Source organism: Bacteroides sp. BFG-637 (genome assembly GCF_024793605.1).
GTDB classification, from domain to species: domain Bacteria; phylum Bacteroidota; class Bacteroidia; order Bacteroidales; family Bacteroidaceae; genus Bacteroides; species Bacteroides vicugnae.
This window is the reverse complement of sequence record NZ_JANUPD010000002.1, coordinates 4,729,058-5,651,803: the sequence shown is the minus strand read 5'-3', so window position 1 is coordinate 5,651,803 and position 922,746 is coordinate 4,729,058. Positions and strand designations below refer to the sequence as shown.

The window sequence follows — 922,746 nt, the reverse complement described above, 5'->3', positions numbered from 1 at the left end:
TATAATGTTGTATGTGGTATTTTGCGTGGATTGGGTGATTCTAAAACACCGCTTTATTTTGTCGGGCTGGCATGTGTGATAAATATAGTGCTCGATTTTATATTGGTCGGTTATTTCCATTGGGGAGCTACAGGAGCGGCTATTGCTACTATATCTGCACAAGGTGTCAGCTTTGGAATAGCACTCTGGTTCTTGTACCGGCACGGATTTTCTTTTGACTTTTCACGGAAAGATATTCGATTGAACCGGAATCTGTCTAAAAAGATCATGGTGTTAGGAGCGCCTATTGCTTTGCAGGATGCTTTAATCAATGTTTCTTTTCTGATTATCACGGTCATTGTCAATCAGATGGGAGTCATTGCATCTGCTTCCCTGGGTGTTGTTGAGAAAATCATCGTGTTTGCTATGCTGCCTCCAATGGCTATATCATCGGCTGTGGCAACCATGACTGCACAGAACTATGGAGCGGGGCTTATCAAGAGAATGAATAAATGTCTGGCTTCGGGGATTGGGATTGCTCTTGTTTTCGGTGTGTCGGTTTGCGTGTATTCGCAATTCCTGCCGGAGACTCTTACTGCTTTCTTTACGAAAGATGCTGCTGTGGTGGCAATGGCGGCAGATTATTTGCGGGGATATAGCATCGACTGTATCGTGGTTAGTTTCGTGTTCTGCATTAATTCTTATTTCAGCGGACAAGGAAACTCGTTATTCCCGATGATTCACAGTCTGATAGCCACTTTCCTGTTCCGTATACCGTTGTCATACTGGTTCAGCCAGATAGATAGCTCGTCGCTGTTTATCATGGGATTTGCTCCACCCATTTCAACGGTCGTTTCATTATTGATTTGTATCTGGTATTTACGATATACCCAAAGGAAATTATATTTGAGAGGCACAATGATGCCTGCTATGTCGAATTAGGTGTTTTTAAGTGACATATATTAACTAAAATCTATTTTGTATGGAAGCTTATTTGAAGAAACTCTGTTTTGAGTATCAGGTGGATGAAAGAGAAGTGAAAGAGCTGTTGGCTCGAATGGAAATGGTGTATCTGGATAAAGGAGAAACGATTGCTTCTGCCACAATGCCAGAGCAGAGCTTGTACATTATTGTTTCCGGTATTCTGCATACATATACCACTCATGAAGGAGAGGAGAGAACCAGCCGGTTTTTCTCTGCGGGTGATGCTGTGTTATGCTATAATTCAAGTCTGTATTCTATCAAGACACTGACGAAATGTGCTGCTTATTACATCAGCGAAGAAGAGATTGAAGAGTTGTGTGCATCTTCAATTTCATTTGCGAATCTGGTCCGTCAACTGATGGAGTATCAGTTTTATTTTAAAGAGGAAGAGAATATGAGTGTCCGCAAACTGACAGTAAGGGAAAGGTATCTCTCTTTATTGGCGGAAATCCCGGATATTCTGTACAGGGTGCCATTGAAGCACATTAATCATTACTTGGGGGCAGATGTAACCAGTTTGGGGTATCTGGCCGGAGGTTCTAAATAGGAAATATAACCTAGACATATTTTTTCTATGTATTCCTTATCAGATGGCTCATGGCTTATTCAATCGAATCGATTTTGGAAAGTCTTTGGATTATTTGGTAAGGAATACTATTTTTGTATTCTGAATGAAAAACTCAATACCTCGATATACTTTTTATAAGCATAAGTATGGGAGTGAACTTTTGGTCGATGTAGTAGAACTGAAGTATGTGAAGAAGTTCCTGGCTAAAAGTACTGTCCACACTCTAAATTATTATGATATTACTTTCATAACAGAAGGTAAGGGAGCTTTTTCAGTCGATAACCAAACCTATGAAGCAATTCCATGTGACGTTCTTTTCTCTAAACCGGGGGAAATCCGGAACTGGGATACTCATCATATCATCAATGGGTATGCTCTGATTTTCGAAGAAGAGTTTTTGTCTTCCCTCTTTAAAGATTCTTTGTTTGTACGGCATCTTTCGTTTTTTCAGATAGAAAGTTTTTCATCGCGACTACATTTGTCTGATGAACTTTATACACGCATACTTGAAACCTTGCATGATATAAAGATGGAGATTGATTCGTATCAACAGGACGATGTACACGTTTTGAGAGCATTGCTTTATGAAGTCCTGATGTTGTTGGATCGTGCTTATCTTAAAAAGACTTCGATGGAAGAGGGCAGAAACAGGGAAGTTTCCAATAATCATGTAAGCAAATTCATGAATTTGGTTGCTACACATGCAAAAGAGCAACATTCGGTTCAATATTATGCAGATAAGCTCTGTATTACTCCTAATTATCTGAATGAGATGATAACCTCGACCATGGGGTTCAGTGCAAAACAATATATCCGGAACAAGGTGATGGAAGAGGCTAAAAGGCTGCTTGTTTATACGGACTTTCCTATAGCTGATATTGCATTTGAACTCTGTTTTTCAACAGTTTCTTATTTTATCCGTAGTTTCCGGCAGCATACGGGAGAAACTCCATTATTGTATCGTAAAGCACACAAACCGTAAAAAGTGCTATTTCTACCTTTCTTTTTATTGCATTACTTTTCTGGTATTTCTCTACTTTCGCATCAGATAATAAACCAATAATAAAAAAGTAAAATGATGAGAGACGCGGAAAAAACAGTAGGCAACATGATTGATAAGCTGAAAACAGCTTTTATCGGTTCGGTAGACGGTGAAGGATTTCCTACCATCAAAGCAATGCTGCAACCTAGAAAAAGAGAGGGCATAAAAACGATTTATCTGACAACAAACACTTCGTCCATGCGTGTGGCGCAATACCGGGAGAATAACCATGCATGTATCTACTTCTGTGATACGAGATTTTTTAGAGGTGTTATGCTACGCGGCGCGATGGAGGTCTTGACGGACAATGCCAGTAAAGAGATGATCTGGCAGGAGGGAGATACCATGTACTATCCGGAGGGAGTGACGGATCCCGATTACTGTGTATTGAAGTTTACTGCTGTTTCAGGACGTTTCTATAGTAATTTTAAATCGGAAGATTTTGTGGTCGAATAATGTCCTATACTATTCCTCATAACATAATAAGTTCTGCCACTGGTTGATGATATTTTGCTTCCTTTATTTGATAAAGGAATCCGAGTAAACACTCTTATATTTTTATCTTAGCGGCAGTAGAGCTTATGTCTAACCCCACTTTATATGCATTCATATACCAAACATCTTAAATTAAACCCAATGTTTGACATCTGTGTCAGACGCAAATGTATGTAAAATATGGTAGATGCCGTGAGTCGTATTCAACGTTTTGGATTTAATTAGCGAATTGGAAAAATAGAAAGATGGGATGTGGAGGAGGAAAACGATTGTGTAAATAAAGAAGTAAATGAATTATTGTGTATTTATATTACCTGTAGAGCTGTTCCGAAATTTTTTCGTAGTGAATGCTAAAATTATTGCTTACTCTATTTTTGACAAAAGCAAACATGGTTTTTAATAAACCCGGATTCTGTTTATAATAAACTTCTTGATAGTTTTAGTAAAACGGTATTCGAGTTTATTATAAACTATTTGATAGCAGTTTTAGAATTAGACGAGAGATTTTAAGCTGAATTATAAACAAAATGGGGCAATAATCATTCGACTATTGCCCCATATCATATAGGAGTCGGTATTGTAAAATACCGGGTTGTTTATGATTTATGTATGATTATTTCTATCTAATTTCATGCTTTTTATACTTTTTCTTTTCTCAAAGATACAACATAAAAAGTCATTTGTCAAGAGTCTGATGCGAAAAGTATCTTATCGGTTTTAAAAACAGAAGAATTTTGCTTCTAACAACTGATTTTTATCCGGCTTGTGCACGGTACTCATTGGGAGTAGTTCCTATGACTTTCTTAAATATCCTGCTTAAATGATGGGGATATTTAAAACCGAGTTCGTATGCTATTTCACTGATTGTTTTGTTACTATCAATCAATAGTTCTTTTACTTTTTCCATTATGGCCAGTTGGATATATTCCTGTGCGGACTTTCCGGTTTCCTTTTTTACCAGATCTCCAAAATAATTGGGAGAAAGGTGCATTTGTTCTGCACAGTATTGTACGGAGGGCAAACCGATCTCGGAGGGTTTGTCCGAATTGAAATATTGCTGAAGTATCTGTTCGAATTCGGTTAGTAAATCATGGTTGACTACTTCACGAGTGACGAACTGGCGTTCGTAAAAACGCACGCAATGATTGAGCAGGGTCTCTATATTGGAAGTCACAATTTGTTTGGTATGCTTGTCGATTGCATTTTCCAATTCTTCCCGTATTTCATGAAAACAGTTCAAGATGATCCGGCGTTCCCGGTCAGACATGTGAAGAGCTTCATTAGATTCATAAGAGAAAAAAGTATAGTCTTTCATTCTGCGGGCAAGGGGAGTACCATATAACAAATCGGGGTGAAACATAAGCACAAGACCTTTGGGATTTATAGTCTCACCGCCATCATTCACACCGGCTATTTGTCCCGGAGAAATGAAAACTAACGTACCATCTTCGTAATCGTATTTGTTACGGCCATATTGAAGCACACCGCAATCAAGTTCTTTATAGAATACACAATAAAAGCCGAAATTCTTTCGACAGTGCTTGAGGGATTGGAGCGTAGAGAAATCGGTTACACTAACCAGAGGATGTAGGGTTTCTGCACCTAGAAGTCTGTTATATTCCTGGATAGTTTCCAGTTTAATTATATTCTCCATATTCATATTCTTTTGTTTCACAACAAAAATAAAGGTTTTCAATGAGAATGCCATACGGGATATGTCATAAAAGGTAATTTGTGTTTGATATTCTGTAATTTGTGTTAGTGTGCTGATTTGCAATATCGTGTGCTTAGTAAAAATGGTTATAATATCAGTAATTTGTCTATTGTGTTACTTTCTATATTCCGGTAACTTTGCATCATCGAAAGGTAATAACTAAAATGAAATTGAAGATGAGAAAATTAGTATTGATTATGATGATGTGTTTAGCGGCATTGAGTTCTTACTCATGTGCCCAAAGTGATGAACCGGTCACCCAGGTGAGTGGAAAGAAAATCCTTGTTGCTTACTTCAGCTGGGGAGGTACTACAAAACGTTTGGCGGAGGAGATTGCTTCACTTACAGGTGGCGATTTGTTTTCTATTGAAACCGTTACACCTTATCCAACGGATTATACTCCTTGTACGGAGGTGGCGAAAGAGGAATTGGAGAAAGGTATTCGTCCTCCATTAAAAGATGTTGTTAAGAATATGGATGATTATGATATTGTTTTTGTAGGCTGTCCGGTGTGGTGGCATACAGCTCCAATGGCGATATGGTCATTTCTGGAAAGTAAAGAATACAATTTGAAGGGAAAAATCATTGTACCATTCTGTACTTATGCAGCCACTTACCGAGATGAAACTTTGGCTAAAATAGTAGAACTTACTCCGGATTCAGAACATTTGAAAGGTTTTGGCTCTACAGGTAGTACAAGTGGAGCAAAAGGTTGGTTGAAAGAAATTGGAATAATAAAATAACAATAGATACAAATAGGATAAGTATTATGAAGTATAGAGAATTAGGAAATAGTCGGCTTCGGGTGTCTGCTATCTTTAATCATAAGAAAGCATCTCGTCGTCAATTTCAGATATTGCTTTCTTTTCTGCATCCGAGAGGGGGGCAATAAAATGATTCCAAATTTTATTTTGTAGGGGGCTTCGAGTTTGAGATATTCTGTAAGTTTGGCTTTTATCGGACGTGTCATGTCTGACATGTAGGCTTCACTGTTTTCAAATGGAATGTATGTTCTGCTATTACTTCTGTTGGTATTGCCAAGTATAATATTGTTAATTTATAAAAAGAGAGAACGAGCCGTTGATAAATAATTAATTTTGTAGCAACAAAGAGTGATATGGTAATGTGCATGGAACAGGGCATAAATGGACAGAGTAATGAAAATGATTGTAATATGTATTGTTGGCATTTGTAGCTTTTCTTTCTTATCTGCTCAAAATTTGGCAGATAATGTTATGGCGGAAAGAAGAGATAGTTTGCGTATCTCTACAACAACCAATTTTAGTAGAAGGCTTGATAAATTCTCATCTTCCCGTTTCTATCAGATGATGTATATCGGCATTCCGTTAATGGTTGGTGGCTTGATTGTAAAAAATGAGGACGATCATTTTCGAGGTTTACGTAACGACTATCTGCCCCGTTTCAATCGTCATTTGGATGATTATATGCAATATGCCCCTGCTGCAGTGATGCTTGGTATGAAAGCAGCCGGAGTGCAAAGTCGCAGCTCATGGGGTAGAATGCTCGTTTCCGACACTTTTTCCGCACTGCTGATGGGTGGTGTGGTAAATACTTTAAAGCAAACGACAAACGTCGAACGTCCGGATGGCTCAAACAAACATTCTTTTCCATCCGGACATACGGCTACGGCATTTATGACTGCTACCATGTTTACCAAGGAATACGGACATAAAAGTCCATGGGTAGGTGTCGGGGCATATAGTGTGGCTACTGCAACCGGTCTTATGCGGATGGCAAACAACAAGCATTGGTTAAGTGATGTGCTGACGGGGGCAGGAATCGGAATATTGTCGACGGAAGTGGGGTATTATTTTGCAGATCTGATATTCAGGGAAAAAGGAATCAATAGGTTTGCAGGTGAAGATAGGTTCGACAGAATGGATAGGCCTTCATTTGTCAGTTTGTATCTTGGATTGAATATCCCGTTGAGCAGTTATGATATCGACGAACAAATGGAGTTTCGTACTTCATCAGGCAGTTCGGCCGGTGTGGAGGGGGCCTGTTTCTTTAATCCGTATGTAGGCGTGGGAGGGCGATTCACTGTTTCCAATACTTTGATTATTGTCAATGAAGAACAGGCAGAAAATAACACATTTGATGCGATATCGCTTTGCGGAGGAAGCTATTTTTCATATCCGTTGTCTTCACGATGGCTGATAGGCAGTAAACTTCTGGGTGGATACGTGCATTATCCACAATTGGAATTAACTGACCGGTCGGTTTCTGCAAGAAATGGTTTCTGCATGGGAAGTGGGGTTTCCTTGACGTTCAAAGCAAAGGAATATTATGGAATCCGTTTTTTTCTCGACTATGATTTGCTTCCGTCGCATAGTAGGAACAGTGGTGAGTATATGAATATGCTTACTTTAGGGTCATCATTTATGATTACGTTTTAAATCGTAGCATATTTTATTCTTGCCTTTTTATATAAAGACTAATTCTGTGAGCGGAATTCATTGGGGGTACAACCCGTAATCCGTTTGAACATCCGGCTTAGATGTTGCGGATATTGGAATCCTAGTCCGTAAGCAATTTCACTTGTAGTCTTATCTGTTGCCAGCAAAGCTTCTTTGGCGCGTTCGATCAGTTTATTCTGGATATATTCCGAGGCGGTCTGTCCCGTCTGTTTGCTAATCATATCTCCGAAATAGTTTGCTGATAGAAATACTTTGTCGGCAAAGTATTTAACAGTAGGTAATCCCTCTCGTAGCGGAGTCTCGTTGTCGAAATACTCATCCAGCAACCGTTCGAAACGGACAATGATGTCTTTGTTCACTTCTTCGCGTGTTGTGAACTGCCGTTCGTAGAAACGCATGCAATAATCGAGCAGTAGTCCGATATTGGCACAAATTAATCGGCGGCTGTGCTTGTCTATGTTGTGTTTCAGTTCTATTTCAATCTTATGCAGACAATCCATCACGGTCTCCCGTTCTTCCTCTGAAAGGTGTAATGCTTCACGGGTTTCGTAGGAAAAGAAAGAATAGTTCTTGATCTCCTGACCGAGTGCCGTGCCACGAATCAGGTCGGGGTGAAACAGGATGCCGTGAGCATTTGGCTGGACATTTTTAACCATCTTGGTTTCCGTTACCTGACCCGGAGCAAAACTGACAATCGTGCCGTCCTGATAGTCATAGTTCTGACGGCCATACATGATATTTCCGCAATAAGTATCTTTCAGAAAAAGAGCATATACACCGTAGTTGATCTTGAAATGTTCCGGCCACTGCGTTGCTTTCGACAGATCGACAACACTTACCAATGGGTGTCGTGTTTCGAGTCCGAAAAGTTTGTTGTATTTATCTACCTCATCAAGTTTAATAACCTCTTCCATAATCCTTTCTTTTATATTCTTTATCGCAAATATAATTCATTTTATTTGAATTATAGATGGCTTTATTACAGAATCGAGGATTTGGGTACAAATATCAGTAAATCATATACAAGCCCGCTCGTTTTATCGCAGTAAATTTGCAATCAGAAGTTTAACAATGAAAAGATAGAAGGTGATGAGAAAAATAATTCTAAGTGTTTTGTCTTTATTCGTTATGTTATCATGCTGTATGACAGGGAAAAAGGATACAAAACAACAGCCCGGAATGTGTGCCAAATTACCTATGGCGGCTGACGGTATTGTACGGCTATCGAAAATCGAGGTTTATCCGGAGTATCTTGAAGAATATATGAAATATGCGACCGAAGTGGGTGAAGTCTCCTTGCGTACTGAACCGGGAGTGCTGACTATGTATGCCGTCAGCGAAAAAGAGAATCCCGGCAGGATAACTATTCTTGAAACTTACGTGAGTCAGGAGGCTTATAAATCTCATATTGCATCGGAGCATTTTCAAAAGTACAAGCAAGGAACGCTGCACATGGTTAAGACTCTCGTACTCTCTGACCAAATGCCGCTTAACCCCGCAAATTGCATTAATAACTTCATTCAATAAACGAAATGATTATGAACAAACTCCTTTTATTTTCAGTATTTAGTATTTTAACACTCAATGTTATGGCACAAGAAAAGATAGTACAGACGGCAGGACGTGACCAGTTAGGAACGTTTGCCCCCAAGTTTGCGGAACTCAATGACGATGTTCTCTTTGGAGAAGTTTGGAGCCGCACTGACAAACTCGGTCTGCGTGACCGCAGTTTAGTAACCATTACCTCCCTTATCAGTATGGGAATCACGGACAATTCGCTCGTTTATCATCTTCAGTCGGCGAAGAAGAACGGCATCACCCGCACGGAGATCGCAGAGATTATCACTCATATAGGTTTCTATGCAGGTTGGCCGAAGGCGTGGGCAGCGTTCAATTTGGCAAAAGGAGTATGGTCTGAAGATATTGTTGGTGAGGATGCCAAAACAGCTTTCCAGCGTGAGATGATTTTCCCTATTGGCGAACCCAATACAGCCTATGCACAGTATTTTATTGGTAACAGTTATCTTGCTCCGGTTTCGCGCGAGCAGGTGAATATCTCTAACGTTACTTTTGAACCACGTTGCCGCAATAACTGGCATATTCACCGTGCAACGAAAGGTGGCGGACAGATGCTTATCGGTGTAGCCGGTCGAGGATGGTATCAGGAAGAAGGTAAACCGGCGGTAGAGATTCTGCCTGGTACGGTTATCCATATTCCTGCTAATGTGAAACACTGGCACGGGGCTGCTGCCGACAGTTGGTTTGCTCATCTGGCTTTTGAAATTTCCGGTGAAAACACCTCCAATGAGTGGCTTGAACCGGTTACAGATGACGAGTATAACAAACTCGAACAGACGAAATGATGATTTCTGCTAATCCTGTTTTATCTTTTGAAAGGAAATACTATGACTACCGAGGAATTTAAGGAATATGTAAAGACGCGCAAGGCGCTTAATACAGAAGAAATACATCGTTTGATGGATGATATGAGTAATGAGGCAAGACGTATCACCTTCCAACTGAATACGGCATATCACACACCGGACGAAGTGCGCCGATTACTCTCCGGGTTATTCGGTTATCAGGTGCCATCTTCGCTCCGGGTCTTTCCACCGTTTTATACGGATTTTGGTAAGAATATTACCGTTGGTGAGGGGGTGTTTATGAATGCCTGCTGTCATTTTCAGGATCATGGTGGTGTGACTATTGGTGACGGTTGTCAAATCGGGCATAATGTGGTTTTTGCTACACTTAATCACGGGTTGGCTCCGCAAGACCGTAAAACGACTTATCCTGCACCTATCGTACTCGGTAAGAATGTATGGATAGGTTCTAACGCGACGATTCTTCAGGGAGTGACTATCGGTGATAATGCTGTTGTTGGTGCCGGAGCTGTAGTGACAAAAGATGTGGAAGCGAATACGGTTGTGGGTGGTGTTCCTGCACATTTTATCAAAGTAATAGAAGAATGAGAAGCCTGTGGTGTTACTCCATCGTGATAATGTCTAAACTAATTAGTGATAAGAAATATTTAAAATCAAAATAAAATGAAACAGATTATATTCATATTTATGAGTCTCCTTTGCTTTAGCTGCTCATCAAAAGCGCAGAATCAGACAGCGGATACTAATGTACAGTCCGATAAGAAAATCCTGGTTGCCTATTTTTCTTGTACTGGAACTACAGAAAAAGTTGCCGATGCCATTGCAAAAACGATTGGCGGCAAACTTTACCGGATAACTCCCGTTACGGCCTATACCTCAGCAGATCTCGACTGGAACAATAAGAGTAGCCGTAGCTCAATTGAAATGACGACTGAAAATTCACGTCCGGAATTGGGTGGAGAAGCGCTTGATCTGAAAGATTACGACGTGGTATTCCTTGGTTATCCGATATGGTGGAATTTATGTCCGCGTCCGGTCAATACATTCCTTGAGAAATATGATTTCTCCGGTAAAACCGTTATTCCATTCGCTACTTCCGGAGGAAGCTCGATAACTAATAGTGTAAAACAACTCAAGAAACTTTATCCAAAAATTACATGGGGAGAAGGGCAGTTGTTGAACGGAAGCGTTAAGCAAGCCGGAGAGTGGGCGAAAGGAGTAATGTAAAAACGTAAATTTATGGAAGAGAACAATAAAATGAATATTAGCCGTCGCGGATTTCTCAAGGCGACGGCACTGGCGGGAGCAGCATTAGCTGTGCCAACTGGATTGGATAAGGTTTTTGCATCTGAAACGAAGCAACCCGAAACATCTCGTACTGACAATGAGTCTGCACGTATTAGAGAGCATCGGGTATTGGGTACAGGCAAGGCGGCTTTCGAAGTATCGGCACTCGGTTTCGGTGTGATGGGGATGACTTACAACCGCAGTCAACATCCGGACAAGAAACAGTGCATCCGCTTGTTGCATGAAGCGGTAAATCGTGGCATTACGCTTTTCGACACCGCTATAATCTATGGACCGCTAACGAATGAAGAACTGGCCGGGGAAGCATTATCCGAATTTAAAGGCCGGATTAACGTAACAACTAAATTCGGACATGAGGTAATTAACGGAAAAGCCACGGGGCGTCAGAACAGCCGCCCGGAAACCATCCGTCGTTATTGTGAAGAGTCACTCCGTCGTCTCCGACTCGATTCACTTCCCATGTTTTACCAGCACCGCGCTGATCCGGATACTCCGGTGGAAGAGGTAGCATCGACTATTGCCGACCTGATGAAAGAAGGGAAGGTGCAGCGTTGGGGAATGTGTGAAGTGAGTGCCGAGAGTATTCGCAAGGCTCATGCTGTATGTCCGCTCACAGCGATTCAAAGTGAATATCATTTGATGCATCGTTTGGTGGAAGAAAACGGAGTGCTCGACACCTGTCGGGAATTGGGTATCGGGTTTGTTCCATATAGTCCGTTAAATCGCGGTTTTCTAGGTGGTTGTATCAATGAATACACGGTTTTTGATCCGAACAATGATAACCGCCAGACCTTGCCACGTTTTCAGCCGGAAGCGATGCGGATGAATACCCGTATCGTGAATGTTCTACAAGCTTTCGGCCGCACGCGAGGCATGACCTCGGCGCAAGTAGCACTCGGCTGGCTGTTGCAGAAAGCACCTTGGATCGTACCCATTCCCGGAACGACGAAACTGTCACATCTCGAGGAAAACCTATACACATTGTCTTTGGCTCTTTCGCCCGAGGAGTGGAAAGAATTGGAGGATGCCGTTGCAGCTATTCCTGTTATAGGAGACCGATATAATGCAGAACAGCAACGGCAGGTAGGTCGTTGAGAATCTCTTTTCTTTGTTATATAGAACTTGGAACAGGATAAGCATTTATTATCAACAAAAAAGGAGAATGATTTTACTCATTCTCCTTTGCGGTGCGTACGGGACTCGAACCCGTGACCCCATGCGTGACAGGCATGTATTCTAACCAACTGAACTAACGCACCAAATTTTAATTGGATTAACTCATTTCTATTCTCTTTGCTTCTTAATGAAAGAAGCGGTGCGTACGGGACTCGAACCCGTGACCCCATGCGTGACAGGCATGTATTCTAACCAACTGAACTAACGCACCAGAATTTCAATTTATTAATCTGCATCTCTCTCGATTGCGGGTGCAAAGGTAGTTGTTTTTTGTAAACCTGCAAGCGTTTTGAGAAAAGTTTTTTTCAAGAAAAAACGAGAAAAATGCTTAGTGTCTCATTTTGAGTACTTTTGTAATGAAAAAAAATATTCGTTTTTCTTCAGATCGGATAGTGACGGTATCCGGTTATTATAGTGACGCTATCACGATGGAATACCGTCACTATCCGAAGGTAATGGCGTCATTATCCTAAAGTTTGTCATTCTTTTCATTGAAAATAACTCCCGATATCTTTCTATCTGTAAGAAATCACCGTTTTTATATCAACTTTCTGCTTGAATAATTCGTAATTTTGCAATAAATCGTTATTTTTGCGGACTAAAATTAGAAAGGTGGAAAATAATCCGCCTAGAATCGTTAATTAGTAAAAAGAATGATGACAACAGCCAAACTGTTATTGCACTGTCCCGACAAACCGGGAATCCTTGCGGAAGTGACAGACTTTATTACGGTAAACAAAGGAAATATTATCTATCTGGATCAGTATGTAGATCATGTAGAGAACATCTTCTTCATGCGTATTGAATGGGAACTGAAAGATTTTCTGGTTCCGCAGGAAAAAATTGAAGATTATTTCAGAACACTCTACGGGCAAAAATATGAAATGGATTTTCGTCTTTATTTCTCTGATGTTAAACCGCGTATGGCTATTTTTGTATCCAAACTGTCACATTGTCTTTTCGATATGCTAGCCCGGTATACGGCAGGAGAGTGGAATGTAGAGATACCTCTTATTATAAGTAACCATCCGGATTTGCAGCACGTAGCAGAGCGCTTTGGAATTCCTTTCTATCTGTTCCCTATCACTAAGGAGACGAAAGAAGAACAGGAACGCAAGGAGATGGAGCTGCTTGCCAAACATAAGATTACATTTATCGTATTGGCACGCTATATGCAGGTGATCTCCGAACAGATGATTAATGCTTATCCGAATAAGATTATCAATATTCATCACTCTTTCCTTCCTGCGTTTGTAGGGGCGAAGCCTTATCACGCAGCTTTCCAGAGAGGGGTGAAAATTATTGGTGCAACTAGTCATTATGTAACGACAGAACTGGATGCCGGACCGATTATTGAACAGGATGTAGTGCGCATTACTCATAAAGATGCTATTGAAGACCTTGTAAATAAAGGAAAGGATTTGGAAAAAATCGTTCTTTCGCGTGCAGTGCAGAAGCACATCGAGCGCAAAGTTTTGGCTTATAAAAATAAAACAGTAATATTTAGCTGATGAAAGTAGCAGTTGTAAAATACAATGCCGGCAATATTCGTTCTGTGGATTATGCTTTAAAGCGGTTGGGGGTAGAAGCGGTGATTACTGCTGATAAAGAAGAACTCCAATCGGCTGATAAAATTATTTTTCCCGGAGTGGGAGAGGCGGAAACTACCATGAACCACTTGAAAGTAACGGGACTGGACGAACTGATTAAGAATCTCCGTCAGCCTGTATTTGGAATTTGTCTTGGCATGCAGTTGATGTGCCGGCATTCCGAAGAAGGAGAAGTCGATTGTTTGAATATCTTTGATGTGGACGTGAAACGTTTTGTCCCGCAGAAACATGAAGATAAGGTGCCGCACATGGGATGGAACACCATTGAGAAAACGAATAGCAAATTGTTTGAAGGGTTCACCGAAGAAGAGTTTGTCTATTTTGTGCATAGCTTCTATGTGCCGACCTGCGAATTTACTGCTGCTACAACTGACTATATTCACCCGTTCAGTGCTGCACTGCATAAAGATAACTTTTATGCTACCCAGTTCCATCCGGAGAAAAGTGGCAAGACAGGAGAGAAGATTCTGACAAACTTTTTAAACCTCTAAGATGCATATCTTAGTTTCTAAAATAGATTAGAGATACCCGAAAGCGTATGCAGCTAAATAATTAAATAGTAAATTGTCAAATAGTAAATAAACAGATGATAGAAATTATTCCAGCCATTGATATTATTGACGGAAAGTGCGTACGCCTTTCCCAGGGAGATTACGATAGTAAAAAGGTGTATAATGAGAATCCGGTGGAAGTTGCTAAGGAGTTTGAAGCGAATGGTGTTCGCAGGCTTCATGTGGTAGACTTGGACGGTGCTGCTTCTCATCACGTTGTTAACTATCGGGTGTTGGAACAAATTGCTGCACGCACTTCTCTCGTTATTGATTTTGGTGGAGGAGTAAAGAGTGATGAAGATTTGAAAATAGCTTTTGAGAGCGGTGCGCAGATGGTAACCGGAGGAAGCATTGCGGTGAAAGATCCGGAATTATTCTGTCATTGGCTGGAAATATACGGCAGTGAGAAGATTATTTTGGGGGCAGATGTGAAAGATCATAAGATAGCCGTCAATGGTTGGAAAGATGAAAGTGCCTGTGAACTTTTTCCATTTCTCGAAAATTATATAGATAAAGGTATACGAAAAGTAATCTGTACGGATATTAGCTGTGACGGAATGTTGAGTGGCCCTTCTATTGATTTGTATAAAGAGATGCTGGCAAAATTCCCTGACCTTTATCTGATGGCTAGTGGCGGGGTGAGCAAGGTGGATGATATTGTTGCCTTGGATGAGGCCGGTGTTCCCGGAGTTATTTTCGGTAAGGCATTATATGAAGGACATGTCACTTTACAGGATTTGAGAATCTTTCTATAATGAGCGTATCGGAATAAATAAGATGCCTTTATTATAAGGGAGATAAGAATCAAGCTTCAGGAATATAGATTATAAATTGTTGAACAATAAATAAAATAGGATTGTGTTAGCAAAAAGAATAGTACCTTGTCTGGATATAAAAGACGGACAAACCGTGAAAGGAACGAATTTTGTCAACTTGCGCCAAGCCGGTGATCCGGTGGAGTTAGGCCGTGCTTACAGTGAACAGGGAGCAGATGAACTTGTTTTTCTGGACATTACTGCAAGCCATGAAGGACGTAAGACTTTTACGGAATTGGTAAAACGGATTGCTGCTAATATCAATATCCCATTTACCGTAGGTGGTGGAATCAATGAATTAAGTGATGTAGACCGTCTGCTGAATGCAGGAGCGGATAAGATTTCTATCAATTCTTCCGCTATCCGCAATCCCCGGTTGGTTGACGAAATTGCAAAGAATTTCGGCTCACAGGTTTGTGTGTTGGCTGTGGATGCTAAACAGACCGAAAATGGTTGGAAATGTTACCTGAACGGAGGGCGCATCGAAACGGATAAAGACCTGTTCGAGTGGACTAAAGAGGCACAGGAACGCGGAGCAGGAGAAATACTCTTCACAAGCATGAATCACGATGGTGTAAAAGCCGGTTATGCAAATGAAGCACTTGCTGCTTTAGCGGATCAGCTCTCCATTCCCATCATAGCTTCGGGAGGTGCGGGCTGTAAGGAGCACTTCCGTGATGTCTTTTTACAGGGAAAGGCAGATGCTGCATTGGCTGCCAGTGTTTTTCACTTCGGAGAAATTAAAATTCCCGAATTAAAATCGTATCTTTGCGGCGAAGGAATTACCATCAGGTAATTGCTGTGCTGCAAAAATTAGCCTATAGGCTGCGGCGAAGGAATTACCATCAGGTAAAAAAAACATTCGTAGGCGATAGATAGTAATTGTAAATTGAAATAGTAATTAGAACTTATATAAAAATGGAATTGGATTTCGATAAAATGAACGGACTCGTTCCGGCTATCATACAGGACAACGAGACACGTAAGGTCTTGATGCTGGGTTTCATGAATAAAGAAGCTTATGATAAAACGGTAGAAACCGGAAAAGTAACATTCTTTAGCCGTACGAAGAATCGTTTATGGACAAAAGGTGAAGAAAGCGGTAACTTCCTTCATGTTGTATCTATAAAGGCCGATTGCGACAATGATACATTACTGATTCAAGTAGAACCGGTAGGCCCTGTGTGTCATACAGGCACAGATACTTGTTGGGGGAGAAAAACGAAGAACCGGTCATGTTCCTGAAAGAATTGCAGAACTTCATAGACAAGCGTCACGAAGAAATGCCCGAAGGTTCTTATACGACCAGTCTGTTTGAGTCGGGAATCAATAAGATAGCTCAAAAAGTAGGTGAGGAAGCTGTGGAAACAGTGATCGAAGCAACGAACGGTACTGACGAACGTTTGATCTACGAAGGAGCCGACCTCATTTATCACATGATTGTATTGCTTGCTTCAAAAGGCTATCGCATTGAAGATCTTGCACGTGAACTGCAGGAAAGACATAGCAGTACATGGAAGAAGCATTAATAAGTAAAGATTAGAAATTAAAATTAAAACGGGAGTCGGCATGGATGACGGGGCGTTGATACAATATAAGAACGTAGAAATCCATCAACAGGAACTCTGTGTGCTAAGTGATGTAAATCTGGAATTGCACAAAGGAGAGTTTGTCTATTTGATCGGAAAAGTAGGCTCGGGAAAAACGAGTCTGCTCAAGACTCTTTATGGCGAACTGGACGTAATTGACGGTGAAGCGGAAGTGCTGGGCTATAATATGCGATCTATCAAACGTAAGCATATCCCGCAGCTGCGCCGCAAATTAGGCATTGTATTCCAGGATTTTCAGTTGCTTACAGACCGTACTGTATATAATAACCTGGAATTTGTGCTTCGTGCCACAGGCTGGAAAAACAAACAGGAGATACAGGATCGCATTGAAGAAGTGCTTCAACTGGTAGGAATGTCCAACAAAGGTTATAAACTTCCGAACGAACTTTCCGGTGGCGAACAGCAGCGCATTGTGATTGCACGTGCCGTACTCAATTCTCCGGCTATCATCCTGGCGGATGAACCTACCGGAAATCTGGATGTAGAGACAGGTAAAGCTATCGTTGAATTGTTGCACAATATCTGCGAATCCGGCTCATCGGTAGTGATGACGACGCACAATTTGCAACTGCTGAAAGATTATCCGGGCAGGGTATATCGTTGTGCCGACCATCAGATTGTAGATGTGACCGATGAATATATGCCCAGACAGAGAACAATAGAAATAGATTTAAATATAGATAACTAAAACAGTAACGAAAATGAAAGTTTTAAAGTTTGGAGGAACTTCCGTAGGTTCTGCTCAGCGCATGAAGGAAGTAGCCAAATTGATTACCGATGGTGAACAGAAGATTGTTGTTCTTTCTGCTATGTCAGGAACAACAAACACATTGGTGGAAATTTCGGACTATCTGTATAAGAAGAATCCGGAGGGTGCCAACGAGATTATTAATAAGCTGGAAGCAAAATATAAACAGCATATTGATGAGCTTTTTGCAACCCAGGAATATAAACAGAAAGGTCTTGAAGTTGTCAAATCCCACTTCGACTACATCCGCTCCTATACTAAAGACCTTTTCACTTTGTTCGAAGAGAAAGTGGTTTTGGCACAGGGAGAGCTTATTTCTACGGCGATGGTAAACTTCTACCTGCAGGAATGTGGTGTGAAGTCCGTGTTGCTTCCGGCTTTGGAATTCATGCGTACTGATAAGAATGCAGAACCGGACCCCGTATATATTAAGGATAAGTTACGTGCTCAACTCGATCTTTATCCGGATACGGAGATCTACATTACGCAAGGTTTCATCTGCCGCAATGCTTACGGTGAGATAGACAACCTGCAACGTGGTGGTAGCGACTACACCGCTTCTCTGATCGGTGCAGCAGTGAACGCTTCCGAAATCCAGATCTGGACAGATATCGACGGTATGCACAATAACGACCCGCGTATTGTTGACAAGACCGCTCCGGTGCGTCAGCTTCATTTTGAGGAAGCAGCCGAGTTGGCTTACTTCGGTGCAAAAATTCTGCACCCTACTTGTATCCAGCCGGCTAAATATGCCAATATCCCTGTCCGTCTGTTGAACACAATGGATCCGGAAGCTCCGGGTACACTAATCTCCAACGATACGGAAAAAGGTAAGATCAAGGCAGTAGCTGCAAAAGATAACATTACTGCTATCAAGATCAAATCCAGCCGCATGTTATTGGCTCACGGTTTCTTGCGTAAGGTGTTCGAAATCTTCGAAAGTTATCAGACATCCATCGATATGATCTGTACGTCAGAGGTCGGTGTATCTGTTACGATAGATAACACGAAACATCTTAATGAGATTCTGGATGACCTGAAGAAATACGGAACAGTAACCGTTGATAAAGGAATGTGTATCATCTGTGTTGTAGGTGACCTTGAATGGGAAAATGTCGGTTTTGAAGCAAAAGCACTCGATGCGATGCGCGATATACCGGTGCGAATGATTTCGTTTGGGGGAAGTAACTATAATATCTCCTTCCTCATTCGGGAGTGCGATAAGAAAGTAGCTTTACAATCGTTGAGCGATATGCTTTTCAACGGCAAGTAATTCCATAAATAACACGAGCGCTTTTACCGAACTGATAAAAGCGCTCTTTTTTAACCAACTAAACAAGTTTTTCGAATTATGAAGGGAATATTTCCAATCGATAAATTCCGCACTTTGCAGACACCTTTCTATTATTACGATACCAAAGTGCTGCGTGATACATTGTCGGCTATTAACCATGAGGTTGCCAAATATCCTAATTATTCAGTGCATTACGCTGTCAAAGCAAATGCCAATCCGAAAGTACTTACTATCATCCGTGAGAGCGGAATGGGGGCCGACTGTGTGAGCGGTGGAGAAATCCGCGCCGCTATCCGTGCAGGATTCCCGGCCAATAAAGTCGTTTTTGCAGGAGTAGGTAAAGCGGACTGGGAAATCAACCTCGGGCTGGAGTACGGCATCTTCTGTTTCAATGTTGAGTCTATTCCCGAACTGGAAGTAATCAATGAATTGGCTGCTGCTCAAAATAAGGTGGCTAATGTTGCTTTCCGTATCAATCCGGATGTAGGCGCACATACTCACGCAAATATCACTACCGGTTTGGCAGAAAACAAATTCGGTATCAGTATGCAGGATATGGACAAGGTGATAGATGTGGCACAGGAGATGAAAAACGTAAAGTTTATCGGCCTTCACTTCCACATTGGTTCGCAGATTCTGGATATGGGCGATTTTGTAGCTCTCTGTAATCGTGTTAATGAATTACAGGATAAATTGGAAGCTCGCAGAATTCTGGTAGAACATATTAACGTAGGAGGTGGTTTGGGTATTGACTATGGACATCCCAACCGTCAGGCTATCCCGAACTTCAAAGACTATTTTGCTACCTATGCCGGGCAACTGAAATTGCGTCCTTATCAGACGTTACATTTTGAATTGGGGCGTGCTGTTGTAGGACAGTGCGGTTCCTTAATTTCTAAAGTTCTGTATGTAAAACAAGGTGCTCGGAAGAAATTTGCCATCTTGGATGCTGGCATGACCGATCTTATCCGTCCGGCTCTGTATCAGGCATTCCATAAAATGGAAAATATTACTTCCGAAGAACCATTGGAAGCATACGACGTGGTAGGACCGATCTGTGAATCGTCGGATGTTTTCGGAAAAGCGATTGACCTGAACAAAGTGAAGCGTGGTGACTTGATAGCCCTTCGCTCTGCCGGTGCTTATGGTGAAATAATGGCTTCCGGATATAACTGCCGTGAACTGCCGAAAGGATATACCTCTGACGAACTGGTGTAAGTAAAAAGTGAACCGCTACAATCAAAGTGTGAATGTAGTTTAAAAATGTAGGGTGCGTGGAACAATTTTAACTGAAAGCTTGTTATTTTTGTAATGAGTTCAAAAAGAAACTACATTAACAACTTAATAAAAAATACGATTATGATTTCAGAAAAATTACAGAATGCAATTAACGAACAGATTACTGCTGAAATATGGTCTGCTAACCTGTATTTAGCAATGTCTTTCTATTTCGAGAGAGAAGGTTTCAGTGGATTTGCTCATTGGATGAAAAAGCAATCTCAAGAAGAAATGGGACATGCTTATGCCATGGCAGATTATATTATCAAGCGTGGAGGAGCTGCTAAAGTTGATAAAATAGATGTTGTTCCTAACGGATGGGGTACTCCTTTGGAAGTATTCGAACACGTTTACAAACATGAATGTCATGTTTCTCAATTGGTAGACAAGCTGGTAGACGTAGCTGCTGCTGAAAAGGATAAAGCGACACAGGATTTCTTGTGGGGATTTGTTCGTGAACAAGTAGAAGAAGAAGCTACAGCACAAGGCATTGTTGACAAGATCAAGAAAGCCGGTGATACCGGAATTTTCTTTGTAGACTCACAATTGGGACAGCGTTAATGATGCTACTCTGAAAATAGTTCTTTAATATATTATAGAAGCTGCCTGAATTCCAGTTCGGGCAGCTTCTTTTTTTCACTTATTTGGCTTATGTTCGAAAATAAACTACCTTTGTATTACGAGTCAGAGAGAAATTAATCCCGGTTATTATAAATGAATGGTTTGAACAGAGGAATTATAAGATTGCTCCTTTTATCTTTATTGCTCCTTTTAGGGGTGAGTAGTTGTTCTCAAAAAGAGGAACGACGTATTTTAGTTGTCCACTCTTATGAGGAAACTTATGCAGCTTATCCGGAATTTAACCGGATGATAGCGGAGCAATTTGAAAAAGAGAAAATTGATGCTGATATTCGTACCGTTTATTTAGACTGTGAATCTTATTGGGAGGAACCGGAACTGGAACGGATGCGCTTTCTGGTTGATTCCGTTTCGAGAGACTGGCGACCGGAAGTGATTCTGGTGAATGAAGACCAAGCCACTTATTCATTGATGAAATGTGGAATTCAGTTGGCGAAAGAAGTGCCTGTGGTTTTTGGTGGTGTCAATTATCCGAATTGGGGATTGTTGAAACATCATCCCAACGTGACAGGTTTTCATGACAAGATAGCCTTTAATGAGAATATCAGTGTGGCAAAAGAGCTCTTCGGTGAGCACGTCCGTTTGTTTACCATGCTCGACACTACCTATATCGACAAACAAATCAGAAGAGATGCAAAGGAGCAGTTTAAAGGATGTAAAGTGACCGGATTCATAGATAATCCTGAACTTTCTCCGGAAGAACAGATACGTTTGGTGCAGGAAGAAGGTTATACCCGCTTCATGGCTATTCCTTTGCGTAATGCCAGAAATCATTCGGATGCCACTTTTATGTGGGTTTTAAACAGGAGCTACCGCGACCAATGTTATATTCAGTTGAAACGTGATTACACCACTATTAATATTGGAAGCATCTGCGGTAGTCCCAGTCTGACAGCCATTAATGAAGCCTTTGGGTTTGGTGAGAAGTTGTTGGGTGGATACATCACTTCGCTACCTATTCAGGTAGAAGAAGAAGTGAAAACTGCCGTTCGCATATTACATGGTACAAGCCCCTCGGATATACCCATTGTTGAAAGTCGGAAAGAGTATGTCGTAGACTGGAATACAATGAAACAAATTGGCTTGGGCAAGGAAAGTATTCCTGCAAAATATAGCATTATTAATATTCCGTTCAGAGACAAGTATCCATTTCTTTGGGGAACTTTAGTCGCTTCACTAATTCTTTTCCTGACATTTCTTTTTGCTTCGCTTTGGTGGTTATACCTTCGGGAACAGACGAGAAAAAAACAGGCGCTTATAGCATTGGCTGATGAAAAAGAAACATTGTCATTAGCTATTGAGGGTGGAATGACGTATGCTTGGAGATTGGATAACGGTTGTTTTGTTTTTGAAGATGCATTCTGGTCGTCGCAAGGGCTGAATCCTAGACAACTTTCGTTTAAGGAATTCATGAGCTTTATTCATCCCGATCATTGGGAAGGAGTGAAGTTCAACTGGCAAAATCTGAAAACAGCCCAAAAGAAAGTAGTACGGGAGCTTTGTAACTTCGACGGTAAAGGATATCAGTGGTGGGAGTTCCGTTATACTACTAAACAGCTACCGGGTGGCGAATATAAAACAGCAGGTTTGCTGCTCAACATACAAGATATAAAGGATCGTGAAGAGGAACTGGAAGCTGCGCGCTTGCTCGCTGAAAAGGCAGAATTGAAACAATCCTTCCTGGCAAATATGAGCCATGAGATACGTACTCCGCTTAATTCGATTGTTGGTTTTGCCAATATTCTGGCATTGGAAGATGGGTTGAGTTCCGTAGAACGCGAAGAATACATCGGTACCATTAACAAGAACAGCGAGTTGCTGCTCAAACTGATTAACGATATTCTGGAGCTTTCCCGTATCGAATCAGGCTATATGTCTTTCTCATTCAAGAAATGTAGGGTGAGAGAGCTGATTGATGACATTTATATGACTCACCAGGTATTGATTGCTCCACGTCTGGAATTCCTGAAAGAAGTGGATAATATACCTTTGGAGATTAATGTGGATAGGGAGCGTTTGATACAAGTTCTAACAAACTTCTTGAATAACGCCAGTAAGTTTACGGAAACCGGGTATATCAAATTAGGGTATATTTATCTGCCGGATGAAGGTAACGTGCGGATTTATGTAGAAGATACCGGAAAGGGTATTCCACGTGAAGAACAACGGATGATTTTTAGCCGTTTTTACAAACAGAACGAATTCTCACAGGGAGCAGGATTGGGACTTTCTATTTGTCAGGTGATTATAGAAAAGTTGGGTGGAAGGATTGAACTCAAATCCGAAGTAGGCAAGGGAAGTCGCTTTACGGTCATCCTTCCTTGCCGGGTAGTGTCTTGATAAAAACTAATGGAAGGGAATGCCAACCGTATTATTTCTTGTTTTTCCCTTTCTCCATTGTTCCCAGGTAAATCTCCAGTGAACGGGTAGAAATTTGTATTTCGCGGAAAGATACGCCTAGAGAAGCTATCAACAGAATCAGTGCCAGTCCGAATACGTAAGCAGAAAATAATTGCAGTCCGATATAAATAAGAAACATACTGACTACGCAGAGAAAAAGGCTTGCAATACCCAGTCCTTGCATTGTACGGGTCAGATTCAACCGTTTCCGTAAATTCTCGATTTGAGCTTCAGTGATATCCGAAGGGTTTTCCACGTAGCGGTCACGTAGTTGGCGCACAAGTTGGGCATACGATAAGAAACGGTTGGTATAAGCTAGTAAAATCAATGAAACTGCCGAGAAAAGCAGGGTAGGAGTAGTGAGGGTTAATTCTTCCATAATCTTTTTATAGTTAAGCAGCGGTTCAAAATTCATTTAATAAAAGAGATTTTTTAGGCACGGATTACACGGATTTCACGGTTTTTAGAAATATGCTTGCATAAAGCAACAGCGTAATCCGTGTAATCCGTGCCTAAAAATGGATTCTGCAAGGAAACCTTGCTTCGGAGTTATTCCGTTTTCAATACGTTAAGCTCTTTACCTACCTTGATAAAGGCAGCGATACACTTGTCAAGATGTGCTTTTTCGTGTCCTGCAGAAATCTGTACACGGATGCGGGCCTGATCTTTCGGCACTACCGGATAGTAGAAACCTGTCACATAGATTCCTTCTTCCTGCATACGTGCAGCATAAATTTGAGACAACTTCGCATCATACAGCATTACCGCACAAATAGCACTTTGTGTCGGTTTTATATCAAATCCTGCAGCCGTCATCTTATCACGGAAGTAGTTTACATTTTCAACCAACTTGTCATGCAGCGCATTGCTCTCTTTCAGCATCTTGAAAACTTCAAGACTTGCACCGATGATACCCGGAGCCAATGAGTTGGAGAACAAATACGGGCGGCTGCGTTGACGGAGTAAATCAATGATTTCTTTGCGTCCGGTGGTAAATCCTCCCAGTGCACCGCCGAAAGCCTTACCCAACGTTCCTGTGTAAATATCTACACGTCCGTGAGTCTTATACAACTCGCTTACGCCACGACCAGTGGCACCTACCACACCGGCAGAGTGAGATTCGTCTACCATTACCAACGCATCGTATTTCTCGGCAAGATCACAAATCTGATCCATCGGAGCTACATTGCCGTCCATTGAGAACACACCGTCCGTAACAATAATACGGAAGCGTTGTGCCTGCGCTTCTTGCAGACATCTTTCCAGGTCTTTCATGTCAGCATTGGCATAACGGTAACGTTTCGCTTTGCAAAGACGTACCCCGTCAATGATAGAAGCGTGGTTTAGCGAATCCGAGATAATGGCATCCTCTTCGGAGAAAAGCGGTTCGAATACACCGCCGTTAGCATCGAAGCAGGCAGCATACAGAATCGTGTCTTCAGTCTGGAAATAGTCCGAGATAGCAGCTTCCAGTTCTTTGTGTATATCTTGTGTTCCACAAATGAAACGGACAGACGACATTCCGTATCCACGGTTATTCATCATTTCCTGTGAAGCCTTGATTAATCGGGGATGATTGGACAATCCTAGATAGTTGTTTGCGCAGAAGTTTAATACTTCCTTACCTTTTACAGTGATGGCAGCTTGCTGCGCACTTTCAATCAGTCGTTCTTCTTTATAAAGTCCGGCTTCCTTGATTTCAGCCAATGTTTGGCGGAGATATTCTTGCATTTTACCGTACATAGTGTTTGGGTGATTAAGTTATATTGCAAAGGACACAATTTTTCTTGGAATAACAATGTCTTTTTGATTAAAATCTGAAAAAAAAGTGCTTACTTTGCGCACTATTTAAGCTTGATATTCTAAGTCAGAAGAAAAAATGGAACACATTTTGATTATTGGAGCTACCGGACAGATAGGGTCGGAGCTAACGATGGAGCTACGGAAACGTTACGGAAATGCAAATGTAGTAGCAGGTTATATTCCGGGTGCAGAACCTAAAGGGGAATTAAAGGAGTCGGGACCGTCGGCAATTGCTGATGTAACAGATGGCGATGCAATTGCATCTGTAGTAAAAGAGTATCACATTGATACGATTTATAATTTGGCTGCTCTGTTGTCCGTAGTTGCCGAGTCGAAACCCAAGTTGGCTTGGAAAATAGGCATCGACGGATTGTGGAATGTGCTGGAAGTGGCACGTGAACAAGGGTGCGCAGTGTTTACTCCGAGTTCTATCGGTTCGTTTGGAGCTAGTACGCCTCACACGAAAACACCGCAGGACACCATTCAGCGTCCGCGTACCATGTATGGAGTCACCAAAGTAACGACAGAGTTATTGAGTGATTACTATTTTAATAAATACGGTGTCGATACCCGTGCTGTCCGTTTCCCGGGCATTATTTCGAATGTGACCCCTCCGGGAGGAGGTACGACTGATTATGCTGTCGATATTTACTACTCGGCAGTGAAAGGAGAAAAGTTTGTGTGCCCCATTAAGCAAGGCACTTTAATGGATATGATGTACATGCCGGATGCGCTGAACGCAGCAATTACGCTGATGGAAGCCGATCCGGCAAGATTGATACACCGCAATGCTTTCAATATCGCTTCCATGAGTTTCGACCCGGAAACGATATATCAGGCTATCAAGAAGCATGTGCCGCAGTTTGAGATGATCTATGATATAGATCCTCTGAAACAGCGTATAGCCGATAGCTGGCCCGATAGCCTGGACGATACCTGCGCTCGTGAAGAGTGGGGATGGAAGCCGGCCTACAATTTGGAAAGCATGACGGTAGATATGCTTGAAAAGTTAAGAGAGAAACTGAAATAATGAAAAAACTAATTGCAGGGGTCATACTGCTCGGTATATTGAGCTCTTGTGGAAACAAGAAAACAAATATTGACCCTTTCGCATCTATTACTAAAGAGGTGGATTCAATCCGGCAGATAGCCGATTCTAGCCACCATGATAAATCGCCGGAAGATCCGCAGCCTATACAGGCAGATGAATCTTTCGATGATTTTATCTACAATTTTGCTTCCGATGAAGTGTTACAGCGTCAGCGTGTGAAATTTCCATTGCCCTACTACAATGGAGATAAGAAATCAAACATCGAGGAACGCAACTGGAAGCATGATGACTTGTTTACCAAGCAGCATTATTATACTCTGCTGTTTGATAGAGAAGAAGACATGGATTTAGTAGGAGATACCTCCCTCACTTCTGTGCAGGTAGAGTGGATGTTCGTGAAAACGCGAATGGTGAAAAGATACTATTTTGAACGTATCAAAGGTGCATGGGTGCTGGAGGCAATCAACCTGCGGCCCATTGAGCAAAGTGATAATGAGAACTTTGTTGAGTTTTTCGGACATTTTGCAACGGATAGTCTTTTTCAGAGTCAGCGTGTGAGGGAGCCGTTAGCTTTTGTAACCAGCGATCCGGACGATGATTTCTCCATTTTGGAGACAACCCTCGATCTTAATCAGTGGTTTGCCTTCAAACCGGTACTTCCTGTCGACCGCCTTTCTAATATTAATTACGGACAGCGGAATGGCGATGATTCGCCCACGAAAATTCTGGCGTTGAAAGGTATCGGCAATGGTTTTTCCAATATCCTTTATTTCCGCCGGAAAGCCGGAGAATGGGAATTGTATAAGTTTGAAGATACAAGTATCTGATACAGGTTACGACGCACTATAACAGTATAACTTATAACTAGAAATATATGTATTCTCTTTTGCCCTACAATACATTCGGCATCGATGTCAGTGCCGCTCGTTTTTTAGAATATTCTTCGGTTGAAGAATTGAAGAAGCTGATTGTGCAAGGTGCCGTTGTGACACCTTTTTGCATATTGGTGGCGGCAGTAACCTGCTGTTTACCAAAGATTACGACGGATTGATACTCCATTCCCGCATTGAAGGAATCGAAGTGACGGAAAAAGATGAACACTCTGTATCGGTACGAGTGGGAGCGGGGGTAGTATGGGACGACTTCGTTGCATATTGCGTAGAACATGGATGGTATGGAACGGAGAATCTGTCGCTCATTCCCGGTGAAGTGGGAGCGAGTGCGGTACAAAACATTGGAGCTTATGGCGTTGAAGTGAAAGATCTGATAACAGCAGTGGAAACAGTGAACATTCAAGCTGAAGAACGCGTTTATTCGGTGGAAGAGTGTGGGTATACCTACCGTAACAGTATTTTTAAACGTCCGGAAAACAAGTCGGCTTTTGTCACCTATGTCCGTTTCCGGCTTAGTAAAAAAGAATATTATACGTTAGATTATGGAACCATTCGTCAGGAGCTTGAAAAATATCCGGCATTGACGCTTTCTGTTGTACGGAAAGTGATAATTGAGATTCGTGAGAGCAAGTTGCCCGACCCGAAAGTAATGGGTAATGCCGGCAGCTTCTTTATGAATCCTATTGTGCCGAAAGAAAAACTGGAAGCCTTGCAGCAGGAATATCCCCGGATACCATACTATGAGCTGTCAGACGGTCGGGTGAAAATCCCGGCAGGATGGATGATCGATCAATGCGGCTGGAAAGGTAAGGCTTTAGGTCCGGCTGCCGTGCATGATAAACAAGCACTGGTATTAGTGAATCTTGGTGGAGCAAAAGGTAGCGATATCCTTGCGCTTTCAGATGCAGTTCGAACCTCTGTTCGTGAGAAGTTCGGTATTGATATCCACCCGGAAGTTAACTTAATAAATTGAGAAGTAGAAATTGAGAATGAAGAATAGCTATATGAATAATGAAAAGTGTTCAGGTGTAGAAATACTCTATAACCTTTCTTTTTTTCGTTCTCAATTCCAAATTTCTCATTCTCAACTATTATTTTTTAATTCTCAATTTTCAATTCTCAATTAAACAAGTGAAAGTAAGAATCATTGGAAGTGGAACATCGACGGGAGTACCCCAAATCGGCTGTACATGTCCGGTTTGTACTTCTGCCGATCCGAAAGATAACCGATTGCGTGCATCTGCTATTGTCGAGACAGATGATGCGCGGATTTTGATAGATTGCGGTCCGGATTTCCGGACACAGGTATTGCATCTTCCTTTTGAGAAGATAGATGGTGTGCTCATTACGCATGAACATTATGACCATGTGGGCGGGTTGGACGATTTACGTCCGTTTTGCCGGTTTGGTTCAGTGCCCATTTATGCGGAAAATTATGTGGCGCAAGGCTTGCGTTTGCGTATGCCCTATTGCTTTGTCGACCATCGTTATCCGGGCGTTCCCGACATTCCTTTGCAGGAAATTTCTGTGGGGCAGGCCTTTTCTGTTAACCACACGGAGGTGCTTCCTTTACGTGTGATGCATGGGCGATTGCCTATTTTGGGATATCGTATCGGGCAATTAGGTTATATCACTGATATGTTGACCATGCCCGAAGAATCTTATGAACAATTGGCGGGAATAGATGTTTTGGTAGTGAATGCACTTCGGATTGCCTCGCATCCTACCCATCAGAATCTGGAAGAAGCATTGGCAGTGGCGCGGCGCATTCAAGCAAAGAAGACGTACTTTATACACATGAGTCATGATATGGGCTTACATGCGGAGGTTGAAAAGAGCCTTCCGGAAAATATTCACCTGGCATTCGACGGATTGGATATCTATCTTTGATTATCGGTGAAATTTTTAGCAAAAGTTTTGTTTTCTTTGTAGAAATTATTATTTTTGCACCTAGCCGATAAACAGCGAATATTATGAAACTTCGTACGATAGTGAAAATAGCGATCACGTCTTCTGTTGTACTTTTGTGCTCAGGTTTCGCATTGTACTCTTTTTTTAGACTGTCGGCGGCCGAAGGGCAGAAGGATTTTAATCTTTATGAACTGGTTCCGTCCACCACTTCAGCCGTGTTTGTTACTGATGATGTGCTCGAATTTGTAGCGGAGGTCGATGATCTGACTTGTAGTAAAAATCAGCAATATCTTTATGTGTCCAAACTTTTTTCTTATCTGAAACAAAGCCTTTATGCCCTCTCGGAAGATACTCCTCATGGTTTGAGCCGGCAAATGAATCAGATGCTGATTAGTTTCCATGAACCGGATAACGAACGGAACCAGATACTTTATTGCAGATTGGGAAATGGGGATAAGGAGTTGGTAAACAAGTTTGTACGTAAATATATATCTTCGCTTTATCCGCCGAAAACATTTGCTTACAAAGGAGAGGAAATAATCATTTACCCGATGGCGGATGGTGATTTTCTTGCCTGCTATCTGACGTCTGACTTTATGGCATTAAGTTTTCAAAAAAAACTGATTGAAAACGTTATTGATGCATATAAGAGTGGCAAATCGCTGGCGGATGATCCTACCTTTACAGGAGTGCGTGCTCCGAAAAAAGTGCAGCGGCCGCCACAATCTATACCCGTATGAAAGGGATGATGGGATGGACGGAATTTGACATGAAGATGAAAGATGATTTTATCTATTTCTCCGGCATTACTCACGATGCGGATACTTGCTTTGCATTTATAAACCAGCTTCGCCAACAGCAATCAGTCAAAGGCTTCCCGGGTGAGGCACTGCCTTCTACTGCTTTCTATTTTAGCAGACAGGGGATTGCGGACTGGACATCTTTGCTTTCTTATGGAAATGCGCAGGAGCAGAATGAGACGGTTCGCACGAGCGAAGTGCAGAATAGAGATAAAGAATTTTCCCGCTATCTGATGGAAAATGCCGGACAGGACTTGGTTGCCTGTCTCTTTCTGCGTGAAGATACGTTACAGGATCAGGATGCGGCGGCAGTCTTGAGCCTGTCTGTGGCAGATGTGACGGAGGCTGAAAGAATGCTTCGTACCCTTGTCAATACTGCTCCGGCAGATGAAGGAAGAAAAACTCCCCGAATTACTTTTTGTTATACTGTAAATAAGGCATACTTGGTCTATCGGTTGCCTCAAACAACCTTGTTTAAACAACTGACCGGTTTCGTAGAGCCGACTTTGGATATGTATGCGGCATTTTATGGTGGACGCTTGTTGCTTGCTCCGGATGAGAACAGTCTGTCGCATTATATTCGTCAATTGGATAAAGGTGAAGTGCTCAATGGTGCAATAGCTTATCAGACGGGTATGGATCACTTGTCTGATTCGTACCATTTTATGTTGATGGCAGATTTCGACCACGTATTCCGGCAATCGGAAAATTATGTCCGTTTCATACCGGATTTCTTTCTGCATAATGCCGGCTTCTTCCGTAATTTTACACTCTTTGTCCAGTTTGCCTGTACGGACGGAGTAGTATATCCCAATATTATTTTGAAATATAAATCAGAATAAAAATTACGGTTTATATACAATTGTTTATCTCTATGGTTTTGGAGCGGATTATCTGTATGAATAAAAATATCTTCAATTATAAAAAAACTCCCGATAGGATTATCCCGTCGAGAGTTTTTATGCTTATGCGTCGGATGAATGACTTTCAGTTTAGAATGGCAGATCGTCTTTTGCATCACCCGGAGTAAATTCGGGCATAGCCGATGGAGCCGGGGGAGGAACGGGAGAACCAGAAGCCATTGGAGCACCTGCACTGACGCGCTCTACTTTCCATGCGCGGATACTGTTGAACCAACGGTCATTCCATTGGCGGGCGTCAACGTCGAATGATACGGTCAGTTCTTCACCCATTTGAATGTTGAATTGCTCGATTTTGTCTGCACCAAATACGTCGAAACACATTTTGCGCGGATATTGATCATGGTTTTCAATAACGTACTCTTGTGATTTCCACTCGTTGCCGCTAGTTTTTGAAACTCCGCCTCTCGGGGGGAGGATAGCGATGATTTTTCCTGTAAATTCCATTGCGATAATTTTAAATTCTGCGGCGAAGTTACAATTTTTTAGTAATATCCCTCACACAATGCCTGTTTTTTTCTTTTGTTTTATTGGGCAGCCCAAATCTTTTTTCGTAACTTTGTGCGATAGAACATTTAAAACTTAAATACACGAAAATATATGAAATTTATCGTTTCAAGTACTGCTCTTTCCAGCCATTTACAGGCCATCAGCCGTGTGATTAATTCAAAAAATGCGCTGCCAATTCTCGATTGTTTCCTCTTCGAATTGGAAGACGGAACATTGTCTGTGACTGTATCCGACAGTGAAACAACGATGGTGACTACCGTAGAAGTGAATGAAAGCGATACGAACGGGCGTTTTGCCGTAGTAGCGAAAACATTGCTTGATGCACTGAAAGAAATCCCGGAACAACCACTCACATTCGAAATCAATCCGGATAATTATGAAATAACAGTGCAGTACCAGAACGGAAAATACAGCCTGATGGGGCAGAATGCGGATGAATTTCCGCAATCGGCTACATTGGGTGATAATGCAGTCCGTGTAGAGATGGAAGCAAGTGTACTTCTGGGAGGTATCAACCGTTCGGTGTTTGCTACTGCCGATGACGAACTTCGTCCGGTGATGAACGGTATTTATTTCGATATTACTACAGAAGATATTACAATGGTTGCTTCAGACGGTCATAAACTGGTGCGTTGCAAGACATTGGCAGCCAAAGGTAACGAGCGTGCAGCTTTCATCCTTCCGAAGAAACCGGCTACGTTGCTTAAAAATCTTTTGCCGAAAGAACAAGGTACAGTGACGATCGAATTCGATGAACGCAACGCTGTATTCATGCTCGAAAGCTACCGGATGGTTTGTCGTCTGATTGAAGGACGTTACCCGAACTACAACTCGGTAATTCCGCAGAACAACCCGCACAAAGTCACCGTAGACCGCCAGCAGTTGGTAGGAGCTTTGCGTCGTGTGTCTATCTTCTCGTCGCAGGCAAGTAGCTTGATAAAACTTCGTATGCAGGAAAACCAGATTGTGATTTCCGCACAAGATATTGACTTCTCTACTTCTGCTGAAGAAACACAAGTTTGCCAGTATGCAGGTGCAGCAATGAGCATCGGTTTCAAATCGACATTCCTCATTGACATCCTGAACAACATTTCAGCAGACGAAGTAGTCATCGAACTGGCGGATCCTTCACGTGCCGGAGTAATCATCCCGGTAGAGCAGGAAGAAAACGAAGACCTGCTGATGCTGCTGATGCCGATGATGCTAAATGATTAATGTTAATTCACCACAGAGGACGCAGAGGACACAGAGGATAAATTTGAATATTTGTTAAATAACCCTCTGTGTCCTCTGCGTCCTCTGTGGTGACCCAATAAAAAAATAGAAATGAAATTAAACCTGAAAAATCCCATTGTTTTTTTTGATTTAGAAACAACCGGAACCAATATCAACACAGACCGAATTGTTGAAATCTGCTATCTGAAAGTATATCCGAATGGAAATGAAGAAGCAAAAACATTACGTATCAACCCTGAAATGCATATCCCGGAAGCATCTTCTGCTATACATGGCATTTATGATGCCGACGTAGCCGATTGTCCAACTTTCAAAGAAGTGGCGAAAAACATAGCCAGGGACATTGAAGGTTGCGATTTGGCAGGATTTAATTCCAATCGTTTTGATATTCCTGTCCTTGCCGAAGAGTTCCTTCGCGCCGGAGTGGACATTGATATGACGAAACGCAAATTTGTAGACGTACAGGTGATCTTCCACAAAATGGAACAACGCACCCTGTCTGCTGCCTATAAATTCTATTGCGACAAGAATCTGGAAGATGCACACACTGCCGAAGCAGATACACGGGCCACTTACGAAGTGCTGAAAGCACAGCTCGACCGTTACTCCGATCTTCAGAATGATATTGCGTTCCTGGCAGATTATTCAAGTTTCAGCAAGAATGTAGACTTTGCCGGACGCATGGTGTACGATGATAATGGAGTGGAAGTATTCAACTTCGGAAAATATAAAGGAATGTCTGTAGCCGAGGTTTTGAAGAAAGATCCCGGATATTACAGTTGGATTTTGAATAGTGATTTCACGCTGAACACTAAGGCGGCATTGACAAAAATCCGTTTGCGTGAAATGAGTAATTTGATTACAAAATAATGCTAAAAGGAAAAAAAATAATTCTTGGAATTACCGGCAGTATTGCCGCGTATAAGGCGTGCTATATCATTCGCGGACTGATAAAACAAGGAGCGGAAGTGCAAGTTGTCATTACTCCGGCGGGAAAAGAATTTATTACTCCCATCACTCTTTCGGCTTTGACCAGCAAACCGGTCATCAGTGAGTTTTTTGCTCAGCGTGACGGAACGTGGAATAGCCACGTCGATCTCGGACTGTGGGCGGATGCTGTACTGATTGCACCTGCCACCGCCTCTACTATCGGCAAAATGGCAAATGGAATAGCCGACAATATGCTCATAACAACTTATCTTTCGGCAAAAGCTCCCGTGTTTGTTGCTCCGGCAATGGACCTCGATATGTTTGCCCATCCCGCCACCCAGAAAAATCTGGATATATTGCGTTCCTACGGTAATCACATTATCGAGCCGGGAACAGGAGAGTTAGCCAGCCACTTGGTGGGAAAGGGACGTATGGAAGAGCCGGAAAATATTATCCGGGTATTGGATGAATTTTTCGCTTCGAGTGACGAACTATCCGGAAAGAAAGTGATGATTACAGCCGGACCGACTTACGAAAAGATTGACCCGGTGCGTTTCATAGGCAATTATTCTTCCGGAAAGATGGGATTCGCATTAGCAGAAGAATGTGCCCGTCGCGGGGCGCAGGTGACATTGATAACAGGTCCTGTGCAGCTCAAAACGCAACATTCCCGTATCCGGCGTGTAGATGTGGAATCAGCAGAAGAAATGTATGCGGCTTCACAGATCTATTTTCCAGATGCTGATGCAGGTATTCTTTGCGCGGCAGTAGCCGACTATCGTCCGGAAACAGTGGCCGACAAGAAGATTAAGCGGGAGAAAGAAGAGGAACTAACCCTCCATCTTCAGGCAACACAAGACATCGCTGCCAATTTAGGAGCACTGAAAAGGAAAAATCAGTTATTGGTTGGCTTTGCCCTCGAAACCAATAATGAGCAGCAGAATGCCGAAGGAAAGCTCGAACGCAAAAATTTCGACTTTATCGTGCTCAACTCGTTGAATGACGCTGGAGCCGGTTTCCGCCATGATACCAATAAAATAAGTATCATCGACAGGAAAGGTCGTACAGACTATCCCCTGAAACCGAAAATAGAAGTAGCCCAGGACATCATCGACCGTCTGGTAGCTACCCTATCTTCGAATTTTTAATTTTCAATTCTCAATTTTTAATTAAATATAAGGTGTTACGTTCACTATACATTCAGAATTATGCATTGATAGAAAAACTGGATATCAGTTTTGAAACAGGCTTTTCCGTTATAACAGGTGAAACGGGAGCCGGAAAATCAATTATTCTGGGAGCTATCGGACTCCTGCTAGGACAGCGTGCCGATGTGAAAGCGATTCGCCACGGAGCTTCCAAATGTATCATAGAGGCACGTTTCGATCTATCTGCCTATGGTATGCGTCCGTTTTTCGAAGAAAACGAGCTGGAATATGATGAAGAGTGCATTTTGCGTCGTGAGGTACAAGCTTCCGGTAAGAGCAGGGCATTCATCAACGATACTCCTGCTTCGCTGTCACAAGTGAAAGAGCTGGGCGAACAGTTGATAGATGTACATTCGCAACATCAGAATTTATTGCTCAATAAAGAAGGATTCCAGTTGAATGTGCTTGATATTCTGGCACATAATGATGCAGCATTGGAGAAATACCATCTGTATTATGATGAATGGAAACGGACAGACCGCGAACTGGCTGAATTAGTGTCGCTGGCAGAGAAAAGCCGCTCCGATGAAGATTATATCCGCTTCCAACTCGAACAGCTCGAAGAAGCCTGTTTGGTGGAAGGTGAGCAGGAAGAACTGGAGCAGGAAGCTGAAACATTAAGTCATGCAGAAGAGATAAAAGCCGGACTTTACCGGGTGGAACAGTCGTTTGCTTCGGATGAAGGCGGATTGCTTTCTTACCTGAAAGATAGCCTGAATACGCTGAATAATCTGCAAAGAGTATATCAGCCGGCCAAGGAACTTACCGAACGTATGGAGAGTGCTTATATCGAACTGAAAGATATTTCGCACGAAGTCTCTTTACAAAGTGACTCCGTTGAATTCAATCCGGTCCGTCTGGACGAAGTGAATGAACGGTTGAATCTGATTTATTCCTTACAGCAGAAACATCGGGCACAAACCCTTGGCGAATTGATAGCGCTAACGGATGAATACCGCAGCAAATTGTCGGACATCACTTCCTATGATGAGCGTATTGCCGAACTGACTGCTCGTAAAGAGGAACAATATAAACAAGTGAAACAACAGGCGGAAGTGTTGACCAAGGCCCGTGCGAAAGCTGCGCGTGAAGTAGAAAAACAACTGGCCGCCCGGTTGATTCCATTAGGAATGCCGAATGTTCGTTTCCTGATCGAAATGGGACTGAAAAAAGAGCCGGGATTGCAAGGAGAAGATACAGTCAACTTCCTGTTTTCCGCCAATAAGAACGGCACTTTGCAGAATATCTCTTCCGTAGCTTCAGGAGGTGAAATTGCCCGTGTCATGCTTTCCATCAAGGCAATGATTGCCGGAGCCGTCAAGCTGCCGACCATCGTATTTGATGAAATAGATACCGGAGTCTCCGGTGAAATAGCCGACCGTATGGCGGACATGATGCAGGAAATGGGCGACCGCAACCGTCAGGTAATCAGTATTACCCACCTGCCACAGATTGCTGCCCGTGGGCGTGCTCATTATAAGGTATACAAAAAAGACAGCGATACGGAAACCAACAGCCATATTCGCCGTCTCACTGACGAAGAACGGGTAGAGGAAATAGCTCACATGCTTAGCGGCGCCACTCTCACCGAAGCTGCCCTTAGCAATGCCAAATCCCTGCTTGCCCGCAACTGATAAATAGTGAATAGTAAATAGTAAAATAGTAAATCAACCAGATGTTAGATAAAAGTGAAATGATTTTCGGCGTTCGTGCCGTGATAGAAGCCATTCAGGCTGGAAAAGAGATAGATAAGATCCTCGTGAAGAAAGATATTCAAAGTGATCTTTCCAAGGAGCTTTTTGCAGCTTTGAAAGGTACGCTGATACCTGTTCAGCGTGTTCCGGTAGAACGTATCAACCGTATTACCCGTAAAAATCATCAGGGAGTGATCGCTTTCATTTCTTCTGTGACTTATCAGAAAGCGGAGGATCTTGTTCCTTTCTTGTTTGAGCAAGGAAAAAATCCGTTTTTTGTTATGCTCGACGGAGTGACCGATGTACGCAATTTCGGGGCAATTGCACGTACCTGCGAATGTGCAGCTGTCGATGCTGTGATTATTCCTGTTCGAGGCAGTGCGTCAGTCAATGCTGATGCCGTGAAAACGTCGGCAGGAGCGCTACATACTCTTCCTGTATGCCGTGAACAGAACCTCCGTTCGACTCTGCAATATCTGAAAGACAGTGGTTTCCGCATTGTGGCTGCTACCGAAAAAGGGGATTATGACTATACCAAAGCTGATTATACAGGTCCTCTCTGCATCATAATGGGAGCGGAAGATACAGGAGTTTCTTATGAAAACCTTGCCCTCTGTGATGAATGGGTGAAAATTCCGATGCTGGGCACCATCGAATCCCTGAATGTCTCTGTAGCTGCCGGTATCCTGATTTACGAAGCTGTGAAACAAAGAAACAATGACTGATATGAAGAAGATTTTAATTCTACCTTTGCTGCTTTTCTTCCTGGTACAGGGAAGCATGGCACAAACCCCAAAATGGGTAGAGAAGGCAAAACGTGCAGTCTTCTCAATAGTGACTTATGACAAGAATGATAAAATGCTGAATACGGGAAACGGATTCTTTGTGTCCGAAGACGGATTGGCTTTATCAGATTATACTCTTTTTAAAGGAGCCGAACGTGCGGTGGTGATTACTTCCGAAGGCAAACAGATGCCGGTCAGCCTGATACTTGGAGCGAATGACATGTATGATGTTATTAAGTTCCGTGTGGCTATCACCGAGAAGAAAGTGCCTGCGCTGATCATTGCCAAAACAGCCCCGGTGGCAGGAGCCGAAGCGTGGATGCTTCCTTATTCTACGCAGAAAAGCATTGCTTGTGTCAATGGTAAGGTGAAAGATGTTTCCAAAGTAGCCGGCGAATACCATTATTATACATTGAGCATGCAGATGAAAGATAAGATGGTGAGCTGCCCGGTGATGAATGCGGAAGGTCAGGTATTTGGTATTGCGCAGAAATCATCCGGTATCGATACGGTGACTACTTGCTATGCGGCGGGAGCTGCTTTTGCCATGTCGCAGAAAATCAGTGCCCTTTCTTTGGGAGACGCTGCCTTGAAAAGCATTGGTATTCGGAAAGGTTTACCCGAAACGGAAGATCAGGCATTAGTATATCTGTTTATGGCCTCTTCGAGCCTCTCGGGCGAGGACTATGAAAAGCTGTTGGACGATTTCATCCGCCAGTTCCCTGCCAATGCAGATGGTTATCTCCGTCGTGCCAATTATTATGCATCTAAAGGTAAAGACGACCAGACCTGGTATGATAAAGCCGTTGCCGACTTTAATCAGGCTCTGAAAGTAGCCCATAAGAAAGATGATGTATATTATAATATAGGTAAGCTGATGTATGCTTATCAATTATCGAAGCCGGAGAAAACTTACAAAGACTGGACGTATGACACCGCTTTGAAGAATGTCCGTCAGGCAATCGCTATTGATCCGCTGCCAATTTACACTCAAATGGAAGGCGATATACTGTTTGCCCAACAAGACTATGCCGGTGCTTTGGCTGCTTATGAAAAGGTAAATGCCAGCAATATTGCTTCTCCGGCCACTTTCTTTAGTGCTGCCAAAACGAAGGAACTGTTGAAAGGGGATCCGAAAGAAGTGGTAGCCTTAATGGATAGCTGTATTGCCCGTTGCCCGCAACCGATTACGGCCGACTTTGCTCCATACTTGTTGGAGCGTGCGCAGATGAATATGAATGCCGGTCAGGCGCGAAATGCAATGCTCGATTATGATGCTTACCATACGGCAGTCAAAGGAGAAGTGAACGACGTGTTCTATTATTATCGCGAACAGGCAGCTTTGAAAGCCCGTCAGTTTCAACGCGCTTTAGACGATATTGCCAAGGCCATCGAGATGAATCCGACAGACCTCACCTATCAGGCAGAGCATGCAGTTGTAAACCTCCGTGTAGGACGGTATGAAGAAGCCATTCAGATTTTGAATAATATATTGAAGACTGATCCCAAATATGGTGAGGCTTACCGTTTATTGGGACTTTGCCAGATACAGCTGAAGAAGACAGATGAAGCTTGCGGCAACTTTAAGAAAGCGAAAGAATTGGGTGATCCGAATGTCGATGAGCTGATTACAAAATACTGCAAGTAAAAAGATCATCTTCTTGAAGATAAAAAATAAATCCCTGCCAACTCGAAAATTGGCAGGGATTCCTCGTTTTTGGGGACGTTGTATAAAAAACTCTCTCTCTTTTTTATTTTCCCCACTTCACTTGTTAAGCTCAGGTTGTAGGTTTTAATGATATTATGGTTTGATTTCTCTTTTTTTCCTCTGTTATAAGTTAAATGCACGGTTATTGAAAATACTGCATGTCTTCACTTATTTTTTTTAGAAATAAATTGAAAATCCATCTAAAATAGTGAGTAAATTAAAAATTGTGGTTCATTTTATCTATAATCTTACTATATTCCGCACGTTTTTAATAACACGTATGAGATAAGTTATAATTTATGGAAAAAAATCGATTTACTATTTGTGCAAACAATTACATTGATTGTTTGCGACAAGAGGGTCGTTATTCTACGGCCCATGTGTATAAACACGCTATTCGTTCTTTTTCGCAGTTTTGTGGAACTCAATCCATCACGTTTAGTAAGATAAACCGTGAAACTCTAAAGAGGTATAGCAACTACCTGATGGCTTCCCGTTTGAAGCCCAATACGATTTCTACGTATATGCGTATGCTGCGTAGTATCTACAATCGTGGTGTCGATATGCATCAAGCTCCTTATGTGCATGGTTTGTTCCGGGATGTTTTTACCGGGGTAGACACACGTCAGAAGAAAGCCATCCCGATCGGCGAACTTCACATGCTATTAAACAAAGATCCTCAATCGGAAAAGCTTCGCCGGACGCAAGCCATTGCCAATCTGTTATTTCAGTTTTGTGGAATGCCTTTTTCTGATTTAGCCCATTTGGAAAAGTCCAATTTGGAGCGGGGACTTTTAAAGTACAATCGCATCAAGACCGGTACTCCTATGAGCATAGAAGTGTTAGAGTCAGCGCAGAATGCAATTGGGGGACTGTATAATAAATCAGATGCCCGGAGTTCCGATTATCCTGATTATCTTTTCCGGATATTAAGCGGAGCGTACAAGCGGAATGAAGAAGGAGCCTATCGTGAGTATCAGTCAGCTTTGAGACGTTTTAATAATGAGTTGAAAAGCCTGTCCAGAAAATTAAGGCTACATTCGCCCGTCACGTCGTATACGCTTCGTCATTCTTGGGCTACGACTGCCAAGTACAGAGGTGTACCTATCGAAATGATTAGCGAATCACTAGGACACAAATCTATTAAAACAACACAGATATATTTAAAGGGTTTCGAATTGGAAGAAAGAACAAAAGTGAATAAATTGAATTATTCTTACGTTTGTAATTTTAAAATGTTCTGATTAGTATTATTAAAGCATTATGGATTAGGGACTTAATGCTAGTGTTACTTCTTAGGTAACGGACAACACACATTTAGCATACACATGTTGTGGAAAAAGATAAAAAATCGATTATGAGGAAATAAAACAAGTACCTAACATTCAATATTAACATTCTTGAATTTATGTAATAAAATCTATTGAACATGAAGATGTCATCCTTCATGTTCAGATAGATTCATGTTGCATATTTTAAGAAAAAGGTAAAAAGAAGTTTGGTACCTTGTTTTTGATATTCTCATAATCGATTTTTTTTACCAATCTTTGTAGTCTAAATATATTGTCCGTTACCTAAGAAGTAACGGAATAACATGGGGTAAAAAAATATGATTTTAACGAAACCGAAATCAGCAAATGCCGGGCCTAGTAGTGGGACAGGGGAAGGCGTAGCACACTCAAAACGTTGGTATGTAGCATTTGTTCGAATGCATCATGAGAAGAAAGTTGCCGAACGTTTATCTAAAATGGGAATTGATTCTTTTGTTCCCGTTCAGCAGCAAATTCATCAATGGAGCGACCGTCGTAAGATGGTTAATACAGTCTTACTCCCAATGATGGTTTTTGTACATGTCAATCCAAAAGAACGTGTGGAAGTTCTTTCATTTTCTACGGTCAGCCGTTATATGGTGATGCGTGGAGAGAGTACTCCTGCCGTTATTCCTGACGAGCAGATGGCACGTTTCCGTTTTATGCTCGATTATTCCGAAGAAGCAGTCTGTATGAATGATACTCCACTGGCGCGTGGTGAGAAAGTTCGTGTCATAAAAAGGTCCTTTGAGCGGGCTTGTCGGCGAACTTGTGACTGTAGCCGGAAAGAGTAAGATTGCCGTTCGTTTAAATATGCTTGGCTGTGCTTGTGTCGATATGCCAATCGGTTATGTAGAACCTACAAAGATTACCAATGACGATACTAAAAAACTTTAACGTATTTCTATTCATTCTGCTGTTGGGAGTTTGTTCTCCCTTAATGGCTCAAAATATGAGCGACTCCCAAGTTCTTGAATATGTCAAGGACGGCATCCGCCAGGGTAAAGAACAAAAGCAACTAGCCTCCGAACTGGCACGCAAAGGCGTGACCAAAGAGCAGGCAACGCGTGTGAAGCAACTATATGAGCAGCAAAACAATGTCAATGCTTCCAATGCAACAGGTACCGATGTCAATGAATCACGCCTGCGTGAGGAAATGAAAGAAAATACTTCCGATATGCTGGAAGACCACCCAAGCACTCAAGACCTCGCACGTGGCAACCAGGTTTTCGGACGAAACATCTTCAACACCCGTAATCTGACTTTTGAACCCAGCGTCAACATCGCCACTCCCTTAAGCTATCGTCTGGGTCCCGGTGATGAAGTGATTATCGACATCTGGGGAGCCAGCCAGAACACTATCCGTCAGCATATTTCTCCTGACGGCACGATCAACATTCAGAAAATAGGTCCTGTCAACCTGAACGGACTAACCATTGCTGAAGCCAACGACTATCTCAAAAAAACATTAAACAAGATATATAATGGTCTTAATAATACGAATGATCCCACTTCTGACATCCGTCTGACTTTGGGCAGCATACGTACTATCCAGATCAATGTAATGGGTGAGGTTGTCCAACCGGGCACTTACTCCCTCTCTTCTTTTGCCACAGTCTTCCATGCGCTTTATCGTGCTGGTGGAGTCAGTGACATAGGAAGCCTTCGCAATGTCCAGCTGGTACGTAACGGCAAAAATATTGCCACGATCGACGTCTACCAATTTATCATGAAAGGAAACATTCAGGATGACATCCGCCTTCAGGAAGGCGATGTAGTGATTGTCCCCGCCTATGACGTATTGGTTAAGATCGACGGAAAAGTGAAACGGCCAATGCGTTTCGAAATGAAAAAGGATGAAAGCCTATCCACTCTTATCAGCTATGCCGGTGGCTTTGAGGCCGACGCCTACACCCGTTCCTTACGTGTCGTACGTCAGAACGGACAGGAATATGAAGTAAATACGGTCAAAGACCTTGACTATAGTGTCTATAAAATGCGAAACGGTGATGTTGTGACCGCCGAAGCCATCCTTAACCGCTTCATCAATAAACTTGAAATCCGTGGAGCCGTTTATCGTCCCGGTATCTACCAGCTGAATGGAAAACTGAATACTGTTCGTGAATTGGTAAACGAAGCCCAAGGCCTGACCGGTGATGCCTTCTTGAACCGTGCCGTTCTCTACCGTCAGCGTGAAGACTTGACTACCGAAGTTGTTCCAGTAGACATTAAAGCTATCATGGACGGTACTTCCCAAAACATCATACTGATGAAAAATGACATCCTTTATATTCCGAGTATTCATGACCTGGAAGACAGGGGCAACGTCGTAATCCACGGTGAAGTAGCCAAACCGGATTCTTATCCTTATGCTGATAACATGACCCTTGAAGACTTGATTATTCAAGCAGGTGGATTACGTGAAGCCGCTTCTGTAGTCCGTGTAGATGTATCCCGTAGAATTAAGAATCCTCGTAGTACAGTAGACAACGATACTATCGGCCAGATATATACATTCTCCCTGAAAGAAGGTTTTATAGTGGATGGCACTCCCGGCTTTGTCCTTCAACCTTATGATGAAGTTTATGTACGTCGTAGTCCGGGTTATCAGGCTCAACAGAATGTAGTTGTTGAAGGTGAAATTCTGTTCGGAGGCTCTTATGCAATGACCAGTCGTGAAGAACGTCTTTCTGACTTAATCAATAAAGCGGGAGGTGCAACGACTTATGCCTACTTACGTGGTGCCAAATTGACTCGCGTAGCCAATGCAAGTGAAAAGAAACGCATGGGTGATGTGGTCCGCTTGATGAGCAGGCAGTTGGGTGAAGCTATGATGGACTCTTTGGGTGTTCGTGTGGAAGATACCTTTAGTGTTGGTATTGACTTGGAAAAGGCACTCGCGAATCCTGGAAGTACAGCAGATATTGTCTTGCGTGAGGGTGATGTGATTTCTATCCCGAAAAACAATAATACGGTTACAATTAATGGTGCCGTAATGGTTCCGAATACTGTTTCTTATATGGAAGGAAAAAAAGTTGATTACTATTTAGATCAAGCTGGTGGTTATTCTGAAAATGCGAAGAAGAGTAAGAAATTCATCGTTTATATGAATGGTCAGGTGACTAAGGTTAAAGGTAGTGGTAAGAAGCAGATTGAACCGGGTTGTGAGATAATTGTGCCTAGTAAAGCTAAGAAGAAAAGTAATATTGGCAATATTTTAGGTTATGCTACTACATTCAGCACTTTAGGAATGATGGTTGCTTCTATTGCCAATTTGATAAAAAAATAAAGGAATAACAGCTTATATCACTATGATAGAAGGAGAATCTGGAAAAGAAATAAAACAAAAACATAATAATCATACGGATGAAGTAATCGAAATTGATTTGATGGAGATTTTTCGTAAGATTATTGCTATTCGTAAGACAATTTATAAAGCTGCTGGCATTGGTTTAATGGTTGGCGTTATTATAGCAATAAGTATTCCTAAAAAGTACACAGTTGAAGTAACTCTATCTCCAGAGATGGGTACTTCTAAAGAAGGTGGTTTATCTGGTTTGGCAGCTTCTTTTCTAGGTAGTGGAGTAACTATGGGTGATGGTACTGATGCTTTGAATGCTTCTTTATCTGCAGATATCGTCTCCTCTACTCCTTTTTTATTGGAACTTTCTACAATGGAAATACCTGTATCGAAAGATGAAAACTCAACTTTGAATACTTATTTGGATAAGGAATCTCTTCCTTGGTGGAGCTATATAATTGGACTTCCGAGTATGGTAATTGATGAAGTAAAGTCTTTGTTTAGTGAAGAGGATGAATCGACATTTTCAGGCAGAACTAATTTAGGTATAATTGAACTATCAAAAAAAGAGTCGAAGAAAATTAGAACTTTAAAGAAAATGATTACTGCTACTATAGATAAGAAAACATCTATGACTACGGTTGCTGTAACCTTACAAAATCCTAAAGTAACTGCAGTCGTTGCTGATTCTGTTGTGAAAAAATTACAGGAATATATCATTGATTATCGTACTTCCAAAGCGAAAGAAGACTGTATTTATTTGGAAAAACTATTCAAAGAACGTCGGCAAGAGTATTACATTGCTCAGAAGGAATATGCTAGTTATATAGATTCTCATGATAATATCATATTGCAGAGTGTCCGTGCCGAACAGGAACGGCTACAGAACGATATGAGCCTGGCTTATCAGGTATATAGTCAGGTGGCAAGTCAGCTTCAGGTTGCCAGGGCTAAAGTTCAGGAAGAGAAACCTGTATTTGCTGTAGTAGAGCCTGCTGTGGTACCATTGACCCCTTCGGGGATCAGTAAAAAATATATGTTTTGGCATTTATTTTCTTATCTATTTGTTTTGCCATATTTTGGAAGTTATTCGGGAGTGATTTTTTTAATAAATTTTTTAAAATACGAGCTTAATATTCATTAGTAATGTGACAATGGCGTCAACTAACCAGATAAATAAAGTAGTAGAATTAATAGCAGTTCTGGGAGATTTGATTATTTTAAACTTTAGCTTGTTTCAACTCCTTCTTTTTTGGGAAAAAGCGTCTATATATTCGCCTTTTTCTTGTACTGTTTCTTTGATGATGACTTCGCTTAGTCTCTGCTATTTGGCATGTTCTGCATCCCGTGGAAAAGCCTGGGATAGTAGAGAAATCCGTGCGGATCAACTAGTGTTGCGTGTACTGAAGAATATTATAACATTTTCAATATTTTGGGCATGCATTATGACTTTCAGCGGAATTTCTATTATTTCTCCTCTTTTCTTTGTTTTCTATTTTTTTATTCTCTTTGTTGTATTGAGTATCTATCGCATTATTATTCGTCATTCTCTAATTAGTTATTGTGCTAAGGGGAAGCATAAACGTTATGCTGTTTTTATAGGTGGAGGCAATAATATGCAGATGTTATATGAGGAAATGGAGAGTTCTTTGGCATCTATTTATGAAGTAGTTGGCTATTTTGATATTGGACCTAATGATGCTCTTTCATCTCAATGTCCTTACTTGGGTAGTCCTGATAGTTTTGCCGATTTTATGTCTGGAGACACATCTATAAAGCATGTGTTTTGTTCCTTATCAATGGATCAAGGCCGCTATAATTTTTCTATTATGAATTATTGCGAGAATCATTTGCTCTATTTTCATGGTGTTCCTAATGTTTGTAAAGGATTTCCTCGGCGAATTTGGCATAGCATGGTAGGAAATATGCCGATTTTGAATTTACGCTATGAACCTCTAAGTAAAATGGAAAATCGTGTATTAAAAGAGTCTTTGATATTATGTTATCTGGAATTTTTTTGATTACTATTTTTCCAATTGTTTATCTTATTGTGGGAAGTATTATTAAATTAACTTCTCCTGGTCCTATATTCTTTAAACAAATGAGAACTGGTTTAAATGGTATAGATTTCAAGTGTTATAAATTTCGTTCTATGAAAGTGAATGAAGAGGCTGATAGTAAACAAGCAACTGTAGATGATCCTCGAAAAACCCGGTTCGGAGACTTTCTCCGGCGTTCTAATATTGATGAACTTCCACAGTTTATTAATGTATTTAAAGGTGATATGTCGATAGTGGGGCCTCGCCCTCACATGCTTGCTCATACAGAGACTTATGCACAACTGATTGATAAGTATATGGTGAGACATTTCATTAAGCCAGGAGTTACAGGATGGGCGCAAACACATGGGTTTCGTGGGGAAACCAAAGAGCTGTCACAAATGGAGGGGCGTGTTAAGGCTGATATTTGGTATATGGAGCATTGGACAATATTGCTTGATTTATATATCATTTATAAAACTGTAGCAAATGTGATTGTGGGGGAGAAAAATGCGTATTAAGATGGAAATTAGGATTATAGCTACCTAGATGTGTCTACAAGAAGATATGTTTATGATTAATTTATGGAAAGTCATAGCAATAAACGATTAGTAAAGAATACGCTATTACTATATGTACGCACAATTATTGTCATGTGTGTCGGTTTATATACATCAAGAGTAATTTTAGATGTATTGGGAATAGAAGATTATGGTATTTATAATGTGGTTGGAGGATTTGTTGTGATGTTTTCTGTTTTTTCTGCATCATTATCAAATTCCATTACACGTTATATCACATTTGAATTAGGATGCCATAATATGGAAAGGTTACGTACAGTCTTTTCTATGAGCCTTAATATACAAATAATAATTTCTCTTATAATAGTTCTGGTGGTAGAATTAGTTGGTGTATGGTTTCTAAATTATCGATTGAATATTCCATCGGATAGACTGTATGCTGCAAATTGGGTTATGCAGTTTTCGTTATTTACATTTGTTGTCAATCTCATTAGTTTACCATATAATGCTTTAATTGTAGCCTATGAAAAGATGGATGTGTTTGCATATATATCTTTATTAGAAGCGTCATTGAAATTAGGTGTTGTTTATTTATTGTTTATATCACCTATTGATAAATTGATTTTTTATGCATTTCTTCTTGCCTTGGTTTCATTATTGATACGTCTGATCTATGGTTGGTATTGCACACATAAATTCACAGAGTGTAGATATGTATTTGTGTTGAACAAATCATTGTTGAAGAATATGTTAGGTTTTGCGGGGTGGAATTTCTTAGGGACAGGAGCTTATTTGTTTAATACGAATGGGGTGGATATTCTATCTAATCTTTTTTTTGGAATAACTATTAATACAGCTCGTGGAATCGCTAATCAGGCTGGTAATGCAGTTCGGCAATTTGTTAATAATTTTACAACTGCGCTTAATCCCCAGATTATTAAAACTTATGCAGATAATAATCTTGATATTTGCTTTTCTACGGTACGTCAAGGAGCTAAGTACTCATATTGTTTAATGCTTTTTTTTTTCATACCATTTGTATTAGAGGCAAATTATATATTTCATTTGTGGTTGAAAGAATTTCCGGATCAAACAGTTGTGTTTTGGCAGCTAACGATGTTGGGAATATTAGTGGATCTTCCGGGGGCTCCTTTAACAATTCTTGCCCAAGCCATAGGTCATATTCGGAGATACTATATATATATGAGTTTAATAGGAGCACTTGTATTTCCAATTTCATACTTTTTATTTTATTTGGGATGGCCTGCATATTCGGCTTATGTAACATATATCGTAATTTACACTTGTCTTGTTTATGTACGTCTTATTCTTATGAATAAACAAATCGGTTTTCCTATTAAGATTTTCTTGAAGCAGGTGATAGGGCGCATCGTTCTCGTTACAGTATTATCATTTATATTGCCGATAATACTAATTAATATTATGGATGAAGGATTTTTACGTTTGATATCAGTTGGAGTGGTGAGTACCTTATCACTAGTAGTATCTATGTTTTATATAGGTATGCAGAAGTCTGAACGTGTACAGGTGATAGGCTTTATAAGGAATAAGTTATATCATATTGATAGCAAGGAATAATAGATGAAAGTTTGTATTGTTACTTGGCTTGGTACTGGTAATTTTGGTACAAGTTTACAGTCGTATGCACTACATATGAAGCTTAGTGAAATGGGGTATAATGTATCAATACTTCATTGTTTTACACCCGATGATTTCAGTTTTCGGGGGCGAATCTATAAATGGTTGAGACTTAATCGAATTTTATTTTCACAGATAATCAAAGGAGAATATTTCTCAAAGAAGCAGAAAAAAATACGCCAGTTTAATAAAAAGAATTATTGTCACCAGATAATTAAGACTTATAGACAGTATCGATGTTTGCTCCAAGAAACGCAGATATTTATTACTGGCAGTGATCAGATTTGGAATTGTTATAATGGTTTTGCTCCTTTCTATTTTTTAGATTTTGCAGGAGACGTCAAAAGGGTTGCTTATGCTTCGAGTATGGGTACGGGGGACTTTCCTCAAGCGTATAAATCAATTGTAAAGGAATTGCTTGCAAAATTTAGCCATATTGGTGTGCGTGAAAGTACTGCTGTTCCCATTATTGGTGAATTGTTGGAAAGAACTGATATTGTTCAAGTGGCTGACCCGACTTTTTTACTTTCATCTACTCAATGGTTAGATTTTGCAATGACGGCTGATATTGAGATTGAAATGCCGTCTCATTTTATTTTGTGCTATTTTGTGGGTAATAATTCTTCGTATCAACAGCAAGTGGAGGATATAAAACAGCACTTAGGTATAGAAAAAGTTATTCTTATTCCATCTTTGGAAAATAAACATATGCAATTACCTCATGCACAAATATACAATGCTGCTGGACCTAAGGAATTTGTTCGTTTGCTGTCTTGTGCTTCTTGCATTTGTACCGATTCTTTTCATGCGATAGCACTTTCTATCAATTTGCAGAAAGACTTTATCGCTTTGAAACGTTTTCAAGATGCAGATGAGAAATCTCAAAATTCGCGTATTTATGATGTTCTTGAGCATTATGGATTGGATCATCGCATATATGAGAATAAAGATTTGAAACTTTATCAACCTATTTCTTATAAGTTGATAAACTTAAAAGTGATTCATGACCGAGAAGAATGCATTGCTTATCTAAGAAATGCTATTGAAGAATAATTAACCAATGCTTTTTAATGAAAAATAAGGAGAAAATACTTAGGCACAATAATTTAAGAAAATCAAATTTAGAATTATTGAGGCTGGTAGCTATGTTTTTTATTATCTGTCACCATTTAGTTATTAGAAGTGCACAAACTTGTGGTTATACCCGGCCTTTCAATATAAACGAAGACGTTTTAGGGGGGAGGTTTGGTTATTTGATATTTGGTATAGGTTCTTTTATTGCTTGGCTTGTGGAAAATTTTGAATCACTGTTTGTAGAAAAGATAGGTAAATTGAAAAAATAGGATAAATATGAAAGTATTAGTTTTAGGGGGTACTGGGGCAATGGGGACACATTTGGTTTCTATTTTGGCAGAAGCTGGTATGAAAGTGGATGTTACTTCACGACAGGAGTTAGCTGATAGAACAAATATACATTATATAAAAGGTAACGTTCATAACATTTCTTTTGTAAAGTCATTATTGGCACAGAACTACTACAATGTTATTATTGACTTTATGATTTATACTACAGTGGAGTTTAATAATAGATATTGGTTATATCTTAATAATACCGACCAGTATTTTTATCTTAGTACTTCACGTGTTTATGCAGATGCGGCATTGATTACAGAAGAATCGCCGCGTTTACTTGATGTTACTACAGATAAGAAATATTTGGCAACTGACGAATATGCTCTTTGTAAAGCCCGTCAGGAAGATTTACTTCGAAATAGTTGCAAATCCAATTTTACAATTATTCGTCCATATAAAACTTATAGTGAAATCCGATTACAGTTGGGGGCACTAGATAAAGAGACGTTTATTCAGCGCATACTGCAAGGACATTCTGCGGTTATACCTATGGATGTTATGAGCCATACTACGACTCTTACTTATGCTAGAGATGTTGCTATTTGTATTGCCAAACTGATAGGGAATAAAAAGGCAATGGGAGATACTTTTAATATAGTTACTAGCAAAAATATTAAATGGATGGATGTACTGGATATTTATTTAAATGTTTTAGAAAATAAAATGGGGTATCGTCCTAATGTCGTGGAAATAGATCGCTGTCCTCAACTTGATGTGAATATAGCACAATACCAAATTTTGTATGATCTTCACTATAATCGTCAGTTTGATAATACTAAGATAAAAGAAGCAGTAGGAGGTTATGAATTTATACACCCCAAAGAGGGACTTGCCAAGTGTATTACTTCATTCTTGGATAATCCAAAATTTAATTATTTAGATTGTAGGGCAGAAGGAATTCATGATCATTATTCACATGAGTTTATGTCTTTGAGTCAGTTTGCTACTAATAGTCAAAGATTACATTATTTTATGTATCGTTTCTGTCCTGTTTCTGTGGGAAAAATCGCATTATTCTGCAAGCAAATGAAACATAAATAAAAGAGCTTAGCTGATTTAATGCTAAAGATCACACATTTACCATTTTTTATACATAATCAGAAAAAGTATGAATACTCATTATTCAAGTGAAAAAGGAATACAGATTCTCGTTAAGTTACTTAAAGAGCATCATATAAAGCGGGTTATTACTTCACCAGGTGGCACAAATATGATGTTGAATGCTTCATTAATGTATGATGGAAGTTTTGAAATGTATTCATCGGTAGATGAACGTTCTGCGGCCTATATGGCCTGCGGTATGGCAGAGGAATCGGGTGAACCTGTCATGATTACTTGTACAGGAGCAACAGCAGCTCGTAATTATATGCCTGGATTGACAGAAGCATACTATCGTAAATTGCCTATTTTGGTAGTAACAGGAACCCAGGATTTACGTCGTTTGGGTAATTTATATGACCAAGTGACCGATCGTAGTGTGCATCCGAATGATATTTTAACGTTTAGTACTTATATACCTACAGTTCGTGATGATAAAGATGCTGATAGTGCTGCGCTGAAAATCAACCAAGCAATTTCGGCTTTGACACTCCACGGTGGAGGTCCTGCGCATATAAATTTGGAAACGGTGTATAGCCGTGATCTTTCGGTGACTTGTCTGTCTCCTGTAAAAGTAGTAAAACGTATTTCGTATGATGATGAATTACCTACCTTGCCACAAGGTCGGATAGCTATATTTATAGGTTCCCATCGAACGTTTACCGAAGATGCAACAATGAGTATTGACCGTTTCTGCGAAAACCACAATGCAGTCGTTTTTTGTGATCATACAAGTGGTTACAAAGGGTGTTTTCGACAGTTGGATGCACTGCTTTCCTTGAAAGGAGCTAAATGTTTAGATAATATTCGTTTACTTATCCATTTAGGTGAAATTTCAGGTGACCATTTCAATATGGGAGCTTATGCTAAGGAGGTCTGGCGTGTAAATAAGGATGGACAATTGCGTGACCGTTATGGTAAGCTTACTTATCTTTTTGAAATGAGTGATAAGCATTTTTTTGAATCCTACGCAAACAAAGATTGTTGTCCGGGTATTTCTTTTATACAAGAATGCCGGGCGGATTATAATAAAATGTATGATGAATTACCAGAACTTCCTCTTTCCAATATATGGATGGCAAAAACTTTGGCACCTAAAATACCGGAGTCCTCAATTATTCATTTTGGCATTCTGACTTCGCTTCGTTCATGGAATTTTTTTGAGGTATCAAACTCAATCCGGTCAGCAAGTAATGTCGGGGGATTTGGTACAGACGGTATATTATCTTCTTTGTTAGGAGCATCGCTTGTTAATCCGAATAAACTTCATTTTTGTGTTATAGGTGATTTGGCTTTCTTTTTATGATATGAATGCGCTGGGCAATAGACATTTAGGAAATAATTTGCGTATTCTTTTAGTGAATAACGGTAAGGGATGTGAGTTTACTCATCATCTGAATCCTGGTCATATATTTGAAGAAAATGTAAATCAATATATTGCAGCAGCTGGACACTATGGTAATCAGTCACCAACACTTGTTCGTGATTATGCTTGTAATTTAGGTATGGACTATCTTACAGCAAATACTAAGGAGACTTTTTAGCCAACATGGAAGCTTTTGTCAATCCGGTTATTAATAATTCTTGTGTTTTTGAGGTTTTTACTCGGGATATTGATGAGAATGAAGCTTTGAAGATAATGGCGAATGTAGCTTCTATGAAACATCAAATTAAAGAGGGGATAAAAAGTACAGTTGGTGAAAAAGGGATTAAGTTTATTAGAGACTTGATAAAGAAATGAAAAGTTGCATTGTTGTTATTCCTGTATATAAATCTGCTCCTAAAGTAACAGAGGTGGCTTCTTTTAGACAATGTATTAGAGTTCTTAAGAGTTTTGATTTATGCCTAATAACTTATGAGGAATTGGATTTAACTGTCTATATGGGGATAGGAAAAGAATACTCTAAAGAGATTAGTGTAAAGTGTTTTGAGCGTCACTTTTTTACTTCTGTAGAAGGTTACAATAAACTGTGTTATAATATTGATTTTTATTCGGCATTTCGTAATTATGATTACATGCTTATATACCAGTTAGACGCATGGGTTTTCCGTAATGAATTGCAAATGTGGTGTGAGAAAGGATATGATTATATTGGTAGTCCCTTTTTTAAGAATATATCTTCTAAAGGGACAAATCCTTTGTATAGCAAAGAGATGGTGGCTGTTGGTAATGGTGGATTTTCTTTACGTAGAATACAGTATTGCATAAAATTACTTGAAAGATGGAAATGGCTTCCTTATTTAACTACAAGATATTTGTGGGAAATGTATTCAACAGAAGAGATAAATGGTAATAGGGGTAAATATTATTTATTATTACTTGTTTTGTGTAAAACATGTATTAAAACATTAGGTTTTAGGAATACATTGAGCTATTTCATTAAATCAGGTAGGGTGAATGAGGACTTCTATTTTAGTAAATGGGCATTGCATGCATGGAGGGTAAGAGCAAATTTACCATCATGTGAAGAAGCTTCCTACTTTTCTTTCGAAGTGAATCCATCTTATTTATATGATTTAAATGGGAAGTTGCCATTCGGGTGCCATGCTTTTGAAAAATGGGAATCTGATATTTTCTGGAGTAAACACATACAGGTTAGTACTTAGTAATTCTAGAATGCTGAAGGAGAGTATAAAATAGGGTCCTTAGAATAGATAGGATGGATGTTTAAATGTGGCTAATAATATTAGCAGAGAATTTTGAGATTATGGATACACCAATTATTTCAGTAATTACAGTATGTTATAATGCTGTTGTAAGTATTGAGGAAACTATGTTGTCCGTTTTGGACCAGAGGTATGATAAAGTGGAATATATTGTCATTGATGGTGGTAGTAAGGATGGGACATTGGATATTATCAAAAAGTATGCTAATAGGTTAGCATATTGGACGAGTGAGCCGGACAAAGGAATTTATGATGCTATGAATAAAGGTATATCAAAAGCAACAGGAAACTGGTTGAATTTTATGAATGCTGGAGATCAGTTTATAGATAATAAGGTCTTGAGTAAGTGTTTTGAAAGTAGCTTCCATGATAATGTGGATGTTCTTTATGGAGATGTAGTTTACAAATATAAGTTTGGCAAGCGTATGGTAGAAGCAGGTAATATTCAACAGATTATAAATCATATGGTATTTAGTCATCAGAGTACTTTTGTTCGGAAGCAAATAATGAAAGATGGATTTAATCTGAAATGGAGGTTAGCAGCTGATTATAATTTTCTATTAGGTTGTTTTTGGGAAGGAAGAAAATTTGTTCATGTTGGCATCCCAATGAGCTTAGTTGAATTGGATAATGGAGCGACACATAATAATTATTCTCAATCAAGAAAAGAAGTCTTAGGTATTCATAAACAGTTTGGGTATTCTTTTTTAAACGCTATTGGTTGTATTTTTCTGATTTGTTCCATTTTTATGTTAGTAATATAATGAAACATATAATGCCAAAGTTGCTTTTGGATAAAATTTATAATATATCAAATTGATGATATAAGTGGATGGTAATGTTGGATACGAATAATAAATTATATTGGCTATATAGCTTTCTTATATTTCTGACACTTTATACAGATTCTCCTTTATCGACTTACTTGGGAGCTTTTGGTGAGTCAATGTTGCCGAGTATTAGCCTTTGTTTATATATATTGTTTGCTTTAACAAATAGAATTAATAGAACAGATAGTTTTGTTAGGAGATTCAGTTTTCTTATCAAAATTACAACGCTTTTGAGTTTAATAGCATTTTTTATTTATCCAATATTTAATATTGGTTATACGCAATTGGGTGAATCATTATTCGTGAAATTTGTGAAGCTGTGGCTTACTTTTCAAGCTTATATTTGTTACTTACTACTATTGATTAATATTGCAGGAGATTATACTATAGAGCGAATCTTAAAACCCTTCTTTTGGGGATTTATTGGTTTAACGATAATATTACTGATAGAATTTTACCAATCTCCTTTTGCATTTACATATCTTCATACACTACACGCTGATATATATTATAGAATCCGATTGCTTACTCCAGAATCTTCTGCAACAGCATTAATGTTAGAAGTGTTTTTTGTATTGTCAGTGTTTTATACTTATTATATACGACAAAGTAAATTTCTGTTGGGGGTGGTATTGATATGTGCAGGACTACATATTGCTTTATCTGGTTCAAAGACATTATTGGCGATTATATGTATTTCTGGGATTTTGCTTTTTTTTCAGAGGGCAAAATATATGTTTAGTTTTAGAGGATTACTAGTAATGACAGGATTTGTAATTGGTGGGGGCTATGTAGCGTCATTCATTCTTCCTAAATTAATAGAAAGTTCTATGAATGATTTGGAAAATTATACATCTGTAGTTACACGATTCTATTCAATATTTATAGGTTATTCTATTGGTATATGTTTTCCGCTCGGTACTGGATTTCAGACATATATGTATTTATTCCCAGAGATGATGCGAAATAATCTATTCCTCATTGATATGATAAATATGCCATTGCGTCCTGATGAAATAATCAGTTTAGCAACTAGTGGAGATGACAATGCTGTGTCAGCAAAGTCTTTTCTTGGGCAAAGTAGTATATATTGGGGAATAATAGGAACATACTTCTTCATTAAAAACTATGTAAAACTTTATAGCTGCTCTAGACCTAATATTGGGCAAGGAAATACATTATTCAGGATACTATTGATTTTAATTGTTGTTCAACTATTATTCTCATCTGGGTTGGATTATTGTGTTGTTGCTTTATTTTTTGTTCATATAAGAATAAAAAATGATTATAAATCGATAAACCTAAAAATACGATGGGGGAATTTTTCTAGTAATCAGAAGGTTCTATGTAAATCATCAAATACAAAACAGTGACATTGATGTGTATAAAAAAACAAAAGATAAATCTTACCAAAAATGAGAGGATAATATGAAAATGATTTGGGTTTCACCGGAATGTCCATATCCTGCTAATACAGGGGGAAGGATAGGGATAATGAAAAGATTGGAGTACCTCTCGCAGAATAATGAAATATATTTTTTCTGTGTGATAGATAGTGATGATGAATATAAGTATGCATCTGATCTGTTGAAATATTGTAAAGAAGTACATTTATATAAAAGAAATAAGTATTTTGCTTTATCTAAATTGCTTAAAGCTCCTTTTGTATGTGTATCTCGGTGGTTAACATCAATGAAGTATGATATTGAAAGATGCTTTGAAAATGAAAAGATTGATTGGGTAATAGTCGATTTTCCACAAATGCTAGGCAATATTAGCGAGAAAATATTTAATTCCAACAAATTGGTTTTAAATCAGCATAATATAGAATATGTAACACTACATAATTTAGCTAAGAGTATTGATAACCCATTAAGGAGGATACTCTACAGTGTAGAGGCACAAAGGTTATATAGATTTGAGGAAAGATGTTATAGAAATCTGAATATTAAGTTATTTACATTTGTTTCTATTGAAGATAAAGCTTTTTTGAAAAAAAAATTTGAAAAGGTCAATACTTTGTTGGTGCCTGTAGGTGCAGAGGTACATCGGTATGAGGAGAATAAAGATAATCAAAATATCATTTCATATTTTGGAAAGATGTCATATCCTGCAAATGCAGAAGCTGCCATTTGGTTTTCCAATAATGTTTTTCCTATTATTCAAAAAGAAATCCCAGAATCCAAGTTTTATATTGTAGGTAAAGATCCATCTAAAAATTTATTAAACTTGTCAGAGAGTAATTCTAATATAGTCGTAACGGGTACAGTGGATGCGATAGAAGATTATTATAAACAAACAGATTTGGTTGTAGTACCATTGAATCACGGGGGTGGAGTGAAAGTGAAGGTCTTAGAGGCCTTGGGGTATGGTAAATTAGTTATTTCAACAGTTAAAGGGATTGAAGGAACTATTTTTCGGAATCAGGCAGAGCTCTTGACAGCTGAATCTGCGACTGATTTTGCATATATTTGCATAAATGCATTGCAGAATTTTTCTTATTATGAAGGAATAAGAAAATGTGGTTATGAAAATATCCGGAAAAATTTTACATGGAAAGCTGTTGTTGAGAGGTTTGAACAAGAGCTAAATCATCTAAAATCGTAATTCGATAAAATAAATACATATTTATGATAATTCGTAGTAAAGCTCCTCTTCGTCTTGGATTAGCAGGAGGAGGTAGTGATGTATCCCCTTATAGTGATATATATGGTGGGCTGATACTTAATGCCACTATTAATCTCTATGCGTATTGCACTATAGAAGAAACAGAAAATGGACGGATAGAAATAAATGCTTTTGATGCACATTGTCACAAAAGTTATCCATTAACCAAAGTTTTGAAGATTGATGGTGAAGCAAGCTTAATTAAAGGGGTATATAATCGTATAGCTCAAACTTATAATTTGGAGATGCGGAGTTTCAAAATCACAACTTATAATGATGCACCGGCAGGATCTGGATTGGGAACATCATCTACAATGGTAGTATGTATACTGAAGGCATTTATTGAATGGTTAAGTCTTCCACTTGGTGACTATGAGACTTCACGCCTTGCCTATGAAATAGAGCGTAAAGATCTGGGATTAAGTGGTGGAAAGCAGGACCAATATGCTGCTGCTTTTGGCGGATTTAATTATATGGAATTTCTCCAAAATGATCTTGTGATTGTCAATCCGCTAAAAATAAAACGTTGGATTGTGGATGAGTTAGAAGCTTCCATGATATTATATTTTACAGGTGTTTCTCGTAGTAGTGCTTCTATTATTGATGAGCAGAAGAAAAATACGACAACGGGAAATCAAACGGCAATAGAGGCAATGCATAGAATAAAGCAGAGTGCCATTGATATGAAATTAGCTTTATTGAAAGGTGATATGACAGAGTTTGCTAGACTTATAGGAGAGGCATGGGAGGATAAGAAAAAAATGGCAAATGCTATAACAAATCCAATGATACAGGAAGCTTTCGATACAGCCATAGCTGCAGGAGCTATGGCTGGTAAAGTTTCAGGAGCTGGTGGAGGTGGTTTTATTATGTTCATTGTAGAACCAACAAGAAAAAAAACGTAGTAGAGGCTTTGAGGACATTGAATGGCTTTGTTATGCCATTTCAATTCAGTGATGGTGGTGCACATGGATGGAAGATTTATCCTACGGACAAAGTTTATAAATAAATGATATAATTAAAATGGAATCAATTGAGATCGTAAGAAAACAAATATCAGCTTCTGCATGTGTGAAGGAAGCATTGTTACGAGATGAACAGGTTTTAAGGCAAATAGCCTATGCTGCGGAGGTTTGTACAAAAGCTTATAGGGAGGGGCATAAAACTCTTTTTGCTGGTAATGGTGGTAGTGCGGCGGATGCTCAACATTTGGCAGGCGAATTTGTTAGTAAGTTTTATTTTGATCGTCCTGGTATTCCCTCTATCGCACTTACTACAGATACATCTATAATTACTGCTATTGGTAATGATTATGGTTATGATAAATTATTTGCCCGGCAAGTTCAGGCACAAGGAAATACAGGAGATATTTTTATTGGAATTTCTACTTCTGGAAATTCTGAAAATATAGTTAAGGCTTTACCTGTATGTCGGGAAAAGGGTATTATAACAATTGCTTTAACCGGATCCTCTCCCTGTAAGATGGATGAATTTGATATTGTAATAAAAGTACCTAGTATGGAAACACCTCGCATTCAAGAGTGTCAAACATTGATAGGGCATATCATTTGTTGTATTGTTGAAGAAAATATATTTGGAAATTTAAAAATGATGGAATAGTGGAAGTTATTATATTGGCTGGAGGGCTGGGAACCCGTCTTCGCACAGTTGTGAATGAAGTTCCAAAATGTATGGCTCCTGTAGCCGGAAAACCATTTTTATGGTATTTGTTGAAATACCTAACACACTACAATGTACATCGTGTTATATTGTCTGTAGGATATCTTCGTGAGGTTGTATTTAGGTGGATAGAAAAATATAAAGATGAATATCCTTTTGATTTTGATTATGTTGTTGAAGAGGAACCCTTAGGTACAGGTGGTGGAATAAAGTTAGCCATGAATAAGGTTTTAGGTACAGAAGCGATCATACTAAATGGTGATACTTATTTTGATGTTGATTTGGATGCTTTCTTGAGAATACATAATAATTACAACTCTTTGTTGTCCATAGCTTTGAAACGAATGACTGCTTTTGACCGTTATGGAAATATAAAATGTGGACTTAATAATGAGGTACAAGAATTTGAGGAAAAAAAGTATTGTGAAAATGGACAGATTAATGGAGGAGTTTATGTATTGAATAAAGTTGTTCCCTTTTTTGATAATCTTCCAGATAAGTTTTCATTCGAAACTCAAGTATTACAGCCTAACAGTGGAAAAGGATGTATTTATGGTTTTGTACAAGAAGGATATTTTATAGACATTGGTATTCCGGAAGATTATCAAAAAGCAAATCATGATTTTTCTTCTCTTTTTAAATTTTCTATATGACTTTATTAGACATTGATGTGACGGGGTACGACATACTTCTTCTTGATCGTGATGGAGTAATAAATAAGTTGCGTCCAAATGATTATGTAAAATGTTGGGCGGAATTTGAATTTCTTCCAGGTGTATTGGATGCTTTGGCAGTATGGTGTAAGTTCTTCAAACATATATTTATTGTAACTAATCAGCGTGGGGTAGGTAAAGGAGTGATGACAGAGGCTGATTTAAAACAGATTCATGAGAGAATGATTGATGAAATAGAAGCTTGTGGTGGACGCATCGATCGAATATATTATTGTACAGCCTTAACTGACACTGATAGTAATAGAAAACCAAACAAAGGTATGTTTTTACAAATATTGCGTGACTATCCATACATTTTAAGAGAAGATTGTTTGATGGTGGGGGATAGTGATAGTGATATGCAATTTGCTAAGAATTGTGGTATAAGTGGCATTAAAATATGAAAACTATCTTACATATATCAAAATATTATTACCCTTATATAGGTGGGGTTGAAGTTACTGCACAGTATTTAGCAGAGGGTATGTATGATTTTAATAATATTGTACTATGTTTTAACTCCGAAAGAGAAAATAAGGAAGAGATTGTAAATGGAATAAAAGTTTATAGAGCAGGAAGTCTTTTTAAATTGGCAAAACAATCAATTTCTTTTTCTTATTATTTTTTATTAAAGAAAATATTGAAAAAATACAGGCCTGATTTCGTTCATGTGCATTGCCCTAATCCTTTTATATATCCGTTATTGTTGTTAACATCTAATAAATTTAAACTAGTTTTACACTGGCATTTGGATATTGTAAATCAGAAGCGAATATATCCTTTTATAAAATGGACTGAAGGAAAACTTTTGCAACGTGCAGATTTAATTTTAGTAACTAGCCCTAATTATAAAGAGTCTTCTAGACCTTTATTGCCTTTTAAGAATAAAGTGCATGTGTTACAAAGTGCAATTATTCCTCAAAAATTTGTTTTACAACCTTCTGATTTAGTAAAAGTCGATTCTATAAGACAAAGGTATAAGAATAAAAAAATAATATTCTTTGTAGGGCGTCATGTAGAGTATAAGGGATTAAAATATTTAATAAAAGCAGAGAAATACATTCGTAATGATTGCCACATTGTAATTGCAGGTGAAGGGCCTCTAACACCAGAATTAATGCATGAATCTAACAGTAACAGAATTTCTTTTATAGGGCGTATAACTGATAGTGAATTAAAGTATTATTTGTATGCTTCTGATATTTTTGCTTTTCCATCAATTACCAAAAATGGAAGCTTTCGGACTTGCTTTGGCTGAAGCTATGTACTGTAAATGTGTTCCTGTGACTTTTTATATTGAGGGGTCAGGAGTAAATTGGGTATCTCTTGATAAAGTAACAGGGATTGAAGTACCTTATGTCTGTGAAAAAAAATACGCAGAAGCTTTAGATGTTTTACTTGAAAATGACAATTTAAGAATGCAATATGGAGTTGCAGCTCATAAACGTGTCATTGATATGTTTACACTTGATAAAGAAATCGAATTAGCATTAGAGTTGTACAAAGAACTAAAATCGTAATATGAAAGTTAAGAATAAGTGTTGATTTTCAGATATTTAAATTCAGTATGGTTGTTATAGTAATTGATTTGAAAGAGAATTGTTTAGTGGGCCATTTGGAGTAATAGAGACTTAAAAGCAAATTGTTATAAAGAATAGCTGTTTGATAATTATAACAATGAACTGACGAAAATAAGATATGGTATAAAATAAATGTTGAAAATGTTGAGATGTAATAAACACGTGAGTGTTTCGCATGTGAGATGAAAAAATGTAGGTCCCTAGCTTCATGCTGTAAAAAGCATGATTCTCCTACATTGTGGATTGGAAATAGCACGACGGTGCATTTCTGATCTACGCCCTGACATCGGAGGTTAAAGCCGATGTGAATTTCCCACTATATCAACTGTCTGTGAAGATCGTTGATATTTCTTTTTATTCTCATAATACTGGATAATAATATCAGATTTCTTTGTTTATATGTTGAAATATTTGTAACTTTATAGCATAGAAAACAGTAATAAGGAAACGATGGAACATTCAGATTTTATAGTGAAATGTTATAATAAACAAGAGTTGGCCCAGATGTATTTTCCGGATTTGACAATTCGTGCTTCGGTCAATAAACTCCGGAGGTGGATGCGGAGATGCAAGCCGCTGATGAATGAGATACTATCTACGGACTTTCATCCGAAGACAAAGGCATTTTCTGTGAGAGAAGTACGGCTTATTACCTATTACTTGGGAAAGCCGGGAGAACTATAAATGATATAAACATAAAAAAGAATTACGGGAGACTGCACTTTCGCCAGCTCCCGTAGTTCTTTTTATATATCCATATACTCCTTTTGACTGTCAAAACAAGGACAAGCTTTATGGATCGAAGCACTAAGCTGATAATGTCCCAGGATTTGCGCATCCGGATACTGATGTTTGAGAATCGTCAACAAGTCAAGTAGCGCGAAGCGCTGCGCCTGTGTTCTCGTATCCGCCGGACGACCTTCTTCATCCAAACCACCTTCATAGCAAATTCCAATACTATGCCGGTTGAAACCTCGCACATGCGCACCGGGCTCCGATACCGGGCGACAATGATGAAGTTCCCCGTTACGGGTGATGTAAAAATGATACCCTATATCTTTGAAACCTCGTTGCAGGTGACATTGTCGAAGCTGTTCTACGGTGAAGGAAACATTGCAGCGCGTTGCGCTGCAATGAATCACCAACAACTTAATCTCACGTGGGAGATAGCTTTCTTCTGAATATTCCATATCGGTCAGCAGGAGATTAATGCCCCACGCAGGACGTTACACCGATAGCTGAAATGATTGAAGTCGCGATAGTCACGACAAACTGGAGAATGTTTTTCCAAAGTTGCTTTTTCATATAAATTTGAATTAAAGAATAAATACTACTGATACATCATAAACTCAATAACCAACCCGTAACTGACGGATTAAGCTGCCGGATCCGGAGCTTCCCCGCTGCCGGAACCTCCCTGATTATCATCACCGCCATCATCAGGAAGCGGATCTTTATCCGAATCAGTGGAAGAATCACTCTTATATAATGTATAATCCAACGTCTTACACAACTTGCGGAGATCACTACCCGGATAGAAGAGCACTTTGCCCTTATTGATGCACGATGCCTTGAATTCCTTTGCCGTATCGGTAGGAGTACCGGTCTTGATACTCATACGGAAATTACCCAAATCCCCCATCTGGACGATATTTCCTTCCTCCAGTACATTGACGATTTCGAGCAAAAACTCACCGATACAACCTTCTAGTTCACCTTTGGAATAAGAAGAACGTTCAGTGATACGTTTACAAACTTCTTTGACCGTCACTTTACGACCGCTACGCGCCACTGCATAGTACTTCGGAGTTTCATTAGGTTTCAACAGGTTCTTACGAGCCATGAGAGTGTAATTCTGTGCCATAACTTTTAATTTTAAATCATTAATTTTTAATTGCCTTGTAATCGATTACATGACAAAAGTACTACATCGGGAAAGCGGCATGACGCATAGTGACGCACACAGGCGTACAGATAAAAAGAAAAAACACCGGGAGATTTGTATCGAAACTTCCCAATGTTTGATTTCAATCATTGCGATGTTTTTTTCAAATCTCCCGATGTTTTTCCGGACTCTTCAAAAGGACAAAAGGACAAAAAGGACAGATGTGACTATTGCTCATTCATCTTGGTGTAAGAACCATGGGATATCTTATTGATCTTTACTCCATTAAGCGATTTTAGCAGACGTGTTACCTTACGATGGTTGAAATCATATTTTGCGCCAATCTGAATCGCTTCATCTGTCGTGAAACTGTCGGGCAACTCTTGAACGAAATTACGAATAGTGTCCGGATTCTTCAGTGGACGGACCGAAGGAGACGGCATGGATGAGTGCAACAAACGGCTATGCTCGTAACAACATAGAACGATTTGAAGAGAACGCTCAAAATCAGCATCCGTGCAATAAATCTCGGAAGAAAGATCGGATGCCTCAAATTGCCGGATACGGGTCTGGATCATGCTGATGCGCATCACCAGAAAAGCATAGCGTTTCACTACGGCTTGGAGGTCATCGTTGCCTTCCAATGCCACCTCGGACAGCATACGTGAGAAAATCTCATTCAGACGGTTCCATTGCAGGCGGTTGAAATGAAAAAGAACCGGATGAGCCAGGCAGAAGTTATATAATTCAGAAACACGATGCGCGATCGGTTTGAAAGAATCTTCCAGCGAGATGCAGTCGTCGCCCATCTCTTTCCAGTGTGGAGCCTCTCGGAAAGTGTAAATCAGGGTGCGGCTGGGCAATCCGTTTTCGTAGCTGCTCAACAGGCCGTCTATTTGTCCGGGAGTACCCGTCAGCAGCAAAGCCAATTTGGGATGGCGTATATAGATTGGAATGAGGCCGTTGGCTTTGTAGGAAGACTCTATATTTTCGTGCTCAAAAGCCTTGCGGAGCATATCGTCGAAATTGCCACAATCCAGATGATTGGCTGTGGATAGCGTTTGTGCTTCCGTGTCGAAAATGATGCTTCCCTGTGGACCGTTGTCCTGCATCTGCATTTGCATGCGGGTATAACTGGTGGTGGCAGGAATGAATAACATCTTGAAAGGAGGTCTTTGCGGTTCTTCGGAGCATGCATCTCCTTTCTTTTTCTGTTTTTGACATTCTGATTGCCAGTTATTATGTACAGTCTGGTAGTTTTTCATCATGGATTCACTGGTGGAAAGAATTTCTGAATGTATTTCTTCCAACAGGTATCGACCGGTTTGGGCGATGCTTTTACCACTGGCGGCAGGCGAAAGTATGACACTGAATATATGCGTGGAGTATTTCTTATGATTATAAATTCCGAAAGTCTGCGGAAGTGCTGCGCTCAAGGCTGTGAGATCGGAAAGGAGAGCGACATCTTGTTCGCGTTCGCTTCCGTCTTCAATGATACAGTCATTCAGTAAATCGGGAAGATTATTGTACAAACTTCGGGGAAATAAAGGAGTTCCTTTCCGGAATTCCTCTCCCAACCAATAGGCTTCGTCGTCGGCATCGGAATTTTCTGTAGTACCATAAGGTCTTTTTGTCCTTATGTCCTTTTGAAAGGAAGGCCCGTTGGTTGGGGTGGAAGTGGGTGTATGTTCATTAACTTGTTTGTATCCAGACAATAAAACACTCGTTAGCTCTTCGGGACGAAAATCCGTGTGTTCGAAAAATGCGGTAAGTTCGCGTAATATGCTTTCTTGGGGATAGTGCCGACGGCAGGCTTCACAGGCAAGTTTGAAGACGTTGGAATGGCGTTGACCGGCTGTTAGCGGATGAAAGAAAATATAGGACGAAATAAATTGGGAGATTTCTTCTTCAGATACATTTTCCGGTTCTTCTTTCACAGGCGGTTCCAGAACAAATGCCTGATAAAGACTGGCAATATAACCGTTGGGGGAATAGCTGAAATAACAGAGGCGGCTTTCATCTTTACACGCCGGATCGCTTTCCAATCCGAGCAACTGGTTGTAATAACGGCTCACCAGTTGTTGCCCCTCACGATGGCGGCCTTCGATACCTTCCACATAGGCGAAGACTTTCACACCGTCGGTCGGACTTTCTATTGCTGCCACCGTATGAGGATCTGCCGCGCATCGTTGAATAACTTCCAGACGATTGGCTACATGGTCGTAATCAAGCCCGACAATATGGCTGGGGAGCAGAAAATGTTTGATGGCATGCGCTCCGTCAAATGTGCCCGCCGGAGTGAAGCAGGGGAGTTGACTCTTCAATTTCTGTGCGGCGGCATGGTCTCCTTCCGCATGATATCGGCGGATAGAGTTGATAATCGTTGCATAAACAGGATGAATACACATGATGATGACTTCAAGGAAAGACATGACTTGGGGCTTTTTTGAATACACGTTTTTGTAAACTGAGACTTTGATTTCTTCTAAGACTTTCATATAAAATTGTTTTTGTAAGATTGCGCTACCTGATTATCAGATAACGGGAACAAAGGTCGGGATATTAAAAATAGGGTTGCTTCCCTATGTGGATAGTACTTGATAAAGCAAATAAAAAATGAAATATTATAATTTATTAATCATCGAGTGACATGGCAAAAGAAAAACAGGAACCTTATGAGTTCTTAAGCAATTTGGTATTGGCTTTAATGGATACGGATCGTATTTTTAGTAACAATTTTTTCATAAGCGAATTAGCTATCTCTCCTAAAACATTAGGGGAGATAAGGCGGGGAGAGGATATGTGCATTTATCAGTATGTACGGGTGATCCGGTGTATGACGAAATATCTTCATTTAATCATTCAAATGGATATGTTGCTGAAGGAGTTAAGAATCGTACTGTCTTCCCATTGTGACTTGGTGGTCGCTACGGTTCCGCACCGTTCTTGCGGAACTTGTCAGCCGACAGAGTGGGTGGCAGTGATGCATTGGGATGGAGTGAAATTGTGATGTGGAAGTTGACAAGCCGGAGTTTTTTGTCACTAACCTATTTGTTATTCAATATTTTGTATAAATTTGTAGAATAAATAATCAATCTATCGAATATGTATATGTTAAGCACAATAATCTCTCAAACTGGTGAATGCAATGCACAGCACGCGACAGACCCTTGTTTTTTAAATCAATGGGGGTATTCTACCCTTTTGTTAATCATTATCGGGATAGGTTTAGTATACCTGCTTTTTAAGAAACGGAAATTCTTGGTGGATAACCTGAAATGGATTGCAGGTACAGTATTTATTGCAGGTTTCCTGATATATTGGTACGCTTTCAATGAGGGAGGGAGTGACAGTAATTCGATAGCATTGGCATTTAGGTCTGCTCTGTCTTCTATGGAAATGTTCGCTTCGCATTCCGATCTTTTGGAGGTTCCTAAAGAACTGCATCATGATCCTTTCTACATGACGATATTTTCTGTGATACATTTCCTGGCCGTTATAGTGAGTGCGGTTTTTATTATCAAACTGTTAGGATTCAGATTCATCTCATGGGTGCGGTTATGTGTGGCGAATCTTCCAAGTAAGAAGAAATGCCGGCTGTTTATTTTCTGGGGTGTCAATGATAATGCGATATTGCTGGCTGACAGTATAAGAAAAAAAGCGGCAGAGCCAAAGGGGAAGAATGAAGAAGGATGGGAGAATTGCAAGTTCATTTTTGTGAGGTTGCTTTCTGCTAATGAAAGCAGTTCTCATGGTCGGTTCACATTCAGTCATTTCTTTAATTCGTCTCATGACGGAACTGAAAAATTCATAGAAAAGATAGAAGAGCTTGACGGCATACTGGTTAACTCTAAATTTGGAATTACAGGCCGGGTTATAGATAAAGTCAAATCGGAATTTGATTTATACAAATATCTCGGATTGAGGAGATTGGGAAACCTAATCAAGAAGTACCCGCAGGCAACTTTCTATTTTTTATCTCCCAATGAAGAACTGAATCTGGAGGCGGTGTCTGTTTTTAAGGAAATAGCGAAATGTAAAGAAGACAGAGTCCATAATCAGGTTCAGATTTATTGCCATGCGCGTAAGAACAACCAGAACCAGAAGTTGGAAATATGTGATGGGTTGAAACATCAGATTCATATCATCGACTCGTCTAATCTTGCTGTATTGCAATTAAAAAAGAATGTAAGGAATCATCCCGTGAATTTTGCAGATGTCGATACTTCGAAGGCTTGTGTAAAGAAACCTTTTACGTCGATGATTATTGGTTTTGGAGAAACCGGGCGTGACGCATTTCGTTTTCTATATGAGTTTGGGGCATTGATCGATGCAAATGGCAATAGGAATCCTCGAAAAATATATGTGGTTGATGAACATATGGATGAATTGAAAGGTGATTTTTTAATGAAAGCACCTGCCTTGAAGGAGAGGAAAAATGAGTTGGAATGGTGTGAAGAAATGTCTATCCATTCCGAACGTTTCTGGGAAAAACTCTCTGAAATCATTCATGATCTAAACTATGTTGTAATTGCTATAGGAAATGATAATGAAGGGATGGCATTGGCGATTGATCTCTACGAATATGCCTATCGATATAGGAAGGATTGTTTCAATGACTTTAGGATTTATCTGCGCGTCAATGGAAGTTGCAACACCATTCAGCTGAAGCAAATAAAAGAGTATTTTAATATTTATGGCAATACCCGGAATGTAATCATAACTTTTGGAGCGCAGGAAGAAATATTCTCATACGATGTGGTATCGACAGATGTGCTTGAAGTATTGGCAAAGGAATTTTATTATGCATATCAGAAAATTATGATTGACGCAATGCCTGGAACGAATGAGAAGGAAATTGAAGAGAAGAAGAAAGCGAAGGAAAGCCTGAAGCAAACAGCGGAAGAAGAATGGAATGCGCGTAGAGAGGCATTGCGGGACAAACATAGCTTGGATGCACAAATTAAATTGGCTTATCAGGAAGAGCAGGATAGGGCTAACGTATGGCATATCGATACCAAAAAGTTTTTAGCCGGGGCCATGGGAGAGGATGGCAAAGATAATAAGGAAAGGTTGAAAGAAATGGTTGAACTGACGCAGCGTGAAGCCCATACATTGAACTATTCTAAGGTTTGTGATGTTGTTTCCAGTACATTATTTGATAATTTGAGTAAGTGCGAACATTTGCGTTGGAATGCATGTATGGAACTGCAAGGATTTGTAACGTGTGACGGAGATAAAGATTTTCAGCAGAAGAAGCATAAATGCATCGTCGATAATGATGTTTTAAGAAGTAAATATCCGGAAACCATCCCTTATGACCAGTGTGTGGTTGAGCTAAGTTTTAGATTGAAAAAGAACTGAAAATTGTTCCGCTAATATATAAATAATGAATCATAAAATGAAAAAGTATATTCCCAATCCGGTGGATACAGGACATATCCAACTCCCGAAGGAGTTGGAATACCTGGTAGAAGAGATGGCTAAGAATGTTCATGAAGTCTGGTCGAAAACCAGAATAGAACAAGGTTGGACGTATGGAAAAAAGCGGGATGATGTGTTGAAGCAGCATCCGTGCCTGGTTCCGTATGAAGAATTACCTGAAGGAGAAAAGGTGTACGACAGAAATTCTTCGGTGGAAACTTTGAAACTGATTATGAAACTAGGGTTCAAGATCTCGAAGGATGAGGAATAGGCGCTCTGCCTGCATCCAACAAGATAAATGGTGCCCAATATTTACTGTCTGCATATCCGTTCTCACGAAGGTACTGTTGTGCTTTGATAAGAGCCTGTCGTTCGGATAACCCTGAAATGATGTTCTCATAGAATTTAGTCATGAGAAGCATGGAGGCCTGGTCGTCAACAGCTGAAAGTGTCATGAGGATGGTTTGTACTCCTGCATTTTTGAAGCCTCGTTGAAGACCGAAAAGACCATCCGCACCAAGAGTACCTTGACCGGTGTTGCAGGCAGAAAGAACAACCATACGACAACCGCGGAGGTTTAGTGCACTGATTTCATCTGCACGGAGCAGTCCGTCGTTATTCTCTTCCGTGGCATTGGCGCCGGACATAATCAGGAAGCAATGCTTCATCGCATCATCGGCTTCACGTCGCTTCAATTCTTTATAGTCTCCGTGAGTAGCTATGTGAATTAACGAAACAGCTTTGCCGTCGAGTGCCCGGAACTGCTTTTCCGTTCCGTTTTCACCTACGAATAGATTGGTTTTAATCTTCTTTTCTTTCAACAGGGAATTTACGTTATTTACTTCATTGAGCGTATATGGTAACTCATGATACCCATTCTGTCCGTTACGGAATTTCCCGGAGTTATGATCTGTAGAAACAATATTGCGGACTTTGGTTGAAGCCATTTCGTAGTCCAATCCTCCGAAAAGTGCGGCTGATGAGTAGTTCAGCGAAACTCTGTCGAGTGCGATTTCTTTTGTTGACGATAAACGATAGACGGCTTTCCGGAATGCTAACGGCAGGTTACCCGCTCCATACGGAAGATATTCTACAGGCAACTGGTGAAGTATCCCGTCAGGTGAAAAATAAATGGTATCTGCTTTGCTGATATATTCATCCAGCGCTTTCCAGAAATGTGCCCCGTTTTCGGTTGCGGTGAAAGCCGTAGGCGATTGCATTTCTTTCAATAGCAATTTCTGACTCATTAACTTGATTGCGGTGGGAGACGCGTCGCCCGGACGAAGTACGAAAGCGGCCAGATGTTTGTCCGGAGCTAGTAATTCATCGTCTATGAGAGCAAATTCTATGGCGATGGAGTTTCCATGCAGATGCTTTTGTACGTCTTGCCATTTGACGGAAAGATAACGGGTATAGTCGCCGAAATCAGTAGACTTTCGCATCAGGTTCAGTTGCAACTGTTCATACTCCTCTTTCTGGCGGATGATATTTTTCTGTGCTTCCGTCTGATTGGTTGCATTCGGGAGTTCACTTTGCATGGATAAAATTTGTTCCGCCATAAGGGCAGCCTTGTTGTATTGGTCGAGCAGAGACTTATCTCCCGAAGCGCGGATCAGAGACTCCAGTTCAATAGACGAATTAAGCATAATACCTTTCGAAAACAATAATGCATCGTAACCTAACCGGGCAAAACGTTGTTTTTGTTCAGGCGTACCTGTTGCGGCGATATTGGCTGCACGGAGGGGAATACTGTCCAGTGAGGAACGGATATCCTTCCAGAATGCCAGGCGTTCATCGGCTTTCGAGAGACGGAAAAGATTACGCAGTGCGGTTGTTTCGCCGGAGAGGAAAGGTTCCATATAGGCTAATGCCTTGTCGGTCTGTCCTTGGGTATAATAGATATCGGCGATAGTCCCTAATGCGGAGACATACATCAACCCGTCTTCTCCCCATTGCAGGCGATAAGCATCCAGTTGTTCAAGACTCTCTTTTAATAGCCTGTTTAAAACCGCCATTCGCTGACGTTCCGCATCCTGTTCTGTCTGTCTGGCGGCTGTCTCATTGCCCATCATGGTGTGGCAACGATTCAGACTGCTAAGTGCATCCTGATATTTTACATCACTATCGGGAAGAACTTTGTAAATGTCTGCAGCCAGTTGGTAGTTTGCTGCCGATTCTGCATATTGTTTCTGTCGGTATAAGATACTTCCTCTGGAACGGAGAATTTCCCCCATCTTGTCTGACTTATCACCCGTCGGAAGCTGTTTTTCGGCTTTTGCAAGTATTTCGAGGGCTTTTCCATACTCCTTGGTAAATCCATAATTACGGCATAATGCAATGGAGGTGTCTACATATTTGTCCAGTCTGTCCGGCAACATCTGTGCATAAACCGACAGTGCCTGGTTGAGCATACGATTGGAGGCCTCATACTTGGCAGCAATGCTATAATTGAGTCCGCCCAGATAAGATTCCAATGCAAATTTAGCCTGTTCGGCAGGATTGTTGCGAAGGATGTCTGCTGCCAGTTCGTAGTATTCGCCGGCGGATGCGTGATCTTGTATTCCGGAGAGAAATTGCGCATAGTAGTGGCGTACCTTAAAAACGATCTCCTTATGGGTATTCACATCGCATTTCTTTAAAGCATCCAGAAAATGTGCCCTTGCCTTGTCGTTGTCACCTATACTGGCAAAATACTGGGCGCGCTCGGTCAGGCAACCGGGCTCGTCGCAAGGCTTTTCCAGTTCTTTTTTATTGTGAGCTTCTGCCAATTTCATATATTCCAATACTTTCGGCTGATTGTTCAATTCCAGATAGATGGACGATATCCAATTGAGAAGTTGCTCGTATTCTTTTGAATCGTCAGGAAAGATGTTGAAGGCCTGTTCATAATAAGTTACCCCTACGTCTTTACGTTCCGACAGGTAGTACAACGAACCTATCTGCTGGAGTTGACGGGCTACTGAAAGGGACTTTTCGCCATACCTCTTTTTACTGATGGCTATTTCTTCTTCTACGATGGCACTTGCTTTATCCATTTCTCCTAAAGCTATGTAGCAGCGGGCGAGATTGATATGAAACATGGATGCCTGTTCGGGACGAGGCTGAATGCGACTGCACAGTTCCCATGTCTTGCTGTGAATTTCTGTTGCTTTATGATAGTCTTTTGCAACAGTCAGGTAGTAGAGTCCTATGTTGTTCAGGGAGGAAATATATTTGATATCTGTTTCACCCAGTATGGTCTTGCGCATATCTGCTGCCATTTGTGTATAGGTTAGTCCTTCGGGACGCTCCAGATTCAGATAACAGCGGCCTAAAATGTGCAGGCAGGTAGCACGTTCCGCACTCTGTGTCTTTCCCGTTTTGACATATAATTCGTCCGCTTGTTTCAGTTGGGTAATGGCGGTTGTGTAATCTTGTTTACTTTCTAGTTTTTGAGCTTCTTCAACCAGTAGGTCGGCTTGGCTTGCAGTCTGTGAATAGGCTGTCAGACACAGACAGGCTAATAGAGATAGAATGAATTGTCGCATATAATAGAGATTTTAGTAGATTAAAATAAGATCAAGGCAAAGCTCCCGTCTCTCTTGCTTCTATTGGTGATCGAGACGATGATTTTATACCGCTCGTCCGAGCTAACCTTTTCTTTTCGGAAAGGAAGCCCTTTCCGGACGCTGTCATTACATTTGTATTCCCGTTCACTTTTCGATTGATAACCGATTGTCTTTATTTTCCAACTGAAAGAACGGTTCACCTCTGCCACACAGCCTATCTGCGAGGTTCCCGAACAGCTCGGAATCTCGAAAGTACAGGTCTGACCGGCAGCCACCATTTTGGTATCTAATCTTACTTTGTTGGCGGAATCCTTATCACCTCTCATCCTCGCTTCTGCTGCATACTTGTCCGCGATTTCATAGATTGTTTCATTATCAACGCAGGCTTGAATAAATTCGTAATCAAAGACCAGATGTCCTTTCAGGCTCAAGACATCGCCCTGAGTTTGTTTGACGGTTAATGGGATAGGGGCTGCATCACGCAGCGTTTTGCTTACTGCCAGCAGTTGCTCACCACTGGCAAAGCCGCCGTCCAATGCTTCACATGCTTTCTTACAGGCGTCGAACACCATTTCAAAGGGTGTCGTTGTCTGTGCATTGACACTTATTTGCCCTCCGATGGAAAAAAACAGGAGGATGAATACTCTGAAAATAGTTTTCATGCTCATTTTTATTCTGCATTCATTGTGTTATTGAATAGGATTAAGTACCACACGAAATCCGATATGTGGTTCTGATGTATCGTAAGTCTGTACGCTGCGATGGCGAATGTCCATATCACGTTCGTTGGCCAGGTAGCTGCCTCCTCTCACAATCTTTTTATGGTGTCCGGGATTTTCTGCCGGACCTTGGGGATCTGTGACCCGTGTATTTTCATACCGGTTCATCCAGTCCGTACACCATTCGGCGGCGTTGCCTGACATGTCGTATAAGTCGAACCCGTTTTCGTGTTTCTCACCAACGGGATGCAAGCGTTCATTGGCATTGGAGGCGTAGTAAGCTACATCACGAATGTTGTCTGAACCGGCATAAGGATAACTTTCGCCTCCGGTGGCTGCATATTCCCATTGCGCCTCCGTAGGGAGGGAAAAAGGTAAACCGGTGAGCTTGTTCAGCTCCTTGGTGAAGGCTTCGGCATCATTCCACGTTATATGTGTCATAGGCAGCATGCCTTTTTCCGTAACAATGGAGTCATTCATAACGGCATACCACAGCGAGCGTGTTACTTCGTATTTACACATATAATAATCGGAACTCAATACAACGGTGTGCTGCGGTGAGTCATACCCTTTTCCTGTAGCTTTTCCCATGATGAATTCTTTGTTTTTGGCCGGAATCAGCAGCATATTGTTCATCATGTCCACCAGGGAGCGGAGCTGGGGCAGTGTGATCGTAGGATTCCATTTTACGTCTACCCATTCTTTCTCTCTGTCTTTTATATCCCTGTTTCCGGTGTTGTTCACGGAGGCGCGTCCGTCATTCCGGAGCGCGTTGAATTCATGCAGGATAGAGTCGCACGTCGATTTCAAAGAACTGTCCGGGTGTTTCTTTATGAAACTACTGTAATCGTCATAAGTGCGACACTCCTTGAATTCCAGTTTTTGTTCTGCCGTTCTTTGGATGGAAGTATAAGTTTTGCTTCCTGCTACTATTAATAATAGGGCAATGAAAGTCATCATAAGCCATTTGGCAGATACATAAGAAGGCTTTGACAACATTTGCTTCAGGAGGTCACCTTTTATATCTTTGAATCGGGCTACCCGTGAGTTGCTATAAAATACAGCTTGAAAGTCTTTCAATCCACTAATGTCCGGGGGAGTTGCAGGGTAGCGAAATCATAGCTTTCACTTTCCTGCGGAGCAATCGGAATGATATTTATCTGTTTGGGGGTTCTACTTTGGCGACGTAACGCACGGCCTAATTCTATCCGGACAAAATCGATCTCTCCGGTACGGCTGATCTGTTTAATTTCTGTTTCAAACTCTTCATTGGTCAAGGACGCCATCCGTTCGTAGAAAGCCACTTCTTCCATGTCCCATGTTGCTTTTTCGCCTGCCTCAACCGCTTCTTCATTGAGTGGGCGGATCGTTGTAAACGTCTCCGGCACCATGAACATAATGAAGTCTTTACACTCATCAATGCGGCGAATCAACTCAACATCAAACCGACCGTTTAAATTGTCTTTGTCAAAGCTCACCCTTTTGCGGAATCCGGATTCTTCCAGCATCAGTTGTAGCATTTCAGGCTTGTCGCCCGAACATTTCTTACGGTAACTAATGAATATGTCGTAATTATGCTTGCTCATCAGCTGCTAAGATAATAAAAAGAAACAGATTTGTCAATCTTAATCGAAATTTATTTTTATCTTTGAAGTTCAGTAAACAGAAAAAAGAAATATATATGAAAAAAGTAATTTGCAGTGAGAAAGCTCCGGGGGCTATCGGCCCTTATAGTCAGGCGATAGAAGCTAATGGTATGGTATTTGTGTCCGGTCAGTTGCCTATCGATGCCGCTACGGGACAGATGGCGGAAGGCATAGAAGGACAAGCGCGCCAGTCGTTGGAGAATGTCAAACACATTCTTGAAGAAGCAGGATTGACAATGGGAAACATTGTCAAAACTACTGTATTTCTTCAGGATATGTCCCTGTTTGCAGGGATGAACGGTGTGTATGCCACGTATTTTGACGGAGCTTTTCCGGCACGTTCGGCGGTTGCCGTAAAAGCTCTGCCAAAGGATGCGTTAGTAGAGATTGAGTGTATCGCGGTTCGCTAACAAATCTGCGACAATGAAACTGCTGCCTCCTACAAAGATCAGATCTTTGGGGGGGCAGTTCTTTTTGCCGCCTGTACAGCTTCTACAACAGTGGGGTAGGTGGTACCTTTCAATCCGGCTTCTTCTGCCAATGCCAGCAGTTCATTTTCCGGAAGCGCGCGTTTGACGCTTGCTTTGGTAAAATAATAGGTGGCATATTTCGGCAATGCTCGCAGAACCCCCCGGATGTCTTTGTCATTGACCATGCCGAATACAAAATGGATCTCCTGATCGAAGGTTTTGTGAATGACATTGAGCTGTACATGGATATATTCGATTCCATCTACATTATGTCCCGTGTCACAGATAATATCCGGATAGCTGTGCACTTTCTGCCAACGCCCCATCAGACCGGTGAGCTGACATACGTTTGCAAGACCTTCGCGATAGTCCTGGGACCTGATGTTGTAGTTCAGACGGTTCAGTGTCGCAAGGGCTTTTAGGATGGTGAACATATTTTCGAATTGGTAAGCTCCGCTCAACTCGGTGAAAAGTCCTAAAGGAAACATCTCATTGTGGATTTTGATAGCATCTTTTCTTTTGTCGAGTATCTGGTCTAGCGCACGTAGACTGTCTGGCAGGTCTAACATGAGTAATGCTTGCCGCATCTGATTTGCCTCTTCTTCTGACTGTTCGTCCATTGCTTCGATCATTTCGCGCATGCTCTGAATTGCGTTGTCCATCACCGGTCTTATTTCTTGCAACTTCGAATAAGGAACTATTTCCATGTCCCAGTACCGGGTATTTTCACGGGCATATTCGATGGGCGCATTCTTTTCTTTGGCTTTCATGGTAAATACACGTTTCACCGCCCCTTGGGCTCTGCCGATAATGACCGGAACTCCTTCTTTGATAATTCCGGCTTTCTCTTTGGCAATCTTCGTCAGCGTGTCACCCAGATATTGGGTGTGGTCGAGGCCTATGTTGGTGATAACGCACAAATCCGGATGGATGATATTCGTACAGTCCAATCTTCCGCCCATGCCTACTTCGATAACTGCTACATCTACTTTCTGGTCGGCAAAATAACGGAATGCCATAGCGGTGGTCAGTTCGAAGAATGAAGGGTGCAGCGGCTCGAAGAAGGAGCGATGCTCTTCTACGAAATTGACTACATACTCTTCCGGTATCATCTCACCGTTGATACGGATACGTTCGCGGAAGTCGATTAAATGGGGGGAGGTGAATAGCCCTACCCGGTAACCGGCGCATTGTAATACGGCTGCGATAGTATGCGAGCAGGAACCTTTTCCATTGGTTCCGGCGATATGTATCGTTTTGAATTGTTGATGAGGATGCCCGAAATGTTCGTCCAATTGATGTGTGGTCTCTAAACCCGGCTTATATGCTTTGCTTCCTATTTGTTGAAACATTGGCGCACTCTCATATAAGTACTTTAAAGTGTTCTGATAGTCCATGTTTTATAATATTTAACGTCGGGCAATCTTTATTGCCCGCTAATTTGTTTATCTTTAGAACCGTCAATCTGACTATAAATGGGGGATTGGCGAATGAGATTGCAAATATCAACATTTAAATCTAAGAAATCATGGGAACTAAGAAAAATTTTGTGCTAGACACGAATGTTATTCTTCACGACTACAATTGCTTGAAGAATTTTCAGGAAAATGATATTTACCTCCCTCTTGTTGTACTCGAAGAACTGGATAAGTTCAAAAAAGGAAACGAGCAGATAAATTTCAATGCTCGTGAGTTCGTGCGCGAATTGGATGTGCTGACAAGCGACGAGCTTTTCTCCGACGGAGTGAAGCTTGGCGAAGGATTGGGACGTCTGTTTGTGGTGACGAGCAATGTACCGGCTACCAAAGTGTGGGAATCGTTTCCTATAAAGAAACCCGACCATTTGATTTTGGCGGCAACCGAATACCTGACCGAAGAGGATCCGGAAATGATGACTATTTTGGTGACCAAAGATGTGAATCTGCGTATGAAAGCTCGTTCCATCGGTTTGCTTTGCGAGGATTATATTACGGATAAGGTGTATAACGTAGATGTGTTCGAGAAGTCCAATGAGATCTTTGAAAATGTAGATCCGGCATTGATCGACCGTATTTATTCTTCAAAGGAGGGCATTGACTTGAGTGAATTCGACTTTAAGGATTTGATTCACCCCAATGAATGTTTTATATTGAAGAGTGACCGGAATAGTGTGCTTGCACGCTACAATCCTTTTACCCATTCTATTATTCGTGTGATGAAAGGCAAGAATTATGGAATCGAACCACGGAATGCGGAACAGAGTTTTGCTTTTGAGATTCTGAATGACCCGGAAATCAAACTGGTGGCTCTGACTGGAAAAGCAGGAACGGGGAAGACATTGCTGGCTTTGGCTGCTGCTTTGGGCAAACTGACGGATTACAAACAGATTTTGCTGGCACGTCCTGTTGTGGCGCTTTCCAATAAGGATATCGGTTTCCTTCCGGGAGACGCGCAGGAGAAAGTGGCTCCTTATATGCAGCCGTTATTTGATAACCTGAACGTGATAAAACGTCAGTTTGCTGCAAACTCTACCGAAGTGAAGCGCATAGAAGATATGCAGAAAAGCGAGCAGCTGGTGATTGAAGCTCTGGCATTTATCCGTGGTCGTAGTTTGAGCGAAATGTATTGCATCATCGACGAAGCGCAGAATCTGACTCCGAATGAAATAAAGACAATCATCACCCGTGCAGGTGAAGGTACGAAGATGGTATTTACGGGAGATATCCAACAGATTGACCAACCTTATCTGGATAGTCAGTCCAATGGTCTGGTATACATGATTGATCGTATGAAAGACCAGAATATCTTTGCACACGTCAATTTGCTGAAAGGTGAACGAAGTGAATTGAGTGAGTTGGCAAGTAACTTGCTGTAATGATGAAAAAATAAATTTGGCACGGATTACACGGATTTCACGGTTTCTCCAATTATCTTAAACCGCGTAATCCGTGTAATCCGTGCCTGATTTTTACTTCTTGCTTTTCTTTATTATTCTTTCTTTCCGAAATATTTCAGGAACTGTGTACGTTCGAATGTATTAACACCCTGAACATCCTTAATATTCAGTTTGCCTTTGAATTGAGCTATATTTTTGAATCCTTTGCGTTCCATCCATGCAGAGAGGAAGCGGTTGGCTTCTCCGATGAATGCATTTGTATTCAGATAGACTGCACTGCAAATTTCTACGGCTGAAGCACCGGCAAGGATAGCTTTCACTACTGATTCTGCGTTGGCAACACCACCGGAAGCTGCATAGTCGATTTTGTCTACTACTGCAGACGCAATTCCGATCCAACGTAGCGGAGTGGCAAGGTCGGAAGCATTGCTGAATACTTCTCCTGAAATATGCTCCATCTTTTCGATGTTGATGTCCGGTTGATAGAAACGGTTGAAGAGAACAACTGCTGCTGCACCGTTGGCATACAACTGATCGATTAATGCCACAGGATTTGTCAGGTTATCACCCAGTTTCATGATTACAGGTATCTTGACTGTTTTTTTGATGTGGCGGAGAATATCAATGTGGCGTTGTTCGAATGAACCGTATGTATATTGCACTTCCGATTGCAGGGCAAGGATATTGATTTCCAATGCATCGGCACCGGCCTCTTCAATCATCTTTGCAAAGTCAATCCATTCGGAATCAGTGTAGCAGTTGATGCTGGCAATGATAGGAATGGGGCATACCTTCTTGCTTTCTTTTATTAAAGTCAGGTATTCGGATAGCTTGTGTTCACGGATGTATTCTTCCAGATAGTCACTGGCTTCCGGATAGAAAGCCGGATCTTTCAGTTGGTCTGCTTCCAGCATGATTTGTTCCTCAAACAGTGATTTCAGAACAATTGCACCGGCACCATCTTCTGCCAATTTTTTGTTTTTGCCGGCACTGTTGGTCAGCCCCGAGCTACTAATGATGATAGGGTTTCTAAGGGAAAGCCCTGCGAAAGTAGTTTTTAAATCGGTCATAGCAATATGTTTTTTTTAACACTTAATCAGTAAATTCGTTCTCCGAAAATCTTGCTTCCTACTCGTACCAGCGTACTTCCTGCGGCAATGGCTTCGTGGTAGTCATGTGACATTCCCATTGATAGCTCACAGAAAGTATCGGAGTGGATGAACCAAGTTGTTTTTATCTCGTTAAAGAGCCCATTTAGTAAACAAAATTCCCGATTGATTTGTTCAATACAATCGGTGTTGCTGGCCATCCCCATTAATCCGCAGATGCGTACATGAGTCAGCTCTTTCCATTCTCCGGCATTCAACATCTCCTTGCATTCTTCGGGACTGAAACCAAATTTGGTTTCTTCCTGCGCAACGTGAATCTGCAACAGGCAGTTCACTGTACGTCCCGCTTTGACAGCTTGTTTGTTGACTTCGACCAGCAGTTTATAACTATCAATTCCATGAATCATCGCTACGTATGGTATCATGTATTTGATTTTGTTCGTCTGCAGGTGTCCGATGAAATGCCATTCAATGTCTTTGGGCAAACTTTCGTATTTAGCTGTCATTTCCTGCACTTTGCTTTCTCCAAAAATACGCTGTCCCGCCTGATATGCTTCTTCTATCGCTTCATTGGGATGGAATTTTGAGACAGCAACCAGCCGGACTCCTTGCGGGAGTTCGGCCAGCACTTGCTTTAAATTGTCAGCAATACTCATTGTTACTTATGCTTTTGACGGATCAAACTCCGGTTTGTCATTCGGTTCGGCGCTGTAAGGATATACATCCATGAGCGGAGTTTCGGATACCATACCGATCTGATAATCAGCCATGGTTCCTTTCATCCCTTCATCCAGCTTCTTGACTGCGTCACGCAAGTCGGCAGCTTGTACCAATACTTGAGTGGAAGTCTTTTTTTCAGCACCGCTTTTTTCATCCAGAGTGATGAAAATAAGTTTGCATTTGAACCAGCGGTCGGCACTTTCTTCGTCGCTGGGGAAAAGTTCGCTATAGTTGGCACGTTTAATATCCGAAACGGTAAATTCTCCGGAGATAAACGGAGTCATTTCTTCAATAATCCGTGCTTCTGCTTCTGTAAAACTGAGTGCGTCAACAAGATAAGGTTCAGTTACTTTCTTCTGCATTCCGTTTTCCATTACTTTTTCATAACGGATCTTGCACTCAAACCATGTATGCATTGCCATAATTTTCTTCCTTTTTAATTAATTGATTGATGTAAATTGCCTACAAAGATAAACAAAATCCCAAAGTAAGTGCCGAAAGCTTTTTATTTTCTTTTATGTAGATTCTTTAGTTCAAATGAAAGCATGACACGGAAAAGTCCGATGATGAGGAAAGCAAAAGAAATCATATACACTGCGTAGAGCGCTCCTATGGCGGGTTGCCATAATATTAAAAGAGAGCACAGGATGGCAAGAATACCGAAAGCCATGTACCAGCCCCAGTCGCGGGTTCCGTAACGTTTCAGGTCGATGGAATAGCCGGTGGAGGAGAAGCCGCGGAACATAAGCCAGAAGGCGATAATGAAAGGAATAACTTCCATACTGACCATCGGATAGGCAATCAGGTAAATACCCAGAACGAGGTCGATCAGTCCTCCTACGATATACCATCCCCAGCTCGGGACGCCTTTCCGGTTGCTAAGAGCGAAGATGATTTCCAGAATACCGCTTATCAGCATCGATACACTGAAAATGATGCTTAGAGCTACATAGGTGCTTACGGGTGAGAACATGAGCCAAAGGGCTACAATGATATACACGATTCCCAAAAGAAGAGAAGTCCACCAATTTTTTACTGAATGTTGAATCTCATTGAATACAGTTTCCATACATTTTATATTTTAAATTGAACACTAAAGTGATTTCGTTGGTGAATAACAAATTGAATTTAGAAAAGGTTTTCCGTGAACATATTTGGGGGAATAGTTGTTTCCTATATAAAGTAAATTTTAAATATACATGCATTATGGCAACAACAAATTTCAAAGGACAACCGGTGAAACTGATCGGTGAATTTATACAAGTAGGTAAGGTAGCTCCTGACTTCGAGCTGGTAAAAACAGATTTATCTTCTTTCTCTCTGAAAGATTTAAATGGTAAAAATGTGATTTTAAATATTTTCCCTAGTCTGGATACCAGTGTATGTGCAACTTCTGTACGTAAGTTTAATAAGATGGCTGCCGGACTGAAAGATACGGTAGTATTGGCTATTTCTAAGGATCTTCCTTTTGCACACGGCCGTTTCTGTACGACAGAAGGTATTGAAAATGTAATTCCATTGTCTGATTTCCGTTTCTCTGATTTCGACGAAAGTTACGGAGTGCGTATGGCAGATGGGCCGTTAGCAGGACTTTTGGCTCGTGCCGTAGTTGTGATTGGCAAAGATGGCAAGATTGCATATACGGAACTTGTTCCTGAAATCACTCAGGAGCCTGATTATGACAAAGCCTTAGCTGCGATACAATAATAAAGTATTAAGTATTAAGTATTAACCGCGGCAAATCAGCGGCTACGACTAATACTTAATACTTAACACCTAATACTTATTTAAACTTTTTGACCTAATGGGAACTGGTAAAAGGCTTGGTAAACTGCCATAGCTCCGTTCTTGTTAGGTTGTGTTTTTTCTACACTAAACCTCAACTATCATGAACAAAATGAAAACTCTATTCATCGCCCTGTTATGTATGGGCGCTGGAACTTTATCGGCCCAAACTGCCGATAGTACACAAACTTCTCCCTGGACAAAAGAAGGATTTGCCGGACTGAAACTAACGCAAGTGAGCCTCACTAATTGGGCTGCCGGAGGTGATAACTCTGTTGCCTTTGACTTGCAGGGCACTTATCAGATTAACTATAAGAAAGGAAAACATCTGTGGAATAACCGTATTGAACTGGCTTATGGATTAAATAAGACTGGTGATGACGGAACCCGGAAAGCGAATGATAAAATCTATTTGAATACGAATTATGGCTATTCTATTGCCAAAAACTGGTATGCCAGTGCATTCGCCACTTTCCAGACACAGTTTTCTCCGGGATATGATTACTCTGTTAATAAAGACATTGCTATCTCCGAATTTATGGCTCCTGCCTATTTGACTACCGGTTTGGGCTTTACGTATGATCCGGGTAAGATATTTACCGTTGTATTGTCTCCGGCTGCGTGGCGCGGAACATTTGTACTCAATGACCGTCTCTCTGACGAAGGAGCTTATGGAGTTGATCCGGGCAAACATCTATTATCCAGCTTCGGTGCTAACTTGAAAGGAGAAGCTAAATATGAATTCTTAAAGAATATGACAGTATATTCACGTTTGGATCTATATTCCGATTATCTGCATAAGCCGCTGAACATAGATGTGAACTGGGAAGTACAAATAAATATGATTATCAATAAATGGTTCTCAACCACACTTACTACTAACCTGATGTATGACGATGATGTGAAAATCGTGCAAAAGGATGGTACAAAAGGTGCTCGTGTGCAATTTAAAGAGATATTGGGAGTAGGAGTCCAGTTTAATTTCTAAGTACCAAGTATTAGGTATTAAGTATTACCATGGCTGTTTGATTAATTGTGTAAACAACAATTAGAGCAAAATACCAGCTACGGTTAATACCTAATACTTAATACTTAATACTTATTTTTTCTTTTTCAGCCCTTTATAAGCCAGAAAACCGATTACCATTACCACCACTGCTATAATGACATAGCCAATTTCGTGACTGTATTCGGTTGCCATTACATAGACATCATTAGTCGTTTTGAGGTCTGTAAAACGGTAAATCAGGTATCCGAGCAAAGCTAATATACTGTTCCATATAGCAGCGCCGAGAGTTGTATAAAGCAGGAAAGAACCTATTTTCATGCCGGCTAATCCTGCGGGAATACTGATAAGTTGGCGTACAGCCGGAATGAGGCGGCCAAAGAAAGTGGAAGCTGCACCGTGCTTTCTGAAATATTCTTCCGCATGATGTATTTTTTCTTCATCAATAAGGCACATGTGCCCTAAACGACTGTTAGCAAATTTATAAATGATAGGGCGACCCAGCCAACGGGCGAGGTAATAATTTACTAATGCACCGATATCGGCTCCTATGGTTGCAAATAGGATGACGAGAAAGATATTCATACTGTCGTCAGCCATTGCTTTCCATGCGGCAGGTGGCACTATGGCTTCCGAGGGGAAGGGAATAAAAGAGCTTTCGATAGCCATAAAAATGGTGACTACCCAATAGTTCAAGTTTTCTAATACCCATTTAAGAAGTTCTGCTACTGATTCCATGTTTTTTGAGGATAGAATTTATAAATTGATTTATTTTTTTCCTTTCGGTTTTTTCTTATTCTCTTTTTTCATGCGTTCCCATACTTCTTTGAGAGTTCTTTCGTCTTCTTCTCTATGTTCGGGACTGTTCAACAGATCCAGAATCATGTCTTCTTCCAATGGATGCTCGCATTCCTTATTATATTTAAAGAAGTTGTCGATTTCGCCGTGCATAAGGCAAAGAACACTCAATTTCTCCGTCACATCTTCGTATTTCGGATTCATCTGGTATGCTTTCTCAAAGTATTCTTTCGCTTCGAACAGATAGTCACTTTCCGAATAAGCAGAGGCAATCATATACCACATTTCTATGTTAGGGTTCGTCTCTATCGCTTTTTCGAAAGAGATGGCAGCTTCGTCTTCCAGTTCCTCTGCGAGGTATAGTTTCCCCTCTGTCAGATAAATCAATCCCTCATTCGGGTTTATCTCTTTGGCTTTTTCGCATAACTCATGCGCTTCTTCATACCTTGCCAGATGTGACAGGGCGAAAGCTTTGCTGGTATAAGTGTCTATCAATAAAATAGACTGTTTGTCTCCGTTTTCTTCAAAACGTGCGATTACTTTGTCGTAATAGTCATCGGCTTTCTGCCATTCTTCTTTATTGCCATAGGATATTCCCATAAACATATAACCCAGTTCGGGGGGAATGGATTTGAACTCAATCGCCTTTTGGTAATTCTCGATGGCTTCATCCGAATTGTTCAGATAGAAGAAACAATGTGCCTTGTAGGCGTAAGCTTCTCCGTACTGATCGTCGGCTGCCAATGCAAAATCACAGGCTTCGATGGCTTTGTCTATTTGTTCCTGAACAAAGTAACATTTCACCAGCCCCATCCAGTAGGACGGGTTGAACGGGGATTTGTCAATGAGTTTGTTGTAATAGGTGATGGCCGGTTCTACCTGATGGGTCGATGCCAGATAATCGGCTGTGAGAGCCATATATTCTTCATCTTCGGCATAGCGGGATTTCCCTTTGTCGAGCCATTCTTTGGCTGCTTCCGGATATCCCATGTCCAGATAGAGAAAGACAACATCAATGATTGTTTCCAGTTCGTCGGCATCCGCTATTGTGCTTAACAGCCATTGGGCTTCTTCCAGTTTTCCTCCATTCAGCAATAGTTCGGCTTTCAGCAGTTTCACTTCGGAGTCAAATTCTTCGGTAATTGAATCTGCCACTTTCTTTGCTTTTTGTAGCTTTTGGGTGTCCAGGTAAAGATAGGCTTGTTCTATAAGCAAATCTGTATTTCCCGGATGTATTTTAAGCCCGTAAGTGATTGCTTCTTGTGCTTCTTTGAATTTTCGTTCGGAGGCATACCAGTCAGCGATGTCAGCCAATTGGTCAGCATCCAGATAAAGTTGTCGGTTTTCTGCTTTTGCTTCTTCGTAGTTTGTGATTAGTGTGACTAGTTCCTTTTTTGCTGATGGTGAATTTTTCCTACCCATTTTATTTTAGATTTTTAATTGCTAAGATGGGGCTGTTGCAAAAGTTTTGATGATGATCCTTTTGACACAGCCCCATTGTAAAGTTAAGCTTGAAAGCTTAGTTATTTATTAATCTTCCCCCATGTGTCTTTCAACCCTACTGTGCGGTTGAAGATTAGTTTTTCCGGGGTTGATTCTTTATCGATATTAAAGTAACCGATCCGTTGGAACTGCAGGTAGGAGAGTGGAGGCAGGGTAGCTGCGAACTTCTCTATGTAGCAGTTGGGCAGAATTTTCAATGAGTCCGGATTAATGATTTCCTTCATGGCTTCCAGTGCTTCACAATTTTTTGCTTCGCGGATGGCAGCCAGTTCGTCGCGTGGATTTTCCACTTTCCACAGGCGGTCGTACAAACGTACTTCTGCTTGCAGGCAGTGGTTACAGCTTACCCAGTGGAGCGTACCTTTCACCTTGCGGTTAGCATCCGGCATACCACTGCGGGTATTTGCGTCATATTCGCAATATACTTCTGTGATTACACCGTTTTCGTCTTTCTTGCAACCGGTACATTTCACGATATAAGCATTTTTGAGACGTACTTCCTGTCCCGGTGTCATGCGGAAATATTTCTTGGGAGCATCTTCCATGAAGTCTTCGCGTTCCATCCACAACTCGCGGCTGAACTCGATCAGGTGACTTCCTGCTTCCGGATCTTCCGGATTGTTGATTGCTTCCAGTTCCTCAACCTGTCCTTCCGGATAGTTGGTGATAATCAGTTTTACCGGGTTGATAACGGCAGATATACGGGTAGCACGGCTGTTCAAATCATCCCGGACAGAGCTTTCCAACAGGGCGATGTCGTTCAGGGCATCGTAAGTGGTATAACCGATTTTATCGATAAACTTATGAATGGACTCCGGTGAATAACCGCGACGGCGGAAACCGCAGATAGTCGGCATACGGGGGTCGTCCCATCCGTTTACCAATCCTTCTTTCACCAGTGTGAGCAGGTTACGTTTGCTCATCAGGGTGTAGCTTAGATTCAGTTTGTTGAATTCAGTCTGACGGGGACGGTTGTCGTTCAGGTCTTTTCCTTCTTTCAACCAATCGATGAAGAGGTCGTAAAGCGGACGGTGTACCACAAATTCAAGTGTACACAGAGAATGAGTCACTCCTTCGAAGAAGTCACTCTGTCCGTGGGCGAAGTCATACATCGGATAAGCTTTCCAGGTAGTACCCGTACGGTGGTGCGGGTGTTTCACTACACGGTAAATAATCGGATCGCGGAAGTGCATATTCGGATTAGCCATGTCAATCTTGGCACGGAGCACCATGGCGCCTTCTTCGATCTCGCCGCTATTCATTTTCTTAAAAAGTTCGAGGCTCTCTTCGATAGGACGGTTCCGGTAAGGGCTTTCCACACCCGGTTGGGTAGGCGTGCCTTTCTGCTGTGCGATCAGTTCGGAACTTTGTTCGTCGATATATGCTTTTCCCTCCTGTATCAGGCGGATCGCGAAATCCCATAATTGCTGGAAGTAGTCAGAAGCATAATATTCATTTCCCCACTGGTAGCCTAACCATTGGATATCTTCTTTGATAGCTTCTACATATTCCACATCTTCCTTGGTAGGGTTTGTGTCGTCGAAACGAAGGTTACATACACCGCCGTGTTTTTCTGCGATGCCGAAATCAAGGCAAATAGCTTTGGCATGGCCGATGTGAAGGTAGCCGTTGGGCTCGGGCGGGAAACGCGTCTGCACTTTTCCACCATTTTTACCTTCTTTCAAGTCTTTCTCTACTGCCTGTTCAATAAAGTTCAAGCTTTTCTTTTCGCCTGCTTCTTCGTTTTTAATATCTGTCATAACGGTTAATGTTATCTGTATTTAGGCTACAAAAGTAGGACATTTTTTTTATTTAACCGGAATATAACCGCTCTTTTTTATAATCTCCTGTCCGTCGGATGAAAGAATAAACTGAATCAGGGGACTAACTTGTTCCTTATTTTTTACATTATAATAGTAGTAAAGCGGGCGGACGATAGGGTAGGTCTTGTTGGTGGCATTCTCTACCGTAGGGGTGGCGTAGTGGCTTCCGTCATAAGATACGGAAAGCGTTTTGACACGGGGAGATACGTAGGCAAGTCCGACATATCCGATGGCTCCTTGGGTCTGGCTGACAGACTGGATAATGGCGCCCGTTGCCGGCATGGAAAGGCTGCTTGCCATGTAGTTTTTATTTTTCAATACGCTCTCTTTGAAAAATTCGTAAGTACCGGACGATGTTTCACGCGAGTAGACCACTATTTTTCGGTTGTCTCCGCCCTACCTGTTTCCAGTTGGTTATCTTCCCCCGGAAAATATCCTCCAGTTGTTGGCGGGTCAGCTGTTTCACCGGATTGGAGGGATGCACCACCACGGCGAGGGCGTCGTAGGCAACAATCACTTCGTTTACTTCTTCTCCTGCCGCTTTAATTTTCATCTTCTCGCTGAACTTGATCGGGCGGGAGGCCATCGCAATGTCCGTTGTATGCTCCATTAAGGCGGAGATACCCACACCGGTTCCGCCACCGGTTACTGTGACACGGGCATCCGGATGCTGGTTCATAAACCGCTCTGCTGTCTGTTGTGCGACAGGTAGTACCGTGTCGCTACCTTTTATACGTTGCGCGTTGGCACCGAGCGAGAGTAAGGAAAGGGCGATTAATAAGTTTCTTCTCACTTTCATATTTCTTCTTTTTATTGACTTTGCAAATTAAGCAATCGGATATTACATTTCCATTTCATCCGGAATGGAAATATTGCTTGTAACACAAATGTAATACGATTGAAACATTTCCTTCAAACATTAGTCACACCTCCTTAATAAAGAGACGCTTTCTTTGCATCAGAAATCATAGTAGGTATGAAAAAGGTATTTGAAAGGATTGTGGAAGGAATGTTGACTTGTAGCGGTTTCGTGACAAGTATTACTATTCTGCTGATTGTACTCTTCCTTTTCACGGAAGCTTTCGGGCTGTTCAAGAGCAAGGTGATTGAAGAGGGATATGTGTTGGCGCTGAATAAGAGCAACAAAGTTAGTGTGTTGAGCCCTGCACAGATAAAAAATGTTTTTGATGAGGAGATTACAAACTGGAAGGAGCTCGGTGGGGAAGATCTCCCTATCCGGGTTTTTCGTTTGGAGGATATAACGCAGTATTATACGGAAGAGGAGCTGGGACCTGCTTATGAATATGCAGGCGACAAGATTACGGAACTGGTAGAGAAAACACCGGGTATCGTAGCTTTTGTTCCGCAGAAGTTTATTGTTCATCCGGACGCGGTGCATTTCATAGAAGATAACACCATTTCCGTGAAAGATGTATTTGCGGGTGCCGAATGGTTTCCTACGGCCACTCCGGCAGCTCAATTCGGCTTTCTGCCGTTGATTACCGGTACGTTGTGGGTGAGTTTGTTCGCCATTCTTTTTGCTTTGCCGTTCGGGCTTTCGGTTTCTATCTATATGTCTGAAGTGGCAAACCCGAAAGTGCGGAACTGGCTGAAACCGATTATCGAACTGTTGAGCGGTATTCCTTCGGTGGTCTATGGCTTTTTCGGGTTGATTGTCATTGTTCCGTTGATTCAGAAGTTGTTTAATCTTCCGGTAGGAGAGAGCGGCCTGGCAGGGAGTATCGTACTGGCTATTATGGCATTGCCTACCATCATAACGGTGACGGAGGATGCGATGCGCAACTGTCCGCGTGCAATGCGGGAAGCGAGCCTGGCATTGGGGGCTTCTCAATGGCAGACTATATATAAGGTAGTGATTCCTTATTCTATTTCGGGTATTACATCCGGTGTGGTACTTGGCATCGGACGTGCTATCGGGGAGACGATGGCGGTATTGATGGTGACGGGTAATGCGGCCGTGATTCCGACAACTATTCTTGAGCCTTTGCGTACCATTCCGGCTACGATTGCCGCCGAACTGGGAGAGGCTCCTGCAGGTGGTCCGCACTATCAGGCATTGTTCCTGTTGGGTGTCGTACTGTTCTTCATTACATTGATTATCAACTTTAGTGTGGAATATATTTCTTCTAAAGGATTAAAACGTAGTAAATAAGATGGAAATACGGAGTAATAATAAAGCTAAACACCGTTCGCAGAAATTTGCTTTCGGAATTTTCCGGTTGTTGAGTCTTTGCATTGTATTGATATTGTTTGCGATTCTGGGATTTATCATCTATAAGGGAATCGGTACTATCAGTTGGGATTTCATCACTTCGGCTCCTACGGACGGAATGACGGGTGGCGGTATCTGGCCGGCTATTGTAGGTACCTTCTATCTGATGGTGGGAAGTGCGCTGTTTGCATTTCCGATAGGGGTGATGAGTGGTATTTATATGAATGAGTATGCGCCGAAAGGCAGGTTGGTACGCTTTATCCGGGTGATGACCAATAACTTGAGCGGTATTCCTTCCATCGTATTCGGATTGTTCGGTATGGCGCTGTTTGTCAATTATATGGGGTTCGGTGATAGTATTCTGGCAGGCTCTTTGACATTAGGTTTGCTTTGCGTACCTTTGGTTATCCGGACAACGGAGGAAGCCTTGAAAGCCATTCCTGACAGTATGCGTGAAGGTAGCCGGGCATTGGGAGCGACGAAGTTGCAGACGATAGGACGCGTCATTCTGCCGATGGGTATGCCGAACATTATAACAGGGTTGATTCTCGCATTGGGACGTGTTTCGGGAGAGACGGCGCCGATTCTGTTTACTTGTGCCGCATACTTCCTGCCGCAACTGCCTACCGGCATTCTGGATCAGTGTATGGCCTTGCCTTACCATTTGTATGTGATTTCCACCAGTGGAACGGATATGGAGGCACAACTGCCGCTGGCTTATGGCACGGCATTGGTATTGATTATGATGATCCTGTTGGTGAATCTGCTGGCTAATGCCTTGAGAAAGTATTTTGAGAAAAGAGTAAAAACGAACTAAATTAGTATATGGATACAGTGAAAATTGATACGCGTGATGTGAACTTCTGGTATGGGGACTTTCATGCATTGAAGGGCATCAGCATGCAGATTGAGGAAAAATCGGTTGTTGCTTTTATCGGACCGTCCGGTTGCGGTAAGTCTACTTTCCTCCGGCTTTTCAACCGGATGAATGATTTGATTCCTGCTACCCGTCTGGAGGGAGAAATCTGTATCGACGGACATAATATCTATGCGAAAGGCGTGGAAGTGGACGAACTCCGCAAGAATGTGGGAATGGTGTTCCAACGTCCCAATCCTTTCCCGAAAAGCATATTCGAGAATGTGGCTTACGGACTTCGTGTGAACGGAATAAAAGATAATGCTTTCATCCGCCAGCGTGTAGAGGAAACGTTGAAAGGAGCGGCTCTTTGGGAGGAGGTGAAAGATAAGTTGAAGGAATCGGCTTATGCACTGTCCGGCGGACAGCAGCAGCGTCTTTGTATTGCCCGTGCGATGGCTGTCTCTCCTTCGGTATTGCTGATGGATGAACCTGCCTCTGCGCTCGATCCTATTTCTACGGCGAAAGTGGAGGAGTTGATTCATGAACTGAAGAAGGATTATACGATTGTAATCGTTACGCATAATATGCAGCAGGCAGCCCGTGTCAGTGATAAGACGGCGTTTTTCTATATGGGAGAAATGGTGGAATTCGATCAGACGAAAAAGATATTCACCAATCCGGAGAAGGAGGCTACCCAGAATTACATAACGGGACGTTTCGGGTAATGAATTAGGCACGGATTACACGGATTTCACGGTTTTTAGAAATATGCTTGTTTAAAGCAACAGCGTCATCCGTGTAATCCGTGCTTAAAATTTATCTCTGAAATCTAATTAGCAGAATATTAATCATTTATATATAATAGACTATGGTAAAGTTTATAGAATCGGAACTCATCCTATTGAAGAAGGAAATTGATGAAATGTGGACCTTGGTGTACAATCAGCTTGACCGTGCCGGAGAGGCTGTGTTGACCCTTGACAAGGAGTTGGCTCAACAGGTGATGGTTCGCGAACGCAGAGTGAATGCTTTCGAATTGAAGATAGATAGTGATGTGGAAGATATTATCGCATTGTATAATCCGGTGGCGATTGATCTTCGTTTTGTGTTGGCTATGTTGAAAATCAATACGAACTTGGAACGTTTAGGTGACTTTGCGGAAGGGATCGCCCGTTTTGTACTTCGTTGCAAAGAACCGGTATTAGATGCGGAACTGTTGTCTCGTCTTCGCCTGGCAGAAATGCAGGCAGAGGTGTTGTCGATGCTGGAACTGGCGAAACGTGCCTTGAATGAAGAGAGTAATGATTTGGCGGCAGGAGTGTTTGCCAAGGATAATTTGCTGGATGAAATCAATGCGGATGCAACAGGGATTCTTTCAGACTATATTATCGAACATCCGGAAGCTGTACATACTTGCGTAGATTTAGTCAGTGTGTTCCGTAAACTGGAACGCTCGGGAGATCATATTACCAACATTGCCGAGGAGATTGTTTTCTTCATTGATGCCAAAGTGTTAAAACATCGTGGAAAAACGGATGAAAATTACCCGGAAAAGTAATTTTCTGCCGATTTTTAAACAGAAATTAGGGCTCCTTAAAAAATTATCTTATATTTGTCTCCTGTAACGGACAAGTTACAGGAGTTTTTGCTTCAAATGATAATAAATCCAAAGAATTTTCAAAAAGATGTTATATGACATGTTTTATAATTTGGATAGTATCGGTAAAACCGCCTATATTTGCACCGTTATCCTGAAAACAATCTTTTTACCTTAAAAAAAAACTAATACCTATTGAAAACTGAAAAATGGGGCTTTGTGAAAAGCCCTATTTTTTTTGCTCTTATTTTTTAAGCTCCTTTCTAATTCGTATCTTTGACCCTTGCATTAAAAGAGTATTTTCAATCGTAAAATAGTAAATCAAAATAGTAAATAGTAAATCGTAAAATAGTAAATAAAATTATGTTTTCTGGAATCGTAGAAGAATATGCTACTTTGGTAGCACTGGTGAAAGACCAGGAGAATATACACTTTACATTTAAGTGTTCGTTTGTGAATGAGTTGAAAATTGACCAGAGTATTTCTCACAATGGTGTATGCCTGACGGTGGTGACTCTGACGGATGATACGTATACGGTGACTGCCATGAAAGAAACGTTGGAGCGTTCTAACCTCGGTTTGTTGAAAGTGGGGGATAAGGTGAACGTTGAACGTAGCATGATGATGAACGGTCGGCTGGATGGACATATCGTTCAGGGGCATGTGGACCAGACTGCCACTTGTATTGATATTAAGGATGCGGAAGGCAGTTGGTATTTTACATTCCGGTATGCGTTTGACAAGGAGATGGCGAAACGCGGATATATCACTGTGGATAAGGGTTCGGTGACTGTGAACGGCGTTAGCCTGACGGTATGTAATCCGACGGATGATACTTTCCAGGTGGCTATCATTCCTTATACTTACGAGCATACGAACTTCCATACATTTGAGATTGGCAGTGTGGTAAATATCGAATTTGATATTATCGGCAAGTATATCAGCCGGATGATTCAATATAAATAAGGAAATATAAATAAGTGACCGGAGGATTGGAAATGGCATATACTGATTTTCTTCAATTGGTGCAGGCTCGTCAAAGTGACCGTTCGTATGATAAGGAACGTCCGGTGGAGCCGGAAAAGTTGGAACGGGTGCTTGAAGCTGCACGTTTGGCGCCTTCGGCCTGCAACGCACAACCTTGGAGGTTTGTGGTCATCACAGACAAGGAACTGGCTCAAAAAGCCGGGAAAGCTGCTGCTGGCTTGGGAATGAATAAGTTTGCCAAAGATGCTCCCGTGCATATTCTGGTTGTAGAAGAATCTGCTAATATCACTTCCCTGCTTGGTGGAAAGGTTAAAGGCAAGCATTTCCCGTTGATCGACATTGGAATAGCGGCTGCTCATATTTCTCTGGCTGCTGAAGCCGAAGGATTGGGCTCTTGTATTCTGGGTTGGTTCGATGAAAAAGAGATGAAACAACTTGCCGGTATTCCTGCTTCGAAACGTTTATTGCTGGATATTGTCATTGGCTATCCGGCAAAGGAAAAACGTAAGAAGACGAGGAAGCCGAAAGAAAAGGTGATTTCATACAATCGTTATTGATTGAAAAATAATTATATTCTTAGGCTTTTAGGATAAGCATATAACAGAAAGCATCGTTGGTTTAAAAGGAACGTTCCCTTCCTTTAAAACCAACGATGCTTTCCTTTTAAAGGAACGACCTGTTTCTTTAAAACCAATAATGGATTTTCTAAGGTGTTGATAATTAACTTATTATTGATGCCGCTTTTCCGGCGGCATCAATAATGCAGTATTTATTTCTTTTTTGACAAATCTTTTAATAGGTAGTCTACTGCTGCTTTCAGTTGCGCGTCTTCTCCTTTCAGGCTGGCTGTCGGTTCGTTATAGACTAGAATATCAGGTTGCAAGGTCTGATTTTCGAGATAGTTGCCTTGCATATCCATGCAACCTACCTGTGGGATACCGAATACAATAGACGGATCTATCTGGCGCTCCCACCACACGGCTGTCATCGTTCCTGCCACCGGGGCGCCTATCAGTTTACCAATGCCTAGAGTCTTATATACGTAAGGAGTGCCATGTGCATTGCTGTAATTGTCTTCACAAGTTAGCATGCATGAGGCTTTCAGCCATTTGTTGAATGGATCGCTGCCGATATATTGTCCGCGTGGCACGAAACGTTGATATTCCTTTCCGCTAAGTAAGGTGACCACATCATCGTGCAGCCATCCACCACCATTATGGCGGGTATCTACCACTACGGCTTCTTTATTACGATAACGACCGAGCAATTCGGAATAGATCTTGCGGAAGCTGGGGCTGTCCATACCTTTAATATGTACATAAGCAATGCGTCCGCCGGAAAGCTCTTCAACTTTCTTGGCGCAACGCTCTACCCAACGTTTGTAAAGCAGCTCGCTTTGAGTTCCATAGCTGATTGCTTTTACTGTTTCTTCAAAACGTTTTTTAGTGGAAGGATCGTATACGGTAAGTACTACTTTGCGTCCGACTTTGCCTTCAAATAACGGGAAGTAATCAGCACCGGCTTCAATCGTTGTGCCGTCTACTTTTTCAATGATGCAACCTGCCTTCACTTCTGTTTTTTTCTGGGTGAAAGGACTTTGCTTCATGATTTCCTTGATCTTTAAACCGGCACCGTTGTATGACTCATCATAAAAGACTCCCAGAGTAGCGGTAGGCATTGCGCTGCCTCCTGCTGCAAACCGGGCTCCGGTATGGGAGCCGTTCAGTTCGCCGAGCAATTCACTCAACATTTCTGTGAAGTCATAATTGTTACTGATGTGGGGCAAGAAGCGTTCGTATGCTTTTTTATATCCTTTCCAGTCTACTCCATGCAGGTCGGCAATATAGAATTTGTCATTTACTTGCTGGCAAACGTGGTCGAAGATGTATGCACGTTCATCATAAGGGCGGTAATCGAAGAATGCTTCAAATTCTATCGGTGTAATTTTGCTACCGGCAATCTCTATTTTCTTCAATCGGCCGCCTGTGCACATAAAGATATTCTTTCCTTCTTTATCCGGTATGAGTGAGCCGCCGCCAACTCCTTTTAATAATATTTTAGTTGTGTTTTCTTTCAGTTTATGCTCCCAAAGGTCGTAGTCTCCTTCAAAAGCTGCCAGGTAATAAAGAATATCACCCTTCGGACTCATGACAGCGTCACCCAGGCGGGAAGAATTTACAGTTAGACGAACGATACGGTCAAAACGATTTTCCAAATCGAATGTAAGAGGTTTTACCTCTGTACTGTCTTTTTCGCATTCTCATTCTGGGCAGTTTTCTTCTTACTGTCTTTAGTATCTTCTTTCTTCTCTGCCTTTTCTTTCTTGGCTTTTTCTTTTTCTGCTTTCTCTGCCTTTTCCGCTTCTTCAAGTAAGGCTATGTCTTCTTTGCTCATCAGGAAGCGGTTGTAGGCATCGACGTCGAAAAACATAATATAGGTGTCGTCTTCACTTCCCCAGCTACCATGGCTACGGTATCCGGCACGGTCACTGTTCCATATCATCGCTTTTCCACCCAACACCCATTTGGCGTTGCTGTCGCTGTATCCGCTTTCGGTAAGATTGACCATTTCGCCTTTTCCGTCGGCTTTCAGCAAAACGACGTCTTTATTGTTCCAGCCTCCTATGCCGATGAAGTCTGATAGAATCCATTTGCTGTCAGGGCTCCATTGGAACCATTGGTCACCGTCGGCATAAGAATATTGATATTTGGCATCCATCACTGTGCGTACAGCCTTGCTTTTCAGATTGATGACACGGATAGCGGTACGGTTTTCGAGGAAAGCAACCTCTTTACCGTCAGGACTGAATTGTGGTTGGAAAGAAGCCACTTTGGAGTTTGTCAAACGTTCTTCTTTCAATTCTGTGGCATAGGTGAATTGTTTCTCCTCTTTGCGTACGATGGTGGAAGTGTAAAGCTGCCACAATCCATCGCGTTCTGAAGAATAGACGAGTGTGCGTCCGTCGGGTGCGAAACTGATGTTACGTTCCTGATCGGGTGTGTTGGTGATTTGTTTGGTTGTTTTGTAGTCAATGGAGGTTACGTAAACATCACCGCGCATAATGAATGCAACTTCTTTTCCTTTGGGAGACACAGCGATATCGGTAGCTCCGTTGGATTTGATTTGGCGGATAATATCTTTGTCATTCTTGTCTGCCAGAATACTAATGTTCACCTTTTGGGGTTGTTTGCCCGGAACAAGTGTATAAATCTCACCGTCATAACCATAACAAAGCGTGCCTGTAGTTGAAATGCTTAGAAAGCGTACGGGATGTTTGGTATGGAAAGTGATTTGTCGGGAAGTAGTGGCTCCGGGAGTACGTTGGAATATATTGAAGGAACCTTTCTCTTCACTTAGATAATAGAATGATTGACCATCAGGACTCCATACCGGTTCGCGGTCTTCACCTCCGAAAGTTGTTTGTTTTTGATAAATAGGGGCTTTTCCGGGAGTGTATGTCCAGATGTCGCGGGCAATAGGGGATACCTGATGTTTACGCCAATAGTCTTCGTATCCTTTCTTGTCTTGATAGAGCATCACTCCCTCCTTATTGATAGAGATGCATTCCATTGGCATGGATGAGAACATAGTGGGGCGTCCTCCCGTCACGGGCACTTCGTATACTTGCTGGAACTGACCGGAAGGAAATCCGGCATCTTCGGCAGAGGGAGCAATGTTGGCTGTGAATAAAATGTGTTTGCTATCTTTGTAGGCAACGGGTTTCTCACTGCCCGAATGAGTGGTCAGTCGCTGGGGCGTTCCTCCTTCACTGGATACGACGAAAACGTCGAGACTTCCCATTCGGTCCGATGCAAAGGCAATCTGTTTGCTGTCGGGACTCCACACCGGTTCCGTATCAAAAGCCGGATTGGTAGTGATTTGTGTGGCACGTCCGCCGGTTGACGGTACCGTGTAGATGTCTCCTTTGTAGGTGAATGCAATGGTGGTTCCGTCTGGCGAAAGAGCGCAGTGGCGCATCCATAAAGGAGATTCTTGTGCAATGCTTGTCCCTGCTAGACAGATGACAAATGCACTTAGCAGTAGCTTTTTCATTTTTTCTAATCTAATTGTGTTAAGTTTATTTTCGCGATTTAAGGTTTGTCCTTCCTACAAATCCTTCAGTAATACTTTACTTGCTTTTTTATAGTATTCTTCTCTGGATTCGGTCAGCACCTTCCATTCGTCGTTGAATTCTTCGTCTTTGTCAATTTTGAAATTCTCGGAGCCGTATGTGTCCAAACGGTCTAGCAGGACAGCCACATTCAATTGATTGATATCCATTGAAGGCTGGTAACCGATTTCTTCACTTTTTTCGTCGGTAACCACCTCGTGAATCAATTCTATTTCCTGTAACTGATAAAGTACTTGGTTTGTCAGCCGGATAGGAATCTGGTGTTCTTCCGATATTTCTGCAGCCGTATAGGGCGGTTTGTTCTTTTCGAATCGTTTGGCTATGAGTGACATAATCAGGATGGATATAAAATCCCGGTATCGTCTGCTGATGTTACGGGTGTCCTGGTCAAAGCTGAAGCTGCGGATATTTTGTCCGGCATACGTCAGTTCGGCTCCAAACAAACAGATTGTCCAGGATATCTGCAACCAAAGCAGAAATAGGGGGAGTGCGGCAAAACTACCATAAATGGCATTGTACTTTGACACCCACAACTGGCTGTTGATGTACAGAAACTGAAAAGCCTGATAAGCGGACCCTGCCAGAATACCTGCAATGAGTGCATGCTTGAATTTCACTTTCGTATTCGGCATAAAGATATACAGTCCGGTGAACATCAGCCATGTCAGGACGAAAGGAATAAGCCGTATCATGAATTTCATGACAGGAGCGAGCAGAACGAAATCATCCATCTGTTTGAGAATGGTGCTCATAAACAGGGAAAGTCCTCCGGATACCACGATCAGAATCGGCATCAGCAGGAACATGGAGAAATAGTCCGTAATCTTGCGATACATGGATCGTGCTTTTTTCACTTCCCAGATACGGTTGAAGGTGATTTCAATATTACTGACCAGATTGATAACCGTCCATAACAACATCACCAAACCGACTCCAATGAAAATACCTCCTTTAGTCTGTGAAAGATAGGAATTGACAAATGAGAGAATGGCCTCCGTTGTTTCTATATTCCCTCCGAAGCCGTTGCGGAACTGATGTTCCATCAGGTTGTCAAATCCGAAACCGCGTGCTACGGCAAACAGAATGGCAAGTATCGGTACAATGGCAAGCAATGTGCTATATGTCAGTGCAGAAGCCTTATTGGCCATTTGGTCTTTGGTAAACCGGTTGATGCAAAGATAGACGGTCTTTATAATATTGTAGAGTGAGAACTTGGTCCGGGTCACTTCGTCTTCCGTAATGCGCCAGATGTCATACGTAAGAAACTTCCATATATCGGTGATTTTCTTCTTCATGGTTCTTCGCTGATTACTAATTGCAAGCAACTAATTACTGATTACAACAGCCTTGCTCGAACAGTCGATCCTCATCCATTAGTCATTTGTAATTAAATGGATAATTAAAAGAAAAAGCAGTCAGCCTATAAGCCGAGTTCTGTACCCCATATAATTTCCGATTATTAATCTTTAATTATATCAGGTGCCTGTCATTTATCTGAGTGGCGTGTCACCACGACACTTTAGCGGTCTACCCTCCGACATGGAGCGAGCAACTCTCATAACGCCGGTTTACATGACCTTACAACTCCTAAGACGTACAGCCCGCATGTCGCCATGCGACTGGTGGGCTCTTACCCCACCTTCTCACCCTTACCTCTCCCCGAAAGGAGCGGCGGTTATTTTCTTCTACGTTACTCTACCCTCGCGGACAGCTTTCTGTTAGGAAGTAGGATGCTCTATGTTGCCCGGACTTTCCTCCTGCACGAAACATGCACGCGACAGACCGGCCAACTGCTTTAGACTGCAAAAATACGTCATTTATTTTGTTTTAGCCAAAGAAAGTGTCACAAATAGAAATAATTTCTAACTTTGCTATCATTAAAATGGATTTTAATGAAGAAGAATATCCTCCTTTTCCTATTGTTTTCTGGCGATGACGGCAGCTAGCCTGAAAGCACAGGAAATACGCCCCATGCCTGCCGATTCGGCTTATGGGGTAGTACATATTTCAGTTTGCAATTTGCGCGAGGAAGGCAAATTTACTTCCGGTATGAGTACGCAGGCATTGTTGGGAATGCCGGTCAAGGTACTTCAGTATAACGGTTGGTACGAGATACAAACACCGGATGATTATACCGGATGGGTGCACCGGATGGTGATTACCCCCATGTCGAAAGAACGGTATGATGAATGGAACCGGGCGGAAAAGATAGTGGTTACCTCGCACTACGGATTTGCGTATGAAAAGCCGGATGAGAGTTCCCAACCCGTATCCGATGTTGTTGCGGGCAATCGTTTGAAGTGGGAGGGGAACAAAAGACATTTCTATCAAGTATCTTATCCCGACGGTCGGAAAGCATATCTTTCGAAATCCATTTCCCAACCGGAAACAAAATGGCGTGCTTCACTGAAACAAGATGTTGAAAGCATCATTGAAACCGCTTACTCAATGATAGGAATTCCTTATCTTTGGGCAGGAACCTCTTCCAAGGGAGTGGATTGTAGCGGACTGGTACGAACCGTACTTTTTATGCATGACATTATTATCCCTAGAGATGCCTCTCAGCAGGCCTATGTGGGCGAACATATTGATATTGCCCCTGACTTCTCTAATGTCAAACGGGGGGATCTGGTGTTTTTCGGCCGGAAAGCGACTGCGGAACGTAAAGAAAGTATTTCTCACGTCGGCATTTACCTCGGAAACAAGCAGTTTATCCACGCGTTGGGAGATGTGCACGTCAGCAGCATGAATCCTGCGGATCAAAACTATGATGAATTTAACACGAAGCGTTTACTTTTTGCTGTCCGTTTCTTACCTTATATAAATAAGGAGAAAGGAATGAATACCACAAATAAGAACCCCTTTTATAAATAAAAGAATGCAGAACAGGAGAGATTTTTGAAAACGGCAGCTTTGGCTGCTTTTGGTTCGGGGTTAGTAGTCCGTCAGGCATTAGCCGGAGAATCGTCGCTTTCTACCATTCATATAAATAAGCTCGGTTTGGGAGGGAAGATGAAAATGACTTTTTTTCCTTATGAACTGAAGTTGAGGCACGTGTTTACAGTTGCCACTTATTCGCGTACAACAACTCCCGATGTGCAGGTAGAAATAGAATATGAAGGCGTGACGGGGTACGGAGAAGCCTCTATGCCTCCTTATTTGGGAGAAACAGTAGAGTCTGTGATGAATTTCCTGGGGAAAGTGAATCTGGAACAGTTTAGTGATCCTTTTCAGCTGGATGACATTTTGTCATACGTTGACAGCCTCTCACCAAAGGATACGGCAGCGAAAGCTGCGGTAGATATCGCCCTTCATGATCTGGTAGGGAAACTGTTGGGCGCCCCTGGTATAAGATATGGGGATTGAACAAAGAAAAGACACCTTCCACTACCTTTACGATAGGTATCGATACGCCGGATGTGGTACGGGCGAAAACAAAAGAGTGTGCCGATCAGTTTAATATATTAAAGGTGAAACTGGGACGGGATAATGATAAGGAGATGATTGAAACCATTCGTTCGGTAACAGACCTTCCGATAGCAATAGATGCCAATCAAGGATGGACAGACCGCCAATATGCGCTCGATATGATTCATTGGTTGAAAGAAAAAGGCGTTGTGATGATAGAACAGCCCATGCCTAAGGAGAAGCTAGAGGATATTGCCTGGATAACGCAACAGAGCCCGCTACCGATATTTGCGGATGAATCCTTGCAGCGTTTGGGAGATGTAGCCGCTTTGAAAGGTGCTTTCACGGGAATCAATATAAAGCTGATGAAGTGTACCGGTATGCGTGAAGCATGGAAGATGGTGACATTGGCTCATGCACTCGGCATGCGTGTGATGGTGGGCTGTATGACAGAGACTTCCTGTGCTATTTCTGCAGCTTCACAGTTTTCGCCATTAGTTGATTTTGCCGATCTGGATGGCAACCTGCTTATCTCTAATGATCGTTTTAAAGGGGTGGAAGTGGTGAAAGGAAAGATCACCCTGAATGACTTACCCGGAATCGGTGTCATGAAAATCTGACTTTACTGAATGAATGTCAGAGTGTTAAAGCCATCTGACATACAACGAATGTAAATTTGTCAGGTGTTGTCGTTAACCGCTGTTAAGCTCCAAATATTCTCTGTTAAAAGTGGACAAAAAAGAGTGACAAGTAGAATAAGTGAACGATATTTGTTATTATTTTAACGTCGTAAAAGTTAAAACAATGTCGAATATTAACATTTTAAAGAATTATAAATCATGAAACAAACAACAAAGAACATTCTGGGAGTAGGAGCAATCGTTCTTCTTAGCTCAGGAGTTGCAGGATTGACAACTTACAAACTGTTGCAATCTAACGAAGCTGCCAAAGAGACGTCTTTCAATGAGATGTTCAAGCAGAATCCCAATGTAAAATTGGCTGCTTTTGATGCTGTGAACGCCCAACCTGTTGATTTGACCCAGGCTGCTGAGAATTCGCTTCATGCTGTCGTACATATAAGGTCTACTCAAGAAGCTAAAACAAGAACTGTTCAGCAAGCGCCGGACATTTTCGATTTCTTTTTTGGTGATGGACGCGGACAGCAACGTCAGGTACAGTCTCAACCTCGTGTAGGTTTTGGTTCGGGAGTAATCATCTCGAAGGATGGATATATCGTAACGAACAATCACGTGATTGAAGGTGCGGATGAAATCAGTGTGAAACTGAATGATAACCGTGAATTTAAAGGACGCGTGATTGGTACTGACCCTAGTACCGACCTTGCGCTGGTGAAAATTGAGGGTGATGATTTTCCGACTATTCCGGTGGGAGACTCCGAAGCGTTGAAAGTAGGAGAGTGGGTATTGGCAGTAGGTAACCCGTTCAATTTGAACTCTACTGTAACTGCCGGTATCGTAAGTGCAAAAGCCCGTTCTCTGGGAGTATATAATGGTGGTATAGAATCATTCATCCAGACGGATGCTGCCATTAACCAGGGTAACAGTGGTGGTGCACTGGTAAATGCCAAAGGTGAATTGGTTGGTATCAATTCAGTGCTTTCTTCTCCGACAGGTGCTTATGCAGGATACGGTTTTGCTATCCCGACCAGCATTATGACGAAAGTAATTGCCGACCTGAAACAATACGGAACAGTACAACGTGCATTGCTCGGTATTCGTGGTGGCTCTATCGGTAGCAGTTTGATGGACGACCGTCAACCGATTGACAAATCCGGTAAGACACTGGCAGATAAAGCTAAAGAACTGGGTGTTGTAGAAGGAGTCTGGGTGTCTGAAATCGTAGAGAATGGTTCTGCTGCAGGAGCTGATATCAAAGTCGATGACGTAATTATCGGTGTGGATAATAAGAAAGTCTCTAATATGGCTGACTTGCAGGAAGCACTTGCTAAACATCGTCCGGGTGATAAGGTGAAAGTGAAACTGATGCGCGATAAGAAGGAAAAGACCGTTGAAGTAACGTTGAAGAACGAGCAAGGTACTACCAAGATTGTGAAGGATGCAGGTATGGAAATCCTGGGAGCTGCTTTCAAAGAGTTGCCGGATGACTTGAAGAAGCAATTGAATCTGGGCTATGGTCTGCAAGTGACAGGAGTTTCCTCCGGTAAGATGTCGGATGCGGGAGTTCGTAAAGGCTTCATTATCCTGAAAGCTAATGACCAGCCGATGCGCAAAGTCAGCGATCTGGAAGAAGTGATGAAAGCTGCTGTTAAGTCTCCGAACCAGGTATTGTTCCTGACTGGTGTGTTCCCATCTGGTAAACGCGGATATTTCGCTGTCGATCTGACTCAAGAGTAATATATAAAATAAGGTAAGAAGATCACAGGATAAGCTAATGAAATAGAAAAAGGATGCCGCCAATCAACTTGTCGGCATCTCTTTTTGTTTTATTAGATGAAAAATATAGTGTAAAAGTTACTTAATTTTGTATGTTAACAAATTATTTGTCGTAACTTTGCACTCCAAATCTGTTTTTAAAGAATGAGACAACTAAAGATTACCAAAAGTATCACTAACAGAGAGAGCGCTTCTCTTGATAAGTATTTGCAGGAAATCGGCCGTGAAGACCTGATTACTGTCGAGGAAGAAGTGGAACTCGCTCAACGCATTCGTAAGGGTGACCGTGTAGCATTGGAAAAATTGACACGTGCCAATCTTCGTTTCGTCGTATCTGTGGCTAAACAGTACCAAAACCAAGGTTTGAGTTTGCCTGACTTGATTAATGAAGGCAATTTAGGACTGATTAAGGCTGCCGAGAAATTTGATGAAACACGTGGATTTAAGTTCATTAGCTACGCTGTATGGTGGATTCGCCAGTCTATTCTGCAAGCATTGGCAGAGCAGTCGCGTATTGTTCGTCTCCCGTTGAATCAGGTAGGTTCGCTGAATAAGATCAGCAAAGCCTTCTCGAAGTTTGAACAGGAAAACGAGCGGCGCCCGTCTCCCGAGGAGTTGGCAGACGAACTGGAAATTCCGGTTGATAAAATCTCTGATACGCTGAAGGTATCCGGCCGTCATATTTCGGTGGATGCGCCTTTTGTGGAAGGGGAGGACAACAGCCTGTTGGATGTGTTGGTTAACGATGATTCGCCAATGGCGGACCGCTCTCTGGTTAATGAGTCTCTTGCGAGGGAAATTGATAGAGCTCTTTCTACGTTAACCGATAGAGAAAAAGAAATCATTCAGATGTTTTTCGGTATCGGACAGCAAGAAATGACATTGGAAGAAATCGGCGATAAATTTGGCCTCACACGTGAGCGCGTTCGTCAGATTAAAGAAAAAGCAATTAGAAGACTTAGACAAAGTAATCGTAGTAAATTGCTCAAATCTTACTTGGGATAAGTAAGGAATATCAGTTTCTGAAAGAAAAAAGAATTTGAGTCGCATAAGTCGCACTTTTCATATAGAAGAATGTACTTATGCGACTTTTTACATAAGCCCCATTCTATAATTCAATCTTATACTATGCGAGTTTAATGAAAAGGTCAGTTTTAATATCATTGGTTCTTATTGCTTTGGGAGCTGGGATGGTGGCATATGCAAAATGTGCGGCATCCTCTTCTGATTCGGTGCCTGCTAAAGTAGAGCAGCGTTTGCGGGAGAAAGCACAGGCGGGAAAGGCTTATTGTGATAAGAACGGATATAATACGAATTATTGCTTTCTGGTAGATTTCAGTATTCATTCTGGTAAGAGGCGTTTCTTTGTATGGGACTTCAAGGGAGATTCCGTGAAATATGCTAGTCTCTGTGCTCATGGATATGGGAAAAATAGCACTGTGTCCAAGCCTGTATTCAGCAATGTGGAAGGTAGCTATTGCTCTTCGTTGGGGAAATACAAGGTGGGTATCCGGTCGTATAGCAAGTGGGGAATCAATATTCATTATAAATTACATGGATTGGAAGCGACGAATAATAATGCCTTCAAGCGGTATATCGTGTTGCATTCTTATACTCCATTGCCGGAAACAGAGGTATATCCTTTGCATCTTCCGTTAGGAATCAGTCAGGGGTGTCCTGTAATATCTGATGAAGTGATGAGGAAAGTTGACGGGTTGCTCAAAGCGGAAAAGAAACCAGTCCTGTTATGGGTCTATGACTAAGAAATGCTATTTATTTGAGATAAATAGAGGTAATCTCCTCTTTTTTGTTACCTTTGCAAGGTTAAAAATTATATGATATGAAATACGTAAAAATACTATTTGCAATTGCACTTGTGTTTACCATGTGCTCCGCTTTTTCCTTGAAAAAGACCACTCTAAACCAGTTTATGCTTTTGGAATTTCTGCTTCATTTACGGATACAGTAGTCTATTTCACGGACATTCAGATATTAGATAGTGCGAAGGTCAGCAAGGAAGGTTTCTTGTCTCACCGTGAGTTATATAGTTATCAGTTGAAGAATTATCTGGAGGATAATCAGTTGCAGCAGAATAGTACATGTATGATTTACTTCTCGGAAAACAAGAAGAAATTAGAGAAAGAAGCAACGAAGATTCTGAATAAATACAAGAAGAATAATAGAATGACGGTGTCGCGGATTGATTCCGATAAATTCCATTTTACGAAACCGGAAGAGTAATAAGCAATAGTTGAATTGTTAATATAATAAGAGATGCAGTTTTGCATCTCTTATTTTTTTATCTTTGCCTCGTAATAAACTTGAAATCTAATGAAAAAGATAAAAATATTTTCCTTGTTTGTGTGTTTGGCTATGTTGGTAATCGCTTGTCATAATGACGATGATGAAAGAGGAGTCCAGTTGCGTACAGTTCTTGTTTATATAGCAGGTGACAATTCTCTTCGCAGCTTTGCCACAGAGGATTTGGCGGAAATGACAGAGGGGATGCAGTCTGTAGATGATAACTCTTATAACCTACTCGTATACATTGATACCGGATCAAGTCCTAAATTAATTCGATTAAAGAAAGATAAAAAGAAGAATGTCGTACAGGAGGTAATCGCTACGTATGAAGGACGAAACTCTGTAGATGTCTCTAAGATGAAGGAGGTTGTCAACACGGCATTTTCTGAATATCCGGCACAGAGTTATGGGTTGGTTTTGTGGTCTCATGGAGAAGGATGGTTGGCAAAATCGCAAAATAAAACCCGTTGGTGGGGACAGGATGGTGGTTCAAATTACATGGATATTTCCGAGTTAAAAGAGGTGTTGCGTAATGCACCTCATTTGAGTTTTCTTCTTTTCGATGCATGCTTTATGCAATCTGTTGAAGTAGTCTATGAATTGAAGGAACATGCGGATTACATAATAGGCTCTCCGACAGAGATACCCGCACCGGGTGCTCCATATCAGAAAGTAGTTCCGGCTATGTTTGCCAATAACGCATCGGCTACGGACATAGCAAAGGCATATTTTGAATTTTATGCGGATGAAAATCTTTATACCGGCAAATTGCCATATAATTGGGGCTTAGGTGATCCCTGGACGGCAGGAGTCTCTGTTTCTGTTGTGAACACTTCTATGTTGGAACAACTGGCTAAAAGTAGTAGTGAGATTATTCCGAAATATATTAAGGGCGGACAAGCGATAGCCACATCGGACATACTCTGCTATGATTGTAGATCCAGTAAGTATTATTATGATTTTGATGGATTAATGCGTTCTTTAGGTAGTGAGACTAGCGAATATGAGGCTTGGAAATCTGCTTATGAAGCTGCTGTGGTCTATTGGAAGACTACTCCTAATAATTACTCCAGTTATGGCGGTAGTTTCTCGATGAATGGTTATGCAGGACTTTCTACCTATATATTTCGCCAGTCGTATGAAGAGGAGATAAATCCTTTTTATCGTCAGTCGATACAGTGGTACTCCGCTGCCGGATGGGATGAGACAGGCTGGTGATTAAAATAATAAATCAGATACTATGGGCACTAAATTTAACCCCTTTGATACCGCAGAAAGGCAAGCAAGTTCGTGGTTGGCTTTCATTTTTTCTTTTTATATAAATCGAGTGGCAAAGGTACGAAATAAATCCATGATATGAACTGATCCGATTTATCATTTTCTCGAAAAACATAGGTGTGGATAGTTTCCTGTATTTATATCAAAGAGAAATCCAGCCTTCTGCAAGCGTTTTTTCATTTTCATTTCTCATGTTCTCATAGGTGATATGATAACGGCTTGTAAATCAATAATATAATACTATGAGAAATAAAAGATAAAGTGGTATTTCTCATAGTATTTCCCTCATTTCTCCTTAAAAATGATGCATTTCTCATAGGTTTCCAATCATTTCTCCTCTTATTCTCATGCTGCTTTTATCTGTTTAGCTCATTTCTCATGCATGATGGCTGTGGCTTTTTCCGGACTCTCTCCGGATTTATGATTATTCCTTTCCTTATGCCGTTTATTAATCAACTTCCTATTGTTTACTGCTTTTCTGTGTATCATTCACCTTGTATCTTCATGTTTTTCCTTAATCATAACCGTTTCTTCCTGCTGCCATCTGTATCGTTTCACTCCAGTGAACAAATCGTTCCACTCTAGTAGACGGTTCTTTCCACTTTAGTGCACAGACCTGTTCACTGTAGTGCAACGATACAGATGCCGGTAGGAAAATATGCTAATGTCTGCTCTATATACTTTTAATAAGCGCTGATAATATATTGTAAAGCGGTGTGTAGTCTGGTATTCAACTTGGTCTTTAGCCTGGAATCCAGCTTGAGAATTTATAGGATAAATAGTCAAAATACTATGAGAAATGCCTTGATAAGTTATGAGAAACAGGTTGTTTTATGTACAAAATGCGTGTCATACTATGAGAAATGCCGTTTTGTATTTAATTTCTCATAGTATTATCTATTTGATTTACAGTTGATTATTATGTATATTATGAGAACATGAGAACATGAGAAATGAAAAAGAAAAATCCTTTTCAGTAAGATCGAAGATTCTACGCATCATTCTCATACAAGTATCATATTAATGAATCAAACTTAGAAACGGAACTCGCTATAAAACCACTATCTCTTATATCTATCTTTCTTTCCTCTTATATTTATGACCTGATTCTTTAATTGCCCCCTAACGCAAATTGATCCCCGGTGCACTTACGCGCCCGCGTGTGATATGATAATGTGTAGCTCTCTCGTTGTTTCCGTACACACCCCACCCGTACTTAAAAAATATGTTCTACAACATCGTTCTGCTTCAGCACTTTAGCAAATGTATTCAAAAATAATTAGAAAAAATAGTTTGATATATTTGGATTGTATACCAAAAGGGGCTACTTTTGCACCCGCTTTCCAAGAGAAGAAAGCCTTGAAAAATTGACTTAGTGAAAAAGCGGAATCCCCCCTTAAAGAAAAGAACAAAAAACTTCCGAAAAAGTTTGGATTATACTGAATAAAGTTCTTATCTTTGCAGTCCGATTCGCAAAGAAAACCGGCGAGTTCTTCTTTCATACATTCTTTCCCTTTCGCATAGAGAGCCAGAGAAAATAAAGTAAAAAGAAAAACTGAAAAAAACTTCCGAAAAAGTTTGGTAGTTAAAAATAAAGCCCTTACCTTTGCACCCGCTTTTAAAACGAAAGCAACAAGTTCTTTGAAATATTGATAAACAATACAAGTAGTACAAGTAAAAATAGAACCGTCAATACTTGTCTTATGAAGTAGCGATACAATTAAGACTAACAGGTATTTGAATAAGGTCAATAAAATTACGGCGTCCTGAACAGAGCAAAAAAATCATCTTAACTGATGATAAAAATACTTTTACAATGAAGAGTTTGATCCTGGCTCAGGATGAACGCTAGCTACAGGCTTAACACATGCAAGTCGAGGGGCAGCATTTTTCTAGCAATAGAAGAGATGGCGACCGGCGCACGGGTGAGTAACACGTATCCAACCTGCCGATAACTCGGGGATAGCCTTTCGAAAGAAAGATTAATATCCGATAGCATATCAATCCCGCATGAGATTGATATTAAAGAATTTCGGTTATCGATGGGGATGCGTTCCATTAGTTTGTTGGCGGGGTAACGGCCCACCAAGACTACGATGGATAGGGGTTCTGAGAGGAAGGTCCCCCACATTGGAACTGAGACACGGTCCAAACTCCTACGGGAGGCAGCAGTGAGGAATATTGGTCAATGGGCGCGAGCCTGAACCAGCCAAGTAGCGTGAAGGATGAAGGCTCTATGGGTCGTAAACTTCTTTTATATGGGAATAAAGTTTTCCACGTGTGGAATTTTGTATGTACCATATGAATAAGGATCGGCTAACTCCGTGCCAGCAGCCGCGGTAATACGGAGGATCCGAGCGTTATCCGGATTTATTGGGTTTAAAGGGAGCGTAGGTGGATTGTTAAGTCAGTTGTGAAAGTTTGCGGCTCAACCGTAAAATTGCAGTTGAAACTGGCAGTCTTGAGTACAGTAGAGGTGGGCGGAATTCGTGGTGTAGCGGTGAAATGCTTAGATATCACGAAGAACTCCGATTGCGAAGGCAGCTCACTAGACTGTCACTGACACTGATGCTCGAAAGTGTGGGTATCAAACAGGATTAGATACCCTGGTAGTCCACACAGTAAACGATGAATACTCGCTGTTTGCGATATACAGTAAGCGGCCAAGCGAAAGCATTAAGTATTCCACCTGGGGAGTACGCCGGCAACGGTGAAACTCAAAGGAATTGACGGGGGCCCGCACAAGCGGAGGAACATGTGGTTTAATTCGATGATACGCGAGGAACCTTACCCGGGCTTAAATTGCATTTGAATATGTAGGAAACTATATAGCCGCAAGGCAAATGTGAAGGTGCTGCATGGTTGTCGTCAGCTCGTGCCGTGAGGTGTCGGCTTAAGTGCCATAACGAGCGCAACCCTTATCTTCAGTTACTAACAGGTCATGCTGAGGACTCTGGAGAGACTGCCGTCGTAAGATGTGAGGAAGGTGGGGATGACGTCAAATCAGCACGGCCCTTACGTCCGGGGCTACACACGTGTTACAATGGGGGGTACAGAAGGCAGCTACCTGGTGACAGGATGCTAATCCCAAAAACCTCTCTCAGTTCGGATCGAAGTCTGCAACCCGACTTCGTGAAGCTGGATTCGCTAGTAATCGCGCATCAGCCATGGCGCGGTGAATACGTTCCCGGGCCTTGTACACACCGCCCGTCAAGCCATGAAAGCCGGGGGTACCTGAAGTACGTAACCGCAAGGAGCGTCCTAGGGTAAAACTGGTAATTGGGGCTAAGTCGTAACAAGGTAGCCGTACCGGAAGGTGCGGCTGGAACACCTCCTTTCTGGAGTGATGCCGTAAACGATGTAATTCTGCATGAATAATGTAAAATACAACATCGTAAAAAAAAGTGACTTTAAAGGTTCTGTTTTTTGTACTACTGGTACTTGTTTATTTATAATATATAGATCAACCATCTATAGAAGTATAGATAGAGATAAACAAGAGAAAAAAGAAGCCGAGTCTAACATACAGGTAGACAAGGTTGAACTAGTCCTATAGCTCAGTTGGTTAGAGCGCTACACTGATAATGTAGAGGTCGGCAGTTCAACTCTGCCTGGGACTACCAAGCTCAAGAACGAAGGAATGACGCGTCAGCGGAATGCAGCAATTCTTGATAACCTCTTGGGGGATTAGCTCAGCTGGCTAGAGCATCTGCCTTGCACGCAGAGGGTCAACGGTTCGAATCCGTTATTCTCCACGATCTCTGAAAAGAGAAACGATCTTTGACATGATGTACAAAAAGTAAAATTTTAGTAAGAGCTAAAAGTATATATCAAACCGTACGTGTTCGAGTACGCAATATTGATAGAAGGAAGCAATTCCCATACCAATACCAGTACACGAATAAAACGTTTGAAAGAAAGTAAGCAAGGGCGCATGGCGGATGCCTTGGCTCTCGGAGGCGATGAAGGACGTGATAAGCTGCGATAAGCTTCGGGCAGGTGCAAATAACCTTTGATCCGAAGATTTCCGAATGGGACAACCCGGCATTCTGAAGGAATGTCATCCATCCTAGATGGAAGCTAACGCAGGGAACTGAAACATCTTAGTACCTGTAGGAAAAGAAAATAATAATGATTCCCCTAGTAGTGGCGAGCGAACGGGGATTAGCCCAAACCAATGTTGTTACGGCAATATTGGGGTTGTAGGACCACGACATCGCAAGACATTTCATGAGTAGAACCCTTTGGAAAATGGGACCATAGACGGTGATAGTCCGGTATACGAAGTGAAACGAAGCGTAGTGGTATCCTGAGTAGCGCGGGACACGAGAAATCTTGCGTGAATCTGCCGGGACCATCCGGTAAGGCTAAATACTCCCGAGAGACCGATAGCGAACCAGTACTGTGAAGGAAAGGTGAAAAGCACTTCGAATAGAAGAGTGAAATAGTCCCTGAAACCGTGCGCCTACAAGCGGTCGGAGCTGCGTAAGCAGTGACGGCGTGCCTTTTGCATAATGAACCTACGAGTTACTTTTTCCGGCAAGGTTAAGTGTCTCAAGACATGAAGCCGAAGCGAAAGCGAGTCTGAACAGGGCGATTAGTCGGAAGGAGTAGACGCGAAACCAAGTGATCTACCCTTGGTCAGGTTGAAGGTTAGGTAACACTAACTGGAGGACCGAACCGATAAGCGTTGAAAAGCTTCCGGATGAACTGAGGGTGGGGGTGAAAGGCTAATCAAACTTGGAGATAGCTCGTACTCCCCGAAATGCATTTAGGTGCAGCCTTGGGAATTACTACTGTGAGGTAGAGCGACTGATAAGATGCGAGGGCTTCACCGCCTATCAAGTCTTGATAAACTCCGAATGCGCAGTAGTTCGATCCCAGGAGTGAGGGCATGGGTGCTAAGGTCCATGTCCTAAAGGAGAAGAATCCAGACCATCAGCTAAGGTCCCGAAATAATTGCTAAGTTGAACTAACGAAGTCAGATTGCTAAGACAGCTAGGATGTTGGCTTGGAAGCAGCCATTCATTTAAAGAGTGCGTAACAGCTCACTAGTCGAGGAGTTTGGCGTGGATAATAATCGGGCATCAAGCAATTTACCGAAGCTATGGGATCAGTAATGATCGGTAGGGGAGCATTCCACTCAGCGTCGAAGGTGAAGCGTGAGCTTTGCTGGAGCGTGTGGAAAAGCAAATGTAGGTATAAGTAACGATAAAGGGGGTGAGAAACCCCCTCGCCGAAAGACTAAGGTTTCCTGATCAACGCTAATCGGATCAGGGTTAGTCGGGTCCTAAGGCTCAGCCGAACGGTGAGGCCGATGGCAGAACAGGTTAATATTCCTGTACTACCTTAAAGAGTGACGTGGAGACGGAGGAGTGATAGCGTCGCGGACTGACGGAATAGTCCGTTGAAGGGTGTAGATGTTGATTATCCCAGGCAAATCCAGGATAAGAGTCGAACCTGATAGTATACCGCGTTCTTCGGAACAAGGTAATAGTGCGTGTAAACATACTCCCAAGAAAATCCGCTAAACTTAATCTTTAAGGTACCCGTACCGCAAACGGACACACGTAGTCGGGTTGAATATACTAAGGCGCTTGAGTGATTCACGGTTAAGGAACTAGGCAAATTGACCCTGTAACTTCGGGATAAAGGGTCCCAACGAGAGTTGGGCGCAGAGAATAGGTCCAGGCAACTGTTTAACAAAAACACAGGGCTGTGCTAAATTGAAAGATTACGTATACAGCCTGACACCTGCCCGGTGCTGGAAGGTTAAGAGGAGATGTCATCGCAAGAGAAGCATTGAATTGAAGCCCCAGTAAACGGCGGCCGTAACTATAACGGTCCTAAGGTAGCGAAATTCCTTGTCGGGTAAGTTCCGACCTGCACGAATGGTGTAATGATCTGGACACTGTCTCAACCGTGAGCTCAGTGAAATTGTAGTATCGGTGAAGATGCCGATTACCCGCGATGGGACGAAAAGACCCCGTGAACCTTTACTATAGCTTAACATTGAATTTGGGTAATTGATGTGTAGGATAGGCCGGAGACTTTGAAGCAGGTACGCCAGTATTTGTGGAGTCGCTGTTGAAATACGGCCCTTTGATTATTTGAGTTCTAACTCGCTGCTGCGAGGACACTGTTTGGTGGGTAGTTTGACTGGGGTGGTCGCCTCCAAAAAGTGTAACGGAGGCTTCTAAAGGTGCCCTCAGGACGATTGGTAACCGTCCGTAGAGTGTAATGGCATAAGGGCGCTTGACTGGGAGACAGACAAGTCGATCAGGTAGGAAACTAGAGCATAGTGATCCGGTGTTTCCGTATGGAAGGGACATCGCTCAAAGGATAAAAGGTACTCCGGGGATAACAGGCTGATCCCTCCCAAGAGCTCATATCGACGGAGGGGTTTGGCACCTCGATGTCGGCTCGTCACATCCTGGGGCTGGAGAAGGTCCCAAGGGTTGGGCTGTTCGCCCATTAAAGTGGCACGCGAGCTGGGTTCAGAACGTCGTGAGACAGTTCGGTCTCTATCTATCGTGGGCGTATGAAATTTGCGTGGCTCTGACACTAGTACGAGAGGACCGTGTTGGACTGACCGCTGGTTTACCAGTTGTGCCGCCAGGTGCATTGCTGGGTATCTAAGTCGGGATTGGATAAGTGCTGAAAGCATCTAAGTACGAAGCCAGCCACAAGATTAGATTTCTTAGGGTCGTCAAAGACGATGACGTTGATAGGATGCAGGTGTAAAGGTGGTAACATCAAAGCCGAGCATTACTAATTGCCCGTTCACTTTCTTTCGAACATGTACCGGTTGGGTATATACGTTTAGCTTGCTATACACTGAAGTTTTACTTTTCATCATGTCATAACCTTATTCAGGTGGTTATAGCACGAGGGTTCCACCTCTTCCCATTCCGAACAGAGAAGTTAAGCCTCGTCACGCCGATGGTACTGCGTAACAGTGGGAGAGTAGGTAGCCGCCGTTTTTGAAGAAGCCCCTTGATTCATTTTGAGTCAAGGGGCTTTCTGTGTTTTATTACTTCTGTTTTTATCAATATTCAACTTCCGTCAGCTTGGTTTCCTGTTTTTTAAGAATTTGGTGAAATACCGATAGCTTTTGTTATTTAATCTTGTATTAATATCCCATTTGCCGTTTTAAGTATCTACATGTTTCCAAATGTCTTTTGGATTTCTTATATTTGTTTTCCGGCTTGAAAAATCCGGTAAATGTGTCATTTAGTAATAAGAAAAGGGCTAAATCGGAACAAAATAGGTGTAGGACTGTAATTTTTTCGCAAATGGTTCTTTTTCTTTTCTTCTTTCTCTTTTTTATCAAATTGATTTTTGTAAATTTGGCGAGAATCTGATAAAGGACACACAGTTAAGTTAATATAGTAATAATACTAAATTCTCCTGTTAATATGGAAAACAAAATTCAAGAGTTGACCGATAAGATTTATCGTGAAGGCGTGGAAAAAGGAAACGAAGAAGCGCAGAGACTTATCGCGAATGCTCAGGAAGAAGCTAAGAAAATCATTGAGGATGCCCGCAAGGAGGCAGAATCAATTGTAAACTCCTCTCGTAAATCTGCTGATGAGTTAGCAGAGAATACTAAATCAGAGTTAAAACTATTTGCCGGTCAGGCTGTGAATGCACTCAAATCTGAGGTGGCTACAATGGTAACTGACAAGTTGATAACCGCTTCCGTGAAAGATTTCGCCCAGGATAAAGATTATCTGAATGCGTTTATCGTAGCATTGGCATCCAAATGGAGTGTAGACGAACCTATCGTTATCTCAACAGCCGATGCGGAATCACTGAAAAAGTATTTTGCAGCTCATGCAAAAGCCTTATTAGACAAGGGAGTGACTATCCAGCAAGTAAATGGTATCAAAACTCTGTTCACAGTTTCTCCGGCGGACGGTTCGTATAAGGTGAACTTCGGAGAAGAAGAATTCATGAATTACTTCAAAGCGTTCTTGCGTCCTCAATTAGTAGAAATGCTATTTTAAAAGAAGCGACTATGAGTAGTAAGTACTATTACTTGGTAGCAGGTTTGCCGGAACTTTCGCTGGAAGACAGCAAACTGAGCTATACAGTAGCCGATTTTAAAACTGAAATCTACAATGGATTGTCTGTTTCAGACCAGAAGTTGATTGACTTGTTTTATCTGAAGTTTGATAATGCAAATGTGCTGAAACTTCTCAAAGATAAAGAAGCGGAAATCGACAAACGGGGAAACTACTCTGCTGAAGAACTCTCTGAATATATTTCTATTCTGAGAGAAGGCGGAGAAATCAGTCCAAAAGAATTCCCAGTCTATCTATCCACTTTTATAACTGATTATTTGAATACTCCGGCTGAAAGTACGGTTTTGCACGAGGATCATCTGGCTGCTCTATATTATGAGTATGCGATGAACTGTGGGAATAAGTTTGTTGCTGCCTGGTTTGAATTCAACCTGAACATCAATAATATTCTTGTCGCATTTACTAGCCGTAAATTCAAATGGGATATTGCTTCCAACGTTGTGGGAAATACGGAAGTATGCGAAGCTTTGCGTACATCGAGTGCCCGCGATTTCGGACTGTCCGGTGAAGTGGATGTGTTTGAATCGTTAGTGAAAATCAGTGAGATTACAGAATTGGTGGAGCGTGAGAAGAAGTTGGATGCCCTGCGGTGGAATTGGATGGAGGATGCTATTTTCTTCGACTATTTCACTATCGAACGTATTTTCGCTTTCCTGCTGAAGCTGGAAATGATTGAACGGTGGATTTCACTGGATAAGGAAAGAGGTAATCAGTTGTTCAGAAGCATTATCGAATCGCTGAAGAATGAAGTGCAGATTCCTGCAGAATTCAGATAATAAAATAAAAAAATATATGGCAACAAAAGGAACTGTTAGTGGCGTTATTGCCAACATGGTGACCCTCGTCGTTGACGGACCGGTAGCTCAGAATGAGATTTGTTATATCTCGACCGGTGGCGATAAGTTGATGGCGGAGGTGATTAAGGTTGTAGGTTCACACGTATATGTTCAGGTGTTTGAAAGCACACGTGGACTGAAAGTGGGTGCTGAAGCCGAATTTACAGGACACATGCTTGAGGTGACATTAGGCCCGGGTATGTTATCGAAAAACTATGATGGTCTGCAAAATGACCTCGACAAGATGGATGGTGTCTTCCTGAAAAGAGGACAATATACATATCCGTTGGATAAAGAACGTGTATGGCACTTCATACCCTTGGCGAATGTAGGTGACAAAGTGCAGGCTTCTGCATGGTTGGGACAGGTGGATGAAAACTTCCAGCCACTTAAAATTATGGCTCCGTTCACTATGAAAGGAACGGCTACCGTAAAAACAATCATGCCGGAAGGTGATTATAAGATAGAAGATACAATTGCTATCCTGACAGACGAAGAAGGAAATGATATTCCTGTGACTATGATTCAGAGATGGCCTGTGAAACGTGCGATGACGAATTATAAGGAGAAACCGCGTCCTTTCAAATTGTTGGAAACTGGTGTACGTGTGATTGATACGCTGAATCCGATTGTGGAAGGTGGTACGGGATTTATCCCCGGTCCGTTCGGTACTGGTAAAACGGTGCTTCAGCACGCTATCTCTAAACAGGCGGAAGCGGATATCGTTATCATTGCGGCTTGTGGTGAACGTGCCAATGAGGTGGTGGAAATCTTTACCGAGTTCCCCGAACTGGTAGACCCGCATACGGGACGTAAGTTGATGGAACGTACTATCATCATTGCGAATACTTCCAACATGCCGGTAGCTGCCCGTGAAGCATCTGTATATACAGCAATGACACTGGCGGAATATTACCGTTCCATGGGATTAAAAGTCTTGTTGATGGCGGATTCTACTTCCCGTTGGGCACAGGCTTTGCGTGAGATGTCCAACCGTATGGAAGAATTGCCTGGGCCGGATGCTTTCCCGATGGATATTTCGGCTATTATCTCCAACTTTTACGGTCGTGCGGGATATGTAAAACTTAGTAATGACGAAACGGGGTCTATTACGTTTATCGGTACGGTATCCCCTGCGGGTGGTAACTTGAAGGAGCCGGTGACTGAAAATACGAAGAAAGTAGCCCGTTGTTTCTATGCTTTGGAGCAGGATCGTGCCGATAAGAAACGTTATCCGGCAGTGAATCCGATTGATTCTTATTCAAAATATATCGAATACCCGGAATTTGAGGAATATATCAAAAATCATATCAACAGTGAGTGGATTGGAAAGGTAAATGAACTGAAAACCCGTTTGCAGCGCGGTAAGGAAATTGCCGAACAGATCAATATCCTCGGTGATGATGGTGTACCGGTAGAATATCATGTGATCTTCTGGAAATCAGAATTAATTGACTTTGTTATTCTGCAACAGGATGCTTTTGATGAAATTGATGCGGTAACTCCGATGGAACGTCAGGAAGACATTCTGAATATGGTAATCGACATCTGTCATACGGAATTTGATTTTGATAATTTCAACGAAGTAATGGATTACTTCAAGAAGATGATTAATATCTGTAAGCAGATGAACTACTCGAAGTTCAAATCGGAACAGTATGAAGGATTCCAGCAGCAACTGAAGGAATTGATTGAAGAGAGGAAACTTCAATCGTAAATAGTAAATTGTTAAATCGTAAATAAGTAAGATGGCAACAAAAGCTTTTCAAAAGATATATACCAAGATTACTCAGATTACCAAGGCTACTTGTTCGCTGAAAGCGACAGGAGTAGGGTATGACGAGCTTGCCACCGTGGACGGTAAACTGGCACAGGTGGTTAAGATTGCCGGTGACGATGTCACTTTGCAGGTATTTGAAGGTACGGAGGGTATTCCGACTAATGCCGAAGTAGTATTCCTCGGCAAATCGCCTACATTGAAAGTGAGTGAGCAGCTGGCCGGACGTTTCTTCAACGCTTTCGGTGATCCGATTGATGGAGGTCCGGACATTGAAGGACAGGAAGTGGAAATTGGCGGTCCGTCTGTGAACCCGGTTCGACGTAAACAGCCGTCGGAACTGATTGCAACGGGTATTGCCGGTATCGACTTGAACAATACACTGGTATCGGGTCAGAAGATTCCGTTCTTTGCCGACCCCGACCAGCCTTTTAATCAGGTAATGGCAAACGTAGCTTTACGTGCTGAAACGGATAAGATTATCCTCGGAGGTATGGGTATGACGAATGATGACTACCTGTATTTTAAGAATGTGTTCTCTAACGCAGGTGCGCTCGACCGTATCGTGAGTTTCATGAATACAACCGAAAATCCTCCGGTAGAACGTTTGTTGATTCCGGACATGGCATTGACTGCTGCAGAGTATTTTGCAGTAAATAATAATGAGAAAGTGCTGGTACTATTGACGGATATGACGAGCTATGCGGATGCGCTGGCAATCGTATCTAACCGTATGGATCAGATTCCTTCGAAAGACTCTATGCCGGGATCGCTTTATTCGGATTTGGCAAAGATTTACGAAAAGGCGGTGCAGTTCCCTTCCGGCGGTTCAATCACTATTATTGCGGTGACTACTTTGTCTGGTGGAGATATTACGCACGCTGTGCCTGATAATACGGGTTACATCACTGAAGGTCAGTTGTTCCTGCGTCGTGATAGTGATATCGGTAAGGTAATTGTTGACCCGTTCCGTTCATTGTCTCGTTTGAAACAGTTGGTAACCGGTAAGAAGACACGTAAGGACCATCCGCAAGTGATGAATGCCGCTGTACGTCTGTATGCCGATGCCGCTAACGCTAAGACGAAGATGGAAAATGGTTTCGACCTGACCAACTACGACGAACGTACGTTGGCTTTTGCGAAGGACTATTCCAATCAGTTATTGGCTATTGATGTCAATCTTGATACTACTGAAATGCTGGACGTTGCCTGGGGCTTGTTCGGTAAATATTTCCGTCCGGAAGAAGTGAATATCAAGAAAGACTTGGTGGATCAATACTGGCCAAAACAAAATAATTAGACGATTAGACGATTTACCATTTACGATTGAAGTTTGTTAATTGTAAATGGTCATAAAAGTAATTTCAGTCGTAAATCGTAAATAGTTAAATAGTAAATAGAACATCGTGGCTATAAAGTTTCAATATAACAAAACCTCTCTTCAGCAGCTCGAAAAGCAACTGAAAGTGCGGGTGCGTACGCTTCCTATTATTAAGAATAAGGAAAGCGCCCTCCGCATGGAAGTGAAACGCTGTAAAACGGAAGCTGCCGATCTGGAGGATAGGCTCGAACAACAAATTCAAGCCTATGAAGCCATGTTCGCCCTTTGGAATGAGTTTGACGCTTCATTAATAAAGGTGAATGATGTTCATCTTGGCGTGAAAAAGATTGCGGGTGTGCGCGTACCGTTGCTCGAAAATGTGGAATTCGAGATACGTCCGTACAGTATGTTTAATGCTCCCAAGTGGTATGCCGACGGTATCCATCTATTGGAAGAGCTGGCTCATACGGCAATTGAACGTGAATTTATGCTCGCCAAGCTGAACTTGTTAGAACATGCAAGGAAAAAGACCACTCAAAAGGTGAACCTTTTTGAGAAGGTACAGATACCGGGCTATCAGGATGCATTGCGAAAGATCAAACGATTCATGGAAGATGAAGAAAACCTGTCGAAATCTTCGCAAAAGATCATGAAGTCCCATCAAGAAAAAAGGAAGGAGGTAGAGGCATGATTACAAAAATGAAGAAACTCACATTCCTGGTTTATCACAAAGAGTATGAAGAATTCCTGAACAGTCTGCGTGAACTTGGGGTAGTCCATATTGTGGAGAAACAACAGGGGGCTGCTGATAACACGGAGTTGCAGGAGAATATTCGTCTTTCCAATCGCTTGGCGGCTACCTTGAAGTTGCTTCAGAATCAGAAGCATGAAAAGAATGCTGTAATTGCTACGGAAGGTGGAACGGCTGCCCGTGGTATGCAAGTGCTGGACGAAGTGGATGCCCTGCAAACAGAGCATGGAAAGCTGTCGCAGCAATTGCAAAGCTATGCCAAAGAGAAAGAAGCGCTGGAAGCCTGGGGCAACTTTGAACCGGACAATGTTCAGAAGCTGAAAGATGCCGGTTATGTAATCGGTTTTTATAGCTGTTCGGAAGGAAATTACAAGGAAGAGTGGGAAACGGAATACAATGCAATGATTGTGAACCGCATCTCTTCTAAAGTATTCTTCGTGACTCTGACGAAAGGCGGGCAGGAAGTGGATTTGGATGTAGAACAGGCGAAATTACCTGCATACTCTTTGGCACATCTTGAAACGCTTTACAATACGACCGAACAGGCCGTTGAAGAGAATGAAAAGAAGCTGGTTGCACTTTCCGAAACGGAAATTCCTTCCTTGAAGGCTGCCCTGAAAGAGTTGCAAAGTCAGATTGAATTCTCTAAAGTCGTGTTAAGTACCGAGCAGACGGCCGGCGACAAACTGATGTTGATTGAAGGATGGGCACCTGCATTCAGTCAAGTGGAGATAGAGGCTTATCTGAATGACGCACATGTATATTATGAGATTACCGATCCGATGCCGGGTGATAATGTTCCTATTCGATTGAATAATAAGGGATTCTTTGCCTGGTTCGAACCGATCTGTAAGTTGTATATGCTTCCGAAGTATAATGAATTGGACTTGACACCGTTCTTTGCCCCGTTCTTCATGATCTTTTTCGGACTTTGTCTGGGAGATTCCGGATATGGTTTGTTCCTGTTCCTGGGAGCTACTGCCTATCGGTTGATGGCGAAGAAAGTGACCCCGTCGATGAAATCAATCATTTCATTGATACAGGTATTGGCGGTTTCAACATTCTTCTGCGGTTTGCTGACAGGTACGTTCTTCGGAGCGAACATCTACGATTTGAACTGGCCGATTGTTCAACGTCTGAAACATGCTGTCCTGATGGATAACAATGATATGTTCCAATTATCGTTGATATTGGGAGCTATCCAAATTCTATTCGGTATGGTATTGAAGGCGGTGAATCAGACCATTCAGTTTGGTTTCAAATATGCAGTGGCAACGATCGGATGGATCATCCTGCTGGTTTCCATGGCAGTTTCGGCTTTGTTGCCGGAGGTAATGCCGATGGGAAGCACTGTGCATTTGGTTATTCTGGGTGTTTCGGCTGCTATGATTTTCCTTTATAACAGTCCGGGAAAGAATGTTTTCCTGAATATCGGACTGGGATTGTGGGATTCATATAATATGGTTACCGGTTTGCTTGGCGATGTATTGTCTTACGTTCGTCTGTTTGCCCTCGGACTTTCCGGAGGTATTTTGGCAGGAGTATTCAACAGTCTGGCAGTAGGTATGAGTCCGGATAATGTAATAGCAGGTCCGATTGTTATGGTACTGATTTTCGTTATCGGTCATGCCATCAATATCTTTATGAATGTGCTGGGTGCAATGGTTCACCCGATGCGTCTGACGTTCGTTGAGTTCTTCAAGAACTCCGGATACGAAGGAGGCGGTAAAGAGTACAAACCGTTCAGAAATTGAAAATTTGAAGATTAAGAATTAGAAATTGAGAATTAATATTTTAAGAATTAAACAATAAAAAATAGAATAAGATTATGGAAATGAATTTGTTTATCGCCTACATTGGCATCGCGATTATGGTTGGTTTGTCGGGCATTGGTAGTGCTTACGGAGTAACTATTGCAGGTAATGCTGCTATCGGAGCATTGAAGAAGAATGATAGCGCATTCGGTAACTTCCTGGTATTGACAGCTCTTCCGGGTACACAAGGTCTTTATGGTTTTGCCGGTTATTTCATGTTTCAAACGATCTTCGGTATTTTGACTCCTGAAATTACAGCTATCCAAGCATCAGCAGTGCTTGGTGCAGGTATTGCTTTGGGATTGGTTGCTTTATTCTCTGCTATCCGTCAGGGACAAGTTTGTGCAAATGGTATCGCAGCGATCGGACAGGGACACAATGTATTTAGCAATACGTTGATTCTTGCCGTATTCCCTGAACTTTATGCAATCGTTGCTTTGGCTGCAACCTTCTTGATCGGTAGCGCACTCGTTGCATAATTTTTAGCAAGAATATTTCCTATAAAAGACTTTCAATCCCCTTGTACATGCAGCTTCGCATGTGCAAGGGGATATTCTTTTTTCATTGTAAGGCAACGTTTCTTTCTTCTTCTTAACTCATATTTTTTGTATAAAGTATTATTTTTCAAAGAATAATGTGTACTTTTGCACTCGCATACTAAAAAGAGTTTTAATATATTATATGGTAAAAGATTTATTAACCCCCGATTATATCTTCGAGTCCAGCTGGGAAGTATGTAATAAAGTGGGAGGTATATATACCGTCTTGTCGACACGGGCAAATACATTACAGGAAAAATTCCGCGACAGAATTTTTTTCATAGGTCCTGATGTGTGGCAAGGAAAGGAGAACCCTCTATTCATCGAGTCGGATAACCTATGTGCTGCTTGGAAAAAGCATGCGCTTGAGAAAGACGAACTTTGTGTCCGTGTGGGACGATGGAATATCCCCGGTGAACCCATAGTCATTCTTGTTGATTTCCAACCTTTTTTTGAAAAGAGAGACGATATATACACAGAAATGTGGAATCGTTATCAAGTAGATTCGTTGCACGCCTATGGCGATTATGACGAGGCTTCTATGTTTTCCTATGCCGCAGGAAGAGTGGTGGAGAGTTTCTATCGCTACAACCTGACGGAAACGGATAAGGTGGTATATCAGGCACATGAATGGATGACTGGAATGGGAGCACTTTATGTACAGGAAGCTGTGCCGGAGGTTGCTACTATTTTTACGACCCATGCTACTTCTATCGGCCGTTCCATTGCCGGTAATCATAAGCCGTTATATGATTATCTGTTTGCTTACAATGGCGACCAGATGGCGCAGGAACTGAACATGCAATCGAAACACTCGATTGAGAAACAGACTGCACACTATGTAGACTGTTTTACTACGGTGAGTGAAATAACCAATAATGAATGCAAGGAATTACTGGATAAACCGGCAGATGTTATTCTGATGAACGGTTTTGAAGATGATTTTGTGCCGAAAGGAAGCACATTTGCCGGCAAGCGTAAACGTGCACGTGCCTTGATGCTGAATGTAGCCAATAAGTTATTGGGAACAAATCTGGGTGATGATACGTTAATTGTCGGAACCAGTGGACGATACGAGTTCAAGAATAAAGGTATTGATGTTTTTCTGGAATCATTAAACCGTTTGAACAGGGATAAGAATTTGCATAAGAATGTTTTGGCATTCATTAATGTACCCGGTTGGGTGGGAGAGCCTCGCGAGGATTTGCAGGCACGTTTGAAGAGCAAAGAAAAGTTTGATACTCCGCTTGAAGTGCCGTTTATCACCCATTGGCTGCATAATATGACTCATGACCAGGTGCTGGATATGTTGAAATATCTGGGAATGGGCAATCGTCCTGAAGATAAGGTGAAGGTGATTTTTGTTCCTTGTTATCTGGATGGACGTGATGGTATCATGAATAAAGAATATTATGATATATTGCTGGGACAGGATTTGAGTGTCTATGCTTCTTATTATGAACCGTGGGGATATACTCCGCTGGAAAGTGTAGCATTCCATGTGCCGACAATCACTACGGATCTGGCTGGGTTCGGACTTTGGGTAAACAGCCTGAAGAACCAGCATGGCATTAATGATGGAGTGGAAGTGTTGCATCGTTCGGACTATAATGATTCGGAAGTGGCGGATGGTATCAAAGATACGATTACGTTATTTGCGGATAAGACAGAGAAAGAAGTGAAGGAAATCCGTAAGCGTGCTGCTGAAGTTGCAGAGCAGGCTTTATGGAAGCACTTTATACAATATTATTATGGAAGCTTATGATATCGCTTTGCGTAAGGCAAGGATACGTCAGTTGAGTTAAGAAAGAAATTATTTATCAATAAGTAAACGAAAACATTATGAAAATCAAAGTTAGTAATGTGAATACTCCCAACTGGAAAGAGGTTACTGTGAAATCACGTATACCGGAAGAGTTGGAGAAGTTGTCTGAAATCGCACGCAACATTTGGTGGGCATGGAATTTTGAAGCGACTGAACTGTTTAGAGATCTAGATCCGGAACTTTGGAAAGAATGTGGACAGAATCCAGTACTGTTGTTGGAACGTATGAGCTATGAGAAGCTGGAAGCGCTGGCAAAAGACAAGGTGATTCTAAGAAGAATGAATGAAGTTTATACGAAATTCAGAGATTACATGGATGTGAAGCCGGATGAGCAACGCCCATCTATAGCTTATTTCAGCATGGAATATGGCTTGAGTAGCGTCCTGAAAATATATTCCGGTGGTCTGGGCGTATTGGCTGGTGACTATCTGAAAGAGGCTTCCGACAGCAATGTTGATTTGTGTGCGGTAGGTTTCTTGTATCGTTACGGCTACTTTACTCAAACGTTGTCTATGGATGGACAGCAGATTGCCAACTACGAGGCACAAAACTTCGGTCAACTTCCTATTGAACGCGTAATGGATGCCCACGGTCAGCCGTTGGTGGTAGATGTTCCTTATCTTGATTATTATGTTCATGCAAACGTGTGGCGTGTGAATGTTGGACGTATTTCTTTGTATCTGCTTGACACAGACAATGAAATGAACAGCGAATTCGACCGTCCTATCACTCACCAGCTTTATGGTGGCGACTGGGAAAACCGTTTGAAACAGGAAATCTTGTTGGGTATCGGTGGTATCCTGACTCTGAAAGCTCTGGGTATCAAGAAAGATGTTTATCACTGTAATGAAGGACATGCTGCATTGATTAATGTTCAGCGTATCTGCGACTATGTAGCTACTGGATTGACTTTCGATCAGGCTATTGAGTTGGTTCGCGCTTCTTCTCTTTATACTGTTCATACTCCGGTGCCCGCAGGTCACGATTATTTTGACGAAGGTTTGTTTGGCAAATATATGGGTGGTTATCCTTCCAAAATGGGTATCTCATGGGATGACTTGATGGACCTTGGACGTAACAATCCGGGCGACAAGGGCGAACGTTTCTGTATGTCTGTTTTTGCTTGCAACACTTCACAGGAAGTGAACGGTGTAAGCTGGTTGCACGGAAAAGTTTCTCAAGAAATGTTCTCTTCTATCTGGAAAGGTTATTTTCCGGAAGAAAGCCACGTAGGATATGTAACGAATGGTGTTCACTTCCCAACTTGGAGTGCAACAGAATGGAAAGAATTATACTTTAAATATTTCAACGAAAACTTCTGGTTCGATCAGTCTAATCCTAAGATTTGGGAAGCTATCTACAATGTGCCCGATGAAGAGATTTGGAAGACTCGTATGACTATGAAGAATAAGTTGGTTGACTATATCCGTAAGTCATTCCGCGATACATGGTTGAAGAACCAGGGAGATCCTTCTCGTATCGTTTCACTGATGGATAAGATCAATCCGAATGCATTGCTGATTGGTTTCGGTCGTCGTTTTGCTACTTACAAACGTGCACACTTGTTGTTCACCGACTTGGATCGTCTTTCTAAGATCGTGAACAATCCTGATTATCCGGTACAATTCCTGTTTACAGGGAAAGCTCACCCGCACGATGGAGCAGGTCAGGGCTTGATTAAGCGTATCATTGAAATCTCTCGCCGTCCGGAATTTCTGGGTAAGATTATCTTCCTCGAGAATTACGATATGCAACTGGCTCGTCGTCTGGTTTCCGGCGTTGATATCTGGTTGAATACTCCGACTCGTCCGTTGGAAGCATCTGGTACGTCTGGTGAAAAAGCTTTGATGAACGGTGTTGTCAACTTCTCTGTATTAGATGGATGGTGGCTGGAAGGTTATCGTGAAGGTGCAGGTTGGGCGTTGACCGAAAAACGTACTTACCAGAATCAGGAACATCAGGATCAGCTGGATGCTGCTACTATTTACAGTATTCTCGAAACTGAAATCATGCCTTTGTATTATGCACGTAATAAGAAAGGATATTCTGAAGGCTGGATCAAAGTGGTGAAGAATTCTATCGCACAGATTGCTCCTCATTATACCATGAAGCGTCAGCTGGATGATTACTATAGCAAGTTCTATTGCAAACTGGCAAAACGTTTCCAGACTTTGGCTGCTAACGATAATGCGAAAGCAAAAGAAATCGCAGCTTGGAAAGAAGAGGTTGTTGCTAAATGGGATTCTATTGAAATCGTGTCCTGCGATACTGTGGAAGAACTGAAGAATGGTGATATTGAGAGCGGAAAAGAATATACTATTACTTACGTTATCGATGAGAAAGGTTTGAATGATGCAGTGGGTCTTGAATTGGTTACTACCTATACAACGGCAGACGGAAAACAACATGTTTACTCTGTAGAACCGTTCAGTGTAATCAAGAAAGAAGGTGACTTGTATACATTCCAAGTTAAACACAGCTTGTCAAATGCAGGTAGTTTCAAGGTGTCTTACCGTATGTTCCCGAAAAATCCGGAACTTCCACACCGTCAGGACTTCTGCTACGTACGTTGGTTTATCTAATAGCTTAAATGGTGGAGGTAGGGAAGTGCTACTTCCTTACCTCTCTGTAGTATAATAAAGATAGCCCCTGCAATCGATCGAATTGCAGGGGCTATTTCATGATGTGCAGGATAAAATTAAGGAAGTTGTACTAGAAGCAGTTGGACTTATATCACAATCAACTACGTTAGGAAATAGGATACGATTTTAAGAACTGTGCCACCTTATTGTCACAACTATAACTACTCTGTCAAGTGCAGAACCTTCTCTTTAACCTTTGGGGCTTACTTTACAGCTTCTGCAATTTTAGCTTGAAGTTCTTCTCCGTGCAGACCGCGGGCAATAATCTTGCCGCTACCATCGATCAATACAGTGTGAGGAATGCTGTTTACAGCGTAAAGCTGTGCACCTTCACTTTGCCAGAATTTCAGGTCGGACATTTGCGGCCAAGTCATGTCTAGCTTCTTGATTGCTTCTTTCCATGCAGCACCATCCTGATCGAGAGATACACCTACGATTTCGAAGTTTTTGCCTTTGTACTTAGCGTATGTTTCTACCAGGTTAGGCATTTCGCGACGGCAAGGACCGCACCAGCTAGCCCAGAAGTCAACCAATACCACTTTTCCCTTACCTACATAATCAGACAACTTCACAGTCTTTCCTTCCGGAGTCTGCATTTCGAAATCAACAAATTGAGTGCCTACAGCAGTCTTTTTCTGTTTGTCAGTCATCTCTTTGATTCTTACGATTGTTTCGTCATTCTGGAAATTTGCAGGAATTTGTTGCAACAAAGCTTCGTTTTCGTCCGTAGAGTTATTGTAGAAAGTTTGTTTAAACAAGAATACTCCAACCGGGTTGGTGATATTCTTCTGTACGCCTTCTTTGATTGCTTTGTCATATTGTTCTTCCAGCTGGGCACCTTCTTTTTGTTTGGCCTCTTTCTGCTCATCACTTAAAGATGTGTCGCCCATTGCTTCATAAATGGCATTCATTTTTTTGCTGATGTCATTGATTTGAGCTCTGATTTCCTGGTATGCATCGTTGTTGGGAGTACCGGTAACAGCATCATTGTCCTTGGTCAGGGCAACATTGATTTTTCCGTTTTCCAGGAAGAAGTCGATCATCAATGGCTCTCCGTTCACTTCACAAGTGACATAACGGCTAACCACAGAATCTTGTGTGCCTTCAAAGGTAAAAGTGCCTTTGGTGATAACAGCTGTATCTAGTTTGGTCAGATTTCTACCATTGGCTTCTTGAAGATAGACGGTGTCACCATCGCTTGCACCTTCTACTGTGCCTGTGATAGTATATCCGGCTTTGTTTCCGCCAGTACAAGCTATCATGCTTAACGCTGCCGTTGCGATAATTAAATAAGTAAACTTTTTCATGCTTTTGTAAAATTGGTGAATAAATATTTATGCAAAGATAGATTTTTTTTCTGTCGGGCATCGAAAAACACTGTTATATTAGATTAACACGTAGGTAGAAACCGCAGAAATGTGTACCTTTGCAGCCCAAACTTTAGTATGAATATGCAAGAAGATAAATCCATCATTGAGGTGAGCCATGTATCGAAGTACTTTGGCGATAAAACAGCATTGGATGATGTGACTCTGAACGTGAAAAAGGGCGAGTTTGTGACTATACTTGGTCCTTCCGGTTGCGGTAAAACCACGTTGTTGCGTCTCATTGCTGGTTTTCAGACAGCTTCGGAAGGCGAAATCCGAATTTCGGGGATGGAAATAACACAAACCCCTCCCCATAAGCGTCCGGTGAATACGGTATTCCAGAAATATGCCCTATTCCCGCATTTGAATGTGTATGATAACATCGCTTTCGGCCTGAAACTGAAGAAAACACCGAAACAGACCATTGAGAAGAAAGTGAAAGCTGCTTTGAAAATGGTAGGTATGACGGATTATGAATACCGTGATGTGGATTCTCTTTCCGGTGGTCAGCAACAACGTGTAGCCATTGCCCGCGCCATTGTGAATGAGCCGGAAGTATTGCTGTTGGATGAACCGCTGGCAGCACTCGACCTGAAAATGCGTAAGGATATGCAAATGGAGCTCAAAGAAATGCATAAATCTTTGGGAATTACGTTTGTTTATGTCACTCACGACCAGGAAGAGGCACTTACGCTAAGTGATACGATTGTCGTGATGAGTGAGGGAAAAATTCAGCAGATCGGTACGCCGATTGATATTTATAATGAACCTATCAATGCTTTTGTAGCAGACTTTATCGGAGAAAGTAATATCCTCAACGGTACCATGATCCATGATAAACTCGTACGTTTCTGCGGTACGGAGTTTGAATGTGTGGATGAAGGATTTGGCGAGAATGTTCCCGTAGACGTAGTCATCCGTCCGGAGGATCTTTATATTTTCCCTGTTTCGGAAATGGCACAGTTGGTAGGAGTGGTGGAGACTTCTATTTTTAAAGGGGTGCATTATGAAATGACGGTGATGTGCGGTGGATATGAATTTCTGGTGCAGGATTACCACCATTTTGAAGTAGGGGCGGAAGTCGGTCTGTTAGTAAAGCCTTTCGATATCCATATCATGAAGAAAGAGCGTGTTTGCAATACGTTCGAAGGAAAATTGCTGGATGCTACTCATGTGGAATTCCTGGGTTGTAACTTTGAATGTGTTCCGGTGGAAGGAATCGCTTTCGATACGAATGTCAAAGTGGAAGTAGACTTTGAAAAAGTGATTCTTCAGGATAATGAAGAAGACGGAACGCTGACGGGTGAGGTGAAATTCATCCTTTATAAGGGCGACCATTATCATCTGACTGTATTGTCAGACTGGGACGAGAATGTATTTGTAGATACGAACGATGTATGGGATGACGGTGACCGTGTAGGTATTACCATCCCTCCAGATGCTATTCGTATAGTTAAAATAACCGATTAACAGGAAAGGAAGTGAATAAGAGGTTTATAGTCTTTTTGTCATCACGTAAGAGTTGGACTCTCCCTTACATTATTTTTTCGGCGATCTTTGTGATCATACCGTTGTTCTTAATTGTCGTATATGCCTTTACTGATGATAGCGGTCATTTGACACTCGCCAATTTCCAGAAGTTCTTCGAACATCCCGAAGCAATCAATACCTTTGTCTATTCGATTGGTATTGCCATTATTACCACCCTTGTTTGTATTTTGTTGGGTTATCCTGCTGCCTGGATCTTGAGCAACAGCAAGTTGAATCGTTCTAAGACGATGGTTGTACTGTTTATTCTGCCGATGTGGGTGAATATTCTGGTGCGTACCCTTGCCACTGTTGCCTTATTCGACTTTTTCAGTGTGCCGTTGGGCGAGGGAGCCTTGATATTCGGTATGGTGTACAACTTTATTCCCTTTATGATTTATCCTATCTACAACACTTTGCAGAAGATGGATCATAGTTATATCGAGGCTGCGCAAGACTTGGGAGCCAATCCTGTGCAAGTCTTTCTGAAAGCAGTCCTTCCGCTTTCCATGCCGGGGGTGATGAGTGGTATCATGATGGTGTTCATGCCGACCATATCAACATTTGCCATTGCCGAGTTGCTGACGATGAATAACATCAAACTCTTTGGTACGACGATTCAGGAAAATATCAATAACAGTATGTGGAACTATGGAGCGGCACTTTCGCTCATTATGTTGCTATTGATAGCTGCTACTTCCCTGTTCAGCACCGATGATAAGGAAAACTCAAATGAAGGAGGCGGGCTATGGTAAAGAAGATATTTGCACAGACTTATTTGTGGATATTGCTGCTCTTGCTTTATTCTCCGATCGTGATTATTGTGATCTACTCATTTACAGAGGCGAAAGTGTTGGGTAACTGGACGGGATTTTCTACCAAACTTTATTCTTCGTTATTCACTACCGGTGCTCATCATTCTTTGATGAATGCATTGATTAATACAATCACTATCGCTCTATTGGCTGCAACGGCATCTACATTGTTAGGAAGCATCGCTGCTATCGGTATATTCAATCTGAAAGCCCGTTCCCGCAAAGCGGTCGGATTTGTGAATAGTATTCCTATTTTGAATGGTGATATTATCACTGGTATATCACTCTTTCTCTTGTTTGTATCATTGGGAATCACACAAGGCTACACAACCGTAGTGCTTGCTCATATTACTTTTTGTACCCCATACGTTGTTTTGAGTGTGTTGCCTCGTTTGAAGCAGATGAATCCGAATATTTATGGAAGCTGCCCTTGACTTGGGAGCTACTCCTATGCAGGCCTTGTGGAAAGTCATTATTCCGGAGATTCGTCCGGGAATGATTAGCGGTTTTATGCTTGCACTGACACTATCCATTGATGATTTTGCCGTAACTGTCTTTACTATCGGTAATCAAGGTTTGGAAACGCTCTCTACCTATATCTACGCCGATGCCCGCAAGGGAGGTTTGACCCCGGAACTTCGTCCGCTTTCGGCTATCATTTTTGTCGTGGTACTGGCGTTATTGGTTGTAATCAATTACCGGGCAGGAAAAACGAAGAAAAAAGATTAATAGACTATCAAATGTGCTACTACGTAAATAATATGAAAAGAATAATTCCTGCTATCCTGCTCTTATTGGCTTTGACCGGGTGTTATAATTCCGGTGAACCTCGTGAGCGGGTTCTTAAAATCTACAACTGGGCGGATTACATCGGTGAAGGTGTACTCGAGGATTTCCAGGCATATTATAAAGAACAGACCGGTGAGAATATCCGTATCGTTTACCAGACATTCGATATCAACGAAATCATGTTGACGAAGATTGAAAAGGGGCATGAAGATTTTGATGTGGTTTGTCCTTCGGAATACATCATCGAGCGTATGCTGAAGAAGCATTTGTTGCTACCCATCGATACGAATTTTGCCCATTCTCCCAATTACATGAATAATGTGGCTCCATTTATTCGTAAGCAGATTAATAAATTGAGTCAGCCGGGTGAGAAGGCAAGCCGCTATGCTGTATGTTATATGTGGGGAACGGCTGGTATTTTGTATAACCGGGCTTATGTGCCCGATTCGGTAGCTTTATCCTGGGATTGCCTTTGGAATAAAAAGTATGCCGGAAAGATCCTGATGAAGGATAGTTATCGTGATGCTTACGGAACAGCTGTGATCTATGCACATGCAAAGGAACTGAAGGAGGGAACAGTGACAGTGGAAGAGTTGATGAATGACTACTCTCCACGTGCGATGGAGTTGGCTGAAAAATATTTGAAAGCTTTGAAACCGAATATTGCCGGTTGGGAAGCGGATTTCGGCAAGGAGATGATGACGAAAAATAAAGCCTGGCTGAATATGACTTGGAGCGGTGATGCGATTTGGGCGATTGAAGAGGCTGATGCGGTAGGAGTGGATCTGGATTATGAAGTTCCGGAGGAAGGAAGTAATATCTGGTATGACGGTTGGGTGATCCCGAAGTATGCCAAGAATCCGGAAGCAGCCAGTTATTTTATCAACTTTATGTGCCGTTCGGATATTGCCTTGAGGAATATGGATTTTTGCGGATATGTAAGTTCCATAGCCACTCCTGAAATACTGGAAGAAAAGGTAGACACTACGCTTCAATATTATTCCGATTTAAGTTACTTTTTCGGACCGGGTGCAGATAGCATACAAATTGACAAAATACAATATCCGGATCGCAAAGTGGTGGAACGATGTGCCATGATTCGCGATTTTGGCGATAAGACAAAAGAAGTTCTTGATATTTGGTCGCGTATTAAAGGAGATAATTTGGGAGTGGGTATCACTATTCTTATTTTTGTTGTCGTTGCGTTGATGAGTGGTTGGATGATTTATAAAAGATGGCAGCGTTATAGCCGTCAGAAACAACAGAGACGCAGAAGCAGAAGGAAAAAGGTCAGGAGGAATTAGTTTTTCTCCGGATTACAAACATAAATAAATGACGCAAAAATAAAAGCGGTATCTACAGAAAGGAATAAGAAGCACGGTGAACGGAATGCTGATGGCAGGATGTTTACCGTGCTTTGTTTTTATCGTCTTTTCATTTTCCGGAGAATGTCCTTGGTATCCTTATCTACCCGGAATGACTCGATTGTTTTTTGCAGTGCCTTGTTGTAAGTCCAGTTATCCAATGCGCTATGTTTCAGATACTCCATTGTCTTTTGGGAAAATTTGATAAAACACAGTGATATCATCCATGCCATAGCCATGCGTGCATAATAGGCATCGTGATTGAATGAGTCGGCATATTTCAGTAACGAATCAATATGTGCGTCATCTACATAATGGAAAAGCATCACAATTCCGAAACGTATTTCAAATTCTTTAGAGGATTTCAGATAGGGTTGGATAAATTGCCATACGTTTTCTTTTCCTTTTTTCACGGCAGTTTTCAGTTCACTGCAGAATATGTCGCATACAGCCCAATTATCTATGCGGGGAATGAACATCGTTACGTATTTCATTTGTTCTTCAAGTTCCATTTTTGCTAGTCCGATAATCATTCCCTGAAGCATTGTTTCTTCATAATAGTTAGTCTCGGTTGATTCGACAAATGTGCGCCAGTCTTCTTTCTTTCTTTATAATTTCTTTGGCCATTGTTCGCAGTTGGGGGATGCGTACGCCGAGAATGTTGTTAGCTCCCGGGAGGAGGGAAGAGTGAAATTCCTGATATTGGGAATCTACTAACGCCTGTAATTCTTTCCGGATGTTTTCAGTTATAGTCATTTTTCATATCGTTGGTTATTTCACAAAGGTATAAAAAAGAGTATGCGTACTGTGGCAGGCATACTCTTTTTTGAGACAATTCCCATCATAATGAAAATACTTTGGGAAAGCTTGTCCGATCGGTTACTTCTTGACCATGTCGAAACTGAATGTGGTAATCGGGAAGTCTTTCAACGGCACTCCTTCTACTTCCACCTGGGTTGCTTTGATCACAAAGGTAAGTTTTTTATCTTTATATGTATATTGACCCTGTTCTTCTGCTTCTATGGTTACTTTTACAGTAATTTGAGGATCTTCTTCTCCATCCGCTTTTACTTGAGTCGGGGGCGTATATTTTATTTCCAAAGGTTCAGGTTTCAATTGAAGTAGAATGGAGCCTTTGCCATCATCATTAAAGGCGGCAGTATAAGGAATGTTGTAATTGATATCGTCCAGATTCTCAATGATAACTTCGGCAGCTTCTTCACCGACGATACTTCTGATCAAATCGTCAACCGGAAGTTTTTTAATCATAATTTGATTGTCTTTTACTTCAGCGGTAACTGTGGCTCCTTGCGGTTGTTCTTCTTTGGAGGAGTAGTTTTGTGGATTGACGGATGGAGCGGTTTCTGTCAACATCTTACCGGAATAGTTTCCATCCACATCTTTAAGTGAATATACGGGAATATCTGAATCGTCATCATTGCTGCATGCAGTGAAAGTGCTTATCAGGCCTGGCAATACTACAAGGAGAACAAAGCGATTAAAACAACGAGTTTTTTTATATTCAGTTAAAATTTTCATACTGTTTAAAATTAGATTATTAATTTTCAAAATTAAGGTGTACGTACATAGAGTAAATGCCGGTATTTGTGAAATACTGCGTATGGAAATAAAAACAAAATGTTTTTTTGCAGGAATGCTGTTGCAGAGGTCCCGTTCATCAGGACCTTTGCAACAGATAGCAGACTTCGTATACTATTGTTTTTTTATAATAGATTCGCTTGGTGTTATTCCGAAATATTCTTTGTATTTATGTCGGAAGTTTTTTAGATTCTTTAATCCTATCATTTCCGGAACCACATTTACAGAGTATTTTCCGCTTTCTAATAGTTCACGGGCTTTTTCCATTCGAATTCGGAATATAAAAAATTTAGGTGCTTCTCCTGTCAGCGATTTCCATTTATTGAAGAAAGTAGTTCTACTCATATATAGTTCGGACGCGACTTCATCAATAGTCAGGTTTTCCTGATCTATATTTTTTAGAATATAGTCTTTCACACGATCGATGAATACGTAATTATCTTCATTCAGGTTTTCGTTCTCTTTTATCTTTAAGAATTGTTCCCCGAATATTTTTTGTAGGAATGATTTTCTAAGGAAACGACTATTTTTGATTAGAACGTTTATTTCTATTTTTAAATCTTCTACATGAAAAGGAGTATGTAAAAAGACATCGGCCAGCGAGGCCTCTCTGGTGTTTTGTTGTTTGCCGTCCAGATATGAACCGTAAAGGATAATAGGTATAATAGAGGTCTCTCCGGACGTTTTTAGTCTTGAAGAGAGTTCGTTTCCATACATCCCATGCAACATCATGTCACAAATCACGATGTCCGGGTATTCTTCTCTGATGTATTTCAGGGCCTCCAGACCGTTGTCGAAGCTTTTTACAATGAAGTGTTCGGATAAGCGTGTTTCCAGATAAGACCTGAAGTCTGCATTACTGTCAGCAAGGAGTACTGTAGGCTTGGCTGACTTTCTTTTATGAGTCTCTTTACAGAACAGAGAGTCAATCTTTTTTTCTTCCTGATTGACTGTGAACTGTATGGGAGTATATTCGGACATATTTTTATGTGTATATTTTAATGGAAATCTTAGTAAAACACTCTGTTGGGAGTGATTGATGAGAATCTTGCCGTTGCACAGTCTTAACAGTTTCTTATAAAATATACTTTTATCGAAACTATATTCAAGTTCTTCTCCCCGTTTGAGTAATTGAAGCTTTTTGTATGTGTAACATTGGGTCAATCTCCTGCTTTTGTAACCGGTTATTCTAATTTGCCAGTGTTGAGGGTTTATAGAAATAGCCAAGATAATTGTTTGCTTTTGTCCGGCGTGGTCTATGGCGTTTCTTATGAATTTATCAATGATTGGAGATACCTTACTTTGGTCGAACCAAGTACTGGCATACTTGAATTCTGTCTTTATTTCCAGTTTTATTTGATTGTTGATGGCATGTTCTCTTAAAGAGTCGACTTTGTTCCTGATAAACTTTCCGAGTTCATATTCTGCAATATCCACACTTCCGGAATGGGTGAATAACTGTTTCAAATTCATCAGTCCGGTTAAATGTTCGTTGAGACAATCGATCTTTCGGATTGCCAGTAATAACTCCGTTTTGGCATTTTCGGGACAATGATCATTGTATATTGTTTTTAATGGAGTATGAATCGATGTGATCGGGGTACGAATATTCCCGAAGGAGTCCATTAAATATTGAATCCCTTCTTTTAATAAATTCTTTTCTTTTTGTATAAATATGAAAGACCAAATCCAATAAATTGAAATTCCGCCTGCAATAAGCAGTGGGACAAGGTATAATTGATAAATAAGAAGTATAGTTATGACAACGGGAACGAGAGGTGATGTTGTTATTGAGTATTTCATTTTAATTTGTTTTAATGGTGCCACTTAGATGGGATACACCTATTTCCTACGTTTGAGATAAAAGAGTAAATTCACTGTAACTATAATTTCACAGTTATGTATTCATAAACTCAAAATATAAATATTTATGGATTTATATTTTGAGAGGTGATAGTTGAAAGTAAAATTTATATGAGGAGCTTGAATCCTAACAATTTGAATCATTCTTTGAGAAATGGTGGATTTCCTCCTGGCAACAATGATAAATAGATCTATTTTTGTTTATTGAATGTTTTTATTTACCGTGTGGTAATACTGATGAGGGGGGGAACGTATTGCATATTCGGTACTATCGATACATATCCCGATAAGTACCACTTTGGATTTTCTCATATAAAGATAGAAAGGAAGTACGATTTATTCCTGCGAAGTAAAAATAATGATAAGTTGTAACAAGTGGATGATGATATGAATATTGGATGATAGTTTATTGTCGTTTGGTGTGTTTGTTGTGAAAGATGGTGAATTATAATTGTGATTTTTTAACCAACTGTCTGTCGTCGACAGAGTAAGGTTCCGTTTTCGTATTCAACTCATATAAAAAGTTGTATCATTAGATGGGGCAGGACTATAGAAAGGTGCGGCGAAGTTGAGAAAACCATATTTCACTTCTTCGTTGTCGAATCTCAACATATAGGTATGAAAACGTTGGTCGTATGACTTTATCGCTAAGTAGCCGCTTTGATAAATCATCGGAACAGGATTACTGATGTTCGCTCTGTTATCACTCAATGAGGCGGAAGAGACTTCAATGCCATCCAGTTGGCGAAAGTCGAAGTCCTTCTTTTTAAGTATTTCTATCAAGAATGTTGGTGTTCCGCTGGCAAACCAATAATCGCCGAAACGTGACTTGGAAAGGGCACTACATATTCAATATAACAGTACTATATACAAAGGTAACAAACATTTGTATATTACGTAATGAACATTAGTAATAATAAATTCAGGCTTCCTGTTAGCTATTTTATATGGATGTTTTAATCTTGCTGTTGGGTAACTGTAGGGATGCATAACTGAATCAGGCTTATTGCATAAGTCTGTCCATATAAATGCACAAGTGTAATTTCATTGTTGTTTTATTATCTGATAAGTCATGTCGTAAAAAGTGCAGTTCTCTTCTGATAAAATGTGGCAGCATTTAAAGTTTAAGAAATTTCGGTTGCTACTACTCTTATTTTTGCTCGAAACTTTCCCTCCAGTTAATTCTATGAGCATTGGAAGAGTTAGTAGCTTCCGAAGGATAATTGTTTGAATAGGGGAAGACCGGACACTGTTCTGTAATAGAACAGTGTCCGGAATCTTCCTACTTGGTTATTCTTTATTTTTCTGAGTCACCTCGATACCTGCAGGCCACAATACTGCTTTATTATGGGCTTTTGCATCATTCCCGTGGCCGGAGAAATCTTTGGCTATATCGCCTTCGCCTTCGTTGAACTTCCAGTAGGCGCATAGACCCGGGGCATTTTCTGGGTCTTCTATATTATACATGTTTTTGTAGATTTCCTCTTGCGTGCGGGCTGTGTTCCATATGCGTACTTCGCAGATTTCGCCATCAAGTTGTCGACTCATGTCGTCAGGCTCACCATAAGAGTGGCCTATTTTGAACATGAATTGTTTACCACGCTCTTGCATACCGAGGTTGATGGGTAAGCCGTTTCCGTAGTCTTCGGCGCGGCTTTGTTCACGTCCATCAAGGTAGATGGAGGCGGTACGCGCTTCAGTGTCATAAACTACGGCTACGTGGTACCATTCATTGGGAAGTAGTAGTTTACTGTTGTCAGCGTTGGGTATTTTGTTTTCGTTGGCGGCGAATTGTAGTTGTTGTAAGGGGAATCCTGTATCGCCAAGGCGCAACAGACAATATTGCTCAATGCCCATGATGGTACAGATGTTTTTCGTTTTGGCGCCGTATTTGAAGTCATTCACACGAATGATGGCTTCGTAGGTGAGTTGCTTCAGATCGTTGACGATGTCGGCAGTGGGGCTGTTTTTGTCGAAGCCGGGCACTTCGAAGTAATTATCTTTCAAATTGACAGCGGTGGTGATGGCACTGGAACGTCGGATGATATAGCAGATGGTTTTCGAACCGTCGAGAATGCCGATTCCTCCTGTTGCCTGACTGATGGTGACGGGGAGTAGATAGCCGGCGTCGATAGTGAGTTCGGTGAGGGCGTCGAAGTCAATGGTGACAGGCGCTGAGATGGTTTTACCTTGCGGAATAACGGCTTGCTCGGTGGAGAGAGTGTAGTATTTGGGGTCGAGCAGGGTGTAGTCTGTTTCCAGGCGGGCGTTGTAGGTGTTTACCAAGGTAGGATCTACTTTAATGCTGACGTTGACGTCGCTTCCCGTCGGCTGTGAGAGCTGAGCGGCGATTGTTTGTTGACCGGTTTCGATGAGGCGGTTGAAGGTGAAGCTCGTCACGTCCTTCTGTTGGGCGACATCGAGGTAGACTACGCTGTCGAATGGGGAGGCGTTGCTATAGTCCTTGTTGTCGCAGGCGGCTAGTGACAGTAGCATAGCTGCGGTGAGGCTTGAGAGAGAGGCTGTGCATAGGATGCTTCGGAAGATTTTTGTTGTTTTCATGGCATTTGAATTTTTTGTTTCTTTACGGGATTGATAGATATATGTTGTTTCGAATTTCTTCGTTGATATTCTGTTTTTGTTAGCGTCCGTCCGTCGGGTGTTGCCGATGGGGGGGGACGTTGCTGATGCTTCTTTTTACGGGGGAGCATTGTTATAAGGATTAGCGTTGTTCATAGCTGCTGGCTCTGGTTTCGAAATGAGAGAAGCCGGGAGTGCTGCTTGTGGAAGCATAGCTTTCGGAACAGTCTACTTTCGTGCGGACACTCCCGGTCTTTTCTTTTTTTAATTTGCTTTGTTTAGCGCAATGCTTACTTTTCAGCAGCCGTTGCAAAAAATTTAGCTATGAAGGCCATGACCCTACTAGTAGTTTTTAGGATATGAAGTACCGGTATAGCTAACTGTTTTTCCACCCCATACTCGTGAAGCAAAATTGTTCATTGTTCCGGAAGCATCATAATTACGTACATTAAACATCATGATTGCACCATAATCGCCATAGTTTTGCGCAGCACTTTGGATTTGTCTTGCACTAGGATAACCGTCGGTGTATTGTATTGACATACTTGCCCATTTGCTGTTTGAAAATCCGGAAGGAGCACCATATCCGTAACCGAAGTTAGGCCACATATAATTCATAGCGTTCAGAGCATTCTGATTGAAATATTGGGCATAGCCGTAATGGAAAGCAGTAATTAACTTACCAGACATTTTCGGATTCGCGCGTAAGGCTGTAATCAACGAACTGAAGTTAGTACCGCTGGGTGACGGGGTACCTGATATTTTTCCGTATTCAGCATATTCGTCATCAAAGTCTACACCATCAAGTCCATTAACTTCAATACAATCAGCCACTTGGTTAGCGAATGAAGTTATTTGCGCACTGGTTAGATTAGCAAATCCCACACCTGTATGATCACCCAGCAAACCGAGCAATACTTTGATACCCTTGTCCTGCAATGGTTTCACCAATGTATTTCTGTTGTTCAGAATGTAAGTCTGATTCGGGTTGTGATATAACTCTACAGTCGAAACTGTGCCGCGAATGTTCGATGCGAACAATATCACGTGATCCACTACATAGTCTTTGTCCGCTTCTGTACCGGTGAAGTAGTATTCACCCATATTTAACGGATTGATATCGTTTGTCTCGATATACGTTGTCAGTTTCGGTGTTTTAACGGATACACCACGGGTCGCTACCGGCTGGGCATCTTGAGATGCTACTACCAAGTCTTCATTGTTGCTGCAACTTGTAACGAACAATACCATAATTAATGTAACTAGAGTAAAAAATAAATTCTTCATGATTTTTTGATTTAAAAGTTAATAACTAATTGTGAATGGGAATTTTTTCACATATAAACACCTCCTTTTTTCTTTTAATTCTTATTATCTGATTATCATTTTTTATCTTGGTTTCTTTTGGTCAGATTATGATTGATCTTTATTTACCAGTCTTTCCTATAAGGATTGTTTTCAGGACCTCCATTTATCCTATTGTCCAAAGCTTTTCCATCATACAATACATCTCCCCATATTACTTCGTCTCTATTAAAATCCCAACTATCACCGTCATCCATGAATGGAAGAAGGCTATATGTGCCTAACATTATACCAACTGCTGTTTCATAGCCACCATACTCATTACCGATGAGATCATTTCCATAAACTATAATATTGCTTTTTTTATATCCTGCGGATTTCCATTTAGCTATTGTCTCTGCTGCCTGGTCTCTATGTTTTATATCAGTGCTAGAATACAGAGGTACATTTACACTACCGTAACATTTTTCATCCAATCCGGCAATGGGTTTTCGCGTGTATTTACTATAAACCTGTGTACCTTCCGGGTTGGGAGTGATGGCTTGCAAGTCTTCCGTTGGCGAAACGTAGCCGTGCCATGCATAATCAATGTGTTTGCCTACTTCGATGCCTCCACATTTGTTGATGTCGTAGAAATATTCCGTAGCGTCTCCTTTATCTACCAATGTGAGCAATTTGCCGGGTAAGGCTTCACGCAATGTCTTGATCAGCATGGGGTATGAAGTGGTGTTCATTGCCGGTGTTCCTGCTTTGCCGTATTTACTGTCATCATCCAATAGGTTTACGCCATCTAGTTGATAACGATTTACCGTAGCTTTCACTTGACTGACGAAATCGGTTATCTGTGTGTTGGTCATGCTGCAAAAGCCTATTCCTTTGCCACCATTTTCAATACAAATGCATACTTTGTGGTCATACTCCTGGAGATGGCGGATGTATTTATCTCTATGTTCCAATACGTAAGACAGGTCGCTACCCAAGCTGAACAAAGCACGTCCACTGGTAGCGTCATAGTCTATTGTTGCTTTTTTGAGGTTTACAATATTCCCCATGTTATATATTGGTGCAGGCATGGTTGAACCTTCCGCTTTGACACTCCATGCGTTGGCGATCAAAGGCTGATACGTTTCTGTATTTACATAAAATACTGAAGTCAGACCGGGCATCATCGGTGGGATTGGTATTGGTTCGTAGCCAGGTGTGCATGTCGTTATCTTTTCCCGGAAGCTTATTCTGTAATAAATCACTTGTTTGGCAGCTTGCACTTCTATACCTGCAAAGTCCCGTTCGAGCGTAATTGCCAACAGGTAGAGCGTTCCAGCTTCCAGTCCTTCGGGAGAAAGGGTGACACTAATATTTTCGGATACTTTCTTTCCAGTGGGTATGGTGAGTGAACCGCCGTCCTCAAAGGTCACATTGGTGACAGGAAATTCTTTCATTTCGGTGCTGTTGTCACTGTTGTATTTCGCTACGAGTTCCGGTGATGGAACAACTTTTACTGTAACGGTCGTTGTAGCGGGCTTGGTTAGTGCGTAAACTATTTCTTCGGTGGCTGCGCCATCGTCTTCATACATGCCCACGGTAATCATGTGGGAAAGAGTCTTTCCACTGTATAGCTGTCCTCCCATGCTATTCATAGGTGTTTCGTCAGGCAGCACACCTCCGATTTGTGTGATATCTCCTGCGGTGCATCCCGTCAATGCTACCAACAACATGGAAAGGGCGAAGTATTTGAATGAGTTATTCATAAGATTGATTTTATAGTATTTATGCATTGTTTTTTATCATTAGTTTCGGTTTCCTGCAAACTAATATTCCATAATTTCCATCCTCTTACTTTCGTCTACATGGATGGATTCATCGTCTGTATAGCCGTCCGGCAAGTATGGTAATTCTTTTCAGGTTGATAATAATCTTCACCTATGGAGTATATTGCCATTCCTCCCAAAGGACCCAAGCCAACTACACGGTTAGGTATTTCGAGCACGGCGTTATGCCATGTTCCGTTTTCGTCCGCTAACTTGCCGTTCATCTTGGTGGCTAGTATCAGTTGCTTTTTTGATAGCGTTGTATGCGTCTCCAGTGTATTTGCCACAAGCAGTTTCAATGCCACGGCTCTCTCTATGTCGGCGGTGTTGAGCACTACGTAGTTCAGTTTCTCCATGTCGGCAGCGTCTACAAAGGTGGGATCCCCTTCAAAAACGAGTGCTTTTCCTGTGGCGGATAGTTTGGAGACAATTAACCGTGCGGACGCTTTGCGTGCAGCCTGTTCAGTATCCGTACCACCATAAAGTGGTATGCCGCTGAAAGCGAAACCATCCATGTTTAACTCTGCAACAGTGGCTACCGCTTTGTCCAACCATGCGCCCAAAGCGGCGTCATCGGGAAGTTCCGTCATTTTCTTGGCATAATCTACGTGGTAGAGCACGCGGGTACTTTTCTCTTGTAGTCCGGGGATATCCTCACGGTCGGCAGCGGTGATGTTCTCAGAGTTTGCCAACGTAACAAAGTCCAGTGAATCGGGCAGGGAACGGAGATAGTTGCCTTCGTTCTTTGAAGGCTCAACGCCGTTGTTGAAGCTCGCGTATGTGATGTAGTGTTCGCGTTCGAGCTTGTAGATGCGAAGCGATTCCATATAACGTGCCCAGAGTTCGGGATTTTGCTTGTCCGGGCCTTGGATGGTGTAGTCCACCTCTTCCGGATCTGTCCAGTCTTCACAAGACGTAAACAGATATCCTCCGGCTATTGCGATTGTCAGGAGACAAGCCATTAAATTGGATCTCAAATAGCTGTGTTTCATATCTTTTTGTTTTTCAAGGTTTTACTTTTATTAATTATTCGGTTTGCAATCCCACCAGAGGCGAATATTTATTTGGTCTCCTCCCAGCATCTGTGCGGCTTCTTCCACGTGTCCTCCGTTGAGGCTGTATTCACTGGCAGGGTATTGCAGGCGACGTATTCCGATGTTAGTAAGTTCGGAATATGAGCTCTTATTGTCAACGATGGGGAGCATTTTGGGATAACCCGTGCGGCGGCGTTCACTCCATGCTTCGATGCCCAGCGGGTAAATGGCAATCCACTTCTGGGTGATGATGCGTTCGAGGTTTTCTTCAAAATGATCTTCCTTGCTGTCCGTGTTCCACGCGATTTTGATGTTGGATGGGGCACTGGTGTCGTATTTGCCCAGCGGATCGGCATAGGCTGCTGGCATCATGCTGTTGTCGGCAGCGTAAGCTTCGGCTCCCGATGCTCCGTGTTGGGCAAAGGAGAGGGCTATGCCTTGCTCATAGAGGTCTTTGGCCTCTCCACCCATTGCCCATCCCCGCAATGCGCCTTCGGCACGGAGGAATGCCACTTCGGCGGCGGTCATCCAGGTGTAAGGGTCGGTGGCGGTCATGAGGCGGTTGGAGTAGACGCTTTTCAGTTGGTCGTCGGTCACGCCTGTCGGTAGTGTGCCGATGCGGATACCGTAATAGCCTTCTTTACTGCCGGCGGTGCCGTCTGTTTTGCCGTTGCCTTTACCCATGGTGAAGTATTTTTCGCGGCGAGAATCCTGATAACCGTTCATGTAGCATAGAATGTCGGCACCAATCCGATAGTCGTTCCAAGTGTTGAAACAGAGGGCAGAACGGTTTTCGGCTACGTGAAATAGGGCGTTGTCGGCATTGTCAGTAATCACACCCGCCTTCACTGCCGCTTCGGCTATCCGTTGCACTTCTTCTTTCATCTCTGGCACGTAGCAGAGACGCATCGCCATGCGAAGTTGCAGAGAATGGAGGTATTTGCGCCATTGCTCCACGTTTCCGTAATAGACGTCGTCAAGCTTCTTCAGGGCATCGGGGTCGAGTGTGAGGTTGTCCTCAAATGCTTGGTCGGCTTCATCCAGTTCCTTGAACATCTGCTTGTAGATAACATCCTGCGAGTCGTAGGGAGCACTCAATGCAGCGGCTTCTCCTTCCACCACTATCTTGCTGTAGGGGATGGGTCCGAACATGTCGGTAGTGCGTTGCATGATCGCCACTCGCAGCACTTTGGCGATGGCTTGCGGAACGGGCACGTCATTCAGTTTCATCAGATTGCGGTAGTTAGGATAGGTGTTGGTGAAGATGGTGGAAAAGGCTCCTTCCAACCAATCCGACTTGGGATTATATGTTGAAAATTTTTCAATCCATCCGGTGTGCGTGTCACTAAAATATCCACCATAAGCACCACCGCACATGGCTTCCATAAATTGATACAAATGTTCCTGCGTGGGGATCACCTGACCTTCAAGTGTTTTTAATTTGGAACCTACGTTATAGTTGTCTCTCCCCATCTCTTCCTCAGTGGTTTCAAAAAGGGTTTCGATTGATATCATTGTCCATGCAACTACTAAAAATAAGCAGCGTGGCAATTGATATCATTGTCAGATTGAACTGTTTTATGTATTTCATGCTATTCATCGTTTTTAGAAGTTAAGCTTAATGTTGAACCCGATGTTGCGGCTGCTCGGCATCATGAAGTAGTCGATACCCTGGTAGAAGTTGCCGGTAGAGGCTACGCTTTCGGGGTCGAACGGCGCTTTATTGTATATCATCCAAAGATTGCGGCCTACAAGTGATACATTGATGTCGCATACGTTGCCTATCCAGCGGCGGGGGATGGTATAACCGATGCGCGCTTCCTGAAGGCGGACATTCGTTGCGCTGTATGTATAGTACTGTGGCAATCCGCTGGAACCGGCGATGACCTCAAACCACTTTTGTGCGTCTACCATCGTACGGCCGTTGACGAGCACTCCACCGGCATCACGGGCGGCAGCGGTTCTTTCGGAAACTCCGTACTCATCCATAGCGGCCTGTGTAGCTGAATATGCGATACCACCGATGCGGGCGGAAATAAGGAATCCCACGTTAATGCCTTTGTAAGAGAAGGAGTTGTTCCATGCCAGATTAGCTTTCGGGAATACGCTTCCCAGTTTGATGTCGTTCAGGTTACCCACTTTGGAGACGTTGCCGGTGGCGTCTATCTGGACTTTTCCCTTGTCGTCGCGCACCACGTCGGAGCGGGTGTAAAGGTCGCCTAGCGAACCACCTTCTTTCAAGATGAACTCAGCCTGTGCCAATCCGCGTCCGTCAGACGTCTTCAGCGGAAGCCGGTCTTTGTTGATGATTTCTCCGGTTTCGGGATGCACGTAGTTTCTTACCAGTTCGGTCAGCGTGTTCTGGTTGCTGGAAATGGTGAAGCTGGTGTCCCAGTTGAAGCCGCTCCAAGTGTGTGCATAGCCTAACATAGCTTCCACGCCCACATTGCGCACGGAACCGGTCTGCACATACAGCTTGTCGTAACCGGAAGATACCGTAATCTGCGGGTCGAACGTTTGGTTGTGCGTGTTGGCGTAATAGAAGGAAGCGCTTATTTTGAAGTCACGGAACAGCGTTGCGTCCAAGCCTACTTCCCAAGAATTGGTGCGTTCGGGATAAAGTGTGCCGATGGGGTAGATGGATTTCTCTTTCCACTGTTGCAGTGTGGCGTCATACGGAAAAGTCGGTATGGTCAGGTAGCGGGGGTAAGGAGAACCCACAGAACTGTATGAACCGCGCACTTTCAGGTAGCTGACCCATTCGGGCAATTTCACCATTTCGGTGATTACTGCCGACAGACCTACCGATGGATAGAAGAAGGAAGGGTCTGTGGTGCCGTGAATTTGTGAAGCCCAGTCGTTACGTCCTGTCAGGGTGAGGTAGAGCATACTTTTCCAACCTACTTCCACGTTGGCGAAGATGGAATACGTTACGTCTCTCCACGCTTCCTGAACGGCACGTTTTTTCACATTGTCGAGGTCGAACACGTTGAATACGTTCGGGATTCCGTTCTCTTGTATCGGTCCACCGTAACTAAAGGTACTGCTGGCATTGTTGCTCAAACTGGTACCGATGTTGGCTACGAGGGTGAAGTCTTTGATACGTTTGTTGATATTCACCAAAAAGTCGGCGTACGTTTGGCTCGTTTCATTCTTAGCAATTGTATAATGCCCCTGGTTGCCGTCGGTCAGCGTGGCGATGGTTCCGGCATAAAGTTTCTGCTCGTATGTATTATTGGAGTTGTCGATACGGATACGCCCCGACAGGTTCAGCCAATCCAGTACATCGTAAGTCAGTCCGGCGGACATCATATAACGCTTCTTGTTGTTCTCGTGGAGATTGCGGTATGAAATCCAATACGGATTCTGCATACGGAGGTTACCTTCGCCCTGTGGCCAGTAAGGTAAGTTGATCTTGCGCGCGTCGCTCCAGCGTTCAAAAATCTTCACCAATGAGAAGTCATCGCTTCGAGGGAACAGGTAAGTCGATACCAAAGGGTTGGAGTATACACCCTGATTAACCATGTTGCGGTCATTCTGGATGATGTAACTGGCTCCTACATCGAGCTTCATCTTGTCGTTAAGGAAACTGGTCGTGTTGCGGAAAGTAAAATTATATCTGTTATACCTATTGTTGGGAACCATTCCGTCGGAATTAGTCGCTGCTGCGGAGAAGAAGGTCTGGTTCTTTTCCGTTCCGGCAGACAAGTTGACGGAGTTGGAATATACTGCTCCCGTCTCGAAAAAATCAGTGGGTTCGTACCCCATACGGCTCGCTTCGTTCAGCTTCGGTCCCCAACTGAGAGTTGTAGAGCCGTTTGCTTTGCCATAGCTTCCTGTTCCGTAGCGATTCTGGAATTTAGGCATTACGAATGGATTCATCCAGTCGATGCCGGTGGACACGCTTGCCTGTAGCTTTCCTACTTTTCCTTTTTTGGTGGTGACAACAATAGCTCCATTGGCTGCGTTGCTACCGTAGAGGGCTGCCGCTGCCGCACCTGTCAGTACGGAAATGCTTTCGATGTCTTCGGGATTGATGTCGGCGATACCTTCCGTAGCACCTTTTGAATCGAATTCCGTACCGCCACCACCGCCGAAATTAAACATCGGGATACCGTCGATCACATACAGTGCATTGCTGCTCTGCTCAATGGACTTCGTTCCACGCATCACCACTTTACTGGCACCACCCACACCGGATGAACTTGAATTGATTGTGACACCCGCTACTTTACCGTTCAGGCTATTAACGAAGTTCGCGTCTTTGATTTGAGTTAATTCGTCTGATTTTACCTGCTGTACATTATAACTTAATGCCTTCTGTTCGCGCTTGATGCCGAGGGCTGTTACTACTACTTCACTTAATTGCTTGGTGTCGCTCAGTAATTTTACGTCATAGATGTTTCTATCTGTTATTTTCACATTTTGAGATGCATATCCTATATAAGTGAAACTTAATGTACTGCCTGGAGAAGCGGTAATTGTGAAATTACCATCTATATCGGTGATAGCTCCTTCGGAACTTCCTTCCACCTTGATGTTTACTCCGATCAAAGGTTCATTGCTCTCGTCAACGACTTTTCCTGTTACTTTCTTTGCAGGAATTTCTTTAGGCTTGTTGTCCGGAATAATCATAATATATTTCCCCTTGAACAGGTAAGTGAATCCGCTCCCTTTAAGGATTTGTGAAAGGGCGTTCTCTAATGTGACAGCTCTTAGGTTAAGATTTAAGACGGGCTTGTCTTTCAACTGGGAATCATTGTATCCGACAGACAAGTCGGATTGTCTTTCAACTTCTTTAAGTGCCTCAATAATAGATATATTTTTCTTTTGAATGGTAATTTTGGCACTGTTTTGCGCAAAGGAGGGGGTCTGCATCAATAACATGCAGAAAAAAAGAATAAAACTTCTTCCCTTTGCTGTTTGGTTTACTATAAATTCATAAATTTGTAGCATTTTCTTAGTATTAGGTTATTAACTAATTTATTTCACGGTAATTAAGAGTAGAACTCTAATATTGAGAATCTTGATTTCATATCCGGGATAGAGTTCGGGCTCTGTTCCGGATACTTTTTTGCATGTCTGTAAAGGGTTAAAAAGGTTTGTTCTATATTGTATATTTTTACTGTTTGCTGTTTTTTCAGGTCATCTGTTACTTGGGAATCAAATAACAGCGTTTTCCTTTTATTTTATAGTCCATTTGACCGACAACATTTACTATAACGTCCATCACTTCTGATAATGTGGCCTGTTCTTTGAACCGGAAACTATATTTGTCTTCTTTTATATTTTTGAGCTGGTACTCGAATGTGTACGGATATTTGCGTTCGAGTATCGTTATTATGTCTTGGATATTCATTTCTCTGAATACTAGCTCACCACGTTGCCAGGCTGTCACATCCATCATGTCGGGGTTGTTCAGACAATGGAAGCGTGTATGCCTGTTGTACGCCAATTGCTCGTTAGGGCTTAAAATGACTTGTGAGTTCAGATTATTATATTCCACAAGTACGCTTCCCGAAATCAGGGTTGCAGCGGTTATCGCATTTTCCGGATAAGCTGACACATTAAACTCTGTACCTAATGCTGTAACTTGAAAGTCGTTGGATTTGACGATAAACGGGTGTTTTTTGTCAGGCTTGACTTTGAAATTGGCTTCACCAAGAAGAAATACACTACGGTCTTTGCCTGTGAATTCCTGCGGATATAAGAGCGTACTTTGTGAGTTCAGTTGCACTTCGGTTCCATCGGGCAGGATAAGAGTCCGTGTTTCTGCTGTCGGGATGTATTGTTGCAGCAAGTCAGGGGTTGCATCTTTTCCTATTGTAGAGAGATAGATGGAAGAAGCTGCCAAAAGGAAAAAGACGGCGGCGACTGCCTGCCAGATATGAACCGGACGAATCCTGCGTTCTTTCCGTATGGAAGGAATATTCGCATTCTTTCTTAATTGCTCGTATGATTGGTGTGTATTAGATACAATCTTTTGTTGAAGAGCTTCCTGCCAGAGAGTAAGTAATGCATCTTCTTTTTCGGAAGTATGTTCTTTGTCTACCAACCATCTGTAAAATTCTTGTTGAGTAGATTTCGGATATTCGCTTCTAGTGAATAAGGTCAATATTTTCTGGAAATAATTTTTCATTTATGCTATTTATTATTGGTGTTATATAAATAGCACACTTGAAGCGGATGAACTACTTACACGAAATAGAAAAAAAATGCAATAAAAATAATCTTTTTTAATTCCAGCATGGTTCGGTAGATTTGATGTTCTACTGTGCGGACGGAAATATTCAGTTTTTCGGCAATCTCTTGATTGCTCATATTTCTAAGACGGCTTAGTACGAAGATTTCTCTACGACGTTCCGGAAGACGGCTCAGAACCAGACGTACCAATAGCTCTGCTTCTTTATAATAGATAGGTTCGAGTGTGTTATCTGTTTGGAAAAGTTCTTCGATGAGGCTTTTTTCGATCACGCTTTCCTGATATTCTTCTACTATTCTTTTATGTTTGATGAAGTTGATAGTGATGTGTTTGGTCATGGCAAAGATATAATTGGATATCTCTGTGCTATCCCGATCCGACCATATTTGAGGTTGCGTCCATAATTTGGTGAAAACATCTTGGGTGATGTCTTCCGCATCCGCTTCGGATTTTAGTAGCATGAAGGCGAAATATTTCACCGCTGAATAATATCCGGTAAATATCGTCTCAAATTCGTGTGCTAGGAGTATGTCATCTCGGCTTTCGGTCATCGAATTAACAAATTGTTGGAAATTGATTGACAAATTTAAACAAATAAATTAAGATACGAAGAAAAAAAGAATTCTTTATAAAAAAAGAAAATAAAATAGTGACGCTATCCGGGTGGGATGGTGTCACTATAAGTGTTGGATAGTGACGGTATCTTATCGGGATAGCGTCACTATTTTTTAGTCTGTATTTTACCAGTTTCTTTTCACTGTACGGTAGCCATAGCCGATAATTACAAGGAAGCAAATAAACGGAAGAACGAATGAAGCGTTGACAGCGGGCAACCAGCCGACTTCTTTCAGATCAATAATGCTTGCTTGTAGCGGAGGGAGAATGGAACCACCCAGAATAGCCATGATGAGACCGGCGGCTCCGAACTTGGCGTCGTCTCCCATGCCTTTCAGTGCGATGCCATAAATGGTGGGGAACATCAACGACATACATGCTGAAACTGCCACAAGGCAATATAAACCGAGGATATTCTGCAGGAAGATGGTACCTAATGTAAAAATACCTCCGAAGATAGCAAGAATCATCAGTAACTTTCCGGCATTGAGATAGCGCAGGATAAAGGTACAGATAAAGCGGCTGATACAAAAAATAACCATTGCCACGATATTATATTGTTGTGATAACACTTCTGCACTTTTTTCGTCCATGCCTTGTGACATAAACAGTCGTGTTCCATACTGAATGATGAACGTCCAGCACATGATTTGTGCTCCCACATAAAAGAACTGGGCTATCACACCTTCACGATAACGTGTTTCCTTGAAAATGCGTTTGAGTGTAGGGAAGAAGTCTATTTTGTGATTCTGATCTCCGTTTTTAGGCATTTTGACGAATCGTATCAATAGCAGCATCGCTACGATAACCAGTCCGATGATGAGATAAGGAGCGATCAGGACACTAAGGTCACTCTCTTTGATCGCCTGAAATTCGCTGTCGTTAAGCAATGCGCGGTCTTCGGTACACATCGGATGCAATTTCGCTTGAATGAACTGCATGGCTACATACATTCCGAGAAGCGACCCCATCGGGTTGAAAGACTGTGCAAGATTCAAACGCCGGGTAGCCGTTTCTTCCGTTCCCATGGAAAGGATATACGGATTACAGCTTGTTTCGAGGAAAGACAATCCGCAGGTCAGAATGAAATAAGCAATCAGAAACGGATAATACTCACCCGTCATTTTGGCGGGGAAGAATAAGAATGCTCCGAAAGCATACATACCCAGTCCTAACAAAACACCTGCTTTGTAGGAATATTTGCGGATGAAGATGGCAGCCGGAAAAGCCATTGCAAAGTACCCTCCATAGAAGGCAACTTGTACCAATGCTCCATCGGTGGCACTCATCCGGAAGATTTTAGAGAATGCCTTTACCATCGGATTGGTAATGTCATTGGCAAATCCCCATAACGCAAAACAGGAGGTAATGAGAATAAAAGGTATAAGATAACTGATGCCATCTTTCGAAAGGATGGACTGCTTGGTGTGTTTCATGGTTGTTTCTGGTATTTTTTTAAGTATTATACAAATGGAACATTCTTTCCATCGGTTTCCATTTCTCTGCGGAACTCATTCCGGGTGCGGCTTGTTGGAAGATAGCCATATATTCTTCCCACTCCTGTTGGCGGGGAAGGGTGTTCAGGCGTTCCATAGCTGTGTCCCAGTCAAAATCAAGGGGAGTTTCGACAATCATAAACAGTCGTGTTCCCAGAATATAAATTTCCATTTCCAGGATGCCAACTTCCCGGATACCGGCAAGGATTTCCGGCCATGCTTCCGCTTGGCTATGTCTTTTCCGATATTCGGCGATTAGTTCCGGAGAATTGCGTAAATCAAGGGTTTGGCAATATCGTTTGACGGGAACGTCATAAGATTGAACCTGATAACCGGTTTTGGATGTTTCCATATACTTTTATTTTTTAGGGTAATATACTTGTGGTGTAACGCTGCGAGTGACAATTTCTCGCAATTCACGAAGATCGGCAATTTCTCCTTTAGCCATTGCCTGCGTCAGAATGTTTCCCATTGCAGTGGCTTCCACCGGACCTGCATAAACAGGAATGCCGAGTTCGTCAGCTGTCAGTTGGTTGAGTAACTTATTTTGTGACCCTCCGCCGATGATATTTAACTGACGGATCGGAGCGGGGAGACAACGGTTGAGCTGTTCCACAGCCTGACGATATTTGAAAGCTAATGACTGGAGTACACATCGTACAGTCTCTGCTTTGCTTTGGGGAACTTGCAAAGCATGACTCCGGCAATAATGAATAAGCGCGTTTTCCATATTTTCCGGATTCATGAATGTGGCGTCGTCTACAGGGATGATTGTATCAATTTTGGCTTCGGCAGCCTGCGGGATGATTATATTATAATCTTGTTCCTCACCACATACTTTCCACTCATTCATCAAGCGTTGCAGAATCCATAATCCTGTTATATTCTGGAGGAAACGGATCTTGCCGTCAACACCTCCTTCATTGGTGAATTGAGCTTTTCTTGCTTCTTCCGTCAGTATAGGTTCGTCCACTTCAACTCCCAGTAGCGACCAAGTGCCGGAACTAAGGAAAGCGATGGGGCTTTCTGTGGCAGGAACTGCGGCTACGGCACTGGCTGTATCGTGTGAACCTACGGCAATAACGTCTACGGCACCCAGTCCGGTTTCGCGTGCGATATCCTCTTTTAGTGTGCCCCTGATTGTTCCGGGAAGAATAATCTCGCCGAACAGATGTTCGGGAAGACCTAAGGCGTGTATGGTATTGAGTGACCAGTTCCGTGATTTGGCGTCCAGTAATTCGGAGGTGGAAGCGATGCAATATTCATTATTGGCTACTCCTGTCAGGAAGTAACTGAAGAGATCGGGCATGAATAGAAGTTGCCGGGCGACTTCCAACTGTATATCTTGATTCTGTTTCATGCTGTAAAGTTGAAACAGTGTATTGATAGGCATCACCTGGATACCGGTCTCGGCATAATGTCGGTGTTCATCTATAAACTTGAATACTTCTGCCGGCATTCCCTCTGTTCTCGCATCCCGGTAACAGACAGGATTTCCTAACAGGTTTCCATGCTTGTCAATCAGTCCGAAATCCACTCCCCAAGTATCAATACCAATACCTCTTACGGCATATCCTTTTTGTGCAGCCAGTTTTAGTCCGGTTTTCATATCTTCGAATAGAGACGGGAAGTCCCAGTAAACATGATTGCCAAGTTTGACCTGCCGGTTGGAGAAGCGGTATACCTCTTCCAATTCCAACTTACCGTTGAAAAGGAAGCCGGCGATGATCCGTCCGCTGCCGCCTCCGAAGTCTGCTGCTAAATAAGTGTGTTTGATGGTATCTTTCATGGTAATGTGCCCGGATGCTAGTTGCTTTTCTTTCCTAATACGTAAATTTCCAAATCTTCAATTTCTGCCGGTGTGAGCACAGAATAATCACCACCGGATTGGACGATGATGCGGCAAGCCATTTCGAAGAAGGTAGCCCGTTCGTATACTTGATTGAAATCTTTTCCGCATACCACTTGCCCGTGGTTAGTCAGTAAAACCGAGTTATGCTTTTGCATGGCTTCTACTACGGCTTTCGCCAGTTCCGGTGAGCCCGGACGATAATATGGAATCACCGGTATTTCCGAACCTACATGGCAAGGAATTTCTGCTGTTACGTTGAAGTTTGCCGGCTTGTTTTTCATGCAGGAGACAGCAGTGGCATATTCCGATTGGAAATGGAGAACGACATTGACGTCCGGACGTTCGCGGAGAATACCTAAATGGAATGTGCTTTCCATAGAAGGTTTTACGCCATTGGAAGGAGTGCCGCTGGCAATATTGCAGATCGAAACTTTTTCTTTGCCAAGTGTGGGAACCCAAGAACCCGTACCGGAAATCAATGCTTCTTCACCGATTCTCCAAGAAAGGTTACCGCTGCTGCAAAGCATTAATTTTGCATCCCCGTAACGGTGTGCCTGTGCAATGAATTGTTCAATATGTTCGTTAGTAATCATAGTGTTCTTATTTAAGTCGTTGTAGGGGAGAGGCTGTTCCGATATTTATTGGGTATACCAGAAGAAGGTAGCCCGCCCCCTACGAACGGCAAAGTTAAAATATTTATTTATACAGGACGAAAAAAACTTGTTTATTTATAGATCGGGCCGTAAGTTGCACAAGCTCTGTAGTCTGCTCCTTCTTTGTCCATGCCGAAGGCATTCCAAGCGGCCGGGCGGAACATCCGGTCTTCTTCCACATTATGCATACATACCGGGATGCGGAGCATGGAAGCAAGCGTGATTAAATCTTGACCGATATGGCCGTAGCTGATGGCTCCATGATTGGCTCCCCAGTTATTCATAACTGAATATACATCTTTGAAAGCCGGTTTATCGCACAGGCGGGGTACAAACCAAGTGGTAGGCCATGTCGGGTCTGTACGCATATTGAGTTTCTGATGGATTTCCGGATCGATTTCAACTGTCCATCCTTCTGCAATTTGCAGGACAGGGCCTAAGCCTTTAATCAGGTTCAGACGCATCATGGTTACAGGCATTCCACCTTTTGACAGGAAGTTGGACGAGAAACCACCACCACGGAAGTAATCACGGTCTGCCGGATACCAGGTTGTTGCTTTGAGACAGTTCTCTACATCAGCGTCCGTCAGGTTCCAGGGTTCTTTCATAACCGGATTACCTTCTGCGTCTACTGATTGGCCGGAACCGTCGAGAGTTGTTGCACCTGAATTGATAAGATGGATGATACCATTGGCTGCCAGACCACTCAATTCTTTGCCGGTTACACGTTTTACAGCTTCAGGACTCCAGTATGTACGTACGTCGGAGAATATTTGTGCACGGTTGGTCAGCAGATGTCCGAACAGCATGGCTACACCGTTGCAAGCGTCATTTTCGGTAGCTACCACAAATGCTTCACGGATGCCGTTCCAGTCGAAAGAAGTATTGAGTAAAGCTTCCGGATAGTCACCGTTAGGATAAAAGTCTGTCCATTGGCGTTGTCCTTGGAAACCGGCTGCAATGGCATTGTGTCCCAAAGCTTCTTCCTTGAATCCCATTTCTTTCAGTTTGGGATTTCCGGTCATCAGGTCGCGCATGATAATTGTCATTTTTACGATGAACTCCCAGTCTGCATCTTTCTGCTCACGGGTTTTACGCTTTTCAGGACGGTTCTTGAAGTCTTCACCTTCGTTGGTCTTGCAATGTTTTTCAGTCCACTCCATTGCTTTGGCGTATTCTTCGTGGTCATAGATACCTTCATCCATCCGGCGGATGATTTCTGTGAGGTCTATTGATTCATTGCGCATTCCCAGATATTCTTGGAAGAAATCAGGATTAACGATAGAACCGGCGATACCCATGGATACACTACCCATTGACAGGTAAGATTTGCCTCTCATGGTAGCTACTGCCTGTGCAGCGCGTGCAAAACGAAGAATCTTTTCCGATACATCTTCAGGGATTGTATTATCGTCCAGATCCTGAACATCACGTCCGTAGATACCGAATGCAGGAAGTCCTTTTTGTGCATGTCCTGCCAATACCGCTGCCAAATATACAGCTCCCGGACGTTCTGTACCGTTAAATCCCCAAACAGCTTTCGGATAATGAGGATTCATGTCCATTGTTTCCGCACCATAGCACCAGCAGGAAGTGACGGTAATGGTAGAACCTACTCCTTCTCTTTCAAACTTTTCCGCACAGGCGGCACTTTCGGCTACGCGTCCGATAGTGCTATCGGCAATAACACATTCTACCGGGCTGCCGTCGCCGTTTTTCAGATTACTGCTGATTAATTCGGCTACTGCCTTTGCCAGATTCATTGTTTTTTCTTCAAGACTTTCGCGAACGCCACCTTGGCGACCGTCGATTGTGGGACGAATCCCGATTTTCGGATACTTTTTCATGGTTTCTATCTATTAAAGGATTAATTAATATCTGTGCTGAACTGTGCTGATTATATTGCAAAAAAAATTAAAGCGACTTTCGAAGTCTTACTTCTGTCGGCAAGAACTTTTGTACCGTTACATTATTAAGAACGAAATTAGCAGCTTCGTTTCCCATCATTTCCCAGTCAATACTCAATGAGGTTATTCCTTCGTCAATCACTTCGTAAGAAGGAATATCATTGTATGCCAACAAGCCGAAATCTTTTCCGCATTTCAGCCCTTCCAATCTGCCTTGTTTCACTACCTTTACCACATCTTGTTGCTTGATAGCAATGTAGGCAACTCCCTTGCATATTGTCAGATTCTCGATGTCCTCCTGAACCTCACAGAGGAATCCCTGTTCCTGACAGAAACGGGTGAAATATTCCTTGCTGCTTTGAGGGTGCTTCAGGCTTTTCGGAAACAGAAAAACAAGTTGGTGATAGTTTTTCAGCCTTTCCCTGAGCAAATGCAATGCCTGATAGAAAGATTCGTCGAAATCTTGACAGATATATGAATACTTCTCTTTTTCGAACTTGCCGAAATCAAGAAGTAGCAATTTGGTGGGATTAATTTTATTGAGAGCTGTGCTGAATTTCTCGTTATCGAAATTCATCACGATGTATTTGTTGTATTTTCCTATGGATTCCCGGATGATGGTGTTAAATAACCGTTCGTTGTATTGATGAAACAATAAATCTACCTTATAATTAATAGGCAGATGCTTGACGAAACTATTGTATAATGCTTCTTTGAAAGGAGTGTATTGGTCGAGCAGTAATAAAACATTGGTCACCTGGCTCGTCACGTAATATCCTTTTCCGGGAGTGGAGTCGATCAACCCTCGTTCGCGTAAATCAAGGAAAGCTTTGAAAACGGTGTCGCGTGATACTCCGTATTGAGCACTCAACTGATTGATGGAAGGCAAAGAATCTCCTTCAAGAAATTCTTTCCTGGAGATTGCCTGGCTAAGTGCGTCCGCTAGTTGCGTAACCTTGCTCGACTGTTGTCCGAATGTTGCCTTTTTATCAGTTCGTTTCATGCTGTAAAAATAAGTAATACTGTGCTGAACTATGCTGATGCAAAGAAAGACATTTTATTCTGAAAGAGAATAATTATTTGCTATGTTTTATAGCATAAAGTAATAAAAAATCCCCTCCGGCGAACCGGAGAGGATTATAGCTTTTTCCTAATTTCTTATTCGGAATCTGCTGAAATTTATTCAGCAGCAGCTTCTGTTGCAGGAGCTTCTTCAGCCGGAGCTGCAGCTTCTTCTGCAGGTGCTTCAGCAGCAGCCTTTTCAGCAGCTTCAGCAGCTTTCTTTTCAGCGAGTGCTTTTGCTTTCACTTCGTTGATTTTCTTTTCTGCTTCCAGACGTGCTTTCGCTTCCGCTTTCTTAGCCTCGTCCTGTTTAGCTTTCAAAGTAGCCAAACCTGACTGTTTGTTGTTTTTCCAAGCTTCGAATTTAGCTTCAGCTTCTGCTTCTCCGAATGCGCCTTTTGCTACACCGCCCAGAAGATGTTTCTTCATGTAAACTCCTTCACGAGAAAGGATGTTACGTACAGTGTCACTTGGTTGTGCACCTTTCAGTACCCATGCCAATGCAGCGTCGAAATTCAAATCTACTGTAGCAGGATTGGTATTTGGGTTGTAAGTACCAATCTTCTCAATAAATTTACCATCACGTGGTGCTCTGCTGTCTGCAATTACAATTGAATAGAACGCGTAACTTTTACGTCCGTGTCTCTGCAATCTGATTCTAGTTGCCATTTTTAATAATTGTTTTTAATGATTGATTTGAATTATGCTATTATCTCGTAATAGCGGGCACAAAGATACGGCTTTTCTTTTGATTGACAAACATTTCGCCTCTTTTTTACGAATACCGTTTCGGATAGCGGAACAAGATTGCGAGCAGGGCGCATGCTCCCATTGTAAATGGATAATAGAGATTGCCGATGATACTGATAGGGGAGATGCTGGCAAGTCCTGCTGCAATCAGCATCTGTGCTCCATAAGGGATAATTCCTTGTATCAGGCAGGAGAAAGTATCGAGGATACTGGCTGTTTTTCTCCGGTCGAGATGGAATTTTATGGCAATATCTTTGGCAATCGGTCCGGTTGTGATAATGGCAATCGTGTTGTTGGCAGTGCATAAATTGGCAATGCTCACCAGGGCGGCAATGCTTAGTTCGGCACCCCTCTTGCCATTGACATGGCGGGTGAGTTTCCGGATGATGAAATCAATACCACCGTTATAACGGATGGTTTCGAGCATACCTCCGGCCAGCAGAGTGATGATAATCAATTCTCCCATGCCTGTAATTCCTGTCCCCATGGCGCCAAACCAGTCGAATATACCGAAGCTACTGGTAGCGATGCCGATGATACCAGTAGTCAATATACCTATTATAAGTACGACCATTACATTAATTCCGGCAATGGCTGTTCCTAATACTATTATATAAGGTATCACTTTGAGCCATTCAATGGTTTGTGTTTGAGTGGGAGCGGTAATGGACAATCCTTGGAATATATAAATACCCAGCACGATGATGGCTGCCGGCACCACTATCATCGAGTTTACCCGGAATTTGTCGCGCATTACACATTCCTGGGTTTTGGTAGAGGCAATGGTGGTGTCTGAAATAAACGACAGATTATCTCCGAAAAAAGAACCACCGACTACGACAGCCACCATAAAAGGGAGTGCTATCTCCGTCTTTTCTGCCAGTCCTACAGCAACGGGAGTGAGGGCGACAATAGTTCCTACGCTGGTTCCGATGGATAAAGAGATGAAACAGGCAGCAATAAAGATGCCGGCCAGCAGCAGATTATCCGGGAGAATATGTAGTGTCAGATTGACGGTGGCATCGATTGCGCCCATTTGCTTGGCGCTTTGTGCAAAAGCTCCGGCAAGAATGAATATCCATATCATCAGGAGGATGTTCTTATTGGCAGCTCCTACTGAGAATTGGTAGATACGCTGGTCCAGTTTCAAGCCGGGGGTAATGGCGATGGCATAACAAGAAGAGACGAGAAAGGCCACAGTGATAGGCACTTTATAAAAGTCGTTGACGAGGATGGACGTCACCAGATAGAGGCAGAGGAATACGAGTAACGGACTCAAGGCCCACCAGTTTCCGGGACGGTTTTTATGTATTTTTTCTTCAGTCATAAATGGACGTTGTGGTATTTATTTTATTCTAAATATTTGAAATAGCGGTGCAAAAGTAGTGTTTTTCGCAGGAAGTGGCAAAAAAGAATAGCTAAAGTAACATATTTATAACAAGCCCGAATATGTTATTGTTTCTAAAGAGAGTGGCTTGAATATATCATCTCCTATTTCATGGTTTTCACGGTCTTAAATAAAATAGGAGATGATATATTTCTTTTACAGTAAGATGATGCGCTTTTGTACGATGTCTATTAATTGGGCTTTTAACTGTTGTGCATTAATAGGCTTAGGCATATAACCGTCGAACCCACTTTCTATCACCTTCTGCTCATCTGAAGCATAGGCAAAGGCGGTAATGGCAATAATTGGCACTTTAGCCGAGTATTTCCGGATTTCTTTGGTTGCTTCGTAGCCGTCCATAACAGGCATATTGATGTCCATTAGTATGATTTGCGGATTATACTTATTGAACATTTCTACTGCTTCTTGTCCATCCCAAGCATGAATCAATTGATATTCTCCCTTTAATATGGATGCAAATAATTTGTAGTTGCTGTCATTATCTTCTGCAATCAGAATGCTAAGCTTGTTTTTCTCTATGGTTATTGGTTGGAGCTCTGTCTTTGCAGTGTCTTCATCTACAGCCACTGCGGCTTTATATGGTAGTGTAAACCAGAATGTGGAACCTTTTCCTTCTTCCGAATTTACTCCGATAGATCCTCCCATGTGCTCTACTAATGTCTGGCAAATAGAAAGTCCTAACCCTGTACCTTGTTCAAAGCTGTTTAGTTTGACAAAACGTCCGAAAATGCTCTTCTGTTTGTCTTTGGGTATACCGCAACCTGTATCGCTGACATAAAAATAAATTTCTTTGTCGCGAAGTTCATAGCCAAAACGAATATACCCCTCGGTTGTAAATTTGATAGCATTGCTTATCAAATTGATGAGTAACTGCGATAGACGGTTCTTTTCAGTATGGATAAAGCAGGTTTCCATTGTCGGATGACAGCTTAGCTGTACTTTATCCGATTTAATTTTTAGCTGTAATGAGCTTGTTAACTCATTCATCACCTTATTCAAATCAATGTTGGAATACTGAAATTCCAATGTTCCGGCTTCAATCTTTGATAAATCCAGAATATCGCTGATTAATTGTAATAACAGCGTGTTATTATTTTCAATGATGCTCACATACTCCTGCTTTTCTTCTTTTTCGTCTGTTGATGCTAATATACTGGAGAAACCGACAATAGCATTGAGAGGAGTACGGATTTCATGACTCATGTTTGCGAGGAAAGCTGATTTGAGACGATTGGATTCTTCTGCCCGGTCTCTGGCTGTCATCAATTCCATTTCCATCTTTTTTCGTTTGGTGATGATTAAAGAGGAGCCGACCAGAGACAGTGGCTTTCCGTTTTTATCACGAGTCTCTACAGCAGCTTGCGCTTCTACCCATTCTATTCGATGGATGTGATTCTGTATGTTGACTACCCGATATTCTTCCCTAACCTTATCCGAACGTCCTTTTAGCAGATCTTCGTAGGCTTTTTCTACACGTTTGCGGTCTTCTTTGAATATTTTAGAGAAATATTGAGAGTCGGGTACTGCTAATTGTTCTTCACTTATATCTTTTTCATTTGTACTGAGTTCGATGGGTTTGTTGATGTCGCAAAGTATAGTTTTGCTTAATAAATCCCATTTCCAGGGCACAATATTGGCTACGTCCAGTGCCATTGCAAGCTTGTTGTTGGTAGCACTCAATTTTTGTTGGGCTTTGTATAGTTCTGTACTGTCCAGACAGAAAATATCGACAATGTTATTGTGGTGAGTACCTTTCAGGACTATATCATAGAATGCATCTATCTGTTTAAAGTAATATGGGAAAGTGATGGCTTTGTTTTCAGTAAGTGATATTTTGGTGAAATGCAGAAACTCTGGCATGGATTCAGGGAATAACTCACTGGCCTTTTTGCCTATTACGTCTTCTTTGCGGAAGAAGTTTTTTTCAAAGTGAGAGTTTACATTCCGATATATTAATTCTATTGGCGTGCCTTCTTCGTTCATAATTAACTCTTCTTGCATATAAAGTATAGGCATATTGTTAATCAGATTCTTGTAGGAAGTCATCGTGTCAATCTCTTTCTGTTGTAACTTCTTTAATTTATTCAGATGATTGATACGGTATTGAAAGAGTAGAGCAAGCAGTATGAAACAAACGACTGATCCTAAAATGAAATATCCGTATTGTTCCCAAAAAGTAGGTGGCTTGTTAAAGAAAATTGTGTTGGAAGGACATAGATTCGGTGATAATCCTTTACGGAGCAATACACTGTAATTGATTGTAGGGGCGGCATTCGAAGGTTCGTAAAAAGGAATTTCGGCTGCTTGTTTCCCATCTAATATTGCTTGGATTGTTTCTACTATTTTTTTGTTGTATGTATCTTGGTCGTAGACGTATCCTCCTATCGTTCCTCCTGTATTGTCTTTGATTGTCAACATGCCAAGACTGAATAAAGGAGCGGATGTTGTGGGGATTAGCCGGTGAGAATTTATAACCAACGAAGTGTTACCGGCAAATGTGTGTTTGTAGAACCAGGAAGAAAAGAGTATTCCTGTTATTTGGGGGTCAATAGAATAAAGAGTGTCTAACAAATGGTTAATCCGCATCTTTCGAGGAGATATGAATTGATAATTGATATCCGGATGATCCTTTGCTAATTCTTGCTCAATAACTGTGTTGTAAGTCTGGTTGTTTTGCCGTTCATCACCGATAAATATGAAATTCTTTATATGGGGAGTCATTCGGCAAATTAGTTCTATATTCTCTTTAATATAGAAATTAGAATGTAAGAAAGTTAGATTATAAGGTTTGGCTATGTCCGCTATTGGGATTCTTGCAGTTACGTCAATCGGTTTCTTTTGGAGATAAAACTCTTTCGGTCCGATATAATCTTCTTCGGCGCATAGTATAATCGGAACATTCCCCCACATCTTCCTGAAGTCATCCCGTAATATCATACTGGAATTTCCTATCAATATCAGCATTCGTGGAGAATGTTGTCTGTATTTTTCTAGGATCGTTTGTTTGAACTCTTTTAAAGTAGAGTCTGCATCCATCATTAGCATATTCATATGTTCGGTATAGAGTGCTAGTTGAGGAAGAGTTTGAGTGTATTCGGTTATCGCGGAAATCATTCTAAAACTCCAGGGAGCTGCTTCTGTATATGAATTAATAATTAGAAGATAATTGGAAGAGTTTACTGAATCTTTTTGAGCTAGACTCGGAGTGGTGAAAGAAAACAATAAACAGAACGACAAAAAAAGTTTTATAAGATAAGAGGTATTTGCTTTTATTTGATTGTGTGTTGTCATTAAATTTTAATGTTTTTTGATGGTTTATTAAGTTTATGTGATTACAAAGCTATTAATAATAAATGGATTAAACTAAACTTTGGTCATGAAAAGTAAATAAAAGAGAGAAATTTATACGCTTTTTAGACGGGCTTCTTATTTGACTTTATAAGGGTGCGTGAACCAGAAACGGGAACCGGTCCCTAACTTGGATTCAACACCGATAGTCCCCCCGAGGTGCTCGATAATACTTCTGCAAATAGACAGGCCTAACCCTGTGCCTTTTGAAAAAGAATTGAGTTTTACAAAACGTTCGAAGACCCGACTTGCTTTATCCGGAGCAATCCCCATACCCGTATCTGTGACGGAGAACTCTATTTCATCTGTTTCTTTTTTATGATGATATTCAAGGAGAATTTGGCCTTCTTTGGTAAATTTGAGAGCGTTATTTATGAAATTGGTGATTACCTGCATTAAACGCTTTTTATCTGTATAAATATAATATTGAGGTAAGTCCGGAGTCAGCAAAACGGGGACGGGCTTATCTTCTTTTATATCATAATTGCGCATTATATCTTCACAGAAGCTCTTGATGTCCAGATGATCCATGGTGAAGTCGAGTGTTCCGGCCTCTATTTTGGATAAATCGAGAATATCGGATATCAGTTGTAAGAGAAGTTCTGTGTTTTCCTGCATGATATCGACATAATCCTGGCGGTCCTTTTTGTCATCCGATTCGACCAGTAAACTGGCAAAGCCGACAATCGCATTTAACGGAGTGCGGATTTCATGACTCATATTGGCAAGAAAGGCCGATTTTAAACGATCCAGGTTTTCCGCTTTTTCTTTGGCTATTCTTAGTTCTTCCTCTATTGTTTTTTGATGGTTAATATCGACACTGGTGATTACGTGTGCCATCTGTCCGTCTATCCAGTCAAATGCGGCACTGAATACACGAAACCAACATTTGTCAAATGGACGTTGATAATCCCAGGAGTAAACTTTAGTTGGCAACCCGTTTTCATCTATCAAATGTTTCTTCGGGCAAAACTCACATTCTCCGGTTTTATCTTTATATAGAGCCTGCCAGCATTTTTTTCCTTCAAAATGTTCAATTCCTCCGTATGGAGCAGCCATGGATTCATTGGCATATAGCATATCATGAGAGTCGAAAGAGTTTACATAGATGTCAACTCCCATGTTGTTCATGATACTACTTAAAGTCTTGCTTGCCCGTACTTCCCTTTCTTTATATTCACGCACTGCTATTTCCTTGGAGAGTGATCCTAAAATGAGATGAATTATTTGCAGTTCCTCATCGGTGAAAGATATTGCATGCTCCCTGTCTGCAAATCCGATGAATCCGATGATTTTTCCTTCGGAGTCTTGAATTTGCCGGATCAGCAAAGAATTGACTCTATAAAAATCAATGATGTCTACATCATCCCAGGAAGCGTTTTGGGTTCTGCAGGCATAAAAAGGTTTGCTTTTGCCATTTGCGTGGGCAACGTGTTGATTGCTCATTTCACTGATTTCAAAACGCTGGCGCAGGATATTGTCGTTATTTCCAATTGTTTCCTTTAAATAAAAGTAGCGAAATCCGTCCGTTTGATAAATGAATGCTCTTTTAAAACCATAGTATTCGCAAATATCCGTAAGTGATTCTGTGATTTTTTTCTCAATAGAGTCACAGCTATTCAGTCTTTCTAAGAAATGAAGTAAAAATGCATGGTAATTCTCTCTTTCTCTGATCATATTGTTTTAGGCATCTTGTTTGGTTATTTAAACTCGAAAGGAGTATGCTGTTTATCTCTTTCAAATCTTCAAGCTGCTAATATACGGACTTTAAAAAAATGATGAATGCTGTTTCAGATTTTTGTAATGTTCCGTTTTTCTTTTTCTTGGTACGAAAAGAGAATGTAATGAATGATATTTCCCTTGGATTTTAGTTAACTAACAACGATCTTTTAAGAAATAAATAGGTGAACTTGTACGGATTTGTTGAATTAAACGCTGTTGGGGGGAGTTAGTCGGTATTTGAATTTTTCGAATCTGTAAGTGATTGATTATTAATGCGTAATAAATGTGTGTTTCTCGGTGTGCAACGGGTCGTTCCTTTTAAAGGAACGACCCGTTGCACACCGAGAAACACACCATTCCTTTTAAAGGAACGTGCTTTTTCATCTTTAGATGCGTAGATTGATATAATAATGTTTATATTTATTGTTTCATATCTGCGCTGCGAACATTATTTTAGTGCTTCGATTACCTGCGGCATCATTGTCCAAATGGTGTTTTCATCTTGAGCAGTGAAAAAGTTACCATCTATCTCTGATTTCTCATCAGTAGCTGTTCCGTTTTGAATGGCTGGTTTGGCTAATGGGTGAACTGCTAGTTTTTTCCCTTTGGTTATACCTGTAAAGTCAAACATCATTGCACCGGCGCAATGTCCGATCATCATTTTCCCTTTATCTCCGAAAGTTTTAATGACTTGCATCAAATCTACATTATAGGGCTTATCGGCATTCTGCTGAAATACAGGCACTGCGTCGCCACATGAGAAAACGAGTGCATCGAATTCATCTTCGTGTCCTTTCAAATTAGCGATCACGTCATCTACTGTCAGGCTGATTCCCGAATTTGTTTTAATATCCTTCGTATTCGATACGGCAAATACTTTATATGAAATACCATTTTCGAAAAATGCTTCCAAATATTGGAATAGTCCACAACCATTTACCGGATTCACTGCTAAAACTGCAACTTTCTTTGCCATAATCATAATTATTTAAATGAAACAATAGTTATTATTAGTAAGTTTATTACTTTTGTGATGCAAATGTATCTTTCTTGTTTGAAAAATGCAAGAACGTACTTGAAAATAAGGAAGTTACATGAAGGTAACTATTGCTGAATTTCAATAAAATACAAAACGTTAAAGAATGAAAAACTTTCATCCGACAGGAAATTGTCCGGTAAGAGATGTGCTTAGCCGCTTGGGAGACAAGTGGTCGATGCTGGTACTTATTACGTTGAATGCCAATGGCACGATGCGTTTTAGTGATATTCATAAAACGATAGAAGATGTTTCTCAAAGAATGTTGACCGTTACCCTACGTACTTTAGAATCAGACGGATTGGTGGAACGGAAAGTGTACGCCGAAGTGCCTCCCCGTGTGGAGTATTGCCTGACAGATACGGGTGGCACTTTGATCCCTCATATTGAAGGGCTGGTAGGATGGGCCTTGGAGAATATGGATACCATTTTGGATCATAGGCAAATGAATCAGCAGCATTAATAAATGACAATGGTAGAAATGAATAAGGTAGAATTCAATATTTTAAAATATGGAGATAAAGTTAGTAGCTTCGGATAAAAAAGAATTCCTCGATTTATTACTTCTGGCTGATGAACAAGAAAGTATGATTGACCGGTATTTGGAGCGCGGCGATATGTTTGTTCTTTATGATAACGGATTGAAAGCTCTTTGTGTAGTGACTCGTGAAGGGGAAGGTATTTATGAAATCAAGAATATTGCTACCGTTCCTTTCTTTCAACGGCAGGGGTACGGAAAACGTTTAATCGAATTCTTATTTGAATATTATCGGGGAAAGTGTTCTGAAATGTTGGTGGGTACAGGCGATGTGCCTTCTTCCAGATCTTTCTATGAACACTGTGGTTTCACTGTTTCTCACCGGATAAAGAATTTTTTTTACTGACAACTATGACCATCTGATCTATGAGGATGGCGAGCAACTGGTGGATATGATTTATTTGAAGAAAACTTTTTAGCGTGTAGTGATGGAAACTCAATCATTTGGATGAAATAAAGAGTTTTGTTCGTTTATGTTACTGCATGAGCAAACAGGCTATTTATATCCTTTTATTGTATGAAAGTGCATTTCTCTATTTTTACATTTGAAGAAGACATTCTTAATAAACGCGATTTCTGTTTATAATAAACTTTTGGGTAGTTTATTATAAACGGTATCAGAGTTTATTAAAAACTATTTTGGGCGTTTGGGAAGATTATACAAAAAGAAAAGTGTATAAATATAAACAAAATAGGGCAATGATCGTCAAATCATTGCCCTATGATATATCTTTGCTAATCCTAAATTAGATCAGCTTGAAAGCTTGTTATGTATCTATTTTTCTTATTATATTCATGTCGTTTATAGATTTTGTTTTCTCAAAGATACAAAATAAAAAAACGTTTGTCAAGTGTTTCTGAAGAAAAGCCGGTTATTCATTGAACCAGTCTATTTTCTTTGAGAAATACATCACTATTGCCAGTATAATAAACAGTCCTAAGCTGCCTGCCAATAATGCGAAAGTCTCTAGCTGAATAAGAACAAATATATAAATATAGAGTATAGCCAACAATCCGGACATGATTAATGACGGTTTCTTTTTTCTGGTGATTCCGAACATATATCCGCCTACCAGTGTGATGGTCAGTGCAGAAGATAATAAATAGGCAGGGTTGAATCCGATGTGTTCGGAGAAGGAGAGGAGCAAACTGTAAAATAGACAGAGTGCCAGTCCTACCAATAAATACTGCAAGGCATGAATACGGGTCTTATTCATAATTTCGGTGAAGAAAATCACTCCGAAAGTCAGTAAGATAATCAGGATTGCATATTTTGCAGAACGCATGGACTGTTGATACTGTTCCACCGGGATTTTGAAGTTAACACCGAAACTGGAGTTCTCAATGTCCTTGATGTTCGAGTGGTTGTAGTCAACCATCACCTGTGAGTAATTCCGGTTCAAATTTAAAACCTGCCATTGTGCGGAGAATTCTTTCTCCGTAATGTTGCGGTTATTGGGCAGATAGTTACCGGTGAAGCTAGGCGTATTCCAGTTGGCTTTCAGATCTACACGGGTTGTTTTACCCAATGGAATAAAGTTGAGTGACTGCGAACCTTTCAGTTTGATTTTTATTTCATAAGGCAGTTTTTTATTCTGTTTCAACTCCGATAAGTTTGCGATCGCATGAACTCCGGTGTTATCTATTCCTCTGTTGTCCATACCCGGTTCGAATATATAAACAGAATCTCCCAGAGTGATGCTGATTTGTTCGCTGATACCCCGCATATCGGTCAGATTCAGACAAATAGCTGCCCTGTCAAACTGCAACTGTTCCATATCTATTCTGCTCTTCTGCAGTTCTTCCGAACTGAATGAGCCTTTCAGTGTCAGTTCCGATTGATATACATTGACCTCGTAGATACTTCTTTTCAGAATTTCAGTCTTTAGTTGCCCGCTGACCATAAGCTCGTCGGGAAAAAGTATCAGGTCTTTCATAGAAACCTTCTTCTCGTCCTTATTTTCAGTGACGACCGGATACTGGAGATTCAGGTAGGGGCCTGTAATGGTCTGTGCCAGACTCCATTTTTCACTTACCTCGTCGATAGCTTCTTCCTGGGTTCGTCCCCGTTCGGAAATAAGATTTTCAATCATGAACATCGGTATCATCAGGAGAAGAATTAATAATCCGATGATGACAACCTTGATTGTTTTGGAGAAACGGTGGAGACATCCCATAGGTTGCTGCGCCTGTTGCTCATTTGAATTTTCATTGAAACCGTCCATAAGTCAGTAGTGTTTTGATGAATTATTTATTTTGATTTTAGAAATTTCTCTAAGGCTTCAATATGAGATTTGAAAGCTTCTCTGCCTTGCGGGGTTGCTTGAAAAACAGTTCGTGGCTTTCGTCCGACAAAACTTTTGTTGCATATGATATATCCCAGTTCTTCCAGGGCACGGGTGTGGCTGGCAAGATTACCGTCTGTCAGAGAGAGCTGCTCTTTCAGAAAATTGAAGTCAGCTTCCTCATTTACCATCAGAACAGCCATGATACCGAGCCGGACCTTGCTTTCGAATGCTTTATTAATATATTGGAATGCTTCTATCATTTATGATCTCTTTCTTTCGTAGTGTAAATAGAACAATATGCCATAAAGAATATGGAAACCGCCGAAACCGATGGTCCAGAACAGCAGTGAATGACCTTCCCAAAAACAATCTGCGACGCCCAGGCAAATGAAAGCATATCCTAACCATACGATGCTGGAGTAAGTAAACTTGGATACGTTGACCAGTGCCAGTCCGTAAAATAAAAGCATGACGGAGGCCAGGATGTCATAATACTCATGCATTATGATGGAAATACATAAAACACCTCCGGTCAGCATCGGAAGAGAAAAGTTCCACAATGCCCGGTAAGTGAGGCGGCTGAAAAATTTCTGTCCTGTCTTCTTGGATTTATAATAGGACAGGATGCAGGCGGTGACCGCAGCTGCTACCAATACGAGCGAGGCTATGATAGCCATCAGTTCGAGAGCAACAATTAAATGTGTGCCCGGTGTAATAACTTGTGTGGCGATGTATGCGCCAGCTAATGCGTAAATGCCCGCCATGATTGCAGCGAGACCACTGAGAGAGATAAACTTGGAGGACTTTTCCATCAACTCTTTTATCTCATTTACCGATTCTAATGCTTTATCTTTATTCATATAAAAAGTACTTTGTAATGCAAAGTAAGATAAAAGATTTCAGATGAACAAACTTTTTGCCTGAATATTTTGATGATAAAGATTTGAATGGTATGATAAAACGTTAATATATAGTTGTTTAATGGATAAATGAACGGATAATCGGGAATTATATAAAGATAGTTTGAAAATGAAATTAGTCAAACGTTTGACTAATTCAGGGGAAATACCTAACTTTGCCGCCGAAACGAAACAAGTAAAAAGAGTATAGAAAATGAGAGAAGGAGCAGAGTTTAGAGAACTCATGTTGCAGATTGTTCGTACCCGTATGGCTTTCCGCCGGTCTATGCAACGGACATTGAGAAAAAATAATGCGGGTATTACGTTTGAGATGCTTCAGGTATTGAGTAGCTTATGGCATGAGCAGGGAATTAGTCAGCAGATATTGGCGGAACGCATAGCAAAAGATAAGGCATGTCTCACCAATTTGATGAATAATCTGGAAAAGAAAGGGTATGTTTACCGGAGAGAAGATCCTACCGACCGTCGTAATAAACTGGTGTTCCTGACCCCCGAAGGGGAAGAATTTAAAGAACAGATTCGTCCGATTCTCGATCAGGTCTATGTATACGCAGAAAAGATTATTGGTATAGAAAGCATTGAGACTATGTTGTCTGAATTAAAGAGTGTATACGATGTACTTGAAAATGTATAAGAAGTATGGGGCTGTTTTATCTTGCCTGTTTTTGGCTACTCAATCCATAAATGCACAAACAGATTCTTTGTTTCTCACTATCGATCAGCTTTTTGGACGGGGGAGTACGGCATAGTCTGCAACTTCAGGCGGATGTAATGAAAGAATCCATGGCACAGGAGCGGATACGGACCGCACGGTCTGCGCAGTTACCGGAACTGCAGATCGGGCTGAAAGGGGGATTTGTAGGGCAGCCTGTTGTTTGGGAACGGGGATTATCCGATCCTTCATATCCGGAAGCACCGGACTGGTCACAAAATTATGCGATTGATCTGGCACAACCTCTCTATCAGGGTGGTAAAATCCGAAGTGCTATTCATAAGGCGGATATAGAAAAACAAGTTGCCGAACTACAAACGTTAACTGATGAGGCAGAAATAAAGTTACGGTTACTCAATCAGTATATGAACCTGTTTAGTCTATTCAAGCAGCATGAAATATTGATGCGGAATATTGAGGAGTCGGAACTCCGGTTACGCGATATCCGACGGATGAAAAAAGAGGGGCTGATAACCAATAATGATGTATTACGGAGCGAAATGCAGTTGACTAATGACCGCCTGTCTTTGGAGGAAGTGGAAAATAGCATTGCGCTTGTATCACAGCAACTCAATATCTTGTTGGGGCAGGATGAGAACTTGTTATTACAACCGGATACAACCATTCTCTATCAGGCAGTTGCTTTGCAATCCTATGATGACTATATTGTTCAGGCGTATGAGAATGATCCGGCGATGAGGCTGCTTCGCGCACAGACAGAATTGGCAAGGAATGAAATCCGTTCTGCCCAATCCTTTTCTCTTCCCAGTGTGTCACTATATGCATCGAATACATTGGCACGTCCCGTTTCACGTACATTGGCGGATATGTATAACAATAACTGGAATGTGGGCGTATCGGTTTCCTATCCTTTATCTTCACTGTACAAGAACAATCATAAAGTAAAAGAGAGCAAACTGATGGTGTCTTTGCGGAAGAATGAAGAAGAACAGAAAATGCAGGGAATCCGCATGGATGTACGTTCGGCATTTCTACGCCACAGGGAAGCATTGCAGAGGGTAGAGGCTCTAAAACTGTCTGTCCGGCAAGCGGAAGAGAATTACCGTATTATGCAGAATCGTTATTTGAATCAACTGGCTATCCTGACTGATTTGCTTGATGCGAATTCCGTCCGTTTGAATGTGGAATTGCAGCTGGTCACTGCACGCACTCGTGTGATTTATACTTATTATCAACTTCAGAAGGCTAGTGGACGTCTTTAATAAACAGAACAGATATGGCAATTGAATGGAAAGAAAAACAGAGGAAACTGAAAAAAAGTAAGAGTTCGTAATATCGTTTTAAATTTAGTATGTGTCTGTTTGGCTGTCTCCGGACTTTGGTGGACTGCTAATTACTTCTGGCGTTATGTGAATTACGAAGTGACTAATGATGCTTTTGTAGATCAATATGTAGCTCCTTTGAATGTCCGGGCTTCGGGTTATATCAAGGAGGTTCGTTTTAAGGAACATCAATATGTCCATCAGGGAGATACTCTGCTGGTGCTTGACAATCGTGAATATCAGATTAAGGTAAAGGAAGCGGAAGCTGCATTGTTGGATGCACATGGCTCGCAGGATGTACTTCATTCGGGTATTGAAACTTCCCATACGAATATTGCCGTGCAGGATGCCAACATTGCTGAAGCAAAAGCGAAACTCTGGCAATTGGAACAGGATTATCATCGTTTTGGACGTTTGTTGAAAGAAGAATCTGTTCCGGAACAGCAGTATGAGCAAGCGAAAGCTGCTTATGAGGCAGCAAAGGCACGTTATCAGGCATTGGTTGCACAGAGACAGGCGGCATTATCACAATATGCGGAGACAAGTAAGAAAACAACCGGTACAGAGGCTGCCATTTTGCGTAAAGAAGCAGACCTGGATTTGGCTAAGCTGAATCTGTCTTATACGGTTCTCACTGCCCCTTATGATGGATATATGGGCAGGCGTACGCTTGAATCCGGTCAATATGTGCAGACCGGACAGACTATTTCTTATCTGGTGCGCAACAAGGATAAATGGATTACCGCTAATTATAAAGAAACGCAGATTACTAATATTCATATTGGCCAGCAGGTGCGTATTAAAGTAGATGCAGTGCCCGGAAAGATTTTTCACGGGGAAGTCACTGCGATTTCCGAGGCAACCGGGTCTAAATATTCCCTGGTTCCTACAGATAATTCGGCCGGCAATTTTGTAAAGGTGCAGCAGCGAATTCCCGTGCGTATCGACTTGGAAGATGTTTCTCCGGAAGAAATGGCACAGTTGAGAGCCGGGATGATGGTGGAAACAGAAGCTTTACGCAAATGATTACCATGAAGGAATTGGAGGCACCTGTTCGTCAATGGGTGCCCGATTGGCTTGGGCTTATCAGCATTTTCATCGTGATTCTTCCGGTCACTATGCTCAATGGCTCGTATACAGGCAGTATGTTGGAAGTGTCGAACACGCTGGGTACTAATTCGGAAGATATTACGATGGGGTATTACGCTGCTTCGGCGGGTATGGCTATCGCATACCCGATTATTCCTAAGGTGTTGGCAGCCTTTTCCGTGAAATCTCTGTTATTGATTGATTTAGTACTGCAATTCTTCTTGAGTTGGGTTTGTGCACGTACGCAAAACGCGGATATTTTGATTGTCTGTAGTTTTGCTGTCGGTTTCCTGAAAGGGTTTCTCATGTTGTGGTTTATTCGTTATGCCCAGAAGATTTTCAGTCCGAAGAATGTGCGTAGCGAGTTCTATTCTTATTTTTATCCGTTGGTTTACGGTGGGGGACAAGTTTCGATGCTGGTAACGGCTTTACTGGCGTATCATTATAACTGGAAGTATATGTACTACTTTATGATGGTATTGATCTTGATTTCCATTCTGTTTGTTATCATCTGTTTCCGGCACAACCGTCCCAACAAAGTTGTCGCATGGTCTGATCTGCATATCCGTGAGATGTTTGTTATTTCAGCCGGGTTGCTGATGTTGATGTACGTTATCAATTATGGAAAAGTGCTCGATTGGATGGCTTCCGGCAAGATATGTATTTATATTGTAATAGCACCTATGCTGATTGCACTGTTCATCTGGTATCAGAGCCATTCGGAGAATCCTTATGTAAGTCTGGCTCCTTTATTCCAGCCCAAAGCGATTGTGGGTTATTTTTATATGATGCTCGTGATGTTTTTCAGTACATCGACCACTTTGCTGACTAACTATCTAACTGTTATTCTGAAAGTAGATACTACGCATACCTATTCTCTTTATATTTATTTGCTTCCGGGATATGTAGTCGGTGCCTTTATCTGTTTTTGGTGGTTTCGCTGGCAACGGTGGCGTTTTCGTTTTCTGATAGCGGGAGGAATGAGTTGCTTTGTGATTTTCTTTGCCATTTTGTATTTTGGCATTTCTCCGGATAGTACGTATGAGATGCTCTACCTGCCTATCTTCTTTCGCGGTTTGGGTATGTTGACTTTGATTATTGCTTTTGCCCTGTTTGCCGTGGAAGACTTGAATCCGAAATACTTGTTGTCGAATGCTTTCTTCCTGATTATTTTCCGTTCCGTGTTGGCACCTATCATGGCAACTTCTTTTTATAGTAATGTACTGTACCGGCTGCAACAAAAATATATGTATTCGTTGTCGGAGACTATAACCGCTGCTGATCCATTGTCGTCAGCACGCTATAGCCAGTCGCTGAACAGTGCGATGACACAGGGGCATCCGTATGATGAGGCTGCGCAGTTGGCAACCAACTCTTTATATAATACCCTGCAACAACAAAGCCTGTTGCTGGCATTGAAAGAGATTTTGGGTTATCTGTTGGTGATATCTGTTGTCATAGCTGTGATTTCCCGTTTTATTCCTTTCCATAAAACAATCCGCGTTACGTTTAAGAAAACAGGCGATGATATGGTATAACAAAAAAAAGAGTTGCTATCCTTCACTCAATGATAAGTTGAACGGGATAGCAACTCTATTGTTTTAACAATGTATCTTTTATCTTCGATATATTTGTTGTATCAGATAGCGACCTGTTTACAAGGTTACCCCTGTTTTAAAGATAGCAATTTCGCGATAGCCTTTCTTCTCGTTGTTTACGAATTCACCGCTTGCCACTTTGATGATATAGTCAATGAAGCGTTCACAAGTCTTTTCCATCGGTTCGTTTTCTACGATCACACCGGCGTTGAAGTCAATCCATCCCGGTTTGTTTTTAGCCAAGGTTGAATTGGTGGAAATCTTCATGGTCGGAACAAAAGTGCCGAAAGGAGTACCGCGTCCGGTGGTGAAAAGTACCATGTGGCATCCACTTGCTGCAAGAGTAGTGGCTGCAACCAGGTCATTGCCCGGAGCAGAAAGCAGGTTGAGTCCTTTTTTCTGTAAACGTTCGCCGTAAGGCATTACGCCGGATACATAACTCTTTCCACATTTTTGGGTACATCCCAGTGCTTTTTCTTCCAGAGTAGAGATACCACCGGCTTTGTTGCCCGGAGAGGGATTTTCACCTACAGGCTCTCCGTGTGACAGGAAGTATTCTTTGAAGTCATTAATCAGATGGACAGTCTGTTCAAACAGTTCTTCGTTTTTACAACGGTTCATCAGGATCGTTTCTGCGCCGAACATTTCCGGAACTTCAGTCAATACGCTTGTGCCTCCCTGTGCAATCAGGAAATCGGAGAACATACCCAACAATGGGTTTGCCGTAATGCCGGAAAAACCGTCAGAACCACCGCACTTCAATCCCACACGAAGTTCGGACAAAGGCACATCGGTGCGTTCGTCTTTAGAGGCTTTTGCATACAAATCACGCAGGATTTCCATTCCTTCTTCATATTCGTCGCCTACCTTTTGGGTAACCATGAATTTGACGCGGTCTTCATCAAATTCGCCCAGGAATTCACGGAATACATCCGGCTGGTTATTCTCACATCCCAAGCCTACTACCAATACAGCGCCTGCATTGGGATGAAGCACCATGTCACGAAGAATCTTTTTCGTATTCTCATGGTCGTCACCAAGTTGCGAGCAACCGTAGTTGTGTGGGAAAGCGACAATGGCATCCACTCCCTTACCTTCGGTTTCGCGACGCAGTCCCTCGGCCAGTTGTCCGATGATACCGTTTACGCAACCTACAGTCGGGATAATCCATATCTCGTTTCTTACACCTACATCACCGTTTTTGCGACGGTAACCTTTGAAAGTAAGATCTTTATGAGGAATATCCAAAGAAACCTGAATCGGGTTGTACGTGTAGTCCAACAATCCGGCAAGGTTGGTTTTGATGTTCGTTTCGTTCATCCAGTCCCCCTGTTTCTTTGCCATTCGTGCATGTCCGATCGGGTAACCGTACTTGATTACATTTTCACCTTCCGCAAAATTCTTTAGTGCGAATTTATGTCCGGCAGGAATATCCTCGTTCAATGTAATCTCAATGCCATCTATAGAAAGATGCTCTCCTGCCGGGAGGTTAACAATGGCAACGGCAACGTTGTCGGCAGGATTAATTCTTAAATACTTTGTTTCCATGTAATGTACTTGTAAAGTTGTACTTTGTTGTTATTTGCTATGGTAATAGTCTATTGTCTCTACTGTTAACAGATCAATGGGCATATAGTTGATACGAGTCACTTCTTTCTTGAAAATAAGGTGATCGCATAGAGCTTTGATGCCATTGGCTCCTTGCAGTTCCGGCTGCTGGGCGATGAGGAAGGAGATACTTCCTTCTTTCAGGCAGGTGACATTCCGTTCCAGAAGGTCATATCCTATCAGATTGAAGTCTTTCTTTCCACGGCTTTGCAGGTACTCACCAACGATGTAGGCTTTAGAGTTGAAAGTGATTCCATTCTTAACCATCGGATAGGTACGGAAGAATTCGTCCAGCATCTCGTTGTCCTCGTCGTTGCGTTCGGCATGCAAGTCAAGTTCCAGTATAGTACAAGACGGATGATGTTCTTTCATGTACTGCCTAAAACCGATTTCTCTGTTCTCCTGCTGATTGGATCCTACAATTCCTTCATGTATTTTACGGAAAATCACAATTTCCTTTTCCTCCCGTGCCAGTAACATCATCATTCGAGCAGCGAAATATCCGCTTTGACGTGAATTCTGACCAAAGAAGGCGAGGGGAGGAACCTCTTTAATGTTGGAATCTATATATATATAAGGTATATCTAGTGCCTGCAACTGATCGGTGAATCCTTTCGTATATTGCGGAGCGGTAGGAGCTACCATCACTCCGTCCGGCTGCAGGGCCAGGATGGCTTCGCTGGCGTTGACGAATGAATGATAATCGTATGGATCGTAATAGTTGATTTTCACCGAAGTATTGAAATCCGAATAGGTTGCAATCGCTTCGTGAATACCGATTTCTACAGCCGTCCAGTATTCGCCTTCCAGATGTTCCGGCAGAAGGCAGATAAACGTATATTTCTTGTTGGAAGCCAGAGCGCTGGCGTACATATTGGGCTGGTAGTCAAGCTGCTTCAGAATTTCTTCTACGCGTTTTTTACTGGCCTCTGATACTCCACTACGTCCGTGAATAACGCGGTCTACTGTTCCCACTGATACATCTGCTAGACGGGCGATGTCTTTGATTCTGATCCTTTCGGGCAATTTATTCATACGATAACCTTTATTTATATAGGTTTTTGTGCTCGCACACAATAATAATCTTAATATTTTCGATACAAATATATAACAATTTTTGTAATTACGAAAATTGTTGTATCTTTGTGCCCGCACACGAAAGGTATGTGATGTTGGTTGTTTTATAGATTAATGCTCATGTAGTCAGTGTGTTAACCCCTAAAATAGGGCTGAAATGATAAATTGAAAGTTCATAATATTAATAACTTAGAATTTAAAACATAAGATTATGGGAAAGAAAGTCGTTACATTAGGCGAAATCATGCTTAGATTATCAACTCCGGGTAATACTCGTTTTGTTCAATCTGATTCTTTTGATGTAGTATATGGTGGTGGTGAAGCTAACGTTGCAGTAAGCTGTGCCAACTACGGACATGACGCTTATTTCGTAACCAAATTACCGAAACACGAAATCGGACAGTCTGCTGTTAACGCATTGCGTAAATATGGCGTAAAGACAGACTTTATTGCTCGTGGTGGCGACCGTGTAGGTATCTACTACTTGGAAACAGGTGCTTCTATGCGTCCTAGCAAGGTTATTTATGACCGTGCTCACTCTGCTATTGCTGAAGCTGACGCTGCTGATTTCGACTTTGATGCAATCATGGAAGGTGCTGACTGGTTCCACTGGTCTGGTATCACTCCGGCTATTTCTGACAAGGCTGCCGAGTTGACTCGTCTGGCTTGTGAAGCTGCAAAACGTCACGGTGTAACTGTTTCTGTTGACTTGAATTTCCGTAAGAAACTGTGGACTAAAGAAAAAGCACAGTCTATCATGAAACCGTTGATGCAGTTTGTAGACGTATGTATCGGTAACGAAGAAGATGCGGAACTTTGTCTGGGCTTCAAACCGGATGCTGACGTTGAAGCTGGTCACACAGATGCTGAAGGTTACAAAGGTATCTTCCAGCAAATGATGAAAGAATTCGGATTCAAATATGTAGTTTCTACTTTGCGCGAATCTTTCTCTGCTACTCACAACGGCTGGAAAGCTATGATCTACAACGGTGAAGAGTTCTATACTTCAAAACGTTATGATATTGATCCGATCATCGACCGTGTAGGTGGTGGTGACTCTTTCTCCGGTGGTATTATCCATGGTTTGATGACTAAACCTAATCAGGGTGCTGCCCTTGAATTTGCAGTTGCTGCATCTGCTTTGAAACATACTATCAATGGTGACTTCAACCTTGTTTCTATAGAAGAAGTAGAAGCATTGGCTGGTGGTGACGCAAGCGGTCGCGTACAGAGATAAGGATATTTACTATTGGACAATTTACTATTTACTATTTAATACTTTTGCCTGATGACAACGGTTGAACTTAAAAATAGGCTGAAGGTATTAGCAATACGTATTATTAGATTGGTAGATAAATTGCCCAATACTCCTGCCGGTAGAGCTATCGGCAATCAGATTATTCGTTCGGGTACATCTCCTGCTGCAAATTATAGGGCAGCGTGTTTGGGAAAGTCGGATAAGGATTTTCTTAATAAATTGAAGATGGTGGAAGAAGAACTGGATGAGACTTTATATTGGCTGGAATTATTAATGGAAGTTCAATTGGTTAAACCAGAATTGATGGCTGACCTATATAAAGAAAATGAGGAGCTTTTAAAAATAATTGTTAGTTCAATAACTACTATGAAAAGTAGGATAAATGATAAATAGCAAAAGTATCAAATAGTAAATTGTAAATAATAAAATAGTAAATAATAAGATGGCAAAATTCGATAAAATAGCCGTATTAAATAAGATCGGCTCTACAGGAATGGTTCCTGTATTCTATCACAAAGACGCAGAAGTTGCAAAGAAAGTAGTAAAGGCTTGTTATGACGGTGGTGTTCGTGCTTTCGAATTCACAAATCGTGGTGACTTTGCACAGGAAGTATTTGCTGAAATCGTTAAGTTCGCAGCAAAAGAATGTCCTGAAATGGCAATTGGTATCGGTTCTATCGTTGATCCGGCTACTGCTGCTATGTACTTGCAACTGGGCGCTAACTTCGTAGTAGGTCCGTTGTTCAACCCTGAAATAGCTAAGGTATGTAACCGTCGTTCGGTTGCTTACACTCCGGGATGCGGTTCTGTATCGGAAGTTGGTTTTGCACAGGAAGTAGGTTGCGATCTTTGCAAAGTATTCCCGGGTGATGTTTATGGAACTAACTTTGTAAAAGGCTTGATGGCTCCGATGCCATGGTCTAAGCTAATGGTAACAGGTGGAGTAGAACCTACTAAGGAAAACCTGACTGCATGGATCAAAGCCGGTGTATTCTGTGTAGGTATGGGCTCTAAACTGTTCCCGAATGATAAGGTGGCAGCAGAAGACTGGGCTTATGTAACTGCCAAATGTAAAGAAGCTCTCGGTTATATTGCTGAAGCTCGTAAATAAGATTAGAGAGCGAAAGCTTATCTATAATAAAAAGAGGTTGATGCGACAGCCTCTTTTTAAAATATGCCTCGAGGGTTAGTTAGTTTAGTTAGTATATGAGGCATATTTTCATTTTGTTTAAAGGTGTTTAAAGGGGATAGGCCATCGGAATGAGTGACTCATTTCGGTGGCTTGTTTTTTATTTCTTTTTTATATGCTGCCGATGTTCGAATATATAAATGGGCAGGAATATTAATAAGAAGCATAGAACACTGATGAGGAGCAGATAACGGTTGTAGAGATACTCTCCCTCTTGGGGAGGAGCACTTAACAAGCATCTTAAGCAATCGCAGTCCATATTCTGACTGTCGTGCTGGCAAAACAAAAAGCAGAAAGTAAAGAGGACGATGCCTAATAACAGGCAGATGATTAGTAGATTTCTGCGATAATGTGCATGTCTTTTGTCGGGTTTTGATAAAGAAGAAACCATGTTTTGTTCTGATAGTTATCAATGCAAAATGAAAGAAATAAAGGGCAGACAATGCCTGAATAGGATTGTCCTGCCCGATACTATTGATTATTGGTAGGAAATATACTTATTAATGGTTATTCCGGAACATAAATAATCTCACCGTTATCCAGTTCGTAGGCTATCCCCACTTTTCTTCCTCTTTTTCCTGAATCCTCCTCTTTCTGACCGGAAGGCTTGTATGTATTGATTTTCTTTCCTTCCTTGGAGATGATTTCCATATTTTCCTTACCAGGGTTCTTCACGATGGTGAAATCTTCCTGTCCGAAAACTTCCGTCATATTCATGTGCATCACCATTGCTACCATCAATGCCACGGCAAATACCATTGCCACGTCGAACAGGTTTACTACTACACTTAGCGGGTCGGTATCCTCTTCTTTGAGGAATTTGCTGACTCTTCTATTTCTTTTCATTATTGGGTTCTCCGGTTGTTTCGTTTAATACTCTTGATACATAATCGAGGTTGTTGACATCTTTGGCATACCAACGTTGTTTGAACTGCATGGATATCAATCCTACAGCACTAATAACCAGACCCACAACGGTCGTTGCAAATACTACCTGCATATTATATGCCATTCCGGAGATGTCTCCTGTAGAAAGTCCAACAAGTGCCGGACTCATGGAAATCAATGTTCCTATCAATCCGAGAACCGGACCTATCTTAGCCAACATTTTAGAAAGAGACACATCTTTCTCTGCTTCATTCTCGAATTTTGTTATCAGGAAGTCTGAATAATCTGCACTGGCCGGATGGTAGAGCAGATCGCGGAGATAACCCATATATAGTGAATTGTCTTTGTCGGGTAAAGCTGCTTTCAGATCGTCTATCCGTGCATCTTTAATGAGTTGGTCCAGTGCTTTGTCATTTTTACGTTTGGTCATGTACATGTTGTAGGTGCCTCCGATCAAAATAAGTGAGCGAACGAACAGGCACAGCAAAAGAATGATATCGGGTATAAGTAAACTGTTTGCTACCCAGAATAATAATTTAGAAATGAGTTCCATATATATTTTTTATTGATTGATTTTACTTCTTTTTTTTAATTCTCTACGTTGTAATAAAGGCCATTTCAGCTTGTTCCAGGCGAATCCGATAAGAAACAGGACAACGAACAGACCGATGGACAAGATAATAGCTTTCCAGTTGAGCGCCTCTTCGGTGGCAGCATAGGTCGTTTTCCCATTGACAGTGGTCAGTAGTCCGAGGATACAGATGAATAAACTGACAAGGAAATGAACTTCCAACCGGAGATCGTCTTCGGGTACAAGATACTTCATCAGCCGGCTTAATAATGGGATGGCGATAACCACTATCCCTGCAAGTGACCAGGCTGTTACTGAAAAGTCTACGCCAGGTAACCGGAAGATAGCTTCTGTGAGATAGTAGAATAATACGGGGAAGAGCAACAAGCTGGGATACCAGCGAAGTAATTCCGCCCACCATAAATTCTTCTTACCATAAAGTCCGCGCAGGAAAGCCACGCAATAGCCGAAGCAGAGTGCTGACTCAAGCGTTATGATAATAGCCATGTTTTGCAATGCTTCCGTGTTCTGCAGATAATCAGCAATCTGTGTCTTTGACTGGAGAATAGCATACTGCCAGGTGCCGGCCACAAAAAGACCGGCAATCAGGCTGTATATTACGGTTTGCCAAAGTTTCCAGAAACTGAGTTTGAAACTGCAGTTAATCACGATAAACAGCATTAATATGTGAATGATTAACTCCATATTACATTACTTTTTCCGTTTCTTTTTAAGTATTAGCAACATGACAACAAATGCTACCAGAACAATACCTGCGATAAGACCTCCATTCAAAGAGTTTTGCTCTTCCTGTGCCCCTTGTACGGCATCGCTCGATTGCTTCTTCAATACCACGCCCCCTTTGGTTGCTTCTCCGTCCAGGGTGGCTTGTTTCATTTGTTTCAGTTCTTTGTTATAGTTGGCTGCGGTTTGCGCATCTACTTGAGAGGCGATGAACTGCTGTAATTTGGCATTGTCTCCGGTAAATCCGCTGCCCGAAGGACCGAACTGTCTGACAAGGTCTGTATGCAGCTTGGCAATATTGGAGAGTTGTTCCGGAGAAGCTTTCCAATATCCTTTGCGGGCAGTTTCCATCATCACGGCAGTCACTTCCTGTAAAGCTGCGGGATTTTGTTTTTCAAAGAAGTCTTTTACATTCAGTTTGTATTCGTCTTTGACATATACATCATATATGTTATCCCAAAGTTCCTTGTCGATAGCAGTAGGTTTCATCACATTCCAGCCATACGTATTCGTTACAGTCTGGGCAACCTCGCTTGCAGCAGAAGAACCGCCTTTCATTTTCTCTTTGATATAGGTAGGATTCAGAATCGTTGTACGGCTTTCTACACCGACTGCTTCTTTAAGTTCCTGCATTTTCATGTTGTTACGGTTCCGGTAGTCGCTAAGATAAGCGTCCGGGTCTTTACCGGTAACATTGCGTACGGCAAGATTCATACCTCCCATAAATTCATATACGTGGTCGAGGCTCAATGCTCCCCAAGTGTTACTTTGGCGGGGCTGAACGACAACATCAGTACTGTTCAATGCTGCTTCAAAGGCAAATTTCTGAAAGACTTCCCAGTGTTTTTCGTCACCGTAGAAGGCTCCCATATTGTTGAGGTAAGTATCTGCAATTTCCGATTCACTTTCCCAGCGGTCGCCGGATTCCACCATTCCTTGAATTCCTGTACCATACATGCCATTAGCACCTCCGAATACTCGGAAAGAAGCCATTTCGCGGGCATCTTTCGGACTGACACCTTTTTCGGTCAACACTCTTTCAGCCTCTACCACACTGGCGGCTACCTGATTTTCAAACTTGTCGTCTTTCGCTGCCGCAGCCATTTCTACTGCACGGTTAATCAGGAAGAGGCGGGAAGCGGCGATATCACGGAGTTGTCCGGAAGTCTGGACTACTACGTCGATACGTGGACGTCCCAGTTCGGCTGAAGGAATCAGTTTTAGATCACTGACACGACCGAATGCGTCACGAACAGGTTCTACTCCCAGCATATACAGTACTTGAGCAATAGTAGCCCCACCGGTTTCTATAAATTCGGAAGACCAGAGAGTATAACTCACTTTACGTGGGATTGAATCATTGTGACGTTGCTTGTAAGTATCAATCGTTTGTTTGGCTAAAGCGATACCTTTTTCCCAAGCGGATTCTGTAGGAGTTGCTTCAGCATTGATAGCATACATATTACGTCCGGTTGGTAAAGCATTCGGATTAGCAATCGGATCACCTCCGGGAGTAGGAGCGGTGTATCCACCTTTCAATGCATTCATCAGACTGCTTAACTCTTCTTCGGGACTTGTCAGAAGTGCGTTCTTGTAGTTGCCTACATTCTTGATTGTACGCTCTACTTCAGCGATGGCAAGTGCCAGTTCGATTTCTTCTTTACTGTATTCTTTCGGAGCTTTTCCCATAGCGGCCATCATGGCAGCCATACCTTGAGGCTTTTCTTTATTAGCTTTCATTCCGGCTTCCATTTTCTTCAATGCTTCCGGACTTGCTCCCATAGACTTAGCCATTTCCATTACTTTTTCAGGATCCATGTTGGCGCCCATTTTCTTCATGGCCTCTTTCATGCTTTCGGGCATTTGACCATGAGGAGAACCCTCTTTGGAGACAGATGCCGGATGTCCTTTACCTGCTTTCTTTTCGTCGGATTGTTCACTCTTTGCCGATGCAGCCATCATCATTGCCATCATACCTTTCGGAGCATTGCGGTCTGCCTCTATTTGACGAGCCTTGGCTAGTTCCTGAGCGGTGATACCGGCTGTACGACAAATCAGTTCATCTGTGGCCAGTGCAGGATTAGCGAGCAACTTTTCTACCAGATGGCGAGCAGGAGTCAAGTACTGTTGTGTAAAGAGGCTGCGGTGCTTGCTAACGGCATCTGTCGCTTTACCACGTTGCTTGTCAAGAGCCAGCAGACTGTATGCGATAGGTTCTGTAGCCATTGCATAGACGGAAGAAGTGATCCGTTCCGCTTCATAAGGAACTCCCATTGTGTAGAGTTGTCCGGTGATTTTCTCGGTAGCCAGTTCTTCTGCGAAGTTTTCTACACGGGCGATTTCATCTTCCGTATATGGTTTGTTGGCAATGCTGTCCAAACCTAAATCACGGTGAATTCCCATTTTCACAGTCAGCGTTTTGACAGCTAATGATTCCTGATCTTTATTCTCTTTGTGAGAGTTATTGTAAATCTTGATTTTTTCCATTAGCTCCCGATAAATACCACGCACACTGCTTTCAAGGAAAGGAGGAGTGAGGTACGACTGTATGGTGGCATACGAACGGCGTTTAGCCATCATCCCTTCACCAACATTGCCAATGGAGTAGATATAGAAGTGCGGAACTGCTCCAACCAGGCGATCCGGCCAGTCGTTGCTGCATAATGCCACTTGTTTTCTGGGAGTAAATTCAAGACTTCCGTGTGTACCGAAATGGATCAGTGCGTCAGCCTTGAAGCCATGTTGCATCCACAGATAGGAAGCAATATAAGTATGAGGAGGAGCCATATTAGTGCCATGAATCACTTGGAAGGAGTTGTCCCCGCTTCCGGCAGCATTTTGTGGCATTAAGACTACATTCCCGAATTGCAGACGGGCAATACCCAATTTACCGTCGTTAGTCGCCATATAGTTGCCGGGGAATTCGCCGAAAGCATCCACCACTTCCTGATATTTTTCAGGGCGGAGTGACTCTTTCACCCAACTTTCATATTGATCTTTGGTGATAAGTTCGGGATGTCCTTTTTGCATAAAGTCATTAAAGGCTCCCTCTGCGTAAGAGTTGAACACAGCGCCTTGAGCCTGTATCATTTTACCCAGTTCTTCAGCATTTGCAGGCAGACCGGATATGTTGTATCCTTCCTGTTTCATGCGGACCAGAAGATTGTATAGGGAAGGAACCACCTCCATACCGGCAGCGGTCAATGCATTTTGCCCCGGACCTTTATAATAGTAGATAGCTACCTTCTTCTCGCTGTTCGGCTTAGTATTCAGATTCAAATAATTGTTGATTGTGGATACGAAAGTCTTCAAGCGTTCGGGTACTGCATACGAATGGCGCAACCCTTCTTCATCCTCATATTGTGCAAAGAGAGCGAAAGGACGGATGGCACCGTCGATTTCCGGAGTCACGATACTTTGTGACATAAATCCTCCTGCCATTCCCATCGGATCTTTCTCCCATTCGTCTACCAGACTGTTGATGGTGAGCGGAGCAAACAAGAGGATATTCTTAGCTTTCAGATAATCCACCATTTTGTCTCCCATGCGTCCGTGTGCCATGTTGATGATTGCGTCGGGCTGCACTTCGTCAATAAATGACATGAATTTCGTCATTGACTGAACCGGATAAACATTGTAACCTTCTTTTTCAAGAGCCTCAATAAGTCCGGTGGCATCAGCCATTTGTCCGGTTATCATGATTTTATGTGCTCCTTCTTTATAAAGACGGTTGTCCTTCATGAATTTCTCATAATCTGCCACGGTGAGGAACTCCAGTTCATCATCCGGGTTGGTGAGTCCGGCGTGATAGAGCATGTCGCTGGGTCTTTCTGCCGGGTCTTCCACTTCCGGTATGGAAGAGATTTTACCGTCAATAGCTTTACGGATATAATTCAGCATATTCCGGTAGTTGGTTTTTCCTCCGTTGGTCAGATAACCTCGTATCAGATTCTGTTGTACGCTGTCCAGATTACAAATGTTGTTGGCCGGGTTGGTAGCCATGGAAGTATATACAGGAATACCTTTGTCGGCAGCCTGTTGTATCTGTTGACGTTGTTCCTCGACGATACGCAGACCCATTCCGTTGATGAATACCATGTCGTAACCGGTCAGACGGTCGAGGTTGTCGAGCGATACTTCACTGAGTTTGATGGATGAATTGTCGTTGGCTTTCGATATACTTCCCTGCTGTATGGTCTGGAAGTTGATGAAAGCAATCTTTGTAGGACTGAACCAGGTATTCCATACGGACATCCCTATCAGAGCTGCAGCAACGATGCATACACCTAAGATGATTTTACTTTTCTTTTTCATTTCTCTTATTTTTAGCTTTGTATGTAGTTTTATCTTTTCTATTTTCTAAAGAACCTGTCTACGTCTAATGCAAGTCCGATGGAAAAGTTGGTTCCCCGGGTATAAGGAGAGTTTGCGTCATAATAGCTTGGAACATAGTTAAATATGTTGTTGACGGCCATATTCAGGCTGACTCCTTTCCAGATCCCTTGTGTCAACGTCAGGTTCCACATCGTATATCCCGGATAAGTCACTCCGGTAGTCCCTTCATCCGGATTATTGCCCACATATTTATTGGTTTCTACTTTGGATAACGCACGTCCGTTCAGGGAAAGATTGAATTGATAATTATCCCATGATTTGCCGTATTCGATACGTGCGGTCGCTGAATGTGGGCGGGTACTGGAGAATTTCATTTGTCCGTCGCGCATAAACTCGTGGAGGTATCCGTAAGAAACACGTATTCCCAGACCACAAGGATATTTGGCGGAGGCGTTGATATCTACACCGGCGATGTCTACTTTCTCTGTATTGATATATAGCTGTGCCCATCTTCCGTCAGTGTCGCGGAATGAAGTCAGGTCGATCCGGTCATTGACAAGGTTGTAATATCCCGAAACGGTAAAATTGTAACGGTTCTTGGTATATTCCGCCGAGAGCGAGAAGTTATGGCTCGTCTCTGATTTCAGGTCGGGATTACCATAAATCATCATGGCATTTGCCATGTCGAAGTTCATATACATTTCTTTGAGGGTAGGAGAGCGGAATCCCTGTGAGTATGAACCACGGAGGGAGCAGTTGGCTATTTTGTACATCAGTCCGATGTGCGGAGATATATGACGTACGTTAGATTGTGAGAAATAGTCGAAACGTACCCCGCTGATTATGTTGAAATGTTCGGTCGGGTTCCAGTCGAACTGTCCGAATGCATCTGCCGAGTGCATGGTATAACTTCCATTGTTGGTGAATTGATAAGACAATAGATAGTCACGCATATAATCTCCTCCTACGGTCAGAATGTTTTTATCGTTGAAGGTGTAATTGTAGAGTGCGCGTACGCTATGTTGCACATTGCTGTAATCGCGGACATCGTATTTGTATGAGGTCAGATAATCACTTTTATCATATTGGTCGAATGTATAGGCAACTTCCAGATTACTCATGATGTTGAAATCATAGTTGGCTTTCAGACCTCCGCTGAAATCACGATAACGGTCTTTGCTGTCTCCGGTCTTATCCCGTTCGCGGAAATAATAACCTCCGCGTGCAGTCAGTTTCAACTGTTCAATCGGTCTGTAAACAAGACGTTCTTTCACATTCCATGTGCGGTTTCCGAAGATGGTTGTCACATCTCCTTCCGGTACGTCGTAAGAATCGGACATTGTGTGTTGCACATTCGTCTGGCTGTTGAATTTACCGGCTTTGAAACTGAAAGTTCCGCCATATCGTTGGTCGTTATGTTCACCGAAGCGGCTGTTTACATTTAAATTCCATGGGTCCTCGGAATCACGGGTGATGATGTTGATTACGCCACCTACTGCACTGGAACCATAGAGAGTAGAGGCAGCACCTTTTACAATCTCTACCCGTTCCACGTTGTCGAGGTTCAATCGGTTGTAGTCGACGTTGTTTAAAGTTTCCCCTGCCAGACGTTCACCATCTACCAGAAAGAGTACAGAGTTTCCTCCGAATCCCTGCATATTGATTGAAACCTGCTGATCCATTGAATAGGAAAATTCAATGCCCGGCAGTTCTGATTGTAATAATTGGCCTACGTTGGTTGCATCTACCTTCTTAATATCGTCTGCTGTGATTACACGAGTGATGATAGGAGCATCTTTCAGTAATTTGGGAGTACGTGTACCTGTGACAACCACTGTTCCCAGGTCAAACTGATCTTCCGACAAGCGGAAACTTAGTCTTTTCTCTTTCCCTACAGTCAGTCTTTTTTCTTGTGGTTGATAGCCTACATACGAGGCGGTGATGAGGTATGTACCGGTTCCGGGGAGTTGTAATGTATATGTTCCGTCGACGGATGTGACGGTTCCGGTTCCTTTACCTTTGATGGAAATCGTTGCACCGGGGAGAGGTTCCCCTTCTGTATCAGTAACACGTCCGCTGATGTGATAAGTTGAGTGTTGTGCTAATGTGGTGCAAGTTGCTATAAATGAAAAAAGCAATAATGATATTATAAATGTAGGTTTCATTCTTGTTGATTGGTTTCATTGTTGTTGTCCTCGAACTCAAGCGGATACTGGAAATCGAAGTCAATATATCCTTTTATACCTCTGGCATTCATGTAGTTGGTAAAACGGATTGCTGCGTATGTATTGTCTTTCAAACGTATCAAAAAAACTTGGTTTGACATGGTGTATACCGGAGGCATCGTTGCGGTATTAACGTCCAGCCAGCCGGAAAGAACAGCATTACGGTAAGACTCTGTGTAGATAATGTTTCCGTCCATCATGCCCGACATGTCAATGGCTATTTTATCGGTTGTCCATTCATCTTCTATAAAATCTTCCGCTTTAGGCAATTTACCTGTTGCTTTAAACTCGTCGATACTTGTGTAAGTTGTTTTGTAGGCAGCACCCTCGTTGGTTTTTATATCGTAACGATGAATAGCGAAATCCCATTTTTCAGGAATTTGACTCTCATATTCCTCTCCGATTTTAACGGTGCTAACCGTACGTTCCGAAAGGTTAATGTAGGCCCATTCTGTATATTCAACAGTCTTGACTTGTGAAAAGCTATTCTCCTTGATTTCCATCTCCGTTTCGATGGGGGCATCATAAATATTTTCAAATATTCCATTACAAGCAGAGAGCGACATTGCCGCTCCCAGTACTATAGTATATTTGAAAATAGCGTTCCTGCTTCTTTTCATTGCTTATTTAATCGTTTATTGTGCGCTACTTTGAGTATTACTTCCTGTAAATTCTGCTGTAATTGGCATTGGCATGCTTCCCGGTGAGAAAACGATGCTAACAGCGGCTGTTCCGTCTGCATCAATTGTACCGTTCAGACTTGTGCCGTTAATAGCAAGAGCTTCACCTGTAGTTTTTTGGGTATCTGCTTCAAAGGCACCCAGACTGAGCGAGTAACTACCATTGTTTGCTTTAGTAACATTGACTCCGGTAACAGTGAATTTTTCAAAGTTACTCATTGAACCTCCTGCATTATTAAACCCGCTGATTGTAACATTTACAGTACTGCCTGTTGGGTTTTCAATCTTTACTTGGCAATCTGTAGTAGAGCCAACTTCTTCTCCTTGTACTTTAAGGCTCAAATTAGTTTGGTATTTATAAGTATCTTTTATATAATAACCAACAGGAGTTTCTCCTTGTATGAAATCAATCTCCATTTTTCCCATAGGTACAGGAATATCAACATTGGCTTTCAAACTTAACACTTTAGAACCATCTACACTACCTTCTAATGTGTAGTCGTAGCTACCGCCTGTGCTGCCGCCCATAGACATGGCAACTTCACCGGAACCGCTGAAAGATTTATTAGAAGAAAGTTTTAAATTATTCAGAGTGAAATCTCCGGATCCGGATTTATATACCAAATTGATGGTACCATCTTCGTTGGCAGTGATTGTTGCAGTGGATTCATCCCCCAACAAATAATCAGAGAACATATTGCATGCGCCGACTGAATAACCTTTATAAGCTCCTGCTATTTCTTTGGCAAGATTAGATTCATCGTCGTCGTTGTCGCTACAAGAAACGAAAGTAGAAGAAAGAGATAGTGCCATAAGGGCAACCATCCAAAAGTTTAAGATTTTCATACTTAATTTTGATAGATAATGATTAATTAAATTTCCAGCTGCAAAGTTACAGGGATATATATACAGGGGAAATACCTAAAAGAAATGAAAAAATGAAAGGGCTTTAATTATAAGTAGGTATTGGGAGGAGTGGTTTAACTCGTTATTTTTGCAGTCTTTTACTAAATTGATGATTAAAAACTCAAAATAAGAAGAAAATGAAAGGTGGTTACAGTAGAAAAAGTGTATTGACAGGGATTACTTCTTTCCTGATTGTATTGTTTACTATGCCGTTGGGGCATGCATTAATGATTTTTATGGAGCATGTGCTCTCATCCACAGCTCTTCACTATGCGGCTTTCACGATGGGAGCAGCAGGTCTGGTGATGGTGATTATTGGAGTGTTTGCAAAAGGAGATACACGACAGACGTTATGGGGATTATTCGGAGGACTACTCTTCTGGACCGGATGGATAGAGTTTATCTACGTATATTATGCACATCGTTATGAAGTGCAACCATTGCTGAACGCTGCCGGTGAAGTCGTGACAAAACCGGAATATTTAATCATGCCTTCCTCCTTCGGCTTTTGGGTGATGTTTATGCTGATTTACATTTTCAGTATAAAAAGCGGATGCGACTTCTTTACCTATCTTCAAAAAGTCTTTTTCCGTAAGAGTACCACCACGATTGTAGTACGGCCGATGACACGTCATACCTCGATTGTTACTTTTATGGAGTTAAATCTCATCATGTGGACGAGCTATCTCGTGCTACTCTTCTGTTATGATGAGAATTTTGTCGGCGAGCATAGTCCTGTTACTGCTATAGTTGCTTTCGGCTGTCTGGCAGGTTCGTTTTTTATGTTTAAACGCCTGTTGAAAATCACTCAATGGGGATATGCCATGCGCTTTTCTATTGCTACGGTAGTAGTGTTCTGGACTTTTGTAGAAGTATTGGGACGCTGGAATATCTTTCATGAAATATGGGTAGAACCAATGGCATATACGACAGAGATGATTACGATACTTTTGGCTTTCTTTGTTCTGTTGGCATTTCTGTTCTACCAGTCTGCTAAAAAGAAGAATAGTCATAACTAAAATATAGAATCAGAAATTATGTTAGAAAAACGATTGCTCGGAGAAGGAATACATATACGTTATATGGTAGACCGGAACAAATTTCTGGAAAAACTTGCCAGCCGTTAATACTGCCAAAAGCGGAAAGGGATGAACTAATCTCCTGATAAGATGTTTTTTATATAATTAGATATAATAACAATATATATAATGGAACCTCATCATCACGAACATAGTCATCGTTTGACATCGCTCAATAAAGCTTTTATCATAGGTATTGCTCTGAATATTACTTTTGTCATAGTAGAATTCGGAGTAGGATTTTATTATAATTCTTTGGGGTTACTTTCCGATGCCGGGCATAATTTGGGTGATGTAGCCAGTCTGGTGCTTGCCATGTTAGCTTTCCGGTTGGAGAAAGTTCACCCTAATAGTCGTTACACGTATGGATATAAGAAGAGTACGATACTTGTTTCTTTATTAAATGCAGTTATACTGTTGGTTGCTGTCGGCATTATTATTGCCGAGAGCATAGACAAATTATTTCATCCGGTTTCGGTTGATGGTTCCGCTATCGCATGGACAGCTGGGGTGGGAGTGGTCATCAATGCGCTTACTGCATGGCTTTTCATGAAAGATAAAGATAAGGACCTGAATGTGAAAGGAGCCTACTTGCACATGGCAGCAGATACACTGGTATCTGTCGGTGTAGTTGCTTCCGGTATTATTATTACGTATACGGGATGGAGTATCATTGACCCGATTATCGGACTTGGCATTGCTGTTATTATTATTGTCTCTACCTGGGGATTGCTTCACGATAGCCTCCGGTTGTCATTGGATGGAGTGCCGGTGGGGATAGATGCTCAAAAGATACAGCAACTTATCATGGAACAGCCCGGTGTGGAGAATTGCCATCATCTACATATCTGGGCATTGAGCACAACGGAAACTGCCCTGACAGCCCATGTTGTCATTGATGACGTAGAGAGAATGGAAGAGATAAAATGTTCAATTAAAAATAAGTTGGAAGAAGCGGATATTCATCATGTGACACTCGAATTTGAAGATAAAAGTATCTCTTGTGAAACTAAAAATAACTGTTATTAGGTATTACTAAGAAATAATATAGCAATTTGTTGCGATTGTCCGGGCCGCATTAAGTATTTAATTTTGCGGTCCGGATAATTGTTTATAACAAAACGCTAAAATGAGAGCATTTATTATTTCTTTTTTTGTAGTTATTTTCATTTCTGCCATTAGTTTTCAAGCTACCTATGCCCAACAAAAAGACATTGTGCTGACCGGTATGGTCACAGATCATCAGGGAGAACCGCTTCCTGGCGCTACGGTTCGTATTGGAAATACTCAATTTGGTACGGTGACTGATGCTAACGGACGCTATCAGTTGCGTGGAAGATGGAAAAAAGGAGACATGATTATCTTCTCCTTTATCGGAATGAAAGATGTCCGTGAAAAGTATATGGGACAGAATATACAGGATGCAGCTATGCAGCAGGATGCCAAATCATTGGATGAGGTGGTCGTGGTGGCACGGCAGAATATCAATGAGTTGGATATTCGTGCAAAATCCGGTGTAGTGCAGAATGTAGATATGGGACGTCTGAATAGCAAACCTATGATTGATATGTCGTTAGCATTGCAAGGAAGTGTTCCCGGACTGATTGTTACCAATACAGGTGATTTGGGCTCGAAGCCGGAAATTCGTATTCGTGGAAACTCGTCTTTTCGCGAAGGGGATGCTGCGAATGAACCACTATATGTAATGGACGGACAGGTAATCTCATCCGATGCCTTTATGACCCTTAACCCGGCGGACATTAAAGAAATAAAGGTGTTGAAAGATGCTGTGGCATGTGCCTTGTATGGTATCAAAGCCGCCAATGGAGTAATAGAAATCACTTCCTTGCGCGGGAATCCCGATGGACGTACAACTACCAGTTACAGTTTCAATATGGGTATTACTACTCGTGGACGCAGGGGAGTCGAGATGATGGATACGGACGAGAAACTGGAACTGGAGCGCCGATTACAAAATCGTTCTACTCCCGGTTATCGGTACAGTGAGGATTACTACAGGAAGTATTTCGCCAATGATCCGAATTTGAACCAAATGATAGCCGAAGGGCAGGGAATACTCGATTCTTTGCGCACCATTCATACTGACTGGTTCGACGAACTGATTCATTTAAATACCTATCAACGTCATAATCTGAGTGTCAGAGGCGGATCGGAAAAAACGTCTTATTATGTATCCGCCAATTATGCCCAGCAAGGAGGACGTGTGCCGGGGAATGATACACATCGTTTTACTGCCACTATGAGCCTTGACCAGCAACTGGGTAGGGTGGGATATTTGTCATTAAGTGCCAATGCGGGATATTCTGAAACAGATACGCCGAATGGAAGTTCATATTCTCCTACCGATTTGATCTATCAACTCAATCCTTATGAAACAAAGACGGGAAAATTAGTTTCTTTTTCTAATGAAACTTCAGATTACACTTATAATGATTTGTTAAGTCAGTACAACAGTAAATCGACAGACAAACGCGGTGGAGTAAGTGGGAGTTTGAATTTGGAACCTCTGAAAGGATTGAGTATCGATGCTGTAGCAGGTATTGATATGCTTTTGAATGAAGGCATGACGCTGGTGCCTTCTACTTCTATCAGCGAACGAAACAGCGGGGTGGATGAAGCAGAGCGTGGAAAGCTCTCCAAAGAGAAAAACGTGACAACGAATGTTTCATCGAATGTCCGCATCACTTATAACAAGATATTTGCGGAGAAACATGATTTTACTATTGGCGGGAATATGGATTATTATATGACGGATGCGGATAATGTTTCTATTACAGGATATGGAGTGGGTACGCAAATGTCACCATCCGCTATCAACCAGTCTATTTCCGGTAATAGAAAACCTGTGGTCGGTTCTTATAAGGAAAAGACTGCCCAACTGGGAGTGGGGCTGGTGATGGGATATAGTTTTGATAATACTTACGATCTTTTCGCGACCTACAAAGCGGACGCTTCTTCTATCCTTCCTGAATCCAAACGTTGGAATGCCGCATGGGCTATCGGTTTGGGATGGACGATCAGCCAGTATCCTTTTCTGAAAGATAATAATGTAATCTCCCGCTTGAACTTGAAGGCTTCTTACGGGCGAATGGCTAATTTGGCGGGAGTGTCTGCTTCATCAACGATTGGTACTTTTTCTTATTCGACTGATTATTATGGAAATGCACGTCTCCTGCAGTTACTCGCACTTTATAATACCGATCTGAAAGCGGAGCAGACAGCATCTACGGATATTAGTTTGTCGGTTGAACTATTCAAACGTCTGACTTTGGACGCCAACATTTACCGGCGTGAGACAAGCGATGCTTTGCTTGATGTTCCGGTTCCGTTGTCTAATGGATTCAGCACGATGAAACGCAATATTGGCGTGCTGCGCAATGAAGGCTACGAATTGAGCGCTTCCCTGAAAGTACTTGATACTTCTGATTGGCGTCTTTCGCTACGCGGATCACTGGCGTACAATCGTAATAAGGTAGTCGATTTATATTATGCCGATCGCTTATATGCAAGTGAAGAAGCTATTATTCCTGATTATGAGATAGGAAAATCGTATGATATGATTTATGGATTGAAGTCGTTGGGGATTAACCCGATTACAGGCCTTCCCGTATTTCAGGGAGCAGACGGGCGCGAAATACCAGCCACGGAAAATCCGTCGAAAGAGAACATTGTAGCTTTGGGTCATGCGACCCCTCCTTACAGTGGTATATTCAATTTAAGTTTTTCTTATCGTGATTTTGATTTGGATATGGATTTCTATTATGTATTTGGCGGAGTTAAATCTTATAGTTATTCATACGTCCGCTCTTCCGATGACGCTAATAAAAATGCCATAAAAGGGCAATTGCGGAATATGTGGTTTGAGAAAGGAGATGAAGGAAAGACGTACCATTCTCCTTTTTACAGTTCTTCGGCTATCGCCTCACTGGATTATCCGAATACGGAAACTGTTGGAAAGAGTGATTATCTGAAACTGTCAATGGTGTCATTGCGTTATCGTGTTCCGCACACATTTCTGGAGAAGAACTGTAATTTCATTAAATATGCCAACGTTGCTTTCCAGGCATCCAATCTGTTTATGATTACTCCTTATAAGGAATCTGATCCGGAAACAGGTTCGTTGGCGGGTACGATGCAGCCAGTGTTAACCATTAATTTGAGTTTGACTTTCTAAACATGGATGGATATGATGATTGTAAAAATGATAAATAAAAGTCGGATCAAAACTGTGATAGGCAGTCTTTTCCTGACACTTTGTTTCACTGCCTGCTCATTGAATATTCCGTATGAAAATCAGTTTTCGGATCCGGATGCCATAACAACGCCGAATACTGCCCGTGAGTTGTTGGCAACTGCTTACAAGCAGTTGCCAAGTCCGGAATTTGACTTATCGGTATTAGGCGATGATTTTGAAACAACTTCCTGGATTTCCCGGGATGCGAGTTTGAATAATCTTTATAAATGGCAGACGCAACCCATAGAAGATCTCGCCGTTTCCATCTGGTCTGACTATTATGCGGCGGTAGCTATAGCGAATGCAGTGTTGGAACGTGTAGATGGCATATCGGTATCTACAACTGAAGAGACGAAAGAACTGCAAGCAGTGGTGAGCGAAGCGAAATTGTTGAAAGCTTATTGCTACTTCAATCTTCTCCGGCTTTTTGCACCGGATTATGAAGACGGGCCGGAAAAGGATGGAATCATATTGAAGGATCAGCTGGAATTGGAATTTCTGTATCGGTCGAGCATTGAGGAATGTGTGACTGCCATTCGTGAGTTGCTCAAGGAGGCCTTGACGGTGGAGAATAATCCTTCGGATGTTTATTGGTTTTCACAGTATAGCGGTTATTATATGTGGGCGGAATTGGAACTGTATGCTCATAATTATGAGCAGGCGGCAGAGTATGCACAAAAGGTGATCGATGAAAAAGGCGGCTATGATGTGCTTGGTGAAACGGTGTATGCTACATTGTGGAGCAATTCGTCCTGTGCAGAACGGGTGTTTTCTTTGTTTACAAACAGCAGCTATTATACCGGTATAAATTATGATACACATAAAGGGGATTACATGACAGTGAATAGTTCCCTGATAACCTTGTATGCTGATGGAGATATTCGTTCGGGAGCATCTGTATTTACCAAAGAAATGACGGATGATGCATTGGGCAACACGACGATGGAGAATTGTTTGGGTAAATATAATAAAATGAACTGGGAGAAGATAGAGCCGCAATATATCAATAAATATCGTGTGGCTGGTGCCTGTTTTATTCTGGCGGAAGCATACTGTCGTGACGGAAAGGGGCACGATGGACAAGCTGTCGGGGTGATGAACCGGTATTTGGAACAGCGTAATGCCACTTTGCTGGATACGCAGTTGTCCGGCGAGCCTCTTCTAAAGGCTATCTTTCAAGAAAAATGGAAAGAGTTTGTAGGAGAGGGGGAACGCTATTTTGATTTGAAGCGATGTCGTAAGGGAGTACTGTCCGATTGGAATACTTCCGGTACGATGGCAACAGACAAACGTGTTCAGGCGGATGATTACCGTTGGACTTTCCCCATTCCGAGAGGAGAATATCTGTATAATGAGAATGTATCACAGAATGAAGGTTGGACAAAAATAGAGAACTGATAATTTTAATTATAAACGAATCAATAAAATGAAAAAAGAAATGAAGAAACTGTTTGTTTATACAATGGGAATGTTCCTGTTGTCTCTTGTCACATCGTGTGGAGATGATAAAGAAGATACTGGGTATACAGGCGTTAATAAGATTTATTTATCTGCAGAAAATCCGGTGATTGAAGAAGCGGAAGCAACTCCCCTGACGGTAAATGTCGATCTTACTACAGCTTGTGAGCAGGATGTTACACTTAATTTTGAGGTATTGGATGACGAAGCCGGTATTTTAAAACTGGTAAATAATCCGGTGACTATTCAGGCCGGTCAGAAGAAAGCGACTTTTCAAGTTGTATCCAATCAGAAAAATCTGTTGGCTGTAGATACTTATTTTCAGATTGGCATTTCTACTATTCCTGTAGAGAATATGGCTTTGAATGCAGTGTTAAGTGTGCGTGTGAAACCCGATCCGCAAATACCGGAACTTTCCGAGGAACAATTGGCATTGATTGAAGGCTATAAAACTAAATATAACATTGATTTGACAGACTGGCTGGGAATCGTTTCTTGTCACACAGTGGTAAATAGTCCTGCAGATGGATATTTAACTCCTTTTGTTCAAGCGTTCACAAAAGAATACGACGGGAAAACAATTATTACTTTGAGTGAGGAGGCTACGGCTGAAATGCCTGTGTTGAAAATGGTGGACAACCCGATGGGATTAACCGAATATCTATATTGGGTATTTCGTGCCGAAACGGTCGAAGACTCCGAGTATTGGACAGAGTCACCGGCATCACAGACCTTGATGGAACAGATTAATTGGAATAAAAATACCAATGAAAGCTTCTCCGCATCATTGAACGGTATAAAACTTAAAGATATTACTTCTTCTACTGCCACTGTAGACTATATAGGAGAAGGAACAGACTCTTATGGTGATCCGATAAAAGCAGTTCCGTTCTCATATACTTTTAGTGCATGGACCCGGCAACAAGAATTGATGAAAACAGATCCAACTGCTCAAGAAATCTATGAACAGGGGGAAGGGCAGAACCCGATTATTATTTGTGCAATACAGGTATTGACGAAGATGGTTGGGAAGATCCGGAAAATTTTGAAGAGTCTACCGGTAGTATTGATTTTACTGCTAAAAAGATGACCTTTAAATTTTTGATAGACCACATGAATGCCGGTGGATATACCCATGTAACAGTGACCTATGAGAAGAAATAATAAGAACTTGTATAAGTATGTTTCCATAGCAGCTATTTTAATAGCTGCTATGTGTGTGTATATACCTGGGTATGCGCAATCTGCTCCGATTTCTCTTCCAAAAGGAACTGTAGAGGGGTATTTGCCTAACGGACTGCATTATTTAATATTGAAAAACGCTGTTCCTGCTTCAAGGGTAGAGTTCCGTTTGATTATGCGTGTCGGTTCTGTTCAGGAAACGGAGAATCAGAAAGGATGTGCTCATTTCCTCGAACACATGGCATTTGGTGGAACCAGGCATTTTCCCAAACGTTCATTGGTGAGTTATCTGGAATCTAAGGGAGTGAAATACGGAATTGATATCAATGCTTTCACAGGCTACGATCGTACCATTTATATGTTTGCTGTCCCCACAGATCATGGGCAGGAGGCTGTTGTTGACAGTTCGTTGTTGATTATACGTGACTGGCTCGACGGAATATCTTTTCTTCCGGAGAAAGTGGAGAATGAGAAAGGAATCATTCTGGAGGAATTGAGAAGTTATGATCTCAATGATGAATTCTATCAGTTGAAGATTGGACAGGGTGTTTTTGGAAACCATATCCCTTTGGGTACTGCCGATGATATTCGTAAAGTGACCCCTCAAGTACTCAAAGAATATTATAATAAATGGTATACTCCTTCACTGGCTACATTAGTGGTAGTGGGAGATATTTCTCCCAATGAGATAGAGGCTAAGATAAAAGCAGGTTTCTCTTCATTAAAGAAACGTGTGGCTAAAGATTTTCGCATTTATCCGTTGGAGTATGCAAAAGGTATTCAAATATCGGAAGTCAGAGATTCGTTGCGTAACCATACGAAAGTGGAGTTGATGATTCCTCATCCTTGTGTGGTTGAACGCACTATAAACGATGCTGTCAAGAAAGAAACCGGACGTCTACTGCTTCGGGCAATAACACAACGTTTTCGGGGGCGTCACATCAAAGCGGATCTATCTGATTCCTGGTATTTGAGCGATAAGAATCATTTGGTATTGGCAGTAGAGGGAAACGACAGGAGCGAAATACTAAGTACTATAACTACTGCCGTAGCCGAATTAAACTGTTTGATTCGTGAAGGATGGGACAAGGAGGAACTGGCAGATGTCCGTACACAATTCTGCAATCAGCTAGCTGAAGGCAATCCTGACGATGCGCGTTCTTCCTATTTATTTCTGTGATGATTTTACTGATTATGTAATATCAGGTGATCGTTATATGACTGCCCCGGCGGAGCGGAAGCAATTGAAAGAAGCCATGTTGCATGTGCAAAATAACGATTTGCAATTACTGCTAAAAGAATGGCTTACTTATCAGAAACAAGCTATGCTTGTTGCCTGTAATTCTCATCCGGGGTTGGGGATGCCATTGACAAAACAGGAAATAGCTGAAGCGTGGGCAGAAGGTGAACGGGCAGAATGTATACCTTATACTTATGTTCGCCAGGAAGAAAAAGAGGAAGTGCCGGTAGAAACACCCGCTTGTTTGGCTATCCGTCCTCCTTTTGATGCTACGATGATTGCTCATATCAATGTCTATAATGAAATGGGGGTTAGGGAAGTAAAGCTGAAAAATGGTATTCGTTTAATAATGAAGCCCACACAGGATTCTGACAGCACCTTGTATCTGACTTCTTTCGCTCCCCTCGGCACTTCTTCCTTGTCCGACGAAGAATATCCTTTGTTAGAAGGTGTTGGAGGATATATCGATATGGGAGGTCTTGCGAAAGTAGATGGTCAAATTCTTTCAGAATATCTTTTTCAGAAAGAAATGTCAATCACTGTAGCCATGGAAAATCATTGGCATGGTTTTATGGGAATGTCTTCCACTGCTAATGCGCCGGAATTCTTCAACTTGATTTATGAGAAGATTTTTGATCCTGAACTGAAATACGAAGATTTTGAAGAGATACGTCAGGGATTGATGCAGAATGAAGGGAAAGAAACCATGTTGGAGAAAATGCTGAAAAGGGATTCAGGGCGTCAGTTGTCTGCCCGCATCAATGAATTGATGGGGGCATCTATTATGCGTCCATCTATTCGCTCTTTTGCAGAACGGTTGAACCTCGATTCCATAGCCGGATTTTATAAGAAATTGTATACACGTCCCGAAGGAACTACGTATGTTGTATGTGGTAGTTTCAATCCGGATTCGCTCATGCGCCAGTTTGTGTCTGTATTCGGAAGAATTCCGGTTTCAGGAAATACGGTGCAATACTCTTATCCTAGTTTTGAACTACCGGATAAAACCCTTATAGAGGGATTTCCTAATGATAACGAGACACAGACCTTGTTTGATTATTTACTTTACGGTCATTACCAGCCTTGCCAAAAGAACACACTCATGTTGAAATTGATGCGAGATGTAATTCGTAACCGCCTGATTTCAGTCTTGCGTGAGCGGGAGTCATTGGTCTATTCTCCTTATATTTCATTGTTTTATGAGGGAATCCCGTGGGGTACATTCTACTTTGACATAAATGCTTCTGCCGATAACCGGAATATGGGGCAGATAGACCGTTTGTTGAAAGAAATTCTTCAGAGGCTGGAGGAAGAAGAAGTAGATATACAGGAATTACAAACCATCAAGCGCTCTTTCCTCTTGGCAAAACGTGAAGCATTGAATGAAAAATCACCGGCAGCATGGCGTACCACGCTGGTCGGATTACTTAAAAATGGGGAATCATTAGCTGATTTTGAACAATACGAACAATGTCTTGATGAGATAACTCCGGTTGAGTTGCGTAAAGCTTTCAAAGAATGGATTGACTTGGATAATTATGTGCTATTATATTTGAGTAATAATAAATTGAAGAATGAAACAACAAATGATTAAGCGTTTATTAGTTATAATTTGGGGGTGTTTTTGCCTGCAAATGGTTACCTGTGCACAGGTAGGAGTGGACAAGCCTGCCTACGTGTTATATGATAATGCGGGGAAAGCAATTACTTACAGCCAATTGATAAAGCAACTGGAGAAGTATGATGTCGTTTTCTTAGGAGAGATGCATAATTGTCCTATCACTCACTGGCTGGAGTTTGAAATAACCCGTTCCCTTTACCATATTCATAAGGACAAACTGATGTTGGGAGAAGAAATGATGGAGAGCGATAACCAACTGATCCTGAATGAATATTTGCAGCGTAAAATTTCTTACGATCGTTTTGAAGAAGAGGCTCGTTTGTGGCCTAATTATAGTACGGATTATTCTCCGGTAGTCTATTTTGCTAAAGAGAATAAGATTCCGTTTATCGCCACAAATGTACCCCGCCGTTATGCCAATGCAGTGAAAAACGGGGGACTTGAAGTGCTGGATTCACTGTCAGATGAGGCTAAAAGATACATTGCCCCTTTGCCCATTTCTTTCAATTATGATGAAAAGGAGAGTGAGGCAGCTTTTAGCATGATGAATATGATGGGAGGACAAAAATCCGGAGATAATTATAAGTTGGCACAGGCACAGGCTGTAAAGGATGCTACAATGGGGTGGTTTATAGCTCACAATATGAAAGACAAATTTCTGCATATTAATGGAAGCTATCATTCCGACTGGAAAGGTGGGATTATTCCCTATCTGCTTCAATATCGTCCCGGGACAAGCGTTGTGACGGTTACTTCCGTACGTCAGGAAAACACGGATAAACTGGATGAAGAAAATAAAGGTCGTGCGGATTTCTATATCTGTGTCTCGGAAGATATGGTAACCAGTTATTAAGAAAGTAAAAGAATCAGGTTAGTAAAACTCATAAAAGTCTCCATGATGCTGTGCGTCTGGAGACTTTTTTGTACCTTCGCGCCCTTAAACTAACTAACCTTTATTTTTATGTTTACTGACTTATTGCATTCCTCTTATTTTTCCCTTTTCCTGATTGTCGCATTGGGGTTTATGCTGGGAAGAATAAAAATCAGAGGATTATCTCTCGATGTGTCGGCAGTTATTTTCATTGCCCTTCTTTTCGGGCATTTTGGTGTTATCATTCCTAAAGAATTAGGAAACTTCGGTTTGGTGCTCTTCATTTTTACCATCGGTATTCAGGCAGGGCCCGGATTCTTCGATTCTTTCCGCAGTAAAGGAAAGACGCTCATTCTCATTACTATGCTTATTATTTGTTCCGCCTGCCTGACCGCAGTCGGATTGAAGTACGCATTTGATATTGACACACCGAGTATTGTCGGTCTGATTGCCGGTGCGTTGACCAGTACGCCGGGTCTGGCGGTTGCTATCGACAGTACCAATTCTCCTTTGGCATCCATTGCTTACGGTATCGCATATCCGTTTGGAGTGATCGGTGTGATTCTGTTTGTCAAGCTGTTACCTAAAATTATGCGGGTGGATTTAGATAAAGAAGCCCGTCGTTTGGAAATAGAACGTCGCGGACAATTCCCGGAATTGACTACTTGTATTTATCGTGTCACCAATTCGAATGTGTTTGATCGCAGCCTGATGCAAATTAATGCGCGTGGTATGACGGGTGCCGTTATTTCCCGTCTGAAACACAATGATGAGATATCCATTCCTACAGCTCATACAGTGTTGCGTGAAGGAGACTATATACAAGCCGTAGGTAGCGAAGAAGCGCTGGATCAGCTTGCTGTACTGGTAGGTAAGAGAGAAGAAGGTGAACTGCCTTTGGATAAAACGCAGGAAATAGAATCTTTGCTGTTGACCAAAAAGGACATGATAAATAAACAACTGGGGGATTTGAACTTACAGAAGAACTTTGGCTGCACGGTTACCCGCATTCGTCGAAGCGGTATTGATTTGTCTCCGTCTCCCGATCTTGCTTTAAAATTTGGTGATAAGTTGATGGTGGTCGGTGAGAAAGAGGGGATTAGAGGAGTAGCCCGCCTGTTGGGGAACAATGCGAAGAAACTGTCCGATACGGACTTCTTCCCTATTGCGATGGGGATTGTATTGGGAGTGCTGTTCGGCAAAATAAATATATCTTTCTCTGATAGTCTGTCATTCTCTCCGGGATTGACCGGCGGAGTGCTGATGGTAGCTCTTGTGTTAAGTGCGATTGGCAAGACAGGACCTATTATCTGGTCTATGTCCGGACCTGCTAATCAGTTGTTGCGCCAGTTGGGTCTGCTTCTTTTTCTTGCCGAAGTAGGAACTTCTGCCGGTAAGAATCTGGTAGCCACTTTTCAGGAAAGCGGATTGCTGATGTTCGGAGTGGGGGCTGCCATCACATTAGTGCCGATGCTTGTTGCAGCCGTTGTAGGACGTCTGGTATTTAAAATCAGCCTGCTCGATTTGTTGGGGACTATTACGGGCGGTATGACGAGTACTCCGGGACTTGCTGCTGCCGATTCAATGGTAGACAGTAACATACCGAGCGTAGCTTATGCAACAGTTTATCCGATTGCTATGGTATTCCTGATTCTGTTTATTCAAATCATAGCTTCGGCGGTATATTAACAAAATTTTGTATAATCATTGATTGTTAAATAAATAGTTCGTATCTTTGCCGCCTCAAAGAAAAAATGAGGTGAAACGATTGTTATTGAATATTACACGCTACTTCTTACCGATACTGTTTGTGTCGTATCTGGTAAGCTTTACATTCTTTGCCCACGTGCATGTGGTCAATGGCGTGACAATCGTCCATTCACACCCGTTTAAGAAAGGGGCGGCACATAAACACTCTACAGTCGAACTGCTGCAGATTCATTTTCTGTCTCACTTGACGGCAGACGGTGCAGCTATTGTTTTTGCTCTTTCCCTTTTTATTCCTTTCTTATTGTGTTTTCTGCTCGGACGTTCGCAATATGCTCACTATCACTGTCCGTATCATGGGGTAGTGGGACTTAGAGCACCTCCGGTTATTCGTTTCTCCGTTCTTTGAATGATGATACCGTACCTTGCATGAGGTAGGGCATTGTCTGTCTATCCATGTGAATACTTATCGAAAATGAATAACAAACGAAAAATGAAGAAATATATCTTTTCGCTTGTCTGCCTGTGCTGCGCATTGTTGCCTGCCCTTGAAGGACAAGCTCATGAATATCCGGATCATCCCGAATTACGTAAGTCAGATGCCAATATTATTGGCCATATTCTTGATAAAAACACAAAAGAGCACTTGCCCTATATTACAGTCGCCCTGAAAGGTACTACCATCGGAACAGTGACCGATGCTACCGGGCACTATTTCTTGAAAAATCTTCCCGAAGGCAATTTTGTGCTTGAGGTTAGTTCGGTGGGCTATAAAACCGTCAGACGAAATGTGACGCTGAAGAAAGGACGTACATTGGAAGAAGATTTTGAAATAGAAGAAGACGCAGTTGCTTTGGATGGCGTAGTAGTATCTGCCAATCGTAATGAAACCACCCGCCGGCTGGCTCCGACACTGGTGAATGTAGTAGATTTGAAAATTTTTGAGAATACCAACTCTACGACTTTGGCGCAGGGGTTGAGCTTTCAGCCAGGCGTCCGTGTAGAGTCCAATTGTCAGAATTGCGGTTTCCAGCAGGTGCGTATCAATGGACTGGATGGTCCTTATACGCAAATCCTGCTCGATTCCCGTCCCATTTTTAGTGCACTCTCCGGTGTATATGGTATCGAACAGATTCCTGCCAGCATGATAGAACGTGTGGAAGTGATGCGTGGAGGCGGATCGGCCTTATTCGGTTCATCTGCCATTGCCGGTACAATAAATATCATTACTAAAGAGCCGATACGCAACTCCGGTATGTTATCTCATACAATTACGGGAATTGGCGATGGAGACGCTTTTGATAACAGTACGGCATTAAACGCATCTCTTGTGACGGATAATCAACGTGCCGGTTTGTATATCTTCGGTCAGAACCGCCATCGTTCTGCGTATGACTATGATGGAGACGGATATTCCGAGATTCCTAAGTTGCATGGTCAGACAATCGGTTTCCGTTCATTCCTGAAAACAACGACTTATTCGAAACTGACTTTTGAATATCACCATATGGAAGAATTTCGTAGGGGAGGAGACTTGTTGAACCGCCCGCCCCACGAAGCGAATGTGGCGGAGCAGACCGAACACTCGATCAATGGCGGAGGACTGAAGTTTGATTATTTCTCACCTGACGAGAAACATCGTTTCAATGTGTTTGCATCCGCGCAGCATATCAATCGTGACAGCTATTATGGTGGCGGACAAGATCTGAATGCTTACGGAAACACCACCGACCTGAACTGGATGGCAGGATCGCAATATGTTTATAGTTTCGCAAAATGTATCTTCATGCCTTCCGACCTGACTGCCGGAATAGAATTCAATCAGGATAAACTGGAAGATAATATGTGGGGATATAATCGTACGGTAGACCAAAAAGTGAATATCGGTAGTGCCTTTCTTCAGAATGAATGGAAGAATGAGCACTGGGGATTCCTTATTGGCGGTCGTTTGGACAAGCATAATCTGATTGACCATGTGATATTCAGTCCGCGTGCCAATCTGCGTTATAATCCGACAGAGAATATCAATCTTCGTTTCAGTTACTCATCCGGTTTCCGTGCTCCGCAGGCCTTCGACGAAGATTTGCACGTGGAGAATGTAGGCGGTAATGTGGCGATGGTTGAACTGGCGGACAATCTGAAAGAAGAAAGATCACAGAGCTTGAGTGCTTCGGCAGATATTTATCACCGTTTTGGCGCGCTTCAGGTTAACTTTCTGGTAGAAGGATTCTATACAAAGCTGTCAGATGTATTTGCCCTTACCGACGGAGAGACAGTGGACGGAATCCTGACACGTACACGCTACAATGCACCGGGAGCCCGTGTGATGGGATTGACATTAGAAGGAAAGATGGCATATCTGACTAAATTCCAGCTTCAGGCAGGAGTCACTTTGCAGCAGAGCCATTACAGCGAACCGCACGTATGGAACCCAGACGCTCCGGCTGTGAAGAAAATGATGCGTACGCCGAATACTTACGGTTACTTTACAGCAACCTATACCCCGATAAAACCATTATCTATCGCTCTTTCCGGTACATATACCGGTTCGATGCTGGTTCCCCACGAACCTGTGCCGGGATTCCTTGAAAACCCGATAACGGTGAATACCAAAGACTTCTTCGACATCGGTTTGAAGGCTGCCTATGATTTCAAACTTTACAAGTCGATGAACTTGCAGGTGAATGCCGGTATACAGAATATTTTCAATGCTTACCAGAATGACTTCGATAAAGGAGCCGACCGTGACTCCGGTTATATCTATGGTCCGTCGTTGCCGAGAAGTTTCTTTGCAGGGGTGAAGATAAGTTATTAAGATTCGGTTAAGATTTAAAATCGTTATAAATAGGGATTGTTTTGTATAGAGACAATCCCTATCTTTGCAAAAAAACAAACTGAACTCTGACTTTACTGCACGGAATAGATGTGCAAAATTACCGGATGAAACAATTGTACCTACATATAATGAAGTATTTTCTGCCTGTACTGTTTATTTCGTACATGGCAGGAATCACTTTGTTTACTCACTCACATGTGGTAAACGGGGTTACGATTGTCCATTCGCATCCATTCAAGAAAGGGAGTGAGCATAGTCATACGACGGTTGAATTCCAGCTACTTCATTTCCTGAATCACATATTGGTGACAGATAGCGGACTATTACCCGCGTTTATTGTTGCCGTTTTCTCTTTCTTGTGTATTCTGCTTGCCCGTCCGCAAGGTATGCGGTATTGTCGTACTTGTCCGGGCGTAATATCTCTTAGGGCGCCTCCTGTCGCTTAGTCTATACTTTTCGGGAATAGCATTTATTATTAGTTAGGAACAACGATTTATGATTGTTGCTTCCCTTTCCCTCTATTATTTTTTTTGAATTAAAACATTAAAAGACTAACGACAATGAAGAAATATCTTTTAGTCCTGGTCGGCCTGTGTTGTGTCTTGTCATACGCATCGGCTGAACATCCGGACTACCCTGAACTGAAGAAATCCGATGCGAATATAATAGGTCATGTACTGGATAAAAAAACGAAAGAACATCTTCCGTACATCACCATTGCACTGAAAGGAACGACCATAGGAACGGTGACCGATGCTACCGGGCATTATTTTTTGAAGAATTTGCCGGAAGGAAATTTTATACTGGAAGTTAGTTCAGTAGGTTACAAGACAGTGACCCGCAACGTAACTCTGAAAAAAGGAAAGACACTGGAAGAAGATTTTGAAATAGAAGAGGATGCGATTGCTCTCGACGGAGTAGTGGTTTCCGCCAACCGGAGTGAAACGACACGCCGTATGGCTCCTACTTTAGTGAATGTCGTCGACCTGAAACTTTTTGAAACCACTAACTCTTCTACTTTATCACAAGGACTGAATTTCCAGCCCGGAGTGCGTGTGGAGACAAATTGCCAGAATTGTGGTTTCCAGCAAGTCCGCATCAATGGTCTGGACGGACCATATACGCAAATTCTGATCGATTCGCGTCCCGTATTCAGTGCCCTTTCCGGAGTGTATGGGCTGGAACAGATTCCTGCCAGTATGATTGAACGTGTAGAAGTGATGCGTGGGGGAGGCTCCGCCTTGTTCGGTTCTTCGGCTATTGCAGGAACAATTAATATAATCACTAAAGAGCCTTTACGCAATTCCGGTCAGCTATCGCACACCATTACTGCTTTGGGAGGAAGCTCCTCATTCGATAACAACACCTCGCTGAATGCCTCATTGGTGACGGACGATCATCGTGCCGGATTGTATATCTTTGGACAGAACCGCCACCGGTCAGGATATGATTATGACGGAGACGGATTTACCGAACTGCCCAAGTTGAAGAATCAGACAGTGGGTTTCCGCTCTTATCTGAAAACGAGTACTTACTCCAAACTGACCTTTGAATATCACCATATGCAGGAATTTCGTCGTGGAGGGGATATGTTGAACCGTCCTCCTCACGAAGCGCATATTGCAGAGCAGTTGCAACATTCTATTGATGGTGGAAGTTTGAAATTCGATTATTTCTCTCCGGATGAAAAGAACCGTTTAAGTGTCTTTGCATCGGCTGCCAATACAGACCGGGACAGTTATTACGGACCGGGCAACGATCCTCTGAAAGCCTATGGAAAGACGACGGATTTAACCGCTATGGGGGGCGCACAATACGTACATACGTTTGGCAAGTGCCTTTTTATGCCTTCTGATCTCACAGCAGGGCTTGAATATAACCGTGACCGCCTGAAAGATAACATGTGGGGATATGACCGTCACACGGATCAGACGGTGAATATTTACAGTGCTTTTCTGCAGAACGAATGGAAGAACGACCGTTGGGGAATTCTGATTGGCGGTCGTCTGGATAAGCATAATATGGTGGATAATGTGATCTTTAGTCCCCGTGCCAACTTGCGTTTTAATCCTACCCGGAATATTAACCTGCGTTTGAGCTATTCTTCCGGATTTCGTGCTCCGCAGGCTTTTGATGAGGATATGCATATTGAAAATGTGGGCGGAACAGTGGCTATGATCGAGCGTGCAAAGGATTTGAAAGAAGAGAAATCCCAAAGTTTCAGTGCTTCTGCAGATATGTATCATCGTTTCGGAGCATTCCAGACGAACTTGTTGATTGAGGGTTTTTATACAAGACTGACCGATGTTTTTGTATTGGGCGAACCTTACGACCGTGGTGATGGTATATTAGTGAAAACACGTAGCAATGGCCCCGGTGCTAAAGTGATGGGATTGACACTGGAAGGTAAAGTGGCTTATCTGTCTATCCTGCAAATACAAGCGGGATTGACTTTACAGCGTAGCCGATACGATGAACCACATAAGTGGCATGATGATGCACCGGCAGAAAAGAAGATTTTCCGTACTCCCGATACATACGGTTATTTTACTGCCACATATACTCCCGTCAAACCTTTGTCTATCGCCCTGTCAGGAACATATACCGGCAAAATGTTAGTGCAACGTATGGATATCACTGCCGAGAATGCCAAACTGGGTGAAATGCCTGAAAGAAAAGCGGAAGCAATCAGAACACCTCGTTTCTTTGATTTGGGAGTGAAACTGGCTTATGACTTCAAGCTATACAAAACAGTTGATTTGCAATTAAACGGCGGAGTTCAGAATATTTTCGAGTCTTATCAGAAGGACTTTGACAGAGGAGCTAACCGGGATTCCGGTTACATTTACGGTCCTTCTTTGCCGAGAAGTTTCTTTGCCGGGGTGAAGATTAGTTATTAACCGGTCATAAAAATAGTTTCCCGGCACGGTACTTTTAGTTTCATGCGTTGAAACTATTTGTTCCCCTATGGGAAACTGTAGTTTCCCCGTAGAGAAACCATAGTTCCCCCATAGGGGAAACAACAGTTCCCTTGCGGGGAAAACATTGTATTCTTTGGAGAAACTAAAGTTTCAAGCGGCTGAAACCAATGTATCGTATAGAGATTCATTCTTTTTCCTTATTGATCATTGATTGATCAGGCAGGGTGATAGGTGATAGATGTGGTGATAGGTTGCAAACAACCTGTCACCATCCCTGAAAGTACCATGAATAAAGGTTTTTAGAAGTGCTGGTGATAGGTGATAGAGGAAAGTGAAAAAATCTCTGTGTAGAGATGGATTAAACCATATCTTTATCGACCCCGAATTTTTCTCCTGTCTGGCATTTACCGGCGGGTTCCACATGTACCAGAATGTCATATACGTTATCTATCGAATTGATAATGCTTTTCTCCACCGAATCGGCAATCTCATGAGCTTGCGTGATCGTGATTTCCGGATTCACTTCTATATCAAGGGTAATCATATAGAGATTTCCTATCATTCGTGATCTGACGCGATGCGGATTACTGGCACCGGGCACTTTCTCTACAGCCTCGAATATCTTGTTGTATACATTGACATCTTTTACTCCGTCCATCAGTTCCACATTCGAATCAATGAAAATACTGATGGAAGATTTGATGATGAAGAGGCTGATTATCAATCCTGTTATTGAATCGAGTATCGGTAATTTGAAGATGAAAGTAAATATCAATCCTAATAAGACACCTGTTGAGATGACAACATCATTCCGCATATTGATGGCATTTGCAGTCAGCATGGAGCTGTCGATCTTCTTTCCCTGTTTGTACTGGTATGAAGCCAGTAAGAGTTTACCGATAATAGAAAATACAGTGACATAGATGGCGATAGCCGATGGTATTTCTTTCACTTCATCCGAAAAGATACTTTTAGTGGACGATAGCAGCATTTGTGCGCCGGCATAAAATATCACGAGTGATAGAATCTTTGTTGCGATCCCTTCCGCTTTCTCATAGCCGAATACATACTTCTTTGAAGGAGGGCGGTTGATGAGGCGTGCCGTAAAAATCATAACGATAGAGATAACAACATCGGTTGCCGAGTCGATACCGTCGCCGACTACGGCTAAACTACCGGCAAACAAACCGATGATGATTTTGGATGCGGACAGGATTGCATTGCCAATTGTACTGATCCATGAGGTTTTGATTAATATTTGTTCTCTTGACATTGAAGTGATTCTTTAGATTTGTTTGTAATGGGATTGGGCAGCAAAGATAAACATTAATAGGAGTTTGTGACATGAAGTCGCAAAAAAAACTTTTTCCGCCTTTTTAGTACTTTATGCCTTTTAGTTGTATTATATATAGATGGTCAATTAAAAACAGGACAAATCATTTATTAAATAGTTAACCGCATGTTCAAAAAATTAAGTAGTTCTTTACTCATTGTGTCAGTTTGTGTTTTTTCTTCTTGTACGTCTACCGTCAAGCAAGAAATTGCAATCTTGCCTACCCCCGTTAGTCTGACCGAGCAGTCGGGCTCGTTTGTTTTAAAAGATGGCATGAAAATCGGAGTTTCCGATCAGTCGTTGTTTCCCGCTGCCGGATACCTGCAGGAAATTCTTCGGAATGTCATATCGTCTTCTGTTGAAGTCACTACCGATAAGAGTCAGGTAGATATGTATTTTCAGTTGAAAGATACTATTGGAAAGCCCGGTTCTTATAAGCTTGAGTCTGCACCGGAGTATATTCGAGTAGAGGCAACTGACTATTCAGGCATTATTTCTGCTATTACTACTATTCGCCAGTTGCTTCCTGCAACGATAGAAGTGCAGGGAGAGAAACAGAATTATTCTATCCCTGTCGTGCAAATAGAAGATGCGCCACGGTTTGAATGGCGTGGGTTTATGTTGGACGCTTCCCGTCATTTCTGGAATAAGGAAGAAGTGAAGCATGTGTTAGACCTGATGTCTTTGTATAAACTTAATAAGTTCCATTGGCATCTGTCCGACGATCAAGGTTGGCGTATAGAAATCGAGAAATATCCGTTACTTACGGAAAAAGGGGCTTGGCGTAAATTCAATACGCAGGATCGTACCTGTATGGCACGTGCGAAAGAAGAAGATAATGCCGATTTCCTGATTCCGGAAGATAAGATACGTATTGTGGAAGGAGATACACTGTATGGAGGTTATTACACTCACGATGATATAAAAGAAATAGTAGCCTATGCTGCGCAAAGAGGAATTGATGTCATTCCTGAGATTGATATGCCGGGACATTTCTTGGCAGCTATCGGTCAATATCCGGAATTGGCGTGCGACGGATTAATCGGGTGGGGGGAGACATTCTCTTCTCCTATCTGTCCGGGCAAAGACGCAACACTGGAGTTCTGCCGGAATGTGTTCAAAGAAGTTTTTGAACTTTTCCCTTATGAATATGTGCACATGGGTGGTGATGAAGTGGAAAAAGCCAACTGGAAGAAATGTCCTCTTTGTCAGAAACGGATTCGTACGGAGAAACTGGGGTCGGTAGAAGAACTTCAGGCATGGTTTGTACGTGACATGGAGAAATTCTTCCTTGCCAACGGAAAGAAACTCATAGGTTGGGATGAAGTGGTATCCGACGGATTATCTTCCGATGCTGCTATTACCTGGTGGAGAAGTTGGGCGAAAGATGCATTGCCTACGGCAACTGCACAAAAGCAGAAAGTGATTGCTTGTCCGAATGAATATTTCTATTTCGATTATGCGCAGGATCAGAATTCAGTAAAGAAAATACTTGCGTATGATCCGTGTGCAGACGAGCGGTTATCGCCGGAACAGAAGAAATATATCTGGGGGGTGCAGGCGAATCTCTGGGCTGAATGGATTCCGACCATGAAGCGCATTGAATATTTGATTGTTCCCCGTATGATAGCATTGAGTGAGATAGCTTGGGCGGAGCCGGCAGCTAAACCGGGTCTCGAAGAGTTCTATCGTCAGCTTGTTCCGCAATTTAAGCGGATGGATGTGATGAGGGTAAATTATCGGGTGCCTGATTTGCAGGGATTCTATAAAGTGAATGCATTTATTGATGAAACAACTGTGGAATTGACTTGCCCGTTACCCGGTACTGAAATACGTTATACAACAGACGGTAGTATGCCTACCAAAGAATCAGCTCTTTATAACGGTGCTTTGGAAGTTGGGAAGACTACGGATTTCGCTTTCCGCACTTTCCGTCCGGATGGTTCTCCTTCGGATGTGGTGCGTACCAAGTATGTAAAGGCTCCTTATGCGGAGGCGGTGACTGCTCCGGCTGCTTTGCAGCCCGGCTTGAAAGCAGTATGGCACGATTTCCGTGGTAACCTTTGTGCGGATATGGATGCAGCTCCTGTCAAAGGGGAGTATGTGGTGGAATCGGTATCCATTCCCGAAGAGGTGAAAGGAAATATCGGTCTGGTATTGACCGGCTATCTGGAAGTTCCTGCCGATGGTATCTATACATTTGCCCTTCTCTCGGACGACGGTAGCACATTAATGCTTGACGGTGAATTGTTGGGAGATAATGATGGAGCACATTCGCCGGTAGAGATTATTGTGCAGAAGGCTTTGAAAGCCGGGCTTCATCCGATAGAGGTGCGTTACTTCGATTGTAACGGAGGCGTATTGCAGATGGAACTGGTAAATGAAAAAGGTGAAAAAGAAGTATTACCAAGTATGTGGCTGAAACATGAATAACTATTCTGTTGTTTCAATCATTACTTATTCGTTATAGTCTGAATAGTAAATTTCATTATTTTTAGGTATTGTCCGTCTTGCCGGCGAGCCGTACCTTTGCAGAAAATAATTGAAAACTTATGCGAATCAGTGAGAGACGAGTCGAGATTAATCATATATCAAAGGTGCACATGCACCGGATTGAATGGGATGAAGAGAGCTTATAGAAATATAAGCTCTCTTTTTTTTTGAACGATTTCGAATATTGTTCTTTTTTGAAAACAAGCGATAAGTTAAATGATTGTCGAACTTAATATAGATTGAACGTACGTTATGAGTACATTGAAAAAACTTCAGAACTACATGGGTAAACGGAAAGTGCTTTTGCCTGCGGCAATGCTGCTGTCTGCCCTAAGTGCCCTGGCGGGCATGTTGCCTTATATCCTTATTTGGCTGATTGTGAGAGAACTGCTTGAACACGGAGAGATAACCTCTTCCGGTAATGTGGTGACGTATGCCTGGTGGGCGGCAGGCATGGCCGTGGCGAGCATCGTCCTTTATTTTGCCGCATTGATGTCTTCGCATCTTGCAGCTTTTCGGGTTGAATCGAATTTGCGCAAAGAAGCCATGCGCCAGATAGTGCGTATGCCTCTCGGCTTCTTTGACATTAATACGAGCGGACGTATTCGCAAGATTATAGATGACAATGCAGGGGTTACCCATAGTTTTCTGGCACATCAGTTGCCTGATCTTGCGGCTACTTTTCTAGTGCCGTTGGTAGCTGCCATACTGATTTTTGTGTTCGATTGGATACTCGGTCTGGCATGTATCGTCCCTGTAATTATTGCCATGCTGGTTATGGGTTTTATGATGAATGCGGAGGGACGGCAGTTTATGAAAAGCTATATGACTTCTCTGGAGGAAATGAATACCGAAGCTGTAGAGTATGTGAGAGGAATTCCCGTAGTGAAGGTTTTCCAGCAGACCATTTACTCTTTCAAGAACTTTCACCGCTGTATCATGAATTATAATAAAATGGTATTCGGCTATACACGAATGTGGGAGAAGCCGATGTCGCTCTATACCGTAATAATCAATGGTTTTGTGTTTTTCCTTGCTCCGTTGGCTATTTTGCTGATTGGTTATTCAGGTAATTATGCATCGGTATTACTTAATTTCTTCCTGTTTGTTCTCATTACTCCTGTATTCTCCCAAAGTATCATGAAGAGTATGTATCTCAATCAGGCTTTGGGGCAGGCGAGTGAAGCTATCGGACGTCTTGAGAATCTGGTTGCTTATGAGCACCTGACTGTTGTAGAGCATCCACAATCGGTAAAGGAATTCAGTATTCAGTTCGAAAAAGTTTCCTTCAGCTATCCGGGAGCTAATCAAAAGGCGGTGGATGATGTTAGTTTCACTATTCCGCAAGGAAACACAGTAGCTCTTGTCGGAGCTTCGGGCGGAGGGAAAACAACGATTGCCCGTCTAGTTCCCCGTTTCTGGGAGGCAACGGAAGGGAAAGTTTTAATAGGTGGTATCAATGTAAGAGAAATCGCTCCCGAAGAACTGATGAAATATATTTCTTTCGTGTTCCAGAACACAAAGCTGTTCAAGACTTCTCTGCTCGAAAATATCAAATATGGTAATCCCGACGCGACAATGGAGGAAGTGGAACGGGCAGTAGATATGGCACAGTGCCGGGAAATTATCAATAAACTTCCGCTCGGACTGAATACGAAGATTGGTACGGAGGGAACATATCTCTCCGGCGGGGAACAGCAACGGATCGTACTGGCACGTGCAATCCTGAAAAATGCTCCTATCATTGTACTAGATGAGGCGACTGCTTTTGCCGACCCCGAAAATGAGCATCTCATCCAGCAAGCCTTGAAAGAACTGACAAAAGGAAAAACCGTATTGATGATTGCTCATCGTCTTTCAAGCATCACTGATGCCGACAATATCCTCGTCATTGACAAGGGGAAGATTGCGGAACAAGGTACACATGCCAACCTGCTTGGTAAACAAGGCATCTATTATCATATGTGGAATGAATACCAGCAATCCGTTCGCTGGACAATAGGAAAGGAGGTTTCTAATGATTGAAGTAATAAAAAGACGTTTTGCCCTTTCAACTAAAGGAGCGAAAGATTTCTGTAAAGGTGTGTTTTTCACTACACTGCTCGATATTGTATTGATGTTGCCGGCGGTATTTGTTTTTCTCTTTCTTGAGGAATATCTTCGTCCTGTGTTTCAGCCTTCGGCTTCGGTGACGCATGGTATTCTCTATTATAGCATACTCGGTATTGTCTTTATGATAGTCATGTATATATTTGCGGTATTGCAATATCGTAGTACCTATACCACCGTTTATGATGAGAGTGCAAACCGGCGTATCTCATTGGCGGAAAAACTTCGCAAGTTGCCTCTGGCTTTCTTTGGCGAAAAGAATCTTTCCGACCTCACCGCCACGATTATGGATGACTGCACTGATCTCGAGCATACTTTCTCGCATGCAGTTCCCCAGTTGTTTGCTTCCATTATCAGTATTCTGCTTATTACCGTCGGTATGGCATTTTATAACTGGCAGTTGACGATTGCTTTGTTCTGGGTAGTGCCGCTTGCCGCCGCAATCCTTCTTTTCTCGAAGAAGGAAATACAGAAAAGCAATGAAAGTAATTATCTGAACAAGCGGATGGTGACCGAACATATCCAGGAAGGACTCGATACCATTCAGGAGATAAAATCCTACAATCAGGAGAGAGACTATCTGGAAAAACTGGATGCGAGCATTGATACCTATGAAAAGGTATTGACTCGTAATGAACTGGTGCTCGGCATGTTGGTAAACGGTTCCCAAAGTGTATTGAAACTCGGACTGGCAAGCGTTATTATCGTTGGTGCCAATCTCTTGGCTTCGGGTACGGTTGATTTGTTTACCTATCTTATATTTATGGTTATCGGGTCGCGTGTGTATGCTCCGGTCAGTGAGGTGATGAATAATATTGCCGCTTTGTTCTATTTGGATGTGCGTATCAATAGAATGAATGAGATGGAAGCATTGCCGGTACAAAACGGGACTACCGAATTCACTCCTCAAGGTTATGATATCGAATTCAGACAGGTAGACTTTGCTTATGAGCAGGGAAAACAAATTCTGAATAACTTGTCTTTTATTGCCCGACAAGGTGAAAAAACGGCTTTGGTTGGTCCTTCGGGTAGTGGCAAGAGTACGGCGGCCAGGTTGGCGGCACGTTTCTGGGATATCCAGTCGGGAAAGATTACCCTCGGCGGGCAGGATATCAGTCGGATTGATCCTGAAACTTTGTTGAAAAACTATTCCGTTGTCTTTCAGGATGTAGTTCTTTTCAATGCTTCCATTATGGATAATATCCGTATTGGCAAACGGGATGCTACGGATGAGGAAGTCCGGAGAGTTGCCCGCTTGGCACAATGTGATGAGTTTGTCACTAAAATGCCGCAGGGATACCAGACGATTATCGGTGAGAATGGAGAAACATTATCCGGCGGTGAGCGTCAGCGTATTTCCATTGCCCGCGCTTTGTTGAAGGATGCTCCGATCGTTCTGTTGGATGAGGCTACGGCTTCGCTTGATGTTGAGAATGAAACCAAGATACAGGCAGGTATATCTGAATTGGTACGTAACAAAACGGTGCTGATTATTGCGCACCGTATGCGAACCGTTGCCAATGCCGACAAAATTGTAGTATTGGAGAATGGAAGTGTTGCTGAAATGGGAACACCGGAGGAATTGAAAAAGAAAAATGGTATATTTGCCCGGATGGTGAACAGACAGGTTACAAATATGAATTGATAAATAGCAGCGATACTATGCAATTTTTGAAAGGAGATATACAAGAGGGAATCTTGAAGGCAGCCGAAGAAGTGTTTCTGGAAAAGGGATACAAGGATGCCTCTATGCGTGAAATAGCTTCGAGGGCAGGGGTGACGGTGAGTAATATCTATCATTATTTCACCAATAAGGATGAGATATTCCGTACGATTCTGAAACCGGTATTGAATGATCTGTATGCTATGATTTATAATCACGATGCAGATCAGATGACGATAGACGTCTTTATGGATTCGGATTATCAGAAAATGTCTGTACGGGAATATATCAGATTGGTCTCTGAACATCGTGACCGTTTGCGGTTACTGCTTTTTCAGGCACAAGGTTCTGTTTTGGAGAACTTCCGTTCTGAATATACAGATTTGATGACGCGTACGATTTCTGTTTTTTTTCAAGGGATGAAGCAGAAATATCCGCATATCAATATAGCAATAACTAACTTCTTTATTCACCTGAATACGGTATGGTTGTTTGCCCTGCTCGAAGAGCTGGTGTTGCATCCTGTGAAGAAAGAAGAGATGGAGAAGTTTATAGCGGAGTATATCGCTTTTGAAACGGCTGGTTGGAAAGAGCTCATGAATGCATGAGCTCTCTCACTTTATTCTCTTACTGATATAAAAAACGTCCGGCTTTCACAAGCCGGACGTCCTTGCCTCTTTTAGAATATGTCATCTATTCATATTCCAAAATGAATACATTATATGGTTTTTTCAACTTAACAACCAAATAAAAGAAATGCGGGTGAATCACTTCGGCCGATTTCTATGTATTTTTAATGTGGCTACGTAATATAATTATGACTAATTAATTTAATTCTGATACTGCAAAGATAGGGGCTTTCCGCTTTTCCCGCAATCCCCTAAAATGGGTATTCTTCTATCAATTACTAGCTATATATAGTGGTTCAGGCGTTTGCATAACTATGCATCCCTCCAAGAACATAATTCACCCCGAAATAGGTCATTAAGACGGTCAGGAAAGCAAGAATCATATAGATATGGAAGAATAGAGGCTTGTGGAAAATGCGCAGACTTTGTGAATGGAAGGCTACTCCATATACCAGAAAAGTAATCAGTGCCCATACTTCTTTCGGGTCCCACGCCCAGTATCGTCCCCAGGAAACGTTTGCCCAAACTGCTCCCAGAAAGATGCCTGCTCCTAAAAAGAAGGTGGCAGGGTAGAGCAGCAAACGGCTGACTAGCGTCAACTGTTCTATCCGATTGTCTTGTATAGCGTCGTTTCCGGAGACATTGTTTTCCGATTCTTTTTTCGGAGGCATAATGCCAGTATTCCGTTTAGCATGATGAATGCCAATAGGGCATAAGACATCATAATCAATGAAACATGAATACTTAGCCACGGAGAGACGAGCACCGGCATTAATGGGGTTATCTGGGGATTCATTTGTCCCAGATAGGAGACCAACAAAGCAAAGCCGGAGAGGAGGAATCCGAATGGAAGTATAAATGAGAATCTTCGATGGAGCAGACAGGCTATCAAAAGAATACAAAGAGCCATAAACTGCATGGTTTCGTAACCGTTGCTAAGTGGAATACGACCGCCAATGTACCAGCGCAGGCAATATCCTGCTAAATGGAATATGAAAGCAAGATAGAGTGCAACAGAAAAGAAAGTTCCTGCTGTGCGGGAAATCGTTTTGGCTTTGGGCGAGAGGATATTTCTTTGCAGGCTGTTATGAAGTAGAAGCAGGAAAGACAACACTCCCAATGACAGATTTATCATAAAAAGAATCTTGCTGAACGGAATTCGGTTGTAGAGTAATTCTGCTTTCACTTCCAGTTCGGAGAGAGGTTGCACGCTGCCATCAGTGGGTAATGGATGGATGAATGTTCCTTTTTCCAACATCAGGATCAGGCCTACTTTTTCATCTGTTTCCTGGATCGCTTTGGCGAGTTTGCTGTCTTTTCCCTGTTCTTGTTGCCAAGTTTTCTGAAGACGGTAGACCGGACCGTCAAACAAATCGGTCAAGCGTGCATAAGAGGTTTTCAAACCGAGTAAATGGTGTAGTTCGGGACTTTTTATATATATCATTGGTTCATTTTTCCATGATTCCGGGTAAAGAATCCAGCCACTTATTACTTGTTCGGGAGTGAATCCTTTATAGTAGGTTTTTCCTGTCAGTTTCTTGACAAAGTCTCTTGCCAGTGTATTGAACGGCACTACACGGTCATGGTAGATAACCTGTTGTTGTGCCAGACTGTCTGCCTGTATTTTGTTTAATACGCGAAGAGGCGTTTCCTGCGCTTGTGTTGTTCCTGTCAGGTAGAAAAGGAATAGAATGAATAATCCTCCTTTTTTCAATAAGGGATGATTTAATAACTGACGAAACTCCCCCCGGCGATAGAAAAGTAGTAAAATCATGGAGATGCCCAGTAGGATGTATCCGCTATAGGTTACTCTAGTACCCCATGGATCATAGTTTACTGTTAGCCAACTTCCTTCACCATCTTCATCAAATGATGACTGGTAAAAGCGGAATCCTTGCATGGCAAATATACGGTTCATTGAGATGCGTTCGTTATGCAAAGAATCTTTCTGGCCGGGAAGTGAGTAGTTGATATAACTGACGTAATCAGCAGGAGCTTCTGTACCCGAATAATACTCTATCCGGAAACTGTCCAGTTTCATTGTAAATGGCAGGTCTGTCTTTTTGTCGCCTTGTGGTGACTGGAAGCTGCTTTTTACTGTATTCAGACGTAAATGCATATATCCTTGTTCACTATAGATAAACGTAATCATGGCCCCCACCAAGATAACGAGGAGGGAGCCATGAAACAGCAAAACAGGGAGCCGGTGCCATAGGGAACGTCGGATGAGGGTAACAAACCCTATTACGGCAATTACTCCCCACAAACAACAAAACCAGATTGTGTGATATATATTTCTTTCTACAAACTCTGTCCCGTATGCTTGCTCTATGAAAGTGGTTGCAGCAAGTAATCCTATCAGACAGATATATAAAATGATAAGTAATCTTTTCAACGGTATATCTTTTAAATGATATTAATAGGGAGCATATTCCTTATTCTCACAGGTTTTTACTCCCATACATTCCATCTCGATCAACCATCCCGGTCGGCATACCGGTGCATGTACAAATACTTTGGGTGTACAAGGAAAACGTTTGTCGTACATTTCTTTGACGATGGTATAATCTGCAATGTCACGCAGATAAACAATCATTTGCCCCATATCGTCAAATGTACATTCTGCTTCTTTTAGTAGGGCTTCCACATTCTCCCACATCCGTTCTGTTTGTTTACGGATATCTCCCGGACATACCACCTCGCCTTTATTATTAATACTTGCTGTGCCCGAGATGAATACTTGGCGACGATCTCCATAATCTACATACGTTCCACGTTCGAAACTGACGCCGTATTCATAAGTGGGATTCAGGTGTGTCGGCGCATAAAGGAAATGAATCTGTTCGGGTTTGATTCCGTCTACGGCATACGTGTCCATTTGTACAAGAACTTTGGGGTCAGCATGACGTCCGCCGATACCTGTACTGGAAATGTAGTGTGTCTTTTCCGTCAGGTTTTGAGTAACGAATACTTCGTTACGTGCCTTTACTACTCCGGGATAATTCACATCCACATTCTGTACGAAAAACCAGGTACGGATACAGTTGGCGGCTAGTTTGCAACCTTGTTCAATAAGCTGCATGACATAGTCATTTAATAGTAGCCGGGTCTGGTATTCCGAGTTGGCAGCCCGATTGAAAGAGCAACCACCCCAAAGATGTCGGTAGGGGCCATGTTTAACCTCAAAGAGACCATTATGCAGCATTTGTGTTTGCACCTTCGTTTGGAGGTAAATCCATACTGCTACTTTGGTTCCGTTCAACGGTGGCTGTTCGACGATAGAAAGTGCGCAATCCGAACTTTCAGTTGTAAGTGCCAATAAGGTGTCTGCCTGATTGGAAGCGTCGCTCAAGAAATATCGTTTAAAAATGGCGACGGTACCTTGCAACTCTTTTTCCCGTAATTGGTAATATGTATCTATAATGGCGTTTAATTGTTCCTCGTAAGCATCTTTCGGCTGGGTTGCGTGAATCATTAAATGATATTCGGAAACGCCGTCTGCTACTTCGTATTTAAATATTTCAGTTAAAGTTTTTTCTGATCTTAAGGGTGGTTGTTTTCTGCTGTTCATATCAAAGTTTCTGTTACAAGTTAATTGTTTTCGGCTCCTGCTTTTATCCAAGTACGGATTAGAGCACGGACTTCACGTTGTTCAGATCCATTGAATATATCAATATGATTATCGTGCTCTAATACATCTAATAGATAGCTGTTGTTTAAATCTCCGGGAGTTACATAATTCTTTCCCTCGTCGGAATGGGGAGCTTTTACATTAATCAGTGAATTGTATGCTTTGGCTGCTGTCAGATCCAAGTCTCCGGCCGTTGTTGTACTTCCTCCATGACACATCACACATTTTGCATTGAAAACTTGTGTCTGGATGCGGCTGAACGAGGCCACTTCGATTGTTGTCTCCGGTAAAGTCAACGATTCTTCCGATGCATTAACGGGGAATGACTGATAGGCATGTACCAAAGACATACCGGACGTAACAACTGCTACGGCAATACTATGCGTGTTTTCGGTTAAGTTGTTTAATGTCACAGTCACGGCTTCCGCTTCGCTGGATGGTTCCAGAATACGCTTTACCAATATGGGAGTAACTCCGTCCTCACCTAAGGAGATTAATGACATACTATTTTTTTGCGGCCAGGCATCCAGATGGGTGAAATGAAGGGTAACAGTAGCCGTACGTCCACTGTCAATCGTGTCGTCCGGATATATTTTACCTTCATCACAAGCTGAACACAAGCTTAGGCAGGTACAGGTTATAAATAAATATTTTAGTCTTTTATTCATAGACAGATTCCTCCTTCTGTACTTTAGAAAGTGAATTGTAACATGGCGGTAACGCTATGGCGTGATAGTCCTATTCCATCGTTGTCACGGTCAGTCTGTGTATCATGTCCGGTTCTGCCCAGATATTGGTACATCATTTGAAGTTTTAGATTAGAACCGACAAAGTAGTAATTAGCTCCAATGGCGGGCATATTCAACAAACCGCCTTCGTCTGTTCCGTTGCGATCAAATAGATCATAACGGAGAGCTGCTTGTAACTTAGGAGTTACAAAATAACCGGCTTGTGCGTAAGCTCCCCAATAATTCTGATCTTTGTCTTTATGCATGATTTCTGTAAAATGCATATTCATGAAATAACCTTCGGCTGCAAAATAGAAGCGGTTCTTTACCATCGCAAACTCTGCACCTATGCGCCAATCGCTACTACTGTGATCTTCTGCTTCGGCATTATAAGAGGTAGAAACACCGAATTGCATTTTATCTTCTTTCAGATTGTTCGGATTACCTTGTGTGGACGGCATTTCTCCTTTGGGCATATATACCAGACGACCGGAGTAAAGCAGTTGAGGCAACCATTTATGATCATCGCACATTCCTTTAGTTGCCGAATTGACATCAATTCCTGTACCATTGAAAATCCCTAACTGATAATTCCATTTTCCATTAATCAGACCATGTATCTGTACTCCTAAATCGAATCCGGTAGCCATGCTTGGTTTTACAGCGTTGATATCGTAGGGCATCAATATACCGCCTGCCACAGAGGTGGGTAATACAGGAAATAATGTTTCGCCCAGTGTGGTCAGGTAAGCATGCATGAACGGGGTTTTAAACTTTCCGACACGAATACGGAATGATTCTTTGAGGGCTACATCAAACCAGGCTTGTTGCAGTAGGGCAGCACCACTTTTTGCCGCATTTAGTGATAAGTTGAATGTGACTTTTCCAAATGCTTTGCCTGTAAATCCAAGGATGGCATTAGGAATAGCAAAACCACTGTTTGCCCAGTTGCGTGCATAGAGGCTTTCCAAACCTTGATCGTCGTATCGGTTGAAAGACAGGCTGGTTTGAACTAATGCATAGGGTTTGAATAGAAAATCACCGGCTTTGGTAGAAAAAGAAAAACCTTTCTTTCCCGCCAGTGAAACAACGTCATTCTCTACATATTTATCATCGATTTCTTTTGTATTTGAATCTTGAGCATAAGAGTGGCTGCACATAAATGCAGTGAGCGCAAGTACTAGAAATTTTTTTTTCATTGTTGTTGCTGATTATATTATAAACTGTTCAAAAATGTAAGTAAGGCTGCGCGATCTTCTTTCGACATGTGAGAGAAAATAGAACGTGAAGCGGCTCCTTCACCGTCATGCCACATGATCGCTTCTGTCAGGTTACGTGCCCGTCCGTCATGTAGGAAATAGGTATGTCCGTTGACAATTTCCTGAAGGCCGATTCCCCACAATGGAGTAGTACGCCATTCACAACCGCGTGCCAGACCACTCGGATAATCATCTGCCAATCCTTGCCCCATGTCATGTAATAAGAAGTCGGAATAGGGGTGAATGATCTGATTACCCAGCCAGGGCAGTTGAGTTCCATTCAGTAATATGCTGCCTCGTGGACGGGTATGTAAAGTAACGGTATGGCATAAATGGCATTTTGCCTGATAGAACATTTGCTCGCCATGTTTGATGGTTTCATCATCCACATTGCGGCGTGCAGGAACTCCCAATGTCTGCATGTATAAATCGACATCTTCCATGTCACGGGTAGAAATCTCTACACCTTGGTTGGCAAATCCCATCATTTGTGATTGTCCTTCACCAACTTCATGTGGAAAACGGTCGTTGGTTACTCCCAAGTCCGAAGAGAATCCTAGTTCTACAGTTAAATCCTGATGGTTGGCTTTGTTGCCGGATATTCCAATGTCATATTTGCCTTTTTCCGTCACATAATTTAGGCGTCCGCTAATGCCATATTCGGGATAGTTGCTTTGAGCTGCCAACTGTTTCAGTTCATCATGGTTAAGTGCCATCATCTGCCCCATGCCGACATGTCGTAAAGGGGCACGTACCGAAATAATCAGATCTTCGGGCTTTATTTCATAATCATACCAATCTGTTATTTCATAATGAGGAGTTATCAATTCATATTCTTCTCCATCGGGAAATTTGAACTTTTCGGTAGTAGTGGTTATCTTTATTTTACCTTCGGCTTTTACACCATAAATGGACTGATCATGTAATACACGGCCATATTCGGGGAAGTATCCTCCGGTTTTGCGTGTAATATAAACCAGCATAGATGAAAAGCCTGCACCGGAACCACCCGTCACCCATGCAGGAGTCGTACGTCCTGTGTTTCTATGGCAAGCTCCGCAGGAATAACCTCCAAAAATGGGACCTAATCCATTACCACTGCCTGTACCTACTCCACGAGAATTATCATACAAACCATCGCCACGATTGAAGCGTGTTAATAATTCACCGGTGACCCAATCTGCATTGGTGTCGTAAGCGCCACTTACGGTAGAAAAGATAGTGGAAATGCCGGCTGATAATTCCTCCGGTTTCGCTATTTCTCCGTTTGGCTTATAAATAATGCCGTCAAAAGCATCATGATCACAACTTTGTAGGAAGCCTATATTTATCGCAACAAAGAGGATTCTTCCCAATCGCCTTGGGAATCCTCCTCGTAATGCTTTGATAACCGGCTTTCCTAAAAGAAAGAGCTTAGTCATCATAATTAGTATTGTTTATTCTCCTGCTAATTTTGCGCGGACTAAAGCCAGACCGCTACATAAAAAGACGCATTGGTTTTGAGCATTCTTAACTTCAGTAGTAGCACCTAAATTGTTACGGAATGGGTGAGGTATATCATTGATTGCTGTGATTGTTTCCTGAATCTGCTTAACAACCATGTCATTCAATGTCGGATTCACTTTTTTCATGATAGAGCACAGACTTGCACTGGCAACAGTTCCGTCTAAACTACCATAGTAAGCATTACGGATGCTGTAAATGTTATCTGTATAATCATCTAAAGAGTTCCAGCTATACCAGGATTCTACGGCTAATACACCACCTTCTTTATCTCCGCTGTTCCACTTATCTACCGGATCTCCGATTTTCGTTGCACCTACTTCATTGGCAATTCCTTCTGCACCATTGTCAGAGTTTAGTATCATTGCAACAGATTGTTTGATATTGCTTATAGAGTAAGTTCCGTTAGGTGCTTTCATTGCATCTTTATAGGCACCGTTCTCCAGATTTTTACCTTCTGTCCAACCTTTTAACAAAAGCTCTGTGTCTTTTGACATACGTCCGACAACAGCCTTGAGGTATCCTATTTTATTAGCATCCAGGTCTGTGATTTTTTTTGCTTCACCGTCTTCAAACAATAAATATTCGGCTGTATGGAAACCACGCAAGTTCTGTGGTGCATCAGCTGGTGCGTCATCATCATCGTTTACATCGCCTCCAACAGCATCTTCCCAATTCCCAGACTGTAGAATTGCATCAATACCTCCTTTATCTAAAGGCCAGCTATCCAGACTAGGATCGAGCTTATTCAAATCTGCAGGACCATATAAAAAGGCCTCACTTTTTTCCCAAGGTTTACGTGCTGCAACCCAGGCGTCTGCTGCATTGGCTACATCATTATCACTGGAGGACGTTGATAACTTTTGTACTGCCGTGTTTAATGCGGTTACTTTATTGTACATATCTTCATAAGTAGGAATCACTACATCATCTACATACGTTGCAACCGCAGCTTTTAATTCATCATCTGTTGCAGTGCCACTGTCCGGGGTATTAAAACCCGCAAATGGATTTGGTGAAACATCTTCTTTTTTAGAATCTTCACTACAAGAGGTCATTGCCATACATACCCCTATTGCCATTATAGGCAAAAATTTCCATGTTTTCATTTTTGTTGTTATTAAAAAGTTATATTTATTTCTTGATAAACCAACCAATATAGGCTATGCCTACAGAGACTAAGTTTTCGTCGTTATATTTTCCACCTCCTATGGAGCGGTGAGTGTAGTCTGCTTTAATCACTAGATTGGGTAGAGCGTAGTAATTCAATCCTGCTGTTACGGCTGATACCTGAAAACGTTTGTCGGCCAACAAACCTGTGTTAGCTTCTGTCTTTTCCATCGGATTGTAATATTCATAACGAATAAAAGGATAGATACGGGGAGCTTTTGAGTTAAAGAAAGAACTTATATTATATCCTGCTTCGCCTCCATAACTGACTGCATTCTGTGCTACTGTTGTATTAGGGTAACCGGAAGCAGCTGAAGAACTGTTATTGATTGTAGTTAAGGCTCCGCTTGCCCCTAAATTTCCATAAACGGCATTTCCGCGTACAATCAGATTGTTATTAAAGCCTTTGTATTGTAAATCACCGGTTACAATAGTTACCGGGAATTTATAACCTGTATTTCTCCAAGGTTTAGTTCCATTCTTTGCAGTCTGGTTGTAATAGAAAGAAGCACCTACTCTTAATCCTTTCACTCCATGGTAGTTAACACGGGCTACAAAAGCCGGGCTGGTAAAATTGTTTACTTCGAAGGCTCCTTGTCTACCGTTTTTTATCCAGTCTTCACTGCGAAAGCCTTGTGGATCAAGACCATTGACTAATTGAAGTTCGTAATCAAATCGTCCTATCTCGCCAAATACGGCAATACCTGTTTCATGCCATGTTGAAGGTAATATGGTTGTTTCACCTTCCGGACGGTAGACTCCAAAGAAATTGATTGGCTCATGGTGGTTATTTGTCAATCCTACCGGTACAATCATATGTCCGAAACGCAGATTGATGTGTTTATTAATGAGGCGGGTGATATGAAATTGTTCCAAAGCTACTTCACCACCTTTTTCAATCTCTGTTTCATACTCGCCATTCTCTTCAAACCATTCTATTTCACGAGCTACTCCCGTGCCTCCATATTCAAATTCGATTTCGGTGCTCAACACCCATTTGGAAGAGAATTTATAATCGAAGGCTAATACAAAACGTGGAATGGAAATCTCTCCACGATTTAGTTTACCGGAACCATTTGGAGTGAAACGATTAAAATTATAATCTTTATAGCTTGCTGCCATTTCTCCATATCCTCCGAAACGAAATTTAGTATATTCTTCTGTGGAAGAAGTTTTACTGTCTTTAGACTTCTCTTCTGTTTCCTGTGCTGAAAGTGTACGGTAAGATGACAGGAAACAAAGAATAATGATTGCAGTTAATTTTCTCATCTTTTTTATAATTTTTTCGACTGCAAAGTTATGTGAGGTTAAAAATAACCGCAATACCCAATAGTAGGCATAGTTATTTCTTAAATTCAGTATATGTAGGTAATTTAAAACTAATGAGTGAATATAAGGATATATGTAACGAAATAAAACAAATAAAGGTGTATTACAGTATGATGAAATTTACTGAAATACACCTTTGTTTGTTCTAACATGTGAGATTAGTCGGATTAGTATCTGTCGGCTGTCATGGACAAATAGAAAATGCTGCCAATGTATGGGCAGTGTGGTGTGGCTTTTGTTTGTAATTGAGCGAATCGTTTCTTTTACAGCCAGTTCCCTTGAGTATCTCTACCATCAAGAAACAGCCTTTTCAGAAACGATTCAACTCAGATAAACTACATACAAACAAAGCTAAACTTATGCTAAGGTTATCGCTTAAACTGCTATCTTTATACCTTCTTTTTTACTGCAATATCGTTTGCATTGCTGGCAAAGGTCATATCCCAGCATGGCTCCTAAAATAAAATCTTCTTCGGCAGTCAGTTGGTTTAAAGGACGGATGATGATGTGCCGCATGGCTTCCATACATTCTGCCTTTCCAAAAAACAGGTTGATTTTATTGGTTCCTACTTCCTGTATCATATAACTGATCTTTTGATTTTTCAATCGGCGGATGGCAAACTCTTCGTGCTCTTTACTCATTGTGTAAAGTACCATGTTGCGTACGCCTTTCTTAAACTCATAAATATGATTAAGAAAAATCCGGATTTCGCCGGGGATGATTCTTTCAGTTGCCATGATGCAAAGTATTCTTTTTATGGTAAGGTAAAATTAGCTAATTTCTTGTTTCACTTGTTCAGCCCATGCGCTGATACGTTCGTCTGTTTTGCTATCTTCGTTGACTTCGTCAAGTGGAAGACCTACAAACTTACCGTCTACGACGGCAATGGAAGAATCGAAGGTATAGCCTGCAGTATCTGTTGCTCCACAGAATTTACAGTGGGTATCTTTTAGGTCTTCATAAAGAATACCTATTGCGTCACAGAATGTGTCGCTATATGAGTCAGAGTCGCCGCAACCGAATAGGGCTACAGATTTGTGGGATAAATCACACTTCTTTAAAACTTTTACTCCATCGTACCAGTCGTCTTGAAGTTCGCCTGCTCCCCATGTGGAAGAGCCGAGCACCAATACGTCATATTCATTGACTAATGCCTCTGTTAGCTTGGATACATCAAATACATCTGCCGATGGTACATCTAATTTCTCTGCAATTCGACGGGCAAGGTCTTCTGTTGTTCCGGTTGTGGAACCATAAAATACACCAATTTTATTCATCTTTGATTCGTTTTTAAATGTAACGCTGCAAAGATAGAGGGTCTTAAAGAAATAGGAAATCCCCATTTATAATGGAAGATTTGTCTCCTTCTCATTATAAATGGGGATATATGGAATAAAAAATGGTCGATCTTTTTAATGGTGGAACAAGCGGATGCCTGTAAATGCCATTGCCATATTGTATTTGTCGCAAGTTCCAATCACATGATCGTCACGTACTGATCCGCCCGGTTGTGCAATATAGCTGACGCCACTCTTGTGTGCGCGTTCTATATTATCTCCGAATGGGAAGAATGCATCCGATCCTAAAGCTACGCCTGTCATCGTATCCAACCATGCCCGTTTTTCTTCGCGTGTCAGTATTTCCGGCTTTTCGGTGAAGAACTGTTGCCAGATGCCGTCTGCCAGTACGTCGTCATAATCTTCCGAGATGTAAACGTCAATTGTATTGTCACGGTCTGCACGACGGATTTTCTCAATCCATGGCAAGTTCATCACTTTCGGGTGTTGGCGTAAATACCAGATATCTGCTTTATTTCCTGCCAAGCGCGTACAGTGGATACGTGACTGTTGGCCTGCGCCAATACCGATTGCCTGTCCGTCTTTGGCATAACATACAGAATTGGATTGTGTATATTTTAAAGTGATTAAGGCAATGATTAAGTCGCGTTTTGCATCAGCCGGGATTTTCTTGTTCTGCGTAGGCATCTCTTTCAAAAGACTTTCATCGATCTTCAATTCGTTTCTTCCTTGTTCGAAAGTTACTCCGAATACATCTTTATGTTCGATAGGAGCCGGGCGGTATGCAGGATTTATCTTTATTACATTATAGGTTCCTTTTCTTTTATTCTTTAGAATCTCCAGTGCTTCGGGAGTATAGTCAGGAGCAATGACGCCGTCGGATACTTCACGGTTGATGATGCGTGCTGTTTCTTCGTCGCAAGTGTCGGACAATGCGATAAAGTCTCCGTAAGACGACATACGGTCTGCTCCACGTGCACGGGCGTATGCTGTAGCCAATGGAGATAGTTTCATGTCATCGACAAAATAAATCTTCTTCAGCGTGTCACTCATTTCTACCGCAACAGCAGCACCTGCAGGGCTGACATGTTTAAAAGAAGCGGCGGCCGGCAGTCCGGTAGCTTCTTTCAGTTCTTTCACTAGTTGCCAACTGTTGAATGCATCCAATAGATTGATATAACCGGGACGTCCATTCAATACTTCGATGGGGAGTTCGCCTTCTTTCATGAAGATACGGGCAGGCTTTTGATTAGGGTTGCAGCCGTATTTCAGTTCGAGTTCGTTTGCCATTTTATTAATTACAAATTACGAGTTACTAATTACAAATTGATAGCGACAAAATTACTAAAAAAAGACTAGCTTGCCTAAAGTTGCGCCACAAAATAGTAGCATATAATTAGTATTTGGCTATTTCCGGCGAATTAAAATACCTATAAATGATGATTGCATTTCAGCAAAATATTCCGTTCCTTTGCAGTCTCTAATATAAATAGGTATGATGGATAATTTACAAAAATATAAGTCAACTGATAAGATGATCGATCTCATCAGCGATAATTATTCTTTGTTGCAAGTGATGAGTCGTTTTGGGCTTTCGTTGGGGTTCGGTGACAAGACAGTCAAGGAGGTTTGTGAACTGAATGGAGTAGACTGCCGGACCTTTCTGATTGTAGTCAACTTTATGGCTGAAGGCTTTTCCCGGCTCGATGGAGATAAAGATGATATTTCCATACCTGCATTGATTGATTATCTGCGGCAGGCACATATTTATTTTCTGGATTTTTCTCTTCCTGCTATTCGTCGTAAACTGATCGAGGCAATCGACTGTTCGCAAGACGATGTTGCTTTTCTCATCCTTAAGTTTTTCGATGAATATACACGAGAGGTGCGTAAACACATGGATTATGAAGAGAAAACCGTATTTAAGTATGTCGATTCATTGATTAAAGGAGTTGCTCCCAAAAACTATCAGATCAGTACGTTTTCCAAGCATCACGATCAGGTAGGGGAGAAATTGACAGAACTGAAAAATATCATTATTAAATATTGCCCTGCCAAAGCAAATGAGAATCTTCTGAACGCGGCTCTTTTCGACATATATGCTTGCGAAGCCGGACTGGAATCTCATTGCAAGGTTGAGGACTATATTTTTGTTCCTGCTATTCTGAATTTGGAAAGGAGGATTAGGGAAAATGAAAAATAACGAAGTCGTTCGAATAGCTATTGCAGAGACTTCTGTAATTATTCGTGGTGGATTGACTGCTGCATTGAAGCGTCTTTCTAACGTAAAAGTGCAACCAATAGAATTGTTGTCTGTTGAAGCTTTGCACGATTGCGTCCGGACGCAATGTCCGGAGATGTTGATTGTCAATCCTACTTTTGGTGATTACTTTGATGTAGCTAAGTTTCGAGATGAAATATCCGGTAAAAGAATACGTTTAATAGCTTTGGTTACTTCTTTTGTAGATGCTTCATTATTGGGTAAGTATGATGAGTCTATTTCAATATTCGATGATTTGGAAACTCTTTCTAAGAAAATTGCAGGTTTACTGAATGTGGTTTCCGAGGAAGAAGAGATGGATAATCAGGACACGCTTAGCCAGCGGGAAAAGGAGATCGTCATCTGTGTGGTGAAGGGAATGACAAATAAGGAAATAGCGGAAAAGCTATTTTTGTCGATTCATACGGTGATTACACATCGGAGAAATATTAGCAAAAAATTGCAAATACATAGTGCTGCCGGTTTGACTATCTATGCTATTGTAAATAAGTTGGTTGCGTTGAGCGATGTGAAAGATTTATAGCCTGCGGAAGTGTTATAAAATATAAAACCGTTTGCGCACACGAAAAATATTCGTACCTTTGCAAAGCAGTTGAGAAATTGCTGTTAGTTTATAAGGTAAAAGAAAATATTAAATAAGGTATTAGATTAGATAGTTTTAAGGTATAAAAGTTTTTTAGTTTAGTTCAATAGGATAAGTTTTTAATAGAAGGTAAAAGGATAACAATAGGTAAGACGTTTTTAGGTAAAAAGAAAATTGGTTTTCAGGAAATTTGAGGTACTATAGAAAAGCCTTTAGGCTTTTCTGATGCAGTGGCGAGTGGTTCTATAAAAAGAATTAGCTCGTTTTTTTATTATATGGGATTTAAGTCGGTCGTATTGTTATGGGTTAAACAGAGAGCATTATTATTAGTCTAGATTATATAGTGGGTTTAAGAATCCCTGTGAGCGTAAAAAAATAGTGACGGTATATGACAATGATACCGTTACTATCCCATACATATCCCGTCACTATCCTTGCCGGATAGCGTCACTATTTTGTGGACGAAAACTTATCGATGAATATGGTTGCTTGATCTTGCAGGTTAGGAGGGTAATAAAAAACAAAATCCCGACGAAATCGCTTCGGCGGGACTCTATTTCATTTTTTACTTAAATGTGGCTACGTAATAAAATTATGACTAATTAATTCAATTCTGATACTGCAAAGATAATGCGTTTCAGAATGTGTCACAATCACCTTTATGAGGTATATTCTGTAGCTATTCTCACTATTTATGGTTAGTAGCAGGTGTTTTCTCTACTTTTTTCCACTCTTTAGTCTCGAAATCGTATGTTTTTATGATTCTTGCAGGGCATCCGGCACATATTGAATAGGGTGGGACGGAATGGCTGACTACACTTCCGGCAGCCACTACACAATGTTTCCCTAAAGTTACTCCCGGTAGAATGACTGAATTGGCGCCTACCCATACATCATCTTCGATGACAACGGGCAGTGTGCTGACGCCTTGTTCGTCAATCATCTTTTCTGCATCCTGATAATTATGGTTGAGCCCTGTGACCGTTACATTCTGTGCCAGGTTGACATGATCGCCAATATTAACCGGACCTATGATTGTGTTTCTCAATCCGATGCGTGTGTAATCTCCTATTGTTAAGTTGCCAACTGCATTATTCAGACAGGAGAAGTCTTCGACAACAGAATATCTACCCAAAGAGAACCGGTTGAAAGGAGGGAGGTCTTTGCGTACACTCCGATAGATGACAGAGCCCTTTCCGCGTTTCAGGTATATGAAATCGAAGAGCCGTATCCACCAATTAGGGCGAGTTTTAACGGGATGCATGATAAAACGATGTGCAGCTTGTTTTAAGCCGGGGTTTTCTTTAATTCGCTGTTTAAGTGTTTTCTTCTCCATATTGAATGTTTTTTCTTCTTTTTGTCCTCTACCAGATAATCAGGAATTGCCAGGCTATAAGTGATTAATAGACCGAAAAGTGCAATCCACCATCCGAATGATAAGGTCCAATTATATACGGTAATCAACGAAGCCCAGATACTTACGAAGATACATAATGTAAGCGGAGAAGGCGTTAATTGTTGTACGATCCGGTTGCAGAAACTCCAGTTTCCTTCAAATATGGAAGGGAGTAAGTAGGAAGTTGTTTTTCGAATACGTTTCCGGTAAGGACAGACGGGCGCAGACTGGCAATAAACGATCACATCCGGCAAGTAGTCAATGTATATATTCTGTCGGAATAATTTTCGTTCAATATTAGTCTTAGAACTTTTCATGTTCTTTTGCAGCCATTTTAGGTCGATTGCCATATTAGTCCCCAATAAATTGGATGACAGTCCGAATTGTGTATTGCCGGCTCTGCAGAGGCTGTTTTTTATTTCCTCACGTATGGCTCGGAAGCGATTACGGATGCCTTTGCGGTTTTCTACTACCGTATGTAGTTGGATGGCTTGTACACCGGCATCATAGGCATTATATATCTTATTCAGGAATTGCGGAGATAAAGCGCATGCTGTATTGGACAGGAAGAGAACCAGGGCGTATCGTTCCTGATCTAAACTGTTGATTGTCTGATGCAGATTGCTGTATGTGATAAACTCGTACGCCTCTTCTTTATACATGTCCGGAAGAATACTTCCCTCCGGAACGAGAATGGCGCAACCATATTCTTTTTGAGCTTTCGGGTAGATGATATGTTTGCAATGTGAGGCTATGGCCATCACAAAGAGGTATAGGAGCAAAAGTCCTGTACAGAAGAATACCAGATCATCTATTATGTAGATATAAGAGTCTATCATCTGGAAGGAGATTATACATTCTCTTTTTGAATGAATGCAGTAACTGTTTTCAGAATAATCTTTATATCCAACCAGAAAGAGAATGTCTTTGCATAGGTGATATCCAATTGCTTGCGTTCTTCAGCAGAAAGTTTACCGGCTTCGCCTCTTTTCTCTACCTGCCATAAACCGGTCAATCCGGCCGGACCCATAAAACGGTCGATGTGTTCATCGCTTGTCAGTAACTCGGCTTCATAGAGTGGGAGAGGGCGGTTGCCTACTATTGACATATCCCCTTTTAAGATATTAATAAGCTGGGGTAATTCGTCAATACTATATTTACGTATAATACGTCCAATCTTAGTTATTCGAGGGTCATTTTCCAGTTTGACGAAAGCATTGCTTTTTTCCTTGGACTTCTTATTAATGTAGTCTTCTTCGGAGATTACGAAATCGTCGGATATCAAGAGGATTTCTTCTTCATTGATTTCTTCATTCACTTCCGCTTCCGGTTCTTCTCCCCAAATATCCTCATCTTCCTGCTGGTATTGGTTAAGGGCATTGAAATCTTTTAAATGCTTGTCGGCATCGGTATACATCGAACGGAATTTAAGGAAGTCGAATATCTGATAATTGCTCCCTACTCGTTTGGATTTGTAGATAATGGGACCCTTGCTTTCTACCCGGATAGCTAGTGCAGTAAAGATTAAGAGAGGAGAAAGACATAATATCGCCATTCCTGAAAAGAATATATCAAAAGTTCTTTTCCATAAAGGCAGTCGGAAAGCATTTATATTTTGTGCTTTCAGTTGGAGTGCCTTTATTTTCTGATCTTTTCTTCGTTTAAGGAAAGTTGATAAATTTTTTACAGCCTCCTGGCTTGTTTCATATTTTATCGTATTGTTGATACCGGCTTTAAGGTATTCAGATGCTTCTTCCTTAGATAAGGAGTCGATAACGAGTACCATATAAAGCCCCGGATACTTTTTACGCATGTATTGGATATCTGCAATATCTTTGGATATGTTCACTTGCTCGAAAAATAGAGCGGCGTCGTATTTTTCGCGTATTTTCTCCAATACTTTGACAGCTTTGCTACAGTTGGGCGCAGCATAGAATACCCCAATACTTAGTCGGGAGAGTAGTTCTATTGTTTTGCTATCTCTGCCTATATAAACAAAATATTGCATGTGTAGAAGACCCGGTATTAGTCAATAATCTTTTTGATTCGGATTTTGAGTTCCAAAGGGTTGAATGGTTTCAGGATATAGTCTTCTGCTCCCTCTTCCAATAGTCTGATTCTTTCCGTTGTACTTTCCTCACTGGATAACATAACGATAGGAATTGACTTGAATAATTCATTGTTCTTCATGTATCTTAAGAATTCATCCCCCATCATGAGAGGCATACGAATGTCTGAAATAATGAGGTCAGGTACATTGCCTTCATTAAGCCATTCTATTGCTTTGATGGGATCTTCCAAATAGGTAAAATCATACTCTTTTCCTAGATACACACCGGCCACTTTTCCGATTGTCGATTTATCATCGACTAGTAATATTTTTTTCTTCATACGAATAGACCTTTCTATCGCTTGCTTTGTTATTTGATTTGTAGATTAAGATTGTTGTCACATAATATTTGTGATACACTGCAAATATAGATATTATTTTAGAATAATCCCCAATCTGGAGAGTAAAATTCGTGATATATCTTTTTTTTCTATTAATTGCAACTTACAGCATCTTAATGAAAAAACACGGATTCCTGTTTTATGAAATCCGTGTTAAAGATTAATTGTTAGGCTTTATTTATATACTCTTGATGAATCAAAAGTTTTCCACCATTCTTCATTCTTAGTACCGCCACTGGTTACCCAACTTTCGAATAATGAGTAAGCAGATTTGATATTCACATATTCCAACGGCCATTTGAAGTCTGTCGGAACCATGATTCCCCATGCCAGGTTATCTTTGCTGATATAATATCTCTTGCGGGAAGTAGAGCTATCGTCGTTGTTTCCTCCGAACAAATCGGTATTTGCCAACTTAGTTGGCTGATAGCCGACAATATGAATCTCCTTACGCTGGTTCCTGTTTCCTTCTACGAAGATGAAAACATTCAGTTTGTTGATATTAAGTTCATCCACAGAGATAGGATTGTTGAACTTTATAGTGAAGCTGATATTTTTAGGACTCGTATTAGCAGAGTGGCCTGCAATCGTGTTAATCTGTTCGTAACGGTCTCTTCCCAAAGCTTTGTGAGCATCGTCAAATAATGGAATAACCGCATAGTCCTGTCCATTCTCAATCAGATTACTATTCACATTGAAACCTTTAAAAAGAGAGTTATCACTGAATTCCACCGGCTGCGTAATGGTGCTGGCAGGAACACCGTCCAGCATGATAGCAGCTCCAATACTCTTGGTAGCTCCGGTAGCCGATAAATCAAGACTTAACGTGAACTCTTCTGCTTTATTGCTCTTGTTGATAGAGATCTTTCTTTCCTTGACAATCAGAACAAGGTCGTTCATATCGTAATCCCCATATAAAGGCCATTGGTCTTCAAACAGATAAGCATAATTACGATTATCATCCATGATGATCGGGAACTTAGGATCTTCAGGATCTCCTCCTTCATTACCATTATTCTTGGTACCTGTACAGACTTCTATCGCAACTTTGGATTCTCCCATTTTGGTAAAGTATGCGCCATTCAATACATGGAAGTTCTCCCACCATTGTTCCTTTTTAACGTGGTTATCACATTCAATAACCAAATTTCCATCATACGTGAAACCTTGTCCGGTGATAACCGGTGATTTGATCATAGAAGTATTTTCGCCTTTTCCATAAAACTTGGCATAACCGGGAGGTATGCTGATACTTGTCGTAGCATCCAGCATAGAACCATCACTTAAATTTACTGTTCCATTAACAAACTCCATTTTAGGAGCTTTCAAATATCCTTGAGTAAAGTTAAACGTCGCTCCGTTGGCATAGAAAGAGTGTAGTTGCTTCCATGCTACAAGCGTTATTGACAGTCGTATTGGTAAGACTGATGGTTGTAAACTTCATGATGTTGTTGTTAGTAGCAACAGCGTCGGAATTTGCAATTAATTTCTCTCCATAAATCTCTCCGTTATTTTCCAATGAGAAATTAGACGGCAGATTTAATTCTCCTTCCAAACTGATTTTATTGTCATTCACAATTTTCGTATTGGAATTGATTGAGATATTCTTGCTGGCTATGGTTCCTTTGTTGTAGAGTGTTGCACCGGAATGTAGCGTCATTGTGTTTACTACAGTCAGTGTGCCCCAGTTTCTTAATGCGGCAGGCGCTCCATTAGTGAATGATATATCCTCTGCATTTACTTCTCCCTTTTCCATAATGGTCAACATGGAGTTTCTAATGAACGTCATGGTTCCTGATGCTTCAATTTTAGCATTATTCATCACAATGATTTCAATTCCGTTTTGGAATTGGAATGTTGCGGGAATCGTCCATTTGGCATCTACATAAACTTTGGTTGCAATCTCACCATCATAACCGTCAAACTTGAATGTGCCGGTATAGTCAGAGGTGATTTTGTAAGAAGCATCACGCTGCAAAGTGGTTCCTGACATTTCAGTCACTTCTTTTGCATTAGCAGGTATGGAATAGTAATCAGGCTTTTCAAATGAAAAGCCTCTTGTAGCAGCGGCACGACTCATCAACGCCCTATTTTGTGCAGTGGATCCTGCATAATAGAGTTTACAGATCATGTTATCGCTGTTTTCCGGCACATCGAACTGATATACCTGTTCACGTCCTCTAGGGTCGGTTTGCTTCACATAAATACCCTTTTGAGTTGGCAGCAGACTGATAGCGGCTGTAACTTTAAAGTTGTTTTCTTTATTAGCTGTTCTTGTAGCTAGTACGGAGGCATTTTCGTTAGTTAAGGGATCATCTGCATATATTTCAACTAAATAAGCAAATAACCCTCCTTCTTCATCTTTCACTTCGACCGAGACATTTTTAGTGGTTATCATGCTCCAATCGATATCATCGGGAGCAGCAAAGCCATCTCCCATCGGGTTAGGTGTTTCGTAAGACGGATCATAGAGATCCTTTCCAGAGTCAACACAACTAGACATAGTACCTGCCATTGCTATTGCAATGATAGGTACAAATTGAATTGTTTTCTTCATCATAATGTATTATTGCTTGATTGTTTGTAACCAAATCCATTACAAAAATAACTGCATATCTTTTATTGGAAATGTTTTTTCTGTTATTTTATAGAGTGAAAACAACTATATTTCCGTTTTGGTTCTTCTTTGGCTCTTTTAGGTTTGATTCGGCCTTGATGATGATGAAAAGAATGCCCTTGATTTTCACTTTTATACAACTGTTTAAAATGAAAATCAAGGGGTTATAATAGATGGATTTAACTTAAGACTTGGTGATCTCTCCTATTAAGCAGGAGTTCATTTTATATCGGATATCCTTGTTGGGTAATCCATGTCCCAATAAAAACATGAGCTTTGTTATGGCACATTCGGGAGTACTGTCATATCCACTGATTACACCTGCTTCCAGAAGATGCATTCCTGTTTCGTAACGTCCCATTTCTACTGCTCCGGAGGCACATTGTGTAATGTTGACAATGATAATTCCACGATCGGTAGCTTCCTTTAGTTGGCGGATGAACCATTCTTTTTGCGGAGCATTTCCCGAACCGAAGGTTTTCATGACAACCGCTTTCAATCCCGGAACATGAAGCAGAGAAGTCACGATACTCTCTTGAATGCCCGGAAAAAGCGTTAGAATAACCACATTGGTGTCGAACAGATAATGTGGTTTTAACGGTTTTGTCGGGTCTGGTTTCCGAATGAGATTAGGTTCATATTTAATGTGGATACCTACCCGTGCCAATGGCGGATAATTGAAAGATCGGAAAGCGTTGAAATTCTCCGCATTGATTTTGGTGGTACGGTTACCGCGCATTAAATGATTCTCAAAGAAAATACAAACTTCAGGAACGATGGCTGTACCATCCGGGTTTTTAGCTGCAGCAATTTCGATGGCTGTGATGAGGTTTTCCTTTCCGTCTGTGCGCAAAGTCCCGATCGGGAGCTGGGAACCTGTGAGGATGACAGGTTTACTTAGATTTTCGAGCATGAAACTTAGTGCAGAGGCAGTGTAAGCCATTGTGTCTGTTCCATGAAGGATGACGAAACCATCGAAATAATCATAATTGTAATTGATGATCTTTACCAGTTTTGCCCAGTAAGCAGGTTCCATGTCCGAAGAGTCGAGAGGGGGATCGAACTGGTAGGAAGAGATGCGATAGTTGAATCTTTTTAGCTCGGGCACATGTTTAAGCAAATGATCGAAGTTGAAGTTTTCTAAAGCGCCTGTTTCCGGATTCTCTATCATTCCGATAGTTCCACCCGTGTAAATTAACAAAACGGAAGGGGTTTCTGCTCTCATAATTGTTGAATTACTGTTAAAACACTGACAAAGATATAGATTAATTACGAATTATGAGCAGTAAATGATGAATTTGTATGTAGTTTGTGATGAAATGTTATAAATCTGAATAATTATGCGGAATAATCAGATGAATTATAAGAAAATGGCTTCTATATCGTTATAAGTAAATAATCAAAGTAATTAAGCAGAATAACCGTACCAAATCATTCTACTTAATTACTGATTGCCGGATTGCTGTCTGTTGTACTTACTTCAATGCTTCTTTTAATTTCAGAATAGCTTTTTCCGGGTCTTTTTCTTCTTCAAGCAGAGTGACGAACTTGCTTCCGATGATAGCTCCGGAAGCGTGTTCACAAGCTGCTTGGAAAGTCGCTTTATTGGAGATGCCAAACCCTACCATCAACGGATTGTTCAGGTGCATATCTTCTATCTTTTTGAAGTAAGCCCGTTTTTGTTCGTTGAAATCCTGTTGCGCTCCGGTGGTTGCAGCTGATGAAACCATATAAATAAATCCGCCGGTATGTGTATCTATCTCGCGTACCCGTTCTTCGCTGGTTTCCGGTGTGATGAGCATAATCACTCTGATGTTATAGCGTTCGGCAATGATACGATAATGTTCTTGATAATCACGGAAAGGGAGGTCAGGGATAATGACGCCGTCGATACCACATTCCACACATTTACGGCAGAAATTCTCAAATCCGAATTGCATGATTGGGTTTAGATATCCCATGAGTACAAGTGGGATTTTTACGTCTTTGCGAATATCCCGTAATTGTTCAAAAAGAAGTTTTAGAGACATACCGTTGCGCAATGCCTGAGTAGCGGCATTCTGAATAACAATGCCATCTGCCATCGGGTCACTGAAAGGAATGCCGACTTCAATCATGCTCACTCCGTGCTTTTCGAGCGTGCGGATTACATCGGCAGTACCATCTAAAGTAGGAGTACCGGCACAAAAATAAATAGAAAGTATGTCTTTCTTGTTGCTATTGAAAAGTTGATTAATTCTATTCATGACGTTGAAATTTTTAGATTATGATTTTAATTCATTTAAAAATGTCCGGATACGCTCCGGATCCTTTTCTCCCGGTTTCAATTCAAAACGGCTGTTGAGATCGTATCCGGCAAGCCGGGGATGCTTGAACTCTTTCAGGGCATTGGCACTGTACGAGTTAATACCTCCACTCAATAGAAAGGGTACATGTCCATTGTACATATCCAGAATGCTCCAGTCGAATTGATTTCCCGAACCACCATACTGTTCGCATTTGGTATCGAACAGAAAAAGATCACAGACTTTTTCATAGTCATATACCTTTCTCAAATCTTTGGGACGGTCTACTGAAAAGGTCTTGATGATTTTCAATCCAGTGGAATGTAAGGACCGGCAGTATTCCGGCGATTCATTTCCGTGGAGCTGCACATAATTCAGTCCGAAACGATCAGCATACATGCTGATTGTCTGCTTGTCTTCGTTGACGAAAACTCCGACACGCTGAGCGTGAATGGGCAAGTAAGCCGGAAGCTCGTAGACATATCGGGGAGATTTAGGATAGAAGATGAATCCCAGCATATCTATGCCTTCGATAGACTCTACGTCCTGTATGTTTTCAGCTTCACGCATACCGCATACTTTGATAATTTTTCCGTTAATCATAGGGCTGTCCGTTTTGAATAATTAGTTTATTGGATTGCTTGCAGGAAATTCTGTAAAGTTTCTCCCGGTTGCTGTGTTTTCATAAATGTTTCACCGATCAGGAATCCCCGGAATCCGGCTGCCCGAAGTCGTTTTACTATTTCCGGGTCGGAGATGCCGCTCTCGGATACCAATACAGCATCTTGGGGGAGTTGTCCGGCCAAGCGGAAAGAGTTTTCTACATCAGTGAAGAAAGTACCTAGATTACGGTTGTTGATTCCTACCATATCTATTTTCTTGTTGATGTATATTAATTCCTCGGAGCTGTGAATCTCCAGGAGAACTTCCAGACCTAGTTCATGAGCTTTTTCTGCAAGTTCATTACATTTCTCCGGTTCTAATGCGGCTGCGATAAGAAGTACGGCATCGGCACCGACAATTTTGGCTTGATAAAGCTGGTATTCGTCAATGATGAAGTCCTTCCTAAGAATGGGGATCTCTACCAAAGGGCGTGCAGTGCGGATATCCTTCAGGCTTCCTCCGAAAAACTTCTCGTCGGTAAGGATGGAAAGGGCGGAGGCTCCTGCTGCTGCATAGGAGGGGACAATCTCTTCCGGGCATGCTTCTTTCTTTATCCATCCTTTGGACGGAGACCGGCGCTTGAATTCAGCGATAATACCCGATGCAGAAGAGGATAATGCCTGCTTCATAGAACGAGAGGTCGGAGCTTCGCTGATACCTTCCTGTAATTGCTCGATGGAGATAGCCTGCTTTTGCAGGTCAACTTCAAATCGTTTGTTTGCTATAATCTCTGATAATATATCTTTCATCAGTTCGTAGGTTTTTATATTTATGATGATTTAGGCACGGGGTACACGGATTTTACGGCTTCGGATTAACAAGAACTGTGTAATCCGCGTAATCCGTGCCTAATTTTACATTTAACTATTTAACTCAATGAATTTCTTCAAAGTTGCTAATGCGCGTCCACTTTCCAATGACTCTTTGGCGAGAGCAATACATTCTTCAATAGTCTTCTCCGGACAAATCACATGGATGGCGAAAGCTGAATTGACTACCACTACATTCTTTTGAGCTTCCGTAGCTTTGTTATTCAGGATCTGGTCGAAAATCTTAGCTGCATCTTCCGGTGTTTGTCCACCATCCAGGTCAGTTTCCTTATAGCGGGAGAATCCGAGACTCTCGGGAGCGTAAATCTTTTCATGATCGCTGGTCGCCACTTTAAACTCATTTGTCAGAGAGATTTCGTCATATCCGTCGAGACTATGAACAACGGCAAATTTCGTCTTGCTTTCCTGATAAGTATAGGTATAGAGGCGAAGTAACGGGAGGTTGTAAACTCCTAAAAGTTGATAGGCCGGTAATACCGGATTAACCAACGGACCGAGCATATTAAAGAAAGTGCGTACTGCCAATCCTTTACGAACCGGAGCTACAGCCTTTAATGCCGGATTGAATAAAGGAGCATGCAGATAGGCAAGATTACATTTTTCCATGCTACGACGCAGTTGATCGATATCACTGGTGAACTTTACACCGTGTTGCTCCATCACATTACTGGCACCGCTGACTGATGTTGCTCCGTAATTACCATGTTTCACAACCGGGAAACCGGCTCCGGCAACAGTGAAACAAGAAGCTGTGGAAATATTAAATGTATTTTTTCCATCACCTCCGGTTCCTACGATATCTATCGGAGCAAATTCACTTAAATCAACCGGAATACGCATTTCAAGCAATGCATCGCGGAAACCGCATAATTCTTCCACAGAGATATTACGCATCAGAAAGACGGTAATTAAAGAGGCTACCTGTACATCATTATATTTTCCTTGTGCGATGTTCTGTAAAATGGTGCGAGCCTCATCGCGTCCTAGATATTGATGTTCGAAAAGTTTGTATAGAATCTGTTTCATAAGTTTAATCGTTTAAGAAGTTTTTAATAATTTCTTTTCCTTGCGGAGTTAATACTGATTCGGGATGGAACTGAATACCATGTACATGGTAGGTCTTATGGCGGATTGCCATGATTTGTCCTTCCTGACTTTCTGCCGTTATTTCCAGGCAATCGGGAAAACCTTCCCGGCTGACTACCCAGGAATGGTATCTTCCGACAGGGATTTCTTTTCCCAACCCTTCAAAAAGCAAATCCTGGTGAAGGATGGTAATCGGAGTCTGTACTCCATGATATACTTCTTTGAGATTTTCCAGACGTGCTCCGAAAGCTTCGCCGATGGCTTGATGACCGAGGCAGACACCCAGAATACTTTTGGTCGGAGCATATCTTTTAATAATAGGTAATAGCAGTCCGGCTTCTTCGGGTATGCCCGGTCCGGGAGACAGGATGATTTTATCAAATCGGTCTACTTCATCAAGCTCTATCTGGTCGTTGCGGACTACTTCTACATCTGTAGCCCCTAATTCTTTCACTGCGTGCAGTAGGTTATAAGTGAAAGAGTCGTAGTTATCTAAAAGTAATATTTTCATTTTTATTGTCATTGTAAAATGGTTGTTCAAATACTATCTCTGCTTTCAATTTTTTAGTTTGACAGCTAAATCAATCGCCTTTTTCAGTGCTCCCAGTTTGTTGTTCACCTCTTGCAGTTCGTATTCATCCTGACTGCGGGCTACAATACCTCCTCCGGCTTGGAACCAGAGTTCATTGTTGCGGCTTACAAAAGTACGGATGGTGATAGCCTGGTTTAATTCGCCGTTCAATCCGATAAAACCGATACAGCCACCATAGGCTCCACGATTATGTGGTTCGATTTCGCTGATTAACTGCATAGCGCGTACTTTGGGAGCACCGCTTAATGTGCCGGCAGGAAACGTGTCAATAAACGTTTTTATTTTATCTGCGCCCTCATTCAACATACCGCTGACGCGGCTTACCAAGTGAATGACATGGCTATAATATTGTGGTTCCTTATAGAATAGAACGCGTACATCATGACAATTACGGGAAAGGTCGTTTCTGGCAAGATCAACCAGCATGACATGCTCTGCATTTTCTTTAGGATCGGCTAGTAAAGCTTCTGTCAGTTCCCGGTCTTTTACTATATCTCCGGTACGGCGGGTAGTTCCGGCAATCGGATCGATGTAAGCACGACCATCTTCGATTTTGCAATGTGTTTCCGGTGAAGAACCGAAGATGCGGTATCCTCCGAAATCGAAGTAGAAAAGATAAGGAGAAGGATTGATGCTGCGGAGTGCGCGGTAAACTTTGAAATCATCTCCGGCATAAGGTTGGATAAATCTTCTGGAAAGTACGATTTGGAAAACATCTCCACGCATACAGTGTGCGATTCCTTTGCGGACATTGGCTTTATGTTCTTCGTCGGTGATAGGGCTGGTAACGGGACCTGTTACAGAGAAGTTGTAAGAAGCATAATTCCGGTTTTCGATGGCTGCTTCCAGTTCCGGCAAGCCGCTTTCTTCTCCTTCGGACAACATTTCAACGAGTGTCAATTCATTTTTGAAATGATTGAAAACAATGACATACTTATATAATATGTATAGCAAATCCGGAGCATCATTTTGCTCATCGTGACTTTCTTTCACCGAGATGTGCTCGAAGTATTTCACAGCGTTAAACGTCGTGTATCCGTAAAGTCCACATACATTCTTATTATCTCCGGTCACTTGGAATTGATTGATAAACCGGTTCATGGCCTTTTCTACATGGAAGGTTTTTGTCAAGGGTTCTTCCGTGCGGCTGTTATCGGGATATTTGGCAGTGACAATTCCACTGTTTATACCGATGCTTGCCAGGGGACAGAGGGCTATAAATGACAAGGAATTTTCTCCGGCATGATAATCGGAACTTTCCATTAATGCAGATTGCGGATACATGTCGCGGACTTTCAGGTAAATGCTGACGGGAGTATGCATATCTCCGAGCACTTGTTTGCTATGAGTTGTATAATTAAATGTTTTCATTTCTATAATTGCTTGATTATTGATTACGAATAATGGTTTACTAATTACTTATTGCTGTTCATTAAACGATAAATAGGTTTCAATATCTTTGTCTCCTCGTCCTGAAACAGTCAATACAACGATATCTTCCGGTTTGAACTTCAATTTTTTCAAAGCTCCTAATGCATGGGCAGATTCCAGTGCAGGGATAATACCTTCGAGTTTAGTTAGTTCGTAAGCGGCTTCTATTGCTTCGTCGTCATTGATTGCCAAAACGTTGGCACGTCTTTGTGCGGCAAGATTGGCGTGTATCGGGCCAATGCCCGGATAATCCAGTCCGGCGGAAATCGAGTAAGGCTCTTCAATCTGTCCGTCTTCGTTTTGGATGACGTAAGTACGCGCTCCGTGGATAATTCCCATTTTACCGAGTTGGATGGTAGCGGCGGTCATTCCGGTTTCTATTCCTTTGCCTCCGGCTTCTGCCAGAATGATGCCTACCCGTTCATCATTGATATAATGATAAATCGTTCCGGCAGCATTACTTCCTCCTCCGACGCAGGCTATCAGATAATCCGGATAGTCACGTCCTTCTTTTTCTTGCAGTTGTTTTTTTATTTCTTCGCTGATAACAGATTGCAGGCGTGCCACCATATCAGGATAAGGATGAGGGCCTACGGTAGAGCCGATGATATAATAAGTGTCGGCAGGATGACAGCACCAGTCGCGGATCGCTTCGTTGGTGGCGTCTTTCAAGGTCATATTTCCGGAAGTAACGGGAATAACGGTAGCTCCCAGCATTTTCATTTTCTCCACATTGATGTGCTGGCGTTCTACATCCGTCTTTCCCATATAAACGATACATTCCATATCCATCAATGCACACACGGTAGCTGTTGCTACTCCATGTTGTCCGGCTCCGGTTTCGGCGATGATGCGCTTCTTTCCCATGCGGCGTGCCAGCAAGATTTGTCCGATGGTGTTGTTGATTTTGTGTGCACCGGTATGATTCAGGTCTTCCCGTTTCAGATACAACTTGCAACCATACTTTTCGGAAAGGCGTTTTGCCAGATAGAGTGGGGAAGGGCGTCCTACGTAGTCGCGTAATAATTGCTCAAATTCCTTTTTAAATTCTTCGCTTTCAATCACTTCGAGGTACTTGTTTGTCAGTTCCTCAACACATTTGTGGAGGATTTCCGGTACGTAAGCACCACCGAATTCTCCGTAATAGCCATCCTGGTCAACTAAAAAACTTTTCATAATCCTATCTATTTTTTTATGTTATTATCTAAATCTGTTCGAAAATGGGCAAATAAAAAGAGCCCTGCCGCAAGTTGCGACAGGGCTCTTTCAAATCTGTTATATCTTTAATGAGGTATATACATACGAGCACTGCTCCCTTACGACTGTCGGAGTTGTAACGGGTGCCACCACCAATATGTATTTACTAACATTGTTCTCATTGTCTTTTGTAATTTTATGGGGGCAAATATAGACACTTTGTTTGAAACAGCAAACAAAAAATGACTTTTTTCTCTTTTACCTTCATTTTTCTGATATAGAACAATTTTCAACCTGAACTGTTCTTATAAATATTGAATATTTAAACAAAAACAATTATGAAACAGAGAAAAGTTTTAGTAGGTATTGCTATTGCCATTTTCATTATATTATTATTGTATTGGTTATTGGTAGCAGAAGATATGAAACCTTGGTTGTCGGCTATGGTTCCCTCCGTGGCACAACAATTCTTCGCTTGATTCTGACAGGGTTCGGATAAATCATGTATCTTTGCAAGGAGAGTGGCTGATAACCAAAATAATAACAATAGACTAACGATATGGAAAATTTTATTTTTCAAAATCCCGTGAAACTGATAATGGGAAAAGGGATGATTGCCCGGCTGGCTAAAGAAATACCATCCGACAAGCGTATTATGATTACTTTTGGCGGCGGAAGCGTGAAGAAAAACGGAGTGTACGATCAGGTAAAAGAAGCATTGAAGAATCATTTTACAGTAGAATTCTGGGGAATCGAACCCAATCCTGCCATTGAAACTCTTCGTAAAGCTATTGCTTTGGGAAAAGAAGAGAAAGTAGATTATCTGCTGGCTGTTGGTGGTGGTTCCGTTATTGACGGTACGAAATTGATTTCCGCAGGAATTCTGTATGATGGTGATGCCTGGGATTTAGTACTTGCCGGACGTCCAGTCACTCATACTGTACCTCTTGCCACTGTATTGACTTTGCCCGCTACCGGTTCGGAGATGAATAACGGGGCAGTTATTTCCCGTCGTGAAACAAAAGAGAAATATCCTTTTTATGCCAACTATCCAATCTTCTCTATTCTTGACCCGGAAGTAACCTTTACCTTGCCTCCTCATCAGGTGGCCTGTGGTTTGGCTGATACCTTTGTTCATGTGATGGAGCAATATATGACTACTCCCGGGCAGAGCCGCATTATGGACCGTTGGGCGGAAGGCATTTTACAAACTTTGGTGGAAATAGCTCCGAAAATTCATGAAAACCAGCATGATTATCAACTGATGGCTGATTTTATGCTTTCGGCTACAATGGCATTGAATGGATTTATTGCTATGGGAGTGTCGCAAGACTGGGCAACTCACATGATTGGCCATGAAATTACTGCTTTGCACGGATTGACACATGGTCATACGTTAGCCATTGTTCTTCCTGCCACTTTACAGGTGCTTCATGAAGAAAAAGGAGACAAGCTTTTGCAGTATGGTGAAAGAGTCTGGGGAATTACTTCCGGTACGCGAGAAGAACGGATTGATGAAGCGATTTGTCATACCGAAGAGTTCTTCCGTTCACTTGGGCTGACTACACGTTTGCATGAAGAGAACATCGGACAGGATACTATCTTGGAAGTCGAACGTCGATTCAATGAACGTGGTGCTAAATATGGAGAGAATGGAAATGTAACGGGTGCTGTTGCCCGCAGGATATTAGAGACTGCACTTTAAGCATACTCTTACATTAAGAATATAGGATAAAGAGGATATTGGAACATACTTTTCACAATATCCTCTTTTCTTTTATTATTTCTCAATTTTCTCTGACCTTGGAATTCTGAACCAGAAGCGAGAGCCTTCTCCTTCTTTAGATTCCACTCCGATAACCCCGCCCAGTCTTTCTACTATGACACGGCAGATGGCTAGTCCGAGTCCTGTTCCTTTAATAAAGGAGTTCAGTTTGACGAAGCGTTCAAACACTTTATCTATCTTGTCAGCAGGAATTCCGATACCTGTATCTTTTACATAAAAGTATATTTCATCTTTGGCTTCTTCAATCCGGTATCCCATTTCGATAGAACCTTTAGGGGTGAATTTCAAAGCATTATTTGTAAAGTTGATGATAACCTGTGATAGACGTATGCGGTCGGTATACATCACGCATTGATCTGCTTTTTCTGTGAATAAGATTTGAACGTCCGGGGAAGAATTCTTTTCTTGCATTTGCCTGCAAATACCTTCCATCAATTCATTGATATCAGTCTGTGCAAATGTGAAATCCATAGTGCCGGCTTCAATTTTAGAAAGATCGAGGATGTCGTCTATCAGTTGCAATAATAAGATATTATTGCTGGAGATGATTTTTACAAATTCTTTTCTCTCTTCCTCCTCCTCCGTCTGGCAAACCATTTCGGAGAATCCTACAATCGCATTTAGCGGGGTTCGTATTTCATGGCTCATATTAGCGAGAAAGGCAGATTTGAGCCGGTTGGATTCTTCGGCTTTTTCTTTTGCTTCCTGCAGCATTTTGTCCATCTTTAGTTTTTCAGTGATGTTTTCAAAACGAAGTAATCCTCCAATAATTTCAGTTTCCTTTTCGTCGCCGAATACAGGAGTTGCGGTCACTTCAAAATCTACATCGTCTACTCTGATGGTATGCCGGATAATTTTGCCCTGTTCGATAGCTTTCTTGAAAGCACATTGTCCACACGGTTCATTACGAAGTGCACTGGTCTGATAGCAAATTTTTCCCGGTATGTATCGTCTGCCTTTTACCAGGCTGGCTATTTGTCTTGTTTCCTCCCATTGTACGCGGTAATTTTTATCAATATAGATAAGGCCGAAATCGATACTTTTTAGAGCTAGTTTTTGCTTCTTCAATGCTTTTTCCAGTTCTTCCTTGGCGGCAACTAATTCTCTTTCATAATTCTTGAGTTGTGTGATATCCCACCGGGTTGCCAACAGCCATTTCTTTTCTCCTTCCCATGAAATAATAGATTTAACGGCAATAGTATCATGGGTGATTCCATCGGGAGTGGTGTATTTCTCTTCTTTGCGATATACTTTGCCTGCTTGTATGAGTTCTTTGTCGATATGCCGGTATTTTTCACCTCTTTCTTCTCCGTAAATTTCATAATCAGTATGTCCGATGGCTTCTTCACTGCTAATGCCGGATTGAGCGGCTGATTCTTTATTCCAGTAATAGTATCGGAAATCGTTTGTAATATCTTTTACAAAGATAGGAAAAGGAAGGTTATCGAGAATATCAAAGGAGAAACGGTAGGAATGATTGGTCTTTTTAATCGTTTTTTGTAATTTACGGATTCTATATAGTAAGATGCTGATGACAAGGAGCAAAATAATTACCAGTAAATAATTATAACCCCAATGAGCTTCGTTGATCCAATAATTTAACAAAATATTGTTTGCCATAAAATGTTTGATATAAATGAGGTGTAAAGATATGAATTGTTCTTTAATTTTCAAAAAAATAATACATAAATATATTGTCTTTCAACATTATATTGTGAGGCTGTAATTATATGTGATGAAGAGATAGTAGAAGTGTGGTATTTTATAGTTCTTGTATAGTATCATATTTAGTTTGATTTAGAATCTTTTTTCGGAGAGAAAATGTATTAAAATATTAAATGATGTCTCATGAACTAAAATCATTTCTAATTTGTTTTAATAACGCTGGAGTATTTTCTATTTTTGTTCACCTGAATTAGTTTTGATAGAGTCAAAATAAAACAATCATTAAATTACGTATGCTAATAACCATTATCATTCTCGTTCTTTCGGCTGTCTTTTTTGTGAACGGCAAGGTTCGTTCGGATATTGTGGCACTATGTGCGCTGATAGCTTTACTTATTTTTCAGATATTAACTCCTGACGAAGCACTCTCCGGTTTCTCCAATTCGGTAGTCATTATGATGATCGGATTGTTTGTAGTGGGAGGGGCTATTTTTCAGACTGGGTTGGCAAAAATGATAAGTTCCCGTATTCTTAAACTTGCAGGAACTAGTGAGATTCGATTATTTCTGTTAGTGATGTTAGTGACTTCGGTCATTGGTGCGTTTGTCAGTAATACAGGTACGGTGGCGCTGATGCTTCCTATTGTTGTCAGTCTGGCGATGAGTGCCGGTATGAATCCGAGCAGGCTATTGATGCCATTGGCTTTTGCGAGTAGTATGGGAGGTATGATGACTTTAATCGGTACTCCGCCGAACCTTGTGATACAGAATACGTTGACTTCCGCCGGACTTGAACCGCTTTCCTTCTTCTCTTTCCTGCCTGTCGGTGTTGTCTGTGTAATTGTCGGTACACTTGTATTAATGCCACTTAGTAAATGGTTTCTTTCTAAAAAGGGTCAGAAAGATGATAATAAACGTTCGGGTAAGTCATTGAAGCAGTTGGTGAATGAATATGGACTTTCCAGCAATCTGTTCCGTTTGCAGGTAATAAAAGATTCCCGGCTTTTAGGTAAAACAATTATTGACTTGGATATTCGTCATAAATATGGTTTGAATATCATGGAAGTTCGTCGTGGTGATGCATCGCAACATCGTTTTTTGAAAACGATTACACAGAAGTTTGCCACACCGGACACAATGTTGCAAGCCGAGGATATTTTGTATGTGACGGGAGAATTTGATAAGGTACAACTCTTTGCGGAAGATTATCTGTTAGAGATTTTAGACGACCATGCAACAGAAGAAACAAAAAGTACAGTTAATTCGCTGGATTTTTATGACATCGGTATTGCTGAAATAGTGTTGATGCCAGCTTCTAATTTGATAAACCAAACTATTAAAGAGGCCGGTTTTCGTGATAAGTTTAATGTGAACGTATTAGGAATCCGTCGTAAAAAGGAATACCTATTGCAAGAATTGGGAAATGAGCGCATTCACAGTGGTGATGTACTTCTGGTGCAGGGAACATGGAATAATATAGCCCGTCTTAGTAAGGAAGAGGCTGATTGGGTTGTCTTGGGACAGCCTTTGGCGGAAGCGGCTAAAGTAACGTTAGACTATAAAGCTCCCGTGGCGGCTGCTATTATGTTATTAATGGTGGCAATGATGGTTTTCGACTTCATTCCGATAGCTCCGGTTACAGCTGTTATGATAGCAGGTATATTGATGGTATTGACCGGATGTTACCGTAATGTAGAAGCGGCTTATAAAACGATAAACTGGGAGAGTATTGTATTGATTGCAGCTATGCTTCCTATGTCCTTGGCATTGGAGAAAACAGGAGCTTCGGAATATATTTCCAATACGTTGGTTAGCGGCTTGGGATCATACGGACCTGTTGCATTGATGGCAGGTATTTACTTTACGACTTCGCTGATGACGATGTTTATTAGCAATACTGCTACTGCTGTCTTACTTGCGCCGATTGCTTTGCAAAGTGCCATACAGATTGGGGTGAGTCCGGTTCCCTTCTTGTTTGCTGTGACGGTAGGTGCAAGTATGTGTTTTGCTTCTCCATTCTCTACACCGCCTAACGCCCTGGTGATGCCTGCCGGTCAATATACTTTTATGGATTATGTAAAAGTAGGATTGCCATTGCAGATTATTATGGGGATTGTGATGATTTTTGTTTTACCTTTGATTTTCCCCTTCTAATTATTAACTTTTATTCTTTCGATAGGGAAATGAAGGAACTCGGGATTTTGTAGTGCTCTGTAGTACTGAATCTTTGTCGTTTAATTGAGAGTTGCATAGAATATGCAACTCTTTGTTTTTTGCTTCATACTACAAAGCTCATACTTATAAGTTTTTTATTTTCAATGATGTAGCCGGCTATCTTTTAATGAGAATAATTAAAATTATATTACTAAAAGATGTTAACTATGAGCTGAAAATACAACTTTAGCTGTCTTTTATCTATAAATACAATTATCTTTGTGTGTTCATTACTGATTGTTGATTAGTGGTGATTTGTATTTTGTGCAAATAAAGCAAACTTAAGCATTCAAAGATTATGAAACAGAACATTGCAAACGTCTTCACTTTTTCGTTGTTGGCGTCCTCCATCAGTTTTACTAGTTGTGTTGATAATGAGAAAACTCTGTTCGATGCAGATCAACTGAGACAAACTTACGAAGAAACCTTTCCTGTAAAGAACATCGATCCTAATGGGGATTGGACCATGTCGCATAAAGTGACGGCACATGTGTCGGTTAATGGAGATTTGGGCACAGATTATAAGATACAGATATTCGATGCTGACCCATTAAGCTCGGAAAGTACAGCAAAAATCTTAGCGGAAGGAACTGCCAATCAAAGTACAACTTTGAATGTAGTGATGGACTGTGCAACAGCTCTCAATAAAGTGTTTGTTGCACGTATAGACAATCACGGACATTATATGGTGCAGCCCGTGGCGATTGAAAATGGAGAAGTAACTGCACAACTTGGACATGAAAAGGATGTGCCTACACGCTCTATGTCACGAACTGTGCCGAAAACAGGTATACCGGCTATGGGAGCGCCTTATACAGCTGATGATATTAGTAGTAAAAAAGCGATAGCTACTGATGTTCAAGCTGGTTGGGATTTGGGTGCAGGTTCCGGGTGGTTTGAATATGCTAAATTACCTGTATTCAAAGAAAAAGAACGTTGGTTTAAAATTCAGAGTGGTACTTTTAATAAAGGATTTACTACTACTGGAACCAGTGGTGGAGCCCAGGCAGTGAAAGTAATCGTTCCTCAAGGAAGTACATGGATTATTGAAAGTAGTTATCAATTTAGCGATATTACAGAAATTGTAGTTGAAAATGGTGGGAAAGTAGAGATAGCTAAAAATGCGAGCTTGGTGTTGACAAATAAGTCTTATTTAACAGTAATGCCGGGTGGAAGTATTATAGGTGAGGGAACTATTCAAATTACAAATGGTTCTAGTGGATTAAGAAACTATAATGCAGGCACTATTAATTGCTCTGTATTAGATTTCAACGGTGGTGTAGGAGTCTTTTATAATTATGGATTACTTCAGTTGGAACGCTATGAAGCTTCAACAAATGGAATGGAACTGGTGAATCATGGTACTATGGAGGCTGAAAGTATTAATGGTAACAATAATACCAATATTAAAAATGGTTGTTATTTGAAAACCGGTAAATTCCAATTTGGCACACTTGTTATGGGGAATACTTCCGAAGCCATTTGCGAGGAGCTTGGTTATAATGGTAATGACAATGACATTGTAATGGAAGCTCAATCCATGTTGACTTGTACAGGTAAGGCCAGCTTATATAGAACTGTTACTGGTCCAACTGTGGGTACTGCTTTATTGAGAATTAATGAGATTGCTAATCTTAGTGGTTTGGCCCAATCTAATTCTAAAGTAACAAATAATATCATTTGTGAAATAACAGATCAGACATATAAAGGTGAAGCGCACTATGACTGGTCTCCTTTTGCATGGCTAGTAAATAAAGGATTGCAGCAAGGCGCTACCTATTGCAATCCGGGTAAGGCTGATTTTATACTTCCTGCTGACGGTGAATGTATCAAAGAAGGATACAATTCTGATGAAAATCCGGATGATGTAGAGATTCGAAATGCAGTTTATTCTTATGCCTTTGAAGACAATTATCCGCAAGCGGGAGACTATGATTTCAATGATATTGTGTTGAATGTCAATTTGCCTGCTGCTGGTAATGATGTGAAAGAATTGAAATATATAGTCGACCTGCGTGCGGTTGGTGCCGTGAAGCAATTAGGTGCTGGTTTAAGAATACGAGAATTCGATAAAAGTAATGTGGAAGAGGTCAGTTTTGGTGCAGGTGCTACCCAACGTACCAACTCATTAAATTCTGGAATATTTGAAAATGCATCTTATGAAACGAACGGTAATGAACTTGTGATTCCTTTATTTGGCGATGCACATTATGTGTATGGATATACTGGATCACAACGTCCTATGTTGAATACGGGGAATGCTAGTACTCCTCTTACAAACATATATACTCTTGAAGTGAACATAAAACTCAAGAATGCAATATCCATCCCTAGTGTGACAGACGGCTTAGATTTCTTTATTGCATATCAGGGGGGAGCTCAGAAGAGAACGGAAATTCATCTGAATCAATTTAATTCGCCTACAGCGAACGGCCAATTGGCTGATAAGGAAGTGCTGGATGTAATCAAGGCGGTTAATAATACATGGGCTCTTTGCGTTCCTGAAAAATTTGCTTATCCTACAGAGACAACAGTGATAACGGATGCATATGCTAAGTTCGCCGACTGGGCGCATGATCAGGCCATGAATACTGACTGGTATAATACTGTAAGCAGTAATAAGGTAATGAAGTATTAAGCTATTGATTTTATAAAAAACAAGGTATCATAATATTATATTTACTAAAATATAAAAAGGTGATTAATACGAGGACTTTTCCAAATATTGATCACCTTTTTTTCATATCGTAACATATTACGAACTTATTACAATGTTTATTTGTTATTTTTATATGTCAGTAGAAACACTTATATTCGCAAAAGTATTGGAACAGACTCGGTTAAAAAAATAGAATTTATGAAAACAATGAATTATTCCCTTATTCGTATTCTCTTCGCACTTGTGATTGGATTGGTACTCGTGATTTGGCCTAATGCGGCTGCCAGCTATATTGTCATTACGGTAGGTGTTGCCTTCTTGATTCCCGGTGTTATCAGCCTTTTTGGCTATTTCGGCCGGAAAAGACCGGAAGGTGAAGCTGCTCCCCGTTTTCCGATAGAAGGAATCGGTAGCTTATTATTCGGACTTTGGTTGATTGTGATGCCTGAATTCTTTGCAGACGTCCTGATGTTTTTATTGGGATTTATCCTGATTATGGGAGGAGTGCAACAGATTGCTTCTTTGTCGATGGCTCGTCGGTGGATGCCCGTTTCGGGAGCTTTTTATCTGATTCCTTCGCTGATTCTTATTGCGGGTATCATCGCTTTGTTCAATCCGACAGGAGCGCGTAATACTGCATTTATAATTATTGGTATCAGCAGTTTGGTTTATTCTCTTTCCGAATTGATAAACTGGTTCAAGTTTGCCCGTCGCCGCCCGAAGGCTCCGGTTATGCATGACGATGATGATATTGAAGACGCAAAGATTATCGAATAAAAAAAAGAAGAGGACTGCTTCACAGCACCCCTCCCCGCAAACTTAAAACAACCAACAAAAGAAATAGATAATTTCAATAACAGTGAACGGCTAACGGTGAATATTCTGCAATGATAATGCAGTTTGTTCACCGTTTACAGTTTATCGTTCACCGTATTTTTTTCTATCTCACAAATAACAGTTCCCTGTATTTTGGAAGCGTCCACATCTGATTGTCGACAATCAGTTCCAACTTGTCGATGTGATAACGGATTTCTTCCAGTGCCGGGACGATTGTGTCGTGGTAGGCAATGGCTTTTTCCCGTTCGCTTTCTATCTTGTTTGCAACCTTACGAGCCTCAATCATTGCATCTACATGCTCCTTGATGAAAGCTGTGCGGTCGGCAATCTCTTCAATAAGTTCCAGGTTTTTAGCAGACAATTTCGCTGCCTTTTCTGCCGGGAAAAGAGATTGCATCTTATAGACATTATTAATTAAGTCCGTCTGGTATTGAGTGGCAACCGGAATGATATGATTCATTGCCAAGTCACCCAATACACGTGCCTCAATCTGAATCTTCTTCGTATAAGTTTCCCATTTCACCTCGTTACGGGCTTCCAGTTCTTTCTTTGTCATTACACCGGTAGCTTCGAACATGGCAATTGTTTCCGGTTTCAGGTAATTGTCGAAGATAACAGGAACACTGGTTTCGCAATCCAGTCCACGACGGGCAGCTTCTTTTTCCATTCGTCGCTGTAACCGTTACCGTCGAAATGAATGGCTTTACATTCTTTGATATATCCGCGAATGATTTCAAGAATGGCGGAAATTTTGGGTTCTCCCTTTTCAATCAACGCATCCACGTCCTTCTTAAACTTCACCAATTGATTTGCTACGGCCGAGTTCAATGCAATCATGGCAGAAGCACAGTTTGCTTCGGAACCTACAGCACGGAACTCAAAGCGGTTGCCTGTGAAAGCAAATGGAGAAGTACGGTTACGGTCTGTATTATCGATCAGCAATTCGGGAATCTGCGGAATATCCAACTTCATTCCCTGTTTACCGCTAAGGCTGATCAAATCATCTTTCGTACTGTTCTCGATATGATCCAATACCTGCGACAACTGTTTTCCGAGGAAAGAGGAGATAATTGCAGGAGGCGCTTCATTCGCTCCCAGACGGTGGGCGTTGGTAGCACTGGAGATAGAAGCTTTCAGCAATCCGTTATGATGGTAAACAGCCATCAATGTATTGACAACAAATGTAACAAAACGCAGATTGTCTTCCGGAGTCTTACCTGGTCCCATCAATAAGATACCTGTATCAGTACCCAAAGACCAGTTGTTGTGTTTACCCGAACCATTGACACCTTTGAAGGGCTTTTCATGAAGCAGTACGCGGAAACCGTGGCGACGGCTCACCTTACGCATTAGTGACATAATCAGCAAGTTATGGTCGTTGGCCAAGTTACATTCTTCAAAGATAGGAGCCAGCTCAAACTGGTTTGGAGCAACCTCATTGTGACGAGTCTTGACAGGAATACCCAGTTTCAGAGCTTCAATTTCAAGGTCTTTCATGAAGGCAGCCACACGGGTGGGAATAGCACCGAAGTAGTGGTCTTCCAACTGTTGGTTCTTGGCACTGTCATGTCCCATCAAAGTACGTCCGGTCAGCAATAAATCCGGACGTGCGGCATATAAACCTTCGTCCACCAGAAAATATTCCTGTTCCCAGCCTAGATAAGCAACCACTTTCTTAACTTCCGGATTGAAGTAATGGCATACGTCTACGGCAGCTTTATCTACGGCACGCAGTGCTTTCAATAAGGGAGCTTTATAGTCGAGAGCCTCACCGGTATATGCGATAAAGACAGTCGGGATGCAAAGCGTATCATCTACAATAAAAGCAGGTGATGAAGGATCCCAGGCACTGTAACCACGCGCTTCGAATGTATTGCGGATTCCGCCATTCGGGAAAGAAGAAGCATCCGGTTCTTGCTGCACAAGCAGTTTGCCTGTAAATTCTTCCATCATGCCACCTTTGCCGTCATGTTCGACGAAAGCATCGTGCTTTTCTGCCGTACCTTCGGTGAGCGGTGCAAACCAGTGTGTGTAGTGAGTGGCCCCCATTTCGATGGCCCATTTCTTCATGCCGGCAGCTACTTCGTCAGCAATACTGCGATCTAGCGGAGCACCATTATCAATTGCGTCAATCAGCGCATTGTATACCTTGCTGGGAAGATATTTGAACATCTTTTCCTTGTTGAACACATATTTGCCGAAGTATTCCGAAGGACGTTCAGCAGGTGTTGCTACCTCAACCGCTTTCTTCTTGAAAGCTGTCTCTACTACTCTGAATCTAAGTTTTGACATAATACCTGATTTGATTTGTTGTTAAATATGTTAGAGTTGATAATCTGTTTCATTTAGTTGTAAGCGGACTCTCCGTGTTCGTAGATATCAAGACCTTCTTCTTCGATACGTGCCGGAACACGAAGTCCGTGAATCTTGTCAAGTGCTTTAAAGATTATGAATCCCATACCTGCTGCCCAGACACCGACAACCAGTGCTCCGAATAGTTGTGCACAGAGGAATCCGAAACCGTGTCCGTAGAATAAACCTTCGCTGGTAGAGAACAAACCCGTGAGAACTGTTCCGAGAAATCCGCAAACACCATGTACGGAAGATGCGCCCACCGGATCGTCTATCTTTAAAATCTTGTCTATAAAGTCGACAGAGAAAATCATTACAACACCACAGATTGCGCCGATTAGAGCGGCTCCTGCGGGAGATACTGCGTCACATCCGGCTGTAATACCGACCAAACCTGCCAGAATACCATTCAATGTCAGTGACAAAGAAGGCTTTCCGTATTTCATCCAGCTGATCGCCAATGCGAAGAAACCACCGGCACAGGCCGCAAGATTTGTAGTCAGGAATACGTGGGAGATTGCATTTGCATCAGTTTCGGTACTTGCTGCCAATTGAGAACCGGGGTTGAACCCAAACCATCCGAACCAGAGAATAAATACACCTAGTGCGGCAATTGTCAGGTTATGTCCCGGAATAGCTCTTGATTTGCCGTCTTTTCCATATTTACCGATACGCGGGCCAAGAATGGCAGCACCTACCAGAGCAATCCATCCACCTACAGAGTGAACAACGGTAGAACCGGCGAAGTCATGGAAGGTTGTTCCAAAAAGATTCATCATGAAAGACCCCTCTTCACCGTTCATCAGCCAACCGCCACCCCAAGTCCAGTGGCCGGATATCGGATATATCAGTACACTGATGAAAATCGTGTAAACCAAATACATGGAGAATTTGGTACGTTCTGCCATTGCTCCTGATACGATTGTGGCTGCCGTTGCACAGAATACGGTCTGGAAAACCAGAAAACCTTCTCTGGGAAGACCGTTGTCCATGAAAGAAAGGTCGAAGAAGTGGGGCATTCCGATGAATTCTCCTGCGCCAAACATAAGCCCGAAACCGATGAACCAATATAATAAAGAACCGAACATGAAATCAACAAAGTTCTTCATCAGAATATTGGCGGTATTCTTTACTCTTGTGAACCCAGCTTCAACAAGTGCAAATCCCGGTTGCATAAAAAATACCAGCATTGCTGCAAGCAACATCCAGACTGTATTCAGTCCTAAGGCCAGTTCACCAATTGTATCAGGGGTTTCTGCGTCAGTCTCGGCAGGAGCTGCTGTAATTTCAGTTGTCGTCTCTACCACCGTCGTAACAGTATCTGCAGCAACTGCGTCTTGTGCTAGCGTGCCGGTGGCAAAACAGCATAACATAAACATGGTAGTGGCTATCCACAGCTTTACGAAGCTATGGCTTTTATATTTTGTATCCATAATGAATTATCTTATTAAATGCCTGTTATTAGTAATATTATAATTTCTTTTTCATATATGCCATCAACGTTTAATCCGCATGGGAATCTGGCCCCGGCATATTGCTGGTTGCCGGATTAGCGTTCTTGTTCAGCATTGTATAGGGCTATATCGCCACGTTCGGCGGTACGGATGCGGATAGCGTCTTCAATAGGGATGACGAAAATACGTCCGTCTCCGATTTCTCCGGTTTGTGCCGCTTTAATAATGGCTTGTACAGTTTTCTCGGCATTCTTGTCGCGCACGACAATAGAGATTAAGATTCTTTCGATAGTGCTGGTGTCATATACTACACCGCGGTAGATACGTCCTTGCCGTGCTTTCCCAATACCTCTTACGTCATAGTAAGAAAACCATTCGATGTCCGCTTCGAGAAGAGCTTCTTTCACGTCCTCGAATTTGGTTTTACGGATAATAGCTTCAATCTTTTTCATATACCTTAAATATTAGTGTTGACCTGTAAAAGAAAGAGGTACAGGGGGCAGCCATAGCAGGTTACCATACAACAAACCGATAAAATCTAAACTCTAACTACCTGATCCCTATACGCTCTTTGATATTCTAAATTCTCTCTCCTAAAAATTTAATCCGAATGTGAAGTAAGCTCCTTCTGTTCGTGGATTTGCTGTAACTTTCGCAAATGCCGGGAGTGAGAAAGAATCTGTTATTTTGATTTCTTTGGAAGCTCCGATACTTACGTCTGATACGCAGAATCCACTTGTATAGTCATTGTAGAAAGTTGTTTCCCAAGGAACCATCCCTAAATCTACTGTCCAGTCGAGACCTCCCAATTTGAATGGTGCGCTAAGTGCGAGGTAAGAAGAATAAGCTCTTTTGCCATTTTCTTTCACACCGTCGGCACCAGCAAAGTTTGTATACCAGTTGACTGTCAGTGGTCCGAAGTCATATCCGACTTGTGCTTCAAATACATGAGCTGTTGAATGAGCTCCGTATTGAAAATACTTGTTAGTTGCTGTTTGGGTATTAAACCAATAATCCGTCACTGAAACGCTAAAACCACCCGTCGAATAACCGAGAGTTAAATCGAACTCTTTCGTATCTGTCGATTCGAACCCTACCGATCCCCATGCTCCGAGTGAGAAGCCCTTGTAAGTGATTCCCAATGAAGGCTGAATACTAACTCCGCCTAAATCCTGGCCACGCCAGATGTAACCACTTACCAGATCGGCTCCAACGGAAGCTTCCACTTTATCTTGCGCCAACATTGCGGATGGAGCAAACCCTGTCAGTAATAATGCTACTATTATTACTCCCCATTTTTTGTTAATCGTCGTTTTCATCGTCTTTTTACCTTTAAGTTAGAAAAATGTGGATGTACGGTCCATGTATATAGTAGCGCGCGAAATACTATCTTATAGCCAGTTTTTTATTCTTCTCATTGCTTCGATACAATCGTTACGTTCGCCAAAGGCAGTCAGGCGGATATATCCTTCACCGCTTGGTCCGAAGCCTACACCGGGAGTACCGACCACATTGGCTTCATACAACATCTGTTCGAAGAATCGCCATGATGAAAGCCCGTTCGGAGTTTTCACCCATAAGTAGGGAGCGTTGACTCCTCCATACACTTTCAGTCCTGTGGCTTCCAATCCCTCTTTCATAATTTGGGCGTTGGTCATATAATAGCCGATTGTTTCTTTAATCTGTGCTTTGCCTTCTGCACTGTAAACGGCTTCTGCTGCCCGTTGGGTAATGTAAGAAGTACCGTTGAACTTGGTGCACTGGCGGCGGTTCCACAATCTGTTGAGTGGGATGCGGTCTCCTTCCAATGTGGCGGCAGTAAGTTCTTTCGGAACTACGGTATATCCGCAGCGTACTCCGGTAAATCCTGCCGTTTTTGAGAAACTACGGAATTCGATCGCACACTTTTTAGCTCCCTTAATCTCATAGATAGAGTGGGGGACATTCTCATCCTGGATATATGCTTCATAGGCGGCATCGAACAGAATCAATGTATCGTTTGCCAATGCATAGTCCACCCATTTCTTCAGTTCCGGTTTGGTTAAGGTCGTTCCTGTCGGGTTGTTCGGATAGCAGAGATAAACAATGTCTATCCGTTTGTCCGGAATTTTCGGAATAAAGTTGTTCTCACTTGTGCAAGGCATATAAGTAACATTACTCCATTTGCCCGTCTCTTCTTCCAGCACTCCGGCACGTCCGCACATGACATTGCTGTCTATATATACCGGATAGATGGGGTCTGTAACACCTACGCTATTGTCATGGCGAAGAATATCTCCTATATTTCCGGTATCGCTTTTGGCACCGTCACTGACAAATATCTCGGATGCCGAGAAGTGAATCCCACGTGGAATAAAGTCATTTTTTATAATTGCTTCAATCAGAAAATCATATCCCTGTTCAGGACCATATCCGCGGAATGTATCTTTGCTGGCCAGCTCTTCTACCGCTTTGTGCATGGCTTCGATACACGCTTTCGGAAGCGGTTGGGTGACATCACCGATACCCAACCGGATAATATCCTGTTTAGGATGTGTTATCTTGAAGGTATTTACCTTTTTCGCTATGTCCGAGAATAAATAGCTTCCCGGTAACTTCAAAAAATGTTCGTTTACTAATGCCATCTTGTTATTGTTTTAAGTTCTGCAAAATCTAATACCTGATACCTAATACTTAATACTTAATATCTGATACTTACTAATACTTATTTATTACTTATCCTCAATCTCCCCATCGAAAACTTTGGTTGCCGGTCCGGTCATTAATATATGCCCGGAGATTTCATCCCATTCAATGGTAACTGTCCCTCCATCCATGATTACATCGCTTTTTCTTCCTGTAAGTCCGTTGATGAAGGCGGCTACTGCTGTGGCACAAGCACCTGTCCCGCAAGCTTGAGTGATTCCCGATCCTCTTTCCCATACCCTCATCCGTATGGTGTCTTTGCCGACAATCTGTGCAAACTCCACATTAGTTCTATCGGGAAAAAGAGGATGATTCTCCAGTTCAGGACCGATTTCCGGTAAATCAATCCGGGTGATGTCCTCAACAAATGTGACGAGATGCGGATTACCCATTGATACTTTGGTTGACCGGAAAGGATACTTCCCTTCCCACTGAATCCCGTCTGTTTCCAACGGACTACCCATATCTACGGTGACTGTACTGACTGTTTTTTCCTCTATATGCAGTTTCAGAATTTTTATTCCAGATCGTGTATCCAGCGTAATTTCTGTTTTGTCAGTCAAGCCGTATTCATATACATATTTGCCTACACAACGGCTTCCGTTGCCACACATCATAGCTTCCGAACCGTCCGCATTGAAAATACGCATGCTGAAATCCGCTTTATCAGAGATGCCAATCAATATAAGTCCATCACTTCCGATTCCTGTATGAAACTTGCTCCATTCGATTGCCTTCTTTGCAGGGTCGGTTATCGGATATTGGGTTGTGTCTACATATATGTAGTCATTTCCCGCTCCATGCATTTTTGTGAACTTAATTTTTGATATCATTTTGATTGTTATTTATTGGTTGTTGTATCCTTTTGTTTTATTACGATGCAAAGGTATGACTTTTTGCTTTATATTTTACTAAAAAGTATATCTAATATCTATTTATTTTCCTCAAACTTATAATCGCTTTATATACGGCTGTGTTTAGTTATAATTTGAAATTATACCTATTTATATATTAATAAACTGTTATTTGGGTGAATTGTTTTGCATATTCTTCCATAATATATGAAGAATATTTAGCCTTGATAATCGGTGAAATCCGCTATAAAAACAAGAAATATATCCTTTTCCTTTTGACGATATGAAAGTGAAAACCCCTATTTATCTATCATATTGCTCGCCGGATATGCTGAAGAACCTTTTCCTGTATTCATTGTTTTAGCACTATCATTAATATAAAAACGTAGAGATATGAATATAGAGAAACAATTAGAAACAGCAGCTAAGACCAACCATTTGGTGTTGGTAGTATTTTATGCCGACTGGTCACCTCATTATGAGTGGATAGGTCCTGTGCTTCGGACTTACGAAAAGAGAACTGTAGAATTGATAAGAGTGAATGCTGAAGAAAATAGGAACAATAGCCGATGCGCATAATGTAGAAACAGTGCCCGCCTTTCTTTTATTGCATAAGGGACATGAATTATGGAGACAGGTAGGAGAGCTTACGGTAGGAGAGTTGAAAGAGGTATTAGATGATTTCCAGTAAATCGTTTGTAATCTTTTATTGGCATATATGAAAATGACCTTTTTCTTTTTCAAATGAAAAAAAGAGTGTTCTTAATATGCTGGTATTTAGTTTGTTATGAAAGCTCATTTTTCCTTTAAAAGAAACGGGTGGTTCCTTTAAAAGGAACCACCCGTTCGACACCGAGAAACATCCTGTTTCTTTTAAAGGAACGAGCTGTTTCTTTAAAGACGGATATTAAATAGTTTACTTTGTAATGATTTTATCTTATTGATGTTTTTTCAGTTCTTCTTGTAAGATGACTGGTTCGTTGGTGGTAATGAAATCTACTTTCTGTTCGATCAGCGATTTCATATCTTCCACTTCGTCCACAGTCCACACATTTACTTTCAAGCCGAGCTCATGAGCTTCTTTGATCCATTCGGGGTGTTTCTTAATCACTCCCATGTGATAATCAAGACCGGCAGCACCAAGTTCCTTTAATTCTTTGGGAGACAGTTCCCCGTTAAGGTAAAATACCGGAGTACCGGCAGGAGCCAGGCGGATAAACTCTTTCATGGCATGTAGGGAGAACGTGATATATTCCATGCGGTTTTCCAGTCCCATTTTCTTCACCATGGCAAGGATTCCCTGTACGGCTTTGGTTTCACGTTTCTTATTGCTATGTGCTTTCAGTTCGAGAATCAGTCGGGTATTACAGTTTTTCCCGGCTTCCAGATATTGTTCCAGGCTGGGCAAGTTTTCTCCGTTGGATAATTTAAGTCCGGTCAGTGCGTCACCTTTGGAATACTCCATCGGTCTCATCTTGTATACAGGATCATGGTTGACCACCAACTTGTTATCCTTAGCGATCCATACGTCAAATTCTGAACCGTAACAACTGATGGAGTCTGCTTTTAGAAGTGATGAAATACTGTTTTGTGATGATCCCGGAGTTTTCCAGAATCCGCGGTGGGCTATCACTTTTGTCTGTGCCTGCATACAGCAAGCAGCCATTAGAAGGGCAGAAGCCATCATCATTTTTTTTAAATTCATTTGTTTGGTCTTTTAAAAGTTTGATAGATTTAATTGGGTTTGGCCTCAAAATTATAAAAAAGAAAACGCAAATCAGACAATAATATGCTAATCTGCGTTAATCCTTGGGATTTTAAAATAGAAATGCTACAAAAGAATAACAGAATCTGCTCTTTCCGTTATTTTTATCAGTTAAGTATAGGCCTCTTCGTGTATTCCTCTCACCGCACGTCCGCTAGGCTCATTCAGGTTCCTGAAAGCAATATCCCACGCCAGCGCTTCTGCTGTGGAACAGGCCACACTGGGAACACTCGGTACGCTGCGTGCTGCACTTTCACTGGGGAAATGCTCTTCAAAGATACTACGATAATAGTATTCTTCCTTGTTTTGCGGAGTATGGATGGGGAAGCGTTCGGCAGCATGTTCCATTTGCTCATCGCTAACGGCAGCCGCTGTGATTTCTCTCAAAGTATCGATCCATGAATATCCCACACCGTCACTGAATTGTTCTTTTTGTCTCCACGCCACACTTTCCGGTAACATATCGGCAAAGGCTTCGCGAACAATCCGTTTCTCAATATCCTTTCCGGGGCACATTTTAGCTTTCGGATTCAGGTTCATGGCTACGTCGAGAAATTCTTTGTCAAGGAAAGGGACGCGTCCTTCTACGCCCCATGCTGACAGACTTTTGTTGGCACGGAGACAATCGTACATGTGTAACTTTGAAAGTTTACGTACCGTTTCTTCGTGGAATGCCTGTGGAGTGGGGGCCTTGTGGAAGTATAGATACCCTCCGAAAACTTCATCGGCACCTTCACCGCTCAACACCATTTTAATCCCCATCGATTTGATGACACGTGCCAGTAGGTACATGGGAGTGGAAGCGCGTACCGTGGTTACATCGTATGTCTCGATGAAATAAATGACATCACGCAGGGCATCCAGACCTTCCTGAATAGTATAGTTTATTTCATGGTGTACAGTACCGATATATTCAGCCACTTCACGTGCTTTAATCAAATCGGGAGCACCTTTGAGTCCGATGGCGAAGGAGTGGAGTTGAGGCCACCACGCATCACTCGCTCCGTCTGTCTCTATACGCTTTGCCGCATATTTTTTGGCAATAGCGGAGATGACGGAACTGTCCAGCCCACCCGAAAGAAGCACTCCATAAGGTACGTCACTCATTAACTGGCGATGTACGGCATCTTCTAATGCTGTTTTCACATCACCGGTTTGTGCGTCATTGTCTTTGACGGCTTCATAAGCTGTCCAGTCGCGTGAATACCAACGTTTCATTTTTCCTTCTTTGCTATGGAAATAATGTCCGGGAAGGAATACCTCATATTCGTCGCAAAATCCTTCAAGTGCTTTCAGTTCGCTGCCGAAGTAGATTCTTCCTTCTTTATCTTTTCCTATATATAAAGGAATAACCCCTATCGGATCACGGGCAATCAGAAATTCATCCTTTTCTTCATCATAAAGAACAAAAGCAAAGATACCGCTAATATTTTCCAGGAAGTGGATGCCTTTCTCTTTGTAAAGAGCAAGAATGACCTCACAGTCACTTCCTGTCTGAAAGTTATATTTTCCGGCGTATTGAGCACGAATGTCCCGGTGGTTGTATATCTCACCGTTTACGGCGAGCACCTGTTTACGATCAGGAGAGTATAACGGTTGTCCGCCGCTCTGCGGGTCGACGATTGACAGGCGTTCGTGTGCCAGGATGGCACTTCCACCTACATAGATTCCACTCCAGTCCGGTCCGCGATGACGGATTTTCTGGGCCATCTTCAGTGCTTTATCTCTTAGTTCTTTCGTTTGAACCTTTATGTTGAGTATACCTGCTATTCCACACATAACTTTAAGTTTTTGGGGGTGATTGAATATGTTGATTGTTTATTCGCAGTTTCTAAGAAGCCCGATTGCTATTATTTATTCGTTCTACCTAGGTTGACTTTTCGTTCCACCATGGTTGTCTTTAAATTCTACCTAGGTTATCCTTAAGTTCCACCTAGGTGGAACGAACCGATAATAGCAGTCAGACTTCTTAGTATTCCTTACTTCGGAGATTATTTCGTCAAATAAGTGTCTATTTCTGCAGCCGCTTTTCTTCCTCCTGCCATGGCACGTACGACGAGGCTGGCTCCTGTATCCGCATCTCCGGCAAGGAATACATTTTCGGCAAACTTCGGCTGTTCCGGTTTCAGGAATCCCATCGCCAGCAATACCATGTCCGCTTCGATGACTTCCTTTTTTCCTGTCGGTTTCATCGTGGGACGTCCGCCATCTGTTGCCGGAATCCATTCCACTTCTTCCACTTCTACGCCTGTCACTTTTCCATTCTTTCCGAGAAACTGATTGGAGGCCAGACACCAACGGCGTGTACAACCTTCTTCATGGCTGGAAGTCGTCTTGAAGACTACCGGCCATTGAGGCCATGGAGTAGCCGGATTGTATCCGACAGGAGGTTTCGGCATGATCTCTATTTGGGTGACACTGACGGCTCCTTGTCGCACGCTGGTTCCGATACAGTCGGAACCTGTATCACCGCCACCTATCACGAGAACCTTTTTGCCTTTGGCATTTACCAACTTGTCTTTCGGGAAAGTCTGTCCTGCCAAAATCCTGTTCTGCTGTGCCAGCATTTCGAGTGCGAAATGAATCCCTTTCAGTTCACGTCCCGGAATACTCAAGTCACGTGCTGCCGGTGTTCCGGTACAGATGCAGTAGGCATCGAATCCTTCCGGTAAATGATTGACATCTATTTCCACTCCCATCTCAAACCGGATTCCTTCTGCGGCCAATATCTTCATCCGCCGGTCGATTACATTCTTGTCCAGTTTGAAATTAGGAATACCAAATCGTAGTAATCCTCCGGGAGCTTCATCCTTATCGAATAGAGTAACGCTATATCCTTTTAGATTTAACTGATTGGCGACTACCAGTCCGGCAGGACCTGCACCAATCACCGCTACTTTCTTTCCGTTTCTTTCCGGAGTCTTTACCTGTATATATCCTTCACGAAAAGCCGCTTCCACGATTGCCGCCTCATTCTCACGAATGGTTACCGGCTGATCGCACGAAAGTTTCAACACGCATGATTTCTCGCAAAGGGCAGGACAGATACGTCCTGTAAATTCCGGAAAATCGCAAGTAGATGACAATACTTCGTAAGCCTCCTTCCATTTTCCTTTGTATAATGCATCCTGCCATTCCGGTTGTTTATTTCCTATCGGGCATGCCCAATGACAGAAAGGTACACCGCAATCCATACAGCGTGACGCCTGCAATTTACGGCTGTTTGTATTCAATGTCTGTTCCACCTGACTATAGTCAGTGATTCGCTCGCTCACAGGGCGATATCCCGCCTCCTGCCGAGCTATATTTAAAAATGCTCTAGGATCCCCCATCTTGTTATTTACTATTTGACGATTTACGATTTACTATTTCTAGACTATCTTGTCATTTGCTATTTGACTATTTACAGACTATACATTCAAATAGTAAATTGTAAATAGTCAAATTGTAAATCTAATAGTCTCTTTGCATATCTGCAATTTTTTGTTGTAACTTTCTCATTTGTTCTTCCTGCAGTACTTTTTTGTATTCGATGGGCACTACTTGGATGAATTGGTCTACGTAATGATTCCAGTTGTCGAGTAGGATGCGTGCCAGTTTCGAGCCTGTGTAGAGGTAATGCTGGCGGATTAGTTCGTGCAACTCTTTCCGGTAGCTGGCTTCTTCGATGAGTGACAGTTCCACCATTTCCATGTTGCAGAAATAATCGAAGTTACCGTCCTTGTTCCATACATAAGCCACACCGCCACTCATACCGGCTGCAAAGTTACGTCCGGTTTGTCCGAGGACTACCACACGACCTCCGGTCATGTATTCGCAACAGTGGTCACCCACGCCTTCCACTACGGCGACTGCGCCGGAGTTACGAACAGCAAAACGTTCTCCTACACGGCCGTTGATATATACTTCACCGCTTGTTGCGCCATAAAGCAAGGTATTACCGGCGATTGTATTTTTTTCGGCTTCGAAGTTGCTGCGGATAGGAGGCAATACGGAGATACGTCCGCCACTCAATCCTTTGCCCAGGTAATCATTCGCTTCACCTTCCAGTTTAAAGTTAACTCCCGGTACGAGAAAAGCTCCGAAAGACTGACCTGCCGAACCTTTGAATTTTACATTCAGCGTATGTTCCGGCAATCCTTTGGCACCGTATTTCTTGGCGATCACTCCGGAAAGCATAGCACCTATTGCACGGTCTGTATTGGCAATCGTATATTCTAAAGAAATCTCTTTCTCATGTTCGATAGCTTCCTGTGCGGCATCGATGATGGTTACATCCTTTACAGTAGAAATTCCATGATCCTGGTCGATGACATGACGGATAGCCGCACTGTTGTCAACACGTGCCAACAATTTGCTGAAGTCGATTAAAGTATGCTTCGGATTCGGGTCATTGGCATCGGACTTGCGTTCGATTAAGTCTGTACGTCCGATGATGTCATCCATCCGGGTGAATCCCATTTCAGCCAAATGCTCACGGACTTCCTGTGCCAGGAATGTGAAAAAGTTTACTAAATATTCACTGCGTCCATGAAAGCGTTTACGTAACTCTTCATTCTGCGTGGCAACTCCTACCGGACAAGTGTTCTGATGACATTTACGCATCATTACACAACCCAATACGATTAATGCGGAGGTGGCGAAACCATATTCTTCGGCACCCATTAATGCCATTAAGATGATATCCCGTCCGGTTTTCAGCTGTCCGTCGGCTTGCAGAACTACTTGGCCACGAAGTCCGTTCAGAACCAGTGTTTGCTGTGTTTCGCTCAATCCTAATTCCGGTGAGATACCCGCATAGCGGATAGAAGAAGCGGGAGAAGCACCCGTACCCCCTTCAGCGCCGGAGATGACAATCAAATCCGCCTTTGCTTTTGCCACACCGGCGGCAATTGTACCGACACCGCTTTCTGCTACCAGTTTCACGCTGATTTTGGCCTGTGGATTTACATTTTTCAAATCGAAGATCAGTTGAGCCAAATCCTCAATCGAATAAATATCATGATGGGGCGGGGGAGAAATTAGCGAAATTCCCGGAATGGAATGACGTGTTTTCGCAATCACATCATTTACTTTAAATCCCGGAAGTTGTCCCCCTTCACCCGGTTTGGCTCCCTGTGCTATCTTAATTTGAATTTCGTCCGCATTCACCAGATACTCTGCCGTTACACCGAAACGACCGGAAGCTACCTGTTTGATCGCACTTCGTAAAGAACTGCCATCCGGCAACGGTTGGAAACGCGCGGCATCTTCACCACCTTCACCAGTATTGCTGCGTCCATGGATTTTATTCATGGCAACAGCCATTGCCTCGTGGGCTTCCTTGCTGATGGAACCAAAAGACATAGCTCCTGTGACGAAACGATGCAGAATATTTTCCACCGGTTCCACCTGATCGATAGAAATAGGATTACGACGGAATCCCAGGAAGTCACGAAGGAAAATAGGCTTCTCTTTTTCGTCTACCAGATGGGTGTACTCTTTAAATTTCTTATAACTCCCCAGTCGTGTAGCCAATTGCAGCGTGCTGATTGTTTCCGGATTCCATGCGTGCTTTTCTCCATCTTTACGGAAAGCATACAAACCGTTGTTTTTTAATAACTCTTCATTTTTAATACCTTCAAATCCATCTTTATGGAAAGCAATGGCATCTCTGGCTATTTCTTCCAGACGGATACCTCCGATCGGTGAACCGAGTCCTCCGAAATAAGCCTTGCTCAACTCTTCACTCAAACCGACAGCTTCGAAAATCTTAGCGCCACGATAGGAGCGGATCGTAGAGATACCCATCTTACTCATGATTTTAAACAAGCCTTTACAGATGGATTTGATATAGTTCTTTTCGGCAGTGGTATAATCCAACTGAATATCCTTGTCTTTTACCAGTCGGTCGAGGACGGCAAATGCCATGTAAGGATTCAGGGCACTTGCTCCGAAACCCAACAATAACGCGGCGTGCATCACTTCACGTATTTCACCGCTTTCTACAATCAATGCCGTTTGTACCCGTTTACCAACTGAAATCAGGTGGTGATGAACAGCGCTTACTGCCAGCAATGATGGAATGGCAGCATGGGTAATATCCACCTCACGGTCGGTCAGTACAATGTAGTTTACACCTTCCGTCACGGATTCTTCCGCCATTTTACAAAGATGGGCCAGTGCTTCCTGCAATCCGGCTTTCCCTTTTGCAACCTCAAACAACATAGGGAGTTTGACCGTTTTGAAGCCTTTGTACCGGATATTACAAAGAATATCCAGTTGTGTATTGCTCAAAATCGGGTGGTTCAGGCGTACCATTTTACAATGACTTTCACTGGGTGTCAGAATATTCATGCCGACTGCTCCGATATATTCCGTCAATGACATCACCAGTTCTTCGCGAAGCGGGTCAATAGGCGGATTGGTTACCTGTGCAAATTGCTGACGGAAATAGTTGTAAAGCAACTGCGGCTTATCTGAAAGTACGGCTAGCGGAGTGTCATTGCCCATTGAGTTGATCGGTTCTGCTCCGGTACTTGCCATCGGCATAATCAGTTTTTCGATGTCCTCCTTGGAGTAGCCGAAAGTACGAAGCATACGGTTGTAGTTTTCCACCTGATGGGGAACTTTGCGTCCGCTTTTCAGTTCGTCTAGTTCGATCCGGTTGGTAGATAGCCAGCTGCGGTAAGGTTTGGCTTCAGCCAGCTGCTTTTTCAGTTCACCGTCATAGTAAATTTCACCTTTCTCCGTATCCACCAGCAGAATTTTGCCGGGCTGTAAGCGACCTTTTTCTTTAATGTCTCCCGGTTCGAAATCCATAACACCGACTTCCGAAGCTACCACCATCATATCGTTTTTAGTAATCAGATAACGGGCAGGGCGCAGGCCATTGCGGTCGAGCATACCTCCGGCAAATCGTCCGTCGCTGAAAAGTAGTGCGGCCGGTCCGTCCCATGGTTCCATCAGGATGGAGTGGTATTCGTAGAATGCTTTCAGATCTTCACTGATCGGATTCTTTTCGTTGAAAGATTCTGGTACGAGCATAGCCATGGCATGTGGCAGGCTCAATCCTGACATCACCAGGAACTCCAGCACATTATCCAGAGAAGCACTGTCGCTCATGCCCGGTTGTATAATCGGGCGGATTTCTTTTATATCGCCTAAAGTGGGAGTGGAGAGTACACTTTCACGGGCTTCCATCCATCCTCGGTTGCCACGGATAGTATTGATTTCACCGTTGTGTGCCAGCAGACGGAACGGCTGTGCCAATCCCCATGTGGGGAATGTATTGGTACTGAAACGAGAGTGCACCAATGCCAGTCCGCTGGTAAAATAGCTATTTGTCAGGTCCGGATAGTAGTTGCGCAGTTGTAATGATGAAAGCATACCTTTATATATAATGCTTTTGGTAGAGAGCGACACAACATAAAAATCGTCTTTTGCCGGAATAGATGACAATCTGACTTTATTTTCGATTCTTTTCCGGATCAGGTATAACTTCCGGTCGGCAGTTTCCGTTTCCGTAAATCCGGTGATGAATATTTGTTTGATATCCGGTTCGTTTGCCAGAGCTGATTCTCCCAGGATTTCGGGGCAGGTGGGCACATTGCGCAGATGCATCAATGTGAGTCCTTCTTTTTCAATTTCTTCAATAATAATACTTAGAATAGCTGCCTGGTCTTTTTCGTTTTTCGGCAAAAATAACAATCCTGTGCCGTACCGTCCTTTTTCGGGGACAGGAATACCTTGTAATAAAATAAATTCATGCGGAATTTGAAGCATGATACCTGCCCCGTCACCGGTCTTGTTATCCGCACCCTCGGCACCGCGATGACGCATGTTCTCTAATACCTTTAAAGCCGACTCAACAATGTCGTGTGACTTTTCTCCATGAATGTTAACCAGCATACCAACACCGCAGGCATCGTGTTCGTATGCCGCATCGTACAAGCCCATCTGTTTGGGCTGTCGTTGGTAAGGGAATCCTTCTGTTACGTTGTTAAAAAGTTCTTGTTTCTTCATTCTTAATAGCTTTATTGTATGATAATACCTGTTTGATGTATCAAATTGTTTGGCAAAGTTAGTGTTTTAATTCCAAAATGATAGTAAAATTTGGCTTTTGTGTGACGCGAAATAAGAATAGGAATCTTTATTCTTTTAAATTGTTATTAAAAACAGGAAATTTACTTTTAATTTGTTAGCTTATTTATCCTTATTTGAAGCTGATTGTAATTTGTTTCTTTTTGAGCTAAAAATAATATATTATTTAACTTTTTGATGTGTTTGAAACTTTTTTATGCGTTTCTGTCAAATAAATCTGTTTTTTGTTGTCTTTATGTTATTTGTAATGTGTATATTTGCAGGCGAAATAAAAATATCATAATATGTGTGGAATAGTAGGCTATATTGGTAAACGAAAAGCCTACCCTATCCTTATCAAAGGGTTGAAGCGACTGGAGTATCGTGGATATGACAGTGCGGGGGTAGCAATCATTAGTGATGACCAACAGTTAAATGTGTATAAGACGAAAGGGAAAGTCTCCGATCTTGAAAATTTCGTCACACAGAAAGATATTTCCGGTACAATCGGAATTGCCCATACCCGTTGGGCTACTCACGGGGAACCTTGTTCCGCTAACGCCCACCCTCATTACTCTTCTTCCGAAAAGCTCGCTCTCATTCATAACGGTATTATTGAAAACTACGCCGTTCTTAAAGAAAAACTTCAAGCCAAAGGCTATCTTTTTAAAAGTAGTACAGATACCGAAGTCCTCGTTCAATTAATAGAATACATGAAAGTCACTCATCAGGTCAGTCTGTTGACGGCTGTTCAGTTGGCGTTAGGGGAGGTGATTGGTGCTTATGCGATTGCGATTCTTGATAAAGAGCATCCTGATGAGATTATTGCTGCCCGTAAGAGTAGTCCGTTGGTAGTGGGGATTGGAGAGAATGAGTTCTTTCTTGCTTCGGATGCTACTCCGATTGTAGAATATACCGACAAGGTGGTTTATCTGGAAGACGGGGAAATCGCTGTCTTGAATCTGGGGAAGGAGTTGAAGGTGGTCAACTTGAGCAATGTTGAAATGATACCTGAAATAAAGAAGGTGGAACTCAATCTCGGTCAGTTGGAAAAAGGGGGATATCCGCACTTTATGTTGAAAGAGATTTTCGAACAGCCCGATTGTATTCATGATTGTATGCGCGGACGTATCAATGTGGAAGCTGATAATGTGGTACTTTCTGCTGTGATAGATCATCGGGAAAAGCTGCTGAATGCCAAACGGTTTATTATTGTTGCTTGCGGAACTTCCTGGCATGCCGGACTGATCGGTAAGCATCTGATTGAGAGTTTCTGCCGCATACCGGTAGAAGTGGAGTATGCTTCCGAATTCCGCTACCGTGATCCGGTGATTGACGGGCAGGATGTGGTGATGGCAATCTCCCAGAGTGGTGAGACGGCAGATACATTGGCTGCTGTGGAATTGGCGAAAAGCCGCGGGGCATTTATATATGGTATTTGCAATGCGATCGGATCCTCTATTCCCCGTGCCACTCATACCGGTTCGTATATTCATGTGGGTCCGGAAATCGGGGTGGCTTCTACCAAAGCATTTACCGGACAGGTCACTGTATTGGCGATGCTGGCATTGACACTTGCCAAAACGAAAGGAACCATTGACGAACAGCATTATCTTTCAATCGTACAGGAGTTAAATCATATTCCGGAAAAGATGAAAGAGGTGTTGGAGTTGAATGATACTTTGGCGGAGTTATCGAAAACTTTCACTTATGCGCATAATTTTATTTACCTGGGACGCGGATATAGTTATCCCGTTGCTCTGGAAGGTGCATTGAAATTGAAAGAAATATCGTATATTCACGCCGAAGGTTATCCGGCTGCGGAGATGAAGCACGGACCGATTGCCTTGATCGATGCGGAAATGCCGGTAGTGGTGATTGCTACGCAGAATGGATTGTATGAGAAAGTAGTAAGTAATATTCAGGAGATCAAGGCACGGAAAGGAAAAGTGATTGCGTTCGTGACGAAAGGAGATACCGTTATCAGCAAAATCGCTGATTGTAGTATCGAACTTCCTGAAACAATCGAATGTCTCGATCCGTTAATAACTACGGTACCTCTCCAACTTCTTGCTTACCACATTGCGGTATGCAAAGGGATGGATGTGGATCAGCCGAGAAATCTGGCGAAGTCGGTAACAGTAGAGTGATGTGATTTACAATTAGACAATTTACGATTTACGATTGAAGAATCAATGATAGATAGTAAATTGTTTGATTGGCAGGTGGTAATTTAAATCGTAAATAGTAAATCGTCAAATTGTAAATAGTATAGATGGAACAATTGAAACATGAATGTGGCGTTGCCATGATACGCTTGCTCAAACCGTTGGAGTATTACGAGAAAAAGTACGGGACATGGATGTACGGTCTTAATAAACTCTACCTGTTGATGGAGAAGCAACATAATCGTGGACAGGAAGGTGCGGGACTGGCATGTGTGAAACTGGAAGCAAATCCGGGCGAAGAATATATGTTTCGTGAACGCGCTTTAGGTTCCGGAGCCATTACGGAAATCTTTGAAAACGTTCAAAACAATTTTAAGGATCTCACTCCCGAACAGTTGCACGATGCAGCGTATGCCAAACGAACTTTGCCTTTTGCCGGTGAAGTATATATGGGACATCTTCGTTATTCCACGACGGGAAAATCCGGAATCTCTTATGTGCATCCATTTTTAAGAAGAAATAACTGGCGCGCCAAGAATCTGGCTCTCTGCGGAAATTTCAATATGACGAATGTAGACGAGATATTTGCCCGTATCACTGCCATCGGTCAGCATCCGCGTAAATATGCCGATACATATATTATGTTGGAGCAGGTGGGACACCGTCTTGACCGTGAAGTGGAGCGTGTATTCAATCTTGCTGAAGCCGAGGGGCTTACGGGCATGGGAATCACTCATTATATAGAAGAATATATTGATTTGGCAAACGTGTTGCGTACTTCCAGCCGCGAATGGGATGGGGGATACGTGATCTGCGGATTGACCGGAAGCGGTGAGTCTTTCGCCATCCGCGACCCGTGGGGAATCCGGCCTGCATTCTGGTATCGGGATGATGAGATAGCTGTTCTTGCTTCCGAACGTCCGGTGATCCAGACTGCTTTGAATGTTCCGTTTGAGGAAATCAAAGAATTGCAACCGGGGCAAGCATTGTTAATCAGCAAAGAAGGTAAAATCCGTACTTCGCAAATTAACAAGCCGCGCGAGAATCATGCTTGTTCTTTCGAACGTATCTATTTCTCCCGTGGCAGTGATGTCGATATTTATAAGGAAAGGAAACGGTTGGGTGAAAAGTTGGTTCCGAGAATTTTGAAAGCGATCAATAACGACATCGATCATACGGTTTTCTCTTTTATTCCCAACACTGCGGAGGTTGCTTTCTACGGAATGTTGCAGGGACTGGACGATTACTTGAATGAGGAGAAAGTGCAGCAAATTGCCGCATTGGGGCATCATCCGAATATGGATGAACTGGAAATTATTCTTTCCCGTCGTATTCGTAGCGAAAAGGTGGCAATCAAGGACATCAAACTCCGTACGTTCATTGCCGAAGGAAACAGTCGTAATGATTTGGCTGCCCATGTGTATGATATCACATACGGAAGTCTGGTACCCGGTGTCGATAATCTGGTGATTATTGACGACAGCATTGTGCGTGGTACTACGCTGAAGCAAAGTATCATCGGTATTCTCGATCGTTTGGGTCCGAAGAAGATTGTGATAGTATCTTCTTCTCCACAAGTGCGTTACCCTGATTATTACGGTATTGATATGGCAAAGATGAGCGAGTTTATCGCTTTCAGGGCTGCTGTCGAACTGTTAAAGGAGCGGGATATGAAAGATGTGATTGCGGCTGCCTACCGTAAATCGAAAGATCAGGTGGGACTGCCGAAAGAGCAGATGGTAAACTATGTGAAGGATATCTATGCTCCGTTCACCGATGAGGAAATCTCTGCCAAGATGGTGGAACTGCTGACGCCCAAGGGGACAAAAGCGAAAGTGGAAATCGTCTATCAACCGCTGGAAGGACTGCACGAGGCTTGTCCGCATCATAAGGGCGACTGGTATTTTAGCGGCAATTACCCTACCCCGGGAGGGGTAAAAATGGTGAACCGGGCATTCATCGACTACATAGAACAAATGTATCAATTCTAACAACCATACAACGATTCAATAATAAGAATGAGAAATGTGACATTAATCCTTGACGACGGGAGCCGGTTTTCCGGTAAGTCGTTTGGCTACGAGAAGCCGGTGGCAGGCGAAGTAGTTTTTAATACTGCCATGACCGGATATCCGGAGAGCCTTACTGATCCTTCCTATGCCGGACAGTTGATGACGCTTACCTATCCTCTGGTAGGCAATTACGGTGTTCCTCCTTTTACCATCGAACCGAATGGACTTGCCACTTTCATGGAAAGTGAGAAAATCCATGCGGAAGCGATTATCGTAAGTGACTATTCTTATGAATACAGCCATTGGAACGCAGTGGAAAGTCTCGGCGACTGGCTGAAACGCGAGCAAATTCCCGGCATCACAGGCATCGATACGCGCGAGCTGACTAAGGTTCTTCGTGAACATGGAGTAATGATGGGGAAAATCGTTTTCGATGATGAGCCGGATAATGTGCCTGAAGCAGCATACGCAGGCGTCAATTATGTAGATCGTGTATCTTGCAAAGAGATTATTTGCTATCTTCCTGCCGGAACTTCACAAACTTTCTCCATAAATAGCTCCTATGCGCAGCTTAATTCTCAATTCTCAACTTTCAATTCTCAATTTAAGAAGGTTATTCTGGTAGATTGCGGTGTAAAGACAAATATTATTCGTTGTCTGCTGAAACGTGGTGTGGAAGTAATCCGTGTGCCTTGGGATTATGATTACAACGGACTCGAATTTGACGGGTTATTTATCTCCAACGGACCGGGCGACCCGGATACTTGTGATGCTGCGGTGCAGAATATTCGCAAGGCGATGGCAAACGAGAAATTGCCTATTTTCGGTATCTGTATGGGAAACCAGTTGCTTTCAAAAGCAGGCGGAGCCAAAATTTATAAATTGAAATACGGACATCGTAGCCATAACCAGCCGGTGCGTATGGTAGGTACGGAGCGTTGTTTTATTACTTCACAAAACCACGGTTATGCTGTAGATAATAATACGTTGAGTGCAGACTGGGAGCCGTTGTTCATCAATATGAACGATGGATCCAATGAGGGAATCAAACATAAAAAGAATCCTTGGTTTTCTGCACAATTCCATCCGGAAGCGGCGAGCGGACCTACAGATACGGAATTCCTGTTCGATGAATTTGTAAACCTGCTAAAATAACCGACAATCATGAAAGAAAATATAAAGAAAGTATTGCTGTTGGGTTCCGGTGCCCTGAAAATCGGTGAGGCCGGTGAGTTCGACTATTCCGGTTCGCAGGCACTCAAAGCCTTGAAAGAAGAAGGTATTGAAACCATTCTTATTAATCCCAATATTGCTACGGTACAGACATCTGAAGGAGTGGCGGATCAGATTTACTTCCTTCCGGTGACTCCATATTTCGTAGAGAAAGTGATTCAAAAAGAAAAGCCGGAAGGTATCATGCTGGCATTCGGTGGACAGACGGCTTTAAATTGTGGAGTGGCTTTATATAAGGAAGGCATCCTTGAAAAATATAATGTAAAGGTGCTCGGCACTCCGGTACAAGCTATTATGGATACCGAAGATCGTGAACTTTTCGTTCAGAAATTAAATGAAATCAATGTAAAGACCATTAAGAGTGAGGCCGTAGAAAATGCGGAAGATGCTCGTCGTGCAGCGAAAGAGCTGGGTTATCCGGTAATTGTTCGTGCGGCTTATGCATTGGGTGGCTTGGGTTCCGGTTTTTGTGATAATGAAGAACAACTGGATCTTCTTGTAGAAAAAGCATTCTCTTTCTCTCCGCAGGTATTGGTGGAAAAATCACTGCGTGGTTGGAAAGAAGTGGAATATGAAGTGGTGCGTGACCGCTTTGACAACTGTATCACCGTTTGTAATATGGAGAACTTCGATCCGCTGGGTATTCATACCGGTGAATCTATTGTTATTGCTCCGTCTCAAACGCTTACGAATAAAGAATACCATAAACTTCGCGAGTTGGCCATACGTATCATCCGCCATGTTGGTATTGTGGGTGAATGTAATGTACAATATGCCTTCGATCCCGAATCCGAAGATTATCGGGTTATTGAAGTGAACGCCCGTCTTTCCCGTTCTTCCGCTTTGGCATCCAAAGCAACCGGTTATCCGCTGGCTTTCGTTGCTGCCAAATTGGGATTGGGTTATGGACTATTCGATCTGAAGAACTCTGTAACCAAGACTACTTCTGCTTTCTTCGAACCGGCATTGGATTATGTCGTATGTAAGATTCCTCGTTGGGATTTGGGTAAATTCCATGGGGTTGATAAAGAACTGGGTTCTTCCATGAAATCTGTTGGTGAAGTAATGGCTATCGGACGCACTTTTGAAGAAGCGATTCAGAAAGGGCTTCGTATGATCGGACAGGGAATGCATGGTTTTGTGGAGAACAAAGAATTGGTTATCTCCGACATTGACAAAGCCTTGCGTGAACCGACCGATAAACGTATTTTCGTGATCTCGAAAGCGTTTCGTGCCGGCTACACCATCGATCAGGTGCACGAATTGACTAAGATTGATAAATGGTTCTTGCAGAAGTTGATGAATATCATGAACACTTCCGAAGAGTTGCATAGTTGGGGAAATAACCACAAACAGATTGCCGATTTGCCGGACGAATTGCTTCGTAAAGCTAAAGTTCAGGGTTTTTCTGATTTCCAGATTGCCCGTGCTGTCGGCTACGAGGGAGACATGGAAGACGGAATTCTTTATATTCGCAATTATCGTAAGAGTGTGGGGATCCTTCCGGTAGTGAAACAGATCGATACGTTGGCAGCCGAATATCCGGCACAAACCAATTATCTGTATCTTACTTATAGCGGTGTAGCAAATGATGTGCATTATTTGGGAGATCATAAGTCTATTGTCGTACTGGGTTCCGGTGCTTACCGTATCGGGTCTTCGGTAGAATTTGACTGGTGTGGCGTACAGGCTTTGAATACCATTCGCAAAGAGGGATGGCGCAGTGTCATGATTAACTATAATCCTGAAACCGTATCTACGGACTACGATATGTGCGATCGTTTGTACTTCGACGAATTGACCTTCGAGCGTGTGATGGATATTCTGGAACTGGAGAATCCGCATGGCGTGATTGTATCTACCGGTGGTCAGATTCCGAACAACCTTGCTTTACGTCTGGATGCACAGAATATCCATATTCTTGGTACAAGTGCCAAGAGTATTGACAATGCCGAGGACCGTGAGAAGTTCTCTGCCATGCTCGACCGTATCGGTGTGGATCAGCCTCGTTGGCGTGAGTTGACTTCTATGGATGACATTCAGGAGTTTGTTGAAGAAGTCGGTTTTCCCGTACTTGTTCGTCCGTCTTACGTGCTTTCGGGTGCTGCAATGAATGTTTGTTCTAATCAGGAAGAATTGGAACGTTTCTTGAAACTGGCAGCCAATGTATCGAAGAAGCATCCGGTGGTAGTAAGCCAGTTTATCGAACACGCCAAGGAAGTGGAAATGGATGCGGTGGCGCAGAATGGAGAAATCGTGGCATACGCTATTAGTGAACATATCGAATTTGCGGGAGTACACTCCGGTGACGCAACGATTCAGTTTCCGCCACAGAAGTTATATGTAGAAACTGTTCGCCGTATTAAGCGTATCAGTCGTGAGATTGCCAAGGCTTTGAATATCTCCGGTCCGTTTAATATTCAATATCTGGCGAAAGACAATGATATCAAGGTGATTGAATGTAATCTGCGTGCCAGCCGTTCTTTCCCGTTTGTCAGCAAGGTGTTGAAGATCAACTTTATCGAACTGGCAACGAAAGTAATGCTCGGTCTGCCTGTGGAGAAACCGGAAAAGAATCTCTTCGAACTGGATTATGTAGGAATCAAGGCTTCCCAGTTCTCCTTTAACCGCTTGCAGAAAGCCGATCCGGTATTGGGGGTAGATATGGCTTCTACCGGTGAAGTGGGCTGTATCGGTATGGATACTTCCTGTGCCGTACTCAAAGCAATGCTTTCTGTGGGCTATCGTATTCCGAAGAAGAATATCCTGCTGTCTACGGGAACAATGAAACAGAAAGCTGATATGATGGATGCGGCCCGTATGTTGGTGAATAAGGGATACAAACTCTTTGCAACGGGTGGTACACACAAAACGCTTGCAGAGAATGGAATCGAGAGTACTCATGTCTATTGGCCGAGTGAGGAGGGGCATCCGCAGGCATTGGAAATGCTTCATCGCAAGGAAATCGATATGGTAGTCAATATCCCGAAGAATCTGACAGCTGGAGAATTAAGTAATGGGTATAAAATCCGTCGTGCTGCCATTGACTTGAATATACCGTTGATTACAAATGCCCGTTTGGCTAGTGCATTTATCAATGCCTTCTGTACGATGAGTGTGGATGATATAGCTATCAAGAGCTGGGCAGAGTATAAATAAGCAGAATGTCATCTTTTTGAAAAGAGGCTGACATCACATTGAAATGAAAATGTTAAGGCCGTTCCTGATATTCGGGAGCGGCCTTTGTTGTAGAAATGTAATTTCTCCGTCATTCCTTTTCTACTATAATTTTCCGGCGAGGAATAGCTAAATTTAGTATTAAATCGTATAGGTTACTAAAAACTTTATAAGAAAACGACCGTAAATCACCTTCTTTGTTGTAAATTCGTTCTATTTCTCGTAATATCAAACTTATTTTAATCAATTAATATAGAAAGTAAATTATGAGAAAAGACGGATTTACCGTATGTGCAAATAATTATATAAATTGTTTGCGTCAGGAAGGGCGTTATGCCACAGCGCATGTTTATGAGAATGCACTTCGCTCTTTCACCATATTTTGTGGAACAGAATGTGTGTCATTCAGTTTGATTACTCGTGAGAATTTGAAGCGGTATAGCAGTTATCTGATGTCCTGCCGCTTGAAGTTGAACACGATTTCCACTTATATGCGAATGTTACGTTGCATATACAATAAGGGAGTAGATACTCATCAGGCTCCTTATATTCATCGCTTGTTTCGTGATGTCTTTACCGGAGTAGATACTCGTCAGAAAAAAGCAATTCCTATAAATGAATTACACACGCTGCTTTATAAAGATCCGCAGTCCGAAAAACTTCGCCGGACGCAAGCCATCGCTAATTTGTTATTTTTATTCTGCGGAATGCCTTTCGCCGATCTTGCTCATTTGGAAAAGTCGAATTTGGAGGGGAATATATTGAAGTACAACCGTGTCAAGACGGGAACTCCAATGAGTATAGAAATCTTAGAATCGGCTTCATGTATTGTTTCCCGGCTTCGTAATACGCATTCTGTTGTTCTTCCCGAGCATCCGGATTATCTTTTTTATATATTAAGTGGAAAGAATAAACGGGATGGAGAAGCGGCATATATAGAATATCAATCCACACTGCGTCGTTTTAATAATGATTTGAAGAGTTTAGCCAAGAAACTGCGTATTCATTCATCCGTAACTTCTTATACATTTCGCCATTCCTGGGCAACTACCGCTAAATACAGGGGAGTACCTATCGAAATGATTAGCGAGTCATTGGGGCATAAATCTATTAAGACAACACAAATTTACTTGAAAGGCTTTGATTTGAATGAGCGTACCAAAGTAAATCGACTGAATTATTCTTACGTCAGGAATTATAGGGGAATTCTTTGAAAAGGATATTAAGTCTTTGATAACCAGTCTAAATACGCAGCTGTTACTTCTTAGGTAACGGAAATTATTCGGTGCAAATATAGACAAAATTGTTAATAACATACAAGCAAAATTCCTTTTTTTTCTCTTTTTATTTAAATATACAGTAAAAATGTATCGGGACATGAAACATTCCTATTTCATGTTCTATGAATTCGACTGCCTTTACTTTTCAAATATCTCTGTATATCAGGCAAAATGTATCTAAACTCCCTTGTTCGTACGTATTTCTTCTTCTTTTTGTGGTAGGTGTCCAGTACTCTATAATTTCCGTTACCTAAGAAGTAACGGAAACTTAAGGGGTAAAAAGTATGATTCTAACGAAAGAAACTTTAAGTGCTGGGCCTAAAATTGGGACAGGGGAAGGCGTAGCACACTCTAAACGCTGGTATGTCGCTCTGGTTCGTATGCATCATGAGAAGAAGGTAGCCGAACGTTTAGACAAAATGGGGATTGAAAATTTTGTACCGGTTCAGCAAGAAGTACATCAATGGAGCGACCGCCGTAAAGTGGTTGAATCCGTGCTGCTTCCGATGATGGTTTTTGTACATGCTGATCCTAAAGAACGTAAAGAGGTTCTTTCCTTTTCTACAGTTAGTCGTTATATGGTAATGCGCGGTGAGAGCAGTCCGACTATCATTCCTGATGAACAAATGGCCCGTTTCCGTTTTATGCTCGACTATTCCGAAAAGGCAATCTGTATGAATAGTGCTCCTTTGGCACGTGGTGAAAAAGTACGTGTTGTCAAAGGTCCTTTGACTGGTCTTGTAGGAGAGCTTGTCACGGTGGATGGCAGGAGTAAGATTGCTGTCCGGTTGAATATGCTGGGGTGTGCTTGTGCGGATATGCCGGTTGGGTATGTGGAACCGTTTAAATAAACACAGAATAAAAGCTGCTTTGTGTCCATCTCAAAACAGCTTACTTATTTTCTAAAATTGAAATAAACTTTTATGAAAGGAATAGTTTTAGCTGGTGGTTCAGGCACTCGTCTGTACCCTATCACCAAAGGAGTGAGCAAGCAGTTGCTTCCTGTCTTTGACAAGCCCATGATTTATTATCCGATTTCAGTCCTTATGTTGGCTGGAATCCGTGAGATCCTGATCATTTCCACTCCTTATGATCTTCCGGGCTTCAAGCGTCTCTTGGGTGATGGCTCCGACTATGGAGTACGGTTTGAATATGCCGAACAACCCTCTCCGGACGGTCTGGCACAAGCCTTTATTATCGGTGAAGACTTCATCGGCAATGATTCCGTCTGTCTGGTATTAGGTGATAATATCTTCTATGGTCAAAGCTTTACCCGCATGTTGCAGGAGGCTGTCCGTACAGTCGAGGAAGAGCAGAAAGCAACCGTATTCGGTTATTGGGTTGCCGATCCCGAACGTTATGGAGTTGCTGACTTTGACAAGGATGGAAATGTTTTGAGTATCGAAGAGAAACCAGAAAACCCAAAATCTAACTACGCTGTAGTGGGACTCTATTTCTACCCCAATAAAGTGGTGGATGTAGCCAAACATATACAACCTTCTCCCCGTGGAGAGTTAGAAATCACTACCGTTAATCAGGAATTTCTCAATGACCACCAATTAAAGGTCCAACTATTAGGCCGTGGTTTTGCCTGGCTTGATACCGGCACGCACGATTCTCTTTCCGAAGCCAGCACTTTTATTGAAGTGATTGAAAAACGTCAGGGATTGAAAGTCGCGTGTCTTGAAGGTATTGCCCTGCGTCATGGCTGGATAACAGCGGATAAAATGCGTGAACTGGCCAAGCCCATGCTAAAGAACCAATATGGCCAGTACCTTTTAAAAGTAAACACCCGTATTTGCAACCGATTATTACTCAATATTTTGCAAGTAATAAGTCAGAAATATGGCCTTAATCTTTAATGGTACATTCTAAAGGACGAAGATTTAACGCTTTTATTGATTCTTAACTCATTAAAGTGTCAATACTGACACCTTCTCCTTCTCTCGATGCAGCTTGTTCCAAAATTCCACTTCTTTTTTCATTCATTTAAACCATCACAAATGGTACTATATTTCTTTAAAAGTTGTGATGTTGTTTCGGAGGACATAATGATGAACTACATCCACCATTATGTCAAATAAGAAAATGTGCCAAGCACTGACTTTTTGTCAGTTTTTGATTGTAGAAAGACATTCGGCATATAGTTTGCCATTTTAAGTATAAACATTTTAAATTAAATTAGCATGTCCATAGTAAAGTCTTATTCATTCCCAGAGGGAGATATTCGAGGGGATATGTTCTATATCAAACATGGTTCCCGAAATTTTACTGTTATTGATTGCTATCTAAAAGATGGTGATGGGAATAATGCCCGCAAAGATGAAATTATAAAAGAGATCAAAAATGAGTCTGCTGGCAGAGTTTGTCGTTTTATATCAACACATCCGGACAACGATCATATAGCAGGCATAGAATATTTGGATGATAGTTGGGAAATTACAAATTTTTACGCGGTAGATAATAATCGTCCGACAGATGATAACGATGATAGTTTAACTCGCTACCATTGGCTACTTGCTAATAAAAATTTTGCCATAAAGCGTGGCATTAGACGTGCTTGGCTCAATGAAACAAATGACGAGAATGGGTGTTCTGGAATAAATTTCATGTGGCCCGATTTAGAAAACGAAAAATTTAAGCAGGCACTTAAACTTGTTTCCGAAGGCAAAGAGGTAAATAATATTTGCCCAATTTTCACATATAGCATAGAAAATGGTGCTACTTATATGTGGATGAGGGATTTGGAAACAGAAATGCAACAAGCATACTACGATGAATACAAAAATAATATTCCACAAGTTGACATATTGTTTCAGCCACATCATGGTCGCAAATCAGGAGCTGTTCCTAATGATTTGTTAGAGGCATTAAACCCTAAATTAATCATCATAGGTAATGCGCCATCCGAGCATATTGACTACGGTGATTCAAGGCAGACTATTACTCAAAATGCAGCTGGAGATATACGTTTTGAAAATAATGGCAAAGAAGTGCATATTTACACTAAAAATAAAATTAATAATAAGCCCACATGCCTAAAAGCTAAACAAGGAAAAGGAAATATTACGCGAACCGTTTATGGATTTTCTATTGTAGATTGGTATTATGCGGGAACGTTAGTAGTTTAAAGATGAAATACTTATGGATATAAAATACTACGATTTATTATCAAATACCATAATAGGTGTAACTATTGTGGCCACCATTAATTATCTTTTTATCGGAAATATAGAAATAGATGGTGTTGTATATCTGGCATTAGGATATTTAGCTGGATATTTTATTAATGCTATCGGAAGCCTGCTTGAAGGCTTTTATTACAAAACAATAAATGGTATGCCATCAGATAAACTGCTTACATTAGTGAATGGACAAAATTGGACAGGATGTAAGCGTATTAAATTCTATGAAGCCGAAAAAGCAATAGCAACGTTGAAAAAAGAATTGAATGACCAACATGCCTCTGAACGGAAAATGTTCGGATGTGCCATGAGAAAAGTCAATGGATGTGAGGATTGTAGAGTTCCAGCTTTTAATGCCCAATATGCTTGGGCACGAACAATGCTTACAACAATATTGATTGCAGACACTCTGTGTGCTTTTCGTTTTTATAACGAATGGCAGTTTTGGCCGATTGCAATGATACTGTTGATTATATCATGGAATAGATTCAAAGAAAGAGGCTATTATTATGCAAGAGAAGTTCTTAATGAATATTTGAAGCGAACTGACAAAAAAGAATGATTTTCACACATAGGGCTAAGGCTGATTTCTGTTATTTCACTGCAATGTATGGCAATGTTTGGTAATCTTATTATGATAATATTAGTCGGTAATTTGTCTCTGTTGTCGAATACATCATTGATGTTAAGTTAATGAAACGTGAGGTTCAAATAATAGTTATTTCTGGATTATGCAAGAAAATCCACGAAAAGGCATTACCTTTGTGACTGAAAAAGCAACTGCGCTAATGACCTGAAGAATAAGAATAAATAACATACGAAACTCCTTCGCTGTCTTATAGGCTTTGGTCTGCCTCGCAGGGATAGTGATGGAGTTTTGCTTTTATATACGACCATGGCAAAAAAAGCAAAAACAAAAGATGTAGCAAAGAAAACCATCGAGCAGACGTTATGGGATTCCGCAAACGAATTGCGTGGCAACCTTGATGCTGCCGAGTATAAAAGTGTTGTACTCGGACTTGTTTTTCTAAAATATATCAACGACTGCTTCAAAGTCAAACACGATGAACTGATTGCAGAGGGTGCTGGCTTTGAGGAAGACCCGGATGAATATATTGGCGATAACATATTTTTTGTTCCTGTTGATGCCCGTTGGGACAAAATTGTTAAAGCCTCACTTACTGCTGAAATTGGAGTTGTTGTGGATGCGGCAATGGAAGCATTGGAGAAAGAGAATAAGCAACTTAAAGGTATTCTTCCCAAAAACTATGCCCGACCGGAGCTTGATAAACGCCGCTTGGGTAATGTAATTGATATATTTGAAAACAACCTGCATTTTACCGGTTCTGAAGCTCGCGATGTACTTGGGCGTGTATATGAGTATTTCCTTGGAGAATTTGCCCGCGAAGAAGGTAAGAAAGGCGGTGAGTTCTATACGCCTTCCTGTGTTGTCCGTACCATAGTTGAAGTTATCCAACCTTACAAGGGTAAAATTTTTGACCCTGCCTGTGGTTCGGGAGGTATGTTTGTGCAGAGTAGTAAGTTTATCGAACGACATCGGGGTAATATCAATCAAATATCTGTTTATGGGCAGGAACTCAACAGCAACACGTGGAGGTTGGCACAAATGAACCTTGCCATTTGTGGTATTGAAGCCAACTTTGGTGATAGTTCCGGTGATTCTTTCCACGATGACAGGCACCCGTTTCTCAAAGCGGACTTCGTAATGGCTAATCCACCGTTCAATATTTCTAAATGGGGTGGCGACCAATTACGAGATGACCCACGCTGGCAATATGGAATACCACCGGAGGGTAATGCCAACTTTGCATGGATGCAGCATATGCTATACCACTTGGCAGACAATGGACGTATCGGTCTGGTTCTTGCTAACGGTTCGTTATCATCACAGCAAGGCACAGAGGGAGAAATCCGTAAAAATATTGTCAAAGCCGATTTAGTGGAAAGCATTATTGCCATGCCATCGCAATTATTTTACAATGTGCAGATACCTTGTTGTCTGTGGTTCTTGACAAAGAAGAAGGCACAACCGGGCAAAACGCTTTTTATAGATGCCCGTAACATGGGTTATATGAAAGACCGTACGCACCGTGAACTTTCTTGTGGAGAAGAAACAGAAGACCATGGCAATGATATTGCACGCATAGCAGATACCTTTGAACAGTTTCGTGCCGGGACGCTTGAAACTGAAAAAGGTTTTTCTGCTATTGCCACTATTCAAGATATAGAAAAGCAAGACTTTATTCTTACTCCCGGACGTTATGTCGGTATTGCTGAAGTGGAGGAAGACGGAGAACCTTTCCAAGAAAAGATGGAACGCCTTACTTCCGAACTTTCGGATTTGTTTGCCCAATCACATACGCTTGAAGATGAAATTCGTAAACGGTTGGCAAGTATCGGTTTTACCGTCAAATGAAACGACTTCTACTCTTCGTTAGATTCACATTAATAACGAGGATATGAAAGAAAAATTAATTCAGGAAATCAGCACCGCAATGGCAGAAGTATTAAGTTTTGAACAAGTAGCTCACCTTAATAGTGTGTTGCTTCAAGTTGTAAGCAAATACACTATTACAGAGGATGGCGAGACCCTGCACGAAAATGCAGCGTCTAACGACCGTTTGCTTGATATATTTCTGTCGGCAAAACAAGTGGAGGGTTGCACTACTCCGACAATCAAATACTACGGTTCTACCATTCGGCAACTATTCAAAAAGATGCCTAAGAAGATAACCGACTACACGACAGAAGACATCAGAGCCTACCTCGCTGTATTCCAAAGAAAGAACAAATCAAGCAAAGTGACCATTGATAATATCCGTCGGATATTTTCGTCATTCTTCGCTTGGCTTGAAGAAGAAGACTATATTGTCAAAAGTCCTGTCCGCAGGATACACAAGGTAAAAACTGGGACACAGGTGAAAGAGGTGTTGAGTGATGAGAATATCGAACAGCTACGGGATAGTTGTACCAAAATTCGCGACCTTGCCATTATTGATTTGTTGGCTTCTACGGGTATGCGTGTGGGTGAACTGGTGAAGCTCAATCGTGAAGACATCAATTTTTCCGAGCGCGAATGTATTGTTTTCGGCAAAGGCAACAAGGAACGTATTGTTTACTTCAACGCCCGTGCAAAAATTCATTTGCAACAATATTTGACTTCTCGTAAAGACCGGAACAAAGCACTTTTTGTTTCGTTGGCAAAACCGCATAAACGGCTTGAGATTTCGGGCGTGGAAACCCGTTTGCGCAAAATCGGTCGTTTGGCAAAAATCGTACGTGTTCACCCTCATAAGTTCCGCCGTACCTTGGCTACTATGGCTATAGACAAAGGTATGCCTGTGGAGCAAGTGCAACGCTTGCTTGGTCATGTCAAGATTGACACCACCATGCACTATGCGATGGTTAATCAAAATAATGTCAAACTCTCTCACCGTAAATTTATAAATTAGCATGTGGTATTGTTCGACATATGGTAGAAGCACATCTTTTTTCCAAAATAGACACGGAAATGATAATTTAGAGCAGCAGGCACAGGCGTTGTTCAAGGCTTGGTTTGTGGATTTCGAGCCGTTCAGGGACGGTGAATTTGTCAATTCTGTATTGGGGAGTACTCCTAAAGAGCTACCAATAACATATATTGAAAATATACCTCATAATATAGAAAGCGGGAAAAGACCGAAAGGTGGAGCTACATTGATAGGCGTTCCGAGCATTGGAGCAGAAAACATTAAGGGGCTGGGATATTATGATTACTCTAAGACAAAATATATCCCCGAAGAATATGCTCAAACGATAAAAAAAGGAAAAATTAATGGATATGAACTATTGATTTACAAAGACGGGGGCAAGCCGGGGTATTTTATTCCAAATTTCACTATTTTTGGAGAAGGATTCCCTTTCAATGAAATGTATATCAATGAACACGTTTTTCTTTTGGACTTAATGGACTGTGGCTATAATGTGTTTGCTTATTTTTATATGCAAACACCATACATTATGAACCAATTAAATTCAATTGGAGGTAAGGCTGCGATTCCCGGAATTAATACTAAAGATGTTGAATGTTTGCCCATATACTCAAATGAAAGCCCTTATGTGAAAAAGTTTGGCGAAATAGTTCTACCTTTCATCAAAACGATACTTTCTAACAGCCTTGAAAATGCAAAACAGGCAAAAGTGCGTGACACACTTTTACCAAAGCTAATGTCAGGTGAGTTGAAAATTAATGAAATAGAAACCGAAAAATAATTATGGATAAATCAATCGGCATATTAGATAAGGATTACTCTTTATGGGTTGATGAGCTTGTAAAGCGTTATCGTGGTAGCCAAATCAAGGCAGCAATAAAGGTGAATAAAGAACTGCTGCGCTATTATTGGGAGCTTGGTAAAGATATTGAGGAGAAACAAGCAGATAACAAGTATGGCAGTAAGTTTTACGCTACATTAAGCCGTGACTTGCGTCATGAAATGCCTGATGTTGAAGGACTGTCCGAAACTTCAATTCGATACGCAAAGCGATTTTATACCCTTTATAACCAACAGGTTGCAATTCTTCCACAAGTTGTGGAAGAATCTGAAAAGGAAAATCTTCCACAACTTGTGGAAAGATTATACTCCGATTTGTTTTCAATACCTTGGGGGCATCACCGCTATATCATAGACAAATGTTCCAATGATTCAAGTAAGGCTTTGTTCTATGTACGCCAAACATTGGAAAATGGTTGGAGTAGAGATATATTGCTGAATATGTTGGGTACAAATCTGTATGAGCGAAGTGGTAAGGCTCTGACAAATTTTAAGAATACACTTCCAGATGTGGATAGCGATTTGGCACAGGAATTAACACGCGACCCCTACGATTTCTCTTTCACTGGTTTGCGTGGGAAATACAATGAACGCAAACTGAAAGATACACTGCTGACCAATATCACTAATTTTTTGTTGGAACTTGGTACCGGATTCGCCTATGTAGGCAAAGAGTATCGCTTGCAAATAGCTGAGAAGGAAAAATTTATAGACCTGCTTTTCTATAATCTCAGATTATCTTGCTATGTCGTAGTTGAAGTAAAAATCGGAGAATTCGATTTTGCTGACGCAGGTCAGTTGGGTGGTTACGTTGTCGCTTGTAATCATCTACTTCGCAAAGAGGGACGAGACAATCCCACAATCGGATTGCTTATTTGTAAGCAGAAGAACAACACATTGGCTCAATATGCGCTGGAATCAAGCAGCCAGCCTCTCGGAATATCCGAATATGAGCTTGAAAAGCTCTATCCTGAAAAGGTTGAAGGTACAATGCCATCAATCAAAGAGATAGAAGATAAATTGGATGGTCAAACTAACTGCTAAATTCTCATTTATGGAGCTAAAGAAAATACACATATCAGATATTGGCAAAGTTGTTACTGGGAAAACTCCCAGAACATCTATTGTTGAAAACTATGGCGGTGATATTCCTTTTCTTACCCCATCAGATGACTTATCTTATAAGTCCGTTCCTAAAACAGGTAAGACCCTTACAGAACAAGGATTGAACGAAGTGAAAAATTGTTTGCTCCCTCCGCACTCTGTGTGCGTAAGTTGTATTGGTACTGATTTGGGTAAGGTCGTAATGACATCAGAACCAACTATAACCAACCAACAGTTTAATTCTATTATCCCCAATCGGCGGTTTGATGCTGATTTTGTGTATTATCTCATGACATTGGTCGGTAAGGAATTGAATTATCTTAGTAAAACTTCCACTGCCGTACCTATTATAAATAAAAGTTCATTCTCCAACTATGAGGTTGAAGTACCAGATTTGGAAACGCAAGAAAAGATAGCTTCAATTCTTTCTTCACTTGATAGCAAAATCGAGTTGAACCGCCGTATAAATGATAATTTAGAGCAGCAGGCACAAGCGTTGTTCAAGTCGTGGTTCGTGGATAATTCCAATCCTAATTGGGAAGAAACGTCATTGTCGGAAGTGGCTTCTTTCGTTGGTGGATATTCATATACAGGCGAAGAATTGACCGATTGCTCAAATATAGCCATGGCAACCATAAAAAACTTTGGGCGAAATGGAGGCTTTAAAGCTGATGGTTTTAAGGAAATTAATCCTTCTGCGAAACTTAAAGAATGCCATTATGCTAATTTATTCGATATTTTAGTTGCGCATACCGACCTTACCCAAAATGCAGATGTGATCGGTAATGCTGAATTATTGCTTACTTACGGTAAATATAATAGCATTATTTTCTCAATGGACTTGGTAAAAGTCCTACCCAAAGAAACATTCCCGTATAGGTTTTTACTTGCAGCAATGCTTAAAAACAAGCTATTTAAGGGGCATAGCCTTGGGTATGTAAACGGAACGACTGTACTTCATCTTAGCAAGAAAGCATTACCTGATTTTGAGATAAGAAAACCATCCGATAGTGAATCCAAAATGATGGATGAGGTACTTGCCTCTTATTATAAACGGATGGCAGAGTTACTACAAGAAAATGACAGGCTTATTAGCCTTCGCGATACACTTATCCCGAAATTAATGTCGGGGAAACTGAAAATTAATGATTTAAACTGCTAAATTCTCATTTATGGAAGAATATAAATTATCAGATATTGCAGAGGTACAGACTGGTCCTTTTGGCAGTCAATTACATAATGAAGACTATGTTTCGACTGGAACTCCTATAGTAACAGTTGAGCACTTAGGGAATAGGCGATTTTCAAAACAAAATCTGCCATTGGTCTCTGATGATGATAAAAAGAGGCTTTCTAAATATTTGCTACAAGAGGGGGATATAGTATTTAGTCGCGTTGGCTCTGTAGATAGATGCTCATATGTAACTTCGGCTGAAAATGATTGGCTTTTTTCTGGTAGATGCTTGCGCGTTAGATGTGGCAATAATTGCCATCCATTATTTTTATATTACTATTTCTGCAAAGAGTCTGTTAAGCAATATATTAAGAGTATAGCAGTTGGTGCAACAATGCCTTCTATTAACACAAAGCTAATGGCTGAAATACCTATTTTATTGCCAAAACTTGAAGAGCAGAGATGTATTGCTGATATTCTTTCCTCCTTCGATGATAAAATTGAACTGAACCGCCGTATAAATGATAATTTAATTCCAATCTATTATGCCTAATACGTTCCATTTTACAGAAGATTCATATGAGCAATCAATAATCTCATTGTTCAAGGGAATGGGCTATGAATATCATTATGGTCCGGAACTTGAAGCCGAAACAGGTCGGGAACTTACTGATGCAACCATACCGGGAGTATTGCGTAAGGCAATGTTGGTCATCAATGGAACAGACAAAGCCGCAGCCGTAGATGAAGCCATCCGTCAAATACGCGAACAATTCAGTTTACCTTTGGTTGGTGCGAATATTACTCTTACCGATTGGATACAAAACGGTTTGGATGTGACTTTTAAGACTGCTCAAGGCACATTACGCAGCGACCATATCAAGATAATCGAAACGAACCCTGACCATATAGACAATAACTCTTTTGTTGTAGCTAATCAATGGACTGTAGTAAATGGCAAATCTACCAAACGTGCTGACATCGTGGTATTCATCAACGGTTTGCCTATCTCCGTCTTTGAATTGAAGTCTCCTTCTCGTGAAGTTACTAATTCGGAGGAAGCCCACCAACAGTTGCAAAACTATATGCGTATTGTTCCACAGCTCTTTACTGTTTGTCAAATGCTCGTAATAAGTGATATGGCAGACACTCGGGTGGGTACGATTACTGCACCACTCGACCGATATATGGAGTGGAAAACCACAGACGGAAGTTATGAAAGCACGGCATTTGCCGATTTTGAAACTTTCTTCAATGGTATCTTTGTCAAACATCGTTTCATTGATATTATTGCTGATTTTACTCTCACGATGGGAGTGGATAAAAAAGCCCGTATTCTTGCAGGCTATCATCAATATTTTGCTGTAAAGAAAGCTCTCGAATGTACCAAGCAAGCCCTGCAACGTAAAGACGGAAAAATCGGTGTATTTTGGCATACACAGGGCTCAGGTAAAAGTCTTTCGATGGTGTTCTATGCCCACCAGCTTTTAAAGAATCTGTTGAGTGCAACCCTGCTTGTACTAACTGACCGTCTTGACTTGAATGATCAACTGCACAGTACCTTTGCAGCTTGCAGCGATTATTTACGTCAAAAGCCTGTCAAGGCTACCGATGGAGAACATTTATATGAATTGCTTGAAAAGCGTAAAAGTCACGGTATTATCTTTGCCAATATCCAGAAATTCAAAGACCGTGAAAAATTAATCACCAACCGTTCTGATGTGATTGTGATTAGTGATGAAGCCCACCGTACACAATCAAACACCAAAACAAAAATAGATACTGAAACAGGAGAGTTGAAACTCGGTTTTGCAGCTATTGTGCGTAAACTTTTGCCTCATGCCGCATTTATCGGCTTTACGGGTACTCCCATCGAACAAGACGATAACGATACAAGGGAGGTTTTCGGCAACTATATCGACATTTACGATATGACCCAAGCTGTGGAAGATGGGGCAACTGTTCCTGTCTATTATGAAAGCCGCCTGCTGAAATTGGATTTGGATGATGACACACTCAGATTGCTTGACAGCGAGTATGACAAACTTGCTGAAGAGGGGGCGGAGGAGCAGGACATTAAACGCTCCAAGGATGAAAATGCACGGCTTCATGCCCTGCTTTCAGCCCCGCAGACTATTGACACATTATGCAAGGACATCATAGACCATTACGAGAATAACCGTGCCGACCTGCTTACAGGAAAAGCCATGATTGTAGCGATTGACCGAGCCACCGGGATAGACATCTATAAAAAACTGATAGAACTTCGTCCACAGTGGAAAGAGATTATCGCTGTGGTTATGACGCAAGGAAACCAAGACCCCGTAGAATGGAACGATATTATCGGCTCGGGCGCAAGGAAGGAGGAGCTGGCTCGCCAGTTTAAGGATAACAACTCATCCCTGAAAATCGCTATTGTCGTGGATATGTGGCTCACGGGATTTGATGTGCCCTCGCTTGCAACAATGTATGTTTACAAGCCGATGAAAGGACATAATCTGATGCAGGCTATCGCTCGGGTAAACCGTGTATTTCCTGAAAAAAGCGGCGGTTTGGTGGTGGATTATATCGGTATTGCCAAAGCTCTGAAAAAAGCCATGCACGATTATACAGGACGCGACAAAAAACGCTTCGGAGACCCAAATATCAAGACAACCGCTTATCAGCAGTTTGTTTCAGCTTTAAAGCGATGTCGGGAATGTCTGAACGGCTATGATTATTCTGCTTTTTCTGATTGTTCAAATCTGCAACGAGCCAACCTCATTAGAGGTGGTGTAAATGTGTTACTTGATAAGAATAATCTTGTCCCATCAGAACCTGCTGCTCAAGATAAAGTTTCTTCTGAAGCTCAAAAAGTCTTTATGGAAGAAAGCAAGCGTTTGTCGCAAGCGGCTTCACTTTGTCGCAGTTTGCTGACTCCTGCTGAGCGTTTTGAAGAGGCATATTTTGAAGCTGTAAGGACATTACTGTCACGTCTTTCCGGGAATAAGCAGATTACTCGAAAAATCATAGATGAGCGTATTACGCAGTTGCTCAAAGTCGCAATCAAAGCAGATGGCGTGGTGGAAATACTCAATACCAAAGGCTCTGAATTTTCTCTTTTTGATGAGAATTTCCTGAAAGAAATTGCCGAGATGAAAGAGAAAAACTTTGCACTCGAACTGCTCAAACGCTTGCTTGAAGAGCATATAAAAAAGCACGCTAAAAAGAGAATGGTTGAAGCCGAGAAATTCAGCGAAATGCTCGATGCCCGTCTTGCCGAATATTTGCGTGGATTGATTTCCAACGAGGAAGTTATCAAGGAACTGCTTAAAATGGCACAAGAGTTGAAAGCTAATGCAGAACAAGCGTCTGAATTGGGGCTGACCGAAGAAGAACAAGCTTTTTATGATGCCTTGACAAAACCGCAAGCTGTACGGGATTTCTATGAAAACGACCAACTTGTTGCTATGGCAAAGGAATTGACTGAAGCCTTACGCAGTAGTAAAACCATTGATTGGCGACAGAAAGAATCAGCTCGTGCCAAGATGCGCTCTCTGGTAAAACGATTGCTCAAAAAGTACAAGTACCCGCCTGAAGAACAAGAAGCAGCCCTCGAAACCGTTATCCGTCAATGCGAACTTTATGCGGATTCAGATGACGAAAGTTAGCGTAAAATAGAACAAGATAGCCTAATGGAATCCTAAAACTCTATTAGGCTATTCTTATTGCAAAAAGTTATTATACAAATTAAGAGAATTATCTTCTCATAGAAAAACCTCTTTTCTGCTGTTGGTCATAATGTCCCTCTACCACATTATCTACTTCCCGTCTGGCTTTGATTTGCTCCCGATTGTCAAACCCGCCCTTTTGCTTGGCTGTGAAATACAGGAAATCACCTGCCGCCCGATGTGATTGCCTGTCCTCCCCAAACAGGTTAAGGGCACTTTTGATGTCCGACACCTGTTCCGTATCAAAACGGGGCTTGTAATAATCACGGGCAAAATGAACAATACAGTGAACAGCCTTGCGGAAGATGTCGTTTGTTTTTAGCAGCAGGAAACTGAGGCAGCCGATGATATGGCTTTGCCATGCAATCCGGTTTTTAAGCCTTGTGGTTTCCTGTGCATGTTCTGCTTCCTTGCGGCTCAACTCTGATTGATGCCTACTTTCCAGTTTCATCAGTTCCCGGTGGTGGTCACTCTGTATGGTCTGGATTTTATCCTGTAACCGCTCAATGGTTTCCTCGTGCGTGGAAATTTCGCTGCGCAAATCCTCTATTTCATTTTTCAGGGCTTTCGATTTCCCGGTAGCCCAGCCGACAGCGGCATTCAGAAGTTCGCTCCCTTTTTCCCTGTTCAGCTTGGAGCGTTTCTCGCTGATAGCCCTGTCAAGGTATTCACTCTGCCGTTCCTTTTCATTTGCCTTTTCGATAAGGGCGTTGGTTATGGTTTCCGTTTCCTGCATTTTCTTATTCGCTATTTCCAACTGATGCTCCCTGTACTGCCTTGTAGCGTCAAGACGCTTCATTTCCTCTTTCTGCTTCTCAATGATGAAATCGTTTCGCTCTAAATGTATCTTGCCTGTAACAGCCTTTGACTGCCCACGCTCCATCAGGAGAATGTCGGATGCCAGACTTTGCATTTCGGTCATATCCTCGTCATTGAGCTTGCGGCTCTTGCCTGTGTCATGGTTCATCCAGTCGAACACGATATGCGCATGGTAATTTGGCTTGAACCATTTTTCGCCCACCTTGAAACTTTCTTTGTCTTCTTGGGTGGGTTGTCCGCCCAGCCAATGCCCCTCGTCTTTGTGCAGGAAGATTTGGAGCGGTGTGATGCCCCAACGTCTTTGGCATTCCTCGCCAAACTTGTGCACGTCTGCCAGTGTCGTGTCCGGTCGGATGAGCAACACGCCCTCACGGATTGGCGAGCATCCCGCCACCTTGATTATCTTTCCGTTCTTTCTCTTGCGTTCACGCTCCTTTTCCTGCATGGCACGACCTGTCTTTTCCTTGACCATCTGCTTGATGTAGTCATAGTGCGCCTGCAGGTCGGGATTGCCGAAGCCGGGATTTATCCACTGCTCATTATTGGCAGTGAGTTCGGGCACGATGTAGATTTTGGACTTGCCGATATTGCGCATATACTCGGCAGTCCTTCGGTTATGAGCCTCGCTTGACGAGGTCTTGCAAGGCTTGATGTGTATGCTGCTTTTTGTAGCCATATTCTCAAAATTTGATTTGGGTTGTTGATTAAACTTATTGCTGTCCGCTCATAACCGCACGGGGTTCTTAGGGGTGCAACCCATAAGCGAAGATTGCAAAGAGAGGGTCACTCTTTGCTCTGGGTTCTCAGGGGTGAAACGCCCTGAGTGGGTTATTAGGGCAAAGCCTTAATCCCCTCGGGAGAGCCCACAACTACGAAAGCGGAGCGTGTAGTTATAGTGGGCTATATCAATGGCAAGCCATTGTCTTTTACCCACAGCCTACGGCTTCCATTCTTCTCCGTTATGGAGGGTTTTCGCCGCTGCTGCCGATTGGGGATGCACCGACCAGTACGAGGTCAAAATCATCTATCAGCTTTTGCAGGACGGGATTCTTTTCTATCATCCGGCAGAGGATTCTTTCCGCCTCCACCAAGTGGTCGGCTGTACAATTTATTTTGCTTTCCCGTATCTGGAAGACAATCCAGTCGGCTATGTCTATGTGTGCCGCTTTCTGTTCCGGGGTGGCATTCTTCTCAATGATGTCGGACACGACCGTCTTGCAAAAAGTCATGTTTTCGGCACGCTGTTTCCATTCCTCATATCCGTCCGCATCGGGAAAGAAGAGCACGGTGCGCCCGGTCAGCACACGGAGCTTTTCCTCTCCCAACTGGCTCTTGCCGCCTGTCGCCAGCCATACATAGCCGGGGAAGATGGCAGAGCCGATAACGGCACTCTTTTCAGATTCCACCAAGACCACGACCTTGTCAGGATAAGTGCCCAGCAGGTGTTCACCGAACAAGCATTGGGACAGTTGCCATTCCTCTGCCAGCTCATGCCGCCTTTTAAGCAGGCTGTGTATCCAGTCCACTGCCGATGCCTGTCCGTCCTTGACACGGTGTCCGTCATTGGGATTGTACTGCATCACCTTGCCCGTGCGTACCCTGCCTGTGCGGTCTATCTGCCAGAAGATGACAGCCCCGTCACGGGTAGCTCCCAAACGGTACTCTTCCAGCAACCTCTTCAACACTTCCTTTGCCTTGCTGCCGTAATAGGAACCAAGGAGCGATGAAATGAAGCGGAAAAAATTGCTATGCACGCTTTGCGACCTCTCCACATACTTTGGCGGTATGCAGCCTATGGTTGCTTGTGGTGGTATCTGCACAGACTTCCGTTCTGACCTCTGCCTGCCAAAAGATAAACCGTTGGCAGTACGGCATTCGGGGTGGTCATGGAAATACTCCTTTGGAGTGTAATGATACCCGCAGCTACTTTCATGGTTGCACCTGCCGACAGACGGGTGCAGGGGCGTACCGCTTTCATCCACATAGTATGTGAAAGAACGCTTGTCCCCGCAGCTGGGGCAGGTATGCCGTGTTGCCGTTCCTTTATATTTCTGTAATGTATAATTACCCATTGCTTGCCTCCTCTATTTTTCAATGAAATTATTACCGTCCTGTCCCATTGTCCCACGTCCTGTGGGTCGGGACAGTGGGACACCTTGGGACACTTTGGGAAATCAGATTCCCGCTTGTACTATTACCGTTCTGATAAACAAGGCGGTTATCCTTCATACAGATATGTACAGGTTGTTTCATGGCTTGTCCTCCTCTCTTTCCTGACCGATAAACAACTCCGTCTGCCTTGTTTCCTCCGTTGTCCCACCTGTCCCATATTGTCCCACCGTCCCGTTTCCTCCGGGTTGGGACAGCGGGACACTTGGAACAGTAGATTCCTCCACTTTCCTGTTGCGCTGGATTATCCGGCTGACAGTGGATTTTCCGCAATTTACCTGTGAGGCTATTTCCCTGACGGACTTTCCCGACCGGGACAATTGTAATATTTGGCAGTCCCTCTGGCTGGATTCATTGTCGCCAAGTTTTTTCAGGTGTTCTTTTTCCGTTGAATAGCCCCTGAACACAAATTGCAGGAAAGCGTCCACCTTCTCAATCTCATAGATGATTACATTGTCCGCATCGTGGGAGAATGTCCCATATCGGACTTTGAGCTGTTTTACATAGCGAAGCTCTCCATCCTGCGCACTCTTCCCGATGGCGAACACGCTGTCAAAGAAATTGTAGAGCCGTTTGCTGCCGGCAAGGTCGTTGGACGTGATGGGGCAGTCCAAAGAGCGTTTTGGCGTATGCGCCAGCACAAGGACGGACAACCCGTATTTCTTTTTGAGGTTGTTGAGCTGTATCATCAGCCGTCCTGCCGCATCGCCCTTCTCCATAGCGCAGCACAGATAGGTAAGATTGTCAACGATGAAAATCTTGCACCCGGTTTGCAGAGCCATCTGTTCGATACCTCCCATGATGGCTTCCTCGAAATCGGCTTCCAGCAACGAATTGCAGTCAAGCGAAACCCGGTACAGCCTTTCGGGAAAGGTGTAGGGCTTCCCATGCTCGTTGGTATAGCGGAGCTGGAACTGCTTTTCGGACAGTTCAAAATCCAGATACAGCACATTGTCCGTCCGGGCGATACGGTCGGCTATCTGCACAGCAAGGATGGACTTGCCCACATTGGAATCCGCAAAGAGGCAGGACAGTTCCCCCTCATACCAGAAACTGTCCCACAGCGCACGGGGCGTGGGCAACAGCGATGCTTCAAGTATCGTCCGGTTGGCGGTCTTGATACTCATTACACCGATGCTGTCCGGCATTCCGTGCTGCACTTGGGTCGCCCTCGTCAGGTCGCCATGTATCAGACTGATATAATTCTTGTCCTCTTCCATGACGTTTACCAATTACGTGGAGCGGGTTTGCGGCGGTGGGAGGAAGATAAGGATTCGCTCAGTTCCTCATCGGACAGGGGTACGGGATTCTTACGGGAGGATTCCAGCCATTTGTCCAGTTCGTCCCTGTAAAGGCAATATCGTTTGCCGGGTTTGGTGGCGGGAATGCTTCCCTCTGACAGCTTCATGTAGAGCGTGCCTTTGGGAATGCCCAGATATTCCGCCGCCTCTTCCACTGACATGGGGACATGGGTGTCCACCGCCTTTGCATTGTTCACACTGCGCTGCTCGGTAAGCAGGTTTCTCAGGCTCATCACCTCGTCCCGAAGCTGAGCCACGACCTCCGGGAGGTCGTTGAATGTAATCACTGTTTTTTCCATTTGCGTAGTCGCCTCTTTTGTAAGGCTTGGCGCAAAGGACTGGAATGATACAGCTGTGAATACTTCCACGAATGGTCATTGCAAAATAATTCCCGAATAATGATGCCCAACCGTGAATGACGGGCAAAATTATTCGGGAAGCGGTGTAGAACAGATAGTTATCTGTTGTTGAATACTTACGATTATTGGTTATGGAAAGGCTGGTTATACTATTTCCGTACATAATCTGCCGGATAATGGAAATCCAGTCTGCCGTTTTCCGGCTCGTCAATGGGAATCAGTGTCTTTAACGGCTCTACCTTGAAGTTCTTGATGGTCGCTATGTCCGTATCGGCAAACTCCCGTGGAAAAAGGGTGCTGATGAAGCGGGCACGGTTGTCCCCCGTGTAGTATTTCTTGTACATGAAACGCTCGGAGATATTCCACACGAAATGCCGGAGCGGAATGTTTGAAATGTCTTTGGTCAGCCGTCCTTTTATTGGCTTGGGCTTGTAACTGTGAAGCCGCATCCAGTTGTTGACCTCACCACAGATGTGGTTCACGGTCTCCTTGTCGGCAATTCGGGGCATAATGAAATGGATGTATTCCATGACCATAGCGATGCGCTCTTCATTTTCCCGCTGCTCCCTGTCCTCGTAGTCGGCACGGTTTTTCTCGTGAAGTTCCGGGGATATGGCAATCTCTGTCGGTCTTATATCCGGGGCTGCTTCCCCTCCTGTCGGCATTGATGCCGGGGGTACAGGCTTGTGTGCATCTTGGGGCTGGTCTTCCCGAACTTCTGCAATTTCGACAGGTGTCTTTTTCTTGCCGAACTTGATTCGGTAGATTTCGTATGTGTCGAAAATGACTGTCTGGAAAGAGAAATAGAGCAGCCAGCCAAGGAGGTTGCTGCATACAAAGACTATCAGACGCACAAAGTTGTCCTGATTGAATTTATCTGCGACAACCAGTGTCGCTATGGAAGATATTAGGAGGATGGCAAAGCCGACAAATCCCCAAATGATATGTTTGTCTTTTACGGACGGTTCCATGTTTCTTGTCTTATTCGGTTGTTACTTGTTGCTGTTTTCGCAAATTTAATAGTCTTCTTCCAATTATTGCTCATTATCCTTGGTTAGTGGTTTCTTTTTCAATGTTTTTCACCAAATGTCCGAAATCGTACCCGATTATCGTACTTTAAGGACTTTTTAAGGAATGGTGGGTAAAAAACATAGGGAGCGGTTAAAGCTCCACGCAATAACCGCTCCCTATGAATATCCCGGACTTTGAGGATGCCTTATGTCTCCTTGCGTTTCAGGGTTATCTTGTCCACGACCTCGCACATCTGCTGTGCCGCCATCTTGGAATAAATCTGTGTGGTGGTAATGTTCTTGTGTCCCATATAGGCTTGTATGACAGCCATGTCCGTACCCATTTCCACGTGCAGGCTTCCGAATGAATGCCGGGTGCAGTGAAAGGTTATCTTCTTGGTAATGCCTGCCGCCAAGAGCCAGCGTTTGAGCGGTCCTTGAAGCATCTTGTCCTTGAATCCGTCAAAGATAAGCCCCTCGCACCGTTCTCCGAGCAGCCCGTAGGCTTCATCACTGATGGGGTTGTGTACAATCTGCTTCGTCTTCTGCATACGGGTGGTCACAAACATCTTACCGTTGGTGTACGGCTGTATCTGCTGCCAAGTGAGCTGCCTGATGTCGCTCTTCCGCAGTCCGGTCAGGCAGGCGAAAAGAAAAGCCCTTTTCAAGACATCTTCCTCGCAAGGGGTTTCGGCAAGCCATATCAGTTCCTCTTGGCTCAGATGTTCCCTCATGGTGGGAATACACTCGATGCGGTCTAAGAATCCGTTTGGGTTCTCCTTTATCTTCCTGTCCCGGTAGGCGGTGTGAAGTACCGCACGGAAAGCCGACCAGTAGCCTGCCGCAGAATTGACATGCAGTTTTTGGTTGGTGTGTATGGATTGGGGTGCGTTAAGCAGGTATTCCATGAACTTGCGGCACAAGTCCACGTCCACCTCCTCAAAGGTACATTTGCCGTTCACGAACCGCTCGAAGTGCTTGTAAACGTGCTGCCACTTGATATTCTTCCTCTCTGCCAGCTCCTTGAAGTAGGCGAGGAAATCCCCTTTCATCCTGGCTTTGTCAAAGAAGCCGTTATTTTCGTTGAAGATGGCTTCGTAACGCCTGTTGCGAAGTATCTCCGCCTTTTTCATCATGCGTGCGTTGAAGTCACGCTCCTGCTGATTGGCGGGTTTGGCGAAAATGTAAATTCCCAGAGCTTCACGTGTAATCACTTTCATGGTGGTGTTGTCACGATAGCCGGGATAATAGTCCAGACACAGCGAATACTGTGTACCGTTCTTAATCTTGCGCTTGCGCAAGGTAACTGTCTTGCATTTGCTCATAATGATGTTGTTTTAACTGGTTGTACATTTTCGGAGGTGTCCCCGTGTTTACGGTGACAAAGGAACAACGTGAAACAACCGTGAATACCTCCACGGCAATCATTTTGAAATAATTTTCCGGAAATGTCGGTTGCTCACGGTTGTTTCTCCCTTTCAGCCATGACACGCTCCACATCGGAGCGCAAAAGCAGGTTTTTCACTCCGACCTTTATCTTTTCGATGCGCTTCACCTTGACGATATGGCTGATGTTGGCTGAGGAAAGCCCGTAAATCTGCCGGACTTGTTCCACGGTGTAGTAGCGTTCATCGTTTATGAGGTCTGTCCTGCGGAGTTCATCCAAATGGGATTTGGAGTAGTAGGTGCGCCCGTATTCTCTTTTGGTCGGTATCTTGTGGCGGTGGGCGTATGCCCGGAGTGCGGTCGGCTTCATGCCGAACAGTTCTTCCGCTTCTTCAATCAGGAGCCAGTCAGTGATATTGCTTGTATCTACAGCCACACCGAAAAACTCGTCAACATGCTTCTTGCTGTAATAGTTCTTCCCAGCGATGCGGCAGATGGGGATGCGGTTACGCTTGGCGGTGGTATAGAGCCACGACTGCTTGACCTTGAAGAGCGACATCACATTCTCACCTGAATAGAAGTCCATTACTTCATCTATATCCTTTTCCCTCTTTTCTCTTTTGGCAGGCAAAGAAGATGGAAGCGGCTTTTTCGGTGTGGAAGTGCAGCCGGGCAGGACACGATGGTAAGGGTTGCCCTCCAGCATCCGCTCGATGTCTGCCTTGCGGATGAATGCCATGCGGTTGCTGATGCGTGAGGCTTTCAGCTTGCCGAGGGCTACAAGTTTGTAAACATACTGCCGGGAACAGCCCATGAGCGTGGCTGCTTTGGAAAAGGTGAGATACTCCTGATGCTGTATCTCCATCAAGGGTTGGGCGACTTTGAAAAGATTGTTTTTCTGTTCCGTTCTGGCTCGTTTGGCTTCCGCCTGACAAGCCTCGCTGCAATATTTCTGTACCCCGCTCCGGGTTACAAATGACTTGCCGCAAAAACTGCATTTTCTGGTTGTTTTCATGCTGCTTTATCGTTTACTGGTTCATTCCTTTAATCGTGTATCCCTGAAATGGTGAATGGAAGTAAACGGAAGTCAACCGTTGTCGCCTTTCTGCACGATGTTACCATCGCTGCAAGAAGGAACGGTTGCTGTCGCTTGTCGTAAACGGTTGTAAACCCTTGTGAACTGTCTGCATGATGTGACAAAAAACAAGCTCCACAAATTCTCCACGTCAGAAATACGTCTCAAAAATATGTGGAAATTTGGGAAGCATCAAAAAGCAGCCGAAAAGTGTTAATTTTTAGAATATGCTGATAGATAAAGATTTACGCTTGAGTATTTCTGGTTGTTTTTGGTTGTTCTACGCTTCTAAATACATAAATGAACTGGGACTGGAATAATGCCATCTTCCTTTCCGGTAATCTAAATAATTAATAAACACTAATCACAGTGGAAATAATCAAAACTGCTATTGAGGGCGTTGTTATCATTGAACCCCGCCTTTTTAAAGATGACCGTGGTTACTTTTTCGAATCTTTCTCTCAACGTGAATTTACAGAAAAGGTTCGTAAGGTAGATTTTGTCCAGGATAATGAAAGTAAATCCAGCTATGGTGTTTTACGTGGTCTTCATTTTCAGAAGCCACCTTATGCCCAGAGTAAACTGGTACGTGTCATTAAAGGCTCTGTCCTTGATGTGGCTGTCGATATCCGTAAAGGCTCACCAACATTTGGAGAGCATGTATCGGTGGAATTGACTGAAGAAAACCACCGTCAGTTCTTTATTCCGCGTGGATTCGCCCATGGCTTTGTTGTCCTGACGGAAGAGGTTATCTTTCAATATAAATGTGACAACTTTTATGCTCCCCAATGTGAAGGTGCCCTGGCTTGGGATGATCCCGCGTTGAAAATTGACTGGAGGGTTCCTGCTGATAAAATAATCCTTTCCGGGAAAGACCAACATCACGAACGTCTGGAAGAAGCCGGCTGGTTATTTGATTATAACGAAAATCTGTATTAAGCTCAATGAATATTCTAGTGACAGGAGCTAACGGTCAGCTTGGCAATGAGATGCGCCGTGTGTCGTCAACCAGCTCCAACCAATATATTTTTACCGATGTGGCAGAGTTGGATATAACCAGTCGTGATTCTATCCGTAAAATGGTCAATGACAACCAAATTCATGTCATCGTTAATTGTGCTGCCTATACCAATGTAGACAAGGCGGAAGACGATTTTGCGACTGCTGATTTATTGAATAATAAGGCAGTGGAGAATCTGGCTGTTGTAGCAAAAGAAACTGATGCTACCTTAATACATGTCTCTACTGATTATGTTTTTCAGGGAGACAGAAATGTCCCTTGTCGGGAAGATTGGGAAACTAATCCTTTGGGTGTGTATGGTAAAACAAAGCTGGCCGGTGAGCATAGCATACAGGAAACCGGCTGTCATTATCTTATCTTTCGTACCGCCTGGCTTTATTCCCCTTATGGGAAGAATTTCGTAAAAACGATGCGACAACTCACATCTGATAAAGATACCCTGAAAGTGGTCTTTGATCAGGTTGGTACTCCCACTTATGCCGGAGACTTGGCCTCTGTTATCTATCAAGTGATTGAGGAGAATCAACTTTATAAAGAAGGTATCTACCATTTCAGTAATGAAGGCGTGTGTTCATGGTATGACTTTGCGAAGGAAATCTGTGACTTGAGTGGCAATGTGTGTGATATTCAACCTTGTCACAGCGATGAATTCCCCAGTAAGGTAAAGCGTCCTCATTTCTCTGTACTGGATAAAACAAAGGTGAAATCTACTTTTGGAATCACAGTTCCTTATTGGAAAGACTCTCTGCAGAAATGTATAAATGAATTGAAACAACAATCTGATTATTAGAATGAATATGAATATTACACGAAATATACTGATCACAGGTGGAGCAGGCTTCATCGGATCGCATGTAGTGCGTTTGTTTGTTAACGCATATCCTGAATATCACATTATTAACTTGGATAAACTGACTTATGCCGGTAATCTGGTTAACCTGAAAGATGTTGAGAATCAACCTAACTATACCTTTGTAAAGGCTGATATCTGTGACTTTGATAAAATGCTAGAAATCTTCAAGCAGTATCACATTGATGGAGTTATTCACCTGGCTGCTGAAAGTCATGTAGACCGTAGTATAAAAGATCCGTTTACATTTGCCCATACGAATGTAATGGGTACTCTCTCTTTACTTCAAGCTGCAAAGTTGACTTGGGAGGCACTTCCTGAATGTTATGAAGGTAAGCGTTTTTATCATATTTCTACAGATGAGGTTTATGGCGCTTTGGAATTCGATGGTACATTCTTTACGGAAGAAACTAAATACCAGCCCCATAGTCCTTATTCAGCGAGCAAGGCAGGTAGCGATCATTTTGTGAGGGCTTTCCATGATACTTATGGTATGCCTACCATTGTGACTAACTGTTCCAATAATTATGGTCCTTATCAATTTCCGGAGAAACTGATTCCATTGTTTATAAATAATATCCGTCAGGGCAAACCCTTGCCAGTGTATGGTAAGGGAGAAAATGTAAGAGATTGGTTATATGTTGTGGACCATGCTAGGGCGATAGATTTGATTTTCCATAACGGAAAAACAGCTGATACTTATAATATTGGTGGTTTTAATGAATGGACGAATATTGATCTGATAAAAGTTATTATAAAGACAGTTGATCGTTTGTTAGGTAATCCGGAGGGTACTTCAGATCATTTGATTACTTATGTAACAGACCGTAAAGGACATGATTTGCGTTATGCAATTGATTCAAATAAATTAAAAAATGAATTAGGTTGGGAACCAAGTTTACAGTTTGAGGAAGGTATAGAGAAAACTGTTAGATGGTATTTGGATAATCAAGAGTGGATGGATAATGTGACAAGTGGGGCATATCAAAAGTATTATGAAAGTATGTATAAGAATAGATAAGTACATTTAAATATTTTAGTATAAGAAATGCGGTTATAAAAAATGCATTTCTTATCATTTTTTGCGTATGATCAATAACCCCTTTTCTTGATGGGAACTTTACAGAAAAACTTTTTTATGCTTTTGGCGCACAAGGTTTGCATTTTGTGCAGAGCGTTTTGTGGTCAATGCTTATACCTAAGCTCCTAGGGGTAGAGGAATTTGGTTATTGGCAATTATTTATCTTTTATACACAATATGGCGGATTTCTTCATTTTGGATTAATCGATGGTATATATTTACGTGAAGGAGGAAAGGAATATCGTCAACTTGATTATTCCTCTTTAGGCTATCAACTACGAATGTTTTCTATTTGGCAGATTTTGATATTACTTGTTTTTGTTTATATTGGATTGATAAATGTAACTCCTGCTCGTACTTATACAATACTTGCTAGTTGTCTTTTTATATTTTTGAGTAATATCATGAGTTTTTTGATGTATGTATTGCAAGCAGTTAATGATATAAAATCTGTCGCATTAGGGAAGATTCTGATGACATTGTTTTTTGTTGCTTTTACTGTCTTTTTATTAGGATTTAGAATTACTCATTTTGAACCATATATAATTTGTTATATCATAAGTAACATTGCTTGCGAAATCTACTATATAGCGAAATCAAAAGAGATTGTCAAAGCTGTATTTGTATCATCGAAAGCATCCTATCGTGTTGAAATGATGCAGAATGTGAAAATGGGGATAGTGCTTTTATTAGCTAATATCTGTGGGATGTTAATATTGGGTTATGGCAGATTTCTGGTTGATCAAACATGGGGGATAAAATCTTTTGCTGTGGTTTCTTTTGCTTTTATGTTTGTAAACTTCTTTATGACTTTTTGTAATGCAGGCCAGTCTTGTGTTATTTCCGGAATTGAAACGCTGGGATGTGACAAAGGTGAATGCTTTTTATATTAAGATGCGAGGAGTGCTAGCATTATATCTTCCGATGGTTTTATTGTTATATATGCCTATTTACTATTTTGTGCAATTTTGGTTACCACAGTATTTAGAATCGGTCAAATATCTTTTGTATTTAATGCCACTTTGTATTTTTGATACCAAAATGAACCTTCTTTGTAATACGCTTTTCAAGGTTTTTAATCAAGTGCGTCAGTTGCTGTTGTGTAACCTTATTGCTCTCTTTTGTAGTGTATGTGCCATATCAATTTCTATATTTTATTTTAATAGTTTAAAGGCAGTCATTATATCTATGTTGTTGTCTATAGCTGTGCGGAGTGTAGTAGCAGAAGTTCTTCTTGCAAAATCAGTGGGTGTTAAGAACATAGGAAAAAATATAATTGGGGAATTAATATTAATATTCTTTTTTGTCATAATGAATAGTTATATGAATGTTATCACCTCCTTTGCTGTCTATCTTATAGTAATGATGTTCTATTTTATATATGAACATCGTATGCGACTAATGAAGAGTATAATAAAGGGGACTAGGTTATGAATATATATTTAGTTGTGAATTTCGTTTTATATCTAGGGCTTTTTATATATAATTGGTATAGTAAAGATTCTGGCAAATATTATGCTTTATTAGTATTAGGCATATTCTTGGTCTCTTCTTTTTGCAGTCTGTTTTATTATGATTCTATTCTTTACAAATCACTTACTGAATCTAATGGAAAGAGTGTTTCATTAATAGCATTATTGTATTTATTCTTTGGCTTTTTGATTCTGATATATCCATTACGGAAATATGGAAGCTATTAGGTATGTTAGAATTCCTCGGCTAGGTGGGCATGACTTGGTTTTCGTAAGCTTTGTCATATTGGGTATAATTTCAATTATTCCATTTTTTGAAAATTTAATGCAAGTCCTGAAATTATCAGGCCGTAGTATGGCGGAAATCTATTTTGATAGACAGGGAACAGTAATAGATACTCGCGCTCATATGTCTTCATTGGGGAAATTTCTTAATGGTATAACAACATGGTTTCAATATATATTACCGATAGGCGTATTTTATTTGATTCAGCAGAAAAAACGTTGGTATTGGGTTGTGCTAGCTGCTTTTGGCGCAGTTAATCCTGTATTACTTGATATGTTGTTTGGTGGACGTGGTGCTTTGTTTCAGTCATTTTGTGTGTTTTTTTTAATTATATGATTTTCTACAGAAGTTTTTCTAGGAAAGTAAAGCGAATAATATCTGTAATCGGCATTATAGTTTTGGGTATTTTTGCTTTAGTTCTTGTCGTTATGACTATAGCGCGGGCTGAAGGGGGAATGAAGTAGTCCTATCTGGTATTTATAGGTATTTAGGTGAGGGGGTTTGTGAACTTCTCAGAAGCAGGATGGTATGTGCGTAATCATAGTGACGGCTATAGTATATTTAATGGGACAAGGATATACTTTTGGAAAGATTTATCGCCATATTTTGATTCGCGTGATTATGTTTCACTTAGTAATATTATGCATATTCGGATGTACGTATATTATACTGTAATGGGGGACGCATTTCTCGATTTTGATATTCTAGGCGGATTATTCTTCTTATTTGTATTGGCTTTTTCTTTGTTTTCTTTACTAAAAAACAAGCGAATAGTTTTTCTTCTTTGATCTTGTTGAATTTATATGCAAAAATAGGATTTAATGGCATTTATTGTTGGAGTTATATGTATTGCTTAGATTTCCTAGTATTTACTATAATATTGGTCGCCTTAATACGTGTTTTTTGAAAAAAGAAAAATAGTATTTAGTATAGATATGTGATTAGTGTATAAATGGTCTGTAAATATTGTATGGAAATATGAAAATAATTGCGTCGATAGTGCTATATAATCCTGATATTGAGCGGCTATCTCTAAATATTAAGGCTATATTACCACAGGTTAGCGAGTTGATAATTGTAAATAATGGATCAAAGAATTTCGGAGAAGTGATAGATATGACGAAGGAGTATACAGGATATTTCTTTCATTGACAATGAAGAAAATTTGGGTATTGCGACGGCTTTGAATCAAGCTGCAGTATTTGCTCAAAAGAATGATTATAACTGGATTATTACGTTAGATCAAGATTCTGTGGCTCCTGAAAATTTAGTGTCCGTATATTCTTCGTTTGTTAATGAAAAAAAAATAGGTATCGTTTGTTGTAAAATTATAGACCGTAATTTTGGTGAGCGGCAAATGCAAAAATGAAACACGAGGTAGAGGAAGTTCCAATGTGTATAACTTCTGCTTCAATGATGAATCTTGAGGCATGGAAATCGATAGGTGGATTTCCTGATGACTTTTTTATTGATTCAGTAGATTTTGATATATGCCTTTCTATGCGAGAATGTGGTTATAAAATTATTCGTACCAATGATACAGCCTTGTTACATGAAGTGGGGCATAGCGAACTACGATATTTGTTTGGTAAAGAATACCAGATTTATCATCATTCACCGTTGCGTTATTATTATATGATTCGCAATGGAATATATTTAGGAAAGCGTCATCATTTTGTTATGAGAGCTGTTTATCGCTCTTTACGGTTATTTATGCTAGTTATGCTATTTGAAAATAATAAAATAACAAAAGCTAAGATGATCGGTTTAGGATATTGGCATACATTAATTGGGAGATATGGAAAATTATAGCGTTAAAATTTCTGTTATAATGCCAGTTTATAATTCTGGTGAGTATTTGAAGACTGCAGTTGAAAGTATTCTTTCACAAAGTTTACGAGAAATCGAATTGATTCTTGTGGATGATGGATCTACAGATGGAAGTTCTGAACGTTGTGATGAGTTTGCTACAAGTGATGAAAGAGTGAAAGTTATTCATCAAAAGAATGCTGGAATTTGTGCTGCCCGTAATGTCGCTTTACGGATTGCTAAAGGAGAATATCTAGCCTTTTCTGATCATGATGATGAATATTTGCCTGGATTATTAGAAGATAGTTTGAATTTTGCTTTAGAAAATCATTTAGATATTGTGAAATATGGACATAATGTGGTTAAAATAAGAGGAAGAAAGCTAATTGAATCACGTGCTGTTCATTTTGAAACGAAAGAATATTATAAAGAATGCGTGGGTGATAATTACATAAAATTGTTTTTGCAAGGAGCTCTGACTTGTGTTTGGGATGGTATATATAGAAGACATTTTATTATAAGTAAAAATATTCAATTTGATACATTTTTTACATCAGGTGGTGAAGATGTTGACTTTATGGGAAAAATAATATCTTGTCAACCTAATTTAGGCACTTTATCTAAGGTTTTTTATAATCATTATATAAGGTTAGGTTTTTTCTACATCGACAAAGTTTAATGAAAACAAAATATTATCTTCCCTATCTTTCCCCCGTAGATTTTTTCAATATCTGACACCGTATGATTTTCGAAAAATAGTTGATGACAATTCTCTTTTATATGTAAAATTGTTAATGTATGAGACAGTGGGAAATGCAATTAATATACTGAATAGTTCTCAATGTCCTTATAATTTTAAAAAGAAGAGAGAACTTCTGGATTTGATTTATGTTGACAAATATATAGATCATTCTTTTTTAAATGTTCAAACTATGATTTGTTAAAAAATAGTTTTAGTTATGGCATACTGTATTTCTTGTTCAAACGCAGAATGTATCATTTCTGTTTTGCTTTATATACAATAAGAAGCATATCTGGAAAATTCTAAATTATTTAATTCTGCATGAAAACTAAAAGAATAACGATAATTACGCTTCAAAATGTACGTAACTATGGTTCTGTACTTCAGGCTATAGCTACGCAACATATTTTTGAAGAAATGGGATGTGAGGTAGATTTTATAAATTATGTTCGTAGAGATTTTTCTTCGACAAAAGAAAGAATAAGGACCTGGTGTAGAGATATGGGAGGGGTAAAGAGATTTGTTATAGGATTCTTACTTTTCCCAACATTTGAAAGACAAAATAAGTTGTTTTCTAAGTTTTTGAAGCGAAACTTAAATGTACAAGATAAAATATATTGCACTGAAGAGGATTTTAAATCATTTCCAATAAAATCAGATATTTATTGTACAGGCAGTGATCAGACATGGAACTCTAATTGGAATCATGGTGTCTTATCCCCTTTATTTCTTAGTTTTGTGCCTGATCATGTGAGAAAAAATATCATATGCTGCAAGTATTGGAAAAACGAAACTGGATGAAGATGAGTTAGAGGCTACTCGTGATTTTTTAAGACGATACAGTGCCATTTCTGTGCGAGAGGAAAGTGCTAAAGAAATAATAGAAAATCAGTTAGGGTTATCATCTGTAACTCATGTTTTAGATCCAACACTTCAGGTAAATAGAGAATTTTGGATGAAATTTGTAGGGGGTGTCCAAATATAAAGAACCTTATGTTTTAATATATCAGTTGAATTCGAATTCTCAGTTTGACATTTATGCCAAAGAGTATGCTAAACGTAAAGGGTGTAAGTTAGTCCGTTTCTGTACTCGCTATGATCAGATCTTTAAATGTGGTCATGCAGAGTTAGTGCCAAAAATTACAGATTTTGTTCGATTAATAGCATATGCAGATACAGTCATTACAGATTCATTTCATGCTACAGCGTTTAGTATTAATATGAATACAAATTTTATTTCTATATATCCATCTGAATTTGAAGGGCGTTTAGCTAGTATTTTAAAGCTGGTAGGTTTAGAAAGTAGACATTTGATCGACTATAGTGATTTCTCTTTTGTAAATCAAACTCTAAAAGATTTTACTCATGCTAATTCTATTCTTGATGTGGAGCGTGAAAATGGGTATAATTTTTTGAGAAAAGCAATAGGATAAAGAATGATTATTACTGATTTTTGTACAGGATGCAGGGCCTGTGAACAACTTTGCCCTACACATTGTATTTATGTAGAGCCAGATGAAGAAGGCTTTATTGTTGCTAAAATAGATGAAAATGCTTGTGTGGAATGTGGTGTGTGTGTGAAAAGATGTCCTCAAAACAACCCTCCTGAAAAAAATGTTCCAATTCGCGTCGTTGGTATTAGATATAAGGATAATGATGTGTTAAAAGAAAGTGCATCGGGTGGGGTATTTATAGCGTTGGCAAGTAGAGTGTTAGATGAAGGGGGAATTGCAGTAGGGGCTGCTTATTTAGACGATTGGAAAGTAGGACATATAATAGTGAATGATAAAGCATTTTTATATAAACTACAAAGCTCAAAGTATGTTCAAAGTGATACTTTTCGTACTTTTTCCGAAGTTAAGGAATATCTAGTTAAAGGGAGGAAAGTGTTATATAGTGGAACTCCTTGTCAAATAGAGGGACTGTATTCATATTTGAGAAAGGATTATGATAATTTGTTTACAATAGATTTGATTTGTCATGGCGTGCCCAGCCCTAAACTATTTCAGAAATATATTAAATGGTTGGAAACGAAGAACCGTGGAGTTATTTTGTATTATAATTTTCGAGATAAGAGTTCGGGATGGGGATTAGGATATAAAACAAAGACTAAAACGAAAATTATAACTAAATCTGCAGCTCTTGATCCTTATTATTATCATTTTTTGAAAGGTGATATTTATCGTGAATGTTGTTATCGCTGCAATTATTGTACTCGTGATCGAGTGGGAGATATTACGATAGGAGATTATTGGGGAATTGAGAAAGAACATCCAGAATTTTACTCTACTAAAGGAGTTTCATTGGCATTAATAAATACTCCAAAAGGTATGAATGCTCTAAGTGATGCAGAGGAATTGTTTTATATACAGGAAAGCACCTTCGAAAGAGCGGTAAAGGCGAATCATAATCTTTCACGTCCAACAGAACGAAGTAGTATGAGAGATACTATTTATTTGCGTATGAATGAGTTGACTGTAGAAGAGCTTTTGAGAAAGAACTTAAATATCCGTTTAATCTGATGACTGCCTTAAAAGGTATATTCCCTGTATGGTTGAAATTACTTTTAAAGAAAATGAAATAAGAATGAAGAATGAGAATCCTTTAATTTCGGTTATAATACCTTGTTATAGGGTTGAAGAATATCTTCCCAAATGCATAAATAGTATTATAAAGCAAACCTATGGAAATCTTGAAATATTTTTGGTAGATGATGGAAGTCCTGATAATTGTGGGTTAATTTGTGATGAATATGCAAAAAAAGATGCACGTATTAAAGTCATTCACAAAAAAAATGGTGGTTTAAGTGATGCTCGAAATGTTGCAATAGATATTGCAAAGGGGGAATATATAACGTTTGTTGATAGTGATGATTATGTTACTGATGATTATGTGGAATCTCTTTATAAATTGCTGGTAGAGAATAATGCTCAAATGTCCATTACTCGGTGCATTCCATTTTTAGAAGGGACATTCCCTGTAAATACGAAACAAACTAGAATAACCAAAGTTTTTAATACCAATGATGCTCTCATCTGCTTATTTTATCAAAAGTATTTTGATAATGCTGCATGGGCGAAGATGTATCACTGTTCTCTTTTTAGAAGTGGCATTCGTTATCCTAAAGGATGGCTTTATGAAGATCTGCCTACTACTTACAAATTGGTGATGTTATCTAATAAGATTGCATTCAGTAATTATGAAAATTACTATTATTTATTGAGAAGAGATAGCATTGAGGGAGCGCCTTTTAAACCACAGAAATATGAATTTTGTGTAAGAATAATTCGTCAACTGGAAGAGCATAAGAAGCAAATGCTGCCTGATATACAAAAAAGTGTGGATTGCAGAATTGTAAGTTTTGCATTTCATATCTTAATGGAAGTGCCAAAGGAACAAATAGAAATGCGTAAGAGTCTTTTTCGTATAGTAAAGGAATACAGAACTAGGGTATTATTTGATGGTTGTGCTAGGAAAAAAACTAGGATAGCCTGCTTATTATCATTTGGAGGTGTCTTTTGGGTGAGATTAATAGCAAATTATGGCAAATCAAGGAAGTAAGATGTCTTAACTTTTGTGTAAGGTTATTTGGGAGAATGAACGGGCGTATTAATATTTTATTTATCAATAGCTATTCTTGTTTGATAATGTTCAATGTCGCTATTTTGAAGAGGAATGGTTGGTTTATTTGAACGAATATTCTAATCTAAAAACTTAATAAAATAAAGTTTTATGAATATATTATTTATAGGTGGGGCCGGTTTTATTGGTTCTAGCTTGGTGAAGCGTTTTGTTTCTGATAAAAAACATCAGGTTTTTTATTCTAGAACCAGAATCTGCCAATATATCAAGACTGGGTAGTTATGATTTAACAGTTTTCAGAAATTCGTTGAGTAATATCAATGGAGTGAAAAATATTCTATTAGCCAATAAAATAGAAGTTGTAGTGCATTTAGTATCAACATTGATTCCTGGAAGTACCTATAGTGATTATATTAATGAATTTAAGAATGTAATATTTCCTTCGATTGAATTGATGGAGTTTTGTGCTAATGAAAATATAAAGTTTGTCTATTTTTCTTCGGGAGGGACAATCTATGGTAACAGAACAACTCTCCAGCCTTTTGTAGAAACTGATAGTATGGAACCTATATCCTATTATGGGTGGTCTAAACAAATGATGGAAAATAGTATTTTGTTTAAAAATAGAACGCAAGGACTAAAATATCTCATTATTAGACCCTCTAATCCTTATGGGCATGGACAAAATTTACATGGAAAACAAGGATTGGTGGCAGTGGCGATTGGTAAGATTATAGAGAATAAATCGGTGGAAGTATGGGGAGATGGTTCTGCTATTCGTGACTACATTTATATAGAAGATCTTGCTAATGCTTTTTATCAACTGATAAGTAAAGATGTTTGTAATGAGACAATCAATTTGGGAAGTGGTAGAGGGTATTCTGTGAATGATGTACTTGCTTTTTAAAAATTATTTCAAAAGTGGACTTTAAAATTGAATATAAAAACGCACGTCCTGTAGATGTCTCCAATATGGTTCTGGATATAAAGAAAATGACACAGTTTACAGATGTTATTTTAACGCCAATGTTGGATGGTATCTCTTCATTTTATCATGAATCGATAAAGAAATAATAATATGCAAAGAATAGCTATAATAGCCGGCGTATTGCACTCTGGTGGTAAACGTAATCTGATAATGGAGTACTATCGTCATATTGATCGTACAAAAGTGCAATTTGACTTTATCTGTGACTCGGATTCGAATGGAATCCCTGAAGAGGAAATTAGAGCATTGGGAGGAAGGGTTTATAAAGTGGCGCCTTACAAGAATATTGTTCCTCATTTAAAAGAAACATACAAGATTCTTAAAAAGAATCGGTATGAAGTGATGCATGCTTTTGATAATACACTCAATATATTTCCAATGTTTTTAGGTTGGATCGCTGGAGTTAAAGTGAGAATATCAGAGAGCATATCAAAAGGTGATAAAAATGAAAAAAAACACTTATAAAATATGCCTTGCGGCCTTTCTCTCATTGGTTTACAAATTGCTATATGGCTAACTCTATTGATTGTGGAATTTGGCAGTTTGGTAAAAAGACTTACGATAAGGGGGAGGGTAAGTATCTTTAAAACTGTAATTGATGCGGATGCCAATGCTTTTAATGCCAAGCTTAGAGAAAATACTCGAAAGAAGTTTGGATGGGAGAATAAAGTGGTATATGGTTTTATTGGTAGATATGTTCCGCAGAAGAATCCACTTTTCTTAATTGACATCTTCAATGAGATTGCAAAAAAACAAGAAAACGCAATCTTGGTTATGATTGGATTTGGAGAATTGGAAAATGAGATGCATGATAAAATTCAGAATTATGGAATAATTAACAGGGTTATAGATTTAGGACGCAGAGACGATATAAAACAGTTTTATAATGCTTTTGATGCTTTTCTGTTACCTAGTTTGTATGAGGGAATGCCTGTTGTTGGGATAGAGGCACAATGTGCAGGTCTTCCTATCTTTTTTTCTAAAAATATCACTGAAGAAACAACGGCATCGGAACTTGCGCATTACATCGGATTAGAAGAATCTTCCGATATATGGGCTGATAAAATAGTTGAAGTAATTAACGACTATATGCCTAAGCGTAGAAGTTATGTGGTAGAAGTGAAAAAAAACGGATTTGATTCTTCAAATGAAGCATTAAGGATGCAGGACTTTTATTTTGCAAAAATAAATCGAGTGAACAGGTATGGTGGAAAAAGATGAACGGATGTGAATATTTAGACGCTAACTTTATTAATAGATAGAATTTTGAGTAAAAATTTAAAATATTATTAGTCAATATATAAATGAATAATTTATGCAGGAAGTTCAACGTTTTAACAAAGTCCTAAAATCAAGTGTATTACTGGGTGATCTAATCTTGCTGAATCTACTATTATGGGGGTTAGAAATGGTATTGGGTGACCGTTTCTGGTGTAGAGAATGTGGTTCTGTCTTTCAAGGAATGGCATTGCTATCTTTGTGTTATTTGCTTTGTAATATGCACTCTGGAGTCATCCTTCATCGTCCTGTGGTGCGTACTGAACAAATAATGTTTCGTGTGTTGCGTAACATGGTTCCTTTTGTCTTGCTTTCAATTTGTGTCTTAACTCTTTTTCATTTTCATTTTTCATATTCTCGCTTTTTTGGGTTATTCTATATTATTCTTATCATAGTAATTATCAGTTATCGTCTTATTTTTCGGCATGCTTTGGAACTTTATCGGAGAAAAGGTAATAATGTTCGTAAGGTTATACTAGTGGGAAGTCATGATAATATGCAGGAACTTTATCATGCAATGACAGATGATCCGACTTCTGGTTATCGTGTATTAGGGTATTTTGAGGATTTCCCCTCTGACCGTTATCCAATAGGAGTACCTTATTTAGGGCAGCCTAAAGAGGTGAGTGTTTATTTAGAAAAATATACAGGTGAAGTGGACCAGCTTTATTGTAGTCTTCCTTCTGCGCGAAGTGCCGAAATACTCCCTGTCATAAACTATTGTGAGAATCATTTAGTACGTTTTTTTAGTGTCCCGAATGTTCGTAATTATCTGAAACGTAGGATGTATTTTGAACTGTTGGGGAATGTCCCGGTATTATCTATTCGGCGTGAACCGCTTGAACTGCTTGAGAATCGAATAGTGAAACGTGTTTTTGATATAGTATGTTCAGGGTTATTTCTTTGTACTGCTTTTCCTTTTATTTATATAATTGTCGGAATAGCTATAAAAATGAGTTCTCCAGGACCGATATTTTTTAAGCAGAAGCGTAGCGGTGAAGACGGTAGAGAATTCTGGTGTTATAAATTCCGGTCTATGAAAGTGAATGCCTTATGTGATACGTTACAGGCTACAGAACATGATCCACGTAAAACGAAGATAGGTGAGATTTTAAGAAAAACGAGTATTGATGAACTACCCCAATTTATAAATGTGTTGAAAGGAGATATGTCTATTGTTGGTCCACGTCCACATATGTTGAAACATACGGTGGAGTATTCTCAATTAATAAACAAGTTTATGGTTCGTCATTTTGTTAAACCGGGTATTACGGGCTGGGCGCAGGTAACGGGCTATCGTGGTGAGACAAAAGAACTTTGGCAGATGGAAGGTCGTGTAATGCGTGATATTTGGTATATTGAGCATTGGACATTCTTATTGGATTTATATATTATGTATAAGACAGTATATAATGCAATCCATGGAGAAAAGACGGCATATTAATATTGAATTTTAGAATTGAGTCGAAATAAGAAAACAAATGAAATGAATTATGAGAATGCTTAACAAAAAAATGTGTTGGATATTATTGCTATTTTTAGTAGCATCATGCCAGTCTTACAAGAAAGTGCCATATATGCAAGATGCGAATGTAGTTAATGAGGTTACACAGCATGAGGGTTTATATGATGCTAAGATTATGCCTAAAGATCTATTAACTATAGTGGTATCTTGTACAAGCCCAGAGTTGGCTGCACCTTTTAACCTGACTGTTGCCAGTCCTTCAAATTTGTCAACTTCTACTACGTTAACTACTACTCAGCCTGTATTACAACCTTATTTAGTAGATAATGAAGGCATGATTTCTTTTCCAGTATTAGGGGAATTGAAATTTGGGGGGCTGACTAAAAAAGAAGCAGAACGAATGATTGTTGACAAATTGAAGCCATATATTACAGAAACTCCAATCGTTACAGTGCGTATGGTAAATTATAAAATATCAGTGATTGGAGAAGTTACTCGTCCAGGTACATTCACTATTTCTAATGAAAAGGTTAATTTATTAGAAGCTCTTGCAATGGCAGGTGATATGACTGTTTATGGACTTCGTGACAATGTAAGACTCATTCGTGAAGATTCGAATGGGAAACAACAAATAATCACTTTAGATTTAAACAAAGCCGAGACGATTCTTTCTCCTTATTATTGGTTACAGCAGAATGATATTATTTATGTGACTCCGAATAAAGCCAAAGCTCGTAACTCTGATATTGGTAATAGTACTAGTTTATGGTTTTCTGCGACTTCAATTTTGGTATCACTTGCCAGTTTATTGTTTAATATCTTAAAGTAATATCTTGAGAGATGAAAGAAGAAAAAATATATAGTGTGGAACAGGAAGCAAATGAAAACAAAATAGATTTTCGGGAAATTCTGTTTAAATATTTGATTCATTGGCCTTGGCTTGTAGGTACAGTTGTTGTCTTTTTGCTAGGAGCATGGCTATATTTACGTATGGCTACTCCGGTATATAATATATCTGCTACAGTTTTGATAAAAGATGATAAGAAAGGAGGAGGAGTGGGTATGGCATCAGAATTGGAAAATTTAGGTTTAGATGGTCTTGTTACTTCTTCTCAAAATATCGATAATGAGATAGAAGTGCTTCGATCTAAAACTATTGCTAAAGAAGTAGTTGTAGATTTAAATCTATATGTATCTTATACAGATGAAGATGAATTTCCCGCAAAGGACATGTATAAGACATCTCCAATACAAGTTAGTCTGATTCCTCAAGAAGCGGAATTATTAGATAAAACAATGATTGTAGAGATGGCTTTACAACCGCAGGGAAGTCTGGATATAAATGTAAAGGTAGGAGATGATAAATATCAGAAGCATTTTGATAAGTTGCCAGCTGTTTTCCCTACTGAAAGAGGAACATTAGCTTTTTTCATGAGTCCCGATTCTTTGATTTCTAAGGGAACTGAAGATGTTGATTCGGAGAAAAAAGTTCGTAATATAACAGCGACTATAAATAATCCCTTGCATGTAGCAAGATGGTATTGTAAAAACATGACTATTGAGCCTACTTCCAAAACAACTTCTGTTGCAGTAATATCATTGAAGAATTCCAGTCTGCGGCGTGGGCAAGATTTTATCAATAAACTTTTGGAAATGTATAATATCAATACGAATAATGATAAGAATGAAAAAGCACAAAAGACTGCAGAGTTTATTGATGAACGTATTGGTATTATATCAAAAGAGTTAGGAAGTACTGAAGAAAGTTTGGAGACTTTTAAACGAAATGCTGGTATTACGGATTTGACGAGTGAAGCTCAAATAGCTTTGACAGGAAATGCGGAGTATGAAAAGAAACGTGTAGAGAACCAAACGCAAATCAATTTGGTAGAGGATTTGCGTAGATATATGAGAGGAAATGAATATGAGGTACTTCCTGGTAATATTGGTCTGCAGGATGCCGGACTCGTAGCTCAAATTGATCGTTATAACGAAATGCTGGTAGAACGTAAACGTTTGTTGCGCACTTCTACAGAAAACAATCCTACAATTATAAATCTGGATACAAGTATTCGTGCGATGAAGATGAATGTGGATGTTACTCTTGACCGTACTTTACAGGGACTACTGATAACAAAAACAGATTTGGATCGTGAAGCTAGTCGTTTTTCTCGCCGTATCAATGAGGCTCCGGGACAGGAGCGTCAGTTTGTGAGTATTGCTCGTCAGCAAGAGATCAAGTCTGGATTGTATCTGTTGCTTTTACAGAAACGTGAAGAGAATGCTATTACTTTAGCTGCTACAGCTAACAATGCTAAAATAATTGATGATGCTATTGCTGATGAAATTCCTGTATCACCTAAAGGTAAGATGATTTATTTGATTGCTTTAGTTTTAGGTGTCGGAATTCCTGTAGGTGTCATCTATTTAATCAATTTGACTAAGTTCAAGATTGAAGGTCGTTCTGATGTAGAAAAACTCACAAGTTTACCTATTGTTGGTGATATCCCATTAACCGATGAAAAGCAGGGAGCTATTGCTGTATTTGAGAATCAAAATAACTTGATGAGTGAAACCTTCCGGAATATCCGAACGAATCTTCAGTTTATGCTTGAAAATGATAAGAAGGTGATTTTGGTTACTTCTACAGTCAGCGGTGAGGGTAAATCTTTTATCTCTGCTAACCTTGCTATTAGTCTTTCTTTATTAGGGAAGAAAGTGGTAATTGTAGGTCTTGATATTCGTAAACCGGGTTTGAATAAGGTATTTAATATTCCGAGAAAAGAAGTTGGTATAACTCAATATTTGGCCAATCCGGAAAAGAATTTGATGGATTTGGTACAGCTTTCCGATGTCAGTAAGAATCTCTATATTCTTCCTGGTGGAACAGTTCCTCCTAATCCGACCGAATTGTTGGCCCGTGATGGATTGAATAAAGCGATTGAAACGCTCAAGAAGAATTTTGATTATGTGATTTTGGATACCGCTCCTGTTGGTATGGTAACTGATACTTTGTTGATTGGACGTGTGGCTGATCTATCAGTTTATGTCTGTCGTGCAGACTATACTCACAAGAATGAATATACTTTGATTAACGAACTTGCTGAAAAAGATAAATTACCTAACCTATGTACTGTGATCAATGGTCTGGATTTAAAGAGAAGAAAGTACGGTTATTATTATGGTTATGGTAAATATGGTAAGTACTATGGTTATGGTAAGCGATATGGCTACGGTTATGGATATGGAGAACAATCTCATACCAAGGAAGAGTAAATTCAATATAGCGGTCAATGGGTTTCGATGCAGAATGCATAGGTAAGATTTATTGGTGACCAAGATTTTTTTAAGTTAATAATGTCATAGAGTACTTTTAATACTTTACACAAAAGTGAGATGAAATATGTAGGTCCCTAACTTCATGCTACACACATGAAGTCCCTACATTTTGTGGTCAGGAAATATACGGCGGTGTATTCCTGATCAACGCCCTCATGTCGGTGTAAATCCGATGTGATTTCTATTATATCAACTGTCTGTGAAGATCGTTGATATTTGAAATGATATTATCACTAGATAATATACAACTCAAAACGGGAGATAGCACTTTTGTTGTCTTCCGTTTTTATATTGAATACTTCTTCATAATAAATATTGGTACTTTATTGGGAGCTTACAAATACTCTTATCTTTATTTGCTGTTTTGGACATTTTAGCGTACCTTGCACACCTATTTTAAAGAATATTTTTTAACAGGAGAATAACAGGTATGGATAATCATGTTGTAATAATGGCTGGTGGCATAGGGAGCCGCTTCTGGCCGATGAGCACTCCGGAATGTCCTAAACAATTTATTGATGTAATGGGATGTGGCCGGTCGCTGATTCAGTTGACGGCAGATCGTTTCGACGGTGTTTGCCCTAAAGAAAATATGTGGGTCGTAACTTCTGAAAAATACATTGATATTGTTCGGGAGCAGTTGCCGGAAATTCCGGAAAGTAATATTTTGGCGGAGCCTTGTGCGCGCAATACTGCACCCTGCATTGCTTTTGCTTGCTGGAAGATCAAGAAAAAACATCCGAATGCTAACATTGTAGTAACTCCTTCGGATGCATTAGTCATTGATACGGGAGAATTCCGTAGAGTGATGGAGAAAGCCCTTCGTTTCACAGATGATGGCAGCGCCATTGTAACGATAGGTATCCGGCCAACTCGTCCGGAAACCGGATACGGATATATTGCTGCTGCTGATCAGCTCCAGACAGATAAAGAGATTTACACTGTAGATGCATTTAAGGAAAAACCGGATAAAGAGACTGCCGAAAAGTATCTGGCAGAAGGCAATTTCTTCTGGAATGCGGGAATCTTTGTGTGGAACGTGCGTACTATTACTTCCGTGCTGCGTGTATATGCTCCGGGCATCGCACAAATTTTCGATCGCATTTTCCCCGATTTCTATACAGAGAAAGAAAATGAAACGATCAAGAAGTTATTCCCTACTTGCGAAAGCATTTCTATCGACTATGCAGTGATGGAGAAAGCACAGGAGATTTATGTACTTCCCGCTTCTTTTGGCTGGTCAGATCTGGGTACATGGGGAGCACTTCGCGGTTTGCTTCCACAGGATAAGTCTGGAAATGCAACCGTAGGAACCAATATCCGTTTGTATGAAAGTAAAAATTGTATTGTGCATGCCAGCGAAGAAAAACGAGTACTCATTCAAGGCTTGGATGGATATATCATTGCAGAGAAAGATAACACATTATTGATCTGCAAGCTGGAAGAAGAGCAAAGAATTAAGGAATTCTCGAAATAAAATTTATTTCGAGAATTGATATTCATGTGGTGTCATTCCTGTCATTCGCTTAAAGAACTTCGAGAAAAAAGAAGGATTAGGGAAGTTCAATTCATCAGAAATTTGATAAACAAGCAGATTGCTATGTTTTAGCAATACTTTAGCTTCTAATATAATGGACTGGTTTATCCAGTCCATTACTGTTTGTTGACTGGTTTGGCGGATGATAGTGTTAAGATAGCGGGGAGTGAGACATAGCTTATCCGCATAAAAACTAACATTACGTTCTCTCTTGCTATAAGCATTGACTAAAGAAATGAAACGCTGGAAAATCTCTTCCTGATGTGTCTGGCAGCTCTGTTCTTTTTGATTGCTGTTTTTGACAAGATATTCTATATTGCACAGAATACTGATCAGTAGATATTGAATAGCTTCCCGTCGGAATGTCGGTTCTTGTAATATATTCCATATTAAAGCAAAGTAACTCTTAAACAAGTCGTACTCATGTGAGGTCAGAGATAATATGAGGTTTTTCTGTAACTGTGAAAGATGAGTGAAGAAATTGTCTTTTCCGGCTATAGAAAGAAATTCTGCGTCCATGGCTACCATCTGCATATCAAAATCCGGAGAGACTTCTATAATCTGAAGAATGGAATTCGGAACAATTAATAGTAGCTTGTCCCGCTGAAAGGTTTCTTCTATCAGGTTGATTAATACGCGTGCATATCCCTGTTTGATGACTGCGATGCGTCCTTCTTTGATACGATAAGGCTGGCCCAGTATGATAAGATTGGATTCTAATTGGGCGAAGCTATTTACGAATCCAAAATGCGGAGATATGTAACGGAATTCGTTATGTCGGACGACATCCGGATTTTCTAAGATTTCGAGACCTATATTCAATGGTATTTTCTTTTCCATCTCTATCTGTTTTTTCCGTCAAAGATAATAAAAATCAGCAAATAGCCTTTTATTCTTTCTCTTTATCGAACTATTGGGATATTTTTACTAACTATCGGAATGTGAATGTATCTTTGAAATCTCTATCTTTGTCTTTTGAAGAAATTAAAGAAATGATGTGTATGAAAAGAATGTTTTTCAGTTTCTCCTTTTTATTGTTTGTATCGGGAATAAATGCGCAGATAACGTTGGAAGAATGCCAACGGAAGACGCAGGAAAATTATCCGTTGGTACATCAGTATGGTCTGGTGGAGAAAACAAAGGAATATAATCTTGAGAATGCGGCAAAAGGATATTTGCCACAGCTTGCCCTTTCGGCTAAAGCTTCTTATCAGAGTGAGGTAACAGAAATTCCGGTGAAGCTCCCCGGAGTGGATTTGAAAGGACTGCCAAAAGATCAGTATCAGGTGATGTTGGAGTTACAACAGAAAATCTGGGATGGCGGAGGAATCCGGATGCAGAAGAAACAAACGACTGCGGAAGCGGAGATAGAGAAAGAAAAGCTGAATGTGGATATGTATGCGCTGAATAGTCGTGTAAATGACCTTTATTTTGGAATTCTTTTGTTGGATGAGCAGTTGAAACAGAATGCATTGTTGCAAGATGAACTGGAGAGAAATTATCGCCAGATTGCTGCCTACGTAGAAAATGGCATTGCCAATCAGGCCGATTTGGATGCTGTGAAAGTGGAACAGCTGAACACAAAGCAGAAAAGAGTAGAACTGGTTTCATCGCGTATGGCATATTTGAAGATGCTTTCACTTCTGGTAGGAGAGAAGTTGCCACAGGAAACGGTTTTGGAGAAACCTGTTCCTCAAGATGAGGTTTCGGCTGTCAGTGAGATTCGTCGCCCGGAATTGTCTTTGTTTAATGCGCAAGGAGTCGGATTACAAGTACAGGAGAAAGCTTTGAATGTGCGTCATCTTCCACAGTTCGGATTGTTTGTGCAGGGAGCCTATGGAAACCCCGGACTGAATATGCTGAAAAATGAATTTTCTCCTTACTATATTGCGGGTGTTCGCCTTTCATGGAATTTCGGTAGTTTATACACCTTGAAGAATGACCGGAAGGTAATTGAAAATAAACGCCGGCAATTGGATAATAACCGGGATGTATTTCTTTTTAATACAAGATTGGAGATGACACAACAGGATCAGGCTATCCAATCATTGGAAAAGCAAATGCAGGATGATGATGAGATTATCCGTTTGCGTACCAATATTCGTAAATCGGCAGAAGCCAAAGTGGCGAATGGAACATTGACGGTGACCGAGATGCTTCGGGAATTGACCAATGAGAGTTTGGCACGTCAGTCGAAAGCGTTGCATGAAATTCAACGGTTAATGGGAATTTATCAATTGAAATATACTACGAATGATTAATATAACTTCTTTAGATATGGAACGAATGACAAAAATAGGAATGTATGGAGTGGCATTGATAATGTTGGCTGCTTGTGGTAAGGGAATACCCAGCTATGATGCAACCGGTACGTTTGAAGCCACGGAAGTGATAGTCTCTGCCGAAGCTGCCGGAAAGTTGTTGCGACTGGAGGTAGAAGAGGGGACAAGGCTGAAAGCAGGTGAGGAGATTGGACTGGTGGATACGGTGCAATTGTATTTGAAGAAATTACAACTGGAGGCCAGTATGAAATCTGTGGAAAGCCAACGTCCGGATCTTGCTAAACAGATAGCTGCTACCAAACAGCAAATAGCAACGGCTGAACGTGAAAAGAAACGCGTGGAAAACCTGCTTGCTGCTGGAGCGGCGAATCAGAAACAGTTGGACGACTGGGATGCACAAGTCAAATTGCTTGAAAGGCAGCTTGTCGCACAGGAATCATCATTGCAGAATAGTACAAATAGCCTGATAGAACAAGGAAATTCGGTTGCCATACAGGTTGCACAGATGGAGGATCAGTTAGCTAAATGTCATGTCCAGTCGCCTATCGAAGGTACAGTATTGGCAAAATATGCAGAAGCCGGTGAATTGGCGGCGATAGGCAAACCTTTGTTTAAAGTGGCTGAAGTGGATCGCATGTATTTGAGGGCTTACATTACCTCCGAACAGTTGTCGCAAGTGAAATTGGGAGATAAGGTAACTGTGTATGCTGATTATGGAAACTCGGAGCAGAAAGCTTATCCGGGGGTAGTGACATGGATTTCCGACCGTTCAGAGTTCACTCCCAAAACGATTTTGACGAAAAACGAACGTGCTAATCTGGTATATGCAGTGAAAATTGCCGTGAAGAATGACGGAGCATTGAAGATTGGTATGTACGGAGGAGTGACATTGAAAAATTAATGATTAAAAATTAAACGCAAGGGAATGGCAAAGGGAGAACCCATAGTGGTTGTGAAAGAAGTCGGCAAGAACTATGGAAAGGTGGAAGCGCTGAAAGAAGTTTCTTTCGTTGTGGAACGGGGAGAAATCTTTGGCCTGATAGGGCCTGACGGTGCCGGTAAGAGTACCTTATTCCGTATTCTGACTACTTTGTTGCTGGCGGATAAAGGAACGGCCATGGTTACCGGACTGGATGTGGTAGCGGATTATAAACAGATTCGTACGAAAGTGGGATATATGCCCGGTCGTTTTTCACTTTACCAGGATCTTTCGGTAGAAGAGAATCTGGAGTTTTTTGCTACCGTGTTCCATACGACAGTTCAAGAGAATTATGATTTAATTAAAGATATCTATCAACAGATAGAACCGTTCAGGAAAAGAAGGGCAGGAGCTTTGTCGGGTGGTATGGAAGCAGAAACTGGCATTGAGCTGCGCTTTGATTCATAAACCGGATATTTTATTTCTGGATGAACCCACTACCGGAGTGGATCCTGTGTCACGTAAGGAATTCTGGCAAATGCTCCGAAATTTACGTGAACAGGGTATTACCATTGTCGTTTCTACTCCCATTATGGATGAGGCTCGGCAATGTGACCGGATTGCTTTCATCAATCATGGACAGATTCATGGCATTGATACTCCCGAACGTATTCTTCATCAATTTGCGTCTATCCTTTGCCCTCCTTCCTTGGAGCGGGAGGAAGTGAAGCATGAAGTAGCTCCGGTCATTGAAGTGAAGCAGTTGACAAAGTGTTTTGGAGATTTTACCGCAGTAGATCATATCTCCTTTCAGGTGAACCGGGGCGAGATATTTGGCTTTCTGGGTGCTAATGGAGCAGGAAAGACGACAGCTATGCGTATGCTTTGCGGATTAAGTAAACCGACATCAGGCATCGGAAAGGTGGCAGGATATGACATTTACCGGGAGGCCGAACAAGTAAAGAAAAATATCGGCTATATGAGCCAAAAGTTTTCGCTATATGAAGATCTGAAAGTGTGGGAGAATATCCGTCTGTTTGCCGGAATTTATGGCATGAAGGAACAGGAGATAGAACGGAAGACAGAAGAATTGTTGGATCGTTTGGAGCTTACAGCCGAACGGGATACTCTGGTGAAGAGCCTTCCGGTGGGATGGAAACAGAAATTGGCTTTTTCAGTATCAATATTCCATGAACCGAGAATCGTTTTTCTGGATGAGCCGACCGGCGGAGTAGACCCTGCTACGAGAAGGCAGTTCTGGGAATTGATCTATCAGGCAGCCGATCAGGGTATTACCGTATTTGTCACTACCCATTATATGGATGAAGCGGAATATTGCAACCGGATATCTATCATGGTAGACGGTCAGATAAAAGCACTTGATACACCTGCCCGTCTGAAACAACAATTCGGTGCGGAAACGATGGATGACGTTTTTCAGAAATTAGCCCGCGGTGCGGTGCGCAAAGCAGATTGATTATGAGACAGTTTATAGCTTTTATAAAGAAAGAGTTTTATCATATTTTCCGTGACCGGCGAACGATGCTGATTTTGTTGGGGATGCCGGTCGTGCAAATTATTTTATTCGGTTTTGCTATCACTACGGAAGTGAAAAATGTTCGGTTGGCGGTACTCGATCCTTCGAATGATGTGGCAACACGAAAAATAATTGATCGTTTGGATGCCAGTGAATACTTCACCGTTACTGCACGTTTTCATTCGCCCCAGGAAATGGAAGCTGCTTTCTTAAAGAATGAAATTGATATGGCGATTGTCTTTAGCGAACGGTTTGCGGATGATCTCTATACGGGTGATGCTCGTGTACAGCTGATAGTAGATGCAACAGATCCCAATATGTCGACTTCGCAAGTTAATTATGCGACAGGAATCGTTTCTATGGTAGGCCAGGAGATGATTCCTCCGAATATGTCGGCTGCCCGCCTGACTCCTGATATCAAATTGCTCTACAACCCGCAGATGAAGAGTGCTTATAACTTTGTTCCGGGAGTGATGGGCTTGATTCTGATGCTGATTTGCGCCATGATGACCTCGATTTCCATTGTTCGTGAGAAAGAAACAGGCACGATGGAAGTATTATTAGTTTCACCTGTGAAGCCGCTATTTATTATTTTGGCAAAGGCTGTACCTTATTTTGTGCTGTCGTTCGTCAATCTGATAACGATCCTTTTGCTTTCGGTCTTTGTATTGGATGTTCCGGTGGTAGGAAGTTTGTTCTGGTTAATCACGGTATCTTTGCTGTTTATCTTCGTATCCTTGGCATTGGGCTTATTGATTTCATCAGTCACACGTACACAGGTTGCCGCCATGCTGGTTTCCGGATTGATGCTGATGATGCCCACGATGCTTCTATCGGGTATGATTTTCCCTATAGAGAGTATGCCGGTGATACTTCAATGGATTTCGGATATACTTCCAGCACGTTGGTATATACAGGCTGTGCGTAAACTGATGATTGAAGGAGTACCAGTTGCATTGGTGTATAAAGAGATTGGTATCTTGTTATTGATGGCGGCGGTACTTATTACGATCAGTATCAAGAAATTTAAGTATAGATTGGAATAATATGTCGATATGCCAATTGATTGTATGAATATTATACAAGTGTGCTAATGGGCAGATTGATAAATGGAAGAATTATTTATGATAAAGTTCCTGATAGAAAAAGAGTTTAAACAATTGCTTCGCAATTCGTTTCTTCCGAAATTGATTCTTGTATTTCCATGCATGATTATGCTGCTGATGCCTTGGGCGGTAAATCTGGAAATCAAGAATATACAGCTGAATATTGTGGATAATGACCATTCGGCTGTTTCACAACGTTTAGTCAATAAGATTGCCGCCTCTACCTATTTCCGTCTGGTGGAAGTGCCGGCTTCGTATGAAGAAGGCCTACGGAATATTGAAATTGGAACGGCGGATATTGTGATGGAAATTCCGAGGCGTCTGGAACGGGATTGGATGAATGGAGAAGATGCCCACATACTGATAGCAGCCAATGCCGTGAATGGAACAAAAGGAGGGCTGGGGAGTTCGTATCTATCTTCTATTGTTAATGATTATGCAGCCGAACTGCGTTCTGAATATCCTGCAACTGCTACAGTCTCCGGTGCTTTCCCTTCGATAGGCATTGATACGCAAGGGGTGTTTAATCCGAATCTGAATTATAAACTCTATATGATTCCGGCATTGATGGTCATGTTATTGACTTTGATTTGTGGCTTCTTGCCTGCATTGAATATAGTTAGTGAGAAGGAAGTAGGAACAATCGAGCAGATTAATGTGACTCCGGTTTCGAAATTTGTCTTTATTTTGGCAAAGCTCTTGCCTTACTGGTTGATTGGTTTTGTCGTGCTGACTGTATGTTTCATATTAGCTTGGTTAATTTATGGCATAGTGCCAGTCGGTCATTTTCTATTGATTTACTTTTTCGCAGTTCTTTTCGTTTTGGTAATGTCCGGTTTCGGACTTGTTATTTCCAACTACTCGGCAACGATGCAACAATCTATGTTTGTTATGTGGTTCTGTTTGTTGGTTGTAATTTTGATGAGTGGTTTGTTTACTCCTATTAGCAGTATGCCGGAATGGGCTCAAATAATTACCAGGCTCAATCCTTTGAGGTATTTTATGGAAGTGATGCGAATGGTGTATTTGAAGGGGAGTGGTTTCTTTGATTTACTGCCGCAGTTTGGAGTATTGTTGTTTTTTGCAGTAGTGTTTAATAGTTGGGCAGTGATTAGTTATCGGAAGAATAACTAAGGGCGATAAGGAGGCGTTGTCTGCAATAATAATATAAAAACAGCTCGTTTCCCTTTCAGGGAAAGAGCTGTTTTATTACTTCTCATCACCGTTTCCGGTGAACAGCAAGTGGTTACCGTATTACTTTATTTCGATTTGCCGATTTGGCTTCTTCACTTCTTCTTCAGAGAGTTTAGGAAGTTCGATGTTTAAAACGCCATGTTCTACGGATGCAGCAATTTTTTCTTTGTCCACATTGTCCGGTAGAATCATTGTTTGCTGGAACTTAGAGTATGAGAATTCGCGACGCAGATAGCGACCGTCTTTCTTTTCCTCCTTGTTTTCAGTCTTCTTCTCCATGCTGATAACGAGGTTGTTGTCTTCATCAATGCGAACATTGAAATCATCCTTCGTCATACCAGGAGCAGCCAATTCCACTTTGTATTCTTTTTCTGTTTCCAAAACATTAATTGCAGGTGCAGTAGCATTTGCTTTTACCATCCAATCGTTATCAAAGAAATCATTAAAGATACTTGGTAACCAACCTTGAGTTCTTCTAACAGGCATCATAATTTTAGTCTCCTATCTTTAAGTTAAACATTCAATTAATAAATCTTGAACTTCGGCGTTTTCACTTCCGATGGTATCGGTTATCCCGCCTTCCATCGTCCGCTCTCGAACCGTTGTTCGCTTCTATAAATGCAAACCTTATGCCAAGAGATTTTGGAGACTAAAATTGTCTATTTGTCATTGTAATAGTGCCAAATTTGCAATACAGGTGACAAAATGTATTCTGTTTTTATTTATTTTATATAAGATAGATATTAATTTGATAACCTGTTTACTTCTTCTCGATCAGTTTGAATCTTATTCTTAGTGTTTGCCTTTCTTCGTCATAATCATGACTAATGATTTTGAAGGTACCCACTTCAGAAGTATTGGATACATGCAATCCGATGCAGGCGCAGGTATCATAATCTCCAATGCGGACAATGCGAAGAGTTTCGCTTGCATCGGCAGGTAGTTTACTTAAATCTACGATGTCTTTGGCCTGTTCATGAGTCATAAACTCAACAGTCACAGGTAGGTTCTGACTGATTACCTCGTTCACTTTATCTTCAATAGACTGGATTTGTTCCGCTGTCGGACATGACGAAAGTATATAGTCACATTTGCTCTTTTTCCTTTCGATGTGTGCATTGCGAGAACGTGGGCAGCCAAAGGTTTTCACCATGGTTGCATTGAGTAAATGCTCTGCTGTATGCATAGGAGGGTATTCCTGCTTGTTGTGATCGTTGAGCTGAATTTGCTGTTGCATAATTTAATAAGTTATTTCAAGTTTATTATTCAAAGCATAATTATCTGCACTATTTTCTGATTTGTAGTTTACTGTTTTATTATAAACTGACCATGTATTGACACAATGTCCGATTTCATGCATTAATAAACGTTCAAGATAATATCTTCTTGCACTTTCTTCTGTGAATTCAATATACCAGTTACCTCGTTCTTTTACAGGTTCAGACGCATAGCCTTTATACCATGTCAGTAGTTTGTGACTGGGTTTGCTTTTTCCTATGGAGATTTTGTTGTTTTTAGGAAATGGATATAATATAATGGCATATACTCCACTACCCGTAGTAAAATAACCTTGGCAATTTACTTTAGAATTAGGTTTGCGTAGCCATATGTGTGTTATACATGATACATCTTTTTCGGGTAATTGATTCAATACACTTTCAATATGGTCTATTGTTATTGGAAAATAGAAATCTCTGGACGGATTTTCCATTATATAAATGGGGCATTTATCAAATTCTGTTGGTTTTAATAAAGAGTGTTCTCTTTTCACTATATTGTCCTTTAATTTGATTCGCATTCTTCCTCCTTTAATGTCACCAAAGGTGCGACTTTTCTTCCAGGCTGTTTTTTTCTTATTTTGTTGATGTCTCATAGGTTTTATCTTTTGTGTTTATTCATGGCATTTTATATTTAGTCATTTATTGTTTTCAATAATGATTTTCTCTCCCAAGAAATGAGGTTGTTTATCTGTTCCTAAATCTATGAACATTTTGACTCTTGCGAGTAATTCCCGGATGTTAGTTTTCAGTCCGGCATAAGCATTTACATTTTGGGCGTTGTACCCGATGGCGTCTATTCCATTTTTCTCTGCAAGATAGATTGCTCGTTCGTTATGGAAGCGTTGGGAGATGATGGTCAGACGATTTTGTCCAAACACTTCTTTGGCACGTACAACAGAGTCGAGAGTCCGGAATCCGGCATAATCTAAATAAATGGATTTTTCAGGAATACCTTTTTGCATGAGTGCTTTCTTCATTTCTTCCGGTTCATTGTAATCCTCTTTACGGTTATCGCCGCTGATGAGGATATATTTAATTTTCCCGGCTTTATATAACTCTACTGTTGCAAGAATCCGATAATCGAAATATAAATTGTTATTTCCATTTTTCAACTTGGGAGAAGTTCCGAGAAGTAATCCTACATTGTTGGAGGGGATAGTATTTACTTCCGTATATAGTTTGGAGACTGTGTGTTTCTTGATTGTCCTGTTACATACAATTATGCTGATTACACACAGGATAGCTATTATTAGAGTGGTATAAAGTAGTTTGCGTTTCATGTTTCGGATAATAATTGTGACTTTACAAAAATACCATTCTTTTTTAGGAAATCAAGCATATAGACATAAAAAAAGGAGCAACGCCTTGCTCCAACCTTTGTTAACCTTAAATCTAATACTATGAAAAACACAGTGCAAAGATACGGACTGCTATGGAATTAGCAAATAATCCAAGAAAAAACGCATGTTATATAACATAGATTAAGAAAAAACTCCTTCGACTTAACGGTTATTTGTTGTTTTGGATGCCTATATATGGAGTTTTTTTTATCTTTGCATAAAATATTATATTACTAATACTTAATATAAACATGGATAAAAGAAGATGGGGCCAATGGATATTATTGGCTGTTGTTTGCTTGAGTTTCTCGATAGGAGAAAGCTATGCACAGAAAAATGATTTTGCTAATCTACGTCGTTATTCAAAAGAAAATGCTGCACTTCCACAAGCGACCAAGAAAGACAAACGGGTTATTTTCATGGGAAATTCCATTACGGAAGGATGGGTAAGGACTCATCCGGATTTTTTCAAATCAAATGGTTACATTGGCCGTGGAATCAGTGGGCAGACTTCCTATCAATTCTTGTTACGTTTTCGGGAAGATGTGATTAATCTTTCTCCTGCTTTAGTGGTGATTAATGCCGGAACAAATGATGTCGCTGAAAATACACAAGCTTATAATGAAGATTATACATTCGGAAACATCGTTTCTATGGCGGAACTGGCGAAAGCAAATAAAATAAAAGTAATTTTGACTTCCGTATTGCCTGCTGCCGCGTTTAAGTGGAGAATGGAAATAAAAGATGCTCCGCAGAAAATTAAATCTTTAAATGACCGGATAGAGGCTTATGCAAAAGCAAATAAAATTCCGTTTGTTAATTATTACAAAGCAATGGTGGTTGACGAAAACCAGGCCTTGAATCCTCAATATACTAAAGATGGAGTTCATCCGACGAGCGAGGGATATGATATTATGGAACCGTTGATTAAAAATGCCATAGAGAAGGCGCTTTGATTTATCATCACTTGAAGTAGGAGTAATCCAACTATAAAAAATGGGGAGGATTGCAGGAATAGATTCAGTCGTAATGAACGATCAGTCTATATCTGCAATCCTCCTTATTTATTCTTTAGAGAGTTTCCGTTATATCTTTCCAGCTGAGGCGTATAGACATAAAAAAAGGGAGCAACGCCTTGCTCCAACCTTTGTTAACCTTAAATCTAATACTATGAAAAACACAGTGCAAAGATACGGGATTCCGGTAACTTTGCAAATTATCAGCCCTTAACAGGTGTTTTTATAACACTAATTAATAGACTAAATACGAAGTTACAGGTTTGTTAAGAGTTTCAACCCTTAACAATCAGGCTATGATAGGTGAACAATGGGGAAATTTTATCCCCATTTCTCTTTCATCAAGTCCTCCAGTTTCAATAATTCGTCACGATATTGTGCGGCTTCGATAAATTCGAGTTTCTTGGCTGCTTCCTGCATCAGTTTGCGGGTACGCTCGATACTCTTTTCCATTTGCGCTTTACTCATATACTGCACTACCGGATCTGCGGCGATATTCGGAGTAGAAGGTTCTATATAAGCATGTCTTTCTTTTAACAGTTCATCTGCCTCTTTTGCATTGCCGAATACAGACAAGTTTCTGGCCTTTTTAATCTGTTGCGGGGTAATTCCGTTTGCCTCATTATATGCCAACTGCTTTTCGCGGCGACGGTTCGTTTCATCAATCGTCAGTTTCATGCTATCCGTCATCTTATCAGCATACATGATTACCTTACCGTTCACATTACGCGCGGCACGTCCCGCAGTTTGTGTCAACGAACGGTGGGAGCGGAGGAATCCTTCTTTGTCTGCATCGAGGATAGCGACGAGAGACACTTCCGGAAGGTCGAGACCCTCACGAAGCAGGTTCACCCCGATAAGTACGTCATAAACTCCTTGCCGGAGATCATCCATAATCTTCACACGTTCCAGTGTGTCGACATCACTATGGATATAGGTACATCTCACATTATTATTGAGAAGATATTCTGCCAGTTCTTCTGCCATTCGTTTGGTTAGTGTAGTGACGAGTACGCGTTCTTCCTTTTCAATACGGAGCTGGATTTCTTCCATTAAATCGTCAATCTGATTGAGACTCGGACGCACTTCGATGACAGGATCAAGCAGACCGGTAGGACGAATCACCTGTTCCACGACGATACCTTCCGACTGAATCAATTCATAATCCGCCGGTGTAGCACTGACGTAGATTACTTGTTTTGCCATCTCCTGAAACTCTTCAAATTTCAACGGGCGGTTGTCCATAGCGGCAGGCAATCGGAAACCATATTCCACAAGATTGATTTTTCGCGCACGGTCTCCTCCATACATTGCACGGATTTGGGGTACGCTTACGTGGCTTTCGTCGATAACGATCAGGAAATCATCCGGAAAGAAATCGAGCAAACAATAGGGGCGGGTACCGGCAGCACGGCCGTCGAAATAACGGGAGTAATTCTCAATTCCGGAACAATGTCCCAATTCCCGGATCATCTCCATATCGTAAGTTACTCGCTCATACAATCGCTTGGCCTCGTATTCTTTGCCGATAGATTCGAAGAAAGCTACTTGCTTGGTCAAATCATCCTCTATTTCATGAATAGCGCGGAGAGTAGCCTCTTTGGTAGTCATGAACAGGTTGGCCGGATAAATCTTATAGGCGTCAAATGGCGCGATAGTGACTCCTGTGATGGGGTCTACCTCTTCGATACCGTCAATCTCATCTCCCCAGAAGGTGATACGGAGCAGGTTGTCGGTATAAGCCAGATAAATATCCACCGTGTCGCCCTTGACCCGGAAATTTCCACGGTTCAAGTCAATATCATTGCGGACATACAAGCTGTCTACCAAACGACGTAGAAACACATTGCGGTCCATCATCCGTCCCCGTTCTATTTCGATGACATTTTTGTAGAAGTCCGAAGGATTTCCCATACCGTAGATACAAGATACCGAAGAAACCACTACCACGTCTTTTCGCCCGGAGAGCAGGGCGGAAGTGGTAGCGAGTCGGAGCTTGTCGATTTCGTCATTGATGGCGAGGTCCTTCTCTATATATGTATCACTGCTCGGCAGATAAGCTTCCGGCTGGTAATAATCATAGTAAGAAACGTAATATTCTACCGCATTATTGGGGAAAAATCCTTTAAACTCACTATATAGCTGGGCAGCCAGTGTTTTGTTATGGCTCAAAATCAAGGTGGGTTTATTGATATTGGCGATCACATTGGCAATGGTAAATGTTTTTCCTGACCCGGTCACTCCCAATAAAGTCTGTGCGGGAACTCCCTGAAGTACCCCTTCAGTAAGTTGTGCTATAGCTTCCGGCTGATCTCCGGTAGGTTTGTAAGCTGATGTTAGTTCATAATTCATAGTTAAATCCTAAAAAGTGGAGCAATATTCGGTAAAATAATCGAGATAACAAATCATTTTTCCAAATAAATCCTTTACTTTGCAACATATTAATATCAAAAAACAGATTCATACAACTAGTAATACCGGAAACACATGATTTGGAATGAGAGCATTGAGTGTATGGACCGCGAAAGTCTTCGCAAAATTCAAAGCATACGACTCAAGAAAATTGTAGATTACGTCTATCACAATACACCTTTCTATCGAAAGAAGATGCAGGAAATGGGGATTACTCCCGATGACATCAATACGATTGATGATATTGTAAAACTGCCGTTTACCACGAAACATGATTTAAGAGATAATTATCCGTTCGGACTTTGTGCCGTGCCGATGAGCCAGATTGTACGTATTCATGCTTCTTCCGGAACAACTGGAAAACCCACGGTTGTCGGATATACCCGTAAGGACTTGGCTTCATGGGCGGAATGTATATCGCGTGCTTTTACCGCTTATGGAGCGGGACGTTCTGATATTTTTCAGGTATCTTATGGATACGGACTGTTTACGGGAGGATTGGGAGCACATGCAGGAGCCGAAAATATCGGTGCTTCTGTTATTCCGATGTCCAGTGGCAACACGGAAAAACAGATAACCTTGATGCACGATTTCGGATCGACAGTGCTTTGTTGTACTCCTTCCTATGCGCTTTATCTGGCAGATGCTATCAAAGATTCCGGTTTACCACGTGAAGAATTCAAACTGAAAGTCGGTGCTTTCGGTGCAGAACCCTGGACGGAAAATATGCGTCATGAGATAGAAGAAAAGTTGGGAATCAAAGCATACGATATTTATGGATTGAGTGAGATTGCCGGACCGGGTGTCGGGTACGAGTGCGAATGTCAGCACGGGACTCACTTGAATGAAGACCATTACTTCCCGGAAATCATCGACCCGAATACATTGCAACCGGTGGAATCCGGTCAAACGGGCGAACTGGTATTCACTCATTTAACCAAAGAGGGTATGCCGTTGCTTCGTTACCGTACGCGTGATTTGACGGCTTTGCATCATGATAAATGCTCCTGTGGCCGTACATTGGTACGTATGGATCGTATTTTGGGACGTAGTGATGATATGTTGATTATCCGCGGTGTGAATGTATTCCCGACGCAGATTGAATCAGTCATTCTTGAAATGGAAGAGTTTGAACCGCATTATTTGTTGATAGTGGGTCGTGAAAACAATACCGATACAATGGAACTCCAGGTTGAAGTACGTCCGGAATTCTATTCGGATGAGATCAACAAAATGCTGGCTTTGAAGAAGAAACTGGGAGGACGTTTGCAAAGCGTACTCGGACTGGGAGTCAACGTGAAACTGGTAGAGCCTCGCAGCATTGAACGCAGCGTAGGTAAAGCGAAACGTGTAATTGATAACAGAAAAATGTAAATAAGTATTGGGAAACAAGTATTAAGTATCAAGTATTATCGCAGCCATTGGCATATGTCTGCATAGCTAATACTTAAAACTTAAAACTTGATGCCAATACTTAAAACTTAATACTTAATACTTAACAATGATGGTAGCAAAACAACTTTCTATTTTTTTGGAAAATAAGTCAGGCCGTTTGACGGAAGTGACTGAAGTGCTGGCGAAAGAAAATATCAATCTTTCTGCCTTGTGCATTGCCGAAAATGCTGATTTTGGTATTTTGCGTGGAATTGTATCCGATCCGGATAGAGCATACAAAGCTTTAAAAGATAATCATTTTGCAGTGAATGTGACTGATGTAGTAGGTATAAGCTGTCCCAATGTGCCGGGTGCTTTGGCAAAAGTGCTGGGATATTTATCAGAAGAGGGCGTATTTATTGAATATATGTATTCGTTTGCCAATAACCATATTGCAAATGTAGTGATCCGCCCCAGCAACCTTGATAAATGTATCGAGGTACTGAAAGATAAGAAAGTCGATCTATTGGCTGCAAGTGACTTGTATAAACTGTAAATATAACAGTGAGCAATAAATAATGAACGGTAAACAGTTGTGTTATCCAACTCAAGGACAACGCAACTGCTTACCGTTTTTACTATAAATATAGTGACGCTATCCAGTGAAGATAGCGACGGTATATGCTAACGATACCGTCACTATCCCGAACACATACCGTCACTATTGCGAGTCGTTTATAATCTGCTGTTTATAGTTTGTCGTTTGCAATTCGACGTCATTTTCTCTCCTTTTGTCGATGTTTAACGCCTTTTATGTATTAAAAAACACAGATTAATTGCTAAATTCCCAGCGAATAAGTAACTTTGCGCATTATTTTAAAATAGGATGAAGAAAAATATCATTATAACTTTGCTTGCGGCGGCTACTCTTACATCATGTGGAGAGTATAATAAATTGCTGAAAAGCACCGATTACGAATACAAGTACGAAGCCGCCAAAAACTATTTTGCGAAGGGACAGTATAATCGTTCAGCCACGTTGTTGAATGAGTTGATAACCATTCTGAAAGGAACTGATAAAGCGGAAGAATCTTTGTATATGTTGGGAATGAGCTACTATAATCAGAAAGATTATCAGACAGCTGCCCAGACATTTATCACCTATTTCAATACATATCCTCGTGGTACTTTTACCGAACTGGCACGTTTCCATGCAGGTAAGGCTTTATTCCTGGATACTCCGGAACCACGTTTGGATCAGTCAAGCACTTATCAGGCTATCCAGCAGCTGCAGATGTTCATGGAGTATTTCCCGAACAGCACAAAGAAGCAGGAAGCACAGGATATGATTTTTGCTTTACAGGATAAACTGGTTTTGAAAGAGCTTTATTCAGCAAGGCTATATTATAATCTGGGTAATTATTTGGGCAATAACTATGAGTCTTGTGTAATCACAGCTCAAAATGCATTGAAGGATTATCCTTATACTGATTATCGTGAAGAACTTTCCATTTTGGTTCTGCGTGCAAGACACGAAATGGCTATCTATAGCGTTGAGGACAAGAAGATGGATCGTTACCGCGAAACGATTGATGAATATTACGCTTTTAAGAATGAATTTCCTGAAAGTAAATATTTGAAAGAAGCCGAGAAGATATTCAATGAATCACAAAAAGTAATTAAAGACTAAATTTAAATAGATTTATGGACTACAAAAAAACGAATGCTCCTGCTACAACAGTAACCCGTGACATGATGGAACTCTGTGCTGATACAGGTAATGTTTATGAAACAGTTGCCATTATTGGTAAGCGTGCTAATCAGATCAGTGTAGAAATCAAAAACGATCTTTCTAAGAAACTGGCAGAGTTTGCTTCTTACAATGACAATTTGGAAGAAGTGTTTGAAAATAGAGAGCAAATCGAAATTTCTCGTTATTATGAGAAATTGCCGAAACCGGACTTGATTGCTACGCAAGAATACATCGAAGGGAAAATATATTATAGAAATCCGGCTAAGGAGAAAGAAAAACTTCAGTAATTTATTTTCTGACGAAGAATTTGATAGTCAAGTAGTAAGTGGGATGATGATCCCTACTCCTTATTGCTTGGCTATTATTGTTTAACTCAACTACTATTTAGAATACTTATGATTCAACGAATTCAAACTGTTTATTTATTGATTGTTGCAGGATTGCTGATTACAGCCATGTGTTTGCCGATGGGCTACTTCATTGATGCAATGGGAGAACATCCTTTTAAGGCATTAGGATTGGAAGTAAACGGTGCTATTCAGTCTACATGGGGCTTATTCGGAATTCTGATGGTTAGCACCATCGTAGCTGTGGCTACTATCTTTTTGTACAAGAACCGTATGTTGCAGATTCGCATGACAATTTTCAATAGCTTATTATTGGTAGGTTATTACATTGCTGCCCTTGCTTTTTATTTTGCATTGAAGAATGATGAAAATATGTTCCGTATAGGCTGGGCATTGTGTTTGCCGCTTGTTTCTATCATCCTGAATATACTGGCTATCCGTGCTATCGGACGGGATGAGGTGATGGTAAAGGCTGCGGATAGGTTGAGATGACATTTCTCCCTTTCGGACAATTCGTTATAAGATAAATGAAAAGCATCGCTTTACAAGGGTTAAAGCGATGCTTTTTGCTCTGTAAAGCGATGCTTTAGTAGCTATAAAACGATGCTTTGTAGATGTTCCCCCAGAAGGGGAAGAGGGGGAGGATTTTATTTCTTCAAGTCAAATAAGTATGTGAGCTTTATGGTAATTGTACCATGTGCTGCACGGGCGAAATAATCTTTCTTAGTAGTGCTGTAAAAATCAGACAGGGCAAAGTAATAGCGGCCTTCAACGATGAAGCTACCGGCTTTCTTTGTTCTCAGTTCTACACCACCGCCACCGGCAATACCATAGTCAAATTTATTTTGAATCTTAACTCCGTATAGGGCTTTCTGTGTATCAGATAAGCTATTCATGTCAATACCTTTTATTGTTTCCGATTCACTGATTAGAAAGCTGATTTGAGGACCTGCATGGACAAAGAATTGCAATCCTCTGTCTCGTCCGAAAGCGAGGTGAGCGAGGAAAGGAATATCTATATAAGTCATTTTGCGGGTGTAAGTTTTAGTAGGGTCCTTCGAAGTGACTTCATATCCGTTGGCGTCCAGTGATATTGTTTCAAATAATTGGTCCCAACCTCGTTGCGAAACATTCAACTCGACTTGTGCACCACAAATCATGGCAAAATACTTCTCGGATATATAACGTGCTGTCAAACCTCCGGTAATTCCCATCAAGCTATTTTGTTTGATGGTGGGGGTAAAAGAAACACTGTTTAAATTGACACCTCCATTGATACCTACCGATAAATTGCTTCGTGCTTCCCCGATTTGGGCAGCGGCAGGAAGGGTAAATCCTGTAAGTAGGAGTGTTGCGATCAAAAATGGTTTTATCTTTATCATTTTCGTATTATTCGAAGTCAAGTTTTACTAATTCAAAATTCTTAGTGAAACGTATGAAGAACACCTTTTTATTAATAAATCCTCCCCAGTTATTCACACGTTGGAATTTGAATCCCGTCTGGATAGGAGTCAGGTTCATTTTAGGCAGATTGTTTTCCAGTTCCGAGCCGTAAAGTGATAATCCTTTCAGAAAGAAGAAACCGGTGTCAAAACCCAGCATTGCGTAATTAGGGTATTTGCTTGCCAAGTCTTTGCTATACCATTTATGGTAAGCGTTGGTAAACTGCACAGCTGCTGGGAACAACGTATTTGTATAGAATGAAGAATAGAAATATACATCCAACTCAAAGAAATTTTCCAGATGATCTCTGGTATAGGTCTGCCATTCCGGATAGCCAAACAGATGAATATTCTCTGCAGGATTCTCTCTGACTAACAGCGTCAGTTGAGGAAGTATCTTAATCAGTAAGACGTTGTTGCCTGATGTCGGAATAAAGATGTTTTCTTTATCACTGCGGAGCGCTGCTTTCAGCGTTTCTTTCGTTGCGCTTTCGCTGACAGTTTTCATAGAGATGCCTTTGCTTTTCAACTCTTGTTTCAAGCCGCTGATAAATTCCGCTTTCTCCTTGTCAACGCTCACCGGTTCTATGAAGATAACGTTTGCATTGGGGAATTGACGGGTGAAGTGTTCATAAACCTCTGAATATAAGTAAGATTGAGGTGTGTTGATCTGATAAACTGCCGGATTGTTGAATACCTCTTCTCCTTTTTGAGAGAAAGGAATCACCAGGCGTATGTCGTTCTTCTCTGCGAAGTCGGACAATGGCTTTATTTGATTCTGATGCATCGGACCGAAGATGATATTCATACTTTTCATCTCGTTCTTGGCAAGAATCGTATTTAATGTAGAAAGGTCTTTTCCGCAATCATATACATATAGATCAAGAGAAATACCTGTACGCTTCAGACTGTCTACTGCCATCAGGAAACCTTCGTAATATTCCACCATGCGTCTGTCTTCCTGGAAAGGCAACAATAAAGCGGCCTTAATGGTAGACAGCTTTTGGGGAGTCTCTTTACTTTTGCGGAAAAGCTCGCTATTGCTGGGAGGAATAGCGTAAGGATCTTCCTTCTGTGTAGGTTGCACGGTCGTTGCTGCCGGGTAAGGGATGCAAAGGAATTGTCCCTTTTTCATGCCTTTTTTCAGTTCCGGGTTAGCCGCAATTAACTCCTGTTCGCTGATTCCATATTCACGGCTCACGCTAAAAATAGTCTCTTTGCGCTTTACCTTATGCATATCCTTGCATCTCGGAACAACAGGGCCTTGAATGGTGGTCTGTTCAGTAGGCGTTGGAGTGGCAGTTTGCTCTTCTTTTTTCTGCGGAATCAGGATAACCTGTCCGATGCGGAAATTTTCGGCACTCAAACCGGGGTTTGCTTCACAAATATCTTTGGCGGATACATTATACATGGTTGTCAGTTTGTATAGTGTTTCTCCGGCTTGAATCGTATGGAATGTTTCTCCCTTCTGACTCTCTTTCCCCGTAGGAATTTTGATTGTCTGTCCGGCATAGATCTTTTCGTCACAGCCCGGATTCAGACGTATGATGTCTGATGTAGTGACATTATACATCTTGGAGATGGAGTATAAACTTTGTCCTTTTTCGATGGTATGCAAGAAATAGGATTGGTTTTCTTGTGCATAACTGATAGCATATGAAACGCTTATAAAAAGCAAAAATAAGAATATACGGTTTATCGGTTTCATCAAATTATAACTATTGGTTCTTGAAATCAAGGAACAAAGGTACAAATAATGCCCTATATCTTCATAAGATTTGAGTTAAGAAAATAATATTGTGCTTTTTTAGGAGCATATTTCGGGCGGAAACATTAATTTTGCAACATTTATGGAAGGATATGAATATGCAGGAAACAGAATATATTAATGTGTACGGTGCGCGCGTGCACAATTTAAAGGATATTGATGCCGAAATTCCCCGTAACAGTTTGACTGTTATCACCGGATTGAGCGGTAGTGGAAAATCTTCTTTAGCCTTCGATACGATTTTTGCCGAAGGACAGCGTCGCTATATCGAAACTTTTTCAGCGTATGCCCGTAACTTCTTGGGCAATCTGGAGCGTCCGGATGTCGATAAGATAACTGGTTTGAGTCCGGTTATCTCCATTGAGCAGAAAACAACGAATAAAAATCCCCGTTCTACTGTAGGAACGACTACGGAGATATATGATTATCTCCGTTTGCTGTATGCCCGTGCGGGAGTGGCTTATTCGTATCTGTCGGGTGAGGAGATGGTGAAATATACCGAAGAGCAGATTCTGGACTTGATTCTGAAAGATTATAAAGGAAAGAAAATATATCTGCTGGCTCCGCTAGTTCGTTCACGTAAGGGACATTACAGGGAACTTTTCGAACAAATACGTAAAAAAGGATACCTGTATGTACGGGTGGATGGTGAAGTGCGTGAAATAACGCATGGCATGAAACTCGACCGTTATAAGAATCACGATGTAGAAGTGGTTATTGATAAATTAGTGGTAGCGGAGAAAGATGACCGGCGCTTGAAACAGAGTGTGGCAACCGCTATGCGTCAGGGAGACGGGTTGATGATGATTCTGGATGCCCAGTCTGAAAGCATCCGTCATTATAGTAAACGGCTCATGTGTCCCGTCACCGGATTGTCTTATCGTGAACCGGCTCCGCATAACTTCTCATTCAATTCACCGCAAGGAGCATGTCCGAAGTGTAAGGGATTGGGAGTAGTCAATCAGATTGATGTGGACAAAGTGATTCCCGATCGTGAACTTTCCATTTATGAAGGAGCGATAGCACCTTTGGGAAAATATAAGAATGCGATGATTTTCTGGCAAATCGGTGCTTTGCTCGAAAAGTACGACGCAACACTGAAAACTCCGATAAAGGAGTTGCCGGACGATGCGATTGATGAAGTCTTGTACGGTTCTGATGAACGGATTAAAATCAAGAGTTCGTTGATCGGTACTTCCTCCGATTACTTTGTTACTTACGAAGGAGTGGTGAAGTATATTCAGATGTTACAGGAAAAGGATGCTTCTGCAACAGCACAGAAATGGGCGGAACAATTTGCCAAAACAACGGTTTGTCCCGAATGTAAAGGGGCTCGTTTGAATAAGGAAGCTTTGCATTTCCGTATCCATGATAAGAATATCAATGAGTTGGCGAATATGGACATCAACGAGTTGTACGACTGGTTGATGAAGGTGGATGAGTTCCTTTCCGATAAGCAGAAGAAAATATCGGTGGAGATTCTGAAAGAGATTCGCACCCGTTTGAAGTTCTTGCTGGACGTGGGGTTAGATTATCTGGCATTGAATCGTAGCTCTGTTAGTCTTTCCGGTGGTGAGAGTCAGCGTATCCGTTTGGCTACACAGATTGGTTCGCAATTAGTGAATGTACTTTATATTCTCGACGAGCCGAGTATCGGTCTGCATCAGCGTGATAATCTGCGTCTTATCAACTCATTGAAAGAACTCCGCGACATGGGGAACTCCGTGATTGTAGTGGAACATGATAAGGATATGATGCTGGCTGCCGATTATGTCATCGATATGGGTCCGAAAGCCGGACGTCTCGGAGGCGAAGTCGTTTTCGCCGGAACCCCGCAGGAAATGCTGAATACAGATACGATGACTTCGCAATATCTGAATGGGAAGATGAAGATAGAAATCCCTGCCAAGCGTAGAAAAGGAAACGGGAAATCTATCTGGCTGAAAGGAGCGAAGGGGAATAACCTGAAGAATGTAGATGTTGAATTTCCGTTAGGTAAACTGATTTGCGTAACTGGTGTATCAGGAAGTGGAAAATCCACCTTGATTAATGAAACTTTGCAGCCGATTCTTTCACAGAAGTTCTATCGTTCCTTACAAGATCCTTTGGAATACGATTCGATTGAAGGGCTGGAAAATATAGATAAGGTAGTAGATGTGGATCAATCACCTTTGGGACGTACGCCACGCTCCAATCCTGCGACTTATACCGGTGTGTTTTCTGATATCCGTAACCTGTTTGTAGGTCTGCCGGAAGCTAAAATTCGCGGTTATAAACCGGGACGTTTCTCCTTTAATGTTGCAGGTGGGCGTTGTGAAGCATGTACGGGAAATGGTTATAAGACGATTGAAATGAATTTCCTTCCTGATGTATATGTGCCTTGTGAGGTTTGTCACGGTAAACGTTATAACCGGGAAACACTGGAAGTACGTTTCAAGGGAAAATCAATTGCCGATGTACTTGACATGACGATCAACCGTGCTGTGGAATTCTTTGAAAATGTGCCGCAAATCTTGAATAAGATTAAAGTCTTGCAGGATGTCGGACTCGGATATATAAAACTGGGACAATCTTCTACCACTCTTTCCGGTGGAGAAAGCCAGCGTGTGAAACTGGCAACGGAGCTATCGAAAAGAGATACGGGCAAAACTCTTTATATCCTTGACGAACCGACTACCGGACTTCATTTTGAAGATATCCGTGTATTGATGGGAGTATTGAATAAGCTTGTAGATAAAGGTAATACTGTTATCGTCATCGAGCACAATCTGGATGTGATTAAAATGGCGGATTATATTATCGATATGGGCCCTGAAGGTGGTAAGGGCGGGGGAGAACTCCTTAGTCACGGAACACCGGAAGAAGTTGCGAAGAGCTCTAAAGGATATACACCTAAGTTTCTTCGCGAAGAGCTGGGGCTCTAATTTAAATCATAGAGTGCCAACTTATCGGACAATCTTCGATGAGTTGGCACTTATCATATCATATTCTTTATTTATCAGATACAGAACTTATAAATACAACGAAAATGAAAATCAATAAAACAAATGCCGCACGGCTGTTAGATAAGGCTAAGATAGCCTATGAGTTAATTCCCTACGAAGTAGATGAAAACGACTTGAGTGCTGTTCATGTGGCAGCAAGTTTAGGAGAGAACATCGAGCAGGTTTTTAAAACGCTTGTTCTGCACGGCGATAAAAGCGGATATTTTGTCTGTGTCATTCCGGGGGAACATGAAGTTGATTTGAAACTGGCGGCTAAAGCTTCGGGTAACAAGAAGTGCGAGTTGATTCCCGTAAAAGAACTTCTGCCACTTACCGGATATATCCGCGGAGGTTGTTCGCCGATTGGTATGAAAAAGCATTTTCCGACTTATATTCATGAAACCAGTCAACAATTTCCGTATATTTATGTAAGTGCCGGTGTACGGGGACTTCAGATAAAAATAGCACCGGAAGATTTGATTCGTGAATCCAGAGCGGAAATTTGTCGTTTATTTGAGGAGTAAGTCTTATTATTTGTAGAGTAAATATGACTACATATTCTTTGAATGAATTAAAAAAGTATATATTTGCAGAAAATATCAATTTTATTAATCTAATATTCTTGTTTATATGTTTGAAGGACAACCGAAAGGGCTATACGCTTTAGCCTTGGCTAACACGGGCGAGCGTTTTGGCTACTACACGATGCTTGCTATTTTTACACTTTTCTTACAAGCGAAGTTTGGTTACACGGCAGCAGAAACTTCTACTATTTTTGGCTCATTTCTGGCAGCAGTTTATTTTATGCCTCTTATAGGTGGTATTTTGGCTGATAAATGTGGTTATGGTAAGATGGTAACAACGGGTATCGTTGTTATGTTTATTGGTTATTTGCTTTTGGCTATTCCTACAGCAGCGAATCTTACAGGCAAGATGATGATGTTTGGTTCACTGTTTCTGATCGCTTGCGGGACCGGCTTATTTAAAGGAAACCTGCAAGTTATGGTAGGTAATCTTTATGATTCTCCGGAATATAGCTCAAAGCGTGATACTGCTTTCAGTTTGTTTTATATGGCAATCAATGTGGGTGCTTTATTTGCTCCGACAGCTGCTACCAAAGTGACTAATTATATCTTAAGTGGCGCAGGATTTACCTATAATGCTCAAATACCTTCATTGGCCCATCAATTTCTTGGTGGGACTATTACTCCGGAAGGTAATGTTACCCTTAGTGGATTACAGGCGGCACAAGGCTTTGCCGGTGATACAGCTGCATTCTGTAGTACTTATATCGAGAAACTGTCAGAGGCATATAACTATGGCTTTGCCGTAGCTTGTATTTCTTTGATTATTTCAATGGCAATTTATATTTGTTGCCGTTCCATGTTTAAGCATGCAGACTATAACTCAAAACAAGCTAAGGCTGTAAATAACTATAATGAGCCGGAATTGACTCCGGCACAAACAAAAGAACGTATTGTTGCTTTGTTGCTTGTGTTTGCTGTGGTTATCTTTTTCTGGATGGCGTTCCACCAGAACGGTTTGACTATGACATTCTTTGCACGTGACTACACTACTCAATCTGTGACAGGAATTGATCGTATTGGATTCGATGTTTGGAATCTGGTTCTTGTTATCATTGCTGTTTATGGCGCATTCTCTCTATTCCAGTCAAAAACTGGTCGTGGAAAAGCCATTGCCGGTGTTGTCGTATTGGCTTCTCTTGCTATATTAGTGTGGAGCTATTGCTCTATGGATTCAACCGTAGAAATTCTTCCTCAAATATTCCAGCAGTTTAATCCATTTTTTGTAGTGGCTCTGACTCCGGTGTCTTTGGCTGTCTTTGGTTATTTGGCTAAAAAGAAAAAAGAACCTTCCGCACCGCGCAAAATCGGTATTGGTATGGTGATTGCAGCGTGTGGCTTCTTGATTTTAGCCATTGGTTCCATGGGCCTTCCTACTCCGAAAGCAGTAGGAAACGGCTGGTATTAATCCGGATGTTCTTGTTTCTCCCAACTGGTTGATTTCTACTTATCTGGTATTGACTTTTGCAGAGTTGTTGCTTTCACCAATGGGTATTTCTTTTGTATCAAAAGTAGCACCACCCAAGTATAAAGGTATGATGATGGGAGGCTGGTTTGTAGCTACAGCTATTGGAAATTACCTGGTTGCTATTATTGGTTATTTGTGGGGTGATATGCAACTGTGGATGGTATGGAGCGTATTGATTGCTTGTTGTCTGTTATCAGCTCTATTCATATTCTCTATCATGAAGAAGCTTGAAAAAGTTGCTTAAAATAAGGCAGGTATTTGCCTGAGATCTAATAATAAATTAGGGTAATAAACGGTTTGTATAAAAACCGTTTATTACCCTAATTTTTAAATATCCAATCCCATAATATAATCATTCATGTAATATCCGTTACCAATCGGGAAATCACCCTCCCGTAACTTTCTCATTCCCATGTGTTCGTAAAACTGCAAAGCCTTATTATTACGATTTACGTTGAGCTCCATCAAACAAGGTTCCGGGTGTATCTCTTTGATACACTTGATGGCTTCCCTAAATAAAAAACTGCCGCAATGCGTGCCTTGAAAACGGGGGAGAACATATATCTTCTGAAGATGGAATACATCTTTTTCCTGTGGTTGAATGGAAACATATCCGCATGGTTCATTCTCCTTATAAGCAATGGAGTACACATGTCCCTCTTCCTCCATTTGTTTGCGCACATTGGAAGGAGCATACATCCAGTCCATCATATAATCCAGTTGTTCGGGAGATAAAATTTCCTTGTAGGTGGCGGGGAATACCTCCTTTGCCATCTTATGAATAAGCTCGCAATCGGCTACTGTTGCTTTTCGAATTGTAAACATATCTATTATCTATTCTTGGTTTAATAGGCACAAATATAGCCATTATTTCTTTTCATAATAAGGAGTACACTCTCTAATGTTTTAATTATTATTAATTTATAGTACTTTGCAATGCAAGGTACTAAAGTAATGCATATATTTGTGCCATCTAAAAGAAGTGAATAATGAAAGTAGACAATGTAAAATCACAGATGAGGAAAGGCATGCTTGAATATTGCATCATGCTTTTGCTACACAAGGAACCCTCTTATGCTTCTGATATCATTCAAAAGTTGAAAGAAGCCCAACTGATTGTAGTGGAAGGCACCTTGTATCCATTGCTTACCCGTCTGAAAAATGACGATTTGTTAAGTTATGAATGGGTAGAATCTACCCAAGGACCTCCCCGCAAATACTATAAATTGACCGAACAGGGAGAAGTCTTTTTGGGAGAACTTGAAATTTCCTGGAAGGAACTTAATGAAACAGTGAATCATATTGCCAATAGATAATCCGAAAAAGAAGAAATAAAAATGAAAAAGACATTGACCATAAATTTAGGAGGAATTGTCTATCATATAGATGATGACGCCTACCGATTGTTAGACAATTATCTGTCTAACCTCAAACATTACTTTCGTAAACAGGAGGGTGCGGAAGAAATCGTAAACGATATTGAAATGCGTATTGCCGAACTGTTTGCCGAAAAAGTAAATGAAGGGAAACAGGTCATCACAGTTTCGGATGTGGAAGAAATCATCGCCCGCGTCGGCAAACCGGAAGACTTTGGAATTGCTGATGAGGATATGGACTCACAGAAAAGAACGGAACAAACATCGTCTGCTAATCAAGGCGGTACACAAACCTCTGCTCAACGCCGTTGGTTCCGTGATCCGGATAATAAATTGTTGGGAGGTGTAGCGGCAGGATTGGCAGCTTACTTCGGTTGGGACATTACATTGGTACGTATACTGATGATTATCCTGGTGTTTGTACCTTATTGCCCGATGATTATACTTTATATTATCGGATGGCTTGTTATTCCGGAAGCCCGTACTGCTGCAGAAAAATTGAGTATGCGTGGAGAAGCGGTGACCATTGAGAATATTGGCAAAACAGTGACAGACGGTTTCGAACGCGTAGCGGACGGAGTCAATAACTATATGAATTCCGGCAAACCTCGTACCTTTCTTCAAAAGATAGGTGATGTATTTGTTTCCATTGCTGCCGTTCTCTTTAAAATATTTCTGGTAGCTCTTGTCATTCTCTGCTGTCCTGTCTTGTTTGTATTGGCCGTTGTACTGGTAGCGCTGGTGTTTGCAGCAATTGCCGTGGCAGTTAGCGGAGGAGCATTACTTTACCAGATGCTGCCTGCCATTGACTGGATGCCGGTTACTTCTTTATCGCCAATGATGACACTACTGGGTACGATTGCCGGAGTTGCCCTCATCGGTATTCCATTAGGAGCTTTCTTGTATACTATCTTGCGGCAGTTATTCCATTGGTCGCCGATGGGAGCAGGTTTGAAATGGTCGCTATTGATTCTATGGATATTGGGTGCAGTCATAATGATTATTAATCTTTCAGCTCTTGGCTGGCAACTGCCTTTGTATGGCTTGCACTGCTCTTAACGAAGTCTCATTCTATATAAAAAAGGATAATATTTATTCTTTTATAAGTAAATGTACCCCGATAGTGTGTCCGGGGTACATTTTTTGTTTACTCTAATTCATCGTAAATCGAGAAATTATTAGTAAGTTTGTAAATACGTATTCAGGAAATAAAAATGGGTGAACATATATGTTTTAGGAGAAACGAACGTTTAGCGACAGTCAACCCTTATTGGAGAGGAAATCCGATGGTGCGCGGGCGTTTTTTTAATCGGCAGCATCGCTTCCGTCCGGGGATGGGGAGTGTACTGAAATGGCGTCTTTCGCCCAACCCCCAACGCAAGGAGAAGAAAACGGTGAAATGGGATCCGAAAGTTTGTTATCTCCGTTCATTGGATGCGGTGGTAGGAGATTCCCTGATATGGCTCGGACATAATTCTTTCTTTCTGCAATTAGCAGGTAAACGAATCATGTTCGATCCTGTGTTCGGAAGTATTCCTTTTGTGAAGAGGCAGAGCGAGTTTCCCGCTAATCCTGACATATTTACAGGGATTGATTATCTACTTGTCAGCCATGACCATTTCGATCATCTGGACAAGCAGAGTATAGCCCGCCTATTGAGGAATAACCCGCAAATGAAACTCTTTTGTGGATTGGGAACCGGTGAACTGATTCAGGGATGGTTTCCTGAAATGAAGGTGATTGAAGCCGGGTGGTATCAACAAATGGAAGATGAGGGATTGAAGATTACTTTTCTACCGGCACAACACTGGAGCAAACGTTCCGTACGCGATGGCGGCCAGCGACTGTGGGGAGCCTTCATGCTGCAAGGAGATGGAATCTCCCTTTATTATAGTGGTGACACTGGTTATTCCAGCCACTTTCGTGAGATTCCCGATCTGTTCGGAGCACCGGATTACGCTTTGTTGGGTATCGGGGCATATAAACCTCGCTGGTTTATGCGTCCCAATCATATATCGCCTCACGAGTCTTTGACTGCTGCCGAAGAAATGCATGCAGGACTTACTATCCCCATGCATTATGGCACATTCGATTTGTCTGACGAGCCTTTGCATGATCCCCCGAAAGTCTTTGCAACAGAAGCAAAGAAACGGAAGATCTCTGTGGAAATTCCTTATTTGGGAGAGATCGTGAAATTGAGGAAACAGAAATAAGAATATTTAGATACGAATAAAGAGATGAAGAAATTAGAAGTAAAAGATCTGAAAGAAAACTTTTTCGAAGCAATCGGAAAAGAGTGGATGCTCGTAACGGCGGGAACAAAAGAGAAGTTTAACACCATGACAGCAAGTTGGGGTGGCATCGGCTGGTTGTGGAATAAACCGGTTGCTTTCGTTTTTATCCGTCCTGAACGGTATACATACGAGTTTGTAGAGGAGAACGATCACCTGACACTTTCTTTCTTAGGAGAAGAAAATAAGAAGATTCATGCGGTTTGTGGTTCCAAGTCGGGACGTAATATAGATAAAGTAAAAGAAACCGGATTGAAACCTGTATTTACAGAAAAAGGTAATGTCCTGTTCGAACAGGCACGTTTGAGCCTGGAATGTAAGAAACTTTATGCTGACGCTATCAAACCGGAATGTTTTCTGGATAAAGAATCAATAGAAAAGTGGTATGGTGGTGCTCATGGAGGTTTCCATAAGATGTATATTGTAGAAATTGAAAATATTTACTCAAGGTAAAATTTAGCGGATTTTGGTTGAATGTAATGGAGAAGGCTCTGAACTCAAGTAGATTGAGAACAGAGCCTTCTTTTTACTTTATAGGAATATGTACCGTTTTTATTTGGACGGCGCTTTCTTTACCCATTTATCCAACCACTCAAAGAATGTGCGTTGCCATAAAACTCCATTCTGTGGCTTCAATACCCAGTGGTTTTCATCCGGATAAATCAGCAACTCTGCGGGAACACCACGCATCACGGCAGCATCAAAAGCAGCCATTGCCTGATTAGCCAGAATACGGTAGTCTTTTTCTCCATGAATACAGAGAATAGGAGTATCCCATTTCTCTACGAATAGGTGAGGAGAGTTGGCGAATGTACGCTGTGCCACCGGATTCTGTTTTTCCCAGTATGCGCCTCCCATATCCCAGTTGGCGAACCATTTTTCTTCAGTTTCCAGATACTGCATTTCCATGTTGAAGATACCATCATGAGCAATGAACGCTTTGAACCGTTTGTCGTGATGTCCGGCCAACCAATATACGGAGAATCCTCCGAAACTGGCACCTACGCATCCCAGACGATCTTTGTCCACATACGGCTCTTTTGCCATTTCATCAATAGCAGTGAAGTAATCCTTCATACACTGGCCACCGTAATCGCCGCTGATCTGTTCGTTCCATTCCACACCGAATCCCGGCAAACCGCGACGGTTCGGAGCGACGATGATATAATCATTAGCTGCCATAATCTGGAAGTTCCAGCGATAAGACCAGAACTGGCTTACCGGACTCTGCGGACCTCCTTCACAGAACAGCAAAGTCGGATATTTCTTGTTCGGATCAAACTGTGGAGGATAAATCACCCATGTCAACATCTGTTTGCCATCTGTTGTTTTCATCCAGCGACTTTCCACTTTACCCATTTCCAGCTGGTCATAGATTTGTTTATTCTCCTGTGTCAGTTGAGTGGTAGAACCATCCAGTGCCACAGAGTAAATCTCATCACCCATACTCATTGAATGACGTTTCGCAATCAGCTTATCTCCGAAAAGAGCTACCCCTTCGTAATCGTACATTCCTGAAGTAATAGCCTTTACCGAATCATTTGTCAGGTCAAGCGCATAAATCTGTGACTCTCCATGCCATACACCTGTGAAATAGATCACTTTTGCATCTGCTCCCCAGACAAAAGCATCTACATTCGATTCGAATGCCTTGCTCACAAAACGCTTCTCGCCGGTTTCCAGGTTCATGATGAACAGACGGTTCAGATCCGCTTCGTATCCATCCCGTTCCATGCTTTGCCAGGCAATATACTTGCCGTCCGGTGAGTATTGCGGATTGGTATCATATCCTTTGTTCTCTTCAGTAATGTTTTCCGTTTTCTTGGTGTTCAGGTCATATATATAAATATCCGAGTTGGTAGAAATCGCATATTCCAGGCCCGTCTTTTTGCGGCAAGTATAAGCCACTTTGTCCGAGGTTGTATTCCAGGCAAGTTGTTCGATGCCACCCCAAGGCTTCATCGGACTTTCATACGGTTCGTCGTTCAGGATATCCACGATATTGGAAATACCGTTACCATCAAAGTCGGCAATGAAAGGATGCGGAGCGGTCGTCACCCATTCATCCCAATGCTTGTACATCAGGTCGGTAACGATGATACCGGTGGCTTTCGGCAGGTCCGGATACTTATCAGCGGTGCTTTCTTTCGTCTTTACTTGTGAAATAAATAGCAGTTTTTTGCCATCCGGTGAGATGGAATATCCTTCGATATCTCCGTCGTAGCTGGTCAGCTGCTTGCGTCCGCTACCATCCGGATTCATTTCATAAAGCTGGCTGCTTCCGTTGTCATTGCTTAAGAATGCAAGTTTGGTGCCTCCCTTAATCCAAGTCACCTCATTTTCCTGATACGGGGTACGAGTGATTTGCTGGTTTTCGCTTCCGTCTGCGTTCATCACGAAAACTTCGCGGTTACTCTTGTTTTCCGGTACGCTGTAATACGCTACCGTATACGCAATTTTCTTTCCGTCGGGCGATACGGCGAATCCGCCGATACGTCCCATATCCCAAAGTGCTTCGGGAGTCATGCGCTTCCCTTCGATCTTTATGTCCGATTTCTCGATAAGCACCTGATCTGTCTTGCCTGCGTCTTTGGTTCCTCCGCAGGCAGCTAATAACATTGCTGCCGACATCATAAATAAATTAGCTTGTCTCATATATTTTATAAAATGTTTATTTTCTTGCGAAGATAGTGAAAAAAGGATTTAAATCTTCTTTTTCTGCCAGTTTCCTTTCTTCATGTACCAGTAGCAGAATATCAGTATAAAAGTACCGTACACACATTCCGTCGTCCAGGCAAATGCGATATCCATTCGTAGGTGCAGGATAAAATATGCAGAATATGCCACATAAATAACCAATACACAAAGTTCCATAGCCAGTGCTGTTCGAGTATTTCCCGTACCTGATACCGACTGGAAATAAACATTGGCAGGCACCAACACCAGGTAAGCGGAACACAATACCCATAGTGAAGATACGGATGCAGCCCTTAAATCCGGCATATCCGTATAGATACGCAGAATCAGATCCGGAAACAGGCAGAAGAATACCAGAATCGGCAATACAAATAGATATCCGATCCGAATGTGCTGCCTGATAGTTCCCCGTACACAATCCTGTTCGCCTGCACCGATCAGGTTACTTACCAGTGAGCCACAAGTAGCTGCAAATGCCATCGCAATCATGAACGGGATACCCGACACGTTACGGATAATGTTGGCGATTGCCAGAGAACGTTCTCCCAAATGTTCCACGAACAGAAAGAACATAAACCAGGTAGATAAGGAAACAAAGTTCTGAATCATGGTCCATACGGAGACGTTCAGTATTCGTTTCAATGTTTTCCCTTGGAATTTGGGCAGTATATTCAATGCATACTTCTTGCAGTCAATCCGTTTCCACGTATAGATAATGAAGAAAATCACCGATACCATTTCGGCCAGTGAAGAACCGATGGCAGCACCGGCAATACCCAGTTGCGGGAAACCGAATTTACCGAAGATCAGGATATAGTTGAACACCACATTCGAAAGTACCATCACAATCGAGTTCAACGTCAATGTTTTGGTTTGTGTCGTGCCTACAAAGAAAGCGCGGAACATCACCATGACAAAGGAGAAGAAGAACCCATACACACGCCACTGAATATAACTTTCGGCTGCATCATAAATATGAGGAGACGAAATTATATTTTTGAGGATATGGGGTGAGAATACAATGGAGAGCGTAAATAAGATCACAGCCATTACAAGCAGGAAATAAACGCCCTGATAGAAAATCGGGCCGATTTCCTTGTAGTTTCCTTCTCCGTTGCGACGGGCTATTAATATCTGTGCACCGATGCTGAAACCGAATGCCATCATAAAGATGGCAAGATAATATACACCTGCAATAGCAGAAGCACCCAGCTCGATTTCACCTACACGTCCCAGAAAGGCTGTGTCCGTCATACCGATCATCTGCTCCATAATCAGGCTGATTAGGATAGGGTAGGCAATCATCCAGATTTGTTTATACGAATATTTAGTTTTCATCCTATTTTATTTTTTAGAGAAAGAAAGCCGGGCAACCAAAATAGGGTGTCCGGCTTTCTTAGAATAGATTTCGGGAATTACTCCTTATTTTTTATTCTGTCTTTGCTGCTGCAATAGCTCTTGTTGCTTTTGCATCGCCTCCAGGCGAGCAGCAAATCCGGTCTTTTTCATTTGTTTCGGGTCTTTCTTTTTCGCTTCAAGAATAGACAATAATTTGACCTCGTCAGTCGTTCTACGAAGCAGAATCATAGTCCCCACACTAATCAGCGTTGACACGAAGTAGTAATAGTTCAAACCTGACGGATAGTCGTTCAAGACGAACAAGAACATAATCGGCATCAGATACATCATCCATTTCATGGCTGCCATTTGTGGCTGCGCTCCGGTATCCTGCATAGACATTGTGTACTTTGTGTTCAGGATATTGGTCACCGTCATCAGCAAGCAGAACAAGCTAAGATGGTTACCCAGGAACGGAATATGGAACGGGAACGTGATGAACGCATCATAAGTAGAAAGGTCGTCCGCCCACAAGAAGCTCTGTTGACGCAGCTCGATAGCACTCGGCACGAACATAAACAAAGCCATCAGGATAGGGAACTGCAATAACATCGGCAGACAGCCGCCCATCGGGCTTACCCCGTACTGGCTGTAAAGGCCCATCACCTCCTGCTGTTTCTTCATTGCATCTTCCTGCTTCGGGTATTTCTTGTTGATTTCGTCAATTTTCGGTTTCAATACACGCATCTTGGCAGAAGACATATATGTTTTCCAGGTAGCCGGATAAACCAGCACTTTTACCATAATAGTCAGAATCAACAGAACGATACCCATGCTCAATCCCCAACCGGACAACCAGTCGAATACGTTGATCGTGATAAACTGGTTAATCCAGCGAATCAACGGCCAACCCAAGTAAACGAGTCGGTGAAGCTCCCATTTCTCGTCACGGCCTTTATCCAACGCTTTCAACGTCTTGAAGTGGTTCGGACCGAAGTAGAAATACATCTCTGTCGGTTCCTTACCTGACGGATCAAAGAAAGTATTCATTTCAGCAGAATAATCTTTGATATATCCGCTTCCCTGTTGTTCCATTTTTGACTTAACGGAAACCTTGTCGAAATCCTGTTCAGCGATAAATACAGACGAGAAGAACTGATTCTTGAAAGCTACCCAATCAATGCGTCCCGGCAAATCCTGACTGTCATCTTTGGCAGCAGACAAGTTGTCTACATTGTCACCTGTTACTTTATAAGTCAGTTCCGACAGACGATTCTCATAAGTGAATCCTTTTTCCAGTTGGCGGGCACGTTGTGACCAGTCGATGTCCACATACTTAGTGCTTGCCAACTTGTCTTCCATGCCTGTCGCTTTGATTTCAAAGTTCATCAGGTAGCTATCCGGTTTCAGTGTATAGATGAAATCGATATAGCTTGCGCTATCCGCAGCCAGACGCATTGTAACACTACTGTCCGTCTTGTTCACCGCTTCAAAGAAATAATCTTTGGTCTGGATGGCTCCTGCTTTGTTGTAGAAGTTGAAGTTCATCGAAGCATCGTCACCGTCGAACAACATGACCGGCGTCTTTTTGTCCTGTGCCATATAATCTTTCAGCATGGCTGAATAGACACGTCCGCCTTTGGTTGTGAAAGTGATTTCCGCTACATTATTCCGGATGCTGATTTTAGAGTCGGTTCCATGCAAGGCATTGAAAAACAAAGCAGAAGAATCGGCAGCCGTTGCCACCTCTTTTTGGCTGTTAGCCAGTGCAGCTTCCGTTTTAGCCTTCAACGCTTCCTCCTGCTGCTGTACCACGGCAATAGAATCGTAGTATTTCTTTTGTGCAGCTATCTGTTCCTCGCTTGGACGGCTCAAAAAACTGAATCCTACCAATAATATACCTATCAGAACGAGACCTGTGATGGTGTTTTTATCCATTCTTATTTTAATTACAAATTATATAAATTACAAACTACCGGTTGTTTACCACGTATCGTTAGCCGTTCACCGTTGCTTTTTCGTTTTCGATGGCAGCTTTCACAAAGGCGACGAACAACGGATGAGGGTTCAGTACCGTACTACCATATTCCGGATGGAACTGTGTGCCGACAAACCATTTCAAAGCCGGGATTTCAACAATTTCTACCAGATCCGATTCCGGGTTGATACCTACACATTTCATGCCGGCAGCTTCCATATCGGTCTTTATAATCATTGTTGAACTCATAGCGATGACGGTGACGTTCTTGAATATGTTCCTGTCCGTAAGCCTGATATGCTTTAGAACCTTTCTGCAAAACACATTCGTAAGCACCCAGACGCATGGTACCACCCATGTTGGTGATTGCCTTCTGTTCTTCCATGATATCAATCACGTTATGCGGAGTTTTTTCATCCATTTCACGTGAGTTGGCATCAGCGTATCCCAGTACGTTGCGGGCAAACTCGATAGCAATACATTGCATACCCAGACAAATACCGAAAGTCGGGATGTCATGTGTACGTGTATATTTGATAGCGACAAACTTGCCGTCGATACCCCGTTGACCGAATCCCGGACCAATCATTACACCCGCCATACCTTTCAGAGCTTCACATACATTTTCGTCTGTCAACTTCTCGCTGTTTACGAAATGAACTTCCACTTTGCGGTCATTGTACGTTCCTGCCTGTGATAAAGCCTCACGGATAGACTTATAAGCATCCTGCAAGTCATATTTTCCAACCAGTGCAATATTGATCGGATCTTTTGTCTCTGCGGCGTGACGGCGTTCCAGGAACTTACGCCATGGGCCGAGTCCCGGAGTTTCTCCTACCGGCAGTCCCATCTTTTCGAGGATAGTGCTGTCCAGTCCTTGTGCCTGCATCAGGATAGGTACTTCGTAGATTGTTTCCGCGTCGATAGACTGCACAACAGCCTTATCGTCTACATTACAGAATTGTGCCACTTTCTTACGCAATCCGTCACTTAGCGGATGCTCGGCACGCAGAACCAGTACATCCGGCTGAATACCCACACTTTGGAGTTCCTTTACAGAATGTTGCGTCGGTTTTGTTTTCAATTCTCCGGCAGCAGCAAGATAAGGAACATAAGTCAAGTGTACGCAAAGAGCGTTCTTACCGAGTTCCCATTTCAACTGACGGATACTTTCGAGGTAGGGGAGTGATTCGATGTCACCTACCGTACCACCGATTTCAGTAATCACAAAATCAAACTTGTATTTATTACCAAGCAGTTTAACATTCCGTTTGATCTCGTCTGTGATGTGAGGAATCACTTGGATGGTTTTACCCAGATAGTCTCCACGGCGTTCCTTGTCAATGACGCTCTTGTAGATACGTCCCGTAGTAATGTTGTTCGCCTTTGTCGTTTGTATTCCCAGGAATCTCTCATAGTGTCCCAGGTCGAGGTCGGCTTCGTGTCCGTCTACGGTTACATAGCACTCCCCGTGCTCATAAGGATTTAATGTTCCCGGGTCGATGTTAATATACGGGTCAAACTTCTGGATGGTTACATTATAACCTCTTGCTTGCAGCAACTTACCGATGGATGATGAGATGATCCCTTTTCCTAAAGAAGAGGCAACACCACCGGTGACGAAAATATACTTTGTTTCTCCCACAGCTATAACTGTTTTAATAATTGTTACTTAGTAGTATTCTTACGAACTTAAAAAGCGCAAAATTATAAAAAAAAGGGGAAGATTGCAGACTTTCGTCTCTACAATTTTATTAAAAAATGCAATTTTGAAAGAATCCTATGATTTCTAAACAAAATAATGTAGCTTTGCAGCCTAAACCATAGACAAATATGATGAGAATTACTACTTTATGTTCAGCGTTTATCCTGTCAATCTTATCGTTATCGCTTTTTGCACAGGAGCCTGTCGAATCCGCTTCACTTCCGACTGACTCTCTGCAGCCTGCTCCTGCAGCGATCAAACCTGCCAAAACGGTTAAATCTTCAACAGTGGTGGCAAAAGCCAGAGTCGTGAGGGCAGATACCCTTTCTGCAGAACTTCAGAAATATTTGATGCTAAAACTTAATCTGTCTGGTCCGACTCCGAAACTGGATACCGTTTCTTATTTATATAATAAGTATGTTGCACAATTAGATTATTTGAACGACTTGTCCGTTCCGCCACGTTATATTCCGTCTGATCCCGATTATTTCCGCTTATTTACACCTGTGGCGTATTATTATGCCCCGATGGCGCAATATTCGAAATTGGAATGGAAACCCATACAATTGGATGCTACTCCTCAACTGACAACAGAACTTCTGCCATACGATACCTTGGCATTTACCAAAACCCAGCGTGCCGGTAAAATAGTGAACAGTGCGTTGATGGATCTGTATCTGGCACATCCGGATTTGGTTGTAACTACAGAAGATCGCATCATGAGCCGTGATGTGTTCCGTCACGATGTGAAGCCGAAAATATCTCCGAAAGCAACTGTTGTTCATCTGTTTCAACCGGAAAATATGGATGATAATGTAGGAAAGGCCAATATGAAGATTAGTCGACCTAACTGGTGGGTTACGGGAGGTAACGGGTCGTTGCAGATCAGTCAGAACCACCTGTCGGACAACTGGTATAAGGGAGGGGAAAGCAACTTTTCCGGATTAGCGACTTTTCAGGTTTTTGCCAACTATAATGACAATGAAAAAGTACTGTTTGAAAACCAGTTGGAAGCTAAAGTCGGTATGACTTCCACTCCGTCAGATGAATACCATAAATATCTTTTTAATACCGACCAATTTCGCTTGTATAATAAATTAGGTCTGAGAGCTTTCAAGAACTGGTATTATACCATTTCTTCCGAGTTCAAGACGCAGTTCTTTAATGGTTATAAAGCTAATAGTGAAGAATTGGTTTCGGCTTTCATGTCTCCGGCAGATTTGGCGGTCAGTGTCGGTATGGACTACAAACTGACTAAGAAGAAATTTAATCTTTCCGTGTTTATGGCACCGTTAACTTATAATTTACGTTATATTGGTAGCTCGGAAGTGGATGAAACAAAATTCGGTTTGGACAAAGGCAAATGTTCTAAAAATGACTTCGGTTCCCAGCTGCAATCGACATTCAACTGGACCATCATCTCTGCAGTGACTTTAGAATCCCGTCTCAATTGTCTGACCAACTACCATTGGGCACGTATAGAGTGGGAGAATACATTCAATTTTGTGTTGAACCGTTATCTTTCTACTAAGCTCTATATACATACCCGTTTTGACGACAGTTCGAAACCGACTGAAGGAGACAGCTTCTTCCAGTTGAAAGAATTGCTTAGTTTCGGTATTAATTATAAGTGGTAAGAAATTTAAAGTTTCCCCAAAGAAATAAAAGAGGCTGTTTAACAATAAAATGTTATTCAGTCTCTTTTTTTGATCCATATATTTGTTATATCACTAATTTATAATTCAAAATATAACTTATATGGCAACAGTAAAAGTGAAATTTCGTCCTTCTTCAGTTTGTAAAAAAGAGGGGACTTTATTTTATCAAGTGACTCATAATAGAGTCGTGAAGCGGATAAGCACGTGTTACAAGATTTTCCCGTCGGAATGGGATAACCGGTTTTCTTCGGTTATTACCTTCACTGATAACGAAGTTCGTGCACGTCATCTTGTTACATTAAGAAAATGCATTTTAGAAGATCAATCCCGGCTTAAAGAAATTATTCGACGGTTTGAGCGGTCGGCGGATACTTTTACGTCAGACGATGTAGTGAAAGCCTATAAAGTACCTCTTGTTGACGGTTTCCTGTCATTTGGGCGGAATCTTATTGTGCAGTTGGAGCAAATAGGTAAAGAACGTACCGCTGAAACCTATAGGGCAACCTTAAATAGTTTCGAACGTTTCATGGGAAGCCGTGGTGATATTCTTATTGAAGGAGTGGATTCTGCTTTTATGGTTGAGTATGAAACATTTTTAAAATCAACTGGAGTATGCCCCAACAGTTCTTCGTATTATATGAGAAATTTGCGTGCGATATATAACCGTGCTGTTGACAAGGGGTTGACGGTACAGCGTAGTCCGTTCAAACATGTGTATACTGGGATTGACAAGACAATGAAGCGTGCTGTGTCAATGACAGTTATTCGCCAGATAAGAGATCTGGAACTGGGTTTTTCATCTTCAATGGAGTATGCTCGGGATATCTTTATGTTTTCGTTTTATACTCGTGGAATGTCGTTTATAGATATAGCATTCCTTAAAAAGAAAGATATTCAGAATGGCATCTTGTCATATCGGCGTCACAAGACGAATCAGCAGCTTTTTATCAAATGGGAAAAGCCTATGCAAGAAATCGTTAACAAGTATAATACGGTAGATACGCCTTATCTGTTACCGATAATAAAAGATATAGGTAAAAATGAAAGGCGGCAATATATAAATGCGGCACATTTGATAAACAGGAAATTAAAAATGATTGGAGAACTGTTGAATTTGAATGTGACACTGACAACATACGTTGCCCGCCATGCTTGGGCCAGTATAGCCCGAAGCAAAAATATTTCTATTTCTGTTATTAGCGAGGCTATGGGACACGACTCGGAGAATACTACAAAAATTTATCTTGCATCATTGGATACTTCAGCTGTGGATAATGCTAATAATCTTATTATCAATTCCTTATAATGATAAAAAAGAAATGAGCGTATATTATTGAGCCGGTACTTTTCTTATCAAGAAAAGTATTAATTTGATGCAAAATTATAAAAAAACGGCCATACAGCATTATATCCAACAACTTTTTTTATTCTGTAACAAAAAATATTAGCATTTTTTGTAAAATGTTAATTGAAACAGCACTTTAATATAATCCAAAAGTATCAGTATCAGATAGTATTGTTGTCGGTACTTTTCTTGATAAGAGAAGTATTGGATTAAGCCATAAAGCAAATAGAATTGGGGTATAAACATATTTGCAGGGGAAATAAAGATCAAGATATATTTTTAGAATATCAGTAAATGCTAATTTGTTTATTGCTGTTTGTTTGGGGTAATGCTTAAAGAGAAATAGTAACAATTATTTGGCATAGGAACACACATAAATGATGAAACTAAGGATTCTTTTTCTGATAGTAGCCATGAATGGCGTGGCTTATACAATTAATGCGCAGAAAGTGGCGCTAAAGACCAATATCCTGTCCGATGTTTTCATGAATGTAAATACCGGTTTCGAGGTAGGACTTGCACCTCGGTGGACATTGGATATTTCCGGAGATTTCAACGCATGGACCTTATCGCATAATCGCCGGTGGAAACACTGGGCGGTACAACCTGAAGCACGCTATTGGTTTTGCGATCGCTTTGCAGGTCATTTTGTCGGAGCTCATCTCCACGGTGGACAATATAATATAGGTGGTATTGACACTGATTTCAAATTACTGGGCACAGATTTTTCAACTCTTAAGGACACCCGCTATCAAGGATGGTTTGTTGGCGGCGGTGTTGCTTATGGTTATGCTTGGATCTTGGGGCGTCATTGGAATATCGAGGCTGAAATAGGTGTCGGTTATTCCTATACCCGATATGACCGTTTCAGGTGCGCCGGGTGTGGAAAGAAAGTGGAGGAGAGCAAGCCGCATAACTATTTTGGTCTCACTAAAGCGGCAGTGAATTTAGTTTATTTATTCTAAAAGCGTTTAGTTATGAAACGAACTATTTTTATTATAACAGCATTGCTGGGAGCTGGCTGTATGCTGAATGCCCAGCAAACAATTGGAGTGACAACAGATAACCTTAAAATTGAACGGAACGGTGAATATATAGTAGTCGATATGAATATGGGGCTGTCTCCTCTTGATGTGGAGAGCAATAGAGCAGTGCTGCTCACTCCTCGCTTTGTGTGCGCTACGGACACGTTGGAGCTTCCTTCGGTAGGAGTTTATGGGCGTCGTCGTTATTATTATTATGTGCGTAATGGTGAAAGTATGCTCTCCGGCAAAAAAGAGATGACATTCAAAGCACATTCCAGACCAGAAGATGTGGCGTATCATGCTATTATTCCTTATTATAAATGGATGAACGGTTCTGCACTGGAACTGTATCGTAGTGATTACGGATGTTGTAGTACACTATTAGCGGAATGTATCGAGCCGTTGGGCGGATATGCCGAAATAGAACCGCTTTCTCCACAGTTGCTCTATGTATACCCACAGGCAGAAACAGTCAAAAGTCGTTCGCTTTCCGGTTCGGCTTTTATCGATTTCCCGGTCGACAAGACGGTTATATATCCCGAATATCGTCGGAATACTTCCGAGTTGGGTAAAATTCAGGCTTCTATTGACTCTGTCCGTAATGATAAAGATATAACCATCACTTCGGTATGGCTTAAAGGTTACGCTTCACCTGAAAGTCCATACTCCCATAACCGTGATTTGGCGATAGGTCGTACAGCGGCATTGAAAAGTTATATCAATCAACTGTACCATTTCAGGGATAGTGTAATAACTACCGCCTATGAACCGGAAGATTGGGGAGGATTGCGCCGGTATGTTGAGAAAACGAACCTTGCACATCGTACGGAAATATTGGCAATGATTGACAGTGACATGGAACCGGATGCTAAGGAAGCAAAAATCAAGCGGACTTATCCGGAAGAATACCGTTTCTTGTTACAAAACTGTTATCCGGCTTTACGCCACACTGACTATCGCATAGATTACATTATCCGCAGCTTCAGTGATGTAGAAGAAATCAAACGTATTATGCGGACACAACCGCAAAAACTTAGTCTTAATGAGTTCTATCTCGTGGCGCGGACATACGAACCGGGAAGCGCAGAGTTTAATGAGGTGTTTGAAACGGCCGTGAGAATGTATCCCGATGATGAGATTGCCAATTTGAATGCTGCAAACTCTGCTATGCAGCGTAAGGATTTTGAAAGCGCAGAGCGTTATCTTTCCAAAGCGGGAGATTCGTCACAGGCGGTATACGCTCGTGGGGTATATGCCTTTGGAGTAGGGAAGTATGATGATGCTCGAAGGTTCCTGAATGATGCGAAGGCGATGGGAGTAGAGGAAGCGGAGATAATTCTTATTGAGATAAATAAAATAGAGAAAGCAAAAAAAATAAATTATTAATCCATTAACATTAAATTTTATGAAGTTATCAAATTTATTTTGGGGCTTGCTTGGAGTAATGGCATTTAGTGCTTGTTCCAGCGATGAAATTGTGCCCGAAAACGGCGGTCAGGCATTTGATGGTCAAAGTCGTTTCTTGTCTGTTCAAATTGCAAATCCGGCTGCTATCAGAACACGTGCTACAGTGAATCCCGGTCAACAAGATCCGACTGGTGAGTTTGAAGAAGGATTGGCAAATGAAAATGCTGTGAAATCAATACGATTTTATTTCTTTAAAGCTGATGGCTCTGCTTGTCCGGTAAGACGCGACGGAAAGAGTTATTACGATTATTCCCTTGATGGTAGTGACGATCTGGGGAGTAGTGAAGGCAATATGTCTAATATTGAAGAAACGGTGAAAGCTGTACTTGTTATTGAAACAGATCAGGATGATAATGTAGATGGGCTTAAGTCTATGGTTGCCGTACTTAATGGTGGAGTAGGTGACGAATTTATCTGGGGCGATGATAACAAAACGTTGACTGCACTTCGTGCTACCATTGCAGAGTCAGGTTCCACAAGTTATACAACTTCTACAGATTCTAAAGACAATTTTTTCCTGATGACAAGTTCCGTATTTGGTTCCAAAGAGTTCTGTTGTGAAGTTGCGGTTTCAGCAGACAAGTTGAAAACTGCCCCGGATCTTGCCACTGCCGATCCGGTAGAGATCTATGTAGAACGTGTTTATGCGAAAGCAAGATTGTACACGGAATGGAGTGACGGTATCTCCCCCAAAACTGTAACATATAACAATAAAACTTGTACGGCTGTTCCATTGAAAAAGGCAAAAGACAGTGGAGAGTATTTGACTACTGGAGATAACGACGATGTTGTATATGCCATTTTTAATGGATGGGATGTGACGGGTACCATTGACCAAACATATCTCTTCAAAAAAGTTGATTCTAACTGGGAATTGGGTTGGACATGGAACAGACCGTCTCTTTACCGTTCTTATTGGGCACAGAATTCGGCAAATACTAAACTTAGTTACTTGTCTTATAATAAAATATCTAAAAAAATTGGTACCCAGGGAGTTGTAAATAATAACTCTACTTCATATGATGGGGAAAATGTATACTGTCTTGAAAATGCTGCTAATCAAAATGATGGTACGAGAGCATCTTATGATCCGGCTGATCCGGAAAATGGTCTAAGCAATCGTACCCAAGCAATTGTTGCAGCAGTATTGGTGACGATAGATGGTGACAATATTGCTACTCCTCTTAGTTTGGCAGAATTTGGTGGAACTCAATATACAGAAAAAAATGCGTTGAAAGCAATGCTGGGTTTTGTAAATCATGAAATTTATACAAAAGAAGGGGAAGGAGAAGAAGCGAAATTGGTATCGATTAAAGAGGATATGGTTAAATTTGTTTCCGGAGTAGAGGCAGGTGTAGCTGATATGACCTTTGAAGATAGCAAAAGATATTTGAGCTATTTGCAACTGAATGAAGAGAAGGCGAAAGATGTAACATTCTATAAGGCAGATGGAAGTGCGTATGCAGATCATACTGAAGTAAACAAGATGCTTGCCAATGACAAATCGGTAGGTGCAAGAGTGTGGTCATCCGGTCAAACATATTACTATACCGATATTAAGCACGAAGAAAATGCAGATGAGACAAAAGGTAAGTTTGGTGTAGTACGTAATCACATTTATGATATTGCTATTAACTCTGTCGCTGGTCTTGGAACTCCAGTTTTGAATCCTAATGAAGAAATCATTCCGCAGAAGCCGAAAGACGATGAAACTTATCTTGCCGCACAAATCAATATCCTTTCATGGAGAGTTGTGAAACAGAATATTGATTTGGGTTGGTGATTTTCATACTAAATAAAAATATAAAAACAATTATTAAGTAATCCTGATGGCGGGACATTTCCCGTCGGGAAGCGTCCCGCCATCTTTTTCAGTATAAAGAATGCGTTCCGGCATCGGCGCAAAGAGAGATGCCGCTTTGAAACCTGGCAGAAGATTTCGGGTTTCCACTTAATCAGAAATTTCTACTGTGGTTTTGCCACAGACTATATATATGATCATTAATAAGAAATGATAAATAATGAACACACTGTCTTATATCAAACATTTGAGAATAACAGTATTGGCAGTCGTTGCGAGTACCTTTTTGTTCATGTCGTGTGACGGTATGATATATAATGATGAGGGTGACTGCTCCGTACGTTACCGTCTGAAATTTCGTTATGACATGAATCTGAAGTTTGCCGACGCTTTTGCTCATGAAGTGAAATCCGTCAGACTTTACGCATTCAATTCCGATGGAGAGCTGGTATGGCAGTCCGCCGAACAGGGTAGTGTCCTTGCATCAGGAGACTATGTCATGCCTCTCGACCTTGCTCCCGGTGATTATCACCTTGTGGCATGGTGCGGACTTGACAATGAAGAATCCTTCGCTTTGCCTGACGCATCGTATGGATGCCATTTGGAAGATTTGCACTGTAAGTTGAAACGTCAATATGATGTGGCGACGGATGCGGTGACAGGTACGCAAAAAACTATTGCTTGTTCGAAAAAAGATTTACACCCCTTATTCCATGGTGTTCTTGATGTCAGTCTGCCTGTGAATGATGACGGGGGCGAATATACTTATGTCATGTCATTGACGAAAGATACAAATGTATTCCGTGTGGTGCTTCAGCATCTTTCCGGAGAAGATATAAACGCTGATGACTTTGTGTTCAGCATTGAAGATTGTAATGGTTGGGTGTCGCATAAAAACTCATTGATTGATGATGAACCGATTACATACTGTGCCTGGGCTACTTATTCGGCTGATGCAGGTGTAGATGTGCTTACCAAAGCAGGTGTAGACGTAATGCCCGAAGTTGGAAATCGTGCCATATCAACAGTTAAAGCTGCCGTAGCGGAACTTACAGTAAGTAGACTGGTAGCAAGAGACTGGAGTCTGTATACACGCCCCATGTTGATTATCCGCACTATCGAAGGAAAACTCATCGTTTCTATTCCGGTGATTGACTATGCCTTGATGGTGAAAGGTGAATGTAACAAGAAGATGTCCGATCAGGAGTATCTTGATCGAGCGGATGAATACAACATGACATTCTTCCTTAATGAAAACAACAAGTGGGTGAGTACGATGATACAAGTCCTTTCATGGAAAGTCGTACGTTCTAATGTAGATCTAGACTGAACAATATCAGAAAGAAAAATAAAAGAAAAAAAGTATGGAAAAAATATTGCGACATATAGCATGGATGACAGCCTTTGTCAGTTGGGCTTTATTGTCGGCAGCGTGTGGCAAAGGGGAGGGTTGTATGGATGAAATACAATCAGACAACCGCACCGCTACACTCTTTTGCGTACTGCCCTTTTAGACAAAAAACGTGCATTTGATGTCGATAAAGCAGATAGTTTTGTCGAATATATGTACACGTTGCGTATTGTTGTTCTCCATGCGGATGGCAGTGTGGAACACAATGTCTATGTTGATTTCGCCAACAATCCTCAATCCGAATATTTCAGAGTATTAGAGGTGTTGCGGAATGAAACCAAGAAAATATATCTGATAGCGAATGAAGAGAGTATATCTTCCGAACTTCACGGAAAATTGGAAACATTAGCAGCAGGTGATAATACTTTCTGTGGCATTGTTGACGAATGCTCTTTTACTCCTGATTATAAGAAACCCATTCCCATGAGTTCGGTGTATGAGGTTCAATTCAAAGAAGAGAGACTGGTAGAATGCCAGTTCTACTTAGTCCGTGCTGCTACCAAGTTCACTTTCCGCTTTACGAACGAACGTGAGAATGACATTAGTGTGGATGCAATTGCAATTTCCGGAATAGTTAGGAGCACCTATCTGATGCCTCATAAAAAGAATAAAGAGATGCTCTTTGAGGACGAGCCGCTTTTTTGGATCGACTGGTTGAAGAAAGTGGCGGATGAGTCGCAAGAACATCCGGATGATGTGACTTTGGCAGACAGGAGAGGATGGATACAAGATTATGATATTCCTTCCGGACAAACTCACGAGGAAGTCATTGTTCGTTTTCCGACACTTGTTTCCGGACTCACATATCATGTGAATGAAGCACCTACTCCCGGTAAGGAGATTTTCCCCGTGTTTTATTTGCCGGAAAGCAAAAAATTAAAAGAAGAAACACAAGATTATGGAGAGCAAGCCTATAAAATGACCCTTCACTTGACAGAGAAGAACCCGGAAAAGGAAGCCGGAGTTTCGGAAGAGAATGAAGTCTTGTTTACCGAGTCTTTTCCAAACCTGAAAGCCCTTTTCCGCAACACTCATGTACTGGTTGACGTCACTTTTCGGGAGAAAGGTATCAAAGTGGATGTAATGCCCTATAGTGAGGTTCTTCTTAATCCGGATTTTGGATTATAAATGCAGTGAAAATAACAAATAAGAAAGAATGATAATATAGTAAGATGATGAGACGCGATATATTATATATATTTTTGTGCATACTTATTTTCAGTATTACAAGCTGTGTAGATGATTGGTTTGAAAGGCCGGAACCTATCGGGGAAGGCAAGAGTACGGTGTCCGCCACTGTGGATTTCCGTCCTATGGCTTCCGGACTAACACAGGGTACAAGGGCGGCGGGAGATGCGATAAAGGCAATAGAGACGCTTTATGTCTTGCTATATGATGAAAACGGCAACCTTGCAGAGGGTCGCCAGATTCTTGATTTCGAAATCACAAATGAGCAACGTGTGAATGCGGACGCAGACAATAACGCATCAGCAGAGACGCAGACTCCGCGTGCCACTTTTAAGTTGAGAGAAATACCTTATGGCAGATACTATATCTATGCCGTTGCTAATATTCCCGATCTTCTTACCGAATATTCTGATTATATCAAGACCAAAGATGGGCTTAAGCGTATACCGCTTGCTTGGAATAATCATCCCGCTGAAGTCGGTAAGAACAGTCAGATGCTTGGATATTTCACATCGACCAAGAAAAACCAGTCGGAAAATGAATTTATCACCATCAACAAGCCTAATATATATCTGCACTCATGGTTGCGTCGGGCTGCATCGAAGCTCACAATCACTTATGATGGCAGTAAACTGAAAGAAGGTGTCTTTGTGTATCTTAAGTCGGTGCAGATAAAGGACATTCCGTCACATTGCTATTTGGGGAAGGAGAATAATGTAGGTGCTGAAGGATACGAACTAGGCGATGAGCTGCTAGATGGTGAAGAATTAAAATACTATAAAGGTAACCCACCGACAGATTTCGACCATGAATATGATGGCCCGCGCATAACAAGCGGAAAACCGTATTATGGCTCGCATCACGAAGACTCCGTTGCCGTTTACTTTTATGAGAACTTGCAGGGAGAAGGCAAAGATAAGCGGCAGGATGCTGATGGAAATCATGAGCTTGACGCTCCGGGATTACCGAAAGATCCCGGCTATATACATAAAGACAACAAACCATATGGTACATATATAGAGGTAGATGCCTATTATATATCCATCAATTCCGAAAAGATTGGCAACGGTTCTATAAAATATCGTTTTATGCTTGGACAGGATATTTACAAAGATTACAACGCCAAGCGTAACTGTCATTACAAACTAACGTTGCAATTTAAAAATTTCGCCAATGACGTAGACTGGCATATCGAGTATGAAGAGCCGGAACCGGGTGTAGTAACTCCGGAGCCATATTATATTTCATATTTGTATAATCACTCTATGATGTATCCTATCAAGGTGAATACCGGCGGACGTGAAATTGAATACATAAAGGCGGAAATTGTGGATAACCGTTGGGCTCCGTACAATGCAGACAAATCGGTATATTACCATCAAATGGACATAGCAAATAGTAATCAATGGAATGGCTTTCTGTCATTGCATATGACAAGAGACCTGTATATTTCCAAAACGACAAGTTCGGTAGATGTAGAATCAAATAAAGCATATTATGAGCAAGCACCTAAAAGAGGTGAGCGTACATACACAGACATGAGTATAGGGGTACACACTACAGCAGGATCCGATTCGAAAGATACCTACCGTGTGGAAAAACATTCTACGGAAGCGAATACATACAATATCTTTATTCCTATGTATACACGCGCCAAACAGTTGATAAAAGAAACAGCTTATACTGGTAATAATCCTTATGTCGCATATCTTCGGAACGCAGAAGTTAAGATTACGACTAAGCTTAAAGGGATAGAAAAAACGTTTGAAAATATGGTGGCCATTTATCAAGTACGTCGTATCGTAAATCCCAAGGGTATCTATCGCAGTAGCGAAAAAAGTGATCCCTTTCATGTGGTACTGAAACGCTTGCCTAAGGAAAACGCAACCAAATTTGAAACGTTTGCATCAGAAGGTCCTTGGAAGGCATATATTGTAAGGGCATGTAACAGTGATGGAAGTGCAGAGCGGGTTATTAGCCTTGATAAAGGAGGAGAGATGTCAGAATGTATAAAAGACACCATATATGGGAAGACAGGTTCCGAGATTGATTTTAATGTCAATTTCAATGGAACATGTGATGCTAATACTTCCCGTTATGCTATTATAAGGGTTGAATATCACAACTATACCTGCTATCATTTGATCTTTGTACGGCAAGGTGATAGTCCGGATGATTTGATAGCTGGTGGAACGAAATGGCATGCCAAGAATATGAGGACAAAAACGGACGAAGCAGAGTCTCCGTTAGACGAAGGCTCTCTGTTTGGGCGTGGTAATTGGGATTACCCTATTGATGCATTGGACAATAAGAATCCAAAAGAATATTGGATTAATGTCAAACCGGAAGATTTCAATCAATCCTATCCTGCAGATGGTCTTTTTACCATAGCCGGAAGTGGTGAAAAGAAGAAATGGAGTGATATAACAGGGACTGCCAATTTCACAGAACCCAAAACTGGTTGGAAAGTTGCCGGTGCTGCAGACTATCAGGCGCTGTTTGATAGCGATAATATTAAACAGGGATATGGAGTATTATATGGAGATGGGGCAGAAGAGGCGGCCGATGATCTTAATGATGCGTATGGCTATGATTACACAACTTCAAAAATACGTGGGATGAGAGGATGCTTTGTTTATAACGAACAAACAGGGAAAAATCTTTTCTTTCCGATAGGTGCTTCCGGTTATGGTCATAGAAAAGACTCCCGGGGTGAATCAACTGAAAATCAATACAAGGGAATCTTGAGATACGCTGCCAGCAGAAATACATATTTCCCGACAGATAGTACAGCGCTTTATCATCATGGCGTTCAAGACTGTCCGTTGTTTTATGACATCTATATGCGTCCCGGTGCAATATACTGGTATGATAAGATCGGAAAGAATAAAATAAATAACGTAGAGGAAGATAATGTTGCATGGGATTTCAATTATTTTACATTTGATTTTTATCCTATAGGTAGTTGGGGGACAAGTGGTGGTAAAGATGCCTGTTTTGTTCGTTGTGTGGAAAAATAAAGCATTTTTCTTGTTTATTATTTATAATTTTATCTATCTTTGTCACCGAATTCAATCCGTTACCAAAGAAGTAACGGAAAAATGAGGGGTAAAAATACATGATCATTAAGAAAAATGACGATCAGAGAACTCTGCCAACAGATGTGATTGGCAGCAGCGTAGCGCGCTCAAAACGTTGGTTAGTGGCCATTGTGCGCATCTGTCACGAGAAAAAAACGAGTGAGCGGCTTACGAAAATGGGGATCGAAAATTTCCTTCCAATTCAACAAGAAGTCCATCAATGGAGCGACCGTCGTAAAGTTGTCGACCGGGTACTACTTCCGATGATGATTTTTGTTCACGTTGATCTGCAAGAACAAAAAGAAGTCCTGACTTTATCTTCTATCAGCCGTTATATGGTATTACGTGGGGAGAGTACTCCGGCTGTTATTCCTGACCAACAAATGTTGCGATTTAAGTTTATGCTCGACTACTCGGATGAGACGATTAGCATGAGTACATCGCCATTGGCTCCGGGAGAGAAAATACGGGTAATCAAGGGACCATTGGCAGGATTGGAAGGGGAATTAGTACATGTGAATGGGAAATCGAAAGTTGCTGTTCGATTGACAATGTTAGGGTGTGCATGTGTAGATATACCGGCTGGGTGTGTAGAGCCGGTATCTGAAAATGGGGATTTACGTGATTGAGTAATCAATCTATTTTATAGGGGTATGGGGATTTTACTGCAAAAATGTAATGAAAGTCTGTAAAATAGCAGGCAGTCTATCTGACATCGGTAACCAAACAGTGGATATATTTATCGATGACCTCTCTCAAAAATAAAAATCCATAAAGTATTATGAATTATATCTTTACAAAAGATATAGTGTAGAAATGTATGTCCGTATCGAAAGATGAAGGGATTCTCTGTTGGGCTACACCAACATGGAAATCGTAGTCATAGTCCTTGTACTGATCGTAATCAATTAGATAAATCAAATTTCGAAATATTATTTTATTCATTTATACTATAATGGAAAAGACATTGAAGGGCATAGTGCAATATGCCCGCAAAAATTATTTCAGTTATTGGGTTATTTTAGGTATTGACACGGCAATTTCTGTGTTATGTTCGTTGGTCGCTTATGCGGTAATTCATTATATGGCGCATGTTCCAATGACCGACTGGATGCTTTGTAAGTTTGCTTGCATCTCTTTGTTAGCAAGTGTTGCGGGCTCTTTATTATTCCATACTTATCGTAATACAATTCGTTTTTCACAGGCGCGTGAACTTTGGCGTATCATGTGTGCCGTTTTATTTAAAATTACCTGTTTGGCCATTATTTCTTTTGGGCTTATATATGAGACCCAATTGCCATATAACTATAAAATATCCTATCTTCTATTTGATGGCTTATTGACTTTAGTGATCTTGACAACTTTCCGTGTATCATTGATAATCGTCTATGATTTTTTATTGGATTGGGTGAATAAAAAGAACACACGTATTCTTATTTATGGTACTAATGAAGAGAGTGTAGCCTTGAAGTTACGTCTTAGGGATAGTGCACATTATAAGGTAGCCGGTTTTTATGTATATGGTAAAAATAACAGCCGACGCCGATTGGCAGATCTTCCCGTTTATTACTTTGAAAATGAATCGGATGTTGATTATATCATGCGGAAGCGCGGAATTAAGGGGATTCTGTTTGCCCGTTATGAAGATACCCGTCTGGAAGAAAAACGACTTCTGGAATATTGTAAAAACAATGAACTTAAAACATTGATAGCTCCTACTATCAGTGAAGCGGATTCTGATGGAAACTTTCATCAGTGGGTACGTCCTATTAAGATTGAGGATTTGTTGGGCCGTGCCGAAATTAATATCAACCTTCGTCAGGTTGCAGAAGAATTCAGGGGAAAAGTGGTGTTGGTGACTGGTGCGGCTGGCAGTATTGGCAGTGAACTTTGCCGTCAATTGGTGCAGATGGGAATTCAGAAACTTATCATGTTCGACTCTGCAGAAACACCTTTGCATAATGTCCGTCTTGAGTTTGAGAAAAAATATCCAAATATAGATTTTGTTCCTGTGATCGGTGACGTGCGTGTGAAAGAGCGAGTACGTATGGTGTTTGATCTTTATCATCCTCAAATCGTCTTTCATGCCGCCGCTTATAAACATGTACCATTGATGGAAGAAAATCCTTGTGAGGCTGTACTTGTCAATGTGACCGGTTCTCGTCAGGTGGCTGACATGGCTGTGGAATATGGTGCTGAAAAAATGATTATGGTGTCTACGGATAAAGCTGTAAATCCTACTAATGTAATGGGTTGTTCCAAACGTTTGGCAGAAATCTATGTTCAAAGTCTGGGATGTGCTATCCGTGAAGGAAAAGTGGAAGGGCACACGAAATTCATCACTACTCGTTTTGGTAATGTGTTGGGTAGTAACGGTTCTGTTATTCCCCGTTTTAGAGAGCAGATAGAAAATGGTGGTCCTGTCACTGTTACTCATCCCGATATAATTCGTTTCTTCATGACCATTCCCGAAGCTTGTCGTCTGGTAATGGAGGCCGCCACAATGGGTGAGGGCAATGAAATTTTTGTCTTTGAGATGGGAAAAGCTGTGAAGATTGTTGATTTGGCGACTCGTATGATCGAATTGGCGGGGTATCGTCCGGATGAAGACATAAAAATAGAATTCACAGGATTACGTCCGGGTGAGAAGCTTTATGAAGAGGTATTGAGCGATAAAGAAAATACGATTCCGACAGAGAATAAGAAAATCATGATAGCCAAAGTTCGTCGGTATGAATATGCTGATATTCTTGATACTTATGCAGAATTTGAAAAGTTGTCGCGTGCGGTAAAGATTATGGATACCGTGCGGTTAATGAAGAAAATAGTTCCGGAGTTCAAATCAAAAAATTCTCCGCGGTTTGAAGTGTTGGATAAAGAATAATAAACTAGAAAATTTTATGAATAAACCATTTTACATGTATATGAGTGTACAAGGCATGGGACGCAATGTACTTGTTTGCTTGATTACAATACTTCTATTTGTTTCTTGTCAGTCATACAAAAAGGTGCCTTACTTGCAGGATGCGGAAATTGTACAACAGACCGTTCAACATGAAAACTTGTATGATGCCAAGATAATGCCTAAAGACCTGCTTACTATTGTGGTATCATGTACCAGTCCCGAGTTGGCTGTTCCATTCAATTTGACTGTAGCGAGTCCTGGCAGTGTGGCTATCGGGAATACACAGTTGACAACTCAACCTGTCCTACAGCCCTATTTGGTGGATAATGAAGGAAAGATCAATTTTCCGGTATTAGGCGAATTAAAAGTGGGCGGTTTGACAAAGAAAGAGGCGGAACAATTAATTATAGAAAAGTTGAAACCTTATATCAAGGAGGCTCCGATAGTAACCGTCCGTATGGTTAATTACAAAATCTCCGTATTGGGTGAGGTTGCACGTCCTGGTACCTTTACCATCAATAATGAGAAGGTGAATCTGTTGGAAGCCTTGGCCATGGCGGGTGATATGACTGTCTGGGGGCTTCGTGACAATGTAAAACTGATTCGTGAAGGTGCTGACGGCAAACAGCAGATTATAACATTGGATCTTAACAGTGCGGAAACCATTCTTTCCCCTTATTATTGGTTGCAGCAGAATGATATTGTTTATGTGACTCCAAACAAGGCGAAAGCTCGTAACTCTGATATCGGTAACAGTACAAGCCTTTGGTTCTCAGCCACCTCTATCTTGGTGTCATTGGCAAGTTTATTAGTAACAATCTTCAAATAGTATTACTGTATGGTTGAGGAAAAGAAGGAAAAGAGTATGGAACAGCCTGAAGAACAGTTTAATATTCAGGAAATCCTTTTCCGTTGTCTGGTTCACTGGCCTTGGTTCGTGTTTTCAGTAATTGTATGTATTGCCTGTGCGTGGGGCTACCTGAGACTGACGACACCCGTTTATAATATTTCCGCCACAGTCTTGATTAAGGATGATAAGAAAGGTGGTGGTACAAGTGTGTCTTCCGAACTGGAAAGGATGGGTTTGGACGGTTTTGTCTCTTCATCCGGTAATGTTGATAATGAAATCGAAGTGCTCCGCTCGAAGTCTTTGTCAGGAGAGGTGGTAAACAATTTAGGACTGTTTGTTACCTATATAGATGAAGACGAGTTCCCGAAAAAGGAACTTTTATCAGACCTCTCCCGTATTAGTGAGTCTTACTCCGCAGGAGGCAGACAAGCTTCCGGGCAGGATGGAAGTCGCCATGACTCTTCAACCGACAGGGGTGATGGATGTACAAATGAGAGTGGGTGATAAAGAATACCGGAGACAGTTTGAAAAATTACCTGCCGTATTCCCGACCGATGAGGGTACAGTCGCATTTTTTGCAAATAATGATACCTTGTCTGCTGTTCGTCCGGAAAGCGTGACGAAAGAACGTCATATTACGGCTTTCATTAACCGGCCTTTCTCTGTAGCAAAAGGATATGCCAATTCCTTGTCGATAGCCCCCACTTCGAAAACGACTTCTGTTGTTGTCATTTCATTGAAGAATACCAATCCCCGTCGTGGCAGGGATTTTATCAATAAGCTACTTGAGATGTACAACATCAATGCGAATAACGATAAGAATGAAGTGGCCCAGAAAACGGCAGAGTTTATAGATGAACGTATCGGTATTATTTCCAAGGAGTTGGGTAGTACTGAGCAAGATCTGGAAAATTTTAAACGTACAGCCGGTATTACGGATTTGAGCAGTGAGGCTCAGATCGCCTTGACTGGTAATGCGGAATATGAGAAGAAACGTGTGGAGAATCAGACCCAGATCAACCTTATTGTTGATTTGCAGAAATACCTTCAGGGTAATGAATATGAAGTGTTGCCTGCCAATGTGGGCTTGCAGGATGGTGGCTTGGTTGGAGCAATCTCGCGTTATAATGAGATGCTGATTGAACGTAACCGTCTGTTGCGTACTTCAACGGAAAGTAACCCGGCGATTGTCAACCTTAATACCAGTATCCGTGCCATGCGTAGCAATGTGCAGGCCACTTTGGATGCTACCTTGAAAGGATTACAGATTACGAAAGCCGATCTGGACCGTGAGGCGAGCCGTTATTCCCGCCGTATCAGTGACGCCCCGACCCAGGAGCGCCAGTTTGTAAGTATTGCCCGCCAGCAGGAAATCAAATCAGGACTGTATCTAATGCTGCTTCAGAAACGTGAGGAGAATGCTATTACTTTGGCAGCTACGGCAAATAATGCCCAGATAATTGATGCAGCGATTGCTGATGATAATCCCGTTTCCCCTAAAAGGATGATGGTCTATCTGGTTGCTTTGTTTTTTGGGAATGGGAATCCCGGTAGGTATCATCTATCTGATAGGCTTGACCAAATTCAAGATTGAAGGACGTGCCGATATAGAAAAATTGACTTCACTTCCGGTTGTCGGTGATATTCCATTGGCGGATGAGAAATCCGGTTCAATTGCGGTCTTTGAGAATCAGAACAACCTGATGAGCGAGACTTTCCGTAATGTTCGTACCAATCTTCAGTTTATGCTTGAAAGAGATAAGAACGTAATTTTAGTAACTTCTACTATCAGTGGTGAAGGTAAGTCTTTTATTTCCGCCAATTTAGCAGTTAGCCTTTCTTTGTTAGGTAAGAAAGTCGTAATCGTTGGCCTTGACATTCGCAAGCCCGGTCTGAACAAAGTGTTCAATATCCCAAAGAAAGAGCATGGTATTACTCAGTTCCTGACTAACCCGAGTATGAACTTGATGGATTTGGTTCAACCTTCGGATATCAACAGGAATCTTTTTATTCTTCCGGGTGGAGCAGTTCCTCCCAATCCAACGGAATTATTGGCCCGTGACGGATTGGAGAAGGCTATTGAAACATTGAAGACTAACTTTGATTATGTGATTCTGGATACCGCCCCTGTGGGTATGGTAACCGATACTTTGCTGATAGGTCGTATTGCTGATTTATCAGTCTATGTATGCCGTGCTGATTATACCCGTAAGGCAGAGTTTATTTTGGTTAATGAGCTTTCTGAAAACAATAAGTTACCTAATCTCTGTATCGTTATTAACGGTTTGGATTTTCAGAAAAAGAAGTACGGCTATTACCATGGTTATGGTAAATACGGCAAGTATTATGGCTATGGCAAGCGTTACGGTTATGGCTATGGATACGGTAAAGAAAAATAGGATATGATTTCAACTAATTATCGATATAACAAATAAAAAGTAGAGTATTATGAGCATTTAGAATTTAGATGAACTTGGCAGAGTACCTTGAAAAGGGTCCTGTTAAGTAATGTTCAATCATTCAGAATCGAATACAATAACAATATAGATAAAATCAAATAGATATGATCAACGTTGGAATTATCGGATGTGGCTTCGTAGGGGGGCCCTGAAGGATTGGTTGGAGCACAACAATCCAGAGTGTAAACTGTTCATCAGTGACCCTGCCAAAGGTTACAATGATGACCTTAGTAATATCGAAATTGCGTTCCTACAGATCCACGTGCGCACTGAAGACGATGGCACACAGGACCTCACACTCATGAAGGAACTCATTAGTAATCTCCCAGATGTTCCCGTCTTCGTACGTACCACTATTCTTCCTGGCACAAGCGAGCTGCTCACCAAAGAGACCGGCCATCGCGTACACTACATGCCAGAGTTCCTCACAGAGCGTACTCACATCGAGGACTTCAAGAAGCAGACCATGGTCTTTACAGGAGCCCTCGAACTCCTCACTAAGATCTTTGTCAGCAAGAAGTTCACCGTCATGACCCCACTTGAGGCTGAGCTTACCAAGTATATGCACAACGTGTTTGGAGCCTATAAGGTGACCTATTTTAATGCTTGCCGTGAGTATTGCGAGAAGATGGGAGCTGACTGGCGCACAGTTCACACGGGTTGCCTTCTCTCTGGTTACATCAATGACACCCACACCTACGTCCCAGGACCTGATGGAAAGTTTGGTTACGGCGGTAAGTGCTTCCCTAAGGATGTTAACGCCTTCACTAAGATGACCCAGGGCACCCCCCTCGGCATCCTCCTTGCCCCTCTCCACGAGCTTAACGTACACTTCCGTGGCGAAGAGGAGATTATCTAAACATCCCCATAAGCAGGCAAACGGCGTGATGCTGCGGATCGAATCCGTTGTCTGCTTCAATCTCATGTGAGTAGTTAACAAGTTATAATCAGTATAAATCAACTAAATAATAATATGAAATTATTACGTAAGATTAGCAACTGGTACTTCTCTCGAGGAGCACTCCCTTATTGGTACATCCTTTCCATAGACTGTATAGCAGTCTATGGAAAGGACTCTTCGTTTATTACCTTTAACACGGAGGTATAGAATTAGAACAATACTTTTGGCAAGTAACATTTGGTTTTGGAGTCTGTCTTGTTGTTTACATTATTACGTTCTTCGCCTTCCACACTTACCATGGCGTGATGTGCTACTCCAGTTTTGTCGATTTTCGTCGCGTAGCCTACAGAACAGCCACCGTAGGCATTGGTATCTGCCTTCTCCATCAGGTATAGGTCTATGTCAATCTCTCACCATACATGCTCATCCCTCGTTTCAGCCATTATGCTCTTCATCGTAGCTACGATAATTCCTATTCCGGTTTGCTTTACCCGGATTGGTACGGATTACTATCGAACCGAGGTCCAAGTGGTAGAACTTGTTCTTGTGCGCCTCAAGACTGAGCATAAAGGCACGCATACTGTCTCGGGCAGTCAGTTGCTCAAAGATTATGCATAACATTTGATTCCAACAAGTGAATGTTTTGATTTTCTTATTCCCTGAGTACTTCTCTACCAATCGGTCAAAGACACGTCGGGGAAGAAAATCTGTAAGTTGAGCGAAGATATATTTTTGCCTTGTTTCATTGTTTTTAGCTTTTGGGCAAGCTAAAACAACTTTTCAATTCAAATCGTTACGCTCGAAAAAGATATATAACTATTTGATTGTCAAAGATTTCAAAGAACGATGTTTAATTTAAAGTGCCCAAATGAGATAATTTATAAGATACAGTAAAAAACAACCTATTATATTGGTGGTTAAAATTTGAGTTAGTATGAAAGTATTGCAATTATTTAATAAAATGAGACATCGATTTGAAACATATAAGGCTTTTAGGTCGCCAAGTAATTTTGAAAAATATCTGCGTAAAAAAGGTTGTGTAATAGGTAAAGATATTTTTTGGTGTAATATAAAATCTTTAGATATTGATTTAACAAGACCTCAACTGATTCAGATCGGTGATAAGTGTAAAATAAACAATGATGTAACTTTGATGACTCATGATGGGGCATCTAATGTGTTTAGACATTTATATCATGACTTCTTGCCAAGTAGCGGTCCAATAATTATTGGTGAGAATGTGTATATCGGAAGAAAAACCACGATTCTCAAGAATGTTACTATTGGAGACAATGTTATCATTGGATATGGCTCTTTGGTTACAAAAGACATTCCTTCAAATTGCGTGGCTGCTGGAGTGCCTGCTAAAGTTATTTGTAGTATTGATGAGTATTATAAAAGACGGAAAGTAGCGTCAAGGCAAGAAGCGCTTGTGTATGCTAAGCGTTTTCAATTAGTTACGGGAAGAAAACCAACAGTTTTTGATATGTATGAGGAATTTCCTTTTATTTAGATGGAAATGCGGAAGACCCTGGTTTTAAGCTGCCAATAGTATATCAAACTAGAGGATTTTATGAAGAGTGGAAAAATAATCATAGAGCGCCATATCATAGCTTTGATGAATTTCTCAAAGATGCAGGTGTGGAATAATTATTAGTAAGGTAATATGAAATCAATATTGATTATAGCAAATTTTGCAAGCATTCACATTTATAATTATATAAAGAATACCATAGATTTTAAATCTTGCAAAGTTTCTGGTTTGACAATGTCTCCAATAATTTCTATACCTTCCGAATATAATGCTTATTATCAGGAAAATGGTATAATGATAACGGAAGAAAATACTCAACCGAATGATACAAATAGGATTAAGATAAAAAAATATATAAGCAACTTAAAACATTAGGTACATTTGATGTTTTACATATTCATTATGTCAAACATCTCTATGCTCCTGGTATATATTTGTTGAGGAATAATTATAAAAAGATAATTTTAACTTTTTGGGGATCGGATTTATATAGATCAACAATCATATCTAGAGTCTGCATATTACCAATTCTTGGGATAGCCGATAAGATAACATTTATTACGGCAACAATGAAAAATGATTTTTTCAAGAAATCATTTTTTCATCGAGGCTTAAGAAATAGAATATGTGTGATGGACTATGGTAATATGCTTTTTCCATACATCGATTCTGCTGAGAAAAAAATAAAAGAAGACACATTGAGTTCTTATTCTACATTTAACCTTTCAAAAGAAAGACTCACTATTACAATAGGCTATGTTGGAAGACCTCAAATGCAGCAGAAAGAAGCAATTGAATCTATTCTCAAGAATATTAGTAGTACTATCATTGACGGAGTTCAAATAGTGATTCCTGCATACGGAATGAAAGAAGGTAGACTTCAGTACTTAAGGCATATACTTGATGAAAAATCAGTTCAGTATAGCATTATTCCTGATTTTTTAGGACCAGAAAAAGTTGCACTTCTACGTTCTTTGACAGATATCTTTGTACATCCACAAACGACTGATGCATTCTCATCTTCTATGCAAGAGTGTTTTTACGCCAATGCAGTAATTATTAATGGTTCTTGGCTGCATTATAAAGATATTGAAAATGCAGGAGCATATTTTTTAAGTTTCAATAGTTTTGACCATCTACCAGATTTATTATTGAATGTAATAGGAAAGTATTGACCTTCACAAGCAAATGTCTGCGATTAACAAACAGGTCATGTTGGAAATGTGTTCATGGGATAGATGGCGTCAAGATTGGCGAAGCTTATATAATTAAGCAATTATAAAAATAATTATGAATATAGGTTTTTTAGATTTCATGTTCATCACAAATAATCCTAATGTTGCGAAAGCAGCAGAGGAGTGTGGTGTAAGGCGAGTGTGGGTCGATCTTGAAATGATTGGTAAAGAAGCACGTCAGCTAGGCATGAATACAGTCAAGAGTGGACATACTCTTCAGGATATTTCTGTAGTAAAGGAAATTCTTACGACCTCTGAACTTTTGGTCCGTGTCAATCCAATATACAAAGGTTCGGAAGCAGAAATCAACGAGGTGATTGAAAGAGGAGCAGATATAATAATGTTACCTTTTTTTCACACTCTTGAGGAAGTTGATACATTTCTTCGTATCGTGAATGGCAGATGCAAGACAACTCTGCTTTTCGAGTCGAAGGGGTCTATCGAACACCTTGATGAGATTATTGCTCTTGGTGGATTTGACGAAGCGCATATTGGTTTGAATGATCTCCACCTTTCGTACGGAATGACATTTATGTTTGAACCTCTTTCAAATGGAATGGTAGAGCAGATTTGCGCCAAGTTCAAGGAGGCAGGCATTCCTTATGGTTTCGGAGGTGTTGCAAAGATTGGCGAAGGTCTTCTGCCTGCCGAATGTGTGATAGCAGAACACTATCGTCTTGGCTCTACTCGTGCCATTCTTTCTCGTAGTTTTTGCGATAATCAGTATGTGGATTACAATAAATGGAGGTACGAGTTCCAGTTGGGTATCAATCAGATTAGATTATATGAAAGTCTCCTCCCAATGTTACCAGAAACATATTTTGTTGAAAATATTAAAAAGGTAAAAGAGGGTGTAAACAAAGTTATAAAAATTATCAATGCAAAGAGAAATGCAAATAAATAAAACAAAGATAGCAGAGCTCCGAAAGGAATATGGTGATGCTTTCTATCTGTTGGATAGTGGGCAGTTTAGGAACAACTTCATAGAGTTGAAAGATACTTTCCGCAAAATATATCCCAACTTCAATATTGCATATTCATACAAGACCAACTATACGCCAAAGTTCTGCAAGATTGTGAACGAGTTGGGTGGTTATGCTGAGGTGGTATCAGAGATGGAGCTTGAGATTGCACTCCGAGTGGGCGTGGAGTCTAAGCGCATCATTTGGAATGGTCCGATTAAGAATGCAAAGAAGCTGGAGGAGTTTCTGGTGGCTGGCGGTACCGACAATATCGACTCTGTGGAGGAGCTGGCGGTAGTGAAGGCGATTGCAGAGCGTCATCCGGACAAGGTGCTGAACCTTGGTATCCGTTGTAATTATGATGTACAGGATGGTGTGGTGAGCCGTTTCGGACTTGATGTGGATAGCGAGGACTTCCAGCAGGTATTGGAGTTCGTGATCACTACGAAGAATGTTCACTTCATCAACTTCCAGTGTCACTTTGCAAAGCGCCAGATAGAATACTGGTCTGCTCGTGCAAAGGGTATGGTAGAGCTGATTGACCGCATTGGAATTATCCCTGAGCGTCTCGACGTCGGAGGCGGCTTGTTCGGCAAGATGGCTGACTCGCTGAAGGCTCAGTTTAAGAATGACATTCCTGACTATCAAGCTTATGCAGAGGCTACTGCTACGATATTTGCAGATTATTTTGCTGACAAAAATGTGAAGCCGGAGCTTCTAATTGAACCGGGAAGTGCTGTAGTAGGCGACTGCATGAAGTTTGTTGGAACCGTTAAGACCATCAAGTGCGTTCGCGGAAAGTGGATGGCTACCGTATTGGGAAGCCAAAAGAACATCAGTATGAGTGGCATTAATCCGCCTATGGAGGTGATTACCATGGGAGGCGAGCAGAAGGAGTACAAAGATTTGGATTTTGTAGGTTTTACCTGCATTGAGGGCGATGTGCTCTATAACAACTACAACGGAAAACTGGCACATGAGGATGCTATCGTGATCAGCAACTGTGGTAGTTACTCATTAGTGATGAAACCGCCATTCATTTTGCCTAACTTCCCTGTGCTGGACATTTGCGGAGAGAAGACCGAGGTAATCAAGCGAGGAGAAGTGTTCGACGATTTGTTCCACACTTTTAATTTTGACTAATAATTCAGACAATATACGATTATGAAATACGATGTAGTTAATAGAAGAATCTGGTTTAAAGGAGAGATTCTGAATGTAAATGATGCAAAGGTCAATGTGCTGGCACCTACTTCACAGTTCGGACTAAACGTGTTTGAGGGCATTCCTTGTTATTGGAATGACGACGAGAAGCAGTTGTATGCTTTCCGTTTGGACGAGCACTATGAGCGACTGATTCGTTCGGCTAAACTGATTCAGTTTGACTTGAAATATACCAAGGAGGACTTTAAGAAGGCACTCATTGATGTAGTGAAGGCCAATGAGTATGATGAGAACCTGAGCGTGCGTCAGACCTTGTTTGTAGATGGCTTTGGCAGCTGGGGCTCTGAGGGTCCTGTGGAGATGTTTGTGGCACCTATTCCGCGTGGTCGCACCAGTGCTGAGTACAACAAGAAGGGACTGAACTGCTGTATCACCAGTTGGCGCAGAATCTCGGACGAGAACCTGAGCCCTCGCATCAAGTGTGGTGCTAACTATATCAACAGTCGTGTGGGGCAGCGTGAAGCTTTGCGTAATGGTTATGATACTTGTATCTTCTTGAATGAAGTGGGCAAGGTAGCAGAAGGACCTGGCAGTTGCTTCTTCATGGTGAAGGGAAACACCGTGATTACCCCTCGTCTGACCGATAGTGTACTGGAGTCTATCACTCGCGACACCATCATTAAACTTGCTACAGAAGAACTGAGACTGAAGTTCGAGGAGCGCACTATCGACCGCACAGAGGTGTATATGGCTGATGAGGCATTTCTTTGCGGTAGCGCTATGGAGGTAACACCTATCTTTACCGTGGATCGTTACCAGATTGGTACCGGCGAACAGGGTGAGGTGACCAAAAAGATTCATATGAAATATCTGGAGTGTGTACAGGGAAGACTGGAGAGTAGAAAGAATTGGATAACACCTGTATATTAACGAAATGAGTAAAAGCGCAGTCATATCAGGAGCGAAATGGATGACAATTTCCACAATAGTATCTTCTATTGTGGGAATTTTGCGCCTATCAATCCTTGCACGCTTCTTAGACAAGTCCGATTTTGGTATAGTTGCAGTTTTAACCCTAATTCTGGGTCTTACTTCAATGTTTTCAGATATGGGTTTTGCAACTGTAATAATGCACAAGCAAAATTTAGATCGGCGTCAGTTTTCCAGTCTATTTTGGATTCAAATGGCCGTCTATTTTATTTTGTATATTATAATTATTTGCTTTACACACCCCATATCATTATTCTATAAAGAGCCTATTCTGCATTATTTAATTCCACTATCTTTGTTGGATTTGCTGTTCATAGGTATTGGGAAACTATATGAAACTGTACTACAAAAGAATTTTCAGTTCAAAATTTTGGCTATAAGAAATATCATTTCATGCATATTGTCATTAGTGTTAGCTGTGATAATGGCAATAATGGGGTGTGGTGTTTATACTTTGGTATTATCAACTTTATTTGCAACAGCCTTTTTGAGTGTGTGGAATTTTGTTTTGGGACAAAAGCATATCCGGCTTCAATTCTACTGTTCAGTAAAAGAAATTTTGCCATTGATAAAAATTGGATTGTATCAAACTGGCACACAGATTGTTGATTATTTATGTACAAAGCTAGATGTACTTATTATTGGAAAACTATTAGGAATGGAAGTCTTGGGCTTATATAATTTGTCCAAGGAATTCGTCTTTAGACTGATACAAATAATTAATACAATTGTAAATAGGGTGCTGACACCTGCATTTGCAAAAATCCAACATGAAAAAGCACGTATGAGTAAAACTTATTGCTATGTTTTGCAAAGCTTAACAAGTCTTACTTTCCCAATATTAACAATTATTTCCATATTAAGCGTTCAAATAATTGAGGTTCTTTATGGAAGTAACTATAAGGAAGCGGGGCTGCTAACTGCTGTTTTGTCTCTTGCTGCTGTTGGAACTGCTGTTGGTAATCCAGTGAGAAATATTATTGTTGCCACAGGAAGAACAGATTTGACTTTCAAATACGTTTGGGTTCGGTCGATATTTACCATACCTTGTGTATATGTTTGTTCTTTGTATTCTATTGAAATGGTAGCATGGGGACAGGTTTTGTTGTCAATAATTGATTATTATTTGCAGTGGAAAATGGAGATAAAGCCCTCAATAGGGTTATCATTTCTTGATCTTACAAAGTCCTTCTTAAAACAAGGGTGTATATCACTTTTGTTGGGATTTGTAGGTTTTATAATATTTTCGACAAACCCATTGTTGTTTGATACTGTAATTATTCAAGCTGTTGTCTACGGTGTAATAGCCTGTTTTGTTTATTTCGCATCCATATATATATTCATGAACAGTGAATTAATTAATTTCTTGGGATTAATAAAAAGAATTATACGTAATTGAAAACATATTATGAAGAGAATTTGGCTGAAGATATATTTATAGTATAGTGATAAAACTGCCTATAAATCATTCAAGATTAGGGAAATTAATCCATTCTCAATCCATTAGATATATTGTGTGTAGAAAGATTTTTAAATCAATTGGAAGGGGAGTTAATATAGAAAAAGGAGCAAGATTTGGAAATGGTTTTGATGTTGTGATTGGCGATAATAGCGGAATTGGAGTAGATTGTGTTGTTCCGCATAATATAATAATTGGTGAAAATGTAATGATGGGGCCAGGCTGTCATATTTTATTGCGTAATCATGACTTTTCAAGAACTGATATTCCTATGATTTCCCAAGGATATTCTGAACCAAAGCAAACAATAATTGAGGATGATGTATGGATTGGAAGAAATGTAACGTTTACACCTGGACGTCATGTTGCAAAAGGGAGTATAGTTGCAGCGTGTACCGTATTGTGCAAAGATTTTCCTGCGTATTCCATTATAGGTGGTAATCCATCAAAACTGATTAAAAACCGAAAGGATTAAAACATGTGGTACCAACTTCTTTTGTGCCTTTTCATCATTGGGATGTTGTGGTATGTTAAAGATGATGGCAAAAAAACAAAATTCGTGTTGCCATTCAGCTTCATACTTATAACTTTGTTTTTTGCATTAAGATATGAGTATGGTAATGATTATTGGCATTACTACCTTAGATGGGATTCTGGCCGCCTTGTAGAGGGTGATAATCGTGGTACTGGTGAAACTCTATTTTATGGTTTCATGCAGTTGTTCGATAAATACTATAAGTTTGTTATTGTACATACTTTGCTGTTTTGTTCCGTACTATATTATCTGGTCAAACGGCATGTTGCTCCACAATATTATGCGCTGTTCTTTTTTATGTTTATGTCAATGGCTACAATGTCATATAACATGATGTCGGCTATGCGAAGTACAATGGCAGCTTGCGTTTTATGGTTAAATATTGATCTGTTTTATATAAGAAAGAGGATGTGGCTTCCATATTCTTTATTGGTGATTATATCTGGATTTTTCCATACGTCTGCATTAGTGTTCATCATACTTCCTTTCGTTGATAGGGGACTTAGTATAATTAAGCCTAAACCCTTATTTGCATTACTTGTTATCGGAATGATCGTGAATGTTTTTTATGCTAGACAAGTATATGCTATTGTGCTGAATTTTTCTGATACAATGATGGAAACGTATGGTGGATATTTGGATATTGATAAAACTGGAGGCGCTACATTTTTCGGTATGTTGAATCGTTCTTTTATGCTTTTCCCTTACTATTATATATGTATGAATAAAGAAATATTTAAGCAAGAGAACAAAAAGAAATATGGATATTGGCTATGTTTATTATTACAATAATATGTTTTGGCCTTGATCTTGACGGACGATTCTCAATCGTTCTCTATTTATTTGTCATAATTGCTTTAGGTGACACAATTCCAACCCTTAATTCTAATCAGAAAATTTATTGTCTAGCACCTCTATTCGTTTATATTGTGTATAATCACATTTATCTATTCTATAAGATGCAATTACTCTACAATTATACTGATTTAAATAATTTTGATGGTTGTTTCTTGTTTTACAAGACTATTTTTGACGCTCAATATTTACCGTAACAAAAGTATACAATATGAAATTGATTTCAATCATTATCCCTACATATAATTGTGGAGAGTATCTTCCTGAGACTATAAAGAGTTTGCAAAAACAAACGTATGCAAACTGGGAAGCAATCTGTGTGGACGATGGTTCTACAGATAATACACTACAAGTTATAAAAAGTCTTCAATTAGAAGATTCTCGACTAAGTGTTTATACGCGTACTGTCTTGCCTAAAGGGGGGTCTCATTGTCGAAATATTGGTCTGCAACACGCAAAGGGAGATTATGTGATTTTCCTTGATGGCGATGATCTTCTTACTCCTACTTGCCTTGAAGAGCGTTTACAGAAAATCGATAATACAGGATTTGATTTTGCCGTATTCTCGATGGAAACCATTCGCAAAGGAGTAGTTGGGAAAGTGATAACAGATTCAAAAATCAAGGACCATTTGTCAGCTTTCGCAAGTAATCATGCAGTCTGGCAAGTTACTTCTCCTATTTATAAAAGATCATTTTTACAGGAAATAGGAGGGTTTGATATCAGTTTTCAAAGAATGCAGGATTTGGAGCTGGGAGTGCGTGCCATTGCCAAGTCTAACAATAATTACTTGTCTTGTATAGACGATACTCATCCGGACTGTTACTACCGATTAAGTGATAGTGTAGTTACGGCTAAGAAATATATTCTCGGTCTTCAGCAGTTTGATAAATTTATTTGCCTACTTCATAGATTAGAAGATGACGGTGTTTTTCCAGATAAGAAGAAATTGTCTCATATTTATTTATGTTTGTTGTTGAGTTCTTATATAGTTTACTTGCGCAAAGGTGTATATGAGAATATATCAATGAAGGAGGTGTATAAAACATACACAATAACTGAAAAAATGCAATTGTTGGACAGATGTCTTTATTATTCAATAAATCTTTTTTCTTTTTGCAAAAGCATCCAATTCAAATATGTCCGTGCTTTAAGAAGATTTCTGATGACAATATATTTTAATTAATTATGACTATTGCAATCCTATACATCTGTACAGGTTGTTACAATCAGTTCTTTAAGGGCTTTTACGAGTCTTGCGAGAAGAACTTCCTGATTCAAACAGATAAGACATATTTCGTATGGACTGATGATGACCATTTGGCTGATGGACGTTCAAATGTGAGAATCTATCATAAGGAATGTGCAGGATTTCCTGCTGATTCTCTATTTCGATTCGAGATGTTCTTACAGGCTGAGCAGGAGATAATGAAGTATGATTATGTTTACTTCTTTAATGCAAACGCAATGTGTATTGAGCCTATAGGAAACGAAATTCTTCCTGATGAATCGGGACTTTCCATGGGAATCTGGGGTGGAAAACGACTGCATCAACATCCAATGTTCTATCCATACGAACGCAATAGAAAGTCTTGGGCATATGTTGCTCCTTATGGCAAAGACTATACGTATTTTATGGGTGGACTTAATGGTGGTCGCCCTAAAGAATATCTTGAAATGGTACGTACGCTGAGTGTAAATATTCGTGATGATTACGATAGAGGTATCATTGCATTGGTTCATGATGAATCACATATAAACGCCTATATGAGGTCGCATCCTTGTAAGATACTCCCCGTAGAATTGAATCGTCCTGAAGAATGGGCTGATGAGCATACTAAGCTTATATTCCGAGAAAAAACACACATTGACCCGTATTTCAATAAAGGGCGAAAGACTTCTCTTTGTGCAAGATTTAAGAAAGGTACTACAATTCTTTTTAATGCAATCAGATGGTATGTTAAACTGTAAAAAATATTTAAGATGCAGTATCTCTATGACCTTTTCAAAATTCCGGATTGGCGATATTAGCCTCAAGCGTGTGCCTGGAGATGAAGTGAACGATAGGGTGAGAAAGGCTACAAATAGCGAGTATTCCCATGCTATACTGTATTGGGTGCTCATCATACACAGATGTCGGTAAGTGGGTTGGAGCTCGTAATATTGTGCGCTATATCTTTAATGAACCAAATGATATTTGTGTCCTAGGAGTGAAGCCGGAATACTTGATGCCTATTATCAATGATGGAAACTAATAACAAAGGAAATATTTCTATGAACAGGAATATAGCAATCTACTAGTCAAGGCTTTAATGCAGACAAAGACTTTCTATGGATTTGTTATCAGACTTGTATATGAGAATAATTGATCAGTATAAGAGGTGTATTTCTATACTTGACAAGTGCTAAGCTCCAACGGTCAGAGATGATGAATTTTCGATTTGAAACATCAAAAGTTGTGAATATATGGTAGCGATAATGCAGGTATCGTCAATATAGACGATGGCGTTGCCAACGCACAGAACTCAACTAATGTTGTAGATGGACGAAGTATCAGCAGATATCAAGAACGAGTTAGCGTAGACGGAACTTTCAAAGAACTATCTGAAAAGGTGTTTTCAATTGGTGTTAGGATTCTTGGTGAATTTAAGTACAGGCGTGCTTGCCAACGAAATAACTCCATTGGAAGAAGATGTATTAATTTTATTTAGTGTAGAAACTTATGTACAAAACGGTTTATAATTTAGCAGGAGGTTGTTTCTCTCCTACAGATATTGAGCAAATATTGGATTTTGCGATTAATTTTCAAAAGGGAGTTCCAAGCATTTCGGATATCAACCTTTACGTTCCAACACAAGGTTGTATTGGCAGCATACTGGCAGGTGTCAATTGTCTGAAATATGGTATCCATTCATTTTCATACAAAGGTGTTTCGGGTAACATTTATACTCCTCGATCCTACGAAAGCGGTGGTGTGAGTCAGTCTGAGATTCTGATAGCATTGTGTGTAGACAATAATATACTGAGAAAAGTGGAAAGTAGTCCCAGCATTGCTATAATGCTTGTTGTGCCGGAGATGATGAGTGCCTGTGAATATTGGCTGCAAGTGCATTCAGCTACCAACCTTGTCACTGGGAAGGAAATACCAAATAATCTGTCTGTTTCACCTTTAGCCAACAGAGTCATTGGATGGCTGAAAGACCAGAGCGTGATGGAGGCTCCACTTTCGCATATCACAATGAGACCGTATATCAAGGATGGATTTAATGTCTTGTATAAGAATGGTGTGAAGGTTTCTTACGACTCTATATTGAAGCAATGTCTTTTGAGAGGGCTGTCTCATAGCGACTCTGATGCTGTTGCTAAGTTTATGAACGCAACAGCACCATACAGGCCAGTGGGAAAGCCTGACTATGACTATATGCTGAAGTGGATTGACGATGCCAAATGGGATAGTAATTAAAATTATATAGACTGTGAAAATAGTAAATATATTAGGAGGTCTGGGCAACCAGATGTTTGTGTATGCTATGTACCTTGCTCTGAAGGAGGCACATCCTGAGGAGGAGATTCTTCTTTGTAGGAGGAGCTACAAAGGATACCCTCTTCACAACGGCTATGAGTTGGAGCGAATTTTTGGAGTAGAAGCCCCAGAAGCAGCCCTTTCTCAACTTGCCAGAGTTGCTTATCCTTTCTTTAACTACAAGAGCTGGCAGTTGATGCGTCACTTTCTTCCTTTGCGAAAGAGTATGGCCTCTGGCACAACACAGATACCTTTTGACTATAGTGAGGTGACCCGAAATGACAATGTCTATTATGATGGGTATTGGCAGAATGAAAAGAACTTTCTGTCAATTCGAGACAAGGTTATAAAAGCATTTACTTTCCCTGAGTTTCGTGATGAGAAAAACAAAGCATTGTCAGATAAACTAAAATCTGTCAAGACTGCATCATGCCATATAAGAAGAGGTGACTATCTGAAAGATCCTATTTATGGAGTATGTAATAGCGATTACTACACAAGAGCCATTACAGAATTGAATCAATCTGTCAATCCTGATATGTATTGCATATTCAGTGATGATATTGGATGGTGTAAGGAAAACTTTAAATTTTTGATTGGAGACAAAGAAGTTGTCTTTGTAGATTGGAACAAGGGGCAAGAAAGCTTTCACGATATGCAATTAATGTCTCTTTGCCATTACAATATTATAGCCAATAGTAGCTTCTCATGGTGGGGGGCGTGGCTTAACAACAATGACGATAAGGTTGTGGTTGCCCCTGAAAGATGGATGAACAAGACACTGGAGAACGACCCAATCTGTGACAATTGGAAACGAATAAAAGTAGAATAAATGAAATACGGAATAATCACACACTATGATGTGCACAATCATGGAGCTTTGCTTCAGTTGAATGGTTTGAAACAGGTGCTGAAATCGCTTGGAATTGAGGCAAGCGCACTCCAGTTCGACAAAAACTATGATTTCATGGGTAGAGCCATGAAGGCAAAGTACGAAATCTCGTTCAAATCAGTTGGGATTTACATGAAGTTCATTGCTGAGAGAGGTCTCAAAAGCACATTCTTCAACTACAAGAAGAGTAAGTTGCTTAATGGCTTCCGCAAGGAAATGCAGCTCGTTGGGCATTATTATACAGAGTGTGGTGAACTGAATGGTGTGGTGGTAGGTAGCGATGAGGTATTTGCTCTCCATACCGGTCCTACTCCAGCTTTTTTGGACACGCTTTGCCTTCCAAGAAAGTCTTTGCATACGGTGGCTGTTTTGGTCCTACTACTATTGAGGAAGTCGACAAATGGCATTGCAGAGCCTTTGTTGCAAGCGGTCTTGGTAGTATGTGCGGTCTTGGTATGCGCGACCAGAACTCTATCTGTATTGCCAACGAACTGACTGGTAAACAGGCTGAATTGGTTTGTGATCCTGTTATCCTCTATGGTTACAAGAAAGAAGAGAGGGTAAAAAGAGGCCTATGCGAGAGCCTTATTTGGTAGTTTATGCCTATGATAATAAGTTTGACGATCAATCAGAGGTCATCAAGGACTATGCTCACAGAAACGGACTTAAGATAGTTTCTCCAGGATTTATCCAAAAATGGGTTGATGTGAACGCCAATGTAGATCCTGTTGATTTGCTAAACTGGTTTCAGCACGCAGAGTGTGTAGTTACTAACACCTTCCATGGTTGTGTGATGAGTATCATTACAGGCAGGGAGATGGCTGTAAAGATGAGAGGTAATGCTAACAAACTTTTCAACCTGATGCGGGAGTATAAGATAGAAGAAAGAGTTTTTGGAGAAGAGAAGAGCCTTGATGATGTATTTGCTCAGAAGGTAGATTGGAGTGTTGTGGATGAGCAGATAAAGGAGAGACGGGCTGCATCTATGGATTACTTGAAACGGATGATTGAAAAATGAATATAACTGACGTATCAGCAAAAAGGAATTGCACTAGTTGCCAAATGTGTGCTGCAATCTGCCCAAAGAATGCAATCAGTATAGCTTTGGATCTAAATGGTTTTTACCGCCCTCGTGTAGATGATAGTCTATGTGTAGATTGTGGTATCTGCATGAAAGTATGCTATAGGTTTGAACAGCAAATAGAACAATTTGGTAAAGATAGACTTTCGAACACTATTCTCTATGGTGCATCTGCTAAAGATGCTGATGTGGTAAAGAACACTACATCTGGCGGAATTGCAGATCTGTTGGCTCACCAGCTTATACAAGAGGGGTACAAGTGTGTGGGTGTCGTGTATGACCCAGAGCGAGATGCTGCAGTAGATAGAGTTGCTACTACAGAAGACGAACTTGTAGGATTCAGAGGTTCAAAGTACATTCAGTCTTACGCGTTAGATGCCTTTAAAGAAGTGGTTGAAAACTGCAGGACAGAAAAATATGCAGTCTTTGGCACCCCTTGTCATATTTATGCTCTTGACAAGTATTTTCGCCAGCGTAAGGTGAGAGATCAACACATGCTGATAGACCTCTATTGTCATGGCTGTCCTTCGATGAATATTTGGAAGAAATATGTTAAGGACGTTAAAGTAAAGATCTCACAGGAGAAGATTGATAACGCAAACTTCAGAAGTAAGGTTAAGGGTTGGGGAAACTTCTATATAGTAGTAGATGGAAAAACTATCTATTACAGCAACAATCGACATAATGAATTCTTCGATTTGTTTTTCTCTGATCAGGTGTTGAATGAAGCTTGCAACGATTGTGCACTCAGAGGTACTCTGGCTTATACCGACATCCGATTGGGGGATTTTTGGGGTAAGCAATATGTGATGAATAACAAAGGTGTATCTGCGGTAAGCCTTGTGACAAATAATGCAAAAACCTTGTTCGGAAGGATTGCGGACAAGGTGAACTATAAGGAAGAACGATATGAGGACTTCTTACCATGGCAGAGTTGGGGTAAGGCTCATCATCCAAAATCAGAACTCAGAGAAAAACTGCTTATGCAATTGCGGGATGAGAATGTGACACTCAGGGAGAGCATTGACGCAATACATCACCAACAAAGCCTGAAACGTAAGTTGTCGCGTTACGGTAAGAATTTTGTTCATGCTTTACCGATACAAGTAGAGAAGTGTATTCGATGGCTATTTTATAAACTATAAGGGAGGATAGACTTTTGAAAAATCTATTTTCGTTAGTTCGTTTTGTTCTGAGGGATTAAGACCATATTGAAGGCAAAGTTGTTTCTAATGTTTGGAATCTAGTGAGACTTCAATCAGAAAACTATTCTATTTCTGGCATTATCTTCTCTGCCATCGAGCGAATGCCGAAAGAACAAGCTTCAGCACTAGCTCTGTTTTTTGATTGGTATGGTCAGACGGAATGTATCAAGGTCTGCAATAGTGAGGTAAACAATCAATGGTTGAACTTCAGAAACGATGGGCGAAGGCGGGGGATTCCTACATTCTGAAAGGATAGGAAGTTCGCTCTCTATAACCTTGTCGTTATTCAGGAAGAAGTGCAGAACTGCAAGGATTTCAGTTTGTAATGTTCCTCTCGCTCTGTGATGTGGGTATTGCAGGAGGTGTTCGGATTGGATGATAGGAGGGCTGACGGAATTTGACGAGAAGGGCGGACGTGAGCTGTTCGCGGAAATCATGGAGGGTGTCAACTTCGGCCATGCTTCGGCAGAAAACTCTGTCAGGGGGAGAATCGGCTTTACATCATTGGCTTCGTCTGGAAAGAGGGAGTAGCGACTGGTGAAATACAACCTCATAAGGGCGTTGTGCAATCCTATCTACAAGGAGTGTATGCTATTATGGAAACGTAAAGTTTTCAAAATGTATAATCTGTAAAAACAAGAGATACTATGGAGAAATTCTCGGTATTGATGTCGGTTTACTGCAAAGAGAAACCGGAATACTTTGATCTTTCGCTGGGGAGTAATTTGATAAAACAGACATTGCGGCCAAACGAGTTTGTGCTGGTGTGCGATGGCGAGCTGACTCCAGAATTGGAGGCAGTAATTGATAAATATCAGAAGCTATGCTTGGATGTGCTGAAGGTATATCGCAAAGAGAATGGCGGTTTGGGTAGGGCGTTGAACTTTGGTCTGCCTAAGTGTAGTTATTCGCTTGTGGCCCGTGCTGATAGCGATGACATCTGTGCCCCCGACCGTTTTGAAAAGCAGGTGCGTTACTTTGAGGAGCATCCTGAAGTGGGTATCATCAGCTCATATATTGATGAGTTCAATGAGGATTGGAAAAAGCCTACGCATTTGAAGACTTTGCCATTGACCCACGATGAACTCTATGAGATGGCTAAGTTCCGCAATCCGCTCAATCACATGTCGATCATGATGCGCAAGGATGACGTGTTGCGTATCGGTTCGTACCGTCATATCCCTTATATAGAAGATTATGAACTTTGGGTACGTGCTATGATCAATGGTATCAGGATTGGTAATATCGGTGAGGTGCTTGTTCATGCACGCATCGGTAATGGTATGGTACAGAGACGAGGTACGAAGAAGTACATTAAGAGTTGGCATTTGATGAACAAGGATATGATCAAGGCTGGTATGATTGGATATGCTACCTACGCGCGCAACATGATTTCCATTATTGCTTTCGTCTTCATGCCTGTAAGATTGAAGGGGTTCTTGTATAAGAAAGTGCTGAGGAAGGGGTGATGACAATGAAAAAGAAACGTATTGTTTGGGCAGACTCATTGAAGGGCTTACTGATGGTGTTGGTAATACTCGGACATGCCATTCAGACGGTACTGGCTGAGGGGTGTTTTAACGACCATGTGTTTAACCTGATTTATTCTTTCCACATGCCTGCCTTTATGGCTGTAAGCGGATATTTTGCTTACAAGGCAAATAATTTTTTGGGGAATGCTTGTAAAAGAAGAAGCAAGCAGTTATTAACTTACTATGGTCGCTTATTTCCTGTTTGATAGGTTGGAATCTCTCATGGGATAAGATTGCAAATTTGCTTCTCTACCCTGACCGTTCATTCTGGTTTCTATGGATATTGTTCTTGATTTCTGTTATCTTTGTGGGATGCCAGTGGGTAGCTGATAAGTTGAAGATAGACGAACTGTTGTCAATTGGATTGTCTGCCATTGCCCTCTTTGGATTGATGGTGGTGTTTGAGATCCGTCTGTTTGGATTTCAATTCCTTTCATACTACTTTCTGTTCTATACCTTAGGGTACTGCATTCATCGTTTCTCTTGGTTGCAGATTAAGAACAACGTGTTGGTACTTGGTCTTTTCATCCTTTGGTCTTTCATGGCTTGGTTTTGGAATATGCACGAGTTGCCATTGTGGATGCCAGCAATTCCGTACGTGCCAACCTCGTTACTACAGTATGCTTACAGAGGTTTGACTGCTGTGGTGGCGCTATTGGTTATCTTCGGAGTTTCTCCTAAGTGGTTGAATGGTGAGAGTAATGTGAATGGGTGTTTCAAAGAGTTAGGATCGATATCTTTGGGCTTGTATGTGGTGCATTTGCTGCTGTTAGGCTATGTTAGAGAAACTGTTGTGTCAGTCATGCCAAATAACCCTATATGGTTGCAGATGGGCACAATCTTCATCATTCTCCTTGTGCTGTCGGTAGGGATTGTGGAGATGCTAAAACGGAACAAGTGGACAGCAAAGCTGCTACTAGGGAAGGTATAGGGTTAATGCAAGATACTTTATCCTTTTGCCATTAGCCTTTAGAGTTAAAATTATACTATAAATATGAATACGTACTTAATCTACGGAATCATTTTTGTGATTCTATTGACTTTGGAGTGGGCTTACTTCAAGGTTGCTGACAGATTTAATATCATTGACAAGCCGAATGAGAGGTCATCGCATAGCACGATTGTGCTCCGTGGTGGTGGCGTGATATTTGCACTTTCGGTGCTGCTGTGGACAGGCGCGCAAATGGTTGAGGGTTTAGGGTTGAGAGTTGAAGGACAGAAGGTCGCTCAGTATCTGCCTTTCATAATTGGTCTGCTGTTAGTGGCGGGCGTTAGTTTTGTGGATGACATCCACTCGTTGCCGGACTCGGTGCGACTAGTGGCGCAGTTTGCATCGTATGGTTTGATGTTCTGGAGTCTGGGTGTGTTCGGTCTCTTTGGAGAATACGGCTGGCTCGTTGGTCTTAGTGTGATGCTAATTGCTCTTATTGTGGTGGTTGGCGCGACAAACGTGATTAACTTTATGGATGGTGTGAACGGCATCACGGGGGCGTATGCGATGGCGGTGTTCGTGCCACTAGCGCTGATTAATGGAGGGTTCCCTTCGACAGACTCAGGGCAGGCATTGGTTTCAGAAGGTTCCATAGCTTCAGGTGGCTTTGTGGATCAGAGCTTGATTTATGTAGTGATGCTGGCCGATGTGGTGTTCTGCCTGTTCAATTTCTGTCCGAAGGGTAAGGCGAAGTGCTTTGCGGGTGATGTGGGCTCGATCGGGGTGGCGTACATTTTGTTGTTTATGATCGGCTCGTTGGTACTGGCTACTCAGGATGTGACATGGCTCATCCTCCTGCTCGTCTATGGCGTGGACGGTGTGATGACTATCTGCCACCGCATCCTGCTTCACGAAAATTTGGGTAAGGCACATCGCAAGCACGTATACCAGCTGATGGCGAACGAGCTCAAGATAGGTCACGTTAAGGTGGCATCGTTCTACGCCCTTTTACAGCTGGCGATCTCTCTTGGCTTTATCTCCCTCTGCCCGAGCACTGTGGTGGCCCACTGGATTTACCTCGTGTGCTCCATTGTGGTGCTCGCCGTGGCGTATGTGCTCTTTAAGAGAAAGTATTATCATTTACATGAAGAATATCTTGCTTCATTAGCGAAATAGCATTATGATTGAAATTAACAAGAAATTAATATCAGAACTCTTTGATAAGGCTTTGACAAATCCTCGACTTCGTCAGAATTACGACCTAAGAACTAGTCCTGACGATGGCGGTCAGCGTATGCTGAATGCTCTTATGCCAGGAACGCAGGTTCCTATCCATCGTCACCCAAACAGCAATGAAAATGTTCTGCTTATTTGTGGAAAGCTCATTGAGATTGTCTATGACAACGATAGCAACGAGGTGGAGCGTATTCACCTCGATCCATCTGTTGGCAATTTCGGATGTGTTGTACCAGCTGGTGCTTGGCACATTGTAGAGGTCTTGGAACCGTCTATCATTTATGAAGTAAAGGATGGTAAGTATGGCGAGGATGGTACTGAAACATTTGACGAGTACAGAGCAAAGAGGGATTCTGTCTCAACCGAAGAATCTTTCACCAACTCCCTCGGTGACCTGAAGAAGAACATTGAGTATATCATTGGAATGGAACGCCAGTCAGGTTCTATGGATGTAATCTCTCCTTTATACGTCTCTCGAATGCTAAATATTCCTTTGGAAGATGTCGAGAAGGCAATGAAGGAACTGTAAGAAACTAACAATCGAATTTATAATCCTTTATCAAATATTAATTATGATCACAGAAGAATTGAAAAAGCGTGTAGCTGATTTCATGGAAAAGGAGCAGCGTTCAGGATCAATGTAGCTTATGACAGCTGAGTACGTCGCTCGTTGCATACAGATTGCAAAGGTAGATTGAGCAATCGGTAAACTCCGTTTTTTTACTCCATACCAACAGTCTATATTTGCATACAAAAAAACACATTATGGTATATTAAACAATTGAATATTTTAAAGTGCTATATAAGCAATTTCAGGTTTCGGGCCAAATAGTCCGTGACTTCTGCAAGGAACAAGGAATCCGCGAGGCTCGCTTTTACTTTTGGGTCAGAAAGTTTAAAGAAAGCGTTGTCTCGACATTGGAACAGTCCGACAACTTCATTCTTATAAGTCAATCCACTGTGGATTTTCACGTTATGTTAAAATTGAACATTTACAATAAGATGGAAAAAATGTAGGGATTCATGTGACAAACATGAATCCCTACATTTAGTAGATTAGGAGCAATATAGTGATATTGTCCTAATCTCGCTCTTCATATTAGTGTTAGCACTAATATGATTTCCAAAAATACCAACTGTCTGTGAAGATCGTTGATATTTTTATACAATAAGCTAGTGGTGGAAACCTAAAAGGATGTTATTTCTGCATACTCTTTCACCGCATCAAAACACGGACATCCTTTCATCGGATTTAAGTCCCGGTGTCCCACGACCAGTGCTTTCGGAAACTGCCTTTTCAACTCCCTCAACAAAGCAAGCAAAGCTCCTTTTTGTTCCAGTGTACGCGTATCTTTCGGTTTTCCGTTCGCATCCAGTCCTCCCTCATAACAAACACCAACCGAATGGGCATTATGATTACGGCAGTGTGCCCCGATCTTTTCTAACGCACGTCCCCGGTGAATCTCCCCATCACGAGTGATGTAAAAATGATAGCCAATATCACGGAAACCACGGTGCAAGATATGATCCTGTCGGCAAGCCTCCGCCGAAAGGGACTTTCCTTCCGGCGTGGCACTGCAATGAATGATAATTAATGTAATAGTCCGCATGGGGTTACATGCAACTTTGTATTCCGAACACACCTCCGATGGCGGTGGCTACAGTGATAACGATTTTGAGGACTAAGCTCCATACAGAGCGGGAAGATGATGATTTACTCATACAATAACAGGTTTTAAATAAATGTAAGCATCCGATAAAGTACACTATAAAAAATGGCTGTATCTCCTTTCCTGGTAAGCAGCCATCTATCGTTGTATCTCCATCATTCTTTATTCTTTTCCTTCCATTTGTGTGGCGTAAGCATCGTAAGCATCCGATAAAGTGTAAGCATCCGATAAAGTACACTATAAAAAATGGCTGTATCTCCTTTCCTGGTAAGCAGCCATCTATCGTTGTATCTCCATCATTCTTTATTCTTTTCCTTCCATTTGTGTGGCGTAAGCATCCGATAAAGTACACTATAAAAAATGGCTGTATCTCCTTTCCTGGTAAGCAGCCATCTATCGTTGTATCTCCATCATTCTTTATTCTTTTCCTTCCATTTGTGTGGCAACATTTGTAGCAGTTCCTCATAATTTGCCTTCTGCATATATGGCATTCTTGCTATAACGTCATTCAGATAAGTGCGCGGATTTACTTTATGCGCTTTGCACGTAGCCAGTAACGAACAGACGACACTCATGCTGACGGCCGCCTGATGGTCTCCACAGAACAAGTAGTTCTTTCTACCCAATGTGATTGGTCGGATGGCATTTTCCGCCAGATTGTTATCAATATGGATACGTCCATCCTGCAGATACCTCATCATATTCTCCCAGCGGGTATAGGCATAGGTTATCGCCTTTCCGGTCAGGCTGTTTGGGCTGTATTTTATCCCTTCTGTTTCCATCCATAGCTTCAAGGCATCCATAATAGGTCCGGCAAGTTCCTGACGTTTTCCCATTCGTTCATTTTCTGTAAGCTGCTTCTGGTCACAGTCATGTTCTATGCGATATAGAAGCTGTATTTCTTTTAAGGCATGTTCCGCCATCTGCCTGTTTTCAGCAAGTGCCTGCTCAAAATACCTGCGTATATGAGCCATGCAGTTAACAAGGCGCACATTCGGGTTGACCTTGAAAGCCGATTCGTAACCCTCAAAGCCGTCACATTGGAAATAACCCTTGAAGTCTTTAGCCAGTTGCCCTATCACCGTACCTGACCGTGATCCTTTGTCATAATGGAAAAGCACCAGTCGTTCGACTACCGCCCTGACCATCCACAAGTATTCCTTGTTGGTCTGATGTCCTGCCTTGTCCAGTACAGGTACGGTCGTTTCATCCCCCTGTATGTAGTCGGATTTCATGATTTCCTGCCTGAGTACCTCGTAAAGTGGCTTGAGAAGTTCAACCGCAGGCTTGAACCATCCGTCTATGGTACTTTCACTAGCTTTGAAGCCCAGGTGATGCAACTGTTTCACCTGGCGGTAGAAGGGAAGATGATACTCATATTTCTGCAGGAGTATCTCCGCCAAAAGTGTAGGTCCCGCTATTCCTTTGTATATAGGCAACAGCGGCATGGCGGCTATCTCCACTCCTTTTCTGCCGACCGGTGGAAGTGAAGTGTTGTCTTTAAGGGCATATTTGGGCCGTACAATCTCCTTTATATAAAGTTGTCCGGGCTTATGTTCCACCACACGGGTCACTTCCTCACCAATCTTCCTGTACAGTTCCAGGTCAATGTCTTCCGGCTCGATGATTACCCTTTCAAGTACGGGAAGACCTTCCATTATCCTGCGGTTATTCCGTTCCCGTTTCTTGCTCTCCACCGTTTCTTTTGTGATTGTCTGCACCGCTACTTCACGCGCTTTTTCCAGTTCAGCCGCGTTATCAGGAAGAAAGTCACCGAACAGGTCAGGCTGGTTGGAATCAAGAGACGGGAGTTTCTCTGACTTGTGACCGAAAAGCTGGCGGTTCAGCCATGCGACTTGAGCCGTCAGCTCATTGAGACGGTTCTGTAAGGATTCATTCTGCCGGGTAAGCCTGATAATGGTCTCAGCCTGGGATGCGTTCACCTGCTGCAGGGACTGCAGCATTGAGTTCATCTGTGAAAGCATCTCTTCCTGAGTCATAATCCGTTTCTTTTAATTACACTATAAATGTACAAAATATATCCCGGACAGACAAGGAATACGACATCTATTTTTATACAGTATATACATTTCGTTCCGCCCTCAGACGTCTCAAACGCTGCCCGGGAGATTCACGGATTCCTTCCACCATAATGACAAGATCGCGCCATTCCATCGGATAGCTGCGCGATTTCTCGTCATATTCGGGAATCTTGAAATGACCGGCTTCAAGGCGCTTGACATACATCACCAGACCGCCATCCTCGGCATGGAGAAGCTTCATCAATTTACGGCTGCTGCCAATGAAGATGAATACATCACCGTTCCTGACACTGCAGCCCATACGCTCGTGTACCACACCGCAGAGAGAACTGATACCCTTGCGCATATCAGTCCTGCCGGGGCAGAGAAAATACCGCATCGTATCATTCAGGCAGAACATGGCAACAGGCGTATTGGTTAATCAAACGGGAAGCGGCCTCTTCCATACCGGCACCCAAATGGGCACGGACGCCATTAGGAAACAACAGGGTCATTCCGGAAACAGAAGAGGAGGAAGCAATACAGGGGGACGTCAGGCTGATGGGGGCTAAGACTGATTGGGGAGCAGATGTCTCGTGATCGGGAACACTGGAAGATTTACGTTTCCAATAATTGTACGTGGAGTAACTGACATGTTCACGTTGCAGAAATTTCAGAAGACTCAGACCGCTTAAACGATGCAGTTCCTGTAAAGAGGTAAATTGTTCTTTTGTCATAATGAAAATATGTTAGAAGTTCATGCAATATTGCACAGGCAAAGGTGCTATGAAAATATGACAGAGAAAACGGGTACTTTATCGGATGCTTACAAATAAATTAATAATAGTTTTCTTTTACCACAGATTTACTGTAGGTTTGCCATAGGTTTACCACAGATCTACACAGACTCACACAGATAAATAATCGACTACTTTAGCAACTACCAATTCAATATAATCTGTGGAAATCTGTGTAGTCTGTGGTGAATCTTTTAGGCAGCCGGGTCAGGCGCTTCGCCACCTCCATCCGGTTTCGGATCAGGGTTGTCACCCGAATCAGAACCTCCTCCGGCAGTTGTCGGTTTCTGATATTCCGCCTGCTGCTTCAACTGGCTGTCGAGTTTCAGATTATTGGTCGACAGATTACCGGTGGCACGGGCTTTCAGACGCATGCCGCTAATATTCTTCTCCAACGAGAACTCTTCCAGCGTATCGGCTGCCTTACTGCGAATACCCACACCAAAAATGGCAAGATCATCAATTTTCACACACTTGCCGTCTAGCAACAATTCCTTGATGCAATCTACCATATCCGAAAGCACACCTTTGATGACACCACCGGAATACGGTGAATTGTGCTTCGACATATGTTCGGCAAGCTTTGCCAAATCAAACGTCTCGTCGCTTACTGCACGGGCGAACCACTTACCCGCATTCAAGCCTTTCTTCTGCTGGTTCTGATAAATTTTGTAACGAATCATAAAACAATAAATTAAAGGGTTAAACATATTGTCCGGGGCTTCTTTTCCCTTTCGACGATACAAAAATACTACTCCGGATCTCCCGGAAATCAGCTGTGCACGGTTGTGTCTGGTAGCGGTCGGTTATTTGTCATTATAGTCGGTTATTCAATGGAAAAACGTTGGTTATATAGTCGTTTTTTGTTATTTTTGTAACAGTAAATCAGAAATATATCCATCATGAGTGAATTTAAAATACGTGCTTACGGGCGCATGGAACTGGCGCAACTCTATTCTCCACAACTAACTGACATCGCTGCCTATCGAAAGATGAAGAAATGGATCTCTTTGTGTCCCGGACTTCTGCAACGCCTGTACGACTTAGGCTACGAATCAAAGCGACGCTCATTCACACCGTTGGAGGTGAGAGTCATTGTGGATGCTTTAGGAGAGCCTTAAATAAAGCGTCGCTTTATGGTGTATAAAGCACCGCTTTACGATGTCTAAAGCTTAGCTTTACACCTCCTAAAGCGATGCTTTATGCAGGACAAACGATTGTTTCAGTCAAAACGGATGTGGTAATTGAAATGACTACTGCATCCGTAAGTAAAACGGGTACAGTAGGTACACTTTTTCCGGTTCACTCATACACACACGCACGCGCATACAACCCTTTACCGTCCATACTGATTAATTTTCCGTGTTTGGTGAGACGCTTCAGCCAAGTGAGGGCTGTGTTTTCTTTAATTCCCATGGCAACTGCTTCTTCCAGTAACTGGGTACGAGTAAATTCATCACCCAGTTTCTGGAAAAGATAATCACGATCGGCATTAGGACGATGGCTGACTTCTGTACTGGGGAGGAACGATAGAATATGCGTGGCATGACAGTAGAGAGGCTCCGCAAGGCTAAGCACAGCATGAAAGTCTTCCTGTGAAATGGATACATCCCAACGAGTGATGATGTCATCTTTGCGGTTGTCCGCAGGAATCTCCTTGTCCGGTGTGAAAGGAGAGGTGGGAGAGGTCTTGAAGTCGTAGGGCTGCGGGCTTTCGAGGGCACGCAATACGGCTACTTCCGACATGATTCTGCATAGATTGACGGCCAGACGTGCCACAAAACTATACATTTCCCTTCCATTAGCTACACTGGAGCGTTCAAACAAGTCGGAAAAGACGGTGTCGATTTCTTCTTTTTGTTCATCCGTAAGTTGCAGGGTATGAATGCCGTGTGTTTTTATCACGCTCAACTTTTCTTTCCATTCCAGTCCCATAGCGGTGAATATCTCCTCCCAATCTATCTCGTTGTCCATAAATTGGCTGATCCATTTACTGATTCCGCACATGTAATAATATAATTGGCGGGAGTATGATCCGTCTTCTGCTGTCGGAATGAAAGTTTGCACCTGCGACGGCGTACCCGAAATCAGGACGGAAAGATAGCTTTTCTTCACTTCCCGGTATTCCTGGTCGGTGCGGCGGTTGTAGGACAAGCGGTCGTGGTCGAACGCTTTGCGCAGGGTATCGCTCCAATGACCGTGGTCCGATCCGATGGCGGTGGAAAGGGTGTCCGCTTCCGCTTCGCAGATAAGTCCGGTTCCGTCGGAGTCCATGATGTTTTGTAGGATACCCGTACCGGTGTTGTTGCCCGAAATGAGGAACATCCTGTTAGGGGGCATTTGTGGAGCCTCCTTTTTGGTTCGTTCTTTTCCCATTGTATCGTACTCGGCTTTCTCTTTTTTGTATGCTTTCATCTGTATGGTCACTTCTTTGCGGATCTCGTCGTGGATAGGTTCCACGAGTAAGCGGATGTAGGAAAGGATACCTTTGCCGGAAGCCGAAGGAGCCACTACGAAACATTGGAGGCTGGGGTGATGGTATTTGCCGCCATATAGGCATCGCACGTGGCGCGACATACAGGCACCCAGGGCAGTGAGCGCTCCCAATAACATGATGTCGTGTTGTATTGGGCTGCTCCCGGCTTTTATGATACGTTGCAAGAATTCCGGCCAGTTGTTTTTCGGAAAAGTGGGCAATTGATGTTGCGGTTCACTGCCCGGCAATAGTTCTTCTTCCCCTTCTCTTTCTTCGGAGATATTGCCATTCCCTACCTTATTATACGCGCCCGTGTGTGGGGGAAATTTGCGTGCTGTACCTGCTGTACCTTTTGTACCTGTGGGATGTTTGGGCATTTCTTCTATGCAGATGCTTACTCCCGTCGCTTCGGCCAGGTGGAAAGCGGTGCCCAAGTGCACTTCTCCACGTTGGGTGTGGAGTGCGTTGGAGAATACCCGTTCGGCATGTTCGCGCTGATACTTGGGAGACACCCGGCACAGGCGATGGAAAAAGTCACGTCCTGCTTCACCGCAATCCGTTGCGATGGCGAATGACAATTGTACGTATTCAAGATAGGTGGGAGCAATGTCCGCTCCTGCCGCTTCGACTGCTTCGGTGAGACGGCATAAAGATTCAATATCGGTCATGTTTTGATTTTTATAAAATAATGTTTAATTATTCTCGTTTACTTGGTTCTGAACAATGCTTCCGGGTCATAACTAAGGAAACAGGATCTCACGAGGTCTTTGCCGGAGAAGTCTACTTTGGGTTTCGTTTCGGAAGAAACCGCTGTTACCGTATTGTATGCCGTCTCTACGTACCGCATCGCCCAACTCATGTTGTCTGTGATATTTTTGGCATCATCTGTCGTGGAGGAATAATGGCAAGGAACAAATGCCTTTACACCCAGTCCGCTGGGGCTGATAAAGGTGAGTACAGGTTGCAGGAGAGGATCGTCATAGAGCATACGGCGCATTTCCACTGCTTCCTGATAGGAGCAGAGACCGTCCACATCTACTATCACCAGGTGGGACGGGGAGACGAAATCCTTACTGCTGCGGCGGGTGAATGTGCCGCAGGGAGTCACATACGGTAGTAATGACGCTTTGGCTGCTCGTATATCCGCGGCATTCCGTACTTGTTCGGTCAGGGTTTTGAGATTCTCGTTGCAGGTAATCATTTGGAAAACTTGTTCGAGGGAGACTTCGCAGAAAGGGATAAGTGTGGGAGGAGTCATCAGTCGGCCTTGTTTGTCTTTGATAGGAGCGATCGGTGGCATGAAATAGGACATTCTGTAGTTGTTTGATATCATTTTCTTTTTGTTATAAGTTAAAATGTTTATTTTTGCAAAAAAAATGAGTGTGTGCCAAAACACGGCATGAAAGTAGTAATAACAAAATAGACTCTACCCTGATATGTGAGGATAAAAGTTAAAATAATTAATTATTGAAGTGTGTATTTAACAACAAAAAACAAAGATGAAAAAGAAAACGGTTTGTTGCAGTGATTTGGGAGCTTATATTAATGAGTTGCTTAAACGTGCGAAATTGAGAAATGAGTATGTCTGCGAGACCCTAGGTATGGGACATGATGTTTTGAATGGCATAAAAAAGGGCTAAATCTCCCATTGAACGATTATATAAAAGTAATGAATCTCTGTTTGAATGCCTACAACGAAGAGGAGATTGAACAGATTTTGAATACGTTGGTGAGAATGTATCTGCGCTACTACAAGAAGAGGATAGTGGAGTAATCCGTGAAATAATTGATAGAAAATCCCGGCTGAATAAATAAAACGGCCGGGATTTTTTTGTTTAAGATGTCTATTTGTCATTTTTAAAATCTATCAAATAGTAGCCATACCTTTTTCGTGTGCGATAACGAAAACGCAAAAAATAACATTTTATTATGTAGAAAAAGTTTGAGGAATGCTTCGTAGTTCACAAATAATGATTAAATTTGCCGCGATTTGTAATGTGGAGTTTGCAGAATGACGAATAATACTATAAAGCATCTAGGTATTGTGGAAAACATACAGGGTTCTCATCTGTCGGTGAGGATTGTCCAGACATCGGCTTGTGCGGCTTGTGGCGCAAAGGGACATTGTTCTTCGGCGGATAGTAAGGACAAAATCATAGATATCATAGATACGGCGGCTTCTTCCTATCAGGTGGGAGAGAAAGTAATGGTGGTCGGCGAAACGTCGATGGGCATGATGGCGGTATTGTTGGCGTTTGTACTTCCTTTCGTACTTCTTATATTCTCATTGTTTCTTTTGATGGCTTTGATGGGGAATGAACTGTATGCGGCTCTTCTTTCTCTGGCTGTCCTTATACCTTATTATTTCGTTTTATGGCTCAACAAAACGCGACTCAAACAACAATTTTCATTTACTATAAAACCAATAAATAACTAAAAACATTATGAATTTGATTCTGATTGCAGTGATTTCATTGGGAGCTATAGCGCTCGTGCTAGCCGCTATTCTTTATGTGGCTTCCAAGAAATTTGCCGTGTATGAAGATCCGCGGATTGCCCAGGTGGGAGAAGTGCTTCCCCAGGCTAATTGCGGTGGATGTGGCTACCCCGGTTGTAGCGGATTTGCCGACGCTTGCGTCAAAGCCGGTTCGCTGGATGGCAAGTTCTGCCCCGTAGGCGGACAGCCCGTCATGGCACAGATTGCTGATATCCTTGGGCTTGCAGCCGGAGAAGCTGAACCGATGGTAGCAGTGGTGAGATGTAACGGAACGTGTGCGAATCGTCCGCGTATTAACCAATACGACGGTGCGAGGAGTTGTGCTATCGCTGCTTCGCTGTATGGCGGGGAAACGGGTTGCAGCTACGGCTGTCTGGGATGCGGCGACTGTGTGGCTGCCTGTCAGTTCGATGCCATCCACATGAATCCTGAAACAGGACTTCCGGAAGTGGATGAAGCGAAATGTACCGCTTGTGGTGCCTGTGTAAAGGCTTGTCCGAAGGCGATTATTGAAATCCGTCCGCAAGGAAAGAAATCGCGCCGTGTGTATATCTCTTGTGTGAATAAAGACAAGGGAGCTGTGACACGCAAGGCTTGTGCGGTGGGCTGTATCGGCTGCGGCAAGTGTGTGAAGACTTGTCCGTTCGAAGCTATCACGCTGGAAAACAACTTGGCTTACATTGATCCGAACAAGTGCAAATCTTGCCGGAAATGTGTGGAAGTTTGTCCGCAGAATACCATTATCGAATTGAATTTCCCTCCGCGGAAACCGAAAGAAGAGGCTCCGGCTACTCCGAAACCTGCTGCTGCAAAGACAACAGAAGCTCCAAAAGTAACAGAATAATAACAGAATAAAATACAGAATTGTATGTTAAAGACATTTTCAATTGGTGGAGTTCATCCACACGAAAATAAATTGTCGGCACATCAACCCATTATCACAGCGGAAGTTCCTGCAAAGGCTGTTATTTTGCTGGGGCAGCACATCGGTGCACCTGCAAAACCGATCGTTGCGAAAGGGGATGTGGTAAAGGTGGGCACACGGATTGCCGAACCTGCCGGCTTTGTTTCGGCAGCAATTCACTCTTCAGTCAGCGGTAAAGTGGCGAAGATTGATACCATAGTCGATGCCAGCGGTTATGCGAAACCTGCTATCTTCATTGACGTGGAAGGCGACGAATGGGAAGAAACAATCGACCGTAGCACCACACTGGTGAAAGAGTGTGAACTTTCCGCAGAAGAGATCGTGAAGAAGATTGCCGATGCCGGAATCGTAGGGCTGGGCGGTGCTTGTTTCCCTACTCAAGTGAAACTTTGTCCTCCTCCTTCTTTCAAGGCGGAATGTGTGATAATCAATGCCGTAGAGTGTGAACCTTACCTGACTGCCGACCATCAGCTGATGCTGGAACACGCGGAAGAAATCATGGTAGGTGTTTCTATCCTGATGAAAGCGGTGAAAGTGAACAAGGCATTTATCGGAATCGAAAATAATAAGCCGGATGCTATCGAACTGATGACGAAAGTGGCTTCCAGCTACGCAGGCATCGAGGTCGTGCCCTTGAAGGTGAAATATCCGCAAGGAGGTGAAAAGCAGCTGATCGATGCGATCACCAAACGTCAGGTGGCCAGCGGCGCGTTGCCTATCTCTACGGGAGCGGTCGTGCAGAACGTGGGAACAGCATTTGCCGTTTATGAAGCGGTACAGAAGAATAAGCCGTTGTTCGAACGGGTGATTACCGTGACAGGAAAGTCGGTTGCCAAACCGTCCAACTTCCTGGCTCGTATCGGTACGCCGATGAAGCAGTTGATCGACGCTTGCGGCGGTTTGCCCGAAGATACGGGTAAGGTGATCGGCGGCGGCCCGATGATGGGTAAGGCGTTGGTAAACATCGAGGTTCCTACTGCGAAGGGCAGTTCCGGTATCCTGATTATGAACCAAAAGGAAGCCAAACGTGGGGAGGCGCAGACCTGTATCCGTTGCGCGAAGTGTGTGAGTGCCTGTCCGATGGGACTGGAGCCGTACTTGCTCGGAGCTTTGTCCGAAAACGGAGATTTTGAAACAATGGAAAAAGAAAGAATCATGGATTGTATCGAGTGCGGCTCTTGCCAGTTCACTTGTCCCGCCAACCGTCCGCTGCTCGACTATTGTCGTCTGGGTAAAGGCAAAGTGGGAGCTATGATTCGTGCACGTCAAGCTAAAAAATAACGAATATGGAAAATAAATTAATCGTATCACTATCGCCCCACGTCCATGGCGGAGACAGCGTACAGAAAAATATGTATGGCGTGCTGATCGCACTGATTCCGGCTTTTCTGGTGTCTCTCTATTTCTTCGGACTGGGGGCTCTGATTGTCACGGCTACTTCCGTTGCGGCTTGTTTGTTCTTCGAATGGGCCATCGGAAAATATTTAATGAAGAAACCGACCACCACCATCTGCGACGGCTCTGCCATCATCACAGGTGTGTTGCTGGCATTTAACTTACCGTCTAACCTGCCTATCTGGATTATCATCCTGGGCGCACTGTTTGCTATCGGTGTAGGCAAGATGTCTTTCGGCGGACTGGGTTGCAATCCTTTTAACCCTGCATTGGCAGGCCGCGTGTTCCTGTTGCTTTCTTTCCCGGTGCAGATGACCAGCTGGCCGGTAGTCGGACAGTTGACGGCATATACGGACGCTACCACCGGTGCTACTCCGCTGGCATTGATGAAACAGGCGATTCATGCTGCAGATAAGAGCGCGGCTATGGATGCTTTAAACCAGATTCCGGACGCATTGAGCTTGCTGATCGGACAGAACGGCGGATGCTTGGGTGAAGTGAGTGCACTGGCTCTGCTGATCGGGCTGGTTTATATGCTTTGGAAGAAGATTATCACCTGGCATATTCCTGTGTCTATCCTGGCTACCGTGTTTATCTTTGCCGGTATCATGCACCTTGCAGATCCGGAAAAATATGTATCTCCGGTATTGCAGTTGCTTTCCGGTGGTCTGATGCTGGGTGCCGTCTTTATGGCAACCGACTATGTGACTTCTCCGATGAGCAAGAAAGGGATGCTGATTTATGGTGTATGTATCGGTCTGCTGACAGTGGTTATCCGCTTGTTCGGTGCCTATCCCGAAGGTATGTCGTTCGCCATCCTGATTATGAATGCGTTCACTCCGCTGATTAACACCTATTGTAAACCTAAACGCTTTGGGGAGGTAGCGAAGAAGAAATGAAAAAGTTAGAATCATCTTTAAAGAATATGTTGCTGGTGCTTACGGGAGTGACTGCTATTTCCGTTGCGTTGCTGGCTTATGTAAATGAACTGACGAAAGGCCCTATCGCCGAAGCGAATGCAAAGACGCTGAACGAGGCCTTGAAAAAGGTTCTTCCTGAATTTACCAACAATCCGGTAGCGGAAAGTGATACGATCTTCAGCGAGAAAGACGGAAAGAAGATCGTTGACTTTATCGTTTATCCGGCCAAGAACGGGGAAGAACTGGTGGGCACGGCCGTTGAAGCTAAATCAATGGGATTTGGCGGTGAACTGAAAGTGCTGGTAGGTTTTAATGCCGAAGGAAAAATCTATAACTACTCCCTGTTGGCACATGCGGAAACTCCGGGATTGGGCTCTAAGGCCGACAAATGGTTCGGGGCTTATGATCCTGCAAAGGGAGAACAAGCGGTATCTCACGAAGAGAGTAAAAAATCTATTCTGGGTATGAATCCGGGTGAAGCTCCGTTGACTGTCAGCAAAGATGGGGGAGCGGTGGATGCCATCACAGCTTCTACCATTACTTCACGTGCTTTCCTCAATGCAGTGAATGCCGCTTATCAAGCCTATAAGGCCGAAGGCGGGGAAGTGAACGGTGTAACCGGTGCCTCTCAAAAAGCGAAAGGCGCGGACGCAGATGCTGCTGACGCTGCTACGGGAGCTACGATTAAAGTTGAACTAACTGATTCGGTCAGTGCTAAATAAGAAAGGAGACAGATAATGAATAACTTTAAAGTAATGATGAACGGGATTATTAAAGAGAATCCTACGTTTGTACTCCTGCTCGGTATGTGCCCTACATTGGGTACCACGTCATCGGCTATCAATGGTATGGGTATGGGACTGGCTACCATGTTCGTATTGATCTGCTCGAATGTGGTGATCTCTTTAATAAAGAACCTGATTCCGGACATGGTGCGTATCCCATCGTTTATTGTGGTGATCGCATCCTTCGTGACCTTGCTTCAAATGGTGATGCAGGCTTACGTGCCGGGACTGTATGCTACACTCGGTCTTTTCATTCCGTTGATTGTAGTGAACTGTATTGTGCTGGGACGTGCCGAAGCCTTTGCTGCCAAGAATAACGCAGTTGCTTCCATGTTCGACGGTATCGGTATGGGACTTGGTTTCACCATCGCCCTGACTTTGCTGGGTGCTGTCCGCGAGTTTCTGGGGACCGGTAAAATCTTCGATCTGACCATCATGCCGGAAGAATATGGAATGTTGGTATTCGTATTGGCTCCGGGTGCTTTCATCGCTTTGGGATACCTCATTGCAATAATTAATAAATTGAGAACTGAAAATTGAGAATTGAGAAATAATAGATATGAACCATATTCTTAATTTCATTTTCACATTCTCTGATTTTTTAATTCTCAATTTTCAATTTTCAATTTAACAACTATGGAATATATATTGATATTTATTTCGGCAATCTTTGTAAACAACATCGTGTTGTCGCAGTTCTTGGGTATCTGTCCGTTCCTGGGCGTATCCAAGAAGGTGGAAACTGCGATGGGTATGAGCGCTGCGGTTGCTTTCGTGTTGACCATCGCTACCATCGTCACCTTCCTGATTCAGAAGTTTGTACTGGATGTTTTCGGACTGGGATATTTGCAGACGATTACGTTCATCCTGGTGATTGCCGGACTGGTGCAGATGGTGGAAATCATCCTGAAAAAGGTGTCTCCGGCTCTGTATCAGGCTTTGGGTGTATTCTTGCCGCTGATTACAACGAACTGTTGTATTCTGGGGGTCGCTATCCTGGTGATTCAGAAAGACTATGACCTGCTGACGGGTGTTGTATACGCATTCTCTACGGCTATCGGCTTCGGTCTGGCACTGGTGCTTTTTGCCGGATTGCGCGAACAGATGAGCCTTGTGAAAATTCCGAAAGGAATGCAAGGAACTCCGATTGCTTTGATTACCGCCGGTTTGCTTGCTATGGCATTCATGGGATTCTCCGGCGTGGTGTAAGGTAAGGATTTACAGTTGATAATTAAATAGGGGATTGGAAGCTCTGCTGTGTGGCGACATACAGATTAGAGTTTCCAATTCTTTTTTATACCTAAATGCTACCAAATCGTACCTTAATTACTTTTTAGCAAATAAATTCGTGGCAAATTATTGCTATTCCATTTTATTTCCATACATTTGTAACTCAAACAATAATAAGCCGAGAAACTAACCATTTTATAAAGTATATGAAAGAAAGAATTTTAGTAACAGGCGGGACAGGATACATTGGGTCTCATACTGTTGTAGAACTACAAAACAGCGGATATGAAGTAATCATCATCGATAATTTATCAAATTCAAGTGCTGACGTTGTTGACAATATAGAGAAAGTTTCCGGTATTCGTCCAGTTTTTGAAAAGCTGGATTGCCTGGACTTTGCCGGTCTGGATGCAGTATTTACAAAATATAAAGGAATTAAGGCTATCATTCACTTTGCAGCTAGCAAAGCAGTAGGAGAATCGGTACAGAAACCGTTGCTTTACTACCGTAATAACCTGGTTTCTTTGATTAACCTTCTCGAACTGATGCCAAAGCATGGAGTAGAAGGTATTGTGTTCTCTTCTTCTTGTACAGTATACGGTCAGCCGGACGAGTTGCCGGTAACGGAAAAGGCTCCGATCAAGAAAGCGGAATCACCTTATGGAAATACCAAACAGATCAATGAAGAGATTATTCGTGACACGGTAGCTTCAGGTGCTCCGATCAATGCGATCATGTTGCGCTATTTCAACCCGATTGGTGCGCATCCTACTGCATTGCTGGGTGAACTGCCTAACGGGGTTCCTCAAAACCTGATTCCATATCTGACCCAGACAGCCATCGGTATCCGTGAGAAACTTAGCGTGTTTGGTGACGATTATGATACACCGGACGGTTCTTGTATCCGTGACTTTATCAATGTCGTTGACTTGGCTAAAGCACACGTGATTGCTATCCGTCGTATCTTGGAAAAGACACAAAAAGAAAAAGTAGAAGTATTCAATATTGGTACAGGACGTGGTGTTTCTGTATTGGAATTAATAAATGGCTTTGAAAAAGCCACGGGCGTAAAATTGAATTATCAGATTGTCGGACGTCGTGCAGGCGACATTGAAAAAGTTTGGGCTAACCCGGATTTTGCTAATAAAGAGCTGGGCTGGAAAGCCGTAGAAACTTTAGAAGATACTTTACGCTCTGCATGGAACTGGCAGCTGAAACTCCGTGAAAGAGGGATTCAATAAAAGGGAAACTTGTTTTAAATAACATAAAAGTTTAAACAAATCGTGCATGCGATTTGTTTAATTGATGCTAATCGACCTGAAGCTGTTTATGAGTATGCGAATATACGTAAATAGTACTTATGCCTCCCCGGCATAGACAGGAAAGATTGCATAGTAGTTTTGTCGTGTTTTATTTTGTGTTTGTGTTGTGACGGTACTACGACGTGAGTCGTGGTACCGTTTTTTTGTGTTTGCCCGGAACGGGCGAACGATTATATGGCTCTTTACTTTATAGCTTTCCTTTGAAGCAGAATACGTCAGTTCCCCAATTAATTTCCGGTAAGACGAATCCGGGAGCAAACAATCCGAATACCGAAGATCCGGAGCCGCTCATGGATGCGTAGATTGCTCCTTGATGATAGAGTTCTTCTTTGATTTCTCCAATGACGGGATGTTGCGGGAATACACTTGCTTCGAAATCATTGATTAACGTATCCTTCCATTCTTGTACAGGACGCTGGATTGCCTCCATAACCGGATATTTCGGACGATGGGGATGAATGTTTGAAAAGGCTTCCCGGGTGGAAACAAAAACATTCGGTTTTATAATCATGATTTGGTAGCCGTTTAATGAAAGTTCGACCGGGGAGAAGATGTTTCCAATTCCTTCGGCAAATATCGGTCTGTTTTTGATAAAGAAAGCGCAGTCTGCTCCCAAAGTGGCAGCGTATACTTCCAATTGTTCTTCGGATACTCCCAGCTGATAATGATCGTTGAGCAACTTCAGCATGAAAGCGGCATCCGATGATCCTCCTCCCAGTCCGGCTCCTGAAGGGATGTGCTTGTATAAGTGGATTTCGACAGGAGGGAGATGAAATTCCTTATCCATCAACAAATAGGCTTTTACTACCAGATTGTCTTCCGGGTTACCGGCTATTTCCATTCCGTGTTGGTGGAGAGTGAATTTTCGGTCAGCGTTAGGGGAGGTACGGATTTCCAGTGCGTCTTCCAGAGCTACCGGATAGAAAACGGTTTCCAGATTGTGATATCCGTCCGGGCGTTTTTCCGTGATGGAAAGTCCCAGGTTTATTTTGATATTAGGAAAAGCGAGCATAAGGTTATTTACTATTTTACTATTTACTATTTACTATTTGCAGTGCTGCATATTACAATTAAGCATGTGTTGAATGTAATTCGGGAGCAAAGTTAGTAAAATCTTCATTTTTCCTTATCCATTCTTCATGATTATATTCTATCTTTGTCGTCCCGACTGGAAGAATTCCGTGATAAATGTGATAATAGAGTCTGTCCAGTCGTAAAATAGTAAATAGTAAATTGTAAAATAGTAAATACCTCGATGGCCGAACAGAAAAGAAATACCCGCAATTCAAAGTCTACTAAAATACAACCGGTAAATGATTATGGTCGTATTCAGCCGCAGGCGCCTGAACTGGAAGAAGCAGTTTTGGGGGCTTTGATGATTGAAAAGGATGCTTACTCGTTGGTGAGTGAGATTCTTCGTCCTGAATCTTTTTACGAACGCCGGCATCAGTTGATTTATTCTGCTATCACCGATCTTGCGGTGAATCAGAAGCCGGTGGATATTCTGACTGTAAAGGAACAACTTAGCAAACGCGGAGAATTGGAAGAGGTGGGAGGCCCGTTCTATATTACTCAATTGAGTAGTAAGGTGGCTTCATCAGCACATATTGAATACCATGCCCGTATTATTGCACAGAAATCTCTGGCGCGTGAGCTGATTACGTTTACAAGCAATATCCAGAGTAAGGCGTTTGATGAAACGCTGGATGTGGACGACTTGATGCAGGAAGCGGAAGGTAAACTTTTTGAGATCTCACAGCAGAATATGAAAAAAGATTATACGCAGATCAATCCGGTGATTGACGAAGCCTATAAACTGATTCAGAAAGCTGCGGCTCGAACCGATGGTTTGAGTGGTCTGGAGAGTGGTTTCACGAAACTTGATAAGATGACTTCGGGTTGGCAGAATTCCGACCTTATTATTATAGCTGCCCGTCCTGCTATGGGTAAGACTGCTTTCGTCCTTTCAATGGCTAAGAATATTGCGGTGGATTACCGGAACCCGGTGGCATTGTTCTCTCTTGAAATGAGTAACGTTCAGCTGGTGAATCGTTTGATTGCCAATGTCTGCGAAATTGAAAGTGGAAAGATCAAGAGCGGACAGCTGGCGGGTTATGAGTGGCAACAGTTGGACTATAAACTGAAGAATCTGATGGATGCACCGCTTTACGTGGATGATACGCCGTCTCTGTCTGTGTTTGAACTTCGAACGAAAGCACGCCGTCTGGTACGCGAACATGGGGTGCGAATCATCATCATTGACTACCTTCAGTTGATGAATGCGAGTGGTATGGCGTTTGGTAGCCGTCAGGAAGAGGTTAGTACCATTTCCCGTTCGTTGAAAGGATTGGCAAAAGAGTTGAGTATTCCGATCATCGCACTGTCACAGTTGAATCGTGGTGTGGAAAGCCGTGAAGGTATTGACGGTAAACGACCGCAGTTGAGTGACCTTCGTGAATCGGGAGCCATCGAGCAGGATGCCGATATGGTGTGCTTTATCCACCGTCCGGAATACTATAAGATTTATCAGGATGACCGTGGTAATGACCTGCGTGGTATGGCGGAGATTGTCATCGCCAAGCATCGTAATGGTGCGGTAGGCGAGGTGTTGCTCCGGTTTAAGGGAGAATTTACCCGTTTCTCCAATCCGGAGGACGATATGGTGATCCCGATGCCGGGCGAACCTGCAGGAGCGATGCTGGGATCGAAAATGAATGCGGGCAATGCGGGGTCTGTACCTCCGCCGCCGGCTCCTGATTTTTCGCCACAGACAGTGAATCCGTTCGGGGCGCCGGGGGATGGACCGTTACCGTTCTAGTTGTGCATTGTTTCACCACAGAGGACACAGAGGACGCAGAGAATACAGAGTTCTTTCTTTTTATTAAGTACTCATGTTGAATTTGTTGGTAAATGAATTATATACATTTGCTTATTACGGATTTACACTTATTTTTCATTTTTCCGGTATCCTCTGCGTCCTCTGTGTCCTCTGTGGTGAAATAACGCGCAATTTTTTATCAAACCTTCTCGGTCAACCGAAAAATCTTATTAACTTTGCAAATCTTTTTGAGAAACAATAAAAAATTAATCATATGAATATCTCTTATAACTGGCTGAAAGAGTATGTCAACTTCGATCTGACGCCCGATGAAACGGCGGCTGCGTTGACTTCTATCGGCTTGGAAACAGGTGGTGTAGAAGAAGTGCAAACCATTAAAGGTGGTTTGGAAGGACTTGTGATTGGTGAAGTGCTGACCTGCACGGAACATCCTAATTCTGACCATTTGCATATTACTACTGTTAATCTGGGAGACGGTGAACCGGTACAGATTGTTTGTGGTGCTCCGAATGTGGCTGCCGGACAGAAAGTGGTGGTGGCTACTTTAGGTACAAAACTTTATGACGGTGACGAATGTTTTACCATCAAGAAATCAAAAATCCGTGGGGTGGAATCTATCGGTATGATTTGTGCTGAAGACGAAATAGGGATCGGTACGGATCATGCAGGTATTATCGTATTGCCGGAAAATGCTGTTCCGGGTACGCTTGCCAAGGATTATTATAATATCAAGAGCGACTATGTGCTTGAAGTGGATATCACGCCTAACCGTGCGGATGCCTGCTCTCACTATGGGGTGGCTCGTGACTTGTACGCTTATCTGATTCAGAACGGCAAACAGGCTACTTTGCAACGTCCGTCGGTGGACGGCTTTAAAGTGGAAAACCATGACTTGAATATTGAAGTGAAGGTGGAAAACAGCGAAGCTTGTCCGCATTATGCCGGTGTTACGGTGAAAGGTGTCACTGTGAAGGAAAGTCCGGAATGGCTGCAAAACAAATTGCGTCTGATCGGGGTGCGTCCTATTAATAATGTAGTGGATATTACCAATTATATCGTTCATGCTTTCGGTCAGCCGTTGCACTGCTTCGATGCCGGAAAGATCAAAGGCAATGAAGTAATTGTCAAGACAATGCCGGAAGGAACTCCGTTCGTTACGCTGGATGAAGTGGAGCGTAAATTGAGCGAACGCGACCTGATGATTTGTAACAAGGAAGAGGCCATGTGTATTGCCGGTGTATTCGGCGGACTGGACTCCGGTTCCACGGAAGCTACGACAGATGTATTCATCGAAAGTGCTTATTTCCATCCTACATGGGTGCGTAAGACAGCCCGCCGTCATGGCTTGAATACGGATGCTTCTTTCCGTTTCGAACGCGGTATTGATCCGAACGGGGTTATTTATTGCCTGAAGCTGGCTGCTTTGATGGTCAAAGAACTGGCGGGCGGTACGATTTCTTCTGAAATAAAAGACGTGTTCACTACTCCTGCCTCCGATTTTATAGTCGATCTGGCTTATGAGAAAGTACATTCTTTGGTAGGAAAAGTAATCCCGGTAGAGACAATCAAGAGCATTGTGACCAGCCTGGAAATGAAGATCACTAATGAAACGGCAGAAGGGCTGACATTAGCTGTTCCTCCTTATCGTGTAGACGTGCAGCGTGATTGTGACGTGATTGAAGATATTCTTCGTATCTACGGATATAACAATGTTGAAATCCCGACTACGCTGAACTCCAGCCTGACTACCAAAGGTGAACATGATAAATCGAATAAATTGCAGAACCTGATTGCAGAGCAATTGGTGGGTTGCGGATTTAATGAGATCCTGAACAACTCATTGACGCGTGCTGCTTACTATGATGGTATGGAGACTTATCCGTCCAACCACCTGGTGATGTTGCTGAATCCGTTGAGTGCGGATTTGAACGCTATGCGCCAGACTTTGCTGTTCGGTGGACTGGAAAGTATTGCTCATAATGCAAATCGTAAGAATGCTGATTTGAAGTTCTTCGAATTCGGTAATTGCTATCATTTCGATGGTGACAAGAAGAACGAAGAGAAGGTATTGGCTCCTTACTCGGAAGATTATCACTTGGGTTTGTGGGTAACCGGTAAGAAGGTTTCCAATTCATGGGCACATGCGGATGAGAACAGTTCGGTATATGAGTTGAAGGCTTATGTAGAAAATATATTGAAGCGTCTGGGACTGGATTTGCACAATCTGGTTGTCGGTAATCTGACGGACGATATTTTTGCTGCCGCACTCTCTGTCAATACGAAGGGTGGTAAGCGTCTTGCTTCCTTCGGTATCGTGACTAAAAAACTGTTGAAAGCATTTGATATCGACAATGAAGTGTATTTTGCCGACTTGAACTGGAAGGAACTGATGAAGGCTATCCGTTCTGTGAAGATCAGCTACAAGGAAATCTCCAAGTTCCCTGCTGTGAAACGTGACCTGGCATTGTTGCTTGACAAGAATGTGCAGTTTGCCGAAATCGAAAAGATTGCTTACGAAACAGAGAAGAAGCTGCTGAAAGAAGTGGAACTTTTCGATGTGTACGAAGGTAAGAATCTGGAAGCAGGCAAGAAGTCGTATGCGGTGAGCTTCCTGCTTCAGGATGAGAGCCAGACTTTGAATGATAAGATGATTGATAAGATCATGTCCAAACTGGTGAAGAACTTGGAAGATAAGCTGGGTGCCAAACTTAGATAAACTTAAAATTTCAATCTAAAAATATAAACCAATGGGAAGAGCATTTGAATATAGAAAGGCCGCTAAACTGAAAAGATGGGGCCACATGGCTAAAACATTTACAAGACTGGGCAAACAAATCGCTATAGCTGTAAAGGCTGGCGGTCCGGAACCTGAAAACAACCCGACTTTGCGTTCGGTAATCGCTACTTGTAAGCGTGAGAATATGCCGAAGGATAATATTGAACGTGCTATCAAAAACGCAATGGGTAAAGACCAGAGTGACTACAAGAGCATGACTTACGAAGGGTACGGCCCTCACGGTATTGCTGTATTTGTAGATACCCTGACAGACAACACAACCCGTACAGTGGCTGACGTCCGTTCGGTATTTAATAAGTTTGGCGGTAATCTCGGCACAATGGGATCTCTCGCGTTCCTGTTCGACCACAAATGTGTATTTACTTTCAAGAAGAAAGACGGATTGGATATGGAAGAACTGATTCTGGATCTGATCGATTATGATGTGGAAGATGAATATGAAGAAGATGACGAAGAGGGAACAATCACTATCTATGGTAATCCCAAGAGCTATGCCGCTATTCAGAAACACTTGGAGGAGTGTGGTTTTGAAGATGTCGGTGGAGACTTCACTTATATCCCGAACGACATGAAAGAGGTGACTCCGGAACAACGCGAGACATTGGATAAGATGATCGAACGTCTGGAAGAATTTGATGACGTGCAGACTGTTTATACCAATATGCAGCCGGAAGGGGAAGAAGAGTAAGGCTGGTTATGGAATATGTGTATAAAACCCGGGGAACTTGCAGCACTAACATCGAGCTGAACGTGGAAGATGGAGTGGTGAAAGAGGTTGTTTTCTGGGGAGGATGCAATGGTAACCTTCAAGGTATTTCCCGTCTTGTGAGAGGAATGAAGGTAGCGGATGTTATCGCAAAACTTGAAGGAGTGCGGTGTGGTGGCAGGCCGACTTCCATGTCCTGACCAGTTGTGTCGTGCATTGCACGAGATGGGATATTAATCGACGACATTTATTCGGGCACGGATTACACGGATTTCACGGTTTCAATAAAATAAGGACCGTGAAATCCGCGTAATCCGTGCCTAATTTTTGTATACTTACTTGTCGGTATTTTGAACTAAAATTGACCTTCACTCGTTATTTATAAGTATATTTGTAAGGTTAAAACTATTATGCAAAAATGAAGAATATTTTTCAAGACTTAAAACGCAAAGATCATAAACGCTATCTGGGTGGACTGGATGTTTTTAAGTATATTGGTCCGGGGCTTCTGGTTACTGTAGGATTTATTGATCCGGGAAACTGGGCTTCTAACTTCGCCGCCGGTTCCGAATTCGGCTATTCCTTACTGTGGGTGGTTACATTGTCTACTATTATGCTGATCGTTCTTCAGCACAACGTTGCCCACCTGGGGATTGTTACCGGACTTTGCCTTTCGGAGGCGGCCACTAAGTACACTCCCAAATGGGTGTCGCGACCTATTCTTGGTACGGCGGTACTGGCGTCGATATCTACTTCTTTAGCGGAAATTCTGGGAGGTGCCATTGCCTTGGAAATGCTCTTTGATATTCCTATTATATGGGGGGCTATATTGACTACGCTTTTTGTTTCTATCATGCTTTTCACTAATTCGTATAAGAAGATAGAGCGTTCCATCATTGCATTTGTCTCTGTTATCGGACTTTCGTTTATCTACGAATTGTTTCTGGTGGAAATAGACTGGCCGGCTGCGACAGCAGGGTGGGTGACTCCTTCTTTTCCGAAAGGAAGTATGCTGATTATCATGAGTGTGTTGGGAGCGGTAGTGATGCCTCATAATCTGTTCCTTCATTCGGAGGTGATACAGAGTCACGAATATAATAAGAAAGATGATGCTTCTATTAAGAAGGTCTTGAAATACGAGTTGTTTGATACTCTTTTTTCCATGATTGTCGGCTGGGCGATTAACAGTGCCATGATTCTGCTGGCTGCCGCTACTTTCTTTAAAAGCGGTATTCAGGTAGAGGAACTGCAACAGGCCAAGTCATTGCTCGAACCTTTGTTGGGAAGTAATGCTGCCATCGTATTTGCACTGGCATTGCTGATGGCGGGTATTTCATCCACCATTACGAGCGGAATGGCGGCGGGTTCTATCTTTGCAGGTATTTTCGGCGAATCGTATCATATCAAAGACAGCCACTCGCAGGTGGGAGTCCTTTTGTCTCTGGGAATTGCCTTATTGCTGATTTTCTTTATTGGAGATCCTTTCAAAGGACTGATTATTTCGCAGATGATACTTAGTATTCAATTACCTTTCACAGTGTTTCTGCAGGTGGGGCTGACGTCTTCCCGCAAGGTGATGGGAGATTATGTCAATAGTCGTTGGAGCACGTTTGTGTTGTATTCGATTGCTATTATTGTTTCGGCACTGAACATCATGCTTTTGTTTTCATAAAATCAATATAAATCAATAAATATAGATCGATGAAGATTATTACTTATAATGTGAACGGACTGCGTGCTGCCGTATCTAAAGGCTTGCCGGAGTGGTTGGCGCAGGAGAATCCTGATATTCTTTGTCTGCAAGAGACGAAACTGCAACCGGACCAATATCCGGGAGAGGTGTTTGAAGCGTTGGGTTACAAGTCTTATTTGTATTCGGCACAGAAGAAAGGATACAGTGGAGTGGCCATACTTACCAAGCAGGAACCGGACCATGTGGAATATGGGATGGGAATGGAGGCTTATGATAATGAAGGACGTTTTATACGGGCGGACTTTGGAGATTTATCGGTAGTCAGTGTTTACCACCCTTCGGGAACGAGCGGGGACGAACGTCAGGCTTTCAAAATGGTGTGGCTGGAAGATTTTCAGAAGTATGTGACGGAGTTGCAGAAGTCCCGTCCCAATTTGATTCTTTGTGGTGATTATAATATTTGCCACGAACCGATTGATATTCATGATCCTGTCCGGAATGCGACAAACAGTGGCTTCCTTCCTGAAGAACGGGAGTGGATGACACGTTTCCTGTCTGCAGGGTATGTGGATTCTTTCCGTACGCTTTGTCCCGAAAAACAGGAATATACTTGGTGGAGCTATCGTTTTAATTCGCGTGCCAAGAATAAAGGTTGGAGAATTGACTATTGTATGGTCAGTGAGCCGGTACGCCCGCTGTTGAAACGGGCGTATATCCTGAATGAGGCCGTACATTCCGACCATTGTCCGATGGCATTGGAAATATTATAGGATAGTAATACTCAATTTACGGGTGTCTTATATTTTTGTGCGAAATAAAAATGCAAAATAGTTTATGGAAGATAGAATACAGAAAGCAGTGGAGCTTTTTAAGAGCGGATATAACTGTTCGCAGTCGGTGGTAGCGGCCTTTGCAGATATGTATGGATTTACACAGGAACAGGCGTTACGTATGGGTGCTTCCTTTGGCGGGGGAATAGGACGAATGCGCGAAACGTGTGGAGCTGCCTGCGGCATGTTTTTGGTGGCGGGCTTGGAAACCGGCGCTACGGAAGCGACAGACCGGGAAGGAAAAGCTGCCAATTATGCGGTAGTGCAAGAACTGGCGGCTGAATTTAAGAAGCGTAACGGTTCGCTGATTTGTGGCGAATTGTTGGGATTAAAGAAAAAAGATCCCGTTTCAACCATTCCGGAAGAGCGTACTGCTCAATATTATAGCAAGCGTCCCTGTGCTAAAATGGTGGAAGAAGCGGCAAGAATTTGGTCGGAATATCTCGAAAAGCATCCTAAATGAGGTTCTAAAATGCTTTTTTATTACAAAAACGGTAAAAAAGTGCTCAATAAAGTGTTATATAACATAAAAATAACTATCTTTGCCTCCGAAATAAAATCTGAAAGTCTTTTGGACCGGATGATTTTAAGCATGTCTAACTAAAATTGCAAAGCAAATGTTGAAAGAAAAAGCTGGTGTAATTGCAGGTACTATCTGGAATGCACTGAACGAAACAGAAGGAATGACTGCCAAGCAGCTTAAAAAAGCAACTAAATTGGTTGACAAAGATCTGTTCCTCGGCCTTGGCTGGTTATTGAGAGAAGACAAAGTCTCTGTGGAAGAAGTTGAAGGTGAACTCTTCATCAAATTGATCTAAGCGAGTAACTCACTTAAGCAATAAAAAAAATGCGTTGGTACATGGTCATAATGTTATCAACGCATTTTTTTTTATTCCGCCATTTACGTATCTTTGCACACCAAAAAGCTAAAAATAATAAGAATTCAGAATGAAGAATATACGCAACTTTTGCATTATTGCTCATATTGACCACGGGAAATCGACTTTGGCCGACCGTTTGTTGGAGTTTACACACACTATTCAGGTGACTTCGGGGCAGATGCTTGATAATATGGATCTGGAGAAAGAAAGGGGGATCACTATCAAGAGCCATGCAATCCAGATGGAATATACTTATCAGGGGGAGAAGTATATCCTTAACCTGATTGACACTCCGGGACATGTGGACTTTTCGTATGAGGTGTCGCGCTCTATTGCTGCGTGTGAAGGTGCGTTGCTGATTGTCGATGCTTCGCAGGGAGTGCAGGCACAGACTATCTCGAATCTGTACATGGCAATTGAGCACGACCTTGAGATTATTCCGGTGATTAATAAATGCGATATGGCGAGTGCCAATCCCGAAGAAGTGGAGGACGAGATCATTGAATTGCTGGGCTGCAAGCGGGAGGAAGTGATCCGTGCATCCGGCAAAACGGGTATGGGAGTGGAAGAAATACTGGCGGCCGTGATCGAGCGTATTCCTCATCCGGAAGGAGATGAAGAGGCTCCGTTGCAAGCTTTGATTTTCGACTCTGTATTCAACTCTTTCCGTGGAATTATTGCTTATTTCAAGATTGAAAACGGTATGATTCGCAAGGGGGATAAGGTGAAATTCTTCAATACGGGAAAAGAGTATGATGCCGATGAAGTGGGAGTGCTGAAAATGGATATGGTACCTCGCAACGAACTTCGTACGGGGGATGTGGGATATATTATTTCCGGTATCAAGACTTCTAAAGAGGTGAAGGTGGGAGATACCATTACGCATATTGCCCGTCCGTGTGACAAGGCTATTGCCGGTTTTGAGGAAGTGAAGCCGATGGTGTTTGCCGGGGTTTATCCGATTGAGGCGGAGGATTTCGAAGATCTTCGCGCGTCTTTGGAAAAGTTGCAGCTGAATGATGCGTCGTTGACTTTCCAGCCGGAGTCTTCGCTGGCTTTGGGTTTTGGTTTCCGTTGCGGTTTCCTCGGATTGCTCCATATGGAGATTGTGCAGGAGCGTCTGGATCGTGAGTTTGACATGAATGTGATTACTACGGTGCCGAACGTGTCCTACCATATCTATGACAAGCAAGGTAATATGAAGGAGGTGCACAACCCCGGTGGTATGCCCGACCCGACGATGATTGACCATATCGAGGAACCGTATATCAAAGCATCTATTATTACAACCACCGATTATATCGGTCCTATTATGACGCTTTGCCTGGGTAAACGTGGTGAATTGATTAAACAGGAATATATCTCCGGTAATCGTGTGGAAATCTATTACAATATGCCTTTGGGAGAGATTGTGATCGATTTCTACGATAAGTTGAAGAGTATTTCCAAAGGGTATGCGTCGTTTGATTATCATCCGAATGGTTTCCGTACTTCCAAACTGGTGAAGCTGGATATCTTGCTGAACGGTGAGCCTGTGGATGCACTTTCTACTTTGACACATATTGACAATGCTTACGATATGGGACGACGGATGTGTGAGAAGCTGAAAGAGCTCATTCCGCGCCAGCAGTTTGATATTGCCATTCAGGCGGCTATCGGAGCGAAGATTATTTCGCGTGAAACCATTAAGGCGGTCCGTAAGGATGTGACAGCGAAGTGTTACGGGGGTGACGTGAGCCGTAAACGTAAACTGCTTGAGAAGCAGAAAAAAGGTAAGAAACGAATGAAACAAATCGGTAACGTGGAGGTGCCGCAAAAAGCCTTCCTCGCCGTACTGAAACTAGATTAAAATACTGCCGCAAGCAATTTTTCAGAGATATGTTCTGAACAAATTGACTTGCGGTTAGTTTTTAATACACAAACAACTATAAATATGAGAAAAGTTCTGTCTTTTTCGGGCTTCCTGATGTTGGGGCTCATCGTTTCGCAATTCCTGCCGTTGATGGCAGGGGATGGGTATGGAGCTGTTAAATCCATATCGAATGTACTGCTCTATGTATGCCTTAGTTTTATAATGATTAATGTAGGCCGTGAGTTTGTCCTTGATAAAACGAGGTGGAAAAGTTACGCTCAAGATTATTTTATTGCAATGGCGACAGCTGCTTTACCGTGGTTTATGATTGCTATTTATTATGTGTTTATTTTGCTTCCGCCTGATTTCTGGAATAGTTGGGAAGCATGGAAGGAGAATTTGCTGCTAAGCCGTTTTGCCGCACCTACATCGGCCGGTATTCTGTTTACAATGTTGGCGGCTATCGGACTGAAGTCCAGTTGGATTTATAAGAAAATACAGGTATTGGCAATTTTCGATGATTTGGATACGATTCTTTTGATGATTCCTCTTCAGATTATGATGATCGGACTGCGCTGGCAGTTGATTATTGTGGTGGTGATTGTATTCTTGTTATTGTCGATCGGCTGGCAAAGATTGAATAAGTATGATTGGCGTCAGGACTGGAAGGCTATCCTCTTTTATTCAGTGATTATATTTCTGGCTACTCAAATACTATATCTGGGGAGTAAAGAATTGTATGGGGACGAGGGAAGTATTCATATTGAAGTACTGTTGCCGGCATTTGTTTTGGGTATGATCATGAAACATAAGGAACATGATACACCGGTGGAACGAAAGGTGTCTACCGGAATTTCATTTTCTTCATGTTTCTGGTGGGAATGAGCATGCCGCATTTTATTGGAGTGAACTTTGCGGAGACTCATGCAGGTTCTTATTCCGTAACCGGTTCGCAGGAGATGATGTCGTGGGGAATGATTCTGTTTCATGTGGTGATTGTCTCTTTATTGTCGAATATAGGAAAGCTTTGTCCGATGTTCTTCTATCGTGACCGGAAATTAAGTGAGCGGCTGGCTCTTTCCATCGGTATGTTTACCCGTGGCGAGGTAGGGGCCGGAATCATTTTCATTGCATTGGGATATAACTTGGGTGGCCCTGCATTGGTTATTTCAGTGCTTACTCTGGTATTGAATCTGATTCTGACGGGTATCTTCGTTCTTTGGGTGAAGAATCTGGCTTTGCGGAGTTATGCGGATTGACGTGATATGGAAATGTTGTGGAGTATTTTTTTAGGCACGGATTACACGGATTTCACGGTTTTTAGAAATACGATTGCATAAAGAAACAGCGTAATCCGTGTAATCTGTGCCTGAATAATATCAGTTAGTAATCTGTCGAATCGTCCTCTACGTCAATGGGGAGAATCTTTTGGCTTTCTTCATGCGGCAACTGTTCCACTTGCCGCAGTTTGCGTTCGATGGCACGTGTTCGTTTTCCCATGACTTCTTCGAGTTGGTCACCGGCGCTTTGCAGGTTCTTTTGTACTTTTTCAAGCAACCCTCCGAATTTACTGAATTCTGTTTTGACAGCTCCCAATACGGTCCAGACTTCTCCGGTACGTTTTTGGATAGCAAGCGTGCGGAATCCCATCTGAAGACTGTTGAGAATGGCGCCTAATGTTGTCGGTCCCGTAACTACAATCTTATACTCCTTTTGGAGTGTTTCGATGAGACTGGTACGACGGATTACTTCGGCATATATGCTTTCAAACGGCAGGAACATAATGGCAAAGTCTGTGGTAAACGGCGGGTCTACATATTTATCATGGATGTCTTTTGCCATCTTTTTGATTGTATTTTCCAATTGCTTGCCGCACGATTCCATCAATGCTGTGTCTCCCGCTTCGAATGCGTCGTAGTATTGTTCGTATACATCTTTGGGGAATTTGGCGTCGATGGGGAGGTAGACGGTGCTGTTGGCGTCATCTTTTCCCGGAAGTTTGATGGCAAACTCCACAAATTCGGTTCCGCTCTTTTTCGTTTTGACATTGGCGTCGTACTGTTCGGGGCTCATCATTTGTTCTAAGAGTGCACCCAGTTGGACTTCGCCGAACGTGCCTCTCATCTTTACGTTGCTCAATACCTTTTTCAGCCCACCGACATCTTGGGCGAGAGATTTCATTTCTCCCAGTCCTTTTTGTACGTTTTCAAGTTGCGAACGGACGATTTCGAATGATTGACCGATACGTTCGTTAAGTGTTTTTTGTAACTTTTCCTCTACCATCAAACGCATATCGTCGAGACGTTTTTCGGTGGATTTCAGCAATGCTTCCTGCTGGCGGGCCATCATGTCGAATTTCTGTCGTTGCAGTTCTCCGGTAGTCATCATATTCTTGTGCAGAACATCTTGGAGCTGTTGCATATTCTGGTTCAGCGTTTGCGTCATTTCCATGCGAAGTTCCCGGATGCTGCGGTTCAGTTCTTCCCGGTTTTCCTGCATTTGCTGGCGCAAGGCTATTTGTAATTGTTCTGCTTGAGTTTGATTGTTGCCTTTGGTTAGTGATAATACAAGTAGGACTATCACTAACACGGCAATAACAATAAGTAGAATCAGTTCCATCAATATGTCAGAATTTCGTTTCCGGTTTCCGTTATCAGAATCATATTTTCCCATTGGGCGGAAGGCAGTCCGTCGTCGGTGCAGACAGTCCATCCGTCGGCTTCGTCTATGAATACTTCATAGGTTCCCATATTAATCATAGGTTCGATGGTGAAGGTCATGCCCGGCACAATCATCATGCCCGTACCCCGGCGTCCGAAATGTTCTACGTCCGGTTCTTCGTGGAATTGCATTCCTACGCCATGTCCGCAGAGATCACGGACTACGCTGAATCCGTTCTTTTCGGCATGTTCCTGAATGGCAGCGCCTACATCACCCAGCTGTTTCCAAGGTTGGGCGGCGGCAATGCCTATTTCCATACATTCTTTGGTTACCTGTACCAACTTTTGCATTTCAGGGCTGACGTCACCGATCATAAACATACGGGATGCATCGGAGAAATACCCTTTGTAAATGGTGGAAACATCCACATTGATAATATCTCCGCTTTTCAGAATCTCATTTTTATTGGGTATTCCGTGGCACACTACATCGTTGATGCTGGTGCAGACGCTTTTGGGAAATCCTTCGTAGTTGAGTGGGGCAGGGATAGCACCATGACTGGTAGTAAAATCATATACGAGCACATCAATTTCTTCGGTGGACATGCCTTCCCGGATATTTTCCGAAATATAGTCCAGCAGTGCAGTATTGATTTTGGCACTTTCCCGGATGCCTTCCAGTTGTTCGGGAGTACGGAGTACTTTGCGCGGTGGGAGTTTGTAACCTTGCTTTCTGTATTTCTGTATTTTTGCTTCTACTTCAGCCGGATAATTAGAGGGAGTAAACCGGAATCCCTTGATAAAGTTCTTCATTATGATAGCATATTTAATCGTATGACAAATTTAGATAAAATCTCTGATTTTTAGGCCAGTTGTGATAAAAAGTCAAGCCCTTCGGCACAATTCCCCGTCTAATATTCGCGCTCTAAGCACACTGATTCGTATATTGAGGTTGTAACTTAAAACTCTTCATTATGAATAGACCAGACAGAACTGCGGGGATTAACGTTCACAAAGATAGTGTATTTATTTGTGTCATCGATCATTTACACCGGTCAAAAGTACAAATCTATATTCTTAATTAAAAGTCCGACAATCGATTGTCCCTTAGATAATCTTAATTAGAATTAGCCTCTAACCACTTCTTTATAGTCTTCTTCGTAGTTTGTTGTAACCCTTCAAATTGATGAGGATCCTCATTCGCATATCGTATTTTCTGATTCTGGTCATCTTGAAGATCTTCATACAATCTTATCGCAAAAAAGTTATCTTCTTCTGTCGCCATCTTCTCGATCAATAATGGTATAATTTCCCTTCCCATAGCCTTTAATTCTGCATATTGGGGCAATTGTCTTGTAGTAGCTGTATTACTACTAAAAGACCATGTCCATGCTTCTTTCCATTCATTAAACAAAGATTCAAACATTGACCTCTTACTAATTGCACGTGCCTTTTGGGAGATTATGGCCAGTTCACTCCGTGAAATAGTTATATTTTCTTGAGTAGCCTCATGCATTTTCCTGATTTCTTCAGCGTTAATATCTCCCTGACTACTATGCCATAACAGCCACGTTTGCCCCATCTTAGAGCGCTGGGAGTTACTATGTTTAAAATCACATAAACTTGCATGTAAAGGAGTGGGCCCCTGACTCCAAATTACCGGATATTTTTTTTCTGTTCCAAAGTCACTATCGCTATAATCATAATAAGGATGATACTTTGCTCTCGCATTGCCATATCCGAGATATAAATCGTCCCAGTTATAGAACTCTATCCACGAATAAATCCCCATCGAATATGCATAACAATTGTACAGTCCAGACCAGTTGTTCCAAACAACCGTATTAGTATAATCAACACAAGTAAATGCTTTTTGTAACTGAACTTTTTCTTGGGTAAAAAGTGGACGCGGCAAGCTGTTTCTAATAAGCTCTATCTGCTCTTCTGTTAGTTGATAGTCCCATCCATCTTTTAAAAGATATCCTGTTACATGATCTCTAGTCTTTGGAAAAGAACTAATAATGCTATCAATATATTCCATAATTTCAAGGCTATCAAGTAAATTAACAGTTTGTGCAGTCAATTCATTAGCCGGCTTTGCAGATTCCTCAACGGTACTTACAATGTCTTCACTGCTACAAGCGAAAAGACACAACAGAAAACACATAAAGGTTAAATGTTTCATATCATAAGTGTTTATGTGAATACTATACGAATTTATATATATTTTTCGACATATCCCAATACCTTTCAACTTTTTTTATCACAATCTATGATATTTCATTTTTCCGATTTTGAGCAACATATTTAAAGGGTTCAAAACAACACTAAAGTTGCAGAATATGCGCTATTAGCATCAATCAACGTACTTTAAATGTACGCAACTGGTCAATAGTAGAATAGAAAGTGGGATTCTCCCAGTTACGGGAAATCGTGGATATCATAGGTTTTTACCATTCGTATGAAACGCTAACTTGAGGTATCCATTCCCATCTTTTTCGTATAGCATTATATTGGTATTGCATCCCTGTTTTGATTTTCCAGTTTTTATTTATTTTGAAAATGACATTACTTCCAAATTTGGTTGGTTCCACTTCGGAGGGGAGCCCGCGATATCTTCGGGTATCGAGGTTTTGTGAACCATATATGTCGAGAGACCATTTGGAGGACAATTTATATTCCATTTGGCTTTGGATATGAAAATGATTGGGATTTTCCGCAAAGTCGCTTTTACTATGCAGAATAAGATTCTTGTTTATTCTTAGCCAGGAATAAGTGGGTAAAAAGGTGGAACCTGGCTTTCGGAACATCTTGTATGTGTGAATAGAAGGTTTCGAAAAGATTGTGGAAGATTTTAAAGTGGGTAGTGTGGGATCAAAATCTACAAATGGTTTTCGAGAGTACATGTTTTGCTCTACTTTTTCGATGAACTTTCTATTTATGTTGATCTCCTGATCGGATTCCAGCATTTGCTGAAGTTTCAATGAATCTTGTTGGTTCCATTCTTGTCCTGCTGCGGATAAGGGGAACAATAATAAACAAAGAATATTCAATTGATATTTTCGAATGTCCATACTGTGTTGTGCTAGTAGAGTTTATTGTATGGACGATGGAAAACAGGAAATGCTGCTCTAAACGATCAATGAATAGTAATTATTTCACATAATATGGGAATACTTCTCTTTTATTTATGATAGTTTTTTAGCTTTGAAAACCGGTTGTATCTTCTGAATCTCCGATTCAAAACCAAACCAGTAACCATGTCCTTCTTCATCGGTGGGAAGGAAACATAATCGTAGATTCTCGCGATATGCTCCATATTCTATTTCCCAGCTTTCAGGTGGTAGCTGTCTTTTGGTCCTTACTTTTTCTGCCGGAGCCTTTTTTAATGACATACCCGCTTCTATCCATGCCATGCTGACTTGTGCCAGGTAGTCGGGATAATGATTCTTGCAGAAATCATAGAGGATTAATCCTCTTTTTTCCAGACTAAGAGGGGTGTCAATGACATCAGTTTGAACTAAATGGTCGAGTAACTCATGTATAAAATGAGGGTTTTCCAGAATGAGTATCCGTGTGATGCTTCGCCAAGTGGGAGTATTATAGAAACCGTCTAACAGGCGGGACAGATAATGTGCTGTCTGTAGTTCATCTACGGTGATTTCACGAGTTTGAAGAACTTCGTATGGAGGGAGTGGGGAGTACTGTATGCCTAACTCGTCCGCTCTTCTTTTCATTTCGGTGCCCGGAAGTAATTTGAGGGATTCCAGTTGAATTTCTCCTGCGCCATACTCTGCTAAAGTACGGACATCATCGAAAATCTCTGATAGATGGTAGAGTGGGAGTCCTGCTATCAAGTCGGCATGAGTTTCCATGTTTTTAAGTGAACATAGATATTTAAGTCCGGCCAGAGCGTCGGAAAGTTTTCCTATTCTCCGGCTTTGTTCAAGCACGTTTTCCCGTAGGCTTTGGATTCCGGCTTCCAGATGCAGCAGTCCTTTAGGGAGGGTGGCTAATTCCTGTTTGAGTTCATCGGAAAGGAGTGCGGGATGAATTTCCAGATGGAAACAGATATCCGGGTATTCGCGGAATAGATTTAGTAATTCTTTTGCCCGTTTGTTGTTGTAATTGAACGTGCGGTCCAGTACCCTCACGTTCTTGATTCCGTGTTGGTGTATTACGTCGAGACGTTTCCGGGTTGCTTCAAGAGATAGGGTGCGAACTGGCTTTTCACCTCCACTGACACAAAAGGCACAGGTGTTAAAACATCCGCGGGTGGTTTCTAACTGTACAAAAGGTTTGCTCCAGTTGAAGAAACGGCTCTTTTCGGGGGGAACCAATTCGGAAAACTTCATAACGCGGGCGAGTCCGTTGTCATGATATCCTCCCGATTCGTCCAGATAACAGAGTCCTGTGATTGATTTCCATTCTTTTCTTGGCTGATTCCACACTTTTAACCATAAAGGAAATACTTCTTCGCCTTCTCCGCGAAACACTCCGCTTACAAATTTGTTCTTATATAAGAAAGCTTCATTATCTCCTAAAAATTCGGGGCCTCCGAGTATGACACAACAGTGGGGTAGTAATGCTTTTGCGCGTGAAACGATGTGTAGGAGTTGCTCGTGATTAAATAGCCAGTTGGTAGCTGCGATGATGTCCGGTTGATGACGGTAGATTTGATTGACGACACTGCCCGTATTTTCATTGATAGTGGCGGAGACTACGCACCATTCAATAGTGGTATCGTCTGCTATTTGAGCATGGAGTGCAGGGAGTGCCAATGAGGAGTGTGCGTACGAACTATTTAAATCAAGCCAAAGAAGTTTCATGTGGAAAATTTAATATTATCTTTGCAAAGGTACAAAAAACTTGTGGCTTGTGATGTATAGTAAATATAAAATGCTAATTTTGTATTAATAAACGCAATAAACTAGAGAATTATGAAAATGATAAAAAGATATGCAGGTATCTTGATGATGCTGACTTTATTGGTTGGCTTTACTTCGTGTGAAGACGATGAAGATATTTATGACGATTTGATGGGACGCACCTGGGTGGGTGATTTGTGGTTCGGTTCTGATTATAATCCGATAGAAAGTGGTATTCGCTTGGATAATAATGGGCTGGGAATAGACTATCAGGTTTATGATTATAATGGTAAATCTGCAGGTGATTTGCCTTTCCGGTGGTGGGTTGATTATGGCACATTGTACCTTGATTATGGACGTGATTTTGCTTTACGTGAGATAAGGGGCGTTCGTGTCAGAGGGCGTTATTTGCAAGGTGACCTGTATCTTGATGGAGGATATATTGATTATATTGAGTTGCAAATGCAATAGAATAAGATCTGATTTTAATAGAAAAAGGAGTTAAATCAAAATTAATTGATCTAACTCCTTTTCTTTTTTTTGAGTGTAGTTTTATTTTTTCAAAAATAGCTTCTTGAACTCTGCCGGATAAGGCGTCTCGAACTCCATCAAATCTCCCGTTACCGGATGATAGAAACAAAGTTTGAAAGCATGGAGTGCCAGACGTCCGATAGGATTGGGGGAATCTTCTCTTCCATATCTTCCGTCACCGATAATGGGATGACCTAAATCCTGCATATGCACACGAATCTGGTTCTTCCGGCCGGTTTCCAGATCGAGCTCCAACAGGGAATATCCGTTGGCACGTTTGATTGTCCTGTAGTGGGTTATAGATTTTGAGCCGCCGTCATCATACTCGCTGGAACTTACATAAAGCGTTTTATCAGTCAGCCAGGAAACGACTGTATCATAATCTTTCTCCATATTACCTTCCACTACAGCTACATATCGGCGGTCGGTCACTATATCATGCCAGTTGTCGCGCAGGGTCCGCTGTGTTTTTTCGTCTTTGGCAAACATCATCAGACCGGAAGTGTCCCTGTCCAGGCGATGAACGATAAACACACGGAATTGACGTCCGGAGCGTTGCACATATTCATTGAGTATCGTGTAGGCCGTGCGCTCTTTCTGGCGTTCCGTATTGACTGATAAAAGTCCCTGCATCTTTTCGACAACAATGATATAGGCATCTTCATACACGATTTTCAGCAGTCTGTTATTAAATTCCTTCTTTCCTTTCTCTTTGCTGATTTGTACCTTCATGCCCGGTTCCAACGGGAAGTTGAATTGCGTGGTTATCACATTATCAACAAACACCACCCGCTTGCTTAGCAACGATTTCAATTTGGTGCGACTTGCGTCCGGCATCTTGGCAGCGAGGAACTCCATTAGTTCCATAGGTTCTTTCACTGCATAATTTGTATATTGAGCGCGTGCTTTTTCAGCAGGAGTTCTTCTGGGTCTTTTTTTCATTTCTTTTTCTTCTTTTGAGATTTTATTTTTCACCACAGATTACACACATTATAATAATCAATAATAAAAATCTGTGTTAACCTGGGTAATCTGCGGTGAACTTTTTATCGAAGTTCCAGTAACACAACATTTTCTACATGGTGAGTGTGAGGGAACATATCTACCGGTTGGACGGCTTTCACTTTATACTTCTCATCAAGCAACTGCAGATCCCGTGCTTGAGTGGCAGGGTTGCAGCTTACATAAACAATCCGTTTCGGTTCAGCAAACAAAATGACGTCAACCACATCCTGATGCATACCGGCACGGGGAGGGTCTGTGATAATTACATCCGGACGTCCATGCTGATTGATGAAATCCTGTGTCAGCATATCTTTCATGTCGCCGGCATAAAACAGTGCATTCTTGATATCATTGATTTCTGCATTTACCTTTGCGTCTTCAATAGCTTCCGGCACGTATTCGATACCGATCACCTGACGGGCTTGGCGTGAGACGAAGTTGGCGATTGTTCCTGTTCCTGTATAGAGGTCGTATACCAATTCGTTTCCTGTTAGTCCGGCAAAGTCACGGGCTACTTTATATAAATTATAAGCCTGTTCCGAGTTGGTCTGATAGAATGATTTCGGACCGACCTTGAAACGCAGTCCTTCCATCTCTTCAAAGATATGATCTTTCCCTTTAAATACGTGCACATCCAAATCATTGATGGTGTCGTTGCACTTATTATTAATAATGTATAGAAGGGACGTGATTTCAGGGAAAGAGTCCGCTACGAATTGGAGTAACTGCTTGAACAGTTCCATTTCGTGCTCTTCCGTAATCTTACAAATAACGATCACCATCAGTTCCCCGGTTGAGGATGTGCGTACGATCATATTCCGCAGCATACCTTCCTGTGTGCGCAGATTGATGAAAGAGTAATCATGCCCGTAAGCATAGTCACGTATTGCATTCCGGATGCGGTTGGATATATCATCCTGCAACCAGCATTTCTCGATGGCCAGCACTTTGTCGAAGGCTCCCGGAATGTGGAAACCCACCGCATTCATCTGGTCATATTTCACATCCTGACGGACTTCCTCATTAGTCAGCCAGCGTTTGTTTGAAAAGGTGAACTCCAGTTTGTTTCTGTAGAATTCCGTTTTGGCAGAACCGAGAATCGGGGAAATTTCGGGAAGTTCGATCTTTCCGATACGTCTCAAATTATCTTCCACTTGCTTTTGCTTATACCTGATTTGCTCCGAATAGGGGAGCACTTGCCACTTGCAGCCACCGCATACGCCATAGTGTTGGCAGAAAGGAACAGCGCGATTGGGTGACAGCTCGTGAAACTTCACCGCTTCAGCTTCGGCATATTTATTCTTTTTACGCTTGATTTGCAGGTCTACCACATCACCCGGCACTACATAGGGAACAAAAATCACCAGGTCGTTTACTTTTGCGATGGCTTTTCCTTCGGCAGCCACATCCATGATTGTTACCTTCTCCAATAAGGGAAGCTCTTTTTTCTTTCTTGCCACTTTTACACCAGTCTAATAATTACTTTGCAAAAGTAGGTATTTTTTTGGAAAAAATTCGGGTATATAGAAATATTCCGGATTGTAATGTCGAAATTGCATTTTGATAGAAAGTTTTTTCGCAAAAAGTTTTCAAGTTTGCGAAATATCCTTAGATTTGCGAAAAGATAATAGTCATAATGTAACTTTAAACACAATATTATGGATAAAAAAAGAGTTTATACCTTTGGTAATGGTCAGGCAGAAGGAAAAGCTGACATGAAGAATTTGCTCGGTGGTAAGGGAGCCAACCTTGCTGAAATGAATTTAATCGGAATTCCTGTCCCTCCCGGATTCACAATAACTACAGATGTTTGTACGGAATATAATACGCTAGGGCGTGATAAAGTGGTTGAGCTGCTGAAAGATGAAGTAGTAAAAGCGATCGCCCATGTGGAAGCGTTGATGAAATCTAAATTCGGTGACATTGAAAATCCTTTGTTGGTGTCTGTACGTTCCGGTGCACGCGCATCTATGCCGGGTATGATGGATACGATTTTGAATTTGGGATTGAATGATGAAGTGGTAGAAGGAATTATCCGTAAGACTGGTAATGCACGCTTTGCATGGGACTCTTATCGTCGTTTTGTACAGATGTACGGTGATGTGGTTCTGGGCATGGAAGCCTACCAATAAAGATGATATCGACCCGTTTGAAGCCATCATCGAAGAGGTGAAGAAAGCGAAAGGGGTGGAACTGGATAACGAGCTGAAAGTGGAAGACTTGCAGGAACTCGTAAAGAAATTTAAAGCTGCCGTGAAGGAACAGACGGGAAAAGATTTCCCGACTTGTGCATACGAACAACTGTGGGGAGCTATCTGTGCCGTATTTGATTCATGGATGAATGAACGCGCTATTCTTTACCGTAAGATGGAAAGTATACCTGATGAATGGGGGACGGCTGTCAATGTACAGGCTATGGTATTCGGTAATATGGGTGATACTTCGGCTACAGGTGTGTGTTTCTCGCGTGATGCCGGTACAGGTGAAGACCTTTTCAACGGTGAATACCTGATCAACGCGCAAGGTGAAGACGTTGTGGCCGGTATTCGTACTCCGCAACAGATCACCAAAATCGGTTCTCAACGTTGGGCTGTGTTGGCTGGCGTTACTGAAGATGTTCGCGCGGCGAAGTTCCCTTCCATGGAAGAGGCAATGCCGGAAATTTATAAAGAACTGGATGCTCTTCAGACCAAACTGGAAAATCACTATAAAGATATGCAGGACATGGAGTTCACCGTACAGGAAGGTAAACTTTGGTTCCTTCAGACGCGTAACGGTAAACGTACGGGTGCTGCCATGGTGAAGATTGCTATGGATTTGCTCCGTCAGGGCATGATTGACGAAAAAACTGCTTTGATGCGTGTGGAGCCGAATAAACTGGACGAACTGCTTCATCCTGTATTTGATAAAGATGCTTTGAAGAAAGCCAAAGTGCTGACTCGTGGTCTTCCGGCTTCTCCGGGTGCCGCAACCGGCCAGATTGTATTCTTCGCCGATGACGCTGCTGAATGGCATGCTGCCGGTAAACGCGTGGTGATGGTTCGCATCGAGACTTCTCCGGAAGACTTGGCGGGTATGGCAGTTGCCGAAGGTATTCTGACGGCTCGTGGCGGTATGACTTCTCATGCTGCTGTGGTGGCTCGTGGCATGGGTAAGTGCTGTGTATCGGGTGCGGGTGCATTGAATATTGATTATAAGAACCGTACTGTAGAAATCGACGGCGTTGTTTTGAAAGAAGGAGATTATATTTCTTTGAACGGAAGTACAGGTGTGGTATATAATGGCAAGGTGGAAACGAAAGCTGCAGAACTTTCCGGTGACTTTGCAGAATTGATGACATTGGCTGATAAATATACCCGTTTGCAGGTACGTACGAATGCGGATACTCCTCATGATGCGGAAGTCGCCCGTAACTTCGGTGCGGTAGGTATCGGTCTTTGCCGTACGGAGCATATGTTCTTCGAGGGTGAAAAGATCAAGGCAATGCGTGAAATGATTCTGGCAGAAAATGCGGAAGGACGTCGGAAAGCATTGGCTAAGATTCTTCCATACCAACAGGAAGATTTTAAGGGTATCTTTAAAGCAATGGCAGGTTGTCCGGTAACTGTCCGTTTGCTCGATCCTCCTTTGCACGAGTTCGTTCCTCACGATTTGAAAGGACAGCAGGAAATGGCAGATACTATGGGGGTGAGTTTGCAATATATCCAGCAGCGTGTAGAATCACTGTGTGAGCATAACCCGATGTTGGGTCACCGTGGTTGCCGTCTGGGAAATACTTATCCTGAAATTACACAGATGCAGACACGTGCCATCTTAGGTGCTGCATTGGAACTGAAGAAAGAAGGAGTGGAAACTCATCCGGAAATCATGGTTCCGTTGACTGGTATCCTGTATGAATTCAAGGAGCAGGAAAATGTAATCCGCTCGGAAGCAAAGAAGTTGTTTGAGGAAGTGGGAGATAGTATCGACTTCAAAGTTGGTACAATGATCGAAATCCCGCGTGCAGCTTTGACTGCCGACCGTATCGCTTCTTCTGCCGAGTTCTTCTCATTCGGTACAAATGACTTGACGCAGATGACTTTCGGTTATTCTCGTGATGATATAGCTTCTTTCCTTCCTGTTTATCTGGAAAAGAAGATTTTAAAAGTGGATCCGTTCCAGGTTCTCGACCAGAATGGTGTGGGACAATTGGTACGTATGGCTACAGAAAAGGGCCGTGCTATCCGTCCGGATCTGAAATGTGGTATTTGTGGTGAACATGGTGGTGAGCCTTCTTCTGTGAAGTTCTGCCACCGGGTAGGTTTGAACTACGTTAGTTGTTCTCCGTTCAGAGTGCCGATTGCCAGACTGGCGGCGGCGCAGGCTGCAATAGAAGGATAGTCAAATACGCTGGTTAGGTACTTAACTATCTGATAAATAGACTGTAAATACTTGTGAAAGTATTTGCAGTCTATTTTTTATTGTCCGCTTTGTCTTGGGCATTCGTTCTCTTGGTTAAATAAATATTTGGTATTTATTATAAAAAACTAACCAAATGTTTGTTTAATCGTAAAAACAGCTTTACATTTGCACCCCAGAAATCGACCGAATTGGGGTCTAACGTTTAATTTAAAAAAACAAAGAAGATGAAAAAGGGTTTATTATTGGTAGTTGTAATGTTGGCAACTATCGCTGTAAAAGCACAAGACATTTACGTAGGCGGATCTTTGAATCTGTGGCGTAACAGTACAGGCAACACTACCTCTTTTAAAATTGCTCCGGAAATCGGATACAACTTTAATGAGACATGGGCATTGGGTGCTGAATTGGACTATTCACACAATTATGTTACAGGACAAACTGCAAACTCTGTATTTGTAGCTCCGTACATTCGTTGGTCTTATTGTGAAACCGGTGCTGTCCGTCTGTTTCTGGACGGAACTGCTGCTATCGGCTTCGTGAAAATTAAAGATGGAGACACTACCAAGGCTGGACAAGTGGGACTTAGACCGGGTATTGCCGTTAAATTGAACGATCACTTTTCTTTTATTGCCAAGTATGGTTTCTTGGGATATCGTAGAAATGTAAATACGCTTGGAGATTCTTTTGGTCTTGAACTTACCAGTGAAGATCTTTCAATTGGTTTCCATTACGCTTTCTGATAAGAGGAAAACAGTTTAATCAAATAGGAAAGGGAGTTCTCAAAAATAGGGAATTCCCTTTTTCTATGTATAAACTCTATAAATTACGCACTTGTTAACGAAAAAGTTGTTTAATACGAATTACAATTATACATTTGTATTGTTAAATAGGGAGGGGTAATAAAATCCCTTAGTATTAATTTAAAACTTTAAAATTATGAAGAAGAGTGTTTTGTTTGTTTTATTTGCACTGATTTCAGTGGCAGGTTTCTCTCAAATTACAGGTTGGAATGCCAAAGTAGGTATGAACTTTAGTAATTACACCGGTGATCTTGACCTGAATGCAAAGGTTGGATTCAAACTTGGTGGAGGTTTTGAATATGCTTTTGATGATACATGGTCACTGCAACCTTCATTATTCCTGACTAGCAAGGGGGCAAAGAAAGACGGAAGTAGCATTAATGCAATGTATTTGGAATTGCCGGTAATGGCTGCTGCGCGTTTCAATGTAGCAGATAATACTAATCTGGTGGTTAATGCAGGTCCTTATTTTGCTTGTGGTATTGCCGGTAAGACAAAGTTTGACTTAGGAAATAATACGGAACATAAAGAGAATACTTTCGGTGATGATGGTTTGAAACGTTTTGATGCTGGTCTTGGTGTGGGAGTCGCATTGGAGTTTGGTAAGATCATTGCAGGTTTGGATGGTCAATTCGGTTTAGTTGACGTACAAAAAGTTGGCAATCCTAAAAATATGAACTTCTCTATTATCGTGGGATATAAGTTCTGATAAGAAAACACTGAAAATACAGAAAGCCGTTGCAGAAGACAATTTGCAGCGGCTTTTTTAGTTCATGATTGAGAAAGTCATTTCTTTTATTGTGGGTATAATGGGAATGCACAGTCAGTTTACCATCGGCTTTTCATTAATCTGATAACTTCTTCAACTTTTTAAAGTGCTCGATTACGGCTAAATAGTTCTGATCCTGACAGGCATCGAATTTGTTCCAAAGATCTCCTAATACGACAGCCCCTCCAAAACCGAAATCTTTAATCTCCAGTAAATTATCTTCATTGATGCCTCCCAATGCCATTACTTTAGAGTCGATGATTTTCGCTCTTTGTGCTTCGCGCAATTCTTCGGCAGTATAGGTTGAATAGTAATTCACTTTAGAGATACTGTCATAGATAGGACTCATAAAAACATAATCATAAAAATGCTTTCTGTTTTTCACCTCTTCCACTGAATGGCACGAACAACTGATATGGCCATAATAGTCATGCGGCTCTTTGGGATTACGGGCATTCAGGTGGATTCCCATCAGATTGAATTCCTCTTTTAGATAAAAATGCTCATGCGTGACAATGCGGCGGTGATATTTCTCCGGAATAAGAGTCAGCAGCCGTTCTGAATACATAGCCGGAGTCTCCGGTTTCCTAAGATGTAGGACATCCAGCCCCTCTTCGAAAAGAGCGGTAATTATCTTATCTTCTTCGACAAAGAAGGTAGGGGTGGTAACTACAATTAGTTTCATTTCTTTCGTTAAAATTGGATTGTCTAGCAAAGTTACTAATTAACTATGTCAGAAACCAACCTTTATAGTGAAAATTTGTTAGATTGCAATGTCCGCAGGTCGATTGTCCATAGTTTACCGGCTAAAACATCACCAAAATCACAGATAATTTTCAACACTTCCGTAGCTTCCACACTCCCGACAATAGCAGGAGTAACTCCCATTACACCTTTAGGCGGAGGAGGCATCCGCTGCATTTCTTCTTCGTCAGGATAAAGATCCCGGTAGTTTTTCTTCTGATTTCCGTAATTGAACACAGAAACCTGTCCTTCAAAACCACAGATGGCTCCATATACGTAGGGTTTTTCCTGTTTAATGCAGATGTCGTTAATCAGGTAGCGGGTGGCAAAATTGTCGCAGCCGTCGACCACTATGTCGTATTTCTGAATAATATCATATGCATTATCTTTCGTCAGCCGGGTAGAGTAGGGATAGATCCTGATCCCACTGTTGAGAGCGGAGAGTCGTCCGGCTGCACACAAGGCTTTCGGTTTACCCAATTCCTTTTCGGAATAGAGAACTTGCCGTTGCAGGTTAGTGATGCTTACCAGATCATCATCTACCAGTCCGAGACAGCCCACACCCGCACCTGTCAGGTAAAGGGCGATGGGAGAGCCTAACCCTCCCACGCCTACAATAAGCACTTTGGCTTCCTGCAGTTTCTTCTGACCTTCTTCTCCGATTTCGGGAAGTATGATTTGTCTGTCGTACCGCATCTGCTTATCTTTTAAAGTCAAAAGACTGGTCCCAATCCTTCCAGACCGGTTCACGGCCTAATCTCTTTAAATCACGTTCCACTTCAACCGCTTTCCGTTCGTCACTTACATGAAATTGTTCCAGCGTTTGAGGATAACTGTAATATCCTCCCGGTTCTGTTTTACTCTCTGCACTCATGGTTGTGACGCCGAGTGTTGCCATGTGATTTCGAATTTCTGCACTCTCACGGGTGGAATAGGAGATATCTACGTCATGGTCGAAGATTCGCATAGCGAATGTAAGTTGAGCCAGTTCCCGGTCGTTCATGACTACATTCGGCTGGAATCCGCCATTTTCAGACGGGCGCATACGCGGGAAATTTACGCTGTACTTTGTTTTCCAGTAATGCTTCTGCAGATAACGCAGATGATAAGCCATCATCGTAACGTCTGTCCGCCATTCTTCCAGACCGATCAGGACACCCATGCCAATTTTGTGTACACCTGCCTGTCCCATACGGTCGAAGCCGTTTACACGCCATTCGAATTTGGATTTCATGCCTCTCGGATGGTACGTTTTGTAATTTGCTCTGTTGTAAGTCTCTTGAAAACAGATCACTCCGTTCAGGCCATGATTTGTCAGTTCCTTGTATTCCTCCGCTTTAAGAGGCATTACTTCAATTTGCAGATTGCTGAAGTAAGGCTTCGCTAAATCCAGTGCCTTGGCAATGTACGGAACGCCTGCTGCGGCAGGATTCTCACCAGTTACAAGCAGCAGGTTTTCAAAGGGAGCCAACCGTTTGATGGCTTTGTATTCGTTGACAATCTCTTCCTCTGTCAGTATTGTTCTCTTCATCGGATTGCTGATGTGGAAACCGCAATAGACACAGGAGTTGGTACATGAATTAGTCAGGTAGAGCGGTACGAACATGGAGATAGTCTTACCGAACCGTTCCATCGTATATTTCTGACTAAGGCGTGCCATCACTTCCAGATAAGGAGTGGCGGCAGGTGAAATCAGCGCCATAAAGTCGTTGACATCCAGATGCTCTTTTTTACCCAATGCACGGCGTACATCGGCATCTGTTTTGGAATAGATGGCTTTTGTCGTCTCTTCCCAGGATATTTTTTCTAATTCGTCGGAGAACATTCTTATTAAATTGAGAATTGAAAATTAAAAATTAAAATGAGGGGAGGGCAGGTTCGGTCAGTGGGCTGACTTTTTGTTTCTCCCCACTCATTATTTGTTGGTTTTAGCGCTTTTCTTTAAATCGCGTGACAGTCTCATTGCACAGAAGTTCGGTCCGCACATCGTACAATATTCTCCGTCGATATGATGTCCTGCACGGAAATAGGTCTGTGCCCGTTCCGGGTCGAGAGACAGGTCGAACTGATCTTTCCAGCGGAACTCATAACGGGCTTTACTCAATGCGTTGTCCCGTACCTGTGCACCCGGATGACCTTTTGCCAGGTCAGCGGCATGAGCGGCTATCTTGTAGGTAATGACTCCTACACGTACGTCCTCCTTGTCGGGTAAGGCAAGGTGTTCTTTCGGAGTGACATAACAAAGCATGGCCGTACCCAGCCATCCGATTTGTGCGGCACCGATAGCAGAAGTGATATGGTCGTATCCGGGAGCAATGTCCGTCACCAACGGGCCGAGCGTATAGAATGGGGCGTCATGGCATTTCTCAATCTGACGTTCCATGTTCTCTTTAATTTTATGCATCGGAACATGGCCGGGTCCCTCGATAAATGCCTGAACATTCTTGTTCCAGGCACGAAGCACTAATTCTCCCATGGTATCCAGTTCGGCAAACTGCGCTTCGTCGTTCGCATCATAGATGGAGCCCGGGCGAAGTCCGTCTCCTAAGGAAACGGCTACGTCATATTGTGCCAGAATATCACAAATATCATCAAAGTGATCGTATAAGAAGCTTTCCTGATCGTGTACGAGACACCATTTGCTCATAATACTTCCTCCACGGCTGACGATACCGCACAACCGCTTGTCGGCAAGATGAACATTATGGCGGCGGATACCTGCATGGATGGTGAAGTAATCTACGCCTTGTTCACATTGTTCGATCAATGTATCCCGGTAGATTTCCCAGGTGAGGTCTTCTACTATGCCGTTCACTTTTTCAAGTGCCTGATAGATGGGAACAGTACCGACCGGTACGGGACAATTGCGGATGATCCATTCACGTGTTTCATGAATATTTTCTCCGGTGGAAAGATCCATCAAAGTATCTCCCCCCCATTTACAGCTCCACAATGCTTTCTCCACTTCTTCATCTATGCTTGAAGTAGTAGCTGAATTTCCGATATTTGTATTGATTTTCACAAGGAAGTTGCGTCCGATAATCATCGGTTCGGCCTCCGGGTGGTTGATATTGGCTGGTAATACGGCACGTCCCTCTGCAATCTCCTGACGGACAAATTCAGGAGTAATATGAGTGTTAATTCCCAGTTCCTCGCAATTCATGTTTTCGCGGATCGCTACATATTCCATTTCAGGAGTGATCATCCCTCTTTTGGCATATGCCATTTGAGTGATTGCCTCTCCTTTTTTAGCGCGATAGGGCAGGGCGATGTGCTCGAAGCGTAAGTGATCGAGACTTTTATCATCCCTTCTCATACGTCCGTATTCCGAAGTGATTTCAGGGAGTTGTTCCACATCGCCACGACTCACAATCCATTCTTCGCGCATACGGGGCAGCCCTTTTTTAAGATCGATGCTCATATTTGCATCGCTGAACGGTCCGCTAGTATCATATACATATATCTCCGGATTGGGTGTTGCTATCTTTTCTTCGCCTTCAAAGCTGACACTGGGCACTTGTTCCACTTTCCGCATGGCTACACGGATATTCGGATAAAGTTTACCGGGTAAATAGACTTTCTGTGAGCGGGGAAATTTTATTTTTTGTTCCATAGTTTATTCGTTTTTAATCAAGAAAAGCCGTTAGAGGTGAACTTGCTTCTGCCACGAAGTCTACGGCTTGTAATCCTAATCCTGCTTCGTAAGCCTGTCTTCCGGCTTCTGTAGCCGCTTTGAATGCTTTTGCCATTTCTACCGGATTTCCGGCAACGGCTATTGCAGTATTTACTAATACAGCGGAAGCTCCCAGTTCCATTGCTTCGGCAGCATGACTGGGTGCACCGATACCCGCATCTACGACCACCGGGATACCTGCCTGTTCGATTATGATTTGCAGGAATTCTTTGGTCTGCAATCCTTTATTAGTACCGATTGGTGCACCGAGTGGCATAACGGTAGCTGCGCCCGCCTCTTCCAGACGTTTGCAGAGTACGGGGTCAGCCTGACAATAAGGCAACACGATAAAACCTAGTTTTACCAGTTCTTCCGTAGCTTTCAGTGTCTCGATAGAGTCAGGGAGCAGATAACGCGGGTCCGGGTGAATTTCCAGTTTCAACCAGTTTGTTCCAAAGGCTTCGCGAGCCAACTGTGCGGCAAAAACAGCCTCTTCTGCATTACGTACACCGGAAGTATTGGGCAATAGCTGAATATTCGGATGGATAATATGTTTCAGCATGTCATCCTCTTTGTTGTCCATGTCGATTCGTTTCATGGCAACAGTAACCATTTCCGTGCCTGAAGCCAGAATAGCTTGTTCCATTACTTCATTGGAATTGAATTTTCCTGTTCCCAGGAAAAGACGGGAGTTAAATTCGCGTCCCGCAATTACTAACTTTTCCATTTTATGTATTTTAGTTGATTATTTAAATGCTAATTTATGAGTTCACCACAGAGGACGCAGAGGACACGGAGGTCTGATGATTTCTTATTCATTATGGAGTTACACAGAGTATATGTGTTTATCATTCTGTTTTAGGAAAGAACGAAAAACTCTGTGTACTCTGTGGTGAATCAATGATTCTACGTGTCTCTTCTACCGGATTGTCCGCTCCGAGAATGGTTCCCGACAGGGCTATCCCGTTGACTCCTGTATGAAGTATGGCAGGGATATCCTCATAAGTGATTCCTCCAATCGCTACTACGGGGATTTCGATATTCGCCTTTTTCATCTGTGAAAGGATGGAGGAATAACCTTCCAATCCCAGTACAGGGCTTAAATTCTTTTTAGTGGTGGTAAACCGGAAAGGACCGATGCCGAGATAATCGGCTCCGGCACGGTAGTGCTGTACGACATCTTCGAATGTATTTGCGGTGCCGCCGATAATGAAGGCTTCTCCAAGTATCTGGCGAGCTTGGTCGATAGGCATATCTTTTTTACCCAGATGCACACCGTCCACTTCCAGCTTTTGCGCCAGTTCGACGTGGTCGTCCAGAATCAAGATCGCTTCGTGTTCTTTGCAGAGCGGTTTCAGTTGCAAGGCTACTGCCTCCACTTCTTCGGGAGAAGCGTCTTTCATGCGTAGCTGGATCCATTTGCACCCTCCTTCGAGTGCCATACGTGCCGATTCGAGGTACGAATACCGTTCGGTCTGATGCGTGATAAATTGTAGACTGACCATTCCCTTATCCTCCGCAAGCAGCTTTGATAATCACCAGGTTGTCGTTCTCATGCAATATGAAACCTTCCCATTCGGTACGGGGAATCATTTTGTTGTTTACGGCGATAGCAATGCCTTGAACAGGAAGTTCGAGCTGTGCTGTCAGTTGTGTAAGGGTAGAATCAGGAATAATTTCCACCTCTTTGTTGTTCACTTGTACTTTCATTGTCCTATCAGAATAAATAAATTGAAAGTAAATACAAAGAGCGTGCTTGAATGGAAAGGCGATAACGAAGAAACACAATCCCTACGTCAGTACTAACTGCATCAGGTTCCTAGGGTATAATCTCAGCCCCTCGAGGGGCACCCCTTTGTCTTTACAGGGGCAAAGTAAGCGAAAAAGAAACAGAAAAACACTAAATCATCCGATTTTTTTTCATTTTTCTGTTGATTTTTGTTTTTTGATGGGATGGGAAAAGATAAACCGGGCACCATTCTTATAGCTTTTGTCAATCCAGATATCACCTCCCATATATTGGATGGTCAGTTTGCAGATGGCCAGTCCCAATCCCGTACCCTGCATGAATTCATTCAGCTTTTCGAAACGTTGGAATACGAGTTCCTGCTTGTCTTCGGGGATTCCTGTGCCGGTATCAGTCACGGAGAACAGCATACATTGCTTTTCCTCATCCACTTTATAATCCAGCGTGATACTTCCTCCGGCGGGAGTGAATTTCAGAGCATTATTCAGTAGATTGATAATAATCTGTTGCAGGCGTAACGGGTCTGTGTAGAGCTTATAGGGTTCTTTAGGCATTTGAAGTTTGATGTCTACATCCATTGTCTTGTTCCGGTTGGTCAGGGTAATCATATTCTGGCAATGGTTCACCAGCTCACACCATTCATAATTGAATTGCAGTTTCCCTGATTCCAGACGTGATATATCCAGTACGTCACTAATCAATTGTAGCAGTAAATTAGAATTGGTCTGGACAATATCTGCGTATTCTTTCAGTTCCTTATTTTGCTCAACAGAGCCGATAATCAGGCTGGAGAAACCGACAATGGCATTTAAAGGTGTCCGTATCTCGTGGCTCATATTCGAAACAAAGGCACTTTTCAACTGATTGGCTTCTTCGGCACGTTCCTTGGCGTCACGTAATTCAACTTCAGACTCTTCCAGCTTCTTTTTATCTTCCCGTAATTGTTTCGTCGTTTTTTCAAGGTGGTTCTTCAGGATTCTAGTCCGGTAATAGTAATACAAGGAAATCATCAGGCTTCCTACTAATACGAGAAATATGATCAGGATGAACTGCACTTCTGTCTTGTAAGCTACAAAGAACGGGATGGGCTGATTGATGACCATTGAGTTGACAGGTAACTTCTTGTCTTCAAATCCCCATTCTTTTAGTTTCTTCGCATCAAATTTATATCTGTTGGGCAAGATATTGATACTGCTGATATCAGTTTCCTTCTGGTCTAAAAAACGGTAAGCATATTCTCCCATGCTTTTTCCCACTCCTTCATATTGCGGGACATATCCTCCGATAGCCCAGTAACCAATGGCAGTGGAAGTCATACTGAACACAGGCAGGAGAGGATTGGCTTTGGAGAAAGCATAAACAGAGTTGCTCATGTAGGTGATACCCCGGCTGTCGATTCTCCAGATGCCAAGTAACATTGCCGTGTTTCTGGGAAGATTGCGCAATTGATTGACAGCCATATCAAGTGTATGGATGCGACCGTCGATGTAAGTGATAGATAACTGCGGGAAATGCTGCAGGTTTTTCTTGAACCATGCCAGTTCGGCAAGTCCGTTGTATGTATTATCCGATACAAATACCAGATGCTCGGTATCCGGATAGAAATCCTGTATCATTTCTATGTCTTTGCTGATATTGTATTCGTATGAATTACAGTATTTTACATTATATTCTTTCATTCGTTCCGTTAAGTCGATACTTACTGGATTATAGTCTCGGATATCGATCGAATCCTCCGGAATACGGATTCCGTTGCGTGATGCCATTGCGCAAAAAACAGGAAGCTGCTTGTATTTTTCATCTTCAAGATGGAGGAAACTGCTCCATGCTTCCCCACCCAGAAGAATCACTAATTTAGCTTTCGGATGCTTATCCAGAATATCGGTTAATGTTTTTTTCCATTGGTGTGCCTGCGTTAAGTCTGTTGCATTCATGTTTTCTACGATGGTCGAGTATTTTCCTCCCAATCGGGTGTAAGTTTCTATAAATGTACTGATGTTGTCGTAGGTATATTTAGTATCCGAATTATAAGAGGTGATGAACAGAATTTCTCCCGCAGATTCTTCTGTGGTGGAAGCATTGCAAAAAAGGGGGAAGAAAAGGATTGCAATGGAGACGATAAATCGTATTTTTTTTCTTTTATATAGTATCATAATTGTTTGTTATGTTGGATTATTAGTTGCAAAAATACAACTAATGCGTCTGATATACAATAAAAGTCAGTTTTTTTAATCTGTAAAAAGGTCGCTGTGAAATACACAACGACCTTTTCATAAGTATAGTTTAGTCTATGAAATCCGATTACATTCTTTTTTCAACCACATCCCAGTCGATGATATCCCACAGGGCGTTAACATGGTCGGCACGGCGGTTTTGGTAATCCAGATAATAAGAGTGTTCCCAAACGTCAAATCCGAGAAGCGGTTTCAAACCGGCGCGTACTGGGTTGCTTCCGTTCACTTCTTTAGTGATTTTCAGTTTACCGTCTTTATCTACGGATAGCCAGGCCCATCCTGAACCGAACAATCCGACTGCTGCTGCATTGAATTCTTTCTTGAAGTTTTCAAAGCTGCCGAAGTCACGTTTGATGGCTTCTCCCAGTTTGCCGGTTGGCTCCTTTTTCGAAGGTTTCGGGGCAAATTGCAGGAAGTACAGATTGTGATTCAATACTTGTCCGGCGTTATTGAAAATAGCTCCATCCGGTGCGGCTGCAACGATTTCTTCTACCGTTTTACCTTCATATTCTGTACCGGGCACGAGGCTATTCAGATTATTTACATACGTTTGTAGATGTTTTCCGTAATGGAAATCTATTGTTTGCTGACTGATTACAGGTTCCAATGCATTGTTTGCATAAGGAAGTTTAGGCATTTCGTAAGTCATGGTCATCATAATTAAAGACATTAATATAGTATTCATAATGTTACAAGTTTTAATCGGCTTGTTATACTATAATAACAGAAGCCCTCTGCAAAATGTTCACACTATCTTGCTTTATTTATAAATGTACTGTATACGTTCCACATCTTTCGGATGATCACGGTTGGTACGGCAGGTCCATTGGCCCGTATTGTCATATTCATAATAAGAATTACTATCGATCCGGTTTCCGTATTTATCGTACAGGCAGATCAGGCATCCGGATGTTTTCTGGTTATTGCCCAAAATCCGTTGGTAGACGATCTGTGTCAGATAGCCGTATTTATCGTATTCATAAGCATCTTTTTGTGATATAATCTGATCCGGAGAGTTGGCGAAAAGCAAATTTTGATGTTGCGATGAAATCAATCTGCCCTTATCATCATATTTGTTTGCGGTGTACGCCTGAAGTTCTCCATTCTTATTATACTCTTTGGTTTCGGTCAATAACCCCTGTTTATCATAGGAACTTATGATAACTCTTCCGTCTGTATACTTGAGTGAATCACTCTCGATACTTCCATCCGTACCGATACGGCGTGTCCGCCGGTAGAGGTCCGTTTTGGTTTTCGGATTCGTTTGCACTTCAAAGATGCAGTGGCCTTGCGGATCGTATAATCTGTTCGTTTGTATTTCATTGCTTGGCTGACCGTTTTTTATGGTAAGCGACAGGGTGGAAATGAGCTGTCCCTTATCGTCATACGAATAAGTGGTCGATATATTTCCTGTACTGTCATTTTCCGCAGACTTTATCAATCGTCCTCCATTATAGTATTTCACAGAGGTAGGGGTGGATACGATTGTTTGTAGGATAAACGGTGTCCGTAGTGCATTGGCCTGGTCACGAAATTCCTTGTACCTGTGTGTGCAAAGAAAATCCTGCAGCATGCTCAATGATTCGGAACTGACAATGGCAGCTTTTAAAAGCTCGAAATCAGCCTTTTCACTAAGATATTCAAGATCATCCAGATGAGTACGCGCAGTGGAAGTCAGGTAAGGTGATTGCTTATACTCGTCAATGATCTGCCGGATGGCTGTCGCATTTCCTTTTTCCCGGAGGCTGTCGATCCCTTGAAACAGAAAATCGTCGTATAGCGTGCGAACTTCCGGAAGGAATGGACGCGTATCTTTATCAGTGAAAAATTTCTGCATATCAGCGTTATCAAAGAATGCCTTGAAATTCTCCGATGTCGGATTACTCTTTACGATCCGGTAAAGCCGTTTGTTTTCCGCAGCGTTGATTTGAGAGATAAATTTGCCGTTCGGATATTCCGTGATGTACGTTTGATAAATATTCTGCGTGGGTGTTTTCAGCATACCTTCCAGTAAGGCCATTTCACGGATGTCCCGTACCTTTTGTAAAATGGCGGAGTCTGCCGGATAACCGCTTGACTGGATGCTGTCCATCAATGTCTTGCTAAAAGGAATCTGGTCTTTCGAAGCCTCCAGAACAGAGATGACAGCTTGTTCCGCTTTGTCTTGCACGTTGGAAAGTTGTATCTTCTCTTCTTCGCAGATATTCGGGAAATAGGCTTTCGCAGCCTTTTCATAGCATCCGAAATAATTGGCGGCGGCTTGTTCGCTTTGCTCGTTCCATAATTCGTTGAGCACATCCAATAATGCCAGTTCTTCGGCGTAATAGCTTTGAGTCTCGGTGTCTATCTTATCACGGTTCTTCTGCCATTTGTCGGCGTCATTATCGTTCAGATACCTTAGCAGCTTTTCCAGGCGGCTCTGCTTTTGTGCCATTGCCTGTGGGATGCAGGCAACCAGAAACAAACTCAAAATAATCGATAAAAATATACTTCTTTTCATTGCTTTTTGGTGTTAGGTTAAAATAGTTAGTGATGAAAATTCATAAAAATACCTTCATTCTCGAATGAATATTATACTTTTGTATTGAGAACAAATTTGAGTGCCAAGGGTTTGTTAAAAATCCACATAGTTTTTATAATGCTGTTATGAATACCAATTATATAGAGGAATTAAACGAGAGTCAGTGTGCAGCAGTGACTTATAATGACGGTCCTTCACTGGTGATAGCCGGTGCCGGTTCGGGAAAAACGCGTGTATTGACTTATAAAATCGCTTACTTGCTGGAGCAGGAGAACGGGTATAATCCATGGAATATCCTTGCATTAACCTTTACCAATAAGGCTGCACGTGAGATGAAAGAGCGTATTGCCCGTCAGGTCGGTATGGAACGGGCACGTTATTTGTGGATGGGAACTTTCCATTCCATCTTCTCACGGATTCTTCGTGCCGAAGCACAATATATCGGTTTTACTTCCCAGTTCACCATCTATGATACGGCTGATAGTAAGAGTCTGCTTCGCTCCATCATCAAGGAGATGGGATTGGACGAGAAAACGTATAAGCCGGGAGTAGTGCAAGCACGCATCTCCAATGCCAAGAACCATCTGGTTACTCCCACGGGGTATGCTGCCAATAAAGAGGCCTACGAAGGAGATATGGCCGCCAAGATGCCTGCTATCCGTGATATCTATACCCGTTATTGGGACAGATGTCGTCAGGCAGGTGCAATGGATTTCGATGATTTACTGGTGTACACCTATATTTTATTCCGTGACTTTCCGGAAGTGTTGGCACGCTACCGGGATCAGTTCCGTTATGTGCTGGTAGATGAGTATCAGGATACGAATTATGCGCAGCATAGCATTGTCCTGCAACTGACTAAAGAAAATCAACGGGTCTGTGTAGTGGGAGACGATGCGCAAAGTATCTATTCTTTCCGTGGGGCGGATATTGACAATATTCTCTATTTTACAAAAATCTACCCCAATACGAAAGTCTTTAAACTGGAGCAGAATTACCGTTCCACGCAAACCATTGTTTGTGCTGCCAACAGCCTGATTGAGAAGAATGAACGTCAGATACGGAAAGCCGTGTTTTCAGAGAAAGAAAAGGGGGAACCTATCGGTGTGTTTCAGGCATATAGCGATGTGGAAGAGGGTGATATTGTAGCTAATAAGATTGCAGAACTGCGTCGGGAGTATCGCTACGGATATGCTGATTTTGCTATCCTGTATCGTACGAATGCACAAAGCCGTATTTTTGAAGAGGCTCTTCGGAAACGAAGTATACCTTATAAGATTTACGGAGGACTTTCGTTCTACCAGCGAAAAGAGATAAAAGATGTGATTGCTTATTTCCGTTTGGTAGTGAATCCGAATGATGAAGAAGCATTCAAGCGAATCATTAATTATCCGGCGCGTGGCATTGGAGATACGACGGTCGGGAAGATTATATCGGCGGCTACCGATCATGGTGTAAGTCTTTGGGCGGCACTCTGCGAGCCATTAACTTATGGGTTGGATATAAATAAAGGAACGCATGCGAAACTGCAAGGCTTTCGTGAATTGATAGAAAGTTTCATTGTCGATCAGGCGGATAAGAACGCTTATGAAATGGGAACGAATATCATCCGTCAGTCCGGCATTATCAATGATGTCTGTCAGGACACATCCCCCGAGAATCTAAGCCGTAAGGAAAATATAGAAGAGTTGGTGAATGGTATCAACGACTTCTGCGCTTTGCGGCAGGAGGAGGGTAACCCGAATGTGTCTCTTACCGATTTCCTTTCGGAGATTGCATTGCTTACCGATCAGGATTCCGATAAGGCGGATGATGGAGAAAAGATAACGTTGATGACAGTCCATTCGGCTAAAGGATTGGAGTTTAAGAATGTATTTGTGGTCGGTCTGGAAGAAAACCTGTTTCCCAGTGGGATGGTAGGAGATTCTCCCCGGGCACTGGAAGAAGAACGTCGTTTGTTCTATGTAGCAATTACTCGTGCGGAGGAACATTGTTATCTGTCTTTTGCCAAAACCCGTTTCCGTTATGGAAAGATGGAATTTGGAAGCCCCAGTCGTTTCTTGCGTGATATCGATGTTCATTACTTGCAACTGCCGCATGAGGCAGGAGTGAGCCGTGCTGTCGATGAAGGTGCGGGACGTTTCCGCGCTTCCTTACAGCAACGTCCGAAAGCACAGATCATTGCTCCCAGCGTACCGAGGAATTTGAAGAAAGTTAGTACTGTTAGCCCAAGTAACGGTGCACAGGCAACCTCTTCCACTTCGGCATCGGTAGCAGGAGTACAGGCCGGACAGATGATAGAGCACGAACGTTTCGGATTGGGTGAAGTGATTAAAGTAGAAGGAACGGGAGACAATGCGAAAGCAACTATTCATTTTAAAAATGCGGGAGACAAACAACTATTATTACGTTTCGCTCGTTTTAAAGTGGTAGAATAAATAATAACACTAAATAGAGAGACTCATGAAGAAACAACTAACAGTAATTTTGCTTTCCGCTTTGATTTTGAGTGGATGTGCGTCGGGGCGTATGGGAAATCCGGGAGCTATCATGGCAGGTGCTTCTATCGGAGGTAGTCTGGGAGGTTCGATAGGTGGACTTATCGGAGATAATAATCGTGGTTGGAGAGGCGGTTACCGTGGTTCTGCTATTGGGAATATTGTGGGAACCATTGCCGGTGCGGCTATTGGAAACGCGTTGACGGCGCCAAGACAAGAGCAAATAGAGGAAGATGCGTATATTCCTGAAGTGAGGGAAGTCCGTGTGCAAAAATATAAGAAGCAGCCACAGGTGCAACAGCCTATTTCTCAACTGAAGTTGCGCAAGATCCGTTTTATAGATGATAATCGCAGTCATGTGATTGATGCGGGAGAAAATAGCAAGATAATCTTTGAGATTATGAATGAAGGGAGAAATCCAGTTTATAATGTAGTTCCTGTGGTAGAAACGGTGGGGAAGGTGAAGCATCTCGGCATTTCTCCTTCCGTGATGGTGGAGGAAATTCTTCCGGGTGAAGGCATCCGTTATACCGCTTCCATTCATGCAGGTGAAAAATTGAAAGACGGTGAAGTGACATTCCGTGTCGCAGTGGCGGACGAGAATGGAGTGATTTGTGATTCGCAAGAATTTACTCTGCCTACACAGCGCGGAAACTAGAAATAACAGCCCGGAATATCCGGTTCAAACATAGTGACGGTATATGCCTGGAATAGTGACGCTATCCTAAGCATATACCGTCACTATGTTGGTGGGATAGCGTCACTATTTTAATAGCCATCTCCATATAGGAATTATATGTATTGTTTTGTTGCCGATAGTTATTTCCTCGGTTTCGTCATCAGTCAAAATTATTCCTTCGGTGAGATTATAGGTATTGAGTGCGGAAATTAATCCATTTATTTTACGCTGCCTTGTTTTTTCATCTTTCATCGAACGGGTGACTTGGCAGGCAGATACAATATGTCCGTTTTCACGCATAATGAAGTCGCACTCTATTCCGTCATTATGATAATAGATATCTTTTCCCTGGCGCTTTATTTCTATAAATACCAAATTCTCAAGTAATTGCCCGATGTTGTCGGTCGCATTGAATCCCACTTTGCCAATAATGGCATTATCTATGAAATACACTTTCTTTTGGTTGTTCATCTGTTTTTTTACAGACCAGTCGAACTTCATTACCTGAAATAGCAGATAAGTATTTTCAAGATATTCCAGATAGTTTTTGACTGTTTCCGTATGTTTGATACCTATCGTTTTTGCTAACGAACTGTACGAGAAACGTTTCGTAGCATTGCTGGCTAAGTAATAAACCATTTCCAGCAATTCTCTTTCACCATTTAGTTTGTTTCGAGTGACAATGTCTTTATAAATAATATTCTCATAAAGAGTGGATAGGTAATTGTTGTTCCGGTCTTTTATATAACGGGGAAAACCGCCAGTTTTCAAGTATTCGTCGAAGTGTTTTTTTAGCATACTTTTTCCGGTAGTAGTATAAAAGTCCTTTTGTTGCGGATATGCTTCCTTCATTTTTAGAAATTCGGGAAATGAGAAAGGGTATAGTTCAATTTGGCAATAACGTCCGGTGAGGTGTGTGCCTAATTCTCTACTTAGCATATTGGCATTAGAGCCTGTAACAAATACCTTACATCCACTGTCATGCAACCTTCTTACAAATCTTTCCCAACCGGGAATATTCTGTATTTCATCAAAATAAAATGTTTTTTGTTCTCCAAACAATTCGATGAAAGCTTCATATAAGGTTTGAAAATCATCGACTTTGAAGTTGATAAGCCGCTCATCATCAAAATTCATGTAAAAGTCTTGTTCTGACTGTTGCGAACGTATTTGCTGTAAAAGAACAGATTTTCCGCATCTTCTTATACCAGATATGACTAGCACTTCGGGATTGTTTACACAACTCATGTCAATATCCCTTTCTATCATTTGGGATATGTCTTTTTCACGCTGGTCGAATATGATATGCTTTAATAATTCTTTCATGATAACTGGGCTTTTGATTGCAAAGATATAAAACTTCTCATTATAAACGAATATAAAATGCTAAAATTGCTCATTGTGAATGAGTGAAAAGTGATAATACTTCTCGTTGATAATGAATGATAGATAGCAACTTTCATTTTCAATACAACAATGATACGGTTAGAAATAACAAATTCAGTCTCTATCTGTGTAAGATACGCGTAAAAACATTATCTTTGTTCATGTTTCAACTAATGCATTAGGTTTATATGAAAGAGATATTCAGAAGATATCCTATCGGGATACAGAATTTTGAGCAGTTACGTAATATGAATTGTGTATATATTGATAAAACCGCATTGGTTTATCAATTAGTCCATACTGATACTGTGTATTTTCTTAGCCGTCCCCGCCGCTTTGGAAAAAGTCTTCTAGTCTCTACTCTAGAAGCTTATTTCTCCGGAAAAAAGATTTATTTAAAGGACTGGCAATAGAACAGTTGGAACAGGAATGGACTGTCTATCCTGTGTTGCATATTGATTTCAGCAGAACAAAATATACCACTATCGAAGATTTGCAAGAGCAATTGAATCTTTATCTAAGCGAATGGGAGAGGACTTATGGGAAAAATGAAGAAGAAACGAGCTATGCAGCCCGTTTAACCGGTTTGCTTCAACGAATTTATCAACAGACAGGAAAGCAGGTTGTCGTATTGATTGACGAATATGATGCACCTTTATTGGATAGTAATAGTGACTCTGCTTTACAAGGACAATTGCGAACTGAAATGCGGAAGTTCTTCAGTCCTCTTAAAGCACAAGGGCAATATCTTCGTTTCTTGTTTTTGACAGGAATCAGCAAGTTCAGTCAGATGAGTATATTTAGTGAGCTGAATAACTTGCAGAATATCAGCATGAGCGATGATTATAGTGCTATTTGTGGTATTACAGAGCAAGAGTTGCTAAGTCAGATGCAACCGGATATTGAGAGGATAGCTCAAGCGAATAATGAAACCTATGAAGAAGCTTGTCGGCATTTGAAACGGCAGTATGACGGTTATCATTTCAGCAAGAATTGTGAAGATATTTACAATCCGTTCAGCCTTTTCAATGCATTTTCGCAAAAAGATTATAAGAGCTTTTGGTTCTCTACCGGCACGCCTACTTTCTTGATTGAAATGTTACAGCGAATGGACTTCAGTCTTAATCTATTGGAAAAGATGGAAGTGAAAGACGAAGATTTTGATAAAGCGACAGAGGTTATTACCGATCCGATTCCTGTGCTTTATCAGAGTGGCTATTTGACTATTAAAGGATATGAACCTCTCTTTCGTACATATACATTAGGTTATCCCAACGAAGAAGTTAAAATAGGCTTTATTGAGACGTTGATCCCTTTCTATCTCAATCAACCGACACGAGAAAGTAACTTTTATGTAGTCTCTTTTGTAAGAGACCTGATGAAAGGTGATATTGAGCAGTGTCTTCTTCGTACTCGTTCTTTCTTTTCATCTATACCTTATGATTTGGAGAACAATCAGGAGAAACATTATCAGACTATTTTCTATTTATTATTCCGTTTAATGGGTCAATATGTAGATGTAGAAGTAAAGAATGCCATTGGCAGGGCTGACGTGGTAATAAAGATGTCCGATGCAATTTATGTATTTGAATTTAAGGTAGATGGAACTCCCGAAGAAGCATTGGCTCAAATTAATAGTAAGCAATATGCTATTCCTTACGAGATAGATCATCACAAGGTTGTCAAGGTCGGAGTGAATTTTGATAGTACAACACGGACTTTGGGAAAGTGGGTGATAGAGCATGAAATAAGGTAACAAGAAAGGAGACGAACCTATGCCGAGTAATTATATTCGTTTCGATTGGGCTATGGAAGCGTTTATTACGCAATAAAGCCTATTTTGTAGTTCTTGAAGGCTTTCGTGGTATTTGTAAGTTACTGTTTTGTCCATAGAGGAAATAAAGAGGCTGCAATCAATTGCTTCTATCATATAATTGTTAATATCCTATATCATGTCTAAGATGTGATATAGGATTTTTTATATACGGAAATATTAGAATAAGAACATTCATAAAAATGGGATACTTTATGCGTTTCTTCTGTTTGAATTTGGAGCCAAGATATGATGTGCAAGTAAATATGCGAATGATGAAGGATTACAAAGATTCATAATGCTTCTGTTTGTATGTTGTCATGGTAACCATTGTTTGAAATAAATGACTAATCGTGGATATTTGTTTGTAAATTCGTCTTTTTATGGTATTTTGCTATATATGTTTTTGATAAAATAAAGTTTGAAATAGCAAGAAATATGTCAGTTATATTGAGTCATCCCGATGAACATCTCATTGGTCGGTGAGAAAAGAGTCGTTCCTCACCGATCAACGATACGTTCCTTTTAAAGGATTAGAGCTCGTTTAGTGGAGAATAGTTCGTTTTTTATCCCTTAATTATGCATTTATTAGTATGCAATTGTATATTCTTGCATTAATTTATACATTTATTTCTCTTTTTTACTTCAGTTTTTGATTTGAAATAAAAGTGGAGAATCTTAAAAATAGAACAGATTTCTCACGATGACTAATAAAGTTCATATTTCATTCTCTAGTGAAAAATTGCAAGAGTCTTGTTTATTCATTGTATGGATATTACTTGTCTTGTTTAAATAATGTTATCTTTGTGCTTGAAAAGGATATAAAATGAAATACGATGAGAACTAAAAATATTATTCTGTTAGCTATTATTGCTTGTATTGGTGGAGTTGCATTTTTTTTTGCTTGCAAGTACATTTATGAATCTAAGTTATCCACCCTTAAAGAGGAGGCGAAAGAAGCTTTTATTAAGGCATTTAATCAGGAACTGAAAAGTCGGAATGTGGAAAGGGAAGGTCCTTTGATGCTTACTCTTCCGGATGTATCAAATGTGGGATTTACAGAATTACCGGATTCGGTAATCTATGCAGATTCTACAGGTGTATATAAGTTAAAGTTAGATAAGGCAAAACATTACAATAATATAGCGACAGATACTAGTGTTCGTTTGCTGCATAGCATTGCTTTTAAAGAACATCCCATTCAGCCGGATTCATTAAATCTTATTTGGAAGAAGTATTTAAACGAATCGGGTATCTTAATGGAAGCAGCATTATGTGTTTCCGTTGTAGATAGGTTTGGTGATGTGACATCGGTATCTACCTCTTATAGTGAATGGCGTAAGTTCTCAAATTTAGTGTTTATTGTTTCTATAGGCTATGCTTGTGAAATAGAGGTAATGGCTTATCTTCATTATTCCGTATGGAATATAATATACATGGAAATTATTTGGGGTTTATTGATATACATTGTTTGTATATATATGATTTATAAATTTATTTTATTTGTTCAAAATAAAATATTTTCTATGAGAAAGAAAGAAGTTATAGAAAAGCCTATTATAAAAATAGTGAAAGAAATGAATGATAGTTCTTCTATACGTTCTTATAAATTACATGAAGGTTTTATATTTCATGCAGATCAAAAAGTAATAGAGTTTAATGGGCGACAAAAGTATTTGCAGCCACAGCCTAGTAAGCTATTGGAGCTTTTTCTTAGAATGGAAGAAACAGGATATGTTTTAAAAAATAGTGATATTAGTGAGAATCTGTGGTCTGATGGAAGTGCTACAAATGATCGAATTCATAAAGCGGTAGCACGTTTGCGTTCTAACATAAAAGAGTTAGATTCTTCTATTGATATAGAAAAATGTGTAGATGGGTATCAATTGGTTCTATAATCTAAAATTCTTTTAATAGCTATAAACCTCGATGAAATGGCAATTTTTAGATAATTGTAATGTCCCTTTAGATTATAATTTATAGTAGGTCAGAAATGGTCAGCCACATTTTATAGCTTCTTTTTGTCAGTTTACTACCTTTGTTCACATATTAATCTTATTACAAAAAACAATATGAGAAAACTGGTATTATTCTTATTTTTATGTATAATGGTGTATTTAACAGTAAAACGTCCAGTTAATCACCACGTTTCATTCAATACATTACTCAATTATAATATAGAGGCTTTAGCTGCGGGTGAAGGTACAAATATGTATAAATGTTTGGGATCAGGATCTGTAGATTGTCCGATAGCTCATGCTAAGGTTAAATATGTTTTTGGAGGATATAGCCTTGAAGAGTGATATTAAGTATCTGTTTTTTTTTTTTTTTTTTCTGATTTCTTGTAGTAAGAAACATAAAGAATATGCGGACAATGTATTTGCTTATTCTGAATTTCCACAAGAAAAAGAGCTAAAAGGAGAAGTAATAGAGCTTGATACAGCCTTGTTTCGTTATCCTTTTCGGATACGGATAGAAGGGGATAAAGCCATTGTGATGGATTTACATGGTCTTGATCATTATGGACACTTATTTCAATATCCTGGTTTTCAGTATTTATCTTCTTTTGGAAAGCGTGGTGATTCACCAACAGAAATGTTATCAATGGAAAACTTTCGTTTACAAAATTATGGAGTTTGGACATTGGATGCCAATAAAAGTGAATTAACTAGGTTAGACTTTTCTTCATCCGGTGATTCACTGCTTCGTGACGAAGCGGTAACATTGGATGAAGATATACTTCGGCCACTTGATTTTGCTATATATAATGATACAACATTTATTATTCCTGACTATTCCGGTGAAAATCGTTTATGTCGAGTTAACTGTAATGGGAAGCTTATAGATAAGATGGGGATTATTCCGACTATTGATGAAAAAGCATTGAAAAATGCTCGTCCAGCGTTAGCCCAAGCATGGAGGAGTTTCCTTGACTACAATCCTAATAACGGAATATTGGCGACAGTCACTCAATTGGGAGAGGTTGTTGAGGTCTATAATTTGAAAGATAATATCCATGTTATTCGTATAGGTGAGCATGGTGAACCTGAATTTAAAATATCAGATGGATATGGTATACCAACGGGTATTATGGGATTTAGTGATGTACAAGTAACAGATAGTGCCATTTATGCAGTATTTCATGGAACGTCTTTTAAGGAAATAGCAAGACAAAGCGGAAGGCTTTCTGATGGAGGAAAATATATTTATGTATTTAGTTTGAAAGGAGAACCGTTATGTAAATATGTACTTGACCATTATATATATGGTATTTGGGTGGACGAAGCTACTAAAACGATAATGGCGACAGATGTAAATAGTGATCAGCCAATACTAAAGTTTGCTTTGGTTGAATGAGAGAATTAACATGATTAAAGGAGCAGAATGATGAGTTTGTCCATCTTGCCGGATTTGCTTACATATCATCTGCTCCTAAACCTTTAAAAAAGATTCCGATGCAAACATAAGAATAAAAAGTTAATGTAGCAAACTATTGCTGTTCTGTTGAAATGATAGATACAGAAGAAAAACGAAAAGTACAAATTAAAAAACTACAAAATGAAAAAGAAAATAATGGGGCTTATAGCTGTTGTTGCTATTGCCGCTATTGCGGGATACAATATGCTTACTTCACCAAATGATGTGAAGCTGTCTGGTTTAGCTATGGTAAATATGGAGGCGTTAGCTCAAGGCGAATCTTCAGGAGGAAATTGTGAACCTTCATCTAGTAGAGAATGCTGTGTATGTAATGGTATTCACTATACTTATCAGGCATCTGTTAATAGAAGTTGTGATACAAAAAGTGGCTGTAGTCACTGGTAATAATTGAGTTGAATTAAGCTACCTTAAAAGAAAATCATCAGTATTTATCTAGTAAGGTAGCTTTTATAATTAATACTATGTGTAAAAATATAATTATAATAGCTAGTATTGCGGTCTTTATATTTAGTTCTTGTTCTTCTAATAGAACAGATGTGCAAAGACTATCTTTGAAATCGCAAGTCTTAAATGATGAAATATTTACCATGATGCCGGGCGATTTACTTTTGGCTGATGACTATTTAGTTTGGTCCGATCCATTTGCTCGAGACTGTTTTTTGCATGTGCATAGTGCATTAACTGGTGAAGAATTAGGAGTAATGGGAAAAGTAGGAGAAGGTCCTAAAGAATTTATTACGCCTATGACTAATAGATATTGTGTAGATAATAAACTTTTTGCTATAGATGCAAATGGGAAGACAGTTGGTTATTTATCTATTGATAGTCTGATAAATGGACAGGAACCATTTTGCGAATTGTCGGATAAAGAGAAAGAAATGAAGATGGAAAAAAGTAGATAAGGACCTATATATAAAATATACAGAAAATGGTTCGGAAAATTATTTTCGAACAATAATAAATGGGCAAGAATCATCGTGGGGTGTTTATCCTATCCCTGAAATTAAGGAACATATTGGTATTTATGAATCTTATGATCCAATTGAAGGATTGTTTCTGATTTCGTCTTTCAAGTTTCCATATTTGGCTTTGTATAAAAAAAAATTCTACTTTTGTTTTACAATGGGAACGGAAAGTTAATAAAGAAAAAGAATTATACTATTGCAGATGATAGAGTTATATTTGATAGAAAAATAGTTGGAGCGTATGATGTATGTATGAGTAAGGATTATATAATTACTTTAGAACGGGATCGTGAGAAAGAGCCCGTAGACGAATCTACGGTTGGTCGCAATATAAGTAAGTGTCCTCATACACTGTTTTTGTATGATTACAATGGTAACTTGTTGAAAATAGTGGATATAGGAATGCCTGCAATTAGAATAGTAGCTAATAGAAAAAGTAATACTTTATATGCAATAGGAGTTGATCCTGATTATGTGTTGGCTAAATATGAATTATGAGAATTAGATTGTTGACCATAGTGATTTGGGGAGGGATTTGTTTGGTGGGCTGTATTCCATCTTCATCTACAGTGCCACTTGTATACAATAACATCTTTTCCAAAGATACTATTGTTACTTTAGAAAAACTACCGATGTATCCTGCTCAATTTAATCCTCGGTGTATCTTGTTTAATAATGAGAGAATTTTAGTACGTACTTCAACTTTGGATAATGCTGTCTATTCTGTATTTTCTTATCCCAAAATGAAACATCTGTCATATTTTGGTGAACAATCTGAGTTTATTGTCCCTTTGGAGCAGTTTAATGATGAATTTTATTTAGTTCATAATGATTCATTATATTTTTATAAATGGGTTGAAGGTGATTCATTGAAGTTGTTTTCAACTTCTTTCTTTAATAATATAATGGGACAACAAATGTTAGGAGTTGCTAAGCTAAATGATAATTTGTATGCTTATTCTGACAATTGTTTTGATAAAGGAATGAACGAATTTTTTATGATAAATTTATCTCGAAAACAAAAAGAACCTAAAGGCATATATCCAGATACACATGTAAATTTTAGTTCTATCAGTGATTTTAAATCAGCTTATGCTCATGAAATTATAGCAAAGCCTGATGGGAGTCGTTTATTGGTGTTTTATTATAGGACACGGCGTTGTCGTATTTATAACCAAAACGGTGTGTTATTTCGTGACATTTTGTTGAATTACGAACCTTGTCAGACTATTATTGATACTGACATAAAGAGACGATTCTTGCATATAAGAGATGCATATGTTACTAATAATATGATTTATTTGTTGTGTCCGGATACAAAGGAAGTAAACTCACCTTCCAGTTTACTAGTCGCAAATTGGGATGGAGAATTTAAAGCTATATATCATTTAGGGCAAACTATATCTTATTTTTTTATAGATGAGTTATTGAATTGCTTTTATGGTGTAGACTCTAATGATCCCTATCATTTTTATAAGTTAAAATTAAGTAAGAATTGATTATGAAATATTTTGTGTATATAATTTTTTCTTTCCATTTGTATGTTCTCTTGTCAAGATGAAAAGAGTATACATGCTGAAAAAATATTAAAGAAATGGATAGATAAAGAGATTATTTTTCCTGAAAATCTTAATTTTAGTATTCAAGGAAGTGAAAGGGCTTCGAATTTTACTATACGTGATAGTGAATTTAAGATAATAGCATATGTAGACTCTATGGGATGTACCAGTTGTAAGTTACATTTATCTGAATGGAACAATTATATTAATAATATTGATTCTATTTATCCTAATAAAGTTCAGTTTTTATTTTTCTTTTTTCCAAAAAATGGACGTGATATATATCTTACCTTAAGAGTGGAAAGATTCGTATATCCAATTTGTATTGATACATTAGATGTCTTAAATAAAATAAACCACTTTCCTTCTGATATGCAATACCAAACTTTTTTATTAGATAAAAATAATAAAGTTATGGCAATTGGTAATCCGATGCAGAATCCGCGTATTAAAGAACTTTATTGGAATATAATCTCAGGTAGACAAGACTCATCTATGTTGGATAATCAACCGCTAACTACAGTTTCACTTTCTTCGTCTCAAATAGAAATGGGTAATTTTTCTTGGGAGCAGAAGCAAGAAGTAGAATTCGAAATCTGCAATACTGGAAAAATCCCATTAGTAATTAATGATGTGATTACATCTTGTGGTTGTATTACTGCAAAATACGTTAAGAAACCACTTAACCCTCATGAAACATCAAAGGTGAAAATAATTTATAAATCAGAGTGCCCGGAACGTTTTGATAAGACTATTACAGTTTATTGTAATGCATCTAATGCACCATTACGAGTGAAAGTTACTGGAAATGCTCATTAAAAATGTATGAACAGGAATTTTAAATATACTTTAGTTATTGTACTTGTTATCATGTTAATTGGAAAAGTAATAATAAACTCTCTTAGAAAAGAGTATGTTACTTCTTTGGAAACAGTATTACAAGTGGCTGGTGAAAATAGAAAAGAATTAGAAAAGGTGCTTCATTATTATCGAATAAATTTGGCAGACAGCCTAAAATATAAAGCAGCTTGTTTCCTTATAGAAAATATTCCTTTTTATACTTATTCCGATAGTGAACAATTTGAAAATTATAAATCTTACTATACATGGCTGAAGAAAAGTAAAGGAAAAACTCCGCAACAAGTAGCTGATTCTATTAAGAAGATATATGGTCCTATGAAGGAGCCCAGCAAGAAACGAGATATTATGGAAATAGATTCTGCCTACCTATGCCATAATATTGACTGGGCATTTAAGGTTTGGCAGGAACAACCTTGGGGAAAGAATATCTCATTTGAAATGTTTTGTGAGTACTTATTGCCTTACCGAATAGGTGATGAACCATTAACTTATTGGCGTGAAATGTATTATGACAAATATAATTCGTTACTGGATTCATTACGTATGTCTGATTCATTGGATATTGAAGACCCGGTGGTTGCCGCTAATTATCTAATAAGTAAATTGCCTGATAAGAGCTATTATTATACTTCTGTAACGCCCTATCCATTTGGACATATAGGGCCGGAATATGTACAATACTTATCCGGTACATGTAGGGAAGTGACCGATTTTGCTGTGTATCTATTCCGTGCTTTGGGCATTCCTTGTGCCATAGATTTTGTTCCTGTACGAAGTTACATAAATGCCGGGCATTTTTGGTTGACAACATGGAATAAGGATGGAGAGGAATATATGACTGATTTCCCGCAAAAATTGCGACCTGTACGGAAGAACTGGTGGTATCGGTGGGATGACAGTTCCAAAGTGTATAGATATACTTTTAGTGTGAATAGAGACCTGTATGAGCAAATGGCAAAGTATGGTGAAGAAGTATATCCTTTTTGGCGTTTGCCGAAATTTACAGACGTAACTTATGGATATGGCTATAATTTTAAGAAAGAATTGGTTATCCCTTTAGAAAAACAGTATAAAACGAAACGGAGCGGGAAAATGGCTTATCTATGTGTCAGTGACAGGGATCGTTGGACTCCTGTTGACTGGACTGCATATGATGCGGGGCATTTGGCATTTCAGTATGTACGGAATGGTTCGTTTATGAGAGTGGCTACTTATGAGGATGGAACATTATGCTTTCTGACCGATCCTTTTTATGTTGATAAACAGAGTAATGAGAACTGTTATTATCCTGCAGGAAAGGGGAAGGAAGATGTAGTATTATATGCCAAGTGTGATATTGGGAGAGAAAATATGTTCAGAGACCGGATGATAGGCGGTGTTTTTGAAGGGAGCAACCATCCTGATTTTTTTGAAAAAGACACTTTGTTCATAATACAGGGCAGACCTAATCGTTTGAATACAACTGTAAAGAGTTGGTCTGATAAAAAATATCGTTATCTAAGATATTTTGGTCCACCCAGAAGCGCATGTAATATTTCAGAAGTCGCTTTTTATGAGAAGAATGATACTGTTGCTCTGTCAGGGAAAGTGATAGGGACTCCCGGATGCTATCAACATGACGGAACGCATGAATATACCAATGTGTTTGACGGGAAAACATGGACTTCTTTCGACTATTTTAAGCCTACCGGAGGATGGGCAGGACTTGATTTAGGCAGAAAAGTCTGCGTAGACCGTATTGTCTATACTCCGCGCAATAGGGATAATTATGTTCGTCCTGATGATGTATATGAGTTATTTTATTGTGACCGGGATTGGAAGTCTGCCGGAAAAATAAAAGCAACTGCCGATTCACTGGTATTTCGGGATATTCCCGTAAATACACTGTTACTTCTGAGAAATCATACGCGCGGACTGGACGAGAGAATCTTTATTTATGAAAACGGAACTCAGCTATGGAAATAAGAACTCATATCAGGCTTGTCGTGGCATGGAGAATAATTATAATCTCGGGTATTATTTCTCTAATATATGCTTGTTCTTATTCGGATAAGAAGATTTCGCATCTTTCCGGTATTGCTCCTTCTGAACATACATTATTGGCGATTACTCCCGATGTTAGTATCAAAGTAATAGGTGATTCGCTAAATAAAAGTTATCCGCAGTTGAGAACCGGGAAAGTATTCCCGATAACAGGTCTTTTGCGTGTAGACGGTAAAGCTTATCGTTTCATGGGAGACGATTCTTTGCGTATATCTCCTTTAGCTCCTCTTTCAGAGGATACTATCGGATGGATGGGGAAATATTCTTTTTTGTATCCGGGAAAAGGATGGGAATTGAGAGAATATGATGATTCTTTGTGGAATGAAGGTAACGGAGCTTTTGGTCCGACAAAGGGATATTATTATCCGGCTCATACTCTGTGGGGAGCGGAAAATTTTTATGTTCGCAGGCATATCAAGGTGGACAATAAAGATGTTTTGAAGAATCATAAGGTGTATGCCCGTTATGTATGTGACGATCAAATAAAGCTTTTTTGTAATGGGGGATTTCTGTTAGAGAATGGATTTACGCATCGAACGAAATGTCAACGCTTGACTGATGAAGCTGTTAGTCAAATAGTTGATGGAGATAATGTTCTGGCTGCATACTGTCGTAATACGGGTGGTGCCGGCTTGTTGGATTTTGGCTTGTATATAGAAAATAAAACATATGCTGATGCAGAACCGGCAACTTTGAAAGAAATGGAAGTGCAAGCTACGCAGACTCAATTTATTTTCCAATGTGGAGATGTGGAACTTCAGATTGACTTTGTTTCCCCTTCCTTATCGGAAAAGTGGAATATGACAGGATGGCCTGTCGGTTTTCTGACCTATCAGGTTCGTACGAAAAGCGAAAAGGAACATACGGTGGAAGTTTTGTTCGACGTGGACACTGAATGGATGTTTGGCAAAAGGAAAATTGATAGTTGGGTCGATAAGGATTGGTGTTTTGTGAAGTCCGACAGTTTGTATTTGGCTATGGCAGCAGATGAAACAACCTTTTCGTGTGAAGATAATCATATCATTCTATCTCAAAAATTGTGTGCGGGAAATGAAAATAGGGGGTATTGCTTCTCGGATATGAAGAAGGGAAAACTTTCCAGTATAGTGGTGAGAGTTTACGCCCACTTTGGAATAAGGATGGAACAAGAGAAATAAAAGAATTGATGATGTCTGTAGGAAACAGGTATCAGGAGTTGAAAGCAGAATGTAATAAATTGGATTATCGGTGGAATATCAAGGCGTTTCAAGCAGGGAATAAAGCTTTTGCCGAACAAATGCTTCCTGCTTATCGTAATTTTATATCCTCTCATAGGTTTGTGTTATCCTCGGATAATAAGCTTTTTTGTTTTGGTGATACTTTGAGTAATGTCAGAGAAGCTTATGAAAATTTTCCAACGTTGTTGTTTTTTAACTGTACTGACTGGATGAAAGGCTTGTTGAATCCAATATTTGCATATTGTGAAGATATTTATTGGGTGAAGAAGTATCCACCTTACGATATAGGTTTGTATCCTATTGCTAGTAAACAAGTAAAATTGGAAGACTGTGCTGTAGAAGCGGCGTCTAATATGTTGATGATGACAACTGCTATTGTAGAAGCGGAACAGGATTTCGGTTACGCTGATATGCATTGGAAACAGTTGTGCTTGTGGGCGGATTATTTGCAGGAAAGAATGAAGAAAATGACTTTTCCATCTGTTGGATTATTGGATAATGATGACGAACGTGTGAAATGTGTGTTAGGACTGATGGCTTATCACAAATTGGTTCAATTAAAGGGAAACTTATGAGTAAAGTAAAGAGAATTTGGGCGATACTGGAGAATTTAGCATTCTTCATATTCTGTATGGTAGTAGTTCTATTCTTGATGCAACTGTTCTGCTTTACTTCATTCAGGATACCTTCGGATTCTATGGAACCGGCGTTGAAGGATGGCGACCGGATATTAGTTAATAAGATGATAAAGGGGGCTCGTTTGTTCGATGTGTTTGCAGCTTTGAATAATGAGGATGTTGTTATTCACCGAACGCCCGGATTTGGGAATTTCAAGAGAAATGATATACTGGTTTTTAATTTCCCATATCAAATGAATCGTTGGGATAGTGTACGGATGGATGTAATGCAATATTATGTAAAGCGTTGTATTGCTTTGCCGGGAGATACATTAGAGATTCGGGGAGGATTTTATAAAATACGTGGTTGTGATGAACAGTTGGGAAACTATAAGGCTCAACAATATCTCGCTGGATTACAGTATCCGAAACAGCATGGCATTGTAGTAGGTACATTTCCGTATGACAAACAAATTGGATGGACTATTTGTGAGTTCGGACCTTTGCCGATTCCCAAGAAAGGTCAGATAGTAATGATGAACCGTACGAATTGCCTTTTGTACAGGCAGTTGATAGGTTGGGAACAGAAGAAGAAACTACGTATAAAAGACGGACAGATAGTATTGGGGGACAGCGTGATTATCCAGTATCGCTTTAAAAAGAACTATTATTTTGTTTCCGGTGATAATATGGCAAATTCACAAGATTCAAGATACTGGGGGATGTTGCCTGAAGAATATATTGTAGGTAAGGCTACCCGTATTTGGTATTCGGAAGATAAATTTACGGAGAAACCCCGTTGGGACAGAATTATGAAGAAAATCAAATAAAGAACGAAAATAAAGTTGGAATTGATGCGGATGACACAGAAGAATATGGCGGATGTAATAACTCTTACAGGAGTTGCGGCAATCTTGAGCGTAGTAGTTTTTGCTACTTCGAATGATATTCCTGTCGGTGAAATGGCATATCAAATACTATGGTTGGGACGCATGACTTTTGTTTTTGTCGTTTGCTGTCTATTATCCTTTTGTCTGAATAGAAAAAACTATTTGTCTTTTCCAACCATCGTGACATGGGTATTGATTATATTGGGAGGAATGGAAGCTATCTGGGGATTGAGGCAGATATATGGCTTGGCTGTTTCCAATCACTCTTTATATGCACTTACGGGCTCTTTCTATAATCCGGGACCTTATTCGGGATATTTGGCGATGATATTCCCGCTTTGCCTGTATGAATGGCTAAATTTGAAAGAAAAAACAGAACGTACATGGGGAGAACAGGGGGAATATTATATGGCATTGGGAGTGATGCTGTTGATTCTTTGTGTACTACCTGCCGGAATGAGCCGTTCGGCTTGGATTGCTGCCATTATATCGGGTGTATGGGTATATGGGATGCACGCTTCATGGGGAAGCAAATTAAAGGAGATTAGAGAGAGAGATAAAAGAAAGGTAGGACTGGTTTGTATCGCAGGCGGTGTTATAATCATAATGATTGGTTACGCACTTTTCCAACTGAAAGCCACTTCCGCCAACGGACGCTTGTTCATGTGGAAAGTCAGCACTCTTACTATTGCCGAAAGTCCCGTTATCGGACATGGAACTGGGAATTTTGTTTCGGCCTATGGCAGAGCGCAGGAAGATTATTTCGCCAACGGAGAATATTCGGAAACGGAAGAATTGGTGGCAGGAAGTCCGGAATATGCTTTTAATGAATATCTGCAAGTAGCAGTGGAATATGGGATTCCTTTCTTATTAGTTGTCTCTTTAGTTATTGGATTTTGTCTTTGGAAGGGGAGCAGTGAAGGAAGAATAGGTCTTTGTGGGAGTGTAATTTCTGTTATGGTATTTGCCTTTTCCTCTTATCCGATACAGATTCCTGGATTTGCAGTGACATTTTATTTTTTATTGGCGGCTTGTGTTATCGGGCGTTCAAAGATAATACTATTATTTTTTGTTTCGCTGATGGTCCTATTGGGAGCGTATTATTGGAAAAACAACCAATATGATGCGTGTAAGGACTGGCATCGTGGTAAGATGCTCTATAATATAGGGGCTTACCAGTCAGCTAAAGAAGACTACGAGAAGTTATATCCCGAATTAGCAAATCGTGGAGCATTTCTTTTTGAATACGGATATTCTCTGCATAAATTGAAAGAATATGATAACTCGACAAGGATATTGGAGGAAGCGATGACACACAGTAATGATCCCATGATTCTGAATATTATCGGCAAGAATTATCAGGCATCAGGAGATTATGAGCAAGCGGAAGAATACCTGATTCGGTCTACGCACCGGCTTCCGGGGCGGATTTATCCCTATTATCTGTTGGCGAAACTTTATGCGGAGCCAAAATATCGGCAACCTGAAAAATTAAAATATGTTGCTGAAATAGTGTTGACGAAAGAACCGAAAGTGCAGTCTACGGCAGTCAGAGAAATGAGAGAAGAAGTAAAGAAATTATTGAAATAAAAGAACCAATAAATATGAAGAAACACGATTGTATATGGTTACTGTTATGTTTGGCATTAGGAGCAAACACCTCTTGCTCTGGTAAGAAAAATAGTGCTGATGAACAGGAGAAAGGAGTGACTACCGTTCTTCCTGACACAAAGAATGAAGTTACTACCCAAATTCTGAAGAAGCGGAATTTTGACCATGAACTGGTAAGCAACGGAAAGGTGAATGCCCGCAGTAAAGCCGATTTGCGCTTTGAAACGGGCGAAGTCATTGCCCGTATTTATGTGAAGAATGGCGACCGTGTACATAAAGGGCAGAAACTGGCGGAATTGGACAGATTTCGTCTGGAGCAGAAACTGTCCCAGGCGGAAGACGCTCTGTTGAAAGCTGAGCTAGAATTGAAAGATGTACTCATCGGGCAGGGATATACGCCGGATGATTTCAGCAAGGTTCCTGTGGAGACAATGAAGATTGCGAAAGTGAAGAGCGGTTACGAGCAGTCGAAATCCCAGTACGAACTGGCAAAAAGGGAGACGGAGCATGCGACGCTTGCCGCGCCTTTTGACGGGGTGGTGGCTAATCTTTTTTCAAAGCCTTATAATCCGGCCAATACCTCGGAAGTATTCTGTACTATTCTTGATACCAAAGGAATGGAAGCTGAATTTACCGTATTGGAGAATGAACTTGCCTTTATTAAAAAAGGTGATAAGGTGACGGTCATTCCTTATGCCGGGGGAAGCTCGTCTGAGGGTAGGGTATCTGAAGTCAATCCGTTGGTGGATACCAATGGAATGGTGAAGGTGAAGGCTGACGTAAACGGTGAAGGCAGGCTGTTCAGCGGTATGAATGTGAGGGTCAGTGTCAGGCGGAATCTGGGTGAACAGTTGGTGATTCCCAAGACGGCTGTGGTACTGCGCTCCGGCAAGCAGGTGGTGTTCACATTGAAAGAAGGCAAGGCTATGTGGAACTATGTGCATACGGGACTGGAGAACGCAACGGAATACATCGTTTCTGATAAATCCCGGAAAGGTGTTGAAGACGGTTTATTGGAAGGAGACACGGTTATTGTGACCGGAAACCTGAATCTGGCGCATGAAGCGGAAGTAAATGTAAGATAATCAAAAAGGCACGGATTACACGGATTTCACGGTTTTAGAATTGTGATAGCATAAAGCAACAGCGTAATCCGTGTAATCCGTGACTAAAACTAAAGTAAGCATGATAAAATTTTTAATCCGGCGTCCTATCGCCGTATTGATGGCGTTCACCGCCTGTTTTATAATCGGTCTGGTGACTTATTCCACACTGTCGGTATCGCTGCTTCCGAATATCGCCATTCCGGAGATTACCGTACAAGTGTCTGCCGCGAATACATCCGCCCGCGAACTGGAAAACACGATTGTGAAACCTTTGCGCAGCCAACTGATTCAAGTTTCCACTTTGAAAGACATTCATAGCGAATCAAGGGACGGGGCGGGCATCATCCGCCTGTCTTTTGAGTTCGGCACTAATACGGACCTTGCTTTTATCGAGGTCAATGAGAAGATAGACGCTGCGATGAACTATCTCCCCAAGGAAACGGAACGTCCGAAAGTAATCAAGGCGAGCGCAACGGATATTCCCGTGTTCTACCTGAATCTGACTTTGAAGAATGACAGTGCTTATAGTACTGCTACCACGGGACAGCAATCCTTTCTTGACTTGTGTGAATTTGCCGAATCGGTTATCAAGCGCCGGATAGAGCAGCTTGAAGAAGTGGCTATGGTGGACGTGACCGGACTGGTGGAACGTCAGGTACAGATTGTGCCCGATGAGGACAAGCTTGCCATGATGGGACTTGCCATCGAGGATATTGAGTCCGCCCTGTCGTCCAACAATGTAGAACCGGGCAGTATGACGGTACGTGACGGGTACTATGAATATAATATCAAATTCTCGACATTACTGCGTACGGCGGAAGATGTGGAAAATATCTATCTGCGTAAGGGCGACCGCATTGTGCAGTTAAAGGATTTCTGCAAGGTCAATATCGTGCCTGTGAAAGAGAAGGGCGTGTCCTTATCGAACGGAAAGCGTGCGGTGACACTGGCTGTCATCAAGCAGGCGGATGAGAATATGGACAAGATGAAGAACTCCTTGGTAGGGACGATGGAGCATTTTAGGCGGTTATATCCTGATATTGACTTCAATATCAGTCGCAACCAGACGGAGCTACTGGACTACACCATCTCAAATCTGCAACAGAATCTTACTTTAGGTTTTTTCTTTATCTGTCTGGTAGCTGTCCTGTTTTTGGGAGATGTGAAATCTCCGTTGGTGATCGGACTTAGTATGGTGGTTTCTATCGTGATTAGTTTTGTTTTCTTCTATCTGTGCAATATGTCCCTGAATATCATCTCGCTTGCCGGATTAATTCTGGCATTGGGTATGATGATTGACAGTTCGATCATTGTGACCGAAAATATTTCACAATACCGGGAACGGGGATATTCATTGCGCCGCGCCTGTATAACAGGGACAAGTGAAGTGGTGACACCCATGTTGAGTTCTTCCCTGACTACCATTTCTGTATTTGCTCCCTTGATTTTTATGAGTGGTATTGCCGGAGCTATTTTCTATGATCAGGCCTTTTCGGTTACAGTGGGACTGATGGTTTCGTATTTTACCGGTATTATGCTTCTTCCGGTGCTTTATCTGCTGGTTTATCGGACAGGTATTCATACCCGGAAATGGAAATGGCTTTCTTTTAAATTTAATAATCCGATAAAGGATCATACATTGGATCGATTCTATGATGCCGGTGTGGATTGGGTGTTCTGTCACAAAACATTTAGTGTATTGTTTTGTATTATCTCTATTCCGCTTTGTGTATTCTTCTTTTTCTTTATAGACAAGCAGCGGATGCCTGATATAGAAGAGAATGAATTGATCGCCCGAATCGAGTGGAATGAAAATATTCATGTGGATGAAAACAGGCGGCGTGTGGATGAGCTTTTTAAGGATTTAAAAGAACAGGTATTGGAGCACACGGCATCGGTTGGCAGACAGGATTTTCTTCTGAATCGTGAAAGGGAACTTTCTTCTTCCGAAGCAGAACTCTATTTCCGAACGGAGACATCAGAAACAATCAATCCTTTGCAGCAGGAAATATATCATAAACTGAAAGAAGATTATCCGCTTTCCGTTATTTCTTTCTCTCCACCGGAGACGGTATTTGAGAAGCTTTTTGTAACGGGAGAACCGGATATCATAGCCGAATTTTACACCCGTAATAAGGCAAAAGCACCGGAAGCGGGAGATATCCGGATGCTGGAACAGGAGTTATTCCGAAGAACGGGAATCGCTCCTACAGGTATTGCTTTTGAAAATCAGTTGAACCTAAGTATCAATAAGGAAAAGCTACTGCTTTACCGTGTTGCTTACAATGAACTTTATCGAGTCTTGAAAACTGCTTTCCGGGAAAATAGTGTGACTATGCTGCATTCCTACCAGCAATATCTTCCGATTAACGTTGCGGGCAGTGAGAAGACTGTGAATGAAATATTACAGGAAACATTGATACAGACTGAACCGGACAATAAAGGCAACAGAGAGTATATTCCACTCCGGGAGCTGGTGACGGTCACTCCTGCCGAAGACTTGAAGAGTATTGCTGCCGGACGTAACGGGGAATATATCCCTTTTGATTTTTACGGTGTATCGGACGGGAACAAACTCATAAGAGAGGTGAAACAAACAGCGGAAGAAATGAAGGATTGGGATACCGGTTTTTCCGGCAGTTTCTTTTCCAATAGCGAGATGCTGGATGAATTGGTGGTAATCTTATTTATTTCGTTGTTGCTGATGTATTTTATTCTTGCCGCACAGTTTGAAAGTTTTTTGCAGCCTTTGCTTGTTCTGGCGGAGATACCGATTGACCTTGCATTTGCCTTGCTTTTGCTTTGGATTTGTGGACATACGCTGAATTTAATGTCTGCTATCGGACTTATTGTTACCTGTGGTATCGTAATCAATGACTCTATTCTGAAACTGGATGCTATTAATGAATTACGTAAGGAAGGTGTCCCGCTATTAGAAGCTATACATGAAGCTGGCCGAAGACGTTTACGACCGATCATCATGACTTCATTGACTACAATATTCGCAATGGTACCGCTGCTTTTTTCTTCGGATATGGGTTCGGAATTGCAAAAACCTCTGTCTATTGCTATGATAGGAACGATGTCGATTGGTACGGCGGTGAGTCTGTTTATCATACCGTTGCTTTACTGGTTTATTTACCGGAACAAGAAAATAAATATTAGGTATTAAGTATTAGTCCAAAAATGAGAGTTATGAATAGATTAAAGAAAAGAATTCCCGTTTTCCTCTGTGCCCTCTGTGTCCTCTGTGGTGAATCCCAGCTTCGAGCACAGAAACACCTGGTATTGGATTTGAACCGGACTATTTCTCTTGCCAACGACAGTTCGTTGGAGTCCTTCCGTACGCAGAATATGTATTTATCCGGTTATTGGGAATACAGGACTTACCGGGCAAATCGTTTGCCTAGTCTGACACTGGATGTTACTCCGGCACAATATAACCGGGATATAACGAAACGATACGATTCGGGACAGGATTTGGATGTATATCGTACGCAACAGTCTTACTATGCTTATGGAGGGTTGAGTGTGAAACAGAACTTTGATTTGACTGGAGGTACATTCTATCTGGAATCGAATCTTGCCTATATGCGTAATTTCGGAGGGAACAGTGCGACACAGTTTACGAGCGTCCCTATACGAATTGGATATTCACAAAGTTTAGTGGGATATAATTCCTTTAAATGGGAACGGAAGATAGAGCCGTTAAAATACGAACGTGTAAAAAAGGAATTTCTCTATAATGTGGAAAAAGTGTCGGAAACTGCTACTAATTATTTTTTCTCTCTGGCTATGGCACAGGCGGAATATAATCTAGCCAAAGAAAATCTGGCTTCTACGGATACGTTGTATCGCATTGGGCAACAGCGTCATCGAATTGCGGCTATTTCGCAGGCTGATTTGTTGACGTTGAAGCTGGATCGTGTGAATGCGCAGAATACATTACAGAATAAAGCGAGTGACCTGAAACGGGCTATGTTCTCACTGGCATCTTTCCTCAATCTGGATAAGAATACGCAAATTGAATTAAAACTTCCTTCCCGTCCGGAAAGGATGGAAATTCCGATAGATGAGGCTTTGAAGTGGGGTAGGAATAATAACCCGCAATTGTTGGGCCTGAAACAGAATGTACTTGAAGCGGAACGAAGTGTGGATAAGACAAAAAAGGAATCTCGCTTTAATGCAAGTGTGAATGCAAGTATTGGCTTCAACCAGGTGGCGGATAACTTCGGGGATGTGTATCATAAGCCGATGCAGCAGGATTTGGTGGCAGTCAGTGTTTCTATTCCGCTACTGGACTGGGGTGTTCGCAAGGGAAAGTATAATATGGCGAGGAATAATCTGAATGTAGTGAAGATATCGGCACGTCAGGATGAGATAAGCATCGAGGAGGAAGTAATCATGACGGTAAGCGATTTTAATATCCAGCAGCAGTTGATAGCCAGTGCGGAAGAAGCGTTGGATCTGTCCATACTTGCTTACAATGAAACAAAACAGCGTTTTATTATCGGTAAAGCAGATATTAATAGTCTGACTCTTTCTCTCAACAGACAGCAACAGGCACAACGCAATTTTATCTCTGCCTTACAGAACTATTGGCTGAATTATTATAAGATACGAAGGCTCACTCTATTTGATTTTGCTTCGAAACTTTCGCTTTCGGACAGGTTTGATTTTGACGGAGGGAAGTTGATCAAATGATAATTTTAATTTAGGCACGGATTACACGGATTTCACGGTTTTCTGATATATGATTGTACAAAGCAACAGCGTAATCCGTGTAATCCGTGCCTAAAAATTCCCATTCATATAAATAATAATGCAAAATATAGATTCTGAAATAAAAAAGTCTTCAAAAGCCTCCGCTTTCACACTGATTGTGGCTTTTGTCTGTGTGGCATTGGTTGGGGTGGCGATTATTCCGTTGCTGCCTGTCAAACTGAATCCGTCACGCACATTACCCGGTTTCACGGTACGTTTCAGTATGCCGGGCACTTCGGCACGTGTGGTGGAAATGACGGCTACCAGTAAATTGGAGGCAATGCTCGCCCGTGTGAAAGGGATTCGGGGAATTTCTTCTACGTCAGGAAATGGATGGGGAAGCGTCAGTGTGAATCTGGATAAACATGTGGATGCGGCGGTTGCCCGTTTTGAGGCTTCTACTATTATTCGCCAGACATGGCCGGAACTGCCGGACGCGGTGAGCTATCCGTATATTCAGATGCATAGTCCGGGGCAGAGTAGTCAGGGACCTTTTATGGCATTTACGATCAATGCGCCCGCTACTCCTATCTTAATTCAGCAATATGCGGAGGAACATATAAAAACACGTCTTGCACAGATTCAGGGAATTTATAGGATTAATCTAAGTGGAGCTACTCCGATGGAGTGGAGATTGGAGTATGATTCAGAACAATTGCGTATACTTGGGGTAAGTACGGATGATATTCGTCAGGCCGTCCGGTTGCATTATCAGAAAGAATTTCTGGGTACTTATGATATGGAACAGGGAACTGCGGGCAGACAATGGATACGTCTGGCATTGGTTCCCGAGAATGAGATTCGGGAGTTTGATGCGGAGCAGATAAAGGTGAGAATGAAGGATGGTAAGATCATAGGTCTGAATGAGTTGGTAAAGGTTTCCCGCATGGAGGAACAACCTCAGAGCTATTACCGGATTAATGGGCTGAATTCGATCTATCTGTCGATTGTTGCAGAGGAAACGGCAAATCAACTGGCATTGAGTGAAAAGGTGAAGGCATCTATGGACGATATCCGGTTGTTACTTCCGGCAGGATATGAAATTCATGCCAGTTATGATGCAACGGAATTTATTCAGGAAGAACTGGGCAAAATCTATTTGCGTACAGGAATGACTGTAGCCATTTTGCTTCTGTTTGTATTGTTGATAACCTTCAGTCCTAAATATCTTTTTTTGATTGTGATTAGCTTGATTGTCAATATGACGATAGCTGTAATCCTTTATTATATATTCGGATTGGAAATGCAACTGTATTCGTTAGCTGGTATTACGGTCTCATTAAACCTGGTGATAGATAATACAATTGTAATGAGTGATCATTATCTGCGACGCAGAGACCGGAAGGCATTTATGTCTATTCTTGCAGCTACGTTGACAACAATGGGAGCCTTGGTTATCATTTTCTTTTTGGATGAGAAGATACGGCTTAATTTACAGGATTTTGCAGCAGTAGTCATTATAAATCTGGGGGTATCACTGCTGGTTGCCTTATTCTTTGTTCCTTCTCTGATTGATAAAATAGGATTGAAACGAAGAAAGAAGTCTTCTTTTTCAATAGTTAGATGGAGGATTGGGAATGTACATTTCTTTGTGTGGATGCGTTCAAGAATACGCCGGATTCCGGTTTATTTTAGCCGTTTTTACAGGTGGTTGATACAAGTTCTTTGCCGTTGGAGGGTGGCAGTGTGTATTTTGTTATTATTGGCATTCGGATTACCGGTATTTCTATTACCGGAAAAGATGAAAGGTGATGATAAATGGGCGACAGCTTATAATAAGACATTGGGTACTTCCACTTATAAGGAAAAGGTGAAACCAATAGTGGATAAGGCATTGGGCGGCACTTTGAGGTTATTTGTGCAAAAGGTGTATGAAGGAAGTTACTTTTCAAATAATGAAGAGGTAGTGCTTCACGCTAATGCCAATTTGCCGAATGGAAGTACACTTGAGCAGATGAATACACTGATTAAACGAATGGAGACTTATTTGAGTGAATTTAAAGAGATCAAGCAGTTCCAGACATCTGTGGAAAGTGCCTGCAGGGCATCTATTCATATCTATTTTACGAAAGAACACCAGAAAAGCGGTTTTCCTTATACATTGAAAGCTAATATGATTAGTAAAGCTCTTCAACTGGGAGGTGGAAATTGGAGCATATATGGCTTGCAGGACCAGGGATTCAGTAATGATGTACGTGAGAATGCGGGGTCTTTCCGGGTGAAGATGTATGGATATAATTATGATGAACTGTATGGTTGGGCTGAAGAGTTAAAAGCAAAGTTGTTGTCTCACCGTCGGATTAGAGAAGTGACAATCGGTTCTGATTTCTCTTGGTGGAAAGATGATTATATGGAATTCTATTTTAATCTGGATAAACAGCGAATGGCAGAGGAGGAGATTGGAGCCGGAAAGTTGTTTGCCGCTATCCATCCGATATATGGACGGAATATGGAAATTGGTTCAGTGATGGCGGAAGAGGGTACTGAAAAGATAAAGCTTTCTTCGCGTCAGTCGGTGGATAGGGATGTGTGGGCGATGCAGTTTTATCCTTTTCAAATAGGAGGGAGAGAATATAAGTTGTCGGAATTGGCAACTGTGGAAAAAGGGCAGATGCCGCAGGAAGTGGCCAAGGAGAATCAGCAGTATCGGTTATGCCTGCAATATGAGTATATCGGCTCTTCGGAACAGGGAAATAAACTACTGAAAAAGGATTTGGAAGAGTTTAATGAGATCCTTCCGATGGGATATACTGCTAAATCGGAAGATAATAACTGGTCATGGGGCGGAAAGGATAATAAACAATATCGCCTGCTTTTGATTGTGATTGCTATTATTTTCTTTATTACGAGTATTTTGTTCAATTCATTGAAACAGCCATTGGCAATAATCTTTGTGATTCCTGTATCTTATATCGGCGTGTTTCTGACATTCTATTGGTTCAAATTGAATTTCGATCAGGGAGGATTTGCTTCCTTTGTTTTGCTTTGTGGAATTACGGTAAATGCGAGCATTTATATCTTGAATGAATATAATTCCGTTCGTAAACGTTTTCCGCGTCTTTCACCGCTTCGGGCTTACGTGAAAGCCTGGAATACGAAAGTGATTCCTATCTTCCTGACGGTGACTTCTACCATTTTAGGATTCATTCCTTTTATGGTAGGTTTGGAGAAAGAAGGCTTTTGGTTTCCATTGGCAGCAGGCACTATCGGAGGATTGATAATGTCTGTAATCGGAGTATTTATTTTCCTGCCGGTGCTGACGTTGAAAAAGAAGTGGTTGATGATACCTAAAGCTAAGCTTTAGCACTTGTAAAGCGTAGCTTTAGATAGGATAAAGCTACGCTTTGTATAGTCTTACCAATTATTCCCGGCATTACTGCTACTGATAAGCATCTCCACACGTTGTTTATACAGGTTTGCTCCTTCAGCAATATTTTTCCCTGCGTCTGCCGTTCCCATTCCGTAAACAACAATAGGAGTTTGCCATGACATTCCCGAATGAATGGCACTAACCTGATAAGGACGTAATAATTCGTCCGTAGTGAAACGGTTTCTGCCGCCACTACGATAGGCTTCGTATTCGGACCCCGTAGTTGTTACTACTGTCAATGTCTTGCCGGCGACTGCCGGAGTCTTGGATAGGAAAGTAAAGACTTCATCCTGCCATTTCTTTAGCAATGACGGCGCAGACATCCAATAGAAAGGAAATTGATAGATGACAGCCGAGGCATCGGAAATGATTTTACTCCATTCATCTACATTGAAAGCGATTTCCTGCGACAGCTCGTAAAGATTGAAAACTGCCACCCCTTCCATGTCACTGACAGCATCAATTAATGCTTTGTTTGCTTGGGATCCCTTTATGTTTGGATGTGCCAGCAGAATCACTACTTTTCTTAAATCTTTATTCATATTCAATCAGGTATTTAGGATGATATAACTACTTATAGATTATAAAGGTGTAAAAATAAGAAAAAGTTCGCGAAAACCAATATCTTAATTAAAAATAAAACAATCCCTCTTTGCTTTTGAATTTGTATTTTTGCATTCACGTTCATAAGGCGTTATTTTAGATAATATTTTTATATATGATAGATTTTAATCAGTTCCCTTCTCCTTGTTACATCATGGAAGAAGAACTTTTAAGAAAGAACCTGTGTTTGATAAAAAGCGTAGCCGACAGGGCGGGAGTGGAGATCATCCTTGCTTTCAAGTCATTTGCCATGTGGCGTTCCTTCCCCATATTCCGTGAATATATAGATCATTCTACGGCAAGTTCGGTGTATGAAGCCCGTTTGGCATTGGAAGAGTTCGGCAGTAAGGCGCATACATATTCTCCTGCTTATACGGAACAGGATTTCCCGGAAATCATGCGTTGCAGCAGTCATATCACATTCAACTCAATGCAGCAGTTTGAACGTTTCTATCCGATGGTGGTTGCAGAAGGAAGCGGTATTTCTTGTGGTATCCGCGTAAATCCTGAATATTCGGAAGTGGAAACCGAACTTTATAATCCATGTGCACCCGGCACACGTTTTGGGATAACGGCCGATCTGCTCCCCGAAGCATTACCGCAAGGGATTGAAGGCTTTCATTGCCATTGTCACTGTGAATCTTCTTCTTATGAGTTGGAACGTACATTAGAACATCTCGAAGCTAAATTTGCCCGCTGGTTTTCACAGATCAAATGGTTGAATCTGGGTGGTGGACACCTGATGACCCGCAAAGACTATGATACTGATCATTTGATAAGACTGTTGCAAGGGTTAAAAGCACGTTATCCTCATTTGCGCATTATTCTGGAGCCCGGTTCGGCCTTTACCTGGCAGACGGGAGTGCTGACTTCCGAAGTAGTGGATATAGTGGAAAGTCGTGGCATCAAGACGGCAATTTTGAATGTAAGTTTCACTTGCCACATGCCTGACTGTCTGGAAATGCCATATCAACCTGCCGTGCGTGGTGCGGAAATGGGAAATGAAGGAAAATATATTTATCGTCTCGGAGGAAATTCCTGTTTGAGCGGTGATTATATGGGGCTGTGGAGCTTCGATCATGAGTTACAAATCGGAGAGCGTATTGTGTTCGAAGATATGATTCATTATACGATGGTCAAGACAAATATGTTTAACGGAATTCATCATCCTGCCATTGCCATCTGGACAAAAGAGGGGAAAGCTGAAATATACAAGCAATTTTCTTATGAAGATTATCGTGACCGAATGAGTTGATAATCAAAATGATTGTTTTGCGGTCGATGCAAAGTGAACAGATTTCTGTGAAAAAAGTAGGCAGAATGTTTGCAGGTTTACGGAAAATCCCTACCTTTGCAACCGCAAACGGAAAAATGCGGAAATAGCTCAGTTGGTAGAGCATAACCTTGCCAAGGTTAGGGTCGCGAGTTCGAGTCTCGTTTTCCGCTCATGTTTCTTTGAAATGTTGGAACAATAATCTTTGCCCAGGTGGCGGAATTGGTAGACGCGCACGTTTCAGGTGCGTGTGTCGAGAGGCATGCAGGTTCGAGTCCTGTTCTGGGCACAAAGGTTAAACTTTAAAATTATGGAGAGGTGGCGGAATTGGTAGACGCGCTACTTTGAGGGGGTAGTGACAGTTATGTCGTGGGAGTTCGAGTCTCCTTCTCTTCACAGTTTATAAAAGTGAAATGCGGAAATAGCTCAGTTGGTAGAGCATAACCTTGCCAAGGTTAGGGTCGCGAGTTCGAGTCTCGTTTTCCGCTCTTGTTTCTTTGAAATAATGGAACTAAGTTTTGCCCAGGTGGCGGAATTGGTAGACGCGCACGTTTCAGGTGCGTGTGTCGAGAGGCATGCAGGTTCGAGTCCTGTTCTGGGCACCCATCTTTCAGATTTCTGAATGACGAAATTTAGTTTGCGGAAATAGCTCAGTTGGTAGAGCATAACCTTGCCAAGGTTAGGGTCGCGAGTTCGAGTCTCGTTTTCCGCTCCATATAGAATGAGGTTGTCAGTCGATAAGATTGGCAACCTTTTTTTGTATAATATTGGAAGTTTACCGGACGATTTTAGCGATAGATTGAACGGAAAAATGTAATTTTGCAAACGAAAAAATCAATGTACTCCCCCAAAAAGAGCGTCATTGATTCACACAGACCTTTAATTAATTTAACTATTTGTGATATGTTAACACAGATCATTAATGCACGCATCCTCACTCCGCAAGGCTGGTTGAAGGATGGGTCAGTTCTTATTCGTGACAATAAAATTCTGGAAGTAACCAATTGTGACCTTGCAATTATCGGAGCCAAACTGATTGATGCCAAAGGAATGTATATTGTTTCGGGCGGTGTAGAAATCCATGTTCACGGTGGTGGTGGAAGAGACTTTATGGAAGGCACGGAAGAGGCTTTCCGGACAGCAATCAAAGCTCATATGCAGCATGGCACTACCAGTATTTTTCCTACTCTTTCTTCTTCTACCATTCCCATGATCCGTGCAGCTGCGGAAACTACTGAAAAAATGATGGCGGAGCCTAATAGCCCTGTGCTCGGGCTTCATCTGGAAGGACATTATTTCAATATGGCGATGGCAGGCGGACAAATTCCGGAAAATATCAAAGATCCCGATCCCGAAGAATATATTCCGTTGTTGGAAGAAACTCATTGTATCAAGCGTTGGGATGCCGCACCGGAACTTCCCGGAGCCATGCAATTTGGTAAATATATCACGGCGAAAGGGGTGTTGGCTTCGGTAGGACATACCCAGGCCGAGTTTGAGGATATACAGACAGCCTACGAGGCGGGATATACACATGCCACTCATTTTTATAATGCGATGCCGGGATTCCATAAACGGAAAGAGTACAAGTATGAAGGTACGGTAGAAAGTATTTATCTGATTGATGATATGACAGTGGAAGTGGTGGCAGACGGAATTCATGTGCCTCCAACAATCTTGCGCCTTGTTTACAAGATAAAAGGAGTGGAACGCACTTGCCTGATAACGGATGCATTGGCTTGTGCGGCCAGCGATAGTCAGGTGGCTTTTGATCCGCGTGTGATTATCGAGGACGGTGTATGTAAGCTGGCAGACCATTCAGCACTGGCGGGAAGTATTGCAACGATGGACCGCCTGATTCGTACCATGGTGCAGAAGGCGGAAATACCTTTGGAGGATGCCGTGCGCATGGCTTCCGAAACCCCTGCCCGGATCATGGGAGTACTCGACCGCAAAGGAACGCTGGAGCGTGGCAAGGATGCCGATATGATTGCTTTAGACAGAGACTTGAATGTGAGAGCTGTATGGGCAATGGGAGAACTGGTGGAAGGCACCAATAAACTGTTTTAAATCTGATAAATAACGAAAACTATGTTGACTCAAATAATAAACGGAAGAATATTGACCCCGCAAGGCTGGTTGAAAGATGGTTCCGTATTGATTTGTGATGGAAAAATATTAGAGGTGACCAACAGTGATTTGGCGGTTATCGGTGCAACGGTTATTGATGCCAGAGGGATGACGATTGTGCCCGGATTTGTAAGTATGCATGCACATGGAGGTGGCGGACATGATTATACGGAAGCAACGGAAGAAGCATTCCGCATGGCAACTACTGCACATCTGAAACATGGTGCTACCGGGATATTTCCTACATTATCATCTACCTCGTTCGAAAGAATCTATCAGGCTGTCGATGTCTGTGAAAACCTGATGAAAGAGAAGGATTCTCCTGTTCTCGGCCTGCATATCGAAGGTCCTTACCTGAATCCGAAGATGGCGGGAACACAATATGACGGTTTTCTGAAAACTCCGGATGAAAATGAATATATTCCTTTATTGGAGCATACCTCTTGTATCAGACGTTGGGACATCAGTCCTGAACTGCCCGGCGCGCATGATTTTGCAAAGTACACCCGTTCGAAAGGAATTATGACTGCCGTAACACATACGGAAGCCGAATATGATGATATCAAGGCTGCATATGCAGTGGGTTTCTCTCATGCTGCCCATTTTTACAATGCGATGCCGGGTTTCCACAAACGTCGTGAATATAAATATGAGGGTACGGTGGAGAGTGTATATTTGACGGATGGGATGACAGTGGAAGTGATTGCAGATGGTATTCACTTGCCTTCCACGATTCTAAAATTGGTTTATAAGTTGAAAGGTGTAGAGAATACGTGCCTCGTTACCGATGCTTTGGCTTATGCTGCTTATGAAGGGAACGAACCGATTGATCCTCGCTATATCATAGAGGACGGCGTATGTAAGATGGCAGATCATTCTGCACTGGCCGGTAGCTTGGCTACGATGGATGTATTGGTTCGCACCATGGTGAAGAAAGCGAATATACCTTTGGAAGATGCCGTGCGCATGGCTTCTGAAACTCCTGCCCGTTTAATTGGAGTGAGTGACCGGAAAGGGGCGTTGGCAAAGGGAAAGGATGCCGATATTGTGATTCTTGATAAGGAGCTGAATGTGCGATGTGTATGGTCGATGGGGAAGATTGTTCCGGGAACTGATATTCTGTTGCATAAAGAATAGTTGAAATAATCCCCAAAGAGGAGGGGCATAATGAATAATAAAACGCAGATTAACGCGAATTATCGCAGAAATAATTTTATAAGTCGTTGATTAATATATCAATATAAATGAAATAATCTGCGATAATTTGCGTTAATCTGCGTTTTGACACACTCCCTATATAAAAGCCAATGTTCTGTATGATATCAAAAGTCCGGCAGTTTATCATCATCAGAAGTTTCCCGGACTTTTAATGTATTTTTATTCTGAAAGTAAACTGGTTTCTATCAGTTCTTTCAATTGGTTTTTATTCATTGTACCTAATTTCATTGTCGGTTTGCCGTTCAGCGGGCAAAGTAACAGGTTGGGAATGGTGCGGATTTTAAATGCACTTTCCAATTCCGGTTCCTGATCGACGTCTACTTTATAAATATCTAATTTCCCTTCGTATTCTTTAGCCAGTTGGTCTAATATAGGCGATAACGCTTTGCAATAAACGCACCACGGAGCATGAAAATCGACCAGGCAAGGTTTATTCCCTTTGAAGTTCCAGTTGTCAGGATAAGATTGATAATCAGCTACTTTTTCTACAAAACTATCTTTGGTTAAATCTATTATTTTCATATCTTCTATTTTTAATGGTTCATTTCATTTTCTCTTCTGCAAAGATAGGGGAGTTGGGATGAAAGAAGGATAGCCATTTTTCCTGTTGTGTTTACAATTCTTCCTTTATAGCTATTTTCTAATCGAATTCTAATCTGATATGAGAGGCTTATAATCGCTTTTTCCCATCTCTCCGGTTACAGAATTGTAATTTTGCCACGACAACTACAATAAGGTAATAAAGATAAATAGAGTAATGAATAGAGTATTTCTAATTTCTTTTTTTCTTCTGTTGACAGGAGAAGTCTGTGCGCAACAAGTTACCACAGGAACATTAACCCTGAAAGAGGCGGAACAGCGTTTTCTGGAACGTAACTTATCGCTGATAGCCGAACGGTACAACATTGATGTGGCACAGGCACAAGTGCTGCAAGCCAAATTATTTGAGAATCCGGTAATCTCGTTGGAACAGAATGTCTATAACCGACTGAACGGGAAGTATTTTGATTTTGGTAAGGAGGGCGAAGCGGTTGTGGAGATTGAACAGGTGATTCATCTTGCCGGACAGCGAAATAAACAGGTGAAGCTGGAGAAAATCAATAAGGAAATAGCGGAATATCAGTTTGAAGAGGTGATGAGGACACTTCGACAGGAATTGAATGAGAAGTTCGTACAAGTCTATTTTCTTTCGAAATCCATATCTATTTACGAGAAAGAAGTGAACTCTCTGCAAGAGTTACTTGCCGGAATGAAACAGCAACAGGAGAAAGGAAATATTTCGTTGATGGAAATGTCCCGTCTGGAATCTATGCTGTTCTCTTTGAAAAAAGAGAAGAACGAACGGGAAAACGAGTTGCTGACCCTTAGAGGGGAACTCAATGTCTTGTTAAATCTTCCGGGAGATACTGTGATTAAGCTATCGCTGGATGAAGAAGTGTTAAAACAATTGGATCTGTCTCAATTATCGTTTGCCGACTTGAAAGCGATGGTGAATGAGCGTCCGGATCTCAAGATTGCCCGGAGCATGGTAAGTGCTTCCCGTGCGAACTTGAAATTGCAGAAATCGATGGCATTTCCGGAATTCTCGGTGAAAGGTAGTTATGACCGTGTCGGAAACTTTATCAATGACTATTTTGCAATAGGAGTGAGCCTGTCAGTGCCTATTTTCAACCGCAACCAGGGAAATATTAAAGCTGCCCGTTTTAGTATCCGGCAGGCGGGAGCGGAACAGGAAAATGCGGCTAACCATGCGGATATGGAGCTTTATACCGCTTATGCTTCACTGGATAAAGCTGTTCAACTTTATCAATCTACCCATATGGAACTGGAACGTAACTTCGAAAAACTGATAGAAGGAGTGAATGAAAACTTTAAGAAACGGAATATCAGTTTGTTGGAGTTTATCGATTACTATGACAGCTATAAAGAAACTTGTATTCAGCTACATGAAATAAAGAAAGACGTTTTCCTGGCGATGGAAAACTTGAATACAACTATCGGACAAACCATATTGAACTACTAATATTCATAAATTATCAAAGACTATGAACTGGAATAAATTCCTTCCTTGCATATTGCTTACTACCGTATTGGGAGCATGCTCCGGTAAAGGAGAACAAACGAATGTTGAACCGACTGCCTTATGCCTGACAGATAGCTTGTTGAGAATTGTATCTGTCGATACGGTTCACGTTCAAGAGGTGATTGATGAACTGACATTGAACGGACGGGTGACGTTTAATGAGAATCAGGTGGCACATGTATATCCGATGTTTGGAGGTACGGTAACGGAACTGAAGGCTGAAATAGGAGACTTTGTTCGTAAGGGAGAGGTATTGGCAGTCATCCGCAGTGGAGAAGTGGCAGATTATGAAAAGCAATTGAAGGAGGCGGAACAACAGTTATTGCTGGCACGCAGAAATATGGATGCCATGCAGGATATGTATGCTTCCGGCATGACCTCGGATAAAGATGTACTTCAGGCGAAGCAGGAGTTGACAAGTGCCGAAGCCGAAGAAAGAAGAATAAAGGATATTTTCTCTATTTATAATTTCTCTGGAAATGCTTATTATCAGTTGAAATCTCCCGTTTCGGGGTTTATTGTAGAGAAACGAATCAGCAGGGATATGCAGTTGCGTCCGGATCAGGGCGAAGAGCTGTTCACGATTTCGGGGTTGTCAGATGTATGGGTGATGGCGGATGTGTATGAAAGCGATATCAGTAAGGTTTCTGAAAGTGCTTCCGTACGCATTTCTACGTTGGCTTATCCGGATAAGATGTTTGCCGGTACGATTGATAAGGTGTATCATTTGCTGAACAGTGAAAGTAAAACGATGAATGTCCGTATCAAATTAAAGAATGAAGAGTATTTGTTGAAACCGGGGATGTTTACGAATGTAAGTGTGAAATGTAAAGCGGATGGAACTTCCATGCCCCGTATCGATGCTCATGCACTGGTATTTGAAGGAGGAAAGAATTATGTGGTCGTGGTGGAGCCGGATGAGCGTTTGCAGGTGAAAGAGGTGGATGTGTACAAGCAGTTGAGCAAGGAGTGCTATATCCGTTCCGGACTTTCCGAGGGAGACAGAGTGCTGAATAATAATGTATTGTTGGTATATAATGCGTTGAATGCAGATTAAAAACAGAAAATAGTATGCACAAATTCATAGATAATATAGTGGCTTTCTCGCTAAAGAATAAATTCTTTATTTTCTTCTGTACAGCGATTGCCGTTATAGCCGGAGCTGTTTCCTTTAAACATACTCCGATAGATGCTTTCCCGGATGTGACGAATACGAAAGTGACGATTATCACGCAATGGCCGGGACGTAGTGCCGAAGAGGTAGAGAAGTTTATCACCATTCCTGTTGAGATTGCGATGAATCCCGTTCAGAAGAAAACGGATATTCGTTCCACCACTCTTTTCGGGCTTTCTGTCATCAATGTAATGTTTGAAGATCGTGTCGATGATTTCACCGCACGTCAACAGGTATATAATTTATTGAATGATGCCGACCTTCCGGACGGGGTGACTCCGGAAGTACAACCTCTGTACGGACCGACGGGAGAAATATTCCGTTATACGCTTCGTAGTGACAAGCGCAGTGTGCGGGAACTGAAAACGATTCAGGATTGGGTGATTGAACGTAATCTTCGTTCGGTGTCCGGTGTGGCGGATATTGTGAGCTTCGGCGGGGAGGTGAAGACGTTTGAGGTAAGTGTGAATCCTCACCAGTTGATTAATTATGGCATTACCTCTTTGGAACTTTATGATGCGATTGCCAAAAGTAATATTAACGTAGGAGGCGATGTCATTACTAAAAGCTCACAGGCATATGTCGTTCGTGGAATCGGTCTGATTAACGATTTGGACGAATTGAGAAATATCGTAGTGAAAAACATCAATGGCACTCCCATTCTGGTGAAGAATCTTGCCGATGTACACGAATCCTGTCTGCCTCGTCTGGGGCAGGTAGGGCGAATGGATGAGGATGATGTTGTTCAGGGCATTGTAGTCATGCGGAAAGGAGAGAATCCGGGTGAGGTGATTGCAAACCTGAAAGATAAAATAGAAGACTTGAATCAGAATGTGCTTCCGAAAGATGTGAAGATAGTGGCGTTCTATGACCGGGAGGACTTGGTGAATCTGGCGGTAAAGACTGTGACGCATAACCTGATCGAAGGAATATTATTGGTTACGTTTATTGTATTGATCTTTATGGCAGATTGGCGGACTACCGTGATTGTTGCTGTCGTTATCCCATTAGCCCTTTTGTTCGCTTTTATCTGTTTACGGGTGATGGGAATGTCCGCCAATCTGCTTTCTATGGGAGCCATAGACTTCGGTATTATTATTGATGGGGCTGTGGTAATGGTGGAAGGAGTGTTTGTGGCTTTGGACAAGAAAGCGAGGGAAGTGGGGATGCCGGCTTTTAATGTGATGTCTAAAATGGGATTGATCCGCAACACGGCAAAAGATAAGGCGAAAGCGGTTTTCTTCTCCAAATTGATTATCATCACCGCATTGATCCCTATTTTCTCTTTCCAGAAGGTGGAAGGAAAAATGTTCTCTCCTTTAGCCTACACACTGGGCTTTGCACTGTTGGGAGCGCTGATCTTTACATTGACATTGGTTCCCGTGATGTCTTCCATGTTATTGAAGAAGAATGTCCGTGAGAAGAATAACCGTTTTGTCCATTTTATCAATACGAAGTGTTCGGCTCTTTTTGATTTATTCTATGCGCACAGGAAGCTGACTATCGGGTTGGCAACGGTCATAGCTGGTGTCGGATTATGGCTTTTCTCTTTCCTGGGTACGGAGTTTCTTCCGCAGTTGAATGAGGGATCTATCTATATTCGTGCCACCTTGCCACAAAGTATTTCGTTGGATGAATCGGTGGTTCTCGCCAATAAAATGAGAAGGAAACTTTTGACGTTTCCGGAAGTGCGGCAAGTGCTGTCGCAAACCGGACGACCGAATGACGGTACAGATGCTACCGGATTCTATAATATCGAGTTCCACGTTGATATCTATCCCGAAAAGGAATGGGAGAGCAAGTTGACAAAACTGGAACTGATTGATAAGATGCAGGAGGATTTATCCATTTATCCCGGCATTGACTTCAATTTCTCACAACCGATTACCGATAATGTGGAGGAAGCTGCTTCCGGTGTGAAAGGATCTATTGCGGTGAAAGTGTTTGGTAAAGACTTGTATGAGTCGGAGAAATATGCGGTTCAGATTGAAAAAATTCTTAGTACGGTTCAGGGAATTGAAGACTTGGGTGTGATTCGGAACATCGGTCAGCCGGAGCTTCGTATAGAGCTGAATGAACGTCAGTTGGCGCGTTATGGGGTTGCCAAGGAGGATGTGCAATCGATTATAGAAATGGCTATTGGCGGAAAATCGGCTTCACTGTTGTATGAGGATGAGCGGAAGTTCAATATCATGGTAAGATACAGCGAACAATTCCGTCAGAATGAAGAGGAGATAGGTAAGATATTGGTTCCGGCGATGGATGGAACGATGGTTCCTATCAAGGAATTGGCAGATATAACGACGATTACGGGACCGTTATTGATATTCCGTGATAATCACGCTCGTTTCTGTGCGGTGAAGTTCTCGGTGAGAGGCCGCGATATGGGTACGGCAGTTGCCGAGGCGCAGAAAAAGGTGAATGCTTCCATACATCTGCCGGCAGGCTATTCGCTGAAATGGACGGGGGATTTTGAGAACCAGCAACGTGCCACAAAACGTCTGGCACAGGTTGTTCCTATCAGTATTGCTATCATTTTTATCATCCTGTTTATTCTATTCTCTAATGCGCGGGATGCGGGACTGGTATTGCTGAATGTACCATTTGCCGCCGTGGGGGGTATTGTGGCTCTTCTGATAACGCAGTTCAACTTCTCCATTTCTGCCGGTATCGGTTTCATTGCTTTGTTTGGCATTTGTATTCAGAATGGGGTGATTATGATTTCCGATATTAAGGCGAATCTGAAACTGGGTTCGCCCTTGGAGAAAGCCACTAAGGAAGGAGTGCGCTCGCGTATCCGCCCTGTGATTATGACAGCGGCAATGGCAGCTATCGGTTTGATGCCCGCTGCCATGAGTCATGGAATTGGTTCGGAATCACAGCGTCCGTTGGCGATTGTCATTATCGGTGGATTGATAGGAGCGACTTTCTTTGCGCTGTTTGTCTTTCCTCTTATTGTGGAAGTGGTATATGAACGAATGTTATATGATAAAAATGGAAAGTTATTGCAAAGACGTATTTAGTTCATTTCTATTCTGTGAAAAAAACTCTCATAGATTAAATTTGTAGGTTTTCAGTAGGTAGAGGGAGAAAGGGATAAAAGAAGGGTGAATTAAAAAATCACCCGTACTTTTGTTCCTTTTTCTATTTCTGAAAATATATCCAACTTTGCGTGATAAGCAGAGATGATTTTCAGGGTCAGGCTAAGTCCGATGCCTTGTCCGGCATAGTCCCGGGTATTACTGCCCCGATAGAAGGACTGGAATATGTGTGCTATTTCTTCTTGTGGAATACCGATTCCCCGGTCTTCTATATCAAGAATGATTTGTTGTTGCTCCCGGTAGAGAGTCACATTGACTTCTCTATCAGAGTATTTGCAGGCGTTATCTATTATATTCTTTAATGCTATCTTCAATAGATATGGATTGGCTTTTACGGTCATCTGCCGGTCTGTCTCTTCCAAATGAAGATGGATCCTTTCATCGGAAGCCGTCAACTCTTTTAATAGATCGGCCAGAATAATCTCTTCAATATTGTTTTTCAGGAGTTCTTCTTCTTGTCGTGAAAGAAAAAGAAGGTGCCGGATGAGGCTGGACAATCGTTTGCTTTCCGAGGAGATTCGTTGAAGGGATTCAATGTATTCTCCCGTACTTCTCTCTTTCAGCAGACTGATTTCGCATTCTCCCTGAATGGCGGTAATCGGATTGTTCAACTCATGTGAAGCATGACTGACAAAGGACTTCTCTGCTTTGAATGCACTGTCCAGACGGTCGAGCATACTATTTAATGTCTTTATCATGTCCTCCAGCTCGTCATTATTGCCGGTGGTCTTTAATCGGCGGTTCAGACTGTTGGCACGTATTCTTTTCAGCTCCTTTAGTATGTGTTGCAGGGGAACCAGAATGCGGCCGGAGTATATTTTTCCGATGAAAAAGATCAGGACGGAACTGGCTAAGATGAGAAATATGGAAAGCAATAATAGGTGTTCCTTGATTTCTGTTCCGTAGGCATTCCGGGACATGACGAGTACGATAAAGTTTCCTTCATTATCCGGATAATAAAGGGCGGCTCCCAGTTTATCCTTATATTTGAAAGAGAAAGGGATGCTGTCCTGTCCTGCCAGCAGAAGAGTCTGCTGATGTTGCGTGAGGTATTTATTCAGTGTATCACGCACTTCGGAGAGACTGTCCATATTTAAAAGAATCTCATGGGCTTCGGGCAGGAGTTCGTCATATTTGCGTTGGATAATCTGGTAGCTCTGTTCGTCTACTTCATCTTTTTCCCAATGCTTCTGTGCGGTCAGGTAGGCTTTTTCACGCAGGTAAGAAGCATAAAGTTTATTGATGTACTGTGTACTGAAAATATAAAATACGGCAATGATAATGACAGTGGTCAGTACACTGATTAATGTATAAAAAAGAGCTATTTTAGAACCTATTTTCATAGCCGGGGTGCTTGGGAGTTTAAGTATTCATGATATATCCTAGTCCTACGACTGTATGGATCAGCTTTTTATCAAAGTCACGATCAATCTTTACCCGGAGATAGTTCACATAAACATCTACGATATTGGTATTGGTGTCAAAGTTCTTGTCCCATACATCTTTGAGCAAGGTGATACGTGAGAGGGCAACCCCTTGATGGGTCATGAAATATTCGAGCAGGCGGTATTCTTTAACGGTGAGGGCGATGTCTGTCTCACCTCTTCTGGCTTTCCGGGTATTGCAGTCCAGCACCAGATCGTCGCAAGTCAATAGATTGGAAGCTGCTTCCTTGTTGCGTCTCAATAGGGCTTTGATGCGCGCTTCCAGCTCCTGAAAACTAAAAGGTTTGACGAGATAATCGTCTGCTCCCGCATCCAGTCCTTTAACAATGTCTTCCGTTGTACCCAAGGCCGTCAGCATAATAACCGGAGTCTGATACCCGAACATCTGGCGGTAAAGGTGGCAAAGTTCCAGACCGTTTATTTTAGGCATGATAATGTCCAGTATCAAAAGGTCGAAAGGCTCGTCCTGAAGGATTTTCCAACCGGCGTTCCCGTCATGGCAGACGCTTACCGAATGCCCGAATTCTTTGAGTCCCCGTTCGATGAAAGAGGCGATATTAATTTCATCTTCAACCAATAGTATCTTTGCCATAATTCAGATTGTTTATGTGCAAAGATACTTTTTTCCTGGCATCCGGAGAAAGAAATCTGCGCTACATTTAAGTGTTTCTTCTTTTTGAGTTGTACTATATACAAACAATAGATATGCTATGAAAATAAATTGTGTCATTGGAGCTTTTCTGTGTGCTGGGATGTTATGGGTGTAGCAGTCCGAAAACAGAAGTGAAATCACCGGACGGTCATATCAAAATGGCTTTAACAGTAGACGACAACGGCAAACCGTTATATAATGTTTTAGTAGGTGACTCATTGTTGATTGAAAATTATGAAGGCCATCCGGCTTTTCAGTTCTTCCGCGACTTCGATCCGGATTGTGACGAATCGAAAGCATTGGCAGGAGAACCGGGTGAATTTGTAGCCATCGTGCGTAAAGCAAAGGGGAACTATTTTCTGAAAATACGTTGAACATACGAATGGCTCCGGAGGCGGACAGGCTATTTCATTTATAGCACTTTAAAAAGACTGATTGATTATAAAGTTAGACTGTTAATAATGGAAATAGGATTCGTTTTTAGGTAGAAAGATAGAAAACAGGTAGTATAAATAAAGTTGGTTAGAGGTTAGAAAAAAACGGTGGACAGTGTTGAGGCTGTCCACCGTTTTTGTTTTTATTTGCGAGAATACTTATCTTATTATTTGAGATATTATCCCTTTGCTTCCTGATACATAAAGCGTTTAATTGACTTTTTCGCAGTCTTTTCAAATTCTTCAAAATGGATTTTAATCTTGCTTATTTGAGAATAGTTAGGAAGCTGTTGATTCAATTCGATACGGTTTTGCTCCATTACTTTCTGAATATCCGTCTGCTGCAATCCATGAGCGAAAGCATCGTCGAAATCCGGGTAGATCAGGGCTACCAGCTTTTCGTGCTGTAAGACGATCAGTGACTCCGAAACATACGGCATGTTGTTCAGCTTGCTTTCAATTTCTTCGGGATAGATATTCTGTCCGCTAGAGGTGAGAAGCAGGTTCTTGCTACGTCCGCGGACTGTCACATAACCCTCTTCATCCAACGTACCGAGGTCACCGGTATGCAGCCAACCGTTAGCATCAATAATTTGTGCCGTAGCTTCCGGATTTTTATAATACCCCAGCATCATATTCATTCCTCTGCATACGATTTCTCCGGCATGCGTTTTCGGGTCCGGTGAGTCTATGCGGACTTCCATCCGGCTGGTTGCCTTTCCGCAGGAAGCAAGTTTCAGTGTTTCCCAACGGCTGGAACAAATAATCGGACCACATTCCGTCATACCGTAAGCGATGGTGTAGGGAAACCCTATCTTTTTAAGGAAATCCTCTACTTCCGCATTGAAAGGAGCACCTCCGATAATAATCTCGTCAAAGTTTCCACCGAAGATTTCCATGGCAGCCTGTCGTGCCAATGATTTGATTTTATCATTTACAATAGGCACTTTCAGTAATAACTTGCCGATTTTGCTGTCTACTTTAGGAAGAATGTCTTTCTTGATAATTTTTTCCACAATCAACGGTACACAAGAAATCACTCTGGGTTTGATTTCGGAGAAAGATTGGGAAATGATTTTCGGAGACGGCATACGCGTCAGGAAATAGATGTGTGCACCTGCAGAGAATCCGTAAAGGAAATCATATACCATACCGAACACGTGTCCCATAGGCAACATGGAAACGATATGGTCTCCCGGTTTAACGGGAAGCATTTCGAAGCAATAAGCCACGTTCGACCAAAGACTGCGATAGGGGAGCATCACTCCTTTAGAGTAACCTGTGGTACCGGAAGTATAGTTGATGATAGCCAGTTCTTCCGGACGATCTTTCCGGTAACAAATATGTTCCGGGCGAAAGTTCTTGGGATACTGTTGGCCGTAAATAGCGTTCCGGTGTTCAAAAGCGTAAGTGAGTTTTTCGTTCCGGGACACTAATGCCGAGAAATCTGTCAGTGAAGCGATGCCCTCTAACAAAGGCATGGCATCTTCATTCAGATTCTCCCATGCCTGATCGCCGACGAAAAGTAATTTGGCTTCGGAATGGTTGACGATATTATGAATATTATCTGCCTTGAATTCATGCAAAATGGGAACAATAACAGCTCCGTAAGTGATGGTCGCCAAGAAAGTAACCGCCCAATGAGCACTGTTACGTCCGCAAACGGCTATTTTATCTCCCGGCTGGATGCCGGCACTTTCCAAGACGATGTGAAATTTAGCGATTTTACGCGCTACATCCTTATATTGGAGGGTAATTCCTTTATAGTCAGTTAAGGCATCTTTGTCCCAGTTTTTGATGATGCTTTGCTCAATATAATCAATGAACTGATGTTCTTGTTCCATTCGATTTTTGCACATTTAGTTTAAAACTGCGCAAAATTAATACTTCGTAGATGTAAACCGAATTTTAAATTCAAGTTTTACGGTTAATTAACGGAGGGGAATGAACAATTTTACCAGCCGGATAAAGGTCTTTCGTGTTTCTTCCTTAAAACTAGTTCATTGGCCTGTATAAAACGTTTCGTCTCCATGCATGAAGATGAAACGAATGTCTTGCAAAGGCAAGAGGTTTCATGCGTGGAGACGAATCAATTATGGTGTACTGAATAACTCTTTTCTGATGTTATTCTGAATCAGCATCTTCTTCTTTGGACTTCTCGGAAATAAGTAACAGTTTATCTCCTTCATGCAGTTTCAGCGTTCCGTTGGGAATCAGGAATTCATCTCCGCGCTTCACAATCATTACCAGCGTGCCTTTCGGAAGATTCATATCTTTCAATGTATCTGCTTCTTCCAGCATACTTTTAGTGATAGTCATATCACTAAGGTCAGAGTCAATTTCTTCCGGAAGTTCCACTCCGAAGTCGTTACCGGTTTTTTCCAGCGGTTTGGAAAGATTCAAAATCCGGGCGACGAAAGAAATGGTTGTTCCCTGTACGACCAATGAGACAATGGTAATAAAGAATACAATGTTGAAAATGAGGTTCGAACCTTCTACGCCCGCCACTACCGGATAGGTAGCAAAGATAATAGGAACTGCACCGCGTAATCCTACCCAAGACACGAAAATACGTGATTTCATCGTGATTTTCCGGAATGGAAGCAGACAGAGGAACACGCTTAACGGGCGGCCGATAATAATCATGAAGACACCAATCAACAATGCCACGGAAGCTACTTCCAGCATTTCGTGCGGGTTGACAAGCAATCCCAGGCAAAGGAACATGATGATTTGGAACAACCAGGTCAGTCCGTCCATAAAGGTGTAGATGTCTTTACGATGCATGATTTTATTGTTTCCTACCATGATACCCGCAATATATACGGCAAGGTAACCGTTACCTTTCAGTAAGTCGGTGATGGAGAAAGTGAAAAATACAAATGCAAGTAATAAGATAGGATACAAGGCCTGATTATCAATATTGAGCTTATTCAACATTCGGATGGCTAGCTTTCCAAGTATATATCCGGCAGCGGCACCAACGATGAACTGGATAATGAAAGATCCGACGATGGCTCCGACTCCCATACCTGCCGACTGAATGAACTGTATCAGGACAATGGTCAGCATATAGGCCATCGGGTCATTACTTCCGCTCTCCAGTTCCAGCATGGGACGAAGGTTGTGTTTCAAGTTCATCTTCTGTGAGCGGAGGATGGCGAACACCGAAGCCGAGTCAGTAGACGACATGGTAGAAGCCAAAAGCAGGGAAGTAGTGATAGGTAAATAGATATTAGACCAGCTCATACCTGATATCCACCAGATAAAGAGTCCGGTGAAAAGGGCTGTGAGTAGTACTCCGACAGTGGAAAGCACGATACCGGGACCTAGAATAGGTTTGATTTCTCTGAATTTCGTATCCATACCTCCCGAGAAAAGGATAATACTAAGGGCCACCATACCGATAAATTGGGCGTCTTTCGCGTCGTGGAACTGCAGGCCGAGGCCGTCACTTCCAAACAACATTCCTACTACGAGGAACAATAATAAGGTAGGTACTCCAAAGCGGTATCCGGTTTTTCCAACAACGATGCTGACGAAAAGTAAGATAGAACCGATAAGTAGAGTGTTTTCTGCTGTAAATATCATAGGCAATATATTATAAAGTTATAAAATTGTCGTATTAATTCTCACCGTGCGAAGTTACACATTATTAACAACAAATAAAAACCCTTTTTGGATGTATTTTTGTGAAAAAAGGGAGTTAAATTGTCTAAAAAGACTAATTTTGCAAAGAATAATCTACATTATACTTATGGATTCAAATAATCTTACACCTTTGAGGAAAGGGATGGTGGGGGTACAATTCTTGTTTGTAGCTTTCGGTGCTACGGTACTCGTGCCGTTATTGGTGGGGCTTGACCCTTCTACAGCTCTGTTTACAGCAGGTATTGGTACGCTTATCTTTCATGCGGTTACGCGTGGAAAGGTTCCTGTCTTTCTGGGGAGTAGTTTCGCATTTATTGCACCTATCATTAAAGCGACAGAACTTTATGGATTGCCCGGCACCTTATCCGGCATGGTTGGAGTAGCGTTAGTTTACTTTGTGATGAGTGCGCTTGTCAAATGGCAGGGAGTGAGGGTGATTGAACGGCTGTTTCCTCCTGTTGTCATAGGGCCTGTCATCATTCTGATAGGTTTGTCATTGGCGGGAACGGGAGTGAATATGGCAAAAGAGAACTGGGTACTGGCACTGCTTTCGTTGGTTACCGCAGTCGTTGTTTCAATGAAGGCCAAGGGGCTTTTGAAACTGATTCCTATCTTCTGTGGAATTGTTGTAGGGTATCTGGCTGCATGGCTTTTCTATGATTTGGATTTGTCCGGTGTCAGAGATGCTGCTTGGATTGGATTGCCGCAGTTTGTCTTTCCTAAATTCTCATGGGAACCTGTGTTGTTTATGATTCCGGTAGCCATTGCTCCGGTGATAGAACATATTGGTGATATCTATGTCGTTAATACGGTCACCGGAAAAGATTTCGTGAAAGATCCGGGGTTGCACCGTACTTTATTGGGGGATGGTCTGGCATGTTTCTGTGCCGGATTATTGGGTGGCCCTCCTGTGACAACTTATTCGGAAGTGACCGGAGCCATGTCTCTGACAAAGATAACCAATCCGCAAGTGATAAGAATAGCTGCCATTTCCGCTATCTTATTTTCTGTTATCGGTAAAATCAGTGCATTATTAAGATCCATTCCTAGTGCGGTACTGGGCGGCATCATGTTATTGCTTTTCGGAACGATTGCTTGCGCGGGAATTGGTAATCTTGTGAATAATTGCATTGATTTGAGTCGTACAAGAAATATAGTCATTGTGTCTTTGACACTGACTGTCGGTATTGGCGGCGCTGCTTTTAATTGGGGCGATTTTTCATTGTCCGGCATTGGACTGGCAGCTTTGGTGGGAGTGCTTCTCAATTTAATATTGCCAAAAGAAGATTGATATTCTATTTAAAAAGAAACTATTCAAAAAGATTCCATCAACTATGCGTGCGGGATAAACATAGAAATCTTGTTCAATATAGAAAAAGATAGTGACGGTATTGTTGTCGTATACCGTCACTATCTTTATCATATACCGTCACTATTTTGCAGCCGGGAATCTCCAATTGAAATTTCCGGCTATTCCATTGTTGTTTAGGATAGGAACTTCACAATATCCTCATCTACTGTGCTGATGCCTCCGATTCCGAATTGTTCGATCAATACGTTCTTTACGTTCGGTGAAAGGAAAGCGGGGAGAGTAGGACCCAGATGAATATGTTTCACTCCTAAAGCCAGTAATGCCAATAAAACAATGACTGCCTTTTGTTCGTACCAGGCGATGTTGTATACGATAGGCAACTGATTTACATCATCCAGTCCGAAGATTTCTTTCAGTTTTAAAGCGATGACGGCCAGTGAGTAACTGTCGTTACATTGTCCTGCATCCAATACTCTCGGAATCCCGTTGATATCACCTAAAGCCAGTTTATTATATCTGTATTTGGCACAACCGGCAGTAAGAATCACGGTGTCACCAGGTAATTTTTGAGCAAATTCCGTATAGTATTCACGGCTTTTCATACGTCCGTCGCATCCTGCCATTACAAAGAATTTGCGGATAGCTCCGCTCTTCACGGCGTCCACCACTTTATCTGCCAGGGCTGTCACCTGTGCATGAGCGAATCCTCCGATAATCGTTCCGTTTTCAATGGCTATCGGTGGCTGACATTGTTTGGCGTGAGCAATCAGGGCAGAAAAATCTTTCGGTTTTCCGTCTTTGCGTTCGGGGATGTAATGTGCCCCTTCCAAACCACAGGCTCCTGTGATGTAAATACGATCCTTGTAGCTGGCATTTGCACGTGGCGGAACGATACAGTTACTTGTGAACAAGATAGGACCGTTGAAACTTTCAAATTCCTCTTTCTGCTTCCACCAGGCATTTCCGTAATTTCCTGCCAGATGCTTGTACTTCTTTAGTTGAGGATAATAGTGTGCAGGCAACATTTCGCTGTGAGTATATACATCTACTCCTGTGCCCTCCGTTTGTTCCAATAGCTCTTCCAGGTCTTTCAAATCATGTCCGCTGATTAATATACCCGGATTATTGCGTACACTGAGACTCACTTGTGAGATTTCCGGATTTCCGTAGCTGCTGGTATTCGCTTTATCCAACTGTGCCATTGCTGATACTCCATGCTTTCCTGTTTCCAAAGTCAGCTGAACCAGTTCTTCCACTGTAATATCATTGCGGGTCAGTTCGGATAAGGCATGTTGCATGAAAGCAAATATTTCCGGTGACTCGTAGCCCAGGTTATGTGCATGCTCTACATAGGCAGCCATTCCTTTCAGGCCATAGTGTACAAGTTCTTTCAGTGAGCGGACATCCTCGTTGGGAGTGCGAAGCACACCGACAGTTTTTGATTTTTCTTCAAACTCATCTTCGCTTCCATTCCAAAGACATTCGTCGGGAGCATTTTCAATCTTTACCTTGTTGGCAAGTTCCTTTTTCAGTTTCAGTCCTTCTTTGATTTTTTTCAGTGATAGCCGCTTTATCAAAATTGGCGTTGGTGATGGTGATGAACAATGCATCATAGATAAATTTGTCTGCTTGTTCGGAAGGATGTCCATCTTTACGCAGATGTTCGTTGTAGACAGCAATTCCACGTACTACGAAGAGTAGTAAGTCTTGCAGGTTAGCCACTTCAGACGTTTTACCGCACACACCTTTCAAGGTACAACCGGTACCCATTGCGGTTTCTTGACATTGATAACAGAACATACTCATAACTTTTACGTTTTTAATTAGTCCAATAGTTTATTTCTTGAACGCAAAAGTAGAGGAAAGGTTTCAGGTGATTCTGTAACCAATGTTACAACAATGAATATTTTTTATATAGATACTTACTATTTGATTATTATCCGGTCAATATTCAATCCATGAATTTTTAAGTCGATTCCATTATTGGATAAGCCGGACCAGTTCTTCTTTCTGTAAGATAGTGATATGCTTACGATCGGCTATCAATAATCCGTCTTCCTGCATATGCGCCAGTTCACGGGCGAGGGAAGGACGGGACACCCCGAAGTAATCACTCAATTCCTGTTGTGAACGGTCGAGGGTGATATGTGCCTGTTGCTGCTGTTTATGTAGTCGGAGCAAGTACGAAGCAAGTTTCTGACGAATCGTCTTAAATGACATGAAGAAAAGCTTATCCGATAAGGTCCGTGCATAATTGGCAGAAAGATTCATATAGTTTTCCAAAAACTGCTCGTTTTTGCGGAATAAACTCAATACACTTGATTTAGGAAGTTCGATAACCTCTGTCGGTTCGTTGGCCGTCACTTCCACCGGATAGCGGTTCTCCTCACCGAACAGGAACAGAGGGGCAATCGCTCTTGGAGCAGCGATGTCCTCCACTTTGATAAGACGCCCCGAATAATCGATCATCTCTCCACGCACACTTCCTTTGGTCAGGATGACAAGGCGGTTGCACACAGCCCCCTGTTGAGCCAGGATTTCCCCTTTCTTATAAGAACGTGTATGGAAACTGATCTCTTCCAGATCGGCAGAAAGTCTTTCCGGAGTGATTCCCCGGAATAAGGGATTGTTGACGAGTGCAGGTATCATATATCAATAGTTATTTGAATTTTAAAATAAACGTTGTTTCTTTCTCCCGCAGCAAAGTGAGACTTCCGCCCGAAAGACGCATGATCTGGCGTGAAATGCTAAGTCCGATTCCACTACCATTTTCTTTGGTGGTGAAGAAAGGTATAAAGATATGCTCTGCTATCTCCGATGGGATTTCAGGGCCGTTGTTCTTGATCTCGATCCATATTTCTTCCATGTCATTGCAATAAGCCCGGATCTCGATTCTACCATCCGGCTGGCTGCCGATTGCCTGAATGGCATTCTTTAGAAGATTGATAACCACTTGGGCGATGAGGTTTTCATCTGCATACAGGATTAAGTCCGCAGGAGAAATCTCCGTGTGGAAACAAATGTTGTCACACGGATTCTGATGGCGGGCAAGTTCAATCATCCTTTCTATGAACGCTTTCACGTAGAACAGCGACGGTTCCGGTGCAGGTATGCGTGTAAACTGCCGGTAAGATTCTACAAAAGAGAGCAACCCTTTTCCTGTGGTGCTGATGGTCTGCAACCCGTGACTGATCTCTTCATCTTTGCCCTCGGACATGGAAAGAAGAGTGTCACAAAGGGAAGTGATAGGAGTGACCGAATTCATGATTTCATGCGTCAGAACCCGTGTCAGGCGAATCCATGAATCTATTTCCTTTTCATCGAGTTCGGTATTGATATCGTTCAGGGCCAGGATACGCAGATGTTCTTTGCGCACATTGATTTCCGATACACGTATGGATAGATTAACGGTTCCCCGTTCGTTGTGAAACATCACTTGCAGTTTGTCTCCGGGACGGCAGTTCTCTATTTTCTCCATGAGCGTAGTGTCTACTTTACTTAACTGATGGATATGCGTGAATATATTCAGCCCCAAAAGACGGAGTGCTTCCTTGTTCTTCTGATAAACCGCCCCATTGTCATTGAGTACCAGCAATCCTGTACTGACAAAATCCAGAATCAGCTCGTAATATTTCTCTTGCTGGGCGGTTTCCGCTTTTACATTATATAAGATATGTCCCACCCGGTTGAGTGCCCGGTTGATCTTTAGGCTTTCGGGAGTACCGTTTTCTTCGGGAAAATGAAAGGTGTTATCATTGTTTTCAAGCGCGTTAATCATGAAAAGCACCTGCTTGGTGTGAAGTTGGTACAGGCGGATTTGCCAGATGATGCTAAGCACCAGCAGACAAAGACTGACGCCTAACCAACCGTATGATTGATGAATACCGAACCAGACAGTCGATATACAGAAAAGTACAGTCAGCAAAACTCTGAACCAGTACCGAATCCCCAGTTGTTGGATCTGTGAGTTCATAATCCGAATTTTTTCATCTTGTTATAGAGCGTTTGCCGGGTTATTCCCAGTTGAGCGGCCACTGCCGATAAATTTCCCGCACAGGCATCGAGTGCTTTCCGTATCATCTGCACTTCCATTTCTTCCAGGGTGGAGATGTTTTGTTCCTGAATGGCTATCCGTGGTACGGATAATTGGAATAATTCAGCAGGAATCAGCGGACTGTCATTGATGATAACCGCTTTTTCGATGACGTGCTCCAATTCGCGGATATTGCCATACCAGGGATGCGCAGTCAATTTATCCTCTGCTTCGGGAGTGAACTTCATCAACGACTTGTCATATTGCTTGCAGAAGTGAGACAAAAATCGTTCGGCCAATGGGATAATATCCTCTTTCCGTTCGCGCAGGGGAGGAATTTCCACATGAATGGTATTGATGCGGTAGAGCAAGTCCTCCCGGAATTCGCCTTTCGCTACCATCTCTTGCAAGTTCCGGTTCGTGGCACATATCAGTCGGATATCAATAGGAATTGGCGTGTTACTTCCCACTTTTACAATGCTTCGCCGTTGGATGGCAGTCAGTAGTTTTGCTTGCAGATGGTAGGGCAAGTTTCCTATTTCGTCCAGAAACAGCGTACTCTTTTCGGCAGCTTCGAACTTACCTGTCCGGTCGGTATGTGCATCAGTGAACGACCCTTTTATATGTCCGAAAAGCTCACTCTCGAATAAAGATTCCGTGATGGTTCCCATATCCACAGCAATCATTTCCTTATGTTTGCGGTTGGAAAGCGCATGGATTTCACGTGCCAGCATCTCTTTTCCTGTTCCGTTTTCACCCGTTATCAGGAGGTTGGCATCGGTGATGGCAACCTTTTCAATCAAAACCCGTAACTGTTGCATTACTTTGCTTTCTCCCCAGTACATAGGCGAGTGAGCAGGCTTTTCTTTGCTTGCTGTTTTCCTGTCATTGTGCGTAGAGGTTGCTGCGGTTTGCAGCGTTTCCACTAGTTTCTGGTTGTCCCAGGGTTTAACGATAAAGTCCGTTGCTCCCTCTTTAATCCCCCGGATAGCCAGTTCAATATCGGCATAAGCCGTAAAAAGTACGACCGGAAGATCCGGACGTACTTTTTTTATTTCATGTAACCAGAATAATCCCTCATTGCCGGTATTGATGCCCGATGTGAAATTCATGTCCAGCAATACCACTTCCGGCATTTCTTCCCGCAGGACGCTCGTCAGGGTGACAGGCGAGGAGAGGGCAACGACCTTTGAGAAATAACTTTTTAAAAGGATTTGTATGGCAGTCAGCACTCCTTTATTGTCGTCTACAATGATGATTGTTCCAGATTTACTCATTTTCGTTCAAGTTTGTACAGCGCAAACTTACGAAAAAAGGATGTGATAATTCAAGAATCATAATTCAAAATTGATTTTAGACTCCTTGTGCCCCCAATCAAAACCACTGGAACTTCAATCCGAATGATAAACTAAGGTAATCACGCGGACGGAGATAACTATTGTTTACCGCACTAATCACATAAAGGTCGCACGTACTTATTTCATAGAAAAAGGTTACGGACTTGGCCATAAATCTGCGTTGCGGGTCAATATCATAGGTCAGGCGTTGCCCCATAAAGACATGGAAACGCACTTTGCTTGAGAAACCATAATACCCTTTCGGATAACGTTCCGGCTCATTCACCCAGAACTGATTTCCAAATACGGTATTCACATAAAGACCACAGGTAAGAGGCTCCGTCGAGAATCCTTTTCCAATGTTAATGCTCCAGGGCATATAGTTCTGTTTGAGCGTCATGGTCACTTTTGCTTTCTTCGAAGAATATTTCGGGATGAATCCGAGCAATACATCCGTTTCCCACTGATTACGCTTTCCATAATCCCATCCTGTGCCGAAAGAGAGTAATCCCATATTTCCGGCATATTGTATTTTGGAATGAGTCGGGATAATCCGCTCCCAGTTTCTGCGGAAACGGTGAACCCGATTGTCATAACGGGTATGTTGGGTCTGTTCCGGTGCGTTTGTCTGGCAGGTGGCAGACATCAGACCGGAAAGCAGGAGAAGCACGTACAGTACTCCTGCGCGTAAGATATAATTAGTATTTAACCAGCTCATATTCGTATTTTTCCGGAGTTATTGTAAATACCAGATAAGTACGGTAATCCATACAATCACTGGTAACATAATGTATTCCATCATCAAAAATCACATCGTCCTGATAGTGATGGGTATGGGCGGCCGTGCAGAACTGTATTCCTGCATACTGTTTGACATAGTGCTGGAATACTTTTGCCACATTATCATTGAACACATCCGTATAGGGACGCGCGTGCATACAAATAACTGTCTTTTCAAACTCCTCCCGCCTGTTCGTTATCTCATTTTCCATAAAGGTAAAGTCCGGTACCGGTTCGGAGTAATCATACTCCAAAGCGTTGGTATTCAAGCAGACAAACTTCACATTTCCTGCGATGAAAGAGAAGTTTGTGGAGCCGAATACAGCCTTGTAGGTTTCCGCTCCCGTGCCCAGGCAGTCATGATTTCCGATCAGAGCCACATAAGGAACATGAAGTCCGTTCATGATATCCCTTTGCCAAAGAAATTCCTTGGTCAGTCCGAAGTCACTCATATCCCCTCCGTGGATGACGAAGTCAATATCATTCCGTTGATTGATCGCTTTTACAAAATCTTCCGTTTCGTCATACCATCGTTGTGAGTCGCCCATTGTCACGAACCGTATCGTAGTTTTACCCTGGCAGCTCGCTTCTATTCTTTCGATGTTGTGTGCATTGACCTCTGTTTCTCCGCTGATGCGGACGTCATACGGATGATAGTCTATCATACCGCATCCCGAAAGGAACAGGCACGAACACAGTGCATATAAATTCTTCCTCTTCATCATTACTTTAATAGTTTATAAAACTGAATGCAAAGATAAAGTTTTCTACCGGGATGGACAATCTCCCCATGGATAATAGAGACTGTTGGAACAATTTAAAGGAGAAATGGAATAGTCTCCCGGTTGTCTAAAAATTAGACGGTACTGTCTAATTTTTAGACAATATTCAGAAAGGTTGAAATGATAAACACCTGATAATGAATTGTTATTCTTTTTTGGCATGCTTTCTGCATGATTGAAAATAGAAAAACAAAAATAAAATATAATATGAAACAAATCTATTATGTGATCCGTACTTTATTGCGGGGGCATGGTTCCAACGTTATCAAAATCCTCTCTTTGGCGTTGGGGCTGACGATGAGCATTCTGTTGTTTGCCCGTGTGGCTTTTGAACAGAGCTTTGACAAATGCTTCAAAGATTATGATAACCTGTATCAGATCTTCTCCGTCTTTTCCGCCAATGGCCAAACCTTTGAGCCGCAGGATAAGAACTGCGGACCGGTGGCGGGTGCCATACTGGAGAATTTTCCTAAAGAAGTGGAGGCAGCCACCAGCTATTGCGTTTGGATGAGTGCCCCTCTTTATCATGGAAGTGTCCGTTTTGAAGCTAACAAAGTGACAGCCGATTCACTATTCTTTCAGACTATGGGTATCGACGTTTTAAGCGGTGTTCCGGAAAAGGAACTGATGCAGAAAGATGTTGTCTTTCTTAGTGACCGGTTGGCTCGTAAGATGTTCGATCAAGAAAATCCGATAGGCAAAGTTATCTCTTATAATAAGGAAATAGAACTGACAGTGAAAGGTACGTATGCTGACATACCTGAAAATGCTACCGTCAGACCGGAGGCTGTGATTTCTCTGCCTACCGTATGGAGCCGTGGATGGGGAAACTACTCTTGGAGGGGAGGCGATAGCTGGATTGCATTTATCCGTTTCCGTCCCGGAGCAGACAAATCCGTGGTGAATGCCCGGTTGAATGACCTGATAAAGAAATATCGTCCTGCAGAAGACCAGAAAGTAGTAGGTTATACCGCTTTTGTAAAGCCGATCCGTGATGTGTACAGGGAAGAGCCGGACGTGAAGCGGATGCGGAATATCATGTCTATCCTGGGAATAATCATCCTTTTTATCGCTACCTTGAACTACGTACTGATCTCCATCTCTTCACTCTCATATCGCGCCAAAGCCATCGGCGTACATAAGTGTAGCGGTGCAGGCAGCGGCAAAATTCTGGGAATGTTCCTATTGGAAACAGCTATCATTATTCTCTTCGCCTTACTACTGATGGGATTAATCTTACTGAACTTCCGCGACTTTATAGAAGATACAACCGCCGTTGAACTCGGAGCTCTGTTCTCTTTAGACCGTCTTTGGGTACCCCTGCTGACGGTAGCTATCCTGTTCCTCATAGGAGGAGCACTGCCCGGACGCATCTTTGTCAAAATCCCCGTTTCACAAGTCTTCTGCCGCTATACAGAAGGAAAGAAAGGCTGGAAACGCCCGCTATTATTCGTGCAGTTTGCCGGCGTAGCTTTCATCTGCGGACTGATGTATGTGGTGATGCTGCAATACTACTATGTCTTAAACAAAGACCTGGGATACAATCCGAAGCGCGTTGTCGTAGCCAATACCGGTTTCGGCAATAAAGAAAACCAAGACTATGCCCTGACTTTCTTCCGCGGCCTGCCTTATGTAGAGTCCGTGTCCAGTGCCGATTCCCATCCCGTATATAGTTATAGCGGAACGATGATTCAGGATGAAAGTGGACAATCACTTTTCTCTTCCCGTTTTTGTAAAATGATGGAAGACTATCCGAAGATGATGGGTATGGTGATGAAGGAGGGGCGTATGCCACGAAATGAAGACGAAGTAGTCATCAATGAAACATACGGCGAATGGATGCACTGGGGAACCGAACTATTGAACCGTACCGTCTATAATTCAGGCTACGTATGTAAAGTAGTGGGAGTGATTAAAGACTTCCGGATCGGTAATTTCACCAACCCGCAAGCACCTTTCATCCTGATGAGTACCAAGAATTTCGGGAGCTGTGTTCATGTCCGGCTGAAAGAACCTTTTGCGGAGAATCTTCAGAAACTGAATAAAGTATCGGCAGATGCTTTCCCCGATAAAACGGTCGATTTCCGTTCGATGGAGCAGATGATAAAAGAGAGTTATAACTCCATCCGCGTCTTCAGCAATGCTACCATACTGGCGGCGGTTACCATGTTCTTTGTGATGATGATGGGATTGATAGGCTACACAACCGACGAAGTCCGCCGCCGTTCCAAAGAGATTGCCATACGCAAAGTCAATGGCGCCGAAGCATCCGGCATTCTGGAAATGTTGGTGAAAGATGTGCTCTATGTAGCCGTTGCAGCCGTTGTGATCGGTGTGGCGGCATCATGGTACGTCAATGATATGTGGATGGATATGTTTGCCGAACACGTGCCCGTCAGCTGGGCGGCGTATGTACTGATAGCGATTGTAAATCTTCTCGTTATCGTAGCCTGCGTACTTTGGAAATCGTGGCGGATTGCCAATGAAAATCCCGTGAGTAGCCTTAAAAGTGAATAATTAAAAACATAAATAAAAAGATTATGATTGAAATAAACAACATCAGTAAAGTATTCCGTACTTCCGAAGTGGAGACAGTTGCCTTGAATCACGTAAACCTTGAAGTAAAAGAGGGAGAGTTTGTAGCCATTATGGGGCCCTCCGGTTGTGGTAAATCCACTTTGTTGAACATTCTGGGGTTGCTCGATAACCCTACCGAAGGTTCCTACCGCTTGATGGGTGAAGAAGTGGGCGGATTGAAAGAGAAAGAACGTACCCATGTGCGTAAGGGCAAACTCGGATTCGTATTCCAGAGCTTTAACCTGATCGACGAACTGAATGTTTACGAGAATGTAGAACTTCCTCTGACATATTTGGGCTTTAAAGCATCCGAACGCCGCCGCATGGTAGAAGATATTCTGAAACGGATGAACATCAGTCATCGTGCCAAACACTTTCCGCAACAACTTTCCGGTGGTCAGCAACAACGTGTCGCCATTGCCCGTGCCGTAGTGACCAATCCGAAACTGATTCTCGCCGATGAACCGACCGGTAACCTCGATTCAAAGAATGGGGCAGAAGTGATGAACCTGTTGACCGAACTGAATAAAGAAGGAACAACCATCATCATGGTGACACACTCACAACATGACGCATCCTTTGCCCATCGTACAGTTCATTTGTTCGACGGCAGCGTGGTAGCCAGTGTGATAGCATAAACCAGATCAGAAGCAAGTATGAGACAAATCTATTATAGCATACGTACATTACTGCATGAGCGTACTTTGAATATCGTAAGAGTGCTCTCCCTTTCTTTAGGACTAACAGTTGGCATCTTGCTTTTCTCGCAAATAGCTTTTGAGATGAGCTATGAGAAATGTTACCCGGAAGCGGAGAATCTGATAATGGCGAGAATAGCGGCACAGAATATGACGACCGGCGAAGTGCAGGGCGATGACGGAATGAATTATGACTATACCGTCTGCGATCCGGTAGCTTTTACCCTGGCGCAGGATATGCCTGAAGAAATAGAGTCGGCCACCTGTGTACTTCCTTCCCAGTTTTATCATATTTATAAAGAAGACAAACTGCTGTCAAAAGCAAATTACATGAGGGTTGACACCTGTTTCTTTGAAACGATGGGTATACCCGTACTAAAAGGGAACGCGAAAGATCTCATCATTTCGAATAGCATATTTGTTTCAGAACATTTTGCCCGTGAAACATTCGGCAGTGTAGACCCTATTGGGAAAACCCTTTCGGCGGACAAACAGTTGGAACTGACAATTCGCGGCGTCTATAAAGATATACCCGAAAATTCGATGCTCTCCCGTGACTTTGTGATTACCATTCACCGCGATGGTCACTATGCGAGTGGTAACGGTTGGAATGGGAATGATATCTTTTATGCCTTTGCACGCTTGCGTCATGCGTCGGATATAGACAAGGTGAACAGCAAAATCCAACAAGTAATGGCCAAATACAGCCCCTTGCAATGGGATGACTGGAAGTTGGAATACAGCGTTGTTCCTCTTTCGGAACGTCATCTGGATTCTGCCGATACCCAGAAACGTTTGATGATATTCGGCTTCCTCGGCTTTTCAGTGTTTTTTGTAGCCATCATGAATTATATGTTGATTTCAATAGCCACTATCAGTCGTCGTGCAAAAAGCGTAGGAGTACATAAATGCAGTGGAGCCAGTTCAGGGAACGTCTTTGGCATGTTTCTGGCAGAAACCGGAGTCTTGGTTCTACTATCCATTCTATTTAGCTTCCTGTTGATAATCAACATGGGCGAATTGATCGAAGACCTGCTGGGAACCAGCCTTGCCTCACTGTTTGCCTGGGACATCATTTGGATACCGTTGCTCACTGTAGCAGTCCTTTTCCTCCTAGCAGGAGGTATACCGGGGAAACTGTTTTCACGTATTCCCGTCACGCAAGTATTCCGGCACTACACGGATGGGAAAAGAGGATGGAAACGTTCATTGCTATTTGTCCAGTTCACGGGTACCTCCTTTGTACTCGGACTATTGCTGGTTACCCTGTTACAATATTCTCACCTGATGAATGGAGATATGGGAATCAAGATTCCGGGACTGGTAGAAGCCGAAACCTGGATGTCAGGCGAAACAGTAGAACATGTAAAAGACGAGTTGCTTCGCCAACCGATGGTGGATGGGGTATCGGCATCCACACACAGCGTACTGGGAGAGTACTGGACACGTGGATTGATTGGCAACGACGGCAAACGCATTGCTACCCTTAATTTCAATATGTGCGACTATGATTATCCGAATGTGATGGGAATCAGAATAACAGAAGGCACCACCATCAAGAAAAAAGGCGATCTATTGGTGAATAAAGAACTCGTCCGTTTGATGAAATGGACCGATGGTGCCGTAGGAAAATCCGTGAGTGGGGTAGAAGGTACCATCGTAGGAGTGTTTGATGATATTCGTAATAGAAGTTTCTATTCCAGTCAGTCTCCTATTGCATTGATTGCCGATAAAGAATCGGCCAATCACACCATCAATGTCCGTCTAAAAGAACCCTATGACGAGAACCTGAAACGCTTGAACGAATGTGTGGCAAAAACATTTCCGAATGTAGCTCTGAACTTCAATTCAGTAGACAGCAAGATCCGGGAAGGCTATAAGAGTGTATATCGTTTCCGTAATGCAGTCTGGATTTCGTCCTGCTTCATCCTGCTTATTGTCATCACGGGATTGATTGGCTATGTGAATGGAGAAACTCAACGCCGCAGCAAGGAAATAGCCATACGCAAAGTGAATGGGGCAGAAGCCTCCGGCATCCTGAAATTATTGATATACGACATTCTGAACATCTCCGTAATCTCTGTTCTGATAGGTACTGCCGCTTCCTATTTTACAGGCCAAATATGGTTGGAACAGTTTAGCGAACGAATTGATATGGATCTGTTACTTTTTATAGGAATAGCCCTGCTGGTACTATTGGTTATCGTGGCTTGCGTGGTAGTGAAAGCCTGGCACGTTGCCAATGAAAACCCCGTAAAGAGCATTAAAGCAGAATAAATAATAAAAACCAATAGGCGGAGTAAAGCTGCTAATGCTTTATTCCGCTACCGTTTCCGGATGTTGTTTAGATACTTTCTTAATGTAAATCATCAGACTGACAACCGCCGTAATAAATGCCAGTGCATCCGATACCGGCATACTAATCCAGATACCTTTCAATCCCCACCAGTTGGGAAAGAGTAGCAAGCAAGGCAAAAGATAAAGCAACTGCCGCGTCAGCGAAAGGAAAATACTTATTTTAGCCTTCCCGATACTTTGGAAGAAGTTACCAATCACAATCTGCGCCCCTACAAACGGGAACATCAATACAGCCAGCCGGATACCGTCTACGGCCAAATCAATCAATTCATCGCTATCCGTAAAAAGAGCCGACACAGCATGCGGGAAGAACTCGCAGATAATAAACCCGCTACTGGTAATCACAACCCCGGAGATAATCCCCAGTCGCAACGTCTGTTTCACGCGGTCTATCTTCTGCGCTCCGAAGTTATACCCCACGATAGGCTGCATACCCATCGTCAGACCTAACACAATCATCACATAAAGCGTCAGCAAACGGTTGATGATCCCATAAGCTCCAATCGCCATATCACCTCCGTAATTTTGCAGGCTGTTATTGATGATAATCACAATGGCACACGCACACACATTCATCAGGAAAGGAGACATACCAATGGCGAAGATACTCTCCACAATTCTCCGTTTCATCTTCCAGATATTCCCCTCAAAATGCACCGTACTGTCTTTCTTGACAAAGTGGCTCACCACCCACACCATACCGATCAACTGCGAAATCACCGTTGCCGTAGCAGCTCCCCTCATTCCCCATTCAAAGTGGAAAATAAAGATAGGAGCGAGGATAATGTTCGCCACCACCGTCACCATCGAAGTCAACATCGCCTTTTTCGGGTATCCGGTAGCACGCATCACGTTGTTCAACCCAATCATCGTATAAGTGATAGGAGTACCCAATAAGATCACCTGCATAAAGCTCCGCGCATAAGGAAGCGTCTCGTTACTGGCCCCGAAGAAAACCAATATATCATCCAGAAAGATGAAAGACAAAATACCAAAGAAGAACGAATTAGTGATACAGAGCATCAACGTGTGTGACAAGATTTCCGTAGCCCCCTTCATATCCTTTTGTCCCAGACGGATAGACGCCAGCGTAGAACCGCCCGCCGATACCAATGTACAGAAAGCCACCACCAGATTCATCAGCGGAAAGCTGATGGCCAGTCCGGCAATCGCCATCGGGCCTACGCCATGTCCGATGAAGATACTATCAATAATATTATAGATAGAAGTAATCGTCATTCCTATAATTGCAGGAATGGAATATTGTAACAGCAATTTGCCGATACTTTCTTTGCCTAAGATATGTGGGTCGTTCTTGCTCATGCGCTAGTAGATTTTGTTGGATAAAAACGTATGTTACGTTTTTTTTAGCTTTGCAAAGGTACGAATTATTTGCCTGATTCGATGATTATTCGGAACTTTGCAGCGATGGATACACAAGGTTTAACGTTTAGGTAAAAAGAAAGTTTATATATGAATACAACGAAAACGATTGCGGCACTCTTCGATTTTGATGGTGTCATTATGGATACAGAAACGCAGTACACAGTCTTCTGGGACGAGCAGGGACGGAAATATCTGAACGAAGAAGATTTCGGCCGCCGGATCAAGGGACAGACATTATTGCAAATCTATGAAAAGTATTTCTCGGACAAACCCGAAGCCCAGCTTGAAATAAGCGCTGAACTCTACGTTTACGAGCAAAAGATGTCCTACGAATATATCCCCGGAGTAGAAGCCTTTATAGCCGATCTTCGCCGTAACGGTGCAAAGATAGCCGTAGTCACCAGCTCCAACGAAGAGAAGATGGCCAACGTCTATAATGCCCACCCCGAATTTAAAGGAATGGTAGACCGCATTCTGACCGGAGAGATGTTTGCCCGTTCCAAACCGGCTCCCGACTGCTTCCTGCTCGGAATGGAAATCTTTGAAGCCACTCCCGAAAATACCTATGTCTTTGAAGATTCTTTCCACGGTCTGCAAGCCGGAATGACTTCCGGGGCAACAGTGATCGGACTTGCCACCACCAACACACGCGAAGCCATCACCGGCAAAGCACATTATATAATAGACGACTTCACCGACATGACTTACGACAAGCTCCTGACTCTGCATCGTTAAGAGAAAGAATAAATCCGAAACGCATTATTGCACTTGATAAATCGCTTCCTTATATCGTTAAGGAGCTTTTATTATACCTCACAGAATCCTTTCAAACGCCTCCCCAGCTACCTAAGCGAGGCGTTTGAAAGGATTTTTTGCATTTCCTTCTCTGTTATGAATTAAATGTTATAACTTTGCCGCGATTTTTGAAGGCGCTTGGCGTCGTTTTAATATTTAATCATTAATTTTTAATTTAAAAAGACATGGCTGGTTATATATCGGATGATACAAGAAAGGTGACTACTCATCGCTTGGTTGAAATGAAACAGAGAGGTGAAAAAATATCTATGCTGACTGCATATGATTACACAATGGCGCAGATTGTAGACGGTGCAGGAATGGATGTAATTCTGGTAGGCGACTCTGCTTCTAATGTAATGGCAGGTAATGTGACTACACTACCTATCACACTCGACCAAATGATTTATCATGCTAAATCCGTGGTACGTGGTGTAAAGCGTGCGATGGTAGTGGTTGATATGCCTTTCGGATCCTATCAGGGCAACGAGATGGAAGGACTTGCTTCTGCCATCCGCATCATGAAAGAAAGCCACGCTGACGCTTTGAAGATGGAAGGTGGTGAAGAAATCATAGACACGGTGAAACGCATCGTATGCGCCGGCATTCCGGTAATGGGACATCTGGGACTCATGCCTCAATCCATCAATAAATACGGTACCTATACCGTGCGTGCCAAGGATGACGCCGAAGCCGAGAAGCTGATTCGCGACGCCCATCTATTGGAAGAAGCAGGCTGTTTTGCCATTGTACTCGAAAAGATTCCCGCAACCCTTGCCGAACGCGTAGCTTCCGAACTGACCATACCTATTATCGGTATCGGTGCCGGTGGACACGTAGACGGTCAAGTATTGGTGATTCAGGATATGCTTGGCATGAACAACGGATTCCGTCCCCGTTTCTTGCGTCGTTACGCTGACTTGTACACGGTGATGACCGATGCCATCAGCCGTTATGTTTCTGACGTGAAGAATTGCTACTTCCCCAACGAGAAGGAACAATATTAAATATAGTATATGGCAGTTAAATTGTGGACAGTTCATTTTATGCGGATATGTGTAGCTAATTTGCTGTTGTTTATATCCTTGTATGTGTTATTTCCGGTGCTTTCCGTAGAGATGGCCGACCGTCTCGGAGTGCCGGCTGCACAGACAGGAGTAATCTTTCTCTTTTTCACCTTGGGGATGTTCCTCATCGGTCCTTTCCATGCCTATCTGGTAGATGCATACAAGCGTAAATACGTGTGTATGTTTGCTGCCGCCCTGATGGTAGTGGCGACCATCGGATACGCCTTTGTCACCAACCTCACAGAACTGATTCTGTTGAGCACCGTGCAAGGGCTTGCCTTTGGCATAGGCACAACAGCCGGCATCACATTGGCCATCGACATCACCAACTCCACGCTGCGCAGTGCGGGAAACGTCAGTTTCTCCTGGATGGCACGTATGGGGATGATCGCAGGCATTATCCTCGGAGTATGGCTTTATCAAAGCCAATCCTTCCAAACCCTGCTCACTGTATCTGTCATAACCGGAGCTGTCGGAATCCTCATTTTATCAGGAGTCTACGTACCTTTCCGTGCACCGATTGTCACCAAACTCTATTCCTTCGACCGCTTCTTATTGCTTCGTGGATGGGTTCCTGCCATCAATCTGATCCTGATAACCTTCATTCCGGGACTGCTGGTTCCCATGGTACACCCTTTCCTAAACGATTTCGTACTCGGAAACACAGGAATCCCCGTACCGTTCTTTGTAGGAACAGCCCTCGGATACATTGTTTCCCTGTTCTTTGCACGTCTGTTTTTCCTGAAAGAGAAAACCTTGCGACTGGTCATTATGGGAATTGGATTGGAAATGGTAGCCATGTCTCTATTGAATACAGACATCTCCATAGGCATTTCCTCCGTACTCTTGGGATTGGGCTTAGGCTTTATCCTGCCGGAATTTCTGGTGATGTTCGTAAAGCTATCCCACCATTGCCAACGCGGAACAGCCAACACTACCCATCTGCTGGCAACCGAAATCGGCATTTCTCTGGGAATCGCTACCGCCTGCTACATGGAACTGGATACAGATAAGATGCTACATACCGGACAGATAGTAGCATCCATTGCTTTACTCTTCTTTGTATTGATTACCTATCCTTATTATATAAAGAAGAAAGTAAGATAGGAGAGTAGCCGGAATTAATTCCGGCTAACTTGTTTTACTCCCTTTATAGTACGTAATTTCTTGATAAGAGCCTCCAAACGTCCCGTATCACCCACCATGACCGTCAGTGTTCCGGAGAACAAACCGTCGTGCGAGTCAATACCGATGGAGCGCAGCGTGATACCATTCTCTTTGGATATAATAGAAGTGATATTAGTCACAATACCAATATCATCGTGTCCTACAACCCGCAGCGTGATAGGATATTGTGTACCCACCGATTTCCCCGCCCAACGAGCCTTCACAATACGATAACCGAAACGCTCACGCATCTGGTTGGCATTCGGACAATCCGCCCGGTGTATCTTGATACCACCGCTTACCGTAACGAAACCAAACACATCGTCCCCGTAAATCGGATTACAACATTTAGCCAACTTGAATTCCAACCCTTTCAGATTCTGGTCGATCACCAGTACATCTTCCTTAGACGTCGTTTCCTCCTGCGTAGCCTGCAAGTTATACCCTTCGGCACTGCGATACACAATTTCGTCGTGCGTATCACTGTCCCGTTTCTGTTGCTCTACGTATTTATCCAGAATCTCGTTAACGTCCAGTCCACCGTCGGCAATCCGCTGATAAAACTCCGTCACATTCTTGAAGCCCAATCGCTTGATGAGGCGCATCATGGTCGCTTCATCATATTCCAGCTTACGGTTCTTGAATTTCCGTTCCAGCGTCTCCTTGGCAAAAGCATGCTGGCGTGCCACCATCTCCTTGAGAGCCTGCCTTATCTTGGTGCGCGCTTTGGAAGTCGTCACGATGTTCAGCCAGTCCTGCTTCGGAGTCTGGGTGTTTGAAGTCATGATTTCCACTTGGTCGCCGCTGTTCAGTTTCTGTTTAAGCTGTGCATTTTTGCCGTTCACTTTCGCGCCGATACACTTGCATCCCAACTTACTATGGATATGGAACGCAAAATCCAATACCGTAGCCCCCTTGCCGAGCTTGAACAAATCCCCCTTGGGCGTGAAGACAAACACTTCATCCTCGTAGAGATCCATCTTAAACTGATCCATCACTTTCAGCGAGTCGTTGTCCGCATTCTCCAACGCCTCCCGCACAGAAGTCAACCACTCGTCCAGACCCGTTTCACCCTTGATACCTTTATATCTCCAGTGAGCAGCCAAGCCGCGTTCCGCGATCTCGTCCATGCGGCGGGTACGTATCTGCACTTCCACCCATTTCCCTTCCGGGCCCATCACAGTGATGTGCAATGATTCGTAACCATTGCTTTTCGGAATAGAGAGCCAGTCGCGCAGACGCTTCGGGTTCGGCTGGTACATATCCGTAACAATCGAATAAACCTGCCAGCATTCCTGCTTCTCCTTAGCCGGATCCGGTTCCGAATCGAGGATGATACGGATGGCGAACAAGTCATAAATCCCCTCAAAAGACGTTTTCTGCTTCTGAATCTTGTTCCATATCGAATGAATCGACTTGGTTCGCCCCTTGATGTCGAACTTCAATCCTGCTTCCGACACCTTCTTCTGGATCGGCTCGATAAAAGCAGCGATATACTTGTCGCGGGAAGCCTTCGTCTCATTCAGCTTATCCTTGATAAAATAATACGTTTCCTTCTGCGTATATTTGAGAGACAAATCTTCCAGTTCCGATTTCAGCTTATACAGTCCCAGCTTGTGCGCCAGCGGAGCATACAGATATGCAGCTTCGTTCGCCACTTTGATCCGGTCCCCCTCGTTGCCCGTATCTTTGATTTTGCGCATCACGTTCACGCGGTCCGCAATCATTATCAGGATTACACGCATATCCTCCGCGAAAGAAAGCAGCAGATTACGGAAGTTTTCCGACTCGATAGCCGGACTCTTCGCATAAAGCTCGTTTGTTTTCACCAATCCCTTGATGATACTTGCCACGTCATCCCCATATTCGGCGTTCACCTCGTCGATAGACAATACATGCCCTTTCACGATTTCGTGCAACATGATACCGACCAAACACGAACCTTTCATGCCGATTTCCTCCGCAACGATCACTGCCGTTTGTAAATCTCTGATGACGGGATTCATCCCGAAGTTATTGCGTTGCAGACCGTTACACTGGGCCGCTTTGATAAGATGTCTCTTTAACTTTAGGCAATCCTTCCAGGAAATACTATCTCCTGCAGATTGCAACAAATGCCGGTAGAGTGAAAAAAGCTCCTTTTTTTCCTCCGATGTAAAAAAGTCGTCCATATTCAATCTTGTTAATTCGATGTAAAATTAGTTTTTTTCCCGGTTATTCGGCAAGAAGTAAATAACATTTTGTATTTTTGGGCATCAATTAATAAAATTAGATATTATGATAACGACACAGGACAAAGAGTTGCTTGCCAAGAAAGGCATTACGGAAGAGCAAATTGCAGAACAATTAGCATGCTTCCAGACGGGTTTCCCCTTTTTGAAACTGGATGCAGCCGCTTCCATCGAAAAAGGAATATTGGCTCCCGATGCAGAAGAACAGAAGGCTTATCTGGCCGCTTGGGATGCGTATACAAACACAGGTAAGACTGTTGTGAAGTTCGTGCCCGCTTCCGGTGCAGCGAGTCGTATGTTCAAGAACCTATTCGAGTTCCTGTCCGCCGACTATGACCGGCCGACTACCAAGTTCGAACAGGCATTCTTTGACGGAATCAAGGATTTTGCTTTCTATGACGATCTGAATGTAGCCTGCCAGCGTATCGACGGAAAAGATATTTCCGGACTGATCGAAGAAGGTAACTATAAAGCAGTGGTGTCCGCCCTGCTCGAAACTGCCGGACTGAATTATGGCGCATTGCCGAAAGGTCTGCTCAAATTCCATAAGTACCCCGAAGGTTCACGCACACCAATGGAAGAACATCTCGCCGAAGGAGCCATGTATGCTGCCGGAAAGAGCGGTAAAGTGAATGTGCACTTCACGGTATCTACCGAACATCGCGAACTTTTCAAGAAATTGGTAGCCGAAAAGGTAGACGAATTTTCCAAACGCTATGGAGTGGATTATTACATCACCTTCTCCGAACAGAAGCCGAGTACCGACACGATTGCCGCCGACATGGACAACCAACCTTTCCGCGACAACGGCAAACTGCTGTTCCGTCCCGGTGGGCACGGTGCACTGATTGAGAATCTGAACGACCTCGATGCAGATATTATCTTCATCAAGAACATCGACAACGTAGTGCCCGACAGACTGAAGGCCGACACCGTTACTTATAAGAAACTGATTGCCGGAGTGCTCGTGACTTTGCAAAAACAAGTATTCGAATATCTTACCCTGCTCGACAGCGGTAAATACACCCATGACCAGATGATGGAAATGCTTCAATTCCTGCAAAAGAAACTCTTCTGCAAGAATCCGGAGACGAAAGACCTCGAAGATTCCGTACTCGCCATCTACCTGAAAAACAAGTTCAACCGCCCGATGCGTGTCTGCGGAATGGTGAAGAACGTAGGCGAACCCGGTGGCGGCCCGTTCCTTGCTTACAACAGCGACGGAACCATCTCCTTGCAAATCCTCGAAAGCTCACAGATTGACATGGACGATCCGGAGAAGAAAGAAATGTTCGAGAAAGGCACACACTTCAATCCGGTAGACCTCGTATGTGCTGTGCGCGATTATAAAGGACATAAGTTCGACCTGGTGAAGTACGTAGATAAGGCAACAGGCTTCATCTCCTACAAATCGAAGAACGGCAAAGACCTGAAAGCTCTCGAACTTCCCGGCTTGTGGAACGGTGCGATGAGCGACTGGAATACCGTCTTTGTAGAAGTGCCACTTTCCACCTTCAACCCGGTAAAAACAGTGAACGACCTGTTGCGTGAGCAACATCAGTAATTTATTCACTACAGAGGACACAGAGGACACAGAGATTTTATAGAGCTTTTATAGAACTTTTTCACCGGATTAATGCAATTGATTCCATTGTTTCCGGTCTTACCTTACCGAAAAAACTCTGTGTCCTCTGTGTCCTCTGTGGTGAAACCTAAAAAAGAGTGTTTAGAATGAATCAGATAGGAGAAGATCATCGATATTGCTACTTGGAACAGAAGAGAACATTACGAACATTTCAGTGCTTTTGACGATCCGTTTTTCGGAGTAACCGTTCAGGTAGACTGTACGCGCGCGTATCAGGAAGCCAAAGCCAAAGGCATATCCTTTTCCCTGTTAGTCCTCCACCGGATAACGACAGCCGCTGCTGCGGTAGAAGAATTCCGTTACCGCATCGAAGGCGATAAGGTGGTGTGCTATGACAGCCTTCTGCCCGAAGCTACCGTAGGCCGTGCCGACCATACCTTTTCTTTTGCCGCCTTTGAATACGATCCGGACGAACTCGTCTTTATTCGTCGGGCAAAAGCAGAGATGGAACGTTTGCAAGCCACTACGGGACTCAACAAAGGAGGCACTTTCCATCCCAATGCCATTCATTATTCGGCAGTGCCGTGGCTCTCATTCACCGACATGAAGCACCCCACCAATATGCGTTCGGGCGACAGTGTTCCCAAAATCTCCACCGGAAAGTACTTCCGCGACGGAGAAAGACTGATGATGCCCGTTTCCGTAACCTGCCATCATGGATTGATGGACGGCTATCATGTGGCACAGTTTATTGAGAAGCTCCATTTATAACTTCCGTTCTGAAAAGACTAACCAGACTATTATATGAGAGTAAAGATACCCAGATGGGAAATTGCCGTAATCTGTTCCGCTTTGCTTTTTCCCGGCACTTCGCTTTGTGCGCAGGAGGTAGGGCAGGAAGAGAAAGAGATGAAGGAAATGCGGCAAGAGGTGAAACAGCTCCAGCAGGACGTCCGCCAACTTCGTGAAGAAGTGCGGAGATTGCAGGAAGAAATTCATGGCTTCCGGCACAATAGTTTCCCGCAATGCGGAGCCGACACCGTAGCTCCCTATGTTCCCCACCATTTCATTCACCGGTTGGGGATAGAGGCGCGGCCGCAATACGTGTTTCCCACCAATCCTTTCCTGCAAGGCGAGAACGAACGGTGGAAACCCATCCAGAGTTCATTTGCCGCTCATCTGAAATACTCTTTCAAGTTTCGTCCCAACACCTGTGCCGACCGCATCTATGGCGGAGCCTATCAAGGTTTCGGCTTGGCCTTCATCACCTTTGGCGATAAAAAGCAGCTGGGTGATCCTGTGACGTTCTATGTCTTTCAAGGTGCACGCATTGCCCGTTTCAATCCCCGCCTTTCGCTCAATTACGAGTGGAATTTCGGTATCTCTGCCGGATGGAAACCTTATGACAACGATTACAACTCTTACAACGGAGCCGTAGGCTCACGGGTGAATGCCTATCTCAACGCAGGTATCTACCTTAACTGGTCGCTTTCCCGTTATTTCGACTTTATCATCGGCGGAGACTTCACGCATTTCTCTAACGGCAACACCAAGTTTCCCAATGCAGGTGTCAACACCACCGGAGCGAAAATCGGACTGGTGTACAACTTCAACCGGGAAGAAGCCGACCTCACTAAATCATTGGTTCATCCCTACGTTCCCCGTTTTCCGCGGCACGTCAGTTATGACCTTGTGTTGTTCGGCTCGTGGCGCCGGAAAGGTGTCTATGTGGGCGAGAAACAGATTGCATCACCGGGCAGCTATCCCGTAGCGGGATTCAACTTTGCTCCGATGTACAATCTCAACTATAAGCTGCGCTTCGGAGTCTCGCTGGATGGTGTCTATGACGGTAGTGCCAATGTGTACACCGAAGATGCGCTGGTAGAGTACGATGGCGGCAGCGGTTCCTCCCGTCGTAAATTTCTCGTGCCGGGCATTCAGCATCAGCTTGCGCTGGGACTCTCCGGACGGGCAGAATACGTGATGCCGTTTTTTACTATCGGTGTCGGCTTGGGAACAAATGTGCTGGGGCGTGGCGATTTGCGCGGACTGTATCAGGTCTTTGCGTTGAAGATAGACGTCACCCGGAGTTCATTCCTTCACATCGGCTACAATCTTCAGGATTTCCAGACTCCTAATTATCTGATGCTCGGTCTTGGTTTCCGTTTTAATAATAAATATCCTAAAGTACGTCATTAACCCCCAATACGCCATTCCCCCAAATGGAAAATATCATTCGTAAAATCAGGCAAATCTATCCGGTTTCCGACGAAGCACTTCAAGCGCTTCAGGCGAATATGGAATTAAGGTATTATCCCAAAGATACCTATATTGTTCAGGCAGGAGTGACAGACCGCTTGGTTTATTTCATTGAAGAGGGCATTGCCCGTTCTATATTCCATCACAACGGAGAGGACACCACTACGTGGTTCAGTCAGGAGGGTGACGTTACGTTCGGCATGGATTCGCTCTACTATCAGCAACCATCGATAGAAAGCGTTGAAACGCTTTCCGCTTGCAAAATCTACGTTATCCACATCGACAAGCTGAATGCCCTCTACGAAACGTATATCGACATAGCCAACTGGGGAAGAATCCTGCATCAGAATGTAAACAAGGAGCTTAGCCACATGTTTGTGGAACGCCTCCAACTTTCGCCCAAAGAACGCTACGAACAGTTCAACCGCCGCTATCCCGGACTGATAAACCGGGTGAAGCTGAAATATGTGGCTGCTTTTTTGGGCATTTCCATCTATACCCTTAGCCGGGTGCGCGCTAAAAAATAGCGATTAGCAGGGCTTTTTTGCTTTAGAGCAAAGAAACTTCGTAGCGCAAACCGTATCTTTGTCCTCTGAAAATACTAACTTACTAATAGAAAAACAAATGTCGAACATTTCTGCTTCAGCCTTTTCAGACACCAAGGCGCATTATGATCTTCTTGACGGACTTCGCGGTGTGGCGGCTCTTATGGTGATCTGGTATCATGTATTCGAGGGCTTCGCTTTTGCCAGTAATAGTGCTATTGAAACTTTGAATCACGGATATTTGGCCGTGGATTTCTTTTTTATCCTTTCGGGTTTTGTGATCGGTTACGCTTACGACGACCGTTGGGGTAAGAGTCTCACTATGAAAGATTTCTTTAAACGCCGGTTGATACGTCTTCATCCCATGGTTGTTCTGGGGGGCTGTTCTGGGAGCTATCACGTTCTGCATTCAGGGCTCTGTGCAATGGGATGGAACACACGTTGCCATATCCATGGTGATGTTGTCTCTTCTTTGCACGATATTTTTCATTCCTGCCATGCCGGGGGCGGGCTATGAGGTTCGTGGCAATGGCGAGATGTTTCCGCTGAACGGGCCGTGCTGGTCGTTATTTTTCGAGTATATAGGCAATATCCTTTATGCGTTGTTCATTCGCCGTCTGTCTAATAAGGCGTTGACTGTGATGGTGGTATTGTTGGGAGTGGCGTTGACGTCATTCGCCATCTTCGATGTCTCCGGTTATGGAAACATGGGGGTAGGATGGACGCTGGATGGTGTAAACTTCTTGGGCGGATCATTGAGAATGCTTTTCCCTTTCTCTTTGGGTATGCTTTTATCCCGCAACTTCAAACCAGTGAAAGTGAAAGGCGCTTTCTGGATATGTACCCTTGTATTGATTGCCCTGTTTTCCGTTCCTTATTTGGAGGGTGCAGAGCCGGTTTGTACGAACGGTGTGTATGAAGCGTTTTGCATTGTCGTAGCTTTCCCTATCCTTGTGTGGCTGGGTGCGTCGGGAAGTACGACGGATAAGCGGTCAACGCAGATATGTAAGTTCTTGGGAGATATATCTTATCCGATCTACGTGATACACTATCCGTTGATGTATCTGTTCTATGCATGGCTGATTAAGAATCAACTCTATACGCTGGGCGAGACTTGGCAGGTAGCTTTATGTGTTTACGCATTATGCATTGTACTGGCTTATCTAAGCTTGAAATTCTATGATGAACCTTTGCGTAAGTATTTGGCAAAGCGTTTCTTGAGCAAGAAACGATAGGTAGTAGTTTTTTTATAGAGAAAGTCCCGTTTTGTTGCAAGACAAAACGGGACTTTTATTTTTCTGATATGTATTCCTGTTTTCCTCCGAGGAGGTACTAATCGTAATAAGTCGATTTTATAGCTTTTCTATTTCTTCTTTTGAAAGTCCGGTGCCTTTGGCAATCATTTCAGTAGTAAATCCCATTTCTTTGAATTTACGAGCGGTCTCGATAAGAACTTCTTGCCGTCCTTCCCGTCGACCTTTCTGTATCCCTTCTTGCAGTCCTTTCTGTATTCCTTTCTTTTCAGCAAAGTCCAACGTATTAAAATAATCGTTGTAAATTTTCCATTCTTCCTCGTACTGCGCTCTTTCTTCCTGGGTCATATTCGCTTTGGAAGCCAACTTCTCCAGTCGTTCAAAAACTGCTTTGCGAGCCTTGAAAGGCATTCTGTCAAGTGTGTCCATATGCTTTAATATATAAATCCAGCGTTCAAAATCGTTTTCACATTCATCCTCTTCTTTGTTGAAGTTCGGCAGTTCGATAAAGATTTGCCGGAACTTGTTGTTGAAGAGCTTCCCAGTATCCCTGTCAGAAAGTATAATATCCGTTCTGATTTTAGCGGGCATATCCTTGTCCATCACGAAATTCATGAAGAACACTCCATACACTGCATCCAACTGGAAGTCCCAAACACCTTTTTTTGCTTGCTGCGTGATGGCTCGTGAGAGATAGAAGAGGGCACGGTCTTTAAAATAAGGCTGTTCCCGGTTCTGCATTTCTACGATAATGCGTTCGCCCGTGTCGGTTACGCAATATATGTCGTAGATAATACCTCGCTCTGTTTTTACTTCCGGCTGCTGTTCGTTGTTGAGGAACTGGATGTCGGTGATTATGTGCTCTCCTACGAGCAAATCATTCAAGAAGTCAATTAATAACTCCTTTTCTACCTCTCTGCCGAATAAAAACTTAAAGCCAAAATCGGTAAAGGGATTGATAAATCTTCCCATTGTATGTTGTGTCTCAATTACAAAACAAAGATAGCGCTTTTTTGTTGAATATGGTCAAGGAGAAGGATAAAATAATCCAAAAGGTGACTATTGTCCGGCTTCTACTTTTCCATCATCCGGCATGTTGACAGTTACAGTATATACATACTCTGTGTCCTTTTTCGTTTCAAATTAAATTTCCGTTACCTACGAAGTAACGTCTTATTTGTCAGGAGATTGCTTTCCCTCTTGACCGCTTCACAAAATCAATAATCTTTCCGCAGATAAGTAGACACCGTGTTCCAACTGCATCCATGTTCCCGTAGACTGTTCTCAAAACGCTTCAACCATTTGGGCGTCAGTTGCCGAAACGGCATCTTGTCCGAACCCAGAAAAGTGCGGATTGCATTCAAACTGCTTCGGTACACATGTCGACCGCACAGGGCAGCCCAAAGACACCCGTACCGAATGGCAGAAGCACTCACTGCGCGTATTGGTTCTCACGTTGTTGCGGGATTACCCGGATTGCAGGGTGTGCGGCCATCGTGATCTTAGTCCCGACCTGAACGGAAATGGTGAAATAGAGCCGGAAGAATGGGTGAAATCGTGTCCCTGTTTTGAGGTAAAAGCCGAATTCGGGTCGCCGGAGAAAGACATAATTATATAAATAGGTATGTAGAAATTTTTTTGGACGATGAATCCGGAGTCATTCAAAAGTGTAGTCCCGTTTCAGAGTGTGCGTATGCACTTTCTGGAACGGGATTCGCATAATAACGAAGATAAACTGATATTTTTCGGAAAGTGAGTGAAAATCATTTCTTTTTTTGATGTTTTTACTCAAAATACCAAAAATAAATCATAGATTTGCGAAGTTTATCAATATCACAAATAAAACAACAAGAAAATATGGAAGCACTAAAGTTCCGTAAAGCCATTTTGCTGGTAAGTCTATGCCTTTGGACTCTCACCCTTTTTCCTCAAGTGAAAGAAGATACCATTTTCCAGAGTGATTATCTGCTAATACTTAATACCTATACATCGGATGCTCCTTGGAGTAATGCCATCATTTCCCCCTGTTCTGCAATGGCTGAACATGGAAAGAAAAACAGAAGTATATGTGGAAAACATGAATATGCTGATGATTGATGACAGCTTGAAACTGGCGGACCTCAAAACGAATATCTTTGCCAAATATGGAAAGAAGAAACCTAAAGCCGTATTGCTGTTGGGCAACTCGATGATGCTCTTCCGCAATGAGATGCGTGAAGCATGGGGAGATGTTCCCCTCATTTTGTGCGGGGAAGAGAGTTATATGGGTCCCGATGACTGCTACATTAAAAAATATCCGGTAGTACCGTCCGAACAGGTTCCGCTTACCAACTTCACCGAAGAGTATAATCTCACACTGCTCCAGACCCGTGTGTTTATTGAGGAAAATGTGAAGCTGCTGCAACATATGATTCCCGGTATGAAGAAGATTATCCTGATCGGAGACGGACGTTATGTGAATCAGCAACTCAATACTGACATGAAACAGTTATTGCAGAAGGCATATCCGGAGCTGGAATATGATTTCTATTCGGCTGCAAATATGACTACGGACAGTTTGCTGTTGAAACTGAACAAAGTGGACAGTGCTACCACGGGAGTACTTCTTTCATCCTGGTTCACCCGTCAGGTGGTAGCCGGAAATGTGCAGTTGCAAGCTAATTCATTCCAGGTAATCTCCAATAGTGTGACTCCGATATTTGCACTTAAAAACTCTCTGGTCGTAAATAGCGGAATGATAGGAGGGTTTATGTATTCACAAACGGATTTCAACGAGCAGTTGCTCAAAACACTCTCCGCTGTACTGTCGGGAGTTGCTCCGCGCACTATCCCGTTTTACATTCCGAAGGGAGAAAATATATTCAATTATCCCGCTTTGTTGCAACGGAATTTCTCGCCGGACAGTTGTCCGTCCGGTTCTGTCTTTTTCAACCGTCCGCAAACTGTATGGCAGCAGTATGGCTATTTATTCATAGCCATTATCGCTTTCTTTGTTATTCTCTTTGTGGTGCTTTATCAATATATAAGAATAAAAGCGTTAGGCAGGGTGCGTGAAGCCCAACAGACGCAATTGGAAACGGCACAAGAGTTGTCGGATTTGTTTGATAATATGCCTATCATCTATGCCCGTGAACGTCTGATACGTGATGATGAGGGCGAAATCGTTGATATGGAAATCTGTTCCATAAACAAGCATTTCCTGAAACAGTATGAATCTAAAGTGGATGTAATCGGCAAACGGGCCAGTGAATTGTTTGGAACAAACTTCCTTGCCTCTATAAACTATGTGAAGATTCTGGATAAGGGAAAACGTCCGATCACGTATTCATTTTATACCCCACAGACCAATAAGCATCAGGAAATCGTGCTGGCTCTTAGCTCGAAGAAAGATTACATAGATGTGTTTGGTGTGGACAGCACGGATTTGTATCACACCCAGCAAAAACTGAACGCCACAAACCAGAAGTTGATTATGGCTCTCGAAGTGGCCGACATCATTCCTTGGAAGTGGGATCTGGAACGGAGGATGATTCTTTGCGACATAAACCGTCCTATCGAATTGAGCACCGAAGAACAGGATGTTACCGAAGAGCAACTTTCTGTGCCGGATGCACAGTACTTTGCAAAAATATTCAGGGAAGACCGGCCACGCATCGAGAAGGCTTATCAGGATTTGATAACCGGAACTATCAAGAAGGTGAAAGAAGAATACCGGGTGGTTACCCGCACGGCTACGGGACTGCAAACGGACTGGGTGGAAGCACAGGCAACTGTTGCCACCCGTGACGAAAACGGTCGCCCGCTGACGTTGGTAGGTTCTTCATTGGTGATTACCGCCCGCAAGGCTTTGGAAGAGGAATTGGTAAGTGCCAAGGACCGTGCCGAGGAATCGAATCGCCTGAAGAGTGCCTTCCTTGCCAATATGAGCCACGAGATACGCACGCCGCTGAATGCGATTGTCGGTTTCTCCGGACTATTACCTACCGTAGAGGAACCGGAAGAAAAAGAAGAGTATATTACGATCATCGAAAACAACAACAAGCTGCTGTTGCAACTGGTGGGCGACATCCTCGACTTGTCCAAAATAGAATCGGGCACACTTGAGTTTGCTTACCTGCCCAAGCATTTGAGCGAGATTTTGCGGGGTATAAAATGCTCACTGCAAGCCCGAACGGAAGAAAAAGGGCTGGCTTTCAGCCTGATGGAGCCTATGCCGGATTGTTGTATTGAAACAGATGGCAACCGGTTGAACCAAGTGATTACGAATCTTATCACCAATGCAATCAAATTCACCGATAAAGGCGGTAGCATCACTTTCGGATATACACTGGAGAAAGAAGAGAATATGTTGCGCTTTTATGTGACCGACACGGGCTGTGGCATACAGGAGGACAAACTGGGAACGGTGTTCAACCGCTTTGTGAAGCTCAACAGTTTTGCGCAAGGCACAGGACTCGGACTTTCAATCTGCCAGATGATTGTGGAGCACATGGGAGGGAAAATAGGTGTGGAATCGGAGTACGGAAAGGGTTCTACTTTCTGGTTTACGCTGCCTTATCATCCTGTAAAAAAGATGCAGTCGCAGGAACCGAAGTTCGACATGATGCACGTGCATCGCGATGATATCAGTATTTTGATTGCCGAAGATAACGAGAGTAATTATAAATTGTTCGAGAATATCTTGCACAAGGATTTCAATATTATCCATGCCTGGAATGGTCAGGAGGCTGTCGATTTGTTCAAGGAGAAGCATCCGCATATTGTATTGATGGACATCAATATGCCTATAATGAACGGATACGAAGCAACGAAAGAGATACGCAAACTATCTGCCGAAATTCCTATCATCGCTATCACGGCTTATGCTTATGCTTCGGATGAGCAGCGTATTCTTAGCGAAGGGTTCGACGGCTATGCTTCCAAACCGATCAATGCTAATGTGCTAAAAAACAAACTTTTTGAAATTATAAACAAGCGGATGGTGTTCTTCTAAAGAATAAGATGGTGATGAATCGATAGATATTCTCTGAAAAAGTGAGGCGTGTGTCAATAAGTGGTAATCACTAACTTTCGACACACGCCTCGTTTTTTATCTTCTCTATGATTCCTCTAGTTTTCTATGGTTCTTTGGATTTTAATAAACCTCTACTTTCCCGGCAATTCTCTTTGCCTTATCACGCAGGGCATCCAAATCGGCATTCAGCGGAGCATAGCAAAGCACCACTCCCATACGGCGGTTGACGCGGGTAAACGGTTTGCCGAATATACGGAGGTAGGTGTCTTCTTCTTTCGTCACTTCTTCCAGTCCGCGATATTGAGGGCGTTCCTGACTGGCAATCGGGGAAAGGATCACAGCGCTTGCACCTATCCGTTCTTGTTTGATGCCGGGAATGGGCAGGCCGAGCACGGCACGTAAGTGGAGTTCGAACTCATTCAGGTTTTGTGTGCCCGCCAGTGTCACCATACCTGTGTCATGCGGACGCGGGGAAAGCTCGGAGAAATAGACTCCGTTTTCGTGGCTTAGGAAGAACTCAACTCCCCAAAGTCCTGCGCCTGTCAGTGCACGGGTTACTTTCTCGGCCATCTCTTCCGCTTCTTTTAAATGGGCGGGATCAATGTGTGCAGGTTGGAAACTTTCACGATAGTCGCCACCTTTCTGCACGTGTCCGATGGGAGGGCAGAAGAGGGTAGGACCGTTCTTTTGAGTAACGGTGAGCAGGGTGATTTCGCTGTCGAACTTGATAAATTCTTCAATGATAAGTTCGCGAATATCGCCACGGCTGCCGCTGCATCCGTATTCCCAAGCGTGTTCGAGTTCGTCGGCACTCTTCACGAGCGATTGTCCTTTGCCGGAAGAAGACATCAACGGCTTAACGACACAAGGGAAACCTATTTTATCGGCAGCTTCTTTCAGTTCTTCCAAGGTTTTGGCATAGAAATATTTGGCCGTTTTTAATCCGAGTTCTTTAGCGGCAAGGTCGCGGATGGCTTTGCGGTTCATGGTGAAGTTCACGGCACGGGCACTGGGAACTACCTGAATACCTTCTTTTTCGAAGTCGTATAAACGTTCTGTACGGATTGCTTCAATCTCCGGAACGATAATGTCCGGGCGGTGTTTCTTCACCACTCGTTCCAGTTCTTCACCGTTCAACATGTCGAATATTTCAAATTCATCGGCCACTTGCATAGCCGGTGCTCCCGCATAGGAGTCGCAAGCAATGATGTGCTGGCCTTTACGTTGAGCTGAAATTACAAATTCTTTTCCTAGTTCGCCGGAACCGAGTAATAGTATTTTCTTCATCATTTTGAGTGTTTTATATTAAGTGGTGCAAAATTACAGCAAAAAAATGAGATAATAATTGTATAGAGCGTTATTATATTGCTCTTTTATATAAATCGGGAAGTTTATAAAGATGGATGTGGGTCTTAACGCAGGAATACGGAATATGAAAGAATGAATAGTAGGAAAACAGGGAGTCTGACTTTAAACTTTCTTAAGGAAAGCATGGAAAAACCGTCTTTTCTGTGTTCGAACACAAAACTAGTTGCCTTTGCTACTATTTTCTGTTCTGGCTAATTCATTGATTTTAAACAGGGAGATAGGAAACTGGAGGAGATAATTTAGTTTATTGATAGTTTATTAGTACTAAACTTGTTTTGCTTTTAATTTATAGCAGAAAGCCGCCGGAATTGGTTAATCTGTAGTCTTTGTAGGTCTAATAAGTGTTATCGAACGACAAATAATGAAAAAGGAAGCACAACGACACGGAATTGTTTCTACATTTGCGCAGTTGTTTCTTTAACTATTTCTAAGGACAGAAGTTTATCGAATATAGAAAATAGTTGAACAAAAACTGAACTCAACTGTTTACTATAATAATGAAAATAGGTAAAACGCGAAAAATGTTCATTCCTTGTCATATTATAAAGTCAAAGGGAGAGAAAAGAATAATATAAATAAATTGAGATTGCTTATGTCACAGATTATCGGACATATCTCGCAGGTGATCGGCCCTGTGGTCGATGTGTACTTTGAAGGTACGGATGCAGAATTGGTGCTGCCAAGCATCCACGACGCGCTGGAGATAAAGAGGCCAAACGGCAAAATACTGGTTGTAGAAGTTCAGCAACATATCGGTGAAAATACGGTGCGTACCGTAGCGATGGATAGTACTGACGGACTTCAGAGAGGCATGAAAGTGTATCCCACCGGAGGCCCGATCACGATGCCGATTGGCGAACAGATTAAAGGAAGGCTGATGAACGTAGTCGGTGATTCAATCGACGGTATGAAAGGACTCGACCGTAAAGGTGCATATTCCATTCACCGAGAACCCCCTAAGTTTGAGGATTTGACAACTGTGCAAGAGGTGCTCTTCACAGGTATCAAGGTGATCGACCTGCTCGAACCGTATGCCAAAGGTGGTAAGATCGGTTTGTTCGGCGGCGCCGGTGTAGGAAAGACTGTATTGATTCAGGAACTTATCAATAATATCGCCAAGAAACATAACGGATTCTCTGTATTTGCCGGAGTAGGTGAACGTACCCGCGAAGGTAACGACTTGCTGCGCGAAATGATTGAATCCGGTGTAATCCGTTACGGCGAGGCATTCAAGGAAGGAATGGAGAAAGGTCATTGGGATCTTTCGAAAGTGGATTATAACGAACTGGAGAAATCGCAGGTGTCTCTGATTTTCGGTCAGATGAACGAGCCTCCGGGCGCACGTGCTTCTGTGGCATTGTCCGGACTGACGGTAGCGGAATCTTTCCGCGACGCAGGAAAAGAAGGTGAGAAACGCGATATCTTGTTCTTTATCGATAATATCTTCCGTTTCACACAAGCAGGTTCGGAAGTGTCCGCCCTTTTAGGACGTATGCCGTCCGCCGTTGGTTACCAGCCTACGCTGGCTACGGAAATGGGTGCGATGCAGGAACGTATCACGTCTACCCGCAAAGGTTCTATCACTTCCGTACAGGCGGTGTATGTGCCTGCCGATGACTTGACCGACCCGGCTCCTGCAACGACTTTCAGCCACTTGGACGCCACTACCGTACTTGATCGTAAGATTACGGAGCTGGGTATTTATCCGGCTGTAGACCCGTTGGCTTCTACGTCACGTATCCTCGATCCGCACATTGTTGGTCAGGAGCACTACGACGTAGCGCAGCAAGTGAAACAAATTCTGCAACGTAACAAGGAATTGCAGGACATTATTTCCATCCTCGGTATGGAAGAGCTTTCGGAAGAAGACAAGATGGTAGTGAACCGCGCCCGCCGTGTGCAGCGTTTCCTTTCGCAACCGTTTGCCGTAGCCGAACAGTTTACAGGCGTTCCGGGCGTGATGGTGGGCATCGAAGACACTATCAAGGGATTCAAGATGATTCTGGAAGGAGAAGTGGATTATCTTCCCGAACAGGCTTTCTTGAATGTCGGAACCATTGAGGAGGCAATAGAGAAAGGTAAGAAATTGCTGGAACAGGCAAAAAAATAAAAAGATAGCATGATGAAAGAACTGCATTTGAGTATAGTATCGCCCGAAAAGAGCATATTCGACGGAAATGTGAAGATTGTCACATTGCCGGGAATGATCGGTTCGTTTTCTATTCTCCCCGGGCATGCGCCCATTGTTTCGTCGTTGAAAGAGGGAACGTTGAGTTACACGACGATGGACGGAGAAGAGCACACGATGGATATTCAGGGCGGTTTTGTCGAAATGAGTGACGGTACGGTTTCCGCGTGTGTTTCCTGACGGAAGTTCCCCACCGGCACAAAGACTAAATATCAAAAGTGTGAAAAAAACGAGATTATAACTTTACAGAAAAACACAGTAACATGGTGAATATAAGTAAAACTAAACGGAATTTTATTTTTTTGCATACCTTATTTGCAGTAATAAGTGCGGCACTCGGAGCTGTCATTCTACACTTCGCTTTGCCAGGACATTATTTCGGAGGGTATCCGTTTATTCCGGTCTATTTTTACTTCTTTGGTCTGTTTAGCATCTATATGTTCGACGCTTGCCGCCGGCATGCTCCACAGAGATTGTTACTGTTGTATCTGGCAATAAAGATGATAAAAATGATTCTATCGCTGATTCTGGTATTGATTTATTGTCTTGCCGTTCGCGAAGAAGCCAGAGCCTTTCTGCTGACGTTTATCTCGTTCTATTTGATATATCTGGTATTCGAAACCTGGTTCTTCTTCTCTTTTGAGTTGAATCAGAAACGGAAAAAGAAAAATAAGAAGAAAAATGAAACAGTTGCATAACATAGTAGCTCCGTTAATTCTGTTCTGCCTCATGGCAGTGGTCAGCTTGCCGGTTCCTGCACAGGAGCAGGAGGGGGAAGCGGTGTCACAACAGACGCAGGACGAGATTACTCCGAAAGAGGAACAGGAGAACACGGTGGATGTGAAAGAAATTGTGTTCGGTCATATCGGAGACTCCTACGAATGGCATATCACAACGTGGGGTAACACGCACATTACTATACCATTACCTATCATTGTTTATAGTAGCACTACAGGTTGGCACACGTTCCTTTCTTCCCGTCTCGAAGAGAATGGAGATACTTATGAAGGACTTTCCATCGCTCCTGAAGGAAGCAAGTACGAGGGCAAACTGGTAGAGTATAATGCGGCAGGCGAACAGGTTCGCCCGTGGGATATTTCCATCACAAAAGTGACGTTTGCTTTGCTGTTCAACAGCGTGTTGTTGCTCGTTATCGTATTGAGCGTGTCACACTGGTACAGAAAACGCCCGCAAGGAGCGAAAGCGCCGGGAGGATTTATCGGATTCATGGAGATGTTTATCATGATGGTGAACGACGATATTATCAAGAGTTGTGTAGGACCCAACTACCGGAAGTTTGCACCGTATCTGTTGACAGCGTTCTTTTTCATCTTTATCAATAACATGATGGGATTGATTCCGTTCTTTCCCGGAGGGGCGAACGTGACGGGAAATATCGCTATCACTATGGTGCTTGCAGTCTGCACGTTTCTGGCAGTGAATATCTTCGGTACGAAACATTATTGGAAGGATATTTTCTGGCCCGATGTGCCCTGGTGGTTGAAAGTGCCTATACCGATGATGCCGTTCATCGAGTTCTTCGGAATCTTTACGAAACCGTTTGCTTTGATGATCCGTCTTTTTGCCAATATGCTGGCAGGACACATGGCGATGCTGGTGCTCACCTGCCTGATCTTTATCTCGGCAAGCATGGGGCCTGCACTGAACGGCACGCTGACGGTGGCATCCGTATTGTTCAACATCTTTATGAATGCGCTTGAGTTGTTGGTTGCTTTCATCCAGGCTTACGTATTTACGATGTTGTCGGCAGTGTTTATCGGACTGGCACAGGAAGGTGCCAAAGTGAAAACAGAAGAAGATTGAAATGAAACGCGGTGAAAACGTCGATAAAAAAGATACGGAATAGACGCGCGGAATGAATGATTAAATAATAAACAAGAGAAAATATAAACCATTTTAAAACTGAAAATTATGTTACTATCAGTATTGTTACAAGCCACTGCAGCAGCAGTAGGAGTTAGTAAATTAGGTGCAGCTATCGGTGCAGGTCTTGCAGTAATCGGAGCTGGTTTGGGTATTGGTAAGATCGGTGGTTCGGCAATGGAAGCAATCGCACGCCAGCCGGAAGCATCAGGGGACATCCGTATGAATATGATTATCGCTGCCGCCTTGATTGAAGGTGTGGCTTTGTTGGCGGTAGTAGTTTGTCTGTTGGTGTTCTTCCTCTAATCAGGCATATAACAAGCGAATTTCGCAGGCGTGAGCCATGTTTCAAATCATGATCAGCCGCGAAATCGTAAATTGTAAATCGTAAAATCGTAAATAAAGATTATGTCATTACTATTACCTGATAGTGGCCTGCTGTTCTGGATGTTTCTCTCATTCGGGATTGTGTTCGTGATATTGGCGAAATACGGCTTCCCCGTCATCATCAAGATGGTGGAGGGTCGCAAGACTTATATCGACCAGTCTTTGGAGGTGGCGAGAGAAGCTAATGCCCAGTTGTCTAAACTGAAAGAAGAAGGCGACGCATTGGTGGCAGCTGCCAACAAAGAACAAGGACGCATCTTGAGGGAAGCAATGGAAGAACGTGACAAGATTGTTCACGAGGCCCGTAAACAAGCCGAAATTGCCGCACAAAAAGAACTGGATGCGGTGAAACAACAAATCCAGATAGAGAAAGACGAAGCCATCCGCGACATCCGTCGCCAGGTAGCCGTGCTTTCTGTGGACATCGCCGAGAAAGTGCTCCGCAAGAGTCTTGAGGACAAGGAAGCACAGATGGGTATGATCGACCGTATGCTGGATGAAGTACTAACCCCGAATAAGAACTAAGGAAGATGGAAGTCGGAATACTCTCAATGCGTTATGCGAAAGCCATCATTGAATACGCACAGGAAAAAGGTATGGAGGATAGGTTGTATCAGGAGTTTTTGACTCTGTCACACAGCTTTTGTGAACTGCCCGGTCTGCGTGAAGCGCTTGATAATCCTGTCATCTCATTCAAGGAGAAGTTGGCGTTAGTCTGCACAGCTGCCGATGGTGACGGAAAATCGACCAGAGAGTTTGTCCGTTTTATCACTTTGGTACTGCGCAACAGGCGTGAAGGCTATCTGCAATTTATCAGCCTGATGTATCTGGATCTTTACCGGAAACTGAAGCACATCGGAATAGGCAAGTTGATTACAGCCGTTCCTGTCAATAAGGAAACGGAAAGCCGGATCCGCTCTGCGGCAGAGCATATCTTGCATGCCCAGATGGAACTGGAAACGGTGGTAGATCCCTCTATTGAAGGCGGATTTATCTTCGATGTCAACGACTACCGGCTGGATGCAAGTGTTGCCACGCAGTTGAAGCGAGTGAAACAACAATTTATTGATAAGAATAGGAGAATTGTATAATGTCTGAAAATATAAAAGTAAGCGAAGTATCTGATATATTGCGCAAGCAGCTCGAAGGAATCAACGCTAATGTGCAACTTGACGAAATTGGTACGGTGCTCCAGGTGAGCGACGGCGTAGTGCGTATCTATGGACTGCGGAATGCCGAAGCCAATGAATTGCTGGAGTTTGACAATGGTATCAAAGCAATTGTGATGAACCTCGAAGAGGACAACGTGGGAGCTGTACTGTTGGGGCCGACGGACAAGATCAAGGAGGGATTTGTTGTAAAGCGTACCAAACGTATCGCCTCCATCCGTGTAGGAGAGAGTATGCTGGGACGTGTGATCGACCCGTTGGGCGAACCGCTCGATGGCAAAGGATTGATCGGCGGCGAACTGTATGATATGCCATTGGAACGGAAAGCTCCGGGGGTAATCTACCGTCAGCCTGTGAACCAACCGTTGCAGACGGGATTGAAGGCGGTAGACGCCATGATTCCTATCGGTCGCGGACAGCGTGAGTTGATTATCGGCGACCGTCAGACGGGAAAGACTGCCATCGCTATTGATACGATTATCAACCAGCGCAGTAACTTCCTGGCAGGTGATCCTGTATATTGTATTTATGTGGCTATCGGTCAGAAGGGTTCTACCGTTGCTTCTATCGTTAATACGCTTCGTGAGTACGGAGCACTGGACTACACGATTGTGGTGGCTGCTACGGCTGGTGATCCGGCTGCATTGCAGTATTATGCTCCTTTTGCGGGTGCTGCCATTGGCGAGTATTTCCGTGATACCGGTCGTCATGCATTGGTGGTTTATGATGACCTTTCCAAGCAGGCGGTAGCTTATCGTGAGGTTTCTCTGATTCTCCGCCGTCCGTCTGGTCGTGAGGCTTATCCGGGTGATATCTTCTATCTGCACTCCCGTCTGTTGGAACGTGCTGCCAAGATTATCAGCCAGGAGGAAGTGGCTCGCGAAATGAACGACCTTCCGGAAAGTCTGAAGGGTATTGTCAAAGGTGGTGGTTCGCTTACGGCATTGCCTATTATCGAAACGCAAGCTGGTGACGTATCGGCTTATATCCCGACGAACGTGATTTCTATCACTGACGGACAGATATTCCTCGAAACTGACTTGTTCAACCAGGGTACGCGTCCGGCTATCAACGTCGGTATCTCTGTATCCCGTGTAGGTGGTAACGCGCAGATTAAGGCCATGAAGAAAGTGGCGGGAACATTGAAGATCGACCAGGCACAGTATCGTGAACTGGAAGCGTTCTCCAAGTTCAGCAGCGACATGGACCCGATTACCGCATTGACCATTGATAAGGGACGTAAGAACGGCCAGCTGTTGATTCAGCCTCAATACAGTCCGATGCCCGTAGAGCAGCAGATTGCTATCCTCTACTGTGGTACACACGGACTGCTCCACGATGTTCCCTTGGATAAGGTGCAGGACTTTGAACGTAGCTTCATCGAATCTCTGCAACTGAATCATCAGGAGGATGTACTGGATGTATTGAAAACGGGTGTGATTGACGATAAGGTGACCAAGGCTATCGAAGAGACTGCCGCCATGGTTGCTAAACAATTTATCTGATCGCCTTTAATTTTTAATTATTAATTTTTAATTATCACTATGGCTTCACTGAAAGAAGTAAAAACCAGAATAAATTCGGTCAAGAGTACCCGAAAAATCACTTCAGCAATGAAGATGGTGGCTTCTGCCAAATTACATAAGGCACAAGGAGCCATTGAGAATATGCTGCCTTATCAGAAGAAGTTGAACAAGATTCTGACTAACTTCCTAAGCGCGGACCTGCCTATCGAATCTCCTTATGTGCAGGAGCGTGAAGTGAAGCGTGTAGCAATCGTTGTTTTTTCTTCGAACACTTCTCTTTGTGGTGCTTTCAACGCCAACGTCATCAAAATGATGATGCAGACTATCGGGGAATTCCGTACTTTAGGACAGGATAATATCTTGATATTTCCGGTAGGCAAGAAAGTGGATGAAGCTGCCAAACGGATGGGTTTCAAACCGCAGGAGGTTTCTCCGACGCTCTCCGATAAACCGACGTATCAGGAGGCTGCCGAACTGGCTCACCGACTGATGGATATGTATGTGGCAGGCGAGGTAGACCGTGTGGAAATAATCTATCATCACTTCAAATCAATGGGGATACAGATTCTTCTCCGTGAGACGTATCTTCCTATTAATCTGACGAATGTGGTTGGCGAAGAGGACGGGAACAAGGAGGGAAACAGAGGTAAGGAAGATATACAGGAGAACGAAATTGCTAATGATTATATCATCGAGCCAAACGCGGAAGAATTAATCGCCAGTTTAATCCCAACTGTATTGAGCCAGAAGATTTTTACTGCTGCTGTCGACTCCAATGCATCGGAACACGCTGCACGTACGCTAGCTATGCAAGTGGCTACGGACAATGCAAACGAGCTGATTCAGGATTTGACGAAGCAGTATAATAAGAGCCGGCAGCAGGCGATTACAAACGAATTGCTGGATATTGTGGGGGGCTCCATGAAGTAATCTTCTTTCTTTTGTCTTGAAACAAAAGAAAGAAGCAAAGAAAAATTCAAGGCTGACTTTTTTCTCCCTACTTCGCTTCCTTCACTTCGCTAAAGGGCAGAAACTCGCTACGCTCAAACAGTCTGCCCTTCTTAACGCTCCGTTACGGGCGCTCGCCTGACGGAGAAAAAAGTAGGCCGGGGAACCTGGCGGGGTGGGGTGCAGGATAGGTATTGCAGGATGTAGGGTAGGTTTGTGGGGAAGCTGTTTTGGAGGAGTTTGCGGGGAAGACGCGCGATATGTTTGGTATTGTTTTGGTGAGTCGCTGTTATATCGTTTGTAATTTTATTATATATTGTTCTGCTTTGCTATATTAAGTCGTATAACGTCTGCGGCTTTTATATAGCAAAGCTTTTTTATAAGGGGGAATCTTTCATAAGTCTCTTTATATTACTAGGGTTATATTGGTTATCATTCTATTAGCTTTTTATTCTATTAAGCTTTTCATTTGGGACTTTAGCTACATTCACTTTCATTTTGTTAAGTCTTTATTCTATAAATCCTTTTTGCTATATTAGTTTTATTCTATATTCCTCTCTTATATAGTGAGTTTTTAGTAAATAAAGTTTTCCACATTGTAAGGTTTTCACGCCGCAGGTCTTCCGGCCTCGTTTTTCCGGCGTCAAGCGCAGGTGCTTTCTCCGGCGTTAAAAAGGGCAGACTGTTTGAGCGTAGCGAGTTTCTGCCCTTTTTAACGCCGGAGGAAGCACCGGAGTAGCCGGAAAAACGCAGCCTTGATTCTTTCTTTTTGGTTCTTTTTCTTTCGTATCAAGACGAAAGAAAAAGAATATTCAGTAACTTTACCGAAAATTGTAAAAAGCATGGAAAATAATCCGGAACTGCAGCTTGCTTGGCAGTTCATTGAAAATACAGGCACACATTTATTTCTTACCGGAAAAGCAGGAACCGGGAAAACGACATTTCTTAGACGATTGAAAGAACATACTCCCAAGCGCATGGTCGTATTGGCTCCGACAGGGATTGCAGCCATCAATGCGGGAGGCGTAACGATTCATTCTTTCTTTCAGTTGTCTTTTGCTCCTTTTGTGCCCGAAACCACCTTTAATTCTTCCCAGACGCATTATCGTTACAGTAAAGAAAAGCGGAATATTATCCGTAGTATGGATTTGCTGGTTATTGATGAGATCAGTATGGTACGTGCCGATTTGTTGGATGCGGTGGATGCAACTCTGCGGAGGTATCGCGATAGAGAGAAACCTTTTGGTGGGGTGCAACTGTTGATGATTGGCGATTTGCAACAGTTGGCGCCTGTCGTGAAAGATAATGAGTGGGAGTTGTTGAGAAAGCATTATGAGACTCCTTATTTCTTTGCAAGTCATGCCTTGAAAGAAACGGCATATATGACGATTGAACTCAAGAAAGTATATCGTCAGAGTGACACGTTCTTCCTTTCCTTATTAAATAAAATCCGGGAGAATAAGGCGGATGATGAAGTGTTGAATGAATTGAACCGTCGTTATCAGCCCGGCTTTCAGCCGCAAAAAGAAGAGGGATATATTCGTCTGACGACGCATAATAATCAGGCACAAAGGGTTAATGATCGCGAACTGGCATCGTTGCCCGGCAAGGCGTATCATTTTAGTGCCGAGATAGAGGGGGATTTTCCTGAATATTCGTATCCTGCGGATAAACTTCTGACAATTAAGGAAGGAGCACAGATTATGTTCCTGAAGAATGATCCATCGTCCGAGAAACGGTATTATAACGGTATGATTGGTGAGGTGGTAGCGGTTAATGAAACGGGTATTGTGGTGCGTGGTAAGGGAGACAGATCCGAATTTCAGTTGTTGCCGGAAGAGTGGGGGAATTATAAGTATGTGTTGAATGAGGAGACGAAGGAAATCACTGAAGTGATAGAAGGGACGTTCCGCCAGTATCCTATTCGTTTGGCGTGGGCTATTACAATACATAAGAGTCAGGGTTTGACGTTTGAACGTGCCATTATTGATGCACGGAATTCCTTTGCGCATGGGCAGACTTATGTGGCTTTGAGTCGTTGCAAGACGTTGGAGGGTATGGTGTTGGAGTCTCCTTTGCGCAGGGAAGCCATAATAAGTGATGCTACGGTGGATAATTTCACCAAAGCGGTGGAGCAGAATAAGCCGGGCAGCCAGCAGTTGAATGATATGCAAAAGGCGTATTTCTTTGATTTGTTGAGTGATTTGTTTAATTTCTATTCGATCGATCAGGCTTATAAACGGTTGCTTCGTCTTATGGATGAGGATTTGTATAAGCTCTTTCCGAAGCAGTTGGCTGAATATAAGGCGTTGGCTCCCCATGTTAAAGAGAAGATTGTGGAGGTGTCCCAACGTTTCCGCAATCAGTATACCCGGTTGATACATGAGAGTGAAGATTATGCGACGAATCAGGAATTACAGGAGCGGATTCGTTCCGGTGCCGGATATTTTCATAAAGAGTTGGAACCGGTTCGGGCTTTGTACAATAAGACTAATATGCCTCTTGATAATAAAGAGTTGAGAAAGCTGTTGGCAGAGCGTATGCAGGCGCTGGATGATGCGTTGTGGATTAAAGAGTCTCTGTTGGAAGCTGTGTCTACAAGAGGGAGGTTTGCTATTACGGATTATTTGAAGTTGAAGGCTAAAGTAATGTTGAGCCTTGAAGATGATTCTACGTCTTCCGGTTCTTCGAAGGCTTTGAAGGAGAAGAAAGAACGTAAGGAACGGAAAGAGCGTACACGCAGTGCTGAAAAGGTAAAGGTGGAGGTTCCTACGGATATTCTGCATCCGGAGCTTTATCGTGCCCTGTCTGAATGGAGAACAGCCAAAACAAGGGAGATGAATGTTCCTGCTTATGTGATTATGCAACAGAAAGCATTGATGGGAATTGTGAATCTGCTACCGGATAGTCCAAGAGCTTTGGAGGCGATACCTTATTTTGGAGCGAAAGGAGTAGAGAGATACGGGCTTGAGATTCTCGGTATTATCCGCAAGTATATGGCGGAGAATCAATTGGAGAGGCCGGAGATAACGGATCTGTTAATCTCCTCCGGTAATAGCGATGATACGGTAAGGCAACGAAAGACGAAACTGCAGAAAGAGGCAGAGAAACAGGAGAAAGAGGCGGAGAAGGAGAAAAAGAAGGAGGCGAAGAAAGATACGAAGTTGGTTAGCTATGAAATGTTCCGTCAGGGAATGAATATAGATGAAATAGCCAAGGCTCGTGAGTTGGTATCCGGAACCATTGCCGGACATCTGGAGCATTATGTCCGTTCGGGAAAGATCAAAGTAGAGCAGGTGGTGAAAGCTGAAAATATAGCGAAGATTCGCAAGTATTTGGATGAACATGAATATATGGGAATATTCGCTATAAAGGTAGCATTAGGAGACGCTGTCTCCTATGCTGATATAAAGTTTGTATTGGCTGTTTCCGGGCATTAATAAATAAGGTTATTATTCCCGGACAGGGTTAAAGATTACAGAAGAAAGAAACGAAAACGGGAACGCTGATGTCAATCAGAATGCCGTGCAGGATGGCGATGGGAATCATTTCTTTTCCTGAATATCTGGTGATGGAAGGCAGCAGTACATCCATCGAGTTGACTCCTGCTGCTGAAATAGGAGCGAGTTTCCCGAAGTACTTCTTGATGATCGGAGTACCAAGAAGTGCCATCATCTCACGGAAAATATTAGTCAGCAGGGCAATGGTTCCCAGTTCCGTAGCCAGTTGCAGTCCGATGGAGGGTTCTTTGAACTGGGTGATAAGGATGGAAGAGAGTGAATAGTAGGCAAATCCACTTCCCACTGCCATACAGTCGAACACGCTCCATTGACGCAATAGCAAACTTGCCAGGGCGGAGAATAACAGCGTACCGATAATCGTTCCCAATGGAATCAGCAACATTTTAGGGTGCAAATGTGAAACAATGGCTTTCAGGTTCTTATTGGAACCGATGCTGATTCCTACTTGTAGCATTAATGCATAAAGTATGTACATGGAAACTGTGTGTGTATCAAACTCGAACTTATTGAAAGCTCCCATGATACAGCCTACACAAAAGAATACTATAACGATCAGACTTCCTTTCATTGTTCGCCTCCTTTCCTGAAAAATAATTGTAGTACCAAACGGGCAGCAATCAGGCTTCCCAATACACCAGACACAGCAAGAACAATGGCTTGCCATCCGAACTTACCAAGATTGTTCACAATCAGACTATTAGAACCGATAGATACACCGAGAATAAAGAGCAACAGGAATATTGTAAGAGAAATTGTCTTTTCTGTCTTCTGTAGAATACTCCAGTTACGCAATACATAGCCGATGCCGATTCCTAAAAACATGGTAGATATAATAGAGAACATAATTGTATATATTTTGGGTTAGGTTAAACTGATGATTGACAACACACAAAGGAATTTTCAAAGAAGATGTTACATCTACTTGAAAATCAGAAAGGAATACTGCTGTGACTAACAAAACAAGTCAGCAGGTAGTTCCTGTAAAGAAATAGTTGGGAAATTTAGATGAATCCACTGAACCAATGCACATGCACGCAACAGGACTTACAGAAAATTGGTATTCCTGCAAGAAAAAGAGTAGCGTTATGTAATTGTAATGTTTGATTCATCATTGGTCTTTTTTGAATTTGGTGCAAAGATAGTTATTTATTGCATATTTTCAAAATAAATATGCAATAAATGAAGAGAAAGAGAGAAAGGAATATCCTGAACGAGATAGATGGTTGTAAAAAGTTGGTTATGTGCTCTTTCCCTTATAGATTATCCCAGTTCGTAAGAATCTCTTTTAACTTTTTGGGCCTGTATCCAAGCATTGTCCGGGCTTTATCAATACTCATGCCACTGAAGCGGGGACGGGGAGTGCTTTCATTCATTTCTTCTGTGGTGGCAGGATGGATAAGAGAACGGTCGAGTTTCATATAATCTGCTATCTGATAGGCAATCTCTGCAATGGTCATACATTCATCTCCACAGATGTGGAAGATGCCATTCGTCGTATGTTCTATTAAACGTAGCACTCCATCCGAAACGTCTCCAACATAGGTTGGTGTCCGCCATTGATCGGACACGACACGTATTTCTTGTCCGGCTTTCAAACGGTTCATTACCAGCTGCACAATATTACCGTGTTGTCCCGGCAGTGCCTTGCCATAAACAATTTCTACACGGACAATGGCATAGCTGCTGCAAGTTTCTGCCACTCTCTCTTCTCCTTTCCATTTGGTATATCCGTAATAGTTGACCGGAGCAGGGAGATCTTCTTCTGTGTATAACAGTCCGGCAGCTTTGTTTATCTTTCCATCAAAAACAAAGTCAGTAGATAAATGAATGAACCGGCTTTTGTATTCTTCGCATAAATCAGCCAGTTGGCCTACTGCAGTAACATTGGTAAGATAGGCTTCTTCGTGATGCGTTTCGCAATAGTCCGGCACGGACAGGGCGGAGCAATTAATGACTACATCGGGTTGAACCTCTTTGAAGAGACGCTTAACGTCCGCTTCATTCTGTATATCTGTTTCGACGAAACGATAATCCTCCGCGTTATTGGGAAGAATATCCGGATGCAGGGAGCAGCCCGTTACCTTATATTGTTTACAAGCAGACAAATCGTTTAAAATCTGGCGTCCGGTGAATCCGTTGGCACCGATAATTAATATCTTCTTCATTAGGTTCTATATATAGATGTTATAGATTATTTCTACAAAAATAAATAATAATATCAACTGCGCAAATAGATTTCGTACTTCCCTTCTTACTTTGCTCCCGATAACGAAATTTATATGAATTGATAAAAGAAAAGATGTATGGAAAAAGTAATTATGGGAACACGTTTACCCGCTAAACTTTGGTTGGATGAAGTAGAGGACTCTTGTATGTCGCAGATCATGGATTTGACTTCACTGCCTTTTGCATTTAAACATATTGCCATCATGCCTGATGCCCATGCGGGAAAAGGAATGCCTATTGGTGGTGTGTTGGCTACCAAAGGCGTGATTGTTCCCAATGCTGTGGGAGTGGATATCGGTTGTGGTATGTGTGCGATTAAAACGAATCTAAAAGCGGAAGATTTTAGTTATACGGATTTGACTTCCATTATGTCGAAGATTCGTGCAGTTATTCCTTTGGGATTCGATCATCAGAATAAAAAGCAGGATCAGGAATTGCTTCCGCAAGGATTCGACATTGAAGAGATGCCTGTTTTGAAGAATCAGTACGAGGCTTGTTTGAAGCAGATAGGGAACCTTGGGAGGAGGAAATCACTTTATTGAGATTCAGAAAGATACAGAGACATCTGACGTCTGGGTGATGATTCATTCCGGAAGCCGTAACATTGGTTTGAAGGTTGCCAATCACTATAATAAGGTTGCACAGTATTGGAATGAGAAATGGTATTCTGCAATGGTACCGGGACTGGCTTACCTGCCAATGGAGACACAGATGGCAAAGGATTATTTCCGTGAAATGAATTATTGTGTGGCTTTTGCCTTTGCCAACCGTCAGTTGATGATGAACCGTATCTGTGAATCTATCCTAGCGGTGAAACCTGAAACAGACTTTGAACCTATGATTAATATTGCCCATAACTATGCCGCTTGGGAGAATCACTTCGATCAGGATGTGATTGTACACCGAAAAGGTGCTACGCGTGCCTATGAGGGTGAGATCGGTATTATCCCCGGATCTATGGGTACTAAATCCTATATTGTTGAGGGACTGGGTAATCCGGAGAGTTTCAAAAGCTGTTCGCATGGTGCAGGTCGATTAATGGGAAGAAAGGATGCCTGTCGCCGTTTGTCACTGGATGAAGAGAAGGAAAGAATGGATCAGCAAGGTATCATTCACGGACTTCGTTCGCAGAACGAACTGGATGAAGCACCGGGAGCTTATAAAGATATTGCGCAAGTGATAGCGAATGAGCGGGACTTGGTGAAACCGTTGGTAGAGCTGGCTCCAATGGCAGTGATTAAGGGATAATGTCATGCCATGTTTAAAGGAGTATCTAGCGTATGGACATAAAAAAAGGAGCAACGCCTTGCTCCAACCTTTGTTAACCTTAAATCTAATACTATGAAAAACACATTGCAAAGGTACATACTTTTGGCAACTTAGCAAATAATCCAAGAAAAAAAGTATGTTTCATAACATAGATTAAGAATTTGATATTCCAATTCAATTTTTATTAAGACTTTTTGATGGCTTTATCCTCCTCTAATCCCTTTACATATACTTTCAATTAGGCATCCTGAAATCATTCGGAGAACAACCTGTGATTTTCTTAAATAACCGGCTGAAATACTGTGGATTCTGAAAACCCAGCTCTTGCGTTATCTGATTGATCGTTTTATCAGTATTTACCAACCAATCTTTAGCAATCTCGAAGCGTTTGAATTCAATATACTCTTTAAATGATTTCCCCGTTTCGTACTTCAGTAAGTCGTTGAAATATTCAGGAGACAAATGGAAGCAGGTTTGCACAATACTTATGTGAAAGTATATCGACAGTCGGTACCTGTTTCGTTTCGAAATGGTTATTTATGATTTTATCGAATTGTTTGATAATCGTTTTATTCGCTTCATTACGTGTAATGAATTGGCGTTCGTAGAAACGGACGCAGTAATCCAGCAATAGTTCTATATACTTGGAAACTATCTTTTTGCTATGGCGGTCAATGCAACGTTCGAGTTCCTGGTTTATTTTATCCATAAACTCCAGAATGATTTGTTTCTCGCGCAAAGATATATGTAATGCTTCTTCAGGCAGATAAGAGAAAAAAGTATAGTTATGTATATTAAGTCCGAGCGGAGTACCACAAATCAGATCGGGATGAAAAGCCAATATCCATCCTTTGGAAGGAAAATTCTTACTGTTTTCCTTCATATTGATAGACTCTCCGGGACTAAGGCAGAGCAAAGTACCATCCGAAAAATCATAATACTGGTGACCATACATATACGCTTCACATTTACACTCACTCAATAGAATCGTATAAAAGTCGAACTTGATGCCCGTATGAGCTGACAAGTCAGCCTTTGAGAGATCAATGACACTTACCAGCGGGTGTAGTGTCTTACTCCCCAGGCAACAATTGCATTGATGCACGGTTCCTATTTTGAGTACTTTATCTCCCATGATGTTGAGACTCCTGTATCTAAAATACGTCTAGTTTTTTTGTTTATATTCGTTCGGGGTGCAGCCGACATGCTTTTTAAATAACCGGCTGAAGTGCTGTGGATATTGAAATCCCAGTTCATAAGCTACCTGACTGACAGTTTGAACACCTTCCAGTATTCTTTCTTTGGCCAGTTCGATAATCCGGCACTGGATATATTCCTGTGCAGTTTTTCCGGTTTCCTTCTTTATCAGGTCCCCGAAATAATTAGGAGAGAGGCATGCCTTGTCTGCAAAGTACTTCACGGATGGCAGTCCTTCGGTCATTGCCACCTGATTTTGGAAATATTCGTCCAGTAATTGCTCGAATTTAACGACTATATCTTTATTCGCCTGATTGCGTGTAATGAACTGCCGTTCGTAGAAACGCATACAGTAATCCAGTAGCAGTTCGATATTTCGTACAATGAGCTGCTTGCTATGCTTATCGATAGTATGCTCCAGTTCGAGCCGGATTTTATGTATGCAATCGGTTACGATTTCTCTTTCCTGATCTGAAAGATGCAATGCTTCATTTACCTCGTAAGAGAAAAAAGTATAGTTTTTGATATTCTGTCCTAATGAAGTTCCACGGATTAAATCGGGATGGAATAAAACCCCAATCGACTTGGTACGGGGAGCCGTTCGGTTACGGTTGTCTATTCCGCTCACTTGTCCCGGTGCCATGCAGACAACCGTTCCTTCCTGATAATCGTAATTCTTGCGTCCGTATTTGAGATCCCCGCATTTGGCATCTTTCAAGAACAGACAGTAGAATCCGATGTTCATACGGATATACTCAACCGACTTGGTAGCTTTTGAGAAGTCGATTACATTAACTAAAGGGTGCAATGTCTCCAGTCCAAACAACTGGTCATACTGATCGACGGTTTCAATTTTTGTTATTTCATCCATATGCTTTGTTATTAATCTGATACAAAGATAAAACATTTGGAGGTATCTTTTTTATTTCGTTGTGCAAATCAGTAATAAGGGTACAAGAATCAGTAATCTGTATACTACATAAACTTGCGGGCAGAAAAATAAATGGCAATGATTGCTGGAAGTAAGTCGTGGAATTGATATATTTGCTCCGGAGAATATAAAAAACAGGTTTTATGAAAGCATTATTCATTGGAGGAACGGGTACTATCAGTACAGATGTAGTTGCATTGGCGCAACAGAGAGGGTGGGAGATTACTCTCCTTAACCGCGGCTCAAAAAAAATGCCGGAAGGAATTCACAGTATCATTGTAGATATTAATGATGAAGAAGCTGTGGCAAAAGCCATCGCACTTGAACATTACGATGTGGTTGCACAATTCATCGGTTATACGGCAGAAGACGTAAAGCGTGATATCCGCCTGTTTCAGAATAAAACGCGGCAATACATCTTTATCAGCAGTGCCTCTGCCTATCAAAAGCCATTGACCGATTATCGCATTACCGAAAGCACCCCTCTGGTCAATCCCTACTGGCAGTATTCCAGAAACAAGATAGAAGCGGAAGAAGTATTGATGTCAGCCTACCGGACAAGTGGTTTTCCGGTGACCATCGTTCGTCCCAGCCATACCTATAACGGAACCAAACCTCCCGTAGCCGTACATGGAGATAACGGAAACTGGCAGATTCTCAAACGGATTCTTGACGGCAAACCTGTCATTATTCCCGGCGATGGTTCCTCTTTGTGGACACTGACTCACTCCAAAGATTTTGCCAAAGGCTATGTCGGACTGATGGCGAATCCACATGCCATTGGGAACGCTTTTCATATCACTACCGATGAAAGTATGACCTGGAACCAGATTTACCAGACAATCGCCGATGCGTTAGGCAAACCTTTGAACGCATTGCACGTAGCATCCGATTTCCTTGCCAAACATAGCGATCATTATGATTTCAGGGGGGAACTCTTAGGAGATAAAGCAGCTACGGTTGTTTTCGATAATTCGAAGATAAAGCGGCTTGTCCCGGATTTTATATGCCATATCTCCATGGCGGACGGATTGCGGCAAGCTGTACATTATATGCTTTCTCATCCGGAAACTCAAACACTCGATCCGGAATTTGATTCGTGGTGTGACCGTATAGCTAATGCAATCAGTGCGGCAGACAAAGCCTTCTGATTTTCCAGATTTTAATAAGTACCTGCCACTAATTAATTGCTATTTTTTAGGCACGGATTACACGGATTAACGCGGTTATTTTTCAGCAATGATAACCCTAAAGACCGTGAAATTCGTGTAATCCGTGCCTAATTATTATTTAATAAGGAGTATTTCTTCCTTGCTGCACCTCAATTCGTATTCCGAAATTACCATTAGCAGATTTCAGTTCAAACGCTCCCCGGAAATTATTTCTTTCCCAAGGCATAGCGCTGCGGTTAGGCACCCGCCAGCCATCCTTGTTGTAATCTCCGTAAGTATTGATTCTCATTCCGTTTTTCAGTTTGAAAGATCCCATCTGCATAAACTGTGGAGAAGAAGACAATCCCCAACCATATCCGTATCCCCAACCGGAAAACCCGGAGTAAGAAAATGAAGAAAAGGAGTCAGTGAATCCTTGAGAATAGGTAATATCCGTGTTTAAACGAAAGAGCTGATTATAATCTTTCGTCATATTAGGCATATCTAAATTAAACTTGGGAAGTTCGGGAGTTGCTACGTTCATTAACCCCATATCCAGCAGAAAACCACCAAACTCTTTGATATTGGTAGATGGAGCACGACGAATACTATCGGAAGGAATTTCCGACTGTGCGGATGCAAAACCGACCGATAATATCAGCGAAAGAAATAGAATCAGTTTTTTCATCTTCGTAAAGGTTGATTTACCACAAAGATAGATAATTTCCACCTGACTATCCGCTTCCGTTATGTTTTCTTAGAAAAAAACTTATCTTTTCAATTTAATCACCGGATAAATGACAGGAGTCGTCTCCCATTTCCTTTTCATCGGGTTGTATGAACGTTCCATGCCTCCATGGAGTTCGATATAATCGTTGAACTTGATTTCAATAATCATGCCATAACCGCTTTGCGGATAGATAGGAGTGAGATACCCCTGCGAAGCATTTCGTTCACCATTCACAGAATATTCACCAAAAGCCCGTATACGCAGAAAATTATTAATCCGGTAAGCGGCCGAACCGCTAAAACCAAAATCATTTCTGGCGCCATGTTTGAAAGAAGGCATTGTATATTTGGCGCTGAACAGCCCACCTGAAAACTCCCATCGTTCATTAGGGGCATACGTATAAATGGCACCTACCTGAATATGCGTCCCCATGGTAGGATACGTATTATGCAAACTATACGTACTTAAATAGCTGTTAGCATTGATCCCGAAAATATCCGACCGATTATAGTCGCGGCTGAAAGGATCGAAAGAAGTACCCAGTCTGGGAGTAGGCCAGGGAGTATCCATAAATTCGGGAGGAAATATATGAAGCGTCATGCTATCCGTTTGAATGGTTGGCTTCCTGTCGTTCGGCGTTATATTCATATCGGGTAAGATGAAGCCCTCCTTATCCATATTTAATGGCTGCTTTTGCTCCGGTGGCAGAAGAACCGCACGGCCGATGCTATCCTTTTTCACTTCCACCTGTTGCGCAAATGCGGTACAGGTACAAAGTAAAAACATAAATCCTGTGAACTGTCTTTTATTCATGGCACTTTGCGGTGTTAAAGAGTTTAGTTGACAATCAGTTTATAACCGATTCCCCGTACATTGACAATACGTATCTGTTCATCTTGCGAGAGTTTATGCCGCAATTTGGTGATGAACACATGCAAGCTTCGGGAATTGAAAAAACTGTCATCTCCCCAAAGTTCGAGCAAGACATCCTGCGTGTTGACTACCTGATTCCGGTTTTCGCAAAGCCGTTTCAGGATTTCCGATTCACGATGAGAGAGTTCCTGTCTCGTTCCTGCGTGTAATAAAGTTTGTGCAACAGGATCAAACAGATAACTTCCTATCTCAAAATGATTGGCAACCTTATTCTCTGTGAAGAGAAAAGCCTTTCCCATCAGTGCTTTGATTCGGATAATCAGCTCTTGTATACCGAAAGGTTTTTTCAGGTAATCATTCGCTCCGAGTTCAAAGCCCTCCACCACATCATTGATGGTCGAACGGGCAGTCAGGAATAAGATAGGAGTCTGTTTATCCGTCTGGCGGATGCGACGTACCATTTCAAAGCCATCCATTTTCGGCATCATCACATCAGCTACAAGTATATCCGGATGAAGTTCGAAGAAAAGGCTTAGACCTTCCTCGCCGTCATTCGCCGTATGAATGATAAAATCATTTTCTTCAAGTGTATCTTTGATGATCATGGCGAGCGTCTGTTCGTCTTCTACCAGTAATACGGTAATTTTGTTTTTACTCATGATTTTATGGGTTTATAAAGTAATGGTAAAAGTGCTTCCTTTGTCCGGTTCACTCTTTACGGTGATAGTCCCTCCATGTTTTTCGACCATGCTCTTGACATAGAACAGTCCTAGTCCGTAACCTTTTATATTATGAAGATTGCCCGTCGGGACCCGGTAGAATTTATCAAATATATGCTTTTGTTTATCAAGTGGAATTCCGATTCCCCGGTCGGTAACGCTGATGGTTACTGTTCCCCCTGTCTGTCGGCAGGAAATAGACAATTCGGCTTCCTTTTTCGAGTACTTCACAGCATTATCTATCAAGTTACTGATGATGTTGCTGAAATGCGTACGGTCGGCAACAATAACAAGCGTTTCCGGTTTAATGTCCAATTCGATATGTACAGGCTTGTCCGCTTTTAGCTGGTGCTGCTCCATGAGCGGAGTAATCAGCTCCTTCAGGTTGATTTCCTCCGGATGCAAACGGAACGTTTTGCGACGCTCCATTCCCATGGATAAAATCTGTTCCACCAGCCCGCTAAGCCTTTGCAACTGCTCCTGACTGATGCGTAGATACTGGTCGCGCTTGCTTTTCTCTTCCGCTTGGTTAAAGTTCAGTAATGCGTCATTAGCCGCATAGGCTACGGCAATGGGAGTCTTTAATTCGTGCGTGATATTATTGGTAAAATCACTTTTCATTTCATCCAGTGTTTTCTGTTTCAGGAGCGTCCGGATAAGGAACCAGAAAGAGAATCCGAGAATCAGAAGAATTACAAATGAAGTGACCAGAATACCTGTCATCTGCTTTAATACCAATGAATTGATCGGCTCGAACACCAGTTGGTAGCGTTGGCTATGATGCATATTAAATTCATAGTCATAGCGAATTGCCTTGGGACTGGGAATATAACTGCTATCTCCCGCAAGACCTAATGTATCTGTATATACAATGGAAGAATCGGCACTGGTTCCTGTATAAATCAAAAGAGTGTGATGAGGAATAGAAAGATTATGCTCTTTCATCACATGGGTGAGCAAACTGTCATATCGCTGCAGGTTGACATCTATATAAGTGTCCACACCTGAATGAATGCCCTGCTGAATACTCATTAACAACTCCTTTAGCGAATCTTGCTTTTTCAATAATACATCCAGTCCGCTTTCGCTACTTGCAACAGCTTTGGAATCTTCAGAAGCATTGCCAACGGTTTTTACCGTGTCTGTGGTAGTTTCTGTCCGGGAATGTATCGTATCCTGACGGCTACTATCCGTATAAGAAATCGTTTGTTGGGTCACTAATGAATTGCCGTCCGCATCATATCCGGCCGATACCGTTAGCGAACCGTGTTCCACATTATCTTTTTGCAAATCATTAACCCGGAGCACGACCTCGTTGAAGTCACTCGTCCGCATTGCATCTCTGATATTGCTCTCCATTTCCATTTTCATCGACCGGTAAAGCCCTGTCAACCAATAAGCTTGATAAACAAAAATTCCGATTAGCGAGCAGATAACCAGTATGACGATATGTTTTAGCGGTAATTTCATACTGACAAAGATAATAGGAAACTATTCTTATTCTTCTCTTTGATAAGACTAAATAACACTAGATAAGCCAGTGATAACGCAAATATCCATTTTTTCTACCGTATTTTGTCGTATTCTAAAAATAAAGACGAAATGAAACGGATTAATTTACTATTTATGTCTCTTCTTTGCGTGTGGATATCTGCTACAGCACAAATCGGACAACAGTCACAGAAACCTGTCGACAGTATCAAGAATATAGGTTATATGGATAGCTTGTTTCAGGAATTGCCCGAAGTAATGATTACGGGTGAACGCCCGATAGTGAAAGCCGAACAAGGCAAACTTGTGTATGACGTACCGAGGCTGGTAGGTAACCTGCCTGTGGATAATGCCTATGATGTTGTGAAAAATCTTCCGGGTATAGTAAATATGAATAATAGTCTGATGTTGGGAGGACAGGAAGTTACCGTTGTCATCAACGGAAAAGTTACCACACTGTCCGTCGAGCAATTAGACGCTTTATTAAAATCAATCCCTGTCAGCCGGATCGAGAAGGCGGAAGTGATGTATTCCGCTCCGGCACGCTATCAGGTACGCGGACCGATGATTAACCTGATATTAGCACCCGGCACAGGACAGGCATCTTCCCTTCAAGGAGAACTTTATACAGCTTTGAATCAACATCACTACGAATCTTTGGCAGAACGTGGAAGTCTTCTGTACTCCGGACGTAAATTCTCTGCAGATCTTCTTTACTCTTACTCTTATGATCGCGACCGAAGGATTACGGAGAAAGAAGCACTTCACACGTTGGCCGATGGTTCGGTGCATCAGATGGATATGGATGAAATCATGACTTCCCGTACCAACACTCATCAGATGCGCCTCGGAATCGACTACTCTTTCGCTGAAAATCATCTGTTAAGCTTGGTCTATACAACAGCCTTTACCGATTCCAAGCATTATTCCATAGCTACCGGTGCACAGAATTCCGTTACCGATTCACAGGGAGACAGCCAGCTCCATAATGCAAAATTAGATTATCAAACCCCTTTCGGACTGAAAGCAGGCGTAGCATTTACATCCTATCATTCTCCCGGTAGCGAACTATTACATAGCACGATGGGAGCAGAGACGATGAACTTCCTAAGCCGGGATAAGCAGCAAATCAATCAATGGCGTTTCTATGCCGGACAAGAACATACTTTGGGCAAAGGCTGGGGATTGAATTATGGCATAACCTATACGACCGCTTTAGACCATAGTTATCAAAGGTATTATGACCCGGAAACAGACAATCTGTTACCGGATAATAACATGACCTCCCGCCGTCGCGAGCAAACCCTGAATGTGTATGCCGGACTAAGTAAAAGCTTCGGTGAAAAACTCTCGGCCGATGTTTCTCTGGCAGCGGAGCAATATCATACAAATATCTGGAATGAATGGAGCCTGTACCCGGTAGCTAATCTAACTTATATACCCGCTGCCGGACATGTCCTCCAGCTCTCATTGAGTAGTGACAAGGAATATCCCGAATACTGGAGCGTACAGAATGCAATCTCTTACATGGGAGCATATTCTGAAATTCAAGGAAATCCTTATCTCAAACCTGCCACGAATTATGAAACCAGCCTTAATTATATATTAAAAGGCAAGTATGTTTTTACCGCCTTTTATAGCTATACAAAAGACAATCAAATGCAAACTCTCTACCAATCACCGGAACGCTTGGTAGAGATTTACAAATTCTTCAATTTTGATTTTTCATCACAGGCCGGATTGGTAATGACAGTTCCCTTTAAGGTGAAAAAATGGCTGGACTCCCGTTTCACCGCTATCGGTTTTCGTTATCGCCAGAAAGACTGTGATTTCTGGGATATCCCGTTTGACCGCAAACTATATACATTCGTCTTGACGATGAACAACACATTCACCCTTTCCACCAAGCCCGACTTAAAGTTTACCTTGACCGGATTTTATCAAAATAAAGCCATACAGGGAATTTTCGATCTTCCCCGTTCGGGAAATCTGGATGCAGCGCTTCGTTACACCTTTGCAAAAGGAAAAGCACAATTGACGTTGAAGTGTGACGACCTGTTCAATACCTCCACCATTTCGACACAAGTCCGTTACGGATTGCAGAATGTGAAAAACCACTATATGCGGACCACCCGTACATTCGGCATTTCGTTTAACTATAAATTCGGAGGGTACAAAGAGAAGAAGCGGGAAGAGGTCGATACTTCCCGCTTTAAATAAGTGGTGATTTTATGCCTTCCATGCTTTGGCATATTCTTCCAAGACGCACTTGATACTTTGTCCGATTTTCACATAATCGGCTTCATTCAAGTTGGCTAGTGACACACGCACACTCCATTTCGGTCCGGCAAATCCACCACCATTCAACAGAACGAGTGAAGTTTCGTTTGCCAGGCGGAAAACCACGTCCAATGGATTGTAGGTCTTTTGCAGATAAGCAACGAAGTCATCCCCATAGAATTTCTTCGCCCATACCAGCATATCGATCTCCGAATAATATCCGGCACGTAACGGATCTTCCACCAGTGTGAAACCTGTGTTATCCCACAACGCATGCAGACGACGATGAATAATTTCCTGCATCTTTTTCTTATAACTGTCTTCTTTATCCAGAAGTGAGAAAATGGCAAACAAACTCATCTGCATTTGTTGAGGTAGAGAAAGTCCTGCAGTATGATTCAATGCAATCTGCCGGCTGTCGGCCACCATACGGTCGATAAACTTCATCTTTTCCGGTTGTAGGCTAAGACTGGAATAACGTTTGTTCAATATTGATTTCTGCTCCTCCGACAGGCGGGCAATCATTTTGTCGTAGATGTTGTCCTCGTGTAGAGCGATCACTGCGGTTCTCCATCCCGTAGCTCCAAAATATTTGGAGAACGAATAAACGCAAAGCGTATTATGCGGCAATTCTGCCATTAATGAACGGAAATGAGGAATAAATGTCCCGTACACATCATCCGTGATAATCATCAGGTTCGGATTATCATTCTTCACAATGTTGATGATACGTTCGGTAGTCTCTTTACTAAGCGCATAACTGGGCGGATTACTCGGATTGGTGATAAATAATGCTTTGATCCGCGGATCTTTCAGCTTGTCTATATCTTCATCCTTATACTGCCAGGTATGTAAACCGTCAGGAGTCATCTGGTCAGCAGAAATTTCGGTCACGTCGAACTGATAGCGTCGCAGTTCCGGGATTTCTATATAAGGAGTGAACACTGGAATCATTAAAGCAATGGCATCCCCCTGGTTCAACAGGAAATTCTCCTGCAATGAATCGAACAGATAACACATGGCTGCCGTACCTCCTTCGGTTGCGAAAAGGTCAAAAGTTCCTTTTGGCGGACGGCGGTCACACATCTCTTGTGCCAGGTAATCCTGTACGATTAACTCCGTAAAATGTAAAATACGGTCGGGCACAGGATACTGGTCGCCAATCACCGATTCCGCCCATTCATGAATAAGCGTATCCGGATCGGCAGCATGTTCCATCAGCATATAATTGTAGCCCTCTTTCAACAGGTTAGCACCGGGAGCTTTCTCGTTTTCTTTCAGGAAAGCCTCGAAACGGGCGGCAATTCCCGCCTTTTGCGGAATGCCTGCTATTCCTTCTTCCTGTGAAAACGCATGGCGACATTCGCAAAGGCCGAATTGCCCCAGCAGAAAAAAGGCTTCGCGTGGTTCGGTAGCAATCCAGTTCGGGTTGCCTCTTCCGGCATTCAACATGGTATGTGCTATCTTCTTGATACTTTCATCTGCCATATCGATCAGTTTGTTTTTCAGCTCGAACGGGCTAATTGTTTCCATTTTCTTGGCATAACTTTTGGTAATGGCAGGGTTATTTGTTTTCTTTTCCATAATGATATTTATTTAGTTAGTTTTACATAAGTAGCACGATGACAACTCCCCAGATAATCAGGAGTGTATTGCCGACTGCATACGTCACCGTATATCCCAATGCCGGTGTGTCGCTTTCCACTGCATCCTGAATAGCTCCCAACGCAGCTGTTGTAGTACGTGCTCCTGCCGTACATCCCAATGACAGGGCAGGGTGGAACTTGAACAGGTATCTCGCCATCAGCAATCCGGCGAGGAGAGGGATAGCCGTTGCCAATGCACCGACGATAAACAGGCTGACGCCTACTTCCTTGAATCCGGCAATGAAACTGGGACCTGCAGCGATACCGACCACTGCGATAAACATATTCAGCCCTACATTATTCAATACCCATAAAGAAGGTTCGGGAATACCTCCGAAAGTAGGATGCTTGCTGCGTAGCCAACCGAACAGAAGTCCGGCTATCAATGCGCCTCCACTGGTAGAAAGACTGATAGGAACACCTCCCAGATGAATAGCCAGTGCACCGAAAAGGCCACCGAGCAAAATACCCAATCCAACGAAGATCATATCTGTCTGATTGGTAGGCCGGTCAATATAGCCCATTTGTTTGGCAGCACTTTCCACTTCATGTTTAAGACCGGTAAGTTCGAGAATGTCTCCCGAATCTACGATTGTCTTAGGTAATACCGGAACGTTGATTCCGGCACGCTTTATATTCCGGATGCTGACCCCGTGCATAAACTTCTGCGATCTGATTTTGGAAACTGTTTCTCCGGCAAAAGTCCGGTGGGTCACCATTACAGGAAGAGTTTCTGCCGGGAAGTCAAGTAATTGTGCATCGATCACTTCCGGACCTATCCAGTCCTCTTCTCCAATCACAAATTCACGGCGTCCGCTAAGTACCACTTCGTCGTTCTTGTGAAGAATCAGGTTCGGATCTACTTCCTTCACCATTCTTTTTTGACGAATCCGTTCTACAAACAGACGTTTGTCATTCTTGCATAAATAAGCTTCGAGTTCACTGACTTTCTTTCCTTTGCCAAACCATTCGTTGGTGATTTTATAAGCACGGAACACAACCGGACGAAGAGCCGGGGAAAATCCGGGTTTATCAGCTTCCGATGTTCCCATTTGAGCCTCCAGTTCCTTGCAGTCGGCTTTCACCTTATCCAGTCCCCCCAGCATTTTAGGGCCGAGAGAAGCCAGAATCCACGCCGAGCCGGCCGTTCCGAAAATATAAGTTACGGCATATGCTACCGGAATTGCATTGATGAACGTGGCTTTCTGTGCATCGCTGATTCCCAGCTGGTTGATCGTATCGCTTGCCACGCCGATAACGGCGGATATTGTTTGTGAGCCTGCCAACAGTCCGGCAGCTTCTCCTACATGATATCCCATGATTTTGGCCAATATCCACGGGGCTACCAGACTGACAATACACATCAATACGGCAAATCCTACTTGTGGCAGACCGTCTTTCTTCAATCCGCGGAAAAACTGCGGACCCACCTTATAGCCAACGGCAAATAAGAAAAGCAGAAAGAACACGGCTTTCATCGGACCATCTACAGTGATATTCAGTTGTCCGACCAATACTCCGACCAGAAGAACGCTGGTGACTGTCCCCAAGGAGAATTTTCCTATTTTGAGTCTGCCGAGCCAGAATCCGGCAAAAAGCGTAAGGAAAATAGCAAGTTCAGGATGTACCCTTAGTTGATTAATAATCCATTCCATAATTAAGTTGTTGTTTAGGTTATGCTATCTACAACAGTTGTTGTGTGGAAAGAGTTTATAGTGTTTATGATAAATAGAGATATAAATATCCGATAGACTTTAAATTTCTCTATTTCGCTTTTTTGTTATACTTTTGTTCATTCAAAAATAAAACTAATCATATTCTGTATGAAATCAGACATAGAAATTGCTCGCAGCATTGAGCTGAAGAAGATTAAGCAAGTTGCCGAAGGTATCGGAATCCCTCGCGAGGAAGTGGAGAATTATGGCCGCTACATTGCAAAGATCCCCGAACAACTGATTGATGAAGAGAAAGTGAAGAAAAGCAATCTCATTCTGGTAACTGCTATCACAGCAACCAAAGCGGGCATCGGCAAAACTACAGTATCTATCGGTCTCGCTTTGGGACTGAATAAAATTGGAAAAAATGCGATTGTCGCTCTTCGCGAGCCGTCTCTCGGTCCGTGTTTCGGGATGAAGGGGGGAGCAGCCGGTGGAGGATATGCACAAGTGCTTCCGATGGACAAGATTAACCTCCATTTTACCGGAGATTTTCATGCCATCACTTCTGCTCATAACATGATTGCCGCCTTGCTCGACAATTATCTCTATCAGAACCAGGCAAAAGGTTTCGGATTGAAAGAAATCCTTTGGCGGAGAGTGCTCGATGTGAACGACCGTTCGTTGCGCAGCATCGTTGTCGGCCTCGGACCTAAATCCAACGGGATTACCCAGGAGTCCGGTTTCGATATCACTCCTGCTTCGGAAATCATGGCAATTCTTTGCCTTTCTAAAGATGTGAGTGATCTGCGTCGCCGTATTGAAAATATCCTGTTGGGCTTCACGTATGACGACCAACCTTTCACAGTGAAAGATTTGGGAGTGGCAGGAGCCATTACCGTGTTATTGAAAGATGCGATTCATCCTAATTTAGTGCAGACTACCGAAGGAACCGCTGCTTTTGTACATGGTGGTCCGTTTGCCAATATTGCCCATGGCTGTAACTCTATCCTTGCCACCAAATTGGCCATGTCTTTCGGTGATTATGTAATCACGGAAGCCGGGTTCGGTGCTGATCTCGGTGCGGAGAAGTTCTACAATATCAAATGTCGTAAGAGCGGGCTTCAACCTCGTCTCACGGTGATTGTCGCTACGGCACAAGGATTGAAGATGCATGGAGGCGTCAGTCTCGACCGTATCAAAGAGCCGAATATGGAAGGACTGAAAGAGGGATTGCGTAATCTCGACAAACACGTTCGTAACCTTCGCTCATTCGGTCAGACAATCATTGTAGCTTTCAATAAGTTTGCATCCGATACAGACGAAGAAATGGAATTGCTGCGCGAACATTGCGAACAGTTGGGAGTGGGTTTTGCCATCAACAATGCGTTCAGTGAAGGAGGAGAGGGAGCAGTAGATATGGCTCGCCTGGTGGTAGATACCATAGAGAACAATCCGTCAGAATCCTTACGCTACACTTATAAAGAAGAAGATAGCATACAGCAGAAGATCGAAAAGGTAGCTACTAATATTTACGGAGCCAGCGTTATTACCTATAGCAGTATCGCCCGCAGTCGTATCAAACTGATTGAGAAAATGGGAATCACTCATTATCCGGTTTGTATTGCTAAAACACAATATTCATTCTCTGCCGATCCGAAGATTTATGGTGCGGTAAACAACTTCGAGTTCCATATTAAAGATATTGTTATCAATAACGGAGCTGAAATGATTGTAGCCATTGCCGGAGAAATTCTTCGTATGCCGGGATTACCCAAGGAACCGCAAGCATTGTACATCGATATTGTGGATGGAGAAATAGAAGGATTGAGTTAATATATCCTCAAGAAAAAAATATTCCGGTATGATGTGCCGATAAAATAAATCCCCGTCTTTCCCTATAAAATAAAATGTGGAAAGACGGGGATGACTGTATATAGAGTCCAGTGCGCTTCTATTTTCTCTTCTTGCACACTGTACGGTTGAATTCGTCCTTGTTGTAAGTGATATATAACATCATATATTTCTTTTATAGTAAGAAAAACGAAATTCCGGACAGATGGTTCGGATAGGATTGTTAATAAATAAAAAAGTCTGCTCCTTTTACGAGGAGCAGACCTTAAATGGGAAATAAAGCTGCCAATTTGTAGCTATTAGCTTTGAAATTGTTTTTTAATAAGCAAAAAGAGGATATTTCTTCATTGTCTCATTGACACGTGCACGTACTTTTGCAATAATTTCCTCATTTTCTACGTTAGACAATACAGTCTCGATCATTTCGGCAATTTCGAGCATCAAGTCTTCTTTTGCACCACGGGTAGTGATAGCAGGAGTACCCAAACGGATACCGGAAGTCTGGAAAGCTGAACGGCTGTCGAACGGAACCATGTTCTTGTTAACGGTAATATCAGCAGAAACCAATGCTTTTTCTGCCACTTTACCTGTCAGTTCAGGATATTTGCTACGCAGGTCGACCAACATAGAGTGGTTGTCTGTACCACCGGAAACGATAGTAAAGCCACGGTCGATTAAAGCCTGTGCAAGTACAGCAGCGTTCTTTTGTACTTGTTTAGCATATTCCTTAAATTCAGGTTGCAGGATTTCACCGAAAGCAACTGCTTTAGCAGCAATTACATGTTCCAACGGTCCACCTTGAACCCCTGGGAATACGGCAGAATCCAGTAATTGAGACATCATTTTGATCTCACCTTTCGGAGTGGTCTTACCCCACGGATTGGGGAAATCCTTACCCATCATGATGACACCACCACGAGGTCCGCGAAGTGTTTTATGTGTAGTAGAAGTGACGATATGTGCATATTTAACCGGATTTTCGAGCACTCCGGCAGCGATCAGACCGGCAGGGTGAGCCATGTCGATCATCAGGATAGCGCCTACTTTGTCAGCGATTTCACGCATACGTTTGTAATCCCATTCACGGGAGTATGCAGAACCACCACCGATAATCATTTTCGGTTTCTCACGCAGAGCGACTTCTTCCATCTGGTCGTAGTCAACGCGTCCGGTTTCCTGATTCAGGTTATATTCGCAAGGAGTATAGATGATACCGGAGGTGTTTACCAGTGAGCCATGAGAAAGGTGTCCGCCGTGTGCAAGATTTAATCCCATGAATTTGTCGCCCGGATTCAGAACTGCGAGGAAAACAGCGGCATTAGCTTGTGCTCCCGAGTGTGGCTGTACGTTTGCCCATTCAGCGCCAAAAATTTCTTTCAGGCGGTCGATAGCGATTTGTTCGCTTTGGTCTACTACTTCGCAACCTCCGTAGTAACGTTTGCCGGGATAACCTTCTGCGTACTTGTTAGTCAGACAAGAACCCATTGCCTGCATAACCTGGTCACTCACAAAATTTTCTGATGCAATAAGTTCGATTCCTTTCAACTGACGTTGATGCTCTTTTTCGATAATGTCGAAAATGATGTCGTCTCTTTTCATTCTTTTATAAGTAAGATTAAATTTCTAATTCGAGATACCTATTTTAAGCGCACAAAGTTAATGAAATCAAAGGATAATTGACAATTGCCTCCTGACAATTGACAATCTTTAAACATTCAACCCTTTGAACCGCCACTCTTTATTTTTCAATTCTCAATTTTCAACTCTCAATTTCTTAAAGAATGAATCCCAGCGAAAAACTTAATGCGCTGTCGCGGCGACGGAAAATAATATTGCTCACCCCCGTACTTCCGTCAGAATTGATGTTGTCGTAAATGATGGACTTGGAGATGTTTCCGAGGCCTTGCTCGTAGCGGAAATCGAAGAAGATACGGGAGATGTTGACGCCTACGCCGATCACTGCACTGACATTGAACGGATACAGCCTTTCATGAATCCCCTTCTGGTCGAAATTCTTAAAAGTGATTTCATTGTGCTTTCCCCATAAATAGCGAAGTTTGGGACCTACGAAGATAGACATTCCATAAGGTCCTTTTTTCACCACATTATAACCATATAATATGGGAAAATCGATACTGTGCAGCACAGATTGCACCGAAGCATAATCAGGTTCGATGGCAGGATGCTGCGAACCGAGCTTATCGAAAGTGATTTCACATTTGCTTACATTATAGGACACTTCCGGTTGAATGAAATGCTTCTTCATATTGATGCGCATAAAGAGGGCGCCGAAATAACCTATCTTATAGTTGTTCTGCACCTCATCGATAGTCACATCCTTAATTTTCAGTTCAGACACCATGAACATGGAAGAGTTGAATCCCGCCTTGATACCGATATTTATTTTTCTTGTATTGGGGCGGTCCACTCTATCTGCATTATAATTCTGACCGACAGCCGTGCAGGCTATGGCTAACAAACCGGGAAGAATGAATTTACGCAGCATATTCATGGCAATATCGCACTTTTTATGATTTCTTCTTTTCCACACTCCAACCGAACTTACCGATTTTCTCTCCCAGATTATAATATCCTCCGTGCACATATACCAGCGGATTGGCTTCTGCCAGTTCCAGCTTTCCGGTTTCAGGATTCAGGTTCCGGTCGTCCGCACGGACATTTACCACGTCAGCGATAAACATATCGTGTGAGCCGAGAGAGATGATTTCTTTCACACGGCATTCAATGCAAAGAGGAGATTCTTCAATTAACGGAGCACTGACCACCGTACACTGTCCGGGTGTCAGCTTCATCTCATCAAATTTATGATAATCACGTCCCGAACGAACTCCGCACCAGTCGGTGGCAAAAGCCATATCTTTCGTTGTCAGGTTGATGACAAACTCCATGTTTTTTTTGATAATGTCATAAGAATGGCGTTCCGGACGTACGGATATATAACACATGGGCGGGTTTGTACAAATCGTACCCGTCCATGCTACTGTGATAATATTATATTCGCTTTCATCTTTTCCGCAGCTCACCAGTACAGCCGGCAGCGGATAAATCATCGTTCCTGGTTTCCAGTCCTGTTTCATACTACTTATATCTTTTTTCACCACAGAGGACACAGAGGACACAGAGTATATTGAGGTACAGAGAGTAAAAAAACTTTTTTTTCAAAGAAATAAAACTCTGTGTCCTCTGTGTCCTCTGTGGTGAATAGGAGTTAGAGGATTGTAATCTCTTCACGTTTCTGCTCTTTCTCGCAATAATGACATTTAACGATGCAATTATCCTTATCTATCACATGAAAGATAGTGGCCATCGGTTCGTTGTTGGTGATACATTTCGGATTGGCACATTTCACGATGCCCCGAAGTTCATCCGGCATTTTCACCTCTTTTTTTCCACTACTTCGTAATCGCGGATGATATTCAGCTTGACGTGTGGGGCAACTACTGAAATACGGTTGATCTCTTCGTCGCAGAAGAATTTATCTGCAATTTTGATAATCCCTTTTTTACCCAGCTTCTTGCTGTCGAGGTTGAATCCGATAGTGATATTGCTGGTCATCTGTTCCACACCGAGCAGTTGCACTACGGTAAAGAGCTTTTCGGATGGGATATGGTCAATCACTGTCCCGTTTTTCAGGGCAGCTACTTGCAATTCTTGTTTATTTTCGCTCATAATAAAATATCGTTTTTAACGTCATCTAATGTGATACCTAATACATCGCAAAGGATTGCTTCGCGGGCATACAGACCGTTTTGTGCCTGTTGGAAATAATATGCTTTCGGGTTGTCATCCACATCGTAAGCAATTTCGTTGACGCGGGGAAGCGGGTGCAGGATACGCAGGTTCGGACGTGTGTTCTCCAGCATTTTGTTACGGAGAATATATACATTCTTCACCCGTTCATATTCCATCAAATCGGTGAAACGTTCGCGTTGCACACGGGTCATATACAGAATATCAGCATCAGCGATAATCTCTTCGTTAAATTCCGTATGTTCAACGTATTTTATTTGGTGAGTTTTACAGTAAAGTTTGTATTCCTCCGGCATTTTCAGCTCTTCGGGAGCGATGAAATGGAAAGTCGGATTAAAGTGTCGCATCGCCATCAGCAATGAGTGTACGGTGCGACCGTATTTCAAGTCACCCACCAGGAAAATGTTCAGATTTTCCAGCGTACCTTGTGTCTTGTAGATAGAGTAGAGGTCGAGCATCGTTTGCGACGGGTGCTGGTTGGCTCCGTCACCTGCGTTGACAATAGGCACCGGGGCTACTTCGCTGGCATACCGTGCAGCTCCTTCGAGATGATGTCGCATGACGATAATATCTGCATAGTTGCTCACCATCATGATCGTGTCTTTAAGTGTTTCCCCTTTGGCAGAGCTGGTAGCTTTGGGGTCAGAGAATCCGATTACTCGTGCACCGAGACGGTTGGCAGCTGTTTCAAAACTCAAGCGGGTACGGGTGGAAGGTTCAAAGAACAGGGTTGCTACAACCTTTCCTTGTAATAACCGGCGATTGGGGTTCATTTCAAACTGCTTCGCCATTTCGAGCATGTAGAGGATTTTTTCTTTAGAATGTTCGGCAATGGTTACTAAACTTCTGTTTTCCATTTTGTTATCTTTTATGTGGATAGAACTTGTTTTACCGGAGCGTAAAGGTACGAAGAATTTGTGAAAAGCACAGATTTTTCGTACCTTTTTTATCAGCTTTTAATCAGTCGGTTTATTTCCGTCCGCCGGCTAACGCTGCAATGATATATTTCCCCGGTGCTCCGATTTTGCTCCAGGTCGTATTGGAGAGCAGTTTCCACACCTGGGTGCCTTTCCTGCCATAGTCCGATAACCGCAGAATCGTCTGTTTCTCTTTCTGGTCAGTCACTTTATGGTTGTCCAGACTCTCCATCAATCCTGCGATGTTGTGTGTAGCCAGATTGTAGGCATACCCCGGAATCTCAATCGAAACAACGTTGGTTTCTTCTTCTTCATGATTTAGTTTAGTTTCCTTTAGTTTAGTTTGTCGGAAAATGTCTGCATTTTCTTGACTCACCTCCTCTTGAGTTTCAAAAATGTCTGCATTTTCCGCGTTCAACTCTTCTTTTTGCATCCCTTTTTTCTTCTTGGTCTCTAATAGATAAGGTAGTTGGGAGAAATCTATTTTCCTCCGTGTAGTGGCTTCGAACCACACCCTTTGAATCTGTTCCGAAGTGAGTATGCCGTATTTTTCGTAGGTTTCTTTATGGAAAAATCCTTTCTCCAATAACAGGTCGACAATCTTTTCCATCATGTCCTCTTTGATCCCGCCGCCCACTTTACGGACGAAAATCAGGTTTTGTTCCTTTCCCCAAGAGATATAATATCCCTCTTTATATATTTTACAAAGCAATCGCATGACAATGTAAGAAGCTAATACTCCAAACTTAGCTTCTAATAGTTCCATCACTTCTTCGTCAAAGAAGTTTGCCGGTGTCGGAAAATAAGGTATCCCTTTATTAATCATATTCATTGTTCAATATATTTTAATCTAACTTATACAATAGCTCTCCACTCCATCAGGTTCCCGATCATAAATCTTCTCCATCCTTTTTGTTCTTCACTCCAATAGAGAATAGACTCTTGTTTTGCTGTGATATTGAATTCTCTATGGAAGAATTTTTCATATCCTACCAGTGTTCCTCTTTCCAGACAAAACGTGCCATCCTGCTTGTAAAAAGCTATCACTACATTCCCATACAACATGCGATCTATTAGTTTAATGCACTCTTGTACAATTCTCTCCGCACATTTATCCGAAATCCCCTTTTCAGCAGTAATACGTTTTTTCCATACTAATTTGCAAGCTTCTAACTTGCCTTTCCTGATTTTTTGTCTCATTTTCTTCTGTTTTTAATTTTGAAAAATAAATTTCTGTTTGAGCGTAAATCTTCCCTTATAGATAGTGACGGTATGTTGTTGTCATAGCGTCACTATCCTTTCATTATAGTGACGCTATAACGATAGCATACCGTCACTATTTTTTTAAGAGAAAATCTGTTAGTTTTCGACCGGTTGAAAACGGCGGCGAAGGTAAGCTTTATATTCCAACTGTCCCATTATTTTTTCTTAGTACTTGCTTTTGACCTTTTCAGCCTGTTCTCTTTTTTCCTTTTTTTCTTTCATGTACTCTTCCTCAACAGGTTTTTTCAATGCACCCAATTCAGCATGTATACTGCTAAGTTCCATTAACTTATAGCCACCGTGTTTGTGGATGTATAATACTTTTTGGTCATAGATATATTGGGCTAGATTTATCAGCTTTCTTTTCTTGGGATGGCGGAAATGCCCATCAAGAAAGATTTTTAAATACATGGTGAAATAAAGACGGATATCTCCATCGATTGCTATTCTGTTATCCAGCTCTTCTTCACTGATGATTTCTTCCTTTGAATGCTTCCCAGGAGCTTTTTTCATTGTTTGGACATTTCTTTTTACCTTGTCGTTTTTACTACCTTTTTTGGCATTTTTACTTTTCATAATCTACTAATTTTAACGTTGGTTAAACATGTGTTAATTCTAAAAATAATATCTGGAAAGTGAAATTGAACCTGCAAAAAGATTTGTTCTTTTGTCGCTTGCCAAATAGTATATATATAAAATAATTAGTGATGCAAATGATGAATAAAAATGGATTTAGCCGATGTGGGGAGAACTACATCAATCGTTTACGAAAGGAGGGGCGCTATTCTACAGCGCATGTCTATAAGAATGCCCTTTATTCTTTCAGTAAGTTTTGTGGTACGTTGAATATGTCGTTCAGGCAGGTCACCAAAGAACGTTTACGGCGTTATGGTCAGTATCTTTATGAGTGTGGTTTGAAGCCTAATACGATTTCTACGTATATGCGTATGCTTCGTAGCATTTACAATCGAGGAGTGGAAGCGGGTAGTGCCCCTTATGTTCCCCGATTATTTCATGATGTCTATACAGGTGTGGATGTCCGACAAAAGAAAGCTTTGCCTGCCGGTGAGTTGCACAGACTTCTGTATGAGGATCCCAAATCGGAGCGTTTACGTCGCACACAAACTATTGCTGCTCTGATGTTCCAGTTTTGTGGAATGTCATTCGCTGATTTAGCGCATCTGGAAAAATCGGCTTTAGATCAGAGTGTATTACGCTATAATCGAATCAAGACGAAAACTCCCATGAGCGTGGAAGTGCTTGATACTGCCAGAGGAATGATTAATCAACTTCGAAGTAATCAGGAACCCATTCCTGATTGTCCGGACTATCTGTTCGACATACTTTGCGGTAATAAAAAACGGAAGGATGAAAGGGCATACCGTGAATATCAGTCTGCTCTTCGGAGATTCAATAATCGTTTGAAGGATTTGGCGAGAGCTCTGCGTTTGCATTCTCCCGTTTCTTCTTACACACTCCGTCATTCCTGGGCAACGACAGCCAAGTATCGTGGAGTGCCAATTGAAATGATCAGTGAATCATTGGGACACAAATCAATAAAAACCACACAAATCTATTTAAAGGGTTTTGAGCTAAGAGAACGTACAGAAGTAAATAAAGGGAATTTATCTTACATTAAGAACTATCGTTTAGGTAGATGATTAACGATAAAGTATTAGAAATCAAGGGCGAAATGTGTCTGTTACTTCTTAGGTAACGGATAATTATTCGGTGCAAAGATATGCAAAAATACAAATAGTAAACAAGTAAAATCTTCTTTTTTTTCTGATTTGTTGAATTATGCAACAAAAATATATCAGGACATGATGGTTTTGTTTTATCATGCCCGATATTCCTATATTCTGTTTTTAAAGATGTTTTTCCCTTCGCGTAGGTTAGAAAACATCTTTATAGACAGCTCCTGTCCATGTTTTTCTGCTTTTATCTGTTTTTCTGTGAATGAGTACCTTATCCGTTACCTAAGAAGTAACGGAAATGTAAGGGGTAAAAAAGTATGATTCTAACGAAAGAAACTTTAAGTGCTGGGCCTAAAATTGGGACAGGGGAAGGCGTAGCACACTCTAAACGCTGGTATGTTGCTCTGGTTCGTATGCACCACGAGAAGAAAGTAGCCGAGCGTTTAGACAAAATGGGGATTGAAAATTTTGTACCGGTCCAGCAAGAAGTACATCAATGGAGCGACCGCCGTAAAGTGGTTGAATCCGTGTTGCTTCCCATGATGGTTTTTGTACACGCTGATCCCAAAGAACGTAAAGAGGTTCTTTCCTTTTCTACAGTTAGTCGGTATATGGTAATGCGCGGTGAGAGCAGTCCGACTATCATTCCTGATGAACAAATGGCCCGTTTCCGTTTTATGCTCGACTATTCCGAAGAGGCAATCTGTATGAATAGTGCTCCTTTGGCACGTGGTGAAAAAGTGCGTGTCATTAAAGGTCCTTTGACTGGTCTTGTAGGAGAACTTGTCACGGTGGATGGCAGGAGTAAGATTGCTGTCCGGTTGAATATGTTGGGGTGTGCTTGTGCGGATATGCCGGTTGGGTATGTGGAACCGATAAGTGAGAGGCAATAATCAAATTATTAATCAAAAGTATAACATAGGAGGTGCCGAATAACTTTTAAAGGTATTATAGGCATACAGTAAATATTTAATGTCTCAAGCGACAGACAATAATAAACGAATAGCGAAGAATACGCTACTTCTCTATGTGCGTATGCTCTTTATGATGTTCGTGAGTTTATATACTTCACGTGTCATATTAGATGCTCTAGGGGTTGAGGATTTTGGTATATATAATGTTGTTGGTGGGGTTGTAGCTATGTTTTCGGTAATATCGGGCTCATTGTCTACCGCTATCAGTAGATTTATTACCTTTGAATTAGGGAAAGGCAATCAAAGTAAACTGAATAAGATATTTTCAGCATCGGTTACTATCCAAATATTGTTATCATTAATCGTAGTCATATTAATAGAGCTTATTGGTGTATGGTTTCTTAATTCTAAGATGATTATTCCAGCAGATAGGATACTGGCAGCTAATTGGGTGCTCCAATTTTCTATTGTCACTTTTGTCATAAATCTTATAAGTATTCCATACAATGCATCTATAATAGCACATGAAAAAATGTCGGCCTTTGCCTATATCAGTATATTGGAAGCTATAGGCAAACTTATTATTGCATATTTGATCGTTATAGCTCCTATGGATAAATTGGTGTTCTATTCAATTTTGATGTGTTCTGTAGCAGTAATTATTCGTTTTACTTATGGTTATTATTGTAAAAGGCATTTCAAAGAGTGTACTTATCATTTTTGTTGGGATAAAGAACTGCTAAAGAATATGTTTGGGTTTGCAGGATGGAATTTCATTGGAGCTGCTTCATCCGTGTTAAGAGATCAAGGTGGAAATGTTGTCATTAATTTGTTTTTCGGTCCGTCTGTAAATGCAGCTAAAGGTATTGCTATGCAAGTAAATTCAGCAATTTCAGGATTTGTTAGTAATTTTATGACAGCATTAAATCCGCAAATTACAAAATCTTATGCTTCTGGCAATCAAGACTATATGATGGCACTTATCTTTCAAGGAGCGAAGTTCTCATTTTATATGTTGTTGTTGCTCTCATTGCCGGTGATTATCAATACTCACTATATTCTTGGGCTATGGCTGAAATTGGTGCCGGAACATGCAGTTCTGTTTGTGCGGCTAACGTTGCTTTTTGCCATGAGTGAATCTATTTCAAATCCATTGATTACGGCCATGCTTGCCACGGGTAGAATTCGGAACTATCAGATTATGGTAGGTGGTCTGCAGATGCTGAATCTCCCTATATCATATATCTTTCTTCGTTTGGGGTGTGTACCGGAGTCTGTATTGTTTGTTGCAATATTTATATCTCAATGCTGTTTAGTTGCACGTCTTTATATGCTCAGAGGAATGATTGGATTGTCTTCTGTCAAGTATTTGAAACATGTGTATTTAAAAGTCTTGATGGTAATGTCAACATCAGCGATTCTACCAATATTATTATTAAAGAACATAAATGAAACCTTTTTATCCTTTTTAGTTATATCTGTAGTGTCAATACTTACCACATCAATTTCGATATTTTATATAGGATGTAGTAAAGAAGAAAGAGTTTTTGTCTGGGCAAAGGTCAGTGCTTTATGTGCAAAAATCAGAAGATGATAGGAACGTAATTATTCAATAGATATTCTTAAGTTTATATGTGCAATCCTTGTGGTATTCCTTCACACTGATTGTGTATATCATGATTACATCTTGCCACTCACACGTTGCGCAGTGCCTTGCTTTTTTATGATTAGTGGTTATTTGTTATTCAACGATGGCGATATAGAAATATCGAGATTAAAACGCAGTACTAGGAATATTTTGCACATCATCGTATGGTCTACGTTGTTGTTTGCTTGTTATAAAGAAGCTGTGGCAATACATCAAGGGAGTGTTTACATACCATCACTTCGTGAATTATTTAATTTTATAGTTCTTAATGAAAATCCTTTTGGCGGTCATCTTTGGTATTTGGGGGCATATTTATATGTACTATTGATAGCAATGATTATAAGCAAGTATAAGATTTGGAAATATATGTTCCTATGCCATTCCTATATTATTGCTGACAGACTTAATATTGGGTAAGTATAGTTTACTTTTTCTCGATAGAGAGTTTCCAGTTATCTATGTACGGAACTTTTTGTTTGTCGGTCTACCATATTTTGCATTGGGGGCATGTCTGAAGAAGTATAGTGACAAGATTAGTAAAATTAAATACTATTATTGGCTTATTGGGGGCATTTTATTCTCATTGACGTCTCTAATGGAAAAATGGGTATTGCTATATTTAGACAAGAATCCCGGACGTGAACATTATTTTAGTAGCACGTTGCTTGCGCTATGTCTATTCTTGTTAGTATTATCATTCAAGAAGAAAGAACCAACTATATATTCGACTATTGGAAATAAAGATTCGCTTTACATATACATCTTTCATCCTCTCTTTATATCAATCATCGGTATGATAGTTGGTAAGATAGCATCAAATTCTATAGTAAATATATACTCATTTACTGCGCCATTTGTAGTGTTCTTATCGACGATGGTCTTTATAATAGTAATAAGAAAAATCCGGTTGATACAATGATAAATATCAATAATCAGGCAGATTGTTGCGGATGTACTGCATGTGCCAGTATTTGCGCTCATGATGCTATCACGATGAAACCAGATGCGCTTGGATTTCTCTATCCGGAAGTGGATCGAAGCAAGTGTGTTGATTGCGGTCTGTGTGAGAAGGTGTGTGCTTTTAATGACGATTACGATAAAAGCTTAAATATAGATAACCCTTTAGCTTATGCGGCAAGGCATAAAAATGAGGAAGAATTAAGATATAGCCGTTCTGGAGCCGTATTTGTTGCTATGTCTGATTATATTCTGGAACATGGTGGCGTTGTGTATGGTGCAGGATATGCTGACCATTTTAGAGTCGTCCATAAACGAGCAACTACAAAAGAAGAATGTAGCGAATTCAAGGGAAGTAAGTATGTACAGAGCGATATGAATACGGTGTTCCGCCAAGTGAAGCAAGATTTGAAGGCAGGTTTGGTTGTTTTATTCTCTGGTACTCCATGTCAAACAGCAGGTTTGAATAGTTATATAGGAAAAGCTCAAAGAAAAAATCTCATTCTTATAGACATTATTTGTCATGCAGTGCCCAGTCCTTCTATATGGAAAGATTATCTTGGCTATACAGAATCAAAATTCAAATCAAACGTTATCAAATTAGAATTTCGAGAAAAATCCATTGGGTGGAACCAACCACACATGGAAAGTTTTACTTTTACAGATAACTCTATTCATAAAGACTTTCTGTTAAGGTATCTTTTTTATTCAGGATTAATTTCCCGGCCCTCTTGTGAGCATTGTAAATATTGCAATCTTTCCAGACCTTCTGATTTGACTATCGGAGACTTTTGGGGATATGAAAAAGTCGTACCGAAAATGAATACAGACAATAAAGGAATCTCGCTCGTTATTTGTAACACGGATAAGGGGTGTAGTTTTTTTAGGGAATGTTCTTATATGCTGCATACAAAGCATGTAGACTTGATGAATTCATTGCAACCCAATCTGCAACATCCTTCGTCTGTAGATCCTCGTTGGCATCAATTTGCAAAGGATTATCAAAAAAGAGGATTTTTGTATGTTGCCAGGAAATATGGAAATGTAGGTTATCGTTACCAACTAAGAATGTTTATGGACAAAATTAAGCGGAAATTATCCATTTAATATGAAGATAGGAATATTGACATTTCATTGTGCTCACAATTATGGGGCCGTGTTGCAGACCTATGCTTTAGTAACGTATTTGCGGAAGAATAACTATGATGCGGAGATAATAGATTATAGACCCAAATCGTTAACTATGTCCCATGGTATTATGCCTTGGCGTAGAATTTCCCGACTTAATATAATACGAAAAGTTATCTTTGTTCTTAGAATATTACCGTTCTTAACGGTAAGAAAAGAACGTTCTGACAAATTTCAATCATTTATAGATAGCTTACCTCTTTCAACTCGGAAATATACGGAAACAGACAGTGAAGTCACAGGCTATGATATAATAATTTGTGGCAGTGACCAAGTTTGGAATCCTAGCATTACCAATGGCTTTGATAAATTCTTTTGTGGAAGTGTCAGTCATAAAGGCAAATTTATATCCTATGCAGCTAGTACTGAAGCCAAACGAATCATCTCTGATGACTATAAAAAATATAAAGAAGTACTCTCCAATTTTGAGAATATTTCAGTTAGAGAGTCAGAGCTTAAAAATATTTTGCAACCACTCATAAATAAAGAAATAACGAAAGTTATAGACCCTGTGTTTTTATTATCTGCCAATGAATGGCAAAAGGTAGCTATCAAACCAACTTTTACCGACAAACCATACCTTCTTGTATATCAGGTAAAGAGAGACGATAGGGTACTGGATATGGCAAATAAATATGCTGCATTACACCACATGAGTGTTGTTGAAGTAACAGCAGAGGCTGAATATAAAAAAATGAAGAATCGAATATTGACAGCATCTCCTTTTGAATTTGTGGGATTGTTTGCCAATGCCTCATGTGTCGTTACAACATCATTTCATGGAACCGCATTTTCCTATAATATTCAACAAGCCTTTTAAAACCGTATTGTTCAATGCGCCCGGCGATGGACGGGCTCTGGATGTAATGAATACTTTCGGCATAGAAAATTCGACAGTTAATGTAGATAGCGGGGATATTCAGGAAATGTCTCTTAACACCCCTAATTTAGATATTATAGTCCGGACTTCGGAAACATTTATAAAGCAGGCCATACAACGATGAATAATGCAATAGTCAAAAGATATCCATTGGCAAACTCCTTTCCGATATTATTAATAGTTTGTCTGATATTGGAACAAGGTTACGGTCTTCTTCCAATACCTAGATACTTATTTATCGTGTTGGTGGGTGTTTTCTTCTTTTTATTATAAAAAAGGAACATCTTACAGTAAGCCCATTTCCATCTTTGTAGTTAGCTGCTTTCTAAGCATCTTGTCGTGTATGTATTTTAGGAATGAAAGTCCTGTCAGTATTATGGGCGAATATAATATATATCTTATGATTGTATTTTTATTTTGTCTTGTGCAAATACAATGTAAGTATTGAAGTTCTTGAAAAGGTATTGTTCTGGGCTTTTATCATATTCTGCTTTTGTTACTTATATCAAGTTTCAGTCTATCCCAAACTTGTATTTCTAGATAAAAACAATCAGTACAATGAAACTATAGATGTGTTGAACCGACGAATTCGAATGGTGGGAATGTCCATTAATTCATTGGGATATTTTTATAGTTTGAATAAAATCTTGGAGAAGAAAATGAACTATACACTTCCCATGTTGCTTTCATTGGTGTGTATGTTGTTATTTGGATTTAGAACTTTACTGTTCTTTTCTGCTGTATTTTCTATAATAATGATTATAAGATTTAACGGCTTTTCAAAGAAACTTGTCTTCTGGTGTGCATTAGGGGGATTAGGTGCTTACCTGCTTTATCTTACTCCCATCTTCCAAACGGTTTTTGAAAGAATGATGGAGAGGCAAGAATCCGACCAGACTTTTGGTAATAAAGATTATATTAGATATGCAACTTTGTTCCATTATTATGGTAATCATTATAAGAGTGCGGTAGAGATGTTTTTGGGTTCTGGATTATGTAACCGGGCATTGAGAACATCTTATTCTTTAGAAATTGTGAGAAATGAATCATACGGCTTGCATTATTACGATTGGGGATTGTTGGGAATTAGTTGGATGACCGGAGTACTTAGCCTGATTGGAATGTTATGGTGGTCACTAAAAGCGGCATTTGCAAAACTTCCTAAGAAATATTTATATCTTTCTGTATGGTTCGGATACATTCTGACTTGTGCATTTACGTCTGCTGAATTTGTCCGTCAAGGATGTTTTCTGATACAAGCAATATGTTTATACCTCATTTATAAAATATCCTTGTATGAAAAGAATCGCTATAATGAATAATGGGACATTACCCATACCGTCAGTTTTGGGAGGTGCAGTAGAAACATTGGTTCAGCTTCTGGTTGATACCAATGAAAAAGAAAAGCAAATGCAGCTTGAAATTCTTTCTATTGATAACGTTAATGCAAGAGAAAAGGCAAAAGAGTATAGATATACCCATTTTCACTTTGTTAGTACTTCAAGCATTTTGAATCGAATGACAGACTTTCTAAAGCGTTGTTATAATTTTATAGCCTTACGGACAGGTCTGCCATTTATTGGATATTGTTATGCAAGCGCGTTGGTTCGTTTCATCAAGAATTGTAACAATATTGATGCTGTTCTTTTGGAAGGTTCTTCAATTAATGCTGATTATATAAAGAGGAAAACCGCATTGCCCGTTATACAACGCATACATAATGTACCGCCCCATAGCTTGCGTCATTGGGATGATTTGAATGCAAAATCAACAGACCTTTATTTGGGGATTAGCAACTATATATGCACTGTGTTGCAGAAAAATGTTGAAGGAAAATATGGTGCTGCCATCAAGCTATTGTATAATTCAATCAATTTTAATCAGTTCAATGTAAGGACTACAAATGAAGAAAGACATACATTGAGAAAGTCATTAAATATTCCTGCAAATTCTTTTCTTTTTGTTTTCTCGGGTAGATTGAGAAATTACAAAGGTATAAAAGAATTGCTACTTGCTTTCTTGGAATCTAAAGATAAAATGCCTGATGCCTATTTGCTTATTGTCGGAAGTTTTGCATTTTCTTCTACTTACGTGTCCCTATTCGAAAAAGAACTTGCGTCTATCATTCATCAGTTGGGAGAACGGGTCATATTTACAGGCTTTGTAAAGTATGAAGTCATTCATCGATATTATCAAATTGCAAATGCGGGTGTATTCCCTTCCATATGGGAGGAGCCTTTTGCACTTACCTGCCTTGAGGCAATTGCAAGCTCCTTGCCTGTCATTATAACGAGAAGTGGAGGAATGCCGGAAATCGTTAATGAAGAGTGCGGCATTGTTGTGGAGAATGATGCGAATCTGGTTAATTCATTGGCTGCAGCAATGGAAAATATATATGGTATGGATAAAGCTAAATTAGAAAATATGGCTCAACATTCAGTATTGAGAGCTCAATTATTTGATAATCAACTTCAATACAAACAATTTGTTGAATACATCAATTCTGAAATATAGTATATGAAAAATATACTTATAACGTTTACGAATGCAATAGATCCCACAACTGGAGGAGTCGAAAGGGTATATCATAATCTTGTGCCTTATTTTAGGGAGCATGGATATAATGTGTTTGCTACGTATCAAAGAAAAACTGATTATGATAAAAATTCCGTCTATACCAAAGCGATATTTATGGAGTATTCTATTGATAATGTTGGATATTTTGATAAGTTAGACAAGGTAATGATGGAAATGGCTGTAGATATTGTAATTTGTCCATTTCCAAGTTATCAATTGTTCAATTACTGTTCTCGGTTAATTGATAAAAAGGTTTTTTTTCATGTACACAATGTTCCATCCAAATTGATGTATCCCAGTTCGGCAAAGTTGCCAAATATATTGAAAGAATCTTTTGTTGATAGATGCTTAAAACGTATACGTTTTGATTTGAGATATTTAGCATCATTCAGAAGAATTGAATTAAATAAAATGAAGATAGTCCTTCTTTCTGATTTCTTTAGGGATGACTTAAAAAGTTTTTATGATTTCAACCCTAAATGTATATGTGCTTTGCCCAATCCATTCTGTATTGATGAAGAATATCAATTGGATTATCAGAAGAAAGAGAAAATGATTCTATATGTCGGAAGAATAAATACTAGACAAAAACGTTTTCAATCTCTTCTTAATATTTGGAAAAGGCTACAAAATGAATTACCCGATTATAGACTTGAAATAGTAGGAGGAGGACCTGAAAAAGAATTGTATGAGAATCTGGCTCATGAAATGCGTCTTAAACGTATCACATTTCATGATTTTCAAAATCCGACGGAATATTATAAAAAAGCCGTATGCAGTTGCATGACAAGTAACTACGAGGGATTTAGTATGGTCTTAATTGAAGCAATGCAGTATGGATGTGTGCCATTTGTTTTTAATTCATTTGCATCTCTACCAGATATAATAGATGATAAGGTCAATGGATATGTCATTACGCCATTCGATGAAGGTGAATATGTACAGAAGATAAAAGAATTCATATTGTTATCAAAAAAGAATAAAGAAATAATCAGCGTTAAAGCCATGGAAAAAAGCCGAGAATTTGATGTCAGACGAGTTGGTCAACGATGGATAGAACTTATTGATAACTATTAAAATAAAAGACCATGAACCATTTGAAAATTATTTTGATGTCTCTAATTGGTTATTTCTATAACAATATAGTTACATATATTCCATCTCACATAATACGTAAATATTGTCTTATAATGTTTGGTGGCAAGATAGGCCATCATACACGAATTGATATGTGTGGATATATAGGCAGAGTAACAAAACTAAATATAGGAAACTATACCCATATTAATAGAGGGTGTATTTTACAAGCATTTGGTGGTATAACTATTGGAAATAGTGTCTCGATTAGTCACCGATGCAACATTATTAGCGGTGGACATGATGTTAACTCTCCCACATTTGAAGGAGATCATCAACCTATTGTTATTGGTGATTATGTCTGGATTGGAGTGGGAGCGACAATATTAAAAGGGGTAACAATAGGTAAGGGGGCGGTAGTGGCAGCAGGAGCTGTAGTGACTAAAGACGTTCCAGATTATGCTATCGTGGGTGGCATTCCTGCAAAAATAATAGGCGAACGAAATCATGACTTAAAGTATCAGTGTATAAGTTCGAGGAGGTGGTTACTCTTACAATAGTAAATCTTCATGGAGATTAGCATCCGATGAAACGGATTATATATACTTCTGTCGATGAATATTGTGAATAACTTTATATCGTTAGTGTTTACCTTATACCCTATTTTGTATGAATAAGAAAAAAATATGTTGGATTACTCCAGATTGCTTCATTGACTGCGATTTGAATTATTTCAATATGCATGAAATTTTAAAGCATTATGATATTCATTGGATCGTGCTTTTTAGTAGGAATAATAGGTTCAAAGAGTCAGACTTCGAACAAATAAGGAAAGAAAATATGAATTTGACAATTGAATTTTTTAGGTTCAATTATAAAATGCGCAATCCTAAGAATATTCTAATAAATATACGCCTTGGCAAAGCTATAAAAAGGCAAACTCCTGATATAATTTATATGAATGATAGTATCTATTCACCATGGAAATTGCCAATGTTTTATTTATTACCAAAGAGACATTATATTCAAACAGCACATCAAGGAGAAGTTCATATAGGTATGGGACATAAAAGACTATTAAATATACTACGTAGATTGGTTTATTCACGAGTGAAATATGTTAATATGTTTTCTAAGTCACAAGCGGAGCTTTTTCAAAAACATTTTCCTAGTTCAAGGGTATTTAAGATTCCATTAGCCTTAAAAGACTTTGGTGTTCCTACCATTGTGAAACCTAAAGATGGTATTATTCGATTCCTTTCATTTGGTACAATTAATTATGCTAAAAATATTGATTTGTTAATAGATGCTGCATGTGTACTTTATGATAAAGGATATCGAAACTTTAGGGTATCGATTAATGGTATGTGTAAAGATTGGAGTTTTTATCAGACAAAAATTAAATATCCAGAGCTTTTTGATATAGATATTCGGTCAATAGATAATTCTGAAATAGCTAATCTATTTGCTTCCACTGACTATTTTGTTCAACCTTATAGAGTAGTGTCTCAAAGTGGCCCTACAAAAATTGCATTTAATTATAATATTCCAATTATAGCATCAAATTTATTAGGCTTTTCTGATGAAATTCTTGAAGGTGTGAATGGATATCTTTTTGAACCAGGGAATGTAAACGATTTAGTTCGTGTAATGGCTAATGCCATAGATAAGTATGCATGTGATTATAGTAAGTTGAAAGCTTTAATGGCAGAGTATACAGAACAATACTATTCGTTTGGAAGAATTGCGTCTCTGTATGTGAAAATGTTTGATGATGTATTGAGTAAATAAATCTTTAGATTGTTTCAAATGAAAGAAAGGTTTAAATCAGCTATTAAAGGAAATAGCTTTATTGTATGGCTACGGATTATATATGAAAAAATAGGAGAATCCTTTTCATTGACTTTGTATAATGGAAGCACAAATCAAACAAAGGATATATATAAGAAACAAGCTGAATTGCAAATCAGAATACATGCCTTGGAAAAGGGAATGTCTATTGGTAGAGTAAGGGTGGGATTTGGAAAAGAAAAGGCATTTTCTCTTATTGAGGATCTTGCGGATTTGCTAAAAAAAGGTGGCTCGAAACAGTTTGTTGTTGAATCTGTCTCCGTCTTACAGAAGTATATCGAATTTAATGAGAATATGGGTGCTGCTATGGCTGATATAGAGATAGCACTCAATAAATTGTGCTCTTGTTACAATATAAAAAGCAATGATGTTGGCGGAATATATAATCTTAGCTTAAAAGATGTTTCAAGTAAAACCCAATGTCCTTTTGATTCATTTTCTCAATCACGTTTTTCTATTCGTGATTTTGGTGATTCACCATTAGATATAGATAAAGTTTATGCTGCATTAAAACTTTGTGAACGCACTCCATCAGCTTGTAATAGACAGAGTTGGGTAATTCATGTGTATACAGAAAATAAGTTAGTTGAAAAAATGTTCAAGTTACAAGGAGGGAGCAAGGGGTTTTATGAACAAATGCAATGTGCTATTCTTATATGTGGTGATTTGAGGAATTATGGCTTTTATGAACAAAATCTACCTTTTGTTGATGGAGGACTTTATGCGATGAATCTTCTTTACTCCCTTCATTATAATGGATTAGCTACCATACCATTGACTATGGGACATAAATGGAGAGTCATAAAAAAGATAAAGCAAGAAATGAATATTCCCGGAAATGAGATTCCAGTTCTTTTGATAGGTGTTGGAACGTACAAGGATGACTTTAAAGTTGCAGTTTCGCATCGCTATTCATATAAACAGTATGTAAAATTTAATCAATAAGTGATGAGAATCGGATTACTAACATATCATCATTCTGCAAACTATGGTGCAGTAATGCAAAGTTATGCAACGTGTCGAGCCCTAAAAGAACTAGGTCATGAAGTTGAATTTATAAATTTCCGGCAAGATGAAAAAAGATCGAATAGTTCGATAATCTTTTATTTTAAGATAAAAGCGTTTGATAGATTTATGGAAACATTTTATCCTAGTGAAACAAAGGTGATTCAATCTATGGACGACTTAAATGCAATAGCTTCAAATTATGATTGTTTAATGGTAGGCAGTGATCAAGTTTGGAATCCGGGGATCAGTCAGAGTAAATGCTTGGCATACTTCTTGGATTTTGGAGAATCTGACATTCGAAGAATCTCCTATGCTTCTAGTTTTGGAATTTCAAAATGGCCTGAACAATATCAGAGTTTACTACCGAGCATAAATAGCTCTCTTCATAGATTTTGTAGCATAAGTGTTAGAGAAGAGACTGGAAAATATCTTTTGAATAGCTTATTTAAACTCAACTCACAAGTAGTTTTAGACCCTACGCTATTACATGCTGACTATAATGAAATAACAGGAAGTATAGTGAATAATGATGAGGTGATTTGTTATTTACTCAATAGAGGTAAACTACAATTGGAGAAAACAATCAGGCTATCGAGATCTTTGGGTAAAACACCAAAAATGATTTCAACCATTAGACCTACATTTGGTTTTAGGTATGTTTATCCACCATCGATTGAGAATTGGATTAGGTATATTGCCGGAGCTAAATTTGTAATAACGGACTCTTTTCATGGATTAGCCTTCAGCTTGATTTACAATAAACAGTTTGTTGTGATATCTCCTAGTAATGGGAAAAATAGTAGATTAAAGGATTTACTTAAATCTGTGGGTCTTGAAGATAGATATTTTGATGAAAATGATCCAATTATATACCGTGAACTGCAAAATAAGAAAATAGATTACAATAAAGTGAATTCAAAGCTTGAAATTTTAAAGAAAGTTTCATGGGATTATCTTAAAAATGCTCTTCAATAGAGGTATAGGCTATGGAAAAGAAACGAATTTGCTACTTAGTGTCCTCGCTATGCAACGAAGGACCTGTCAATGTAATGTATAACATCATTAAGAATATTGATTTCTTAAAATTTGAAGTCTCTATTATTACATTTGTTCCAGAGAAAGAAACGACAAGAATGCATGATTTCTCAAAATTACCTATAAGTATATATCAACTTTCGAAGAATAAATTTCTGAATCCAATTTCATTATATTTAAGGCTAAAAGACACTGTTAATGAGATTGAACCGAATGTGTTACATGCTCATTGTCCGCGATCTTTATATCTTATGGCATTTCTTCCAAAGAAATTTATTAAGATATTCACTATTCACAATTATCCAAATGAGTTTCAGATTGTATTATATGGCAAAATTAAAGGTGAAATTGTTATTTTACTTGATCATATTTTCACTCGTTGGATAAAAAATGGGATTTGTTGTGCTCCCAATATTAGAGAAGATTATTTAACTAATAAAGGTTGGGATTTTAAATGTATTCCTAATGGTTCCTCTATGCCTGTTTGGAAGTATAATGACGATGAAAAATCAAAATATCGAAAAGAATTTGGATTGAAAGAGGGGATGAAATATTTCATTTTTATTAGTCGATTCTCACAAGAAAAGAATCCTGATATTATCATCCATGCGTTTCGTTTACTCGACAGATCAGACATTGGACTTGTGATGCTTGGTAAGGGCCCCATGTGGGATGAGCTTAAAAAACAAGAAAGTACAAATATCATAATGCCTGGTTTTTCAAACAGGGTTTATGATTATATAATTGCATCTGATTTTTATATATCGGCTTCCAATACAGAAGGATTGGCGAATACCTTGTTGGAAAGTATGAGTGTTGGACTTCCTATGCTTTTGTCTGATATTCCATCGCATAGAGCAGTAATGAATATGTTGGGAGATGATACAGGTATTCTCTACAATCAACACAATCAGAAAGAGTTGCTTGAAGGGATAACAAGAATACTGGAATTTGATAGTTTAAAGGCTTCAGAAAACATTCAATACATTTACACTAAAGAGTTTACCTCTGAAGTAATGTCTAGGCGCTATCAGGAAGAATATATAAACCTTTTATAATGAGTAAAAAGTCTAAGAAAATTAATCATATACCTCATTAATGAAAAAGATACTAATTACAGGTGGAAGCGGATTTATTGGTACTAATCTGATAGAACATCTGTTAAAAAAAATAGATGCCGAACTTCTTACTCTCGATATTAATGAGCCTAAAATCGATTCTCACAATAGATTTTGGAAACGCGTGGATATTAGAGAGTATGAAGAGTTGAGGGAGAAAATTGTGGAATACAAACCGGATATAGTGATTCATCTGGCAGCTCGAACAGATTTAAGAGGCTTGACTTTGAAAGATTACGATGCCAATATGACTGGAGTAAGTAACCTGTTGAAAGCAATTGATGAAGCTGGTACAGTCCAAAAAGCAGTGTTTGCTTCATCAATGTATGTGTGTGAACCCGGATACATGCCTAAAGATTTTGAAGACTATGCACCTCATACACTTTATGGAGAAAGTAAAGTTGAAACAGAAAGAAGAATAAAGAAGGCAAATCCGTCTTATACATGGAGCATTATAAGGCCCACATCAATCTGGGGACCATGGTTTGGAGAACCTTACGATAAATTTTTCCATATTGTGATGAATCGTATGTATTTTCATATGGGCAAGAAAGCTTGTAAAAAGACGTATGGATATGTTGACAATGCTATTTATCAAATAGAATCTATCTTGAAGGCGGAGTCTGAAAAAGTGAACAGAAATGTGTATTATCTAGGAGACTACGAAGCCTATTCTATCACAGATTGGGCTAATGAAATAGCAAATATCGAAGGTATTAAAATTCCTCATGTCCCTTATTTTTGCTTCCGATGGATGGGATATGTGGGGGATTGTTTAAAAAAAATAGGAATCGCTTTCCCTATGACTAGCTTCCGACTGCATAATATGACAACGAACAATGTTCATAATTTGGAGCCTATAAAATCAATAGCTCCTCATTTGCCGGTATCTAGGGTAGAGGGTACTAAGGTCACTTTAGATTGGATTCATAAATATGAGTAAAAGAGGCAGTATATGTTTTATTAATGGATAAAGCTGGTTTTATGAAAGTTTCAATTATAACTTCGTGCTTTAATCGTGCGACAACGATTCGTGGTGCCATTGAGAGTGTCTTAGCACAGGATTATAATGACATAGAATTTATTGTGGTGGACGGATCTAGTACGGATGGTTCGTTGGATATTATCCGAGAATATGCAGATCGTATCTCGATCATTATATCGGAACCTGACCATGGTATGTATGAGGCTATCAATAAGGGTATTCGTGTGGCTACGGGAGAGATAATCGGATTGCTGCATTCGGATGATTTTTTCTATGATAATGGGGTAATAGGGCGCATTGTAGAACGGATGAAACGGACACATGCCGATTTCTTGTATGGTGATGGTCTCTTTGTGAATCCTGATGATACGAACAAAGTGGTGCGCAACTGGATTGGGGGAGGGTATCGTCTTTGGAAAGTGCGTCATGGATGGCTTCCGCTTCATCCCACTTGCTATATTCGACGTGATGTAATGACGAGGCTAGGGCTTTATAATGAGAGTTATAAAATTGCAGCTGATAGTGACTTATTGGTACGTTATCTGTTAACTGGTGGACTCACGGTGACATATCTCAATGAGTACGTTGTGCGTATGCGTATGGGTGGACTTTCTACCGATAGTGCTAAACGTAAGAAGATGTGGGAAGAGGATATTAGGGTGTACGTCTCGCACGGATTATGGCCTACTTTGACTAAGTTGGAAAAGATGGCTTGGAAAGTACCTCAGTTTGTACTCGCATTACTGAAAAAATAGGTAATTATTCCAGATAAGAATTATAAAAATAAAGTGTATGCAGGAAGTCCAACGTTTCAACAAAGTCCTAAAATCTTTGGTCCTTTTGGGGGATCTTATTTTGCTGAACCTGCTTTTATGGGGATTTAATTTGTTTCTGGGTACCCGTTTCTGGTGTATTCATTGCGGCTCTATCTTTCAGGGTATGACTCTTATCACCCTGTGCTATTTACTTTGTAACATGCATTCAGGTGTTATTCTCCATCGTCCTGTGGTGCGTCCTGAACAGATCATGATCCGTGTCTTACGTAACATGGTTCCTTTTGTCTTTTTATCGGTTTGTACGTTGCTTGTTTTTCGTTTTCATTTTTCTCATTCCCGATATTTCGGACTGTTCTATGTTACACTGATAATTATCATTATTAGCTACCGTCTAATTTCCCGTCACTTACTGGAGCTTTATCGGAAAAAGGGAGGAAATGTCCGCAAAGTAGTATTAGTTGGGAGCCATGAGAATATGCAGGAACTTTATCATGCGATGACGGATGATCCTACGTCCGGTTATCGTGTACTGGGTTATTTCGAGGATTTTCCTTCGGACCGGTATCCCCAGGAGGTTCCATATTTGGGACAACCCAATGAAGTAAGTGTTTTTTTAGAAAAACATTCGGGAGAGATTAATCAGCTTTATTGTAGTCTTCCTTCTGTGCGCAGTGCGGAGATTGTTCCCATCATAAATTACTGTGAAAACCATTTGGTTCGTTTTTTTAGTGTTCCTAATGTTCGTAACTATTTGAAACGTAGAATGCATTTTGAGTTATTGGGCAATGTTCCTGTACTTTCCATTCGTTGTGAACCATTAGAGTCATTGGAGAACCGTATTGTCAAGCGCACTTTTGATGTTGTTTGTTCAGGGCTATTTCTTATTACGGTTTTTCCATTCGTCTATATATTCTTCGGAATCGCCATCAAGTTAAGTTCTCCCGGCCCTGTCCTTTTTAAGCAGAAACGCAGTGGTGAGGATGGTCGTGAATTCTGGTGTTACAAATTTCGCTCGATGAAGGTGAATACACAATGTGATACCCTTCAGGCCACGGAAAACGATCCCCGTAAAACACGTATCGGAGAAATAATGAGAAAGACGAGTGTGGATGAATTGCCACAATTCATCAATGTGTTGAAAGGGGATATGTCCATTGTTGGTCCCCGTCCACACATGTTGAAACATACGGAAGAATATTCCAATCTGATAAACAAGTTTATGGTTCGTCATTTTGTAAAACCCGGTATAACGGGTTGGGCGCAGGTGACTGGTTATCGCGGTGAGACGAAAGAACTCTGGCAGATGGAGGGTCGTGTGCAACGTGATATCTGGTATATAGAGCATTGGACTTTTTTATTGGACTTATATATTATGTATAAAACGGTGTATAATGCCATACACGGAGAAAAAGAAGCATATTAGAAAATTAAAACTTAGGAATTAAAGGGCGTTTAATTATGAATTTAAGAATTATGATGAGAAGACTTAACAAAAGAAATTTGTGGCTACTATTGTTGCCATTCCTATTGACTGCCTGTCAGTCTTATAAAAAAAGTTCCCTATTTCCAGAATGTGGAGGTTGTGAACGAGGTAGGAACAACAGGAAAAATTGTATGATGCCAAGATCATGCCCAAGGATTTGTTGACCATTGTGGTATCGTGTACTAATCCTGAACTTGCGATACCTTTTAACCTGACAGTTGCCAGTAATGCCGGAATAGCAGTGAGTACTTCGTCTTATGTGACTACTCAACCTGTATTACAACCTTATTTGGTAGATAATGAAGGAAATATAAATTTTCCTGTATTAGGAGAATTGAAGCTAGGAGGCTTAACGAAAAGGGAAGCGGAACAGCTGATTATAGATAAATTGAAGCCTTACATGAAGGAAACTCCCATTGTAACGGTCCGTATGGTAAATTATAAAATATCTGTTATCGGCGAAGTTACCCGTCCCGGTACTTTCACTATTTCCAATGAGAAGGTAAATTTATTAGAAGCTTTAGCCATGGCAGGTGATATGACAGTATACGGTCTTCGTGATAATGTGAAGTTGATTCGTGAGGATGCAAACGGCAAACAGCAAATTGTAACCTTGGATTTGAATAAGGCCGAAACCATTCTTTCACCTTACTATTGGTTACAGCAGAATGATATTGTTTATGTAACCCCTAATAAAGCAAAAGCTCGAAATTCGGATGTAGGCAACAGTACCAGTCTTTGGTTCTCTGCTACTTCTATTTTGGTATCTATCGTCAGCCTATTAGTAAATATTTTAAAATAATGATTTGCAATGAAAGAAACAGATTTCAACGAAGCACAAGAATCTAAGGAAGAAAATATAGACGTCAAGGAACTGCTGTTTAAGTATTTGATCCACTGGCCTTGGTTTGTGGGTACGGTTGTGGCGTGTTTGATTGCGGCATGGGTTTATTTATATATATCCACTCCCGTATATAATATTTCCGCTACGGTTTTAATAAAGGATGACAAGAAAGGTGGTAGTGCCGGAATGCTTTCCGGGTTGGAGAGTCTAGGATTGGATGGTATGGTCTCTTCTTCGCAGAATATTGATAACGAGATTGAAGTTCTCCGTTCCAAGACTATCGTTAAAGAGGTGGTTGAAGATTTGGGGCTTTATATTTCCTATACGGATGAAGATGAATTCCCTTCCAGAAACATGTATAAGACTTCACCAGTACAAGTGAGTCTGACTCCGCAGGAAGCTGATTTGTTGGAGGAACCGATGATTGTGGAGATGACATTGCAACCACAGGGAAGTATGGATGTGAATGTGAAGATTGCCGGTAATAAATATCAGAAACATTTCGAAAAACTGCCGGCTGTTTTTCCTACCGGCAAAGGGACATTGGCTTTTTTCCTGACGCCGGACTCGGTATTATCTTCTAAAAGGACATTGGAAGAAATTACAGATCCGGAAAAGACTACACGTAATATTACAGCAACAATTAATAGGCCTTTGGCTGTAGCGAAATGGTGTTGTAAGAATATGACTATCGAACCTACTTCCAAAACCACTTCTGTAGCTGTCATATCATTGAAAAATTCAAATGTACAGCGCGGCAAGGATTTTATCAATAAGCTGTTGGAGATGTATAATATCAATACGAATAATGATAAGAACGAGGTGGCGCAGAAAACAGCAGAATTTATCAATGAACGTATTAGTATTATTTCGAAAGAACTCGGTAGTACGGAAAAGGATCTGGAAAGTTTTAAGCGTGGAGCGGGTATTACAGATTTAACCAGTGATGCACAGATAGCTTTGACGGGTAGTGCTGAATATGAAAAGAAACGTGTGGAGAATCAAACCCAGATTAATTTGCTGCAGGATTTGCAGAAATATATGCAAAATGAAGGTTATGAGGTTTTACCTAGTAATATCGGGTTGCAGGATTTGAATCTTGCTGCTGCCATCAATCGATATAATGATGTGCTTGTTGAGAGAAAACGTTTGCTGCGTACATCAACGGAGAATAATCCTACTATTATAAATCTGGATACAAGCATTAGTGCAATGAAAGAGAATGTACAAGTCTCTTTAGATAGGGTGTTGCGTGGATTGTATATCACAAAAGCGGATCTGGATCGTGAAGCGAATCGTTATTCCCGTCGCATCAGTGAGGCGCCTGGACAGGAACGTGAGTTTGTGAGTATTGCTCGTCAACAGGAGATAAAAGCCGGGCTTTATCTGATGTTACTTCAGAAGCGTGAAGAGAATGCTATAACTTTGGCTGCTACTGCCAATAATGCAAAGATAATAGATGACGCTATAGCGGATGATGCTCCTGTGTCTCCTAGAAGTAAGATTACTTATTTGATCGCTTTGATATTAGGTCTTGGAATTCCGGTAGGGGTTATTTATTTACTCGAATTAGCTAAATTTAAGATTGAAGGTCGTGCAGATGTAGAGAAACTTACCAGTGCACCTATTGTCGGTGATATCCCATTGACTGATGAAAAACAAGGAGCTATTGCTGTATTTGAGAATCAAAACAACCTGATGAGTGAAACCTTCCGCAATGTCCGAACGAATCTTCAGTTTATGCTTGGAAATGACAAGAAGGTGATTTTGGTTACTTCCACAGTCAGTGGTGAAGGTAAATCCTTTATCTCTGGTAATCTTGCTATCAGTCTTTCTTTATTGGGCAAGAAAGTAGTAATCGTTGGTCTTGATATCCGCAAGCCAGGTTTGAATAAGGTATTCAATATATCAAAAAGAGAACAAGGTATAACTCAATATTTGGCCAATCCGGAAAAGAACTTGATGGATTTGGTACAGCTTTCCGATGTCAGTAAGAATCTCTATATTCTTCCTGGTGGAACAGTTCCTCCTAATCCGACTGAATTGTTGGCCCGTGATGGATTGGATAAAGCGATTGAGACTCTTAAGAAGAATTTTGAATATGTAATTCTGGATACAGCTCCTGTTGGTATGGTTACCGATACTTTATTGATAGGACGTGTGGCTGATTTATCTGTTTATGTATGTCGCGCGGATTATACTCGTAAGAATGAGTATACTTTGATTAATGAACTTATTGATGGAAATAAGTTACCTAACCTATGTACTGTAATCAATGGTTTGGATTTGAAGAAAAGAAAATATGGTTATTATTACGGTTATGGTAAATATGGTAAGTACTATGGTTATGGTAAACGATATGGCTATGGTTACGGATATGGAGAAACTAGCGATAATAAAGAGAAATAGAGTGCTTCAAAGTACTTTTAGAAAAAGTGAGATGAAGAATGTGTAGGTCCCTAACTTCATGCTACACACATGAAGATCCCTACATTTTGTGGTCAGGAAATACACAGCGGTGTATTCCTGATCAACGCCCTCATGTCGGTGTAAATCCGATGTGATTTCTATAATATCAACTGTCTGTGAAGATAGTTGATATTTTTTTTGTAATGCAATGACTGATGGATAATTTTTAGTAGCTTTGTGAAAAATATGATTGATATGGAAGATTTGCAAAGATTATATCCTATCGGGATTCAGACATTCTCGAAGATACGGGAGGGGAATTACCTCTATATTGATAAAACAGCATATGTTTATCGGATGACTCATTCGGCTTCCAGTTATATGTTCTTGAGCCGTCCACGACGTTTTGGGAAATCATTACTTACTTCTACGCTGCATAGCTATTTTTCCGGACGCAAGGACCTGTTTCACGGATTGGCTATGGAGAAACTGGAGAAGGAGTGGACGGAATATCCGGTACTTCACTTCGATATGAGTATGGCGAAACATGTGGATAAAGGAGGATTGGAACGTCTTCTTGATTTTATGCTTGCTGAATATGAACGTACGTTTGCTATTAACACAGTAGAGGGGGATGCCAATCTACGCTTAGTCAATCTTATTAAGCGTGCTTATGAGCAAACAGGTAAGAAGGTGGTTGTGCTTATTGATGAATATGATGCTCCTTTGCTTGATGTAGTACATGAACGGGAAAATCTGGATGTATTGCGTAACATCATGCGTAACTTCTACAGTCCGTTAAAAGCTTGTGATCCTTATTTGCGTTATGTATTTCTGACTGGTATTACTAAATTCTCACAACTAAGTATTTTTAGTGAGTTGAATAATATAAAGAATATTAGTATGGATGAGCCATACGCTGTTATCTGTGGAATTAGTGAAGATGAGATACGTTTGCAAATGAAGGATGATTTGGAAGGATTGGCAAAGAAATTGGGGATAACACCTGAAGAGGCTTTGATGAAATTGAAAGAAAATTATGATGGTTATCATTTCACTTCTCCTTCGCCCGATATATATAATCCTTTCAGTTTGCTAAATGCTTTTGCAGATGGAAAATTTGGATCTTATTGGTTTGGTAGCGGTACGCCTACGTATCTGATAAATATGTTGAAGAAGTTTGGCGTGGAACCTTCCGAAATTGGAAATAATAGGGTTTCGGTCGAGGATTTTGATGCACCAACAGAAAGGATGACAAGTATTATCCCGCTGCTATATCAAAGTGGCTATATCACTATTAAGAATTATGATGAGGAATTAGACTTGTATACATTGAATATTCCTAATAAGGAAGTGAGAATAGGCCTGATGAAAAGTCTTCTTCCACATTATGTCGGTAGTAAAGCTCCGGAAACCACGACAATGGTGGCTTATCTTTCCCGCGATATCCGTAATGGGGATATGGATGCTGCGTTACACCGTTTACAAACGTTCCTGTCCACTATACCGCAATGCGATAATACGAAATATGAAGGACACTATCAGCAGGTCTTTTATATCATATTTAGTTTATTAGGGTATTATGTGGATGTGGAAGTTCGTACTCCTCGTGGACGGGTAGATATAGTGCTTCGTACGAAGACTACATTGTATGTGATGGAACTGAAACTGGATAAAAGTGCGGGTGAAGCGATGGAGCAAATTGATTTGAAGAATTATCCGGAACGCTTTGCTTTATGTGGATTGCCTGTTGTAAAGGTGGCTGTCAGTTTTGATAGCGAACGGTGTACGATTGGGGACTGGGAGATTATAAATGCTTAAGTATGTGAAAAATATGATTGATATGGAAGATTTGCAAAGATTATATCCTATCGGGATTCAGACATTCTCTAAGATACGGGAGGGGAATTACCTCTATATTGATAAAACAGCATATGTTTATCGGATGACTCATTCGGCTTCCAGCTATATGTTCTTGAGCCGTCCACGACGTTTTGGGAAATCATTACTTACTTCCACGCTGCATAGCTATTTTTCCGGACGTAAGGAGCTGTTTCATGGATTGGCTATGGAGAAACTGGAGAAGGAGTGGACGGAATATCCGGTACTTCACTTCGATATGAGTACCGCTAAGCATGCGGATAGTGAACAGTTGCTCCAAGAGTTAAATCTGAAATTGTATGGCTATGAGCAGATTTATGGACGGCTGGAGGAGGAGGTTAATCCCAATCAGCGTTTGATGGGACTGATAAAACGTGCTTATGAGCAAACCGGCAAGAAAGTGGTCGTGCTTATTGATGAATATGATGCTCCTCTGCTGGATGTGGTGCACGAATGGGAAAACCTGGATGTATTGCGTAATATCATGCGTAACTTCTACAGTCCGTTAAAAGCTTGTGATCCTTATTTGCGATATGTATTTCTGACTGGTATTACCAAATTCTCCCAACTAAGTATTTTTAGTGAGTTGAATAATATAAAGAATATTAGTATGGATGAGCCATACGCTGCTATCTGTGGAATTAGTGAAGATGAGATACGTTTGCAAATGAAGGATGATTTGGGAGGATTGGCAAAGAAATTGGAGATAACACCTGAAGAGGCTTTGATGAAATTGAAAGAAAATTATGATGGTTATCATTTCACATCTCCTTCGCCCGATATATATAATCCTTTCAGTTTGCTAAATGCTTTTGCTGATGGAAAATTTGGATCTTATTGGTTTGGTAGCGGTACTCCTACATATCTGATTAAGATGTTGAATAAATTCGGAGTGAAACCTTCCGAAATTGGATGTAAACAACTGAAGTCCTCAGTTTTCGATGCTCCTACTGAAACGATGACTGATGCAGTGCCTTTATTGTACCAAAGTGGGTATATCACTATTAAGGATTATAATAAGATGCTAGACCTTTATACGCTGGATATTCCCAATAAAGAAGTAAGGCTGGGACTTATGGAGAGCCTTCTTCCTTATTATGTAAATAACAAGACACCTGAAGCAACTACCATGGTGGCTTATCTTTTTTATGATATTCAGAATGGTGATATGGATGCTGCTTTACACCGTTTGCAGGAATTTCTGTCTACGATTCCCTACTGCGACAATACAAGGTTCGAAGGACACTATCAGCAGGTCTTTTATATCATATTCAGTTTGTTGGGGTATTATATGGATGTGGAAGTTCGTACTCCTCGTGGACGGGTAGATATAGTACTTCGTACGAAGACTACATTGTATGTGATGGAACTGAAATTGGATAAAAGTGCGGGTGAAGCGATGGAGCAAATTGATTTGAAGAATTATCCGGAACGCTTTGCTTTATGTGGATTGCCTGTTGTAAAGGTGGCTGTCAGTTTTGATAGCGAACGGTGTACGATTGGGGACTGGAAGATTATAGGATGCTGATTATGTTGTTGATTTATAGTTTATTATATACTTAGGTGAATGAAAATAGCTCCGTAAGGGGCTTTTTTCTTTTCTATCCGGAATAAAAGCTTCACCTTTGCATTGTTGATCAACAAAACGTGAATAAATAAACTTGAATTTAAATCTTTAAAAAAACGTAGTATGAGTGTAATTTACAAAGTCATTACGCGGCCAACAGATCCGCGTGTTCCCAATTCTCCTAAGAGATATTATCCGCATCTGATCACTTTAGGTCAGTCTGTCAATCTGAAATATATTGCACAGAAAATGCAGGATCGTTCTTCGCTGTCTGTCGGTGATATTAAGAGCGTAATCCAGAATTTTGTGGAAAAAATGAAGGAACAGTTGCTGGAAGGTAAATCAATAAATATCGAAGGTTTGGGTGTGTTTATGTTGACTGCCCGTTCCAAGGGTGCGGAGTTGGCGAAGGATGTTAATGCTAAGAGTGTGGATAGTGTTCGCATCTTTTTCCAAGCCAATAAAGAGTTGCGTGTCACCAAAACTGCTACCCGTGCAGATGAGAAGTTAGACCTGATCAGTCTGGATGAATATCTGAAGAAAATTAGTGTTACTGTATCTCCCACAAATCCTGAAAAACCGGGTGAAGGCGAAGATGGTGGAGATGATGGTGATGATGGTGGAGAGGCACCGGATCCCGCAGCTTAATGCCTTGACAATTAATAGTTGACGGTTAGAGTGTTCATTTAGTGTTTAATTTAAAAAAGAAATGTCTATGAAAAAAACGTGGAGTATTATTTTGAAAGTGATTATTGCTGTTGCCGGTGCGATTGCCGGAGTGGTTGGTGTGCAGGCAGCAACGTTGTAATTGATTATCTTATAAATAGGTATATTTATGAATGAATAACAGGCGGGAGAAATCCCGCCTGTTTGTGTTTAGATATAATAAGAGAGCTACACTTCTTCGCATACTCTCATTTCCATTCCTTTATATACTACAACAATCTTATGCAACTGTGTGGTGCCAATAGCATTTTTTACTGTATCTGTATCAGCATAACGGTTGGTTTGAGCGATACCTTCTAATCGTAATTCATCCACACGATTTTCGGGGTCTTTGTATTTAGCATATTTCAACTCGATTATGTAGCTGTGTTTCATATCCGGATAAATATCTAATAATGGAGATAAGAAGATGTCAGCATATCCTTCTTGTGTATCTGCTTCCGAAATAGGGCGGTAGAACCGGTTTTGTGCAGTCATGGCTAGCGTGAAACCATGTACGAAAAATTCTCCTTTTTGCTTGTCGCGTTGGGAGGCGTAGCGTTTCAGGCAATCAGCTATGTAGTCAAAATAAGCTTTCCAGGTACCTCGATAAGCGAGCGAACTGGATAATTCATTTTTCTCATAATTACTGAAGCTTAAGTTGGCTTCATTGTAAGTGTTCAACAAATAGGTGTAAAGTTGTTCGCGAACTACCTGATTGGGAATGGTGAGTTTGCACTTTCCTTCATGTGTGCCACTAATAGTAAGCATGCCAAAATAATAGAGTAGGCTTATGAAATTGTCCGGATCAATAATACTGGCGGCTGGGAATCCTTTTTTCACTTCTCCAGTGATGTATCCTTGGCTTACTAAAGTCTGTATGATGGAAGCATCGTGCGCAAACTCCTTGTCTTTGCGGATGAGCATACGCAATTTTTCGTAGTCAATACGGATGTTGTCTTCTACCATATCTTTCGGTATTTCACCGTTATATTCTATATAATTTTTGACGAAATAAAGCACCATATTGGAATTGTACATCGTATCTTTACCATAGCATTCCTGTGCAAAACAGTAATTGTCATACCATGGTTTCATGATTTCTATCAACTCATTGATGGTATGATTGAAATGCCCTGTATTAGAATAATAAGTTAACATTTCGCGAACCTCACTTTCTGTGAATCCCATCAGTTCGTTGAATCTTGGTGACAATGAGTAGTTAGTGCCGATATTGAAACCGCTGGTCAAGTCATCCATTGTCACGGGACTGACACCAGTGATAAAACAGCGTTTAATGCTGGAGTCTGTGCCGGATTTTATTTTATTGAAGAAAGCACGTAAATAACCTTCTTTGTGTGTCTCATCAGTGTAACGGTTTAAGCTGTCGACATCAGAGAGTATTGTATTGGTGAAATGGTCGTATTCATCAATGAAGAGATAAATCTTTTGATTGACACGGGCGCACTCCGTAAACAGATATTCGAATTGGCTGACGGCTCCGTCTTTTTCGTCCATTTTTTCTTTGATTCCTTCAGGTAAGTAGTCAGCATAAACATCACAGAAATAGTCAAATACGATTCTGCAATGTTCGTCCAGACCTTTGCGGTAGCTGTGTAAATCTCCACTTATTCCCGAGAAATTTAATTTTATTACCAGATAGCTATTGCGATCCTTTGTGGGATGCTTTCCAATATAAAGATCGCCAAACAAAGCGTCAAACTTATCTTTGGCACGTACATCATAATAATGTTGAAGCATATTCAAAGTCAGACTTTTTCCGAATCGGCGCGGGCGGATAAAAAAGAAAAAACGATCTGATTGCTCTATCAAGGGGATGTAAGAGGTTTTATCCACGTAATAATAATTATCCAAACGGATGTCCTCGAAGTTCATCATACCATAAGGTAACAACTTCCTGTCTGATGATACATATTTCATAATTAATGTCTTTTATATGAATGCACTTTGAATAAGTGTATACAAAGATACTTTCTTTCCGCTATTTTCCCAAACAAACGTTCTTTCTTTTTGTTTCGTGCTATTTGTTAGGAGTATCGCTCTATATTTTAACAAAATAGAAAATCTAATCAAACTCGTTGGCTGAATAGCGGATTTTATCTACCTTTGCACCTTAATTAAATGCGTTATTTTAAGCGAGAAAAAACATGATTCGAAAAATAATAAAAGCTCTTTGGATATTCTTGGCAGTCATAGTATTGGCTATTGTTATAGTCTTTGTCTCCATTTCAAAGGGTTGGATTGGCTATATGCCTCCTGTAGAGGAACTTGAGAATCCGAGCTATAAATTTGCAACGGAGATTTTTTCTGAAGATGAGAAAGTGCTTGGTACATGGTCTTACAGCAAGGAAAACCGGGTGTACACGGCTTACAAGGATTTGTCACCCAGCATTATCAATGCTCTTATTGCAACGGAAGATGTTCGTTTTGTCGAGCATTCCGGGATTGATGCCAAAGCGTTGTTCCGTGCGTTTGTGAAACGTGGTTTGATGTTTCAGAAAAATGCAGGTGGGGGTAGTACCTTGTCGCAACAGTTAGCTAAACAGTTGTTTACGGAAAATGTGGCGAGAAATACACTTCAGCGTCTTTTTCAAAAACCAATTGAATGGGTGATTGCAGTGAAACTTGAACGTTACTACACCAAAGAGGAAATATTGAGTATGTATCTCAATAAATTTGATTTTCTGAATAATGCTGTTGGTATCAAAACTGCTGCATATACCTATTTTGGCTGTGAACCAAAGGACTTGAAGGTCGAAGAAGCAGCTACGTTGGTGGGTATGTGTAAGAATCCGTCACTCTACAATCCGGTTCGTTTCAACGAACGTTCCCGTGGCCGTCGTAATGTGGTGCTCGAGCAGATGCGTAAAGCCGGATATATCACAGATGCAGAATGTGATTCTTTGCAGGCTCTTCCGTTGAAACTGACATATAATCGTGTTGACCACAAAGAGGGACTGGCTACTTATTTCCGTGAATATCTCCGTGGCGTCATGACAGCACCGAAACCGGTAAGAAGTGATTATCGTGGTTGGCAAATGCAGAAATTCTATGAGGATTCTATCGCTTGGGAAACTAACCCGTTATATGGCTGGTGTGCGAAAAACAAGAAGAAAGACGGTACAAATTATAACATCTATACAGATGGATTGAAGATTTATACAACTATCAATTCACGTATGCAGCAGTATGCCGAAGATGCTGTAAAAGAGCATTTGGGTGATTATCTGCAACCTGTATTCTTCAAGGAAAAAGAGGGAAGTAAGAATGCCCCGTATGCAAGATCACTGCCGGAAAAACGAGTGGAAGAGTTGTTGACGAAAGCAATGAAACAAACGGAACGTTATCGCCTCATGAAAGAGGCGGGAGCTTCGGAACAACAGATTCGTAAGGCGTTCGATACACCGGAAGAAATGACTGTCTTTTCCTGGAAGGGTGATAAAGATACGATTATGACACCGATGGATTCAATCCGCTACTATAAATCTTTCTTGCGGACAGGATTTATGTCAATGGATCCGGCAAACGGACACGTGAAGGCTTATGTGGGTGGACCGAATTATGTATACTTCCAGTATGATATGGCGATGGTGGGACGTCGTCAGGTAGGTTCTACTATTAAACCGTATTTATATACATTGGCAATGGAGAACGGATTTTCTCCTTGCGACCAGGCACGCCACGTAGAGCAAACTTTGATTGATGAGAATGGGACTCCCTGGACACCACGTAATGCAAATGATAAGCGTTATGGAGAAATGGTGACTCTGAAATGGGGATTGGCAAACTCCGATAACTGGATTTCTGCATACCTGATGGGTAAGCTGAATCCGTATGATTTGGTACGCTTGATCCATAGTTTCGGTGTACGCAATAAAGCAATTGATCCGGTGGTTTCACTTTGTCTGGGACCTTGTGAAATTTCTGTCGGTGAAATGGTCAGCGCATACACGGCTTTTGCCAATAAGGGAATCCGGGTGGCTCCATTGTTCGTTACTCGCATTGAGGATAGTGATGGCAATGTCATTTCTACTTTTGCACCGCAAATGGAAGAAGTGATAAGCGCGTCGAGCACTTACAAGATGCTGGTTATGCTGCGTGCCGTTATCAATGAGGGAACGGGTGGACGTGTTCGTCGATATGGAATTACCGCCGATATGGGTGGAAAAACAGGAACGACCAATGATAACTCCGATGCCTGGTTTATGGGATTTACTCCTTCACTGGTATCCGGTTGTTGGGTAGGAGGGGACGAACGTGATATTCACTTCGGTAGAATGACCTATGGACAGGGGGCTGCTGCAGCTTTGCCTATCTGGGCGATGTATATGAAGAAAGTATATGATGACCCGACTTTAGGATATGACCAGCAGGAGAGATTCAAACTTCCTGAAGGATTTGACCCGTGTGCCGGTTCGGAAACTCCTGATGGCGAAGTGGAAGAAAGAGGACTGGACGATCTGTTCAATTAAAGAAGTGCACAAGTATATTGTTTGCATAGGGAGTAATTACAATAGGAAAGAGAACCTGACTTTTGCCAGACAGAAGTTGACTGAATCGTTCTCTTCTATTTGTTTTGCTCCCGAACTGGAAACTAAACCTTTGTTTTTTAAGAATCCGGCTCTGTTTTCCAACCAAGTGGCTCTGTTCTATTCCGATAAGGATGAAGAGACGGTGAGGAAAATGCTGAAAGATATAGGAACAGAGGTCCGGGCGTCGTCCGGAGGATAAGAAAGAGGAAAAAGTATGTCTGGATATTGACATGCTTTTATATGATAACAAAATATTAAAACCGGAAGATTGGCAAAGGGGATATATACAACAGTCATTATCAGCTTTCCATTCTTCATTATTTATTAAGTAGATGAAATTTCTTGGAATTATACCTGCCCGCTATGCATCCACTCGTTTTCCTGCGAAACCGTTGGCTATGTTAGGCGGAAAAACAGTCATACAACGTGTATACGAACGGGTGGCAGGCGTTTTAGATGACGCCTATGTAGCTACGGATGATGAACGCATTGAAGCTGCCGTTAAGGCGTTCGGGGAAAGGTTGTGATGACTTCCGTTCACCATAAAAGTGGTACGGATCGTTGTTATGAAGCTTGTACCAAGATTGGAGGTGATTTTGACGTCGTAGTGAATATACAAGGAGATGAGCCTTTTATTCAGCCTTCACAACTGGATGCGGTAAAGGCTTGCTTCGAGGATGTAACCACGCAGATTGCTACATTGGTGAAGCCTTTTACTGCCGATGAACCGTTTGCCGTACTGGAAAACGTGAATTCACCGAAAGTGGTAGTCAACAAGAACTGGAATGCACTTTATTTCAGCCGTTCTATCATTCCTTATCAGCGTAATGCCGAGAAACAGGACTGGTTGAAGGGACATACCTACTACAAGCACATCGGATTGTATGCTTATCGTACAGAGGTGCTGAAAGAGATTACCATGCTTCCACAGTCTTCTTTGGAGTTGGCCGAATCTTTGGAGCAGCTTCGCTGGCTGGAGAACGGATACAAAATAAAGGTAGGTATCAGTGAAGTGGAAACTATTGGAATTGATACGCCGCAAGACTTGGAACGGGCAGAAGAATTTTTGAAGAATAGAAGTTAATCTTATGGATCGTACGATACAACCTGAAATACAAACCCTGAAAAATTTTCGTATACTTCCTCCTGTTCGAATGACGTTGCCAAACGGCATTCCGTTGACTGTTATTAATGCGGGTGAACAGGAGGTGGTACGCATAGATGTGCTTTTTGCCGGGGGACGCTGGCAGCAGTCGCAGAAACTGCAAGCTCTGTTTACGAACCGGATGCTGCGCGAAGGCACGAAAAAGTATACGGCTGCTACCATTGCCGAAAAACTGGATTATTACGGCTCATGGCTCGAATTGTCCAGTTCGTCGGAATATGCATATATCACTGTTTATTCGTTGAATAAGTATTTGGCGAAAACATTGGAGGTGGTGGAATCCATGATTAAAGAACCGCTTTTCCCGGAGAAGGAATTGCATACTATTCTCGATACCAATATCCAACAATATCTGGTTAATACTTCCAAAGTTGATTTTCTGGCACACCGCAGCCTGTTGCAGTCACTTTACGGTGAACAGCATCCATGTGGTAAAATTGTGGTGGAGGAAGATTATCATGCTATCACTCCGGAAGTGCTCCGTGAATTTTATGAACGGTATTATCATTCGGGTAATTGCTCTATATTCTTGTCCGGCAAGGTGACGGAGGATATTATCAGTCGGGTGACAGATACATTCGGCACTTCTTTCGGTCAACATCAGCAGCAGGTGTCGAGATTAAGTTTTCCTTTTACTGCTGTTCCCGAAAAGAGGATTTTTACAGAGCGTGAAGATGCTATGCAGAGTGCTGTGAAGATGGGATATACGACCATTACCCGTAATCATCCTGATTATTTGAAACTTCGGGTACTGATGACTTTATTTGGAGGTTATTTCGGCAGTCGGCTGATGTCTAATATCCGTGAAGAGAAGGGATATACTTATGGTATTTCGGCAGGAATCATGTTTTATCCGGATAGCGGACTGTTGGCTATCTCGACAGAAACGGATAATGAATATGTGGAACCGTTGATACAAGAAGTGTACCATGAAATAGACCGCCTGCATCAGGAACCTGTATCAGCCGAAGAATTGACTATTGTGCGCAACTATATGTTGGGAGAAATATGCCGTAGTTATGAGTCGCCTTTCTCACTTTCGGATGCGTGGATCTTCATTGCTACTTCCGGGCTGGATGATGACTACTTTTCACGTTCTCTGCTGGCTGTGAATGAGGTTACTTCGATGGAAATACAAGATTTGGCACAGCGCTATTTGTGCAAAGAGACATTAAAAGAGGTCATTGCAGGTAAAAAGTTGTCATAATTTGCTTTCCGAAAGTGGGCTGTTTGGGATAGAAATTGTATCTTTGTCCAAATTGTAATTCTAAAATGAGTAACGACTAAAACCAATGAGGAAATATCTATATACTACACTTTTGCTGGCTCTTCTTGCACAAGAGGGAGTGATGGCACAAGAAAATGAAGGAAAAAAAGGCGGATTTTTCGGAAAAATTAAAGATACATTCTCCACTGAAATAAAGATTGGCAACTATACTTTTAAGGATGGCAGTGTCTATACGGGAGAAATGAAAGGACGAAAACCGAATGGAAAAGGAAAAACTGTCTTTAAAAACGGTGATGTCTTTGAAGGAGAATATGTGAAGGGAAAACGTGAGGGATATGGAATTTATATGTTTCCTGACGGAGAAAAGTACGAAGGACAGTGGTTTCAGGACCAGCAGCATGGAAAGGGTATTTATTATTTTATGAATAATAACCGTTACGACGGTATGTGGTATCAGGACTATCAGCATGGTGAAGGAACAATGTATTATCATAACGGTGATTTGTATGTAGGTAAATGGGTGAATGATAAGCGTGAAGGCGAAGGTACATACACTTGGGCGAATGGTGCCCAATATACCGGTCACTGGAAAAATGATAAGAAGAATGGCAAAGGTATCATGAACTGGGACGACGGCTGTAAGTATGAAGGAGACTGGAAAGATGATGTCCGTCACGGAAAAGGGGTGTTTGAATATACCAATGGAGATAAATACGACGGTGACTGGGCAGATGATATCCAACATGGGAAAGGTACTTACTACTTTCATACGGGCGATCGTTATGAAGGTTCTTATCTCTTAGGTGAACGTACCGGTGAGGGAGTTTATTATCACGCTAACGGTGACAAATATGTTGGTAATTTCAAAAATGGCATGCAAGACGGAAAAGGTACTTTTACCTGGGCGAATGGTGCTGTATATGAAGGAAGCTGGAAAAATAACAAACGTGATGGTAAGGGAGTCTATAAATGGAGCAATGGCGATGTTTATGATGGTGAGTGGAAAGATAACCGTCCCAATGGACAGGGTACTCTGAAAACCGTTGCTGGTATGCAATATAAAGGTGGCTTTGTTGATGGATTGGAAGACGGACAAGGCGTACAAATCGACAAAGACGGTAATCGCTTCGAAGGCTTTTTCAAACAAGGAAAGAAGAATGGTCCCTTTGTAGAAACAGATAAAGATGGGAAAGTGATTAAAAAAGGAACCTATAAATTTGGAAGACTTCAATAGATGATAGGTGATAAATGATAGTGGGCTGCGCATTGCGTGGCCTCTTTTTTATGGTACAAAGAAAAATGGATAATAACCCAAAGCGGTCATTATCCATTTTATAATTTCCCGTTGAAAGTAACTTCAACTATCAACTATCATTTATCACCTATCATCTATTAAATGATGTATTGTGAACTGATAGATTCGTTATTCATCACTCGTTTGATTGTTTCTGCAAACATATCGGCAATGCTTAACTGTTTCACTTTCGGGCATTTCTTTGCGTAAGGGATGCTGTCGGTAAATACCATTTCAGTCAGGGCAGACTCTTGTACACGGAAAGAAGCCGGATCAGACATTACACAGTGGCTGGCGATAGCACGTACAGATTTGGCACCGGCTTCCAGCATGATGTTGGCTGCTTTGGTGATTGTTCCTGCCGTGTCTACAATATCGTCGATCAATACAACGTTTTTACCTTCTACATCACCGATGATTTGCATAGATGCTACTTCATTGGCTTTTTCACGTGATTTGTTGCAAAGTACCAATGGTACACCGAGGTATTTGGAGAAAGTGCTGGCACGTTTTGAACCTCCTACGTCCGGTGTAGCAATAACCAGGTTTTCCAGTTGCAATGACTGGATGTAGGGAAGGAATACTGCTGATGCATACAGGTGATCTACCGGAATATTGAAGAATCCCTGAATCTGGTCTGCATGCAAGTCCATCGTAATCAGGCGGTCGATACCTGCAACAGATAGCAGGTCGGCTACCAACTTAGCGCCGATAGATACACGCGGTTTGTCTTTTCTATCCTGACGTGCCCATCCGAAATAGGGGATTACGGCCACAACGCTCTTTGCAGATGCACGTTTAGCAGCATCGATCATCAGGAGAAGTTCCATTAAGTTGTCTGAGTTAGGGAAAGTGGATTGAACCAGGAATACGTGTGCGCCACGAATTGACTCTTCATATGAAACAGCAAATTCGCCATCGGCAAAATGGGTAATGTTCATATTTCCCAGAGGACAATCCAGGCTTGCGCAGATTTTTTCTGCAAGATATCTCGAGTTTGTTCCCGAGAATACCATAAAGGGTGCTTTTTCGCTCATTTTGTAATAGATGTTACCTATTTGTTAATTTGCCTGCAAAGGTAGGAATTTCTCTTATTATTTAGAAGGACTTATTGTATAAAAAATATTTTTCTCTCCAACTTATCGGAAATATTTGTAGATTTGCTTTCTGAAAACAGTTAATAGTCAAAAATGAGTTCACGCTTTCCTTTATATATAATAGGTATAGTGTTGTTTGCCTCTTTTTTTTCGTGCACTGATATGGTGCCGACCAAAGAGGTGCGCCTGATTGATTCATTAAACGGGAAAGCGTATGCTTATCGTTATCGAAGCCTGGATTCTTCTTATAAATACGCCAATGAAGCCTATCGGCAGGTGAATTTCTACAAGTCGGGGAAAGCGGAAGCATCCAACAACCTGGGATTCTGTGCTTTTATGGCTATGGACTTTGACCGGGCGGAAGCGTTGCATAAGGAAGTATATAAACTGACTAAAAATGAACTCGAACTGTTGATTGCCGACATCGGACTGATGAAAATCTGTCAGCGGACGGCTATGAACAAAGAATTTTATGATTATCGTAACAGTGCGCTCAAGCGCATGAAACGTATTCGTGAAGAGAGTGACCTGTTTGCTGATCGTCACGAAGCACTCCGGCTGGATTATGCGTTCACCGAATTTTTCATCGTTTCTTCTATTTATTACTACTATCTGCAGCAACGGCAGGAGGCCATCACATCTCTCAACCGGATTCCCGAAGATGAAGCTTTGACAGATACTAATCAGTTGCTTTATTATCATTATATAAAAGGTTCGGCCTCATTGGTAGAAGCAACTAAGCCGGAAGACCGGAAAATGCGTGAGTTCGACCAACTTTATATTACGTGGCGGACAGCTGTTCAGACCAATCATCCTTATTTCGAAGGAAATGGTCTGCAAGGATTGGCTAATCTGATGGTTTCACCCAATAATTTCGAACTTTTCCGGACGAGAAGGGGATATGCGCTGGATCAGTTTGGTTTTCCGGTAGATTCGCTTTTGCCTTTGCGGATGGCACAGCGTGCGCTTGAAAAGTTCCGTGAGTATAATGATTTGTATCAGATTGCCGGTGCGTATGTGTCTATCGGTAAATATATGAATGAGCACGGACGTTATTCGGAGGCATTGGATACGCTTGCAAAAGCGTTGGATTGTGTGAATCAACATCACATGCTCTATTATCATCATGCGGCGGATACATTGGATAAACTATATGTTTTTGTAGAAGGAGATACGACTTATACCGGGGTTCCATGGATTATGCAGGAAGATGTAAGAACGGTACCTGAATGGATCTCAAGGATTCGGGAGCAATTGAGTGTGTCGTATGCGGGGCTCGGGATGAAGTATGCTTCTGACTACAACCGGAATATATATCTGGATATTTTGAATTATACCCGTCAGGATAAGGAGTTGGAGAGCCGTTATCTTTCATTGGAAGCCGATTCACGACAAATGACGCTTGTACTTTCTTTGGTTATTGTCGGACTTGTATTGGTGGTTATTCTTTGGTGGTTTTTCAATAAACGGTCTAAAATAAGGAATCAGGTAGACGTGGAGCGTCTGCAACGGATTCTGACTCTTTGCCGGGACATAACTTCGTCTATTCCGATGAATGTCCCATTAATTCAGCAAGGTATCGATCAATTGTTCGGGAAAGGACGTCTTCAACTGGAAATTTCGGAGGAGGGAAAAGCGGCACTGGTTCCTCTGCATCGGTTGAACCGTGATGAAAAAGCGTTAGTGCATGTGCTTGAACCGTATATTGTTTGGGCTGCGGATAATGAGCAGATGGTGGAAGCGTTGAGTGACGAGCGGATGCAGTTGGAAAAGCAGCGGTATGTTTACGAACAACATATTGCGGGAAATAAACGCCAGAATCTTATAAAGAAGGCTTGTCTGGCCATTGTCAATGGTATTAATCCTTATATCGACCGTATCTTGAATGAGGTGCATAAATTGACGGAGAGGGGATATATTGATCATGCGAAGATTAAGAAAGAGAAGTATCAATACATTGATGAGCTGGTAACTACGATTAATGAGTATAACGATATTCTGGCTCTTTGGATTAAGATGGAAGCAGGGAACGCTTAGCTTGAATATTGAAACTTTCAGTCTCAATGAACTGTTTGAGTTGCTAGGCAAGGGAAGACGTGCTTTTGAAATGAAAAATCAGAAGTTGGAAATTGAACCGACTACGGCTATGGTGAAGGCTGACCGGGCACTGACTTTGTTTATGATTAATACGCTGGCTGAAAATGCCCGTAAATATACTCCGGAAGGAGGAACCATTAAAGTGTATGCCCGCACTACGGAGGATGCCTATGTCGAGATCTCTGTGGAGGATAACGGAAGAGGTATTTCCGAAGAGGATGTGGCGTATATCATTGGTGAGAAGGTGTATGATTCCCGTGTGATCGGAATGAAGAATGCAGCCGATCCGGAAGTGTTGAAAGAGAACAAAGGTAGTGGTTTCGGATTGATGAATTGTAAGGGAATCATTGAGAAGTATAAGAAAACGAATGATTTATTCCGGGGATGCGTCTTTGATGTGGAGAGCGAACTGGGGAAAGGAAGTCGTTTTTATTTTCGTTTGCCTTCGGGAGTGCGTAAAGCGATGGGGGGATTGCTGCTTTGCTTGTTATTTCCGTTAGGGATGGTTTCTTGTCTGCATGATCCGATTCCTCCCATGTTGCAGGATGGCGATTCGATTGTAGTAGTTACGGATTCTGCGTATGAGGATTTGCTGGATGTAGCATCGGATTATGCGAATGCCGCCTATTTTGCTAATGTGGATGAAAATTATGAGTTGGCTTTGCAATATATAGATTCTGCCATGCTTTTTCTGAATGAGCATTATGAAAAATATGCGCGTCCGGATCGTCCATATCGGTATATGAAGCTGGTAGGTGAGGGAACGCCTGCTGAAATCAGTTGGTGGAACGAACTGTTTGATTCGGATTATCATGTAATTTTGGATATCAGGAATGAGGCGTCAGTAGCTTTTCTGGCTTTGAAACAGTTGGATGCATATAGTTATAATAATTCGGCATTTACGGATTTGTATAAGTTGCAGGGAGAGGATCAAACTCTCGAAGCATATTGCCGGCAGTTGGAGCGTTCGAATACTAATAAGACGGTAGGAATTATTTTATGCTTTGTTTTATTGATTGTTTCGTTGGTCGGATATTATTTTCTGTACATGAGAAAACGTTTGCAGAATCGTTTGAATCTCGAACAGGTACTTGAGATTAATCAGAAGGTGTTTGCCGCATCTTTGGTGAGACCGCAGGAACAGGAAAACGCAGAGGCGCTTCAACGGGAAGAGAGTACGCTTAAAGAAATTCCACAGCGGATTGTGGATGAAGCATTCAGTTCGGTAAATGAATTACTGACGATTGACCGGATGGGGATTGCTGTTTATAATGAAACGACGCACCGGCTGGAATATGCTTCTCGTCCCGGACAGGAAATGCCGGAGATGGTAGAGCTGTGTTTTAGTTCCGGAAAATATCTTTCCGAACAGCATCTTCAGGCAATTCCGCTGATGGTGGAAGCAGGAGGCGAGCATCAATGTGTCGGTGTGCTTTATCTGGAGCGCAGGGAGGGAACGGAACAGGAGACGGATCGACTGCTTTTTGAACTGGTAGCTCGTTATGTGGCTATTGTCGTGTTTAACGCAGTGGTGAAGCTGGCTACAAAATACCGGGATATCGAGTCGGCACACGAAGAAACACGCCGGGCTTCTTGGGAGGACAGCATGTTGCATGTACAGAATATGGTGCTTGACAACTGTTTGTCGACTATTAAACATGAGACGATTTATTATCCGAATAAGATCAAACAGATCGTAGGACGGTTGAATGCGCAGAATCTTCCGGAAACGGAAGAGCGTGAAGCGGTGGAGACTATGACGGAATTGATTGAATACTATAAGGGAATCTTTACGATTTTGAGTTCGTGTGCTTCCCGTCAATTGGAGGAGGTCACTTTCCGGCGTACGGTGATTCCGGTACAGGAGCTTTTGGATGCTGCCGGAAAATATTTCAAGAAGTTGATGAAGAATCGGCCGGAGAGGATAGAATTGGAAATAGAGTCGATGGAGGCGAAGGTGATAGGAGACGTGAATCAGTTGCGTTTTCTATTGGAGAATTTGATTGATGAAGCATTGACTGTGCGTGAAGATGGAGTGATACGTCTGCAAGCACGCAAGGATAATGAATATATTCGTTTCCTCTTTACGGATACGAGACGCGAGAAGAGTGTGGAAGAGTTGAATCAACTATTTTATCCGAATCTGGCACGTATGACTTCCGGTGAAAAAGGGGAGTTGAGGGGAACGGAATATCTGGTATGCAAGCAGATTATCCGCGACCACGACGAATTTGCGGGACGTAGGGGATGCCGTATCAATGCCGAGCCGGCTGAAGGCGGCGGGTTTACGGTTTATTTCACTATTCCGCGCCGATAAAAGGAAAACACATAAAAGTTATTAGATAAGGAACATGGAAGAACAGAAGTTTAAAGTTATTATTGTAGAGGATGTAAAACTGGAGTTGAAAGGGACAGAAGAAATATTCCGTCATGAAATACCGAATGCGGAAGTGATCGGCACGGCAATGACGGAAAGTGAGTTTTGGCCGTTGATGGAGGTCCAGCTTCCCGATCTGGTATTGTTGGACTTAGGACTGGGAGGTTCTACGACCATTGGTGTTGATATTTGCAAGAATATATTCAAACGTTACAAAGGAGTTCGGGTATTGATCTTCACGGGTGAGATTCTGAACGAAAAGTTGTGGGTGGACGTATTGAATGCCGGTGCAGATGGAATCATCCTCAAAACGGGTGAGCTACTGACGAAAACAGATGTACAGGCTGTGATGGACGGAAAGAAATTGGTATTCAACTATCCGATTCTGGAAAAGATTGTAGATCGTTTCAAGAAATCTGTAGCCAACGATGCCAAGCGTCAGGAGGCTGTCATCAGTTATGATATTGATGAATATGACGAACGTTTTCTTCGTCATCTGGCTTTGGGTTATACGAAAGAGATGATTGCCAATCTGAAAGGAATGCCTTTTGGTGTGAAATCATTGGAGAAACGGCAGAATGATCTTATCGGACGTCTTTTCCCGAATGGTGAACGGGTGGGAGTGAATGCTACCCGGTTGGCAGTACGTGCATTGGAATTGCGTATTATTGATCTGGATAATCTGGAGCCTGACGAAGAGTAAATTAAGTATTAGGTATAAAGTATTATATGAAGAATAAATGGCGCATGCCCCATCCCGCTACGATGTTCCTTCTGCTGACAATGGCAGTGGTCTTTCTTTCATGGATATGCGATATCTATGGATTGAAAGTGACATTGCCGCAGACAGGTGAGGATATCCGTGTACAAAGCCTGTTGAGTCCGGAAGGAATCCGTTGGTGGTTGCGGAACGCTATTAAGAACTTTACGGGCTTTGCTCCGTTGGGCATGGTGATTATTGCTATGTTCGGATTGGGAGTGGCACAACATTCCGGTTTTATTGATGCATGTATCCGCATGGGGGTGGGAAACCGGCAGGAAAAGAGGAAAATCATTTTGTGGGTGATTGTGCTTGGTTTGTTGTCGAATGCCATTGGTGATGGTGGATATATCATTTTATTGCCTATTGCTGCTATGCTGTTTCAATGGGTGGGGCTTCATCCGGTTGCAGGGATTGTTACGGCTTATGTTTCCGTTGCGTGCGGGTATAGTGCTAATATTGTATTGAGTACGATGGACCCGTTGTTGGCGCATACCACGCAAGAGGCTGCATTGGCACAAACGGGTTATCAGGGAAATACGGAACCTCTTTGCAATTACTTTTTTATGAGTGCTTCAACAGTAGCCATTACGGCTATTGTGTATTGGATTACTCAAAAATGGCTTCTTCCTACGTTAGGTAAATATGAAGGCAGTATGAAAGTGGTGGCTTACCATCCTCTGTCTCGTAAAGAGCGGCGTGCTATTATGATTTCCATTGTTGTGGCAGCTATCTATGTGGCTCTTATCTTGTGGCTTACTTTTTCTTCTTATGGAATTTTGCGGGGTGTGAACGGTGGTTTGATGCATTCGCCTTTTATTGCCGGTATTTTGTTTTTGCTTTCTTTGGGAGCAGGTATTACGGGAATGGCTTATGGATTCAGTTCCGGGCGGTATCGCACTGACAATGATGTGATTGAAGGACTTACGCAGCCGATGAAGCTTCTTGGAGTGTATTTCGTTATCGCTTTCTTCGCTGCGCAGATGTTTGCCTGTTTTGAATATTCTCATCTGGATAAATGTCTGGCTATCATGGGTGCTGATCTGCTTTCTTCGTTTGAACCGGCTCCTTTGTCTGCTCTTGTCCTGTTTATTCTGTTTACGGCATTGATAAACCTGATTATGGTATCTGCTACTTCCAAATGGGCTTTTATGTCTTTTATCTTTATCCCGATGTTTGCACAGATGGGAATTGCTCCGGATATAGCACAATGTGCTTTCCGTATCGGAGATAGCTCGACGAATGCCATTACTCCTTTCTTATTCTATATGCCTCTGGTGCTTACCTATATGCGGCAGTATGATAAGCAGATTACGTATGGTTCATTGCTGAAATATACCTGGAGATATTCATTAGGCATTTTGGTTGTCTGGACATTGTTGTTTATCGTTTGGTATTTGTTGAAAATACCGATGGGATTGTAGGGCTAAGGAATGATTGCCGGGCTCCGGTTTATCAGATTGGAATTTTGTTTTTCTGAATTAATCGCTATATTTGCACCGTTCCTTAAAGAAAGACAACGAATGAATCTACCAGAAATCTCTGAAAATCTAATTGAACAGTTAAATCACGGTAATACAAAAGCATTTGATAAAATCTATCATACCTACTATCTTTATTTGTGTGCGATAGCCGTTTATTATGTGCATGATAAAAGGGTGGCAGGGGAGATTGTGAATGATGTCTTTGTTGCTTTTTGGCAGAATCGACATCATATTACTTATCCTGCTCTTCCGTATTTGCGGCGTGCCATTCAAAATGCGAGCATCAGTTATCTGCGCTCTTCTTACTTCAACGAAAAACAGATGACGGAACAGATGGAAGAAATCTGGGCTTTTCTCGAAAATCATATTCTTTCTTCCGATAATCCTTTGCAGGCATTGGAGCATAGCGAAATGAATACCATCATCATGAAGAAGGTGGAGGAATTGCCTGCCAAATGCCGTGCCATATTTAAAGCAAGTTTGTATGAGGGGAAGACATATAGTGAAATTGCCGAGGAGCAGAATATTAATGTGACCACTGTAAGGGTACAGATGAAAATAGCATTGACTAAGCTGCGCGAATCGCTAGGTACTCCTTATATGATAGCTATTTTGATGTTTCTCTAAAAAAAATCGCTTTTCTTTTAAACGTTTCTTTTTTTATTGCGTATCTAGTTATATACACCCATAGAAAAAGTACGTTTATGAATGACTCTTATCATATAGAAGAATTGGAAATCCGGATAAGCAACTATCTGTCCGGTAACTGCACCGAAGAAGAGAAAGAAGCTCTGCTCGCTTATCTGGCTTCCAATGAAGATGCTGCTAAAATATTTCGGGAGATGTCCGCAGTATGGGCTGTTTCTTCTGTGCCTGCATTTGCGAAAATAGAGGATGCTAATTTATCACAGATAAAAGAAAAAATAGCGGCTGCAGAGATGAAGCCTGTCCGTTCGCGGAAGATAGTTCCTGTGTGGCTGAAGGTGGCTGCTGCAATTATTTTGTTGTTGGGCTGTAATTACTTCTGGTACACTTATACTGAAAATCTTACGGAAGTATATACGAATGCGGATTCTCCTTATGAAATTAAAGTGCCGGCCGGTTCGCGGACGAATATTGTGCTTCCGGATGGAACAGAGGTTTCATTGAATGCGGGTTCTGTGTTACGCTATTGTCGCGGGTTCGGTATTCGTGAACGTGATGTTACGCTTGATGGCGAAGGATATTTCAAGGTGGCGAAAAATGAGAAGATTCCTTTCTTTGTAACTACGAATGGTGTGCAGGTAAAGGTGGTGGGGACTGTTTTTAATGTCCGTGCTTATGATGACGATAATTATGTAATGGTATCTCTGTTGGAAGGTCGTGTCAATTTAGCCACTTTGTCCGGTTCGGTGATGAAGCTATTCCCTAGCGAACAGGCTTTTTACGATAAGAATACGGGCCGCATGGAGAAAATGAAATCTAATGCAAGTTCTGCCTGTGACTGGTTGGATGGTGGCCTGACATTTGAAGATGCTCCATTTGCCGACATTGCACACCGTCTGGAGCGCAAATTCCAGGTGAAGATCTGTTTAGGGAGTGAACGTCTGAAAGCGGAACGCTTTTCCGGATGTTTCAATAGTAATCAAAGTATCAATGATATATTGGGAGAAATCAACGTTGAGAAGCAATATACATGGAAAGTTAGTGGAGACACTATCTTTATAACTGACAAGAAAAAGGAGGTAAAATAAGAAAAAGTAAAGTATGATTGAGAACTTAGTCGATAGATATATCGGCGGTTCAGCGTTGTATAGAAAGATATTATGTTAACCTTTAATAGTGAAAAATATGAGATTAATAGTAAAAAGAATATTATTAATGCTTCTGCTTTTGTCTGTAGGAAATGCTTTGACTGGTGGTTTCCAGCTATCGGCACAGGTACAAAGTAAAAGTTTCAGTGTGAAAGTAGATAATATTACTTTAAAAGAAGCCATTGAAGTAATAAAGAAGCAAGGCAATTACTCTTTCCTGATTCGTAATAATGACATTGATTTGAATAGGAAAGTTTCTGTGAATATAAATAACGGTACTATTAATGATGTGATGGGACAATTGCTGGCCGGAACGGACGTCAGGTATGAAGTGAACGGAAACCGGGTGATTATGTTCCATGCAGTGACACCGCAGAAAGAACAGGAAAAAGCGTTTGTCTTAAAAGGACGGATCACTGATCCTACTGGTGAAGGGGTGATTGGGGCAAATGTGAAAGTGGTCGATTCTACAGAAGGTACCATTACGGATATGGATGGCAATTTCTCCTTGATGGTTACTCCAAATGCTCGTTTATCCATATCGTATATCGGCTATGCCACACAGGAAGTGGTGGTAAAAGATCAACGTCCTCTCAATGTAACTTTGAAAGAAGATACCCGGTTAATAGACGAAGTAGTAGTTGTTGGTTACGGCGTACAAAAGAAAGCGAACCTGACAGGTGCGGTGAGCAGTGTGAAGATGGATGATGTTTTAGGTGACCGTCCGGTGGTGTCTGTGAGTGACGCTTTGAAAGGGGCAATGCCCGGTTTGCAGATTACAGGTAATTCTGGAAGACCCGGTGAAGAAATGAGTTTCAATATTCGTGGTGTCAACAGTCTGGATAAGAATGGAAAACCGCTGGTACTGGTGGATAACGTGGAGATGGATATTAATATGCTCGATCCGAACGATATCGAATCGGTGACTGTTTTGAAGGATGCGGCATCTTCTGCTATTTATGGAGCACGGGCAGCTTTCGGGGTGATTTTGATTACTACAAAGAAAGGTTCGGATGCAACTAAACTCTCTATTAATTATTCAAATAACTTTTCCTTCAGCAGGCCCGCTAATATGCCTCACAAGGCTACTCCGCTCCAAACGGTACAGGCTTATAAGGACATGGGGACAATCAATTATCAAAGTGGTCAGAACGTAGATACTTGGTTGGGACTTTTGAAGGAATATAATGCTAATCCGTCTGCATATCCGGATGGTTATGCAATGGTGGACGGGCTGCGTTATAGCTTGGCAGAAACTGATCTTTTCGATGATATGATGGAGACTGGTTTCCAGCAAACTCATAATATCTCGGTAGGTGGCGGTACGAAAGATATTTCTTATCGTTTCTCCTTTGGTATGGTGAATGAAAATGGGGTACTGGCTTCGGATAAAGATACGTACAAGCGTTACAACGTGTCTTCTTATCTCCGTTCAGATGTGTTTTCATGGATTACTCCGGAATTGGATATTAAATATACGAATTCCAACTCTTCATTGCCGGAAACTTCCGGAGGATATGGTATATGGGGAGCAGCAGTCGCATTCCCTTCTTATTTCCCTACCGGAACAATGAATATCGACGGTGAAGAATTACCGATCAATACTCCTCGTAATTTGATTGACCTGGCATATCCGACCACTATTCAAAAGAATAATCTTCGTATTTTCGGAAAGGTAACGATCAGTCCTTTGAAGAATGTGAAGTTGATTGGTGAGTACACATTCAATCATCTAAGTAACGAGAAAACGAAATTTGAGAAGAAGTTCTATTATGCACATGGAGGCAATTTTGTGAAAGAGGTTTCCACTGCCAATTCCAAGTATGAATACTCCAATGGTATTACGGATTATAATGCATTGAACTTCTATGCTAACTATAACAACTCATGGGGCAAACATGATGTAACGGTGATGGGAGGTTTCAATCAGGAAAGTAGCGACTACCGCTATGCGGAGATGTCGCGTATGAATATGATTAATGAAGATCTGCCGTCTATCTCGCAGTCGACAGGTGATTATTTTGCTAAAGATAAATTTGAACGTTATACGGTAAGAGGGTTGTTCTATCGCATCAACTATTCGTTTGCCGGCAAGTATTTGCTTGAAACGAACGGACGTTATGACGGTTCTTCCAAATTCCCGAAGAATAGCCGTTTCGGTTTCTTTCCTTCTGTTTCCGCCGGATGGCGTATCAGCGAGGAAGCATTTATGAAACCTTTGAATTCAGTTCTTTCTAACTTGAAATTGCGTGGTTCTTGGGGTAATATCGGAAATCAGAGTATCACTCCTTATGCATATATTCCCGGTATGGATGCTGAACAGGCTTATTGGACTGTTTCCGGTATTAAAGTTACTACTTTGAAACCTGCTGCATTGGTCAGCAATAGCTTTACTTGGGAGAAAGTTACGACAATTGATGTCGGATTCGATCTTGGGCTATTGGATAACAGACTAAATATGGTGTTCGACTGGTATAGAAGAGATACTAAGGGTATGCTTGCTCCGGGTTCTGAACTTCCGGGTGTATTAGGTGCAAGTGCTCCTTTACAAAATACGGCTGACCTTCGTTCTAAAGGATGGGAAGTTTCGGTTGACTGGAATGACCAAATCGGAAAAGTGAAATATAGCTTAGGTTTCAATCTTTACGATTCGAAAACAAAGATTACTAAATACAATAACGAAACAGGATTATTTGGTAAGGACAAGAATGATAATGAAACATATCGTGTAGGAATGGAGCTGGGTGAGATCTGGGGATATGTAACCGATCGTTTGTATACAGTAGATGATTTCGATGCGGAAGGTAAATTGAAACCGGGTATTGCCAAAGTGGAAGGGTATAATCCGAATCCGGGAGATATATTATACAAAGATTTGGATGGTAATAATATTATCAACAGTGGTACCAGTACAACGAAAGATCCGGGAGACCGTAAAATCATCGGTAATAATACCCGGCGTTATCAGTATGGTATTCATGGTAGTGCAAGTTGGAACGGTTTTTCTCTGTCATTCTTGCTGCAAGGAGTTGGTAAACGGGATTTATGGGTGATGAACGATCTGTTTTATCCACATTATGATGCTTGGACTACCGTTTACGATTCACAGTTGAATTACTGGACTCCGGAAAATACGAATAGTTATTTTCCCCGTATTTATGAGAAAGCGGCCGGAAATACAGATGCCAATACACGTGTACAGACTCGTTATTTACAGGATGGATCGTATTTAAGTATTCGTAATATAACACTTTCTTATAATTTCCCGTCCAAGTGGATGAGTAAGATTGGAGTTAATAATCTGGCTGTGTTCTTCAGTGGTGAGAATCTTTATACGTTCGACCACTTGCCGAAGGGACTTGATCCGGAACGTTCTGTCACGGATGATTTAGGACAACGTGGTTTTACCTATCCGTATATGAGACAGTATTCGTTCGGTATAAACCTTTCATTCTGATTGTTTCACAACTTAAAGAGTAATTATTATGAATAAATATATACTATGTGTAAGCGTTAGTTTTTGTTTGTTGATGTCGTCTTGTCTGAATGACGAATTTCTGGAGGTTTATCCTAAAGGACAGCAAACAGAAGCATCGGTCTTTACTACTTATGACAACTTTAAAACGTATACATGGGGATTGTATAACGTGTTCTTCGGATATACGTATGATACAGGGCAAACGGATGAAATTTTCCGTGGTGATTTTGAATCGGATAACATGATAAAAGGATTGGATGGATATGAAGGTCAGTGGGCATATCGCAAAGCAAAGGCTACGGATGAATCTAAAGATTGGGATTACGATTATATCCGCCGTGTTAATCTGATGCTTGATAATATCGATCATTCGGAAATGAATGAAACCGAGAGGGAGCATTGGAGAAGTGTGGGATATTTCTTCCGTTCTTATAAATACTTTCAGATGCTTTCTAAATTTGGTGATATTCCCTGGGTAGAGCATGCTTTGACAGAGGAAAGTCCCGAGCTTTATGGAAAACGTGATAGTCGTGACCTGGTGGCTTCCAATATTCTGTCTAATTTGAAATATGCGGAAACACATATTGGCAGTAATATCGAAGCGGATGGGAAAAATACAATTAATATGTATGTGGTGAAAGCTCTTATTTCCCGTTTTGCTTTATTTGAAGGAACTTGGAGAAAATATCATGGTTTGTCGGGGGCAGATACTTATCTGGAAGAATGTGCCCGTGCTTCTGAAGAGGTGATTAAGCAATATCCGAATGTGCATCCTAAATATGATGAGTTGTTTAATTCGGAAACACTGGATGGAGTGACAGGTATTATTTTGTATAAGGCTTATGAAACCGGACAGTTGATGCATGGTTTGACCCGTATGGTGCGTACAGGTGAATCTTATATTGAGGCAACGAAAGACGCGGTAGACAGTTATCTCTGTACGGATGGACGACCGGTTAGCACGACGACTAGCCATTATGGGGGTGATAAGAATATGTATGGACAATTCCGTGATCGTGATTACCGGTTGTATTTGACGATCTGTCCTCCATATATGGTGAAGAAAGAAAACGGACCCAGTACGGCTGATTGGAAATATACGGATAATGCACAGGACAGAGAATTTATAGATTTAATGGCTACGATTTCCGGTGAAACTTATCATCGTTTGCCGTCTTCCAACTTTAAAGGATTCACTGTGCAAGGACAACCTCACTTTAAGAATATGAACTGGGGACAGGGCTGGAATGCTTCCCAAATGGGCTTCTGGGTATGGAAATATTATAATACACATACTGTAGCTACCAACGCGAATGGGGTGAATACAACAGATGCCCCGCTGTTCCGTATAGGTGAGGTGATGGTAAATTATGCCGAAGCGATGTGCGAATTGAACAAGTTAGACCAGGCTGCTGCGGATAAGTCTATTAACAAACTTCGGGCAAGAGCTAATGTGGCGAAAATGGTGGTAAATGATATTAATGATGCTTTTGATCCGAAGCGTGATCCTTCCGTTCCTGCTCTCTTGTGGGAAGTGCGTAGGGAGAGACGAGTTGAGTTGATGGGTGAAGGTTTCCGTCTGGATGATTTGCGCAGGTGGAAGAAAGGAGACTATGTTAACAAACAACCGCTAGGTGCTTATGTGACAGGGGCTTCGGCCAAGAATTTGAAAGTAACGGGTGGCACAGGTGCTGATGAAGGATATGTTTATTTCTTTGATACCCCGCTTGGATGGCAGGAACATTATTATCTGTATCCGTTGCCTTTGAAGCAATTGGCTTTAAATACGAATCTGGAACAAAATCCGGTATGGACAAAGTAATTTTAAATTAAAATGATGCACAAGACCTGTAATATTTTAGTATATTGCAGGTCTTGAAAATTTAAGGTAGAAAATGAAAAATAGAATATCAGTAAAATATGCGTTTTTTTGTGGAACAGCTTGCTGCATCTCATCTATATTACGGGCGCAACAGGATGTATCTCGAATGAATGTGCTTTTTATAATGGCTGATGATATGCGTCCCGAACTGGGGTGCTACGGGGTGGATGTAGTGAAAACTCCTAATATGGACCGTTTGGCGGCAAGTGGAGTCTTGTTTCAGAATGCGTATTGTAATATTCCGGTGAGTGGGGCATCCCGGGCTAGTTTATTGACGGGGGTATATCCTCATTATCCCGATCGCTTTATTAGTTTTTCCGCCTATGCCAGCAAAGATTGTCCTGAAGCAATACCTATTTCGGGATGGTTCACCCGGAATGGTTATCATACTATTTCGGACGGCAAGGTGTTTCATCATATCAGCGATCATGCGGATTCGTGGAGCGAGGCTCCTTACCGGAATCATCCGGATGGATATGATGTATATTGGGCGGAATATAATAAATGGGAACTTTGGATGAATTCGGAATCGGGAAAAACGATTAATCCGAAAACGATGAGGGGACCTTTCTGTGAATCTGCTGATGTTCCTGATACTGCCTATGATGATGGGAAACTTGCAAACCGGGCTATTCGTGACTTGAAAAGGATGAAGGAGACCGGCAAACCTTTCTTCTTGGCTTGTGGTTTCTGGAAACCTCATTTGCCGTTCAATGCTCCAAAGAAATATTGGGATTTATATAAACGGGAGGAAATACCTTTGGCTACCAATCGTTTCCGGCCTGAAGGATTACCGGAACAGGTTCGTAATTCGGGCGAGATATATGCGTATGCACGGGTTACGGATACGAGTGATATTGACTTCCAACGGGAGGTAAAACATGGATATTATGCTTGTTTGAGTTATGTGGATGCACAGATCGGCAAGGTATTGGATGCATTGGATGAACTGGGATTATCGGATAATACAATTGTGGTTTTGTTGGGGGATCATGGCTGGAATCTGGGAGAACATGATTTTATAGGTAAACATAATCTGATGGATACTTCTACTCATGTACCGTTGATTGTCCGTGTGCCGGGAATGAAAAAGGGAAAAACAAAATCGATGGTGGAATTTGTTGATTTGTACCCGACTTTATGTGAACTTTGCAAACTTCCTGTTCCCGCTGAACAGTTAAGCGGACAAAGCTTTGCCGGGGTTTTCAAAAATCTGAAAGCTAAGACGAAAGATGAAGTTTATATTCAGTGGGAAGGAGGAGATAATGCTGTTGACCGGCGTTATAGTTATGCGGAATGGATGAAAGGCGACGTGAAGAAAGCCAGTATGCTGTTTGATCATCAGATTGACAGGAAGGAAAACAAGAACCGGGTAGATGAGAAAAAATATAAGAATAAGGTCGAATCATTATCTTCTTTTATCAGAATAAAGAAGTCATCATTAAAGAAATAATATGAGAACAGTTTTTTTACACTCCAACCGTTTGGTATCGGTTGTTTTATTTATGCTTTATGGTATGTCGATGTTTGCCCAGCGACAGGATATCTTGTTAAATAACGATTGGAATTTCCGGTTCTCGCATCAGGTACAGAAGGGAACAGAAGTAAGAGTTGATTTGCCTCATACTTGGAATGCACAGGATGCTTTGTCCGGTAAGATAGACTATAAACGGGGAATTGGCAATTATGAGAAGAATTTATTTATTCGTTCCGAATGGAAAGGAAAACGTCTTTTTATTCGTTTCGAAGGAGTGAATAACATTGCGGATGTGTTTGTCAATCGTCGTCATATAGGTGAGCATCGTGGGGGATATGGGGCTTTTATCTTTGAGATCACTGGAAAGGTGGAATATGGAAAAGAAAATTCTATATTGGTACGGGTGAATAATGGTGAACAGTTGGATATTATGCCTTTGGTCGGTGACTTTAATTTTTATGGAGGTATTTATCGGGATGTACATTTGCTGATTACTGATGAGACGTGTATTTCTCCTTTGAATTATGCTTCTCCCGGAGTACGTCTGATACAGGATAGTGTAAGCCATAAATATGCTAAGGTGCGTGCTGTTGTTGATTTATCAAACGGAGATAGTGGTAATCGGGAAGTAGAGCTTAATGTACGCCTGTTAGATGGTCAAAGGGTGGTGAAAGAAGGAACAAAGAAAGTGAATCTTTCTGGAAACGCAGCAATGCAGCAGGAATTTACATTTGAAATCGATCAACCTCATTTATGGAATGGCCGTCAGGATCCTTTCCTTTATCAGGCGGAAGTGACTCTTTCCCGGAATGGTCAGATGGTAGATTGCGTCACACAACCGTTGGGACTTCGTTTTTACCGGATCGACCCTGATAAAGGTTTTTTCCTGAATGGAAAACATTTACCTCTTCAAGGCGTTTGCCGTCATCAGGATAGGAGTGAGGTGGGCAATGCGTTGCGCCCGCAACACCATGAGGAAGATGCGGCATTGATGTTGGAGATGGGAGTGAATGCTGTTCGTCTGGCGCATTATCCGCAGGCTACTTATTTTTATGATCTGATGGATAAGAATGGTATTATTGTATGGGCTGAAATACCTTTTGTGGGCCCTGGTGGATATAATGATAAGGGGTTTGTGGATTTACCTGCTTTCCGTGCCAACGGAAAGGAACAGCTCAAAGAGCTGATTCGCCAACATTATAATCATCCTTCTATTTGTGTATGGGGGCTATTTAATGAGTTGACGGAGTTGGGAGATAATCCGGTTGAGTACATCAAAGAATTAAATGTGCTGGCACATCAGGAAGATCCTACTCGACTTACGACCTCTGCAAGTAATCAAATGGGAGATTTGAATTTCATAACGGATGCTATTGCCTGGAACCGTTATGATGGATGGTATGGTGGCACTCCCGCTGATTTGGGGAAATGGTTGGATCGAATGCATAAGGATCATCCGGAAATATGTATCGCTATCAGTGAATATGGTGCCGGCGCAAGTATTTACCATCAACAAGATTCGTTGGTTAAAACTGTACCAACCAGCTGGTGGCATCCAGAAAACTGGCAGACGTATTATCACATTGAAAACTGGAAAACAATCTCTTCCCGCCCTTATGTATGGGGAAGCTTTGTATGGAATATGTTTGATTTTGGCGCTGCACATCGCACTGAAGGAGACCGTCCCGGAATTAATGATAAAGGTTTGGTTACCTTCGACCGGAAAGTTCGTAAAGATGCTTTCTACTTCTATAAAGCTAACTGGAATGGGGAAGAACCAATGCTTTATTTGACAGGCAAACGTAACACGGCGCGTACACAACGTTTGCAAACAATTATTGCTTTCACGAATCTGTCAGGAGCCGAATTGTTTGTAAACGGTAAGAGTTATGGTAAAGCAACACCGGATTCGTATGCTATTCTGGAATGGAAAAATGTGGAACTACAACCTGGTGAAAATGAAATAAAGGTCGTCTCCACTAATAAGAAGTTACCTTTGAGCGATAGCTTTCATTGTAGATTGTGATAGGTACAATTGCAGCTAAGAGAAAATCAGGCACGTTCTCTCGTACAAATATACGTAATAATTGGGATTTGAGTGCATTGCGTGCTTCATCTGTTGTCCAGGCATTACAGAATATTTATGGTATAAATCCCAAACGCCTGACAGCTGCCGGTCGAGGTGAATTTAATCCGGTAGTCGGTAATGATACGGCAGAAGGAAAAGCTCGTAACCGCCGGACCGAGATCATTATAACTCCTAAACTGGATCAGTTCATGGATTTGATTGATCAGGCTCCTGATAGTTCTTCATCCGATACAATTGGTAATGAGGATGTGAAAGAGTAGAAAAGACCTTCACTTAGAGATAAAATAAAAGCGATGAATTCAAATTCATCGCTTTTATTTTAAGTGGTTAACATAAGATTTTGTAGGATTTGGACTAAATTATAAAACTCATTTTCTTTACAATAAAGTTTAAAAATTAAGTAGCACTACTGTATCTGATTGATAGATGAGGAGGGTCAGAGTTGCGGTCCGAAAACGACAAGTGCTTTGGCAGCGTCATTATCGCAATACTGCTTAAAGTTTTCCCTATACATACCAGCCAATTTCTTTGCTTTTTCTTTCCATTCATTGACATCGGTGTAAGTATTACGAGGGTCGAGAATGCCTTCCGATACATTTTTCAATGCTTTGGGTACATTCAGGTTCATGATAGGAATATGAATCGTATCCACTTCATCAATAGAACCATCGATGATGGAGTCGATGATAGCACGGGTGTCTTTGAGAGAAATTCGTTTACCCATACCGTTCCAACCAGTATTTACAAGATAGGCCTTCGCACCGTGTTCTTTCATCCGGGCAACGAGTGTTTTTGCATACATGGTGGGATGTAATGTCAGGAAAGCTTCACCAAATGCTGGCGAGAATGATGGTATAGGTTTGGTGATGCCCCGTTCAGTACCTGCCAGTTTGGATGTAAAGCCACTCAGCAAATGATATTGAGCTTGGTTCTCGTCAAGGATAGAAACCGGGGGTAATACGCCAAATGCATCGGCAGACAGGTAAACGATTTTTTTTGCATGACCAGCTTTGGAAGGAAGTACAATCTTATTGATATGATAAATCGGATAAGATACACGTGTATTCTCTGTTCTTGATTTATCAGTGAAGTCTACACTTCCATCAGGACGTACCGTCACATTTTCCAACAGTGCATCCCGACGGATGGCACGCCAGATATCTGGTTCACTCTCTTCGCTCAGGTTAATAACTTTGGCATAGCAACCACCTTCATAATTGAATACACCATTTTCATCCCAGCCATGTTCATCATCTCCAATCAGATAACGTTTCGGGTCGGCAGATAAAGTAGTTTTTCCCGTTCCCGACAAACCGAAGAAAATCACCACATCACCTGCCTCGCCCACATTTGCAGAACAATGCATTGAGGGAATACCTTGCAGCGGCAGGTAATAGTTTTGCATACAGAACATTCCTTTTTTCATTTCGCCACCATACCATGTGCCGCCAATCACCTGCATATGTTCAGTCAGATTAAAGCAGACGAAAACTTCCGAGTTCAAGCCTTGTTCTTTCCAATTCGGGTTAACAGTCTTGGAAGAATTTAATACCACAAAATCCGGTTCGCCATAGTTTTTCAAATCATAAAAAGAGGGGCGCATGAACATATTGGTGACAAAATGTGCTTGCCAGGCCACTTCCATAATGAAACGTACTTTCAGGCGGGTATTCTCATTAGCACCGCAGAAAGTATCTACCACATATAACTTTCTCGAAGAAGAAAGTTGTTTTTGAGATAATGCTTTCAAGTCATTCCATATTTCGGTAGAAACAGGCTTGTTTATTACCCCGTCCCACCAAACAGTATTTTCGGTAATAGCATCTTTCACAATATATTTGTCTTTGGGTGACCGTCCTGTGAACTTACCAGTATTCACGGCTACTGCTCCCGTATCAGTCAGATAACCTTTCTCGAAACCTTCATTAGCTGGATTCATTTCGTCCTGAAACAATTGTTCATACGATGGGTTGTGTACAATCTCAAAATTACCGACAATGCCATACTTGCTTAAATCTACATTTTCCATACTTTCAAATATTAATGATTGATATATAAAATTTATTTCTTCATTCCTGATTTATTTATCGACGGCAAAGTTACAGCCTTTCCAAACGATGTCTTATATTTGCATAATTAATACTTTTAATGATATATATCGGAAATAATAATGGAACTGACGCAGCTTAGATATTTTATCCGACTGGCGGAAGTACTCAATTTTACGGAGGCTTCCAAACAATTATTTATCACCCAAAGTACCCTTTCACAAAGTATCCGTCAAACGGAAAGTGAACTGGGAACACCACTTTTTGAACGTATAGGGAAGAAAGTATATTTGACGGATGCCGGGCAGGCATTCTTACCTTATGCTCGGCAGTCGATTATTGAAACGGAAACGGGTATTCAGAAGCTTCGGGATATGCAGCAAATTTATAAAGGTGAGCTCCGTATTGGTGTGATTTACAGTCTGTGTCCCATGCTGGCGGAAAGCATTGTCCGTTTCTCAAAAGAATATCCCGGTATAAAACTGATACTCACACAGTCCACTTCCATTAATGATATGACTACGATGTTGCATAACAATGAGGTAGACTTTGCCTTGGCATATAAGCTGGATGCATTATCGTCATTGACGGAGAAGATAGATTTATGCCCGGACCCTTTGTGTGTGATTGTTCATCGTCGTTCTCCATTAGCTTCACAGCAGAAAATATCAATACAGGCCTTGACACATTATCCGCTCGCTCTGTTAAAGTCTGGGTCATATACCCGCAATGTGATAGAAAATGTAGCATCTCGAAGCGGGATTAGCCTCCAGCCAATGGCGGAAATAAATGATACTAATCTTTTGCTGCAAATGGTGCGCACTGGAGATTGGATTAGTGTTCTTTCACAGCATAGCGTTGATAATCAGCCTGATTTAAAAGCTGTGCCTTTGAAAGAAAAGGGAGGAGAAATGCACGTATACTTGTTTCAATTGAAAGGTAGGTATAAGAAATTGGTTACACGGAAATTTATTGAGATTATTCAAAAAGTAATGTCCCGAAATAACCTTATTCAGGCTTAGTTGGGAATTATATCTGTTCGGAAATGAATGAAACAGTGCGAAAATGAGTGAAACTGTACGGATTCGGTCATACATAGTGGAAAAATATCTATCATACTATCATTCATTTTAATAATATTCTAATTATCAAAATAATAAGTATGATAGATAGCTCTAAAAAAATGTATCTATCATACTTTTATCAGCAAAAAGGGACATCTATCATTCCTGTACTGTATCTATTTTAGTGTAGCATTAGGTGAGATAATCTATTTAAAGACATACGAATGCACACTTTATAGGATGACAACCAGTATTTGACAGCTTAATTATTTATGAGGAGCGGCAGTATTTCTATAGTTCACAAGTGTGTGCCGTACAGCCCACGCATGTAAACCATACAGCCTACATATGCAGGCAGGGCAGACGCATTATATTTTTTACTATCCTACTCCTGTTTTCATTCTATTTATATAATTGATTATTAACTTATTAATTCTTTCTTATTTCGACTATTTTCCTTATCTTTATAAGATATTATAAAACATAAACTAACATGAAAATAGGGATAATTGACCTTTGTAAACAAATAGAAGATCCTAGAATGAACCGTAAAAAAGTCCATAAAATGGAAACCATCGTCTATATATCCATTGCTGCTGTAATTTGTGGTGCCCAATCCTGGAATGAGATTGAGGAATTTGGCAATGCCAAAATTGCTTTTTTCAAAAGTCGCATACCTAATCTGGAGTTCATCCCCAGCCATGATACTTTTAATAGATTCTTTAGCATCATAAAGCCCGAATATTTTGAGTTGATCTTCCGTAATTGGGTCAAACAAGTCTGTCAGGAGGTGAAAGGGGTTATAGCTATAGATGGCAAACTTATGCGTGGTCCAAGTAAATGTGACGGAGAACATACGACGGGAAAGGAAGGATTCAAATTATGGATGGTTTCCGCATGGTCCGCTGCCAATGGAATTTCTTTAGGACAAGTGAAGGTGGATGATAAAAGTAATGAAATTACCGCTATTCCATTGTTACTAAACTCTTTGGATCTCAATGATTGCATTGTCACAATTGACGCGATGGGCTGCCAGACAGATATAACACGGACCATCATTGAGCGTGACGCAAATTATATTATAGCTATAAAGGATAACAAGAAGAAAAACTATCAACTGGCCAAACAGATCATTGAAGATTATCAGGATAAAGACGAAATAATCAATAGAGTCACCAGGCATGTGTCTCAAAATACCGGACATGGAAGGATAGAGACAAGAACTTGTACTGTAGTTAGTTATGGACCTATAATGGAAAAAATGTTTAAAAAAGAAACTTGTGGGACTGAAGTCTGTTGTTGGGATAAAATCGGAAAGAACAATAGTGGCAACAGGAGAATATACACAAGAGGTAAGATACTATGTAACTTCAATGGATAATACCAAACCGGACGAAATTTCCTCTGCCATCAGACAGCATTGGTCTATTGAAAATAATCTGCATTGGCAACTGGATGTTACCTTTCGAGAAGACTATAGTAAAAAGGTCAAAAATGCAGCCAGAAACTTTTCCGCAGCAACAAAAATGGCACTTACTATCCTGAAGAAGGATAAAACAACTAAAGGAAGTATGAATCTAAAAAGGCTAAAAGCTGGGTGGGATGAAAAATATTTATCAAAACTTTTACAGGATAATGATTTTTAATGCGTCTGCCCTGCATATGCAGGCTATACAGCCCACACTTGTGGGTTATAAACTTATCGCCGTTTAAGTGGGATTTTTGAGCTGCGATATTCGGATTTATATGGTTTCATCGTGACAAAAACAAGCCGTCTTATGCTTATTATAGAATATTTATACGGCTATTTTGTAGATGATAGATAACCCGTTTTTACTGGTAAAAGTATGATAGATACATTTTTTTAGAGCTATCTATCATATTTATTCTTTTGATAATTAGAATATTACTAAAATAAATGATAGCATGATAGATAGTTTTTTTATTGTGTAATGTTTAGTTTAAACCCCTATACAATGAATTAGTTCAAATCTGGTACGGAAATGAATGAAACACATTCCCCAACTTTTCAAACGGCCTCCGTTTTCGGGGTGACCCTCCAATTGTTTGCATGAAATTCGAGACTCTTTAGATAAAAAGAAAAGGATTGATAATTCAAGAATTATCAATCCTTTAAGTGATTCAAGTAACGTTTATTAATCGCTTGATTATTAATTGCTTGTATAATTGTATAGCCTACAATATGCCTACATTTCTTATCTATTACAGGTTATTTCTTACTTAATAAGACTTGTATTAGACGTTCCTTCTCCTCAATTATCCTTTCTAAATCAGCTATTTTTGCATCCTTATCAAGTTCATTTGATTTTATTCCAGGTATGGGAATATTATCAAAGAATACACCTACAGGAACTTCCAGAACCTTTGCTATTGCCTCAATGGTTTTTGTATTCGTTGTTCCATTCCTGACAATAGCCTGTATGCTACTATCTTCTTTTCCTATACGTGATGCAAGTTCTCGTATAGTGATTTTCTTTAACTCACATAATTCTCTTATTAACAAGAAATTAGCCATATTATATCTTTGTTATAACTTTTATTAACGTAATTCTTATTCACTTGTGGTGAAAATAATTATACCTTTGCTATGTAAAGTTAATAATAATGAGTATATTTATCACAAAGGTATGACGAAAAAAAAATTAAAAAGGAATGATGACGGCGAGAAACTAAGAATGTACCTTTTGAATTTGCCGGTAAAAGAATCTTCTGAAATGTCCCTTAAATTGGCAGAAGCATGTAAAGTGCCATTACATACCTTTCGTAATTGGCGGGGTAGTCGTTGTCGTATTCCCGAACTTGCCAAGGATAAGATCGAGGAAGTCACAGGCGTAAAAATCTTCCATAGTGAAAACCAATAAATAAAAGAAAAATGAAATCAAAGAAATTAGAAATTGAAATTCCGGAAGGTAAAACAGCTGTCTGGAGAAATGGAATCTTAACTCTTATTGATGAACCAGAAAAAGACGTAAGAAAACGTATTAAGACGTTTGAGGACGCCTGCCGTGAAATTGGCATCGATGCAGAAGCATGGAACCGAGATAAAATATCCCTCGGTCTTGAACCTGACGTTCTGGCTTTCCTGAAACTCCGTATCATTGTCAAGGCTTTAAATGAAGGCTGGGAACCTCAATTTACAGAGGATGAATGCCGTTATTATCCTTGGTTTATTCTTTATACAAGGGAAGAATACAACAAGTTAGACGAGGAAGAAAAGTCTCGTGTGGTGTCTCGGTCGGTCAGCAGCGCGAGCGCGTTGGGCGGTGTTTCGTGTGCGTACGCGAGTAGCGGTTCATCGGGCACGTATGCGAGCATCGGCGTTCGGCTTGCCTTCAAAACGTCGGAACTGGCAGCGTATTGCGGTCGACAATTCCTTGATATTTGGGCGGACTTTGTTTTTCTTCCGGAAGAGAAAAGTGAATAAATAACCGGGGCGGTTTTTGCCGCTCCATATAATAACCGCCGGAGTGTGGAGATAACCCCGAAGGGCGAAAGCGGGCGTTATTGGTAGTTCGATGCTATCCTCCGGCACAGCTATAAACAACAATGAGCAAAATTTACATAGTAACTAAAAGGGAATCCGGAAAATACGAAGAAGACGGCGTTTGGTTTTCTATCCTTGCCGCATTTGATACGAGAAATAAAGCAGAAGAATATTTAAAGAAATATGAAAAAACAGCTCCTAAAGAAGCTTACTACACTTTCTATCGAATAGAATCTGTTCCGTTGTTTCTTTCTTCTCATAAAGTGAAAATAAACAGACCGAAACATACGACCTATCCTATTGGTGAATTGGTAAAATTAAAAATAAGTGGTGAAAAATAATTCAAATCAAGAACAGAAATGAGCAAAAAAATCTCCATAAAAGTAACTGAAGCACAACCGCTTCCTTGCCCTTATTGCAATGGTTTTTACGGTTATCAGTATAGTGATCTGTTTAGAATGAGTTACACGAGTGTGCATAATTCTGACGGTACATATTCCGGTGGGGAATATTCCGATGGAGTTTCCTTAAACAAGAGTAAAACAGCTTATTGTGTGAATTGTGGTACCAAACTACCTTTTACCCTAATACGTGAAGGTGAGGAACAAGTCGAATAATTAAAAATAAATAAGTAATGAAATCAACAATTACCACCCCCGATGAATTAACCACGCTACGAATAGAAGGCAGCAGTGGAACTTATAAAATATTCAGTAGTTTCCGCCCCATGGAATCCCCTGCGTTCGTGGATGCGGTAGACAGGAAGTATAATCTGGCGGAGATTAAGAATCTTTCCGGCGGAAAAGGTTATTTCCTGGTACATTTGAACAGGGAGCAGCAGGAAACCATACAGGAGGATTTAAACGCTATCCTTTGCGATAGTGTGCCGAGTCTTCTGTAAACTAAGACGATCTTAACGAAATGCCATGAAAGAAGACAGACGCCTAAGAAACCTACGTTATCAGATGCGGAAGAAAGGTTACCGGTTCGATACAAAGCACCTGGTGGCCATTATGCCTTCACATGACAAACGTTCCCTTCTCCAGGAAAGGAGATTAAGCAAATTCGGTTTTTCAATTCAGTATAACATGTTTGAACAATGAAAGATAAAAATTTAAAATACATCGCCCACGCTATTATCGTGGTTGCCTTTATGGGACTGATTGCCTTTGTCATTTATTATACGGGTAAAACCGCTTTTCTTTGGCTGTTATTATTCGTTTTCCTGTATCAACCTTGGACGGAGATGTGCCCGGGACGGAAAGAAGACAACGAAGAATAAGTAACCATGTAACTTTATAACGATGATAAAGGCAGAAGACATCTACAAAGTAACCAACAACGGGCTGGATATAATTCTACATTATTATCCGCAAGCCCGGGATTGTGTCGGAACCAACCGCCATTTCAAACGCCGGCCGTCAGAAGACGACGCGTCGGCCTGTATCAAGTTATTCGGAAAGGAAGGTTCCCAGCAGGTTTATAAGGTAACGGATTTCGGCGATACCGGAACGGCTCAAAGCCCCGTCGATATCTGCATGTATGAGGAAGGCCTCCGGTTTAACGAGGCTATCCTTAAACTTGCATCCATGTACAACGTAACCGATGAACTCAACCGTAACGTAAACAAGCCGGACATCCGTAAGGTTCCGGCCTCCCAGGATCAGAAAGACGGTACTAAACTTTTCGAGCTTGCCGATCATCTCACCCCGGATCAGTTACGCATACTCGGCCCCCGTGTCACCCAGGAGAACGCCGAGGCCCTGCACTGGTATTCGGCCAAATATATAGGGTATGTAAAAAATCGCGAGGTAACCTATAAATACGCGACTGCGACATACCCTATCTTTATGCGCGAATGTCTGGTAAAACCGGCCGAAGGCGACACGCCCGAAGTGAAGTTCTATAAAATATACGAGCCTTTGAATCCGGACAAGCAATGGCGTTTTTCCTACACTCCGGAAGGTGTCAAGCCGAAAGACTATATAAACGGCCTTTCCGAACTGAAAGCCTTATACCGGGAATTTAATTCCAGGGAGGAAGCCGCCTTTAAAAAGAATCCGGCCAATGCGGAAAAGCCCTATAAGGAGCAGAAGCTGCAGGAGGCGTTTATATGTTCCGGAGAGCGCGACGCCCTGTGCGTTAAATCGTTGGGCTTTTCCCCGATCTGGTTTAATTCGGAGACGTATAAACTTTCCGAACAGGATTACAAGGAGATCATGAAATACGTTGAAGTCCTGTATAACATACCCGATATCGACACGACGGGCAGGGTGAAGGGTACGGAACTTGCATTACGCTTTATTGATATCCACACGATCTGGCTACCGGCCTGGCTTACCACTTACCGGGACCAGCGGGGCAAACCGCGTAAGGACTTCCGGGACTTCATGGAATTAAGAAGCAAGAACGAAGATTTCCGTAACCTTATGACGCTTGCCATGCCCGCCAAATTCTGGTATTCCAAGTTTAACGAGAAATCCCGGCAATGGGATCACAATATAGACGCGGACTGCCTTCACTACTTTTTACGTCTTAACGGTTTCTATTCGCTTCATGATGAAAATTCCAGTTCAACGAAATACATCCGTATTACCGGCAATATCGTAAAACTGATAAAGGCAAAGGATATCCGGAAGTTTATCCGTGAGTGGGCCCAAGAGAGCTTTTTTATCCCGCGATATAAGGAATCTTATTCTGAACAGCCCCAAACTGTCAGATACGGCCCTGGACAACTTGCAGGAGATCGAACTGGATTTTACCAATTATACCCATAATACGCAGATGTTCTTCTTTCCCGGTTGCAGCATGGAGGTAAGCGGTACCGGTATAAAGGAACATCCGGCCAACGGCAGCACATTGTCCCACTACGTTTGGGAAGAAAACGTCCTGAAACACAAAGTCCGTCTTATGGAAGACATGTTTACTATTTCCCGTAAAAAAGACATAGAGGGGAACGATGTGTTTGATATCCGGATCAATGCCGTACCGTCTAACTTTTTGGTTATGTAATCAATTCGAGCCGCGTTTACTGGCGTAAGGAACTGGAATATAATTTCGATGACAAGAGCGTGGGGGAAGCGGAATCCTACCGGGAAAAACATAAATTCGATATCGAGGGGGAAGGCCTCACGGCGGAAGAAGTGGCCGAACAGAAAAGGAACCTTATCAACAAGATCTTTACTATCGGTTATATGTTGCACCGTTATAAATCCCCTTCGCGTGCCTGGGCACCGCAGGCCATGGATAACAAGATCGGTGAAGACGGTGAATGTAACGGGCGTTCGGGCAAATCATTCATGTTCAAAGCCCTTTCCTACTTTATGAAGACCGTCAAGCTTTCCGGCCGTAATCCCAAGTTAATGGATAACCCGCATGTGTTCGACCAGGTAAACCAGCATACCGGCTTTATCCTGGTGGATGATTGCGACCGGTATCTTAATACGGGCCTGTTTTACGATATCATCACGTCAGATATGACCGTGAACCCGAAGAACAACCAGTCGTTTACTATACCTTTCGAGGAATCGGCCAAGCTGGGATTTACAACTAATTACGTTCCTATTGATTTTGATCCGTCTACGGAAGCCCGTTTGCTGTACCTGGTATTCTCCGACTACTACCACCAGCGTACGGAAGATAACGACTACCGGGAAACGCGTTCTATCCGGGACGATTTCGGTAAGGATTTGTTTTCCAAGACTTACAGCGAGAACGAGTGGAACGCCGATATAAATTTCTTCTTGCAGTGCTGCCGTTTTTACCTTTCCCTTTGCGAGGAATCTATAAAACTGCTTCCGCCCATGGAAAACATTATCAGGCGTAAATACAAGGCCGATATGGGCAATAACTTTGAGGATTGGGCGAACTCTTATTTCTCTCCGGACAGCGAACACCTGGACAGCTTTATCGTCCGTGAAAAGGCTTTTGCTGATTACAAAAGCTTTTCCGGTGTGAATAAAATCACGATGCAGCGTTTTACAAAGGCCCTCAAAGGCTTTGTGGCCCTTTGCCCTTACATTGACGAACTCAACCCGAAGGACCTTTGCAACTCCCAGGGGCGTATCGTACGCAAAGATAACGACGGCAAGGCCGCCGACATGATCTATCTGCGTTCATGCGGCACGGCGGAAACGGCTGCCGGTGGTGGAACGGAACCGGCCGATCCGACACTCATGTTTGTACCTGATGAACGACCGGATGAATGAATAACGCGCATTTGAAATTAAACAGCATGTCCGAGTTTACCGCGCTCTGGAACAGCGGCGAGAGGTTCCGAAAATTCGCCGAACAGGTCTACCGCTATCTGGAGCGTATGAAACCCGGTACCGTCCTGGCACTGGAACGCTATTCGGGCGAGCAGCTCGAATGGATCATCAAAACGGCCTGTGTTTTTATCCTGGAAGGCGACAACTACCTGGAGTATGAATTTAACGAAGACTATACGGCCGTCGTGCACCGCTATATACCCCCGGACGTAAAGAAATGGATTTTAAGCAGGTGCAAACATCGCGTATAAGACGGATCGGAGCCGGTATAAAATACGAAAAGAGGGACCAGATACGAATGTGTCGGTCCCTCTTTTCGTATGGAAACAGATGCGTCCCGCCCGGCTTCCCTCCCCATACCCCACCTCTATTTCATACAAAATTTTAGTAACCTTGTAACCTTTGTTTGCTTGAAAGAAAAAAGTCTGAAAATCAAATAAATAAATAGGAAATAAAGGTTACGAAGTTGCAGTTACAAAACGGTTACGAATTTTTCCGGTTTGTAACACCGGCCTTTTTATCTTCTACCGGTAAGCCCGGTTACAAACTGTTTTCCTGCCATTTTTTTGTAACGGAAATTAGTAACGTTACTAAGTTGCTAAGATACAGGATTTTACCTTTGTCGGTTGCCCGGTTACGAAATTACAAAAATTTAGTACCGAATTATATCAGCACAGCCTGGCAGAGAAAATGTCGGGTGTGTGGTGGCTGGAAAAGGCATATTATAATTATTCTCCCGGAGTATATTTATCAAAATGACGGCTGAAAGCCTACATTTTCCCGTAAATGGCAGACCAACAGCCGATAAAGGAATATCTTTGCCTTTAAAAAGGAATGTTATTGCTATGATTACCACCCGAATACAGATCGAATCCTACCTGGCCGAGTATGTCCGGGGCAAATATTACGACGAAACGGTCGGTACCGTCCGTTTTCCTTCTTCGTCCGATATCTATGTGACCGTTTACGATCTCATGGAGAAACGGCCGGTAAATTGTCCGGCTGACCGCGGCAACCTGGAGTTTATGCTGCCTGACCGCCGGGAGGCCAATTTTGCCGGCGGCAAGTCTCCGGAACAGTTCAATTACATTTCCGTACGCGGTACCGCCATTCTTGAAAAGCGTCTGCGTGCCCTGATGTGGGCCGAGCTGCACGAACTCATGGACGAAAACAAGCACCTGCACGGAATCGAGTTTAAGGAAACCGTTTTTACCTTCCTGAAAAAGTATGATATCTCTTCCATTCAGGAAGACGGGCTGCTGAAAAACTACCAGCGGTGGCGGGATAGTTTCAGGCGCAAGAAGAAAAGGGCCTATAACCGAAAAAAAGTGTAAAAAAGCAAGTTATTTTTTACCTACCAACTGTATCTGTTTGTCCTTTTTTGTCCGGTTTTTGGCTGAAAAACGTCCGAAAAATGCTGAATGTTTGATTATCAATACTTTATATCTGTAATTATGTCAAGAAAGTTAATATCCGCCGCCCATAGCCTGCAACTGGTTCCCGTTTACAACATTATCCATTTTGGCGTCGTGCTCTCGAAAGTCGTTATCCGCTCTATCGGAAAACCTGATATTCTTATGATCGTACCGGGAACCTTAAAACCGGGTGACAGCAAAAATGAAGACGTCTATACTAAAAAACATACCTTCAAGCTTGCCGACGTGTCGCAAAATAAGACGCTTTACCTGGAAAATCTGAAAGCGACGCCTTTTGTCGCCCTCTATACTGACGAAACGGGTAACACCCGTGTTTCCGGTTCTCCCGATTACCCGCTTACCTTTTCTTTTGAGATCGGCGGGGGCCTGTATAACTGCACCCTGTCCGGTACGGGTCCGGGCGTTGATGCGTTCCTGTAGGTTCCTTTCAGTCCTTCTCTACCTATGATATAGGCGTTTTCTTTGTCGTAAAAAAGAGAACGTGGACAAAATACAGGAGATTTTTACAGCACCTTGGGCAATCGCTGATAATGATTATTACCGGTTGCTTTCCTTATTTGTGCCGTGTGTTGCAGCCGGCAACCTGGATGCGATCGAAAAACGGCTCGACAATAATAAAATAACCGCCTACGCTACTACGCCTTACCTTGCCAACCGGTGGGAACTGGACGATGAGACGCTACCCTCTGACAGTGTGGCCGTCATTATCCTGGAAGGCACCTTGTATTCCTGGGAGACTTACCGCCTGGAAAAGCAGCTCCGGGATGTTTTCGATAATCCTAAGATTTGCGGCGCGGTCCTGTGGATCAACGGTCCGGGTGGTATGGTCGCACATGTGGACCTGGCGGCTAAAATGATCGCCGAATCTTCCAAACCTATAGCCACCTACGTGGCCGGTACCATGGGTAGTGCCCATTTCTGGCTGGGAACCGCCGCCGGCAGAACCTTTATCGCTTCCCCTATGTGTGAAGTCGGTTCCGTCGGTATCATGCTTACTTACCAATCCTTTAAGGAATATTTCAAGAAACAGGGCATTGATTACCGGGAAATCTATCCGGATAGTGCCGACCTGAAAAACTATGAAACCCGCGCGATTGAAGATGATAACAACGAAGAGCCTATAAAGCAACGTCTGGCCGTCATGCACCGTATTTTCTGCGATGCGATCAGTCGGAATCTGGGTATTGCCTACGATCCGGAACTTCCCCTTTTCCGGGGACAGATATTCACCGGCGACGTAGCCGTGGCAAACGGCTATATCGATCAGTTCGGTACGCTGGAAGACGCGGTAAAGTGGGTGCTGGCACAGGCTACCGTCAGAAAAGTAAATGAGATGTATAACATATAGTATTAACTTCAAAATTTTGTATATATGAAATTTAAGAGCTTTTCCGCTCACATTCTGGCCTTGTTGGGCTTGTCGGAATGGAGCAAGGTAGAGGATAAAAACTCTATCACGGTCGAGGAAGTGGCAAAACTGAAAAATTACGGTTTTACTGAAAAATTCCTCACGGACTTTAAAGCGTCCCTCGAAAACGATTTCCAGGACGAAGCCGAAGACGGGAACCAGGGAGAGGAAACCGAGGAGCCTAAAACAACCGCTTTCCTTCGCGGTTTGTTGGGTGATACTGCGGCCCGTTTGACACAAGCGCAGGAACAGCTTGAAGCCTTGCAGACGCAACAGCGTGACGAAAACCGGAACAATACCGCGTTAATTGCCAAGAAGGATGCCGAAATAACGAAGCTTTCCGGCATTATCGCCCAACTTTCGGCCGCTGCGGAAGATGATCCGGGCAAAGGGAAGCAACACAACGCCCAGGCGGACGGTAAAGGGGCTTTCAATCTCCAGGATGAAAAGCAGCTGGGAGGCTTGCAGGGTGAAATGTTCTCACTGGACCGCCCGTATAACCTTCGCGCCAAAGCTGCGTTAATGGAGGCTGCCGGTTTTGAAATGATTGCTCTTCCGAAAGCAAGTTCCATTGACTACAGCCGTTTGAAGGAGGACCTCGGGGCCTTTTACCGTATTCCCTGGCAACAGCGTTTGCAGTCGTTTTTAATGGAACTTCCTTCCATTGAAAGTATTTTCCCGCTTGAATCCGGTTATCAGGATTTGGCTACGCTGGTAAACATTTGGCTGGGTGAGTTCTCACAGGCCGGTAATGAGGAATCCGACTTCGACAAGGTGACTAAAGGTTCCTACGAGTTCGACGATGAAACCCTGCGCATGTTCAACGTGATGTTTGCACACCGTTTCAAAAATTTAAAAGCCCTGGAGAAAACCTGGATCGGCACTTTGAACAAGGAAGGTTCAAACCCTATCAAGTGGTCTTTTATCGAGTACATCCTGGCCGAAACTGCCAAGAAGTTGCATAACGAGCGCGAACAACGCCGTATTAACGGAATCCGTAAGGACCCGAATCTGAACGAACCGGGCAAAGCACTTGCTGCAGCTGACGGTCTGTATGAGTTCCTGAACAAGAAAGTGAACGGACATACCGATATCAATAACGGAAAGTTCGTTTACCAGATCAAGCCGTTCGAGCTGGGAGAACTTACCGAAGCAAACATCGGTGAAAAGGTGTACAAGGGTACTTCCATGATCCCGGCGGTTCTTCGTGACAGCGGTAACCTGGCACTTTATATGCCTTCGCACTTTATTGTATTGTATCATAAATACAATGAACTGCATTACGGACAGAACCAGGATTACAAGGCTAATATCATGTATGTGAAGGAATATCCGGCGGTAAAGATTATCCCGGTTCCCAATGCTGACAACCACCACCGTATCTTCTGGACGTTTGAAGGCAACATTAAAACCTACGAGGACAAGCCGGGTGAAATGACGGCTTTCAACCTGGAGCAGGAAGACTGGAGCCTGAAAGTATGGAGTAACTGGCGTGAAAGTATCTGGGCTATTGCCGTGGGATTCAAGTACACCAAGAAAGAAGATATGGACTATAACCGTCAGATGATCTTCTGTAATGAGTATGACCGCCCGGCGTCTTACTTTGTGGACGCTGACAAGGACAAGAACCCGTCGGCTAAGCTTCATACCTCCATTGTTACCGTAGCCAATACAGCCGAATTTGCTATTACTGATATTGAAGATGCGCCGGTAGGTACGGTTATTTCCCTGAAATGCGGAAGCGTGGATAAAGGCGTTAAGATTGAGAAAAGCGGAAACTTTGAACTTATTTCCGACGCCTGGCAGCCCGGTAAAGGGGATGTTATTAAACTGATGAAACGTGCCGACGGTAAATTTATCGAGATCGGCCGCGAAAACGCTTCTTCCGATGCGTTGCAGTTTGCACCGGATGAAACGACACCTTCCTTGCTTGACGGTGAAGTATTCGTTACTGGTGAGAATACAAAGGCAACGGCAATCACTAACTTTACAGATGCGGAAGCCGGTGTCGTTTACACGATCTACGGAAGCGGTTCTGAATATGCTTCCACCATTACAGCCAGTGGAAACTTTGTTTTAACCGAAACTATGACACTTTCCGAAGGCAAGTTTATCAAGCTGGCAAAAGCCGCCGACGGTAAATTCTACGAAGTGGCAAGAGGCTAATTTTTAGCGGAAGGGGTACTTTATCCCTTCCATTTTATAACCTTATAAATCATTAAGTTATGACATACGTAAAAGCAAGCGTAAGAAGGCCGTCCGGCAATCCCGGTAACGGTATTCAGCCCAAGGATCAGCTCGTAATTTACGACGTTGACGATATTCTTTCCTTTCCGCAGAGAAACGATGCCGGCGTGGTTATCGAGGATGATATCGTAATGAAGGCGGGACGTTACGCGATCGGTATTTACCTGACACCCGGTACCGCTGAAATCAGTTCCAACAGTGACGGAGAAACGGACGCCGAAGGTTATACGCCTTCCGTTAAGTTCAATCATCCCGGTAATGAACAGGAAATCCGCGAGTTTAAGACAAACTGGCTTTCCAAAAAATGTATCGTTGTGCTCCGTTATTGTAGCGGAAAGCCTGCCGATCTGATCGGAACGCCCTGTAACCCGTGTAAGTTATCCGTTTCTTATACCGGTTCCAATGAATCGAATACGAACGAACTTACTTTCACCCAGATCAGCAAGGGGGATGATATCGCCATTTACCGGGGTACCGACACCCTGGAAGAACCGGTGGCCGTAGTGGAAGCCGGGGCTACAGATATAGATTACCAGACAGACGGGCAGTACCAGCTTTCTGCAGGTGCGGCCAAAATAGCCGGTGTTACCGGTGGAAGTCATGGATCGGTAATTACCCTTATGGGATGTTCGGGCGTTGCGCCAACAGTGGAAAAAGGCGGTAATTTCCTTCTGAAAGGTGGTAAGACGTTTACCGCTTCCGAAGGTTCCCAACTGACGTTGCGGGCATTTAACGACGGTTCGGAGGCTATGAAATGGATTGAACAAAGCCGTTATGAGGCGTAAGTAAACGGCTTTTATATCATTCAAAGGGTGACCGGCAGCACATGCCCGGCCACCCTTTGTCCTTTTTGGGGTAATTACCTTTTTTTTCTTTGTATCATTAAATTTTATATAGTATGAAACAGGAAATTATTACCTATCTGGCCGGTCCGCGTAACTTTATTCAGGGCGTGGAACTATACGAGAAATACGGTATCAACCGTATGTTAAAGAAGTCATTCCGCCGGCAGGGAGAAACGGAAACGATGAAGGCCATTCTTTTAGAGGAACTACGGAAGCTGGCCGGGCTTTCCGAACGTGAATTTAAGACGATCCGGCGCAACTCCAAACAGCCGGCCGCGGTAAAAATGGAACCCGTCCGGGAGGAAGCAACCAAAACGCCGGTAAAATACAGCGATGATTTGCTGCTGGAACTTGCCGAATCTTTCGGCGTCAGCGTGGAAGAACTCGTTTCGTCCGATTTCCGGGATAAGGTTCTTTCCATGGATGAAAATGCTGACCGTGTGGAAGAGCTGGAAGAGGAACTGGAAGAGGCGGAGAAACGATACAAGGCGGCTCCGGAAACCGTAACCAAAATGATACGTTTCCGCGAGAAATTTACCTTCCTGAACTCTTCGGATTGCCCCGACATTCTGAAAATACTTGTTTCCGACATGTTCACCGCATACGGGAAGTATAAGGAAGCTTTCGCCCGCCTGGAAGCTACGCCGGATGATGTCAGTTCACTTTCTACAGCACAGGAAGCGCAGGCGGTTGTGGAAAACTTCATTGCTAACCGCGAAATGTGGGACGAGCTGGAATATTACCGGGAAAACGGAAAGATTCTGGGTAAATGTGAGAAGGTAAAAAGTTTGTCCGTCCGTAAGGGTGTCGAGAACCTTTCGGATATCGACATACAAAAGGCACTGAATAACGCCCGCGCCAACCTTTCAAAGAACAAGGCGAAACTGGAACAGGCCGGAGATGATGAGAAGAAGAAAGCGAGTGCCCTTGCATTGATCCAAAAGTGGGAGACTACACAAAAGGCCATAGAGGAAGAAATCGAGGCGCGAAAAAAAAGTAGTTGAACTTATTGCCAGTCTGACAGGAAAACGGCAGCGGCTCATGAAGGACCGGGGCCGTTTTTCTCACCCTTGCGACCGCTCGGAGCTGGGGCACCAGCTCAAGACATTAACCCTCCGGATAGAAAAAGAAGAAAGCCGGCTTAAACAACTTTCCAATGATAACAAACCAAATTTATAACGAGGATTGCCTGGAGGCGTTGAAACGTGTTCCGGACAATTCTGTAGATTGTATAATAACCGATCCGCCTTATTTCCTGGGAATGACACACAACGGGCAGAAAGGCAGCTTTAAAGATTTGTCTATCTGTAAACCCTTTTACCGGGATTTGTTCCTGGAGTTTAACCGGGTGAAGAAACCCAGTGCTTGCGTGTATTTTTTTACGGACTGGCGCGGGTATGCTTTTTATTATCCGTTGTTTGACTTGTATTTAGGCGCGTCAAACATGATCGTTTGGAACAAACAGTCGGGGCCGGGTAATCATTACGCTTTTATACATGAGCTTATTTTGTTTCATTGTGGAAATGGTGTTTCTATCGGTGCCACAAACGTAATAGATAATATCCGATCTTTTTCGTCCGGTGCCAAAAAGATAGAAGGTGAAAAGGTTCATCCCACACAAAAACCGGTGGCGTTGATCCGTAAACTGATTGAAGACAGTACAAAGCCCGGCGATCTGATACTGGACACTTTCGGCGGTTCTGGTACTACAGCCGTGGCAGCCATTGAAAGCGGCCGGAACTTTGTATTAATGGAACAGGACGAAATTTATTATTTCACGGCACAGAAACGAATAAAAGATGCGTATGAACGATTTAACGGTGGTGGATAGTATTTACCTGGATGCGCAGCAAAAGGAGGATGTACGGCGTTTGTCTTCTTTAGGATATTCCCCGAAAGATATAGCTGTTTCCCTGGGGCTTTCTCTGGAGGATGCCGGGCTTTTTGTCCGGGATGCGGAAACGGTAGGAACTTCCGTTAACTTCCTGATCCGGGAAGGGATTCTGGTAGCACGTGCCGCCCCTGAAATAAAACTCCATGGAAGCGGCGGAAGGTGGAAACGTGGAAGCTATAAAACAGCTGGAGGCCGTACGGAAAAGACATACTTTCGAACGTTTAATCGAACAAATGGATGACGACGAATTTAATTAAGCCCTCACGAATAGACTTTGACAAGGTGGATATCAACCAGATTCAAAGGATTCTTTCTACCGGTACGCTGGAAGCCCTCGCGCCCGATGAAAGGGAATATTACAGCCTTATGGAAATGGTACGGGGACTTCGTGCCCGTATGCGTATAAATGGTAAGTTGGTGACAAAGGCCGGCATCATCCGCCTTTTGAAGTCGGAACCTTACGGGCTTTCGGACTGGATGGCCCGCCAGGTGTACGCTGACAGTCTCAATTTCTTTTATACGCAGGATAACGTACGCCCGCAGGCTTTCGCTAATCTGTATGCTGAAAAGGCCGAAAACTGGGCGAATACCGTCTTTCTTATGGGAAATGTGAAGGAGGCTAAGAACCTGCTGAAATTGGCGGCGGAACTTCGCGGATGTTACAAGGATCAACAGGCCGAAATACCGGAGGAACTGCTTGCACAGAAAAGTACGGTTATTTATACTACCAGCCGTAAGGATCTGGGTGTTCCTGAAATCGACCGTAAAGAACTGGAAGAGTTTATCGATGCGATACCGGAAATTCCTGTTATTGTGCGTGAGAATATAAAAGAGGATGCGCGTATTAAAGCTTTTGACCTGAAAAAACGTATGTTGTATGATATCAAAGAGTTCGGTGAAGACAACGAAGGTGAGTAACGCCGATGATGTAGAAATCAAATACGGCCATATAATCCAGGTTCTGACGGACTGGATCGATACTACTATTCTTGTATCTATTGACGGGCGCGGTACGGCCAAATCGACCGTTATACAAGCCAGACGTTCCGCCCGTTGTGTGGAAGAAATGCCCGGCGGTGCGTTCGCTTTTGTTGCCAATACCTACAGTAACCTGGAAGATAATATAATGCCGGCCGTTCAGAAGGGCTGGCAGCTTATGGGGCTTATCGAAGGGGTACACTATGTAAAAGATACCCGCCCGCCTGAATCCTGGCGGCGTAAATGTTCGGTTATCGTGGATGATTACAAGCATGTTTACAGCTTCTGGAACGGATGTGTTATTTTCATGGGATCACTGGATAACCCTTCGCTGCTTGCCGGAAAGTCTGTAATACACCTGTTTTATGATGAAGCGAAGTACGACAAGGAAATGAAAGTAAACCGCGCTATGCCTATTCTTCGCGGTGATGCGATCACTTACGGACATTCCCATTTGTTCCTGGGGATAACCATTACTACCGATATGCCGGATATCGACGAAAACGAGTACGACTGGTTTTTCCGGTATGTCAAGCAAATGGACCCGGAACGGATCATTAAAATAGTACAGGCGGCAAGTATGCGTAATGACCTGGTAATTTCTCTATTAAAAGAAGAAAGAAAAAATAAGCCTTCCCCCTTGAAGCTGAAACGTTTGAAACGGGATATTGAATATTACGACCGGGCTTTGTTGAAGTTGAGAAAAGGACAAACGTTCTTTCTTAACGCTTCTTCATTCGCTAATGTTGAGATACTTACGATTGATTATTTAAAGCGGTTGTATAATGGTACGCTGGAGCTTCACGAATTTAAGAAGTCGGTGGTGGGTATGCGTCCCGGTCTTCGCAGGGATTTACGTTTCTATGTGTTGTTTGGTGAAGGACATAAGTATTATAACGGTACCATGTCCGGAGAAGCCGCTTACAGCTCGCGGGAACTCCGGTACCTGCACCATGATAAAACGATTGAAGGCGGTATGGACTTCGGTAATATGCTTTCTTTGGTGATCGGTCAGCCGGACGGTGCTTATTACCGGGTACATAAGAACTTTTTTGAGATACCGCCGGGCTGGTTCCGGGAGATCGCCGACCAGTTCCTCACTTTCTTCCAGAACCACGAATATAAAGAACTGGATTTGTACTATGACCGTGCAGGTAATAACTTTGAGAAACAGAAGGAGGATTACGCGGGTAAGATCAAAGACGCCATAGAAAAAGACGGCAGCGGAAACCGTACCGGCTGGATCGTAAACCTAAAGAGCCGTAAACAGGCAGTTATCCGGCAGGATGCGGAATACGACTTTATGCAGGAGATTATGGGCGGTACCAACAAGAACCTGCCTATCCTGTTGGTTGATGCGGTGAACTGTAAAGAAATGGTTAGTTCCGTAGAAAAGGCAAAGGCTGAAATCAAATACCGGGGTAATTCTAAGGTAGTGTTCAAAGTGAAGAAGTCCGAAAAGCTGGCACCGAAAAAACTACCGATGTTATCCACCAATTTCTCCGACGCTTTCAAATACTTACTGATGCGCCCCGGCTGGATAGCTTTGGTACGAGGCAAGCGGACACTGCAGGCCGACTCGTTTGTGGATCAATGGATAGAGAACAGGCATAAAAGGTAATTGCCTTGTAACGCTGGAAAATCGGTTTTCCGGCGTTTTTTGTGTTACCAGGTTACGGGTACCCCTCCCCAGAGGTCATATTTCACCTTTTAGGGGGAGGGTAACTGCTTTCCGACTTCTGAGCGGCTCGGTCTTCGGAAGGTGTCATTTTTTTAGTTTTTGAATTTTTTTTCGGCTTTTGACTGTTTTTCAGTCGTTTATCTGCATTTAGACCAAAATTTTACGCGAAAAAGTGCGTTTTTTATGTGTTTTTGTTTCATTTTTTGCCCATTTTTGGGTGAATTACCGTGTATTTTGGGGCGGTTGCCTTTCATTTTTGATTGATTTTGGGGTAATATTTTTTTATAAATGTATATATTTAAGTACTTTTGCAATCGTCAAAATTACACTGCATATATACCGTCAGGACTTACGGGGTGGTACAAACTAAAGTACACACTAATTTTAAGTTACTGATATGAAAAGATTTTTTTAGTTATTGTATTGGCCATACTAACAATGGCAGCCATTGCACAAGAACCGTATAAGGCTTATTGTGAAATCGTGGGTACTGGAAATATAACCGGTACAAAAGTAAAAATAGAAGTAGATTTCGGCCAGAAGGCAAAATGGGCAACACCAAATGCTCGTTTTTTAGTAGATGAAAACGGTGAAAAGATGAATTTTAATTCAATGATAGACGCCGTTAACTATTTGGCTAAATTGGGTTGGGAACTAATACTGGCTTATCCGGTTACACCTACACAAGGAATGAGCAAAGACCCTGTTTATCACTATATTCTTTGTAAAAAGGTAACTTCTGATGAACAGATAAAAGAGGGAATTAATTTAAAAGACAAATAGAATATTAATTATAGTGTGTAACGCTCACCCTTAATCAGGTGGGCGTTTTTTGTTACGAAGTAACGAATCGTAGAGTCGAGAAACTTTCTTTCCTAATAAACTTTTATTAACGTTTTTTTTTTTTTGTTCAGAATTTAATGCCGACATTTGCCCCTGTCAAAGTTAACACCGCTGGTGCGGTCCGGTGAGTCTCGGTTATTGGCTCGAATAAATAACGGGCTTTTTTTATGCCCGATAAGTGCTTGTTTAATACAAGGCGGTTGCCTTTCCCTAAACTTATAACCCGATCTTCGGACGGTTTGCGGTGTTAATTTTGACGAATTAGGGGAAATGGTAACCGCCTTTCCCATGTAAAATAGTCAAAATTAACACCGTTATGAAAAATGAATTTCAATCCGGTACAAGCTATGTACCTTCGTTCCGTACTGGTAGCACGGACGTAAACACAATCCAACATCGTTATTTTCAGGAACCGAAACATGAATGTACTGTTTGTTCAACTTCTGGGGCTTATTACTTATCTGCTATCGCTTGTTTCTGTCTTACTTTTATCTATCCACCGGCTGTCATTGGTGCAGTTATATGTGTGTGTCGTGCCAAGAAAGCGAGGAAAGGAGGCCGAAAATGATATCTTATTTTATAGAGCTTAACGAATATAAGCCACAGAACCGAAAATGTGCTGAAATGGCAGAGTTTGCAAACCAGTTTGGTAATACGCTTTGCCCTGATAAAATTTCCTTTGATGCTTTTAAAACTGAACTGGAAGCAAAGGTAAAGGAGCTGAACGAGAAATACCCTAAAACAATGCCGCTGAAAATATCTTCCGGTAGCGGGTTTATTCATATAGATCAGGACACTAAAACACATAATAACGGCTGTGACAAGCCTGTAGCCTATTTTTTCATTTACCGGGTTAAAAGAATATATAGGTTTTCAGAGCGTCCCCAGATAGAAAAGAAAGGAGGTGCCGAATGATATATACTGAATATCAGCAAGTGTTACTTACTCAATTACAAAACAATGATAAAAGGATTGAGGAAATAAAGAAGGAAAAGGAAGAAATACAGGAAATGTTTCTACAAGAAAGTAAATTTAAACCGGGTGATCTGATACAGATTGATTATAAAATAAGCAATGCTACTTTTAAAGTTCGTGGCTGGATTTTCCGGATTACATTCTGGAGGAATCGCCCGTATTATCACCTGAATTTACCCAAGAAAGACGGTTCCCGCGGATTAAGGGTTAAAAGTGTATGCGACGGGGTACTGGAAAGTATAACAAGTATTTCACATATTAAATTAGAAGACTTAAAAGGAGGTGCCAAATGAATACAAATAATCCTGATATCCTATTTTTCGTTAGACGTGAATACGGCACGCCTTCCATTGAATTAAGAGCCTATAAGGTGGAGAAGGTTAACAATGAGTTTGCTTTCCTTGAACTTGAACGTTTGCGGTTGGTTGTTTTCTCCGGTGATTTTCAGTCTGTATCACTTCATCACGAGTACGGTAAAAACAACTGTCTGTATAATAGTGCCAATAATATACCGGATTTGATGAAAGACATGAAGAGGTGGCAGTTATCGCCCATTGACAGACGTAATTACGAACGGTTTAGGAAAGTCGCCCTCGGGATATACCGGCAGGCCGGAATAATTGATTTCACTACCTTAGAGACTACACCGATTAAAAACGTTTAATGAAAGATTTGTTATGAAAGATATAGAAGTAAACGGCGCACATATAACAGATGAAAGTGCCGAGATTTTGACACAGTGGCAAACTAAGACGGAACCGGTTTCCGCTTGTTACATCGAAGTTATTGAGGACCTAATCGATTTCCTAATAGAGAAAGGAGATGAAAGTACACCAACAAATGAGGTGTTAAGAAGGATTCAATTATTACGTATGATGAAAAAAGACATCGAAAAGTTGTCTAATCCTTAATATTAACAATTTAGCATACCGGCTGAAAAGGCAGCCGTTGGGTTTAAGTCCCAGGTTAGGGTTTGTTTGTGCCGGGGTGGTTCCCGGCACTCTTTTTTATGTCCTTTTCGTCCGTTTCCGTTCTTCCCACCTTTGCAGTAACCAATGATTCAAATTATGAAAATAGGAACGGACAAATGGAAGCATTTCGGAATTAATTACGCTATATGTGCCCTGTTGGGTGATTATGGTGTTCCCTTTGCCCTGGGTGCTTCACTGGGTAAGGAATACGGGGATGAAATGTCCCCCTGTAATAAATGGGACTGGAAGGATATTCTGGCAGACCTGGCCGGGATCGTGGCGGGTTATTTGACGCATGTATGTATCGTCCGGACTATAATGTAACATTTTCAACTCTACTAATATGACGGAAACGATAATTACAGCGATTATTACAGCTCTTTGCACGGGTGGCCTGACTTGGTTATTCACTCTCCGGTATACCCGTAAACAGGCGGAAGCTGACGCCATGAAGTCAGTACAGGAGGTTTACCAGGAACTGATTGAGGATATGAAGAATGACCGTAAGGAATTGAAACAGCGGATCGACGATGTAGAGAGCCAGTACCGGGAACTCCAGCAGAAATGTAACGAAATGGAAAAGGATATCAGGCAGAACGCCCGCGTAATGGATATCATGAAACCGTTTCTTTGCGGGGTGAAAAATTGCCTGAACCGTAAATCTATCACTTTCGACACTAATAACTAAAATCAATTATGAGACATGGAATCGTACACCTACTTATTCTTATTTGTTTTGCAGCTTGTTTTTACGGTTGTCGTTCTCCTCGCTCTGTTACACGAAAAACGGTTACAGAAGCAACTGGAGAAGAAAAACAAACAACTACTGACGGAGTTATTGAACTTGCGCGGAGAGATTCGAGCCATGAGGAGCACGTACTTGACGTTTACCGGGAAGATAGTACGCATATCCGTATCGACTACGACAGCCTCGGAAGAATTAAAGAAATTGATTTCAGTAACCGAAAAACTGAAAAAAGAACTGGAAAGAATCAAAGCAGTTCCCTCCGGGATCATAAGGAAACTACCAGTCAAACGGAAACAGCCGTTACCCGTAAATCCGACGTTAAGCAACAAAGCCAGGAAAAAGAAAAGACTACAAACGGGTGTAGCCTATGGACGTTCCTAAAATTCATGTTTTTCTTTCTATCCTTCTGCTTGGTACATGATAACTGGGCCAGTATTAAAAACTTTATCCGCCGGCTATGGAAAAAATAAACCTTTATGTAGCGGTAGAACAGATGGAAGCGGATTACCATTTCCGGGGGTACCTTTTCTATCAAGTTCCGGAAATGGAACCGTCAGACGCGGGACGGCGGCGACATGGTGATACTTACTGCCGCCCGTTTGAGGAAAAAGGCGACGGATGAAAGCATCGAAAATTCAAGCTATAAACTATTCCTGACGGACACCACAACGGGCCGGCCGCTGAATTGCTGGGAATGTCTGGTAATGGAGTTCAACGGGAAAAGAATAACGATTTAAGATTATGGAAATAAGACGAAGTGGCAACTTTGGAATTATAGATACCGGCACCGACAAGGGTTTGATCTCCTTTTCTATCGGTGGCCGCGGTAAAGGTTGGGAACCTTCCAGCATCCAGTTAAACCGGCGGGGGGCTTTCTTTTCGCGAAAGATCAGCGTAAACGGTACCTTTATCGTTCCCATGGGTGACAATAACGACATGCCGGGCGAGGTCATGCGTTTACTGGATAAATTCTACGCCGGTGAAGGTATTATGGGTAAAATAGCCGGTTTACAGTGGGGAGAAGGCCCGCGGCTGTATGAGGATGCGATCGACGAAGAGAATAACCGTTTTTACCGGCGTTGGAAACTCGATCCGGAAATAACCGCCGACCTGGAGTCGTGGGATTACACGACGGTTCTTCACCGCTCACTCGTAGACTTAACACACATGCAGGGCTTTTTTATAAAGTTTGTCCGGAACCGTGCGCCGCGTGTAGGCAATCCCGGGCGTTTGGTACGGCTGGAACATATTCCCTACCAGAAGGCCCGCCTGGTATATCCTCCCGACGGCGAGGATGAACCGCAGGAAGTACTTGTGGGCGACTTTCCTTATCCTGATCCGGCCTATACTTACCGTTACCCGGTCTTTGATCCGGCCCACCCGTTCAAATATCCGGTTTCTGTGAAATATTATAATATCTATTCCTTTTGCAAGGATTTTATGAGTACACCGCGTTTTTTGGGTGCGCTTGACTGGCTGGAGCTTGCCGGCGGTCTGGCCGCTATCCTGATCGCCTATAACGAAAACGCTTCGGCCATTTCCCTGCATATCGAATCGCCGCAGTCTTACTGGGACCGCGCGGAAGCACGTATAAAACAGGTTTGCGAGCGTACGGGCGAGAAATACACGGCCCAGATGCTGGAAGATTTCAAGGACGAAGCTATGGAGAAATTCGCCTCCAACATTACCGGAAGGCAGAACGCCGGAAAATACATGCACACGACCAAATTCTGGAATCCGGAAGCGAATAACTTTGAGGGCTGGACGGTGGAACCACTGGATAAGAAGATAAAGGATTATGTGGACGCCCAGATTAAGATATCCAATAAGGCGGACGCTGCCGCCACTTCCGGCTTCGGTCTTGATCCGGTACTTTCAAATCTGATTATAGAAAACAAACTTTCTTCCGGATCGGAGAAATTATACAGCCTGAAAGTGTATAACGCTTCTGAAACGGCTATTCCGGACATGATCCTTTGTAAGCCGTTACAGCAGTATATTAATGCCAACTTTCCGGGTACCGCAACGAAAGTAGGGCTTTATCGTACCATAGTGGAAGCGGAACAGAACGTTTCACCCTCTAACCGTATGAAAGAAAATGCGTAGTCTGTTTTTTACACCGAAACCGGAAGATGTGCCGGAAGAACCGGTAAGCGACCGGCAACCGGAAGAGAACCGGGCCGATAACACCCCGGATAAGCATATAAAGGCCCGCCGGACGAAAAACGTTCATTTTGACCGGCGGATAAAATCGGAGCTGCACCTGGAAGAGTGTTTGCCCTGGCATTTTGAGAAAGGGGCGTCTTATCACTGTATCAGTCATGGGGACGTTGACAGCCTTACTTATCTTCGTGTGATCGTGAAGCAACAACCGGTGGAATATGTTCTGATTTCTACCTGGTGTATGGCAATTACCGATGTTAAGGAGGTGGAGAAATGGCTGGAGAGAAAAGACATAGGGCACGCGGATTTTTATGTAGGTGAAATCTTTCAAGGTTCCTACGCGGATGTTTATTTATACCTAAAGAAGGTGGCGGAACGTTTCGGATCACGTGTCTGCATCTTCCGTAATCATGCTAAAGTAATGGCCGGTTTTGGTAACGCTTTTGATTTTGTAATAGAAAGCTCGGCCAATGTGAACACCAATCCGCGCACGGAGCAGACCTGTATAACGATAGATACCGGGCTGGCCCGCTTTTATAAGGAGTTCTACGATGAAATAAACAATTTCACAAAGGATTTTGATAATTGGAAACCATATACATTAAAAAGAGACCGAGCAAATGACGAAGTTATTTAATAAAGGCGGTGACGGTGCCGGTGAAATAGTCCGTGTTCTGGGATTGATCGATAATGATCTTGATTTTACCAAGTGGGAACCTATCTTACCGCTGGGTATTCGGGATTTACAGGCTATCATCGGAACGGAACCCATAGACGCGGTAGATAAGTATTACCGTGAAGATCATGCGGACGGTACGGAACCGGACGGCATGGCGGAAACTTTGCGGCTGATGCAGCAGGCGGTGGCAATGTTTACCTGGTTAAAGGTCATTCCCACTTTAGACGCACAACACGGAACGGCCGGACGTGGCAAACACCTTGGAGAGAATGAAACGGGTATGACCGCCTTACAGGAGTTCAAGGATGAAGAGAATATCCGGAACCTGGCTTATGAAGCCGTAGACGCGTTGGTGGAGTTAATGGACCGCGAAAAGTTTGATTTCTGGATGAACGGCATTAAGAAAAAGGCTATAAACCGGCTTCTAATCCAGAATAAGGAAACGTTCGATGAATATTACAATATCGGCAGTCACCGGCTTTTTCTGGTGCTTATTCCTATGATCCGGGAAGTCCAGGACGGGCAGATAATACCTGTTATCACCCGGAACCGTTATAATAAACTGATTGAAGGCGATACCGTTTTAACGGAGAAATTGCTGGAGTATGTACGCCGCCCGCTTGCACTTCTCACCATAAAAAAGGCCGTTGAACGTTTACCGGTGGAAGTTCTACCCAATGGAATCGTACAGGTACAGCAGAGCACAACCGTACGGGATAAATTGCGGGCGGAAAAAGAGGCCCGGCAATCGGTTGCTAACAGTCTGGAGCAGGACGCGGCGGCTTACCTGGATGTATTGCAGGATATCATCAGGGAACTGGATGCGCAGTCGGAAACGGTGGATTACTATATACCGGGTGTTACCGTACAATCCAAAGGAATAACCTTTTAATGTCCGGACATGGAGAAGTTTACATATAATAGTAAGACGGCGGAGGTTCCTTCATGCCTGGATGAAGTCAGCAGTGAGCAGTACCGGCAGTTTCTTATATTGTCGGTACTGATGAACCGCGGTACGATCAGCCCCGGACAGTTCCGCGTAAAATGGCTTTCTTTCCTTCTGGGCATGAAAGCGGATTACACCATGTACCGGCGTGAGATCATCCGGGAGCTGGACGGCCAACTGGAAAAGCTGGACGGCTTTTTCTCTTATACGACCGGTAAGGAGGGCGAGCGGATCGTTACGCCCATTCTGAAAACCGGGCGTAACCTGATGCAGGATTTTGGGAGCTGGCATGGTGTCGGTGACATGCTGAACGGTCTTACTTTCGGTAACTTTTGTGATTGCCTGGATTTGTTGCAGCAAAGCAAGCAGGCGGCGACAGAAAAAGACGAACCGGCTATAAATGAAATCTTCCAGGATATCACATTAAAGCTTTACCGGTACAAGGACCCGGAGAAGATGCCGGCCGTTCCTTCCTTGCTTGCCATTCATGCGGTAAACTTCTTTTCCGCTGTTTGGGAAATGGTTCTTTCCGGACCGGTTTATATTGGTGGTGAAGATATTGACTTTCGGATATTATTTCAGAAGTTGGCATCCGAGGACCGGAAGGCGGACGATAAAACCGGCTGGACCGGAATAGTCTTTGAAGTGGCGGCTTCCGGCGTGTTCGGTAATAAGAAGGAGGTGGACGATACACCCTTTTGGGATGTATTACTTTATCTGTATAAATGTAAGTTTGAGTATTTACACCAAAAACGTAACAAGAAATGAGAACAACAACAGGAACAAAAAACAAGATTAAGCAATTTGAGGGGCTACGCCTGAAAGCGTATGTATGTGCCGCGGGAGTATGTACGATCGGTTACGGTCACACAACCGGCGTAAAACCGGGAGATGTTATCACCGAGGCCCGGGCCGACGCTTTCTTTGAATCGGATATCAGGGCGGTAGAAAACCAGGTAAACGCGCTTCCCCTTCATTTGGGACAGTACCAGTTTGACGCGGTAGTAAGCTTTTGCTTTAATGTAGGTATCGGAAAATTCAAGAAATCAACGCTTTATAAGAAGATCAGAGCGGATGCGTATGAGCCATCCATACCGGCAGAGTTTAAAAAGTGGATATACGGGGGCGGTAAGATTCTTCCGGGGCTTGTTACCCGCCGTGAATGGGAGGCGAAACGTTATCAGGGATTGACGATATGATAGATATAAAGGTTTACCGTGAATACTGGGAAGGCGTACAAAAACGTATTCCTGAAATAAAGAAGGTGCTACCCGTTACCATTGACGAGGAAATGAGTAAGACGATACAGGGGCTATCAAAAGAAGAATGTCCGGTGCTCTTTATTCTGATTCCGTCGGGAACGGGTGCCAGCCTTTCGGCTGACAATGTGAGGGAAAATAATTTATGCGTTATTTTCCTTATGAGCAAGTACGATCCCCAACGTAAAGGGGCTTATGAGACTATCGAAGAGGTGCAGCCGGTTATGGAGCGTATCAAACAAATGCTGATAGAAGATTCTGCCACCGGTTGCCCTGTCACTAAGGAACTGGATTTAACCAGCCTTTCCACTCTTCCGGAATCCGGCTTTTACCGGACGTTTGCAGGGTGGAGCCTGGCTTTCTCATTTAAAACAAGATTCTAACTGAATGGCCGAGAATTTTAAAACGGATTTTTTTACCGACCGGATCGGGCGTGGAATACAGGACATATTTCAAGCCCAACTGGATATCGCTACCAAACGGATTTACCAGAAAGGCCGTGAGCGTAGGAAAGTACAGGGAACCGGGGAGATCATACAAGGGCGATCCGGTGCATTAATGGCCGCACTACAGAACCCGAATTATTCGGTCATTCCGGACGGCGAAGGAGTAATCGCACATTCTAACCTTCCATTATATACCCGCTTCCTGGATATGAAGAAACACGGTAATTACCAGATTTATAACCGGCAGATATACGGGATTCTATATCATGACACACTCGGGAAGATTAAATATGAATATCAGGATTATGTAAGGGAAAGGATAAAAGAAATGTTTGCCAGTTCGCTAAAATAGGTAATAAAATTAATACCTAAATATTTGTAGGTAATGATTTTATTACCTATCTTTGTTTCAGTAACCAATAAAACAAAGTTTATGCCTGAAATTTGTAGATTCTTCGGTATTATTATATTCCTCTATTGGAAAGATCATAATCCGCCACATATTCATTTTACTTATGGTGATTATGAATGTTCTATTAGCGTATTGGATCGGATTGTAGACGGTCAGGCTCCAGCTAAAGTTATTGCAAAAGTAAATGAGTGGATTAACTTGCACGAGGCAGAAATACTTTCTCTTTGGGAAAAGGCCCAAAAAGGGGAAAAAATAGATAAAATTGAACCATTAAAATAAACGCTTATGTTACGGGTTATAGATGTGGATTATATTAGGAATTACGAGCTTCTTGTTACTTTCAGCGACGGGAGTAAAAAGATCGTAAATTTGGAACCTTATCTTACAGGTGAGGTTTTCGGGGAGTTATTGGATAAGGAAAAATTTGTTCAATATGGTTTAACCCGTGCTACTATTGAATGGGCCAATGGTGCCGACCTTGCACCGGAGTTTTTATATGAAATTGGTATAGCTGCATATTTTTAGACCCTATGAATGATTGTTTAGCTATTCAAGATAAGAAGGAAGAAACTTTCTTATATCGGATTTTTATTTCTCACCCGGAACTAAATGCTTCTGCGGTGGCTCGACGTATGGGAATAAGTCAAAGCCTTATGTCTCAATATATAAGTGGAATAAAAAAGCCCTCACAAGAACGGGAGGCCCTAATAGTAAATACTATTAAAGATATCGGTAAAGAACTAACGATGATTGTATGACATACGAAGATATTTTATTTTTGATCGGCTTTTTCCTGGTAATATTTTTTTCGTAGGATGTAAGCATAAACCGGCTACTTTATCCGGGTGGCTTGCTTTTGCCTTTCTTTCCTTTATCGTGACGCCTCTTATATCGGTTCCTCTAACCTGGTACATTTGCTGGATGATAGATCGGGCAACAATTAAGGATAAAGAATGTTTTGATCCTTCGGATTTTACCTTTAAGAGATAAAATACTTTCTTCTTAGTATAATAAGCCTGTAGAATGGTTCTACGGGCTTTTTTTGTGTCCTTTTCCGCCACTTTACACCAGGATAATTTTGCCTTATAAAATTTACTCTTATGGCAAAATTAAAACCTGACTATATCGAATGGGTGTTAACCCTGAACGCCTCCGATGCGCAGAAGGAAATACATAATCTTTCAGAAAAGAACAAGGAGCTCCGGGATAGCAATAAGGAGATAAAAAAGGCTATGACCGATTTAATCGCCACCGGGAAAGCTGGCGGTAAACAATGGAAAAGGCTTGATGAGCAACTGAAAGAAAATAATAAGACGATCGGCGAGAATAACAAGAAGATTGCCGAATGTGAGAAACGGCTGGATAAAACCACCATGAGTGCCAACCAGCTGGCAAGGAAGGCAAACGCCTTGCGGAAAGAGCTTCGCGATACGGTGAAATCCTTGCAGCCGGAAAAATATGCCGCCCTGGAGAAGGAACTGAAAGAAGTTGAGAAAGCATACGGGCAGGCCACGAAAAAGGCGGAAGGTTTCGGCGGTTCCCTTCTTTCCCTGAATAAGATAAAAACGGTTCTGGCCGGTGTGTTTGTCACTATCGGCGCAATGATAACCGGACAGATTGTCGGCGGGCTAAGGGATGCGATCAGTACTATTATAGAGTTCGAGAAGAAAAACAGTACTTTGGCCGCTATTCTGGGAACCACGAAAAAGAGTATCAAGGATTTAACAGATGAAGCGCGCCGGCTGGGTGCTACTACTTCTTATACGGCCGCACAGGTAACGGAACTTCAGATAGAGCTTGCCAAGCTGGGATTTTTTAAAGAGGATATTAAAGCGATGACGCCTTCCGTGCTGAAATTCGCTAAGGCTGTGGACACTGATCTTGCCTCGGCTGCTACGCTTGCCGGTGCAACATTGCGTATTTTCAACCTTGATGCGGAAGATACGGAACGGGCTGTTTCTACTATGACTATGGGATGTAACGCATCCGCTTTAAGCTTCGAGTACTTAAATACGGCAATGTCTATTGTTGGGCCGGTTGCTAATTCTTTCGGATTCACGATCGAGGAAACGACCGCCCTTTTGGGGGCTTTGGCAAACAGCGGTTTCGACGCTTCATCGGCAGCGACGGCAACACGTAATATTTTGCTTAACTTGGCTGACGGTAGCGGTAAACTTGCACTTGCCCTTGGTGGTCCTGTAGATAACTTAGAAGACCTTGTAAAGGGGCTGAAAAAGCTGAACAGTGAAGGAATAGACCTTAATAAGGCACTGGATTTAACGGATAAACGTTCGGTTGCCGCATTTAATACCTTTTTAAATGGTACTGATACCGTTTTAAATCTCCGTGATGCAGTAACAGGAGCCGAAGAGGGATTTAATGCCATGGCGGAAGAAATGGGTGATAATGTACAAGGTTCCCTCAATACATTAAGTTCAACTATCGAAGGGGTAGTTTTACGTTTCTATGAATCAAAGGGTATTCTTCGGGATTTAATAGACCTTGTTACGCTTATGGTGGAAGGTGTGGGCGGTATGATCGACATGTTTAATAAATGGGGTGTTGTCACTTATACCGTTACCGCTTATTTGGTTTCTTACTATGGAGGACTGAAAATCGCTACCATGTGGCACGCCCGTTTTAAAACGGCGACCCTTGCTTCGGTCGTTGCAGAGAAAGCGCACGCCGTACAGCTTTATATCAGCCGGGCGGCTACTCTGGCTTATGCGGCGGCCCAGGCATTGCTGCACCTGAATATTAAAAGATGTACCGCCGCCCTTCGGTTAATGAGGATCGAACTTTTGAAGAATCCATATACGGCCCTGCTCGCGTTACTCGTGGCAGCCGGTGTTGCTATCTACCAGCTTGCAAAGAAGACGGAACAGGCTTCGGCGGCGATGAAGGCCCACCAGGAAGTCGTAAAGAAAGTGAATGAAGAATATGCCAGCCAGGAAGCAAAAATAAAAACTCTTGTAGCTGCTATTAATGACGAGAACCTTTCCAACTACACCCGTAAACAAAGGCTCGCTGAATTAAAAGAACTGATACCGGATTATAATGCGGAATTGAATGAAGAAGGCAGGCTCATAAACAACAACAAGGAGGCTATAGATCAATATTTAGTTTCCTTGGAAAAACAAATCAAGTTGAAAGCTTACCAGGAGGAACTGGAAGAATTGTACAAGAAAAAAGGAATCTTGAAAGCCAGGAATCAGAGCAAAGCGACGCTTACTGGGACACCCGCCAGCAAAATACATTGTCAGGATATAACCGGAACAGTCTTACCGCTAAAATAAGCCGTTTATTTGGTACGGAAAAAGAGGCTAACCAGTTGAAAGCCCTACAGACAACACAGAAGGATTTGGCCGGTATAGAATCAGCAATCGCCCAGATCAATAATGATATCTTAAAAACAGAGGCGACGGCCACTTCATTAACCGGAACCAATAAAGAAAATATAAATACTGAAACATCCCTCATAAAGAAACTGGAGGCCGAAAAGAAAAAGGTTCAGGAACAGTGGGCGGAAGACAGCGAAGCGAATATCGCCAAGAAAAACAAGGAAATAGAACGTATCGACACCGAAATAAAACGTTTAAACGAACTGGGGAAGGTCAAAAAGAAGGCGGAAGCCGGGGAGTATAAAAATACGGAAACGGACGCCACGTTAAAACCTCTGGAGATCGAGCACGAAAAACGTATGCTTCTAATCAAACAGAACCGGGAGAAGGAAAATAAGACGGAAGCCCAGTATATTCTCGAAGGGACGGCGGAAAACCTTCGCTATTACCGGGAACGTATCGACGCACTCCAGAAGCTGGAAGCAAAAACGCCGGCTAATAAAAAGAAATTACTCGATGAAATCCACAAGCTCGAAACAGAAGCACAGACGGCCATTTTTACGGAAACCGGCAAGCAGGAGGACGCCCGTATAAAACTGGTACAGGAGAAACGGGACGAACGGTTAAAGATTGAAACCGCCTATTACAATGTCCAGAAGGACACCATGGAAAAAGCGGTATTAAACCAAAGTATCACGCAGGAAGCCGCCGACGCCTATATGCTGGAAGTTGAAGCGGAGCACGCCGCAGAACTTCTGGAGATAAACCGTACTTACCAGAATGATATTGCCGCTTTGGAAATTACCGGTAAACAGAAACGTATAGGAAACAGCGACGGAAGCGGCCGACGCCGTGCGTGAGTCTGAAATGAAGTTATTGCGTGATCGGGCGGCCATTGCTCAAAAAGTACGTGAAATAACTTCCGTTCCGGTAGGAATAACCGGTATGCAGGAAGCACACCGGAAACAGGTTCAGGATGTAGAAACGACTTATAATGCCATAATTGAGATAGCGAGGCAGGCGGGAATTTCTACCGTTGGTTTGGAGAAACAGAAACAGCAGGAAATTAGCCAGCTTGAATTTGAGTACCAGAATAGTTTATACCAGATTCAATCCCAGATCGGCGTATCATGGGCACAGGAATACCAGAATGAACTGGCCCTGTTAAAGAATCTGCACGATCAGGAATTAATAGATGAAAAGACATACCAGCGTAAAAAGCTGCAAATGCAGATGAATAACGCTAAAAAATACTTTGACTACTATTCCGGTCTTTCCTCTTCCATGGTGGAAGCCATTCAACAAGCCGAAATCGACCAGGTGGAAGCAAAATACGATGTTCTCATACAGGAAGCCGAGAACAACGGTGAAGATACTGCCGCCCTGGAAGAAGAGAAGGAAAATAAGAAACTGGAGATTCAAAAGAAGTACGCGGATGTAAACTTTGCTATCAAGTGTTCCCAGATCATAGCAGATACGGCCGTTTCGATTATGAAGGCGTACGCGGACCTCGGGCCGATTGCCGGAACCGTTGCTGCAGTAATGCTTGCGGCTACCGGTGTGGCCCAGCTTGCATCGGCCAAGGCAGAACGGGACAGGATTAAAAACATGTCCTTGAAAAACACCACCGGCAGCAAGACCGCCACGGCTGAACGTGTTGTTTCCGGTTCTTCCGGTGGTGGGTATTATGAAGGTGGTTACACCGGTCCCGGCGGACGTTATGAAGTGGCCGGCGTGGTTCATAAGGGGGAATATGTGGTACCACAGCCGGAAATGAATAATCCTAAAGTGATCGACGCCGTTAGCACTATCGAAGCGATCAGGCGGCAGCGTACCAGTGCCAACCCGTTACCACAGAATCCGGGTGAATATTATGAAGGCGGTTACGTGACTTCCCCTGCAGGTGATTCTTCCTACCGGGAGTTCCTGGAAGCGGCAAAGGAGCTTCGCGCCTCCTGTGAGGCTATCAAATTGATAAAGGCCTATATCGTTTACCAGGATTTGGAGAAGGCCAAAGAAACTATAGATAACGCCCGCGACACCTTTACACGCGGAAAATAAGTAATCATTATGCTAAAGATTAAGACGAACAAAGGTTATCTGGACTTAGGGGGTGACTTTACCGTACAGATCGACGAGAAATCCCCCGTCATGAACGACCGGGGATCACAAACCGTACCGGTCACGGTTCCCGTCACTGCCAACAATGCAGGGATAACCGGTTTTGCCCACCGGCTCGACATGGGTGTAAAACCGATGAATGAAGATCAGACATGTACGGTATTGGACGGGGTGTATAAACGTACCGGAAAGATAAATATCGTTTCCGCCGGCAGGACGGAAGGAATTACTTTAAATATCGGTTTTGACAATTCGGAAGCCTACAGCGCCTGGAAAGCAAAGAAACTGAACTCGATCACATTACCCAGCATAAGCGGCGGTACCGTTAGCGGTCTTATGTCCTCTATAAACTGGTTCTTCACGGATTCCCATGAAGATTTTGCCATATTTCAAATAGTAGTCAAAAATGATTCCAAGGACGGCACGTATTACCCGCAATACATAAACCGTATCACTTTGGATTCAAACGGTGAATATGCCTTATGCTATCAGGCAAGGACGGAAACACTACTGATAAATGATACCCCGACCGAAACGAGTTTACCGGAAGGGTACGGCGTGGCCCCCTTCTTATACGTGCACCGTGTCCTGGACTTTATATTTTCAGAATTTGGTTATACTATAACCGAAAATCCTTTTAAGACGGACAAGGAACTTTCCAGCCTGGTAATCCTGAACAATGCCGCCGACTGTTGCGTGACGGGTATCCTCAATTATGCCGATTTAATGCCGGATTGTACGATTGAGGACTTTTTAAACGCGCTGTATGTACGTTTCGGACTGGTTTATAATGTCTCTTCCGATACGAAAACGGCCACTTTAAGACTGATCCGGGATATAATGGAAGATGAACCTGCCGTTGATCTGTCCCGGAATCTGACGGCGGAACCCCTTATCAATTATGAAACGGCCCGTCAGATAAAGTTATCGGCCAAAACGTCTTTTACCGGTGCCGCGCCTTCGGTGGAACGGTACGAGGACTATATCAAGGGGAACGAAAAAATGGTTATCCGTGTAAGCCGTTTCGATCCTTCCCAGGCCTCCGTGTGGCTGAACTACGAGAAGACCACCGGCAACTGGTACAAATGGGATTCGGGCAACAAGAAGCATACGTTATCATCATCCAGTTTCTTTAACTGGGACCGGAAGACGGAAAACGTAGAGGACGAGGAGCTGGCGAGCGATGATGAATGCGTGTTTATGGATTTTGCCCCGAACGGCCTTCTTTCCCCGTATTACCTGGCCGGGTATGTGCACCGTTATACCTACCTGAAAACCTCTTCCGATGATGAAGAGGATTCGGAAAAGGAGGAGACGCCGCTTTCCTTCGCTTTCGCTTTTACAAAGGCCGTTACGGAAAGTACGGATTATTCCTTCGGTTCTATTTTACCATACGCTCCGGACGGCGGAGAAATTACGTTAAAAGACGGCAGCAAACATACGATATCGCTTTTATTCCAGTTTGAAGACGGTCTGTTTGCCAAGTTCTGGCAGAAGTATGACGCCGTATTAAGGCACTCTTTTAACCAGGTGGACACAAACACCCTTTTACCGGTTCACCAGCTTATGAAAATGGATGTCTTGACCCCGGTAGCCCTGCGGGGGCAGTACATGCTTCTGGACGGCCTTTCCTATTCGCTTCCTGCGGGTAAACTGGTACCGGTAAACATTACGTTGCGTTCCCTGCGTCTGATCGGTCCCTATAATCTGGATAATGAACAGGGCATTCCCGTGTGGGGCGGTGCTTCCTACGTGTGGGTCGTATATTCTTCCAATTTGCAGAGTGTACAGGCCGGAAGGGTGGAATATTGGGAAGATTATTACCGTTATCACTGGATGTATGCTGTGTACGGTTGCCGTGTATCGAATACGATATATGACGGGTATGTTACGCCGTCAACGGATGAGGATATATTAAAAAATCCGCCCACCGCACAGGATAACATCATAGAAAAAACTTACAAATGTAAGATAGAGGTTGAAATCGAGGTAAACGAGCGTTCCGGCGCGGCCAACTATTTTTGTTACGAAACGGAAGAAGTCGAATACCAGGTAAGGTTTGTCGCATCGAGGGTGCTTAGCTGATCCCGTCCTTTATTCTTCCTTTGATAAACCCAACTTTTGCAGCATGGAAAAGCAGAATAATATCATCCTTGCCCCGTCATCTTCACAGGTGACGGAGCTTTATAAGCTTTGGAGGGAAAACCATGCGGGGCGGCTCTCGGACTTTTACAAGTTCCTGACGTCTCCCACGGATCAGCGTGATCGTTTCCTTTCCGGACTTGAAAATAAGAGTGAGTTTAACGGAATATTCATCGTTAACACCTTTGAATTATGAGTTTGACAGCAAACATTGATCCGACGGAAAACGCCTTTACCGGAAACCCTGTTTATCTTTCGGTAGAAACTACTTCTATGGCGACTTACAATATAATGTATTTCGTGAACTTTGAATTTATGCGTTCCATATTTACCGGTAACGGTAATGGAAGTTTCAAGGTGAATATCGCGGAGGTCCTGGAAACGCTTTTTGTTGATATTCCCCCGTTAACGGACAGTTCCGAGATGTTGATAAGCCTTTCCGATAAACGGTATAACAAGGCGGTCGTCACGATCACCCTTCAAAATGAGGAGGAAGAAACGGCCACTTTGGTTGTTACTGCCTGGCGTGGCGGTATATCCAAACGGGCTTTTAAGAAATTGCATGAAGAAGGTAATAACATCTTTTCTTTGAAGTTCTTGAATGAATCCTGCAATTTCTTCTTTACCACCCGGAGCAATGACTGGCGTATAACGATGCGCGAGACGGAACTTTACCCGCTCTGTTTCATCTATCCGGAGCACGAGCTGAAAATAACGGAACTTCTTACCGGACAAAGCCTTGCAGTACCAGGCACGGCAGGGAATTTCTACGCCTTGAACCTGGAGGCCGTAAGACTTAAATTCTTTACCGATTACGGGGTACTGGCCAACCTTTTTGACGTGTATAGCGGTGAAACGTTCGCTCTCCGGATCGGGATCGAGCAAAGCCCGACGGTCCGCGAGCGTTACCGGCTCCGGTTCCTGAACAGTTACGGGGTTTACGAGGTGTTTTCCCTGGAAGGCGAGGCGAGCGTAACTCCCGGCATGGATGAAGACGAAGACGCTGTTTTCCGGCGTTACGATGAAATTACCGATGATTATTATTCGGATCGCATACGTACGGAGATACAGGAAGCCGTAACGGTTAAGACGGGATTCAAACGCCCGCAGGAAATACGCTTTCTTCTTGACCTGCTTTCCTCCGATGATGTCTACCTGGCAGGTTACGGCCGGGAAGAGATCAAGGTAATTCCTTCGGCGGAAGAGTTTTCTTACCGTGTCCGTCCGGACGCGCCGCAGAACGTGACGTTAAAGCTCACGTTTGCCGAGAAGGAGTCCAACTGGACGGGAGAAATCACGGAAAGCGGCTACCGGAAACCGCGGGTTCATTCCAAAGAGTTCAGTAAACAATTTAATTAATGTATCTATATGGCAACACAGGAGTATATCGATGATCTTATTATAGTCATTGAAACCGCGGAGGACGCGGAAAGCGTTACCAACCAAATGGTGGCGGCGGTTCTTGGCTTCTTGAACGAACACCTGAAACTGGTTTCCCAGGGTAAGGAAATCGAGGCGGAGGAAGCCGCCCGCATTGCCGCCGATGCAGCCTTGCAGAAGGCTATCGACGCCGTTTCTCTACGTATCGACCGGCTTGTCGGCAACAACGCTTCGCAGGCAATCGACAACTTTAACGAAATTCTTGCTTTTCTGGACGGGCTTAAAGACAGTGATTCGCTGGCCGCATTGCTGGCCGATATCAACGCCCGTATCGGCAGCGAAGACGGTTCACAGAGTGAAGACGGTTCCCTTTGGGGAAAGCTGAAAAGTCTGTCCCAGGATATTAGCAGTTGTTCCGAGGACATAAGCACGTTGCAGGCAGACCGTGACGAAATGAAACAGGAGTTGCAGGAAACTGCCGGGCGTCTGTCTTCCACCTTTACCAATGTAAACAACCTCTTGAACGCCGGCAGCGTTTATAGTGATCTGTCGGGGGTGTTTGCAGCATTGAAAACGGCGGGGAAGATTGACGATGTCCGGAAAAACGGCGTGATCCTTTCTTTCCTCACTGCCGACGGCTGGGTGACGAAACAATTTAAAGGCAATCCGGACACGGATTTTGAGAATGTCGAAAAGTGGGAGGATTTCGGCAGCGGCGGTTCAGGCGGCGGGAATACCTATAATGTAACCGGCAGTGTGCCGCTTACGGAAGGTTTCTATACCCTGGCTTCCGCCATTGCCGCGGTACCGGAGAAGTGGCGCGGCCGGGGGCGTGTCATCACCTTTGAAACATCGCTCGGCAAATGGGAGACGTACCAGTTTACCGGAACCGCCCTGGATGCCTGGGACCAGGAGGCGAGCTGGGAAGAGTTCGGCGGCAAAGGAACGGTAAAGAGCGTAACGGTAAACGGCGAGAAGCAGACGCCGGACGCGGCCGGTAATGTGAATGTAAACGTGGATATCCTGGAAGTGGACGAGACTTTGTCCGCCGATTCCACCAATCCGGTAGAAAACAAGGTAGTAACCGCCCGTTTTAACGAGGTGGACGCTTCCACGCTGTTTAACGTAAATGCGGAGGTAAGCGAGGATGAAACATCCGTCCGTCTGTCTTTCCAGAACAAAAGCGGCGCGGAAATTACCGCCGTGGATATCCCGGCCGGTTCCGGTGGAGGTTCCGGCGAAACGGTGGCTACTAAAATTGTCTTGAATGCGGCTGTAGATAACGCCATAATCAAGGAAGGCGGAAACGCCCGTCTTACTTATACATACGATCACCAATACACCACGGGGGATGAAAAGGGGGAATCTACCGGGCAAAAGGCGGATATCACCGTTACGATCAGGCGTGGAACAACTACCATGTATTCCCAGACGGTCAGCGATGTTTCCAAAGGCAGTTACGAACTGGACCTTTCAAGTTACTTGCTTGTTGGGAATACCGATATTTACGTAGTGGCAACCACAACCGATCCGACTACCGGCAAGAAACAGACCCGACAGGCGTTTACATCCGTGAAGGTTGTCAGCCTTTCCCTTACCAGCTCTTACAATCTGGCCGGGGCCATAGCCGCAGGCGGTTATACCCTGGCCGACACGATTAATATCCCTTATGCCGTGAGCGGTTCCGGAACAAAGGTCGTCACGCTTTATCTGAACGGCCGGCAACAGAACGCGCACACCATTACAAGATCGGGAACGACAAACGGCAGTTTCAGTTTGTCCCCCTCTTCGCTTGTGACCGGCCGGAATACCGTTCAAATGGTTGCCGAAATGGAGGCTTCCGCCGATCTCGTGTTAAAGTCTGAAAGTATCTATATTGATATTCTGAAATCCGGAGGATCGGCACCGTTCATCGGCACGATGATGAGTTTTCCGGACGGCCGTATTTTTACGGAGGACCATCTTGTTCCGCGCTTGGAAGCGGGGCAGTACGAACAGGTAAAATTTGACTTTGTGGCTTATGATCCTGACGCAACGCCGGCTCAAATGGACGTTTACCGGGACGGGGTGAAAACGCAGTCTGTCAGTGTGGCCCGTACTACGCAGACATATACCAACCGTTTTACGGAGCAGGGCGAGATCACTATGAAATTTAAGACGGGGGCCACGGAATACCCGTTTTATATCGACGTAACGGAAAGCGGGATCGACTTGCAGGAAACTACCGCCGGGCTTGTACTGAAACTTTCGGCAGCCGGGCGGAGCAACAGCGAATCCGATCCGGGAGCCTGGGATTATGGCGACATACATACGACATTTTCTGGTTTCGACTGGAGCAGCAACGGCTGGACGGGTGACGCCCTGAAACTTACGGGAGGCGCGAAGATTGAAATCGGGTACCGGCCGTTCTCCACGGATGCAACCACTACCGGGGCTACCTATGAAATGGAAATTCTTTGTTCGTCGGTAACGGACCGGCAGGGGGTGATACTGGACTGTATGGCCGGCGATATCGGTTTCCAGATGACAACGGAGCAGGCCCTTATGCGTGTTTCCGGCGGTACGGAAGTAAGTACGAAGTTTGCAAGTGATATGAACCTGAAAATGGCCTTTATTGTCGGGGCCAAGGCCGGTAAGCGGTTGCTGGAACTTTATGTAAACGGAATCCGTTGCGGAGCGGTGCAGTATGGGGCTACCGAAGGATTACTGCAGGCGGAACCGGTGAACATCCGTTTGTTCAGTGATACGGCGGATGTGGAGATCAGGAATTTCCGTATTTATAACCGTGCGCTTACGGATGATGAAGAATTGAACAATTACATGGTAGACCGGACTACGTCGGACGAAATGGTCCTGTTATTTGAAAAGAATGATGTTACGGGGGACAACGGTACGGATATCGACATAGACAAGTTACGCGCCCAGGGAAAGGCGGTTATGCGAATTGTCGGCGATGTGAACCTTGTCAACGCCACCAATAACAAGAAATTCGAGGTACCGGTCGATATCTATTTTTATAGCCCGCAGGGTAAGGAGTACGATTTTGTAGCAAGGAATGTCGGTCTAAGAATACAGGGTACATCATCCACCACTTATCCGCGTAAGAATTACCGTCTTTATTTCTTGCGCCTGGAAAAATACGGTACCACGCTGGAAGTTAACGGCGTGGATGTGCCGTCCCTTGAATACAGTTTCAAACCGGGAGCACGGCCGATCAGTATATTCTGTTTGAAAGCGGACTTTTCCGATTCTTCCGGTACACATAATACCGGTGCGGTGCGTATTGTGAACGACGTTTGGAAGAGGTGCGGGTGGCTGACACCGCCGCAGGCTGCATATAAGGGGGAATATGACGTACGTATAGGCGTGGACGGTTTCCCTATGGACCTGTTTTATGACAACGACGGCACCGGTGCGAATACTTATCTGGGAAAATACAATTTCAATAATGAGAAGTCGGAAAGTGCGATCATTTACGGTTTTGAAGGAATTGAAGGATTCAACGACGAAGCGGCCCTGAACGGGCAGCGTAACAAATGTATCTGTCTGGAGTTCCTGAACAACTCCGAGGCCCTTTGTCTGTTCGGGACTACCGACATGTCTTCTTTTGATGATGCGCTGGAATTTCGTTTCAAGGCGGACACTACCTGGGCGGATGCACACGAGGACGACAAGGCGGCAGTTACAAGGCTTTGGAACTGGATCGATTCATGTAAGGATGATCCCGCCAAGTTCCTGGCGGAATATAACCAGTATTTCGGTAATGACAGCCCGTTTGCATGGTATCTGATTACCGATTACTTTATGGCTGTGGATAACCGGGCAAAAAACATGATGCTGGCGACTTGGGACTCTCTGATCTGGTATTTCCTTCCTTACGATATGGACACGCTGTTCGGTGTGCGTAATGATTCGGTACTGAAATACGAATATACCATTACCCACGAAAGTTTTGACGATAGTATCGGTAGTTATGCTTTTGCCGGCCATGATTCCGTTTTATGGGAACTGGTACGGTCTTGTCCGGACAAATTGCGTGAAGTGGCGGAAACCTTGCGTAGCAATATGAGCCTTGAATATGTCCTGCAAGTATTTAACGAGGAACAAATGGGCAACTGGTGCGAGCGGATTTATAACAAGGATTCGGAATATAAATATATCCTTCCGCTTACCGAAGGGGTGACAACCGGCAGCGGAACCAGTTATTATAATTATCTGTATGCCTTGCAGGGAAGCCGTTATGCGCACCGTACTTATACCATTCAGAACCGTTTCGCCCTTTTGGATAGTCAGTATGTGGCCGGTACTTACCGTCGTGACAGCTTCGCGGCTTATTTCGGATACAAGTTCGGCAGCGATAACCGGAAAATTCGGATTACGGCCTCCGAACGGTATTATTACGGGTACGGGTACACGTCCGGAACACCGCACCAAAGCGCGGTACTTGCAGAAACGGCCGGGGCTGTGGTGGAACTGACAATGGACACGGATTTAATTGTAAACGATCCGCAATATTTCTACGGTGCAAGCCGTATTCGCGGGCTTGATCTGACGGATGTAGCCCACGCCATTGTCGGCACGTTGAACCTGAACAACTGCACGGCCTTGCGTGAACTGAATGTTAGTTGTGAGGCCGGACAGACGACATTTAACGCCCTTCTGGTGGGTAATTGCCGTAATCTTCGAAAACTCGACATATCCGGACTTAAATCTTCTTCCTTTACCGGTATGGACCTTTCAAGTAATACCAAACTTGAAACCTTCCTGGCCGGTGATACATCCCTTACCGGTGTGACATTTGCCGGCGGTGCGCCTCTGGCCGTTTGCGTCCTTCCCGGAACTTTGCAGACGCTCGAACTCCGGTACCTGAACAAACTAACCAATGCAGGGCTGCAGCTGGAAGGTACGGCAAATATCACGCGCCTTGTGATTGATAACTGTAGCCTGATCGACTGGAACACGTTATTACAGCAATGCAGTGCGACCAGCTATCTACGAATTACCGGTATAGATATGGACGGGAACGGTAATTTGCTTCGCAGGCTTATGACAATGGGCGGCGTTGATGAAGACGGGGGAAACGTGCAGACGTGCCGCCTGGTAGGTACGTACCGGCTCACCCAGTCCATGTCGGATGAAGAGTACGCCGCCACCTGTGCACATTTCCCGGAACTGAATATCATTCAGCCGCAGTTTGTCGGTATAAAAATAGATCAGACGGTAGGAGACGGGGAAAAGATTACGAATCTGGATAACTCTACCGGATATGACTATAATACTGAATTTACCCCGTCTTCCCATATATTGGAAGTGTTGTCGAAAAGACGTTGTATTCTGGCTAAAAAGACGGCGGAGGGTGAAATGACCTGTTACCCGCTTCATGATGAGAACCGAAATAAATACGCGGATAGTGACAGCGTGGAGAACGCCACGGATGCAGTATTAACCGGATCGGAAGGTGAAGTTTACATATATGAGCCTCATTACTGGTACAAGGGAGTAACGGACGTGCTGAATCAGTGCCTTTACGGTTTTATTTCAAGTAATGAGGATGCGCCGGCAGCAGCAGGGTACACCAGTATAAGATTTACCCGCGAGGAACTGGATGTGACGGAAGGGATCGGGATTCGTAAGAATACGGATTACACAACCATTGAAGAGGCGAAGAATGAATACGAATCCGGATCGTTCGCCCTGGTGGACGTCCGGGATTACAAGCAGGTTCGTTTTCCCGGTTTTGCTTCTACTCTTTACGGTGCTGTATTTATAGATGATGCCGGGAAAATAGTAAGTCGGATCAGCGTTTCAAATGCGAACGGTTTTATCAATGGTATGTATCTGTTTTGTGCCGTTCCTGTAGGGGCTACGAAACTGGCCTTTACTTTCCTTAATTCGGCGGCCTTCGATTTCGTTTTACTCACAACATCGGAAAGTGTGGAAGCGATCGAGCCGGACTGGGTAGAGCATACGGAATGCCTGGGCGGTGTTTATGAAGCCTATCTGATTGATGATGTGCTGCGTTCTGTCAGTGGTGTTTCAAGTGTAGGAACTATTTCACAGAGCCAGGCAGTCAAATACGCCCAGAACAGGGGCAAAGGTTTCCAGCTGTTCGACTGGGAGATGCACAAGGATGTGGGTAATCTGCATTTCTTTAAATACGGTAATACCGATTCGCAGGGAGTTTGCGGATATGGAACAAACAATTACCAGAAAGTGACAGGCCTTACAAATGCGCTGGGGATGCGTGATACGGTTTCTTATTATAAGGAAAAGGGCGGTTCCAATCCACAGGCGGAAGGTGCTTACCGGGACGGTGTAAATTATCAGTCCGTCAATGTGCTGGGATATGAGAATTTCCAGGGAAACAAGGCGGAATGGTTGCAGTATGTCACAGTAAACAAGACGGCGGCGGACGGAAGGTGGTTTATTACCATGCCGGACGGAACGGAACGCGTTGTACAGGGAATTACTGTTTATAATGCGGATATTTATCCTACCCACATGGTTTGGGGCCGGTATATGGATTTGATTGCGGCCAAGGAAGGCGGTTCCACTTCCTCTCATTGGTTCGACAGGTTCTATGTGGGTACCGGGCTTTCTCGTGTGGTGTATCGGTCGAACTACAGCGCGAGCGCGTTGGGCGGTGTTTCGTATGCGTCCGCGAATTTCGATTCATCGAGCACGAGTGCGTTCATCGGCGTTCGGCTTGCCTTCAGGGGCATCATACGCTGGGCGGGTAGCGTCGCGGCCTTTAAAGCCATAAATCAGGCAGATTAAGATAAAAAATAGCAACGTAAAACGTTGTGCGGGTAGCGCAGGCGTCCGGAAGTAAGACGGGTGCCGGTGCTTCCTGAAAGTACAAAGGCGGATTTCCTCATATACACTCGTGTGGTGTATCGGTCGAACAACAACGCGAACGCGTTAGGCGGTGTTTCGTATGCGAACGCGAATAACGATTCATCGAACACGAATGCGAACATCGGCGTTCGGCTTGCAAACAATTAGGATAAAGAAAAAGCGCATAAGCCTTAAAGATTGGCGTACAACAGTGGGGACGTGTCCCCGGCGTGGAGCCAAGAGGAATGAGCCTCGCCAACAGCAGCCGTTTACGGCTGGAAAGGGGAAAAATAAAGCGCAGGGCAATGGGGTTTGGTAGGAATTTTTTTCGAAGAAGCCCGGCCCGGGGAATTGAAGGCTAATTTAATTATCATGTGGAGAGAAGATAATATTATAGAAGAGATTGTCGAGGACTCCAATATAGAGGACGCCATAAAAACGGTATTGCGCAAAAGAAGACGAAAGCGCAGCTTTGCCGGGCGTAGAATACTGGCGGATGTCCCGAAGGCAGTAGAGAGGATCAGGCAGCGGATCAGGAGTGGGCGGTTCAAGCTCGGAGGATATCGGGAAATGACCGTAGACGACGGGCCGAAGGTAAGGACCGTACAATCGGTTTCCCTGGAGGACAGGATCGTTCTTAACGCTGTTATGAATGTGGTGGACCGGCATTTGAAAGTACGTTTTATCCGGACTACTTCCGCATCCATTAAAAACAGGGGAACGCATGACCTTTTACAGTATATCGTTAAAGATATAAAGGATGATCCCGAAGGAACCCTGTTCGGGTACCAGTTCGATATAACGAAATTCTATGAAAGCGTAGACCAGGACATTTTGCTGGATGCAGTGAAAAAGATGTTCAAGGATAAAATATTAATCGGAATCCTGGAAGAGTGCATCCGCATGATGCCTAAAGGCGTAAGTATCGGGCTAAGATCATCACAGGGGCTTTGTAATTTGCTTCTATCCATTTACCTGGATCACCGGTTAAAGGATCAGGAGGCAGTAGCACACTATTACCGGTATTGTGACGACGGTCTGGTGCTTTCCGGTAGTAAGAAATACCTTTGGAAGGTTAGGGATATCATTCATGAACAGGCCCGTAAAGCCCGCCTGGAGATTAAAAGCAATGATACCGTTTTCCCGATCACCGAAGGTATCGACTTCCTGGGATATGTAACCCGCCCGGATCATGTACGGTTAAGGAAGCGTAACAAACAAAAGTTCGCCCGCAAGATGCACAAGGTTAAAAGCAAGAAACGCAGGCAGGAGCTGACCGCCTCATTTTACGGGCTTACAAAACATGCCGATTGCAAGAACTTATTTTATAAACTAACAGGAAAGAAAATGAAAAAATTAAAAGATCTGGGCTACAAGTACAAGCCTAAAGACGGACGGAAACGATTTACCGGGGCAAGGATCAAGTCGCCCGAACTGATGAACAAGGATGTGATCGTACTTGATTATGAAAAGGATGTTCCGACGAAAAACGGAAACCGGACTGTTATAAAGCTGGAACTCGACGGCAAGGAGAGAAAGTATTTTACCAGCCTGGAGGAAACACTTTTCATTTGTGAATCAGCGGCAAGAGACGGAGAACTGCCTTTTGAAGCACATTGCGAAGGTGAAGTAAGTGAAAAAGGATTGATAATTATACATTTTACTTGAAATGATACGAATTTATGCAGACAGCAAGGCGGAACCGGTAAGATGTACCAACCGCCGCCGGGGAATCTGGCGTATTACGTGGGATTACCAGGAAACAGAGACAGCAGAAGGAGTGCAGCGTAGTTACATGGAAGAGACGTTCGATCATCTACCCGCACTGGCAGAAATCAAGGCGGTTATTAATGAATGGTATAACCGGAAGATAACCGACACGATCGAAAGCGGGTACGTATGGAACGGCCTGAAAGTCTGGCTTTCCATGGAGAACCAGATGAATTATAAGACGGCGTACGATCTTGCCTTGCAGACAGGCGGGGAAAACCTTCCTGTTACTTTCAAGCTCGGGGAAGAAGACAACCCGACGTTTTACGAGTTTGCAAGTATGCAGCAACTACAAGAGTTTTACACCGGTGCCGTGAAACATATACAGGAGACACAAAAGGAAGGCTGGGAACTTAAAAAGGCGATAGACTGGAGCGTTTATACGTTGGAGTAGAAAAAGTGAAGGGGGAAGCGGGAAACACGTTTCCCCTTCACTCTTTTAGTTATAACATATCATCAAAGGCGTGTATTCCCGCTTCGCGTTCATCTTCCAGAGCATGTGCGTAAACCATTGTCATAGTTATAGAACTATGTCCCAAAAGGTGGGATAGCGTTACGATATCATGTGTTTTCTTATAATACAAGGTAGCGAATGTATGCCGCCCGGTCTTTGAACTGATATCCTTTGTTATTCCTACTTTACCGGCTATTGTTTTCAATACCCGGTTTATATCCTGATCCGTGGGAAGGTTCATAAACAAGTTACCTTTTGTACGTCCGGCCCGGTAATATTCATAGATATAACGTGCCGGGTCCGATAAGGGTACAGTTACCGGTATTTTTGTCTTACCTCGTGTGTAGTGTAGTTCATTCCCTATGAACTGGTTTATCTGCAATGCTTTTGCATCGCCTATATGCAAAGAAGTAAAACAAAGAAACAGAAAAAAACGGAGTACGTTCTGGGTACATTCTTCCAGGCGGCCGGACCGGTACAAGGCGGTCAGACGGAGGAGTTCTTCTTCCGTCAGGTATATAACTTCACTTTTGGGGCGACGTATCTTTATGGCCGCGAACGGGTCCTGGTCCATATAACCGCCGCGTATGGCGGCACCTACATATATTTTGATAGTAGCCATGTTACGCCATGCCGTAGAATCCATGTTACCTATTTTGCGAAGATATGCAAAGAAAGACAGGAGAAATTCGTGGGTAATCTCTGAAAATACAAGGCCGGGTGCGAATGTTTCCAGTTTCTTGATGATAGAAACGTGATGTTTCCAGGTACCGAAAGAAATAGTTTTGCTAATTTGTTTGAGGTAAACCCGTGCAAAATCAAAGAAGGTACCAAAATCGGAGGGATTGTTATACTGGCGGAAGAAACTTTCTTTTGTCAGCGTCTCATTTTTAAGACGGGCACGGACAAATATATCGCTTACTCGTGAACGGATATTGGAGATGATTAAATTTTTATCCTTACTTTCTTTGTCCCGGCCTTTTATCACTTCGTTTTGCTCATCCCATTCTTTAGAGGTGACACTTAACCTTACCGCGATCCTTATTTTCTCGCGGTTGATATAAAATTCCACATACAGGGGGAGCCGGTCGGTTTTGCCTTTTTTGCCTTGTCTTACAACTCTTATTGCCGTCATTTTTATATGCCTATTTTATGCCTGTAGAGGGGATATGCCTACAAATATGCCTACACAGGCAGGTTATTAAAAGTTAAACGGGGCGAAAGTAAAACGTTTAATATCAGCTATTTAAAAGAAAAATCCGATAACATTTAACTGTTACCGGATGTTAATAGTGATTCCGAAGCGATTCGAACGCTTGACCCACGCCTTAGAAGGGCGTTGCTCTATCCAGCTGAGCTACGGAACCAGCCTTATTTGCGGATGCAAAGGTAGTGCTTTTTATGAAAATTCAAAAACTTTCCGGCATTTTTTTATTCATATATTTCTTTGTGACTATGAATCAGTAGTTTATAATAGAGATGAATTTTGTTTATTTATATGGTTTGGGAGTATTAAATAGAAAAACGCCATTTTTACGAAGAATAACGAACGTTATATAGGTTTCAAAAAGCTCAAAAAAATAAAATAGGGTTGTGTTTTTCTATTATAACTTCTACTTTTGAACGATAAACAACTAAAAAACACATAAAGTTATGAAGAAATTGATTTTTTTATTTGCATTTTGTATTGTAGTGACTAATGTTTTTGCACAAACCGACCCAGAGCAATTGAAAAAAGAAGGAAATGATGCATTTAATGCTAAAAATTATCCTGTAGCGTATGCGAAATTCAGTGAATATTTGAAACAAACGAATAATCAAGATTCTGCAACCGCTTATTATTGTGGTATAGCTGCCGATGCTGTGAAGAAGTATCCGGAAGCTGTGAGTCTTTTTGATATAGCAATTCAAAAGAAGTTCAATATCGGAAATGCTTATGCTCGCAAAGCTTTGGCTTTAGATGCACAAAAGAAGACTGCTGAATATGTAGCTACATTGGAAGAAGGATTGAAAGTAGATCCTAAGAATACAACAATGGTAAAGAATTATAGCCTTCACTATTTGAAAGCAGGACTTGCTGCACAGAAAGCCGGAAAAGCAGAAGAAGCAGAAGACTGTTTTAAGAAAGTAATTCCTTTGGATCACAAGCAGTATAAAACAAATGCATTGTACAGTTTAGGAGTTCTGTGCTATAATGATGGCGCTAATATCCTGAAGAAAGCTGCTCCTTTGGCAAATTCTGATGCAGATAAATATGCTGCAGAAAAAGAAAAAGCTGATGGTAGATTTAAAGAAGCATTAGACTATCTGGAAGAAGCTGCTAAGATCTCTCCGGAAAATGAAAATGTGAAGAAGATGCTTCCTCAAGTAAAAGCTGTTATGAAGTAATTTTACCAATCTTATAAATGATAAAGGGTTGCCGATATGACACGTCGGACAACCCTTTTTTATTGCTATCTTTTTCTAATCTATACTTTTTGTGTACATTTGCTTTTTCTAAACGTAGAAGTATTTTATGCACTTATATAATAAGGAACAGGCTATCAAACGAATGAATCAGTTGGGACAACTCCATCGTCCTTTCATTTTCATTATAAATTATCTACAAGATGTGTCTTATATAGAGGAGGTTGCTGCTGTTGATTCTACTGAAGTTTTGTATAATCTGAATGGATTTACCAATCAGACCATATCAGATGAAGATAACATGGCTACTTACTCTGCAAAAGCAATGCCTTCACTACATTGGCAGCCTTTTGCAGAATCTTTCTTTTCCTATCAACGTTCGTTTAATATCGTGCGACAGAACATCCTGGCAGGAAATAGCTTCCTTACAAATTTGACGTGTCGCACTCCGGTAGAAACCAATCTCACTCTGAAAGATATTTATTTTCGCTCAAAAGCGATTTATAAGTTATGGGTTAAAGACCGTTTTACGGTTTTCTCTCCTGAAATATTTATTAGAATTCATCAGGGAAAAATTAGCTCATATCCGATGAAGGGAACCATTGATGCTTCAATTCCCTCCGCTGCTCAATTATTAATGAATGATCCGAAAGAGACTGCCGAACATGCTACCATTGTAGATCTGATTCGTAATGATTTAAGTATGGTTGCCAGCCGAGTGTCAGTTTCCCGGTATCGGTATATGGATAGGTTACAGACTAATCGGGGAGCCATTTTTCAGACGAGTTCTGAAATTCAGGGTATATTGCCCGAAAATTATCAGGAGCATTTGGGAGATATTATTTTCAGATTACTGCCAGCCGGTTCTATTACCGGTGCTCCAAAGAAAAAGACGATGCAGATTATCCAGGAAGCTGAAACCTACGACAGAGGATTTTATACAGGAGTTATGGGATATTCTGATGGCATTGATTTAGATAGTGCTGTTATGATACGTTTTGTAGAACAGGAAGGGGAAAAGATGTATTTTAAAAGTGGAGGTGGGATTACCTGCCAGAGTGATGTGGAAAGTGAGTATAATGAAATGAAACAGAAAGTATATGTACCCATTTATTGAGACTATCCGGATAGAGGATGGACAGATTTATAATCTTGATTATCACACAGAGCGCTTTAATAAAACCCGTGCAGCTTTTTGGAAAGACTGCACTCCGCTGGATTTACGGGAATTTATATCTCCGCCCACTTTAAATGGAATTCATAAATGCCGGATTGTATATGGAAAAGAAGTGGAAGAAGTTACGTATGCGCCTTATCAGATGCGACAGGTTTCTTCTTTGCATTTGGTTGTGTCTGATACCATTGATTATACTTATAAAAGTGCGCATCGGGAAGAACTGAATGCTTTGTACGTTCAAAGAGGAATGGCGGATGATGTTTTAATTGTGAGAAATGGCTATCTGACAGATACCTCTATAGCTAATGTTGCTCTCTATGACGGAGATACTTGGTTCACACCGGCTCATCCGTTACTCCGTGGGACGAAACGAAGCGAATTTCTGGACAGGCAGCTCATTGTTGAGAAAGACATTCCGCAAATATGTTTGAAAGACTATTCCCATATCATGTTATTCAACGCAATGATTGACTGGAAACGCATTATATTGCCTATAAATGAGAAACATTTAATTCTATAAACTATAATTAACTGAAATATACAGAGAACTGCTGAACAAATGTCTCCTTTGTACTGTTATATTTATGTGTTTTTCATAGTATTAGATATAAGATTAATTAAAGAGATTGTACTTCACTTGTGAAAGCTAAAGTACGTCAGAGACAGAAGAGTCTGTTTTTTTGATAAATGTGTTAGAGCATCGGTTTTACCAGGCCGATGCTTTTTTTATGTCCTTTTACCCCCTTTTGTAGTTTATATGAAATAAAATTTGTACGTTTGTAGAGTAATAATAGAAAATGATAAAGATGAACATACCCGTTATCTTTCAGTTTTTAAAAGATCTTTCCGCGAATAATAATCGTGAGTGGTTTAATGAGCATAAGGCAGAATATGAAACAGCCCGTGCCGAGTTCGACAACTTTTTGGCAACAGTGATCGCCCGTATTTCCTTGTTTGATGAAACTATCCGGGGGATTCAGCCCAAAGACTGTACTTATCGTATTTACCGGGATACCCGCTTCTCTGCGGATAAAACACCTTATAAAATACATTTCGGAGGTTATATCAATGCCAAAGGAAAGAAGTCCGATCATTGTGGATATTATGTACACTTGCAGCCGGATGGTTCTATGCTTGCCGGAGGAAGCCTGTGCCTGCCTACCAATATCCTGAAAGCAGTGCGACAATCTATCTATGATAATATCGAAGAGTTTGTTGCGATCGTAGAAGATCCGGAGTTTAAGAAATACTTTCCGGTGATAGGAGAGGATTTTCTGAAAACAGCTCCGAAAGGTTTTCCGAAAGATTTCAAGTACATTGATTATTTGAAATGTAAAGAATATGTTTGCTCTTATAATGTTCCCGATAACTTCTTCACCCGACCGGATATGTTGGAACAGATAGACAAAGTGTTCCGGCAATTCAAACGGTTTGCCGATTTTATAAATTATACAATTGATGATTTTGAATAAATAATGCCTAGAATATAAACTTTAAAATTTAACTTATATGGTAGTAGATACTTTAGAAAATCTGGAGAAATATGCGTCTTTAAACCCTCTGTTTGCACAAGCTATTGAATTCTTGAAGTCTCATGACCTCCAAGCCATGGAAGTTGGTAAGACAGAACTGAAAGGAAAAGATCTGTTGGTGAATATTGCACAAACCAAACCTAAAACAAAAGAGGAAGCCAAACTGGAAACTCATAACGAATTTATTGATATTCAAATCCCATTGTCGGGAACAGAAATAATGGGGTATACTGCTGCTAAAGACTGTGTTCCGGCAGATGCACCTTATAACGCAGAAAAAGATATTACTTTCTTCGAAGGATTAGCAGAAACATACGTTGCCGTGAAACCGGGAATGTTTGCTATCTTTTTCCCGCAAGACGGTCATGCTCCCGGTATCACTCCGGATGGTGTGAAGAAAGTAATTGTAAAAGTAAAAGCATAATCCTAATTCAATTCTGATATGGAAAAGACACTTAATCTCATAAAAAACGATCCCTGGCTGGAACCTTTTGCCGGTGCTATTACCGGGCGTCATCAGTATGTATTAGACAAAGAAGCTGAATTGACGAATAAGGGAAAACAAACCCTTTCAGATTTTGCATCGGGGTATCTTTATTTTGGATTGCATCGCACCGATAAGGGGTGGACTTTCCGTGAATGGGCCCCCAATGCTACTCATATTTATATGGTGGGTACATTTAATAACTGGGAGGAGAAAGCTGCTTATAAGCTGGAAAAACAAAAGAATGGCAATTGGGAAATCAATCTGCCGGCAGATGCCATTCATCATGGCGATCTCTACAAACTGAATGTATATTGGGAAGGCGGACAAGGCGAGCGTATTCCTGCATGGGCTACACGTGTGGTACAGGATGAACAGACCAAAATATTCAGTGCACAAGTCTGGGCTCCGGAGAACCCCTATAAATTCAAGAAGAAAACATTTAAGCCCGACACGAATCCGCTGTTGATTTATGAATGTCATATCGGAATGGCACAGCAGGAGGAAAAAGTGGGCACATATAACGAATTCCGCGAGAAAATACTTCCTCGTATTGCTGAAGAAGGATATAATTGTATCCAGATTATGGCTATTCAGGAACATCCATATTATGGAAGCTTCGGCTATCATGTATCCAGTTTCTTTGCTGCTTCTTCGCGTTTTGGTACCCCCGATGAATTAAAAGCACTGATTGATGCTGCTCATGAGATGGGGATTGCTGTGATTATGGACATCGTTCATTCACATGCAGTGAAGAATGAAGTAGAAGGATTAGGAAACTTTGCCGGTGATCCGAATCAGTATTTTTATCCGGGCGCTCGTCGCGAACATCCGGCTTGGGACTCTCTCTGCTTCGATTATGGCAAGAATGAAGTAATCCACTTCCTGTTGTCAAACTGCAAGTACTGGCTGGAAGAATATAAGTTTGACGGATTCCGTTTTGATGGAGTGACTTCTATGTTATATTACAGCCACGGATTGGGTGAAGCCTTCTGTAACTATGGAGATTATTTCAACGGTCATCAGGATGATAATGCGATTTGTTACCTGACACTGGCTAATGAAGTGATTCATCAGGTAAATCCGAAGGCGATAACCATTGCGGAAGAAGTTTCCGGTATGCCGGGACTGGCTGCCAAAGTGGAAGATGGCGGTTATGGCTTCGATTATCGTATGGCTATGAATATTCCGGACTACTGGATCAAGACAATCAAAGAAAAGATCGATGAAGACTGGAAACCTTCCAGCATGTTCTGGGAAGTAACCAACCGTCGCCAGGATGAAAAGACCGTTTCGTATGCAGAAAGTCATGACCAGGCATTGGTAGGAGATAAGACGATTATCTTCCGCCTGATTGATGCCGATATGTACTGGCACATGCAGAAGGGAGACGAAAATTATGTTGTCAACCGTGGTATTGCTTTGCATAAAATGATTCGTTTGCTGACCTCTTCGACTATCAACGGAGGTTATCTGAACTTCATGGGAAATGAATTCGGGCATCCCGAATGGATTGATTTCCCGCGTGAAGGTAACGGATGGTCGTGCAAATATGCCCGCCGCCAATGGGATTTGGTGGACAACAAAAATCTGACCTATCACTATATGGGTGATTTTGATAAAGAAATGCTGAAAGTTATCAAGAGTGTGAAAGATTTCCAGGCAACACCAGTTCAGGAAATATGGCATAATGATGGCGATCAGGTATTGGCATACGAACGTAAGGACCTTATATTTGTCTTTAACTTTAATCCGAAGCAGTCGTTCACTGATTATGGATTCCTGGTAACTCCGGGAGCTTATGAAGTGATACTGAACACGGACGATGTTGCATTTGGAGGAAACGGTTTGGCAGACGACTCTGTCGTGCACTTCACTATTACCGATCCGCTGTACAAGAAGGAAAAGAAAGAGTGGTTGAAACTCTATATTCCTGCCCGTACCGCCGTAGTACTTAGAAAGAAAAAATAATTTTATCTTTAAATCAAGAAGCCCCCGCAGATATTCAATAATATTTGTGGGGGCTTTCTCATTTATTACCCTGTTCTATGATTCAGTTCCTAGTTTTCCAGAAAGGTACTTGGCCCGAGAATGTCATACATATCACTAACGTTGCGCGTTTTGAGCAATACCCCTTGTGGAGTATAGAATAACTGATATTTGATGTCAACATTATCTTGCCCTACCTTAATTACTATAATGGCCTGCCATTTGGGAAACTCCACCATTGTCACATTATCTACCACCCAATTTGCGTATGGCCCGGATACAAAGGCATTATAGACTGTTGGAGTGAGCCGGTCGAGACTGACAAGATCTGTCTGCGTCATCACCCATTGTCCCCGGACGTCAAACCACACATTTTTAGTAAATCCATTCATTGGAAAGTTGGCACAATAATATCCATCGTCTTGTGACCAGGCGACGCCATTTGCTTTGGGATACATTTTCTTGAAAGTTGACTGTACATTGCCGGGAGGGGTATCTCCAAAGGCAGATGTAGATAATAGTAGAAACAATGCGATAGCACAAATCATAAATTTCTTCATAAGCTTTGAGTTTAGAGGATTATTTATCTAACTAAACAGCCTTTGAGAATATTTGTTTGAGTGATGTGCATAAAATAATCCCCCGGTCATTCATAAGTGACCGAGGGATGAAGGGTATACAGGTCTTAGTCTTTTTACTTAAAAAGTAATCTTCAAAATCTTTCCGTTATAGCCTCCTACTGAAACATCCGTGGGTTTATAAGGTAATAGGCTGATTTCTTCTTTAGCCCCCGTCATCAAATCAGTGGCCTGATATGATTCCATTTGAGGAATCTGTAAAAAGTCGAAAGCATGTGAAGGCACATTGATAGCAACATCTACCAGTTGACTGTCGAAATTAATAATGAAAAACAGAATCTCATTTTTATATTTTCGCATAAAAGTATATTGCTTATGCTCATTGAAACGCCATCCGTTTATATTGGCATACATTAAGTCAAAGAATACTCCCTTGCTGATTGCCTGCTCTTTGTTACAAATAGTCAGTACTTTTTGGTAGATAGAGTAGAGGTGCTTATGCTCTTCAGTAAGCATCTTCCCGTCAAATTTGCCTCCGTTGCGCCAGCGTCGTATGGTGTCTACGCTCCAATAATCGAATATGGTAGTCCGTCCGTCCCTTCCACTGAATCCTTCACTATCCATGCCCAGTTCTCCAAACTCCTGACCGAAGTAGATCATCATAGGATTAGTGTTCATACAGGCGGAAACAATCAGTGCGGGAATTCCTTTACGCGGGTTGCCGGCAAAGAAATCAGAAGCGATGCGCTGTTCGTCGTGGTTCTCAAGAAAGTTGAGCATCTTTTTCTCTATTCCATTCAGGCTTTGCCAACAATGAGTGATAGCAGATGCAGATTCATATCCACAAGCTACATTACGTAATGTATCATACAGCCCTACCTTATCATACAGGTAATCAAACTTGCCGCGGAACAGATAGTTGCGGTATTCACCGGGATTGTAAACCTCTGCGATGAAAAGTATTTCAGGATAAGCCTCTTTTACTTGAGGAATAGCCCATTCCCAGAATTCAACAGGAACCATTTCGGCCATGTCGCAGCGGAAACCGTCAATGTCTTTTGATGCCCAGAAAAGAAGAATGTCCAGCATCTTTATCCAAGTATCCGGAGTCGGGGAGAAGTGGCAGGTACCGCCATTCTGGTAATCCACTCCATAGTTTAATTTCACTGTTTCATACCAGTCGGTGATATTGGGAGTAGCATCAAAACGGTTGTTACCGGTAGCTTTCGCCGGGAATTCCCGGTAAGGCTCTGCTGCACCGTCTTTCATATCGAACTGGGCATGAAGTTCCGCTTGCGGAATATAATAGGAAATTATTATATGGGCTGAAAGATTGGCTGGAGTCATCATTAGCTCCCAATTCGGTCGTACCGTCCGGTTGTGCATCCGAATGATATTGGCGTGCTACGTGATTAGGTACAAAATCAATAATCACTTTCAAACCTGTGCGATGTGTGCGATGTACCAGATTCTCAAATTCCTTCATACGTCCTTGTACATCGTTAGCCAAGTCAGGATCTACATCATAATAATCCTTGATAGCATAGGGAGAACCCGCTTTTCCTTTTACAACGGCAGGATGATCCGGGCTGATGTTATAACGGCGATAGTCCGTTTGAGTGGCATGCTCAATGATGCCTGTGTACCATATATGCGTAGTACCCAGTTTCTTGATTTCACCAAGTGCTTTGAGTGTGAAATCAGCCATTTTCCCACAGCCATTGGTAGCAATGTCTCCGTTGTAGACACAGTGGTTATTATTATTTCCAAACAGGCGGGTGAATACTTGGTAGATAATTATTTTATTTTCGTCATTCATATAGAGTAGATTATTAATATTCGTCTTCATTCTTATTTCTGATGGATAGGAGGTTATTTCCATATTTTCCCCTTTTCTTCCAACAGTTGATTAAGTATTTCGTTAGCCATATTATATCCTTGCTCGAAGATTTCTTCAGCTTTCTCCAGTTCTGTGTTACTGTATCCGTATAGGTTGTATGGTTCGATTAATAAATCGCATTTTTCTCTTTCGGGAAAGGTGTTGGCGCGGAACATGAAATGGAATGAGCGCATAGCAATGCTTACAATATTCATTTTGTAATCCTGTGCCATGATGGGACTTACGTTGACAGCTACCACCTTATCGCAAATCCTGCGCAGGGTAGAGACCGGAAGATTCATCATCAATCCTCCATCCACATAGTTAGTGCCTTCTATGTTAACCGGAGAAAACATGACAGGCATACAGCAGGAAGCTGCGACCCGTTCCGCTATGTTTCCCCGATGAAAGTGAACCATGCGACCGTGATCGAGGTCAGTTGCTGTGATAATCAGGGGAAGTTGTAGCTCTTCCAGTTTTTTTGCTTTTAAGTTAGTCCGGAGAAAATCAATAAATTCACAGAGGTCAAATAATCCCTTCTTGGGGATCACCAATTTGGTTAAATCCTGGAATTTATGTCCGGAGAAATAATCAAGTACTTTGTGTGGCTCGTTGCCGTCGGCATAAAAGACACCTGCAAGTGCTCCTGCACTTACTCCAGAGATGATTTCCGGTTTAATATCATGTTCCAGAAGAGCTTGCATGACTCCCAAATGGGCAAATCCTTTAATAAATCCTCCGCTTAGTGCATAGCCAATCTGATATTTCCGGCTATTCCAGTTATTTGTGAATACCTCCATGAATTGCTTTCTTTAGTTCGCCACGAATTTAGTGAATTTATTGAGAGTAGGAGGAATATAATGGATAGTTTTTTTTAAAATCCATACCATCTGTCTTATTCACATTTGAAATAAACCGGCATAGAACATAAAATACGGATGGAAACTCTGCTCCGGCACCATGCCGGTCAGAATCCGAAATCGTCTATCTCAACTTTGTGCTCTTCGCTTTCTTTAAATGGCTTTGCTTCTTTTTGTACAGGATTTCCTTCGATATAGATGGCGCGGAATGGACGGGCGGGGCAAACATATTCACATCCTCCACAACCTACACATATTTCTTGATTTACATGAGGAATTGTCAATCCGCCCTTATACGGCACCATCGCCACTGCTTGCGTGGGACAGTGTTCGGAGCAGGCTCCGCAACTGGTTCCATCAGTATAAACAATGCAATTTTCCTTGATGAAAACAACATATCCCATTTGTGTAAGATGTTTTTGCTCTACACTTATGGGAAGAATTGCTCCATTGGGACAGACATCTCCACAGACAGTACAGTCAAAGTTACAAAATCCTTTCTCAAAGCTAACAGTAGGTTGCATCATGCCTGCCAAGCCATATTCCATGAAAGCCGGTTTCAAGATATGAGAAGGGCATTTGCTGACACAAAGATGACAGGATGTACATTGCTGTTGGAAGTGTCCCCGACTGATAGACCCCGGAGGAGTGATCGGATTCTCCTTTTTGTATGCCTTCTTACCTTCCAGACTTGCTACAGATTCCTTGGCCTGGGAGATGAGTTTGGGGGTTGCTCCGGCAGTAACAAGACCGGCGACCAAAAAACGGCGTTTGGATGAATCCAAATCCGGTGATGATGGTGCAGGAGTTTCTACATCAGACTGTTTTTTGAAAGAAGGGGCGTAGACTAATGCTTTTTGTTTGCATGCTCCCAGACAGTTGAAACAATCTACACAACGGCTATAATCAATAGCGTGTTCTTTGCTATTGATGCAAGCTGCTTTGCATTTGGTGGCACAAAGCCCGCATCCATTACATTTGGCAGTATCAATACGGACTTTGAATAATGAAAATCGACTCAATAATCCCAATATTGTTCCTACGGGACAAATCGTATTGCACCATGTCCGTCCATGTTTCCATGCCATTACAAAGATGACTGCAAGAGTAATAATAGCGATGAGAAGGGAAGAAATGCTCAAGATGGAGGTGTCTACCTGATAAAATGTATAATTGTCAAATCTGGCAAAGAGTGATTCCAGCAGATTATTCCCCAGCATATAGATAGGTTTGAATATGTGCACTACTACACGTCCATATGCACTGTATGGATCGAGCAAACCAACAATAAATGTAAATCCGCATAAAAACCCGATCACTGTCAGTCCGAGCACACCCCAGCGCAATTTGTTTTTTGCAGGACTGTAACTATATCTTTTTTTCTTTTTTCCCGTTGCTTTGGAAATTCGTGCAATCACATCCTGCAAGATACCCATAGGGCAGATTGTAGAACAATATACACGCCCGAATAAAAGCGTTAACACAATGAGAAATAATAAGATACCTATACTTAGTGAAAGCAAAGCTGGAACAAATTGCAAATGTGCCAGCCGATGGAAACTGTTCGGTAATATTTCTGCGAAATCGAGAAAAAAGAAAGAAATCAGCACAAATAAAAGTGCTGATATTCCAATACGTAGCCTTCTTAACATGGTTGTTTTACATCTTAATTCGCTTGACATTCAATTTGTCAATGTTCATGGTTCCTATTTTCAATGCTTCCCCATTGGCGAGATGTCCTACTGTATCCAGTGGCATCTCACGTACTTGATTGAAGAACTTGGCAGCAGCCGTATCCACGGCTACAATATCCGGTGAGATAAACAATCCTTTTGCCAGTACAACATCGGATGCAGAGCGTCCCCGGGGACCGTTTGTTTTCATGATCCGGTAGGCGTCTACTACGTTGAGTACAGCTTTCTTCTGTAATGTACAGATATCTGCGATGCATTGTTGCAAATCGTTCTGGTGGAAGAATCCGCGATCCCACACAATCCCCATGTGATTTTTCATGGAGATAGTCAGATTCGCACCTCCGTGATTCTTCAGAATAGGAACATTGATCCATACATCACAATCCAGAATCGCTTCGTGCACTTTGGCTTTCTTCATCTTTTTGCCTTTCGGCAGATCGATTGGTTTGTAATACGATTCCAGATGTGCAGGCATTACTTTGGCTCCGGCTTTTTTGGCAGCAGCTTCAATACCACTGTTTTTGTAGCATTTCTGCCAATCGTCACAAGTATGGTCGAACACGACCACTTCTTTAGCTCCGGCGGAAAAACATTGTCTGACGATTTCTTCAATCAGTTTCGGATTCGTATTTCCCGCCAGTTCCGGCACTTTGTCCCAACCGATATTAGGTTTTACAACCACTTTCTGTCCCGGTTTGACGAATTGCTTCATACCCCCCAGTTCGCTTATGGCACGGCGGAACATCTCTTCGGGTTCTCCACCCATAACGGCCACCAGATCAGGATTGCTTCCGTTTGCTTTATTGATTGTTTGAGTTAACACCTCCATAGCCTCTGAACGCTGTATAGTCAGGGCGGCTCCGGTGATAGCTACTGTTTTTAAAAAGTCCCTTCTGTCCATCTTTCTATATTAGTTTAGAGTTTTGCAATTGCTTTCAGGAGGGCGTATCCGCCGAACCATTGCAGTAACATTCCCGGAATACCGATACGGAAGTCCTGTACTGCTTCGTAGAAACTTCCGACGATGGCCCATTCAAATGCAGTGCCTATGACCTGATAAGTGAGTACGACACCAAGAATGGCCAGTAATGAAACCGATTTTATAGTACGTGCTGCAAGAGCTGAAGCTCCGGCGAGTAAGGATGATTTGATTAATAGGATGGGAAGTACCGCCTCCGAGGGCATGGCAAACAATAAATGATTGATGACTGGTGAAAGGATAGCAGTCAATAATCCTACAAGGAAACCATATTTATAAGCCGCAATCAGCGTGAAAAAGTAAATAGGTAACAGGGTAGGACCACCATAAGGTATAAGATGGCATAATTGTGGAAGTGCAATGTTACCCGCTACGAACAGTAAGGCGAACAGGTAGGTTTTCACATTGCTGTGTTTCAGCGAATAGAGTTTGGCGGATGTTTCCATTTTCGTTGATACTTTAATGTTGAATAGAACGATAATATATTAATAATAAGACTTTTCTCCTGATAAAAGGTTTAATCTGATTGGTATATTATTTTAATCCCGTAGGAAAAGAATTCATTCCCCCGTAGATAACCATAGTTTCCCCGTATGCAAACTGTTGCCTTATGGGAAACTTCCAAAGACAAGCAGGACTACCCATTCATCCTTTCCTTAATCTTTCCCCATGCATGCGTATCAAATAGACAGCTTTTCCGCATTGTCTCATACATCTCTTTAAATCTGGACATAGGTATGGTATAGCTTAGTTTGTCAGCTTCGAAATGAGGGCGAACCGATGGGTCGAAGAAACCGAGGAAAGTACGTTTGCCTCCTTTACGATTCTCTATCGTGGCTTGTGTCACTACGGCACTACAGCCGGAACCAAAGGTAGAAACGACGCAATCTTCTGCGTTATTATCGTAAAAAGCCCAAGTGGTTAATCCCGAAAGCATATCCGGATTTGCCAGAAATACAACTCCTTCCATCTCTTCAAGACTTTCTACCTTATCTATACGTGCAAAATGAAGATACTTTTTTTCTGTTCGGGGAACTCTGATTTGCTGTATAAAGTCAATGACCATTTCGGGAGTCTGTTTGTATTTCTCTTTGAGTGAAACGAAAGTCGGCACATGTTCCGGCATTTCGGTGAAACCAGTATAGAATTTACCGCCGCCACAGCCGATGTTTTCGGCATTCAGGCTGATAATACCACCATCTCTTGCCGTCTTCATACCTTTAAAGAAGCAACCGTTTATCTTTTCTGTCTCTCCTTTTTGCTCATCCGAGTACCAGAAAACAAGAGGCAATTCAGCTTTTTCTCCGAATGCCTCTTTGAAATTTTGAATAAAAGTTTGGATATCCATAAGCTTATCAATTTTAGTTCTGTTGCACGTCTTTCTACAAAGTTAGAATAAAAAAGGATAAGCGCAAGTGATTTATCTTCGTTTTCAATAATAATTACTTATATTTGTCTGGAATGAAATAAGAAGAACCGATATGAAATATTTGTTAATGTGTGCAGGCTTACTTTTCACAGTCTTTCAGTCATGGGGACAGGAGAGGCTTGCAGATAGAATCGCTCCTCCGTCAGGATATGTCAGAGAGACCTGCCCTGCTAATTCGTTTACAACTTATTTGCGCAATTTGCCAATGCTGCCTAAAGGCAGTAAAGTGTTACTCTACAATGGAAAAGAGAAAGCCAATCAGGCAGCTGCATTTGCAGTCGTAGATATGGAGATAGGCAACCGCGATTTGCAGCAGTGTGCCGATGCCTCCTGGCACAAAGCTATATGCCCGCCCAACAGATTCATATTCTGGTCAATCCAACCAGCCGCGACCTTTCTCCCTGGTATGAGCTGACGGAAACGGATGCAGGGAAACTATACACTCCGGAATGGATTTTTGAGAAGAAAGACCTGAAGCGTTTTAAATAGGAGAATAGACGTAAATGCAATATAACAAAGAAATAATTAAATCTTTTCTTACTTAATTTTCTATCTTTTCATTATCTTTGGCATTCAACAAACCGTTTTAATCATACAACAACGAAAAACAACCGATTATGAATTATGATTTATCAATGAATGCTAACCAGTTGGTGGCATTCCTTCAAAAACCAACTTCAGAGTTTACAAAAGCTGACATTATCTCATTTATCCAGCAAAAAGATATCCGCATGGTTAATTTTATGTATCCGGCGGGAGACGGGCGTTTGAAAACTCTGAACTTTGTCATCAACAATCAAGCTTATTTGGAAGCTATTCTCACATGTGGAGAACGGGTAGACGGTTCCAGCCTTTTCTCATTTATAGAAGCGGGCAGTAGTGACCTTTATGTGATTCCCCGTTTTTGCACTGCATTCGTTGATCCGTTTGCCGAGATTCCGACGCTGTCCATGCTTTGCTCTTTCTTCAATAAAGACGGCGAACCACTTGAAAGTGCACCAGAACATACTCTTTACAAAGCAAGCAAGACTTTTACAGAAGTTACCGGAATGGAATTTCAGGCAATGGGCGAATTGGAATATTATGTAATAGCCCCGGACACCGGTATGTTTCAGGCAACCGACCAACGTGGTTATCATGAATCGGGTCCTTATGCTAAATTCAATGAATTCCGTACTCAATGTATGTCTTACATCGCACAGACAGGCGGACAAATAAAGTATGGACACTCTGAAGTAGGTAATTTCACGCTGGATGGTTATATCTATGAGCAGAATGAAATAGAATTCCTGCCGGTCCCTGTATCGCAGGCAGCAGATCAATTAATGATTGCCAAATGGGTGATTCGTAACCTGGGATTTAGATATGGATACAATGTAACCTTTGCTCCAAAAATTACGGCAGGTAAAGCCGGTTCGGGCTTGCATGTCCACATGCGTATCATGAAAGATGGAAAGAACCAGATGCTGAAAGACGGTGTTTTGTCGGATACAGCACGCAAGGCAATTGCCGGAATGATGGTACTTGCTCCGTCAATTACTGCTTTCGGAAATACCAATCCTACTTCTTACTTCCGTCTCGTTCCTCATCAGGAAGCACCTACCAATGTTTGTTGGGGAGACCGCAACCGCTCTGTATTAGTGCGCGTGCCTCTGGGATGGGCTGCAAAAACAGATATGTGTACATTGGCAAACCCATTGGAAGCTGAAAGTCATTTTGACACCAGTCAGAAGCAGACGGTAGAAATGCGCTCTCCGGATGGTTCGGCAGATTTATATCAATTATTGGCTGGTTTGGCTGTTGCCTGCCGTCATGGTTTTGAGATTGAAAATGCGCTGGATATTGCTGAAAAAACTTATGTAAATGTGAATATCCATCAGAAAGAGAATGAAGATAAACTGAAATCACTGGCGCAACTGCCGGATAGCTGTGAAGCTTCTGCCGATTGCTTGCAACAACAACGGGCAATCTTTGAGCAATATAATGTGTTTAGTCCGGCAATGATTGACGGTATCATCCGCAGACTTCGCAGTTACGAAGATAAAACGTTGCGTGCGGATCTGGAAGGAAAGCCGATGGAAATGCTGGATTTAGTAAATAAGTATTTCCATTGTGGATGATTGAAAGACGATGGTGTGTCGGCGAAATGTGCAGGGGGTTCAGAATATAATTTTGATTGCCAGTGGTAAATCGGCATATTTTCCCCAATTATTGCCGTCACTTTCTACACAATTCCACACTAGTTCTACAATATAATAAATGAGTGTATCTTGTATTTGATTGATTACTAATGATGTATGCTCATTCTGGAACTTTGGTACCTCTTTTGCTACCTATTAAGTGTAAGAAACAAGTTAATAATGATTTAGTAGTTCACACTTAAAAAAATTACGATTATGAAAAAGGTATTAGTAGCAGTAGCATTGGTGATGGGATTGGGTAGCTCTGTAGCATTTGCACAGGAAGTTAGTAACGCTACAACTGTAGAAACTAACGTACAGGCTCCACAGGATGAGTTTACAAAGATTGATGTTAAAGAACTGCCGGAGGCAGTAGTACAGGCGATCGCTAAAAATTATGAAGGTGCTGCCATTACGGAAGCTTATGTCGCTGAAAAAGAAAGCGGTAAGATTTATAAGGTAGTCCTTACTACGGAAGATGTTCAGGTACTGACAGTGCTGATGAACGAAAAAGGTGAAGAAGTAAAAGAATAAAATAAAACTTCGAATGTAGTAATACTCATAAAGAAATCCTGGTTCGTGATGAATCAGGATTTCTGTTTTTATCTGCCAACTTCCCATCCAGTCCGATAAAGTCGTTAAAGGATGATTGGGTTGCATTCATGATTGATTGTCTTTTATCAATAGTTTTGTATACAGAATGCAGGGTTTCGTCTACAATTTCCCGGCGGTGATTAGTTTAGCTCTATTTTTGTTGCATTCAAACCTAAAAGTAGACAAAAGATGAAGTGTATTTTATTAAGTGCGGTTGTTTTGATTTTATTGTTGCCGGAAGATGCGTATGCGCAAGTGACGGTCAGAACGGGATATATCTCTTCTTCACGATATAAGAATGAAGAGAATCAGGAAACAGACGGTAAAGGCGATATGCGGTTTGTTGAAGGAAACGTCAACATTCCGGTTTCACAGAAAATGAATGAAAGGAGCCAGCCTACTTCTTGGATGCTTTCAGCGGGAGGAAGTTATACAGCTATGAACAATAAGAACCTTCAATCTTATATAGATATAGATCAGATTATAAATTTGCAATTGAGCGTCATTCATATTCGTCCCATCAGCAAGAAATGGTTATTGTTAATGACAGTTGGCGCAGGAGTCTATACGGCTTCTGATGTAAGACTGAAGAATGTTCTGGGACAGGGGGAGTTATTTTTATCCGGCAGTTCAAGCCTAATTTATCTCTTGGAGCCGGATTGGCTGTAAATAACACATTCGGTTATCCGATGGTATTTCCGGCTATTTATTTTGATTGGACTACTGAAGGACGCTATCAAATAAAAGTATCTATGTTGAATGCCATGGAAGTGTCGGTCGGAATGAGAATGAATAAATTTCTGAATCTAAGATTGTTGGCGGAAATGAACGGTTCACTGGCCTTGTTGGAGAAGGAGGGGAAAGATACTATGTTTTCCCAGCAATTCATTATTGCAGGTTTACAGCCGGAGTTAAGCATCGGGAACTCTTTTTCTGTTACTGCTACTGCCGGTGTATCGTGCAGCAGAATAGCTTATTACACTACCCGCACTTTAAAAGCCTTTTTCGCAGATATGTCCAGAGAGACTGACCCTTATTTTAAACCGGCAATGTATGTTTCGGTGGGAATGAAGTATAAGTTCTAAAAAAATGGTAACTTTATCGCCTGATGTCAGTTAAGATGCTATTATATACGTTACTGAAGCAAATAGGGATATTTCTTGTAGTCTCCTTTTTAGTGTTCAGAGGCACTTTTGTCGAAAGCGATAGTTTAGGGCTAAATCTTTCTACGGGAGTTAGTCTTTTACTTTCTGTCATCTTATGGGGAATCATAAATCTGCATACTTACTGGTTAATTCCCGGTTATCTGTTTCAGCGTAGATATAAAAAGTATATCATATATTTGAGTTGCCTTGTTGGATTTATGCTGACCGCCATGGTTGGTGCTATTTGTTTTCTAGGGCAATATTATGTTATACCCGAACAGATGCAAAGACTAAACAGTGATCTCCCTTTCTTTCTGTTGATAAATGCATTGGCGCTGATACTCTATTTTCTGGCTTTTTCTTTTACTATTTTTCTGCATCGCTGGGTGGCCTATCAACAACGATTAAACGAATTGGAGAATATTAGCATACAGACTGATCTAAATCATTTGAAAGATCAACTTCAACCGGAGTTTTTTTCGAGAATATTGAATAAGGTGCGAACCTTGTTGGAGGAAGATGGAGAAAAGGCATCATTGCTTATCTTTAAATTAAGCCGGTTGCTTCGATACCAACTTTATGAAAGTGAACGGCAACAGGTATTGTTGGGAGATGATATCGATTTTATGACTGATTATATGAAGTTGGAGAAATTATGCAATCCGGAGTTTAATTTTGAAGTCAACATCCTGAATGAAGTGCGATATATACAAGTTCCTCCTTTATTGTTTATGCCTGTGATAGAATATGTGATTCGGACAACGGTATGTGGAGAGAATGGAAAGGGAGAAAATATAAGGATCGATTTTCAAATGGAAGAGAATCAGCTTCGATTCATTTGTACATACTGTCTGCGAAAAAAGGAAAGTCTGCAAATAGTACCTGCTTTTGACAAGTTACGGCAACGATTGGACTTGCTATATCCGGGAGGTTATCAATTAAAAAGTGGCTATAATGATGGAATGTTGTGTACCATTAGTTTAATGTTGGAATTATGAAAGATACCTGGAATGTATACGATTGGGGGAAGAATCTGGTAAATGACCGTTTCAGGCTTATCAGTAATTTACTATTGCTATTTATTATACTCTTTTTAGGCTTTCAGAATGTATATGGAGATTTTACTGGAGAAGGTTTCCGATATGCATATCCGGTTAGTATATTGGTTTTTGCGTTTCCTATCTATCTGAATATATATTGGTTAGTGCCCCGTTTCCTGTATAAGGCCAAGCGCAAGTTATGGTGTTATTGGATCTCGTTTTTCGGAGTCAATTTAGTGAGTGTATTATTAGGATTTATATTTCTGTCTCCATTATATCAACGGTACGGTATTCGTGGGTTTTGTATACAGGATAACCATGCTGTTTCTTTTGATAGTATTGCTTATGGAGTATTAGTACTACTATTAAGTGCAGGTGGCTGTACGAGCTTTGAACTATTCCGCCGCTGGGTTGTCTCCGATAAAAAGATTCTTGAATTGGAGAAGGCAACTAAGCAGGCAGAATTGCAACAATTAAAGAAACAGATCAATCCGCATTTTCTTTTTAATATGCTGAATAATGCCAATATTTTGGTAAAGGATGCTCCGGATGAGGCTTCACAGATATTGGAGAAACTGGACAATCTACTTCGTTACCAGTTGAATGACAGTACAAGAAGAGAAGTCTTTCTTACTGCAGATATACAGTTTCTCACCAGTTTTCTTGAATTGGAGAAGGTGAGAAGGGATCATTTTGAATATACTATTTTTCAAGAGGGAAATATGGAAAATATCTGTATTCCTCCGTTGTTGTTTATCCCTTTTGTAGAGAATGCAGTGAAACACAATTTGGATAGCGACAATTTATCTTATATTCACCTGTATTTTTCTGTGCATAATAAACAGTTGACGTTTCGTTGCGAGAATTCTAAGCCCCGTGTTCCTGTTAAGCGGGAAGGGGGAATAGGGTTGGCCAATGTGAAACGCAGACTGGATTTACTTTATGAATCACGGTACACGTTACAGATAGAAGATAAAGAAACAACTTATAATGTCAACTTACATCTAAACTTATGAATTGTATTATTGTTGATGACGAGCCGGTAGCTCGCAAAGGTATGAAGTCATTGGTGGAACAGATTCCACAACTGACATTGGTGGGTAGCTTTAATAACGCTATCGCAGCGTCCGCTTATATAAATGAATATACGGTTGATCTGATTTTCCTTGATATTCAGATGCCGGGAATTACCGGAATAGAGTTTGCGCAAAGTATTCCCGTGAATACATTGATTGTCTTTACAACGGCGTATGCGGAATATGCACTCGATAGTTACGAAGTAAGTGCCATTGATTATCTGGTGAAGCCTATTGAAATGAACCGTTTTCTGAAAGCAGTCAATAAGGCAATAGCATATCATAAACTGTTATTGTCGGAAACAGCCGAAAGAGTGGAGGAGATACAGGAAGAATATATTTTCATCAAATCGGAACGACGCTATATCAAGATAAACTTCAGTGATATTCTTTTTATTGAAGGACTAAAGGATTATTCCATTCTCCAATTGGAAGATCAGCGGGTGATAACTAAGATGAATCTGAAAAATATTCATGAGCAACTGCCCGCTAAACAGTTTCTCCGGATAAACAAGTCCTATATTGTCAATACCTCACGGATTGACTCTTTTGATACCAATGATATTTTTATTAAGTCTTATGAGATAGGAATAGGAGGTGGAAACTATAAGAAAACGTTTTTTGAGGAATTTGTAGCGAAGAATCTACAGAAAGACTAATCCGGTAGTTTATATGGAATGGCTTGATATAAAAGAATAAGAACGTTAAGTATTGGCCTATTTTCATAAAAAAGATGTTTTACAAGAAGAAAAAGGAGAGAATATAGTGCAATATCCCCAAATAATGCTTTTCTTTGTACCAACAACAATAAAGAGGTTTATTACGATTTGATTTTTTTACGTGAATCTTCTCATTTATTTGAGCATATCCATCTCTAATTAAGATCTTCCTAAAACTTTCTTATTGAATTATTAATTTTTTATATTTGTATTTTATGAATTTGTACATTGGAAATCTTAGCTATAATGTTAAGGAATCAGATTTGAGACATGTAATGGAAGAGTATGGAACAGTTGCTTCAGTAAAGTTAATCACAGATCGTGAAACTAGAAGATCAAAAGGTTTTGCGTTTATCGAAATGCCGGATGATGCAGAAGCTGCTAAAGCTATCGAACAATTGAACGGTGCAGAATATGTAGGTCGTTCAATGGTAGTAAAAGAAGCATTGCCAAAGAATTAATACTGAATACATATACAGTAATAGAGAAAGGCGCACTAGGAAACTAGCGCGCCTTTCTTCTGTTAATCCTCATTGTTATCTTCTTCATCATCCACCATATTATTGAGTTCCAATTCCAGGTCTACCAGCTCTTGTTCCCATAATTTCAGGATATCCTTCGGTGTATCTTTTGCAGCTTTCTTTATTCTTTCTTGAGCAACAGATACTTCATGCTCTAACTGTCTACGTCTGCTCATATTTCTATTGTTTTGATTATGAAATGATAACAACTCGTGTGTAGAATAGTTCGATAGGATAAAATTAAAAGTAATGGGGTGAACTATTCATAAATAAAGGATGTTTTGTAATCTGAAACTTTAAAAAACATACAGTCATGCTCAATTTAATAGCCGTTTTCTTAGTATGTTCAGGTATCGGAATTGCAGTACATATTGCCATAGACCTGACACATCGTCCGCAATCAATGAAGATAATGAATGCAGTCTGGATATTATCTGCATTATGGGGAAGTTATTTAGCTTTATGGGCGTATAATAAGTTTGGACGGAGTGGTCCGATGAAAGTTGAGGATGTTAGGATGAAAATGGATATGTCTGATATGAAGGGAATGGATATGTCCGGTATGAAAGATAATATGGCGATGGATATGGCCATGCCGGGAGAAATGTCGATGCAAGGAATGCAACGTCCTTATTGGCAATCGGTAGCTTTGTCTGCGCTTCATTGTGGTGCAGGATGTACATTGGCAGATATCATAGGAGAGTGGTTCACAAACTATGTTCCTGTAACTGTGGCAGGAAGTCAGCTATTTGGTAATTGGGTACTTGACTTTATTCTGGCTTTGATGATTGGTGTTTATTTCCAATTCCTATGCTATTCGGGAGATGGAAAAAATATCAGTAGGCAATGCCTTAGCTCGTGCTTTCAAAGCGGATTTCTTTTCTCTTTTGTCCTGGCAGGTAGGAATGTACGGCTGGATGGCAATTGTCTATTTTGTGTTGTTCATCAATGAACCATTACCCAAAGACACATGGATATTCTGGTTTATGATGCAGTTGGCTATGCTTTTCGGCTTCTTCTGTGCATATCCTATGAATGCTCTTCTTATAAAATTAGGTATAAAGAAAGGTATGTAAAATAAATGCAGATTTACTCTAAACGATAAGTATGTAATTACTTATTTGAGGGAGTGAATCTGCATCTATTATGATATGACTACTTTTGTCTTTTATTTCTCTTTTGGATTTTATCTTTTCAATAGCTTCGGTATATCCGAAGGCTCTTGTGCCACCCGGATACCGGCAGCTTTTAAAGATTCAATCTTCTCTTTTGCCGAACCGGAACTTCCTGAAATGATAGCTCCTGCATGTCCCATCTGCTTCCCCGGAGGAGCTGATTGCCCCGCAATAAATGCCACTACAGGTTTAGTTACATTATTGCGGATATACTCAGCCGCTTGTTCTTCTGCGTTTCCTCCAATCTCTCCAATCAGGACGATCGCTTCTGTTTCCGAATCATTTTGAAACATCTCCAGCAGTTGACGGAAATGAAGACCTACAACAGGATCACCTCCGATGCCGATAGCAGTGGATTGTCCCATGCCATTCGCCGTTAAGTGATACACAATTTCGTAAGTAAGTGTTCCGCTACGGCTGATAACTCCGACATTTCCTTCTAAAAAGACCTGTTCCGGTAAAATGCCCACCATACTTTTTCCCGGAGAGATCAGTCCCGGACAGTTGGGGCCGATCAGCATAGCACCTTTTTGTTCGACAAACTGGTGCGCCTTAATCACATCCAGCGTGGGGATTCCTTCAGCAATGCAGGCAATTAACCGGATGCCCGCATCTGCTGCCTCCATAATGGCATCTGCCGCAAAACGTGCCGGAACAAAAATGATAGAAGTATTGGCTTTCGTTTGTTCAACCGCGTCATACATAGTGTTGAATACGGGGATGCCGCCTACATCTGTTCCTCCTTTGCCCGGAGAAGTTCCTCCAACAACATGGGTTCCGTATTCTTTCATCTTCTTGGCATGGAAAAGTCCGTCTCTCCCAGTAATTCCCTGTACAATCAGGCGGGTGGATTTATCTATTAATATGCTCATAATTGCTTTATTTATTAATGATTTGGGTACTTATTACGCTTTCAGAGCCATAAGGGCAGCTTCTTTCATCGTTGTGGCTATTTGGAAACGGCTGTAATTCCGTAACAGTTCCCGTCCGATATGCTCATTAGTGCCTGTAAGCCGTACGATAACAGGTACATTACTGTTTATCTGCTCGAATGCTTGAAGAAGCCCCATTGCTACATCATCACAGCGGGTGATTCCTCCGAAAATATTAATCAGGACCACTTTCACTTTTTCATCCTGCAATAAAAGTTTCATGGCTTCAATTACCTTGACAGGATTGGAACTACCACCAATGTCGAGAAAATTGGCTGGCTGACCTCCATAAAGTTTAATCATGTCCATAGTAGCCATAGCGAGTCCGGCACCATTTACCATACAGCCGATGTTACCATCCATGTGGATATAGCTGAATCCTTTATCTTTAGCGTCTGCTTCTATTTTTTCTTCCTCCGTCGGATCAAATAAAGCATGTGCCTCCGGATGGCGATAGAGCGCATTGTCATCAAAAACAATCTTTGCGTCAATAGCCATCAACGTACCTTTCTTGGTTAGTGCCAGCGGATTTACTTCCACTAATGATGCATCATTTTCCATGAAGATCTTATAAAGTTCCTGAAGGATGGCCGCCATTTTACCCGCCTGCTCCATTTGAGGAAAGAGGGAGAAAGCAAAACGCCTTGCCAGATAGTCGGGAAGACCAATAAATGGATGGATTGAATATCGGATGATTTTTTCCGGTGTTTGACGGGCTACCTCTTCGATATCCATACCACCGGATGCACTCATCATCAGAACGACAGAACGTGTATTCCGGTCGATGGTGTAACTGACATAATATTCGGCAGCAATATCTATCGCCTCACTAACCAGTACTTGATTGACCGGAAGTCCTTTAATACTCATTCCGAGAATATTCTTAGCTTCCTGATAAGCGTCTTCCGTATTATTTACCAGTTTCACTCCTCCGGCTTTTCCCCGTCCTCCGGTTAATACCTGTGCTTTTATAACCACTCTGTCTGTTCCCATCCTCCGGTAAGCGGCTATGACACCTGCGGCTGTACGGCATAAAGTGTGCCTCTCGACAGGTATTCCGTACTTGGAGAAAATCTCTTTCGCTTGATATTCATGTATTTTCATGGCTCATAAATTTGAGTAAATGATTCCTGTAATAAAAACAATAGCAAGATACGGAAAGTTTGCCGGAAAAGAAAAGTAACGGGGTGTTATACAACATGTTAGTCCGTATGCTATGAATAGGCTTAATATAAAAAAGCGTGTTGGCAATAGTTACCAACACGCTTCATATATTTAAAGATAAACTCTTTCTTACGGATGCTTATGCAATACCGTGAGCGTTGACAGTACCGTCAATTTTCTTAATCAGTCCTTGAAGTACTGCACCCGGGCCACATTCTGTAAAATCAGTAGCACCGTCGGCAACCATATTCTTAACAGACTGTGTCCAGCGTACGGAAGCAGTCAGCTGGGCAACCAGGTTCTTTTTGATTTCTGCAGGATCAGTGTGAGGAAGTGCGTCTACATTCTGATATACCGGACATTTAGGAGTATGAATTTCCGTAGCCTTGATAGCAGCTTCCAATTCAACTTTGGCAGGGTCCATTAATGGAGAATGGAAAGCACCACCTACTTTCAGCGGAAGAGCGCGTTTAGCTCCGGCAGCTTTCATCAGTTCGCAAGCTTTTTCGATACCTGGTACAGAACCGGAGATAACGATTTGTCCCGGGCAGTTGTAGTTAGCCGGTACGCAAACTTCACCTTCGGCATTTACTGCTGCGCAGATTTCTTCTACTTTCTCATCAGGTAATGCAATAATGGCAGCCATTGTGGAAGGAGTAACTTCACAAGCTTTCTGCATAGCCATTGCACGAGCATAAACAAGTTTCAGTCCATCTTCAAAACTCAATGCACCGGCAGCTACCAATGCAGAGAACTCACCGAGTGAGTGGCCGGCTGTCATTTCCGGTTTGAAATCATCGCCCATGCAAAGAGCGGAGATAACAGAATGAAGGAATACGGCAGGTTGGGTAACCTTTGTCTGACGGAGGTCTTCATCTGTGCCATCGAACATGATATCTGTAATGCGATATCCGAGGATATCATTTGCTTTTTCAAACAATTCTTTTGCTAAAGCTGAGTTTTCATACAGGTCTTTACCCATTCCTACAAATTGAGCGCCTTGACCGGGAAATACAAATGCTTTCATATTTTTATTATTTAATTGATTTTTAATTGCGGGTGCAAAGTTACGTATTTTTATGATACAACCGCACAAAATGTACACATTTGTGCAACGGAGTCCGGAAAATGCCATAAAGGGCCGTTGCCGTGTCCGACATTCAATTCTTTTCCTGCGATAATAGCTTGCGTGATATACGTTTTAGCATGCTGGATGGATTCTCGCATGGGGTATCCTTTGGCCAGGTAAGTAGCAATGGCAGAGGAGAGGGTACACCCCGTTCCATGCAGGTTATGGCTTTCTATCTTTTTCTCCTCATATATATGGTAGATAGATTCGGACGTGTGCAAAAGGTCGCACATATTGTCTCCCTCCAGATGTCCGCCTTTTAACAAGATGCTAGTATGATAATCGTCCGTCAGCATTTTGGCAGCCGCCTGCATGTCCTGAATGTTGTGAATACTTTTGCCTGTAAGCACCTTCGCTTCGTCGATGTTGGGAGTGATTAATGTCACAAGCGGCAAAAGTTCTTTTTTTATTTCTTCTATAGCTTCATCTGTCATGAGTTTCTTTCCGCTGGTAGACACCATTACCGGATCGTAGACGACGTATGCAGGTGAATATTTTTGTAAACAGTCGGAAATCACACGAACAATCTGAATATCATTTACCATTCCTATTTTGATGGCAACCGGTTGCAGGTCGTCCATCACTGCTTCTATTTGTCCACGAACAATATCAGGGGCGATAGACTGTACGGCACGTACTCCCAGTGTATTTTGTATGGTGATGGCAGTAATAGCCGATGCCGCATAGCCACCTAGAGCGGAGATTGTTTTTATGTCTGCCTGAATACCTGCGCCTCCCGAACAATCGGAGCCGGCAATGGATAAAATGACTGGATGACGTTCCATTTTAGTTTTTTTAATATTTACCCGACAAAGATAGAATAAAAAACGATAAGGTACAAAATGACATATCGTTTAAAATACAATAAGTACCTTTGCCGGTATCTGATGAAGATGATATGAAAAGTACTGATAATAAAGCGTCCATCTAGTTTTTGTACTTTGTACAATTACTCACTCGCGGAAATACTAAAATACATATTGTAATTCGTAAGATAACACTAACTATTCATATTGTAGAATGTATGATATGTATTTATATGAAAAACAATGTTTTATAGCATGGTTCTTATTTTTGTTTTGATGAGTTTTAGCCTCTATATTTGCACCGTCTTAAAGAAATGGATATGCAAAATTTACAGAAAAATACACCTTTAGCAAACAATCATATATCAGTGGACTGTGTAGTGATTGGTTTTGACGGAGAACAACTGAAAGTGTTGCTTGTAAAACGTGCAGGTGAAGATAATGGAGAAGTATATCACGATATGAAACTTCCCGGAAGTCTTATATATATGGATGAAGACCTGGATGAAGCAGCGCAACGAGTTTTGTATGAACTGACAGGACTTAAAAATGTGAATCTGATGCAGTTTAAAGCATTCGGTTCTAAAAACAGGACAAGTAATCCGAAAGATGTACGTTGGCTGGAAAGAGCTATGCAGTCAAGAGTGGAACGCATTGTAACTATTGCGTATTTGTCGATGGTGAAGATTGACCGCACACTGGATAAGAATCTGGACGATCATCAGGCTTGTTGGATTGCTTTGAAAGATGTGAAAACATTGGCTTTCGACCATAATCTGATTATTAAGGAAGCTATGACTTATATTCGTCAGTTTGTAGAATTTAATCCTTCCATGTTGTTCGAACTGCTTCCGCGCAAATTTACAGCTGCACAATTAAGAACCCTTTTTGAATTAGTATACGACAAAGCTGTGGATGTACGCAACTTCCATAAGAAAATAGCCATGATGGAATATGTAGTTCCTCTGGAAGAAAAACAACAAGGAGTGGCTCACCGTGCTGCCCGTTATTATAAATTTGATAAGAAGATATATAATAAGGTGAGAAGGTAGACCTTATTCAAGTATTAAGTATTAGGTATTAAGTATTAGGCGTTGAATGTTATAGCATTAATTGTCGGACATTGAGCGTTAAATCGTAAATAGTAAATCGTTTAATCGTAAATAAAATTATGTTTCTATTAGGTTATGACATAGGTAGCTCGTCTGTAAAAGCGAGTTTGGTGAATGCTGAAACAGGCAAATGTGTATCATCGGCATTTTTTCCGAAAACAGAAGCGAATATTATTGCAGTGAATCCCGGATGGGCGGAACAAGATCCGGAAAGTTGGTGGGAAAACTTAAAGTTGGCTACACAGGCTATTATGACCGAATCCGGAGTGAGTGCTGCTGAAATAAAAGCCATCGGTATCTCTTATCAGATGCACGGATTGGTATGTGTCGATAAGAGTCAGCGTGTATTGCGTCCTGCTATTATCTGGTGTGACTCCCGTGCTGTGCCATACGGTCAGAAAGCATTTGAAACAATCGGAGAGGAGAGATGTCTTTCTCATTTGTTGAACTCGCCGGGAAACTTTACAGCTTCCAAGTTGGCATGGATTAAAGAAAACGAACCTGCCATCTATGAGCAGATTTACAAGATAATGTTGCCGGGTGATTATATTGCCATGAAGTTGAGTGGAGAGATTTGCACAACCGTTTCCGGACTTTCGGAAGGTATGTTCTGGGATTTTAAGAACAACCGGGTGGCTGACTTCCTGATGGATTATTACGGATTCGACTCTTCTTTGATTGCAGATATTAAACCGTCTTTCGCAGAACAAGGACGCGTCAGTGCAATGACTGCCAAAGAACTTGGATTGAAAGAAGGAACACCTATTACTTATCGTGCAGGTGACCAGCCTAACAATGCTCTCTCTCTGAACGTGTTCAACCCGGGCGAAATTGCTTCTACGGCGGGAACATCAGGAGTGGTTTATGGTGTGAACGGTGAAGTGAACTATGATCCGCAGTCACGTGTCAATACCTTTGCCCATGTCAATCATACAATAGACCAGACACGTCTGGGAGTATTGCTTTGCATCAACGGAACAGGTATTCTTAATTCATGGGTAAAACGCAACATTGCTCCCGAAGGAATATCTTATAATGAAATGAATGTGTTGGCTTCCAAAGCTCCTATCGGTAGTGCGGGAATCAGTATTCTACCTTTTGGTAACGGTGCCGAACGCATGCTGAACAATAAAGAAATCGGTTGCAGCATCCGTGGATTGGACTTCAATGCCCATGGCAAACACCACATTATCCGTGCCGCTCAAGAAGGTATCGTATTCTCTTTTAAATATGGCATTGATATCATGGAGCAGATGGGAATTCCCGTGAAGATGATCCATGCCGGACATGCTAATATGTTCTTGAGTTCTATCTTCCGCGATACGTTGGCGGGAGTTACAGGAGCCACTATCGAGCTTTATGATACAGACGGTTCAGTAGGAGCCGCGAAAGGTGCAGGTATCGGTGCAGGCATCTACAAAGATAACAATGAAGCATTTGCTACGCTTGATAAACTGGATGTGATCGAGCCTAATGTGGCGAAACGTCAGGAATATGCTGATGCCTATGCAAAATGGAAATACCGCCTTGAAAAGTCGATGACTGGTAACATACCGGCTCCGGCTCTTTCTTCAGATAAATAATTAACAATCTAAATAATAACCATTTAAAAATAAAAGAATTATGGCAACAAAAGAATTTTTCCCGGGAATTGAAAAGATTAAGTTCGAAGGTAAAGATAGTAAGAATCCGATGGCATTCCGTTACTACGATGCTGAAAAGGTAATCAACGGTAAGAAGATGAAAGATTGGTTGAGATTTTCTATGGCATGGTGGCATACTTTGTGCGCTGAAGGCGGTGACCAATTCGGTGGCGGAACAAAACAATTCCCTTGGAATAGTAATGCTGACGCTATACAAGCTGCAAAAGATAAAATGGATGCAGGTTTCGAATTCATGCAGAAAATGGGTATCGAGTACTACTGTTTCCACGATGTAGACTTGGTTTCTGAAGGTGCAAGCATCGAAGAATACGAAGCTAATCTGAAAGAAATCGTAGCTTATGCAAAACAGAAACAAGCTGAAACAGGCATCAAACTGTTGTGGGGTACTGCCAACGTATTTGGTCATGCACGTTATATGAACGGTGCTGCTACTAATCCTGATTTTGACGTAGTAGCTCGTGCTGCTGTTCAGATCAAGAATGCAATCGACGCAACGATCGAACTGGGTGGCCAGAACTATGTATTCTGGGGTGGCCGTGAAGGCTATATGTCTCTTCTGAATACAGATCAGAAACGTGAAAAAGAACACTTGGCAAAAATGCTGACTATGGCTCGTGATTATGCTCGTGCTCGTGGCTTCAAAGGTACTTTCCTGATCGAACCGAAACCGATGGAACCAACTAAACACCAGTATGATGTAGATACAGAAACTGTAATCGGCTTCCTGAAAGCTCATGGCTTGGATAAAGATTTCAAAGTGAATATTGAAGTAAACCATGCAACCTTGGCTGGCCATACTTTCGAACACGAATTGGCAGTAGCAGTAGACAACGGTATGTTGGGCTCTATCGATGCTAACCGTGGTGATTATCAGAATGGTTGGGATACAGACCAGTTCCCGATTGATAACTACGAACTGACACAAGCTATGATGCAAATTATCCGTAATGGTGGCTTGGGTAACGGTGGAACAAACTTCGACGCTAAAACTCGTCGTAACTCTACTGACCTGGAAGATATCTTCATTGCTCATATCGCAGGTATGGATGCTATGGCTCGTGCATTGGAAAGTGCAGCTGCTCTGTTGAACGAATCTCCATATAAGAAAATGTTGTCTGACCGTTACGCTTCATTCGATGCTGGTAAAGGTAAGGAATTTGAAGATGGCAAGTTGACTTTGGAAGACGTAGTTGCTTATGCTAAAGCAAACGGTGAACCGAAGCAGACTAGCGGTAAACAAGAACTTTATGAAGCAATTCTGAATATGTATTGCTAATAATTAATTCACCACAGAGTAGCACAGGGTCTCGCAGAGTTCATTTTCATTTAATATTGTATTTCTCTGTGAAACTCTGTGTCACTCTGTGGTGAGATTTCCAACTACTACAACACTACTTTATCTACTTATAACCATGATTAATACAACGAACGAGGGTAGTAAACTCTACCTATATTCGATCACCTCTGTCGCCATTTTGGGAGGACTGCTTTTCGGATACGATACAGCCGTTATTTCGGGCGCAGAGAAAGGTTTGGAGGCATTTTTCCTTTCGGCCTCTGATTTTCAATATAATAAAGTAATGCATGGAATCACTTCTTCCAGTGCATTAATTGGCTGTGTACTGGGTGGTGCGATCTCTGGTATATTTGCTTCCCGTTTGGGACGTCGTAATTCCTTAAGGCTTGCTGCCGTACTCTTTTTCCTTTCAGCATTAGGTTCCTATTATCCGGAATTCTTATTTTTCGAATATGGAAAGCCGAACATGGATTTGCTGATTGCTTTTAATCTGTATCGTGTTTTGGGCGGTATCGGAGTAGGACTGGCTTCTGCAGTCTGTCCGATGTATATTGCTGAAATAGCCCCTTCCAATATTCGTGGAACGCTTGTATCGTGTAACCAGTTTGCTATCATCTTCGGTATGTTGGTAGTGTACTTTGTGAATTACCTGATTATGGGCGACCATCAGAATCCTGTTATTTTGAAAGATGCAGCCGGTGTGCTGTCTGTTAGTTCTGAATCTGATATGTGGACTGTTTATGAAGGATGGCGTTACATGTTCGGTTCGGAAGCTTTCCCAGCCGCTTTCTTTGGCCTGTTGTTGTTCTTTGTTCCGAAGACTCCTCGTTATCTTGTATTGATACAGCAGGACGAAAAGGCTTACTCAATTCTGGAAAAGATCAATGGTAAGACAAAAGCACAGGAAATCCTTAATGATATTAAAGCTACTGCTCATGAGAAGACGGAGAAAATCTTTACTTATGGAGTGGCAGTAATTGTGATCGGTATTTTGCTTTCTGTATTCCAGCAAGCTATCGGTATTAATGCGGTACTATATTATGCTCCTCGTATTTTTGAAAATGCAGGTGCAGAAGGAGGTGGCATGATGCAAACTGTGATTATGGGTATTGTAAACATTATCTTTACACTGGTTGCTATCTTCACTGTAGACCGTTTCGGACGTAAACCACTATTGATAATCGGTTCTATTGGTATGGCTGTTGGTGCATTTGCAGTAGCAATGTGTGACAGCATGGCAATAAAGGGTATCCTTCCGGTACTTTCAGTGATTGTATATGCAGCATTTTTCATGATGTCCTGGGGACCGATTTGCTGGGTGTTGATCTCGGAAATCTTCCCGAATACCATCCGTGGTAAAGCAGTGGCAATCGCCGTAGCTTTCCAATGGATATTCAACTATATCGTATCTTCTACTTTCCCGGCATTGTACGATTTCAGCCCGATGTTTGCGTATAGTTTATATGGCATTATCTGCGTAGCTGCTGCCATCTTCGTTTGGCGTTGGGTACCTGAAACGAAGGGCAAGACACTGGAAGATATGAGCAAACTTTGGAAGAAAGACAAATAAATTAGGTTAGTGTAATTTCATCATGTCATTATGACTTCGGCCTCCTGACATGATTCTGTTGAGATTATGACATCGTACCAATGGTATGGTGTCATAATTGTTTTTATTTGAAGCTTTTAGGAGTAGTTGTAAATTCAGGGGATTTGGTCTAGAGAAACTTTGTCTCATAAGAATATATTCGTAAATGGTACGGATTTGAACTAAACATTACATAATGAAAAAACTATCTATCATGCTATCATTTATTTTAGTAATATTCTAATTATCAATGTAGTATCTATGATAGATAGCTTTTGAAAAATGTATCTATCATACTTTTATCAGTAAAAACGGGTTACCTATCATCTACAAAATAGCCATATAAATATCCTATAAGCATAAAACGGCTTGTTTTTGTCACAATGAAGCCATATAAATCCGAATATCGCAGCTCAAAAATCCGACTTAAACGGCGATAAGTTTATAGCCCACAAGTGTGTGCTGTATAGCCTGCATATGTAGGCTGTATGGTTTACATGCGTGGGCTGTACGGCACACACTTGTGAACTATAGAAATACTGCCGCTCCCCATAGATAATTAAGCTGTCAAATACAGGTTATCATCCTATAAAGTGTGCATTCGTATGTCTTTAAATGGATTATTTCACCTAATGCTACACTAAAATAGATACAGTATAGGAATGATAAATGTAACATCTATCTGTATGACTTAACGGCCAGATATATTCTCCGAAGTTTCGGAGGGTTTGCCGCCCAAGAGCTTTTCCAAGTCACGTAATTGACGTTGATAATCTTGTAACATCTGACTGACAAAACCACGATAGCAAGAAGCTGATATCAGGAAGTTCGACCATTTCGCCCATTCTTCAAAAATCTTTTGACACTCTGTGCGAGGTGAATTTTGTAAAGTAAAGAAATGCAGGCAAGCCTTTTGCATCTCCGGCATCCCATTTTCCCATGGACGGTCGAGGTTGGTCAACGCCTTAATAAAATGCTTGATTTTGTGGTGTAACGCTCCCAGACGTTGTGATTCAGAACGATCGACCGATACGGTAGGGCATAGTCGTCGTGATTGGGCTAAATAAAACTGTTTTAGGTTTTCTTTTTCTTCCAGATTAGGAAATTCTGCTTCCTGCCGATTGCTTCGAACGGCTTTTACAGGTGCACTGTTTTGTTCTTCATGCATGATACAACGGTTTTAAGATAGGCGGGAATAAAAAAACGGTTCCGCCTTTCCCGTTGCATAACACTCCACAGAAGCTGGGGACGCATTAACGTTCCCCACGGGGGGTACGAAACCGCGTATCTACGACAGCAACAGGCATAAAAATGCCTGCTACTGGAGTTGAAGCAGGTTCACTGCTTCTGTGAATAAAATGTTATGCGTTGCAAATGTACGATAATTTTTGGAAGTCGCAAATTAAATAGTGCAAGAATCTGTGTAAAAATTATGTGATGTTAAAGCACTGTAGCCATTTCTGAACCGTGTATTAAAATTAAGTATAATGTATTTTCAATTCTGCAATGACAATATATAAAGATAAACAGTACCTTTGCACAGTCTTTATATAAAAACACGTATTGTTATGGAACAACATCCGATAAAAATTAATAAAGTGCAGATACGCAATCTGCAAATAGAAGATTATGTACAGTTATCCCAGTCGTTTACCCGCGTCTATTCTGATGGTAGCGATGTGTTTTGGACTCGTGAGCAGATCCAGAAGTTAATTAAAATTTTTCCGGAAGGTCAGATTGTTACAGTAGTCGATGATAAAATAGTTGGTTGTGCTCTTTCTATCATTGTTGATTATGATAAAGTAAAGAACGATCATACGTATGCACAAGTGACAGGGAAGGAAACATTCAATACGCATAATCCCAAAGGAAATATCTTGTATGGCATTGAAGTATTCATCCACCCGAGCTATCGTGGTTTGCGTCTCGCACGTCGTATGTATGAATATCGTAAGGAGCTTTGCGAAACATTGAACCTGAAAGCTATCATGTTTGGCGGACGTATCCCGAATTATCATAAATATGCTGACAAAATGCGTCCGAAAGAATATATCGAACGAGTGCGTCAACGCGAGATTTATGATCCGGTACTAACTTTCCAGCTATCGAATGATTTTCACGTGCGAAAGGTGATGACCAATTATCTGCCGAATGACGAAGAATCGAAACATTACGCCTGTTTGCTTCAATGGGATAATATCTATTATCAGCCACCTACGCAAGAATATATCAGTCCTAAAACTACGGTTCGTGTAGGATTAGTGCAATGGCAGATGCGTAGCTATAAAACGTTGGACGACCTGTTCGAACAAGTAGAATTCTTCGTGGACGCAGTATCCGATTATAAAAGTGATTTTGTTCTTTTCCCGGAATATTTCAATGCTCCTTTGATGTCGAAGTATAATGATAAAGGAGAATCACAGGCTATTCGCGGATTGGCAAAGTATACCGATGAGATTCGGGAACGGTTTATGAATCTGGCTATTAGCTATAATATCAACATTATAACCGGAAGTATGCCATACGTAAAAGAGGACGGACTGCTTTATAATGTAGGTTTCCTTTGCCGACGGGATGGAACCTATGAAATGTACGAGAAATTGCACGTCACCCCCGATGAAATAAAAAGCTGGGGACTGAACGGTGGTAAACTTCTGAACACTTTTGATACGGATTGTGCAAAGATCGGAGTTTTAATCTGCTATGATGTGGAATTCCCCGAACTTTCCCGCCTGATGGCAGATCAGGGAATGCAGATATTATTTGTTCCTTTCCTGACAGATACCCAGAATGCCTACTCCCGTGTTCGTGTTTGTGCGCAGGCGCGTGCTATTGAGAATGAATGTTTTGTAGTCATTGCCGGAAGTGTCGGAAACCTTCCTCGTGTGCACAATATGGATATTCAATATGCTCAATCGGGTGTGTTTACCCCATGCGATTTTGCTTTTCCAACGGACGGAAAGAGGGCGGAGGCAACTCCTAACACAGAAATGATTTTGGTATCGGATGTTGATCTGGATTTGCTGAACGAACTGCATACGTATGGTAGTGTACGTAACTTGAAAGACCGCAGGAATGACTTGTATGAGGTTAGATTCAAAAAATAAAAGAGTGACGCTATACTGTCAAGATAGCGTCACTATGTGCCCTGGATAGCGTCACTATCCGGGGCACATAGTGACGCCCTTTTTATAGAATATTTTTTTATTTGGAAGACGTGCCGCTCTCCAATATACTAACGATAGAAAACAGCGTAAAGCATATCGCTCCGAGTCCTGATAACACACGTGCCGGAATGAAGTAATCTGCATTTACAGTGGCAAGCTCGAATACAAAAGCCGCCAAAAACAGACAAGCCAATGCTGTGAATACCGGAATTAAAGGAATACGGTTGGCGAGTTTGAACTCATGCCGCCAAATTTTAGCCAAAAGAATGACTTTACTGGAAATACTGTAACAGACTAAACCTAGTCCAAGCATGATATATCCGGTAGTACCGTTGGCACTGCCTGAATCGGCTAAGATTATAAAAAATCCCCAGATAAAAGAAATGGATCCCATCAATAAAACGAGTTTGGGCCATTGTGAACGTTCTTTTTCCGAATATACATTGCGTATCTGACGGGCTATGGTAGCTACCAATGCGATCAGACTGGTACAAATGCAGGCAAGCCCTGCCATTACATGACCAGCTACAAAATATGCCGGATGCACATGACTGTTAGCCAATAAAACAAACGCCCATATCCATGCGATAAGAGAAATGAGAATGACAATGATTTCCAATGCCCGTTCCTGACCTAAAGTAAATGCTCCTTCAGGAACTTCATTACCCGTGCCTCTGGAGTTTCCCGGAATCAAAGAAAAACGGGTAGAGGAGGTGGCAGCAGTGGCTACACAACCTGTAATAAAACCTACGCCGGTTATTACATGGCCTGCCACAAAAGCTGAAGTACCGTCTGCATTACTGAAAACACAGATACCTCCGATTATAGTCACTATAGCTGCCAGATAGCCGAGTATTGGTAAACCGTACTTCGCAGCTTGATTATATGTATGTATGATTTGCCGGATAATAGTAGCAGCCGTGCAGAACAGCGCAATGCATATCATACCTAATGAGAATATCACAGGGCCTGCTACAACACGACCGCCGGCATCTCCATAATCATAAATGAACGCTCCGTATCCGAAGCAAAAAACAGCCATCAACAAAGGGATTGCCCTGAATAAAATACTAATTCCATAATTCATAAGTTAAGTGTTTTTAGGTTTCCCACTAAAACAAGGAGATACCTGTTTTGTTTAGGCTGTAGGTGGTTTATAATCGTTAACTTCACACGAATCCGATTAAAAGTCTTAGCTTTTTGCTCAACTAAACAAATGTTTTTGTAAATTTGCACCCTTAAAAATGGGGATACCCCTCAAATTGTAAATTGTAAATAGTAAAATCGTAGACAGCTATGGGTAAGAGATTTACTGAATATTCGCAGTTTGACCTTTCGCAGGTGAACAAAGATGTGCTGAAGAAATGGGACGAGAACCAGGTTTTCGCCAAGAGTATGACAGAACGTGATGGCTGTCCTTCGTTCGTGTTTTTCGAAGGACCTCCCTCGGCTAATGGTATGCCGGGCATTCACCATGTAATGGCTCGTACCATTAAGGACATTTTCTGCCGCTACAAAACGATGAAGGGTTATCAGGTGAAGCGTAAAGCCGGATGGGATACGCACGGACTGCCTGTGGAACTAAGTGTAGAAAAAGCATTAGGTATCACAAAAGAAGATATTGGTAAGAAAATCTCTGTTGCCGACTACAATGCGGCTTGCCGGAAGGACGTGATGAAATATACCAAGGAGTGGGAAGACCTGACTCACCAGATGGGATACTGGGTGGACATGAAGCATCCTTATATCACGTATGACAATCGTTATATTGAAACACTGTGGTGGCTATTGAAGCAACTGCATAAAAAAGGTTTATTATATAAAGGATATACGATCCAACCGTATTCACCGGCTGCAGGAACAGGACTGAGCTCACACGAGTTGAATCAGCCGGGCTGTTACCGAGATGTAAAAGATACAACGGCCGTTGCCCAATTTAAAATGAAGAATCCTAAACCGGAAATGACGGAATGGGGAACTCCTTATTTTATTGCCTGGACAACTACTCCGTGGACATTGCCCTCAAATACGGCACTCTGCGTAGGACCGAAGATCGATTATGTGGCTGTACAGTCTTACAACGCCTATACCGGAGAACCTATTACTGTTGTTCTGGCTAAAGCTTTATTGAATGTACACTTCAATGCAAAAGCGGCGGATTTGAAGTTGGAGGATTATAAAGCCGGAGATAAACTTGTGCCGTTTAAAGTGATTGCCGAATATAAAGGCACTGATCTTATCGGTATGGAATATGAGCAGTTGATTCCTTGGGTAAAACCTGTCGAAGTATCTGAAGACGGTACTTGGAAAGCTAGTGATAAAGCTTTCCGTGTAATACCGGGTGATTATGTAACTACAGAAGATGGTACGGGTATCGTTCACATTGCACCGACATTTGGTGCGGACGATGCGAATGTGGCACGTGCTGCAGGAATTCCGTCACTATTCATGATCAATAAGAAAGGTGAAACTCGTCCGATGGTGGACCTGACCGGTAAATTCTATCTGTTGGATGAGCTGGATGCTACTTTCGTAAAAGAATGTGTGGATGTAGACAAATACAAGGACTATCAGGGCGCATGGGTGAAAAATGCCTATGATCCTCAATTCATGGTAGATGGAAAATATGATGAGAAAGCTGCGCAGGCTGCCGAATCTTTGGATATTGTCATTGCCATGATGATGAAAGCAGACAACAAGGCTTTCAAAATAGAGAAACATGTCCACAACTACCCGCATTGCTGGCGTACAGACAAACCGGTACTTTATTATCCGTTGGATAGCTGGTTTATCCGTTCTACCGCTTGTAAGGAACGTATGATAGAACTGAACAAGACTATCAACTGGAAACCGGAATCTACCGGAACCGGCCGTTTCGGTAAGTGGCTGGAAAATCTGAATGACTGGAACCTTAGCCGTTCCCGTTATTGGGGTACTCCGTTGCCTATCTGGCGTACGGAAGATAATACGGATGAGATATGTATCGAATCTGTAGAAGAGCTTTATAATGAAATCGAGAAATCGGTAGCTGCCGGATTTATGAAATCCAATCCATACAAGGATAAAGGTTTCGTTCCGGGCGAATACACCGAAGGAAATTATGATAAGATTGATCTTCACCGTCCTTATGTAGACGACATCATATTGGTATCAAAAGATGGTCAGCCGATGAAGCGTGAATCAGACTTGATTGATGTATGGTTCGATTCGGGTGCTATGCCTTATGCGCAGATACATTATCCGTTCGAAAATAAGGAACTGTTGGATAGCCGTCAGGTATATCCGGCCGACTTTATCGCAGAAGGGGTAGACCAGACACGTGGTTGGTTCTTTACCTTACATGCTATCGCTACGATGGTATTTGACAGTGTGTCATACAAAGCTGTTATTTCTAACGGTTTGGTGCTCGATAAGAACGGTAACAAGATGTCTAAACGTCTGAATAATGCTGTCGATCCGTTTACTACGATTGAAAAGTATGGTTCCGACCCGTTGCGTTGGTACATGATAACCAACTCTTCTCCGTGGGATAACCTGAAATTTGACGTTGAAGGAGTGGAAGAAGTTCGTCGTAAATTCTTCGGCACTTTATATAATACGTATTCATTCTTTGCACTTTATGCAAATGTAGACGGATTTGAATATAAAGAAGCGGATGTGCCGATGGCAGAACGTCCGGAGATTGACCGTTGGATCTTATCTGTATTGAATACATTGATAAAAGAGGTAGATACTTGCTATAATGAATATGAACCGACAAAGGCAGGACGTCTGATTTCTGATTTTGTGAATGATAATTTGTCCAACTGGTATGTTCGCCTGAATCGTAAACGTTTCTGGGGTGGTGAATTTACACAGGATAAATTGTCTGCTTATCAGACATTGTATACTTGTCTCGAAACAGTTGCCAAATTGATGGCTCCTATATCTCCGTTCTATGCAGACCGGTTATATACGGACTTGATTACAGCAACAGGTCGTGACAGTGTCGTTTCTGTCCACCTTGCCGAATTCCCGAAATATCAGGAAGAAATGATAGACAAGGAATTGGAAGCCCGTATGCAAATGGCACAGGATGTTACATCCATGGTGTTGGCATTGCGTCGTAAGGTGAATATCAAGGTGCGCCAACCACTGCAGTGTATCATGGTTCCGGTGGTGGATGAGGAGCAGAAAGCTCATATCGAAGCTGTGAAGAACCTGATTATGAACGAAGTGAACGTGAAAGAAGTCAGATTCGTTGATGGTGCGGCCGGTGTATTGGTGAAGAAAGTGAAATGTGACTTTAAGAAACTGGGTCCGAAGTTCGGCAAGCAGATGAAAGCGGTGGCCGCTGCGGTTGCAGAAATGTCACAGGAAGCAATCGGTGAATTGGAGAAGAACGGAAAGTATACGTTAAATCTGGATGGTGCAGAAGCTGTTATCGAAGCATCAGACGTTGAGATCTTTAGTGAGGATATTCCGGGATGGTTGGTTGCCAATGAAGGTAAACTGACTGTAGCACTTGAAGTTACTATTACCGAAGAGTTGCGTCGTGAGGGTATTGCCCGTGAATTGGTGAACCGTATTCAGAATATACGTAAGTCAAGCGGCTTTGAGATTACAGACAAAATAAAAATAACAATCTCGAAAAATACGCAAACAGATGATGCGGTAAATGAATATAATACTTATATTTGTAACCAAGTTTTAGGCACATCTCTGGAACTTGTAGATGAAGTGAAAGACGGAACAATGCTGGAGTTTGATGACTTCTCGCTGTTTGTGAATGTGATAAAAGACTAATACTATATTGATTAACCTTTTTAAATTGTAAAATTATGGCAGAAAAGACTAGATATTCGGATGCGGAACTCGAGGAATTCCGTGCCATTATTATGGAGAAACTGGAATTGGCACAACGTGACTATGAACAGTTGAAAAAAAGTTTGATGGGACTGGACGGTAATGATACCGATGATACATCTCCTACATATAAAGTATTGGAAGAAGGAGCTAACACGCTCTCCAAGGAAGAAACAACCCGCCTGGCACAACGTCAGCTGAAGTTTATCCAAGGATTACAAGCTGCTTTGGTACGTATTGAGAATAAAACGTATGGCATCTGCCGTGAAACCGGAAAGCTGATTCCGGCAGAGCGTTTGCGTGCTGTTCCTCACGCTACGTTAAGCATTGAAGCAAAGAACAGTGGTAAAAAATAACAGATAGCAATAGGCTACAGGTAACGGGCTACAAGTAGCTGCGCAAAATTTACGCACGGCACTTGTAGCTCGTTATGTTTAATTTATAATAAACACATGAAGAAACTATTCACAAAGGGAAGAATTGCCCTGTTCGTTATCTTTTCCGTATTGATTATTGACCAGATTATCAAAATCTGGATTAAAACTCATATGTACTGGCATGAAAGCATACGTGTGACAGATTGGTTTTATATCTATTTCACCGAAAATAACGGAATGGCTTTCGGTATGGAAATTTTCGGCAAGCTGTTCCTGACAACATTCCGTATTGTTGCGGTGGCATTGATAGGATGGTATCTTTATAAAATAATAAAGAAAGGGTTCAAAACAGGCTACATTGTTTGTGTGGCTCTTATTCTGACCGGTGCTTTAGGAAATATCATAGACAGTGTGTTCTATGGAGTTTTCTTCAATGAAAGCACTCATTCGCAGATTGCCAGCTTTATGCCCGAAGGCGGTGGATATTCTACCTGGTTTTATGGAAAAGTAGTGGATATGTTTTACTTTCCGATTATAGATACAAACTGGCCTACATGGATGCCGTTTGTGGGCGGAGAGCATTTTATATTCTTTAGTCCGATCTTTAATTTTGCAGATGCTGCTATCAGTTGTGGTATCATTGCCCTGTTACTTTTTTATAGTAAATATTTGAATGAGTCATATCATTCGTTGGATAAAGATAAAAAGGAAGCTACAGATCATGAAAAGTAAATTTCGGTTTCATCTGTGTCTCATCTGCATGTTCGCTTTTGCAGTAGCCGGGTGTAAAGTGAAAAGACCCAGTGATGTAATCTCGGAATCGAAGATGGAGAATTTGCTGTATGATTATCATGTGGCAAAGTCTATGGGAGATAATTTGCCTTATAGTGAGAACTATAAGAAAGCATTGTATATCGACGCCGTTTTTAAGAAATATGGGACTACGCAGGCTGCATTTGACTCGTCTATGGTTTGGTATACACGTAACACAGAGATTTTATCGAAAATTTATGATAAGGTGAAGAAGCGTTTGAAAGATGAACAGGAACTTGTGGGTGACCTGATAGCCAAACGTGATAAGAAACCGAAAATGACTAAGCAGGGTGACAGTATTGATGTCTGGCCGTGGCAGCGTATGATTCGTTTGACCGGTGAAATGATGAATAATCAATATGTATTTACTTTGCCGACCGACTCTAACTACAAAGACCGTGATACGCTGGTATGGGAAGTACGCTATCGATTCCTCGAACCGATGCTTGCCGACTCTTTAAGAGGCGTTACGATGGCCATGCAGGTGATTTATGAGAAAGATACGATCAATCATTGGAAAACGGTGACTGAACCGGGTGTGCAACAGATTCGTTTGTTTGCAGATACATTAGGTCCAATGAAAGAAATAAAAGGCTTCCATTTATTATCCGGGAGATAGTCTGGAAAAGGGAGGAGCATTATTGGCTGACCGTTTCATGATGACTCGTTATCATTGTACGGACACAGTTTCGTTTGCTGTCCGCGATTCTTTGAACAAGATAAAAGCTTTGAAAGCGGATTCTTTGAAGAAGATATCTGCTAAAGAAAATGCCGACTCTTTGCATAAGATCATAGACAAGGAGAAAGATGACATGCAGCGTCTGACACCGGAAGAAATGAACCGTCGTCGTACGGGAACTCATCGCGAGAAGAAACCGGAACAGATTGAAGTGGAACAACATATCCAGAAGGAAAGAATGGAGCAAAGAAAGGAGCGTCAGATGAATCAACGCAGGCAGCAACAACAAAGACGTCAAAATCGCTGATTGTAATGAAACGTTTTGCTTCTCATTATTTGCTGATACCTGCTGTAGGATTTATGGAAGCAGCAGGTGGTGGAGATCACCGGTGAGGGAATTGTTCGAGATGTATTTCCACTGACTGAAGAGATTGAGTCGGTCGAATGGATGCCGGGAGTGATTGCCCTGCTTTCTGAAAACCAAATGGAAGAAATAAAAAACACTGGGATGATTTTTAAAAACATCCCAGTGTTTTCATCCAATCTTCCCAATGTTCCGAATCAATCTTCCCAATGTTTGATGGAGTATCTGCATGGAAGCGGAAAAGAAGGGGGAAGCCCTATTTCCTTACTTATTTTATCCTTTTGATTTTACTTCCATGCAGCCTGTCGACGGAACTCGGCACAGATTACTGCGGTAGCGATGGCTACATTAAGAGACTCGGATGTCTCCTGACCTTCCGGATAATTGGGAATATATAATTTTCTGTTAATCAATGCAGCGACTTCTTTTCCTATACCATTCCCTTCATTTCCCATTACTATCAGGCCATTGGCAGACAATGGTTGTTCATACATATTTTTTCCGTCCAGAAAAGTTCCGAATATAGGAGTGTCTCCGAGTGAACGGATAAAATCGGGGAGGGAAGTATAGTGCACTTTCACGCGGGTAATTCCTCCCATTGTGGCTTGTATGGTTTTAGGGTTATATACGTCTACCGTATTCTGTGAGCAGATAATATGTTCGATGCCAAACCAATCGGCCAAACGGATAATAGTACCGAGGTTTCCGGGATCTTGCACATCATCCAATGCAAGGCAAAGTGATTGGCGCACGACTTCCGGATTCAATGTATAGGATGGTTGTTCGAAAATGGCAAGTACCTGTTGGGGAGTTTTCAATAAACTGGCCCGTGAAAGATCTTCCTGTGAAACTTCTACCAGTTCACTTGCATCTATATCGGGATGTTTTTGAAGCCACGAGGAAGTGGCTGCTAAAAAACGACAAGGAAAATGTCCGAGTAAATCACCTACCAATTTAGGACCTTCAGCCAGAAATACTCCCTCTTCTTTGCGTATTTTCTTCAGTTCCAGCGAGTGGATATACTTTATTTTGTTTTTACTTAGTGATGCCATAAATTTGATATTCTTTTGCAAAGCTATAAAGATATTTCCAATCTATCCTTACTTTCCTCTCTTTTTCTTAATTTATTTTTCCCGTCAGAAAATATAATTTATCTTTGTAAGCGCATTTTTTATGCTATCGATGTAAAACCGTATGAGGAGAAATTTTCTTTATTTACTTGCTTCTGCTGCTGTCTTGTCACTTGCTTCGTGTACTACCACTAAGTTTGTGCCGGATGGTTCTTATTTGCTGGATGAAGTTAAAATTCGTACGGACCAGAAAAACATACGGCCTTCTTCCTTACGTATGTATGTTCGGCAAAATCCTAATGCCAAGTGGTTCAGCCTGATAAAGACTCAACTTTATGTCTACAATCTGTCGGGACGTGATTCAACCAAATGGGGAAACAAGTTTTTAAGAAGGATAGGGGATGCTCCTGTAATATATAGCGAGGACGAAGCGAAACGCTCTGAAGAAGAGATCACTAAGGCGGTGCATAATATGGGATATATGGCGGCAACCGTGAAGCGTTCGACCAAAATAAAAAAGAAAAAGATTAAGCTGTATTATGATGTAACGGCAGGCAAACCTTACGTTGTTCAATCTATCAAATATGATATTTATGATCCTAAAATAGCCTCTCTTCTCAAACAGGATTCTGCCAGAAGCTTGCTGAAGGAAGGAATGTATTTGGATGTGAATGTATTGGATGCGGACAGGCAACGCATCACGAATAAGTTGCTTCGGAATGGCTACTATAAATTTAATAAGGATTATATCGGATATACGGCCGATACGGTTCGTAATACTTATAATGTAGATTTGACTCAACATTTGCAGATGTATAAAGTGCATGCGAGTGATTCGGCAAGGGCACATCAGCAATATTGGATCAATAAGATTAATTTTATTACGGATTATGACGTTTTGCAGTCTTCTGCTTTGAGTAGTGTGGATATTAATGATTCGGTTCATTATAAGGGATATCCGATTTACTATAAGGATAAGCTCTATTTACGTCCTAAAGTGCTTACGGATAACCTCCGGTTTGCTTCCGGCGATTTGTTTAATGAGCGTGATGTGCAACAAACCTATTCCAGTTTCGGGCGTTTGTCTGCATTGAAATATACGAATATCCGTTTTATCGAGACTCAAGTTGGAGATTCAACAATGCTCGATTGTTATGTGATGTTGACTAAGAGCAAACATAAATCGGTATCTTTCGAGGTAGAGGGAACCAATTCTGCCGGTGACTTGGGAGCAGCGGCTTCCGTTTCTTTCCAGAATAGGAATCTCTTTCGCGGATCGGAAACGTTTATGATAAAATTCCGTGGAGCGTATGAGGTTATTTCCGGGCTTCAAGCTGGTTATTCAAATAATAACTATACGGAGTATGGGGTGGAAACGAGTATCAACTTTCCTAATTTCCTGTTCCCATTCATTTCCTCTGACTTTAAACGGAAAATCAGGGCTACAACAGAGTTTGGTTTACAGTATAATTATCAGTTGCGACCGGAGTTCTTGCGCACGATGGCTTCTGCTAACTGGAGTTACAAGTGGACGCAGCGTCAGAAGATACAACACCGTATTGATTTGATAAATATTGCTTTCCTTTATTTGCCCCGTATCTCTGAAAGGTTTAAGGAAGACTATATAAATAAGGGACAGAACCATATATTCCAGTATAATTATCAGGATCGGCTGATTATAAATATGGGATATAGCTATAATTATAATAGTGTAGGAGGATCGATTATCAATAATACGATTGCTTCTAATTCATATTCCATCCGTTTTAATTTCGAATCGGCGGGAAATGTAATGTATGCTCTGTCAAAGGCTGCAAACATCCGGAAGAACAGTGATGGTGAATATGCTATTCTAGGGATTCCATATGCTCAATATCTGAAGGGAGAGTTTGATTTTGCTAAGAATATCAGAATTGATTATCGTAACTCTTTTGCGTTTCATGCCGGTGTGGGAATAGCTGTACCTTATGGAAATGCGAAGACTATTCCGTTTGAGAAACAATATTTCTCCGGTGGAGCCAATAGTGTCCGCGGATGGAGTGTTCGCGATTTGGGACCGGGCTCTTTTGCAGGAAATGGGAATTTGCTCGATCAATCCGGAGATATTAAACTGGATGCCAGTATTGAATACCGAAGCAAGTTATTCTGGAAGTTTCAGGGGGCGGTATTTATTGATGCCGGTAATATCTGGACCATCCGGAGTTATGCCAATCAACCTGGAGGGGTTTTCAAGTTTGATAAGTTTTATAAGCAAATAGCAGTGGCCTACGGATTGGGTCTTCGCTTGGATTTAGATTTCTTTATTCTGCGCTTTGACGGAGGTATGAAAGCTGTCAACCCCGCCTATGAAACGAGGAAAGAGCATTTCCCCATCATCCATCCTAAATTCAGTCGTGACTTTGCTTTCCATTTTGCTGTGGGATATCCTTTCTAATCAGCCATTTATTATTTACTCTTACTAACTCGAGCGTATCTTGCAGGGAACTTACGTATTCCATTTTTCTTCCGATAGGATGAATGACGAATGCATTTTTGATTTGGCAGACAACTGACGCTTCTTCTAAATTAGCATCTACCTCACTTGAAATAACAGAAACTTTTGCAGCGCCTCGTGTCTTGAGTTGCTCCAGATGGGGTTGACCGACATTGGATGCTAAGAAACTAAGATAAGATTGGGAAGAAGGCGTGCTCCATTCTTTGGCGACCGGATAATTGAAATTATAAAAGGCTTCGCAGAAATCAATGGCTGTCTGTTCTATTTGAGTTTGAGGAGTTTGTTGCTGACAAGATAGGCAGGTGAAGATTAGAACAGAATAGATAAGTGTATGTAGTTTATTCATAGTACAAAAGATTCTTGATAGAAGAAGATAAGATTGAAAAAGGAGATGAAACTCCCGTATGATGTTTCATCTCCTTCGTATTTGTTTTTATTTTTAGCGGGCGGCAAACATAAGATTGCTCATTGTAGCCTGGCGTGCTGCCAGCATGCCTTGAGCATCCAACGTTACATTCATCTTTTCGCCATTTGGCAAGAACAAATCAGCAGTGCCATCATTGTTCATTTTTACTAATTCAGCGCTTTCACCGTTTGCAACGACATTCCATGTATTGGCTTCTTTGTTGTAGATCAGGTCCATTGAAGCAGTTTCGCCCTCTTTAGTAATGGAATATCCATTCTCAAGAGTTTTCACCATGTAGTTGCCGTTTTCTCCTTTTACTTTCTTTACATCACCTACATTAGCCATCGGATTGGAGCCACTCCAGAATTCGATTGAGTTGATAACTAAAGCATCAGCCAGGTAAGCTACACCATAAACCGGAATAATGTTGAAAGCAAGGAATACGAGTTCGTTTACAAACTTGTTTCCAACTGATTGATTCCAGGAAGACAGGCGGTTGAATAAACCGAATGATCCTACACAAGAACTGAATAATAAGCTACCGCTAAGTACTACTGCGACTAAAGTCAGTTTCCCTTTTTTCATGTTAAAATGTTTTTGATTAATAAAAAATATTGATAATTTCTCTCTTATGTGTATGCAAATATAATATTTTTTAATTAATCGGGGCTATTATTTCTAATTTTTGTATGCTCTTGACTTCCGCCGTGACAATTCGTTTCCTATGATATGGTCTATTGAAAATTTACCGGGACCGGCAATATACATCAATATAAATACGACCAAATAGATGAAAGCTAGCTCTTTAACTGCAAAAACGTCATTTGCATGAACTACAAAGAAGGCTACTATCATTGTGAAAATCATCGGGATCATTGCCAAGCGATACAGGAATCCGATGATAAATGCCATCGAACATACGAGTTCGCCAAAAATTGCTAATCCGAGAGATAGGGGACTTCCTATTCCAAGCGGATCAGGAAACACTGCTGACATCTCCTGGAAGTTACTCCATTTCTGGATACCATGGTTCATTAATAATATACCGAAGATGATCCGGACAGCCAATAGCAACAAAGATACCTTCGTTGTATTCGATTTTGTGGGAAATAAAAAACTATAAATCATAAGTTGTTCTATTTTTAAGTTTATATCTATTTATATAAACATAAAAAATCTTGAATTTGTTCTTTATTGATAGCAAAATTTGTTTGGACCTTATTCCTTATTTAAAACATAATGGTCTGCAAGTTCTCCGGTTATTTCTTGTTTATCCATTGTTAGCTTGCGTAAATGATTTTCTCCCACTTTATAATAAGAAAGTTCTCCGCCTTCTTCTTTAAGAGTCAACAGATTGTCTTTTAAAATATATGTACCTTTCTCGTCAAATGAGCTGTCTCTATCGATATATACGGAATGGAGGCTGAATGTTTTGTCCGGATTTAATGTCAGGGTTATTTCAATGCCCGGACAATCGGCAGCAGGGAAAACTCCTTTATAAGTCCCTTCGTAATCAAGTGAATTTTCCGCATTATGGATATCGGTTGCTTCGATTGAGGTGCTGTCTGTACCGGCACTCTTGTTTGTTTTCGCGCTATTGTTGCAGGCTGCCAAAAGGGCACATGAACATACTAAAATGAAAAATTTCTTCATAATTATTGCTTCTATTAGTTAGTCTAATTGAGTATATTGGACGTAAAGGTATAAATTTAAAATGGAATCTTTATAGTAAAAAGAAACGAACAACTTTATTTATGAATAAATAAACTTTGTATCTTTGCGGAAAATTCTAAAGAGATGGCACAACATACTTATGACAATGAAGCTGTTCAGGAATTATTGAACTGGGCAAAAAAGATGATTGAGACAAAGAATTATCCAACAGAAAGATATCAGGTCAATAAATGTACTACCATTATTGATGGTAAATCGTATTTGGAATCTTTGATTGCAATGATTTCGAGAAACTGGGAGAATCCGACTTTTCATCCTACTATTGAGCAATTATGGGAGTTTAGGGAAAAGTGGGAAAATAATAAAGAAGCATAGTAAATTGCGATTCAATGTTGAATGATAAATCATTTATGAATATGAAAATGCACTCTTATCTGACATGATTAGAGTGCATTTTTATTTATTAGTTTGATATTTATCAGCTTCCTAGAAAGGCAGCCACCTTTTCTTCTTTTTTAGGGATGTTTTTTCTTCTTCTCCGCTTTGGCTATAGACATCTGCAAACGTCTTTTTCTCTTTAATCATTTCGTAAATGACTCCCCAGTCCGGCAAACCACCCAGGTTTCGGTCGTCAATGAACATATCGGCTTTCAACTTTCGAGAGAATCCCTGATGGTCTTTCTGCTCTTCAGGATAGTCCTTATTAACGGCATAAAATTCTAAACCTCTGGCTTTACACCATTCGACAGCTTCGTCCAAAAGTGCTCCTTCACGCACACTCCATAGTATTAAACGATGCTTTTCTTGTTGCAATAACTTCAATGTGTCAATAGCGAATGGAATCTCTTCACCAATGCGTGGATAACGATGTTCTACAATCGTTCCGTCAAAATCAACAGCTATAATCATAGTTTTTAATTACCTAATTTGGAACAAAGATACGGACAGTAAGCCAAAAAACGTATCTTTGTCTCAAATTAACATTTTAATAAAAATATAAATACATGAACAATTCCCCTCAGCGTGCTGCTAAAGGCTTTACGAGAGCATTTTGGGTCAGCAACACAGTCGAACTGTTTGAGCGTATGGCATATTATGCCGTTTTTATCGTTCTCACTATTTATCTATCTTCCATTTTAGGTTTTAATGATTTCGAAGCAAGTATGATTTCCGGGCTTTTTTCCGGTGGATTGTATCTGCTTCCTATTTTTTCCGGTGCTTATGCTGACAAGATCGGTTTCCGGAAATCAATGATTATAGCATTTTCCTTATTATCCATCGGATATTTAGGGTTGGGTGTACTGCCCACTTTGCTGGAAGCTGCCGGTTTGGTTAGCTATGGTGCCACTACTCAATTTAATGGTTTGCCTGATAGCTATACCCGGTGGATTATCGTGCCGGTTTTGTTTGTACTTATGGTGGGAGGTTCTTTCATTAAGTCCATTATCTCTGCTTCTGTGGCTAAAGAAACAACGGAAGCAACTCGTGCCCGTGGTTATTCCATATTTTATATGATGGTAAATGTGGGGGCTTTCACCGGTAAAACGATTATCGATCCTTTGCGTAATGTCATTGGTGAGCAAGCGTATATCTATATTAATTATTTCTCCGGTGCGATGACAATAGTTGCTTTACTTGCTGTTATTCTTCTTTATAAATCGACGCATACGGCAGGTGAAGGAAAAAGCCTCCATGAGATTGGACAGGGATTTATGCGAATCATTACAAACTGGCGTTTATTGATTCTTATTTTGATTGTTACTGGTTTCTGGATGGTGCAGCAGCAGCTTTATGCCACTATGCCTAAATATGTGATTCGTATGGCTGGCGAGACGGCAAAACCGGGTTGGATTGCCAATGTGAATCCGTTTGTGGTGGTTTGTTGCGTTAGTTTTATCACCCGTTTGATGGCCAAACGCAGTGCGATTACTTCGATGAATGTGGGAATGTTTTTGATTCCTATTTCGGCATTACTGATGGCATGTGGAAATCTGCTGGGTAATGATCTTATTACAGGCATGAGTAATATTACTCTGATGATGATTGCGGGTATAGTTGTACAGGCGCTTGCCGAATGTTTCATTTCACCGCGTTATCTGGAATATTTCTCTTTACAGGCTCCTAAAGGAGAAGAAGGAATGTATTTAGGATTCAGTCATTTGCATTCATTCCTTTCCTCCATTTTCGGTTTTGGTCTGGCGGGAATTCTGCTCACTAAATATTGTCCGGATCCGGCTTTGTTCGAGACGAGGGAAGCATGGGAGGCAGCTAGTGGAAATGCCCATTATATATGGTATTATTTTGCTGCTATAGGTCTGATTGCCGCTGTAGCGCTACTATTATTTGCAAAAATCACCGAATCCATCGACAAAAAGAAGGAAGCTTCTCGGTAATTCTCTGCTTTTTTATGTATATTTGCCGTCACTTTGCTGTAAAAGTTGACGGCATTTTGCATTTTAATAAAGAGGATAAAACATGAAAGTAAAATTTATAAGCCTGGCGAGTGGCAGTAGTGGGAACTGTTATTATCTGGGCACTGAAACCTATGGGATACTGATAGATGCCGGAATCGGCATACGTACTATCAAAAAATCACTGAAAGATTATAATATCTTGATGGATAGTATTCGTGCGGTATTTATAACGCACGATCATGCCGACCATATTAAAGCAGTGGGTAATCTGGGAGAAAAAATGAATATTCCTGTTTATACAACTGCACGTATTCATGCTGGAATCAATCGTAGCTATTGTATGACGGAGAAACTTAGCTCGTCAGTTCGGTATCTGGAAAAGCAAGAGCCTATGACGCTGGAAGATTTTCACATCGAATCTTTTGAAGTGCCACATGATGGAACGGACAATGTGGGATATTGCATTGAAATTGATGGCAAAGTCTTTTCTTTCTTAACCGACCTTGGAGAAATTACTCCTACAGCTGCTTATTATATCAGTAAAGCCCATTATCTGATACTTGAAGCTAACTATGATGAGGAAATGCTCAAAATGGGCCCTTATCCTCAATATCTGAAGGAACGGATTGCAAGTAAAACCGGACACATGAGTAACTCTGATACTGCAGAGTTTCTGGCGGAAAATATCACTGAACATTTGCGATATATCTGGTTATGCCATTTAAGTAAAGACAATAATCACCCGGAGTTGGCTTATAAAACGGTGGAGTGGAAATTAAAGAACAAAGGTGTTATTGTAGGCAAAGATGTGCAACTGCTTGCTTTAAAGCGAAATACGCCTTCCGAGCTTTATGTGTTCGAATAAAGACGAAAAAAAGATAGTAAAAAAGCTGCATGATTGTTTGGTCAAATAAAATAAAAGACCTACTTTTGCAACCGCAAACGAGGAATTAAGCACTCTTAGCTCAGTTGGTAGAGCAACTGACTCTTAATCAGTGGGTCCAGGGTTCGAATCCCTGAGGGTGTACAAATTCGATGTTGCAATAAAAATAAAATGTTGCACTCTTAGCTCAGTTGGTAGAGCAACTGACTCTTAATCAGTGGGTCCAGGGTTCGAATCCCTGAGGGTGTACAAAGATTATTAAAAGGAGAACCTAAAAAGTTCTCCTTTTTTGTTTTGTTGAGAGTCTTTTGTTGTTACAGTTCAGTTGTGGGAATAAAAAATGGGTCAGTCCGAAAAAATACCGCTACTCAAAGCTATATTCGGCTTTGGGCAGCGGTATTTTTATAGTGTAACTACTGTCTGTTAGAACTTGAAGAAGTTCTTGGCATTGTTGTAGCTGATATCTTCAATCATTTGGTTTACACGATCCATTTCAGATGCCGGAATTTCTCCGTTTTCTACGTCGCGTCCTACCAGGTTACACAATGTACGGCGGAAATATTCATGACGCGGGTAGGATAGGAAGGAACGAGAGTCTGTCAACATACCTACGAAGCGGCTCAAAAGACCGAGTACTGACAAAGCATTCATTTGTTTTTCCATACCATCTTTCTGGTCAAGGAACCACCATCCGGAACCAAATTGGATTTTTCCCGGGATAGAACCATCCTGGAAGTTACCCAGCATTGTTGCAATCACTTCGTTAGCGCATGGGTTCAAGTTGTAGAGGATTGTTTTAGTCAATTTTCCATTAGTGTTCAGGCGATCAAGGAATTTAGCCATTGCTTTGGCAGTTGTGAATTCACCGATAGAATCGAAACCTGTATCAGCACCCAGTAATTTAAACATCTTCGTGTTATTGTTACGAATAGCGCCGTAATGGAATTGTTGGGTCCATCCTTTTTCCCAGTCCATTTCACCGAAGATCACAAGCATTGCCGATTTGAATTTCAGAATTTCTTCCTTGGTCAATTCTGCACCACCATATACCTTATTAAAAATGGCTTTGATTTCAGCATCTGTGTAATCTTCTGCGTAGAATTCTTCAATACCATGGTCAGACAGACGGCAGCCTTGTTCTGCGAAGAAGTCATGACGTTTGCGCAAAGCAGCGATCATGTCATCAAAGTTGGAGATGGTAACACCGCTTACCTCTCCCAGTTTTTCTACATAACTGCGGAAATCTGCAGGGACTTCTACAGCCATAGCCTTATCAGGACGCCATGTTGGTAACATCTTGATTTCAAATCCGCTTTCGCGTGTTTTGATATGATATTCCAATGAATCGATAGGATCATCCGTTGTGCAAACAGTTTCTACATGATAACGACGCATCATTCCACGAGCTGAATATTCGGGTTGAGCCAGTTTCTCGTTACATTCATCGTAAATTTCACGTGCGGTTTGTGGATTCAATATTTTATTGATACCAAATGCAGTTTTCAGTTCGAGATGAGTCCAGTGGTATAATGGATTGCGGAAAGTGTAAGGTACTGTTTCCGCCCATTTTTCAAATTTTTCCCAGTCTGTGGTATCTTTTCCCGTACAGAAACGTTCGTCTACACCGTTTGTACGCATTGCACGCCATTTGTAGTGGTCACCGCCCAGCCAGATTTCAGTCAGTGATTTAAACTTGTAGTCGTCAGCTACCATTTGAGGGATAAGGTGACAGTGATAGTCGATGATCGGCATTTTAGCCGCATGCTCGTGATACAACTTTTGCGCAGTTTCTGTTTGCAGCAAGAAGTTTTCGTCCATGAAGTTCTTCATTATTACTGTGTTTTAAGTATATAAAATTATTACTTTCTGTATTTATACCTATATAGTATTGATTTTAAAGCTAATAGGCGTAAATCTCGTTTTAGTTTTATTAACCGTTATCGAACACAAAAATAGAAAATTTACTTGGAGTAACAAAATAATTCGTATATTTGCAGCGATTATTTATAATATTTAAGTTTTAGCACTATGGAGGACCAGAACTATACCATTAAAGACATTGCCCGTATGGCCGGTGTTTCCGCCGGAACGGTTGACAGGGTGTTGCACAATCGCGGTGACGTGTCTCCCAAAAGCAAAGCCAAAGTACAAAAGGTGTTGGATGAGATTCATTATCAGCCCAATGTGTTTGCTATCGGTTTGGCTGCTAAAAAGAAATATTCTTTCCTCTGTTTGATACCTTATTATATAGAGCATGATTATTGGCATTCGGTAGTAGGGGGATTGAGCGTGCCCGGCAAGAGTTGCGTCCTTTTAATGTGAGTATAGATTATCTGTGCTATCACCATGGGGATGAGAAGAGTTATCAGGAAGCCTGCCTTTCCATAAAAGAAAAGAATGTGGATGCGGTATTGATTTCTCCGAATTTTCGGGAAGAGACACTGGCGCTGACAGCTTATTTACAGGAAAATAAGATCGCTTATGCTTTTGTCGATTTCAATATGGAAGAAGCGAAAGCATTGACATATATCGGGCAGGATTCATATAAGAGCGGATATATCGCAGCGAAAATATTGATGCGCAATTATTCGGCGGGAGAAGGTCAGGAGTTGGTTTTGTTTTTAAGTAACAATAAAGATAATCCGGCTGAAATACAGATGCAACGTCGCTTGGACGGTTTTATGAGTTACATTGCCGAAGAATATAATAACTTGGTAATCCACGAGGTAGTACTCAATAAATCCGATCAGGAAAGTAACCAACAGACATTAGATGAGTTTTTTGAGGCACATCCAAAGGCTTTACTGGGAGTTGTATTTAATTCCAGAGTGTATCAGTTGGGAGAGTATCTTCGTCATGCGGGACGTAGCATGAAAGGACTGATAGGATATGACCTTCTGAAAGCAAACGTAGATTTATTAAAATCCGGTGATGTGCATTATTTAATCGGGCAACGTCCGGGTTTGCAAGGATATTGCGGGGTGAAGGCTTTGTGCGACCATGTCGTGTTTAAGAAGTCTGTTGAACCTGTAAAATATATGCCTATTGATATCCTGATAAAGGAAAACATTGATTTTTATTTTGAATTTGTATAATATCAACTTTATAAATTACAACTAACATGAAAGCATTAAACAAAGAAACTGCTCCTAAAACACAACGTCCGGAGCGTATTATCCAATTTGGCGAAGGTAACTTTTTGCGTGCATTTGTAGATTGGATTATTTATAACATGAACCAGAAAGCTGATTTCAACAGCAGTGTAGTAGTGGTTCAACCGATTGATAAAGGGATGGTCGATATGCTGAATGCACAAGATGATCTTTATCATGTAAACCTTCAAGGATTGGATAAAGGAGAGGCGGTTAACAGTTTGACAATGATTGATGTAATCAGCCGCGCTTTAAACCCATATACTCAAAATGACGAGTTTATGAAGTTGGCAGAGCAACCTGAAATGCGTTTTGTTATTTCAAACACTACAGAGGCTGGCATTGCTTTTGATCCGGCTTGTAAACTTGAAGATGCTCCTGCTTCCATCTTATCCGGGTAAGCTGACTCAATTACTGTATCATCGTTTTAAAACATTCAATGGTGATAAGACAAAAGGTTTGATTATTTTCCCTTGCGAGCTTATTTTCCTGAATGGTCATAAGTTGAAAGAAACAATTTATCAATATATTGAATTGTGGAACCTGGGTAATGAGTTTAAAACTTGGTTTGAAGAAGCTTGTGGTGTATATGCAACATTGGTAGACCGTATTGTTCCGGGATTCCCGCGCAAGGATATTGCTGCTATCAAAGAAAAACTGCAATATGATGATAATCTGGTTGTTCAGGCTGAAATTTTCCATTTGTGGGTGATTGAAGCTCCGCAGGAAGTTGCCAAAGAGTTTCCGGCTGACAAGGCAGGCTTGAATGTATTGTTTGTACCGTCAGAAGCTCCTTATCACGAACGTAAGGTTACTTTGTTGAATGGCCCGCATACTGTTCTTTCTCCGGTTGCTTATCTCTCGGGAGTGAATATTGTGCGTGATGCTTGCCAGCACGAAGTGATTGGTAAATATATCCACAAAGTAATGTTTGACGAACTGATGGAAACTTTGAACTTGCCGAAGGATGAGTTGGAGAAATTTGCAAATGATGTATTGGAACGCTTCAACAATCCGTTCGTGGATCATGCAGTAACCAGTATCATGCTGAATTCTTTCCCTAAATACGAAACTCGTGATTTGCCGGGATTGAAGACTTATCTGGAACGTAAAGGTGAACTTCCTAAAGGACTAGTGCTTGGTTTAGCTGCTATCATTACTTATTATAAAGGTGGTGTACGTGCTGATGGTGCTGAAATTGTTCCGAATGATGCTCCTGAAATCATGAACCTGCTGAAAGAACTTTGGGCAACAGGTTGCACAAAGAAAGTTGCTGAAGGTGTTCTGGCTGCAGATTTTATCTGGGGAGAAGATTTGAATAAGATTCCGGGATTGACAGAAGCCGTAAAAGCTGATTTGGATTCTATCCAGGAAAAAGGAATGCTTGAGACCGTTAAAGGTATTCTGTAAGATATAACCTAAGGTTGATAAAAGTAGAGGGCATTTTGGTAGAGTATACAACTATCAAAATGCCCTTAACTGTTAGATAATTAAGAGACGGTAAGTTATTAATTGTTAAAGATCAAATTTGCATTCTTCGTATTTTTTATTTCCATAACCTTCTTTTTCTTCGTTTTCACGGTTTGAAAAGGCTCAAATCCTTAATGACCAATTTTGTCTCTTTTTATATGAATTATTATTCTACTTTTTTGTTTTATAAATGCTTGGTTTATAAGGAGAAAACGAATTTGATATGATGAATATTGCATAAAAAAGTCATCTGTAAAATACAATGAATCAAGACCTTTTTTACCATGGTAATCTTGCTTGTAAATCTCGTAATGTGTTCATACCTTTGTTGCGAAGTCAATAGTGTGGCTTCCTAATATTGTTTAACTTTTTAATCTTAGGCGTATATGGCTATCAGATATAAAAAGAAAAAAATCACCTTATGTTTCGATAAGGAAAATAAGGTAGAAAAGTATGTTGCAGCAAACGTTCTAGTTGGGAGCATCAACTATAACAAGTTATGTGATGAAGTAAATCAGCGGACAGGCGTTCATCGGGCTATGGTGGATGTGGTACTGAAAGGAGTGCAAGATACTATGGTGTCATTTTTAGAAGAAGGATTCTCTGTAAAGTTGGGAGAGTTCGGTTCATTTCGTCCAGCTATTAATGCCGAGAGCCAAGATAAAGCTGAAGACGTGAGTGTTAATACCATTATTAGGAGGAAGATAGTCTTTACTCCGGGAGGTGCATTCAAGGAAATGCTTGGATCAGCTAGTATAGAACTGTTTGGAGATAATGTAACCAATCCTAACGGGGATAACGGTGGAGAACCTAGCGAAGGAGGTGGCTCTTCTGGAGGAGATTCAGGAGAAGCTCCGGATCCGGCAGCTTAATTCTTACTAAAAAATAACTTTAGATAGGGAAGGTTCTTTCAGGAGCTTTCCCTATTTTTTTGATATTTCGGGTAGAAATGCTCTAATTCGCCGTTGGGCAATGGTGAATTTGTGGTTGCCTAACGACATTTTTGCCGTTGCCCAACGATAAATTAATGAAAAGCCGATAATGATAATAATGTTTTTGAACATTCTTTTCATGAGAAAAATAAAAGTACTGACATATTTCTATTATTACATTTTTTTGTATATATTTGCTGCGTTTCCTACGCCGATGCCTCATGTCGTGAGGTTAGGGTGGTGTGGGAAATATGTTTATATAAAGAAAGACGTTTACTTGACGTTTTGTCTTTGGCTCTTTAAAACTTCGCAACTTTTAACCACAGTCAAAAACAAAGCAGCTGTAGATGTCTACGGGATATGTTTATGCCCTAGGTGTAACTTTGATATAAAAATACACTTAGTTTGTTATACATATCGGCGTGGGCTTCTGCGTTGCTCGTTCAGACTGTGGTGGGCAATGCGAAGGCCTTAAAGAGCGGGACGAGTGACAGGTACAGATTCCCGCGCTTTTTTTATGTAGAAGTTACTTTTCTAATTAATGAACCATCCGGTTCCGGGGGAGTCTACTGGGGAAAATAAAAAAGCGATGAGACAAATTTGTCCGAAATGTAATAATTGGGTAGCAGGTATCCCCCATACCTCTATGCAAGATAGATTAGGAAAAGCTGCAATAAGGAAAGGAGGCGCACAAGTAGTAGGTGGAGCAGTTGGGCTTGTGTTTGGACCGTTGGGGTCATTTGCAGGTAGTATTGTTGGTGGTGTGATAGCTGATAATTATTCAGGGAAAATCATTCAAACGAAAGAATATGATTTTATCTGTCCTGGATGTGGGTATCAATGGGCGGCAGAAGATGACAAAGTGACCGATCAGTTGTTAGATGGAAACGTAGAAATCACAAGATGTAAATGCTGTCATTCGATAAATGCAAAAGGTGCAAAAGTCTGTGCGTCATGTGGAATACCTATTATAGAAGATGGCATATATACATTGTCGGATATAATTGGGGCACTAAATGAGAAATCGAATGCAGTATCAAAACAAACTCAAAGTCTTGTTATATGCCAATTGTTGGTGATTGGATTTATGCAAGAAAATACTTCGGACAGCCTTGAAGCCAGTTATGTAAAGCAATTCTTTTCTTCAGTTACAAAAGTGTTATCTGCATATGATAGGACGGATTTTGAGACATGTAAACAAACACTAAATCGAATGTTGCAGACCATAGTGACAGCTAAGTACGCTAAAATGCTGTATCAGAAAAAGAAAGAAAGGATTCCATCTGATATAAATGAAAGTTTACAACTGTTGAAAGAAACTGTTGCATTTGTTTTTCAAGTCATAGAGAAAGAAACCGGCGAAAAAATCAATTGGATTGATAAGGATTTGAAATCGGTATATAGTACAATACAGGCAGGAAATGAATTATTGTTTGGCTCTAATCCATTTCATCGTTCAGACGAGTATAATCCATCTTCTCAAAAAGCTATTATCTTGATGGAAAAATTTCTATTATCATTAAAACAACCAATGAAAGAATGTGGATTATCCTTGGAACAATATAGAGAACGATACTTTAGAATGCTATATCAGACGCAGGAGCGAAGCTTGCCTATGGCTCCTAAGCAGAAGATACCTAATAAACAGCGTGATATTGGTTTGCTCTGTTTTGCTACACTTGCTTCTCCTCTCTGGTTTTATTGTGTTTTGTGGGTATTACATATGCTAGCTTATGTAATTCATTATATGACTTTTACGCTTTTTGATCCTCAGGTAGTGACAGGTGTTTGGATTGATTCTTTTTCTAATTATTGGTTTGTTTTATCTTTTTTGTTAGCGGGAATAGGTGGTATCATCTTGCATACAAAATGGAATAAAATGAAAAAGAAAAATGTGGAAATTCAGCAGAAATATGATCAAGAACTTATATCAATAAACGGTTATAATGATGAGTTAAAGAAAAGAATTCAAGAAGAAATGGATAGTTTCTAATTGTAATAGATCAATACATAAAATAGTAACATGTAAAATTAATAATTATGAAAAGTAGACTTTTAGCAGCTGTGTTGGCAATCTTTTTAGGTGGATTAGGCATTCACAAATTTTATATGGGAAAAGTGGGATGGGGCATTGCTTATCTGCTTTTTTGTTGGACGGGTGTTTCTGCCATTGTGGCTTTAGTGGAAGGAATTATCTATTTATTCTCTGATGATACTACATTTAACAGTAAGTATTGCAAATAGAGAACATCTACATTAAAATTATAACAACCATGATGAAAAAAAAGATTATTGTTACATTGCTGATATTGGGTAGTATAGTGGCTGGATGTGGTAAAAAAGCTAATCCGGAATTGCAAATAGAAAACTACCAACCAGTAGAGGAATTTCAGGCAGCTTATGAAGCTTTAAAAGAGCGGAAAGCGGATATAAATAAAGAATATGATATCGAAGAAACGGTTCGGATTTTGAATGGGTTGGAAATGGCACAAGCAAAATCGGATGATTTCTATAGTTTTTTGGAATATATGGCAAAGCAGGATTATAGTATGGTCGCTTCAGATGTAATTGATGCCAAAATAAAAATTCTTCCTCTTTTACAACAAATGTTTAAGTTGCAAAAGCAGTATAAGGAGTTTTCAACTATATGGATGTTGGTTCGTAGTGCAGCGGCAGGTGCGAAGACATTAGCAAAAGAGTCAAGTACCACAGGAGCAGGCATGGCTGCAATGAAAGCAATGGCGGGGGAGGGGCCTTTAGCTATTGTCGATATGTCTGAAAATCTGAGTATTGATGCAGCTAAGAATGCGGCATTCGATCACTATGAGGAAGAGATGGATTTAAAATCGAAGTTGGAAGATGAAATAGAAGAATTGAAAATGGCTTATATAGACTATCTGTCAGGTTTTGTACCTGTCTATACAAAATACATGAAAGAATGGGACAGGCTTTGCATTAATAAAGATAAGGCGTATTTTGATGTTTATTCAGGTAGAATGGTGGATGCTTATAACTCAACTTCTAAAATTTTGCAGCAATATCCTCGGAACCGAGAAGCTTTACTTTTGAAATCCTTGTCGCTGATTAATATCGGTTCGGGAGAAATGAATACTATGCCTGATAGCCCTGAAGTACTTTCTATCGTTAAGGAAATGCAATTACCAGATTCCATGAAGTGTGAATGGAACGACTTTTTTGTAGAGGCTGATATAACTTTGGATAATTATATCGAGTTGTACCCTGAGCGTTCGGCTCCTGCTTTAGTACTGAAAGGGTTATTAAATTATCGGATTGGAAAAGAACAGCAAGCTTTGTCCTATTTAGATCAGGCTGCTATGGAATATCCTCGTCAAGCAGAGAGGTTGACTGATCTTTTGGATTCATATAGGAGTCGTACTTATTTGAATAAAACACCGGAGGGGCAGTATTTGCTTCGACTCTACCGTTCTACAATGGAAGGATATGGTATGTTTAGCCCTAATTTTTTAAAATCCAAATATTATGTACAAAAAGGAATGATGGAGGAAAGCAAAAATGAAATCTTTAATCATTTCTTTCGTAGGGGAAACCAAGGCATTTACGATTGTTTGCTGTCGGATATGCAATTTTGTGAAGATTATTTATACAGCAGTTTTAAGCAGCTGTTAATGGAACATTCTTTCATCGATGTAGCCATTACTCCTACTACTGATTGGAAATTCTCAGATAAAGATGACGAAATTAGGGTCTCGATTAATAATCGTTCGGATATTGACCTGGAAAATGTTCGCATTTTTCTCTGTATTCATTATACGGATATGTATAAGAATGAGTATGATGTAGTGAAAGTACCTACAACTAAAAATATAATCAAACATCATGAAATATCTGATTTAGGAACGATGAAATTAGCATATGCTGATAAGAAATATCAGGATATTACCCGTGTCCGTGCTATTGCAATGACTGATGATAAAATATGTTGGATTGATAAAGCGGATTATAAGGAAAGCCATGCTTCTACTTTGCTGAATACTAGTCAATATGGAAAAGAAATTTTGTTGGATAAAATAAAGAAACATTTCTTGACGGATTACTCTTTGGATGCTGATGCATTACAGAAACTTCTTGAGATGGAGATAAGTGTTAATGGTGGAGCTCCTATACAAAAAATGGAAAACAGTACTTGGCTTTCATGGGGAAAAGTTAAAGAAATATCTTCTACGGTTACAGAATTATGGAGTAAGCCGGATAAGAAGCTGAAACTGGAAATCCCAAGAGTCTTGACTTTAATTGATCCTGTATTTTCTATTTATCAGTTACAAGATAAAGATAAAGTAATGTTACCTCAAGAAAATTTCTTAGCAGGTTCCAGCATTAGGCTAAAATTCGACTACGAACTTAAAGATGGGGACTTGTTGCCATTATATATTTATAGTGATTTTGTCAATTTTAGAGTGGATATAGAATATAAAGAAGGAGAAAGTAAAGTTAAGAATGTTGTTTTGATATGATGACGAAATTAGTATTTGTAATTTTTATTTTCCTCTTGACTAGCTGTTGGGGAGAAACTTCTACGGTGGTAACCGCAAGCAACGATAGTTACCCAAGCCATGAAATAAAAGAAAGCAATGTAGAAAATAGAATATACTTTTGCGAGTATTGTGGAAAGAAATTTCATTCGATTAAAGATTTGGCTACAAATTTGTGTAAACGACATCCTGATGGAGCTTATAACGGAAGGCATAAACTTTATGAAGGTCGTACTAAAAAGTTTTATGAGTGCGTATATTGCGGGAAAGATGCAAAGAGTATTGCTGATCTGACTGCCAATAAGTGTAAATATTCTCCTATTGGAGGAAGTCATAGGCCAAGATTATGAAAAAAGTATTGATTTGGCTTTTCTATTTATTGTTTGCTATCATAACGATTTGGCTTTTCTATTGTTTGATAGTAAATAGTTATTTTGTGGCTTCGATGAAGAATCTAATTATTGAAAACTAGTAGGGCAATCAAATATTAGAGACATAATTTGATATTTTTCAAACTATGGGGTGGAGTATAGCGACTGTGTGGGTGTAGGAACTTTCTATGTTTGAAGAACTGTAGAAAGAGAGATATTTGTTAAATAGAAAAGAGATAGAAAAACATGAAAAAAATAAATTTTATATTTTTAATATTATTGTTATTCCAAGGATGTGGAAGGAATGTCCAAAAAGACTTGGAAAATATAATTGCAGATTATCAACAACAGGGTAAAAGGATTGTAATGACTTCCAAAGAAAAACATTTTGTTATTTATCAAAATGAGAATGCTCTTTGGATAAATAATTTGGATGAACCCGAACGAATTCTATTGTCGTCAGATTCTATTATGACAAAAATCACATTTACAATGGGGTTCAGTAAAAATGGAATGCCTAGTATTGAGCAAAGCTATGATCAGATAAAATTAGAAAAATATGTATTCCAAGATCACATGACTTCTAATTTTAGATTATTGGATGATAATACTATAGCTTTCACACATCAATATAGTGAGCCAAATCCTTGGGATCCTGATGGTGAAGATGAAATTGTTTGGAAAGATGAATATGTATATTATCTGTCTAAACCTGATACTGTATTCTTTTCCAGAATATCACCTAAAATTGATATACTACAGAATACTCGACAGGATAAAGTGGGATTATACGTTAATTACCTAGCACAGGCAATTGATGGAAGTTTTTCATATGGTTCTGTTGATGGTGGAATTTTCGAGTGGAATTTTGATATAAATGAATATGGGCAAATAGTTCAAACAAATGAAATAGAATATCATAATGAGGAGACTGATGTATCTATGAATTTCTATTTGTCAGATTTCTCTTCAAAGATACAAGCGCAAAATGTATTAACAAAGATTGAGAAGGCTTTGGATATTAGCTTTAGAAAGAAAATAGAGGAAGAAAGGAAGGAACAAATAAATAGTCTTATTGAAGAAAGTTTAACACTTGAGGAGTTGAGTGAAATATTCGCTAATCCTATAAAAGCTAAGAAAGAGTATATTGGAAAGACTATTACAATTAGCTGTAAGTTAGAAGCCATCAAAGAGGCAAATGGCTTTTTTGATAAAAATGGATATAAATATAAGATTTGCTGCTTTGCTCTTGAAGCATTTGGAGAATGGATCGATGGGTACGATTTGGTTGGATATACAAATGATGAAAATTTCGTAGATCTATCATATCCCAAAAAAGTTGTTGTAAAGGCAATACTTACATCTGGTACTCGTAGGAAATTTGAATTTAAAGATTGTGAATTATTGGCTTGGTAAAATATTGAACTATTATGATTAAAATTTTTAGATTACTATTAGGTGCATTTCTAGGTGGGATCTTTGCATTAGGTATTGGATTGATGTTCCATTTATCTTTTTTAGTTTGGTTTCTTTTTATACCTGGTATGATTTTAGGCGTTTTTGTTGCTAATAGTATAGGTAACGATGGTAAGGCGAAGGGTACTTCAGCTAATATAGCAGATGAGTTGTTTAAGTTAAAGTCGTTGCAAGACAAAGGAGTTATAACACAAGATGAATTTGAAGAACAAAAAACTAGATTGTTGAAAAGGTAATTCCACTAATTTAATTGTTTGTTTAAGGGTAGTATTTGAAATTTATACTACCTTTAAACAATGTAGAGCAATAAAAAGTAAGATTACATTCAGCAGCATATAACATTGATTACTAGCCTTATTTTTTTTGCACAACTCTTTCAGAACAATTAAAATATATTTTTCCGGTAGTCAACTTATTATTGCTAGTCGTCGTGGACTGAATCCAGTGGCAAATTATGATTATATAGAGGGAGGTGTCGCGAATGACCGGGTAATTGATACGGTAAATTTATATATGTCTGGTTTGATGAGTGCTGATGTGGCATTACAGCGTCTTGCTCAACACCAACCAAATAATCAGATTTGTTTGTTAAACCAAAGTATTACGGATAAATACCTTATTTATGATGGAACAGAACTGGCAGAATGATCCTGTAAAGTCTCCTGAAATTCAAGAGATAATATTAAGTAATCGTATCGGTATCATTGCTGCCGAACTTTCAAAACGCTTGGAAATTACTCCAGTCAGAGCATTGCAATTGTTTTATGAAAGCAAGACTTGCGCTGACTTGCATGACAAGGAAACAGGGCTTTATCTTTATGGTAATCTCTATATCGCTGATGAATTCATGCGAGAGTATCAAAATAAGTTATAAGTTCATTCAGCCGTATGCAAAATAAATGTGGTAGCTCCAATTGTCACAATAGCGCCATCTTCAATACGTACACGGTCTTTATCTCCCAGAATTTCATTCATAAGGAAAGTTCCTGTGAGACTAGGAGCATCTCGTAATGTATAGACTAGCTTTCCTTGCTTATTACGCTTTATATTAATGATGCAATGGCGTCGATCCATGCTCATATCACCACTTTCAATGGGAGTATTAATGTTTGTTCCTACGCAACGGCGGCCTATGACATTGTCACCTTCTTGCAAGGGAAGTAACTGTTTAAAACCAAATACATTTTCGATTACAGTGATATATCCGAACTCTTCTTTATGAGATTCAGCTTCTTCTTCCAGGTTTTCTTCCTTTCTAAGAGCCTTAACTTTACTTTTTCCTAGCCGGATACTGAATTGCTTGCCACAATGTTCGCATTCAAATACCAGCGATTGGCCTTCACTATACTTGGTTTCATCAAAATAAAGATAATTCTCACATTTGGGACAAAGAACTCGTTTCATGCTTTTTAAAAGGGATTTTTATTTAGCCAGTAACCAGGCATTCTTATAAGTTTCGTTTTTTCTTAGCTCAAGTAATTGCTTGGTCGCTTCATCACGGTTGTTGAATGAACTGATACTGACACGTACTTTGCCATCAGTGTTCAGAGCTTTTGCATCTGTAAATCCTTTTGATTTTAATTGGTTCGCAATAACTTCTGCATCTTTCAGGCTGATTCCTCCTGCCACTATGATATGAAAAGGATGATTTACACTTTCTTGAGATTTCACTGCAGGAGCAGGAGCCGCTGTTTCCTGTTTTACCACTTTCACTTCTCTTACTGCGATCGGTTTGGAAGTCTTAGCTTTATCCGTTGTATGCTTTTTAGCAGAAGAAGTTTTGGTTGAAGCGGAAGAAGCGGAAGAAGCAGAAAGCTTCTTTGCTTGTTGCGCAGCATCGTTCTTAACATAAATAGGAGTTACTGCAACCGATTGCTTTTCTATTTGCTCAAAAAGCTCGCTGGGCAATAACTGTGCATAATTGTTCTTTTGAACGTCGGTATTCTCTACCGGAGTTGAAAAGGCAAAGAACAGTACGATAGCAGCAATCATTGCTGCAGCATTGCGGAGATACGCGCGGTTGATACTAATTTCAAAAGTCTTCTTTTCCTTTTCCTGATAAGTCGGTACCAATACTTTTTCTTTCTGTTGCAGAGCCGAAAGTTCATGTATTTCAAAAGAGTCGAGACCATATAATGAAGGAGTTGTTATCTTATAATCATAAGGAACGAACTCGTAGTTGCCATAAATATTATAATGAATCTCGCCTATATTATCCAGATGGGCTTTCCCTTCTTCATGAAGGAGACCGATAAATTCGTTTACTTCTTTTTCTACTATACGGCTGGCGTCAGCAAAACTTGTGTCGTATACTGACATATAAGATTGCACCAATATGCCGTCATTTAGTTTTAATTGAGGATTAAAACCGATTGTACGGGTAGGAGGTAAAAATATATTTTCTTCCTTTACGCGGGTTGCGGGCGAATAATGCGCTACAAAACCACCAAATCCCGGAACAATGACGCAGTCGTTTTCCAGTAGTAAAGTCTCTATATGTTGTGCCAATTCAATCATGTCTGCAAAATTAAGAGATAAATTGAATATATCCCAGAAAACTTCGAAAAATTCACTACTTTTGCATCGTTTTATTTATCACTATCAATAATGAACTATATACAGACAGAAATAGACGGAGTATGGCTGATTGAGCCTAGAGTTTTCTCCGATGAACGGGGCTATTTTATGGAAGCCTATAAGAAAGAAGAGTTTGAAGCCAATATTGGTCCCGTAAACTTTATACAGGACAACGAGTCGAAATCGTCTTTTGGTGTATTGCGCGGATTGCACTATCAAAAAGGAGAACATAGTCAGGCGAAATTGGTTCGTGTTCTTAAAGGAGAAGTGCTGGACGTTGCCGTTGATTTGCGTAAATCATCGCCTACGTTTGGAAAGCATGTTTGTGTATTGCTTAGTGAAGAAAACAAGAGACAATTTTTTATTCCCCGCGGTTTTGCTCATGGATTTGCAGTTTTGAGTGAAGAAGCTGTTTTTACATATAAGGTAGATAACAAGTATGCTCCGCAGGCAGAAGCCTCTATTTTATATAATGACGAAACATTGGGGATCGACTGGCCGTTGGCAGAGTCGCAAATGTTATTATCTGCGAAAGACAGAGAGGGAACTGCTTTCAAAGACGCCGTTTATTTTGAATGAATTTCTAAACAAACAATAGATTAAGTATGAAAATTGCAATCGTGGGAACAGGGTATGTGGGGCTGGTGTCAGGCACATGTTTTGCCGAAATTGGCGTGAATGTAACGTGCGTAGACACGAACAAAGAGAAAATTGAATCTTTGCAAAAGGGGAACATCCCAATTTATGAAAATGGATTGGAAGAGATGGTACTCCGTAATATGAAGGCAAAGCGATTGAAGTTTACTACCTCATTGGAAAGTTGTTTGGATGAAGTGGAAGTTATATTCAGTGCAGTTGGGACTCCTCCGGATGAAGATGGCAGCGCTGATTTGAAATACGTATTGGAGGTGGCCCGTACCATTGGTCGCAACATGAAACAGTATAAATTGGTAGTTACCAAAAGTACCGTTCCGGTAGGCACTGCCAGTAAGGTTCGTGCGGTTATTCAGGAAGAACTGGATAAGAGAGGCGTGAAGGTTGATTTTGATGTGGCTTCTAATCCGGAATTCCTTAAAGAAGGAAATGCTATCAGTGACTTTATGAGCCCGGACCGCGTGGTAGTGGGAGTGGAGTCGGCACGTGCGGAGAAATTGATGTCCAAACTATATAAACCATTCTTATTGAATAATTTCCGTGTGATTTTCATGGATATTCCGTCTGCGGAAATGACTAAATATGCGGCAAATTCGATGCTGGCAACCCGTATAAGCTTTATGAATGATATTGCAAACTTGTGCGAGATTGTTGGTGCGGATGTGAATATGGTGCGTAGCGGAATAGGTTCGGATACCCGTATCGGACGTAAGTTTCTGTATCCGGGCATCGGATATGGTGGTTCTTGTTTCCCAAAAGATGTGAAGGCATTGATTAAAACGGCAGAACAGAATGGTTATACCATGCGGGTACTTACAGCTGTGGAAGAAGTGAATGAGAACCAAAAAAGCGTCTTGTTCGAAAAGCTAGTGAAGCAGTTTAATGGTGATTTGCAAGGTAAGACAGTTGCTTTGTGGGGATTGGCATTTAAACCGGAAACGGATGATATGCGTGAGGCTCCGGCATTAGTCCTGATTGATAGATTGCTCAAAGCTGGTTGTAAAGTACGTGCATACGATCCGGCTGCCACGCAAGAATGTAAGCGTAGGATTGGCGATACCATCTATTATGCTTGCGATATGTACGATGCCGTACTGGATGCTGATGTGTTGATGCTGGTTACCGAATGGAAAGAATTCCGTCTGCCTTCATGGGCCGTTATCAAGAAAACGATGTCCCGGCAGATTGTGTTGGACGGGCGTAATATATATGATAAAAAAGAGATGGAAGAACTCGGATTTATTTATCACTGTATTGGTAAATAAAAAAATAAGAGTATCTTTATACAAAACTAAAATAGATGATGAAAAATGTGGCTGTATCGTTAATGGCAATCTTTTTCGCGGCATGTAGCGGCAATAAGAATCCCCATTCTCTTCAACAAGAGAAGGAGGATCTTAGTGCAAAAGGGCTACTGCAGGGAATTTGGCTGGACGATGAAACGGAGAGCCCGTTGATGCGTGTAGAAGGAGATACGATCTACTATGCAGATGTGCAAAGTACTCCCATTGCATTTAAAATAATACGGGATACTCTTTATACTTATGGAAATGATACTACTTATTACAAGATTGATAAGCAGGCAGAACATATATTCTGGTTTCATTCCATAACGGATGATGTGATTAAGCTACATAAATCCGAAGATGCCAATGATTCAATCTATTTTGTCCGTCAGGAATTAGTAATTCCGGCATATACGGAAGTAACCAAACGTGATAGTGTGGTGGCTTATAATGGCACTCGCTATCGTGCATACGTATATATTAATCCTTCTAAAATGAGAGTCATCAAGACGACTTATTCCGAAGACGGGATTAGCATGGATAATGTATACTATGATAATGTGATGCACATTTGTGTGTATGAAGGTAAAAAGAGCCTGTTTGCCAGCGATGTTACCAAACAGATGTTTGACAAAGTACTTCCTGTTGATTTTCTGGAGCAATCCATCCTGTCAGATACAAAGTTTGTGAAAGTAGACCGGAACGGTTTTCATTATCAGGCTGTCTTGGCCATTCCGGAAACTTCCATATATAGCATTGTAAATATGGAAGTAAGTTTTAAAGGAGATTTGACTATCATTTCATCCAAATAAAAAAAGCACCATACATTCAGATCGTATAGTGCCGGATTAAAAAGCCTTGCTTTAATTTTGTCTGGGGGAGACGGACGGTTATTTCTCTTTCCTCCGTTATTATTATTCCTTTTTCCCCGGAAATCTTTTCTTTTGTAGTTGCCACCCTTGCCCTTGCTAAAAGAATGTGGTTTGTATTCCGGAGCTTCTCCCAATTCTTCAGGAATAGGAATTTTATAAATCTCTTTTTCCAGGAAGTTCTCAATACTTTTGAAGTTGCTTTGCTCTTTCTCGCTGATAAACGTAAGTGCTACGCCATCGTTATTGGCACGTGCCGTACGTCCAATGCGGTGTACATAATCCTCGCTATCGTGAGGCACGTCGAAGTTGATAACCAGTCGAATATCATCAATGTCGATACCACGTGCAACGATATCCGTAGCTACCAATATATTGATTCGTCCGGCTTTAAACTCGTGCATAACAGTTTCCCGTTGAGCCTGTTCCAGATCCGAATGCATTTCCCCTACATTCAGTTTCATGGACTTCAAGGCCTTAGCCACTTCTTTGACTTTGATTTTGGAAGAAGCAAAGACGATCACACGCTCCGGAACTTCATCCATAAAAAGACTGCGTATAATTCCCAACTTTTGATTCTCGTAACAAACATATGCCGCCTGAATAATCTTTTCTGCAGGTTTAGAAACTGCAAGCTTTATCTCTGACGGATTATTTAAGATTGTGTTTGCCAATTGCTGAATCTTTGCAGGCATTGTTGCAGAAAACATGATTGTCTGTCGTTCCTTCGGCAGATATTTCGCAATTTGCATGATATCTTCATAAAATCCCATGTCGAGCATCCGGTCTGCTTCATCCAGAATAAAATAAGAAACCTTGGAAAGATCTACATATCCAAGGCTTAAATGGGCGATCAGACGTCCGGGAGTAGCAATAACAACATCAGCTCCTAAAGTGAGTCCTTTTTTTCTGTTGTTCGAACAATACTCCATCATTTCCACCGTATACGGCAACACTCGATACCGGCATGAAATAAGAAAACCCTTCCATTTGCTGGTCAATCTGTTGGGCCAATTCCCGGGTAGGAGACATGATGACACAATTAATCGCATCTTCCGGATGTTTACCTTCAGATAATTTATTCAATACAGGCAGTAGAAATGCGGCCGTTTTGCCTGTTCCTGTCTGTGCTACTGCGATCAAATCTTTACCCTCAAGTATGATTGGAATTGCCTGCTCCTGTATAGGCGTACATTCGTCAAATCGCATGGCATCAAGCGCCTCAAGCACATTTGCATTTAATTGTAGTTCGGAAAACTTCATTCTTTTATTTAATTTGTCAGCAAAGATAATCTATTTTTTTGTCTAATTACATATTCAAGTAAGAATCTTTGAATCCGAGGAAATAGAGCACCCCATCCAGTCCGATGGTGTTGATCGATTGCTTGGCATTTGCCACCACTTTAGGCTTTGCGTGGAAGGCAATTCCCAGTCCGGCAACCCCTAGCATAGGGAGGTCGTTAGCTCCGTCTCCTACGGCGATGGTCTGTGCAATATCCACCTTTTCCACTTGTGCAATGAGGCGGAGCAATTCAGCTTTCCGTTTTCCGTCTACTACATCTCCCAGGTAACGTCCGGTCAGTTTGCCATCAATAATTTCCAGTTCGTTGGCATAGACGTAATCTATACCGTATTTTTTTTGCAGGTATTGACCGAAATAAGTGAATCCTCCCGAAAGGATGGCGATTTTGTAACCGTACTTCTTCAATACATACATCAGCCGCTCTACACCCTCTGTGATAGGCAAGCTCTCGGCTATTTCCTGCATTACCGATTCGTCCAGCCCTTTCAATAGTGCTACACGGCGGGTAAAGCTCTCTGTAAAGTCTATTTCTCCACGCATGGCGCTTTCTGTGATGGCCTTTACTTCGTCGCCTACACCGGCACGGATAGCCAGTTCGTCAATCACCTCTGTTTCGATTAATGTAGAGTCCATATCAAAACAGATTAGACGGCGCATACGACGGTACATATTATCCTGTTGGAAAGAAAAGTCCATTTCCAGTTCGCTGGCCAACTTCATCAGCTTCTCCTGCATCGCAATGCGATCTTTCGGAGTACCTCTCACTGAAAACTCAATGCAAGCCCTGGTACGTGTATCTGCCTGACATTCATCCAACGGGATACGACCTGTCAGACGTTTAATAGCATCGATATTCATGCCCTGCTCGGCTAAGATGCTTGTAGCGGCAGAAATCTGTCGGGCGGAAAGCTTGCGTCCCAGAACCGTCAGGATATAACGGTTTTTCCCTTGCATACCTACCCAGTTTTCATATTGCTCGGTGGTGATAGGTTCAAACCGGATGGTCACTCCCAGAGAAGAAGCCTTGAACAACAGTTCCTTCATAATGAATCCGGAATGTCTTTCTTCACTCTTGAACAGGATACCCAGCGATAATGTATTATGAATATCTGCCTGGCCGATATCGAGAATCGTGGCATCATATTTGGCAAGGATTTCGGTCACGGAAGCAGTCAGTCCCGGGCGATCTTCGCCGGTAACTCGAATCAGAATCAATTCAGTATTTGATGGTTGCATAAAAAATAGACTTTAACTCTGCAAAAGTAGAGAAAAAAGTTCGTTTTTATGCTAAATAACATAAAAAGTTATACCCCAAAAGTGAGATTTTTGCTTATTTGCTTGGAAGTTAATTTAATATTTACTTACCTTTGCACCCGGTTTCAAAAATAAAGGCTCTGATAATCAGCGGATTCCTCTTCGCCTGATGCCTGAAAAGACAACGTTTCGGGAAGAAACCACTGTTTAAGGACAGGCCCGGATAGTATTAACTAAAACCTAATTACATGAAGCATGTAAAATGGATTTTTGTTGTATTACTGATTTGTTCCTTGACCGCTTTCGTTGAGAAAGACAAACCTACCGGAGGTTTGAGTGAGGGTGACGTAGCCCCTGATTTTAAAATCGAATCTACGTCAGACGGGCAACCCGCCTTTAAATTGGGAAATTTGAAAGGTAAATATGTGTTGCTAAGTTTTTGGGCAAGTTATGACGCGCAGTCCCGGATGCAAAATGTAAGTTTGAGCAATGCGCTTCGTTCTTCTCATAATGTGGAAATGGTTTCTATTTCATTTGACGAATATCAGTCAATATTTAAGGAAACCGTTCGTAAGGATCAAATAGTTACGCCCACTTGTTTCGTGGAAACAGAAGGCGAGGATTCCGGCTTATTTAAGAAGTACCGTTTAAACCGGGGATTCACTAACTATTTATTGGATGGAAATGGTGTAATTATAGCCAAAAACATCTCTGCTGCAGATCTTTCTGCTTATGTAAAAGAAGTCGGTTAACGATTTTAAGAATGTAAGGAGAAAGAGGGATTTTCCAAATCACCGTCAGGTGAAAACAATGGAGAATAGACAAAAGAGGAAATGGATACAACAAAAAAGTTCCGCCTGCACTTGCATTAGCAAGAATAGGCGGAACTTCTCTTTATACTCTTCGTTTATCCGGTGCATCCAAAACACTAAGATCTTGTATCTTAAAATACTTTTTCTTAAATGAAAAAGCCGTGGGTAAGGAATCAGAAAACTTACAGAAATTATCTGCCAAACAAAATATTTCAATAACTTTGCATTCTGTAAATATAGTGATAAAGGTTTTGTATGTGTTTATAATTAGACACTATAAATATGCTACTTTTATTGTTATTCTCCAAATAATCAAATAATTATAATTCGTCGAACTGACGTTATATACGAAAAGGTATGAAATCAAATGACTCCACCCTCTCTGCATGGGAAAAGATGCAACTTGACATGATTTACGATGACTTCGATGAAGATTTGTTTAAACGCCGTGTAGAGGCAAAAAACATCTTCAAGAAGTTCAATCAAACAACCGATGAACAACCCGAAGAGCGTAAGCAGCTGTTGAAAGAGCTATTTGGTAGTATTGGAGAAAATGTGTATATTGAGCCAAACTTTATTTGTGAGTTTGGTAAGAACATTTACATCGGCAATGACGTTTACATCAACTTCGGTGCTGTGTTACTTGATTGCTCACGTATCACCATCGGCAACCATGTTCTCATAGGTCCTAATGTAGGTATGTACAGTGCCAACCACAGTCTTGATCCCGAGGAGCGTGCTCTGGGAGCACTCATAGGCGGTCGCATCACCATTGGTGACAAGGTGTGGATAGCCGGCAATGTAAAAATCATGGCAGGTGTAACTATAGGCGAAGGAGCCGTCATCGGTTGTGGAAGCATCGTCACGCATGATATTCCTCCCCGTACCCTTGCTGCAGGCAATCCTTGTCGTATCATCAAGCAAATAACCGAAGCGGACAAGGTTGGATTCGTGAAATAACGTTCATAAGAAGAAACTGAATGCACCAGATGATAAAGTAAAGGCACGAATCCGTGAAGACTGTGGAAGGCTTGCCTACCTTTTATTTAGGCGCCTTCTGGTACAAGAAGAATGCGATACCCGCATAAAGGATATTAGGAATCCAGACTGCAATGGCAGGCGGCACATTTCCGTTCACGGCAAAGGTAGAAGTAATCGTCTGGAACAGAATATAAGAGAAACTTAATCCTAATCCGATACCCAGATGAAGCCCCATACCACCTTTCGTTTTTCGGGACGAAAGCGATACACCGATGATGGTAAGGATGAAAGAGGCGAACGACATGGCAATTCGTTTGTGATATTCGATCTCAAATTCCTTGATGTTGGCAAATCCTCTTCGTTTCTGTTTGGCGATATAATCGCTTAATTCGGGACTGGTCAGCATTTCCTGCTGATTTTTCATGATGAGAAAGTCAGAAGGTTCCATGTTGATGATAGAGTCTATCCGGTCTCCCTTAGTGATTTTTTCCTTTAAACCATCCAGTTCGCGTACCATATAATCGTGGATCGTCCATTTATGAACGGTGGTGGTGTCGTAGGTAATCCGTCGTGCAGTTAAATGCGAAACTAATTTTTTATCCACAAATTTATCCAATGAAAAGCGGTTACCGGTTTTCATTGCGTTGTTATAGTTGTCGATATATGCAATCACTCCGCTATCCACTTCCAGCTGCACATTGCTTACCGAGTTTTGTTTCTTTGGTTTGATATACCGATCTTCAAAATTCAGACGCGTAACACTTCCTTTCGGAATCACATACGAACTTAGTGTGAAGGTGACCAATGCGATGATAGCGGCAGAAATCATATAAGGGCGCATCATCCTTTTAAAGCTCATACCGGTGGAGAACATCGCGATAATTTCGGAGTTTTCTGCCAGTTTGGAGGTAAAGAAAATAACAGCAATGAATACGAACAATGGACTGAACAGATTGGAGAAATAGGGGATAAAGTTCATGTAGTATTCAAAGATGATTTTATCCCATGGAGCTTCATGCTCCATTAGTTTGTCCATCTTTTCGTTGAAGTCGAATACCACTGCAATAGAAATGATTAGTGCAATAGCAAATACGTATGTCCCCAAGAACTTCTTGATGATATACCAGTCCAGCCGTTTTATAAATCGATTGCTTTTCATTTCTTATAATCTAGTTGATACTCTTTTAACCATCATCGGCTTCCAGGTCGAGAAATCTCCGGCAATAATGTGCTTTCTTGCTTCCCCTGCCAGCCACAGATAGAATGCCAGATTGTGTATGGAAGCGATTTGCATAGCCAGTAGCTCTTGTGCATGGAAAAGATGGCGCAAATAAGCCTTGCTGTACAATGTATCCACGCAAGAGGCTCCGTCGGCTTCAATAGGAGAGAAGTCTGTTTCCCATTTTTTGTTCCGCATATTGATAATGCCATCTTTGGTGAACAACATGCCATTTCGTCCGTTTCTTGTAGGCATAACGCAGTCGAACATATCCACGCCGCGTTCTATTCCTTCAAGAATGTTGACAGGAGTTCCGACCCCCATCAGGTAACGGGGTTTGTCTTTGGGAAGTATTTCATTGACAATCTCGATCATTTCATACATCTTGTCTACCGGTTCACCTACCGCCAAACCGCCGATAGCATTCCCGTCAGCACCTTTGGACGCTACAAACTCTGCAGATTGCTTGCGCAGGTCAGGATAAACGCATCCCTGGACGATGGGGAAGAGAGACTGGTTGTAACCGTATTTAGGTTCTGTCTCATTAAAACGTTGTATACAACGGTCGAGCCACCTGTGGGTTAATCCTAATGACTTTTTGGCATACTCGTAATCCGAGTCGCCCGGAGGACATTCGTCAAAAGCCATCATAATATCCGCACCGATAGTCCGTTCAATGTCCATCACCTTCTCCGGAGTGAAGATGTGCTTGCTTCCGTCGATATGCGAACGAAATTCAGCTCCTTCTTCACGCAGCTTTCTGATTCCGGCTAATGAGAATACCTGAAAACCACCGCTGTCAGTCAGCATGGGGCGGTCGAAACCGTTAAAGCGGTGCAGTCCGCCTGCTTTCTCGATCACGTCCAATCCCGGACGCAAATAGAGGTGATAGGTATTACCCAGAATAATCTGTGCCTGAATGTCTTCTTTTAATTCGGTCAGATGTACTCCCTTCACAGTGCCCAGTGTGCCCACCGGCATGAAGATAGGTGTTTGTATCTGCCCGTGGTCTGTTGTTATCAGACCGGCACGGGCATTACTTTTAGTGTCTGTATATTGTAACTCAAATGTCATTCCTGGCTGGGTTTCTTAACAGATAAATCAATAGGATCCGTTACTTTTTCGTTGGTCAATGCAATAGCGAATACCTCTTTTATATCGTTTACATAGTGGAAAGTCAGTCCTTTCAAATAAATATCCTGAATTTCATCTATGTTCTTTTTGTTCTCGGCACTCATGATGATTTCCTTGATTCCGGCACGTTTGGCTGCCAATATCTTCTCCTTGATGCCACCCACAGGAAGCACTTTGCCGCGAAGAGTGATTTCTCCCGTCATGGCAATGTTGGCTTTCACTTTTCTTTGAGTCAGGGCAGAAGCCAGTGAAGTGGCCATCGTGATACCTGCTGATGGACCGTCTTTCGGAATAGCCCCTTCAGGAACGTGGATATGGATATTCCAGTTGTCAAAGATCTCTTCGTCCAGACTAAGGACAGAAGCATGCGCCTTGATATATTCAAGTGCCAGCATGGCAGATTCTTTCATCACATCTCCCAAGTTACCGGTCAATGTAAGACGTCCGCCCTTGCCGCGGCTCAAACTGGTTTCTACAAATAAGATTTCGCCTCCGACAGCTGTCCATGCCAATCCGGTGACTACACCTGCGTAATCATTTCCCTGATACTTGTCGCGTGTATATTCGGGTGCTCCGAGGAAATCATACAAATCTGTCGGTTTGATTTCCGTCTTAGCGAAATAACCGTCCGTAGCATATTGGCGAGCCGATTTGCGAAGAATCTTACCGATCTTCTTTTCCAGTTCGCGAACGCCGCTTTCACGGGTATATGACTCGATTATAGCTTCCAGCGTATCTTTAGGAAGCTTGATATCCGTTTTTTTGAGTCCGTTGGCTTCCAATTCTTTGGGTAGCAGATGCTTGCGGGCAATCTCGACTTTCTCTTCCGTGATATATCCGCTTACTTCAATCAATTCCATACGGTCCAGCAACGGACCGGGGATTGTGTTCAGGTTGTTGGCTGTTGCAATAAACAATACCTTGGAGAGATCGTAGTCTACATCTAGGAAGTTATCATGGAAAGAAGTATTCTGTTCCGGGTCGAGCACTTCCAGCAATGCAGAAGAAGGGTCCCCCTGACGGTCGGCACTGACCTTGTCTATTTCATCCAAGATGAAAACAGGATTGGAAGCACCGGCTTTTATCAAGCTCTTGATGATTCGTCCGGGCATAGCACCGATATAAGTCTTACGATGACCACGAATCTCCGCTTCGTCATGCACACCACCTAAAGACATACGTACATATTTCCGTTTGAGCGCAGATGCGATGGATCTTCCAAGAGATGTTTTACCCACTCCCGGAGGGCCATACAAGCAGATAATCGGTGATTTCATATCACCTTTCAGCTTCAATACGGCTAAGTGTTCCAAAATACGTTCTTTTACTTTCTCCAGTCCGTAATGGTCTTTGTTCAACGTCTTTTCTGCGTTTTTAAGGTTCAGATTGTCAGTTGTATAAGTACCCCATGGGAGATTGAGCATCGTTTGCAGATAGTTGAGCTGTACGCTGTAATCCGGAGATTGCGGGTGAGTACGCTCCAGTTTGGCAAGTTCTTTCATGAACGTGTCTCTGACTTCTAAATTCCAGCGCATTCTTTCTGCCTTCTGGCGCATTTCCTCTATTTCCTGCTCTTGACCGCCGCCACCCAGTTCATCCTGAATAGTCTTGATCTGCTGTTGCAGGAAGTATTCGCGTTGTTGCTGGTCGATATCTTCACGGGCACGCATTTGGATGGATGCCTTGATTTCTGCCAACTGCACTTCACGGTTCAGAATTTCCAGTAAGTGATAAGTGCGTTCACGCAATGAGTTGATGCTCAACAAGTCCATCTTCTCATCTTTCTTGAACGGCAGGTTTGAGCAGATGAAATTGACCAGGAACATTGGGTTGTTGATGTTTTTAATAGCAAACGACGAATCCTGATGCATCACATCTGACGATTTGATGTATCTCATTGTCAAGTCCTTGCAAGTTTCCACCAAGGCTTGAAACTCTTTATCATCTTTGCCTGGGACATCTTCCTCCAAAAGTTGTATTTCACCTTTCAGGTACGGATGAGTTTCGATGATGTTTGTCAGACTTAAACGTTTCATTCCCTGAAGAATGACAGTTGTTGTCTGATCGGGCATTTCCAATATCCGCACAATTCGTCCTACGGTACCGATATTGTGTAAATCCTCCAGTTTCGGATCTTCTGTATGTGCCGATCTCTGGCATACTACTGCAATATCTTTATGTTTCTTGTCGGCATCTCGTACGAGTTTCAGAGAAGACTTGCGGCCTACCGTGATCGGCAGGAATACTCCAGGAAACAACACCATATTACGTAAGGGGAGTACTGGAAGAATTTCACCAGATTTCACATTTACATCAAATGCTTGTTCATCGTTCCCATCATAGTCTGTGATTAGCGAGAAGCTGTTATCGCCTCCATCTTCCAATAAATATCTTTCTTTCATCTTTTCGTTTTAATTTAGTTTATGTCATACTGATATGCATAAATCGTTTGCAAAGTTAATTGATTCTCTCTAATAATAAAGCACTGCGCAGAATAAAAACACAAAAACAATGCCAAAATATCGGCTTATAAAGGGAGTATTCCATAATTATTATTTATTTTTGGCGATTTGCAATAAAATAATAGTATAAAACGGCTTTAAGATAAACGGATAAAATGTCGAATCCTTATTTTAAATTTAAGCAATTTACGGTATGGCATGATAAATGTGCCATGAAAGTCGGTACGGATGGAGTACTTCTGGGGGCTTGGACTCTCGTTGAGAGTGCGCACCGGATTCTGGACATTGGGACGGGAACTGGGTTGGTGGCTTTAATGTTGGCGCAACGCAGTTTGCCGGATGCAAATATTGTAGCGTTGGAAATAGACGAAGCGGCTGTCGGGCAAGCCAGGGAAAATATCATTCGTTCGCCTTGGAAGGAGCGGGTAGAAGTGGTGCAGGCTGATTTTAAGAAATACAGGTCTTCGGATAAATTCGACGTAATTGTTTCTAATCCTCCTTATTTTGTCGATTCGCTGGAATGTCCGGATCGTCAGAGAGCCGCGGCTCGTCACAATGATTCTTTGACTTATGAAGATTTGTTGGAAGGAGTAAGCGGATTATTGGCAGAAGACGGATTTTTCACAATGGTGATTCCGGCAGATGTAGCTGAACGGGTAAAAAAGATAGCTTATATGAGAAAGCTATATGCAGTCCGTCAACTGAATGTAATCACTAAGCCCGGCGGTATTCCGAAACGTGTTTTGATTACTTTTTCTTTTTCCAATCAAGAGTGTATTGTAGAAGAACTATTGACAGAACTGGCTCGTCATCAATATAGTGAGGAATATATGACGCTAACCCGGGATTATTATTTGAATATGTAAAAGGGTGACGCTATCCGGTAAAGATAGTGACGGTATATGACAGCGATACCGTCACTATCGCGAGCATATACCGTCACTCTTTCAAAGCTGGTTCAAATACGCTATTTTGAGATCTTTGTTTTGTTCTTTTCTAACTCATAATTCAAGAGAGTAATTTCTAGCTTTTGAACACTATTTTTTAGCAGTACTTTCTGAAGTTGCTCTCGAAGTGAAATTATTATTATGTCTTTTGATAGTCTTAAATTCAATAAGCTGCTGCAATAACTAAACTACTCTCTTAAATTATTTGTTTTGTATATGCTTTATTTTAAATTCTTTCAGTGACTTTTCTATCTTTTGATAAAGGTCTGTCGTTTTTGTTGAGTATGTAGATAAAGAGCCCCTAGGCTCATCTGCAAATCTGAATAATTCATCTGCATCTGCATATATTGATACTAACTCATTATAAGCATCTTTACAATTTGAAGGATAATCATTTAGTTGTGGCATTATAGCCTCAATTGAATCTTTCTTTTGTTTGAGCCTCTTATAGGTGTCTGTTGTGATTATAAACTCCTGATGCTTCGCTAAGGCTTCATTGAAATCAGTACAATATTCTCCATTGTATTCATGATCATAAATCACTTTTCTCCAAGTATCACAATAATGAAGAGCTATTGCTTCACTTAAATCAGCTTCTTTCTCAATCATGGAAGCGGTATTAGAGAGCTTTGCTATATACTCCTTTTCTGAATTACATGAAACCAAAACGATGGCTAGTATCGCACTCAAATAAAAAAACTTTTTCATCATATCGTTACTTTTGTTATACAATCAATTTATTGGAATTCTGTTTGTAATACTGTATTAGAGTATTACAAGGTTGATATTTTATATTTAAAAAAACATCTATTTTATTACTTGAAGAATATCCAATGATACGCTTATTTGATTTTTCTGGAATTCTAAAATTCAGAAAGGGACTTTGTGAATGCGAATGTAATGAAATGAAAATAACAACGAGCATCAGCAGAGTTTTCTTCATGTGTTTAAGTATTTTGTTTGTTATCGTTTTCTCTATAAACAATGTTTGTATTTCCGCTATAAAGTTAACGCAAAACATTGATAACGCCAAAATAAAAGGGGAATAAAGTTAACAAAATAGATTTTTACTCTAAATTAAATAAGAAAATGAAGATAATGCTAGGAATCTGTTCAAAGATATTTCAAAGAATTGCCCTTTTTATTTGTCCCCAAACGGGGATAATTGCACTTATCCTATATATAATAAAAAGCCAATACTAATTGTACTGGCTTTATTTTGTGAATCTTGACTTGATTTTCTTCGTCGGGGTAGCGGGATTCGAACCCACGACCCCCTGCTCCCAAAGCAGGTGCGCTAACCGGACTGCGCTACACCCCGAAAAACTTTGAACTTAATAACCCTCTTTTTTGTAGTCGGGGTAGCGGGATTCGAACCCACGACCCCCTGCTCCCAAAGCAGGTGCGCTAACCGGACTGCGCTACACCCCGAAAACTTTGGGGTTATTATTTCCAAAAGCGGTGCAAAGATAGGGAGTATTTTTTAATTAACAATAGCTAAGCGAATGTTTTTTATTTATTATTTTTCAATACCTTGAATCTCATTGCTTTGCGGCTTCACTTTTTTTTCTTGGCAGAGATCAGAAGCATCATGGGGCGTCGTAGTTCATCTTTCATTCCCGGAATAGTATCCAACAACTTTTCGTCGGGTTGTGGCTCTATCAGTTCGCATATCTCAAATCCGGTTTGAAGGAGGCTGTTTATATAGGTAGTCAATGTTTTGTGGTATTTGACCACTTCTTCGCCCAGAAAGACTGCCGTGCGTTTACCTTCTGTAAAATAACGATCTACCGGCCAATGGATAGGATTCCCCTCCTGGTCGTAATGCCAATCCTGATTGCCGTAAGCTGTAAATATAGGATGCTCGACAGAAAAGACAAAAGCCCCTCCCGGAGTTAAGCAATGATTAATTTTCCGGCATATATCTATAAAAGATTCGAGGTAATGGAAAGCTAATGAGCTGATAACTATATCATAAGAATCCGGCTGAAAATCAAAGTCCTCAATAGCCATACATTGATATTCAATGAGTGGAGACGGGTTTCTTTTCCGGGCTTCTTCGAGCATTTTTTCAGAAATATCAATTCCGGTAACGTGTGTCGCTCCATGTTCTATTGCATAAATGCAATGCCATCCGAATCCACAGCCTAAATCCAACACCCTTTTTCCTGCAAAATTGGGGAGCATTTTCTGTAATACGTGCCATTCTCCAGCACCTTTCAAACCTTCCACCGAACGGGACATTTGCGAATATTGACTAAAGAAGCGATTATTATCGTATTTGTTTTCTTTCATAATTTATTAAGAGGATAAGTGGAATGAAAGCACAAATATAAGATTTAGTTTGTATATGACGGAAAAGATATACATAAATAATCTGCGGGTATGAACCATCTTTCGCTGTTTTCTGTTCTCTAAATAAGAAATTTAAAATGAAAAGTCTTATGAAAACAAAAAAACAAAACGAAGCAAGTGAAAAAGAAGTGCACTTGTTAGAGCAAAAAGGATATGAAAGAATGGTGAATGAGATTGTCCCCGTACAACAGGGGGAAGCATACCGCAAGCCGAGTAACAAAGCAGTCAAAGAGGCTGTAAAGGAGCTGAATCCCGATGCGAATAGCCTGGGTAGCAGAGGATAATTCCTCTGCTGTTACCCTGATTATTACATCAGTCCCAAAGGTTCAGGAGGCTTTCAGTGATTCTCATTTAGGGAAAGTAAGAATAAAATAACTTCCTTTCCCTGATTCCGATTTTATATTGATACTTCCGTCATGCAAAGTTATGATTTGTTTGCACAGGCTCAATCCGATGCCCGAACCGGATGTTTGGGTAGTAGAGAATTGGATAGGAGGGGGTGAGGTAAAAAACAGAGGTTCCGTTTGCTTGAAACGAAGCCTCTGAATGTATCAAACGGAGCTTCTTCCGCACAGGTTTGGAGCCTTCATTTAGGGGATAAAAAAAGCGTCTTTTTTCTGAACGCATTGCGAAGGACACGGAAAATATTCCGTCGCAAATTGCGAGAACGGTTTGAAGCCATTGATGATGTAGGTTTCCGTGCCTGTTTTGTCTTCTTTCATTATAAAAAATTAAATTGTATATCAAACCTGTATTGTCGGCTTAATTTCCCGCAAAAGTATGAAAAGGAATTGATTTATAACTGTAAAATAAATTGATTTTTAAGGACGTAAATTAGGTGTGTCAAAATCTATTTTTAGTTTTGTTTTGTCGAATAAATTCGGCTGTTAAATCAGTAAACAATAATTATTAAAAAAGCTGATGAAGAAAGAAGATTTGATTTCGTTTATGAAAGAAATCGCTGTCTTGATAAGTTCAACGAGTTTAAAGTGAACAGCGAAAAATATGAACTCACACTAGCGCTTAACGTGAAAAAGGGTGATTATGCCGCTATCAAGGCCGAGCTGACCAGCAGTAAAGGAATGGAAGTAGCTATTGTAAAAGTTACCACTCGTGCAGCTGCTACTCCCTGGGGTGTAGAACTTACCAGTCCGACATTCAAAGAAGATAAGACGATTGATGTTAACGCTAAGGCAACTTTCTCCTACCGGCAAATACAGTCTGCCAGATGGTCGTTAATAAACCCTGCTGCCTGCAAGTGAGCATAACAAATCGTAGCTCCAAAGAATTTAAATCCTCGTTTCTTCATATCCTTGCTCATGGCATCAGATTCGGGAGATGATACCGGAATCTCACTCAATGACTGAAAGGTATTGATGATCGGTTTTCTTTCGGGAAAGAACGACAGTGTATAGTCGTAAAAACTACCGAATTCTTTTTGTATGGCTAAGAACTGTCTTGCATTTGTAATTGTCGCTTTGATTTTCAGACGGTTTTTCACAATGCCATCAAATTGCATCAGTCGTTCAATATCTTCATCGTTCATTTGTGCCACTCGTTCAGGGTCGAAATCACAAAAGGCTTTGCGATATCCCTCTCGCTTTTTAAGGATAGTTATCCAACTCAATCCTGCTTGAGCACTTTCCAGCACAAGAAACTCAAACAGTGTCTTGTCGTCGGTCACTAACTTTCCCCACTCCTGATCGTGGTATTTCACATACAGTTCGTCAGTTCCGCACCAACCGCAGCGTCCGTTTACTATATCTTGCATAATCACACATATTGTTGTAGGCGTAAAGATAATAAAAAAGTCTGATACATTACTGTACCAGACTTTTTTAGATGATTTATATAAATCGGATTATAAAATATCCAGTGCTTTAAATGCCTTAACCAGCTTCTCTACAGCGCGGTCAATTTGATCTTTTGTATGAGTAGCCATCAATGCCACACGCACCAAAGTATCTTGCGGTGCACATGCCGGAGGAATAACAGGATTGATAAATACACCCTCGTCGAAAGCCAATTTAGTGACCATGAATGTTTTCTCCGTGTCACGTACATAAAGAGGAATGATAGGTGATTCTGTTGCACCGATTTCAAAACCTGCTTCACGGAAACGCTTTAATGCATAGTTGGTAGCTTCCCACAGCGCTTCAAGTCTTTCCGGTTCATTCTGGATGATGTGGAGAGCTTCAAGAGCAGATGCGGTAGCAGCCGGAGTGTTGGATGCACTAAATATATAAGTACGTGCGTTGTGACGTAACCAGTTGATGATAGAAGAATCAGCAGCAATGAATCCACCGATAGAAGCCAGCGATTTGCTGAAAGTACCCATAATCAGGTCAACTTCGTGAGTCAGACCGAAATGGTCGCAAACGCCACGTCCTTGTTTTCCGAATACCCCCAATCCATGAGCTTCGTCTACCATGATAGTAGCGTTGTATTTATGTTTCAAGCGTACGATTTCGGGCAAGTTTGCCAGGTCGCCTTCCATAGAGAACACGCCGTCTACTATGATGAGCTTCACTGAATCCGGGTTGCACTTTTGAAGTTGCTTTTCCAGATCCGCCATATCGTTATGCTTATATTTCAGTTGTTGAGAGAAGGAGAGGCGACGGCCATCTACGATAGATGCATGGTCGCGGTCGTCACAAATGATATAATCATTGCGATCTGTCAAAGCAGGAATAACTCCGGAATTCACCGTAAAACCGGTTGAGAAGCAGAGCGCTTCATCTTTGCCTACAAAGGCAGCCAGTTCTTTTTCCAATTGAACGTGCAGGTCAAGTGTACCATTCAAGAAGCGCGAACCTGCGCATCCGGAACCATATTTATGCATGGCCTTGACACCTGCTTCAATCACTCTTTCATCTCCCGTAAGGCCAGTGTATGCATTGGAACCGAACATCAACACTTCGTGTCCGCCCATTTCTACCTCTGTACCCTGTTTTCCTTCTATCTCACGGAAATATGGGTAAACGCCCTGTGCCATAAACTTTTGTGGCAGGTCGTACTTAGCTAACTTCTCTTGTAATAATCCCATGAATTATAATTTATTATACTCATAATCAGATCGTTCGCTGACGATCTAGCATCTTTTTATCTTAACAAGTGTTTAAAAACAGGGGGCAAAGATAACAAAATTTGCTTTTATCTGTTCTTTTTAAGAGAAAAAAGTTGCTTGCATGTGATTAGAAACCTCTAATAGATTAAAATTTAAGATATTTATATTACTTTTGTCGTCTACAATTGACAAAAATGGCATGAACGAAAGGATGAAAAAAATAAAATTCGTCGTCAACCCTATTTCGGGAACACAAAGTAAAGAATTGATTCTTAACTTGCTGGACGAAAAAATAGACAAGGCGAGATACTCTTGGGAAGTAGTGTATACGGAAAGAGCCGGTCATGCAGTAGAAATAGCTGCCAAAGCTGCCGAAGAGAAAACTGATATAGTAGTGGCTATCGGCGGGGACGGGACAATCAATGAAATAGCTCGTTCGTTGGTGCATACTGATACCGCACTGGGAATTATTCCTTGCGGATCGGGCAATGGACTGGCGCGGCATTTGCATATACCGATGGAACCGAAAAGGGCGCTGGAAGTGCTGAATGAAGGTTGCATGGATGTTATAGATTATGGTAAGATTAATGGTGTGGATTTTTTCTGCACTTGCGGATTGGGGTTCGATGCTTTTGTTAGTCTGAAGTTTGCGCATGCCGGTAAACGCGGGCTGTTGACTTATCTGGAAAAGACCCTGCAAGAGAGTCTTAAATATGAACCGGAAACGTATGAACTGGAAACGGAAAACGGAGTTTCCAAGTATAAGGCTTTCCTGATTGCCTGCGGAAACGCGTCGCAATATGGAAACAATGCTTATATCGCCCCGCAAGCTACGCTGACGGATGGCTTGCTGGATGTGACCATTCTTGAACCATTCACCGTATTGGATGTCCCCTCATTGGCTTTCCAGTTATTCAATAAGACAATCGATCAGAATAGCCGTATCAAGACTTTCCGTTGCAAGCAGTTGTGTATCCGCCGCACTTCTCCGGGAGTAGTGCACTTTGACGGCGACCCCATGGAAACGGACGCTAATGTGAACATTGAGTTGATCCAAAGGGGATTGCGTGTAGTGGTGCCGCAAGCGTCGGAAAAGGATGCTGCCAATGTGCTCCAAAGAGCGCAGGAATATATGAATGGCATCAAATTGATGAATGAAGCCATCGTTGACAATATAACAGACAGAAACAAGAAAATATTGAAAAAGCTGACAAAGAAAGTCTGATAAAATAACGGATTACTGACTACGAATTACAAATTATTGCGTACTTTTGCGCAGTTTTGGTTCAATCAAAATAAAAACGCGAGTGATAATCGTTTAAATAAAAAATATATGTTCAGAACGCACACATGTGGAGAACTAAGAATCTCTGATGTAAACAAGCAAGTTACGCTGTCCGGATGGGTACAGCGCAGCCGTAAAATGGGAGGAATGACTTTTATTGACCTCCGCGACCGTTACGGAATTACCCAGTTGGTCTTTAACGAAGAAATTAATGCTGAACTCTGTGAACGTGCTAATAAATTGGGACGTGAGTTCGTCATTCAAGTGACAGGAACGGTTAATGAACGTTTCAGCAAGAATGTAAACATTCCTACCGGAGACATTGAAATTATCGTTTCCGAACTGAACGTACTAAATACTGCAATGACTCCCCCGTTCACCATTGAGGATAATACGGATGGTGGTGATGATATCCGCATGAAATATCGTTACCTGGATTTGCGTCGTAACGCTGTCCGCTCTAATCTGGAACTGCGCCACAGAATGACGATTGAAGTTCGCAAATATCTGGATAGTCTGGGCTTCATCGAAGTGGAAACGCCTGTTTTGATCGGTTCTACTCCTGAAGGTGCACGTGACTTCGTGGTGCCGTCACGTATGAATCCGGGACAGTTCTACGCACTTCCGCAATCTCCGCAGACATTGAAGCAATTGCTGATGGTTTCCGGTTTCGACCGTTACTTCCAGATCGCAAAATGTTTCCGCGATGAGGACTTGCGTGCTGACCGTCAGCCGGAATTTACGCAGATTGACTGCGAAATGAGCTTCGTTGAGCAGGAAGATATTATCACTACTTTCGAAGGAATGGCTAAACATTTGTTCAAAACACTGCGTGGTGTGGAACTGGCTGAACCGTTCCAGCGTATGTCTTGGGCGGATGCCATGAAATATTATGGTAGCGACAAACCGGACTTGCGTTTCGGCATGAAATTCGTGGAATTGATGGATATTATGAAAGGTCACGGATTCTCTGTTTTCGATAATGCTGCTTATGTGGGTGGTATCTGTGCCGAAGGTGCTGCAACCTATACCCGTAAACAACTGGATGCATTGACGGAATTCGTAAAGAAACCGCAGATTGGTGCAAAAGGTATGGTATATGCCCGTGTAGAAGCGGACGGAACTGTGAAATCGAGCGTGGATAAATTCTATACGCAGGAAGTGCTTCAGCAAATGAAAGAGGCATTCGGTGCTAAACCGGGTGACTTGATTCTGATCCTGTCCGGCGACGATGTGATGAAAACACGTAAACAACTTTGTGAGCTTCGTCTGGAAATGGGCGCTCAACTGGGATTGCGTGATAAGAATAAGTTTGTTTGCCTTTGGGTGATTGACTTCCCGATGTTCGAATGGAGCGAGGAGGAAGGCCGTCTGATGGCTATGCATCATCCGTTTACTCATCCGAAGCAGGAAGATATTCCTATGTTGGACACTGATCCGGCAGCTGTACGTGCAGATGCTTATGATATGGTAATTAATGGTGTGGAAGTTGGCGGCGGATCTATCCGTATCCACGATGCGAAATTACAGGCGAAGATGTTCGAGATTCTTGGATTCACTCCGGAGAAGGCAGAAGCACAGTTTGGCTTCCTGATGAATGCCTTTAAGTATGGTGCACCTCCTCACGGTGGTTTGGCATACGGACTCGACCGTTGGGTATCTTTGTTCGCTGGTTTGGATTCTATCCGCGACTGTATTGCGTTCCCGAAAAACAATTCCGGACGTGATGTGATGCTGGATGCACCGTCTGCAATCGACCAGACTCAACTTGATGAACTGAATTTGATCGTTGATCTGAAAGAGGGCGAGTGAAAGAATCTGTACGTATATTCCGTTTTATAGTCATCGGTACAATGAACGCCTTAATTATGGCGTTGGTTGTATGGTTAATGATGAAAGAAATGTCATTCGACGGTGACTATATGGTGGCTAATATAACAGCGTATCTGATAGCTCAAATCCATAACTTTATCTGGTGCAAATACTGGATATTCCCCGTAGAAAATAAAAAGAATAGTATCTGGAAACAGATACTGCTCTTTTGTTCTGCTTTTGCCGTGGCTTACACCGCACAGTTCTTATTTCTTGTGTTATTGGTAGAAGGATTGGACGTGAATGAATATCTGGCCCAATTCCTGGGATTGTTTATTTATGGAGGGGCTAATTTTCTAGCCAACAAGAAAATAACTTTTCAATGAAATAGTTGTTAAATATAATATATAGGAAGGGCACGGAGTTTTTAATTTAGATTTTAACTCTGTGCCCTTCTTATTTTCTTATTGTAGGGATATTTACTGAATATCCTTTCTTTATATAGAGAACTTCTGCAATAACTTTCAGTAGTGAACTTTAGTCGAGGAAGCGTTTGGTAAGTCCTTCGTATTCGTCAATCCGGCGATCACGGAGGAAAGGCCACCAACGGCGGACGTTTTCCGAGCGTTCCATATCTATTTCCACTACAATGTTTTCCGGATGATCGTTTCCGGCTTGTGCCAGGAATTCTCCTTGCGGTCCTGTTACGAAACTGTTTCCCCAAAATAGGATGCCGTTTGTCTGTCCGGAAGGATCGGGCTCGTGTCCTACACGGTTGACGGAGATGACAGGAAGACCATTGGCAACGGCATGGGCACGCTGCGAAATAATCCAGGCGTTGAGTTGGCGGGCTTTTTCGTCGTCCGTGTCACTGCTTTCCCAGCCGATGGCGGTAGGATAAATTAAAAGTTCCGCACCTTTCAGTGCCATCAGGCGGGCAGCTTCCGGATACCATTGATCCCAGCATACCAGTACGCCTAGCTTTCCTAAAGAGGTTTGAATAGGTTCAAAACCGATGTCTCCGGGAGTGAAATAGAATTTCTCGTAGTAAGCCGGATCATCGGGAATATGCATTTTCCGGTATTTTCCCGCAATGCTTCCGTCGCGGTCGAACACAACAGCGGTGTTATGATATAGTCCGGGGGCACGTTTCTCAAAAAGAGAGGTGACAAGGACTACTTTATTGGCGGCTGCCAACTCGGAATAAAAGCCTGTGGATGGTCCGGGAATAGGTTCAGCCAGATCAAACAGGTTGGTGTTTTCTGTCTGGCAGAAATAAAGTGAATTGTGTAGCTCTTGAAGCACAATCAGTTGCGCACCGTGAACAGCGCAAGCCTCGATACTCTTTGCGAGGTTCATCAGGTTGACCCGAATATCTGCGGTATTGGATTGTTGGATGATTCCGACTTTTATCTTTTTCATGATGAATAATTACTTGATTGATTCATTTGTTATTTTATAACTCCCAATGGGTATTGCATGGTGACACAATGCAGGGAACCGTGTTGCTTAATCAGGGCACGGCAGTCTATTCCGATTATCTGATGTTCTGGAAATGCTTGTTGTAACACTTCTCTTGCTTTTTGGTCATTCGCTGGCTGATGGTATGTCGGGTAGAGAATAACTTCGTTCATAATCAGGAAGTTGGCGTAAGTAGCGGGCAGGCGTTCGCCGTCTTCTTCGATCTTGTCCGCCATCGGTAAGGCTAACAGGCGATAGGGTTCTCCTGCTAGGGTGCGGAATGTTTTCAGTTGTTCCTCCATTGCAAGTAATGCTTCGTAGTGTTCGTCTTCTTTGTCGTCGCATTTCACGTAAGCAATGGTGTCGGTAGAACAGAAACGTGCCAGGGTGTCGATGTGGCTGTCGGTGTCGTCGCCGGCAAGATAGCCGTGGTCTAACCAAAGAACCTTTTGCAGGTGGAAGGTTGATTTCAGGTATTCTTCTATCTCTACCTGGTTCAGTCGCCCGTTCCGCTGGGGAGAAAGCAGACATTCGGAGGTAGTGAGCAGTGTGCCCATTCCGTCGCTTTCGATGGAGCCTCCTTCGAGAACGAAGTCAAGGTGGTCTACATACTGGCCTTTCAAGGCTCCGGCTTCTACCGCTTGTTTGGTGATTTGATTATCCAGTTCGGAAGCAAATTTCAGTCCCCAGCCGTTGAATGTAAAGTCGAGCAGGAAAGGGGTGCCGGTGTCTATCATGGTGATAGCTCCGTGGTCGCGTGCCCATGTGTCATTGGTGGCACATTCCAGAAAGCGGACATTACTCATGTTGACGGTAGCGGCTATCTGTTTTTTCACTTCTTCCGGTTCGGGAGTGACAATCAGTAGTAACTCTCGCTTCGCTATTTCTCTGGCTATGTTTATAAAACACTCTTGCACTTCTGCCAGCATGTATGCCCAGTCTGTACCGGCGTGTGGCCATGTCAACTGTATACCACTCTGCATATGCCATTCGGCGGGCAAATGAGGTGCTCTCATTTCTACCTGCACGGTCATGTTTTTGCCGAAATTCAACTGCAAATCTTTCTCCGAGCCACTTGGGCTGGGAAGTCCAACCATGATTCCCATTAGACTATTATCTATTTAGTTATTTATAAAATCAGTTTATTGTCTGCGTCAGTCGTCAATATACTTGTTACGCATCATTACGTATTTGTTTCCTGCTTTGGCTTCCGGTCAAAGAACGGATTCTTAGAGGATGCACTTACAGGGATGGCCATTACCATCTTGCAGTCTTTCAGCAAGTTCAGGCGTTGTGCTGCCAGTCCGGCAGAGAACATCACACGTGTGTCTACACGAAAATCGGCTGCCGTAGCGCAGGCGGAACCTATGGCGATACCTACATCTATGCTGTTCAATGCACAGGGAACTCCTTCAGTGCGTCCGGCACAAGTGGCGAAGCCGCAATGACCACAGTTCAAGCCTTGTGTCTGCTCGCGTGTTCCTATTAATACAACACATTCGGCACTTAGGATGTTGTCGGCATCACGAAGGAAAAATTTCATTCCGTGTTCTTCTACCATAGCTATCATAGTGTCCGATAGTTGTTTAATCTCTTCATCCGTGATTAGGGCCACTTCGATAATATCGATTCCTTTTCCTTTCGGAGCAGTACGCGCAGCCGTCATCATCTGGCGGGCTACTTGTAATACATGTTCATGACGGGTATCTCTTTCATTCAGTATCATAACCTTTTCTTGAATTAATTAGTGAGGCAAAGATAAATCAAAATTGGAAAACTTTACATTAAACGATGAAAGAAAAAAGGGAAAATCGCTTCTTTACACTTTCGTAGTTTACACTTTCACTGTCCGTAACCTTCGCATCGAATATCTCATCTTATCAAAGAGGAAACAGGCTGAGTGCTTACGCTTAAAGTTCATTTTTCAAGGTATGATACTGTCATTTTTGAAAGTAAAACTTATTCTTTCAACTTAAAAGTAAGTCTTAAGGGGTTTTCATCCAACTTAAAGAATGGTACTTGTGACAAAATTAATACAATACCGGAAGAAGCTCGTTTTACGCAATTCTGGTTGATATAATCCCGAGTGATTTCTCCTTTTTTTAATAGTATTTTAATGGCATTTTTGAAATGTTCTATTTCAATTTTACTTGGGTTTCCTTGTGAAGTTATTCTTGTTACTCCTGCCCAATCTACGTTTGTGATTATATTTTCTTTTCCTCGGCTATTATACAAAGTTTTCCCTTTGAGTGGCATAATGTATGTTTCCCAAATGGAATCGAACGTGTATTCCTCATTGGTGAAAAAAATGTTTGAGCTCTTAGATTCTATATCTTGTACTTTTTTGGGGGAGGCTGATGAATAAAGGGTACCTTCTGCTGTTTTGGTTGTTTTGTCAGGATAATCAATTATTTGCAAATCTATTTGTAGACGGTTGGCTACTTCTATAGCATCAGGCATGATTTCTCCATTGGTAACTAAAATAGCTTTATTGCATCCAAAATAATCTTTTGCACCATGTAACTCCATTATCATGCTTCTATTTACTTTTCTAGAGTTTCCGTACATTTTTACTTGAATCGCTATCTTTTCCTTTCCTTTTGTGGCAAAAATATCAATTCCATAATCTCCACTTTGTGGAGTTAATTCAGTGGTATATCCTTGTTTATTGAATAATTCTCGGATATACTCTTCATATTCTCTTGGTTTCATATAAATAAAATTAGTTTAATGATGAAAGTTATGTTTTCGTTCTTCTATGTGATGTGTCATGTAGTTCTCCAATTCTTTACGTAGCATAAGTGTTAAGGAAATGTTTAACGAACTATTGATTGAATAGAAATAAATCTAATTTCTTTTTCTCATAAACTTTTGAGCAAAATAGATAATTTCAAGAGGTGTCAATCGGTAAATAATTTTATTATCATTTTCTAATACCCAGTTTTGAGTATCAGATTGAAATTTCCATTCCAACTTTAATATATCCTTACCTAAGTTTTCAGCTAATAGTTGCTTTGTCTTATCAAGCACTAGCATTGTCGTCATTTGGCGTATTGCCATAGGTCTAACATAGTCCTTGATTTCCAATACCTTTCCTTTATTATCAAGAACGAATGTAATTTCACCTGATTCTACTTTTAAACCTGTACGTTTGGATTTTATATTATGAACCAATGATACAGCTATAAATGCATCAGGGGCTTCTGATATTTCAAAATATTGGTCAAACACTCCTCTGCTATCAAGAAGTTTTATACAACCGCGAAGTGTGTCTGTTTTTTGCTCCTTCATTTTCAATTTTATGGGATAACGTGCGTCTTGCACAATTAAGATCCATTCAATAGGTTCATGAATGAGAGTATCCGATAATGATACTGCATTGAAAAACTCCTTGATACAGTTTTTTGACCATTCAACTAATTGATGTTGTTCCGTTTGAGAACTTTCCGTATTTTGTCCTAAAACATTTGTTGTAAAACATAAAAGCAGGAATAAAAAAATATACTTTCTCATAAACAATAATATTAAAGTATGACAAATTCTATATCAATAAAAATTGGTGAATAATAGCTTGTACTGTTCCTCTGCACTTTTACTAATAGAGAAATATCCGTAGGAAACTTCTTTAACTTTTCCTTTGGGAGATATTATGAATACGCTGTGCTTTGTTTGCTTATATCCATCTCTTCCTTCTATTATATATTTATGCTCAATACATAATGCTGCGTGTATCCAGTTAGGATGAAAATCAGCAACTTGTTTAATAGAAGAAAATGTAAAATCCAACGCATCAAAGACTTTTCGTTCTAAAGTTAATTTTGTATATAGTGTCCATTCTATAGGAATATATTTTTGTGAGTTATTCAGATTTTCTGAAATATGTTTTCTTACTATATCCTCTCCCCATATTATAAGCTCCTCGTTATTACTATTTCTTAATGGACCTTGTATCATACCTGTAATTTGTTCTATCCCTGTATAATCTTCTCCATCAATACGATTGACAAAATTTGTAATATTCCCTTTTTTGTCAAATTCAATATGTTTACAATAATGAGATTCACAACCTTTTTTATTGATTATTTTGAATGTATGTGAAAGGCGCAATGTATTCCATTCAACGGAAGGTATATGAAAAGCGCTATACGTAGTTGTATGACCTAAATCATCAGTATAACCACTTCCTTCCCATTTTAATGCTATATATTCTTCATTATTGTACAAATTGTTTTTAATATATTCTTTTGTTTTTGCCTTAATCCAGTTTGTCTTTTGTTCTTCACTTGCATTGGGATTGAATTCAGGGAGATAATCTTTCTGAAAAGAAACACCCCAGATGATTAGTAATCCTATTATAACTATGATACTAAATAAAATGAACTTATCAGAATTATTCATGAGAATGAATATGTTTAGATAATAGAATAAAGTATTGCTGTAAATATGATTCCGACTAATGTACCTATCAAAGCAGATTTTGTTTTTCCTTCATGGCGATTCCATGAAGTAAAGCACAAAATCAGACCAATCAGTGGTATTAAGAAGCTGACGAACAGATAACTTAGACTAATTTCGTTATTATTAGATGAGATGTTATTTTGTGAACAACCACAGAATGGACAGTTTGAAGCACTATCTGATATTTGCTTCCCGCAATCTTTACAATAAATTAAGGACATATTTTTACAATTGGGAGTTGTGGAATTTTGTGAATAAATTAGTGTAGGCTCATTACTTTTATCATAAGTAATAAGCTCCTTATAACATTTGGGACATTTGAATATAACGTCTGGTTTAGAAGGAGCTTCTATTGCATTCCTACAAAAGGGGCATTCAACCATTGAAGAATCAATCTTTTTTATTTCATTATTGTTTTCCATATAATCAAAGTTTATATTATTAGACATCTATTCCTATAAAATTTAAAAACGCAAATATCCAACATAACATGAATAAACAGAATAGCACTGTTAGAATTAAAAAGTCTTCATCATGTTCTTTTACACCAATTTTTCGAGAAAGAAGAATTCTAACTCCAATTTCAGGTTTGGGAATTGCCGAAATTTTTTCCATAAACATCCTATTTATAATATCATTTCGACTCCCTAAAATGAGGTTATACATAAAAAAGAAAGTGTGGAGTCGTCTGTTTATCTATCGGGAGGTTCTGGTAAACCTAAGGAACAAATAAACAATACCCCACACTTGTATAGATATGCGCATAGGTAACACATACGAAAATACAAGTGATGAGTGTTATTGTTATCCCTGTTCCTTTTGAAATTTACCAGATTTCCCGAATAAGGATAAAAGCAAAACACTTTCATCTAATAAAATGTAATGTCATATAATTGCTTATGATGACAGTGCAAATATAGATATATTTTGCAATATAACACTCTAGGGTATTGTTTTTTTTAGGTTTAAGTATAGTCTTCGTTAACAATCAATCTCTTACTCTATCAAATCTATCTCATCATCCATTTCTCCATTCTCATTGTCATATAAATAAGATTCAGGTATATAGTCAGACAAAACCAGTTTTTCATTCTGTGTTTCGTTTTCAATTTCTTCTGCAAGATCAATATTTACGTCAATATCATCGCAACAGGCGTAGTTGTCGCGATATTGTTGATTACGTTTCATTTCTTGCTGAAAAAAACTGCTACCAAATAATGCTTTAAATAGATTCATAGTTTTAATGTTAAACGTTATATTATAAATGTCTTTTTATTGCTTCCTCATAAATTTTCCGTATCCGTTCCCGAAGATGTAACGGCTCAATTACTGTAAGTGAACTACTACGTGAGAGCAATGCCATTACAAAATCATTAGTAATACGAAGGCGTAATCTGATTCGAAATTCCATCTCATTGTCCGTAATGATTTCTTGTGAATGATGCAAAGGAATCGATTTCAAGAAACTGCCATCTAATGCACTATAGCTTAGTTCAATATTTTCTACTGGAATATCTGTCTGATTCCAGATGCCGTAGCTGTCTTTAAATAAGTTGTTTGCATCAATATTCATATTCCTTTTGAAGGTTTCCTCATAAAGGATTTTGAGATTGCGGATACAGTCTATATTGAAAGTTTTTAATATGTTGTTGTCATAGGCGAGGAGATACCATCTTTGCTGGTCTTCTTTCAGATAATAAGGTAAGACTTTCTTTTTGCGTACTTTGTCTCCTTCACGTACATAAATATAACTGAATTCTACCGGGTGAAAGAATTTAATGGCTTTTATCAATGCCGGAAGACATTCACTGTCGTTTGGTCGATGATGTTCGGCAAGAACATAGGTGTGTAGGTTGGAAGTTTTGTCCAAAGCATTCAATAGGTCGAAGTTTAGCAGAAGCCGTTCGTACTGCTCCTTTTTCAAATCGTCTTCCTCATTGATATAATAACCGTTTTGTTTCTTATCAAAACAGATGCGGATACCAAATAGATCTTCTATATCTTTGAAGTCTCGCTGCAAAGTTCTTATGTCTACAGGTGTTCCATCTCGTTCTTCCATGCGATGTGTCACGTAGTTCTCCAATTCTTTACGCGGCACATACTGTTGCGGTCCTTTTAATTTATTGATAATGACCAGCAATCGTTGCATTCCTTCCCGTTTCTTGCCCATATTTGGTATTAATTTTAATTATCAAGAGCAAAGATAATGTCACGTGACGACAAAACATGTCGTTCTAAGAAAATTTCTAAGAAAACAAAGGGATTTTGATACGTATGCCCTTGTTTTTTTATACTTTTGGTGAAATTTTCAAAAGGTACGATTAAATGCTACATATTGAGAACATTTGTATTGCTTTTGGGACAGAGGTTCTTGTTTCCGGTTTTAATATGAAATTGGAAAGGGGAGAAACCGCTTGCATTGTAGGGCAATCCGGCTGTGGAAAAACTTCTTTGTTGAATGCGATAATGGGGTTTGTTCCGTTGAAAGAAGGGATAATCAGGGTAGGAGGAATGGTGTTGGATAAATCGACTATTGATATAGTCAGACGGCAGATTGCATGGATTCCACAAGAGTTAGCTTTACCTTTCGAATGGGTAAAAGAGATGGTGGCTCTTCCTTTTGATTTGAAAGTGAACCGTTCTGCCCCTTTTTCGGAAGAAAGGCTTTTTGCTTGTTTTGATGAATTGGGACTGGAACATGAATTATATACCAAGAGAGTGAATGAAGTGTCGGGCGGCCAGCGTCAACGCATCATGCTCGCTGTAGCGGCTATGCTCAATAAACCTTTGATTATTATAGACGAACCGACCTCTGCTTTGGATGCCGATTCGACCGGTAGAGTCTTGTCTTTCTTCCGGCGACAGGCAGAAAGGGGAACAGCAGTGCTGGCCGTATCGCATGATAAGGACTTTGCTTCGGGTTGTCATTATTTAATAGAATTGTAACGATTGGAGAGAACTCTAACACGAATCGGATAGGAATTGTTAAGAATACACTGTGGGAACGATTGATATATCATATTATAATCTTTTTATAGGCTTGCTTCTGCTTGCCATTCCGTTCTTTTATCTTTGGAAGTTTAAAACGGGACTACTGAAACCTGCCCTGATTGGTACAGTACGGATGATTATCCAACTGTTCTTTATCGGCATGTATCTGAAATATCTCTTTTTATGGAACAATCCCTGGATCAACTTCCTTTGGGTGATAATTATGATATTCGTAGCCGGACAGACAGCACTGGTGCGTACCCAGTTGAAACGTCGTATCTTATTAATCCCTATTACGGTAGGATTTCTTTGTAGTGTTGTATTGGTAGGCTTGTACTTTATCGGTATTGTTCTTCAATTGGACAATATATTTAGCGCCCAATACTTTATTCCGATATTCGGTATCCTGATGGGTAATATGCTTTCGAGCAATGTGATAGCTTTGAATACTTATTATAGCGGATTGAAACGTGAGCAACAGTTGTACCGTTATTTATTGGGAAACGGAGCAACAAGGCAGGAAGCGCAGGCTCCATTTATCCGACAGGCCATTATTAAATCCTTCAGTCCGCTGATTGCGAACATTTCCGTGATGGGATTGGTAGCTTTTCCAGGCACAATGATCGGACAAATCCTGGGAGGAAGTAGTCCGAACGTTGCCATCAAGTATCAGATGATGATTATGGTGATTACTTTTACGGCATCTATGCTGTCGCTGATGATAACTATTTCATTGGCTTCACGCCGATCTTTTGACGCATACGGGAAATTATTAGAGGTAACCAAAGAACCCCGAAAATGACAGTTACCGAGCAGATATTCCGTAAAGTAGCTGAAATATCTATTCCACATTTTTTTATAATAGTGGAGTTTTCGGCATCCGGCACTGAAATGCCGGAACATATCGAATCGTTCCTGCGGGAAAAGCACGAAGCAATTCTTCGTGGAGCCAGCGGACGTAAATTTATCTATAAAGAAGGAGAGTGGCGGCTTATTTTCACTTTCTTTCCTACCGACAGGGTAGTAGACGAACGGTATGCGCTGAAAAACAAAGTGCAGATGAAAAGCAAAAGCTAGACACGAATAACGGGTTATCTTTGCTTTTAGCTCTGGTTGTGAGCATATTATCCATATTTGCCCGATGAAAACAGCCAAAAGGCAAAAAAGAATATACACTCTCTTTGCCTATTACCTATTGATAAAACTGAAAAATGAAATCAATTGTTTAATCTGAAACCGATGCGGATATAGTTAGAGTTTAGCGGAAGTCTTTCAGTTCTTCCTGTAATTTCTGGCGCATGAAGAAAATACGGCTCTTTACCGCCTACCAAGTCTTTTCTGAAGCTTAAATTTTTCATATGTGTGTTTTATATCTTTTACGGTGGTCTCAAAAAATGGATAACGATAAATTCTCTAAAAAACGACCGTTTAGTATGATTATTCCTTTTTTATTTATTATATTTGCAACCAAATTTTCTACCAAATAATGAAAATTAAGCAAATAGTAAGCGCCCTTGAACGATTCGCGCCTCTGCCATTGCAAGACGGCTTTGATAATGCCGGCCTGCAAATCGGATTGACAGAAGCGGAAGCAACAGGGGCTTTGTTGTGTCTTGACGTTACTGAAGCTGTGTTGGATGAAGCGATTGCGTTGGGATACAATCTCGTCATATCTCATCATCCGCTGATTTTTAAAGGATATAAATCCATTACGGGCAAGGATTATGTGGAACGCTGTATATTGAAAGCAATAAAGAATGATATTGTAATCTATTCAGCACATACGAATCTGGATAATGCACAAGGTGGGGTCAATTATAAGATAGCCGAAAAAATCGGATTGAAGAATTTGAAAGTGCTTGAGCCGAAAGAGAATAACTTGGTCAAGTTGGTGACTTTTGTCCCTTACGCACAAGCAGACGCGGTACGTGAAGCATTGTTTGCCGCCGGATGCGGAAATATAGGTGACTATGATTCATGTAGTTACAATCTGAAAGGAGAGGGAACTTTCCGTGCAAAAGAGGGAACGCATCCTTTCTGTGGAACAATCGGAGAACTGCACCACGAAGAGGAGGTGAGGATTGAAACGATTCTTCCTTCCTTTAAAAAGGCGGAAACCATCAAAGCTTTATTGGCTGCCCATCCTTATGAGGAACCGGCATTCGACATTTATCCGTTGGTGAACGATTGGTCGCAGGCGGGGGCGGGAATTGTCGGTGAATTGGATGAATCGGAGACAGAGCTCGAATTTTTGAGACGCATCAAGAAGACATTCGAAGTGGGGTGTCTGCGTCATAACAAGCTGATGGGAAGAGAGATACAGAAAGTAGCATTGTGCGGTGGTGCAGGTGCATTTTTGCTTCCACAGGCGATCCGGTCGGGAGCAGATGTTTTTATTACCGGCGAAATTAAATATCATGATTATTTCGGCCATGAAGAAGATATTCTGATGGCAGAGATTGGTCATTACGAAAGCGAACAATATACAAAAGAAATTTTTTATTCCATAATCCGGGATTTATTTCCTAATTTTGCACTCCAATTGAGTAAAATAAATACGAATCCCATAAAATATTTATAAGTAAAATGGCTAGAGAAGCAAAAAAAGATCCGAATGAGTTGACGGTAGAACAGAAACTGAAGACACTGTTCCAACTGCAAACAATGTTGTCTAAGATTGATGAAATCAAGACATTGAGAGGTGAACTTCCGTTGGAAGTGCAAGACCTTGAAGATGAAATTGCTGGTTTGAGTACCCGTATCGACAAGATCAAAGCTGAAGTGGATGAACTGAAATCTGCTATTGCCGGCAAGAGAGTAGAAATCGAAACAGCAAAGGCTTCAGTAGAAAAATATAAGTCACAACAAGACAATGTTCGCAATAACCGTGAATATGACTTCTTGACGAAAGAAATCGAATTCCAGACATTGGAAATTGAACTTTGCGAAAAGAGAATCAAGGAATATTCTGCTGATAAAGAAGAAAAAGAGGCTGAAGTAACGAAGAACGATCAGATTCTTAACGAAAGACTGAAAGACCTTGAGCAGAAGAAGAGCGAACTGGATGAAATTATCTCTGAAACCAAACAGGAAGAAGAGAAATTGAGAGACAAAGCTAAAGATTTGGAAACTAAGATCGAACCGCGTCTATTGCAGTCGTTCAAACGTATCCGTAAGAACTCTCGCAACGGATTGGGTATTGTATACGTACAGCGTGATGCTTGTGGTGGTTGCTTTAACAAGATTCCGCCCCAGAGACAACTGGATATCCGTTCTCGTAAGAAAGTAATCGTTTGCGAATATTGTGGACGTATTATGATTGACCCGGAATTGGCTGGCGTACAAATCGAACACAAGGTGGAAGAAGCTCCGGTAGCTACTACCAAAAGAGCTATCAGAAGAAAAACTGCTGAATAAGGAAAGCAGTGAAGTAAGTAAAGTTACTTTTTGATATATAGTAAGCCCTGCAGCAATGCAGGGCTTTTTTTTTTTTTAGCAAGTGCTTGTATAAAAAAGAATCGATAAACAAACTTACCCTTTAGTTGTTATCTTTTCATTTCATAAAAACCTGAACTGATATGAATATACGAGTGTGGGGCACATCGCTCCTTATGTTTCTTTCAACTGTGACCGCGGTTGGACAGACCGCAAACCGTTATTTGAAAGCTCCGCTTCCTCAAGATTGGGAAGAGAGCGGGGAAGTGTTTCAACAGATACTTCCGGTGGATGACCATTGGTGGAAGTCATTCCAAGATACCAAACTGGATTCTTTGATAGCTTTGGCAGTAGATCGTAATTACTCCGTTGCCATGGCAATCAACCGTATAGCTGCCGCTCGTGCCAATCTTTGGATAGAACGCAGTAATTTCTTTCCTTCCATCGGATTGAATGCAGGATGGACCCGTCAGGAAACCAGTGGAAATACGAGTTCACTGCCCCAAACAACCGATCATTATTATGATGCTTCGTTAAGCATGAGCTGGGAGCTTGATATTTTCGGTAGTATTCGGAAACGGGTAAAAGCGCAGAAAGAGAATTTTGCTGCCAGCAAGGAAGAATACACAGGAGTCATGGTCTCGTTAGCTGCAGAAGTAGCCTCGGCTTATATCAATCTAAGGGAGTTGCAACAAGAACTTGAAGTGGTGAAGAAAAACAGTGCTTCGCAGGAAGAAGTCCTGAAAATCACGGAAGTACGCTATAACACCGGGCTGGTTGCTAAACTCGATGTGGCACAGGCCAAGTCTGTATTATATAGCACAAAAGCCTCCATTCCCCAGCTGGAAGCGGGTATCAATCAGTATATTACAACATTGGCTGTCTTATTGGGAATGTATCCCCAGGACATTCGTCCTGTTCTTGAATCCAGTGGCACATTGCCCGATTATATGGAGCCTATCGGAGTGGGAATGCCTGTCGATTTATTGCTGCGACGGCCTGATGTACGAAGTGCGGAATTGAGCGTAAATGCACAGGCAGCATTGCTCGGAGCTTCGAAAGCGGATTGGCTGCCGAAAGTTTTCTTGAAAGGTTCATTTGGATATGCCGCCCGTGACCTGAAGGATCTCACCAAAAGTAAAAGTATGACTTATGAAATTGCTCCGTCATTGAACTGGACTATTTTCAATGGAGGACAGCTGGTGAATGCAACACGGCTGGCAAAAGCGCAACTGGATGAAGCGATCAACCAGTTTAATCAGACGGTTTTAACTGCCGTACAGGAAACGGACAATGCTATGAATTCCTATCGGAATTCAATCAAACAGATTGTAGCCCTGCGGGAAGTGCGCAATCAAGGTATTGAGACATTGAAACTTTCACTGGAACTTTATAAACAGGGACTTTCGCCTTTCCAAAACGTACTTGATGCACAACGTTCTCTGTTATCTTATGAGAATCAGCTGGTACAGGCACAAGGTAGTTCGCTTTTGCAACTGATAGCCCTCTACAAGGCTTTAGGGGTGGTTGGAGAGAATAAAAATCAATCTATAAAATATATAACCTAACAGATATGAAAAAACTGATGTATATCCTTCTTGCACTGCCTATATTGACGGGTTGCAAGGAGAAGAAAAGTGCAGGAGCGATGGGAGGTATGCCAACTCCGGAAATTAGCGTGACCAAACCCATAGTGGAGGATATTACTTTGACGAAAGATTATCCGGGTTATCTGACAACAGAAAAGACGGTGAATCTTGTAGCCAGGGTGAACGGAACCTTGCAATCTACCTCTTATGTCGCAGGTGGACGGGTGAAACAGGGGCAACTGTTGTTTGTCATCGAACCAACCTTATACAAAGATCAGGTGGAGCAAGCAGAAGCAGAATTGAGAACTGCCCAGGCGCAATTGGAATATGCCCGTAATAATTATAGCCGTATGAAAGAGGCTGTAAAGAGTGATGCGGTCAGTCAGATACAGGTACTTCAGGCTGAATCTTCTGTGAAAGAAGGTGTTGCAGCTGTCAGCAACGCGGAAGCAGCTTTGAGCACCGCCCATACAAACTTGGGATATTGTTATGTCCGTGCACCGTTTGACGGCACCATAAGTAAGGCGACTGTAGATATAGGAAGTTATGTAGGCGGTTCATTGCAACCAGTCACATTGGCTACTATTTATAAAGATAATCAGATGTATGCTTACTTTAATGTTACTGATAATCAATGGTTGGCAATGACGATGGATACCCAGCAGTTACCGACTGATCTTCCTAAAAAAATAATGGTTCAACTGGGAAAGGGGGAACTGAAAGTTATCCGGCTACGCTCGATTATCTTTCACCAAATGTAGATGTGAATACAGGAACACTGATGGTTCGTGCCAATTTTGATAATCCGAAAGGGGTATTGAAGAGCGGATTATATGTAAGCATAACTTTACCTTATGGAGAAGCTAAAAATGCCATGCTGGTGAAAGAGGGTTCTATCGGAACCGACCAGTTAGGCAAGTACTTATATGTTGTAAATGATTCGAATATAGTTCATTACCGGCATATTGAAATAGGGCAGTTGGTCGACGGCACTTTACGGCAGGTATTGGGTGGACTTTCCCCGCAGGAACAGTATGTCACGGAGGCTTTGATGAAAGTCAGAGACGGAATGAAAGTAAAGCCGCTTCCTGATTCTCTTCCTAAAAGAGGGAAATAAGGTCTTTGGGATAACTGATTGATTAACAAATGCAATCAATAAAGGTGATGTACTTAAAACCGATTAATTAACAAAAGTAACTTTCTGCTCCCTCTCTTTGGGAGAAGGCTGTAGAGAGGCTGCTTTTAAACCTATACATTATGTTTTCTAAGTTTTTTATCAACCGACCGATATTTGCTACTGTCCTTGCCCTGCTTATTGTAGTAGCCGGTCTGGTCACACTCAATATATTGCCTGTGGCGCAATTTCCGGAGATCACACCGCCAACGGTGCAGGTCTCTGCCGTTTATCCCGGGGCAAATGCTGAAACTGTTGCTCAAACAGTGGGTATTCCTATCGAACAGCAGGTGAATGGTGTAGACGGCATGCTTTATATGTCTTCCAATTCTTCATCTTCGGGAGCATATTCTCTGACTATTACATTCGCTGTTGGTACGGACATCGATATGGCAACTGTGCAGGTACAAAACAGGGTCAGTATCGCACAATCATCACTGCCGGAACCGGTGGTGGTGCAAGGAGTCACTGTGCAGAAACAGTCTTCAAACATTGTGATGTTTTTGACAATGACTTCGCAGGACTCTGTGTACAACAGCCTGTATCTGACTAATTATGCCAAATTGAATTTAGTGGACCAGCTGACACGTGTGCCCGGAGTGGGTGCTGTGAATGTGATGGGAGCAGGGGACTATTCGATGCGCATCTGGCTCGATCCGGAGGCTATGCGTATACGGAATATTTCACCGCAGCAAGTCTATCAATCCATCCAGTCGCAGAATGTGGAAGTATCTGCCGGATATATCGGTCAGCCTATCGGACAGGATAATAAGAATGCTTTTCAGTATACTTTGAATGTCCAGGGACGATTGAAATCTCCTGAACAGTTCGGAGATATTATTATTCGCCGTGAGCAGGACGGAGCGATGCTTCGTCTGAAAGATATTGCACGTATTGATTTGGGGTCTGCTTCATACAATGTAGTGTCGCGATTGAATGGAAAACCTACGGCTGCTATTGCTATTTACCAGCAACCGGGTTCCAATTCGCTGGATGTTTCAAAAGGAGTGAAAGCTAAGATGGAAGAACTGGCGGAAAGTTTCCCGTCAGGAGTGGCCTATAATGTCACTTTGGATACGACTGATGTCATCCATGCTTCCATTGATGAAGTGATGGTTACTTTCTTTGAAACAACTTTGCTGGTGATACTCGTTATTTTCTTGTTCCTGCAGAATTGGCGGGCAGTGATTATTCCTTGTATCACTATTCCGGTATCGTTGATCGGTACATTTGCCGTAATGGCGGCATTTGGTTTCTCTATCAATACATTAACATTGTTCGGACTGATTTTGGCAGTTGCTATTGTGGTGGATGATGCGATAGTGGTGGTGGAGAACGCTTCGAGGTTATTGGAAACCGGGCAGTACTCACCTCGTGAAGCGGTGACAAAAGCGATGGGAGAGATCACGGGCCCGATTGTCGGGGTGGTTCTCGTATTGCTTGCCGTGTTCATTCCGACGATGATGATTAGTGGAATTTCAGGTCAGCTGTATAAGCAGTTTGCACTGACTATTGCCGCTTCTACCGTATTGAGCGGTTTCAATTCGCTGACATTGACTCCTGCGCTTTGCGCACTGTTTCTTGAAAAGAGTAAACCTTCTAACTTCTTTATATACAAAGGTTTCAATAAGGCTTATGACAAGACGCAAGGGGTATATGACAAAATTGTCAAATGGTTGCTTCAGCGTCCGGGAATGGCTCTTGCTTCTTATGGCGCTTTGACTGTTATTGCTCTATTGCTTTTTATGCATTGGCCGTCAACTTTTATCCCGGACGAGGATGACGGATATTTTATTGCTGTTGTTCAACTTCCGCCTGCCGCCAGCCTTGAGCGTACGCAAGCAGTGGGAGAAAAGATAAACGGTATTTTGGATTCTTATCCGGAAGTAAAAAATTATATTGGTATTTCCGGCTTTTCTATCATGGGTGGCGGCGAGCAGAGTAACTCCGCAACTTATTTTGTGGTGCTGAAAAACTGGAGTGAGAGGAAAGGGAAGGAGCATACGGCTGCTGCCATAGTCAATCGTTTTAATGGTGAAGCGTATATGACTATTCAGGCTGCGGAAGTGTTCGCCATGGTTCCTCCGGCTATTCCGGGGTTGGGTGCATCCGGTGGTTTACAGCTTCAGTTGGAAGACCGGCGTAATCTGGGGCCGACGGAAATGCAGCAGGCCATCAATGCCTTGCTTGCTTCTTATCATTCGAAACCGGCTTTAGCATCTGTATCCAGCCAGTATCAGGCAAATGTTCCGCAATATTTCTTGAATATCGACCGTGACAAAGTCCAGTTCATGGGAATTGCCTTGAACGATGTTTTCTCTACATTAGGCTATTATATGGGAGCGGCTTATGTGAATGATTTTGTTGAATTCGGACGTATTTACCAAGTGAAGATTGAGGCACGCGACCAGGCACAGCGGGTAATTGATGATGTCTTGAAGCTAAGTGTGTCGAATTCGGCAGGAGAGATGGTGCCTTTTTCTTCTTTCACCAAAGTGGAGGAACAGTTAGGCCAAGACCAGATTAACCGCTATAATATGTACTCGACTGCTTCTCTGACTTGTAATGTTGCTCCGGGAAGTAGTACCGGGCAGGCTATTCAAGAAGTGGAAGCATTGTTTAAGGAACAGCTGGGAGATGAGTTTGGGTATGAATGGACTTCCGTTGCCTATCAGGAAACCCAGGCTGGGAATACGACTACCATTGTTCTGATTATGGCGTTAATTGTTGCTTTTCTGGTACTTGCTGCACAGTATGAAAGTTGGACTAGCCCGGTAGCAGCCGTCATCGGATTGCCGGTGGCATTATTAGGTGCCATGATTGGCTGTCTGATTATGGGAACTCCAGTCAGTATTTATACGCAAATCGGTATCATTCTGTTGGTTGCACTTTCTGCAAAGAACGGAATTTTGATTGTGGAATTTGCCCGTGATTTCCGTGCCGAGGGTAATTCAATTAGGGAAGCTGCCTTTGAAGCGGGGCATGTCCGCTTGCGTCCGATCCTGATGACTTCTTTTGCTTTTGTATTAGGAGTGATGCCCTTGTTATTCGCCACCGGTGCAGGTGCACAAAGTCGTATAGCATTGGGTGCTGCTGTTGTATTCGGTATGGCCATGAACACTTTATTGGCTACCATTTATATTCCTAATTTCTACGAATTGATGCAGAAATTGCAAGAGCGGTTCAGCAAAAAGAAAGGAAATGAGGATGGTGGGAAAGATACTGTCATATAGAAGTAAAAAACTGTTTGAAGGCTATCTGAAAGGGTAGTTGATATAGTGACGCTATCTGTTTGGGATGGTGTCACCATAGTAAGCAAATAGCGTCACTATCTTGAATGGATAGTGACGCTATTTTATTCTTGCAGGTAAGTACGTTTTTTGTGGCAAATGAAGCGGAACATTTTTATAAAGATTTGTAATCAGGAATATCCTGAAGGAACGTATAACTCTGATTCTCATAATCCATCCGGCAACAATAATGTTGCATTCCGTTGCTGACAATCAGATAATCTACTTTCAATACCATATTATACCGGGTGATCTGATCGAAAACAGCCTGTGTGATTTCGATATGGGGTGCTTTATATTCCACAATCATCCGGGCTGATAAATCCCTCCGATAAAGTACGGTGTCGCATCGTTTGGTAGTACCGTTCAACTTTACCATTACTTCATTGGCCAGAAGGGCAGTCGGATATCCTTTGTGTGCAATAAGAAAGTGAACAAAGTGTTGCCGTACCCATTCTTCAGGGGTAAGGGCGACATATCGTTTACGAATTACGTCGAAAATTACATTTTTTCCGTTTCGTACGTTTATTTTAGTGTCGAATACTGGTAGGTTTAACGATAACATTTATTATTTTTGTAAGTTAAATAATGGTTCCCATTATTGGGAGCACAAATTTAATAGATAATTATGAAAACAAAAGAAGAAATCGTAGCTAATTGGCTGCCCCGTTACACAAAACGTAACCTAGAGGATTTTGGAGAGTATATTCTGTTGACTAACTTCAACAAGTACGTCGAGATTTTCGCAAATCAGTTTAATGTTCCCATCTTAGGAAGGGATGCAAATATGATTTCTGCTTCTGCCGAAGGCATCACTATGATTAACTTTGGTATGGGAAGCCCCAACGCTGCTATCATCATGGACTTGCTGGGAGCTATTCAACCCAAAGCTTGTTTGTTTTTGGGAAAATGTGGTGGCATCGACAAGAAAAATCAGCTTGGCGACTTGATTCTCCCTATTGCAGCTATTCGTGGAGAAGGAACTTCCAACGATTATTTCCCTCCTGAAGTTCCTGCATTACCTGCATTTATGTTGCAGCGTGCCGTTTCTTCATCCATCCGTGACAAAGGCCGTGACTATTGGACCGGTACCGTATATACCACCAACCGCCGTATCTGGGAACATGATGATGCATTCAAAGAATATCTGAAAAAGACCCGGGCTATGGCAGTTGATATGGAAACTGCAACTTTGTTCAGTTGTGGCTTTGCCAATCATATTCCTACCGGCGCATTATTATTAGTGTCCGATCAGCCAATGACCCCCGACGGAGTAAAAACAGATAGAAGTGATAATTTGGTTACCAGAAATTATGTAGAAGAGCATGTTGAAATTGGTATTGCTTCTTTGCGTATGATTATTGATGAAAAGAAAACTGTTAAACACTTGAAATTTGACTGGTAATCCGGTCTTTCTGAAAATTATATATGGCAAAACAAGAACTGACCTGTGATGACATCCTCAAGGAACTGAGAGCAAAGCAGTATCGCCCTATCTATTACCTGATGGGAGAAGAGTCGTATTATATCGACTTGATTGCAGATTACATAACGGATAATGTGTTGAGTGAGACGGAAAAAGAATTCAACCTGACTGTTGTGTATGGGGCTGATGTGGATGTGGCAACGATTATAAATGCTGCAAAGCGTTATCCCATGATGTCGGAACACCAAGTAGTAGTAGTAAAGGAAGCGCAGGCGGTACGTAATATGGAAGAGTTGTCGTATTATCTTCAAAAGCCTTTGCTTTCCACCATTTTAGTGATATGCCATAAGCATGGAACGTTGGATCGTAGAAAGAAGCTGGCTGCCGAGGTGGACAAAGTTGGTGTGCTGTTTGAATCTAAAAAAATAAAGGATGCACAACTCCCCGGTTTTATAGCTTCATATATGAAACGGAAAGGAGTTGATATGGAACCTAAAGCAACTGCTATGCTTGCTGATTTTGTAGGTTCAGATTTGAGTCGTCTGACCGGAGAGCTTGAAAAGTTGATTATCACTTTACCTGCCGGACAAAAACGCGTAACTCCTGAACAGATAGAAAAAAACATAGGCATAAGCAAAGATTATAATAACTTTGAATTGCGCAGTGCTTTAGTGGAAAAGGATATATTGAAAGCAAATAAGATAATAAAATATTTTGAGGAAAATCCGAAAACTAATCCGATCCAAATGACGCTGTCTTTATTATTCAGCTTTTACTCCAACCTAATGTTGGCTTATTATGCACCGGATAAATCAGAGCAAGGGATTGCAAATATGCTAGGGTTAAGAACTCCTTGGCAGGCTCGGGATTATATGGTAGCAATGCGAAAATATAGCGGAGTAAAGACCATGCAAATTGTTGGAGAAATACGATATGCTGATGCAAAATCCAAAGGAGTCCAAAATAGTTCTATGACAGATGGAGATATTCTTCGTGAATTAGTGTTCAAAATTTTGCATTAAGTAGGATTAAGAATTACCTATATAATCAGACATATACTTTTACCGTAGATAGAAACGGGAAGTATATGTCTTTTTTGGTATTCCCGCAATTACTTCCATTATAAAAAAGACTTTCACAATACCAGTGATTATTTTACAAATAGATTTACTCCTTTTATAGTTTTATAGATTTACCCATTTAACGAACTACACAAAAGTCTATTTTTAGAATTTTGTATTGATCTACCTTCAAGGAAACTTTTTCTTTTAAATAGGAGCTTTAATTTTTAAACGAGAAAAATTAACTTATTCTTGAGTTTATCAAAAAGCATTTTGGATTTTAAAGGTATCGTTTTATAGTGAGAATGGAGATTTTTTCTTTTCTCTAAAATCATCCATTAGTGTCATTTTGATAATCCAGGAGTATATTTGATTACTATAAGCCTATTTTTTCTAGTTTAATAGAAAAATAGAATATGAATTATAGTGGTAAGTCTTTGTCTTTCATTTATTTATGCTAAAAATGAACCTCCTAGAATTGAAAAAAAATAAATAAGTGGAGATCGGTACGGAAATATTGCAAGGATTTTCTTTTAGAGAAGATTGTAAAGGATGATTAGAAAAAAATAGCAATATACATTGGTAAAGTATGAGTGGCTCCCTTCCTTTTATTGCTTTTGCAACTATCAATATTTACTTTTGTGTATATATGTAATTACAAATGTGTAATATATTTATGTGAACATATTCCAAATGTGATCAATGGTTAGTGTTTACAATAATATATTTGTGTATTTACAAAAATAATACCTGATATACAAATGTAGTTGTTGGGGCATTAACAAATGCTTTTATATCTATTATCTTATTGTAATCCAGCGTTATATAGTTTATTATGTCAATTTGTACTATAAAAGTCTTCTCTATGTGGTATGTATATTTGTGAATACTCCTATTTGAGGTTTATTTATATTATATATTTAGCTGTATATCTGTATTTTGCATTTTATAGTTAAACTGAAACTATATATTTATAATAGCTCGTTTTATTCTATATACAAGCGTAATATTCGATTTGTATAATACTCTATACTTTTGTAATATCAATATTTTTATATTTGTAATTTGCTTTTTGTGAATCTAAATATTTACCTTTGTATAATCAATGAGATCGTGCGTATTTTTGTGAAATAGATACATAACACATACAATTGTAATATAAAGAAGGTAGTATGGAAATAAAAGACAGAATCAGAATGATAATGGAAAGAGAAAAAGTTCCTCCTAGAGTTTTTGCTGAAACAATTGGAGTGCAACAATCTACTCTCTCTCATATTTTAAACGATCGGAATAAACCCAGCTTAGAGGTCGTTATGAAGGTTCATCAAAAGTATGACTATGTAAATCTTGAATGGTTGCTTTATGGTAAAAGGCGAAATGATGGTGTCTGAAGAAGGAACTTCCTTTTCTTCTTCTAACCACGATTACCTGCCTTCTTTATTCGACGAGAATCCCGTAAATCCGTCCAAAGAGCCGACTCTTCCGGAAAATCGCAAGGAAATGCCGTTAAGAAACGCCGAAAATTCCCCCAAAGAGATTGTAAAACAAGAGATTAGGTATATAGAAAAGCCTGCCAGGAAAATCACGGAAATAAGAATATTTTTCGATGATAACACCTATGAGACGTTTCGACCTGAAAAATGAAGAGTAAAATCGGTGGTTTGAGCAATTTCCTGTATCTTTGCATCCGGAATACGAATTTATACTTTTATATCCATACATGAAGAAATTTATTTTAGATCTGACAGTGACTGAGAATATCAGATTGAATGCAAACTATGTATTGCTAAAATTGACCTCTCAGTCATTACTGCCCGAAATGTTACCTGGGCAGTTTGCCGAACTCCGGGTGGACGGTTCGCCTACTACATTTTTACGACGTCCCATTTCTATTAACTTTGTAGATAAACAGCGAAATGAGGTATGGTTTCTGATCCAGCTGGTTGGTGATGGAACAAGACGTTTGGCAGAGGTTAATCCCGGTGAAACAATAAATGTAGTGCTTCCGTTGGGAAATGCATATACAATGCCTCTGGAGGCTTCTGATAAGCTCTTATTAGTTGGTGGAGGTGTCGGAACAGCCCCTATGCTTTATTTAGGTGAGCAGTTGGCTAAAAAAGGCCATAAACCTACGTTCCTGTTAGGTGCCCGTAGCGACAAAGATCTGTTGCAGCTGGAAGAGTTTGCCAAATATGGAGAGGTATATACTACTACGGAAGATGGTAGCCATGGAGAAAAAGGATATGTTACCCAACATTCTATATTAAATAAGGTACGATTTGAGCAGATTTACACTTGTGGTCCCAAACCGATGATGGTGGCTGTGGCAAAATATGCCAAAAGTAATCAGATAGAATGTGAAGTATCTTTGGAAAATACAATGGCTTGTGGTATCGGAGCATGCTTATGTTGTGTGGAAAATACGACAGAAGGTCATTTGTGTGTATGTAAAGAAGGTCCTGTTTTTAATATAAATAAACTACTATGGCAGATTTAAGTGTAAACATTGGTGAATTACAAATGAAAAACCCGGTGATGACAGCATCTGGTACATTTGGATATGGTGAAGAGTTCTCCGACTTCATTGATATAGCGCGAATAGGCGGTATTATTGTAAAAGGAACTACTCTTCACAAACGTGAAGGAAACCCTTATCCGCGTATGGCAGAGACTCCTTCTGGGATGTTAAACGCTGTGGGACTGCAAAATAAGGGTGTTGATTACTTTGTGGAGCATATATATCCCCGTATAAAAGACATCCAAACGAATATGATTGTAAACGTTTCGGGATCTGCCATCGAAGATTATGTAAAAACAGCTGAAATCATTAATGAACTTGACAAAATTCCTGCTATAGAACTAAACATCTCTTGCCCTAATGTAAAGCAAGGTGGTATGGCTTTTGGTGTGTCAGCAAAAGGGGCATCAGAAGTAGTAAAAGCAGTGCGTTCAGCTTACAAAAAGACACTTATCGTAAAACTCTCCCCAAACGTTACGGACATCACTGAAATAGCTCGCGCAGCAGAAGAAAGTGGTGCGGATAGCGTGTCATTAATCAATACATTGCTGGGTATGGCGATTGATGCGGAACGTAAACGTCCTATTTTGTCAACTATAACAGGCGGAATGTCGGGAGCAGCCGTAAAACCTATCGCATTACGTATGGTATGGCAAGTTGCCAATGCGGTAAATATTCCTGTCATTGGATTGGGAGGTATTATGGATTGGAAGGATGCTGTTGAATTCATGCTTGCAGGTGCGACAGCCATCCAGATTGGTACGGCAAATTTCATAGATCCTGCTGTTACTATTAAAGTGGAAGATGGTATAAATAATTACCTAGAAAGACACGGATGTAAGTCTGTAAAGGAAATAATTGGTGCGCTTGAGGTATAATTGAAAACATACAATAACCCTTCGCATTAAGTCTGCAAGAAAAATGCTATTTCTCTTTTAAATAGAGAAAGGATAAACAGGCAGGTAATAGCAGATGAAAAAGAAGTTCGTGTTTAGAGGAATTGTCTACGGATAGAATCTTTAGATTGAAGACAAAATAAAAACGACGGTGAGGATTTACGTAATCTTCATCGTCGTTTTTATTTACACTTTATTTTACTCCCCTAATAGGTCGGGACGAAGTTTTCTGGTGCGTTCCAGGGACTGTTGCAGTTCCCATTCTTTGATCTTTGCTTCATGCCCGGATAATAGAATATCGGGAACTTTCCAGCCTTTATAATCAGCAGGTCGTGTATATACAGGTGCTGCCAGCAAATTATCCTGGAAAGAATCGGAAAGTGCGGATTGTTCATCGGAAATGACTCCGGGAATGATACGTACGATAGCATCTGCCATCACTGCTGCCGCCAGTTCTCCTCCTGTTAATACATAATCGCCGATACTGATTTCTTTGGTAATCAGATGTTCGCGAATACGGTAATCAATGCCTTTAAAGTGTCCGCAAAGAATAATGAGATTCTGTGCCAGAGAGAGTGTGTTGGCCATCGGTTGGTTGAATTGTTCTCCGTCAGGGGTCGTGAAGATAACTTCATCGTAGTCACGTTCTGCCTTTAGAGCATTGATGCAGCGTTCGATAGGTTCTATTTTCATCACCATTCCGGCAAATCCTCCAAAAGGATAATCATCGACACGGCGATATTTATCTTCGGTGTAATCACGTAAATTGTGAATGTGTATTTCTGCAAGTCCTTTATCTTGAGCTCGTTTCATGATAGAACAATTGAAGAAACCTTCAATCATTTCGGGTAAAACTGTTATAATATCAATGCGCATAATCTTTTAATTTTTCGCAAAAGTACAAATATTCAAAGATAAACATGTATTTTTGCCTTAAACAATCGAAGAAATATGGATATAAAAGAAAAAATAGAGGAATTGCGTGCCGAACTTCATCGGCATAATTATAATTATTATGTGTTGAATGCTCCTGAAATCTCGGATAAAGAGTTTGACGATAAGATGCGTGAACTTCAGGATCTGGAACAAGCACATCCGGAATATAAAGATGAAAATTCACCCACTATGCGCGTGGGGAGCGACTTGAACAAGAATTTTACGCAAGTGGCCCATAAATATCCTATGCTGTCATTGGCAAATACATATTCGGAAGCGGAAGTGACGGACTTCTACGATCGTGTCCGTAAAGCGCTAAATGAGGATTTTGAGATTTGTTGTGAAATGAAATATGACGGTACTTCTATTTCGTTGACCTATGAAAATGGGAAGTTGGTTCGTGCCGTCACCCGTGGAGATGGAGAAAAAGGCGATGATGTGACGGATAATGTGAAAACAATCCGTTCTATTCCGCTTGTATTACATGGTGATAATTATCCCGCTTCTTTTGAGATACGTGGGGAAATTCTTATGCCATGGGAAGTGTTTGAAGAGTTGAACCGGGAAAAAGAGGCGCGTGAAGAACCGCTTTTTGCCAATCCGAGAAATGCGGCGTCCGGTACATTGAAGTTGCAGAACTCTTCTATTGTAGCTTCTCGCAAGCTGGATGCTTATTTATATTATTTATTGGGAGATAATCTGCCTTGTGACGGACATTATGAAAATCTTCAGGAAGCGGCAAAATGGGGCTTTAAAATCTCTGATTTGACGCGTAAGTGCCAGACATTGGAGGAGGTCTTTGAATTTATCAACTATTGGGATGTAGAACGTAAAAATCTACCGGTTGCCACAGACGGGATTGTTTTAAAGGTGAACAGTTTGAGACAACAGAAAAATTTGGGTTTTACGGCTAAGTCTCCCCGATGGGCTATTGCCTATAAATTTCAGGCAGAACGTGCATTGACCCGATTGAATAAGGTGACCTATCAGGTAGGAAGAACCGGGGCAGTCACTCCGGTAGCTAATCTGGACCCTGTACAGCTTTCGGGAACTGTCGTAAAACGTGCATCCTTACATAATGCGGATATCATCGAAGGACTTGATTTGCATATCGGAGACATGGTTTATGTGGAAAAAGGTGGTGAAATTATTCCTAAGATTACGGGGGTAGATAAAGATGCACGTAGTTTTATGCTTGGGGAGAAGGTTCGATTCATCGTCAATTGTCCTGAATGTGGTAGTAAATTAGTCAGGTATGAAGGGGAAGCCGCTCATTATTGCCCTAATGAAACAGCGTGTCCTCCTCAAATCAAAGGCAAAATCGAGCATTTTATTAGTCGAAAGGCTATGAATATTGATGGATTGGGACCGGAAACTGTGGATATGTTCTATCGTTTGGGATTAATTAAAAATACGGCCGACTTATATAAACTCACAGCTGATGATATCAAAGGTTTGGATCGTATGGGAGAAAAATCGGCGGAGAACATTATAACGGGGATTGCACAAAGCAAAACCGTTCCTTTCGAACGTGTTATTTTTGCTTTGGGAATTCGCTTTGTTGGTGAGACTGTGGCCAAAAAGATAGCAAAATCGTTTGAGAATATAGATGATTTGCAACAGGCAGATCTAGAAAAATTGGTAAGTATCGATGAAATCGGAGAAAAAATAGCCCAGAGTATACTTGCATATTTTGCGAATGAGTCTAATCGTGAGTTAGTTAGCAAGCTAAAGGAGGCCGGACTACAGCTTTATCGTACCGAGGAAGATTTAAAAGGATATACGGATAAGTTAGCGGGACAGTCTATCGTTATCAGCGGTGTGTTTGTCCATCATTCACGTGACGAATATAAAGAGCTTATCGAGAAAAATGGAGGAAAAAATGTAGGAAGCATTTCTGCGAAAACAAGTTTTATACTGGCTGGGGACAATATGGGACCTGCAAAGCTTGAAAAAGCAAAAAAACTTGGAATAACCATATTAAGCGAAGACGAATTTCTGAAACTTATATCGTAAGATAAGAAAAATATTCGTACTTTTGCGGCTAAATAAATTAGAGATTATAATTAAAACTCATGATACAGACTAAATTGAAAGGAATGGGGGTAGCACTGATTACTCCTTTCAAAGAGGATGAGAGCGTTGACTATGACGCGTTGATGCGTATGGTGGACTATCTATTACAGAATAATGCGGATTTCTTGTGTGTGCTGGGGACTACAGCTGAAACACCGACTCTGACCGAGGAAGAAAAGAAAACTATAAAAAAGATGGTAATTGACCGCGTTAACGGAAGAATTCCTATTCTGTTGGGTGTAGGTGGTAATAATACTCGTGCTATTGTAGAAACATTGAAAAACGATGATTTCACAGGAGTTGATGCTATATTGTCTGTTGTGCCGTATTATAACAAACCTTCTCAAGAAGGTATTTATCAGCATTATAAAGCGATTGCGGAAGCTACGGAGCTCCCCATCGTATTGTATAATGTTCCGGGACGTACGGGGGTAAATATGACTGCTGAAACTACTTTGCGGATTGCCCGTGATTTTAAGAATGTAGTTGCTATTAAAGAAGCATCCGGCAATATTACGCAAATGGATGATATTATTAAAAATAAACCGGAAAATTTCAATGTAATCTCCGGAGATGATGGTATAACCTTTCCGCTTATTACATTGGGAGCCGTTGGTGTGATTTCAGTAATCGGTAATGCTTTTCCTCGTGAATTTAGCCGTATGACGCGCCTGGCGCTTCAAGGAGATTTTGCCAATGCATTAACCATTCACCATCGATTCACGGAATTATTCAATTTATTGTTTGTTGATGGAAATCCGGCAGGAGTAAAATCAATGTTGAATGCCATGGGTATGATCGAGAATAAACTTCGGTTGCCACTGGTTCCTACTCGTATTACCACATTTGAGGCAATACGCAAGGTTTTGAATGAGTTGAATATTAAATGCTAATGCTTCTTCAGCGAGGAATTTATAATAAACATCTAAGTGTTTAAAATAAATATCCCAATGATTGAATTCAATCATTGGGATATTTATTTTAAATCAGCCTATGATTTATTTTAAAACGGCCGCTGTCTATTGTGAAAGAGGTATATTTCTTATTAATTACGTTTTTTGATACAGGTTTTTCACCTTTCTAAAGCATAGTTTTAGGGAACGGAAAGCTACGCTTTAGCCTATCTAAAGCATAGCTATTTGAGGGCTTGATAAGAATTCTAATAGCCATTGACATATTTCATTTCCAAACAAGGTGAAAAGGCTGTGTAAGAGTTGCCCTTCACCCGTAAACGACTTATTTGTAGGGAGCCCGGAAGAAAGGTGAAGGTGAAGAGGGTATTGAAAACAAGGGATATGAGGGGATGTATTGCTTGTTTATAATGGCTGACTTTTGAATCTTTTAGTTTAGTTATAGCTAATTTCTTCGATGAAATGGGGGAAAATAAAAATCCTCCGCATCAAATGCAGAGGATTTCGTGATCGCGACAGGATTCAAACCTGTAACCGGCTGATCCGTAGTCAGCTACTCTATTCAGTTGAGCTACGCGACCTCAAATAATATAGCTTGTAAATTTTTCAGTGACCGCGACAGGATTCAAACCTGTAACCGGCTGATCCGTAGTCAGCTACTCTATTCAGTTGAGCTACGCGGCCATTCTGTTAATTCAAAAAAGTGATCGCGACAGGATTCAAACCTGTAACCGGCTGATCCGTAGTCAGCTACTCTATTCAGTTGAGCTACGCGACCGTTATTTTGTTTTAACGGGTGCAAAGATACGGACTTTTCCCGAATTAGCAAGCTTTTCACCGACTTTTTTTGTAGAAAATTATTCTATGAACCGATAATTGAATAGTTGTAAACCTATACTTAGTCCGACATTCCACTCCCTTTTCGGTGAGCTATAATGATTTACATATGCAGAGATATCTCCAAAAGGCAATTGACATACAACAGAAATTTCTCCTAAATATTCAAACTTGGAGAAAGCTTTTCCGTAATATGCTTTATTCAACGAGTTTTTTTCGATTGGATAAATAGGCATAAAACCATAGAATTCTCCCCGGAGATGGAACATCTGGCTTAAACGGTAAATAGGCCGAATGCCGGCTCCGACAAATTGATTGGCACGAAAGGCTTCATTGTAGGTCAATTTGCTATGTAATGTAGGGGAAAACTCTCCGGCTTGCATCATTGTTGCCGTATAGTTCTCGGAGAAGTTTTTGGAGGCATACAGGGCTTTCAAATACCATCCTAAAACCCAATGTTCACTCATATTATGATATTTCTCTTTCATATAAGATAATTGCAGCCAGGAGTGATGATCTTTGTTGTTACTGGTCGTACTTCCTTCGCCCGGATAGAATCGTTCTTTTCCAACGAAAATCTGGGCTACAAGGGCTTCTCTGTATCCACGTGTAGGATATTGTTTGGAATTAAGGGTACTTCCATTAAAACTAATTGATCCACCGAACAAATCATAGCGGCTTTTATCAAATTTGTCATTTCCAAAGTCAATGACACTTTTTTGAAAATATTTATCCTCTATTCTTGCAATTCCTACTCCAAACTCTGCTCGTTTGCTCGAAAGGAAAGGTAATCCAACCTGTAATTTCAAGAAACGTTCGTCTTTTTGGTTAAAGGCTGGTTTGTTATTTCGCGAAAAAAGTTTGTCCTTTTTAAAATAGTCGAAAGTGCTGATCGAACCTATGAGACGGTAAGAGGTAGGAATGGCAGTGGCAAAGTCTATTTTTGCCATAAATTGCACGTTGTTATATACCTTTCCAAGCTGTCCGTCAAGAATAAACTCTTTGGCATAGTAGTTTAAGTCCTGATAACTAAGTCCCAGGTAGATCTGATTCGAATTAGAGGTGGATATGTTACCTCCCAGCCGTACAGCAAAGTTGTTTTCCAGTTTGACTTTTAAATGCAGATCATAGGTGTCATCTTCCGGATTATAAATTGCATGCGGTATGATTTCTGAAATCATTTTATCTGATAGCAATCGAAAATAACCTTGTTTTAAATCTTCATAGGTAAATTCTTTGTTATCTGACTTATGAAATTCTTTCTTTATATATGCTTGTTGTTGTGGATTAGCTCCATCAATGATGATATTTTTAAAACGTAGTTCCGGGAAATTACTACGGTATACCATTCTCCTTAAACGAATATTGTCCAGATTCACACGCCGATGGATACGGCTTTTGATAGAATCCATCATGCTGATGGTTCGATTATATCCTATATCATGTAATTCGTCGATGCGTTGAAAATCCATCAAGTTGACATTGTCATATTTGAACGTCATTAAAATCCCCATAGAGTCCGGAATAGAATAATCGGTTTTCTGCATCACCATATTCTCAATTTGACTCATGAGGTCATTTTCCTTGGGTTTAGTGGGATTGGTGGATACAACGCTTCCTATAATGACATCCGGATGGAAATCATCTCTCATGACGTCCGTGGGAAAGTTATTATAGATACCTCCATCGTAGGCCAGTACATTGTCTATTTCAATGGGTTTAAACATGAAAGGGAAGCTCATGGAAGCTCTGACGGCATCTCCTAAATCTCCTTCCTTCATGACTAACTGTTTTTTATTGTACACATCGGACGCAATGCAACGGAAAGGAACAAAAAGTTTATCAAAATCTCCCTTACAAGCGGCCGTAGCACGTGCATATAGGTCAACAAATACGAGATTCATTTGAATCGGGTTGACAACACTGGTAGGCAGGAATTGAGGTTTTAAACTCTTCAGTGAATCTTTGAATGAAAAACGAATATTGAAAAATTCGGGAGTGGGAAGATTCTTTTTGAAATGGTATACATATTTCTCTTCCACCTCTCCGGAATACCATCGTTTAAAGTCCTCCGATTTGAGCAGTTCTACCATGTCATCAGGAGAATACCCCATAGCATACAAAGAGCCGATAATAGCTCCCATGGAAGTACCTGCAATGTAGTCAATAGGGATGTTATTTTCTTCCAATGCGCGAATGATACCAATGTGTGTCATTCCTTTGGCGCCACCACCGCTTAATACAAGTCCTACTTTTTGGGCATGGATAGCCGGAATAATCAGCCATAAAGTAATGAACACTAAAAAAATCTTTCTCATAACCCAAATCAAACAATTGAATTTTTTGTCTATTAAGTGTTCAAATATATACAATACTTTTCAATTAATCGATATTTTGCCGATCGTTTTAAATTGAAAAAGAGCATTACAACGTGTATTTAACGTTGAATGCTCTTTCTTGAAGTATGTGTTATGTTTAAAGGGGCGATATTAAATCAGCTCAATGCTACGTTTTACGAAGTTATTCAAAGCTTCACCTCTTAACATATTGTTTTGAAGTAAGGCCAGATCGATAAGCTGGCGGATAACTTTGTTATTGCTTGCATAGCCGATAAAGATAGCTTCTTTCTTGCTTTTCAGATCATCCCACTTCTTGTCGAGATCGTTTAATTCATCTTTTTCAGCTGTCGGGATGTCTTCTTCTTTTTTATCCTTCTGTTTGTCTTTCAACTCATTACGTTGTTTGTTGACGTTATCCATTTCGGAGAGTATCGGAGCTACTTCTGCTTGACAGGCATTCTCTTCTTCATTCAATACTTGTTTTATCAACTTGTGGTCTGAATTCAGGATCAGATTGAACATGTCAGGCATTTCGCCGTAGAAGCTCATTCCGGCTTGAATATTCGCCATTTCTTTCATACGACGCATATATTCGCTTTGAGTAATCATGACCGGAGCCGAATTTTCTCCCAACGCCTGCGTCATCACATTGAATTCAACCTTATCCATTTTAGGCAATTGGCTCTTGAAGGCTGTTGTGATTGCATCTTGTTTGTTGGCTTCCAGAGTTTCACCTTTCTTGTCTTCTTTTACAATCAGATTGTCAACAACATCACTGTCTACACGGGTGAAACGGGATTTCTCAAGCTTTTGCTCCAACATACTTACCATAGCTACATCTAACTGGCCATCCATGAGTAAGACATTGTAGCCTTTGTTGGTTGCAGCTTCAATATAGCTGTATTGTTCGTCCTTGTTATTTGCATACAGATAGATTAGATTTCCATCTTTGTCTGTCTGGTTATCTTTAATAAGGGTCTGATATTCATCGAATGTGTAATGCTTGTCATTTGTATCGGTGAAAAGGGCGAATTTTTGCGCTTTATCATAGAAATCCTCTTGTGTGAGCATTCCATAATTGATAAATATTTTCAAGTCATTCCACTTTTCTTCAAACTGCTTACGATCATTCTTGAATATAGACTGCAAACGGTCGGAAACTTTCTTGGTGATATAAGTTGAAATCTTCTTCACGTTTGAGTCGCTTTGCAAGTATGAACGGGAAACGTTCAACGGAATATCCGGAGAATCTATTACTCCATGTAACAAAGTCAGGAAGTCCGGCACAATGCCTTCAACAGAGTCTGTTACATATACTTGATTGCAATATAACTGAATCTTGTTCTTATTTAATTCAATATTGCTCTTTACCTTCGGGAAGTAGAGGATACCAGTCAGATGGAATGGATAATCCACATTCAGGTGAATCCAGAAGAGTGGTTCATCAGACATCGGATATAGCTTGCTATAGAATGATTTGTAATCTTCATCCGAAAGTTCGCTAGGCTTGCGTGTCCACAAAGGAGTGGTATCATTGATTATATTATCTTCAGCCGTTTCTACCTGTTTGCCGTCTTTCCATTCTTTCTTTTTTCCAAATGCAATAGGAACAGGAAGGAAGCTGCAATATTTCTTCAGAAGTTCGGAGATACGTGCTTCTTCGAGGAATTCTTTGCAGTCATCATCAATGTATAAGATGATATCTGATCCACGGTCGGCTTTTTCTATTTCTTCAATAGTGAATTCAGGGCTGCCATCACAAGTCCATTTTACGGCTTTTGCATCGTCTCTGTATGATTTAGTGATGATCTCCACTTTCTTTGCAACCATAAAGGCAGAGTAGAAGCCAAGTCCGAAATGTCCGATAATGGCATTTGCGTCGTTCTTATACTTCTCCAGGAAGTCATTAGCTCCGGAGAAAGCTATTTGATTGATGTACTTCTCTATTTCTTCTGCAGTCAAACCGATACCACGGTCAGAAATGGTAATAGTATCTTTGCCTAATTCAACGTGAACAGTTAAGTCACCCAGTTCACCTTTGAATTCGCCAATAGAAGCAAGCGTATTCAACTTCTGAGTGGCATCTACCGCATTGGATACTAACTCGCGCAGAAAAATCTCATGGTCACTGTACAAAAACTTTTTAATGATAGGGAAAATGTTTTCTGTTGTAACCCCAATATTACCTTTTTGCATAATACGTATATTTTTTAGTTTATCTATTGATTAATTTTAATTGATGTTTGTCCATATAGAGACAAAAAAAATGCCAGACCCGAAGGTCTGACATTATGGCATATAAAATTATTTTCTTATTCAGGAAATAACTCTATTCCGGAGAAACAACTTTCATCTCCAATTCGCCTTTTTCTTCATTAAGGGTTACTTGAATAGTATCTCCCTCTTTTAAAGACGAGGAAATGATGAGCTCGGATAAACCATCCTCCAGATAGGTTTGAATTGCGCGTTTCAAAGGACGGGCGCCATATTGTACGTCATATCCCTTGCTAGCGATGAATTCTTTCGCCTTATCTTCAATAACAAGCTTGTAACCAATAGATTCTATTCTATTGTACAATCCTTTTAACTCTATATCTATAATCTTTGTTATCGCTTCCATAGAAAGTTGATCAAACGTGATAATCTCATCTACACGATTGATGAATTCAGGCGCGAATGATTTGTTTAGAGCTTTTTGTATTACACTTCGCGAGAATTCTTTATCATCCAGGCGACTTTGTGTCGCAAAACCGACACCACGTCCAAATTCTTTCAGCTGGCGGGTTCCGATATTGGAAGTCATGATAATAACGGTATTTTTGAAATCTACCATTCTGCCATAACTGTCAGTCAGACGACCCTCATCCATTACCTGAAGCAGGATATTGAATACATCCGGATGTGCTTTTTCTATTTCATCAAGCAATACAATAGAGTATGGTTTACGGCGCACTTTTTCTGTCAGCTGGCCACCTTCTTCATATCCTACGTATCCTGGAGGTGCTCCAACCAAACGTGAAACAGTGAACTTTTCCATATATTCACTCATATCGATACGAATCAGTGCATCGGCAGAACCGAACATATACTTGGCCAATTCTTTTGCTAAGTGAGTTTTACCAACTCCTGTCGGACCTAAGAACATAAACGTGCCAATGGGCTTATTGGGGTCTTTGAGTCCTACACGGCTTCGCAAAATGGCTTTGACCAACTTTTCTATCGCTGTGTCTTGTGCGATGACTTTAGCTTGCAAATCTTCTTTCATACCTGCTAACTTGATGCCTTCAGCCTGTGCCATTCGTTGTACTGGAATGCCTGACATCATTGAGATAACATTGGCAATTTCTTCTGCATCAACAGTTTGCCTGTTTTCTTTTAGATTGGCTTCCCATTCTTTTTTCATCTCATCCAATTGGATAGAAAGCTCTTTTTCCTTATCGCGGAAGCTAGCTGCAAGTTCAAAATTCTGCGATTTTACAGCTTCATTTTTCTTATTTTTAGCTTCTTCGATCAGTTTTTCCTGTTCTTCTATCTCTTTGGGTACATTGACATTAGTAAGATGTACACGTGAGCCGGCTTCATCTAAAGCATCAATGGCTTTATCAGGGAAATTACGATCTGTGATATAGCGGTCTGTCAGCTTGACACATGCTTCCAATGCTTCATCCGTATAATACACATTGTGATGATCTTCATACTTATCCTTGATATTACGCAAAATCTGCAGAGTTTCGGCAGCAGTAGTCGGTTCTACGATTACTTTCTGGAAACGGCGTTCCAAAGCGCCATCTTTCTCAATATTCTTACGATATTCATCAAGAGTGGTGGCACCGATACATTGTATTTCTCCTCTTGCCAATGCTGGTTTTAACATATTGGCAGCATCCATAGAACCTGCTGCAGAGCCTGCACCAACAATCGTGTGAATTTCATCAATGAATAATATAACATTCGGATTCTTCTGCAATTCATTGAGAATGGAACGGATACGTTCTTCAAATTGTCCACGATACTTTGTTCCCGCTACAACAGCAGTCATGTCAAGAGCAACGACTCGTTTATCAAACAGGATACGTGAAACCTTTTTCTGAATGATTCTCAATGCAAGGCCTTCAACAATCGCTGATTTTCCTACACCGGGTTCACCAATCAGAATCGGGTTATTCTTTTTGCGCCGACTTAAGATCTGCGCTAAACGTTCGATTTCTCTTTCTCTGCCCACGACAGGATCCAACCGCCCTTCTTCTGCCGCTTTTGTCATGTCAGTACCAAAATTGTCAAGTACCGGCGTATCATTAGACGGCTTCTTGGAAGCGGTTTGCGCCTGTTGGCGTTCATCCGAACCACCTCTGCCGGAACGAGGAGAAGACATTTCTTCGTCATCCTCATCGTCTTCCGAAAAGCCCATACCGGAATTGATATCCGGCTGCAATGTAGCTTGCTCCAGTACTTTCACATAGTTTATATCGTTTGCTTCAAGTACGGAAGCCGCCATATTGTTTTTTTCTCTTAAAATAGCCAATAATACATGTTCTGTATCAGCGATGTTACTTTTCATTCCACGAGCTTCTAAAATACACATTTTTAATATTTTTGCCGCATCATTAGATAACGGTACCTCTGCATCAGGCAATAACATATCATCAGCTTCTGCCTTCAGCTGAGCTTCAATCTGTTGCTTTATAGCAGCCAAATTGGTGTTGAGTTTAGACAATATCTCGATAGCTTTTCCTTCACCGTCACGGAGTATTCCCAGAAGCAGGTGTTCGGGACCTATATACCTACTTCTCAACCGATTCGCTTCTTCCTTACTATAGACGATAATGTCGGAAACTCTTTGTGAGAATTGATTATTCATACTTTTTTCCTCTTCTTCTAAGGGTTATTCACTGGCAAATATACGCATTTAATCAAGTTTGTATTGCAATATTTGCTTTATTTCTTATATCTACAAATGGCGTGCCATAAAAACAGTGTATTTGTATTATATATATAAGGTATAACAAATAACAGGCTCTTTTTTGCCGATGTTATTTATCTTTCCATATTATATTTATCGTTTTTATCTTTTTATTTTCGTATTTTAAAGTTTAGTGGGTTATCGTCCCGGTCATGATAAAACTTTCTTTCTAAAAACTTTCGTATATCGGGGAAAAGTAGTACTTTAGCGTGGTTTTTCACAAACCGTAGAATGTATAATTAATAATCATTTTAAATGCTTGAACAAGACAGAATTATAAAGATTAACATCGAGGAGGAAATGAAGTCATCGTACATTGACTACTCCATGTCGGTCATCGTTTCGCGTGCCCTTCCGGATGTTAGAGATGGATTTAAGCCTGTTCACCGTAGAATTTTATACGGAATGATGGAATTAGGCAATACTTCAGACAAACCTTATAAAAAGTCAGCGAGAATCGTGGGTGAGGTACTTGGTAAGTATCATCCTCATGGGGATTCTTCTGTCTATTTTGCAATGGTACGTATGGCGCAGGAATGGGCAATGCGTTATCCTTTGGTAGATGGACAGGGGAACTTTGGTTCTGTGGATGGTGATAGCCCTGCTGCTATGCGTTATACAGAAGCTCGTCTTAATAAGTTGGGTGAAGCAATGATGGATGACCTGTATAAGGAAACCGTTGATTTTGAACCTAACTTTGATAATACACTGGTGGAACCTAAGGTGATGCCGACGCGTATCCCGAACCTTTTGGTGAACGGAGCATCCGGTATTGCTGTTGGTATGGCTACCAATATGCCTCCTCATAATCTTTCGGAAGTGATTGAAGCATGTGATGCATATATTGATAATCCGGAAATTACGGTAGAGGAACTGATGGAATTTGTCAAAGCACCGGATTTCCCTACTGGCGGATATATATATGGTGTGAGTGGGGTACGCGAAGCATATTTGACAGGTCGCGGACGTGTAATTATGCGTGCGAAAGCTGAAATTGAAAGCGGACAAACACATGACAAGATCGTAATAACAGAGATTCCTTATAATGTAAATAAGGCCGAACTGATTAAATATATTGCTGATCTTGTAAATGATAAGAAGATAGAAGGTATCTCAAATGCCAACGATGAGTCTGACCGTGATGGTATGCGTATTGTTATTGACATAAAACGTGATGCAAATGCAAGTGTAGTGTTGAATAAACTCTATAAAATGACAGCTTTGCAGACCTCTTTTGGTGTTAACAATGTGGCTTTGGTTCATGGACGTCCAAAAACGTTGAATCTAAGAGATTTAATTAAATATTTCATTGAGCATAGACACGAAGTTGTTATTCGTCGTACTCAGTTCGATCTTCGTAAGGCGAAAGAGCGTGCGCACATTCTTGAAGGTTTGATCATTGCTTCGGATAATATTGATGAAGTAATTCGTATCATTCGTGCTGCAAAAACTCCGAATGATGCTATAACAGGCTTGATTGAGCGATTTAACCTGACAGAAATTCAGGCTCGCGCAATTGTAGAAATGCGTTTGCGTCAGTTAACTGGTCTGATGCAGGATCAACTTCATGCAGAATACGAAGAAATAATGAAGCAAATAGCTTATTTGGAAAGTATTCTGGCTGATGAGGAAGTATGCCGTCAGGTAATGAAAGAGGAATTGTTAGAAGTTAAAGCGAAATATGGAGATGTACGTCGTTCTGAAATTGTTTATTCTTCAGAGGAATTTAATCCGGAAGACTTCTATGCAGATGATCAGATGATTATTACAATTTCTCATATGGGGTATATTAAACGTACACCATTGACCGAATTCCGTGCACAAAATCGTGGTGGAGTAGGTTCGAAAGGAACGGAAACCCGTGATGAAGACTTTGTTGAGCATATTTATCCTGCTACTATGCACAATACCATGATGTTCTTTACACAAAAGGGTAAGTGTTATTGGTTGAAAGTATATGAAATACCTGAAGGAACGAAGAATTCTAAGGGCCGTGCTATTCAGAACTTGTTGAATATTGATTCAGATGATAATGTAACTGCATACTTGCGTGTGAAGAGTTTAGAGGATTCAGAGTTCATCAATAGTCACTATGTATTATTCTGTACTAAGAAAGGTGTAATAAAGAAGACATTGCTTGAACAGTATTCTCGTCCCCGTCAGAATGGTGTAAATGCTATAACTATCCGTGAAGATGATAGCGTAATTGAAGTTCGTATGACGAATGGAAATAATGAAATCATCATTGCAAACCGCAATGGACGTGCAATTCGTTTCCATGAGGCAGCAGTTCGTGTAATGGGACGTACAGCAACAGGTGTACGTGGTATTACGTTGGATAATGATGGTCAGGATGAAGTAATAGGAATGATTTGTATTAAAGATTTGGAGACAGAATCTGTAATGGTAGTTTCTGAACAAGGATATGGTAAACGTTCTGAAATTGAGGACTATCGTAAAACGAACCGTGGAGGTAAGGGTGTGAAGACCATGAATATTACCGAAAAGACAGGTAAGTTGGTAACAATCAAATCAGTAACCGATGAAAATGACTTGATGATTATCAATAAGTCTGGTATCACTATTCGTTTGAAGGTAGCGGATGTTCGTATAATGGGCCGTGCTACTCAAGGCGTTCGTCTGATAAATCTTGAAAAACGTAACGACCAGATTGGTTCGGTATGTAAGGTTATGACAGAAAGTCTTGAAGATGAAATTCCGGCAGAAGAGGCAGAGGGTACAATCGTGAGTGATCCGAATGCTGATGCTCCTGATATTGATGATGTAGCGGACGTAAATGAAAACGAAAGCAATAACGAAATTGAGGAATAGACATAATATTAATAATTAATCAAACAACAATCATGAAAAGAGTATTATTTTCGATGGTTTTATTGATGGCTGTTAGCTTCTCATTCGCACAAATGAAGAATGTAAAGGAAGCAAAGAGTATGGCTAATGACGTAAAACCTAATTTTAAGCAGGCTGAACAGCTTATTAAGGAAGCTATGAAGAATCCTGAAACGAAGGATCTTGCTGACACATGGGACGTTGCTGGATTTATTCAGAGACGTATCAACGAGGAGCAAATGAAAAATGCTTTTTTGAAAAAGCCGTATGATACATTGAAAGTATACAATAGTATTTTGAAAATGTATGAGTACTATAATAAGTGTGATGAATTAGCGGAAATACCTAATGAAAAGGGAAAAGTTAAAAACAAATATCGGAAGGCTAATGCTTCCAGTATGTTGGCTGAACGTCCAAATTTGATTAATGGTGGTATTCAGTATTTCAATCTGGACAAGAATAAAGAAGCTTTGAAGTTTTTTGCAACCTATGTGGAGTCAGCTTCTTATCCGATGTTAGCTGATAAAGAATTGGCTAAAAATGATACTCTTATTCCGCAAATTGCTTATTACGCAACATTAGCTGCTGATAGAGTGGGTGATAAAGATGCAATTATCAAATATGCTCCTATGGCTTTATCTGATAAAGATGGTGGCAAATTTGCAATGCAGTTGATGGCTGATGCTTACAAGGCTAAAGGGGATACTGCTGCATGGATTAAGTCTTTGGAAGAGGGCATCCTTAAGTTCCCTGGAAATGATTATTTCTTCGCTAATTTGGTTGATTATTATAATAGTTCTAATCAAGCTTCTAAAGCTATGGAGTTTGCTGATAGAATGTTAGCTAATGATCCTAATAACAAGTTGTATTTGTATGTAAAAGCATATCTTTATCATAATATGAAAGAATATGATAATGCAATCGAATACTACAAAAAAGCTATTGCTGCTGATCCGGAATATGCAGAAGCATACTCTAATGTAGGTTTGGTATATTTGATGAAAGCACAGGATTATGCTGATAAAGCAACAACGGACATCAATGATCCTAAGTATGCTGAAGCACAGGCTGTGGTTAAGAAATTCTACGAAGAAGCTAAACCATTCTATGAAAAAGCCAGAGCTTTGAAACCCGATCAACAAGATTTATGGTTGCAAGGTCTTTACAGAGTTTACTATAACTTGAATATGGGACCTGAATTCGAAGAAATCGATAAGATGATGAAGTAAGATCGTTTTCTGAAAAAATATAAGAAGGCTACTAGAAATAGTAGTCTTCTTTTTTATTCATATAATTTAAAGTAGTAATTGAAAAATCTTATATTTGATATGGACTTGAGTGGAACAGATAATTTTCTTCATTTAAATAAAAATAGAAAAAGGAGTAAGGTCATTATATTACTCCTTTTTCTATTAAACATAATATTAATTATTCCCTAATCTTGGACGCTTATTTTTTGCCTGATCTGATCAGCTGTTAATAACAAGCAATGGTGTATCTGAATGAAAAACCATTTTTCTGGCAATACTTGGATTAAATAATCGAGCAAATATATTCCTTTTGTAAGAAGTCAAAGTGATTATATCTATATGATTATCTTTGATATACTGATCAAGTCCCTTTAATAAATTATCATTCATCACTACGTCATAATGAATTTCAAGCCCCGGATATTGCTTGTGAAAATATTCTTTTATACCTGCCAGTTTTATTTCATTCCAGGTGTCTTTAGAATCTGTAAGGTGTATCAAAGATACAGAAAAATGGAATGATTTCCAAGTATTAAAGAATGCCTCGAAAGCAATTAGATCTCTTTGATCAAAATTGGTAATAAAGGCAATCCGTTTTGCTTCACTAAACTGTTTGAATGGTGTATTTTCTGGAATAGCCAATACAGTCGTGCGACTTCTGTCAATAACTTCAGCGGTTACACTGCCAATTAAATCAATGTCTTTCTGATTTTTACCTCGGGTACCCATAATGATAACCATAGGACGCTGTTCTTTGGCATATCTTAAGATTTCCTCCTCTGGAATACCTTCACGTAAGATGCAGCTATATTTAACGTTGGGAAATTCGCCTGATGCAACTTTTTCTTTTATCTTCTCTGATAAAGCATTGAGATCAGAATGGACTTTTTGGATAATCGTTTTTACAGATTCTTCATCTCCAATCTGGTAATTGAAAACATCTCCATAAGGCAACGACGAAGCATATATAGGCGTAAAATAGACATGCAACAGGATGACTTCCGCATTTTCTATTTTTGCCAGGTTAAATGCAAATTCACATGCTTTCATCGAATAATTAGAGAAGTCGACAGGAATTAAAATCTTATTTGATTTATCTTTCACTTTGGGCTCCTTCTCTCCCACTATACTTTCAGACAGCCATGTAGAACTTTCTGTTATTTTTAAAGCACGTGGCAAATCGCTTTCTTTAATTCTTAAACGCACTCCCGATGAAACAACCGGTTGTATTTGATTAACGTTATGAATGTAGGTTTCTATACCTTCATTTTCCAAGACATTCTTTAAGATCTGCGCTTTGGTGTATGTCAGAATGGCCAGGGTTACTAATTTGTCTTCCATAAATGTACATTTTATAAGGTGAAAACAAATAAGAAATCCCAATTGTTTGATTCAATTGGGATTCAGTTTGTTATATTTTAAACTTGCACAGATTCGGTAGCCTGTTCTTTTTGCATACTCATATTCAATTCATCTAGGATTTTTAAAGCCCGATCAAGAACGGTCGTGTCATCCAACATTACAAGCCCACCATCTGGACCGGGCTCGAGATGTATTCCGACGCTTTTTCCCTCCTTGAAATTGTGTCCTCCGAAGAAGTTTCGCACTGTATCTACGTGCAAACCAAGTTCGTCTGCTATTCTATGCATGCTACCGCTAGGCAATGAATCTTTAATTTTACGAAGTTCATTAAACGTTATTGTTCTCATGTCTCATAAATTTAATGGTTAATACTATGTGATTTTTTTATCACGCTATAAACTTAAGCAAAAAAAAAGATAAAACAAATTATTTGCTTATCTTTTTTTCTTGAATATATAAAATCTATTAATGACCTTTATATCACCTCGATAGCAGAAGCTGGTACCCACCCGACTTTTCCATCTTCCAGTCGAATTTCTTTCCATTCTTTCATGGAGTTGTCTTTGACACTTACCTTTCTCCCTTCATGGAGAATAAACAAGCTAGTCCCACTTTCGCTTGGAGTACTCCGTACTGTTACACTCGGATTCATTACTATCGCCTCACTTCGATTAACCAAATGTTCTTTTTGTTGCGAAGCAAAAAGATTAGAGCAAATGGTGACAATCAGCAAAATGAGTCCTGATATGAATCCTATTTTCTTTAACATAATCTGTTTGGAGAATATAAAGAAATAGAGAGCGATAATCAATAGAATAAAGGAGACAATCCCCCATGTGGCCCATGCATCTACACTCATACTATTTGTCAGAGACTTGATCCATGATACAAAGAACACTTCAGGAACAGGTTCAACCTTGTCTATTGTTTTTGCACGTGCCACTTCAAGATTAGCACGGATGTCACCATTTCCTGGTTGTAATAGCAGAGCACGCTCATAATTTAAAACAGCTTTCGCTATCTCCCCTATTTTATAATAACTATTTCCCAGATTGTAATAGACATCGGCAGCTTCTCCATTTTTCAGTAATGCTTCATATATCTGAATAGCTGCTGCATAATCTTCTTTTATATATGCGGAATCTCCTTCAGCTTTTGTTGCATCTTCCAGTGTATTACTGGAAAATGTGGTATGCGAAGCGTGGATAGAATCAACTCCATTCGTTTGTCTAGTATCAATGCTTAACGAATCTTGTCCGAAACAAGTAAGCGACATTGATAATAATATAAAAAATAATATCTTTTTCATGACATAATCTCTTCTGGGTTAATGTTTTATTGAATTCTCCATTTTGCTTATTACTTCTATTGAAGAAGAATAAACTTTATCCATAGCTTGATTCTCATCACCTGGAGCAAACCGGGCAAATTCACAATCATTCAATGCGTTCAGGAATTCTTTGATCAGTTCCTCATTTACTCCGTGATTTCTTAGTTTTTCTTCAATATTATCTTTAGATAAACGAGATACCGGAATATTCAGTTTGTCACTTATATATCCCCACAATGCCTTTAATACCTCATCGTAGAAAGCATCTTTTTTATTTTCGGAGAGTAATTTTCCTGCAAGCTTCATTCGCTTCGTTGCCACTTTATTTGCTTTTTTCGTACGCATTTTAGCAACATTTGCATTTTCAGCAGCTTGTTTACGATAAATAATGAAGAAAATAATAAAGGCAAGAGCCGGAATGATATAGGAACAACCAATATGTCATTGAACCATAGAAGAAACTTCCTTTAGGTTGGAGAGTAACTTCATTCTGTTTGATATAACGGATGTCTTCACCTAATACTTTCAAGTCCTCTTTATTCGTGAAGTTAGCAATTACTTGATCCGCATTACCTGCACCTTTCTCAACATTTACTACATAATCTTCTGTTTTCAGTGTTTTGTAAGACTTGGAGCGAATATCAAAATAGCTGAAAGATACTCCCGGAATCTTATATGTTCCGGCATGTCTCGGAATTGCCAAATATTCAATAATTTTATTGCCTGTGAGTCCTTCCCGGGTTAATCTGACTTGATTGTCTACTTTGGGATCATATACTTCAAAATCATCCGGGAATTTAATTTCCGGATTAGAAATCAACTTCAGGTTACCTGTACCGGATATTACCAGTTTAATAGTAATAGCATCATTGGTTTTCAGTTCCTTACTGTTGATAGAAGAAGATATATTGAACTCTCCCACTCCACCTGAAAAATCTGCAGGTTTACCCGTAGGAAGCGGATTGACATTTATTGCTATCTTAGGAGTGGAAATATTTTTTTTAATTTCAATGACATTACTTCCTCCATTGAAGAAGGCATCAAAAGGATCATCTGATTGCACAGGTTTTCCGATAGTCATCTGGAACTGTGCCGGATCAATATATAGCTTTCCTGATTGTTGCGGGAAGAGAACAAACTGGCGATAAACCGTTGTATAGTAATTACGTCCCTGATAATGCTCCGGAGTCCATCTTGCATTAGTTGTCATTTCTATTTCTTGAGAATGGAAACCTTTAAAGTCGGGCAATTTCGCATTATTAAGTTGTAAGTTGGATTCTCTGGTGTATATTTTATAGGTCAGGACAAAAGCCTCCTGTTCATACACATTTGTTTTACTGGCACTTGCCATAATAAAAAGGTCCTGATTAGAGACACTTGTACTAGATGAGGAATGTATAGAACCACTACTACTATTATTTTGCCCGTTATTGCCACCTTGATCTTGTGGCAATACTTTAATCTTTACTGAGTTTGACACCATTTGGTCACCATCGGCAACAATGGAGGCACCGGGTATTGTGTATTCTCCGGCATTATTAGCCATTAATATGTATGTAAATGTAATACTACTAGTAGATGTAACATTACCATTCACTATTTGAGTACTACTTTGTTGTGAACGGCTTGGACCCATCAATACATCAAAACCTTTGATTGATGGTGCCCGAAAATCTTTCACTTTTTGTGTAGTTACAATATACGACAGCCTGAATTGTTCGCCTACTACCACTGCATCAGGAGCAGAAGCAGTAAAAGACACCTTATCAGCAAACGCATGAGTGCTATATGCTATCAATGCCATCAATATAATAATCAGTTTTTTCATTGCTTATGAAATTTATATCATCAACTTTATATTACCAATCTTTTTCCAAGCGACCGCCTTGCATAACTTTTTGTTGTTTCTTCACTTTATCCTGCACATCTTTCTCGTCCTGCATGACAGAATTCAGTAATTGTTCAGCATTCTCCTTCGACATCTGATTGTCTTGTTTCTTTTCAGATTTCGGTGGTTGCTGCTGATCTTTCTTTTCATCTTGTTTCTGATCCTTCTGTTTGTCTTTATTCTGGTCTTGTTTCTGATCTTGCTTTTGCTGATCTTTGTTTTGGTCCTGATTTTGATCTTGATTCTGCTGATTTTGTTGGTCTTTCAGCATTTTCTGTGCGAGAGCCAAATTGTACCGGGTTTCATGATCGGTAGGATTATTACGCAGTGACATTTTATATGCATCTACAGCTTTGGCATAGTCTTTACCAGCCTGGAAAATTACTCCCATATTGTGGTAAATATGGGCGAGTTTCATTTTATCTTTTTCTATTTTGCTGGCCGATACATATTGTTCCATGGCATCCTGAAACTTTTGCTGTTGCGAAAGGGTATTTCCTAGATTATACATGGATACCGTAGACTTGGGATTAGCTTCCAAGGCCTTTCGGTAGTTCACCTCTGCATCAACAAATACGCTATCATTAAACAGACGGTTTCCCTTACGGATATAGTCGCGTTCTGCTTTCTGAGCCGATACACCAGCTGCCGCTAACAGAAATACAGCGAATAGAATATATTTACTTTTTAACATACGTATAACTATTTCTTATTAGAAAACAGGTGAATGTTCTTAAATAAAGGATTTTTGCGATCCAGAATTAAGATTTCTGCCAATAACAATAGTAGAATAACCCATGCAATAGCCTGGAATTGTTCGTTAAACTCCGTATATACTTTCGACTCTACATCAGACTTCGCCATTTTATTTACTTCTTGATTGATGGCCTTTTGGGCTGAATTAGAATTATCTACTCGTACATATATACCTTTTCCTTCTTTTGCAATTTCCTGACACATAGCTTCATTCAAACGGGTAACGATCACATTACCTTCCCGGTCGCGGCGGTAATCATTCGTTCCTTCCACCGGTATTGGAGCGCCATCAGGCATACCTACTCCCAATACACTTACCTGAATACCCTTTTCTGCCGCAGCTTTGGCAGCTTCCACTGCACCACCTTCATGATTTTCACCATCAGTAATGACAATAATGGCGCGACCTACCCCTTCTTGCGGGGTGAAACTACGGGCTGCCAGATTGATTGCTTCCCCAATAGCTGTACCCTGTTTAGAAATCAACGAAGGACTAATGGATTCTAAGAACATCTTAGCGGAAATATAGTCACTTGTAATTGGCAGCTGTGTAAAAGCGTCACCGGCAAATACAATCATACCTACCTTATCATTATCAAGCTCATCTACTAATCTGGATATTAATCTTTTTGCTTTTTCTAAACGGCTAGGCTGTACATCCTGCGCTAACATGGAGTTTGAAATGTCCAAAGCAATAATTACCTCTACTCCCTTACGTTTAACCGTTTCCAGTTTTGAACCGAATTGAGGGCGTGCCAGTAATACGGAGAACAAACCAATAGCAACAAAAATAATCCAGAATTTTACATCCGGACGATATTTGGATACGTCAGGCATTAACTGAGCCAACAAAGTCGGATCTCCGAAATGTCGGATATTCTTTCTCCTCTTGTAATTGGAATACAAGTAGAAAGCTGCTAAAAAAGGTAATAGCAGCAATAAATATAAATATGTAGGTTCTCCAAATCGAAACATCTTCTTACTATTTTATGATTGGCAAATAACGATTGACAAACATCCTTATGGAATTTTCTTGAGTACCGAATTACGTAATAGTACTTCCAACAAGACACAGAGGAAAGCTGCTAAAGCAAACCAATGATATTCTTCGTCCCGCTTACTATACTCTTTTACATTCAGTTTAGTCTTTTCCAGTTTATCAATTTCTTCATATACTTCTTTAAGCTTCGAGTTGCTAGTAGCCCGGAAATAGTTACCATCTGTCGTTCCGGCGATCTCTGTCAATGTCTTTTCATCAATTTCTACCGGCATACTTACATATTGCACCGTATTTCCGACTGGATAAGGATAAGGAGCCATTCCATTGGTACCTACTCCGATGGTATATACACGAATACCAAAGCTTTTTGCTATTTCTGCCGCTGTCATTGGTGAAATATCTCCCTTATTATTAGTACCATCCGTCAATAGGATAATAACTTTGGATTTTGCTTTGCTATCTTTTAAGCGGGTTACAGCATTTGCAATACCCATACCGACAGCAGTACCGTCAGTGATAAGACCACATTTGATATTATGTATCATATCCAACAATACAGCATGGTCTACAGTCAACGGACATTGGGTAAAAGTTTCTCCTGCAAATAATGTAATACCGATATTATCATTGGGACGTCCATTGATAAACTCTGCAGCTACGTCTTTAGCAGCTTCCAGTCTGTTCGGCTTCAAGTCTTCAGCCAGCATACTGGTAGAAACGTCGATAGCCAGCATAATATCAATTCCTTCTATCTCACTGTTCTGCCACTTATTAGTAGTTTGCGGGCGTGCAAGAACCAAAATAACCAGTACTAAAGCAAGGCAGCGTAATAGAAATGGAACATGCAACAAATAATTCTTATAACTTTTAGGTGTATGTGCATATACCCGGGCATCCGAAATTTGAAGAGTTGCTTCACTTTTCTTTCGCTTCAGGATATACCATACAATATACGGTATAAGCAATAATAGCAAAAACAGATATTCAATATTGGCAAAAACCATTTTATTTATGATTTAACAGTTTACTATTTAGTATTAAGCTATACATCCTTTATACAAAAAGATTGTATAACTGTAGACCTATATATATAAAGGTACCGATCAATGCTGCTGATAACAATGCAATTCCACAAATCAGCATAGCTTTAACACGTAAAGAACGTTTCTCAATAATAGTGATTTCCGTTGGTTGCGGTTTCTGATTTTCCTCTTCCGGTTGTTTGGTCTCATTGATAAAATCAATGGCATTGATCAAATTAGCATCGTTTTCATTCATCTGAGGATTATGCTTCGCGAACTTCACTAAATCAGCAGTCTGGAACAATAGTTTTAGGTCTGATATGGCTTCTTTATCATTCATTTCCAATAACTGATCGATTATTTCAGAAGAAGTCATTTCCAATGCATTAAATCCGAAACGGTCCTTAATATATGTACGAATAGCATCGGTTAGTTCGGTATAGTACTCCTTCGATTGCCCTTTCTGCCATACCTTCTCTGTCTTGATACGTTCCTATCTCTTTCATTGCAGCCTGATGTGGCGGCAATTTGGGTTCAACTTTAATTTTACGGATAATCGGCTTATTATCACGTATACGAACAATCAGATAAATCAGTAAACCAAGCAAAGGTAAAGCCAGGAATGAGCAAGCGATCAATCCATACCAGTCTTCCCATGCGAAAGGCGCTTTCATCACAGGTTTTTGTCCGAAGAACTGGTCAGGATGTAAGGTGTCAACCGGCATTGAATATACTTTTAATGCCAAAGCTTTGGAGTTGTACACTTTCCCATCTACGGTAACCGGCATTGGCGGCAGATAATATAGAGCAGAGTCAAAAGAAGTGATAATGTACTCCTGCGTAATCACCATCCGCTGGCGATCGTTCAGGAATTGGGTATCGGGTTTGACTGTTTCTATAATTTCCACACCTCTTACCAACGTATCAGTGTAAGCAGGAAAAATAGCACGCTGTTTGGCATCCATGGCTACTTGCAATTGCACTTTCGCCTGTTCGCCGATCAGTATCTGCAATGAATCAATTTTTGCTTCTACTGTAACAGACTGCGCTACTGCTTTACTGACAAACAATAGACCTAATAATGCTATCAGAATAATATTTCTATTCATCTTTGATTCCATTAATTTCGTTTGGCAAATAAATTCAACAATGCCTTTACGTAATCCTGATCGGTTCTGACGGATACAGCATCTACGTTGCTTTTGGTAAAAGTATCGTTCAGTTCAGTCTGCTTTTGTATCCACCAGTCGCGATGTGCCCGGCGTACAGCTTTGGAAGAGGTGTCAATCCATTGTTCATGCCCAGTTTCTGCATCTTTGATTCGCATCAGTCCTACTGGAGGAAGATCACTAAGTCTCCTGTCGTATACTTGCAATGCTACTACATCATGTTTCCTGTTAGCAATGGTCAGCGCATTCTTAAAGCTTTCCTGGTCAATAAAATCTGATAAGATAAATGCAGTGCAACGTCTTTTCATTACGTTTGTCAAATATTCCAAGGCAAGACGAATATTTGTGCGACGGCTTTCCGGTTGGAAATCAATCAATTCTCGGATAATATATAAGATATGTTTACGTCCTTTCTTGGGAGGAATAAACTTCTCTATCCGGTCTGAAAAGAAAATCACACCTATTTTATCATTATTCTGGATGGCAGAGAAAGCAAGAGTAGCAGCGATTTCCGTCACCATATCTTTCTTTAGCTGCTTGATCGTACCAAATTCCAAACTTCCGGAAACATCAACCATTAACATAACTGTCAGTTCACGTTCTTCTTCAAACACTTTCACATAAGGTTTATTGAAGCGCGCAGTCACATTCCAGTCTATGTCACGTATATCATCACCGAATTGATATTCACGGACTTCCGAAAATGACATACCCCTACCCTTGAAAGCCGAATGATACTGGCCTGCAAAGATATTGTTAGACAATCCTCGTGTCTTTATTTCAATTTGGCGAACTTTTTTTAGTATTTCACTTGTTTCCATTTATACAGTAGTTAATTAGTAGGTAGTTAAGTAGTCATGCATAGATACTTATGACTACTTATTGACTGTATTATAACTACAAATTAGGGCACTTCAACCTTATTCAGAATCTTACTGATAATTTCGTCCGAAGTCATGTTGTTAGCTTCAGCTTCGTAGGTCAATCCGATACGGTGGCGAAGAACATCATGTGCTACAGCACGTACATCTTCCGGAATAACGTAGCCGCGACGTTTGATGAATGCATACGTACGAGCAGCTAATGCCAGATTGATAGACGCACGAGGTGAACCTCCGAATCCGATCATATCTTTCAGTTCCTTGAGGTCATATTTATCAGGGAAACGAGTTGCAAATACAATATCTACAATATAACGCTCGATCTTCTCATCCAGATAAACTTGACGAACAACTTTACGTGCTTCAATAATTTCATCCGCTCTTAGAATAGGCTTCACATTAAACTTCTCACCATTGATATTCTGACGAATAATCAATTTTTCTTCTTCCAACTTCGGATAATCAATGACTACTTTCAGCATGAAACGGTCAACCTGTGCTTCAGGAAGCGGATAAGTACCTTCCTGTTCGATAGGATTCTGAGTTGCCAATACAAGGAAAGGTTCCGGTAACATGAATGTTTCTTTACCAATAGTAACCTGACGTTCCTGCATTGCTTCCAGCAAAGCACTTTGTACTTTTGCAGGAGCACGGTTAATTTCATCAGCTAATACAAAGTTTGCGAAAATAGGTCCGCGCTGCACTTTAAAAGATTCATCTTTCTGACTGTAAACCATTGTACCGATAACGTCTGCAGGCAATAAGTCCGGCGTAAACTGGATACGGCTATATTTCGCATCAATCAGAGAAGCGAGTGTCTTAATAGCCAAAGTTTTCGCCAAACCAGGCACACCTTCCAAGAGGACATGGCCATCGGAAAGTAATCCGATAAGCAGTGATTCAACCAAATGTTTCTGACCAACAATGATTTGGTCCATACCTGTCGTAAGATTGGTAACGAAAGCACTTTGTCTTTCAATCCGCTCATTTAGCTCGCGGATATCAATTGATTCAGCCATAAATACTTAATATTTTATTATTTAAATCCCATTAATTTTATGTAAGCCTTGCCTGTGTCATAAGGCTTTTTATTTTGCCCCAAAAGTACGCCATATAATTAACGATTGCAACTAATTTTTATTAAAAAACAATGCGAAATCTTTAGATTAAGGTACTTTCATACGCTTTTGTACATCCATAACACTTCACCCGACCAATACAGGATTTGCATGGTCGGGTGAATGGATTATAACTACTTATTCTTTTGTAAGTTCCGGTATTTCAATAGTTGTGCCATACGGTACATTGTTGGGGTTCTTAATAACCTTCGGATTGTGTTTCACAATGTATGGCCACATTGCCTTTGTACCATAAAAACGCAAGGAAACCCTAGTCAAAGTTTCTCCTTCTTTGATTGTATATTTCGTCTTAGTTCCTGTAATCTTATAAGATGCTGAATCCAGATAGACAGGAGTAGCAGGTTGTTGTGTGACCGTTTGAGGCTCTGCTTTAACAGGAACAGCTTCTTCTTTTTTGGGGTAACCGGTTGTGTCGTGGTAGCGACTTTGGATACATCAGGCGTTATTGCCTTTGCAGTATCCTTATGTGCAATCGTATCAGAAAGCTGCGCTTCCGGTTGAACGGGTTGGGTGGTTACAGGTGGCATATCCATTGCATTCTTGTCAGATGAAGAAGAAAATAAATCCGGATAATAAATAAAAAGAATGACACCTCCGCATAATAGCAAAACGACTACAATAACAGCTATTAAATAAGGTACAGGAGATTTTTCCTTCACTGGGGCTGTCTTTTTAGAAACCGGTTGGGATACTTGTTCCGGTTGGACCGGTTTTATCATTTCTTTTTCAGCAGGAGACACTATGGGAGTCACAGGTTGCAGATTTGCTTTTAGAAGCTCTTGCTCTATAATCTTTTCGGCAGTGATCTCTTCTTTTTCTTCTTCTATAGATGCTGCTTGCTGCTCATCGATTATCACTTCCTCTTCCGGAACCTCTTCATCTTCCAGCTGTTCTATCTTTTCTTCGATATCAGTCTCTGTAATGGCTTCTTCGGGCTCTTTAGGAGACGTCTGTTCTGTCGATTCCTGTGCTATTGCAGATTCCTCAGTAATAGCAGGTTTTTCAATAGACTCTTCCACAGGTGGCTGACTGGCTATTTGCTCTTCCTGAATCGGCTCTTCTTCCGAAAGACCATCATCAGTACCTTCATTTTCTTCTATCACAGTAGTTTCAGAATCACCACCTACCTCATTCAAGACTGCCTGTGCTGATGCTTCCTCTACTGTTTCTTCTTCCTCAGTCTCTTCTATCGGAGTATCTTCCAGAATTGTATTTTCATTCAACACAACAGTCTCAAAGTGTGCAAAAGGTTTATTTATCGTATCCCTTAGATTTGCATCCGGAGAAAATGAGACTTTTGTATGTCCTTTTTATCTGGAAACGCTCTCCTGTGTTGACATTGACACTTTCCCGGCTATCTACATCAATAAGTTTGAAAGTTCCCAATCCTTTGATTTTTACAGTCTTTTCGTTTTCCAAGGCTTGCTCTATCAAGAGAAAAAACTCTTTAACAAACGCTTCGGCGTCTTTCTTGGTCATGCTATGTTTGGCTGCCAATAAGTCAGTAAGGTCTTGAATTGTTAGTCTTTCATTCATAACGGGAAATATTTATTTAAACTTATCTTTCAATGTATTGCTAGGTCTATACGATAATACCAATTTAGGTGGAACCAGCATGCGTTGTTTGCTTGCCGGGTTGATTGAGATCCGTTCCGCTTTCTTTTTCACTTCAAAAGAACCGAATCCTTGAATTGCAATCACATTACCTTCTTCCAATTCTTGTGTCATACTGGACAACAAAGAATTCATCAATTCGGAAGTATCTTTGATTGTATATCCCAATCTTTCCGCTAGTTCGGATGTAAATTCCTTATTATTCATAGTCATTTATAATCTTTGCATATAAATCAAAATCGTCCGCATTCACCACTTCTACCTGATAAAACTGTCCGATCTTAAGCTCTCTCTCTGAACGATCAATCAATACTTCCGGATCTACTTCCGGTGAATCAAACTCTGTCCGTCCGATATAATAATCTCCTTCCAGACGATCGATTATAACTTTCATCTGTTTACCGATCTTTTCTGCACTTAACTCTGCCGAAATACCTTGTTGGATATCCATCAATTCATCAAGTCGGGCTTGTTTAACCTCTTGTGGGATAGAATCTTCGTATGTTTCTGCAGCATAGGTCCCTTCTTCTTCGGAATATGCGAAAGCGCCCATCCGATCAAAACGTACTTTACGTACAAATTCTTTGAGATCTTCGAAGTCCTCCTCTGTTTCTCCGGGATGTCCTACCATCAAAGTCGTCCTCAGGTGAATGCCCGGCACTTCTTTACGGAATTGTTCGATCAATTGGTAAGTATCCTCTTTGCTCACTTGTCGGCGCATTAACCTCAACATATTGTCACTGATGTGCTGAAGGGCAATGTCCATGTATTTGCATACATTGTCACGTTCGCGCATAACCCGGAATAAATCTGTTGGAAAATGTGCTGGATAGGCATAATGCAAGCGAATCCATTCCACCCCGGGTATATCAGAAATACGTTCAATCAATTCCGGAAGCATTTGTTTCTTATACCGGTCGATGCCATAATAAGTCAATTCCTGTGCGATCACTTGAAATTCTTTCACGCCTTGCGATACCAAGTATCGTACTTCGTCCAGAATTTCTTCCATTGGTTTGGAAATATGATGTCCTGTAATAATGGGGATAGCACAATAAGAACATTTACGGTCACATCCTTCTGAAATTTTCAGGTAAGCATAATGCTGGGGAGTTGTCAATGTCCGTTCAATATATAATTCATCGTGATAGACCTTTCCCAAGTCCTGTAAAAGCTCCTTCCAATTAAACTTCCCATAAAATTTATCTACCTGTGGTATCTCAACAGCTAGTTCCTTGAGATAGCGTTCGGAAAGACAACCCATCACGAAAAGTTTCTTTAAATCCCCTTCTTCCTTTCTTTCAGCGAACTCCAGAATCATATTTATGGATTCTTCTTTGGCATCACCAATGAACCCGCATGTATTGATTACCGCAATTTCCCCTTGCGGATTTTCAGTGTCATGAGTTACGCTGTATCCGACTTCCTCCAATTGACGCATCAGCTGCTCGGAGTCAACCAGATTTTTAGAACATCCTAAAGTAATAATATCTATCGTCTTTCTTTTCATGCATTTTCTCCAAACAAGGAATCAACGAATTCATTTTTACGGAATACCTGCAGGTCTTCCATGCCTTCGCCTAGTCCGATATACTTAACAGGAATCTTGAATTGATCGGAAATACCAATCACAACACCACCTTTGGCGGTTCCATCAAGCTTAGTGATGGCCATAGCGGTAACTTCCGTCGCCAAAGTAAATTGTTTGGCTTGCTCAAATGCATTTTGTCCGGTGGAACCGTCCAATACCAATAAAACTTCATCCGGTGCATCAGGCACCACCTTTTTCATTACATTCTTAATTTTGGTCAGCTCGTTCATTAAGCCTACCTTATTATGCAGACGACCTGCTGTATCAATAATAACCACGTCTGCGTTATTGGCAACGGCCGAACTAAGAGTGTCATAAGCCACAGATGCGGGATCCGCTCCCATTTTCTGTTTGACTACGGGAACTCCTACCCGTTCTCCCCAAATCATTAGCTGTTCCACAGCTGCAGCGCGGAAAGTGTCGGCGGCTCCCAGATAAACGGATTTACCTGCTTTCTTGAATTGATAAGCTAGTTTGCCAATAGTCGTAGTTTTACCTACCCCATTTACTCCCACAACCATAATGACATAAGGCTTTCTTGCGATGGGTATGTCGAAATCAGCTACATCATCCGAATTATTTTCAGTAAGCAGAGCTGCTATTTCGTCACGTAATATAAGATTCAGTTCCTGAGTATTTACATACTTATCTGCAGCAGCACGTTTTTCGATGCGCTTGATAATATTTAAAGTTGTTTCTACACCGACGTCAGATGTAATCAGCACTTCTTCCAGATTATCTAATACTTCATCGTCTACTTTTGACTTGCCAGCCACAGCACGAGCTATTTTACTGAATACGCTCTCTTTGGTTTTAGATAATCCTTTATCTAAAGTTTCCTTCTTCTCCTTTGAAAAAAAACTAAAAAATCCCATATTTACACTTGTTTGTATAATACATTTGCTACAAAGATATAACAAAGGATTGGAAAAGTAAAAAAAGAAGCAATAAAAAATCCCCTCATTGTTTGCCAATGAGAGGATTTTGCAGTTATAGCGTATATGCTATTTCGATTATTTTTTGAAAAAGTCTTGTACTTTTTCGTTCGGAACCATTTGTTCATCAAAAACGTATGCTCCAGTTTTTGGAGATTTTACCATTTTGATAACCTTGGTATAAGCACGACCTTCTTTAGAACCTTCGTGCAAACTTGCTACTGTTTTCTTTGCCATGGGTTATACGACTTTATTATTTAATTTCCTTGTGTACTGTTACTCTCTTCAGAATCGGGTTGTATTTTTTCAACTCAAGTCTTTCTGTAGTATTCTTTCTGTTCTTAGTTGTGATATAACGAGATGTTCCCGGCATTCCACTATCTTTGTGTTCTGTACATTCCAGAATCACTTGCACTCTGTTACCTTTTGCTTTCTTTGCCATTGTAAGTTTTCTCCTCTACGTTTAGCCGATTACTTTAATGCTTTTCCAATCACAATAACCTTTAGCCACTGCTTCAGTCAGCGCAGCATCCAGTCCTTTTTTGTTGATAATACGCAACCCGTTAGCACAAATGCTAAGGCTGATCCAACAATCTTGTTCTACATAATAGAACTTTTTGTTAAACAAGTTCAAATCAAAGGTTCTTTTAGTTCTTCTCTTTGAGTGTGAAACATTGTTGCCAATCATGGCTTTCTTTCCGGTAATTTGACAAATCTTCGACATTTCTATCTTATTTTTATAGTTTTATATCTATACTTCTTTCAAACAGGACGCAAAGTAAGCACTTTTATCCGTATAAAACAAGAATTTCCTAAAATAATTCACTTCCAGGCACCTATTTTTCTTTTATTTGAGTAAATCACGGAGCATTAATAGTGCATTATTGCCTGCTCTTTCGATATTCATGCTTCTTCCGCGGTTCGTTTCCTGTTTGTAAGTACGAATTTCGTTTTTATAACCAGCGGCTATCCAAACAGTTCCCACCGGCTTCTCGGGAGTACCACCTCCGGGGCCTGCTATCCCTGAGGTAGCAATGGCGCAATCGGTTTTTAGTGCTTTCATCGCACCTTTTACCATTTCAATCACAGTTTCTTCACTGACAGCCCCATGTTGCTCCAATGTTTCGGAGGAAACGTGTAAAAGTCTCATTTTTACTTCATTGGAATAGGCTACAACACTTCCGTTAAAATATTCAGAACTACCGGCAATGGAAGTCAAACGTGCGGCAATACTGCCTCCGGTACAACTTTCTGCGGTGGAAACGGTCAATTTCTTCTTTTTTAAAAGTTCGCCGACTATAACTTCCAAAGGTGTATCTTCTTCACTGAAAATGTCTTCACCAAGTATTTCCTCTAATTTTACTTTTTCACGTTCAAGAAGAACTTTTACTTCCTCCCTGTTTTGTCCGCGTCCTGTCAGTCTAAGACGAATAATACCCAGCTTAGGTAAGTATGCCAATTTGATACATTCCGGCAGAGTGCTCTCCCACGGTTCCAGTTTTTCTGCCAATACGGATTCCGGATAGTTTTGTACGAGAAATGTTTGGTGCATAATCACATCCGTTTGAAACCTCTCGTGCAGCTTAGGCAATACACTTTCTGTCATTACGGCAGTCATCTCTTGCGGAACGCCCGGCATGGAAACAAGTACTTTTCCATCTCTTTCGAACCAGCTGACAGAGGCACTTCCTACAGGATTATTTATCACCGTACAATCTTTCGGAACCATTGCCTGGCTTTTGTTGAGTGCATTCATAGGTATTTTCCCTGCCAGTACCCGTTTTACGTTTTCGAATACTTCTTCGTTGAAAACCAGTTCCGTATGAAAGTATTTACATAAAGTTTGTTTGGTGATATCGTCTTTGGTAGGTCCGAGTCCTCCGGTTACTAAAACAATATTCACCCTTTCCATCGCATTATCAATCGCTTCCATGATTTCCTTTTCCCGGTCACGGATTGAAACAATACGAAGAACCTCAATGCCTATTTTATTTAATTCCTGCCCCATCCAGGCTGAATTAGTGTCGACAACCTGTCCTATCAACAGTTCATCGCCAATGGTTATTATTTCGGCAAACATACTTCTTAGTTTTTATCCTATTATATATAAATAAGGTATACCCAATTATAACGTCACACGAGAATAAGCCGGAAGATCAATAGAACAAAAGTCCTTATCCAGATATTTGAAATATCCGGTAATGGCGATCATGGCTGCATTATCAGTTGTATAACTGAATTTAGGGATAAAAATATTCCAGCCATATTTCTCGGCATGTTCCCGAAAAGCATTACGCAATCCATTATTTGCAGAAACTCCTCCGGCTACAGCTATTTCATTAATCTTATATTCTTTGGAGGCTTTTCGTAATTTATCCATCAGAATATCCACTACAGTAGCCTCCAATGATGCTGCAAGGTCTACTTTGTGATGTTCTATGAAATCGGGATCTTCCTTTAACCAGTCGCGTAATGAATATAAAAAGGAAGTTTTCAATCCGCTGAAACTGTAATCCAGACCAGGGATATGCGGTTTGCTGAATGTAAAAGCTTTCGGATTTCCCTGACGAGCCAGTTTGTCAATGATCGGTCCGCCGGGATAACCAAGTCCCATCACTTTAGAGCATTTATCAATAGCTTCACCTGCGGCATCGTCAATAGTCTGTCCGAGAATCTCCATATCATTATAGGCTTTGACCAGTATGATTTGTGAATTTCCTCCGGATACTAGTAAACAGAGAAATGGGAAAACAGGTTGTCGCTCCTCTTCTCCTTCTGCTTTAATAAAATGAGCTAAAACATGTCCTGTCAGATGATTAACGTCAATCATTGGAATATTTAAAGAACGAGCGAATCCTTTTGCAAAGGAGACCCCAACAAGCAAAGACCCCATCAATCCCGGTCCGCGAGTAAAAGCTACTGCGCTCAACTCTTCTTTGGTGACGCCGGCACGTTTTAATGCTTCATGTACTACCGGTACGATGTTTTGTTGGTGTGCCCGTGAAGCCAACTCGGGTACTACTCCGCCGTATGCTTCATGTACGGCTTGACTTGATACCACATTTGACAGCAAATAACCATCCTTGATTACGGCTGCCGACGTATCGTCACAGGAGGATTCAATTCCTAAAATTATTGCACTCATAAGTATTTAAACTATTAAACGGTGCAAAAGTAATCATAAAACTATGATTCGTAACGAACTATTTTATATTTTTGTTCGCAAAATAAAAGTAATCGCATATCAGAACGCTGAAAAAGACTGTACGCTGGGTAGTAGGTATTGTACTGGGAGTATATATCGGGACTATTGTTTTGCTGAATATACCAAACATTCAGCAAGCAATGAGTGTATTTGTAGCTGAAGAACTTTCCGAAGTTTTAAATACAAAGGTAGTGATTGGTAGAATTAATATCGGTCTATTGAACCGTATTATTATTGATGATGTATTGCTTGACGATCAGAGTGGTCAGGAAATGCTTAAAGTCACACGTTTGTCCGCCAAATTCGATATTATGCCCTTTTTTAAAGGAAAGATATCCATTAGCAGTGTTCAGCTTTTCGGATTTAATATCAATCTCCTGAAAGAGACTCCGGATTCACCTCCTAATTTTAAGTTTGTTTTGGATGCTTTTGCTTCTAAAGATACGGTGAAGAAAGAAAACTCCCTTGATTTACGTATTAATTCCATCCTGATTCGTCGTGGAAGGATGTCTTATCATGTGTTGTCGGAAGAAGCAACACCGGGAAAATTTAATGCTAAGCATATTCAGCTTCAAAATATCATCGCTAATATATCGTTGAAGGCATTAAGTAAGGACTCTTTGAATTTAGGGATCAAGCGATTGAGCCTTGATGAAAAAGCATCCGGCTTCTCTTTGAAGAAAATGAGTTTGAAACTGGTTGCCAATAACAAGCAGACAAACATTGATAATTTTACAATAGAATTGCCCGAAACCTTCCTCAAACTCGATACCATTCATTTGGAGTATGATAGTTTGAAAGCTTTTGACCGTTTTACAGAACAAGTACATTTCTCTTTCCGTACTTTGCCGTCGCAAGTTACTTTAAAAGATATTTCTCCTTTTGTTCCTATCCTTTCGCATTTCAAGGAACCGGTGACATTGGATATGGAGGTGAAGGGGACTGTGGATCAGTTGACTTGTTCGCATCTGGAGATTACAGCCGATGGCCGTCAGTTTCGTCTGCGAGGAGATGTATCGCTTCAGGACTTATCGCGTCCACAAGATGCGTATGTATATGGAACTCTTTCCGAACTTTCGGCCAATGCTCGCGGAGTCGGTTTTTTAGTGCGTAATTTAAGCCATAATTATAATGGAGTTCCTCCTCTTCTCGAACGTTTGGGAAACGTGAGTTTTCAGGGAGAAATTTCGGGATACTTCACAGACTTAGTTACTTATGGGCAATTACAAACGAGTCTTGGAAATGTAAAGACCGACTTGAAATTGAGCTCTGATAAGACAAAAGGATTGTTTGCGTATTCCGGAGCTGTCAAAACAGAGGATTTTCAACTAGGTAAATTATTGGATAATGAGGAGTTGGGAGAAATTACTTTCAATCTGGATGTACATGGCCGGCATATTGCTGACCACTTGCCTGCCGTAGAATTGAAAGGACTGATTGCTTCGATAGATTATAGCAGATATAGATATGAAAATATCACACTGGACGGAGAATACAAACAAGGCGGATTTAATGGAAAGATAGCGTTGGATGATCCTAATGGCTCTATTTATTTGAATGGAGACGTAAATGTTGCATCCAAAGTTCCTACTTTCAATTTTCTTGCAGTAGTCAATAAAGTACGTCCACATGATTTGAATCTTACCACCAAATATCCCGATGCAGAGTTCAGTTTAAAACTGAAAGCCAATTTTACAGGTGGATCAGTGGATGAGATGATTGGAGAAATCAATGTGGATAGCTTGGAATTTACAGCTCCGGATAAAGCATATTTCATGCAGAATTTGAATATCCGGGCAACCAAACAAAATGGAGAAAATCAGCTTAGATTGACTTCTGAATTCCTGAAAGCAAGCATAGAGGGAAAATTCCAATATCACACATTACCTGCCAGTATTCTGAATATTATGCGGAAATATGTGCCGTCTTTGATATTACCTCCCAAGAAGCCGATTGAAACCCATAATAACTTTTTGTTTGATATACATATATATAATACGGACATTTTATCTACGATATTTGATATACCGTTAACGGTGTATACTCATTCTACGTTGAAGGGGTATTTTAATGATGCTTTACAACGCTTGCGTGTAGAGGGATATTTCCCCCGTCTGCAATATAAGAACAACTTTATTGAGTCAGGCATGATTCTGTGCGAGAATCCGGCAGATCATATCCGCGCACGGGTTCGTCTGACTAATTTGAAAAAGAAAGGAGCGGTCAATCTATCTCTGGATGCACAAGCTAAAGATGACGATGTCAGTACGACTTTGGATTGGGGAAATAATGCTGCAGCAACATATAGCGGGAAATTAGCAGCTGTTGCCAAATTTCTACGTACAAGCGGAGAAAAGTCCTTATTGAAAGCGATGGTGGATGTGAAACCTACTGATGTTATTTTAAATGATACTCTTTGGAAGATACATCCTTCGCAGGTGGTAGTCGATTCCGGACGAGTGGATGTGAACAACTTCTACTTTAGTCATCAGGATAGATATGTACGTATTAACGGCCGGCTTTCCGAGAATCCTAAAGATACTGTAAAGGTTGATCTAAAGGATATAAATATGGGATATGTATTTGATATTGCAAGTATATCCGACGATGTTAATTTTGAGGGTGATGCAACAGGAACGGCTTATGCAAGCGGAGTGCTTAAAAAGCCTATCATGAATACTCGTTTATTTATAAAGAATTTCTCACTCAACAACGGTCGTTTGGGTGAACTGGATATATATGGTGAGTGGGATAATGAAAACAGAGGTATCCGTTTGGATGCATCCATTCAGGATATATCCCCTTCTCCATCGCGTGTCACGGGTATTATTTATCCATTAAAACCCGAGAGCGGACTTGATTTAAATATTGAAGCAAATGAATTGAATTTGAAATTCCTCGAACATTATATGAAGTCTATTGCCAATGATATTAAAGGGCGGGGAACAGGAAAAGTACATTTCTATGGAAAATTTAAAGGATTGAACCTGGATGGTGCTGTAATGACAGACGCATCCATGAATTTTGATATTTTAAACACGCATTTTGCAGTAAAAGACACCATTCATCTGGCTCCTACCGGATTGACATTCAATAATATACATATTTCTGATATGGAAGGACATTCGGGAAGAATGAATGGATATTTGCATTTCCAGCATTTTAAGAACCTAAACTATCGTTTTGAGATACAGGCAAATAATATGCTTGTGATGAACACAAAAGAATCGACAGATATGCCTTTTTATGGTACGGTGTATGGTACCGGAAATGTATTGCTCTCTGGAAATGCCATACAGGGGCTCGACGTAAATGTGGCCATGACTACAAATCGAAATACTACCTTTACCTATATTAATGGTAGTGTAGCATCGGCTACTAGCAATCAGTTTATCAAATTTGTAGATAAAACACCTCGTCGTACTATCCAGGATTCTGTTCAAGTAATCTCATATTACGAACAAATACAGCAAAAACGTCAGGAGGAGGAAGAACAGAAAACAGATATCCGTTTGAATATTCTGGTGGATGCAACTCCCGATGCCACCATGCGAATCATCATGGACCCTATTGCCGGAGATTATATCAGCGGAAAAGGTACGGGAAATATCCGGACGGAATTTTATAATAAGGGTGATGTGAAGATGTTCGGTAATTACCGGATCAATCAAGGAGTATATAAATTTAGTTTGCAGGAAGTGATCCGTAAAGACTTTATTATCAAGGATGGAAGTACAATAACATTCAATGGTGCACCTTTGGATGCTAACATGGATATACAAGCTTCATATACAGTGAACTCTGCTTCTTTGAATGATTTGATACCGGATGCTTCGGCTATTATACAACAACCCAATGTGCGTGTAAATTGTATCATGAATCTAAGTGGTATGCTGGTACGGCCGACTATCAAACTGGGTATTGAGCTTCCGAATGAAAGAGATGAAATACAAACATTGGTGCGTAATTATATCAGTACGGAAGAGCAGATGAATATGCAGATTCTTTATTTGTTGGGTATTGGCAAGTTCTATACGGAAGATGCCCGTAATAACAATCAGAATTCGAATGTGATGTCATCGGTGCTCTCATCGACTCTTTCCGGCCAGTTGAATAATGCACTTTCACAGATCTTTGAAACGAATAACTGGAATATCGGTACGAATTTGAGTACGGGTGATAAGGGTTGGACAGATATGGAAGTAGAAGGTATTTTGTCGGGACAATTATTGAATAACCGTTTATTGATAAACGGAAACTTCGGTTATCGGGATAATCCGATGGCTAATACTAACTTTGTAGGAGACTTTGAAGCAGAATGGCTGATTACCCGTTCGGGAGATATCCGTTTGAAGGCTTATAATGAGACAAATGACCGTTATTACACAAAAACAAATTTGACTACACAAGGTGTAGGTATCATGTATAAGAAGGACTTCAATAAATGGAGTGATTTATATTTCTGGAATAAATGGCGGTTACGCAATAAGCGGAAACGGGAAGAAGCTGAAAAGGTGAAACCACAACAAACGGACAGCATCACTGATAAAACTGCTAAATCGGCAGTGAAAAGAAAACGTGCACAGGAACAGTAAAAAACAATAAACGATGACATATCCACCAGGAATAATGTCATCGTTTGTTGTTTGTGAGAATTAGGTTTCAGAATTATACACTTTGACCTATGAAAGGACAGTACCGTTCTCGCCTATGTTTACTACTTTATCTACATTCCCCTTCTCAAGTTCAATTCGATAATATATGCTACCATCTGCTTTTTCAACATACTCCGCTTCGTCAAAACGATATTCTCCATATTGATTATTAAGAGTACTTTTTACCGCTTCAGGCAATTCATTCTGACGTACTTCCCATGAAGTAGAATACCAATTTCCAGTCTGGTTGAACAATACATCTTTTGAGATTCCATTATGAATGATATCTACCTCTGTATATCCGAAATCCCAATCATTTCCTATCATCTTCTACGTCTACTTCCAAGATTCTTGCATTCGGATACTTTTCATTGATGAAGTTTTTCATAGCTTCAGTCAATTGTACAGGAAGATGTTCGGTGTTATCATCATCAGTGTCTACAATACTTTTAATCAGAGTTCCATCGGCAGAATAATACAAATCTACCTCCTGATTCTGCTTTTCGACTTCAATCACGAAAACAGTTTCAACGCCTGTCCGTTCCAGTTTGTCTATATCATCCCGTTTCCATGAGGCATATTCGCTGCTCTCAAAAGACGTTTTTACGGCTTGTGGTAATGCATTATAAGGAATGTCCGTTTCTGTCATTTGCCATTTTCCATCCTGGGTGAACCATGCAGATGCTTCATATCCGTCATAGAAATCGGCTACATAATATCCGGACTTAGTTTCCCACTTCACATTTGCAGCATTAGGGAATTTGGATGAGAATGCACTTTGAAGTTCGGCAGGAACAGTTATTGAACCATCGTCATCGTTGTCACAACTTTGCAGACTCCATGTGACGCTTAGTGCCAGTAAAAGTGTATAAATCTTTAGTTTCATCTTTGTTCAATTTAAACAGGTTTAGAAATCAATATCAATCAAATTAAATTTCAGGTCAAACTTCAGTTCCGTACGGTTGGATAGTTTTACTTCATAATCTTTCTTATCTCTCTCAATTTTCAGAATTTTAGCATCAGGGTAATTGGTCGTTACATATTTCTGAATAGCTGCCGGAATAATTGCTGTAGGTACAGAACTATATTTGCAGTTTACTTCTTCCCAGTTACCTTTGTTATCAAACTCCACTTTATCACCATTCGTGAAAATCACTTCATAACTTTTATAGAAGAAATCACTTTCCATTTTGGCTAATGCTATTTTGCTATCGGCAAAATGCTGTTTAATGAACTGCTGTGCCGGTTGTGGCATTTGAGTTACCTGGATTGGTTTGTCGTCATCTGCACGAGCTACTGTTTGCAAAGTGAAAAGACATACTAATAAGAATACTAACTTTTTCATAATCGTTGTTTTTTAAATATTGGTTTTTACTATTATTAATTTTATAATGCAAAGATGAGAGGAGAATCTGAAAAGATTTGGGAATTTTGAGAATTTCCCCCAAAAAAATCGAAAAAATATAGTGACGCTATCCGATTAATATAGTGTCACTATATATAAAGGATACCGTCACCATCCTATAGGGATAGTGTCACTATAATTTCTTTCTGAAATTAGATTCTTTATGATTCTTTTAAAACTACTAATATACACATCGTTTATTTTTGCACACACAGATTTGACAATATTCATATTAAACAACCATAAGAACTTTTTTATGACTATGAGAACAAATTATTTTTTATTATTAGCTATTCTATTGGGGATGCTCCCTATGAGTTACACGCACGCCAATGATTCAATACCTAAGAGCGTGATTCTGTACACACCTTACACAAAAATCTCCGTATCTCCCGGAGCGTCAATTGACTACAGTATTGATCTTATCAACAACACAGACCAGTTGACGAATGCGAATCTTTCTGTCAGCGGATTGTCCGCCAGTTGGAAACACGAAATGAAATCCGGTGGCTGGAGCCTTAGCCAACTATCAGTACTTCCCAAAGAGAAAAAGACTTTCAATTTAAAAGTCGAAGTCCCATTAAAGGTGAATAAAGGTAATTATCACTTTGTGGTATATGCCGGAAACGCCAAACTTCCGTTGGATGTGGTGGTTGCTCAAAAAGGAACATACCAGACTGAATTTACTACCGACCAACCCAACATGCAGGGAAATTCCAAATCAACCTTCACTTTTAGCGCCACTTTAAAGAATCAGACTGCCGACCAGCAGCTATATGCTTTGATGGCTAATGCACCCAGAGGTTGGAATGTAGTTTTTAAACCTAACTATAAGCAAGCCACTTCTGCACAAGTGGAAGCCAACAGCACTCAAAATGTAAGTATAGATATTACTCCTCCTGCCAATGTAGAAGCCGGCAGTTACAAAATTCCGGTACGTGCCGCTACAGGTACCACTTCTGCCGAATTGGAACTGGAAGTGGTTGTTACCGGCTCTTATCAAATGGAACTGACTACTCCCCGTGGGCTATTGAGTACAGATGTCACAGCAGGTGATATAAAGAAAATAGAACTGGAAGTCAGAAACACAGGCTCTTCATTACTGAAAGATATTCAGCTATCTGCCAATAAACCTGCTGACTGGGAAGTAACTTTCGAACCTTCAAAAATCGATGCACTAAAAGCCGGAGAGACATCAACGGTTATGGCTACTTTGAAAGCTTCTAAAAAAGCATTGCCAGGCGACTATGTGACTACCATCATGGCAAAAACTCCTGAAGTAAATGCCGATGCGCAGTTCAGAGTTGCAGTAAAAACTCCGATGATATGGGGATGGGTAGGCGTTCTTATCATTATTGCCACCATCGGCGTGGTTTACTACCTGTTCCGTAAATATGGAAGGAGGTAAATTATGGGCGAACAAGTGATCGTACTTACCGATTTGACCAAGCAATACGGTAATTTCACTGCTGTAGATCATATTCGCCTGAATATCCGGAAAGGAGAAATCTTCGGATTGCTGGGACCGAATGGTGCTGGAAAATCAACTACTATCTTAATGATGTTGGGATTGACAGAGCCTACTTCGGGAACAGTTGAAATTTGTGGAATCAATTCTACTACACACCCCATTGAAGTAAAAAGGAAAATTGGGTATTTGCCAGAAGATGTAGGATTCTATGATGATATGACTGGACCGGAGAATTTGATCTATACAGCGCGATTAAATGGTATTGCTGATAAAGAGGCAAAAACTAAGGCTATGGAACTGATGAAGCGGGTAGGTCTTGAAGATCAGTTAGCCAAAAAGACCGGGAAATATTCTCGTGGTATGAGACAGCGGTTGGGATTGGCTGATGTACTTATTAAAAATCCGGAGATTATAATTCTCGATGAGCCGACTTCAGGGATTGACCCTGCAGGTGTTCAGGAATTTATCGAACTGATTCGCTGGTTGAGTAAAGAAGAAGGACTGACTGTGCTTTTCTCTTCCCATCATCTGGATCAGGTACAGAAAGTGTGCGACCGGGTAGGTTTGTTCAGTAATGGCCAATTACTTGCTTTGATCGATATGGCAGAATTGAAAGATAAGAAGCAGGAATTATCTGATATTTATAACCATTATTTTGAGGAAGGAGGAGAAAGGCATGAATAAAGTCAATCATCCTTTTTGGGTTATCGTCAACAAGGAAATTTCCGATCATGTCAAAAGTTGGCGTTTTATTATATTAATAGGTATTATAGCACTTACCTGTATGGGGTCGCTATATACGGCACTCACCAATATTAGTGAAGCCATCAAACCTAATGATCCGGACGGTTCGTTTCTTTTCTTGAAGTTGTTTACGGTTTCAGATGGGACTCTCCCCTCTTTTGTGCTGTTTATTAACTTCTTAGGGCCTCTATTGGGAATCGCTTTGGGATTTGATGCAGTCAATTCCGAACAAAATAAAGGAACATTGAGCCGTATGCTGTCCCAGCCTATTCATCGCGATTGCATTATCAATGCGAAGTTTGTGGCTGCTCTGATTGTGATAGGTATCATGTTGTTTGTATTGGGCTTTCTGGTGATGGGATGTGGACTGATTGCTATTGGCATTCCTCCCACGGCAGAAGAGTTTTGGAGAATTGTTTTCTTCATCATTACCAGTATCTTTTATGTAGCATTCTGGTTGAATCTGGCTATTCTGTTTTCACTCCGTTTCCGTCAGGCAGCGACTTCCGCATTAGCATCTGTGGCTGTTTGGTTGTTTTTTAGCGTATTCTATACCATGATTGTTAATTTGGTGGCTAAAGGGTTGAGTCCGTCACAGATGGCATCACCTTATCAGATTATCAGTTATCAGAAGTTTATTCTAGGGTTGATGCGTTTGGCGCCAAGTGAACTGTTTAATGAAGCTACCACCACATTACTGATGCCTTCTGTCAGAAGTTTGGGACCATTGACTATGGAACAGGTACAGGGAGCTATCCCTAGTCCGCTCCCATTGGGACAAAGTCTTTTAGTTGTATGGCCGCAGCTGACCGGATTGATTGCGGCAACGGTTATTTGCTTCGCTATTTCTTATATCATGTTTATGAGGAGAGAAATACGCTCCAGATAACTGATTCATCATAAAAAGACAAAGGACACGGAGAAACAGGTGAATGGATATACCTGACAAATTGGTTTATGATAACCGACAGGTCGTTCACTTTAAATCCGTGTCCTTTGTGTTTTCCGGGTGAATCTTATCATTGGGAAATCTCGAAGCAATGTTCATTCTGCTCGAAGTAATAATTTATATTCAGATGTTGCAAACGACAGATGGAATCGGCTATAGCTAATCCCAGCCCTGTAGATCCTTCCTTTTTGCTACCCTGATAGAAACGTTCGAAGATATGTTCCTTGTCCAGCGGATGCTCCACCCCCGAATTTCGGAAAGTAATACCGTTCTTAGTAACGGTGATTCGGATATGTCCCCCGTCAATATTATGTACAAATGCATTTTTCAGGAGGTTAGTGAGTAAAGCAACAGCCAGAGATTCGTTCATTGTCACCTTGAAAACACCTTGTTCATCTATCGTGACTTCTATGTTGCGATAATCATAAACTTCTTCGTAATCTTGCAGATATTGTTTGAGAAGTACATTGAATTCCAATTCTTTGGTATCGGTAAACTGGCCATTATCAATTTTGGAAAGCAATAATAGAGACTTGTTTAATTTAGTGATGTATTCTAAAGTCTGATGCGTTTTCATCAGTTCTTCCAGTTGTTTTTCTGATAGCGAATCATCTTCCATCAACATTTCCAATCGGTTACGGCAAATAGCAAGTGGAGTTTGTATCTCGTGTGAAGCATTTCCGATGAACTGTTTTTGTTGTTCGAACATTTGCTCCGTACGTTCTACATAACGGATGGCAGCCTCATTTAATTTCCGGAATTCCGTGATTTGAGTATTGTTACTCAAAGGTTTATTCCTTTTCCCTGTTTGATAACCGTCCAGCCAGTGCAGAAGTACATAGAGCGGTCGCATATTCCGGTAAAATACCCATACGGAAATAATAATAATGCAGAATAATAAAGCTACATATAGAAATATTATCCACACCTGGATAGCATCTCTCAAATCATCTTTTTCAATACTGGGGGTCGATACTGTCAGTTCGTGGTATCGTCCTTCATCGTCTTTAAAGATAGTAGTAAGAATACGTGCCGGCTCGGTTTCTCCTTTCTCTTCAATATATACCATAGAGTCTTTATACTGAATATCGTCCTGACTTTCCGCATATTCTTTGCTCACTTCCATCATATAATATTGATTGTTGGAACCGTTAGTTTTAGACGGTAGCTCCTCTCCTGCCAATGCCCGGATAATGATGGTTTCCGAATAATCTTCCAAAGCGTCATCCACTTCATCGTTGACTTCATCGATCATCGTAACGTAAAAAAGATAGCCCAAACCGTCAGTATAAGGGTCAGAGCAAGTGTAATACGAAGAATGATGTAATATATTAATTTCATGGACAATAATCTCTTTCTTTTTTATTCTACCACCATTTTATATCCAAATCCATAGACCGCTTTAATTTCAATCGTTGCACCCGAATCTTTGAGCTTTTTGCGAAGATTCTTGATCTGTGCATATATGAAATCAAAATTATCAACCTGATCGATATGATCTCCCCATACAGATTCGGCTAAGGTATTTTTATTGATTAATCTTCCGGGGCGGTTGATGAAATATAATAGGATATCATACTCTTTTCTATTTAGTTCCACTTCCAGATCATTCACAAAGACACGATACTTATCCGGTTCTATCCGTACATTGCCCTGGCGGATATCAATCTCTCCATCGTGCTGATGACGGCGGATCACGCTTTTAATACGTGCATTTAATTCAACCAGATGAAAGGGTTTCGGCAAATAATCATCAGCTCCGAGTTCTAATCCCAAGACTTTGTCTTCCAGGGAGTCTTTGGCGGAAATAATAATCACATTTTCCCGTTTATGGAGTGCTTTCAATCGTTCGAGAAGATCAAGTCCGCTTCCGTCCGGCAGCATGATGTCCAATAAGATACAATCATAGTTGTAATCTTCAATTTTGCGTAGAGCAGAATTGAAGTCACCGGCTGTTTCTACCACGTAACGTTCTTTTTCAAGTGAACATTGAATCAGTTCTCTCAAAGAGGGTTCGTCTTCTACAATCAATATCTTCATAATTTTGTTCTCCTTTCTTTTTTTACATACTGCAAAGAAAAGGGATATTTCTGAAATAAAACTGAAATGGAAGGAAAAAAGAAAAGGATGAAAACGATTCAATCGCTTTCATCCTTTTTATAATGATATACAATTTCTATTTAATAAGAACGTGCAAATATGACGCGGCAAGCAGATGGTTTACCTGTAACCATACATTTACCCGGTTCTTTGTCGCCCGGAACAAATGAATCGAACGGAATACAACGAATAGTTGCTTTGGTTTCTTCCTTAATCTTTTCTTCTGTTTCAGTGGTTCCGTCCCAATGAGCCAGAATAAATCCGCCTTCTTCGATTTTTTCTTTAAATTCGTCGTAGGTATCTACTGTTGTTATCTTGGAATTACGGTAATCCAATGCTTTTTTGTAGATATTAGCCTGCATTTCTTCAAGCAGGTTCTGAACGTATGTTTCAATGCCTTCACAGGTAACTGTTTCTTTTTCCAGTGTATCACGGCGCATCACTTCCATCGTGTTGTTTTCAAGATCGCGACCACCCATAACCAAACGAACAGGTACACCCTTCAATTCATAATCAGCGAATTTGAAGCCCGGGCGTTTGTTATCCGCATTATCATATTTCACAGAGATACCCAGTGCTTTCAACTTAGCTACAATGCCTTCTACTTTAGCATTAATTTGTTTCAGTTGTTCGTCATTCTTATAGATAGGAACGATTACTACCTGAATCGGAGCCAAATGTGGAGGTAATACCAATCCGTTGTCATCCGAGTGAGTCATAATCAATGCACCCATCAAACGAGTAGAAACACCCCATGAAGTAGCCCAAACATACTCCATCTTGTTTTCCTTGTTAACGAACTGAACATCGAATGCCTTTGCAAAGTTTTGTCCCAGGAAGTGGGAAGTACCACTTTGCAATGCTTTTCCGTCCTGCATCATGGCTTCTATTGTGTAAGTGTCAAGTGCACCTGCGAAACGTTCATTGGCTGATTTCACTCCCTTTACAACAGGAACAGCCATATATTTTTCTGCAAATTCACCATATACATTCAACATTCTGATTGCTTCTTCCTCTGCTTCTTCACGGGTAGCATGAGCGGTATGTCCCTCTTGCCACAGGAATTCGGCAGTACGCAGGAAAAGACGGGTACGCATTTCCCAACGGAAAACGTTCGCCCATTGGTTACAGAGAATAGGCAGGTCACGGTATGACTGAATCCAGTTCTTATAAGTATTCCAGATGATTGTTTCTGATGTTGGACGGATAATTAATTCCTCTTCCAATTTAGCTGCAGGATCTACTACAACTCCTGAACCGTCTTCTGCATTCTTCAAGCGATAATGTGTTACTACGGCACACTCTTTCGCAAACCCTTCTACGTGTTCTGCTTCGCGGCTTAAGAATGATTTCGGGATTAATAGCGGGAAGTATGCATTTACGTGTCCTGTTTCCTTGAACATGTCGTCCAATTGACGTTGCATTTTCTCCCAGATAGCGTATCCGTAAGGCTTGATCACCATACATCCGCGCACAGCAGACTGTTCTGCCAAATCAGCTTTTACCACCAAATCGTTATACCACTGTGAGTAGTTTTCACTACGTTTGGTAAGGTCTTTCAGTTCTTTTGCCATTATATTTTTCTATTTAAAGTTTTCTTGAGTGTTAAAACAGGGTGCAAAAATACGAAAAATGCATGAACTGCCCTATTCTTCATGCATTAATTTTCTAAAGTCATGTGCTTCCATATTACATATCTCATTTTTCATATTCGTTATATGGTTGCATCCCCGACTATGTTTGTTCAGCATAGTGCCTTTTTGAGAACTAAAGGCACTATAACCCGATGAAAAGGTTTTATACAAAAGAAATAAGCTTTTCCTACCCAATTATGGTATTTTACTAATGTGGTAACCTCAATCATTTGTTTTCCTGTTTCCAATGGTGTAATGAGAATATCGACATAAAACAATAAATGTTTATCGTCTTTTCTCATAATTGCTTCTTGCTTGTCTTCCTCTATAATAAGTTCTTCACTTTCAATAGCTTTAGTTTCTATACCGAAAGGTTTGACTAAACAGGCCCTTATTGCATACAACATTCGGAGCCAAGCGGGGTTATGAGCAAAGACTTTTAAAATAATATCTTTAGGAGACAGATGGTTTTCTGTAACTTCTATGGAAAAACTGTCACTGTAATCTACGGGGAGATATTTCTCTATTTTCTTAGCCATATTGGTTATTCAATTAGGGTTATTTTACAATATGTTCAGTTTAGGTTTACTCCGATAATAGGTAAAACCATGGAAAAAGGAGGCTTGAAAAATAAAAAAATCAGGCAGTTTATTTAAGATAACCACCTGATTTTCAAAAGAGCGGTAAACGAGGCTCGAACTCGCGACCCCCAGCTTGGGAAGCTAGTGCTCTACCAACTGAGCTATTACCGCATGCTTACTGCATTTCTCGACTCAAAAGCCTTATGAAATGGTGATGCAAAGGTAAACATAATTTTTATATCTCAAATAAAATCGCAGAAATTTTAATGCAAGAAAAAAGTGAAATCAAAGTCTCTTCAACTCTTTTGTGTTGATGAAAAAACAACCGGATATGAAAAAACGCATATTAGTGACCCGCATAATTAAAAATATACAGACTGACGATAGTCCCTATAGGAAAAACTCCAGGATTTCTGGTTAATAAGATTCAGACACAAACTAATTTAGTGGATAATCTATCAATAGGTTCTAACTAGAGAACAAATATTGAATATGTGAGACTAAAGTTGCTTATATTGTTTCAAATGGATAGTTTCAGTCTCTAGTAAAATAAATAAGATTTAGAAACCAACGGGTGCTTTATGAGCTGTTTGGGAGCTTGCTTTTAAAGGGAGAACACGCTTCTCACTGACCAACGACTGGTTCCATTTAAAGGAACGGAGCTTTTCATTTAAAGAAACGACTCCAATATGCATTTATATTTTGTATATTCAAGTAGTTTATATCCATTAATAACACGTATATTGTATATACTTGCATTATTTTATGCATCATTTTTTCTATCTGATCGAAATGACACAAGCGTGATTCAAAGAGAAGATGAAAAATAGAACATCTTATAAAAAAGCGTTGAAAACTCCTTTTGTTGTATCGCTATATTCTTTCTAATGAACAAACCCCTCTTTTCATCTGTTAGAATATCTCAAATTCAGATATAACCTAACCAGTATGAAAAAAAATAAGCGACTTTTTATACTATTGACTTTGTATTTTTCCATCGGTCAGATAGATGCACAGACACCATTGAGTTTCGAAGAATCACTGCATCTGTTGAATCAAGGAAATCAGAGTCTGAAAATAGCAGATAAGAGTATTGAGATTGCAAAGGCAGAACGTGATAAGCTGAATGCTTTCTGGTATCCCAGTCTTCAGTCTACAGGTGCGTTTGTACACATGTCGGAGAAGATCGAAGTCAAACAGCCTTTGTCGCAGTTTACCGATCCGGCTAAGGACTTTGTACATTCCATTATTCCGGATGACCAGATTATTTCATCTATATTGGATCAAATTGGGGCAAATACCCTTATATTTCCTTTGACTCCAAGAAATCTGACAACTGTCGATTTATCAGCCGAGTGGGTACTTTTTTCCGGCGGTAAGCGTTTTCGTGCCACCAACATCGGAAGAACGATGGTCGACTTGGCACGGGAAAGTCGGGCACAGGTATCGGCCAATCAGCAAAGTTTATTGGTTGAAAGTTATTATGGGCTTCGATTGGCACAACAAATTGTGACTGTCCGTGAAGAAACTTACAACGGATTGAAGAAACATTATGAAAATGCCTTGAAATTAGAGGCGGCAGGAATGATTGACAAGGCAGGCAGGCTTTTTGCCCAGGTAAATATGGATGGAAGCCAAACGTGCCTTGGAAGCTGCGCGAAAAGAAGAAACAGTAGTGCAAAGTGCCTTAAAAGTCTTGCTGAATAAAAAGGATACAGATGCCAACATCACTCCTACCTCTCCCCTTTTTATGAATGATTCATTGCCACCTAAAATGCTATTCGATCTTTCTGTAAACAGCGGGAACTATACACTCAACCAATTACAGTTGCAGCAGCATATTGCCAAACAAGAAGTGCGGATTGCTCAGAGCGGCTATTTGCCGAATATAGCCCTTTTCGGAAAGCAGACCTTGTATTCGCATGGTATTCAGAGTAATTTATTACCGCGTACCATGGTAGGTATTGGTTTTACATGGAACCTCTTTGACGGGCTGGATCGTGAAAAAAGAGTGCGGCAATCGAAATTAACGGAACAAACTCTGGCTTTAGGACAGATGAAAGCCCGTGATGATCTGGCTGTTGGGGTAGATAAACTTTACACGCAGTTGGAAAAGGCACAGGATAATGTAAAAGCTTTAAATGCAACGATTGCTTTAAGTGAAGAATTGGTACGCATCCGAAAGAAATCATTTACAGAAGGAATGGCAACTTCTACCGAAGTTATTGATGCTGAAACCATGCTTGCCAGTGTAAAAGTGGCTCGTCTGGCAGCATATTATGAATATGATGTGGCACTTATGAATCTACTCTCGCTTTGTGGCACACCGGAACAATTTGCAAACTATCAACCTAAACCGTAACAAACAATGAAACCAACTAGTAGAACCCTATCATGGGCTTTTGTCATCATTCTTCTGGCTGTCGGTATTTTCACCGGCCTGGGAGTTATAATCATGCATAAACAGCCGCTGGTCTTGCAAGGACAAGCTGAAGCAACTGAAATCCGTATCAGTGGGAAACTTCCCGGCCGTATCGACACTTTCTTCGTTCAGGAGGGAGATTGGGTACATCAGGGAGATACTCTTGTTGTCATTAATAGCCCTGAAGTACATGCCAAGTATCAACAAGTGAATGCCTTGGAACAGGTAGCAGTGCAACAGAACAAGAAAATAGATGCCGGAACCCGTCGTCAGATTGTAGCTACTGCACTTCAATTATGGAACAAAACGAAGAGCGATCTTACTCTCGCCCAGACAACCTACAACCGTATTCTTACTTTATATAAGGACAGTGTCGTTACTTCTCAAAGAAAAGATGAAGTAGAAGCTATGTATAAAGCGGCTGTAGCAGCCGAACGCGCTGCCTATGAACAGTATCAGATGGCTGTAGATGGTGCACAAAAGGAAGATAAAGCGTCTGCTGCCAGCATGGTCGATGCTGCCCGAAGCACAGTGGATGAAGTCTCGGCTCTGCTGGTAGACGCCCGGTTGACCGCTCCGGAAAACGGACAGATAGCAACGATCTTCCCTAAACGTGGAGAGTTGGTTGCACCGGGAACTCCCATTATGAATTTGGTGGTGATGGATGATATACATGTTGTTCTTAACGTGCGGGAAGATCTGATGCCGCAATTTAAAATGGACGGAACATTCGTTGCGGACGTGCCTGCTATCGGTAAAGAAAATATTGAATTTAAAATCTATTATATTAGTCCGTTAGGCAGTTTTGCTACCTGGAAATCAACCAAGCAAACCGGAAGCTATGACTTACGTACCTTTGAGATTCATGCCCGTCCAACCCAAAAGGTGGATGACTTGCGTCCCGGTATGTCCGTGTTATTGACTTTAGATTAATAGACATCAAATAAACCAGAGAATGGATGAATCACAAACATATTCCCCTTTTCGTTCCGTACTGCTCAGAGAGTGGCGGCGAATGACTTCGCGGCGCCTTTATTTTGGTGTTTGCATTGTCTTGCCATTGTTCACCCTTTTCTTTATGGCTACGATCTTTGGCAACGGACAGATGGAAAACATTCCTATCGGTATTGTTGATCAGGACAATACTGCTACTTCCCGGACGATAGTCAGGAACATTTCTGCCGTACCAACTTTTAAAGTGACAAAACATTTTGTAAATGAAGCAGCTGCCCGTGGATCTGTGCAAAAAAAAGAGATTTATGGATATCTTTCCATACCTCCCCAATTTGAACAGAATGCGATTACCGGAAAGAATGCAACACTCTCCTACTATTATCATTATGCATTAATGTCGGTAGGTGGTGAGTTGATGGCGGCATTCGAAACTTCTTTAGCTCCGGTGGCTCTTTCTCCTGTGGTGATGCAAGCGATGGCACTCGGAGTAGAGCAGGATCAGATTACCACCTTTTTTATTACCCGTACAGGCTAATAATCATCCGATATATAATCCTAGTCTGGATTATTCGGTATATTTAAGTCAGCCCTTTTTCTTTGTTCTGTTTCAGGTTTTGATTCTGTTGATTACCGTGTATGCGGTTGGCATTGAAATCAAGTTCCGCACAGCAGACGATTGGCTGGCGACTGCCAAAGGCAACATAGTGACAGCTGTTTTAGGTAAATTATTACCTTATACCATTATATATATACTGATAGGATGGCTAGCTAATTACGTCATGTTCGGCATTTTGCATATTCCTTTTCAGGGGAGTTGGTGGCTAATGAATATCATGACTGTGCTTTTCATCATTGCAACACAGGCTTTAGGACTGTTTTTATTCTCGCTGTTTCCGGCAATATCGTTGGTTATAAGTGTAGTTTCTATGGTAGGTTCTCTGGGGGCTACTTTGTCCGGAGTGACCTTTCCGGTTCCCAATATGTATCCGTTGGTGAGGGATGCTTCCCATTTGTTCCCAGTCCGTCATTTTACGGAAATGATGCAAACCATGCTCTATGGAGGCGGTGGGTTTATCCATCTTTGGCCGTCGGCTGTGATACTCTGTATCTTCCCGTTGCTGGCCCTGTCGCTGCTTCCTCATTTAAAACGAGCTATAGAAAGTCATAAGTATGAAAACATTAAGTAAGTTACAACAGTTGTCATTCATCATTCGTCGTGAATTTCTAGCTATCAGTACCAGTTATGCGGTTTTGCTGGTGTTGATGGGAGGAATCTTCGTTTATGGGTTGCTCTACAATTATATGTATGCACCGAATATTGTAACCGATGTACCTGTTGCCGTAGTCGACAATTCGCACAGTGAATTGAGCCGTAATTTTATCCGTTGGCTGGATGCTACTCCCCAGGCAGAGATCTCCAGTCAGGCTATGGATTATCACGAAGCAAAAGAATGGATGAAAGAAGGCAAAGTACAGGGAATACTCTATCTGCCTCATGACTTTGAAGAGCGGGTGTTCCGGGGAGATGAAGCCGTATTTTCCCTTTATGCAACTACTGATGCCTTCCTGTATTTCGAAGCTTTGCAGGGTGCTTCTTCACGTGTCATGCTGGCTATTAATGATAAATACCGGCCAGATGAAGCGGTGTTTCTTCCGCCACAAGGATTGCTTGCCGTAGCTATGGCGAAACCGATCAATGTGGAAGGCACTGCACTCTATAATTATACCGAAGGATATGGTTCCCTATCTTATTCCGGCAGTCATGATGATTATAATTTTCCAGACCTTGCTGATGGTTATTGGTATGGTGACCGGAGAAGAATACAGTAGTAAAGGAATCCGCGCATATACTCCTTTTGGGTATGGCTGGGGAGTTGCCATTCGTATAGTAGCAGGAAAAACGTCTGTGTACTGTGCTCTTTATGCCATCTTTGCCTTTTTTCTATTAGGCTTGCTCCCTCATTTTTTCAGCATACCTAATATTGGAAACGGATTATACATTGTGTTATTATTGATTCCATATTTGATGGCAACTTCTTTCCTGGGATTGGCTGCTTCCAGGTATTTTACGGATTCTGAAGCTCCCCTACTTATGATCGCCTTCTTCTCCGTAGGATTAATCTTTCTTTCCGGGGTTTCCTATCCAATGGAACTAATGCCCTGGTATTGGAAGGTGGCCCATTTCATTTTTCCAGCTGCACCAGGTACGCTTGCTTTTGTGAAACTGAATTCTATGGGAGCCAGTATGGCTGATATCAAACTGGAATATATAACTCTCTGGATACAGGCACTTATTTATTTTACAATAAGTATATGGGTCTATAAGAAGAAACTGGAATCACATTTGATTGGTTAAATTAACAAAAACAAAACATGCGCTAATTATAACATATAGCAAAAGAATACTTTCAGATAAATCAACTTCGCAAGGTGAATAATCAACTTTGGAAATAAAAATGTTTCTAAATAGATGTTTTCTAGTAGAATCTCTCTTATTTCTTTGTATTTGTCATTGCTTTTGTCTAGTTTCGTTAACTGTTATGTTTATATGATCGTTAGAAGTAGTTTAAAAAACAATTGTTTATATGAAATACATTGTATATATTCTTCTCTTTTTTCCTGTTTGGGTTACAGCACAGACATACAAATATATAGGAATAGAAGATGGCTTGAGCAATCGCCGGATATTCAATATTCAGAAAGATGCTCAGGGTTATATGTGGTTCCTTACAAATGAAGGGATGGACCGATACAACGGTAAAGATATAAAACACTATAAATTAAATAAGGAAGGTAATACTTTAGATGCTCCCATACGTCTGGGATGGTTGTATACAGAACCGCATATAGGTATCTGGGTGATTGGCAAACAAGGGAGAATCTTTCAATATGACGCTAATAAAGATGATTTCCGAATGGTATATAGATTACCGGATACTTCTGAAACAATTAGCTGTGGTTATTTGGACCGGAATAATAATATTTGGTTATGTCGCAAGGATACTATATTGCTTTATAATATCAAAGATGCTCGCATATTCCAGTTTTCCAATATATTCCATACTAGTATTACGGCAATAGAACAAGTAGATGAACATCATTTCTTTATAGCAACGGAAACAGGTGTACGGTATGTTAAATTGGAGAATGATATTTTAGAGATTATACCTGTTGAAACATTAGACTATTTCCATGCTCAGGTGAGCGAACTGTATTTTCACCAGCAATTAAAAAAGACTGTTTATCGGTTCATTTGAAAGAGGAGTTTTTGTATATGATACGAATACGCAGGAAATTATACGGCCGGACGCTGACCTCAGTGACGTAAATATTGCTTGTATCAGTCCTTTGAATGAAATGGAACTGTTGATTGCAACCGAAGGGATGGGAGTATATAAAGTTGATGTGAACACTTGTAAACTGGAACATTACATTGTAGCCAACTATCAGAGTTATAATGAAATGAACGGAAATAACATTAATGATGTCTTTGTAGATGAAGAAAAGCGAATATGGCTCGCCAATTATCCCACCGGAATCACAATAATGGATAATCGCTATGAAAATTATCATTGGATGAAGCATTCCATAGGGAATGATCAGTCGCTAGTCAATGATCAGGTACATGCAGTCATTGAAGATGAGGATGGCGATTTATGGTTCGGAACCAGCAATGGCATTAGTCTTTATCATTCAAAAACAGGTAAATGGCATTCGTTCCTAAGTTCTTTTGACCAACAGATCAAAGATAAAAACCATATCTTTATTACTTTATGTGAAGTATCTCCCGGTATCATATGGGCAGGGGGATTCACTTCCGGCATTTATAAAATAAACAAGAATACATTGTCGGTTGAATACTTCTCTCCTTACCTGCTTTCCCACGTCAATATGCGCCCGGATAAGTATATTCGTGATATAGTTAAGGATTCGAGAGGATATATCTGGTCGGGAGGGTACTATAATCTAAAATGTTTTAATCTGGCAACCAACAGTGTCCGTTTATATCCGGGGTTGAATTCTATCACATCTATTGTTGAAAAAGACAAAGACAATATGTGGATCGGAACCGTTGGAGGATTGTATTTATTAAATCGAAATACCGGTGAATATCAGTTTATTGAAATGGAAATAGGAGCTGCTTATATCAATACGCTTTATCAGGCGGATGATGGATTGCTATATATCGGAACAAACGGTGTAGGAGTATTTGTGTACAATCATCAAAATAAAACATTCGAGCACTATTTTTCTGATAATTCCGCATTGGTTTCAAACAGGATATTTACAATACTGCCGGAAATGAACGGACGTATAATGATGAGTACAGAGAATGGAATCACCAGTTTTCATACTAAAGAGAAGATATTTAATAATTGGACCAGAGGAGAAGGATTATTACCTGCCTATTTTAATGCATCTGCAGGAACAGTGCGTCAGAATAAAGGCTTTGTATTTGGAAGTACAGATGGAGTTATTGAACTTCCGGAGAATGTGACGTTTCCCAAATATGAATTCACGAGATTGATATTCAGTGACTTTTATCTTTCTTATCAACCTATTTACCCAGGTGACAAAGGTGCTCTCTTACAGAAAAATATTGATGAAACAGATGTACTGGAACTCGGATATGATGAGAATACTTTTTCGTTCGAGGTTTCTACAATCAATTATGATTCTCCCGAGAATGCATTATATTCTTGGAAGCTGGAAGGATTTTATGAGAAATGGACACTACCGGGAGCTAATAATTTGATTCGTTTCACCAATTTACCTCCGGGCAAATACACCCTTCATGTGCGTGCTGTATCCAAAGAAGAACATGATATTGTTTTTCAGGAACGTAGTATGAAAATTATCATCACACGACCTTTCTGGTCGAGTTGGTGGGCCATTTTATGTTATATCTTGTTTGTAATCGGAGGGTTTTATTTCATTCTACGTGTGATAAATCTAAGAAAACAAAAGAAGGTATCGGATGAAAAAACGCAATTCTTCATTAATACAGCTCATGATATACGTACTCCATTAACTTTGATAAAAGCACCTTTGGAGGAATTGCTGGAAGAAGAGAATCTTACCGACAACGGGATAACCCGTACGAACATTGCATTGAGGAATGTGGAAGTTCTTCTACGACTGGTCAGCAATCTGATTAATTTTGAACGAACGGATGTATATTCCTCTAAAATGAGTGTTTCCGAGTATGAGCTGAATACTTATATGAATGAAATATATGATACATTCTCTTCTTATGCAGCCATTAAGCGCATTGAGTATACATACGAGAGTACTTTCAGCTATATGAATGTATCGTTTGATAAGGAGAAGATGGATTCTATTTTGAAGAATATAATATCGAACTCGCTAAAATATACTCCGGAAAGTGGAAAGGTCAGTATTTCCGTATCTGATACGAATGATTCATGGAAAGTGATCATCAAGGATACAGGTATAGGTATTCCTACCAGTGAACAAAGTAAGTTGTTCAAGCTACATTTTCGCGCCAGCAATGCCATTAACTCCAAAGTGACAGGTAGTGGCATAGGATTAATGCTGGTAGGAAAACTGGTCAGCCTTCATGGTGGTAAGATTAGTGTGGAGAGTGTTGAACATCAAGGAACGACAATCAAAATTGTCTTTCCGAAAAGCAATAAAAACTTTCAAAATACCGGGGAGGAAACACACGCTAAGTTTGAAGCGTTGGCTCCTGTACTCCCCACTCCGAATGTACCTGCAAAGACAACTGTCGTTGTGGATAATCCTAATTCACGACGAATTTTGGTTGTAGAAGACAATGATGAGTTACGCTCTTATCTGGTCAGTTCATTATCTTCCATCTATAATGTGCAAGCTTGCGCCAATGGAAAGGAAGCATTGATTATTATAAAAGAATTTTGGCCGGAACTGGTACTTTCTGATATTATGATGCCGGAGATGAGAGGAGATGAATTGTGTGTCGCTATTAAAAGCGATATTGAGACTTCACATATTCCTGTATTGTTGCTCACAGCTTTAGGAGATGAAAACAATGTTCTTGACGGTCTGTCCATTGGTGCGGACGAATACCTCATCAAACCTTTCAGTGTGAAAATTTTGCGGGCGAATATTGCCAACTTACTGGCAAACCGGGAACTGTTGCGTATGAGATATGCCAATCTGGATATAGAAATGAAATCAATGGTTCCTTCAGCAAACGGTACTAACAGTCTTGATTGGAAGTTTATATCAAATGTAAAGAAAATCGTGGACGAGAATATAAATAACCCTGAATTTACTGTTGATGTGCTCTGTGAATCAAGTGGGATGAGCCGTACCAGTTTTTATTGTAAGTTGAAAGCTTTGACGGGACAGTCTCCGACAGAATTTATCCGGATGATGCGTTTGAAACGTGCTACCGAATTACTGAAAGAGGGTGTATATGCTATTAATGAGATTTCAGACATGGTTGGATTCTCTGAAACTAAGTATTTCCGGGAAGTATTCAAAAAACACTATAAGATGAGTCCGAGCAAATATGCTAAAGAAGGAGGTAATTCCACTACTGCTGATCCGGAAGATGACGATGAAGAAGATTGATAAATAAAAAGCAAATAGATACGTTGTATTTAAAAAAGTTCTCCTCTGTTATAGACACACATAACAGAGGAGAACTTTCTTTTTCAAAGCTTATAACTCTTTTCTGGGAAAAGCGGTTATTGATAAGGAAGTTATTTGCGAATCAAATATCTAATGAATAAATAACCTCCGAATACTTGCAGGCACATTCCGGGTATTGCAATACGGAAATCCTGAATGGCATTGTAGAAATTACCTATATACATCCACTCTCCCAATGTTCCTACAACTTGATAAGTAAGTACCACGCCAACCAATACCGGAATAGAAATACGTCCGAAGCGTTGTGCGGCCCAGCCGGCAGCAATGGCAAGCAACACGGACTTTAATAAAATAGCAGGTAGTACCGCCGGTATCGGCATGCCAAAAAGTAAGGAATTGATAATGGGGGAAAGAACAGCAGTCAGTAGACCGACTTTCCACCCGTACTTATAAGCTCCGATCAGTGTGAAGAAATAGATAGGCAGCCAGGTTATTCCTCCTTGCGGTATGAGATGAAAAAATTGGGGAAAAAGGATGTTTCCAACGATGAATAACGAGGCTGTCAGATAAGTTCTCACATTGCCGTAATTCAGCGAATAGAGTTTTACAGTAGTTGATTCCATATCATTTTATTATTTAAAAGTTCAAATTAATACCACCCATAAACGTAGCTTTGGGCATGGGATAACCTGCATTTATTTCATAACGCTGTGCCAGCAGGTTTTCTCCCTTTATGAATAGGTTAGCGAAACGGCAGATACGATAATTTCCACGAAGATTCCATAAAACAAAATGGTCTTGTTGCTCGCTACCCTTTACAACAGAAGTATAAAGTCCTTTCACATATTGTACTCCTGTCGATACACTCCAACGCCCGGAAGTATAATCCACCCCTGCATACAATTTATGTTCGGGGGCAGCAAGAACGGGATTCTCCATGTGCAACCAGCTATAATTGGCGTTCACATTCCAGTGTGAATTGATATGGTAGCCCATATTCGTTTCAATTCCCCAGTTCTCTATCTCTCCGGAATTGATATTCAATGGAGGCACGAGTCCGTTTGACATAATCAGATTGTCGCCATTAATATAGTAAAGGCTGACTCCGTAGGACAATGCCCCTTCCAGCAGACGTTGTGAGTAGGAAAGTTCATAGTTGATTAGTTTTTCCGGTTTCAATTCCGGGTTGGCAGGAGGAAACATATACATCTCACGAATGGTCGGATTACGGTATCCTTTGCTGACCATTGCTTTAAGTTCTGCATTCTTGGGTAAATGAAAAGCCAGTCCGCCTTGTGGAATCCATTCTGTACCTACGTGTGAATGGTGGTCTACACGAATACCTGCGTCCAGTGAGAACCAATTGCTGATATCCTGACGGAAATCAATGTATCCGGCAAACTCATCCATTTGCTTGTCTACTCCCGGAGTATGTTCACCCGTAGCCAGTACTTTGTTCCATGATTCACCTCCGAAGTGCTGATAATCAAATCCTACGGTTAAACGATTACCGGTAAAGAAAGTAGTACTCTGATACCATGAAACACCCAGCATTTTGTCTTTAGAATTGAAATGTGATTTTTGCGGTTCTTTTCCTATCTGATAGCCATCGTTGATTTTATGCCGTCCCCAGTTATAGAAAAAGCTCAAACCTCCTGAAGTCTTTTCATAACGATTTTCCAAAGCAAATGATGTCATTCCACGGGTGATACGGGAATCGTTGTCGATCAATGGTACTTGGATAGTTCCCGGATTGGAAGCATTAAAATGAGTCACGTTTACATCTCCCCATACTTTCCAAAAAGAGTTGAGCTCATAGCCTAGCTTTGCATATCCACCATATTGCTCAAATCCCATATCGGGACGATGTCCATCTGTACGATTATATGATCCGGTTACGACGCTGCTGAAACGTCCCTTCTTGACACGGTTGGAAAATTCAGTCTGCAACGTGTTATATGAACCGTACCCAACTTGCACATTTGTTTTCACACCTTCTTCCTGTTGCCGACGGGTAACAATATTAATCACACCACCCATGGCATTCGAACCATAAAGTACAGATGCGGGACCTCGCAAAACTTCCACTTTCTCTGCCATCATAGATTGATAAGCGTCTGCTATCGGATGTCCCATCAAGCCCATATACTGTGGATGACCATCAATCAACACCAATAATCCCGCTGTCGGACTACCACCGATACCACGCAAGCTCATACCACCTGCAGCTCCGGTAGATACGCCATATCCCATGATACCACGACTGGTAGTAAATAATCCCGGCACCTGCTCCGTCAATAACGGCAACAGCGAAGACTCATATCTTTTCTCAATCTGTTGCCTGCCGACTACGGAAATCGTCATTGGAAGATGTCGTACATCTGTTTCATTACGTGTTCCGGTAACTACAACTTCATCAATCATATAATTTCTTCCGGCTTGTATGCTATCCTTTTTAGTCTGTGCCATTCCCGAGATGGAAAGCAAGCTACCGAACAGGAATAAACAAGCTGTATTTCTTCTCATACTTTATTGCGTGTTTCAAGTTTCTTCTTTTTACTTTTTATTTCTGATCTTTTCCAGGAAATCGCGGATCAGTGGTAATATTTCTTCTGCTGATTCCGCTTCGCTACACATTGTTTCTACAGGACATCCTCCTGTATGGTTACGGTTCCAGATAAAAGGTACTTTCTCTGTAAAATCAACTTTTATATCTGATTTCTGAAGTAACTCCAAAGCTTTGGTACTGATAATATCGGTATATAACTCTTTGATACCTCCCAGAATCATCAGGGCGGCAGCTCCCTTTCCGACTACCTTATCAGCAATCGAAGCTCCTTTAAGAAACTCCGGTTCCAGGGTCAGTAAATCATAGATATCGGCCACACCACGTTGAGTGAAAGTGCGGATTTCTCCTTTGTTGGCAATAGTACAGGAATATCCTCCTGTATGTAGTAAATTGATTAATTCTTCCATCTTTTCTTTTATAAAGTACCCTGTTTCAATTGTTCTACGAACTGATCTATCCGGTGCAGCTCTTTCGGAATATCAATGTTCTGCGGACAGTGTGCCACACACTGGTTACAACCGATGCAGTGGCTTGCCTGACGAAGTTTGGGCACGCTACGGTCATATCCGACTAGAAAAGCACGCCGGGCTTTTGCATAATTCTCATCCTGCCCGTTCCTGGGGACATTCCCTTCATTGACACAACGGTTGTAATGTAACAACACAGCAGGTATATCCAATCCATACGGACATGGCATACAATATTTGCAGTCGTTGCAAGGGATGGTAGGATATTTCAGCATTAATTGTGCCGTTTCCTCAAGAAACTCTTTTTCTTCATCTGTCAACGGTTCCAAAGGAGAATAAGTGCGGAGATTATCTTGCAGATGCTCCATATAAGTCATGCCACTTAATACAGTCAGAATGTCCGGGAATGAACCGGCAAAACGGAAAGCCCAGGAAGCGACACTGCTTTCCGGACGGCGTTGTTTGAGCCGTGCCACCAGATTGTCGTTCAATTTAGACAAACGACCTCCTAAAAGCGGTTCCATGATGATAGATGGAATTCCTCGTTTATGCAATTCTCCATACAGATATTCAGCATCCGTATTCCGGGTATTGGTTTCTTTTGCATGTTTCCAGTCTACATAGTTCAACTGTATCTGCACAAAATCCCATTTGAATTCATCGTGCCGTGAAAGCAGGTAGTCATATACTTCGATATCCCCATGATAGGAGAATCCCAGATTGCGGATACGGCCTGCCTCCCGCTCCTTCACCAGAAAGTCAAGCATTCCGTTATCCAGGTAGCGTCCTTTAAGGGCTTCCATTCCTCCCATTCCGATGCCATGGAAGCAGCATATAATCAATGTAATCTACCTGCAGGTCCGCAAATGATTTGTGGTACATCTTGAGCGATCCTTCACGAGACCATGTATCGGGAGAGAAATTGGATAACTTGGTGGCGATATAATATTTGTCACGGGGATGACGGCTCAATGCAATACCCGTTGCCTTTTCGGAAAAGCCCTGTACGTATGCCGGAGATGTATCGAAATAGTTTACTCCGTGAGCGATTGCATAATCAATCAGTCCATTCACGGCATCCTGGTCGATGACTTCACCATTACCGTTGGGAGCAGGTTTGAGAGGCCAACGCATACAACCATATCCCAAGAGTGAAACACGGTCACCGGTAGTCGGAGACGTGCGGTAAGTCATTTTATCGGTAGGCACCTCTCCTTCTCCTGTTGCGCTGCTTGAAGAGGAAGTACCTTTTGAAGAGCATCCGTATAATAGCCCTGTCGACGTGGCTGCACTAATACCTACAATCTTAATGAAATCTCTTCTATTTATATCTTTCTTATTTTTATCTTCCATACTCTTATACTGATTTAGATCAAATAATTCTATGCATCTGATGTCCTGTCACATAAATAGCGCTGAAAGGACGGGACGGACAAAGGTTCTCACACGCCCCACAACCGATACATTTTTCTACATTTACTACCGGAATCTTTGGAGAATCTGTTTTTTCAGGATCGGAAGCTACCATCTGTATGGCACCTGTCGGACAATGGCGGGCACAGTTGCCACATTCCATTCCATCTGTCAAAGGTACACAGTTCTCTTTAATCCATACGGCATGTCCGATCTGAATAGCTGATTTCTCGGCAAGACTGGTGAGATGAATAGCGCCGGCGGGACAAACTTCCGAACATTTAGTACATTCGGGACGGCAATACCCACGTTCGTATGACATTTCCGGTTGCATCAATGTCAATAGGTTGCCTGACGGACGCAATACCTGATTGGGACAAACAGAGACACATAATTGGCAGGCTGTGCAATGTTGAGTGAAATTGCGTGTGCTTAATGCACCGGGAGGATAGATAGGATTTTCTCTTTGGGGAATCTTTTTATCTTCGATAGTAGCCAATCCTCCGTCTACTTTCTTCTCTTGTGCTTTCAGTACAGAAGTTGTTGCAAAAATGGCCGATGCTGAAAGGAAGCTACGACGGGCGTTGTCTACCTGTTCAGTAGTGACAGACTTTGCTTTCGAATCTTCGCTCGTAGCTGTTTCGTTCTTAGGTTTCCGTCTTGTGTATGTAATGGCTCCATGCTTACACTTTCCGATACAATCCATACAAGTCACACAACGGCTATAATCTATTTCATGGGCTTTCGGATTAATACACGATGCTTTGCAATTGCGGGCACACAAACCGCAACTATTGCATTTGGAAGTATCAATTACCGGTTTGAATATCGCATATTTGGATATAAACCCTAATACAGTACCTACGGGGCAGATCGTATTACAATAGGTTCGTCCGTTGCGCCACGCCAGAATGAAAAGAACAACAAGGGTGGCAATGGCAATCAACATCGTCGAAAGACTCTTCATCCATACATCTACCTCATAAAAAGCATAACTATCCATTCGTTCGGCGAAATACGCCAACAGGTTGTTTCCCCATTGCCAGACTGGTGCAAAAAGACTGGAAGCTATCCGGCCATAAGCACTATACGGTGCCAGCAAGATAGCCAAAGAGTTCAATCCTGCAACCATCATGATAATGAATACTCCTAAAACGCCATACCGCAACCATTTCATTGCTGGTGAATAACGGAACCGGTTTTTCTTTTGTTTGCCGGACACCCACGAAACAATGTCCTGAAACACTCCCAACGGACAAATAACAGAGCAGTAGATACGTCCGAACAGGAATGTAAGTACAACTAAAAACAATACGACACCTATGTTCAAGGCTAATAAAGCCGGCAGAAATTGAATTTTCGCCAACCATTCGAACCATGTGTGCAATGTACCCGTGAAGTCGAGGAACAGAAGGGTAATAAGCGTAAAGCACACAATGGCAGTTGTAAGTCTGATAGTACGCAGCATAAATTTATTAATTTTCAAATTATAGTAGTTATATCTCAATATCCGAAACGTTCCGTCCTAATATACGATATTCCATCAGAATTGATTTTTGTACTTTTTATCGCTGCAAATTTAATCAGATAGATTCGGTTATCAAGTATATATATTACCGAATGTTATACCAAAATTACAGATTCGTGATATTTGATTATAACGCTGCCTGTCAATACAGCGAATTGATATTGGCAGGCAGCGTTATAATGATTATCTTATTGTAGAACTATTTTAAAGGAGTAAGTTCCAAATATTCTCTCGACATATGTATCTGACCATATTCTCCCCATCGGTCATAAACGGCAAACTTTTTTGTAGTAAGTTCTTCTATATCCCAATAGTGGTCATCGCCGAAGTATATCGTTTTGGAACTCGGATCATAGAAACTCCATCGTCCGGTGATACTGTTTTCATTCACTTTCCCATCAGTGTCAATACTTATAAACTTTCTTATATACGTGCCGTTTTTCTCCAATTTATATACGGTATAGTGTGTATTGCCTTCATCATCGACTATTTTCTCACTCGCCCATGTATTATCACATATCAAGGATATGGTATCTTCTTCTCCATTAGAATAATATCCCGTTTTCTCAACGCAACTGGATGCAAGAATCAGAGTTACAAAAACGATAAAAATAGATTTCTTCATTAGTGTAGGAAATTAAGGTTCGCGATATGAGCATCTCCATTTGTGTTTATCACTTCAAAATTCCAGTCTACATCATTTCCTTGATTGGCAGACCACTCAAAACTGGGATTGATATGAAAACCTACACCACAAAATAATACACTGGCTAATTCTTTATTACCATTATATCCCACTCTACAAGTGACAAGAAATGCCCACGCGGCATTTTTATAAGATTGGGGATATAATTCTATTACTGTTTCTATGTAATCGCTCGAATTGATATAAAACTGTTCCTTATAATCCGTTATGTTGCATGTTGCTATTAAAGAACGGCTCATACGGTCATCGGATAGTTTTCTCTTCAAGTGGACAGGTGAGTTACCTTTTGTCTGACTGATATAAATTTCACTTTCAGTAATCATAACAATGTAATCTACTCCATGAGAAGATGACAATTGACCGGACAGACTGTTTATCTGACTAATGCTCTGCTTGAAACTGTTAAGATTAACAGGATTTACAGCGTTAAATTCTTCCGCATCTGTATTCGTTAAATAAGAAAGTGCAGTACTTTTTTTGTTTGGGTTGACATAATACTCATGAGTAGTCTTGTTAATATCCACAAAATCATTTAAAACTGCAATATCCTGTTGATAATTCCGGCTGGCTGGTACTGGAAGGGTCAGATTGTTTTGGCAACTCTGTAGGAACAAGGTTATTAACACTACTAATAAAGAATAGATTTGTTTCATAATAAAAGGATTTAGTAAATTTATGTTGAGAAATATTTCTTCACAAAGTTATCATTTTCCTCTGAAAACAAACCGTTTACAGTGTGAATAATACGTAATGAGTTTAGATTTAACTTCCTTTCATTGCAAGATCACTATTTCACCAATTACAGGCATCAATACATCCAAAGAATCTTTATTCTTCATCTCTTCTGCATTTTTGAGAGGTTCATCCCAACGATGTTTGGCCAGTGCATATTTAGAATGATGTACGGTCAGAATTCTTTTCGCTTTTAAATCTCTGGCCGTCTGTGCCATATACTGGGGCATCAAATGGATCAAGCTCCATTCTTTGTCGTATTGTCCGTTTTCGAGGATCGCAAGGTCGATGTCCGGAAATCGATTGCCTATTTCTGCATAATGTGTATCATATCCTCCGTCTCCGCCGATGTATATCTTTTGTGAAGGAGCTTCTAACAGGAAGGAAGCCCAAAGCGACTGGTTGGCAGTAACTCCGCGACCGGAGAAATGACGGGCAGGCAAACAATGTATCATAAAGCCCGGAGCGAGGTTTGCCTCTTCATTCCAGTCAAGTTCTATCAGAAGCTCTTTATCAAATCCCCAATATTCGAAATGTTCGCCGACACCCAACGGACAAATCACTGCTCCAATCCGATCTTTCAGTTTTTTGACCGTGTTGTAATCCAAATGATCCCAATGATCGTGACTAATCACCAGATAATCAATGTCCGGCATATCATCCGGTGTATAAAGTTCCGTACCTTTGAATGGCTTGTTAATAAAAGATACGGGAGAAGCCATACAGAATACCGGGTCAACCAATATTCGCTTTCCTCCCGTTTGAATCAAGTAAGATGAATGTCCGAACCATACCAATATTTCTTCATTACGGTCAATCTTCCGTAAATCCGTTTTGATTGCTTTGACAGCCTGTTCGGGGCGCAAACCGTCTATCTTTTTGAAAATGAACTCCCAGATTCCGATAAAACGTCCCCTGTCGGAAGTCATCAATAGGGTTTCATGCTGATTTTTAAATTCTCCGTTTCTGTAATTAGGAGATTTCATGACTCTTTCCAGCCGTTCCCCACGGGGAGTTCTGCCGAAACTGGCTTGATTGATAAAAACAATGACTGACACCGCCAGCAATGCTATTACAGCTAATATACATCCTACAATCATACGTGCTTTGAATTTTTTGAATATGATACGCATATAATTCATCACTAAATTATTTCACGCAGCAAATATACAGGTATTCAGAGAGCTTGTTAGTATATATATTACAGATTGTTATACCATAATTACTGAAAGCAGTTGTCTGTTGGGTGCCAGTCTATTGTGTGAACAAACCTTTTATTATTCAGTTCTTTAGAAATAAATTTTGTAGCTGATGTTCGGAATCAGACCCGCTCCGTCTTTTTCTTCTACTACGCTCGTTCTTTCATTGTATTGATAGAAATGCATTCCGGTACGTATACCCACATTCAGTATCTTCAGAGAAAACTCGTGGGATACTCTTTTCTTATTGATCCGGAAGCTGATGGAAACATCACCGTTTATAGATGGATTGAATCGTTTAGTATATGCTTTGCTCTCGTCAAAGACGATGTCTTTTTCTTCCTGACTTTTTTCTTCATCCACAGGTGTATAGCGTCCTCCTCCCTGAAAGAACAGGCGACCGTTTACACTTAATACATTCTGTTTGAGTCTGCCAACCATCCATTCTTTTCCGGCGAGCAGGTTCACTAAAAAACTTTTATCCAGTCTCGTATTTCGCCAGATACGGTCTCCTCCCCTATATTTCGATTTGAATAATGAAGCTGTAATCATATAGTAGAAGCCATTCTTCATGTATTGTTCCAGTGTTATATCTATTCCATAGTTTTTGGCTATTCCAGTGTTTGTCAATATGCGGTCTAAATAGAATTCTTCGTAATTGATAATCGAAAAGGAAGAGTTTTCCTCAACCGGTATGTGGAACAAGTATTGATAATAGGGTTCTATTTTCAGATGTAGGCTCTGATTGATATTCCAGTCATAAGTGAATCCGAAATGATGTGCCTTTGAGAAGTCCAGGTACCGGTTTGATTTCTTTTTACCATTGATTATCTGTTCAACAAAGTAATAGTCGAGCCTTTCCCGGCGGCTATGCAAGCCGTAAGCTGCTGCTAAAGAATGTGCAGGATTTATTTTCCATTTGAGGGCAACTCTCGGTTCTATCGACCAGTTCTTGTTTAAAGTAAAATATTGTCCGGTAACCCCTAAACTGGTTGTCAGATTGTTGCTCAAGTTTATTACGGAATTACTATATGCCGAGAGGACTGTACTTTCTCCACTGCCTTTCGATATTTGTTCCATGGGTTTGTTTAATCCCAAATAAGGGCTGACTTTGTAATCAAGATCATATTTAAGTTCCGTAATGGTAATCCCTGTTCTGTTGGTATGCCTCGGACTGAATTTCTTATTCAGATATGAATTGAATACTAAATTCCATCTGCTATTCTGAATATCTGCCACATTAATAATAGCGTCGTCGGTATGTAAGTCCGCCAATGAACGGTCTTTGGAATAGGTAGCGGATAGAGAAGAACGGATATAAGTATTTTCATCCAGTACATATTTGTGCGCTAAGCCACCTGCCAGCTTATCCAGTTTATTATATCCTGATGACCGGTCTCCCATCGTTTCCCATTCGGAACGTTCCAAAACATCTGCTTTATTCCTGTCTATCAATCCTAATCCCCAGATCGAAAAGGTTCCGGCTTTACGTGTGGGAAAATTTAGTTTGAAGGCTAAATCCTGATATTTCAGGTTGATGTCATTACCCGATGCTAGTGAAGTAGTAGAAAAGCGATAATTCACCAGATAGGAACTTCCCCGTTTTTTACTGATAGGACCTTCCGAAGCTAAATCTATGCCCATGAGTCCGACCTGAAAGGCATGTTCGTACTTCTGATTATTACCATTGCGCAAATGCATATCGAAAACACCGGATAAGGCATTACTGTATTCCGCGGGGAAAGCTCCGTTGTAGAAATCGGAGTTTCCGATAACTTGTGTACTTAAAGCGGACAAGAATCCCCCTCCCAACCCAGCTAAATCGGCAAAATGAGTCGGATTAGGTATTTCAATGCCCTCCAGTCTCCATTGGGTAAATTGCGGAGCGTTTCCCCGGATAGCAACTGCGTTGGTACCGACATCTCCTGCCACTCCAGCAAATGCAGAACTTAACCGTGCCGGATCATCGAACCCATTGGCAAATCGGGACGCTTCTTCAATACTAATCATACGCCCTCCCGTAATAGCCATCGGGTTGACTGTCCGGTCTTTTTTATTTCCGGTTTGACAAGCACTTCAGCCAAATCCTGCACATTTTCATCCATAGGGATTTCTACAAATACTTCTTTGGATGATGTGACAGACACTTCGCTAATGATACTTGGGCGATACCCCATAAAAGATGCCTGAATATTATAACGTCCTACCGGGACGTTATTAATCCGGAAATTTCCCCGGTTGTCAGTTGAGCCTCCCAGTGAAGGTTTCTCTGCTATACAGACGGAGGCATATTCTATTGGCGTATTGGTTTTGGAATCAACAACGATTCCTCTTATCGTTTGAGTCAGTTTTTGTGTATCGTCATTGGCAGGCTTTTGCCGGTTATCTTGCAAAGAAATAATAATATGATATCCTTTTATTTTATATACATATCCGGTTTCTTTTAAGAGTTGAGTCATCGCTTTGTCGACAGCTACATTTTTAAGAGATAAAGACTGCTTCTTTTCTAAATCCAGATTCGATTGTTCGTAAGCGATGCTATATCCGGTTTGTGATTCAATTTGGGCAAAGGCCTCTTTTAATGAGATTCTTTTATTTTGTATGGTAATCTTTTTTTCTTTATTCTGTGCGACAGTTGTAAGAGAGAGAAAAGTAAAAAATAAAAAAATGGCGAGCTTAGCTGCCCGTTTATTCGTATTAATTCGATTCATTATTCTATATTTGTATGTTGATACTTCATTTTACGTCACTTGTTGAATGAGGATAGACATTTCAGAACTGGGAAGAGGGTCTCAAGCTGCTTCCCGGTTCTTTTTGTTCATAGGCTGTTTCTTTTTATGGTTGGGTTAATACTATTTTATTTTCATGTTGTTGATAATCAAAGCCGATGATATCTTTCAAGATATTCAGTATTTCATCCAGATCTTCATCTTTCAGAAATTTGACAGTATATCGTTTGGACACAGGGATATTTGCCTCATTATCAATCGTGGTGTTATAGTGTCTTTCGAGGGTTCGGAATATTTCTCCGGCAGTAGCATTGGTAAAGATCAATTTTCCCACCACCCAACTGTTGGTATCATTAGTATCTATCACTGATATATGGATGTCTGACGACTTCTTATCGTATGTAAGCTGTTCATTGGGTTTAAGTATCCGGGGAGGTTGGGACTGGACGCTCACTTCTACCTTGCCGCTCGTCAGTGTAGTCGTTATTTTTTCATCATTAGGATAGGCTTTCACGTTGAATTTGGTTCCAAGAACCTTCACGGAAAGTTGGGAAGTTTCCACGATGAAAGGACTTGCAGTATCTTTTTGGACAGAGAAATAAGCTTCACCGTTAAGAATGACCAAACGTTTATCTTTAGCAAAAGTTTCCGGATATACAATGGTGCTTCCCGCATTCAACCAAACTTCTGAACTGTCCGGCAAGATTAGACGCTTCTGTTCTCCGTAAGCAACGGATACTTCTATCATCTCGTTTTGGGGAGAAAGATAGCAGAACATTCCTCCTGCCAATAAAAGCAATGGAACAACAACAGCGGCAACATGGGCAAACCTCTGATAAGAAGCGATACTCGCCAGATGTTCCTTGTTGTATCCGGTTCTTAAATTTACCCGTTCCAGTGAGGCATAAGTGCTCGAATCGGCTTCTACGTCCAATTCATTCCAATAATCTAACGAAGCTTTTGCTTTCGCCTGCTGGTTTTTATCTTTAATGATCCATTTCTGCACTTTCTCTTCCGTTTCAGATGGAAAGCGGGCGGAAAGGAACATTCTGATGATTTTGGTGATATTACTTTTCTTCATTTTTGCTGCACTTTACTATATATACAGTTTGGTGGCAAAAAGCTCAATAAGAAAATGAATATTTTTTATGAAAAAAATAAGTAAAGAAGAAAATAAAGTTACAATAATGATAACAGAAAACATGAAATGACCTTCCGTATCTCTTTCAAAGCGAGGCTTAGCTGGCTTTCAACATTTCTTTTGGTAGTGTTCAGTCGTTCGGCAATCTCGGCATTGGATAATCCTTCATTGCGACTTAATGTATAGATCATTCTCCGTTGTTCGGGCATTCCTCCGACAAGTTTGTCAATCAACATTTCCAATTCCTTGGCAATAAGGTCTTCTTCGGAAGTAGAGCTATATCCTGTTTCTTGATTATGGTTCAGGTAGGCATCGGACACATATTTATGTTTCAGAAAGTTGATTGCTGCATTTCTTGCAATGGTGTGCAAATAAGAATTGAATGATTTAGACATATCAATCGAATGACGGTTGATCCAAAGATTGACAAATAAATCCTCTGTCAGCTCTTCTGCATCAGGCTCCGATTTTATATATCCGTCAATAAATGCTTTGGTTTTGTTGTAGTATGCAATAAAAATAGTCTCAAAGGCCTTGTGATTCCCATCCTGAAAGGCCTCCAACGTTTTTATATCAATATTGTTATTCATACTATTTCCCAACTTTCATTTCATTGGGACAAAAGAAGCAATAATTTATTTTATAAAGATGGTCTTTTTTGAAATATTAATGATATTAGAAAGATTTATTCTATTTTAATGACCGATAGAGAATACCAAATACATTCAGCAGATACCCCAATAAACACAATAACGGGGCAATGCGTATACGTGTTCCACTAAATATATCGGGATTATAGGCGGCAGAGGTACTCCCCTCGCCGCTCATTAATATATATCCTATGATAATCAATATCGAGCCGATAATTAAGATGACGTAATTTCTTTTGCCCAATACAGTTTTTATTTCTTCTTCTCTTATTCTTTTCGATTTCATATTCTTTGAATTTAGTTGTGATCATTCATTAGTTGAGTAAAGCGCATATATTTCTTTTCAAATTGCTGATTACTTTGTTCATATCTCTTTTTATCCATATTCTTCAGTAATTCATTGCACTGATTCCATTGCCAGAACCTATACAAACAATCCCGTTGAACCATCCCTATCCGGTTATCTCCCAATGAGAAAGCCCAGTCGATATAATTTTCCGATTCTGCTATCAGATGATTCAATAAAGGAATCGCTTTCTCTGTTTCTCCTATGGAAGCATAAGCGGTGGCTATATCATACGAACCACTCTCGAATACTTCGGGAACATTATATGCCGGAATAGCTTGCCCAGCATATTCCAATACTTTTCTGGCACGGATGTCGTCTCCTTGTTTCACCAGTTCTTTAGCCAGTTGCGCAAAAAGCCTTCGATGAGAATAACAGATGCGCAGGGTTGTTTCGTCCAGATAAAGTCCGGGAGTATCCAATCCTCCGTATTTATATCTGTTCATCACATTCTCGTAGAGTTTCTCCGTATCTATGGCATATCCATTGCCTTCTTCTACGTCTCCCCATTCTTTATAGTTGAAAGGAGTAAACCGGAATGCTAACCCTTCCTGAACAAAGTAGTCATCAAACTTCAGTTTACTGGAGTTGCCTACCGAGATAGCCATGTACAGGGGACGTTCCCAGTTACAGTTAGCCAAAATCTCGAGCATGAGTAAGTCCACTTTAGTCAGCAGACGTATATCTTTTAGAGAAATAGACAGTTTATCCGGTATTGCATCTCTTAGTTCTTCCCTTTTTAAATGACGAATGGCTTCAGGCAACATCATTCCCGAGCGGAGTACTGCATCCTTATCGATATGGATATTTATTGTATCGGTAGGTATCACATGGAATTCCTGTTTCTCTGCGAACACCCAATATTTCAGGATATTTTTTATTTCATACGGATCATCTCCAAAACTATCACGGGCTTCTTCGGGATGTTTCTGATACAATGCTTCTATCTGTTTCTTCAATTCCGGACGAACAGCCACATATTCGTTCTTCCCTTCCTGATATTGATTTTGATCCCAACTGATCGGTAGTCCGGGAGCATCGTATAGAGGACATTGTTGCTGATAAATGTACCAGTCGGTCTGCGCATAACTTAAATTGCAGATACGTACATCTCTGCGTACTTCTTCCGTATCCTGATTATACCACAAGGGAAACGTATCATTATCCCCGTTACAGAATATAATCGGATTTCCTTTGTCGGGAAGTGTCATCAGATAGTTAGCTCCAAAGTCACGACAGGTATACCGGTTGCTTCGATCGTGGTCATCCCAAGTCTGGCTTGCCATTTGTATGGGGACAAACAGGCAAAGCAGCATGAGTAAGTTGACCGGGAGGATTTTTGCCTGTTTTCTGCGAAACATGTCACAGCATCCGGCGGCTCCCATTCCAATCCAGATAGCGAACGCATAAAACGAACCTGCATACGCATAATCCCGTTCACGAGGTTGTCCGGGAGTCTGATTCAGATAGAGCACAATAGCCAATCCCGTCATGAAGAAAAGGAAAAATAAGACACTGAATTGCTGCTTGCCTTTTTCCCCGCGTGTCCATTGCCAATAGATACCGAGTAATCCTAATAATAATGGTAAGCCATAGAACACATTGTGACTTTTGTTCTCACGCAAAGATTCCGGCAAAAGTTTTTGATCCCCCAGTCGCAGACTATCAATCCAGGGAATTCCTGTAATCCAGTTACCATGTTCCGGTTCACCGCTTCCTTGAATATCATTCTGTCGTCCGACAAAATTCCATAGAAAATAGCGCCAGTACATGTAGTTGAGTTGGTATGTGATAAAATAAGTCAGGTTCTCTTTTTGTGTGGGAGCCTCATTTGCACCTCCTCCGGACCATCCTTTGTAAGAAGCGGTCGAACGATCATTCCACATTCGTGGAAACAACATATTTTGAGTGTAGCACACGTCTTCTTTATAGCGGATAATTTTATACTTGCCTTCCTTCTTATCCGGCCGATAGATGGCAGTCCCTTTTTCGGTCTTTACCTTGTAATAGTCTCCTTCGGGCACATACTCCGGTTCGGATGCATAGGTTCTCCCATAAAGTAAAGGAGCACTTTCATACTGTTCGCGATTCAGGTAGCTTTTGAGCGTGAAAATATTATCCGGTGCATTCTCGTTGAGCGGCGTATTAGCATTGGCACGAATGAGTATGACCGCATAGGTGGTATATCCTATGGTGAGCATGAGTAAACACCACAAACCGGTATTCACAATGCGTTTTCTAAACCGATAAATGGCTCCTATCAGTAAAAACAGGACCAAACCCAGAAAGACGATCAATCCTGACTGGAAGGGTAATCCCATCACATTGACAAAGAATAATTCGAACCATCCTCCTACATCAGCCATTCCGGGTATATAAATAAAAAGAATCAATACAATAAGAATACCGGATAATGCAATGGCCCCAATAACTCCCTTGAGTGATAGAGTCTGATATTTTTGGTAATAGAACACTAATACAATGGCAGGAATACAAAGCAGATTAAGCAAATGCACTCCGATTGAAAGACCTATAATATAGGCTATCAGGATAATCCAGCGGTCACCGGACACAGAATCTGCTTCATCCTGCCAGCGAAGAATCATCCAAAATACCAAGGCTGTAAGGAAAGAAGAGAAAGCATATACCTCCCCCTCTACCGCACTAAACCAGAATGTATCACTGAAAGTATAAGCTAAAGCTCCCACAAAACCTGCTCCCAGAATGATAATAACATCCATGACAGATAATTTCCGTTCATCGCCCACAAGCAAGGCTCTCACTAATCGGGTAATACTCCAGAAAAGAAACAAGATACAACCGGCACTCAATAGTGCATTTAAAAAGTTAACCATTCCCGATACTTGCGAAGCATCGGAAGCAAACTGGGTAAACAGGTTTCCGACAAGCATATAGAAAGGTGCTCCCGGTGGATGCCCTATCTGTAATTTTTCAGCACAAGAAATAAATTCGGGACAATCCCAAAAACTTGCGGCAGGTTCGATGGTCATTCCATACACAAACGCTGCTATCAGAAAGACCAGCCACCCACCGAAATCATTCCATCTTTTAAATAATAAGTTGCTCATTGTTCTGTACTTTTTTGTTTGCAAAGTTACAGGACATGTTGCCAAAACTGGTATTTTTTACCGGACGGTTACGGACGGGAGTTAACGATAAGATGTTGATAATCAACAATAACAAAGATGAAAGAATAGACGAAAACAGACAGAAGATAAATCAGGTACAAATAAAGCAATGGCATAGGATAGTAAATGGCATGAGAATGCCAAGGTGTCACATATGGATTCATTAGGATATTAGGAAAAACAAGTGTCACTCTTGCTTTTTACTATTTAATTTCGTATCTTTAGTGATTTCAATCTTTTTGAAAACAGATAATCATATTACAGAATGACAAATATCACCTTATAAAGTGACATTTGTCACCCTATAGGATGACCATCGTCCCGTTATAACGGGACAACTACCCGACTGCATAAAAGATTACTAATTTCTGTACTAAAAACCATTAATCTCTGCAACGAAAATCCTTAAATGTAGTAAGGAGATAATGAATCATTACCAGATAATAATTAATTGCTGTACTAAAATGAAGGAGCCCCCAATGATTTCACAATATCTTCCAGTGACTCTTTAGAATTTGCCAACATCAGTTTCTCCGTTTTTATTCTGGAGATTCTCCGGGTCAGCGTTTCTGTAGTCAGTTTCATTAAATCAGAAAAGCAAGCAGGTTGGACTCCCTCCCGCAGAAAAGCACATACCCTTAAATCCTCTTCCGTGAGCTTCGGACCTATTTCTTTTAATTTAGATACAAGTCCATAAACATTTTCCTGAAGTCGCAGTAACTCTGTCCAGTCTTTCTCGGAGAAAGAAGGGATCTTAGAAGACAAAACATTCCGTTCTTTAAACTGTCGTACTTTTGAGATAACGGGAGAACTTTCATAGATATGTAGTTGAAGAGACTGATACTTCTCTTCAAGGTGGTTACATTGCAACATCAGCTTATCCGATTCAACATCTTTCTTCAGTATTTCTTCTTTGAAAAGATCCAGTTGGGAAAGTACGTGCCGGTTTTTCTTCCAGAGTAGTCCAAGCAATAAAGACATCACACCAAACATTCCTAAAGCAGAAGAAAGAATCACTGAGGAATCGTTTTTACCGTCATTCAACATCAACTGACTGGCGTATGCCTTTCTTTCCATTTCCAGTGCTTCATCAAAGTTACCGTATTTCTGATAATAAAGACTACATCGTTTGCAGATTTTTGCCAGATGATCGTATTCCTCGGTTTCTTTGGCAAGTTGGATTGCCTCCTTAAAGTGGATTTCTGCCTCCTCTTTCTGTTCCAGATCACTTTCCACACAGGCAAGATAATAATATGCTTTTGATTTTTGATATTCATTGCCATTTTTCTCATAATAAGATGCCGCCTGCCTGATCTGCTTATCAGAAGAATGAGGAATGCTTTTGTCCTCGTTGAGCTGGGTACATAATAAATTATATTCTGCCAGTTGGGCTTCATTCATTTGACTTGTCTGAATAGTCTCAAGAATAATAGATGCCGTATCCGGGTCCTGCGCCATGAGCTGTGCGGCTTTGTCTAACCCTTGCTTCACACTCGTTCCTTCCGGATGGCATGCAGCCAATGAAAGGAGCATCATATACAATAAAATTCGAAGGTTATTCATAACTCTATTTCTGTCTTTACAAAGGATTGATTGGATTTGCAAATATAAAAAATAATCGGTATTTATCCTTCCCTAAGTCATACAAAAAGTATAGTGACGCTATCCGCTCCTTATAGCTACGCTATCCGGGTGTGATAGTGACACTATTTGGCAAGGATAGCGTCACTATGTTTTTTTGACAAATATCAAGCCATTGTGCACTGCTAATTAAGAAGATAAGCCGTATCTTTGTAGCAAACAAAAAAATTATATATCATGATTAAAAACATTGTATTTGATTTTGGAGGGGTGATTGTAGATATTGACCGCGACAAAGCTGTTCAGGCATTTATCAAACTGGGACTGGCAGATGCCGACACTCGTCTGGATAAATATCACCAGACCGGCATCTTTCAAGAACTGGAAGAAGGTAAGCTAAGTGCGGATGAGTTTCGGAAACAACTGGGGGATTTATGTGGCCGTTCATTGACGATGGAGGAAACTAAACAGGCATGGCTGGGCTTTTTCAATGAAGTGAATCTAAATAAACTCGATTATATATTGGAATTGAGAAAGTCATATCATGTGTATATTTTAAGTAATACCAATCCTTTCGTTATGTCATGGGCATGCAGCCCTGATTTCTCGTTGAGGAAAAAGCCGGTGAATGATTACTGTGACAAACTATATCTGTCTTATCAGGTCGGTCATACAAAACCTGCACCGGAAATATTCGATTATATGGTGAACGATTGCAATATCATTCCTTCTGAAACTTTATTTGTGGATGACGGCGCCTCGAATATCCAAATCGGCAAAGAACTGGGATTTGAAACTTTCCAGCCGAAAAATGGTGAAGATTGGCGGGAGAAAATGACTGCTATTTTAGAGAAATAACCTTATTGGTTAAAACAAAACATTCGGTTATTCTCTTTATATTTGTCGGAAATACAAGTTATATGCAACCACAAGTTATACTTATAACCGGAGCATCTTCCGGATTTGGAAAGATTACCGCTCAAATGTTATCAGAACAAGGGCACATTGTTTATGGAACAAGTCGGAAACTTTCCGAAGACATGAATGAGGTGAAAATGCTGGTTGTCGATGTTACCAATTCACTTTCTATCCGCCAAGCTGTTGATAGGATTCTATCGGAACAGGGACGGATTGACGTACTGATTAATAATGCCGGGATGGGTATTGGCGGTGCATTAGAACTTGCTACGGAAGAGGAAGTAAACATACAGATGAATACCAATTTCTTTGGTGTAGTGAATATGTGCCGGGAGGTATTGCCTGTCATGCGTAAAAACCGAAAAGGGAAGATCATCAATATCAGCTCTATTGGTGGTGTAATGGGCATCCCTTATCAGGGATTTTATTCTGCTTCCAAATTTGCGGTGGAAGGATATAGCGAAGCATTGGCTTTAGAGGTTCATCCGTTCAATATAAAGGTTTGCGTGGTAGAACCGGGAGACTTCAACACTGGATTTACTGATAACCGGAATATTTCCGAACAGACAAGACTGGATGCCGATTATGGAGAAAGCTTCCGGAAATCATTGGAGATCATAGAAAAAGAGGAACGTAATGGATGCCATCCACGGAAGTTGGCTGCTGCAATCTGTAAAATAGTGGAGCGTACAAATCCTCCTTTCCGAACGAAAGTAGGTCCCTGGATACAGGTGTTGTTTGCAAAGAGTAAAAAGTGGTTGCCTGATGCGGTGATGCAGTATGCTCTGCGGATATTTTACGCAATTAAGTAAATGTGATATAATGCAAAAAGTCTTTCATAGCCATTAAAGCTAGAAAGACTTTTTTGATTTGAATATCTTCTATGTGTTCCGGATCAATTCTTCGGAACTAATTCTAAAAACATGGTAGTAGTCAGCAGCACAGCCAGTCCGACGCAAACGCTTATCAATAGCCAATTGATATATTTGGCTTTCGGCTTGGTGTCGGCATGCAGATTGTTCAGGAAATATTCTCTGAAGAAAAGATACAATCCGGGGATTGTGGCACTTGCCAACAGGAAATCTTCCGGAATCTGGAAGAAATAAGTTTTGGATAATCCGATCAATGACCAGTGGCAAAGGAACAATACCAGAAACATATTGACTTTTTGTGCAAACAGCAGTAATAATCCGATGGTAAACACAACTACCGAACAAGGCATTACCGGAGAAGTCATTTCCGGGAACGAGAGTCCGCGTGCCAGTGAAACCAGAGGATATATAAAAGGCATTGCCAACAAGACGTAAGACAATAGATCATATTTGTGGGTACGCTCGAAGGTCGTATATCCTGTGATTGCATCCCATACCCAAATGACAGCCATAACGCCCCAGAACATTGCCATCACCCCATTATAACTGCGCTCTTCACAATAGATATAATAGTAGACCACAGAAATCCATGTATAAAGACCTATCATATAGAACTTCATCGCCATTTTCACCCACGGGCGTGGTTTACCGATAAGCAATCCGGTCAATGCAATACCAATCAGGATAATAACTATCTGTAAAAGCCAGGTAGCTGAATTATAATATGCAATTGTTCTCCAAAAAATCTCCATAAAAGTAGTTTTTAATGTCTTGTTAATGAAAAGGCCCTATGTGGGAACAGGAACATCGGGAAAGTAGCTCCTACTGCCAACATGAAAATCACTGTACTTGCTATCAGAGTGTTAGAGAAGAACATTGACATGAACTTGTCCAGCTTATCCGGATCATTCACATTCTGCAGGCACATGATGAGTGAAAATACCATGTTGTAGGCAAACTTACCCGGAATCATGGGAAGCAATGCCGGAATGTAAAGTACTGTCATCGGGCAATATACTTTTTTCCCCAGCCACAAACTGCCGAAGCCGATCACTAATCCGGCAAACAAAGAACCTGTGGCAATATCCACACCTAAATAAGTCATTAAACAAAAACGACAAGCGTGCCCCAATGCTGCCAGTATAGCAATCATCTTGAATGCACGCAAAGGAGGATCGGAAATCGCACCAAATCCTATACCTGCTACTGCTGCAAAAAATCCATCAGTAAGAATGTCAAGTGCTATCATATCAAATTAAACTGTTTTTTACCATTAATAATGTGAAGGAAAGTCCGATAGCGATGCTGACAATTAACAAAGAAGCTTCTGTCAGACGGGCAAATCCTGTTAACACGTATCCTTCTACTACATCAATCACGCCATTAATCAAAGGAACACCAGGCACAAGATAAAGTACGCTGGTTGCCATTGCGATCTCCGAGGTTGTATCGAAAATCAGCGCGGTGGAAGCACACAGGGAAGCAACAAAAGCCGAGACAATAAATACGACGTAATGGTTGATCTTCTTCATCTGCATTTGTTGTTTCAGGTAGAATCCTGTAATAGTAGCAGAAAATACAATTCCCATGGAAATTAAATCACCACCGAACAATTTACAGAAAGACGCATTGGCAAATCCTACTAATAATAAAACGAAAAGAGGGTGTATCCGCGGAGCAGAAATAATCTTTTTATATCTATCTTTCAATTCCTCCAATGACAAATGATGGTCTACTGCTTCCCAGCTCAAGGCACTTAACTCTGAATTATGCTCAAAACTGATCGGGTGTGCAGGAATGTCTATAACCTCATTACAAGCCTCGTTTGTGTCTTTGTCTATAATAGTCAGAATGATATTTCTATGAAATACGCTTAATTTTACATCTAACCCGAAAGCCTCTCCGATACGCTTTGTATTGCGTACTACCCGCGAGGTGTGTACTCCGGCTCCCATTAAATGGGCTGAATATTCTGCAATAAATTTACCTATGGATAATAAAGATTCGCCTGTCTTCATGAATATGATATTTTTTAATCGGGCGCAAAAGTACAAAAAAAATAGATACCTTTGCCGCGATTAAAAATAAAAAATGCATGAATAACCAATTTACGCATCCCAAAGAGAGAATACGTTTTGCCATATTGACTTTTTTCTTTGCTCAAGGACTTTGTATGGCAAGTTGGGCTAGCCGGATTCCTGATTTCAAAGATGTTTTTGCTGCAAATTATGCCTTTTATTGGGGATTGATCTTGTTTATGATTCCTGTAGGAAAATTTGTGGCGATACCTTTGGCGGGCTATCTTGTTTCGAAGTTGGGAAGCCGGAGTATGGTACAGGTCAGTATTCTGGGATATGCTTCTTCCTTGCTTTGCATCGGACTGGCTCATGAAGTCTATCTGCTGGGCTTTTTACTATTTTGCTTCGGTGTGTTTTGGAATTTGTGCGATATATCATTCAATACACAAGGGATTGAAGTGGAACGCCTGTATGGTAAAACCATTATGGCAACTTTTCATGGAGGATGGAGCTTAGGAGCATGTGCCGGGGCACTTATCGGTTTTGTGATGATTCTGGCAGGAGTCTCCCCTATCTGGCACTATACACTTATATTCATTGTCATCTTTATAATAGTGCTTTCCGGACGAAACTATTTGCAGGAGAGCGCACCGCAGCAAGTGGAGGTTTTTGAAACGAAGGAAAGAAGTATGGCCAAAGCCCCCAATGGCTTCCGGTTATTGTTTCAAAAACCGGAAATGTTGCTTTTGCAGCTAGGACTTGTCGGGCTGTTTGCACTGATTGTAGAAAGTGCGATGTTTGATTGGAGTGCCGTTTATTTCGAATCAGTAGTTCACGTACCTAAATCGTTGCAGATCGGTTTTCTTGTGTTCATGATTATGATGGCAACAGGGCGTTTTTTGACTAACTACGCTTATCAGCTTTGGGGAAAGAAGAAAGTCTTGCAACTGGCGGGTAGCTTTATTTGTATCGGCTTTTTTATCTCTGCCTTGTTAGGAGGTGTTTTTGAATCTATGGCTATGAAAGTCATCATCAATTCATTAGGTTTTATGTTGGTCGGTTTGGGAATATCTTGCATTGTACCTACTTTGTATAGCTTCGTAGGAGCCAAATCGAAAACACCGGTCAGCATTGCACTTACCATTCTGTCAAGTATCAGTTTTATAGGTTCGCTGATTGCTCCTCTCCTTATCGGTGCCATTTCACAAGCATTCGATATTCGTATTGCTTATATGATTATTGGCATATTGGGTGGATGCATTGTATTAATTGTCAGCTTCAGCAGCGCTTTCGATATTCAGGAATCCACAGGAAAGCCTGAACAGGATAAATAAAAAACACAGTCTTTCACAGTGTTTAAAATTAAACTTCCTGTGAAAGACTGCGTCAATCTTTTAATGCCTTAACTAACCTAACACTTTATCTAACTATCTAACCTATCTACAAAATACCCGAAAAATCTTTTATACTACTAATAATCCTATCTTTTAATTCGTTATTTTCAACTATTGAGAAGTCGCAGACTACATTTGCCGGAGCCAATAACACGGCTTTAGCTTCTTCTGCATCTGCCATCTCTTCCGGGTGCTCTCTGAAATAAGTTTCCCATTGGGAAGCTGATTGTGGAGTTACACCCAGCACATAGTTGATAAAATCATCATCCGTCAAAAAATCTTTTACCTTTGAGCACATATCGCATCCTTTTTAAGCGTTTACATAAATAGGACGACGTTATCCTGTATATGTACTCAACCAGTTTATCTTTTTACTAAAATTAACTTGCCAGAGTACGCAACTTTGTCAATCCGCGGTGCATCAAGTTGCGTACAGACTGATAATTCATGTTCATAATCTCGCAAATATCCTCGTATTTCTTTTCTTCTATATAATATAAGGTAAGCGCTTCACGCTGGCGGGGAGATAATTGATCCAGCAAACGTCTAACCAATGAAAATTCATTCTTGCGCTGCTCTTCTTCCATATAATCATCTTCTACATCTGTAGGAGTAGCCATGCTAACTTCCTCTACTGCCGTATCAGACATATACATACGTTTACGAAGTTCATCACAAAGTTTATTCTTTAATGAGATGAATAAGTATGATCTCAAATTATCAATGATGCCTAATTCATCTTTCTTTGTATAGAGTTTCACGAAAATGTCATGAATACAATCTTTCAGCAACTCTTTATCAGTGGTCAACTTCAATCCGTAATTAAAAAGGACATTGATGTGCAAATTATACAGCTGTGAAAAAGCTGCCATGTTTCCCGCTTGAAAAGAAGCGAGTAAAGTTTCGGTTGAATGATTAGTCTGTTCCATCATAGCATTAATTCGATTGATTTGATGTTGCAAAACTAAGCAGTATCGACCGCAACCTTAGGTAAAATCTGGTTTGTGGATTGAAAAAACAAGTATCATGTTTTATAACACTCTTTTACTAGAATTTACCTATAAAAACCAAAAATCCCGCTGAAGACTCTTCAACGGGATTTTCTGTTTTATAGCTTATGGAACCAATAAATACCTTCTTTTTTATCAGGTACCTTTAGATTGTATAATCCATTTGTTTTCAATGATTTATTTATTGTTTCAATCTTTCCGGAAGCAGGGTGTATGTACTTTAATGCATACTTTCCGGACGATAATTGAACAGGAATTTCTGTTCCGGACTTGGAATAAATGATACTTCCAATATCAGATTTTACCATTTTCTTGTACTCATCCGTATTCGTTTTTTCCACTTCCATGGCTGCTGCATCCTTCAGGAATGCCTTATCTGTGCATGGAATTACAGGACATGAACCACCAGCCATGAATACAGCCCATCCCATAGCCGGATAATTCTGTGCGTAGAATGTCACTGCCTTCTGAGGAAATTTCTGTCGATACTCATAGACAGCTTTATATGCTTCATTGAAAGTGACCTTTCCTACTTTCATCTTACGCATGTGCTGACGCGGTGCCATATTCTTTCCACCTTCCGGTGCAAAGATCCCATCCGTCTTATAATGCCAGTAACGGATATCAATGATATCTACTATGGCAGCGCGTTTGGGGTCTGCAAGGATAGCATCCTGCACATCTTTCGTGGTACTTAATGCCACTTTGGCTTTCTTTCCGGTTTCAGTCTCCCATTCGGCTATCACATCCAACCAGAACTGTACGAAGTGCAACGGTCCTGTAAATTCAGCACTTGTCAACTGAATTACATTCGAATTGTCTGCGAAGTTATTCAGGCATTGACGTATATATTGCCTGTGCAATTCACGACGAACAGGATGGCTGACGTCATAGAACATATCCGCTACAAAGATTCGTTTGTCACCGGCAAATGGAGCAGGTTCAGGAAATCCGGTCTGATTGATGTTATTGCTGCTTCTCCATGGAGAATCTACCCAATGTGCACCGGCTTCCAGAATGTTGTGCTGGAAATAGTTCTCATGAAACAAAAGCAGTCCGTCTTTATTTCCTTTTTCCGCAAACTCTTTTAAACGACTCCAGTACCATGTATTGGGACGTTTCAAATCATATTTGCTCAATCCTTCCCACGCTGTTTCCTGACCGCTGCGTCCGAATGGCTGCTCATAGAAAGGTCCCCATACATCACCATCCCGACGGCGAATCCGTTCGTGGTCATCGCGACGGCGGTCATACCAAAGACCATAGTTCTGATCGAAAACAAGTATGTTTTTCTGTTTCATAAAATTGATAACAGAATCAATGCGGTCTGTCAATCCCAGTCCCTCGCGTCCCGGAACAAATCGGGTAATGGCCGGACTTGCCTTTTTTAGATAATTGATTTTGAGCTTTCCATTCCACCAAGGGGTGGTATGACTGTTTCCAACCAATAAAATACCATCCATTTGGATACGTCCGTTAGTTATAGTTACTTCCGGTTGAGTGTGTGATTGGATAGTAGAAGAATTTGCAACTAATGAGGCTCCCCTCTTCTCTTTAATGTCATCAACTGATTTTACTCCGGCTGACTCCACCGAAGGAGCAAACTTATGATCGTCTATCCAATGTTCCAACGTTAACCGTGGATGATAAGCCTCTTTAGCCAGTTCCATAGCCACTTCAACTGTGGGGCTACTGGTTGCACTTGTATTTCTAGGCAAGATACGTGCACGTTCTGCACATTCTTTATTCAATCGTTCTTCCAATTGGGCATAAAAGATACTGCGAGGTTGTACGTGATTGTTGGATTGTTCCCATTCACCGTCACCGGAGAACTGCGCCCAACAGCCGTATGCACGGTTCATCGCATCCTTTGCCGGAGCATAACATTCGATTTCTGCTGCGGTACATTGCCAGAACAAGCTATTTGCCGTATTCCAACCGGCTCCATTTTTATCTTGTCCCAAATTCTTAAAAGTCAGGTTATGACCGTCGATATTTACTACATCGAACAACAGTCCACATGCCCATGCATCGATAGAGCCGCTGAATCCTAAAGATTCGTATGAATCACATTGTACAAAAGCGTTGGGGCCGGCTGCACAATATCCGGCAGCAAAGTCATGAATACCTCGTTCCGAGTAACAACGTTGAAATAAAGTTTGTTGTCCCAGTGTGTGGAAAGTGCAACGACGCATTCCTCCGATTTCTGAAACAGGTTCTCTTGAGATACAGTCTTCGACAGTGATTTTGGAACCTGTACGCTGAACAATCACGGCACTTCCTGCAAAATGTTTGAAATTGAGTTGTCTTACCCAACAGTTTTCCGCATTCTCAATGGAAATACCTGTCCAGCAATGATCTTCATCCTTAGGATAACGCTTGTCATAATCAGAGATCAGTGTCATATTCTCTACTCCACAATCGTAGATACGTCCGTTCCATTGATAAGTCAATAGAGAAGAAGCACCATATTTAGCATCCAGAGCTACAGTCAGCGGAGCATCCAATGTTATCCGGTTGCCATTTACTTCACAGACCCTTCTGTCCCAGGTCAGATCCATATCCCCTTCTTTCCATCCCAAAGCACTGATTCCTCCTCCAAAAATGTCACAACCCAAAGAGGCAATCCACTCCTTGCCGGAGGGACGGGCAACCATTACACGATCTCCTTTTTTCAAAGAAATACCTGAAGCCACTTCCAATGTTCGTGTGTTTACCGGAACATAGTTGGAAAGTATCTGCAAAGTGTCTTGTACATTCAGGTCATCTATTCCTTCCATATAAATAAGGGCACCTCTGTCTACGCCTTTCTTCAGCAGTATTGTTTTTTCTTTATTCGTTCCCCGCAATACAATTCCGGAGGTGGAGATACGAATACTGCCGGACAGGGCAAACTCACCCTGATCGAGCAAAACAGCTCCACGAAAACCGGAAGCATCGGGAGACAGCGAGGCTACATAATCAATGGCACGTTGAATACGTGCAGTGTTATCTCCTGCTTTCCAAGGGACAAACACAACATTGCGGACAGAAGGAATATCCTGTTCGGAGGATTTATATCCGCATGTAGAGAAATCGAGAATACGGTTTCCCCGATCATCATTCAGGTAAGTGATTTGGTCATTCTTAACCTGTAAAGCAAAGGTTTGCGCATAACTTTGCACAAACCCAATGCTCAATAATCCCAGAAGGATCGTTCTTACTTGTATATTCAATCCAATCATCTTTAATCTTTTTTCATCTGCTTATAACAGACTTTTCCGTTTAGACAATGTATCGTAATTGTTCTTCAAATCTGTCCAGTCCACTTTCTTTTTAGTGTCTATACCATTGATATATTTTTCAATATTGGTATATCCGTCACCATTGCAGTCCATAGTTGCGTCGGTCGGGTCATTCGGATTCAGACCGTTAGCTATTTCCCAGGCATCCGGCATGCCGTCACCGTCCGAGTCTACTACTGCTTCTCCTTTATATTCGGGAAGTCCGCCTACCTGACGAATGTCTGTAATGATACCCTGCTTATAAGAATCAGCCGGTAACCGTCTTTTCACATAAGGAGAGACAAACTCCGGTGCATCTTTCACATAAATGGCTTTTCCTGTTTGCACAGTCTTTATAACACGGGCATCCACAGCGTCCCGTTTGGGGAAAGTAGCTCCTACATTATCCAATACAAAGTTATAAGCTTTTTTGGTATCCATCACAGTAACCGGAGGCATTTTGAAAGCTTCGTCCGATTTAATTAAGGGCAGAAACTTTGTGGCATCCACATCTTCTTTCAGTTGTACGCCTCCGTCCCAGTTATCTTTTGTGACCTTGGCATTGCCATGAATAATATTCCCGTTTACATAAGCTTTTCCGAATGAGAGAGGTCTGCTTTTGTCACGTCCCGCTTCCGGTTTGAGAATACGATAAGAGATCGGTTTACCTAGCGGAGTGATGGGGCCGGGTTTAAAATAATTGTTTATCATGTTGTAGAAGCTGTTGTGGTCACCTCCGTCTACAGAACGATTCCACCAGTTGAATACAACATTATTGACGAAGTTAAAATCACCGTCCATACCCACCGAACTGTTCCGGCTGATGTTGGAAGCAAAGAGATTCCGGCAGAACATACTGTTATGACCACCGATGGTTGCACCAAAAGCATGGTTGTATGTATCCAGTGCTTCAGAGAAAATAGAATTTTGAATGGTAATGTTTACTGTCGGAAGTTTCAGACCGTGTCCGTCTGCCCCTCTGTTATATACATGACGGTAGATAGACATATTTTCATCCAATCCCCAACTGGCGGAGCAATGGTCTACCATGATATTTCCTACCGCATTCCCTCCTACCGCATCATCGCGGAAAGCCACGTCCTGCGCACCGCGACGGAAGCGCATATGACGAATCACGACATCGTGTGTATCGATCAGGAAAGATTGTCCGGTGATACAGATACCATCTCCGGGAGCTGTTTGTCCGGCAATGGTTACATAAGGGGCGCGTACACTGATCGGGCTTTTCAGACGGATCACTCCCGAAACATTAAATACAATGATACGTGCACCTCCTGTTTCACAGGCTTCGCGGAATGTTCCGGGACCGGAGTCTTCCAGAGAAGTGACAACAATCACTTTTCCTCCACGTCCACCGGGAGTATACATACCTCCGCCTTCCGCACCGGGGAAGGCCGGGATATTGCTCTTTATCAAATCTTCGGGTTTGGAGGCCCATGGCTTATAAGGGCGTCCTTTCTTTGCTTCTTCTAAAACTGTCGGCAAAGCTTTTTCCCATGCCGCGTCGGATTTCCGTTCGAACTCCGCTTCTTGTTTTGCTCCTCTTTCTTTTACCGAGTCCGGAATTACAGGATACTGGGCTGCCACAGGTAGTACACAGGCAACCAGCATCCACGCTGATAATACTTTCTTCATGTTATTCATTCTTTCGAATCTTAATAGGTTTCTAAAAGGACGATTAAGAAAGCATTTTGTAATCGGTTATCTCTCTCCTTTCCGCCATTCATTCATGTATTCACGAGGGGTTTGATTATATTTCTTCCGGAAACACTTGCTGTAGTATCCCGAATCCTTGAATCCGACAGCAAAAGCAATCTCGGAAACACTTAAATCCGTGTTCTTAATCAGCTCGACTGATTTATTCAAGCGAATCTCTTTTACCAGATCTACAGGGGCCAGACCGGTAAGACTCTTTAGTTTCTTGAAGAATGCCGAACGACTCAATCCGATACCGGATGCTATGGTGTCAATATTAAAATCACTGTCGTCCATATTTTCTTCAATGACCTGATGTATCTTTTCTAGGAACTGTACGTCTTTCTTTACCAAATATTGTTCGTAGCTGTCTTCTTCGGTCGTTGTCTGGTTTTCCATTTGCTGGCGGATTCGTTCACGGAACAATTTCCGTTCGGCAAGCAGCTGGTCGATACGTGCCAACAGGTATTCCTTGCTGAAAGGTTTGGTGATATAGGCATTTGCTCCTAAAGTAATAGCTTTGGTCTTGGCGCCTTCATCATTTTTCGCGGTCAGGATAATAACAGGAATATGGCTGATCTGGAAATCTTTGCGGATAGATTGCAACATTTCAAGGCCGTCCATTTCAGGCATCATCTGATCGGTCACTACGATATCAGGATGATACAGGTGCACTTTCTTTAAACCTTCTACTCCGTTATTGGCAATATGGATATTGAACTTATCTTCCAACTGAAGTTTTATCAACTGGCAAAGGTCCTTATTATCCTCAACCAACAAAAGGGTCGGTAATGAAGCATCAATTTCCGGTTCTTCTTCTGTATCTTCTTCGGATATGGCATTGGCAACAGGTTCCTGTTCCACAGAAACGGGAACTGTTTCCGTACCTCCCACATAAAAGTCAACTTCCGACGGACGATAATGCTCCTTATCCATCAGGAGTTCCACAATAAACACTGCCCCCTGTCCTTCAGGACTTTCAGCACGAATCTGTCCGTGATGAAGATTAACGATTTCCCTTGAAAGTGCCAATCCGATACCTGTGCCCTGATAATAGGAGTTTTTCGCATTCTCTCCTTGTGAGAAGCGTTCAAAAATCTCGGTCAGTTTATTTTGTGGAATACCTACCCCGTTATCTTCCACCCGTACATAACAACATTTTCCGTCGTCTGTCAATCCGGTAGTTATATAAATGCTTCCACCGGAATGAGTGAATTTGAATGCATTGGATATGATATTACGGATCACAATGCTCAATTTCTCCTTGTCCGCCCATACCATAATCGGTTCATCCGGTAACTGGAAAGTGAAACTGATTTCATTTTCTTCGGAAAGCACGCGGAACTCTTTCTGGAAAGAGGCTATCATCTCATTAAAATCAATCAATGACACATGCAAACGCATTTTCCCGTTTTGAATCTTCCGGAAATCAAGTATCTGATTCACTAATTGCAGCATCTGATTGGTGTTCTTCTCCATCAAATCCACATATTGCAATCCTTTCGGAGACAGCTTTTCACGTTCCCTTAATTCTTGTATCGGACCTTTTATCAATGTCAAAGGAGTGCGCAATTCGTGGGATATATTGGTAAAGAACTTGATTTTCATCTCCGAAACTTTTTGTTCGATATAAATATCGTTCTTCATTTTAATCATGAAGAAAGCCAGACGCAAACTAAAATAGAGAGCTGCCAGACCCAAGATCACATAGATAAGAGTTGCCCACCAGCTTAACCACCAAGGGGGAAGAATGGTGACGGCCAGCGTGCAGTTGGAAACAAGTTCCGGATTGGCTTCATCCATTGTTTCTACACGGAATGTATAATCTCCGGGAGGCACATTGGTGTAGGAAGCGATGCGATTCTTCCCGTTATAATGCCACTCTTTTTCATAACCTTCAAGTATATAACGGTATGACACCCGGTTCTGATTATAGAAATTCAATGCCGCAAATTCAATCGTGAACATGGATTGATTGTAGTTCAGCCGGATTGCTTTGGCGTATGTGATGGATTCTTTTAAAATCGGACATTCGCGGAAACTACGCAAATCGCGATTGGATACTTTGAAATCAACGATACGTGTATCATAATTTGTATGCAGTGTTTCCAGTTTGTCAGGAGAGAATGTCAGGATTCCCTGACGAGTGCCAATCCACAAGTCTCCATTCAATGTCCGGAGTGCACTGCCCTCTTCCAACTCCACGTTCAGGAAACCGTCGTATTTGTCGTAATTGCGGAACTGCTCGGTAGCTTTGTTGAAGCAAGACAAACCTATTTCCGTTGTAAACCACAAGTTGCCGTTTTTATCTTCTACGATGGACTTGACTACGTCGTTATTCATTCCTTCACGGATACCATAAGATTTGAAAATAGGTTCCCTCTTTTCCTTGTCATAACGAACCAGTTTATTCAAACCGCCTCCGAACACACTCACCCAGATTTGAGAATCAGTATCTTTGTAGAGTACATAAATATCGTTATCCGCTACATTCGAGTTTTCACTGACTTGACGGTACGTTTCAAACTGAATCTGTTCGGGCGTGGAAAAATGCCCGTCGAAAGACATCAAACCATCCATAGTTCCTACCCAGATACGTCCGTCTTCATCTTCCGTCATGGTACGTACCTCCATATAAAGGCCGTATGCAGGATATTGTTTCAGTCCATTGTATTTATGGATGAAGGTGATGGCTCCATTTTCTTCGGAAATCAAATTCAGTCCTCCACCTAATAGTCCTACCCAGATGCGTCCCCGGCTGTCCTGATAAGTAAAGTATACATCGTTGTTACTGATAGAATTCGGGTTCTTGGGATCATTGATATAACGGGTAAAACGCAACCCGTGCGGAGAATTCATATCCGGTTCAGCTTTGACAAGCCCATTTCCTTTGGTGGAAAACCAAAGATTACCGTCCTTGTCTTCCATAATATGATATACAGTTCCCAATAGATAGTTCTTATCCGAGAAGATCTGTTTCACTTGTCCGTTACGATCCAGACGGTACAACGCCTGCCAACGGGTTCCTACCCAGATATCGCCATTTTGTGCCTGGAAGAGGGCACGTATCCCCTGATTCCAGGAGTTTGATCTCTCGGGTATTAGCGGAGAAGGAGAAACTTCCGTCAACAGTTGGAATTGCTTTTTGGGGAAATTAAGTCTGTATACTCCGCTGCTTGTAGATGCTAACCAGAGGATTCCATCTTTGTCCAACAGAAGATGGAAAAAAAGCTGGTTGGGAAGATCATCCGAGAAAGGTTTTAATTGGTTAATACGGGTCATTTCCAGTTTTTCTCTGTCGAATAGAAGAATTTCTCCTCCCGGGGTCATGAAGAACATACCTTGTTCACCGGCATCCTGCATTTCAAAATTGCCGATGGCATTCTGATTGGGGAATGTAAATCGGTGGTGGCTTCTATTCAGAGGATCATAATAGGTCAATGCCTGATTACCCTCCTGAAACCATACCTTATCATATTTATCATAAAATATGATTCCGCCGTCCTTTTCGGGGATGGTGAATGGAAGTTTGGTCAATTGTTTGTAACCGATATTATACTCGTACGTTCCTTCGTTAGTAGTGATGTACATCAGACCGGACTCTGTTATCAGCAGATTAGAAATCGGGCGTTTGATTTCCGGTATCTCATAACGGTTGACAACTCCATTTTGAGGATCAATACTATAAATGTGTCCTTTCTTATCTCCCAACCATAAGAATTTAGAATTATAGGAGGCACAAGTAAACTGATCCGGATTGGCAGATACCTTTTTCTGTATAAAGTCAGCGGGCTTGTCTTTCAGAGCCGCCCCTTTCCGGAGGGACAAAATCTGATAATCCATACCAATCCAATTGATAAATTCTGCAGTTTCGCAGAATACGTTATGTTTCAGACGCATATCATACACATTCACGTTGGGACGCGAATCGTGCAACTGCTTCATCGTTATTTTACCTTCCTTGTCGGTATATGCACGCAAAAGACTTTTATCTTTTGTCAACAACAATACATCCCCGTCTTCGGTTGTCTGAATCTTAATAATCTGGATGTTCTCCGAATATTCTTTTACATCATCATAGACAGCATGGAAACTCTCGTGTCTTTTATCGAACAGGTAGAGTTTGCGGTCGATGGTCTTAATCCACAGAAAACCATTTTTATCTTCCACAATACGCTGAATTTTACGTGGTGGAATGTCGGTGGAATAAAAACCGTCATGATTATCATAGGAGCGGAATTTGCTTCCATCGAAACTACATAATCCATACCATGTGCCAAACCAGATAAACCCATCCTGTCCCTTTAAAGTGCAGTTGACGATATTATTGGGCAACCCGCGTTCGGCTGTGTAGTGTTCTACAATCATATTCGGATAGGCAAAAGCATAAATGCCTATCATGGATAGTAATAGTATTAGAATATTTCGTTTTCTCATTGGTGGCTATAATTGGAATTAAAACGTACCCCAAAGGTAATCTTTTTTTTGATATAAGCTTATCATCATCATTCGTTTATACCATAAAGTTAGGCACAGATTACACGGATCTCACAGTTTTTGGAAATATTAATGTATAAAGCAACCATGAAATCCGTGTAATCCGTGCCTAATTCTCTGTCCCAAATTCAGTTTGCTGGCGTTCCACCTCATCCAATACCCGTTGACGTTCTTCTTCTGTCAGTTGTATTTTTCCTTCTGATGATTCTTTAAAAGAATTTACTTCCGGAACGGACGATGCAGTTCTGCGTTCTTCGTAAGTGGATTCCTCATAACAGAAAGGCAGTTCTGCCGGAATGCTTTCCAGTTCTATTTCAGTCGCTGTTGGAGCTTGGGTTCCCTCAAACTGTACACGGGCTTTCACTTTCATCTTTCCGGCTTTCCGGGTGGAACGGATCAACACGGGAGCAGAACCAAATTCCACTGTACGGGGATTGGCACCGATAGCAGCATCTCCGATGATTTCTCCTTCACCTTCTATGGTGAAAACAATGTTCTCTTTTGCCAGACGGCGTACATTTCCACTATCATCGGTTACTTCGGCAACAACAACGATAAAGTCGGAGCCGTCAGCTATCAGGTTCACTTTTTGAGTATCTACATAGAGGCGTAGTTTCGTGGAACGCCGGGAAGGCATTTTCTTTTGCGTGCATACTACTTTTCCGTTGATGATCCCTTCGGCCACCATATTTACTTTTTGCCAGTTTTTTTGAGTATAGCTATATCCGCGTGCTTCCCAAAAATCCCAGACATTTTCGAATACAACCGGTGCATTCGGCATATGTCCTTTGGCATGGACTACCGGTTTCGTCCAGGTTTTCGTTCCATCATAAATAGAAAGACGCACAGAATCACAGTTAGTAAATATAGCCACGTCTTTATCGGAGAACTGAGACATTTCATGAGCAATGAATATCATCGGACCACATTCTGCCAATGGATGCTGAAGACCGGCAAGCGACTGGCTACGGAACATTTCGTATGCATATTTCTTCTGACGGAAAGCATCGTAGATGCCACCCCAGTAAGGGTCAGGATGATAACCGCGCTGATGATCGAACGGATGCCATTGCGCACCACCGATAAATAAACCGGTAGTACGATACATCTCGTCATAACTCTTTGCCAGTGAAAGTGCCTGTACCAATAACGGGCGTTCTCCCCAACTGCGGCTGGCACGGTTGTTATTATTGTGAGCATACCAATCATCCACATTCTCTCCAAATTCACGGGTGAAAATACATTGTTCCGGCCTGTCTTCTTTTTCGTCATCACCCGGCCAGCCATAAACAACATCGTAATGTTCTTTCACTCCTGCAGAATGAACATCGGCAGCGGCTACCGGACGTCCCGGATAAGGATATTCCTCTTTGGTGATTTCAAGAGCCTTTAATGCAAAATCAAGTGGATAGCGAGTCTCATTCAATATGGGTTCCCACATTAGTACGGAAGGATGGTTACGGTCGCGACGAATCATTTCACGGGTATTCTGATGAACCAACTCACCGAATTTCGGATCTTTGTTCCAGTACTGCCATCCCGGAGTAGCAACAATCACAAACAGACCGAGTTCATCACAAGCATCCATAAAGGCAGGATCTTGCGGATAATGCGCCACACGAATAATGGTGCATCCGGCATCACGCAGACGTTTGGCATCACGCCATTGCTGTGAGTTCGGTAAAGCATTGCCTACATAGGCAAAATCCTGATGGCGATTTGCTCCTACCAGTTGACCGAAAGGTTTTCCATTCAGCCAGAAACCGTCTTTTCCACGAAATTCTGCCAAGCGAATACCGACACGGGTAATGCCGCCATCCATAGATTTATTTCCTTTTTTAATACGGGATTGTACCCTATATAAATAAGGTGTATCCGGTGACCAGAGTTTTGGATTCTTCACTTCCATCTGTTGCTGGATGGATTTCTTCTCTCCCGGTTTTAAAGACAGCTTTTCGGAACAGTGTTTGATTACTTTTCCGTCAGCGTCTGTCAAAGTCGTTTCTACAGTGACCGATTCAGTACGCACATCCTCATTCTGAATTTCCGTATTTACATATACTTGTGCACTCTTTTCACTGATCTTATCAAAATGCACGAATACACCTCCACCGCCAACGGTTTGTGAATCAATAGCATCGGTGATAGCTACCGGAGATTTGGCAATCATCCATACATCACGATAGATGCCGCCATGATAGGCGAAGTCTAGTGTATATTGGCGTTTTCCGGGGGGATAGGATTTGTCATCACTGTTGTCTGTGAAAACAGCAAGCAGGCAGGAGTCTCCGGCTTGTACGCCATTGGCTGTCAAATCCAGAGTGAAAGGTAGATAACCTCCCAAATGTTCCTGGATGCGTTTGCCATTCAGATAAAGAATCTGTTTACCCATGGCTGCTTCAAAATGAAGAACAACCCGTTGGCCTTTTGTTTCGGCAGGGAGAACAAAATGTTTACGATACCAGGCTGGCCCCTGATAATTACGGCATCCACTTCCTTCGGCAGGCATTAATTCTACCGTATGGGGAGTGGAAATTACTTTCCAGGAACGATCATCAAAGTTTACTGCTTCTGCTCCCCGGACATCGCCTTTGAAAAATAGCCATCCCGGATTGAAATTATAAACTTGTCGCCCACTACCGGGAAGCTGGATAAATCCGGCAACCGATGTTTCAGGACGGTAAGTTTCTGTCGCCTGTCCTTTTTCGATTCCTAAGAACAGTAACAGAAAAGATGATAAGATGATAAACGGTCTTTTATTCATAGTTCTTTATTTATATATTTCATTCGAGTTTTCACCACAGAGGACGCAGAGGACACAGAGTTTTTTTGTAATATATTGTTAGTTCTGTCATTCTGCTTGTCTAAGAATCTCCTCTCTATATGTACACAAAGGGAGTAAATTCTTAGACTATACGTTCCCTTAGACAGATAGATTTACTGTTTAAAAAGCCTCTGTGTCCTCTGCGTCCTCTGTGGTGAAAAAAATCTCATTTTCAATCATTATAATGATATCTTTCTTTCTACTTTCAGGTAGAACTTTCAAGTTTGTTACTTTCCCGTCTTTCAGAGTAGCTTCTACTGTTGTTTCACCAGGAGCATGCAGTTTGAAATGTACATTCCATTCTTTCGGCCATGCGGGGAAAAGAAGTATTTGTTCTCCGTTTGTTTGCAATAGCATTTCCTGAAGTCCTATCATGCCGCTACCTCCCCAATTATGGTCGGGTGTCCAGTCATAGCCCGGTCCCCAAAAAGCAGGAAAGCGGTGCGGCCCGTTGGAGAGTTTGGCAAGGGATAACCTTTTCGCTTCTTGGGTCAGTCCCAGGCAAGCCGCCCAAATGTTGTCCTGTTTCCATCCGATATGCGAACGGAATTTGATGGCATCCGAATCATAAAAATAGGTATTGCGTGCTATGTCCAGATTCTCCTTTCCTACTCCATAAATGCGCCATGGAAATACCGGATAAAGTTGTGGCGTTTCGACATTGTTAATTCGTTCCCAACTTACGGCGGGTGAAATTGTTTGCTTCAAGGCCGGAGCAAGAGTAGGATTCAATGTATCTTTTATTTCTATGTACCGCAATGGAATCGGAGGGATTGTCTTTAGCATCTCTTCTTTCTTTCCATAAGTTTCCAATACTGTTTTTAGAGCAGCGATGGTGCTGCTGGCATTATTGGTCATTTTATATGTCTCACAGGCGGAACCTGGGAAAAGAATCAGATGCCCATTGCCATCCAGCGCCTTCCGTCCCCGACGGGAAGCAAGTTGCCGATAATGTTCGTCGAAGAATGTCAGTGAACTTTCAATCAAAGGCAAATAAGGGGTGATATCAGCATTCGCATAGTTCTTTGTTTCCAGTATCATCTGGCAGAATTCGAGAATCGTATCCCATTCATATTCCAGCCAGGCATTATATTCCAGCCCTTTGTCGAACCAGTCCGGCCGTTTGAAACCATACTCTGCGGGATTGGGCAGACCGAAATTTTCTATTTGTTCGCAGAAGCAAGCTCCGTCATGTTGCCAATATACACGACTCCTCCATTCAGCATTCTTCAACATACGGTTATAGAAATCAAACTGGGAAGGCATCATATCGAAGTCCCCGCTTTTCAGCATCGGCCAATAAACCAGGCGTTGATTCTGTGCTGTCATTGTACCACCTCCCCATTTCCGGTAGTCGGGAGTAAAGGATTGTTTTTCGTCGATGTAACAAGGATCAAAAGTGAACAGTCCGCCATTGAATTTAGTTGGTACGCTACCGTAGGCATTACAACCCAGCATGTAACGGAAAAGAGTGTAGTTTCTGGTTATTTCTTTTGCTTCTCCCTCCGCTTCAATGAAGCTGCGTTGCCAGAAAGCATTCCACCACGAACGGGTTTGCTTTTTATCCTGTATGAGAATCTTCGATGAAATTTTGCCTTGCGGGGCTATTCTTTGCAAAGCAGTTTGCAGTCCCTGCTCCCACTGTTCTATTGTTTCTGTTTGGGCTGTATGCAATACAATACAAAAATGTTCTTTTCTGGACGCTTTGGAAGAACGGAATTTCCAGGCGCGGTAGTCTGTTCCGGCATACACGCCATCCGTGGTGCCTATAAATTCAAGGTTTTCTCCGAACAGGGTTCCTCCGAAAGTTTGATTTTTCAAGGGATTCATCATTTCGGATTTTACCTCGTCCATTCCCTGTTGAGCCACAACAGCATCAAAAACAGTCTGTTCTGGATTGCGATGGTAGAACAGGAGTTGATTGGCAGAATGATTGGTTTTGCCTAAAGAAATAAAGTCAGCCGCTGTCACAGAACCTTTCGGAGGAGCCCATTTGTAAGAACATTGTTGTCCCTCTCCTTTCCTGACAGGTCGTTCCTGATAGCGCCAATTCTCATAAAAAACTTCAGTTTGTAACGCTTGTGTATTGGTTACCTCCACGTGTATAACCGGATGAAAAACATCTACCCAGAATTGTATCTGCGTGTTTCCTGCTGCAACTTCTACATATCCGTCCTTCAGTTTCAATTCTTGACGAAAATCTTTCGTATCTTTAAAAGGATTGGGTAACAGACGGAGACGTATGCGTCCTTGTTTTAGCAGACAGTTGTTTTCGTCGAATGTGCCGCTACGGCTCACATAGAACATAATGTCACCCTCTTCTACCCATATATTCATCCCGATATCTCCGCCACCACAGGGCATGGATTCTGAAGAATTGCGGCTAGGAGTATTCCAAATGACATTGGCATGTTGGCTCCATAGAACCGACACGCCAACAAATATGAATAAGAGAACAAAAACTCTACGCAAATGATTCATAATTTATAATTTCATTAGCAGTTTACCAATCATCCGAACGAAAAGAACCTAAAGGCAATCCGTCACCATATACATCTCCCTCCACATAGTTTTCAAAACAATATCGAACAGCTACCGGGTGCGGCACTTTATCGCTTTTCACCAGCATCTTGCTACGTTCTATCCATGCTTTAGCCGGATAAAATACTTTATCTTCGCCGGCTACCTGAAAGTTTTTCGACTCAAAACAGTTCTTGCCGCTAATCCACATATTTGCACGTTCAAAGCTAACGACTACTGTATCATTCTTTATTTCAATGCTTTTATAGCATGGACTTTCGCCATTCACGCCTTCCACTCCGTAAGTTTTAGTCAGGGCGAGAAGTGCCAAACGTTCTCCGGCAACTTGCTTTTTTGCCGGGTGGATTCCTTTTTCCATACCTGCATCCAGTAATACGGCCATGCCACTGTTGGGTACACGATGTTCTACTTTTGCCTGTGCCTCCCGAAGATAGGCGGAGTTTATCACTTCTTTACCTTTTTCTGTGATAATCCCATAATCATACGGAGCTATTTGGCAATAGTAAAAAGGAAAATCTCCCTGTTTCCATTCAGCGCGCCAGCCGTTTATCAATGCAGTAAACATATCCGCATACGTGTGCGCCCGATTCCAGTTATCTTCGCCCTGATACCAAATCACTCCTTTCATCGTCATGCCGATAAGGGGATGCAACATACCGTTGTACAGTACGGTCGGAGTACGGTTCTTTGATTTTATATCGGCTTCCGATTGAGGAATCTTTGCATCAGGAAAAGCTTTCAACCAGTCAGCGGTCATCCATGCTTCGCACGCCGATCCACCCCAGGCTGCAACTACCAATCCTACCGGAACCTCTACTATTTCATTGATTAACCTCCCGAAATAATAAGCCGTAGCACTGAAATCACGAACGTTGGCCGGAGTTGCTTCTTTCCATGAACCGATAACATCGGTCTGCGGAGTCAATGTAGAAGTACGTTTTACGGTAAACAAGCGAATTTTCGGATTCTTGCTGTGAAGAATATCCATATTGGCATTCTCCACTGGCTGATTCTTGAATCCTTTCATTGGCATTTCCATGTTACTCTGTCCGGAACATAGCCACAATTCACCTATCAATATGTTATTCAGTGTTTTTTTACTTCCATCATCAAAGGTGACAGTGTAAGGACCTCCTGCTTTGGGAGTAGAAACCGAAAGTTTCCATGCCCCGTTCTTATCGGCAGCTGCCACGTATTGCTTTCCATTCCAGCTGGTAGTTATGGTCACTTTCTTGTTGGGAGTGGCAGTTCCCCAAAGATTTGCATTTGTCTGTTGCTGCATCACCATGCCATCAGAAAAAATAGCCGGCAGTTTTACTTCTGCCTGTATCGACAAGCTACCAAACAATAGAAAACCTGCTAATATCGTACTTGTTCTGAATCTTAAACTTCTCATTATCATATATCTTCTTATTTTAATCCGTGCCAACCTGTGTTAATCTATGGTGAAACTCAAAGGGCCGAGTAATCCTGCCGGAAGCAGCTCGTTTTCCTGTTTCCGGTATTTTGCATTGGTCCAAATGCCTTCAAATGGTGTTTTTCCTTCATCAGCTCCTTTCAGTGCATTCGCCCAAGTGTTCGTAACCTCTATTTCAAGTGTATTGATTCCTTTTTTCAGAGCAGTTGTAATATCAGCACGATAAGGAGCTGTCCAAATGGTACCACAGTCTATGCCATTCACACGGACAGTTGCCAAATTACAAACCGTACCCAAATTCAGGTAAATCTGTTGGCCTTTTTTTAGTTTATTCTTCCAGCGGAAAGTCGTCTTATAAGTAGCTGTCCCCGAATAATAATGTATCTGTTCGTCCGACTCTTTGCTCCAGTCGAAAAGTTCTTTCCGTGTGAGCGTTTTCTTGTTAGCTGCAAAAGTTATCGTATATTCCTCTGCTTCCAGAGCTATATTTAAAGGCTCTTTAGCTACCTCTTTTTTCTCTTTCTGTAGTCTTGAGGAGTCCTCTCCATAACTTTCATGTGCTCCCTCCATAGGATATACGATGAATACGGACTCATAAGGAGCCAATGTGAGAGTAACTTCCGTCCGATTTCCGTTGATACGGTAAGAAGGACGGCTGTTCATTTCACCCGTCACCGGATTCCAACATTCCGGTTTTCTATCGTTGATACGCATACTTGCGGTAAATGTGCGTGTTTCTTCTCTTTGATTGGCGATAAAGTAAAGTTCGCCAAGTTCACCACGACGATGTGTCCAGGCAATATCTTCCGGTACAATCATGTCACGTTCCAACCCATATAAGGAGAAATCATCCGCTGTATAAGGCAAAGAAGGTATCAATACACCCGCTTCTTTTAATTCATTAATCTTCTTCTGCACTTCCGAAGATAATACAGGTTCGGGATTCATCGGACGTGCAAGAGGGATTACCAATGCTTTATAGCTGGCTCCACCCGGCAGTGTCATTCTGCCGTCTTCCACTTTGGCCAAACGTAGTAATGCGTCTTTATTAAAACTATCATAAGCGTATCCGCGAAGTGGATTCACCCATTTTTCGGGATCAGCCATATTGGCTGAATGTGTGACGCCTACCGGACGCACACGCAAAGGTTGTCCTTCATTCGCCAAACGAATGCGTTCGCTTTCCACACGTTCCGCACCGAAAATTCCCGGAAGGGACGGAACCAATCGTTCCGGCAATATCGAACGTCTTGGTATTTCTTCACCTGTAAATACTGCAATATCTGTCACCGGATGTCCATATTGCAATAATGCCTGACAACGGGTAGCATATTCGGAAAATGCTTTTGCACCTTTATCCCACCAAGTCTGATCGCGTTGGAAGAAAAGTCCGATGCCATCCAATGTCATGCCGGGTTTGCGATCCAGCCAGGGATTATGTACATATACGTGATAGAAAAGACGATTGATTCCTAATGCGTAATTACGATCCAGCAAGGCTTTCAACATAGCAGGGTATTCGTCCCACGTGCCGCGTACTTCGGTGAATCCTTCAGCCTGAATGATGTTCTTTCCGTAGATATGTGCCCCGCTAATAGCATCCAGCATATCATTCGGTTTATCATGGGTAGGGCTGTTCAGCCAAAATTCTCCCATAGGAAGATCTACCTTTTGGTAATGCAGCAAGCCATCGCTTACCATAGTCGGTGCTACACACTCCGCTGAAAACTGACAATCATATTCTTTGGCACAATCTGCCAATACCTGATAGAATACATCCACCACCAATTCGGCAATCGTTGTACGGACATCTCGCAGAATCTTTTCGCTTCGTTCTGCACTTTCCATAGGAATACCTGCCAATAGTGGTAAATAAGGCATCAGGTCATAACCACGACGTTTCTGAAATTCTGCAGCGAAATTTGGATTCCAGTTCTGGCTTCCACATTCCCAACTATCTACATGCATATATTTCAATACACGGCGTGCTACTTCCGGATTCGTCTTTACAAATGCTTGTGCAAACCAGTTATCAAACTGTTTTCGCACCGTTTTCGGATCGAACTTATCACATTCCAAGCCCTTTCCGCCACCGGCTGTTGCATTGGTATGTCCGGTAGCTGTATGTCCCATGCGGAGCAATTTCCATTTACCTTTAGGGAGAACAGCTGTGATTGTTTTCTCTTTAGAATGACTAGCCGGGGCATTCTTATATTGTTCCGTCAGATTAATAACCTGTGAAAGTGAATAGCAGTCCTCCTTTCCTACCTCCTCTTCCCTGGTAGATTCAGCAACACGCCATACCAGTCCGGCTTTTCCTTCCCACTGATTCAAACGGGCTTCCTGATGCAGGCGCAGTTGTTTGATCTTCAGATTAGGTTTCCATTTTGCGGCATCCATATCTTCACTTCCCGGTTCGCTCCCCTCGGGTGTCCAGTAGAAACGGAAATAACGGGCTGTAGTTGCAGGAATACTATGAGTAGAATTTTCATCTGTATTTTGCCATCCCTGACGGGCAGGGACTAGCTGTTTCACGAAACGATAATTTACGCCATCGTCACTTGCCATTACTTTCAAGCGATGTGCCTGATAATTATTGCCATTTAAAACGATTTCTATATTCCGGCAGGTAAAAGGTTGTTTATATTCATATTGAATATAGCATGGATACGAAGAACGGATAACGCCTGCCGCATCCATATTCACTGTTTGAGCAGATTTTACATTGTTCGCTGTTGCTAAGTTTACGCAAGTGATCTTTGCGGGCATTTCGTCTGCCGCATCCTCTACCGGTAAAGCAAATAGCGCAATATCTTCATAATAGTTTTCATAAGCTTCCGGCTGTGGCAGACGTAATGCATTGAGCTTTCCACCATCAACGATTGTATCGCTCCAAACAACTTTCTGCATTGATTCTTTCGGAGTAATCCAGGGGACCTCCCGCCAATGCAAAACCGTCACAAATATGCATTCCCAATTTCAACCCTAAACGGTCGGCTTCCTCCATGCTGAAACGCACCATTTCCCACCATTCAGGAGTCAACTGCTGTGCCTTGCCGTTATATTGTCCGCCTTCACTAACCCCTTTGATCGGCATCAGATAAGTGCCTCCGAGTCCTGCATGTTTCATCGCTTCCAAATCGGCAGTTATTCCTTCTTGGGACACAGCACCATACATCCAGTACCAAAAGGTCCAAGGCTTCGCTTCGTCAGACGGATTCTGAAATTGGTCGCGAAGTGAGCGTGTTTGTTGTGCATCGACAGGACATACAGCTGTCCATGCCAATAAAGAGAATACAAATATTTGTTGTTTCAGTCGGCTTTTCATTCCAATACTATATTTTTTCTATAATGAAGACGAAAAAAGGACTGTTTTGTACTCGCTATTACTATAAATTCATGACTTATTGTCTCTGTTTTACACAAAGCCAACGTTTTGAAAATATATAATATTTTTATTGTTATATTTAAAGTGAAGTATAACTAATACGCAATTCATTAAAAGCTTTTATTTATAATATTATAATCATTTATTTATTACTTATTATTGATATATATTTATATAATTAATTGATAAACAGATTTTTGAAATAAATTACACGTTTTTGTTTTCAAATCAAATATAAGCTATTATCTTTGTTCCGGAGTCAAAAGAGTGACTTCTTTATTAGTACTAATATGTAATATTAATTTTTAAAATGAGTCTTAGGTATAAGAAGAAAAAAATTGTATTGTGTTTCGACAAAGAAAACAAAGTCGAAAAGTATGTAGCCGCTAATGTACTTGCGGGAAGCCTTAATTATAAGAAGCTGTGTAATGAAGTCAATCAGCGAACCGGTATTCACCGTTCTATGGTAGATGTGGTGCTAAAAGGACTGCAGGACACTATGGTTTCTTTTTTAGAAGAGGGCTTTTCGGTTAAACTGGATGAATTTGGTTCATTTCGTCCAGCAATCAATGCAGAGAGTCAGGATAAGGAGGATGATGTGAATGCACATACTATCATTCGGCGAAAAATCGTATTTACTCCGGGAAGTAAATTTAAGGCAATGCTTGGTGGAGCAAGTGTTGAACTGTTCGGAGATGGAGCTACAATTACCGAAGATGGCGATAATGGTGGGTCATCAGGAGGAAATTCAGGAGGGGAAGCCCCAGACCCTGCTGCTTAACTCTTTTTTAGCCTTTTTAAATAAGGAAAGCTCATTGAGCCTTCCTTATTTTTTTGACATTTCGAACGATAATGAGCAAAATTGTCGTTGCCTGATGGCAAATTCACCGTTGGGCAATGATAAATTTATGGTTGCCTAACGGTAGATTTGCCATTAACATTGATGTTTGAGTAATCTTTTCGGATAAAAAGAATCAGAGACCTGTTTTATATTCCCTTTTACTGCCCTCCCATTCTTTCTACTGTTTTTCTTGGAAAAAGAAAAATATAGTTTAGAAATAATTCTAATTACATTTTTTTGCATATATTTGTAACGTTTCTCACGCCGATACCTCAATTCGTGAGGTTAGGGTGGTGTGGGAAATGGATTATATAAAGAAAGACGTTTACTTGACGTTTTGTCTTTGACACTTCAGAATCTCGCAAGTTTTGAAAAACCTGTCAAAAACAAAGCAGCGGTGGATGTCTACGGGATATGTCTATACCCCTAAGTGTGCTGTGAAATAAAAGTATACTTAGTTTGTTATACATATCGGCGTGGGCTTCTGCGTTGCTCGTTCAGACAGGTTGGGCGATGCGAGAGCCTTGAAGTGTGGGACGAGTGACAGGTACAGATTCCCGCGCTTTTTTTATATATATTCTGTCAATCTTTTTATTATAGAACCGTCCGGTTCGGGAAGCTGCGGGCATTTATCAGACAATACTATTATGGGAAAAATGTTTATAGCATTTTTTATTTTATTCATGACTATAGTCTTGAATAGTGTTAATGCGCAGGAAAAAGAAGTTACTTATACGTATGATAAATTTGGTATAATCAACCAATACACTAATAACATGGTACTAGAAGTTAATGATGTGTTGAAATTTGTGAAGAGAAAGGGGAATTCATTTTTTATTCAACTTGCCCATCCAATGAATCCTCCTGCTTATTCTTTATTTGTGTCTTTAAAAGGATATGATGAATTAAATGAAAAGTATGTTTATATTGGTGATGCAATAGTGGGTATAGATATTAAAGAAGGTCTGATATATAAAGGTAAATGTTTAATTAAATCCTCAAAGAACTTAGATGCATTTTTGAATAATATAGGATATAACTACGAATACACTTATAGTAAAGATCTTTCGTTTAGTGTTTATTTTAAAAATATGAGAACATCTAAAGAAGGATATATACCACAAATGCCATATACTTTTGTAGAAGTGTTTCCAATAAAGAATAAATCAGAACAAGAAAGAGAAGAGAAGTTACTAAGAGAGAAAAGAAAGCAAGAATGGGAAAAGAGAGAATTTGAGAGAAAAGAAAAAGAGATTAAAAGAAAGGAAGAGGAAGTTATAAATATATTATCAACAGCAAATAGACAGAATATAAAAGAACAGGTTTGTACTTATTTTGAAAATAAACTTTTAAAAGATTCAGAATATTGGGATGTATTGGCAAAGCCGCAAAAGAAAGAAATTAAAACCACTACAGATGTACTAATTCATATAGATTCCCTTCAAACAAATATTGTCCAAATAGATAAAGAAATTATTAATTATGATTTAGATTTTCTACATAGAAAAGCGTCACACTATTGTACAATAAATGGTACGAACTATTATAAATATCAAAATCATATTTTCTATATTGAAAAAGTAGACATTAAGACTAAACCATTAGAAAAAGGAATATATGGAGTTGAGAGGAAAAAAGGTAAGCTCAAATATTATCAGACTGTTCCAAAAGAAATACAGGAGTGGTGTCAAAGTAATATTATCAAAAATGGTTTTCAAGCAATTGAATACAGCAATTATGATGGACAATATACTATAAAGCCTATTACTGTAACTAAAGATGTAAAAAGACGCTTCAAGGAAAAGATCCTCAAAAAGCTAAAAAGACATGGAAGACTCTTGGTATCATTTGTGGCAATGTTGTATTAATAGGCGGAGCGATAGCTTTAGGGGCTATGTAAAATCAAGTCTAAATTCCAATGCAGATAATTCACATTTATAAAAAAATGTCATGGATACTATTGTAGCATTTTGTCTTATTATATTTCTTATTTATATATTGATTTGCGTTATACCTGCACAAATGGCAGAAACAAGAGGTAGAAGTGTAATGGGTTGGTTCTTTCTATCAATTCTTATAACTCCAATCTATACTGCTTTTATCATTTTTTGCTTAGGGGAAACTGATGAAAAACGTAAAGAGAGAATTTTTCAAGAAGAAGAATGGAGAATTCTCTGTCGGAAATTATACTCAAATAAAAATAATGATGAAAACTAAGTATTTTTTATTAATTATGTTGGTAGGCATTGTATCATGCAAAGATATCAATCCTTTCAAAAAAGAATTAGTTCTTGACGAAACAAAAGAAATTGTTCTTAACGGAACATATATTTCAGATTCAGATAGAGCTCTTTATCAATCTTTTACCTTTAAAGGAAATTCAACAGTTGTAATCAAAGATGGCATCTTTGGATTTGACTTTGCAACCAGTTATGAAAAAGATGGAAATCTGATTCGCATAAAAACAGATCAGTCTGATTTATTGTTAGAAATAGTCACACCTGATTCTTTAGTTGGTGAAGGATTTGCAAAAGGTAGTTTCAAGAAAGTATATAAATAAAAAAAGCCCTCAATGTCTTCGGGGCATTGAAGACTTTGAACTATGTGCATTTTGAAGAATAAAGGGATGTTATTGCTTTAATATTCACTAATGAGTATGAGATACTATACAGAATAATTGGAAAAAAGAAGGAACTTTCCTACCTTTGCTAATATTAATCATAGGATGATTATGATAAGAAAGGAGAAAATTGTATGACCCTTAAAGAAAAACAATTGGAGTTCATCATATATTGTGTTGAAAATACTGCTGAACGATTGGGCCGTTATAGTCCGGAGGTTTTTAATAAACTAAAGGAATTGGGTGCACTAGACGACTATATCAAGACTTTTTATGATACTTTGCACACGCAAGGAAAAGCGTATATCGTTGATTCTTTATTGGAATATATCTATCATCGTGATCCACAATGGTTACCAAAAGATTATAGACCTTTTCAAATATCTACAAACGAAGGAGGCAAATCATGCTAACCATTTATCATGGTTCTACTTGTCGTGTAGAGCAGCCATTGGCAAGGGTATGTCGGCCAAACCTTGATTTTGGGGTTGGGTTTTATCTTACAGATTTAAAAGAGCAAGCTTTCCGCTGGGCACTTCGCACTGCTGATATTCGCCATGAAACTAATGTATGGCTTAATGTCTATTCGTTAGATATAGAAGCCTGCCGCAATACTCTTTATCATTACTTACATTTTACTGCATATGATGCGCATTGGCTTGATTTTGTCGTATCTTGTAGGCAAGGAGGTTCTATGTGGAGGGATTATGATATCATAGAAGGTGGTATAGCAGATGATCGTGTGATACGTACTATTGACCTCTATATGCGTGGCGATTATACCCGTGAAGAAGCTTTATCGCGTCTGGTTCATCAAGAACCTAACAATCAAATTTGTATCACAAACCAAAAAGTGATTGACAAGCATTTACACTTTGTTGAAGCTATTTCCATTCCTATGCCATCCCCTACAAAAGAAGTAGCTAATGCTGATATTGTAATGCAAGGTAAGTATTATGGTATTGTAGAGCAACTGGCTGCCCGTCTACACATTTCAGACATACAAGCATTGGGAATATTCTATAATAGCGACAGTTATCAGCGTGTTATTCATCGACTCGGAGATTTGTATCTCATGAGTGATGCATATATTGTAGATGAACTAATGAAAGAGCTACAAAAAAGACAAGGCTGATATTAACCTTGTCTTTTTTATATTAGAATGTTCTGCATAAAGGGAATATTATCCGTTATTGTTTCACGATTTCCTCAATTCTCAATAAAAGGTTAGGATTACTTGGACGAGCAGCAGCACCATAATCAATGATTTGTCCTTTTCTGTTTATCAAGATATAATATGGCAATCTATTAATTTTGAACTGTTTGGTAATCTTCTGATAATTCTCCAGTCCAATATAATCAGCAGCATAGACACATTCTATATCATGATTCTTCATCGAGTATTTATCTAAACACAATTCCCATTGCATTTTGGTATCATTACCGCCCGAACATATGGAATAAATAATCAGATCCTGCGTTGAATATTTGCTGCGCAACTTTTTCAAGGGTTCCATCTCTGCCAAACAAAGCGGACAAGTTGTAGCCCAAAAATCAAGATAAATAACTTTTCCCCGGTTTTCTTCAAGAATCTTATATATGCTCTCCATATACGACATTGGAGTTAACGTATTTGAACTTTCATTGTATTTGCCATACAACAAATTATCAGAAACAGACCGCGGATTCTCCAAGAACGCTTTAGTTTGCCTGTACATCTGTGCTATTTGTCCCTGCAAATGGGGTATTTTTACGATTGAGTCAAATTGCGAACGCTTTCTTGAGAGGGAAATTGTATCATTAGCTTCAAGGCTATTAGCTGTAACTTTAGTATATAAATATTGATTCAATTCATTTTCTCCTATTTCGGACATAATATCATCTATCGTTGGGTATTCTTTGTTTTTAAGAACCATTCCTGTAGGAATATAATTTTCTATCCAATCGACTATATCAAACAAGCGGGCTGATAATATTCCTTTTTTTATATAATTTATTGATTTCGGGCAACAGCGTGTGATATCGTGCGAACTCTTTTCTTGTCCGATATTGACATTGGCTCGCATAAACCAAGATCGTATAATAATAATCCTGTTTCAGTAATTCCTCCGTAAACATGACGACATCTTGCATAGGATTGTATTTCTGCAAATATTCGGCCCTGCGTTCTAAACGTGTATTATATTCTTTCTTTAGCTCTGCTTCAAAATCCTCGACACTCAAATCATGCCTGATACCATAGTCACGCATATAATAATATCCGCTTTCTGTAAAAGCCAATATCTCCTGATTCAATTTTTCCGCATCACCTGTTACTTTAGGATGAAACATATCCTTGAAATCAATCTCTAAATGGATACTGTCACCCGGATGCACATATAAATGCTCTGCATAGTTACGAATAGAAACCTCCCGTATTTTAGCATAAACAGGAAAAGTAAAATAGAAAGAACCATCCTCTTGAATGGGAGTACGGTACTGATTTTCCATATCTCTGAAAAATGGAATAATAAGTGTCAGTTCTTTTTCTTGTGGATAAAATTCACGGTTCAAAACTTTACCTGTGATAATAATCTCTTCAGCATATTCTTCCGGAAAATCATAAACGGTTTCTGTCTGATTGGAAATATCCGGCTGAAAGTTACTTTGCACTTTTTGCCGACAACTAATAAATAATATAAATATCGGCAAAAAAACGAATAGGCAGTGTTTCATTCTCATAGGGTGTTATTGGTGTATTAATAAATACTTACGCGAATATAGCTATTAAATTCAGCATTTTACATCGTATCCTGTTAAATAAACCTTTACTACACAATTATCAGATAATGCAAAATGATATTATATAAAACGGAAACAATATTGTATTAATTACAATTTTCATTATCTTTGTTTCCGAATCGGTTCCGGATGACCTTTCGGTTGTTTTGGATTAAAAGGGAACCGGGTGTAAATCCCGGACAGTCCCGCTGCTGTGAATCTCTATAACTTTCTGATAAAGACTTTTGCCACTGGCTGTGAATTGTAGGCCGGGAAGGGATCAGGAAGGGAGTTAGTCAGAAGACCTGCCATTCATTAAAGACTGTTTCTACTCGTGGGATTAGGGATACAGTTCGAAACTATACAACAACATATTTTATAAAGTTCTCATGCAAATAACCAAAAGAAATGGGACGACGGAATCCTATAACAGGGAGAAAATTGCCGTTGCAATTAAAAAAAGCTTCGCCAGTACAGGCCAGGAAATAATAGAAGAAACCATTCAGGAAATGGTGAATGAAGTAGAACAGTTTGTACATAGTAATAGTGCAAACTGCAATGTGGAGCGCATACAGGATGAAGTGGAACGCTGCCTGATGGAGCATGGCTTTTATGCAGAAGCTAAAAACTATATTCTCTATCGCTGGCAACGCACGGAGCGCAGAAAAGCGATCAACGATATCACCACAGGGACGGGCAATCCACAAATAATGGATGTGCTAAAGGAAATACAGAAAGACTTTACCAGTAATGAATATAGTCTGACTGTGTTGGCGGAAAAGTTCTCCAGTTTCTGCAAACCGGAAATGTCGTCAGACGAACGCTTGTCGGCACTCGTCAAAGCTGCGGTAGAACTGACCACGCAGGAAGCACCGGACTGGGAGTTTATAGCCGCGCGGTTACTCAACTTTCAACTGACAGAAAAGCAGGAAAAACAGGCAAGAATTTCAGATATACATTCATTCTATGAGAAATTACGTTATCTAACGAATGAAGGTTTATATGGCAGCTATATCCTGGATTCTTATTCACAACAGGAAATAGAAGAAGCTGCAGGATTTATCTGTCCGGAAAGGGATAAACTGTTTAATTATTCAGGGCTGGACCTGCTCTCCAAACGTTACCTGATCCGTACTCACTCACACGAACCTATGGAGTCTGTGCAGGAAATGTACTTGGGGATAGCCTTACATCTTGCCATGCCGGAGAAACGCGATCGGTTGCAATGGGTAAGAAAGTTCTATGACTTATTGAGCAAGCTGGAAGTAACGATGGCAACTCCTACCCTTTCCAATGCCCGTAAACCTTATCATCAACTTTCCAGTTGTTTTATTGATACGGTGCCTGACAGTTTGGAAGGCATTTACCGCAGTATAGACAATTTTGCCATGGTCAGCAAGTTTGGTGGAGGTATGGGAATGTATTTCGGGAAGGTGCGTGCTGCGGGTGGAAACATCCGAGGTTTCAAAGGTGTGGCAGGTGGAGTAATCCGATGGATGAAACTCGTGAATGATACTGCCGTAGCCGTCGATCAGTTAGGAATGCGTCAGGGGGCTGTAGCTGTATATCTGGATGTATGGCATAAAGACTTGCCGGAATTTCTTCAACTCCGTACGAATAATGGGGATGACCGCATGAAAGCTCATGATATATTTCCCTCCGTATGCTACCCGGACTTGTTCTGGCAAATGGCAAAAGAAGATTTGAATAAGCAGTGGTATTTGTTTTGTCCGAATGAGATTATGACTATCAAAGGATATTGTCTGGAAGATTATTACGGGGAAGAATGGGAAAAGAGGTATTGGGATTGCGTGAATGATCCACGTCTTTCCAGACGAACCATTAGCATCAAGGATATAGTCAGACTGGTATTGAGATCGGCTGTAGAAACAGGTACTCCTTTTACATTCAACCGGGATATAGTGAATCGTGCCAATCCGAATGCTCATCAGGGGATTATCTATTGCTCAAACCTATGCACGGAAATCGCACAGAATATGTCGGCTATTGAATCGGTTTCTACCGAAGTTCGTACTGAAGATGGTGACACGGTAGTAGTAAAGACGGTTCGCCCCGGAGATTTTGTCGTGTGCAATCTCGCCAGTCTTTCTCTCGGGCATCTACCGTTGGAGGATGAAGAATTGATGAAAGAAAAGGTAGCAACAGTGGTTCGTGCGCTTGACAATGTTATCGACCTGAACTTCTACCCTATTCCTTATGCTCAAATAACCAATCATCGTTATCGTAGTATCGGTCTTGGAGTTAGCGGTTATCACCATGCACTTGCCATACGGGGAATTCGTTGGGAAAGTGAAGAACATCTTAACTTTATAGATAAAGTGTTTGAACGTATCAATTATGCTGCGATAGAAGCCAGTGCAGAACTGGCAAAAGAAAAAGGAAGATATACCTATTTCGAGGGAAGTGATTGGCAGACCGGAGATTATTTCACCAAACGCGGCTATACTTCATCTGCCTGGAAGGAACTATCGGAAAAAGTAGCTAATTACGGCATGCGCAATGCTTATCTATTAGCTATTGCTCCAACCAGCAGTACCAGTATTATTGCCGGAACCACTGCCGGAACCGATCCGGTGATGAAACGTTTCTTTCTGGAAGAGAAGAAAGGGGCCATGCTTCCACGGGTAGCTCCGTCCTTGTCGGACAAGACATTCTGGATATACAAAGGTGCATATCTGATTGACCAGACATGGAGTATTCGTGCTGCCGGTATTCGTCAGCTGCACATTGACCAGTCACAAAGTCTGAATCTTTATATTACCAATGATTTTACAATGAAACAAGTACTTAATCTCTACCTATTAGCTTGGGAATGTGGAGTGAAAACGGTCTATTATGTCCGCAGTAAATCCTTGGAAGTGGAAGAATGTGAAAGTTGTGCATCATAAGAAATCAAAAATAAATAAAAACAAATGGGAACTATAAAACTAAAAAAGAACGCCTTATTCAATCCGTCGGGCGATACTGAAACCCGCCTTAGAAAAATGATTGGCGGAAATACAACAAATCTGAATGATTTCAATAATATGCGGTATAAATGGGTAAGCGACTGGTATCGCCAAGCCATGAATAACTTCTGGATACCGGAAGAAATCAATCTGACGCAGGATATTAAAGATTATCCGCGTCTGGATCAGACAGAACGGACTGCCTATGATAAGATTTTGAGCTTTCTTGTATTCCTGGACTCCTTGCAGAGCAACAACCTGCCAACTATCAGTGAATATATCACGGCCAATGAGGTGAACCTTTGTCTGCATATACAAGCTTTTCAGGAGTGTGTGCACAGTCAGAGTTACAGCTATATGCTCGATTCGATATGCAGTCCCGAAAAACGGAATGAAATTCTCTATCAATGGAAAACTGACGAGCATCTATTGAAAAGGAATACTTTCATAGGAAACTGCTATAATGAGTTTCAGGAAAGCCAGGATGGATATACGCTCATGAAAACGTTGATTGCCAACTATATTTTGGAGGGTATCTATTTCTACAGTGGCTTCCATGTTCTTTTATAATTTGAGTCGTAACGGAAAGATGTCCGGTTCGGCACAGGAAATCCGTTACATCAACCGGGATGAGAATACTCATCTTTGGCTTTTCCGTAATATAATCCTGGAACTGAAAAAAGAAGAACCCGAATTGTTCACTCCGGACAGAGTAAAGGTATATGAAGCAATGATGCGTGAGGGAGTGGAACAGGAAATTGCCTGGGGACAATATGTGATAGGTAATCATATTCAGGGACTTAATGAGCAAATGATTGCTGATTATATCTATTATCTGGGTAATCTTCGCTGGAGCAGTCTGGGATATGGCATCTTGTATGAAGACAATCAAAAGGAACCTGAAAGTATGCGTTGGGTATCGCAATATTCAAATGCCAACATGGTGAAAACAGATTTCTTTGAAGCCAAAAGTACAGCTTATGCCAAAAGTACGGCTCTTGAGGATGATTTGTAATTGTCTGTTTTCCGGACTTAATTCATAAAAAGGGTCTGTAAACATAGAGTTTCCTATGTTACAGACCCTTTTTCTTTATGCTGCATTGATTTTCTTATAGCCAACGCACAAACTTCCTGATATACCAGTTCTTTACTATTTGCGTCAGAATACAGTAAGAAAGCAAAATTCCAATCAGCCAGGGGAAATAGCTCAAAGGAAGAGCTGTCAACCCGATGGAACGTCCGAAAGCGGTGAAAGGAATAAGAATACCTATTGCCATGATTAAGAATGTCAGTCCCATTACAGGCCATGTGGCGCGGCTTTGTATGAACGGTATCTTACGGGTACGTATCATGTGGACAATCAATGTCTGTGATAACAAGCCTTCTACAAACCATCCGGTCTGAAACAGTGTTTGATGTTCGGGACTATTACAGCTGAACACATACCACATGACCAGATAAGTAATAATATCGAAGATGGAACTGATAGGTCCTATATAAATCATAAAACGACTTAGATCGGACGCATCCCATTTACGGGGTTTCTTCAGGAACTCCGGGTCCATACGGTCAAATGGAATGGTTGTCTGCGATATGTCATACAGTAAGTTCTGAATCAACAGATGTATCGGCATCATAGGCAGAAACGGCAGGAATGCACTGGCGAACATCACACTGAACATATTACCAAAATTGGAACTGGCAGTCATCTTTATATACTTATTGATATTACCAAATGTCTTTCTCCCTTCGAGCACTCCGTCTTCCAATACCATCAAATCTTTTTCCAACAGGATAATGTCTGCGCTTTCTTTCGCTATATCCACTGCAGAATCGACAGATATACCAATGTCTGACTGACGTAAGGCACCTGCATCATTGATTCCATCTCCTAAAAATCCTACTGTATTGCCCTGTTCCTGTAATAGAGAGATGATTTGTGTCTTCTGGAATGGAGTCAGTTTTGAAAATAAAGTGGTATTCTTTACCGCTTCCTTCAATACCGTTTCATTCATATTCTCTATTTCTATCCCGGTAAGAAAATGGCTGGTGTCAATTCCTACCTGCCGGGCGATGGCTTTTACTACGATATCATTATCTCCCGATAATATTTTAACTGCTACTCCATGTGCATACAATTGTTCGATGGCTTCAACTGCAGAAGGCTTCGGAGGATCAAGAAAGGCAAGATACCCGATCAGTACCATTTCTTTTTCATCTTCGATGGCAAAATTACAATCTTTCTCGATAAAACTTTTTTGGGAGACTGCCAACACTCTCATTCCTTGCTGATTCATTTCTTCACTAATCATCTTTGCTTTGATTTTCAAAGCATCAGTCAAGGGATGAATCTGCCCGTTGAACTCGGCATAGGAACAAACGTCGAGAATCTCTTCTACCGCTCCTTTAGTAATGATCTGCCGTTTTCCTTGCTTGTTTTCTATCACAACAGACATTCTTCTGCGTGTAAAGTCGAAAGGTATTTCATCCACTTTAGTGTAGTCATCTTTCAAATGTTCCAGATTCAGCTCTCTTACATGAGAAAGAATCGCTTTATCCATCAGATTTCTTAAACCGGTCTGGAAATAACTGTTAAAGTAGGCATGACGAAGAATACGTTTACTGTTGTCGTCGCTACCATCTGCATTGATATATTTCTCCAGCACGATTTTATCGCAAGTCAATGTACCGGTTTTATCAGTACAGAGTATGTCCATTGCTCCAAAATTCTGAATAGCATTGAGATTCTTTACTATTGTTTTCTTTTTGGACATGGCTATCGCTCCTTTAGAAAGGTTGGCAGTCACAATCATTGGCAACATTTCCGGGGTAAGCCCCACTGCAACGGATATGGCAAAAATGAAAGCCTCGAACCAGTCTCCTTTCGTGAAACCATTCACGAAAAACACAAATGGAACCATTACCAGCATAAAGCGAATCAACAAGAAGCTGACTTTACTAATACCTTTATCAAAAGCTGTAGTGGCACGATGTCCAACCAGACTTTTTGCAATCGTACCCAGATATGTTTTATTCCCTGTTTCATAAACAATACCTTTTGCTGCGCCACTTATCACATTGGAACCCATATAACAAATATTGTCCAACTCTATGACGCTTCCTTTCCGAAACTGTTGGCTCTGTATCTCCGGAAACTTCTCTATCGGCTCGGACTCTCCTGTCAATGAAGCCTGACTGATAAACAAGTCTTTTGAATCGATGATCCGAATATCAGCGGGAACCATATCCCCAGCTGCCAGATACACAATATCCCCCGGAACGAGTTCCGTGATATCAATCTCTTCTTCCTGTTCACCGGCACGTTTGGCAAGACAGGTGTTCTTTACCATCTTCATTAAAGAATCCGTAGCTTCACTTGCTCGCCATTCCTGCCAGAAACGCAGGATAGCGCTGAATATCACCATGGATGAGATAATGATTACCCCTGTCCATTCCTGTTCTCCGGGTTCGGCCATCAATACATCCAGAAACAAGGATATAATGGCAAGTCCGGTCAGAACACCAATGAAAGGATTGATAAACGTTTTGATAAACAGTATAAACGGGTTCTTTTTTTGTTCATGGACCACTTCGTTTCTTCCATAGATAGACTGTCGCTCTTGCACTTCTCCCAGCGTTAATCCAAGCTTTGTTGTCTGCAAGTATGAATAGATTGACTTACCGGGTTGTGTGGCAACCAAAAAGACTTTCTCTGAATTGAATGTGTACTGTGATGAACGCAGTTTTTTCTTCCATACCATACTCTCTAATTTTTTTAAGTTACTAACTGCATTTATTAATTCGATGCAAAAGTAAGAAGGACTTCACAAGGAAGCTGTTAGAGAATGATTAGAGTGATATTAGAAAACGATTAGAATTTCTTAGATATGCGGGAGTTTTACCACAAAGGTAGTGCCCTCATCCTTATGGGAAGATACGGTAAGTTCGCCTTTGTGAAGGTGAATAATCTTTTGTGTCAGGTTCATGCCTATACCATTTCCGGGAGCAATATTCTTGTTTTCTCCACGATAAAACAGTTTAAACAGGTTTTCCTTATCTGCATCGGACATGCCTACACCATTATCGGATAAGCGGATGATTGCCCATTGCTCCCAATAGGCGATCAGGACTGATGAAGTCCGGTTGGAAGAATATTTGCAGTTATTCTCTACCAGATTTACAAAGGCGGTAGTCAGCAGATAGCTGTTTCCGATGACTGTCAGTACATTATCCTCTTCGGCTTCCTGTTCAAAGACTAATTCGATATGATAATCCGGATGCGCTTTCAATACCAGTTCTCTGGCATCCAGCAACAGTTCATCCAGACGGACTTCTTCCATTGTTATCTGTTCCGGCTGATAATCGGCTTTTGCCAAGTTCAATAGTCCGTCAATCAGGTTTACAATTCGGTGGGAGTCTTGAAGAGCATTGCCAATAGCCATCTGATATTGTTCGGAGGTACGTTCTTTCAATAAAGCTAAATCGAGTTCGGCTGTAAGGGCCGCCATGGGAGTACGCAATTCATGAGATACATTACTGACAAACATCTTCTGTGAGTTGAAAGACTTCTCCAGGCGTTCCAGTAGAGCATTGAATGTCGTACTTAATTCCCCCAGTTCATCCTGCTCATTTTTCACGGGCAATCTTTTATCGATATGCGACGCGGTAATTTTCTCCGCTTCTTTGACAATGCTGCGTATTGGTTTTAAAGTGCTTCGAGACAGGATATAACCCACAATCACCAATACACTTAATCCTCCGATAAATGACAGGATGAGTATATTTCTTAACGCATCCCGATTGGCGTATCCGTAACCATCATAGGCGGCAGCGGTAACAACATAATCTTTGCCTTCAAATGGATACACCAATCCTACTGCCTGATATTCGTCCACATAGAAATTGATATCCTTCTGTTTCAGAATTCGCTTTATCATCTCCGGTGTTTCCTTGACAATATCGTTCTGCAGTGCATCGTGATATAATATTTTAAAATCGGTTGTATAGACAGCAACTTCTACTTCATCAATAAACTTCTGATTATTTAGATAAATAGACTGCATAGTTTGCGCATCTACTTGATTTTTTAGGAATAAATGTGCTTTGGTTATAGCTTCACTTTGCAGATTACGAAAGAAAGCATTACTACGCGAATGTTCACTCACATAGTAGACGGCTATGACAAATATGAAGAATACCGCAGCTGTCAGCCCTGCATATTGTAGGGTCAGTGTTGTTCTGATTTTCATAACTTATCAGTCAGTATAAAACCCATTCCGGCTTTGGTATGAATAAGTTTTGGTTCAAAATCCCTGTCTATCTTCTTACGGAGATAGTTGATATATACATCTATGAAATTCGTTCCTGTATCAAAATGGGTGTTCCATACTTTTTCTGCTATTTCAACCCTGCTCAATACTCTTTCAGCATTTTCTACCATATATAGCAGCAAGTTATATTCCTTAGGAGAAAGTTTTATGGATATGCCGTTTCGTTCTACGTCCTTACGTTGAAGGTCAATACGTAAATCTGCATAAACAAGTTCCTGCGGCAATTCCTGTGTATTGCCTGCCACACGTTTCAGGAGTACTTTGATTCTGGCATTCAACTCTCTAAAATCAAAGGGTTTCACCATGTAATCGTCTGCACCGGCATCGAAACCGTCCAGTTTATCATTCGTTGATCCTAATGCTGTCAACATTAATATAGGGATATGGGGATTGGTCTTGCGAATTTCTTTCGCCAGTTCAAATCCGTCCATCTTGGGCAGAACAATGTCGGATATGACCAAATCGAATGTATGGGTCTGGAAAAGCCGTAACCCCATCAATCCGTCATAAGCCACCATTGCCTGATAACCATTTTCTTCCAGCCCGTTCATCAGCAAACTTGCAACTCTGGGTTCATCTTCTATAATTAGTATTGTGTACATAGGAAAGAATTCATTCATCTGGATGTATAAAACGAAACAAAAATAAAATAAAAAAAGGTACCCACATTATATTGAGTACCTTTTTATTATTTATTTATATAAACCGGAAAACGATCCGTCCGGTTTGTGGACCATTTACCCATTTCGGTTGTGAGGAAGGACCACACAAATCGGTGGAGTTTACTTTATTACGTACCGGAGGAATCACATTCAGAAGAGAAATTCCACTCTCGGGAAGAGTATAAAGCAAACGGTCGCGACCGTCACGAGGCTGATATACTCCGACATAAGCATCGGGAGTTTCGTTTGTTAGGCTGATAATGCCCTCTTTCGTCCGGATATTCATCCAGGAAACATCTCCAAAATATCCTTTGAATTCGGGATAAGTGAAAGTTTCACCAGGAATAGGGTCGTTATAGTCGTTTTCCCATACATCGTATTGCGTACCATGAATACGATTCTGCCATACACGATATGGTCCGGCTCCCAACCAGCGTTTACTGATTACCTGATCTTCCGGATAATCGAAACAAATACCCATTAAATCCACCACACCGGAGAAATTGTAGGTATAATCCAAAACCAAATCCCCACTCGGACTGATTGTCCATTGAGCTTTATCTAAATTGCCCAGTTTATAATTGGCGGTAACAATCAGATCACCTCCATCTTGTTTTACGTCCAGTTTCGTAAATACGGCAGCATCGGGGAATTCGCTATATGTACGGTCTTTTTCTTTTGCTTTCTCATCATCATGGTTATAGAATTGATCCAATGAGCGGTCTGCACGACGGGCTCCAATGAAGCGGGGACCATTGGCGAAACTAATTTTACGATTATCTACAGATACTCCTTTTAATTGTCCGTCTTTCTTTGAGAAGATGAACGTACGCTTGTTCGCCTTTACTGTGAGATCATTTTCAGTTTCCGTATAGGTAGGGCGGATGGATAAGAGGGAGATCGGTTCAGTTTGCTGGTTCAGTTTATCAACCGGGAAAGTCCAGCGCCAAAGTTCATGACCGTATTTATCAATAGCTGTCAGGTAAAGAGCATCTGTATTGGCGAGGATATTTGTTTTTATATCCAAGACACCTGCCGAATGAGCAGCCACGTCACTACCCTGCACTTCTCCTTCTTTCAACACTTGAGCAGCGGTATTAGAAGCATCCGTTGCCTGTGGAAACTTCACTTGCTTCCAAAGGAAACGACAAGTATTCAGATTCAGATAATCATAACGGTTTTCTACGGAGAATTTGCCGTCAAATAGCCTGTCGATAGAAGTATTCATAATCTGTATTGGGCTCCATAACTGCTTGATAGTATAGTAGCTACCCTCCTTTTCGTGATGTGGTCCTACAATACCGTCGGCTCCAAAGTTTCCCTGATTATCAATGAAGCCATCCATATCCACACGCTTCACTCCTTCATCTGCCAATACCCAAAGGAAACCACCGATACAACGGGGATGCTTGCGCATCATTTCCCAATAATCATATAATCCGGCACCATGACCTCCATCGTACAAACCATGCAAGAATTCTGTAGGCATAAAGATTTCCGGCAGACGCATATAGTTCTGGCTTTCTCCGTAAGAGCGGTAATGCATTGTTTCAAAACCGGAGAAATTGCCCTGCGGGTGAATAACCGGACGTTTCTGCGGGTCGTATTTATGAAACTCTCCGTCCAATTCAGTATTCCATCCTTTTTCATTACCATTGCTCCACCAGATAATAGACGGATGATTCACGTCACGTTCTATCATGCCTTCAATCAGACGTACTCCGGTGGGCGTATCATATTTGCCATGCCAGCCTCCCAATTCATCCATCACATAAAGCCCGAGAGAATCACAAGCTTCCAGAAATTCCGGGTCAGCCGGATAGTGGCTCAAACGGACAGAATTCATATTCATGTCTTTCATTAAAAGAACATCTTCGATATTCTTCGCTTTACTCAATGTACGGCCACTTTCAGGACGGAAGCTATGACGATTGACACCACGTACATTGATACGCACTCCGTTTATATAAAGTCCGTCGCTTTCACGTACTTCAATGGTACGGAAACCAAAGTTTTCCGTTTCACTATGCAGCACTTTACCGTCCTTATCCAATAGGGAGAATTGAGCTTTATAAAGATTCGGAGTTTCCGCAGTCCATAGTGCAGGGTTAGAGACATTCAGTTGCAGAGAAGTCCAGTCGCCACCCGCTTTTACAGGTACAGTGGTTTCCGCCAACTTCTTTCCTTTTTTATCCAGAATCTGTGTACGAATACTCATGCCGTCATTGGAGATATTGGTGTAGCAGTTGGCACGGAAAGATCCATCCATCTTTGCATCAATAGCAATATGTCGCAGGTTTACAGCAGGTTTCACCTCCAGGAATACCGGACGGAAGATACCTCCAAAATTCCAATAATCAGCACGACGTTCAGCCAGATTCACACTAGCATTTTCACTCTCTTTGGCAACAGTGACTTCCAACAGGTTTTTCTTACCATATTTCAGGAAATCCGTGACGTTATATGAAAAACGATAGAAAGCCCCCTGATGTTTGGAACCCACTTTGCGTCCATTCACTTTCACTTCCGTATCCGTCATTGAAGCCTCGAATACAAGATTCACCTGTTTGCCGCGGAATTTTTCCGGAACTTCAAACTCATACTTATACATACCTTTTTCATTGGCAATGCCTTCAGGAAATGGTTTACCATAGAAAGTGATTCCATACTGATAGGTGCCGAATCCTTGCAGCTCCCAGCAGGAAGGTACACCAATTTTCGTCCATTTCCCGGAATTGCGTCCGTCGGTACAAAAGAAGTCCCATTCAACCATGTCGTCGCATCCGTGACCGGAGAGATATTGCCTTTCCGTTTGTGGAAGGTTTTGAGCAGCCAAGGTAGTTGCCAACGCTAAGGTTGATAATAAAGTGGTTACTTTTTTCATTGTTACTTTTATAATTGTGTTAGTTATTTATTTCTATCATTGCTTACTGATACGTAGATGCAGCGTGTGTTCCTTTTTCTCTATGGCATATTTCTTCAATACACCCGGTCCGCAACTACTGTTTCCTAATCCAAGCACGGCAGCATCCATACTTAGAATGACTTCCGCACGTGGTTTTAAATTACAATCATGAGTTTCTTGATAGATATCCTGCACAGTATAGTGCAAAGCAGATGCGGAAAACACATTTTCTACCGCATCAACACGAATACCTTTATTCTGTTTGTCAGTCAGGGTAAGATAGTGTACTTCTTCTTTATTTCCACTATCCTGCGGACGGGGATAATGCACATATTGTTCCGCCACATTTTCTTTCCAAAGCCCTATAGCGGCAGATGTTTTACGGTCAGGATAATTGTCCTGTGGTCCTCTGCCATACCAGGTAAATGTATTGTAAGCAGGTGTCAGACAGAATGCGATTCCTAAACGGGGGATTTCGGGAAGAACTCCTTGTGGTAGGAAAGTCGTCTTTAAATCAATCGTTCCATCTGAAGAAACAGTATAAACAGAAGTTGTGGTCACTTTTCCTTCTTTATATAAATTGCTTGTTTGAATCCGTACAATTACCGCCCCGTCTGCACGTACTTCATGGTTGAAAGATTCTAAATTTATCTGCGGACTATCCATTGCATGCAATTTCCAGTCTTTAGCCAGCCAATTCCCGAAACTCTTGTCATTGTCTGTCGGAGCACGGAAAACTTGAGTGACGGGTTGAACTGGAAAATCATCTAAATGAGCCAATATTTCTTTGCCATTATATATAAGGGAAGTCATGCTTCCGTTCATTTTCTTTTCCCACTGAACGGAAAAACCGCGTCCGCTAATCAATAAGGACTGATTATCCTCTTTCACTTGAAGTGTTCCTTTATTGACTAGATCAGTAGAGATCAAATCTCCTTTCTGCAAGCAGAATTGCTCCCAAGTCACTTCATGCCCTGCTTTTGCCCAAAGGGCATCCGATTTCAAAACGATGCTTACTTTTAGCTGGCAATCAGACAGAGCTTTCCCTTGACCTCTCTTTGTTTGATTACTCAAAGAACCGGAGCCTTTCAATGAGTGGAAAGTCGGCAAATCTATCGTCTGACTCCCTCCGGGGGCTATTTCCGGTAAGGTAATTTCTCCCTGTTCTTTCTGCTTTCCATCGATTGACACAGTCCATAGGCAACAATATTGAGACAAGCCGGTGTGGTGATTCCGGTTCGTCACTTTCAGTTTCCCGTTTTCCATTTTTAGTTCGACGGGTGCATACACTTTCTTTACTTCCCAATATTTAGGCGTAGTTTCACGCTCGCTCATCAGCAATCCATTAAAGCAGAACGCTTTTAAATTCGGTTTATCACCAAAATCGCCACCATAAGCCACCATGGTACGGCCATCGGGTAAAGTTTTGTAGATTCCCTGATCTACCCAATCCCATATAAAACCACCCAGCATACGGGGATTGCCATATATCTCATCCCAATATTCCTTGAAATTTCCCAATGCATTTCCCATGGAATGTGCATATTCACTTGTCATTACCGGACGGTCGTCATTGGTGCGTTCCGCAATCTCCAGCAACCGTTCCCAACGTGCATTTTCAGCGCGTTCTTTATCCTCTCCTTCGGCAATACCGGGATTCAAGTATTCTTGTTTCACCCGGGTATAAAAGCGGCTGATAACATCGACAGTTTTCGGGTCAGGATTGCCATCCACTCCTTGTGCTCCTTCATAATGTACAGGACGAGTCGGGTCAAAATCATGCAGCCATGCAGAGATAGCGGCGAAGTTCGGTCCATAACCACTCTCGTTTCCCATGCTCCACATGACGATGCTTGGATAATTCTTATCACGCTCCGCCATACGAGCTGCACGGTCCATAAATGCTGCATGCCAGTCGGGAGTGCTTGCCAATGTTCCGCGCAATTCATGTTCTTCTATATCCGCTTCGTCCATCACATACAATCCTAAACTATCACACAGTTCGTACCAACGACTTACGTTCGGATAATGACTCGTACGTACCGCATTTATATTAGCCTGCTTCATTAAAAGAATATCCTGAAGCATTCGTTCTTCACTCATGACGCGTGCCGTCCGAGGGTCATGTTCGTGGCGGTTCACCCCACGAAAACGTACCGGATTCCCATTAACCAACAACTGCCCCTTTTTTATTTCTACAAAGCGGAAGCCCACTGCCTGTTCTATCTGCTCTATCACTTTTCCGCCATCGCTCAACAATGTCAAATGTAGTTGATACAAATAGGGAGTTTCCGCCGTCCATCTCATCGGGGATTTTATCAGAGCGCTCATACGTCCCATCTTCCGGGGACCGCGTTGCGGATACCATTCGTTCATCCGGCTAGCCTTATGTTCCAAATCGAGAATATCTTCCACATCCCCTTTCAATGTAGCAACTTCCTTCCCTGAAGCATCCTTCAGCACTCCTTGCAAAGTATAACCTTTGCCACTCATTCCTTCATATACGCTGAATTGCGGGTCTATCTGTAAAATGAAGTCTTGATAATCATTTGTCGATGCAGGAAGAGTACGTACTGTATAATCACGGATACGAATATCCGGTGTATGTATCAAATGGATGCTGCGGTGAATTCCCCCAAAACGCCAAAAGTCCTGGTCTTCCAAATAAGAACCATCGCTATACCTGTACACTTCCAATGAGATCTGATTCTCACCGGGTTGTAGATACTTAGTAGCATTAAACTCACTAGGCTCCATACTACCCTGGCTATATCCTACCCGTTCACCATTTATCCAAACATAAAAAGCACTCATTACGCCCTCAAAGCGAAGAAATATTTGTCCGTCAGCTTCCCATCCGGCAGGTAGAATAAACGTGCGACGGTATTGTCCTACGGGATTTCTCTCTTTATACGTAGTATAGTCAGCTTTCGGCTCTCCCATCACTCTAGGCGGGTCTATCTTAAACGGATAACCTGCTGATACATAAATAGGTGTACCATACCCGTTCACTTCCCAGTTTGCAGGTACTTCAAAATCACTCCAACCTTTATCATCAAAATTCTTCTGATAGAAATCAACGATTCTTTGTTCGGGAACAGGAGTCCACCGGAATTTCCAAGTTCCATTCAAACTCATGGAACAATCGCCTTTTTGTACAGAGTAAGGAACGAAAGCAGCTCTCGCCGGCTCACGGTTAATTTGGAGTACATGATGATTTTCCCAGTCATGAACAGTTTGTGCTGATATTGAGCCGGGAAGTAGTATTCCAAGTAGTAAAGTATATATTTTCATTCTTCGTACTTTTTACTTCATATCAAGAAGACGGATAAAGCACGATTTTGTACCCTTTTCTTTTACGAAAATATTAAAGAATAATAAAGGTTAGTGCACCCCTTAAAGAAAAACTTTACCTTGCAAACCATTTCTAATTCTAAAAATAATATTATGGAAAAACAACTATTCAGCAACCTTCTCTTATTAAGCTGTTTCGCCATACAAGCACAACAGGAATATACTATTGAAGGTCACGTGGAAGGAGTAAAAGATGGAACTCTTGTTTCGTTATTTCTGCTTGATGGCAATGTGGGAAGTACAGTAGCCACAGATAGTATACGTAATGGCACATTCCATTTCAAAAGGAACGCAGGGGAAAGTGGTTTAGACCGATTATCTCTCATGTGTACTCGGGAACAAGATTTTCCCTCTATGTCGTTGTCTATTTATGCAGCCCCCAATGCTAATATAAAAGTGACTGGTACAAATACCTTAATATATACTTGGAAAGTAGACAGTCCGGTAAAAGAGCAGCAGGAGTATAATCGTTTCATAGATGTTTCACGTGATTTATGGGATGAATTTCAACGATTGAGCATTAAAGAAAAAGGAATGCGCTCAGCTCTGGAAACGGAACGAAAGGCAATTCGTGCAAAAAAAGACAGTATATCAGACCTCATCAGTAGTAGGGAATTAAAATTAATGCAAGAACTGCCTATTTCTACTATTTGGATGGAAAAGTTAGGAAGACTTAGTACATCTGCGAAATATAATCCGAAATTCTCTTATAAAGAAGAAACAATAGCTTTGTATAACAGATTGAACGATGAGCAGAAGTCCTCTATGCAAGGACAAGAAATAACGGTAAATCTCTTTCCGCCTACAGTAGTTAAAGAAGGAGATGATATGGCAGATACCGACCTTTTTGATTTGAACGGAAAACTTCATCATTTGACAGATTTCAAAGGAAATTATATATTACTTGATTTTTGGAGTAGTGGCTGTGGCCCCTGTATTATGGCTTTGCCTGAAATGAAGGAAATTCAGGAGCAATACAAAGAGCGTCTTACTATTGTCAGCCTTAGCTCGGATACTAAAAGCCGATGGACGACTGCTTCAGCACAGCTTGAAATGACTTGGCAGAATTTAAGCGATTTGAAACAAAGTGCCGGATTATATGCTAAATACGGTGTTCGTGGTATCCCCAATTATGTTCTTATTTCACCGGAAGGCAAAATTATGAAAATGTGGTCGGGATATGGTAAAGGCACCCTGAAACTAAAGATGCGGAGATACTTGGATGCCCCCAAACATGAAACAAGTATCATTCTGCAAGGCAATACGAAAATCGTGAATTATCCGGTGGTGGAGTTTACGAATACTGATATTGTCGAAATAAAACAAGTGGAACTGACAGATACAGCTACGGTTCTTCGCTTGAAAGCTTTCTACATTCCAAAGTATTGGATACAAGTTAGTCCGAATATTAAATTAGTAGATGAAAAAGGGACATCATATACCTTAAAAAGAGCAAATGGAATTAAGCCCGGTGAGCACTTCTTTCTACCCGAGAGTGGAGAAGCCGAATTTTCTTTAATATTTGCCCCCTTATCTACTCTAACAAAGACATTTAGTATCACTGAAGGTCAAAATAAAAATGATTGGCAGATAAATGGGGTAAGACTCACAAAATAAAGCTAAATAGAAAAGTTAATAATAAGAACAAAACGACTTTCATATGTTTTGAATGGTAATAAACAAAACACTAAATTATGCGAGCAGTAGTCCATAAAAAAACAGGTTTTTAAGGAGTATTCCGTTTCTTTAAAAAGGAACGGCCTGTTGGTTTTAAACCAAAAACACGGTTTATATTCGTTTGAATATCAATATCTTGCGACAAAAAAGTTTCGAACTGGGCAACCACATGTATTTTCTGTACAAATCGAATACAATTCATTTTCCAAGACGACATCAGTACGTAGTATATTTTCACATTTCAACTTCTAATTTTGATGATTACTACCACAGTTATCATCAAGCTATATCAATCTTGGCATATGCATACCATCAATTAAAATCAAAACATTGAATATTAAATTCAGAATATCATATTAACATGATAGGTATTGTAAATTTAAATAAGTATTTTTGGAAAGAAAAAAGAGCTGATCGGTCGATACTACTTCTCGAAAAAATCACGTTATTTGTTATATATTCTTCGAATTGTCGAAGGTATGACTATAAAAACAAAATAAAGATGAATATTGATAAGAGAATAGAATACGACAAAGAGTTATTGAATATTCTGCCTGACGGAGTACTTGTATTAAACTCTGATGGAGAGGTGACTCAAATTAATCAGCAAGCACAAACAGAGTTACATATAAAATCTTCGCTAGATAAATTCGCCCAACCTTTGCAGATAGAAAATATAATCAATTTGATATATCATAAAGAAAATATTCTTCCTGTCGTTATGGAAGGTCTACGCAAAGGTGAGCAAGGATACACATTGCCCGAACACATAGATATTCAGGAGAAAAACGATTATACTCAATTTCCTGTGAACGGACGATTCGTGACAGTCAGAGCTGACGGTGAACTGACAGATATTCTATTCTTTTTTCGTAATATAACAGTGGAACTCACGCAAGAATATATTCTAAACACAGCTTTACAGCGAACTAAAATATATCCTTGGTATTATGACATAGCCCGAAGTGAATTTACGCTCGATTATCGTTATTTTGAACATTTAGGAATCACTCCGGGTATAAATAATACACTGACGATGGATAAATATGTGGAAATGATTCACCCGGACGACCGTCAGGCTATGGCTGACGCTTTCATTATTCAACTTAGTGGTATCGAGACGTTTGAAAAAGTTATCCCTTTTCGCTTACATCGCGGAGATGGAACGTGGGAATGGTTCGAAGGACAATCCACGTATATTGCAAACGTATCGGGGCATCCATATCGCTTAGTAGGTATTTGTATGAGTATTCAGGAATATAAGGATATTGAGAATACATTGATAGAAGCCCGCAAAAAGGCGGAAGAGAGTGATAAACTCAAGACGGCTTTTCTAGCTAATATGAGTCACGAGATTCGTACTCCACTGAATGCAATAGTCGGTTTTTCTGATGTAATAGGTTCTACTTATTATGAATTAAGTGACGAAGAACGGGCAGATTTCGTAAGATTAATCAGCATTAACAGCGAACACTTGGTTAGGTTGATTGATGATATACTCGACTTGTCTAAAATCGAATCTAATACAATAAAATTCACTTTTGACAGTCGCTCTTTAAAATCCCTTCTCAATGATATAGAAAAAGAACAGGCTATGAAGCCTATTCCTGAAATAGAGATAAAAGCATTACTGCCGGATTATGATGTTTACATTATGACAGATACTACTCGTTTGAGACAAGTGATATGCAATTTTATAAATAATGCCCGGAAGTTTACAGAAAAAGGATACATTCATTTCGGGTTTATGATGGATGAAACAAAAACAGATGCTGTTCAGATATTCGTAGAAGATACCGGTGTAGGAATTCCGTATGAATGTCAAAAAGATATATTCGACCGTTTCTATAAAGTGAATACTTTCAAGCAAGGAACAGGATTGGGACTTTCCATTTGCAAAACTATCGTAGAACATCTACAAGGAGAAATTTCCGTTGTATCAGAACCGGGAACAGGTAGTCGTTTTACGGTTACACTACCACTAAGCGGACAAAGGGAATATTAATTTCCCCTGTACTCCTGGGGAGTGGTACCGGTGTGTTGCTTGAAAAACTTATTAAAAAAAGAAATATTGCTGAATCCTAAGGATAAAGCAATATTCTTTACAGGTTCATTGGTCGATTTTAATTGGGACTTGGCATCCATCAGAATCACTGAAGCAATGATTTTCAACGGGGTATCTCCTGTTACCTTCTTGATTGTCGAGCAGAAATGAGGCAAACTGATTCCTAAAAGCTCGGCATAAAACGAAACTCCGTGATGAACCGTATAATGCTTCATTACTAATTGCAGAAACTCCTGATAAATTTCATATTTCCTGGACGAAGAGAATAGCTTCAAGTCACTCCGTGCTTTATAGACTTCTGTTGCTCCCTGAATAAATATGGTGAGAACTGCCTTTATTATTTCCTTATTTGATTTCGTCCACAACGATTTATAAGAGCAAATAAATGATTCATAAAACATTTTATAATTATTGGCATCTGCTTGGGATAATCTGACAACCGGATTTTCTTTGATAACAGGAAGAAGATGTTGCGTGGATTTCATCAGATTAATGCTCTCTATAAAACGGGATGAGAAACCAGCATAATAAATCTGAATATCCGGTGAACAGCCATGAATCTCCATCAAATAATCGGGAGGTAAAGTCATTAAATCATTACGCTCAATATTATAAGTATTAGTATTGATTGTTATCTGCAAAGTTCCTTTCATACATAGAATAAAGAAACCGGATTCTATCTTGCAAGGAAAATTTATGTATCTGTTTAATAAGTGTCTTTCAAACCCTTCTCCTACAATATAATCAATCTGTAAATCATACTTGGGTATATCGCTTCCCATTGTTATTTTGTTTTTGATTTCAAATATAGAGATTATTTAAAACATACTCTCCGAATAATTAAAATCAGAATATCGAATCTTAAAAAAATAACATCTATATTTTATTTCTAAGAAAGCAATTTGAGAAAAAAGAGAGAAAATAAAGAAACGGAACATAGAAAGCAAAATCAACTTTCTTATGTTCCGTTTCTTTATTATCTATGAATAAGATAATTCAATTCATAGTGGGAATTTATTGAATATCCAACGCATCAAAAGCGAGCCCATCCATCTTTTCTGCCGAAAGTAATACTTTATAATGTCCGGCATTAATAAAGGTTCCGGTGGTGGTGCTCATCATCTTCCATTTATCCGGTGTCTCCGGGAAGGTCAATACATCCTCTTTCAATACCACCCCTTTCGAATCTATGAACTTCATTAGGACAGGCATTGGTTTTCCGGAAGTATTCATATACTTAAAGCGAAGAGCATACACTTGAGCCAATCCGGTAGAAACATTCCATTCAATGCTGTTCCCTTTTCCTTTGCCAAAGAACACTCCTGTCTGTTTACGATGTTCCTTCTTCTGATAGTTACCTTTCAATGTAGCAGCTTCCGCTTCATAGGCTACACTGACACGGGCGTTCTTGTCTTCAGGAAGCAACTCTTTCGGAGTCTTTTCCATCACTTCTTTATCTGCCTTTTCCCAACTCCAATCGGATGCAGGGAATACCGTCGGTTTCAGTTCCATATTTGTGGAAGCAATAGCAATGCCCGAAATTAAGGCTTGACCTGCTTTCACTTCCGGGAAATTAATTCTTAACATTCCCCCTTTAACTGTGGCATATACCACCTTCTTGCAAACTCCGTCATGACCGCTTTCTGCCCAGATATCCAAGTCGTCTAATACGACAGAATCATTCACGGCAACATCGAATATACGCAGTCCTTCACAGTCGGTGGAAGCACTTCCGCCTGTGCCATGCCAGGGTTCTGTGAAATACAGTTCAATACGATAGGTTCCATCTGCCAAAGGAAAACGAACTTCCAACTGATGACGTCCGAAACGGAAATGTTGGAATAACTTCCAGTCACGAGTGCCATGAATCGGATCATTGGTGGTACGTTGGCTGGCAAGATATGGATTCAGATCCTTGAAGTTTTCCGCCCATGAATGGGAATAGTTCGTATTGTCCTGCAACCACAACTGTCCGAAACTATCTGTATAATCATCTCCTCCGCAATTAAGACGATATAGATAATTATATCCTGCCTCTCCTTTTAATATCTTTTTATCATCCAGATAAAGAAGTTCGAAGTTGGGAGCCTGTTCCAAACCCTTGAACACAATTAAGTCTTCCGATACCGGTTTACCTTTATAATATCCCACAGCACGAAGTACGTTATAACGAATATCCCGGTTTTCCCACATAAAATGAGTACCCGTTCCGTTGTTCTTTTTACGTCCGAGGAAGGTTGCCTTTTCATTTGTCATATCATTGTAAAGTAACACTGAATCACAATTACTGTAAGCCTCTATAGTAGCACGGCGACGTCCTTTCTCAAAACGGTCGGTCCATGTATGGGATACGAGATAGACCATCGGATCTTTGGCTGCGGAAACATAGTTGGCACGATACATATAATACACATCCAACGGTTCTTCCCATGGAGTAACCAATCCTTTGTAATTGAACGGACCGACTTTATCTATTTTGCGATATGCTTCATCCGGTTGGCGGCGTCCGGGATTGTCATGGCTGCTGTATATCCACTGAAACTGTCCGCAAACACTGTCTTTAACCTGCTCCGCCAAGCGGATTTTGGTTTCCATCAGCTGACACATACGGTCTTCACTCCACACTCCATTCACTTGGAAATCTTCCGGTTCCGTATGCAAACCGATGCTTCTCCATGCTCCATATTCCCCATTCAATAATTGGTTAACTTGAGAAAGTTCCCGACCATATTTAGTCACATCTCCCCCCATACGTACCGCTCCAATTCTGAATCACATTCCAGTCTGTACCTTCGCCGCCATTACAAGTTGTAATGACACGCATTGTCTTTGCAGTCGGGTCCATCTCACGAATAATATCACTGCATTCCTGTGCAAATTCACGAGGTAAAGTACTTTCATTCTGTAATCCCCACATTACCACTGAAGGAGAATTGCGACGTTCTTTCACCCATTGACGAAGTAACTTCTTGAAGTTCTCGCGAAACTCCGGAGTATCATACCATACATGAGCAGATAATTGTGTCCAGAAGAGGACTCCCTCTTCATCCCAATACTTCTGATAGTCGAGATGATGGGGCTGGTGAGCATCCCGGAATGCATTAAACCCGGCCGCACGTATCTGTTTTACTCTTGCAGCCACCTGTTCATTGCTGAATGCATGGCTCTGTCCGAACTGATGTTCGTACTCGCATACCCCATTAATAAACACCGGTTTTCCGTTCAGGTAAAAACGTCCGTCTCCATCATTCCGTTTGACTGGCCAGCTAATGGTACGGATCCCAAACGGTGTTGAAATCTCATCCGTAGTTTTCGTATCACGCTTAATCATACTGGCTAGTTTATAGAGATATGGAGTTTCTGTATCCCACAAAACAGGTTTCTCGACAGGAGCTTGCTGGCGAACGACTTTCATTTCTCCCGGAGCCAAAGTTACTTTCTCAACCAAACGAAAAACTTGTTTTCCATCAGCGTTACTTAGTTTATTGACCAACTCTATCGTTTCTGTTGTCTTACCATAATTCTTAACCTCCGTTTCAACAAATACGTTAACAGCCTTTTCATCATTCCAGATGTGTACACCAAAAGGTTCTATACGAATTTCATCGGTCACCTCCAGCACCACAGGACGGAAAATACCGAAGGGCTGTGACCCCTCACTGAATCCCCATTCCGATGAACATCCACCACATACCCAAGGCATATCGGCAATCATTTCCGGATGCTCGGCTTTTACTTCCAGGCGATTTGTTCCCTGCTTCATTGCATCTGTAACATCCAAGGTTAATGTAGTACGTCCAACAGGATGACGTCCGAAGTCCGTTCCGTTTACTTTAATGGTAGCGTATGTACCCACTCCATCAAAACGAAGGAAATATCGTTTCCCGGATTTTATATCGGCGGTGAAGTCTTTCACATACATGGCAGTTCCATGCATATTTCCATGTGTCAACTGGCGATATCCATAATAATCATCCCAATTATGAGGGATATTCACCGTCTTTGCAGGCATCATAAAATTACCTTTCAAATGAGTCGCTTCTGTAATCCAAGTCTTCCAACCCTCATTCAATGTAGTGATTAACCGACGATTTTTAATTTCCGGTTTCGGAAAGCGAACCGCCGAACGTCCCATCGGCTTACTGGTAGCGATGGCAATGCCACGTTGCTCTGCGTTGTTTACCGCACAATAAAAATGATAAACCACCCCATCATGCTTTACCACATAACTCTTATGAGCAAACAATTCATCATAGTTTTTGGAAGGAATAATCAAGTCAGCCCCCTTCCAGTCCGTCCAGTGTACCAAGTCATAGCTGGCGGCAAACGTATTGAATGCCTTATATTTACGCGAAGGCTCAAAAGCAGAGAAATAGAACATCACATACACATCACCCATCTTCTGGATATGTGCATCTCCTGTAATTGTTCCATCCGCTTCATGCGCAAAGACTGGATTTCCCGGATAACGTTTCCAGGTCTTCATATCCTTGGAAAGAGCGATGCCGACACGTTCTCCTTTTAAATCCGTTTCCGGATGACGGCCACCTGCATTGTAATACATTACAAACGGAACGCCCAATGTTTTATCCTTATCCCAATAAACAGTACTCTTATATTGAGTCAGTTTCTCCCACCATTGGGCATCTTTATCATGGATGCTCAAGATCGGTTTGTCCAGAGATTCCCATTCGTGGGCAGTGGAAATATCTCCTTTTGTTGATGCCAGTCCGATGTAAAGCGGAGCTTTCACTGCTTCGTAGCCGGTGCCTTCGCCACCGATATACGTCATCCAATGGCGGCCTTTATAAGTTTGAAGTTCATAGCTTCCACCCCATTCCATATCCGGTAATGCAGGAAAGCCGCCACGCTGGTTACAGTCCCATTTTCCATCCCGGTAAGAAAGAATTCGTCCCAAAGTACGCCATTCAAGCAAATTGTCGCTTTCCGCTATCCATGTCTCGTATCCGCGTCCGTCCATTCCACTTTTACCGTTATAGACGACGTAGGTCATCAACCACTTGTCTCCCTGACGGAAAACGGTAGGGGCAATCGATCTTATGATGATTGTCTGCCGGTGCGATGGCAAGACCGTACTTATACGGTGTCTTCACTTCCTCATAAATCTGCTCCATCCGTTCCTGCGGAACTTCGCGTTGCGCATACAGAGAGAAAGTAGTGGTTATACTAAAAACAGCCAGCAATAACTTCTTCATGATATTTTTCATCTATAATCATTCATATAATGATGTTCATAATTAGTTTATATGATAATTTAGGCACGGATTACACGGAATTCACTGTCTTTAGTGTTGTCATTATTGCAAAACAACCGCGTTAATCCGTGTAATCCGTGCCTAAAAAGATAGCAATTGATTAGTGGTAAGGACTTAGTAAAATAACCAATCCATTGTTTCTTCATCCCCGGCAAGTCCGGCATTACGCACCTTCATATCCGCAGCAGTAAATCCTAGTACTTGCAGATAACCTTTGGGTAACATCAGCGTATGCTTTCCGGCCGGAAAACTATATGCATGTACATTTGCCAAAGGCATTCCGTTGATACGGACAGCATTCGTCAACACAGGTTCCGCCTGACCGTAATCATTGGCTGATGCATCGATTTCCAGTTTCGGAGCCTTTGCATACTTTTTCTGGTCATCTTTGAAATAGGCTACTAATAATTTCACCGGAGCATCTGTTTCAAAAGTGATACTCGTACCTTTCTCTCTCTGCTCGTTTCCATTGAAACGAAGCGCTTTCATTCCCTTCAATTCAGGGGCTACTGCTTCTATCTTACCCGGAAGATCGACAAATAAAGAAGTGCCCTCCTCCACTTTCACTGCCGGATAATTAGAAATCAGTTTTACGTTTGCAGGAGCCCAGGCAGCAATCTCTACAGTTTCAGCCACCGCATTTCCATTCTGTTTTTCTTTCAACAGGACGAGATTAGCTTTGAAGTTCTCCAATTCTTTTTCGTAGTGTACCAGCAATTCTTTCCAAGTCTTATTCTTTCCATCATCTCCACCGATAGGAATACGACGTTGAGCTGTCTGCATACTGTTGGCATACAAATAATGTTCGTCTGTCAATTCCACCAATTTACGATAATGCTCCAGACTTTGTTCCATCAAAGGAATAGCTTCTTCAAGTTTTTTGATGTCTTTGCCCCATTGATAATCCAATACCAGCTTGGCGGCTTTCACTTTCAGGTTGAACGCATACGCAAATTCACGATAACAATGCATATCATTTTGTAAACGGGCAAATTCGTCCTTATTTGAAGATACGGAGGCGGCCGCCTTATCAATAGCCGCTACTGCCTTATCCCCGTGCTCTATTACTTGAGCAACAATATCCAAAGGCATTTCACCTACATGAGGTTGCTTTTTCCATTCTTTCTCTACATATTCCTATCAGCTTCTCCCCTTCCGGTCCGCAACTTTCATAGAATCCCGGATAGATGGTATATTTATATGGATTGACAAGTTGACTCATAAACATACCCAGCAATAATGTCTGGCGATTTCCTTCTGTGATACCGAAACGACGCAATAGCTTCGGAGCAATCTCACCACTTTCTTCATAAGCTATGCGGATATTGCTTGCATTTTCGTCAGATGTTCCGTAGAATTTGCCTAACTGATGATTCCAGTACCCCATTTCATCTGTACGATCTCGGTGGCAGTTCCATGCATAACGTCCCCATGTCTGATACCAAATCCAGTCACGATCCAATTGGAACTCACGTTCGTTGTTCGGTAATTTATCAGCCGTATAGGGCCAATCCCAATAGGAAGCTTGCGGATAAAGATGTAGTGCATTGGCACCGTGTACATTGTGCATGGCAGTTACCGCTTTCTGTACGAAATCCGGAGAGCCCCAGCGGAACGGTTCCAGATTGGCCAGGATATGTACGTTACTGATATGGATGGAACCCAATGAACTCAAATCTGTATGTATTTTCGACCAGGGGCCACGAGGTTCGTAAGTTGTCAACGATTCACCATTATATTTATGCATCGTATAAAGATTCTTATAATGCGGCAATGCAGCATCCATCACCAGTTTACAGTCCGTGTCGTGTGCACGCAACAAAAGAGGCGGTTCATCCGTTCGTCCCAATGCCTGTAATCCGTCTTTCACTCCCGGAATAATTGTTTTTGTAAACCATTCCACATCATCCTCTACCGTACACATTGCTTCCCCCAGACAAACAAGTAGTCCTACATTGGGATATTTTTCTATGAAAGCAGCAATGCTCTTACGTGTATAATCGGCAATCAAAGGAGTAATAGGACGATTACGGTCCTGTGTTTTCAGCCCGTAATGTTCAGCAAAAGGTTTGGAAAGAATAATATTATAAAACATCTGTATCACAAAGATACCGCGCTTGTCCGCTTCTTCTGTGAGGAAAGAAAACATTTCTTCATTCATCTTGAATGTTTTTTCATCTACTTCCAGTGCAAACGGATAATCTTCCAGTTTCACCAATGATGCAAACGGATGTCCATTCCAGAGATACAATGAATTCATGCGGTTGGCAACCAGCATATCCAAATATTTAATCCACTGTTCTTTATCATAAAACCAGGGAAACTTTCCGGAGTATACGGATATTCGTACACACCATGTCCCGGCAGGTAGGTCATCTTCTGTAATCCTACACAAGCCCCACGCAATACCATTTCAGGACCGTCTTTCAACTCTTCCGGGAAATTCAACCGACCATCCGAGTCATTCACACGGTCTATCAGTTCACGACATCCGTAAATGACGCCACTCCCATCCATGCCGGACACTCTGGTCAGATTGCCGGTCGTCGTAATGTGAAAACCTTCTTTCTTGAGTGTCGTGTCATTCACTTCCGTCAGCAAGATTGTTTTGATTTCGGGATCGGAGAATGTAGTATCTCCCTGCTGCATCATTACCTGATAACCGGCTTTATCCAAGGTAGCCTGTAACTGCTCCGCACCAAACAAAACACGATTTGACGCATCCGGCGGAGTCATAATCTTCACGGTTTGCCTGCCACACGCTGCTAAAAAAAGTGTGCATGCCGCAAACATGAATAATCTGGTATTTTTCATTCTTCTGATATATATTATAGATTATATAATTCACTTCCTAACTAAGAAGAAGACGAAATAATCCCCTGTTTGTACTCATTTGTCTCTTTTTCCACTTTTCGGCACCAGACTGCCATTTTCCTCCCGCGATGATACACAAACGCCTCATTATTTAAAAGTTATACTTATCTTTGCCAGCTAGTGTCTTAGAATATAAAAACAGAAAACAAGAGCAGACAATATGAAAGAACAAACAAATTATGACTATGAAAAATACGTTCAGATAGCACAAATGGCCAAAATGGGATGGTGGGAGTCAGATTTGAAGAATCAAGAATATATCTGCTCTGACTTTATTGTAGACTTACTCGGTCTTAAAAGTAACCGTATCAGTTTCACCGAATTCCATCAAAGAATACGTGAAGACCATCGGCTACGTCTTAAAAACGAATACCTGTCCTTATCCAATTTACAGACTTACGAACAAATGTTTCCTATCCGGGCAAAAGACGGGGAAATTTGGGTGTACTCCAAAATCAGTTTCCAGAAGCCTGATAAAGAGGGATACAGGAATATGACCGGCTTTCTACAATATATTGACAGACCTATCGATAATTCAAATGGAAACATTGATTTCCTTCAAGTCAGCAGTTTGCTCTATCAGCAGAATAATATTTCATATTCATTGCTTGCGTTTCTGCAATGTGATGATGTGACTCAAGTGATTAACGAGACATTAGGAGATCTCCTCAAACAGTTTCAGGGTGATCGTATTTATATCTTCGAAATAAACAGAAAAAAACAACGCCAGGACTGTACTTATGAAGCCACAGCCGAAGGCATCTCCAAAGAACAGGATTTCTTAAGTAATATCCCTTGGGACCCGTCTACTTGGTGGAATCATCAGATAGCCGAAAGAAGGGCAATTATCCTGAACACTCTGGATGACATGCCAAAAGAAGCAGAAGAATATCGCCGTACATTAGAAATGCAGGATATTAAATCACTGATGGTAGTCCCTTTAATATCCAAAGAAGAAGTATGGGGCTACATGGGAATCGATATGGTAAGAACACAACGAAGCTGGAGCAATGTGGATTATCAATGCTTCTCCTCCCTCGCAAATATTATCAGTATTTGCATCGGATTACGGAAATCGGAGTTGCAGGCCAAAGAAGATCGTATTGCTTTGGACAACAGCGAAAAGATATTGAGAAACATCTACAAGAATCTTCCAGCAGGTGTCGAACTTTACGATAAAGACGGTTATCTGGTAGACATCAATGATAAAGAACTTGAAATATTTGGTTTATCTGACAAAAATGAGGCCTTAGGAGTCAACTTGTTCAACAATCCTAATATTCCTTCAGAGATAAAAGAAAAATTGAAAGCTAAAGAAGATGTAAATTTCTCCATCAATTATGATTTCTCAAAAATAAATCAGTATGTAGACACTCATAGGGAAGGGATTATCAATCTTACTACTAAAGTTACCGCTCTCTATGATTCTCAAAACCGATTTATCAACTATCTATTTATCAATATAGATACGACAGAGACAACCAATGCATACACTAAGATACAGGAATTTGAAAATCTGTTTCTCCTGATCGGTGATTATGCCAAGGTAGGGTTTGCCCATTTCAATGTACTGACAAGAGACGGGTATGCCCAGGATACATGGTACAGGAATTTGGGAGAAAAGGAAGGTATTCCTATGCCGGAGGTTATCGGAGTATATGCTCATGTGGTTCCTGAAGATCAGGCGGTTCTGAAGAACTTTGTACGCGAAGTGAAAGAAGGAAAAGCAACCAGTTTGCGCAAAGAAGTTCGTGTCTGCAGAGAAAATGGTAAATATACATGGACCAGTATTAATGTAATGGTCAGAGATTACCGTCCGCAAGACGGCGTTATTGAGATGCTATGTATCAATTACGACATCACGCCTTTGAAAGAGACTGAACAGAAATTGATTATTGCCCGCGATAAAGCGGAAGAACTGGATCGCCTGAAGTCGGCTTTTCTGGCCAATATGAGTCATGAGATTCGTACTCCTCTCAATGCTATTGTTGGCTTTTCCAGCCTTCTGGCAGAAACGGACAGCAGAAGCGAACGGCAGGAATATATCAAAATCGTACAAGAGAATAATGAACTTCTTTTGCAACTGATATCGGACATTCTCGATCTTTCGAAAATTGAAGCTGGAACATTTAATTTTGTATATACCAATGTAGATGTAAACGAGACTTGTTCTGAAATCATCAAATCAATGGGTATGAAAGTGGGTAAAGGCGTTGAACTGATTTTTGAGGAGATACTGCCGGAATGTTATATCTACACAGATAAGAATAGATTCACCCAAGTAATCAGTAACTTTATAAATAATGCATTAAAGTTCACCCGGCAAGGCACTATCACCCTTGGCTACGAACAAATATCCCATCAGAAAATAAAATTCTATGTGCACGACACAGGAATGGGAATACCGGAAGAAAAGCAAAAGAGCGTATTTGAACGTTTTGTGAAACTGAATACTTTTGCCCAAGGTACAGGACTCGGACTTTCTATTTGTAAGAGCATTGTTTCCCAGATGGGAGGAGAAATTGGCGTGGATTCGACTGAAGGAGTAGGTTCCTGCTTCTGGTTTACACACCCGTACCACGCTGCTGACTAGACTGACTATATATGAAAGGGGGTATTCTATGAATGATGGTTAGTACTAATAATGAATGGCCTCCAACAAGAATCGGCTGCAGGATCCTGTAGCCGATTCTCTTTACCACTTTCTTTTTTGGTATACCTAAAATTAAAACAAAAAGTGACAGGTGTGACAGAGGAATTGCAACTTATTACTTTTTTATTTTTCTATCTATATTTTCTAATAAAAAAAAATCGCGAATGTTATAAATCCTCTGTCACACCTGTCACTTCTTCATCGGTTCTTTTCAAAAGACAGCGGGAAACTTGAAAAACACAATCGTCTTTTTCAAATTTCCCGCCACGTTTTAAAGAAACCTAAAATCAGTTTAGTTTCTTATTAATCTGCAATTTACAAAAGTAATACCCATAAATCTTCATTCCATATTATCTGTTTTAGGTCTTAAAAGGTACAATTGTAACCCTAGTGCGAGCGCAACTACAATACTTAGCATGGCAAATCCTTCACCTAAACTTCCTCCATCTGTCCATTTTCCCAGTAATTGAGTTACGGCTGCTCCTGCAAAGACTCCTGTCATATTCATAATTCCATACGCTGTTCCTCTATATTTAGCAGAAACAAACTGGCATAGAATAGGCATATTATTAGCATCGAAAATACCAAAACCAACGCCAAACAGCAATCCCGCACCTATGACACTGACAAACCCATGTCCGAAACCTAGCAACAATAAGGCGGGAATTGTCATCCCCAGTCCGATGGCTCCCGTATACACACGTCCACGAATATTCTTCAGCACCCATCTATCTGACAAAAATCCACCAAGTATCACTCCGACAAATGAAGACAAAGCAATGGTAATCGTTGATATAGGTCCTGCCTGCGACATCGGAATATCCAGGTTCTCGGCAAATAGAGTCGGCAACCAGTTCTTTGTGGCCCAGCCGGGTAAACTCGGAGCCGCAAAATAAAACAATATCACCCAAAAAGAAATATTAGAAAATAGCAGTAATAACCCTTTCCCTATCGAATCGCCTTTGCTAACACCACTTACAACCACTTTTTCTATTTTCATCCGAATAGGATTCTCATGCAAGAAGAAGATAAGGACTACAGAATAAGCAATACCGACGATTCCAAACCAATGGAAAGTGCTCTGCCAGGAAAAAGCAGCCGCAGCTGTAGCACCAAACCCGCCAATAGCCTGACCGACATATAGTCCGGTCATATGTACTCCAATAGCTAACGAGCGTGATTTATCCTGATGCCAATCGGCAATCAGCGATAAAGCGGAAGGAATATACAATGCTTCACTAACCCCCATCACAGCACGCAAACCATATAATTGTTCGAATGACGTTGCATATCCCATCAGGAAAGTCACGGCAGACCAAACAAATAAACTCCCGACGATTAGCCATTTACGACTGATCCTGTCTGCTATGATACCGGCAACCGGACTCATAAAGCCATATATCCAAAGAAATACAGCCATCAACGCGCCGAAAGCTTCTGCTTTTGTCAGTTCTACAATATCTATTTTCATTGCTTCCTGCATTGTAGAAAGCATTTGTCTATCCATGTAGTTGAGCAACGCTACTACCCAAAGCAACGCAACTACTACCCATGGATAAATATTTTTATTTTTCATGGTAGTTGTATTTAAAAGATTTTTGAGACTGTTTTTTTAGACTCTTACTTTGGCTATCAGTTTGCGTATCCAGCCTTTACCGATAGCCGGAGCGTGGGGGTCTTCCGGGTATACAATGACGAATTGTCCGGGTAAGAGATTGATGAAAGTCGTGGGAACATCACCATAGAGAGCACAATCGCTCTTTTTATCATAAGCTTGCCTTTCCACTTTTAATTCTTCAAGGGCTTTCCAACCAATGGTTTCTGTACCTTCAAGTAAGATGTGCACGTCTATATAATCATGATGCAGTTCTAACAAACGTTTCCCTTCAGCAATACATTCAGGATAGATGTTATTGACAATCAGGTTATCACCATCCAGTCTGATAGTTCCCAGTTCTTCGTGTAGCAGGTCATGTGATTTCACATAATCGAAAAGTTGCTTGAACAACGGGTGAAGTTTCTCCACCCGTTGGCTATGTTGTAAATTGGATACAATCATTTTATTTCTTTTTTTGTTTCAGACATTATTTCCTCACAAAGCATATATCCTTTTGTCATCATGCGGGGAATATGGAAAGGACCTTTAAATAAATTTCCCTTTGCCGGTTGGGCTACCGTACCATCCCGGTGAAGATAACCATACCACTCTCCATATTCTTTATCCGGGAAATGGGTATAGGTCCATTCACTGATTTGCTGATGCATTTCCAAGTACTTATCTTCTTTCGTTATCAGATAGGCATAGAGAGTAGCGATAATTGCTTCTGTTTGCGGCCACCAAAATTTCATGTCTTGAGCATAATCTTGCGAGGGAAGATTTTTGCAATCTTTGAAATTAATAATGCCACCAAATTCCTTATCCCAGCCCCACTCCCATGACCAGTCTAAAATCTGCAATCCCAGTTTTTCTATCTCTTTATCTTCACCTCGCAATTTTGCTTCCTCCAATAGGAACCAGGCTGTTTCAATACAATGTCCGGGATTGATGGTACGCCCCATATTAGTATCTATAAACTCACCGTTCGGTCCTACTGTTTCCAATAAGGCTTTAAATTCGGGATGCAAGAAATCATTTTTTAATTGAGCGATAGATTCATCAATCTGCAGTGTCAGACATTCGTCCTGAATAGCTTCCCGAATCCGGGAAGCTACATTTATCAGTATCATGGTGATGGAATGTCCTTTCATGGGAAGTGTATCCAGATATTTAGGTGCTAACAATCCGGGAGTTTGCAGAAAATACTGCATACGTTTGAACAGTTCGAGCGCTTTTACTGCATAAATTCTATCTCCTGATGCAATGGAGTATTCGGACATCGCTATGGCTGCAAATGATTCGGAAAAGATGTAACGCCGCTTGCGTAAAGGTCGTCCGTCTGCTGTTACCTCAAAGTACATGTGCCCGTTCGTATCAAAGCAATGCTTCTCTATAAAGTCAAGCGTGCTTTTGGCTGCATGCAGCCATGCCGGGTTCTTTTCGATATGATTATAGGCATAAGAACAAGTAAAAGCAAAACGTCCCTGAAACCAAACGGATTTTGTGGAATCCATCAATGTGCCTTCACGGTCTACACAAGTATATAGGCCGCCATTCACTGCATCCAGTCCATGTTCCATCCAAAAGGGCATGATATTATTCTGCATATCATTCTTGTAGGTATCCGCCCAATGCTGTATATATTCACTTATATTCTTCATACTTTCTTCCTATTAGAATTTATTACAACGATCGAAGAAATGTATTTCTTCCAGTTCCGCTTTCATCTGTTTTTCTTCCTCAACAGTCATATTTTGGAAAGGAGTACGGTTACCGCCCAAATCAAGGCCAATCAACTTCATAATGCGTTTGCCGCCAACAATATTTCCACGGAAATGACAGATAACGTTAATCACTTCCTGCGAGAAGTTTTGCAGTTCACGGGCTTTCTCCAGTTCGCCAGCTTTCCAGGCATCAATAATTCCTACCAGGTTTATGCCATTATAATTGGTTGTCCCCCCAATTCCCCCTTGTGCACCTCCCATTGCCAAGCAAGGAAGAATCGTTTCATCCTGTCCATGAAGCATATCAAACTTACCATCTTTATATAAGCGGCATTGATTGTATTCATACAGACTTTCGAAAGTATATTTAATGCCTGCAAAATTAGGAATACGGTTCTCAACAGCTTTCAGGAAAGCAAGCATCGGCAGAAATGCTCCGTTAAATGCAGGAATATGATAATAGTAGAATGGAAGTTCCGGTGCTCCGGCGGCAATTTCTTCGCAGTACTTTACCAATTCTTCTATCCGTCCGATTTTAGGGAAAGGAGGTGCCATAGCACCAATTCCCCAAGCTCCGATTTTCTGTGCGTGTTCCGCCAACATCCGACTCGACTTTACACAGCAACTACCCACGTGCACAATCACTTTAAAATCTTTCGGTGCGACTTCCATCCAGCGTTCCGCAAGTTTCATCCGTTCTTCATCGGTCAGCATATAGCCTTCTCCGGAGGAGCCGTTGATAAAAACACCTTTCAAACCATTTTTTACAAGCAATTTTGCATATGCCTCGATAGGTTCATAATTTACTTCTCCATTTTCATAAAACGGAGTAAAAGGGGCATTGATTAATCCTATAATCTTTTCCATCATATAATTTTTTAAGTTCAATATATTTAGTTATTTCTCCTATTTAATTCACGGGGACATCTATCCCCTTGTCCGATAAGCCCGGTCCGCCACCGCTTGTGTAACCACAACTTTCACCTGTTCGCCATGCGGAAATCCAAAATGAGTATAAATCGGCTTTATTCAGATAAAACTTTAACCGAATCATTCTTTCCTTTAAAGATTCCAGCTCCGAATGCTTCTTCCATGAAATCATTAGTTTTGTCTTATCCGTATTTTTTATCTGTATGCAATCCTTTTTTGTGAATCCTTCCAGAGGTTGCCCGTTTTCTTCTAAGACTTCCACCGCTAAAGTTCCTTTCACATCTGCATTGACAAACAGGTATTTTCCATCTTTCGGAACCAGAGTTTTTACTATCACATAGCCTTCTTTCTTTTCCGACCTCATAGAAACAAAGCCATCCCGACGGAGTGTTGCCAATCCGGTGGCAAAGTTCGAATCATGCTTGGGTTTGCTATTATAGCGTCCACTGACATAGAAATAAAGAGAGTCTCCCACAATGAGAGGATTGCCCGCAGTGGATTGCACATTACCAGCATTCCATGCATGAAAATCTTCACTTACCGGAAGGAAAGTAGTTTTGTTCTCCCGGTTCCAATGGAAACCGTCTTTGCTCCAGCCTATCAATACTTCATTTCTTTTTTGAATATTCAAACTGTCGCAAATATTATTCTCCGGTCCTTGCCAAACTGTAAAATATCCCAGCATATATCCTTCATAGGGCATTGCTTCATGGTTATATATCTGTGGACGCAATTCCGGGAATTGAGGATGACGCGGGTCATCGTCGTCGGCATGAAACCAATACCGGATAAATTTGTCACTTTGGTTATCATATACCCTGTGTGCCAGACTAACCAACATTTCCGGGTCTTCGTGTTCCAAATAATTACGTGAACGACGGTAAATGCCATTTATTGTTTTCAACGATAAAATATACTTGCCGCGGAACGGATCATAATAAGCCGCACAGCGGTCGTACAGTTCACCTGAAAGTGCTTGGGGAGCACTCCAGTGAATCCCATCGGAAGAATATTTGAGTTTCATACTGACAGTGGAGCGATTATTAAATTCTACAACAAACATTTTATAACGTTTGGCAGAATCTTTCTCAAATTTGTCTAGCAATACCGAAACGCAATCATGTTCCAGCGTATCCACTATATTTGTGCCCGGAACAATAGTAAGTTCCGGCTTTATCCAGTTCTTTCCGTCCGAAGACTCTGCGTAGCAGGTGACAAGTCCTAATAACTTGCCACCACCGGCAGAATACCACATCTTAAACTTCCGACCCGTTTCATCATACCATACCCCGCCGCTGAAAGGAGCGGCATAGGGGTCTCCGTTTATATTCAGTTCCCATTTCTTATCGGCTTTCAGAACAGGATTACCTGAATAATAAAGAGGAAGATGATGTATTCGTTGGAGATCTGTTTTCTCAATTCCTATTGTATCTACAAAAAGTATGCGGCCGGGCTGCCCTTTTATCAAACCCGCATATACGAAGGATAAGAGAATGACCAATGATAAATATCTCTTCATAATTTTCCAGTTAGCAGGATTGTCACTTTTGTAAACCGGTACGTTGCGGATTCTGTCCTTTCATAGGCCATGCAGAGTCAGCATAGGAAGTTGCTCCTGACGAGATACATACCATATCCGATGCACCTGCCACAGCTTCGATTCCCACATATAAATATCCTTTTGAGTCCATCACCGGGCTGGAGAAACATTTGACTCCCAATTCGGCGGAAGCTAGCAAGCTACCATCCTGCTTCACAATATAGTAAACGGCTTTATCCGAAATAATGTGGATATATCCTCTGTTATCAATCACCGGAACGCAGTTGTTTACATCATCTGTCGTAGCGTAATGCCATTTCAGAGAACCGTCTGTATTCAGAGCGACAACACCTGCCGAAACTTCACCGGCAACCGTTTTTCCGCCATTGGCATAAATTGTTCCGTCTGCACCGATTGCAACACCACCGTTGATTATAGCTCCCGGAGTTTTATATACCCATTTTTCTGTTCCATCAGGATTCAAAGCTACTATGGCACCACCTGTAGTCAGTTCGGCTACGGTATAGATTGTTCCGTCCGCTCCTACTGTATAGGAGTTTCCCTTTAATGCTGTACCGCCCAAATCTTTCTGGTACACAAACTGTTGAGCACCCGTAGCGAAGTCATAACCGAAATATCCGTTTTTACCGGAAGAACCGAAATAAATCGTTCCATTCTTAGATAAGGATACACCGGACAATACTTCCATATCCAAAGCTATTTCTTTGATAACATTACCTGCCGGGCTCAAGACAATCAATTTCTTACCTCTATGTCCGAAATAGATATTACCTGAAGCATCAATAGCCGGAGTCACTGCGTATAAGTTAGAATCTGCGGCTTTATATGCCCATTTCATACTACCATCACTTCCTACGGCAAACAGGAATAATGCGCGGGGATGTTCCGCACCCGCCGGTTTCAAGTCACGGACTGTTATGTATATATCTCCATTGGGTCCTACGGTCGGACTTGCATATACCATACTGGCTCCGCCGCCGGGATTCAGTTCGTTCATCTTGGCGGTCACATCGAATGCCCATCTTTGAGCCCCATTGGAAGTATCATAAGCGAACAGTTTCACATCAAAAGCTCCGGTAGAAGTCTGATCGGTTATCATGTAAACAGTCTTGCCATCTGCTGATAATGCAGGTGAAACGGTGTTTTCAATCGGGCCACCCATCTCCTTTTGCCACATCACATTAATTGCTTTTGCGGGGTCCAGAATCGTGAGATCTTTCTTTGCACTGGCACGTAATCCGTTATTGTCAGTAACGGTCAGTTTGATGGTAAATGTGCCATCCGACTGATAGATAAAGGTAGGATTCTGTTCCATTGAAACAGACTTTGCCGCATCTCCGAATTCCCATAGCCAAGACACAATCTGATTTCCCTCATCGGGAATGGAAGCATCTTTAAAGACAGCAGTCTGTCCCAATTCGTACATATCTTCACCGATGGTGAAGTCTGCTTTTGCCGCAGTGTTATAATATACTTTATCTTCTTCACATGAAGAAAACAGAAGAATACAAATCAATGATACTAAATAAGTTACTTTATTCATAGCATTTACTTTTTAATTGTTTTTATCTATTCCGGAAATATTCAGTCCTGGACCTCCACCCGCAGTATAGCCCATACTTTCCCCATTCATGGAAGGAGAAATCCAAAAAGCGAAAATTTCACCATTGTCAATATAGAATCTCACTTTTATTTGTTTG

At 41.4% G+C, this 922,746-nt stretch carries 679 protein-coding genes, 19 tRNA genes, 3 rRNA genes, 1 other RNA gene, 88 pseudogenes and 2 riboswitches (2 of these 792 only partly in view); of the genes and pseudogenes, 480 read left to right on the top strand and 310 right to left on the bottom strand.

The window, feature by feature from the left end; genetic code table 11:
- The 4 genes from NXX38_RS22300 to NXX38_RS22285 form a co-directional block, all read left to right on the top strand.
- On the top strand, nucleotides 1-921 hold the 3' portion of the coding sequence (locus NXX38_RS22300; RefSeq protein ID WP_258981174.1) for an MATE family efflux transporter. It extends 444 nt beyond the left edge of the window; only the last 921 of its 1,365 coding nucleotides appear in the window; the start codon falls outside the window, past its left edge; it ends in the stop codon at nucleotides 919-921.
- 40 nt (nucleotides 922-961) lie between these two features.
- Nucleotides 962-1,510: a Crp/Fnr family transcriptional regulator gene (locus NXX38_RS22295; protein WP_148364944.1), complete on the top strand. Its 549-nt coding sequence runs from the start codon at nucleotides 962-964 to the stop codon at nucleotides 1,508-1,510.
- A 124-nt stretch (nucleotides 1,511-1,634) separates the two neighbouring features.
- The gene (locus tag NXX38_RS22290) at nucleotides 1,635-2,513 is read left to right on the top strand and encodes an AraC family transcriptional regulator (protein ID WP_148364945.1); all 879 of its coding nucleotides are present in this window, start codon (nucleotides 1,635-1,637) and stop codon (nucleotides 2,511-2,513) included.
- A 93-nt stretch (nucleotides 2,514-2,606) separates the two neighbouring features.
- Nucleotides 2,607-3,029, top strand: a complete 423-nt coding sequence (locus NXX38_RS22285) for a pyridoxamine 5'-phosphate oxidase family protein (RefSeq protein ID WP_234133871.1) — start codon at nucleotides 2,607-2,609, stop codon at nucleotides 3,027-3,029.
- A 793-nt stretch (nucleotides 3,030-3,822) separates the two neighbouring features.
- Here the strand turns inward: NXX38_RS22285 and NXX38_RS22280 are convergent.
- Nucleotides 3,823-4,722 (bottom strand): AraC family transcriptional regulator, encoded by a 900-nt coding sequence (locus NXX38_RS22280; protein ID WP_234133870.1) that lies wholly within the window; start codon nucleotides 4,720-4,722, stop codon nucleotides 3,823-3,825.
- 236 nt (nucleotides 4,723-4,958) lie between these two features.
- Here NXX38_RS22280 and NXX38_RS22275 point away from each other — a divergent pair, with 236 nt between their 5' ends.
- The gene (locus NXX38_RS22275) at nucleotides 4,959-5,525 is read left to right on the top strand and encodes a flavodoxin (protein ID WP_195359450.1); all 567 of its coding nucleotides are present in this window, start codon (nucleotides 4,959-4,961) and stop codon (nucleotides 5,523-5,525) included.
- A gap of 414 nt (nucleotides 5,526-5,939) precedes the next feature.
- A complete protein-coding gene (locus tag NXX38_RS22270; RefSeq protein ID WP_234133869.1) occupies nucleotides 5,940-7,199 on the top strand; it encodes a phosphatase PAP2 family protein in 1,260 nt (419 codons plus the stop codon).
- Nucleotides 7,200-7,237: 38 nt separating this feature from the next.
- Here the strand turns inward: NXX38_RS22270 and NXX38_RS22265 are convergent, their stop codons facing one another.
- Complete coding sequence (locus NXX38_RS22265) at nucleotides 7,238-8,134, bottom strand: AraC family transcriptional regulator (RefSeq protein WP_148364949.1); 897 nt, start codon at nucleotides 8,132-8,134, stop codon at nucleotides 7,238-7,240.
- A 253-nt stretch (nucleotides 8,135-8,387) separates the two neighbouring features.
- Here NXX38_RS22265 and NXX38_RS22260 point away from each other — a divergent pair.
- From NXX38_RS22260 to NXX38_RS22240, 5 genes and pseudogenes are all read left to right on the top strand, one after another.
- Nucleotides 8,388-8,747 (top strand): annotated as a pseudogene (locus NXX38_RS22260) (putative quinol monooxygenase); the annotation flags it as partial.
- A gap of 11 nt (nucleotides 8,748-8,758) precedes the next feature.
- Complete coding sequence (locus NXX38_RS22255) at nucleotides 8,759-9,583, top strand: carboxymuconolactone decarboxylase family protein (protein WP_195650359.1); 825 nt, start codon at nucleotides 8,759-8,761, stop codon at nucleotides 9,581-9,583.
- Between the two features lie 42 nt (nucleotides 9,584-9,625).
- On the top strand, nucleotides 9,626-10,192 hold the full coding sequence (locus tag NXX38_RS22250; RefSeq protein WP_148364952.1) for a sugar O-acetyltransferase: 567 nt from the start codon (nucleotides 9,626-9,628) through the stop codon (nucleotides 10,190-10,192).
- Nucleotides 10,193-10,267: 75 nt separating this feature from the next.
- On the top strand, nucleotides 10,268-10,831 hold the full coding sequence (locus NXX38_RS22245; RefSeq protein ID WP_234133868.1) for a flavodoxin: 564 nt from the start codon (nucleotides 10,268-10,270) through the stop codon (nucleotides 10,829-10,831).
- Nucleotides 10,832-10,843: 12 nt separating this feature from the next.
- Complete coding sequence (locus tag NXX38_RS22240) at nucleotides 10,844-12,007, top strand: aldo/keto reductase (RefSeq protein ID WP_234133867.1); 1,164 nt, start codon at nucleotides 10,844-10,846, stop codon at nucleotides 12,005-12,007.
- Between the two features lie 90 nt (nucleotides 12,008-12,097).
- Here NXX38_RS22240 and NXX38_RS22235 read toward each other — a convergent pair.
- Nucleotides 12,098-12,171, bottom strand: a tRNA-Asp gene (locus NXX38_RS22235).
- A 54-nt stretch (nucleotides 12,172-12,225) separates the two neighbouring features.
- Nucleotides 12,226-12,299 (bottom strand) — tRNA-Asp (locus tag NXX38_RS22230).
- A gap of 442 nt (nucleotides 12,300-12,741) precedes the next feature.
- On the opposite strand from NXX38_RS22230, the gene purU reads away from it, so the two are divergent.
- From purU to NXX38_RS22180, 10 genes and pseudogenes are all read left to right on the top strand, one after another.
- On the top strand, nucleotides 12,742-13,599 hold the full coding sequence (purU, locus tag NXX38_RS22225; protein WP_004297049.1) for a formyltetrahydrofolate deformylase: 858 nt from the start codon (nucleotides 12,742-12,744) through the stop codon (nucleotides 13,597-13,599).
- On the top strand, nucleotides 13,599-14,189 hold the full coding sequence (hisH, locus tag NXX38_RS22220; RefSeq protein WP_234133866.1) for an imidazole glycerol phosphate synthase subunit HisH: 591 nt from the start codon (nucleotides 13,599-13,601) through the stop codon (nucleotides 14,187-14,189). The genes purU and hisH overlap by 1 nt, the downstream gene beginning before the upstream one ends.
- 95 nt (nucleotides 14,190-14,284) lie before the next feature.
- Nucleotides 14,285-15,004, top strand: a complete 720-nt coding sequence (gene hisA, locus NXX38_RS22215) for a 1-(5-phosphoribosyl)-5-[(5-phosphoribosylamino)methylideneamino]imidazole-4-carboxamide isomerase (RefSeq protein ID WP_148364959.1) — start codon at nucleotides 14,285-14,287, stop codon at nucleotides 15,002-15,004.
- Between the two features lie 103 nt (nucleotides 15,005-15,107).
- Nucleotides 15,108-15,860, top strand: coding sequence for an imidazole glycerol phosphate synthase subunit HisF (hisF, locus tag NXX38_RS22210; RefSeq protein WP_009000029.1), 753 nt, complete (start codon nucleotides 15,108-15,110; stop codon nucleotides 15,858-15,860).
- A 122-nt stretch (nucleotides 15,861-15,982) separates the two neighbouring features.
- Nucleotides 15,983-16,593, top strand: a pseudogene (gene hisIE / locus NXX38_RS22205) (bifunctional phosphoribosyl-AMP cyclohydrolase/phosphoribosyl-ATP diphosphatase HisIE).
- Between the two features lie 40 nt (nucleotides 16,594-16,633).
- Nucleotides 16,634-17,362, top strand: a complete 729-nt coding sequence (locus NXX38_RS22200; RefSeq protein ID WP_004304028.1) for a cell division ATP-binding protein FtsE — start codon at nucleotides 16,634-16,636, stop codon at nucleotides 17,360-17,362.
- Nucleotides 17,363-17,375: 13 nt separating this feature from the next.
- Nucleotides 17,376-18,695, top strand: a complete 1,320-nt coding sequence (locus NXX38_RS22195) for an aspartate kinase (RefSeq protein ID WP_099146807.1) — start codon at nucleotides 17,376-17,378, stop codon at nucleotides 18,693-18,695.
- 78 nt (nucleotides 18,696-18,773) lie between these two features.
- Complete coding sequence (gene lysA, locus NXX38_RS22190; RefSeq protein ID WP_217721044.1) at nucleotides 18,774-19,934, top strand: diaminopimelate decarboxylase; 1,161 nt, start codon at nucleotides 18,774-18,776, stop codon at nucleotides 19,932-19,934.
- A 141-nt stretch (nucleotides 19,935-20,075) separates the two neighbouring features.
- Nucleotides 20,076-20,555 (top strand): ferritin, encoded by a 480-nt coding sequence (locus tag NXX38_RS22185; protein WP_099146809.1) that lies wholly within the window; start codon nucleotides 20,076-20,078, stop codon nucleotides 20,553-20,555.
- A 153-nt stretch (nucleotides 20,556-20,708) separates the two neighbouring features.
- The gene (locus tag NXX38_RS22180; RefSeq protein ID WP_148364962.1) at nucleotides 20,709-22,973 is read left to right on the top strand and encodes a sensor histidine kinase; all 2,265 of its coding nucleotides are present in this window, start codon (nucleotides 20,709-20,711) and stop codon (nucleotides 22,971-22,973) included.
- A gap of 31 nt (nucleotides 22,974-23,004) precedes the next feature.
- Here NXX38_RS22180 and NXX38_RS22175 read toward each other — a convergent pair whose 3' ends face one another.
- Both NXX38_RS22175 and kbl read right to left on the bottom strand, forming a co-directional pair.
- Nucleotides 23,005-23,412, bottom strand: a complete 408-nt coding sequence (locus NXX38_RS22175) for a DUF2721 domain-containing protein (protein ID WP_149939683.1) — start codon at nucleotides 23,410-23,412, stop codon at nucleotides 23,005-23,007.
- Between the two features lie 170 nt (nucleotides 23,413-23,582).
- Nucleotides 23,583-24,776, bottom strand: a complete 1,194-nt coding sequence (kbl, locus tag NXX38_RS22170; protein WP_217721043.1) for a glycine C-acetyltransferase — start codon at nucleotides 24,774-24,776, stop codon at nucleotides 23,583-23,585.
- 136 nt (nucleotides 24,777-24,912) lie between these two features.
- Between kbl and NXX38_RS22165 the strand changes: the two genes are divergently transcribed.
- From NXX38_RS22165 to NXX38_RS22145, 5 genes and pseudogenes are all read left to right on the top strand, one after another.
- Nucleotides 24,913-25,866: an NAD-dependent epimerase/dehydratase family protein gene (locus tag NXX38_RS22165; RefSeq protein ID WP_148364965.1), complete on the top strand. Its 954-nt coding sequence runs from the start codon at nucleotides 24,913-24,915 to the stop codon at nucleotides 25,864-25,866.
- A complete protein-coding gene (locus NXX38_RS22160) occupies nucleotides 25,866-26,714 on the top strand; it encodes a DUF4348 domain-containing protein (RefSeq protein WP_258981165.1) in 849 nt (282 codons plus the stop codon). Before NXX38_RS22165 ends, NXX38_RS22160 begins: the two co-directional genes overlap by 1 nt.
- 47 nt (nucleotides 26,715-26,761) lie before the next feature.
- Nucleotides 26,762-27,753 (top strand): annotated as a pseudogene (gene murB / locus NXX38_RS22155) (UDP-N-acetylmuramate dehydrogenase).
- Between the two features lie 158 nt (nucleotides 27,754-27,911).
- Nucleotides 27,912-28,670 carry an MBL fold metallo-hydrolase gene (locus NXX38_RS22150; RefSeq protein WP_148364968.1) on the top strand — a complete coding sequence of 253 codons (759 nt, stop codon included), beginning with the start codon at nucleotides 27,912-27,914 and terminating at the stop codon, nucleotides 28,668-28,670.
- An 83-nt stretch (nucleotides 28,671-28,753) separates the two neighbouring features.
- A pseudogene (locus NXX38_RS22145) lies at nucleotides 28,754-30,333 on the top strand (DUF3352 domain-containing protein).
- Nucleotides 30,334-30,483: 150 nt separating this feature from the next.
- Here the strand turns inward: NXX38_RS22145 and NXX38_RS22140 are convergent.
- Nucleotides 30,484-30,858, bottom strand: a complete 375-nt coding sequence (locus tag NXX38_RS22140; RefSeq protein ID WP_087318232.1) for a DUF3127 domain-containing protein — start codon at nucleotides 30,856-30,858, stop codon at nucleotides 30,484-30,486.
- A gap of 153 nt (nucleotides 30,859-31,011) precedes the next feature.
- Here NXX38_RS22140 and dnaN point away from each other — a divergent pair, with 153 nt between their 5' ends.
- From dnaN to NXX38_RS22005, 29 genes and pseudogenes are all read left to right on the top strand, one after another.
- Nucleotides 31,012-32,136, top strand: coding sequence for a DNA polymerase III subunit beta (dnaN, locus tag NXX38_RS22135; protein WP_004297029.1), 1,125 nt, complete (start codon nucleotides 31,012-31,014; stop codon nucleotides 32,134-32,136).
- Nucleotides 32,137-32,247: 111 nt separating this feature from the next.
- Nucleotides 32,248-33,027, top strand: a complete 780-nt coding sequence (locus NXX38_RS22130; protein WP_004316864.1) for a 3'-5' exonuclease — start codon at nucleotides 32,248-32,250, stop codon at nucleotides 33,025-33,027.
- Nucleotides 33,027-34,235, top strand: coding sequence for a bifunctional phosphopantothenoylcysteine decarboxylase/phosphopantothenate--cysteine ligase CoaBC (gene coaBC, locus NXX38_RS22125; RefSeq protein WP_148364970.1), 1,209 nt, complete (start codon nucleotides 33,027-33,029; stop codon nucleotides 34,233-34,235). The genes NXX38_RS22130 and coaBC overlap by 1 nt, the downstream gene beginning before the upstream one ends.
- Nucleotides 34,236-34,267: 32 nt before the next feature.
- On the top strand, nucleotides 34,268-35,929 hold the full coding sequence (gene recN, locus NXX38_RS22120; protein WP_148364971.1) for a DNA repair protein RecN: 1,662 nt from the start codon (nucleotides 34,268-34,270) through the stop codon (nucleotides 35,927-35,929).
- 41 nt (nucleotides 35,930-35,970) lie between these two features.
- Nucleotides 35,971-36,714, top strand: coding sequence for a 23S rRNA (guanosine(2251)-2'-O)-methyltransferase RlmB (gene rlmB / locus NXX38_RS22115; RefSeq protein WP_148364972.1), 744 nt, complete (start codon nucleotides 35,971-35,973; stop codon nucleotides 36,712-36,714).
- Nucleotide 36,715: 1 nt separating this feature from the next.
- Complete coding sequence (locus tag NXX38_RS22110; RefSeq protein ID WP_258981162.1) at nucleotides 36,716-38,422, top strand: serine protease; 1,707 nt, start codon at nucleotides 36,716-36,718, stop codon at nucleotides 38,420-38,422.
- 359 nt (nucleotides 38,423-38,781) lie between these two features.
- A complete protein-coding gene (locus NXX38_RS22105; RefSeq protein WP_148364976.1) occupies nucleotides 38,782-39,726 on the top strand; it encodes a site-specific integrase in 945 nt (314 codons plus the stop codon).
- Nucleotides 39,727-40,091: 365 nt separating this feature from the next.
- Nucleotides 40,092-40,689 (top strand): annotated as a pseudogene (locus tag NXX38_RS22100) (UpxY family transcription antiterminator).
- On the top strand, nucleotides 40,667-43,081 hold the full coding sequence (locus NXX38_RS22095) for an SLBB domain-containing protein (RefSeq protein WP_258981161.1): 2,415 nt from the start codon (nucleotides 40,667-40,669) through the stop codon (nucleotides 43,079-43,081). Before NXX38_RS22100 ends, NXX38_RS22095 begins: the two are co-directional and overlap by 23 nt.
- Before the next feature lie 22 nt (nucleotides 43,082-43,103).
- A pseudogene (locus NXX38_RS22090) lies at nucleotides 43,104-44,227 on the top strand (Wzz/FepE/Etk N-terminal domain-containing protein).
- Nucleotides 44,228-44,247: 20 nt separating this feature from the next.
- Nucleotides 44,248-45,653, top strand: a pseudogene (locus NXX38_RS22085) (undecaprenyl-phosphate glucose phosphotransferase).
- A 63-nt stretch (nucleotides 45,654-45,716) separates the two neighbouring features.
- The gene (locus tag NXX38_RS22080; RefSeq protein WP_258981160.1) at nucleotides 45,717-47,252 is read left to right on the top strand and encodes a lipopolysaccharide biosynthesis protein; all 1,536 of its coding nucleotides are present in this window, start codon (nucleotides 45,717-45,719) and stop codon (nucleotides 47,250-47,252) included.
- Between the two features lie 3 nt (nucleotides 47,253-47,255).
- Nucleotides 47,256-48,365, top strand: a complete 1,110-nt coding sequence (locus tag NXX38_RS22075) for a polysaccharide pyruvyl transferase family protein (protein WP_149967996.1) — start codon at nucleotides 47,256-47,258, stop codon at nucleotides 48,363-48,365.
- A 17-nt stretch (nucleotides 48,366-48,382) separates the two neighbouring features.
- A complete protein-coding gene (locus tag NXX38_RS22070) occupies nucleotides 48,383-48,655 on the top strand; it encodes a hypothetical protein (protein WP_258981157.1) in 273 nt (90 codons plus the stop codon).
- A gap of 7 nt (nucleotides 48,656-48,662) precedes the next feature.
- A complete protein-coding gene (locus NXX38_RS22065; protein WP_258981155.1) occupies nucleotides 48,663-49,766 on the top strand; it encodes an NAD-dependent epimerase/dehydratase family protein in 1,104 nt (367 codons plus the stop codon).
- A 67-nt stretch (nucleotides 49,767-49,833) separates the two neighbouring features.
- A complete protein-coding gene (locus NXX38_RS22060) occupies nucleotides 49,834-51,129 on the top strand; it encodes a thiamine pyrophosphate-binding protein (protein ID WP_309600945.1) in 1,296 nt (431 codons plus the stop codon).
- Between the two features lies 1 nt (nucleotide 51,130).
- Complete coding sequence (locus NXX38_RS26835) at nucleotides 51,131-51,367, top strand: hypothetical protein (protein WP_309600944.1); 237 nt, start codon at nucleotides 51,131-51,133, stop codon at nucleotides 51,365-51,367.
- Nucleotides 51,368-51,372: 5 nt separating this feature from the next.
- Complete coding sequence (locus NXX38_RS26830; RefSeq protein ID WP_309600943.1) at nucleotides 51,373-51,564, top strand: hypothetical protein; 192 nt, start codon at nucleotides 51,373-51,375, stop codon at nucleotides 51,562-51,564.
- A complete protein-coding gene (locus NXX38_RS22055; protein WP_258981154.1) occupies nucleotides 51,561-52,430 on the top strand; it encodes a DUF5672 family protein in 870 nt (289 codons plus the stop codon). The genes NXX38_RS26830 and NXX38_RS22055 overlap by 4 nt, the downstream gene beginning before the upstream one ends.
- Before the next feature lie 101 nt (nucleotides 52,431-52,531).
- Nucleotides 52,532-53,254, top strand: a complete 723-nt coding sequence (locus NXX38_RS22050; protein WP_258981152.1) for a glycosyltransferase family 2 protein — start codon at nucleotides 52,532-52,534, stop codon at nucleotides 53,252-53,254.
- Between the two features lie 74 nt (nucleotides 53,255-53,328).
- Nucleotides 53,329-54,693, top strand: coding sequence for a hypothetical protein (locus tag NXX38_RS22045; RefSeq protein WP_258981150.1), 1,365 nt, complete (start codon nucleotides 53,329-53,331; stop codon nucleotides 54,691-54,693).
- Nucleotides 54,694-54,748: 55 nt separating this feature from the next.
- Nucleotides 54,749-55,927, top strand: a complete 1,179-nt coding sequence (locus NXX38_RS22040; protein WP_258981148.1) for a glycosyltransferase family 4 protein — start codon at nucleotides 54,749-54,751, stop codon at nucleotides 55,925-55,927.
- A gap of 23 nt (nucleotides 55,928-55,950) precedes the next feature.
- Nucleotides 55,951-56,996: pseudogene (locus tag NXX38_RS22035) on the top strand (dehydrogenase).
- Nucleotides 56,997-57,010: 14 nt separating this feature from the next.
- Nucleotides 57,011-57,607, top strand: a complete 597-nt coding sequence (locus NXX38_RS22030; RefSeq protein WP_258981146.1) for an SIS domain-containing protein — start codon at nucleotides 57,011-57,013, stop codon at nucleotides 57,605-57,607.
- Nucleotides 57,607-58,320 (top strand): nucleotidyltransferase family protein, encoded by a 714-nt coding sequence (locus NXX38_RS22025; protein WP_258981144.1) that lies wholly within the window; start codon nucleotides 57,607-57,609, stop codon nucleotides 58,318-58,320. The genes NXX38_RS22030 and NXX38_RS22025 overlap by 1 nt, the downstream gene beginning before the upstream one ends.
- Nucleotides 58,317-58,784 carry an HAD family hydrolase gene (locus NXX38_RS22020; RefSeq protein WP_258981142.1) on the top strand — a complete coding sequence of 156 codons (468 nt, stop codon included), beginning with the start codon at nucleotides 58,317-58,319 and terminating at the stop codon, nucleotides 58,782-58,784. The genes NXX38_RS22025 and NXX38_RS22020 overlap by 4 nt, the downstream gene beginning before the upstream one ends.
- Nucleotides 58,781-59,638, top strand: a complete 858-nt coding sequence (locus tag NXX38_RS22015; RefSeq protein ID WP_258981140.1) for a glycosyltransferase — start codon at nucleotides 58,781-58,783, stop codon at nucleotides 59,636-59,638. The genes NXX38_RS22020 and NXX38_RS22015 overlap by 4 nt, the downstream gene beginning before the upstream one ends.
- Nucleotides 59,610-59,900, top strand: coding sequence for a glycosyltransferase (locus tag NXX38_RS22010; RefSeq protein WP_258981138.1), 291 nt, complete (start codon nucleotides 59,610-59,612; stop codon nucleotides 59,898-59,900). Before NXX38_RS22015 ends, NXX38_RS22010 begins: the two co-directional genes overlap by 29 nt.
- Nucleotides 59,901-60,410: 510 nt before the next feature.
- Nucleotides 60,411-60,644 (top strand): DUF4248 domain-containing protein, encoded by a 234-nt coding sequence (locus NXX38_RS22005; protein ID WP_258981136.1) that lies wholly within the window; start codon nucleotides 60,411-60,413, stop codon nucleotides 60,642-60,644.
- Between the two features lie 62 nt (nucleotides 60,645-60,706).
- Here NXX38_RS22005 and NXX38_RS22000 read toward each other — a convergent pair whose 3' ends face one another.
- The 4 genes from NXX38_RS22000 to NXX38_RS21985 all read right to left on the bottom strand — a co-directional run bounded on the left by NXX38_RS22000 (nucleotide 60,707) and on the right by NXX38_RS21985 (nucleotide 64,343).
- Nucleotides 60,707-61,150 (bottom strand): N-acetylmuramoyl-L-alanine amidase, encoded by a 444-nt coding sequence (locus NXX38_RS22000; protein ID WP_195650444.1) that lies wholly within the window; start codon nucleotides 61,148-61,150, stop codon nucleotides 60,707-60,709.
- 16 nt (nucleotides 61,151-61,166) lie between these two features.
- Nucleotides 61,167-61,265, bottom strand: a complete 99-nt coding sequence (locus tag NXX38_RS21995) for a smalltalk protein (protein ID WP_258981134.1) — start codon at nucleotides 61,263-61,265, stop codon at nucleotides 61,167-61,169.
- Nucleotides 61,266-61,335: 70 nt separating this feature from the next.
- Entirely contained in the window at nucleotides 61,336-61,824 is a 489-nt protein-coding gene (locus NXX38_RS21990; RefSeq protein ID WP_148367888.1) for an HU family DNA-binding protein, read from the bottom strand.
- Nucleotides 61,825-62,072: 248 nt separating this feature from the next.
- A complete protein-coding gene (locus tag NXX38_RS21985) occupies nucleotides 62,073-64,343 on the bottom strand; it encodes a DUF3987 domain-containing protein (protein ID WP_258981132.1) in 2,271 nt (756 codons plus the stop codon).
- A 152-nt stretch (nucleotides 64,344-64,495) separates the two neighbouring features.
- Between NXX38_RS21985 and NXX38_RS21980 the strand changes: the two genes are divergently transcribed.
- The 3 genes from NXX38_RS21980 to NXX38_RS21970 all read left to right on the top strand — a co-directional run bounded on the left by NXX38_RS21980 (nucleotide 64,496) and on the right by NXX38_RS21970 (nucleotide 67,540).
- Entirely contained in the window at nucleotides 64,496-64,855 is a 360-nt protein-coding gene (locus NXX38_RS21980) for a hypothetical protein (protein WP_148367890.1), read from the top strand.
- A 95-nt stretch (nucleotides 64,856-64,950) separates the two neighbouring features.
- Complete coding sequence (locus tag NXX38_RS21975) at nucleotides 64,951-67,209, top strand: hypothetical protein (protein WP_309569427.1); 2,259 nt, start codon at nucleotides 64,951-64,953, stop codon at nucleotides 67,207-67,209.
- Between the two features lie 37 nt (nucleotides 67,210-67,246).
- Complete coding sequence (locus NXX38_RS21970; protein ID WP_234133890.1) at nucleotides 67,247-67,540, top strand: RyR domain-containing protein; 294 nt, start codon at nucleotides 67,247-67,249, stop codon at nucleotides 67,538-67,540.
- Here the strand turns inward: NXX38_RS21970 and NXX38_RS21965 are convergent.
- From NXX38_RS21965 to NXX38_RS21955, 3 genes and pseudogenes are all read right to left on the bottom strand, one after another.
- A complete protein-coding gene (locus NXX38_RS21965; RefSeq protein ID WP_258981127.1) occupies nucleotides 67,515-70,796 on the bottom strand; it encodes a CHAT domain-containing protein in 3,282 nt (1,093 codons plus the stop codon). The genes NXX38_RS21970 and NXX38_RS21965 overlap by 26 nt on opposite strands.
- 20 nt (nucleotides 70,797-70,816) lie before the next feature.
- Nucleotides 70,817-71,485: a hypothetical protein gene (locus tag NXX38_RS21960; RefSeq protein WP_074558988.1), complete on the bottom strand. Its 669-nt coding sequence runs from the start codon at nucleotides 71,483-71,485 to the stop codon at nucleotides 70,817-70,819.
- A 21-nt stretch (nucleotides 71,486-71,506) separates the two neighbouring features.
- Nucleotides 71,507-73,122, bottom strand: a pseudogene (locus NXX38_RS21955) (formylglycine-generating enzyme family protein).
- Nucleotides 73,123-73,217: 95 nt separating this feature from the next.
- Between NXX38_RS21955 and NXX38_RS21945 the strand changes: the two are divergent.
- Nucleotides 73,218-73,592 carry a RidA family protein gene (locus tag NXX38_RS21945; protein WP_148367895.1) on the top strand — a complete coding sequence of 125 codons (375 nt, stop codon included), beginning with the start codon at nucleotides 73,218-73,220 and terminating at the stop codon, nucleotides 73,590-73,592.
- A gap of 38 nt (nucleotides 73,593-73,630) precedes the next feature.
- Here NXX38_RS21945 and NXX38_RS21940 read toward each other — a convergent pair whose 3' ends face one another.
- Nucleotides 73,631-75,049 carry a folylpolyglutamate synthase/dihydrofolate synthase family protein gene (locus tag NXX38_RS21940; protein ID WP_309569308.1) on the bottom strand — a complete coding sequence of 473 codons (1,419 nt, stop codon included), beginning with the start codon at nucleotides 75,047-75,049 and terminating at the stop codon, nucleotides 73,631-73,633.
- Nucleotides 75,050-75,180: 131 nt separating this feature from the next.
- Between NXX38_RS21940 and NXX38_RS21935 the strand changes: the two genes are divergently transcribed.
- On the top strand, nucleotides 75,181-76,506 hold the full coding sequence (locus NXX38_RS21935; protein WP_148367896.1) for a PhoH family protein: 1,326 nt from the start codon (nucleotides 75,181-75,183) through the stop codon (nucleotides 76,504-76,506).
- 113 nt (nucleotides 76,507-76,619) lie between these two features.
- Here the strand turns inward: NXX38_RS21935 and NXX38_RS21930 are convergent, their stop codons facing one another.
- The 4 genes from NXX38_RS21930 to NXX38_RS21915 form a co-directional block, all read right to left on the bottom strand.
- Nucleotides 76,620-77,597 (bottom strand): dihydroorotate dehydrogenase-like protein, encoded by a 978-nt coding sequence (locus NXX38_RS21930; protein ID WP_258981121.1) that lies wholly within the window; start codon nucleotides 77,595-77,597, stop codon nucleotides 76,620-76,622.
- A gap of 26 nt (nucleotides 77,598-77,623) precedes the next feature.
- Complete coding sequence (locus NXX38_RS21925; RefSeq protein ID WP_074558994.1) at nucleotides 77,624-78,292, bottom strand: YggS family pyridoxal phosphate-dependent enzyme; 669 nt, start codon at nucleotides 78,290-78,292, stop codon at nucleotides 77,624-77,626.
- 6 nt (nucleotides 78,293-78,298) lie between these two features.
- Nucleotides 78,299-78,778 carry a DUF4494 domain-containing protein gene (locus tag NXX38_RS21920; RefSeq protein ID WP_004296648.1) on the bottom strand — a complete coding sequence of 160 codons (480 nt, stop codon included), beginning with the start codon at nucleotides 78,776-78,778 and terminating at the stop codon, nucleotides 78,299-78,301.
- An 83-nt stretch (nucleotides 78,779-78,861) separates the two neighbouring features.
- Nucleotides 78,862-79,425: an HdeD family acid-resistance protein gene (locus NXX38_RS21915; protein WP_004296649.1), complete on the bottom strand. Its 564-nt coding sequence runs from the start codon at nucleotides 79,423-79,425 to the stop codon at nucleotides 78,862-78,864.
- 137 nt (nucleotides 79,426-79,562) lie between these two features.
- Between NXX38_RS21915 and tpx the strand changes: the two genes are divergently transcribed.
- Both tpx and NXX38_RS21905 read left to right on the top strand, forming a co-directional pair.
- Complete coding sequence (gene tpx / locus NXX38_RS21910; protein ID WP_074559007.1) at nucleotides 79,563-80,063, top strand: thiol peroxidase; 501 nt, start codon at nucleotides 79,563-79,565, stop codon at nucleotides 80,061-80,063.
- Between the two features lie 181 nt (nucleotides 80,064-80,244).
- Nucleotides 80,245-81,129 carry a DUF3078 domain-containing protein gene (locus tag NXX38_RS21905; protein ID WP_074558996.1) on the top strand — a complete coding sequence of 295 codons (885 nt, stop codon included), beginning with the start codon at nucleotides 80,245-80,247 and terminating at the stop codon, nucleotides 81,127-81,129.
- 111 nt (nucleotides 81,130-81,240) lie between these two features.
- Here NXX38_RS21905 and NXX38_RS21900 read toward each other — a convergent pair whose 3' ends face one another.
- From NXX38_RS21900 to NXX38_RS21885, 4 genes and pseudogenes are all read right to left on the bottom strand, one after another.
- Nucleotides 81,241-81,885 (bottom strand): DedA family protein, encoded by a 645-nt coding sequence (locus NXX38_RS21900; protein ID WP_074558997.1) that lies wholly within the window; start codon nucleotides 81,883-81,885, stop codon nucleotides 81,241-81,243.
- Nucleotides 81,886-81,915: 30 nt separating this feature from the next.
- The gene (locus NXX38_RS21895) at nucleotides 81,916-83,367 is read right to left on the bottom strand and encodes a lipopolysaccharide assembly protein LapB (RefSeq protein ID WP_148367898.1); all 1,452 of its coding nucleotides are present in this window, start codon (nucleotides 83,365-83,367) and stop codon (nucleotides 81,916-81,918) included.
- 101 nt (nucleotides 83,368-83,468) lie between these two features.
- Nucleotides 83,469-85,208 (bottom strand): glutamine--tRNA ligase/YqeY domain fusion protein, encoded by a 1,740-nt coding sequence (locus NXX38_RS21890; RefSeq protein WP_074638588.1) that lies wholly within the window; start codon nucleotides 85,206-85,208, stop codon nucleotides 83,469-83,471.
- A gap of 48 nt (nucleotides 85,209-85,256) precedes the next feature.
- A pseudogene (locus NXX38_RS21885) lies at nucleotides 85,257-86,070 on the bottom strand (PstS family phosphate ABC transporter substrate-binding protein).
- 177 nt (nucleotides 86,071-86,247) lie between these two features.
- Here NXX38_RS21885 and pstC point away from each other — a divergent pair.
- The 6 genes from pstC (at nucleotide 86,248) to NXX38_RS21855 (ending at nucleotide 91,504) form a co-directional block, all read left to right on the top strand.
- Nucleotides 86,248-87,444, top strand: a complete 1,197-nt coding sequence (gene pstC, locus NXX38_RS21880) for a phosphate ABC transporter permease subunit PstC (protein ID WP_234133887.1) — start codon at nucleotides 86,248-86,250, stop codon at nucleotides 87,442-87,444.
- A gap of 1 nt (nucleotide 87,445) precedes the next feature.
- Nucleotides 87,446-88,321, top strand: a complete 876-nt coding sequence (gene pstA, locus NXX38_RS21875; protein WP_148367901.1) for a phosphate ABC transporter permease PstA — start codon at nucleotides 87,446-87,448, stop codon at nucleotides 88,319-88,321.
- Between the two features lie 8 nt (nucleotides 88,322-88,329).
- Nucleotides 88,330-89,088, top strand: coding sequence for a phosphate ABC transporter ATP-binding protein PstB (pstB, locus tag NXX38_RS21870; protein WP_099147582.1), 759 nt, complete (start codon nucleotides 88,330-88,332; stop codon nucleotides 89,086-89,088).
- Nucleotides 89,089-89,231: 143 nt separating this feature from the next.
- Nucleotides 89,232-89,921 (top strand): phosphate signaling complex protein PhoU, encoded by a 690-nt coding sequence (gene phoU / locus NXX38_RS21865; protein ID WP_004296659.1) that lies wholly within the window; start codon nucleotides 89,232-89,234, stop codon nucleotides 89,919-89,921.
- A 402-nt stretch (nucleotides 89,922-90,323) separates the two neighbouring features.
- A complete protein-coding gene (locus NXX38_RS21860) occupies nucleotides 90,324-90,926 on the top strand; it encodes a riboflavin synthase (RefSeq protein ID WP_004303876.1) in 603 nt (200 codons plus the stop codon).
- A 32-nt stretch (nucleotides 90,927-90,958) separates the two neighbouring features.
- Nucleotides 90,959-91,504, top strand: a complete 546-nt coding sequence (locus NXX38_RS21855) for a nitroreductase family protein (protein WP_148367913.1) — start codon at nucleotides 90,959-90,961, stop codon at nucleotides 91,502-91,504.
- 212 nt (nucleotides 91,505-91,716) lie between these two features.
- Here the strand turns inward: NXX38_RS21855 and NXX38_RS21850 are convergent.
- The 3 genes and pseudogenes from NXX38_RS21850 to rnpB form a co-directional block, all read right to left on the bottom strand.
- A pseudogene (locus NXX38_RS21850) lies at nucleotides 91,717-95,000 on the bottom strand (S41 family peptidase).
- Between the two features lie 54 nt (nucleotides 95,001-95,054).
- The gene (locus tag NXX38_RS21845; protein WP_099147404.1) at nucleotides 95,055-96,374 is read right to left on the bottom strand and encodes a YihY/virulence factor BrkB family protein; all 1,320 of its coding nucleotides are present in this window, start codon (nucleotides 96,372-96,374) and stop codon (nucleotides 95,055-95,057) included.
- A gap of 112 nt (nucleotides 96,375-96,486) precedes the next feature.
- Nucleotides 96,487-96,873: RNase P RNA component class A (gene rnpB, locus NXX38_RS21840), an RNA gene on the bottom strand.
- Between the two features lie 98 nt (nucleotides 96,874-96,971).
- Here rnpB and NXX38_RS21835 point away from each other — a divergent pair.
- From NXX38_RS21835 to NXX38_RS21805, 7 genes and pseudogenes are all read left to right on the top strand, one after another.
- A pseudogene (locus NXX38_RS21835) lies at nucleotides 96,972-97,953 on the top strand (NlpC/P60 family protein).
- 4 nt (nucleotides 97,954-97,957) lie between these two features.
- A pseudogene (locus NXX38_RS21830) lies at nucleotides 97,958-99,107 on the top strand (dipeptide epimerase).
- A 219-nt stretch (nucleotides 99,108-99,326) separates the two neighbouring features.
- Nucleotides 99,327-100,862, top strand: coding sequence for a trypsin-like peptidase domain-containing protein (locus NXX38_RS21825; RefSeq protein ID WP_148367908.1), 1,536 nt, complete (start codon nucleotides 99,327-99,329; stop codon nucleotides 100,860-100,862).
- Nucleotides 100,863-101,045: 183 nt separating this feature from the next.
- On the top strand, nucleotides 101,046-101,906 hold the full coding sequence (locus tag NXX38_RS21820) for an RNA polymerase sigma factor RpoD/SigA (RefSeq protein WP_002561589.1): 861 nt from the start codon (nucleotides 101,046-101,048) through the stop codon (nucleotides 101,904-101,906).
- A 134-nt stretch (nucleotides 101,907-102,040) separates the two neighbouring features.
- Nucleotides 102,041-102,664: a murein L,D-transpeptidase catalytic domain-containing protein gene (locus tag NXX38_RS21815; protein ID WP_148367909.1), complete on the top strand. Its 624-nt coding sequence runs from the start codon at nucleotides 102,041-102,043 to the stop codon at nucleotides 102,662-102,664.
- Nucleotides 102,665-102,741: 77 nt separating this feature from the next.
- Nucleotides 102,742-103,142, top strand: a pseudogene (locus NXX38_RS21810) (hypothetical protein).
- A gap of 90 nt (nucleotides 103,143-103,232) precedes the next feature.
- Nucleotides 103,233-104,423, top strand: a complete 1,191-nt coding sequence (locus NXX38_RS21805) for a clostripain-related cysteine peptidase (RefSeq protein WP_258981112.1) — start codon at nucleotides 103,233-103,235, stop codon at nucleotides 104,421-104,423.
- Nucleotides 104,424-105,739: 1,316 nt separating this feature from the next.
- Here NXX38_RS21805 and NXX38_RS21800 read toward each other — a convergent pair.
- Nucleotides 105,740-105,985 carry a hypothetical protein gene (locus NXX38_RS21800; protein WP_258981111.1) on the bottom strand — a complete coding sequence of 82 codons (246 nt, stop codon included), beginning with the start codon at nucleotides 105,983-105,985 and terminating at the stop codon, nucleotides 105,740-105,742.
- 311 nt (nucleotides 105,986-106,296) lie between these two features.
- On the opposite strand from NXX38_RS21800, the gene NXX38_RS21795 reads away from it, so the two are divergent.
- From NXX38_RS21795 to NXX38_RS21730, 14 genes and pseudogenes are all read left to right on the top strand, one after another.
- Nucleotides 106,297-107,821 (top strand): 16S ribosomal RNA (locus tag NXX38_RS21795).
- A gap of 208 nt (nucleotides 107,822-108,029) precedes the next feature.
- Nucleotides 108,030-108,106: transfer RNA gene (locus tag NXX38_RS21790), tRNA-Ile, on the top strand.
- Nucleotides 108,107-108,164: 58 nt separating this feature from the next.
- A tRNA-Ala gene (locus NXX38_RS21785) sits at nucleotides 108,165-108,238 on the top strand.
- Nucleotides 108,239-108,397: 159 nt separating this feature from the next.
- Nucleotides 108,398-111,278: ribosomal RNA gene (locus tag NXX38_RS21780) — 23S ribosomal RNA — on the top strand.
- Between the two features lie 77 nt (nucleotides 111,279-111,355).
- Nucleotides 111,356-111,466 (top strand): 5S ribosomal RNA (gene rrf, locus NXX38_RS21775).
- Together the 16S, 23S and 5S rRNA genes with 2 tRNA genes alongside form the textbook arrangement of a ribosomal RNA operon.
- Before the next feature lie 435 nt (nucleotides 111,467-111,901).
- Nucleotides 111,902-112,492: a V-type ATP synthase subunit E family protein gene (locus tag NXX38_RS21770; protein WP_008999644.1), complete on the top strand. Its 591-nt coding sequence runs from the start codon at nucleotides 111,902-111,904 to the stop codon at nucleotides 112,490-112,492.
- Between the two features lie 11 nt (nucleotides 112,493-112,503).
- Nucleotides 112,504-113,346, top strand: a complete 843-nt coding sequence (locus NXX38_RS21765) for a DUF2764 domain-containing protein (RefSeq protein ID WP_148367583.1) — start codon at nucleotides 112,504-112,506, stop codon at nucleotides 113,344-113,346.
- Nucleotides 113,347-113,362: 16 nt separating this feature from the next.
- A complete protein-coding gene (locus tag NXX38_RS21760; RefSeq protein ID WP_074559273.1) occupies nucleotides 113,363-115,123 on the top strand; it encodes a V-type ATP synthase subunit A in 1,761 nt (586 codons plus the stop codon).
- 31 nt (nucleotides 115,124-115,154) lie between these two features.
- A complete protein-coding gene (locus tag NXX38_RS21755) occupies nucleotides 115,155-116,483 on the top strand; it encodes a V-type ATP synthase subunit B (protein WP_004297639.1) in 1,329 nt (442 codons plus the stop codon).
- A gap of 106 nt (nucleotides 116,484-116,589) precedes the next feature.
- Nucleotides 116,590-117,195 carry a V-type ATP synthase subunit D gene (locus NXX38_RS21750; RefSeq protein WP_004297640.1) on the top strand — a complete coding sequence of 202 codons (606 nt, stop codon included), beginning with the start codon at nucleotides 116,590-116,592 and terminating at the stop codon, nucleotides 117,193-117,195.
- On the top strand, nucleotides 117,192-119,009 hold the full coding sequence (locus NXX38_RS21745; RefSeq protein ID WP_195650494.1) for a V-type ATP synthase subunit I: 1,818 nt from the start codon (nucleotides 117,192-117,194) through the stop codon (nucleotides 119,007-119,009). The genes NXX38_RS21750 and NXX38_RS21745 overlap by 4 nt, the downstream gene beginning before the upstream one ends.
- Nucleotides 119,010-119,083: 74 nt before the next feature.
- Entirely contained in the window at nucleotides 119,084-119,548 is a 465-nt protein-coding gene (locus NXX38_RS21740; RefSeq protein WP_004316776.1) for a V-type ATP synthase subunit K, read from the top strand.
- 202 nt (nucleotides 119,549-119,750) lie between these two features.
- Nucleotides 119,751-121,413, top strand: a pseudogene (locus tag NXX38_RS21735) (glycogen/starch synthase).
- 37 nt (nucleotides 121,414-121,450) lie between these two features.
- Nucleotides 121,451-124,015, top strand: coding sequence for a glycosyltransferase family 1 protein (locus tag NXX38_RS21730; protein WP_217722460.1), 2,565 nt, complete (start codon nucleotides 121,451-121,453; stop codon nucleotides 124,013-124,015).
- Between the two features lie 263 nt (nucleotides 124,016-124,278).
- Here the strand turns inward: NXX38_RS21730 and NXX38_RS21725 are convergent, their stop codons facing one another.
- Nucleotides 124,279-125,382 carry a TlpA disulfide reductase family protein gene (locus NXX38_RS21725; RefSeq protein ID WP_258981107.1) on the bottom strand — a complete coding sequence of 368 codons (1,104 nt, stop codon included), beginning with the start codon at nucleotides 125,380-125,382 and terminating at the stop codon, nucleotides 124,279-124,281.
- Nucleotides 125,383-125,520: 138 nt separating this feature from the next.
- Here NXX38_RS21725 and potA point away from each other — a divergent pair, with 138 nt between their 5' ends.
- The 4 genes and pseudogenes from potA to NXX38_RS21705 all read left to right on the top strand — a co-directional run bounded on the left by potA (nucleotide 125,521) and on the right by NXX38_RS21705 (nucleotide 129,877).
- On the top strand, nucleotides 125,521-126,912 hold the full coding sequence (gene potA / locus NXX38_RS21720) for a polyamine ABC transporter ATP-binding protein (RefSeq protein ID WP_099147245.1): 1,392 nt from the start codon (nucleotides 125,521-125,523) through the stop codon (nucleotides 126,910-126,912).
- Nucleotides 126,913-126,923: 11 nt separating this feature from the next.
- Nucleotides 126,924-127,724 carry an ABC transporter permease gene (locus NXX38_RS21715; RefSeq protein ID WP_004308090.1) on the top strand — a complete coding sequence of 267 codons (801 nt, stop codon included), beginning with the start codon at nucleotides 126,924-126,926 and terminating at the stop codon, nucleotides 127,722-127,724.
- Nucleotides 127,718-128,513 (top strand): annotated as a pseudogene (locus tag NXX38_RS21710) (ABC transporter permease). Before NXX38_RS21715 ends, NXX38_RS21710 begins: the two are co-directional and overlap by 7 nt.
- Nucleotides 128,514-128,545: 32 nt before the next feature.
- Entirely contained in the window at nucleotides 128,546-129,877 is a 1,332-nt protein-coding gene (locus tag NXX38_RS21705; RefSeq protein WP_148367592.1) for an ABC transporter substrate-binding protein, read from the top strand.
- Nucleotides 129,878-129,996: 119 nt separating this feature from the next.
- Here NXX38_RS21705 and NXX38_RS21700 read toward each other — a convergent pair.
- The 23 genes and pseudogenes from NXX38_RS21700 to NXX38_RS21585 form a co-directional block, all read right to left on the bottom strand.
- Nucleotides 129,997-130,693: pseudogene (locus NXX38_RS21700) on the bottom strand (DNA alkylation repair protein).
- A gap of 123 nt (nucleotides 130,694-130,816) precedes the next feature.
- Complete coding sequence (locus NXX38_RS21690) at nucleotides 130,817-131,476, bottom strand: DUF4840 domain-containing protein (protein WP_258981101.1); 660 nt, start codon at nucleotides 131,474-131,476, stop codon at nucleotides 130,817-130,819.
- Between the two features lie 174 nt (nucleotides 131,477-131,650).
- Nucleotides 131,651-133,339 carry a response regulator transcription factor gene (locus NXX38_RS21685; RefSeq protein WP_258981099.1) on the bottom strand — a complete coding sequence of 563 codons (1,689 nt, stop codon included), beginning with the start codon at nucleotides 133,337-133,339 and terminating at the stop codon, nucleotides 131,651-131,653.
- A 573-nt stretch (nucleotides 133,340-133,912) separates the two neighbouring features.
- Nucleotides 133,913-134,248 (bottom strand): annotated as a pseudogene (locus tag NXX38_RS21680) (AAA family ATPase); the annotation flags it as partial.
- Nucleotides 134,249-134,689: 441 nt separating this feature from the next.
- On the bottom strand, nucleotides 134,690-135,961 hold the full coding sequence (locus NXX38_RS21675; protein ID WP_195650492.1) for a DUF1735 and LamG domain-containing protein: 1,272 nt from the start codon (nucleotides 135,959-135,961) through the stop codon (nucleotides 134,690-134,692).
- A 360-nt stretch (nucleotides 135,962-136,321) separates the two neighbouring features.
- Complete coding sequence (locus NXX38_RS21670) at nucleotides 136,322-137,266, bottom strand: glycosyl hydrolase family 18 protein (RefSeq protein ID WP_195650491.1); 945 nt, start codon at nucleotides 137,264-137,266, stop codon at nucleotides 136,322-136,324.
- A gap of 143 nt (nucleotides 137,267-137,409) precedes the next feature.
- Entirely contained in the window at nucleotides 137,410-139,032 is a 1,623-nt protein-coding gene (locus tag NXX38_RS21665; protein ID WP_229128695.1) for a BT_3987 domain-containing protein, read from the bottom strand.
- 95 nt (nucleotides 139,033-139,127) lie between these two features.
- A complete protein-coding gene (locus NXX38_RS21660; RefSeq protein WP_229128694.1) occupies nucleotides 139,128-140,084 on the bottom strand; it encodes a glycoside hydrolase family 18 in 957 nt (318 codons plus the stop codon).
- Between the two features lie 30 nt (nucleotides 140,085-140,114).
- Nucleotides 140,115-141,717 (bottom strand): annotated as a pseudogene (locus tag NXX38_RS21655) (RagB/SusD family nutrient uptake outer membrane protein).
- 14 nt (nucleotides 141,718-141,731) lie between these two features.
- A complete protein-coding gene (locus tag NXX38_RS21650) occupies nucleotides 141,732-145,082 on the bottom strand; it encodes a SusC/RagA family TonB-linked outer membrane protein (RefSeq protein ID WP_234133648.1) in 3,351 nt (1,116 codons plus the stop codon).
- A gap of 196 nt (nucleotides 145,083-145,278) precedes the next feature.
- Nucleotides 145,279-146,265: a FecR family protein gene (locus tag NXX38_RS21645; protein WP_195650487.1), complete on the bottom strand. Its 987-nt coding sequence runs from the start codon at nucleotides 146,263-146,265 to the stop codon at nucleotides 145,279-145,281.
- Nucleotides 146,266-146,321: 56 nt separating this feature from the next.
- Nucleotides 146,322-146,879, bottom strand: a complete 558-nt coding sequence (locus NXX38_RS21640; protein WP_195650486.1) for an RNA polymerase sigma-70 factor — start codon at nucleotides 146,877-146,879, stop codon at nucleotides 146,322-146,324.
- Between the two features lie 189 nt (nucleotides 146,880-147,068).
- Nucleotides 147,069-148,379, bottom strand: a complete 1,311-nt coding sequence (gene fucP, locus NXX38_RS21635; protein WP_195650485.1) for an L-fucose:H+ symporter permease — start codon at nucleotides 148,377-148,379, stop codon at nucleotides 147,069-147,071.
- A gap of 19 nt (nucleotides 148,380-148,398) precedes the next feature.
- Nucleotides 148,399-148,791 carry an L-rhamnose mutarotase gene (locus NXX38_RS21630; protein WP_004303848.1) on the bottom strand — a complete coding sequence of 131 codons (393 nt, stop codon included), beginning with the start codon at nucleotides 148,789-148,791 and terminating at the stop codon, nucleotides 148,399-148,401.
- Nucleotides 148,792-148,797: 6 nt separating this feature from the next.
- Nucleotides 148,798-150,228 (bottom strand): rhamnulokinase family protein, encoded by a 1,431-nt coding sequence (locus NXX38_RS21625; protein WP_258981097.1) that lies wholly within the window; start codon nucleotides 150,226-150,228, stop codon nucleotides 148,798-148,800.
- A gap of 17 nt (nucleotides 150,229-150,245) precedes the next feature.
- A complete protein-coding gene (locus NXX38_RS21620; RefSeq protein ID WP_258981096.1) occupies nucleotides 150,246-150,884 on the bottom strand; it encodes a class II aldolase/adducin family protein in 639 nt (212 codons plus the stop codon).
- A 131-nt stretch (nucleotides 150,885-151,015) separates the two neighbouring features.
- A complete protein-coding gene (gene fucI, locus NXX38_RS21615; protein WP_148367599.1) occupies nucleotides 151,016-152,791 on the bottom strand; it encodes an L-fucose isomerase in 1,776 nt (591 codons plus the stop codon).
- 67 nt (nucleotides 152,792-152,858) lie between these two features.
- Nucleotides 152,859-153,854 carry a GntR family transcriptional regulator gene (locus NXX38_RS21610; RefSeq protein WP_195650483.1) on the bottom strand — a complete coding sequence of 332 codons (996 nt, stop codon included), beginning with the start codon at nucleotides 153,852-153,854 and terminating at the stop codon, nucleotides 152,859-152,861.
- A gap of 176 nt (nucleotides 153,855-154,030) precedes the next feature.
- Nucleotides 154,031-154,582, bottom strand: coding sequence for a 30S ribosomal protein S16 (locus NXX38_RS21605; protein ID WP_004325681.1), 552 nt, complete (start codon nucleotides 154,580-154,582; stop codon nucleotides 154,031-154,033).
- A gap of 106 nt (nucleotides 154,583-154,688) precedes the next feature.
- Nucleotides 154,689-155,990: a Na+/H+ antiporter NhaC family protein gene (locus tag NXX38_RS21600; RefSeq protein ID WP_258981093.1), complete on the bottom strand. Its 1,302-nt coding sequence runs from the start codon at nucleotides 155,988-155,990 to the stop codon at nucleotides 154,689-154,691.
- Between the two features lie 216 nt (nucleotides 155,991-156,206).
- Nucleotides 156,207-159,362, bottom strand: coding sequence for an ATP-binding protein (locus NXX38_RS21595; protein ID WP_148367603.1), 3,156 nt, complete (start codon nucleotides 159,360-159,362; stop codon nucleotides 156,207-156,209).
- 135 nt (nucleotides 159,363-159,497) lie between these two features.
- Nucleotides 159,498-161,096 carry a HAMP domain-containing sensor histidine kinase gene (locus tag NXX38_RS21590; RefSeq protein ID WP_195650480.1) on the bottom strand — a complete coding sequence of 533 codons (1,599 nt, stop codon included), beginning with the start codon at nucleotides 161,094-161,096 and terminating at the stop codon, nucleotides 159,498-159,500.
- 493 nt (nucleotides 161,097-161,589) lie between these two features.
- A complete protein-coding gene (locus NXX38_RS21585; RefSeq protein WP_258981090.1) occupies nucleotides 161,590-162,117 on the bottom strand; it encodes a DJ-1/PfpI family protein in 528 nt (175 codons plus the stop codon).
- A 166-nt stretch (nucleotides 162,118-162,283) separates the two neighbouring features.
- Here NXX38_RS21585 and NXX38_RS21580 point away from each other — a divergent pair, with 166 nt between their 5' ends.
- Both NXX38_RS21580 and NXX38_RS21575 read left to right on the top strand, forming a co-directional pair.
- Entirely contained in the window at nucleotides 162,284-162,640 is a 357-nt protein-coding gene (locus tag NXX38_RS21580; RefSeq protein ID WP_148367606.1) for a helix-turn-helix domain-containing protein, read from the top strand.
- 49 nt (nucleotides 162,641-162,689) lie between these two features.
- Nucleotides 162,690-163,134 (top strand): annotated as a pseudogene (locus NXX38_RS21575) (GNAT family N-acetyltransferase).
- Between the two features lie 453 nt (nucleotides 163,135-163,587).
- Here the strand turns inward: NXX38_RS21575 and creD are convergent.
- The 3 genes from creD to NXX38_RS21560 are packed head-to-tail and all read right to left on the bottom strand — an operon-like array spanning nucleotide 163,588 to nucleotide 165,863.
- Nucleotides 163,588-164,940 (bottom strand): cell envelope integrity protein CreD, encoded by a 1,353-nt coding sequence (gene creD / locus NXX38_RS21570; RefSeq protein ID WP_148367608.1) that lies wholly within the window; start codon nucleotides 164,938-164,940, stop codon nucleotides 163,588-163,590.
- Between the two features lie 26 nt (nucleotides 164,941-164,966).
- Entirely contained in the window at nucleotides 164,967-165,263 is a 297-nt protein-coding gene (locus tag NXX38_RS21565) for a transcriptional regulator (protein WP_258981086.1), read from the bottom strand.
- Nucleotides 165,264-165,863 (bottom strand): hypothetical protein, encoded by a 600-nt coding sequence (locus NXX38_RS21560; protein ID WP_167511907.1) that lies wholly within the window; start codon nucleotides 165,861-165,863, stop codon nucleotides 165,264-165,266.
- A 253-nt stretch (nucleotides 165,864-166,116) separates the two neighbouring features.
- Between NXX38_RS21560 and NXX38_RS21555 the strand changes: the two genes are divergently transcribed.
- The 4 genes and pseudogenes from NXX38_RS21555 (at nucleotide 166,117) to NXX38_RS21540 (ending at nucleotide 170,545) form a co-directional block, all read left to right on the top strand.
- Nucleotides 166,117-166,557 carry a MarR family winged helix-turn-helix transcriptional regulator gene (locus NXX38_RS21555; RefSeq protein ID WP_258981084.1) on the top strand — a complete coding sequence of 147 codons (441 nt, stop codon included), beginning with the start codon at nucleotides 166,117-166,119 and terminating at the stop codon, nucleotides 166,555-166,557.
- Nucleotides 166,538-167,858: pseudogene (locus NXX38_RS21550) on the top strand (TolC family protein). The gene NXX38_RS21555 and the pseudogene NXX38_RS21550 overlap by 20 nt, the downstream one beginning before the upstream one ends.
- Before the next feature lie 14 nt (nucleotides 167,859-167,872).
- Nucleotides 167,873-168,944, top strand: a pseudogene (locus NXX38_RS21545) (HlyD family secretion protein).
- Nucleotides 168,941-170,545: an MFS transporter gene (locus tag NXX38_RS21540; protein ID WP_234133653.1), complete on the top strand. Its 1,605-nt coding sequence runs from the start codon at nucleotides 168,941-168,943 to the stop codon at nucleotides 170,543-170,545. Before NXX38_RS21545 ends, NXX38_RS21540 begins: the two are co-directional and overlap by 4 nt.
- Before the next feature lie 117 nt (nucleotides 170,546-170,662).
- On the opposite strand, the gene NXX38_RS21535 is transcribed toward NXX38_RS21540, so the two are convergent.
- Nucleotides 170,663-172,153 carry a UxaA family hydrolase gene (locus NXX38_RS21535; protein WP_148367613.1) on the bottom strand — a complete coding sequence of 497 codons (1,491 nt, stop codon included), beginning with the start codon at nucleotides 172,151-172,153 and terminating at the stop codon, nucleotides 170,663-170,665.
- A gap of 30 nt (nucleotides 172,154-172,183) precedes the next feature.
- Entirely contained in the window at nucleotides 172,184-173,248 is a 1,065-nt protein-coding gene (locus NXX38_RS21530; protein ID WP_004308063.1) for a LacI family DNA-binding transcriptional regulator, read from the bottom strand.
- Between the two features lie 253 nt (nucleotides 173,249-173,501).
- Between NXX38_RS21530 and NXX38_RS21525 the strand changes: the two genes are divergently transcribed.
- Genes NXX38_RS21525 through NXX38_RS21515 form a run of 3 tightly spaced genes read left to right on the top strand, consistent with a single transcriptional unit; the run spans nucleotide 173,502 to nucleotide 175,659 of the window.
- A complete protein-coding gene (locus NXX38_RS21525) occupies nucleotides 173,502-174,527 on the top strand; it encodes a sugar kinase (RefSeq protein ID WP_004313177.1) in 1,026 nt (341 codons plus the stop codon).
- A 51-nt stretch (nucleotides 174,528-174,578) separates the two neighbouring features.
- Nucleotides 174,579-174,941, top strand: a complete 363-nt coding sequence (locus NXX38_RS21520) for a four helix bundle protein (RefSeq protein WP_148367614.1) — start codon at nucleotides 174,579-174,581, stop codon at nucleotides 174,939-174,941.
- A gap of 49 nt (nucleotides 174,942-174,990) precedes the next feature.
- Complete coding sequence (locus tag NXX38_RS21515) at nucleotides 174,991-175,659, top strand: bifunctional 4-hydroxy-2-oxoglutarate aldolase/2-dehydro-3-deoxy-phosphogluconate aldolase (protein ID WP_008999681.1); 669 nt, start codon at nucleotides 174,991-174,993, stop codon at nucleotides 175,657-175,659.
- A gap of 585 nt (nucleotides 175,660-176,244) precedes the next feature.
- Here NXX38_RS21515 and NXX38_RS21510 read toward each other — a convergent pair.
- Genes NXX38_RS21510 through NXX38_RS21480 form a run of 7 tightly spaced genes read right to left on the bottom strand, consistent with a single transcriptional unit; the run spans nucleotide 176,245 to nucleotide 186,026 of the window.
- Nucleotides 176,245-176,583 carry a DUF2149 domain-containing protein gene (locus NXX38_RS21510; RefSeq protein WP_004300151.1) on the bottom strand — a complete coding sequence of 113 codons (339 nt, stop codon included), beginning with the start codon at nucleotides 176,581-176,583 and terminating at the stop codon, nucleotides 176,245-176,247.
- On the bottom strand, nucleotides 176,570-177,178 hold the full coding sequence (locus tag NXX38_RS21505; RefSeq protein WP_258981079.1) for a MotA/TolQ/ExbB proton channel family protein: 609 nt from the start codon (nucleotides 177,176-177,178) through the stop codon (nucleotides 176,570-176,572). Before NXX38_RS21505 ends, NXX38_RS21510 begins: the two co-directional genes overlap by 14 nt.
- A gap of 9 nt (nucleotides 177,179-177,187) precedes the next feature.
- Nucleotides 177,188-177,901, bottom strand: a complete 714-nt coding sequence (locus tag NXX38_RS21500) for a hypothetical protein (RefSeq protein ID WP_074560311.1) — start codon at nucleotides 177,899-177,901, stop codon at nucleotides 177,188-177,190.
- A 6-nt stretch (nucleotides 177,902-177,907) separates the two neighbouring features.
- Nucleotides 177,908-182,254 carry a cobaltochelatase subunit CobN gene (locus NXX38_RS21495; protein ID WP_258981077.1) on the bottom strand — a complete coding sequence of 1,449 codons (4,347 nt, stop codon included), beginning with the start codon at nucleotides 182,252-182,254 and terminating at the stop codon, nucleotides 177,908-177,910.
- Between the two features lie 38 nt (nucleotides 182,255-182,292).
- Complete coding sequence (locus tag NXX38_RS21490) at nucleotides 182,293-184,440, bottom strand: TonB-dependent receptor (protein WP_258981075.1); 2,148 nt, start codon at nucleotides 184,438-184,440, stop codon at nucleotides 182,293-182,295.
- Complete coding sequence (locus NXX38_RS21485; RefSeq protein ID WP_234133655.1) at nucleotides 184,437-185,120, bottom strand: HmuY family protein; 684 nt, start codon at nucleotides 185,118-185,120, stop codon at nucleotides 184,437-184,439. The genes NXX38_RS21490 and NXX38_RS21485 overlap by 4 nt, the downstream gene beginning before the upstream one ends.
- 15 nt (nucleotides 185,121-185,135) lie before the next feature.
- Nucleotides 185,136-186,026: a calycin-like domain-containing protein gene (locus NXX38_RS21480; protein WP_234133656.1), complete on the bottom strand. Its 891-nt coding sequence runs from the start codon at nucleotides 186,024-186,026 to the stop codon at nucleotides 185,136-185,138.
- 197 nt (nucleotides 186,027-186,223) lie between these two features.
- Here NXX38_RS21480 and NXX38_RS21475 point away from each other — a divergent pair, with 197 nt between their 5' ends.
- From NXX38_RS21475 to NXX38_RS21410, 12 genes and pseudogenes are all read left to right on the top strand, one after another.
- On the top strand, nucleotides 186,224-187,105 hold the full coding sequence (locus NXX38_RS21475; protein ID WP_148367622.1) for a hypothetical protein: 882 nt from the start codon (nucleotides 186,224-186,226) through the stop codon (nucleotides 187,103-187,105).
- A gap of 189 nt (nucleotides 187,106-187,294) precedes the next feature.
- Nucleotides 187,295-188,194 (top strand): cation diffusion facilitator family transporter, encoded by a 900-nt coding sequence (locus tag NXX38_RS21470; protein WP_148367623.1) that lies wholly within the window; start codon nucleotides 187,295-187,297, stop codon nucleotides 188,192-188,194.
- Between the two features lie 100 nt (nucleotides 188,195-188,294).
- The gene (locus tag NXX38_RS21465) at nucleotides 188,295-191,360 is read left to right on the top strand and encodes a SusC/RagA family TonB-linked outer membrane protein (protein ID WP_217722496.1); all 3,066 of its coding nucleotides are present in this window, start codon (nucleotides 188,295-188,297) and stop codon (nucleotides 191,358-191,360) included.
- 12 nt (nucleotides 191,361-191,372) lie between these two features.
- Entirely contained in the window at nucleotides 191,373-192,818 is a 1,446-nt protein-coding gene (locus NXX38_RS21460) for a RagB/SusD family nutrient uptake outer membrane protein (protein ID WP_195649951.1), read from the top strand.
- Between the two features lie 28 nt (nucleotides 192,819-192,846).
- Nucleotides 192,847-194,042 (top strand): annotated as a pseudogene (locus tag NXX38_RS21455) (DUF4929 family protein).
- A pseudogene (locus NXX38_RS26825) lies at nucleotides 194,029-196,894 on the top strand (M16 family metallopeptidase). Before NXX38_RS21455 ends, NXX38_RS26825 begins: the two co-directional pseudogenes overlap by 14 nt.
- The gene (locus tag NXX38_RS21435) at nucleotides 196,875-197,774 is read left to right on the top strand and encodes a ChaN family lipoprotein (RefSeq protein WP_148367628.1); all 900 of its coding nucleotides are present in this window, start codon (nucleotides 196,875-196,877) and stop codon (nucleotides 197,772-197,774) included. Before NXX38_RS26825 ends, NXX38_RS21435 begins: the two are co-directional and overlap by 20 nt.
- A gap of 108 nt (nucleotides 197,775-197,882) precedes the next feature.
- Nucleotides 197,883-199,481 carry an aspartate:alanine exchanger family transporter gene (locus NXX38_RS21430; protein ID WP_148367629.1) on the top strand — a complete coding sequence of 533 codons (1,599 nt, stop codon included), beginning with the start codon at nucleotides 197,883-197,885 and terminating at the stop codon, nucleotides 199,479-199,481.
- Nucleotides 199,482-199,527: 46 nt separating this feature from the next.
- A complete protein-coding gene (locus NXX38_RS21425; RefSeq protein ID WP_148367630.1) occupies nucleotides 199,528-199,908 on the top strand; it encodes a hypothetical protein in 381 nt (126 codons plus the stop codon).
- Between the two features lie 84 nt (nucleotides 199,909-199,992).
- Nucleotides 199,993-202,314 (top strand): TonB-dependent receptor, encoded by a 2,322-nt coding sequence (locus NXX38_RS21420; protein ID WP_258981062.1) that lies wholly within the window; start codon nucleotides 199,993-199,995, stop codon nucleotides 202,312-202,314.
- A 125-nt stretch (nucleotides 202,315-202,439) separates the two neighbouring features.
- Nucleotides 202,440-202,781: a hypothetical protein gene (locus tag NXX38_RS21415; RefSeq protein WP_148367632.1), complete on the top strand. Its 342-nt coding sequence runs from the start codon at nucleotides 202,440-202,442 to the stop codon at nucleotides 202,779-202,781.
- 114 nt (nucleotides 202,782-202,895) lie between these two features.
- On the top strand, nucleotides 202,896-205,235 hold the full coding sequence (locus tag NXX38_RS21410; RefSeq protein ID WP_217722498.1) for a TonB-dependent receptor: 2,340 nt from the start codon (nucleotides 202,896-202,898) through the stop codon (nucleotides 205,233-205,235).
- A gap of 379 nt (nucleotides 205,236-205,614) precedes the next feature.
- On the opposite strand, the gene NXX38_RS21405 is transcribed toward NXX38_RS21410, so the two are convergent.
- A complete protein-coding gene (locus NXX38_RS21405; RefSeq protein WP_148367634.1) occupies nucleotides 205,615-206,529 on the bottom strand; it encodes a cation diffusion facilitator family transporter in 915 nt (304 codons plus the stop codon).
- A gap of 186 nt (nucleotides 206,530-206,715) precedes the next feature.
- On the opposite strand from NXX38_RS21405, the gene NXX38_RS21400 reads away from it, so the two are divergent.
- The 4 genes from NXX38_RS21400 to NXX38_RS21385 all read left to right on the top strand — a co-directional run bounded on the left by NXX38_RS21400 (nucleotide 206,716) and on the right by NXX38_RS21385 (nucleotide 213,462).
- Nucleotides 206,716-209,022, top strand: coding sequence for a family 20 glycosylhydrolase (locus NXX38_RS21400; RefSeq protein WP_258981059.1), 2,307 nt, complete (start codon nucleotides 206,716-206,718; stop codon nucleotides 209,020-209,022).
- Nucleotides 209,023-209,334: 312 nt separating this feature from the next.
- Nucleotides 209,335-211,107: an ABC transporter ATP-binding protein gene (locus tag NXX38_RS21395; RefSeq protein ID WP_195649955.1), complete on the top strand. Its 1,773-nt coding sequence runs from the start codon at nucleotides 209,335-209,337 to the stop codon at nucleotides 211,105-211,107.
- Nucleotides 211,100-212,836, top strand: coding sequence for an ABC transporter ATP-binding protein (locus NXX38_RS21390; protein ID WP_004300132.1), 1,737 nt, complete (start codon nucleotides 211,100-211,102; stop codon nucleotides 212,834-212,836). The genes NXX38_RS21395 and NXX38_RS21390 overlap by 8 nt, the downstream gene beginning before the upstream one ends.
- Before the next feature lie 17 nt (nucleotides 212,837-212,853).
- Entirely contained in the window at nucleotides 212,854-213,462 is a 609-nt protein-coding gene (locus NXX38_RS21385; protein WP_004300131.1) for a TetR/AcrR family transcriptional regulator, read from the top strand.
- 317 nt (nucleotides 213,463-213,779) lie between these two features.
- Here NXX38_RS21385 and ccsA read toward each other — a convergent pair.
- The 10 genes and pseudogenes from ccsA to NXX38_RS21335 form a co-directional block, all read right to left on the bottom strand.
- A pseudogene (ccsA, locus tag NXX38_RS21380) lies at nucleotides 213,780-215,878 on the bottom strand (cytochrome c biogenesis protein CcsA).
- A gap of 21 nt (nucleotides 215,879-215,899) precedes the next feature.
- Nucleotides 215,900-217,054, bottom strand: coding sequence for a Rid family hydrolase (locus tag NXX38_RS21375; RefSeq protein WP_234133664.1), 1,155 nt, complete (start codon nucleotides 217,052-217,054; stop codon nucleotides 215,900-215,902).
- Between the two features lie 20 nt (nucleotides 217,055-217,074).
- A complete protein-coding gene (locus NXX38_RS21370; protein ID WP_258981057.1) occupies nucleotides 217,075-217,782 on the bottom strand; it encodes a hypothetical protein in 708 nt (235 codons plus the stop codon).
- Nucleotides 217,783-217,805: 23 nt separating this feature from the next.
- Nucleotides 217,806-219,041, bottom strand: a complete 1,236-nt coding sequence (locus NXX38_RS21365) for a porin (RefSeq protein ID WP_148367641.1) — start codon at nucleotides 219,039-219,041, stop codon at nucleotides 217,806-217,808.
- A gap of 17 nt (nucleotides 219,042-219,058) precedes the next feature.
- Entirely contained in the window at nucleotides 219,059-220,525 is a 1,467-nt protein-coding gene (locus NXX38_RS21360; RefSeq protein WP_370540847.1) for a di-heme oxidoredictase family protein, read from the bottom strand.
- Between the two features lie 12 nt (nucleotides 220,526-220,537).
- Nucleotides 220,538-221,713, bottom strand: a complete 1,176-nt coding sequence (locus tag NXX38_RS21355; RefSeq protein WP_148367642.1) for an imelysin family protein — start codon at nucleotides 221,711-221,713, stop codon at nucleotides 220,538-220,540.
- A 25-nt stretch (nucleotides 221,714-221,738) separates the two neighbouring features.
- Nucleotides 221,739-223,043, bottom strand: a complete 1,305-nt coding sequence (locus NXX38_RS21350) for a hypothetical protein (RefSeq protein WP_148367643.1) — start codon at nucleotides 223,041-223,043, stop codon at nucleotides 221,739-221,741.
- Nucleotides 223,044-223,478: 435 nt separating this feature from the next.
- Nucleotides 223,479-223,841, bottom strand: a complete 363-nt coding sequence (locus NXX38_RS21345; protein WP_148367644.1) for a DUF2023 family protein — start codon at nucleotides 223,839-223,841, stop codon at nucleotides 223,479-223,481.
- A gap of 33 nt (nucleotides 223,842-223,874) precedes the next feature.
- Nucleotides 223,875-224,381 carry a flavodoxin FldA gene (gene fldA, locus NXX38_RS21340; protein ID WP_004311873.1) on the bottom strand — a complete coding sequence of 169 codons (507 nt, stop codon included), beginning with the start codon at nucleotides 224,379-224,381 and terminating at the stop codon, nucleotides 223,875-223,877.
- Between the two features lie 135 nt (nucleotides 224,382-224,516).
- On the bottom strand, nucleotides 224,517-225,692 hold the full coding sequence (locus NXX38_RS21335; RefSeq protein WP_234133665.1) for a phosphoribosylaminoimidazolecarboxamide formyltransferase: 1,176 nt from the start codon (nucleotides 225,690-225,692) through the stop codon (nucleotides 224,517-224,519).
- Between the two features lie 208 nt (nucleotides 225,693-225,900).
- On the opposite strand from NXX38_RS21335, the gene NXX38_RS21330 reads away from it, so the two are divergent.
- Both NXX38_RS21330 and NXX38_RS21325 read left to right on the top strand, forming a co-directional pair.
- A complete protein-coding gene (locus NXX38_RS21330) occupies nucleotides 225,901-226,605 on the top strand; it encodes a hemerythrin domain-containing protein (protein WP_148367667.1) in 705 nt (234 codons plus the stop codon).
- The gene (locus tag NXX38_RS21325) at nucleotides 226,595-227,206 is read left to right on the top strand and encodes a LuxR C-terminal-related transcriptional regulator (RefSeq protein WP_074559659.1); all 612 of its coding nucleotides are present in this window, start codon (nucleotides 226,595-226,597) and stop codon (nucleotides 227,204-227,206) included. Before NXX38_RS21330 ends, NXX38_RS21325 begins: the two co-directional genes overlap by 11 nt.
- Nucleotides 227,207-227,954: 748 nt before the next feature.
- Here NXX38_RS21325 and NXX38_RS21320 read toward each other — a convergent pair.
- The 13 genes and pseudogenes from NXX38_RS21320 to trpB all read right to left on the bottom strand — a co-directional run bounded on the left by NXX38_RS21320 (nucleotide 227,955) and on the right by trpB (nucleotide 241,793).
- The gene (locus NXX38_RS21320; protein WP_234133666.1) at nucleotides 227,955-228,602 is read right to left on the bottom strand and encodes a DapH/DapD/GlmU-related protein; all 648 of its coding nucleotides are present in this window, start codon (nucleotides 228,600-228,602) and stop codon (nucleotides 227,955-227,957) included.
- Complete coding sequence (locus NXX38_RS21315; protein WP_217722513.1) at nucleotides 228,554-229,501, bottom strand: glycosyltransferase family 2 protein; 948 nt, start codon at nucleotides 229,499-229,501, stop codon at nucleotides 228,554-228,556. Before NXX38_RS21315 ends, NXX38_RS21320 begins: the two co-directional genes overlap by 49 nt.
- A gap of 11 nt (nucleotides 229,502-229,512) precedes the next feature.
- Nucleotides 229,513-230,670 carry a sugar transferase gene (locus tag NXX38_RS21310; RefSeq protein ID WP_258981053.1) on the bottom strand — a complete coding sequence of 386 codons (1,158 nt, stop codon included), beginning with the start codon at nucleotides 230,668-230,670 and terminating at the stop codon, nucleotides 229,513-229,515.
- Nucleotides 230,671-230,687: 17 nt separating this feature from the next.
- Complete coding sequence (locus NXX38_RS21305; protein WP_004300114.1) at nucleotides 230,688-231,053, bottom strand: PleD family two-component system response regulator; 366 nt, start codon at nucleotides 231,051-231,053, stop codon at nucleotides 230,688-230,690.
- A 234-nt stretch (nucleotides 231,054-231,287) separates the two neighbouring features.
- A pseudogene (locus tag NXX38_RS21300) lies at nucleotides 231,288-233,673 on the bottom strand (LruC domain-containing protein).
- A gap of 241 nt (nucleotides 233,674-233,914) precedes the next feature.
- A complete protein-coding gene (locus tag NXX38_RS21295) occupies nucleotides 233,915-234,955 on the bottom strand; it encodes an asparaginase (RefSeq protein ID WP_004300111.1) in 1,041 nt (346 codons plus the stop codon).
- 250 nt (nucleotides 234,956-235,205) lie between these two features.
- A complete protein-coding gene (trpA, locus tag NXX38_RS21290; protein WP_148367649.1) occupies nucleotides 235,206-235,976 on the bottom strand; it encodes a tryptophan synthase subunit alpha in 771 nt (256 codons plus the stop codon).
- Between the two features lie 18 nt (nucleotides 235,977-235,994).
- The gene (locus tag NXX38_RS21285; RefSeq protein WP_195649967.1) at nucleotides 235,995-236,618 is read right to left on the bottom strand and encodes a phosphoribosylanthranilate isomerase; all 624 of its coding nucleotides are present in this window, start codon (nucleotides 236,616-236,618) and stop codon (nucleotides 235,995-235,997) included.
- Between the two features lie 26 nt (nucleotides 236,619-236,644).
- Nucleotides 236,645-237,427 (bottom strand): indole-3-glycerol phosphate synthase TrpC, encoded by a 783-nt coding sequence (gene trpC / locus NXX38_RS21280; RefSeq protein ID WP_148367651.1) that lies wholly within the window; start codon nucleotides 237,425-237,427, stop codon nucleotides 236,645-236,647.
- Between the two features lie 111 nt (nucleotides 237,428-237,538).
- Nucleotides 237,539-238,534 carry an anthranilate phosphoribosyltransferase gene (trpD, locus tag NXX38_RS21275; protein ID WP_217722521.1) on the bottom strand — a complete coding sequence of 332 codons (996 nt, stop codon included), beginning with the start codon at nucleotides 238,532-238,534 and terminating at the stop codon, nucleotides 237,539-237,541.
- A 4-nt stretch (nucleotides 238,535-238,538) separates the two neighbouring features.
- On the bottom strand, nucleotides 238,539-239,105 hold the full coding sequence (locus tag NXX38_RS21270; RefSeq protein WP_217722523.1) for an aminodeoxychorismate/anthranilate synthase component II: 567 nt from the start codon (nucleotides 239,103-239,105) through the stop codon (nucleotides 238,539-238,541).
- A gap of 45 nt (nucleotides 239,106-239,150) precedes the next feature.
- Complete coding sequence (locus tag NXX38_RS21265; protein ID WP_258981049.1) at nucleotides 239,151-240,557, bottom strand: anthranilate synthase component I family protein; 1,407 nt, start codon at nucleotides 240,555-240,557, stop codon at nucleotides 239,151-239,153.
- 48 nt (nucleotides 240,558-240,605) lie between these two features.
- On the bottom strand, nucleotides 240,606-241,793 hold the full coding sequence (gene trpB, locus NXX38_RS21260; protein ID WP_004300103.1) for a tryptophan synthase subunit beta: 1,188 nt from the start codon (nucleotides 241,791-241,793) through the stop codon (nucleotides 240,606-240,608).
- Nucleotides 241,794-242,152: 359 nt separating this feature from the next.
- On the opposite strand from trpB, the gene NXX38_RS21255 reads away from it, so the two are divergent.
- Both NXX38_RS21255 and NXX38_RS21250 read left to right on the top strand, forming a co-directional pair.
- A complete protein-coding gene (locus tag NXX38_RS21255) occupies nucleotides 242,153-242,293 on the top strand; it encodes a hypothetical protein (protein WP_004300101.1) in 141 nt (46 codons plus the stop codon).
- A gap of 80 nt (nucleotides 242,294-242,373) precedes the next feature.
- Nucleotides 242,374-243,519 carry an iron-containing alcohol dehydrogenase gene (locus NXX38_RS21250; RefSeq protein WP_258981047.1) on the top strand — a complete coding sequence of 382 codons (1,146 nt, stop codon included), beginning with the start codon at nucleotides 242,374-242,376 and terminating at the stop codon, nucleotides 243,517-243,519.
- Between the two features lie 75 nt (nucleotides 243,520-243,594).
- Here NXX38_RS21250 and NXX38_RS21245 read toward each other — a convergent pair whose 3' ends face one another.
- A complete protein-coding gene (locus NXX38_RS21245; RefSeq protein ID WP_234133672.1) occupies nucleotides 243,595-245,220 on the bottom strand; it encodes an ATP-binding protein in 1,626 nt (541 codons plus the stop codon).
- A gap of 338 nt (nucleotides 245,221-245,558) precedes the next feature.
- Here NXX38_RS21245 and NXX38_RS21240 point away from each other — a divergent pair, with 338 nt between their 5' ends.
- From NXX38_RS21240 to NXX38_RS21230, 3 genes are all read left to right on the top strand, one after another.
- A complete protein-coding gene (locus NXX38_RS21240; RefSeq protein WP_195649969.1) occupies nucleotides 245,559-247,418 on the top strand; it encodes an SLC13 family permease in 1,860 nt (619 codons plus the stop codon).
- A gap of 358 nt (nucleotides 247,419-247,776) precedes the next feature.
- The gene (locus tag NXX38_RS21235; protein ID WP_258981044.1) at nucleotides 247,777-250,116 is read left to right on the top strand and encodes an LruC domain-containing protein; all 2,340 of its coding nucleotides are present in this window, start codon (nucleotides 247,777-247,779) and stop codon (nucleotides 250,114-250,116) included.
- A 219-nt stretch (nucleotides 250,117-250,335) separates the two neighbouring features.
- Complete coding sequence (locus NXX38_RS21230; protein ID WP_148367544.1) at nucleotides 250,336-250,914, top strand: HdeD family acid-resistance protein; 579 nt, start codon at nucleotides 250,336-250,338, stop codon at nucleotides 250,912-250,914.
- Between the two features lie 163 nt (nucleotides 250,915-251,077).
- Here NXX38_RS21230 and NXX38_RS21225 read toward each other — a convergent pair.
- The 6 genes and pseudogenes from NXX38_RS21225 to dapF all read right to left on the bottom strand — a co-directional run bounded on the left by NXX38_RS21225 (nucleotide 251,078) and on the right by dapF (nucleotide 258,298).
- Nucleotides 251,078-253,266 (bottom strand): annotated as a pseudogene (locus NXX38_RS21225) (glutamine synthetase III).
- Between the two features lie 53 nt (nucleotides 253,267-253,319).
- On the bottom strand, nucleotides 253,320-254,759 hold the full coding sequence (locus NXX38_RS21220; protein ID WP_148367540.1) for an ammonium transporter: 1,440 nt from the start codon (nucleotides 254,757-254,759) through the stop codon (nucleotides 253,320-253,322).
- A 116-nt stretch (nucleotides 254,760-254,875) separates the two neighbouring features.
- Nucleotides 254,876-255,232 (bottom strand): P-II family nitrogen regulator, encoded by a 357-nt coding sequence (locus tag NXX38_RS21215; RefSeq protein WP_143866860.1) that lies wholly within the window; start codon nucleotides 255,230-255,232, stop codon nucleotides 254,876-254,878.
- A 141-nt stretch (nucleotides 255,233-255,373) separates the two neighbouring features.
- Nucleotides 255,374-256,099: a hypothetical protein gene (locus NXX38_RS21210; protein ID WP_195649972.1), complete on the bottom strand. Its 726-nt coding sequence runs from the start codon at nucleotides 256,097-256,099 to the stop codon at nucleotides 255,374-255,376.
- A gap of 72 nt (nucleotides 256,100-256,171) precedes the next feature.
- Nucleotides 256,172-257,404 carry an LL-diaminopimelate aminotransferase gene (locus NXX38_RS21205; RefSeq protein ID WP_258981039.1) on the bottom strand — a complete coding sequence of 411 codons (1,233 nt, stop codon included), beginning with the start codon at nucleotides 257,402-257,404 and terminating at the stop codon, nucleotides 256,172-256,174.
- 87 nt (nucleotides 257,405-257,491) lie between these two features.
- Nucleotides 257,492-258,298, bottom strand: coding sequence for a diaminopimelate epimerase (gene dapF, locus NXX38_RS21200; RefSeq protein WP_217722540.1), 807 nt, complete (start codon nucleotides 258,296-258,298; stop codon nucleotides 257,492-257,494).
- 414 nt (nucleotides 258,299-258,712) lie between these two features.
- Here dapF and NXX38_RS21195 point away from each other — a divergent pair.
- Nucleotides 258,713-259,010, top strand: a pseudogene (locus NXX38_RS21195) (thioredoxin family protein).
- Nucleotides 259,011-259,256: 246 nt separating this feature from the next.
- Here NXX38_RS21195 and NXX38_RS21190 read toward each other — a convergent pair.
- The 4 genes from NXX38_RS21190 to gltB all read right to left on the bottom strand — a co-directional run bounded on the left by NXX38_RS21190 (nucleotide 259,257) and on the right by gltB (nucleotide 268,088).
- Nucleotides 259,257-260,024 (bottom strand): glycerophosphodiester phosphodiesterase family protein, encoded by a 768-nt coding sequence (locus NXX38_RS21190; protein WP_167511904.1) that lies wholly within the window; start codon nucleotides 260,022-260,024, stop codon nucleotides 259,257-259,259.
- A gap of 171 nt (nucleotides 260,025-260,195) precedes the next feature.
- Entirely contained in the window at nucleotides 260,196-261,863 is a 1,668-nt protein-coding gene (gene asnB / locus NXX38_RS21185; RefSeq protein WP_258981035.1) for an asparagine synthase B, read from the bottom strand.
- 212 nt (nucleotides 261,864-262,075) lie between these two features.
- Nucleotides 262,076-263,416, bottom strand: a complete 1,341-nt coding sequence (locus NXX38_RS21180) for a glutamate synthase subunit beta (RefSeq protein WP_234133496.1) — start codon at nucleotides 263,414-263,416, stop codon at nucleotides 262,076-262,078.
- Between the two features lie 121 nt (nucleotides 263,417-263,537).
- Nucleotides 263,538-268,088 carry a glutamate synthase large subunit gene (gene gltB / locus NXX38_RS21175; RefSeq protein WP_195649975.1) on the bottom strand — a complete coding sequence of 1,517 codons (4,551 nt, stop codon included), beginning with the start codon at nucleotides 268,086-268,088 and terminating at the stop codon, nucleotides 263,538-263,540.
- Nucleotides 268,089-268,450: 362 nt separating this feature from the next.
- Between gltB and glmS the strand changes: the two genes are divergently transcribed.
- The 16 genes from glmS (at nucleotide 268,451) to NXX38_RS21095 (ending at nucleotide 291,459) form a co-directional block, all read left to right on the top strand.
- Nucleotides 268,451-270,295 (top strand): glutamine--fructose-6-phosphate transaminase (isomerizing), encoded by a 1,845-nt coding sequence (gene glmS, locus NXX38_RS21170; protein ID WP_234133500.1) that lies wholly within the window; start codon nucleotides 268,451-268,453, stop codon nucleotides 270,293-270,295.
- Nucleotides 270,296-270,420: 125 nt separating this feature from the next.
- Nucleotides 270,421-272,304 (top strand): amidophosphoribosyltransferase, encoded by a 1,884-nt coding sequence (locus NXX38_RS21165; RefSeq protein ID WP_148367523.1) that lies wholly within the window; start codon nucleotides 270,421-270,423, stop codon nucleotides 272,302-272,304.
- A gap of 27 nt (nucleotides 272,305-272,331) precedes the next feature.
- A complete protein-coding gene (gene carA, locus NXX38_RS21160) occupies nucleotides 272,332-273,480 on the top strand; it encodes a glutamine-hydrolyzing carbamoyl-phosphate synthase small subunit (protein WP_074558392.1) in 1,149 nt (382 codons plus the stop codon).
- Between the two features lie 9 nt (nucleotides 273,481-273,489).
- On the top strand, nucleotides 273,490-276,717 hold the full coding sequence (carB, locus tag NXX38_RS21155; RefSeq protein WP_234133504.1) for a carbamoyl-phosphate synthase (glutamine-hydrolyzing) large subunit: 3,228 nt from the start codon (nucleotides 273,490-273,492) through the stop codon (nucleotides 276,715-276,717).
- Nucleotides 276,718-277,001: 284 nt separating this feature from the next.
- The gene (locus NXX38_RS21150; RefSeq protein WP_148367519.1) at nucleotides 277,002-277,949 is read left to right on the top strand and encodes a site-specific integrase; all 948 of its coding nucleotides are present in this window, start codon (nucleotides 277,002-277,004) and stop codon (nucleotides 277,947-277,949) included.
- Nucleotides 277,950-278,299: 350 nt separating this feature from the next.
- Nucleotides 278,300-278,866 (top strand): UpxY family transcription antiterminator, encoded by a 567-nt coding sequence (locus tag NXX38_RS21145; protein WP_258981032.1) that lies wholly within the window; start codon nucleotides 278,300-278,302, stop codon nucleotides 278,864-278,866.
- A 72-nt stretch (nucleotides 278,867-278,938) separates the two neighbouring features.
- A complete protein-coding gene (gene rfbA, locus NXX38_RS21140; RefSeq protein WP_258981031.1) occupies nucleotides 278,939-279,877 on the top strand; it encodes a glucose-1-phosphate thymidylyltransferase RfbA in 939 nt (312 codons plus the stop codon).
- A gap of 324 nt (nucleotides 279,878-280,201) precedes the next feature.
- Nucleotides 280,202-281,146 (top strand): hypothetical protein, encoded by a 945-nt coding sequence (locus tag NXX38_RS21135; protein WP_258981030.1) that lies wholly within the window; start codon nucleotides 280,202-280,204, stop codon nucleotides 281,144-281,146.
- A gap of 13 nt (nucleotides 281,147-281,159) precedes the next feature.
- On the top strand, nucleotides 281,160-281,762 hold the full coding sequence (locus tag NXX38_RS21130; protein WP_120046679.1) for a hypothetical protein: 603 nt from the start codon (nucleotides 281,160-281,162) through the stop codon (nucleotides 281,760-281,762).
- A gap of 333 nt (nucleotides 281,763-282,095) precedes the next feature.
- On the top strand, nucleotides 282,096-283,637 hold the full coding sequence (locus NXX38_RS21125) for a class I SAM-dependent DNA methyltransferase (RefSeq protein ID WP_120046680.1): 1,542 nt from the start codon (nucleotides 282,096-282,098) through the stop codon (nucleotides 283,635-283,637).
- 43 nt (nucleotides 283,638-283,680) lie between these two features.
- Entirely contained in the window at nucleotides 283,681-284,673 is a 993-nt protein-coding gene (gene xerA, locus NXX38_RS21120; protein ID WP_070751399.1) for a site-specific tyrosine recombinase/integron integrase, read from the top strand.
- A gap of 1 nt (nucleotide 284,674) precedes the next feature.
- On the top strand, nucleotides 284,675-285,472 hold the full coding sequence (locus NXX38_RS21115) for a restriction endonuclease subunit S (protein ID WP_130893059.1): 798 nt from the start codon (nucleotides 284,675-284,677) through the stop codon (nucleotides 285,470-285,472).
- Nucleotides 285,473-285,474: 2 nt separating this feature from the next.
- Nucleotides 285,475-286,575: a YhcG family protein gene (locus tag NXX38_RS21110; RefSeq protein WP_070751395.1), complete on the top strand. Its 1,101-nt coding sequence runs from the start codon at nucleotides 285,475-285,477 to the stop codon at nucleotides 286,573-286,575.
- Entirely contained in the window at nucleotides 286,556-287,797 is a 1,242-nt protein-coding gene (locus NXX38_RS21105; RefSeq protein WP_258981028.1) for a restriction endonuclease subunit S, read from the top strand. The genes NXX38_RS21110 and NXX38_RS21105 overlap by 20 nt, the downstream gene beginning before the upstream one ends.
- 10 nt (nucleotides 287,798-287,807) lie before the next feature.
- A complete protein-coding gene (locus tag NXX38_RS21100) occupies nucleotides 287,808-288,362 on the top strand; it encodes a restriction endonuclease subunit S (RefSeq protein ID WP_122260084.1) in 555 nt (184 codons plus the stop codon).
- Entirely contained in the window at nucleotides 288,355-291,459 is a 3,105-nt protein-coding gene (locus NXX38_RS21095; RefSeq protein WP_120046683.1) for a type I restriction endonuclease subunit R, read from the top strand. Before NXX38_RS21100 ends, NXX38_RS21095 begins: the two co-directional genes overlap by 8 nt.
- An 88-nt stretch (nucleotides 291,460-291,547) precedes the next feature.
- On the opposite strand, the gene NXX38_RS21090 is transcribed toward NXX38_RS21095, so the two are convergent.
- The 7 genes from NXX38_RS21090 to NXX38_RS21060 form a co-directional block, all read right to left on the bottom strand.
- Nucleotides 291,548-293,014, bottom strand: a complete 1,467-nt coding sequence (locus tag NXX38_RS21090) for a mobilization protein (protein ID WP_070751390.1) — start codon at nucleotides 293,012-293,014, stop codon at nucleotides 291,548-291,550.
- Nucleotides 293,015-293,297: 283 nt separating this feature from the next.
- Nucleotides 293,298-294,410, bottom strand: coding sequence for a DUF6371 domain-containing protein (locus tag NXX38_RS21085; RefSeq protein ID WP_120046684.1), 1,113 nt, complete (start codon nucleotides 294,408-294,410; stop codon nucleotides 293,298-293,300).
- A 177-nt stretch (nucleotides 294,411-294,587) separates the two neighbouring features.
- Complete coding sequence (locus NXX38_RS21080; RefSeq protein ID WP_120046688.1) at nucleotides 294,588-295,727, bottom strand: AAA family ATPase; 1,140 nt, start codon at nucleotides 295,725-295,727, stop codon at nucleotides 294,588-294,590.
- Between the two features lie 5 nt (nucleotides 295,728-295,732).
- Entirely contained in the window at nucleotides 295,733-296,107 is a 375-nt protein-coding gene (locus tag NXX38_RS21075; RefSeq protein WP_070751385.1) for an excisionase family DNA-binding protein, read from the bottom strand.
- 209 nt (nucleotides 296,108-296,316) lie between these two features.
- The gene (locus NXX38_RS21070; protein WP_070751383.1) at nucleotides 296,317-297,138 is read right to left on the bottom strand and encodes a transposase; all 822 of its coding nucleotides are present in this window, start codon (nucleotides 297,136-297,138) and stop codon (nucleotides 296,317-296,319) included.
- 245 nt (nucleotides 297,139-297,383) lie between these two features.
- Nucleotides 297,384-298,502 carry a site-specific integrase gene (locus NXX38_RS21065; RefSeq protein ID WP_070751381.1) on the bottom strand — a complete coding sequence of 373 codons (1,119 nt, stop codon included), beginning with the start codon at nucleotides 298,500-298,502 and terminating at the stop codon, nucleotides 297,384-297,386.
- 134 nt (nucleotides 298,503-298,636) lie between these two features.
- Nucleotides 298,637-299,578, bottom strand: a complete 942-nt coding sequence (locus NXX38_RS21060; protein WP_258981020.1) for a helix-turn-helix domain-containing protein — start codon at nucleotides 299,576-299,578, stop codon at nucleotides 298,637-298,639.
- Between the two features lie 429 nt (nucleotides 299,579-300,007).
- On the opposite strand from NXX38_RS21060, the gene rfbC (NXX38_RS21055) reads away from it, so the two are divergent.
- The 19 genes and pseudogenes from rfbC (NXX38_RS21055) (at nucleotide 300,008) to NXX38_RS20965 (ending at nucleotide 319,028) form a co-directional block, all read left to right on the top strand.
- Nucleotides 300,008-300,577 (top strand): dTDP-4-dehydrorhamnose 3,5-epimerase, encoded by a 570-nt coding sequence (gene rfbC, locus NXX38_RS21055; protein ID WP_258981019.1) that lies wholly within the window; start codon nucleotides 300,008-300,010, stop codon nucleotides 300,575-300,577.
- Between the two features lie 5 nt (nucleotides 300,578-300,582).
- Nucleotides 300,583-301,449, top strand: coding sequence for a dTDP-4-dehydrorhamnose reductase (gene rfbD, locus NXX38_RS21050; RefSeq protein WP_258981018.1), 867 nt, complete (start codon nucleotides 300,583-300,585; stop codon nucleotides 301,447-301,449).
- A 7-nt stretch (nucleotides 301,450-301,456) separates the two neighbouring features.
- Entirely contained in the window at nucleotides 301,457-302,530 is a 1,074-nt protein-coding gene (gene rfbB, locus NXX38_RS21045) for a dTDP-glucose 4,6-dehydratase (RefSeq protein WP_258981017.1), read from the top strand.
- 167 nt (nucleotides 302,531-302,697) lie between these two features.
- Nucleotides 302,698-303,483, top strand: a complete 786-nt coding sequence (locus tag NXX38_RS21040; protein ID WP_258981016.1) for a hypothetical protein — start codon at nucleotides 302,698-302,700, stop codon at nucleotides 303,481-303,483.
- Between the two features lie 793 nt (nucleotides 303,484-304,276).
- On the top strand, nucleotides 304,277-304,684 hold the full coding sequence (locus NXX38_RS21035) for a hypothetical protein (protein WP_258981015.1): 408 nt from the start codon (nucleotides 304,277-304,279) through the stop codon (nucleotides 304,682-304,684).
- A gap of 793 nt (nucleotides 304,685-305,477) precedes the next feature.
- Complete coding sequence (locus NXX38_RS21030; RefSeq protein WP_309600948.1) at nucleotides 305,478-305,717, top strand: glycosyltransferase; 240 nt, start codon at nucleotides 305,478-305,480, stop codon at nucleotides 305,715-305,717.
- Nucleotides 305,718-305,761: 44 nt separating this feature from the next.
- Nucleotides 305,762-306,160 carry a hypothetical protein gene (locus NXX38_RS21025; protein ID WP_409013812.1) on the top strand — a complete coding sequence of 133 codons (399 nt, stop codon included), beginning with the start codon at nucleotides 305,762-305,764 and terminating at the stop codon, nucleotides 306,158-306,160.
- Nucleotides 306,147-306,836: a glycosyltransferase gene (locus tag NXX38_RS21020; RefSeq protein WP_258981013.1), complete on the top strand. Its 690-nt coding sequence runs from the start codon at nucleotides 306,147-306,149 to the stop codon at nucleotides 306,834-306,836. Before NXX38_RS21025 ends, NXX38_RS21020 begins: the two co-directional genes overlap by 14 nt.
- 384 nt (nucleotides 306,837-307,220) lie before the next feature.
- Nucleotides 307,221-307,884 (top strand): annotated as a pseudogene (locus NXX38_RS21015) (polysaccharide pyruvyl transferase family protein).
- Nucleotides 307,871-308,332, top strand: a complete 462-nt coding sequence (locus NXX38_RS21010) for a polysaccharide pyruvyl transferase family protein (protein ID WP_258981009.1) — start codon at nucleotides 307,871-307,873, stop codon at nucleotides 308,330-308,332. The pseudogene NXX38_RS21015 and the gene NXX38_RS21010 overlap by 14 nt, the downstream one beginning before the upstream one ends.
- Nucleotides 308,333-308,335: 3 nt before the next feature.
- Nucleotides 308,336-309,421, top strand: a complete 1,086-nt coding sequence (locus tag NXX38_RS21005; protein WP_258981003.1) for a Coenzyme F420 hydrogenase/dehydrogenase, beta subunit C-terminal domain — start codon at nucleotides 308,336-308,338, stop codon at nucleotides 309,419-309,421.
- Nucleotides 309,422-309,449: 28 nt separating this feature from the next.
- Nucleotides 309,450-310,460, top strand: coding sequence for a glycosyltransferase family 2 protein (locus NXX38_RS21000; RefSeq protein ID WP_258981001.1), 1,011 nt, complete (start codon nucleotides 309,450-309,452; stop codon nucleotides 310,458-310,460).
- Nucleotides 310,461-310,806: 346 nt separating this feature from the next.
- On the top strand, nucleotides 310,807-311,388 hold the full coding sequence (locus tag NXX38_RS20995) for an NAD-dependent epimerase/dehydratase family protein (protein ID WP_258980998.1): 582 nt from the start codon (nucleotides 310,807-310,809) through the stop codon (nucleotides 311,386-311,388).
- Between the two features lie 171 nt (nucleotides 311,389-311,559).
- The gene (locus NXX38_RS20990; protein WP_258980996.1) at nucleotides 311,560-311,934 is read left to right on the top strand and encodes a hypothetical protein; all 375 of its coding nucleotides are present in this window, start codon (nucleotides 311,560-311,562) and stop codon (nucleotides 311,932-311,934) included.
- Nucleotides 311,935-311,937: 3 nt separating this feature from the next.
- Nucleotides 311,938-312,690, top strand: a complete 753-nt coding sequence (locus NXX38_RS20985; protein ID WP_258980994.1) for a glycosyltransferase — start codon at nucleotides 311,938-311,940, stop codon at nucleotides 312,688-312,690.
- A 94-nt stretch (nucleotides 312,691-312,784) separates the two neighbouring features.
- Nucleotides 312,785-314,191 (top strand): undecaprenyl-phosphate glucose phosphotransferase, encoded by a 1,407-nt coding sequence (locus tag NXX38_RS20980; RefSeq protein WP_258980992.1) that lies wholly within the window; start codon nucleotides 312,785-312,787, stop codon nucleotides 314,189-314,191.
- Between the two features lie 49 nt (nucleotides 314,192-314,240).
- The gene (locus NXX38_RS20975) at nucleotides 314,241-315,041 is read left to right on the top strand and encodes a polysaccharide biosynthesis/export family protein (RefSeq protein WP_258980990.1); all 801 of its coding nucleotides are present in this window, start codon (nucleotides 314,241-314,243) and stop codon (nucleotides 315,039-315,041) included.
- A gap of 11 nt (nucleotides 315,042-315,052) precedes the next feature.
- Nucleotides 315,053-317,488, top strand: a complete 2,436-nt coding sequence (locus tag NXX38_RS20970) for a polysaccharide biosynthesis tyrosine autokinase (protein WP_258980988.1) — start codon at nucleotides 315,053-315,055, stop codon at nucleotides 317,486-317,488.
- A 493-nt stretch (nucleotides 317,489-317,981) separates the two neighbouring features.
- A complete protein-coding gene (locus NXX38_RS20965) occupies nucleotides 317,982-319,028 on the top strand; it encodes a mannose-1-phosphate guanylyltransferase (RefSeq protein ID WP_258980986.1) in 1,047 nt (348 codons plus the stop codon).
- Between the two features lie 3 nt (nucleotides 319,029-319,031).
- On the opposite strand, the gene NXX38_RS20960 is transcribed toward NXX38_RS20965, so the two are convergent.
- Nucleotides 319,032-319,928, bottom strand: coding sequence for a helix-turn-helix domain-containing protein (locus tag NXX38_RS20960; RefSeq protein WP_148367490.1), 897 nt, complete (start codon nucleotides 319,926-319,928; stop codon nucleotides 319,032-319,034).
- A gap of 161 nt (nucleotides 319,929-320,089) precedes the next feature.
- On the opposite strand from NXX38_RS20960, the gene NXX38_RS20955 reads away from it, so the two are divergent.
- The 5 genes and pseudogenes from NXX38_RS20955 (at nucleotide 320,090) to NXX38_RS20935 (ending at nucleotide 326,066) form a co-directional block, all read left to right on the top strand.
- Nucleotides 320,090-321,349 carry a TolC family protein gene (locus NXX38_RS20955; RefSeq protein WP_234133513.1) on the top strand — a complete coding sequence of 420 codons (1,260 nt, stop codon included), beginning with the start codon at nucleotides 320,090-320,092 and terminating at the stop codon, nucleotides 321,347-321,349.
- Nucleotides 321,350-321,365: 16 nt separating this feature from the next.
- Nucleotides 321,366-322,271, top strand: coding sequence for an HlyD family secretion protein (locus NXX38_RS20950; protein ID WP_258980982.1), 906 nt, complete (start codon nucleotides 321,366-321,368; stop codon nucleotides 322,269-322,271).
- Between the two features lie 24 nt (nucleotides 322,272-322,295).
- Nucleotides 322,296-323,766, top strand: a pseudogene (locus NXX38_RS20945) (ATP-binding cassette domain-containing protein).
- 2 nt (nucleotides 323,767-323,768) lie between these two features.
- On the top strand, nucleotides 323,769-324,872 hold the full coding sequence (locus tag NXX38_RS20940) for an ABC transporter permease (RefSeq protein WP_258980980.1): 1,104 nt from the start codon (nucleotides 323,769-323,771) through the stop codon (nucleotides 324,870-324,872).
- A 78-nt stretch (nucleotides 324,873-324,950) separates the two neighbouring features.
- Nucleotides 324,951-326,066, top strand: coding sequence for an ABC transporter permease (locus tag NXX38_RS20935; RefSeq protein WP_258982014.1), 1,116 nt, complete (start codon nucleotides 324,951-324,953; stop codon nucleotides 326,064-326,066).
- Between the two features lie 120 nt (nucleotides 326,067-326,186).
- On the opposite strand, the gene NXX38_RS20930 is transcribed toward NXX38_RS20935, so the two are convergent.
- From NXX38_RS20930 to NXX38_RS20915, 4 genes are all read right to left on the bottom strand, one after another.
- Nucleotides 326,187-326,615: an Hsp20/alpha crystallin family protein gene (locus NXX38_RS20930; protein ID WP_139164968.1), complete on the bottom strand. Its 429-nt coding sequence runs from the start codon at nucleotides 326,613-326,615 to the stop codon at nucleotides 326,187-326,189.
- A gap of 271 nt (nucleotides 326,616-326,886) precedes the next feature.
- Nucleotides 326,887-327,363: a hypothetical protein gene (locus NXX38_RS20925; RefSeq protein WP_074558380.1), complete on the bottom strand. Its 477-nt coding sequence runs from the start codon at nucleotides 327,361-327,363 to the stop codon at nucleotides 326,887-326,889.
- A gap of 3 nt (nucleotides 327,364-327,366) precedes the next feature.
- Entirely contained in the window at nucleotides 327,367-327,999 is a 633-nt protein-coding gene (locus tag NXX38_RS20920; RefSeq protein ID WP_074558378.1) for a hypothetical protein, read from the bottom strand.
- 42 nt (nucleotides 328,000-328,041) lie between these two features.
- Nucleotides 328,042-328,686, bottom strand: a complete 645-nt coding sequence (locus NXX38_RS20915) for a vancomycin high temperature exclusion protein (RefSeq protein ID WP_074558377.1) — start codon at nucleotides 328,684-328,686, stop codon at nucleotides 328,042-328,044.
- A 311-nt stretch (nucleotides 328,687-328,997) separates the two neighbouring features.
- Between NXX38_RS20915 and NXX38_RS20910 the strand changes: the two genes are divergently transcribed.
- The gene (locus NXX38_RS20910) at nucleotides 328,998-329,702 is read left to right on the top strand and encodes an SGNH/GDSL hydrolase family protein (RefSeq protein ID WP_074558376.1); all 705 of its coding nucleotides are present in this window, start codon (nucleotides 328,998-329,000) and stop codon (nucleotides 329,700-329,702) included.
- A 381-nt stretch (nucleotides 329,703-330,083) separates the two neighbouring features.
- Here NXX38_RS20910 and uvrB read toward each other — a convergent pair whose 3' ends face one another.
- Nucleotides 330,084-332,114 (bottom strand): excinuclease ABC subunit UvrB, encoded by a 2,031-nt coding sequence (gene uvrB / locus NXX38_RS20905; RefSeq protein WP_258980975.1) that lies wholly within the window; start codon nucleotides 332,112-332,114, stop codon nucleotides 330,084-330,086.
- A 135-nt stretch (nucleotides 332,115-332,249) separates the two neighbouring features.
- On the opposite strand from uvrB, the gene NXX38_RS20900 reads away from it, so the two are divergent.
- From NXX38_RS20900 to NXX38_RS20880, 5 genes are all read left to right on the top strand, one after another.
- On the top strand, nucleotides 332,250-333,548 hold the full coding sequence (locus NXX38_RS20900) for a phenylacetate--CoA ligase family protein (protein ID WP_074558373.1): 1,299 nt from the start codon (nucleotides 332,250-332,252) through the stop codon (nucleotides 333,546-333,548).
- A gap of 130 nt (nucleotides 333,549-333,678) precedes the next feature.
- Nucleotides 333,679-334,104, top strand: a complete 426-nt coding sequence (locus NXX38_RS20895; RefSeq protein WP_148367570.1) for an amino acid-binding protein — start codon at nucleotides 333,679-333,681, stop codon at nucleotides 334,102-334,104.
- 330 nt (nucleotides 334,105-334,434) lie between these two features.
- Complete coding sequence (locus NXX38_RS20890; protein ID WP_004299990.1) at nucleotides 334,435-335,238, top strand: outer membrane protein assembly factor BamD; 804 nt, start codon at nucleotides 334,435-334,437, stop codon at nucleotides 335,236-335,238.
- Between the two features lie 14 nt (nucleotides 335,239-335,252).
- Nucleotides 335,253-335,588: a DNA-directed RNA polymerase subunit omega gene (locus NXX38_RS20885; RefSeq protein ID WP_004299989.1), complete on the top strand. Its 336-nt coding sequence runs from the start codon at nucleotides 335,253-335,255 to the stop codon at nucleotides 335,586-335,588.
- 108 nt (nucleotides 335,589-335,696) lie between these two features.
- Nucleotides 335,697-336,140 carry a DUF4293 domain-containing protein gene (locus tag NXX38_RS20880; RefSeq protein ID WP_074638409.1) on the top strand — a complete coding sequence of 148 codons (444 nt, stop codon included), beginning with the start codon at nucleotides 335,697-335,699 and terminating at the stop codon, nucleotides 336,138-336,140.
- A 155-nt stretch (nucleotides 336,141-336,295) separates the two neighbouring features.
- Here the strand turns inward: NXX38_RS20880 and NXX38_RS20875 are convergent, their stop codons facing one another.
- Nucleotides 336,296-337,030: a porin family protein gene (locus tag NXX38_RS20875; protein ID WP_148367475.1), complete on the bottom strand. Its 735-nt coding sequence runs from the start codon at nucleotides 337,028-337,030 to the stop codon at nucleotides 336,296-336,298.
- 7 nt (nucleotides 337,031-337,037) lie between these two features.
- On the bottom strand, nucleotides 337,038-338,798 hold the full coding sequence (locus NXX38_RS20870) for a LysM peptidoglycan-binding domain-containing protein (RefSeq protein WP_217722152.1): 1,761 nt from the start codon (nucleotides 338,796-338,798) through the stop codon (nucleotides 337,038-337,040).
- A gap of 158 nt (nucleotides 338,799-338,956) precedes the next feature.
- On the opposite strand from NXX38_RS20870, the gene uvrA reads away from it, so the two are divergent.
- From uvrA to NXX38_RS20855, 3 genes and pseudogenes are all read left to right on the top strand, one after another.
- Complete coding sequence (gene uvrA / locus NXX38_RS20865; RefSeq protein ID WP_258980971.1) at nucleotides 338,957-341,782, top strand: excinuclease ABC subunit UvrA; 2,826 nt, start codon at nucleotides 338,957-338,959, stop codon at nucleotides 341,780-341,782.
- A 104-nt stretch (nucleotides 341,783-341,886) separates the two neighbouring features.
- Nucleotides 341,887-342,366: a Cys-tRNA(Pro) deacylase gene (gene ybaK, locus NXX38_RS20860; protein WP_004309260.1), complete on the top strand. Its 480-nt coding sequence runs from the start codon at nucleotides 341,887-341,889 to the stop codon at nucleotides 342,364-342,366.
- A gap of 106 nt (nucleotides 342,367-342,472) precedes the next feature.
- Nucleotides 342,473-344,138: pseudogene (locus NXX38_RS20855) on the top strand (peptide MFS transporter).
- Between the two features lie 83 nt (nucleotides 344,139-344,221).
- On the opposite strand, the gene NXX38_RS20850 reads toward NXX38_RS20855, so the two are convergent.
- The gene (locus NXX38_RS20850; protein WP_148367472.1) at nucleotides 344,222-344,719 is read right to left on the bottom strand and encodes a GNAT family N-acetyltransferase; all 498 of its coding nucleotides are present in this window, start codon (nucleotides 344,717-344,719) and stop codon (nucleotides 344,222-344,224) included.
- A 164-nt stretch (nucleotides 344,720-344,883) separates the two neighbouring features.
- Between NXX38_RS20850 and NXX38_RS20845 the strand changes: the two genes are divergently transcribed.
- The 4 genes from NXX38_RS20845 to NXX38_RS20830 all read left to right on the top strand — a co-directional run bounded on the left by NXX38_RS20845 (nucleotide 344,884) and on the right by NXX38_RS20830 (nucleotide 348,014).
- Nucleotides 344,884-345,210, top strand: a complete 327-nt coding sequence (locus tag NXX38_RS20845) for a PadR family transcriptional regulator (RefSeq protein ID WP_007752390.1) — start codon at nucleotides 344,884-344,886, stop codon at nucleotides 345,208-345,210.
- Between the two features lie 21 nt (nucleotides 345,211-345,231).
- Nucleotides 345,232-346,329: a PspC domain-containing protein gene (locus NXX38_RS20840; RefSeq protein ID WP_148367470.1), complete on the top strand. Its 1,098-nt coding sequence runs from the start codon at nucleotides 345,232-345,234 to the stop codon at nucleotides 346,327-346,329.
- 155 nt (nucleotides 346,330-346,484) lie between these two features.
- Complete coding sequence (locus NXX38_RS20835) at nucleotides 346,485-347,483, top strand: MBL fold metallo-hydrolase (RefSeq protein WP_148367468.1); 999 nt, start codon at nucleotides 346,485-346,487, stop codon at nucleotides 347,481-347,483.
- A 24-nt stretch (nucleotides 347,484-347,507) separates the two neighbouring features.
- Complete coding sequence (locus NXX38_RS20830; protein WP_029425934.1) at nucleotides 347,508-348,014, top strand: flavin reductase family protein; 507 nt, start codon at nucleotides 347,508-347,510, stop codon at nucleotides 348,012-348,014.
- Nucleotides 348,015-348,113: 99 nt separating this feature from the next.
- On the opposite strand, the gene NXX38_RS20825 is transcribed toward NXX38_RS20830, so the two are convergent.
- The 4 genes and pseudogenes from NXX38_RS20825 to NXX38_RS20810 all read right to left on the bottom strand — a co-directional run bounded on the left by NXX38_RS20825 (nucleotide 348,114) and on the right by NXX38_RS20810 (nucleotide 355,219).
- A complete protein-coding gene (locus NXX38_RS20825) occupies nucleotides 348,114-350,216 on the bottom strand; it encodes a S9 family peptidase (RefSeq protein WP_148367466.1) in 2,103 nt (700 codons plus the stop codon).
- A 48-nt stretch (nucleotides 350,217-350,264) separates the two neighbouring features.
- Nucleotides 350,265-351,596 carry a multidrug efflux MATE transporter BexA gene (bexA, locus tag NXX38_RS20820; protein WP_258980959.1) on the bottom strand — a complete coding sequence of 444 codons (1,332 nt, stop codon included), beginning with the start codon at nucleotides 351,594-351,596 and terminating at the stop codon, nucleotides 350,265-350,267.
- Between the two features lie 84 nt (nucleotides 351,597-351,680).
- Nucleotides 351,681-353,534 carry a membrane protein insertase YidC gene (gene yidC / locus NXX38_RS20815; protein ID WP_148367462.1) on the bottom strand — a complete coding sequence of 618 codons (1,854 nt, stop codon included), beginning with the start codon at nucleotides 353,532-353,534 and terminating at the stop codon, nucleotides 351,681-351,683.
- A 58-nt stretch (nucleotides 353,535-353,592) separates the two neighbouring features.
- Nucleotides 353,593-355,219, bottom strand: a pseudogene (locus NXX38_RS20810) (CTP synthase).
- A gap of 188 nt (nucleotides 355,220-355,407) precedes the next feature.
- On the opposite strand from NXX38_RS20810, the gene NXX38_RS20805 reads away from it, so the two are divergent.
- The 14 genes and pseudogenes from NXX38_RS20805 to NXX38_RS20740 all read left to right on the top strand — a co-directional run bounded on the left by NXX38_RS20805 (nucleotide 355,408) and on the right by NXX38_RS20740 (nucleotide 375,327).
- Nucleotides 355,408-356,916 carry a DUF3078 domain-containing protein gene (locus NXX38_RS20805; protein ID WP_148367457.1) on the top strand — a complete coding sequence of 503 codons (1,509 nt, stop codon included), beginning with the start codon at nucleotides 355,408-355,410 and terminating at the stop codon, nucleotides 356,914-356,916.
- Between the two features lie 121 nt (nucleotides 356,917-357,037).
- Nucleotides 357,038-358,243 carry a site-specific integrase gene (locus NXX38_RS20800; RefSeq protein ID WP_217722126.1) on the top strand — a complete coding sequence of 402 codons (1,206 nt, stop codon included), beginning with the start codon at nucleotides 357,038-357,040 and terminating at the stop codon, nucleotides 358,241-358,243.
- Between the two features lie 419 nt (nucleotides 358,244-358,662).
- The gene (locus NXX38_RS20795; RefSeq protein ID WP_148367568.1) at nucleotides 358,663-359,247 is read left to right on the top strand and encodes a DUF3575 domain-containing protein; all 585 of its coding nucleotides are present in this window, start codon (nucleotides 358,663-358,665) and stop codon (nucleotides 359,245-359,247) included.
- Nucleotides 359,248-359,259: 12 nt separating this feature from the next.
- Nucleotides 359,260-360,693, top strand: coding sequence for a M48 family metallopeptidase (locus NXX38_RS20790; RefSeq protein ID WP_258980955.1), 1,434 nt, complete (start codon nucleotides 359,260-359,262; stop codon nucleotides 360,691-360,693).
- A 19-nt stretch (nucleotides 360,694-360,712) separates the two neighbouring features.
- Complete coding sequence (locus tag NXX38_RS20785; RefSeq protein WP_258980954.1) at nucleotides 360,713-362,557, top strand: Mfa1 family fimbria major subunit; 1,845 nt, start codon at nucleotides 360,713-360,715, stop codon at nucleotides 362,555-362,557.
- A gap of 238 nt (nucleotides 362,558-362,795) precedes the next feature.
- A complete protein-coding gene (locus tag NXX38_RS20780; RefSeq protein ID WP_258980952.1) occupies nucleotides 362,796-363,905 on the top strand; it encodes a FimB/Mfa2 family fimbrial subunit in 1,110 nt (369 codons plus the stop codon).
- 34 nt (nucleotides 363,906-363,939) lie between these two features.
- Nucleotides 363,940-364,089: a hypothetical protein gene (locus tag NXX38_RS20775; protein ID WP_258980950.1), complete on the top strand. Its 150-nt coding sequence runs from the start codon at nucleotides 363,940-363,942 to the stop codon at nucleotides 364,087-364,089.
- A complete protein-coding gene (locus NXX38_RS20770) occupies nucleotides 364,071-365,114 on the top strand; it encodes a hypothetical protein (protein ID WP_258980948.1) in 1,044 nt (347 codons plus the stop codon). Before NXX38_RS20775 ends, NXX38_RS20770 begins: the two co-directional genes overlap by 19 nt.
- A 74-nt stretch (nucleotides 365,115-365,188) precedes the next feature.
- Nucleotides 365,189-368,194, top strand: a complete 3,006-nt coding sequence (locus tag NXX38_RS20765; protein ID WP_258980946.1) for a hypothetical protein — start codon at nucleotides 365,189-365,191, stop codon at nucleotides 368,192-368,194.
- Between the two features lie 98 nt (nucleotides 368,195-368,292).
- Entirely contained in the window at nucleotides 368,293-368,883 is a 591-nt protein-coding gene (locus NXX38_RS20760) for a UpxY family transcription antiterminator (RefSeq protein ID WP_258980945.1), read from the top strand.
- A gap of 326 nt (nucleotides 368,884-369,209) precedes the next feature.
- Complete coding sequence (locus NXX38_RS20755) at nucleotides 369,210-371,138, top strand: nucleoside-diphosphate sugar epimerase/dehydratase (protein WP_117610614.1); 1,929 nt, start codon at nucleotides 369,210-369,212, stop codon at nucleotides 371,136-371,138.
- Nucleotides 371,139-371,154: 16 nt separating this feature from the next.
- Nucleotides 371,155-371,988 (top strand): polysaccharide biosynthesis/export family protein, encoded by an 834-nt coding sequence (locus tag NXX38_RS20750; RefSeq protein WP_052587988.1) that lies wholly within the window; start codon nucleotides 371,155-371,157, stop codon nucleotides 371,986-371,988.
- A gap of 9 nt (nucleotides 371,989-371,997) precedes the next feature.
- Nucleotides 371,998-374,408, top strand: a pseudogene (locus NXX38_RS20745) (GumC family protein).
- A gap of 361 nt (nucleotides 374,409-374,769) precedes the next feature.
- Nucleotides 374,770-375,327: a UDP-glucose 6-dehydrogenase gene (locus NXX38_RS20740; RefSeq protein WP_258980942.1), complete on the top strand. Its 558-nt coding sequence runs from the start codon at nucleotides 374,770-374,772 to the stop codon at nucleotides 375,325-375,327.
- Between the two features lie 251 nt (nucleotides 375,328-375,578).
- Here the strand turns inward: NXX38_RS20740 and NXX38_RS20735 are convergent, their stop codons facing one another.
- A complete protein-coding gene (locus tag NXX38_RS20735) occupies nucleotides 375,579-375,755 on the bottom strand; it encodes a hypothetical protein (RefSeq protein WP_004299965.1) in 177 nt (58 codons plus the stop codon).
- 49 nt (nucleotides 375,756-375,804) lie between these two features.
- The gene (locus NXX38_RS20730) at nucleotides 375,805-376,095 is read right to left on the bottom strand and encodes a DUF4372 domain-containing protein (RefSeq protein ID WP_081015845.1); all 291 of its coding nucleotides are present in this window, start codon (nucleotides 376,093-376,095) and stop codon (nucleotides 375,805-375,807) included.
- A 208-nt stretch (nucleotides 376,096-376,303) separates the two neighbouring features.
- Between NXX38_RS20730 and NXX38_RS20725 the strand changes: the two genes are divergently transcribed.
- The 23 genes and pseudogenes from NXX38_RS20725 to tnpA (NXX38_RS27000) all read left to right on the top strand — a co-directional run bounded on the left by NXX38_RS20725 (nucleotide 376,304) and on the right by tnpA (NXX38_RS27000) (nucleotide 395,520).
- Nucleotides 376,304-376,882 (top strand): acyltransferase, encoded by a 579-nt coding sequence (locus tag NXX38_RS20725; RefSeq protein WP_258980940.1) that lies wholly within the window; start codon nucleotides 376,304-376,306, stop codon nucleotides 376,880-376,882.
- 371 nt (nucleotides 376,883-377,253) lie between these two features.
- Nucleotides 377,254-377,391 (top strand): annotated as a pseudogene (locus NXX38_RS27010) (glycosyltransferase); the annotation flags it as partial.
- A gap of 81 nt (nucleotides 377,392-377,472) precedes the next feature.
- Nucleotides 377,473-378,078 (top strand): hypothetical protein, encoded by a 606-nt coding sequence (locus NXX38_RS20720; protein ID WP_258980938.1) that lies wholly within the window; start codon nucleotides 377,473-377,475, stop codon nucleotides 378,076-378,078.
- Between the two features lie 115 nt (nucleotides 378,079-378,193).
- Nucleotides 378,194-379,042, top strand: coding sequence for an HpcH/HpaI aldolase/citrate lyase family protein (locus NXX38_RS20715; protein ID WP_258980937.1), 849 nt, complete (start codon nucleotides 378,194-378,196; stop codon nucleotides 379,040-379,042).
- Entirely contained in the window at nucleotides 379,017-380,243 is a 1,227-nt protein-coding gene (locus NXX38_RS20710) for a pyridoxal-dependent decarboxylase (RefSeq protein WP_004299961.1), read from the top strand. The genes NXX38_RS20715 and NXX38_RS20710 overlap by 26 nt, the downstream gene beginning before the upstream one ends.
- A 21-nt stretch (nucleotides 380,244-380,264) precedes the next feature.
- Nucleotides 380,265-381,194, top strand: a complete 930-nt coding sequence (locus NXX38_RS20705; protein ID WP_004299960.1) for a branched-chain amino acid transaminase — start codon at nucleotides 380,265-380,267, stop codon at nucleotides 381,192-381,194.
- A 4-nt stretch (nucleotides 381,195-381,198) separates the two neighbouring features.
- The gene (locus NXX38_RS20700; protein WP_258980933.1) at nucleotides 381,199-382,653 is read left to right on the top strand and encodes an MOP flippase family protein; all 1,455 of its coding nucleotides are present in this window, start codon (nucleotides 381,199-381,201) and stop codon (nucleotides 382,651-382,653) included.
- A 46-nt stretch (nucleotides 382,654-382,699) separates the two neighbouring features.
- Nucleotides 382,700-383,188, top strand: a complete 489-nt coding sequence (locus NXX38_RS20695) for an acyltransferase (RefSeq protein WP_258980931.1) — start codon at nucleotides 382,700-382,702, stop codon at nucleotides 383,186-383,188.
- A gap of 3 nt (nucleotides 383,189-383,191) precedes the next feature.
- On the top strand, nucleotides 383,192-384,040 hold the full coding sequence (locus NXX38_RS20690) for an EpsG family protein (protein ID WP_258980929.1): 849 nt from the start codon (nucleotides 383,192-383,194) through the stop codon (nucleotides 384,038-384,040).
- Between the two features lie 274 nt (nucleotides 384,041-384,314).
- Nucleotides 384,315-385,289, top strand: coding sequence for a glycosyltransferase family 2 protein (locus tag NXX38_RS20685; RefSeq protein ID WP_004299956.1), 975 nt, complete (start codon nucleotides 384,315-384,317; stop codon nucleotides 385,287-385,289).
- 2 nt (nucleotides 385,290-385,291) lie between these two features.
- Nucleotides 385,292-386,074 (top strand): family 6 glucosyltransferase, encoded by a 783-nt coding sequence (locus NXX38_RS20680; RefSeq protein WP_004299955.1) that lies wholly within the window; start codon nucleotides 385,292-385,294, stop codon nucleotides 386,072-386,074.
- A gap of 751 nt (nucleotides 386,075-386,825) precedes the next feature.
- Nucleotides 386,826-387,566: a hypothetical protein gene (locus NXX38_RS20675; RefSeq protein WP_117610608.1), complete on the top strand. Its 741-nt coding sequence runs from the start codon at nucleotides 386,826-386,828 to the stop codon at nucleotides 387,564-387,566.
- A 13-nt stretch (nucleotides 387,567-387,579) separates the two neighbouring features.
- On the top strand, nucleotides 387,580-388,458 hold the full coding sequence (locus tag NXX38_RS20670) for an alpha-1,2-fucosyltransferase (RefSeq protein ID WP_258980927.1): 879 nt from the start codon (nucleotides 387,580-387,582) through the stop codon (nucleotides 388,456-388,458).
- A gap of 392 nt (nucleotides 388,459-388,850) precedes the next feature.
- The gene (locus NXX38_RS27005) at nucleotides 388,851-389,114 is read left to right on the top strand and encodes a polysaccharide pyruvyl transferase family protein (protein ID WP_409013811.1); all 264 of its coding nucleotides are present in this window, start codon (nucleotides 388,851-388,853) and stop codon (nucleotides 389,112-389,114) included.
- Nucleotides 389,090-389,536: pseudogene (locus NXX38_RS20660) on the top strand (polysaccharide pyruvyl transferase family protein); the annotation flags it as partial. The gene NXX38_RS27005 and the pseudogene NXX38_RS20660, both read left to right, overlap by 25 nt.
- Nucleotides 389,533-390,744, top strand: coding sequence for a Coenzyme F420 hydrogenase/dehydrogenase, beta subunit C-terminal domain (locus tag NXX38_RS20655; protein ID WP_004295549.1), 1,212 nt, complete (start codon nucleotides 389,533-389,535; stop codon nucleotides 390,742-390,744). The pseudogene NXX38_RS20660 and the gene NXX38_RS20655, both read left to right, overlap by 4 nt.
- A 101-nt stretch (nucleotides 390,745-390,845) precedes the next feature.
- Nucleotides 390,846-391,052: a hypothetical protein gene (locus NXX38_RS20650; RefSeq protein ID WP_258980924.1), complete on the top strand. Its 207-nt coding sequence runs from the start codon at nucleotides 390,846-390,848 to the stop codon at nucleotides 391,050-391,052.
- Between the two features lie 127 nt (nucleotides 391,053-391,179).
- Entirely contained in the window at nucleotides 391,180-391,335 is a 156-nt protein-coding gene (locus NXX38_RS20645) for a hypothetical protein (RefSeq protein WP_004295551.1), read from the top strand.
- A 116-nt stretch (nucleotides 391,336-391,451) separates the two neighbouring features.
- Nucleotides 391,452-392,273 (top strand): glycosyltransferase, encoded by an 822-nt coding sequence (locus tag NXX38_RS20640; RefSeq protein ID WP_004295552.1) that lies wholly within the window; start codon nucleotides 391,452-391,454, stop codon nucleotides 392,271-392,273.
- Nucleotides 392,273-393,267 (top strand): annotated as a pseudogene (locus NXX38_RS20630) (acyltransferase family protein). Before NXX38_RS20640 ends, NXX38_RS20630 begins: the two are co-directional and overlap by 1 nt.
- 63 nt (nucleotides 393,268-393,330) lie before the next feature.
- On the top strand, nucleotides 393,331-394,443 hold the full coding sequence (locus NXX38_RS20625) for a glycosyltransferase family 4 protein (RefSeq protein ID WP_258980921.1): 1,113 nt from the start codon (nucleotides 393,331-393,333) through the stop codon (nucleotides 394,441-394,443).
- A 4-nt stretch (nucleotides 394,444-394,447) separates the two neighbouring features.
- Nucleotides 394,448-395,032 (top strand): WbuC family cupin fold metalloprotein, encoded by a 585-nt coding sequence (locus NXX38_RS20620; RefSeq protein WP_258980920.1) that lies wholly within the window; start codon nucleotides 394,448-394,450, stop codon nucleotides 395,030-395,032.
- A gap of 266 nt (nucleotides 395,033-395,298) precedes the next feature.
- Nucleotides 395,299-395,520 (top strand): IS66 family insertion sequence element accessory protein TnpA, encoded by a 222-nt coding sequence (gene tnpA / locus NXX38_RS27000; protein WP_409012874.1) that lies wholly within the window; start codon nucleotides 395,299-395,301, stop codon nucleotides 395,518-395,520.
- 170 nt (nucleotides 395,521-395,690) lie between these two features.
- On the opposite strand, the gene NXX38_RS20615 is transcribed toward tnpA (NXX38_RS27000), so the two are convergent.
- From NXX38_RS20615 to NXX38_RS20590, 6 genes are all read right to left on the bottom strand, one after another.
- Nucleotides 395,691-396,113, bottom strand: a complete 423-nt coding sequence (locus NXX38_RS20615) for an N-acetylmuramoyl-L-alanine amidase (RefSeq protein WP_004295564.1) — start codon at nucleotides 396,111-396,113, stop codon at nucleotides 395,691-395,693.
- Nucleotides 396,114-396,117: 4 nt separating this feature from the next.
- Complete coding sequence (locus NXX38_RS20610) at nucleotides 396,118-396,225, bottom strand: smalltalk protein (RefSeq protein ID WP_004295566.1); 108 nt, start codon at nucleotides 396,223-396,225, stop codon at nucleotides 396,118-396,120.
- A gap of 358 nt (nucleotides 396,226-396,583) precedes the next feature.
- A complete protein-coding gene (gene tnpC, locus NXX38_RS20605; RefSeq protein ID WP_195650751.1) occupies nucleotides 396,584-398,173 on the bottom strand; it encodes an IS66 family transposase in 1,590 nt (529 codons plus the stop codon).
- 73 nt (nucleotides 398,174-398,246) lie between these two features.
- A complete protein-coding gene (gene tnpB / locus NXX38_RS20600; RefSeq protein WP_167511782.1) occupies nucleotides 398,247-398,615 on the bottom strand; it encodes an IS66 family insertion sequence element accessory protein TnpB in 369 nt (122 codons plus the stop codon).
- Nucleotides 398,599-398,931, bottom strand: coding sequence for an IS66 family insertion sequence element accessory protein TnpA (gene tnpA, locus NXX38_RS20595; protein WP_217723764.1), 333 nt, complete (start codon nucleotides 398,929-398,931; stop codon nucleotides 398,599-398,601). Before tnpA (NXX38_RS20595) ends, tnpB begins: the two co-directional genes overlap by 17 nt.
- 254 nt (nucleotides 398,932-399,185) lie before the next feature.
- Entirely contained in the window at nucleotides 399,186-399,674 is a 489-nt protein-coding gene (locus NXX38_RS20590) for a DNA-binding protein (RefSeq protein ID WP_004303576.1), read from the bottom strand.
- A gap of 219 nt (nucleotides 399,675-399,893) precedes the next feature.
- Here NXX38_RS20590 and NXX38_RS20585 point away from each other — a divergent pair, with 219 nt between their 5' ends.
- Nucleotides 399,894-400,112, top strand: a complete 219-nt coding sequence (locus NXX38_RS20585; RefSeq protein ID WP_004295574.1) for a DUF4248 domain-containing protein — start codon at nucleotides 399,894-399,896, stop codon at nucleotides 400,110-400,112.
- Between the two features lie 181 nt (nucleotides 400,113-400,293).
- On the opposite strand, the gene NXX38_RS20580 is transcribed toward NXX38_RS20585, so the two are convergent.
- Both NXX38_RS20580 and NXX38_RS20575 read right to left on the bottom strand, forming a co-directional pair.
- Nucleotides 400,294-402,135 (bottom strand): DUF3987 domain-containing protein, encoded by a 1,842-nt coding sequence (locus tag NXX38_RS20580; protein ID WP_258980918.1) that lies wholly within the window; start codon nucleotides 402,133-402,135, stop codon nucleotides 400,294-400,296.
- A 38-nt stretch (nucleotides 402,136-402,173) separates the two neighbouring features.
- Complete coding sequence (locus tag NXX38_RS20575) at nucleotides 402,174-402,797, bottom strand: BT4734/BF3469 family protein (protein ID WP_309569439.1); 624 nt, start codon at nucleotides 402,795-402,797, stop codon at nucleotides 402,174-402,176.
- 318 nt (nucleotides 402,798-403,115) lie between these two features.
- On the opposite strand from NXX38_RS20575, the gene NXX38_RS20570 reads away from it, so the two are divergent.
- The 9 genes from NXX38_RS20570 (at nucleotide 403,116) to galE (ending at nucleotide 410,460) form a co-directional block, all read left to right on the top strand.
- Entirely contained in the window at nucleotides 403,116-403,241 is a 126-nt protein-coding gene (locus NXX38_RS20570) for a hypothetical protein (RefSeq protein WP_258980917.1), read from the top strand.
- Between the two features lie 237 nt (nucleotides 403,242-403,478).
- Nucleotides 403,479-403,904: a SoxR reducing system RseC family protein gene (locus NXX38_RS20565; protein WP_148366997.1), complete on the top strand. Its 426-nt coding sequence runs from the start codon at nucleotides 403,479-403,481 to the stop codon at nucleotides 403,902-403,904.
- Nucleotides 403,905-403,911: 7 nt separating this feature from the next.
- Nucleotides 403,912-404,808 carry a Fe-S cluster domain-containing protein gene (locus NXX38_RS20560; protein ID WP_234133547.1) on the top strand — a complete coding sequence of 299 codons (897 nt, stop codon included), beginning with the start codon at nucleotides 403,912-403,914 and terminating at the stop codon, nucleotides 404,806-404,808.
- A 24-nt stretch (nucleotides 404,809-404,832) separates the two neighbouring features.
- Nucleotides 404,833-406,170, top strand: coding sequence for an electron transport complex subunit RsxC (rsxC, locus tag NXX38_RS20555; protein WP_074909204.1), 1,338 nt, complete (start codon nucleotides 404,833-404,835; stop codon nucleotides 406,168-406,170).
- Nucleotides 406,171-406,175: 5 nt separating this feature from the next.
- A complete protein-coding gene (locus NXX38_RS20550; RefSeq protein ID WP_004309219.1) occupies nucleotides 406,176-407,183 on the top strand; it encodes an RnfABCDGE type electron transport complex subunit D in 1,008 nt (335 codons plus the stop codon).
- Entirely contained in the window at nucleotides 407,180-407,926 is a 747-nt protein-coding gene (locus NXX38_RS20545; protein WP_148366995.1) for an RnfABCDGE type electron transport complex subunit G, read from the top strand. Before NXX38_RS20550 ends, NXX38_RS20545 begins: the two co-directional genes overlap by 4 nt.
- 15 nt (nucleotides 407,927-407,941) lie before the next feature.
- Nucleotides 407,942-408,529 (top strand): RnfABCDGE type electron transport complex subunit E, encoded by a 588-nt coding sequence (locus tag NXX38_RS20540; RefSeq protein ID WP_008998541.1) that lies wholly within the window; start codon nucleotides 407,942-407,944, stop codon nucleotides 408,527-408,529.
- Between the two features lie 96 nt (nucleotides 408,530-408,625).
- Entirely contained in the window at nucleotides 408,626-409,198 is a 573-nt protein-coding gene (gene rsxA / locus NXX38_RS20535) for an electron transport complex subunit RsxA (RefSeq protein WP_004295587.1), read from the top strand.
- Between the two features lie 227 nt (nucleotides 409,199-409,425).
- Nucleotides 409,426-410,460, top strand: coding sequence for a UDP-glucose 4-epimerase GalE (galE, locus tag NXX38_RS20530; protein WP_074705183.1), 1,035 nt, complete (start codon nucleotides 409,426-409,428; stop codon nucleotides 410,458-410,460).
- A gap of 268 nt (nucleotides 410,461-410,728) precedes the next feature.
- On the opposite strand, the gene ispE is transcribed toward galE, so the two are convergent.
- Nucleotides 410,729-411,553, bottom strand: a complete 825-nt coding sequence (ispE, locus tag NXX38_RS20525) for a 4-(cytidine 5'-diphospho)-2-C-methyl-D-erythritol kinase (protein ID WP_148366994.1) — start codon at nucleotides 411,551-411,553, stop codon at nucleotides 410,729-410,731.
- A 243-nt stretch (nucleotides 411,554-411,796) separates the two neighbouring features.
- Between ispE and dnaB the strand changes: the two genes are divergently transcribed.
- From dnaB to NXX38_RS20475, 10 genes and pseudogenes are all read left to right on the top strand, one after another.
- A complete protein-coding gene (gene dnaB / locus NXX38_RS20520) occupies nucleotides 411,797-413,359 on the top strand; it encodes a replicative DNA helicase (RefSeq protein WP_258980908.1) in 1,563 nt (520 codons plus the stop codon).
- A 274-nt stretch (nucleotides 413,360-413,633) separates the two neighbouring features.
- Nucleotides 413,634-416,096: a phenylalanine--tRNA ligase subunit beta gene (pheT, locus tag NXX38_RS20515; RefSeq protein WP_258980906.1), complete on the top strand. Its 2,463-nt coding sequence runs from the start codon at nucleotides 413,634-413,636 to the stop codon at nucleotides 416,094-416,096.
- Nucleotides 416,097-416,127: 31 nt separating this feature from the next.
- Nucleotides 416,128-416,865, top strand: a complete 738-nt coding sequence (locus NXX38_RS20510; RefSeq protein ID WP_074636120.1) for a YebC/PmpR family DNA-binding transcriptional regulator — start codon at nucleotides 416,128-416,130, stop codon at nucleotides 416,863-416,865.
- Nucleotides 416,866-416,873: 8 nt separating this feature from the next.
- A pseudogene (locus NXX38_RS20505) lies at nucleotides 416,874-417,120 on the top strand (TIGR03905 family TSCPD domain-containing protein).
- Nucleotides 417,121-417,301: 181 nt separating this feature from the next.
- Nucleotides 417,302-418,555 (top strand): Nramp family divalent metal transporter, encoded by a 1,254-nt coding sequence (locus tag NXX38_RS20500; protein ID WP_148366990.1) that lies wholly within the window; start codon nucleotides 417,302-417,304, stop codon nucleotides 418,553-418,555.
- Nucleotides 418,556-418,584: 29 nt separating this feature from the next.
- Nucleotides 418,585-419,346, top strand: a complete 762-nt coding sequence (locus NXX38_RS20495) for an exodeoxyribonuclease III (protein ID WP_148366989.1) — start codon at nucleotides 418,585-418,587, stop codon at nucleotides 419,344-419,346.
- A 64-nt stretch (nucleotides 419,347-419,410) separates the two neighbouring features.
- On the top strand, nucleotides 419,411-419,869 hold the full coding sequence (locus NXX38_RS20490; RefSeq protein WP_004295601.1) for a C-GCAxxG-C-C family protein: 459 nt from the start codon (nucleotides 419,411-419,413) through the stop codon (nucleotides 419,867-419,869).
- Nucleotides 419,870-420,023: 154 nt separating this feature from the next.
- The gene (locus NXX38_RS20485) at nucleotides 420,024-420,224 is read left to right on the top strand and encodes a winged helix-turn-helix domain-containing protein (protein WP_004295603.1); all 201 of its coding nucleotides are present in this window, start codon (nucleotides 420,024-420,026) and stop codon (nucleotides 420,222-420,224) included.
- A gap of 130 nt (nucleotides 420,225-420,354) precedes the next feature.
- Nucleotides 420,355-422,136 (top strand): translation elongation factor 4, encoded by a 1,782-nt coding sequence (gene lepA / locus NXX38_RS20480; protein ID WP_148366988.1) that lies wholly within the window; start codon nucleotides 420,355-420,357, stop codon nucleotides 422,134-422,136.
- An 84-nt stretch (nucleotides 422,137-422,220) separates the two neighbouring features.
- A pseudogene (locus NXX38_RS20475) lies at nucleotides 422,221-423,398 on the top strand (sodium:proton antiporter).
- 124 nt (nucleotides 423,399-423,522) lie between these two features.
- Here the strand turns inward: NXX38_RS20475 and NXX38_RS20470 are convergent.
- From NXX38_RS20470 to NXX38_RS20450, 5 genes are all read right to left on the bottom strand, one after another.
- Nucleotides 423,523-424,758 (bottom strand): DNA recombination protein RmuC, encoded by a 1,236-nt coding sequence (locus NXX38_RS20470; protein WP_195649605.1) that lies wholly within the window; start codon nucleotides 424,756-424,758, stop codon nucleotides 423,523-423,525.
- The gene (gene map, locus NXX38_RS20465; protein WP_148366985.1) at nucleotides 424,758-425,612 is read right to left on the bottom strand and encodes a type I methionyl aminopeptidase; all 855 of its coding nucleotides are present in this window, start codon (nucleotides 425,610-425,612) and stop codon (nucleotides 424,758-424,760) included. Before map ends, NXX38_RS20470 begins: the two co-directional genes overlap by 1 nt.
- 304 nt (nucleotides 425,613-425,916) lie before the next feature.
- Nucleotides 425,917-426,984: a hypothetical protein gene (locus tag NXX38_RS20460; RefSeq protein WP_258980897.1), complete on the bottom strand. Its 1,068-nt coding sequence runs from the start codon at nucleotides 426,982-426,984 to the stop codon at nucleotides 425,917-425,919.
- Between the two features lie 265 nt (nucleotides 426,985-427,249).
- Nucleotides 427,250-427,873, bottom strand: coding sequence for a DUF4858 domain-containing protein (locus NXX38_RS20455; RefSeq protein ID WP_217722094.1), 624 nt, complete (start codon nucleotides 427,871-427,873; stop codon nucleotides 427,250-427,252).
- Between the two features lie 114 nt (nucleotides 427,874-427,987).
- Entirely contained in the window at nucleotides 427,988-429,628 is a 1,641-nt protein-coding gene (locus NXX38_RS20450; RefSeq protein WP_258980895.1) for a B12-binding domain-containing radical SAM protein, read from the bottom strand.
- Nucleotides 429,629-429,739: 111 nt separating this feature from the next.
- On the opposite strand from NXX38_RS20450, the gene NXX38_RS20445 reads away from it, so the two are divergent.
- A complete protein-coding gene (locus tag NXX38_RS20445; RefSeq protein ID WP_148366982.1) occupies nucleotides 429,740-430,138 on the top strand; it encodes a hypothetical protein in 399 nt (132 codons plus the stop codon).
- Nucleotides 430,139-430,219: 81 nt separating this feature from the next.
- On the opposite strand, the gene NXX38_RS20440 is transcribed toward NXX38_RS20445, so the two are convergent.
- Both NXX38_RS20440 and rlmD read right to left on the bottom strand, forming a co-directional pair.
- Complete coding sequence (locus tag NXX38_RS20440; protein WP_099145921.1) at nucleotides 430,220-431,140, bottom strand: RluA family pseudouridine synthase; 921 nt, start codon at nucleotides 431,138-431,140, stop codon at nucleotides 430,220-430,222.
- Between the two features lie 104 nt (nucleotides 431,141-431,244).
- On the bottom strand, nucleotides 431,245-432,609 hold the full coding sequence (gene rlmD / locus NXX38_RS20435) for a 23S rRNA (uracil(1939)-C(5))-methyltransferase RlmD (RefSeq protein ID WP_258982009.1): 1,365 nt from the start codon (nucleotides 432,607-432,609) through the stop codon (nucleotides 431,245-431,247).
- Nucleotides 432,610-432,861: 252 nt separating this feature from the next.
- Here rlmD and ppdK point away from each other — a divergent pair.
- From ppdK to NXX38_RS20420, 3 genes and pseudogenes are all read left to right on the top strand, one after another.
- Nucleotides 432,862-435,583 (top strand): annotated as a pseudogene (ppdK, locus tag NXX38_RS20430) (pyruvate, phosphate dikinase).
- 245 nt (nucleotides 435,584-435,828) lie between these two features.
- On the top strand, nucleotides 435,829-436,344 hold the full coding sequence (locus tag NXX38_RS20425; RefSeq protein WP_148366979.1) for an outer membrane beta-barrel protein: 516 nt from the start codon (nucleotides 435,829-435,831) through the stop codon (nucleotides 436,342-436,344).
- Nucleotides 436,345-436,540: 196 nt separating this feature from the next.
- Nucleotides 436,541-437,113 (top strand): porin family protein, encoded by a 573-nt coding sequence (locus tag NXX38_RS20420; RefSeq protein WP_148366978.1) that lies wholly within the window; start codon nucleotides 436,541-436,543, stop codon nucleotides 437,111-437,113.
- Nucleotides 437,114-437,249: 136 nt separating this feature from the next.
- Here the strand turns inward: NXX38_RS20420 and NXX38_RS20415 are convergent, their stop codons facing one another.
- The 10 genes from NXX38_RS20415 to NXX38_RS20370 form a co-directional block, all read right to left on the bottom strand.
- Nucleotides 437,250-437,858 (bottom strand): thiamine phosphate synthase, encoded by a 609-nt coding sequence (locus NXX38_RS20415; protein WP_148366977.1) that lies wholly within the window; start codon nucleotides 437,856-437,858, stop codon nucleotides 437,250-437,252.
- A 62-nt stretch (nucleotides 437,859-437,920) separates the two neighbouring features.
- Nucleotides 437,921-438,613, bottom strand: coding sequence for a HesA/MoeB/ThiF family protein (locus NXX38_RS20410; protein ID WP_148366976.1), 693 nt, complete (start codon nucleotides 438,611-438,613; stop codon nucleotides 437,921-437,923).
- 4 nt (nucleotides 438,614-438,617) lie between these two features.
- Nucleotides 438,618-439,742: a 2-iminoacetate synthase ThiH gene (gene thiH, locus NXX38_RS20405; protein WP_148366975.1), complete on the bottom strand. Its 1,125-nt coding sequence runs from the start codon at nucleotides 439,740-439,742 to the stop codon at nucleotides 438,618-438,620.
- Between the two features lie 90 nt (nucleotides 439,743-439,832).
- Entirely contained in the window at nucleotides 439,833-441,530 is a 1,698-nt protein-coding gene (thiC, locus tag NXX38_RS20400; protein ID WP_195649601.1) for a phosphomethylpyrimidine synthase ThiC, read from the bottom strand.
- 13 nt (nucleotides 441,531-441,543) lie between these two features.
- A complete protein-coding gene (locus NXX38_RS20395) occupies nucleotides 441,544-442,317 on the bottom strand; it encodes a thiazole synthase (protein WP_004295706.1) in 774 nt (257 codons plus the stop codon).
- Nucleotides 442,318-442,438: 121 nt separating this feature from the next.
- Nucleotides 442,439-443,095: a thiamine phosphate synthase gene (locus NXX38_RS20390; RefSeq protein WP_195649600.1), complete on the bottom strand. Its 657-nt coding sequence runs from the start codon at nucleotides 443,093-443,095 to the stop codon at nucleotides 442,439-442,441.
- A gap of 4 nt (nucleotides 443,096-443,099) precedes the next feature.
- Nucleotides 443,100-443,300 carry a sulfur carrier protein ThiS gene (gene thiS, locus NXX38_RS20385; RefSeq protein WP_148366972.1) on the bottom strand — a complete coding sequence of 67 codons (201 nt, stop codon included), beginning with the start codon at nucleotides 443,298-443,300 and terminating at the stop codon, nucleotides 443,100-443,102.
- A gap of 61 nt (nucleotides 443,301-443,361) precedes the next feature.
- A riboswitch (TPP riboswitch) is annotated at nucleotides 443,362-443,455 on the bottom strand.
- 55 nt (nucleotides 443,456-443,510) lie between these two features.
- Nucleotides 443,511-445,490, bottom strand: coding sequence for a HAMP domain-containing sensor histidine kinase (locus NXX38_RS20380; protein WP_258980880.1), 1,980 nt, complete (start codon nucleotides 445,488-445,490; stop codon nucleotides 443,511-443,513).
- Between the two features lie 148 nt (nucleotides 445,491-445,638).
- Nucleotides 445,639-446,256 (bottom strand): superoxide dismutase, encoded by a 618-nt coding sequence (locus NXX38_RS20375; protein WP_148366970.1) that lies wholly within the window; start codon nucleotides 446,254-446,256, stop codon nucleotides 445,639-445,641.
- A 75-nt stretch (nucleotides 446,257-446,331) separates the two neighbouring features.
- A complete protein-coding gene (locus tag NXX38_RS20370) occupies nucleotides 446,332-448,071 on the bottom strand; it encodes an RHS repeat domain-containing protein (protein ID WP_258980878.1) in 1,740 nt (579 codons plus the stop codon).
- Between the two features lie 146 nt (nucleotides 448,072-448,217).
- Here NXX38_RS20370 and NXX38_RS20365 point away from each other — a divergent pair, with 146 nt between their 5' ends.
- Both NXX38_RS20365 and NXX38_RS20360 read left to right on the top strand, forming a co-directional pair.
- Nucleotides 448,218-450,530, top strand: coding sequence for an ATP-dependent helicase (locus NXX38_RS20365; RefSeq protein WP_195649598.1), 2,313 nt, complete (start codon nucleotides 448,218-448,220; stop codon nucleotides 450,528-450,530).
- A 25-nt stretch (nucleotides 450,531-450,555) separates the two neighbouring features.
- Entirely contained in the window at nucleotides 450,556-451,248 is a 693-nt protein-coding gene (locus NXX38_RS20360; RefSeq protein WP_148366967.1) for a glycine zipper family protein, read from the top strand.
- Nucleotides 451,249-451,353: 105 nt separating this feature from the next.
- Here the strand turns inward: NXX38_RS20360 and NXX38_RS20355 are convergent, their stop codons facing one another.
- A complete protein-coding gene (locus NXX38_RS20355) occupies nucleotides 451,354-452,595 on the bottom strand; it encodes an ATP-binding protein (RefSeq protein WP_195649597.1) in 1,242 nt (413 codons plus the stop codon).
- 248 nt (nucleotides 452,596-452,843) lie between these two features.
- On the opposite strand from NXX38_RS20355, the pseudogene NXX38_RS20350 reads away from it, so the two are divergent.
- The 17 genes and pseudogenes from NXX38_RS20350 (at nucleotide 452,844) to NXX38_RS20270 (ending at nucleotide 476,843) form a co-directional block, all read left to right on the top strand.
- Nucleotides 452,844-454,411, top strand: a pseudogene (locus NXX38_RS20350) (ATP-binding protein).
- 893 nt (nucleotides 454,412-455,304) lie between these two features.
- Nucleotides 455,305-456,366 carry a helix-turn-helix domain-containing protein gene (locus NXX38_RS20345; RefSeq protein ID WP_195649596.1) on the top strand — a complete coding sequence of 354 codons (1,062 nt, stop codon included), beginning with the start codon at nucleotides 455,305-455,307 and terminating at the stop codon, nucleotides 456,364-456,366.
- Nucleotides 456,367-456,540: 174 nt separating this feature from the next.
- Complete coding sequence (locus NXX38_RS20340) at nucleotides 456,541-456,771, top strand: NVEALA domain-containing protein (RefSeq protein ID WP_195649595.1); 231 nt, start codon at nucleotides 456,541-456,543, stop codon at nucleotides 456,769-456,771.
- The gene (locus NXX38_RS20335; protein ID WP_258980872.1) at nucleotides 456,740-457,825 is read left to right on the top strand and encodes a TolB-like 6-bladed beta-propeller domain-containing protein; all 1,086 of its coding nucleotides are present in this window, start codon (nucleotides 456,740-456,742) and stop codon (nucleotides 457,823-457,825) included. The genes NXX38_RS20340 and NXX38_RS20335 overlap by 32 nt, the downstream gene beginning before the upstream one ends.
- A 201-nt stretch (nucleotides 457,826-458,026) precedes the next feature.
- A complete protein-coding gene (locus NXX38_RS20330) occupies nucleotides 458,027-458,290 on the top strand; it encodes an NVEALA domain-containing protein (protein WP_195649593.1) in 264 nt (87 codons plus the stop codon).
- 77 nt (nucleotides 458,291-458,367) lie between these two features.
- A complete protein-coding gene (locus tag NXX38_RS20325) occupies nucleotides 458,368-458,808 on the top strand; it encodes a hypothetical protein (RefSeq protein WP_258980863.1) in 441 nt (146 codons plus the stop codon).
- A gap of 210 nt (nucleotides 458,809-459,018) precedes the next feature.
- Nucleotides 459,019-459,369, top strand: a complete 351-nt coding sequence (locus tag NXX38_RS20320) for a hypothetical protein (protein ID WP_258980862.1) — start codon at nucleotides 459,019-459,021, stop codon at nucleotides 459,367-459,369.
- Nucleotides 459,366-460,370: a hypothetical protein gene (locus NXX38_RS20315; protein ID WP_195649592.1), complete on the top strand. Its 1,005-nt coding sequence runs from the start codon at nucleotides 459,366-459,368 to the stop codon at nucleotides 460,368-460,370. The genes NXX38_RS20320 and NXX38_RS20315 overlap by 4 nt, the downstream gene beginning before the upstream one ends.
- A gap of 42 nt (nucleotides 460,371-460,412) precedes the next feature.
- On the top strand, nucleotides 460,413-461,249 hold the full coding sequence (locus tag NXX38_RS20310; RefSeq protein WP_258980859.1) for a DUF1573 domain-containing protein: 837 nt from the start codon (nucleotides 460,413-460,415) through the stop codon (nucleotides 461,247-461,249).
- Nucleotides 461,250-461,300: 51 nt separating this feature from the next.
- Nucleotides 461,301-463,256: a transglutaminase domain-containing protein gene (locus tag NXX38_RS20305; protein ID WP_409012886.1), complete on the top strand. Its 1,956-nt coding sequence runs from the start codon at nucleotides 461,301-461,303 to the stop codon at nucleotides 463,254-463,256.
- Nucleotides 463,247-465,126 (top strand): annotated as a pseudogene (locus NXX38_RS20300) (glutaminase domain-containing protein). The gene NXX38_RS20305 and the pseudogene NXX38_RS20300 overlap by 10 nt, the downstream one beginning before the upstream one ends.
- A complete protein-coding gene (lepB, locus tag NXX38_RS20295; protein ID WP_195649588.1) occupies nucleotides 465,123-465,998 on the top strand; it encodes a signal peptidase I in 876 nt (291 codons plus the stop codon). Before NXX38_RS20300 ends, lepB begins: the two are co-directional and overlap by 4 nt.
- A 24-nt stretch (nucleotides 465,999-466,022) precedes the next feature.
- Nucleotides 466,023-467,648, top strand: a complete 1,626-nt coding sequence (locus NXX38_RS20290) for an O-antigen ligase family protein (RefSeq protein WP_195649587.1) — start codon at nucleotides 466,023-466,025, stop codon at nucleotides 467,646-467,648.
- Between the two features lie 14 nt (nucleotides 467,649-467,662).
- Nucleotides 467,663-468,754 carry an efflux RND transporter periplasmic adaptor subunit gene (locus tag NXX38_RS20285; RefSeq protein ID WP_195649586.1) on the top strand — a complete coding sequence of 364 codons (1,092 nt, stop codon included), beginning with the start codon at nucleotides 467,663-467,665 and terminating at the stop codon, nucleotides 468,752-468,754.
- 100 nt (nucleotides 468,755-468,854) lie between these two features.
- Nucleotides 468,855-471,947, top strand: a complete 3,093-nt coding sequence (locus tag NXX38_RS20280) for an efflux RND transporter permease subunit (protein WP_258980849.1) — start codon at nucleotides 468,855-468,857, stop codon at nucleotides 471,945-471,947.
- 23 nt (nucleotides 471,948-471,970) lie between these two features.
- On the top strand, nucleotides 471,971-473,479 hold the full coding sequence (locus NXX38_RS20275) for a TolC family protein (RefSeq protein ID WP_195649584.1): 1,509 nt from the start codon (nucleotides 471,971-471,973) through the stop codon (nucleotides 473,477-473,479).
- A gap of 118 nt (nucleotides 473,480-473,597) precedes the next feature.
- A complete protein-coding gene (locus tag NXX38_RS20270) occupies nucleotides 473,598-476,843 on the top strand; it encodes an efflux RND transporter permease subunit (protein WP_258980846.1) in 3,246 nt (1,081 codons plus the stop codon).
- 50 nt (nucleotides 476,844-476,893) lie between these two features.
- On the opposite strand, the gene NXX38_RS20265 is transcribed toward NXX38_RS20270, so the two are convergent.
- Nucleotides 476,894-477,451 (bottom strand): NAD(P)H-dependent oxidoreductase, encoded by a 558-nt coding sequence (locus tag NXX38_RS20265; protein WP_258980844.1) that lies wholly within the window; start codon nucleotides 477,449-477,451, stop codon nucleotides 476,894-476,896.
- 176 nt (nucleotides 477,452-477,627) lie between these two features.
- On the opposite strand from NXX38_RS20265, the gene nspC reads away from it, so the two are divergent.
- The 9 genes from nspC to nagA (NXX38_RS20220) all read left to right on the top strand — a co-directional run bounded on the left by nspC (nucleotide 477,628) and on the right by nagA (NXX38_RS20220) (nucleotide 482,052).
- Nucleotides 477,628-478,767, top strand: a complete 1,140-nt coding sequence (gene nspC / locus NXX38_RS20260) for a carboxynorspermidine decarboxylase (protein ID WP_195649582.1) — start codon at nucleotides 477,628-477,630, stop codon at nucleotides 478,765-478,767.
- 118 nt (nucleotides 478,768-478,885) lie between these two features.
- Nucleotides 478,886-478,958 (top strand) — tRNA-Gly (locus NXX38_RS20255).
- Between the two features lie 34 nt (nucleotides 478,959-478,992).
- Nucleotides 478,993-479,074, top strand: a tRNA-Leu gene (locus NXX38_RS20250).
- Between the two features lie 23 nt (nucleotides 479,075-479,097).
- Nucleotides 479,098-479,181: transfer RNA gene (locus tag NXX38_RS20245), tRNA-Leu, on the top strand.
- A gap of 19 nt (nucleotides 479,182-479,200) precedes the next feature.
- Nucleotides 479,201-479,273: transfer RNA gene (locus NXX38_RS20240), tRNA-Gly, on the top strand.
- A gap of 32 nt (nucleotides 479,274-479,305) precedes the next feature.
- A tRNA-Leu gene (locus NXX38_RS20235) sits at nucleotides 479,306-479,387 on the top strand.
- A 37-nt stretch (nucleotides 479,388-479,424) separates the two neighbouring features.
- A tRNA-Gly gene (locus NXX38_RS20230) sits at nucleotides 479,425-479,500 on the top strand.
- A gap of 188 nt (nucleotides 479,501-479,688) precedes the next feature.
- A complete protein-coding gene (gene nagA, locus NXX38_RS20225) occupies nucleotides 479,689-480,855 on the top strand; it encodes an N-acetylglucosamine-6-phosphate deacetylase (RefSeq protein ID WP_258980842.1) in 1,167 nt (388 codons plus the stop codon).
- Between the two features lie 21 nt (nucleotides 480,856-480,876).
- Complete coding sequence (gene nagA, locus NXX38_RS20220) at nucleotides 480,877-482,052, top strand: N-acetylglucosamine-6-phosphate deacetylase (RefSeq protein WP_258980841.1); 1,176 nt, start codon at nucleotides 480,877-480,879, stop codon at nucleotides 482,050-482,052.
- Between the two features lie 240 nt (nucleotides 482,053-482,292).
- On the opposite strand, the gene NXX38_RS20215 is transcribed toward nagA (NXX38_RS20220), so the two are convergent.
- Nucleotides 482,293-482,655, bottom strand: coding sequence for a co-chaperone YbbN (locus tag NXX38_RS20215; protein WP_004295721.1), 363 nt, complete (start codon nucleotides 482,653-482,655; stop codon nucleotides 482,293-482,295).
- Between the two features lie 235 nt (nucleotides 482,656-482,890).
- Between NXX38_RS20215 and NXX38_RS20210 the strand changes: the two genes are divergently transcribed.
- The 3 genes from NXX38_RS20210 to NXX38_RS20200 are packed head-to-tail and all read left to right on the top strand — an operon-like array spanning nucleotide 482,891 to nucleotide 488,413.
- The gene (locus tag NXX38_RS20210; RefSeq protein ID WP_148366948.1) at nucleotides 482,891-484,156 is read left to right on the top strand and encodes a TolC family protein; all 1,266 of its coding nucleotides are present in this window, start codon (nucleotides 482,891-482,893) and stop codon (nucleotides 484,154-484,156) included.
- A 22-nt stretch (nucleotides 484,157-484,178) separates the two neighbouring features.
- A complete protein-coding gene (locus NXX38_RS20205; RefSeq protein ID WP_258980840.1) occupies nucleotides 484,179-485,273 on the top strand; it encodes an efflux RND transporter periplasmic adaptor subunit in 1,095 nt (364 codons plus the stop codon).
- Nucleotides 485,274-485,287: 14 nt separating this feature from the next.
- Nucleotides 485,288-488,413, top strand: a complete 3,126-nt coding sequence (locus NXX38_RS20200; RefSeq protein ID WP_258980839.1) for an efflux RND transporter permease subunit — start codon at nucleotides 485,288-485,290, stop codon at nucleotides 488,411-488,413.
- A gap of 89 nt (nucleotides 488,414-488,502) precedes the next feature.
- Here NXX38_RS20200 and NXX38_RS20195 read toward each other — a convergent pair whose 3' ends face one another.
- Together NXX38_RS20195 and NXX38_RS20190 are read right to left on the bottom strand one after the other, a co-directional pair.
- Nucleotides 488,503-489,834: a HAMP domain-containing sensor histidine kinase gene (locus tag NXX38_RS20195; protein WP_258980838.1), complete on the bottom strand. Its 1,332-nt coding sequence runs from the start codon at nucleotides 489,832-489,834 to the stop codon at nucleotides 488,503-488,505.
- Nucleotides 489,835-489,853: 19 nt separating this feature from the next.
- Nucleotides 489,854-490,528, bottom strand: coding sequence for a response regulator transcription factor (locus NXX38_RS20190; RefSeq protein WP_258980837.1), 675 nt, complete (start codon nucleotides 490,526-490,528; stop codon nucleotides 489,854-489,856).
- A 131-nt stretch (nucleotides 490,529-490,659) separates the two neighbouring features.
- Here NXX38_RS20190 and NXX38_RS26820 point away from each other — a divergent pair, with 131 nt between their 5' ends.
- Nucleotides 490,660-490,962, top strand: coding sequence for a hypothetical protein (locus NXX38_RS26820; protein WP_195649616.1), 303 nt, complete (start codon nucleotides 490,660-490,662; stop codon nucleotides 490,960-490,962).
- A gap of 239 nt (nucleotides 490,963-491,201) precedes the next feature.
- Here the strand turns inward: NXX38_RS26820 and NXX38_RS20180 are convergent, their stop codons facing one another.
- Nucleotides 491,202-492,866 (bottom strand): long-chain fatty acid--CoA ligase, encoded by a 1,665-nt coding sequence (locus tag NXX38_RS20180; protein ID WP_074557018.1) that lies wholly within the window; start codon nucleotides 492,864-492,866, stop codon nucleotides 491,202-491,204.
- A 280-nt stretch (nucleotides 492,867-493,146) separates the two neighbouring features.
- Complete coding sequence (locus NXX38_RS20175; protein ID WP_074557017.1) at nucleotides 493,147-494,613, bottom strand: potassium/proton antiporter; 1,467 nt, start codon at nucleotides 494,611-494,613, stop codon at nucleotides 493,147-493,149.
- 166 nt (nucleotides 494,614-494,779) lie between these two features.
- Between NXX38_RS20175 and NXX38_RS20170 the strand changes: the two genes are divergently transcribed.
- A complete protein-coding gene (locus NXX38_RS20170) occupies nucleotides 494,780-495,964 on the top strand; it encodes a uracil-xanthine permease family protein (RefSeq protein ID WP_148366944.1) in 1,185 nt (394 codons plus the stop codon).
- 194 nt (nucleotides 495,965-496,158) lie between these two features.
- Here the strand turns inward: NXX38_RS20170 and hcp are convergent, their stop codons facing one another.
- The 7 genes and pseudogenes from hcp to NXX38_RS20140 all read right to left on the bottom strand — a co-directional run bounded on the left by hcp (nucleotide 496,159) and on the right by NXX38_RS20140 (nucleotide 502,857).
- A complete protein-coding gene (gene hcp, locus NXX38_RS20165; protein ID WP_409013818.1) occupies nucleotides 496,159-497,487 on the bottom strand; it encodes a hydroxylamine reductase in 1,329 nt (442 codons plus the stop codon).
- Between the two features lie 32 nt (nucleotides 497,488-497,519).
- Nucleotides 497,520-497,785, bottom strand: a pseudogene (locus tag NXX38_RS26995) (hydroxylamine reductase); the annotation flags it as partial.
- Between the two features lie 180 nt (nucleotides 497,786-497,965).
- Complete coding sequence (locus NXX38_RS20160) at nucleotides 497,966-498,634, bottom strand: Crp/Fnr family transcriptional regulator (RefSeq protein WP_148366943.1); 669 nt, start codon at nucleotides 498,632-498,634, stop codon at nucleotides 497,966-497,968.
- A 10-nt stretch (nucleotides 498,635-498,644) separates the two neighbouring features.
- Complete coding sequence (locus NXX38_RS20155) at nucleotides 498,645-499,958, bottom strand: PAS domain-containing sensor histidine kinase (RefSeq protein ID WP_148366942.1); 1,314 nt, start codon at nucleotides 499,956-499,958, stop codon at nucleotides 498,645-498,647.
- The gene (locus NXX38_RS20150; RefSeq protein ID WP_234133602.1) at nucleotides 499,955-501,295 is read right to left on the bottom strand and encodes a sigma-54 dependent transcriptional regulator; all 1,341 of its coding nucleotides are present in this window, start codon (nucleotides 501,293-501,295) and stop codon (nucleotides 499,955-499,957) included. Before NXX38_RS20150 ends, NXX38_RS20155 begins: the two co-directional genes overlap by 4 nt.
- Before the next feature lie 97 nt (nucleotides 501,296-501,392).
- Entirely contained in the window at nucleotides 501,393-502,001 is a 609-nt protein-coding gene (locus tag NXX38_RS20145; RefSeq protein WP_370540826.1) for a hypothetical protein, read from the bottom strand.
- 52 nt (nucleotides 502,002-502,053) lie between these two features.
- Nucleotides 502,054-502,857 carry a metallophosphoesterase gene (locus NXX38_RS20140; protein ID WP_074557058.1) on the bottom strand — a complete coding sequence of 268 codons (804 nt, stop codon included), beginning with the start codon at nucleotides 502,855-502,857 and terminating at the stop codon, nucleotides 502,054-502,056.
- A gap of 267 nt (nucleotides 502,858-503,124) precedes the next feature.
- Here NXX38_RS20140 and NXX38_RS20135 point away from each other — a divergent pair, with 267 nt between their 5' ends.
- The 3 genes from NXX38_RS20135 to NXX38_RS20125 are packed head-to-tail and all read left to right on the top strand — an operon-like array spanning nucleotide 503,125 to nucleotide 508,469.
- Nucleotides 503,125-505,434, top strand: coding sequence for an ABC transporter permease (locus NXX38_RS20135; protein ID WP_258980834.1), 2,310 nt, complete (start codon nucleotides 503,125-503,127; stop codon nucleotides 505,432-505,434).
- Between the two features lie 23 nt (nucleotides 505,435-505,457).
- On the top strand, nucleotides 505,458-506,132 hold the full coding sequence (locus NXX38_RS20130) for an ABC transporter ATP-binding protein (RefSeq protein ID WP_004303508.1): 675 nt from the start codon (nucleotides 505,458-505,460) through the stop codon (nucleotides 506,130-506,132).
- A gap of 18 nt (nucleotides 506,133-506,150) precedes the next feature.
- A complete protein-coding gene (locus NXX38_RS20125) occupies nucleotides 506,151-508,469 on the top strand; it encodes an ABC transporter permease (protein WP_217723220.1) in 2,319 nt (772 codons plus the stop codon).
- Nucleotides 508,470-508,508: 39 nt separating this feature from the next.
- Here the strand turns inward: NXX38_RS20125 and NXX38_RS20120 are convergent, their stop codons facing one another.
- On the bottom strand, nucleotides 508,509-509,873 hold the full coding sequence (locus tag NXX38_RS20120) for an MATE family efflux transporter (protein WP_148366937.1): 1,365 nt from the start codon (nucleotides 509,871-509,873) through the stop codon (nucleotides 508,509-508,511).
- Nucleotides 509,874-510,023: 150 nt separating this feature from the next.
- Between NXX38_RS20120 and NXX38_RS20115 the strand changes: the two genes are divergently transcribed.
- The 3 genes from NXX38_RS20115 (at nucleotide 510,024) to NXX38_RS20105 (ending at nucleotide 512,905) form a co-directional block, all read left to right on the top strand.
- On the top strand, nucleotides 510,024-510,671 hold the full coding sequence (locus tag NXX38_RS20115; RefSeq protein WP_258980832.1) for an HAD family phosphatase: 648 nt from the start codon (nucleotides 510,024-510,026) through the stop codon (nucleotides 510,669-510,671).
- A 245-nt stretch (nucleotides 510,672-510,916) separates the two neighbouring features.
- On the top strand, nucleotides 510,917-511,738 hold the full coding sequence (gene panB, locus NXX38_RS20110) for a 3-methyl-2-oxobutanoate hydroxymethyltransferase (RefSeq protein ID WP_148366935.1): 822 nt from the start codon (nucleotides 510,917-510,919) through the stop codon (nucleotides 511,736-511,738).
- A gap of 9 nt (nucleotides 511,739-511,747) precedes the next feature.
- Complete coding sequence (locus tag NXX38_RS20105; protein ID WP_195649566.1) at nucleotides 511,748-512,905, top strand: MFS transporter; 1,158 nt, start codon at nucleotides 511,748-511,750, stop codon at nucleotides 512,903-512,905.
- 14 nt (nucleotides 512,906-512,919) lie between these two features.
- On the opposite strand, the gene NXX38_RS20100 is transcribed toward NXX38_RS20105, so the two are convergent.
- Complete coding sequence (locus tag NXX38_RS20100; protein ID WP_148366933.1) at nucleotides 512,920-515,136, bottom strand: bifunctional (p)ppGpp synthetase/guanosine-3',5'-bis(diphosphate) 3'-pyrophosphohydrolase; 2,217 nt, start codon at nucleotides 515,134-515,136, stop codon at nucleotides 512,920-512,922.
- Nucleotides 515,137-515,242: 106 nt separating this feature from the next.
- On the opposite strand from NXX38_RS20100, the gene NXX38_RS20095 reads away from it, so the two are divergent.
- From NXX38_RS20095 to NXX38_RS20075, 5 genes and pseudogenes are all read left to right on the top strand, one after another.
- Nucleotides 515,243-516,760 (top strand): DUF4301 family protein, encoded by a 1,518-nt coding sequence (locus NXX38_RS20095; protein ID WP_148366932.1) that lies wholly within the window; start codon nucleotides 515,243-515,245, stop codon nucleotides 516,758-516,760.
- A gap of 167 nt (nucleotides 516,761-516,927) precedes the next feature.
- A pseudogene (locus NXX38_RS20090) lies at nucleotides 516,928-517,552 on the top strand (CatA-like O-acetyltransferase).
- 33 nt (nucleotides 517,553-517,585) lie between these two features.
- Nucleotides 517,586-518,980 (top strand): acyloxyacyl hydrolase, encoded by a 1,395-nt coding sequence (locus NXX38_RS20085; RefSeq protein ID WP_234133598.1) that lies wholly within the window; start codon nucleotides 517,586-517,588, stop codon nucleotides 518,978-518,980.
- Between the two features lie 23 nt (nucleotides 518,981-519,003).
- Complete coding sequence (locus tag NXX38_RS20080) at nucleotides 519,004-519,567, top strand: Crp/Fnr family transcriptional regulator (protein WP_148366929.1); 564 nt, start codon at nucleotides 519,004-519,006, stop codon at nucleotides 519,565-519,567.
- Nucleotides 519,568-519,664: 97 nt separating this feature from the next.
- Nucleotides 519,665-520,820, top strand: a pseudogene (locus NXX38_RS20075) (acyltransferase family protein).
- A 117-nt stretch (nucleotides 520,821-520,937) separates the two neighbouring features.
- On the opposite strand, the gene NXX38_RS20070 reads toward NXX38_RS20075, so the two are convergent.
- Together NXX38_RS20070 and NXX38_RS20065 are read right to left on the bottom strand one after the other, a co-directional pair.
- Complete coding sequence (locus NXX38_RS20070) at nucleotides 520,938-521,810, bottom strand: Rpn family recombination-promoting nuclease/putative transposase (protein WP_074557003.1); 873 nt, start codon at nucleotides 521,808-521,810, stop codon at nucleotides 520,938-520,940.
- 257 nt (nucleotides 521,811-522,067) lie between these two features.
- A pseudogene (locus NXX38_RS20065) lies at nucleotides 522,068-522,220 on the bottom strand (phage integrase SAM-like domain-containing protein); the annotation flags it as partial.
- Between NXX38_RS20065 and NXX38_RS20060 the strand changes: the two are divergent.
- From NXX38_RS20060 to NXX38_RS20050, 3 genes and pseudogenes are all read left to right on the top strand, one after another.
- A pseudogene (locus tag NXX38_RS20060) lies at nucleotides 522,181-522,456 on the top strand (N-acetylmuramoyl-L-alanine amidase); the annotation flags it as partial. The pseudogenes NXX38_RS20065 and NXX38_RS20060 sit on opposite strands and share 40 nt — an antisense overlap.
- Nucleotides 522,457-522,695: 239 nt before the next feature.
- Nucleotides 522,696-522,935 carry a hypothetical protein gene (locus tag NXX38_RS20055; protein ID WP_258980828.1) on the top strand — a complete coding sequence of 80 codons (240 nt, stop codon included), beginning with the start codon at nucleotides 522,696-522,698 and terminating at the stop codon, nucleotides 522,933-522,935.
- Nucleotides 522,883-525,831, top strand: a complete 2,949-nt coding sequence (locus tag NXX38_RS20050; protein ID WP_258980826.1) for an ATP-binding protein — start codon at nucleotides 522,883-522,885, stop codon at nucleotides 525,829-525,831. The genes NXX38_RS20055 and NXX38_RS20050 overlap by 53 nt, the downstream gene beginning before the upstream one ends.
- 141 nt (nucleotides 525,832-525,972) lie before the next feature.
- Here NXX38_RS20050 and purT read toward each other — a convergent pair whose 3' ends face one another.
- Nucleotides 525,973-527,139 (bottom strand): formate-dependent phosphoribosylglycinamide formyltransferase, encoded by a 1,167-nt coding sequence (gene purT / locus NXX38_RS20045; RefSeq protein WP_217723261.1) that lies wholly within the window; start codon nucleotides 527,137-527,139, stop codon nucleotides 525,973-525,975.
- 673 nt (nucleotides 527,140-527,812) lie between these two features.
- On the opposite strand from purT, the gene atpD reads away from it, so the two are divergent.
- The 10 genes from atpD (at nucleotide 527,813) to NXX38_RS19995 (ending at nucleotide 538,762) form a co-directional block, all read left to right on the top strand.
- Nucleotides 527,813-529,330, top strand: a complete 1,518-nt coding sequence (atpD, locus tag NXX38_RS20040; protein WP_074557001.1) for a F0F1 ATP synthase subunit beta — start codon at nucleotides 527,813-527,815, stop codon at nucleotides 529,328-529,330.
- Nucleotides 529,331-529,342: 12 nt separating this feature from the next.
- The gene (gene atpC, locus NXX38_RS20035) at nucleotides 529,343-529,588 is read left to right on the top strand and encodes an ATP synthase F1 subunit epsilon (RefSeq protein ID WP_074557056.1); all 246 of its coding nucleotides are present in this window, start codon (nucleotides 529,343-529,345) and stop codon (nucleotides 529,586-529,588) included.
- An 83-nt stretch (nucleotides 529,589-529,671) separates the two neighbouring features.
- The gene (locus NXX38_RS20030) at nucleotides 529,672-530,106 is read left to right on the top strand and encodes a hypothetical protein (RefSeq protein WP_258980824.1); all 435 of its coding nucleotides are present in this window, start codon (nucleotides 529,672-529,674) and stop codon (nucleotides 530,104-530,106) included.
- Entirely contained in the window at nucleotides 530,090-531,232 is a 1,143-nt protein-coding gene (gene atpB / locus NXX38_RS20025) for a F0F1 ATP synthase subunit A (RefSeq protein WP_258980822.1), read from the top strand. The genes NXX38_RS20030 and atpB overlap by 17 nt, the downstream gene beginning before the upstream one ends.
- Nucleotides 531,233-531,340: 108 nt before the next feature.
- Nucleotides 531,341-531,598 (top strand): ATP synthase F0 subunit C, encoded by a 258-nt coding sequence (gene atpE / locus NXX38_RS20020; protein WP_004295758.1) that lies wholly within the window; start codon nucleotides 531,341-531,343, stop codon nucleotides 531,596-531,598.
- 102 nt (nucleotides 531,599-531,700) lie between these two features.
- Nucleotides 531,701-532,204: a F0F1 ATP synthase subunit B gene (atpF, locus tag NXX38_RS20015; protein WP_004295759.1), complete on the top strand. Its 504-nt coding sequence runs from the start codon at nucleotides 531,701-531,703 to the stop codon at nucleotides 532,202-532,204.
- 5 nt (nucleotides 532,205-532,209) lie between these two features.
- Entirely contained in the window at nucleotides 532,210-532,770 is a 561-nt protein-coding gene (locus NXX38_RS20010; RefSeq protein WP_148366925.1) for a F0F1 ATP synthase subunit delta, read from the top strand.
- Nucleotides 532,770-534,353 carry a F0F1 ATP synthase subunit alpha gene (atpA, locus tag NXX38_RS20005; RefSeq protein WP_148366924.1) on the top strand — a complete coding sequence of 528 codons (1,584 nt, stop codon included), beginning with the start codon at nucleotides 532,770-532,772 and terminating at the stop codon, nucleotides 534,351-534,353. Before NXX38_RS20010 ends, atpA begins: the two co-directional genes overlap by 1 nt.
- 39 nt (nucleotides 534,354-534,392) lie before the next feature.
- Nucleotides 534,393-535,304, top strand: coding sequence for a F0F1 ATP synthase subunit gamma (locus NXX38_RS20000; RefSeq protein ID WP_217723235.1), 912 nt, complete (start codon nucleotides 534,393-534,395; stop codon nucleotides 535,302-535,304).
- An 860-nt stretch (nucleotides 535,305-536,164) separates the two neighbouring features.
- Nucleotides 536,165-538,762: a helix-turn-helix domain-containing protein gene (locus NXX38_RS19995; RefSeq protein ID WP_258980818.1), complete on the top strand. Its 2,598-nt coding sequence runs from the start codon at nucleotides 536,165-536,167 to the stop codon at nucleotides 538,760-538,762.
- 28 nt (nucleotides 538,763-538,790) lie between these two features.
- Here the strand turns inward: NXX38_RS19995 and NXX38_RS19990 are convergent, their stop codons facing one another.
- The 3 genes from NXX38_RS19990 to NXX38_RS19980 form a co-directional block, all read right to left on the bottom strand.
- Nucleotides 538,791-539,411, bottom strand: coding sequence for a lysine exporter LysO family protein (locus tag NXX38_RS19990; protein WP_004295766.1), 621 nt, complete (start codon nucleotides 539,409-539,411; stop codon nucleotides 538,791-538,793).
- On the bottom strand, nucleotides 539,408-539,686 hold the full coding sequence (locus tag NXX38_RS19985; protein WP_004303461.1) for a LysO family transporter: 279 nt from the start codon (nucleotides 539,684-539,686) through the stop codon (nucleotides 539,408-539,410). Before NXX38_RS19985 ends, NXX38_RS19990 begins: the two co-directional genes overlap by 4 nt.
- A gap of 410 nt (nucleotides 539,687-540,096) precedes the next feature.
- Nucleotides 540,097-541,008 (bottom strand): SDR family oxidoreductase, encoded by a 912-nt coding sequence (locus tag NXX38_RS19980; RefSeq protein ID WP_258980816.1) that lies wholly within the window; start codon nucleotides 541,006-541,008, stop codon nucleotides 540,097-540,099.
- A 138-nt stretch (nucleotides 541,009-541,146) separates the two neighbouring features.
- On the opposite strand from NXX38_RS19980, the pseudogene NXX38_RS19975 reads away from it, so the two are divergent.
- A pseudogene (locus NXX38_RS19975) lies at nucleotides 541,147-542,317 on the top strand (RtcB family protein).
- 255 nt (nucleotides 542,318-542,572) lie between these two features.
- Here NXX38_RS19975 and NXX38_RS19970 read toward each other — a convergent pair.
- Together NXX38_RS19970 and NXX38_RS19965 are read right to left on the bottom strand one after the other, a co-directional pair.
- A pseudogene (locus tag NXX38_RS19970) lies at nucleotides 542,573-543,473 on the bottom strand (helix-turn-helix domain-containing protein).
- 30 nt (nucleotides 543,474-543,503) lie between these two features.
- Nucleotides 543,504-544,406 (bottom strand): AraC family transcriptional regulator, encoded by a 903-nt coding sequence (locus tag NXX38_RS19965; protein ID WP_074636059.1) that lies wholly within the window; start codon nucleotides 544,404-544,406, stop codon nucleotides 543,504-543,506.
- Between the two features lie 203 nt (nucleotides 544,407-544,609).
- On the opposite strand from NXX38_RS19965, the gene NXX38_RS19960 reads away from it, so the two are divergent.
- Nucleotides 544,610-545,617 carry an SDR family oxidoreductase gene (locus NXX38_RS19960; RefSeq protein WP_258980812.1) on the top strand — a complete coding sequence of 336 codons (1,008 nt, stop codon included), beginning with the start codon at nucleotides 544,610-544,612 and terminating at the stop codon, nucleotides 545,615-545,617.
- A gap of 139 nt (nucleotides 545,618-545,756) precedes the next feature.
- Here NXX38_RS19960 and NXX38_RS19955 read toward each other — a convergent pair whose 3' ends face one another.
- The 4 genes from NXX38_RS19955 to NXX38_RS19940 all read right to left on the bottom strand — a co-directional run bounded on the left by NXX38_RS19955 (nucleotide 545,757) and on the right by NXX38_RS19940 (nucleotide 549,409).
- Entirely contained in the window at nucleotides 545,757-546,305 is a 549-nt protein-coding gene (locus tag NXX38_RS19955; protein WP_258980810.1) for an occludin, read from the bottom strand.
- A gap of 81 nt (nucleotides 546,306-546,386) precedes the next feature.
- Complete coding sequence (locus tag NXX38_RS19950; protein ID WP_258980808.1) at nucleotides 546,387-547,160, bottom strand: hypothetical protein; 774 nt, start codon at nucleotides 547,158-547,160, stop codon at nucleotides 546,387-546,389.
- A gap of 23 nt (nucleotides 547,161-547,183) precedes the next feature.
- Complete coding sequence (locus NXX38_RS19945) at nucleotides 547,184-547,879, bottom strand: response regulator transcription factor (RefSeq protein ID WP_217723252.1); 696 nt, start codon at nucleotides 547,877-547,879, stop codon at nucleotides 547,184-547,186.
- A gap of 12 nt (nucleotides 547,880-547,891) precedes the next feature.
- A complete protein-coding gene (locus NXX38_RS19940; protein ID WP_258980802.1) occupies nucleotides 547,892-549,409 on the bottom strand; it encodes a sensor histidine kinase KdpD in 1,518 nt (505 codons plus the stop codon).
- Nucleotides 549,410-549,541: 132 nt separating this feature from the next.
- Here NXX38_RS19940 and NXX38_RS19935 point away from each other — a divergent pair, with 132 nt between their 5' ends.
- On the top strand, nucleotides 549,542-551,650 hold the full coding sequence (locus NXX38_RS19935; RefSeq protein WP_258980801.1) for an outer membrane beta-barrel family protein: 2,109 nt from the start codon (nucleotides 549,542-549,544) through the stop codon (nucleotides 551,648-551,650).
- Between the two features lie 9 nt (nucleotides 551,651-551,659).
- Here the strand turns inward: NXX38_RS19935 and aspD are convergent, their stop codons facing one another.
- Together aspD and aspT are read right to left on the bottom strand one after the other, a co-directional pair.
- Nucleotides 551,660-553,294: an aspartate 4-decarboxylase gene (gene aspD / locus NXX38_RS19930; RefSeq protein ID WP_217723257.1), complete on the bottom strand. Its 1,635-nt coding sequence runs from the start codon at nucleotides 553,292-553,294 to the stop codon at nucleotides 551,660-551,662.
- Between the two features lie 22 nt (nucleotides 553,295-553,316).
- Nucleotides 553,317-555,011 carry an aspartate-alanine antiporter gene (aspT, locus tag NXX38_RS19925; RefSeq protein WP_258980800.1) on the bottom strand — a complete coding sequence of 565 codons (1,695 nt, stop codon included), beginning with the start codon at nucleotides 555,009-555,011 and terminating at the stop codon, nucleotides 553,317-553,319.
- A 168-nt stretch (nucleotides 555,012-555,179) separates the two neighbouring features.
- Between aspT and NXX38_RS19920 the strand changes: the two genes are divergently transcribed.
- A complete protein-coding gene (locus NXX38_RS19920; RefSeq protein ID WP_148366911.1) occupies nucleotides 555,180-556,847 on the top strand; it encodes a formate--tetrahydrofolate ligase in 1,668 nt (555 codons plus the stop codon).
- Between the two features lie 336 nt (nucleotides 556,848-557,183).
- Here NXX38_RS19920 and glyA read toward each other — a convergent pair whose 3' ends face one another.
- The 8 genes and pseudogenes from glyA to NXX38_RS19880 form a co-directional block, all read right to left on the bottom strand.
- Nucleotides 557,184-558,464 carry a serine hydroxymethyltransferase gene (glyA, locus tag NXX38_RS19915; RefSeq protein ID WP_258980798.1) on the bottom strand — a complete coding sequence of 427 codons (1,281 nt, stop codon included), beginning with the start codon at nucleotides 558,462-558,464 and terminating at the stop codon, nucleotides 557,184-557,186.
- 175 nt (nucleotides 558,465-558,639) lie between these two features.
- Nucleotides 558,640-559,377 carry a porin family protein gene (locus NXX38_RS19910; RefSeq protein ID WP_122137590.1) on the bottom strand — a complete coding sequence of 246 codons (738 nt, stop codon included), beginning with the start codon at nucleotides 559,375-559,377 and terminating at the stop codon, nucleotides 558,640-558,642.
- 16 nt (nucleotides 559,378-559,393) lie between these two features.
- Nucleotides 559,394-559,963: a flavin reductase family protein gene (locus tag NXX38_RS19905; protein WP_258980795.1), complete on the bottom strand. Its 570-nt coding sequence runs from the start codon at nucleotides 559,961-559,963 to the stop codon at nucleotides 559,394-559,396.
- 131 nt (nucleotides 559,964-560,094) lie between these two features.
- A pseudogene (gene pyrI, locus NXX38_RS19900) lies at nucleotides 560,095-560,555 on the bottom strand (aspartate carbamoyltransferase regulatory subunit).
- A complete protein-coding gene (gene pyrB, locus NXX38_RS19895; protein ID WP_122137587.1) occupies nucleotides 560,552-561,493 on the bottom strand; it encodes an aspartate carbamoyltransferase in 942 nt (313 codons plus the stop codon). The pseudogene pyrI and the gene pyrB overlap by 4 nt, the downstream one beginning before the upstream one ends.
- Before the next feature lie 112 nt (nucleotides 561,494-561,605).
- Complete coding sequence (locus NXX38_RS19890) at nucleotides 561,606-562,385, bottom strand: DUF4373 domain-containing protein (protein WP_032843513.1); 780 nt, start codon at nucleotides 562,383-562,385, stop codon at nucleotides 561,606-561,608.
- A gap of 23 nt (nucleotides 562,386-562,408) precedes the next feature.
- Nucleotides 562,409-562,753, bottom strand: a complete 345-nt coding sequence (locus NXX38_RS19885) for an SH3 beta-barrel fold-containing protein (RefSeq protein ID WP_008648001.1) — start codon at nucleotides 562,751-562,753, stop codon at nucleotides 562,409-562,411.
- Nucleotides 562,754-562,981: 228 nt separating this feature from the next.
- Nucleotides 562,982-563,392 (bottom strand): DUF4119 domain-containing protein, encoded by a 411-nt coding sequence (locus tag NXX38_RS19880; protein WP_258980792.1) that lies wholly within the window; start codon nucleotides 563,390-563,392, stop codon nucleotides 562,982-562,984.
- A 131-nt stretch (nucleotides 563,393-563,523) separates the two neighbouring features.
- On the opposite strand from NXX38_RS19880, the gene NXX38_RS19875 reads away from it, so the two are divergent.
- The 24 genes and pseudogenes from NXX38_RS19875 (at nucleotide 563,524) to NXX38_RS19765 (ending at nucleotide 589,519) form a co-directional block, all read left to right on the top strand.
- The gene (locus NXX38_RS19875; protein WP_258980791.1) at nucleotides 563,524-564,477 is read left to right on the top strand and encodes a tyrosine-type DNA invertase cluster 3b; all 954 of its coding nucleotides are present in this window, start codon (nucleotides 563,524-563,526) and stop codon (nucleotides 564,475-564,477) included.
- Nucleotides 564,478-564,830: 353 nt separating this feature from the next.
- Nucleotides 564,831-565,406: a UpxY family transcription antiterminator gene (locus NXX38_RS19870; protein ID WP_258980789.1), complete on the top strand. Its 576-nt coding sequence runs from the start codon at nucleotides 564,831-564,833 to the stop codon at nucleotides 565,404-565,406.
- A 79-nt stretch (nucleotides 565,407-565,485) separates the two neighbouring features.
- Nucleotides 565,486-567,021, top strand: a complete 1,536-nt coding sequence (locus NXX38_RS19865; protein WP_258980785.1) for an oligosaccharide flippase family protein — start codon at nucleotides 565,486-565,488, stop codon at nucleotides 567,019-567,021.
- A gap of 51 nt (nucleotides 567,022-567,072) precedes the next feature.
- A complete protein-coding gene (locus tag NXX38_RS19860) occupies nucleotides 567,073-567,492 on the top strand; it encodes an acyltransferase family protein (protein ID WP_258980783.1) in 420 nt (139 codons plus the stop codon).
- Nucleotides 567,467-567,994, top strand: coding sequence for an acyltransferase family protein (locus NXX38_RS26990; RefSeq protein WP_409012873.1), 528 nt, complete (start codon nucleotides 567,467-567,469; stop codon nucleotides 567,992-567,994). Before NXX38_RS19860 ends, NXX38_RS26990 begins: the two co-directional genes overlap by 26 nt.
- The gene (locus NXX38_RS19855; RefSeq protein ID WP_004295802.1) at nucleotides 567,991-569,139 is read left to right on the top strand and encodes a Coenzyme F420 hydrogenase/dehydrogenase, beta subunit C-terminal domain; all 1,149 of its coding nucleotides are present in this window, start codon (nucleotides 567,991-567,993) and stop codon (nucleotides 569,137-569,139) included. The genes NXX38_RS26990 and NXX38_RS19855 overlap by 4 nt, the downstream gene beginning before the upstream one ends.
- A 1-nt stretch (nucleotide 569,140) precedes the next feature.
- Complete coding sequence (locus NXX38_RS19850) at nucleotides 569,141-570,040, top strand: polysaccharide pyruvyl transferase family protein (RefSeq protein ID WP_258980780.1); 900 nt, start codon at nucleotides 569,141-569,143, stop codon at nucleotides 570,038-570,040.
- Nucleotides 570,041-570,855: 815 nt separating this feature from the next.
- Nucleotides 570,856-571,422: a hypothetical protein gene (locus NXX38_RS19845; protein ID WP_229095204.1), complete on the top strand. Its 567-nt coding sequence runs from the start codon at nucleotides 570,856-570,858 to the stop codon at nucleotides 571,420-571,422.
- Complete coding sequence (locus NXX38_RS19840; protein WP_258980776.1) at nucleotides 571,397-572,614, top strand: glycosyltransferase family 4 protein; 1,218 nt, start codon at nucleotides 571,397-571,399, stop codon at nucleotides 572,612-572,614. The genes NXX38_RS19845 and NXX38_RS19840 overlap by 26 nt, the downstream gene beginning before the upstream one ends.
- Before the next feature lie 3 nt (nucleotides 572,615-572,617).
- Complete coding sequence (locus NXX38_RS19835; protein WP_258980775.1) at nucleotides 572,618-573,754, top strand: glycosyltransferase; 1,137 nt, start codon at nucleotides 572,618-572,620, stop codon at nucleotides 573,752-573,754.
- Between the two features lie 11 nt (nucleotides 573,755-573,765).
- Nucleotides 573,766-574,314, top strand: coding sequence for a DapH/DapD/GlmU-related protein (locus tag NXX38_RS19830; protein WP_004295807.1), 549 nt, complete (start codon nucleotides 573,766-573,768; stop codon nucleotides 574,312-574,314).
- A 109-nt stretch (nucleotides 574,315-574,423) separates the two neighbouring features.
- A complete protein-coding gene (locus tag NXX38_RS19825) occupies nucleotides 574,424-575,545 on the top strand; it encodes a glycosyltransferase family 4 protein (RefSeq protein WP_258980774.1) in 1,122 nt (373 codons plus the stop codon).
- 18 nt (nucleotides 575,546-575,563) lie between these two features.
- The gene (locus NXX38_RS19820; RefSeq protein ID WP_004295809.1) at nucleotides 575,564-576,550 is read left to right on the top strand and encodes a nitroreductase family protein; all 987 of its coding nucleotides are present in this window, start codon (nucleotides 575,564-575,566) and stop codon (nucleotides 576,548-576,550) included.
- A 3-nt stretch (nucleotides 576,551-576,553) separates the two neighbouring features.
- Nucleotides 576,554-577,588 (top strand): polysaccharide pyruvyl transferase family protein, encoded by a 1,035-nt coding sequence (locus tag NXX38_RS19815; RefSeq protein ID WP_032852501.1) that lies wholly within the window; start codon nucleotides 576,554-576,556, stop codon nucleotides 577,586-577,588.
- An 11-nt stretch (nucleotides 577,589-577,599) separates the two neighbouring features.
- Nucleotides 577,600-578,706 (top strand): glycosyltransferase family 4 protein, encoded by a 1,107-nt coding sequence (locus NXX38_RS19810; protein WP_258980773.1) that lies wholly within the window; start codon nucleotides 577,600-577,602, stop codon nucleotides 578,704-578,706.
- A gap of 40 nt (nucleotides 578,707-578,746) precedes the next feature.
- Nucleotides 578,747-579,709, top strand: coding sequence for an NAD(P)-dependent oxidoreductase (locus NXX38_RS19805; protein WP_258980772.1), 963 nt, complete (start codon nucleotides 578,747-578,749; stop codon nucleotides 579,707-579,709).
- A gap of 41 nt (nucleotides 579,710-579,750) precedes the next feature.
- Nucleotides 579,751-580,506: a glycosyltransferase family 2 protein gene (locus NXX38_RS19800; protein ID WP_118313659.1), complete on the top strand. Its 756-nt coding sequence runs from the start codon at nucleotides 579,751-579,753 to the stop codon at nucleotides 580,504-580,506.
- A 37-nt stretch (nucleotides 580,507-580,543) separates the two neighbouring features.
- On the top strand, nucleotides 580,544-581,950 hold the full coding sequence (locus NXX38_RS19795) for an undecaprenyl-phosphate glucose phosphotransferase (protein WP_217723470.1): 1,407 nt from the start codon (nucleotides 580,544-580,546) through the stop codon (nucleotides 581,948-581,950).
- Nucleotides 581,951-581,985: 35 nt separating this feature from the next.
- Nucleotides 581,986-582,812 (top strand): annotated as a pseudogene (locus tag NXX38_RS19790) (polysaccharide biosynthesis/export family protein).
- Between the two features lie 9 nt (nucleotides 582,813-582,821).
- Nucleotides 582,822-585,263: a polysaccharide biosynthesis tyrosine autokinase gene (locus NXX38_RS19785; protein WP_217723466.1), complete on the top strand. Its 2,442-nt coding sequence runs from the start codon at nucleotides 582,822-582,824 to the stop codon at nucleotides 585,261-585,263.
- Nucleotides 585,264-585,518: 255 nt separating this feature from the next.
- Nucleotides 585,519-587,084, top strand: a complete 1,566-nt coding sequence (locus tag NXX38_RS19780) for an ATP-binding protein (protein WP_199487886.1) — start codon at nucleotides 585,519-585,521, stop codon at nucleotides 587,082-587,084.
- A gap of 13 nt (nucleotides 587,085-587,097) precedes the next feature.
- A complete protein-coding gene (locus NXX38_RS19775; protein ID WP_258982002.1) occupies nucleotides 587,098-588,672 on the top strand; it encodes an ATP-binding protein in 1,575 nt (524 codons plus the stop codon).
- 162 nt (nucleotides 588,673-588,834) lie between these two features.
- Nucleotides 588,835-589,359 (top strand): HU family DNA-binding protein, encoded by a 525-nt coding sequence (locus tag NXX38_RS19770; protein WP_122138472.1) that lies wholly within the window; start codon nucleotides 588,835-588,837, stop codon nucleotides 589,357-589,359.
- Between the two features lie 67 nt (nucleotides 589,360-589,426).
- Nucleotides 589,427-589,519: a smalltalk protein gene (locus tag NXX38_RS19765; RefSeq protein WP_004295819.1), complete on the top strand. Its 93-nt coding sequence runs from the start codon at nucleotides 589,427-589,429 to the stop codon at nucleotides 589,517-589,519.
- Nucleotides 589,520-589,605: 86 nt separating this feature from the next.
- On the opposite strand, the gene NXX38_RS19760 is transcribed toward NXX38_RS19765, so the two are convergent.
- On the bottom strand, nucleotides 589,606-591,357 hold the full coding sequence (locus NXX38_RS19760) for an AAA family ATPase (protein ID WP_122138473.1): 1,752 nt from the start codon (nucleotides 591,355-591,357) through the stop codon (nucleotides 589,606-589,608).
- A gap of 227 nt (nucleotides 591,358-591,584) precedes the next feature.
- Between NXX38_RS19760 and NXX38_RS19755 the strand changes: the two genes are divergently transcribed.
- From NXX38_RS19755 to NXX38_RS19735, 5 genes and pseudogenes are all read left to right on the top strand, one after another.
- Nucleotides 591,585-593,909, top strand: coding sequence for a transglycosylase domain-containing protein (locus tag NXX38_RS19755; protein ID WP_258980770.1), 2,325 nt, complete (start codon nucleotides 591,585-591,587; stop codon nucleotides 593,907-593,909).
- A gap of 4 nt (nucleotides 593,910-593,913) precedes the next feature.
- A pseudogene (locus NXX38_RS19750) lies at nucleotides 593,914-594,301 on the top strand (2-amino-4-hydroxy-6-hydroxymethyldihydropteridine diphosphokinase).
- Nucleotides 594,302-595,053, top strand: a pseudogene (kdsB, locus tag NXX38_RS19745) (3-deoxy-manno-octulosonate cytidylyltransferase).
- Nucleotides 595,054-595,057: 4 nt separating this feature from the next.
- Nucleotides 595,058-596,341, top strand: coding sequence for a pitrilysin family protein (locus NXX38_RS19740; protein ID WP_258980768.1), 1,284 nt, complete (start codon nucleotides 595,058-595,060; stop codon nucleotides 596,339-596,341).
- Nucleotides 596,342-596,426: 85 nt separating this feature from the next.
- Entirely contained in the window at nucleotides 596,427-597,596 is a 1,170-nt protein-coding gene (locus NXX38_RS19735; protein WP_148367393.1) for a phosphatidylinositol-4-phosphate 5-kinase, read from the top strand.
- 158 nt (nucleotides 597,597-597,754) lie between these two features.
- Here NXX38_RS19735 and NXX38_RS19730 read toward each other — a convergent pair whose 3' ends face one another.
- A complete protein-coding gene (locus NXX38_RS19730) occupies nucleotides 597,755-598,693 on the bottom strand; it encodes a ribose-phosphate pyrophosphokinase (RefSeq protein WP_167511898.1) in 939 nt (312 codons plus the stop codon).
- Nucleotides 598,694-598,846: 153 nt separating this feature from the next.
- On the opposite strand from NXX38_RS19730, the pseudogene NXX38_RS19725 reads away from it, so the two are divergent.
- The 10 genes and pseudogenes from NXX38_RS19725 to NXX38_RS19680 form a co-directional block, all read left to right on the top strand.
- Nucleotides 598,847-603,167 (top strand): annotated as a pseudogene (locus NXX38_RS19725) (DUF5113 domain-containing protein).
- A 34-nt stretch (nucleotides 603,168-603,201) separates the two neighbouring features.
- Nucleotides 603,202-603,930 (top strand): DUF5932 domain-containing protein, encoded by a 729-nt coding sequence (locus tag NXX38_RS19720; RefSeq protein ID WP_258980765.1) that lies wholly within the window; start codon nucleotides 603,202-603,204, stop codon nucleotides 603,928-603,930.
- A 26-nt stretch (nucleotides 603,931-603,956) separates the two neighbouring features.
- Nucleotides 603,957-605,411 carry an AbgT family transporter gene (locus NXX38_RS19715; protein WP_217723460.1) on the top strand — a complete coding sequence of 485 codons (1,455 nt, stop codon included), beginning with the start codon at nucleotides 603,957-603,959 and terminating at the stop codon, nucleotides 605,409-605,411.
- A 99-nt stretch (nucleotides 605,412-605,510) separates the two neighbouring features.
- Nucleotides 605,511-606,098, top strand: coding sequence for an RNA polymerase sigma-70 factor (locus NXX38_RS19710; protein WP_118418897.1), 588 nt, complete (start codon nucleotides 605,511-605,513; stop codon nucleotides 606,096-606,098).
- Between the two features lie 77 nt (nucleotides 606,099-606,175).
- On the top strand, nucleotides 606,176-607,204 hold the full coding sequence (locus NXX38_RS19705; protein ID WP_258980762.1) for a FecR domain-containing protein: 1,029 nt from the start codon (nucleotides 606,176-606,178) through the stop codon (nucleotides 607,202-607,204).
- Between the two features lie 127 nt (nucleotides 607,205-607,331).
- Entirely contained in the window at nucleotides 607,332-610,721 is a 3,390-nt protein-coding gene (locus tag NXX38_RS19700; protein ID WP_217723483.1) for a TonB-dependent receptor, read from the top strand.
- 28 nt (nucleotides 610,722-610,749) lie between these two features.
- Nucleotides 610,750-612,564 carry a RagB/SusD family nutrient uptake outer membrane protein gene (locus NXX38_RS19695; protein WP_195650660.1) on the top strand — a complete coding sequence of 605 codons (1,815 nt, stop codon included), beginning with the start codon at nucleotides 610,750-610,752 and terminating at the stop codon, nucleotides 612,562-612,564.
- Nucleotides 612,565-612,637: 73 nt separating this feature from the next.
- Nucleotides 612,638-614,077 (top strand): sulfatase, encoded by a 1,440-nt coding sequence (locus tag NXX38_RS19690; protein ID WP_217723453.1) that lies wholly within the window; start codon nucleotides 612,638-612,640, stop codon nucleotides 614,075-614,077.
- A gap of 52 nt (nucleotides 614,078-614,129) precedes the next feature.
- On the top strand, nucleotides 614,130-616,127 hold the full coding sequence (locus NXX38_RS19685; protein WP_371826249.1) for a glycoside hydrolase family 2 TIM barrel-domain containing protein: 1,998 nt from the start codon (nucleotides 614,130-614,132) through the stop codon (nucleotides 616,125-616,127).
- A gap of 38 nt (nucleotides 616,128-616,165) precedes the next feature.
- A pseudogene (locus NXX38_RS19680) lies at nucleotides 616,166-616,450 on the top strand (flagellar motor protein MotB); the annotation flags it as partial.
- Nucleotides 616,451-616,626: 176 nt separating this feature from the next.
- On the opposite strand, the gene pckA reads toward NXX38_RS19680, so the two are convergent.
- Entirely contained in the window at nucleotides 616,627-618,219 is a 1,593-nt protein-coding gene (gene pckA, locus NXX38_RS19675; protein WP_258980756.1) for a phosphoenolpyruvate carboxykinase (ATP), read from the bottom strand.
- Nucleotides 618,220-618,360: 141 nt separating this feature from the next.
- Here pckA and NXX38_RS19670 point away from each other — a divergent pair, with 141 nt between their 5' ends.
- Nucleotides 618,361-619,260 (top strand): LysR family transcriptional regulator, encoded by a 900-nt coding sequence (locus tag NXX38_RS19670; protein WP_258980748.1) that lies wholly within the window; start codon nucleotides 618,361-618,363, stop codon nucleotides 619,258-619,260.
- Nucleotides 619,261-619,795: 535 nt separating this feature from the next.
- Nucleotides 619,796-620,948, top strand: a pseudogene (locus NXX38_RS19665) (ISAs1 family transposase).
- A gap of 584 nt (nucleotides 620,949-621,532) precedes the next feature.
- Here the strand turns inward: NXX38_RS19665 and NXX38_RS19655 are convergent.
- Complete coding sequence (locus NXX38_RS19655; protein ID WP_004325853.1) at nucleotides 621,533-621,838, bottom strand: helix-turn-helix domain-containing protein; 306 nt, start codon at nucleotides 621,836-621,838, stop codon at nucleotides 621,533-621,535.
- A gap of 112 nt (nucleotides 621,839-621,950) precedes the next feature.
- Between NXX38_RS19655 and NXX38_RS19650 the strand changes: the two genes are divergently transcribed.
- The 45 genes and pseudogenes from NXX38_RS19650 to NXX38_RS19410 all read left to right on the top strand — a co-directional run bounded on the left by NXX38_RS19650 (nucleotide 621,951) and on the right by NXX38_RS19410 (nucleotide 664,991).
- Nucleotides 621,951-622,184 carry a hypothetical protein gene (locus NXX38_RS19650; RefSeq protein WP_029425873.1) on the top strand — a complete coding sequence of 78 codons (234 nt, stop codon included), beginning with the start codon at nucleotides 621,951-621,953 and terminating at the stop codon, nucleotides 622,182-622,184.
- A gap of 11 nt (nucleotides 622,185-622,195) precedes the next feature.
- Nucleotides 622,196-622,747 (top strand): hypothetical protein, encoded by a 552-nt coding sequence (locus NXX38_RS19645; protein ID WP_258980743.1) that lies wholly within the window; start codon nucleotides 622,196-622,198, stop codon nucleotides 622,745-622,747.
- A gap of 122 nt (nucleotides 622,748-622,869) precedes the next feature.
- Entirely contained in the window at nucleotides 622,870-623,148 is a 279-nt protein-coding gene (locus NXX38_RS19640; RefSeq protein WP_004303405.1) for a hypothetical protein, read from the top strand.
- An 18-nt stretch (nucleotides 623,149-623,166) separates the two neighbouring features.
- The gene (locus NXX38_RS19635) at nucleotides 623,167-623,424 is read left to right on the top strand and encodes a hypothetical protein (RefSeq protein WP_004303404.1); all 258 of its coding nucleotides are present in this window, start codon (nucleotides 623,167-623,169) and stop codon (nucleotides 623,422-623,424) included.
- Nucleotides 623,425-623,441: 17 nt separating this feature from the next.
- Nucleotides 623,442-623,708 carry a hypothetical protein gene (locus tag NXX38_RS19630; RefSeq protein WP_004303403.1) on the top strand — a complete coding sequence of 89 codons (267 nt, stop codon included), beginning with the start codon at nucleotides 623,442-623,444 and terminating at the stop codon, nucleotides 623,706-623,708.
- A gap of 198 nt (nucleotides 623,709-623,906) precedes the next feature.
- Nucleotides 623,907-624,089 carry a hypothetical protein gene (locus tag NXX38_RS19625; protein ID WP_004303402.1) on the top strand — a complete coding sequence of 61 codons (183 nt, stop codon included), beginning with the start codon at nucleotides 623,907-623,909 and terminating at the stop codon, nucleotides 624,087-624,089.
- A gap of 22 nt (nucleotides 624,090-624,111) precedes the next feature.
- A pseudogene (locus tag NXX38_RS26815) lies at nucleotides 624,112-627,015 on the top strand (hypothetical protein).
- On the top strand, nucleotides 627,012-627,326 hold the full coding sequence (locus tag NXX38_RS19605) for a hypothetical protein (RefSeq protein WP_004303400.1): 315 nt from the start codon (nucleotides 627,012-627,014) through the stop codon (nucleotides 627,324-627,326). The pseudogene NXX38_RS26815 and the gene NXX38_RS19605 overlap by 4 nt, the downstream one beginning before the upstream one ends.
- A gap of 594 nt (nucleotides 627,327-627,920) precedes the next feature.
- A complete protein-coding gene (locus NXX38_RS19600) occupies nucleotides 627,921-628,409 on the top strand; it encodes a hypothetical protein (RefSeq protein ID WP_004303399.1) in 489 nt (162 codons plus the stop codon).
- An 87-nt stretch (nucleotides 628,410-628,496) separates the two neighbouring features.
- Nucleotides 628,497-628,931 (top strand): hypothetical protein, encoded by a 435-nt coding sequence (locus NXX38_RS19595; RefSeq protein ID WP_004303398.1) that lies wholly within the window; start codon nucleotides 628,497-628,499, stop codon nucleotides 628,929-628,931.
- 61 nt (nucleotides 628,932-628,992) lie between these two features.
- Entirely contained in the window at nucleotides 628,993-629,859 is an 867-nt protein-coding gene (locus NXX38_RS19590; RefSeq protein WP_113748488.1) for a S49 family peptidase, read from the top strand.
- Nucleotides 629,860-629,883: 24 nt separating this feature from the next.
- The gene (locus NXX38_RS19585; protein WP_258978854.1) at nucleotides 629,884-632,085 is read left to right on the top strand and encodes a hypothetical protein; all 2,202 of its coding nucleotides are present in this window, start codon (nucleotides 629,884-629,886) and stop codon (nucleotides 632,083-632,085) included.
- 59 nt (nucleotides 632,086-632,144) lie between these two features.
- On the top strand, nucleotides 632,145-632,951 hold the full coding sequence (locus tag NXX38_RS19580) for a hypothetical protein (RefSeq protein ID WP_113748486.1): 807 nt from the start codon (nucleotides 632,145-632,147) through the stop codon (nucleotides 632,949-632,951).
- Nucleotides 632,952-633,064: 113 nt separating this feature from the next.
- Complete coding sequence (locus NXX38_RS19575) at nucleotides 633,065-634,015, top strand: hypothetical protein (RefSeq protein WP_258980737.1); 951 nt, start codon at nucleotides 633,065-633,067, stop codon at nucleotides 634,013-634,015.
- Nucleotides 634,016-634,167: 152 nt separating this feature from the next.
- Complete coding sequence (locus tag NXX38_RS19570; protein ID WP_007478421.1) at nucleotides 634,168-634,842, top strand: site-specific DNA-methyltransferase; 675 nt, start codon at nucleotides 634,168-634,170, stop codon at nucleotides 634,840-634,842.
- Nucleotides 634,817-635,162, top strand: a pseudogene (locus NXX38_RS19565) (helix-turn-helix domain containing protein). Before NXX38_RS19570 ends, NXX38_RS19565 begins: the two are co-directional and overlap by 26 nt.
- The gene (locus NXX38_RS19560; RefSeq protein WP_007478419.1) at nucleotides 635,143-635,823 is read left to right on the top strand and encodes a hypothetical protein; all 681 of its coding nucleotides are present in this window, start codon (nucleotides 635,143-635,145) and stop codon (nucleotides 635,821-635,823) included. Before NXX38_RS19565 ends, NXX38_RS19560 begins: the two are co-directional and overlap by 20 nt.
- On the top strand, nucleotides 635,783-637,504 hold the full coding sequence (locus NXX38_RS19555; RefSeq protein ID WP_113748484.1) for a hypothetical protein: 1,722 nt from the start codon (nucleotides 635,783-635,785) through the stop codon (nucleotides 637,502-637,504). The genes NXX38_RS19560 and NXX38_RS19555 overlap by 41 nt, the downstream gene beginning before the upstream one ends.
- A 498-nt stretch (nucleotides 637,505-638,002) precedes the next feature.
- Complete coding sequence (locus NXX38_RS19550) at nucleotides 638,003-638,347, top strand: hypothetical protein (protein WP_017142802.1); 345 nt, start codon at nucleotides 638,003-638,005, stop codon at nucleotides 638,345-638,347.
- A 376-nt stretch (nucleotides 638,348-638,723) separates the two neighbouring features.
- The gene (locus NXX38_RS19545) at nucleotides 638,724-638,975 is read left to right on the top strand and encodes a hypothetical protein (RefSeq protein ID WP_004318183.1); all 252 of its coding nucleotides are present in this window, start codon (nucleotides 638,724-638,726) and stop codon (nucleotides 638,973-638,975) included.
- Nucleotides 638,972-639,322: a hypothetical protein gene (locus tag NXX38_RS19540; protein ID WP_004318184.1), complete on the top strand. Its 351-nt coding sequence runs from the start codon at nucleotides 638,972-638,974 to the stop codon at nucleotides 639,320-639,322. The genes NXX38_RS19545 and NXX38_RS19540 overlap by 4 nt, the downstream gene beginning before the upstream one ends.
- A complete protein-coding gene (locus NXX38_RS19535; protein WP_004318185.1) occupies nucleotides 639,319-639,675 on the top strand; it encodes a hypothetical protein in 357 nt (118 codons plus the stop codon). The genes NXX38_RS19540 and NXX38_RS19535 overlap by 4 nt, the downstream gene beginning before the upstream one ends.
- A complete protein-coding gene (locus NXX38_RS19530) occupies nucleotides 639,672-640,046 on the top strand; it encodes a hypothetical protein (RefSeq protein WP_004325868.1) in 375 nt (124 codons plus the stop codon). The genes NXX38_RS19535 and NXX38_RS19530 overlap by 4 nt, the downstream gene beginning before the upstream one ends.
- Nucleotides 640,047-640,059: 13 nt before the next feature.
- The gene (locus NXX38_RS19525) at nucleotides 640,060-640,293 is read left to right on the top strand and encodes a hypothetical protein (RefSeq protein ID WP_004318187.1); all 234 of its coding nucleotides are present in this window, start codon (nucleotides 640,060-640,062) and stop codon (nucleotides 640,291-640,293) included.
- 156 nt (nucleotides 640,294-640,449) lie between these two features.
- Nucleotides 640,450-640,677: a hypothetical protein gene (locus tag NXX38_RS19520; RefSeq protein WP_004318188.1), complete on the top strand. Its 228-nt coding sequence runs from the start codon at nucleotides 640,450-640,452 to the stop codon at nucleotides 640,675-640,677.
- 19 nt (nucleotides 640,678-640,696) lie between these two features.
- Nucleotides 640,697-641,041, top strand: coding sequence for a hypothetical protein (locus NXX38_RS19515; RefSeq protein WP_004318189.1), 345 nt, complete (start codon nucleotides 640,697-640,699; stop codon nucleotides 641,039-641,041).
- 8 nt (nucleotides 641,042-641,049) lie between these two features.
- Nucleotides 641,050-641,571, top strand: a complete 522-nt coding sequence (locus tag NXX38_RS19510; protein ID WP_004318190.1) for a hypothetical protein — start codon at nucleotides 641,050-641,052, stop codon at nucleotides 641,569-641,571.
- A pseudogene (locus NXX38_RS26810) lies at nucleotides 641,559-641,838 on the top strand (hypothetical protein). Before NXX38_RS19510 ends, NXX38_RS26810 begins: the two are co-directional and overlap by 13 nt.
- Before the next feature lie 4 nt (nucleotides 641,839-641,842).
- Nucleotides 641,843-643,207, top strand: a complete 1,365-nt coding sequence (locus NXX38_RS19500; RefSeq protein ID WP_004318192.1) for a hypothetical protein — start codon at nucleotides 641,843-641,845, stop codon at nucleotides 643,205-643,207.
- Nucleotides 643,200-643,901, top strand: a complete 702-nt coding sequence (locus NXX38_RS19495; protein ID WP_004318193.1) for a hypothetical protein — start codon at nucleotides 643,200-643,202, stop codon at nucleotides 643,899-643,901. The genes NXX38_RS19500 and NXX38_RS19495 overlap by 8 nt, the downstream gene beginning before the upstream one ends.
- Nucleotides 643,885-644,835 carry a DUF6712 family protein gene (locus tag NXX38_RS19490; protein WP_004325869.1) on the top strand — a complete coding sequence of 317 codons (951 nt, stop codon included), beginning with the start codon at nucleotides 643,885-643,887 and terminating at the stop codon, nucleotides 644,833-644,835. The genes NXX38_RS19495 and NXX38_RS19490 overlap by 17 nt, the downstream gene beginning before the upstream one ends.
- 9 nt (nucleotides 644,836-644,844) lie before the next feature.
- Entirely contained in the window at nucleotides 644,845-645,657 is an 813-nt protein-coding gene (locus tag NXX38_RS19485) for a hypothetical protein (protein WP_004325870.1), read from the top strand.
- Nucleotides 645,654-646,088, top strand: a complete 435-nt coding sequence (locus NXX38_RS19480; protein ID WP_004325871.1) for a lysozyme — start codon at nucleotides 645,654-645,656, stop codon at nucleotides 646,086-646,088. The genes NXX38_RS19485 and NXX38_RS19480 overlap by 4 nt, the downstream gene beginning before the upstream one ends.
- Nucleotides 646,085-646,531 carry a hypothetical protein gene (locus NXX38_RS19475; RefSeq protein WP_004318197.1) on the top strand — a complete coding sequence of 149 codons (447 nt, stop codon included), beginning with the start codon at nucleotides 646,085-646,087 and terminating at the stop codon, nucleotides 646,529-646,531. Before NXX38_RS19480 ends, NXX38_RS19475 begins: the two co-directional genes overlap by 4 nt.
- A gap of 4 nt (nucleotides 646,532-646,535) precedes the next feature.
- Complete coding sequence (locus NXX38_RS19470; RefSeq protein ID WP_004325872.1) at nucleotides 646,536-646,946, top strand: hypothetical protein; 411 nt, start codon at nucleotides 646,536-646,538, stop codon at nucleotides 646,944-646,946.
- A gap of 33 nt (nucleotides 646,947-646,979) precedes the next feature.
- On the top strand, nucleotides 646,980-647,285 hold the full coding sequence (locus NXX38_RS19465) for a DUF4160 domain-containing protein (RefSeq protein ID WP_004303371.1): 306 nt from the start codon (nucleotides 646,980-646,982) through the stop codon (nucleotides 647,283-647,285).
- Between the two features lie 6 nt (nucleotides 647,286-647,291).
- On the top strand, nucleotides 647,292-647,531 hold the full coding sequence (locus NXX38_RS19460; RefSeq protein WP_004318202.1) for a DUF2442 domain-containing protein: 240 nt from the start codon (nucleotides 647,292-647,294) through the stop codon (nucleotides 647,529-647,531).
- A gap of 5 nt (nucleotides 647,532-647,536) precedes the next feature.
- Complete coding sequence (locus NXX38_RS19455; protein ID WP_004303369.1) at nucleotides 647,537-647,764, top strand: helix-turn-helix transcriptional regulator; 228 nt, start codon at nucleotides 647,537-647,539, stop codon at nucleotides 647,762-647,764.
- Nucleotides 647,765-648,106: 342 nt separating this feature from the next.
- Nucleotides 648,107-652,408 (top strand): annotated as a pseudogene (locus NXX38_RS26985) (phage tail tape measure protein).
- Nucleotides 652,409-652,417: 9 nt separating this feature from the next.
- Nucleotides 652,418-654,553 carry a hypothetical protein gene (locus tag NXX38_RS19435; RefSeq protein WP_004318205.1) on the top strand — a complete coding sequence of 712 codons (2,136 nt, stop codon included), beginning with the start codon at nucleotides 652,418-652,420 and terminating at the stop codon, nucleotides 654,551-654,553.
- Nucleotides 654,554-654,596: 43 nt separating this feature from the next.
- A complete protein-coding gene (locus tag NXX38_RS19430; protein WP_004318206.1) occupies nucleotides 654,597-654,806 on the top strand; it encodes a hypothetical protein in 210 nt (69 codons plus the stop codon).
- Nucleotides 654,803-655,969, top strand: coding sequence for a hypothetical protein (locus tag NXX38_RS19425; protein WP_004318207.1), 1,167 nt, complete (start codon nucleotides 654,803-654,805; stop codon nucleotides 655,967-655,969). The genes NXX38_RS19430 and NXX38_RS19425 overlap by 4 nt, the downstream gene beginning before the upstream one ends.
- Nucleotides 655,970-655,978: 9 nt before the next feature.
- The gene (locus NXX38_RS19420; protein ID WP_258980731.1) at nucleotides 655,979-662,767 is read left to right on the top strand and encodes a CotH kinase family protein; all 6,789 of its coding nucleotides are present in this window, start codon (nucleotides 655,979-655,981) and stop codon (nucleotides 662,765-662,767) included.
- 432 nt (nucleotides 662,768-663,199) lie between these two features.
- Nucleotides 663,200-664,495 (top strand): reverse transcriptase domain-containing protein, encoded by a 1,296-nt coding sequence (locus NXX38_RS19415; protein WP_004325875.1) that lies wholly within the window; start codon nucleotides 663,200-663,202, stop codon nucleotides 664,493-664,495.
- Nucleotide 664,496: 1 nt separating this feature from the next.
- Nucleotides 664,497-664,991: a hypothetical protein gene (locus tag NXX38_RS19410; RefSeq protein ID WP_004325876.1), complete on the top strand. Its 495-nt coding sequence runs from the start codon at nucleotides 664,497-664,499 to the stop codon at nucleotides 664,989-664,991.
- A gap of 49 nt (nucleotides 664,992-665,040) precedes the next feature.
- Here the strand turns inward: NXX38_RS19410 and NXX38_RS19405 are convergent, their stop codons facing one another.
- On the bottom strand, nucleotides 665,041-666,186 hold the full coding sequence (locus NXX38_RS19405) for a site-specific integrase (RefSeq protein ID WP_004303351.1): 1,146 nt from the start codon (nucleotides 666,184-666,186) through the stop codon (nucleotides 665,041-665,043).
- Between the two features lie 158 nt (nucleotides 666,187-666,344).
- A tRNA-Arg gene (locus tag NXX38_RS19400) sits at nucleotides 666,345-666,418 on the bottom strand.
- Between the two features lie 286 nt (nucleotides 666,419-666,704).
- On the opposite strand from NXX38_RS19400, the gene NXX38_RS19395 reads away from it, so the two are divergent.
- The 6 genes from NXX38_RS19395 (at nucleotide 666,705) to NXX38_RS19370 (ending at nucleotide 672,621) form a co-directional block, all read left to right on the top strand.
- Nucleotides 666,705-667,439: a hypothetical protein gene (locus NXX38_RS19395; RefSeq protein ID WP_148366614.1), complete on the top strand. Its 735-nt coding sequence runs from the start codon at nucleotides 666,705-666,707 to the stop codon at nucleotides 667,437-667,439.
- A 127-nt stretch (nucleotides 667,440-667,566) separates the two neighbouring features.
- Entirely contained in the window at nucleotides 667,567-668,574 is a 1,008-nt protein-coding gene (locus NXX38_RS19390; RefSeq protein WP_148366615.1) for an aminodeoxychorismate synthase component I, read from the top strand.
- Nucleotides 668,558-669,154 (top strand): aminotransferase class IV family protein, encoded by a 597-nt coding sequence (locus tag NXX38_RS19385; protein WP_148366616.1) that lies wholly within the window; start codon nucleotides 668,558-668,560, stop codon nucleotides 669,152-669,154. Before NXX38_RS19390 ends, NXX38_RS19385 begins: the two co-directional genes overlap by 17 nt.
- Before the next feature lie 277 nt (nucleotides 669,155-669,431).
- Nucleotides 669,432-670,106 (top strand): DUF2461 domain-containing protein, encoded by a 675-nt coding sequence (locus tag NXX38_RS19380; protein ID WP_004295842.1) that lies wholly within the window; start codon nucleotides 669,432-669,434, stop codon nucleotides 670,104-670,106.
- 37 nt (nucleotides 670,107-670,143) lie between these two features.
- Entirely contained in the window at nucleotides 670,144-670,590 is a 447-nt protein-coding gene (locus tag NXX38_RS19375) for a YhcH/YjgK/YiaL family protein (RefSeq protein ID WP_004295843.1), read from the top strand.
- Between the two features lie 18 nt (nucleotides 670,591-670,608).
- Nucleotides 670,609-672,621 carry an alpha amylase C-terminal domain-containing protein gene (locus tag NXX38_RS19370; protein WP_258980728.1) on the top strand — a complete coding sequence of 671 codons (2,013 nt, stop codon included), beginning with the start codon at nucleotides 670,609-670,611 and terminating at the stop codon, nucleotides 672,619-672,621.
- Between the two features lie 89 nt (nucleotides 672,622-672,710).
- Here the strand turns inward: NXX38_RS19370 and NXX38_RS19365 are convergent, their stop codons facing one another.
- From NXX38_RS19365 to NXX38_RS19335, 7 genes and pseudogenes are all read right to left on the bottom strand, one after another.
- Nucleotides 672,711-673,199, bottom strand: coding sequence for a PepSY-like domain-containing protein (locus NXX38_RS19365; protein WP_148366618.1), 489 nt, complete (start codon nucleotides 673,197-673,199; stop codon nucleotides 672,711-672,713).
- 138 nt (nucleotides 673,200-673,337) lie between these two features.
- Nucleotides 673,338-675,036: pseudogene (locus tag NXX38_RS19360) on the bottom strand (alpha-amylase family protein).
- 53 nt (nucleotides 675,037-675,089) lie between these two features.
- A complete protein-coding gene (locus tag NXX38_RS19355) occupies nucleotides 675,090-675,896 on the bottom strand; it encodes a patatin-like phospholipase family protein (RefSeq protein WP_148366619.1) in 807 nt (268 codons plus the stop codon).
- A gap of 167 nt (nucleotides 675,897-676,063) precedes the next feature.
- Nucleotides 676,064-677,608 (bottom strand): 4Fe-4S binding protein, encoded by a 1,545-nt coding sequence (locus NXX38_RS19350; RefSeq protein WP_258980726.1) that lies wholly within the window; start codon nucleotides 677,606-677,608, stop codon nucleotides 676,064-676,066.
- A 7-nt stretch (nucleotides 677,609-677,615) separates the two neighbouring features.
- The gene (locus NXX38_RS19345) at nucleotides 677,616-678,551 is read right to left on the bottom strand and encodes a DUF362 domain-containing protein (protein WP_148366621.1); all 936 of its coding nucleotides are present in this window, start codon (nucleotides 678,549-678,551) and stop codon (nucleotides 677,616-677,618) included.
- Nucleotides 678,552-678,565: 14 nt separating this feature from the next.
- Nucleotides 678,566-679,075, bottom strand: a complete 510-nt coding sequence (locus tag NXX38_RS19340) for an ECF transporter S component (RefSeq protein WP_148366622.1) — start codon at nucleotides 679,073-679,075, stop codon at nucleotides 678,566-678,568.
- A gap of 191 nt (nucleotides 679,076-679,266) precedes the next feature.
- Nucleotides 679,267-679,977, bottom strand: a complete 711-nt coding sequence (locus tag NXX38_RS19335; RefSeq protein ID WP_148366623.1) for a DUF169 domain-containing protein — start codon at nucleotides 679,975-679,977, stop codon at nucleotides 679,267-679,269.
- Between the two features lie 133 nt (nucleotides 679,978-680,110).
- Here NXX38_RS19335 and NXX38_RS19330 point away from each other — a divergent pair.
- The 8 genes and pseudogenes from NXX38_RS19330 (at nucleotide 680,111) to NXX38_RS19290 (ending at nucleotide 687,273) form a co-directional block, all read left to right on the top strand.
- Nucleotides 680,111-680,547: pseudogene (locus tag NXX38_RS19330) on the top strand (DUF4846 domain-containing protein).
- Nucleotides 680,548-680,675: 128 nt separating this feature from the next.
- Nucleotides 680,676-682,178, top strand: a complete 1,503-nt coding sequence (locus tag NXX38_RS19325; RefSeq protein WP_148366624.1) for a glutamine synthetase family protein — start codon at nucleotides 680,676-680,678, stop codon at nucleotides 682,176-682,178.
- 276 nt (nucleotides 682,179-682,454) lie between these two features.
- On the top strand, nucleotides 682,455-682,772 hold the full coding sequence (locus tag NXX38_RS19320; protein ID WP_148366625.1) for a hypothetical protein: 318 nt from the start codon (nucleotides 682,455-682,457) through the stop codon (nucleotides 682,770-682,772).
- 249 nt (nucleotides 682,773-683,021) lie between these two features.
- A pseudogene (locus NXX38_RS26980) lies at nucleotides 683,022-683,917 on the top strand (DUF6268 family outer membrane beta-barrel protein).
- Nucleotides 683,918-684,174: 257 nt separating this feature from the next.
- Entirely contained in the window at nucleotides 684,175-684,975 is an 801-nt protein-coding gene (locus NXX38_RS19305) for a sensor histidine kinase (protein WP_258980718.1), read from the top strand.
- Nucleotides 684,972-686,033 carry a sensor histidine kinase gene (locus NXX38_RS19300; protein WP_148366627.1) on the top strand — a complete coding sequence of 354 codons (1,062 nt, stop codon included), beginning with the start codon at nucleotides 684,972-684,974 and terminating at the stop codon, nucleotides 686,031-686,033. Before NXX38_RS19305 ends, NXX38_RS19300 begins: the two co-directional genes overlap by 4 nt.
- Nucleotides 686,030-686,752, top strand: coding sequence for a LytTR family DNA-binding domain-containing protein (locus NXX38_RS19295; RefSeq protein ID WP_008777003.1), 723 nt, complete (start codon nucleotides 686,030-686,032; stop codon nucleotides 686,750-686,752). Before NXX38_RS19300 ends, NXX38_RS19295 begins: the two co-directional genes overlap by 4 nt.
- A 275-nt stretch (nucleotides 686,753-687,027) precedes the next feature.
- Nucleotides 687,028-687,273, top strand: coding sequence for an RNA-binding protein (locus NXX38_RS19290; RefSeq protein ID WP_004295865.1), 246 nt, complete (start codon nucleotides 687,028-687,030; stop codon nucleotides 687,271-687,273).
- A gap of 62 nt (nucleotides 687,274-687,335) precedes the next feature.
- On the opposite strand, the gene NXX38_RS19285 is transcribed toward NXX38_RS19290, so the two are convergent.
- Nucleotides 687,336-687,509 carry a hypothetical protein gene (locus NXX38_RS19285; RefSeq protein WP_004303314.1) on the bottom strand — a complete coding sequence of 58 codons (174 nt, stop codon included), beginning with the start codon at nucleotides 687,507-687,509 and terminating at the stop codon, nucleotides 687,336-687,338.
- Nucleotides 687,510-687,646: 137 nt separating this feature from the next.
- Here NXX38_RS19285 and NXX38_RS19280 point away from each other — a divergent pair.
- Nucleotides 687,647-688,409, top strand: a pseudogene (locus tag NXX38_RS19280) (DUF4396 domain-containing protein).
- A gap of 110 nt (nucleotides 688,410-688,519) precedes the next feature.
- On the opposite strand, the gene sucD reads toward NXX38_RS19280, so the two are convergent.
- From sucD to thiD, 4 genes are all read right to left on the bottom strand, one after another.
- The gene (sucD, locus tag NXX38_RS19275) at nucleotides 688,520-689,380 is read right to left on the bottom strand and encodes a succinate--CoA ligase subunit alpha (RefSeq protein WP_258980706.1); all 861 of its coding nucleotides are present in this window, start codon (nucleotides 689,378-689,380) and stop codon (nucleotides 688,520-688,522) included.
- A 33-nt stretch (nucleotides 689,381-689,413) separates the two neighbouring features.
- A complete protein-coding gene (gene sucC / locus NXX38_RS19270; protein ID WP_258980704.1) occupies nucleotides 689,414-690,544 on the bottom strand; it encodes an ADP-forming succinate--CoA ligase subunit beta in 1,131 nt (376 codons plus the stop codon).
- A gap of 199 nt (nucleotides 690,545-690,743) precedes the next feature.
- Complete coding sequence (gene fabD, locus NXX38_RS19265) at nucleotides 690,744-691,631, bottom strand: ACP S-malonyltransferase (protein WP_148366631.1); 888 nt, start codon at nucleotides 691,629-691,631, stop codon at nucleotides 690,744-690,746.
- 50 nt (nucleotides 691,632-691,681) lie between these two features.
- The gene (thiD, locus tag NXX38_RS19260; protein WP_004295872.1) at nucleotides 691,682-692,518 is read right to left on the bottom strand and encodes a bifunctional hydroxymethylpyrimidine kinase/phosphomethylpyrimidine kinase; all 837 of its coding nucleotides are present in this window, start codon (nucleotides 692,516-692,518) and stop codon (nucleotides 691,682-691,684) included.
- A 341-nt stretch (nucleotides 692,519-692,859) separates the two neighbouring features.
- On the opposite strand from thiD, the gene NXX38_RS19255 reads away from it, so the two are divergent.
- The 4 genes from NXX38_RS19255 (at nucleotide 692,860) to xylE (ending at nucleotide 698,182) form a co-directional block, all read left to right on the top strand.
- Nucleotides 692,860-693,591 (top strand): NrtR DNA-binding winged helix domain-containing protein, encoded by a 732-nt coding sequence (locus tag NXX38_RS19255; RefSeq protein ID WP_117513002.1) that lies wholly within the window; start codon nucleotides 692,860-692,862, stop codon nucleotides 693,589-693,591.
- A 119-nt stretch (nucleotides 693,592-693,710) separates the two neighbouring features.
- A complete protein-coding gene (locus NXX38_RS19250; protein WP_217722879.1) occupies nucleotides 693,711-695,234 on the top strand; it encodes a xylulokinase in 1,524 nt (507 codons plus the stop codon).
- A gap of 40 nt (nucleotides 695,235-695,274) precedes the next feature.
- On the top strand, nucleotides 695,275-696,591 hold the full coding sequence (gene xylA, locus NXX38_RS19245) for a xylose isomerase (protein ID WP_148366633.1): 1,317 nt from the start codon (nucleotides 695,275-695,277) through the stop codon (nucleotides 696,589-696,591).
- 136 nt (nucleotides 696,592-696,727) lie between these two features.
- Nucleotides 696,728-698,182: a D-xylose transporter XylE gene (gene xylE, locus NXX38_RS19240; protein ID WP_258980700.1), complete on the top strand. Its 1,455-nt coding sequence runs from the start codon at nucleotides 696,728-696,730 to the stop codon at nucleotides 698,180-698,182.
- 709 nt (nucleotides 698,183-698,891) lie between these two features.
- On the opposite strand, the gene NXX38_RS19235 is transcribed toward xylE, so the two are convergent.
- Nucleotides 698,892-699,368 (bottom strand): hypothetical protein, encoded by a 477-nt coding sequence (locus NXX38_RS19235; RefSeq protein ID WP_148366635.1) that lies wholly within the window; start codon nucleotides 699,366-699,368, stop codon nucleotides 698,892-698,894.
- 400 nt (nucleotides 699,369-699,768) lie between these two features.
- Here NXX38_RS19235 and NXX38_RS19230 point away from each other — a divergent pair, with 400 nt between their 5' ends.
- Nucleotides 699,769-701,307, top strand: coding sequence for a carbon-nitrogen hydrolase family protein (locus tag NXX38_RS19230; protein WP_195650285.1), 1,539 nt, complete (start codon nucleotides 699,769-699,771; stop codon nucleotides 701,305-701,307).
- Between the two features lie 97 nt (nucleotides 701,308-701,404).
- Here the strand turns inward: NXX38_RS19230 and NXX38_RS19225 are convergent, their stop codons facing one another.
- Complete coding sequence (locus NXX38_RS19225) at nucleotides 701,405-702,454, bottom strand: DUF2776 domain-containing protein (RefSeq protein WP_258980698.1); 1,050 nt, start codon at nucleotides 702,452-702,454, stop codon at nucleotides 701,405-701,407.
- Nucleotides 702,455-702,663: 209 nt separating this feature from the next.
- Between NXX38_RS19225 and ileS the strand changes: the two genes are divergently transcribed.
- From ileS to NXX38_RS19200, 5 genes and pseudogenes are all read left to right on the top strand, one after another.
- A complete protein-coding gene (gene ileS, locus NXX38_RS19220) occupies nucleotides 702,664-706,152 on the top strand; it encodes an isoleucine--tRNA ligase (protein WP_234133454.1) in 3,489 nt (1,162 codons plus the stop codon).
- Nucleotides 706,153-706,187: 35 nt separating this feature from the next.
- Entirely contained in the window at nucleotides 706,188-706,568 is a 381-nt protein-coding gene (locus tag NXX38_RS19215) for a TraR/DksA C4-type zinc finger protein (RefSeq protein WP_004295883.1), read from the top strand.
- A 96-nt stretch (nucleotides 706,569-706,664) separates the two neighbouring features.
- Nucleotides 706,665-707,321, top strand: coding sequence for a lipoprotein signal peptidase (locus tag NXX38_RS19210; protein WP_148366639.1), 657 nt, complete (start codon nucleotides 706,665-706,667; stop codon nucleotides 707,319-707,321).
- Nucleotides 707,311-708,388 (top strand): annotated as a pseudogene (locus NXX38_RS19205) (DUF4296 domain-containing protein). Before NXX38_RS19210 ends, NXX38_RS19205 begins: the two are co-directional and overlap by 11 nt.
- 5 nt (nucleotides 708,389-708,393) lie before the next feature.
- Nucleotides 708,394-708,782, top strand: a pseudogene (locus NXX38_RS19200) (hypothetical protein).
- Here NXX38_RS19200 and NXX38_RS19195 read toward each other — a convergent pair.
- Nucleotides 708,733-709,497: an RNA methyltransferase gene (locus NXX38_RS19195; RefSeq protein ID WP_148366642.1), complete on the bottom strand. Its 765-nt coding sequence runs from the start codon at nucleotides 709,495-709,497 to the stop codon at nucleotides 708,733-708,735. The pseudogene NXX38_RS19200 and the gene NXX38_RS19195 sit on opposite strands and share 50 nt — an antisense overlap.
- Before the next feature lie 142 nt (nucleotides 709,498-709,639).
- Between NXX38_RS19195 and NXX38_RS19190 the strand changes: the two genes are divergently transcribed.
- Nucleotides 709,640-711,949 carry a BamA/TamA family outer membrane protein gene (locus NXX38_RS19190; protein WP_148366643.1) on the top strand — a complete coding sequence of 770 codons (2,310 nt, stop codon included), beginning with the start codon at nucleotides 709,640-709,642 and terminating at the stop codon, nucleotides 711,947-711,949.
- Here the strand turns inward: NXX38_RS19190 and NXX38_RS19185 are convergent.
- The 4 genes from NXX38_RS19185 to NXX38_RS19170 form a co-directional block, all read right to left on the bottom strand.
- Nucleotides 711,903-712,355, bottom strand: a complete 453-nt coding sequence (locus NXX38_RS19185; RefSeq protein ID WP_148366644.1) for a hypothetical protein — start codon at nucleotides 712,353-712,355, stop codon at nucleotides 711,903-711,905. The genes NXX38_RS19190 and NXX38_RS19185 overlap by 47 nt on opposite strands.
- Nucleotides 712,356-712,448: 93 nt before the next feature.
- Complete coding sequence (locus NXX38_RS19180; protein ID WP_195650289.1) at nucleotides 712,449-713,000, bottom strand: DUF3332 domain-containing protein; 552 nt, start codon at nucleotides 712,998-713,000, stop codon at nucleotides 712,449-712,451.
- A 93-nt stretch (nucleotides 713,001-713,093) separates the two neighbouring features.
- Nucleotides 713,094-713,543, bottom strand: a complete 450-nt coding sequence (locus tag NXX38_RS19175) for a DoxX family protein (protein WP_004303298.1) — start codon at nucleotides 713,541-713,543, stop codon at nucleotides 713,094-713,096.
- Nucleotides 713,544-713,633: 90 nt separating this feature from the next.
- The gene (locus tag NXX38_RS19170; protein ID WP_258980696.1) at nucleotides 713,634-714,068 is read right to left on the bottom strand and encodes a copper resistance protein NlpE; all 435 of its coding nucleotides are present in this window, start codon (nucleotides 714,066-714,068) and stop codon (nucleotides 713,634-713,636) included.
- Nucleotides 714,069-714,212: 144 nt separating this feature from the next.
- On the opposite strand from NXX38_RS19170, the gene NXX38_RS19165 reads away from it, so the two are divergent.
- Entirely contained in the window at nucleotides 714,213-714,464 is a 252-nt protein-coding gene (locus NXX38_RS19165; protein ID WP_148366647.1) for a DUF6965 family protein, read from the top strand.
- A gap of 111 nt (nucleotides 714,465-714,575) precedes the next feature.
- Here the strand turns inward: NXX38_RS19165 and NXX38_RS19160 are convergent, their stop codons facing one another.
- Nucleotides 714,576-714,998 carry a BT0820 family HAD-type phosphatase gene (locus NXX38_RS19160; protein ID WP_148366648.1) on the bottom strand — a complete coding sequence of 141 codons (423 nt, stop codon included), beginning with the start codon at nucleotides 714,996-714,998 and terminating at the stop codon, nucleotides 714,576-714,578.
- Nucleotides 714,999-715,093: 95 nt separating this feature from the next.
- Between NXX38_RS19160 and NXX38_RS19155 the strand changes: the two genes are divergently transcribed.
- From NXX38_RS19155 to NXX38_RS19140, 4 genes are all read left to right on the top strand, one after another.
- On the top strand, nucleotides 715,094-716,482 hold the full coding sequence (locus NXX38_RS19155) for a peptide MFS transporter (protein ID WP_004295896.1): 1,389 nt from the start codon (nucleotides 715,094-715,096) through the stop codon (nucleotides 716,480-716,482).
- Nucleotides 716,483-716,564: 82 nt separating this feature from the next.
- Nucleotides 716,565-717,368 (top strand): MBL fold metallo-hydrolase, encoded by an 804-nt coding sequence (locus NXX38_RS19150; RefSeq protein ID WP_148366649.1) that lies wholly within the window; start codon nucleotides 716,565-716,567, stop codon nucleotides 717,366-717,368.
- Nucleotides 717,369-717,457: 89 nt separating this feature from the next.
- Nucleotides 717,458-717,530 (top strand) — tRNA-Lys (locus NXX38_RS19145).
- A gap of 32 nt (nucleotides 717,531-717,562) precedes the next feature.
- Nucleotides 717,563-717,635: transfer RNA gene (locus NXX38_RS19140), tRNA-Lys, on the top strand.
- Between the two features lie 174 nt (nucleotides 717,636-717,809).
- Here the strand turns inward: NXX38_RS19140 and uxaC are convergent.
- Nucleotides 717,810-719,216: a glucuronate isomerase gene (gene uxaC / locus NXX38_RS19135; protein ID WP_258980695.1), complete on the bottom strand. Its 1,407-nt coding sequence runs from the start codon at nucleotides 719,214-719,216 to the stop codon at nucleotides 717,810-717,812.
- A gap of 198 nt (nucleotides 719,217-719,414) precedes the next feature.
- Between uxaC and NXX38_RS19130 the strand changes: the two are divergent.
- The 11 genes and pseudogenes from NXX38_RS19130 (at nucleotide 719,415) to NXX38_RS19080 (ending at nucleotide 730,172) form a co-directional block, all read left to right on the top strand.
- Nucleotides 719,415-720,481: pseudogene (locus NXX38_RS19130) on the top strand (substrate-binding domain-containing protein).
- Nucleotides 720,482-720,507: 26 nt separating this feature from the next.
- Nucleotides 720,508-721,948: pseudogene (locus NXX38_RS19125) on the top strand (tagaturonate reductase).
- 446 nt (nucleotides 721,949-722,394) lie between these two features.
- Nucleotides 722,395-722,880, top strand: coding sequence for an HU family DNA-binding protein (locus NXX38_RS19120; RefSeq protein WP_004316197.1), 486 nt, complete (start codon nucleotides 722,395-722,397; stop codon nucleotides 722,878-722,880).
- A 649-nt stretch (nucleotides 722,881-723,529) separates the two neighbouring features.
- A complete protein-coding gene (locus NXX38_RS19115) occupies nucleotides 723,530-724,933 on the top strand; it encodes a hypothetical protein (protein WP_258980692.1) in 1,404 nt (467 codons plus the stop codon).
- A gap of 47 nt (nucleotides 724,934-724,980) precedes the next feature.
- Entirely contained in the window at nucleotides 724,981-725,184 is a 204-nt protein-coding gene (locus NXX38_RS19110) for a TM2 domain-containing protein (protein WP_229128675.1), read from the top strand.
- Between the two features lie 29 nt (nucleotides 725,185-725,213).
- Nucleotides 725,214-727,433, top strand: coding sequence for a hypothetical protein (locus NXX38_RS19105; RefSeq protein WP_195650294.1), 2,220 nt, complete (start codon nucleotides 725,214-725,216; stop codon nucleotides 727,431-727,433).
- Nucleotides 727,430-727,801 carry a hypothetical protein gene (locus NXX38_RS19100; RefSeq protein ID WP_229128676.1) on the top strand — a complete coding sequence of 124 codons (372 nt, stop codon included), beginning with the start codon at nucleotides 727,430-727,432 and terminating at the stop codon, nucleotides 727,799-727,801. The genes NXX38_RS19105 and NXX38_RS19100 overlap by 4 nt, the downstream gene beginning before the upstream one ends.
- 267 nt (nucleotides 727,802-728,068) lie before the next feature.
- Nucleotides 728,069-729,238: a hypothetical protein gene (locus NXX38_RS19095; protein WP_195650295.1), complete on the top strand. Its 1,170-nt coding sequence runs from the start codon at nucleotides 728,069-728,071 to the stop codon at nucleotides 729,236-729,238.
- Nucleotides 729,239-729,252: 14 nt separating this feature from the next.
- On the top strand, nucleotides 729,253-729,534 hold the full coding sequence (locus NXX38_RS19090; protein WP_148366656.1) for an SHOCT domain-containing protein: 282 nt from the start codon (nucleotides 729,253-729,255) through the stop codon (nucleotides 729,532-729,534).
- A 172-nt stretch (nucleotides 729,535-729,706) separates the two neighbouring features.
- Nucleotides 729,707-729,946: pseudogene (locus NXX38_RS19085) on the top strand (DUF3990 domain-containing protein); the annotation flags it as partial.
- Nucleotides 729,921-730,172 carry a hypothetical protein gene (locus NXX38_RS19080; protein ID WP_122137198.1) on the top strand — a complete coding sequence of 84 codons (252 nt, stop codon included), beginning with the start codon at nucleotides 729,921-729,923 and terminating at the stop codon, nucleotides 730,170-730,172. The pseudogene NXX38_RS19085 and the gene NXX38_RS19080, both read left to right, overlap by 26 nt.
- Before the next feature lie 2 nt (nucleotides 730,173-730,174).
- Here NXX38_RS19080 and NXX38_RS19075 read toward each other — a convergent pair whose 3' ends face one another.
- A complete protein-coding gene (locus tag NXX38_RS19075) occupies nucleotides 730,175-730,702 on the bottom strand; it encodes an FHA domain-containing protein (protein WP_117937916.1) in 528 nt (175 codons plus the stop codon).
- Between the two features lie 18 nt (nucleotides 730,703-730,720).
- Entirely contained in the window at nucleotides 730,721-731,815 is a 1,095-nt protein-coding gene (locus NXX38_RS19070) for an SPOR domain-containing protein (protein ID WP_258980689.1), read from the bottom strand.
- Between the two features lie 90 nt (nucleotides 731,816-731,905).
- On the opposite strand from NXX38_RS19070, the gene rfbC (NXX38_RS19065) reads away from it, so the two are divergent.
- Genes rfbC (NXX38_RS19065) through NXX38_RS19055 form a run of 3 tightly spaced genes read left to right on the top strand, consistent with a single transcriptional unit; the run spans nucleotide 731,906 to nucleotide 734,627 of the window.
- Nucleotides 731,906-732,454, top strand: a complete 549-nt coding sequence (rfbC, locus tag NXX38_RS19065) for a dTDP-4-dehydrorhamnose 3,5-epimerase (protein WP_004303149.1) — start codon at nucleotides 731,906-731,908, stop codon at nucleotides 732,452-732,454.
- 26 nt (nucleotides 732,455-732,480) lie between these two features.
- Nucleotides 732,481-733,794, top strand: coding sequence for a UDP-glucose/GDP-mannose dehydrogenase family protein (locus NXX38_RS19060; protein WP_148366658.1), 1,314 nt, complete (start codon nucleotides 732,481-732,483; stop codon nucleotides 733,792-733,794).
- Between the two features lie 35 nt (nucleotides 733,795-733,829).
- On the top strand, nucleotides 733,830-734,627 hold the full coding sequence (locus NXX38_RS19055) for a DUF4738 domain-containing protein (RefSeq protein WP_258980687.1): 798 nt from the start codon (nucleotides 733,830-733,832) through the stop codon (nucleotides 734,625-734,627).
- A gap of 62 nt (nucleotides 734,628-734,689) precedes the next feature.
- Here NXX38_RS19055 and NXX38_RS19050 read toward each other — a convergent pair.
- Both NXX38_RS19050 and serB read right to left on the bottom strand, forming a co-directional pair.
- A pseudogene (locus tag NXX38_RS19050) lies at nucleotides 734,690-735,947 on the bottom strand (DEAD/DEAH box helicase); the annotation flags it as partial.
- 46 nt (nucleotides 735,948-735,993) lie between these two features.
- The gene (gene serB, locus NXX38_RS19045; RefSeq protein ID WP_004311666.1) at nucleotides 735,994-737,223 is read right to left on the bottom strand and encodes a phosphoserine phosphatase SerB; all 1,230 of its coding nucleotides are present in this window, start codon (nucleotides 737,221-737,223) and stop codon (nucleotides 735,994-735,996) included.
- 266 nt (nucleotides 737,224-737,489) lie between these two features.
- Here serB and NXX38_RS19040 point away from each other — a divergent pair, with 266 nt between their 5' ends.
- Both NXX38_RS19040 and NXX38_RS19035 read left to right on the top strand, forming a co-directional pair.
- A complete protein-coding gene (locus NXX38_RS19040) occupies nucleotides 737,490-737,993 on the top strand; it encodes a thioredoxin-like domain-containing protein (RefSeq protein WP_148366661.1) in 504 nt (167 codons plus the stop codon).
- Nucleotides 737,994-738,410: 417 nt separating this feature from the next.
- Nucleotides 738,411-739,013 (top strand): sugar O-acetyltransferase, encoded by a 603-nt coding sequence (locus NXX38_RS19035; protein WP_195650299.1) that lies wholly within the window; start codon nucleotides 738,411-738,413, stop codon nucleotides 739,011-739,013.
- 82 nt (nucleotides 739,014-739,095) lie between these two features.
- On the opposite strand, the gene NXX38_RS19030 is transcribed toward NXX38_RS19035, so the two are convergent.
- From NXX38_RS19030 to lon, 3 genes are read right to left on the bottom strand one after another with little or no spacing between them, the layout of a single operon-like run.
- Entirely contained in the window at nucleotides 739,096-740,193 is a 1,098-nt protein-coding gene (locus tag NXX38_RS19030; RefSeq protein WP_195650300.1) for an LptF/LptG family permease, read from the bottom strand.
- Nucleotides 740,194-740,196: 3 nt separating this feature from the next.
- Nucleotides 740,197-741,327 (bottom strand): tRNA guanosine(34) transglycosylase Tgt, encoded by a 1,131-nt coding sequence (gene tgt, locus NXX38_RS19025; protein ID WP_004295910.1) that lies wholly within the window; start codon nucleotides 741,325-741,327, stop codon nucleotides 740,197-740,199.
- Nucleotides 741,324-743,789 carry an endopeptidase La gene (lon, locus tag NXX38_RS19020; protein ID WP_195650301.1) on the bottom strand — a complete coding sequence of 822 codons (2,466 nt, stop codon included), beginning with the start codon at nucleotides 743,787-743,789 and terminating at the stop codon, nucleotides 741,324-741,326. Before lon ends, tgt begins: the two co-directional genes overlap by 4 nt.
- A gap of 215 nt (nucleotides 743,790-744,004) precedes the next feature.
- On the opposite strand from lon, the gene NXX38_RS19015 reads away from it, so the two are divergent.
- The gene (locus NXX38_RS19015; protein WP_099147034.1) at nucleotides 744,005-744,715 is read left to right on the top strand and encodes a tRNA1(Val) (adenine(37)-N6)-methyltransferase; all 711 of its coding nucleotides are present in this window, start codon (nucleotides 744,005-744,007) and stop codon (nucleotides 744,713-744,715) included.
- Between the two features lie 282 nt (nucleotides 744,716-744,997).
- Here the strand turns inward: NXX38_RS19015 and NXX38_RS19010 are convergent, their stop codons facing one another.
- The 4 genes from NXX38_RS19010 to NXX38_RS18995 form a co-directional block, all read right to left on the bottom strand.
- The gene (locus NXX38_RS19010; protein ID WP_229128677.1) at nucleotides 744,998-745,507 is read right to left on the bottom strand and encodes a hypothetical protein; all 510 of its coding nucleotides are present in this window, start codon (nucleotides 745,505-745,507) and stop codon (nucleotides 744,998-745,000) included.
- Nucleotides 745,508-746,042: 535 nt separating this feature from the next.
- Nucleotides 746,043-746,117, bottom strand: a tRNA-Pro gene (locus NXX38_RS19005).
- Between the two features lie 35 nt (nucleotides 746,118-746,152).
- Nucleotides 746,153-746,227: transfer RNA gene (locus NXX38_RS19000), tRNA-Pro, on the bottom strand.
- 126 nt (nucleotides 746,228-746,353) lie between these two features.
- A complete protein-coding gene (locus NXX38_RS18995; RefSeq protein WP_258980675.1) occupies nucleotides 746,354-747,091 on the bottom strand; it encodes a bifunctional 2-polyprenyl-6-hydroxyphenol methylase/3-demethylubiquinol 3-O-methyltransferase UbiG in 738 nt (245 codons plus the stop codon).
- Between the two features lie 149 nt (nucleotides 747,092-747,240).
- Between NXX38_RS18995 and NXX38_RS18990 the strand changes: the two genes are divergently transcribed.
- A complete protein-coding gene (locus NXX38_RS18990) occupies nucleotides 747,241-747,435 on the top strand; it encodes a hypothetical protein (protein WP_074558541.1) in 195 nt (64 codons plus the stop codon).
- A 63-nt stretch (nucleotides 747,436-747,498) separates the two neighbouring features.
- Here the strand turns inward: NXX38_RS18990 and NXX38_RS18985 are convergent.
- Nucleotides 747,499-747,642, bottom strand: a pseudogene (locus NXX38_RS18985) (ATP-binding protein); the annotation flags it as partial.
- 498 nt (nucleotides 747,643-748,140) lie between these two features.
- On the opposite strand from NXX38_RS18985, the gene NXX38_RS18980 reads away from it, so the two are divergent.
- Nucleotides 748,141-748,413, top strand: a complete 273-nt coding sequence (locus tag NXX38_RS18980; protein ID WP_258980674.1) for a hypothetical protein — start codon at nucleotides 748,141-748,143, stop codon at nucleotides 748,411-748,413.
- Here the strand turns inward: NXX38_RS18980 and NXX38_RS18975 are convergent.
- A complete protein-coding gene (locus tag NXX38_RS18975) occupies nucleotides 748,356-748,922 on the bottom strand; it encodes a DNA-3-methyladenine glycosylase I (protein ID WP_148366666.1) in 567 nt (188 codons plus the stop codon). The genes NXX38_RS18980 and NXX38_RS18975 overlap by 58 nt on opposite strands.
- 90 nt (nucleotides 748,923-749,012) lie before the next feature.
- On the bottom strand, nucleotides 749,013-750,197 hold the full coding sequence (spt, locus tag NXX38_RS18970) for a serine palmitoyltransferase (RefSeq protein ID WP_148366667.1): 1,185 nt from the start codon (nucleotides 750,195-750,197) through the stop codon (nucleotides 749,013-749,015).
- 220 nt (nucleotides 750,198-750,417) lie between these two features.
- Between spt and NXX38_RS18965 the strand changes: the two genes are divergently transcribed.
- The 3 genes from NXX38_RS18965 to NXX38_RS18955 all read left to right on the top strand — a co-directional run bounded on the left by NXX38_RS18965 (nucleotide 750,418) and on the right by NXX38_RS18955 (nucleotide 753,701).
- Nucleotides 750,418-751,443, top strand: coding sequence for a diacylglycerol kinase family protein (locus NXX38_RS18965; protein ID WP_167511853.1), 1,026 nt, complete (start codon nucleotides 750,418-750,420; stop codon nucleotides 751,441-751,443).
- 108 nt (nucleotides 751,444-751,551) lie between these two features.
- Nucleotides 751,552-753,315 carry an aspartate--tRNA ligase gene (aspS, locus tag NXX38_RS18960; protein ID WP_148366668.1) on the top strand — a complete coding sequence of 588 codons (1,764 nt, stop codon included), beginning with the start codon at nucleotides 751,552-751,554 and terminating at the stop codon, nucleotides 753,313-753,315.
- Complete coding sequence (locus NXX38_RS18955) at nucleotides 753,312-753,701, top strand: GtrA family protein (RefSeq protein WP_004295929.1); 390 nt, start codon at nucleotides 753,312-753,314, stop codon at nucleotides 753,699-753,701. The genes aspS and NXX38_RS18955 overlap by 4 nt, the downstream gene beginning before the upstream one ends.
- A gap of 151 nt (nucleotides 753,702-753,852) precedes the next feature.
- Here the strand turns inward: NXX38_RS18955 and NXX38_RS18950 are convergent, their stop codons facing one another.
- The 9 genes from NXX38_RS18950 to NXX38_RS18910 all read right to left on the bottom strand — a co-directional run bounded on the left by NXX38_RS18950 (nucleotide 753,853) and on the right by NXX38_RS18910 (nucleotide 761,404).
- The gene (locus NXX38_RS18950; protein ID WP_195472777.1) at nucleotides 753,853-754,737 is read right to left on the bottom strand and encodes a carbon-nitrogen hydrolase; all 885 of its coding nucleotides are present in this window, start codon (nucleotides 754,735-754,737) and stop codon (nucleotides 753,853-753,855) included.
- 29 nt (nucleotides 754,738-754,766) lie between these two features.
- Nucleotides 754,767-755,882: an agmatine deiminase family protein gene (locus tag NXX38_RS18945; protein ID WP_258980672.1), complete on the bottom strand. Its 1,116-nt coding sequence runs from the start codon at nucleotides 755,880-755,882 to the stop codon at nucleotides 754,767-754,769.
- 77 nt (nucleotides 755,883-755,959) lie between these two features.
- Entirely contained in the window at nucleotides 755,960-756,502 is a 543-nt protein-coding gene (locus NXX38_RS18940; RefSeq protein ID WP_195472779.1) for a ferredoxin domain-containing protein, read from the bottom strand.
- A gap of 233 nt (nucleotides 756,503-756,735) precedes the next feature.
- Nucleotides 756,736-757,488 carry a restriction endonuclease gene (locus tag NXX38_RS18935; protein WP_234133429.1) on the bottom strand — a complete coding sequence of 251 codons (753 nt, stop codon included), beginning with the start codon at nucleotides 757,486-757,488 and terminating at the stop codon, nucleotides 756,736-756,738.
- A gap of 135 nt (nucleotides 757,489-757,623) precedes the next feature.
- Nucleotides 757,624-758,289 carry a hypothetical protein gene (locus NXX38_RS18930; protein ID WP_234133427.1) on the bottom strand — a complete coding sequence of 222 codons (666 nt, stop codon included), beginning with the start codon at nucleotides 758,287-758,289 and terminating at the stop codon, nucleotides 757,624-757,626.
- 33 nt (nucleotides 758,290-758,322) lie between these two features.
- Complete coding sequence (locus tag NXX38_RS18925) at nucleotides 758,323-759,174, bottom strand: hypothetical protein (RefSeq protein ID WP_234133425.1); 852 nt, start codon at nucleotides 759,172-759,174, stop codon at nucleotides 758,323-758,325.
- 501 nt (nucleotides 759,175-759,675) lie between these two features.
- Nucleotides 759,676-759,849 (bottom strand): hypothetical protein, encoded by a 174-nt coding sequence (locus tag NXX38_RS18920; RefSeq protein ID WP_234133423.1) that lies wholly within the window; start codon nucleotides 759,847-759,849, stop codon nucleotides 759,676-759,678.
- A gap of 381 nt (nucleotides 759,850-760,230) precedes the next feature.
- Nucleotides 760,231-760,422, bottom strand: a complete 192-nt coding sequence (locus tag NXX38_RS18915) for a hypothetical protein (protein WP_229126953.1) — start codon at nucleotides 760,420-760,422, stop codon at nucleotides 760,231-760,233.
- A 70-nt stretch (nucleotides 760,423-760,492) separates the two neighbouring features.
- A complete protein-coding gene (locus NXX38_RS18910) occupies nucleotides 760,493-761,404 on the bottom strand; it encodes a YafY family protein (protein ID WP_143258516.1) in 912 nt (303 codons plus the stop codon).
- Between the two features lie 155 nt (nucleotides 761,405-761,559).
- On the opposite strand from NXX38_RS18910, the gene NXX38_RS18905 reads away from it, so the two are divergent.
- The 8 genes and pseudogenes from NXX38_RS18905 to NXX38_RS18865 all read left to right on the top strand — a co-directional run bounded on the left by NXX38_RS18905 (nucleotide 761,560) and on the right by NXX38_RS18865 (nucleotide 771,656).
- Nucleotides 761,560-762,180, top strand: coding sequence for an ATP-binding cassette domain-containing protein (locus tag NXX38_RS18905; protein WP_234133421.1), 621 nt, complete (start codon nucleotides 761,560-761,562; stop codon nucleotides 762,178-762,180).
- Nucleotides 762,181-762,232: 52 nt separating this feature from the next.
- A complete protein-coding gene (locus NXX38_RS18900; RefSeq protein ID WP_143258514.1) occupies nucleotides 762,233-763,027 on the top strand; it encodes an ABC transporter permease in 795 nt (264 codons plus the stop codon).
- On the top strand, nucleotides 763,024-763,302 hold the full coding sequence (locus tag NXX38_RS18895) for a hypothetical protein (RefSeq protein ID WP_195654761.1): 279 nt from the start codon (nucleotides 763,024-763,026) through the stop codon (nucleotides 763,300-763,302). The genes NXX38_RS18900 and NXX38_RS18895 overlap by 4 nt, the downstream gene beginning before the upstream one ends.
- 409 nt (nucleotides 763,303-763,711) lie before the next feature.
- The gene (locus NXX38_RS18885; protein ID WP_143258512.1) at nucleotides 763,712-764,806 is read left to right on the top strand and encodes a Nif3-like dinuclear metal center hexameric protein; all 1,095 of its coding nucleotides are present in this window, start codon (nucleotides 763,712-763,714) and stop codon (nucleotides 764,804-764,806) included.
- Nucleotides 764,807-764,811: 5 nt separating this feature from the next.
- On the top strand, nucleotides 764,812-765,642 hold the full coding sequence (locus NXX38_RS18880; protein WP_004295942.1) for a zinc ribbon domain-containing protein: 831 nt from the start codon (nucleotides 764,812-764,814) through the stop codon (nucleotides 765,640-765,642).
- Nucleotides 765,643-765,803: 161 nt separating this feature from the next.
- The gene (locus tag NXX38_RS18875; RefSeq protein WP_258980664.1) at nucleotides 765,804-767,228 is read left to right on the top strand and encodes an efflux transporter outer membrane subunit; all 1,425 of its coding nucleotides are present in this window, start codon (nucleotides 765,804-765,806) and stop codon (nucleotides 767,226-767,228) included.
- 5 nt (nucleotides 767,229-767,233) lie between these two features.
- Nucleotides 767,234-768,366, top strand: a pseudogene (locus tag NXX38_RS18870) (efflux RND transporter periplasmic adaptor subunit).
- Between the two features lie 140 nt (nucleotides 768,367-768,506).
- Entirely contained in the window at nucleotides 768,507-771,656 is a 3,150-nt protein-coding gene (locus tag NXX38_RS18865; RefSeq protein WP_258980663.1) for an efflux RND transporter permease subunit, read from the top strand.
- 172 nt (nucleotides 771,657-771,828) lie between these two features.
- Here NXX38_RS18865 and NXX38_RS18860 read toward each other — a convergent pair whose 3' ends face one another.
- Nucleotides 771,829-772,278: a type I restriction enzyme HsdR N-terminal domain-containing protein gene (locus NXX38_RS18860; RefSeq protein ID WP_004295946.1), complete on the bottom strand. Its 450-nt coding sequence runs from the start codon at nucleotides 772,276-772,278 to the stop codon at nucleotides 771,829-771,831.
- A 63-nt stretch (nucleotides 772,279-772,341) separates the two neighbouring features.
- Between NXX38_RS18860 and NXX38_RS18855 the strand changes: the two genes are divergently transcribed.
- From NXX38_RS18855 to NXX38_RS18835, 5 genes and pseudogenes are all read left to right on the top strand, one after another.
- Entirely contained in the window at nucleotides 772,342-773,118 is a 777-nt protein-coding gene (locus NXX38_RS18855) for an AMP nucleosidase (protein ID WP_004295947.1), read from the top strand.
- A gap of 23 nt (nucleotides 773,119-773,141) precedes the next feature.
- Nucleotides 773,142-774,161, top strand: a complete 1,020-nt coding sequence (holA, locus tag NXX38_RS18850) for a DNA polymerase III subunit delta (RefSeq protein ID WP_074558529.1) — start codon at nucleotides 773,142-773,144, stop codon at nucleotides 774,159-774,161.
- 1,211 nt (nucleotides 774,162-775,372) lie between these two features.
- Nucleotides 775,373-775,844 (top strand): annotated as a pseudogene (locus tag NXX38_RS18845) (helix-turn-helix domain-containing protein).
- 76 nt (nucleotides 775,845-775,920) lie between these two features.
- Nucleotides 775,921-776,697 carry a dihydroorotate dehydrogenase electron transfer subunit gene (locus NXX38_RS18840; protein ID WP_004295951.1) on the top strand — a complete coding sequence of 259 codons (777 nt, stop codon included), beginning with the start codon at nucleotides 775,921-775,923 and terminating at the stop codon, nucleotides 776,695-776,697.
- The gene (locus tag NXX38_RS18835) at nucleotides 776,685-777,596 is read left to right on the top strand and encodes a dihydroorotate dehydrogenase (protein WP_148366677.1); all 912 of its coding nucleotides are present in this window, start codon (nucleotides 776,685-776,687) and stop codon (nucleotides 777,594-777,596) included. The genes NXX38_RS18840 and NXX38_RS18835 overlap by 13 nt, the downstream gene beginning before the upstream one ends.
- A 216-nt stretch (nucleotides 777,597-777,812) precedes the next feature.
- Here the strand turns inward: NXX38_RS18835 and trmD are convergent, their stop codons facing one another.
- A complete protein-coding gene (trmD, locus tag NXX38_RS18830; RefSeq protein WP_004295953.1) occupies nucleotides 777,813-778,490 on the bottom strand; it encodes a tRNA (guanosine(37)-N1)-methyltransferase TrmD in 678 nt (225 codons plus the stop codon).
- Between the two features lie 75 nt (nucleotides 778,491-778,565).
- Here trmD and ligA point away from each other — a divergent pair, with 75 nt between their 5' ends.
- Together ligA and dapA are read left to right on the top strand one after the other, a co-directional pair.
- Nucleotides 778,566-780,566 (top strand): NAD-dependent DNA ligase LigA, encoded by a 2,001-nt coding sequence (gene ligA, locus NXX38_RS18825; protein WP_148366679.1) that lies wholly within the window; start codon nucleotides 778,566-778,568, stop codon nucleotides 780,564-780,566.
- 59 nt (nucleotides 780,567-780,625) lie between these two features.
- Complete coding sequence (gene dapA, locus NXX38_RS18820) at nucleotides 780,626-781,519, top strand: 4-hydroxy-tetrahydrodipicolinate synthase (protein WP_004303039.1); 894 nt, start codon at nucleotides 780,626-780,628, stop codon at nucleotides 781,517-781,519.
- Nucleotides 781,520-782,044: 525 nt separating this feature from the next.
- Here dapA and NXX38_RS18815 read toward each other — a convergent pair.
- The 6 genes from NXX38_RS18815 to NXX38_RS18790 form a co-directional block, all read right to left on the bottom strand.
- A tRNA-Arg gene (locus NXX38_RS18815) sits at nucleotides 782,045-782,118 on the bottom strand.
- Between the two features lie 29 nt (nucleotides 782,119-782,147).
- Nucleotides 782,148-782,221, bottom strand: a tRNA-Arg gene (locus NXX38_RS18810).
- Nucleotides 782,222-782,241: 20 nt separating this feature from the next.
- Nucleotides 782,242-782,315 (bottom strand) — tRNA-Arg (locus NXX38_RS18805).
- A gap of 79 nt (nucleotides 782,316-782,394) precedes the next feature.
- Nucleotides 782,395-784,692: a patatin-like phospholipase family protein gene (locus NXX38_RS18800; protein WP_167511855.1), complete on the bottom strand. Its 2,298-nt coding sequence runs from the start codon at nucleotides 784,690-784,692 to the stop codon at nucleotides 782,395-782,397.
- Nucleotides 784,693-784,863: 171 nt separating this feature from the next.
- A complete protein-coding gene (gene htpG / locus NXX38_RS18795; RefSeq protein ID WP_148366680.1) occupies nucleotides 784,864-786,909 on the bottom strand; it encodes a molecular chaperone HtpG in 2,046 nt (681 codons plus the stop codon).
- A 133-nt stretch (nucleotides 786,910-787,042) separates the two neighbouring features.
- Complete coding sequence (locus tag NXX38_RS18790; protein WP_195650134.1) at nucleotides 787,043-789,571, bottom strand: ATP-dependent Clp protease ATP-binding subunit; 2,529 nt, start codon at nucleotides 789,569-789,571, stop codon at nucleotides 787,043-787,045.
- A gap of 357 nt (nucleotides 789,572-789,928) precedes the next feature.
- On the opposite strand from NXX38_RS18790, the gene gyrA reads away from it, so the two are divergent.
- Both gyrA and NXX38_RS18780 read left to right on the top strand, forming a co-directional pair.
- A complete protein-coding gene (gene gyrA, locus NXX38_RS18785; RefSeq protein WP_148366682.1) occupies nucleotides 789,929-792,505 on the top strand; it encodes a DNA gyrase subunit A in 2,577 nt (858 codons plus the stop codon).
- Between the two features lie 32 nt (nucleotides 792,506-792,537).
- Nucleotides 792,538-793,752 carry a M48 family metallopeptidase gene (locus NXX38_RS18780; protein WP_074559631.1) on the top strand — a complete coding sequence of 405 codons (1,215 nt, stop codon included), beginning with the start codon at nucleotides 792,538-792,540 and terminating at the stop codon, nucleotides 793,750-793,752.
- Between the two features lie 240 nt (nucleotides 793,753-793,992).
- Here NXX38_RS18780 and NXX38_RS18775 read toward each other — a convergent pair whose 3' ends face one another.
- The 19 genes and pseudogenes from NXX38_RS18775 to tsaD all read right to left on the bottom strand — a co-directional run bounded on the left by NXX38_RS18775 (nucleotide 793,993) and on the right by tsaD (nucleotide 811,605).
- Nucleotides 793,993-795,114, bottom strand: a complete 1,122-nt coding sequence (locus tag NXX38_RS18775; protein WP_148366689.1) for a universal stress protein — start codon at nucleotides 795,112-795,114, stop codon at nucleotides 793,993-793,995.
- A 77-nt stretch (nucleotides 795,115-795,191) separates the two neighbouring features.
- Complete coding sequence (locus NXX38_RS18770) at nucleotides 795,192-795,482, bottom strand: hypothetical protein (RefSeq protein WP_004295969.1); 291 nt, start codon at nucleotides 795,480-795,482, stop codon at nucleotides 795,192-795,194.
- Nucleotides 795,483-795,610: 128 nt separating this feature from the next.
- Nucleotides 795,611-796,444 carry a tetratricopeptide repeat protein gene (locus NXX38_RS18765; RefSeq protein WP_074559635.1) on the bottom strand — a complete coding sequence of 278 codons (834 nt, stop codon included), beginning with the start codon at nucleotides 796,442-796,444 and terminating at the stop codon, nucleotides 795,611-795,613.
- Nucleotides 796,445-796,462: 18 nt separating this feature from the next.
- A pseudogene (locus tag NXX38_RS18760) lies at nucleotides 796,463-798,293 on the bottom strand (BatD family protein).
- A gap of 31 nt (nucleotides 798,294-798,324) precedes the next feature.
- Entirely contained in the window at nucleotides 798,325-799,047 is a 723-nt protein-coding gene (locus NXX38_RS18755) for a tetratricopeptide repeat protein (RefSeq protein ID WP_004295972.1), read from the bottom strand.
- 8 nt (nucleotides 799,048-799,055) lie between these two features.
- A complete protein-coding gene (locus NXX38_RS18750) occupies nucleotides 799,056-800,084 on the bottom strand; it encodes a VWA domain-containing protein (protein WP_258980655.1) in 1,029 nt (342 codons plus the stop codon).
- A 45-nt stretch (nucleotides 800,085-800,129) separates the two neighbouring features.
- Complete coding sequence (locus NXX38_RS18745; protein ID WP_148366691.1) at nucleotides 800,130-801,113, bottom strand: VWA domain-containing protein; 984 nt, start codon at nucleotides 801,111-801,113, stop codon at nucleotides 800,130-800,132.
- A 49-nt stretch (nucleotides 801,114-801,162) separates the two neighbouring features.
- Nucleotides 801,163-802,252 (bottom strand): annotated as a pseudogene (locus tag NXX38_RS18740) (hypothetical protein).
- Nucleotides 802,252-803,121 carry a DUF58 domain-containing protein gene (locus tag NXX38_RS18735; protein ID WP_148366692.1) on the bottom strand — a complete coding sequence of 290 codons (870 nt, stop codon included), beginning with the start codon at nucleotides 803,119-803,121 and terminating at the stop codon, nucleotides 802,252-802,254. The pseudogene NXX38_RS18740 and the gene NXX38_RS18735 overlap by 1 nt, the downstream one beginning before the upstream one ends.
- A gap of 83 nt (nucleotides 803,122-803,204) precedes the next feature.
- Entirely contained in the window at nucleotides 803,205-804,200 is a 996-nt protein-coding gene (locus NXX38_RS18730) for a MoxR family ATPase (RefSeq protein ID WP_148366693.1), read from the bottom strand.
- A gap of 237 nt (nucleotides 804,201-804,437) precedes the next feature.
- A pseudogene (locus NXX38_RS18725) lies at nucleotides 804,438-805,856 on the bottom strand (HU family DNA-binding protein).
- A gap of 12 nt (nucleotides 805,857-805,868) precedes the next feature.
- A complete protein-coding gene (locus NXX38_RS18720; RefSeq protein ID WP_004306073.1) occupies nucleotides 805,869-806,141 on the bottom strand; it encodes an HU family DNA-binding protein in 273 nt (90 codons plus the stop codon).
- A complete protein-coding gene (gene rimO, locus NXX38_RS18715; RefSeq protein ID WP_148366695.1) occupies nucleotides 806,134-807,444 on the bottom strand; it encodes a 30S ribosomal protein S12 methylthiotransferase RimO in 1,311 nt (436 codons plus the stop codon). The genes NXX38_RS18720 and rimO overlap by 8 nt, the downstream gene beginning before the upstream one ends.
- The gene (gene ftsY / locus NXX38_RS18710; RefSeq protein ID WP_148366696.1) at nucleotides 807,441-808,400 is read right to left on the bottom strand and encodes a signal recognition particle-docking protein FtsY; all 960 of its coding nucleotides are present in this window, start codon (nucleotides 808,398-808,400) and stop codon (nucleotides 807,441-807,443) included. The genes rimO and ftsY overlap by 4 nt, the downstream gene beginning before the upstream one ends.
- A 138-nt stretch (nucleotides 808,401-808,538) precedes the next feature.
- Nucleotides 808,539-808,697 carry a DUF4295 domain-containing protein gene (locus NXX38_RS18705; protein WP_004295982.1) on the bottom strand — a complete coding sequence of 53 codons (159 nt, stop codon included), beginning with the start codon at nucleotides 808,695-808,697 and terminating at the stop codon, nucleotides 808,539-808,541.
- A 16-nt stretch (nucleotides 808,698-808,713) separates the two neighbouring features.
- Complete coding sequence (rpmG, locus tag NXX38_RS18700; protein WP_002560155.1) at nucleotides 808,714-808,902, bottom strand: 50S ribosomal protein L33; 189 nt, start codon at nucleotides 808,900-808,902, stop codon at nucleotides 808,714-808,716.
- Between the two features lie 21 nt (nucleotides 808,903-808,923).
- A complete protein-coding gene (gene rpmB / locus NXX38_RS18695; RefSeq protein ID WP_004295983.1) occupies nucleotides 808,924-809,184 on the bottom strand; it encodes a 50S ribosomal protein L28 in 261 nt (86 codons plus the stop codon).
- A 123-nt stretch (nucleotides 809,185-809,307) separates the two neighbouring features.
- Nucleotides 809,308-810,540 (bottom strand): competence/damage-inducible protein A, encoded by a 1,233-nt coding sequence (locus NXX38_RS18690; protein ID WP_258980654.1) that lies wholly within the window; start codon nucleotides 810,538-810,540, stop codon nucleotides 809,308-809,310.
- Nucleotides 810,541-810,585: 45 nt separating this feature from the next.
- Nucleotides 810,586-811,605 carry a tRNA (adenosine(37)-N6)-threonylcarbamoyltransferase complex transferase subunit TsaD gene (gene tsaD / locus NXX38_RS18685; RefSeq protein ID WP_148366698.1) on the bottom strand — a complete coding sequence of 340 codons (1,020 nt, stop codon included), beginning with the start codon at nucleotides 811,603-811,605 and terminating at the stop codon, nucleotides 810,586-810,588.
- 200 nt (nucleotides 811,606-811,805) lie between these two features.
- On the opposite strand from tsaD, the gene NXX38_RS18680 reads away from it, so the two are divergent.
- Nucleotides 811,806-816,260, top strand: a complete 4,455-nt coding sequence (locus tag NXX38_RS18680) for a translocation/assembly module TamB (RefSeq protein WP_195650129.1) — start codon at nucleotides 811,806-811,808, stop codon at nucleotides 816,258-816,260.
- Nucleotides 816,261-816,347: 87 nt separating this feature from the next.
- Here the strand turns inward: NXX38_RS18680 and NXX38_RS18675 are convergent.
- A pseudogene (locus NXX38_RS18675) lies at nucleotides 816,348-817,206 on the bottom strand (PepSY-like domain-containing protein).
- 21 nt (nucleotides 817,207-817,227) lie between these two features.
- Nucleotides 817,228-817,665: a PepSY-like domain-containing protein gene (locus NXX38_RS18670; RefSeq protein WP_148366701.1), complete on the bottom strand. Its 438-nt coding sequence runs from the start codon at nucleotides 817,663-817,665 to the stop codon at nucleotides 817,228-817,230.
- Nucleotides 817,666-817,981: 316 nt separating this feature from the next.
- Here NXX38_RS18670 and NXX38_RS18665 point away from each other — a divergent pair, with 316 nt between their 5' ends.
- The 3 genes from NXX38_RS18665 to NXX38_RS18655 are packed head-to-tail and all read left to right on the top strand — an operon-like array spanning nucleotide 817,982 to nucleotide 820,829.
- The gene (locus NXX38_RS18665; protein ID WP_148366702.1) at nucleotides 817,982-819,133 is read left to right on the top strand and encodes an NEW3 domain-containing protein; all 1,152 of its coding nucleotides are present in this window, start codon (nucleotides 817,982-817,984) and stop codon (nucleotides 819,131-819,133) included.
- Nucleotides 819,134-819,136: 3 nt separating this feature from the next.
- Nucleotides 819,137-819,880: an ABC transporter ATP-binding protein gene (locus NXX38_RS18660; protein ID WP_195650127.1), complete on the top strand. Its 744-nt coding sequence runs from the start codon at nucleotides 819,137-819,139 to the stop codon at nucleotides 819,878-819,880.
- A complete protein-coding gene (locus NXX38_RS18655) occupies nucleotides 819,873-820,829 on the top strand; it encodes an ABC transporter permease (RefSeq protein WP_004295992.1) in 957 nt (318 codons plus the stop codon). Before NXX38_RS18660 ends, NXX38_RS18655 begins: the two co-directional genes overlap by 8 nt.
- A gap of 130 nt (nucleotides 820,830-820,959) precedes the next feature.
- On the opposite strand, the pseudogene NXX38_RS18650 reads toward NXX38_RS18655, so the two are convergent.
- From NXX38_RS18650 to NXX38_RS18630, 5 genes and pseudogenes are all read right to left on the bottom strand, one after another.
- Nucleotides 820,960-822,230: pseudogene (locus tag NXX38_RS18650) on the bottom strand (sensor histidine kinase).
- Between the two features lie 21 nt (nucleotides 822,231-822,251).
- Nucleotides 822,252-822,929 carry a response regulator transcription factor gene (locus tag NXX38_RS18645; protein ID WP_148366705.1) on the bottom strand — a complete coding sequence of 226 codons (678 nt, stop codon included), beginning with the start codon at nucleotides 822,927-822,929 and terminating at the stop codon, nucleotides 822,252-822,254.
- Between the two features lie 140 nt (nucleotides 822,930-823,069).
- Nucleotides 823,070-824,563: a proline--tRNA ligase gene (proS, locus tag NXX38_RS18640; RefSeq protein ID WP_195650126.1), complete on the bottom strand. Its 1,494-nt coding sequence runs from the start codon at nucleotides 824,561-824,563 to the stop codon at nucleotides 823,070-823,072.
- Between the two features lie 170 nt (nucleotides 824,564-824,733).
- On the bottom strand, nucleotides 824,734-825,162 hold the full coding sequence (locus NXX38_RS18635; protein WP_148366706.1) for a DUF2867 domain-containing protein: 429 nt from the start codon (nucleotides 825,160-825,162) through the stop codon (nucleotides 824,734-824,736).
- A 140-nt stretch (nucleotides 825,163-825,302) separates the two neighbouring features.
- A tRNA-Gly gene (locus tag NXX38_RS18630) sits at nucleotides 825,303-825,375 on the bottom strand.
- 777 nt (nucleotides 825,376-826,152) lie between these two features.
- Here NXX38_RS18630 and NXX38_RS18625 point away from each other — a divergent pair.
- The 5 genes and pseudogenes from NXX38_RS18625 to NXX38_RS18605 all read left to right on the top strand — a co-directional run bounded on the left by NXX38_RS18625 (nucleotide 826,153) and on the right by NXX38_RS18605 (nucleotide 835,159).
- Nucleotides 826,153-827,566: pseudogene (locus NXX38_RS18625) on the top strand (TolC family protein).
- Nucleotides 827,567-827,572: 6 nt separating this feature from the next.
- Nucleotides 827,573-828,559: an HlyD family secretion protein gene (locus NXX38_RS18620; protein WP_148366708.1), complete on the top strand. Its 987-nt coding sequence runs from the start codon at nucleotides 827,573-827,575 to the stop codon at nucleotides 828,557-828,559.
- Nucleotides 828,560-828,581: 22 nt separating this feature from the next.
- Nucleotides 828,582-829,767, top strand: a pseudogene (locus NXX38_RS18615) (ABC transporter permease).
- Nucleotides 829,751-830,936: pseudogene (locus NXX38_RS18610) on the top strand (ABC transporter permease). Before NXX38_RS18615 ends, NXX38_RS18610 begins: the two co-directional pseudogenes overlap by 17 nt.
- A gap of 229 nt (nucleotides 830,937-831,165) precedes the next feature.
- Nucleotides 831,166-835,159 (top strand): annotated as a pseudogene (locus NXX38_RS18605) (two-component regulator propeller domain-containing protein).
- Between the two features lie 131 nt (nucleotides 835,160-835,290).
- On the opposite strand, the gene NXX38_RS18600 reads toward NXX38_RS18605, so the two are convergent.
- From NXX38_RS18600 to NXX38_RS18535, 14 genes and pseudogenes are all read right to left on the bottom strand, one after another.
- Nucleotides 835,291-835,803 (bottom strand): ECF transporter S component, encoded by a 513-nt coding sequence (locus NXX38_RS18600; protein ID WP_195650122.1) that lies wholly within the window; start codon nucleotides 835,801-835,803, stop codon nucleotides 835,291-835,293.
- A 13-nt stretch (nucleotides 835,804-835,816) separates the two neighbouring features.
- Nucleotides 835,817-837,706, bottom strand: coding sequence for a TonB-dependent receptor (locus NXX38_RS18595; RefSeq protein WP_258980653.1), 1,890 nt, complete (start codon nucleotides 837,704-837,706; stop codon nucleotides 835,817-835,819).
- Between the two features lie 30 nt (nucleotides 837,707-837,736).
- Nucleotides 837,737-838,156, bottom strand: coding sequence for a DUF1893 domain-containing protein (locus NXX38_RS18590; protein WP_148366713.1), 420 nt, complete (start codon nucleotides 838,154-838,156; stop codon nucleotides 837,737-837,739).
- Between the two features lie 8 nt (nucleotides 838,157-838,164).
- Nucleotides 838,165-839,569: pseudogene (locus NXX38_RS18585) on the bottom strand (aldo/keto reductase).
- Between the two features lie 19 nt (nucleotides 839,570-839,588).
- The gene (locus NXX38_RS18580) at nucleotides 839,589-841,097 is read right to left on the bottom strand and encodes a 4Fe-4S binding protein (RefSeq protein WP_258981999.1); all 1,509 of its coding nucleotides are present in this window, start codon (nucleotides 841,095-841,097) and stop codon (nucleotides 839,589-839,591) included.
- 259 nt (nucleotides 841,098-841,356) lie between these two features.
- Nucleotides 841,357-841,782 carry a hypothetical protein gene (locus NXX38_RS18575; protein WP_099147469.1) on the bottom strand — a complete coding sequence of 142 codons (426 nt, stop codon included), beginning with the start codon at nucleotides 841,780-841,782 and terminating at the stop codon, nucleotides 841,357-841,359.
- A complete protein-coding gene (locus tag NXX38_RS18570) occupies nucleotides 841,782-842,516 on the bottom strand; it encodes a hypothetical protein (RefSeq protein ID WP_148366715.1) in 735 nt (244 codons plus the stop codon). Before NXX38_RS18570 ends, NXX38_RS18575 begins: the two co-directional genes overlap by 1 nt.
- A 120-nt stretch (nucleotides 842,517-842,636) precedes the next feature.
- The gene (locus NXX38_RS18565) at nucleotides 842,637-843,737 is read right to left on the bottom strand and encodes an MBL fold metallo-hydrolase (RefSeq protein ID WP_258980650.1); all 1,101 of its coding nucleotides are present in this window, start codon (nucleotides 843,735-843,737) and stop codon (nucleotides 842,637-842,639) included.
- 147 nt (nucleotides 843,738-843,884) lie between these two features.
- Nucleotides 843,885-846,505: pseudogene (locus tag NXX38_RS18560) on the bottom strand (carboxypeptidase-like regulatory domain-containing protein).
- A 124-nt stretch (nucleotides 846,506-846,629) separates the two neighbouring features.
- On the bottom strand, nucleotides 846,630-847,604 hold the full coding sequence (locus NXX38_RS18555) for a FecR family protein (protein WP_234133392.1): 975 nt from the start codon (nucleotides 847,602-847,604) through the stop codon (nucleotides 846,630-846,632).
- A gap of 98 nt (nucleotides 847,605-847,702) precedes the next feature.
- Nucleotides 847,703-848,254 (bottom strand): RNA polymerase sigma-70 factor, encoded by a 552-nt coding sequence (locus NXX38_RS18550; protein WP_074559032.1) that lies wholly within the window; start codon nucleotides 848,252-848,254, stop codon nucleotides 847,703-847,705.
- Nucleotides 848,255-848,354: 100 nt separating this feature from the next.
- The gene (locus tag NXX38_RS18545; RefSeq protein ID WP_074559031.1) at nucleotides 848,355-848,600 is read right to left on the bottom strand and encodes a DUF3098 domain-containing protein; all 246 of its coding nucleotides are present in this window, start codon (nucleotides 848,598-848,600) and stop codon (nucleotides 848,355-848,357) included.
- A gap of 11 nt (nucleotides 848,601-848,611) precedes the next feature.
- Nucleotides 848,612-851,749, bottom strand: coding sequence for a DUF2723 domain-containing protein (locus tag NXX38_RS18540; RefSeq protein ID WP_258980646.1), 3,138 nt, complete (start codon nucleotides 851,747-851,749; stop codon nucleotides 848,612-848,614).
- Between the two features lie 519 nt (nucleotides 851,750-852,268).
- The gene (locus tag NXX38_RS18535; RefSeq protein WP_258980644.1) at nucleotides 852,269-853,372 is read right to left on the bottom strand and encodes a tetratricopeptide repeat protein; all 1,104 of its coding nucleotides are present in this window, start codon (nucleotides 853,370-853,372) and stop codon (nucleotides 852,269-852,271) included.
- 255 nt (nucleotides 853,373-853,627) lie between these two features.
- On the opposite strand from NXX38_RS18535, the gene NXX38_RS18530 reads away from it, so the two are divergent.
- Nucleotides 853,628-854,248, top strand: a complete 621-nt coding sequence (locus NXX38_RS18530) for an HAD family phosphatase (protein ID WP_258980642.1) — start codon at nucleotides 853,628-853,630, stop codon at nucleotides 854,246-854,248.
- A 62-nt stretch (nucleotides 854,249-854,310) separates the two neighbouring features.
- A complete protein-coding gene (locus NXX38_RS18525) occupies nucleotides 854,311-855,120 on the top strand; it encodes an SDR family oxidoreductase (RefSeq protein ID WP_217723516.1) in 810 nt (269 codons plus the stop codon).
- Between the two features lie 83 nt (nucleotides 855,121-855,203).
- Here the strand turns inward: NXX38_RS18525 and NXX38_RS18520 are convergent, their stop codons facing one another.
- From NXX38_RS18520 to NXX38_RS18510, 3 genes are read right to left on the bottom strand one after another with little or no spacing between them, the layout of a single operon-like run.
- Complete coding sequence (locus NXX38_RS18520; RefSeq protein ID WP_148366723.1) at nucleotides 855,204-855,932, bottom strand: DUF6064 family protein; 729 nt, start codon at nucleotides 855,930-855,932, stop codon at nucleotides 855,204-855,206.
- Nucleotides 855,933-855,943: 11 nt separating this feature from the next.
- Entirely contained in the window at nucleotides 855,944-856,429 is a 486-nt protein-coding gene (locus NXX38_RS18515; protein ID WP_004318282.1) for a threonine/serine exporter family protein, read from the bottom strand.
- 1 nt (nucleotide 856,430) lies between these two features.
- A complete protein-coding gene (locus NXX38_RS18510; protein ID WP_217723518.1) occupies nucleotides 856,431-857,198 on the bottom strand; it encodes a threonine/serine exporter family protein in 768 nt (255 codons plus the stop codon).
- A gap of 77 nt (nucleotides 857,199-857,275) precedes the next feature.
- Here NXX38_RS18510 and NXX38_RS18505 point away from each other — a divergent pair, with 77 nt between their 5' ends.
- The gene (locus NXX38_RS18505) at nucleotides 857,276-858,532 is read left to right on the top strand and encodes an MFS transporter (RefSeq protein WP_122137857.1); all 1,257 of its coding nucleotides are present in this window, start codon (nucleotides 857,276-857,278) and stop codon (nucleotides 858,530-858,532) included.
- 106 nt (nucleotides 858,533-858,638) lie between these two features.
- Here the strand turns inward: NXX38_RS18505 and NXX38_RS18500 are convergent, their stop codons facing one another.
- From NXX38_RS18500 to NXX38_RS18460, 9 genes and pseudogenes are all read right to left on the bottom strand, one after another.
- The gene (locus NXX38_RS18500) at nucleotides 858,639-858,890 is read right to left on the bottom strand and encodes a hypothetical protein (RefSeq protein ID WP_148366726.1); all 252 of its coding nucleotides are present in this window, start codon (nucleotides 858,888-858,890) and stop codon (nucleotides 858,639-858,641) included.
- A gap of 82 nt (nucleotides 858,891-858,972) precedes the next feature.
- Nucleotides 858,973-859,524 carry an RNA polymerase sigma factor gene (locus NXX38_RS18495; RefSeq protein WP_217723521.1) on the bottom strand — a complete coding sequence of 184 codons (552 nt, stop codon included), beginning with the start codon at nucleotides 859,522-859,524 and terminating at the stop codon, nucleotides 858,973-858,975.
- Between the two features lie 176 nt (nucleotides 859,525-859,700).
- Complete coding sequence (locus NXX38_RS18490; protein ID WP_258981998.1) at nucleotides 859,701-862,817, bottom strand: DUF6298 domain-containing protein; 3,117 nt, start codon at nucleotides 862,815-862,817, stop codon at nucleotides 859,701-859,703.
- Nucleotides 862,818-862,847: 30 nt separating this feature from the next.
- Nucleotides 862,848-864,530, bottom strand: coding sequence for a polysaccharide lyase (locus tag NXX38_RS18485; RefSeq protein ID WP_234132137.1), 1,683 nt, complete (start codon nucleotides 864,528-864,530; stop codon nucleotides 862,848-862,850).
- Between the two features lie 57 nt (nucleotides 864,531-864,587).
- Entirely contained in the window at nucleotides 864,588-869,018 is a 4,431-nt protein-coding gene (locus NXX38_RS18480; RefSeq protein ID WP_347035070.1) for a two-component regulator propeller domain-containing protein, read from the bottom strand.
- A 169-nt stretch (nucleotides 869,019-869,187) separates the two neighbouring features.
- Entirely contained in the window at nucleotides 869,188-871,842 is a 2,655-nt protein-coding gene (locus tag NXX38_RS18475) for a glycoside hydrolase family 2 TIM barrel-domain containing protein (protein ID WP_234132138.1), read from the bottom strand.
- Nucleotides 871,843-872,022: 180 nt separating this feature from the next.
- Nucleotides 872,023-874,383, bottom strand: coding sequence for a DUF5703 domain-containing protein (locus tag NXX38_RS18470; protein WP_371826247.1), 2,361 nt, complete (start codon nucleotides 874,381-874,383; stop codon nucleotides 872,023-872,025).
- Nucleotides 874,384-874,405: 22 nt separating this feature from the next.
- Nucleotides 874,406-875,839, bottom strand: coding sequence for a sialate O-acetylesterase (locus NXX38_RS18465; RefSeq protein ID WP_258980631.1), 1,434 nt, complete (start codon nucleotides 875,837-875,839; stop codon nucleotides 874,406-874,408).
- Between the two features lie 39 nt (nucleotides 875,840-875,878).
- A pseudogene (locus NXX38_RS18460) lies at nucleotides 875,879-879,188 on the bottom strand (glycosyl hydrolase).
- Between the two features lie 370 nt (nucleotides 879,189-879,558).
- Here NXX38_RS18460 and NXX38_RS18455 point away from each other — a divergent pair.
- The 6 genes from NXX38_RS18455 to NXX38_RS18430 all read left to right on the top strand — a co-directional run bounded on the left by NXX38_RS18455 (nucleotide 879,559) and on the right by NXX38_RS18430 (nucleotide 883,844).
- Nucleotides 879,559-880,029 carry an HU family DNA-binding protein gene (locus NXX38_RS18455; protein WP_258980629.1) on the top strand — a complete coding sequence of 157 codons (471 nt, stop codon included), beginning with the start codon at nucleotides 879,559-879,561 and terminating at the stop codon, nucleotides 880,027-880,029.
- A gap of 707 nt (nucleotides 880,030-880,736) precedes the next feature.
- Nucleotides 880,737-881,957: a hypothetical protein gene (locus tag NXX38_RS18450; RefSeq protein WP_258980627.1), complete on the top strand. Its 1,221-nt coding sequence runs from the start codon at nucleotides 880,737-880,739 to the stop codon at nucleotides 881,955-881,957.
- Nucleotides 881,958-882,039: 82 nt separating this feature from the next.
- Nucleotides 882,040-882,306 carry a hypothetical protein gene (locus NXX38_RS18445; RefSeq protein WP_148366733.1) on the top strand — a complete coding sequence of 89 codons (267 nt, stop codon included), beginning with the start codon at nucleotides 882,040-882,042 and terminating at the stop codon, nucleotides 882,304-882,306.
- Nucleotides 882,293-882,649, top strand: coding sequence for a hypothetical protein (locus NXX38_RS18440; protein ID WP_148366734.1), 357 nt, complete (start codon nucleotides 882,293-882,295; stop codon nucleotides 882,647-882,649). Before NXX38_RS18445 ends, NXX38_RS18440 begins: the two co-directional genes overlap by 14 nt.
- Before the next feature lie 194 nt (nucleotides 882,650-882,843).
- Nucleotides 882,844-883,122, top strand: a complete 279-nt coding sequence (locus NXX38_RS18435; protein ID WP_148366735.1) for a DUF3791 domain-containing protein — start codon at nucleotides 882,844-882,846, stop codon at nucleotides 883,120-883,122.
- Complete coding sequence (locus NXX38_RS18430; RefSeq protein WP_258980623.1) at nucleotides 883,116-883,844, top strand: DUF3990 domain-containing protein; 729 nt, start codon at nucleotides 883,116-883,118, stop codon at nucleotides 883,842-883,844. The genes NXX38_RS18435 and NXX38_RS18430 overlap by 7 nt, the downstream gene beginning before the upstream one ends.
- 55 nt (nucleotides 883,845-883,899) lie before the next feature.
- Here NXX38_RS18430 and NXX38_RS18425 read toward each other — a convergent pair.
- Nucleotides 883,900-885,424 (bottom strand): annotated as a pseudogene (locus NXX38_RS18425) (TlpA family protein disulfide reductase).
- 169 nt (nucleotides 885,425-885,593) lie between these two features.
- Nucleotides 885,594-885,797, top strand: a riboswitch (cobalamin riboswitch).
- 61 nt (nucleotides 885,798-885,858) lie between these two features.
- On the opposite strand from NXX38_RS18425, the gene NXX38_RS18420 reads away from it, so the two are divergent.
- Together NXX38_RS18420 and NXX38_RS18415 are read left to right on the top strand one after the other, a co-directional pair.
- Nucleotides 885,859-888,378 carry a ribonucleoside-diphosphate reductase subunit alpha gene (locus tag NXX38_RS18420; protein WP_122137862.1) on the top strand — a complete coding sequence of 840 codons (2,520 nt, stop codon included), beginning with the start codon at nucleotides 885,859-885,861 and terminating at the stop codon, nucleotides 888,376-888,378.
- 24 nt (nucleotides 888,379-888,402) lie between these two features.
- Nucleotides 888,403-889,453 (top strand): annotated as a pseudogene (locus NXX38_RS18415) (ribonucleotide-diphosphate reductase subunit beta).
- Nucleotides 889,454-889,547: 94 nt separating this feature from the next.
- Here the strand turns inward: NXX38_RS18415 and mgtA are convergent.
- The 5 genes from mgtA to NXX38_RS18390 all read right to left on the bottom strand — a co-directional run bounded on the left by mgtA (nucleotide 889,548) and on the right by NXX38_RS18390 (nucleotide 900,629).
- Nucleotides 889,548-892,199 (bottom strand): magnesium-translocating P-type ATPase, encoded by a 2,652-nt coding sequence (gene mgtA, locus NXX38_RS18410; RefSeq protein WP_195650332.1) that lies wholly within the window; start codon nucleotides 892,197-892,199, stop codon nucleotides 889,548-889,550.
- Nucleotides 892,200-892,319: 120 nt separating this feature from the next.
- Complete coding sequence (locus NXX38_RS18405) at nucleotides 892,320-893,687, bottom strand: HAMP domain-containing sensor histidine kinase (protein ID WP_195650331.1); 1,368 nt, start codon at nucleotides 893,685-893,687, stop codon at nucleotides 892,320-892,322.
- Nucleotides 893,684-894,370, bottom strand: a complete 687-nt coding sequence (locus tag NXX38_RS18400) for a response regulator transcription factor (protein ID WP_195650330.1) — start codon at nucleotides 894,368-894,370, stop codon at nucleotides 893,684-893,686. The genes NXX38_RS18405 and NXX38_RS18400 overlap by 4 nt, the downstream gene beginning before the upstream one ends.
- A 94-nt stretch (nucleotides 894,371-894,464) precedes the next feature.
- A complete protein-coding gene (locus tag NXX38_RS18395) occupies nucleotides 894,465-897,314 on the bottom strand; it encodes a glycoside hydrolase family 2 TIM barrel-domain containing protein (protein ID WP_258980617.1) in 2,850 nt (949 codons plus the stop codon).
- Between the two features lie 36 nt (nucleotides 897,315-897,350).
- Nucleotides 897,351-900,629: a glycoside hydrolase family 2 TIM barrel-domain containing protein gene (locus NXX38_RS18390; RefSeq protein ID WP_258980616.1), complete on the bottom strand. Its 3,279-nt coding sequence runs from the start codon at nucleotides 900,627-900,629 to the stop codon at nucleotides 897,351-897,353.
- Nucleotides 900,630-900,782: 153 nt separating this feature from the next.
- Here NXX38_RS18390 and NXX38_RS18385 point away from each other — a divergent pair, with 153 nt between their 5' ends.
- Together NXX38_RS18385 and NXX38_RS18380 are read left to right on the top strand one after the other, a co-directional pair.
- Nucleotides 900,783-902,306 (top strand): TlpA disulfide reductase family protein, encoded by a 1,524-nt coding sequence (locus NXX38_RS18385; protein WP_258980614.1) that lies wholly within the window; start codon nucleotides 900,783-900,785, stop codon nucleotides 902,304-902,306.
- Nucleotides 902,307-902,868: 562 nt separating this feature from the next.
- A complete protein-coding gene (locus tag NXX38_RS18380) occupies nucleotides 902,869-904,371 on the top strand; it encodes a PAS domain-containing sensor histidine kinase (RefSeq protein ID WP_217722611.1) in 1,503 nt (500 codons plus the stop codon).
- On the opposite strand, the gene NXX38_RS18375 is transcribed toward NXX38_RS18380, so the two are convergent.
- From NXX38_RS18375 to NXX38_RS18365, 3 genes and pseudogenes are all read right to left on the bottom strand, one after another.
- Complete coding sequence (locus NXX38_RS18375; protein WP_217722609.1) at nucleotides 904,368-905,213, bottom strand: AraC family transcriptional regulator; 846 nt, start codon at nucleotides 905,211-905,213, stop codon at nucleotides 904,368-904,370. The genes NXX38_RS18380 and NXX38_RS18375 overlap by 4 nt on opposite strands.
- Before the next feature lie 232 nt (nucleotides 905,214-905,445).
- Nucleotides 905,446-909,647 (bottom strand): annotated as a pseudogene (locus NXX38_RS18370) (malectin domain-containing carbohydrate-binding protein).
- 174 nt (nucleotides 909,648-909,821) lie between these two features.
- Nucleotides 909,822-912,521: pseudogene (locus NXX38_RS18365) on the bottom strand (hypothetical protein).
- A 220-nt stretch (nucleotides 912,522-912,741) separates the two neighbouring features.
- Here NXX38_RS18365 and NXX38_RS18360 point away from each other — a divergent pair.
- On the top strand, nucleotides 912,742-915,174 hold the full coding sequence (locus tag NXX38_RS18360) for an ATP-binding protein (protein ID WP_258980612.1): 2,433 nt from the start codon (nucleotides 912,742-912,744) through the stop codon (nucleotides 915,172-915,174).
- 400 nt (nucleotides 915,175-915,574) lie between these two features.
- Here the strand turns inward: NXX38_RS18360 and NXX38_RS18355 are convergent, their stop codons facing one another.
- The 7 genes in view from NXX38_RS18355 to NXX38_RS18325 are tightly spaced (at most 43 nt apart) and all read right to left on the bottom strand, a layout consistent with a single transcriptional unit that may run on beyond the window.
- On the bottom strand, nucleotides 915,575-916,810 hold the full coding sequence (locus tag NXX38_RS18355; protein WP_195650325.1) for an MFS transporter: 1,236 nt from the start codon (nucleotides 916,808-916,810) through the stop codon (nucleotides 915,575-915,577).
- 36 nt (nucleotides 916,811-916,846) lie between these two features.
- Nucleotides 916,847-917,293, bottom strand: coding sequence for a YhcH/YjgK/YiaL family protein (locus tag NXX38_RS18350; protein ID WP_007760210.1), 447 nt, complete (start codon nucleotides 917,291-917,293; stop codon nucleotides 916,847-916,849).
- On the bottom strand, nucleotides 917,290-918,492 hold the full coding sequence (locus NXX38_RS18345; RefSeq protein WP_258980609.1) for an AGE family epimerase/isomerase: 1,203 nt from the start codon (nucleotides 918,490-918,492) through the stop codon (nucleotides 917,290-917,292). Before NXX38_RS18345 ends, NXX38_RS18350 begins: the two co-directional genes overlap by 4 nt.
- Before the next feature lie 12 nt (nucleotides 918,493-918,504).
- On the bottom strand, nucleotides 918,505-919,422 hold the full coding sequence (locus NXX38_RS18340) for a dihydrodipicolinate synthase family protein (RefSeq protein WP_258981995.1): 918 nt from the start codon (nucleotides 919,420-919,422) through the stop codon (nucleotides 918,505-918,507).
- Between the two features lie 43 nt (nucleotides 919,423-919,465).
- Nucleotides 919,466-921,004 (bottom strand): hypothetical protein, encoded by a 1,539-nt coding sequence (locus NXX38_RS18335; RefSeq protein ID WP_258980607.1) that lies wholly within the window; start codon nucleotides 921,002-921,004, stop codon nucleotides 919,466-919,468.
- 22 nt (nucleotides 921,005-921,026) lie between these two features.
- Nucleotides 921,027-922,589, bottom strand: coding sequence for a PQQ-binding-like beta-propeller repeat protein (locus tag NXX38_RS18330; RefSeq protein WP_258980606.1), 1,563 nt, complete (start codon nucleotides 922,587-922,589; stop codon nucleotides 921,027-921,029).
- A 12-nt stretch (nucleotides 922,590-922,601) separates the two neighbouring features.
- Nucleotides 922,602-922,746: the 3' end of a hypothetical protein gene (locus tag NXX38_RS18325; protein ID WP_258980604.1), read on the bottom strand. 1,568 nt of this gene lie beyond the right edge of the window; 145 of the gene's 1,713 nt are visible here — the last part of the coding sequence; its start codon lies beyond the right edge, outside the window — the gene reads right to left on this strand; it ends in the stop codon at nucleotides 922,602-922,604.

What these genes read in the sequence shown, in the direction of transcription:
- NXX38_RS22295 (WP_148364944.1), top strand. Translation starts at nt 962, where the DNA reads ATGGAAGCTTATTTGAAGAAACTCTGTTTTGAGTATCAGGTGGATGAA.
- NXX38_RS22290 (WP_148364945.1), top strand. Translation starts at nt 1,635, where the DNA reads ATGAAAAACTCAATACCTCGATATACTTTTTATAAGCATAAGTATGGG.
- NXX38_RS22285 (WP_234133871.1), top strand. Translation starts at nt 2,607, where the DNA reads ATGATGAGAGACGCGGAAAAAACAGTAGGCAACATGATTGATAAGCTG.
- NXX38_RS22280 (WP_234133870.1), bottom strand. Translation starts at nt 4,722, where the DNA reads ATGGAGAATATAATTAAACTGGAAACTATCCAGGAATATAACAGACTT.
- NXX38_RS22275 (WP_195359450.1), top strand. Translation starts at nt 4,959, where the DNA reads ATGAGAAAATTAGTATTGATTATGATGATGTGTTTAGCGGCATTGAGT.
- NXX38_RS22270 (WP_234133869.1), top strand. Translation starts at nt 5,940, where the DNA reads ATGAAAATGATTGTAATATGTATTGTTGGCATTTGTAGCTTTTCTTTC.
- NXX38_RS22265 (WP_148364949.1), bottom strand. Translation starts at nt 8,134, where the DNA reads ATGGAAGAGGTTATTAAACTTGATGAGGTAGATAAATACAACAAACTT.
- NXX38_RS22255 (WP_195650359.1), top strand. Translation starts at nt 8,759, where the DNA reads ATGAACAAACTCCTTTTATTTTCAGTATTTAGTATTTTAACACTCAAT.
- NXX38_RS22250 (WP_148364952.1), top strand. Translation starts at nt 9,626, where the DNA reads ATGACTACCGAGGAATTTAAGGAATATGTAAAGACGCGCAAGGCGCTT.
- NXX38_RS22245 (WP_234133868.1), top strand. Translation starts at nt 10,268, where the DNA reads ATGAAACAGATTATATTCATATTTATGAGTCTCCTTTGCTTTAGCTGC.
- NXX38_RS22240 (WP_234133867.1), top strand. Translation starts at nt 10,844, where the DNA reads ATGGAAGAGAACAATAAAATGAATATTAGCCGTCGCGGATTTCTCAAG.
- purU (WP_004297049.1), top strand. Translation starts at nt 12,742, where the DNA reads ATGATGACAACAGCCAAACTGTTATTGCACTGTCCCGACAAACCGGGA.
- hisH (WP_234133866.1), top strand. Translation starts at nt 13,599, where the DNA reads ATGAAAGTAGCAGTTGTAAAATACAATGCCGGCAATATTCGTTCTGTG.
- hisA (WP_148364959.1), top strand. Translation starts at nt 14,285, where the DNA reads ATGATAGAAATTATTCCAGCCATTGATATTATTGACGGAAAGTGCGTA.
- NXX38_RS22200 (WP_004304028.1), top strand. Translation starts at nt 16,634, where the DNA reads ATGGATGACGGGGCGTTGATACAATATAAGAACGTAGAAATCCATCAA.
- NXX38_RS22195 (WP_099146807.1), top strand. Translation starts at nt 17,376, where the DNA reads ATGAAAGTTTTAAAGTTTGGAGGAACTTCCGTAGGTTCTGCTCAGCGC.
- lysA (WP_217721044.1), top strand. Translation starts at nt 18,774, where the DNA reads ATGAAGGGAATATTTCCAATCGATAAATTCCGCACTTTGCAGACACCT.
- NXX38_RS22185 (WP_099146809.1), top strand. Translation starts at nt 20,076, where the DNA reads ATGATTTCAGAAAAATTACAGAATGCAATTAACGAACAGATTACTGCT.
- NXX38_RS22180 (WP_148364962.1), top strand. Translation starts at nt 20,709, where the DNA reads ATGAATGGTTTGAACAGAGGAATTATAAGATTGCTCCTTTTATCTTTA.
- NXX38_RS22175 (WP_149939683.1), bottom strand. Translation starts at nt 23,412, where the DNA reads ATGGAAGAATTAACCCTCACTACTCCTACCCTGCTTTTCTCGGCAGTT.
- kbl (WP_217721043.1), bottom strand. Translation starts at nt 24,776, where the DNA reads ATGTACGGTAAAATGCAAGAATATCTCCGCCAAACATTGGCTGAAATC.
- NXX38_RS22165 (WP_148364965.1), top strand. Translation starts at nt 24,913, where the DNA reads ATGGAACACATTTTGATTATTGGAGCTACCGGACAGATAGGGTCGGAG.
- NXX38_RS22160 (WP_258981165.1), top strand. Translation starts at nt 25,866, where the DNA reads ATGAAAAAACTAATTGCAGGGGTCATACTGCTCGGTATATTGAGCTCT.
- NXX38_RS22140 (WP_087318232.1), bottom strand. Translation starts at nt 30,858, where the DNA reads ATGGAATTTACAGGAAAAATCATCGCTATCCTCCCCCCGAGAGGCGGA.
- dnaN (WP_004297029.1), top strand. Translation starts at nt 31,012, where the DNA reads ATGAAATTTATCGTTTCAAGTACTGCTCTTTCCAGCCATTTACAGGCC.
- NXX38_RS22130 (WP_004316864.1), top strand. Translation starts at nt 32,248, where the DNA reads ATGAAATTAAACCTGAAAAATCCCATTGTTTTTTTTGATTTAGAAACA.
- coaBC (WP_148364970.1), top strand. Translation starts at nt 33,027, where the DNA reads ATGCTAAAAGGAAAAAAAATAATTCTTGGAATTACCGGCAGTATTGCC.
- rlmB (WP_148364972.1), top strand. Translation starts at nt 35,971, where the DNA reads ATGTTAGATAAAAGTGAAATGATTTTCGGCGTTCGTGCCGTGATAGAA.
- NXX38_RS22110 (WP_258981162.1), top strand. Translation starts at nt 36,716, where the DNA reads ATGAAGAAGATTTTAATTCTACCTTTGCTGCTTTTCTTCCTGGTACAG.
- NXX38_RS22105 (WP_148364976.1), top strand. Translation starts at nt 38,782, where the DNA reads ATGGAAAAAAATCGATTTACTATTTGTGCAAACAATTACATTGATTGT.
- NXX38_RS22095 (WP_258981161.1), top strand. Translation starts at nt 40,667, where the DNA reads ATGACGATACTAAAAAACTTTAACGTATTTCTATTCATTCTGCTGTTG.
- NXX38_RS22080 (WP_258981160.1), top strand. Translation starts at nt 45,717, where the DNA reads ATGGAAAGTCATAGCAATAAACGATTAGTAAAGAATACGCTATTACTA.
- NXX38_RS22075 (WP_149967996.1), top strand. Translation starts at nt 47,256, where the DNA reads ATGAAAGTTTGTATTGTTACTTGGCTTGGTACTGGTAATTTTGGTACA.
- NXX38_RS22070 (WP_258981157.1), top strand. Translation starts at nt 48,383, where the DNA reads ATGAAAAATAAGGAGAAAATACTTAGGCACAATAATTTAAGAAAATCA.
- NXX38_RS22065 (WP_258981155.1), top strand. Translation starts at nt 48,663, where the DNA reads ATGAAAGTATTAGTTTTAGGGGGTACTGGGGCAATGGGGACACATTTG.
- NXX38_RS22060 (WP_309600945.1), top strand. Translation starts at nt 49,834, where the DNA reads ATGAATACTCATTATTCAAGTGAAAAAGGAATACAGATTCTCGTTAAG.
- NXX38_RS26835 (WP_309600944.1), top strand. Translation starts at nt 51,131, where the DNA reads ATGAATGCGCTGGGCAATAGACATTTAGGAAATAATTTGCGTATTCTT.
- NXX38_RS26830 (WP_309600943.1), top strand. Translation starts at nt 51,373, where the DNA reads ATGGAAGCTTTTGTCAATCCGGTTATTAATAATTCTTGTGTTTTTGAG.
- NXX38_RS22055 (WP_258981154.1), top strand. Translation starts at nt 51,561, where the DNA reads ATGAAAAGTTGCATTGTTGTTATTCCTGTATATAAATCTGCTCCTAAA.
- NXX38_RS22050 (WP_258981152.1), top strand. Translation starts at nt 52,532, where the DNA reads ATGGATACACCAATTATTTCAGTAATTACAGTATGTTATAATGCTGTT.
- NXX38_RS22045 (WP_258981150.1), top strand. Translation starts at nt 53,329, where the DNA reads ATGTTGGATACGAATAATAAATTATATTGGCTATATAGCTTTCTTATA.
- NXX38_RS22040 (WP_258981148.1), top strand. Translation starts at nt 54,749, where the DNA reads ATGAAAATGATTTGGGTTTCACCGGAATGTCCATATCCTGCTAATACA.
- NXX38_RS22030 (WP_258981146.1), top strand. Translation starts at nt 57,011, where the DNA reads ATGGAATCAATTGAGATCGTAAGAAAACAAATATCAGCTTCTGCATGT.
- NXX38_RS22020 (WP_258981142.1), top strand. Translation starts at nt 58,317, where the DNA reads ATGACTTTATTAGACATTGATGTGACGGGGTACGACATACTTCTTCTT.
- NXX38_RS22015 (WP_258981140.1), top strand. Translation starts at nt 58,781, where the DNA reads ATGAAAACTATCTTACATATATCAAAATATTATTACCCTTATATAGGT.
- NXX38_RS22010 (WP_258981138.1), top strand. Translation starts at nt 59,610, where the DNA reads ATGGAAGCTTTCGGACTTGCTTTGGCTGAAGCTATGTACTGTAAATGT.
- NXX38_RS22005 (WP_258981136.1), top strand. Translation starts at nt 60,411, where the DNA reads ATGGAACATTCAGATTTTATAGTGAAATGTTATAATAAACAAGAGTTG.
- NXX38_RS22000 (WP_195650444.1), bottom strand. Translation starts at nt 61,150, where the DNA reads ATGGAATATTCAGAAGAAAGCTATCTCCCACGTGAGATTAAGTTGTTG.
- NXX38_RS21995 (WP_258981134.1), bottom strand. Translation starts at nt 61,265, where the DNA reads ATGAAAAAGCAACTTTGGAAAAACATTCTCCAGTTTGTCGTGACTATC.
- NXX38_RS21990 (WP_148367888.1), bottom strand. Translation starts at nt 61,824, where the DNA reads ATGGCACAGAATTACACTCTCATGGCTCGTAAGAACCTGTTGAAACCT.
- NXX38_RS21985 (WP_258981132.1), bottom strand. Translation starts at nt 64,343, where the DNA reads ATGAAAGTCTTAGAAGAAATCAAAGTCTCAGTTTACAAAAACGTGTAT.
- NXX38_RS21980 (WP_148367890.1), top strand. Translation starts at nt 64,496, where the DNA reads ATGGCAAAAGAAAAACAGGAACCTTATGAGTTCTTAAGCAATTTGGTA.
- NXX38_RS21975 (WP_309569427.1), top strand. Translation starts at nt 64,951, where the DNA reads ATGTATATGTTAAGCACAATAATCTCTCAAACTGGTGAATGCAATGCA.
- NXX38_RS21970 (WP_234133890.1), top strand. Translation starts at nt 67,247, where the DNA reads ATGAAAAAGTATATTCCCAATCCGGTGGATACAGGACATATCCAACTC.
- NXX38_RS21965 (WP_258981127.1), bottom strand. Translation starts at nt 70,796, where the DNA reads ATGCGACAATTCATTCTATCTCTATTAGCCTGTCTGTGTCTGACAGCC.
- NXX38_RS21960 (WP_074558988.1), bottom strand. Translation starts at nt 71,485, where the DNA reads ATGAGCATGAAAACTATTTTCAGAGTATTCATCCTCCTGTTTTTTTCC.
- NXX38_RS21945 (WP_148367895.1), top strand. Translation starts at nt 73,218, where the DNA reads ATGAAAAAAGTAATTTGCAGTGAGAAAGCTCCGGGGGCTATCGGCCCT.
- NXX38_RS21940 (WP_309569308.1), bottom strand. Translation starts at nt 75,049, where the DNA reads ATGGACTATCAGAACACTTTAAAGTACTTATATGAGAGTGCGCCAATG.
- NXX38_RS21935 (WP_148367896.1), top strand. Translation starts at nt 75,181, where the DNA reads ATGGGAACTAAGAAAAATTTTGTGCTAGACACGAATGTTATTCTTCAC.
- NXX38_RS21930 (WP_258981121.1), bottom strand. Translation starts at nt 77,597, where the DNA reads ATGACCGATTTAAAAACTACTTTCGCAGGGCTTTCCCTTAGAAACCCT.
- NXX38_RS21925 (WP_074558994.1), bottom strand. Translation starts at nt 78,292, where the DNA reads ATGAGTATTGCTGACAATTTAAAGCAAGTGCTGGCCGAACTCCCGCAA.
- NXX38_RS21920 (WP_004296648.1), bottom strand. Translation starts at nt 78,778, where the DNA reads ATGGCAATGCATACATGGTTTGAGTGCAAGATCCGTTATGAAAAAGTA.
- NXX38_RS21915 (WP_004296649.1), bottom strand. Translation starts at nt 79,425, where the DNA reads ATGGAAACTGTATTCAATGAGATTCAACATTCAGTAAAAAATTGGTGG.
- tpx (WP_074559007.1), top strand. Translation starts at nt 79,563, where the DNA reads ATGGCAACAACAAATTTCAAAGGACAACCGGTGAAACTGATCGGTGAA.
- NXX38_RS21905 (WP_074558996.1), top strand. Translation starts at nt 80,245, where the DNA reads ATGAACAAAATGAAAACTCTATTCATCGCCCTGTTATGTATGGGCGCT.
- NXX38_RS21900 (WP_074558997.1), bottom strand. Translation starts at nt 81,885, where the DNA reads ATGGAATCAGTAGCAGAACTTCTTAAATGGGTATTAGAAAACTTGAAC.
- NXX38_RS21895 (WP_148367898.1), bottom strand. Translation starts at nt 83,367, where the DNA reads ATGGGTAGGAAAAATTCACCATCAGCAAAAAAGGAACTAGTCACACTA.
- NXX38_RS21890 (WP_074638588.1), bottom strand. Translation starts at nt 85,208, where the DNA reads ATGACAGATATTAAAAACGAAGAAGCAGGCGAAAAGAAAAGCTTGAAC.
- pstC (WP_234133887.1), top strand. Translation starts at nt 86,248, where the DNA reads ATGAAAAAGGTATTTGAAAGGATTGTGGAAGGAATGTTGACTTGTAGC.
- pstA (WP_148367901.1), top strand. Translation starts at nt 87,446, where the DNA reads ATGGAAATACGGAGTAATAATAAAGCTAAACACCGTTCGCAGAAATTT.
- pstB (WP_099147582.1), top strand. Translation starts at nt 88,330, where the DNA reads ATGGATACAGTGAAAATTGATACGCGTGATGTGAACTTCTGGTATGGG.
- phoU (WP_004296659.1), top strand. Translation starts at nt 89,232, where the DNA reads ATGGTAAAGTTTATAGAATCGGAACTCATCCTATTGAAGAAGGAAATT.
- NXX38_RS21860 (WP_004303876.1), top strand. Translation starts at nt 90,324, where the DNA reads ATGTTTTCTGGAATCGTAGAAGAATATGCTACTTTGGTAGCACTGGTG.
- NXX38_RS21855 (WP_148367913.1), top strand. Translation starts at nt 90,959, where the DNA reads ATGGCATATACTGATTTTCTTCAATTGGTGCAGGCTCGTCAAAGTGAC.
- NXX38_RS21845 (WP_099147404.1), bottom strand. Translation starts at nt 96,374, where the DNA reads ATGAAGAAGAAAATCACCGATATATGGAAGTTTCTTACGTATGACATC.
- NXX38_RS21825 (WP_148367908.1), top strand. Translation starts at nt 99,327, where the DNA reads ATGAAACAAACAACAAAGAACATTCTGGGAGTAGGAGCAATCGTTCTT.
- NXX38_RS21820 (WP_002561589.1), top strand. Translation starts at nt 101,046, where the DNA reads ATGAGACAACTAAAGATTACCAAAAGTATCACTAACAGAGAGAGCGCT.
- NXX38_RS21815 (WP_148367909.1), top strand. Translation starts at nt 102,041, where the DNA reads ATGAAAAGGTCAGTTTTAATATCATTGGTTCTTATTGCTTTGGGAGCT.
- NXX38_RS21805 (WP_258981112.1), top strand. Translation starts at nt 103,233, where the DNA reads ATGAAAAAGATAAAAATATTTTCCTTGTTTGTGTGTTTGGCTATGTTG.
- NXX38_RS21800 (WP_258981111.1), bottom strand. Translation starts at nt 105,985, where the DNA reads ATGAAAGAAGAACTCGCCGGTTTTCTTTGCGAATCGGACTGCAAAGAT.
- NXX38_RS21770 (WP_008999644.1), top strand. Translation starts at nt 111,902, where the DNA reads ATGGAAAACAAAATTCAAGAGTTGACCGATAAGATTTATCGTGAAGGC.
- NXX38_RS21765 (WP_148367583.1), top strand. Translation starts at nt 112,504, where the DNA reads ATGAGTAGTAAGTACTATTACTTGGTAGCAGGTTTGCCGGAACTTTCG.
- NXX38_RS21760 (WP_074559273.1), top strand. Translation starts at nt 113,363, where the DNA reads ATGGCAACAAAAGGAACTGTTAGTGGCGTTATTGCCAACATGGTGACC.
- NXX38_RS21755 (WP_004297639.1), top strand. Translation starts at nt 115,155, where the DNA reads ATGGCAACAAAAGCTTTTCAAAAGATATATACCAAGATTACTCAGATT.
- NXX38_RS21745 (WP_195650494.1), top strand. Translation starts at nt 117,192, where the DNA reads ATGATTACAAAAATGAAGAAACTCACATTCCTGGTTTATCACAAAGAG.
- NXX38_RS21740 (WP_004316776.1), top strand. Translation starts at nt 119,084, where the DNA reads ATGGAAATGAATTTGTTTATCGCCTACATTGGCATCGCGATTATGGTT.
- NXX38_RS21730 (WP_217722460.1), top strand. Translation starts at nt 121,451, where the DNA reads ATGAAAATCAAAGTTAGTAATGTGAATACTCCCAACTGGAAAGAGGTT.
- NXX38_RS21725 (WP_258981107.1), bottom strand. Translation starts at nt 125,382, where the DNA reads ATGAAAAAGTTTACTTATTTAATTATCGCAACGGCAGCGTTAAGCATG.
- potA (WP_099147245.1), top strand. Translation starts at nt 125,521, where the DNA reads ATGAATATGCAAGAAGATAAATCCATCATTGAGGTGAGCCATGTATCG.
- NXX38_RS21705 (WP_148367592.1), top strand. Translation starts at nt 128,546, where the DNA reads ATGAAAAGAATAATTCCTGCTATCCTGCTCTTATTGGCTTTGACCGGG.
- NXX38_RS21690 (WP_258981101.1), bottom strand. Translation starts at nt 131,476, where the DNA reads ATGAAAATTTTAACTGAATATAAAAAAACTCGTTGTTTTAATCGCTTT.
- NXX38_RS21685 (WP_258981099.1), bottom strand. Translation starts at nt 133,339, where the DNA reads ATGAAATACTCAATAACAACATCACCTCTCGTTCCCGTTGTCATAACT.
- NXX38_RS21675 (WP_195650492.1), bottom strand. Translation starts at nt 135,961, where the DNA reads ATGAAAACAACAAAAATCTTCCGAAGCATCCTATGCACAGCCTCTCTC.
- NXX38_RS21670 (WP_195650491.1), bottom strand. Translation starts at nt 137,266, where the DNA reads ATGAAGAATTTATTTTTTACTCTAGTTACATTAATTATGGTATTGTTC.
- NXX38_RS21665 (WP_229128695.1), bottom strand. Translation starts at nt 139,032, where the DNA reads ATGAATAACTCATTCAAATACTTCGCCCTTTCCATGTTGTTGGTAGCA.
- NXX38_RS21660 (WP_229128694.1), bottom strand. Translation starts at nt 140,084, where the DNA reads ATGAAACACAGCTATTTGAGATCCAATTTAATGGCTTGTCTCCTGACA.
- NXX38_RS21650 (WP_234133648.1), bottom strand. Translation starts at nt 145,082, where the DNA reads ATGCTACAAATTTATGAATTTATAGTAAACCAAACAGCAAAGGGAAGA.
- NXX38_RS21645 (WP_195650487.1), bottom strand. Translation starts at nt 146,265, where the DNA reads ATGAAAAATTATTTCCAGAAAATATTGACCTTATTCACTAGAAGCGAA.
- NXX38_RS21640 (WP_195650486.1), bottom strand. Translation starts at nt 146,879, where the DNA reads ATGACCGAAAGCCGAGATGACATACTCCTAGCACACGAATTTGAGACG.
- fucP (WP_195650485.1), bottom strand. Translation starts at nt 148,379, where the DNA reads ATGAAACACACCAAGCAGTCCATCCTTTCGAAAGATGGCATCAGTTAT.
- NXX38_RS21630 (WP_004303848.1), bottom strand. Translation starts at nt 148,791, where the DNA reads ATGGAAACATCCAAAACCGGTTATCAGGTTCAATCTTATGACGTTCCC.
- NXX38_RS21625 (WP_258981097.1), bottom strand. Translation starts at nt 150,228, where the DNA reads ATGAAAGATACCATCAAACACACTTATTTAGCAGCAGACTTCGGAGGC.
- NXX38_RS21620 (WP_258981096.1), bottom strand. Translation starts at nt 150,884, where the DNA reads ATGATTACTAACGAACATATTGAACAATTCATTGCACAGGCACACCGT.
- fucI (WP_148367599.1), bottom strand. Translation starts at nt 152,791, where the DNA reads ATGAAAAAGTATCCGAAAATCGGGATTCGTCCCACAATCGACGGTCGC.
- NXX38_RS21610 (WP_195650483.1), bottom strand. Translation starts at nt 153,854, where the DNA reads ATGAAACGAACTGATAAAAAGGCAACATTCGGACAACAGTCGAGCAAG.
- NXX38_RS21605 (WP_004325681.1), bottom strand. Translation starts at nt 154,582, where the DNA reads ATGGCAACTAGAATCAGATTGCAGAGACACGGACGTAAAAGTTACGCG.
- NXX38_RS21600 (WP_258981093.1), bottom strand. Translation starts at nt 155,990, where the DNA reads ATGACTGAAGAAAAAATACATAAAAACCGTCCCGGAAACTGGTGGGCC.
- NXX38_RS21595 (WP_148367603.1), bottom strand. Translation starts at nt 159,362, where the DNA reads ATGACAACACACAATCAAATAAAAGCAAATACCTCTTATCTTATAAAA.
- NXX38_RS21590 (WP_195650480.1), bottom strand. Translation starts at nt 161,096, where the DNA reads ATGATCAGAGAAAGAGAGAATTACCATGCATTTTTACTTCATTTCTTA.
- NXX38_RS21585 (WP_258981090.1), bottom strand. Translation starts at nt 162,117, where the DNA reads ATGGCAAAGAAAGTTGCAGTTTTAGCAGTGAATCCGGTAAATGGTTGT.
- NXX38_RS21580 (WP_148367606.1), top strand. Translation starts at nt 162,284, where the DNA reads ATGAAAAACTTTCATCCGACAGGAAATTGTCCGGTAAGAGATGTGCTT.
- creD (WP_148367608.1), bottom strand. Translation starts at nt 164,940, where the DNA reads ATGGACGGTTTCAATGAAAATTCAAATGAGCAACAGGCGCAGCAACCT.
- NXX38_RS21565 (WP_258981086.1), bottom strand. Translation starts at nt 165,263, where the DNA reads ATGATAGAAGCATTCCAATATATTAATAAAGCATTCGAAAGCAAGGTC.
- NXX38_RS21560 (WP_167511907.1), bottom strand. Translation starts at nt 165,863, where the DNA reads ATGAATAAAGATAAAGCATTAGAATCGGTAAATGAGATAAAAGAGTTG.
- NXX38_RS21555 (WP_258981084.1), top strand. Translation starts at nt 166,117, where the DNA reads ATGAGAGAAGGAGCAGAGTTTAGAGAACTCATGTTGCAGATTGTTCGT.
- NXX38_RS21540 (WP_234133653.1), top strand. Translation starts at nt 168,941, where the DNA reads ATGATTACCATGAAGGAATTGGAGGCACCTGTTCGTCAATGGGTGCCC.
- NXX38_RS21535 (WP_148367613.1), bottom strand. Translation starts at nt 172,153, where the DNA reads ATGGAAACAAAGTATTTAAGAATTAATCCTGCCGACAACGTTGCCGTT.
- NXX38_RS21530 (WP_004308063.1), bottom strand. Translation starts at nt 173,248, where the DNA reads ATGAATAAATTGCCCGAAAGGATCAGAATCAAAGACATCGCCCGTCTA.
- NXX38_RS21525 (WP_004313177.1), top strand. Translation starts at nt 173,502, where the DNA reads ATGGGAAAGAAAGTCGTTACATTAGGCGAAATCATGCTTAGATTATCA.
- NXX38_RS21520 (WP_148367614.1), top strand. Translation starts at nt 174,579, where the DNA reads ATGACAACGGTTGAACTTAAAAATAGGCTGAAGGTATTAGCAATACGT.
- NXX38_RS21515 (WP_008999681.1), top strand. Translation starts at nt 174,991, where the DNA reads ATGGCAAAATTCGATAAAATAGCCGTATTAAATAAGATCGGCTCTACA.
- NXX38_RS21510 (WP_004300151.1), bottom strand. Translation starts at nt 176,583, where the DNA reads ATGAAAAGAAATAGAAGAGTCAGCAAATTCCTCAAAGAAGAGGATACC.
- NXX38_RS21505 (WP_258981079.1), bottom strand. Translation starts at nt 177,178, where the DNA reads ATGGAACTCATTTCTAAATTATTATTCTGGGTAGCAAACAGTTTACTT.
- NXX38_RS21500 (WP_074560311.1), bottom strand. Translation starts at nt 177,901, where the DNA reads ATGGAGTTAATCATTCACATATTAATGCTGTTTATCGTGATTAACTGC.
- NXX38_RS21495 (WP_258981077.1), bottom strand. Translation starts at nt 182,254, where the DNA reads ATGAAAAAGAAAAGTAAAATCATCTTAGGTGTATGCATCGTTGCTGCA.
- NXX38_RS21490 (WP_258981075.1), bottom strand. Translation starts at nt 184,440, where the DNA reads ATGAAACCTACATTTATAATATCATTATTGCTTTTTTCATTTATAGCA.
- NXX38_RS21485 (WP_234133655.1), bottom strand. Translation starts at nt 185,120, where the DNA reads ATGAAAAGAAGCAGGAACGCTATTTTCAAATATACTATAGTACTGGGA.
- NXX38_RS21480 (WP_234133656.1), bottom strand. Translation starts at nt 186,026, where the DNA reads ATGAAAATCTTAAACTTTTGGATGGTTGCCCTTATGGCACTATCTCTT.
- NXX38_RS21475 (WP_148367622.1), top strand. Translation starts at nt 186,224, where the DNA reads ATGAAAGGTGGTTACAGTAGAAAAAGTGTATTGACAGGGATTACTTCT.
- NXX38_RS21470 (WP_148367623.1), top strand. Translation starts at nt 187,295, where the DNA reads ATGGAACCTCATCATCACGAACATAGTCATCGTTTGACATCGCTCAAT.
- NXX38_RS21465 (WP_217722496.1), top strand. Translation starts at nt 188,295, where the DNA reads ATGAGAGCATTTATTATTTCTTTTTTTGTAGTTATTTTCATTTCTGCC.
- NXX38_RS21460 (WP_195649951.1), top strand. Translation starts at nt 191,373, where the DNA reads ATGATGATTGTAAAAATGATAAATAAAAGTCGGATCAAAACTGTGATA.
- NXX38_RS21435 (WP_148367628.1), top strand. Translation starts at nt 196,875, where the DNA reads ATGAAACAACAAATGATTAAGCGTTTATTAGTTATAATTTGGGGGTGT.
- NXX38_RS21430 (WP_148367629.1), top strand. Translation starts at nt 197,883, where the DNA reads ATGTTTACTGACTTATTGCATTCCTCTTATTTTTCCCTTTTCCTGATT.
- NXX38_RS21420 (WP_258981062.1), top strand. Translation starts at nt 199,993, where the DNA reads ATGAAGAAATATATCTTTTCGCTTGTCTGCCTGTGCTGCGCATTGTTG.
- NXX38_RS21415 (WP_148367632.1), top strand. Translation starts at nt 202,440, where the DNA reads ATGAAACAATTGTACCTACATATAATGAAGTATTTTCTGCCTGTACTG.
- NXX38_RS21410 (WP_217722498.1), top strand. Translation starts at nt 202,896, where the DNA reads ATGAAGAAATATCTTTTAGTCCTGGTCGGCCTGTGTTGTGTCTTGTCA.
- NXX38_RS21405 (WP_148367634.1), bottom strand. Translation starts at nt 206,529, where the DNA reads ATGTCAAGAGAACAAATATTAATCAAAACCTCATGGATCAGTACAATT.
- NXX38_RS21400 (WP_258981059.1), top strand. Translation starts at nt 206,716, where the DNA reads ATGTTCAAAAAATTAAGTAGTTCTTTACTCATTGTGTCAGTTTGTGTT.
- NXX38_RS21395 (WP_195649955.1), top strand. Translation starts at nt 209,335, where the DNA reads ATGAGTACATTGAAAAAACTTCAGAACTACATGGGTAAACGGAAAGTG.
- NXX38_RS21390 (WP_004300132.1), top strand. Translation starts at nt 211,100, where the DNA reads ATGATTGAAGTAATAAAAAGACGTTTTGCCCTTTCAACTAAAGGAGCG.
- NXX38_RS21385 (WP_004300131.1), top strand. Translation starts at nt 212,854, where the DNA reads ATGCAATTTTTGAAAGGAGATATACAAGAGGGAATCTTGAAGGCAGCC.
- NXX38_RS21375 (WP_234133664.1), bottom strand. Translation starts at nt 217,054, where the DNA reads ATGAACAGCAGAAAACAACCACCCTTAAGATCAGAAAAAACTTTAACT.
- NXX38_RS21370 (WP_258981057.1), bottom strand. Translation starts at nt 217,782, where the DNA reads ATGAATAAAAGACTAAAATATTTATTTATAACCTGTACCTGCCTAAGC.
- NXX38_RS21365 (WP_148367641.1), bottom strand. Translation starts at nt 219,041, where the DNA reads ATGAAAAAAAAATTTCTAGTACTTGCGCTCACTGCATTTATGTGCAGC.
- NXX38_RS21360 (WP_370540847.1), bottom strand. Translation starts at nt 220,525, where the DNA reads ATGATGACTAAGCTCTTTCTTTTAGGAAAGCCGGTTATCAAAGCATTA.
- NXX38_RS21355 (WP_148367642.1), bottom strand. Translation starts at nt 221,713, where the DNA reads ATGAAAACATGGAAATTTTTGCCTATAATGGCAATAGGGGTATGTATG.
- NXX38_RS21350 (WP_148367643.1), bottom strand. Translation starts at nt 223,043, where the DNA reads ATGAGAAAATTAACTGCAATCATTATTCTTTGTTTCCTGTCATCTTAC.
- NXX38_RS21345 (WP_148367644.1), bottom strand. Translation starts at nt 223,841, where the DNA reads ATGGCAACTGAAAGAATCATCCCCGGCGAAATCCGGATTTTTCTTAAT.
- fldA (WP_004311873.1), bottom strand. Translation starts at nt 224,381, where the DNA reads ATGAATAAAATTGGTGTATTTTATGGTTCCACAACCGGAACAACAGAA.
- NXX38_RS21335 (WP_234133665.1), bottom strand. Translation starts at nt 225,692, where the DNA reads ATGGCAAACGAACTCGAACTGAAATACGGCTGCAACCCTAATCAAAAG.
- NXX38_RS21330 (WP_148367667.1), top strand. Translation starts at nt 225,901, where the DNA reads ATGGATAATTTACAAAAATATAAGTCAACTGATAAGATGATCGATCTC.
- NXX38_RS21325 (WP_074559659.1), top strand. Translation starts at nt 226,595, where the DNA reads ATGAAAAATAACGAAGTCGTTCGAATAGCTATTGCAGAGACTTCTGTA.
- NXX38_RS21320 (WP_234133666.1), bottom strand. Translation starts at nt 228,602, where the DNA reads ATGGAGAAGAAAACACTTAAACAGCGAATTAAAGAAAACCCCGGCTTA.
- NXX38_RS21315 (WP_217722513.1), bottom strand. Translation starts at nt 229,501, where the DNA reads ATGATAGACTCTTATATCTACATAATAGATGATCTGGTATTCTTCTGT.
- NXX38_RS21310 (WP_258981053.1), bottom strand. Translation starts at nt 230,670, where the DNA reads ATGCAATATTTTGTTTATATAGGCAGAGATAGCAAAACAATAGAACTA.
- NXX38_RS21305 (WP_004300114.1), bottom strand. Translation starts at nt 231,053, where the DNA reads ATGAAGAAAAAAATATTACTAGTCGATGATAAATCGACAATCGGAAAA.
- NXX38_RS21295 (WP_004300111.1), bottom strand. Translation starts at nt 234,955, where the DNA reads ATGAGAGCAGAAACCCCTTCCGTTTTGTTAATTTACACGGGTGGAACT.
- trpA (WP_148367649.1), bottom strand. Translation starts at nt 235,976, where the DNA reads ATGAATAGAATTAATCAACTTTTCAATAGCAACAAGAAAGACATACTT.
- NXX38_RS21285 (WP_195649967.1), bottom strand. Translation starts at nt 236,618, where the DNA reads ATGATTAACGGAAAAATTATCAAAGTATGCGGTATGCGTGAAGCTGAA.
- trpC (WP_148367651.1), bottom strand. Translation starts at nt 237,427, where the DNA reads ATGAAAGATATATTATCAGAGATTATAGCAAACAAACGATTTGAAGTT.
- trpD (WP_217722521.1), bottom strand. Translation starts at nt 238,534, where the DNA reads ATGAAACAGATTCTATACAAACTTTTCGAACATCAATATCTAGGACGC.
- NXX38_RS21270 (WP_217722523.1), bottom strand. Translation starts at nt 239,105, where the DNA reads ATGAAAATATTACTTTTAGATAACTACGACTCTTTCACTTATAACCTA.
- NXX38_RS21265 (WP_258981049.1), bottom strand. Translation starts at nt 240,557, where the DNA reads ATGAAAACATTTAATTATACAACTCATAGCAAACAAGTGCTCGGAGAT.
- trpB (WP_004300103.1), bottom strand. Translation starts at nt 241,793, where the DNA reads ATGAAAAGTTTTTTAGTTGACCAGGATGGCTATTACGGAGAATTCGGT.
- NXX38_RS21255 (WP_004300101.1), top strand. Translation starts at nt 242,153, where the DNA reads ATGAAACAGAGAAAAGTTTTAGTAGGTATTGCTATTGCCATTTTCATT.
- NXX38_RS21250 (WP_258981047.1), top strand. Translation starts at nt 242,374, where the DNA reads ATGGAAAATTTTATTTTTCAAAATCCCGTGAAACTGATAATGGGAAAA.
- NXX38_RS21245 (WP_234133672.1), bottom strand. Translation starts at nt 245,220, where the DNA reads ATGGCAAACAATATTTTGTTAAATTATTGGATCAACGAAGCTCATTGG.
- NXX38_RS21240 (WP_195649969.1), top strand. Translation starts at nt 245,559, where the DNA reads ATGCTAATAACCATTATCATTCTCGTTCTTTCGGCTGTCTTTTTTGTG.
- NXX38_RS21235 (WP_258981044.1), top strand. Translation starts at nt 247,777, where the DNA reads ATGAAACAGAACATTGCAAACGTCTTCACTTTTTCGTTGTTGGCGTCC.
- NXX38_RS21230 (WP_148367544.1), top strand. Translation starts at nt 250,336, where the DNA reads ATGAAAACAATGAATTATTCCCTTATTCGTATTCTCTTCGCACTTGTG.
- NXX38_RS21220 (WP_148367540.1), bottom strand. Translation starts at nt 254,759, where the DNA reads ATGGATACAAAATATAAAAGCCATAGCTTCGTAAAGCTGTGGATAGCC.
- NXX38_RS21215 (WP_143866860.1), bottom strand. Translation starts at nt 255,232, where the DNA reads ATGAAAAAGATTGAAGCTATTATCCGTAAAACCAAATTCGAGGACGTG.
- NXX38_RS21210 (WP_195649972.1), bottom strand. Translation starts at nt 256,099, where the DNA reads ATGAAAACGACGATTAACAAAAAATGGGGAGTAATAATAGTAGCATTA.
- NXX38_RS21205 (WP_258981039.1), bottom strand. Translation starts at nt 257,404, where the DNA reads ATGGCATTAGTAAACGAACATTTTTTGAAGTTACCGGGAAGCTATTTA.
- dapF (WP_217722540.1), bottom strand. Translation starts at nt 258,298, where the DNA reads ATGATATCAAAAATTAAGTTCACAAAAATGCATGGAGCGGGAAATGAC.
- NXX38_RS21190 (WP_167511904.1), bottom strand. Translation starts at nt 260,024, where the DNA reads ATGAATTTAAAAAAAATGATGATGGCTTCTGCCCTTCTAATGGCTGCT.
- asnB (WP_258981035.1), bottom strand. Translation starts at nt 261,863, where the DNA reads ATGTGTGGAATAGCAGGTATACTCAACATAAAGGTTCAAACGAAAGAA.
- NXX38_RS21180 (WP_234133496.1), bottom strand. Translation starts at nt 263,416, where the DNA reads ATGGGGGATCCTAGAGCATTTTTAAATATAGCTCGGCAGGAGGCGGGA.
- gltB (WP_195649975.1), bottom strand. Translation starts at nt 268,088, where the DNA reads ATGAAGAAACAAGAACTTTTTAACAACGTAACAGAAGGATTCCCTTAC.
- glmS (WP_234133500.1), top strand. Translation starts at nt 268,451, where the DNA reads ATGTGTGGAATAGTAGGCTATATTGGTAAACGAAAAGCCTACCCTATC.
- NXX38_RS21165 (WP_148367523.1), top strand. Translation starts at nt 270,421, where the DNA reads ATGGAACAATTGAAACATGAATGTGGCGTTGCCATGATACGCTTGCTC.
- carA (WP_074558392.1), top strand. Translation starts at nt 272,332, where the DNA reads ATGAGAAATGTGACATTAATCCTTGACGACGGGAGCCGGTTTTCCGGT.
- carB (WP_234133504.1), top strand. Translation starts at nt 273,490, where the DNA reads ATGAAAGAAAATATAAAGAAAGTATTGCTGTTGGGTTCCGGTGCCCTG.
- NXX38_RS21150 (WP_148367519.1), top strand. Translation starts at nt 277,002, where the DNA reads ATGAGAAAAGACGGATTTACCGTATGTGCAAATAATTATATAAATTGT.
- NXX38_RS21145 (WP_258981032.1), top strand. Translation starts at nt 278,300, where the DNA reads ATGATTCTAACGAAAGAAACTTTAAGTGCTGGGCCTAAAATTGGGACA.
- rfbA (WP_258981031.1), top strand. Translation starts at nt 278,939, where the DNA reads ATGAAAGGAATAGTTTTAGCTGGTGGTTCAGGCACTCGTCTGTACCCT.
- NXX38_RS21135 (WP_258981030.1), top strand. Translation starts at nt 280,202, where the DNA reads ATGTCCATAGTAAAGTCTTATTCATTCCCAGAGGGAGATATTCGAGGG.
- NXX38_RS21130 (WP_120046679.1), top strand. Translation starts at nt 281,160, where the DNA reads ATGGATATAAAATACTACGATTTATTATCAAATACCATAATAGGTGTA.
- NXX38_RS21125 (WP_120046680.1), top strand. Translation starts at nt 282,096, where the DNA reads ATGGCAAAAAAAGCAAAAACAAAAGATGTAGCAAAGAAAACCATCGAG.
- xerA (WP_070751399.1), top strand. Translation starts at nt 283,681, where the DNA reads ATGAAAGAAAAATTAATTCAGGAAATCAGCACCGCAATGGCAGAAGTA.
- NXX38_RS21115 (WP_130893059.1), top strand. Translation starts at nt 284,675, where the DNA reads ATGTGGTATTGTTCGACATATGGTAGAAGCACATCTTTTTTCCAAAAT.
- NXX38_RS21110 (WP_070751395.1), top strand. Translation starts at nt 285,475, where the DNA reads ATGGATAAATCAATCGGCATATTAGATAAGGATTACTCTTTATGGGTT.
- NXX38_RS21105 (WP_258981028.1), top strand. Translation starts at nt 286,556, where the DNA reads ATGGTCAAACTAACTGCTAAATTCTCATTTATGGAGCTAAAGAAAATA.
- NXX38_RS21100 (WP_122260084.1), top strand. Translation starts at nt 287,808, where the DNA reads ATGGAAGAATATAAATTATCAGATATTGCAGAGGTACAGACTGGTCCT.
- NXX38_RS21095 (WP_120046683.1), top strand. Translation starts at nt 288,355, where the DNA reads ATGCCTAATACGTTCCATTTTACAGAAGATTCATATGAGCAATCAATA.
- NXX38_RS21090 (WP_070751390.1), bottom strand. Translation starts at nt 293,014, where the DNA reads ATGGCTACAAAAAGCAGCATACACATCAAGCCTTGCAAGACCTCGTCA.
- NXX38_RS21085 (WP_120046684.1), bottom strand. Translation starts at nt 294,410, where the DNA reads ATGGGTAATTATACATTACAGAAATATAAAGGAACGGCAACACGGCAT.
- NXX38_RS21080 (WP_120046688.1), bottom strand. Translation starts at nt 295,727, where the DNA reads ATGGAAGAGGACAAGAATTATATCAGTCTGATACATGGCGACCTGACG.
- NXX38_RS21075 (WP_070751385.1), bottom strand. Translation starts at nt 296,107, where the DNA reads ATGGAAAAAACAGTGATTACATTCAACGACCTCCCGGAGGTCGTGGCT.
- NXX38_RS21070 (WP_070751383.1), bottom strand. Translation starts at nt 297,138, where the DNA reads ATGGAACCGTCCGTAAAAGACAAACATATCATTTGGGGATTTGTCGGC.
- NXX38_RS21065 (WP_070751381.1), bottom strand. Translation starts at nt 298,502, where the DNA reads ATGAGCAAATGCAAGACAGTTACCTTGCGCAAGCGCAAGATTAAGAAC.
- NXX38_RS21060 (WP_258981020.1), bottom strand. Translation starts at nt 299,578, where the DNA reads ATGAAAACAACCAGAAAATGCAGTTTTTGCGGCAAGTCATTTGTAACC.
- rfbD (WP_258981018.1), top strand. Translation starts at nt 300,583, where the DNA reads ATGAATATTCTAGTGACAGGAGCTAACGGTCAGCTTGGCAATGAGATG.
- rfbB (WP_258981017.1), top strand. Translation starts at nt 301,457, where the DNA reads ATGAATATTACACGAAATATACTGATCACAGGTGGAGCAGGCTTCATC.
- NXX38_RS21040 (WP_258981016.1), top strand. Translation starts at nt 302,698, where the DNA reads ATGCTTATACCTAAGCTCCTAGGGGTAGAGGAATTTGGTTATTGGCAA.
- NXX38_RS21035 (WP_258981015.1), top strand. Translation starts at nt 304,277, where the DNA reads ATGGAAGCTATTAGGTATGTTAGAATTCCTCGGCTAGGTGGGCATGAC.
- NXX38_RS21025 (WP_409013812.1), top strand. Translation starts at nt 305,762, where the DNA reads ATGATGAATCTTGAGGCATGGAAATCGATAGGTGGATTTCCTGATGAC.
- NXX38_RS21020 (WP_258981013.1), top strand. Translation starts at nt 306,147, where the DNA reads ATGGAAAATTATAGCGTTAAAATTTCTGTTATAATGCCAGTTTATAAT.
- NXX38_RS21005 (WP_258981003.1), top strand. Translation starts at nt 308,336, where the DNA reads ATGATTATTACTGATTTTTGTACAGGATGCAGGGCCTGTGAACAACTT.
- NXX38_RS21000 (WP_258981001.1), top strand. Translation starts at nt 309,450, where the DNA reads ATGGTTGAAATTACTTTTAAAGAAAATGAAATAAGAATGAAGAATGAG.
- NXX38_RS20990 (WP_258980996.1), top strand. Translation starts at nt 311,560, where the DNA reads ATGCAAAGAATAGCTATAATAGCCGGCGTATTGCACTCTGGTGGTAAA.
- NXX38_RS20985 (WP_258980994.1), top strand. Translation starts at nt 311,938, where the DNA reads ATGCCTTGCGGCCTTTCTCTCATTGGTTTACAAATTGCTATATGGCTA.
- NXX38_RS20980 (WP_258980992.1), top strand. Translation starts at nt 312,785, where the DNA reads ATGCAGGAAGTTCAACGTTTTAACAAAGTCCTAAAATCAAGTGTATTA.
- NXX38_RS20975 (WP_258980990.1), top strand. Translation starts at nt 314,241, where the DNA reads ATGAGAATGCTTAACAAAAAAATGTGTTGGATATTATTGCTATTTTTA.
- NXX38_RS20970 (WP_258980988.1), top strand. Translation starts at nt 315,053, where the DNA reads ATGAAAGAAGAAAAAATATATAGTGTGGAACAGGAAGCAAATGAAAAC.
- NXX38_RS20965 (WP_258980986.1), top strand. Translation starts at nt 317,982, where the DNA reads ATGGATAATCATGTTGTAATAATGGCTGGTGGCATAGGGAGCCGCTTC.
- NXX38_RS20960 (WP_148367490.1), bottom strand. Translation starts at nt 319,928, where the DNA reads ATGGAAAAGAAAATACCATTGAATATAGGTCTCGAAATCTTAGAAAAT.
- NXX38_RS20955 (WP_234133513.1), top strand. Translation starts at nt 320,090, where the DNA reads ATGAAAAGAATGTTTTTCAGTTTCTCCTTTTTATTGTTTGTATCGGGA.
- NXX38_RS20950 (WP_258980982.1), top strand. Translation starts at nt 321,366, where the DNA reads ATGGAACGAATGACAAAAATAGGAATGTATGGAGTGGCATTGATAATG.
- NXX38_RS20940 (WP_258980980.1), top strand. Translation starts at nt 323,769, where the DNA reads ATGAGACAGTTTATAGCTTTTATAAAGAAAGAGTTTTATCATATTTTC.
- NXX38_RS20935 (WP_258982014.1), top strand. Translation starts at nt 324,951, where the DNA reads ATGATAAAGTTCCTGATAGAAAAAGAGTTTAAACAATTGCTTCGCAAT.
- NXX38_RS20930 (WP_139164968.1), bottom strand. Translation starts at nt 326,615, where the DNA reads ATGATGCCTGTTAGAAGAACTCAAGGTTGGTTACCAAGTATCTTTAAT.
- NXX38_RS20925 (WP_074558380.1), bottom strand. Translation starts at nt 327,363, where the DNA reads ATGCAACAGCAAATTCAGCTCAACGATCACAACAAGCAGGAATACCCT.
- NXX38_RS20920 (WP_074558378.1), bottom strand. Translation starts at nt 327,999, where the DNA reads ATGAGACATCAACAAAATAAGAAAAAAACAGCCTGGAAGAAAAGTCGC.
- NXX38_RS20915 (WP_074558377.1), bottom strand. Translation starts at nt 328,686, where the DNA reads ATGAAACGCAAACTACTTTATACCACTCTAATAATAGCTATCCTGTGT.
- NXX38_RS20910 (WP_074558376.1), top strand. Translation starts at nt 328,998, where the DNA reads ATGGATAAAAGAAGATGGGGCCAATGGATATTATTGGCTGTTGTTTGC.
- uvrB (WP_258980975.1), bottom strand. Translation starts at nt 332,114, where the DNA reads ATGAATTATGAACTAACATCAGCTTACAAACCTACCGGAGATCAGCCG.
- NXX38_RS20900 (WP_074558373.1), top strand. Translation starts at nt 332,250, where the DNA reads ATGATTTGGAATGAGAGCATTGAGTGTATGGACCGCGAAAGTCTTCGC.
- NXX38_RS20895 (WP_148367570.1), top strand. Translation starts at nt 333,679, where the DNA reads ATGGTAGCAAAACAACTTTCTATTTTTTTGGAAAATAAGTCAGGCCGT.
- NXX38_RS20890 (WP_004299990.1), top strand. Translation starts at nt 334,435, where the DNA reads ATGAAGAAAAATATCATTATAACTTTGCTTGCGGCGGCTACTCTTACA.
- NXX38_RS20885 (WP_004299989.1), top strand. Translation starts at nt 335,253, where the DNA reads ATGGACTACAAAAAAACGAATGCTCCTGCTACAACAGTAACCCGTGAC.
- NXX38_RS20880 (WP_074638409.1), top strand. Translation starts at nt 335,697, where the DNA reads ATGATTCAACGAATTCAAACTGTTTATTTATTGATTGTTGCAGGATTG.
- NXX38_RS20875 (WP_148367475.1), bottom strand. Translation starts at nt 337,030, where the DNA reads ATGATAAAGATAAAACCATTTTTGATCGCAACACTCCTACTTACAGGA.
- NXX38_RS20870 (WP_217722152.1), bottom strand. Translation starts at nt 338,798, where the DNA reads ATGAAACCGATAAACCGTATATTCTTATTTTTGCTTTTTATAAGCGTT.
- uvrA (WP_258980971.1), top strand. Translation starts at nt 338,957, where the DNA reads ATGCAGGAAACAGAATATATTAATGTGTACGGTGCGCGCGTGCACAAT.
- ybaK (WP_004309260.1), top strand. Translation starts at nt 341,887, where the DNA reads ATGAAAATCAATAAAACAAATGCCGCACGGCTGTTAGATAAGGCTAAG.
- NXX38_RS20850 (WP_148367472.1), bottom strand. Translation starts at nt 344,719, where the DNA reads ATGTTTACAATTCGAAAAGCAACAGTAGCCGATTGCGAGCTTATTCAT.
- NXX38_RS20845 (WP_007752390.1), top strand. Translation starts at nt 344,884, where the DNA reads ATGAAAGTAGACAATGTAAAATCACAGATGAGGAAAGGCATGCTTGAA.
- NXX38_RS20840 (WP_148367470.1), top strand. Translation starts at nt 345,232, where the DNA reads ATGAAAAAGACATTGACCATAAATTTAGGAGGAATTGTCTATCATATA.
- NXX38_RS20835 (WP_148367468.1), top strand. Translation starts at nt 346,485, where the DNA reads ATGGGTGAACATATATGTTTTAGGAGAAACGAACGTTTAGCGACAGTC.
- NXX38_RS20830 (WP_029425934.1), top strand. Translation starts at nt 347,508, where the DNA reads ATGAAGAAATTAGAAGTAAAAGATCTGAAAGAAAACTTTTTCGAAGCA.
- NXX38_RS20825 (WP_148367466.1), bottom strand. Translation starts at nt 350,216, where the DNA reads ATGAGACAAGCTAATTTATTTATGATGTCGGCAGCAATGTTATTAGCT.
- bexA (WP_258980959.1), bottom strand. Translation starts at nt 351,596, where the DNA reads ATGAAAACTAAATATTCGTATAAACAAATCTGGATGATTGCCTACCCT.
- yidC (WP_148367462.1), bottom strand. Translation starts at nt 353,534, where the DNA reads ATGGATAAAAACACCATCACAGGTCTCGTTCTGATAGGTATATTATTG.
- NXX38_RS20805 (WP_148367457.1), top strand. Translation starts at nt 355,408, where the DNA reads ATGATGAGAATTACTACTTTATGTTCAGCGTTTATCCTGTCAATCTTA.
- NXX38_RS20800 (WP_217722126.1), top strand. Translation starts at nt 357,038, where the DNA reads ATGGCAACAGTAAAAGTGAAATTTCGTCCTTCTTCAGTTTGTAAAAAA.
- NXX38_RS20795 (WP_148367568.1), top strand. Translation starts at nt 358,663, where the DNA reads ATGAAACTAAGGATTCTTTTTCTGATAGTAGCCATGAATGGCGTGGCT.
- NXX38_RS20790 (WP_258980955.1), top strand. Translation starts at nt 359,260, where the DNA reads ATGAAACGAACTATTTTTATTATAACAGCATTGCTGGGAGCTGGCTGT.
- NXX38_RS20785 (WP_258980954.1), top strand. Translation starts at nt 360,713, where the DNA reads ATGAAGTTATCAAATTTATTTTGGGGCTTGCTTGGAGTAATGGCATTT.
- NXX38_RS20780 (WP_258980952.1), top strand. Translation starts at nt 362,796, where the DNA reads ATGAACACACTGTCTTATATCAAACATTTGAGAATAACAGTATTGGCA.
- NXX38_RS20775 (WP_258980950.1), top strand. Translation starts at nt 363,940, where the DNA reads ATGGAAAAAATATTGCGACATATAGCATGGATGACAGCCTTTGTCAGT.
- NXX38_RS20760 (WP_258980945.1), top strand. Translation starts at nt 368,293, where the DNA reads ATGATCATTAAGAAAAATGACGATCAGAGAACTCTGCCAACAGATGTG.
- NXX38_RS20755 (WP_117610614.1), top strand. Translation starts at nt 369,210, where the DNA reads ATGGAAAAGACATTGAAGGGCATAGTGCAATATGCCCGCAAAAATTAT.
- NXX38_RS20750 (WP_052587988.1), top strand. Translation starts at nt 371,155, where the DNA reads ATGAATAAACCATTTTACATGTATATGAGTGTACAAGGCATGGGACGC.
- NXX38_RS20740 (WP_258980942.1), top strand. Translation starts at nt 374,770, where the DNA reads ATGAAGGAACTCATTAGTAATCTCCCAGATGTTCCCGTCTTCGTACGT.
- NXX38_RS20735 (WP_004299965.1), bottom strand. Translation starts at nt 375,755, where the DNA reads ATGGAGAAGGCAGATACCAATGCCTACGGTGGCTGTTCTGTAGGCTAC.
- NXX38_RS20725 (WP_258980940.1), top strand. Translation starts at nt 376,304, where the DNA reads ATGAAAGTATTGCAATTATTTAATAAAATGAGACATCGATTTGAAACA.
- NXX38_RS20720 (WP_258980938.1), top strand. Translation starts at nt 377,473, where the DNA reads ATGAAAAATGATTTTTTCAAGAAATCATTTTTTCATCGAGGCTTAAGA.
- NXX38_RS20715 (WP_258980937.1), top strand. Translation starts at nt 378,194, where the DNA reads ATGAATATAGGTTTTTTAGATTTCATGTTCATCACAAATAATCCTAAT.
- NXX38_RS20710 (WP_004299961.1), top strand. Translation starts at nt 379,017, where the DNA reads ATGCAAAGAGAAATGCAAATAAATAAAACAAAGATAGCAGAGCTCCGA.
- NXX38_RS20705 (WP_004299960.1), top strand. Translation starts at nt 380,265, where the DNA reads ATGAAATACGATGTAGTTAATAGAAGAATCTGGTTTAAAGGAGAGATT.
- NXX38_RS20700 (WP_258980933.1), top strand. Translation starts at nt 381,199, where the DNA reads ATGAGTAAAAGCGCAGTCATATCAGGAGCGAAATGGATGACAATTTCC.
- NXX38_RS20690 (WP_258980929.1), top strand. Translation starts at nt 383,192, where the DNA reads ATGTGGTACCAACTTCTTTTGTGCCTTTTCATCATTGGGATGTTGTGG.
- NXX38_RS20685 (WP_004299956.1), top strand. Translation starts at nt 384,315, where the DNA reads ATGAAATTGATTTCAATCATTATCCCTACATATAATTGTGGAGAGTAT.
- NXX38_RS20680 (WP_004299955.1), top strand. Translation starts at nt 385,292, where the DNA reads ATGACTATTGCAATCCTATACATCTGTACAGGTTGTTACAATCAGTTC.
- NXX38_RS20675 (WP_117610608.1), top strand. Translation starts at nt 386,826, where the DNA reads ATGTACAAAACGGTTTATAATTTAGCAGGAGGTTGTTTCTCTCCTACA.
- NXX38_RS20655 (WP_004295549.1), top strand. Translation starts at nt 389,533, where the DNA reads ATGAATATAACTGACGTATCAGCAAAAAGGAATTGCACTAGTTGCCAA.
- NXX38_RS20645 (WP_004295551.1), top strand. Translation starts at nt 391,180, where the DNA reads ATGATAGGAGGGCTGACGGAATTTGACGAGAAGGGCGGACGTGAGCTG.
- NXX38_RS20640 (WP_004295552.1), top strand. Translation starts at nt 391,452, where the DNA reads ATGGAGAAATTCTCGGTATTGATGTCGGTTTACTGCAAAGAGAAACCG.
- NXX38_RS20625 (WP_258980921.1), top strand. Translation starts at nt 393,331, where the DNA reads ATGAATACGTACTTAATCTACGGAATCATTTTTGTGATTCTATTGACT.
- NXX38_RS20620 (WP_258980920.1), top strand. Translation starts at nt 394,448, where the DNA reads ATGATTGAAATTAACAAGAAATTAATATCAGAACTCTTTGATAAGGCT.
- NXX38_RS20615 (WP_004295564.1), bottom strand. Translation starts at nt 396,113, where the DNA reads ATGCGGACTATTACATTAATTATCATTCATTGCAGTGCCACGCCGGAA.
- NXX38_RS20610 (WP_004295566.1), bottom strand. Translation starts at nt 396,225, where the DNA reads ATGAGTAAATCATCATCTTCCCGCTCTGTATGGAGCTTAGTCCTCAAA.
- tnpC (WP_195650751.1), bottom strand. Translation starts at nt 398,173, where the DNA reads ATGACTCAGGAAGAGATGCTTTCACAGATGAACTCAATGCTGCAGTCC.
- tnpB (WP_167511782.1), bottom strand. Translation starts at nt 398,615, where the DNA reads ATGTTCTGCCTGAATGATACGATGCGGTATTTTCTCTGCCCCGGCAGG.
- tnpA (WP_217723764.1), bottom strand. Translation starts at nt 398,931, where the DNA reads ATGACAAAAGAACAATTTACCTCTTTACAGGAACTGCATCGTTTAAGC.
- NXX38_RS20590 (WP_004303576.1), bottom strand. Translation starts at nt 399,674, where the DNA reads ATGATTCGTTACAAAATTTATCAGAACCAGCAGAAGAAAGGCTTGAAT.
- NXX38_RS20585 (WP_004295574.1), top strand. Translation starts at nt 399,894, where the DNA reads ATGAGTGAATTTAAAATACGTGCTTACGGGCGCATGGAACTGGCGCAA.
- NXX38_RS20580 (WP_258980918.1), bottom strand. Translation starts at nt 402,135, where the DNA reads ATGACCGATATTGAATCTTTATGCCGTCTCACCGAAGCAGTCGAAGCG.
- NXX38_RS20565 (WP_148366997.1), top strand. Translation starts at nt 403,479, where the DNA reads ATGACGAATAATACTATAAAGCATCTAGGTATTGTGGAAAACATACAG.
- NXX38_RS20560 (WP_234133547.1), top strand. Translation starts at nt 403,912, where the DNA reads ATGAATTTGATTCTGATTGCAGTGATTTCATTGGGAGCTATAGCGCTC.
- rsxC (WP_074909204.1), top strand. Translation starts at nt 404,833, where the DNA reads ATGTTAAAGACATTTTCAATTGGTGGAGTTCATCCACACGAAAATAAA.
- NXX38_RS20550 (WP_004309219.1), top strand. Translation starts at nt 406,176, where the DNA reads ATGGAAAATAAATTAATCGTATCACTATCGCCCCACGTCCATGGCGGA.
- NXX38_RS20545 (WP_148366995.1), top strand. Translation starts at nt 407,180, where the DNA reads ATGAAAAAGTTAGAATCATCTTTAAAGAATATGTTGCTGGTGCTTACG.
- NXX38_RS20540 (WP_008998541.1), top strand. Translation starts at nt 407,942, where the DNA reads ATGAATAACTTTAAAGTAATGATGAACGGGATTATTAAAGAGAATCCT.
- rsxA (WP_004295587.1), top strand. Translation starts at nt 408,626, where the DNA reads ATGGAATATATATTGATATTTATTTCGGCAATCTTTGTAAACAACATC.
- galE (WP_074705183.1), top strand. Translation starts at nt 409,426, where the DNA reads ATGAAAGAAAGAATTTTAGTAACAGGCGGGACAGGATACATTGGGTCT.
- ispE (WP_148366994.1), bottom strand. Translation starts at nt 411,553, where the DNA reads ATGCTCGCTTTTCCTAATATCAAAATAAACCTGGGACTTTCCATCACG.
- dnaB (WP_258980908.1), top strand. Translation starts at nt 411,797, where the DNA reads ATGGCCGAACAGAAAAGAAATACCCGCAATTCAAAGTCTACTAAAATA.
- pheT (WP_258980906.1), top strand. Translation starts at nt 413,634, where the DNA reads ATGAATATCTCTTATAACTGGCTGAAAGAGTATGTCAACTTCGATCTG.
- NXX38_RS20510 (WP_074636120.1), top strand. Translation starts at nt 416,128, where the DNA reads ATGGGAAGAGCATTTGAATATAGAAAGGCCGCTAAACTGAAAAGATGG.
- NXX38_RS20500 (WP_148366990.1), top strand. Translation starts at nt 417,302, where the DNA reads ATGAAGAATATTTTTCAAGACTTAAAACGCAAAGATCATAAACGCTAT.
- NXX38_RS20495 (WP_148366989.1), top strand. Translation starts at nt 418,585, where the DNA reads ATGAAGATTATTACTTATAATGTGAACGGACTGCGTGCTGCCGTATCT.
- NXX38_RS20490 (WP_004295601.1), top strand. Translation starts at nt 419,411, where the DNA reads ATGGAAGATAGAATACAGAAAGCAGTGGAGCTTTTTAAGAGCGGATAT.
- NXX38_RS20485 (WP_004295603.1), top strand. Translation starts at nt 420,024, where the DNA reads ATGTTGAAAGAAAAAGCTGGTGTAATTGCAGGTACTATCTGGAATGCA.
- lepA (WP_148366988.1), top strand. Translation starts at nt 420,355, where the DNA reads ATGAAGAATATACGCAACTTTTGCATTATTGCTCATATTGACCACGGG.
- NXX38_RS20470 (WP_195649605.1), bottom strand. Translation starts at nt 424,758, where the DNA reads ATGGAACTGATTCTACTTATTGTTATTGCCGTGTTAGTGATAGTCCTA.
- map (WP_148366985.1), bottom strand. Translation starts at nt 425,612, where the DNA reads ATGAAGAACTTTATCAAGGGATTCCGGTTTACTCCCTCTAATTATCCG.
- NXX38_RS20460 (WP_258980897.1), bottom strand. Translation starts at nt 426,984, where the DNA reads ATGAAACATTTAACCTTTATGTGTTTTCTGTTGTGTCTTTTCGCTTGT.
- NXX38_RS20455 (WP_217722094.1), bottom strand. Translation starts at nt 427,873, where the DNA reads ATGGACATTCGAAAATATCAATTGAATATTCTTTGTTTATTATTGTTC.
- NXX38_RS20450 (WP_258980895.1), bottom strand. Translation starts at nt 429,628, where the DNA reads ATGAAACTTCTTTGGCTTGATTTAAATAGTTCGTACGCACACTCCTCA.
- NXX38_RS20445 (WP_148366982.1), top strand. Translation starts at nt 429,740, where the DNA reads ATGAAAATGATAAAAAGATATGCAGGTATCTTGATGATGCTGACTTTA.
- NXX38_RS20440 (WP_099145921.1), bottom strand. Translation starts at nt 431,140, where the DNA reads ATGAAAAAAAGACCCAGAAGAACTCCTGCTGAAAAAGCACGCGCTCAA.
- NXX38_RS20425 (WP_148366979.1), top strand. Translation starts at nt 435,829, where the DNA reads ATGAAAAAGGGTTTATTATTGGTAGTTGTAATGTTGGCAACTATCGCT.
- NXX38_RS20420 (WP_148366978.1), top strand. Translation starts at nt 436,541, where the DNA reads ATGAAGAAGAGTGTTTTGTTTGTTTTATTTGCACTGATTTCAGTGGCA.
- NXX38_RS20415 (WP_148366977.1), bottom strand. Translation starts at nt 437,858, where the DNA reads ATGAAACTAATTGTAGTTACCACCCCTACCTTCTTTGTCGAAGAAGAT.
- NXX38_RS20410 (WP_148366976.1), bottom strand. Translation starts at nt 438,613, where the DNA reads ATGCGGTACGACAGACAAATCATACTTCCCGAAATCGGAGAAGAAGGT.
- thiH (WP_148366975.1), bottom strand. Translation starts at nt 439,742, where the DNA reads ATGTTCTCCGACGAATTAGAAAAAATATCCTGGGAAGAGACGACAAAA.
- thiC (WP_195649601.1), bottom strand. Translation starts at nt 441,530, where the DNA reads ATGGAACAAAAAATAAAATTTCCCCGCTCACAGAAAGTCTATTTACCC.
- NXX38_RS20395 (WP_004295706.1), bottom strand. Translation starts at nt 442,317, where the DNA reads ATGGAAAAGTTAGTAATTGCGGGACGCGAATTTAACTCCCGTCTTTTC.
- NXX38_RS20390 (WP_195649600.1), bottom strand. Translation starts at nt 443,095, where the DNA reads ATGGTCAGTCTACAATTTATCACGCATCAGACCGAACGGTATTCGTAC.
- thiS (WP_148366972.1), bottom strand. Translation starts at nt 443,300, where the DNA reads ATGAAAGTACAAGTGAACAACAAAGAGGTGGAAATTATTCCTGATTCT.
- NXX38_RS20380 (WP_258980880.1), bottom strand. Translation starts at nt 445,490, where the DNA reads ATGATACTATATAAAAGAAAAAAAATACGATTTATCGTCTCCATTGCA.
- NXX38_RS20375 (WP_148366970.1), bottom strand. Translation starts at nt 446,256, where the DNA reads ATGAATACTATATTAATGTCTTTAATTATGATGACCATGACTTACGAA.
- NXX38_RS20370 (WP_258980878.1), bottom strand. Translation starts at nt 448,071, where the DNA reads ATGAAAAGAAGTATATTTTTATCGATTATTTTGAGTTTGTTTCTGGTT.
- NXX38_RS20365 (WP_195649598.1), top strand. Translation starts at nt 448,218, where the DNA reads ATGAATACCAATTATATAGAGGAATTAAACGAGAGTCAGTGTGCAGCA.
- NXX38_RS20360 (WP_148366967.1), top strand. Translation starts at nt 450,556, where the DNA reads ATGAAGAAACAACTAACAGTAATTTTGCTTTCCGCTTTGATTTTGAGT.
- NXX38_RS20355 (WP_195649597.1), bottom strand. Translation starts at nt 452,595, where the DNA reads ATGAAAGAATTATTAAAGCATATCATATTCGACCAGCGTGAAAAAGAC.
- NXX38_RS20345 (WP_195649596.1), top strand. Translation starts at nt 455,305, where the DNA reads ATGAGAACTAAAAATATTATTCTGTTAGCTATTATTGCTTGTATTGGT.
- NXX38_RS20340 (WP_195649595.1), top strand. Translation starts at nt 456,541, where the DNA reads ATGAGAAAACTGGTATTATTCTTATTTTTATGTATAATGGTGTATTTA.
- NXX38_RS20335 (WP_258980872.1), top strand. Translation starts at nt 456,740, where the DNA reads ATGTTTTTGGAGGATATAGCCTTGAAGAGTGATATTAAGTATCTGTTT.
- NXX38_RS20330 (WP_195649593.1), top strand. Translation starts at nt 458,027, where the DNA reads ATGAAAAAGAAAATAATGGGGCTTATAGCTGTTGTTGCTATTGCCGCT.
- NXX38_RS20325 (WP_258980863.1), top strand. Translation starts at nt 458,368, where the DNA reads ATGTGTAAAAATATAATTATAATAGCTAGTATTGCGGTCTTTATATTT.
- NXX38_RS20315 (WP_195649592.1), top strand. Translation starts at nt 459,366, where the DNA reads ATGAGAATTAGATTGTTGACCATAGTGATTTGGGGAGGGATTTGTTTG.
- NXX38_RS20310 (WP_258980859.1), top strand. Translation starts at nt 460,413, where the DNA reads ATGTTCTCTTGTCAAGATGAAAAGAGTATACATGCTGAAAAAATATTA.
- NXX38_RS20305 (WP_409012886.1), top strand. Translation starts at nt 461,301, where the DNA reads ATGTTAATTGGAAAAGTAATAATAAACTCTCTTAGAAAAGAGTATGTT.
- lepB (WP_195649588.1), top strand. Translation starts at nt 465,123, where the DNA reads ATGAGTAAAGTAAAGAGAATTTGGGCGATACTGGAGAATTTAGCATTC.
- NXX38_RS20290 (WP_195649587.1), top strand. Translation starts at nt 466,023, where the DNA reads ATGCGGATGACACAGAAGAATATGGCGGATGTAATAACTCTTACAGGA.
- NXX38_RS20285 (WP_195649586.1), top strand. Translation starts at nt 467,663, where the DNA reads ATGAAGAAACACGATTGTATATGGTTACTGTTATGTTTGGCATTAGGA.
- NXX38_RS20280 (WP_258980849.1), top strand. Translation starts at nt 468,855, where the DNA reads ATGATAAAATTTTTAATCCGGCGTCCTATCGCCGTATTGATGGCGTTC.
- NXX38_RS20275 (WP_195649584.1), top strand. Translation starts at nt 471,971, where the DNA reads ATGAATAGATTAAAGAAAAGAATTCCCGTTTTCCTCTGTGCCCTCTGT.
- NXX38_RS20270 (WP_258980846.1), top strand. Translation starts at nt 473,598, where the DNA reads ATGCAAAATATAGATTCTGAAATAAAAAAGTCTTCAAAAGCCTCCGCT.
- NXX38_RS20265 (WP_258980844.1), bottom strand. Translation starts at nt 477,451, where the DNA reads ATGAATAAAGATTTAAGAAAAGTAGTGATTCTGCTGGCACATCCAAAC.
- nspC (WP_195649582.1), top strand. Translation starts at nt 477,628, where the DNA reads ATGATAGATTTTAATCAGTTCCCTTCTCCTTGTTACATCATGGAAGAA.
- nagA (WP_258980842.1), top strand. Translation starts at nt 479,689, where the DNA reads ATGTTAACACAGATCATTAATGCACGCATCCTCACTCCGCAAGGCTGG.
- nagA (WP_258980841.1), top strand. Translation starts at nt 480,877, where the DNA reads ATGTTGACTCAAATAATAAACGGAAGAATATTGACCCCGCAAGGCTGG.
- NXX38_RS20215 (WP_004295721.1), bottom strand. Translation starts at nt 482,655, where the DNA reads ATGAAAATAATAGATTTAACCAAAGATAGTTTTGTAGAAAAAGTAGCT.
- NXX38_RS20210 (WP_148366948.1), top strand. Translation starts at nt 482,891, where the DNA reads ATGAATAGAGTATTTCTAATTTCTTTTTTTCTTCTGTTGACAGGAGAA.
- NXX38_RS20205 (WP_258980840.1), top strand. Translation starts at nt 484,179, where the DNA reads ATGAACTGGAATAAATTCCTTCCTTGCATATTGCTTACTACCGTATTG.
- NXX38_RS20200 (WP_258980839.1), top strand. Translation starts at nt 485,288, where the DNA reads ATGCACAAATTCATAGATAATATAGTGGCTTTCTCGCTAAAGAATAAA.
- NXX38_RS20195 (WP_258980838.1), bottom strand. Translation starts at nt 489,834, where the DNA reads ATGAAAATAGGTTCTAAAATAGCTCTTTTTTATACATTAATCAGTGTA.
- NXX38_RS20190 (WP_258980837.1), bottom strand. Translation starts at nt 490,528, where the DNA reads ATGGCAAAGATACTATTGGTTGAAGATGAAATTAATATCGCCTCTTTC.
- NXX38_RS20180 (WP_074557018.1), bottom strand. Translation starts at nt 492,866, where the DNA reads ATGGAACAAGAACATCAGTTCATTGATTATATTGAGCAAAGCATCATC.
- NXX38_RS20175 (WP_074557017.1), bottom strand. Translation starts at nt 494,613, where the DNA reads ATGATATTTACAGCAGAAAACACTCTACTTATCGGTTCTATCTTACTT.
- NXX38_RS20170 (WP_148366944.1), top strand. Translation starts at nt 494,780, where the DNA reads ATGGATTCAAATAATCTTACACCTTTGAGGAAAGGGATGGTGGGGGTA.
- NXX38_RS20160 (WP_148366943.1), bottom strand. Translation starts at nt 498,634, where the DNA reads ATGATACCTGCACTCGTCAACAATCCCTTATTCCGGGGAATCACTCCG.
- NXX38_RS20155 (WP_148366942.1), bottom strand. Translation starts at nt 499,958, where the DNA reads ATGAACTCACAGATCCAACAACTGGGGATTCGGTACTGGTTCAGAGTT.
- NXX38_RS20150 (WP_234133602.1), bottom strand. Translation starts at nt 501,295, where the DNA reads ATGAGTAAATCTGGAACAATCATCATTGTAGACGACAATAAAGGAGTG.
- NXX38_RS20145 (WP_370540826.1), bottom strand. Translation starts at nt 502,001, where the DNA reads ATGTCTGCCACCTGCCAGACAAACGCACCGGAACAGACCCAACATACC.
- NXX38_RS20140 (WP_074557058.1), bottom strand. Translation starts at nt 502,857, where the DNA reads ATGAAGAGGAAGAATTTATATGCACTGTGTTCGTGCCTGTTCCTTTCG.
- NXX38_RS20135 (WP_258980834.1), top strand. Translation starts at nt 503,125, where the DNA reads ATGAAACAAATCTATTATGTGATCCGTACTTTATTGCGGGGGCATGGT.
- NXX38_RS20130 (WP_004303508.1), top strand. Translation starts at nt 505,458, where the DNA reads ATGATTGAAATAAACAACATCAGTAAAGTATTCCGTACTTCCGAAGTG.
- NXX38_RS20125 (WP_217723220.1), top strand. Translation starts at nt 506,151, where the DNA reads ATGAGACAAATCTATTATAGCATACGTACATTACTGCATGAGCGTACT.
- NXX38_RS20120 (WP_148366937.1), bottom strand. Translation starts at nt 509,873, where the DNA reads ATGAGCAAGAACGACCCACATATCTTAGGCAAAGAAAGTATCGGCAAA.
- NXX38_RS20115 (WP_258980832.1), top strand. Translation starts at nt 510,024, where the DNA reads ATGAATACAACGAAAACGATTGCGGCACTCTTCGATTTTGATGGTGTC.
- panB (WP_148366935.1), top strand. Translation starts at nt 510,917, where the DNA reads ATGGCTGGTTATATATCGGATGATACAAGAAAGGTGACTACTCATCGC.
- NXX38_RS20105 (WP_195649566.1), top strand. Translation starts at nt 511,748, where the DNA reads ATGGCAGTTAAATTGTGGACAGTTCATTTTATGCGGATATGTGTAGCT.
- NXX38_RS20100 (WP_148366933.1), bottom strand. Translation starts at nt 515,136, where the DNA reads ATGGACGACTTTTTTACATCGGAGGAAAAAAAGGAGCTTTTTTCACTC.
- NXX38_RS20095 (WP_148366932.1), top strand. Translation starts at nt 515,243, where the DNA reads ATGATAACGACACAGGACAAAGAGTTGCTTGCCAAGAAAGGCATTACG.
- NXX38_RS20085 (WP_234133598.1), top strand. Translation starts at nt 517,586, where the DNA reads ATGAGAGTAAAGATACCCAGATGGGAAATTGCCGTAATCTGTTCCGCT.
- NXX38_RS20080 (WP_148366929.1), top strand. Translation starts at nt 519,004, where the DNA reads ATGGAAAATATCATTCGTAAAATCAGGCAAATCTATCCGGTTTCCGAC.
- NXX38_RS20070 (WP_074557003.1), bottom strand. Translation starts at nt 521,810, where the DNA reads ATGGGAAGATTTATCAATCCCTTTACCGATTTTGGCTTTAAGTTTTTA.
- NXX38_RS20055 (WP_258980828.1), top strand. Translation starts at nt 522,696, where the DNA reads ATGGAAGCACTAAAGTTCCGTAAAGCCATTTTGCTGGTAAGTCTATGC.
- NXX38_RS20050 (WP_258980826.1), top strand. Translation starts at nt 522,883, where the DNA reads ATGGAAAGAAAAACAGAAGTATATGTGGAAAACATGAATATGCTGATG.
- purT (WP_217723261.1), bottom strand. Translation starts at nt 527,139, where the DNA reads ATGAAGAAAATACTATTACTCGGTTCCGGCGAACTAGGAAAAGAATTT.
- atpD (WP_074557001.1), top strand. Translation starts at nt 527,813, where the DNA reads ATGTCACAGATTATCGGACATATCTCGCAGGTGATCGGCCCTGTGGTC.
- atpC (WP_074557056.1), top strand. Translation starts at nt 529,343, where the DNA reads ATGAAAGAACTGCATTTGAGTATAGTATCGCCCGAAAAGAGCATATTC.
- NXX38_RS20030 (WP_258980824.1), top strand. Translation starts at nt 529,672, where the DNA reads ATGGTGAATATAAGTAAAACTAAACGGAATTTTATTTTTTTGCATACC.
- atpB (WP_258980822.1), top strand. Translation starts at nt 530,090, where the DNA reads ATGAAACAGTTGCATAACATAGTAGCTCCGTTAATTCTGTTCTGCCTC.
- atpE (WP_004295758.1), top strand. Translation starts at nt 531,341, where the DNA reads ATGTTACTATCAGTATTGTTACAAGCCACTGCAGCAGCAGTAGGAGTT.
- atpF (WP_004295759.1), top strand. Translation starts at nt 531,701, where the DNA reads ATGTCATTACTATTACCTGATAGTGGCCTGCTGTTCTGGATGTTTCTC.
- NXX38_RS20010 (WP_148366925.1), top strand. Translation starts at nt 532,210, where the DNA reads ATGGAAGTCGGAATACTCTCAATGCGTTATGCGAAAGCCATCATTGAA.
- atpA (WP_148366924.1), top strand. Translation starts at nt 532,770, where the DNA reads ATGTCTGAAAATATAAAAGTAAGCGAAGTATCTGATATATTGCGCAAG.
- NXX38_RS20000 (WP_217723235.1), top strand. Translation starts at nt 534,393, where the DNA reads ATGGCTTCACTGAAAGAAGTAAAAACCAGAATAAATTCGGTCAAGAGT.
- NXX38_RS19995 (WP_258980818.1), top strand. Translation starts at nt 536,165, where the DNA reads ATGGAAAATAATCCGGAACTGCAGCTTGCTTGGCAGTTCATTGAAAAT.
- NXX38_RS19990 (WP_004295766.1), bottom strand. Translation starts at nt 539,411, where the DNA reads ATGAAAGGAAGTCTGATCGTTATAGTATTCTTTTGTGTAGGCTGTATC.
- NXX38_RS19985 (WP_004303461.1), bottom strand. Translation starts at nt 539,686, where the DNA reads ATGTTCTCTATTATATCTACCATGTTTTTAGGAATCGGCATCGGCTAT.
- NXX38_RS19980 (WP_258980816.1), bottom strand. Translation starts at nt 541,008, where the DNA reads ATGAAGAAGATATTAATTATCGGTGCCAACGGATTCACCGGACGCCAG.
- NXX38_RS19965 (WP_074636059.1), bottom strand. Translation starts at nt 544,406, where the DNA reads ATGGATGAAATAACAAAAATTGAAACCGTCGATCAGTATGACCAGTTG.
- NXX38_RS19960 (WP_258980812.1), top strand. Translation starts at nt 544,610, where the DNA reads ATGAAAGCATTATTCATTGGAGGAACGGGTACTATCAGTACAGATGTA.
- NXX38_RS19955 (WP_258980810.1), bottom strand. Translation starts at nt 546,305, where the DNA reads ATGAAAAAACTGATTCTATTTCTTTCGCTGATATTATCGGTCGGTTTT.
- NXX38_RS19950 (WP_258980808.1), bottom strand. Translation starts at nt 547,160, where the DNA reads ATGAATAAAAGACAGTTCACAGGATTTATGTTTTTACTTTGTACCTGT.
- NXX38_RS19945 (WP_217723252.1), bottom strand. Translation starts at nt 547,879, where the DNA reads ATGAGTAAAAACAAAATTACCGTATTACTGGTAGAAGACGAACAGACG.
- NXX38_RS19940 (WP_258980802.1), bottom strand. Translation starts at nt 549,409, where the DNA reads ATGAAATTACCGCTAAAACATATCGTCATACTGGTTATCTGCTCGCTA.
- NXX38_RS19935 (WP_258980801.1), top strand. Translation starts at nt 549,542, where the DNA reads ATGAAACGGATTAATTTACTATTTATGTCTCTTCTTTGCGTGTGGATA.
- aspD (WP_217723257.1), bottom strand. Translation starts at nt 553,294, where the DNA reads ATGGAAAAGAAAACAAATAACCCTGCCATTACCAAAAGTTATGCCAAG.
- aspT (WP_258980800.1), bottom strand. Translation starts at nt 555,011, where the DNA reads ATGGAATGGATTATTAATCAACTAAGGGTACATCCTGAACTTGCTATT.
- NXX38_RS19920 (WP_148366911.1), top strand. Translation starts at nt 555,180, where the DNA reads ATGAAATCAGACATAGAAATTGCTCGCAGCATTGAGCTGAAGAAGATT.
- glyA (WP_258980798.1), bottom strand. Translation starts at nt 558,464, where the DNA reads ATGAAAAGAGACGACATCATTTTCGACATTATCGAAAAAGAGCATCAA.
- NXX38_RS19910 (WP_122137590.1), bottom strand. Translation starts at nt 559,377, where the DNA reads ATGAATATGCTGCGTAAATTCATTCTTCCCGGTTTGTTAGCCATAGCC.
- NXX38_RS19905 (WP_258980795.1), bottom strand. Translation starts at nt 559,963, where the DNA reads ATGAAACAGGACTGGAAACCAGGAACGATGATTTATCCGCTGCCGGCT.
- pyrB (WP_122137587.1), bottom strand. Translation starts at nt 561,493, where the DNA reads ATGGAAAACAGAAGTTTAGTAACCATTGCCGAACATTCTAAAGAAAAA.
- NXX38_RS19890 (WP_032843513.1), bottom strand. Translation starts at nt 562,385, where the DNA reads ATGAATATGATTAATAAAGGGATACCTTATTTTCCGACACCGGCAAAC.
- NXX38_RS19885 (WP_008648001.1), bottom strand. Translation starts at nt 562,753, where the DNA reads ATGAGACAAAAAATCAGGAAAGGCAAGTTAGAAGCTTGCAAATTAGTA.
- NXX38_RS19880 (WP_258980792.1), bottom strand. Translation starts at nt 563,392, where the DNA reads ATGAAAAGTAAAAATGCCAAAAAAGGTAGTAAAAACGACAAGGTAAAA.
- NXX38_RS19875 (WP_258980791.1), top strand. Translation starts at nt 563,524, where the DNA reads ATGCAAATGATGAATAAAAATGGATTTAGCCGATGTGGGGAGAACTAC.
- NXX38_RS19870 (WP_258980789.1), top strand. Translation starts at nt 564,831, where the DNA reads ATGATTCTAACGAAAGAAACTTTAAGTGCTGGGCCTAAAATTGGGACA.
- NXX38_RS19865 (WP_258980785.1), top strand. Translation starts at nt 565,486, where the DNA reads ATGTCTCAAGCGACAGACAATAATAAACGAATAGCGAAGAATACGCTA.
- NXX38_RS19855 (WP_004295802.1), top strand. Translation starts at nt 567,991, where the DNA reads ATGATAAATATCAATAATCAGGCAGATTGTTGCGGATGTACTGCATGT.
- NXX38_RS19850 (WP_258980780.1), top strand. Translation starts at nt 569,141, where the DNA reads ATGAAGATAGGAATATTGACATTTCATTGTGCTCACAATTATGGGGCC.
- NXX38_RS19845 (WP_229095204.1), top strand. Translation starts at nt 570,856, where the DNA reads ATGATTATAAGATTTAACGGCTTTTCAAAGAAACTTGTCTTCTGGTGT.
- NXX38_RS19840 (WP_258980776.1), top strand. Translation starts at nt 571,397, where the DNA reads ATGAAAAGAATCGCTATAATGAATAATGGGACATTACCCATACCGTCA.
- NXX38_RS19835 (WP_258980775.1), top strand. Translation starts at nt 572,618, where the DNA reads ATGAAAAATATACTTATAACGTTTACGAATGCAATAGATCCCACAACT.
- NXX38_RS19830 (WP_004295807.1), top strand. Translation starts at nt 573,766, where the DNA reads ATGAACCATTTGAAAATTATTTTGATGTCTCTAATTGGTTATTTCTAT.
- NXX38_RS19825 (WP_258980774.1), top strand. Translation starts at nt 574,424, where the DNA reads ATGAATAAGAAAAAAATATGTTGGATTACTCCAGATTGCTTCATTGAC.
- NXX38_RS19820 (WP_004295809.1), top strand. Translation starts at nt 575,564, where the DNA reads ATGAAAGAAAGGTTTAAATCAGCTATTAAAGGAAATAGCTTTATTGTA.
- NXX38_RS19815 (WP_032852501.1), top strand. Translation starts at nt 576,554, where the DNA reads ATGAGAATCGGATTACTAACATATCATCATTCTGCAAACTATGGTGCA.
- NXX38_RS19810 (WP_258980773.1), top strand. Translation starts at nt 577,600, where the DNA reads ATGGAAAAGAAACGAATTTGCTACTTAGTGTCCTCGCTATGCAACGAA.
- NXX38_RS19805 (WP_258980772.1), top strand. Translation starts at nt 578,747, where the DNA reads ATGAAAAAGATACTAATTACAGGTGGAAGCGGATTTATTGGTACTAAT.
- NXX38_RS19800 (WP_118313659.1), top strand. Translation starts at nt 579,751, where the DNA reads ATGAAAGTTTCAATTATAACTTCGTGCTTTAATCGTGCGACAACGATT.
- NXX38_RS19795 (WP_217723470.1), top strand. Translation starts at nt 580,544, where the DNA reads ATGCAGGAAGTCCAACGTTTCAACAAAGTCCTAAAATCTTTGGTCCTT.
- NXX38_RS19785 (WP_217723466.1), top strand. Translation starts at nt 582,822, where the DNA reads ATGAAAGAAACAGATTTCAACGAAGCACAAGAATCTAAGGAAGAAAAT.
- NXX38_RS19780 (WP_199487886.1), top strand. Translation starts at nt 585,519, where the DNA reads ATGGAAGATTTGCAAAGATTATATCCTATCGGGATTCAGACATTCTCG.
- NXX38_RS19775 (WP_258982002.1), top strand. Translation starts at nt 587,098, where the DNA reads ATGATTGATATGGAAGATTTGCAAAGATTATATCCTATCGGGATTCAG.
- NXX38_RS19770 (WP_122138472.1), top strand. Translation starts at nt 588,835, where the DNA reads ATGAGTGTAATTTACAAAGTCATTACGCGGCCAACAGATCCGCGTGTT.
- NXX38_RS19765 (WP_004295819.1), top strand. Translation starts at nt 589,427, where the DNA reads ATGAAAAAAACGTGGAGTATTATTTTGAAAGTGATTATTGCTGTTGCC.
- NXX38_RS19760 (WP_122138473.1), bottom strand. Translation starts at nt 591,357, where the DNA reads ATGAAATATGTATCATCAGACAGGAAGTTGTTACCTTATGGTATGATG.
- NXX38_RS19755 (WP_258980770.1), top strand. Translation starts at nt 591,585, where the DNA reads ATGATTCGAAAAATAATAAAAGCTCTTTGGATATTCTTGGCAGTCATA.
- NXX38_RS19740 (WP_258980768.1), top strand. Translation starts at nt 595,058, where the DNA reads ATGGATCGTACGATACAACCTGAAATACAAACCCTGAAAAATTTTCGT.
- NXX38_RS19735 (WP_148367393.1), top strand. Translation starts at nt 596,427, where the DNA reads ATGAGGAAATATCTATATACTACACTTTTGCTGGCTCTTCTTGCACAA.
- NXX38_RS19730 (WP_167511898.1), bottom strand. Translation starts at nt 598,693, where the DNA reads ATGAGCGAAAAAGCACCCTTTATGGTATTCTCGGGAACAAACTCGAGA.
- NXX38_RS19720 (WP_258980765.1), top strand. Translation starts at nt 603,202, where the DNA reads ATGGAAGAACAGAAGTTTAAAGTTATTATTGTAGAGGATGTAAAACTG.
- NXX38_RS19715 (WP_217723460.1), top strand. Translation starts at nt 603,957, where the DNA reads ATGAAGAATAAATGGCGCATGCCCCATCCCGCTACGATGTTCCTTCTG.
- NXX38_RS19710 (WP_118418897.1), top strand. Translation starts at nt 605,511, where the DNA reads ATGAATCTACCAGAAATCTCTGAAAATCTAATTGAACAGTTAAATCAC.
- NXX38_RS19705 (WP_258980762.1), top strand. Translation starts at nt 606,176, where the DNA reads ATGAATGACTCTTATCATATAGAAGAATTGGAAATCCGGATAAGCAAC.
- NXX38_RS19700 (WP_217723483.1), top strand. Translation starts at nt 607,332, where the DNA reads ATGCTTCTGCTTTTGTCTGTAGGAAATGCTTTGACTGGTGGTTTCCAG.
- NXX38_RS19695 (WP_195650660.1), top strand. Translation starts at nt 610,750, where the DNA reads ATGAATAAATATATACTATGTGTAAGCGTTAGTTTTTGTTTGTTGATG.
- NXX38_RS19690 (WP_217723453.1), top strand. Translation starts at nt 612,638, where the DNA reads ATGAAAAATAGAATATCAGTAAAATATGCGTTTTTTTGTGGAACAGCT.
- NXX38_RS19685 (WP_371826249.1), top strand. Translation starts at nt 614,130, where the DNA reads ATGCTTTATGGTATGTCGATGTTTGCCCAGCGACAGGATATCTTGTTA.
- pckA (WP_258980756.1), bottom strand. Translation starts at nt 618,219, where the DNA reads ATGGAAAATGTAGATTTAAGCAAGTATGGCATTGTCGGTAATTTTGAG.
- NXX38_RS19670 (WP_258980748.1), top strand. Translation starts at nt 618,361, where the DNA reads ATGGAACTGACGCAGCTTAGATATTTTATCCGACTGGCGGAAGTACTC.
- NXX38_RS19655 (WP_004325853.1), bottom strand. Translation starts at nt 621,838, where the DNA reads ATGGCTAATTTCTTGTTAATAAGAGAATTATGTGAGTTAAAGAAAATC.
- NXX38_RS19650 (WP_029425873.1), top strand. Translation starts at nt 621,951, where the DNA reads ATGACGAAAAAAAAATTAAAAAGGAATGATGACGGCGAGAAACTAAGA.
- NXX38_RS19645 (WP_258980743.1), top strand. Translation starts at nt 622,196, where the DNA reads ATGAAATCAAAGAAATTAGAAATTGAAATTCCGGAAGGTAAAACAGCT.
- NXX38_RS19640 (WP_004303405.1), top strand. Translation starts at nt 622,870, where the DNA reads ATGAGCAAAATTTACATAGTAACTAAAAGGGAATCCGGAAAATACGAA.
- NXX38_RS19635 (WP_004303404.1), top strand. Translation starts at nt 623,167, where the DNA reads ATGAGCAAAAAAATCTCCATAAAAGTAACTGAAGCACAACCGCTTCCT.
- NXX38_RS19630 (WP_004303403.1), top strand. Translation starts at nt 623,442, where the DNA reads ATGAAATCAACAATTACCACCCCCGATGAATTAACCACGCTACGAATA.
- NXX38_RS19625 (WP_004303402.1), top strand. Translation starts at nt 623,907, where the DNA reads ATGAAAGATAAAAATTTAAAATACATCGCCCACGCTATTATCGTGGTT.
- NXX38_RS19605 (WP_004303400.1), top strand. Translation starts at nt 627,012, where the DNA reads ATGAATAACGCGCATTTGAAATTAAACAGCATGTCCGAGTTTACCGCG.
- NXX38_RS19600 (WP_004303399.1), top strand. Translation starts at nt 627,921, where the DNA reads ATGATTACCACCCGAATACAGATCGAATCCTACCTGGCCGAGTATGTC.
- NXX38_RS19595 (WP_004303398.1), top strand. Translation starts at nt 628,497, where the DNA reads ATGTTTGATTATCAATACTTTATATCTGTAATTATGTCAAGAAAGTTA.
- NXX38_RS19585 (WP_258978854.1), top strand. Translation starts at nt 629,884, where the DNA reads ATGAAATTTAAGAGCTTTTCCGCTCACATTCTGGCCTTGTTGGGCTTG.
- NXX38_RS19580 (WP_113748486.1), top strand. Translation starts at nt 632,145, where the DNA reads ATGACATACGTAAAAGCAAGCGTAAGAAGGCCGTCCGGCAATCCCGGT.
- NXX38_RS19575 (WP_258980737.1), top strand. Translation starts at nt 633,065, where the DNA reads ATGAAACAGGAAATTATTACCTATCTGGCCGGTCCGCGTAACTTTATT.
- NXX38_RS19570 (WP_007478421.1), top strand. Translation starts at nt 634,168, where the DNA reads ATGATAACAAACCAAATTTATAACGAGGATTGCCTGGAGGCGTTGAAA.
- NXX38_RS19560 (WP_007478419.1), top strand. Translation starts at nt 635,143, where the DNA reads ATGACGACGAATTTAATTAAGCCCTCACGAATAGACTTTGACAAGGTG.
- NXX38_RS19555 (WP_113748484.1), top strand. Translation starts at nt 635,783, where the DNA reads ATGATATCAAAGAGTTCGGTGAAGACAACGAAGGTGAGTAACGCCGAT.
- NXX38_RS19550 (WP_017142802.1), top strand. Translation starts at nt 638,003, where the DNA reads ATGGCAGCCATTGCACAAGAACCGTATAAGGCTTATTGTGAAATCGTG.
- NXX38_RS19545 (WP_004318183.1), top strand. Translation starts at nt 638,724, where the DNA reads ATGAAAAATGAATTTCAATCCGGTACAAGCTATGTACCTTCGTTCCGT.
- NXX38_RS19540 (WP_004318184.1), top strand. Translation starts at nt 638,972, where the DNA reads ATGATATCTTATTTTATAGAGCTTAACGAATATAAGCCACAGAACCGA.
- NXX38_RS19535 (WP_004318185.1), top strand. Translation starts at nt 639,319, where the DNA reads ATGATATATACTGAATATCAGCAAGTGTTACTTACTCAATTACAAAAC.
- NXX38_RS19530 (WP_004325868.1), top strand. Translation starts at nt 639,672, where the DNA reads ATGAATACAAATAATCCTGATATCCTATTTTTCGTTAGACGTGAATAC.
- NXX38_RS19525 (WP_004318187.1), top strand. Translation starts at nt 640,060, where the DNA reads ATGAAAGATATAGAAGTAAACGGCGCACATATAACAGATGAAAGTGCC.
- NXX38_RS19520 (WP_004318188.1), top strand. Translation starts at nt 640,450, where the DNA reads ATGAAAATAGGAACGGACAAATGGAAGCATTTCGGAATTAATTACGCT.
- NXX38_RS19515 (WP_004318189.1), top strand. Translation starts at nt 640,697, where the DNA reads ATGACGGAAACGATAATTACAGCGATTATTACAGCTCTTTGCACGGGT.
- NXX38_RS19510 (WP_004318190.1), top strand. Translation starts at nt 641,050, where the DNA reads ATGAGACATGGAATCGTACACCTACTTATTCTTATTTGTTTTGCAGCT.
- NXX38_RS19500 (WP_004318192.1), top strand. Translation starts at nt 641,843, where the DNA reads ATGGAAATAAGACGAAGTGGCAACTTTGGAATTATAGATACCGGCACC.
- NXX38_RS19495 (WP_004318193.1), top strand. Translation starts at nt 643,200, where the DNA reads ATGCGTAGTCTGTTTTTTACACCGAAACCGGAAGATGTGCCGGAAGAA.
- NXX38_RS19490 (WP_004325869.1), top strand. Translation starts at nt 643,885, where the DNA reads ATGACGAAGTTATTTAATAAAGGCGGTGACGGTGCCGGTGAAATAGTC.
- NXX38_RS19485 (WP_004325870.1), top strand. Translation starts at nt 644,845, where the DNA reads ATGGAGAAGTTTACATATAATAGTAAGACGGCGGAGGTTCCTTCATGC.
- NXX38_RS19480 (WP_004325871.1), top strand. Translation starts at nt 645,654, where the DNA reads ATGAGAACAACAACAGGAACAAAAAACAAGATTAAGCAATTTGAGGGG.
- NXX38_RS19475 (WP_004318197.1), top strand. Translation starts at nt 646,085, where the DNA reads ATGATAGATATAAAGGTTTACCGTGAATACTGGGAAGGCGTACAAAAA.
- NXX38_RS19470 (WP_004325872.1), top strand. Translation starts at nt 646,536, where the DNA reads ATGGCCGAGAATTTTAAAACGGATTTTTTTACCGACCGGATCGGGCGT.
- NXX38_RS19465 (WP_004303371.1), top strand. Translation starts at nt 646,980, where the DNA reads ATGATTTTATTACCTATCTTTGTTTCAGTAACCAATAAAACAAAGTTT.
- NXX38_RS19460 (WP_004318202.1), top strand. Translation starts at nt 647,292, where the DNA reads ATGTTACGGGTTATAGATGTGGATTATATTAGGAATTACGAGCTTCTT.
- NXX38_RS19455 (WP_004303369.1), top strand. Translation starts at nt 647,537, where the DNA reads ATGAATGATTGTTTAGCTATTCAAGATAAGAAGGAAGAAACTTTCTTA.
- NXX38_RS19435 (WP_004318205.1), top strand. Translation starts at nt 652,418, where the DNA reads ATGCTAAAGATTAAGACGAACAAAGGTTATCTGGACTTAGGGGGTGAC.
- NXX38_RS19430 (WP_004318206.1), top strand. Translation starts at nt 654,597, where the DNA reads ATGGAAAAGCAGAATAATATCATCCTTGCCCCGTCATCTTCACAGGTG.
- NXX38_RS19425 (WP_004318207.1), top strand. Translation starts at nt 654,803, where the DNA reads ATGAGTTTGACAGCAAACATTGATCCGACGGAAAACGCCTTTACCGGA.
- NXX38_RS19420 (WP_258980731.1), top strand. Translation starts at nt 655,979, where the DNA reads ATGGCAACACAGGAGTATATCGATGATCTTATTATAGTCATTGAAACC.
- NXX38_RS19415 (WP_004325875.1), top strand. Translation starts at nt 663,200, where the DNA reads ATGTGGAGAGAAGATAATATTATAGAAGAGATTGTCGAGGACTCCAAT.
- NXX38_RS19410 (WP_004325876.1), top strand. Translation starts at nt 664,497, where the DNA reads ATGATACGAATTTATGCAGACAGCAAGGCGGAACCGGTAAGATGTACC.
- NXX38_RS19405 (WP_004303351.1), bottom strand. Translation starts at nt 666,186, where the DNA reads ATGACGGCAATAAGAGTTGTAAGACAAGGCAAAAAAGGCAAAACCGAC.
- NXX38_RS19395 (WP_148366614.1), top strand. Translation starts at nt 666,705, where the DNA reads ATGAAGAAATTGATTTTTTTATTTGCATTTTGTATTGTAGTGACTAAT.
- NXX38_RS19390 (WP_148366615.1), top strand. Translation starts at nt 667,567, where the DNA reads ATGCACTTATATAATAAGGAACAGGCTATCAAACGAATGAATCAGTTG.
- NXX38_RS19385 (WP_148366616.1), top strand. Translation starts at nt 668,558, where the DNA reads ATGTACCCATTTATTGAGACTATCCGGATAGAGGATGGACAGATTTAT.
- NXX38_RS19380 (WP_004295842.1), top strand. Translation starts at nt 669,432, where the DNA reads ATGATAAAGATGAACATACCCGTTATCTTTCAGTTTTTAAAAGATCTT.
- NXX38_RS19375 (WP_004295843.1), top strand. Translation starts at nt 670,144, where the DNA reads ATGGTAGTAGATACTTTAGAAAATCTGGAGAAATATGCGTCTTTAAAC.
- NXX38_RS19370 (WP_258980728.1), top strand. Translation starts at nt 670,609, where the DNA reads ATGGAAAAGACACTTAATCTCATAAAAAACGATCCCTGGCTGGAACCT.
- NXX38_RS19365 (WP_148366618.1), bottom strand. Translation starts at nt 673,199, where the DNA reads ATGAAGAAATTTATGATTTGTGCTATCGCATTGTTTCTACTATTATCT.
- NXX38_RS19355 (WP_148366619.1), bottom strand. Translation starts at nt 675,896, where the DNA reads ATGGAGGTATTCACAAATAACTGGAATAGCCGGAAATATCAGATTGGC.
- NXX38_RS19350 (WP_258980726.1), bottom strand. Translation starts at nt 677,608, where the DNA reads ATGTTAAGAAGGCTACGTATTGGAATATCAGCACTTTTATTTGTGCTG.
- NXX38_RS19345 (WP_148366621.1), bottom strand. Translation starts at nt 678,551, where the DNA reads ATGGACAGAAGGGACTTTTTAAAAACAGTAGCTATCACCGGAGCCGCC.
- NXX38_RS19340 (WP_148366622.1), bottom strand. Translation starts at nt 679,075, where the DNA reads ATGGAAACATCCGCCAAACTCTATTCGCTGAAACACAGCAATGTGAAA.
- NXX38_RS19335 (WP_148366623.1), bottom strand. Translation starts at nt 679,977, where the DNA reads ATGGATATCCAAACTTTTATTCAAAATTTCAAAGAGGCATTCGGAGAA.
- NXX38_RS19325 (WP_148366624.1), top strand. Translation starts at nt 680,676, where the DNA reads ATGAATTATGATTTATCAATGAATGCTAACCAGTTGGTGGCATTCCTT.
- NXX38_RS19320 (WP_148366625.1), top strand. Translation starts at nt 682,455, where the DNA reads ATGAAAAAGGTATTAGTAGCAGTAGCATTGGTGATGGGATTGGGTAGC.
- NXX38_RS19300 (WP_148366627.1), top strand. Translation starts at nt 684,972, where the DNA reads ATGAAAGATACCTGGAATGTATACGATTGGGGGAAGAATCTGGTAAAT.
- NXX38_RS19295 (WP_008777003.1), top strand. Translation starts at nt 686,030, where the DNA reads ATGAATTGTATTATTGTTGATGACGAGCCGGTAGCTCGCAAAGGTATG.
- NXX38_RS19290 (WP_004295865.1), top strand. Translation starts at nt 687,028, where the DNA reads ATGAATTTGTACATTGGAAATCTTAGCTATAATGTTAAGGAATCAGAT.
- NXX38_RS19285 (WP_004303314.1), bottom strand. Translation starts at nt 687,509, where the DNA reads ATGAGCAGACGTAGACAGTTAGAGCATGAAGTATCTGTTGCTCAAGAA.
- sucD (WP_258980706.1), bottom strand. Translation starts at nt 689,380, where the DNA reads ATGAGCATATTAATAGATAAATCCACCCGCCTGATTGTACAGGGAATT.
- sucC (WP_258980704.1), bottom strand. Translation starts at nt 690,544, where the DNA reads ATGAAAATACATGAATATCAAGCGAAAGAGATTTTCTCCAAGTACGGA.
- fabD (WP_148366631.1), bottom strand. Translation starts at nt 691,631, where the DNA reads ATGAAAGCATTTGTATTTCCCGGTCAAGGCGCTCAATTTGTAGGAATG.
- thiD (WP_004295872.1), bottom strand. Translation starts at nt 692,518, where the DNA reads ATGGAACGTCATCCAGTCATTTTATCCATTGCCGGCTCCGATTGTTCG.
- NXX38_RS19255 (WP_117513002.1), top strand. Translation starts at nt 692,860, where the DNA reads ATGCAAAATTTACAGAAAAATACACCTTTAGCAAACAATCATATATCA.
- NXX38_RS19250 (WP_217722879.1), top strand. Translation starts at nt 693,711, where the DNA reads ATGTTTCTATTAGGTTATGACATAGGTAGCTCGTCTGTAAAAGCGAGT.
- xylA (WP_148366633.1), top strand. Translation starts at nt 695,275, where the DNA reads ATGGCAACAAAAGAATTTTTCCCGGGAATTGAAAAGATTAAGTTCGAA.
- xylE (WP_258980700.1), top strand. Translation starts at nt 696,728, where the DNA reads ATGATTAATACAACGAACGAGGGTAGTAAACTCTACCTATATTCGATC.
- NXX38_RS19235 (WP_148366635.1), bottom strand. Translation starts at nt 699,368, where the DNA reads ATGCATGAAGAACAAAACAGTGCACCTGTAAAAGCCGTTCGAAGCAAT.
- NXX38_RS19230 (WP_195650285.1), top strand. Translation starts at nt 699,769, where the DNA reads ATGGAACAACATCCGATAAAAATTAATAAAGTGCAGATACGCAATCTG.
- NXX38_RS19225 (WP_258980698.1), bottom strand. Translation starts at nt 702,454, where the DNA reads ATGAATTATGGAATTAGTATTTTATTCAGGGCAATCCCTTTGTTGATG.
- ileS (WP_234133454.1), top strand. Translation starts at nt 702,664, where the DNA reads ATGGGTAAGAGATTTACTGAATATTCGCAGTTTGACCTTTCGCAGGTG.
- NXX38_RS19215 (WP_004295883.1), top strand. Translation starts at nt 706,188, where the DNA reads ATGGCAGAAAAGACTAGATATTCGGATGCGGAACTCGAGGAATTCCGT.
- NXX38_RS19210 (WP_148366639.1), top strand. Translation starts at nt 706,665, where the DNA reads ATGAAGAAACTATTCACAAAGGGAAGAATTGCCCTGTTCGTTATCTTT.
- NXX38_RS19195 (WP_148366642.1), bottom strand. Translation starts at nt 709,497, where the DNA reads ATGGCATCACTAAGTAAAAACAAAATAAAGTATATCCACTCGCTGGAA.
- NXX38_RS19190 (WP_148366643.1), top strand. Translation starts at nt 709,640, where the DNA reads ATGAGGAGAAATTTTCTTTATTTACTTGCTTCTGCTGCTGTCTTGTCA.
- NXX38_RS19185 (WP_148366644.1), bottom strand. Translation starts at nt 712,355, where the DNA reads ATGAATAAACTACATACACTTATCTATTCTGTTCTAATCTTCACCTGC.
- NXX38_RS19180 (WP_195650289.1), bottom strand. Translation starts at nt 713,000, where the DNA reads ATGAAAAAAGGGAAACTGACTTTAGTCGCAGTAGTACTTAGCGGTAGC.
- NXX38_RS19175 (WP_004303298.1), bottom strand. Translation starts at nt 713,543, where the DNA reads ATGATTTATAGTTTTTTATTTCCCACAAAATCGAATACAACGAAGGTA.
- NXX38_RS19170 (WP_258980696.1), bottom strand. Translation starts at nt 714,068, where the DNA reads ATGAAGAAATTTTTCATTTTAGTATGTTCATGTGCCCTTTTGGCAGCC.
- NXX38_RS19165 (WP_148366647.1), top strand. Translation starts at nt 714,213, where the DNA reads ATGGCACAACATACTTATGACAATGAAGCTGTTCAGGAATTATTGAAC.
- NXX38_RS19160 (WP_148366648.1), bottom strand. Translation starts at nt 714,998, where the DNA reads ATGATTATAGCTGTTGATTTTGACGGAACGATTGTAGAACATCGTTAT.
- NXX38_RS19155 (WP_004295896.1), top strand. Translation starts at nt 715,094, where the DNA reads ATGAACAATTCCCCTCAGCGTGCTGCTAAAGGCTTTACGAGAGCATTT.
- NXX38_RS19150 (WP_148366649.1), top strand. Translation starts at nt 716,565, where the DNA reads ATGAAAGTAAAATTTATAAGCCTGGCGAGTGGCAGTAGTGGGAACTGT.
- uxaC (WP_258980695.1), bottom strand. Translation starts at nt 719,216, where the DNA reads ATGAAGAACTTCATGGACGAAAACTTCTTGCTGCAAACAGAAACTGCG.
- NXX38_RS19120 (WP_004316197.1), top strand. Translation starts at nt 722,395, where the DNA reads ATGGCTATCAGATATAAAAAGAAAAAAATCACCTTATGTTTCGATAAG.
- NXX38_RS19115 (WP_258980692.1), top strand. Translation starts at nt 723,530, where the DNA reads ATGAGACAAATTTGTCCGAAATGTAATAATTGGGTAGCAGGTATCCCC.
- NXX38_RS19110 (WP_229128675.1), top strand. Translation starts at nt 724,981, where the DNA reads ATGAAAAGTAGACTTTTAGCAGCTGTGTTGGCAATCTTTTTAGGTGGA.
- NXX38_RS19105 (WP_195650294.1), top strand. Translation starts at nt 725,214, where the DNA reads ATGATGAAAAAAAAGATTATTGTTACATTGCTGATATTGGGTAGTATA.
- NXX38_RS19100 (WP_229128676.1), top strand. Translation starts at nt 727,430, where the DNA reads ATGATGACGAAATTAGTATTTGTAATTTTTATTTTCCTCTTGACTAGC.
- NXX38_RS19095 (WP_195650295.1), top strand. Translation starts at nt 728,069, where the DNA reads ATGAAAAAAATAAATTTTATATTTTTAATATTATTGTTATTCCAAGGA.
- NXX38_RS19090 (WP_148366656.1), top strand. Translation starts at nt 729,253, where the DNA reads ATGATTAAAATTTTTAGATTACTATTAGGTGCATTTCTAGGTGGGATC.
- NXX38_RS19080 (WP_122137198.1), top strand. Translation starts at nt 729,921, where the DNA reads ATGATGGAACAGAACTGGCAGAATGATCCTGTAAAGTCTCCTGAAATT.
- NXX38_RS19075 (WP_117937916.1), bottom strand. Translation starts at nt 730,702, where the DNA reads ATGAAACGAGTTCTTTGTCCCAAATGTGAGAATTATCTTTATTTTGAT.
- NXX38_RS19070 (WP_258980689.1), bottom strand. Translation starts at nt 731,815, where the DNA reads ATGATTGAATTGGCACAACATATAGAGACTTTACTACTGGAAAACGAC.
- rfbC (WP_004303149.1), top strand. Translation starts at nt 731,906, where the DNA reads ATGAACTATATACAGACAGAAATAGACGGAGTATGGCTGATTGAGCCT.
- NXX38_RS19060 (WP_148366658.1), top strand. Translation starts at nt 732,481, where the DNA reads ATGAAAATTGCAATCGTGGGAACAGGGTATGTGGGGCTGGTGTCAGGC.
- NXX38_RS19055 (WP_258980687.1), top strand. Translation starts at nt 733,830, where the DNA reads ATGATGAAAAATGTGGCTGTATCGTTAATGGCAATCTTTTTCGCGGCA.
- serB (WP_004311666.1), bottom strand. Translation starts at nt 737,223, where the DNA reads ATGCAACCATCAAATACTGAATTGATTCTGATTCGAGTTACCGGCGAA.
- NXX38_RS19040 (WP_148366661.1), top strand. Translation starts at nt 737,490, where the DNA reads ATGAAGCATGTAAAATGGATTTTTGTTGTATTACTGATTTGTTCCTTG.
- NXX38_RS19035 (WP_195650299.1), top strand. Translation starts at nt 738,411, where the DNA reads ATGAAATCAAATGACTCCACCCTCTCTGCATGGGAAAAGATGCAACTT.
- NXX38_RS19030 (WP_195650300.1), bottom strand. Translation starts at nt 740,193, where the DNA reads ATGAAAAGCAATCGATTTATAAAACGGCTGGACTGGTATATCATCAAG.
- tgt (WP_004295910.1), bottom strand. Translation starts at nt 741,327, where the DNA reads ATGACATTTGAGTTACAATATACAGACACTAAAAGTAATGCCCGTGCC.
- lon (WP_195650301.1), bottom strand. Translation starts at nt 743,789, where the DNA reads ATGAAAGAAAGATATTTATTGGAAGATGGAGGCGATAACAGCTTCTCG.
- NXX38_RS19015 (WP_099147034.1), top strand. Translation starts at nt 744,005, where the DNA reads ATGTCGAATCCTTATTTTAAATTTAAGCAATTTACGGTATGGCATGAT.
- NXX38_RS19010 (WP_229128677.1), bottom strand. Translation starts at nt 745,507, where the DNA reads ATGATGAAAAAGTTTTTTTATTTGAGTGCGATACTAGCCATCGTTTTG.
- NXX38_RS18995 (WP_258980675.1), bottom strand. Translation starts at nt 747,091, where the DNA reads ATGAAAGAAAACAAATACGATAATAATCGCTTCTTTAGTCAATATTCG.
- NXX38_RS18990 (WP_074558541.1), top strand. Translation starts at nt 747,241, where the DNA reads ATGAAAACAAAAAAACAAAACGAAGCAAGTGAAAAAGAAGTGCACTTG.
- NXX38_RS18975 (WP_148366666.1), bottom strand. Translation starts at nt 748,922, where the DNA reads ATGCAAGATATAGTAAACGGACGCTGCGGTTGGTGCGGAACTGACGAA.
- spt (WP_148366667.1), bottom strand. Translation starts at nt 750,197, where the DNA reads ATGGGATTATTACAAGAGAAGTTAGCTAAGTACGACCTGCCACAAAAG.
- NXX38_RS18965 (WP_167511853.1), top strand. Translation starts at nt 750,418, where the DNA reads ATGAACGAAAGGATGAAAAAAATAAAATTCGTCGTCAACCCTATTTCG.
- aspS (WP_148366668.1), top strand. Translation starts at nt 751,552, where the DNA reads ATGTTCAGAACGCACACATGTGGAGAACTAAGAATCTCTGATGTAAAC.
- NXX38_RS18950 (WP_195472777.1), bottom strand. Translation starts at nt 754,737, where the DNA reads ATGAAAAAGATAAAAGTCGGAATCATCCAACAATCCAATACCGCAGAT.
- NXX38_RS18945 (WP_258980672.1), bottom strand. Translation starts at nt 755,882, where the DNA reads ATGGGAATCATGGTTGGACTTCCCAGCCCAAGTGGCTCGGAGAAAGAT.
- NXX38_RS18940 (WP_195472779.1), bottom strand. Translation starts at nt 756,502, where the DNA reads ATGATACTGAATGAAAGAGATACCCGTCATGAACATGTATTACAAGTA.
- NXX38_RS18935 (WP_234133429.1), bottom strand. Translation starts at nt 757,488, where the DNA reads ATGAAACCAAGAGAATATGAAGAGTATATCCGAGAATTATTCAATAAA.
- NXX38_RS18930 (WP_234133427.1), bottom strand. Translation starts at nt 758,289, where the DNA reads ATGAGAAAGTATATTTTTTTATTCCTGCTTTTATGTTTTACAACAAAT.
- NXX38_RS18925 (WP_234133425.1), bottom strand. Translation starts at nt 759,174, where the DNA reads ATGAATAATTCTGATAAGTTCATTTTATTTAGTATCATAGTTATAATA.
- NXX38_RS18920 (WP_234133423.1), bottom strand. Translation starts at nt 759,849, where the DNA reads ATGGAAAAAATTTCGGCAATTCCCAAACCTGAAATTGGAGTTAGAATT.
- NXX38_RS18915 (WP_229126953.1), bottom strand. Translation starts at nt 760,422, where the DNA reads ATGAAACGTAATCAACAATATCGCGACAACTACGCCTGTTGCGATGAT.
- NXX38_RS18910 (WP_143258516.1), bottom strand. Translation starts at nt 761,404, where the DNA reads ATGGGCAAGAAACGGGAAGGAATGCAACGATTGCTGGTCATTATCAAT.
- NXX38_RS18905 (WP_234133421.1), top strand. Translation starts at nt 761,560, where the DNA reads ATGCTACATATTGAGAACATTTGTATTGCTTTTGGGACAGAGGTTCTT.
- NXX38_RS18895 (WP_195654761.1), top strand. Translation starts at nt 763,024, where the DNA reads ATGACAGTTACCGAGCAGATATTCCGTAAAGTAGCTGAAATATCTATT.
- NXX38_RS18885 (WP_143258512.1), top strand. Translation starts at nt 763,712, where the DNA reads ATGAAAATTAAGCAAATAGTAAGCGCCCTTGAACGATTCGCGCCTCTG.
- NXX38_RS18880 (WP_004295942.1), top strand. Translation starts at nt 764,812, where the DNA reads ATGGCTAGAGAAGCAAAAAAAGATCCGAATGAGTTGACGGTAGAACAG.
- NXX38_RS18875 (WP_258980664.1), top strand. Translation starts at nt 765,804, where the DNA reads ATGAATATACGAGTGTGGGGCACATCGCTCCTTATGTTTCTTTCAACT.
- NXX38_RS18865 (WP_258980663.1), top strand. Translation starts at nt 768,507, where the DNA reads ATGTTTTCTAAGTTTTTTATCAACCGACCGATATTTGCTACTGTCCTT.
- NXX38_RS18860 (WP_004295946.1), bottom strand. Translation starts at nt 772,278, where the DNA reads ATGTTATCGTTAAACCTACCAGTATTCGACACTAAAATAAACGTACGA.
- NXX38_RS18855 (WP_004295947.1), top strand. Translation starts at nt 772,342, where the DNA reads ATGAAAACAAAAGAAGAAATCGTAGCTAATTGGCTGCCCCGTTACACA.
- holA (WP_074558529.1), top strand. Translation starts at nt 773,142, where the DNA reads ATGGCAAAACAAGAACTGACCTGTGATGACATCCTCAAGGAACTGAGA.
- NXX38_RS18840 (WP_004295951.1), top strand. Translation starts at nt 775,921, where the DNA reads ATGAAGAAATTTATTTTAGATCTGACAGTGACTGAGAATATCAGATTG.
- NXX38_RS18835 (WP_148366677.1), top strand. Translation starts at nt 776,685, where the DNA reads ATGGCAGATTTAAGTGTAAACATTGGTGAATTACAAATGAAAAACCCG.
- trmD (WP_004295953.1), bottom strand. Translation starts at nt 778,490, where the DNA reads ATGCGCATTGATATTATAACAGTTTTACCCGAAATGATTGAAGGTTTC.
- ligA (WP_148366679.1), top strand. Translation starts at nt 778,566, where the DNA reads ATGGATATAAAAGAAAAAATAGAGGAATTGCGTGCCGAACTTCATCGG.
- dapA (WP_004303039.1), top strand. Translation starts at nt 780,626, where the DNA reads ATGATACAGACTAAATTGAAAGGAATGGGGGTAGCACTGATTACTCCT.
- NXX38_RS18800 (WP_167511855.1), bottom strand. Translation starts at nt 784,692, where the DNA reads ATGAGAAAGATTTTTTTAGTGTTCATTACTTTATGGCTGATTATTCCG.
- htpG (WP_148366680.1), bottom strand. Translation starts at nt 786,909, where the DNA reads ATGCAAAAAGGTAATATTGGGGTTACAACAGAAAACATTTTCCCTATC.
- NXX38_RS18790 (WP_195650134.1), bottom strand. Translation starts at nt 789,571, where the DNA reads ATGAATAATCAATTCTCACAAAGAGTTTCCGACATTATCGTCTATAGT.
- gyrA (WP_148366682.1), top strand. Translation starts at nt 789,929, where the DNA reads ATGCTTGAACAAGACAGAATTATAAAGATTAACATCGAGGAGGAAATG.
- NXX38_RS18780 (WP_074559631.1), top strand. Translation starts at nt 792,538, where the DNA reads ATGAAAAGAGTATTATTTTCGATGGTTTTATTGATGGCTGTTAGCTTC.
- NXX38_RS18775 (WP_148366689.1), bottom strand. Translation starts at nt 795,114, where the DNA reads ATGGAAGACAAATTAGTAACCCTGGCCATTCTGACATACACCAAAGCG.
- NXX38_RS18770 (WP_004295969.1), bottom strand. Translation starts at nt 795,482, where the DNA reads ATGAGAACAATAACGTTTAATGAACTTCGTAAAATTAAAGATTCATTG.
- NXX38_RS18765 (WP_074559635.1), bottom strand. Translation starts at nt 796,444, where the DNA reads ATGAAAAAGATATTATTTTTTATATTATTATCAATGTCGCTTACTTGT.
- NXX38_RS18755 (WP_004295972.1), bottom strand. Translation starts at nt 799,047, where the DNA reads ATGTTAAAAAGTAAATATATTCTATTCGCTGTATTTCTGTTAGCGGCA.
- NXX38_RS18750 (WP_258980655.1), bottom strand. Translation starts at nt 800,084, where the DNA reads ATGTTTCGATTTGGAGAACCTACATATTTATATTTATTGCTGCTATTA.
- NXX38_RS18745 (WP_148366691.1), bottom strand. Translation starts at nt 801,113, where the DNA reads ATGGTTTTTGCCAATATTGAATATCTGTTTTTGCTATTATTGCTTATA.
- NXX38_RS18735 (WP_148366692.1), bottom strand. Translation starts at nt 803,121, where the DNA reads ATGGAAACAAGTGAAATACTAAAAAAAGTTCGCCAAATTGAAATAAAG.
- NXX38_RS18730 (WP_148366693.1), bottom strand. Translation starts at nt 804,200, where the DNA reads ATGGCTGAATCAATTGATATCCGCGAGCTAAATGAGCGGATTGAAAGA.
- NXX38_RS18720 (WP_004306073.1), bottom strand. Translation starts at nt 806,141, where the DNA reads ATGAATAATAAGGAATTTACATCCGAACTAGCGGAAAGATTGGGATAT.
- rimO (WP_148366695.1), bottom strand. Translation starts at nt 807,444, where the DNA reads ATGAAAAGAAAGACGATAGATATTATTACTTTAGGATGTTCTAAAAAT.
- ftsY (WP_148366696.1), bottom strand. Translation starts at nt 808,400, where the DNA reads ATGGGATTTTTTAGTTTTTTTTCAAAGGAGAAGAAGGAAACTTTAGAT.
- NXX38_RS18705 (WP_004295982.1), bottom strand. Translation starts at nt 808,697, where the DNA reads ATGGCAAAGAAAACAGTAGCAAGTTTGCACGAAGGTTCTAAAGAAGGT.
- rpmG (WP_002560155.1), bottom strand. Translation starts at nt 808,902, where the DNA reads ATGGCAAAGAAAGCAAAAGGTAACAGAGTGCAAGTGATTCTGGAATGT.
- rpmB (WP_004295983.1), bottom strand. Translation starts at nt 809,184, where the DNA reads ATGTCGAAGATTTGTCAAATTACCGGAAAGAAAGCCATGATTGGCAAC.
- NXX38_RS18690 (WP_258980654.1), bottom strand. Translation starts at nt 810,540, where the DNA reads ATGTTTGCCGAAATAATAACCATTGGCGATGAACTGTTGATAGGACAG.
- tsaD (WP_148366698.1), bottom strand. Translation starts at nt 811,605, where the DNA reads ATGAGTGCAATAATTTTAGGAATTGAATCCTCCTGTGACGATACGTCG.
- NXX38_RS18680 (WP_195650129.1), top strand. Translation starts at nt 811,806, where the DNA reads ATGAGTGTATTTGTAGCTGAAGAACTTTCCGAAGTTTTAAATACAAAG.
- NXX38_RS18670 (WP_148366701.1), bottom strand. Translation starts at nt 817,665, where the DNA reads ATGAAAAAGTTAGTATTCTTATTAGTATGTCTTTTCACTTTGCAAACA.
- NXX38_RS18665 (WP_148366702.1), top strand. Translation starts at nt 817,982, where the DNA reads ATGACTATGAGAACAAATTATTTTTTATTATTAGCTATTCTATTGGGG.
- NXX38_RS18660 (WP_195650127.1), top strand. Translation starts at nt 819,137, where the DNA reads ATGGGCGAACAAGTGATCGTACTTACCGATTTGACCAAGCAATACGGT.
- NXX38_RS18655 (WP_004295992.1), top strand. Translation starts at nt 819,873, where the DNA reads ATGAATAAAGTCAATCATCCTTTTTGGGTTATCGTCAACAAGGAAATT.
- NXX38_RS18645 (WP_148366705.1), bottom strand. Translation starts at nt 822,929, where the DNA reads ATGAAGATATTGATTGTAGAAGACGAACCCTCTTTGAGAGAACTGATT.
- proS (WP_195650126.1), bottom strand. Translation starts at nt 824,563, where the DNA reads ATGGCAAAAGAACTGAAAGACCTTACCAAACGTAGTGAAAACTACTCA.
- NXX38_RS18635 (WP_148366706.1), bottom strand. Translation starts at nt 825,162, where the DNA reads ATGGCTAAGAAAATAGAGAAATATCTCCCCGTAGATTACAGTGACAGT.
- NXX38_RS18620 (WP_148366708.1), top strand. Translation starts at nt 827,573, where the DNA reads ATGAAACCAACTAGTAGAACCCTATCATGGGCTTTTGTCATCATTCTT.
- NXX38_RS18600 (WP_195650122.1), bottom strand. Translation starts at nt 835,803, where the DNA reads ATGGAATCAACTACTGTAAAACTCTATTCGCTGAATTACGGCAATGTG.
- NXX38_RS18595 (WP_258980653.1), bottom strand. Translation starts at nt 837,706, where the DNA reads ATGAGAAGAAATACAGCTTGTTTATTCCTGTTCGGTAGCTTGCTTTCC.
- NXX38_RS18590 (WP_148366713.1), bottom strand. Translation starts at nt 838,156, where the DNA reads ATGGAAGAATTAATCAATTTACTACATACAGGAGGATATTCCTGTACT.
- NXX38_RS18580 (WP_258981999.1), bottom strand. Translation starts at nt 841,097, where the DNA reads ATGCTGCGTACTATCAGACTTACAACTGCCATTGTGTGCTTTACGCTT.
- NXX38_RS18575 (WP_099147469.1), bottom strand. Translation starts at nt 841,782, where the DNA reads ATGAAGAAATCTATTTTTATCGTTTTTGTAACTCTGATTCTTGCATCC.
- NXX38_RS18570 (WP_148366715.1), bottom strand. Translation starts at nt 842,516, where the DNA reads ATGAAACAAATCTATTCTTTATTAGTAGTGTTAATAACCTTGTTCCTA.
- NXX38_RS18565 (WP_258980650.1), bottom strand. Translation starts at nt 843,737, where the DNA reads ATGAATTATATGCGTATCATATTCAAAAAATTCAAAGCACGTATGATT.
- NXX38_RS18555 (WP_234133392.1), bottom strand. Translation starts at nt 847,604, where the DNA reads ATGAAGAAAAGTAATATCACCAAAATCATCAGAATGTTCCTTTCCGCC.
- NXX38_RS18550 (WP_074559032.1), bottom strand. Translation starts at nt 848,254, where the DNA reads ATGAATAACAATATTGATATAAAAACGTTGGAGGCCTTTCAGGATGGG.
- NXX38_RS18545 (WP_074559031.1), bottom strand. Translation starts at nt 848,600, where the DNA reads ATGAAATCGAAAAGAATAAGAGAAGAAGAAATAAAAACTGTATTGGGC.
- NXX38_RS18540 (WP_258980646.1), bottom strand. Translation starts at nt 851,749, where the DNA reads ATGAGCAACTTATTATTTAAAAGATGGAATGATTTCGGTGGGTGGCTG.
- NXX38_RS18535 (WP_258980644.1), bottom strand. Translation starts at nt 853,372, where the DNA reads ATGAATAACCTTCGAATTTTATTGTATATGATGCTCCTTTCATTGGCT.
- NXX38_RS18530 (WP_258980642.1), top strand. Translation starts at nt 853,628, where the DNA reads ATGATTAAAAACATTGTATTTGATTTTGGAGGGGTGATTGTAGATATT.
- NXX38_RS18525 (WP_217723516.1), top strand. Translation starts at nt 854,311, where the DNA reads ATGCAACCACAAGTTATACTTATAACCGGAGCATCTTCCGGATTTGGA.
- NXX38_RS18520 (WP_148366723.1), bottom strand. Translation starts at nt 855,932, where the DNA reads ATGGAGATTTTTTGGAGAACAATTGCATATTATAATTCAGCTACCTGG.
- NXX38_RS18515 (WP_004318282.1), bottom strand. Translation starts at nt 856,429, where the DNA reads ATGATAGCACTTGACATTCTTACTGATGGATTTTTTGCAGCAGTAGCA.
- NXX38_RS18510 (WP_217723518.1), bottom strand. Translation starts at nt 857,198, where the DNA reads ATGAAGACAGGCGAATCTTTATTATCCATAGGTAAATTTATTGCAGAA.
- NXX38_RS18505 (WP_122137857.1), top strand. Translation starts at nt 857,276, where the DNA reads ATGAATAACCAATTTACGCATCCCAAAGAGAGAATACGTTTTGCCATA.
- NXX38_RS18500 (WP_148366726.1), bottom strand. Translation starts at nt 858,890, where the DNA reads ATGTGCTCAAAGGTAAAAGATTTTTTGACGGATGATGATTTTATCAAC.
- NXX38_RS18495 (WP_217723521.1), bottom strand. Translation starts at nt 859,524, where the DNA reads ATGATGGAACAGACTAATCATTCAACCGAAACTTTACTCGCTTCTTTT.
- NXX38_RS18485 (WP_234132137.1), bottom strand. Translation starts at nt 864,530, where the DNA reads ATGAATAACATGAAGAAAGTATTATCAGCGTGGATGCTGGTTGCCTGT.
- NXX38_RS18480 (WP_347035070.1), bottom strand. Translation starts at nt 869,018, where the DNA reads ATGAGAAAACGAAATATTCTAATACTATTACTATCCATGATAGGCATT.
- NXX38_RS18475 (WP_234132138.1), bottom strand. Translation starts at nt 871,842, where the DNA reads ATGAATAAAAGACCGTTTATCATCTTATCATCTTTTCTGTTACTGTTC.
- NXX38_RS18470 (WP_371826247.1), bottom strand. Translation starts at nt 874,383, where the DNA reads ATGAATCATTTGCGTAGAGTTTTTGTTCTCTTATTCATATTTGTTGGC.
- NXX38_RS18465 (WP_258980631.1), bottom strand. Translation starts at nt 875,839, where the DNA reads ATGAGAAGTTTAAGATTCAGAACAAGTACGATATTAGCAGGTTTTCTA.
- NXX38_RS18455 (WP_258980629.1), top strand. Translation starts at nt 879,559, where the DNA reads ATGAGTCTTAGGTATAAGAAGAAAAAAATTGTATTGTGTTTCGACAAA.
- NXX38_RS18450 (WP_258980627.1), top strand. Translation starts at nt 880,737, where the DNA reads ATGGGAAAAATGTTTATAGCATTTTTTATTTTATTCATGACTATAGTC.
- NXX38_RS18445 (WP_148366733.1), top strand. Translation starts at nt 882,040, where the DNA reads ATGGATACTATTGTAGCATTTTGTCTTATTATATTTCTTATTTATATA.
- NXX38_RS18440 (WP_148366734.1), top strand. Translation starts at nt 882,293, where the DNA reads ATGATGAAAACTAAGTATTTTTTATTAATTATGTTGGTAGGCATTGTA.
- NXX38_RS18435 (WP_148366735.1), top strand. Translation starts at nt 882,844, where the DNA reads ATGACCCTTAAAGAAAAACAATTGGAGTTCATCATATATTGTGTTGAA.
- NXX38_RS18430 (WP_258980623.1), top strand. Translation starts at nt 883,116, where the DNA reads ATGCTAACCATTTATCATGGTTCTACTTGTCGTGTAGAGCAGCCATTG.
- NXX38_RS18420 (WP_122137862.1), top strand. Translation starts at nt 885,859, where the DNA reads ATGCAAATAACCAAAAGAAATGGGACGACGGAATCCTATAACAGGGAG.
- mgtA (WP_195650332.1), bottom strand. Translation starts at nt 892,199, where the DNA reads ATGGTATGGAAGAAAAAACTGCGTTCATCACAGTACACATTCAATTCA.
- NXX38_RS18405 (WP_195650331.1), bottom strand. Translation starts at nt 893,687, where the DNA reads ATGAAAATCAGAACAACACTGACCCTACAATATGCAGGGCTGACAGCT.
- NXX38_RS18400 (WP_195650330.1), bottom strand. Translation starts at nt 894,370, where the DNA reads ATGTACACAATACTAATTATAGAAGATGAACCCAGAGTTGCAAGTTTG.
- NXX38_RS18395 (WP_258980617.1), bottom strand. Translation starts at nt 897,314, where the DNA reads ATGAAAAAAGTAACCACTTTATTATCAACCTTAGCGTTGGCAACTACC.
- NXX38_RS18390 (WP_258980616.1), bottom strand. Translation starts at nt 900,629, where the DNA reads ATGAAAATATATACTTTACTACTTGGAATACTACTTCCCGGCTCAATA.
- NXX38_RS18385 (WP_258980614.1), top strand. Translation starts at nt 900,783, where the DNA reads ATGGAAAAACAACTATTCAGCAACCTTCTCTTATTAAGCTGTTTCGCC.
- NXX38_RS18380 (WP_217722611.1), top strand. Translation starts at nt 902,869, where the DNA reads ATGAATATTGATAAGAGAATAGAATACGACAAAGAGTTATTGAATATT.
- NXX38_RS18375 (WP_217722609.1), bottom strand. Translation starts at nt 905,213, where the DNA reads ATGGGAAGCGATATACCCAAGTATGATTTACAGATTGATTATATTGTA.
- NXX38_RS18360 (WP_258980612.1), top strand. Translation starts at nt 912,742, where the DNA reads ATGAAAGAACAAACAAATTATGACTATGAAAAATACGTTCAGATAGCA.
- NXX38_RS18355 (WP_195650325.1), bottom strand. Translation starts at nt 916,810, where the DNA reads ATGAAAAATAAAAATATTTATCCATGGGTAGTAGTTGCGTTGCTTTGG.
- NXX38_RS18350 (WP_007760210.1), bottom strand. Translation starts at nt 917,293, where the DNA reads ATGATTGTATCCAATTTACAACATAGCCAACGGGTGGAGAAACTTCAC.
- NXX38_RS18345 (WP_258980609.1), bottom strand. Translation starts at nt 918,492, where the DNA reads ATGAAGAATATAAGTGAATATATACAGCATTGGGCGGATACCTACAAG.
- NXX38_RS18340 (WP_258981995.1), bottom strand. Translation starts at nt 919,422, where the DNA reads ATGGAAAAGATTATAGGATTAATCAATGCCCCTTTTACTCCGTTTTAT.
- NXX38_RS18335 (WP_258980607.1), bottom strand. Translation starts at nt 921,004, where the DNA reads ATGAAGAGATATTTATCATTGGTCATTCTCTTATCCTTCGTATATGCG.
- NXX38_RS18330 (WP_258980606.1), bottom strand. Translation starts at nt 922,589, where the DNA reads ATGAATAAAGTAACTTATTTAGTATCATTGATTTGTATTCTTCTGTTT.